Origin of the sequence: Ktedonospora formicarum, from assembly GCF_016587355.1 — a bacterium.
GTDB classification, from domain to species: domain Bacteria; phylum Chloroflexota; class Ktedonobacteria; order Ktedonobacterales; family Ktedonobacteraceae; genus Ktedonobacter; species Ktedonobacter formicarum.
The window spans coordinates 3,448,973-4,371,718 of record NZ_BNJF01000001.1 but is presented as its reverse complement, the minus strand read 5'-3'; the positions used below and the strand labels follow the sequence as shown (position 1 = coordinate 4,371,718).

Below are 922,746 nucleotides of genomic sequence, written 5' to 3'. Positions count from 1 at the left end.
GGCAGCCAGGATACCCTTACAGGGACAACCTCTTCGGATGGTCTGGTAGTTCTCGCCGCTTCCACAGCTGGACATGAGGGTGCGATTGGGAAGACCTCCATTGTAACCGTCACCTTCACCGGCGCCGATGGCTCCACTTGTCAGGTTGATCAGGATCGCGCTGCCTTCTTTAGTCTGGCAAAGGCTACCGCGACACCTAAGCCTTCGCCCTCGCCTTCGCCAACAAAGCCGACTCCTCCCTGGAAAAAGACACCAACTATTACAGTACCACCAACATGTCCAACAATGATACCGGGGATCACACCTCCTCCAAGCTGCTAGTAGAGGCAACAATGAGGAGACATGAAGAAAGGCGAGCCGCAAGCTCGCCTTTCTTCATGTCTCCTGACAACCCCGTATAGCATTGGAGCTCCAATTGACAACGCTTCCTTCTGTGTGCTACGCTCTTCACGAAGTCACCTCTCATTCTCGTACCAGACTTCGCATGACATACATGTGCGGAGTTACCTATAGATCAAGCCTATACACTGAAAACGGGTCTTATCAATTTGTGCCCTACCCCTCGAACAGCCTTCTGGCTGCTCGATCTTGATATTGTTCATGTTCTTGTAATCTTGTACGGGCACGTCCAGCCCCTCTGGCATGCCCACAACTAGACCAGATGGAGGAACCATCGATGACGATGAAACGCGCAATCACAGTCACGGTGAATGGGAAACAGTACCGCTCTGAAGTAGAGCCCCGTACGCTCCTGGTGCATTATTTACGTGACACTCTCGATCTCACCGGCACGCATATCGGGTGCAATACTTCTCAATGCGGCGCTTGCATCGTTCACCTTAATGGAGAAGCTGTCAAATCCTGCACGGTTCTTGCTGTACAGGCGGACGAAAGTGAGGTCACGACCATCGAAGGGCTAGCCCCAGAAGGGGAGCTTCATCCCATTCAGCAGGCATTCTGGGATAAGCATGGTCTTCAGTGCGGTTTCTGCACGCCAGGCATGATTATGGCAACCTCTCAACTTCTCAAGAATAATCCTCATCCAACTGAGGGCGAGATTCGTAAGGGGCTGGAAGGCAACATCTGTCGCTGTACCGGATACCAGAACATCGTTCGCGCGGTACAGGAAGCTGCGGAGCAGATGAGTACTCAGGCTTCTCAGCCGGTCGGTGCTAGCGAATAAGCGCTCCCCCTGCTTCATACCACCACACATTTGTCGTACACTCTGGCCCATCGCGTTGCGTTTCTCACAGTGGAGAAAGGATGTAACTATTTATGGGTATTGCTTCTATGCTGGGTACGTCAATCAAGCGGCGTGAAGACCCCAGGCTCATTACAGGTCAAGCCACCTATGTCGATGATATTAAACTTCTAGGTATGCTGCATATGGCCTTTGTACGCAGCCCTTATGGTCACGCTCGCATTAATAGTATTGATACGTCAGCAGCCCTAAAACATCCAGGCGTTGTCGCCGTGTATACCGCCGATGATATCAAAGAGAAGGTCGGAAATGTTCCGGTCGCCGTGCCAGTTGGACACATTAAGAAAGGTATGGGATGTCGAGGACCTCTCGCCGCAGGAAAGGTACGCTTCTATGGTGATCCGGTCGCCGTGGTAGTCGCCGAGACACCCTATATCGCCCGTGACGCCGCCGAGTTGGTAGAGGTTGATTATGATCCCTTGCCAGCCGCGATCAACATTGAGAAGGCCATGCAGCCTGGTGCCCCCCTACTCTATGAGGAATTTGGAACAAATGTGGCACAGAGCCTCAAGCCGCCAACCGATGAGATCGATAAGGTCTTCGCTGATACTGAGACCAATGGGGGCAGTATCATCAAATTCCGCCTGATTAATCAGCGCCTCGCTCCCGTTTCAATGGAGACACGTGGCGTAGTCGCGGAGTACCGTAAAGCCAATAAGACACTCACCGTATGGAGTTCGTCTCAGATCCCGCATCTGTTACGCAATATCCTGGCTTCACAACTAGGGCTTCCCCAGCACCAACTACGTGTAATCGTGCCAGAAGTTGGAGGAGGCTTTGGGTGCAAGCTCAATGTCTATCCAGAGGAAACACTGGCAGGCTACATCAGTATGCAAATGGGACGACCTGTAAAATGGATCGAGGACCGCAGCGAGAATCTGGCGACAACCGTTCATGGGCGCGATCAGATCGACTATGTGGAGGTCGCAACGACAGCCGAGGGAAAGGTAAATGGGCTCAAGGTGCATGGCATCTCTGATCTGGGTGCCTACAGTCAGCTCTTTACCGATGTCATTATGACGGCCTTTGGCTTCCCGGTGTCAGGTGGTTCCTATGATATTCCGCACATTTATCTGAGCAGCGATATTGTCTTCACCAACAAAGTACCAACAGACGCATATCGCGGTGCGGGTCGCCCAGAGGCAACATATGTCGCTGAGCGCGTCATGGATATGGTCGCTTATAAGCTTGGCAAAGATCCCGCCGAAGTACGCTTGCTCAATTTTGTGAAGCCAGAGCAGTTCCCCTACAAGTCCGCCACAGGCGCGGTCTACGACTCAGGGAACTATCAAGCTGCTCTCGCGAAGGCTATGGATATCATTGGCTATAAAGAACTTCGCGAGGAACAGGCTCGCAAACGCGCTGAAGGCAAGTTGATGGGCATCGGCGTCTCATCCTATATTGAGATCTGCGGTTTCGGCCCCAAGGGCTCGGCTCCGGTAGGTCTCTATGAGAGCGCGCGTGTGCGCGTCGAGCAGAACGGGACCGTCATGGTCTACACAGGTGCCTCTCCGCATGGACAGGGCGAGGAGACGACTTTCGCTCAGATCGTCGCTGACGAGTTTTCCATTCCAGTTGAGAATGTCATCATCCTGCACGGCGATACTGATTCAACGCCCGAGGGCCGTGGTACCTATGGGAGCCGCACGACAGCCGTTGGTGGTACGGCAGTTTTCAATGCGGTACAGAAACTCAAGGAGAAGATGAAACTCATTGCCTCTCACATGCTAGAGGCTAGCTCTGAGGATATCTCGCTCGAAGATGGAAGCTTCGCGGTCGCTGGTTCTCCTCAGAAGGCGGTTACATTCGCTGATGTCGCCGGGGTCGCGCATACATCAAACACGCTCGCGCCCGGCATCGAACCAGGTCTGGAAACAACCGTCTTCTTTGAGCCTGACGCCTGCGTCTTCCCCTTCGGTACCCACATCTGCGTGGTCGAGGTAGACCGCGAAACAGGTGAGCCGGAACTGACGCGCTTCGTCGCCGTCGATGACTGCGGTCGCCAGCTTAACCCGATGATTGTACAGGGGCAAATTCATGGCGGACTGGCTCAAGGTATTGGTCAAGCCTTATGGGAAGGGGTAGAATACGACGAAGAAGGACAACTCCTGACCGCGACTCTTATGGACTACGCCATGCCTGCCGCCGTTGGTTTCCCAGATTTTGAGTTGGACCACACGGTCACCCCCTCGCCAGTCAATCCACTGGGAGTCAAGGGGGTTGGGGAAGCAGGCACAATCGGCTCGACACCAGCCGTTGCCGCCGCCGTCGCGGACGCACTGGGGGTCGAGCATATCGATATGCCGCTCAAACCCGAAAAACTGTGGAAGATCATCCACCAGCAAGGATAACTCCTTGTACGAGGGTTGGTTTTCGTATAAACCCTAAATCATACTCAAGAGGAGTAGAAATACATGTCTATACCAGCAGCCTTTGATTATCATCCCGCGAAAACGGTGGATGAAGCCATTGAGCTCCTACAGCAATATGGCGATGAAGCGAAGCTCCTGGCAGGTGGGCATAGCCTGATCCCTGCCATGAAGCTTCGCCTATCACAACCTGAGCACTTAATCGATATCAGCAAGATTCAGGAACTCGCCTATATCCGCGAGGAGGGAGATGTCATCGCGATAGGCGCGCTTACCACATATACTCAGGTCGAACGCTCTGAGCTTCTCCGTAAGGTCTTTCCGCTGATGCCTGAATGCGCCTCTCATATCGCTGATCAACAGGTACGTAATCGCGGAACGATGGGCGGCTGCATCGCACATGCCGATCCCTCCGCGGATATGCCCGGCGTGATCCTGGCACTCAAAGCCGAACTGGTCATTCAAGGCCCTAATGGCAAGCGCACGATACCAGCAGATGACTTCATTCTGGGAACCTTCGAGACAGCGCTTGAGCCAAACGAAATGCTTGTTGAACTACGCTTCCCCAAATCACCTGCCAGGACTGGTAGCGCCTATATCAAGCTCTCCAACCGCGCTTCTCATTATGCTATCGCAGGCTGCGCCGCCGTTATTTCGCTCGATAGCGATGGCACCTGCTCATCCGCCAGTGTCGTTGTGACAGGCTCAGCAATGCAGACCACCCGCGCCAGCGCGACCGAAGCAGCTCTGGTCGGGAAGCAACTCACTGATGATGTTATCGCGGAAGCAACCAGCCATGCCGCCGATGGCCTGGAACTGGTAGGCGATATCCACGGCTCACCCGAGTACCGCCGTCAGATGACAGCCGTCATCGCACGCCGCACCATCAAGAGCGCCATCGAACGCGCCTAGCTTCAATCAATACATAGGGCAGATGGTCTATGGATCTTCTCCAGATCCATAGACCATCCTATTCCATGTCCTAATTGGAACATCCTTTACTCATATACAGTTTAGTTTAGAGCCTGGACTTGATGCTCCTTCCCTTTTAAACCAATGACCCTCCCCATTCTTCTGGCTCAATATCAGCTAATGTTTGCGAGAAGGTCCAGCTGTGACCACCCAGATCCTCAACGGTGTACTGTCGTTCTCCATATGGATAGCCAGTCGGGGGCTGCACAATCCTTGCGCTATGGGCTCGCGCTCGCTCGTAGTGGCTGTCCACATCTTCAACACGCACAAGTAACGAGTGACTACTTCCATTGAAATTCTGCCCCGCGCCGCGTTCGCTGATAACAACGGCTCCCTCACCCACAAGGAGTTGGGAACGGTGGTTACCTATACGCAGGCGTTCTCTAAAACCGAAGACGGTGCATAACCACTCCACAGCCCGCCTCACGTCCTCATAGGCTAGCACAGGGATGACCGTTGAAGCTGGCATAGAACGGTTCGCCGCTAACTTGTGTGATAAATCATCCATGATTGTTCCTCCTCATTACTCCTTATCCGGAAACCTGAGCGTGTTTTTCTTGATACGAACATAAACCCTCATACGAGGGCACGGCGCTGCCTTTGCGGCAGCTAGCGCAAAGCGCTCAGATGTTCGCGCAAGGAGTGCGTGCTAGCCGCGACCAGCGGCACCGTGCCCTCGTATGAGGGTTGGTTTTCGCATAAGGCATTATTATGGCTATCAGAAATGCCTGACCATTGCTCGCGCCAATGTAAAAGGGGCATACATCTCCCCTCCCCATAGCTGCACCTAATGCTAGCAAAATTTGGCGTAATGTGTCTTGTAAATTTTTTTCTTCAATCAGGAAGGGGAATATGGTTACGGTATGTTCTCCTGTTTTCCAGGTAGGCAGATGGTGTCAGGCCAGAGAAATTCTGAAAGTCATGGATAAAATGCGCCTGATCAAAATATCCACAATCCAACGCGAGGTCAGCCCAAGAGATAGGCCGTTCCTCCTCAAGGAGGCGCAAGACCTCCTGAAAGCGTAGCACGCGGCAATAGACCTTCGGCGTCAAACCAACAGCTTCGCGAAACAGGTGGATAAAGCGTTTAGGGCTCATACCAATTTGCTCGGTTACATCAGAGACAGCTCGCCGTCTGTATCCTGGCTGGAATTGAGCAAGCGCGAACGCTACAGAAAGGTGTGGCATCCGTTCCCAATTCACATGCGCCAGGAGAAAGCGTTCAAGAATACGCACCCGTCTTTCAGGTGTGATGACCGCTTGCAGTTGCTCACGCAAATCCGCCGCTTCTGCTCCCCAGAGCGTTGAAAGTTCAATAGTCTGATTCGCCGCCTCAAGAGCGGGTAGTGGTAGAAAAGGGCGCGCCCCGCCGGGCTTAAATTGAATGCTTACAGTTGTCCCCATGGTGCTCATATCGATAATGGAGCTATGTGAAGAAGCACCACTGAATACGCCACCATGAAAGCTTTGAAATATACCAGCACGCGCTTGATGAGAAGCTCTAAGTAGATCATGGCCCAGGTTAATTATCACTGCCATCGAGCCATCAGGCAAACAGCGCTCTCTAGTAGGCAGTGATACAGGTCCATCAGAGAGCCAGAAAGCCTCAATAAAAGCTGCAAGTGGAGGCGATGGGAGAAAGCGATACAGACTCGTCAAGAATTCCCCCCTCTCGATGACGGCATACTTAAGCGATCTGGCATGGACCGTCATATTCCAGGCTTTAATTTGAACCTTATACAAATTTTGCGCACCTTAGTATACCATTTGTGAGGGGATGGCACATTTTGCCTGACTGGGAATTTTTATGATCCATTTCATCTGCGGCTCGCGGAAAGAAATGGCTTCCCAGATGTTTGTGTCAGCGACATATAATAGGGTACAGACTGCCCATGCTCTAGCTTCAAGCTAGCATGGGCACATACACAGCCCTGGCGCGCTACGAGCAGCATGGCCAGCGTCAAGGGTTATCTACACGGGAAAGAAGTGAAATAGAACTATGCGCGATATTCGTATCGAGCGCTGGGCTAAAACTCTGGTTCAGTACTCCCTCTACATCAAACCTGGCGATGTGGTCGCCATCCATTCCACGCTTGAGGCTAAGCCCCTTATCTCGGCAGTCTATGAAGAGATTCTGCGTGCGGGCGCGCATCCAATCCCACTCATTCAGCTTGAAGAGCTTGACGAGATTCTTCTCCGCGAGGCCAATGATGAGCAACTTACCTGGCTTTCGCCTCTCAATGTCACGCTCGCAGAGAAGGCTACAGCACGCCTGACTATCAAGTCGAGCAGCAATACAAAATCCATGAGTAACATCGATCCCGCACGCCTCGCGAAGCGGCATCAGGTTGGGCGCCAACTCACAGGTACTTTCCGCCAACGCGAGCAGGCTGGCGACTTCCGCTGGTGCCTGACGCTCTACCCCACTCTGGCCTATGCCCAGGACACAAATATGTCCCTGCGGGAGTTTGAGGAATTTGTCTTCGACGTTTGTATGCTTAATGATTCCGATCCCGCCGCACGCTGGAAAGAACTCTCGGTCCAGCAACAGCGTCAGGTAGACTGGCTGAAAGGGCATAAGAAGGTACATATCCTTGGTAAGGGAACAGACCTCACACTTTCCATCGAAGACCGCATCTTCATCAATAGCGATGGCAAACGGAACTTCCCCAGCGGAGAATTCTTTACCAGCCCGGTCGAAAATAGCGCCAATGGAGTTATCCAGTACGATATCCCTTCAACCTACGCCGGGCGCCCCGTTGATGGTATTCGCCTTGTCTTTAAAGATGGCAAGGTGATTGAGGCGACCGCGCGTGAGGGACAGGATATCCTGGAGAATATGCTTAATCTGGACGAGGGTGCGCGCTACCTTGGCGAGTTTGCCTTCGGCAATAATCCTCGCGTCACACGCGGCACACGCAACATTCTCTTCGATGAGAAAATGGGCGGCACAGTCCATCTCGCGCTTGGTTCTTGCTATCCTGAAACAGGCGGGCTCAATAAGTCGTCGCTCCACTGGGACATGGTCTGCGATCTACGCCAGCAGGGCGAAGTATGGGTTGATGATACACTCTTCCTTAAGGATGGCAAACTGCTGATTAGCTAGACAATACAAGCAGCCATAAAGCATTTTCCAACAAAGCAAGTAGGCACACGCGGTGAGCGTGTATGCCTACTTGCTTTTCTCCAGGCATCACTACAATCCTGCTATCTCAATACACCAGCATGACACTCTCTTTCCGCACATTGTTACCGTTTCTCAGGCCAATCTATTTGACAACCAGCAGTTTCACGCGTATCTCTAACTAAGAGAGAAGAACAACGTATTACGATACGAGAAGGAAAATCTTACCAGAAAGTTCATACTCCAAAGGGATAAGAACATGCTTACACTCATGGTGCTACTACTTTTCGGATTGGTCTTTTTGATGGTATTGCTCCGCCTCGCATTTGGCTTTTTCATGCTACCAATGCGCAGGCGAATGTATCCAGGCTACTTTCGCCCCTTTCGGCGAGGCATCTTCTGGCGACCCTGGCTTAATCGCCGCCCCTTTATGGGTGGTGGCTTCTACGGCCCCCGCCGTCATCGGCAATACCGAGGCTGGTAATAACTAGCGAACGCCGCCAGCGAAGATTGGTGCATCCTCCTGGCGGCATCCCTTCTCTCAAAAGTATTTCGCACACTGAACACGATACAGCCATTTCCAAGCGAGCAGGCAAAATAGCATTTGGGGTGTAATTCAGATTTTTGCAAAAAGACAAAGATGGTACACTGAGGAGGAGACAAGCGAGAGAAAAGAGAGGAGAGGGTATGAAGCAGCAAGAGGACGATCAGCAATGGGAGCAAAGAAGCCAGCAGGTAGCCAAGAGTATGCAAGAGTGGCGGCTTGCCCATCCCCAAGCGACCTTAGCCGACATCGAGGAGGCGGTTGACCAACAGATGAACGAGCTACGAGCGAGAATGATCGAGGATCTCGCTCAAGCCAACCAAGCAGACCAAGGAACCGGTCGGAGTAAGCCGGTGGCCTGTCCAGAGTGTGGGAAACGGATGCAAGTGCGTGGCAAGCGAGAGCGCCGACTGCAAACGCAAGGAGGACAAGAAGTCACCCTGATTCGTGAGTATCAGAGCTGCCCTCATTGTGGGTACAGCTTTTTTCCCCCTCGATGAGCTCTTGGACTTGCCTCAAACAGGTTTGATGCCCCATGCCCATCAAAGCCTGGTTCGGTTGGGAGCCCGTCTTCCTTTTGAGGAAGCGGCCAGTGAACTGCATGCCTTGTTGGGGATCCAGGTCAGCGACTCGCTGGTGCGTCGGCAGACCTTACAAGCAGGAGCCAGAGTCCTGGTCATGCAAACCGAGCAAGCCAGCGCGGCCTGCGCCCTGGTCGGGGAAGGCACAGAGCCTGTGGCTTGCCGTCTGGCAATGAGTGGAGATGGAGCCATGGTTCCCCTACGAGGAGGATGTTGGGCAGAAGTCAAAACGGTGGTCATTGCAGAGGTCCTCCCTGCACACACACGCCATCAAGATGCGACGGACAAACGAACCATCAACCACTCCTGCTTTTCGCGGCTGGCAGATGCAACCACCTTTGCCGACCTGGCATCAGTGGAGATCACACGGCGAGGCATTGAGAGAGCCGCAGCGGTCTGTGCGGTGCAAGATGGAGCCGAATGGCTTCAAGGCTTTGTGGATGGGCATCGCTTCGATGCCGTGCGGATTTTAGATTTTGCCCATGCAGCCGAGTATCTGGGTCGGATCGCCGAACAAGGGGAATTGGCAGGTCAGCATGTGCCCAAAGGCTGGCTAAGAGCCATGCTTCATGAGCTCAAACATCATGGGCCAGAGCGCATCATGAAGCATATGGCGTGGTGGCAAGAACACCGCCCCTTGCCTGCGGTCAGCGATGCGGTGCGTTATTTTGGCAAGCGCCTTCCTCAGATGCAGTATCAAGAGTTCCAAACCCAAGGCTGGCCCATTGGCTCAGGCATGGTGGAAAGCGCCAACAAGCGAGTCATGCAGGCGCGGCTCAAACGAGCAGGCATGCATTGGGAGCCCGCCAACGTGAATCCTCTGCTAGCTTTACGCGATGCCCTGTGTAATCACCGCTGGGAAGAAGTCTGGGACCAGCAACATCAGCGACAAAGAGAAGAGCATCATGCCCGACGAGTGCAGCGCAGCCAGCGGCGACGAGCACAACTGGAACAGGTGCTGGAGGAACAGCTTATCGAGATCTTGCTGCTGTCGGCGCGTGGAAAGGCGAAGGCGCAACAGACTCCCCACAAAGGGAGAACCGAAGGCCAAAAGCGCTGGGGACGCATGACCTTTTCTCGCAAGGCGCTTCCAAACCGATTTGCAAAAATGTGAATCACACCCTAGCATTTGCGTCCCCTTGAAAATTCTTCTATTTTCTGGTATACTTTTATATCAGTAAGCCACAAAGCCAACACACATATTCATTTGCAACCTACCTCAAACTCTTACATCTTCACCCACACTATTCCCTATACATCTACTTTGTATACTCGTTCCTACTCCACATTCCATCACCTCTCATTTCAACCGCAAATAGCATAGGGAAAAAGAATATCTCTTTAAAGAGAATCTCCATGTGAAGAGGTTTATTGCAGATGATCAATGACAATCTCTTTGCGCATCCACGTGGCATCCTGGGACGCCTGGGTGGACAGATCATGGCACGGAGCAATCGACCGCTCTATGAATGGACCTTTTCGCTGCTCCCCATTCGGTCCGGGGAGAGCGTGCTTGAAGTTGGCTTTGGCGCGGGCGAGGCCATCCATATGCTTACACATCGTACTCAAGCTGACCAGGTAGTAGGTATTGACGCCTCAACACAGATGCTACGCCTCGCGAAGAGGCGCAATGCCACCGCGCTACTTTCCGGGCGCGCACAGCTTCACCAGGGCTACGCCGAGAAGCTTCCTTTCCCCGAAAATACCTTCCATGTAGCCTTCGCTATCAATTCCGTTCAGATCTGGGCTGATCGCAAAGCGGCTATCCTTGAACTATGGCGTGTCCTACGACCAGAAGGAATACTCGCCCTCACCTTTCAGCCGCGACACATCAAATCAGAACTTGATTTCAAAGCCATCAGCGATCAGCTGGTTTTTGATCTGACCCAGACTGGCTTCTCTGATGTTAATCTCCAGATCAAGCCCCACAAAGCTGCAAATATCCTATGCGCATTAGGACACAAGTGAAGCATTGCTGATCCACAAGGTTTTCTGCCAGCAAGTACATCTTGAAGGGATTACGATACTTCCAGTTTCACGCTCTGGCAAACGCACAACGCAGGCTATGGTGGCGTTTAGACCACACTCTATCATTACCATAGATACGTTTCATTGTAGTTTTTATCGCATGCCAGGGAGGTTTACGCAGAAGGATATGAGCAAGATGACGACAAACATCAAGGCCCAAGAGCGCCTTAGAGAGGTAATCAACAGTGGCAACTTTCATCTTTTCAAGGAATTAGTTGCCCCGAAAGCCATTGACCATGATCCTGCCCCTGGACAGGCACTTGGCCCCGAGGGCTTCCAGCAATTTTTTACCGAGTTACATAGCGCCTTTCCCGACTTGCAGGTCAACATCGAGCAAATGGTGTCCGATGAGGACAATATCGCCATCGCGTATACGATGACTGGTACCCAGCAAGGAACATTTATGGGTTTCGCGCCAACTGGAAAGGGTGTGCGCATACGTGGTGTCCAAATCGGGAGATTTGAAGACGGCAAACTTATAGAACGTTGGGGAAGCACAGACCAACTTGGGATACTACAACAACTTGGCTATGCTCCTTCTGCCTAGCGGAATGGAGGCAAACTATGCGCGAGGTAGTACGCAAGAATGCTGATCAGAGCGATCAGCATTCTTGCGTACTACCTCGCGCATAGCTTAGAATACAGTTATCACTACAACCGCACATGAACCCACTCTAGTTTCCATTGGAGGCCGTCGTTGGAGCAAGAACAATTTCTGAGTGATCTCAGCAATACACAAGCCTTGAGTATTGCGACTATCGAAGATGTCCAACGGGCTATGTTCGCCCAACACTATATCGCTGACCGCAGTCTTGCCACCGCGATCTTCCTGGCACTCAAGCGCCGTAAGCCGCTATTACTTGAGGGGGAGCCCGGTGTTGGCAAAACCGAGATCGCCAAGGTGCTCGCGTCCCTTCTCGATACTCGCCTGATTCGCCTGCAATGCTATGAGGGTATTGATGTCAGCACTGCCGTCTATGAGTGGAACTATACTCGGCAGATGCTACACATTCGCCTGATGGAAGCTGGCTCGCGCGGGAACCAGGATGAGCTAAGAGAGATCTTTGGTCCTGATTTCTTGATTCAGCGCCCACTGCTCCAGGCGATCAGTCCCTCGAACGCCAAACCACCCGTGCTGCTAATTGATGAGCTTGACCGAAGCGACGAAGAGTTTGAGGCATATCTGCTAGAACTACTCTCCGATTTCCAAATTACCATCCCAGAGATCGGCACCATCAGCGCCCAGCAACCACCCTTTGTCATCATTACATCTAACCGTACACGCGAGATTCACGACGCGTTACGCCGTCGCTGTCTCTACTACTGGATCGACTACCCCACGCTAGAGAAAGAGTACTCTATCGTGCGGGCGCGCATGCCTGAAGCACCAGAACAACTCGCGCACCAGGTCTGCGCCTTCGTCGGCGAGATTCGCAGTATGGACCTTTACAAAGCTCCAGGCATCGCTGAGACGCTTGACTGGCTTAGTTCTCTGCTCGCACTCAATCAGCTCGAACTTGTAGAAGGCACAGTTCGCGATACGCTGGGAGCACTCCTGAAATATCAGGACGATGTGCTCAAAGTTGGTGGTGGTGAACTAAGCAAGCTCATTCGGAAGATTATAGGCTCATAAGGTGTTCTCTACATCAGAAGATCCTGTATCAGCAAGTGAGGTAAGCATGTCGCCACCAGCCTCCATGATTGGTTTAGTTGATTCACAGGAAGGGGAAGCTTTACTTCCCGAACTCATCAACCTGCTACAAGATTCAGTCAATAGTGGAGCTTCGGTTGGCTTCCTACCTCCTCTAAGTGAGCAGGAGGCGCACCAGTACTGGCTCGATGTCCTCCAGAAGGTCGCACAGAAGGCATGTATACTCTTAGTAGCACATGACGCCGGTCACGTCACAGGCTCAGTTCAGCTCTCACTCGCCAGCAAACCAAACGCCTCGCATCGGGCCGAAGTGCAGAAGCTTTTCGTTTTACAAAGCCAGCGACGGCGAGGCATCGGTCAGGCGCTTATGCAAACAGTCGAGCAGGTCGCGCGCACGCATGGGCGCATGCTGCTTGTGCTCGATACACGCCAGAGCGACAATGCCGAACGCCTATACCGACGTCTCGGCTATCAGGAAGCAGGCATCATTCCTGCCTACGCACGCAACGCGGAAGGCAGGCTCGATAGCACGGTCTTTTTCTACAAGATTCTTTAATCAGGCACACAACAGGAGCGTTTACAGCATGCAGAGCCCTTCTCAGCCAAATAACAAACGCCAGGGAATACCTTTGCGCCCAATCGATATTGAGCGAGGCGAAAGGCTTCTCTACCGTCTAACCGAATTCGGGCGCTTGCTCTGGGAAGCTGGCATCAACGTTGGTCCTCGCCAGATGATCGACCTCGCGGAAACGCTGAGTATGATCGATATCACGAAGCAGGACGATTTCTACTATGCGCTTAAGTGTAGCCTGCTCACACGCCACGAACAGGAAGCGCTCTTCGACCAGATGTACCAGTATTTCTGGTTTGTGCGCGACAATCCCAATCAGCAAAAGAAACCGGGAGGACAGGTCAAAAACAAGCAGCGCGAACTTCGCCTTCCACCTTCTGAGCGCAAGCGCCTCGCCGAACACATGAACGCGAAAGAACAGCGTAAGGATATTCACCGCGATACACGCCAGTCAGAACGCAAACCCAACACCACCGCACGCGACCGGGACGAAGATGACAATGATCTCGGCGACCCACAAAGTGGCGCATATAGCGCCATCGAGCGCCTGCGCCAGAAGGATTTTGAAAATTATTCCTGGGAAGAGGTACAGGAGGCGAAACGCTTGATGGCGGAGATGCGCTGGAATCTTGGTATGCGCCCCACACGCCGTAAGGCTCCCACACAGCGGGGTTCCTATCCCGATATGCGCCGTATTGTACGCCGCAATCTCAAATATGGCTCGGAGATGATTGAGCTGACCTGGCGTGAGATCAAGCTTAAACCACGCCCTCTGGTTATTATCTGTGATATCAGCGGCTCAATGAGCCTCTACTCACGACTCCTGCTCCACTTCATTCATACCATCTCGAATGGTTTGATGAACGTCGAAGCCTTTGTCTTTGGCACGCGCCTTACGCGCGTGACCCGGCAACTCAAACGCCGCGATGTCGATGAGGCGGTACGTGATGTCTCCAAAAGTGTACAGGACTGGTCCGGCGGCACACGCATTGGCGACGCTCTTCACTACTTTAACCACCATTGGGCCAAACGCGTCCTTGGACGCGGCGCAGTTGTGCTCATCATCAGCGATGGCTGGGACAGGGGCGAAGCAGATACGCTAAAAGCTGAGATGGACCGCCTTCAGCATAGCTGCCACCGCCTGATCTGGCTTAATCCTCTGCTCGGTTCGCCAGATTACCGCCCACTGACTATCGGCATGAAGGCTGCTTTGCCCTATATCGATAGCTTCCTGCCAGCCCATAATCTTGATAGCCTGATCGACCTGGGAAACATCCTCACCAACATTGACGACAGCCGTCCCCAGCGTGATGCCTATAACCGGCGTAAAGCCGTTGAAGCCTGGACCAACCGTAAACCTTAATTAAACTCGAAAGGAGTCCTGCGATATGCACGACGTTTTACCCGATATTGAGAAATGGCGAGCCCGTGGTGAGCAGATCGCCGTTGCGACCGTTATCAGCATGATTGGTTCTGCCCCTCGCCTACCCGGTGCCAAACTGGCGGTTAGCGAAAAGGGCGAGATTGCGGGCTCTGTCAGTGGAGGATGTGTCGAACCAGCCGTCATTCACACCGCGCATGAGGTCATCAAAAATGGGCAGCCACAGTTGCTAGAGTTTGGTATCAGCGAGGCCGAAAATCTAGAAAAGATCGGCCTGTCATGCGGGGGTACCATTCGTGTCTTCGTTGAGCGCCTCGACTGGTAGCATGAGCCAGGGCCAACTGTATGCTCACCTATTATCTAGAACGCGTGAAGGAGAGAGATGATGAGTGGACTCTATGAGGCTTTAAGGGGCGCGCTTGAGAAGCAGCGAGGCGCGGCCCTGGCAACAGTTGTCCAGGGGCCGAATAACATCGGAGCCAAGCTCTTACTACTCCCAGGTCAAGCCCCACAAGGAAACCTTGGCTCCGAAAGTCTCAATCAGCAGGTCGTACCGCTCGCTGAGCAAGCCACCTGGTCCGGAATCAGCGCCACCCATACGCTGACATTACCCCAGGGCGACTATGAGGTTTTTATCGAGGGTTATGCCCCTCCACCCACACTCATCATCGTAGGTGCAGGGCATATCGCCATACCGCTCACTACCTTCGCCAAAACGCTCAACTATCGCGTCATTGTTGTGGATGCACGCGCGGCCTTCGCTACGCCCGAACGCTTCCCCCACGCGGACGAACTGATCGTGGAATGGCCCGACGAGGCACTTGAAAAACTAGATCTCAATCCCTCTACAGCCATCGCCGTCCTAACCCATGATCCCAAGTTCGATGAGCCAACCCTTAAGGTAGTTCTCGCTCACAAGGTTGGCTATGTAGGTGCCATTGGTAGTCGCAAAACGGGAGCCGAGCGAGCCGAACGCCTCAAGCAAGAAGGTCTGAGCGAGGAACAGGTACAACGCATCCATGGCCCCATCGGCTTGAATATTGGCGCATCTTCCCCCGAAGAGATCGCCCTCGCCATCATGGCCGAAATTGTTGCCACCCGCCACGGCAAAACACTGACAGCATAAGCTTTTTAGAGGAAAATAGGAATAGGTGTGAAGGCATCTACTCCTACTTTCCTCTATCTTTTGTATACAGAAGTCTCGATTGACAAGGCCGATTGCAACTTCTCACCCCCCAATGCGTTTATCATATAGAGAGAGTATTCCTTTTTTGCCAATAGTTAGATACTCTATACAGATATCATTCAAATTTGTTACAGAACACTGCCTAAAAACGTACTAATCCTTGCCATACATTGATCAGAAGAGAGTTTATACAACATGCCAGATAATAATCACTACGATGACCGGACGATACCAGCCCGCCCATACCCCGAAGGACCGGGGAATCAGGGACCAGGGCAGGCTCCATCACAAGGTAAGCTCGTACTGGGTGGCTTTAATTCACCTAATACCCCTCGCCCTTCTCAGCAGCAAAACCAATATCCTCAATCGCGCCCCTACGAACCCACGCGCGATAGAGGACCGCGCTACCCCCAAAACGCCCCGGGATACGCTCCAGCGACACCTGGCGTGCAGAACCAATCCGCTATACCACCATATACACCCGCCTACGGTCAGGACGGCGATAAATTACCCACACCTGGGGCACGCAAACGCAAGCCTTCAGGGAGAGCTACGGGCTGCCTGATATTCGGTGTGCTCCTCTGTGTTCTCGCGAGTTTTGGAGCCTACACAACCCAGCGCGTTATGGCCTTTGGCTCCAATATCTCAACCGAGAAAAACTCTCTTTCGACCAAGACCGGCTACATGAATACCAGCGACCGCGTGAATCTTCTCGTTATGGGCTATGGTGGTGGCACACATGAAGGCTCCAACCTGACCGACTCAATGGTCGTCATCAGCATGACCCCTAATAATCAACATACCTCGATGGTCTCCGTTCCCCGCGACCTATGGGTACAGGTCCCCTCGAACTCAGGCAATTATGCAAAGCTCAATACCGTCTACCAGGTTGGCTCCAATAACGGTGAGGATCGGGCAGCCGGTGGTGATGCCGCCGCCCAGAAGCTCGCGGGTATTACCGGCCTCGATGTCAAAAACTGGATGCTCATCGATTTTGAGGGCTTCCGTGATCTGATTAACGCGATTGGCGGCATCGATGTCTATGTCCCCAATTCGTTTACCGCCAACTACCCCAAAAACGACGACGACAAAACAGACGCCAGTTGGATTACGGTTCGCTTCAAGAAAGGCCTGCGTCACATGGATGGCGAGACTGCTATTCGCTACTCACGCGCGCGCTATGTGACTGATAATCCCGCTGAGGGCACAGACTTCGCTCGCTCCGTTCGCCAGCAATTGGTCATCAAGAACACGCTGTCAAAGGTCAAGCAGGTCTCTAGCTGGCCCAATCTCTTCAACGCCATGGATGCCCTGCAAAAGGCCGTCTATACGAACATGTCGCTTGCCGATCTGGGACTCTTCACTATGAAGATGGACCTGAACAGCCCCAAAACCGCACGTATCGGCCTGAGCTTCGACAATGTTCTAACCTCTTCAACCTCCAGCGACGGGCAATCAATCCTCGTCCCTCAGGGGGGCGATTGGGATCAAATCCCCAAGTACATTGACTCAAAACTGTATAAGTAGCCTATCAGGGCCTCCCAAGCAGAAGGATATTCCTTCTGCTTGGGACAAAACCTCTATTTCCACTTCTCGATAAGCCCCACACAGGCTGAAGCTCTGCGCCTATGTATAAGAGCCTCAATCCTTCAGAAGACATCATCTAGATCCACGCAATAGGCCAATTCCACCACCTGGATAGATTTGGCTCCGCCTGTACAAGACTGGACTGCTAGTATATACTTTCAGCGTGTACACATCTTCGACTGGAGGGGCAGGCATGTCACAACGAGACACGCGACTTATCGGCGGAGTCTACCGCACAGGACAGATTCTCAACAATGGGAGCAGGATCACTACCTGTACCGCCTACAATCGCAACACAAACGACGTGGTAGGACTGTATGTTATTCACAACTTACCTGCAATCCCTGCGCCACACCTCAAACAACTCTTGCAACCTCTGACCCAGAGGCGCGCGGTCTCCTCACCTCACCTTCTTCGTGTCCACGATTGGGGTATGGATGGTGATAAAATCTTTATTGCCACAGATCCGCCGCGTGGAGTGACTTTACGACATGCCATGGATAACGAAAATGTCGACTTACACCGCGCGGTTGACTTCATCTGTCAGCTTGCCTTTGGCGTTAAGGTACTACACGAGGCCCATATGACCTCACTCGATTTGCGCCCCCAACTTGTGACAGTCGAGACGCTCATAGGCAACACCCAGATCACCGATCGCGTTCAACTCGACGATATTGGCCTGCGAATACTCCTCCAATCTATTGACAGCGGAAACACACCACAGCCCGTAGACGAACTGGCAGCACTCGACCTGCGCTACGCCTCCCTGAACACATTAATAATCAGCCTATTGGTCCCTGGAGCGATATCTACCAGCTAGGTATCCTGCTTTTTGAACTCATTACGGGTCGTGTTCCCTTCGTTGGTCACAACCCAGCTGAAACAGGAGTAATGCATAGCGCGGCCATCATTCCGCGTATGAAGCAATATGTACACGACGTTCCTGATGAGCTGCAAGCGATTGTTGATAGCGCACTCGCCAAGGAACCCGGACGCCGTTTCGCTACAGTGAATGCCTTTCTCACGGCCCTGCAAAGCATTGAGCTTCCTCCCACTATCAACCCTGTCGAATATGAGGAGACTCTGCGTGAGGCCGAGCTGGACCGTCCTAGTACTGATCTGACCAATGAGATCGCACTCCAAAACCAAATATCGCGCCAAGTCACTCCACAACACCGGGAAATGCTGGCAAACTCTCTACCACTGCCAGCCGTTCAGGCCCTTGCCGCTCAACCAGGTATTTACGCTTATCTGCGCTATGAAAAGGACGGCAAACTCATCGAACGCCTCCCAATAAAGCAGAAAAATGTGACTATCGGGCGCTCAGATCCCAAGCGTGGCTACGCCCCCGACATTGACCTCAGTTCCTTCGATCCTAATAAGACTATTTCTCGTCAGCACGCACGGATTCGCTTCGAGGAAACTTTCTTCTATATCGAGGACGTTAAGAGCCACAACAAGACTCGCCTGGGAGAACTGGTACTCGCTCCACTCAAAGCGGAGCTACTTCAACATGGCGATTGGATCACCTTTGGAAATGTGCGCATGCGCTTCGAACTCCCAGGCATGAAAGAGCTCACCACGGATAAATGAAACGATCTCTCGCGCGGGAAGGTGTATATATTAAGGCAGCCACTAGCTCGAATATGAAAGGACCACTTCATGGGTTTCAATCAATACCATGAACCCGCGCAGGAGCTCTCGCAGGAGACACGGACCTTCGCCCGCGTTATTGCCTCCCTTCAGGAAGAATGCGAAGCCATCAACTGGTACCAACAACGAGTCTCAATAGAGAGTGACGAAGAAGCTCGCCAGATCATGCAACACGCACAGGAGGAAGAGTTTCTCCACTTCAGCATGGATCTGGAATTCCTCTTACGCCGCGTCCCCAAATGGCGCATCGCTGCCAAAAATATTCTCTTCAAAGATGGCAACATTATCGAGAACGCGGAGAAAGGCGAAGAAGCAGTTGAGGAGTTAGAATAATCCCGGCATTAGACATTCATTAAATAGCAGAAGGCTGGCAATGCTCATACTGCCAGCCTTCTACCTGTTATCGTCCTATTATGAGCGAGCGATAGCTAGAATATCGGTCAGTAAACCCTGGCCTGTCTCGATACCGCCCGCGCCTGGGCCAATTACCGTCACCTTAGCAAGCGCTTCAGATTCGAAGGTGATCGCATTCATGGCTCCATTAACATGCGCCAGAGCATCACTCAATGGCAACGCGACAGGCTCCACACTCGCCTCAACCTTCCCGCTCTCATGGCGGCGCACCGAAGCAATGAGCTTGATGCGCTTTCCTTCCTCACTGGCCTGCGCGACCTGTTCCCTGGATACACCTGTAATACCTGTACGGGTGACCTGCTCCACGGTAAGAGGCTGCTCAAAGAGCAAAGCTGAGAGAATCATAGCCTTGGCGAGAGCATCATATCCCTCCACATCCGCTGTAGGGTCCGCCTCAGCATACCCAAGCGCCTGTGCGTCAGCTAGAACCTCGGCATACTCTCGCCCTTCGGCCATAGCACTCAAGATATAATTCGTTGTGCCATTGAAGATCCCCCTCGCCGCCGTGATCCGTGTGCCTGCCATCCCCTCAAAAGCCGTGCTCAATACAGGGGTGCCTGCCATCACGGTTGCCTCCATGCGTAACTGCACGCCTTGCGTACGCGCGATTTGAAGGAGTTCACGCGCCGCCAGAGCAATAGGTCCTTTGTTAGCAGTTACTACATGCATACCCCGTTCAAGAGCTGTACGAATGTGGCAAAGGCCAGGTTCGGCGTCGCGCAGGTTGGTCAGGGTCGCTTCAACCATTACATCCGCTTTTATCGCCCTGATACCTTCCAGAGCACTATCCCAGCGCTGTGTATGCGCGGCCTCAGTCAACGCTTTTTGCTGCGACGCTAGTGCGAGCAATTCAGCGATATCCAACCCCTCTTCCGCAAAGATACAACCATGCCGCGAGTTCGCCACGCTGACCAGCCGTATATCGAGATCATACTCTCGCTGTAAACGCTCACGTTGCGTCAATAATAGGCGAGCAAGTCCTTGACCTACCGCACCAAATCCGACAAGCGACACATGCAACCTTCTCATGGTTCCCCCTTTATATAGCAGTGAGAGGGCCGCGACAGGCGACCCTCTCACTGACTCCCGAAGCGGCAAGTCTGATCCACGTTCAAATTTGCCGTTTCAGGCCTTATTCACATCATGAATACGCTAGATCCAGGATAGCTTCAAGCGATCTAGAACACGCCGTACAGGACCAAGTTCCTCGATTCCTAACATACGCCCGGCTCGCACATAAACGAAGAGCGCGATGAAGCCGAAGAGCCCGAGTTTGACGACAGCGACGATCGTGCCCGCTAAGCCGAGCGAAGGTGTCGAAGTAGTATCCAGCCAGCTTAAGAAGCCCACATGTCCCAGCGAGCGCAACAAGAAATCGAGCGCCAGGTTCACTAGTAACAAAGCCAGGCCCATTGCAAGTGAGGCAAGGGCCACCTTACCCACGAACATACCCAGTTCTCGCAGCTTAAAGCCTCCGAGACGCTGGTGGAGCAGCCAGAACAGGATAACAGCCTCCAATAGACCCGCGAATGACGTTGAGAAGGCCAGGACACCCAGGCCCCACGATGAGCCGCCACCGATCCCGACGGCAACATTTATCAGCAACAGGGCCAGCGCGATCTTGAAGATAAACTGCCCAATACTCACAATAACTGGCGTCTTGCTATCCCGTAGCGCATAGAACGAGCGTGTAAGGATCTCAACCGCCGCCAAACCTGCCAGACCAAAGGCGAAGAAAGCCAGTGGCACCGTCATGGATTGCGCGGCGCTCAGGTCGAAACGACCATGTTGCAAGAGAACCTGAATGATAGGAAAGCCAATGACGATCAGGCCTACACTTGAAGGGATCGACATGTAGAGGATGCCGCGTAATGTTTCCGTGATCGTGTTACGTACCCGGTCCAGACGTCCCTTGACAAAATTCTCAGCTAGCGTTGGGAAGGCCGCTGTCGCCACCGACATACCAAAGACACCTAATGGTAACAACATCAACTGCATCGATTGATAATACAGTGAGATCAACCCATCAGTACCTTTCGTTCCCACAACCACACCAACAGCCAGCAAACCGATCAGGCTGCGATCCACAAAGGTCGTGAAACTGAGCATGGATGCGTTGACGATACGCGGCACCATCTGACGACCAATCTGGATGATACTGGGATGCTTCCAGTCAAAGGCTTTATACGAATACTTCATCCCAACTTTGAAGATGGCGGGTATCTGAATGGCAACCTGTAAAAGCGCACCAATGACCACACCCCAGGTTGCGCTATAGATGGCAACACCATCATTCCGCTTGCCGATAAACGCCAGCAGCAAGCCCGGAATGAGGCCCGCGATCAAACCTACATTGTAGAGCAGGGTGCCAATCGCGGGGGCGCGGAAGTTCTGTCGCGCGTTCAGGACCGAGTTCGTAATGACGCCCGCGCCCAGCACAATTGACTGTAAGAGCATGACGCGCGTCAACGAGGTAATCAGCGCCAGTTGGGACGCATCGCCCTTGTTATACAATGGTACCAGCCAGGGGGCGAAGAGGATAGCCAGGCCCGCCAGAAGCACCATTATAGCCACAGCCAGATTCAGCGCCGAACTGGCAACGTGCCAGGCCGTCTTCTCATCGTTCTCCGCCACCATGTGCTTTGTGAAGACAGGAATAAAGGCCGAACTCAGCGCCCCTCCGGCGACAACATTAAAGATAAGATCGGGAATAAGAAATGCCTGAAGATAGGCGTCCGAAACGTTACTGGCTCCAAAGACAAACGCGAACATCGAGGTGCGCAATAGTCCCAGAACACGACTGCCCACAAAAGCCAGGGTCAGGATCATGGTCGCGCGACCAATGGCAGCCTTTTGAATCATGCCTGTATCTTGCGCGGGAGCTGCCGCAGATTTGAGTTTTTGCGAAATGCCCAATAGTCCACTTCTGGGCACCGCGGCTTCTCTTCCAGGCAGGCCTAAAGGCGAACGTGCGGGCGCGACAGACCCGGCTTGCGTTGGCGGCGCGGAAGGCCCACCAACACCCGAAGGTGGCCCTGGCTTGAATAGTGATGGCCCACCACCCGCCAACGGCGGCGGCGTTGGCTTCCCTGGCTTATTACCAGTACGCCAGGGAATAATTGTCGTCACGTCGGCTTTCATGCGCCTCTGCTGACGACGCAAACGCTCCTCTCGCAACTGCTGCAAACGCTCCTGGCGCAGCTGCTCAATTGGCTGTGAAGGTTGAGGGGCATCAAAATACTGATACTCCATACCCTGCCCATAGCTCAACGTCGTCCCCATATCAGCATAAGATTCCTGATATGGTTGAGAAGAATTTTCATTCTGCCGACTCTGGTTGCTATAAGGAGCGTATGCTGATGGCTGCGATGGTGGATAAGGAGGAAGGCCTCCTGGCGACGAGGGCTTCAAAGCGCCCGGTGGCAATGGTGCCGCCGGAGGCTTAGGCCCTGCGATCTCAGTGTTATCTTGATCGTACTGCCACCCATAATATCCCCCCCCCTGCTGTCCAGACGATCCTTGCACTGGTTGTGGTGGTTGCTGTCCTTGATTTTCCACAGTTATTAAAACTCTAAAAAATTATTTGATTTGCTAGACGTAAATCAATGCTTCTACGGTGTTCCTCTATGTATTGTACAGTATTGTTGGTTCAGCATACCACACTCATACACTTCTGACTACCCTGATGAGACAAGCTACTTATAAGCTTGCTTCTTGAGGACTAGAGAATCACTAGCTTGAGGTACCTGCAAACAGATCTCGCCAGTAGCCCTGATAAGATGAAAATAGTCCCAAAATTCCTGCTTTAAAATTCGTGAAACAAAACTCACTCTCAAACACTCCAAATATTCAATGCCACTTTTAAGAAGTGGAAGAAATGTTTTTAGCACTCTCTCACTCCAGAAATTATAGAGAGATGCCCTTGGAGGTATTTTTGAAGACTAGTCTCATCTACAAGACCGCTGTGCTTGTTGCGGTCGTCGGGCCCCTGGCTGCTACCGTCTACGCTATCAGCACACTCTGGCAGAAAGCCATCAACGCGACCGACCTGACACTATTGCTCGTCCTGTACTCACTAGTCGCGCTCGGCGTTACGGTGGGTTACCACCGCATGCTTACCCACCGTAGCTTCTCCCCACATCCGGTTGTCAAGTTTATCTTCCTGGTTCTCGGCTCCATGGCCCTCGAAGGTCCAGCCCTCGAGTGGGCCGCAACACATATCAAACATCATTCATGTTCAGATAAAGAGGGTGATCCCCATAGCCCGGTCCACGGCTTCTTCCATGCCCATATCGGCTGGATGTTTAAGGATCGCATGGCCGATCCCCAAAAGTATTGCAAGCATCTTATGAAAGATCCTATAGTTGTCTTTGTTAGCAATACATTTTTCCTCTGGGTTGTACTGTCTCTTGTTATCCCATTTGCGATTGGTGGCTGGTCTGGTCTCCTCTGGGGCGGACTCGTACGTATCTTCCTGACACATCATGTCACCTGGAGCGTCAACTCGGTCTGCCATACCTTTGGTCGTCGTGACTTCGAGACCACTGACGAGAGCCGCAACGAATGGCTCGTTGGCTTACTCAGCTTTGGCGAAGGCTGGCACAATAACCATCATGCGTTCCCACGCTCAGCCTTCCACGGCCTACGCTGGTGGCAGTTCGACTGCTCTGGATATCTGATCTGGCTAATGGAGAAAGTTGGCCTCGTCAAGGATGTCTATCGCATTAGCCCCGAACAAATGCAGAAACGGCGCGACCGAGGGACAGGAGCCGAAGTAGCCACCTCCCCTGCTATCTCCCCCGAAAGCGAACCAGTAGGCATAGGACTCTAACCCCCTCTCAAATATTTGCAATTCGTTTTGCGGATAAAAGGATGTGCGTTGTGTGGCAGAGATCCACGCGACGCACATCCTTTTTGGGGCAGAGATCCACGTCCATAGAAAATTTATATGTTATAGGCAATTTGTGACCTGACAGCCAGGGCTAGAAAACTGTCCGCATCCATGTCCACTTGCCATGTCAGCAGGTTACAGAGAAAAAAGCCTATCTATTTGACAGAGGGGAACGAGACCGATACAATCAATTCGTGTTCAATTTGGAGACTGAATGTCTACAGAAGTATTTTATATAGAGGACAAACAATGCGAGGAGGCGACCTCTCTAGCATGAAACATTTTCACGCCATTATCCTGGCTGGCGGCAGTGGCACCCGTCTCTGGCCACTTAGCACGCCGAGCTTCCCAAAGCAATTTTTGCCACTCCCAACTGGCAATAGCATGATTCAAGAAACGCTCTTACGCGTCGCACCGCTCGCGCCACCAGAGCAGACATGGGTCGTTACAGGTAATCATATGGCTGGACTCGTGGAAGAGCACCTACCAACCGTTCCAGCCGATCATGTCCTGAAAGAGCCAATGGGGCGCGGCTCTGCCGCCGCTATCGCCTGGGCAGCAGCCACGATCGCTCAGCAGGACCCAGACGCCATCCTCGGCATCTTTAGTGCGGATCACGTCATCTCAAACGTCTCTGTCTTCCGCCAAACGTTACACCTGGCTTGTGATCTGGCGCAAGAAGGGCGCATGGTTACTATTGGTATCAAGCCCACTCGACCCGAGACAGGCTTCGGCTATATCCGCTTCTCAGATACCGTATGCGAGGGTCATGGACACCAGGCATGTAGCGCAGAGAAGTTCGTCGAGAAACCCAATCGGGAAACCGCCGAGACCTACCTGCGTGATGGACATTACGTGTGGAATGCTGGCATTTTTATCTGGAAAGCATCCACCTTCCTGGCAGAGATGCAGGAGCATCTCCCCGACAGCCTGGCAAAAATTACTGCTATCACCGAAGCCGACGTTAAGGAACAAGCAACACAACTCACTGAGATATGGCCGACACTGGAGAACATCACCGTTGACTATGGCGTGCTAGAGAAGACTCGCAATCTGGTCGTTATTCCCGCTGATCTTGGTTGGGGTGATGTTGGCAACTGGGATCAATATGGTGCGCTTTTCCCCGCCGATGAACAGGGGGTGCATGCAGTCGGTGACCATACCGGCTTCGACAGCCAGAATGTTGTCATATTCAATAATACCGAACGCCGCATTTATACGATTGGATTAGAAGACGTAATCGTCGTTGAGATGGATGATCTCACTGTCATTTGCCACAAGAATCAGGTTCAGCGCGTACGCGAATTAGCGGAGCACCATCGCAAAACCGGCCAATCAGGTCCCCTTCAATCCTAATCCTCTCAAGCAAAAGAGGTCAAAAAGTGTGGATGGGTTTATTCATGGCAAACCCATCCACACTTTTTGACCTCTTTTACAGCATGCAGATACCGAGAGGGTGAGAAATCGTAATCCATGTACAATTCCCTTGCGCTATGTTAGACTCTATTCTGAATATCCAAGAAACCATCTAAACTCCACTTTGGCAGGTTGAGAGGAAGTCTGTGGATAGCGATTATGTAGCAAGGAAGGATATAGAATAGACATGACTACTCGTCCTCATAGACATGGCATACCACCAGAAATTCTAGCCCTCTCACAAGAACGCGATCAGCTTCGCAAACGTGGTCAATATGACCGCGCAGACGAATTAAAATTACAGCTTGAGGAAGCTGGCTACGCGGTCAAAGATAACCCTCGTGGAGCGCACCTGGTTATTCTCCCCAGTGTGGATATCGATGACACAACATACCGCCTGACACGCCTGGTACCATCCCACCTCGATGAGGCGGATACCTGCGATTTCTCCATCATCGTCGTAGCCGCGAATACTCAGGCACAGACGCGACGCTGCATCGAAAGCGTCTTACGACACGTAGGGGAGACAAACATTGAGATCTGGCTGGTCGACAACGCCTCCCGCGATGGTCTTGACTTGTGGACTCAGGCCAGCCGTGCTACTGAATCACGTCTACATGTGATTTCGCCTTCCAACAAACTCGGCGCGGCTGAAGCTCGAAATATCGCGCTGAAGCAATGCCGGGGCCGCTATATTCTGCTCCTTGATAACAGCATCGAATTGACAGGCAACATCTTTCTCCCACTCGCAGCAACCCTCGCGGACCCGGAGGTTGGAATTACAGGTCTCCAGGGTTGGGTAACGGCCGACCTGCGCCACTTTAAGGAAAGTCAGGACGAAGAGGTTGAGGTGATTGATCAACTCTGCCTGGCCTTTGCGCGCGCGCATCTCAAACAGGCAGGACTCTTCGACGAACACTACCGTTCACAACAATATATGGATACCGATTTCAACTTCGCCATGCGCGACCTGGATCTCCAAACCCGTGTTACATTCGACCTCCCTTTGATACAGCACGAAGCAATTGAGGAAGGCACCTCTTCGGAAGAGGAGCGCGCGCGCCTTTCCAAACGCAATTTCTACCGCTTTCTCGGAAAATGGGGTGATCGCGATGATCTACTTCTCTACGAAGATGAAGACGAAGACGAAGCAGATACAGATAACGAGGGGATATAATATATTCGCCTGGCGAACTCCCTTATACGCAAGCCCAAGTGTGCTTGTTGCTATAGTCATCAACGCCGCCTCAGCGGCAGCTAGCACATCAGAGGCATTGGGTTTCGTATGAGCCCCAAAAGGTCCATTCAATGTAGCGAAAGGTAGTAGAAACAGTGCAATCGTACAAAAACCGCAGCGAGATTCCGACAGAGTACAAATGGAATCTTGAAAGCATTTACGCCAATAACGAGGATTGGGAGCGAGATTTTCAGTACCTGCAAAAGAGCGTGCCAGAACTGGCAACTCTTCAAGGGACACTCGGGCAGAGTGGTGAGGCCCTACTCAATGTGCTCAGCAAGCGCGACGAGATTGGAAAAGTATTAGAGCGCCTCTATGTCTATACCTCTATGCGCCGCGACGAGGACACGACCAATAGCCTCTATCAGGGTATGGCAGACCGCGCGATGCAACTCTATGTACAGGTGGTTACAGCCATCTCTTACATCGAACCAGAGTTACTGGCCCTTCCCCAGGAAACATTGGAGAGCTACATTAATGCGGTGCCTGGATTAAACATCTATCGCCATCAGTTAGATGACCTTAATCGCAAACGCCCACACATTCGCTCTGCTGAGGTCGAAGCTATCCTGGCAGCAAGCGAGGAGATGGCAAGTGCGCCGGACAACATCTTCTCCATGATCGATAACGCTGATATGAAGCTACCAAAGATCCGCAATGAGCAGGGAGAAGAGGTTGAGTTGACACAGGGCAACTATCTCGTCTTCGTGCGCAGTAAGGACCGCCGGGTACGCCAGGAGGCGTTCGAAGGGCTACATAACGCATTCCTAAAACAGCGCAATACTATCGCCTCGACGCTTTCTGGACAGGTCAAGGCTGACGCCTTCTACACCCGCCAGCGCAACTTTGAAAGCACCCGCCAGCGAGCACTCTCCGCATACAACATTCCTGAGAGCGTCTATGACAATCTCGTACAGACCGTCAACGCGCATACCTCACTGATCAACCGCTACCTGCAACTACGTAAGCGCGTGCTCAAGCTGGATGAGATGCACATGTATGACCTGTATGTGCCTATTGTCGAGGAGAAAGAAGATAAAGTTACCTACCAGGAGGCGGGTGATATCATCATCGAGGCCCTCTCACCTCTCGGCGAGAACTATATCAAAGCCCTGAAGCGGGGTCTTGGCGAACGCTGGATTGACGTGTATGAGACTCCGGGTAAACGCAGTGGGGCCTATAGTGGCGGCTCATATAGTACACAGCCTTTCATCCTGCTCAACTATCAGGATAACCGCGATAGCATGTTCACCATGGCCCATGAGCTTGGACATTCGTTGCATTCCTACTTTACACGCACGCATCAGCCCTATCAGTACGGCGACTATACCATCTTTGTTGCCGAGGTAGCTTCAACCCTCAATGAGGGGCTGCTGACCAACTACCTGCTTAAGCATACCAGCGATAAGGGACTGCGGCTGGCGATCCTGAACCACGCTCTTGAGGACCTGCGTGGCACTCTCTACCGCCAGACAATGTTCGCCGAGTTCGAACAAGCCATTCATTCACGGTCCGCGAATGGCGAGCCTCTAACCGCCGATAGCTTTAGCGCGCTCTACAAGGAACTCAATGAGAAGTATTATGGAGGTGAGACCTTTATCGATGATCTGATCGGCATCGAGTGGGCTCGCATTCCACACTTCTATTCGAGCTTCTATGTCTACCAGTACGCGACCGGCATCTCAGCTTCCTCGGCTCTGGTACAGAAGATCCTGCATGAGGGCCAACCCGCCGTTGATCGCTACATCAACTTCCTCAGTTCAGGCTCATCCAAGTACAGTATTGACCTGCTCAAAGACGCAGGTGTTGATATGACAACGCCCGAACCAGTCCACCAAGCATTCCAGCTCTTTGAGTCTTACCTCTCTCAAATGGAAGAGCTTCTGGGCTAAACAACGCTCAACACGAAAGGGTCCTGACCGTCGGTCAGGACCCTTTCGTGTTGAAGGTATATTTACATTCATGGTTGAGATCCACCATACACATTTTAGACCATTGTTAGTATCAACTTAGAGAGAGTTATGTAGAGGTTATTGCGTATGGCGTATAAGCTTTAGACGCAATAACAAGCAGCTAGATAGCCTCTCGAATATGTGTGGTTTAGTCCATACGCCTAAGCGTATGTGAGAAAGGACACTTCAACCATGGCTAAGAACGAAAATTACAGCAACAAAGACGAACAGCGCAACAAGGCGAAACAGCAGCAGCAGGGTGGCACTCGCAGTAACGAGCAAGACCAGAAGAATCGCCAGAACAGCGCTTTCGAGATCAATAAGCAGCAGCAGGAAAAGGGTGAGAACAGCCGCAATCGCGACCAGCAGGAGCGCGAGCGCTAAGCTGCTAGCTACTTTCTGCGAGATCCTTATCCGAAAACCTAAACGCGCCAACGCTAACCGCGAGCAGCGATGTCGGTTTTCGAATAAGACCTAAAACCAATTTCGGGTAATACCAACTATCTTCCCATACAACAAGAGAGGCTGTACCGTATTTGATATGGTACAGCCTCTCTTGTTGTATGGGAAGAGACAAGACTTACACCTTATAACCTCAACGCCGCAATCGCAGCGTTGAGGTTCATCTAAGATCTTAGGGGTTATCCCAGGAACGCCCATCCCGTTCGAGAAGTTCATCAGCCTCAGCAGGCCCCCAGGTACCAGCCCTATATGTATGTATCGTCGATGCGGGAAGGCGCTGCCAGGTCTTCGTAATGCTATCGATAATACGCCACGAAGCTTCAATTTCGTCGCGACGGATGAAGAGCGTGGAATCACCAAGAATACAGTCTGCTATCAGGCGTTCATAAGCCTCAGGCGACTCGATACCAAACGCCTCGTTATATGAGAAACTCATATCAACCGAGCTTAATTGACTAGCGGCGCCTGGAATCTTGGCTCCTATCTTGAGCGAGATGCCCTCATCGGGCTGAATACGCATAGTCAGGCGATTGGGGACCAGCCCCTTTGTCTCGGAGGGACGATAGAGTTGATGAGGAACGCGCTTGAATTGAATAGTGACCTCGGTGCTTCGTTTGGGAAGATGCTTGCCAGTACGAATATAAAATGGCACATCCTCCCAACGCCAGTTCTCAATAAAGAGCTTGAGCGCCACAAAGGTCTCCGTCGTAGAATCGAGTGCCACACCCTGCTCCTGCTTATACCCCACTACCTGCTCCCCATCTATTTCTCCTGCCACATATTGCGCACGCACTACGTTCCGTTTGACCTCATCTGCCGTAAACGGATCGATGGCCCGTAACACCTTCACCTTCTCATCACGAATTGCATCCGCGTCAAAAGCCACAGGCGGCTCCATCGCGGTCAAGCAGAGCACTTGCATGATATGATTTTGCACGATATCACGTATCGCACCCTCACCCTCATAGAACTCGGCTCGCGTGCCAATGCCAAGCGATTCGGCGACCGTAATCTGCACATGATCTACATAGCGCTGATTCCATAGGGGCTCGAAGATACCATTCGAGAAACGGAAGGCCATGATGTTCTGGACCGTCTCTTTGCCCATATAGTGATCAATGCGGTAGATCTGATTCTCGCGGAAGACACGCCCCAGATCTCGGTTCAGGCGTTGCGCGGAAGACAGATCATGCCCGAATGGCTTCTCAACAATGATCCGTGCCCACGACTTACCATGATTGCCATTTCCAGAGACCTGCCCCGCATGATTCAAACCAGCAGCCCCCAGGTGAGCAATGATCTCACTATCTGTATCTGGTGGTGTTGCCAAGTAGTAGAGGCGATTGCCCTCTGTTCCCTGCTCATGATCGAGCTTCTCCAGAAGTTGTTTGAGGCGTTGATAACCTTCGGGATCATCGAAATTTGACCGACAATAGAAAAGGCGAGAGGCAAATTGTTGCTGCGCCTGCTCATCCAGGCGGTCATCAGGAGCCATATACTCGTTAATCGATGCAAGGGCCATCGTGCGCCACTTCTCATCATCAAGTGGACGTCGGGCAAAGGCCACAATGCGAAAACTTTGCGGCAAAGGATGGTCATGCATAAGGTGTGCCAGAGTGGGTAAAATCTTGCGTTGAGCCAGGTCACCGGTTGCACCAAAAATGACGATAGCGCAAGGCTGGGGCATATGTCCATCCTGCCATATCTTATGCGGCTTGAGCCTGGATTCACTCTCAATCTGGTGTGTCATACCATTCCTTTCTCCTCTTTAGCGACGATGTTCTCTCTCTATCTATGTATACGATACAGGTGAGACCTATGGAGGCATGTGTTTGCATAAATTTGACTGCAAAAAAAACCTTTCCATATGGAATGTGGTTCTGGCACAGAGAGACCCAGACACCTGCTGATGAATGAGCTGACGAATAGGTAGCGAGCCAGGTGGCGTGGCACCTATCAGGCAAGAGAAGATCAGAGATCTTCAGAATCATGCAAGTGGCCGGGTCAGAAGGTATTTTTTTGTAACGCTATTATCTAATCATTTACTTGTTTTTACGCTTATGGGGAGCCCCTTGATAAATGGTTTTGACCATTGACGCTGGAGTCGCCATACACATGGAACAGACGGCACAAATCAAAAGAGGTGCAATCAAGGCCAACGAGAGACCAGCATTGACTGAAACATTAAAGAGACGCATACAGGCAAATTGAAGCACCAGAAGGAGGAGTAACAGGGCCAGACTGATTATAACAGCCCGAGCACGTGTCCGGGCCAGAAGGCGCGCATGGGCCCACTTCAGACGCAAATCCGCCTGTTCTTTGGCAGAGCTTTGCAGGGAGAGCAACCCCTGCCGCTCAGCATCAACCTGACCGCGTTTCTGCTCAAGTTGTTGAGCCATAGACTGCATTTCACGCTTTAAGAAGAGAATCTCTACGAGGTGCTTATCTTCCTGCTCCTTGGCATGCCGCTGAAGCACATCAATAGCATCTTGTAGTAGCGTTGGCACTTGATGAGGCGAAGCCTCCAATTCACCAGTGGCATGGGCGACCTTTTCCAGGGCCTTCTGCTCAGCTGTTGCATCTAATGACTGTTCTAATGCCTGGAAACGCTGCTCTAATTCCTGATGCTGCTGTTGCAAGGCCATATGAGCCGCTAGCACCTCCTGAATCTGCGCATGGGAAGTTGCTAATTCCTGCTCATGTGCGTTATGAATCGCGGCGACGTCTCTCTCATAGCGTGCTTGAAGCTGGATATAAGCCTCACGAATACGTGTGAACTCCGCGTGCTGCTCCTCAGAAAGCTGGCGCGGATGGCGCCTAAGCACGCGCGTCCGACTCCCTGGCGGCAAGGGGGTATTCGCGTCTACTGCGGGTAGGGCATCTGTGTTTGGTCGCTGACGGACTTGCTGCCTCTGCAAATGGGGCGCGCGACGATAATCAGTCAGATTTGGCAGGCGTGCTAATGTGGCACCATCTAGCTCACCCGTATTTGGTGCGGCTTCAACAGGGATGCTCAATTCGCCCGTGGTCGAAGTCGTCTCGTCGAATGGTTGCATTTCTCTCCTCTTATGGATACATTTAGTAAAACACAGCCCGTTCTACAAGAAGTGACGCACTTGATATTGGAACGTGTCTTTCTCTCCAATAATGATTATGCACGCCAAACACGGTTATGCGCAAGGTTTTTTGTGTGAAAAACTGCTCAGCTTATATTTCATTGAGCGCATGATGCTGTTTTGGGAAATCCGGTCCAAGATGACGCTGCAAGAAATCACTGAGCACATTATCGTACTGGCTGGGATTATAGCTATATGCGCCACAATGGGCGCTGCCATCTACAAAGTACGTTTCCAGGGGAACTTCATAGATCTTGGCCTGGCGAGCAATGCGGCGGGCGTGCGCGATAGGAATCAATTGATCCCCCTCAGCATGAATGAGCAGGATAGGAACTGGGCGACGGCGGCCTGAGGTATGAGCATACGCCCGCCAGCCCTGCCAGCGCTTAAAGCTGGCATCAGGTCGCGACAGAAAGCCAAAACCAAAGCGGAGACGAAAGACCAGCACGCTCATGACAACCGTAGCCCACGAGATGGGAGGCAACAAGTGATGCAACTGCCCAACCAGTCGAGGCCAGCGTTTCCAGCGATTACTAGCCTCAAGCAGGCGAAACTCGACCAGGCGACGCACAACATCAAAGGTACGTGCATAGGGGCTATCAGCAATGATGGCGGCGACATCAGCATGTGGAGGGGTGAGTAGAGCGACAGCAGCTCCCATTGAGAAACCATGGATGATAACACGACCAGGAAGCGTCTCTGGCTGGCTCTTCGCGACCATCAGGGCAGCTTCCAGATCGCGCACTTCTACTTTGCCTCCGCTCGTAGTCACACTATCGCTGTCACCATGCCCACGAAAATCAAAGGTAAGGACATTATAACCGCGCGCATATTCCAGGCTAGCGACAGAGCGCAGGTGCGCACGCGATACACGATAACCATGACAGAGGACAATTGTAGGTGCTGGTTGGGGTTGCGCCCAGAACTCGCCACATAAGAGTGCGCCATCAATAGTTCGACACTGAAACGCACGCTGCAATGAGGAATCAGGTTCAGGCAAAGCTTTTGGAAGCGTCCACGAAAAGTTGACTTCATCTAAGACTTGATGGGGTCGCGAGAACTCGTCTACAAATCGGCTAGCGATGAATGCCAGCCCACTCGTTACGGTGAGACCCAGAATACTAGTACCTGTGACAAGACCCATAGTCCAACGATGCTGAGTAGACATGGTAGCCCTCCTTTGTGCTCACCATGCGCACGTATCGCCCTCATCAGTAGCAATACATACGACACATTGTCTGCATGAGTTGAGCCGGTCACCATTGACCGGTTCTCATTCGGAGAAACAAAAGAAGCACAATTCTCCGCATACAGGCAAATAGCAGGGCTATCAGCGCGACACATGCTTCCCTTCTTCTATCCCCACATCTAAAGCATTATAAATTTTTCCCTTACAGGCACGATCTATCATATCTGCTACTATTTTACCTGAACTCATGACTCCAGGTAAACCCGCACCGGGGTGAGTTCCGGCTCCAGCAAAAAAGAGGTTGGGAATATCCTCACTTTACATTATGGGGACGAAACCAGGCCGATTGGATAAGTACTGGCTCAACTGAGAAGGCACTGCCCAGATAACTATTGAGCGTCTGCTCGAAATGTAGAGGGTCAATGTGATGCTCGCTAATGATATGCTTTGAGAGATGAGGAAGATAGCGCTCCTCCAGGTACGTGATAATGGAGTCGCGATAGGGCTTCGCCATCTGAGTCCAATCAATCCTGCTCCCCTGATGCGGTACAGGCGAGAGCACATACCAGCAATCACAGCCTTCAGGGGCCATCGAGGGGTCCGTTGCGGTCGGGCGATGCAGGTAGAGTGAGAAATCCTTTGCTAGCACCTTGCGCTTGAAGATATCATTAAGCAAGCCCTTATAGCGCGGTCCCATGACTATTTCATGGTGCGCGATATCATCATAACGTCGATCCGTGCCAAAATAGATGACGAAGAGTGACATAGAGTAGCGCATCTTCTTGATATAATTCGCCGTATACTTGCGCCGGGCATGGTCAGGAACAAGGTTAAGATATGCGTAGGCCACATCGGCATTGCAGACTACGCTCTCAGCCATGATAGTCTCACCAGACGTAAGTTGAACGCCGGTCGCCCGTCCACTACGCTCGTCCACTTGAATCCGCGAAACCTCTTGCTTGAGATGGAGCACACCACCTATATCTTCAAACAACTTGACCAGAGCCCGCACTAACACACCAGTGCCTCCTTGAGCATACCAGATGCCGAACTTACGCTCAAGCGTATGGATCAAAGCATAAATCGAGGTACTTTCAAATGGATTACCACCAATGAGAAGAGGATGAAAGCTGAAGACCTGACGCAGGCGTTCATCCTTGATGTAGTGGCTCACCAGGTCCGCGACCGAGGTATAGGCTCGTAGGCGCACCAGGTCAGGGGCGACCTTAAGCATGGAAGAAAATGTTGTGAAGGCTGGTCAATCAGTTCAAAGCCCTTCTCATAGATTAGCTCAGTATCGTGAGCAAAGCGCAGATAGCCATCGACATCCCCAGGCGAGAACACCCGAATCTGGGCAAGAATGTTCTCGCGGTCGCCATCATAGTGGAAGATGGAGCCATCCTCGAAACGGATATTATAGAAGAGGTTAATTGGCATGAGGGTTACATAATCCGCAGTCTCCTTGCCACAGAGCGCGAAGAGGTCATGGATCAGCCAGGGAGCGGTAATGATCGTAGGCCTCCCATCAAAGGTAAACCCATCCTGCTCATAGACATAAGCACGCCCTCCTGGCTTATCGCGCTTCTCTAGAATCGTCACATCATGCCCCTGAGCCTGCAAGCGAATCGCTGCGCTCAAACCGCCAAAACCACTACCAATAACGACTATCTTCATAGAACTATCTTCTACCTTCCATGCGTTAACACCGCCTATATAGCGGCTGCATCTATCGCATCTCTAATGCTAGTATAGACGCAAACAGCGACCCAAGAGGGTAGGTAAAGAAAAACGCCCCAGGACTTTACCCTAGGCCCAATCCCCCATTAGTCGCAGGGAGAACGAAAAATGGGTCGTGATACGTACTATAGAGGAGCTAATGGTATTTCTAGATCGGGAGCAATAAGCCATGACACCGACACACCATCCATCCTATTTGTCACTGGACGCACCAATCGCCATCTATGTGCGCAGCAAGTCAGAAAGGGAACAGCAAGGGAGGGACCTCTTAGCCTTCGCTCGTAAGCAAGGATGGCGTGACGAGCAGATATGCATCTATATACAAGAGGAAAATGAGGGTTGGCACCGATTAATTGAGGCACTCAGGGAATCATCATTTAAGACAATTCTCCTTACCGATGAAGGCAGTCAATGGACCACTCGCTTTGAGCTAGAGCTACTGGTGCGCCAGTGTAAAGAAAAGAGCGTGCTTATCCTGACCCCTAAAATGATTTACGATTGCGCCAGCGAAGTCGATGTCTTGCTTCTGTTGCGTAAATATGCCTTAGATGAGGCACATCACACAAACAAGCAGGAAGCAGGCTAGAAATACGGACAAAGAAGAGACCTCGACAGAATTTGTCGAGGTCTCTTGTATTTCGTAATTATTTTATCTTACGGCTGGCACTGCCACTCATACCAGCTATAACCATCGCGCTGGAAGATATGATAGGCGGCTTTGATGTTGGCATAGGCATCGTATGGCGAGCTTCCAGCCATCGGCGTTCCATTCCAGGTGCTAGGATAGAGAATCTGGAAGACGCCTGCCGCATGGCTTCCACCAATTGGGGTCGAGTTGGTCGCACCTGGATTGAACTGCGACTCACAGCGTGCGATATTGATCGCCTGACCAGAATAAGGACCAAAGACCTCGCGAATCATCGAGACTACATCCGTTGGGGCCGCGCTGGTATGTTCTTTTGCGGACGCGGTACGCGTCCCGAGACCAAGCATGGCTCCCATCAGCATGAGACCAAGCATCGATCCCAGTCCTAGTTTGATCAAGAGATATTTCAAGTTGTTCGGCTGTTTCGATGTCTGGTGGATCTGCTGTTCTTTCAAGAAAACTCCTTTTCTCTTTACGCGACAACCTGAGCGCGCTCAGATGTTCAAACAAGAAGTTCGCACTAGCCACCGCTCAGGCGGCCTCGGTTGTCACATAAGACATTCAAAATTGCAAACAGGTTTGCTCTATATATGAGCTACCATTCTCTGTAGGCGCAGACAGCCTCTCTATTCAGAAGCTACCCTGCATGAGAAAGTATGACTCTGTCACACCACATCTCGTTACAAGTGATATACGACAACCATTTCTGAGACTTGAATCATCGTAGGACCTCCAGGCTATATACATGCGAATGCATCAGGAGCACTGGAGCACTGGAAATGTTTGGCAGGCAAGCTGACCTGGACTTTGCGCTTTGGAGACACTCTTTAGATGCAAAAACAAACAATACACACGTGTTAAATGTTAGGACCAGGGTAGTACTAGTGGGGATAAAATAAATTATGTCAGGTAGTAGATATCTGCTTGCTTTCCATAAAACCGCCAAAGGTGGCGGCTGAGATACCCATTGCCTTGCGTCAATATGGTAGAATGAACACCAACTTACACCTTTTCGTGAACACCTGAATGCGCTCATGTTGCTATACACACCACTACCTCCAGGTTAGGCGGCTAGTGCTAAAGTGCTCAGGGGGTTAGGGTAAGGATCATGCTAACTACGATAGTGGCTCGAAGGCCTTGGCAGAAGCGTATTCTTTGAGGGTTATTTATATATGAATCGTCGCGCACCCAAGTATCACCCAGGATTGATGAGCGATATGTACCATCCAGATTCGGCCTATGTTTCATGGCGATCCGGGCATAATGGGCTGACCACCTTTGATTTATATACCCGCACAGCCCCCTTTGGAGGAGCTTATTTGCTGGTAGCAGGGCTGGAGGCAGCGCTGGAGTTTGTACAAGACTTCCGCTACAGTGAGAGGGACCTAGAATTTCTCAGCCGCATTCGCGATTACGATGCCGCGTTTCTTGACGAACTAGCGAATCTACGCTTCACGGGCGAAATTCTCGCTCTCCCCGAAGGCTCCATCGCCTTTCCCAATGAGCCAATTATGCGCGTAACGGCCCCATTTCGCGAGGCGATCCTGCTAGAAGCGGGACTCCTGCAAGCTATTGGGCTCTCGACCTTGATCGCGACAAAGGCCTCCCGTATCGTCTACGCAGCAGAGCAAGGTCGTGTACGCCGCGTGGCAGAGTTCGCATTCAGACGCGCACAGGAACCGATGACAGTAGCACGCGCTTCCTATATCGGAGGATGTGCGAGCACATCGCTGCTCAACGCCGCCTACGAGTATCGCCTCCCCGCAACAGGAACAGTCCCCCACGCACTAATCGAGATGTTCCCCACGGAAGAAGAGGCTTTCTATGCCATTGCGGAGGCGTATAATCGCTATACGCTCCTGCTAGACACCTATAACCCACACGCCGCGATTCATAAGGCCATAGAGGTTGCGCAACGCACACAGGAAACAATGGGACATACACTAGCAGCGGTTCGCCTGGATAGTGGAGACCTGATAGCGGATAGTATCTACATTCGCGAGCAGCTCGATAAGGCCGATTTACACGGAGTGCGCATCCTCGCCAGCGGCGATCTGGATGAATGGAAAATCACTGAACTGCTGGAAGCTGGTGCCGCGATTGATTCCTTTGGCATTGGCACAGCGCTTGGCTATGGCGCAGGCTCACCGGAACTAGGGATTATGGGTGGGGCGCTCGGTACTGTATACAAAGAGGTCTGGTACGTGGATGACTCGGGCAACGAATATCCTAAGATCAAGATAGCAGGCGCGAAAAGCACCTGGCCCGGCAAAAAAGAGATCTATCGTCATCCTAACTGGGAAGAGGATATCATCCAGCTTGCACACGAACCACACCCGGAGGGATACCATCGTCTATTCCGCCCAATAGTACGCAATGGCGTGGTAGTACCAGGTAGCTTACCACCACTCTCGGAAATCCGCGAACTCGCGCAACAGAATTTGGAGCGACTTCCTCCCCAGTATCGCGCCCTTAAGCCAACACAAGCATACCCGGTTCACTTTAGCGATGGGTTACAAGCACAGCGCAAGCAAGCCGCACAGCTTATCGGTGTCGCTCTCAATAACGGTGAGACTGCATAGGCTAGACGAACTACCCAGCAGCGAGCACGCGTAACATATGATACAATGCGCGTGAGTAACTCTTCTAGAGGAGCAGCACCCACTGCACCAGCTTTCGGGGAAGTATCCACAGAGGCGCAGAAACAAAGAGATAGGTAAAAGGAAGCAGCGAGGATGCCAGAACGTATCGCCGGGCCAATTGAGCCAGATACCCAGATGACAAGCGACATAAAAGAGAGTGACCATAATTTAACGCGGAGCACACTCGTTTCCAACGAGCAGAAGGCCCAGACAATTATCATCTGGACGCCGCGCTTCATGGTCACTTTCGCGCTCATCGCGATCATCTGGCTAAGCGCTGCTAGCCTGATTACCCAGAGTTGGCAAAATAATCTACCGCTCGCCTATCCCGCGAGTAAGATACTACTTATCGAGACAATTCTTGTCTTTCTTGCCTGGTGCATCTTTACGGCTAAGATGCGCGCGGGCTGGCTACGCCTGGGGGCTATTTTTGGCTGTGCCTGGGGAACGCTCTCACTGTTAAACTTCTCGTTACAAACCTTCGTGCCACACCTGGACAGCGCGCTTATATCCTACCTCACAACCATGCCTGCTATCTTGCTGCTGGGGAGCTATACTTGCCTTTCAGCACACCGCACAGCTCTCAGACGCTGGGATAGCTATTGTATCGCCCTTCTGCCTCTACTTGCCATTTTAATCGTGCTTGGCATCTATCTGCTCTCACCAGCAGATGCACGTTCTAGCGAGGCAATAGAGAGCTGGATAGGGCTAGCCGCAAACAGCCTTGGCGTAAGTCTCTGGTGGCTACGCCCCTCATGCTGGAAGGCACAGCCAGGCGTAAGTGTGCTCTTTGGCTTCGCCTCATTGCTCGCTCTTCTCCTGAGCATCCCCAACTTTATTTCTGGGTCGTCGATCTTCTTTCTACCACAGGTCGCGCTTCTCTGCCTGCTCCTGGGATTGTTCCGCATTGGTCAGGGAGAGTGGCGACAGGCTAGACCTTAATAAAGTTATTCAGCGCCAGAACGATCAATAATGAGCTATAGCCATTGTTGAGCAAGTGCAAGCCAATGCTCGGCCAGATAGAGCGGGTTCGGCAGCGCAGGTAGCCCAGGATCAAGCCAATAACGAGCAAGACCGCAAAGGAACCAATATCAAAATGCGCGAGGGCAAAGACAAAGGCGCTAATGATGACAGCAGGGGCATCAGGCATAGAGCGCCGTAAGCCACCAAGCAACATGCCACGGAAGAAAATCTCCTCGCACAGAGGGGCGGTTAACACTCCTGCCAGAAGGGTCGCGTATGTCGTCAGTGGATCGAGCCTTCCACGTTCCAGGATGTACTGATCGTTCGTCTGGATAGGGAGGTGAAAGGTCGTGATCAAGAGCTGATAGATGAAATTTACCAAGTAGATCAATAAGAAAAAACCAATGATGGCAATTATCGACTTTGGTACATTGAAACGGCGGAAGCCTAGACCTCTTAGAGCCACACGCCAGCGCGAAGCACCTTCACGCGCTCGCGCCGCACGCCAGGCGATAACCAGCGGTGCGACCACAAAGGCCCCTTCAACCAGGGCTGACAGGAGAAATACCAGAATAGCCTTTACTGGACTATTGGTAATGGATGCGGCATGCGACGAATACGTTGAAAGGAGTACGGCAGCGATAAGCCAGATGATGGCTGTCAAAACCACTCCATACATGACCTCATTCAAGGTCCAAGGGGCAACATCTTGCTCTTGTGGAATGGGTGGTTGAATATCGCTCAGAGGAGGCTGGGATGGATCGTCCTTTGGTTCAAACAATGAATTCTCCACAAACAACTTTGTAACTATTATACCATGAACTGCCTCATATTGTCTGTAGTCGTTACTCTATTTTTCTAGAAACAATGTGATATACTACGTCTATTCGTAGCGATCTTGTGAACAAGAGTCGAACAAAGAAAGGATCCAATTTGGCAGGCGAGATACATACGCATCCATCTGAAAACTCAAACTGGCGGAGACACAAGAATGCCTGCCCATATTACCGGGAGCGTTGGTTTCCCTGCAATGACGTGGCAGGAGAGCCAATGTATCAGGTCTTCTGTCTAAAGGGCACCCCTCCAGAGACATTAGAAGAGCAGGAAAAATGTTTCCGCAGCAAGACACGCTGTTGGCGTCTCTCTACGCGTAAGCATACGCCTCCCGCCCCAGGCGAGGCCGCGCGTGGAACTGAAGACGAGCCTATCAAGGTTGGGAGAAGTAGCAAGAGCCGGGCCAGTTAAACAGTATTACGAAAATACCTTTGCATGGTAGCGCGGTATTGGTCTAAACGGTCAAAATCCCCAGCCTGCTGGCACTCTTCGATGTATTCCTTTGCCTCCTGAGCCCAGTCCTCTTGGATATGTTGGAGGTATGCCAGAGTGGCAGAAACCCCAGCGCCAACCAGGAGTTGTATATCAAATCCACACATGGTATCAAAGTTCGTTATCTTGGCTTCCCATAATAAGCGGACATCATCCAATCTCGCCAGCAACGAGAGCAAGAAGCCACAGAGACGAAGACTGTCACTCATCCCAGCAAACTGCTCATGATATATGATCTCCTGCTCCAGAATAAAGCGCACCAAGATACGATCTGCTGGCGTGAGCGTTTCATGCAGCGCCTCAAGGACCGACAGGCGAAAGGGCGCGTTCTGATCCTCAAGTTCTTCAGAGCTAACCGCTTTATACACAATCCATTGGAGAAGGTGAGGCGGGGGCAAATCCGGCTGTACGTTCCGAGCCTCGCGCATAAAAATATTCGTGTCCATTCGCCCTCCTAGTCTATCATCTTAAAAATAAAAGAGAGGTAGTATATCACATTTTGATACACTACCCCTCTTTGTCATCCTATTTGCAAGGATTATTCACGCTCGCTAGAGTTGTACAGATATCCCTCAAGGGCGTCGCTATAGGTGAAGAGTTCCTCTGGTTTGAAGAAACGGGGCACTTCTACCTGCGCGGTCTCCAGAGAATCAGAGCAGTGAATCAGGTTCGCCTGTACGCTCATGGCGAACTCGCCGCGAATGGTGCCAGGGGCCGCCTCGCGGGCCTTGGTGATGCCGCAGATAGCGCGCACTGTGTTGACGCTATCGATGCCCTCGAGACAGAGTGCGACAACCGGGGTCAGTTGCATAAAGGATTTGACTTCGGGGAAGAAAGGACGACCAACGAGGTGGCTATAATGCTCATTGAGCAACTCGTCGGAGAGGCGCATCATCTTCAGACCAGCAATCTTCAGACCTTTACGTTCGAGGCGGGCAAGTATTTCACCGACCAGATCGCGCTGGACCGCGTCGGGTTTTAGCAGGACAAGGGTTCGCTCCATGATGTAACAGTAACTCCTTTAAGTAAGTTGGGTGATATTCTAGCCTTTGTGGAAAGACCAGGCAAGGCGTGGAAGAGGATTCTTCCCCTCAGATGCCTTTCCCGATCCAGATAGTCCTACCATGGATCGGGAAAGGCATCTGAGAAATGTCTCATATCTCTCCTCATCGGCGAGTCCCCCTATAAGTAAAGAGGGGATAATAAATTTTATTAATGGCCTGGTGCGACAAGCACTTTAATACCTATCGCACCAGTCCATGATTCGATGCAATTAATAGCTGCCAACCAACTCGCCGAGTTGTTGGCAGGCTTTCTTCATTTCAACGCGTACGCGTCCCATATTGCCTTTGCCGGTCGTGGTGACGACAAGGATCAGGTCTCCCGCCGCCTCCATTTGAATGGACCCCTTTTGTGTTTCAATGACGACGTGGCTGGTTTCGCCGTTACTGATCTGCTCGGTGAAACTGGTAATCGAGCCAAAGGCTGCAGCCGACATTGCTCCTACGACCTCTTCGTCCTCGCTATGTAGCATGCCCGCGACGATCAGGCCATCTTTACCAACAAGAATGGCGTCATACACCTCGTTCAGCTCGGTTAAGCGTTGCAGAATGGTTTCCACGCTTTTAGACTCCTTCTACTGTATCAGGATTTGGCCTTTTTTGCCATAGTCAGGGCCTTATTATAGGCTTCCATTGCCTGCAAGTACTCTCCCTGGCGCATGTAGGCATCGCCAAGCACGCGATAGCCAGCTGAGTACTTAGGTGCCAGTTTGAGCAGAGCGCGCAGATTGCTCACAACTTCGCTTAGCAGGTCTGGTGAGGTCCGAATCAGAATACGATACTCCTGCATGGCATCGTCATAGTCGCCAACCAACTGATGCTGATAACCTTTGAGCAAGCGATCCTGCGCACTCGAATTCCCCTCGTTGGTGGCTGGCTGACGCTCCATTGAGCGATTGCGGGCCGTGGGCGGCTCCTTCATATTATTACGCTGTACAGGTTGAAGGCGAATCGCCGGGCGCTTCATCGTTGTTTCCAGATTATCCTCAAGGAAGGGATTCGGCCGAGCGGCGGGTGGCGGAGCCTTATGAGTCAACTCAACATCTGCCACAGGCTGCTCGACTGGCAGAAATGGCTGCGCTGGCTGTGTCTGAGGTGGCCTCTGCTCTATATCAGGCTGCATGGGCGTAGGTCCAGCACTCAATGCAGCCACCCATGACGGCTGCTCTGGTTGTGCCTGAGGAGGCGCCGGGGGGTCAGCCATGATGGCTGCTCCGGTTGCACCTGAGGAGACGCCGGGGGCGTTAACCACGACGGCTGCTCCGGTTGCACCTGAGGAGATGCCGGGGGGGTTAACCACGACGGCTGCTCCTGCTGCTCCTGAGGAGATACTGGGGGGCCAGCCATGATGGCTGCTCCGGTTGTGCTAAAGGTCCGGATGCCGGAGCTGCGCCTAGCATAGATGCCCATTCTGGCTGCTCTGGTTGAACAGGAGAAACAGGCACCTGAGGTGGAACTACAGGCTCCTCAGACTGAGGCTGACTATTCATGCCAGTTAAGGCTGCCAGGGCAGAAGAGAGCGATGACTCTTGTGATTCTTTCTGTGAGCGCCAATCCTGAAGCTCCTGCAAGAAATCAGGCTCTGAGAAGGGTGACGGGGGAACACTCTCCTGCGGGAAATGCGGCTCCTGTTGCGATACTGGGAACTCCTGGCCCGGTTCCTCACCCCCCCCCTGACCCTGTACCAGAGAGGAGAGACTATTAGGCTCTAACGGTACAAAGCCTTGTGAGTAGAGGCTCTTCTCCAAATCCTCCAGTGAGGCAACAACCGAATGCTCAGACGGCTGCTCTTGGTCAGGCAAGGTTGGCTCAGGTGCGGGTGGCTCAGGCATAGGTTGAGCAGAAGCATTGTGCGAAAGTTGGTCAAGCCAGGAAGGGGCTGCCTGATCCTGCGCTCCACCAGAAGGGGTAAGTAGCTGATTGGCCCACTCAGGCATCCCATTTGAATCTCCAGGCTGGCTGGAGAGATTCCCTGGAAAAGCCCAGGGATCAGATGGATCAGAGAAGGGCACATCAGGTTGCGACGGCTCAGGCTGCGCGAAGAGGTCGCTAGGCGCAGGGGTAGGCTGCGTGAAAAGGTCACTAGGTGCAGGTCCAGGCTGAATAACTGGCTCCTGGGACACAGGCGCTTCTATTTCAGGTTCTTTAGGCTTGGGTGGCTCAACTGGAGTTGGTTGTGGGCGAGCAGGAATAGCTGGCATTTCACGACTCAATTCCATACTCGCGGCCCCAATGGACTTCAGCCAGGCTGGACCAAATGAATCATCGTCTTCATCGTTATCAGGCGCAAGGGTCGATGGTGGTGGCACTGGCGCGTCTGTGGGCTTTGTTTGTTCTTCCGGCACAACCGGCTCGGCGGAAGGTTGCTCCAATTTCTCCATCTCTGCTGAGACTTGAGGATCAGCGAGCGCAGGAGCATCAGAAACATCTTGGGGCGCAACTCCCATACCGCTCATCTGCTGACGATCATCTTGTGAGAGCATTCCAAGCCAGGGCGGAGGCGCGGACGGCCCACTACCATCAGCAGGAGGCGCGCTCCACAGGCCACTCGTAGGATTACCTGGGCTGCTAGGCGGTGGCATAAATGCAAATGGATTCTCAGAAATAGCAGGGGAAGAAGTACCAGGCTGCTCGTTCAAGGCAGACAGTTTCTGACGGTCTTCTTGTGACAACTCTGAATGAATCCAGGGTGTGACATTGGGGTCATGCTCGCCAGCTTTGACGTCGGGAGAAAGGTGCTTACGCGCCTCAGTTAGCATTGCATTCAGATCAGGCTGACCAGGCTTGCTTGACTCAGCCGACGCCGGTAGATCGGAGCCAGGCCACTCCCAGGTAGAAGAAGCTCCAGCTTTTAGCTCCTGAGAAGGTGTAGAGCCAGGCTGCGACGGTGCGGATTCCTGCGTTGATTGGTGGGGTGCCTCAGCATCAAATTGAAGCCCCGGCCAGCTTGGACGGCTTGACGATGTGGGCTGCTGAGGAACATCCAGTCCCGGCCAACTTGGATGACTGGGCGAGGAAGACGACTGCTGAGGAGCATCGAGACCCGGCCAACTCGGAGAAGAATTACCCTGCGGCTCTTGAGAAGTCTGAATTCCCGGCCAACTTGGATGACTGGGCGAGGAAGACGACTGCTGAGGCACATCCAGTCCTGGCCAACTTGGATGACTGGGTGAAGACGATTGACGAGCCATTTGCCCAAGCGCTGACTCTTCTTGCCCAGGAAGGGTGAGAGTTACAGGGGCACGCTTGAGCAGCGAGAGGAAGGGTTCGTTGGCATTCGACTGGCTAGAAAGCAGATCGGCAAAAAGTTCCTGAGCTAACTGCAAGTCAGGGTCCATAGCCTCAGCTCGCTTGAGCAAATCCTGGGACTGGCGCAGATCACGCGAGGATGTAATATAAGCCAGCAGGAGCAAAGCCTTCAAACAACTAGGCACATCTAGCAAAACCTGGCGCGCCAGTTGCTCAGCACGCTCATACAAGCCATCGCGCCAGAGGGTTTCAAGGAGTCCGATGCGTGCATCCAGGCGATCAGGGGTAATAGCCAGGACGGCCTCCCATTCCTGTATGGATTGTGTAAACAGGTCACCACGCATATACAGGCGTGCGAGACCCGCGCGTGAGAACATAAAGCCCTGCTGCCCCGCCCTGGAACTCAACTTGTTGAACTCCTCGCGTATCTGGCTATTGCCGCGACTGAGCTCATAGGCTTGCTGATAGCAGTCGAGAGCCGTATCAAAGTCCGATAGATTCTCACTCACCAACGCGCGATCACAATAGACAAGGACATTTTCAGGATCATTCGTCAGCACCCAGTCAAAAGACTGCTGCGCCTCATCCAGCTTTCCCTGCGCAAGGTAGACCTCGCCGAGCAGGCGTTGCGCTTCCAGAGATTCGACATACTGGGCCAAGACATTCTGGCAGCGCGCCAGCGCATCATCGAGATTCCCCTTGCTAATCGCGTCCTCGGTCTGTTGCAGATACTCGCGAAGCGTCGTTGGGGGATTTGTTGGTAGCTTAGTTTGTGCCATAAAACAAGGTCTCCTCTTCCCGCAGCATTACACACCTGTAAGCGACTTCTCAAACTCACCTGCTCGCTGTACATCATCTGGCCCAATGATAGCCAGTCGACGCCACTGAGGAGCAAAGTGCGACTGCGCGACACGTAGAATGTCATGGGCTGTCACAGCTTGAATGCGAGCCACAATCTCATCGATATCGAGCAGACGCTCCTGTGCACATTCCTGGCTCCCCAGCCAGGAAGCGACCTGTTGCGTCCCCTCAAGTCCAAGTGAGAAACCACCACACACATAGGTCTTAATACGTTCCAACTCATCTACGGGAACCAGTTCTGCGCGCAAGCGCTCAAGTTCGTCAAGCGTGGCGCGAATGGCGTCGTGCGCCCGCGAAGGATCAACACCCGCGCTCACCACCAGACTACCAGTTTCCTGATAGCAGTTTAAATAACTACCAATATCATAGGCCAGGCCCTGCTCTTCACGAATGGATTGGAAGAGACGCGAGCTCATGCCATCGCCAAGCAACGCATTGACAAGCAAAAATGTAAAGTAATCAGGAGAATGGTAGGAGGTCCCGAGTGTTGTCAAACAAAGATTTGTCTGCTCGGTATCCTTCTGCACCATACGTACTCGCGGAGCATTAATGGGAGGAAATGAGGATTGCCAATGAGGTATCTCACCTGGCTCCCAATCCCCAAAGAGTTCCTCCGCACCCTCTTGGACTCGCCGCGTCTCGATATTCCCAGCCACACTAATCACCAACGAGTTAGGTCGATAGAAAGTATGCAGGTAGTCCAGCATCTTCTGACGAGTCATCCGAGAGACCGTTTCAATTGTGCCAGCATCATCGCGCCCCAGGGGAAGCGAGGGCCACATTGCCTCATCGGCAAGCAGATTCACCCACTCCTGCGGATCATCCTGAGTCGCGCTAATTTCTTCAATAATGACGTTGCGTTCCTTCTCGACCTCTTTAGGATCAAAGAGGGAGCGGCGCAACATATCGGCGAAGACCTCCATTACATTGAAGAGTTGATCGGCTGGAACTCGCGCCGTATAGTTCGTCAACTCTTTCCCCGTACTACCATTGAAGACACCACCCACCCCTTCAATCGCCTCAGAAATAGCCCGAGCCGTGGGGTAGCGGCGCGATCCCTTGAAAAGCATATGCTCAATAAAGTGAGAGACGCCTGCAATGCTACTATCTTCATTGCGCGAGCCGACAGTGAAAAAGAAGGCGATACTGGCGGATCGCATGCCCGGCATAGAGGTAGTGAGTAGACGTAATCCGTTCGGCAGCGTAGTTCGCTCGTAGTTCATGCAACGTTTGGGGCGCTTCGCCTCTTTAGGCAGGGAGAGCGCCGGTTCTCCTTACTCCTTATACGAAAACCTGAGCGCTAGCGCTAGCCGCCGGTTAGGCAGCGTTGGTTTTCGCATAAGATCTTATTACTTCCAGATCAAATACACACCAATACAACTATTAACTTCTAAATACCAACATCCCAAACAACCCGCTTTCAGCATACAAAGATGGATGCATACTGCCGTATTATAGACGGTTTAACACGCTACCGCAACCAAATAGAAACGGGAAATAGCCAATTTTGGTAGTTGGCGAGCAATAGAAATATGGGGCGAACCGCGAGCGGCATCGTCCCACACAAGAAGCGTTATATTCCAAAAGCTTTCTCTTTAGAAAAGGCCAATATCATCTAAGAATTCAAGCGGTCCGCCATCGTCGTCGTCACGGTGACGATGATGATGCCCGCCATCACGCAAGTTGTCCAACAACATTTCGCCACCAATGACCGCTGCCGCACCACCAAGCGCACCAAGAGCATATTTGCCACCATCCCCCTGTAAGAAGCCTCCCTGTTGTTGTGGTTGACCCGGATACATGGCATTCATCGGCATCGGCACGACACCTACCAGACTGGTACGACAGCTACGGCAGTTGGTCGTACCCACAGGTGCCATCGCCATACACGTTGGGCAACGCAGGGCCATCTGCCCCTGTCCCAACATCGGATCAGGCTGATAGCCACCACCAAACCCCTGCTGCCCATAGGGTTGCGGGTACTGTGATGGTTGCTGATATGGCTGGGAAGCCGGGTACGCGGTTTGGGGCTGAGATGGATACTGCGCATACTGACCCGAGGCGGATGCAGATGTGCTTGCTTGCACTTGATAGCCGCAATTTGTACAGAAGGCGCTAGACAAGGGCAGTTCAGCATGACAACTGGGGCACCCACGAGTCGCAGGCGGCGGCGGTGGCGTTGCGCCTCGTAGAGATTGGCCACAACTTCCACAGAAGGCGACACCAGGGCGCACCTCACTCTGGCAATGTGGACAGCGATGCACGGTGCGGGCCGCTTGAACAGAGGTGCCGCACTCAGGACAAAACTTTTTTCCGGTGACATCGGCACCACAAGATACACAGGTCATAAAAAGTGTTCTCCTTGAAAGCGCTTCGGGTTTCTTGCACTACCTATCGGCAGTGTAGCATAGTTTAAAGCTCACGTCGAGCATAACGGCTCAGCTAGAGGACTCCTGCCAATTCACCTCTTCTCTCACTATCTATACGCTTTAAGAACGTGTTTGTTGCCTATCAATCAAATCTTTTCTCCGTATTTAAGCAGCCATTCGCCAGATCCATCCCATAAACTCCATTAGAGACTTCACCCAGGCTACATATTTCATTTTAAGCATAAATATGAGCAAATCATGCTTGGAAAAACTTCTACCTCCTCTATGTGATAAGCAAAGGCCATATTAAACTCTCATAGAGGGCATGAGTGTTGTACAGTAGACTTGTGATTCTATAGAGCCTGGCCAGCCTGAGTCACAAGCATGCATGCACTTGATTATGAAGTACAAAAGCGTTACGACTAGCGAAACATGGAAGGAATATATATGCCCAAAGCAGGATTACATGATGGAAGCACTATTGAAATTGAAGTCCACGGTCAGGGGCCAACACTATTACTGCCTGTCAATCCGCACCCGGTCGAAGGAGAACTGGCAGAGCAAATGCGTGCGTATGGTACCGATCCAGCATTGGGGCAATCTCTCATCAAAGGTTTGAGCGATACGTTCCGTGTGGTCGCCTTCGACTATGAGGGACATGTCCAAAGTATCCCAAAACCCGAGACACTGACGCCAGCAAACGTCGCTAGCGATCTCCTTGCCATAGCCGATACGGTAGGAGCAGACCAATTTGCTTATTATGGGTATTCCTGGCTCGCGGTGATCGGGCTCCAACTCGCTATCCGCACAGAACGCCTATCTGCGCTTATCATGGGCGGTTACCCCCCACTTCATGGACCATACAAGGAAATGCTCAGCGTTACCACGATAGCCTACGAACTGGCTAGCGGCACACGGGTCTTACAAACAGATGATGGTTGGACAACTGGCACGCTCTCAGTGGATCAGACGCACCAATTCATGACGCTTTATCAGGCACTCAAGACCTTTGATGACCGGGCCGCACAGGCTCAAATTACCTGCCCTCGGCTCTGCTTCGTGGGTTCAGCAGACAAGATACAATATGATTCTAATTGGGATAATGTGTGTGTAGACATAGCGGGACCCGTAGTACGTAGTCAGACTGAACTAGAAGGGATTGGCTGGGATGTACGTGTGCTCGATAGGCTCGATCATACTCAGGCTATGCAGGCCAAACAGGTGATACCGATCCTATTGTCATGGTGGGCGACCAGGGTTTCGGCATAAATAAAATGGGAGCAAGTAGCGTTCATAGCTACTTGCTCCGCTGTTTATCTTACGAGGTACCCTACTCAGCGAGCAGGTCGAGGGCACGCTCCTCAATGGTCTTCGCGGTAGGATAGAAGGCGACCTCTTCTGGCGCGTTATACGGCGCAGCTGGACCAGGAACCGCACTGATAAAAGTAGGAGTGGTATCCAGGTCATAGAAGCAATTCTGCACGATCCAGCTATGCACATGGCGTCCATAGCTTGTAAAATCGGCCTCTTCGGTTACGACGATGACACGGTTCGTTTCCTTGACCACAGCAGCCACTGTCTCTTCATCGAAAGGCATCAGAGTGCGCAGGTCCACGACCTCAATCGCTCCGCCTTCTTGCTTGACAATATTGGCGGCAGCGGTACACGCTTCAAGAACCATCGAGCCCCAGGCTATGATGGAGAGACTGGCACGACCTTCACCGATATGGATCCGGCGTGCCTTCCCAATAGGCTGAGTATAGTAGCCCTCAGGAACATTCCAGTACTCGCCCATCTCCGGAATAATAGTCCCCTCGGCATCCTTGGGCGGCTCGGAACGATAGAGGCGACCACGCTCAAGGAAGACAACCGGCGACTTCGAACGAGCGGCCTCTAGTAGCAGTCCCTTGGCATCAAAAGGCGTCGCGGGACAAATGGTAATCATACCAGGGATGTTCGTAAACCACTGTTCACCTGCATTGGAGTGCCCATACGCGCCACCGCCAGCAGTGCTGCTTGAGATAGGGCCACCGCCTCCACTTCCCGATTTTGTACGGATGATCAGTGGCACATTCCAGTCACCAAAGCTTTGATACGCCACGCGAGCCGCCAGACGAATGGTCTGCGTCGCCGACTGATGATAGTCAACAAACTGGATCTCAGCACAACGTGCCTTGCCATCCAGCATACTCGCTCCCGCCGCAATACCTACAATTAGCTGCTCATTGAGGGGGCTGCTAACGGCACGATCTGGATACTTCTGTACCAGACTCGCGGTTGCACCAAAGACCCCGCCCTTGGGGCTCCCCACATCTTGCCCATAGACAAAGAAATGAGGATCACGGTCCGCCAGTTCAAGCAGAGCCTCATTTACAGCCCCAAGCATCGTGAGAGGACGCTTGGAACTACGGGGAATGTTCTCGCGCCACTCAGGCACAGAGATAACATGCTGAAGCACACGGCTCCCCTCTGGCTCTGGCTCCTCTAAGACCTCACGCTCATAACGCTCTAACTGCGCGCGAATCTCCTTGCGAATACGCTCAGGATCATTCTCACGCAAATGACCATTCTCAACCAGCCAGCGTCCAAAATTTTTCACCGGGTCGCGAGTCGCTGCCGTGAGCGCGATCTCCTCTTTTTTGCGGTATGACTTGATATCCGTACTGCTTGAATGCGGATCAAGTAAGCCAAGATGCAGGTGCATCAGTACAGGGCCATTACCAGAGCGGACATGCTCAGCCAGCCTTTGGCTCGCCTCATATGTCGCCATGACATCTGTACCATCTACCTCTTCGGCATGAACGCCCGCGCCCCGTGCCCATTCAACAAGCGAGCCTCCCCACTGCACAACAGAAGGGGTAGTAATCGCCCAGTTGTTATCCTCGACGATCATAAACACAGGCAACTGATGGACGCTCGACTGGCGTAACAAGACACTAAAATCATTGGTGGCCGAGCCGCCATCACCCGTTGAGCACATTACCAGTTCATTGCTGCCATGTCGCTTCAGGGAGAACCCAAAGCCGCCAGAGAATGGTGCCAGGGCCGCAACTTCGCTGAAACCAGGAAGAATACGATGGCGCTGACTACAATAGTGCGAAGGCATATTGCGACCCGAGCCCATTGGGCCAGTCACACGCGAATATGCCTCGCGTAGTGGACCCATGGCATCGCCGGTTCGCTGCAACCAGGCGCCCAGGTCTCGGTAATAGAGAGCAAGCCAGTCACTCTCGCGCAGCGCGGCTACCACCGCGGCCATACTTTCATGCCCAGCACAACCAATATAAAAAGGGAAACGGCCTTGTGTCTTGCGTGTCTTCAACAGGTCGTTAGTTACTCGTGCGGTAACCATGGTGCGGTAAAGCGCAATGACATCCAGCGGCTGTGCTAGAGTATCAGCTCCCGTAGCTTCAATGTTCACTGTCATATGCTGTCGCCTCCGTAAGTTTGCACCGACGTGATGGGCATCGCTCCAACTCCTACAAACATATTTGCTCCAATCCCCATTATACCAAGAACCCGGGAGGGGACACCCCAAAGCCAACCATATACACCCATCTTGTCCGCCGCAGAGGCTTGCGCCCCATTCTAACGCCTGACCCAGGCTTCACGGACAATCAACAGGTGGCTATCCCCTTCGACATAGAAGGGATATCAGGCGCGAAAGTGGCGCATCATTGCGGCTCCCTCCGCCTCTATGTGTTCACGTGTAAATATAGGTGAGGAGACATTGCGCCTCCTCACACACCAATGCCAATTAATTACACACGTATGATACCATATCGACGTTATAGATGCTGCTCATAGGCTGATTGTCTCCCATAACACCACCAAATTATGCTTGTCCTTCTTCGGGATTGGGCTTTCATATGGAGGCGCTAGGCTTTATTTTCCTCCACACCCTTCGCGGATGGTCTTAGGAGCGTGAAAGGCCCTGGTCCTGAGAAGAAGTTGTGAGTTGATCTCGAATCAGGGCACGTTCCTTGTTCAATAGAGCATCAGAAATACGCTGGCGATGTTTGGGAAGGGTATTGGAAGGAAGTGCATCGGGAGAGAAGAAACGGCATTCACGTGACTCCGCAGTCGAGGTGAGCTGACCACCAGTGATACGACACAGGAAGGAGAGTACGATTTCCTGCTTCTGTGGCTTGGAATAGACGCCAACGAGTCGCTCAACCTCGACCTGGAGACCAGTCTCCTCAAGCACCTCGCGACGCACAGTCACTTCAAGCGTCTCACCAAGCTCCATCCCCCACCGGGCAGATTCCACCAATCAATATCACTGCGATGCGCAAGCAAAATCTCTCCCTCACGAAAAATCAGAGCGGAGACTCCTACACGAAACTGCGTCAGGTTTGTCATTGTATTATAAGAACTATCCACCATAAAGATCCTCGCCACCTTCGATGGCTCTTTTTAGAGAAGGATTGTTGTCATAGAGTTGTTCAGCATCTTTATCCAGATGAGGTACCATAGACGCTGCTAACTCATATAAAATGGCTATAAGTAATCTCTATATTATACCAGACGATAGAGCCTGGCGGCATTGTCATGTAAAACTAGGCGCGCGAGTTGCTGAGCCTGCGTTTCATCCAGCTCATCAACATCGATCATCTCCTGCAAAACCTGGGCGATAATGGCACGTCCCCGGTGCGCCCCAACCCACAACATTTCCGGCACGTTGATACCATCAGAGCTATACGTCAGCTTGCTTGCGGGCGCGATACTGAACGCCTGGCGCGTAAAGGCCAGCATCTCTAGCTTCTCTACAAAGGGGATAGTATACGAGAGGTCAAAATAGACATTAGGATAAATCGCCGCCAGGTAGGCCCCAAGCTGTGAGTAGGGATAGCTTTCATGCAATAGAACGATGGGCATTCGCTGATAATCACCACGCTCCAAAATCGCTCGCAGGTGGAGGGGATTCCCCAGACGCATATCGGTATCGCCATCGCCATAGCCCGTGTGAAACTGAATAGGTAATTCTAGTTCTGCGGCCTGCTCAAAGGCAACATGTAGGAGGTAATCGAGTAGGGGCTTCTGCGTGACTCTCACCTCGCCATTACGCACTGCCAGAGCGCGAGCCTCTGCGAAGGCCGCTACGGCCTGATCCTTGCTCCATGTTCCGATCTCCAGACCTGTACGATATGCTACGACGCTCTTGAGGCCACAATGCCCCTGCTCACGCGTCCTCCGTACTGTCTCGCGATAACGCGAGACGACCTCGTCGAAATCAGCATGTGCCTGAATAAGCTCTTGCATCAGCACTTCCAGGCGCAAAAGCGTCGCGACACGCGCCCCACTCACTCGCGCGATCTGCTCAGGACTATAGCAAGTCGCGGGCGGTGGATAAGCAAAGTCAAGTACCAGGGCTTCAAAGCGCGCATCCCGCAGGAGCCGCCGCGCCAGTTCGTCACCTTCGAGCCGCGAGCGAGCCGCGATCACCTCGGCCTCAACCGGCGCGCATCCATAAAAAGCTGCGGCCTGCCGCAAGAACCAGAGGTAATAGACTGTATGTGACAGGTGCTCCCGCGCGAAGCTAGGGTGTGTGGCCTCGCTAAAGTAACCGCGAAAGCGTTCCGCGTCCATGCGCTGTTGCAACAAGAAGGGATGGCAATGATTATCGATGATAGGGATCGAGCTCAAGTCAAGCATAGCATGCCTCTTTTTTCCCGAAATTCACAAGCCAGCAGTTCTATGATTTGCATCAAGAATAGCATGTCCCCCTCATAGTCGCAAGCACCTATGTATTGCTTCCAAGATTGCTCACAATTTGACTAAAATTATTTTGCATGCTAAATGCACCTTGGCATTTAATGGCACATTTCCATTCGTTCGTCCTTACTCTTTATCAAACAAATTCCATTATTCATTATCAGATCCAACAAGCACCGCATATAAATTAAATTCTTTATTATATCTAATTGCATTTATTATCAATATTAAATAAATACTGGATTATTAATTTGTTTTGGAGTAGAATAGCTATGTTTTTCATCAGGAAGCTACATTGCAAATCCAATCGCAGCCATAGGCGCGGGGATTGTCCTTATAGGCAAGAGGTTTCCAACCTCATATCCGCAACCGTTCAGGAGAGCAAGCTTATCAAATCGCGAGGGGTCGCCTGATGTGTTTCGATGCATCAGGTGAGCCTTTGGAATTGAACTTACTCCCTTACGAAGGATATGTAATGTGCGATCAGTGTCGTAACAACGCTCACACTGGCTGCTCGAACTCTCAGATGTCAGCTACCCAAACGCCAGTGGTGGACGACAAGGGGACCGTCTACAAAATCGAAGCCGTCACCACAATCAAGTGCTGTGACGGATCGGTGACGATCTCTGAGGTTCACAGCACCATATAGAGCACGACATGCACAAGCGAATCTGGCAGGCTGCCTCTTCGGAGGCAGCCTGCCAGATTCATATTTTATCCAAATGCCTCTTCGGAGGCAGCCTGCCAGATTCATATTTTATCCAAATGCCTCTTCCTCCCGTCGAGCGCTTCTGTTATACTTCCCACATCACCAATACATTACGAGAGGGTACACTGAACTTGAACAGTCCCAATTAACCTTCTACTTCCAAGCAACACCTTCCCACCTGGAACCCCACTTCTCCACGGTTCCAGCAGACCCGCGCGCCCCCTTTCCAGTTAGTACTCACTCCATTTAACCGCTCTCTCTAACTAATCGGAAAGGATACTTTCATGTCCGAGCTATCGTCAACTCCACAAACCCACATCCAACACCCCAAATTCGTCAGCGCGGCCCTGCTAGGTGTGCCACTTTTAGATGAAGCTACCACCGGGCTTAATGCCCTGGGTATTCCCCTCATACACGAACAGCTTGGCCTCTCGCCCGCTCAGGTCCTCTGGCTTTTCGGTCTGAGCACACTCACCAGTATGCTGCTTGAGCCTCTGATTGCTTTGCTCAGCGACTTCGGCTCCAAGCGTGTCTGGATTCTAACCAGTATGCTATTTCTGGTTCTAGGCTACATCCTGCTTGGTGCAGCTCATGATTTCTGGCTGGCTCTGATCGCTCTCTGTCTCATGGGTATTGTTGGCAAGATGGCAATAGGGCTCTCACAGGCCGCGCTGATCGATCTCTCACCCACGGAGAGTACACGCGCGATGACACGCTGGACACTGCTGGCGGGCATAGGTGATCTGCTTGTGCCTCTACTGGTCCCGGCAATCATTGGGCTCTTCTTCGGCTGGATGGCTCTCTGCTGGGGCGCAGCCCTCTGCTGGCTTCTGCTCTGGCTTATCCTCTGTACTCAGCGCTTCGGCACGCGAGGCACCACAGACCCCAAACCCAAGTCCAGGGCAAATGCGCTTACAAATAATCTGCGAGCTGCCTTGAGCGATCCCGTGATGATCCGCTGGACAGTGCTCTCGCTGATCCCCTCAATGGTCGATGAAGTCTTTCAAAGCGTCATCACCCTCTACCTCCACGATAGCATACACGTCAGCAACTTGACACTCAGTCTTCTCCTTGGTGGAGCAACAGCCTGCTCCCCGCTAGCCCTCTTCATATTGGATCGCTGGCACCTGGAACGCCGCGTAGCCCCCTCACGACTCCTGCGCTGGCTCGCCATTCTCGTTATGTTTGGCTTCATCCTTCTGCTGACACAACAAACGCTCTGGCTAGTAGGTCTCGCGCTCACGCTAATCAACCTGGGAGCGGCAGGCTGGTATCCCATCGCCAAAGGGCAGGCATACGCGCGCTTTCCGGGCCGCTCTGGCACAGTACGCGCGATCACTAGCCTGGGTGGTCCGTTGGAGATGGCACTTCCAAATATCGTGGGCGTATGCATCAGCCTGGGTGGCATCATCGCTGGCATCGGCATACTAGGTCTCGCTCCCTGCTTTGTGTTACTCTTAACACTAAGAGACCGGAAATTGAACACTCACCAGGAATGAATTAATACATAAGTGGGCGCGACGATTTAGCGAGCGCTATCGCCACTGTCAACATGCAAGGCAGGTACGTAATATGCTGGTCGCTTATGGACCCGAAGACCAAACAGTGATCGCGAGCGAGACAAGCCTGGAACAACTTCAGATCTGGTCACGCTCACATAAATTACACTGCCCCAATTGTCGGGGAGAGGTCCATCTGCGCGGAGGTGGTACTCGCCGCCTCCAACCACACTTCGCGCACCAGCGTGGCGAGTGCGCATGGAGTACTGAAGGTGAGTCCGTTCAGCATATGCGCGGCAAAGCAATGCTCGCACGCTGGCTTCAGACGCTCTTTCCCACGGCTACGGTGACCCTTGAAGTGCGGCTACCAGAGCCAAATCGCATCGCCGACGTCTTCATGCGCCACGCGAACGGCATGGAGCATGCCGTGGAATATCAGTGCGCACCCCTGGAAATCAATGAATGGCGGCACCGCCACGACGCCTACCGCGCCGCTGACATTGTCGACACCTGGATCATTGGGAGTAATCGACGCGAGAAACAAGAAGCTTTCATTGAGGCCATCCTACAGACCTCACATGAAATCCTGTTCATTGATCCTCAGGTCACCCCACCACGCACCTGGCTGCGCTGGCGCCTCACTCGCGAGGAGGCGCGAGAGTGGCAGAACCGATCATTTCCGCGTGAACGCGCCATCACATCGCTGGAAGGCTGGGTCGGGCGCGGTCAATTCGGCGCGACTCTCATTGGCCCCCTCCACGATATTCGCCTCGACGAGCAAGGGCGGCTCCACCACCCTATCCGCGAGTCTATAGAAATACGTGGACGTACCCTGCGCCAGATGGAACAGTCCCACATGCCCGACCCAAACCTCCTCTCGGCCTATCTGCGCCCTCATATGGATGAGCAGGTCATGCGCACTATCGTCATGCCACTCCTGAATTCCTACCTGCTTGATCCTGACCTGCTCCATCGCTACAACTATGGGCGTGGTCTCCCAGATCACCCCCTCAGTGCCTCCGACCACCAACGTGTCGAGAAGGCACGCACCTGGCTCGCAAAACTGGCTCATAAAGGCTATTCGCCCGAAAGACTACAAGAAATCTCCCTGGCTCTTCCCTTCGTCGGTCCCTATGCAGCCTTCGCTCGCTATATGGAAACGCTGATCGAATTGGCCTCAGCCCACGAACATAGGCTGCACCACCACCCGCAAGATTGAAACTCGTTGCTTCCCTACCACGTTATCTTAGTAGTAGTTCAAGCACATATTCAACGCGAAATAGAGAGATGTTTATTGATTCGTCGGCGAAGGAAGGGATAAGCGTTTTATGAACAACTTCATCAAGGGACTGCTCTTCGGTGTAGGCATCGGCCTGCTAGTTGCCCCAATGAAAGGCGAAGAGATGCGCCGTCTGCTCAAGGAGCGCGCGACTGAACTACGTGGCTACCTGCCCGAGGATGAGCAGATGAATGTCTACAAACAGCAAATCAGCAACCGCGTTTCTCAAACGGCTGACAATCTGAAGGGCTACGCGCAACAAGCGTCCAGCACCTTGCAGCATACAGCCAGTAATCTGAAGAATATCGGTCAGAACGCTGCTTCTGATATGAGGAGCACCAGCGAGGACGTCATCGATACTTCAAAGGACACGCTGCACTCAGCCAGAAACAGCTTTGAGTCCAACCGGGACACAACCGGCTACTAATCCGAAACGCATTGCATACGAAGGGCCTGGCGTTCGTTCAGATGAACGCCAGGCCCTTCGCCCATCCACCCTCTCCCTATACTGGCGTTTTACTTTAGCGAAGCACCTCTCCCCTACATCCCCCTCTCCGCCTCTATCTTCACACGCTCAATTTGCAAGTTCATCGAAGCCAGGCGCGGCACAATATCGCCATAACCTCGTTCCAGGTACTCGATACCAGCGATATGCGATGTTCCACGCGCCACGGCAGCACCGATAATATATGCCAGACCCGCACGCAAATCAGGAATTGTCAGGCTCGCGGCTTTAAATGGGGTCGGGCCAAGGATAATCGCGCTGTGCTCATAATTCTTATCCCGAAAGCGACAGGCCGCCCCCCCCAGGCAATGAGTGGTCAATTGAGTATGCGCGCCCAGAACCGAAAGGTCCTTCAGGTATCCAAAACGATTTTCATATACCGTCTCATGCACAATCGATACCCCATGCGCCTGTGTCAGCAACATAGCGAACGGTTGCTGCCAGTCCGTAGAGAAACCTGGATAGACATCCGTCTCAATCACGGCTGGTCGTAATTCGCCATTGCGGAAGAAACGTATGCTGCCAACACTCTTGAGTTCAATACCGCCGCCAATCTGCTGATAGTACGAGAGGAAATTACCCAACGTCTCAGGTCGTACACCATGGACGGTCACATCGCCGTTGGACGCGCAAGCCAGGCAGGCCCAGGATGCCGCCTCAATCCTATCTCCTAGCACCTCCATATGCACGCCCTTCAGCCGACGAACACCTTCAATATGGAGATCGCGTCCAGGTGTGGTAAAGATAATCGCCCCCATCGCACGCAGCATGGTAATCAATTCCATGATCTCCGGCTCAATTGCCGCGTTTGAGATAACACTTCTCCCCTCAGCAAGCACGCCCAGGTATAAGCAGGTTTCGGTTGCACCTACGCTTGGATATGGTAGCTCGATTGCTGTCCCTTTAAGCGGCCTGACACGCCTCGCGACATACCCTTCATCCGTCTCATCTACCACACCCCCAAACTCTCGAATCGCCTCCAGATGGAAATCTATTGCCCGTGCTCCTATCTTACATCCTCCAACGACAGGCACAGCCACGCTCTCAAAATGATGCAATAACGCACTCAATAGCAGAATTGGGGCTCGATTGCTTCCAGAGTGAGGGACCGGAACAATAGAGGTACTCGTCGTCGTGGGATCAATACGTAAGCTCATGTTATCAATACGCTCAACCGTCGCCCCCACCGATGTCAATAGCTCGGCAGTAATATCAACATCGCCAATTGCTGGCACATTCGTGAGCAACGAAGGGCTCTCGCCCAGCAAAGCAGCAATCATGGCCTTGATTGCGAAATTCTTTGCACCCAGGCAGGCAATCTCACCCATAACCGGGTAGCCACCTTCAATCCGATAGGCATAGCTATTGTTCATGGATACACGCTCTCTCCCTTCACACTATTAGCATCAGTAACCTCTATTCCTTTCTCCCTACTACCAGATCCATTTCTAGTATAGAGATCAGCTAATGACGAGTGTAATTGTTGTGTCGCAACAACCATCAATACCTGTCAATGTTATTTATTTGTTCTCGCGCAAACAATTATGCTTGTTAGGAGAGAAAAGGGTTCAGAAGCAGTTCATGCCACGAAAACAACAGGCTTTAAATACGCACCACATGGCTGTGCTTTCATCACCAGCTCAAATGCGCTATAATACAAATGTTCGATATTGAATATCGAACGATTGCCGTAGTGGTACTTTTGGGGCAGGCGAGAAAAGTCGTCGCGTTGTCATGCAGGCTGATAGTTCCAGTTCGTTCTACCCGAAGCACTCAACGCCAGAGACTTTCCTACCTCCCATTACCACTTTACGCGACAATCTCTATCATGCCCGCTGCGCCGGACACGATACAACCAAGCGGCTTCCAGACCATTCGGTTCTGGAAGACGTCGATGAAGCTGAGCATTCATGCCCGCAATGGCGCGAGCAAGAGTGCTCTCTTTTTTGCTCTCATAGAAGGTAATCAATATCCATCACAACAATAGAACAGGCTATATAAAGGGACGCGACGAGAAAGCAAAGCTGACAACACGCGATTTGCTTTTTCGCCTGTAGCTTGGGTATACTGTTGAGCAGGCGAGGAAGCCCATTAGATCAGAGCAGCCAAACTGGCAAGGTCATACCATCTTCTCTCCTTACAAAAACCTGAGCGCTTCCGGGTTGATACGAGAACAAACGCCGCCTAGCACTGGGCGCGCTCAGATTCTCACCCTGAGAGCGCGCTAGCCACGACAGTGGCGTTGGTTTTTGCATAAGATCTTAGCTCAATGAGGAAAAGGATCGTTTATGCATCGCAAAAATCGCGTCTTGGAAGCATTACGACTCCTACACCATCAACAGCGCTCAGAGTATGCCGGTATCTTGCGCCGTTACGCTGGCTTCAACGCGGAAGAGGTGGCCCTTGAGGCTGGCATTGATCGCACAAATGCTAGCCGCGATCTCAATCAGCTCGCGCAGGAAGGGATGATCGAAAGGATTCCCGGTCGCCCTGTACTCTTTACTTTTAAAGAACAGAACCCAGTATCCAACGCACCAGCACCACATACTACAACACACCCCATAGCCTCAAACGGTCCTGTCGGCGAGAGCGCACCACCGACTCCACCCCATCCACTTACAGATAAGCCACAAACTATCGTGGCCTCAACCGAGATCGGAACTGTCATTACAAACTTTGAGACACTTATCGGGAATAACGGGGGGCTCAAGGTCGCGATTCAGCAAGCCAAGGCCGCTATTCTTTATCCGCCACGCGGCCTGCATACTCTCCTCCATGGGCCAAGCGGCGTTGGTAAGACAACCATCGCGCGCCTAATGCATAGCTTTGCCCTCAAGCATAACGCTTTGCCGTCTGATGCTCCTTTCATTAGCTTTAACTGCGCAGACTATGCGGGCAATCCACAACTGCTCATGGCACATCTCTTCGGCGTGGTCAAAGGAGCCTATACCGGAGCCGACCGGGACCGCTCAGGGCTGGTCGAACAGGCTCACCGGGGTATTCTCTTCCTCGACGAGGTCCACCGCCTCCCACCAGAGGGTCAGGAGATGCTCTTTTATCTCATGGATCAGGAGCGCTTCCGTCGCCTGGGCGAAATTCGCGAGCGCCAGGCATCCCTGCTGCTGATCGCCGCGACAACCGAAGATCCCGCCCTGGCGCTCCTGCCAACCTTCCGCCGCCGCATTCCAATGCTCATTACCCTACCCGGACTGAATGAGCGTACACCAATGGAGCGCTACGAACTCATACGCGCCTTTTTTACCGCCGAATGTAGTAGCATCGGGGCCAATATCCAGGTCGCGCCCCAGGTTCTTCAGGCTCTTCTACTCTATGATAGCCCTGGCAATATCGGGCAGCTCCGCACCGATGTACAGCTTACCTGCGCACGCGCCTATCTCGAATATCGCACCACCAATCAGCAAGAGCTCCACGTCGACCTCGATGTGCTGCCCGAGCACGTGCGGCGTGGGCTGCTTCGCCTGGCGGACCTGCACAGGGGCGCGGAGACCGAGCAGCCTGCCTGGGAGGCCACACATATTTTCACGCCTAGCGGGCTTAGCCTCAACGGTGTTCCCGAGTCAGCGCGCAATCTGTACGACTCCATCAGTTCGGGGCTCGCCGCGCTCCGCTATAGTGGCCTGCCCGAAGAGGAGATTAACAAGCTTCTCCAACTCGAAATCCAGCACTACTTTCAGCACTTTGCCCAGGCTGTAACTCAGGAACGCTCGGAGAATGCTTCGCACCTCGTCGATGAGCGCATCTCATCCCTGGCCCAATCCCTTGTGCGCTTCGCTGAAGAACAACTCCAACGCCATTTTCCAGCCAAGCTCGATCTTGTTCTGGCCCTGCATCTCTCCAGCGCCCTGGAACGCATCGCCCAGAAACGTTTACTCGCGGTCCCCAATATGCACTCGGTTCGCCAAACATATCCTATCGAGTATGAGGTCGCGCTTGCTGCGCTTACTCGCATCCAGGACGAGTTGGGCATTACGCTTCCCGCCAGCGAGGCACATGTCCTGACACTCCTCTTTACCAACGCGGACACACTACTCAATATCGAACATACCACAGTGGGCATCGTCATCGCCGCGCACGGACATGGTATCGCAAGTGGATTGGCGGAACTGGCGAACGCCCTCGTCGGCGTTAACTCAGTTGTCCCTATTGAGCTCACGCTAGAGCAAACGCCTGAGACAATTCTGAGCCAGGTAGAGCAGAGCGTTCGCCAGGCCCACAAGGGCAATGGCGTCCTATTGCTCGTCGATTTTGCGTCACTGCTCTCACTGGGAGACATGATTGCTCAACGTACTGGTATCTCAGTCCATACTGTTTCTAATGTCAGCGCACCCCTGGTCGTTGAGGCCCTACGACGCGCGCAACGCGGCGAGCATATCACGCTGCAACAATTAGCCATCAGCCTGAATCAAGCCACCAGCGAGGAGCAGACGAATGGCACTGCCCACAAAACATCCATACAAAACTCAGAAGAGGGCACATTCCACGCACTGAACACACAGCGCAACCAGCAGCCACGTGTTATCCTTTCCATCTGCCTCACAGGCTATGGGAGCGCCATTAAACTCGCGGAACTCGTCTATGAGCGCTTACCAGAGACACGCGAACAAGATGTCGAGATCATCTGCATGGATATCAATATTACTGGTAAGACAGAGACCCAGATCCAACAACTGGCGAATAATAGGCCCATTGTCGCCATTGTCGGCACCATTAATCCACACTTACCACAGATCCCCTTTATCTCACTCATCGAGATGCTCTTCGGCGATGGCATCGCGCGCCTGCGCACACTCCTCGGAGCAACCTTTATCGACCCGGCCCTACTTCAACCATCACCCTCCTCCACCCTTGTCCCGACATTCAATGCGCGCGGTGAACTTTTCCAGGCTATCTCACGCACACTGAATGAACGCTTGCTTTTCCTGAATCCCGAACGTATTCTTCCTCTTCTAGAACACATGATTGAAATGATTGAGGTTGAGGTAGGCGAGAGCTTTGACATCGATGCTCTGGCTGGCCTTGTCCTACATCTCGCGACTATTCTAGAACGTGGAGGACCACATAGCCGCTTCCTGGTCAGTGAGGAGATACGCGCTCGCGTCCAGGAACACTTTCCCCGCGAACTGGAAGTATGCCGCCGCGCCTGGCAGGTTCTTGGACAACAGGTCGGACGTACACTCCCTGAGGAAGAGGCATACAACATGGTCGGAATTCTCCGTCAAGTGGATATATTCATTAACCCCAATCTCGCAATGTAACAACACACATGTCCAGCACACATGATGCGCCACTTATCCCTAACCCAACTTATTCGAGCACATCATGTTTCACGATGTCTTATTACTTCTCTTCCATAACACCATCCAGGTGGAGAGAACCGCGACTCCACACGCTCTATATGCGATGTCGCAGGCGCACTTTTCATCGTGGCTTTGCGATGATAGATCAACACACTCAACGCATGGCCCTATGCCAATAAGTGTGCTATCTGTGTAGCACACTTATTGGCATAATCCTTGCACTACTATTTAGTGGCTCAACAATCTAATCTCATGTGTGCTAGAGCACAAACCACCAGGCACACACCATCCACAGGAATGTGGCAGAAAGATATCTTATGGTTTCCGTCCTGATAGTTTGCAGTTGGGGCATGTCAACAAGCCTCCTGGTGGAAAGTATGCTTGCGGCTGCACAGGAACAACATCTCGCACTGACAGTCGAGGCGTTAAGCGCAGGCGAATACGCATCCAAAGTGGATGAATGCGACATCGTCCTGATCGCGCCTCAAATCAGACATCTGCGCAAAAGCATCGAGAAGATCGCTCAGCAGACGGGTAAGCCGGTCGCCATGATCGAACCATTTCACTACGCGACGATGAATGGCGAAGCCGTACTCATACAGGTCCAACAGATGCTCTCTGGCGTTGGTGAAGGGTAGTCCTTATTAGAAAAACTGAGCGCGATAGCGCTAGCCGCGACCCCCATTCGGGGGCACGGCAGCGGGGTTGGTTTTCGCATAAGACCGAGGAGTAACGTGAATACAGTAATGGAACGCGTCAGCGATATCTTTGAAAGATATTTTGTTCCCCCCTGGGGGCAATCGCCAGCAATCTCTATTTGCAGGCGATTCGTGATGCATTCATTATTTTCACGCTCCCACTGATCATCGCCGGAAGTGTCTTCCTTATCGTGGCGAATCCACCGCTAGACATCCTGGCAGTGTGGCTCAGGCCATACCAGAGCGCCATCCTGGTACCATATCAGCTCTCATTCGGGCTGATGGCACTCTTCCTGGCCTTTGGCGTAGCCCATAGCCTGGCGCAATACCGGCGTACCGAACCAGTTCAGCCCGGGATACTTGCGATGGTTCTCTTCCTGGTCGCTAACGTGCCAGTGGGAGACCTCAATAATCTCAAACTGGGCGATATCCTGCCTTCCTTAGGAGGACAGGGCTTGCTGGTGGCAATCATCCTGGGCCTGCTCACCACCGAGGTGATGTATTGGTTCCGCAATTCGCGTTATACCATTCGCTTGCCCAAGACCGTACCACCCAACGTCAAGCGCGCCTTTGAGGCTCTGGTGCCAACGCTGCTCTTGCTTACCGCCATCTGGCTGCTAGAGTGGTTTGTCAGCGCTCATACGATAACTAACTCAAATGGGCAAACGCAACAGCTTACGCTTCCGCTCTTGCTCATGGAGGTCTTCAAGCCGCTCGTCGTGGTACAAGATAGCTATCCTGCGGCTCTACTAGAGATCATTCTGATGATGTTACTCTGGTCGGTCGGTATTCACGGCATGAACATTGTAACGGCTATCGCTCTCCCGTTCTGGCTTACCACTCTTTCGGGGAACGCCAATGGAGGACATGGCATCGTAACCGAGCCTTTCTTCCATATCTTCTCCCACCTGGGAGGTTCGGGAGCCACCTGGCCTCTCGTCATCTATATGCTGCGCTCTCGCTCTTCGCAATTGCGAACGGTTGGACGCGTAGCACTTGGGCCTGCGATCTTTAACATTAACGAACCGGTTACCTTTGGCGTACCGATGGTGCTCAATCCGCTGATGATGATTCCATTTCTCATGGTACCCATCGTCATTGTCACCGTCAATTACCTGGCCTTCTCTCTGGGCCTGGTACATGTACCGGTCGTTATGCAACCCTTTACCGTTCCCATCGGAATCAGCGGATTCATCGCCTCTGGCGGCGACTGGAGAGGTAGCATTCTTCAGTTCGTGAATCTCGCGCTTTCCGCTGTCCTATATTATCCATTCTTTAAAGCCTGGGAACGTATCCTGGTGGAACGGGAACAACAGGCGGAATCTAAGGAGCAGGAGCGCGCATCTAAAGCGCCATCGACTCCCAAGATTCTCACCACTACCACTCGCCAGGAACCATAGCTATTCATAGGAAGGAGTCACCACACCGTATCTGATACGCCTTGCGCAGCACCAATATACCGGAGCCCCACCATCACCGGATTCTGGCTCTTGCACGAGGTGGACTATCTCTAACGATTGCTTCTGTTCGATGGAGAACGCTAGCCATCATACCTGAACTTTTTGCAACGATGTAAGGTTTCTATTGGGAAGGTATCCCAAGCACAGTTAAACTGGAAGGAAAACATTCAGAGATGAACGTATTTCGTCAGCGTAAACCGCTTTACGCCCTCTTCGCCACTCTGGTCCTGACCCTGCTGCTCTCAGCCTGCGGCAATAGCCAATCCGGCGGCGATACAAACACCGTCAGCAACGGCAAGAACTGCGATAATGTCGCGGTCCTGCTCCCTGAAACCGCCACCTCAGAGCGCTGGGAAAACAAAGACAAGCCCCTACTGACAGCGGCCATCAAAAATGCCGTTGGCAAAGATCCTCAGTTCTACAACGCTGAAGGTCAGGCCGACAAGCAGCAGAACCAGGCCGATACCGCTCTGACCAAGGGCGCTTGTATCCTGGTCGTAGCCCCCTTCGATGGTCAGGCTGCCGCCGCTATCGTCTCCAAAGCCAAGTCTCGTGGTGTTCCTGTCGTGGCCTATGATCGCCTGATCCAGTCACCTGACCTGAGCTACTATGTCTCTTTTGACAACGTCAAAGTCGGTGAGATCCAGGGTCAGTACATCACCGAGCACTACAAAGACTACATCAAAGGCGATAACAAGAACGTGGTCATGATCAATGGTGGTCAGACCGACAATAACGCTATCCTCTTCCGCCAGGGCGCTCTCAACAAGCTTCAGCCTCTCTTCGATAACAACTCATTGAAGAAGGTCTATGACCAGTACACTGACGCTTGGGACAATGACAAGGCCCGCACCGAGATGGATGGTGCCCTTACCGCTCAGGGTAACAATGTTCAGATCGCCTATGTTGCTAACGACGGTATGGCGAACTCCGTTATCGCTTCCCTCAAGGCTAAGAAGCTCAACGGTAAAGTTCTGGTGACTGGTCAGGACGCGACCGTCGCTGGCCTCCAGAATATCCTGCTTGGCGACCAGATGATGACCGTCTACAAGGCCATCAGCAAGGAGGCCCAGGCAACCGCTGATATCGTAAAGGCCATCAAAGAAGGTACCGATACCGCTTCTATCACAAAGGGCGCAACCACCAAACTCTCCGACGGCAATACCGCTATTCCTTCCATCCTGGAAGAGCCTGTTGCCATCGATAAGAGCAATGTCAGCATCGTTCTTAATGACAACTATGTCACCAAGGATGACCTCTGCAAAGGCTTGCCCGCTGGTACTGGCGGCATCTGCTAACGCCTTATCCCAGACCTGGTCGCGTGCCTCCCTCTCGGGCGCGCACGCGACCTCTCACCTGTCGGCAACACGACTCCGCCTCGCGCGGAGTCGATGGCTTGTCAAAGTACTCATATATATCACTAGTTTGGGAGGGTTCTATGGCTGATCAAGCAACGCACGCATCAACACCATCTTCCGACCAGAATGCAGAAGGCCAGCCAATTCTGATGATGCGCGGTATCAGCAAACACTTTGGGGCGGTTCGAGCCTTGAATAATGTGGACTTTGAAGTTTATCCAGGCGAGGTAGTAGCCCTGGTCGGCGATAACGGCGCGGGCAAATCAACCCTGGTCAAAGCCATCTCAGGAGTAGGACCAGCCGACGAAGGTGAAGCCTTTGTCAACGGAGAACCAGTCGTTATCAATAGCCCCCAGGCTTCCAGCCGCCTCGGGATTGAGACCGTCTATCAGGATCTCGCGCTCTGCGATAATCTCGACGTGGTCGCGAATCTCTTCCTCGGGCATGAACTCCATACGGGAAGTGTGCTCTCAGAGGTCGAGATGGAGCGCCGCAGCCTGGAAGTCTTACGCGTCCTGGATGTCAAACTTCCTTCGGCACGCTCCATTGTCTCCACACTTTCAGGTGGACAGCGCCAGTCTATCGCCGTCGCGAAAACAATCTTGCGTCGCGCACGCGTCGTCTTGCTGGACGAGCCAACCGCCGCTCTGGGTGTGGCCCAGACAAAGCAGGTGCTCAACCTGATTCGCCGTTTACGTGAACAGAATCTAGGTGTGGTCGTCATTTCGCATAATATGGCCGATGTCTTCGAGGTCGCTGACCGCATCATCGTGATGCGCCTGGGTCAGCGCGTCGCTACCTTTAACGTTGGCGAGGTCACTAACGAACGTGTCATCGCGGCCATTACCGGAGCAGATTTTGGCGAAACCGTGCCAAGCAATGGCTTGCCAGGAGGAAAGTAAAACATCATGAGTGATGTCATCGAAAAATCCGCCAGCCGCACAGACGCGGCGGCCAGCGTCGAACGACCCGAATATGAGGGAAGACGCTCCTTTGGACAGTTACTACGCGGTGACCTTGGCTTTCTCCCGGTCCTGCTAACGCTCATTGTCGTTGTGATCTACTTTACGATCACAACAGGTGGCCTGTTTCTCAAACCATCCAATCTGACCGACCTGCTACAACAGATCGTTAATATTGGTATTGATGGACTGGGTGTAACAATGGTCCTGCTCCTGGGTGAGGTCGATCTCTCCATCGCGGCGGTCGGCACCTTTGGCGCAGTTATCACCGGCGTTCTGTCAACACGTATGGGCTTCAATCCCTACGCGTCGATGGCGGTCGGCGTTCTTGCGGGCGCTCTGGCAGGCTTGATAAATGGTATCTTTATCGCTGTTCTCCGTGTTCCCTCATTCATTGTGACCCTTGCCGGTTCCATTTTCTACGCGGGTCTGCTGCTCTATTTGCTAGCAGGACAATCCACGCTGATCGTTCACGATCCTGCGATAGTTGCCATCGCGGGCACTCCCTATAGCTTCCTGCCCGACTGGCTGGGCGTAGGACTACCCACCCTTGTCCTCATCTGCTACACAATCTGGCAAATAGTTGAACAATTAAGTAGAAAAAATAAGGGGCTACGCACAAAGTCAACACTCAGACTGGTAGCGAACATCGTGATTCCCTTTGTTATCGTCGAGGGCATCATCACGATCATGGAAAACACTCCTGGCCCGGTGCGTGGCACATACCTGGGCATTCCCAATAACGTCGCGATCTTCTTTGGGCTCCTTATCATCGTCTGGCTAGTCATGACGAAGACGACCTTTGGCCGCCATGTCTATGCCGTGGGTGGAAATATGGAAGCGGCACGTCGCGCTGGTATCAACGTCGTCGCGACCCGCCTGATCGTCTTTACGCTCTGCTCAGCATTCGCCGCTATTGGCGGTATCCTTCAGGTCTCGCGCGCGACCGCAGTCGCCAGCGCGATCAGTCCAACCCTAACCCTACAAGCCATAGCCGCAGCTGTAATCGGTGGCGTCAGCCTCTTCGGTGGTCGCGGCTCCGTCTGGGCCGTCGCGCTTGGAGCGCTGATCATTGGTGGTCTGGAGAATGGTCTTGACCTACGCAGCCAGGGCACAGATATCAAACAAATGGTTGAAGGTGCCGTACTGGTACTCGCCGTGACAGCCGATGCGCTTGTACGTCGCGCTCAATCTCGTAGCAGTAGCGGTCGCTAACACTCTTTCGCGTTCTTCCCTGGGCGTTTCTTCCCCTTCGCCCAGGGGACGCTCCAACATAGTCCCCTGACATCCCATCATAACTCGTTGGGAGGAGAAAGAGCGTGTAAGAAAGCGGTAATCTTGGGAGGCAAAGTCCCATGCTCAGAAGCGTAGCGCGAGAGAATGGCCTGAGTGGCCAGCATCTCCAGCAAACGTGCCAGACCGCGTAACAAGACGATCTTGCCAGGAAAGCGACCACGATGGGGAACAAATCCGCCGAGTTTGGCGAGCAATTGGACCTCTTCCCAGGAGAAGGTCACCCCCATCTCATACAAAAAGCCTGCTGCAACCCAAGCCAGAGCGACCAATGTCTTGATGGCCTGCCAATCAAGGACTTGCACCTCATCCCAGGCGAAGCACGTCTTGGTAAACTTGAAGCTCTCCTCGACTCCCCATCTTTGCCGATACATACAAAAGATGCGCATGGCCTCGGCTTCGGTTTCCGCCGGCCAGTCGGTGATCAACCACCACGGCTCCCACGGGCAATTGAGGATGCGCACCTGCACCAACCAGAGATCCTTGGGCAGGATCTGATCTGGCTCCTGGCTCAGACGACGAACCTCGCTGTGATAGGTGAGCCCAACTGAGCAGGCCGAAATTTCCACATCCACCTCTTGCCGCTTGGGATGAGCCTGCTTCCCCAGGGGCACCTCCATGTTGGTGCGTACCATTGCCAGCATCTTCAGCCGTTTGCTTGCCTCCTGTAACGGCCCCTTGCTCCAGGCCTTTGACTCTGTTTGCCATTGGACCAATCGCTTCCGCTGGCAGACTCGGCAGACCACGTGTTCCTGCTGCTCCCACATCGTGCGCCAGACCGCGACATCGTCAAAGCCACTATCGAGCACCCAGGTCACCTGAGACTGCACCTGGCCATCTTTCATTGCCTCATGCACCGTCATGAGCATGGTTTGGACTTCGGCGGGTTCGCTCACGAAACCGGGTTCCTCGCTACTGAACACTTTCTGATAGAGAATCCCCCGCTGCTTTGGGGTGACTGCCAGTACGGTGAGCGTACGGTAGCCCGGCACCAATTTCTTGTTCTGATCGCGGACCTGCATCAGATATGGCATTTCTTGCGCATACGGTTTACAGAGCTCGGAGCCATCAGCAATGAACCACACCTCGTCCGCTTTGCTTTCCCGCAACTGCCCCACTCCCACTTGCCGCAAGCGTGCTGTCAGCTCCTCAGCGTCTAGCTCTGAGCGCTTGGTACTCTCTCCTTTGGCCATCCGCAACACCCGTTGCGCCCCATTCTTACTCTGGCTCAGTTCTTGAGAAGACGCTGCGATACGAGTGCCGATCACACTTCCACTCGCGATGATCCCCTTCACCGTTTCCAGCAATGCCCGCCACGTCCTGCGATCCCTTATCAAGCTTGCGAATGGCTTCAGATACGCTTGGAATGGGTCCGTCCAGGTGCTTCTCCATTCCATGTGTCTCATCCTTTCTCTCTGGTTTGGTTTCTCTCTTGATTCTAGCACCCTCCCTGGATTTATGAGTGGTTGTCAGAGTCCCCCCTTGCGCGGGAGGAGTATAATATCAGCCAGGATAGATCCTCTCACTACAGCAGCAAAGGTGACAAACTTCGTGCTATACCTGGCCTTTAAGCGTTTTATCGGTATCTTCTTTAATCTGCTCAATCTCTGCCTGGGCGGCAATCTCCCCCCCTTCGCCTGCGTCTGCATCGTGATAGAGGAGGCAGGCCGCTTCCTTGTCATCGAGCGCCCAGAGGGCGAGACCGCCTTTCCCGGTGGTTTCATGCGTTGGCGTGAGCACCCCGAAGAGACCGCGCTTCGCGAGTGCGAAGAAGAAACCGGCCTGAAGGTTCAACTTCATGAACTCATCAGCTACCGCACAATCAGCAGCCCGGCCTTTAACCGCATGAGCACCGTCAACCTGATCTTCCGTGCCACGTGCGTAAGCGGCGAACTCCGCCGCAGCATTGAGGGCCAGCCACTCTGGCTCACACATACTGAACTTGAATCACGCCTGGACGGCTTCTACCTCCACATCTACCAGGACTACCTTCGTCACCACTCCTCACATTCACGCACCTGATACATTCCTCAACTCTACGCAATACACCACAAGCATATATATCATGCATTAACAAGCACTTATAAATAATACACAATAATAACTACTAATCAAGTATCACATGCTTGGGAGATATATTTAAATTATGATTAACAGAAGGCTCTGTATACTCACCAATAGAGAGTATTATACATTTTCCTCAGAGCAAAGGGATTCAAAACACTATGAAAAAAAGGGTAAACAATTTTTTCTACATGGCACTGATCGCCTTCTCCTTCGCTAGCCTGCTTACATTTAGCGCGCCCAAACAACAAATGCATGCGGCAAGCACAGGCAAAGAGATCGTTATTAGCCTTTCTGATCAGATGCTTTATGCGTTCGAAGATGGGGATGAGGTGTATGAAACATATGTCACCACAGGACAACCGGCCCTCCCGACCCCCACGGGTAGTTTTAGCATTTTCCGTAAACAGAGCCCAATGACCTTCTATTCTCCCTGGGGTAAGAATTCCCCCTATTACTTCCCACCCACAAACGTGAGCTATGCTATGGAGTTCGCGGGCGGTGGCTACTATATCCACGACGCGCCCTGGCGCGGTGAATTTGGACCCGGCACTAACAGCGCACATGTCGAAGAGGATAGCGGAAAAGAGATGACTGGCAGTCATGGCTGCGTCAATACACCTGTCGACGATGCGGCCTGGCTCTATGACTGGGCTCCTATCGGCACCCCCGTTAAGGTCGTCTCCTAACCCACAATCCATCCCGCCTATATACCCGCCGCTTACACTCAGAGGGGATCATGAATACACTCATGATCCCCTCTTCCGCATCCTTATCCACTTATAGTACATAAGAAACAGTGTACACGCTTGCTTTTTTGCACTTAGCTATGTTACCATCAGATCCCAGGGGCATAGCGTATATTCCCCATTATCAATTCCAGGAACGACGGATATGAGAAAGAATGTAACTCCAAAAGAGGATTGGCAGCATAAAGAAAGCTGGCTACAGCAGAACAACCTGACGTATGCCGGACTCATTGGTATTGGCGTCGTCATTGTACAATCCTTTATCACTGCCCCTTCACTAGATTTGCCCTCCACTATCTGCGTCGTAGCTTTCTCACTAGCTATCCCACTCCTGGCAGTCCTTTTAATGCTCAATCAACTTCAATCCCAACGCCACTATACAGCCTCGTCTCCTTATATTAGTATTGCAAAGACGATTGGGCTCCTGGGTGCCTGTGTTGGTGTGGTTGCGGCCTTATGGCATATGCTCTGGATCGCAGGTGTGATGGTGATGGTCAGTGGGATCATGGGGCTAGCAATCTATACAGGCTACTATAAACGCTTGGAACAAGATGAAGCCCTCAAGGCTGGTGAGCAAGAGCGCCTACTCAGCGAGAGCGACAAGCAGCAAGTCTGAGGAGTACATATGACAATCAAACGCTTCCCTTTGACAGCCAAACAAGTAGCCAATATTACGACAACCTATCCTACCCCCTTCCATATCTACGACGAGCAAGGCATTCGGCAAGCGGCACGTAACCTCAAACAAACCTTCTCCTGGTCAGAAACCTTCACCAACTATTTCGCGGTCAAGGCTCTGCCTAACCCCCATATTCTGCGCATCCTTAAGGAAGAAGGGTTGGGCGTGGACTGTAGCTCTCTCCCCGAACTCCTGCTTGCTCAACATGTCGGTTTTACAGGCGATGACATCATGTTCACGTCTAATGAGACGCCCGCGAACGAATTTCGCAAAGCTCGCGAACTGGGAGCAATCATCAATCTGGATGATATCAGCCACCTGGAGTATCTGGAACATGTGGCGAGCCTTCCCGACCTCCTCAGCTTCCGCTACAACCCTGGCCCTCTCCGTAGTGGCAACACCATCATCGGCGATCCCCGCGAGGCCAAATACGGCCTGACCTACGAGCAGTTGTTCTCTGCCTATGCGATGGCTAAAAGCAAGGGTGTTCACCGCTTCGGACTCCACGCCATGCTCGCCTCCAACGAACTTGATCCCCTCTACTTCATCGAGACAGCAAGTATGCTCTTCGATCTCGTCGCCACTCTCGCGCGCGAGGTCGGCATTACCTTCTCCTTCGTCAATCTGGGTGGTGGCATTGGTATCCCTTATCGACCCGAACAAGAACCGTTCGACCTGGATATCTTCTCGCGTGGCGTCGCAGACCTTTATGAGCGCAAAATCGTTCAGCAGGGGCTGCCCCCACTTCAAATCGTCATGGAGTGCGGCAGATTCATTACTGGCCCCCACGGCTATCTCATAACAACCGCTATTCACCACAAGGAGACCTATAAAGACTACATTGGCCTCGATGCCTGCATGACTAATCTCATGCGACCAGCCCTCTACGGTGCATACCATCATGTCACCGTTCTGGGTAAAGAGGAAGCCCCCGCCACCCACATCTACGACGTCGTCGGCTCGCTCTGCGAGAACTTCGACAAATTTGCTATCGACCGCTCCTTGCCCCCAATTGACACCAATGACATTGTTGTCATCCATGATACTGGGGCACACGGGCACGCTATGGGCTTCAACTACAATGGCAAGCTCCGCTCCGCTGAACTCCTTCTCACCACCAGCGGCAACATTCAACTTATCCGCCGCGCCGAAACCATCGAAGATTACTTCAGCACCCTCGACTTCACTGGATTCAACGGTCAGGCATAGCATTAGAGACATAGTACGAGGAAGTCAGGCGCTGTATTATCACCCACCATCTCCATAAAAAGGGAGTGTGCCCTGGGTTGCTGTCAGCAACCCAGGGCACACTCCCTTTTTAGTTGAATATCTACTTCTGCTCGGCTGGCTGGAGCTTGCGTCGATCTTCGACGCGCGCACTGGCCGTCTTGGACTCACCACCTGTAGCTCGTGGCAAGCTATCGGCGGTGACCAGATGCACATGCGGCGTGTTGCCCGTCACGGACTTCACGGCCTCAGCCATCTGCTTCTGGAGGCTCTTCACAAACTCTTCACTCTCCAGCATGGCATTGTCCTTGACCTCCACCTTCAGATCAAAGGTATCCAGGCCGTTGCGCTTGTCGATGATGATGCGGAAGTTCGCACCGGTCTCAGGGAAGCGCAATAGCGCGGCCTCAATCTGGCTGGGGAAGACGATCAAACCACGAATTGGCACCGCGTCATCGGTACGCCCTTTAATAGCGGCAATCTTGGGATGTGTACGACCACAGGCGCATTCATCATCCCACCACAGGCGCGAGAGGTCCCGGCTACGATAGCGCAGCATCGCCGTACCATCGGCATTCAACCACGTCCAGACTAGCTCACCCTCCTCACCATCCGGCACCGACTCCCCAGTCTCAGGATTGATACACTCCACCAGGAAAGCATCAGCCCAGGCGTGCATTCCGTCGCGTACCTCGCATTCACAGGTCATACCGGGTCCAAGGAACTCGGTCATACCGAACTCGTCGTAAGCGGTAATATTGAAATACTCTTCCAGCTTCAGGCGCGTCTCCCAAGGCCATGGCTCCGCACCAAAGAGGCCCGTCTTCAGCTTGCTCTTCTTGAAATCAATACCCATCTCGCGAGCTTTGTTGCCCACATACAGGCCAACCGAAGGCGTCATACACATACCCGCTACGCCAAAGTCAAATATGAAGTCGATGAAGCGCTCATACTGACGCGCGTCCGCGCCCATAGGAATCGCCATGACCCCCATCCTCATCGCGCCATAATGGAAGCCAAAGCCACCCGTTGGCAGGCCATAACCATAGCTGTTCATGAAGACATCGCCGGGACGTAGGCCCGTCATCCAGAGTTCGCGTGCGTTCAGATCAGCCCAGTTCTCGATGTCCTTCATGGTCGCGAAGACCGGCACGCTCTTACCAGTGGTACCACTGGTGGCGTGAACCTCGACCGCGCCATTCTCACCACCAATGGGCGCGAGCGCCATCCCATACGGATACGCCCCACGCACACTCTTCTTCTCCAAAAATGGAAGCTTACGGATATCCTCCAGGCTCTGAATGTCCGCTGGCTTGACCCCCGCCTCATCGTAGAGTTTACGATAAAAGGTGTTTTGATGGTAAACTCGCTCTACCATCGCCTGCAAGCGCTGTAACTGTAATGCCTTGAGTTTCTTTTTAGGAAGCGTCTCTATCTCTTCTTGAAAGAAGCTACGAACACTCATCAAATTCCTCCAGATCACATATTGAGCAATCCACCCTGTATGTTAGCAAATCTTATTCTATTATTCCTAATTCGAAAACCTGAGAGTGCTTGTCGCTACGCCCATTAATGCTACCTGAACGGCAGCCAGCGCGCACTAGCTATGCCCTCCACTAGGGGCACGGCAGCACATTAGTTTTCGCATAAGATCTTAGAAATACAAATAATCCTTTTCGGTCTTCCCATTTAACTTCATTGTTAAAAGCGCCAGAGTCACGCGCAAACGTCATATGCGGGCGTTTCGCGTTAGCATACACCAGTCAACCTATACTCGCCTCAACGTAGGCGCGCCATCCCCCCTCCATAATACGCACTTTATTGTATCATACAGCTGAAAACCACCTGCTCCCGACCCAACCTCAGTAGTCCAATCTTTCACCGCCTTTTCTCAAGCTATAGCATTCTGATAAGCAGTTCTAGCTACAAGTACTATTCTACCGAACCTGTCCACGCTTATAGGTACCTGATATATGTAGCGTATAACGAAGTAATCATCATTAAGCTTATCCGTGTGATATGATGAAGAAAAGTTCACTGCAATCGCAGTCTGACAGAACGCAATTTGTAGCTGGAGTACAATCTTATGGCAGACACAAAGGTCCGCGCCGTCATCTGGGATCTGGACGGCGTTATCATCGATAGTGCGGATTCCCACCGCAAAGCCTGGTATCGCCTGGCTCAGGACCTCAATATTCCCTATAGCGATGAGCAATTCTGGGCCACCTTCGGCTGGCGCAACGACGCAATCATCCCAGACCTCCTCGGCGAGCCAACAACACCCGAACGCGTCCAGGAATTGGCGGACCGCAAAGAAGCCTATTTCCGCGACTACGCCCGTCATACCATCGCCTTCCTCCCCGGCTCTGAGGAACTCCTCTCCGCCCTCCATAAAGCGGGTTATCCCCAAGCACTCGCCACTTCAACTCCTCATACCAATATCGCTCTCATTAGTGAAGTGCTGGGCCTAGAACGCTATCTCAATGCCCTAGTCTCTGGCGAAGATGTCAGGCGTGGCAAACCCGCCCCTGATGTCTTCCTCAAGGCTGCCGATTCGCTAGGCGTCACGCCCGCTCACTGCCTGGTTATCGAGGACGCCATCGCGGGCATCGAGGCCGCGCGTGCCGCTGGTATGTACTCCATCGCCGTCGCGGGTGAACGCGACATTCCGGGTCTACGCGCCGCCAATCTCGTCGTTAAGGACTTGACCGAGGTCTCACTCACTACCATTCGTGCCCTGGCTTGACAGCCCCATCCACTCATGGCACAATAGCGGCATATCTATTCAATGCGCTCAACGAGGAGGCGTAGGGGCCCCGGTGGGTCCCACCGTCTTCAAAACGGCTGGGGGGCCGCTCGGCGCGGTCCCTGGTGGGTTCGACTCCCATACGCCTCTGCCAACCTCCCCGCGCATTTCTGATCCCAAACACTTTATTAGGCATACAGCACTTGATGCCTATTTTATTTCTCATTCTATAGATTTACCCCTTCTACACATTGCTAGATTTAGTAGCTTTCTGATGACAATCCCAAACCTAAACGCACACCAGGCAGGCTACGATATGCTATCGTATACCAATCTTACTTCTTAACAACCGGTAGCAATTCCATATATGCTTCTAGCCCCTTCCCACACGACGACATAAGGTGGAACAAGCTTGCTAGACAAAGCGAAAACAACGCTGTATAATACCGTCTCGAGAGAAAGGTCTTCACACTATCTTCCAAAACCATACTTACTCCTTACGCGAAAACCTGAGCGCAGATGCGCTAGCCGCGACAACGGCGTTGGTTTTCAGCTAAGACTTTACATCACGCTCAAAGAGAGGCATTTTGAGATGACCACGACAACAATCCCGCGTGGGAAATATCACATTTGGACCGTTGGCTGTCAAATGAATCAAGCCGACTCACAGCGCATCCAGACTATGCTCGAAGGCATGGGCTGGGAAGAGTCAGATATGGATCAGGCAAATCTCGTGGTCCTCAATACATGCAGCGTGCGTAAAGCTCCTGAAGAGAAGGCCCACAACCAGCTCTCCCTGCTCAAATATGCGAAAGAAAAACGCGATGACCTGCTCGTCGCCCTGATGGGTTGCATGATCGGCAACCAGAAAACCATCGATGAGCTTGGCAAACGCTATCCACATATTGACCTCTTCATGAAGGTCGAACAGGCCGATATTCTGCCTCGTTTCCTGGAAGAGCGTTGGACTCCTATCTCAGGCTCTGGCTGCCTTGATGTCGAGTTGCTGCCTCACGAAGAAGCCCTGGCTGAACAAGCCCAGCGTATCACTGAGCAACCACACGAACATAAGCCAACCTTTGCGACCTCCTTCTCTCGCTCCGGCAAACGGACCGTCTTGCCAATGGCTATCACTCCCAAACCCGGTGAGCGGATAGCGCACTACCCAACAACCATCGAGCCGAAGAAGGCCAGCCCAACCGCGTGGCTACCCATAGTTCTAGGTTGCAATAAGGTCTGCACATATTGTATCGTTCCCTACCGCCGTGGTCGCGAGCGTAGTCGTCCCATCGATGAGCTGATGACCGAGGCCCGTACCCTGGTCACCAAGGGCGCGCAGGAACTGACTCTGCTGGGCCAGACCATCGAATCCTATGGTCTGGATCTCCAGGATCAGCCCAACCTCGCCGACCTTATGACCAGCCTCAGCGAGATCGATGGCCTGCATCGCATTCGCTTTATGACCTCTTACCCTCGCTACATGACCGATAGCATGATCGAACGTATGGCTGCACTGCCCAAGGTCTGCGAACATCTCAATATTCCCGTCCAGGCCGGTCATAACGATACACTCAAGCGGATGAAACGCGGCTACACCATCGAAGAATACTATGAGAAGATCGACCGCGTGCGTGAACTCTGGCCTGATATCTCACTCTCAACCGATGTCATCGTCGGCTTCTGTGGTGAAACCGATGAGGAGTTCCAAACCACACTTGATATGATCAAGCGCGTACGCTTCGATGTCGTTCATGTCGCAGCCTATTCCGTCCGTCCAGGTACCGTCGCCTCTCGTTGGGAAGATAACATCCCCCTGGCAGAGAAAAAACGTCGCCTGCACGCCGTCGAAGAGGTACAAAGCCAGATTGCGCTCGAAATAAATCAACAATACCTGGGCCGCGTTGAAGAGGTCCTGGTTGAAGATAGCAACGAAAATCACGGTCGTAAGCAATGGAAGGGACGCAACCGGGCGAACAAGCTCGTCTTCTTCCCCCAGCCAGAAGCAGGCACCGTACAAATCGGCGATCTCGTCAATGTGCGCATTGAACGGACTACAGCCTGGTCCCTTCAGGGTTGCACAGTTGAGTTATAATAAGCAAACTATATCCATTGCACATTACCCAACAAATTACACAGGTGGAGGTGTCGTTCGATGACGCAAACGCTGTCAGCGGAAGAGAGAATTCGGCTGAAAAAACAGTGGACCGATCAGGCGGTAAAACAAGCACAAGAAGGCTTGTGGGATGAGGCCGTTCAGACAAACAAGAACATCCTGAATATCTTTTCCACAGAGCCAGATGCGTACAACCGCCTGGGCAAGGCTTATAGCGAACTGGGGCAATACCAGAACGCGCTCGATGCCTACTCACAAACACTGAAATATAGTTCAGATAATGGCATTGCCAGGAAGAACGTCGACCGCCTGACCTTGCTCATAGAGCAGGAAGGTCCGGTCTCCGCACGCGCCAAGGAGCGCATTGACCCTCGTATCTTCGTCGCCGAGAAGGGCAAAACCGCTATCACCGAACTGGTGAATCTGGCTCCCAGCACAACTCTGGCGAAACTCAGTGTTGGCGACCTCATCCAACTTACCATTAATGGTCATACCCTGCAAGCGCGCAATTCAGCCGAAGAACTGATCGGTCAAGTTGAACCCCGCTTAGCTAACCGTATCATCGAGTTTAGCGAGGGCGGCAACCGCTACACCGCAGGTATCCAGGCCGTTGAGAATGGTCATGTCCGCATCATCATTCAGGAAAGCTACCAGCATCCTAGCATGTTTGGAAAAGTCAGCTTCCCCAGTGCTCAAGGTACAGGCGACACTATCCGCGCCTATATCAAGGACTCCATGCTACGCCTCGACCGCGATGACGAAGACGATTTCTCCAACGAGGATGAGTATTACGATAGCGGAGACGACGGCGAAGATACTAGCGATACCGATTTCGATAATAGCCTCGATAGCGAGGAATAAGTAGAAGGGTAGGGAGCTGATGCTCTCTACCTGAAATCCAGTTTCGGACTCCGGTACTCGCCTATCCGGGAAGCGTTTAAACCCATGATGGGGAAGAGCGGGATCACAAGGGGCAACACCTCTTTGCCTGGAGTCCAGAGCAAACGCCTGGTACTCCACTTCCCTTGCCGCCGACGGCAAGCCATTCATTTGTCTGAGCTCAGCCGCCACACAAAGCAAACTCAGCTTGAAGTGGTACCATGTGGCGGCGTAGCGTTGGCAAATGCTTTTCTTAACAAGGCATCAACGTCGTCAGACAGAACAATAGTATATACTAAAACTAAGGAGGGTTTTATACTTATGAACAAAACGAAACGAGTTGCCTGGCAGAAACATCGCGCTAAAGCCAAAAAGATCAAGGAGAAGCAGTACCAAGAACGCAAAACCGCTTCATCTACACGGCGCTAAATAATGCATGTGCCTGGACACACGCATTATTTCATCGCTTGTCTCTTTTGTAGGTATCAAGCAAGCAAGTTCTCAGTATTGTGAGAGAAATCGCCCGTGAGCACCATGAGCAGTCTTCTACCATCAGCTTCTTCAGCTTCAGTCCGTAATATCCTGACTCTGCTCGCTTCACGGGATGCCCAACTGGCGGCAGGAGCGGGAGGTCTTGAGCGACGCGTCACATGGGCCAGTCCTATGCGTGTTCGCTTGCCCGCCTTCGAGAGTGTGCAGGGAGGCGAAATAGCCTTGCTCACGCTCTCACGCCTGCGCCGCCTCAACGAAACCCTACCACATCTTCTCCATAGCCTGCACCAGGCAGGTGTCTCCGCCGTCGCCGTTGGCGCACCTAGTATAGAAGCACTTGGAAAAGAGGCTATCAGCTTCTCTGACCAACACAATCTGCCCCTCATCCTGCTACCCGACAATGCCCAGATTGACGAGATTGCGCGCGAAGTCATCTATTTTGTGGTCAGCTTTCGCGGCGAGATTGAGCGCCAGGCAACAGAGATTGCGCGCCATCTCATGCAATTGAGCGTACAGGGTGTTGGAGCGCAGGGAGTCTGTGATTACCTCGCGAATCAACGCCACAAATGGGTGGTCATAGAAGATGCTGAACATGAGATTCGCAATCAAGGAACCCCTGCAGAAGGTCAACCTCTCCCACTCAGCGTTCACCTCAGCGATCAGCTCCTCCGCCAACAAGGAATGACACGTGTGGCTGAGCCAATCATGATTCGCCATGAGATCGTAGGCTATATCTCGCTCATCGGAGAAGAGAATAACTTCGACTACCTGGAGCGTATCATTCTCCGCCAGGTTACACCCATCCTCGCCATGGAAGTTGCACGCGAGCGGGAGCGCAACGAGGTCGAGAATCGCTACCACGTCGAAGCGTTCACCAATATTCTCCAGGGGCGTTATCAACAACAGGAAGAGGTGCTGGCACGCGCGCGCATTCTGGGTTTTGATCTCACTACGCCTCAGGTGGTCGCTGTTTTTGAGGGCACCTCCGCTGAAACTGAATTGCCACACAATGGCACACTTACCCTTTGGGGCAGGAGAGTGCGCGACGAACTTCAGCGGGTCTGGCCTGGCTGCTGGGTGCTTACCGAAACCCGGCGCGTCGTTGCCCTTCTGCCAATACCTAATAACACAAACAGCCATGAGAGTGAGAATGATATCTATGAGCGTTTGCAGCGTGTTGAAGCACGCCTTCAATTAGAGAGCGCTGACCAGGCATCCTACTCCTGCGGAACCGGGCGCATCGCCTCCGATCTAGCAAGTATTCCTCAATCCTATCGTGAAGCTCAACAAGCCCTCGAAATTGGTCGTCGTCTCTTTGGTGAAGGCAAGCTTCACTCGTTCTCACGCCTTGGTGTCTACCGTCTACTTTTTCACCTGGATGGGCACAGCGAGCTTACGACCTTCTATCAAGAAACGTTGGGGGCGCTCCTCAACTCCGATAGCCGCAACGACGGCACACTTCTGGAAACACTTGAGTGTTTCTTCCGCTGCAACGGCAACCTGAGTGAAACCGCGCGCACCATGCACCTGCATCGCAATTCTTTACTCTACCGCCTCGGTCGCATTGAAGAGTTGCTAGGAAGTTCTCTAGAGGATGCGGAATTACGCCTCTCGCTCCAGATCGCGCTCAAGATCCACCATCTACGCAAACGCTAGCAGGTAATAATCTTCCCACCCGTCGCCTTCAGCAAACGGTCACGAACCGCCAGCCCCAGCCCTTCCACTGGAAAAGCACGGCAGAGAATAGCCTGGACTCCCGCTTCCTCCAGCGTACGCAGTCCCGCAAATAGACGCGACGCCACCCGCTCGGGATCGCCCATCCTCCCTAATACATACATTGGGATACCCATTCCCCCAAAGCTAGCCACATCCTCCTCAGCGATCAGCACTCCCACACCTTCTCCTCGCTCCCTCCTTCTCATCACCTCATCTTTCATGGCTATAAGGATGTGCTCAGATGTTCCATCGTAGAGAAATGCAGGAACGTGAGGCGCATAATGAATAAGCATCTGGCCCGGCGATCTTAGCGCCTTAGACTCGTCGTCCGCACGCACCTGGCGCGCGCGAGGGGGCTGCACCTGTGGCAATACAGCCTGTAAAGCTTCAAGGCTTACACCACCAGGGCGCAAGATCACTGGAGGATCAACGCTTACATCAAGGATAGTCGACTCAACGCCAACCTCGCATGCCCCACCATCGAGAATCAATGGCACACGACCGTCAAGATCGGACGCGACATGCTGCGCTGTTGTTGGACTCACATGCATAAAGCGATTGGCGCTAGGAGCGGCTACGGGCGCTCCTAGCGCGCGAATTAAGCCCAGCGCCACCCGGTGGCGTGGCATACGGATCGCGACCGTATCTAAACCAGCCGTAAGCAGGCGCGGCACGCTTTTACGAGCCGGCAAGATCATCGTCAATGGTCCCGGCCAAAAGTGCCGCGCCAACAAGTGGGTTCGCTCCGGCACCCCATCTACTAACTCATCCAGAGCGCTCTCCGCAGCAATATGCACAATCAATGGATCACTATAGGGACGCTCTTTCGCCTTAAAGATCTTCTCAACCGCTTCAGAATGTAGAGCCGCTCCCCCAAGACCATAAACAGTTTCCGTTGGGAAGGCAACCAGAGCGCCTGCCCGCAAAAAGGCCGCTCCACGCTCTAATATCTCCTCTTCCGGCTGGCTGGCATGAATTTTTAAAATCTCAGTTTGTACCACTGACATATCTACACAGGCTTTCACTTTCTTGATGGCACTGATATATGAGAAGCCCTTCCAAAAACCACTCTCTATATCTGAAAGGTCTCACATATGCCAGCATATTACTGCATATGACATCATATGCAGTAATATGCTGGCAGGAATTATAGCATGTCTCCCCTGTCAGCAACACTGTATCACCCAACATCTCAGGGTCGACACTTCCAATACATGGATAAATTGACAACGCCGCGAAAGTTGCCTATGATAGGGAGCGCAAAGCGGTATTCTACCATATTCCCAGTCACAAAACATGAAAACGTTCAATCTCATACATCATATTTTGTATAAGGTGGGAGGGCATTGATGTCTCTTAGTAAGCCAACTATCACCCTGCTAATCTCTTGCCCGGATCGTCCTGGCATCGTCGCAACCATCTCAAACTTCATCTTTGAGCACAGCGGCAACATCGTTGAATCGGCTCAGCACTCCACAAATCAACAGGAATGCCGCTTCTTTATGCGCATCAGCTTCAAGGAGGAAGGCTTCACACTTACGCCTACCGAACTAGAGGCTGCGTTCACGCCTATCGCCGAGCGCTTTTATATGCAATGGAGCGTGGCGTATTCGCGCATACCCAAACGCGCTGGCATCTTCGTAACCAAGCTCGATCATTGTCTAATTGACCTTCTCTGGCGCTGGAAGCGCGGCGAACTCGATATGGATATCCCTTTTATCATTAGCAACCATACACTGCTAGAGCCACTAGCACAAATGTATGATGTCCCGTTCTACCACTTCCCAGTCGCTAAAGCAACGCGTACAGCTGATGAAGAGCGTATCCTCGAATTTATCTCTGGTAAGGCCGATTTCTTAATTCTGGCCCGCTATATGCAGATCCTCGAACCCTTCTTCGTGACTGCCTACCCACATGCCATCATCAACATCCATCACAGCTTTCTACCAGCCTTTGTGGGTGCGAATCCCTATCAACGCGCCTTCGAGCGAGGCGTGAAACTCATCGGCGCCACAGCGCACTATGTTACAGATAACCTCGACGAAGGTCCGATCATTGCTCAAGATGTTATCCGCTGTGACCATCGTGACAGCACAGAAGACCTCGTTCGCAAGGGCAGTGACGTTGAAAGACGTGTGCTCACAGACGCTGTGAGATTTCATACCGAAAACCGCGTACTTGTCTATGAGAATAAGACTTTGATCTTTGACTAATCAATTATGTATAGTAGCGACAGCCTTTGTGGCCCATTCTAGAACTCTCCAGAAATGAGATTACATGACCGTAAGTAACATCTTAGAAACGCTCGATGCCTTTGTTTCTTCCAGTATGGAGAGATGGCACACGCCTGGGCTGGCTGTCGCTATCGTACAGAACGGCGAGATTCTCCTCACGCGCGGCTTTGGAGAGCGCAACCTGGAACACAAACAAAGCGTTACCCCTGAGACACGCTTCGCCATTGGTTCATGCACCAAAGCGTTCACAGCCACCGCATTAGCAATGCTCGTCGATGAAGGCAAGCTAGATTGGGATAAGCCGGTCAGAGACTATCTGCCTACATTCCAACTCTATGATTCTTATGCGACCATCCATGCTACCACGCGTGACCTACTCACGCATCGGGTAGGATTGCCCCGCCACGACCTTCTCTGGTATACCTCAGCACTCTCGCGTGCGGAATTGGTGGCTCGCCTGCGCTACCTGGAGCCGACACGCGAGTTTCGCCAGACCTGGCAATATCAAAACTTGCTCTATATGACAGCGGGACACCTGCTGGAAGTGATCACTGGGCAGAGCTGGGAAAGCTTTATACAGGAACGTATCTTTACGCCGCTGGGAATGAACGCCAGTTGCTTTGATGCGGAGACAGCACGCGCGTCAGTTAATTGCGCAACACCTTACAAGGAGGCTTCTAGTGGGGTCGCGACTATGGATTGGTATCCCCACTGGCACGCGTTGGGTCCCGCTGGCAGCATCCATACCAATGTATTGGACATGAGTCAGTGGTTGCTTCTCCATCTTCAGCAAGGGACTTATAAGGGGCAAAAGTTACTTTCACAGGCCCAGATGCGCGAGATGCATACCCCCCATGTAAGCAAACCCGAACCTCGTAAATATTCCGAACTCTTCTTCGATAGTTATGCTCTTGGCTGGGCTGTAACCGCATATAGAGGGCATACCCTAATCAGACATGGAGGCAACATCGATGGATTTAGCGCTCAAACCGCCTTCCTGCCTGACGAGCAAGCTGGCGTGGTCGTGCTGACCAATCACAACAGTGGACCTCTTCAGAGCATTGTTGCCTACTATATCCTAGATTGCCTGTTAGGTGTAGAGCCCATCGATTGGCATGAACGAGCACAACAGGAATATCATCAAACGCAAGAGGAAAAATCTCTTAAAACAAGATCACGGGCGAAAGACAAGGTTTTGAGCACCAAGCCATCTCATACCAGAGACGCATACACAGGTGTTTTCGAACATCCAGGATATGGCCTCATCACCATCACAGACGCGGGCGAAAATTTGCAATTGCGGTATAATGAGCTTCTCTTCACACTTCACCATTATCACTACGATAGCTTCGAGATGCAAAGCGAAAACTTCGACCCCAATATGGATATTCTATGCACTTTCCTAACTGATGAATTGGGAAGAGTCACTAGCTGTAATGTGCAATTTGAAGCCACACAGCCTGCGCTTTGCTTCGTTCGTAACAACCAAATAGGGATAACACCTGTGGTATCATAGTCCAGTCGTGTTTAGCGCTTCCAGACTAAGACCCTGAAGTATTATCAATTGAAGCGCACAAGGCCCGTTTTAGAACTATTCCTACATACCAAAGGCTTGTAAGATTACAGACATAGCGAATGAATTTAGGTTGATAACGCCCGATAGATATGATACTATTGGGGAAGGTAGTAACGGTCAATAAGTTCAACTAATCATGAGGATCCCCGATGAAAGATATGCTAAAGCGGCCCTCAGCGCCGCAGGCGGGCACCTTTGCGCTCAATCGAGAAGAGCGCGCACAACTGAACACGATTATAGATCTTCTTATACCATCCGATGACGATTTCCCATCGCCCTCTAGTCTTCAACTTATTGACGAATTCCTCTTTTATTTTCGCCCCAGTCAACAGCGCCAAGTCACCCGCATGTTAAATCTGAAGCGCCTTCTACTTGTTCTACACAATCTAAATCAGGCAGCTGGCGGTGATTTCTGCCAGATCAGCAAAGAACAACAGAACTATTTGCTACATCAGCTAGAACAACAAGAGCCCGCTTTTTTTCAAGAGCTCTGGACACTCGCAACACATAGTTACTATACGCGCCTCGCTGGCAAGAAAGCCATCCATTAATCACGCTCTATCCTAATCATTCTTCAACAGCAGAGCCTTTTTTTGCTCTGCACCTATCCATGAGGAAAATAGAACGCTGAGAATAATGCCCCAAGTAGTCCTAGCAGCAAGAGCAGAAGAACGAGCAGAGGAAGCCATTGCCTTCCACGAGAGACAGTAGCTTCTTGCTGTGGGTTCTTATCGATATCATCGATTGGTCGGGCAAAGTCAATGGAAGATTGCTTGATGTCGGGAGCATCCTGCTCCAGGGATGATAAGGCCGTAAGTAAGGGAGACCATTCAACAGGATCGGCAGAGATAAATAGCTCCGCTTCCTGGCGTCCCCCATCACGCCAGGAAGCGGAGGGAAATGGGTCCTGCTGAGTGGGACTCGCTATCACAGGTAGCGCCTGCACCATTCCCGGCTCAGGATAGGCATATGTCTCTTCGAGTGTGGAAGAGATGTTTTCCTCTTGGGGAAGATGCTGAGATAGTGCCTCAGAATATATAGAATGGATTGTTGGCTCAGCGTCTGGTGTGGCATACAACTTAGTAGAAGGGAAAGGCTGGTAAAAGGGATGAGCTAAGCTAACTGCTTCCTGCAAGGTCTGGCTGAACTCTCGCGCCGAAGTAAAACGCTCCTCAGCATGTTTTTTAAGGGCACGCTGCACAACATGCTCTATCGATAGTGGCAGAGAGGAATCATAGTCACGTAACCGTGGCGGTGGCTGATACACATGCATATGCAAGACATCCTCTGGTGACAGGCCCTCAAAAGGCAGGGCTCCGGTCAGGAGTCGAAACAGCAAAACACCAAGCGCATAGATATCGCTAGCACGTCTGAGCACACCTAGCGCCTGCTCAGGGGCGGCATAGTTAGCCAATCCCCAGCCAAGACGCGTCAACGACTGTCGTAACTCATCGTAGCCACAGGCAAGGCCAAAGTCAGCTAAAAGCATTCGGCCATCGTGCGCAATAAAAATATTCGACGGCTTCAGATTGCCATGGAGCACCTCATGATCGTGGGCATACTGGACAGCTTCGCATAGTTGACGCAAGATCGTCAATGTTTGTGCAACGGAGAAGCACTGGCCCACTCTCATCATCAAATCATCAAGCGAACCAGTTGGCATCAAGGGAGAGACAGCATAGAGCAAGCCAGATTCCTCACCATATGCTAACAATGGCAAAATGTGTTGATGCTGAAAAGCGCTTATTTTGCGCGACTCAGAGAGAAAGTAGCGGCGTGCGACGCTATGCTGTGCATAACTGGAGCGAAAAACCTTTACTGCCACCTCCCTTCCTTCAAAACGCGAAGAAGAAGCGCAGTATACATCTGCCACCCCACCCAGAGCCATACGTCTGAAGAGATAATATTCGTTCAGCATCGTCCCGGTTAAATCGACCATTACCTCTTCCTTTCTGGCCGTTTATTCTAACCTTCCAGGCTTGCACTAGCAGCAGGATAAAAAACATAGGCTATTCCAGACGATTCACTTTATCGAACTAAACGAACAGACCATAACTTTTCGAAGATATATGCGTTATTTTGACATAAAAAGAAAACTATTTTGCTATTGGCCGCCATCCCTCTTGAAAGGAAAGGTCACCTGGAAGGTTGAGCCTTTACCCACTTCGCTCTCTACTGTCAAAATGCCTTCGTAATGCTTAACGATCTCTGCCACAATATACAAACCCATGCCTAGACCAGGAATGGCTTTCTGCTTTGCATCAGAGATGCGATAGAATCGCTCAAAAATTTTGTCTCGCTGCTCTTGTGGTATGCCAAGACCATGATCACGTATCCGAATGGTTGCATTCTCAGAGGAGGCATGCAGGTCAATCTCGACCGTTTTTGCGCAGGGGGAATATTTAATAGCATTGTTAATCAGATTGATAAAGACCTGCCCAAGCCGGACTTTGTCACCAATCAGTGTGCAAGGGACGGAACCATGCAAGACAAGAGCATGCGTTGTACTTATTTGTTGCATAGTATCGACAACTTCATGTATCAGAGTATCAAGGTCAATTGTCTCTTGTTGATACTCCAACTTACCTGCCTGGATCTTAGAGACATCAAGTAACTCTCCTATCAGGCGTTCAAGTTGCTTGACATACCCATTTACTTTAAAAAGGGCTGGGCGCCCCTCGCAAGAGGGTTGATTTGCCAGCTGCCTTTGTGCCAGCTGAATCTGCAGTTTCAATGCGGTAAGTGGTGTCTTGAGCTCATGGCTTGCCATGCTGATAAAGTCATCCTTGCGTCGTTCAAGCTCTTTGCGAGCTGAGTTATCCAACACAAAAGCAATTCCCTGGGGAGGTTGGTGTTGTAAGAGAACGGAACCTACAACAACCGGAAGACGACTGCCATCTTTACACACATATTCTTTCTCATAAGGTGTCATTGAATGCTTAATGGCAAGCTCCTGATGAGCCTGCTGAGTACGATCCCAGTATTCTGGAGGAGTCATACTCGCCCAGTTGATATTTCCAGCGCGCAAATCTTCACGCGTATAGCCAGTCATACGCAAAAAGGCGTCGTTTGCGTCTATAATTTGCTCACCTTCTACGACATTGATTCCAATAATATTGGAGTTCATCAGAGCGCTCGCTCGCGCCTGACTCTGGCGTAGGGCTTCCTCAATGCGCTTCTGGTCATCAATATCGGTACCAGTGCCAAACCATTTGACGATTTCGCCATTTTCATTATGTATTGGGAGTGCGCGAACTAAATACCAGCGATATTCTCCAGTGCGCCCATCCAAAATACGGTATTCGTTATCATATATTTTGCCTGTTCTAAGCAATTTATGACGAAGCGCAAGGGTTCGCTCAATATCATCAGGATGAATGTACTTTCTCCATATATCATCCCCCTCGAGATTAAAATCGACCTGAGTCACATCTCGATAACGCTGATTGGTATAATCAAGACTACCATCGGGCCACATTGTCCATACCGTCTGTGGCACCATTTCAGCCAGCACACGAAAACTTTCTCGACTATCCTTAAGTTGCTGCTCAGCCCGTTTTTGCTTATCAATGTCAGTGCAGGTGCCAACCCACCATAGGATTGTTCCCTGATCATTTCGCAGTGGCACACCTCGCACAAGAAACCAATGATACATTCCATCTGTACCACCTTGCAGGCGATGTTCCACTTCATAGGGAGTGCCTGTCTGGATGGAGGTTTGCCAGGCCGCCAGTACACACTGTTTGTCGTCGGGATGTATACACTCTTGCCAACCATCACCTGCCACCTGTTCGAGAGACATAGGCAGGTAATCGATCAAGCGCTGATTGTTATAGATAACCTTGCCATCTGGACCTGCGATCCATACTAATTGAGGAAGCGTATCAACCAGGGTACGAAATTCTTCATCCCACTTACGCGCGGTGATGTCCCAGCCAACACAAATAAGGTAGTGAGCTTGTGTGTCCTGGTCATAATGGGGGGTAATTTTTATCGCCAGATCCAGGTATTTTCCTGGCTGTGGGCATATCCTGGCCTCAAAGCGCACTATCTTCCCTTGGCTAGCTTGTACAATTGCTGAACGCAATTGCTTTTGAGCAGTAGGAGAGCTTGACCACCAGGGAACTTCGGGCAAGAACCTGCCAATGATCTCCTCTCGTCGAACATGAGCATCCTCTAAAGTGCGTTTGCTGATATCCAGAACCATTCCCTCAGGTGTCAAGATCACAAGCCTATCAGAGATATTTTCTAAGATGTCAGAACAAAGGTAATCATCATGGGTAGATGTTTCCTGATGAGATGCAAGCTCTCTTATGTTGTGGAATTGAAGAATAGTGCCTTCCGCTACAGGTTTAAGCTGTACACGCAACCAGGTTTGAAGTACAGGAGAACGATACTCTACTTCAGTCCATTCCTGGGTTAGCCTGGTCTTCCAAACAGCCTGGTAAAGTGAAAGGCTTACCAATTGTGTACCCGCTCGCCAAAACTGGCTCCCCAGTAGTTTCTGATGCGTTAAGCCGGTGAGAGTCTGTGCGCTTGTGTTCGCGTATACAATCGTTTCAGTATCATCGATAAGAAACAAGGCATCTGGAAGACTCTCAAGTATACTCATAAGCGTTTTTCTAGGAGCATGCTTCAGGCGCCTGGGCTGCACTGCATTAGCCATAATGAGTAGATCTCCCCCTCTCTCACAAGACCTCCATCCCTGGTAACCAAGATGCATTCCTCTTTTAACTCGAAGCAATATAACTATGAAATATAAGAATTTATTTCAACATAGAATGATCGTCTTCTAGCGAAGAGCTAAAAGATTTTGTATCCATCGAACTGCCACTCAACCCAATCGTATACTAAGTGGAGCTACAAGACAATCAACACACATGAATATTGTCAGTCCAGCACAAATTCACATAAATTACCAGGAAGTTCTGAAAAAGGGGGCTTTCGGGCTTGACAACAATACGATATATCGTTTAAACTATCAATAACGATATATCGTATTAAGCAAACGACACAAAGAACAGCTTCAAACACCAACACAATAGGAGATGAAATTTATGCCAGGTCGATTTAGAAAACACTTTGCCTTTGAAGGCTTCGACGGCGATTGGGAGGGCTGGACGCCTCCCTGGTTATCGGATAGGGAGCGCCATGGACATCACGGTCATCATGGCTGGCATGGGCCACGGGCATTTGCCATGCGCATGCGACGCAACGCTTTTGGACCCAACGGCCCCTTTGGACCTCACGGTCCCTTTGGACATCACGGCCCCTTTGGACCTAATGGTCCTTTCGGACCCGAAGGCCCTATGGGTCCTGAAGGATTAAGCAAGCGCTTCTTCGGGCGGGGCGACATGAAATACGCCCTGCTAGAACTGTTGCAAGAGCGCCCTATGCATGGCTATGAAATGATGAAGGCGCTAGAACAGAAATCAAATGGAATGTACGTTCCCAGCGCGGGCTCCATCTATCCGACCCTGCAAATGCTTGAGGATCGCGGCCTTGTGACCGTTACCCTGGATGAGGGCAAGAAGGTATATCACATTACCGACGAAGGCCGGGCCTTCCTCACGGAGCGACAGTCGAATGAGGATAAGCAGCAAGGTCCATGGTGGGAGCGTTTTGCTGGACGCATGGAGCGTTGGGACGCGCCTGAAGTACAGGCGCTCCGCAGTGAAGCGGCGGAAGTTGCTCGCCTCTTTATGATCGCGGCACGCAGTACACACGCTGATCCACAGCGCTTCCCACAGTTGCATGAAATCCTGGAGCGCACACGGCGCGATCTAACCACCTACATCTATGGGCAAGACAAGCAGCCAGGTACTCCTGAGACAGGCACGGAGCCTAAAGAAGAGCAAGGCTAGGTCAGAGCTCACTTCACACAAAAGGGATGCCATACTCAAGGCATCCTTTTTGCGTGCCAAGCAAAGGATCGCACGTAACAAATTTCAACGAGAGACACACAATAAGCAAATGTATTTACAATTTGAACGCGAGAATTAAAAGTATAGTGAGAAGATGAAGCAGTTGATCGACCCAAATTGGGCCGATAAGCTTATAGCGGGCTTTAAGCGGGTCAACAATGCAGTGGGCAGCAAAGAGAAGCAGGGTAGCGAGCCAGGAGGGGTGCGCAAAGAGCACAAAGACAGCGGTATACGTCGCACAGTGATAAAAGTTGACTTCCCAACTCTTCCCTTTTTCGATACTCATCCAGGTGCTTTGAAAGGCGAAGTCACCCACGAAGTGACAGGCGAGCCAGATGAGCAATGTTGAGACTGAAATATCCAGTAACATATATCTTCTCCCGAAGTATCTATTACCTCAAGTGTAACAAGAATCGGGAGAAGATAGCTATGAAACATATCGCTCGTAGCCTGTGAGATATATCACAAGCATATATTACTCAAGCTTTCAGGCGTCCCCACCAGCGCGTCTGCGAGAGGGAGCATAGGATAAGAAGTGCAGCGCATAAAGTCCAGAAGCAATAGGCTAAATCTTGTTCCAGGAATGCGCTATCAACCTGTCCCTGCACCAGAGCAGCGACCATCGAAGCCCCCACACCAACCGCCAGCCAGCGATACGGAGCACGCTCTTCTAACGTCATGGCTCGCAGACGCAGAAGGATACGAGCAAGCATCCAGAAGAAGAGTATCAACACCGCTACAAAGGCAATTAAACCAAAGATGCCAATGCTTACCCATACATGCAGGAAGATATTATGTGGATGGGAAAGCGTTGGTTCATCGCTCAGGCCCGTAGGATAGCCAGTGACAGGGTCATGCCTGATCCAGAAATGATATATGGCTGCCTGGCAAACATTGTTATTGCTAAAATGGCAGAGCCAATTATCCAGACCCACACCAAACCAGGGATAAACACGTATCATCTTCCAGGCTGTTTGCCAGAGATAAATACGCTTCTCAGCGGTGCCCACTCCTAACTGACTCGCATGGCGTCCCACAATATAGGATAGGATACGCTCATGTTCAAACGCCAGAAAAACACCCACCGCGACCAGCAACACAATACCTACAATCAGGAGGGCCTTACGGTTGGGTAGAGAGAGAGCACCAATAAAAAGGATAGCGGCGGCAAGAGCCAGCCAGGAACCTAACGAATGGGTAAGGTAGAGCGAGATTAGCATTGGTGCGCATACTGCCAGAGCGAGCAAGCGCTGTCGCCATGAAAGCTTGAGCGCGACCAGCCAGGCTAAGCCAATAGGCAGAGTATAATCGATGAGAAGGCCAACATTGTTGGCGTTACCATACACAGTATAAATGCGTACGCCACCCGCCTCCTGCATAAGCGTGTTCTGCATAAAGACGTATTGAATGACCCCAAAGATACCAATCATCAACCCTACGCCCAGCAAGCCCTTGAGCAAATTCATCACCTCACGGTGAGTCCGCACAAAGCAAAGCACCAACGTGATGTAGATAAGAGGAAAGAGCACAACCTTGCGTAACGCGACCTGGGCGCTACCGCGCGAATAGGCAAACACGACCGAGATACAGGCCGCGAGCAGAAAGATCACAGCGGGTATCACGAAAGGGCCAGCATACTCCCACACCCCACGCCAGGAGAAACGCGCGCGAACATCTCGCCTCATAAGCACCTGAGCCACGGCAACGACCAGCAAAGCCAGCACGCCTATCTCCGCCAGACTAAAGTGCAGGCTTCCCAGGACAACCTTCTGATAATGCGCTCCATCCTGCTCCAGATAGAATGGCAAGGTCAAAGGGAAGAGGGCCAGGGCAAGAGGAAAACGGAACCAGGCCAGCACCATAAATACGAGCAGGAATGGGAGGCCGATGAAAGGGAGTAGAGAAGCAGGGATGAGACTCGGATCATTCAGAAGGCCAAAGGAGAGGGTTGTATTGCCAAGTACATAATAGAGCCCAAACGACAGGACCATACCCAGACCAAAGAGCCAATCATTTTCCAAATTCAAGGAGCGCGCCTTCGCAGCTAGAGAGCCTTTGTTGGCTGCACCAGGCGAATGAATCCCTTCTCCGTTGTCGGAGGGCACATCACCTTCGGGTTTCTGTTGAGATGTCATCTGCCGAGATGTATACTGTTCGTCCATAATATATACGCAATCTTTTACGAATTTAGACAAATAGATATAGCTTACTATTCCCCTGAAGAAGAGAACGCCGCAAGCCTGACCATTGTAGGCAGTATAGCAAACATCTATCAGTTACGTCCATAAATGGGGTGAAAAGTACAGCAAGCATCGCACACACTGGGGAATGCGAGGCGATAGAGATGCCTCGCATTCCCCAGAACACATTCAAAAAGTGAGATATATGGCAACCTAATGGCTACTTATCTGCTGAAGCATACTTGGGAGGTCGATGAGCCCCCGGTGCGAGACTATCTTGCCGTCGACAATCTTGAAGAAGCGATAACCACCAATTTCAATGGACTTGCCAGAGGCAGGTATGCCATGTACAGCGATTCCTGAATGGGTTCCGCGCAATGTCTGACAAACTGCGACCATATCGCCCTCCTCGACGACCTCTTCTATGGATGTCTCGTGTCCGGGATATGCGGCATTCATAAACGCCAGGGCATTCTCAAGCCCTTCGCGATTGCGCGGCTCATATGTGTAGTCGAAGTACTCTGGATCAAGCAGTTCATCTAGGACATCCAGGTTGTTTCTATTCCAGACCTCGGCCATAAATCGTGTAATCACATCTTTATTTGTGTTAGTAGACATCAAAAGCTCCTGTATGTAGAAAATCAAGGTACCTTCTGCTGTGCAGGTACTCCAGGTAAATAGTCAATTTACTTGACCAAAAGTAGTGTATAATATCGCCGCCACATAGTCAAGTAACTTGACTATGTGGCGGCGATAGAAGTTAAGATGGTCAGATTACCGATTCTGAAACGATTGGGGCAAGTTTTAACGCGTCACCCAGATTTTAGCGGCGGAAGCTTTGCTGATAGTAACCGGGCGGCCCTCAACCTGAAGATGAAGTTGCTCCACGCCCACCGCTGGCTCTACAATCTCTTCGGGATTTGCTTGATCCTGCGCCAGAACAGTAATATGCATCTGAGGAGTAATCCCTTTCTCATGCAGATAGAGAATGAGAGCTTCCTCATCTTCGACAACTTCCGAGATGCAGAGGACTGTTGCCTGACCCTCAAGCGGAACCTCAGAGAGTCGTACCGCGTTATGATCCTTCAGGTAAGTACGGGCATTAGGAACGATACCGGGGATAGGATTACCATGAGGGCAAGTTTTCGGAAGATCCAGGCTAGCAATTACGCGCGCTTCAACCGCACCCGAGATAAAGTGCTCAAGACGGCACGCCTCCTCATGTACCTGATGCCACTGCATTCCCAGCATGTCTACCAGAAAGCGCTCTGTCAGACGATGACGACGCAGAACAGCCTCGGCGGCGTCATAACCTTCCTCCGTCAAAGTGATATGACGCTTGCTATCCATTTCCAGGTAGCCAGCTTTGACCAAACGTTTGAGCATTTCAGTGACGGTAGGAGCAGAGACTTGGAACTTTTCTGCCAAACGCGCACCTATGACAACGTCGCCTTCAACGCTCATGTTGTAAACTGCTTCAAGATACTCTTCTACAGTAGCGCTGAGCGCTTCTCCTGCTTTCATAGCCGTGGCTCCTGTCTCCATACTCGCTATCTTGCTTTGCTACGCGTATTCGCCACCACTGTAGCATGCAAGACGAAAGCAGTCAAGGTCATACTCATCCCTTTCAGGAATGTTTCATTCATCCGTACTAGATGTATTTTCGCGCCAGCGGCGAAAGGGCATAAGGTGATGTATATGGGCTGTGAGCTTTGCTTCGCAGCCCATATACATCACCTTACCAAAATGGAACCCGCATGCTCACCCTTCTCAAATTTACCAAGCTCATCACGAACGCCTGCCGATATACCTATACAGAGGGCGTTTATAGTAAACAAGAGTTAGATGCAACAAGCACAGAGGAGGACAGGCCGAGGTATGAGGCATGTACAGGTGTATAATACGCTTAGCGCAACAAAGGAACCAAAGCATAGAAGTGAGTATAGGAATCACTGGCGCACCTTTGCGCCTCTGTACCTGGTGCTCCTCCTTGTAAGCGTGTCTTTTGGCTTCTTGCATTTCCAGACCTTCGCGGCCAATCCAGGGCTTGGCAAGGAGTGTAAGTGGTACAGTGTCCAATTCGGAGAGACGCTATCTCACATTTCGAGCCAAACAGGCATTCCGATCTCAACTATCGCCAGTGCCAACTACTTACTCAATACCAACATGATCCTATATGGTCAGCGGATTTGCCTCCCACAAACCATCGAATATATCGGGCTTGAGGATGATGGCGAGGTACGCTGGTATGCCTACGATGCGCTGGAAAGCTCATCAAAGGCCGAGGTAGAAGAGATGTTGCGCGAAAGCGCTGACCAGTATGGCTTACCGGAAAGCCTGGTCCTCGCCATCGCCTGGCAAGAGAGTGGTTGGCAACAGCACGTCATAGCCAAGGACGGCGGCATCGGTGTCATGCAGCTTATGCCTTACACGGCCACTTCGCTCAACGGCGTTACGGGCATCACACGCGATCCGTATAAGCTAAGTGACAATATTGGCTTAGGGACGTGCTATTTAGATCGGCTCTGGGAACTCTATGATGGTGAGCTAGATAAGGTTATTAGTGCATATAATGAAGGCGCAGATAATTTAAACCGCTATGGAATCTTCAACCATACATATGTGCAGAGCGTGCGTTCCCTGATGCTTCAGTATGAGTAGCAATTTAAGCCTGATGCATTGGGTGTAATTCAGATTTTTGCAAAAAGACAAAGATGGTACACTGAGGAGGAGACAAGCGAGAGAAAAGAGAGGAGAGGGTATGAAGCAGCAAGAGGACGATCAGCAATGGGAGCAAAGAAGCCAGCAGGTAGCCAAGAGTATGCAAGAGTGGCGGCTTGCCCATCCCCAAGCGACCTTAGCCGACATCGAGGAGGCGGTTGACCAACAGATGAACGAGCTACGAGCGAGAATGATCGAGGATCTCGCTCAAGCCAACCAAGCAGACCAAGGAACCGGTCGGAGTAAGCCGGTGGCCTGTCCAGAGTGTGGGAAACGGATGCAAGTGCGTGGCAAGCGAGAGCGCCGACTGCAAACGCAAGGAGGACAAGAAGTCACCCTGATTCGTGAGTATCAGAGCTGCCCTCATTGTGGGTACAGCTTTTTTCCCCCTCGATGAGCTCTTGGACTTGCCTCAAACAGGTTTGATGCCCCATGCCCATCAAAGCCTGGTTCGGTTGGGAGCCCGTCTTCCTTTTGAGGAAGCGGCCAGTGAACTGCATGCCTTGTTGGGGATCCAGGTCAGCGACTCGCTGGTGCGTCGGCAGACCTTACAAGCAGGAGCCAGAGTCCTGGTCATGCAAACCGAGCAAGCCAGCGCGGCCTGCGCCCTGGTCGGGGAAGGCACAGAGCCTGTGGCTTGCCGTCTGGCAATGAGTGGAGATGGAGCCATGGTTCCCCTACGAGGAGGATGTTGGGCAGAAGTCAAAACGGTGGTCATTGCAGAGGTCCTCCCTGCACACACACGCCATCAAGATGCGACGGACAAACGAACCATCAACCACTCCTGCTTTTCGCGGCTGGCAGATGCAACCACCTTTGCCGACCTGGCATCAGTGGAGATCACACGGCGAGGCATTGAGAGAGCCGCAGCGGTCTGTGCGGTGCAAGATGGAGCCGAATGGCTTCAAGGCTTTGTGGATGGGCATCGCTTCGATGCCGTGCGGATTTTAGATTTTGCCCATGCAGCCGAGTATCTGGGTCGGATCGCCGAACAAGGGGAATTGGCAGGTCAGCATGTGCCCAAAGGCTGGCTAAGAGCCATGCTTCATGAGCTCAAACATCATGGGCCAGAGCGCATCATGAAGCATATGGCGTGGTGGCAAGAACACCGCCCCTTGCCTGCGGTCAGCGATGCGGTGCGTTATTTTGGCAAGCGCCTTCCTCAGATGCAGTATCAAGAGTTCCAAACCCAAGGCTGGCCCATTGGCTCAGGCATGGTGGAAAGCGCCAACAAGCGAGTCATGCAGGCGCGGCTCAAACGAGCAGGCATGCATTGGGAGCCCGCCAACGTGAATCCTCTGCTAGCTTTACGCGATGCCCTGTGTAATCACCGCTGGGAAGAAGTCTGGGACCAGCAACATCAGCGACAAAGAGAAGAGCATCATGCCCGACGAGTGCAGCGCAGCCAGCGGCGACGAGCACAACTGGAACAGGTGCTGGAGGAACAGCTTATCGAGATCTTGCTGCTGTCGGCGCGTGGAAAGGCGAAGGCGCAACAGACTCCCCACAAAGGGAGAACCGAAGGCCAAAAGCGCTGGGGACGCATGACCTTTTCTCGCAAGGCGCTTCCAAACCGATTTGCAAAAATGTGAATCACACCCTGATGCATTAATGCCCTTGACAGAGCGCAAATTTGCCTCTATACTTACCTTTAAGATAAACAAAATACTGATTGCTATGAACAGGAAGAGTACATAGCATGCCAGCGATTGCCAGAGAGTCGGATATGGTGGAAACCGACGTCAACGCTGCTATGGAATGGGCCTGGAAGCTAAAGAGCGAACCCTCTTTTTTAAGGGTCAGTAGTACTCTTTCGGAACGTCCCCCGTTATCGAGGACAGGATATGTCACCTTTGAGAAGCTTATGATAACAAGGCTTACAAAGACCGTATCCGGCAATGAGGGGTTGTCCGTAACCAAGCAGACCTAGTAAGAAGATATTACGGATAATCTGAATAAGGGTGGTACCACGAAAGCTACACGCTTCTCGTCCCTGGGGGATGAGGGGCGTTTTTGTTTGCCCTTTTATACTCACATCCAACGCTCTCCTTCCTCAATTCACGAACCAAGTTTCTATGAAAGCCAACGACAGTGAGCATTGATCACCATTCGAGGATACGCTCACTCGGGCTTTCAAGTACGGAGCTATATATCAGCATTTGGAGTTGGAGCAATGACGATTGAGATGAATTCAGACACGACAACGAAGGTAGCCGGGGAAGGGCCTAAAGCCCCCTCAAGAAACGCGCCTTCTCAGGTGTGCAACCAACCGGCAATATTCACCTGGGCAACTACCTGGGAGCAATTCGCAACTGGGTTGAGGGACAGGACAAGTATGATAATATCTTCTGTATTGTCGATATGCATGCCATTACACTGCCTATCGATGCCAAAGAGTTGCACGCCAATACGCGCAAGCTAGCAGCACTCTATCTAGCCTGTGGGTTGGATCTAGCGCATTGCCGACTCTTTGTGCAGTCACATGTACAGGAGCACGCTGAATTAAGCTGGATTCTCAATTGTTTCACTCCACTAGGCTGGCTCAACCGCATGACGCAGTTCAAATCCAAGGCTGGCGGCAACCTGGACGCAGTCGACGCCGGGCTCTATTGCTATCCCGTGCTCATGGCAAGCGACATTCTCCTCTATCACGCGCACTATGTCCCAGTCGGCGACGATCAGCGCCAGCATATCGAGCTAACCCGCGATATCGTGCAGCGCTTCAACAGCCGCTACGGGAAGCAAGTCTTAACGTTACCAGAAGCTCAGATTCGTGAAACGGCGGCTCGTATTATGTCGCTCAGCGAGCCAGAGAAGAAGATGAGCAAGAGTGACGCCGACCCTAATTCACGTATCAGTCTGCTGGATGAGCCAAAGGTCATCAAGAAGAAGATCGGGCGCGCGACGACCGATTCTGAACGCCTGGTAAAGTTTGATCCACAGCGCCCTGGCATTACCAACCTGCTTGGCATCTATCAGGCTCTTACGGGTCAGGCCCAGGCAGAAATAGAGGCGGAATTTGAGGGCAAGGGCTATGGAGACTTTAAGGCCGCGCTCACCGAGCGACTCGTAGCCACGCTAGAGCCAATTCAGAAGCGCTATTACGAATATATGAACGATCTGGGCGAGCTAGAGAACATTTTACGCCAGGGGGCTGACTCGGTACGCCCCATTGCGAGAGAGACAGTTCGCCAGGTCAAAGAAGTCGTAGGTCTGGGCTAGAATATTGGCGCGGCTCTCCTGCGCACGGAGAGCCGCACTCACGAAGAGAGAAGAGTTTTATGAGCACTCTATATTCGCCATCGCTGCCTACCATTCGAAGGCTGCACGACCTGGAGACAGGTAATCAGGATGTCAGCAAGAGCCGCCCCTTATTGCCGCTCTACTGCGATATCCTTGCCGATATGGAGACCCCAGTTTCAGCCTACTGCAAGACGGCTCAGAATCCCTATAGCTTCTTGCTGGAGAGTGTGACAGGCGGCGAGCAGGTCGCCCGCTACTCCTTTATAGGGATTGATCCCTACATGGTCATGATTCACCGCGATGAGACGGCGACGCTCCTCAAGATGAACAAGGACGCTCATGGTGACATGGTCACACGCAGAGAAGAAATTCCCTGCCACGATCCGCTCACACTGATTGAGCAGGAACTTGGACAGTTCCGACTGGTCACCCCGCCTGATATGGCTCCCAATGAGTTGCCCAAGTTCTTTGGTGGAAGCGTAGGCTACCTCTCCTACGAGGCCGTTTCACGCTTTGAGCGCGCTCCGGTGCCCGAACGGAATACGCTTGATCTACCCGTCGCGGTCATCATCTTTACCGAAACGGTCCTGGTCTTCGACCACGTCAGGCAGCGAGTACGTGTGATTACGCATATGCATCTGGACGCCCCCGACATGGAGGCCGAATACCAGCGTGCCTGTGCGATCCTTGAGGATGTACAACAACGCCTGCGGCAACCTGCCCGCGTACCTCTGCCAGAGCCAGGTGTGCTCATAGCTGAGCCTGAACCCTGGACCTCAAACCGGACGCAAGAAGAGTTTGAAGGAATGGTGCGCCGCTCAGTCGAATATATTCGCGCGGGTGATGTCTTTCAAGTGGTCCCCTCCCAGCGCTTTAGCCGTCGCATCCAGGCCGATCCCTTTACGGTTTATCGCGCCTTGCGTACAGTCAATCCTTCGCCCTATATGTTCTACCTTGATCTGAAGGACTTCCATATCGTCGGGGCTTCGCCCGAACTGCTTGTGCGCTACGAGGACGAAGAAGTTACCATCCGCCCTATCGCGGGCACACGCCCACGCGGCGGCGACTACCTAGAAGATCAACGCTTGGCTGAAGAATTGACGCAGGACCCCAAGGAGCGAGCCGAGCATGTCATGTTAGTAGATCTAGGGCGCAATGATGTAGGGCGCGTGAGCGTGCCAGGCAGCGTCAAGGTCGATGAGTTCCTCACTATTGAGCGCTACTCGCATGTTATGCACCTTGTCTCAAACGTCACTGGCAAACTGCGCGACGACGCCACACCATTTGAAGCGTTACGCTCAGGTTTCCCGGCAGGCACGGTATCGGGCGCGCCCAAAGTTCGTGCTATGGAGATCATCAGCGAGCTAGAGGGAGACCAGCGTGGCGTCTACGCTGGAGCGGTTGGTTACTTCAGCCACAACGGGAACCAGGAGACGGCTATCGCGCTGCGCACGATGGTCATCAAGGATGGAGTCGCTTACATTCAGGCAGGGTGTGGCATTGTCGCCGACTCTGATCCCGCCTCAGAATACCAGGAGAGTCTCAACAAGGCCCGCTCCTCAATGCGCGCCGTCGATGAGGCAGAGAAGATCACACGTGAATACCTGCAAGCGCATGTGGAAACAGTCGCTCAACGCAGCGGAAAGGAGCAGTAGCATGTTGCTTCTCATCGACAACTACGACAGCTTCACCTATAACCTCTATCAGTATCTGGCGGAACTGGGCGCGGAGGTCGTCGTCCACCGCAATGACCAGATTACGCTGAGCGACATCGAACAGATGCACCCAGAGCGCATTGTGATCTCGCCGGGTCCCTGCACGCCTAACGAAGCAGGTATTTCCTGCCAGGTTATAGAGCGTTTCGGATCCCACATCCCCTTGCTTGGAGTCTGCCTGGGACATCAGGCCATCGGGCAGGTCTATGGCGGGCGCGTCATACGCGCGCCGGAGCCTGTGCATGGCAAGGTTGGGATCATCCGACATGAGGGTCTGGGCGTCTTCCGTAACCTGCCCCAGCCCTTTGAGGCCACACGTTATCATAGCCTGATCGTCGAACGTGAAACACTGCCAGAAGAACTTGAAATCACGGCTTACACGGATGATGGTCTGATCATGGGATTACGACACCGCACTCATCCAGTGCAGGGCGTGCAGTTTCATCCAGAATCTATTATCACCGCAGCTGGGAAGGACCTGCTGCGCAACTTCTTAGCGTAAATCGGTAGGGATGCCTGACGCGAGGTGCGAACAGGCGGAAGACGAGGAGAGCGAGAAATGATTCGAGAGGCAATCGGCCATATCGCCAGCGGCGGTACGCTCAGTGAGAGCGAGGCCGCCAGCGTCATGGAAGAATTAATGACGGGGGCCGCAACGCCATCCCAGATGGGAGCTTTTCTAACGGCATTACGCCTGCGCCCAGGCGGTGAGACCATTGAGGAGATTTCCGGCCTCGCACATGTCATGCGTGATAAGGCCGTCCAGGTTCACCTCGATGAAGAGAGTCAGATGCGGGCACTGGATACCTGCGGCACTGGAGGCGATCTGGCGGGGACCTTTAACGTCTCCACTGGCGCGGGGATCATCGCCGCCGCCGCTGGCGCAAAGGTAGCCAAGCATGGAAACCGCTCCGCAACCAGCCATTGTGGCAGCGCGGACGTGTTGGAAGCGCTGGGAGTAAAAATAGAGCTGAAAGCTCATGAGGTCGCACACTGTGTACGCGAGGCGGGCTTTGGCTTTATGTTCTCGCCCGCTTACCATCCGTCTATGAAGTACATCGGCCCAACACGGCGTGAAATCGGCATTCGCAATGTCTTCAACATTCTTGGCCCACTTACCAATCCCGCACATACACGCTATCAGGTTCTTGGAGTACCTGACCGTTCACTTCTACCAAAGATGGGTGAAGTACTGCTCCGCATGGGATGCCAGCACGCGCTGATCGTACATGGAGCCGATGGGCTCGACGAATGCTCGTTAAGCGCGCCTACCTACGTCTATGAGATCCGCCAGGGTACAGAACCACGCGAATACACCATCCATCCGGAGGAACTGGGCCTACCTCTCATCAGTGATCATGCGGCCTTCCGGGGTGGCAATGCTCAAGAGAGCGCGCAACTGTTGCGCGAACTGCTCAGCGACAATTATGATACGCCTAAGACACATATGCTCTGCCTGAATGCGGGAGCCGCGCTCTACGCCAACGATCTCGCACCTTCGATCCGCGAGGGTATCCAACTCGCCAGGGCAACCCTGCGTGAGGGGAAGGCTAAGCGCACACTAAACGACGTTATCGAATGTACTCAAGCGATTGCCAGGTAAAAAATATGTTTCTCGACCGCATTGTGACACAAACGAGTCTCGACCTTGAACAACGCAAGCGCGACTACCCGCTTGAAGATCTGAAGCGGCTCGCGCACGAACAGCCACGCGCGCGCGACTTCGCACAAGCCTTTGAGCCACGCACACAGGTTCATCTAATCGCCGAAGTCAAACGCGCCTCGCCCTCAAAGGGCATGTTGCTGCCTGACTTTACGAGTTCCACACCTGTCGAACTGGCACGCACCTATGAGGCAAATGGAGCATCCGTTATCTCGGTTCTGACCGAGCCACATTTCTTCCTGGGTGCGCCAGAGTACCTGACCGCGATCAAGCACGCGGTCAACATTCCGGTCCTACGCAAGGATTTTATTATCGACGAGTATCAGGTCTACGAGGCACGGGCCTGGGGAGCCGACGCCATCCTGCTGATCTGCGCTATTCTCGATGACGCGCAGCTTCGGCATTTGTATAGCGTGGCGCGTGAACTGAATATGCATTGTCTGGTCGAAGTTCATAGTCCTGAGGAAGCACAGCGCGCGGTCGAGGCGAGAGCACTGGTAATAGGCGTCAATAGTCGCGATCTTGTAACCTTTAAGATGAATCCCTATCTGATTCGAGATATCCGCCAGCAGATCCCACCTGACCGTATCGTGATCGCCGAGAGCGGTATCCATAGCGCTGCCGATGCCCGACGACTGGCACGTTATGACGTTCAGGGCATGCTGGTTGGCGAGTCGCTGGTTGTCTCAAAAGACATACCCACGCAGATACAGATGCTTTTGCGCGGCGCGAACGTGGGAACTCAGGTCAAGGTCTGTGGGCTACGGGAAGCTGAGCATATCACAGTCGCTATGGAGGCAGGCGCAGACCTGCTGGGCTTTATCTTCTATCCACCCAGCCATCGCTATATCCGCCCTGAGCAGGTCCGAAAGGCAGTCGAGGCTAGCGGCTACTATGAGCGAACGACAGCCTCACCCGATCTGGTTGGAGTCTTCGTTAACGAAAAGGCTGACTTCATCAACGAAGCGGCAGAGGAGGCGGGACTACACTATGTGCAACTACACGGTGACGAGTCGCTTGAGTTCTGCCAACATATCAAGCGCCCTGTTATTAAGGCGCTGAGTGTACGAACATCGGAGGATCTGGCACGGCTTCAGGAGTATCGCGCTGTAGTATGGCGTCTCCTGCTTGATACTCCCACACCTCAGCGGGGCGGCTCAGGCGTCACTTCGGACTGGGAACTGGCGCGACAGGCAGCACGCGAACTGCGCATCTTCCTGGCGGGAGGCTTAAACGCGGAAAACGTTGGCGAGGCAATCGAGCGGGTCCGTCCGTGGGGGCTTGATGTGAGCAGCGGCGTCGAGAGCGACAAGCACAAAGACCCAGAGAAGATTCGCCGCTTCCTCAGAAGCGTACGAGAGATACAGATGACGCAAGAAGGGCTTTATTAATAGTAGAGGAGAGAATGGTTTCATATGCAAACGCAAACACATCAGGAGCAAGGCTACCAGCATAATCGTTATCCCGACCAGCGTGGACGCTTCGGCGACTATGGAGGGCAATTCATTCCCGAAACCCTCTCCACGATCTTCGCCGATCTGGAAGTCGCCTATGAGGAGGCGCGCAACGATCCCAGCTTCCAGGCCGAATTGGATGATTACCTGCGCAACTTTGTCGGGCGACCAACACCTCTCTACTATGTACCACGCTTCTCGCGTCTCGTCGCCCCAGAGGTGAAGGTCTACCTCAAGCGCGAGGACCTCGCACACACAGGCGCGCATAAGATCAACAACGCGCTTGGGCAGGCCCTCTTGGCGAAACGCATGGGCAAGAAGCGTATTATCGCCGAGACTGGCGCGGGACAACATGGAGTCGCCACTGCCACCGCCTGCGCTATGCTTGGCTTAGAATGCGTCATCTACATGGGAGCCGTTGACATAGAGCGCCAGTCCCTCAACGTCTTCCGCATGAAACTGCTTGGGGCCGAGGTACACTCGGTCGAAGCCGGCTCACGCACGCTCAAGGACGCCATCAATGAAGCCTTCCGCGACTGGGTTAGCCATCCCGACGACACACTCTATCTCTTTGGCACTGCTGCTGGACCACATCCCTATCCACGCATCGTCAGAGACTTTCAGTCTGTCATTGGCATTGAGGCACGCGCGCAGATACAGGAGATTGAAGGACGGCTCCCCGATACCATTCTGGCCTGCATAGGTGGCGGCAGCAACGCCATTGGCATCTTCTATCCCTTCGCGGACGCCAGCGAGGTAGCATTTATTGGAGTCGAAGCGGGCGGCGAGAACATGGAAGAGGGGAAGCATGCCTCAACACTGGTCGCGGGGCGTCCCGGTGTACTGCATGGCGCGATGAGTTACCTCCTTCAGAACGAGGACGGGCAGGTACTTGATACCCATAGCATCTCGGCTGGTCTAGACTATCCAGGTGTTGGGCCCGAGCATAGCTATATGAAAGATACAGGGCGCGCAACCTATGTTTCGGCAAGTGACACGGTCGCGCTCCGTGGACTCCAGGCCTTGAGTCGTAGCGAGGGTATCATTCCGGCACTCGAATCTTCACATGCGCTTGGCTACTTGCTTGAGATGGGTGAGCAAGGAGAGATCAAGCCTGGTTCGTTAATCGTCGTCAACCTGTCGGGGCGCGGCGACAAGGATATGCAGACCGTCGCCAAAGCGCTCAATGTGAGCCTATAGAGAGGGCAGAGAAGGCATGATGTCATTCGGCTATCGTTCGGACTTGTTAGAGCGCTATCCTAACGTCGTTGGAGGAGTCATTCTGGCACGTGATCTGCGCAATGGACCCACACCAGAGAGCCTGAGAGAAGCCTATCTGGCGGAGCAACAGCAGACCATACAGCGCATAGGGAAAACTCCCTTGAGTCAGTTGCCATCGCTGGCAGCATGGCGTAGCGCCTTGCGCGGTTTCGGCGTCGAGCCCACACAGTATCGATGCGCCGCCGAGGCCCTCCTCCGCCGCTTGACGAAGAAGGGTGACATTCCTAGCATCAATACCCTGGTAGATATAGGGAATCTGGTAAGCATCCGCTATGCCCTGCCCGTCGCGGTCTTCGACACGCAAGCCCTGACAGGCAAAGTGACCGTTCACTTCGCCGATGGCAGCGAGCGCTATACGCTTCTCGGCAGCGACGAGCCCGAGCATCCCGAAGTAGGAGAGGTCGTCTTCTCCGATGAAAGTGGACTCGTCGTCGCGAGGCGCTGGTGCTGGCGGCAGAGCGAACCAAGTGCAGCCCAGGAGAGCACGACGAACGCCATCATTACGATTGAGGCGCATCACCAGGACAGTCACACCGATATCACGAGAGCACTGGACGACTTACAAACCCTCCTGCACGCATACGCCGGAGGTAGCTATACAGCGGCGATACTCGGCGCCTATCACCCCAGCATCGCCAATACAGCACATGAGGAGCAGTAACAATGGAAACCCAAGCAGCGAGTGGCATAGCCCCAGGGCAACGCCTCACACACGCCTTTGAGCGTGCGCGAAGCGAAGGGCGGGGGGCGCTCATCCCGTATTTGATGTGCGGCTATCCCGACGAAGAGCAGAGTATACGCATCGCCCAAGCCATCATCGACGGTGGCGCGGACATTATCGAGTTAGGCTTGCCTTTTAGCGACCCTTTAGCCGATGGTGTAGCAATTCAGCACGCAGGACACGTCGCGCTAGAGGGCGGTATGTCAATACAAGGTTGTATGCGCGTTGCTGCGCGCATCTCGTCCCATAACGACACGCCACTCATCTTTATGGGCTACTATAATCCAATTCTGGCCTACGGCTTGCAACGCTTCTGCGAAGACGCGCGCCAGAGTGGGATCTGTGGTCTGATTATTCCAGACCTACCACCTGACGAGTCTGAGCCTTTACGCGAAGCAACCACACATGAGGGGATAGCTCTTATCTTCCTGGTTCCGCCAACCATCAGGGATGAGCGGATCGCACGGATCGCGGATCTCGTCAGCCAGGGGCCAGGCGGCTTCATTTACTGTGTATCACGAAGCGGGGTCACGGGCTCACGACGCGACCTGCCGCCTGGCCTGCAAAGCTTTATCGCACGCATTCGGGGCTTCACTGAAGAGAAGCATATCCCGCTTGCCGTTGGCTTTGGACTCTCGATGCCCGAGCACATTCAACAGGTCACACAATACGCCGAGGGAGCCATAGTTGCAAGCGCGCTGGTCAACCTGATAGATCAGCATAGCCCAGAAGAGCAACCAGCGGCAATCAAGAGCTATATTCGGAGCCTACGCGGTCTATAGTAGGACTATTAGTACATGCCAACCAGGAAAAATAGGAAACAGAAGAGGAGGAAAAATGCCTATTGACAATGACATCAATTATCGATGCGCAGGGTAACAGCAGAGATAAGACATGGTTTAGTATCGGCAAATGATAACAACAGTGCCGATGAAAGCCCTTCCAGGGCTAGCTAAACCTTGCCTTCATCCCTTACAATGAAAACACTTTTGTTCTTTCCCATATCCCTTCGGAAACCAGAAAGGACATAGAAACTTACCATCTGTCAGAAAACCTGAACTGCCGCAACATTGGCACTGGTTTTCGCAGAAGAAGTTAGCTGCAAAGGGGTGAAAGCACTTGAACTACTGCCGAGGAATACGGGGCGCGATAACCGTCCAAAAGAACACTGAAGAGGAGATCTCGGTCGCAACAAAGGAGCTTTTGGGGCATTTGGTGCGAGAGAACAACCTTCAGTTGGAAGATATCGCGAGCGCGCTCTTTACCATGACCGATGACCTCAATGCCTGCTTCCCTGCACAGGCAGCCCGAGAGATAGGATGGACCGATGTTCCGCTGATGTGTATGCGCGAGATCCCGGTTCCCGGGAGCCTGGGGATGTGTATCCGTGTGCTGCTACACGTCAATACGACACGCAGTAACACTGAGGTACGTCATGTCTACTTGCGCGACGCCATCAAGTTGCGTCCACACTATGCACTGGATGACTGATTACATCCAGTCGTAACTTAGAACAAAAGACACTCACTAGTAAACGGATGACGCTATTAAAAATTAACCCGGCAATGATGACAAGGTAGTCACGGTGGCCGGAGCGCGAGCGCTGTTGGCTCGTACTCAATTTGCTAGAAGAAGAAGGAGACAGACTCATGATTGTCGTCATGAAAGCCCACAGTAGCAACGAAGAAGTCCAACACGTCCTTACATTCCTGCATAATCACGGACTTTCAGGCCATCTCTCACAAGGTGTCGAGCGAACTGTCATTGGTGTGTTGGGGCAGACCAGCACGGATGGCGCGCCCAGTGGTATCGGCAATATCACTCCTGGGCTGGAAGACTCGCTAGGGGCCTTGCTGGTGTAGAAAATGTCGTACGTGTCTCAAAGCCATATAAGCTCGCCAGCCGCGAATTCCATCCCGCGAACACCATTGTAGAAGTAGAATCGGCCTGTGTAGCTGGCGGTAAGGTCGCTATTGGTGGCAGGGATGTCGTCATGATGGCAGGTCCCTGTACCGTCGAAACTGAGAAGCAACTCATGACCTCCGCCGAAGCCGTACGCAAGGCCGGTGCCGTCATCCTGCGCGGTGGCGCGTTTAAGCCGTCAACCTCTCCCTATGGTTTCCGTGGTCTGGGTGAGAAGGGGCTGCAACTTCTGGCAAAAGCGCGCGATGAATTTGGCATGGCAATCATCACCGAGGTCATGACTCCCACAGATGTTTCTATGGTATGCGAATACGCTGACATCCTTCAGATTGGCACGCGCAACATGCAAAACTATATGCTCCTGGACGAGGTAGGGCGCACCAACAAGCCTGTCGTGCTCAAACGGGGCATGTCCGCGACTATCGAGGAGTGGCTCCTGGCAGCAGAATATGTGCTCTCGCAGGGCAACAAGAACGTTATCCTCTGTGAGCGCGGCATCCGCACCTTCGAAAAGGCGACGCGCAATACAATGGACATCAGCGCCATTCCTCTGATCAAGAGCCTGTCTCACCTGCCGATCATCTCAGATCCCAGCCAGGGCACAGGCAGACGCGATCTGGTCGGACCACTGACACTGGCCTCTATCGCGGCTGGTACCGATGCGTTGCTCATTGAGGTGCATCCAAATCCCGATGAGGCACTCAAAGATGGTGCGCAATCGCTCACCATTAAGCAATTCAATGAACTGATGCCACAGTCGCAGGCGGTGGCGCACGCGATTGGTCGCGACTTCATCACACGCTAACCAGAGCGTCTTTGTGCTTATAGAGCTCAAGAGATGTGGGGAATTGCGCGATTAAGATATTGCGCACTTTCCCGCATCCTCGATACCCGCCAAACGGGCCAATTTCACCGTCTGGGCAGAACTAAAAAGCCCAGTACCTGTAAACAATAGCTCTGGTAAAAGCGGGGATTTCTGGTATACTGTGAGAAGAGATAAGAACTTATTACATTCTCCGGGTGACTGGCGCATACGTGGATGACCACGGGGAAGCCTGGAGAAGAGGATACCAATGTATCAGCCGCTCGCCTGGGCTGGGCACCAATTACTCCTATCCGAAAACCCGAGCGCACTAGCGCTAGCCGCAACAGCGGCGCCGTGCCCTCGTATGAGGGTTGGGTTTCGCGTAAGAGGTTGATGGTGCCTTTTTTGTTTGCAGAAAATAGGGAGAGGTATAGTACATGCTGAAAGAGAAAATCGCCCTGCATTTAGCCGGTCCGACCCCCATTCCACCACAAGTCGCCGCCGCGATGACTATGCCGATGATTAATCATCGCAGCGATACCTTCAGTGTGCTCTGCAAAGAGGTCGCCAGCAAGCTTGAGGCGCTCTTCCGCACACAAGAGCAGGTCTACGTCCTGGCGAGCTCGGGTAGTAGTGGCTGGGAAACGGCAATGGTCAACTTCGTGCCTGCTGCGGTCAAAGTGTTGAACGTCATCATTGGCGACTTCGGCGAACGCTGGTCCAAAGCGAACGCCGAGTTGGGTTACGAGGTCGAGAACCTGCGCTACGCCTCGGGAACTGCCGCCAAAGCAGCCGACATCGCCACCATTCTAGAGAAGAACCAGGGCAGCATCAAAGCCGTCTGCTTCCAGCACAATGAGACCAGCACCGGTGTCTCCAATCCGGTCAAGGAGATCGCAGCCGAGGCCGCGAAGTACGGCGCGCTCTCACTCGTTGATGGTGTTTCAAGTGTAGGCGCACTCCCATTGCATATGGATGAGTGGGGCATAGATGTCGCCTTTACAGGCTCACAGAAGACGCTGATGTGCCCTCCAGGCTTGATGATTATCGCCGCGAGCAAGCGTGCATGGGCGCAGGCCGATGAAGCCCACACACCCAAGTTTTACTTCAACTTGCAAGAGTATCGCAAGAACTATGACAAAGGACAGACGCCTCAGACGCCCGCCATTTCGCTCTACTATGGTCTACAAGCCGCTCTCCAGATGCTAGAGAATGAAGGTTGGGACAAGGTACAGGAGCGCCATCATCTCATGGGTGAGATGAGTCGCGCTGGCATCAAGGCAACAGGGCTGAAGTTGCTTTGCCAGGAAGAAGAGTTCGCCTCAGATACGCTCACAGCGGTCATAGTTCCCGATGAGGTGAAGGCAGCAACCTTCCTCAAGACAGCAAAGGACTCCTTCGGCGTCATCTATGCCGCTGGGCAGGGCAAGGAACTCAAGGAGCGTATCTTCCGCATTGGGCACATGGGCTATATGACACCCAATGATGTCCTGGTAGCTCTAGCAGCCGTTGAGAACAGCCTGGCAGCCGTTGGCTACGACATTCAGCCAGGAAAAGCAGTCGCCGCCGCACAGGAAGTATGGCTCCGCGATATTCGCCAGCACTAAGGAATCCAGGCGCATCAGGAATGCAAAAAAAGAGGGATGACTCGTGCAAGGCAAGTTATCCCTCTTCTCAATCCCAGGCTACTCGCTCAATGACCATTTGTAGTACGCCATCTGGGTAGGGGCCTCTTCTACACCCACCATAATTGAAGTCAGGTTAGAGGTATCATAAGCCCGCAACTCATCGCAGAGCGCGCCACAGATATATTCAGCCAGGCACTCAGCAGTGGAGTTATCTATTGGTAATTCCGCAACATCCTCGCGCGGGAACATATAGTGCTTACCATTGAAACCGATCTTCCAATTATCCTCAGAGGAGGTAAGCTCCAATTGTGGATTGTGCAAGGGCAGCAGGAAGCGGTGGTCCAGGCGCTTACAGATATCCTTTGTCAATCGTTTGAGGATGGTAAAGTCAAACACCAGCTTATCTTCTCCCAGGCTCCCCTCCACCTCGACCAGCACGCCATAATTATGGCCGTGTAGACGCTCGCACTTACCTCCATAGGTAATAAAATGGGCGGAACTAAAATTTAGATACCCACCCTCAATCTTCACTTTGCGCGAAATCCGCTCGCCAGACATGACAACCCTCACCTATTTTCTTCTAGCTTACCATAAAAAGCATGTACCAACGACGCTTAGCGGCTAGCTTAGCTCAGGCACATATATGTCTTACTGCTATGCGATCTTTGTGATGTCTCCAGCATATCATTAAGCAATCAGCCAAACAAGTATGGATGCCCATTACCTACCGGAGAGAACAAGAGCAAGCAAAGAGGCTAGCTAGACATACGCGCTTTCTTGCTACTATACTATACTCATGCGAGTAGAAATTTCCTACTTGAAATCAAAGGAGAGAGCACAATGACAATAGCCGAAACGTTCGAAGCCTTGCAGTCGCGCTTCAAGCCAGAAGGCGCAGCAGGGTTAAATAAAACGTTCCAGTTCAATATCACCGGCGAAGATGCTGGGGTCTATGCGGCCAAGATTGAGAATCAGACATGCCAGTTAATTAAAGGTGGCGTCGAGAAACCAGACGTGACCTTTACAATCAAGGATACCGATTTGATCGCGCTCATTGGGGGTCAGTTGGATGCCATGAACGCCTTTATGGCTGGTAAAGTCAAAGTGGCTGGCGATATGATGCTCGCGATGCGCCTCCAGGGGCTCTTCGACTTTGGTCGTTAAGCACACTCACGCTCAACCGGTGCGGAAGCGACCCGATGATTGTCGCTCCGCATCCATACCAATGCTGATTGTTCCATTTCGCGGTGGAGCATGAGTGGAATCTTTTCGATTATACTATTTACATAATGATCCAACTTGAACTCTGTTAAGCTCTTATGTTATACTCGTTGTAACTCAGAATATCTTTTGCCAGGCACTTTTATTACACGGCTGTAACCCGTAGAAAGGCGTCCGACAAATGGTCCTTAGGAGTAACGAATTACACCGTAACCTACAGCACCTCAACGGTATGATGACAACCCATGAGGCGGCGAAGCACCTTGACCTGAGCTATTGGCACTTTATGCACCTGGTAGAGGCTGGACGTATACCCGGTGTGCGTGTTGTTGACCGATGGCTCTTCACTCAGGATGACCTGAATGATTACCGACGGAGCCGCTACGGACAATTAGAAGATATGGCCCGTGCTGCCCTGACGCACCCGGCTGTGGGGCTCACAGATAAACAAGCCGTTATCTGTCGCTATATCCTGGCTAATGAGCGACCATCTGACATAGCCCGCAAGCTCGAACAATCCCGTCAAGCAGTGCATTCACAAATAGCACTCATCCGAGAGAAAGTCTCACGCGCCCAGGCCGCCCCCGACGCTCCACCAAAACCTCAAAGAAGATCTCGTACGCGATCCAACCCTATTCCCCTCCCTCCAAGCCTATGATATAACCACACCATCTCACCCTCACCCTGCCAATATCACGACACCTCGAGCAACCAGGCTCTTTGCCCGGTCAGGCGTTCTGTGCGTGCGTCTCACAACAGTATGTCGGAGAGCATAAGCATGGCTCATTCACATAGTGGAACTTTTCCATGTGCTAGAGCGTCTCTATGGTAAGCACCATTTTCAGCTCCAGCGCGACAAGAGAAGATTCTCTTCCAGTTCGCGCATGGGCACTTCGCCCAAGCAGAAGGAAGAGCGATATCATGCATATACACCATATAGAAATATCTGACCAGCGCGCACACCTACCTGAACGCCACGCGTTCTTGACGCATATGGCGCTTCTATCATTCATACTCACGATCATTGCCATAGCGATCTCCGCGGATAAAGGAGGGGCGACAACCATGTCCACATCAGATAATCATGGCTCAACGGGTGCGTCGGGCGCGACAATAGCAACCATCACGAACTCAGGCTCAACTAATACACCTGGTTTTACGCTTACTATCGCTTACGATGGCAGTGGAACGCTGACCTACAAGCCGGGAAACAACCAACGCTTCGCCTCATATCAAGATAAGCGCTTTCCCGCTGGTACCTTCTCCGCTTCACAGCTCTCAAGCCAGTTGCAAGCAATCGGAGATGTAAGCAGCATCCCTTCAGGTCACTGCATGAAGTCAGCCTCGTTTGGCACACGTACAACGATTACCTATGAGGGCAAAACCAGCGGCGACCTGTCCTGCCCAAACGCCAGCGATACGCCGGCTCACTTACAACTCAAGCGCAGCGTATTGCAGCTCGCAAATCAGGCAAAATAAACAATTACAAGCATACAGGCAAGCCTTCCGATTTCTGGGAGGGCCATCTGGGGTGAGCATCCCCTAGATGGCCCTCCCACTGCATTTCCACACATCTATTTTTGAGCTTTTCATCGTATATATCAATATAAAGCAATGCATGAAAGGATTTCTATGGCTATAGATCAACAGACAACGCCGGACCGCTCAAGGGCTGGCTATCTACCCATCGAAGATTATGCTGTCATTGGCGACCTGCATACTGTTGCCCTGATTGGCAAGAATGGCTCGATTGACTGGTGCTGCCTCCCTCGCTTCGATGCTCCAAGCGTCTTTGGGGCCATGCTTGACGCGCAGAAGGGTGGCTATTTTAAGATAGCGCCCCAGGAGACACCCGGCATGGGGCACAAACAGATTTATCTCCCCGAAACCAACATTCTGGTGACACGGTTCCTGACTGTTGATGGAGTAGCTGAGATCACCGATTTTATGCCTATTAAACGCGGAAGGCGCTCACATCGCCAGCATCATATCGTCCGCTCTGTCTCCGTCGTACGTGGCTCTCTCTCCTTTGAAATGGCCTGTCGCCCCGCGTTCAACTATGGTCGCGACGAGCATACATTGACATTCTCTGATGATAAAGATGGCGTCATCTTCCGTAGCCCTAACCTTTGCCTGGCACTCATCGCCTCTATACCCATGCAAAGCGACGACGATGGTGGAGTACGCGCCCATTTCACCCTTCACCAGGGCCAATCGGCACGCTTTGTCCTTGCAGGTGCAGACAGCGACGATATCGAGCCCCCTGATCTCTCCGAGGCCCACTATCGCTCGGATTTCCAGGAAACGATGACCTACTGGCAGAATTGGCTATCGCAATGCCAATACCAGGGCCGCTGGCGCGAGATGGTACAACGTTCGGCGCTAGTCCTAAAACTGCTCACCTACGCGCCAACAGGAGCCATCGTCGCGGCTCCAACGACCAGCCTGCCCGAAACCCTGGGCGGAACACGCAACTGGGATTATCGCTATACCTGGCTTCGTGACGCGGCCTTCAGCCTTTATAGCCTGCTTACACTGGGTTTTACCCAGGAGGCTGAGGCCTTTATGGGTTGGCTAGACGCCCGCTGTCATGAGCTCAAAGGTGACCATGCCATGCTCCAGCCCATGTACACCATCGATGGCAAGCATGATTTGACCGAGTTCACACTCGACCATCTCGAAGGATATAAGAAGAGCGGCCCGGTGCGTATAGGTAATGGAGCCTACTCACAGGTGCAGCTTGATATCTACGGCGAACTCATGGACGCCATCTACATCTATAATCGCTATGCTGCCATCTCCTATGATTTGTGGGAGAATTTGTGCCGTTTGCTCAACTGGCTTCAGGATAACTGGTATCGACCCGATGAAGGTATATGGGAGGTTCGCGGGGGAGCGAAACCCTTTGTCCACTCACGCTTGATGAGTTGGGTCGCCTTTGATCGTGGCTTACGTATAGCGCGCCATCGCGGTTTACCCGCTCCAGTTGACGACTGGACACGGACGAGCGCGAAAATATATCAAGAGATCATGGAAAAGGGCTGGAATGAGAAGATTGATAGCTTTGTTCAATACTATGGTAGCGATGCTGTCGATGCCAGCTCCTTGCTGATGATATTAACCAAATTCGCCGGTCCCCAGGACCCACGTATCCTGAAGACCGTTCGCCGTATTCAGCGTGACCTGAGCACCGATTCGTTAGTATATCGTTATCATCCCAAAAAGGCCGCCAACGATGGACTTGGAAGCCTGGAAGGGACATTTAGCCCCTGCAGTTTCTGGATGGCGGAAACGCTGGCACATGCCGGTCGCGTACAGGAAGCGCGCCTGATGCTAGAGAAGATGCTCAGTTACGCCAACCATGTTGGACTGTACGCGGAAGAAATTGGCCCTACAGGGGAGGCCCTGGGCAACTTCCCACAGGCATTTACCCATCTATCGTTAATCACCGCTTGTTATAACGTCGACCAGGCCCTGAACAGAACCCACCCAACTCCATCATATACATTCTTTTAGCGCTGATGCCTGAAAATAGGGTCTCCTTGACGAAGCAGGTGTGAACCGCTACAATGTAGGATGGAATTGTCGGTTCATTTTACCTGCTTAACCACCGGGCGCCGTGGCCGTCCGGTTTTCTTATGCCCTTGAGGAGATAACGCTTTTACCATGCAAATTTCTGACGTTACCGAGACCAGCGAGACAACTATGGCGCCCAGCGAGACAGCTTCCCATCAATTTCAAGAACGTACCGACATCCGCAATGTAGCAATTATCGCACACGTTGACCACGGCAAAACCACCCTCGTCGATGGACTGCTCAAACAGAGCCACATCTTCCGCGAAAATCAGCAGGTCGGCGAACTGATTATGGACTCAAACGACCAGGAGCGCGAGCGCGGCATTACTATCCTGGCGAAGAATACCGCCGTTAACTATCGCGGCGTAAAGATTAATATTATCGACACCCCTGGACACGCAGACTTCGGCGGCGAAGTCGAGCGCGTACTGAATATGGCGGATGGCTGCATCCTGTTGATCGACGCCGCCGAGGGTCCAATGCCTCAGACCCGCTTTGTACTGCAAAAGGCCCTTGAGCTTGACCTCAAACCAATTGTGGTCATCAACAAGATTGACCGTAAGGACGCACGTATCGATCAAGTTATGGAGTGGACACAGGATCTCTTCCTGGAATTAGCGAAGACCGACGAGCAGCTTGAATTCCCGGTGCTCTATGCCATTGGACGTAATGGGGTTGCGATGCATAACCCCAACGATGAGCAGGTCAACCTTGAACCGCTCTTCGAAACCATTATGCGCGTCATTCCAGCACCCCGCGTAGACCTTGAGGCTCCCTTCCAGATGCTTGTCGCGGCCCTGGATTATGACGATTACAAGGGAAAATATGCTATTGGGCGCGTCGTGCGCGGTCGCCTGACCCCGAACAGCAGCGTTGCTCGTATCACACGCGACGGCGACATCAGTCGGCAGAAAGTAAATCTGGTCTTTACGAATCGCGGACTGGGGCGTGTTGAGATTGCCGAGGCTCAGGCTGGTGATATCATCGCCCTGACAGGCATATCTGACGCGAATATCGGTGAGACACTTACCGATCCCGAGACTCCCGAGGCTCTCCCAACCATCGCCATCTCCGAGCCAACCTTGAAGATGAGCTTCGCGGTTAACACCAGTCCCTATGCGGGACGTGAAGGAAAGTTCCCCACTTCGCGCCAGTTGCGCGCACGCCTCTATCGCGAGCTAGAGACAAATGTGAGCCTCCGCGTTGAGGATGGGAACTCGCCTGACGAGTTCGTGGTTTCAGGACGTGGTGAGCTTCATCTCTCGGTCCTGATCGAGTCAATGCGCCGCGAAGGCTACGAATTCCAGGTCTCACGCCCAGAGGTCATCACACGTGAAGATGAGCGTGGACACCTCACGGAACCATTCGAGCATCTTGTCATCGATACCAGGGACGAGTTCATTGGCGCGCTGACGGAGGTTCTGGCGACCCGCAAAGCCCAACTTGAGAACATGACCAGCGACGGCAACGGGAATGTACGCATTGAGTATAAGATCCCGACGCGTGGTTTGATTGGCTTCCGCAATAGCTTCCTGACCCTCACCAAAGGTAACGGTGCACTGAGCAGTATGCTCATCGGCTTTGAGCCCTGGCTCGGCAAGATTGGCAGCACGCGCATGGGTGCACTGGTCGCCTCAGAGACGGGAACAGCGGTTACGTACGGCCTCAACAACGCGCAGCAGCGCGGTGATACCTTCATCGAGCCTGGCACACCTGTCTATGAGGGCATGATCGTTGGTCTGAACACACGCCCCGCCGACCTGGTCGTCAATGTGTGTAAGGAGAAGCAGAAGACCAATGTTCGCTCTTCGACCTCCGATATCGCCGTCCGCCTGACACCACCAGTGCTGATGAGCCTGGAGCAGTCGCTTGACTTCATCAACAACGATGAACTGGTCGAGGTCACACCTAAAAACATCCGCCTACGCAAGCGCTACCTGACCCAACACGAGCGCGCACGTGCACGCGAGATGGACTAAGATCTTCTATAACTGAGACGAATTTCTTAACACAAAAGGGCTCACAGCTTGGCTTTCATTAGCATAAACTGTGAGCCTTTATCATATACCAACCGCCACAAGGCGCTTACCAATTTCTTGAGGACTTCGTAACGTTAAGATCACGCCATGTAAACTCGAAATTTGTAGCCTCTCTCAAACGCAGGTAGTGGCAGATCGCACGTACAGCCAATGAGGTAAGCACCAATGCAAAAGGGCGCGTGAGAGGATAATCGCAGGGATCGCCCTGAGTGGCTTGCGGAACTAGATAGTCCGGCTCCCAGAGACCGCTACCATAGAGACCATCGCCACTAAAGCCAACGTGCAGGCAGGGAAGCGCCAGAGTTCGGGTCGTGTTGCTCACAGCCTCGCGACCGGCATGATTATCGAAGGTATCTATCACCAGATCGCTCGTGGTAAGCAGCTTAACCGCGTTCTCAGGTGTAAGCTCGATAACATGAGCTTCAACCTTTGCCTGTACAGCTCGATAGAGCGAATTTGCCAGGGCCCGAGCCTTAGGGGTACCGATCTCGCCACGCGTATAGGGCTGGGTCGAGAGGTTACGCATCTCTACATGATCTTTATCAATCAGCCGAAGGCGTTTGAAACCCATACGCGCCAGTGTCTCGCAGAGATTGCCACCCAGCGCTCCAGCGCCACACATAGTAATGATCTTGTCGCTTACTCCTTCCAGAGGCTCATGGCGCTCTTCGTGGAAGAAAGGGCTGTTAGCATTGAGTGCGCTGTGATTCATTTCCTTCATCCTCACTCCCAATCATAATAGGGATCATCCGCGTTAATCATGACATCGACAAGACTGGTTAGATCAAAGTCGCTATCACGGTCACTGAGGCATATCCCGCTGGAGACGACATTGAGCTGTGTATCGATGGTTGAGCGATAACGATAATCCTGTTCGCGCATGCTCCACTCCACGACGAGGTGCGACGGTGCCCCAGCATACCCAGGCAATTCGCTAAAGCTGTGCAGACGAGCATCAGCCTTGGCGAGTGCATAACGCAAGCGGGCTTCGAGGGCAATATTGTCCGATGCAAAACCGCTCGCTCTCCGCTCTTCAGCCAGGGTCTTTTCAAGCTGGCGGACCTGCCAGATCAGAAACGCCTGACGCTCCGATGCTGCCAGACCAGATAAGAGGCGCTCAACCGTATCTTCTCGCGTGGTCGCGTCCCGTAGCCATTCAGCATGGCGCGGGTCCGATCGCAAATCAGGCCCTTCAAACCAGAGTTGCTTACCATCGACGCGCGCGATAGCACGCTCGAAGCGCTCTGCACCGTTACCAGGATCACAAAGGAGGATAGGTATTGGTTCGGCAGATATTCCAAAGCGCTGATGCGCGTCCGAGGAGTTGAAAGGAATAGCCCACCAGGTTCCTGGCACGCGCATAGTGTTATCAGGCCAGAGGAGAACAACGCGCAGGGCGGGTAGCAGTTCAAGGTAACCGCCGCGCTCCCAGGGTTGCGCCTCCTCTATCAGCTCAACCTCGCGCTCATTACGAGGTCGGAAGCGGCCCCAACCCACAAAGTCTTTTGGTACTAGCTCAAACTCGTAGACAAGGCCCGCGATCCTTGTACGAATACGGCCCTGTGGCAGCACAGGTGCGATGATTTCGCGGCGCAACGCTTCCTGGCTCTGCTGGTGTATACGCGCGATAAGCGCACGAGGATCAACCCTGGGCTTCTTTTCTCGTGGCATAGAGACTCCTACTCTCATGAACTTATTCCACAGGCGACTTGGCTCCCTGGCATTCACGGCGATTGGCTCTCGCGCTCGTTCGCATAGTAGAGCTATACTATGAGCAATCTCATCATCGCCCCAAGCAAGGAAGGGAACGGCATGGATATACACATACAAGAGTGGCAACACAACGAGTATACAATCAGCACAGATCCAACCAGGCTCGACACCGCGACCATTCACCAGTTTCTTTCAACCTCGTACTGGGCCAAAGGCATCCCCCTGGAAACGGTACAGCAAGCTATTGAGCACTCCCTGAACTTTGGTGTCTATCTAGGAAGCAAGCAGGTTGGTTATGCGCGCGTGGTGACCGATTACACGACCTTTGCCTATATCGGCGATGTCTTTATCCTGCCAGTATATCGTGGGCGCGGCCTCAGTAAATGGTTGATGGAGAAAGTCGCAGCTCATCCGAACTTGCAAGGACTGCGACGCTGGATGCTCCTGACGCACGACGCGCACGGCCTCTATGAGAAGAGTGGTTTCCAACGCCCGACCTCCACTGAACGCTATATGGAGCGCGCCTTTCCCAACATTTATCTGGATGCCAGGGCAAAGGAGCAATAGAACAGAGAGTATCTCTCTGTGGCGGGAGATACTCTCTCGTTAGATTAGACTGCCTGAAGTGGCTTGGGGTGCTGGGGCAACTCCTGGCTCATAATCAAGTCGACCAGTTCCGCGCGCGTTGCTGCATTAAGCAATGGCAGCAGGTTCGGCAGGCTATAGTAATCGCCATTGAAGCGATAGTTCATCACTTCAATACCATGCTCTCGCAGCGACTTCTCAAAGCGCTCGGTTACATACCCAACCTCGACGATAATCACCGAAGGGTAGCTCTTCAAGGTTTCGACGTACTGATCATAGGCAGCATTGAAGGTTGGCGCGGTATTCTCACCACCATCCGTCACGACCACGATCATTTCAGCACGGAAGTTATCAGCGCGCATCTTCGCCACGCCCGCGCCAATACTGGTGCTACCGTTAGCCTTGATAAACTTGAAAGCCTGATCCCAATCGCTGAGTTCGGGACGCTCCTTCTCAGGTGCCGAAACCTTGACCTCGAAGGCCGCCGAGTCGAAGGCATAGACCCGGAATTCAGCGGAGATGACCGAGCTCACCAGGGCCGCGATCTGCTTTGAGACATCGATAGCCTGAGTCATCGAGCTACTCTTATCAACCAGTAATGCGGTCGGACGCTTGACCTCGACCTTACTCGCGACACGCTTATTGGTGACCTCATTGAGCAGACGCGTGCTAGACTCATCCAATTTGGCAACGCTCGCAGCCTTCTTAGCTTTCATAGTCGAGACGCGCTTATCGCTGGTCGCTTGAGTTAGTTTCTCTTCGATAAGCGCCTTCACTTCGGCGTTATCCATCGCCCCACGACGCTTGAGCATTGCCATGTTATTAATGACTTCCTGAGGAGACATCGATATAATCAACGCCACCAGCAATGCCGGAGTAATCTGCTTCACCGCGCCAATCGCTGTGGTGTAGGGAATCTTATTCTCCAAGATCAGGAGAGCCTGCTCCTGGACGTCTTCAGCCTTCGCAAGCTTCTTAAGGACCGCAAGGGTGCTATCCTCTGGCGGACGGCGCTCGAACAAGGTAGCCTGAGCACGTGGTCCCGGCTTGATACGCAGGCTAGCATACAGATGCTTGAGATCACTACGCGCGCGCATAGCCGCGCCATCGAACTGCCTGGGATTCTCCTCGCGCTGGCGCAGATAGTGCTCAATGGCCCCCTTGAGCGAACGGGGCACCTTACCCACGACCTTCTTGGCATGATCGAGGACACGCGAAACCTCGTACGGTGCAAGCTGCTGGAGCAACACCCACGCCACTTCACGAAACTCAGGATAGTCGCTAGTAGCGAGATGCGCGATAAAGAGCACACGGTGATCCCGGACCTCACCATTCTTAAAGTACCAGGGCGCAAGGTGGCCGTAGAAGAGCGGATCACGCTCCAGAGCATCGGTGTGCAAGGGTGCCAGCTCGCCCAGCTTGCGATGCGGCGTCATAAGGAATGTGTTCAGGATTTGCGCACGAATATCGTGCTCTTGCGTCTCTGCCATGAAAGCCACCTCTTTCGTCTGAGCGCGCTACAGGTCGAGAGCACGACGGTACCGCGCGAGTCTTGGTTTGAGGAAGAAAAGAGAGCCCTGTACGAGTCGGGAGAGCTTTAGATGTCCAGGCGAACCTGGACGGTACCGGGCAAGCCCGGCGAGTACTGGAGTCGAACCAGTTAGCCACTATGTCACCATAGAGGCGTACCAAGTTTGTAAGCTCTACAGAGTGAGAGTACAGGGCAAAATAGATGTTATTTGAAGCGCGGACAGAAAAGGTAAGACCGGGGCGCGCGAGTCGCATGAGCAATTCAAAGCAGTGCTCTACCAATTGAGCTAAAAGCCCCCACTGGGGGACTTCACGGGGCTTGAACCCGCAACCACTGGATTATCAATCCGAGTTTGTAAGCTCAAACTGTAAGAGCGCACCCCGGTCTTCTCTTTCTATCATTCCTGCGATCTTTTGCAGGCTCTTCGCCATTCCAGGAACGGCACGTACGAGTCGAATAAGCTATGTTCAAAACAGTCAAACGCGTTTAGCCGCTCCGCCATAGACCTGTTCAGGTCTAGCAGGATTCGAACCTGCGAACCTTTCGGTATTTGATCCAAAGTTTGTAAGCTTATTCAGTGGGAGTACATCCCGGCCCTGGACTAGCGAAGGACCAGCAAATAAGCCTGCTCGTGCAAGTTAGCGGAGCTATGATACAAAAACCCACGTGAGGGATAGTGTGTAAGCTCCTCTTGTCGGAACGCGAGCAGGCCGTTCATTTCTTGGTGCGGCAGATTGCCCTAACCGTAGATCGCCTCCGGACGCACGATAATCGCGTTACTACTGCGTATAACCACGTGATCGTCCAGCGAGTGCGGAAGAAGATGGAAGTGGAGGATCACCGTCTGTTTCACCTGCTCATCAGACGCATCAGCTTGTAGGCCGAACAACACTTCCATAGGAAGCTCAGTGCTCCGACCCTCGAAGCGCACATGCAGTGTCTGAAGTGTTCGTCCAGTCATCGGTGTACCTCCTGAAGATATTGTCAAATCCACATGACTTTGTTTTTTGTCAAGCATCATTTACATAAGTAAATGTACCTGTCTTTTGTGGGTTTGTCAAGACTTTTTAAGGGCAATTTTATGATACACACAATTTTGCTATCAATAAAGAACATATCTATCACTGCCGTTATCTTATGTTCAAGATACAGGAAGTTCAAAAATATGGCTATGAGTTATTTCACACTCCATCCTCGGGCGTGGTCTGACAAATACACATGGAAGATACGCCATCAAACCTTGGTCAGCTATAAGATGATAGAATAAGAGTTGTGTAACAGCGAACAAATTTTTAACTACCTTATCGGAGAGAAACGAACCCATGAACCCATTCGAAAGAATTGCCAATAGATACAAGAATCTACCCAAAATAGATCTCACCCAGGGTCATAGTATCGCCTATTCGCGCAGCACAACCCGACGAAATATGGAACTTATTGACGCCAATAGCCAGGGGAACGTACATGGCGGCGTCATTATGCGCATGGTTGACGAAGCAGCAGCGGTTGTCGCCATCAAGCACTGTCATCGCCCCTACGTCGTAACCGCCAGAGTCGAGCGCTTCGACTTCCTGGCTCCCGCCTTTATCGGCGATGTTGTATCTGTAAATTGCGAGATGCACAATGTCGGGCGCACTAGTATGGAGGTTGGCGTTGAAGTCACAGCCGAAGACCTGATTACCCGCGAAGTGCGCAAGATCGCCAGTAGCTACGTCATCTACGTCGCGCTGGACGAAAATCGCAAACCAACGCCTGTACCACCTCTTGTCCCCGCCAACGATGAAGAGACAGCCATCATTGAACGCGCACGCATTCGCCGTAAGCACCTCCAGCATCTTGAAGAGGTGCTTAAAGGCAACCTTTAAATAGCTTATGCCAATGAGGATGGGCAGAGGATAGGCATACCACTTTGCAACTAACCATTATACAGAGAAGCGTCACTGCTTGCATGCCAGTGACGCTTCTCTATATAGATAGAGACCGCAAATGCGATATCTCTACTTCTTGCATGCAATTCCCTCACATTCGCTTCCGCTTTTAGCCATAAGGAAGGTATAGAGTCTATAGACACTATAGACATAGTGGCATACGACTTATTCACGTGGAGGGGAATGTATGCAAGAGCGTAAACTCAACCGAGTACTGAGCAAGGACCAGTTACTGACATTCTTTGGTCTGCCAGCTAGTAGCAAAATAGCGAAGAAAGAGTTGCTCAAACAGCTTGTTCAGCTTTTCGAGACCAATCTACAGGAGCGGGATCGCCTCTTGAGGATGTTCGCGAACGAGCTTGCCGTTGAACCCACCGAAGCCCAGGCGTTGCTACAATGCACGGCATCCGAACGCCGACGCTGGATTGAAGAGGGACGGCTACCAGTGCTTGCTTACCGCCAATTTGAGAAATGGGGCCGCACCATCAATTACCCCGTGCATGATCGCCTCACACTCATGAACATTTCTCAGGACGATATAATGAGCTGGCGTAATGAGCATCTAGCCAGCGTTGAACAGAAGCGTAGCGATGGTAATCAGCGAGCACTCATCAGTCGAGAGGCAAACAAACTCGCACGTGAAGAGCAGCGAGAATCCTGGGAGCACATGCTGGCGCAATGGCAGGCGCAGGGATCACCGGAGCTTACCGCAACGCTGGAACTCGCCTACTGGACAGTTTGGTGCTCACGCTGGGCAAAACAGAATCAACTTAAGAAGACGCATGCCATCAAATATGCCGCGCTTTATCAGCAGCGCAAAGAGGCTTGGTACCAACGCAAGAACATAGCAATGTTGCTACTTGCCCAAACGCCCCTAGCAAGGCTCTCTTTCTACCGTCCTCCTGAGCCACACAAGTACTCGCTCTGGCTCTGCGAGAGCCATAATAAAGATCGACATGAGGGCTTTTATGAGTCAGCCTGGGAGTATGCTGCTATACACAAACAAGCGATCAAAGCCTGCTCTCAATGCACCTATACAGAGATCCAGGACTATTACTCACTCTACCTCCTGGAAATCCAGCCTTCAGACTTTTCAGATCTTACCTTCTCGTTTCATATGCCATATCCGCTGGGCAAGAAGCACTTTCCGGTCCCCTCAACGCTACCCCGCCGGACACATGTCGAGCAAGAAGGCTCCTTCCGCTTTGGACGCGCGCTCTTACCAGGAGAGCAGATCACACATCGCGAGGAGGAAGTGCTTGCGCACTTTAAAGCAGCTCACAACCGATTGCAACAATGGTATCCACTGGATAATGGGACAAATGACACTCTTGAAGACAATAAGGACGATGTACACTGAAACTCATATTCTGGACTCATCCTTATTGCGCGAATATCATTTCTTAAGACATGATATCTGTTATCAGGTCTCATTCAAGGCAACATAAGCAGAAAAAGAGGTAATCATGCCTACCATTGCTCACTGGTGCGGTTGCTGTGCCTTGCCTATACGTGGCAACCCACCTAACGATGAATGCCCTCGCTGCCACTATCCCGTAGAGATACGGAAAGAAGAGAGCTTTCTCGAACGCTCACTACGGGACCTCCACCGCGCCACAATTTATCAACGGAATATTCTCACAGTTAGTGAGCTTATCTCCACATATCAAGCCCGTATGCTCCTGCTTCAACGCGAACAGCAGGCAAAAGTGGTCGCGCAAGCGCTCGCAAGCATGCCCGAGGCACCAGTTAAACCGGCTACAACTTCCAGCACAGATATACAAGTAGAGCAGACCACGCAAAAGATACCCACAGTTGAGCCTGCTCTATCTGCTCATATCACCTTTTTTCCGGAACCTGTCGCATCGCTGACAAACCCAAGCACAACACAAGCCTCGAAACCTGTACGGTCAGCAGATGAGACCATAACATCACCCACGCCAACTCCTAAACCAAAATCGACGCCGGTTGCGCCACCTCCCGTACAAGCGCCACGACAGGTATTCTCGCTCAAATCCTTCTTTGAGGACCAGACCATCAATATTGTCGCCTCGCTGGGAGCCTTTATGATTCTGGCGGGCTCGCTAGGCTTCGTCGCGACCACGGATAAACCGCTGGTTTCATTCCTGATCATGCTCCTGGTACACGCCATCTTCGGCGTGGTCGGTCTCATTGCCCAGCGATTCGCGAGTTTCCGCGTGGTCTCCCTCATCTATACCGCCATCTTCGCGCTCCTGATCCCCCTGGTTGGCTTCTCGGCCTATCAGCTTGCGGCAGGGAGCCTGGTTACCATTTCGCCACCAGCACTCATTGCGATGGCATCCGCATATGCCGCCATCGCCTATGGCTCACTGGCGGTATACCAGCGCTTTAGCATCTTCAGTTACCTGGCATTAGTGGCACTCAGCATCGCGGATCTAGCAGCGGCATATGCTCTCCACTTGAGCGCCCCTTGGATGGGTTGCGCACTGATGCCGCTGGCTCTGCTAGCGATGATTATCCTTCCAAAAGACAAAATGAGTGTCAGCATCTTTGACGGTAGATTGGCAATCCTACGCGAGCCACTCGCCATCGCGATGTATACCTGGGTCGTCATTTGTGTCCTGAGTATCTCCTATGCTCTCATGCGGGCTCTCCTGTCAGCTTCCATATCTTCTGGAGTGTCTGACCTGGAGCCGCGTTTCGCCCTTTGTGGGCAAGTCGCGTTACTCCTGCTTTGGGCTAGTGGCATGGCATGGCGTACCAGCAAGGGGCGCTGGATCCTGGGCTCCTACTACCTGTTTGCCACACTGGCTCTTTCCATTGCCTTCACACTCTCCCTCCACGCAGCAGGATACGCACTAGTGCTAATAGGCACTGCGCTCTGTTACCACCTGCTGATACGCTTCTCCCCCGCCTTTATGAGTGCTCTCCAGCCTCAGAAACTTGAAATGCATCTTGAAGCAGTCACAATCTTTCTCACAGCAGTGGCACCTCTCGTTGGCATGCTCAATATGCCCCAACTTCTGATCCAACGCACATTCGACGCTGGTAATCCTTTCACGCTCCCGGCAGACGCCATCGCAACGCTTATTGTTTGTACCCTTGGGTTGCTCATCACCCTGAGCGCCCTGGCTCATCATATGGCCCGGTCACCTAGAACGACAGATAGCAAATTTAAAATCACGCTGTTTCTCTTGCTGGGCGGCTACCTACTATACTGGGGCTGTGGAGCTCTAACCCTCCTACTACCAGTGCATCCTACCTGGCTCTTTCTTGGCGTTACGCTGCTCCTTACAGCCCTCGCCTACATGGTGAGACGCGACCACGGGGCAAGCTTAGGCCTACCTCTAGAGCTTGTAGCACTGGCTGGTATAGGTCTGACACTCACCTTTGCGATATCACTACCAGATACAATCCTCCTGATGCTCCTGTTTGGCTTTGAGGGCATCTATTATATACTCGCGCTCAGCCAGTGTCGGCCTCGCTTGCTCTGGCTCATGGCGCTCTTCCCCTACCTGACCTTAGGACCACTCTTCCACCATCAAGCGCTCCTCTTCTGCTTGAGTCTGGGACTACCAATAGGTGCAGCGTTACTTAGGAATCGCTCCCGACAAGCACACGAAGGCATGAAGCTCTCATTCACTTGGGAATGGGTATTCTTTATGCAGGCGCTTCTGTATGGTCTCTATAATCTCACCTTTATAGGGCTGGACATCCTCTTCCCTGGCGAGTTCAATACCCTGGCACGCGAGCTTCATATCTCTATGCCAGCTGTCCTCAAACTGGCACTTCTGGCGGGAGTCTGGTATCTCGTCGCAGTCATCACCCGACGCACATTCTGGCTTAGCATCACCACCTTCTTTGCCATCATCGCAGTCTGCCTGCCTGATAATAACTTCCAGTTCCAGAGTTGGCTGGCGCCCCTGAGCATTCTCATCACCCTGGGCATACTTATGCGCTTTGGGCGCGTCTGGAGCCTACCTTTCGCTATTACCGCCATACTCGCAACATTCATGGTAAGTGTCAGTGGGCAGGCAGAACATATGCAAACCGCTATGACCTGGGTGCTACTTGGATGTGCCGCACTCTACTACGTCGCGGGCGTCATCAGCCACGAGCCGCTGGCAACCGCGCTTGCTCCCGCGACGTTCCTCCTGCTCATTAAGGTCTCACCAAATACCTTCGCACTGCTCGCTTGGTTTGCACCTCTCAGCATCATACTTACACTCGGAGCACGTCTGTTACTTGGACGCAAATATAGCCTGTCACTTGGGCTAACGTCCTTCATCGCCATCTGTGTGCTTGGCATCCTAGGCGGAACCAGCAGCAATCAGGGAACACTCACTACAACCTTTTGGCTGCTGTTGCTTTGCGCCGCACTTGTCTATGGAGCGAGCGTCATTGCCAGAGAAAGGGTATTCGCGTGGGGAGCGAGCGCGCTCATAGTTTGGGCATTCCTTCTACCTGTTAATATGTTTGCGTTTATCGTCTGGATCGCTCCTCTCAGCATCCTGCTAGCACTAGGCGTGCGTCTCGTTGCAGGACGACAAGCCGCCCTGCCTCTGGCGCTTGCCGCTGGTATCGCTACCCTGGCTGTGGGAATTACCGGAGCCACCTGGAATGAGATGGCAACAGCGGCCTGGGTACTACTACTCTGCGCACAACTCATCTATATCAGTGGGCTCGTTAGTCGCGAATCCTCAGTAACCTGGCTCGCCCCGCTTTTTACCACATGGTCTGTATATTATGCAGGACTCCAGGGTGATCTGTATCGTCCTGCCCTTGTCGCACTCACCTTCGCCCTGCTCGGCATCGTCAGCAGATACATTAGCTTCTTGAAGACGGAGGAGAGTGCATGGTGGCGCAGCTACCGCCTGCCATTGTATGCGACCGCCCTGGCTTCTGCTCTCCTCACTGGCATTTATGGCTCGCTCGCTAATGTCAACGTGCCCTTCTACACTGCTGTACCGGATATCCTGGTGCTCTATGCCTTGATAGGCTACATCGTGCTTCTGAACGAGCACCAAGTCACAACGCTCTGGCAAGGACTAGTGCTGGGCTTCTCAATCTGGGGTCTAGCACTGGGTACCAGAGTAGCCACATGCGACATGGCAAGTCATGCCTGCTCACCTCTCCAGATCCAGCAGGAAGGATGGTACCTGCTCGCGCTGACGCTGGGCCTGGGCATTGTTGGGCTCCTGGTAGGGCGACTGGCGAGGTACATTGCTCCATCAGTGCAGGATGATGAGAGGAGAGGCGCTATACTTGCTCTACGCTTTAACGCTTGCTGGTATCTGGCAAGCCTGATGGGTATTATCATCCTCACCAGTTGGCAGCAGAGTATATCGAACTACCAGTATAGCGGTCTCACACCTCTGTGGCTTACATCGTTACTCGCCCTCAGTCTCATCGTCATGTTCGTAGAGAGCCTCCCTGAAATGCTTGTCCTCTGCGCCAGCCTGGCCTTCTGGGTCATCCGCGATATGCCCTGGGCTGATTGGCAGCAGGCGCTAGCCTATAGCGGTCTGATGCTACTCGTCTTCGCCTCACCGTGGCTCTGGCAGAGGCGCGCCCTGGTGACTCGCTGGTTCTCTCCACAGAGTATAGCCCAGGTCCTCAGCCTGGGTGGACAATGCCTGGTTGTCCTCTGGCTTGCGGGGCGAGGCGGACTGGTCGACCAGTCTTCTCCACTGACACATACTAGCGCGTTCTCGTTGCTGCTTCTAGCGGGACTTGCGAGTCTTACTGGTTATACCCAACACGCGCGGCAATGGCATCGCTGGTACTATTACATCGCGCTACTGCTCGCTAGCGGAGCAATCTCCTGGGAGCTTCTCGCGCTCCAACAAACGAGTTTCGATGTGCTCACGCTACCACTTGCAACAGGTGTTATACTCGTCGCAGCCTTCCTACAGCGCGACGAAGGGCTGCCCGCTCAGCGTATAGGAGCACGCCTCAGTGCCATATTAGGCGCGGCCCTGCTTCTGCTTCCTACGCTCTGGCTTAGTTTTAGCGGCAAGAACCTCACACCCACGCTTTTGCTGGGTGGCGAAGCACTGATCCTACTGATTATAGGGATTGGTACGCGTATCCGGGTCTTTGTCCTTAGTGGCGCCGCCCTGGTAATCGTCGCAGCTATGCACGCGCTCTTCCTGCCCACTCTTGGCCTGCCTCCCTCGCTGGCCCTCGCTATCATGGGGCTCACGCTACTTGCCCTGGCAACATCCCTGAGCCTGACCCGCCACCGCCTGCGCCATGCCTGGACCCAATGGCAATAGGCATGAGTTCCTGCGGTCACATAACCGTAAGAGAATATCACACGAACCCCCTTCGGGTATCCGAAGGGGGTTCGTGTGATACCTCCACCTGGATAAATGAAGATTCAAAAGAGAAAGAAGTGTGAAAAGCGGCAGACAATCAGTCTTTTTTGTCCTATACTGTCAGATACGCTGCCACAGAGTCAATGATACATTGCTGAAGTCGCTTTTCAAGCTGAATTGCAGAGTATATGGTACTATGCTAGTTGTATTATTTCGTGCCTGTTGTGATATGATGGGGTGGTACACCCAGGGCATCGTAACTGGTTCTCCAGACCCTTTCAAGCACCTTGCGCTGACTCCGGTTAACGCATGCCCCAAAAGGGCGATATTGCCAGGGGAGTTCGCATATTTATTTTCTCAGCCAGTGCCCTCTCAACATGACCTTTTTGGGAGAAGGAGGCAAGAGTGCCCTTGTACATCTTCCTGGGGTAAACCTTTTCCTAAACAGGCTTTTTGACTTTGCGCTGGACGCTTGCCCCTGGATAAGCAGGAGTAAGTCGATACCTCTTGCCTACAATACACATTAGCAGAAGAGACACTTGTGCGGAACAAGTGACGGCGGACAAGATGGAAGACGTAGCCGGGATGACTCTGCTAACGAGGAGGAAGACATGGATCTATCGTTGCGGTTGGACACCTTGGGATTAGTGGAAGTGAGATACTTGCGGGGTCGAGAACGCCATCGAGAATGGCCCCAATTTGAGTTACTCGCAGCGTCAAGACAGGCAAGAATCTTGGCCTACTTTCCTCACGACGTGGCAGAACAACTTCACCAGCAAATTCTCACAGTCGAGGCAGCAGTAGGACTGGGTGCCGATGATGACGAAGAGCATGAGCACGAGAACGGTGAAGAAGACCACCAGGAGAGTACCCCGATCCACGAAAATGAGACGAAGGTCAGTGAGAAAGAGAGCAGTTTCTCTCCTGCCTTCGCCCAAACGCTCAAACAACTGAATGAACTGGCCCGTCAGCGCCTACCAGATGGAGGAAATACCGGACCTCAACCAAGCGGAGACCTTTCTCAAGATATTGAGGCTCTAGGCGAAGAAGATGATGCTCTGGAGCAATTACAGGATGCTTTTGCGCAAATGATGGAGGTTGTACGCGAACTTGCGGAGGAACTCTCCACGGACGCCCTCAAGCTCACTGGGCGCTTCAAATGCGCACGTACCAATATCGAGTTCGTTCCACGTCCCCATGCAAGCGAGGATGATGAGGATGATGAGGATGAGGACGAACTAGAAATCGATGCCAACAATGGCGTCATCGATATAGAGGTTGAGCTTGTCATGGTGCTCCAACTTTTTGAAGAAGGGCATGCACGCCTCGATGATCTACCAGCGGTCGAATTACAACTCGATGTCGATGACTTCGAGCGCCTACATGAAACACTCGACTTCGCCCTCGAACGTGAGCGTCGCGGTCGCCGTCGCCCAAAAGCTTAAACCAGGCCGTCTGTCTCTACTGTACCACATGTATGTGCCAACTCATATAGTATAATGCCCATAGGACAGGTGACAAGGCCATGCAATAACTATATGGAGCGCATCAAATCACATACAGAACATTGCTCTCCGTCAATACGACACCAGAGCCAGTCCTCATTCACACCCATTGATGGAGGTGTACCTTGATTGGTACATCTCCATCATCACTTCTTACAGATAATGCGTACAAGAAAGGTAGAACTCTATGCCACGACCGATTACTATCGAAGACCTCTACAGTATGCAGTTTCTGGACCGACCACGCGTATCTCCCAATGGGAAGCGTATCGCCTACGTCGTCACACGCATTGATGGCAAGAAACACGCCTACCGCTCAAGTATCTGGGTCAGCCCAGTCAGCGGAGGTGAGGCCCGACGCTTCACCCAGGAAAGTGAGATGACTGGAGATCCTGCCTGGTCTCCTGATGGTCGCTGGCTGGCTTTTGTTGCCAAACGCGAGGGTGGTTCACCAGACACAGGGGAAAAAGAACAGAAGAAGCTTGGTAAGGGAAAACCTCAGATCTGGATCATGCCCAGCGATGGAGGCGAGGCACGCCAACTGACCTTTATGGAACATGGTGCTTCTTCTCCTGTATGGTCACCTGATAGCCAAAAGCTTCTCTTCAGCGCCCAGGTTGGCCCCGCTGCCAAAGAGACGGAAGAAGGAAAACCACTGCCAAAGGTCCATGTGATTGATCAGCTCTGGTACCGCCTCGATGGCGTTGGCTTTATCTATGATCACCGCTCCCATCTCTTCCAGACTACACCAGAGGGCGGCGAATCACAACAGCTGACAGATGGTGACTGGAACGATAGTAGCGCCGCCTGGTCTCCCGATGGACGCCATATCACCTTTATCTCCGACCGCGAGGAGGACCGCTGGCGTATTCCTGGCGGGGATGTCTATGTCCTGACCCCACAAGAGGGTCAGATAGCCACCCCACGTCGCCTGACTGATGGCACGATGTCATGCGCCTCTCCTTCTTGGTCCCCCGATGGACAGACCATTGCTTTCCCTGGCTCAAAAAAGGTTGGCGCAGCTGGGCACGCTCATCTCTACACTATCGCAGCCAACGCCGAGAGCAGCGAACCACACAATCTAACTCCCGAATTTGATGGTACCTGCCTGGACTTCACCAATAGCGACATCGGCGACGAGCATCTTATGCCCGCTCCAGCCTGGTCCCCCGATGGGAACAATCTCTATGTGCTCGCATCATACCACGGCTCAACGCACATCTATAAAGTCTCGGTCGCTGACGGCGCGGGCAAAGAGCCTCCCACGATCACACCTGGCAACCTGCATACACGCGACTTTAGCATCGATGCCACGCAGAAAACTCTGGTCATGACTATTGCGAACGCCACCCGCCCGCAGGAGATCTATGCCTACTCTACCGAAAGCCAGGACGAGCCACGTAAGATTACTAGTTTCAACGATCCTCTCTTCAATGAGCTCCAACTGGCAGAGCCTGAGTATATACGCTATGAGGGAGCTGATGGCTGGCCGATAGACGGTTGGATCTTAAAGCCGAACAACTTTGATCCAAATCACAAGTATCCATTGGTCGTCGAGATCCACGGTGGTCCCAATACACAGTATGGCTATGGCTTCTTCCATGAAATGCAATTTCTGGTCGCCGAGGGTTATGTCGTGCTCTATACGAACCCACGTGGGAGCTGTGGCTATGGCTTCGACTTTGCTAACGCAGTACGAGGAGCCTGGGGTGAGAAAGACTCCATCGATATCATGAACGGTGTCGCGGAGGTGGTACAGCGAGGCTACATCGATACCACACGTATGGGCGTCACAGGTGGTAGCTATGGCGGCTATATGACAAACTACCTCGTAACACGAAACAACCGCTTTAAGGTCGCGATCACTGACCGCTGCGTCAGCAACATGGCGACGATGTTTGGTGCCAGCGATATCGGCTGGGACCTTGGTTATGAAGTTCTGGACACAACACCATGGGAAGATCTGGAGAAATATATGAATATGTCTCCGATCAAGTTTGTGCAGAATATTCGCACGCCGCTCCTGATTATCCATAGCGACCAGGATCTCCGCTGTAGCATCGAGCAGGCGGAACAACTCTATACCGCTCTTAAATATATGGGGCGTGAGACCCGTCTGGTCCGCTTTGAGGGACAGAGTCATGGTCTCTCGCGCGGTGGACATCCCCACTCGCGCCTGGAGCGCCTACGCCACATCCAAAGCTGGTTCGCCAAATACCTGCAATAACTCTCTTAAGAAAAGCAAAGGGCCGATCAGGAATATCTGATCGGCCCTTATGGTACTCGATGTCATCGACCATAATAAAATTATCTTTGGTGAGGACGACATCCCTGGAGCAGCCTTCGAGGGTTTTCGTCAGCAACTAGCAGCTTTCAATCCTGCTCATATGCATATCGATGAACTCATAACTGAAAATAACCGCGTGGTAGCACGAATCACCCAAAGTTGTGTTCATTCAGGAACCCATCCAAGGATGCCAGAGCCAACACACCGTAGCGCCGAGATTGAGGCTATCTACATCTTTACGATCATTGATGGTAAAATTAAGGAGATTAGGGCCGTGAGTGATCGCCTGGGGCTCTTTCTCCAACTCGGCTGGGATTGGCCGGAAGTCGATTAAGCTCCCAGGTTTACCATGCATGTGAGAGTGAAGCGCATGCCAATCTATCCACAGGTAGGAGATTGAGCTTGGGGAGAATGAATCGACCAAAGATATCACGTGAGCGAGTGCTTGAGGCAGCACTCGCTCTTGTTGATCGTGATGGTATTGCAGGGCTATCTATGCGTAAGCTTGGTGCCGAGCTAGGCATCGAGGCTATGACACTGTATTACTACTTTCCGAACAAGGACGCTATCCTTGATGGGTTAATTGAACGTTCGGCATTGAACGCTCTGGTAACACCCATAGGGAAACCAGAGGAGTGGTCTCAATGGCTACGCGCGCTTGCCATCGCATTACACCAGGAGCTACTTCGTCATCCTCATCTGCTCCCACTCGTTGCTACCAGACCAGCGATGACCCCAGCTTCACTTCAACTTGTTGAGCGGATCGCTGCGGGACTGTGTGCCACAGGTTGTAGTCCGCTCCGGGCACTACAGATCATCAACATAGTTACCACCTTCGTCGTTGGTCACACACTGGCGGAAGCGGGCGATACACCAGGGCATGAAGATGCAATACCTGATACAGAGGGACTCGCGAACCAACTTGATCCACGCGAGCTTCCCTACCTCAGCGAAGCTATTGCCAGCGGTCTCGGGCAGAAACATGATCATCAATCTCGCTTCGATTTCGCCCTCGATGCCCTTTTCGTAGGAATGAAGATGCTCTCCTCAGAGCAGGAACATAGTGATGGAGTGTGAGAAGGAAAGCATACCGCAAGAAGCGCTTTAAGCGAGGCGATAGGAGCCAAACTTATCGCTTACACTCTCGGTAAACCAGAGGAGTGACTCATCAGTTGTAACGGTTAGCCCAAAGGGGAAAGCTCCTGCCGTGGGGATGCGATAAAAAGAGAAAGTGCGAGTCTTCGCGTCAAGTCGTGCCAGAGCGTTCTCCGAAGGGGCAGTCACCCATACATCCCCATTGGCCAATGCCACGACATCATAGATCGTACCACTCGCTCCTTCATTGGCTGATGACGTTACTTTATAGGTGGTAAAACGCTCGCTAGCTGGCTCAAACTTGAGCAGGAGCGGTTTATTAAAACCGCTCGCCCAGATATTCCCCTGGCGATCCGTAGTCACCTGCATCAGATAGCTCTCTTGATCGGGCAGGGGATAGCGATGGATCTTCCCGCTGATAGGATCAAGGCGCACTAATTGACTCGAACTTGATAGAGCAACCCAGATATTTCCCTGTCGGTCCAAAGTTAGACCATAAGGGTTCAGCTTCTGCACACTTGGCGGAGAGGCAAGCGGATACTGCCGAATTTTGCCTGTCTTGATGTTCAACAATCCTACGGCATCGGCATTGAGTTCGGTGAACCAGAGGTTCCCGTGTGCATCGAATGTGAGTTCATTGGGAGCCAGGGGAAGCGTCAATTGCTTCCGCGCGTTCTGAGGATCGGGAACCGTCAGTTCAGGCAGAGAGTAGTTCTTGAACTGGCGTGTCTGGGGATTATAATGCCCAATGAAGTTGCCAGACTCTTCCGCGAACCAGATAGTATCGTCGGAAGCGACTGCGACGCCCATCAGACCACCTGCGCTTCCAGGTGGTGTCATTTGCTGCACAGCGCCGGATCGCGGATCAAACATGGAGAGATAGTTGCGCGACATCTCGCTAAACCAGACCCGCCCCTGTGAATCTACGGCAGGACGCATCAGCCCGCTTCGAGACTGGGGAAGTACGTATTCGCTAAAACGTCCTGTGGTCTCGGCGGTGAGGGGCTGCCCCTCCTGCTCACCGTTTGTCTGCTGACCAATACGGGAATTGCTACAGGCAGACAGCAGAAGCACGATGAGCAACGAGAGCAAGAGGCTTCGGCAGTAACTTCGTCTATGTGGATTAGCGCGCCACATAGCTACCAGCGATACCGTCATCAATCAGAGAGTCCAGACGTGCTGTAATCAGCTTATGCTGCCAATCAGCATCCGGGTCAGGCAAGTTGCTCAGTTCTACGCGTAAGTAGTTATCGGTCAATCCCTCCCAGGTTCCTCGCTTCGACTGCTCGATCAGAACATCCACGGTCTCTCCCAGGAACTGCTGGCGGAAGCTTCGACTATGCTCGTCATTCAAAGCAAGCAAGCGTGCGCTACGTTCTTTCTTAATGACGTCCTTGATCTGCCCACGCATACGGGCCGCTGCCGTTCCCTGGCGAGCTGAGAAGCGGAAAACATGCGCCTTGGCGAACTCAAGCTCATGGGCCAGTTGATAGGTCAATTCAAAATCCTCGTCGGTCTCGCCAGGGAAGCCCGTAATAATGTCGGTGCTGATCGCCACACCTGATATCTGGCGCTTGGCAGCCAGGATAATCTCGCGATAGCGCGCGCTATTGTAGCGGCGAGCCATACGGCGCAAGATGGCATCCGAGCCGCTTTGCATTGGTAAATGGAAGTGGCGACACATACGCGGGTCCTGCCAGAGATCCAGCCATTCTAGACGGAAATCTTCCGGCTCCAGCGAGGAGACACGGATACGCGGAATCTCCGTCTCGCGCAACAACGTCGCGATCAAATCACCCAGATCCAGGCGCTCATCGCCCTCTGGATGATAATCGCCCAGGTGAATACCTGTGAGCACAATTTCCTGGTAACCCGTGCGCACCTTGCGCTGGACATGCTCAACGACTGAGGCAATGGAGCGACTGCGCGAGTTTCCTCGCACATAGGGAACGATACAGTAAGTACAGCGGTTATTGCAGCCATCCTGTACCTTCATCTGAACACGAGTACGCGAGAAGAGACGCGCGTTAGCCTGCTCACTCGTCTGTGTATTATCAGTAAAAGGAGAGAGTTGAGCGGGATTATCGGGCGCGGGCTCCGGCTCTGCGGGAAGAAAGGTTATTTCGCTATCACTACCAATATGTTGCGCATCAGGAGACAACACAGGCAGGCTACGGCGCAGCGCGACCACTGCCTCGTCAGTAGGCAGGGTTGGCTCTGCGGCAGGAGCAGCGCTTGACTCATAGCGCTGGCGAATATTCTCAACAAGCCCATCCTTCCCGGTGTTACCAATGACCATATCGACGCCAGGCAGAGCTGCGACCCCTTGAGGATTCAGCTCAGCGTAGCAGCCAGTAACAACGAGGAAAGCATCTGGATGGCGGCGTTGAGCCTGTGCGATCAATTGGCGCGAACTGCGATCCCCAGGTGTGTCACAGTGCAGGTGTTCACAATATAGATATCGGCGACCTCGTTGAAATCGCGCTGCACAAAACCAGCCGAACTCATCTGCTCGCCAATAGCCTCACTATCGGCCTGATTCACCTTACAGCCCAGGGTGGTTACAGCAAAGGTTGTTTCGTGTGTTGTCTGCTCAGTCATAGTGGCTACAATCTTCCGCGTTCACTCAAGCGCATAAGCCAGAGGGTAAGGGATATGTTCTTCAAGTATCATCTCTTCACAATGGACCGTATTATAACGCATTCTTCCCGGCTTGGGTAGGGGAGAGTAGAAGAAGGGTCGTGGCGTGGTTTGGTGGTAGATGCCACCAAACCACGCCACGACCCTTCTTCATAAGATATATTAGGGCGGCCTTATTCCCTTGCTTACATTCTATTGCGCTTCTGTTGACGCGAAGGGATAATCCTGTAAGGTCGCAGTGTCGAGGGCCGCAGGCGAGATAGGCCGAGGAGTGGCACCATAGGTGCTCGCTAGATCAGTCTGCACGGTAGGATTAACGACCATGACTGGCACGACCTGTTGCGCAGCATTAGCACGCATCTGAGCCTCATAGATAGCTTGAGCAGCCTGGCGTGGATCAAGCACGGGTAGTTCCAGGCTCTTCTGCATCATAGGCAGCGCGAACCAGACATTACCAAAGCCAAAGAGCGTTCCAGTGAGCAAACGTAGCTCCCAGGAGCTTTCACGCAAGCCAAACATCTGTGTAAATCCATCCAATGCGATAGGCACCATGAGCAGAATCCAGGCCCACCAGGGAATGCCACGCATGCGATTTCCCGAGAGCGTAAAGATCAGGCTACCAACAAACATCGAGGCATAGATCGAGAAATTACGCGCGCACATACCTAGCTGGTGCCCAAAGATATAGAAGGAATGTGAGGGGATTTGAGCGCAAACATAATGTAGCGTATAGAAGATTGGCTTTGAGATAACATCCAGACCGAGATAGGAGAGGAAGGGAACCGAGATAGCGGCAAACACCAAAATTCCCAGCACACTTGTTATAATCTTCGCCCAGTGCTTGGTCAGGAAAGATGCCGATTTATCAGAAAAATCAGTTAATGCACGCGATACACGATTCTGTCGCCGGGCCGGGAGAGGCCGCTGCAACGTATGCAGAGAGGATGTAGCCATGATTTTCTACCTTCTCGCTTTCCCTCGGTGGTTCTTAGCCTTTATATACCAAAAGCGCTCGCTATTGCCTCATAATCTATACGCCCCTCGGCGATAATAGTTTCATCGCGGACGATGACAGGGATACGATAGCGATACTGTGCGAAAAGCTCCATATCGCTGCGTATATCTACCTCATCTAGTAAGAATGAGACTTCGGACGCGATCTCGTCCAGCATGTCGCGCGCCTCATCGCAGAGATGACAACCCGCTTTTGTATAGAGAATGACCTTTGGCAAGGTCTGGGATAATGCTTTATTCAAAAATGCTCTTTCCTTCCCCCTACATCTACTAGCTTCACTTTTTATCATACTACGCATGCCGCGAGATAGCAATGTTACGACCTCTTTTTATCCAAAGGGTTCTATTCGCTCAGGCTCCCGCTATAAAATCTTGTTTCACTCCGAATATCAGCTTTGGCTGGATGTCTTGAAGAGAATCTTACACGCACAAGCTTGGCACAACGCTCCTCAAAACTGACAAGGAGTGCGGGGAGCTAAGGCGCTAAAACGCGCCATTCTTACTTAACATATGCTAGGTAAATTGGAATGCAGGATTTTTCTCCTGCATAAAACCATCAGGTACCTGGGGTGTCATCTTTAGACTGCTGGACACCCGTGAAATTCACCTCCTCCCTTGTCAAAACGGATGACAGACAATGTCGGGATTACACGTTCCACATGCATACCCTCAGTCTCACCTGATCAAGATCACAAACATCATGAGCCTTTCAACCTCACCCAGGTTGAAAGGCTCGCATTCTTTAGAGTCCTAGAGCCTCAATGGTGTTCAGGACTTCCTGTGCATGCTCATCGGCTTTCACCTTATGCCAGGCTTTACGTACAACTCCCTCTTTATCAATGAGGAAGGTTTCACGGTTAACCCCCATGAATTTCCTCCCGTACATACTACGCTCTTTCCAGACACCGTACAGTTGCGATACCTGAGTATCAGTATCGGCAAGCAGCGGAAAAGGCAGGCCATATTTGTCGGCAAATTTCTGGTGCGAGGTGAGATTATCAGCGCTCACGCCTAAGACCACGATACCACGCTGCTGCATGAGATGATTGGCATCGCGGAAGGAACATGCTTCCGCAGTACACCCTGGGGTGTCGTCGCGTGGATAAAAATACAGCACAACGATTTTTTGTTTAAGGGCGCTCAACTGCACCTTGCCGTCTCGCACAATATCGTCGCTGCCAATCGCAGGCAAGGTGAAATCAGGAGCAAGCTGCTGCTCCTCAACCTGTTGGATCTCACTCATAAAACAACCTCACGTCAAAATGGTTTTCATCTGGCCCTCAGTGTACCACAAGAAAAACCTCCCACGGTGGGGATGGCCTATATGGGACTCTTCATGGCTTGGAGGCAATAAGGTTGACGAATTATCCTATCATTACCAAATGGCTCACCATCAAGAGAAAGAGCGCATACTGTAACATAGCATTTTACCCATGTCGCGGTATGCGCTCTTATCTAGTTTGGTGCTGAGAGCCACTATTCTGTACAGATTAGCCAAGCGAGAGACGTTTGTAGATGCGCTCAGGAATACTCTTGACCACAAACATAATACTCGCCCAGAACCAGGGCAGATAGACCACATCTTTCTTCTGCTGCATAGCCTGGTACACGCCTTCTCCGACAATGCCAGGTTTGGTGAAGAGAAGCCCCTTGCGGATTTTGGCTGTCATTGGCGTATCCACAAAACCAGGCTTAATCGTAACCACACTCACGCCAGAAGCAGAAAGACGATTACGTAAGCCCTGCAAGAAGATCGACACCGCACCCTTTGCCGTGCCATAGACATAGTTGCTCTTGCGGCCCCTGTCACCAGCCACAGACGAAATAACGGCGATGACACCCCGGTGACGGCGCTCAAAGTAGTTCGCGGCGATGGTGAGGAGAGAGATTACACTGGTAAAATTGGTGTTGAGCTCTTTGAGTGTTTCGACGACGCTCTCTTCACACAACTTCTGGCTCCCGAGAGTGCCGTGAGCGATGAGCAGCATATCTAGCTCACCAAGGGTTTCAAGTGCAGCATCCAACATCTCCTGATGGCGATGCAGATCGGAGGCATCAAGTTCAAAGGTTTCGATACGGCATGCTCCCCTGACCTTGAGATCACTAGCAATAGCCGCCATCTTCTCAGGACTACGTGCCACAAGAAAAAAATCCGCGCCATCCGCCGCGAAATGTTTGGCGGTCTCCTGAGCGATGGCCGAAGTTGCGCCGATAATTAAGATTTTTGCCATATAGTTTTCTCTACTCCAAATATGTTCACCAGAGATCAGGTTCTATGTACGCAAGATATTGTGCCTGGACATGAATGCGCTCCATATACAGGCAGCATCCAAAACCATCTCCAAGCCTGAAAATGTAGGCACCTACCTGCCACCTACGGGTTCAGTGACACGACGCCAGAAACTTGAAGAGAACTTGGGATCAATATAGTGTTCAAACTCCTTCCAGCGGGGAAGTAGCGCTGAAAATCCTCTGGATGCATGCGTGCATCCTTAGCGGGATAGATATGACCTCCTGCAGCATTAACCAGAGCGTCCAGGCGATCAAGGAGACGAAATGTCTTCGAGCCGTGGTTCGCGAAGTCGAGAGCAAGTGTCAGCCCTGGACGAGGGAAAGAGAGCATCCCAGGGGAACGGACGTCCCCAAAGGACTTCAGCACGGTCAGGAAGGAGCCTTCGCCTGAATGATTAATTTCGCGCATAATCTCAGCCATCGCATCGTAGCCGCCCTCGAAGGGAATGACAAATTGATATTGGAAGAAACCACGCTTGCCATACATGCGGTTCCAGGTATGAATGGCATCAAGAGGATAGAAGAAGGGGTCATAGTGCTCAATTTTGTGCACACGCTTCACGAGTTGCTTGTTGTAATACGCCAGATTGAAGGCGCGAATGGTTAAGCGATTGAGCGTAAAAGATGGGAAATCAAAAGGCACAGCCAGAGGGAGGTGTTTGGCCTGTGTATCAGTAGGCATAGGGCGCGTAGTATCATGATTGCCACGTGTATAGATACCACGCCCCACTTCTTTCTCGTTGCCCAGGCAGACAACCCAGGAGACAGTATATTCAAAGTCTTTGTCGGATTCCTCCGCAACCTGACGATATTCATCAAGCGAGCCGAATTGAATGTTGTCCATCTGGATATAGGGGTTCTGAACACGCTTGAGGCGGAACTCAGCCCAGAGGATAACACCAGTGAGTCCCAGACCACCAATGGTCGCCTGGAAAAGCTCGCTATTCTCAGTTGGGGAGCAGAGAAGATGGGTGCCGTCCGAGCGTAGTAGCTCCAACTGTGTCACATGGCAGCCAAAGGTTCCGGCCTTGTGATGATTCTTGCCATGGACATCGTTGGCGATAGCGCCGCCAACTGAGACAAACTTGGTACCAGGTGTCACAGGCAGAAACCAGCCGCGAGGTACCATAACTTCCAGCACTTCTGCCAGTGATATACCTGCCTCACAACGCAGTAATCCTTCCTCCTCATCAAAGGAGATGAAATGGCGCAGATTGCTTACGTCGAGCGAGATGCCGCCCTCATTGAGGCAGCTATCGCCATAACTGCGCCCATAGGCAAAGGGCAGGATAGAGGTCTCAAATGTATCGAGTTGGGGTACCTCGTGACGCCAGTAGACAGGTACCACATGACTGTGCTTCACACGTGGGAAGCGACCCCAGGATTGAGGCATGTTCGATGTAGGCATGAAAGCGTATCCTCGCTAGGTTCTGTCAAAGTTCAAGAGAAGGGAATGGTGAAATGGGCAGAGAGATGCCAATTCCTTTGTGCTCTTTTCTCCAATCGTGCCGATGGCTACATAGCTTGTGCCAATGAAGTTTGACAGAGCGTAATAGCTCGAAACAAAAATAGATGACCATTAATATTTTGTTCAACAATCATAACGAATCGTGCGAAAATATAACTACTACTTAGCCTGAAAGGCATGGCAAACATACATACATGCATGCAGCCGTCTTCGCGATGAGAAATAACAGACCAGGGAAAGAGGTAGAGAAAGCCGTTGAGCTTGTTGAAACACACAGATATTCCCAACAAGCTCAAGAGCAGGAAGCAAGCACTCGATCCTGGAGTGATCAATTCCTGTGTCCTTCGCCAAAACGCATGCATGACCACTTACGACGAGGTACCAGGAAGTGTGAGGCTCTGAGTGCCTTTGGGCGTTTGCAGGTCTCTCGCTTTCACCACACGATCATTATAGGTCTGAAACTGCAATGGTCCCGCATTCACCAGCCAGGGCTTGAGCTCCAGGTAGGTTGTACGCAAGGCAAGCTGCGCTGGAGTTGCGACGTGAATACTCGTTAATTCAAAAGCGGCCAATAATTGATCTCCCGCCTGTAAACGGGTCGTTGTGCACTGAGTCGCCTGAGTTGGAGCCGTCAATCTTCTTTTTCCAGCAAATGTAGCATTAAACTCATATTCATAGGTGGTGCGCCAGTCCGGTGCCTCACTATTAGTAAATTGCCAACTGGTCACCATCCAACTTTGTCTGCCACTACTGATCCGTCTAACATGTGTGTCGAGCAGGCTCAGATCACCTGTATAGGGACGCTGTATGTGCAGCGTTGTTGGCTTGCCCGAAAGGATGTAGAGGTGAAATGGTGCGCCCCCTACACGCGCTGGCTGCGAGATAAGCGTGGCCTGCGCATACTGATGGAGCAGGATTTCGGCCAATGGGCTATAGGGAGCAACGAGATAGACCACTGGTCCGACTTGTTGACTGGGGAGGATCAAACAGCGCAGCGTATCAAAGACAGTGGTTGGCGTGCTGATATCCCGAGCAAAGTATTGAAGTGACTCTGAAACGGCCAAATTAGCGGCCATATAGATATGATGGATGCCATGCGCACGTGCAACACGGTCAGATTCCTGTACCGCATTGCGCAATGAGACGACATCATTCATGTAGATTGGTTTGTTCAGAGAACTATCGAATTTTCCCCGTGCGATATCAGTCACCGCGCCAGTCGTTCCAATCAGGTATCCACAGATGACCATAATCGTCAGCCCAGAGAGCACTACGCGCAGTATGGGACGCCAGCGTCTGTGATGCTTACTACTCCACCGAAAGGCCTTTCCTAGGAAGAGAGCCATCAACAGAAAGGGGCCAGGGAGAAGATAGATCGTATAATGAGCATAGAAGGAGGTTGGGCTCCGCATCAGGAAGAGCGGGATAATTCCCTGCCAAACGAGCAAGAGCACATAGCCACGTTTCTCGGGCGTATGAGCGATAGTCCACCACCAGTCCTTGAACCACCCCACAATCCGTTGAAGTCCTTGCCGTTCGCTTGAGGCACCCACCCGCTGTCCGAGAAAGAGCGCGCGGACAATGAGAACGCCACCACTCAAAGCGAGCGCTGCCGAGAGGAAGAACATACTATACAGGAAACCTCTGATCACACCAAGAAGATGTGTTTTCCCCACAAGCACACTCTGCGGATCATTCGGCAGCACACTGACGAAATTCCAGGGTTCACGCATCAGGCGCCCGGTGAAAGAGATGGGATTGCTCACATAAGGACTGGTAAAGAAGGCATAGAAGAGAAAGATCCTCCCACTAATCTGCGAAGACTCAGACTGGTGAAGCAATATCTGAATATCGGCAAAACTCGATGAAACGAGCCAGGTCAGATAGGGGAAAAAGATAAGAAACAGAACCAGACCAGCAAGGAGAAGATCACGCCATCGAAGCGTCTTTACGCCAGCAAGACCAAGGGCGACCAGAAGCGGAAGCGCCATCAGGATGCTACTCTCATGCGTTTCATAGAGCAATCCGAGCAAGGCAACAGCTGGCAAGAACCACCCACGACGACGTTCCACTGCCCCCCAATAGAGACAAAACATGAATGCCACGACCAATGGGGGCACCAGGTTGGGTTGCCAGATATAGCGATTATACAACACCAGGACGGTACCAATAGCATACAGGGTAGCAGCCAGCGCTCCCGTCAAACGCCCATAGTACCGACGGACAAAAAGATAGGTCAAGAAGACCCCCAGCACATTGAAGAGTCCCGTTTCCACCGCGCCCCACACGGGATTGGCCGTGAGGGCCGCAACTGGCATCAGGAAATAGGAAATAAAATAGCCATGTAAAATACCCAGAGATGAGCGATTGCTGGAAGCCAGGAGGAGATGGTGCGTCACGGAGTCACGAGCAAGCCGCCACATGCTGGCTTGATCATCAATAAAAAAAGCATTACGGTCACCATAGACACGAAAGAAGGTCGCGACGATCAGAATGGGACCGAGTTCCCAACTGCCACACAAGAGCCGCCACAATCTTGTCAATAGCTTCTCTCGTTTGGATTGTGGGCGAGTCAGGCTCACAGAGTCGGGTGTCAAGATGGACATAGCAACAAACTCCCTTATTATGGGCGAATGACGTGAAACATATGCATAAGGGGCTTAAGCGTGATAATCGACAAGCTAAGCGGTTTTTATTATACAGGATCTTCACTCAAAAGAAACACATCAATAACTATTTCCACCAAGAAGGGCTATGCAGATGGTCCAGTTTGTAGACCTGCGCTCTGTATCCGTGGCAAAGAAAGAGGCTACATGTGCCCTAACTTTTGCATGCTTCTCTCGCTACTATTCTTTCCCTTGCGAGTGGGTGTTCTCTTATCTGTACGAATCTGCTTGCTCATATAACGACATTTGCGCACTCCTTGTGACAATCACTGAACTTTTTGGCTTGCTCGTTACTGATGTATCTTGCAGACCGTCTCGTCTATAGTTGTCGTTTAGACAAAAAGAATTTGTCTTAAGGGATATTAGAAGAGAGTAACTCCTTTGGAAGAATCTATGCCAACTTCTCAGCAAAGTAGCATGAAGACCTCTCATGTGGCATCACCAATAACTCCTCAGCCACCATCAGGTGTGACTTCTACGCTTAGTACGAAAGGGCGTTTACGTGCATTGCTCAAAGGGATGCGTCCCAAGCAGTGGACAAAGAATGCTACGCTCTTTATTGCGATTACCTTCTCAGGCCATCTCTTGCTATTGAATGAATTTGAGCGCGCTCTTTTAGCTTTTCTTGCCTTCTGTTTGGCCTCAAGTGGTATTTATCTCTTCAATGATCTGCTTGATATTGAGAAAGATCGTCAGCATCCGGTGAAATGTAGCCGCCCTCTGGCTTCAGGTCAACTTCCTGTTTCCTGGGCTGTGGTGGCGATGGTCATTATTGTGCTCGTCTGCGCTGCTCTCTCGCTTGCGATTTTCGCTTTTCCAGTTATGCCATCCAGGGATATATACGCAAACCTCGGAGGGTCCAACCTTTTGTTCTCGCTGTGTGTGCTCGCGTATCTTGTGTTAATGGTGCTCTATGGTGTCTGGCTCAAGCATATTGTCCTGATTGATATTTTTGTGATTGCTTGTGGGTTTGTCCTTCGTGTCATCGCGGGGGCGCTTGTGACCCCTGTCTCTATCTCGCCCTGGCTCTACATGGTCACGTGCCTGCTCTCGCTCTTCCTGGCGCTTAGTAAACGTCGCAATGAGCTTGTCCTTCTGCAAGGGAAGGCTGGGACCCATCGTCAAATTCTCAATGAGTATAACATCCCCATGCTGGACCAGATGATTACCGTTGTGACGACCTGTACATTGATGGCATATAGCCTCTACACGGTAGAAGCTCCTACCGGGTATCACAATATTATTCTGACGGTACCTTTTGTATTGTATGGCCTTTTCCGTTACCTCTATCTGGTTTACGTGCGTAAAGATGGAGGAAGCCCTGATGAAGTGCTATTACACGACCGCCATATGTTAGTAACCGTTGTGATATGTACTGTAATTATTCTTGCGGTGTTCTATGTGTTACCTCACTGATGGAGTTGACTTTTGCAAACTCGAAAGATACATAGCAGCATCGTGCTCTCTCTGGTGTTTGCCTTTGTTGTCTTGCTGACAATTGCGCTCTATGGAGAGAAGCCCCAATTTCTTCCTAGGGGCTTCTCTAAGGAATATGACAATAAAACCTCCCGCTTTGATCCAACGCATGAACATGTTTCCATCCTTTCCAGAAAAAGCAGGATAGCTGCTTAAAAGCTATCCTGCTCGCTCTATTGTTTGGCGCTTGTATGTTTGATGCGTTTAGTATGATTGAACGCAATGCGGAAACCGACATCGGCATTGAAGGTATTGAGCATCGCCTTAACGCCACGCAGACGCTTCACAATATAGTAACACGCCCTCGATCACTGCCATTTGTATCACGCACATAAAACACCTTGACTGTGAATAGTCAAGCGACACCCCTTTACTTCGGGTCCAATTCCATACCCATCACAAAGACACCCACAAATTGCCCATGTATATATAACTCTCGCGAAACGCGCCCTTCATGGACAAAGCCACACTTCTCATAGAGATGGATCGCGGGGAGATTATCGACACGCACACGCAGGTTAATCTTACGAATAATGCCTGTTCCTCTGGCCCAATCTAGAAGATACATCAACATATGGTGGCCAATGCCCAGGTTCCAGTATTTACGCAAAACACTCGTCCCGAACTCGCCAACGTGCCGCACGCGCGGACGCCTGCCAGCGCTAAAGGACAACGTCCCGACAATCTCACCTTCGATCTCAGCGATAAGGTAGAGGCTGGTTGGTATTTCCGCGATCTGTTTGAGGTAGACACGCTCATCCTCGACACTCATACCGAACTCACCAGGACCCATTGTAACGTTATCGCTCTCACCAGCTATCTGCTCAACATATACCAGTAGCCGTTCGGCGTCGTCTGGCTCTGCGTCTCGCAACGTCAACAGGAGACCGTTCTTCAGTCGAATATGCTCTCTATCATTAGTGTCCATTTAAAGTCTCTCTCAATCTATATGCAGGGAATCATTACATAGTATCGCATAGAAATCTATCCTCTTCAATAAAATGCGCGCCGATAACTCATAAATTCAAACGCGCACTTATGCAATATCAAGAAGGGAGTCAAGCGAACTGAACCTGAATCAGTTCGCTTGACTCCCTTCTTGTGGGCAATGCCTCTGTTTCCTTTGTGGCTTAACCTTTGAGGGCGAGCATGCGCTCCAGGGCGACGCGCGCCCAGTGGATTGTGTCAGTATCAACGCTCACCTGGTTGATGACTTCGCCTTCAACCAGGGACTCCAGCACCCAGGCCAGGTACGCAGGGTGGATGCGATACATTGTCGAGCAAGGGCAAACAATGGGATCGAGGCAGAAGATGAACTGGTCTGGATGCTCCTGCGCCAGGCGATGCACCAGATTAATCTCAGTTGCGACGCCCCATTTCGTCCCAGCAGGCGCCTTCTCAATTTGCTGAATAATGTACTCAGTCGAGCCATACAGGTCAGCAGCTTCTACTACCTCCTGGCGACACTCTGGATGCACAATGATCCTGACATCAGGATACTCGGCGCGCGCCTTCTCGATCTGCTGCACATTGAAGCGCATATGCGTGGTGCAGTATCCCTTCCAGAGAATGATCTTCGCGCGCTCGATTTGTTCCTCTGAATCTTCATCGGCAAGCGGATTCTTAGGGTTCCAGATGGTCATCTCATCCGCCGGAATGCCAAAGGCGCGACCGGTATTGCGCCCCAGGTGCTCATCGGGAAAGAAGAGCACACGCTTGCCCTGCTCGAAGGCCCAGCGCATGACGGCAGGAGCGTTTGACGAGGTGCAGACAATACCACCATGACGACCACAGAAAGCCTTGAGGTTCGCGGCGGAGTTCATGTAGGTCACAGGGATGATACCCGCGTCCTCGCCCAGAATATCTGTGAGTGTCTCCCAACATTCTTCAACTTCGGCAATATTCGCCATATCCGCCATCGAGCAACCTGCGGCGGGATTGGGCAAAATTACCTTCTGGTTGGGGGTGCTGAGCACATCAGCGCTCTCAGCCATAAAGTGGACGCCACAGAAGACAATATAATCGGCCTCAGGCCGCTCGGCGGCAAGTTGCGCTAGCTTGAAGGAATCGCCCCGGAAGTCAGCATACTTGATGATCTCATCACGCTGGTAATGGTGACCTAGAATCACCAGGCGTTCACCAAGAGTGGCACGTGCCGCCGCGATCCGTCGGTCAAGCTCTTCACCATCCATCTCCGCGTAGAATGTGGGAATGTTATCGACGCGCTTCGATATGTCATGCCTGGCTCTTGTCTGAGGCTTGAGCAAGGGTAGAATGCGTGTCTCCTGGCTCTCAGCGCAGGCTGTTGTAATTGCCATCTAGCTTCTCCTCCATGAATAAGGTTCGTCGAGTGTCTCCGCGACTTTGGCGTGGAGGCTACACAAACTCAAGAGAGACATCAAAGTTGGGGCGGAATGGGTCAGAGCACCGAGCGAGATGAAATCGACTCCAGTACCAGCGACCGCGACAAGCTTCTCTGTATTGGTGCCGATATTGCCCGAAGCCTCAATCAATACCCGTGGATCGGAGGCACGAATGGATGTGACAGCACGTCTCATCGTCTCGATATCCATGTTGTCGAGCAAGATGACATCCGCTCCAGACACCAATGCCTCCTGTACCTCATCTAAGGTTTCGCATTCCACCTCAATCTTGAGCAAGTGAGGAGCTAGCGATCTCGCAGCAGTAACAGCCTGCGCAATACCACCAGCGGCGATAATATGGTTGTCCTTAATTAACACACCATCGTTCAAACCGAAACGATGGTTCTGTCCGCCACCCAGGCGGACAGCTTCCTTCTCCAGATGACGCAAACCAGGCGTCGTCTTACGTGTATCGAGCACGCGAGTTCGTGTCCCCTCAAGGGCGCGAGCACAACGCGCGCTCACGGTCGCGATTCCAGAGAGACGACCAAGAAAATTCAAAGCGACTCGCTCAGCGCTTAGCAGTGAGCGTGCAGAGCCACTGATCTGCACCAGTGTCTCACCAACTCGCACGGACGCGCCATCGACAACTGCCATCTCTACAGCGACGCGATGATCAAACAGACGGAATGTCTCGGCAGCAACTGATATGCCAGCGACCACTCCATCCTCACGTGTAACAATGCGCGCGTTCGCCTGACGATCTGGCGCGACAGTGCTGAGCGTCGTGATATCGTCATAGGCTCCGTCTTCCACAAGTGCTGACGTGATGAGATCTAGAATAGCTTTCTGCATAAGGGATAGTCCTCTCCTCCTGGAAAGCTGGCTATTTGCCGACTGCCTGCCAGGCAAAGTGATGATAATCAAGCTTCTCGTCAATGGTTGGATAGTCGAGCCGCCAGTGACTACCACGACTCTCATCACGTTGCAGAGCAGCGACAATCACCAGTTCCGCAGCCTGCAACATATTTTGAGTCTCACGCCATGCACGCGTTGCCTCACCATCCAATATGTTGACAAGCATGGCCTGAAGTTCACGCACCCGGCGCTGAGCCACACGTAGTCCATCGTGATCGCGCGAAAGCGAGACATGCTCCCACATCAGTTGGCGCAATTCAGTACGCACCTGTGCGTAAGATAGATCGTCCACAGGACCCAACGACTGTACGTCTAGATGAGGTGCCATTTGAAGGGTAGATGAGGCACGCAATGATGACATAACAGTGGCACTCTCATGTCCATTATTGCTCGCCAAAGCATCAGCAGCGCGTAACCCATAGACCAGTCCCTCTAGCAAAGAGTTGCTAGCAAGTCGATTCGCGCCGTGGACCCCGGTGCACGATACCTCGCCAACGGCGTAGAGCGCTGGCACACTGGTTCGCCCACTGGTATCAACCAGAACGCCACCCATGCAATAGTGTGCGGCGGGCGCGATAGGTAGCAGATCACGCGCCAGGTCCAGCCCATTCTCACGACAGAAAGCTGAGATAGTTGGGAAGCGCGCGTGCATCTGCTCGGCAGGCAAATGGCGCAGATCCAGGAATTGGTGTTGCGTCCCCTCAAGCAACATCTCTTTAAGAATGGCGCGCGCGACGACGTCGCGAGGCGCGAGTTCTTCCTGCGAGCTATAGCGTGGCATAAAGCGCTCGCCCGCGTGATTACGCAGGTAGGCTCCTTCGCCGCGTACAGCCTCGGAAATCAAGTGCGAGATTCCATTAACCACCAGCACAGTAGGATGAAATTGCATAAACTCAAGATCGACCAGCGCGGCACCTGCACGCCAAGCCAGCGCCAAACCATCAGCTGTCGCGCCTGATGGATTCGAGGTATGCAGCCAGAGGCCTCCCGCTCCACCACTAGCAAGCACGGTTGCCTCCGCGCGCAGCGTTAGTGTTTGTCCATCACGATCGCTAGCTCGCAACCCCACACACTTCCCATCCTCAAGCAAGAGTTCCTCCACAAAGGTCTCCTCGAATACCGTAATGGAAGAACGCGCGCGAACCGCTGTCATTAAAGCACGCTCAATTTCATACCCAGTCGCGTCTCCCCCGGCATGCAAGACACGCCAACGACTATGCGCCCCCTCTCGCCCAAGCAATAGGCCATCGGGCGTTACATGCGCATCACTGTCAGGCTGTGCACGATCAAACTGGACTCCCTGTTGCATGAGCCAACGGGCCGCCTCTGGACCATGTTCGACCAGAATGCGTACTGCCTCCGCATCACAGAGACCAGCGCCAGCAGCCATCGTATCTTGAAAATGCAGTTCCGGGTTGTCGTCTCGTGCCAGGGCTACGGATAGCCCACCCTGCGCATAGCGAGTATTGCTCTCACCAAGTTGCCCTTTCGTAAGCAAGGCAACACGAGACGTTTCAGGAAGGCGCAGAGCTAGTGATAAGCCCGCGATCCCTCCACCTATAATCGCAACTGTAAAGGGTTGACCATCCAGGATAGGCATACCCCTTATTCTCCTTTGAATAAGTAGCTTGGCCACTAAGTGTCAAAAGTACACTTACCAGCCAGACAAAAAAGAAAAGGTGTTGTAAATACACTAACCTTTGTAGAAGAGAGTATACCAGATAAATAAAGTGAAACACAAGGGGCCAAAAGTCGTGTCAAACTTATCCCTCCAGCTAGCACAAATGGCCTATCTATCTATTATCGATCCGCTCCTCAAGCTAGATGAAAGGCAGATACGCTCCCGATGTTCCTGATCTCATACTCCCAGGCTTGCCAAAGGATCAGTTTTTTGGATAAAATAAAGGTAAAGAATTGCACTATATATCCTGTCAGGCAGATATAGGGAAAAGGAACTCATATGTCTCCAGCACTTCCAGAAGAACAATTCTTACAACTAATTCCACTCATCGTTTTTCTCCTGATCATGCTGCTTACCTTATTCGCTCTGTCTTCTCTCATCTGGGGGTTACGAGGTGCCATCCATCTTACACTTTTAAGGCAACACGGTTATAGAACCGTTGGGGATGTCATACGCGTGCATGCCGCTCCAGCACGCACTAAAACCCAATACTATACAGTTCCCACTGTTACCTTCACCGCGCCCGATGGACGGCTCATCACCTTTAAATCTGTACGCCTCGATAACTACCGGGTTGGTAATCGCGTCGATGTGATCTACCTTCCAGGAACACCTTCAATCGCTGAAATACCTGGAGCAAGCATCTCCTCTGGTCCTCATCCAACCTATCTTCAACTTATGTTATATGGAGGCTTGTCTTTTCCCGCTTTTGCTTACGCTTCATTCCAAATACTTCTGAAGGTCATTAACTAATGAAAATTTCATACATCTGGAATATTCGCGGCTTTAATAAATCTCGCCAGGAACCCTGTTTACACTATATCCATCTCTCCCCCTCTTCCCATTTCACCGTTATTCTAGTATAATAACGGGCAATACATCTATCATGAAATGGTTGTGATCTTATCTGGAGGGGTGGATATGGAGAATGGCACCTGCGCGAGATGTGGTGGGGATGTGCTTGAGGACGCTTTTTTCTGCGGAAATTGCGGTGCCATGGTGAGAGGTCATACGACAGGGAACGCGACTCAACAATCACTCGCTGCTCCTATGCAAACTAACCACCAGACATCACCACAACGGCACGCAGCGGCTTACCAGACGGTACGGCTCCCCTCTCTTCCGGCTCAACCACAAAATACACCCGCCACATACATTTCCTCATCATCTACAACGCGCCATACACGCCGCCACATTCTGCTAGGTTGCGCAACCACAGCTATACTCCTGGGGGCTAGCGGAACTTTGGCATATACCCAGCGTGCCACCCTGGGACTACGGATGCAGAACTGGTTACGTACCCACAACTATAATCCATTGCCACATACCACCATCGGACAACTCCTCTATCGTTATCCTGGACACGATGGTTCAGTGGGAAGCGTGTCATGGTCGCCCAATACACAGCGCATCGCTTCAGCGGCGGGTCCCGCTAACCTCCAGGGCGGCACTATCCATATATGGGACGCCTTCACGGGCAAGCATGACCAGACAAGCAAGCGACACACACGCAATGTTCAAAGTGTTGCCTGGTCACCAAATGGAGCCTTCCTCGCTTCCGCTGGCTCGGATAATACTGTGCAGATCTGGGAGGCAACTAGCCTGAATCAAGTGCAATCCTGGTCTACCACTGATACTATCTGGGAAGTTTGTTGGTCACCCGACGGAGCCTTCCTCGCGGCTGCTATCAACGATGGCACAGTCAATGTCTGGAATACAGAAAGTGGGCGCAAGGCATTCACCTATCGAGGACACCACGATGTCGTCTATACACTGGCCTGGTCACCTGATGGGGGCAAAATTGCCTCCGGTTCCTGGGATCGGACAGTGCAAATCTGGGACCTCGATACTTATCAACCAGCAAACATCTATGAGGAACATGAAGATAAGGTAACAGCCTTGTCATGGTCTGAAGATAGTACCACCATCGCTTCCGGCAGTAGTGATAACACCGTTCGCATCTGGAACGCGGCGACAGGGCAGACCCACGAGATCTACCGTGAACATAGTGGGGTTATTCAATCCGTCGCGTGGTCGCCTGACGGTACCCAGATTGTCTCCAGCAGCGCCGACAACACCGTCAAGCTCTGGAATCCACAGAAGAGTTCCAGTACCTACACCTACCTTCCCAATGGCATGACTCCCTGGACAGTCTGCTGGTCGCCTGATAGCTCATATGTCGCGACCGGGCTCCAGGATGGCAGTGTCCACATCTGGCACACACGCTAGACGCGCACAAACTCCTCAAGGAGTCCAGCCCGCATTATTGGAACGCTTGTATATAAATCAAGCTTGCACGCATGCGAAACATCTTCCCCAAAGCCGGTTTGCGTGAGTTCCTGTCCTGAGTACGAGTTCGTGAGCAGTTCACCAAGCCGTGGACGCGCCTGAAGGAAGGCACCTGCGCAGACCTGCGCTTCGGGCGAGAGTGTCAGGTTAGAATGTTCGGCCAGAGAGGTTAGAATCGCGCCCGCGCCAAGGTAATCTTCTATGGCAAAACGGAGCGCCCCATCTTCCGAGGGGTCCAACCAGCGCTCACCACAGGCAATCACACTCACCGAGCACCGCTCATCCTCCTCCAGCAATGAAGTCACCACGTGCGAAACCGCGCTCGCGTTGAGCAACGCACCTACCAGGAGATGCGAGACCACTTGCCCATAGTGACTACAGGTCGCACCATTCGGTGAAGCCAGCACAACACGCGTTCCAGCCTCCAAAGCGAAAAAGGTCATTGGGGAAAGTGAGAAACGCCCACGCGCAGGCACCTCGCGACGTCTCACCGCGACAACGCCATCTACTCGCCGCGCCAATGCCTCCACATCCGCCTCAAGTGGGCACGGCAGGATACTACCGCCGTGCGCGATAGCAGTAATAGTCGCGCTAGAGAAGCTCAGAACATCGACAATAACTACTATATCGCCCCTCGCCGCAGCCTCGGCGACACCACGCCGGCCCCATTCCAGGCGACAACGATATGCTTCCTGTGAGAAAAACATTGCACATCTCCCATGCTCATCACGACTCTAACCATTAGAGTAGCCTATGTGATACGTATGGAAGAGGCTTATCGTCACAGGAACGCTCAAGAGCGGATCAAGAGCGAGCCGCGCTCATGGGAACAGCATTATAGAAACGGTGACGCATAACATTGTTATGATCGGTCGAGGTAAGCTCCTGGTAGAATGGGAAGCTAAACTCGGCAAGTGGAGGCTGTGATGTATCCTGTGTGGCAGGGGGGTCATCCATATGTGCTTTCTTATCAGCCTCCTGGATAGGGCGAATATCCTGCGTGAGCGTATTCATTAAGAGCATGTTGTAGCGCGCCAACTCTTGATGAGGAACATAGGAAAAGAGTGGAGACTCCGCCAACGCGAGTTGCTCTTTTATCTGCTTAGGCAGGTGTCCATAACGCTCACAGGCCAGACGCACCTGAGAGCTAATCTCCTCATGCGATAATGTGCCAATGGCATCCAGTGCCAGAAGCAGGTTAAAACCCCGATTGAGGAGAACCCTACGCCCATTGCGCAGGCGCTGCGCGATCTCTGGATTCATCGCGGATACTTCGGCCAGATCAATCTGCCGGGTCAGGTCCGCAAAAGGGAGTGTATCCAGGCGATACTGCAAAAAGGCTATCACCTCTGCACTCTCTCCGTTGATTTGCCAATCGCGTAAGAGTTCAAGACAGCGCTTGCCATCAAGTCGCTTTGGCGAATGTGGGACACTGAGAAGCTCTCCTTTCGAGTCGCACACCCAGCGCGCATGTAAATAGTAGACGATCTCAGCTATAGAGCAGATTGTAAGGCGCTTTTGCCCATGCGCTTCCTGGACAAAACGGAAGCAGCGCTCATACTCTGGTCGCAATTGCTCAAAGGCTGCCAATTTCTGTCGCACAATCTCTCTTACTGTCGTCTGCGTCTTAACCACACCTGACTCCTCTCTATCGGCTGGAACGCGGGAGATACTCAGTAGAAAGAGCCCCGCCGGGAAAAGCGCTCACTTCATACCACGCTATGAGAGGCTGTAACGTTACCACATCTCGAATACTATTCGAAGCGATCTTGTCACGTTGCAGAGGTTTGATCCGTGTCAAAGAGCAGAAGACCAATTCAACCGGGCCACGATCACGTGAATAGAGCAAGTCTTGGCATTATACATGGAGGGAAAAACCAATGAAGCATGATCACGCACAGGTCATCGCACCACCACCGATCCTCTATGCAGCAGCGTTTCTTCTAGGGTTATATCTAGATTCATGGGTTCCCTTACGCCTGATCCCACGCGGTCCGCGCTCTCTGATAGGTGGTATATTACTGGGGACGGCAACAGCAACTGCTGCTATGGCTGCGCGCGAGATGAGAAACGCAGACACACCAGTCCAGCCTACTCGCCCAACCGCCGCGATTGTGCAAAGCGGCCCCTATCATTTCACACGCAACCCTATCTATGTCTCCTTCACATTGGCCTATACCGGCCTGGCATTACTAGCCAACCGAATTTGGCCGCTCCTCCTGCTTCCGCTTCTCCTGAAGATCATGCGTGTTGGCGTGATCGAGCGTGAAGAAGACTATCTTGAAGCAAAATTTGGGACCGAGTACTTAACCTACAAAGAAAACATACCTCGTTGGTTCTAATAGCAGAAGGTAGACTAGAAAGCGATGTGCCTATGAAACAGCCAGTAAAACGCGTACGCAACCCAGCGGATTATGGTTATCCTACCCAGGATCTAGCAGCCCTGGCAGAGAAGGCGCGTATTGTGACTCAACGCCTGACAGAACTCTATGGACCAGCTGACTGGTCCACAAAGGACCCTATGGGCATGCTTGTGGACATCATCCTCTCACATCGCACAAAGGATGCTCAGACGGCAGCGGCATATGCCAACCTGCTCAAACGCTTTGGCTCCTGGGAGGCTGTACGCGATGCGCCTACCAGCGAGGTCCAAGAGGCTATCGCCAACGTCAACTGGCCGGAAGTGAAGGCCCCTCGCCTCCAGACAATTATGCACCAGATTACCGAAGAGTGCGGCTCATTAAACCTGGACTTCCTTCGTACACTGCCCCTGGTCGATGCCTCCGCGTGGCTCAGGCGCTTTGACGGGATTGGCCCCAAAACCGTTGCATGCGTACTACTTTTTAGTTGCCAAAAGCCCATTCTCCCGGTAGATGTTCATGTCCATCGGGTTTCAGGGCGATTAGGTCTCATCGGACGCAAAGTCAGTGCAGAGGCCGCGCATACGCTTCTCCAAGCCCTATTACCTGATAACGCGCGTGCCATTTACGACTTCCACAAGGGACTGTTGCGCCATGGGCAGCGTGTATGTGTCTTCGAGCGCCCACACTGCAACCGCTGTCCCCTCACCGATCTCTGTAACTACTACCAGACTGTCGTCCAGCCGCAATCCACCAGACAACAAGCTGCAGGGAGCTAGCTTTGTAAGACCCTAGCTAGCTCCCTGCATCAGAAGGCACAGATCAAGAGTCATCTCTGGCGAGTCGAGCCTGACGAATGGTTTGCGACGCGCTTAGTGTGATGGCAGTCAGAACCAGGATCACGCTACCCAACCAGATCGTAGTTCCCACACCCCAATGCTCCAGCGACCACCCAGTCAACATCAATCCGATAGGATTGCTCACACTGGTAAAGAGGCGACAAGCACTAATCACGCGCCCACGTAAGTTATCCGGGATAATGGCAATGCGATAGCCGAAGTACGCAACATCCTCTATAGGATCGGCAACCCCTAGTAAGAACTCTGCCACCCCTAGTAGCCAGAAGTGCGGCATCAACATATAGAGCGGCCAGATCAAGGCAAAGGCCCAGCGCGTAATCAAGATGGCGCGCCCAACGCTCAAGTAACGCAGCATAAAGGGAGCCAGTAAAGAACTAATAAGCGCGCCTATCCCTCCACACGCGATAACACTACCAAGCAAAGCATCTGGTACCTGTTGTTGCTTCGCCAGCACAATCAATACCAGAGTGCTCCCAGGTATAACCAGCGCCGCAAAGCTGTTGACAAAATTCATCGTACGCAACACTGGCTGGCGCCACATCCAGGCAAAGCCTTCTTGTATCTCGCGTACCAGATGACGGCGCTCCTCCTGGCGAGGCTGCTGAAAAGGTGTACGGATCAGAAAGAGTGTGAGCAGCGAGGCTGCATACGAAAGAGCATCGACAATGAAAGGCAGCAAGAGCGTGACACTGTAGAGTACACCCGCAAGTGAGGGGCCTAACAGAGTTGTCACTCCTTCAACGACCTCCTCCTGGCCCATCGCCGCTGGCAGTTGTTCCTGTCTCACCACATGAGCCAAACTGGAAGAGTGGGCAAGCTCGAAGAAACTCTGTAGCGTCCCTTCGAGCAAGGCATTAACGAAAAGTTGCCAGATTGTGAGGTGGCCTAGCATCAATGCAAACGGAATACTGGCAATGCTCAGCGCGCGCCCGATATCACACACAAGCATGACACGCTTGCGGTCCCAGCGGTCCACAAGGGCCCCGGCAAATAACATACAGAGTGTACGTGGAATTGTGCGCAGGGCTAAGGCGATAGAGGAGAGTAATGGCGAGCTAGTCACCGTCAGGACAAGCAGGGGAAAAGCTAGCAGAGAGATGTTTCCCCCTACGGTTGAGATTGTCTGCCCGCTCCAAAGCAGAAGATAATCACGGTTACGCCAAAGTGGTTGCACAGGCTGTTGCACCGGACGGTTAGAGAGAAGTGTCACACAGAACTCCTTTGAGAATCTAAAGGGGATTATCTATACCCGAAGATAGGTAGAAAGATACCCTCTGCGTGGTAATAGCCAATCTCTAACACTTCTCGCACGAAGTCCGCTGACAGCATAACGATGCCAGGGCATTGTGGCTATAGGAATGCCGGATATATCACCACTGCAAAGGGCGTGTTGATCCCGGCTACGGAGCAAGGAAATGAGGCATTTGTGAGGAGACAGTGCCAGAAAACAACATAAACTAACACACCAATCGCATAAAATTGATGTGACAATATGTCTCTGGCGGCACAACCTCTACATAATAGCCACGTAAGCGCGTGCCGGGCTTACGCGGCAAGAATGCTTGTGTTGCGGTTACGATTGCGGTGGATCATCCAACCACGCTGCACGTGAGGATGATGCCTATACTTCAAGGAGGTATTCTTCATACTGTGATGGTATCACAAGGGCTGCCAAAGCGTCAATGTGTGGCATAGGCGCGCAGGCAGGTGTGTCTTACTGCACCCAACACGCCTATGTCTCCCACTGAGAAGGTTAGCGCTTACTTTATCATGGTCGTAAGAATGGTATCGTAAAACATGATTTCATACTCATGGCTCAGGTGGATCGCACGCTCGATCCGCTTCCGTTCCTCAGGAGTGTCATAGCGCGCCAGTAGTGCCTCATCAACGGGTGTGACCTGCTCTCCAATCATGTCGTGTGCTGAGAAGAATGCCACCTGCTCAGGAGTCAAGCCGTAGTTACGTACCAGTGCTGGAGCCACGCGCACACAAATTTGGACAAAAATATCCTCACTCGCGCTCACCGCCGCCAATTTCTCAGCAGGTGTACCATACGCCAGCATCCAATAAAAATAGTTGGTAAGTGCCATACAGCCCGCCAGGGGCTCTACAGCATCAAAATCAGCACGCGTGAGGCCTACAGCCTCGCCAAAACGAAGCAAGAGCTTATAGCCGCCCACCTTGGGCGTCAACTTACGAATCAAGAGATCCTGTATCTCCAAATCCGCGATGCCCGCGATAGCCAGCGCGTCAAGGCGGTACGCCTCACGCACAAGCCACCAGTCCTGAAGCGCGAAGAGGCTCAGGCGCTCACGCTCCAGAGTCCCGTCTTCAATCTGGCGCCACAGCGGATGCCAGAGGATACGCTCCCGCAATCCCTGTATTTCTGAAGAAACAAGACCATCCGCAAAACTCATATCTCTTTCCCTTTCCAGAGCATATTTTCACTCATTACAGTGTTGGGGACAGTGGACTCACCATACACTTCCTTCCGCAAGCTATCTCAGAAAGCGTTCTCCTCTGTTTAATAGCCTAAAGGGGGTCAGAAAGCAAAAGCAGAGATGCCATCCGTGATATTCAGCCTCTCACCGCGTTATAATACGTAAAGAGTACTTAGAGATATCAATATATTGCGTATAAACAATGCCAAACTGCATAGCTTATGAGGGGGCATGGAAACAAGCGTGTTCCTTGTCCGCCGCTTCTTGTCTTTCTTAAAAAGAAGGGTAAAGCTACTATGAATGATAACTATGATTATAAACCAGAACCCGATGCGAAAATATATCCACAGGCATACTATGCGGAAACCGAGCGCGCACGTAGGCCAGATGGTCCCCCACATTCACAGGCGTACCACGCTGAAACTGGACGAGCTCGTATACCCGAAACGCCCTCTTATCAGCCCCCCTACCCTCAACAACAGCAGCAAAGCCATATGCATCAGATGCCCCAACTCCCCCTCTATCCACCTCCGCCACAGGTCTACATCACTGTCCACGTTGTCCCCACTCCATATCCACAAATGGGCGCCCCCTATGGGGTTCCTTATCAAAGGGTAGTTGCCCCAACCGACAAACATGCGGGACTAGCCATCACAGGCTTCGTTCTTGGAATTATAAGTCTGGTTGGCGCGCTCTTGCCCTGTGGTCTAGGCTTCCTCATGCCTTGTGCAAGTATCATTTTTTCAGCGCTTGGAATGCAGTCACACCAGCACAAGAACCTGGCCATCGCAGGGCTAATCTGCTCCATACTAGGCATTGGGATCAGTGTGATTGCCCTAATAGCCTGGAACAGTCTTCTCTATTAGATCGTGAGGGGCGTCCGCAAACACCATACAGGCCAGCGCTACTGCTTACTTGCTTGCGGACATCCAAACTATATCAGCGGCTTGCTAAGAATTGGCTTGAGCGCAGGATAAAGCGCCCGATAGGTCTCATACGCTTGCCGGTAGGCTGGAGCCGTCTTCGCCTGGGGTTCGGTTCGCTCGACAATGCGCACAGTCTGCGAGCAGGCTTCGGGCACTGAGGCGTAGACTCCGGCAGCAACGCCTGCCAAGAGTGCGGCGCCAAAGGCCGGTCCCTCGCTCGAATTCGTCGTCACCAGTTCAGTCTCCAACACATCCGCAATAATCTGTCGCCAGAGGAGACTCTTCGCGCCACCTCCAGTCGCGCGCACCTGATTCAGACTCAACCCCTGTTCACCAATGATCGTCATACAATCCTTGAGACTAAAAGCTACGCCCTCCATAACTGAGCGAACCAAGTGACGCCGATCGTGGCTGGCGGTCAGGCCAAGCCAGCCCCCGCGCGCGTAAGCATCGAGATGCGGCGTCCGCTCACCCTGGAGATAGGGAAGGAAGATCAAGCCATCACTGCCTGGCGCAACAGACTCAGCCTCGCGCGCGAGCGTCTCATAGGCGTCGGTCCCAGTCCAACGCTCAAGCGCCCGTTCCGGCAACCCAATGTTATCGCGAAGCCAGCGCATTGAGAGGCCCGCCCCCTGCGTTACTCCCATCAAATACCAGGCTCCTGGTACGGCATGATTAAAGGTATGCACACGGGGTACCGGGCCAGAAGTATCGACCTGAGGTGAGGTGGCATGAGCAAGCACAATCCCGCTCGTTCCTACAGAGACCAGCGCCAAACCGGGCACAACGACACCATTTCCAACCGCTCCACAAGCATTATCCGCGCCGCCACCCGCGACCGGCACGCCAGCAGGCAAGCCCGTTAAGGACTCCACTTCAGAGGTGGTTGTCCCACTGGTACGGTCCGCTGGAACTACAGGCGGCAGAATTTCTGGATCGAGCTCGATGGCCTTGAGCACCTCTTGCGACCAATTTCCTCGCTTCACATCCAACAAGCACGTCCCGGCTGCATCTGAAATCTCCATCGCCAGCACGCCCGTCAAACGAAAGCGGATATAGTCTTTAGGCAGCAAGACGGTACGCACGCGCGCGAAAATTTCAGGCTCGTTGTCTCGCACCCAGAGGAGTTTGGGCGCGCTAAAGCCAGTCAAAGCGGGATTACTTACATAGGTAATTAACTGCTCTGCCCCAACGCGCTCAGTCATCCAGTGGCATTGGGCATCACTACGTTGATCAGCCCAGATAATACAAGGGCGTAATACGTCTCGCCGCTCATCCAGTAAGACCACCCCATGCATTTGCCCGGAGAGACCAACCCCTCGCACATCAGTGGGGCGCACACCCAGATCGCTGGCACGCTCCAGGCAGAACTTGATGGCGGTCAGGGTTGCCTGCCACCACTCCTCTGGTTGCTGCTCTGCCCAGCCCGGATGAGGATGAGAAAGGGGATAATCGATAAATGCATCGGCCAACACGCGACCATCTTCGCTCGCGAACAACGCAGCCTTGACACCTGTTGTGCCAAGGTCAAGACCCAGGAGTGCTTGCATCCAATGCTCCTTTGCTAAATCAAAAATAGGTGTCCCTTATTCTACCACTCCACGCCCTCTCCAGGCAGACACCTGAATAAAAGGAGCCCGCACCTCTGACAAATAAAAATGCTCCCATGGCCGACCAGTTGTTTAGCCATGGGAGCACAGCATATAATCTCAGTATAAAAGAACAGTCTTAGCTAACAGTAAAGGCCACAACCTGCGCGAGCTGACGGTCACTACAGGTAGACTCCAAACACCAGTAGATCTCAGCCTGTCCCTGACCTGCCTCGCTATATTTATAGCTAAAGTACGCTCTATCCGAATCGCGATCAATGGGCAAATCGCCTTTCGCGATGGGTGACTTATCTAAGTAGAAAATTGCGTACACATAGCCCTTATCACCCTTGTCAAAGTTGAGGCCGGTCCCCGACAGGTGTAAGTTATAGGTCACATACACAGTTGAGCCAGACGTAAAGCTCGTTGTCGGATTTGTTGGCTTATAATCCGAATCAATTCCGCTTGTGGTCAGCGCATTGGTAATGATTTTCGCCGCCTCAGGATTAACAGGCACACCCGATGGGCTTTGCGATGTGTCACTGGTAGTTGGTGTCGCTTCTGGCGTTGAATCCGAAGTTGAGGTTGGTGTGCTTACAGTTGTGGTCACCGTCTTTTCAACATTATCGGCTACATTCTTCATACCCTGATATGCCGCAAACGACGCTCCAATACAGGCCAGAACCAGCACACCGGCAATGATACCAATAATGAGGCCCACATTACTCTTTTTACGCGGAGGCTGGGGAGGCATCGGATAAGACGGGCCTGGACCAGGCATGTAAGGCTGTGGAGTTGGCGGTGGTGGGGGCGCACTATTCCCCGCATAAGGATTGTAATTCGCACCTGACGCATTCGGTGTCATCGGAGGCTGATCGTAATTCGCGCCCGAAATCCCTGGCTGCGAACCGTAATACGGTGTGGACGGCACATTGTTAGGACTTGACGAACCCTGGTTATAATAGCCGCCGGGCTGCCCACCTGCGTTAGGATAGGTTTGAGGCTGAGCCAGTACAGTTGGATCTACCTGCTGACCACCCGCGTTCGGTGTATATGAAGGGGTGCCCTGGTTTTGAGGATACGAAGACGGGGCCATCTGAGTAGGTGCAATCCCCCCTGCGTTATTATATGAAGCCGCCGCACCACAGAATGGGCACGACTGAGCGCCTTGCGGTAACTTGGCTCCACAATTGCCACAATGCATGTTTTAAGAACTCCTTCTAAAAATCCTTTCCCCCAGTACAATGTTTCACATAACCACGCCAACGGGGAGAAAAGTGGTCAGCGCAATCACGACCCATTACATAAATCTACTTCAATAAGTGCCAGAAAAGAAGAATGTATCTCACATTCTGAGAGTGACCTTTTTAACACTTAAAAACGGTCCTCATCGGTATATGTCAAATCATATCGAAGTAAACCCGAATTTGCAAGTACCGTGACCATGCAATGGCAAACTTCACTATCATCCCCCTCCCCAAGCCACTTCCGTCTTGCGCCTCCAGTTCTTCGCATTATACGTTATTCTGGTGAAACACGAGTCATCTGCCAAGGTTTACAACCGTTTCTGATGCACAGTTCCTCTTTTGAATCAATTCTCAAAAGGAAGACGCCCTTTCTGGGCTTTTTTGGCATAGCAAAATTTATCTATAACCAACCAGATACATTCTTATCTTTATCAATCTGAACACTAATATCCTGCAAATAAGAAGCTGTATATCCGTAGCAACCATTGCCGCTATGGATATACAGCTCACTGAGCCTGTTCACCTCTTATTTAATAGCTACACCGCTCTATGCCCAACATTACCAACACGCACTCCATGGTCAGGAGCAACGCGTGGCACGGTTAAACGCGCGGGAATCGTCTTCGCACTAATCAAGAAGGTAACGACAATCACACCATTTCCATAGGTGACATTGGCCTGTTCCGCGTCTACCATGGCAGGTAATGTCATTTCACGCTGATACCCGCCAACACTCCACTCATCAGTAACTAGCTCCTTAATGTCCTTCAGCAGACCGCGAATCTCACCTTGCAGAATCAAACGATTGTCAGCAGTCACCTCTATACCAATATCCTCCGGTTGCAGACCAGGCATAGGGGCAGCTACCATCAAACGACCAGATGTACGGTAGACTTTGACCGGTATATGCTGAATCTTCGCCTGCTCGGGCATAGGTCATACCTCCTCGTACTAACACATTCTGCGAAACGCGACCATGCGTACAGCTCACTCACGCTAATTCGCGGGATTGCTATGATCGGATGTATCCATTGTATATCCCATCTGCTCATTTTCGGCCCAGGCGGTACCCGTCTCGCGCCCTGGCGAGGGCACCTTAGTTCCAGGCCGCCGCTTCGAGGTATGGGGACCACTGCGCCTGGGATCATACCCCTGCTGAGCCGGATTATCCTGGGCGGGTTGTCCTATTTGATTGTTGCTCTCGCCATAGCCACTTCCCTCCGTCTCCTGATAACCATCCTGACGAACCGGCATATCATCACTGGCCTCGTTGTAAAAGCCGGTCTGCTTATCTGAGTGACTACTTTGTGCCTGCTTCCGACTTAGCTTATATTGCTCTTGCGGTGTGAGCATCTGCTTCGCCTTCTCGCGAGTGGTTCCCACCGCTCTGGCAGCTTGATCAATCGTTTCCTGGCTATTCTCTTTCAAAGTGTCATGCTGCTTATCCATAATATATCCTACCTCCAATCACTCAGCCCCTCTCATATGATAGAAGCTCCAATATCAAGATACATATACCTGTCGCGTGAATACATCAGTGCCACGTCTTACGCGAGCCCTAAGTTTCAGCCTCATGGCATAGAAGCCTCCCATTATAGCCCTTTTTGGTGATTATTAATGATTACCAAAACACAAGAAGCACCTTGTCAAGTAATATGGTCATAGATCAGTGTTTCCACATTCGCTATACTTCGCAAGAATATATACGTAGACCAATATTACAAAACCTATAGATTGGGGAGCATCACTAGTGGGGATACAAATTACCTCTGAACAAGTCACCGCCATGACTCCCGATAAAGCCTCGCTCTCAAATGGTAAGAAACTCAGCGGTCGCAAACACTGGAAAACCCTTGGGCAGAACGATGATGCCGTATGGGGAGAATGCCAGGGTAGCGCCCTCTACCAGGTAAAAGTCGAAGTCGCCTCCCTTGTCGCGTCATGCAGCTGTCCCAGTCGCAAATTACCATGCAAACACGCCCTGGGACTACTCTTGCTCGCAGCCAATACACCCGGCGAACTCGCTACCAGTGAGCCACCTGAATGGGTGTCAAGCTGGCTGGAGAAGCGCGCCGAAAGCACCCAGCGCAAAGAGGCGAAGAGCAAGGAGAGCAAGGCGCCCTCCGCAAAAACTGTTGCGAAGCGCCAGCAGATGGTAGATCAGGGTCTGGAACGCCTCGACCTCTGGCTGAGCGACCTGATGCGCAATGGATTGGGTAGCATTGAGGCCCAGCCGCCATCATATTGGGACAAAATGGCGAAACAGATGGTTGATAATCAGGCACCTGGAATCGCGGCGCGGGTCAGGCGCATGGGTGAGAGCGTCCATGCGACGACGAACTGGACTCAGCAGGTCTTCGTACAAAGCGGCCAACTTGCTCTACTCAGTCAGGCATACCGCCGTCTCGATACCCTACCACCGCCACTACAAGATGATGTGCGCGCCCAGATCGGCTGGACGCTGACCGAAGATGAAGTGATCCAACGCGGAGAGCACGTGCGTGATACCTGGCTCTTCCTCGGAAATTCCGTAGAAGAGACTGACAAAGGGAAGACCCAGCGCACCTGGCTCTATGGCGAGCAAAGCCAGCGCGCCGCCCTGCTCACACAATTCATTCCTCGCGTCGCGCAAAGCTTTCCTAATGTCTATCCCTTCGGGATGCGCCAAGAGGCGGAACTAGCCTTCTGGCCTGGTGCAGCCCAACTTCGTGCACTTATCGTGGAACAGCAGGGCGCGCTCCAACCACTGGGGGATTCCTTACCCGGTGCGTCCATGCTGGACGCTTTCTTGGCGAGTGCCGCGACAATCCTGGCACGCTATCCCTGGCAGGATACCTTCCTCGGTGTGCTCTGTGGAGTTACGCCCATTCTGACCAATCAGAACCAGTGGGCGCTCTATGACCGTGATGGGCAGGCCCTTCCGCTCAGTCACGGCGAGTACTGGCGCTTGCTAGCTCTCTCAGGGGGCGAGCCAGTCGATCTGGCGGCCATCTGGGATAGCGAGACGCTACAGCCAATTGGGGCACTGGTCGCGGGCCACTATTACAAACTCTAAGAAGGGAAGAAGATGGAGAGTTTTATCACCGCCGCCATCGTTGGCACAGATCAGAGCGGGGACACAGCATTCACAACAGGCACTCAGATCGACGATTTGACCAGCCAGTTGCCCGAGAGCGAGAAAGAGCGTCGACTCCTGCTCATCGGTGGCGCCTGGGGAGCCTACACACAAGCAGGCCAAATCGCGCAGAGTATATCCGAGCGGCTAACGGCGTCTCCACCAGAGGCGCAGGACTGGCGGGTATTACCACGGACACACACCCTGGAAACCACTCTGACTCTAAAAGAGCCTAAATTGCTGCTCGAAGCCTTCGCTCTCATGCGTGAGCATCACTATCATGTTCCCTTTCCCTTGCTGCCACAGGTACTCGACTATGCCACCGGAGATAAAAACGTTCGTGAGGCCGCATTCGCGGTTATAGGCGAGCGGGGAATCTGGCTAAGTAGCTTCAATTCTCAGTGGAAATGGGTAGAGCCCCTGCATTCTGGCATACAGCCCATCTCTCCTGAAGAGATCGAAACCCTTTGGCAAGAAGGAACGTTGGCACAGCGGGTTAACGCCCTCACGCACCAAAGGCAGGCAGATCCCGCTCTGGCACGCCAATGGCTGGAAAAGGTCTGGAAACAGGAGCGCGCAGAGAGCAAAACAAAATTCCTGGAAGTGCTAGACATCAACCTCTCAGCTGACGATGAAGCCTTACTCGAAAAGGCCCTGGATGATCGCGCTGAAGCGGTGCGTGAGATCGCAGCCTCATTCCTGACCGAACTACCCGACTCGGCCTTTATGCGCCGCATGTACACACGCGCCGAAACCCTGGTTCAGTATCATGAGGATAGTTTGTCGATTCACACACCCAAGAATATAGATGACTCATGGTTACGCGATACTCGTGTCAATAAACGCGATTTGAAGCATACGAGCCATCTCCTCACAACATATTACAATGTCTTGAAATGTCTTCCACTTGACTATTGGGAAGAGCGCTTTAAATTGACCCCGACACAGATCATCTCGGCGGTCAAGGATCAAAACTGGCATAGTCGCCTATTCACCATCTGGGTAAAATGCGCGCAGCAACAGGAGCGTGTCGATTGGGCGAGCGACCTGCTCGATTACTGGAATACGATACCATCCGACGACGAAAACTCGGAATTCGCTGCTGCAGGCAAAGATATCCTGAAGTATCTCTATTCAGTCCTACCTCAGGAGCCCCTGGAGAAAATTGTCAAAGAGAAGCTCACCAAATATGGTTACGCCCTCATGACATTTCTAGATCAACTTCCCACACCCTGGAGCCATGATTTCAGCCTGTTCTACCTCCAATGGGTCCGAGACGCAGCCTCGAACTTTGTCGAAGAACTTGGCACTACGTACATGTCACATACGCAATCAGACTACTGGCATAACGGTCTGGCACGTTCAGCATACGCGCTAGCACCATCCTGCTTCGAGAGCGCTCTTAAAGGGTGGGAATTGCCCGAATTACCTGACAAGAGCCACTATACCAAAAACTATAATCATGGACAGCTTCAAACTGGTATTAATCGCTTCCTTGAAGTACTTCAATATCGAAAAAATATTATAGAGGAGATTCACTAGATATGACGAGCACACAAAATCCTTCCAAGAATGGCACTGTCGCAGCCTCTGAGATTACCAGCGTTATCCGTCAACACGCTGAGCAGCAATATGCCGAAGAACTGGCCGAACTGGCAAAAGTCGACACCCGCCAGCGTCCTCCCAACTGGAAACTCTCTCCCTGGGCTGCGCGTGTCTACCTGATGGGTGGCAAGCTTGAGAATGGTTTTGAGATTTCACCTAAATATATTGGCAATCCTCGCTTAATGGAGATAGCCATCTCGACGCTGGCGACCGACCGCGCGCTCCTCCTCTATGGTGTCCCAGGAACCGCCAAATCCTGGGTCAGTGAGCATCTCGCCGCCGCTGTGGCTGGTGACTCCACGTTGCTAATCCAGGGTACAGCAGGCACCGACGAGAACGCCATTCGCTATGGCTGGAACTACGCACGCTTGCTTGTTGAAGGCCCCTCACCTGCCGCGCTGGTCATCAGTCCGATGATGCAATCGATGCAGGATGGCAAGATTGCACGCATTGAAGAATTGACACGTATCCCCAGTGAAGTGCAGGATACACTGATTACCATTCTCTCGGAGAAGACGCTGCCCGTTCCCGAGCTCAATACAGAGGTTCAGGCGAGCAAGGGCTTTAACGTCATCGCCACAGCCAATAACCGCGACAAGGGCGTCAATGAGCTCTCCAGCGCGCTCATGCGCCGCTTCAATACCGTAATCCTGCCTGTGCCCGATAGCATGAACGAAGAGGTAGACATCGTCGAGCGCCGCGTCAATAGCCTGGGTCGCGCCCTTGAGCTACCCAGCGAAAAGCCCGCTCTTGAAGAGATCCGCCGCGTCGTGACCATCTTCCGCGAGCTACGCAACGGCGTCACCGAGGATGGAAAGACCAAGCTCAAGGCACCCAGCGGCACCCTCTCAACAGCAGAAGCCATCTCTGTCATCAATAATGGCCTGGCTATGGCAGGCTATTTCGGCGATGGTCGTCTGTCAGCCTCCGACCTGGCGGCTGGTCTGACAGGTGCTATCGTCAAAGATCCGGTTCAGGACCGCGTGGTCTGGCTGGAATACCTGCAAACCATCGTCAAAGATCGTGAAGATTGGAAGGACCTCTATCGAGCTTGCCGCGAGGTATTGTAAAGTGAGCATCTCAGTCTTCGGCATTCGCCACCATGGGCCAGGCTGCGCACGCAGCCTGCGCCAGGCGCTACGAGCGTACCAGCCAGATATCGTGCTGGTCGAGGGGCCACCCGAGGCTCAGGACGTGCTACCGTTCTGCGTAGACAAGGGTATGAAACCACCGGTCGCCCTGCTCCTCTACGCGCCAGATCAACCTAAGCAAGCCGTCTATTATCCTTTCACAACCTTCTCACCCGAGTGGCAAGCACTCCAATACAGCTTCAATAATAATATTGAGCTTCGCTTTATGGATCTGCCACAGGCTATCCAGATGGCGCGCCGTCGCGAAGAGGCAGAGAAGGAAGTGCAGGAGACCCAGCAGCCCCTCGACCAGCCCAGTGATGAGACACTTCCTGGCCCCGAAGCACGTAACGCGACTCTCGCACCCGAGCCAGAAACCGAAGAGCGTGAAAACCCGCTCGGCATGCTGGCAAAAGCCGCTGGCTATAGCGATGATGAAAGCTGGTGGGAACAACAAATCGAGCAGCGCGTCGATAGCCGCGACATCTTCGTAGGTATCCTCGAAGCCATGACCGCGCTCCGTGAGGGACGCGAGACGCGAGGAGAGGATATCCTGCGTGAGGCTCACATGCGTCAGTGCATCCGCACAGCTCAGAAAGAGGGCTTCCAGCGCATCGCTGTAGTCTGCGGAGCATGGCACGCTCCTGTCCTCGTCGAACCGGGTCCCGCTACAGAGGATCAACGCTTGCTCAAGGGCCTGCCCAAGGTCAAGATAGAGGCAACCTGGATTCCCTGGACCAATTCACGCCTCTCCTATCGCAGTGGCTATGGAGCGGGTATTACCTCGCCCGGCTGGTACGAGCACCTGTGGAACACACCGAAACAGGCGGTTGTGCGCTGGATTACACGCGCTGCGCAGCTTTTGCGCAAGGAAGATATGGATGCCTCCTCGGCCAGTGTAATCGAAGCCGTGCGCCTCGCCTATGCGCTAGCAGCTCTGCGCGATCTGCCCATGCCCGGCCTGAGCGAACTCCATGAAGCCATTAAGACAGTTCTCTGTCATGGTAACGACGAACCGATGCAGTTGATCCGCGAGAAGCTGGAGATAGGCGAGCGTCTGGGCCGTGTTCCCAAGGAGACGCCAGCCGTGCCACTCCAGCGTGACCTGGAGAACCTGCAACGCCAGCTGCGCCTCACACCATCGGTTGAGACGACAAAGCTCGAACTGGACCTGCGCAAAGATCAGGCGCGCGGACGCAGTCAGTTGCTGCACCGCCTCAACCTGCTCAATATTCCCTGGGGCAAGACCATACACACCGGTTCCCAGAAGCAAGGCACCTTCTGGGAACACTGGCAACTTCTCTGGAAAGTTGAGTTCGCGGTCGACCTGATCGAAGCCAACATCTGGGGCAATACTGTCCTTGAAGCGACGACAGCCTTCGTCAAACGGGAGGCAGAACAACAGCAAGAGCTTCCAGCGCTCACGAACCTTCTCGACAAGGTTATTCTCGCGATGCTCCCAGAAGCAACCGATCACCTGCTCACAGTCATTCAACAGCGCGCCGCCGTCTCAGCCGATGTGCGCCACCTGATGGATGCCATGCCTCCCCTGGCGCAGGTTGCCCGCTATGGTGATGTGCGTGGAACACGAGCGGATCAGGTGATGCCCATTCTCAATGGACTCTTCGAGCGTGTGCTAGTTGGCCTACCCGGCGCATGCGCCGCGCTTGACGAAGACGCAGCACGTGGAATGATTCAGAGTATCAACCATACCAATGAAGCACTGAATCTGCTCAATCAAGATGAGCACAAGGTCGCCTGGCAAAGGCTGCTACGCCTCCTGGTGGAGCGTGAAGACATCCACGGTCTCATCCGGGGCCGCTGCTGCCGCCTGCTGCTTGAGCAGCGCGCCATCGACAGCGAGGAGCTTCAGCGTCAGACGGGTCTGAACCTAGCGCCAGCGGTGCCAGCCACACAGGCCGCAAGCTGGATCGAAGGCGTGCTCACTGGAAGCGGCTTCCTTGTCCTGCATATTGATAATCTCTGGTCCGCCCTCAATAGTTGGCTCAGCGAGCTTTCGGTTGACACCTTTGAGCAATTGCTGCCCATTTTACGCCGCGCCTTTAGCGAATTCCAACCTCCCGAGCGGCGCTCAATGGGAGAAAAGGTCAAGCATCTCACACACACATCCGAGCCTGGTACATCGGGCACGACCTCCCTACAGGAGCAGCGTCCACTGAACCAGCAACGGGCAGAGAGTGTTTTACCGTTACTAGCGCAGATTATGGGAGTAACGTTCAATGGCAATTGATGAGAAAGAACGCCTGCGCCGCTGGCGTCTGGTTCTGGGCAAACAGGCCGAAGCGGGATTAGGTGGCGCGGGCGGAAGTGCTGGTGCTGGTGCGGAAGGAGCAGGCGAAGGAATGTTAGGTGGGCGCGATCTGGGTATGGACAAAACCCTGGAGGCGCTCTATGACTCGGAGCGCTCGGCAGGTCTTGGCGGATCATCACCCAATGTCGCGCGCTGGCTGGGGGATATACGGACCTACTTTCCTTCCTCTACCGTACGCGTCATGCAGCAGGACGCTCTGAAGCGGCTCAATTTGACGCGCATGTTGCTCGAACCTGAGATGCTTGAGCAGGTTGACCCCGATGTCCACCTCGTCGCCTCGCTGCTCTCACTCAGTCGCGTCATCCCAGAGAAGACCAAGGATACGGCGCGCCAGGTGGTGCGCAAGGTTGTCGAGGAGCTTGAACGTAAGCTCGCCAATCCATTGCAGCAGGCCGTGCGTGGTAGCCTCAACCGCTCAACCTATACACGCCGCCCGCGTGCCAATGAGATCAACTGGCATCGAACCATTCGCGCGAACTTGAAGAACTACCTGCCAGAAAAGCAGACGATCATCGCCGAGCAGCTTATTGGGCATGGTCATAAGCGCTCCTCGCTACGCGATATCGTGCTTTGCGTAGACCAGAGCGGCTCTATGGCTTCTTCGCTGGTCTACTCCGGCATCTTCGGTGCGGTTCTGGCAACCATTCGTGCTGTTAGCACGCGCATGGTCGTCTTCGATACATCGGTCGTTGATCTTACTGAGGATCTACAAGACCCGGTTGATCTGCTCTTCGGTACCCAACTTGGAGGTGGTACCGACATCAACCGCGCCCTTGGCTATTGCCAGCAAGTCATCACCCGCCCGAATCAGACCATTCTGGTTCTCATTACCGACCTCTATGAAGGCGGTAATGAACGCGAGATGATGCGCCGCGCCGCTGAACTGGTCGCCAGCGGCGTGCAGGTCATCTGTCTGCTCGCCCTCAGCGACGACGGCGCACCTGGCTATGACAAGAGGAACGCAGCCCAACTGGCGAAGATGGGCATTCCATCCTTCGCCTGCACGCCGGACCTCTTCCCCGACCTTATGGCAGCCGCCATCCAACACCAGGACCTCGATATGTGGGCCGCGCGTAACGACATCGTCGCCACCCGCGCCAAATAGTGACAAAAGCCCACAAGTGTTTCATGCGAAGCGCTTGTGGGCTTTTTTGGGCTTGTTGTTGAGAGAGATTCATATCACCTCTCTGGCAGAGACAGGCCCATTAAAAGAGACTGAGTGTACGCTTTAGCGCAGGCTCAATCTCTCCTTGATAATCTTGAAGATATCGGTCTGGTTGATGACACCCATTACCTTATTCGCGTCAGGTCCCATAGCCGCGATGCGGACCTGCGTTCCTGTATGAGACTGCGAAGCGCCGACAGGGGCTGTCGCGTAGCTCACGCACATGATAGAGCCATCTTTGGTAATCAACTTGCTGAAGGCTCCAGGCTGACTAGCATTCGTTGGCGACTCGATGATCTGAGAGGTATGTCCATGATCGGCGGTAACCAGGATCAGCGTGTCAGGATGCGTTCGGGCGAACTCCATACCTTGCTTAATCGCGTTGTCGAAGGCGATGGTCTCACCAATTTGCTGACAAGGGCTAGAAGCGTGATCCTGCTTATCAATGGAAGCACCTTCGACCTGGAGGAAGAAGCCATTCTTATTATCATGGTTGTTCTGAAGCAGGTCAAGAGCTTTTTTCGTCATGTCAGACAGGCTGGGCTCGTTGGCTGGGCGCTGGTTCTGCTGGCAGGTCTGAGGACCGCTACCAGGATAGGGCTGCGCCGGAGTACCAGTCCATTCCAGGCTCATATTGCCGCTATTGAAGAGACCAAGCACATGCTTGCCGTTGCTCTGCTTTAAGCTGTTGGCGTCGGTCGCGATTGTGTAACCCTGGTTCCGAGCAGACTCAAGTACGCTCTTTCCAGCGTATTTACCGTCAGTAATGAGCTGATCGAAGCGCTGTTTACCGCCACCCAGCAGAACGTTGATATTGTGGGCAACTTCTTGCTCGGCAATTGAACCGGGGCCGCCAGCGCTTATCTTATCCTGAGGGCAGCTACCCATATCAGCAGGCCCCTGGCAGTTACGGTTGGAGACATGGGAGGCGAGAACAGCAGGAGTCGCGTCGGTCAATTCCGCTGTGCTCACATCACCGGTAAGATAACCTGACTTCTGAGCCAGTTCAAGGAGAGTGGGCAGATCAATATCGGTTTTAGCGGTGGTAGAGATACGACCATTGCTGGTCTTGGTCCCTGTTGCCCAACCCGTTCCACTGGCAGCTGAATCAGTCACAAATTCAGTAAGCAAGGGATTCGCTTCCTGAAGCGCATAGGTCGTGCTGGCGCCAATAAAGGGAAGACGGTCCATATTCAAGCGACCATTTGCCCCAACATAATAGTTACGAGCAATTGTGATTTCAGAGTCACCCATGCCATCCCCAATAAACAGGATGACATTTTTCGCATGCCTTCCCCCATCACCATGACTGGCTAACACATTCTGAGCCAGGGCAGCGCCAGGTATAAGCAGAGCCACCAGGGCAACTATAACAAAAATACTCTTCTTCAGCCATTTAATAGGCACAACTATCCTCCTTGAATTAGAAACAATGCTCTAAATCAAATACCCATAAAACCTTTACGGATCTAGTATAGGGATGCAACTGTTAAGTCGCATTTAATGTGTTTTTAAGCTTTGGTAATATTTTTAGTTCGGCTCTGGCGTGGCAAGCGATCAACTTCACAGCTCTCCAGTGGAAAAATGTTGGTATGCATAACATTTTTCCGCGCACACATCCCATCCTTTAACGCCAAAATGGATAAAACGAGCTTGAGAGTACTTTATATACTATTGACTGCAAATTGCTAAAAATCCGTACTCAGCCTTTGACTTTTACCAGGTAATCATGTATAATGGATATGTTCACTATTCCTCACATAAAGGAGACTCCGTTGGCAGGCATGAGCAAAATTCTTGGATAAGTAACCCCCACTTCACACATCTAACTCGGCGCATTATGGCTGTGTGCCACGCGCCTGACTCTATAAAGGTGTGCCTGTGATCGGTTACTTCTTGCCTGAATTCGTGCTCATGATATGCTCGGTAGTCCACCACTACCCCTTTCCATTTAGCAGCATTTGCATCGCCTCTGCTATGGCGTCGCACCAAAGCATCATAACCGACACATGTGAGCGCAACCTCAGGCACCCTCAACGCTTTTACACACATACTCCATCTACCCATTATAAAGCGAGGTGCCCTCTATGTTATTAACTATACGAAACCTCAGTAAATCTTATGGCGCGATAACGGTCCTGAGCGAGATCTCATGTGTTGTTAACACGGGCGACCGCATCGGCATCGTCGGCCCCAACGGCGTTGGCAAATCAACCTTACTACGCATTCTCACGGGCACCGAGGAGGCTGACGGCGGCACTTTCGCCTTCGCGCCCTCTGTAGAGGCAGGCTATCTGCCTCAAACAACGCCTCACTTCTATGGTCGCACCATTCAAGATCTAATCATGGAAGCCGTAGGCAATCTCCGTCAGTTGGAAACTCGCATGCATGAGTTGGAACACGCCATGAGCAACGCCGATGAGGCCCAACTTGGCACATTACTGGAAGAGTATAACGCAGTATTAACCCATTTTCAGAACGCAGGCGGCTACGAACTTGACTATAAGATTGATAGCATTCTAGAAGGGCTACGTCTCTCCTATCTGCCACGCACGCAGGAAGTTGAAACTCTTTCAGGGGGTGAGAAGGAGCGCATTGGACTGGCAACCTTGCTGCTACGCTCACCAGACATCATCTTACTTGACGAGCCAACTAACCATCTCGACTTCGCGAGCATGGAATGGCTCGAAAACTATCTCGCGAACTATCGAGGTGCGGCCCTTATCGTCTCGCACGACCGTCAATTCCTTAATCGCGCTGTCAACGCCATCTTCGAGATCGATGAGCATAACCATCATCTCAAGACCTATACCGGCAACTATGACGCATATGTCGCCACTCGCGAGGCCGAGCGCAAACAATGGGAGGAGGATTATGAACGGCAACAGGAGGAACTCAAAGAGCTCCGCAAACGCTTGAAGGAGAAAGGAAAACATATCGGACACGGTTATCGTCCGCCGCGCGATAACGACAAATTCGCGAAGAACTTCTTTGATCAACGCGTCGCCAACGCGGTAGCACGCGATATTCATGAGACGGAGGAGCGCCTCAAGCGGATTGAAGCCGATCCAATTCCCAAACCACCGGAGTTGATCAGTGTCACTTCGTACTTTCGTTCCGCACCCATACAGTCTCAGGTAGTGGTCCAGGCCTCACGGGTAAACAAGCGCTTCGGAGAGCGGCCACTCTTTGAAAATCTCAATCTCTCGCTGGCACCAGGCTCACGGATCATGCTCATCGGTCCCAACGGAGCAGGAAAAACCACGCTTCTACGGCTCCTGCGAGGAGAGGAGCAACCCGATAGTGGCAGCATTATCGTTGCTCCTGGAGGAAAGATTGGTTATCTTCCCCAGGAGCCAGACACATCAAATCTTGATAAGACTGTCATTGAGAGCTACCGTTATGATCAGGTAGGCTTTGAAGGCGAATTCATTGGGCGTTTGATTGGGTATGGGCTCTTCCGCCTGGAGGATATGCAGAAGCGCGTGCAGCAGCTTAGTATCGGGCAGAGACGCAAACTGGAGATCGCGCGCCTGATGGCAACAAACCCGAACGTGCTCCTACTCGACGAACCAACCAACTACATCAGTCTGGACGTGCTAGAGGCCTTTGAAGAGGCTGTTCTACACTTCCCAGGCCCCGTCATTGCCATCTCGCATGATCGCTGGTTCATCCAACGCTTTGGAGGCGAAGTCTGGGAACTTAAAGACGGGCTACTCGTTAAACGCGATATAATTCAGGCCGCTTCGGTGTCATAATACCCCGTTACGCTCTGCTTTGTCGCAAGTATCATGCCTGGGGTTGTGAGGTCAATTGCGAACCATCCTCCTGATGAGGTGGCGTTGAGGGGATCACAGCCCTCAAGCATGGTAACACAACAGTAAAGGTGCTCCCTTTACCTGGTACACTCTGTACCTCAATGCGTCCACCATGACTCTCTACAATCTGATTCGTAATATAGAGACCCACACCTAGACCAATACTAGAACCGCGCTGCACCTCATTACCGGGGACGCGATAAAAGCGCTCAAATATATGTTTTAATAACTCGGGAGGGATACCCACTCCGGTATCTCGTACCGAGATATGGCACTCCGTGTCATTATAGGTCAGCGCCACATAAATAGAAGCATTAGAGTACTTGCGAGCATTAGAGAGGAGATTGATGATTACCTGCCCCAGACGTTCAACGTCAACCTCTGCCTCGATCTGCTCCTGGGGCAATTGTAAATCAATCACAGGTGGCGGATTCGTCCCGACTAAATATTCATCGACCAGGCGCTGACAAAGCTCATTTATGTTACAAGGGAATGTACGTAACTCAAACATTCCCATCTCAACAAATGAGATATTAAGCAAATCATTGACCAGCACCTCCATGCGCCGAATGGAATTCTCCATGCTGACCAGGTTTGGCACATCATTAGAGCCTGCTCGCTCTAGTTTGCGCCGCAATAACTGTGTCATGCCCTTCAGGCTGGAGAGCGGCGTCTTCAGCTCATGTGAAGCCATGCTTAAGAACTCGTCCTTGGCAGCATTGGCAGCGGTCAACTCGCGAGTCCGCTCCTCCACAGCCTGCTCCAGAGAGCGTGCATGCCGCTCTAGCGCCTGCTGCTGTTCCAGAACCTGGCGGCGCAACTGATGTGTCTGAATTGCGCGTGCAAGTGCCGCCACAAAGTAATCGCGGTCGATCGGCTTCTGGATAAAATCATAGGCCCCACCACGTAGGGCCTGAATCGCCAGATTATGGTCACCATGTCCGGTGATAAGGAGTGTAGGCGTATCTGGACACAATTCCTGGATCTTACTTAACAGAGCCAGCCCATCCATCCCAGGCATCTTAATATCGCTTACGATCGCATCATATTTACAATCTTGTAAGCTCTCAAGAGCCTTTAAAGCAGAATCACAGGTAGTGACCGTCACGTCCTTCATACGTAAATAGATCGCCTGGGGCAAAGCCTGTAAAAGAGCGGCATCATCATCAACAATCAGGATGCGAGATTGCTTCAACTCATTCCCCCTTCAGGATCATTGTCAGGTTTTAGCGGAAGCTGTATCAGAAAGCGAGCGCCTTCGCCCAGGCGACTCTGCACCCGAATCGCGCCATTATGTTCTTTAATGATACCATATGTAATCGACAGACCTAATCCAGTTCCTGCACCAACCTCTTTTGTCGTAAAAAATGGATCAAATACACGCTGCTCAAGCTCTGGCGAGATGCCAGGCCCCGTGTCAGCCACGCTGATCTCAACCGTATCAACATTCTTCGCGCAACGTATTGAGATCTCCTTCGTAGGAGCATCAACCAGCGCATCACGAGCATTCGTCAAAAGATTGATAAATACCTGCTCCATTTGGATCGCATTGCCAAAGACAATGACATCTTCTTCGGGAAACTGCATTTCAACCTCTATCAAACGTAGACGTAATTGCTCACGCATTAACGAAATAGAGCGCTGTATGACCTGCACAATGTTGACTGGTTCTCGGCTCACCGAGGCTGCACGCCCAAAGGTACGCAGATGTGAAATGATTTCTGTCGCTTTACGCACCTGCTGCATAGCATTATAGAGTTCCTGTAAGATACGCTCAGGTTCCGTGGTCGCCATTCCTAGTTCCACCAGATCAATCGCGTTTCCGACGAACAGGCCAATGTTATTGAGCGGGTTATTCAGCTCATGCGCCACACCTGTCGTCAATTCTCCCAATGTTGCCAGCTTTCCAGCCTGAACCAGTTGCTCCTGCTTTTCCCGAAGCTCCTGTTCACGCTGTTGTACCTCTTCAGTCGTCTCCTTCAGGTCGCTCATGATATGAATCATGGCCTTACGACTGCTCTCCAGACGCAGGTTTGATTGATGGGAATCTTTCAGGATATGGAGGAGGGCGCGGCGTGAGTTATCCAGGCGCTCAGTCTGCTTCACCATGCGCCGACGATCCTGCTCATAGTCCGCAAGGATGTGAATCATGGCCTTCCGCTGATCCACCAATTTGCGGTTCAATGTATTTAGATCACTCAGGATATGCACAAAGGCTCGACGACGCGCTTCACTCTTCTGCATACGAGCTTCCAGGATCTGTTTCTCGCCCAGCACGCGCTCATGTTCACGATGTAGCTGCACCAATTCCGCACGAAGTTGTTCAGCTTCGTGTTCTTGAGGCTTGATATAATCCCTGTCAGAGTGTTTAATCTGTCGCTGTGCTACGTCCATCGCCCCCCCTGACTACGCTCAGCCCTACTATCGTTTTCGCGCTTCGCTACATGACCGCGACGCGCCTCATCTAGCTGATGCTTCAGGTTCTCAATTTCTTTCTCCAGGGCGATCATCTTGAGCTCACGACCCACCACGACCTCTTCAAATTTCTCCAGATCAAGGATCTTTTCTTGCAATTCAGCCTTTGATTCCTGCAAGTCATTGACGACCTTCTCATATGAGCGCATATCACGCAGAATACCAATCGCGCCAATTACTTTGCCGTCAACATCACGTAAAGCTGAAGCATTAAGGGTTGTGGGAATGACCTCATTAGAAGCGCTACGCGGATTCAAGCGCGCGTTACGCGTTACCCCACGCTCAATCACCTCACGAAGAGCGGCTAGGAATTCACGCGCCTCTTCTGTGCTGATGAAACGTGAGAGCGACTGCTCTAGCACTTCGTCGGGACGGAATCCAAGGAGCTCATACACCGCGTCATTGGCCAGTTGGATCTTTCCCTCCAGGTCTGAGACAAATACCGGGTCCGGCGAGTTCTTGATTATGTTATCGGAGTAGGCAAGCGCTTTATCCAGTTCGCGCATATCGCGCAGAATACCAATTGAACCAATAACCTTACCATCCGCGTCGCGCAAGGCTGAGGCATTCAAGCTCGTCGAAATGATCTCTCCTGACGCGCTCAAGGGATTGAGGCGCGCGTTTCTCGTCACTCCACGCTCAATCACCTCGCGCAACGCCGCCGTGAACTCGCGTGTCTCCTCCGCGCTGATAAAACGCGAGAGTGACTGCTCTAGCACTTCGTCGGTTCTAAAGCCCAGCAGCTCATATACCGCATCATTCGCCAATTGGATTTTTCCATCTAGATCCGAGACAAACACCGGGTCCGGCGCATTCTTAATCAGGTTATCAGCATAAACGCGAGCACGATCCAGCTCGCGCATATCACGCAAAATACCAATAGCCCCAATAACCTTACCATCCGCATCGCGCAAGGCTGAGGCATTCAAGCTCGTCGAAATGATCTCTCCTGACGCGCTCAAGGGATTGAGGCGCGCGTTTCTCGTCACTCCACGCTCAATCACCTCGCGCAACGCCGCCGTGAACTCGCGTGTCTCCTCCGCGCTGATAAAACGCGAAAGTGACTGCTCTAGCACTTCGTCGGTTCTGAAGCCCAGCAGCTCATATACCGCATCATTCGCCAGCAGGATCTTTCCATCTAGATCCGAGACAAACACCGGGTCCGGCGCGTTCTTGATGATAATATCAGCATCAAGTGAGCCATGCGGCTTCGTATCAGTAACATCGGCTTGATCTTCGGATGAGGGCTGAGGTACTACATACTTCGACATGTAAACAATCCTCCTGCCAGTGGCGACGTTCTTTCTTTCCCAAGCAAGGACAAATCTCAGATGGGCACATATATGCTATCAATAATATGCCTAAGAATTATAACATACACGCTTCTGACTAGCATGACACCAGGACACCAGACCAAGGACATTTGGGTTATTCATCTGCGACTCAGTTATAACCAGAAGAGGAGCCATTGGAAGGCACATATCTTATGGTTATAATTACAGTTTATTCATATAAAAACATGGACTTGCTCATTTACATTACAAATATGCTATACTTACAAAACCTAGTTTCTGAGCCAAACACATACATACATTTAAAACCTTTTTCACTTCCATTTGCGCCTACACCTAGAGTTTCCATTTGATCGAATCGCGTCTAAATAGGGCAATCAGGGAGAAATACCAGATTATACATATAACCTGGCGATGTTGTTGATACGTGGAGGAAAACCCTATGCATGGATTGGTCTTTGTGACGTGGGAAAAATACCTGGCAGAACGCTTTGGCAATAGACTCTTCCAAACCTATCGCGAGACTATCGGTGAGGATAGCATGTCTTCACCGCTGGTAAGCAAAGTCTACGACGATACACAATTGCTTGCGGGAGTAGGCGCGGCCTGCCAACTCACGGGTCTACCAAGCAATGTCATTCTGCGTGATTATGGTCGCTACTTCATCTTGAATGGCCTCACCAACCATCTCTGCGCCTACCTACTTTCGCGTGTACATAGTGGGAAAGAGCTCTTACTGGTCATGCGCAACGCACACGCCCAGATGAGGCGCGTTCCTGAAGCACTCACCCCTCCACTTTTTGGCTATGAGCCAATGACTAAACCAGACCAATTTATACTCGTATATGATAGCCCTCGCCAGCTATGCCCTCTTCTATATGGCGCAATCGAAGGTGCCGCCGAGCGTTTTCAAGAACGAGTCACAATCATTGAGAGTAGTTGCATGAAGCGTGGGGATGCCACCTGCCGCTTTGAACTCAGCTTTCAGCCGACACGCTCAGCTAGCGCACGCGAGACACATGAGCAAGCACGCAGACGGTATGAGAAACAAGTTCTAGCTGACCAGGTGCTGCATGTCTTACCCGAACAAGATGGTATAGAACTGGGCGAAATTCAGCAGCGTATCCAGCAACAGGCACTCAATCCCAAACAAAGTATGCCTCGCTTGAGCGCCATTCAAGAAGCAATCAATCATCTTCAATTTGTGGGCCTAGCCGCAAGCTCCGCCAATCAACCAGGCGAAAATGTGATGCATAGACGCTACTGGCGCGCTCCCACTGATGGGACGGTTTCACATACAGGCTTCCATGATCTGCGTTCATCCTCCGCACGCACAAAGTAGCATACTAGAAAAGACTGGCTATTGGTCAGCGTTGCGCAAATGGAATAGTAAACCAGAAGATTGAGCCAGCACCAGGGGCACTCTCAACACCAACCTGCCCCTGATGCTGTTCAATAATGGTGCGGCAAATATATAAACCCAGGCCCGCTCCTTTGCTGACTCCTGCGTTGACATGAATTCCTGGCACGCGGTAGAACAGCTCCCAAACCCGTTCCTGCTCTTCAGGTGCAAGCCCTGGCCCCTCGTCTTTGACCCCTATACATACCTCATTATCACCCGCAACCACTCTCACATCAATGGGGGAGCCCTCAGGCGCATATTTACATGCGTTTTGCATATAATTGTTCACGACCTGCGCGATTCGTTCTCTATCTATGACCACAATCAACTCACCAGTATAGTTTGCAGGAACCAGCCTGATCTCTCTCTCACGATGAGAGGACTGAAAATCGGAAACCAGAACGCGCAGAGTACTGTATAGGTCGCAATGAGCCAGGTGGAGTGAAAAATGCTTAAACTGGAGTGAAGAAACCTCAAAGAGATCATTAATAATACGATCCTGCACCCCAACTTGCCTCTCAGCCCTGGCTAATAGTTGATAGATCTCATGTAACTTCACACGCAAAGGATCGTCCTCTAACAATGCTTTGGTCGTCGTTTTTAGCAAGGATCGAGAATACTGGAGACTCATACTGATTGTGGTCAAAGGATTGCGTAACTCATGACTAACAATCCCTAAGAACTGCTCCATGCGTTGTTGAGCGGCGTCCCGCTCATCCTGGAGCGCCAGGCCTTGCCGTTCCGTGACATCGCGCGTGATTACGACTGCCCCACACAAGTTTCCCTCTCCATCAAACATAGGTGCTCCATAGACATTCAACCGGAGATCATGCGCATGCAGGGAGCGCACACGTACCTCAACCATCTGCTCACCAACTAACTCCTCCCCACGCAAGAGGCGAGACACAGGAAGAGCATGAGTCGCCAGCAATTCACCTTCAGCATCAAGAAGTTGGCACTCAATGCCAGTGCGAAAGAGCAACGCGCTACTGAGTGCTCCCGCTTCCAGTTTGACAAGAGCCATACGTGCGCTGGCGTTAGCCTGCACAATATTACCTTCTTGATCCAGAATATAGGCAGCATCAGTAATAGAGTTCAATAACGCTTGAAATCTTCCCGCATGCTTTAGCATCTCACACTTCATGGCGTAGAGTGGCGAGATATCATGGGTAACCTGAATGACGCTCTCAACCTTATGTTTATCAAGCACAACAGGAAAGCTATCGATTGAGAGCATCTGACCCTGCTTGCGCCCATCGAGATAGCACACCTCATACCCCAGAACCGTCTCCCCCTTTAATGAGCGCATGAGAGGGGATTGCTCATGGACCAGAGATATCGCGTCTCCATCCTCTAACGTCCATGGCTTGAAAACCTCAGCCTGGCACATACTATCTCTCCGCCGCTCAACCATCAGATCGCGGGTTGCGCGATTACATCGCACCAGGCGACCAGAGCTATTGTAGACCGAAATCGCGTCAGGGAACGCCTCCAGGATAACATCCAATTGTTGGCGCACCATTTCAGCCTTACGATGGGCACGTCGTATACCCCAGGCAAACAAACAAATACCCACCACAGCCAGAAGACCCTGCATCAATCCAAACTCTCCAAAGAATGGAAGCTGGAAAAGAAACCAGAGGTCTATTGCCATGAACACATTGACCAACACCGCAAGCACCACCTGTACAATAACTACAGAACGCCACCACGAATCTACAGGCTCTTGATGGCTATGTGGATAGGCACTACAACAAAATCCCCCATCCCCCTAATTACAAGTTATACGCAAATAATGGATGCGCAAATTTTGCCGCTTATCTATCAACATCAACCACCCTCTTGTTCCCCACATTTGAACGAGTAATTTCCTCTCAAAATCTTCGTATATCCTAGAGTATGGCTGCTATCAAGTATATACTTATTTAGTCTTTTACGCAAATTTTTCACGCTGGCAAGCCATTTACAATAATATCACCTGAAGCATAAATAATTACGAATAGTATACTTACCTGCTATGAATCTGCTAATTACACACGCTTTTCACTCACTACAGATGGTAAGCTGAGTATCACTCGCCTCGTCAATGGTTGCTAGCTCATTACGTGTAGGAGACCAGACCGCAGACAACTGAGCAGGCAGAGAGTAAAGCGGCGCAAGCTCGCCCGGAAAACCAAATACCAGACGTCTGGTGCTCAACATAATAGCGATGCGCTGGTTGGGAGCAATGCTTAGCATTCGCGGCATTCCTGGGAGGTTACTCCACTGAAAGATCTGTTCATGGGTTGTGCGATCATAACCAATGACACGATTATCGCGTAGTGCCAGCGCATAGAAACTCCCATCCGGCGACCAGCTTACACTTTGTACTTTCTGCCCAATCTGGAGATCTAGCTGGACAGTCACACGCTGCCCCATACGCCAGCAGAGGACACGCCCATCACTCGTTCCAGCGAGCAAGCGCTTGCCATCTGGCGACCAGCGCAGAACGTTATTACTACCGCTACGCATCTCTTCTCTTGAGAGTGTGAGAGGCAAAGAAGGCTGTGTAACACGCAATTGATCGGCATTCAATGGATAGATGATCACCTGCTTCTCAATCCAAAGCGCCAAATAGGAACCTGAAGACCAATCTAACGCCTCAATGGCCCGCTGGGTATGAAAACGGAGAACCAGGGGCAGCGACTTTCGCGCCACCACATCCCAAAAATAAATCTCGCCTGGCATACTTAATGCCAGTACACGCCCATCTGGCGACCAGCAAAGCGAATGAGCGCTCAGCGACAATCCGACCTCCTGGACTAACTCCACACGACCATCACGATAGAACAACAAGGGGGGTTCTCCATAGCGGGCGCAGGCCACAATATCGCCCTGGGGCGACCAGCAGAGCATGCGTGGGCGAGCCTTGAGGTCATGGCGATAGACTGGTTGCAAGGCCAGAGGTGTGTATAAACGACCTGATATCTCGCGTTGCCCATTTGTGGATGAAACTTTGGGCGCTGGTCCAGGAAGTGGCTCGTCGAGCACCCCCTCCTCATCAAGCTCAACCGGATCGAGCTGAATCTGAAAGTTCTCCTCAACTACCGGTACAAATACCTCTTGGAAAGATGGTGTGCGATACCTAGCGTCATCCTCACCTAGATCAACGCTAATGGTGCGCGCGCTAGTCTCTTCATTCGCCTGCTGAATAACCGCCTCCCGTAATGCCTGAGCAAACTCTAGAATAGTCGAAAAGCGTTGTTCAGTTTTCTTTGCCAGGGCACGCAAAATAACGGCATCTATGGCAGAAGAAAAGATGCGCTCAGGGTTTAACTGGCTTGGCGCAAGGGGAGGGTCCTGCACATGCGCGTACATATATTCTTGATAGGTCGCAGCCTGGATTGGTAATCGCCCCGTTAACATCCAGCAGGCCATCACTGCTAATGAATACTGATCGGAGGCACACCCTACCCGTCCCCGTACCTGCTCAGGCGACATATATGGCAGGGTACCAATGATATCACTGGCCTCCATATCCCCCAGAGACATATCCTGCAAGCGCGCTATACCAAAATCAAAGAGGAAGAGCTCAATCACTCGCTCAACACGCTGCGGATCACGAAGCGTACGCACAAGAAAATTACCAGGTTTAACGTCTCCATGCACAATCAAGGGGCGACGTGTATGCAAATACCAAAGACTTTCTGCTGCTTGTATGATCGCATCGGCGGTCTGAGCTAGGCTCCAGTATTGCCAGGGTGGTCGCTTCTTCAATGTCTGTGCCAGTGAGCCTTCAGGCATATGGGGCGAAACAAGAAACGGGACCTTGCGGTCGTTATACAGCATCCAGCCAGAGTCAAGCAAAGGCAAAATATGGGGATGCTTCAGGCTACTGGCAATCTTGATCTCACGTTGGAAGCGTTCGAGCGCCTTGCGATTGCGCCGCTCGTCTTCGGCAACTGTTAGCAAGATCTTGAGCGCGACATCTTCGTTTGTACGTACATCGCGTGCGAGCCAGACTTCGCTCATATTTCCCTGGTCCAGGCGATCGATGCGCCGGTAACGCTCCGCTGCCATTAACATGTTGTAGTCACAACCTGCCTTCTAACAATATTCTCTCTATGTTCTGTCTCTGCACTTTGCCCTTAGGAACGTCCTCGAACACTCCTGGTATCGCCTGACATTGGAGTGTTTGGACTAGTAGTATCCTTGAGGCGTTTGCTCAGTTTGTCAGCTTCGCGACGTAAGGTATCACGTTCGCCAGTCATACGGCGCAGTTCCGCTTGCAACTCCTCTTTCTCACGCGTAAGCTTATCCAGGTCACCCCGTAACCGCTGCCGCTCGCGTGACACCCGACTCAGCTCATCCTTATTTTCTTCATGCTGTTCCTCAAGGTCTTCAAATTGACTCTGAAGCTTATCAGAGCGCTGCTTCTCCGATGCCATTTCGCGCACCAAGGTCTCCATCTGTCGCTTATGCTTATCCTGCTCTTCCTGTAAATTGTTTTGCAACTGCTGGATACGGGGAGTATAGCGGTAGCCAAGGAGCATGCTAAAGAGCTCATACTCAGGCAAGCCTTCGCGTGACCGAGAACGCAGTTCTTGCAAGCGGCGCACGTTCCACTGTCCACCAGCCAGGAGACTACCTAGAGCGCGTAAAGCAATCGTCAGTTGCTCTGGCTCTGACACATTATTATGTGTCGTGGAGATGCCATAGCGATGCGTATCCTGCGCATACTCTAGAATGGCCTCGGGCATTGAGCGCATACCAAGTACTGCCGCCAGTTCTTCGCGCAACTCAACAGTTGTCTCCGGTTCTCGGAAGACATGCAACATCTCTTCCTGAGCGGCTTTTCCCAGAAGTAAGAAGAGCGATGTTAGGAGTTTGCGCTGCCTCGGATCGGCATCCAGTGCCTGCAACAGGGGCTTTACAATCAAGGGCTCACCAAGTAACAAGAGCAGAGCTATAATGCGTTGATTCGTCTTCTCGTCGCTATGAGTCTGCACGTGCTCAATCAGGTCCATAACCATTACATGGTCCTCATAACCTTGTATGGTTTCGCCAAAAATGCGCTCCAGAAGCAGGGTTATCGCCATCGCCATGTCGGATGGAGCGTCATGCGAGAGCATTTCTACTAGTTCCTCTCGAATGACTTGAGGCGACATGCTATTGAAGACCTCCAGAGCAGCCTCACGCCTATCTGGTGCTGTATGGTCGCTCTGCGCGCTCAAGATAAAGGGCAAAGCGAGCACCCCAAGATCTCGTAGAACCTCCTTGGCAGCGCGTGCGATAGCCACATCTTTTGCGGTAATCAAGTTTCCCATGTATGGGACGGTTGGCACCCCAATCTGCACCAGAGTAAGCATCGCGCCTCGGCGGCGCTCCTCGTTCCCCAATTCCGCGACCAGGGTTGAGAGGACATATTCGCGGTGCTCTCGCTTATGTGCCAGGAGTTTTAACGCCTCAGCGACTCCATCAAGCAGATGAGCATCTTCAAGCCCCGCCAGCAGAGATGGCAGACTCAGTTCAGCCAGTTCGCTAGTTAATGCCCCCAAGAGGACCTCGCGTGAGCGCTCAGGAGGTGGTGGGTAAAAGAGGTTAACAATTTCATCAAGCATCTTCCGCTGATCGTCGCTCTGCCGCACCAGAGAAATAATACAGGCTTGCGCGCGGTTGCGGGCTGCGCTACGCTGGTCATTGAGGCCCATAATCAATGGCGCGAGCATATCTATACCAAAGCGTGGTAAGAGATCGGCAATGGTAGCCCCCAGATCTTCATCTCCCAGCAAACTTACCAGGGGAGCGATAGCTGCTTCAGGATGTTTAAGGAGCAACGAAGAGAGAGTCGGGCGCATCGCCACCTGGCCCAGGGCCTCCAGCAAGGCTGGCACTACAATCGCACCGGGTAACTCCTCAAGGGTTTGATAGATTCGCGTGCGCACGTGCTGATCTGGATGCAACAGGTGCTGCACCAGAACATGCGCGGCTTCATCGCCCTGCTTCTGAAAAATTTCCAGAAGGGCTTGAACCTGTACATCGCTGCCTGTTTCTAATACTTTGATGAGTTCCTCACCTGGGAAAGGATGCATACCCAGGATGGCCCGTTGAAGGCGATGCCTAATCTGGGGCGTTGTCTCTTCAAGCGCCGCTACCAAATCAGGGAGCGCAACTGAACCAAACTGGCTCAACGCTTCAATAGCCTCTTCCTGAAATTGCACGTGTGAGCTTGACAGCATACTCAGCAAAGGAGGAACAACACGTGGCTCGCTAAATAGCCCCAGCGCGCGAATAAGCGTGATGGTAAGTAAAGGCTCATCATACGGCATCTGGAGAATTTCAATCATCCTGGACACTGCTCTCACCTCATGAATATCAGCCAGGATTTGCACCAGGATACGCGTACGCCCTTGGACAATGGGGGCAAGAGCCTCAATGATAGGCAAACCCGCTCGCTCACCAATAGCTTTTAGAATTGATGCCGCTCGCTCTGCGGCATCTTCACGAGGGCTATCAAGTACCAGTTCGATCAGCCCAGGAATACTGGAAGGGGCATAGGCATAAAGCGCATCAGCTACCCGCCGCGCGAGGGCTTGCCCCGGCTCAGAGACTAGGCGCAAGAGGTCTGGGAGGGCAAGCGGGTCGAGCGTCTCCTTCAATACATCTAGGATACGGATACGCACTATCTCAGCAGGTTGTTGTAGCAACGACAATAAGCGCGGGGTTGCCACCGTACCAATCTCACGCAGCGCCTCAATAACATTTTTGACCGCTGCTTCATTCTGAGATGGCAGGTAGAGCAATAGGGCCTCGATAACCTTCTCCCAACGATTATCCCGAGAACCCACGCCATCGTCATTACGCGCCAGCCGGACCAGGATATCGCGCGCACGCTGCTGTGTCTGCGGCTCATGCTGATAGTTGGAGGTTAGCACCGGCACAATTGTCTCGAGGATACGTAGATACTGCATCAATGTGACGCGAGGCTGCCCACCTGGCTCGCTCATAAAGCGCTCTAAGATGACCAGGGATGCCTGGTGCATATAAGCACTCACAGCGCTGGCATTACGTTGCTCTAGCATTTGCAACAGGCGTTTAAGCGTGAGTTCTGGACCCAGACGATAGAGCGCATTGGCGGCTCGCTGCATCACAAAATGATCCGTATCTTGCAAACGCTCAATGAGTGGCTCGACGGCGCGCGGATGACGTGTGCCTCCCAGAATATTGATCGCGGCGGCCCGCAGGCGGGTACTCCGTTCGGCATGAGGCTGGCTTAGCTCGACGGCTCGTTCAACCACAACCGAACCAAAACGGCCCAGGAGCCGCGTCAAACGCTTGACTTGGGCTTCATATGCCACGTCGTCTACCATGTCTTCCAGGTAGGAGAAGAGCAAATCCGGCACAACAGCCTTATCCAGCAGAATAAGCATCTCGTCGACGCCCTCTACCATAATAAGTGGTAGAAGAGAGCGATAGACCTCCTGCCCTCCTTCCTCGGCGCAACGCGTGAATATTCGTGCCAGAGACTCACGCGCCTCCTTGTTGCGCACTACAATAGAAAGCGCTTCTTCTACGGCTGGCGGCAAGACGACTGGGCGCTCAATCTCGGCTTGAGGTGGCGTCCAGAGCACACCAACACAGACCAGCGCCAGAGAAAGCGCCTGCAAGAGATAGCTCCGACTCTCCAAGCCCCGTTCGCCGAACTGTTCAGCCAAAACCAGGGGATCATCAAGCAGGCCTGCCCAGATCGCAATCGGTTCGCTCCAACGCCCAACATTCTCCAGCATTTCCTCGCGTATCACTGGTTCAGAGGTCAGACGCTCAGCGGCAAAGAAGTATTCCGCGACGAAGTACTCGGCAATCAATTCATGGCGAAAGCTCAGCACACCGTTAGGGCTAATATCGATCAGATCGCCAGCCAGCGCGAACTGTAGCAACTGAGTCCGGTCAGCAGCAATATCATCGAGCGCGTCAGGCTCCTCAACATCAGGGTAGGGTCCCCGAGCGGGGTTTTCATTGAGCCAGAGAGCCAGTTCATCACCGAAGGCTTCCAAATCAGCCTCGCCCCAGTGTCCATTGGTTGCTGATACCGAGAGCTGGATAGCGTTACGATCATTGGCCCAGCGCGCGGCACAGGCCACGACACTCAAAAAGCGAATCACGCCCTGCTCGCTCAAAGCGCTGGAGGACCAACGCCCCTGACGGCTTTCGCGCGCGATCAGTTGTACCACCGATTCTCGCAATAAACGTCCACGTGTATCGATCTGCTTTCCACGCTCAACGCCAATCTGGTCGATAATCTCCATCAAGGTAAAAAGCATCATGGGATTAGTGCAGTGATAGCGCAGGCGACTACGGTCGATGATTTGGATGATTTGTCCAGCAGTATGGCGCCAGCGCCCATCCTGGGCCAGGATATAGCGCTCCACAAACTGGTGGATCTGCGCAGGTTGGAGGGGATAGATTGTGGCGCATGCGGCCTGCCCTCGCTCTACCAGCCGCACAAAGGCAGGCTGTTCACGATAATCTATCTCACGACAGGTCATGAGCAGGCGATTGTCGGAATGCAGCATCAAATCCGCAAGCTCCTGACTCACAAAGGAAAGATAATTACTATCGACCTCGTTCAGGCCATCACAGAGTAAAAGGAGCCGCCCCTGTCGCGCAAGCTGGCGCAAATAGGGCGCGATGTAATGCATGCCCGGTAGGTCGCTCTCTTGTAGATAGCTTAAAAGGCCAATATCATAATCCGCCCATGTCTCCTCTGGAAGATCACTATAGCGCTTAAGGTAGAGGCTATAGTTCTTCATAGGAATCAGGATCGGGATGTATTCGCGACGCACTATCAGGCGAAGTGGCTGTGCTACTGCCCGATATTGATAGACGCGCAGAGCCATGGTCTTGCCCGCACCAGGTACACCCAGGATAAGCTGATGCGAACGATGCTGCTCCAGAAGTTTAAGGATGGAAACAGGCTCACGCTGCACCGCGATGGTTGGCGCGGTTACTTCATGATGATTTTGTTCCGCTGTTGGGCGAATATTCGCCATCGCTTCCAGTGGCGTATAGAGACGCTGAACGCGCCGATGCTCTCTTCCAGCCTCGCGCAGATAGCGCAGGAGCGCATAAATGCGTGTCCCAAAGAGACTTACCAGGAAGAGTGTGAGAAAAAGCAAGCAAAGTGACACGAAAATCAGGGGACTATGTGCCATCAGGGAAAAGATACCAGTAAGACGCTCACTACTCCCTTGCTGTAAGGGATTAAGGAGCCAGAGAATCACGATCAGGATCATTCCCACAACCACAGTTCCCACCAGCGCAATCGCCAAGCTATTCAGTATCCTTTGTGGTAGTGTGCGCGACCTGACGATCTTGCGCGGTCCATGTCGCCCATACGGATCAGATGGGCGTGCGAATGATGGCTCCTGTAGCATATCGTCCTTGAAAACCTTTCTCTGAATATCGTGGAAATAGTATAACTTAGTTACTGACTACGAACAAGCACACATATTGATCCTTGCGGCTATACACGCTACAGATGAACATCCGTCTTCACCTTCAGACAAGGTTTCTGTCTCTCTGCCAAATTCTGGCGACTTTATCGAATGAGCAGATGCTTCAATAAATCTATCTTGATGATCGTTGCAACTAGCCACTTCGTAATAACGTGTAACGAATGAGCACGTACAAACGATATCCTTTAGTGGGGAGACTGAGTTTACTCTTGTGTATTGAAAAGAATCCCTATTTTTTCACTATAATAACTATTAAATATATGCTATTGAAAGGGTTCGCCTGTTTATGCCTCATAGCCATACCCAGCCGCCAGAGGGAGAGAACGCGGCGAACGAGCAACTGATATCAAAACCAGAAACTTCTACCCCTCTCTCCAGCTCTCCCCAAACCCCAGTTCCGCCTGTAGAGCCAGTCAGGCCAAGTACACTCCCCTGGCATAAAGCCGCGCTTCTGCTTCCGCTTCTCCTTATTGTCCTTTTTCATGCCCTTTCTCTAGGAGCAACCCAGTTCGCTGGCCCTCAGGGCTGGTCATCGCTTTTTGGAGGATCTGGAAACATCAATAATGCCGATCTCCTCAAACAGATTGACCGGCAGCTTCGCGCCACACCCAGCAATCAAACAACTGGTACCCAAACCGCAATCACACCAGAGCAATATATTGATACTATTCTACGCAACATGCCGCTAGATGCGAAGATTGGGCAGATGATGCTCGTCCAATTCACCGGTCCAACCTACTCAGAGGATATCAACACCATGATCAATCAGTATGGAGTGGGCGCGGTCCTGATCTTCTCTGCTAATGGCAACATTATCGATAAGGCTCAACTTAAGAGTCTTATCAAGCAGATGCAGAAGGATAGTGCCATACCACTCTCTATCGCGATAGATCAAGAGGGAGGCTACGTCGACCGCCTGCTTGAACTGGATGGAGCCCGTCCCTCTGCGGCAACCATCGGTGCGACCAACAACACAGAAGAGGCTCGCATAGCAGGACAGCAGGACGCTAAGGATCTGTCAGCATATGGCATTAATACCAATCTGGCTCCGGTCGTCGATGTCGATACCCTTCCTATCTCGGAGATGCATAGTGATGAGCGCACCTTCGGAACCACACCAGAGCAAGTGACGCGGATGGCAGGCTCTTATCTCACCGGACTGCAAGCCAGCCACACGGTCATAGGAACTTTGAAGCACTTTCCAGGATTAGGGCGATCTGCCATTGATCCACATGAAGCCATTCCAGAGATTACCACTTCACGGGAAGAACTGGAGAGCATTGACTGGGCCCCTTACCGTGATCTTATCAAGCACAATAACGTACAATCTATTATGGTCACGCATGAGATTCTGACCGCTATCGACGCCAGCAGGCCATCTACACTCTCGCCCAAAGTCATCAAGGGCATCCTACGAGACGAATTTGGTTTTCAAGGCGTGATTATGACAGATAGTTTGACCATGAAAGCTATTACCAGTTATGTGCCGCAATCACAAGCGGCAGCGCTCGCCATCGCAGCCGGGTGTGATCTTCTCATGGGAGCAGCCAGTGTGAGTCAGGTTGCCTCTATGATCCAGGGTATCAAGCAAGCCATACAGGATGGAACCCTCACCGAACAGCGCATCAATGAATCCGTGCGCCGTATTTTGCTGATGAAATATCGGATGGGCCTCTTATCTCTACCAAAAGGCTAGCAACCTCGTAGATAAAGAAGATAATTAAACCTATACGCACACAGCGAAAGGGATCTTTGATGCCTAGCACCAGCACAAATGTGTCTGAGATACAACCAATCAGCACGATAGACACAAAAGAAACAGCCAGCGAGAGCGACACTCAAAAACTTACACCGAAGACGGCTACTTCCGAGAACACCACGCCCCCCGCCAAGCAAGCTGAAAGCACGGGTCGCCGCCTGAAGCAAGCGCTTCACAAGATCACTACAGAAAAAAATACCAACATTGCGACTATTGTACTTCTTATCTTCGAAACGACCCTGGTCGCCCTGGCACTGATTCCCGCACAGATGTGGACTCGCCTGCTACCACAATCCAGCGGGGCTGCGCTCAATGGTCCGTTCCCACCCACAATCGCGCCTCTTATTGCCGTGCTCCTCTATCTCCTTCCTGCCCTGATTGGTTTCCTCTGCCGCGATTGGAAGAGAGCCTTACTCTTCGCTACACTGCCAGCCTGGATTGGTCTGGGCTTTTTCCTGGCCGCCGCGACCTCGAAGATTGGCATTTTCTACCTTGTCTCCGCAGACCATGTGAAAGAAAACGTTAGTGTGCTCGAACTCTTCGCCGTATTGGGAGGTATGGGCTGGTTAACAAGACAATTCTTTAAATTGAGGTAAAATAGGTCATACTTGAAATGATGCCCGGATGTTTGCGACCGCAAGGTTCAGACAGAGGACTATATGTATTGATCTATGCATGCCAATGAAAAAGAAAAATGACTCTCTTAAAAGACACGCCATATTCACCAGTGGGAAAGAGTTTGCCATACGGCTCGTAACGGGCAATCCGGTCGCAGCCAAAATCAATCAAAAGGCAAAAAGCGAGGAAGAGGCCAGGGGGTTACTACAACGTACACCCAACAGCTACCTCTTGAACCAGGGCTATGGTTTATGGGTCTATATCTCATGGTTTATTCTTACGCTTATCTTTACTGATAAACTCACGACTGACCAATATGGCGTATACGCAGTTGCAACAACTGCTTACAACACTATTCTCTATATCGTCGCCTTTGGTTTTGAGGATGCAACCTATACTTATCTTCCACGCGTCTTCGCGGAACATGGGCACGCCTCCGCAGCCTCACTCATACGACGCTTGATCGGACTACGCACCGTAGCCCTGGTCCTGACTGCCGGGATTATGCTCTTCGGCCTACCTGGATTGGCAGCCCTGATCGGGTTACTCCCGATTCAGGGAACGTCAGGTATTATCAAGGGCCTGCAAGATCCCAAGCTGCTCGATCATATTCTACCTATCACACTATATGTTCTCACCAGTAGTATCGCCAGCCTACTTACTGCGCTCTGCACTGGTTTGATGCGCATGCGCATTGTCTTCGTGCTTGGAAGTCTGGCACAGTGCGCACTCTTGATCTTCGGCTACATTTTACTACAAATGGGTCAGGGGGTAACAGAAATCCTCTGGATGCTGGCTCTGGTCTCCCTGCTCCAGATGATTGGCTACCTCATCTGGCTGCTGCCATTTCTCACAGAAAAGGGCGCGGTCTATAAGCAGCCACTGTCACCACTTATCAAGCTTGGCATAAATGCATGGCTCACAAATCTGGTCTCGGGGGCTTTTCTTAAGCAGATTTCGATCATTCTCCTGACACTTTTCGCGGTCCGCATCGCGGAAATCGGCTACTTCAATCTGGCCTTTCAGCTTGCGGATGCCGCAAATATTCTGCTTGTGGCCGGCTTTGGGGGAGTCGCTGGTTCGGCTCTGGCAGCCAGCTTTATCGGAGATAACCATGAGCGCCTCTCTCGTTCCTGGCAGGCACTCATCAAAATTGAGACACTCCTGGCGGCACCTGGTCTCGTCTTCTGCCTGTTTAGCGCCAATAATATTGCGAATGCACTTTACTCTGAGCGCTTTAATGATGTTGGTCTGCTGCTAGGAATCTTTGTATTCTTCAATTTACTGATGCGCATCCTGGGAACCTATATTCATCAGCCGTCACTCTATGTTGTTGGCAAAGCACATCTGGCTGTGCTCAGCCAGTGGTTAGGATTGCTAATCGTGGTGCTGGTTGGCGTGGTGCTAATTGGCGAACTACACATGGGCGCGGCTGGTGCTCTCATAGCCGATGGCATTGGACGCGTCTTCACAGGAGGGCTGATGTTAGCCTTCCTTTGGAAGGATTTGCCACACAAGTATCCCCTCGACTTTACTTTGCGCTTCTTAGGCGCTTTAATCCTGGCCGCGATACCAAGTACACTCTGGCTCAGTATTCTCTGGCAACCAGACAACAGGCCGCTTCTACTGGGAGCGCTCGGAGCCTCGGGTATACTCTTCCTGGCACTCTGCGTGCTTATCTTACGCTGGCTCAAACCGCTCAACCAGCAGGATATTGCGCTCCTCAAGAGTGTGAAGCCGAGGCTGGTCAGATATCTGCTCTGGTTCGCACGCTCATAAGACTCTACACACTTAATAGGTCATTATAAAGAGGCCCACTGTTCGCGGAATGAAGGTTCATTCCGCGAACAGTGGGCCTTCTGACTATGTCAACTTTAAAGTTGACTAATCACGCTTCTCAGGAGCAACCACAACCGCGATCCCAGAGCCCATCCTAGACCACTTGGATATCATCAGGGCTCGGCAGAGGCCGGCTGATAGTAAGCTTGGTTAGCTTTTCCGCTTGAACTTTAACTGACTTTTGCAGTCCAGCATTGACGAGCATATACACATACATGCCCAGGAGCAAGAAGTTACGCGCGGTCACAATGGGATAGAATTGTGGCTGAAAAGGGGTTAATCGAGAAGAATGGCCGCTCATATAGAGTGAAGGGAAGATATAGTAGGTCAAGAAAGCCACAACACTCCAGGCGACAATCCAGAGCGGCTTCTCCCCAATCGTCAACGCAACAATGGGGAAGAGCCAGATCATATATTGCGGGCTGAAGACTTTCCCTGTGATGATGACAACCATTAAGAACAAGAGCACAGCTTGCGACAAGGTCAGTCGCCTTTTCCCTTGCAGCCAGAGGGTGGCGAGCAAGCCTACAACTAACAAGCCATTACAGAGGAGCGAGATAATTGCCTCATTGGGGCCAGCTATATTCGTTGAGCCATAATTCCGAAACACGGTTAAATGGCGCATGCTCAAGCCATTGCTGAGCCAGAGGAGCGAGGCTTGCAGCGACTCGATTTGAACAGGCCGTGCGCCAAAATAGTTCAGCGGTGCAAGCGTTCCTTCCACGCTGAACAACAGTGAGACGATGGTAATGATCAAACATGTTGCGCAGAAGGTCACAAACGGGAGGAAGCGTTGCCACGCGTTCCATTTCAGCCCCTGATACCGTGAGGCCATTTGCTGACCGATAAAAAACGGCGGGAGCAGGATGACCGGGTAAAATTTGGTCATCGTTCCCAGGGCGATCATGGCAAAAGCCCAGTTCCAGCGCGACTTCATGGCAAAAATCAACGCAAAGAACGTCAGGGCTGCTGGCAGCATGTCGAAACGATCAACCGCGATGGTCGAAGGACGTTTCATGACATAGCCGATAACCAGGAACAGCGCGAAGCTTATCGATGCAGAGCGCGATTTATAGGCCAGCAAGAGAAAATAGATGCTGATGGCCAATGCAGTCATCAAGAGGTTGAAGGCGAATTGATAGTAGGCTGGGGTCGAAATAAGATACGCTATTTCAAAGGGAATCAAGGTCAGGATCGGGTATTCATGGGGAAGATAATGCAACGGCTGATCGTCTGCTTGGGAAGCCACAAATTGAACGAGGAAATCTGGGGCTCCATGCTTCTTGAGAGAGGAAGCAATTATAGCAGTGGTTAATTTAGGCGTATTGGCTACAAGCTCCGCGCACTGCCTCACGGGGAACTGAGCAAAAGCTGTATTGCCACCTTCGGCAAAGGCCGCTGCATAGCACTCATATCTTGACACATCGGTATTGAGGTCTGTTGGTACACTAGAGCGTCCAATGATACAACCACACATGATCGCCAGGATCACAAAATCGCAAAGCAAGAAGAGATAGGAACGAAGCTTTTTCTTGCGCGAATCCTTCCGAGGTTGATCGGATTGCAAATTCTCTACATTCACGCTAAAGGGCCTTTCTCATAGTTCATTTAGTGTATTTTTATATACTTATCCATATATATACACGGCTCGGCCCAAGAAGGGTAATCACATAAGAAAAATTTCTTATTGATCAGTTACCACAACACACTTAATCTTACTAACTAGCACCTAAGAAATGAAAGATACGTGTTGATTCACGTGGACAGGCACTTGTGTTACGCCCCTGTTGACTCATGAGCAATTCTCGATTATGAAAAATTGAAGGCGAGCTTCGGTGTGACGAAGCTCGCCTTCGTCATCGTCGTCACCAGTTTTTGCAATGTTTTGCCAGTGCTAGTTGTTCTCTTCAGTTGTTTAGGCTCTGATCAATTAGGGGTAGCCACAACTGCTATCCCAGAGCCCATCCTAGACCACTTGGATATCATCAGGGCTCCGCAGAGGCCGACTGATAGTGATCCCGGTTAGCTTTTCCGCTTGAACTTTAACTGACTTTTGCAGTCCAGCACGGACGAGCATATACACATACATGCCCAGGAGCAAGAAGTTACGCGCGGTCACAATGGGATAGAATTTCGGTTGAAAGGGCGTCGTTATAGATAAACGACCGCTAATATAGAGTGAAGGATAGATATAGTAGGTCAAGAGAGCCACAGCACTCCAGGCGACAATCCAGAGCGGCTTCTCCCCAATCGTCAACGCAGCAATGGGGAAGAGCCAGATCATATATTGCGGGCTGAAGACTTTCCCTGTGATGATGACAACCATTAAGAACAAGAGCACAGCTTGCGACAAGGTCAGTCGCCTTTTCCCTTGCAGCCAGAGGGTGGCGAGCAAGCCTACAACTAACAAGCCATTACAGAGGAGCGAGATAATCGCCTCATGAGGGCCAGCTATGTTCGTTGAACCAAAACTCCGAAATGCGGTCAGATGGTGCGTGCTCAAGCCATTGCTGAGCCAGAGGAGCGAGGCTTGCAGCGACTCGATTTGAACAGGCCGTGCGCCAAAATAGTTCAGCGGCGCAAGCGTTCCTTCCACGCTGAACAACAGTGAGACGATGGTAATGATCAAACATGTTGCACAGAAGGTCACAAACGGGAGAATGCGTTGCCACGCGTTCCATTTCAGCCCCTGATACCGTGAGGCCATTTGCTGACCGATAAAAAACGGCGGGAGCAGGATGACCGGGTAAAATTTGGTCATCGTTCCCAGGGCGATCATGGCAAAAGCCCAGTTCCAGCGCGACTTCATGGCAAAGATCAACGCAAAGAACGTCAGGGCTGCTGGCAGCATGTCGAAACGATTGACTGCGATACTCGGAGGGCGTTTCAGGATATAGCCGATAACCAGGAACAGCGCGAAGCTTATCGATGCAGAGCGCGATTTATGGATCAGCAAGAGCAGATAGATGCTGACAGCTAATGCGGTCATCAAGAGGTTGAAGGCAAATTGATAATAGGCTGGGGTCGAAATAAGATACGCTATTTCAAAGGGAATCAAGGTCAGGATCGGGTATTCATGGGGAAGATAATGCAACGGCTGATCGTCTGCTTGGGAAGCCACAAATTGAACGAGGAAATCCGGGGCTCCATGCTTCTTGAGAGATGCGACTATTACCGCAGTGGTTAATTTAGGCCCATTGGCTATAATATCCGCGCACTGTCTCACTGGAAATTGAGCAAAAGCAGTCTCGCCTTCGGCAAAGGCCGCTGCATAGCACTCATATCTTGAAACATCAGACCTGGCATCGGTTGGTATGCGAGGTTGCCCAATGATGCAAACACACATGATCGCCAGGATCACAAAATCGAAAAGCAAGAAGAGATAGGAACGAAGCTTTTTCTTGCGCGAATCCTTCCGAGGTTGATCGGATTGCAAATTCTCTACATTCACGCTAAAGGGCCTTTCTCATAGTTCATTTAGTTGTATTTTTATACATACACATTCATATATATAGACGGACCTCCATGATAAGAGTAATGGCATTAAGATTTTTTTCTTATTGATCAGTTATCACAACATTTATTCTTAAGGGTTCAAAGAGTTCAAACTACCCACGATCTTCAGGGGCAACCACAACCGCTGTCCCATAGCATAATACCTCGCTGACGCCCTGTGTAATCTCGGTAGCATCGTAGCGAACGCCAATGATCGCATTGGCTCCTACTTCCAGAGCATGCTGTATCATCAGTTCATAGGCGTCATTCCTTGCCTGTTCGCAAAGCTCAGTATAGAGTGAGATATTCCCTCCAACTATTTGCTGTAGCGAGGCCCCCAAGGAACCAACGATACTGCGTGAGCGCACAATAATACCTCGAACTACGCCGTAGTTACGCACGACACGATAGCCCGGCAGTTCAAAAGTCGTCGTCACAAAATGATGAATATTCGGCTCCGCTGGCTGGGCAGCAGAATAGGCTGCTCCTTGGTGCTCTGGTGGTTGCTGATACATACATGTTTCTCCAACACAATACCACTGAACTCGCGCTAATTAACAAGACTCTATTTAACTTACGCCTAGAGCCGGTCTTCGGTTACATATACGGATATGATATGATTGATTATGTATTTCGCCCTGGAGAAGGAGAAACATGCGCACTCCAAAGCAGAAAGCTAAAACTTCTGAATCGCTAGATCCACACCTGGTAATCAGCGCCTATGCGCAAGGCATCTTCCCGATGGCAGATGACGAGGGTACCATCAACTGGTACGCACCTGATCCACGAGCCATTCTGGAACATTATCACCTGCGTGTTTCGCGCTCCCTCCGCGCCACCATCCGGCAAGAACGTTATGAGATCCGCCTGGATAGCGCCTTTGAGCAAGTCATGCGCTGTTGCGCCGACCGCGATGAAACCTGGATCAATGAAGAATTTATCAAAACGTATACCTTCCTACACACGCGCAATTTAGCCCACAGCGTCGAAGCCTGGCAAGAGGAGCGACTCGTTGGTGGGTTATATGGGATAACACTTGGGGGAGCTTTTATGGGAGAAAGTATGTTTTCCTATGCCACGGATGCCTCCAAGGTCTGTCTGGTAGCTCTGGTTGAGCACTTGCAAACACGGGGCTTTGTCTTGCATGACACACAATTTTTGACATCACACCTGCAAAGCCTGGGAGGGTCAGAAATTCCGCGCGCCGAGTATGAAAGTCGCCTTGCAGAAGCGCTCACTATGCGTTGCCACTGGTAATAGTAGCTCATGGAGCGAGAAAACTCGAATATGTGGATCAAACACTTGAGAAGAGGCTAGACAGAACGTTCCCCCTCACGCACGGGCAAAGCGGGATCATCACTCTCTTCTTCCTCCCACTCTTCTACGTATTCAAACTCCTCTTCCAGGCGAGCACGCTCTATGTCCCGCTCGCGTGTCCGCAATTCCAGCGCCTTAAGCCAGCGTATGAAGAGTGGCGACATCACCGCCAGATCCACGATGCCTGGTATGAGCAGGATAGAGCCACCCACTGCTTGATCAGAGAAGGGTGAGAGACCAAGTTGGGAAGGAATAATGTAGTGTGAGTAAATGGGGACCTCGGTCAGCACAAGGATAAAAGCGAGTATATCAACTGGTTGCCCATCAAGGAAGACATAGAGCATCTGCATAGGCAGGCTCATCGCACGCTGCCCCACCAGAGGGCCAATCAAGGGCCACCAGTTCAGGAAGGAAACCGCAAAGATCATGACCAGTTGTGTATGATAAATGGCAGGGTTGGTTACGCTCCAGCTATAAAGGCGCGGACTATGCCAGAGCAAGAAAACAAGATTGAAGACAATCGACGCCGTCAGCGGACGAAGCAGAATACGCGCCACAAGGCGCATTGGAGTCCAGGCAAAGAGAGGCCGCAGCATCTCCTCTGGACAGGCCAGCATAAAGAGCGGAGCACACAATGTAATCAGAAGCACCACCTGCGTCATATGGACCGAGAAAAGCTGCGTGCGTCCAATACTATCCAGAGGAGAGAAGAAGGCAAGTGCTGTACATACGAGCGCGACGATGAAGAAGACAAGATGGCGCGTCTTCAGCGGTAAGGATTGTGGCTCTCGCGCGTAGGCTCGCCGCACATGGATGACCCCGGCGATATAGAGCAGGGTAAGAAGAACAAGTAGAACAAAGGCGGGAGTATCCCAGGACCATGCTTGCGCCATTATGAAAAAGTCTCCATACAATAAAACATTCGGTGTGCAGCTTACAGTGAATATGATTCGGTGCTCCATAACGTAGTATAGAGCAGAGAAAGGGTGTATGCAAATCATACCCATACACCCCGAAGATTTACCAATGCAGCCAACCTCTCAACTGGGAAGGGAGAATGATATACACTATGCGCATTGTCATCGCGCCCCAGGCGCTCAAAGGAAGTCTTAGCGCGGCTCAAACTGGGCAAGCTATCGCGGCAGGGGCACGCACGGTCTACCCAGACGCAAATATTGACATCATCCCTATCGCCGACGGCGGTGAAGGAACAGCCGTGGCACTGGCGGAAGCGACTGGGGGAAGCCTCGTTCCATACGTCGTCACTGGCCCGCTAGGCGAGCCAGTCGAGGCATATTATGCTCGACTTGGCGATGGACGAACCGCCGTCATTGAGATGGCCGCCAGTTCGGGCCTACCCCTTGTCCCCAACTCACGACGAGATCCACGCATTACCACTACCTATGGCGTAGGTGAACTAATACGAGCAGCGTTAGATGATGGTTGCCGCAACTTCATCATCGGCCTGGGTGGCAGCGCAACAAATGATGGTGGCGCGGGCATGGCTCAGGCGCTTGGTGCAAGCCTGCTAGATGCACAGAGTCAGCCCCTTCCCTATGGAGGTGCCGCGCTCAGTTCGCTGGCTCATATTGATGTCGAGAAACTTGATTCCCGCCTACGCGAGTGCATGTTCGATATTGCCTGTGATGTCACTAATCCACTCTGCGGCAGAGAAGGGGCTTCAGCAGTGTATGGGCCGCAGAAAGGCGCGACCCCCGCTATGGTCCAAGAGCTTGACGACGCCCTCGCCCACTATGCCCATATCATCCACCGCGATCTTGGCCTTCAGGTAAGCAAGACTCCTGGCGCGGGTGCAGCAGGCGGACTGGGAGCCGGTCTGCTTGCCTTTCTAAACGCGCGGATTCGCCCAGGCGCACAAATCGTGCTGGAAGCAGTCAAATTGGAACGGATGCTGGCGACAGCAGATCTGGTTATCACCGCCGAGGGCAAACTCGATCAACAAACAGCCTATGGCAAGAGCGTAGCCGCTGTAGCCGAGATGGCAAAGCGCTATCAACTGCCAGTACTCGCTGTAGCAGGTGGATTAGGTGAGAAGTACTATACAGCCTATAACCTGGGTATAGACGGTATCATAACACTCCCAGATGAAGCTATGTCCCTTGAGCACGCCATGAAGAACGCGGAGAGGCTAACGCGCGAGGCGAGCGAACGAGCCCTGCGTATTTTCCGTCTTGGGCAGACTTCCAAAGGCCGAGGCTAACTCAGAACCAGCGCTCGTCTCTGGGCTCAATTATTTATTACCAATTTTCCTATAAAGCAGCGTCTTAGTACTGAAGGCTGAATCGTGATACAATTTAAATATCCCTCTTAGCTTATCCAAGTCACATTAGGCATATCTGAAAACCCGAGATCGCTAGTCTTGGTTTTCTCGCCTAAGATGTTAGCCCTGATCATCTGTCCTCTTATTACTATCTGAAGAGATGAGAGTAATCTGTATCTCGAAGGCTTGAGCAAGCGTAATATGAGCAGGGAGGCTGACAAGATCCAGGATATGTTCGCCCTTGTAGTTTGTCCCATTGTTTGTATTACCGGGGGAGCGCTATTATGTCAGAACAATCCTACAGTACACATTCTTCGACTATGAGACGCCTGCTGGCCGATGGCTTCACAGAGGAGGAGGCAAACCGCCTTCTCTTTATGCGTGACCATGTCGATGAGCAAATTGAGTACCGAGAAATGCTTGAAGAGAGTCGACGGCTCGCCTTTATACGCTGGCTTCTCGAGCATAATCGCATGAGTCGCTAGCAATACATGAGCGCTTCAAATAATCAATCTAATGCAAGCCATTCTTAGATAGAGATACATACTATAGATCCCTGGAAAGTAAAGCAGGCAGCGAACATATATGTGTTCGCTGCCTGCCTGTTTTGTGCGTGCGGAGTTGAGTGAAACAATAAGCCGAATTCTGTTTCTATACCGCCTCTCGACGGCACAGATGGCAATCATCTATCTAGGACGTTGATTACTCAACGCCTCAAGCAACCAACCCGAGAGTTGACAGGCGAGCAACCTGCTAACCTATTCGACGTGCGAATACGTTATCCCCTCTGCTCGGTTTTGCTCCGGATGGGGTTTGCCCAGCCAGCCAGTCACCTGACTGCTGGTAAGCTCTTACCTCACCATTTCACCCTTACCCATGCGCCAAATCGCTTTTCAGCATGGGCGGTATGTTTCTGTTGCACTTTCCTTAGGGTCACCCCCACTGGCCGTTAGCCAGCATCCCGCTCTACGGAGTTCGGACTTTCCTCGGAAAGATATGGCCTTACCATATCTTTCCGCGATTGCCAGGTTTCCTCAAATCCACTGGCGTACAGGGTAGCACATATGTCCCCAATCGTCCAGTGCTAATCCCCCTGATATCCAGAAGCAACTAGCTAAAATACAAATAGGCTATTACCTGATTGAAAGACACCAGATCCCATGTCAATCTGATCTCGGTAATGTCCGACATTTCATTCCTCACGTGGAAAAGAGAAGAATAACCCTCCTGAAAGCCAAACACAGCTTCGGGAGAAAGCACAGCAAGAGAGTAGAACAATGAAAACAGAGGCAGATCGAAGATGACAGCATTGCGGTCTACACGAAAACGCGCTAAAATGTCTGCGATAGAGTGGCATCAGAAGACAACTATTCCATTTTATATCGACATATATCCAAGGCTGGGTCCGGAGAAGCGATTTGCCTCTTCACTCGCCCGCCAACCGCAAACCATATATTACATAGAAGCTTCAGTCGGTGGAGGGATAAGTAGCTAGGCTAGAGAAGAAACAACTTTGATATCACAGGCCTGTGTGCTCAATCATTCTCCTTATCACCACGATGCATTGAAGGCAGGGCAACGCCTTCTCACAGCTTCGCTGAAGTTTTACATGTCGCTAGAGGTATCTCATGCACGAAGAACTGGAAGCTATCCTGAATATACATTTTCGTAGCCCTGATCTCCTGACCCTGGCCCTGACACATCGCTCCTATATCTACGAAGCTTCGGGCGAAGGCAAGACCTCGAATGAACGCCTCGAATTTCTGGGCGATTCTATCCTGGCTCTCATCAGCGCAGATTTTCTCTATCGCACCTTCCCCAATCTTGCTGAAGGCGAACTAACCGACGCGCGCGCTGTCCTGGTGCGCACAGAAACACTTGCCAAGTTCGCACGCGAAATTAATCTGGGCAAATACCTACTTATGGGCAAAGGAGAACAGAATAGCGGCGGCGGACAACGCGTACTTGCTTCAGCATTTGAAGCCTTGTTAGGAGCCATCTATCTCGATCAAGGGCTGGAAACGGTGCAGACATTTCTGCTCACGCGCATCGAGCCACTAGCACATACGATTGTCAAAAATCGCCTATTTAAGGATAACAAGTCGCTCTTTCAAGAGCTCGCACAGGCGCGCGAGGGCATTACTCCTTCATATCGCCTCGTCAGCCAGGAAGGCCCCTCCCACAATCGCGAGTTTACCATCGAGGTAATGCTTGGAGAACAGGTGGCGGGACAAGGACAGGGACGAAACAAGCAAGCGGCAGAGCAAGAGGCCGCTCACCAGGCATTGATTAGCCGGGGATGGTTATAACACAGGCGTCTATGCACCAGAGACGCAAAGTCGCGTATGGTGACAGCATACACAGTGAATGATATGTTCTGTCCATTGTCGGACACAAGAGGGGAGCAGGGAAGAGTATGCGATTAGAACCGACACCCCGACCTGAACAGGTCGTTCGTGTAAACGCCAAGCTCATCACGTCCAGCACCATTTTACATCTCTCTTCGGAAGAGCTAGAACACGCCGTCAGCCAGGAGCAGGCAGAGAATCCCGCACTCACAGTCAAGGAACAACGCATCTGTCTCTTCTGTAGCGCCCCACTCTACGGGCAATATGGGCAGGTCTGCTCCGCCTGCGGCAACTTTCCCCCTCAAGAACAACCAGGCGCCACGAATGCTCCCCCAGCTGAGGGAGCATACCCCATTGAAAACCACGCCAAATGGGATCATCAGCATACCTTCTTCGACATTGATAATTACGGCTTCATTGAGATCGACGACGAAGACTCTTTTGACCCGATGGCACGTATCGCTACGAACGAGTCACTCAGTGAGACGCTCCTACAGCAATTGGAAGCCTTGCTCCCTCCCGAGGATGCAACCATCGCGGAGCAACTGGTAGGTAACTTGAATGAGCGAGGCTACCTGGAAATCACACTTGAAGAGGTAGCCCAACACCTGGAAGTACCTCTGGAACGCGTGGATTATGTTCTCAAGCAACTTCAAACCCTTGAGCCTCTGGGCATCGGTGCTCGTAACCTGCGCGAATGCCTACTTCTTCAACTGGATGCTATTTCCGAAATCGATGAAGTGCCTCCCCTAGCTCATACGCTCATAGACCAATATCTCGACCAAATCGCGCATAATCAGTTTCATGATATAGCACGTCAACTTAAAGTCTCTGAGGCAGAAGTGAAAGAGGTCTATCGCTACATTCGTACCATGCTGCATCCCTTTCCCGCTCATACTTATAGCGCGTCTCAGGGCAACTCGCGCGTGGGCAACGGAGCAACCTATATCCGACCCGATATCATCATTCGCCAGGGTGAAAATGGCCTTGAGGTGGAACTGGTCGAAGAGAAACGCTATCTCTTCTCAGTTGGTTCGCAATACACTCCATTGTCCAGTGAAACACCTACCAACGAGGTTCAGCGCTATATGCATTACCATAATGATCGCGCACGCTTCTTCATCGATTGCATGCAGCGCCGCTGGCAAACACTCAGGCGCGTCTCGGAGCTAGTGATTCACTATCAGCGCGAGTTCATTGAAAAGGGAGTACGTTATCTGCGCCCACTGACACGCACAGAGGTCGCAACGCGTCTAAGCCTGGATGAAGGTACAGTCAGCCGCGCGACTGCCAATAAGTATGCCTTGCTCCCAAGTGGTCGCCTGCTTCCCCTGGCAGACTTCTTTGATGGCTCGCTCGGTGTGAAGGATATGCTACGTGAGCTAATTACCACAGAGGACCCCCGTCGCCGTTATAGCGACGAAGAATTGGCGCGCCTGATGAAAGCGCAGGGTATTCCAATGGCACGTAGAACTGTGACCAAATATCGCGAGGAGATGGGCATTGGCTCCTCACGTGACCGCAGCCATATGCCCATCCCTACACGCTACCAGTAAGTTCAGATACGCTTCAACTCACTATCGGCTCAATTCTAACAGAGGCAGCGCGCTCTGTGGGTCTACATAGATGGTATGCTCACGCTCATAGATGACCATGCCAGGACCACCGCCCTTCATATGGCGGACATGACGCTGCAAAGTATAATCCACAGGGGCATTCGTCGTGCCACGCGCCTGACTATAATACGCCGCCAGACTCGCCGCCTGGTCTATCGCCTGGCGAGAAATCTCGCGCCCAGCCGCCCTAATAATGACATGCGCGCCAGGGACACCGCGCGCGTGCAGCCAGAGGTCATTGCCGCTTGCCTGATGGAAAGTAACCTCCTCATTCTGGCGGCTGTTCTTGCCCACCAGGAGCGTAAAGCCCTCACGGCTCTGCACATAGAGAGGGACGCCTCCTCCAGGACCACTCTTAGCTCCCTTGCCACTCTTAGCTCCCTTGCCACTCTTACCCTTCTTCGCCGCCTTCAAAGCTTTCTTGTCCAGGGCCGCTTTTCCACGAATATAGCCCGCTGCCTGGACCTCGGCTTTGACCAGCGCCACCTCAGGAGGCACCTCAGCAAGTGAGAGGTCAACAAGTAATTGCTCGATTGTCGCCAGTTCGGCGTTATTCTGCTCGATTTGCTCTGGCAATAACTCTAACGCACGGCGCAGCTTATGATACTTATTGAAGAGTCGGTTAGCATTACCCACCGCATCGAAACGAGGATCAAGCGTAAGCTTTACTCTGGGTACATTGCCACTTCCATCATCCTCGAAGTAATTATCGACTTCAACGCTCGTCTGCCCCTGCTCGATTTCATATTGATGGGCTAGAAGGAGTTCGCCTTGCAGACGATAGCGCGCGGCATCCTCTGAAGCTGCCATCTCCTGATCCAACAGTTGAGCCTTACGCTGGCAGCGCTCGCGTTGCGTCTGCAAGATTTTGCGCACAGGCGCGCGCACACCTTCCATAGCATCGCGCCATTCCGCGCGCGCGAAATAGTCATCCAGCAGCACATTGATGGACGGAGACTGACGAATGCTGACGCTCGGTAGGGCGGCATATTGCTCCAGCACATAGGGCGCGAAAGCCAGAAACTCCTCCTGGCGCCCCATCCCCCCGTCAGATCGCTCATGCACAATTAATTGTGGTTGCCACTTATGAGTCTCATACGACGATGTCAGATCGCGAATCGTCCAGGCTAGCTCTTCCCACGTAGCTTCACTCGCGTCGGCGACTAATGTCTCGCTATTCTCGGTCGTCCGATAGACCATTTCGCGAGCCAGCAACGGACTACATCCTAGCAAGTGGCGTGTTAATAGCTGCCATAGCGTGGGCTGGCCCCCACCCTTCTTGCGCTTCTTTGGGGCCTCTTGTTCTTCGGGCTCAGGCTGTTCGGCGGCACAGATCGAGAGTTGAGCCGCCGTCACAGTCAGAGGGTCAAGGCGAGGTAATTCCTGCCCTGCCAGGATACGCTGCTGGGGGGGCGGGGGAACATACGGTACATTGGCTGTAATGACGCGGTAACGGTTCACATCGGCCCCTACACGCTTGAGGCTTCCCAGAATCATTCCATCCTCGTTGCAGAAGACGATGTTACTGATCCGACCCATAATCTCAATAATCAACCGAAAGCGCGTTCGCTCCTCACTTTCGGCTGAGCTTCGATATCCAGCCACAATCTCAATTACACGCTCCCCGCGTGGTTGTGAGATGGCCTCAATGCGTGCCCCTTCCAGATGCTTGCGTAGGAGCATCACAAAGGCTGGTGGTTCGCTGGCAATCTTGGGTGGCTTGAGGGCCGTAATATGGGCACGGGCCAACTGAGGGTGGGCCGAGAGATAGATCCAGTAATTGCGTCCGCCTCCCTGTTCCTGGGCACGCGGCGCGTAGCATTGCAGAGCCAGCGCGTACGCGGTGGGCTGGATAATGTTATCGATACGTGCTCCCGCTAACAGCATTCGCCACTCATCAGCGACCGCCGCCAGGGTCATAGCATCTACATGCATACGAACTTCCAATCTTCTACGGCATGCTTTACAGCGCATACCATGATGCCAGGCGAGCAAGCACTTACTTTTACGCGGCCTGCTCTGTGTTGTACAATATCAATAACGAGCTTCGCCCTCTAGCATCGATATACACGTGCCGAATAGCTACTGTAGAGGGAGATTATCACACCATTTGTTGATAAGCTCGCCGGTGCACACCAGTATAGCAAAGTATAGGCTATTCGTACACCAAAATCCTCAAAACAAAATGCTATGCCAGGAAGAGAAACATGCATATTGAGACAGATTCTACTGTACCTCAACCGTCTGATACATCACATCTCAATACCTCTATATCCAAACGTGGTCTTCTGTTTGTGCTTTCAGCCCCCTCTGGCACTGGAAAAGATACAGTAATTAAAGTGCTCAAAGAGCAAGGTATGGATTTTCACGTCGTGGCTTCGGTTACAACGCGCGCCCCTCGTATCGGCGAGAGCGAGGGTAACCCCTACCATTTTGTCGATACCGACACCTTTGACCGTCTGGTAGCCAGCGACGAATTACTTGAGTATGCGAACGTACACGGAAACTGGTACGGACAACCCAAGCAACCAATTCGCGAGCACCTCAGTCAAGGACGCGATGTCCTCCTTAAAATTGATGTCCAGGGAGCGGCGACTGTTCGCCAAAAGCTTCCTGGCGCAATCTTCTTATTTCTGGCTCCCGGTTCATTTGAGGAGCTCGCCCATCGTCTTACCAACCGCCAGACCGAAACAGAGGCCGAGAAACAGCGTCGTCTCCTCGATGCTCAGGACGAGCTGGCGCAGCGCGAACAATACGACTATGTTGTAGAAAATCGCCAGGGACATTTGGATCAAGCAGTAGAACAGGTACGAGCCATCATGCTTGCAGAACACTGCCGTACACACCAGAAGCACATTACCATTTAAGAGTAGAGATACATACCCAAGGAGGACAAACTTGGAAGAAGAACGCTTTGTACAATCAGGAACGCGTGAGCGTAACCTGGGCATAGAATTGATCCGTGTGACGGAAGCCGCCGCCCTGAGCGCGGGACGCTGGATGGGCAAGGGCAACAAAGAGATGGTAGACCAGGCGGCGGTCGATGCCATGCGGCAGGCTGTTGATGGTGTTGATATGGATGGCATCGTTGTCATTGGAGAAGGTGAAAAAGATGAGGCTCCCATGCTCTATATCGGAGAGCATGTTGGCAACGGAGGCGAGCCAGAAGTGGATGTCGCCGTCGATCCAGTTGATGGCACACGTCTGTTGGCTCTGGGTCTCCCAGGCGCGCTTGCGGTCGTAGCAACTGCCGAGCGCGGTACCATGTACGCGGCCCCTCCCGGAGTATTCTATATGGAGAAGATCGCCGTTGGCCCAGCTTTGCGCAACGCTATCGATATCAATGCCCCTGTGGCAGTCAACCTGGATCGCATCGCCCGTGCGCGTGATGCCCGTATCGACGATCTGACAGTCGCCATTCTTGACCGCCCACGCCACGCCGGTATCATTCGTCAGGTTCGCGAGGTCGGCGCACGCATTCGCCTTATCGGCGATGGCGATGTCGCAGCCGCTATCCAGGCTGCAATGGAGGATTACCGTGGCATTGATGTGCTACTTGGCGTTGGTGGTGCACCAGAAGCAGTACTAGCAGCAGCAGCCATCAAATGTATTGGTGGTGAAATTCAGTGTAAAATCTGGCCGCGCAATGATGAGGAGCGCGAAAAGCTGAAGTCTGACGGCATCGATTTCAATCAGGTCTATCGCACTGATGATCTCGTTAAAGGTAACGACGTCTCCTTCGCTGCCACTGGCATTACAACTGGAGAACTGTTGGATGGAGTGCAATACTTCGGTTGGGGCGCTCGTACCTCTTCGGTTATGATGCGCTCACGCTCAGGAACAGTACGCTATATCCAGGCTCGCCACAAATGGCGCAAGCCAGGCGTTGGTATGACGCGCTAGCTCTTTCAAATTCGCCACTTCATAAACGCAGAGTCAAGGGATATAGACTGTTTTTTATTGGCAAAGCAGTCTATATCCCTTGACTCTGCGTTTCATCAAGGTTTTAAGGGCAACTTCTATCACACTCCTATTGTGATCTTCTCTACTTGCGTAAGAGACGTTCGATCACTGCGTCAGCAACCTGTGAGGTCCCCACAGCGGTAGGATCATCTGGACGAGGTTTGAGATCATAGGTCACATAGCGTCCCTCGGCTATGACCTGCGTCAAGGCTCGCTCTAAACGGTGTGCGGCCTCTCGCTCTCCCAAATGCCGGAGCAACATCACGCCTGAGAACATCATGGCCATAGGATTCACTTTATTCTGGCCTGCATATTTGGGAGCGCTTCCATGAACTGGCTCAAAAACGGCCTCATGACTGCCAATATTCGCGCCGGGCGCGACCCCTAACCCCCCAATTAAACCTGCCGAAAGATCCGAAATAATATCACCATAGAGATTCGGCAACACAAGGACATCGTAAAGCTCTGGCTTCTGCACCAACTGCATGCACATGTTATCGACAATACGATCTTCGTGATGAATGTCAGGATACTCTTTCGCCACCTCATGGGCAGTCGCCAGAAAGAGGCCATCTGAGAGCCTCATGATATTCGCTTTATGTACAATAGTTACCTTGCGCCTGCCATTAGCGCGAGCATAGTCAAAGGCAAACTTGACAATACGTCTCGATGCCAGGGCCGAAATATACTTCAGGCTCAAGGCGGAATTGGGATCAAGCGTCTGGCCCGTCGTGCGCGCGATAATCTTTAGTACTTCTTCATGTTCCGGTGTTTCACGTTGAAACTCAATTCCGGCATAGAGGTCCTCAGTGTTTTCGCGCACAATAACCAGATCAATATTCTCATAGCGTGAGCGCAGGCCAGGATAGGTTTTGGCTGGCCGCAAGTTCGCATAGAGATCAAGCTTTTTACGCAAGGTGACATTCGCGCTGCGTTGCCCTCTTCCGACCGGCGTGGTAATTGGTCCCTTCAAACCCACTTTCGTCTGCTTAATCGATTCGATGACATCATCGGGCAGGACCGTCCCATGCTTCTCGAGCATTTCAGCACCGGCCTGACGTACATCCCATTCAAATAGAACTCCGGTCGCTTCCAATACGCGCCTTGTAGCTGTCGTAATCTCCGGTCCAGTGCCATCGCCCGGGATTAAGGTTACGGCGTACGGCATGGGCATGTGTTCCTCCACAAACTTGCCATTCAAAAAGGTGCTGCTTAGATTGTATGCGAAAACCAACATCACTAGCATGGCTAGCATGTTCAGGTTTTCTGATAGGAGTTATCCCAGAAAGCTAGTGGCTTTCTGTGATTATATCACTTTTGCGCGATCTCTGGTACAAAAGGCATTTATCATCTTTATGACTCATCAGCCCTCAGGCCACCTCGCCCTCATACAAGCATACAGTATTTCAAATACTGATCAGTATACAACATGATTAATGATACGCTAGTACTAGATAGCAATATATGTATCTACTCCACAAAAAGTATAAGGGGTAGTAAACGGGTTTTCAGATTTTGAAAACCCGTTTACTACCCCTCCATACAGTAGATCATCGTTTTAGTGAGGCTGAAGTAGACTACTCCGCCACATTTCTCTTACTTGGACTTGCTACGACCTTCTTCGTGGCTTTACTGGTGGTAGCCGACGAGCGACTACTGGCTCTCTTTGTAGTAGTCGTTGCCTTACGGGTAGTGCTAGCCGTCGACTTCTTGCGTGTCGTTGTAGTTTTGCGTTTCGTCTCTGCCTTTGGCGCCTCAGATGTGGCCTTCTTGCGCGTTGAGCCCTTCGCCTTTGTCACTTTTTTCGTCGTTCCATCAGGTGAGGGCTCCTCATCAGCGCTCCGGCGTGGCACAATAACTTCGTTATAGCAAACAGGATCCTGTCCAACCTTCGGAATGACCATCAGGCCGTTGCAGTTGGGGCAAGTCTCAGGTATTGGCTTCTCCCAGATGGCGAAGTTACAGGTGGGATAGTTGTTACAACCATAGAAGAGACGCTTGCGTTGCTTCGTCTTACGCTCAACCAGATCTCCCCCACAGAGCGGGCAGAGCGCGCCGGTCTTATTGACAAACGAGCGACCATAGCGACATTCTGGAAAACCAGAGCAGGAGATAAAGCGGCCAAAGCGCCCAGTACGAATAACGAGATTGCGCCCGCAGTCGGGACACTTCTCATCAAGTTCCTCTACAGGCTTCTGCACCCGGTCCATCTCCGCTTCAGCCTTCTCCATCGTCGACTTAAAATCGCCATAGAAGGTCCGCAGGAACTCAATCCAGGAGCGACGTCCTTCTTCAACGTCATCAAGCTTACGCTCCATCTCTGCGGTAAAGCCAGTATCCACGATTTCGGGAAAATGTTTATTCATGACCTCGTTGACCGTTGCTCCAAGCCAGGTTGGCATAAAGCGCCGCTGCTCCTGCTCCACATAGCCACGATCCTGAATCGTACTGATAATAGGGACATATGTGCTTGGACGCCCAATGCCTTCTTCTTCCAGTTGCTTAATCAAGCTGGCCTCAGTAAAGCGTGGTGGCGGCTGGGTAAAATGCTGTTCTGGTTTGAGCTTATGCAGATCAAGAGTCTCGTCAACCTGCATCCGTGGCAAGAGCTTCTCATCCTCCTCACGCGGCCAGACAGCATAGAAGCCTGGAAAGCGCAGGTTTGAGCCAGTAGCACGGAAGACATACTGCTTGGCACCAATATCAACGCGCACAGTATCAAAGATCGCGGCAGCCATAAAGCTAGCGACAAAACGATTCCAGATCAGATTATAGAGCTTAAACTGATCTGGAGTCAGAAATGATTTGATACTTTGGGGCAAGATTGTAACATCAGTGGGGCGAATAGCTTCGTGCGCATCCTGAGTCGTGGCTTTGGCCTTGCTCATGCGTCCAGCGCCCACATACTCTTTCCCATACTCCTGAGCTACAAAGCCCTTCACCATTTTCTGGGCTTCATCAGAGATACGCGTCGAGTCCGTTCTCATATAGGTAATCAAGCCCTGTTGCCCACGCTCGCCCAGTTCTATACCTTCGTATAATTGTTGGGCCAGGCTCATCGTGCGCTTGGGTTTAAAGTACAGCCGCGACGAGGCATCCTGCTGCAAGGTGCTGGTCGTATAAGGGAACGGCGCCTGACGACGTTGCTCACGCTCCTCATATTTCAGCACATTATAGGCCGCGCCTTTGAGCTCAGCCAGAATGGTATCAGCCTCCTCCTGCGAGGAGATCTTAATTCGCCCCTTCTTACTCGCTTTGCTTCCATTACCTTCGTTGTTGGAGCCAACATTTGCTTCAGCCTCCTGGTCCGCGCTATTCACAGCGGACAAATCAGCAAGCCGCGAAATCAACGACGCCTCAAAGCGCTCTGAGCTCTTCTGCTTACTCAGCGTCGCCGTGATGCTCCAATATTCCTCCGGAACAAAAGCCTGGATCTCAGACTCGCGATCACAAATCAAGCGCAAAGCCACAGACTGTACGCGACCAGCACTCGTTCCCGACTGAATACGCCTCCAGAGCAAAGGGCTAATCTTATAACCAACCAGGCGATCAAGCACGCGACGCGCCTGCTGAGCATTAAAGAGGTCCTCATTGATCTGACGCGGTTTCTTAATCGCATCCTGAACTGCGTGCTTCGTAATTTCATTGAAAACAGCCCGGTGTGGATTTTTCAAGCCCAATACGTTCTGCAAAGACCAGGCAATGAACTCGCCCTCACGATCCGGGTCAGGGGCGAGGAAAACTTCGTCCGCGCGTTTCGATGCCGCCTTGAGCTCGTCAATCAGCTTATCTTTTTTCTCTATAACCTCATACTTGGGCGCAAAGTCTTTCCGTGTATTTACTCCCAGCCCCTTCTTCGGCAAATCGACAATGTGACCCATTGAGGCACGAACCTCAAAGTCTCGTCCCAAAAACTTCTCAATCGTTTTTGCCTTAGCTGGCGACTCTACGATTACTAGTTTCTTTGCCATCGACCTTATTCCCCGACCTTCGTTTTTACTACTATAAAGTGTTGATACAACTTCCCATCACTCGAAACACGCAAATACCGGGTAGATATTTCCAAAGCATAGAATAGCATAGTTTGGCAAGTAGCTACTCTATCTATGGTCTTATGCGAAAACCAATGCCGCTCTCGCGGCTAGCGCGCACTTCTTGTGCTCAGATGTTTGTTGCAACAAACGCACTCAGGTTTCCGGATAAGGGGTATGTTAACAAAACTTTCGGGTAACAGCAAAAATTTCTTAAGAAGCATACCACATCCTGGCAACACTCTCAGGACTACTAGCCCGGCTATCACTTGACCCCCCTTGAACTTGCATGCTATTCTGCATTCAGCCATACTATAAGAGATACTATAAACGCTGACTCGGAGGAAAGATATGCGCAAAGATAAATCGTCTCAGCCATTGAAACAGGAGCCAGATACACCACCCCAACAGCCATTGAGTCGCAATGCGCTCGCAGGCAAATGGCGTGGCAAAGTGAGTCAGCGACCATCTGAACCCCAGAACCACCAGCTACGTGCGGGTTTGGCAATCGTAGCAGGGCGTACCGCAGGAGCATTGAGCCGTCGTCTTCACGTAGGTGGAGGAACTAGCATCGTTGGTATCGTAGCACAGCGCATGTACCCTGACATCGTCGAGCACCTGGCCACACAGCTTGAACATGGTAGCATCATCGTCACTGGCACAAATGGCAAAACCACAACCAGTGGCTTTGTCGCAGCGATCATGCGTCACTCAGGCTTACGTGTCTGGCATAATAAGGAAGGCTCAAACCTGATGCGCGGCATCGCCAGTTCCTTGGTTATTCGTGCTCTACCTAGCGGTAAGCTTAAACGCGCAGGGAAAGCCATCTCGATCCTTGAGGTTGATGAGGCAACCCTTCCCCAGATCACCCAGGCAGTAACACCACGCGTACTTCTCTTTAACAATCTCTTCCGCGACCAGCTCGACCGCTATGGAGAGGTCGATAGTATCTCCAGTCAGTGGCACGATACATTACAAAAACTACCCACAAGTACCATTCTGGTGCTGAATGCTGATGACCCTACCACAGCACAGCTTGGAAGAGATTTTGCAGGTACTATCATTTACTACGGCATAGATGACCTATCGCTTGATTTACGCCACAAGCAGGAGGATGAACAACACCAGGTCATCGATGCTCGTGTCTGCCCAATTTGCGGTCGTGAATATGAATACGACGCGCGATTCTATAGCCATATCGGGCATTATCACTGTCCAAACGGCGATTGGTCACGCCCGCAACCACAGATTCGTGTGACCGGTATTCACGCCGAGGGCTTTGATCGCCAGCGCCTGCGTATCGCTATCGGTGACGAGAAGCACGATCTCATCGTACCATTGCCTGGCATATACAATATCTACAACGCACTTGGGGCCATCGCGATTGCCAAAGCACTTGATATTCCCTGGGAACCAGTCCAGAAAGGCATACAAAGCTTTAAGCCTGTCTTTGGTCGTGGCGAAAGCGTTGATATCGATGGTCGCGTCGTTCGTTTGCTCCTCGCAAAAAATCCAACCGGCTTCAACGAGGTACTACGCACACTCTTTAGTGAGCGCACGGTCGAGGCGACGCAACCCACCATCCCTGAGAAGCCTCAGGCAATGGAAGGCAATGGAGCTCCATCGGTAGGCAATTCCAGTCCGGAACCGGTCCAGGAGCCAACTCAGCGACATGTGTTATTTGTCCTCAATGATAACACTGCTGACGGGCGAGATATTTCCTGGATCTGGGACGTAGATTTTGAAAGGGCACTCGAGCATATCGCGTCCGTCACCATTTCGGGAACACGCGCGCGTGACCTTATGCTTCGGCTAAAATATGCAGGTATAGACGAAAACAAGATGACACTTATTCCTTCGACGCCTTTACGTGCCGAGAAGGTAAAACAGGCATCTAAACGCTCTTCGGCACGCAGGAAAGGGAAGCAGAGTGACACCGATCGTCAAGCGACCCTCCCCTCCGCACGTATCTACGGGCTGCAAGAGGCGGTGAATAAAGCAATAGAGGGTACGCCTCCCGGAGAAACTTTGTTCATCGTTCCTACGTATACAGGTTTATTAGAAATTCATCGTCATTTAGAACAGCAGGGCCTTACACCCCGCTACTGGGAAGGAAGAGACGCATGACGTACGCTTCCGTCAAGCCTCTCACGCTTACCCTTGGTCACCTCTATCCAGATCAACTCAATCTCTATGGTGACCGAGGTAATATCATGACGCTTCAGCGTCGTTGCCAGGCTCGCGGAATCGAGCTTCGTGTTGTTGGGCTGGGTATTGGAGACGCCCTCGCCCCCGATGAATACGATATGCTTTTCATTGGGGGAGGGCAGGATAAAGAACAGGCCCCAGTCGCTCAGGATCTCTATGAGCTCAAGGGCATCGGCTTATGGGCGGCGGTCGAAGATGATATGCCTGTGCTGGCTGTGTGTGGGGGATTCCAATTGCTAGCACACTATTATCGCCCGGCTGAAGGTCCAGATATGCGAGGGCTGGGTGTCTTTGATGCCTGGACAATCCATAAAGGCGCACGAGTGGCACGCTGTATTGGCGATATAGCCTTAAGCTGGAATGGAACAACGCTGGTTGGATTTGAGAATCATGGCGGGCGCACCTACCTGGGAACCGCAAAACCTTTGGGGAAAGTTCTCAAAGGCTTTGGGAACAATGCCGAGGACCATACCGAGGGCGCGATTTATCGTAATGCCTATGGAACCTATCTCCACGGCTCGCTCTTACCCAAAAACCCCCATTTCGCAGACCATCTTATCTCTTTAGCGCTCAAGCGGAAATACAAAGAAGATGATGATGAAAGCACTATAGCTGCCTTTTCAGCTACAAATAACGGACAAAGGCTGGAGCAAGACACCTCTGAAGATGTACTGGCGGTGACAACACTCACAAAGGAGGAGGCCACTTCACCCTCTCCACTTACGCTCGCGCCATTAGATGATACACTGGAATGGGAGGCACATACCTATATTCTTGAGCGCCTCGGTCTGCACAACGCCGCTACGGCTGCAATACGCACTCATATAAAACAATAGGAGTTCAACACAGCAAGAATACCACAGAGGGAGGTTTGATGAGTACAGATCGGTCTCTGGCACGTTGCTCGTTTTGTGGGCGCCATGCATCAGAAGTGAAACGTATCGTCGCGGGACCTGGAGCTGCGTATATCTGCGATGCATGCCTTCAATTGTGCAATGAAATACTTCAAGATTCTGCTCCGTTCTCGCCAAAGGCTCTGGAACTGGCCTCACGCCCCCCTGTGGTCACTTCCGCGCCACCCCAGACTCCCACCACACTCAAAGGGGAGAGCACCAGTAGCGAAACACAAGAACCTGAGCGGGTTGTAAATCTGGAAATTGAGCAAAAGCAACAGGGCATGACCCTGTTGCTCCATCGGCTCTGCTATTATCAACAGTACTTTGAAATTCAATATCTCTGGATGCGACCTCCACTTGCGAGCGGCTTTGCTTTCGTTCCACGTATCATATTCTCTTTGCAAGATGATATTGGGAATCACTGGTTCGGGGATCGAGGCGGAACATTACTCGCGCGCCCCGATCTGGGGAATGGCTCAGAGGAAATCATTTATCAAGGAAGCGCGCGCTTCCGTCCAGCACTCAAAGCCGAGAGCAAACAACTGACAGTTCTGGCTGCTGATCCTTTAGGGCTTTTTGAGTCCCCAATCATTCCTCCATGGAAATTCGAGGTCCATATCCCTTAAGAAGCCCCAAATCATCTCAATGCTCTATTGTCACCAGTGGAAATATCAGCGAGGCATCAAAGATCATAAGAGACACAGAAGCCCGGCATGGACAATAATCCATGCCGGGCTTCTGGCTATTCTGGGGAATATTTTATTCTACGGCTGGAATAAGCAGGCCATAGCCACCCTGATCCAGTCGATACATGACATTGACACTGCTCGTTTCCTGGTTATAGAAGGGATAGTAAGCCGATTTATCTTTCTCCATAAGCTCAATAACCTCTTTATCAGTCATTGGCTTGGTTGGCAATCTCTTGATCTCCACAATCTGAGACCAGATCTGTTCATTCTCCTGCTCTTCCATCATCTGGCTCTCAGTCATGCTTTCAGAAAATGCTTCAGCTTCCTCTTCCAAAGCAGATAAACGGCCAGTGCGCGAGAGAGCGAGCGTTTTCATAGCAGGAGCGTGCTGGCGGCGCGTCGTCAGGCGATCCTTCTGACGGCCCAGCTGATACACAACTTTATCGACCACAACGTCAAGCGCGGCATTCACGGTAAGCGCGCTTACTTCGCTACGCACAGCATGAACATGACCATGACCTGGCAACGCAATCTGGACAGAAAAACGGTCCTGAGCACTTCTTGTCTGCCCCTCGGTTACCGTCACTTCCACGAGTGCATTCTCATCAATTAAGCGGGAAAGGCGCTGGAGTTTACGTTCGATGCGCTGACGCAACTGTGGGGAGACGTGCATCTGTCGGCCTGTGATGATTATTTGCATACTTGTGCTTCCTCTTTCCGATTCTACAACACAACACAACACAACGGAATAGAAGACTCTCGCCGGAGATAGATGTACAGATCATATTATACATCATTCCACGAAGGACTGGGGCACACTCAAGCACTTTAAGCAACTAAACAGAATAATTTACATCTTGTCCCCGAATAATCTCTGATCCTTACTTTACAGTTTCTGATATCGCTCTAACGCAGGCATATCGATAGTCATGTTTCTATATCCGACAGACTCAACCTACCATCCTAACAAAATGTAACAATGCAAATATCCTTCAATATAAGCTCAAAAGATATTTTATGATGAAATCATCTACAGATGTGAAACATCTGGTGAACTATGTTTCATATTTGGAAGGCAGAAATTCATACAATGTTCACCATAAGATGTTATGATAATAGAGGTTTACATATACATTCAATATTCATTCTTGCGTCAAATGCTATCTGAGCCATATTGGTGGTACGAGTAATGAGGAAGGCGATGAAAGTTATACCAAGTGATCAACATATTACTTACCAGCTACAACATCGAAAGTGTGGAAAGGAAGCATGTAGTACCTGCCGCAATGGCCCTGGTCATGGTCCCTACTGGTATGCCTACTGGCGCGAAGGTTCACGCCTACGCTCAGGATATGTTGGCAAAGTCCATCCACATTTACAACAGATTACCGACGAGCAGGCCAGGGTAGAGGAGCGCCATGCCAGCTCACATCAATCCAGACTCGCCTCATCTCGCGCACGCTAGGGTATGTATACCAAAACTGTCTCCAAGCTTCACAGTTGTGATAGAATATGCCTGTTGCAGACAACTTAGTATTGGAGAGCCAGAATGAAATGTCCTTATTGCGGATGTACCGAGTCTCGCGTGAAAGATTCACGCGATATCGGTGATGCCATCCACAGACGCCGCGAATGTGATCATTGCAAGGGGCGTTTCAGTACCTACGAGCGTGTTGAGAAAGCGCCTCTCATGGTCATTAAAAGCGACCAACGGCGCGAGGCATTCGACCGTATGAAGCTATACGTTGGGCTACGCAAGGCGTGCGAAAAACGCCCATTACCAGCAAGCGAAATAGAGAAAGCGGTAGAGGAAATAGAACAAGCTCTTGACCGATCAGGAAAGCAGGAGATCCCAAGCAGCATGATTGGCGAACTGGTTATGGAGCGTTTGCGTCTTCTCGACAAAATCGCGTATATCCGCTTCGCAAGTGTCTACCATTCGTTTACCGATGTAGAGACGATGTTCGAGGAGATGCAGAAACTCATGCACAAGGACAGCAAGTCCGATCCGCACTCTCAGGTACCACAGCCCCATGAGCAGAAGGTAGAGTAGGCGCTGCAATCATGCCTACGCACACTACTCTACCTCGCCCGTTCGCTAATACGAATTGTGGGATACGCATTGCACTATTGGACTAACGAGCCTCAGCCTTTCGCAAACGGCGACTCAATACAGCCAACAACTTCAACGCAATATCAGACTGCGAACGCAAAATACTACGGAATTCCCAGACAGGCAGAACAAGTGCTGTGACATCTTCTTCGGCAATCACAGTCGCTGAACGCGGCTGCTCATCGAGAAGCGCCATCTCACCAAGCACATCACCAGCCGAAGCACTACCAATAACCTCTTCAGCCCCGTCAGGACTCTGTGCTTGAATAATACGTACCTTTCCACTCTTCAGTACATACAGCCCAACACCAGTATCCCCTTGTGAAACAATGGTAGAACCTGCACTGAATGAGCGTTCCTGACAATTCTTTGCAATCTCTTGCAATTCTTTCTTACTTAAAGTGGAAAAGAGATCTACACGCGAGAGGATGTCTTCATTCATCGTTTTACGGCTCCCTTCGGCAGCGCCTTGATCCTGTAAATAAAAAGGTGGACCAATAAGCCTGGTTCATTTGATATCGTAGCTTGTATTCTACCATACTTCAGAGCACTGGTCACCTGCTTGGCATGGCTTCGCCCTTGCATCGCCAACATCCACACCCACTCCCTTGCTAGTATCGATGATTTTGATGCCGCACTCGACCTTTCTTTGACTTTCTGGACCTCAGGCACTACAATGGATTCAGGTAAACAGCACATTGAAGACACATCCAGTGACCTTGCCGTCTTAAGGAATAGATATATTATGTCAACACAGGATACAGAGAAACAGGCCAGAGACTTGCAGCAGGCCGAAAAACGTCTCCAGGCTGGCCTTGAAGCATACCATGAAGGGAAACTCGATCAGGCATCCGATGCCTTTAACGACGCGGAAATTCGCTTTCGCCTGAGTGGCGACTTCAAGCGAGCTGGCGATAGCCGCACATTAATCGCTGAAGTACAACGCGAAAATAATGCTTTAGAGCAAGCCATCACTAGTTACCAACGCGCGATCAAGTTCTACCGTGACTCTGAACACCCACTGAGCGAAGCTGCCACGATCCTCTCTGTAGGACATATCGAGCGCCAGCTCGCACACCTGGATCGCGCACAGGATGCCTATCAACAAGCCCAGCAGATCTATCGTGCCCACAAGAATGCTCAAGGAATAGGCAATACAGAACTGGCTCTCGGCCATATAGAACTCCAACGCGGCAATAATGAGTACGCGGCAGAACACTATCAAGATGCCATTCACTTCTATAAAGAAGCAAACGATCGCATTAATCTCGCCGATGCCAGCCGTAGTCTTGCTGATATCCAGCGCATGAAGCGGGACTTTGAGCCCGCGCTGGCAGGCTATCAGCAAGCCCTGACCATTTATCAAGATACAAATGACATCTTTGGGACCATCGATGCTCAGCTTGGCATGGCACGCATCTACCTCGAACGCGAACAACTCGAAACTGCATCAAATCTCTTCGCCGAAGCCTTTAAGACCTCGAACTCACTCGAATACGAATTGGGAGAGGCAGACGCTGATCTCGGTCTGGCGGAAGTCATGCTCCTCCAGAACGAAGTTGGGCAGGCCCTGATTGGCGCGCAAAGCGCCCTCGACCTTTACACAAAACAACATAATGCGCTTGGGAATGCCAACGCCAATCGCGTTCTTGGCGAAATCAACCTGCGCCGTGGGCAGCTTACATACGCGAACTCACTACTAGAGCGCGCCGCCCGCACATACAAAGCAATTGCTTATCTCATTGGACAGGCCGAGACTGCTGTGGATCAGGCCGAAGCCCAGTATCGCAGTGGCTTTCTTGAGAGTGCTCTAAAGATGTTCGATAACGCGCGTGCTCAAGCTCATAAACTACAAAATATTCTGGTAGAGGGACACGCGATTCTTGGTATTGCCAATACCTATCAACAGATGGGACGCTTTCAACAGGCACGTAATGCCTATACTGAGGCCCAGGAGCGTTGCCAGGAACTCGATCCGCTTACTAGCGCTAGCCTAAGAGCGCAAATCGCGCTTGGTACAGCTCAACTTTTCATTTATGGAGGCGAGCTTCATGAGGCTGAGCGTTTGGCACAGTCGGCCCAAGAGGCTATTCAGCAAAATAAGCTAGCACAGAATCTTCAACCCCTGGTTGAGCTAGTGCTAGGAAAGCGCCTCCTGACAAGCGGTGATTTTTCCGAGGCGCAGCAATCCTTCACTCGCTCTCAAGAGCAAGCCGAGAAATTCCAGGAGCCATTAATAGCAGCCCAGGCACTTCTCGGGCTTGGACAGGTTCAGCTCGCGAGCGATGAGCTTGATGCGGCAAGTGAAACCTTCCTCGCGGCTGGTCGTCAATTCCAACTGGTAGAGAGCCTTGAAGGTGACGGCTCTGCCGTTCTAAGCCTCTCACAGGTCAACATCGCTAAACAATCCTGGGATGAAGCTATCAATAACGGTGACGCCGCTATTACACGCTTCAAACAGGCTGGAAACATTCTTGGACTTGCCGACGCCTTCTTAAGCCGTGGGCTGGCGAAGCGTGGACAAGATGAGCTCGATGCGGCTCTCACCGACTTTGAAGAAGCTCTTCGCCTCTATCATCAGGCTCGTCGCCCCCTTGGTGTCGTAGACACACGTTCAGCGCGAGCGGGCATTTATCTGCTCCGCAATGAACTTGAACGGGCGCGTGACGAAGAAACTAAAGCGCTTACCCAGGTCGAGCATGTTATGAATACGCTCAGCCAGCCCGAGCATTGGAGTAAGTTCTTACGCCAGTACGCGGACCTTTACGCGCTTACCGCTGTCACTGATCTACGCCGTGATCAGAATGAGCAGGCTCGGATTTTGGTACACAATTTCGCTCGCATCGCAGGTAGCCAGGAGATCGTTACGCGCCTCAAACTCTATGCCAATGAGATCTCAACCAGTGATGAAGAGTTGTCAGACGATGAGAAACAGGCCAATAAAGATCTGATCCGCCACATTGAACAACTTTACAAAGGTCTTTAAGGATAGACAGCAAGCTTTGCTCGTATATGGGCAACAGAGTTGCTTTGAGCAAAAGTGAGAGGCCCTCATTGGAGGTCGTAGGGATATTGTAAAAGAGGGCCCAATCGTGAGAAAATGTAGGGGAATCAGGGCAAAGCACACCAACTGGAAATAGTGAAGTTGATATACAGGGGCAAGGGACATGCGCAGACATGCCAGGCAGCCCTATATCGGAAGGAATCAGCGTTATGGCAATCCAATTCTTACGCGGCAACTCACGTGCCCCCAAAGGGCATGCCATCTTCATTGTGCGCAACCGTAGTAACACACAGAATATTTTCTGCACTTACTGCGTCATACCGCCCATACCGATGTCTATCGCAAAATATATTCCTCCGCTACTCGCAGCCCAACTTCCCACCGAGGAGCTACAGGATAGCGATGCCATCACTGGTATGCCGATTCCTCCCATTCCCGAAGAGGGGCAGAACCTGGAATATCTGGAAATGCTCGCGGAATATCGAGACGACGATCTCTGCGAGATTGGAACCGTTAGTTCCAAAGACGATATGTCACGTATGAATCTCGCGGCAGAGGGATGCCAGGAATATGGACAACTCTACGCTTCATATATCGCCAATCTTCAGACCCAGAAACGCACTGAATCACACTTCACTATGGAAGAGTTGGATGCCGATTCCCTGGTGCTTCATGCCATGCCAGATCGCCAAAAATTGGCGGAACTTGGCAAACTTATCGGAACTGCCCGCTACGCGATAGGTGGTCATGATCAGAAACTCTTGCGCGAAACCGAGCAAAAAATGCTCAGCCTTTCGCAAACGTTGGCCGAGAAATATCGCGGTGGCGAATTAGTAGCAGCAGCGATCTCTTCTAGTGAGCGAGGGAGCAAGCTCTCCGAACTCTATCTGAGTCGAGCTTATAAACTCCTCGACGAGGAGTATGCCGATATTCCCGACATTGAAAAAGCCATTCGTGAATTGAAAGACGCAAGCTAGCTTCCAGGCAGCTTACGCCGCATTATCACAACCGCAAGCGCTGCTTGCGGTTGTGATACGATGCACTCATTCAAGCAAAGACTCCTCAGCGCTAAAGCGTTTCGCAGGGGTCAGGGGATATCGTTGGGAACCCAACGATATCCCCTGACCCCTGCGAAGCCACCGTAGGTGGCGAGGGTCCTGAACATCTACTAAGGTGTTATCTATTTTTTGTAGGAGCTATCTATGGCACAAGTTGAAATGAGAGTCGACCTCTCAAGCGTGCTTAACGCAGCACTTGAGGAAAATACAGAGAAGATTATCGCCAGCGGGCGTGAACTTTTACAGGATACCAACTCCCCCGATGTTCTACTTGGGCGCCTGGGAATGATCGCAGTACACGGTGATAAAGATGGACATCCATCAAGCACGCTGGGAACTGCCGCGATGCTGAGCAGGCTGATTCACTTTATGCCAGAGCCAGTCAACTCCACCATTCCGGTAAAGGAGCGCGCTCTTCCTATCTTTGTGCAGGCCGTAAAGACGGCGAGTGCCGCCCTCCGCGCGGGTTCCAAAGTAGAGCCATCCTATCCAGAGCCGCTCTTCCCCAGCGATCTCGGCGAGAAAGAGACAGTCAACGAGGCGATGCGCAAGGCGGTCCATAACAATGACACTTCTGGCGTAGAGCGCCTGCTCTTCGGACTCTATGGTTCAGGCGCAGATTACCGCACAATGGAAGCCCGTATTGTCGAGAGTATCGCCGATACCTTTCAGGATGGCGGACATCCAATGATCTTCGCGGTTCGTGGTTTCCAACTCCTCGATGCCGTAGAATGGGGAGACCGTGTTCCCAATATCCTGCACTGGCTCACGCCCCACCTCCCGCTGAGCCCCACTGGCAACGAACCAACTTGGATCAAAACAGTACGCACCTTCGCGTCCAAGCCTGAGAATAGCATGAAGAGCGTACGAACACGCCTCTCTACTCCCAAGGATGAGAACGCGCTTGAACTGTACAAGCTACTGAGCAGCAACGTAGACACCACGCAGGTTTGCCAGGGTGTATATGATACCGTCATCAAAAAGGAAGTCTCACCGCGCGCAGCCGCTTCTGTTATCGCGCTCGCAGCAGCCGATCTCCTATGCACGCTAGACAACGTTGATCATCAGCAGTACCTCGCTATCGCTCATGGACTCCTCTATGCGGCGGCGGTTCGTCAGATGATGCGCCGGGTACAGGATGTCGAAATCTTGCCTTCACTCTATACCGCTGCGGCCTATATCAACGCTCTTTACCAGGAGGTCTCCAGTTCTCCGATGCAGCAGACCGAGCCAACGCCAGCGGGTACAATCCCTGGTGGCGGTTTCATTGCAGGCTCTCAGCTTGAAACACTTCAGGACCAATTGAAGAGCCGGGACTTCGCCGGAGCACTGGCTACAGCTCAGCGCTATCTTAAGGTTGGACATGATCCACGCGCGCTCTTCGGTGCCATCGCCATTGCCGCTGGACATGTTGATGCCACTCAGGACCAGGGTCAAACCCTTCAGGTAGTGCAAGCTGCTGCTGAAGAGTATATGGCCTGGCCCAAGGCACTCGCGCAGACCAACACTGACGCGTTTATTCATGTTGCGCTTCATGCCATTATCAGCGGCCCCCAGGACCCGAAGGTCGCTCAACTGTAATCAACGAGCAACAAAAAACTTAGAAGTATATAGCAATTTTCGCCCAGATGTGTCTTCGAACAGGCACGTAGAGCGTCCTATATACTATAGGGTCACAATATGATCCCTCGCCACAGACGGTGGATCGTTGGGGTTAATGTAATAGGCAGTAAGGGGATGTGATATGGCGGTTTGCCTGGACAAACCGCCATATCACATCCCCTTACCCCGCGAAGCGCTTATGTGCAGAGGAATATCCGGCGAGAAGCGGCCTGAGTGATCATCAATAAAGCCATAAAGGAGTCGGCTTCATGTTTCCGATTGGGAAAGTCCATTTCACCCGGTTGCTCATACATACAGTGAGCCTATGCGCGCTACTCTTCCTTTTCAGCGCATGTAGTCTCTTCGGCGGAAACTCGCAACAGACCATGAAGGTCTCCGCAGATAAACAAATCTACACCCTCCCTCAGGTTGGCATTACAGATCTTGACACGCTTGATCCAGCCCTGGCTCATGATGATGCATCCATCCACGCTGCCCAGATGCTCTATACGGGCCTGGTACAGCTCAACAACAAGCTGGAAGTCATCCCTCAACTGGCACAAAGCTGGCAGCGCAGTGGCGACGGCCTGACGTGGACCTTCAAGCTCAAACCTAATCTCAAATTTAGCGATGGGACAGCACTCACCTCGGCTGATGTCGCCTATAGCCTCAATCGAGCCCTCAATCCTACAACACAGTCTACCGTTGCGCCACTTTATCTCAATATCATCAAAGGCGCGGATCAGGTGATCGCTGGTCGCAGCCAAACTCTAAGTGGTATTCGCACCCCAGACCGCAATACCATTGTGATCACTACTGCTCAGCCCACGGCCTATCTGCTCTCACGATTGACAATGAGTTGCGCCTTTGTGGTCGAAAAGAGTCTGATCGATAAATATGGCGCGCAATTTACGGACCACCTGAGTCAGGCCGGGAGTTCTGGACCTTTTAAAGTCGCAGAATACAGACATGGTCAGGCCATCACTTTCTCACCCAATACCAATTACTACAATCCTAAACCACAACTACAAAAAGTTATCTTCCGCTTTTATCAAACCAATGAAGATGCCTATAAAGCCTATATGAATCGCCAGATAGATACCGCAAATGTGCCAATCAACAATTTGCAGAATGACAAGAAACGGAAAGACTTTCATCAACTGCCGCAACTCTGGACCAATTACTATACGATGAACTATTTGACCAAGCCCTTTGACAATATCAAGATTCGCCAGGCATTTGCTCTCGCGATAGATAAGCAGGCTATTGCCCAGAACATCTGGAAAGGTAGCACTATTGCGACTAACCATCTTCTGCCCCAGGGACTAAAAGAGTATAACGATAAGCTCACTGGTCCTGATGGCACCCAAAATCTGAGGGGCAATGCCCAGAAAGCACAGGAGCTATTGAAAGAAGGACTTAAGGAAGAGAATATCGCGAGCGTCTCCGACCTGCCTGATATTCAACTAACCTACGCAACCGGCATTGCCACTACGCAACAAGAGGTTCAGGTCGTCATTCAGCAAATCCAGAAGGCCCTCAATATTACTATCAAGCCGAATCCCGTGGACTACAATACCTTGTTAGATCAGGTAACCGCCTCAACTATGAACGATCAGGGCCTACAATTCTGGGCTCTTTCCTGGATTGGAGAATATCCCGATCCTCAAAACTGGCTGACGTACCAGTTTGGCAAGGGAAGTGTCAACAACAATATGAATTATGGACAGAATTTTGGCACAAGCGCGGCTCGCCAACAGGCAGTACAGGACCAACTCGCCAAAGCTGATAGCTCACCAAATGGACGAGCTCAAAGCTACCAGCAGACGGAGCAACAACTGATCAATGATGTCGCCTGGATACCAACAGGGCAGGAGACCTCTATCTTTCTGCGTACAACCGATATCGTAGGCATCATTGATAATAGTCAGGGAATCATTCCCCCTGATGACTGGTCCATCATCTACCGTGTCCAGGCTGGCTAAAACCATCTGGTACACACATCTTTCTCCGAACAGCGTTCGCAAACCCATACAATGTTCATTTTGCGAACGCTGTTTTCTCTTTAGCACAAAACCATTTCATCTGGAACTGGTGAGAAGCGGCGCCCATTGCTTTCCTGCCTCTCTATTGTTTAGCACATCCAGCCAACCAATGACCACCTGTCAGATACCTCTTCACATACTGCAACCATAAGAGTCTAACCGACAAAGAGGTACAATACAAAGAGGCAACTAGTTGCCCCTGCAAAGTAAAAGTGACTGGTGGAGAACACATTTATTTCTTGCCGTGCTCTTCGCGGCAAGGGGGAGTATTTGCCATGAAGGTATGCCAGAGATACACTCGAGGCCCGCTCGCTATGGCTTGTATCTTGTTACTTTTGCTCTCAGCGGCTTGCGCGAATACCAGCGCGACCAGCGGAAAAGAGAGTAAGGCTACCAATGATAAACAGATTGCTATCTTGCCCATTAGCGGCATTGCAGATATTCAGACGTTTGATCCAGGGCTAACAACTGACCTGACCTCCGCTGGCGCGATTTCAATGGTCTTCACAGGCCTGGTCCAACTCAACGATAAGCTAGAGGTTTATGGTGAACTCGCCCAGTCGTATCAACAGAGCGACGATGGGCTGAGCTGGACCTTCAAGCTCAAGCCCAATGTGAAGTTTAGCGATGGTAGCCCATTGACTTCGGAAGACGTCGCCTATAGCCTGGATCGCGCGCTTCAGCCCTCGCTAAAATCGACGACCGCGCCCATCTATCTAAGCCTCATCAAAGATGCCGATAAATTACAAAAAGGCAGCATCAAGACGCTCATTGGCGATAGTATCCTGACTCCCGATTCCTCAACCATCGTTCTACAAACCACGCGCCGAGCGCCCTATTTTCTCCAGGCCCTGACCTATGCCTGCTCATATGTTGTACAGAAGCATCTGGTCACAAAGTATGGCAACAACTGGACCGCACATCTAGAAGAAGGAGCTGGCTCAGGTCCATGGATTGTCTCTCGCTATACCAGAGGCACTGAGATCGTCTTCACGCCCAATCCCAACTATTATGGCCCCAAGCCACAGCTAAAAAGAGTGGTCATGCCTTTCTATCGAACAGGAGATACAGTCTATAAAGCTTACCAGAGTGGGCAGGCCAACGCAGCCCCTGTACCCACCGCTCAACTTAGCTCTGCCAGAGCCCTCCCCCAGAAGCAATATCATAGCGAACCACAACTCTCGCTCTTCTACTATGGGATGAACTATCTAACCAAACCATTCAATAATACCAAGATCCGTCAGGCATTCGCCCTGGCAATTGATAAAGATAAGATAGGACACTACATTTACAAAGACACTGTCATACCTACCAACCATATCGTGCCGCAGGGTATGCCAGGCTATAATGCGAACCTGACGGGTCCCCTTGGTGTCAAGCAGACCAGCGGCGATCCCGCGAAGGCCAAACAACTCTTTGAGGCAGGAATGAAAGAGGAACATTACACCACCTCAACATTCCCGCCAGTGACACTCACTGTCGCGACAACTGGCTCAGCCACCGGTCGAGCGGAATATGCCGCCGTCCAGCAGATGTGGAAAAATGTTCTGGGCATTCATGTCAGGATTCAGGAAGAAGATTTCAACAAATTGCTTACTGATATCGCGGCAACCTTGAATAATCCCAATGGCCTCCAACTATGGAAGATTGGCTGGATCGCTGATTATCCAGACCCCCAGGACTGGCTCTCGCTTCAGTTCGCTCGCGACTCAGAGAACAATAGCGTCAACTATGGGCAGAACCACTCACGCACTGCCAACCAGCAACAACTGGTACAAGCACAATTGGAGACCGCTAATAGTAATGCTGATCAGCAGCAGCGCTTGCAACAGTACGCACAGGCAGAGCAACAAATCGTCAACGACGTTGGCTGGCTCCCCGTCTTCCAGGCTCAGAGCTCGAACGTCCGAAAACCATGCCTGAAAGGCGTTCAGGACAATGCGCAAGGGCTAATACCACCGCCAGATTGGAGCATGATCTACATATCAACAAATACAATCTGCGCCAAAACTGATACCTATCGTTAGTCCTTCCGCGCCCCATTTAGAAGCCCCAACATTACACAGAGAAAGCAGGGAGTGCCTGGATTGCCAATGGCAATCCAGGCACTCCCTGCTTTCTCTTCATCAAAAGGTCACGAGAGCACCGCCAGAGTGGTTGTTATTTTCCATCAAAGCGATTGCAAATACTTTTTATAGATCTTGCTATTTTTAGCGATATATTATAGACTAGTTAAACGCAAGTATATGCGTTCTGATTACTCCTGCAAAAGAGTCATACACTTAAAGTTCTCATATCGGACATTAAACTTCTACCAAAAAAGGTCTATCTCTGCCTTACCCAATATCAGCACATTTGCATGCGTGATTTATTCGGGATCTATCTATGAGAAAACCAGACCGCAAAGCACGCGTTTCGAAAGGAACGTTGGTTTTCACATAGAAAACGTAGGGGTGAAAGTGGAAAGTTACTGTTCTTTTGCGTGAGCCTAGTACTACTTGTTGTTTGGGGAGAAGTGGCAAAGCCTAGCTTGCTTATTTATAAACGCAAGACAGGTTGGTCAGGAGCCCATGCTCATATCTGGCAGCCAGTTCTCATCCATTCTTTGCACAAGGAGATCTCTATCTATGAAACTCAGCAAGCAACGTGCTGGTGTGTTTCTGCCCGCTGTGCTAATCCTGCTAGCGATGCTCATTGTCGCCTGTGGTGGCTCCTCCAGCGGTGCCGGTAAGGGAAGCAAGCTCCCTGACGATCAACAGATCTACGTTCTTCCCGAGGCAGGTGTCTCTGATGTAGCCACACTTGATCCAGCCCTATCAACCGATGTACCATCGAATGACTCTATTTCATTGATGTTTACCGGGCTGGTCCAGCTTGACAAAGATCTCAAGGTTTATCCCGAACTGGCGAAGTCATGGACCACTTCTTCCGACGGCAAGACATGGACTTTCAAGCTGCGCGATGACCTCAAGTTCAGCGATGGCAATCCTATCACTGCCGATGATGTGGTCTATAGCATCGACCGCGCCCTTGATCCTAAGACCAAGTCAACCGTCGCCTCGACCTACCTGGCTCTGGTTAAGGATGCAACCAAGCGTTCAAAAGGCACGGTCAAAACCTTGATCAATGATAGTCTCTTCGCTTCCGATCCTACCACAGTCAAGATCGTTACTGAGCAGCGCGCGCAGTATTTCCTTGACGCTCTGACCTACTCGACCTCTTATGTGGTTGAGAAGAGCTTCATCGAGAAGTATGGCGAAGGTGAGTGGCTCAAGCACCTGGACCAGGGTGGCGTTTCTGGACCCTTCAAGCTGGAGAAGCATGTCTCCGGGCAGCAGATCAGCTTTGTGCCTAACGAAAACTACTGGGGCCCCAAGCCACAGTTGAAGAAGGTTGTCTTCCCCTTCTACAAAGATGGCCCAACGGCCTACAAGGCCTACCAGGCCAATCAGGTTGACCAGGCTGCCGTGCCTACCGCCAATCTGGCCCAGGCTCGTGCTCTCCCTGACAATCAGTTCCGTCAGGCGCCAAAGCTCATCATCGACTACTACACGATGAACTATCTGGCTAAGCCGTTCAACAACATTAAGATTCGTCAGGCCTTCGCGCTTTCCATTGATAAAGATATGATTGCCCAGAACATCTACAAGGGCTCGTATATCGCTACCAATCATATCGTACCAAAGGGTATGCCCGGTTATAACGAGAACCTCAAGGGACCTGCCGGTGTCGCGAGCACCAAAGGCGACAAGACGTTGGCTAAACAGCTCCTTGAGCAGGGTATGCAGGAAGAGGGTTACACTCTCTCCAACTTCCCGGCTGTGACTCTGACAGTTGCTACCAGTGGCTCACCAACGGCTAAGAATGAGCTTTCATTCTTGCAGAGCCAGTGGAAAGAGGCCCTGGGCATCAACGTCACCATCAATGACGAAGACTTCAATAAGCTTCTTGACGACACCAGCGCTACTCATGGTAACCCCAAGGGCATGCAGATGTGGGGTATCGCCTGGAACGCGGACTATCCCGATGCTCAGGACTGGCTGAGCCTCCAGTTCGGCGATAACGACTACAATCAGAGCAACTATGGCAAGGGAGACTCCGCAGATGTCGCGACGCAGCGCCAGATGCAGAAGCTTATGACTACCGCCGATGGTAACAAGAACGATGCCGAGCGCATACAGCAGTACAATAAGATCGAGCAGCAACTCGTTGATGATGCGGCCTGGATCCCCACTCATCAGCGCCAGAGCTCCACGGTCGTGAAGCCCTGCATCCAGGGTCTTGTACCTAATGCTCAGAGCATCTTCCCACCACAGGATTGGGCAAACATCTACAAGACGAATGCCAACTCCTGCGCGAACGTCAACCCTTACAAATAAGTAGTTCAGAGGGAAATTACAGTTTCCCTTAACCACTGCTTTGTGAGAGGAGGTGGTGAGCAATATCGCTCACCACCACTTTTTATTATCACCGCAATACAGCAGCGCTCAGCGGTCTTGCCCCACATATAGACACATAGCTTCAGCCTGCGCTACACTCTCACTCAATCTATTTACCCCGCGCTATAGGTACACTATCTGCCAGCATAAGCCTTCCAGCAACGGCATATTTCCCAGGACAATACAGACCAAAAACCTCTACTTTAAGAGATTTTGCCAGATTTTGCTTGAAATCGATGAGAGATTCCGTAAGCGCCATACGTAATTACACACAAGAGTTATGTTTTTGGGCCCCAATCTGTTTAGTAAAAGAGGGAAAGGCGGCAGCGACTCGTACATATTCGAGAGACGTGAAGTTATTAAAGATATCGTCTTACATACGAAGTGTAATTTCCGTTTCGATTTTTATTTCTCGCATTAACTTAATGCACAGAAATAGCGTTTACCGGGTCGCTGATGTCAATCCATGACTACCTTTTTCTACTACAGATAGAACCAGAGCACTAGCTCAAAGGATCTCAAGGATGTCTCCTCACCCCTCTATTAGGGGAGGCATCACCTTGAAGAGCAACTCCATGATGCTGTCGACATTTTGTGGAAATGCTCAGACGTACTGTCCTTCTAATGAGGAGTATTTAGATGCAACCTGGCAAGAAACTGGCCGGAAAGTTTCTCCCGGCGATTTTGATTCTGCTGGCAATGCTCATAGTCGCTTGCGGCGGCAACTCAGGCGGCACCACCACTGGCAACAAAGCCTCGGAAGACAAGCAGATTTACGTTTCACCCATTGCCGGACTCTCCGATGTTGCGACACTCGATCCTGCTATCTCAACTGACTCCGCATCTATTGACGCCATTGACATGATGTTTGTGGGTCTGGTTCAGCTCAATGACAAGCTAGAGGTCTATGGTGAGCTGGCTCAGTCCTGGACCACATCAGAAGACGGACTAACCTGGACCTTCAAACTGCGCGATGGCATCAAGTTCAGCGACGGCAACCCCATCACCGCTGATGATGTGGTCTTCAGCATCGACCGCGCTCTCAAGCCAGAGCTCAAATCCACCGTTGCTCCAGCCTACCTGGCGCTTATCAAAGACTCCGACAAGCGCTACACTGGCAAAGTCAAGACCCTGATCAATGACAGCCTCTTCGCCGTCGATCCCACCACGGTCAAGATCGTTACCACTCAGCGCGCTCAGTACTTCCTCGACGCCCTGACATACTCGACCTCCTATGTGGTAGAGAAGAGCTTTGCCGAGAAGTATGGCGATGCTGACTACTTCAAGCACCTTAACGAAGGCGGTGCCTCTGGCCCATTCATCCTCGACCAGCACATTAGCGGGCAGCAGATCAGCTTTGTACCTAACAAAAATTACTGGGGCCCCAAGCCACAGTTCAAGAAAGTTGTTAACCCCTTCTACAAAGATCCTCAGACCGCGTACAAAGCCTACCAATCCAATCAGGTTGACACTGCTGGTGTCCCAACTGCCAACCTGGACCAGGCCCGAACCCTCCCCAACGGGCAGTTCCGCCAGGCTCCACAGCTAGCAATTGACTACTACGCGATGAACTTCCTGGTCAAGCCATTCAATAACATCAAGATTCGCCAGGCCTTCGCGCTCGCCATCGATAAAGACACGCTCGCGAACAGCATCTATAAGGGCTCACGTATCGCGACCAACCATATTGTTCCTCAGGGACAGCCTGGTTATAACGAGAACCTCAAGGGCCCCGCTGGTGTCACAGGCACCAAGGGAGATAAGGCACTCGCCAAACAACTCCTACAGCAAGGTATGCAGGAAGAGGGTTACACTCTCTCCAACTTCCCCGCCATAACCCTGACAGTTGCGACCAGTGGCTCACAGACCGCGAAGAACGAGTTCCAGTACGTTCAGAGTCAGTGGAAAGAGGCTCTCGGTATCAACGTAACGATCAACGATGAGGACTTCAATAAGCTCCTCGATGATACCGCCGCCGCGCATAACAACGCCAAGGGCCTCCAGATGTGGGCCATTGCCTGGATCGCGGACTATCCCGATCCTCAGGACTGGACCAGCCTGCTCTTCGGTAAAGACTCGACATACAACCAGAGCAACTTCGGTCAGAACCAGTCCAAAGAAGCGTCCGCAGAGCTGCAGATACAGGCCTTGATGGCAACCGCCGATGGTAATCAGAATGCCACCGAGCGCATGCAGCAGTACAATCAGATTGAGCAGAAGCTCGTCGAAGATGCCGCCTGGATTCCCAGGTTGCAGCGTAAGAGCTCCTATGTGCTCAAGACCTGTGTCAAAGGTGTTATCGATAATGCCCAGGGTCTAACGCCTCCTCAGGATTGGAGTAACCTCTACAAATCCACCGACGCCACCTGCGGCAATACCAACTCTTATAAGTAACAACCGTTACTAAAAAGCGAGCCCGCGCTGGTAATAACCAGTGTGGGCTCCATTCTTAAGCGCCTCATTTGCCAGAACAGATCCGTCTATCCCCCTTCCGGCTCATATATGCACATATTTATTTTCATCAAATTATGACAATAAAGAAAGAATGTCTTTTATCCTAAAGGTATAGCTTGGTTCATAACAGAGGCTACAAGTGTATTCAGGAAGAGATAGATGCCTGCTCTCCTTCATGTTCACATTGCTCTGTCTTCTCTTGATTCTCTGCACCAACTGGATCTATCCCAGATCAGATGCACATTCACAGCAAGCAAGAGACAAGCAGATTTTCATCTGGCCCATAGCAGGCACTTCAGATATTACAACTCTTGACCCGGCTCTCAATAGCGATGGCTACTCCAGTCAAGCTATCCAAATGGTCTTTACAGGTCTGGTGCAACTCAATAACAAACTAGAAGTTGAGCCCCAGCTTGCCCAGAGCTATGCCCGAGAACCAACCACGAATGGCTTCATCTGGACCTTCCGTCTGCGCCCTCACCTGACCTTCAGCGATGGCACCGCTCTCACAGCCCATGACGTGATATGGAGCATCGATCGTGCTCTTCAACCTGAAACAGGATCAAACGTGGCAATGCTCTATCTTGGCCTCATCAAGGATGCGGAAAAGCTTGATAGTGGTAACGTACAAACTCTGATTGGAGACAGCCTCTTCGCTCCAGACCCCATGACCGTCAAAATAATTACGACAACAGGGGCCCCATATTTTCTCAGCGCTCTCACCTATCCAACCTCATATGTCGTGAATCCCAGACTTATTGAACGGTACAAAGAAACATGGACAGAACATATACCAGAAGGGGCGGGAGCAGGCCCATTTCAGGTCTCCAGTTATACCCATACACGCGACATCCACTTTATAGCGAATCCACACTATTATGGACCACACCCTCAGCTTCACGAAGTAATTATGCCTTTCTATCCCAGTAGCGAAGCACTTTATCAGGCATATCAAAATAATCAGGTAAGCTACGCTACTATCTCTACAACCGATCAGGCGCGAGTGAGCAAGGCTGACAAGATGCAGTTACATAGAACACCTCTCTTATGGACGCAATATATAGCATTCAATTACCTTGCTCGCCCCTTTGATAATATAAAAATTCGTCAGGCCTTCGCGCTGGCCCTGGATAAAGTTCAGCTCACCCAGAACATTAATAAAGGTACTCTCATGCCGACAAATCATATTCTTCCCAAAGGATTGCCCAAATATAATTCGCATGCTCTCGGACCCGCTGGCATACAAAGTCTGCATGGTGATCAACATAAGGCCCAACAACTCTTTAATGAGGGACTAAAAGAGGAGGGGCTGACACGTCAAACGCTTCCACCACTGCGCCTTACCAGCGCCTATACAACAACCCGGCGCAAACAAAACATTGAAGCAATTCAACAGCAATGGAACTCCGTGCTCGGTATTCATGTCAAACTCGACCACGTCAACTTCGCCTCCTTCCAGGCTGCCATTCCAGCTACTCGCCATAACCCTCATGGGCTCATGATGTGGGAAAATAGTTGGGTCGCTAACGTAGCAGACCCCATGATTGGACGACCGCGCTCTTTGGCAAAGACGCCCACGCCAATAACTGGAACTATGGGCAAAACACTTCCCGCACGGCTTTAGCCCAACAGAACAATCAAAATCGCATGCGCAGTGCGGATATTGAAACAGATGACAACAAACGAACTCAACTGTATCAGCAAATAGAACAACAACTGGTTGAGGAGGTTGCCTGGCTTCCCGAGGGACAGCTTATGTCAATGGTCGTTTTGAACCCCTGCGTACATGGTTTCCCCTTTAATGCCATTAGCATCGTCGCGCCCAATGATTGGGCGGGTATCTCAATTTCCCCAAAACAGGCTTGCTCCAATCCTCAATAATCATCTACCTTCACACAGAAACGTAAGACAAACGTCCTATATGGTAAGCGATCAGAAATCATTCTATTCCCGATATTTATGGGTGAGAGGGAGCAAAGCATCTCTTAGACAGTTACTAACAGCATCACTATAATATTTTCAGAAACCAGAGGTTGGTAGACAAATATATCCTCTCAACGCTTGCCAATCATGCAGTCGATAATTCCATATAAGCTGCTAACAGATTGTGAGAATTTCGTTTTTCTGAGCGTATTGTATATAGAGCCCTGCCAAATATATGCTTCTCGCGATGAGAAAATAAAGGTCTTATGCGAAAACCAGCGCCGCCTCATCGGCGGCTAGCGCGAACTCCTTGTATGACCATTTGAGCGCGTCAGCGCTAGCTGCCGTAAGGCAGCGTTAATGGTCGTATTAACAAATCGCGCTCAGGTTTTCTTATAAAGGAGAAGGTCTTCCGCGAAAACCAACGCTGTTGTTGAAAGCTAGCACTCACGCGTCCAGGTTTTCAGAAAAGGAGGATGCTCGATACTCTGGAAATGGTGCACGAGCCAAAAACCAATACAAACTCATCATTTTAGCATGCGTTCTACAATGATAGCAGGTTATAAAAAATATATGTCAAGCCTGACTCCTCATCACATGGGGATATCAAGCACGTAAAAAGATGATAGTTCATATGAGTTAAAAATGGCTCGCCGAGTCAGGATACATCCTTCACAAGTTTCCATAAAGAGAGCATAGTCGCTATCAACTACATAACTTCTTGTGTATAACATCTTAGATGTGGCCTTGAAGGAAGGTATCGATTTGGAAAGGAGCAGCATCTTAGCTTCTATTGCATTTTATATCACATTGCAAGTAGAGCAAAAATTCCTATGAATACTATGAGAGGAGACAAATCTTTGTTACACTCTCACTCATCATTTACACTCCTATCTCAAAGAGTTAGCTTGACATACGCTTCAGCCTAACTTACAATAGACAGCAACTATCCAAAGCCATGCATGGGTAGTCATAATTGGAGATTGTCTATGGATAGGTGCCGTTTCATAGATAACGTACAGTAAGCAAGCAAACTAGATTTCTCACACATGACCTCCTTGGTCGACCTAGGTCTTCTCCGAAAGCCAAATATACTCAGGTTTTCAGATAGAGAGCTAGTACACAAAACCTCGAGTAGGGAGTAAGGGGTACAACATGGTTCAATTCCTCGTAAAGCGGCTAGTTGGGCTCGTCTTTGTGATTCTTTGTGTAACCTTCATAACCTTCATTTTCGGCTATTATGCTCCAGGTGATCCCATCCGTGCCCTCTTAGGACAACACCAGGACCCCGTATTATATGCTCAATTGAAGCATGCATACGGCCTCGATTTGCCCTGGTATCAACAATACTGGAACTTCCTCAGTGGTCTGTTCCGACTAGACTTCGGCTACTCATTCCACACACAGGGAAAGCCCGTCTCTGAGATCATTCTCCAGGGTATTCCAGCTTCAACAGAACTAGGTATCTGGGCTCTAGCGCTAACGCTGCTCCTGGGCATTCCTCTGGGCATTGTTTCAGCGTTAAAAGCCAATAGCTGGCTCGATACCTTGATCATGGGTGGTTCTCTTATTTTCTGGGCCTTACCATCGTTCATTCTCGCCATCTTCGTACAAGTCATCGTCGTCTGGCTTGACAAAGTAACTGGCTATCCCTGGCCGGTAGCCAACTGGGGAACAGTATGGAGCTATAGCTGGGACGACATCCAGTACAAACTTGTTCCTATTATTGTCTTCGCGGCCCTTGGCTTCGCCTTCTACGCACGCTTGACACGTACAACGATGCTGGAAGTACTTCGCCAGGACTATGTTCGCACAGCTCGCGCGAAAGGCTTAAGAGAGCGCATAGTTATTTATCGCCACGCCTTCCGCAATGCTCTGATCCCGCTCATGACGGTGCTTGGCCTTGCAATTGGCACCATCATCGCTGGAGCGTTCTTCATTGAACAGATCTTCAATATCCCGGGCATCGGTGCCACCGGTTTGACCGCGGTAACAGACCGCGATTATCCGGTCATCCAGGCTACAACCGTCCTATTCGCCACTTGTGTTGTATTCGGCAACCTCTTGTCGGATATTTTCTATACGCTTGTAGATCCACGCATCAAAGCCGAGTAGGAGACAGGAGACACGAGATTATGGAAACAAGAGACAAAAACCAGGATGCCTCCCCAGGTATGATCGCACCCGATACCACCTCACCAATGCAGGCTGAAATCGCGGTTGAAACAACTGGTACTGGCGGAACACATCCTGATCTGAGCAAGGCAAAGAAATCACCAACCCCCTTTCAGGATTCCTTGCGCCGTCTACGCCGTGACAAGCGTGCGATGGTGAGCCTGGGGTTGCTTATTTTCTTTATCCTATTACCTATCCTTGGACCACCCATTTACACACACATAGGCAGTACCTACAATAGCACCACACACGGGGCTATCGGGCCTGAGAAGTATCATGACCCCTTCAACCAGGAACTGGATCGTCAGGACGAGGATCCAAGTGGTCAATACTGGATGGGAACTGATGGCCTCGGCCGTGACCTCCTGGCCCGCCTGATGCAGGGCATGCTGATCTCTCTGGTTGTCGCCGTCATCGTTGAGATCATTAATGTTTTGCTCGGTATATCAGTCGGCATTCTCGCGGGCTTCTATGGCAAGTGGATAGATCAGTTCCTCGCCCGCTTCACCGACATTATGTTTGCCTTCCCCGGCTTGCTCTTCTCGATTCTGCTTGCTGGCATCTTTGGCTCATCGGCAGACCAGGTATTTAGCAAAGTACCTCTGATCGGGGCCAATGGTAATGCTCGTCTCGTCCTTGTTTCAATCGCTCTGGCGCTTGTCGGCTGGCCCTTTATGGCACGCCAGGTTCGCGGCCTGACGCTTCAACTTCGCGAACAGCAATTCGTGGAAGCGGCCCGCACCACTGGCACCAGCGACCTCAATATTATCTTGCGCCATATCGTACCCAACCTGTTTAGCATTGTTATCGTGCAGGTAACTCTCGACCTTGGTACAACCATTATCAGTGAAGCTGGCCTGAGCTATCTCGGTCTGGGTGTACAGGCACCCGGTTCCAGTATCGGTCTGATGATTTATGATGCCTCCAACCTGGTCGATACACATCCCTGGGAAGTTCTCATGCCATCAATTGTCTTGACCATTATTGTCCTGAGCTTCTCCTTCCTGGGTGACGGCCTACGTGATGCCTTCGATCCACGATCTAAAGACTAGTTAGCGGAGTAACAGAACGATGACAGCTAATCTGTTGGATGTTAAAAACCTGAAAACCTACTTCTTCACCCGCAGCGGTGTTGTAAAGGCCGTTGACGATGTGTCCTTCTCGATCCAGCCCGGTCAAACACTTGGCATCGTTGGAGAGAGTGGATGCGGAAAAAGCGTCACAGCGCTCTCTATCATGCGCCTGATCTCTACCCCTCCAGGCAAAATTGTTGATGGCGAGATTAACTTTAATGGCGAAAATATTCTGGATAAAAATATGAATGAGCTTACCGACCTGCGCGGAAGCAAAATCTCTATGATTTTCCAGGATCCTATGACCTCGCTCAATCCAGTCTTTAGTGTTGGCTATCAAATCGCGGAGACCGTCAAACGCCACCGCAAAGATGTAACTAATGACCAGGCATGGAAACGAGCTGTTGAAATGCTTGACCTTGTGCGCATTCCAGACGCCAAAGGACGCGCCAAGAATTATCCACACGAGTTTAGTGGTGGCATGCGCCAACGTGTCATGATCGCTATTGCGCTGGCCTGTAACCCACAACTCTTGATCGCGGACGAGCCAACAACCGCTCTGGACGTGACCATTCAGGCTCAGGTTCTCGAACTCATGAAGGGCCTCTCACAGGAATTCGGAACCGCTGTTATGCTTATTACCCATGACCTGGGTGTGGTCGCGGGTACCTGTCAGCACGTAAATGTGATGTACGCCGGGCACGTTGTAGAGTCCGCCCCTGTAAAGCAGATCTTTGACACCCCTGCCCACCCCTATACCATTGGCCTGCTCAAATCTATTCCCCGTCTCGACGATCAACGTGGGGGACGCTTAACTCCTATCGCGGGACAGCCACCCGACCTTGTGAATCCGCCCACTGGTTGCCCATATACAGCCCGCTGCCCACGTGCACAGAGCCGTTGCCACCAGGAATTACCCGTCCTCAAGCCAGTTGGACGCGGCGAACAAGTGGCAGCCTGCTTCTATCCAAACTAAGGGGAAGAAAAAGACCATGGTACAACAGCAAGTACAAGAAGAAAAGAAAATAGGAACCACGCTCGTTGATGTCAAGGGCTTAAAGGTTCACTTCCCAATTAAAGGCGGTCTGCTTAATCGACAGATTGGCGCGGTCAAAGCCGTTGATGGCGTTGATCTGTTCGTCCGCCGTGGTGAGACTCTCGGTCTGGTAGGCGAGAGCGGTTGTGGCAAGAGCACCACTGGTCGCGCCATTCTCCAGCTGATTAAGCCAACCGCAGGCACAGTCAAAGTTGATGGTGTCGAGTTGACAAAGCTCTCACCAAACGACATGCGCCGCAAACGCGCGGAGATGCAGATGGTCTTCCAGGATCCATATGCCTCCCTTGATCCCCGCTATACCATCGGGCAGATCGTCGCGGAGCCCCTGGAAAACTTTAAACGCGGTAACGCCAAACAGATCCAGGAAGAAGTTGCAAGCCTGCTTGAGGTCGTAGGTATTAATCCGCTCTATGTCAACCGCTTCGCGCATGAGTTCAGCGGTGGTCAGCGTCAGCGTATTGGTATCGCTCGCTCTCTGGCACTACGCCCTTCTTTCATCGTAGCGGACGAGCCAGTTTCAGCGCTCGACGTATCGATTCAAGCTCAGGTGCTCAATCTGCTTCAGGACCTTCAGGGGCAGTTTGGCCTGACCTATCTATTCGTCGCGCACAACCTCTCCGTTGTCAAACATATTAGCGACCGCGTAGCAGTGATGTATCTGGGACGCGTTGTAGAGTTGGCAAAGAGCGAATTGCTCTACGAAACGCCTCTCCATCCCTATACCCAGGCCCTCCTCTCAGCGGTTCCTGTGCCCGATCCATTGATTGAGTCACGGCGCAAACGCATCATCCTCGAAGGCGATGTGCCTAGCCCGGTCAATCCTCCTAGCGGCTGTAACTTCCATCCTCGCTGCTGGAAAGCTCAGGCCATCTGCCGCGAGCAAATTCCCATGTTGGAGGAGAAGCAGTCTAACCATTACGCGGCATGCCACTTCCCCGGCTAGCATCGTTCATCTCCCGTCTCCAATAGACAGAAAGAAAAAGGACCCCCCGCGCGGGAGGCCCTTTTTCTTTCGCTAAATATTTTACTATACGAAACGCAGAGAGAGGGTTATTAGACATGAGAGCGACGTTCAAGGCGTTTAATGCGTAGTAAGAGACGCAAGCGAGCTAACAAATGGTGAGCATCAAAAGGCTTAACTACATAGTCATCTGTACCTGCATCAAAGCCCGCAACTTTGTCCTGGAGAGTTGAGAAGGAAGAGAGAAGCATAATTGGAAGGGAAGATAACGAGGCATTACTCCGCACGTAGCGACATAATTCCAACCCATTATCCTGTCCAAACTGAAACTCTGTAATCAGGATATCAGGCATCGACGCTTCAAGTGCCTGCTTCGCTTCTTGCAGCGAAGACACGCATTGGACAGTGAATTGATCTCCGACAGCACGCCGCAATTTCTCACATGCGTACTCTTCACTATCGACGAGCAGAATACTTAACCTACGCACAGTCTGAAACCTATACGCTCTAACATTACATTGACGGAAGCAATGCCCCCGACACGGGATCACAATGATTCACCGTACTGCCTCGCGAGGCATCGACTAGAGGAAAAGACCATCTTTAGCGATGGCTGATGTTATGCTCAAAGCGCTTCAACTATTCGTACTCGGTCTGCGTACGTGCCAGGTAATCCGCACGGCTCTGGCGCTCAGCCGGGGTCATACGCAGAACCCGTTCAATTGCCTCATTCAAGGCCGTAGGTTTAAATGGCTTTGTCAGGTATTCATCAGCACCAGAGAGCAGCCCCGTCATTTGATCTTCTTCACGTGTCATCGCACTTAAGATAATCAAGGGAATATCAGAGGTGCGTGCATCTCCGCGCAGGCAACGGACCAGTTGGTATCCCCCCATACGGGGCATCTTGACATCAATAATCACGCAATCCGGACGCTCAGCATACACCTGCTCCAACCCCTGCACCCCATCATATGCAACCACAACCTGGTATGATCCCTGGAGGTTCACCGCATATTTGATGAGCTCTACAATGGTCGGATTATCATCAATAACCAATACTTTTTTCATGGCATTCCCGCTACTTCTAAAACTTCCCATCAAAAAGCACAACGTACTGGTTACAGGCTCTAGAAAGTTACTGCCTTGCCTGCATTGTAGCACAGTTCCGTTCTGCTGCCAACTTGCATTACCATAGTTGAAATCGAGATCACCATTGACCACCGACTCCTCCATTTTGACTTAGTATTCATCTCTCTCTATGCTACACCATGCAGCTAAAAGCAGCAACTTGAACTATATCTCCAAATGAGCCCTCAGATGCCTCAAACCCGGGACAAAGCGATATTCATGACAATGGATGGTCTAGGAGTACTATCCCAGAAGGCTCAAATAGGATCGTATACCAGAGGGAAGATGTATGTTAAAATACAGGGAAATGCGTACCATTTTCCGCGATCTACCATCGCTAGAAGGCAGAGCAGAAGGAAGATTGTGATGCTCGAACGCTACTCACGTCAGACTCTCTTTGGTCCAATCGGGAAAGAAGGACAGGAGCGACTGCGCACCTCTTCGGTTACCATCATTGGCTGTGGTGCCCTGGGAACAGTTCTCGCCAATAATCTCTGCCGAGCAGGGGTCGGGCGTCTCATCATCGCTGACCGCGATTATGTCGAACTCAATAACCTGCAACGCCAGATACTCTTTGATGAGGATGATGTGCACAGACACATTCCCAAAGCCATTGCCGCCGTTGAGAAGCTGCAAAAGGTGAATGGCGAGGTTACCCTTGAGGCTCGCGTCGAGGACATCAATGTCGAAAGTATTGAAGAAGTAGTACGTCAGAGCGATCTAGTGCTCGATGCTACAGACAACTTTGAGACACGTTACCTGCTGAATGATGCCTGTATTAAACACCAGCGCCCGTGGATCTATAGCGGCGTTATCGCTTCTTATGGGGTAACGATGAATATTCTACCAGGCGAGACGCCCTGCCTACGCTGTGTCTTCCCCGAACTTCCTGAACCGGGAACAACACCAACCTGTGATACAGCGGGAGTGCTCAATGGGATTGTCGGGGCAATCACAGGTGTGGCCTCAACGGAAGCGCTAAAGATCCTTCTTCACAGTGAGGCCATCAGCCGCGATCTGTTCTGGATGGATCTCTGGGAGAACACATCCGAACGAATCACACTACCACGCCAGCCAGATTGTCCAGCCTGTGGAGCGCACCATTACACATTTCTCGATGCCGAAGTGGGGTCTGTTACAACTAGTTTGTGTGGTCGTAACGCGGTACAGGTACGCACGACTTTTGGTAAAAGTGGAGGACGGTTGGATTTTGCCGCGCTAGCTGAGCGCTTACGAGCGGCAGGGCAGGTGCAGTATAATGATTTTCTGCTGCGCTATGCTGTCGATGGCTACGAATTGACGCTCTTTCCTGATGCACGCGCCATTATCAAAGGGACCGATGACGAACAGGTAGCCCGCTCCATCTATGCCCGATTTATCGGCATGTGAGACTTGCCCAGGTCGCGTCGATTGGCTCACGCGACCACCACACATCAGGTAACACCTCAGTTTTCCCACTGTTGGACGCTTCTCGGCGCAAGCGCTTCGTTGGGGTTAAGGGGATGGTGGCGAGAGTGCTGCTGGCACTCTCGCCACCATCCCCTTAACCCCAACGGGTGGCCCACAGGCAACGAGGAATCCTGAGCTGTTAGCATGGTGCACCAATTTCGCACATACAAGGGAGACTCAAAATATCTCATGAATGAACATATTCTCGTTTGCGTCGCCTGGCCTTATGCCAAAACCTCAACACATGTTGGACAGATTGTCGGCGCCTATCTTCCCGCGGATACCTTTGCCCGCTACCATCGCATGGCAGGGAATCAGGTGTTGATGGTATCTGGTAGCGATGAGCATGGAACACCTATCCTCGTCGACGCGGAACGCCAGGGCATTACCCCACGCGAGTTCGTCGCACGCTACCATCAGCAAATTTGCGAGGTCTGGGAGCGCCTGGGCATGTCCTGGGATCTCTTTACCGAGACAGGCACTCAGAACCATTATCGCATTACGCAAGACTTCTTTCTTACTCTGCACGATAAAGGCTACATCTTTAAAGAGAGTATGGAGTCTCCATACTGCCCCACTGATCGCCGCTTCCTCCCTGACCGCTATATCGAAGGCACCTGCCCCCATTGTGGCTACGACTCGGCACGGGGCGATCAATGCGACAACTGTGGGAAGACGCTCGATCCCATTGACCTGATCAATCCTCGCTGCCGCCTCTGTGGGAGCAAGACCAGCAAAATTGAAATGCGACAGACTGAGCATTTCTTCCTGGACCTGCCTAAATTGCAGGAACCACTTCACGCCTGGCTCCTTCAGAATAAGGAACACTGGCGACCAAATACGCTGGCCTTCGCACTCAACTGGATTAAAGAGGGTCTGCGCGCACGCGCCATCACACGTGACCTGGACTGGGGCGTCCCCATTCCTATCGAGGGCTATGAAGATAAACGCATCTATGTCTGGTTTGACGCGGTCATTGGCTACTTCTCAGCCAGCGTAGAATGGGCTGAGAAGCAGGGCACGCCTGATGCCTGGAAGACATGGTGGGTCCCTGGGCAGACTGAGCCTCCAGTCAAATCTTACTACTTCATTGGTAAGGACAATATTCCCTTCCACGCGATTATCTGGCCTGCCATGCTCCTGGGCTATGGCAACCGTAACCTGCCCTATGATGTTCCAGCCAATGAGTTTATGACCATGAGCGGTGCCAAGGCATCAAGCAGCCGAGGCAATGTGATCTGGACGCGCGATGTGCTCGACCAGTATAGTGCCGATACTCTGCGCTATTACCTTTCAGCGACCTCCCCCGAGGGCCGTGATACCGATTTCACCTTCGATGAGATGATTCGTCGCAATAATGACGAGTTAGTAGCGACCTATGGTAACGTCGTCCATCGCACCCTGACTTTCCTACAGAGCAAGTTCGGTGGGGTTGTTCCTGAACCACTGCCACTACGCGAAGCAGATCAGGCTTTACTAGCAGAGGTGGAGCGGGGCTTTGAGCAGGTGGCGAAACACATTGAGGCGTGCCATCTCAAAGATGGACTTCAGGCAGCGATGGTTGTGGCTCGCGCCGCGAACCGCTATCTGGATGAGCAGGCTCCCTGGAAACAGATTAAGGTCGACCGCGAGGCTGCTGGCACGACCATCTATGTAATGCTTCAGGTCCTGAGCGCGCTACGTGTGCTCTTCTGCCCTTATCTACCTTTCTCCTCACAAAAATTGCATGAGTACCTGGGCTTTACAGGTGAGGCAGGCAAGCAAGCATGGGAACAAGAAACCGTTGCGGCGGGAATTACACTTCCCAAGCCCGCGCCACTCTTCCCCAAACTAGAGGTCGACAAGGCTGAAACCCCGGTAGGTTAAAACATCCCTGAGTTTAGCACCATAAGAATGAGGGCGAGAAGGTCTATCATAGACCTTCTCGCCCTCATTCTTATGGCAATATTACTTCTTGTTATTCTTACCGAGATCTTGTTCCTCGGCCTCAATCTGGTATCCGGCAGCAGCAGCCCCCATACAGGCGGCCCCCACAACACCTGAGAAGTCTCCAAGCTTCGCTTTGTGGATAGGTGTGCGATGCGCGGGCGTTGCCAGAGCCACAGTCCGAGCACGATGGACGGCGGTCTCAAAGAGGAGGTCAATAGCTTCAATCACCCCACCACCTAGAATGACACTCTCTGGATTGTAGACATTAATGATGCTGCCAAGCGCTATTCCCAGGTAATTCGCGGCCTCCTCCACCATCTCAATCGTCAATTCATCTTTCTTGCGAATGGCGTCAGCTAGAATACCTGAGCGAATAATAGTCTCACCCTGTTTTAACTGGCGTTGAGCATCATCAGCCAACACCGAGGGGCGGCCGTGATGAATCTCTGCCATAATCGCGCGCGTGATGGCCGTTCGTGAGGCGTATGCTTCCAGACAACCACGCCCGCCACAGCCACAGATACGCCCACCAGCCTGAATCACCATGTGCCCAATTTCGCCCGCAGTTCCCGTGTTGCCGGTATAGAGGTGACCATCCTGCACAATACCGGAACCAATGCCCGTACCTACAAACACACAAATAAAATTGCTATAACCCCGCCCAGAGCCATAGAGGAACTCACCGCGCGCTGCCACCTCAACATCATTACCCACGGCGACAGGCACGTTAAATTGTTTCTGTAGGATCTGACCCAACTGCATATTGCGTACACCCAGGTTGGGCGCATCAATAATGACCCCATTCTGGCGATCAATCATGCCAGCCGCCCCAACACCAATGGCAACAAGCGTATCATCGCCACTTAGATTCGCATCCCGAATGGCCGTGGTCGCCAGTTCGATAGTGCGCTGACTCACGAAATCTGGGCCGCGCTCAGCGCGCGTCCGCTTCCGCGTAGATGCGATTACTTCGCCGCTCTGCACATCCACGACAGCGGCCAGCGTCTTCGTTCCCCCCAGGTCAATCCCGAGAGCATACAATTTCTGTTTTGCCATGTTCACTATTCACTTCCTATTCGAAAACCTGGGCACGATCACATTTCTACGAATACTAACGCCGCTCCGTGACCAGCGTTGACACATTCGAGTTCTCATAGATGGAATCCGCGCTCACTACAACAGCGATGTTGGTTCTCGCATAAGACCTTATCTTTGCGCAAAGGGTAGACTTAAGCCTGGCTGCACGTCAAGATCAAAATCATGCCGCTCTCCACCCTTCAGATGGAAATAGGCCGCGCTCCCGATCATAGCAGCGTTATCAGTACAAAACTCAATTGGAGGGTAACTGACCTGTACATGCAATGGAGCTAACTCCCGCCGCAAGCGCTCACGCAAACTTGCGTTCGCGGCCACTCCTCCAGCCAGCAAGACCTGCTTTACCTTGTATTCCTGCGCTGCCTGACGCGTTTTGACCGCAAGCACATCAACAATGGCTTCTTGAAAACTAGAGGCTAGCAAGCCAACATCGAGCGCACCGCCCTGCGCGGACTGCTCACCCATACGCACATAACGGCTTACCTGACCAGAATGCCCAGTGCTGCGTTGCTCTGGAGCGAGCTGTGTAGCGCCCTCTGCCAGATGCAGCATGGCCGTTTTCAAACCGCTAAAGCTAAAGTCATAGGTACCACGCAGCCAGGCTCGCGGCAAGAGATATGCTTTCCGCGCCTGCTTAATAGGCTTGTTTTGCCGCTGTAAGGCATCTTCAGCCTGCTGAGCCGCATGCTGAATAGCGGGTCCACCAGGATAACCCAGGCCTAGGATACGGGCCACCTTGTCAAAGGCTTCGCCCGCCGCGTCATCGCGCGTCTGCCCCAACAACTCATACTGCCCATGGTCTCGGACCAGGACCAGTTCGCTATGAGCGCCAGAGACAACCAGGCAGATAAGCGGAAATTCAGGATCACCTTCACACCAGTTCATATCAGCCTCGCGCGGCTGCTCATTCTGGCGTAGCCAGTTGGCATAAATATGTGCTTCCAGATGATTGACGCCTACAAAGGGAAGATTACGTGCGAGCGCCAGAGATTTCCCCACGGTCAAGCCAACCAGCAACGAACCCGCAAGGCCAGGCCCATACGTCGCCGCAATCGCATCCACATCCTCCCACTGACAGCCCGCTTGCGCGAACGCGGTCTCCAGCACAGGAATGATAGCGCTCAACTGCTGGCGAGAAGCCACCTCCGGCACCACTCCGCCATAGCGGTTATGTACCTCAATCTGTGAGGCAACCACATTTGAGAGCAAATAGCGCCCATCTTGAATAAGCGCCGCCCCTGTTTCGTCACAGGAGCTTTCAATACCCAGTACAAGCATAGAATAGTAATCCTGAATTCAGTATAGAGATACCGCTCACGTTAGCCCTCCGACAGAGAACACCCCACTCACATGATTCACTTAGCGGTCAGCCAGACTTTGGAAGAGGGCCGATTTCAGTTCGGTGAACTTCTCTTTATAAGCTGTAGAATGAATCTCATCTGTCCACATGATAAGCGCATCCTCCTGATTATCGCTATAGTAGCGATGGCGGACGCCAGCTTCACGGAAACCATACTTGCGATAGAGGCTCTGAGCTGGATAATTGGAGACGCGAACTTCCAACGTGACCCACTTTGCACCTATCTCATAGGCAATATCGATCAAACTCACCAAAAGAAATTCACCCAATCCCAGGCGGCGGAACTCGGGATGCATAGCAATGGTTGTAATATGTGCCTCATCAACCATCAGCCAGAGTCCCGCGAAACCCAGAATAGCCGCTAATTCCGGCACCGGATTCGAGATAGCAGGACGGTTTGGCAGTAAAGAGAGGGGAAAGAGGCGACTCTTACGCGGCTTCTCCTGCTCCGATGGTCCAACAAGCGCCGTTTGCCCATTGTCCAATATATGTTTATCACGCAACACAATATAATGCGCCCAGCGATTATCCTGTAGTTCCTTGCGGTACGCGCTCGGAGGCCAGGTTGACGGATAAGCAAGGCGCTCTATTTCAATGACGCGCGGCACATCGGCCATCGTCATCGGATCAATGACGTAACGCACCCTTCTCCCTTTCTGTTGTATCTTGGACCGCTTGTGTGGCCTCATTTTCGGCTGGCGCCGCTCCCGCAAGCAACGCTTGCTTGCGTGTGCTTTTGGTAATCGATGGGCGCCGTAGATACAAGGGTTCAAGTGCTAGTGGATCATCGTGCTGGCCCATGCGTAAGCGCTGCTGGGCCAATAATGCCAGAGTAGAGGCTCGACGCGAAGATGCCTGAACAGGCGCAAAGTGTCCCCGTTCACCAAGGAGAGCCCGCAAACTCTGACGCGTAGGCGCTTTCATTTCGCCACACAAGAGATATGGCTGTTGTTCGGCAGCGCGTTGAGAGTCGTTGGCGCGTAGACGCTCTACCAGTTGGGGGGGGGCAGTAATCCCGGCTCGTCTATGCACTCTATAGAGAAGTATATATTTCCTTCATCTCCTGAGGTTTCAATGCAGCGATAGGTTGCCGTGTAGAGATCCCCTCGGCCCGCTTCCAGAATCGAGCAGATAGGACCTCGCCAGTAGTACTGCTGAGCCGCGAGACCATCTAAAGTGCTTATGCCCAACAGCGGCTTCTGGAGCGCAAAAGCCAGAGCCTTGGCCGCTGAAACGCCCACACGCACCCCGTTGAACATCCCAGGACCCGTCGCAACAGCAATCGCATCAACCTCAGGCAACGTAATCTGACAATCTATCAGGAGACGTCGCATACTTGCTAGTAGCTCCACGCTGTGGTTACTGCCAGCATTCCAAATATATTCACCAAGCAAGGCCTCTTCAGAGGAAAGCGCGATGCTCGATTGCCGTGTCGAAGTATCAAAAGCCAGTAGAAGCATAGATTTGTTTCTGTAACTGCAAGAGCAGTTCGCAATAGCGCGACCCGGTGGCGATAAACCGCAGGGCGCGCTCGGTTTCATTTAAGACTTGAATATGAATAGCAAGGCGCTCGGCGAGCCAGGAGATATCCGCGTTCTCTGACCACTCGATAACGCACACGCCCGAACCAGTAAAGTAGTCATCAAAGCCCAGGTCCAGCACCTCATCGGGATCTTCCAGGCGGTACAGGTCAAAATGGTAGAGAGCAGGGCCCGGACATCCATCTCCCTCAACCTGCGACGACATTGGCCTGGACCGTCCAGCATATTCCTTCAGGATCGTAAAGGTGGGGCTACTAATCGTAGCTGTAATTCCCAATCCCTTTGCCAATCCCTGAGTAAAGGTCGTTTTCCCAGTCCCCAGTTGTCCTTCAAAGAGGAGGAGTTCGCCTCCTTGCAGGAGACGCCCCAGACACTGTCCAATATGTTGTGTTTGCTCAACACTCTGACTTATAATTTCAAAAGTTTCTCTTGGTAAATACTCAGTCACGACCTTCACCACAATGCGGCGCACACGCCACATATTCTAGTATAGTGGAAACATGGCCCATCCTTCATGCATGAAGGAGCTTCGTCTCTGCGCAAACCACCCAACACATCGCGCACGTATAAAATCAACGCCGCTTTCACGGCTGGCACTGCCCCTCTTGCAGGGATACGGCGCGCTCAGGTTTGCAGATAAAGAGCAAGCTTCTTTACGCAGGCAAGGCGAAATGGTAACTCATTATAGCATACTGCATACACATATGCTGCTTATGCTACCTCGAGACAATCCACCTTACCTGCTTTGACATCTCACGCTCTATGCAAACTCACTCCAATCTATCTAGACATGATAGAGGGCCCTCATGCTCAGCACCACTAGCGCAGTTTGGCACCACAACCACGGCAATAGAGCGCGTTGGGGCGCACAACACTTTTGCAGTTTGGACAAATCGTCTGACCTTGAGCTCCCGGATTCCCAGTACCTGGCTGATAGCTAGCGTTAGAATTGGTAGAAGGCGGTGGAGTGTCTGACTGGGCACCTACAGTAGAGTTGGCGCTCGCGTCGTTCTGATTCACTGGAGGAGGCGTATAATTAGTTGGGTTGCCTGGAGCGTACTGGTCGGCAGCATAGACCTCTTTCTTCAAATCCTCTAACTGCGTTTCACGCTGCTTCACATCATGATCAAGCTCAATAATACTCGCACACAGGCGCGAGAGTTGCGCGTCTGTCAAGGCTCCCTGCTGATACAGGTTCATAGCAGTGATCGAGAGATCATTCAATAAACGCAGACGTTGCTCCAGCAGTTTATCAATCTCGCCCTGCTTGCCACGTACCCGCATCTGCTTTTGCGCTTCCCAGCTTGTGCGACTCACAGCAGTGTTTAAGAAGTTCTTCGCAGATTCCATAAAATCGCTCATCAAAGCCTCCAAATTGAGTGTCAGGTATGTTTAAAAGTGACCTGCACATCTGTTATATTCTATAGTATTTCTTTGATACCTGTCTATTTTTACCAGCCTACCCCTCGGTGACAGCGTGCTTATAGATACGTATATCCACAGGTTGCCCCGAGTTCATCTCGATAGCGACCACGTCGATGCGCCATGAACGCTCACTACAGGAGTACTGGTTAAGATAGTAGTACGCGACCTGGATCAATTTACGCTGTTTGCGCCAGTCTACCGCCTCTTCAGGCAAACCATAAGCAGTCCCACGTCGAGTCTTGACCTCCACAAACACAAGATCCTCTCCCTCTTCCGCTACCAGGTCAATCTCACCATATGGGCAACGGAAATTGCGCTCAACAATATAATACCCGCGTGCCTGCAATCTACTTGCCGCCAGACTTTCGCCTAGCGAGCCTAGCTTCTGGCGCGAAACCTTTCGCTCCATCATAACTACCACCATCCCCTCTCAAAGCTACTACGAAACACCACCGTAAAATGTTGTGTCAGCATCCTAGCTTCAGCTGCAAAAACTACGCTTACCATCATTCAATATCTTCTATTCTTACACAAAACCTGAGCGTTGTATACTACAGGCAGAAGGCATCAAAGATGATAGCTTGCTCTCTTAATTAGGAGCACTCAAAGAAAGAGGAATCGCCATGCGACCACTAATCTTTATTCATGGATCAGGCGACAATGCCAGTGTCTGGCACGCACAGCATGCATATTTTCGGCGGGGGAAAGAGCAGGTAGTCGCGCTCGACCTGCCCGGTCACGGCTCACGTCCCGATACCCTACCATACGAAACCAACGTGCTGAACTATGCTCAGGCAACCTATAGTATCATTAAGGAAGAACTTGGGCTTCAACAGCCAGTTGTAGTTGGGCACTCGCTTGGAGGGGCTATAGCGCTGACATTGGCCGCTATGCATGGCCCTGAACTAGCAGGGCTGGTCCTGGTGGGAAGCGGAGCGCGTCTACGCGTTCACCCAGCGCTTCTAGAGGAGGCGCGCTCTACGCCGGTAGAGGCCTGCCAGCGCCTGACCGAGCTTGCCCTTACGCCCGCGCACATAACCGCTCTCGCGCCGAGCCTGCTGGGTAAGAAGGACCCCAATGATCGAAATATGCTCTATCGTGATCTCTCTGCCTGCAATACATTCGACATTATGGCCCAACTTCCCGAAATTACGCTTCCAACGCTCATTATCTGCGGCGAAGAGGACCGGCTCACCCCTCCAAAGTACAGCACATATCTTCAACAACATCTTTCGCGCTCGACCCTGCGCATCCTTCCGGACGCGGGTCATTATGTTATGTATGAACAACCGGAAGCTACCAACCAGGCTATCGCGGAGTGGCTCCAAACAATCGAGGACGAAATGTAAGCTCAGGCGCAGATTGAGGAGAAGAGAAAGGCGGCTCTCCCCCTCGACGCTCGACTCCCGTTCGTGTTACAATAAGCCAGCAACACTCAAAAACAAGCAAGTATATATGCTTGAGGCATATTTCTACAATGTCAGTCGTACACTAAGGCCTTATGTGAAAACCAATGCCGCTGCCGCGGCTATAGCGCGAACTCCTTATCGACCCCTGAGCACGCAGCATTAGCTGCCGTTCAGGCAACGTTGAGGGTCGTAGCAAGAAGAAAGCGCTCAGGTTTTCGAATATGGGGTAAGTTCAAACTAGGGAGCAACGATATGTCAGGTCATTCAAAATGGGCGCAGATTCGCCGCTCTAAAGGCGTCAACGATGCACGCCGTGGTCAACTCTTCACCCGCCTGGGACGCGAAATCGTTGTTGCCGTGCGTGAGGGTGGAAGCGGTGATATAGCAGCAAACTTCCGCTTGCGCATGGCAGTTCAGCGCGCTCGCGACGCCAATATGCCACTCGATAACATCGAGCGCACCATTAAGCGTGCTGTCGGTGGTTCTGAAGGTATGAACCTGGAAGAGAATACCTATGAGGGGTATGGTCCTGGCGGTACCGCCATCCTCGTCCAGACAATGACGGAGAACCGAAACCGTACCGTCGCCGAAGTTCGCAACGCCTTCAATCGTAATGGTGGCAACATGGGTGAGAACGGTTGTGTTGACTGGCTCTTCGAGAACAAGGGCATTATCGAGGTCGAACTGATAGGCAAGGACCCCGACGAACTGACGCTTGAGGCGATTGACCTGGGCGCTGACGAAGTCGAGGAAGTAGAACCCGACAGCGAGACCATCACCATCTATACCGATCCCTCAGATATGGAAGATGTACGCCGCGGCCTGGAAGAGCACAGTTACAAGGTTATGAAGGCCGAAACTTCGATGATCCCTAAAACAAAGGTCGACCTCTCCGATGAGAAAGTGGCTCACCAGGTGATGCGCTTGATTGATAAGCTCGAAGATCTGGACGACGTGCAGAATGTGCATACTAACGCCGACTTCCCCGAGGAGTTCGCCGCCTCCTATCAATAAGGTCTTATGTGAAAACCAACGCTGCCCGATCAGCAGCTCGCGCACACTCCTTATGTGAAACCTGAGCGCGCCGTGCCTCCGCATGGAGTCAGCGCTAGTCGCGGCAGCGACGTTGGTGTTCGTATTAAGAAGAACGCGCTCAGGTTTCACATAAGGAGTTAGGCCAAATATAGAGAAGGGAACCGAGGCATAAGATGGATACCGCTCGCGATCAAGCATCCAACCCTCGTCCGCGCATCGCGCTGGGTATCGATCCCGGCACTGCCATTGTGGGATACGCGGTAGTGATGGCTCAGGGCAGCAACCTGAGCTTACTAGCCTGTGATGTCATCACTACTCCGGCCAAAATGCCGCTGGCTCAACGCTTGCAGGCCATTTATACTGACCTTAGCGGCATTATCTCAACCTTTCACCCACAGGAAGCCGCCATTGAAGAGTTGTTCTTCGCAAAAAACGCCCGGACTGCGATGTCGGTTGGGCATGCGCGAGGAGTGGCAATGCTAGCCCTGGCGAATGGCGGGCTCTCTGTTGCCGAGTATAAGCCCAAACAGGTCAAACTTGCGGTCACAGGCTATGGAGATGCTCCCAAGGATCAGGTCGGCGAGATGGTGCGCATACTCCTCAAATTGCAGGCGGTTCCTCGCCCAGATGATGCTGCGGACGCCGCCGCGATTGCGATATGCCATTTAAATACCCTTCCACTCGCTCGCAACTTTGCGACGTACACTGGCTACAATCGCTAGCATACAGCGCGCCTCCCCCGCATGCGATGGCGGCTTAGGGGGCGCTCTCAAGATCAAAACACTCCCTATGCAGGGCTGAATGGTAAGAAAGGAGTGCGTGTTTGCTCCCGCAATCGAGCTATATCCGGGTTCTCACACGCGATTTTCGATGATTAAGAGCATTCATGGAACGCTGCAAGCCTGCCATCCCGATTACGCTCTCATACGTGTGGGTGGCTTTGGGATTCAAGTTTTCGCACCCGCGACCACAATCAGCCACTTAGGAGAGACCGGAACCGAGGTTGGCCTCCACACCCACTTTCACATGCGTGAGGATGGCATCACGCTCTATGGCTTTTTGTCAGAGATGGATCGTGACGCCTTTGAACAGCTTATTGCGATTAGCGGCGTAGGGCCACGTGTCGCGCTCTCCCTACTCTCAATTATGGATGCCACCACGCTCTACCAAGCCATAGCCGACGAAGATCAGCAACGCCTTGGCATGGCAAAAGGAGTAGGGAAACGCCTGGCAGCCCAGTTGATTCTCGCTCTCAAGGGAAAGCTGCCAAGTATCGTACCAGCGGGTACAGTCAGCGGGGTACCCACCGGGAAGGTTCAGGCCGAAGCTCTGGAAGCGCTCATCGGGCTGGGCTACAGCAATGCAGAGGCACAGGCAGCCATCTCGAAAATCCCCCTGAGCAAGCCTTGACTCTAGAGCAAATGGTTACCTATGCCCTTCGCACCTTCGCACGCTCATAGTAGAGCGGGTAACAAGGTGGTCCATTTGCTACTCATAGGGTAGGAGTCCTGGTACCATTCCTTGCCAATCTAAAGAGCTTGGGTTATACTCCAGAGAACTTCACCCGCACCTTCATCAGGGAACGCCACAGGTTTATAATCTGTACAGATAAACTCTTATGGAATTAATTATAGCCACACTGGCCTCAATTCGGCCTGGACAAGATATTGATAGCCTGACGCGCATACGCCTGGTCTACGATACACTGCGGAATGCTCCGGGTGTGATCGCCTCCAACCTCTATCAGCATCGTAGCGAGTCTCCCTATTATCTGCTGATCACCACCTGGGACGACGAGGCCAGCTGGAAGAGCGCGGACAAACGCCATAATCCACAGTTACTTCTGAGCGAGACAATGGGTGACATGCTCACCAGTTTGCCTCGACAATGGTATATGCATTATCTTTGGGGCTACAGCCGCGCGGCGCAGCAACCCTATATCGCGATGGCAAATCTTCTCACGATTCCCGTTCATCAACTCAGACATGCCAACCAGGAGTGCCTCCTTCACCTGAGGCCTTTAACCATTCAAGCGACACTCACCTTCGCCTTTCTGGCTTATGGCGTCACAGACACAGATGGCGCCTCCGTTCCACCACAGCAGAGTAACTCCCACTCGACAGAGCCCCAAACGACGCTTTTCAGCCTCTTTAGCTGGAGCAGCGAAGAGGAGCGCTCAACCTTCTTACAACATCCTCAAATGCAAAGCCTCAATACCACACTTCGCCAATGGGGGAAGCTAGAGACGCTCCCTCTCGATCTGCTCTAACACACCTAGATCCACAACAATGGTGAGCAACGCATTATAGCAATGCTCAGAAACCTTGAACCCGCTATACGTAAGCGCAGCGCAGACCCTATATTAGAAAGGTCTGTGTACCACTTCACGCACCCTCGCCCTTCCTTAATCGCTACGCTAGTCCGCTGTGGTTTCATGAACTGGACGATCATAATACTTCTTCAGTTCCGCCTGGAGAAAGGTCTCTTGAGACCACATACGAGGTGTGAAAGTATGGTATTCACCATCGCATATCGGAGCATCTGCTTTACACTTCAAATGGGGTAGCAGCCGGAAACGTATAGTATCTTCTATAACCTCAATCCACATATGTCGCCTGGTATAACCTGTTCCCCAGCGGAAAAGTACCATCGTGTCGTACTCTTCAAAGCGACCACGTCCCTTTAAAAGGTTCGTATTAATAGATTGGAGCATCTGTGATAGACCACTCTCACGAAAAACGCGCTTGGCATTCTCACGACGCTGCTGAATATCACTACTCTGTTCCTGACTACTTACATTTTTGTCTTGCGTTTCATCCTGGTTCATATATTTTCTCGATTGCTTGCTTTATTAGGAAAAGTAAAAACTGGTAGAGATCACCTTCCAACGAAACCACTCAAACATTCCAGGGTATAACCTACCAGAAGCGTATTGCTCACAGAGATTGTAACAGATATTGGAGCACGAGGACAGACAGGAGGGTCAACTCAGCAGGCATGGACAAAGCAAGGTAAAGCCAGCAAAGCGACCACTCGCCATTGAGCAGGATCTGCATACTTGCATCAGATACAATGCACACGCCTCAATGCGCATGCGCCATTTATTCCTGTTTGCCAGCTTAGGGCAGAAGGCTATGCGGAAGAAGAGAGAGAGAAGACACAGCTATGATCGGGCATTTTGTCGATGTGGCACACATTATCAGAGGATTGCTTGGCACGACGCTTGGCAGTTGCAGCCAGGGGGCCAATCTCATCATGAGGATAGCGGCGCTGATCGCTCACAATGCCAACAGAGAGAGAGACAAGAGGGAATTGAAAGGGGCGGCCTTTGCGGTCAACACCGCTGATCGAGCCTCGCTCTACATCCTCGGGACGATAGAGCTTACGACTCTCGCGCTTATAGCGATTAATAATATGCTGATAGAGCATTGTCGTTCGCTCGGGAGTCGTTAAAATAATAAAATCATCGCCCCCTATATGCCCTACAAAGTCAGCCGCATTGCCATATTCGTAGACAACACTCTGACTAATCCGGCTCACCAGGAGAATCATATCATTGCCAGCCAGGAAACCATAGACATCATTGAAGGCTTTGAAGTTGTCGAGATCAAGATAGAGGATGCTCCAGGGTTCAGGGCTTTTCAGTCTTGCATCGAGCGCGCATTCCAGTTGCACGCCACCAGGAAGGAAGGTTAGAGGAGAGAGAGAGTATTGCTGCACACGCCGTAACTGTCGCCGCACATGCGCGAGCAGTTCCTCATCATTGAGAGGCTTGAGCAAGTACATGTCAGCACCCATATCCAGAATGCGAACCTTGTCAGAGAGCTCTTGAGGAGTGCCAACCACAATGATCGGAATATGCATGCTTTTGGGATGAGCTCGTAACCGTTGCATGAGCTCGTACCCATCAAGACCTGGAGTAGAGAAATCAATTATGATGAGATGGGGAATTTCACGTAAAGCAAACTGTAGCGCAGCATCGCCATTGAGGTGCATCGCAGTTTGGTATCCTTTGAACGCTAGCCTCGCTCGGAGCAGCTTAGTGATCAATTCCTCATCCTCGATGACTAAAATGCTGGACATATGCACTCCTGCCTCTACGTTTCATTTTATACACTGAGTATACCTCACGTATACCACCATTGTCATGAAACACTAACAATTCTGTGGAAGCTTTTGTCCGTGAGATTACAATATCTACCACCTACCTCACATATACACATTCCTCACGCCATAGTACGCCATAGAGACCTGGCACTTTATTCTAGTGATGAACGATCTGCAACATCACGGCTGCCTGCGCATAAGCTCTCGTAGTCTATTGTCGTTCTTTACTCTCATAAGTGTCTGATGAAAGTGCATTGCCCCATGATGCCATAGTCAACAGAGCCCGGCGAGAATGCTCCCCCACAGATCAACTCGCTCAAGACAACAACTACATAGCGGCGAGGTCAATCGCATAACCAGTGGGACGTATATTGAGCACCGCAGGACGTAAGTGCCTGCTTCATGACTTCAATTCACAGTCTCTTGGATAGCATAGTGACGAGTTACCAGAAGTTCTTAGTAAATAAAGTACACATACTGGGAAATGATACTGCATCGCCTTGACATACGAATCGACATAATTAAAAATATGCATACATATGTCTTTAACCAGTATAACATCCTTCGTGTTCTCTGCAAAGTATTTGCCACACATATTTATGGCATCCATCAGAAATTTGCCAAACATCACATAACCATGACTTTTGTACCTGGTATTATACGACATAGGGCTAGCCATCTCGAAAATAGCCACCGCCAGCCCTCTGTTACTCTCTACAGTAGCTCCTTTGCCACTCTTTAAGACCTCACCAACGACTCTCTAAACTATTTTCCGCGAAGAGTTGACGCTTAGACGTAGCTGAGATAAGATACGTGCCAGAAGTATCATCATCGGGTAGAAGAAGGGCATCACATGACCTCATCAGCACCTGTGGAGCGAGCGATTTCGTTTTACAGTAAGGGACAGCCAGCCCTGATTCTGGAGGGGGTTCTCCATGAACCTGTCCAGAGAACACAGCTCGCGCCTATCGTAATTTTATGTCACCCACAGCCTGCCAGCAGCGACATGAATGATGGGCTACTTGTCGCCCTGGCTCGTTCTCTGGCTCAAGCGGGTATGTATGCGTTGCGCTTTAACTTTCGCGGAGTAGGTCGTAGTCAAGGACAGCAGACAGATGGACGCCTGGAGCCTCTCGATCTAGCTGGCGCTATCGACCTGGCACTCTCTATTCGCGATGTTAATTCCTCCAAGCTCTGCGTCGTTGGGCATGGCTTTGGCGCATATATCGCGCTACTTTACGCACCCTTTGACCTCCGCGTGCGCACGCTTATTTCCATCAGTTTACCTCTTTTCCGGGCTATGGGCGGCTTCCCTCGCCAATTTGAGCGCCCCAAACTCTTTATGACAGGCGAGTTCGATGAAATCTGCCCACTCTACAAACTTGAACCATTTGTTGAGCAGCAGCAAGGCCCCAAGGGTATCAAAGTTGTTACTGGCGCTCGTCACCTCATGCGCGGCTTTGAGGAGCCTGCCGTCAACGCGGCTCGCACCTATCTGCTGAAATGGGCAAACATGCCTGGAGTGTAAAAGCCCATGAACCCCAGTAATCCTTTAATTGTACAGAGTGATCGCAGTATTTTGCTTGAGGTCGAGCATCCACTACACGCTGAAGCCCGCGACGCCCTGTCACGCTTCGCTGAATTAGAGAAATCGCCAGAACATATTCATACCTACCGCATCTCACCGCTCTCACTCTGGAATGCTGCCGCTGGCGGTATCTATGCTCAGCATATTTTGGAATTGCTGGAACGCTATAGTAAATATCCGATCCCGCCCAACATGGTCAGCGATATCCATGACTATATCGGGCGCTATGGTCGCCTGAAGCTCATACGTGAGGAGGAACGCCTCTTACTAGTATCAGACGACCATCTACTCATTACCCAGATCTTACGAAATCGACATGCGCAACCATACCTGATCCGCCCACTAAACGCACACGCCCTTGAAGTCGATGCCAACAGGCGCGGACACATCAAGCAGGCGCTTATTCACATCGGCTTCCCCGCCGAAGACCTGGCGGGGTATACCGAAGGGTCCCCCCTACCGTTTGCTCTCCATCAACAAGAGGAAGGAGATAACCAGGGCTTTACACCACGCTCCTATCAGCGCGCAGCCGCGTCGGCGTTTTACGCGGGAGGAGCGCCCGGAGGAGGGAGTGGTGTGGTGGTACTGCCCTGCGGCGCGGGCAAGACCATTGTTGGACTAGTCACAATGGCTGATATTCAGCGTGCGACCTTGATTCTGACACCTAATACTGTCGCGGTACGCCAATGGATCAATGAGTTGCGCACAAAAACCACTATCCCTCCCGAAATGATTGGTGAGTACACGGGCGAGCGTAAAGATATTGCCCCGGTGACTGTAAGCACCTACCAGATGCTCACATATCGACGCACTGGGAACAGTTCACAAATGGGTGATAGTAGTACGGCAGAGGCAGTTGAGGAGGAGTACCCTCACTTCTCACTACTCACCAGCTATGATTGGGGCTTAATTATTTATGACGAGGTGCATCTCTTACCGGCACCGGTCTTTCGCGTAACCGCTGAAATTCAAGCTCGCCGTCGCCTGGGGCTCACCGCGACGCTCGTTCGCGAGGATGGACGCGAGGCCGATGTATTTAGCCTTATCGGACCCAAGAAATATGACGTTCCCTGGCGAGAACTCGAACGTCAGGGCTGGATTGCGACTGCTGAGTGCCATGAAATTCGTGTGAGCCTCGATGAGCATGACCAGCTTACCTATGCCATGGCTGAAACGCGCGAGAAGTATCGGATAGCAGCTGAGAATCCGGTCAAATCACGGATCGCTCACGCGCTGATAGAGCGCCACAAAGATGATCAGGTGCTTATCATTGGGCAATATATTGACCAGCTCAAAGCTCTCTCGGAGCAGTTTCAAGCCCCACTCCTGACCGGGCGCACATCTAACACACAACGAGAGAAGCTTTATGAACAATTTCGTCGAGGCGAACTCAAGCTTCTGGTAGTAAGCAAGGTGGCAAACTTCGCCATTGACCTGCCTGACGCCAATGTCGCGATCCAGGTCTCCGGCACGTTTGGCTCACGCCAGGAAGAGGCCCAACGCTTAGGGCGCATCTTACGTCCCAAACGCGACGGCGGCACAGCCTATTTCTACACCCTTGTGACTCGTGACACTCGTGACCAGGACTTTTCCGCTAATCGCCAACTTTTTTTAACTGAACAGGGCTACCAATATAGCATTGAGGATGCAGAAACGCTGCTCTCATCTTCCCCAGAACGCCCGCCTGAACACTCATTGGGAAACCAATAGAGGTGGTTATCCCTTGAAACACACGATGAAGAAACCCATTCAATCCTACATAAACGCGCTACATGGACAAATCTCTTCTTGACAGTCACCATACCTGAGTGGTACCTTGAGAAACAAATATGCTTCTCAACTATTTCATAAGAGGATGGTATGGCAGATAGTTATTACGATGTCACAAATGAAGATTTCGCTGATAAAGTTCTACAAGCTCCGCAGTTAGTAGTTGTCTTTTTTGCAGCCGAAAAGAGTAATTCATGCCAGATACAGGAGCCAGAGTTTGTAGCGATCAGTAAAGAATATCAAGATCGGGCAAGCTTTGCAAAGGTGAATGTCGAAAAGGAAGAAAACTTGACGCGCCAGTGGAACATCGATGGCATCCCTACACTCGTCTTCTTCAAAGGGGCAATGAGCTCTACCGCATCAAAGGTATTATGATGCGTGACAAATTGCGCCGCCAGGTTGAAGGCGTCTTGCTCGCCGCGAGTGAATAAACAGCCGCTCGCGCAATCGATGATATATACCAAGCATGACAGTCCACCAATAAAATATAAAATTGGACGGTAGGGAGAAAGTTCTTGTGAGTTCACTTTATCCGCTGCGCTTAGAGTCCTCGCTCCATGAGACAATCTGGGGTGGACAACGCCTGGAACTTGATGGCTGGAAACGGCTTCCCGAGGGAGCCCGCACGGTAGGCGAATCCTGGGAGACTGAGATCAGCAATCGTATCGAAAATGGCCCCCATGCGGGAAAAACGTTGGGAGAGCTCGTTACATATCTGGGTGCCCCCTTGCTAGGCAAACAGGCTATCTCGATCTTTGGCGAACGCTTTCCTCTGCTAGCCAAGTTCATTGACGCCAACGCCAAACTTTCGGTACAGGTACATCCCAACGACGATTATGCCGCACGCAATGAACACGGCAAATTGGGCAAAACTGAGTTCTGGTATATCCTCGCGGCAGAGCCCGGCGCGTCCATCATTCACGGCTTCCAGGTTCCCTCCAATAGCGAGCAGGTTCAAAACGCCATTGAGAGCGTAGCCCTTGAGTCCCTCTTACATGAGGAACCTGTTCAAGCTGGAGATGTGGTCTTTGTGCCTGCTGGAACAGTGCATGCCATCGGCTCAGGCATCCTACTCTACGAATTGCAGGAATATTCAGATGTGACCTATCGCATGTACGACTATGGACGACGGGATGCGTCTGGGAAGACACGCGAGCTTCACATCGAGCGCTCACTCGATGTATCACACTATCACGTCTCACCACACGTTAAAGTCCGCCCGATAGTGCTTTCCAGCCAGGAGCAATACGAGGAACGCTGCCTGATCGCTTGCCAATACTTTGTGACGCGCGAGGTAAATCTGAAAGCTCGCGGAGTCTTGCAAGATACCACCACTGACAGTTGTGTGATCCTCACATCTCTAGGGGCAAGCCTACGAGTAGCCTATGGTCCAGATCTGGAACAGGGTGAGCAACTAGAGCGAGGCGAGACCATCGTTCTACCTGCTGAACTGGGGACTTATCGTCTGGAGGGCGAGGGGCTCCTCCTTCGCTCATATGTACCTTCCGCCGAAGATGAAGCCTGGCGGCTCTGGCGTCAGCACAACCATGAGAGCAGCAAGTAGCATACTGCTGCTCTCACCCATGTTTCATACATAACCGCGTGCTTCTCAGCACGCGATATTATTATGTTCTACCTTACTCATAGCGCCGTTTACGACGCTCTTCATCCAGGTCCGTGATCGTTCCCTCTACCACGCGCGTGCCTTGTGGACCCTGTCTCTGCGTGCCTTCCTGGGAATCACTGGCTCGAAACAGGTCATCCAGGCCATACATCCCAGGCATCTGCTGCTGCAAACGTGAAACATCTGAGAGGGTTTGAGAAATTTTACCCGCAACGTTGGCAGCTAGCGTTATCATATATAAGATTCCCCAGATCACCATTCCCACGAATAGGGTAACCAGACCGCTCACAATCCCATTCCATGCGCCCCCGGTCAACCAGTTCGCCACCAATTCATAGATGACCATTGCTCCAATAGGCAGCCAGAAAAAATGTACAAGAGCCCGAAGGAACCAGTGCAGAAACCATATGACGGCCTTCACTGGATCAGATGGCATATTCCAGGGAGGAATAAATGCTCTAATGGGCCTGGGTTTTAAACGGTTTAACGTGTTCACGATATACTCTCGTTGGCGTGGTATTCTCTTACAGACAGGTAGAGTCACTGTTGCGCTCTCGTCCCTCAACTATAGATAGCAATACCACATTTATTATCCTCTAAAGGATGTTACGAAGCGTGTGGCATACAAGTTGCACAGAGGCGAACCAGAGCAGAGACAGAGCTAAAAAAAAGAGGTCGCGCGGACCTCGTCACCACGCGACCTCTCATGTGCCGCAACTTCCAGCACGGCTCTACTGGGAGGCGGTAGAGAGTAATAAATGTATTGTTCTAGACGGCAAGGACCTTGCGAACAGCATCAAGGTTGGCTTCGACAATGATTCCACTTCCCTGCTGTGGGATACCCGTCACACTATCTTTGAGCAGGTTGCCTGTCAGGATGCCAACCACACGTTCATCACGCTTGATAACCCCCTCTGCGACCAGTTTATGCGCGCCAGCCAATGTCGCCGCTGAAGCTGGCTCGCAGCCTATACCCGCTCGATCAATCATCGCCTTAGCGGCTAGAATCTCCGCGTCGGTCACCTCGGCCACAATACCATCAGTGACTTCTATGATGCGCCGCGCCCTGGCATAGCTGACAGGGTTACCAATCTTGATCGCGGTCGCGACGGTATCCGCCTTAACGCTCTCGCGCCTGGCGAACTGCTGACGGTAGCTTCTATAGAAAGGGTTAGCGCCAGCAGCCTGGATAGCAGCGATACGCGGCATCTGGGTAATCAAACAGAGGTCATAAGCCTGACGAAAGGCCTTCCCGATAGCCGAGATGTTACCCAGGTTCCCCGCTGGCAAGATAAGCCAGTCTGGGGCCTGCCAATCCAGCTGTTGCAGAATCTCAAAGGCGATAGCCTTCTGACCCTCAATACGGAAGGGGTTTAGCGAATTCAACAGGTAGATTCCCAGTTCATTACAGACCTGCTCTACAAGAGACATGGCGGCATCAAAGTCGCCTTTGATCTGTACAGTAGTCGCGCCGTAAGCTAATGTCTGCGCCAACTTTCCAGAAGCCACATTCCCCGCTGGCAGAAACACGATGCCCTTCATTCCCGCTTGCGCGGCATAGGAGGCCAGAGAAGCCGAGGTATTGCCCGTCGAAGCGCAAGCCACAGCCGTCGCGCCCAGCAGGTTCGCCATTGTGACACCAACGGTCATACCACGATCCTTAAAACTTCCGCTCGGGTTCTCGCCTTCATGCTTCAGGAAAAACAGGTCTAAGCCTGCATATGTGCCAATCTGCCGGTGTCCCACACGTCCCGTTGGGCAATTCTCCATGCCTACCGGATACAGATTAGTATTGCCTTCAGGGCGCGCGATTACATATGGCTCTGGCGCGGGCAAAATCAACTCACGGTAGCGCCAGACACCACTATAGTCGAGCAAAAGTTGGTCTGTACTTATAGGCCAGATAGGCGGTGAGCAGACACGCTCATCAAAGACCTGTCGCCAGAGAGCGCCTGCCGCAGACGCGTTACTCGAGCGCTCAAGGAGGCGCCAGCTTTCCGCGTCCCCCTGCCCTGCGATCTGTTTCGGCAACGCGAACTCTAATTCAACATCAAGGACACCACCACAGTCACAGCGATAGCGCGGGACCATACCAGATGTGGCAGAAGACCGCATTTCAACTGGCGGATAGAGTGCCGAACATTCGACGCAACGAAGCTTGATCGCGGACAAGAGAGCCGCTACTTCGGGCGCAAGTGTAGCCTGAGATTGCATATTTCCCTCACCTGGCTCCCGGCCTGGCTGGAGACCAGTAGAATTGATTGCCATAACGCGCACTGACTTCCTTTCGTCTGCGGGTACGCGATGTCTTCACGACCCGTGCTCCCATCTGATCAGCTCGTAGCACCATACCAGCCCCCTCAACACTATGCGTACGAGCAGCGTCCTGCATAGCGCGCAATATCTCTGAGAAACGCGTGCTAGCTAAGGCGATAAGCGACGACCCACCACCAGAAAGGCATGCTCCATACGCGCCCGCATCTCTTGCGGCTTGAATAATGCTGTTCATAGCGGGAAACATGGCCTCTCGATAAGGTTGATGCAAGCGATCCTGCATAGCATCGCCAATGGCTTCATAATTTCCTGTCTGCAATGCTGAAAGCAGGAGCGCCACACGCCCGGTATTGAATGTCACATCTGTTCTTGGATAGCTTGCCGGCAACAATTTCCGTCCCATCACGGTATCCATTGGAAAGGTAGGGGTAAAAATGATTGCTTTTAAGGCTTCAGGAAATGGGGTCTTAATAGCACGCGCCCGGCCATCAATCATAATGGTCGCGACCAAACCGCCAAGCAAAGCAGGAGCGACGTTATCTGGATGATTTCCCGCCTCCATCTCAACCGCAATTTCTAGCAACTCTTCTTTAGAGACGGCTTTCCCTCGCTCACGTAGCCATTCGTTCGCAGCCACCAGCCCTCCCACGACCGCCGTCGCACTGCTCCCAAGCCCACAGCCAGGAGGAATACGATTCAGCATACGAATGCGCACTGCGGGTAAACTCTCTTTCTGGCGCTCAAACAGCATGGCGAACACCCGAAAGAAGAGATTATCAGGGCCACGCGATAACCCTTCACTCCCCAATCCCTGAATGTCAATTTCTGGAAGCAGTGGATCTCCCCCGCTCTCCACGACAGTAAACCGATTATAAAGCTGTAATGCCAGCCCAAGACTATCAAAACCAGGTCCAAGATTAGCGGACGTGGCTGGCGTTAAGACATCCACAGAAGCAGGTAATGCCAGTGCCATCAGAGGCTACCTGCCTTTCCGAGCGAAGACGCATTTTTCTCGATCCTTTCGCCTTCTTGCCTATTCTATCATGTTTTACAATAGGCATGATACTATCAGTACAAAAGTCATATCAAAATCTTACATACGTAGAACGTTATGGCTTCAACTCTACTACACAATGTTGCGTATAACGAACATTGATATTTTTCAATCCTGGTATTTGTCACTTACACGATAATCTACACACAAATACCCGTTTATGAGCGTATATCACCCCCTACGAACAGAAAAAAAGAAGTGTCGGAGCGCCAGGGCGTTCCGACACTCAAATTACAATCAATACCGCAATCAACCCGGTAGAACCACACATGAAGGGTGTATGAGCGTAGCACGGGTTGCTAGACAGCCGAGGGAGTCTCCTGCATACATTCAGCAATGTAAATCAAGGCGTCATCCGAGACAGCCTTCTGCTGTTCTGCCATCGCCACAAAGCTCTTATAGGCTTCCTTCAGTTGCTCAGCTGAAAGCCTATAGCCTAACAACCGCAGGCGAGCATCCAGGCCATGTCTGCCAGAGTGCTTCCCCAGAACGAGGTTCATATCACCCCAACCAATAGATTGTGGGTTCATGATTTCGTATGTCTGGCGATGCTTGAGCACTCCATCCTGGTGGGTGAAGGCATTCAACCCCACAATAGCTTTGTTAGGCTGCACTGGTATACCCGTGAACTGGCTTAACATCTGGCTTGCCTCTAGCAAGTATTCAGTCTTCACCCGTGTGTCAATATGGAAGGCGTCATAGCGTGTACGTAAAGCCATGACAATCTCTTCCAAAGCGGTGTTGCCTGCGCGCTCCCCGATCCCGTTAATGGTTACCTCAACCTGGCGAGCACCTCCACGAGTCGCCGCTAAGGTATTCGCAGTCGCCATACCCAGATCATCGTGGCAATGCGCGCTCAGCGTGATATGCTCAATGCCCTGGACATGGGCTCGCAGATAGCGGAAAAGGTCTTCATACTCGCCCGGCATGGTATAGCCAACCGTATCAGGGACGTTAATAATGGTGGCTCCCTCGCTAATCACGACCTCAAAGAGGCGGCACAGGAAGTCCCGATCACTACGGGTCGCGTCTTCAGCCGAAAACTCGACTGTTGGGCAATAGCTACGCGCGCGTGCCACCATTGTTTTGGCGCGCTGCAGGGCCTCCTCACGGCTAATCCTGAGCTTATGTTGCAGATGAATGTCGGAGGTAGCAAGAGAGACGTGGATAATAGGTCGCTCAGCCTCACGCACGGCCTCCCAGGCCATATCGATATCGCTGGTGACCGCGCGCGCCAGGGCCGCGACTGCGACACCTTTGACGCGACGCGCGATCTCACGTACTGAGGCCATATCATCGGGTGAGGAAGCTGGGAAGCCAGCTTCGATAACATCTACTTGAAGCGCTACAAGCTGATCAGCTACACGTATCTTCTCTTCGATGGTCATCGCCGCGCCAGGTGATTGCGCACCATCGCGCAGCGTCGTGTCAAAGATGGCCACGATCTCAGATGTTCCCATGACGTTTGCCTCCTGTATGCCTACCTCTCAACACTCAAATTCATCTGCGAAACCGATGCGGTTACTTCGTCTTGGCTTCAGCTTTCGGTTGCTCAGTCTGCGCACCAGGCTTATTGGCGAGCCATGGCATCATGGCGCGCAGCTCTTTACCAACCTGGGCCAGCTGTGTTTCGCTATTGGCCCTGCGCATCGCCAGGAAGGAGGGGCGACCAGCCTGATTCTCCTGAATCCAACGTGTGGCAAAGGTGCCATTCTGAATATCCTTCAGGACATTCTTCATCTCGTCGCGCACCTGCTGATTGATCAGGCGGGGGCCAGTGATGTAATCGCCATACTCAGCTGTATCGCTGATGGAATAGCGCATATAATCCATGCCACCTTCGTAAATCAGGTCCACAATCAACTTCATCTCATGCAGGCACTCGAAATAGGCCGACTCCGGCTGATAACCTGCTTCAACCAGGGTCTCAAATCCGGCGCGCATCAGTTCCGTGACACCGCCGCACAGTACAGCCTGTTCCCCAAAGAGGTCGGTCTCGGTCTCCTCTTTAAAGGTGGTATGCAGAACACCAGCGCGTGTGCAGCCAATGGCGCGCGCGTAGGCCAGTGTCAGAGCTTCAGCCTGACCGCTCGCGTCCTGGTAGACCGCCCAGAGGCCCGGAATACCAGCCCCATCGGTATAGAGGCGGCGAACCATATGACCCGGTCCCTTGGGCGCGACCATCGCGACGTCCACATCAGCGGGAGGAACAATCTGGGCATAGTGCAGACTAAAGCCGTGCGCGACCAGGATCATCTTACCCGCAGCCAAGCCGGGACGAATATCGCGCTCGAAGACCTCACGGTGATGCTGGTCGGGGATGAGAATCATGATGACATCCGCGTAAGCCGCCGCTTCTGCTGGCGTCATAACGCGCAGGCCTTCAGCCTCGGCCTTGGCACGACTCTTACTCTCACTGGGTAGGCCAATGACGACCTCGCAGCCACTATCGCGCATATTGAGCGCGTGGGCATGGCCCTGACTGCCATAGCCAATCACAGCGACCCGCTTCGACTGCAATACGTCCAGGTTTGCGTCTGAATCATAGTAAATAGTTGCCATAGTATTTTTCGTAGCTCCTCGTTCTTTAGAAGAAATGTTATAGAGAGGCTCAGAGAGAGCCTAAAATTGAATATCGTCTGGTTAAGGCTCTAGGATTAATCTTCAGTACCGCGAGCCATCGTGACACGGCCCGAACGCGCGATTTCGCGAATATCATATACCCGCAACTGCTCAATGCATTGAGCAACCCGGGCGGGGCTGCCACTAACTTCAAAGGTGGCGGTCTCAGCCGCTACTTCGGCGACATGCGCTCCAAAAAGTTCGGCGATCCCGAAGACCTCCGCCTTCTTCTCGGGAGAATATCCAACCTTAATCATAGCCAGTTCGCGTATAAGCGCTTGCTGCTCAGGAATACTGATGACTTCGCGAACTTCCAGAATTTTGCGCAGTTGCTCGACAAGATGCCCCACTGCGACCTCGGCATCATTGACTGTGACCGTGACACGCACCACGTTGTCGCTCTCACTTCCACTCAGGGTTAGCGTCTGCATGTTGGCGCGCCGTCGGCGCATCAGGCCAACAACACGATCCACCGCGCCAACCCGGTCAAGTACCTGAACGATCAGGGTATGCTCACGCGCGATGGACTGGGGAATTACCGAATGGCCCGCGCGGGCATCTGGATCATACTCGGCGTTATACGCCGCGATGTTTGCTGCTGTGGTTGCCATTGTCTTAGGCCCTCCTCTCACTCTCTTCGATCATACTGGTGATAGCGGCTCCAGGAGCGACCATCGGGTACACACATGCTTCCGACTCGATCACGAACTCGACGATTACGCTTCCAGGGGTCTCCATCGCCTGCTGAATGGCAGCTTCAACCTCATCACTCTTTGTTACACGGATACCTGTTAGACCATAGGCTTCCGCCAGTTTGACGTAATCAGGGCCGGAGATAGGCGTCTCGGAATAGTTGCGAGAATGGAAGAATTGCTGCCACTGGCGCACCATACCCAGGTAGCCGTTATTCATAATCGCGATTTTGACGGGAACGCGCTCCTGTTGGAGGGTCGCCAGTTCTTGAATATTCATCTGTACGCAGCCATCACCAACCACCACCCACACGGGCGCATCGGGCATACCCATCTTGACACCCATCGCAGCCGGGATTGAGAAGCCCATTGTACCTAAACCACCAGAGGTAATATGGCTGTTTGGACGAGTCCAGGGATAGAAACGGGCGGTCCACATCTGATGCTGCCCCACATCACTGACGACAATGGCCTTCCCTTCGGTCTGCTTATAAATGGTTTGAAGGACATCCATCGGACTTGGGTAGGCGGGGTCCCACTGTCCCATACCAACACGCTCATCGCTCTCAGTCTGCCAGGCGCGAATGCGCTCAAACCACTCCTGGTAATCGCCGGGCTGGACAGACTCGGTCAGGGCTTCCAGGGCCACACGCGCGTCGCTCGCAATCGCCACGGTCGCGACCTTGACCTTATGTAGCTCGGAGGCGTCGATATCGATATGGATAATGCGCGCATTGGGGGCGAACTCATCAACCTTACCAGTCACGCGGTCATCAAAACGCAAACCCACGCCTACGATCACATCGGACTCGCCTATCGCGCGGTTGACATGCGCTGGTCCATGCATGCCGGGCATTCCCAGGTGCAATGGATGATCCTCTGGGAAGGCACTCTGCCCTAGTAGTGTCGTGATGACGGGAATGGAGGTCTTTTCGGCGAAGGCCTTGAGTTCTTTGTATGCTCCCGAGAGGATAATGCCATGGCCTGCCATGATAAGAGGCTTCTTGGCTCCGGAAAGCATCTGAGTAGCCTGGTCAATAAGATGAGCCGCAGGGCGGGAAACAGTCTCTTGCTCATGGCGCAACTGTTCCTCAGAGGTCTGATAGTTCGCGGGATCATACCAGGCACGGGCCTGCTGAATGTCTTTCGGGATATCGACCAGCACCGGACCTGGACGCCCACTACGTGCGACACGGAACGCCTCATGGATCGCTGGAGCAAGCTCATCCATGCTATGAACCTGGAAACTATGCTTTGTAATAGGCTGGGTTATACCGATAATGTCGGTTTCCTGAAAGGCATCGCGACCAATCAAAGGACGCGCCACCTGCCCGGTGATCGCGACTACTGGAACCGAGTCCATAAACGCGGTCGCCAGCCCAGTGACCAGATTGGTTGCGCCGGGACCACTGGTAGCAGCACACACACCAACTTTCCCTGTGGCGCGCGCGTATCCATCAGCCGCATGAGACGCCGCTTGCTCATGGCGCACCAGCACATGATGCAAATCGGGATAAGAGGTGAGAGCATCATAGAAAGGAATAATCGCTCCACCCGGATAGCCATAGATAAACTCCACCCCTTCCCGCACCAGGGCCTCACAAACGATCTCGCTTCCGGTCAGCTCACGAGCGCTCTGGCTGCGCTCACGCGTGTTTCCTGCATCGTGCATAATATTGGTGGCGATTGCCATAATTCCTCCGCAGCATTTCAAAAAGATAACAAAAAAAGGGCCTCCACACAGGGAGGTCCTCTATCAAGGTTACCTTCTTTGGATTGGTTGCTTCGTTGCTTCCGTTAATCTCCCCTTACGGTTCTTGCGGCTTGCTTCTCGGTGAGCCCTACCAGACTAGCAAAGCCTTTCAGTCTGGTAAGGCAGCTAAGAAGAATAAGGCCCAAAAGGCTAATAATGCTAAGCAAGAATACAAGATTCCTAAGGGATACGGAAACCAGAAGGACCAATACAAACAAAAGAACCGACGCTATGTAGCTGTCGGTTCTAGAGGTAGTGCTCTTCTTCGCATCCATTTTCGAGGCGCGCTGAGACGTCGCAGACATTGCGCCTGGCATATTGGACATACTACAAGCGTGGCGTTCGTCAGCAAACATTGCTGACCGCATCTGCGCTGTGTATGTCATTGCCATTTCGTCTTCTCTCCGTTTCGCTTTGTACAAGCGTATCTGCCAACTATTGTGTACATAATGCTGGCACAGGCACTGCCTGCCACACAACATCTCACTTGCCTCATTCCAAACGACACACAAACCACTATCCCACTAGCAACCTCGCTAGGTTTGAGTGTGGGGTCGTTTATATGTAGAGGAGGATACCTCAACTACATGGTGTCTGTCAACCCTCTACCAATTCATTTCAAGCACCACTTCCGAGTATAGACAAAATACATATCATATATGCCCTCTAAATAGACATGATATCCATATTTATCTACGCCTCGACCATATTATATCCTATTTTACCTGTTATTCATATTACGGGCCCACGATCTCATCTCCATAGCGTAGACCGATGAAGGCGGAGGAGTTCGCGGCCTCGTCCAATAGGGTAGTAATGAAGTCTCGCAGAGCGCTTGGAAGTGGCTCGCCATGTGCCAGAGTAACTAACGCGCTATCGCGATAGACCGTAGGAACATCCCTCACACGAATAGCAACCAAACGTCCATCAGCCAGTTCTTCAGATACGGTGGTACGGGTGAGTAGCGCCGCTCCCAGACCGTGTAGTAACAGGTGTCTCGCGGTGCTAAAGGGGACCTCGATCACAGGCTGGCCGGGGATAGTGATACTCTGCAATAAGCTATCAATGGCGCTCCCCCATCTGACCTGGAAAAGGGGGCTTTTGCTCTGTCTAAGCTCCGCTAATGTTATATCCTCACAGCCCGCCAGAGGATGTAAAGCGGGCAGTACCAGCACCATCGGCTCGCGCAATCGGAGCAGTGTTCGCAAATTGCGATCCTGAAATGGGTATCCGATCAACCCTAGCTTGACTACACCGTCGATGAGCATGGCGACAATCTCATCGCTGTGCGCTATCTGCAACGAGACATCCACCAGAGGGTGTGTCTGATAGAAGCGGGCAATACTATGCGCTAAAAAGCCTTCCGCGAGCGATTGCATGGCCGCCAGGGTCACTCTCCCCCGCTGCCCTGACTGTGTCAGACGGGCCGTTTCCACCCCCTCCGCCAGGATCGCCAGGGCATGCCGAGCGTATGGCAGGAAGCTCTCTCCACGCTCGGTCAAAGTGACACCACGCCCACCACGCTGAAAGAGTTGCCCACCTACGGCCTCTTCCAGGGCCTGAATGCGCGCGCTGATAGTAGGTTGCGCGATATTCAGCGAGCGAGCGGCTTTACTAAAGCTTCCCTCGCGTACGATGCGCTCAAATGTCAGTAGTTGCTCACGATCCATCGGTTACCTATAGATTTTTTCGATAACAAGTATAGCATATATCGGATTGCATAATAGTAGCAGAATCGACTATCCTCTTCAAGACACGATAGATCACTGTGATACTTATCCCAAGGATGGCTACATACTATGCGTTTTCTCAAAGTACTTCTTCTTCCTCACCTGGCGCTCCTCTGGTCGGGGCAGGTGCTCTCGGCTATTGGTGACTTCTTCTATCAGATCGCGATGCTCTGGATCGCGATCAAGATGGCTGGTAGCCAGGGCGGTATTATTATCGCGGGGGTAGAGGCTGGCGCAGCACTGCTCTTCGGACTGCTCGGCGGCATCTACGCGGATCGTTGGAACAGGCGCGCGATTATGATAACGGTGGACCTCGCGCGCGCGCTTGCCATCAGTAGCCTCCCTCTGCTAGCGACGTTTGGGCAGCTTCAGTTCTGGCAGCTCATCATAGTTTCGCTCCTGGTAGGCAGCCTGGGAGCGCTCTTCAATCCCGCTCTTCAGTCCAGCCTGCCCGCTCTCGTTCCCAACACGGATCTGTTGCAAGCCACGAATGGACTGATGGATGTGACTCGTCGCCTGGCACGCACGCTTGGTCCCAGCCTGGCAGCTCTCCTGGTAACCTTTCTCCCCCTCACCCACTTCTTTACCCTCGATGCAATCAGTTTCCTGCTCTCCGCTGGGGCCGTAACCCTCATGGGTAGTCGTTTTGCCTGGAAGCCTCGGTGCAAGACCATAGAGCACACTGGAATCAGGGATCTTCTTGTTGATCTACGGCAGGGCTTCCAGGCAGCACGCGCGCATAAACCTATCGCCCTGGCTATATTCAGTAGTGGTTTCATCTCCGCCGCCTGGGTCGCTGGCTTTGTGCTTGGCATACCACTGCTTGCAGACCGGGTGCTCCAGGGCAATGTGAGCGCATATGGGTTGATTGTTGGGGCATATGGAGTGGGCAATGTTGTCAGCAATTTTGTGATAGGAAGTATGTCGCTTCGGCGACCTGTGGGGACCATGTTTCTCGGTGGGCTCGTTGTGGGAAGTGGCTTCCTTTTGATGGTAAGTGTGCCGAGCCTGCCAGTGGCGATGCTTGGCGCGTCCCTCGCGGCCCTGGGTGGGCCGATGGGAGATATCCCTATGGCGGTTATGATGCAGACCGAACTGCCTCCACACCACCTTGGCAAGATCTATAGCCTCGCGGATATGACGAACGCGCTGGGGAGCCTGCTCGGCCCACTCCTGGCACTGCCCCTCTATCAATATCTGAGCGTGCAGCAGGCGATCTCCGTCTGTGCGCTCATCTTCGTCACGACTGGCCTGCTTGGACTCCTTCGCTTCCGCTTCCAGGAACCACCCGCCCACCCATACAAACAGGAGCCGCTGTCATAAGCGGCTCCTGTTTCACTCTTTGTTAGAACTCTCCGACAGAGGCAACAAGAAAGCTTGAGCCCAGCCATATGTAGACGCAGCGCTTCAACCTGAACCAGGCAACCGGCTCAATCAATCTGCTCTAGTTGCCTAGTGGACATTCTCGCAGGCAGGTGTATTGTGCTCCACCAGCCTTTAACTCGCTCTTCATGACATATAGGCTACGCATTTCGTATGCATCAGCATGCGCGAGCTTCTGTTGTTTACCTGCCAGTAAATCCTGAAGGTTTGCTTGCTCCTCAGGCGAGAGAGGAGCCTTGACGCGCGCGAGAGTCAGATGAGGCGAGAAGGGGCGCCGGTCCACTTCAAAGCGCCTCTCTCTTAGTTCATGGTTGAGCGCTCGATGTAAGCGCTGCAAGCTCCCACTTGACTCCTCAATGCCCATCCAGATCACACGTGGGGTGCGCAGCGAACCAAAGGCTCCAACGTTTGTCATATGATAGGCAAAAGGCTTGACATGACGCGCGGCTTCCTCAGTGGCTTCGATAGCACGCGCGACCCCTCCCTCGTCCAATTCGCCAAGGAAGGCAAGTGTGAGGTGGATGCCCGTGGGGTTTACCCAACGAATGCTAGGCAACGACAGCGCCACCTGCCGGATCAACTCCGTCAGGTGGCGCTGCTGAGCATCATTCATTTCAAGGGCAATGAATGTTCTTGTCATATTATGCCGCAAACAACATCGAATCTAGCTCAGCACCGTCAATTGTCTCGACCTGGATCAGGTGCTCTGAGATGGCGATCAGTTTCTCTTTCTTCTCACGCAGAATGTTGAGCGCGGTCTGATAAGCCTGGTCAACCAGCAGTGACACTTCAGCGTCAATCCGAGCGGCGGTCTCAGCGCTAAATGTGCTAGAACCATCGACTTCAGCCTTGAACAGAATGTTGCCTAACGGTGTCATACCAAATTCACAGACCATACGTCGCGCGATACTAGTTACGTACTCAATATCCTGGCTCGCGCCTGTGGTGATATCGCCAAAGATAACCTCTTCAGCGGCTCGACCACCCATCGCACCAGCCATCTTAGCAAGCAATTCTGAACGGCGCAAGAGGTAGCGATCCTCGGCTGGAGCCTGGACTGTGATACCCAATGCCATACCACGCGCAATCGCTGATACCTTCTGCACGGGGTCCGCGCCCGGAACTGAACGCATAACAATGGCATGCCCAACTTCATGATAGGCAATGATTGACTTCTCAGCCTCGGTAATCACGCGACTCTTGCGTTCGGGACCCGCCATCACACGCAGAATGGACTCATCCAGATGTGGTTTCTCAATCGAGGACAGGCCATCGCGAGCAGCCAGCAAAGCAGCCTCGTTCAAGAGATTCGCCAGGTCCGCACCAGAGAAGCCAGCGGTCTGACGCGCCAGATCTGTCAGCGTTACATCATGCGCCAGGGGCTTACCTTTGGCATGCACGCCCAAGATTTCCAGGCGACCACGGATATCGGGCTTATCAAGCATAACACGGCGGTCGAAGCGACCAGGGCGCAGCAGCGCGGGATCAAGCACATCTGGGCGGTTGGTGGCGGCAATCACAACAATGTTGGTATCCTTATCAAAACCATCCATCTCAACCAGCAACTGGTTCAAGGTTTGCTCACGCTCATCGTTGCCAGTCATACCAGAGTTCGAGCGCTGGCGACCAACAGCGTCAATCTCGTCAATAAAGACGATACATGGCGAATGATCTTTGGCCTCTTTAAAGAGGTCTCGTACACGAGCCGCGCCAACACCCACAAACATCTCAACAAATTCGGATCCGCTTACACTATAGAAGGAGACACCAGCCTCGCCAGCAACCGCGCGCGAAATAAGTGTCTTACCAGTACCAGGAGCACCAACCAGCAGGACGCCCTTGGGTGTACGCGCACCCATCTGGGTAAAGCGCGCTGGATGCTTCAGGAATTCGACAATCTCTTGTAGCTCAGTCTTGGCCTCTTCCACACCAGCGACGTCTTTGAAAAGTACCGAAGGACGAGACTCACTGAAGCGTTTGGCCTTCGAACGCGCGAAAGGCATAGCCTGACCACCCATGTTTCCATTGCGGCGCAAGAAGAAGAACATCGTTCCTACAACCAGCAGAATCAAGACCAGAGCCTCAAGCCCCTGTAGCCACTGATTACCTTGTGTCGCATCCTGCACATTAACGGTGGTGCCACCCTTCATAAGAGCGTCTGTAACTGGCTGACCATCTTCTTTGACAGCGTGAATCTGCTTACCATCAACGGTTGTCGCATTAATATCATTGCCGCTTATGGTGACAGACTTCAGGTGATGCTGTTGTGCCATACTGAGCACAGCACTAATGGGCTTCTCCTCAACAGTCGATGCTCCCATATTGGTGCCTGTCAGGCGTAGCAGCGCGAAACCAAGTAGAACCAAACCGACCACGATCAAGGAGCCGGCCAGGCTATACCGTAGCGCCGCGTTCCTCTTACGCATTGGCTTTCGCGCTGAACTTTGTGGACTTGTCTTTCTCATCTGGCGGTTATTCTTTGGAGGCATTTCCATGCAGATCGTTTGACCCTTCTATGCTGGTACACGCTAATTGGCTTAAAATCCGATTTACATCTGCTACGCCTATATAGGCCGTATCTCTTTATCTCAATTTGTCGCTAGTATAACGCATGAGAATTTGTTTAGCAAGGTAAGTAAATGCTTAGAAAGCTTAGAATTATTAGAAAAACAAAACCATACCCGCCTCATTATCACACGCTATAACTGCAATAGCTCAGTTTATAACTACTTGTTCACCAGAATGTATCATCGGTACTGAAGTACTATACCCATTTCTATAAAAAAATGCGATGATTGATACATCATTACTGGAGTTGTGCTCGCATTGTGGGAACGCGCGAGATTGGTAGCATTGATGCCACATGACCTATCCACGACCCCAAATATTCAAGCAGATTCTTAAGCATGCGCTCCCTCTATGGGGCGAGAGCCAGCCAGATCCTTGTAGCGCGTAGATTAAGAACCTTTCTTGGTGCAAACTGGAAAGGGGGAACCAACATCATTCTCCGCTATTTTTCTCAACAGCCTCACGTCCTCCTACCATACTATGTCGGCATGCCCAAATCGTTTCTGCAAAGGAGCATCAAATGAGTAGTACCATGTCAGGTACCAATCCCAACCGCTGGTTAATCGCGGTCACAGCCTTCTGCATGCAGCTCGCGTTAGGTGCAGTCTATGCCTGGAGCGTCTTTCTAAAACCAGTCGCGACCTTTTACCATGTGAGTCAGGCACAGGCTAATCTTACCTTCAGCATCACACTCCTGGCACTTGGCATCACCGCTGGCTTTGGTGGCTATTTCAATAGCCGTTTTGGACCACGCACAATCGCGACCGTTGGAGGTCTCCTCTATGGACTAGGGGTAATTTTGGCGGGCTTTTCATCGACAAGTATCTATCTACTTTATCTAACTTACGGTATTATCGGCGGCGTGGGGCTAGGACTGGGCTATATTGTGGCTATCGCCATGCTTATCAAATGGTTCCCCGACCGACGCGGCTTTATCACGGGTCTGGCAGTAGCAGGTTTTGGCGCGGGCGCGGCACTCACAGGACCCATAGCTGCTAATCTGCTTCTCCCAGTCTTTCAATTGAATACCACATTCATCATCCTGGGAATCGCGTTCTGTGTGATTGTGGTCGTGGCGGCTCAGTTCTTCCGAACCGCGCCCGATGGCTATTCACCTTCCGGTTGGGTGCCAACTCAGAAGCAACAGGCGGAAAGCACAGTGCGCAACTATACGCTCAGCGAGGCTTTCAAATCTCCTCGCTGGTATCTGCTCTGGTTCATTCTGGCGCTGAATGTAACCGCTGGGGCCGCTCTGATCTCAGTTGCTTCCCCATTGGCCCAGAAATTCACAGGTGTCACAGCAGGCGTCGCTTCAACATTGGTGATTACCATTTCGATCTTCAATGGGGCTGGCAGGCTCTTCTGGGGCTGGCTCTCTGACTTTATTGGTCGCCCATATACCTTCCTGGTGATTTTCGCGGTCCAGATCCTCGCCTTCCTGGCAACACCTTTCATTGGTGACATCGCTCTGCTCTTCATTCCGGCTTCGATAATCGGCCTCTGCTATGGAGGCGGCTTCGGTACTATGCCTGCCTTCGCCGCCGATTTCTTCGGCTCTCGCAATTCGGGGACTATCTATGGCGCGATGCTCACCGCGTGGAGCGCGGGCGGCATCGTCGGCCCCCTGCTCATCGCGAGTATCGACTATAAGACAACCCTGTTCATTCTAGCGGCCCTTATGCTTGTAAGCTGCGCTCTCCCTCTGCTCGCGCAGATGCTAGCACGCCAGGCACGGGTGGAACCCGAAGCCACTCACTAACGTGACAAGTCATAGGCATTCTGTATAGCTTTCAATCCTAACAGAGTGCCTATGCTACAATTAAAGAAGCACCCGATCATGTTCTCTGCTCATACGAGCATGGCTGCTCTTTTCCCGAACACTGTTTATTTTTCGAACAGTGTTCAAAAACATTGAGCTGCGTGTGGAAAAAGAGTGATAGAGTTATAAAGGAACTTCTTATGGACGAACATACCTCCCTACCAGAGACGGTACAATCCGCCTTTACGGAACTCTTACAGGTTGGGGCGAATACTAAGTCCTTCAGCCAGGAGAGCGTACATAAAGCACCTCGCATCCGCGATGCGAAACTCTTTCATAGCGTCTGCCCATATTGCGCGGTTGGCTGTGGGCTAAATGTCTATGTGAAAGACGGTAAGGTGATCGATATCGAGGGCAATCCCAATAGTCCGATCAATAACGGTACACTCTGCCCTAAAGGTTCCGCGACCTTCCAGTATACTGTCAATCCTAGCCGCCTCACGAAGGTACTCCATCGCTCTCCCTATAGTGATCACTGGGAACAGGTTTCGCTCGATTGGGCCATGGAGCGTATCGCCCAACTAACGAAACAGACACGCGATGAAACGTTTGTCGAGCGCCTCGATGATGGACGAGAAATCAATCATACGCAAGGAATTGCCTCGCTTGGCGGTGCAACGCTGGATGTAGAAGAGAACTACTTGATGAAAAAACTCTTCTCCGGCGGACTGGGCATGGTCTCAATTGAGAACCAGGCCCGTATATGACACAGCTCTACTGTACCCGGTCTGGGTACCTCACTTGGACGTGGCGGGGCGACGTCCTTCCCAAAGAATCTCTTACAAAGTGATTGCATCCTGATTATGGGTAGCAATATGGCGGAAGCACACCCAATTGCATTCGCCAATGTCGTTAAGGCCAAGGAGCACGGCACAAAGGTCATTCATATTGATCCACACTATTCGCGTACCTCGGCGCTTGCTAACCTCTATGTCGCCACCCGCGCTGGCAGCGATATCGTTTTCCTTGGTGCGTTAATTCGTCATTTGCTCGAAACCAAAACCTACTTCCATGAGTATGTGCAGCATTATACCAATGCCGCGATGCTCATCCGCGAGGATTTCCAGGATACCGAGGATTTGAATGGGCTCTTCTCGGGATATGATGCCGAGAGCGGCACCTATACCAACCAGCGCTCCTGGGACTACCAGCGCGACGAATACGGGAAGCCGCTACAAGATCTCACGCTTCAGCATCCACGTTGCGTCTTGCAGATCATGCGCCGCCACTTCGCGCGCTACACACCAGAAATGGTAGAGCAGGTCTGTGGCGTCTCGCGTGAGAAATGGCTCCAGGTCACGCAGACCCTCATTGAGAACTCTGGACGTGAGCGTACTACGGCCCTCTGCTATGCCGTCGGCTGGACGCAGCAATCCAAAGGTGTGCAGATTATTCGCGCCGCCTCGATTCTCCAACTCCTCCTGGGTAATATTGGTCGCCCAGGTGGCGGCATTCTGGCGCTACGCGGTCATGCTTCGATTCAGGGCTCGACCGATGTCCCAACGCTCTATGATCTGCTAGCAGGCTATATGCCACAGCCCGCCGCGCCACCCCCTCAACATACGCCACAATGCCTGGAGGGCTGCGCGCCCGAGACACATAATATTCCCTCGCAGCAGACGCTTGAGGAATATATTCAGGTTTCAGGCCAGAAAACTGGCTGGTGGTCCAACTTCCCGGCCTATATCAAGAGCCTTCTGGCCGCCTGGTATGGCGAAAAGGTTCATGATAAGGAAAGCGATAGCGGCTATCGCTACTTACCCAAGATCACAGGCGACCATTCGCACTTAGCGACGACCTATCAAATCCTGGATGGGAAGGTCAAGGGCTACTTCCTCATGGGCCAGAATCCCGCCGCTGGCAGCACCAATGCCCGCCTGCAACGTCAAGCCCTGGCACAGCTTGACTGGCTCGTTGTCCGCGATCTGTACGAAGTGGAGAGCGCGGCCTTCTGGTACAATAGCCCTGGTGAAGTTCACGTCGATTCGAGCAAGATTAAGACTGAGGTCTTCCTCATGCCTGCCGCCGCCTCGACTGAGAAAGAGGGCTCCTTTACCAATACTCAGCGTCTGATCCAGTGGCGCGATAAAGCCATCGATCCACCTGGTGAGGCGCGCTCAGATCTCTGGTTCACTTACCACCTGGGGAGACGCCTCAAGGAGTTGTACGCGAACAGCACCGAGCCCAGAGATCGCGGTCTTCAGGCTCTCACCTGGAACTACGAGCGCACTAAGCCTGAACCCGGTTCACGTATCCTCGACGAACCAGATTCCGAGCTTGTCCTGAAGGAGATCAATGGCTACTATGTTCGCCAGGGAGACGAGCAAAAGGTCTATAATTTACACAACGCCTCCCATGTCCCGAACTTCGCGGCCCTCAAAGCCGATGGTAGCACAGCCTGCGGCTCCTGGATCTACTCAGGTGTGTTTCCAGAGCCAGGGAAGAATCGAGCGGCTTCGCGCATCCCTGGAGGTCCCACAAATCTGGAATGGGGCTTCGCATGGCCCGCTAACCGACGCATTCTCTATAACCGTGCTTCGGCTGATCCTCAAGGTCGCCCCTGGTCGGAGCGTAAAAAGTATATCTGGTGGGATGAAGAACAGCAGCAATGGACTGGCTATGATATCCCTGACTTCCCAGTTAGCAAACGACCAGACTACGCACCAGCGCCCGACGCAACTGGTATGGACGCCATCTCGGGAAGCGATCCTTTCATCATGAAGCCCGACGGGCGAGGTTGGCTCTTCGCGCCTACTGGCTTGAAGGATGGACCGCTACCTACACATTATGAGGCTATTGAGTCGCCGGTCCACAATCTGCTCTATAAGCAGCAGAGTAATCCGGCAGCACAATACTTCAAGGGACGCAAGGGCAATCCGCTGGCTAAGGTTGGAGACGAGCGCTATCCCATCGTCATCACGACCTATCGCCTGACTGAGCACCATGTCAGCGGACCCATGACCCGCTGGATGCCCTGGCTCAATACCCTACAACCAGCCCTCTTCGCCGAACTCAGTCCCGAACTGGCGGCGGAAAGCGGCATCAAACACGGAAACTGGTTGGTCATTAGCACGCCACGCGGTGAGATCGAGGCGCGCGCGATGGTCACACGGCGTATGCGTCCACTACGAGTACAAGGACGCCAGGTTCATCAGATCGGCCTACCCTTCCACTGGGGTTTCCAGGGTAAGAGCACTGGGAGCATTACCAATGACCTGGCTCATATGGTGCTTGAACCCAACGTTAGTATCGAAGAGGCCAAGGCGTTTACCTGCAATGTGCGCCCCGGACGCCTCTCTCAAGGAGAAAGCCATGGCCGTTAAAGACGCGAATTCACTCGCATCATCACCGGCACAGGGTCCGGAAGCCACGCAACGGCTACCGGGCGCGTCCCGGCTTCTGACGATGCTGCAACCACTACACAAAGAGCCACCACCACCAGAGCAGCCCGCGATGGGCTTTTTCACCGACACTAGTGTGTGTATCGGTTGCAAAGCCTGTGAGGTGGCATGTCGACAATGGAATCAGATCATGCCGCCCATCCAGGAGTGGAGCGGTTCGAGCTATGACAATACACGCCACCTTGGTGCGCGCACTTGGCGGCATGTGCAGTTCATTGAGCAGATCGACCGCTCACCTGCCATTGGTGATGGACATCCAGCACCTGATATCCCACTCTTTGATAGTCCGGATTTTGAGGCCCGTATCGCAACCGCGAAGGAAAATGGCCAGATTCCCACCACGCCTCCTGGCACAGCCCTTCCCTTCTTTAATGATGAGCGCTGGCTGATGCGAAGCGATGTCTGCAAACACTGCGCTAACGCGCCATGTCAGGAAGCCTGCCCGACCGGAGCCATCATTCGCACCGAGTTCGATACTGTTTATGTGCAGCAAGACATCTGTAATGGATGTGGCTATTGCACGCTAGCTTGCCCTTTCGGCGTCATCGCACGCGACTACGATGGTGGTAGTCATACCGCGAAAAAATGTACACTCTGCTATGACCGCTTAAAGGATGGTATGGAACCCGCCTGCGCCAAATCCTGCCCAACCGACTCTATTCTCTTTGGTGAGGTAGAAGTTCTTAAGGAGAAGGCACGGCAACGTTTAGGGATACTTCATGAACGCGGCGTCACCGAGGCGCGTCTCTACGGTGTTGATGACAAGATTCTAGATGCTGGCTTGAACTCCTTCTTTTTGCTTCTCGATGAGCCTGAAACGTACAATCTGCCACGCAACCCACAGCGACCAATGAACAATGTGCCGCCCGCCTCTCTGTGGTCGATCCTGGCTACGATTGCGCTTAGCCTGGTTGGCATATTCTTCTTCAGTAAGCGGGATTGAGAGGGAAGAGAGTTTATGGATCAGTTAACCAATTCGGAGGCACTCTATGAGCGCCTGGCAACATTCACAACCGGATACGAACCAAACCCGGACCGTGAGGAGCGCGAGCCGAGCTACTATGATTACCCGGTGCTAACAAAATCCTTCTGGGATAAGGAGATCATCTGGTACTTCTTCTTTGGCGGTTTAGCTGCTGGCTGCTATATCCTTGCTAGTCTGGCTTCAATTTTTGGTAGCAAAGAGGATCGCACAGTGGTACGCACGGGCTATTATCTCTCACTACTAGCCCTGCTCCCCTGCCCACCCCTCCTTATCAAGGATCTAGGTCGCCCTGAGCGCTTCCTACATATGTTGCGCGTTTTTAAAGTGAAGTCACCAATGTCAATGGGCTCATGGTGCCTCTTTAGCTTCTCCGTAGTGAGCGGCATCACGGCTACTATCCAGGCCGCTCGCGATGGGCTACTCGGCAAGTGGTGGGGCGCGCGCTTCCTCGCTGCTATGCCTCAGAAGCTCCTGGCTCTTCCTGGCATGACTTTGGCCGCCTTTCTGGGAAGCTATTCTGGCGTCTTGCTAACCGCGACGAGCATCCCTATCTGGTCGCGAAGCAAACTCCTGGGAGCAGTCTTTATCTCTTCAGCCGTCTCAACTAGTTCAGCTCTAATCTCGCTTGTGCTGCGTATTATCGGCGCGCCAAGCACAACGCTCCATAAGTTAGAGAAGATCGAATGGGCTGCGATGAGCCTTGAGGCGTTTGAGCTGTTCCGCTTTCTGCGCGGTTCCAATCGCACCGCGCGCCCACTCGTTGGTACAGGCTCTGGTGAGCACGGTCGGACCTTCTGGCGCTTTATGGTCGGCAGTGGCCTCGTCCTCCCCTGGCTTCTCCAATCACTCGCTCTGCTGGGTGGGGAGCGGACGAGCAAGCGCCGCGTACGTGGAGGCAAGGGACTGCTTATCTCACTGCTAGTTCTCGTTGGTGGCTACTTCTTGCGCCACACCATCGTCAAGGCAGGTCAGCCTTCCAGCGTTGACGCGCGCACGACGTTGTGGAACGCACGCCGCTAAACATAATCCCCCTGATCCGGGAGCGCTGGTAGATACAGATCAGCGCTCCCGGCAATCTTCCTACTTGTTTTGCCACGCTCTACAGCCCTCAGTACCAGACACAAGAAGACAATTCAACTTTTTTAGCGCACCTTCGTAAGCTAGTACAGAGAGATCTAATGCCTACGAAGCTGGAGTACCTTCGTAGCTGAGAAAGGGCTTTGTTTTTATGGAGGAGTCACCTCACACTAACCGCGATAATCAGGATACTACTCCCCACACTGGCACAACAACCAAACTTCCGCAGGCGGAGGACAATAATAGAGCACAGCCAGCAGCCACGCGAGGCACGACACGACCACTCGATGCTCAGGAAGCGCCTGATCTGGTCAACGACGCTCTGCAACTCACGGTCATTGAGGGGATGCAGGTCGGACGTGGGGTCGCTCGCATCGATCCATCCCAGATCGCCCGCCTTGGCTGTAAGCCCGGCGATATTATCATGATCACCGGAGCACGCACGACCGCCGCGAAAGTTGTTCCAAGCGCTCTCGTAGATCGTAATCAACCTAATATCCAGATGGATAGCCTGGTACGCCAGAATAGCGCCTCCGGCCTGGGCGAGCGCGTGACTGTACGCAAAGCCAAGGTCCGTAACGCAGAGAAAATTACGCTCCTCCCTTTGAGCGCGGGCACACCTATTCAAGAAAGTGACCTGCAATACATTACACGCTATCTGGTTGGGCTCCCCGTAACCATTGGCGATCTGCTACGGGTCAGCCTGCCCGGCAATTCTCCGCGCGAGTTCTTGATCATCAATACAACTCCGACCACGCCCACCTATACCCTTGAGAAGCGTGGAACCAGTGAATTACCTCCCATCGATCCGCCACAGCCATCGCCCGATGTCGAGGCCGTTCTGGTGCAACCAGGAACTATCGTACGCGCCCAGACGCGAGGCGCGACCAATAGCGGCCCCGGCATTGTAAGCTACGAGGATATTGGAGGATTGGGCAAAGAGCTCCAGCGCATCCGAGAGATGATCGAGCTTCCACTCAAGTATCCTGCAGTCTTTGATCGCCTGGGCGTCGAGCCGCCCAAGGGCGTTTTGCTCTATGGCCCTCCTGGCACTGGTAAGACGCTCATCGCCCGTGTCGTTGCGGCTGAGACGAATGCGGCTTTCTTCGTTATCAATGGTCCTGAAATCATTAACAAGTTCTACGGTGAGAGCGAATCCCGCCTACGTTCGGTCTTTCAGGAAGCTCAGCGGCAGGCACCCAGCATCATCTTCATTGATGAGTTGGATGCTCTCGCACCCAAGCGCGCCGAGAGTGGCGGTGAAGTCGAGCGACGTATCGTAGGACAACTCCTGGCACTGATGGATGGGCTGGCATCACGTGGGCAAATCGTCTTGATTGGTGCCACAAACCAACCGAACGCACTCGATCCAGCTATTCGTCGCCCCGGTCGTTTCGACCGTGAAATCGCTCTTCGCGTGCCCGATGTGCGCGGGCGCATGGAGATTCTGAGCATTCACAGCCGTGATGCCGCTCTGGCGAACGACATTGACTTCGCGCGCCTGGGCCAGCTCACTCCTGGTTTCGTAGGCGCTGACCTGGAAGCACTCTGTCGCGAGGCCGCAATGATCGCTTTGCGGCGCGTCCTTCCTCACATCGATTACCAGCGTGGCTACATTCCCTATGAGACGCTGGTCAACATGAGCATCACGATGGCGGACTTCCAGGCTGCTCTACGCGAGGTGGAACCATCCACGACGCGTGAGGTCTATGTCGAGGTCAGTGAAACTTCATGGGATGATATCGGTGGCCTTGAAGACATTAAGAAGTTGCTCACAGAGGGAGTCGAATGGCCGCTTCGCTATCCCGACATTTACGCGAACGCCAAAGTCGAACCGCCTCGTGGTGTCCTCCTCGCAGGCCCTCCCGGATCAGGTAAGACTTTGATCGCCCGCGCGCTTGCTAACCAGTGTGAAGCCAGCTTCATCTCTATCAAAGGTCCCGAGCTACTCTCAAAGTGGGTTGGTGAGTCTGAGAAGGGTGTGCGCGAGGTCTTCCGCCGCGCGAAGCAGGCAGCCCCCTGCCTCATCTTCTTTGATGAGATCGATGCTCTGGCTCCTCGCCGTGGTGGCGGTATGGACGGCAACGTGGGAGATCGCCTGATCGCGCAACTTCTCACTGAAATGGATGGTATCGAGGGACGCGAAGGCGTCATTGTATTGGCGGCAACCAATCGCCCAGAATTGATCGATCCGGCGATTCTACGTCCCGGACGTTTCGATCTGGTTGTTGATCTGCGCTACCCAAATGAAGAAGAGCGACGCGCAATCTTCGATGTGCATTTGCGCGGACGCCCCATGTCTTCCGAGGTAACCTCCGAGGAGCTTGCCCGGCTCACTGAGGGCCGTAGTGGCGCGGACATTGAGGCCATCTGTCGCCGGGCTGCGCTATTGGCCTTGCGTGGCTGGATCACACCTCAACTCGTCGCCAGCCAGGCGTCGGTACCTGCTGCCCCTCAGCCAGCCACAGCCGATGTCACCAGCTCGGCAGACGGCTCAGGTAGTTCCGTCGCCCTTGAGCCCGTCAACGCATCCACGCCGCTACAAATTACTGCGACTCATTTCGCGAACGCGATTGATGAACAGCGTGAACGCTACAATGTACAGGAAGAGGCGGAGGAGAAGCAGACCAAGCTGGAAAAGGGACGCGAACGCCTGCTCGAAATGGCTGCCGAGCAGGATCAAACGCCCAACCTACCAGCTCTGGCAAACGTGGCAGCCCCGGCTCTGGCACTACGCAACCCCGTGTTCTGGGGTGTCTCTGTTCTGATTATCCTGGTCATCGTCCTGCTCCTCCATTCCTTCGGGATCTTCTAATGATATGAGTATGTAAAGCGGCGAGGCATGCTAGCGTGCCTCGCCGCTTTACATATTGCTTCTCTATCCACTCTGAGAAAGCAGTCAGTAATTTAATAATCATTATATTTCTACGTCTATATATACAGAGGGACAAAAAATGGCGCTTTAGCTCGTTTTATAAGATACCATACACTTGTTTGTAGGTTTCTTTTGAAACCAGTGCCACCCGCCAAGCGTTAAGAATGAGAGACAAAATTTCTACACAAAGTTCTAATAAAGAAGAGTAGTTCTTTTCGCTCTACTGATGCTTATAATAATAGCAGTGCTTCTACTAGTACCGCAGTTTTGCCAGAATCTACACAAAAGCAGTAAAGCAAGCAAAATCACTCTGCTTATGCCAGAAAGCGGTTCCGGCGTCCTAAGTACTATTTACTTACAATATATAGGCAACTATGCTATAATAAAATCGGAGAGCGTTTAAATAGGCGAAGGGAGTCTATTGTGTTATACCTACCTGATGACTCATCTTCCATCTCCCGTGAGCAGGTCACTGAAGCATTCTTGAAGGCAGTACGGCTGATCGATAAGCGGGTCGCGCCTTATCTGGGGAAAGCAACCACGCGAGTACTGGTGCAGGGAGCAGCCAAAAGAGTTATGGACGCACACCCCTTTCTAGGTTACCTTACAAAACGGCCTTATACTGATATCCATCCATCAGCTATCCAGGAAGAACTTTCTGGCGTCACTCCTGCCGAACTCGCTAATGGGCTGAATGACCTTCTCGACGAATGTTTCGCTGGCTTACGAGAATTAACGGGAGACTTAATTGTGCCAATCCTGCACGATGAGGTGACTCACCAGTTAAAACAGCTGTAGCCCGGACAAGGAAAAAGCATGGAGAGCAGTCTGCAATCAGAAACACCAACCCACTCCGAGGCATTCCGCTCTTCCATTGGAGAGAGCGCGGATCGCCTGGCTGCTGTTCGCGAAGAGATAGCCTATCTCAACACGATCGGCAAACGTTTCGTAGCTGCGTTCGACCGTTTTCAGGTTCATCATGCACTTCTTGCCGCACTCCAAGAGATCTATAGCTTTACTGCATGCTGCATCTTACTCAAAGGCGAATCCCATCAACTCTTTATCATTCCTTCTTACCCACTTAGCCCGGCATTTATAGATGGTATGATTCACCGCATTGCTAGCGCCGCCCGCGTGATGGATTTTCCTTCCATCGATGAAAATCAGCTCGCAACGACTGCGTACCTGGATGCCCCCGATGAACTGGCTCAACCAGGCACAATCAAAGAGGTCACGGGTAACGATCTTGGCTCCTGCTTGAACATTCCACTCACTGTAGAGAATCATATTATTGGCTTGTTGAGCCTCTTCGACGAACGCCCCGACTCTTTTGATACTAATCTGCTCCAACTCACCGCTATGGTCGCCGACTATGCGGCAATCGCCCTGGAGAATGTTCGCCTGCGCGAACGCGAAAATGCGCTCTGGCGCGAGGCTGAACTTGAGCGACAACGCCTGGAGTTGGTCATCCGCAGTATGGCTGAGGGACTACTTATTACTGACTCCAGGGGCGCTATTACCTCTCTCAACCAATCGGCTCGCCATATGCTCGCGCAGTCAGATGTCCATTTCCAGCTACATAGACCCTTACGCGATCTGGCGCAAGAGAATGCCGTTCCCTGGCTTCTCAAGCTTACTGAGGTGGTAGAAGAGGGGCTTCACGGGAAAACTGTTACGAATCAGGAACTATTCATCGGTGGCGAAAGTGATACAGTCCCACTCACCCTACAAGTAAGTGCCTCACCTATTCATGCCTCAGACGGCCTGACATATCCCCCTATTGGCATTGTTGCCGTGCTCAATGATGTCACTTCCATTAAGCAGGTTGAACGCCTGAAGGATGAGTTCGTCTCCGTCGTTTCGCATGAATTACGCACGCCACTAACCGCCATCAAGGGCTATACCCAACATCTGGTGCGGCGTATTGAACGCCGCTTACGCAAATTACGTGGCTCACAGACCGCGCCTGCGACTGATCCACCAGAGCACTACGATCTGCGAAGCTTGAATATCGTCCAGAGTCAGACAGAGCATTTAGAGCGCCTGGTCAATGACTTGCTAGACCTCTCACAATTACAATGGGGACAGCTCCAGCTCCACTATCAAGAGTTTTATCTGGCCGATTTGCTCAGCGAGTATGTCCATACAATTCAGGATAGCGCTGAACAGCATACGCTCTATCTCGATATTCAAACACGCGAGACACGCGTCAATGCCGATCGCAAGCGTATCGGGCAGGTTGTGGGTAACATTCTGGATAATGCGATCAAATACTCCCCACATGGTGGGAAGGTGACTCTTCGCCTTCAGCAACAACGCGAAGAATACCTCATTAGCATTATCGACGAGGGCATCGGCGTGAGCCCCGAACATTACGACCACATCTTTGAGCGTTTCTATCGCGTCCATAATACCGCCACTCAGCAGTACTCCGGCATCGGGCTAGGACTCTTTGTCACTAAGGAGATCATTACCAAACATGGCGGTCGCATCTGGTTTACCAATAATCAGCGGATCGGTACCACCTTCAACTTCACCCTTCCAGCATCCTTGCACACGACGCCATACCCCCTCAATACCGACAAAAACTAACTTTTAGGCAGCGCCATTCTAGAGCACGCTCTAGAAGGCTTTGAGTAAGTCAGACGGCGTCGAGTCAAAGTGGTCATTAACGTACGAATTCCCATAGGGTGTAAAGTGGATACGCGCCCATGTGGCACGCAATACCTGTATATTGCGCAGAATTCTCGCTTCTCCCCAGAGGGGATAGACCGAATCACGTAAGGCTGTCACAAGATCACCTGTACTGCTCACAAGGATACCACACACCACCGCAAGAACCTGAAAAAGAGGATGATGGGGCACAATGAAGGGGCTAAGCGGGGAAAAGAAGCCAACGTAGAGAATACCACCCGACACAATAGCAGGCACAATAGCATTCAACCAGGTAAAGAGCACCGAAGGCTCGTGCGACATCATAAACGAGATGCCTAGCGGACCAATCGCCCAGCCAATAATAGGCTCTCGCCTCATCAGCATGACAAGCAAGTGTGAACATCTAAACAGGACAATCCAGAGGACGAACAAAAGGAAGGCACCCAGAGGATTTACCACATGTAGTTGTAAACTGCTCGCAAACATCATCGCTATTGCTGGCATGTTGTACCCTCACAGAGTATGCGGCAAGAAAGCTCCACGCTTTCGTCAGTTATAGGTATCTATTATTATAAGCTATAAACACTGCGTAAGCAATTGAAACAGCCAGATAGACCATAATGACTCAGGTGGTAAAGGATTGGAAGAGGAAAACAGAGGAATATGATGTGAGGCAAAAAGTGGGCGCTACTGGGATCGAACCAGTGGCCTCTTCCGTGTGAAGGAAGCGCTCTCCCCCTGAGCTAAGCGCCCTTGAACTGTTGACCTGACTATAGTAGCATTAACATCTAGAATTGTCAAGCATTTTCGCGTTCTCAATCCCACCCTGAACTTGAAGTTCATGCAGCGCTCAGCCTCCAGGCAAGTGCAGAGAGCCTTCCACCTTTCGCTTGCTTTTACTTCAGCTTGTAAGCTTGCTTATGCTCAGAAGAGAGGCAAACCATGGCAAAGAAGAATGTTGAGGGCAAAGCTAATGTCGCAAGCAACTGGTAAAAGAAGCTTTGGGAAATGGTTGATGGGAACTGTGCTATTGCCAGCACTGGTCCTTTTTATACGCAATCGCTTCGAGCGCTATATTCGCCGCCACCTCTAGAAGCTAGGGCAACGAGCTTGGGTATCCTCTTTTGTATGATATACTGAAGGCTAGAAGTTATTTCTTGTTCTTTGGGAGATATATCTATGGAAGAAACGACCTCAACCTCAAATAAAGCGGCAATGGAGCCAGCTAAAGAGCAGGCGAAGGCATCGACGGAACCTACGAAAGCGGAGCCACGTCGAGCTTATGGTACCGCGAAGACCGAGAATTTACAAGACTCTGGACTCTGGCGCATCCTGCTGCCAGGGTTTGTACTGATATGCTGCGCGCTCTTATTCGCGATCCCTCTGGGGATTCTGGTCCCGCTATTCCTGCAATCTATTGATTCCACATCTCCAACTGGTCCCCATGCCCTGAACTTGCTCTGGCTCTGGATTAGCATGGCTGTGGTTGAAATCCTGGTTGCTATCATAGTTATCCAGGGCTTTCGCAAGATATTTTTCACCCAGGCTGGTAACTACCGTCGCTAGACCGTGGGCAAGCCTTATAAATAAAGAGAGTGGGGGTGAATATAGACAATATCATCCCCGCTCTCTTTATCCCCCACACGCACTGCTCTATCCACCTGCTCTCCAAGGCGATGGCTAGGGGATATTCACCTTCGGGAACATGCGTCTCGCAATCACCAGGCGCTGTATCTGGGCCGTTCCCTCGAAGATATCAAACACCTTGGCATCACAGAACCACTTGTGAATCAATTGCTTTCTCTCAGACATCTCCCCCGGCGCGGTTATGCGTACGGCCTCGGAGGTAACCTTCATCACCAATTCGCCCGCGTAGGCTTTACACATCGATGCCTCTTTGGAATTGGGCAGACGCTGATCAGCCATCCACGCCGCGCGCCAGACCAGTAAGCGCGCCATCTCTATCCTCTGGCGCAGATCTTCCAACGTCTCCTCAATCTCATGCCGCTTGAATGGTGGGTAGCCCGCTGGCAACTCCTCCTGAAACCAGGCCAGAGCCGCTTCATATGCCGCGCGACAGATGCCAACAGCTAGCGCTCCCACCATCGGGCGGGTCGCGTCTAACGTTCCCATGGCGGCCTTAAAACCTGTTTTGCCACTCGCTTCACGCCCCGCGAGCAAGTTTTCTCTAGGAATACGACAGTTCTCAAAGATGAGTTCGGTCGTCTGCGAGGCACGGAGGCCCATCTTCTCCTCAATCCGCCCAATGATCAATCCTGGCGTTCCCTTGAGCACAACAAAAGGACGGATGCCCGCGCGCCCCATACTTTTATCTACTGTGGCAAATGTGATAATCACATCGGCCCGCGCCCCATTCGTGATGTAATGTTTATGCCCATTGATCACCCATTCGTCGCCTTCCAACATGGCAGTCGTCGCCATACCGGCGACGTCGGAGCCGATGCCCGGCTCGGTCAATGCCAGGGCCCCCCAATGAAGTTGCTCATCTTCGTAGAGACCCAGAAACTTCTGCCTCTGCTCACGTGAGCCCTGTGAGAGAAGAGGGGGAGCCGCCAGGCCCGGACCAGGGATAGCCGTCGTCAGGGCTGCATCGCCCCAGGCCAGTTCCTCGTTGGCGAGCATCGCCAGGAGCGCGGCGCTACGTTCTCCCTCCTGCACATAACGCTGCGCCTGCCCATCGATACCACCTCGAAAACGCTTCTGCATATTCCAGAAGAAGGTTTCGGGTATCTGTTCGGTACGATTGCACTCTAACGAGATAGGGCGCATCTCTTCCAGGGCAATCTGATGCGCGAACTCGCGATATTCCTGTTGCCGTGTGGTCAAACGGAAATCAATCATATGCGTGTTACTCCATTGTAGCGGCATTGCGCATCCACATTTCAACGGGGTGATCCTGCATAAATCCAGCCCCACCCAGAATCTGTACCGCATCAGTCGTGGCGGATTGGGCCAATCTGACAGCCTGCCTTTGCGCTGCCTCCGCGTCCTTGAGCAGCAATACAAGGCCCTGATTCTGGTCCCACCGCGTGGCGGTTCGCCAGAGCAAAAGCCGAACCGCGTCCAGTTTCATCGCCATCTCCGCCAGCAGAAAGGCGATTCCCTGATACGATACTATCGGGCGCTGAAAGGCGATACGCTCTTCCGCGTACGCGCTGGCATACTCAAGCGCCGAGCGTGTTACTCCACACGCTACCCCCGCCCGTAAGAACATATAGAAGGCAATCGCGCGTAAGAGTCCCTCGTCTCCCGGTCTCCCCAGCAAAGCCTCCTCGGGAAGAGATATCTGATCAAAATGTAGGGTCGCACTCGGCGCGGCCCGCAAGCCCAATTTCTGGCGCTCACTACGTATGGTCAATCCATCTATCTGAGCGGGAAGAATGATAGCACATAGCCCACTTATATCGCCCTTCCCCTCCATGCGAGCTAGAATAATTCGCGGTTCTCCGACTTCCCCATGCAGCACATCACGCTTGGTCCCATGTAAAATATAGCGGTCCCCCTTCGGGCTAAGCATTGTCTGTATATGCGCTAATGCATAACCGCCACCAGGCTCTGCAAGGCCCAGGCACCCACGCTTCTGCGCCCCTTGCTCAGGGTCACAGAATGGGGGAATATATGCCTCTCGCTGTGCCACACTTCCCCCTAACTCCACACACAATGGTCCCATTAATGACCCACAGACATTCAAAGCCAGACCGGCGTCACCAAACCCCAGCTCCTCAGCGATAAGCGCATATGTGAGCGCATCCAGTGAGCCTGAGCCGCCGTACTCTTCCGCAAAAGGCATAGTCAAGCCCGTTTGCGCCAGTTTACGCATCACATCGAGAGGAATATCACCCAGTTTCTCCACGTAACGCGCCTGGGGCCGTAGCAGATCAGTACTCAGACTATGAGCAAGACGCCGAACCTCTTCTTGCTCCTCAGAGGGCGAGAAATCGAGCATAAACGACATCCTTTCAACGTTCAACATTGAACGGTTTCTCATGCATATAGCAGGCTCAAGCCAACCTTCCATTCAGGAGGCGTGTCGTTTCATATTCCTTTATTTTATGCGAAAACTTTTTCAGAGTGCAACTAAAGCGTGGAATCGTCACTCCTACGACATCCAAGAGTAAGAGAGTGTGAGCATCGTTCGCGGATAGGGCAATCGCAAATGATGCTCACACTCTCTTACCTCTAGCGAAAGGAAGCAAGCGCAGTTTGTTTTTTTCAAGCAATGATACTCAAAATTGGGTAAGATATAGGCGTCATGGTTTGATAAATGCCACCCCTGGACCAGACCAATATTCTTCGTCAGAGGAAGACCCCCAACCCGCGCCGGCATTCATAGAGCTGGCAATTATCGTGCCATCGCTTTCAATTTGTTCAACCATCGCCACATGTCCATATCCTGTTGCCCCTTGCACACCATCCTGAAGCACTATCAGGGAATACAGTGAAGGAGTCGAGGAGACTTGCCAGCCATAATTATAGGCTTGATCCACCCACTCATTGGCATTTCCAATATGCCAGGGAACATAATAACCGTAAATATCATGGAAGCGCTCATTGGCAAACCATGTGCACTCCCCGTAGGGATATGCATTATAATCCCCATCATAATCGGCATGCGCCTTCGGGGCTGTTTGCATAGTATACATGTTTACGCCCAATGCAACAACGATAGCGAACGATACCAACACTACCGCCGCACACACACGCACCGCCGACCACGCTCTGCTGCTTCGCTGAAATGGCTTCCAGCTTTTTAGATGCGTTAACACTATTTCCTCTTCCACCGTTTCAAATACTCCATGCTCGGAAACCTGAATGCGCCGTGCCCCCATGGGAGTCAGCACTAGCCGCGACCCCCATTCGGGGGCACGGCTGCGGCGTTGGTTTTCGCATAAGACCAAGGAGAATACTTGTGAGAGCGCGCTACTCCAATCAGCCAGGCACCTTAATGACGATCAGACCTGGAAAAGGCACGCCTACAGATACTATACTAATGATCGCAAAAATATGCATTCCAATGTACAGAGCTATCTCTCTTGGCCCTCCTAATTGTGCGTATTTCCAGCCAAAACTTCTCTTTAGAATAAAGGTGAAAAGAACCCCTCCGGCAGTGGCTTACCATAGGCGTCAAGTTAAGAGAAGAGATCTCAACCTGACAAGTAAAAGCTCCTGTGTCATGATAGAAGTAGGCAAACTGCTATCAGAAACAGGAGCTTTTCTATGAAAAGTATAGCACCCTTGTGCCAGGCCTTAGAGGAATTGATCTATAAAGATGCGCCTCGTTTGGCTCAAGAACAAGGATTGATTGTCCGTCATCGTTGCTTTTCTGCGAGCACCTTGCTGCTTTTACTCGTCTTTGGCTGGCTGAAACATCCATTAGCTGGTCCCAGTCAACTGGCCCGCTTTGCGCACTCGGTGGGGGTGAGAGTGAGTAAACAAGCAATCTTTGAACGCTTGACAAAGAACACAGCGCATTGGCTCTTGAGCGTGTTACAGCAAGCAGTTCACACGCTCCTTCTAACGTCTTCTTTATCTGTTGGGCTCCTAGCTCGTTTCCCTGCAGTTCTCCTCGAAGATACTACCTGTATTGAATTGCCATCGGCTCTCGCCTGGCTCTGGAAAGGAAGCGGAGGGAATGCATCTCCATCGGCTGTCAAACTCGGCGTGCGCTGGGATCTGCGCAGTGGCAGGTTGGACGGGCCAGCACTCCATCAGGGACGTGATCATGATAGCCGAACGAGCACCCACACACTGCCTTGCGGGCAAGGCAGTGTGTGGGTGGCAGATGCTGCCTATTACTCCCTCAAGCAGTTGCGTCAGATGGACCAACAAGGGGTCGTTTTTGTCATTCGCCCACGAGGCAATTTGGCCGTGAGTACACCCGAGGGGCAACGCTTGGATTTGGCATCTCACTTGTCCGCTTTGACCGACACAGTCATTGATCTTTCGGTCCGTTTAGGCTCCATTCGCTCCCTCTGGCTCAATGCGCGGATTATTGCCTTACCTGTCTCTGATGAGGTAGCTCAGAAACGCCGTGAGCATCTGCTGGACAAGGCCAACAAGCAAGGGCATGTGCCCTCCTCACATGCTCTTGCCCTTGCTCGCTGGACCTTGATTGTTACCAATGCGCCTGTGGAACGCCTCTCAGCAGAAGAAGCACTCCTGCTGTTTCGGGCGCGTTGGCAGGTGGAATTGCTCTTCAAGCTCTGGAAGAGTCATGGGCATGTGGATGAATGGAGCAGCCAGCTTCCCGACCATATTCTTTGTGAGTTCTATGCTAAGCTGATCGCTATGCTCGTGGAACATTGGGTTCTCCTTGAGAGTTGTTGGGATGATCCTCACCGTAATTGGATGCTCTGTGCTGATCTCTTTCGAGATCAACTCTCGCTCTTGGTTCTCGGCATTCGTGGATATATCCCTCTTTCTCAAGCCCTTGCATGTATCCGTGAAGCGTTGTTGGGAAGCGCTTCCATCCCCGCTCGAAGTACGCGCCCCAGTACCTCCCATCAACTTCTTGATGGGGTTTACTGGGGCTTAACTTGACGCCTATGCCCCTCCGGCAGTGGCTTACCTCATAGACGAACCACTTTCTACCAGAGGGGTTTATTCTCTAATGCGCTACTTCGTTTTCACGATAGGCGGCTCTAAGAGCAGGACAGAGGGAACACGCCCAGGGAAGGCTAGGCGTAACCATGTATAGCCAGCCCCAGACAGCCCGAGCATCATACCGGGTGTTTCCAGGCCCATCGGTCCACCGCTAACCCATCCCTGCCGGGCAATCGAGTCAAGCAGTTTAGGTGTGGCACTCTCAACACGGCTCAGATATTCAGTACCTCCCAGTACCTCGGTCGCGGTAAGCAGAATATCGATGTTTCCTAGATCGCCGTGACACAGAGAATGGCTATTCCCCAGCCCCTTCGCTAACGTGGTCTGCAAGCCAGTCTCAATCTCCTGGCGTATGGCCTCATCATCATGGTAGCGTAAGCATCCCATACGCGCCAGGGCAATGCCAGCGGCACCATGGCACCAGACAGTCATTCTATACATGTCCTGTTTGCTAAGCTTCTCTCCTCCTGTCCGCAAATCAGGCCAATTCTTCATCTCAGGAGAAAAGAGGTATCGCTCATACGCAAAAGCCTGTAAGGCCGCATCGGTAAAGCGCTGATCCCCGGTCGCATGTGCCAGCCGTAGAAGGTTGAGCGCAATTCCAGCGTTCCCATGTGCCATACCGGCTAGCGCAACTGTCTCCTGAGCTGTAATCCAACCAATACCGGCTTCCTGCGGTGTGCTCTTCTCAAGCAGGCGCTCACCACAGATTCGGGCAGCTGCTAATGTTGCCTCTGATGGATGCGCATGGTACAGGCTTAACAATGCCGCGATACAACCAGCGGCTCCACCCATCATGTCATACATTTCATCCTGACGCACTTCCTGCGCCAGAGTCTCAACATATTTCTCCGCCTCTGCAAACAGGGCTGGATCATTCCAAAGCGTTCCCAAATGTGACAGCAGGTAGACATACGCGCCGATTCCGCTATACCCGCCAATATTGACGCGTTGATCTTGCTGTAAACGGTATTTTACCTGGCGGCGCAGCATACGCAGGGCATGTTTGGCGACGACACTATATTTCTCTTCACCCGTAAGGTTTCCTAGATAGGCGAGATAGAAGATAATACCTGCTTGCCCATTGTATAGGTCAATGTCAGAGGGATAAAGGCCCCATCTATTCGCGCCGCGTGTAGCAATGCTGAGCCAGTCAAGGAACTCCCCATTTTCTAGCTTGAGCACTAAGAGGCGATCACCTGCAGCCAACGCGGTAGCAAGAACACGCTCGCGGCTATAGGGCTCGGTTGTTGGCTCAAACTTTAAGGATGGATATAAATTCTTGCTCGGCAAACCCAGATTAATAAAGGTTGAGCGCGTAATCCAGCACTGGCGTTCCAGGTCGGCTTCATTCAGCGAAGTCACAATCTCCTGGACCAACTCAATACCAGATCGCTCAAAAAACTCTGGTATGCATCCTCCGTGACCGTTGTAGAGATTGTGTGTCGATGCGCCCGTGTAGAAGAAGGGAATATCTCCCTCCCAGAGGTCCGCGACCTCGTCGTTAAAGAGTGGCTTCAGTTGCGAAATTTCATTGGTATTGAACCAGAGGCGATCAAACAAACGATCTCGCTCCAGAGCATCACGCAACATATTTGGATGATAACTATGCTCCAACACAACATCATACAACTGTGTGTTACGCGGCAGGCAGCGTACCTCAACCTCAGCGAACTGAGTAATAAGCCGTGTTTGGAACTCTTCGCGATGTGCCAGCATCAGACGATACACATCGGCAAAGCCTGCGACCAGGCATCCACTGTAGGCCGCGACATCAATCGCCTCATTCTGAAGTGTGGGTAGATTCTGGCCCAGAACCATACCGAGGCGCTCATGTTCAATTCGCATCTCATCGGTTCCAGCCCCTTGCACAACAGCAACTGGTACGGGCGAAAGCTGACCGGACTTGCCTCCCAGGGCGCTAATATCAACGCCAGCATTGTCATCGCCAGACCAGATTCGATTGGGGAGCATCCCTACATGCAGCACAGTATGGGGTGGAGCATCGAGTTCAGGTTCTTCTGTCTCCGAAGTTTCATCGCGAGGCAGTTCCTTCACCTGGGGCAAAAATAGCACTTCAAGGTCTATCAAGAAAGGATGCTCGCCACAGGCGATCAGATTGTCAGCATGGAAATCACCTGCGTGCAACGCATAGAGTAACGCTAGATAGCCTCCCTGGCGCTTATAGAAACGTTCGACATCCTCGACAGAGTTACATGGGGATGGCGAAATAAACTCAACCCAGCCATAAGTCCCTCGATCAAGCATCTTCAGGGAGCGAAACTCCGGCTGAAAGCCCTTCTCGTTTAACCAGGACAGAATGTTCTTAAAATGAATGTCAGTCGCGAATGAACGAGGTTTGTATACGAGGTGAAAACCAGAGTTCCAGCGCAGGGTCGCGACGCTACGCCCACCTCGGTGTGTATCTCCTTTGCCGCTCTGGATCTCAACCAATATGCCAGGATCAGTATCAGGACAGAATGTCTCACGAATAACTTCCCAATCGAGACAGATCCGCTCCAGCAACTCTAGTTGTGTTTCTAGCCAGCTCATACACCCCTCAACGAGCAAGCGGGCCAGGACTGCATACTCCTCAAGGAAATCCAACATATGCTCTTTCTTACATAGCCGTCGAATGAAACTCTGGAAACGTTGCTCTGGTGTATCTCCTTGAAGTTGTCCCTGTACACGCGCTACATTGAGCTCAAGAATGAATGTCTTACCCGCTTTATGCAGCAGCAATGAGGGTAAATTCGCGAAGATGGTGGCAGAAATCTGCTTTCTATCGAAAGGAAGATGCGTATAACGCTGCTCTAACTGATCGATACCAGCCTGGAGATCTTTCCATGACTTACTGAGGAGAGGCACCAACGCAGCCAGAAACGACCGGGACATCGCGTTCTGCTCATCATCAAGCGCCTGCACCATCTCCTTATCAGGAAGGCGTCCATCTTGAAAAACAGAGAATAGCCAACGTAGCCATTCAGGAATGCCAGCACTACTGGCCTGTAGTACCTCAGGGGGAAGATTAATTAACTGTAGAAACTGCTCTTCATTTAGGCCCATCAGCGCTAAACGTTGCTCGAAATAGGTCCCCTCATTAAATGGGCGCTGTTCCTTCCAGCGTCCCAGGCGTTGGCGAGATTGCTCGCTAATCGGTATCGATGCGTCAAACAACTGGTTGTTACTGGTCAGCAGAGCCACGCGCTCCGCAAGCGTTAGCGCACGATACCAGTTCGCGCTTTTGTATCTATCTTGCGGCTTTACTGGGGTAGTTGATTTTTCTTTCGTGTCCATCAATATACACCTTTAAAGTATTTCCTGATACATACTTTGTTTTTAGCACTAACTACGTTCCTACTATTAAATTATATTTTTTGCTCAAAATGATTTTCTATATCACGATGTAGAGCAAAAAAATACGGAAGAGAGCTAGGGTTAGAGCCCCAACTCTCTTCCGAGAAAAGCGTGTAATCCTATGCAGGCTTATGCCGCGCTATAAGATTAGAATTCGTTGGTGTAGTTGCAGGAACCAACAGCGATCAGTGAGTAGGCACAAACATTAGCAACGCCGTTCAGGATACCGGTGGCTGATGTACCGTTGAAGGAGATGTTACCATAGTACTCCTCGTGGTTTAAACCAGCAACGTCACGGACGCCGCGGCGGAAGCCGCAACCACCGCTGACGGTATCCAGCGCATCATCACCTAGGTCAACAATGCCAGCGGGGCTCTCAGGAAGCATTTCCTGCTGTTCCTGGCTCAAACCCTGACGATACTCTTCATCTTTCCAAGCGCGAACGATATCATACTGCATTTCAATATTACCTTTCATGTAAAAACTTTTTTAATTTATAGGTGCTCACAAAACAAGGTTCCAATTTTTATTGCTCTTTACTCGAAAACCTTAACGCTAGCTCTGCTAGCATATCGATCTTCGTAATAAGATCCTCAGAAGACTACCTGCATTTCACATAGATGCTATGAGAATATGTCATCGTCTCTCAAAATTGTTTCTTTTCTTCGAGCGACCTATTACCACTATACTATCGATACAAAGCCATATCTCTATGAATAATATTTAAGTTAATACTCCCTATAATCAATACTAGCAAAGCCCTACTGGCTACTTCATATACAATCACTACTTTATGAATATACATCTTTTATAGGCATTTATCCCAAATCCTCAACTTTGATCTGGGCCATCATCCTGATCAATTGCCAAAAAATCTAGATATATTCCTTGAAATTGCCCGCGAGTTCTCGTTATAAAACCAGTGCCAGAGGAGTAATGAATACAAATTTAGCATGCTTAATTGAGGGCCGATTTTCGGATGTAAAAAACCCTTCCTTGCTTTAGATGCGCTCTTGAAGTCGGCACATAGAGCTTGGAAGGGTTAAGATTGTCTTTTCTCTGTAAATGAGAATACACTGCGTACTTATAAAATAGCCAAAGTACGCTCTATCTTCTAGAAGTAGACGTTGTTAAACATTGCGCAGGAGAGATCGACCAAAGTAAGGTCAATGATTATAAGGCCGGCATTTGTCTTTTTCTTAAAGGAGAAATTGTTTATGACCTCGTTATCCGCTTTCTCCCCCTGCACAATAGACTTGCCGGGAGCTCCTTCGCCACAACCCGACATCAACTCCAGGTCAGCGTCGCTCAGCTCGGCATATCCTACTGGATTCTCCGCCTGCTGGGGCATGCTCTGGTTGTATTCTTCGTCTTTCCACGCGCGAACAATATCATACTGCATTGCTGTATATTCCTTTCGTTGCTTCAACCTGTTCGTGGCGCCTGACTAATGTGTGTAGAGTGCATTCTTGCAAATTTGACCTCTCTACTCTCTTCATATCCCTAACAGAAGATGTATTCTCAAAGGTTCCATATACATCTTTCTTGAAGCGCCTGTTTCTATTGTACACATTGTGCAAATTATAATATATAATAAATGTAAAAACACTATTGCATTTTATTCTTTTATACAGATACACATTATTTGCTTTTTCGCTCATAATGCGCCTTACACAAAAGCAGTAGAAGCCTGCTCAAGGGTAGGCTTCTACTGTTGATACTGACGAATAAGTTTGTATGGTACCCCAACCTCTATCCTTTTGCCTTTCAGCAAGAGGATAGAGGTTATCTCACTTCTGACTAGCCGATGAAGGTATTGCCAAAAGAATTGCAGTTGAAGCCACCGAGGGTCCCAATGCCAATGGCCCCGCCGATGTTGGTGGTGCTGGAGAATGAGAAGTTATTGATAAACCTGTTGCGCCCGTACCCGTATCCACCAAAGCCGTAGCCGCCATAACCCTTGCCATAGCCACCATAGCCACCCCAACCACCTTCGACGATTGCCAGTTCGGCATCACTCAGCTCAGTTGTACCAGCGATCAGTTCAGCTTCCAGATTAATGCGCTCTTGTTTCATACGTGTTTCATCCTTTCACATAACCATTTGTTGTTACTCGTAATTTGGTACCCTTCAGTGAAGAAAAAATTATAGGTAGAGAAGAGGACTGCCATATCACACTTACATTCATAACTCTCATGTAGCATACTGCTGTGTCACTCACTCATCCGCACTTCACGTATTGGATTGGTTACCTGTTTTTAGTATTACATACCCTAAAAGAGATATTTATTATTTATAATAATCTTCCTTTTCATTCCTGCACGTTTTTTCTATATGCTTATTTCTTCCCTCCCTATAAAATGCATTATCCTGGACAAGCAAATATCGTTTGCACATCCATGCTTGACGATACAAGGAAATAAAAGTACGCAGAGGGGCATTGTCCCTCTGCGTACCTTGCTGTACCTTATATATACACAGTCCCTGGAGAGATGATCTCCGCCTAGTAGCCCCAGCCGCCTCCATAACCTCCGTAACCTCCATAACCTCCGTAACCTCCGTAACCTCCATAACCTCCATAACCTCCTCCATAACCTCCTCCATGGCCTCCTCCATGGCCTCCTCCATAACCTCCTCCATAACCTCCTCCTTTATGACCCTTTCCGCAGCCGCAGCCGCCATAGCCACCATAACCACCATAGCCACCATAGCCACCATAACCGCCAGTGCCACAAACTTGCTCCAGAGCTCTATCACTCAGCCCTAAGCTATTCACGACGCTCTCTAGTGAGACAGTTTCCACATCTTCTACATTCTTGATCTGTGCACTGTTATACATCATAGCCTGCTGTCCTTTCTTCTAATTAGAAGATCTCATTGTAACGCTGAGCTTTGATCGCTTCGGCAGGTCTGCTACCGATCAACACATTTTTAGCGAAGGCTATATATTGCCTCAGTGCTTTCTCAACTTACCACGCAACCATTACCCCTCGTCACTTTCAGAGTATACTCAGCAGATAGAAGAGCATTTAAACACATCAACACGCACAAAGAAGCCCCTAAAAAGGGGCTTCTGGAAACATATAGATTATCTGCGGATAGGGTTATTATCCCTTGACTGAGATAGCGCTCATAGGACGTGTCTCCTCGCGCTCAATCTGATATTGGATGAGGTTTGAGTAAGCGCCACCGCGCGCGGCTAGTTGCTCATGGGTTCCCTGCTCAACAATGGTCCCATTCTCAAGCACAAGGATCAGGTCAGCCGTACAGATTGTACTGAGACGGTGCGCAATGATAATCTGGGTACACGCAAGTGATTGCATATTGCTTGCCACACGCTGTTCCGTAGCGATATCGAGCGCGCTTGTAGCCTCATCGAAGAGCAGAATGGCGGGACGATGGGCTATCGCACGGGCTATCGCCAGGCGCTGGCGTTGACCGCCCGAAAGCGAACTACCACCTTCTCCGACATGGGTCTCATAATTCATGGGCATCTTCATAATATCATCGTGCAAGGCCGCCAAACGCGCCGCTTTAATGACCTGCTCCATGTCAAGCTTTGGATCATTCAGGCGGATATTCTGCGCGATGGTTCCACTAAAGACCGCTGATTCCTGCAAGACAACACCAAACTGACGCCGCACCTCCTGGTAGTTGAGGCACTCCAATGGCATACCATCATAGATAATGTGGCCTCCTGTGGGCAGGTTAAGACCTAGAATCAGTTTGCCCAGAGTACTCTTCCCACTACCAGTACGGCCCACAATGGCGACCTTCTGTCCCGATTTGATGGTCAGCTTCAAATTCCGCAGTACCTCCGGTGATCCGACATTGTAGCGGAAGCTTACATCTTCCAGGTGGATACGTCCGGTTAACCTGGGTGGAACAGCGACTATCCGCCGATTCTGCTCTGGCTCAGTAATAATAATGTCTGAGATGCGCTCAAAGTTGGCCTGAATGCTCTGCAATTGCTGCATACTACCTACGAGCGATGTCAGAGGGCCGAGAAATGAGGTAGCCAGCGAGTTGAGGGCCAGCATGGTACCAATACTTAAGGAGCCATTTAGTACTTGCTGCGCGCCAATCCAGAGCAAAAGTAACGATGAAAGTGAGCGCAGAGTGGTCATTGTGGTACCGACAACTGCTGAGACATAGCTACGCCGTGTGGAGATATTTAATTGAGTAAAAAAGAGGTTGGCCCAACGCTCTAAAGCATGCTCTTCCGCGCCTGCGGCTTTCAGGGTCGCAATTCCGGTCACAGTCTCCGTCAGATACCCTTGTGAGCGTCCCTGAGCTGTAAGATCCTGCCTGGATATGTTGCGCATCACAGGGTAGGTCGCGACAACAAACACAACCTGGACCAGACCAATGACCAGTGTGCTTATACAAAACGCGGGTGATTGCCAGTAGAGGATGAAGACATAGACAATTACCATGCACCCATCCAGAATACTAGAAAGAAGCTGATTACTCAACGCCTCGCGAATAGTCACATTACTGGTCAATCGACTCAGCAGATCACCGGTTGAACGTTGTTGAAAGAAGCTATATGGCAACGACATCAGATGCTCAAAGAGACCCAACATCATATGCGTGTCCAATCGCGCTCGCAAGTAGACCAGCAGCCATTCACGTAGGAGCGAGACTACGATTTGTGAGAGGAGCAACAGCACCATACCCAGGGCGATGATTTGCATCATATCGACCAGTTTAAAGGGCAGAATCTGGTCCATAATGACTTTAGTCAGTATCGGCAAGATCAATCCCAGTGATTGCATCAGAACGGACGCGCCAAAGACCTGCATAAGAGTTCCCGGCGTCTGCTTGATAAACATCCCCAGGTACTTTACTAGCGAGAGAGGAGAGGTCGACCCCTGCTGGCTAAAATCGACTCCCGGCTCCAACATTATTACGATGCCCGTAAAACTCTCATCAAAGGCTTCTTTTGTTAAGCGTCGTCGTCCCTGGGCAGGATCAACGACCTCAACATAGTTCTTGTTCCATTTTTCGACTATGAGAAAATGCTTGAATTCCCAATGAACAATGGCTGGCAAGGTAATGGCTTTAAAGTCATCACTCTGAAGTGAGACAGCGCGGACACGCAACCCATAATCACGCGCCGCACGGACTATCGAAAGAGCAGAGACACCATCGCGACCAACACCAAAACGCGAGCGCAATTCGGTGATGGTAGTCTTTCGACCATAGTAGTTCAGGATCATACCAAGGCAGGTCAGACCACACTCCATCTCATTGGCCTGGAGTTGAGGGGTTATACGCCCCTTCCATAACCGCCAGGGGGAACGCTTCGTCTGGCTCAACTCCTGGTCCTCTTGCGCAGAGGAAACTGTTTGTTGACGTTTATGTTGCTTCGTTTTCATACACTACCTTCCAGCTAGCCACCCAATCCCAGGAAAAAGCGAGAGCACACGCTGCGAACCTATCTGCACATCAGCCGTGATAGGAGTGCCAGCATAGACACTAGGAGACAATTCCTGCGCGCGGACATAAAGCGTGATGGAGGGTTGCCTTATCAAGAGCAGACAATCCTGACTGAGCTCAAATTTTTGGCATAGCGATGCAGGGTTACTCTGTTGATGTTCTACGCGCGTTATGAGCCCCGTGACCTGCTCACCATGAGACCCAAAGCGCAACGCAACCGACTGCCCAACCTGGGGTTTCTCCATCGGAGACCAGGGAACAAACAAGGCAACATTACTCTGATCAGATGTCAAATGTTGCATCTGATTTTGCTCAAGTACAACGCCACTCGCGATCACAAAGGTCGGCACCTGCTGATACCAGGCAATACATCCCGTAGCCAGCACGATGCCTAACAGAAACCACAGCACAAGCGAAAGGGGCACATTAATGAATACTGGTAATGTATCTTTTTCTCTGCCTCGCATATAATGCTGCATAGCATTCTTGCGAAATACAGGATGATTGGAACTTAACATATAACATTCTAAATTCTTCTACAGAGCTACGAGTTTCAACCTACTACATGTAGTATAAGAATCTTGCCAAATTTGTTTACATATTCCGCCTATTGGCGCTTTTAGGCTATTGGCAGACATAGTAGCAGAGAAGTATCTTTTCATTCCCTATCATCAAAGACTTTAACCAATTCACATGGCAATGTTCCAAAATCGTGAGCCTCATCCTATGGAGACGCAGAGCTTGAGCCAATGCAACCCCTGGCAAAGGATCTTAGCGCGAGGCAAACATAATGGGTAAATGCAGCACACCCTGCATAAAGCTCTGCGCTGAAAGTGGTTGCAGGCGACTTCCAGGTAAACGCTGAAAGGATGCGAAGCGACGCACCATGCTCTCCAGAACTATGCGGCTTTCCAGGCGTGCCAGGGAAGCACCCAGGCAATAATGTATCCCATACCCAAAGGAGAGGTGAGGATTCGGACTTCGCTGCGGATCAAAGCGCTCAGGGTCAGGGAAAATCGTTTCATCGTGGTTTGCCGAGGCAAGCCAGGCCGTGACCCATTGCCCAGCCAGAATGTCTTGTCCCCCTAGAACAATGTCCCTCTTCGCGACCCGAAACATAAAGCGGATCGGGGAGCGATAACGCAGAACCTCTTCGAGCACAGAGAATATCTGATCCGGCCTCTCCTCTATATGCGCCCTCACCTGGGGAAAGGCATCAAGACAGAGGAAGGCATTGCCTAACAAGTGGGTGGTAGTGACGTTGCCAGCGACGAGGAGCAGAATACAGAAACCCAGGATCTCAAGCTTGGAGAGGTACTGTCCTTCGATCTGGGCAGTCTGGAGCGCCGAGAGTAGATCGGCTTGGGGCGCGCGGCGACGCTCGGCAAGCAGGCACGAGAAATACGCTTCCATCTCACCCATGAAGTTTGTGCCATCGAAAGGGACGATGCTTGCCAGTTGGTCAGACCAGCGTCGAAAATGAGCGCGATCCAGAACAGGAATTCCCAGCAGTTCAGCGATCATCGTTACGGTCAGGGGATAGGCCAGATCATCGATGACATCAAGCATTCCAGCCTCGACCCGTTGATCCAGCAGTTCATTGACCAGAGCGGTCAGGCGGGGCTCCAGGCTCGCGACGGTACGCGGCGTAAAAACCTGGGTAACGAGGGCTCGGAGGTGCCGATGGCGCGGGGGATCAAGCGCGATCAAGCTGACATCCAGTGGCGTGAGAGTATGCCCATGCGACTCGACCTCGGATGAGAAAGTCTCATGCTCCGAGAGCACACGTCGGACATCGGCATAACGAAAGACCATCCATTGTTGCTCGCGATCATCATAGGTCACAGGATGCGACTGGCGCATCTCCCGATACCAATCCAGGGGCAATGCTTCCTGATCATCTTGCCTCATAACGACCTCATCTTTTCGCGGGCCAGCATTGCCAGGAGGTCACGCGGTAAGACGACCTCGTACTCGCCACCGAGGCGCGACACAACTTCTTTAAGCATACTTGGAGACACTTGCCAGGCCAGAACATAGAGGTTCAGATAGAGCGGGCGCTGGCAGCGTATCCTCGCCGTCGTGGTAATCAGGCGCAACGCCTGTTCGCCATTCATCACCAAACCAACATTCTGATACCAGGGGTGTGTACCAATGAGGTGCCAGTTAGCCCAGAGCGCACCCGAACCACTTAAAATGCCTCCGCTTCTCTCCGCGTACAGCGAGCGCGCGAAGATCTGTTGCAGGCGGCGACGCGTAAAGCCCATACCCGTAAGGCTAAATGGTACTATCCCCAACCCCTGAAGCAGATCCGTGTCCAAGACCTCCAGCGTCGTCATGTCCAGACCATCCATCATTGCGCGAGTATCCCTCAAAAAGGTATCCAGGTGAGTGGTAGGCCAACGCGAGGGAAACATATACCCCGCTCCACTTGGGGCTGCAATCAGTTCATCATTGATGCTCCTACTTTGGTGATAGTAAGCCGCCAATGGTGGCGCGAAATAGGGGAGCGCGGGCGAGAGCGTCCAACCTAGCGGGAGACTCCCACGCGCCTCGTCCTGCCAGAGATGGAGCATACGATGCTGGCAATATTGGAGGTTATCACCATCGCTGATCGTAAAGGAGAGATAGACTTTTTTCTCGGCTGGTTGAACCACATCCTCTTCCGCAGGGGCCGTGGGCAGAGATTCTGGTATCGCTTCAAGAGGTAATGAGAGCCAGACTTCTAAATTCTGGGAATAGTCCGAAGCATAGACCAGTTGCGCCTGGCGCGAGGTCAATTGCACCCCGCTTCCCTCACTGATAAACCAGCCCATATGCAAGACACCAGGAGGATAGCTTGCCAGAATATCTTTCATCAGGCAGCGCTCGGACTGCCAATGCGCCTGAGGCTCAGGTAAATAACGGCGCGCATCCAGCCAGTAGACAAAAGACCGTGTCGCGACCAGGAGCGAGCGTAATGGCGCGAACCCCTCAGGGGATACTCCCGCTAGTAAGAGTCTGGAGGAATCCTTGAGCATCTGCTTTGCGGCCCACTGATACATCTGAAGACGGGTGCTCCAGCCATAAGCACGCAAATCCTCCAAAATAGGAAGCTGATAACGATCTTGAAACTTTCGCGTCAGTTCAGGCGAGACCACAATTCCATCACGCAAGCCAGATAGCGTCGTCGCCAGGTTGATCGTATCGGGACGAGTAGGATCAAATACAACTAAACCCTTAAGACGCTCGCGATAGATCTGGATGAGCGCGTCCAGGACATCATTTCCCTGCGCAGCTAAAGGCTGGCGCTCAATGGAGTCAGGCACGTGTTGCAACCAGAAGCGAGCATCATCATTATAGATCAGGTAGAGTTCGGGGCGCTGGCGATTGATCAGGCCTGCCAGTGTGGAAATGGCAAGCTGAAAATCGCGCGAGGCTGAGGTTATATCAGCGATGAACAGATGGCGCGGTGGCTGAAAAAGGGCGCGCAACTGAAGCAATCGCGCGCGTACGCTGACGGGTTGCGTAGACATAAAGCGTCCTCCTTCTCTCCTATTGTATCGCGAATATTATTCCAACGTCAGGCTCATGTAAGCCCAAAAACGCAAAAGATGTCTTTTAGAAGCTTCTATCGTCTAGGCACAGTTTTTATTAGCTTTCTTCATGTCATCAAACTCAGCAGATCTTTTCTTGATTATGATGCGTGTTTAATGGTATTCTTCTTGCATAACAAATAGCCCTCAGGCTATGGGAACAGACGCCAAATAAGAGCCTTTCATACCTTTACGTACCGCTCAACGCTGAGTTGAAGAGAAAGGATGGCCGCGTTATGCAAACCAGGATGGTTGCTCCCGAACTTTTTCGTCCACCAGTAGTCTTCCCTGATGTCCCCTATGATCATCTCTTACGAAAAGCCGCCGAACAGTATCCAGAGCGAACCGCGATCATTTATCACGACCTCTATTTGACGTATCGTGAAGTCCTCTCAATGGTCAATAGTGTCGCGAACGGTCTCCATGACATAGGCTTGCGCAAAGGAGAGCGCATCTGTCTCTTTACAACGAACCGCCCTGAATACACGGTAACATTTATTGCTGCCGCGTCCCTGGGTCTGGTCGTCAGCCCGATGAATCCCGCATATAAAGAGCGTGAAGTAGCCTACCAGCTTGAAAACTCGGAGGCATCCGCGCTCTTAATTCAGCGCGAACTGGTACCCATGCTCCAACTGGCTCTCCAGCATACATCGCTTCCCAACCTCAAACATATCTTTGTCACCGGAAGCCAGGCCCCCGAAGGGCTTCCCAACGCGATCCCTTTGAGTCAACTTATACACTCATCATCGCCAGTCTATCAGAAACACGCTGACGTAACAGGAGATGACCTGCTCTCACTTCCCTATTCCTCTGGTACCACAGGCCTGCCTAAGGGTACGATGCTCACCCACCGCAATCTCACCTGTAACAATCTCCAGTTTACGACCACGCTCCAGACCACACCTCAGGATGTAGCGCTGCTCTTCCTGCCCTTTTATCACATCTATGGTGTGATGCTCATGGGCAGTTTCCTGGCCTGTGGAGCAACGCAGGTACAGATGGAGCGCTTCGATCTTATGCAATCATTGGAGCTCAGCGAGAGACACAAGGTCACTTACTACTTCACGGTACCTCCTGTGGTCCTGGCTCTCGCCAATGCGCCTGTCGATCTGGGCAAGCTAAAGAGTGTGAAATACATCTTTTCAGGGGCCGCGCCATTACCCGTAGATCCGACACGTCGCCTGAACGAGAAAACTGGAATTTCCGTTATCCAGGGCTATGGTCTGACCGAGACCTCACCCCTGACCCACGCTCAACCCAAGGACCCGGCCTGTGTTCGCACAACCAGCGTTGGCCTACCAGTTCACAACACTGAGGTCAAGATCATGGACCTGGAAACTGGTGAGAAAGAACTTCCACGAGGTGAAGCTGGCGAGATTGTCATTCGAGGTCCCCAGGTAATGAAGGGCTACTGGAAAGCGGAGGAAGAGACAGCGCGCGCGCTACGCAATGGCTGGCTCTATACTGGCGATGTTGGTTATCTAGATGATGATGGTTATACCTACATTGTAGACCGCAAAAAGGAGATGATCAAATACAAGGGCTTTGGTATCGCGCCAGCGGAACTGGAATCACTGCTCATGGAGCACCCGGCGGTTATGGACGCAGCGGTCATCGGCGTGCCTGATGACGAGGCCGGAGAACTGGTTAAAGGCTTTGTCGTCATACGCCCCGGTCAGAGCGCGACTCCTGATGAGATCATGGGCTTCGCGAACGGTAAACTAGCAGGCTACAAGCGTTTCCACTTTGTCGAGCCTATCGATGCCCTCCCCAAAACAGCCTCGGGCAAGATTCTTCGGCGCGACCTGAAAGAGCGTGAAAAGGCCGCGCATCTTACCCAGGAATAAGCTCACCACAGCGAAACCTGACATTTTCTGAGAAAGACAAGAAGGCTGTCATATTCAATGACAGCCTTCCTTGATGTGGATATGAAGCTAGAGGCCCATCAGGAAGAGGCCACGAGCCATGATCTCACCTGCCAGAGTAAGGACGACGACCAGGTAGAGCATACCAGTAGCAGACTGGAAGGAGCGGTCACGGATCAATTTCCAGGAAAGTCCCCCCAGTATCAGAGGCATCGCGAAGCTCACCAGGATACGAAGCCAGCCAATGGCATCAGTTCCCAGGGGCGTAATCACTGGCTGCCCGGCGGGCTTCACCAGATTGGTGGGCGATTGCGTCGCGGTCACGGAAGGTGTTGAGGGTGTCGTTGGCGTCGCGGTCACACTGCTCTGCTGACTCTGAGCAGGCTGATTCGCGCGCGCGGATGTAGGACCGCTAAGTGGCAGGAAGATAATCTGCGCGATAATAGCGAGCAACACCAGAGTGGTCGAGAAGAGCAACGGGCGTCCAGAGAGCGCAGGCGTCACCAGGTACCAGTGCCCCAGCCACATCGCGGTCAAGACACCACCAAGAGCGAAAGCGGCAGCGAAGAATCCCGCGACCGTGAAGCCACCTCCGGCGATGGTTGAAGCGAGCGGACGGAAGATCATTCCCAGTACGAGAAGTGTCACCAATCCGACAATGACTGTCGCGACGCCGCTCAACAGGCGTAACGCACGCAGAATCGAACGCCGTGGCGCGGTCTGATTCTCCTGCTCCGCCTCCTCTACGGCTTTAGCGTGCGCGTCTTTTCCATCGACACCTGCCTTCTTATCCAGCAAAAGGATGAAGGTATAGGGAATCATCAATAAGAAAAAGAGCAACAGCGGGAGCGTCTGCCAACCTGTCCAGGCATGATCGAGTGAACCGTAGGTATTGAGCAACTCGGCGGTCGCGAAGCTCTGCTGGAATAAATAGGTAAGTCCAGCCAGAGCCAGATAGATAAAGGCATAGGAGACCAGGAAACCACGTTTGACCTCATTGCGCCAGTCAAGAAAGACCAGCACACTTACTGAGCCAATTGTGACTTCAGTCATGACTATGTATAGGACTAGTGGGAGTGTTTGCAGCATATGGTCGTATGTATCCTTTAAGTGCGCTATCGGGACATGGAGAGGAGGCATACACCCCTTACCATATCATCATCACACAGATTATAACGTCCTTCATGGATTGTGGCAAACCATCGACACTCGCTGAAGCTGAGCGCCTACTTATAATATTTTTCGGAAGAAGATGGTAAAATGTGAGGGATCGCTGCAATAGCGTTTTCTACGCCTCTTACACCCTATAGAACAGGTGACAGTACACCTAGTTCCTAGCCCAAATAGTTAATGACGCTGGAGACAGAATTCATTTTCGCCTTCCTCACGCGAAAGCACAACTTTCGCTGATGTTTCACGTATACTTTATAGATAGAAAGAGACAATACGCTCGTAGCCAGGCTAAACAAAATTGTGCCTGGCGATTTCTTTCTTCCCAGTATTGATACACTCGAAGGGAAGAGGCGATTTACGAATTACAAGAACCATCCCTGCTTTACCAGAATCCGCTAGCACTCCTGAAATCCGATTTTTACTATCTATTCAGGATAGAGAAGCCGAGCGGAAACTTGGAGCTAATGACTCGCGTGCTTGCATGACTACTTCATGGATACTAGATAATCATCCATCGATATTGACACAGGGTAATATGTCCCATACACTTTAGAAGGCTTACTCCTTATGCGACAACCTGTGAACGCGCCGTACCCAAATGTGGCCTGCGCTTGTCATGCCAGGATACCATACTCTTAAATATGAGGATTGGCTCCCGCCAAAGATCTACCGTTCCAAAAAGAAGAGAGTACTTATGCCACGCTGTCTTAATCCACGCTGCCAGGTGGACTATCCGCCTGGCGCTCAACAATGCACGAATCCATTCTGCCTCTGCCTGTTACCAGAAGCGCTCGTAGCCGGGCGCTATCGCATTGAGACACTAATAGGCATGGGTGGAATGGGAGTCGTTTATCGAGCCAGCGATACGTTTGAGATGACTCAGGTGGCTCTGAAGGTACTCTCATTGAAGAACAGCACAGTAGATCCACAGGTCGCGACTGAGCGCTTTCGACGTGAAGCACGTTATGCCCATCAGCTCAAACATCGAAACATCGTGCCAGTCAATAATTTTGGGCAGGATGGCGACCTTCTTTATTTAGAGATGCCACTTATGACAGGCGGCACACTTAAAGCACTCCTCAAGCCAGAGATGCCGCTACCAACGCAACAAGCCATAGGCTATATCGAAGATATGGCAGCAGCCATCGATGTCATCCATGAGCATCCTCAGCAGATTGTGCATCGGGATGTCAAACCCTCCAATCTCCTCATCGCTCAGGACGATGGACGGCTTGTTCTTGCGGACTTTGGTATCGCACGCGCCATGCAGAAGGAGAAGGCCCTAACCCAGCATGGCCTCTCACTGGGCACCGAGCACTATATTGCTCCCGAACAGGAGCAGGGAAAGGCTCAACCCGCCAGCGATATTTACGCCATGAGTGTGGTTGCATATCAGATGCTGACAGGGCTACTCCCCATCCAGGCCGTTATCAAGACGCACGCGGCGATCATCCCTCTACCAAGTAGCCTGAATCACGCTCTCCCGCCCGAGGTGGACGCCTGCGTCATGCGCGCAATGGATATAGAGCCAAGCAAACGCTACGCTAAAGCGGGCGACTTCGCGCACGACTTAAAGGTGGCCCTGGCGGGAAATTGTATCGCTTATGAGCCCACTATCGCAGACCTGACGGTTGTGACGAGCAGCGCGAACGTCATCACACGTACAGTTATGCCAGAGAATGCCTGCTCTCGATGTGGGCGCGAGAATCGCAGCAATTCACGTTACTGTCGCCATTGCGGGCAGAGCCTAGACGCGACATCTCCGGCAATTGGGGCTCAATGCGAGGTCAGTTATGAGAGCGATACTGGAAGCCAACGACAGGTAAATGAAGATATGCTGCTGCTCTTGCAAGGGCTATGCGTCAACCTACAACCGCCTCCTCACCCCTTCGCGATCTTCGCCATCGCCGATGGTTTGCGAGGATTGCAGGGACGGGCTGCCCTGGGACACGAAGCCAGTCGTCTGGCAATAGAGACCGTCGCGGATACTCTGGTGCCGCTCCTCTCCGATATCACACGCTCATACTCGCGTGGGACGCCTGTTAGAACGTCGATCACGCCTAACGGAAGCCTTACCTACAGCGGGGCACGTCCCACAAAACCCCTCAATGAGGAGGTGCTGGAACACTGGCTGGCGGACGCGATGCATCAGGCGAATCAGGTGGTCTACCATTGTAATGCTGACTATGATGCCCAGATGGCAAGCACGCTGACAGTGGCTCTGCTCTACAAATATCGCTTCTATGTCGCCAATGTAGGGGATAGCCGCGTCTATCACTTTAACAAGAAAAGTGGTCTTCGCTGCCTGACTCGCGACCATACCCTGGCGGCGAATCTGGTCGAAGCGAACCTCTTGGAGCCAGAAGAACTATACAGCAGCGCTAAACGCAACCAGCACTACCGCACGCTAGGCCAGAACTATATGATCCAGATTGATATCACGCAGCACGAAGTCGAGGCAGGCGACCTACTTGTGCTTTGTACGGATGGGGTCTGGCACATGCTACGCGATGAACGCCTGGAAGAATTGCTCCGGCAGCCCCACAGAACGGAAGATATAGCTAACCTGCTTGTACAGGAGGCAAACCAGGCAGGTGGTGAGGGCAACGCCAGCGCGATTGTCATCAATGTTCTCTAAGCCGCTGCTAAAGCGACGCGGCTACATATGAAGAGGAGAATTGTGAATGAGAGCGTGACATGAGCTGCGTACGATGGCTAGTATGCACTTCCCTCAATGCCTCCCCCACATATGTAGCCGCGTCGCTTTAGCAGCGGCACTTTAGCTGCATATGAACTTACAGCGCCTCTTCACTTTCACACAAAGGCAAAGTAACCATGAAGGTCGATCCCTGACCTGGTTGGCTTTCCACCGAGACCACCCCTTTTTGCAATCGCACCAGCCAGTCAACAATTGAAAGCCCCAGTCCATACCCACCCACGGCTTTGGAGCGCGCGGGATCGGCGCGGTAGAAGCGCTCAAAGATATGCTTTCGGTCTTCCGGCGTGATGCCAATGCCGGTATCTTGCACACAGAGATGCACATGACGCGCGCAGGTCTCCACCGAAACGGTGACACATCCCCCGCGTTTGTATATTTAAGCGCGTTATCGACCAGACTCATAATGATCTGGATCAGACGCGCGGCATCACCTAACACGCTCGCAGGCTGTAAAGTGCCACTGCGTAGGACGATATCATTCTCCTGAGCCAGCGCTTCCATACTCTCAATAACGTCGGTTGCTAAAAAATCCAGGCGCACAGGCTCATAGTCAAGTTGGATCTTCTGCTCATCCACACGGGCCAGAGCTAGCAAATCGTTAATTAAGCGCCCCAAACGCTCCACTTCCTCATTCACAGCCTCCAATACTGGAGCATACTCTTCTGGACGCTCAGATCGTGAGAGCGCGACCTCGGTCATATTGCGAATGACCGTCACAGGCGTACGCAATTCATGCGAGGCATCCGCGACAAAACGACGCTGCTGCGCGAAGGCCTCCTCTAAACGCCCAATCATCTGGTTGAAGATCATGGTCAAGTCATATACCTCATCTCGCGCTTTAGGGAGGGGAACACGCTTATGTAGATCACGGGCATTGATAGCGCGAGCCGTGCGAGCCAGGTGATGGATAGGCTTGAAGGCACGCGCCGACAGCCAGTAACTCACAAGACCACTGAAAACGAGTAGTATCAGGCAGAGCAGTATGAGCGTTGTAAGCACGGAGCGCAATTGAGCGTTAAGCGTCTCTAGAGATTGCCCGATCTGAATGATACCCACAATATGCTTATTCCAGACCAGCATCGTACTATAGACGCGCACTGACTGATTATAGTCGTCGTCGACTGTCCCATGCCAGGGATTACCATGTAACGGATCTTGAGCACTGGCACGATCCAGGGAAAGCTGGTGAAAGTTTGAGGACGCATAGATGATCCTGGTATTGGTGTCTAATACACGAACAAAAAGGTCGCGGGGCTGGTCATTTTTATTCGGCTTGACGGATAGCTTATCCTGCCCCAGTTGGTCATTGACATAGGCGGCATTCACATCCAGTTGCGAGAGTTCATAGACAATATCCGTCGTATTCAATTGCCCATGTGAGACGGTCAGCACATTCGCAATCTGCTGGGTCCGCAAATGCAGTTCGGTGTCAAAATTCGTCGCAAGATGATACTCAAAGATCATGTAGAAGACAAAAGCACACAACGAGACCAGGAGCGCGGAGACGCCAATATACCAGAGTGTCAACTGGAAACGCACACCAGGGGGATAGAATTGATGCCAATGGGCTTTCATGGTTCACTCCTTATTCGAAAACCTGAGCGCTTTACGCTCGCCGCGACCTCGTATGAGGGTTGGTTTTCGTCTAAGACCTCACTCCTTATGAGAAAACCTGGGCGCGTCATACCTCAAATGAGAGTGGGCGCTTATCACGCGGAGAGCATTGGTTTTCGTAGAAACCCTTACACAGGTTCCTTAAGCTGATAACCAGAGCCACGTATGGTTTGAATGACATTGGGCTCATTCTGGTGGCAGAGCTTACGACGGAGATAGCGGATATAGACGTCTATGACGTTGGAGAGATGTTCGGTATCACCATCCCAGACGTGCTCAACGATCATAGAACGGCTCAAGACCTGGTGTGGATGGCGCATGAAGAACTCAAGCAACGCGTACTCTTTATTGCCCAATGTAATTGAGCGCTCACCGCGCCGCACTTCATGCGTCCGTGTGTCGAGGGTAATATCCATGAACTGCAATACTGACGCAACCACGGGACCACCGCGCCGCAACAAGGCACGCACTCGCGCCTGGAGTTCACTGAAAGAGAAAGGCTTTGCTAGATAGTCATCCGCGCCCAGGTCTAAACCTCGAACGCGATGTTCGACCTCACCAAGGGCGGTTAACAACAGAATAGGCATGGTCTCACCCTGTTCGCGCAATTGACGACAAACTTCAAAACCGCTCAGACTGGGAAGGAGGATGTCTAGAATGATGAGATCATAGGGGATAGATGTGGCCATAAATACGGCGTCTTCGCCATCCGCCAGGAGATCAACTGCGTAGTGACTCCCCTCAAGACCCTTCTTCAAACTGGGACCCAGGCGAGGATCATCCTCTACTATTAATATGCGCATACAGGTTACCTCATACATGCAAAGCCGCATCGCGTTAGCTACCTCCACCACGACTCCTGCAGCATAGGCAGCTAACACGATGCTCTTACTATACCTCTTCTAGATTAGAGGGAGATGAAATCTTCAATCATTCCCTGACTTCTTGCTACCTCCAACAACTCACCATAACGGTGCTCAGAAGTCTTAAGCTACTTCATATGTAGACACGACGCTGAAGCGCAGTCACCCCTGCTCATCATGATTTGCCCTGCACCAGAAGCCAGCTACGGAGCAATTCAGCAACGCTCCATGCCTGAGCGCAACAACCAGCAGCGGTATAGGGCTCTTCCGGCTCTACAACCTCGCTGATGGTGCCAATACAGTTGCTCCACAGCCTCTCTAGAGCCGTCAGCAGCAATGGACGCAGTTGCACTCGATCTTTGTGAATGCGCAGGTAGACATCAACATAGGGACCGAGCAACCATTGCCAGGCGGTTCCCTGATGATAGGCCCCATCTCGCTGCCAGGGATCACCTTTAAAGTGTTTACGATACTCAGGGTCATTCTGGCTCAGCGTGCGCACACCAATCGGGACCAGGAGATGCTGAGTCACCTGCTGTAGGATGCTTGCGCACTGTTCCGTGGAGAGCAGATCACGACAGAGCGAAATCGCGAAAAGCTGATTCGGACGCAAGGATGCATCGACCTTCCCAGCGACCCCATCCACGTCCACCACATCATAAAGATAGCCACCTTCCGCGTACCAGAAGCGCTGAGCGAAATGCTGGCGTACCCTGGTACGCAATTGACTATATGACGAAGCATCGGTAGAGAGGCGCACCGCCCAGGACTCCATTCTGGTCAGGGCCGCATACCAGAGCGCGTTCACCTCTACGGCTTTGCCACGCCTGGGCGTTACAACCCAGTCGCCCACCTTCGCATCCATCCAGGTCAATTGCACACCATCCTCACCACCCGTAAGCAAGCCATCGGCGGCATCCATTCCAATATGAAAGAGTGTGCCCTGCACATGATGCTCAATACTCTCCTGCAAGGTTGGGAAAAGCTCTTTGAGCAGCGACCAATCGCTTGTGGTCTGGAAGTAGAGCCCAAGCGCATGAAACATCCAAAGCGTTCCATCAATGGTATTATATTCCGGACTCGCGCCCGTGTCAGGGAAGCGATTCGGGATGAGCCCATCGCGCATATATGAAGCGAAAGCCTTGAGCAGGCCACGCGCTTCGCTATAGCGTCCGGTACAGAGCAACAAGCCAGGTAACGAGATCATACTATCACGTCCCCAATCAGTAAACCAGGGATAGCCCGCGATAATCGTCTTGCGGTCAGGGGTCAGGCGTGGAGGCTGACGGGTGGCATTGGCCTGCTCATAGTCCGGGCGAGCCACGATAAACTGATCGGCGGCTATCGCCAGGCGAGCCAGAACAGGATCACTCTGTTCCAGATTGTTCACTGTACGATCAGCTACGGAGAGCAAGTGGTGTACCCGGCGCTGGTGCCGGATCAAGGCCGCATTGACAAACTCCTCATGGCTTGCCGTTCCAAACTCAGATGCGAGTGTATGCTCAGCAGTGAGAATAAGCGTCACGCGCTTTCCAACGGTCATAGACATACTAAAGATGCCCGGCTGATAAATATCCTCTTGGTTAGGCAGGCCGCGCTCGCTCTCCTGGCGATGCAAAACGCGCCAGTACCATAGGCCAGTAGGTGAGAAAAATGCCGTGGGATCAGCGATCAGATGATAAAGCGGTGCGCCATCATATGCCCGAACCCGGCAACGATTGTTCTGGGAGTCCACAATAAAGTGCCAGTCGTCTGACCCTTGCGTCGAGCTATGGTAATCGCGTGAGAGACAGAATGGAACCAACGTCAGTGTCAGTGGCTCATCCTGCTCCTCGTCCGTCATGCCCTCCAACATATATTGCACATATGTCGTGTTCTGCCCATATTCCATCCAAATACGCTTGACAAGTTGTAGCTGTTCCGTGAGGCGATAGTGAAAGCAGGGAATATCACCCTCAAGGGTCACCTGCTCTAAATACTGGTATCCCTGGGGATCGATAGAGCCATCGTGATATTCATTCACGCCAAGCTTCAGAATCTCCCCACCCGGCAAGGCAACTTCTTCATCCAACTTGCTAACTAATACGGTTCGCGCTACAGGTGGCTGAAGAGCCGCCACAAGCAAGCCATGATAACTACGAGTCGTCGCGCCACAGATTGAACCAGAGGCATAGCCTCCCAAGCCATTTGTTACCAGCCACTCATGGTTGAGCGCCTGTTGCGCATTACCACAGATATCGCGCCCTACCGCCAGACGCCAGGGGTCAGGAAGTTCCTGTTGGGCTGATTCAGCAGTGTCCCGCTCCAGAATCATACAATAACGCTCCTTCTACCAACATGCCTGTACACTGTATCTCTCGTAGATTGACATATAAATCGATATCAGATAGTACACATAGAAACACATTGCAAGTAGTGCAGGATTAGCGCGAATAGTTGAAAAATTCACACTCTGTCGCAGTTTAGCACGCCTAAATGTCTGCGTCCAGTGGAGCTTTATCTATAGTAGAGATTTTTACAGTTCGCAAGCTCCTCGGCTCGCGCGGCAAGCTCTTATGGTAAGAACATAAAAGTGTGGTGGTCGAAATTTTCAACCACCACACTTTTATGTGTTCTCTATGTAGCCACGACACTTTAGCCAATGCCGCCCGATCAAGAGACAAAGGCTCGTTTCATGCGATCAAGGGCGATCTGGATGCGCGACTCGGGTGTGGTCAGTGAGATTCGGACATAGCCTTCACCAGCAGGACCAAAGTTGGTGCCTGGAGTAAGGAAAATACCCATCTTATCGAAGAGGTAGTCAGCGAACTGCCGCGAGGTATAGCCCTCTGGCACACCTGCCCAGATGTAGAGACCTGCCTTCGAAGGTTGCACACGCATCCCCAGGGCCCGACAGCCTTCCAACATCAGATCACGCCGATGCTGGTAAATGGCATTGCGCTCCTGAATCCAGCTTTCAGGCAGATTCAATGCTTCAATGGCTGCGTACTGTACGGGGCGGAAGATGCCACTATCAATGTTGCTCTTCAATAGCGCGACCGCGTTCACCAGTTCTCGGTTGCCCACTAACATGCCGATACGGAAACCCGCCATGTTATAGGTCTTGCTCAGCGAGTGCAGCTCGACCGCGACATCCTTCGCGCCCGGAATCTCTAGCAGACTCAAGGGACGGAAACCCTCATAATGCACTTCGGCATAGGCCATGTCATGTACAATCACCAGATTGTACCGACGAGCGAAATCCACAGCCTTCTCAAAGAAGGCCCGATCAGCACAGGCTGCGGTTGGATTGTTAGGATAATTCAGCCAGAGCAGACGTGCCTTCGCCAGGACCTCGGTGGGAATGCCCTCCAGGTCTGGCAGATAGCCACTCTCCTCGCGCATTGGCAGCATATAGGGTTGTGCGTTAACGCTCGTCACGGAGGAAATATATACTGGATAATAAGGATCAGGAGTAAGCGCGATGTCACCGGCGTTCAACACGCACGCGGCGGAATAGACCAGGCCCTCCTTTGAACCAATGAGAGGCATGATTTCTTGCTCAGGTGTTAATGCCACCCCGAAACGACGCTCAAACCAGCCAGCTATCGCTTCATGCAGGGCACGCATGCCCCGGTACTCGGGATAGCGATGGTTCTCGCCGTCCCGCATGGCGGTGCAGAGGCGTTCGACTACCTGCGGGGGCGCGGGTAGGTCGGGATCTCCAACCGAAAGATTGACCACATCCACGCCCTGCGCTTGCTTATCCGCGATACGCTGCTTGGCGTTGGCGAAGTGAAATGGTGGCAAGGAAGTGACTAAATGTGAGAGCTGTACCAAAGCTGCTTCCTCATCTCTAGTGAGCTGACCCCTCGCCCCGGCGGTGGCTCGCGGGATCATGGAATGCCGTTGGGCTTGCTGAAGACATCCCATAACCCTTGCGAAGCGCTTTAGCGCTGAGAAGTCTTTATCTTGAATAGTTATGTTTGTTATACCACAGGTTCAGCGGCGAACCAGTTCTTCCCCGTTTTCATATCTACCTTTATCGGCACTTTTTGTGGCACTAACAGTTCACCTACGCCCTCCATCACCGCCTTGACCATGCGCTTCACTCTTTCTAGCTCTTCAACTGGCACCTCGAATACAAGCTCGTCATGCACCTGAAGAATCATGCGCGTCTTCATTCGGTTCGCGAGCAAGGCATGCTGTAAGCGTAACATCGCGATTTTAATCAGGTCGGCGTTAGAACCTTGAATAGGCATGTTGATAGACTCGCGCTCAAGCGCCTGCCGCTCCACATGCGAGAGCACACGCATATCGGGAATGAAGCGTTTGCGCCCGAAGTAGGTGTTAACATAGCCCTGCTGGCGAGCCTGTTCCAAGGTACTATCAACATAGACCTTGATGTTTGGGAAGGTCTCATGATAGCGCTTGATGAACTCAGAAGCTTCAGCCGGGCGCATGCCAGTAACCTGGGAGAGGCCATAGGCCGACTGGCCGTAGAGTACGGCATAGACGACGGTCTTTGCTAATCGTCGCTGATCTTTCGTTACCTCTTCTACTGGTACCGTGAAGAGTGAGGCGGCGGTAATTGTGTGAATATCCTCGCCCTGGTTGAAGGCTTCAACCAGGCGGGGTTCATTGGTGATGTTCGCTAGAATGCGCAACTCGATCTGTGAGTAGTCAGCCGTGAGCAAGACATAGCTTGGATCGGAGATAAAGGCACGCCGGATCTGTCGCCCCAGTTCAGTACGAACCGGAATGTTTTGCAGGTTCGGGTTACTGGATGAGAGTCGTCCACTGGAAGCTATCGTCTGATTAAAGGATGTATAGACGCGCCCGGTATTACGATCCATCAGCGTGAGCAGGCCATCAATATAAGTCGACTTGAGCTTGCTCAACTGTCGGTATTCCAGTAGCGAGTCAATCGCGGGATGCATTCCGCGCAGTCCCTCAATCACATCGGCGCTGACCGAGTAGCCAGTCTTCGTCTTCTTGCCAGCAGGTAACTTTAGCTCACCAAACAGAATCTCGCCGAGCTGCTTGGGTGAATTGACGTTAAAGCGATGCCCAACAGCATCATAAATGGTCTGCTCGGCTAGTTGGAGTTGCTCATCCAGTTGCGTGCCAAATTCATGTAGGAAGTCGGCATCAAGTGCGACACCATAGAGCTCCATCTGCATCAAGACCTTGATTAGAGGCTGCTCTAGTTTATAGAACAGGTCCAGCAGGCCATGCTGACGCAGGTCATTCAAGAGCGGTGCGACCAGGCGCAAGGTCATATCGGCATCCGCGCCTGCGTAGTCGGCGGCCCTACGCACCGGCACCTGAGACATGCTAATCGCTTTGCTACCACTCCCGATCAACTCGCTAATTGGTGTCATCAGAATACCTAGGCGCTGAAAGACCTGATCTTTCAGGCCCAGACCTCTACGTCCTGGCTCAAGCAAATAGGAAGCAACCAGTGAATCAAAGCTCATGCCCTCAACATTGATACCAGCACGCAGCATGACTGCGATATCATACTTCGCGTTATGCATATACTTCTCAATACTGGCATCTTCCATGATGGGCTTCAGCTTCTCCAGCACCAGGCTCAAGGGAAGCTGAGTGCCGGGCTCCTGACCATCAACACCCGCGATGTGCCCCACAGGAATATAGTATGCCTCACCCGGAGCCATCGCGAAGGAGAGCCCCACCAGATCCGCTTTGCGCTGGTCCTCAGAAGTTGTCTCGGTGTCGAAGGCAAACTGGCCCGCGCTACGCAGGCTCTTCACCAGCACATCCAGTCCCTCTTCGCTATTAATGACCATGGTACTTGTCTGTTGCTGGACCTCTACATCTCCCAGGAAGAGCGAGGTTTCGACCAGGGCTGGTCCCGGTAAGCGCAGTTTCCGCGCGACTTCGCCTTTGGGCTCTGATGTCTCAAAGAGGGTTAATTGCGTTGGTCCCTCGTCAAGCGTCTCCTCTTCCTCCACTATGGCGGTGGCGTTTGCTGAAGTTCCGCCAATGGTCTGCACCTCGCGCTTTTCAGCAACGGCAGAATAATGTTCAGCATGTGGTGCGTTCTCAAGAGGAGAATCCGGAAGCGGCAACACAGGCACAATTCCGATTGGAGGAGCGAAAAGCAATTGATCGCGCTTGCTCTCCTCCCGAGGCTCTATCCTCGCTGGAGTTGGCTCACTAACGGCGCTCTCACTTGGGGAACCTTCTGAGGTAATAGGAATGCCAAGTTGACGGAAGAGGGCAAAAGCTCGCTCCACCTGGGAGCGGAACTCTAGCTGGCGGAAGAGAGTCAGCACACGTTCGCTATCAACGTGTGTCATGCGACAGGATGGCAGGTCGAGTTTGACAGGGGCATCCAGCACAATCGTCGCCAGATACTTGCTCTGGCGCCCCATCTCCCCACCCTCCTGTAAGAGCTTCTGCTCCTTGGGCTTCAGATCATTGACATGCGCCAGCACATTCTCCAGACTGCCATAATCCACCAGCATACGGGTAGCAGTCTTCGCGCCAATACCCGCTACGCCAGGAATATTATCGGATTTGTCGCCCACCAGCCCCTTATAATCAGGAAGTGCACGCGGTGGCAAGCTATAGCGCGCGATGACTTCCTTCTCGTCGTACTCCACCACCTCAGAAATACCGCGTTTGGCGACCTTCACCAGCACATGGTCATTCACTAATTGCAGTGTGTCCATATCACCGGTATAGATAATGGTATCGACGCCCTGCTCTGATCCTTGAACGGAGAGCGTACCCAACACATCATCGGCCTCAAAGCCATCCTTCTCATAGATCTGAATTCCAAAGGCTTGTACAACCTCACGAATCCGGCTAAATTGGGGGCGCATATTATCGGGCAGCGTCGGGCGATGTGCCTTATAAGGAGTGTAGTGCTCATGGCGGAAGGTTGGCGAAGGTCGGTCAAAGGTGACCGCAATATAGTCTGGTTTCTCCTCTAGTAGCGCCTTCATGAGCATAGAAGTAAAACCGAAGGTCGCGTTGACCGGCTCCCCACTACTCGTTGATAGATCCTCTGGCACCGCGTGGAAGGCGCGGTGAATAATGGCATGCCCATCAATGAGCACCAGTTTTTGTCGTTTTGTTGCTTGTGACATATCAGAACCCTAGCTCTCTCAACATCGATAATCGCCTCACTTTACATCTTCTGCGAAAACCAACGCCGCTAGTCGCGGCTAGCGCTCAAGTTTTCGACTAGGAGTAATTGTTCTTTTTTGGGGGCGCGAACCCGGTAAGAGCCCTTATTGTTGTGTCGCGTACATTCGCGCCATACCAGCAAAGCAAGCCAGCTTCTAGGGGATAGAGACTTCTCTAGCAGGACCAGCATCCTTCGCAAGGTGCCAGTTCACTACTGCTGTATTTTAGTATGTTTGCGCGAATATGTATAGTATAGTTAGCTGGCAGGCAGTGTTGTAGGTAGTTTCGTTGCGTCGTCAGTTACGCAATGAGAGAAACAGACTACTTGAAAACAATAGAGTATCATGCTAGGACTCTTACAGCAACTGTCAGTGTAGCAGTGCCAGACAGCCCTTGAGGGTAATGTCCATCAGGTGCCTCCAAGTCTGGAGGCACCTGGAAACATGGGCAAGTCTCGTAAAGTAGGAGCACTCATTGAAGGAGAGCACCAGATCGTCATAGGAGATGGAGAATGGTAGAAGACGCAAGAGAAGAGCTGTTAACAGTACGCGAAGTGGCACGCAGGCTACGTGTCGATGATACCACCGTACGCCGCTGGATCAAGAGTGGAGCATTGGAGGCCATTACCCTGCCTCACCGAGGCAAACGCCAGGCTTACCGCATCAAGAAGTCAACGCTCGATCAATTACTCAACAGCTCACTTCCTGTTGAGTAGCGCAAACTAGCACAGCTATGGCGGCTACGCTCTGGTTTTCGCCTAGGTCACAGTTTGGTATGGTCATGATCTCTCCCACACCCGCCGATGCATTCGACACACAAGCGGAGGTATCAACATGGTGCCTCCGCATTTTCATATATGTATGAGCCTTTATTCTCATCAGGCTCACCACCCACGTTCGAGGCATTGCATCGCCAGTAGAGAGGCCTCACAGGCCATTTTAAGAACACCTATAGAATAATGTCTATACATAAAAGGGATACACTGAATTTAAGGAGAGCGGTATCAAACCGACATTTTCATGCGACACGCAATTATCATGTAAAATCTAAATTTCTTCAGAGGAGAGGGAATTTTCTATGAAAATAGCTATCACAGGTGGTGCAGGCTTTTTAGGTAGTTATCTTACACGCGCCTATCTTGACCAGGGACACAATGTTATTGTTATCGATAACCTCAATTCTGGTTCAGCGAATACCATCGATCCTCGCGCCCGCTTTTATCAGCTCGACATTCGCGATGAGAAACTCAGGACAATTCTCGCGAATGAGCGTCCCGATATTGTCAGTCATCATGTCAACCAACACCTGTATGAGGTTTCAGCAGACCAATCGCTTCTCGATGCAGATACCCATATTCGTGGGCTCCTGCATGTGCTCGATAGTTGTGTCAATGCCTCGGTCCGCAAATTTATCTTTGCCTCGGGTGGCAATACCCTCTATGGACAAGTCTCACCCACACAGCTTCCACTCTCCGAAGAGGCTCCCCTTCAACCACGCCAGCCTGCCGACATTAGTCGCGTAGCCGGTGAATGGTACGTCCGCTATTACACACAACAGCACGGCTTAAAACATACTATCTTGCGCTACGCAGATATCTATGGTGGCAATGGCGCTCACGGTAATCCACACCCACTCAACTATTTCATCCAGATGCTCACCGAAGGGCGTCGTCCTATCATTCGCGGCGCGGGTGATACTCTTCACGATCACATTTTTATCGATGATGCGGTAAGCGCGAATCTCCAGGCACTCACGCTTGGCGATAATCAGACCATACATATCAGTAACGGCGAGGGTTATACACTCAAACAGCTTTACACGCTGTGCGCGCAGGCACTGCGCAGTGATATCGAACCTGTTTACATCTCAGGCGCGCTCGCTGAAGCCAGCGCGATCACCCTCGACAATGCTCTCGCACAGCGCGTACTCAAGTGGCAGCCAGAGGTGAGCATGCGTGAGGGTCTCATGCACCTGCTGCATGCCTACGGGCACTTCCAGACACACACCCAACCAGAACAACGAGAAGAAACCCACCTGGATATTATGCCAGTGCAGGTCTCCTCGCTGTCACGTGTTTAAGGTTTACCCTCTCTTTTGAGAGTCGTGGGGTGGGCGATTTCACCAGGTCGCCCACCCTTTTTTACAGCATAAATTAAGCCCCTTTCCCATTTACGGTGAGAAAGGGGCTTAATTTATGCTGTAATTCTACTGTTGCAATCCAGTTACTACGCGTGCGTACTTCTCAGCCAGGGCTTGCGCCTGCTCTGAGGAAACCGACTCAGCGACCACGTGGAAGAGAGGGTTATCCGCGTCCGGTAAGACCAGCACCCACTCGCTGCCCAGGTCGATCTTGATGCCGTCAATCGGCTTGGCACGGCGCTCACGGTATTGTTCACTCAGGATACGCATGACCTTGCCTTTATGCTCCCAGGGGCAGGTAACCTCGGTTGTGCTCATATAATAGGCAGGGAGATCATCCACTACCTCAGAGAGGCGTGTCTCATAGGTCGCCAGTAATTCCAGCAACTTCGCGATTGCCAGCATGCCATCAAAGGCTGGCTGAAGCGCCGGGAAGACAAAGCCTCCACGCCCATCACCAACCATCACAACCCCTTCTCGGCTAGCCGCCGTCATCAGGGCGTGTGAAAGAACCTTGGTATGCTGCACATAGCCGTCGTAGCGTTTGGCGATATGCTGCAAGGCGCTAGGGGCAGTCACTGGCACCGCCACAGTCCCGCCAGGATGTGCGCGCAGGTTCAGGCTCGCCATAACCGCCAGCATCTTCATGCCGTCCAGCACACGCCCGCGATCATCGACAATCCAGATGCGCTCACCGCCAGCGTCGATCCGAATACCCATGTCCATGTTCAAAGCCGAAGTCACTGCCGCCAGACGCTGCATGCTTCTTCCCTCTTCATCAACCGGACCTGTGCTGGCATCGTCCGCGTTGGTGTTGAGCACAATAACCTCACAACCTAGCTTGTCAAAGATCTTCGGCAAGAGTTGCAATGTGCTACTGTGGGCATAGTCAACAACGATCTGGAACTTCCTTGGGCGCACCACATTATAGTTGACGACCTTGTGGAAGCCCTTAAGATAGAGACCCGTCACCTCTTCATTGCTCAAGACCTCAATCGCGCCAATCTCATCCAGGTAGACGCGCCGGTAATCCTCACGGAAGAACAGGTTCTCAATCTTTCGTTCTACTGTCTTATTGATATCCAGACCGTTCTGATCAAAGAGTTTGATATCTACGACACGCGGGTCATAGGGCGAGACACGCACATGAATACCACCTACCGCTTCCGTATTACGAATCATGTAGCGTGCTACTGGGAGCGGAACCTGATTAATGTCATGTACATCAACACCTGCGGATGGCAGACCAGCGTTGATGCCTCGCTTGATCATACGCGAGGTGCGATTCTCGTCGCGGTTCAAACAAACCACGGAACCACGCGGCAGAACCGCGCCATAGGCCGCACCCAGGCGCGTAGCGAACTCAGGCGTAATGTCGATATTCACCAGACCTGTCACGCCATGACGACTAAAGAGACTACGGCGCCCTTGCGATCCCCAGATGATGCTGGTATTAATGACCGCACCCGCCTCAATCTCCTTATCAGGCCAGATCTTAACGTTAGGCTGGACGATAGCCCCATCTTGAATGCTCGAGTTATCACCGATAACTGAGCCCTCAAACATGACCGCGCGGCTCTTCACACTCGTCGTTGATCCCACAATCGCGCCCCGCAACTCGGCTCGTTCACCAATATAGGAGTTGTTCCAGACAATGCTACGATCCACCTGGGAGCGCTCATCAATAATAGAATAGTGTCCAATGGTGCTGGGACCATGAATAATCGCACCCGGCTTGACCTTACACTCATGCGCCAGGTAGATAGGACCGTACAGTTGCGCATCACTGGCGATCTCTACCCCCTCCTCACACCAGATATTACCACCAATATTCTTCGCTGGAATATCGATATCAACCTTCCCTTGTAAGGCATCCGCATTGGCACGCATGTACTCGCTCAAGTTGCCCACATCACACCAGTAGCCTTTTGAGGCCACATAGCCATAGATGGGGTCACCCTGTTTGAGCATCATCGGGAAGAGTTCCTGGCTGAAATCGAAGGGCTTGTCCTTCTCAAAGTAGGCAAAGATCTTGGGGTCCAACACATATATGCCAGTATTGATTGTATCGCTAAAGACTTCGCCCCAACTCGGCTTCTCCAGGAATTGAGTAATATGTCCATCTTCGTTCGTGATGATTACACCATATTCCAGTGGGTTGTGAACATGCGCCAGGAGAAGAGTTGCCAGCGATTTCTTTTCATTGTGATATTGAATGACTGACGTCAGGTCATAATCTGTGAGCGCATCGCCACTTATCACCAGGAACGGCTCAGTTAATTGGTCCTCGGCATTCTTGACGCTGCCCGCCGTTCCCAGAGGATCATTCTCACGCGAGTAGGTAATGCGCATCCCAAACTGAGAACCATTGCCAAAGTAATCTTCTATACTACTTGCCAGATACTGAACCGTTACAACGACCTCGGTAATACCATGACGCTTCAAAAGATTAAGAATATGCTCCATTACCGGCTTCCCAGCAATAGGCACCATAGGCTTAGGGCGTCGAATCGTCAGTGGTCGTAGCCTCGATCCTTCACCACCGGCCATTACAACCGCTTTCATAGAGGCCTCCCTTGCCAAAGGCAACTCACCCAGTTGCCTTAAACATATCAACCAGAAAAGTATACAACTATTGCTCTATTAAATCTTACACGAAAACCAACGCCGCCGCCGTGCCCCCGAATGGGTGTCGCGGCTAGCACTGCTGTGCTCAGGTTTTCTAATTTGGAGAAAAAAGAATTATTGCAAGGAAGGACGGCGTAGCATAGCCACGCCGTCCCATCTGCTCCGCTCTTTTTATTGTACAACATGTCTAAAACACGTCGCAAGATGTTACCAATCACTCAAACGCCCATGTTCTACCAGCCAACGTATAAAACGATGATAATTTGTTTCTTCAATTTGCTTACGTTCTTCGTACTTTTCCTGTAATTCAATTAATTGTAAAGATTCACTTACTGTAAAACCCTCATCCAGGAGGGTATCAATCAGCAAATCCATGTACTGTTGCTGTTGCTGCATGTGCAAGTCCTCCTTGTGTTACTCGTCTAGCTACCTGTTAGTTCGATAAAGCAATGCGACTCGTCGACACTGTGAAGCAGAGGCGGTACACTTCAAACCAGTAGACTTTCAGTGTCTTCTAACGGCACCCTTGCCAGGACGCCCACTCTGAGGGTTCAATTACCTGAATCTACACGAGGTACTCTCTGCCTCAGTTGTTTTCTTGGCGTCTCAAACGAACGATGGATAAGCAAACAACACGGAGTTCGAGCATGTAATGATGGGCACTATCTCACGACGGTCTACATTCCCTTCAACCTTACACCACTATACTTTCTATAGTATATAACACGGATGAGACACCCGCAAATATAACTCTTCTTCAATCTGCCTTCTCCTTACCGAAAACCTGAGCGCGTGTGTTACAACGAACATTACCCCTCATACAAGGGTTGGTTTTCGCATAAGACCTTCGTCAAAGCCCGCATAATCCCTTGCGGTAGGCAGCAGGAGAGACCCCTGTGTGCCGCGTGAAGACTCGCGTGAAATAGTAGCGACTTCCAAAACCATTATCAGCGGCGATCTGCTCAATACTCAGAGCAGTCATCAGAAGTTGCTGCTCAGCTCGCTTGACACGCTGCTCTTGTATATATTGCCCCGGCGTACGCCCCATACGTTGGCGAAAGCAGCGTATAAAATAATCAGTGCTCATATGACAATGGCGTGCAAGCTCACTATTGGCGATTGCTACCCCTAAATTATCCTCAATGTAACGTAATGCGGGCGTAACTGGCTCAACTGATTCGGATGATGACAAACAGCGCTGAATCTGCTCGACGGGCAGGCTTTGCAGATACAACAGTAGGACTTCATAGAGAATGGACTTCACGCGAAATTGTAAGAACAGGTCATGCCCTCGTTGTCTCAATTCCGTTCGTAATATCCCTAAGGTATCTTCCAGCGACGAATGCGGTGACAGGCAGACAGGCGCGGCAAAGCTCTCGCGCTGAACCTGATACGGCAACCCTAACAGATCAAAGTGCACATAGAGGTGCTCCACACTATGCCGCAAATGGGTCGAGAAACGCACTCCGGCGGGAATAAAATACAAACGTCCCTGCTCCAGCATCAGCCGTCGCCCATCATGCTCGATCCACGCTCCATCATGGTCATTTTGATAGAAGCGCCAGAAGCTACTCTGAAGCGCCGGAAAACGCCAGAACGGCGGATCAAGCCGCACCGTTTGATAGGTCAGCAACCGAATATGCACATGATCGAGCATCGCATCTTCCTTCTTCGTCAGGCGCTTTGAAAAGCAGTATGCCATTCATTTGCCTGAGCACAGCCGCCTGAGATGCTTAGATGTCGCGCAACACACACTCAGCCTGAAGTGGATGCTTGTGGCGGCGTTGGCAAATGCTTTTCTTAACATGTCGGAATCAGACACAACTGGTTCGGATATGAGTATAGCATTGAGCCAGCCCTTCAGGTAACCTTGAGACAAGGGATGAATCCTCATTCCTCACATTCCAACCCACTCTATCAAGCGCCCATAGTGGGAAGGAAAGCCTGAACAATCACTTCTAAGGCAGAAAGGTGCTTTCATGAGCAAGGTTCGCCAGCAAATCTTAATTCTCCATCTAGCGCTGCCCGGTCTGGAATCCGACACAATCGCCTGGGCTTTGTATGATGGGGCCACACCCAGCGGCACACTGCCCATGCAGTCAGGAGATTCGCAGGAGCCTCCATATCCATCCGTACTCGAAGCCATGCGCGACGGCTGGAATCTCCTTCAGTTGCCAACGCTCCCCATCTATATCCCTGGACATGAGCACGAAAGTGGTCATCTTCCCTATGAATATGTTCTGGAACGAAAGGTGACGATTGATGAGCACTAGTGAAAAGCAACATCTCCTGACGGCGCGCCAGATGGCGCGCTTCGTGACCGATGGCTACTTACAGCTTGATGAATTGGTACCCTCACCCTACAATGAAGCCGTACTGGCCGATGAGAAGCGAATGGCAGACGCGGGCTATCATTTCTGGAGCCAATCAGAGGCCCTCAGAACGGTGTTTGAACTGCCCCAGGTCAAAGGGGCCGTCCAGAGCTTCGTTGGCGTCAATCCAGCCTACGATCACTCATATCTTCACATCGTGGGACCCGACCAGACCAAGGCTCAGGACTGGCACGCCGACTCTATTATCGATGTGCGACCATTCGCCTTCGATGTTCAGGCCTTCTACTTTACGCATGATACTCCCGTCGAGATGGGACCAACCCTGATCCTCCCCGGTTCACATCTCCGCAAAGTAAACACTACCAGTATCGGGCGCTATAAGAATATCGTTGGACAGTGCCAGCTCGCGGCGAAAGCAGGAACGATTGTCTTTATGCATCATGGCATCTGGCACTGCGCCCAGCCCAATCGCACCAACCAGATGCGCTACGTCTTCAAACTGCGCCTGCGCCCAGGTCAACAACAGCGCAGCCTGTTTAACACTGAGGGCTATCAAGATCCCGAGGTGACAGACATCATTAACAAGGGCTATTACAAATGGCAGGGGAATGAGGCCCGCCTTGAGCATGTTCAACGCGCGAAGTTCTGGCGCTATGTGACAGGCGATGATAATGTCGATGTCTCGTTTGAGACTGCCCTCACCCGGATGTCGATTCGCTAGCTCCAAACGAACAGCCTTCAACGCACAGGCGCTTTTAGTCAGGATGAAAGGGATGCTGGCGAAACCGCCAACATCCCCTTATGCTATCAGCCACCACAGGCGGCGAGAAGTCCATAACAGAAATCCAGGCTACTCTCCATTGGAGATATAGCGCCTTATCTCATCCTCATGATCGTAGAAATAGCTAATGGCATCATACACCTGAGCAAGCGTCAAGTGATGCCTATCAGCGATCTCTTCGGGGTCCTGACCACTCTGAAAGAGTAAGATGACGTGCCTCACACTCGTCCGCGAACCCTCAATTATAGGCTCGCCCTCGTATATCATTGAGTTGCGGATGATATATGGATGCGTGGTACGCTCTATGCTCATGCGCTATTCCTTTCACGACCCCTTTCGTTTCTCTTCTTTCAAGCATACCATATGCGCCATTTTCTATTCGCTCTCGCTCTCAAATGCAAAAGTATGACTGTGATTCGGTTCTTCACACTAAGTTAAAATCTCGTAAACAAACGCTCGGTTGAATTCACATAATATTCACAAAACATATTTTGCATTGATCTGGCTCCCCATGCAGCTTTAGCCTGTCAATCTCATCTTCATCATGAGTGGGTTTTCAGAAAAATCTTGACAACTCTTAAAATACTCTGGTACAATACCTTCCATCGAAAGGAGGTGGTGTGCAGTGAACGATAATTTATGCTGCGCGGGCAGTCTAATATGCTCCCACACCTTCCAGAAAAGAGGGCAGGCGCTCTAGCGCACCTCTTTATGCTCGGCATTTAAGCCTGGTTAGGAGATTTGGTCGCCCACTGGCAGGTCAATATATGCAACTCTGCCCGTGCAGCTCCTACCAGAGCAGAGGCAATTCTTTACAGACCCGTACTCTGCTCTGGTTTTTTCTCTCTTTGAGAAAGAGAGTCTTGCTTGTAGAGCATACATTGTAGAATAATCATTAGCGCATTCTACAAATTCACCCCAAACATCTCTGGTACACAAAATAACGGCTCACAGTTAAGAGGTGTGGGCTTGCTTGCCAGATCAATACAAATTAGTAAGATACGTAGAGAGAAGCGGACGCAGTCACCTTGGAAAGACGACAAGCACATACCACATCTGAGCACCTCAACATTGAGATGCTGCATGAGCTGTTAGAGACTCAGTCCTTCGGTAAAGGTGAGAAGTTAATCTACTTACCAGTAATCAATTCAACGAATACACGGGCCATGCAATTAGCCCGCGAAGGAACAGCAGCAAACACAGTAGTTCTTGCAGAGACACAAACCGCTGGTAGAGGTCGCCTGGGCCGAAGTTGGGCAGATATTGCAGGGAACAATGTTCTTTCCTCGATCATACTTCGCCCACACTTCTCACCGTATTTACTAATGATGCTAGCACCTCTGGCGCTAGTCGAAGCTATCAAAGCCACCTGCGACGTCCAGGCTAGCATTAAATGGCCTAATGATGTCCTTATTGGCGATCAGAAAGTCGCTGGCATTCTTATCGAGACCAGCCATGATCAATCTGGTCAATTGGTCGCCATCGCAGGTATTGGTGTGAATGTGAACGGTCATGTTGACCTCCTAGCACACCAGGGACAAAATACAAGCTCAATACAAATTTTACCGCCCGCCGAACACACGCGGTCAACTCAACAGACAGTCTCTCGCGCTACGACTCTTGAGGAAGCAAGCGGTCACCGGGTGAGTCGCGAAGCACTCATCGCGCACCTGCTTCACGCCTTTGAGCGCTATTATCTCAGCCTCCAGGAGGAGGAGAGGTCAGTAGCCGGATCACGATTGTCTATCGCTCATATGATACGCGAAACCTGGCGCGGTCAACTCTCAACTCTCGGCCGTACTATCCAGGTACGTCAGGGCGAGCGAACCCTCAGCGGCGTTGCTGAGGATGTAGATGATGGTGGCGCATTGTTGCTCCGCGATCATTCAGGTGAACTTGTCAGCGTGAGCTGGGGCGATGTCGGGTACACGCTCCCAGACGAACAATGACAACTCCTTATTCGAAAACCTGAGCGCGGCAGCGTTAGCCGCGACAAGCGGCGCCGTGCCCTCGTATGAGGGTTGGTTTTCGCATAAGCCCATAGGATTGAGGAAGTTCCTCAACCGTAGACATGAGGGGAAAAAAGATGGAGACACAAGACGTATTCCTCACAAGTGATGGTCTACAAAGCGCGATGAGCCAGCTCGATTTTTTGCGCACAGAGGGGCGCGCAAAAGTGGCCCGCTACCTGCATGAGGCCATTGAGTCTGGCGATGTCATCGACAACGCGGCTTACGATGAGGCGAAAAATGAGCAAGCACGCCTTGAGAGCCGCATTATAGAACTTGAGCACCTCGTCGCTAAGGCCAAACTTATCAGCAAAGTTCGCACAGACGAGATTACTCTTGGCTCTGTCGTTCGCCTCAGCACAAGTGAAGGACGCGACTATTGCTACACCATTGTGGGAGCTTTTGAGGCTCGCCCCGCTGCGGGACGCATCTCCAATGAGTCACCCGTTGGCAAAGCCTTACTCGGGCATAAACCAGGTGATAGCATCATGGTCTCAACACCCGGTGGGGTCAAAGAATACACGGTTCTCAGCATCGAGTAATCCCTTGAGTACCCCTGAGCACATAGTGCTATTGGGTTGAGCTAAAACTCGAGCGACTTCACTTGTTGCTTTAACCATCTGATACAATTCATACGCAGAACGATCCCCTAAAACACGTCACCCCTTGAGGGCCTGTATATCCTTATACACCAGCCTCCCTCAAGGGGTGCTTTCTATCCACCTTATGCCTCCAGACTACCCAGCCAGGCCAAACAATGCTACAATAAACGCGCCTATATAGCGTCACATGTGTATGCCTCCTCCACACTTCATCTGTGCATCCTAGATCATGCCGCTAACTGTGGAGAGCCCACATACCTATCAATATAAGCATATCAATGTCGGCACATCTCTCCAGCCTGGAGAAGATGCGCCAATATATGTCGAAGGGAAAACGTTTCGTATGCCAGAGGAAAGGGAGATACGCCTACAACGCTTACACGCTCTACGGGAACAGAACATTAATCCCTATCCCAATAGCGTTGAGCGCACCCATACTATCCAGGAGGCTCTGGAACATTTTGATGAGTTCGCGAGTGAGGCAAAAGATATTACCCTGGTCGGACGCGTTCGCTTGCTACGCGAGATGGGTAAGGCCGCGTTCGCCAAGATTGAGGACGGCACCACAAGCATTCAGGTCTACTTCCGCGTCAATGACGTGGGACAGGAGAGCTACCGCGCTTTGAAATTGCTCGATCTGGGTGACTTTGTTGAAGCCAGTGGCTTCCTCTTTGTCACTCGTACCGGCGAACGGACCCTCCACGTTAAGCGCTGGCGCATGATTAGCAAGGGTCTGCTCCCACTCCCAGAGAAATATCATGGTCTCGAAGATAAGGAGATGCGCCAGCGCAAGCGCTATCTCGATTTGATCGCCAATGGCGACGAGGTGAAGCGCGTCTTTGAGACTCGCAGCCGCGTTATCAGCGCTATGCGCCGCTTTCTGGAAAGCCAGGGCTATCTAGAGTTCGAGACACCCATGCTCCAGCCACTCTATGGAGGCGCGACAGCCCGCCCCTTCACGACACACCATAATACGCTAGATCGTAACCTCTATCTCCGCATCGCGACCGAACTCTATCTCAAGCGCCTCATTGTCGGCGGCTTCGAGCGGGTCTATGAAATTGGACGCAATTTCCGTAACGAGGGTATCGACCGCAGCCATAATCCAGAGTTCACGGTCATGGAATGCTATCAAGCATACGCCGATTACGAGGATATGATGAAGCTGGTCGAGGAGATGGTAGCCTTTATCGCGCGCGAGGTGAAGGGCACCACGGTCATTACCTACCAGGGAACCGAGATCGATCTAGCTCCCCCCTGGCGGCGTATTCCTCTGCTTGAGGCAATCCACATCTACACTGGCATCGATGTCAATGCCTATCCCGACCGCGATAGCCTCGCTACCGCGATGCGCGCTCAAGGCTATGAGGCAGATCCCAAGTATGGCCGTGGACGCCTCATCGATGATCTAAAGAGCGAAATGTTCCGCAAGGGCCTTCCAGAGCTCAAGCAGGCCATCTTCTTGATCGATTATCCTCTGGATATCTCCCCGCTCACCAAGCAGCATCGCGAACATCCTGAACTGGTTGAACGCTTCCAACCCTTCCTCGGCGGTCTGGAGAGCGGCAACGCCTTTACGGAACTCAATGATCCTCTAGATCAGCGCGCGCGCTTCGAGGATCAGATGCGCCAGCGCGCTCAGGGTGACGATGAGGCTCAAGTCCTCGATGAGGATTTCCTGGAAGCTCTGGAGATCGGCATGCCTCCCACAGGGGGCGTGGGCATTGGCGTTGATCGCCTCGCGATGCTGATGGCTGACCAGGAATCAATTCGCGACGTCATTCTCTTCCCAACCTTACGCAAAACGGCTGAAGAAGAATAATCACACTCTCTCCGCAAGATCCTCCCAGAACGAAGGAGGATCTTGCGAACCTCCAAGCCCCTCCCAGAAGATATTCCATATGTAGCCGCATCGCGTTAGCAGCCGCTCGGAAGCCTCTAAAGGGCTGATGCCTGCTTCACCTGGGTCACGCGAACCTTGTAGCCTTGATCCTTCCATTTGCCAACAACTTTAACGAGCTTGCGCTCCAGTTCAGCATGCGTATATGCGACGATCTCAGTACTTGAGATCGAGGGAAGATATGCAGGATGCAATAGGCGATAGGTTATTGCGTATCTCACACAACTTTACCTCCATATTTGATGCTATATAGCCTGAACGCCTCTTTGAATGCCATAAAAACATCAAATATTGTAAAGCGCCGTGGGCGCAAAAAAGTCTTCCGCAAGAAAACCAGATAGAGCACGTCTTCTCAATAAATGCCCTATTATATAGAGAGTACGAAATACAGCTCTCATTAAAAAATTGTGTGGTGTATGTAGAAGAAGGAGCCGAACGATGTCCTCATCATCCCCCTTCCCCTGGCTTGCTCTGCTCAAGTATTCAAGCCAACAAGCGCTCGACCTGATCTTTCCTCCTCATTGCGTCTCCTGCTCGCAGGGAGGGCATCATCTCTGCCCCACCTGCCAGAAACACATATATGCCCAGGAGCTTACCACCCAATTACCATGTCCACGTTGTTCCCACGCCTCTAATAAAGCCTGCCTCATCTCTCCCCCGCAAGGCCACGTCCATACCATCTCGGCTTTCGGCCCATATGCCGGCCCTCTACGTGCCTGCATCAAAGCACTTAAGTATGACGGAGAAATTCACCTGAGTGAAATACTTGGAGCGCTCTTAGCGCATACCTATCAGCGCTACCAGCTTGAGGCCGACCTGTTCATTCCCGTTCCTCTCCATCCAACACGCCAGCGTCAGCGCGGCTTTAATCAAGCTCTTCTGCTCGCCCGCGTCTGCTCCCAGTTAACAGGTGTCCCCCTGGACGAAGGCATTATTCGCCAGCGCCCCACCAGCGCGCAGGTAGGCATGAATGCCAGTTTACGCTACCAGAATGTCATGGGAGCCTTTATCTATTTGTCCCCCCCTGCAACCCCACACCTCTCAAATCGTAAAATCATTATAATTGATGACGTTTGCACAACTGGCGCGACCCTGGATGCATGTGCGCGCCCACTCTTAGTGGCAGGGGCAAGCTCTGTCTCCGGCCTCGTATTGGCTTCTTCAGGCCGACGCCACTAACACACAATACTGTAAGGTATATGATCTGTACACAAGAAGAATACAATTTACAATCGCCAATCTTCATAAAAGATGCACAGCATATAATCAGTGTTCATGTGTGTTATAATACACAACACATCAGAACAATCATTGCATATTCGATAACATCAATGTGTTCATCGATAGAAGCGGAGAGGTGGTTCTTTGTTTACTCAAAACATAACCAATAGGAGAGAAAGGGGCCTCAATGCCAGGTAATAAGCGATGGCTCAAAAGGGGACTCTTCGGATTTCTCGCTATTTTGGTGGTCCTCCTGCTGCTCTTCATCTTTCTTCGATCCCAGAACAATACCGAGATGGTCAACATCTCAACAATCTTGCAACATGTCAAAGAAGATAGTAATGCCGAACAGACCGATACCTTAGTTGTTGCAAACGACACCCTCACACTCACACGCGGTACCAAGCCAGATGCCACCAGAGAAACCGCCAGCATTAATTCCAGCTTCGATGCGACACGCGTCCTGAAAGACAATGGCATCGACTATGTCAACAATACTCACTTGCGCTTACGCTACGAAACGCCAAGCCCGGCCTGGAGTTGGATCGGTAGCTTTGTAGGTCTCATTCCTTTTCTTATCCTTGCAGTCGTCCTACTGCTCATCGTGCGCCAAGCCCAGGGAAGCAGCAGCCAGGCCATGTCTTTCAGCAAGAGTCGCGCACGCATCTTTATGGGCAACCGACCCAGCATCACATTCGCGAATGTCGCGGGCGTTGAGGAGGCCAAGCAGGAGCTACAGGAAATCGTTGAGTTTCTGAAGTATCCAGAGAAGTTCGCGGCTCTGGGGGCGCGTATCCCCAAAGGCTTGCTCCTCGTTGGACCTCCCGGTACGGGAAAAACCCTTATTTCACGGGCCGTTGCTGGTGAAGCTGGCGTCCCATTTTTTAGTATTAGTGGATCAGAATTTGTAGAAATGTTCGTCGGCGTAGGTGCCAGTCGTGTACGCGATCTTTTTGAACAAGCCAAGCGCAATAGTCCCTGCATCGTCTTTGTTGACGAAATTGACGCCGTTGGTCGTCAACGTGGCGCGGGCCTGGGTGGCTCCCACGATGAGCGCGAGCAGACCCTCAATCAGATTCTCGTCGAGATGGATGGCTTCGATAGCAATACCAACGTCATCGTTATCGCGGCTACCAATCGACCAGATGTACTCGATCCCGCGCTCTTGCGCCCTGGTCGCTTTGATCGCCGAGTCGTGCTTGATCGCCCGGACATCAAGGGACGTGTGGCTATCCTCCAGGTTCATGCTCAGGGTAAGCCACTAGATAAGCAAATCTCCCTGGAAACGCTCGCGCGTCAAACTCCCGGCTTCTCCGGGGCAGACCTCGAAAACATGCTCAATGAAGCGGCTATCCTGGCCGCGCGCCGCAATCAGCGCCACATTAGTATGAGCGAGCTAGAAGAGGCCACAGACCGCGTCGTGGCGGGTCCAGCGCGCAAGAGCCGCATCATCAGTGAGCGCGAAAAGTCCATTACGGCATATCATGAGGTTGGACACGCGCTTGTCGCACGCATGCTGCCTAACTGCGATCCAGTGCATAAGGTCTCCATTGTGGCACGCGGTCAGGCCGGAGGCTTCACCATGCTCTTGCCCACTGAGGACCGCTACCTATGGAGCAAGCCTCAGTTTGAGGATATGTTAGCCTACGCTCTGGGTGGACATGTCGCGGAACTCCTCATTTTTGGCTCAGTCACGACTGGCGCGTCCAACGATATCGAGCGCATCACTAAAATCGCACGCTCAATGGTCACCGAGTACGGCATGAGTGATCTCATCGGGCCACTGGCGCTGGGACACAAAGACGAGCTTGTCTTTCTGGGCCGCGACTTCGGTGAGCAACGCAACTATAGCGAGCAGACCGCGCGCGAGATTGATGAGGAGGTTCGCCGGATCATCATGGTAGCTCTTGATAAAGCACAAAACATCCTCAAACAGAATAAAACGCGCCTCATCATGATTAGCGAACGCCTGATTAAAGAGGAGACACTAGAGGGACCTCTCTTCGAGTCTCTCTTCAACCAGCCGATCCACGACGACCAGTACGACAAACCTTCAATCCTGGCAAGCCTCGCCGACAAAGCCGATGTAGAGGTACTGACGCCAGGGCGACGAGAAGACTACAGCAACGCACCCATGAATTAAAGCTCCATTAATAAACCATATCCCCAACGAAATCACCAAACGGTGGGGCATATGTGGTCGCTACTCAAGCATACGCGACTACATATGCTTCCACCGCTTGCCCACCACGACTTGACCGCAGGAGGGATGGATCACAAGCAAGCGCTGAGTACCTCCATAACCAATCCCCCTACAAAGCCCGGTCACACGCCATCTCTCCATTGACATTTTATCCGCTGGCTTGTATCATGAAAATACAAAGCAATACAATCGTCTGACACGCGTTGAACGAAAAGAGTATAGAAGCAGCAACCAACAGCGATCCGATGCAGAGTGGAAGTTCGGAGCGGTAATGCACTTCTCGAACGCCTTCGTGAGCGGCTGACCGAAGAAAATCCCTCGCGCCTATGCGAGAGGTAAGTAGGTCGGGTGGGTGGTTACCACGCCAGCATAAAACCTGAAAAGTGGTCTTTCTCTCTTCGCTACAACGTCGTAGGGTAACGCGACTCTCCATCGCTGCGCGCTACCAGATCGAAGCGAAAGACAAGTAGGGTGGCACCACGGGCGCTATAAGGGGTCTTCCTTTAGCTCTCGTCCCTTCTTCAAATGTGACTGAAGGGGCGGTATATTAAGAGCATGCCATTCATTCGCCTGAGCGAAGCTAGCCGCCTGTGCGGCGGCGTTGGTGAATGCTTTTTATAACAAGACCACCGTTCCTTCTCGCAACTCACTAGAGTTTGAAGGAGTTCGCACCATGGTGAACAACACGCGACACATTCTACCCAGACCACAACTGCCAATCAGTATACTCTCACCCTGATACCTCGTATGATCAATGCCATCGCTCTCCCCAGGGCAAACACTCGCCCTCTGCCTTGGCACTGATTCCACTCGCCCACTTTGGCGAAATAACCATTCCATGTCAGGGAATTTTTAGGCTATACCTTGCGAAGCCCTGAGCGCGCTAGCGCTAGCCGCGACAGCGGCGTTGGGGTTCGTCTTAGAGGTGAATACCTTGCGAAGCCCTGAGCGCGCTAGCGCTAGCCGCGACAGCGGCGTTGGGGTTCGTCTTAGAGGTGAATACCTTGCGAAACCCTGAGCGCGCTAGCGCTAGCCGCGACAGCGGCGTTGGGGTTCGTCTTAGAGCATAATAGGAGATACATTCGTGGCAGATCTATTTCATGAAATCGACCAGTGTGTGACGGCTCCCAAGGGCTTTCGCACTGGCACGACCTCTTGCGGCATCAAGTCGGATGCCGGTATTAAAGACCTCGCGATCCTGGTTTCTGATGTCCCCTGCACTGTCGCTGGAGTCTTCACTACACACAATCTGCGCGCCGCGCCAGTGCTGCTCTGCCAGGAGCGACTCAAGGGCGGCAAAGCTCAAGCCATAGTAGTGAATAGCGGCAACGCCAACTGCGCGACAGGACAGCAGGGCCTTGATAATGCCTATCAGATGACGAGCTTCACCGCGAGCAAGCTCGGCATCGCCGAAGATCTGGTCTTCTGCTCTTCAACAGGCATCATCGGTCGCCAGCTTCCAATGGAAAAGATTGAGGCAGGCATCCAGCAGATCGAACTTAGCACCACCGACGGCAATGCCTTCGCCGAAGCTATTATGACCACCGATACCCACCCTAAAAGGATGGCGTTGGAGTTTGAGATAGAAGGTAAGACGGTACGCCTGGGAGGCGTGACCAAAGGTTCAGGCATGATCCGCCCCAATATGGCGACCATGTTGAGCTATATTACCACCGATGCGGCAGTCGAACAGGCATGGCTTCAGCAGGTGCTCAAAGAGGCTGTTGATGATAGCTATAATATGATCTCAGTCGATGGCGATATGTCAACCAACGATACCTGCATGGTCTTCGCGAACGGGCTGGTTGATAACACGCCGCTCAACGCACAACATCCCGATGCCCCAACGTTCGTCCAGGCCCTGCGCCAGATAACATTCAAACTAGCTCGCGAGATGGCACGCGATGGCGAGGGCGCGACAAAGATCCAAACCATCAACGTACGCGGCGCGCGTAATAAGGCTGATGCCGTGAAGGCAGCTCGTTCCCTGACCTATTCGCCCCTCTGGCAGTGCGCGCTGGCAGGCGGAGATCCCAACTGGGGCCGTATCGCGGCGGCGGCTGGTTCCAGCGGTTGCGAGTTCGATCAGAATGCCTTCGATATCTTCGTGGGCGAGACCCAGATTACCCGCCAGGGCATCGCTATTGACTACGACCAGGACCAGGCCCATGCGGCTATGGCTGGTGACGAGGTTATCATCACTATTGACCTGCACCTCGGCGATGGCGAGGCGACCGCCTGGGGCTGCGATCTTACCCATGGCTACATTGACGAAAACTCTCTCTATACGCGTTAGGAGCGATACGCACGTATCTTCCCTCCTGACGTGATTCTTTAATAATCGGACACTATTAGACAATGAGGAGCTTTATACTATGACAGCGACGGAGTTGCAGCAACGCGATTGGGCAGCCCTCGAACAGCAGTACTATCAGGGCACTTTCAAACGTCATCCTATCACTCTCGTACGTGGTCAGGGTACCCGCGTGTGGGATAGCACGGGGAAAGAGTATATAGACTTTGTGGCTGGGATCGCAGTCAACGTCCTGGGACACTGCCATCCTGCCGTGATTCAGGCTGTGCAGGAGCAGGTCACCCAGCTCGTCCATGTCTCCAATCTCTACTACAATGTCCGCCAGATTGAGCTTGCCGAGCAACTCGCCAGCCTGAGCGGCGGCATGCGCTCATTCTTCTCCAATAGCGGCGCGGAGGCCAACGAGGGAGCCATCAAACTCGCTCGTAAGTATGGTCGCCTCCATCGCAACGGGGCTTACGAAATCATTAGCATGGATCGCAGTTTCCACGGTCGCACACTCGCGACGACTGCCGCGACTGGTCAGGCTGCCTACCAGGCTTCCTGGGCCCCCCTGCCCGACGGCTTCAAGCAGGTTCCCTTTAATGACCTGGATGCCGTGAAACAGGCTACTAGCGAGAAGACTGCTGCGATTCTGGTAGAGGCTGTACAGGGTGAAGGCGGCATCTGGCCCTCAAGTCCGGAGTTCCTCCAGGGCCTACGCCAGTGGTGCGATGAGCAGAACCTTGTGCTCATTTGTGACGAGGTCCAGGCGGGTGCTGGCCGCACCGGCAAGTACTTTAGCTGGGAGCACTATGACATTACGCCCGACATCGTGACGATGGCAAAGGGCCTGGCTGGCGGCGTGCCCATAGGCGGCATGTTGACCGGGAAGCGAACTGATATCTTCGCCTACGGCGATCACGGTACGACCTTCGGCGGCAATCCCATCGCCTGCGCCGCTGGCGTCGCGACCATCAAAACTATCAAGGAGCAGAATCTCCTTGAGAATGCGACGAAGATGGGTGAGTACTGGCACCAGAAGCTTGAGACACTCTGCGCGAAGTACAGCAATATCATCGATAGCCCACGCGGCATCGGCCTGATGCGCGCCGTCAATGTCAAGCATGATCTGGCTGGCGAAATCGCCGGGCGCGCAATGCAGCAGGGTCTTCTGCTCAATGCTCTCGGCGGCTCAACCCTACGCATGATTCCGCCCCTGGTCCTCACTAAGACCGATCTCGACGAGGCTGCGACCATTCTCGATCACACCCTCTCCGAGGTTGCAACCCTCCCACAAGCGCAGTAACATATCCCCAACGCGAAGGGGGAGCAAGACTTTCTGGCCTTGCTCCCCCTTCTTCACTTACATACTCTTAACGTATGTTTTGCTCTGATTCATAATTTCAAAACAAGAAGGCAATACATAAAAACTCTCTGCTCTTCTTACATAATTGTCCCTACAAATTGCTTACTTACCATAAACATGCCTGTTATAATAACTCTATCATTCATATCCCCAACTGCAAGAGAGGTAGAAGTTTCGCTCTGTATGCGCATGATCGCTGAAACTTCTACACCCTTTCGCACATTAAGGGAAGGTGCGCATTTCGGTCTCGCGCCGAACAGGCTCGCTGAGAAGAAACAGCGCTGCTTTGCACACCAGAGATGAAACCGTGCATTTCTCTCTAGGGCCAACGAGAGGAAACAACCCGTGTGCCACTAATTTCTGCTCTACCGTTCGAGGGATGGAAAGTAGGTCTCTTCTCGCCGAGCTTAGGCTCAACTGCGAGAGGAGAATCCTACTATGTCCCAACCCAACGAGGAGCTGGCACGCCAGCTTCACCAGGCATGGCAAGCTGCCTGGAAGCGCGAGCACGGCGGCGAGCGCCGCATGAAGCCGGTCAAGCAGGATCAGCAGTGGATCCGGAGGAACGGCACCAACGAGGTCGACATCGCCGCGACGGATTTCAGGGACCTGCCAACGGACTGGCAGGCCGAGAACCTGGCCTCCGCCAAGGCTGCCATCGACATCGTGCAGCAGCTCAAGCGTGAGGGGAAGTCCCTCAACGACGAGGCGACGCTGGAGGAGGCCAGCGCCCGCCTGCACGTGAACTGGCTCTCGCGTAACGGGAGCTGGGCTTCGGCGATACAGAGGAGGCCCTACAACCGCCTCCCCGAGCCGGAGAAGGAGAAGGACCGGGTGGTCATCCGCCTGGCTATCCAACTCGTGGGCTAGTTACATCCGAGGCTCAACTTCATCAATCCTGAAAAGGAGCGTGATAGGCTGATCCTTCTATTTGGCAAGGTTTGAATAAAGCACAAAAGCATCTTTGCGTGTAAGCGAGGGGGTGGCGATGATTTTATGACATCGCTACCCCCTCACCTTTTTAAGAAGCGCCTCTACCAATCCTGGCGTATAAGCCTGGTGCGCGCTACAATAAGAGCAAGCATACAGTCAATGTTCAGGATCAGAAAGGATAGCTCATGGACCTGACCCAGCGCTCCAGCGGCAAACAGTCAACGCTCATTATCTTCGATGGAAGCTGCGACTTCTGTACGGCAATCGTGACTATCATTCAGCGCTGTGACTGGCGTGGCATCTTCTCCTTCACCCCCTTCCAGCAACCAGATCTCCCCGAAAGCTACGGTCTCACAGTCCCACAATGTGAACAGACGGTCTGGATCGCCATGCCCGATGGGCACAAATTCGCAGGCGCACATGCCGTCAGTTCCATTCTCGATGGGCTGATCATCCTGCCCATCTTTACAACACTCTACCGGCTTCCTCCCCTCGCGAAACTCGCGGACGCCCTCTACGCCTGGATCGCGCGCAATCGTAGCCACTTTCCCGGTGTAACTCCCTATTGCCAGCGACCCGGCGCGCGATGCGGCGATGCGTAAGCTCGCTATTCTGGTGTCGCAGTAACCTGCTCATCTGGTAGCAGGACTTCGACCGGGTGTGCCTCAGGAACTAGCGGCGCTTCGTGCTTCGTCTCGACCTTCCCTTTAAAGTTAATGAGCACTACTCCCAGGATCACAACAAATCCGCCACCCAGCGCTATCAACGTTGGCACTTCCCTCAGCCAGACCCAAGCTATCACAAGCGAAACCACAGGCGAGACACAGAGAAAAGTAATGGCCTTTGAGGCACTAGAGCGCGAGAGCGCGAAAGTCCATAAGAGGTTGGCAATAGCGGCTGGGAAAAGTCCCAGGAAAGCGACAGAAAGTGTCGCTCCCAGCGGCGCATGCGGCAACTCCGACCAGAGGGCAGGCAGGAAGATTAACATGAAGAGCGTGCCACCCCAGAGGTTGTAGGTTGCCAGCTCTAAACCCGTATACTTGCGCAGGTAGCGTTTCTGAATGACAAAATAGACACTCTCAGAAAATGAAGCCAGGAGAATTAGCAACGCGCCCGGCGTAAAGCTTAGCCCTCCCTCTCCATTAAAGGAAATGAGCACAACCCCCACGAAACTAATTGCCATGCCGACCCAGCCCCAGACAGAGAAGCGTTCCCCCAGAAAGATTGTCGCCAGCAGCACCGTGAAGCAAGGCACTGTCGCGATCAACAGGCCCGCCGTGCCAGCGGTAACGCTCGTCTCTCCATAGCTCAGCCCGAACTGGTAGATGGTAATGCCAATTCCACCCAGCAAGATCATAGCGGGGATGTCACGTAGCTCAGGCATACGCATTCGCGTCACCAGGGCATAAATGATCAGCGCGCCCGAGGCGATGAGAAAGCGCAAGAGGATGAGCGCCCCCGGACTATACCCTTCCAGCCCAGCCCGGATACCAGCGAAGGCCGAAGCCCAGAGCACCAGGGTCAGCGAGAGTGCGATAATCGAAGGTGTATCATACGAAGCACGTTGTGATGATGAATGCGAATGTGTAGCCTGGCGTGACATACTTGTTCTGAAAACTCCTTCTCTAAAAAAAGCCAATATCGATCTATTTATTATTTCGAATACAAAAGACTCTTGATCCCCACCCACAACAAACTCTCCTTGCAGTATATAAGCCCACTAACCCATCCGTAAAGAGCCATTTATGCCACAAAATCGCATGCCGGAAGCCAAATTGGCTCCATGCCAGCGCGACCCAATATTCAGGAAAGAAGCACAAAAGGGATGCGTATGCCACTTCCAGCCCATGGTGGCATACGCATCCTCTTACTCAGACGCGCAATTCGCTATTTAAGACCCCTCCCATCAAAAATCCGTACGAAGCACTCCACACAACTCACACTGCGCCTTCTCAAGCCTCCCAATATTACCCACTCCACCCATATATAGCCGCGTCGCTTCAGCAACGGCATCCCATCCTTACTGCTGAAAGTGGCTCTCAACACTCCTGCGACTGACCTGACTATGCTCTTCACGCGCCTGCTCATAGCGCTGCCAGTCGACGCTCAGTCCCTTCTCCGCGAGAATCTCGACCACCAGATCCGTTGGGAAGCCTCGATCCGAGTGTAACTTATACACCTCTTCGCCGTCGACATATCCTCGCTCATCGCCTCGCAAGCGCTCCAACAAAGGTAGCCCCCTGCTCAGCACGCGCGAGAACATGCGCTCTTCCTGCTCCATCATCTGCGCCAGCGCTGGCACTTTCTCCCTCTCCTCTGGCGTGAGCAGATCGCCATGCCCCTCCATTAGCGGTCGCAATAGCTCGCTCAGGAAAGGGCGCTCGATACCCAGTACATAGCCCTGACGCGCCGCGCGCCGGATCAGGCGTCGCACGACCGAGTCACGTCCGGTCCGACCCGGACCTACCCCTACCAAACCCGCCAACATGACCGCGCGCGCGTGATCTACGATCATACGTCGGGTGCGAGGCATCTCCCCTTCGCGCTCTGGCGCAAGTTCTCGCAGACATTCCAGCGCGGGCTGGAAGAGGTCTATCGAGAAGATGGATTCACTGCCCTGCAACGCCATCGCCATGCGCTCCAAACCCATGCCAGTGTCAATATTCCGTAGCGGCAATTCGGTCATAGTGCCATCTACATGCCGCTCATACTGCATAAAGACCAGGTTCCAGACCTCCAGAAAGCGCTCACAATCACACCCTGGGCGACACGTCGCGCGCCCACATCCCCACTCGCTCCCCCGATCAACATAGATCTCCGAGCAGGGGCCACAGGGACCAGGACCATCCCCCATTGTCCAGAGGTTATCCTCAGTTCCCAACGCTACAATCTGCGCGTCAGGCATCCCCACTCGCTGCCATTCGCGAATCGCCTCGTCATCCTGTGGCAGCCCTAGCGACTCATCCCCCGCGTAGACGCTCACCCAGAACCGGCTAACATCTAGCCCCAGATGCTCAACCAACATCTCCATCGCCATCTCTATCGCCTCACGCTTCCAGTAATCCCCGATGGACCAGTTGCCCAGCATCGTGAACGCGCTTATCTTACGCCCGTTAATCCCCACCGCGTCCGCGTCATCCGTGCGCAGACAGCGCTGAAGCGAGGAGAGGCGTGGGCTGGGTGGCATCTCAAGCCCTCGCAGATAGGGCAATAAGGGCTGCATCCCCGCGATAATAAAGGATGTACTATTCCCCGGTACCGCGAGCGGGCTCGGCGTCAGTTCATAATGCCCATGCCGTCGAAAGTATTCCAGGTAACGCTGAACGATCTCTTGCGAACTTAAAACTGTTGTCATGACGTACACTCCTCATTTTGTGTGAACGAATACCCATAAGTCGCGCCGACACGCCTGATCGCCAGTCAATACAGGTATCCCTGTGTAATCATGCCCGGAAACAGCTCGCTTTTCACTTGCCTGCTCGCTCATTGCTCCGATTAAGGTTGAGCGAAAGCTCGAACAGCACAACAAAAAGCCCGCCCCAAGCATATATTGCTCAGGGCGGGCTGTATCTTTATCTTAAAGCTTACAAAAGCCCGTGGTACCACCTGAATTGAAAGCTTCTCCTGATAAGAGAACCTCTCCACTCACCAGGCACGGAATCGATAACGCAAACTATAACAACGCGCCACTCTTCGATGCCTTGCCCCATGATAACGGAGGGCTTCCGGCTAGAATTACTTGCGACTCATTAACGAGTCCGCGTTCGTTCCGCGTCGTGACTCTCTCAAGAGTCTGAGGGGGGCACACCATACGCGTACAAAATGGTGGACTCTCACTCTCTCCACCTCGCTGGTCTTTTCGCGTGCGTTCTGGCTTCTTCCCTCGCGCCGACTTCTCTATGGATCACAAACTATAAGTTATATGTCAAGTATACTGACCACCCCTAAGAAAGTCAAGCCTCGCTCACACTTTAGCAGGGCTATTTCAAAACCCGAAAAAAACATAGCAAAGGAGCCGGTTCTTGCTAGAATAGGTAATTACCAGCTAAAATTATCGATGTAGATCACGGCATCGTGACCATAGAGCGAGATGCCAAGCTGGGTAATAGGGCCTTTTAGGGATGAAGGAACGGTTAGAGTGACGTTATACCATGTCTGACTATTGTTGACCTGGATATAAGCGCTCTCTGGAAGAAACCATTGACCCGTCTGGTCTATGAGATAAATACCAACCTCCACATCTGATCCCTGCGTCTTGAGAACAGAAGCGTGTATCGTCTGCCCCACGTTGAGAGACGCGGGAAGGTTACTCGTACCCACAGCAGGGTAGTTATCAGCATTGTCGGGACCATAGGTTACCATCAATACATGGCTCCCGTCCACTGCGCTGCTTGTGGCGAGATTCTTGATGCTTGTAGTACCACCTCCATTGGTATGAGTCCAACCATCCAGCCCGCCATCTTCAAAAGAGATAAATGTCGTCTGAGTGGTTGAAGGATTCGTAGCCTGCGTCGGGACCTGCGTTGGTACTACCGTCGGCGTAGAACCTGCAAGCGGAGGAGTCGGCGTCGCCTTGTGTGATGACGGCGTTAGGGAATGAGGTGACGAGACCGCCGTTTGATTTGGAGGAAGCTGTTTCCCAGGCGTGCTTATAGGCGTGGTACTCGCGCCAACCCTCTGTTGCATCTCCTGAGCAATTTGATCTGGTGTTTGCGATACCTGTTGCAGCAACAACCAGGAAGCGCCCGCAGCACCAAGCACGACCAGACAGATAATAGCCGCGATTGAAAAGCGTCTCCTCTTGTTGTTTGATGCACTCTTCTGTAGTAGTTTCAAAGGAATGGGTGTCAAAGGAATAGGTGTCAGTGGTGGTGTTGACACCCCGTCCCAGGAAAAGGGATCGGTTTTGGCTTGAGTATCAGACGTGGAGTCATCTGGCATAAGCAAGAGAACATCTGCATCCAGCTCCTTTGTCTTCGAGGACACTGGAGGAGTGCTCAGGCTGCCAGTTTGAGAGATATGGTTGGTCGCCCATGCGCCCGGAATTTGAGGGAAAGCCATCGACTGAGTCAGACTTATTCCAGAGTGAGAAGTTTCTTTTCCTAACTCTTGTAACGCCTGGGAGGAAATACGAGAAGTCTCAGGCGAAACAGAGTTTTGATCCGATTGTTTGAGGCTGTTTAGCCAGCTACCAGGTAGCGGAGGGGAATCATCCACGGAATTTGGAGACGAGGACGCTTCATCGCCTTCTGCCTTTAAAACAAGCTGATCATAACGTGCGCCCAATTGATCTAGTAATCCCTCAACTCTCTGTGTATCTTTGGCAAGGCCTGGAGACTCTTCTTCCATGGCGAATCCTTTCTTGAACAGATCATACCTTAAGCATATAGTTGTTCAATTAGAGATGGTAAACAGAATATGCTCAAGTGTAACATACATTACCTGATCTTTAAGGGGTTTGGAGGGAAGAGTAGCACAAGATAACCAAGTAGGCTGTAGTAGAAGCATTTGCCAGGCATCACGCCAATATACACTACCTTCTTGCCATCCATCAGAGCGGCCCAATACTGTGAGCAGTTCCATTGAATCCTCTCGCCGCCCCTGCTATAATTTCTCGCGATGTATGTTGTCCAAGCCAACTATGAGTCTCACCGACTCGCTTGGAGGTGATATCCACCTGTAGATGGTCTCGACAGGCAATACCATCAGATCCAGAAGATGAGGAGCATCTTTTGGGCACTTTAGAGACTTTTGCTTCTCTAAAACTGTTTCACTGCTCCGGTGGTGCCGCATCTCGCGCCACGCTTTGAGTTCATCGAGCACCAAGCCTCTCTTCAAGCCTGTCTGAAGAAGGTCGCTGTAACGATGCATAGACGACTATGTTAACGGAAGGAGCGGCCATGCCGCGCTTCACCCCGGAAATTAAGAGCGCGTCGATCACACAGCTTGAGCAGGACATCGAGGCCCTCTCGCAGGACCCGACCAGTTGGAAGGCCATGGAAGATGTCCTCCAGAACCCCTTCGGGCTCAAGAGGTTCGAGGTTCAGCACCCCAACATCCAGAAGCTCATCGAGCTCTACCCAGAGCACAGCGCATTGGAAAACGGCGCGACGGATCGGCGGGACCTCAGCAAGCAGATCCTCCAGCTCGCCCAGCAACTGCTGGACTACCTCAAGTCCTTGTGATCATGTAATCGTCTGATCCCCTCTGTGTGGGATGAGCAGCAGGGTCGGAGCCTCACGGCTCCCGACCCGCGCTCATCCCGCACCCAGGGACACACCTCTTTCCCCAAGTATCACGTGCCAGGAGAATATCTCACCAATGGCTCACATCGCAACCCCAGGAGGCTCCTGATATTCCAACACTTGCACCGTATCTCCCACGCGAATCGTCCCGCTTCCCTCCCCAAATAGATATTGCCCAAAAAGCACTTTCTTGCCAAAAGTGCGATAGCGCGCGAGCGTCGCGAGCGGTTCCTTGCCAGTCATGATCCCTCTAGCCTGATCAACTGTGGTAATAGCGCAGCGATCACAGGCCCGCACCGTTTGAAAGGTATGGTTCCCTATCTTTATGGTCTTCCACCCATCTTCCGCGAAGGCCTCCGCCCCCGCGACGACCAGATTCGGGCGAAAGCGATCCATCGGGACAGGCATTGCCAAACGCCGATTAAGGTCGCCCAACGACTCCTCACTCAGCAGATGATATTGATAGCTGGTGAAGGAGAGTTGCTCCTGCTTAATAGTGTACTCTGGCATGACAGAGCGCCGCGTATCCTCCGTCAGGAAGACAAGTCGGCAGCGCACATGCAGAAAATCCCGAAACCACTCATCGACCTTGTCGCTAACAGGCAGTGCCTTACAGCGTCCCTCAAACCACTGGACCGCCAGAGGCCGGGCATTCCACTGAGGCTCCAGAGGAACCGAGAGCAGCGGCATCCCCGGCGCTCGCACCTGCAAGCAATCATCCGTCACAAAAGCGCGAATAGTGGCAAGCTGCGGAAAGGCCAACTGGTGCAGATTCGGTCCCTCCTCATAGGCAAGCATCCAGCGCCGATCATACCACAAGCCCCGCTCATACATCTGGGCTTCCCTTACCTCTGTACCCCCACACCCCTTAATCGGATAAACACAAATACGACTCAGCACAATATCAACCACAATCTCCCCTTTACCATTACAACAGCAACACCATATGTAGCCACATCACTTCACCAATCACACCATATGTAGCCGCGTCGCTTTAGCAGCGGCTCATTTCGCCCGCAACACATACCCAACCACCTCATACCCACGCCCAAAGTGCTCCTTCTCAGGCAGGTCGGTCAGCCACTCCCAGTGCTGTTCCTCGGCTATGGTAAATTGCTCCTTCACAAGATCAAAGAAAGCGCGTGGAACCAGGGGAATATCCCGCCGATGGCTCGCGTCATGATCGGTGCCATACACATTAAAGGCAAAGCCGCGTACATCGCTCAACAGCACAATCAGACCATCCTGATCCACCAGCGAGCCCAGCAGATGCAGATGAGCATTGATCACACGCAGTCGGAAGGCTTGCGCCGCCTCTTGATAGCGTCGATGTCGCTCCTGCTCACCCCAGAAATCTGGCGCGGCTACAATGATCGGGTCCAGCACATCGAGGATAGGATAACTGAAAAGCTGGGACATGACCAGCGAGCTAATGACCACCCCAAACTGGCCCTGCCCCAGGTCATCAAGCACAGGCGGATCAGGAACCTCGCACTCTTCGAGACAACTTGCTGCCGCGTCAAAGATCGCGCTCGCGCCCTGTGGTGCCAGTTTATCCCAGCGCTGACGACGAATAAGCCGCTCCAAATTCCGACTTACGCCCCCGGTCAGATCACACTCGACCAGGCGCATCCGCCGTCGCTGCCCCAGATTGGGCAACTGTAAATCACAGGCCCGTCTCATTCCCGCCAGGTCCAGATCCGCCAATACAAGCTCGTCCGTGCCCCGATTAAGCGTCACCAGCGGGACCTCAGTACAATTACCTGCCCCCAACACAACCACACTGGACGCGGTACTCGCCGGACGCCTCCGCAATGCCAACTGCATCAAAGATTCACAGCGCTCCAGATGCTCCGCCGAGTGCGTCCGAAACCACTCGCGGCGCTCTGGCCCCTGACTCTGAGCATTGTTATATGATAAATTCTCTATACGCACCGTTTCACTTAAACCTTTGCTATATAAGGAACATTTGTCGGATTCACATCCCACATTATACAGCAATGCTCAGATACCACACATATGTAGCCGCGTCGCTTCAGCAGCAGCTCTACTCCCACACATATGTAGCCGCGTCGCTTCAGCAGCGGCATCACACCTCCCCGCGCTCGTGCCAGGCCGCCAGCACCTCACGCTCTCGCTCAGGAGCGAGCGTCTTCCCTAGCTGACCCTCATCCTGCTGTTCACGAATCCACGCCAGGGTATCGCGCGCGGTCTCCTCCAACGAACGATAAGTAAGACCCGACTCAACAGCCTTCGTGTTCTTGACGGTGCAGAAGACATCGCCATCCTCGCCCGGTATCCAGAGCGGAAGTTCCATCCAGGGCGTAATCTCATGTTTCTCGATGAAGTCTTCCGCAACCCAGGTCAGACTCGCAGTGCCTCCAACAGCAACCCGTATGCGCTCCAATACTTGCCCCAGTGGCACAGGCTGCTCCGGCCCAATGCCATTGAACGCCCCTGTAACTCTGGCTTCTGAGAGGCGCACAGCCCAGTCTGCAAGGTCGCGCACATCAATCCACTCCAACGGCATATCCTGATGATCGGGAGCCAGGACCTCGCCGCCATGCGCGAGCCGATACGGCCAATACGTAAAGCGATTCGAGCCATCCCAGGGACCAACGATCAGGCCCGGTCGGATGATCAGCGTCTTGCCAGGGAAGGCCCGCTCTACTTCCCGCTCACACAACACCTTGAGCGGACCATAGCTCTCACCAGTGACCTCCTCAATGCTCTCATCCTCCAGGGTCGCCAGGGGATACGTCTCGTCAATACCCTTCTCTTTAAAATCGCCATAGGCATTGATAGTTGAAATAAAGGTATAATGCTCTGCCGCCCCAGCTAGCAACTCAGCGGAAGCCCTTACAATACGCGGCACATAGCCGCTGGTATCGATGACAGCATCCCAATGCCGCCCCTCCAACAGGTGCAGGTCATGCTCACGATCACCCAGGATCTCTTCTACCTGGGGAAAGAGCCCCGGTCGCGTCTTCCCACGGTGAAAAATAGTTACCTCATGCCCACGCGCAAGCGCGCTCTCCACTATATGCCGACCCAGAAATGCGGTCCCACCTAATAGCAATAATTTCATATCTTCCTCCTTCAATCTACAACGGTATTCAGATGCCTTCAGCCTCCATATGTAGCCGCGTCGCTTCAGCAGCGGCTCTACTCCCACACATATGTAGCCGCGTCGCTTCAGCAGCAGCTCTCACTGCTAGCATAACTGCCACAATCCCTCACCGCCAACCCAAAACGCATGCTGGTAGCATAGCTCTTATAGAAGCTATGCTACCAGCATGCGTTTTGGGACGATCCTATTATTTTCCCTTATATTCTGGAGGGCGTTTCTCGAAGAAAGCCTGAATGGCCTCTCTGTGATCGTCAGTCCGAATTGCGGTATCCTGAAGCTCGCCCTCAAGGCGCAAAGAGGTCGCGAAGTCGCTATCAAGTCCACGATACATAAGCTGCTTAATTAAGCCATAGGCGCGCGTCGGACCATTCGCCAGGCGACGCGCTAGCCGATAGGTCGCCTCCTCGAATTCAGCAACTGGCACGCACTTGTTGATCAATCCTAGCCGCTCTGCCTCCTGCGCACTTACCTCGTCGGCAAGCATCGCCATCTCCAGGGCTTTACCAATGCCAACCAGGCGTGGCAGCGCGTAACCACCACCACCATCAGGCACCAGACCAATACGCGAGAAGGCTTCGAGGAAGCGCGCATCATCGGCGGCGATACGCAGATCACAGGCGAGAGCAATATTGCAAGAAATACCGGCAGCGACTCCGTGGATAGCCGCGATTGTGGGTTTGGACATCTCCTGAAGCGTTCTCAGCAAATCATGATACTTGCCCAAGTGCTTACTTACCTCAAGAGGCTCACCACTCGCGTAAGCGCTGGCAAACTCGCTCAAATCCTGCCCCGAACCGAAGCCTCGTCCCGCTCCTTTCAGGACGATACAACGGATATCATCGTCCTGCGCAGCCTCGGACATAGCTTCGTTCAACTCGGCAAGCATGACTTCGTTGAAGGCATTCAATACTTTGGGACGGTTCATAGTGACGGTGAAAATATGGTCGGAGAATTGTGTTAGAAGGTACTGGTAATCGCCTCGCATTGAGTACACTCCTTACTTACTTCTTATGCGAATCCCAACACCACCTGAGCAGCGGCTATCGTTGGTTTGCGCATCCAAGTTTAGAGCTATCCCTTGATCGTTGGCACATCCAGCGTCAAGACTTCGAGAGCCATGCGCGCGTTCACATTCTGGTCAAGCGCTTCCACGGTCTTCAGGACAGAACGCACCATCTCTTCCGCCTGTACCGTCGTGATCTTCGCGGCCTGAGCTTTTAATTGATCGCGCATGTCAACGTTAACCGTCAGGTCAAGGCAGCCATTGCTTGCAAGCACCAGATCGCGCCACCATAGGAGAAACAGCTCTAACGTCTCACGCGTGCGCTCACTATCGCTAGCAACCCGTTGCGCGAAGTCAAAGCGTTGCACCTTGTTCTGAGTTGGAAGCTTCGCCAGCGCATCCAACTGCGCCTTACGTTCCTCCAACATCTCCTCATCCTCAATCGCCTGCACGGCCCACCCCATACGACCAGCAGCCAGGGCGGCTACCAGTGTCGCTTCTGACTCCTCAACCTCCCAATACTCACTTAAAGCTCGACGGATCTGGGACGGGGTCAGCAATTGCATGGGAAGCTGTTGCACACGTGAGAGGATAGTGGGAAGCAAGAGTCCTGGCTCGGGAACAGTCAGCAACAGAACAACATCCTGCTCTGGCTCTTCCAGCGTCTTCAATAGACAATTAGCGGCCTGCACGTTCATCAGGTGCGCATCAGGGATAATGAAGATATTGCGCCGCCCCTCCATCGTGCGCCGCGCCGAGTCGTTCTGAAGCGCGCGAACCTGCTCAATGACAATGAACTGCTTATCCGGAGCCTTGGCAATAATATGTACATCCGGGTGGTTGCCATGAAGCACCTTGCGGCACGCCAGGCAGGCATTACAAGGATTCTGCGGAGCCACGCGACTATCCCCATTACCCGTACACAGCAAGGTCTGAGCAAAGCGCCGCGCCAGCAGTTCTTTGCCAATACGAGGTGGACCCGAAAGCAAATACGCATGGCGCACTTGCTGCGACGCCAGGACGCGCCGCAAAATATCGATGACATGTTCGTGGCCGACGATATTCCAGCCCTGTTGTGCCTGTACAAGCTCATTTACCATTCCAACATGGTACCAGAAACCCCACCACTCCGCAAGAGCAACGTCTTGACACCCACAAACTCTCCCTACCTTCATATGCAGGCATTATCTGGTATAGAATACATCCATACACATTAATTACATATTCTCCATTTTTACTATCAATTTCTTCTATGTATCGTAAAAACATTGACATTTACTCAATAATTATATATACTACTAATATAGGATCATTGGCGGCTTGTGTGGTAATGTGGTAGTGCGTTCCTCGTCGTGCATCCCCTCCCAAGGCCTACTATCGCATCACCAAATGTCATAAATAACAATTACCTGTCTCCATATAACAAACGTATATAATCGCGTCACTTCTACCATATCATATGTAGCCGCGTCACCTCGCCGCATCACTTCTACCATATCATATGTAGCCGCGTCGCTTTAGCAGCGGCATCATGGAGGCTCACTATATGGCTCACAACTACCATGACCTCTTCCAGCGCCCCACTCGTTCCTTTCATACCCACATCACAGACTTCATTCCTTCATCTCACTTCCAGACCCCTATGATCATCTTTAATCTCCTTCCCACCGGCCTCACCCTCCTCACCGGACCTGCGCGCTCCGGCAAAACCTCCCTTGCCCTCCATCTCGCCCTCGACGTTGCTACCGGAGAACCCGCCCTTAACTCCCGTATCCCCACCCTCTCCGAAGATCAGCAACCCTACCGCACCTCCCTCGCTCGCGTCTGCTACCTCGCTCTCGATAGCTCGGATGACCACCTTCACGAGCTTACCGAGCGCCTCTTCGCCCCGCGCAACATCCAGAACAGACTCCACTTCACGCTCACCAATACCCTTGATGACCTCACTACCAAAGAAGGCTTCCTTAATCTCCAGGCCCAACTCACCTCCCCCAACATCGGCCTGCTCATCATCGATAACCTCGCCGCCATTCGCCAGCGCTTCCGTGGCAGCGACCGTGATCTCCTCGATATCCTGCGTCGCCTCGCCGAGCAGTGCCATATGAGCATTCTGGTCCTGCACACCGGTCGAGCCTCTACTCCTCTCGTCGAGCACGTCGACCACCACTGGCACCTCTCCCCCCTTCCCATCTCCTCCTACACACGCCTCACTACTAGTTGCCGTTCCCTCAAAGCCCGTCAATACCTCCTCCACTGCCCCTCCGATACCCTGAGTTTCCGCTTCGCCACTCTTGCAGAGAGCGCCTCCCTTACCACTATCAGCGCTCCTAAAGTGCTCTCCCCCGAACGCCTCGCAATCCTACACCTCATCCACAGCAGCGAGACGCCTCTCTCTCCTCTCCAACTCGCCACAGCTCTCGACGTCGATCACGGCTGTATGCGTCAGGTACTCTCCCAGATGCACAAAGCCAACCTGCTCACCACACCTACTTATGGTCGCTACGCCATCAGTCCCACCATCCAATCCTTGCTGCCCTCCCTTCTTGATGAGGTTTTCCCCCTTACGCTTCTCACCCTCAACACTATTCCACCTGACGACTCCCCCGAACCCAATGCAGCCAACCCTCACACTTCGCCATCGTCATCCAACTCCACTAACCCACATCCAGACGACTCCGCTCTCCTCGACCACATCTCAACGCTACGCCAGCTTGAAGCCCTACTCTCTCTCGATCCCGATGCACCCATCCCTCACACTTCCAATCAGAAGCAACCACCGACCAGGCACATGCGACAACACCCACAATAATAGCGCGAGTGGCTCTCCCAAACAGAGCACCGACCATCAAATGCTTACCCAGGACGTTCATACGCTCTAACACCAAAGAACATGCAATAGTAGCGCTTCTTGAGCCATCTTGCGCGCTCCCATAACCCTTTAATGCTCCGCCATCTGTACCATCAAAGAAGGCTTTCGGGGTTTGTATGCTATACTTAATCCCATACGTATACATTCAAGCACGCCTCCAGGGAAGCGCCGGACACCGGCATGTAAGGGAGAGCTACGCGACACACGCGAGCCAGGCAGGTTGGCAGAGGAGTCTTTGTTGTCCTTCATCTTTGCCCCTTTCAGAGGGGGAGTACAGAAAGGTTATATACTCCTCTCAAACGCAACCGAACAGAGAAACATACGTATATGAAGTATTCCTATCTGTTTGCCAATTCATAGCCCGCCTGTTGTCCAGATCACAGCGCTTCCTGGACAAATATGCTATGCTACATAATATATGCAAAACAGTCATTGCGGCTCTCTGAGCGCGAAGCGCTAGCCGCCGATCAGGCGGCGTTGAGAGGCGACTTAAATAACAGTCATTGCGGCTCTCTGAGCGCGAAGCGCTAGCCGCCGATCAGGCGGCGTTGAGAGGCGACTTAAATAACAGTCATTGCGGCTCTCTGAGCGCGAAGCGCTAGCCGCCGATCAGGCGATGTTGGGAGTCGGCTTAGATAATAGTCATTGCGAAACCCTTGAGTAGTTCGTGTTATATATGTAGGCGCAGCACTTTAGCCTGTGCCGGGCTCGCTACTCAATCTGATCTTTCAAATGAAGGTATCTCTACATGGGGATGGAGTTTCGCAAAGATCTTAAAAAATTCTCACAAAACTGATAAGGTTCATGTAACCAATGGATCTCCCTATCCGTTTGTACAATACGAATAGCAGTCTGCGCTCTTCTATGGAAGAGGAGCGCCGTGGTTCTCCTGGTAGTTCTACACCAGCCAGCAAAGATGAGGTAATAGAAGAGACCAGCCCAAAGGAAGATATAACATCGCCTTCACAGGAGCCAGCACCCGCCGATGCACAAGATCAGCGGACCCAGGCTTCTGAACATGTCAGCATTGAAGACTTTGAAGACATCTTCCAGCGCTATCAAGGCCCTATTACCAATTACATCTATCACCTGCTTGGCAACCGGGAGCAAGCCTACGACCTGGCGCAAGACGTTTTCGTCAAGGCATACAGGGCATTGCTAGGAGGCACACAGGTTCAGCCGGGTGCACTTTCGGCCTGGCTCTACCGTATCGCGTCAAACACAACGACTGATACGTTGCGGAGGCGTCGCCTGATTTCATGGCTCCCGCTTTCCCTCTTTAACGAGGATCGCGGCATCGGCGCTGGAGTTGTCTCGGATTCAGGAAATGCGAGCGGCGAAAGCTATAATAACGATGAACAGGTCCATGAGGCTCGCGCCAGCGCGGTAAGCGCCGCCTATGAGCGGAATAGCTATGATGGCGGTAAGTTCGAGAATCGCGTTGCTGATCGCGAGATCGTCGAACGCGTCTTCGAGCAACTTCCTCCTAAATACTCTTCTTGCCTCTGGCTCTATGAAAACGATGGCCTATCTTGTGCAGAGATTGCTGAAGTGCTTAGTATCAGTGCATCCGCTGTGAAGATGCGCCTGATGCGAGCGCGGGAACGCTTTATCGCATTGTACAAAAAAGAGGTCGGTGAAGAGTGAACTGTAGTGAAGCGCGAGAACTTCTCGCCAATTATGATGAATTACGCAAGGCAAAGGCAGATGTGCTTCCTGCTCTGGACGCACACCTGAAAGAATGCTCTGCCTGCCGCGAGATTCAACAACAAAATTCGTTTATCGGCGAGGGTATCCGCGCATTGCCGCCCCTCTCGCCATCGCCGGTGGCACATGCCAAACTCATGCGCGCTCTTGCGGCTGAACACACCCGCTATATCCAGCGCAACGCATCCCTGGACATTTCAACACCGACACCTTCTTTCCTAAAACCTTATCTCAAAGACCTTTCAGCAGATGAGAAGCACCTTGAACCTCTCACCACCTTCTCGTCCGCCGAAACCGGTCCTCTACCCGTCGTACCTATGGTACGCAAGCGTCCTCGCCTCGCACGCATGAGCCACGCCAGCATCGTCGGCATCGCCGCCGCCGTGCTTATGCTCATTATGGTCAGTGGCATCTCTTCACTCGTCCTGATGTCTCAGACAGGCAATAACTCGGCTAGCCAGCCTCACATAGTCAATCAAGTGGCTGTCACGAGTCCAACCCAGATTTCAGTCGCGTATAAAGGCTCCGCGCAAGGACCATACTCACATGTAGTTAGCTCTATCGCCAGCCGCGATACACTCTACTACACTGCCTATCAGAATAGCCTGAACGTCACCGATCCAACCGATAGCTCACAATTCACCTGGATGCTGGAAAAGCTCGATCTGTCCGGCAATACGAACGTCGAGCCTATTCCACTGCTAGAGAAAGATTCGACCAGCAAGCTCTACATTCTGGAGAGTTTCAATGACTGGCTAATCTGGCTCCAGGTCGACCCGCCAAAGACGACTTCGGGCAAAAACTCGACAACTAATACCACTCCGGCGAATCTGCTGCCCCATACTTGGCGCGTCCAGGCCCTCTATCTGGGCAATGATCCGGAGCAAAACAGCAAGAATAAGGATAAAAAGGAGACTGAAGGGACTCAAGGTCATCCAACCTTCAAGACCCCCATCACCCTCCTTAAGGGCACATACGATCAGAGTGCCGTTCCGGCCTGGGTCAATTCACCTCTTCAGGGGACCAGCACGTATAGCAATAACCTGCTTGTCGCCTGGCTCGACGCCCAGGGCACATCACATCTGAATAACTATCAGCTTGATCCTGAGAAAGAGCCTGTCTCAACTGAGTTGGCAAAGGCAACCGATGGTCATATTCTGACAACTCCAACCGCAACATCCAATGGACTGAGCATCTATTGGGGAGAGGAATGGACCACCGAGGATAACGCCCTGCATGGCAACATCTGGCAGAATCAGCAGAAAGAGGCTCCGCCTCAGCATGGTCGCTGGACGCCCCATAACCAGACCTTCCAGTCGCTCTTCCGTGACGATGGTGGCTCGTTCCATCCCCAGGTCGTCAATGGGACACTCTTCATCCTGAGCACGCTACCCGTGGACCAGGAGTTGATTGTGAAACCATCGCCCACACCGACACAGGGCAAGGGAACAGCGACCGCGACGCCGACGCGCACACCAACGCACACAAAAACGACTCCTACGCCGTCGCCGTCTGTGCCTCCAACCACAACGACGTCGCCTGCACAGGCACCAATCATCGCCAAGAACGATCCGGCGTCCTATCCCTTGCAGGCCGACGCCAGAATTCTGGGTACGCTGCTGGGCTACCAGATTAGCGATCCTGGCACGCCACAACAGCTCGGCGACGAGGGTCAATCGATGGCCCCTCAGGGCGGTGATCGCTTCCTGATCTGGCAGAACAAGGACAAGAGCATCAACATGTTTGATGTCCTGACCAACAACGCTGTCAATGTGAAAGAAGCTATCCCGACAAATACGATCTTCCTCTCGGTGAAGGGCGATACCGCCGTCTGGATCACCCCACCCGAGCAGAACGGGGATACCAATACCCAATCAGCCGATACGGTCCTGTTCAAGACCTTCAACTGGCCTACCAAGGTAGCCCCACCAGCCCACCCCTAACCAAAACAAAGAGAGGGAGTCCCTTGGTAAAGGGGCTCCCTCTCTCCTTTCTTCAACCACCACATATGTAGCCGCGTCGCTTCAGCAGCGGCCCTAGCACCCGAGCTCTCTGGCAATCAACATACGTTGTACCTCGCTCGTCCCCTCACCAATCTCGTTAATTTTGACACTCCGCCAATAGCGAGATACAGGGTACTCATCCATAAATCCATAACCACCGTGGATCTGCACTGCCTGATCTGCGGCCCGCTTGGCCGTCTCAGAAGCGAAGAGCTTTGCCATCGAGGCTTCGCGCCGGTACACCTTCCCCTGCATATGCAGCCAGGCCGCCTTATAGTACATCAAACGCGCCAGCTCAATCTCCGTCGCCATATCCGCTAGCTTGAACTGGATCGCCTGATAGGAGCTAATCGACTTCCCAAACTGCTTACGCTCATGAGCATAGGCTAGAGACTCATCCAAACATGCCTGCGCCAGCCCAACCGAGAGCGCGGCGATGGCAACGCGTCCACTATCCAGGATCTGCATAAACTGCTTGAAACCATCACCACGCCCTCCCAGCATATTCTCCTCTGGTATCACACAATCCTCGAAGGAGAGCGGACGCGTATCCGAGGCCTTCCAGCCCATCTTCTTATACGCCTTCCCAATCACATAACCCGGCGTATCCTTCGGTACGATCAGGTTCGTGATTTCCTTGCGTCCATCCGCGCGCTGACCCGTAACCGCCGTAATCGTCACGCCACCCGTCATCTTGGTTCCGGCATTAGTAATAAATGCCTTGGACCCGTTGATATGCCAGCGTGCATCTCCACCTAACACAGCCCGCGTGCTCGTTCCACCCGAATCTGAGCCAGCCTCTGGCTCCGTCAGACCAAAGGCCCACAATTGTTCACCAGCCGCCAAAGGTACCAGATAGCGCTGCTTCTGCTCCTCACTACCAAATAGATAGAAGGGAGTCGCACCCAGCGAGGTATGGGCCTCCATAGTGATGCCAACCGAGACATCTCCCCGCGAGATTTCTTCAATGGCTATACAATACGAGAGAAAATCCGCTCCCGCGCCCCCATACTCCTCAGGAAATGGCAAACCTAGCAGACCCAGTTGCCCCATCTTCCGTATCAGGTCATAGGGAAACTCGCCCGTGGCGTCCATTGCCTCCGCGCGCGGCTTGATCTCCTGCTCGGCGAATTCGCGACAGGTATCACGTATGGCTGTCTGCTCGTCATTGAGGCTAAAGTCCATACAGTCAGGTTCCTTTCTTGCGAACGTGTTCTCTTCAATGTGGTACAGTTAATCTCTACCAACGTTTCATTATATCCGATGCTCGCAAGTGATTGCTTAGCCCTTCCCCCTGGCTTATCCACGCATAATAGCAAACCGGGGCAGTGCATTTTGCGCTGCCCCGGTTTGCCATAAATCTTCTTATGAAATGGCGGTGTCGCTTGTGGTGCTCGCGCCAACGCCCTTGCGCAACATTGGCACCTTGTTCAGTTCCTCCCAGGGCAGGTTCACGTCGGTACGACCGAAGTGCCCAAAGGCCGCCGTCGGCTGATAAATAGGACGGCGCAGGCGCAATTCCTGAATGATGCCCGCCGGACGCAGATCAAAGTGCTCGTTGATCAGGCGAATGATCTCTTCGTCCGCTACCTTGCCGGTACCAAAGGTCTCGATGAAGAGTGAGAGCGGACGCGCCACGCCAATCGCATACGAAACCTGCAACTCAATGCGGTCAGCCAGTCCAGCCGCTACGATATTCTTGGCAATGTGGCGCGCGGCATAGGCAGCTGAACGATCAACCTTCGTGGGATCTTTGCCACTGAAGGCACCACCGCCATGACGTGCCATACCGCCGTAAGTATCGACGATAATCTTACGCCCGGTCAGACCAGCGTCGCCCATAGGACCACCCAGGACAAAGCGCCCGGTGGGGTTCACCAGAACTTTGGTCTCTTTATCCAGCAAATGCTCAGGAATGACCGGCTTGATCACATGCTCAAGCACATCTTGCTGAATCTGCTCACGGTCAACATAATCAGCGTGCTGGGTCGAGATGACAACCGTATCCACGCGCACTGGCTTACCATGCTCATACTGTACCGTTACCTGGCTCTTGCCATCAGGGCGCAGATAGGTCATTGGACCATTGCCACCCCAGGAGCTCCGCCGCACCTGTGATAACTGGCGTGTTAGCTTGTGCGCGAGACTGATAGGCATCGGCATAAACTCTGGCGTCTCATTACAGGCGAAGCCAATCATCATACCCTGGTCGCCCGCGCCAATCCGCTCTAATTCATCATCGCTCAGGTGGACAGCCGCGCCACGCGCCTCTAGCGAGGAACTCACACCCATGTCGATATCGGGCGACTGCTTACCAATGGAGGTAACAACGCCACAGGTGCGATAATCGAAACCATACTCGGCATTGATGTAGCCGATTTGCTCAATCGTTTTTCTGACAATCGCGGGCATATCCACCCAGGCCGAAGTCGAAATCTCACCCGCCACTAGCACCAGACCAGTTGTCGTCGCTGTCTCACACGCGACACGCGCTAGCGGGTCTTGAGTAATGATCGCGTCCAGGATGGCATCGGAAATCTGGTCACATAATTTATCTGGATGCCCCTCGGTGACCGACTCACTGGTAAAGAATGACTTCGGGCTTTCCATAAAATTGCTCAAAGGTTGGCACCTTCCTCTCTAACAACAAAATACACTGACGGCACCTGCACGTCACGAAACAGGTGGAAAGATATGCAACCAGGTCCGGGGGTGAGCGCCACATTCGCGCTCAGGCGCTATGGGAAGCCTCTATTTGCCTCCAACCATCTCTCTAAAGATATCGAGGCACAAAAAAACCCCTTGCATGGCAGGGGTCTGGCAGTTATGCGCATTCCCCTCATCTTGCGGATACAAAATCTCCGCCGGAATTGGCACCCTTCTCACTCGCGCGTCCGTAACCGAACACCTCTAAAGCGAGATAAGTGGGTTGCCGGGCTTCGTCGGGCCGTGTCCCTCCACCTCTCTTGATGAGAGCTATCTCATTGCAAATTTGTTTCGTTTTTGATGTACCGCGTTCAACGCTTACTGGCTGAACGCTTCCTCACTTGATTGTACGTCAAAGGTTCAGCCATTGTCAACCACACAGCCTACGAACAGAAGTCACAACGTAAGCAGGGGAGGCATGCGTGCCTCCCCTGCTTACGTTGTGATCTTATCCTGAAATTAGGTGCCCGACTCCCAGGAGTTAAGGTAGGACTCCTGCTCCTCGGTCAGGGTATCGATACGTACACCCATGGACTGAAGCTTCAAGCTTGCGATCTGCTTATCGATCTCAGTAGGAATGGTGTACACGCGTGGCTCCAGGTCTTTGCCCTGCTTCAGCATGTACTCGGCACCAAGCGCCTGATTCGCGAAGCTCATATCCATCACGCTGGCGGGATGGCCCTCAGCGGCGGAGAGGTTGACCAGGCGGCCCTCAGCTAGCAGGTACACATGGCGACCATCGCTATAGGTGTAGTCATCAACGAAGTCGCGTACGCGGCGCTTGCCGGTTGACAGCTTCTCTAGAGCGGGGATGTTAATCTCATCGTTGAAGTGGCCGGAGTTAGCGATCAAGGCACCATCCTTGATGTTCTCCAGGTGCTTCTGATCGATAACGTTGATGTCGCCAGTCACGGTGATAAGGATATCACCCTGCGCGGCGGCCTCAACACCGGGCATGACGCGGTAGCCATCCATCACGGCCTCAAGAGCGCGGGTTGGATCAACTTCGCACACGATTACGTTCGCGCCCAGGCCATGCGCGCGAGACGCGACACCGCGACCACACCAGCCATAGCCAAAGACCACAACCGTGCGACCCGCGATCAAGATGTTCGTCGAGCGGATAATGGCATCCAGCGAGCTCTGGCCTGTTCCATAGCGGTTATCGAACATGTGCTTGGTATCTGAATCGTTCACAGCCAGGACGGGGAAGCGCAAGACCTTATTGGCCTCCATGCTCTTCAGGCGAATGACGCCCGTTGTGGTCTCTTCCAGACCCGAGACGATGTTGTCCAGCAGTTCAGTGCGCTTGGTGTGCAAGGTCGATACCAGGTCACAGCCATCGTCCATCGTCATATTGGGCTTGTGGTCCAGCACCGCGTTAATGTGGCTGTAGTAGACCTCCTCGTCTTCGCCCTTGATCGCGAAAGTTGGGATGCCATACTCGCTCACCAGAGCCGCCGCGACGTCATCCTGCGTCGAGAGCGGATTGGAGGCGCAGAGCACCAGATCCGCACCACCAGCCTTTAGCGTGATTGCCAGGTTCGCGGTCTCAGTCGTAATATGTAAGCACCCTGACATGCGGACGCCCTTGAGCGGCTGCTCTTTGGCGAAGCGCTCACGAATGAGGCGCAGGACGGGCATATCCTTCGCGGCCCACTCAATGCGGTCTTTACCGCGAGCAGCCAGCGACAGATCCTTTACGTCGCCACGAGTCGAAGTAGTCATATGTCTTTCTTAGTTCCCTTCTTCTACAATAGAGAAACGGGCAGTTTGCCCGGCAAATACGTGAAATAGTTTGCGCACTATCTTCAATTGTACAACAAATCCCATCTATGATGCGTACGACAGGACTCCAGCTTTGATTTCCCCTCCACAGGATTACACCACACCATCTCAGAATCAGAATATGTGATACAACACTCGCAAGCACCACATATCCAATCCCCTGGCGCGGTGAAGTCTTCCGTTAGAGAGCTTTCCAGTGAGGGTCAAAGTGTGAATACATTACAAGCTCGTTGTAGCGCTTCTCCACATCCTTAATCGACAGCTCACGCAAACCATTGATGCTAAAATCGCGGCAGACAAACGAGCCGATGATATTGCCATGCACGACCGCACGCTTCATATCATCGGAGGTGTACGCGCCATCTGGACCCGGCTGAACCGTTGAGAGGTAACCCAACAGGCCACCCGCAAAGGCATCGCCCGCGCCAGTGGGATCAATTACTTCCTCCAGAGGATAAGCAGGAGCGCTAAAGTAGGTGCCATCCGCGCCAAAGAGCAGCGCGCCATAGCTGCCCAGCTTAACCACCAGATACTTCAGGCCCATATCCAGCAGTTGCCGCGCACCAGCCAGGATGCTTGCCTTCTCGGTATACTGACGCACTTCTTCCTCGCTCATCAGCAGGATATCGACGCGTTTGATAACCTCGGTTAGCTCCTGACGAGCGGTCATGATCCAGAGTTCCATCGTGTCCAGTACCGTCAGGCGAGCACGTGGAACCTGCTCCAGCACCTCCATCTGCAAGGTTGGCAGAATATTGGCAAGAAAGAGCAGAGGGCTCTGATGGTATGACTCAGGAACGACTGGGTGGAAGTCCGCAAAGACGCCCAGCTCAGTAAAGAGCGTATCACGATGGTTCATATCCATGTGATAACGTCCACCCCAGGCGAACGTCTTGCCCTCTTCCACCTGCAAGCCGCTGAGGTTAATGCCACGATTCCTAAAGAAATCGAGGTGCTCCTGAGGAAAGTCACTTCCTACAACCGCGACCAGGTTAACCTCGTCATACAGCGAAGCCGCTGTAGAGAAATATGAAGCAGCCCCACCAAGGGCGCTATCTTTCTTTTGAAAGGGGGTCTCCACACTATCCAGCGCGACTGAACCCACAACAAGAATCGACACGACTAACATGCCTCCAAATGAGTTAATTTCGACAGAGGGGATTGTATCACGTTTGGCTACATCTTGTGAGAAAACCTCTAGACAGGTGTAGCATCGCTCAAGTGCTCGATGACACCATCCAGAAATGCCAGGGTACTATGGAACTTCTCCTGTGCCATCTCGCGTGCTGGTTCTGTATGGAGCGACTGATACAGTTCGATAAAGCGCTCTTCAATATGTCGCAGCACACCGGCTAGCACATCGCCATTGACCGCACGATTGGGATAGCGCGCCCCAAATTCGATGAGTGAGGTTACGACTGCCAGGCCACTCAAGCGCCCTAATTTGTCGGCATCATACAGGATACGCGCTTCGATAGGCACTTCCGTCTCCGTATTAGTGGACGGTATCGAGTGCAGCAAAATGATCTGCTCCACTTTCTGGACCAGCGTATCAGGTGCTTGCTCACGCAGTAAGAAGGAGACCGCCATGTCCGCCGACTGGCGCGCATGGTTGGGCACACCATGAGTAACATTTGAGATATCATGCAAATACGCCGACACAGTCAGCGCGTCGGTATCAATGGGAGCGGATTGCTCCTCCTGCGCCTCTAGCTGAAGCGCGAGCATCTTACAGTTCGCCACAACCGCGCTCACATAGCGCAACCCCTCACTCCCAAGCACCTCTTCCGCATATTGCGCGGTGGCATGTATGACATCAGTTTCCATCGAACCTTCCTATATGAAATACTATCCAGTCCAGCATTATGCATCCGGGGCTAGTAACTGGCGTAGCGACGTGCTATATGAAGCACGCGCGATCCCACGATCAGTAATAATTGCAGTGACATAGGTATGCGGAGTAACGTCAAAGGCCGGATTGGCGACCGGAACGTCTAGCGGCGCAATCCGTTCGCCGCGAATACAGGTAACCTCCTCCGGCTTGCGCTGTTCTATAGGAATCTGCTCGCCCGTTTCCAACGCCAGGTCAATCGTAGAGCAAGGTGCCACCACATAGAATGGAATGTGATGCACATGCGCCAGAACAGCCACACTGTAGGTTCCGATCTTATTAGCGACATCGCCATTAGCGGCGACGCGGTCAGCCCCCACAAATACGGCCTTGATCTTCCCCTGCCGCATGAAATAGCCAGCCATGTTATCGGTAATCAGTGTCAGGGGAATACCAGCCCGCTGAAGTTCCCAGGCTGTTAAGCGCGCGCCCTGGAGAACAGGACGAGTCTCGTCTACGAAGACATGCAGGCGTTTCCCTTGCTGGTGAGCAATATAGAAGGGTGCAAGCGCAGTCCCGATCCCGGCAGTCGCCAATGAACCTGCATTGCAGTGGGTCAACACGCTATCGCCATCCTGGAGTAGGTCCGCCCCCAGGCGACCCATTGCCTCACAAGAGCGTTCATCCTCCTCAGCAATCCGTAGAGCCTCCTGTGTGAGCAAATGTGCAAGTTGGGGCAGGGTCTCAACCACTCGCTCTTCCTGGGCAGTGTGCAGGCAAGCAAGCATACGCTCAAGCGCCCAGAAGAGATTCACTGCAGTTGGGCGTGTCGCGCGCAGCAGGGCTTCCACTTGCATCAAGGAGCGATAAGCGCTCTCAAGGGGAGACTCTGCCCCTTGCTCATGCCAGAGACGGTGAGCGGCGAGCGCCATGCCGAACGCGGCTGTTACCCCAATAGCAGGCGCGCCACGAACTCTGAGCGAGGTGATAGCCTCAGCGACCTCATGCTCATGCCGCAAACGCAGCACGCTCATCTGAAGTGGCAGGACAGACTGATCCAGCAGGCAGACAATGGCCCCTTGCGCATCCTCCTCCCACCAGACAGTGCGCTGCCATTGAGACTGAGTTAGAGTATTCAGGGGTGCCTCCTTCAACACAGGCAGGAAATTTTGCATGGCTTCCCGTAATGTAACGAGAAAGGTAAAGCAAGGGGGCATCGCCCGCCCAATAGTACTACAGCATAGGGCTAAAATAGCGATAAATCCACAAAAGTATGCTACCATGATAGACGAAACATAGCGCAACTGCAAGTTTTCTCACGACGTTGAGATGTTACTGATTGCAGTAGTTGTCCGTTCCACTACACAGAAGGATGAAGCCATCCTGGCAGGCGCTCACACCTGATCCTGTCATTGTTATCCAATCATGGATGCTTATCTCTTGCTTTGGAACGGACAAGTGATAATTGTAGCCATCGAAGGGATAACAACGCATGGCCCGGGTGGAAACAAAGGAATGTACATGGTCCTTTGAGCAAATATACGACGAATATAAGACAGCGATTTACAATTACGTCTATCACCTAGTAGGTGATCGCGAACAGGCTGATGATTTAACGCAGGATACATTTCTCAAAGCCTTTCGCGCGCTTCCAAAGATGGATTCGAGCCTCAAGCTATCGGCCTGGCTATACCGGATTGCGACGAATACAGCTTACGATGCCCTTCGTCGACGCAAGCTGATCGCCTGGCTTCCCTGGCAGGACCTTGATCATGAGCCCGCCGATGTCGAGAGCGCCGATCCACAGGAGATCTACGGCACCACAGAACTTGTGCGTGCCGCCCTTCGTCGTATGCCGCAACAATATAGAGCAGCACTTCTCCTCTACACGCAGGAAGGCTTCTCCTACAGTGAAATCGCTTCAGCCCTCAATATAGCTGAAAGTGGCGTCAAGATGTATCTGTCGCGTGCGCGCCAGTCGTTTCGAGAACATTACCGAGCCTTAGAGCAGGGAGGAGCGGCAAAATGAAATGCGAGCAGGTCAAGGAGCTTCTAAGCATCTACCTTGACGGTCAGCTCGCAGCCGAGGCCTATCAGCGTATCACCAACCACCTTCGACATTGCCGCTCCTGTAGTAACACACTCGCGGATTTCCGCTACCTGGATACGATCCTCTCCCAGATGCCCCGAGTTGAGCCAGACGCAACACTCTATACACGCATTTTCGCTTCATCACCCACACATCGAAGTCTAAATATATACGCACAGGGTCAGCAGTCAACACTGCCGCCCTTTGCCCGCCCCGGACGCCCTCACCTCGTCTCACTCCCAGGTGGGCGTACTTCTCTCCTTCCATTACCAACCATTGATGAGCAGCCAGAAGAACGCACCACAGATAAGGTAGCGCGCATCTCTATTACGACACCTCTCGCGCTCATCTCCTCTACACGCCTTCTTCGCTTAGCGCTCCACCTTAGACTCCGACGCTACCTTCTCATTACATGCATTACCTGTAGCATCCTCCTCGCCTTTTTGGCTGGTCTTTTCATCGGCATTCATCTATAAATCTCTCGGTGATACAATCAAAACAACATGCAGGGCGATTGAGAACGGAGGCCGCCGCATTGGAAGCTGAACGCCTCATATGCGGTGCCAAAGGTATGAGTGCTGCATATGTAGGCATTGAGATGATATTCGCTAATAGTCTTCTGCGAAGACCAACCCTCATTCGAGGACATGGCGCCGCTATCGCGGCTAGCGTTCTCATGCTCAGGTTTTCAGATGGTAGATGACCAAATTTGATGAATTTCTGCTCATACCGAATTTTGCCCTTAAAAGTGATAACAATTTGCACACTTATACGTTATAATACATAGGCCTAGGATGGAAGCGGGGTGTATGTGAGCAAGCAGACCCACCTCGACGAGCGGCTTGTAGCGTACATCTACTTTTCCGTGAGACCTTTTCCCCATGGGGTCTACACGCGCATCCTCTTAGTGTTCCGTGTATGCAGACCTGTATACGCGTGGTAAGGGGAGGACGAGCTGGCACCCCGTTCTCCCCTTGCTCTTATGGTGTTTTTGGAAGGGGTCGAATGCGTTTTTTATCTCGATCGTTAGGTGCGAAGTTAATAGCGATCACAACCGTCATTCTTTTGCTCTGCCTACTCGTTTTTGGCATCCTCTCATGGAGCCTGATTAACCTGTACGCGGAACGTGGTGTTGGTCATTCAAGCTCGCGCCTCCCCTTTCTGCTCCTGGGGCTGGGCATATGCGTCTTCGCGCTTGGAGTGGTCACCTATACACTGCTCACCAATCGACTCTTCCTACGCCCACTCTCACGGCTCCAAAACCATATTAGTACGCTCGCAGTTCAGCATAGCGATAACGCCCAAGCCTCCCAATTACCTACCCATCCACTCAAAAGCGATATTGGTGACCTAGAGCACGCTTTTAGCCAGTTCACGGAGTCGCTAGAGCATGAGAATCAGGCTATGGTGGAGCAGATGAACCACCTTTTATTTATGAATGATGCTTTTATCTCCACGCTCAATCTTGAACAACTTCTTGGTGAGATTGTCGCGCGCCTTGGGGCTATTATGCGTGTCAATCATATTTCGCTGCAATTATATGGTCGCGAGATGCCTGCCCCCTGGGCAGTCGCGCAATGGCAGCCAGTGGAATCCGAGGAGCCCACTACGAATTCTCCCTTCACGCCCCCTCTGGGCACGCCCCGCGTCTCGTTGGGGAAAAACGTTACCGTCTATGCTGATCCCAACCGCGATATAACCCTGGCAGCTACGACTAAAATGGTGGCACTTTCCACCTTCGGACGCAGCCATTCATCAAATCAGAATAACTATCCAATCCCAACGGCGGCTCCGACACCAGACTCGAAAACCGCGCCCTCGCGCATCCCGCGCTCAGCATTGCGTGAACTGGATACATTGCTCGCCCAGATGGTCATGCACAAGAAGAATATCGCTTACAGAGAAGACATCAACGGTATCCATCAGGAGCAAGGAGAGCATTGGGCACAACTGGCCTTTGATATGGGCTATCACTCCGTCATCGCTGTCCCGATCCTCCTTCAGGATCAGGCCATTGGTGCTATTATGCTCTACACCAATGCTCCACGCACCGTAAGCGATCATGAAACCTTTCTCTTGAGTACTGCCGCTATTCAGGCCGCAATAGCCATCCAGAACACACTGCTCTTCGCGGAAGTCAAGGAGAAGAATGCGGCCCTGGAGCGCGCGAACATGCTCAAGTCACAATTTCTCGCCAATGTCACACATGAGCTACGCACACCTCTACATAGTATTATTAGTTATGGAGCCTTGCTGCTGGAGGGCTATGTCGAAGGCGAGCTTACACCGGAGCAAGAGGAACATATCCAGTTTGTGGTGAATCGTGCCGAAGATCTTTCGCGTCTAGTTGATGATATGCTCGACCTCTCCAAGATCGAGGCGGACCGCATCGAGGTGAAGCCAGAGGTGCTGGACCTGAGCACCTGCCTTACAGAGGTCATAAACCAGCTTAAGCCTATGGCACTTGGGCGAGAGCTCTACCTGAAGCTAGATTATGACCCACAGTTGCCACGTATACTGGCTGATAGCCAGCGCTTACGTCAGATAGCTCTCAATCTGGTCTCCAATGCCCTGAAGTTTACGGAAAAAGGAGGGGTCACTATCCGCTGCCAGCATCTTCCAGAGCGCGCCCAGGTCTATATTTCGGTGAGCGATACTGGAATCGGTATTTCGCCAGCCGCCCTGGGCTATATCTTTGAGGCGTTTCGTCAGGCGGACGGTAGCACTACCCGCCGTTTTGGCGGCACAGGACTAGGACTGACTATCGCGCGTAAGCTAGTAGAGCTCCAGGGGGGCGAGATGTCGGTAGAAAGTGTTCCGGGTCGGGGAACAACATTCGCTTTTACGCTCCCCGTTGCCGCTACCTCTGCCGCGCACGCAGGTTAGTAAGTAATCACAACTTCATCAATGAGGCAGACAAGCCAACCAGAGATAACTACGTAGTAGGGGGATATGTGAATGTCTCACAATATACAACAACCACAGCAGCAGACCATTCTTATTATCGAGAATGAGCTCTCAAACCGCATTCTGATTGAGCGGGTGCTCTCAACACGCGGCTATCGATGCATCTCCGCCGCGAACGGTCGCGAAGCCCTGGCAATCCTGGACCGTGAGCGAGCTGATCTGATTCTGACCGATCTTTCCATGCCTGTGCTCGACGGCTACCAGACCACGCAACTCATTCGTGCCCGCCCCGGCATGGAGCGCATACCCATTATCGCCGTCACCGCATATGCGCTCGATGATGAAGGAGAGGCGGCACGCGAGATTGGTTGTACCGAATACTTGACCAAGCCCTTCAAGCCACGCCAGCTCCTTGAAATCGTGGAGCGCTTGCTTTCTTAAAAAAGAGCTGGGTCTTATACGGAAACCAACCCTCATTCGAGGGCACGGCGCCGCTCCTCGCGGCTAGCGCATCCGCGCTCAGGTTTTCTGGATAAGGAGTGCGTCTTATGCGAAAACCAACGCCGCTCCTCGCGGCTAGCGCATCCGCGCTCAGGTTTTCTGGATAAGGAGTGGGCAATTACTTTGACGCTAGCGGTTAAATAAGCCATACTAAAGACATATGGCTCTTCGACCATATGGCTATTTGTTTTGTCATCGCAAGCGCTCACTACCAACCGTGCAAGTAAGCGATGGCTAATAGGCTCAATGTCCTTATTCCGCGACCTGACCGTGGGCCGCGTGAAGCAAGACAGCTAGAAAGTTTGTATTATGGACATTCGTGTAACAACGCAAGCGGTCAACGATGTCGCCAGCGACGTGCTCATTGTCACAGCGACCCGTCCATCTGGCGACCAGAAAGGTATCAGCCTCTCTTCAGCAGCAACGACAGTTGACCAGGCTCTTGGAGGTGTTATCGTCGATTGTGGCACCAGTGGGGAATTCAAAGGCAATGCAGGTGAAATTCTCACAATCCATACGCTGGGCAAACTTGCCCCCAGACGTGTACTTGTCGTGGGTCTTGGCAGCGCCAACAAAGTAATGCCCCAATCATTGCGCAAACTGGGAGCGAGCATTGTGCGCCATATGCGCAGCACTGGCGCTCAGAGCGCGACCTTAACCCATGACGATACGCTCGATATCACCGAAGCAGCCCAGGCGCTCACCGAAGGACTGCTATTAGGAGCCTATACCTTCCGCAAATACCAGCGAAGCACCAATGAGAATACCCAGCTTGAGGCTGTCCAATTCCTGGCGTCCGAAAGGAATAAAGTCGCCGTGGAGCAGGGTATTCAGAAAGGCAAGGCCCTGGCTGATGCCACCAACTTCGCACGCGACCTTGTCAACGAGCCACCCAATGTTCTGACGCCAACCGAGCTCGCAAACCGCGCGAGCGCAATGGCACGAGAATTTGGTCTGGAGTGCGAGGTCTTTGATAAGGCGAAGATTGAGGAGCTAAAAATGGGTGGTTTGTTGGGCGTCACCCAGGGAAGCGCCCAGCCGCCACGCTTTGTCATCTTACGCTACAGAGGCGCGCCAGAGAGCACGGAGCCGGGTCTGGCCCTCGTTGGTAAGGGTATTACCTTCGACACCGGTGGTATCTCGCTCAAGCCCGCCGCCAGCATGGAGACGATGAAGAGTGACATGGGCGGGGCAGCCGCCGTAATCGGCGCGATGCAAGCCATCGCTGCTCTCAAACCCAAAGTCAACGTCACAGGCTTTGTTCCCACCTGCGAGAATATGCCAAGTGGTACAGCGTACCGCCCAGGCGACATTCTACGCATTCTCAATGGCAAGACCATTGAAATCGTGAATACAGACGCAGAGGGACGCCTGATCCTAGCTGATGCCCTCTCTTATGCCTCACAGGAGGGTTACTCACCCATTATCGACCTGGCAACGCTGACTGGTGGCATCGTTGTCGCGCTCGGTAATGTTATGAGCGGACTCTTCAGCAACGATGATGGCTTGCAGCAGCAGATCATCGAGGCTGGACACGCGGCGGGCGAGAAATTCTGGCCCATGCCTCTGGACGAGGAGTATGGCGACCTCGTAAAGAGCGATGTCGCCGATGTGAAGCAGACTGGTGGACGTGGCGCGTCCTCGGTTACCGCCGCCAAGATCCTTGAGCACTTCGTCTCGGATGCTAAATGGGCGCACCTGGATATCGCAGGAACGGCCTTCACCGAGAGCCCGAAGAACATGGAGAAGGGCGGAACAGGCTTCGGCGTACGTACTCTCGCCGAGTTGGCTCTCAGTCGGGCTCAGTAAGCCCAGGAGCATGTACCAATCAAAGCGGAGGGGCTTTCCCCTCCGCTTTGAGCTAGTTAACGCAAGCGCCAGATCGCACGCCGCAGAAAGCAGAGTGTCGCCAGAAGCATACCCACAATACCGAGCATAAGTGTCAGGCGCACACCGATAAACTGCGCCAGGGCTCCCGCCAGCAGGGCTCCAAGAGGCGCGATCCCATTATTGAGCACATGCATACAGGCATGCACTCTTCCCTGTAAACGCTCCTCTACAAGACGCTGGCGCAGGCTGAGCATATTCAGGGCATACGCCTGATATCCGATATCACCTACAAACTGTGACGCACAGAGGAAGGCGAGTACAAACCAGGAGGCACCCGTTATCCAGGGTGTCCAGATGCTTATACAGGCATGCAGAAGAATCCCCGCGATCAGGACGCGCCCACTCCCCCAACGGCGCACAAACCAGGGAGTCAGCATTGTTCCCAGGATTGCTCCACAGCCTCCTAGTGAGATGGCCAGTCCTAGCCCCAGAGGTGTGATCCCAAGCTCACGAACAACGAACAAAGTATAAAGGGCCGCGAAGGTTCCACCACAGAAGTTGTGCAGCATCCCCCCAAGCGCACTCGCGCGTAGCACTGGCTCACGCCAGATTACCTCTATCCCTTCAAGAAAATCGCCCCATGGTCGCCTTGACGTCATCCGCCGCATCCGCTCCGGTTCAGGCACGCGCATGAGGCCCAGCGAAAGCGCAGAAACCAGAAAAGAGAGAGCATCGAGCGCGATAGCGACAGGCGCGCCTATCAGTGTAATCAACGCGCCCGCCAGCGTTGGTCCAACACTCTCCGCTAGCGCATCACTCAGCCCGAGGCGACTATTGCCCTCTAAGATCTGCTCAGGGGGCAACAGGTGAGGCAAGAAGGACTGATAGGCAACCACGAAGAAGACCGAAAGCGTCGCGGTAAGCAATATAACGATGTAGAGCAAGTCAATCCGCAATAGACCGAGCCAGGCTGCCAGGGGTATCAACGCCAGGAGCAAGGCTCGCCCGATATCGACCAGGATCAGGACAGGGCGACGTGGGACACGATCAACGATCAGGCCAGCAAGTGGACCAAAGACGAGAACTGGCACTGCTTCCAGAAAGGCCAGTATTCCCAGATGAAACGGTAAAGCATGTAGTACCAGGACCGCAATCAGTCCCATACTCGTTCCCGTAATCATAGAACCAAAGGTCGAGATGGTCTGTCCCGTCCAGAGGAGCGAGAACTGACGGCTCAACCCTATTTGCTTAAGAAGCCTCCTGGGCATTGAAAGCTTCTTAAACTTCTCATCCAATGTAGTACCCATATATGCTATCTCCATGCAAGCAAACTATGTAATGTATCGATCAGGGGTGGAGCCGCATGGAAGTGAGCCCTGCGTAAGCTTAAGCTCTTGCGCAGGCTGAAGCTCTGCGCCAACAGATGGGAGAACATGCCTTCAGAACGCTGTTATAGGTGATATCAAACACAGCATGGTTAGAGGGCAATTAATTCCCAGAGAGCGAGAAGCAAGCAAGGGTTAGATGGTTGAGGTATGTGGAAAAGGGCAAGATCAGGGGTGCGGGGACAGAGACATTATCTTTGAGATAATGTCTTATAAGCAGGGGCAACAGGCTATTTTCCAGATACGCTCAAGCAATGCGGCTGCACTACTGGAGCGTGATGAAGGTGATACCCATCGGGGCACCTCAGCTTTCATTGAAGATATTGGTCTTAGTATACCACATCCATAATCGAGGCAAATGGAAAAGGATGAGGTATGCGAAGAAGCATACCTCATCCCTTCTATAGCAGGGCTACTTATTAGATCTGCCATGAATAGCTTATCTCGATACTACTCAAGCTTGATGCGTGGATCAACCACTGTGTAGAGCAGGTCAGAAATCAGGTTACCGATTACGACGCAACTTGCAACCAGCAAGACCGACGCCTGAATCACGGGATAATCGCGGTCATTGATGGCTTGCAGACCAATCGACGCGACGCCAGGAATATTGAAGATCTGCTCAATGAAGAACGAGCCCGCGATCACAAAACCAAAAGCCAGGCCGATTGAGGTCACCAGCGGAATCAGCGCGTTGCGGAAAGCATGGCGATAGACGACCAAGCGCTCGGCCAGACCTTTCGCACGCGCGGTGCGCACATAGTCCTGGCGCAGAGTTTCCAGCAGAGTTGTGCGAGTGTAGCGAGAGTAAAAGGCAAAACCCACCAGGGCATAGATCAGGATTGGAACGATCTTGTATTGGAGGTCATCAGGGGTATAACTCCAGGCTGTACCCCAGTTAGCTACCGGCCACTGAATCCCAGTCCATTTGTCGAACCAGACAATGCCCACCTGGGCGAAAATGGCAATGATAAAGGTTGGCAGCGCCCAGCAGATAAGAGCGATAGCCATGAGTGTGGTATCGGCCCATTTGTTTGCTCGTAACGCGGCAACCACACCAACAGGAATACCCAGCAGCAGAGTAATCACAAAACCCCAGAAGCCAAGCTCAGCAGAGAAAGGAATGCCCTGCACGATCAACTCTGAGACGGGCTTCCCCTGGATATGGAAGGAATAACCAAAGTTCAGGCGTAACGCGCCACTAAGAAAGTTCCAGTACTGCTGGTACCAGGGTAGATCCAGGCCATACTGGTGCCGAAGAGCCGCGTAAAGCACCGGATCCTGGTGCTGTCCCAGCAGAGCCCGAATGGGGTCGCCAGGCGCGTTATAGCCCAGGACAAAGGTAATGAATGAGACACAAAGCGCGACAAAAATAAACCCGATGAGGCGTTTCACAAGAAACTGAACCATGTTACGCTCCTTTGCACGGAGGAAATGCTTCGCCCGACGCACGACGCTATTTCACATAACACTTTTGAAGATACTGATGCTTGCTTATCAGCTATTTGTACCAAATTTTCCTGCCAATGGCAATAGAATTATAGATAGAGCGCCAAACCTCTTCCGAAACTCATGCCATCTGAATAGCCTTCACTCTTAATTTACCAGATCCCCCTCAATATTACTTATACTACGTTGCAAACACCTGAAACTTCACCATCATAGCCCATAGCGACGTGCATCCTCAGCATAAGTAAAGATCAACGCGGACAAAAGCCTACATAGGCGGGGCGCTCTGTGTGGGTGAATGTGTGGTATACTTTCCGCATGAAAATTCACATTCGCTATTTTGCCTCGTTACGCGAGGCCACAGGCCGCGGGGATGAGATATTAGAATTACCCACAGGAGCGAGCGTCAGCGACGTGCGGGCCATGCTCGTCACGCGCTACGCAGGCCTGCGGGCCATTCTTGAGCGCTGCCTATGCGCGGTTAATCGTGCCTATGTGCAACCCGAGGCTGCTCTCCATGAAGGTGATGAGCTTGTTTTTATACCGCCAATGGGTGGAGGAAATGCAGAGAGAGGAGCAGAGTAAACAATATGGAACCTATAGTGCAATTGACACATGAACCGCTCAGGCGCGATGTCCTGGTCGAGGCCGTCAGCCATCCCAGCGTGGGAGGAATCGTCGTCTTCGAGGGTGTTGTACGCGACAACGCACGCGGCAAAGAGGTACGCTACCTGGAGTATGAAGCCTATGAAGAGATGGCATATCAGCAAATTCAGGCTATATGCAAAGAAGCCCAACAGCGCTGGGGAGTGGAGCGGATCGCGGTGGCTCATCGCTTTGGACGCCTGGAGATCGGCGAAGCAAGCGTGATTATCGTCGTCGCCAGTCCTCATCGCGCGGAAGCTTTTGACGCATGTCGCTACATTATTGACACGCTCAAGGCCACAGTCCCGATCTGGAAAAAAGAGGTCGCAACCAACGGAGAAGAGTGGGTGGAAGGTTAGCAAAGAGCCTTTTTTATGGTATAGTGTAGAAGAGGGGTGCGGCCTTGCTGTAAGGTAGAGAAACACAACAGGGCATGCAACCCATGTGGCAACGGCCTGGGATCAGTCCAGGGTATATCTTGAGAGGTCGTTGATGAACTTATTCGAAAAGCAGACACAACTGACACAACTCTTTGCCCAGAACCCCGTTAATGCCGCCTACCTAGCCGGTGCTCCCTCAAATCGTGCCACCTTCGGGAACTTCAAGGATATCGATATTGCCATCCTCTTGATGGAGCAAGTCAAAGCTGATCAGTTTCTTGATTACCAGCTCTACTTCTTTAGCGAACTGGCAAAGCGCCTGGAGTCGGATAGTATTGATGTAGTTATTCTCAATAAAGCGTCTCTCCTCCTCAAGTCTCAAGTCATCAAATATGGACAGATTCTCTTCAGTCGCGACGAGCGTCGCCGCGTACTCTTCGAGGCGCACGCAGTTATGGCCTACCTGGACTTTAAGAAGTTCGACGAGATACAAAGTCAGGCCCTCAACCGCCGCCTGCGTGGTCAACCACTGCAACATATCGACGCTAATCTAATCAAGCCAACCCTGCAACAGATGCACTCGGCAATGACCATTCTACACGACCTGCGTCAGAAACCACGCGAGGACTTTTTGGCCGACTATCACTATTATGGTCTGGCCGAGCGCTACCTACAGCAAGCCATAGAAGCATGCCTCTACATCTGTGCTCTTATAATCTCCGCGATGGGAATACGGAAGGCGGAAGATTACCATGACCTCTTGAGCATACTCGCAGCGCAACAATGGCTTCCGCGCCCCCTAACCTTTCGCCTGGAATTGCTCACGAACCTGCGCGATGAACTAGTCCATCCTGGCGCGTCTCACAGCCCGGCGTTGCTCTATGAACACCTCCAACACCGCCTGGAAGACCTGGAAGAATTCGAGAGTACTATCGCCGCTCACCTGAGCGACATACAGGCAGAATAAAAGCCCCCGACTCCAGAAGCAGCCAGGGGCATGATAAGTGATTATTGTCGCGTCGCAAGCAAAGCCTAAGAGCCTGTAACGGAACGGAGTTGCTGCGCCTGCCCACGGGCCTCTTCAGCCTCTTCCGTGCGTCCTAACGAATCGTACACCTGGGCAAGGGTCTCATAAGCCACCATCAACGAGGGGTCCATCGCGATAGCCTGCTGCGCGTACTCCAACGCCTCGTCATAGCGCTCCTCTGCCAGAAGCGTATCGGCGAGATCATTATAGTAGTCAGCGTTGAGCGGATCAGCATCGATGGCGTTGAGATAGCTCTCAATGGCATCATTAGGGCGCTCCAGGCCATCATACGCAACCGCTAGCTGATAGTAGCCTTCGGCGTCATCCTCAAAGCGCTCAAGTAACTGCTGAGCGGTACGCATAGCTTCATCATGACGGCCCAATGAGTTATACGTCTCCGCCAGACCAGCATAGGCTGCCGCCAGATCATCATCCTGAAGCAGCCCCTCGCCGGTCTCCACCATACTCTGATAGATAGGCAAGGCATCCACGTAGCGGTCTGTTTCCAGATAGGCCTCCGCCAGACTAAAGCGAGCTGCTGAGCGCTGAGGATCAAGCTGGACAGCCTGTTCGTAGGCGCTCACCGCGTCTTCGAGGCGATTCTGTGATGAACGCCAGAAACCGAGCTTCTCCCAGATATCAGGATCGTCGGGTTGCTGTTCCGCCATGCGCTGGTAGATCTCTGCCGCCTGTTCCGCGTCACCCATCTGCTCATAGACTGCCGCCAGCATATCATAGCCAGAGCGACCATTGGGATCGAGCGCAATCATATGATTAGCCAGCGAGAGGGCATCATCATAGCGATGCATATCCAAATGGATGCTTGCCAGCTCAGCATAGCGAGCAGGATCAGCAGGATCTTCGTCAATGCGGCTCTCCTGATCCATCAACCTACGTAACTGATCGTTGACACGTTCACGTACGTCGCGCAGATTGTCAGCAGCCAGCGTATTGTCGGGATTCAAAACGAGTGCCTGACGATAAGCTTGAATCGCGTCGCGGTAGAGGTTTTGCAGGCGATAAGTATCACCTACGCTCAAATAGAGTTCATCGCTCTGGGGATCCAATTCCAGCCCTTGCTGGAACGTCTCCAACGACTCCTCATATATCCCAATCTCACCATACAGATTGCCTAAATTGATGTAGGCATCGATCAGATTGGGGTTCAGATCGATAGCGCGGCGGTATCCGGCAATAGCCAGCTCAGTATCACCGAGATACTGCTGGGACAGAGCGAGATTATAGCGCGCGCGCGCATCTTCCGGATCAGCCGCGACAGCGCGCTCAAAGCACTCCGCGGCGGTCTCATAATCCTCATTCGCGGCAGCGTTGTTGCCTCGGTCAGTCCAGGCTTGACCATCCGCCGGGTCCGGCTCGCGCATATCTTCCCGTCTCACGAAATGCATCGGAAAAGTATTACGCTGCTCTGTATTTTGCTCGTTATCCATTTAATCTCTCTTTTTGCCTCTCACTATAGCTGTGGGAACGCCTGGCACGCGCATCGCATGCTCATGACGAAGCGGCTCTATCCAAATCATGCTCTACCCATATGGTAGAGGGCAAAATTCACCCTCACAAAGTGTAGCAGGCAGAAAGGTAGGAGCGCAAGACATAACACACGCCCGGCAGCAATCACAGAACTTATTTGGTAACGCGCAAGGTCAGGCGATGCTCAAAGCGTCCACTTGGATAGTACGCCTCGGTATAGGCGATAGGAGCCCCGGTCTCATCGAAGGTTGTGCAGGATGAACGCATACCACATTCGTTCTCTTTGAGATGCAGAAGCTCAGCCTCGCGACTCGTTGGCGAATCGCCCCTGAAAGCATGTTCAACCATATAGGGGGCAAGACCTTCGGTTGACATTAAGTGATAGAGAGAGCCATCAGCAACCTCTTTGGCGCGTTGGTATACACTGGCCGCGCGAGGATAGGGCAGATAATTAACCTCATAGGCAATCGGCTCATCGTTCGCTGTGCGCAGGCGCTCCAGGCGTACAACTTGCTCCTCATCGGTCAGGCGCAACTGCTCACGTACCGCCTGAGAGCCTCTTACAAGCTCGCTGACAAACAGTAGGCCACCCGGCTTGAGACCACGCCTTCGCAGCTCCTCAGAGAAGCTAGTCAGTTCACTGGCGACACGCTGTTGCACGCGTGGCTCGCATACGAAGGTGCCCCGCCCATGCTGTCGATACAACAACCCTTCATGTACCAGTTCGGTCAACGCCTGTCGCACGGTGGCGCGGCTCACATGATATTGCGCGACCAGTTCTGGCTCTGACGGAATCGCCATATGTGGGGCCAGGTGCCCTGCTTGAATCTGCTGCTTGAGCACTTCCTTTAGCTGATAATACAACGGCAACGGATTTGAACGCTCTAGAATTGGCATATACGGTTCCCCTTATGTCCATACAACAATTTAAAATGTAATGTATATAGTATGTTATGGCAAGAATAATATCACAAAAAGAAGAAAGCGTCGAGTAGTAAAAGCGGCAAAAATGCGATCTGGCCCCTTTCGGGACCAGATTTGCATCAAAAGATTATGCTGTGGCAACACCATTTTCGGCAAGAATACGATCAATGTCTGCTTTCAGCTTCGCGGGCTGCGAGGCACCGACCAGGCGTCCAATGACCTGACCACCCTTAAACACCAGCAGAGTAGGTATTGCCTGGACGCCATACTGGCGGGGAACATTACCATTCTCGTCGACGTCCATTTTGGCGAAGACCAGTTTCCCCTGGTAATCGTCACTCATGCGCTCATAGTGAGGGGCAATCATGCGACAGGGGCCACACCAGGCAGCCCAGAAGTCCACAATCACCGGAGTGGAGGATTGAAGGACCTTATCGCTAAAGTCCTGGTCACCAACATGAATGAGATTCGCGTGTGTGCTCATACTGATTTCTCGCGGCAAGCATCCTTCATACTATGTGAAGTGGAGGGCGAGCCGCACTCCTTTCTCTCTACCTTATATTTATGCTCTACAGGTTGAGCTCAGTGCTTAACATCCACTCTCCTATACTAAGAGAGGCTTCTAAGCGCTTATACGAAACCAGCACCGCTATTGTAGCCAGAGGCTTATATGGTCAGGTTTTCGAATAAGTAGTAACAGCTATTCACGAAAACAAAACCGGACGTAGTTCTATTCCGGTTTTGTTCTGTAGACGGCGTATTTCGCGTTGCTCTATCTAAAGGTCTTATGCGAAAACCAACCCTCATTCGAGGGCACGGCGCCGCCTGTCGGCGGCTAGTACAAAGCGCTCAGGTTTCCGAACAAAGAGTGAGCATTCATCTACCTACACATAGTATACTGCGAGCCAGACTTCTCATGCTTAATCGCGGCGCGAAAAGATGGAGAGAATCTGCAAGATATACAGGAAAAGGTTGATGACAGTCAGGAAGATGGAGACAGTCAGACCAATCGCATTAGGAGTGGTGTCTGCCATATACTTCGCACGCTGGATATAGTAGAGCACAAAGCCAGAGAAGATGGCAACTCCCACAAAGGCCACCACGGTATAGAAGAGTGGTGAGCGGAAGAAGAAGCCAATCAGGCCAGCGACGATGAGCAGGATCAGGCCCCAGAAGAGATAGTCCCCCAGGCGCGAGAAGTCACGTTTCGTCGTCCAGGCATAGACGCCCAGGCCAATCGAAGCCACCGCTGTAATCGCGAATGCCTGAAACAGGATCGTGGGCGCGGCATAGAGGTAGGCACCGAGCAAGGGCGCGAGCGCGAGGCCCTCTAGAAAGGTAAAGGTATAGAGCAGGAACAGGTTAATGCCCTGGCGCTGGATCAAGAATTGGAGCGCAATTAAGACAACAAAGCCAAGCAGGACAACGAACAGAGAGGCTCCTGAACCAAGACCAATCGAGATGCCAAAAAATGCCCCAACCGAGGCAATCAGGAAGGAGAGGCCCAACATACTCAGGACCTTACCCATCAAACTGCTCGATTGCGCGGCTGTATTAGTATAGCCATATGGCAGGCTTTGATAATCATAGGCCGAACCAAACAGGTTCTGTCTCCGCCCACCAAAGGGGCGATTATACGGGCCACCACCATATGGGTTATTGTTTCGTGGATTGTACATAGATCTACCTCGCAGACAACACTAACAGAGGCATTCGCCATCCTGTATCTCATCTCTAGTGCGAGCCCTTGTTAGCAACATTAAACGCGGTGTTACGGTTTTCCGCGCCTTTAAAAGTCTACTCATTAGCTATACGTACAAATACAAATCTGGGTTACACCCCTGACGTTGATAGCCAGCCTGAACCCCTGCTAACGCCGATGCACTATCGATAACCTTTGAATAGGCGCTTCCATGTGCGCCAGCACAACCTCGCCTACTATAGAACACTCCGATGGAGGGCGAGGTTTAGCGTGCCAGAGCATCGTCGGCGGCACGCTGTGCCTCCGCCTCGCGCGCTGACATCGTAAACTCAGGCGATTCGGGTATATTTGTAATGCTACATGCTGGATGGTTCGCATCCGCGTGCCAGTATAGTGTGCTACCAGCAGGCTTAAACATAATACTCTTACAGCGCGGACAGCGTGGGGTTATAGCAATATCCTGGTCTGTTGTCATCCTGGCTTACTCCCTAAATACTTGTCCGAGACTCATCTACGCCGGATAGAGATATGGACACACTTGATAATAGCTTATGCGAAAACTAACGCCGCTCGCTCGGCTAGCACGAATTCCGTGTACGAGAACCAGAACGCACCATCCCTCCGCCTGGGGGTCTGCGCTAGCCGCTGTTCAGGCAGCATTGGTTCTCGTATCAACCCGAACGTGCTCAGGTTTTCTCATAAGGAGTAGGTCTCATGCGAAAACCAACGCCGCTTTCGCGGCTAGCACTGCCGTGCTCAGGTTTTCTCATAAGGAGTAGGTCTCATGCGAAAACCAACGCCGCTTTCGCGGCTAGCACTGCCGTGCTCAGGTTTTCTCATAAGGAGTAGGTCTCACTACAGGATTTACATGACACTCCATACACCGCAAATCTCGCAAAAAGCGATGCCGACTTCACCAAAGTTTTTGCTGCGCGTGTTCCAGTAATCATAGGCAATCGCCAGTGAGCCACAGCTCCAACAACGCGCACGCCCACCGGTTTTGCTTTCCTGAGCCAACTTATGCAGCAACGTTTTGCGCGCCTCATCGGAGCCCGTATAACTGGGATTGTACGCCAAGTGTAATAGATTGCCCAGAGGCAGGCTAATCTCATGGGTTGGTGTAGGCATAGGTGGAGGCGTTACCGGCGGCGGCGGCGGGGGCAGCGGGGTTGGCTGTGGCGCGGCAATATGTGTCGTCCCGTTCAGCGCGCTAGCCGAAGACAATGGCGGGCGGCGGAAGGTCGGACGTCGCGTCACGGTTGGGGCTGGTTGTTCGGCAGGTGCGGGAACGTCATGGCGCTCGTTCCTTGACTCTACACGACGCTCATTGTTGTTTGCTGGGATGCCTGTGTAAGTAGTTTGCGCCTGTTGATAGGGGGAAATATCACCCTCACCACCCTGCGCCCCTTGCCCAGCCTCAGCAGAAGTTGTTTTCTTCTCTATTGTTTGTTCAGCGGGAGAAGTTTCAGCTGTCTCGGCGGTATTTTCAGTTGGAACAGCGTGATTGTTTGTGTTCTCTGGCTGATCGGGTGGATTGGCACGTCTACGTCGAGTTGTTGGCATTGGGGTTCGCTCCATACAGAAGATATGTGTGTGTACTGAAAGAATGTAGCACCTGTAGTATATCACAGCACATCGAGATGCAAAAGATGCCAGACACTACCAGGAGCAAGCCCGCTCCCCCTTGCAGTGTGAAACGTCGCTTGCCCCAGGCCAAAATTTGAAAGATATTTCTTTGTGACTTTTGTTTTCTGCCTTACAAAAACCTGAGCGCGTCGTGCCATCTACATAGGAGTTAGCGCTCGTCACGCTAGTAACGTTGGGTTTTGCCTAAGACATTGAGCCTCTGGAAAACCTCGGCGACAGTGGCTCTCCCTCACACGAGGAAGGGTTTTCGCATGAGGCCCTTTATATCATCCGCTATCCCTGGTTAAAGAAATCGGCGTTGATCTTAATATAACTCTTCCACTCGTCGGGAACAGCAGACTCTTCAAAAATGGCCGTTACCGGGCATGCAGGCTCACAGGCGCCGCAGTCAATGCACTCATCGGGATTGATAAAGAGCTGCTCAGCCTCCTCATATCCAGGCTCACCAGAAGAAGGGTGAATGCAGTCAACGGGGCAGACATCAACACACGAAGCATCTCTCACGCCGATGCACGGCTGAGTAATTACATAAGCCATATCCAGCTATCCTCCTCTCGGCTCACTATGCAAGCTCAAACAAGCACAGCGGCTAAGTTCTATTTTCGGTCAGTTTCAGTATAGAGTGTTGGGCAAGCTATGTCAAATACGCCCAAAGCGGCGCGCGCGCCACCAGCGCCCTTATAAGCAGATGAGCATCTTGATGAGAATAGGCTACTCGTAGGGCCGAGAGCTACCTCATTTTTTCACTTGACAGCGAGAGTCACGCCCAATATCATAACAAATGAGTATAGGCCATAAAACTGCGGCCTCCTGCTACTCAACCGCCTCCATGTGGGCACGAACCATGCGTTCACAATGTTTCATCTACCAGAAAAGGACGATTACTATGCAGATGGATGCCAGATCAGGCTTGTCTCATCCCTTTCGTAAGCAACTGGGAGATGGGCTGGTCCTGCGCTGGTCAACGCCCGAGGATACCGAGGGTCTCGCGCACCTGGTTGGCATGGCCTTTCGCCACAAGGCCGACCAGCCACTGAACAAGAGCCTGGCGGAGTTCGTTCGCTCGCTCATGACCGGGCGCTGTCCTTTTACCACCCCCTACGATTATGGCCTGGTCGAGGATACCAGTAGGAAGGGACATCCCATCGTAGCCTGTGCTAGCCTCTGGCGACATGACTGGGAATATGAGGGTATTCGCTTCCCGATTGGGCGTCCTGAGATGGTAGCCTCAGACCCTCAGTATCGCCATCAAGGTCTGATACGTGAGCTCTTCGCGATGCTGCACGCCCAGAGCGAGTCCGAGGGGCGCATCGTCCAGGGCGTCACCGGCATCCCCTATTTCTATCGCCAGTTCGGCTATGAATACGCGCTCGATCTCGGCGGCAGCCAGACAGTCAAGTTAGCACACATACCACCGCTCAAAGCGGGAGAACAGGAGCGATGTACGCTGCGCCGCGCGACGGTTGAGGATATTCCCTTCATTCAAAAATGCTATACTCAGCGCCAGGGAGAGAGTATCGTCTGGAACGCGCTCCCCGACGCTTTCTGGCGCTTCAATATTGAAGAGTGGGAGATTGAGCCAGCACCCGGACGACCCCGTAATGTTCATAACGATGTGCAGATTATCGTCGATCCCCAAGGATGCTCACTTGGGTACGTGTTTACAGCCGCGCGCCGCTGGGAGGAGCTCTTCAGGGTCTGGGCCATGGATCTCGTAGCGGGCGTCAACGCGCGTGAACTGATGCCCTCGCTCTTGCGAGCGCTTAAAACGCTGGGTGAGCAGGCTATTGTCGAGGATAGCGAGAACGAGCCCATGCAGTCTATCAAGCTCTACCTGGGTGGGACACATCCTCTGTACGACGCCTTCAGCAAGCAGCTAGCACCAGTGAGCGAGAAGCCCTACGCCTGGTATGTGCGCGTCTCAGACCTGCCAGCCTTTATGCGCCTGATCGCGCCCGCGCTCGAACGGCGGCTTGCGGACTCGATTCTCGCGGGCTACAGAGGCGAGGTGAAGTTAAACTTCTTCCGGGATGGCTTACGCCTGGTCTTTCAAGATGGCAAGCTGACACAGGCCGAGCCCTGGCGCGCCCCAATCTATGAGCCAAACGAGAGCGCGAGCTTCGCCCCCCTGGTCTTCCTACAACTGCTCTTCGGGCGGCGTAGCCTGGAAGAACTGGAACATGTCTTTCCCGAGACAAGGGTCAGTCCCGACACTGAAATTGTGTTACACACCCTCTTCCCGACGCGCCCTTCATTCGTATACGGCTAAAATGAATGAAGGAGCGATAGGCTTTTATCGCTCCTTCATTCATCTATGAAACCTGGGAAGTTTCTGTGCTCGCCGTCACCTGAAGATGAGAGAAGGCCACTTCCATGCCTTGCTCTTCTACATACAAGCCAATTTGTCCGCTTTTAGGCGCGGTAGCAGCGTCAGAGGATTGATCTTTGATCGGATCGCCCAGAGAATGCCCATTAATAGCGATGCTAAAGCTATTCCCCTGGGCATCGATACGAAGCTTATTCTCATTCCCCATGCCGGTACGTAGCATAGGTGCTAATCCACTTGCCAATGAAGTCCACTTCTGGCTCGCGGTACTATCGTAGCGTAGGAAGATATACTGCCCAATATCCGAGGTCAGGACCTCAAAGAGATAGTAATGAGATTGCGCAGCATCGGAGCGTAGTATGACGCCATAGAAATCACCGCCATCATTTGGGGCCGAGTTTCGCACCTCCTGCATCGAGATATCCAGGCGAAAATCGTCGAAGTTGCGCCGCTGATAGAGTGATATCAGAGGGACTTCTTGTGGAGAGGTATTCACGATATGATACTGCGCACCGGTAGTATCAAAGAAGAACGATTGGCTCAACGGCCACTGGGTACGTTCGGCAAAGAGGTCAGAAACCTGAGTAAGTGTAGCTTGAGGCGTTTTGCCACCAGTAAGGCGGGGCGAAGCCAGGCTCGCTGACGGCCAATACGTCATGAGCACTCCCGAAAGCGAGATCACTGTGCTAACAAGGAGCAGCACCAGGAGCGTGCCACCTAACAGGAGTCCTCGATGCGAGCGCTTACTACCTCTGAGAAAAGTGCCAGATTGACGACCATGCCTCCTGCTGGGTGTAGAGCGCGATGGTGTAGAGCGCGATGGTGTAGAGCGTCGAGCTACACGACGCGCTTTGACAGCCAGTGCGGCAGCAAAGGCTTCGCTCAGATGTTCGACATTCTGAAAACGCTCTTCGGGGGCCTTCTCCAAGGCCTTTTTTATGACCTCATCAACAGCAGGCTTAACATCCTTACGAATCATGCCAGGGAGAGGAGGCTCCTCATGTATATGAAGTAGAGCCAGGGCGATGGTTGAATCAGCCTTAAACGGCAATTGTTCTGTCAGCACATAGAAGAGGGTAATTCCAAGCGAATACACATCGGAACGCCCATCGACAACGCGTCCCATAGCCTGCTCAGGCGAAATATAGTCCGGCGTTCCCATAAGCATCTCGCTGTTTCCATCCCGCTCCAGATCAGTGACCTGTTGTCTGGTAGCCAGCTTACGCGAAATGCCAAAGTCCGAAAGCATGGCATGCCCCTCGTCGTCGAGCAGAATATTAGCAGGTTTGACATCGCAGTGGACCCACCCCTGTTCATGGGTATATTCCAACGCCTGGGCGATTTGTGCCAGATACCAGTGCGTTTCTTGTAAAGAGAGCGCTCCTCGTTTGGAGATATATTGCGCAAGTGTCCCCCCCGACATATGGGGCATGATGATATAAGGAAGGCCATCCTGTTCGCCATACGCATATATAGGTAAGATATGGGGATGATCTAGCGAGCTCGCAACCTCCGCTTCATGCAGGAAACGATCATAGTATTCGCGTAACATCTGCCGGTCCATATTCTGGCGCGGCAGGAAGACCTTCACTGCGACCTTGCGCTCAGGATCGTGCTGTTGCGCGAGAAAGACCGCGCTTGACCCCCCATACCCCAGCACCTGCTCTAGCACACAGGAACCAAACTGTTTACCAATAAGGTGCTGCCCTCTCGCCACTGTCATATGGCATCTCCTCTTCATCACGCACTACAGGCGCAACGACACATATCTGAGAAGGATATTGGAATGCGCATTCTCTTACCTGTCAAGCGGGAAATACCGCTTAGAGTATTTCCCGCTCTCTATTCTACGAAAGAAAGGCGCTTCAGGTTTGAAATATCACCACAATAAGCCAGCGTAACCAGTAAGATTTAAAGGGTGAAGACGCCATCGCGCATGATGACGCGCCCATCAACCTCAATCGTGCACTGTGTTGGAATGACATCGACGTGCGTTTTCGCGGTCCAATCAGCGCCGGTCAACTCGGGATAGGGGTTACCAAAGGCGACATGGAGACCCGGCATCTTCTCATCCTGCAACAGGTTCCCCGAGAGTTGCTTCAAGCTCGTCAGGGTGCCGATGGCAAACTCACCCGCGCGATTACCATTGGGACTAGAGAAGAGATAGTCATGGACCTCCTGAGCCAGAGCCTTATCCTCACCGCTGACCTCCGTAATGTAACCATCCTTCACCTTGATGGTCAATGGCTGCTTCAAAACGCCATACTTCTCAGAGAAGAAGTCGCCCAACACTTCACAAACGAGCACGCCATCAACGGTCGCGGGAGCGGTATAGGTCTCGCCCTCTGGGAGGTTACCCCAGCTTCCGGGTGTGGTATAGCGCCCGTGGCAAGGAACCCATTTCCAATCGGGGTGGAAGGTTGCGCTGACGTCGGTTCCTTTGGGTGAGGTTACATGGATGTGCTTAGCGTGGCGCACGATCTCATACACTTTGTTAGTTACCTCAAAGACCTCATCATAGTCGGCGCACATCCCCTCGATCATCAGGCGCTCATCGATGCCAATCATATGCCCGTGCCGTACCTTGAGTTGCTGCAAGAAGGGAAGCAGGGGAATACGGAAGGCAATCTCGCCAGGCTGGGCCGTAGCGATATAAAAAGTAACTGTTGGCTTGGCATCAATAATGGCCTGGCGGAACTCATCGGTAAAAACAGTCAGCGGGCGCGTCCCAAACTGCTCTAGCAAAACCATCTCGACGTTAGCGTGGCGAGCCCTGGCGGCATCGGCAACCTTGTGCGCGATCCCCTCGCGAGCCTTATCGGTCATGATAAAAACGCGGTCCGTCTCGCTCACCCCCATACACTTGACCGCATTCTCCGCGCCACGCTGGATACATGCCTCTACGGATTCATCAGATAGGTTCTGGTCTTGACTCATACGAAATAAATGCTCCTCTTTCACTAGAGTTATAGACAACTCTACAAGTAGATACGCCATTTGAGGCGATTATATCTTTCCTCTATACTACCACGCAAGGAAAAATGGGAGGCTCACGTGCTCCCCCATAAAGCGGCATGCAGATGATTGAGTAGCGGGCTCGGAGCTCGGTTTAAGCGAGCGCCTACATATCATGAGCTCAAAGCCTTCCGAAGACTGCTAAACGAATCATTGCACTCACCAATCAGTACTATACCCGGCATTGCACACCTTGAAGTCAGACATATTACACAAAAAGCGTAAGTCTGACATCATTTCGGCCTTCTCTGTCACACTTCAAATGTGACAGATAGGCTAGAGGCAACACAACCATATGTTATACTTTGACAAATAACTGTATTCATATACACAGACAGCGAGCACATACGTGCTTCACGATGCATTTCCGCCTGGCAAATAAGGTTGTAAAGGGAGGCGGCCCTCTTTTCCTATCCTATTTACGAAAAAGGCTCGTATCATTCCTTCACCCACGCTAGAACAGTAGATACAATACAAGGAGCTAAGACCCAATGGCACAGAGCTTTGGCATTCCTCAATTAGTAGAATATTTGAATCAGATGGGGCTCAAAATATCGCGTATTGATGAGCAGCAAGAGCTACTGGAACTAGTATTTCATGGAGAGCAGGGGCAATGGCGACTTGTCGTCGGGCTCCAGCGCCGCGATGGTCTACGTAAGCTCATGCTCATTGTCCCTCATGTTACACATATCACGCAGCGCAAGCGCCTGGAATGCCTGGAAGCTCTAATGGCTGTTAATTACCGCATTGCTATCGGAAAATTCGGCCTGGACCTGGAAGATGGTGAGATACGCCTGGAAGAGACTATCCCTCTGGCGGACCACGACCTCTCCTTTGATCAATTTCAACTAGCGGTTGGCGCCATCATGCAAACTGTTAGTATTTACAATAACCTGCTCCCTCGCATTATTTACAAGGGAATGCCCGTTCAAGAGGCACTACAGACCTGCGAGCAAGAGTTCTTTCAACAAGATCAGCCAAAGGAAGATAACAACAACAAAGATGGAGAACCTGAACCAGAAGCCCCTGGCGAAATCAGCATTGACGAGTTACCTGAGTTGAATGTAGAAGATATTCTGGCAGAGGTCGCACGCATCTTTGAGAAGAGTAAAGAGTAGCGAGTGAGTGGGCAATGGCGCCTCTCCTCTCTCTCATACTTAGAATGTATGCTTATGTCCGTTATTGGAATGACCATTCTGACGTGTCTGAATATGGAGGCGCGCCGGTGACTCCTCATCCTCCTCCCCAATAGCCTCCAGATATTCTTCCTCAGTCGCCGTAGTAGGATTGAAGGGTATCCAAGCGTCTAGATTCTGACTACGTCCATGCACACCCGAGCGCGGCTTACGATAGTAACGAAATAGTACTCCGGCGCTCCAGACCAGGATGGAAAGGGCCACAATCAAACCAAGATAAGTAATAAGCATTGAGTCCATATGCAACCCCTCTTTTCTCCAAGCAGAACAACACTGACGCCGCTATTGTAGCCTTTCTAACCCCTATTGGCAAGCATATATACCCAAACTATCCATATGCCATCTAAAGCAATGTTAGCGTTCCATCATTGGAGACACGCACCGAGAGTCGAGGGAGGGGACGAGTGGCTGGCCCCTGTACAACGGCACCGCCTTTGGCGGGATCAAAGATAGCGCCATGCGCGGGGCATACTAACATCTGTGTGCCCTTATCGTAGTTAACATTGACGCCAACATGTGTGCAGGCGCGTTCATATGCCACGAATTGCCCATCTTCCGTATGTACAAGAACACTAGCCTTTTTATCAACGGGATTGATAAAATTAAGTGCTGAATTCTTCAAGAGTTGGTTAGCCCCTGGCAATGAAACAGTATGACCAGGCATGCCAGTCGTAGGTTTCTGATTGGCCTTGGGATCAGTTGGCGTGCTTCCAGCAGGACCCGCTGACGGTGAAAATAAATTAGGCAGTGTGGGATGTAAGGCAAACGCCAGCCCGGCAACCGTCGCCCCACCCGCAACCAATGTCGCCAGAACACGCCTCCGCCCCACCCCTCTCCTCTTCTTAGGAGCGGGGAAAGGGGCTTCTACACGCTTCAGGGTACGCGCGACAGGCATATTCGGCGATCCAATATGATCGCCGAGACCAGCAAGTGAAAACCACTCCTGAGCAGGAGGATGATGCTCATGCTTCTCTCGATCAGTCGGGGCAGGTAAGTGAGCCAATCCCTCTGGCTGTTGGAGTGCAGACTCCCGCATCGACGGGCGTACTGTTCGCCCTTTAGGCGTGGCAATCGCGGCAGGCTGGCGCGTATCGTGCGTCGGTGGAGCAGGCAATGAGACCACCTGTCTTACGTGCTCAACATCAGGCCCAGAGGGCGATTGGTCTGAGGTGCGCCTTCTCACAGGGTCTATTACCGCTGGCATTTTCCCGGTGACAATGGGAGGGGAAAACTGCCAGGAGCCATGTGCTTGCTGAGGTTCCTGCAGCGATGCAATAGGCAATCGGTCCGATGCAGAACTATGCTCAATACCGAGCGAGACCTGAATAAAAGCTTCCGCCAGATCCTGCATCCGCGCGAAACGGCGCTGCGGCTCCCGCTCCAATGCTTGCCTGACGACAAGTTCCAACGAGATGGGAATTGAAGGGTCATACGAGCGCAAAGAAGGAGGGTCTTCCTGCTCTATCTGGCGCAGAATCATTTCTGGCTTCCGACCTGAATATGGCGCCTGTCCACTTAGCAATTCAAAGAGGATGATCCCTAGCGCATAGATATCTGAACGCTTATCGATATGCTCTCCACGCAGGACCTCTGGGGCCAGATATGTGGGAGGTGTAACAAATGAGCCTCCAATGCTGAGCAGATGCGCGAATGGATAATCGGATTTCTCAATTCCACTCATCTGCTGCATGTGCATCAAGCCCAAACCAGCCACCAGCAGAGAGGAATCGGGCTGCAAAACAATATTCGCGGGCTTGAGCGTTCCATGAATACTCTCATGTTCATGCGCGTAGCTCAAACCAGAGGTGACCTGCTCGACAATCAGCCTGACTTCTTCATGAGGAAGACGCTGTTTGTCCTTGATGACATCCACAAGAGAGCCATGCATCATATAAGGCGTGACCAGATAAGGGTAAGCGTCATATACCCCATAGGCATAGACAGCCATAATATGCGGATGTCTTAGAGACTGTATTTTACGTGCTTCATGTTGGAAGCGTTGCAGATAACGTTCACGTGCAGCGGCGGAAAAGTGCTCCGGCAGAAGAAACAAAGTTAGCGCAACCCGCTCCTGTGTGGAGACCTGACGCGCCCGATATACCACTTGCGAACGCCCCTTCCCCACCAGACGCTCTACCAGATAGTCACCGCCCACGATTTGCCCTGTAAGGCTATTTGTTGCTTGCATTGAACTACTCCCGCCATAATGTGCCTTGCCTTCTTCATCCCCTCTCATGCTCTCCTCACCCAAGGCAAGAACTAATTATGCACCTTCACCTCACCCACACATATATACTCTACCCTTCACATAAATGCACGTCAATGCGTTTTGCTCGTCATAGGACTTGTGGGTAGAGCGTATGCCCTATTTTCTCAACCAGAGGAAGTGTTCCAGTTTTCCTCGCACTTCTCACCTCTGCTCATGATACAGGCCCTTCTCCTTAGTGATGAAAAAGCCTTTATATAATATCGCGGTACAGGGAAAGCGAGAGCGAAGTAGAGGCAGAAGCATCAGAATGTTTCGTGGTTCCACAGTGAAGGTCTTTTCCGCCTAGCGGTCGGGAGGGAGAGAGAGGAAACCCGACCGCTACAGGGGATAGAAAGAGGAGAGATGATGGGGATTGGGAGAGCATATTTAGTTTTGAACCTTTGTTCTACATGGAGCATGTTACCATAACATCTCACTCGCTGTCAAGCCCCAATTTGAACATTTTTTCTTGTGTATGGGGCGATACGACCTGAAACTAGACCCTGGCACCATGTTTTCGCCTCCTCTGCGGCCCTGTGGTACAATGAGCAAAGAGCAGGCCCACTTAAATCTTATGCGAAAACCACCCCTTATACGAGGGCACAGCGCTGCTCGCGCAAAGCGCTCAGGTTTTCGATTGGAGAATGTCTTACACGAAAACCAACGCCGCCTGCTCGGCGGCTAGCGCAAAGCGCTCAGGTTTTCGTTCGGAGGGCACAGGGCCACAACCATCCGCTCGGCACACCTTCCTGGCAGATTGATCGCTTTATACGCACGTATTCTTTATAGAGAAGGGGGCTTGTTTTATGGCCGATGTACAACCACTACGAGGGTTGCGCTATGCTCATGATAAGGTACAGGACCTCTCGAGCGTCGTAACCCCTCCATACGACATTATCAACGCAGAGGCACAGGAGCGCTATTATCAACGCGACCCATACAATATTATTCGCCTGGAATTGGGCCAACAAACCCCGCACGATGACGAACTGAACAATGTCTACACCCGAGCCGCCGCGCTACTCTCGGAATGGCGCACGCAAGGTATTTTACACATGGAAGAGCAGGCTTGCTATTATCTCTATCAACAAGTCTTCTCGGCAGGTGGACAAAACTATACACGCACCAGCCTCCTAGCTCGCGTGCGTCTCGAACCCTGGAGTGCACGCGTCGTCTTGCCTCATGAGCATACCTTGAAAAAGGCTCGCGAAGATCGCCTCAACCTCTATCGCGCCTGCGCGGCCAATCTGAGCCCGATCATGAGCCTCTTCGAAGATCCCCAGGGGCGCATGCGTCGTCTCCTTGCGAGCTATGCGGAGCAACCAGAGATCAGCTTCAGTGATGAGGACGGCGTCGAGCGTCGCCTGCAACCCGTGCGCAACTCCGAGCACATAGCCCTTATTCAGGACTTCTTCCGCGAGCGCCAACTCTATATCGCCGATGGGCATCATCGCTATGAAACAGCCCTGGCATATCGCGCGGAACTTGAAGAGCAACGCAAAACGCTACACCCTGAAGACGCAGCCAACTTTACCCTGATGTCACTCATCGATGTAGATGACCCTGGCATGCTAGTCATGCCCACACATCGGCTTCTCTTCAATCTGGGTCCAGATGCCCTTCAAAAGCTCAAAGAGACGGAACTTGCTCGCTTCTTTGATGTTGAGCATCTTGAGGCTCTCGCGGATGAAGATATCCTCCCACACCTGGAAAAAGCCGGGCGCGAGCGGACCGCCTTCATACTTAAGACGGCCCAGGATACCTTGTTGCTTCGCCTGAAGGCCCAGGGGCAGACGCATATGGAGTCCAGCGAACACACCGATGCCTGGAAACGACTCGATGTAGCTATCGCGCAACGTTTGATTTTGGAGGAGACACTCGGTCTGCGCCCAGAAGATATGACAGCGGGGACCCATGTGCGCTACTCGCATGACGCGCAACACGTCTTCTCAGCACTCGTGAATGGAGAGATACAGGCCGCACTCCTGCTGAATAGCACACCCTTGCGGCAAGTGTGCGAGGTAGCGCAGGCAGATGATCGTATGCCGCAGAAGTCAACCTATATTTATCCCAAGCTCATTACGGGACTGGTTATGAACCCTTTGTGGTAAGGAGCACACAACATGATTCTCATCGTAGGTGCTGGTCTGGCGGGCCTGACATGCGCGAAAAAATTAGTAGAGTCGGGGCAGGAGGTGCTGGTTCTAGAGGCAGCGGACCAGGTTGGCGGGCGTGTACGCACGGATTACCATGAAGAGGGCTATCGCCTTGATCGAGGCTTCCAGGTTCTCTTTACCGCGTACGCGGCGGCCAGTCGTCACCTCGACTACGGACGCCTTAAACAGCGCAAGTTCGAACCAGGGGCCATCCTGGTCAAAAACGGCAAACGCTACGAGATCTCTGACCCTTTGCGCGATACCCGAGCACTCCTGCCCGGACTCTTCAATCCACTCATCTCAGCTACAGATAAGGCACGCATCCTATACCTGCGTAATAAGCTCGCAAAACAATCTACAAGCGCCATCTTCGCCGGCGAAGATCAACCAGATGGGCTGGACGAGTCAACTGAAGCCTACCTGCAACGGCAGGGCTTCTCAGAGAAATTTATTGAGAACTTCGCGCGCCCTTTCTATGGCGGAATCTTTCTAGATCGCTCGCTCAGTACAAGCGCGCGCCTGTTCCAGTTCACCTTTAAGATGTTGTCGCAAGGAGAGATCATTCTTCCAGCCGAAGGGATGCAGCGCATCCCCGAACAACTCGCGGCTTCGCTGCCACGCCAGAGCATACGCTATAACGCGCGCGTCGAAGATCTGCTTATCAGCCATAATCACGTACACGGAGTGCGCCTGGCGAATGGTGAGGAGATTCACGCGGAACAGGTAGTGATTGCAACCTCCAGCCAGGTCGCGGCTCGCTGGGTCAAAACACCTCTCCCAACACAGGCAGTCGGCTCAGTCTGCGTCTACTTCGCGGGCAATGAGCGGCTCTACCCACAGCGCAAGATCCTGTTGAACGCCAACCCGGACGCCTATGTCAACAACGCCGTCCTGCTCACCAATATAGCTCCGACGTACGCTCCGCCGCGCAAACACCTGCTGAGCGCAACAATTCTGGGCAATCCTGCTGAAGATGATGAAACACTGGCTCAGCGCTGCCGCGAAGAGATCGCGACCTGGTTCCCAGAGCGCGACCTGAAGCACTGGCAACTCATGGCAATTTATCGTATTCCCTTCTCACAATTTCATCAGCCTCCAGGTATATATGACACCTTGCCTGGCAACCGAACAGAAACCGAAGGACTCTACCTGGCAGGGGAATACACTAAATCTAGCAGTATCCAGGGAGCCATGCATAGCGGCGAGTATGCAGCCCAGGAAATTCTGAAAGCGCCTGCCACGGTTCCGGCCCACTAGCGCTCTGTCACCTTCTCAGCGCTTGAACGCGAGGAGGGCACAGCAAATTGTGAGAGGTTGTGGTTTCGATGTTATGCATCGCGCCCCCATAAAATGCGACAAGGCATGTTTCACGTGAAACATGCCTTGTCGCATTTTATGTCTTTTTGATCCAACTCGAACGATCATCACTGTTAAGGAGGTGAAAATATAAGCAGTTAACCTTGAGGTGTATCATCATCGCTGAAGAAGGTGATTGGAAGCGGCTCAAGATTACCAGACCCGAGTGCCTCTATCATCATCCGCATGGGGCCTTGCTCAATCGAGGTCTGGATCATGGTGCGCGCAAAGGCCTGTTCACGCACCGGCACACCGGAAGAAGGGTGTAATTGCGCCGCCACTGCACGCATGAGCGAAGCCTCTTTATCCCGTCCGGAGTAGAGGAAGAAAGCCGCCTGTCTGCGCAAACGCGTCTCGTAGAGGGTACGCCACTGATCGTCAACCAGTTCGTCCAGAGCGTCACCAATTAACTTATCATCCTGCTCTAGCTTCTCCTTACTGGCGGGAGTCGCCTTGCGACGCCGTTTGCCCTTACCGAGAAAGAGCTCTTGCGCGTTGTGTCCGCTCCAATAGCGATTAATGAACGGTTCCAGACGTGTCACCGGGTCAAAGAGCCAGGAGGCGAACTCCGGCAATTTATAGAGGTCCGCGCCTCGCTGAGCTAATGCTTGCGTCTTCTCATCAAAGGTAAGAGGCTCTAAAATAGGGAGCAACTCTTTTTGTTCCTTCGCGCTCTCCTGAGCAGGCTCATCCGCTTGCACAGATGGATCATACTCCTCCGGGCTTGCCTCAATCAAAGGACGCCAGACCGTATACGCGATAGGTAACTTGTGGCGCGAACGCTTATTCATGGCACGGCTCGCCATAATAAGCTTCCTGGCATATTCAAAAGAGATATGAAAGCTCGCAAAGCCCTGCGAATCCAGTTCCGTAACCAATTCTACCCATTGATGCGGCTCCATATCGTCAATGCCGAAACAATCCTTCACGCCCCACTGATCCTGCATCATGACATTCACGCCCTTGAGCTGCCCATCTGGTCGCTTCCAGGATAGCAGTACAATTTGAGAGCCCGACCCATCGATAAAACTAGCGCGTGCCTGATAGGGCTGAAGATGCTGGAGCGCGACCACATTGCCTTCCATCTCAAGATCGGGTGAAGAGTGCATCATTAAGCGTCCAAGGACTGCGCGTGCCTGTTGCTTCACCTGGCGATTAGAGGTTGTAGAGACAAGATAGTTCAGGGCAGGGATGGTCTGCTGAGCCGCCATCGCGCCTAATTGCTCAAGCGCGTCAATCACCGAGGTGACGACCTTACCAGTTTGATTCTCCATCAAAGGGATGAGTAATTTTGCCGCTCGCGGATCATTGCTATTCCCTAGCCAGTTGATAAATGCCAGTTTTCGCTCAAGCGACATCGACGCTACATCTTCAAGTACCGACTCCACCCCTTTTTCACTCTGCCCCACCAGCTCTAGTAGATGCATTTGCATTTGCAACATAGCGCCAGCAGGGTCATTGAGATACTCTACCAATCCATCATCCGCCATTTCGGAGCCTAATTCTTTCAAAATAGGGGAGAGGGAAAGCTTGACCATATCACTCACGGTCGGATCAGTGACAAAATCTTCGAGCTCTTCAAGATCAAAATCGGTCGCTAGCTCGGCAAGGATAAGAATGGCGGCGGTATGCGCTGAGGTATCCCGGCTGCGCAACAAATGGAGCACCTTTTCGCGAGCGCCATTGGTCCACTCTTCATCAAGGCGATCAAAATAGTGTGATAAGGTCTCATGGTCCAGATCGTCTCGACGACTGACTGCAAGCAAAATACTATCGACGCTCTCATGAGGTAGGTTATGGCTATCTCGGCCTCCTGGCATTACACTTCACTCCTTTGTTCCACTGGCATCACTGTGGGCACACCATGCGCTAGTGGGAGCTATTGTACCACTTTGCCCTACACAAGTCGAGCAGAAAGAGGAAGCACAGCAGAGCGAGAATGAGCCTTGAGATAGGCTATTTCTGGTATCAAACTACCGCATCGCCTTCAGGGGGTAATGGATAACCAGCCCACATTCCACAAGGCCATCACGAGTATCGCTCCCGTCGTCGCAACCAGGAGCAGAAAGCAGACAATCCATAACCAGAACTCCATACGCCCAGGAGAAACTAACCACCAGCGCACCCTATCCCAACATCCAAAACGGAATGAGCCTCCAGCATGAGGCAAGGTACGTCGTCTCAATTGATCCATAATCCCGCGATCCTTCCTTAGATAGGACTTTTCCTGACATCACAATCTCTCGCCCAAATAAACGCGTCGCAGGCGTGTATTCTTTCACAATCGAAACAACCCCAAAAACTGCGGATATATCCGCAGTACCTGTAAAAATTTTCGCCCCTACTTTCATAGGGCACACCGTCCTCTTTAGCATTTTGAGGTGGAAATACATATGGGATTCAATAAAGCTCACAAGCGCTTCTAAAGCCTCTGTATATCTATTTTTTTCCAACACATCCAAACATCTCTATACCCAGGCCGATCTGTTGGCACATATCTTGCAATACATAGAGACAAGGGGGGATGTGTCTAAAAAATTTTTGGACAACAGGTAATGTTGAACGCTGTGTCTAGGATACAGACTGGAAAGGATAGAACATCAAGTTTCAGCATCCTGCGTCTCCGGTTACCAAGTAGTGGAATGGGTTTTGAGGTAAAGGAGTAGGTATATGGTAGCCAGTGTCAAACACAAAGAGAGAGAACCACAAGTTCGTTTCGATATTCATGGACAAGACTCTGCCGCAAGTGAAGGAACAGTAGCCAGTCAGCGTACCCGCCGAAGAGCAACCCGACTCGTTTCAGAGGAAGGTGGGACAAGAGGAAGAAAAGCGGGCCGTCCATCTACAAGGGTGACAGCGGAAGAGGTGGTAGGAGAAGAAGCCACATCGTTTCTTGAGCAAGATTCCTTCCCCGATGAACCTAAAGGCGCGACACCTACACGTCGTCGCCGGAGCAAAACAACGACAAACGAACTCCCCGACGATGCCTTCTATGATGAAGAAGGAACTGAAGATGAAGGAGAAAGTGACAGGGAAGTTGACAATGCCATTCGTCAATATTTGGCCGAAATCGGCCGCTTCCCACTCCTCACCCCCGAACAAGAACTCAAGATTGCTCGACGGGTGGCTAATGGGGAACCAGAAGCGCAAAAACGTCTAGTTGAAGCTAATTTACGTCTAGTTGTCAGCATCGCAAAACGCTATAACAATCAGGGCATCTCGTTACTTGACTTGATTCAAGAGGGAAATCTGGGCCTGATTCGTGCGGTGCAGAAATTCGACCCTCAACGTGGTTTCCGCTTTAGCACGTATGCGACCTGGTGGATTCGCCAGGCGATTAGCCGCGCGGTCGCGGAACATACTCGCACCATCCACGTACCTGTCCATGTCGTAGAGCTCATTTATAAAATGAAGCGCATTACACGTCAACTCTATCAGGATCTGGGACGTGATCCCTTCCCAGAGGAGATCGCCCACGCTCTTAATCTTACCAAGGAGCGTGTCGTGGAGCTACAAAGTATCGCGGAGACTCCAATCTCTCTCGACGCTCCACTCATTGAAGACGAGCAGTATCATCTTGCCGATACGTTGATCGATACTCATGCCGCCGCGCCCGCTGAGGTAGTTACGCACCAGGTGCTACGTGATCATATTTCGCGCGCACTTGAGACGCTTAACCAGCGCGAGCGCCAGGTCATTGAATTACGCTATGGACTCCATGACGGCTACTGCCATACGCTAGAGGAATTGAGTGCCTATTTTAAGCTGACACGAGAGCGCATTCGCCAGATCGAGGTTAAGGCTCTGCGCACGCTTCGCCAGCCTATCCAGGTGCATCTCTTGCGCGACTTCGCGTAAGCGACACCCACGCCTTATTCAGGCATAGAGTATGCAAGCGCTTTAACGCTCATCTCTATGCCTGCTTGCGTCAAAAGCTTCCACGTGCTCGATGGGCATAGATTCCTGCAGAATTCGCGGTAAAACCGCAAGAAAAGCTCGCACCACCAGCGGATCAAACTTTGTGCCCATACAGCGTACCAACTCGGCACAAGCGGCTTCAGAAGAAAGAGGTTGATGGTAGATACGAGCAGAGACCATCGTATCGTAGGTATCAGCGACACTCAAAATCCTTGCCAGCAATGGAATTTCTTCGCGCTCAAGTCCCGCAGGGTAACCTGAGCCATCCCAGCGCTCATGATGGGCTCCCGCGACTACAGCAACTACCGAGAAGACACCACCCGCCTTAACCAGAATCTCCTGACCAATTCTTGGATGCTGTTGCATAAGCACCCATTCAGTACGATCCAATGGTCCCGCCTTATGCAGAATAGAATCTGGGATACTTATCTTCCCAAGATCATGCAACATCGCAGCCAAGCGTAATGTATAGATATCCTCTGAGCGACAGTGTAAGTATCTGGCAATCTCCACAACTATGTCTACCATGCGTTGTCCATGGAGATAGGTTTGCAGATCCCGGGCCTCCAATAGAGCTAGCAAGGCTCGCAACGTCATCACATCTACATCGGAGAGCTTCATTGCTCTTTCTACTACATCTCTATTTGGAAGCCTATCCCCCGGAGATGCCATACAGACACAGTTTCGCCCTCGGCTTTTAGCCCGATACATCGCCTCGTTCGCAAATGCGATGAGTTCCTGGCCCTTTATGGCATGCAGGGGGTATAGTGAAATCCCAATACTCACAGAAACGGACAAAGCTCTTGCATCCTTCTCCATATTCCCCACACATGACTCCTCCAGGATATGCTGGCGTAAAGATTCAGCACGCATATGCGCCTGACTGGCATTGAGCCCCACTTGAAAAGCAACAAACTCATCACCTCCATAGCACCCAACCACGCCTTCCTCCCCCATCGCACGTGCAAGCCGCGCCCCAGCTTCACTCAACACAGCATCTCCAAACCAATGCCCCCAGGTATCATTGACGCGCTTAAAATGGTCCAGATTGACAAAGAAGATCGCGCATATGTCTTTGTTAACTCGACAATGAGCAAGCGCAGTCTCTAGCCGAGTAATAGTCTCGCAACGGTTTGGTAAGCCAGTAGTCACATCGGTAAGATTCAGGCGCCTTTGCTCACGAAAGAGGCGATCTTGTTCCAGCAGGAGGCGCTGCTGCGACTGAACCAATGCTTCTTGCTCGCGACTTGAGGTTTCTAGCCTTGCGCGTAGCCGTTTCTCACCATTTATGAACGCTTTTATATCCTTCAGAAGACGTCCCTGGTACAAGAAACCAGAACATAACCAGCATAGAAGGATCAATGAGAAAGTAGAAACGCCAACAAAGTACATTAATTCTGGCATTGATAGAAACTCTGGTAGCCAGGGCACATTTAAGGTGGAGATCAAGCCATATATTGCGAACAATAAACCCATGCTCCCCAGACCAGGAACCAGCCACAGTCGCTTACGCTCCTGAGATACTTCACAATCACCTCGCGACCCAATTTTTCGCCATAAACAACCATAGAGCATCAAGCCTAAAAGCTGAATCATTGCGAGCACCCAGAGTATGATCGCGATAATCACAAGCCAGTTTATTCTGCCCCACAGACGCAAGTCATCGAAATTTTCGAAAAACCTGACTACCAAAAAAAGAGTAATCGTCAGGTATGAGGTTTGAGACGCTTTGGGAAGCCACGCTTCATTGTGTATAGTATCGACCTGTACAGTCATACCAATCCACTCCTCCCATCTCCGCGAGTTCGAGGTCTTCTGCCGCCAGTTTTTTACTATACTTATCCATAATCCCCGTCCGGCAGACATCTTGATGTGATGAATATCAAAATTCCCCATCACTCCGTGAGCGGTAATACAATGACTAGCGACCCGTCCAAAGGTCGTAATTAACATTGTATCTATGACGACGTACCCTCGCTTTTAGTATACAGCCGTTCGGGGCAATATCTTTCCGCCCTAGAATATACGCCAAAATGCCAGTATTATATCTATATACAGCAGTTATACGTATTCACACGATCACGTTTTTTATAGTACATTTTAGCTGCCAGCTTGACGCTTCTGGACCCAGCTACATACACTATAATCACTAGGTTGATACTGATCGCCTTTACATTCTTATTACTTACCAGAGCGCGCATATCCTGCGTACATTTTTATGTTTCTGCTCTCTTTTCATTTTCTACATTCCTGCTATTTATTATTTATAAATACGAGTTCTGGACTTTTTCGTGAAGAGGCCATTCAGGGGGTATAACATCTACCGTGCTCCCATAGGTGATCCAGCGAAAACAAGGACGGAGCATACAACAGGTAGTATTTATTCACGCCGGAGGCTTGACGATTGTGAAAAAGCGTCAACAAGGGAACGCCCAGTGGACTTTGCGGATGATGGCGCTCTGCATTGCGTTACTCGTTATCTCTGCCGTTGCAGCTATTGCTTCGATATATCATGCTACAGCTGAAGCCACATCTGTAGGCGACACGGTCCATCAAATTACAAATGCGTTATTGGACGAAACTCCAACCGTGGATCCAGGAACCCCAACACCCACACCGACCGAGCCCGCGACTGCGACACCGACACCAACCAAGGCGCCAACAAAAGTGCCAACCAAGGTGCCAACGCAGGGTCCTACCCAAGTGGTGCCCACGGTTCCTCCTGTGATACCTCCTGCCCAAATGACCCCCACAGCCACAGCAACAAGCAAACCCAAGCCTACTCCGACCGCTACATCAACGCCTGCCATCACAGCGACACAACCTGCTGAAGTGACGCCAACGACGCCCTCTCAATCTGCTACGAACAGCCAAACGGGACAGGGTAACGACAAGAATCTCTCTCTTATGCTCCCCATCGGAGGAGGGATTGGTTTTATGGTCCTGACGACGGCGGCAGTAACACTTGTGCTGCTTCTCAAGCGCAAGCAGGATGAAAAAGCGCGCAAGGTGCAGAAAACTTCAATTAGTGTTCCATGGATAGACCCCCAGGAAGGGAATGTCGTCTTTGGGCATATAAATAACCCAAACAACAACTCGTCCATCAATAACGAGCTCCAAAATATTTTTTCCGAGCAGCAGGAGTTCCCTCCTGCACAGAATATCCCCCAGTTAGCTGCAATGCAGGGCAACAGTGGCGTCATGCCTGCGTTAGTCCCCCCTACCGCCCCAGCAAACACTGCGCGGGGTAATAGTGGTCTCTATCCGGCAATATCCGGTATACATGGACAACCAACGCTGGAAGCGCAGAATACTGCTAGCAGGCAACAGTACGCAACATTAGCCGTATCCGAGGGGGACCAGACCAATCCACGCACATTCGCAGTCTCTAACACGCCACCCACCTCGGCGCAGAGTCAGCCTCCCAATGTCTCTTTTGACAGAAATCTTCAGCCGCTGCCAATGGATCTGCCACCTGAGCTCCGTGCAAGTCTAGAAGCGACACAACGTGAAGCACGCTCTTCGAATGGACCGCTTTCTTTCTCGGGACTACAAGAAGATCCATTCCTCGAGGAGATGATGCAGCAGGCACAGATGGGTATCTTTGTTATGCCAAACAAGGAGAAAGGGAATGATGCCAGCGCTGACGGCAAAACAAAGTAGAATTGCCTGAGCAATACCTGCGAGACCATTACTATCAACCTATAAGAGTTGGCAAAGATCGCGTCTCGCAGGTACTATGTATCACATGCATATACTCTGGCATAATACTCCGTCGAAAACCCGTAAGCGGGCCGCATCAGTGGCCCCTCAAGAGGGATAATTTTCGGCAGTGCCACATTCTACGCGAATCGAAAAAGCCAGAAGACGCCTCCAGCAAGGCAAATCCTTCCCGAATGCGCTCAGGTTTTCGGATAAGGAGAGAGTCAAAGCTGTAGTCGAGAAGAAGAAAGACATGATTGTACGCATACAAGGTTTCGCCTGGGAAGTGTATACGGAGCGTGTTATGCCAGCCTTTACGAGTTGGCTTGTAGATAGTGATGATACGATAGCCTATCATCTATTTGAGCAGACGCGTTGCGCGCAAGAAGAGCTCTTTGTCCCTCAGCCAATGAAGCAGTTACGCACATGGACACGCGCCAAAGCCTTCGTGCAAAACCTTCCACGTGGTTCGCATACTCAGCAGGAGTACGCACTCCTTTGTGATCCGATGCAATTTACGCTTTTGAGTGATCGCTATGTGAGGGCCCATCCACCACAGCTCTACAAAGACTCGGAGGCTTTACGTACCGTCTGGGGGCCCTGACGCAGCAATTTTGCCTGCCCTGGTACTCTTCGTCTGAGAGTGATTTTCTGCCTGAAGCACTTGAGCCAGCCCCATTAGCAGACGGCTATCCAGCCCTGCCGCGCATAGAGCTGATCACGCTCCTTCAGTCCGCTGGGCTCTCCGACCTGGTACAGGACTTACCTCAAGCCATGCAGACGCAAGCGCCAGCGGAGCCAATACTACCATTCACAGACGCACTTTCGGATGATGACCTAGATGCCACCAATACAGGAGTTGTTATTGGGCGTCAGCCAGCGACTTTACATATACGTGGTTGGCTGGCTTCGCATTCTGTACGCGCCATGGCTCTATTTGAATTGCTGGCCTGCGGACGACGTGTAATGCCTTTCGGCTACCTGCCCGGAGATCCATACGGCAGTTATATTGGCTACCTGACACCCACCGAAACAAGCAGCCTCGCATCTCGCCTTGAAGGTCTCCAGGCACCTGAGATGCATGAAGCGGAAGCTGAGCATCAAGCATTCTTACGCCACCAGTCTCTGGAAAGTGAACACTCAAAGCGTATGATTGACGAGGTTGCGCCTATCCATGCGGGAGCATTTCTGGATGCCGTACGCATCGCAGCACAACAGCGACTCGGCTTGATTTGTAGTATTGGCTAGTCGGGTTCTCTTCTACGCAGGGAAAACGCAAACGACAGCAGTGCAATTATGGAAGCCACTGAACTGTCCTGTGCCACATACAACCTGCCCATGCGTATTGCAGCCTATATAATCCGCACCCACAATAGAACGTACAGCCTGTAGTTCATTGTGGAACTCAAGTCCCATACGTAAGCGTGTAGCCACACAATCGAAAAAGAGGACCATCCCTGGCTTAAAGGAGTGAAGTTGTTGAAGCGCATGGACAGCGGCTGTGGACGCAGCGTCCACAGTTGAATTCACACTACCACTCATAATCGAGACCACAGCACCTTTAGGAATCTCAACGGCGCATGTTATGGCCCCATTAGCATCCACTGTCAGGGGGACACGTAATTTATAGAGTCCCACGCCAGCCTCGACCCCCAACACATTATGCAAGAAGAAAGGGATAGGATTCTCAAGATCAAGCACTTGTTGCGTCTCTTGAGCATATTGTTGGAAGACCTCCACAGCAGGACGTCCATCCAGGGAAATCAAACGGAAGCCGTCAGCATCGGTAACCAGCATCGGTCCTAAAGAGGGCTGCCAGCCATGAAATGAACCTACACCTATGGGTTTATTAGAAAGAATTTCTAGTGCGACTGCAGCATTCTCATATATCTCAGTGCCAAAGAAGATAGGGGTACGCGAGAAGTTGGCGTTGTCACCAGCCCCCCCACCAAATACGGTAAAGGAGCCATCTGTTCGCTGAGAAATATGTTCAATAAGCTCTTCAGTATGTCCCGCAAGCGCATCAGCCAATAGCAAAGCATGGCGATATAATGTGGATTGCATGTCAGCATATTGAAATGAAGAGACGATTTGCTTTGCGGCCCCTTCACAATTCTGGTTCAAATCGCGCCCCAAGCCTACAGAGAAAAACATCTCATCCGAGCTTATAGCGAGCGCACATGCCAAGCCCTCATCCTGTACATTATCCGTAAACTCACCCGCGGAAGAGCACCCCATCATATTTTTGGGGCGACAAGTTTCATGAAGGCTCTTCAGGGTTGCGCTCTGATCGCAATCAGAAGAAATAAAGGCAATAACAATATCTGGTACCTCTCCGAGTTTGTCCATTAGAAGACAACCAAGCTCCATCCCGGCTTCTCGTCCATTGGCAAGGTGGCTATGTGCAACGGCAAATCTAGTGGCCATATCATTCCTCCCGGCATACATGTGCCTCAAACCGAACAAACAGTTCGCCATCATAACGATACGCAGATTGAAGATTGCCTCCACTATAGTATCATGCAAAATAAATCAATGTCAATCCCCTTTTACTTACTATTACTTATATACACCTATAAGACATAAACGTCTTTTTCCTCAAAGGGAATAGCATTTTGGCGCTAGTAAAGCGTTTGCTCCTTTGCTTTAGAACCAGGTAAAACGCCTGAAGCGAGGTCTGGGTGAGGATTTCTGTATGGAGAGCGCTTCCAATGCTTCCACCAGATCAAATACAGAGTCATACCGTTCGCCTGGGTCCAATGCCAGGGCCTTTAGGACAATTCGTTCCAGGCCCTCACTGATATCAGCGCACCAGAAACGAGGTGGGATTAACTCTAATCCCTCATAACACTCTGGTTCCTGCTTTTGTATCAAGCTAACTTCGTTGGGATCATCTACAAAGAGATGGTGCGCAACCTGTAGGCGTCGCATCGACGAGACAGGGGCGATGCGAGTTAGCAAGAGATAGAGAAGCGCACCCAGCGCATACACATCTGTTCGCTGATCATAGAGACCATAGAGCATTTCTGGAGCGAGGAAGGCATTCTGGCGAGAGCCACGCGCCAGGGGGAAGAGTCGTTGGAAATCCGCGAGGGCACAGTCTTCGTCTTCTACATCCCAAAAGCGCGGCGCGGGCGGCCAGCATGTCAACAAAAGCGGAGCCCAGGGAGCCAGCCCGCGTTTGTCCACAAGGAGGGTTGGGGGAACAATCTCACCAAGTACCACGCCCATTCTATGCAAACGCGCAATCATGCGTCCTAATTGCACACCCCATTGTAGCGCCTCCGGTATCCCCAACCACTCAGGCCAGGGTCGCCCATCTAATAACGTGTCCAGGGTTGTCGGCTCTGTGCGCCCAAGATCGCGCTTACTCTGCAATTGCAATATTAGATAAAGCCGTCCCTTATCAACCAGAACACGATCCTTCTCACTCGCTAAACTGGCGGCGCCCAAACCGATAGGCTCAATGAACTCATTGACCCCAGCTGTCTCGATGCAGGTACGTTGGTGAGCATCCATTCCTGTCAGGATAATTTCGCGAATGGCTACCAGCGGCTTATCAGGAGCCTCAGCCTTGCGCACAAGACTTCGCCATAAGCCACTGAACCGCCAGCGAGACACTGGCGGTTCAGGTTCTGCATCGCTTTTCTCTGTAGCTCGTCCCAAATAGAGATTCACACGCGGACGACTATAAAGGTGTCGCTCAATACGATAGCGACCACCTAGAATGACTTCTCCTACTTCTACCGGGCGATCATGTTCAAGCGCGGTCAGTGAGGCCAGCGCCTTTTCAACGACAGTAAGCTCTTGAGTTACCTTTTTCACCATACTTGATGTTTTGCTGATTATCTGCTCTTTAATCCCATTTTGCATCTCTTCACTCACCAGACAAATGCCCCTCTTCCACCTTAAATTTATCCTTTGCAACCTATTGTACCCTTCCGCACAAATGATACAAAATCAGCTGTGGTCGCGGCTCGCTTAGATTGACATTTATAAAAAAATACCGTACGATTTATGCTGAGATAGCTTATACATTGATCCATTGCGGACGGGACTGTATTTAAGCCGACAAACCTCTCTTCTTATTACACCCTATGGCAAGAAATAATGTATAGGACTATTTCATTCATGCTATGCCATAGAAGGCACTACTTATCCACAGATTTTCTTTTTGCGCTTCCACTATAATCTTAGACAAAAACCAACAATAGGCGGAGAGTCCAGCACCGGAGCTGCCTCTAACGAGCTCAGGTTTTTGGATAGAGTGCATGTGGTGTATCAAAGCGCAAAGGTCTTATGCGAAAACCAACGCTGCCTTTGCAGCAGCGTTGATGTTCATTACAACAAACGCGCTCAGGTTTTCGCATAAGGAGAAAGTAAAGGAGAGATGCTATGGAGACTCAGCCCCAAAGACGTAGCTTCCGTTGGATACGTTTGCTCCTGATCATTCCTTTCATCGGCCTACTGATCCCCCCATTCTACAACTCGCTTGAGCCCACCTTTCTAGATTTCCCATTCTTCTACTGGTATCAATTACTCTGGATTATCATTACAGCGATTATCACTGCCACAGTGTATTTTCTTGAGAGTGCCGCCCAGACCAGTGGACACTAAGAATGCATAGACGTGTGACGCGAAGTCTGCCCACGCGAGCATTCGCAATTGAGAAAGGGTGTTGTGCCTTATGCATTGGGATGCAATTGTCGTCTTCATTTTCTTTTTTCTTCTCGTAACGGTGCTAGGCTTTATCGCCGCACGTTGGCGGCGTGGTGATCTCAATCAACTACACGAATGGGGTTTGGCTGGACGCCGCTTTGGCACTGTCGTGACCTGGTTCTTGCTTGGTGGTGACCTATACACCGCCTATACCTTCATTGCAGTGCCTGCCGCGATGTATGGCGCGGGCGCACTGGCAGGCTGGTTCGCGGTCCCTTACACGGTCCTGGTCTATCCTTTTATTTACGTGGTTATACCGCGCTTCTGGGCAGTGTGTAAAAAACACAATTATGTGACTCCGGCGGACTTCGTTCGTGGTCGTTTTGGCAGTAAGTGGCTGGCGCTAGCTATCGCCTTTACTGGCATTCTGGCTACCATGCCATATATCGCGCTTCAGATGTTTGGTATTCAAGTATCGCTTGAGGCTATTGGTATTCCTACCGTTATTCCGATTTTTGGTGTTGATGTCGACATTCCTCTGATCGTGGCATTCGTGATTCTAGCGGCCTACACCTATTCTAGTGGACTCCGCGCTCCCGCGATGATCGCGCTCGTAAAAGATGTCATGATCTTTATCGTGCTCTTTGCCACGATTATCTATATCCCTTATAAGCTAGGTGGCTTCTCAACGATCTTTGAGGCTGCTCACATGAAGGCAGTCACAGCCGCCGCAACCGCCAAGGCACATGGGACCCCTTCTACCTTCAATGATATACTGGGGCAGAATCAATATCTGGCCTATTCCACTCTGGCTCTTGGATCGGCGATGGCGCTCTTCCTCTACCCCCACTCTTTGACGGGGGTATTGAGTAGTAGTAGCACCCGCGTGTTGAAGCGCAACTTCTCGCTTCTCCCTATCTATTCGCTGATGCTGGGTCTGCTCGCTCTCCTGGGTTATATGGCTATCGCCGCCAAAGTGAAGCCCCTGAGTGATCTAGGGAACAACGGATCGATCCCGGCGCTTATCAATGCCTTCTTCCCTCCCTGGTTCTCGGGTTTTGCGTTCGCGGCTATCGCGATTGGAGCCCTCGTACCAGCAGCGGTAATGTCGATTGCCGCCGCCAACCTCTTCACACGCAACATCTATGTGGAGTTTTTCCATAAGAACGCAAGCGAGCGCGAGGAGGCGCAGGTTGCGAAGATCACGTCATTTGTAGTCAAGTTCGGAGCATTACTTTTCATCGTCCTCCTTGACAAGAGCGTGGTTATCAACTTCCAATTGCTAGGAGGAGTCTGGATTCTCCAGACCTTACCAGCGGTCTTCATAGGGCTCTACACACGCTGGTTTAATCGCTGGGCGTTGCTCATAGGCTGGTTTGGTGGCATGCTATATGGCACCTGGACTGTCTTTAGCAATAATATTAAATCAACGGCGGCCATTAATCTTGGCTTTATCACCATTCCACCCGCCTATGCGGCTATCAGCGGCGTCATAATTAATCTGTTGCTCGCCGTAATTCTGACACCCGTCTTTGAGGCGATTGGAGCCAGGAATGGTGAGGATGTCACCACTCCTCAAGACTACGCTGAAGAAGAAGCGCCTACCGAATCCCAGGAGGAGGCAAAAGAAGCCCTGGGCTAGTAATTCCCGCGCTGGCTCAAAGCTTTCTGAATGCTGCTGTAGGAGGAGCAAGCGAGATTGAACTCGCTTGCTCCTTTTGGTTCCTTGCTCATCTTCACTATCGCTCTTGCGTTCCCTTCCCTCTCCTGTTATGCTGTGACAAATGTGAGCCACCTTGCCAGGTTTAGTCTCCCCAACGCTTCAGCTAGTGGGCATGGCCCTCATGTCTCAGGTCCTGGCGCATAGCATGTTATGAAAAGCATGCCATTAGACATACAAGGTAGAGGTTTATGTATCCAGAGGACGAAGCATTCGAAGCTCAAGACAATGAAACTGGGAGCGACGAATTACTCTCAGAGGATGATCTGCGCCTTCCAGAAGGCGCGAACATTCTGGTACGCGTACATGCCGTACGAGCCTGGCTGACTCGCCGTAAGCAAGACGCGAACCTGGCTTTTGGACAAGCGGCCTTAGAGCTGCAAACACTGATGCAGGAAGCACCAGAAGAAACGCGTCCCAGGCGTCGGCGCGCGCGCTCTACAGATCCCTTAGCACGTATCCTCACAGAACAGGAAAAGCTACAGACAGAGCAATCACGTGTTGAAGCATATGAAGAGGCGGCAGAACTCTTTGAGGACTATCTCACGCACAATACCGGCAGTGATCGCGTGCTTGTTGAATATTATCTGGCAATAGAAAACATACTTTTCACTCAAGATGAGGTGGAAGAAGAAGCTACAACTCAGCAGCATGCGCGCAAACAAGCTTTTGAAGATGTCCTACACCGACTCGAACGCGTTACCGCACCCGAACTGGATTAGTGCGACAAAATATGTAATTAAGAAAGCCTTTCACACTCGGTTATAGTGTGAAAGGCTTTCTTAAAGAAGGGCTTTCCCTGCTCTGAAAACATCTTCAGCCATTTATGCCAGGATCATTAATTGCTCTTAAAAGGGATACTCTTGTCGGCAATGAGCAAGGTCAAATCTGATAGATTCGCCTGTTTCGACAGGCCAAAATCAAATGAGCCGTCCTGCCTGGTATTTTGAATCAGTTCTGGTGAGGCGTTAATATTGCTTGTTTTCACCAATGTACCATCAGCCAGCTTCAAGCGTACCACATCACTGTATTGTGGACCTCCAGGCTGAGTACCGACATTCTTCAACTCAACATAGACACGCACAGTATACGCGCCAGCCTGCTTCCTAACATCCGAGAATGATGTCGCCTGTTGTACCTGCTTAACAGTGATCTGTGTATTATCAACGACTACAGTCTTATTGAGTTGAATAGAATCGACCAATCCGCTGGCAGTGGGAGTGGGGGTCAATTGCGTATCAATCGCTGTATCTGGTGCATCATTAGTGCGCGGCAAATGGCTATAAGTCATACAGCCACCAATACCAATAATCATAAGGGCAAAAACCCAGATTAAAGTCTTCCACTTCCCTCGCTCATCAGGCGAGTGTGTCACCGACTCCTCTTCATCCATAGGTTGCTGTGCTGCTTTATCAGTTTGTGTCATATCTCTTCTTTGAACTCCCTGGGACCACACTAAAAAAAAGGTACACCTATTATAGCAAACCATATGCAAGCCGGGTCCAGGAACTATGACCACAAACATTCAGAGAGTAGAGAAACAAAATCATTGGGAGAGGATTTCGCGGACCTTCGCCGCCAGATCGTCGAGATCAAACGGCTTCTGTAAGAAGACAAAGCCGCGATCCAGTACAAAGTTCTGGCTGATCTGATTGGCATGGTAACCACTTACAAAGAGAAAGTGTGTTTCGGAGCTAACCGCATGAATTCTATCGTAGAGTTCCTTGCCCTTCATCTTCGGCGTTACCAGATCGGAGATGACCAGCGCGATAGAGTCACGATAGCGCTCAAACAGTTCTAAGCCTTCCATACCATCACGCGCGCTCATCACTGTATATCCATAGTCTCCCAACGCCTCTTCCATTAAATACCGCAAATCGGGATCATCTTCGACCACCAGAATAGTCTCGTCGCCTCCTGGCGCCGCCTGGGGATTGTATCCATCCTGCACCTGTTCGCTCTCATCAAAAGGGTAAGAGGAAGATAATGGAACGGTTCGATTCTGCTCTACGGAAGGAAGATAGATATTGAAGGTTGTACCCTTCCCAATCTCACTCTCAACGGTAATATAGCCATTATGCTGCCCGATAATACCATGCACCATTGAGAGGCCCAGCCCGGTTCCCTTACCCACTTCCTTAGTAGTAAAAAACGGTTCAAAGATACGTGAGCGCGTTTGTTCATCCATGCCCACTCCAGTATCTTGCACACTTAACAAAATATAATTATCCGGTTGTATTTCGCCATGAGAGATACGCAAAGATTCTTCATATCCAATGTTGCGTGTAGAAATCGTCAAGCACCCACCTTCGGCCATAGCATCGTGAGCATTGATACATAGATTCATCAACACCTGCTCAATCTGGGCATAATCAACATGAACCATCTTCAACTCTGGGTCGGGCACAAAGACAATATCAACATGGTCAGCCAGGATCTTACCCAGAAATTCGATCAGATTCTTGGTCACCTTGTTGAGATCAACATCAGAGGGCTCAAGGACCTGGCGGCGCGAGAAAGCAAGCAGTTGCTGAGTCATTTTGGCTGCGCGCGTGGCAATCTCATGAATGTGGGCCAGATTGTGATAGAGGGGATGACTGGTAGAGATCCGAGCCAGTCCGCGACCGGAATAACCAAGGATGCCTCCAAGCATATTATTGAAATCATGAGCGATTCCACTTACCAGCAAGCCAACACTCTCAAGCTTTTGAGCTTGTTGGAGTTGACCAGTAAGACTATGCTGCTCGGTATTGTCGAAGAGGTAGCCGGTAAAACCCTTGAGTCGTCCATCAACGAAGGTGCCAAGCACATTGGCAACGATGTACACCGGCGTGCCATCATTGCGCTGCATCTCCATTTCAACGTACTCAAGGTGTTTCTCTGTCTGCAAACGTCGAACGAAGGTGACATACGTATCTTCGTCAAGGTAGAGCGAGCACAAGTTGGCCTGTAGGGCCTCATCAACGCTTTCAAAACCAAAAATACGCGCGAAAGCAGGATTACAAGTCTGCAATTCTCCTGTGGGTGCCACGGCAAAAACGCCAGTGAGACCACGCTCAAAGATCTCGCGATAACGCTCCTCGGAATGCTGTAATTGTTGGATAGCCTCATCATATTGCTTACGCAGGCGCAGTTTCTCCAGGCTCTCCTGGATAGCAAAAGGAAGGCGGTCGGGGTGCTTCTTTAACACATAATTACTCACGCCCGCTCTTAACGCTTCGACCGCGACTTCTTCGTTACCAGTGCCGGTAAACATGATCACAGGAATATCAGGGAAGAGCGCATGCACCCTTTGGAAGATTTGTAATCCATCCGTCCAATTGAGCTGATAATCCGTCAGAATGAAATCAAAATGGTCTTTTTCTAGAGCGACTTCCAGTTCTGGTGGACGGCCCACCTGTATAAATTCGGCATCCTGAAACTCTTTATGTAAGCGCCGTATAATCAGTTCGCGGTCGGCTGCGTTATCGTCAATAATGAGGAATCTCACGGATCAAAACTCCAAACAATTTAGCAGATGAGTAATTAGTGCATCATGTATCCATGGCAGAAGAAGCATCCTTCGCCTGGATGATTCCTCTGACAGCTCAACAACTTCCCCTACCCATTAACACTCTCACAAAGCGCATACAGTTTCATTAACTCATAACGACAGATCACGCCTTGTTATGAATGGGTATCTGGAAACTCGCGTGCCCAAACACCATTAATTTCCATCATGAGATAGGCCATGCCCTTTAGGAGGACGGGCTTAGAGGTAACTTTACATGAAATGTGCTTCCCTGTCCGACTTCCGATTCAACCCATACCTGACCCGACATTAATTCCACCGCCTTCCTGACAATTGCCAGTCCGATGCCAGTCCCGGCATATTCATCATCCCCATGCAGACGTTGGAAGAGGTTGAAGATTTTTTCCCAATGCTTTAATGCGATGCCAATACCATTGTCCTTCATCAAGATGGTAATCCACGCACCATCTACACGCGTGCTAATCTCCACACGCGGCTTGACCTCTGGTTGGTGATAGGTCAGGGCGTTATCCAATAAGTTTACAAAGACTTGATTAGCCAGAGTAGGATCGCCCTGCACATAGGGAAGGTCAGGAGCTAAAATAATACTTGCCCCTGTCTCGGAGACGCGTTCTTGCAGGCGTTCGAGGACCTGTTGAAAGAGGTAATCCAGGGCAATGGGCTTGGTGTGGACTGAGCGATGCTCAATGCGCGTATAGTTCAGTAGATCATCAATCAAGTGATCCATTTGCGCGCTGGCATGGACGACATGATGTATGTAGCGTAGGCCACTCGCGTCAAGTTTATCACTGTAGTCATGCTCAATAATCTGAGCGAAACCACTGATCGCCCGCAATGGTGTGCGCAGATCATGCGCAAGCGCGAAGGCGAACGCCTGAATTTCCTGGTTCTTGCGCTCAAGGTCTTCGCGCTGTCGCTCCAATGTCCGCATCAGTGAATTCCGTTCGATAGCACTATGGATCGCGCGGAAGAGATTGCCCGGTGTCATCTCATCTTTTACCAGATAATCCTGAGCACCCATCTTCATAGCCCGAACGGCAACCGCCTCATTTCCTAACCCGGTCAGCATAATGACGGGGTAAGGAATCGTGTTTTCACTCTCGATTAACTCATCCAAAAATTCGAGCCCATCCATATCCGGCAGATTATAATCCAGCAGCACACAATCTGGATGAATCTTGCGGCACAGTTCGACACCACCCTCGCCTGTTTCTTCTTCATAGAACTGATAACTGTAATCGACGTCTTGAAGCAGATAACGGCGGAAGACGGCGCGGTCGGCGGGGTTATCTTCAATGATACAAATGATTGGTTCCTTACCCGTCATAGCTACTCTTCGACCTCTCCAGGTAACGCAACGACGCCAAACCAATAATGGTTCAGCAAGGCAATAGCTTCTAACAATTTTTCAAGCGTCAAAGGCTTGAGGATATAACTACTGGCTCCCTGGCGAAAGCTCACCTCGATATCCTTTGGATCAGATGAGTTCGTCCAGATGATAACCGGGATCGACTTGAGCATCTCGTCATGTTTAATCGTCTCAAGCACCTCTCTTCCATCGGTGGCAGTAAGCTTGAGATCTAGCAGGATAATAGCTGGACGAGGAGCCTTCTCTGGGGACTCATAGCCAGCGCGTCGATAGAGGAAGTCAAGGGCCTCATCACCATCACAACAGCGATACACAGGTACAGTAATGGACAGCTTCTTCAAGGCCCATTGCAGAATCTCAAAGTCTTCATCACTATCTTCTACAACCAACAGCGGATATGCCGAGGTAACAGGAGCCATGCGTACTAGCCTTTCCGCAGGGTAAAGTAAAAGGTTGTGCCCTCACCATAGCGTGACTCTACCCAGATCTGCCCTTTATGGCGCTCGATGATACGTTTGACAATAGTTAAACCTGCACCTGAGCCTCCACCGTACTTTTCGCGCCCATGAAGACGCTTAAAAATGCGAAAGATCGTATCATAGTTCTTCTCGCGTATACCAATACCATTATCACGCACGTAGAAGATGGTTGAATTCCTCTTTGCATCCCCTGTCTGCTCCAAGGGATCGATATACCCTATCTCGATCCATTTTTGGGGTTTATCGTTATATTTTAGGGCGTTAGTAATCAAATTACTAAATACCTCACCAATGCGCGCACGGTCACACCAGACCGTTGGTAGAGAGCGGGGGATGCGTATCTCAATCCTGGCCCGCTGGATACTCAGATTCAGTACATCTAAAACGCGTGCTAGAGTGTCATTAAGATTCACTTCTCCAAAAGCCATATCCACGCGCCCCACACGTGAGTAGTGTAATAACGCCTCAATCTGCTCTCCCATACGAACAGCAAGGCGTACCATCGTTTGCAGGCGCTCCTTCCCCTCCGCATCCAATACATCGCCATAATCCTCTTTCAGAATGGTAGCGAAATTGTTAATGCCACGTAACGGCTCTTTAAGATCATGCGAGGTTATATAAGCAAAGGCATCAAGCTCTTTATTGCTATATTCCAGCTCCTTATTCAAACGCTCTAACTCAGTGGAGCGTTGAAGCATGACCTGACGTAGCACACGATCAACAATACCACTACGTATTACACGCGCCGCATCAATCTGAAGCGTCAGCCAGGAAAGTGAGCGCCCACGTACCGCCTGTTGCCAGGCCGCAAACGATTTGCGTGGATGAAGTCGAACCTCATTGCCAATGGCTTCCACCGGCTTGTTAGGGTCACCACCCCACGTCACCGTCTGCACGACTTCTGATCGAAACCAGAGTACATAGCTGTTCTCAACCTCAGAGATACGGATAGCGAGTAACCCACTTGCCACATCTTGATATTTTTCAATAGCCGGATACACCTCTGGCAAACGGTCTGTCGAGTAGATGTTCGCGGACATATTCGCATGTAGCCAGACCAGAAGAGAATGGACAACAGCAGGTTCCGGCGTCGTTCCATACTGTACATACTGACCTTGGAGGGAATAGATAATGCCCTGTGCATCCACCAGTTCCAACATCTTCTGATGCTCATTCCGGAGCGCCTCAAGCACGTCATCCGCGCTTAGCATAGCCTCTAGCAGGCCTGTTTGTACATCGCGAATACGTGCTTCGGCAGCGTAATCCAACGTCTTTTCAAGTACTGAGAGTTGTAGCGAAAGCATATGTCCCAGAAACTCACAGGCCAGGCGCACGCCATATGGCACAAAGCGCGGCTCAGTATGATGGCAGGAGATCAGGCCCCAGAGTTGATCGTCCTTAATAATGGAGACCGACATAGAGGCCTGCACACCCATATTCTTGAGATATTCAATGTGGATTGGGGAGACGCTACGCAGAATCGAATCGCTCATGTTAAGCGGTCTCCCAGTCAAGGGATTATCGGTAGGAATTACAGGTGAAGGGGTATAGTCCACATCTGCTATGATACGGAGCCAGTTGCGACGATAGAGTTCACGCGCCTGCTGGGGAATATCTGAGGCCGGATAATGCAGTCCAAGATAAGGCTCCAGGTCTTCTCGGCGGGCCTCCGCAACTACCTCTCCATTCCACTCGGCATCAAAGCGGTAAATCATGACGCGATCAAAGCCAGTGAGGCGGCGCACTTCATCCGCCGCAGATTGGCAGAGAGGCACTATGGTTGTCGCGGTACGTAAAGTCGCAACGGTAGTACGCAAGACACGATAGAAATTGGGCTCGTTGAGGCGGGGAATATCCGACTTTTCAGCAGGATCGAGCTCAAGTACGAGCAAATTATCAGCACGATGCAGAGCACCATCAAACACGATATGCTTAATAGTCAGCGACAGCGGATGGCTCTTCTCAATATCTTCCAGGCTCCGCTGGAGCAAGGCAAATTGCTCATCATCCAAAATCGTAGTAATGGGTTGACCAAGCAAATTCTGCGCGGATATTCCAAACAGAGTTTGAACGCTCTCACTCACCATCATGATGGTAAAATCAGTCTCAGAGAGTGCCAGGAGAACGCCATGGGGTTGGATAGAACCTGGAATATGAATCGGCTCTTTTGCGCAATTATTCAAATCCACCTGTCCACGTACTTGATGTTCACTTGTGCTCATAGCATGGCCTTATTACCATTTCTAGCCTCTTCTATTGTGGCGCTATTCTAGCATGTTTCATGCAAGACAGGCAAGCCCAACTATTTTTAGGAGGAGGCGCTCAATATATCGAGAGCCCAAATGGTTGCGTCTGTCAATATGATAAGTATACCGCAAAAGTACCCCCGCATAGGCGAAAGCATTATATCTATAATAGGGAGAGGTTAAGCCTTATAAGCGCTACTATAGAGAAGACATACCATATAATCTGTATATCCGCAACACATCCCATCTCCTAAATGTAAACTTTTCCCCTTTATGTCCTCTTGCTATAACAACTTTCTGGTTACATTGCGCGATTTTGTCACTGAGGCGGGATCAAGTTCGTTTAATCGTTTGTCGACTTGATTCTCATAGGTATAACTTTCGCAAAGCTTATGGGGTTCAGAGGCCATACGGCCCGGTCAGGTCGAACAGGAGAGATCTTCACAGTTGAATACGATGACAAGACCGCGTTTTGATATACATCTACGCTATGGGCTGTTTTGAGGATATTCTGCTGCACAGCATATGTGGATTTCAAGGCGATGTATGGAGTAAGAAGTTGAAAACGGATATTTTAGTAGAGCAGCACGAAATTGAAAGTTCTTCACCAAATAGTAAGGTCTTACTGAAACCTGTTCTAGAGCAATCGCGTCCCCCTGTACCAAGCCGACGCCCACGCGCGTTTGTAATCGCGATGCTGGCAGCGTTTGTCCTTCTTAATGCTGGCCTCTCGCTTCAAGGATTGATGTACTCTTCATCTCTAGTAGGAGACATCTTCCCGGGCCTCTTGCAGATACCACGTCTGTTCTTTCCGTATCAAGCCCTGACTCCCAGGTTATTCCATGAAAGCCTGCCCACTCCCGATATGGTCACAGGCTGGGCACATGTCGCTATTGTCGCCGCCATCTTCTTGCTTATTGGGGCCACATATGTGCTTGCCCTGCGTCACCTACCACGCCTCATCAATCGCCGTTTTTTACTGGTCAGCACGCTGCTCTTAGGGCTGATCGGAGTCATCGCGCCAACCGTTACATCACCTGACCTCTTCTCCTATATTGCGTATGCCCGTATGGGTGTAATCTATCACCTCAACCCCTTGATCGCGGTACCAAATGACATAAAATTTGATCCGGTCTACGTCAATATCTATTGGACCGATCAACCATCGGCCTATGGTCCGGTCTATCTTTTCATAACCTACGCGCTTCAATGGTGGAATGGACTACTCTTCGGGGCAGATAACATCGTGGGGATGGTCATCCAACTTCGCCTGCTCGACGTCGCGGCGCACCTTGGCTCGACGCTCCTGGTCTGGTCAATTGGAGGCTATTTGCAGAGAAGTGAGGGGATCTACCGACCACGCAGACGCATGCTGGCGGCACTGGCTTTTGGCTGGAATCCATTGCTGCTCTTTGAGGCAAGTGTCAACGCTCATAATGATACCCTGGTGCTTTTATTCGTTTTGCTTGGGCTCTGGTGCCTGGTACGTACGTCACAGCCAACGTGGCGCACCCACCTGCTCGTCGCACTCAATCTCTCCCTGGCAACCTGTATCAAGGTCAATGTGGGGGTGCTCCTCCCAGGATATCTCTGCTATCTCCTGGCGACATCACAGGCACCTACCTTCTGGCAGCGCCTGCGCCAACCAGCGCTAGTTATTGCAGGCTTCGTACTACCATTCGCGCTGCTCTACGGACCGTTCTGGGGTGGGGGCGAGATCCTTGAGGTGCTCAAGGTCAATCCTGGCACCTATCGAGCTATTAATACGCTGCCGGAGTTCGCATCCCATCTTCTTAATAGTCTCTTCCTACCAGCTTCGGCGGATATTAACTCGCCAACAGAGTCCTATTCGCGCATGATTAGCATGGGCCTCTTCTTTCTCGGTTTCGCTTATATCTGTTTCCGTGCGCTCCACCCCAAGACAGCGCCAAGAACGCCGTTAGCACTCATGCGCTGGATGACAATGAGCTGGTTTCTCTATATGAGCCTCGGCTCCCCCTGGTACTGGCCCTGGTATGCTGTTACCTTCTTTGGCCTCTTCGCGCTTGTGGAATCGGCTACGAGCGAGAAAGACTGGCGGAGAGCCTTCGCGTCTATTCCAGTCCTCCGGTCTATTGACATCGTGATGGCAGTGCGTGTGATGGCAATTACCATGATTAGCACTTACTGCTTTGATGCCTGGACGCCAGTCAATGCGGTATTACCCTTCTTGCCGCATTTCCGGGCCGCGTACCTGCGAGCGCTATGGGCCTGGATCGTGCCAGGTTTAGCACGCCGTCGCTTCGTACCGTTCCCCATTAAACAGGGAGAAATGGAAAAAGTGAGTGAGCGTCGCATCTGGTCTGCGGGAGAACCACAACTGGCAAAGACACTCGAACTGGAGCCGTTAACCGCCACCGCGCTTCAGGCGCAACAAATTGGTCGCCATTCGTAAATAGACCAGGCACTTCAGGAATACAAAATGATGCCTTCTCGGATAGTTCGAGAAGGCATCATTTTGTATTCCTGAAGTGCCTGTATTCTTACTACTCAGTGCGAACCTTAAGGGGATTGAGCCGCGAACTGACGGACAGCATTGAGCAGGTCATGAACATGAAAAGGCTTGATCAAGACTTGCTCGACACCAAGACTGGCGGCTTCAGGACCCTGTGTGCCTGCCGTAATAACGATGACTGCGGGGAAGTGAGTTGGCGCATCCCATTGTTGACGCAAAGACGCGAGAAATGTACGTCCATTCATACCTGGCATTGCCAGATCTAACAGAATTACAGCCGGGTAACGCCCGGCACCTGTAGAGTCATGAATCCAGTCGAGCGCTTCCTGCCCCTCCGCCGCCTCTGCCGCCTCATAGCCATCCAGTTCGAGCGCCCAGGAGATCATATCTCGAATAGCAGGGTTATCATCCACCACCAGAACCAGCGGTTGGCGTCCCTGTTCATGCTGTTGTGGCTGTATCATTCTTCTACCCTACTGGCGAGCTTAAAACGCATCCTCCCCATGATGAGAACGCGCAACACTTGGCTCAAAAAGCTTCGCGTAAGAAGCTGCTGAGCGTTTTCTGGAAGGCATTGGGTTGCTCCAGGTTTGAGAGGTGGCCGGAATGCTCGATGACTGTCAGGCGCGCGCCAGGAATACGTTCCGCGTATTCCCGAGCGATCTGCGGCGTGGTCAGGCGATCCTCGCTGCCAACAATAACCAGAGTGGGGCAGGTAATTGTTTCAAGAAGATCCGTGGCATCGTGGCGAAGTGCCATACCACGCGAGGCGGCTGCTATACCCATAGGTGAAGCCGCCGCGATCAGGCGGCGTATCCGCGCCTCTACTTCGGGGCTTTCCCTTCGCGTGGTGGAAGCCAATAAATTAGGAATTTGGAGATTAGCAATGGCATCCGTGCCTTCGGTGAGTGCCAGTTCCGCAACACGCTCGCGATTAGCTTTCCCTTCCTCAGAATCCACACCTGGTCGTGTATCGGCAAGGATTAAGCCTTTGACGCGCTGAGGATATTTTCGTAAGAAGGCGAACGCCGCGTATCCACCCATGGAGAGACCGCATAGGATAGCCTCTTGCATGCCCAGGGCATCCATCAGGCCCGCCACATCATCGGCGAGGCTCTCCATAGTCATGATCTCGCTGCCCGGAACCTCACTCTCACCAAATCCGCGCCAATCTAGAGCGACCAGCCTGAAGCGCTGCTCGGCAAGCAGCGCTTCTACCTGCCCCTCCCACATACTACGATTGAGGGGAAAGGCATGCAGGAAAAGAATGGGGTAACCAATGCCGTGATCGTCATAGGCGATATCGGCGTTGCGTATCCTTACTTTCAAGCATTTACTCCTCCCTGGTCGCTCCTTCGGCTTGCTCATGAGCATGGTATGAGCTACGCACAAAGGGACCAGATTCTACATGGCGGAAACCCATTTGCTTACCCTCCTTCTTCAGCGCGGCGAACTCTTCTAGCGGCACATAGCGCTGGATAGGGAGGTGCTGGAATGATGGGCGCAGATACTGACCAATGGTCAGTATATCAACGTCATGCTCGCGCATATCGCGCATGACCTGGATGACTTCATCCCAGGTTTCGCCCAATCCGAGCATAAAGCCTGACTTGGTAGGAGCTGCGGGATTCATCTCTTTAGCCCACTTAAGCACCTGCAAGGAGCGCTCATACACGGCTTGCGGGCGGACACGTTTATAGAGCCTGGGAATAGTTTCTACATTATGATTAAACACATCCGGCTTGGCATCAATAACCACCCGTAAAGCATCATAAACCCCTTTAAAGTCGGGTGTCAAGACCTCGACTTTACACTCGGGGTTGAGCCGACGAATCCAACGAATGGTCGCCGCGAAAACTGCCGCGCCACCATCTTTGAGTTCATCACGATTGACAGAAGTCACGACCGCGTGACGCAATCCCATATGCTGCGCCGCCTCGGCCACACGCTTTGGCTCTTCCCAGTCCATCCCCAGGGGACGACCCGTCGCGATGGCGCAAAAGCCACAGCTCCTGGTGCAAACGCTTCCCAGGATCATAAAGGTCGCGGTTTTATGTCCCCAACACTCGCCGATATTTGGGCAGCGTGCCTCCTCGCAGACGGTATGCAAAGATTGCCCGCGCATCAACGTTTTCAACTGCTCATAATTCTCACCACTGGGGGGACGAACCCGCAACCATTCGGGACGCCGCTGAGGGATTATCGTTGTCATGCCTTTTGTCCTTTATGCTTTCCCACGCACAGATACAAGGGACATCTGCGTGGAGGCTCACTTTTTCCTTAGATGCCACATTGCTAGATAGCCAGGCACCTTTGAAACACGTTTCCATACCTAAAGGATACCTGGCATAGATCACTCAACCCATATATACTAGCACACCGCTTACACTGACGGTCAATCTATGCTAGCCTTGTATACGAAAACCTGAACCCTTATGTGAGAGCCAGACATCTCCAGTGCTTGCATAAGGGCCGATCTTCGCATAAGACCTTAGTATAAATCTATGTCGCCACTATAGCTCTCCAGCTTTGTCTTGACGGTTTTCAGGAAACCACCCGACTCCAGGCCATCAAGCAGGCGGTGATCGAATGAAAGGCTAAGATACATCATATGGCGAATGGCGATAGCGTCATCCTCCGTTACCACCGGACGCTTGACCACGGCATTCATCGCCAGGATACCAGCATGCGGCTGATTAATGATCGGAATGGAGATAACGGTGCCAAATACGCCAGTATTGTTGACAACAAAGGTGCTCCCCTGCATATCCTGGAGTGTCAGCTTATTGTTACGGGCACGCTGCGCAAGGGCATTGACCTGTTTCGCCAGTCCGGCTAGCGTCAACTGGTCGGCATCATAGAGTGTAGGCACAACCAGACCAGTATCGGTCGCGACAGCCAGACCCATATTGATGCGCTTTTTAATGAGAATCTTGTTGTCATCGGTCCAGGAAGAGTTCATGATTGGGTACTTACGAATGCCATCACAGACAGCTTTGATAACAAATGGCACATAGCTGATAGCATACCCCTCACGGCGCTTAAACTCTTCCTTGTTCTTCTGAAGCCAGCGCGCGATGCCGGTCATATCAATTTCGACCATAGCTGTCGCGTGGGGTGAAGTGCGCTTGCTGCGAACCATATGCTCGGCGGTAGCGAGGCGCACCCGCGTAGGTGTGATAATCTCGACATCATCGCCAGCAGGGATAGAGATGGAAGCGCCTGTCGAGACTGGTGTCTCGACGCGAGTGGCAGGAGCGGCAACAGGCTGTGCCTTCACAGTCGTTGTCGCCGCGCGATCCTGCTCTAGATAAGCCAGGATATCTTCTTTACGCACCCGTCCATTAATACCGGTTCCCTGAATCTCGTTCAGATCGAGGCCATGTTCACGGGCCAGACGGCGAGCCAGGGGCGAAATTCGCTGGCGTTCGGCCTCGCTACCGCGCTCGGCAACAGGGGTCGCCGTTTTAGCACTTACGCTCCGCGATGGCTGGCGCTCTAGTATAGGTCGCTCAACCTGCCCATTGCTATGCACAGGTGCGGCATCAGGACCGGGGGCGGCGGAAGGGGCTTCGGGAGCCGTCTCAGCCGGAACATCCGCGCTCTCTTCAATCAAGGCAATATCTGTACCAACGGGAACCGTCTCATCGACCTGTACTAATAGCTTTACCAGTTTGCCCGCGACCGGCGAGGGCAATTCCGCGTTGATTTTGTCAGTGATGACCTCGGCGATAGACTCATCGCGCTCAACATAGTCACCAATCTCTTTCAGCCAGGCCCCAATAGTACCTTCCGCCACGGACTCACCCAGGCGAGGCATTTTGACTGGCGTTGCCATAGCTCTTAACTCCTTATTATATAAACACTGTTGTCAGTTGAGGTCCTCTCAAAAACCTGAGCGAGTCAGCCCTCGCACGAGGTAGGTTTTCGCATAAGAGGTTAATACGCAACCAATTTGCGTGCTGCCGCGAGGATTTTCTCGGCACCTGGAAGATATGCGGCTTCCAGAGATGGCGCGTAAGGGAAAGGGGCATCTGGTGCGGCGACACGCGTAATGGGTCCATCCAGGTACTCGAATAACTCTTCCGCCAGTAATGCGGAGAGTTCGGCACCAACGCCTCCAGTCAGCATATCTTCGTGAACGATCAGCACCTTGTTGGTACGCTTCACAGACGCCTCAATCGTCTCGCGATCCAACGGTGCGAGGCTACGCAGGTCCACAACCTCGATATCCAAATCATCCTCTTGCTCAAGGGTTTGCGCCACCTGGAGGCATTGGCGAACCATCGCGCCATAGGTGAGGATTGTCATATCCTCGCCTTCGCGCCGTATCGCGGCCTTACCCAGGGGAACAATGTAATCATCATCGGGCAATTCTTCCCGCAAGTCGGGCAGCCGATAGAGCAATTTATGCTCTAAAAATAGCACCGGGTTGTTATCCCGAATCGCGGCCTTCAGCAAACCTTTAGCATCATAGGCAGTCGAAGGATAGACGACCTTAATACCAGGCGTATGAAAGAACCAGGCTTCGGGCGTAGAGGAGTGGAAGGGTCCCCCTTTGGTACCACCGCCGGAAGGGCCACGAATCACCATCGGCGTTGGAATCCCCGTTCGCCAATACATTTTGCTTGCCATATTGACGATCTGGTCAAAGCCACAAGTAATAAAGTCAATAAACTGCATTTCGGCGATTGGGCGCATCCCCATCAATGAGGCCCCGATAGCAGATCCAATAATAGCGGACTCCGCCATTGGAGTGTCAATCACGCGCTCAGCGCCAAACTCTTCAAGCAAACCTGCGCTTACCTTGAAGGCTCCGCCATAGGTGCCGACGTCCTCACCAAGCAGAAAGACGGCCTCATCGCGCTGCATCTCTTCGCGAAGCGCCTGGCTAATAGCTTCGAGATAGGTTACTTTCGTTTCGCTCATCGCCGACTTATTGCCTCCTCTGTGCGACTGATGGTAGAGAATGGAGCACCAATTCGCTGATCTAAGGCATTAACATAGCGTGGATCGTCCGCGCCTGATTCTCCTACAATCGCAATCGGGCCATCGGGGGCAAAGACATACTCAGCCACAGTCGCGGCCTCAGGTTCAGGGCTCTGCTCGGCGTAATGAACCGCGTCATCACAGACCGCACGCACGCGCTCCTCGATCTCAGCCTTGGCCCTGGCGGAGAGCAGTCCTTCATGCTCTAAATATGTTTCAAAGCGTTTGAGTGGATCTTTCTTTAGCCACTCTTCACGCAATTCTTTTGGTACATAGTCTGCCTTGTCGGCCTCGGAGTGACCACGCACACGGAACGTCTTACACTCCACAAGGGAGGGGCCAGCGCCCGAACGTGCATTCTCAACAGCTCGTCCGACAGACTCCATAACAGCTAGCACATCATTACCATCCACACTCTCACCGGGAATATTATACGCTTTCGCACGCTCGGAGAGATGCTGGACGTTAAACTGCTTATAGCTCGGAGTAGAATAGGCATAGCCATTGTTCTCGATGACGAACACCAGGGGTAACTTCTGCACTGAAGCAAAGTTCAAGGCCTCATGAAAAGGGCCTGTATTCGTTGCCCCATCGCCACAGGATGCCAGGACTACGTTCGCGCGCTTGCGCATCTTCATTGTCATCGCGACGCCACAAGCCACGGGAAGCGATTCTCCGAGCATACTAATCATGGGAACAATGCCGTGATGCATATCACCTATATGGATTTGACCATCACGCCCTAGCGTCGGCGAATTTCCGCGAGCCAACCACTGACACATTACCGCGCGGGGGGAGGTACCTCGTACTAGATGCATCCCCAGATCTCGGTGCTGCGGAACGATGCAGTCACCATCGTGCAGCACCATCGCTGCACCGACAGTTGTAGCCTCATGCCCTTGCGCTGTGTAGACACCACCCACGACACGCCCCTGCAAGAACAGGGTCCGGGTACGCTCTTCCATAGCGCGTGTGAGCCGCATGAGATAAAAGATCTGAAGCAGGTCAACCTTTGCCTGCCGAACTCCATGCATATATTAACTCCTCTAGTTTGGCTGGCAGCCAGAAACCATAAAGTCTGCTCTCATTGTCTCGTCCCAGCCAGATAAAGTCAAGGGTCAACCTTGCCAGCGGGCTTTCCCAAAGCTAATAGCTCTTCTAAAACAATGATACCTGGAAGAGTATCTTCTTCCAGGTATCATTATGTCAGGGGAACGCTTAAGATAAAGTTCCGGTATGTTATTTGCGTATTCCAGCCTGCTCAAGTTCACGGCGGAGGCGTTGAATACGTTGGCGATAGACATCTTCTGGCTGAATAGCACTCCGCTTAGGGAGGTCTCCCATGCTTACATGCCACTTGCGAAACGCCAGGCCAATCTCGGTTTGATAGAGCGTCTTCACGCGAAGCCACTGCTTAAAACCGCTCTTACGCAATATTCTCCTCTCGGCACGCACACGCTGGAAGGAGCTTTGGAGTAAGGCATACTCATCAACGCGCACAACGCCACTACTTACTTCGGACGCGAGGAATTCGCGTACAATCGTGGCTTCATGTGCCAGAGATTTGACCAGAATATAGAGCAAGGCCAGTTGTACGATGAGTGGCAAGATATAGTTGCCGACGACCGCAACCCAACCAATAGTGACAGCTATCGAGGTTGCAGAGAGGCTGGTCATGGCAGCCTTTGAGTAGAAAGTCACAAAGTCATAGAAGCTATGTAAGATGAGCGCGACCAGGAAGCCTCCCAACGGAATCACCCAGTGCAGCCAGCGCACACGAGTATGGCGCACGTAGCCAAGAGCCACGCCCACACAAATGGAGAATGTGGGGTGAGTGAGCCATCCAAGGACAATACGCCCCACAAATAGATAGGGAAGCGAATCTTTAGAGACATAGTTCGCAAAATAGATAAAATTTTCGGTCATGGCAAACCCCGCCCCAATCAGCGCGCCATACACAAAACCATCGGTGACATTGTCAAATTGATCGCGCAACACCAAGAAGAGTAGCAGGAGCCCCAGGCCCTTCAAGGCTTCCTCAGTGACACCAGGATTCAGGCCCTGCAAAACAGAGCGGAGCAAAGTACTTGTCTGTGGGCTCAGACCGCTAATCAGGCTATCAATCCAACTCTCGATTAGCTGGGCCAGGGGGATCGCGATCACGCCACCCCAGAGAAAGGCCGCCAGACGCAAGGACCAGGGCTCACGCTCATAGCGATCAATGACATTCACCAGCCAGACCGTCAAACTTGCCGGGATCAAGGGAATAAAGATAGTAAGCAGGGTGCCTGAGAGGCTATGCTGAAGCATTGTGACGCTAAAGAAGGTATTAAATAAAAGGAGAACAACAGCCCCCATAGTAAGCAGAGCCAATCCGATACCACCAAGGAGCCAGCCAGTTCTTCTGCGACCACTCTGACCGGCAAAGGCAAATTGCATCGTCACCCCCCCACCAAGCAAGGATTCGTCCTCCTCCTCATCCCATTGAGCCTGACTTTCGCTCTCTGTCGCGGCAAGTAAGGCATTCCCGTCTGAATCGATGGGGGTCTGGCTGAGATACCATGCATTTTCCACAGGCGGAAGGGTATGGGGCTCGTGTGAGCGTGGACTCATACCCCTGGGTGCGCTTTTCTCTCCAGAAGCTTCAGCAGTAACTTTCTGCTGGCGTTCAGTTTGGGCTATCGTTAATATATCTTGATGTAACGACGCTAGCTGCATGTCCTTTAAACATGCTTCGTCATCCATCTGCTGTTGAGGTGCGATTAATTGGAGCGTTGTGTTCCCCAGGACAAGAAAATCTTGCGGCTGAAGAGGGCAACTCTCACCAGCAGGCACTGGTTGCCCATTCACGCGTACCATGTTACGTAACGTTAGATTGCAGACACGCCATCCTTGCTTATCTACAATCAACCGGGCATGTTCTCTTGACACACTCGGGTCCATCAATAAAATATCATTGCTGAGCGCTCGCCCAATTGTGGTTTCGCGATTAGTGAGCACATATACAAACCGTTCACCCGCCAACCACTCAGTCGGAGTCAACTCAGAATTCCCAAATGCCGCGTTGGCAGGCAATCGCACACGCACAACTCGCAGCACACCATAGGTCTCTCTCATGCAACGTCCTATGTCCCAGACACTCCGTCTCTTGCCATTTTGTTCTGTGTTTTTGCACATCCGTATGTATAGTATCATTTTACTATATCGGTTATTTATGTGCTATACCAGTTTCCCTTCAGACGCATCAAACATCCACACTGGCGCCTTCCATATTTCCGCCGCTTGGAGGGAAGATGATGGAGACATTATGCTAGCACACAAGTTTAGGCCCTATTTCCTAATGTAACCCCTATCACCTGTGTACAAGTACTTGCGGAGTTGGAAGCTTATTCGCTACAATGAGCACATAATCTGCACAGACAGGGTTAACTCAAATAGCGATGTGGATTGGCTTGAAACAGATGTAGTACGGAAAGATTTATACGTGGACGCGCAGACACGCACCTATTTACAACACATTACGACCTTCTTCGCCGAGCGCAACATCCCCGCCTATCTGGTAGGGGGATCTGTGCGCGACCTGTTGCTCGCGCGCCCCTGCAAGGACTGGGATATCGCGTTACCAGGTGAAACACCGGCTATCGCACGTCAACTCGCGAACACACTAGGTGGCTTCTTTGCCCACATGAACGATAAGGCTTGCCGTATTACGCTTCACAGAGCGGATGGCTCGAATATGATGCTGGATATATCGCCCTGGCGCGGCTCAAGTATTGAAGAGGACCTGCACGCGCGCGATTTCACACTCAACGCTATCGCTATCGCCCTACCAGAACTCCTCACATGCCTTGAAGAGGGAGCGCCCCTCAATCTGATAGACCCGCTCTACGGTCGAGTCGATCTGGAAGCGCACACGCTGCGCGTGGTCAGCGAGCATGCATTGCGTGATGATCCGCTACGCATCCTGCGCGCCATACGCTTCAGCATTGAGCATGAACTACGCATCGAGCCACACACCGCATCGCTACTCAAGCGCGATGCCTCGCTTCTCTCTACAGTAGCAGTCGAGCGCATCCATGACGAGCTTTACGCCATCCTGCGCTTCCCCAATGTGACCCAACACCTACGCCTGCTGGATGACTATGGGATCTTCACGACACTGATCCCTGAGTTCTTACCGGCGCGTGGTATGCCACAGCCCTCACTCCATCACTGGGACGTCTTCGAACACTCATTAGAGACTCCATACTATCTACAAACACTTGAGCAACTGCTGGAAGCCAGTCCACAAGAGTTACGCACCTCACCTCTTACACAGGGCGATAGCAATGACCTCGTTGACCTACAGGCACTTCTGCAAGAGGCCGAACAGCAGGACATCTTTCATCTCGATACCCTCTCACAGCCAGAGGTCAAACTCGCGACCCTGCTTCATGATATTGGTAAGACCGTGACCTATGAGGTCGACGAGGAAGGCAATATCCACTTTTACCACCATCCACAGGCAGGCGTACCGCTAGTGCAAAGCATCCTATCACGCCTGGGAAGCAATACCGCCGACCGACGCCTGGCCCAACTTGTCGCCGCGCACCACATGCGCCCAGGGCAACTCAGCCATGATAATGTCACACCACGCGCCATCCGCCGCTACTTCGTTGACCTGGGACCAACAGGTATCCTGGTCGCACTGGTCGCACTGGCAGACCACCTCGCCATGCGGGGCCCTCTCCCTTTAACCGAAGCCTGGGGACTCCATCTGGCGACTGTACGCCTGCTCTGCGAGCGCTATATCCGCGTCCGCGACAGTATTCTTCCCCCACGCCTTCTGCAAGCCGACGAGCTTATGCACCGCCTGGAACTCAAGCCCGGACCTATTGTTGGGCAACTGCTGGAAGCTATCGCTGAAGCCCAGGCCGAAGGCATTGTACGCTCAAAACAGGACGCCCTCTGGCTCGCTAGCGAAAAGCTGGAAGAGCAGCGTGAGCCAATGTAGAACATATTTACCATACAAGCGCTTTTCACCCCATTCTCGCATTGACAAAACGTCCCCCATGACGTACCATTAGGTTGCATTATAGTGGCTTTTGACGCCAGGGCGACACCTTGTGTTCGCCCTCTCTTGCCGCTTGGAGATTGTTTTGAACACTATTGCGATTTTATACCAGGGACGAAAACAGGATACAGCGAGCTTCGCTTCCCAGTTGGTCCCCACCCTCCGTCAACAAGGATATGAAGTACGCGCTCTCGATATCCGAAAGGAGGGCAATGAGCAGCCAGATGGCGAGCTTGAAGGGTGTGACCTGGCTCTGGTCCTGGGTGGGGATGGTACTATTGTTCATGCCGCGCGCATCTGCTCATTTCTGGGTATTCCTATTGTCGGCGTCAATTTTGGTCGCGTCGGTTTCCTGACCGAGCTTGAACCCGATGAGATTTCCACCCACCTGCACTATTATCTAGAACGCGATGCCTCAGTGTGGGTAGATGAGCGAACGATGCTCCAGGCAACTATGGAGCAGAATGGGCATGAGGAGCGTTTTCTCGCGCTAAACGATATTGTGATCGCGCGTGGTGCGTGGCCTCGCGTCGTTCGCGTTCAGGTCTGGGTTGATGATTACTATTACAACACGACGACAGCCGATGGTATGATTCTCTGTACTGCGACCGGCTCGACCGCGTATAATATGGCTGTGGGGGGACCACTCCTGCATCCACAGGTGCAGAGCACCGTACTCTCACCAATCGCGCCCCACCTGGATTCCAATCGCTCTTTGATTTTGCCACCTGAAGCGCGTGTCAAACTACGCATCTTTACCGGCACACAAGACGGCGTTTTCTCCGCAGATGGTCAATTGAATCGCGAAGTCACCGATGGCGCGGTCGTCACCGTCGAAAAGAGTCCGCGTATGACCCGGTTTCTGCGCCGCCGGCCACCAACTTATTTCTACCAGATCATCAATGCCAAGCTGAAAAACGATAGTACGCAAGAAATCGAAGGAACTGGCAAGGAAGAAGCTGTAGAACACCACCATGCTACTTGAGCTGAACATTAAAGATTTTGCTATCATAGACAGCTTACACTTGCGCCTCAACCGGCAGTTTAATGTCTTTACCGGTGAAACAGGCGCGGGTAAGTCAATTATCATCGACGCCGTTAATGCTTTGCTCGGCGGAAAGATTGGCGCGGAGTTTGTACGCGCTGGTTGCGAGCGAGCTACGGTTGAGGGTATTTTCTCCATTGAAGCCCTCCCACCCGTGATCGATGAAACCGCCGAAGTGCTGGCCCATACCAACTCCAGCACACCAGTCAACCTGATTGAGGCCATCGAACAGGCAGAGACAACACGCCAGCATCGGACTGCCGATACGGAAAGCGCCGATGCCTTGATTGCTCTGGCATCACTACTGCATGAGTATGACATCGATCCAGAAGATGGTACCCTGATTCTTTCACGTGATATCTTCCGCTCAGGGCGAACTGTAGCTCGCATCAACGGACGCGCGCTCTCACAACATGTACTGCAACAGGTCGCAAGCTGGCTCGTAGATATCCATGGTCAGAGCGAGCATATGACCCTCCTGCGTCCAGATCAGCATATCAACTTCCTGGACCGCTACGCCGAAGTACTTCCGTTGCGTGATGAACTCAGCAACAAAGTAAATGAGTGGCGCAACGCGCGCAAGACGCTGCAATCGCTGCTTCAGAATGAGCGCGAGCAGGAGCAGCGCGCGGAGTTCCTGCGCTTTGAGATCGACGAGATCGAGCGCGCGGAACTTCATGTGGGCGAAATTGAAGAGTTAGAGGAAGAGCGCAAGGTTCTCAGTAATGCTGAGCGCCTACGCGAACTCTGCTCGCTAATCTATGGTGCTCTCCAGGGCTCAGACCTGGGGGATGGCGACTTCACAGCCTCGCTTGACCAGTTACGCGGTGCGCAGCGAGATCTGAGTGAGCTTAGTCGCCTTGACGCAAGCATGGAAGAACTCAACGAGACACTTGCCGAGGCTATCTACCAGCTCGAAGATGTCGCCACTACTGTTAGCAGCTATCAGTCAGACATTGAAGATAATCCCGCTCGTCTGACAGAGATTGAGGATCGCCTGGATTTGATCGCCAAGCTCAAACGCAAGTATGGAGCCAGCATTGAGGAGATCCTACAGCGTGTCGAACAGGACCGCGCCGAACTGGATACTATCGTCAATCGTGACGAATTAGTACAGAAGCTTCAGCGTGAGGACGGGATTTACCGCAAGGACATCGGCAAACTTGCCGATACGCTCTCGCAGCGCCGCCGCGAAGCAGCCCAGACCCTCGCAGTCGCGATGGAGGAGCAACTCAATGATCTCAACATGCGGCGCGCACGCTTCCAGGTTGAAATGATTCAGGTACCCGACGAAAACGGGGTGCCCTCTACAGTCAATGGTGAGCCACTTCAGCACTATGCCTGCGACAACACTGGTATCGATCACGTCCAATTCCTGATCGCACCAAATCCGGGCGAACCGTTCAAACCCTTGACCAAGATCGCCTCCGGTGGTGAAACCTCGCGCTTAATGCTGGCACTGAAGACTATCCTCGCGGGAGCAGACGCGACTCCAACGCTGATCTTTGACGAGATCGACTCGGGCATTAGCGGGCGCAGCGGTCAAGTTGTAGGCGAGAAACTCTGGCAATTGACACTCAACCACCAGGTTATTTGCGTCACCCACCTGCCGCAGATCGCAGCCTTCGCCGACACGCATTATAACGTGAACAAGCAGATTATCGACAACCGCACCATGACCATTGTGAATGAACTTCGACCAGAGCAGCGCATGCGCGAGATCTCACATATCATGGGTGGAAATGTCACCGAGTTCTCAATCAAGAGCGCCGAAGAGATGCTTGCACGCTCAGAAATGTGGAAAGAGAACTGGAAGCGCAACGTGCTTCAGAGTCGTCACAACCATAAGCAGCAATACAATCAGCAAATCGTTTAATCCGCGCGTCGAGGCGCTTGTTTCTCCTTATCCGAAAACCTGAGCGCTTCTGTTGATACGACCATCAACCCTCATACGAGGGTTGGTTTTTGCATAAGACCTTAGAGACATATCAAGCCAGTAAGCAAATCTTCGCTTATCTGGCTCTGATGTGGCAGCGCATCTCGCGCGTATACTTTGTCCACTAATCCACTAATCTTCAGGAGTTTCTATGCTTTCTTCTCTTACCCATGCCCAACAGGACGAAATCGCACGCCTGAGCGAGCGCTATGGCACCCCAATCCTTCTCAACGCCGAACTCTATACCGGTGATGATTATGAACCACTCAACAAACCAGATCGCTATGGCGAGGTCTGTATGGTGGTACGTCGTCAAAATGGTCGCCTGATTACTATGAAGAAGGACTTCTATCCACCCAACACCTTTCGCCTGCTGACCGGGGGAATCAATCATGGCGAGAGTATCTATGATGGGTTGCTACGCGAAACCCAGGAGGAGACCGGGCTCCAGGTCAATATCACACGCTTCCTGGCTATTGTAGCCTATGAAACAGAAACACCTAAGACACGCCCCTCCTTTTATACCTTCGCCTTCCTACTTGACGAGGTAGGTGGTATGCTAGGCGCTATCGATGAGGACGAAGCTGTTGAAGCCTTCCGTGAGATCGAGCCCTCCGAACTGCCCACGCTCGCGGACCAGCTTGAGAGCTTGAGCTCTGATCGAAAACGACCTAACCAGAAACTCGGTGATTGGGGCGATTGGGGACGCTTTCGCGCCGTGATCCATCGTGTTGTCTGGGATACTTTACGGGACTGATGTGCTTGCTCACCACCTCCTACGCCCCTCGACGACCTATGCTATAATATGCCTGGACATTTCTGCTTTTCACTGGTATACCTTGTTGTAAATGCTGGCAGAAAGCTGTGAACGACTGCGGGGCTTGCAGATTTTTCTCTCGATTCGTGCGGGGATACTGCAATATGCTTATAATTAATATGCTTTGATATGAGCCCAGACAGCAGTCACCAGCAAGTCTTGATGCGAAACAGGGTCGCCCCTCGTACGGGGGCACAACTCCGCTGCCAAGGGATATCCACCAACGCAGAGAGCATTTGCATACATCTCGATTTACCATCCCGAAACGTTAAGGACACCTTTCTCATGAGCAAGAAATTTATGAGCACCTTGCTGCTCTTCCTTGTATTTATTGGCTTTTTGTTCTGGGGCCTTTCGATGCTGGTTTCAACTCTCAGCGCCCCCCAGGTCGATGGCGAATATATTGTCTATTCCATTCTCATTCTGATCTGCGCGGGGTACGCGCTATTCTCCATCATCTTACTTCCACGCAAGAAGATGCACTAACCTAGCGCACACAACACTTCAATAGATCATACACATACGCGCCTGGCAGAGCACAAGTAGCGAGCGATGCCCTGCCGCCGAACGCGTGTGATCTATTTTGCGCCTTATCCAAAAACCTGAGCACCGGAGCCACTAGCCACGACAAGCGGCATTGGTTTTCGCTTAGGACCCGAATGAGATATTAAAAGAGCATAGGAACTCGCCCATGATTGATGAACTCCCCCGGCGGGGGCAACCGTCATTCGCCTTGCTACTCCCGCTGATATAGAGCAGATCGACTATTTAGACAGTTTCAGTCACTCGCCGACGCGCTCCATTCACCGCGAGATCGAGAAATACTTTGGCTCGGTCGATCCCTCCACGCACGAATACACTCTGATCTTCCTCGCGGAGGTAAATGGTGTCGCTTGCGCCAAAGCGGAATTGATGTTGCCACCAACCGGAACCTCAGAGCAAGTTGGCTACGTCAAACGAGTCATAGTCCATCCAGACCAACGGAAGCAGGGTCTCTCCAGACTCCTAATGCAACATATTATTCAGTTCGCGCGCGAAGAACGGCATATCGAGGCAATCGACCTCATTGTATGGGAGAGTAACGTGCCTGCTATCCAACTCTACGAGTCACTTGGCTTTACCTTACAGCATCGCGAGCTCTATTATCGCCTGCGCATCTAGGCTCAACAATTCATATCTTCCACCATCGTGTTTCATTCGTCCGCCTCTCTTTTGTGACGCATTCACACCTAGCTTCGTTATAAGACGTGGACCGAGAGAGAAGGCATTTTGAGCCAGCGTGTAGCTGCCGTTCTAGTCCATCCTCATGGCGACGTTCAACGTCCCACTCGGTTACTTTGATGGGAGGCAAAAGAGGCTTTATTCTGGGGCGACATACTGCTGTCACTACTCCTTCGCCAGGGGGATCCCTCGACTCTACCCACGAATAAAGCAGGTACAATAACGTAATGATGGTACAGCGATCTGTTCTTACGCAGACCACTCAACCTGTAAAGAGAACATCTCGACAAATGCTCGATACATGGCTAACTCGTCTGATGAACGTCTTTTTTACGAGAGATGTTTCTCCTGAAAATCATGTGGTCGTGGATTTACAAAGACGTGGAACCTGGATTGGGCTCGCTCTCATACTACAATCGCTCAATGAGATCGACCACGATTGGTACATTCCTTATCTAGGACCCTTTGGTTCCTTAATTCCTTTCGTGCTGATCCTTGGCAGCTTCTACGCAATGTGGATGGCGCTTCGCCCGGCTCCACAATCTCGCCCCACCTCCGTCCGTCAACTGCATCCCGCACGCTGGCAGAAGATTGTAGTCCTGCTAACGCTGCTTCTCACGCTTGGGGGAGCTATTTTGCTTGGGCGTGGCATTGTAATGTGTTTCTTGCCAGCTCAGTATTCCAATGATGGCACGTCGCTCGATACAAATGCCGCAATGCTGCTCCTCGAAGGACACAATCCCTATACAGACTCGAATATGCTGGATATCTATCGCAACCAGCACTTCACGCTTGAGCCCAACTGGACTACCCCTCTGCGTCAGGGACAATTCGCCAACCGCTACGATTACCCTTCCATTGCTGAATTCCGTAGCGTGCTGGATACCGCGCTCAAAGCCGGTGAAACCAACGAATTTGAGTCAAAAGTCAGCTATCCATCACTCTCGTTTCTGACTCTTGTTCCGTTCGCTTTATTCAAAAACTACAATGTACTCCCCTTCTATCTGGTGAGTTACCTTGTCATAATCGCGATTGCCTGGAAACTCGCGCGGCCTGAGTTGCGCCCCTGGGTGCTTCTGCTGAGCTTCGCGAATGTCCCGATGTGGGGCTCGACGATTGGCGGCAACCTGGATGTCTTCTGCACCTTGCTGCTCGTCGTGGCTTGGCTGCTCCGCGATAAACGCTGGTGGTCACCTATCGTCTTTGGCCTAGCTCTAGCAAGCAAGCAGACAGCATGGTTCCTCGCGCCATTCTACTTTGTTATGCTCTGGCGACACTATGGTCTGAAGGCTGCGATCATTCGCTGCTCGCTCTCGGCTTCGATTCTCCTGGTCACGAATCTGCCCTTCATTCTCTGGGCACCTCACGCCTGGATTTCGGGTGTGCTCGCTCCAATGGCTGATCCGATGTTCCCCATGGGGGTGGGCCTGATTAATCTAAGTGTTACGCACCTGATTCCATTCCTGCCAACTAGCGCATATTCAACGCTTGAGGCAGTGGCGATCATGGCAATGCTCTATGTCTACTGGCGCATATGCCGCTGGAAGCCGGAAGCGGTGTTCTTGCTCGCCGTTATCCCGCTATTCTTTGCCTGGCGGAGCTTGCCATCGTACTTCTACTGCGCGGCTTTCCCCATCTTCATGATGATTAGCTCGAAGCGCACACCGCTGTTGCCGCAAGCAGCGATGGAGTCCGAGGTCGCACACAACCTACCTGCTCAAAGCAAGGTGCGCATCGCACCATCGTTTAACGCCCGGGCTTCCATTTAGCAAGCCTATCATCCCATCAAAGTTTTCTGGACGAGTGTTCTTCTGGCACGAACACTCGTCTCTTTTTATCCATTACTTCTTATGCGGAAACCAATTCCACTCGCATTCAGATGCCCAATCTTCGTGCCATTATCCCCTCACCAATACATCAGCTCAATCATCGCTATAGATAAAAGCAACGCTATAAAATTATTGGTCCGCTCGACTCTTACCTCACTTCGTGGTACAATCCACAGGATACTATGTTGTGAGGTGCGCGCTCAATTATGGCACGGAAGAAAGAAACAACCATCACTCTGACTGATGAAGAGCAGCAGCAAATACAGCATTTGCTGACACAATATCATGACCTGGCGAGGCGTCTCAAGCCGGACGCCGATATCGCTTCAACTGTAAGCACACTTGATGAGCTTCTAGCCCTTTCACCCACCGCTCAACTGGCGATGCTCAAAGAACTGGGGAAAGAGCAGAACAGTGATGCCGCCAATGTGCTGCTCGCGATCAATACAGTGAGCCAGGATAAAGAGGTTCGCAAGGAGGCACGGCGCTCGCTGCTCCGCCTGGAAGGTGTCTCAGTACAACCAACATGGCAGGCTCCTGCTACTCGAACCTCTGTTGTTGAAGTGAAGGTAGAGAACCCTAAGCGCTTCTGGAAGGCATACGTTACACCATCACGTGAACAGGGTGAAGTCATACTCACACTGCACTGGGAGCTGGGCTACGACTATAGCGACGTCCAGACATTCATGTTTTTGCTTGACTTCTGGCGTCAAGGCGTCAATGGTTTTGAAGCAGAGACGCTTGGCAAGCGGCGTACCCAGGAGAAGATCGAAGAGCGCAAAGCACAAATTGATGGATCAATGGTTGAGTGTAGCCTGGCTGAGGCGAAACGTCTCCTTGAGGAGGCGCTCTCTGTCAATGCCTGGCGCAGCACCCCACTTCCTCAACAGTATCGCCAGTTTGAAAGCACGCTTTCAAAGCGCGTCTTCCAGGCTCAGGACCTCGGTCAGGATCGCGGACGAACCTTCCTCTATCCCGAGATGGAGGCTCAGGAGGTTGCCCTCAACTTCGTGGGGGCATGGGCAATGGGCGACTATGGACTGACGTATGATCTGCTCAGCCACGATAGCACACTGTTAAAAGACCTCACACGCGATCAGTGGATTGAGCAGCACCGCCAATGGGCCAGTGAGGCACGCCCGTCTCGCCTTGAACTGAGTTTCGTGCATGAGCATGAAAACAAACAGAGCGGACTCTGGCTACCTTCACATGCCACCGCAGGACAAAGCAACACCAAAGAGATTGAGATTAGCTGGTCACTTGAGATAAGCGAAACAATGCTCAGTGGGACCCTCGCTGAGATGCCAATGGGGACAGCGGTTAATAGGGAGACAGGGCGACGCTGGTTCTGGACACTCTTCAAGGTAGTTCGCTCTCATAATGAGTGGCGCATCCAGCGTATCAACGACGAGGGAGCCCGTATTCAAGGTCTTCCTATTGAAGAGATTCAGAAGCAGGTCAGGGAGCACGAAAAGAGATACGAAGAGCTCAACAAACGTCAGCAGGCTCAACCCAATCCCGAAGAAATGCAAGCTATTCTCGATGAGTTGGTACGGGACGCGAGCCAGGATCTCCATTACCAGGACGCGCTAATCGCGCTGCTCTCACTTGATCGTCAGCCATATGAGGTCGCGTTGGGGCGCGCGATGATGCTGGGCAATCCCGAACGAGCGATGGTTTACCTTCAGCGCCTGGTGCAACGCTTCCCTGAGAACCTGGAAGAGATGCTCCATACGCTCGCTTCTACCTACGTTACCTATGCCTACAGTCAGCGCATACAGGATATGCCCGAACGTCAACGTCACTTTCTGGATATGGCGGAAGCGACGCTGCATGAGGCAGGAGAACTACATCATAGCGTGACCAACCATATCCTGCTGGCGGAACTCTATACCAGCCAGGAGCGCAATGACGAGGCCGAAGCCGAATTACATCGGGCCAGAGAACTGAAGCCCAATCGAGACGAAGAGAGTTCCATTGAAGCCAATCTCGGCGCGCTCGCCCTACGCCGCGAGCAGATGGCTGAAGCGCTTACGCACTTCGAACGAGCCTCACAGCTCAAACCAGACATGCCCGGCATCTGGTTTAATCTGGGCTTCACACATCGCCTTCTTGGGCACTTTGACGCTGCCGAGACACACTATAAACGCGCTATTGAGCAGAACCCGCAGGATATTCGCGCCTACTCAGAGCTCATAGCGGTCTATATGAACCGTCCAGACCAGCAGGCGGCACGGCGCACAGTGGAACGGGGACTTGCGGCGAATCCAACCTCAGCCCATCTGCTTGCGCTCCACGCCTCAGTCCTACATGTCCTTGGAGACGAGCGCACCGCCCGCCGCCAGCTTGATCTTGCGATGCGAATCGATCCTAACCTGGATGTCGTACAGGCGGCGTATCAACAGCTACAAAAGAAGAAATAGCCGTCAGGCATGCTCTATGTGCATGGGTGTATATACTCACACGCTCATCAAAACAAACGCAAGAATATACACCCTACCCATAAACTCTGTGTTCACAGTTGATATATAGGTCTTATGCGGACACCAACGCGCTGCTGTGCCTCACATGGAGTCGCGTCTAGCGCTGACCCCATGCAGGGGCACGGCGCGCTCAGGTGTCCGCATAAGGAGATTGCAAGTTGAGAGGGGAAAGGATACGTGTCACAGAAACCATCAAAAGTAAGAGCCAAACAGCCACAACCAACACAGCAAATCGTCACGCTGTCTCTAGATGAGCAAACATGGGGAAAACCACAAATAACCATTTACCAATCAGTCACCCACGCACTTCATAAAACTAGCATCAACCAGAGGTCACCACAAACGCGTAATCCTATATATGCGCATACTGAGCCAGTGGAACAGATCCTGGAACTACAAGAGATTTGAACTTCACCGCCATGCCGTCGATGAACTCATATTGAATTCACCAGACGCTTGGGAAGAAATGAGGATACAGCGACCATGACAGAAGGATATGAACAGGATACCAACGCAATGCAACAGATCCAGGCTCTCTTCGAGAGCTTCTTCGCGGGAGACGATCTCTTTGAGCCGACCGTGCAGGATTTCTTCGACGCGTGGTCCGAGGGCAACTATGGGGATGCTTACGACCTGCTAGCCAACGATAGCCCACTACGTCAAGGTCTCGCACGTGATAAATGGATCGAGCTTCGTGAGCAGTGGCGCGCGGAAGCCCAACCAGCTAACTTCCGCCCTGGCGCTATCGAAGAACGCATTGAAGATGAGGACGAGGAGGAGGACGAAGACGAGGAAGAATTGGACAGCGAGGAGGACGAAGACATCGATGAGGACGAGGAGGAGGAAGACGAGGACTATGAAGAAGAGGGCATTGTCGACGTTTGCTGGTCCATTGAGATGAATGAGACCCCGCTCTCCGCGCGTCTGCCAGAACTTCCCAAGGCGACTATCACCTACGGCGAGACCCGACGCCACTGGTTCTGGTCCAGCTATCAACTCACCACGGCAGGCAATGAAGCCCGCATCGTCTCTATGACTGACGAAGGCTCGCAAATTGCCCAACTCCCATATGCAGAGCTAGAGCAGCGCATAGAGGAACTCCAGGAGAACTTCGCCCGCCTTGCTGAAAAGATGGAAGAGGAAGAAGAGAATAAGAAGGATCTTGTCGATGACGAGGACGAGGAATTAGAGAACGATATCATTACCGAATCCCTCTCAGAGGTATTACAAGGCGTCATGCTAACGGCCAAAGGGCTGCAATATCACGACGCGCTCCTGGCAAATGATGCTCAGATAACACCGGAATTACTAGAAACAGCCGCCAAGCTGGCGGAGACCGCACAAGACCTTGAGCGATCCGCTAGCTATCTCCAAATATTGGCAGACCGTTATCCCGCCCAGAACGCGTTGCCGCTTGTTAGCCTTGCTAACGTGCAGCAGCGCATCGCGCAAACTCAAGAAGAGACCGATGGGCAGTATACTACACGCTTCTTCCAACTGGCGGAGAAGAACTTACGCGCAAGCCTGAAGCAAGAAAAGACAGCCATGGCGCTGATCCTCCTTGCCCAACAACTCTCCCACGAATACGCGAAATTCGACGAGGCTGAAGAGCTTCTGAAGGAAGCCGAAAAGCTTTCACCCAACGCAAATGAAGCGCTGATGATCGCGGTCAATTATGGTATGATCGCCGAATATCGCAACGATATTGAGCAGGCTATCCAGCACTACCTACGTGCGACAAGTATCGCGCCGGACTTCCCCAACATCTGGAATAATATTGGCTATCTCCAGATGAACATGGAGGATTACGACGAAGCTGAGAAGAGTCTCCTGCATAGCATCGACTATGACCCTCAAAACACCGAGGCATATATCCACCTGGCAGACCTCTACACTCAGATACGAGAAGACCTCGATGGCGCTGAAGATGTCCTGCTTCAGGGGCTTGAAGTAGCCGATGAGGATGTTGGCATCGTTGGCAAACTAGCTGAGGTCTACATCAACAAAGGAAACCTCGACGAGGCTGAGCGTTTCCTTGATGTAGCGGAAGAGCTCGCCCCGGACGCAGCCTTTGTGCAGGAGCTACGCGCTGCTTACACGCAGGCACGGACAGAAAAGAGACGAGCGATGAAGACCCGAGCCGATCAGCGTCGTGTAAGCAAGAACAATAAACCAAAGAAGCATAAGAAATAGTATGACAGAGAGCACTTATATCCATGAGGAGCGAGCCATCCATTACCATACGGTAACTCTTGGCTCCCTTCAACGCTCGGGACACGCAACCGCTGAAATTCACTTTCCAGGTGGCGAGGGGGAGGAGCCAAAGCTCCTCCAACTTGCCATCCCGGCAGGCTTACCCGGCGAACGCGTGACCATTGCCGTCGAAGACCCGCCCACACCTAAAACTGGGCGTCGCAGCCGCCGCTGGAAGCCACGCCCTCCACGAGCCTGGATCACAGAGATTCATGAGCCTGCGCCCGAGCGGGTTGTAGCCCCTTGCCCTGTATTTGGTACCTGTGGCGGCTGCCAGCTTCAACATATGCAATACGAAAACCAGTTGATCTGGAAACGCGAGATGGTAGGGCAGCTCTTACGCGAGGTTGGACAATTTACAGATCCTCCTTTGCTTGAGACCGTCCCCTGCGAGATCCCCTGGAATTATCGCAATCAGATGCGCTTTTCTGTTAACCGTGAGGGGCAGCTTGGGCTGACGGCGCGCGGGACACATCGCGTTCTACCGCTCATCTCCTGCCCTATCGCGCATGAGCGGATTAACCGCGCGCTTAGTGTGCTCAGCCAATACCAGCATCCGCGCCCACAGGTAATTATTCGCTACGGCGTCAATACCGAGCAGATGCTCTTACAGCCGCAACAGTCGGAAGAGATAAATCATCAACTCAACGACATGGGAATGACTGTATGCGCAGAGACCATGGAAGAGCAGGTGGGTGGCGAGACTTTCCGTATCCGCCCAAGCTCGTTTTTCCAGACCAATACGCCGCAGGCTGAGAAAATGGCACATATGGTTATGGATGGTCTGCTCTCGCATCGGCAGCCAGATGAGGACCCGGCAAAGCTCACTATCGTTGATGCCTATTGTGGTGTGGGAACCTTTGCCCTCCTTATGGCACCTCACTTCGGTCGCATCATCGCCATTGAGGAGTCTCCCAGCGCGATTAAGGATGCCCAGTGGAACGCCCGTGAGACCAGCAATGTTGAGATTCTCAAAGGGAAAGTAGAAGATGTACTACCAGATCTAAGCGCCCAGGTGGATGGCTTCGTTATCGATCCACCACGCGCGGGCTGCCAGCCAGTCGTTCTAGAGACGCTATTGCGCTACCCGGTTGGACGTATCGTCTACATTTCATGCGAGCCATCTACGCTCGCGCGAGACCTGGATACCCTCTGCCACGGCGAAGAGAAGACGTATCGTCTAACCTCAATCCAGCCACTCGATATGTTTCCGCAAACCGCGCATATCGAATGTATCGCGGTTCTTGAGCGTAATTAAGCAACCATAGATCTGATCTCGTCTCTGTAAATAGTTATTACCCAGGTAAATATCTTATGCTAAATCATCAGAAATCTTTACTGCTAGCCTCCGCCTCCCCCCGGCGGCGGCAGATTATCGCCGCGCTCAATATACCTTATACCATTGGTATCGCTCCCATCGACGAGGACGCCATGCAGACCCATTATCGTGGCCCTATCGATGGCCTCGCACAATGGACAGCGGCCCACAAGGCCCTTGGCGCTCTCACAATGCCCGAGGCCCGCTCCAACCTGGTCGTAACCGCAGATACGACGGTCCTTCTTGACGATCAGGTACTCGGCAAACCACGCGATGAGGAGCACGCGCGATCACTCCTGCGCTCGCTTCGTGGTCGCTGGCATCGTGTGGTCACTGGTGTTGTCGTCGCTTCAATCATCGATGGACAGATTACTATGCATGGTTCTAGCCAGATGACACCAGTCTTGATGCGTCCCTACACAGATGAAGAGATCGATGCCTATATCGCCAGCGGCGACCCAATGGACAAAGCAGGCGCGTATGGTGTGCAGAATCCCGACTTCCAACCGACCGAGCGCATTCAAGGATGTTATCTGAACGTGGTCGGGCTTCCACTCTGTACCCTTGTTGAGTTGCTGGCTCACTTTGGAGTGGCTCCCCTGAGCGAGCCCGTCGAGGACCCCGCCTGTCCTTGCTGCCCCTGGTCAGAGCGCTTCGCGCGCAGAGAGGAAGCCAGCGCCTGATTCCAAGCACCACGCCCACTCAAGCAAACCAGATACGAGGACGCTACGCACCTAGCCCAACTGGAGACTTACATATGGGTAATCTGCGCACGGCTCTGCTAGCCTGGCTGTGCGCACGCCTTGAGCAGGGTTGCTTCATTCTACGCATCGAGGACCTCGATCTTCCACGCGTGCGCTTCGGAGCAACTGAACGAATGCTTTATGATCTGCGCTGGCTCGGTCTGGATTGGGATGAGGGACCCGATTGTGGTGGTCCACATGCCCCCTATACACAGAGCGAGCGACTGCATCACTATCATACGTATCTAAAGCAGCTTGAGCAGGCAGATCTCATCTATCCCTGCTATTGCAGCCGGGCCGAGATCGTGCACGCGGCGAGCGCACCCCAACAAGGTGCCGAGGATGGTCCACGCTATCCCGGCACCTGCCGCAACTTGAGTACTCGCCAGCGCCAGGAACGCGCCCGTGTACGCCAGCCCTCGCTCCGCTTCCGCGTGCCAGAGAAGAGCGTCATACGCTTCAATGATCTCGTCGCGGGTCCGGTAGAACAGGACGTTGGGCAGGTGGTTGGAGATTTCATCGTGCGCCGCTCGGATGGCATCTTCGCTTACCAGTTTGCGGTCGTCGTCGATGACGCGCTCATGCGTATCAATCAGGTAGTGCGAGGTGTGGACCTGCTCTCATCCGCTGCGCGCCAGCTTCTCCTCTTCCGCGTACTAGGCTTCCCCGAACCAACCTTCGCGCATATGCCCCTGATCATGGACAACGATACAGGCAAGCGGCTCTCCAAGCGTGATGGTAGTATGGGGCTGGCTCCCCTACGAGCCGCAGGGCAGACACCCCAACATATCATCGGACAGCTTGCGACAAGTTGTGGCCTGATTCCCGATGGTACTCTTCTCACTCCTTCACAGCTTCTCTCAGCCTGTCACCGGTCTCTATATGATATAATGGCAAAAATCACGCTATAGTTAGCCCAAATACCGCCTTTCCATGGCGCAACGCCGCGCCTTGTGGGAGGTTGTATAGGCACTTCAAAGACGAGCAATATGTCGCAACACAGGCGATAGTCATTGACAAAGGAGTCATGCCCTGACAATGAACTACCGATACTGATTGATAACATGTTGTATGCTGTCCTATTGCGTGCATTACTCCCGTCACTTACTCCTTAAATCGAAAACCTGAGCACAGAGCGCTAGCCACCGTTCGGGCAACATTGGTTTTCGTCTAAGACCTTAGTGGCAAGCAGCATGACAGCATAACCTAGAAGGGTTCTTGTAGGTCGTATGCCTTGGATTCAGGAGTTTGACTACTCTACCTGGTTACTAAGTATGATACAGCCAGCAATACGTGTAGCGATCATTGTGGTCGCCATATTGATAGCCATCTTTATAGGTTTGCAGTTGCGCCTCAAACTGCTAGTTCGCTTAAAGAGGACGGTGTTAGACGCCTGGATCATCCATACTCTGGGCGCGCTGATGCTTGTGCCACCGCTTGTCATCGTCTCCATTGTTATTCCTGCTATCTATGATTGGGACTTTGGCAGCCTGAAGATCTGGTATACAGAGTTCCTGGCGGTGCTACATATCAAGCCAGAAAACCTACCAGATGTGTTCTTCAGCCTTTTCTGGACAGCGCTGGTCGTAACTCTTGGTCTGGGCGCGGCGCGCACGATCCGCGATTTAATTATGCGTTCGCTTGGCGAGAACCGCATCGATATCAATATTCGCACCCTGATCGGGCGTATCTTCTATCTGATTACAATTGTGATTGTATTTTTTGTTCTGCTCTCAATCTGGAACATTCCGATTACCGCGCCGTTGACCATCCTGGGCGCGTTGACGGTCGCAATCACAGTTTCCATTCAGGATATCGTCAAGAACCTGTTTTCCGGCATCTATCTCCTGGTCGAGCGCCCTTTTTATATTGGCAACATTATCACGACCAATAGCATCGGCGTCAACTATACCGGGCGCGTGGAAGATATTCAGTTACGCGCGACCAAGCTTCGCCAGCTCTCGGGCGAAGAGGTCATGATACCTAATGCCTATCTCTTCAATAATGTGGTGGTCAATAGCTCCTACTATGGCGAACGCCGCGCTACCATCAACGTGACGATTCCACAAGAGCAATTTGTCAAAGACGAGACGCCGGGTCTCATTGTGAATAAGCTCAAGGAGGTTGATACTATCATCCCCAAACCAGAACCACAGGTCCACTTTAGTGGCTTCGCCGCGCAGAAGATTACCCTGACCGTGCGCTTCTGGATCACAATTGAACACACCGATACGATCACTGACGTCATGTTCGCGCTCTACCACGCGCTACCAGAAGCCGAGTTGACGGTCACCGAAACAGCTGGCAATATATAACCAACCATAAAACCAGTAAAGGAAAGGCCCTTTTCAGAAGGAGTAGAGAGAAAGTATCTTGTCACAGCAACAGACACAACAGCATGACGCACAGAGTGAGCATATCGGCATCATGGGTGGCACCTTCGACCCCATTCATAACGCCCACCTTGCAGTTGCGGAAGAGGTTAGAGTGGCGCTGAACCTCTCGTCAATACTCTTCATTCCAACCGGACAGCCACCACACAAGCGCAATCAGCAAACCACTCCCGCGTCCCGCCGCCTGGCGATGGTTGAGTGCGCCATCGCCACAAATCCGTACTTTACATGTTCGCGGATCGAGATTGACCGAGATGGCCCATCCTATACCGTCGATACGCTGCACCGCCTGCGTGAGCAGTATGGGTCCAAAGCTCATTTCTATTTTATAATCGGCTGGGATAGCTTACTTGATCTCCATGGCTGGTACAATCCCCAGGGAATCCTGGCGGAACTGACAGCCCTGGTTGCCGTTGGTCGTCCAGGCTATCCCTCCTCCGCAAACTCGCCCCAACGTCAGACCGCCGCTGGCAAACTGGACAATGCGGGGTATAATACAATGCTAGAGGAGCGTTTGCCAGGCATCACCCAACGCTTACGTCTGGTTCAGGCACCTCTATTGGACATCTCATCGACGGACCTGCGCCAGCGGGTCGCTCAGGGACAGCCAATACGCTATCAAACACCAGATGCCGTAGTAGACTATATTCGCGAGCATCATCTTTATATATCATAAAAAGGCCAGGAGACGATGGAGCCGATACAATTTGAGTTGGGAGACCGTTTGCGTCTACGCAAACAACATCCCTGTGGTTGTTTTGACTGGGAGGTAGTACGACTGGGCGCGGATATCGGCTTGCGCTGCGAGAAGTGCGGACGGCGTATTCTCCTTCCGCGCTCCGAAGTTGAGCGCCGCATCAAGCAAAAGTTACCACGCCTACCAAAACCCGAAGACGAGTATGATCCCTATGAATCATAGACTCTTGTAAGCATATTCGTTCTTCCACACCGCGATGGCGCGGCAATAATCGCTATCGGGGACACTCTTTGGATGCCCAAACAGCGTCTCCGATAGCCACAATGCTCAAATGATTGAGTGGTACGTTACAGCCTTTCAGAAAACGAAGCGCGGATTGATATGAAAACCAACCCTCATGCGAGGGCACGCTCAGGTTTTCGTATATATAAAAAATCTACGCTAGCCACGTGAGTGGCATTGGTTTCTGTATATAAAGGCTAGTAGAAAGCAGACAAACGCATGGTAGTAGCCCAGAGAAGAGGAGGGTTTCTCACCGTCCTCCGTAAGCCTGACTTCCTGCGCCTCTGGCTGGCGCAATTGATCTCACAGACAATCTTTAATGCCTCCAATTGCGCCATCATGCTCCTCATCGAAGCCATTACCCACTCCACGACTCAGCTTGGTCTCGCTATCATTAGCTTTAGTCTGCCAGCGGTGCTCTTTGGCGCACCTGCCGGAGTAATTGTTGATCGCATGCCCAAGCGCCGCGTGCTCTGGGGAAGCAACTGCCTACGCGGACTTATCAGTCTGTTCTTTGTTGTCTCGCTACTCTTCAACCATGATGCTCTACTCCCGATCTACGCGCTCTCTTTTATTGTCTCAACTGTCTGCCAGTTCTTCGCGCCCGCCGAGTCTGCCACTATCCCAATGCTGGTGAATGACGAGGAATTAATGCCTGCACTCTCGCTCTTTAATATCACAATCATGCTCTCGCAGGCACTCGGCTTTGTGGTGTTAACACCCATTGCCCTTCTCTTCCTACCAACCTTCCAACTCTTTGGCCTGACTGTTGATCCGTTTGTTCAGGTCTTCGCGGCGACGGTGTTACTCTATTTGCTCTGCTCTGGACTCATTCTGCTCATTCCCAATCGCAGTTTTATACCGCCAGCAATCAATCAGCAAGACGAAGATCTGACCACACACACAATTGGCATGATTGGCAATATCTGGCAGGAGATGGCACAGGGTTGGAGCTTTGTACGCACTAATAAGCCACTCTTCCTGGCGGTTGTACAGCTCTCTTTCGCGGGTGTAATTATTTTCGTGATCAGTGAAATCGCGACTCCTATGGTCAAGGACCTGCTCAACCTGCCAGCCAACATGATGCCGGTGGTCTTCGCTCCGGCAGGAATTGGTCTGGTGTTAGGTTCCATCCTGATGCCACGTATCGTCAAGCGTGTCGGACATTATCGCACTATTCACCTGGGCGCGCTGGGTCTGGCGATAGCGATTACCGTTATTCCTTTATTGACCCTGCTCACTCAGATGCTTAATCCACTGGCATGGAATGGCAATACCTGGCTGCTCTTGCTGGTTGCGCTCTTCATGTTTGCCGCCGGGATCGCTCTGGACTTTATCAATATTCCCTCGCAAACCGCCATTCAGGAGGAGACACCCGATCATCTCAAGGGACGTGTGCTCTCGCTTCAGATTGTGGTCTATAGCGCCTGCTCAATCCCAGTGCTGCTCTTCCTAGGTGCGGCCTCAGATCTCTTTGGTATTGACCGTGTGCTCTACCTGCTCGCCGCCTGTCACTTGGCTTTCGGAGCCTGGTGTATCTATTATGAGCGTAAGCACCAGATATCGTCTCTGAGTAAGACAGGGCGCCCACAAATTCTCAAACCACAGGAACAGAAGGAGCAGAAGGAACAGAAGGAAGCGGTATAGAGCAGAATTGCAACCAGGAGGCACGCTCACCGTACAATTGGAAACCGGACGTTGACGTGCCCCGGTCCAGAGTCTACAATATTTAGCAGGATCATGGTCAACAGCTATGCAACAATTGACCCATGTCCTTGATCGTCGCGCATGATTTGTTAGAGGGGGTAGTAGTAGCCGATGGATACCCAGACCCGTATTCTGGAACAGATAGCGCCATACCAACCCTGGTTAACACTGGGAGGAGTTCTGGTGCTCTTTATGCTCCTGCGCGTCACACGCAAGGCTCTACGCTATCGAGTGGATGAGATAGGTTACTGGCTTCTGGGAGCACGCGGACGGCTCATCTGGTTCTGGATCAATGCGCCCGGTGTAATGCTGCATGAACTCAGTCACGCGGCGGTCGTACTCCTCTTTACCCCTTTCGGCTTTCGCGTGACGAGTATTACCCTCTTTCGTGTCCGACCCACGGTGGTTCGCGATAATATCGGACGAGTCATGCGTAATGGGGGACGCCAATCACTTCAGCTAGGTGAGGTTCAGTATGTGCGCCCACAGGGCCGCTTTATGAGCTATGTTGGTGATGGCTTGAGCGGGATAGCACCACTCTTTGGCGGCATTATCATGTTCGCCTTCCTTTATTGGATCGCGACTGGCTATAACCTGTGGGATATCCCTCTGGACCCGCATACCGGGCTCCGCCTTCTGCGTCCAGACTGGCCCTGGTGGACCCTGATTTTCGCGCCTTACCTGATCCTGACTGTGACCTCCGAACTCTGGCCCAGTCGCCAGGACTGGACTGGCGCGCGCTGGTTCATGATTGGTCTCTCAGTATTGGTACTACTGATACTGGGGTTGCTCTGGTACACCCAACACCTGGGACAAGTTATCGCGCTAAGCGCCTTCATCGCCGCTCGCGTCGATTTCGCGCTCATCGTACTCATCGCCTTTGATATTGTCTTCTTGCTTATCGCGGAACTAACCGTACGCGGTCTACGCCGCTAGCTTGCTTACCAGTCAAACTTCTCAATAAGGAAACTACGGCTGTAGTGTAATAGAATAGGGCTCCCATGTGGGCAGGCGGCGGGCACTTGTACGCGCGCCAGAGATGCCAGCAGAGATCGCTGCTCACCCTGGCTAAGTTCACGCCCTCGCCGGAGTGCCGAGCGACACGATAGGCCAATGAGCAGGCTCTGCTCCCACTCCTCATTATCCTCTGCGGCTATCTCCACTAATTCTTGCGCATAAGATGCCAACTGCTCATAGCCCTCGCCAGCGGGGACTGAACGGACCAGAAAGCTTCTTCCACCGAAGCGCTCACACTCCAATCCCAGTCCGCGCAACATTGGCAAGCGCGCCTCCAACATCTCGGCCTGATGACGCTTCATTTCGACGATGACTGGCTCTAAGAGCATATGCCCATTCGCCTCCTCTCCTCCATCCAGACCAGCGGCATAGGTCTTGCGCAGATGTTCATAGATCACGCGCTCATGCGCGCGATGTTGATCAACCAGATAGAGGCTGCCATCGGGGGCCTCCGCCAGGATGACGGCACGCTGCAACTGGGCCAGAGGCTTCAACTGGGCAATAATCTCCGCCGAATCAACAGGAGCAGCCTCAGCCAGATACTCACGCGCTGTCTCGCTCACATGCAAGCCTCGACGGCGCGGACCAGGCAGACGGCGCTGGTTCGCCAGCATTGGCCCAGGAAAGCGCACCTCCTCCGGTAAGATGGGACTACGCTCCAAAACCGCCTGGATAGCCTCAGTCAGCAGATTGAGTACCTCCTGCTCGCGTGCCAGGCGTACCTCGATCTTGGCGGGATGCACATTCACATCGACCTCGTCCGGTGCGACTTCGATATACAGAATCAGCAGAGGGTGCTTGCCCTTGGGAAGGAGGCTGCGATAACCCTTCTCAAGTGCCTCATAGAGCGCTCGCGACTGCACCCAGCGCCCATTAACAAAGAGTGTGACATACTGCCGTCCACTTTGCGCGAGCACACGATTACCTACATAGCCATGCACACGGCAATTCTCGCCCACGCCACGCTCGACCTCATGGAGCATCTCGTTCAGGGGTAAGGCATAGATCTCAGTCAGCGCGGCTTTGAGGTCGCCAGAGCCACTGGTCTGAAGCGCGATATGCTCATCAAGAACCAGGGTAAAACGTACACCTGGATAACCCAGGGCGGTACGACGCACCAGTTGCAGGATATGTCCATTCTCGGTACGCGCTCCCCGCATAAACTTGAGCCGGGCCGGGACATTGTAGAAGAGGTCGCGCACAGTAACCGTGGTGCCGGGCAGGCGCGCCTTGAGCCCACGCTCGATGACCTCTCCACCCCGTAATGTAATCCAGCTTGCGGGCTGCTCAGCATCCTCTTCTGCTGTCTCGCTCGCCCGGCTTTGCAAAGTCATCTCGGCAATGGTAGCGATACTCGCCAGCGCCTCGCCGCGAAAACCGAGCGTACCCAGGCGCTCCAGATCCTCAACGGTAGTAAGCTTGCTGGTACTATGGCGCAGGCAGGCACGCTCTAGATCATCTTCAGGCATACCAATACCATCATCGCTCACTCGCATCAGAAGCAGACCACCGCCACGCACCTCAATCTTGATGTCGCGCGCCTGGGCATCTAGAGCATTCTCGATCAGCTCTTTAATGACCGAGGCAGGCCGCTCGATAACCTCACCAGCGGCAATACGCTCGGCGACCTCATCTGGCAAGACGATAATAGGTTTACGCTCTCCATATCGCTCCTGCTCCACTAGCTGACTCATGCTTTGCGCTCCATTTCCCGCGTATGCTTGCGCTCGGCGCTACAGCGCTGACTCAAGAAAAGCAGGTTTAAGGCATCCAGTGGTGTTATGGCGTAGGCATTAAACGTGCTGGCGTCAAGCTCTTCGCCTGCCTCCAGGCGGCTAGCAACCCGGCGTGCCTCCTCGCTCTGCCAGTAAACATCTCCCTGGTAGCTTACGGCTTCTTCCGCGATTCGAGCCTGACCATTACGCTCTGCTGTCTCCTTGCTCTCCGGTAATAGGATCAGACGACTCTCGCTCATCTGCTGCCCCTCCTCAAGCTGACGCAGAACCTCTTCCGCACGCTCGACGATGCTCATGGGCATACCAGCCAGCCGCGCCACATGCACACCATAGCTGCGACCCGCGCAGCCCTCGATTACGCGATGCAGGAAAACAATGCTGCTCCCCTCATCCTCGCCACTAATCGCCATAGTATACACACCCAGGTGTGGCATCTCGTCAGCCAGGGAGGCCAATTCATGATAATGGGTGGCGAAGAGTGTACGCGCGCCCAGACGATCATGCAGATGCTCCACCACCGCACGCGCAATTGCCAATCCATCATAGGTGCTGGTCCCTCGTCCGATCTCGTCGAGGATCAGCAGGCTATGACGCGTGGCATGGTGCAAGATGGTTCCAGTCTCCTCCATCTCAACCATAAAGGTGCTCTTCCCCGCCGCGATATCGTCCTCGGCTCCTACGCGCGTGAAGACGCGATCCACAAGTCCCAGGCGCGCATACTTCGCGGGCACAAAGCACCCAATCTGGGCCATCAACACGATCAGCGCGACCTGACGCAAATAAGTTGACTTACCCGCCATATTGGGACCAGTCAGCAACATGATACGCTTGCCATCATCGGCCTCCATCTGCGTATCGTTGGGTATAAATACATCGCCATCGAGGGTATACTCAACAACCGGATGGCGTCCATCACGGATATCAAGCCCATGTCCCTGCTCCAACTGAGGTCTGATATAGCCCTGGTGGATAGCAACTACTGCGAAGCTGAGCAAGACATCGACTCGCGCGATAACTCTAGCAGTATCGACGAGACGCACATAGTAGGTGCTGATCTGGCGCAGGAGGTCGCTATAGATGCTCTTCTCCATCTCTTCAATGCGCTCGACGGCACTAAGGATACGCGCCTCATGCTCTTTGAGATCCGGCGTGATGAAACGCTCGGCATTGACCAGCGTTTGCTTGCGCATGTAGTCATCGGGAACAAGCTTGAGGTTGGCGTTACTGACCTCAATATAGTAGCCAAAGACCTTGTTGTAGCTCACCCGGAGCGATTTGATGCCTGTGCGCGCCCGCTCACGTGCTTCCAATGTCACCATCCAGCGCCGCGAATCCCAAATGGAGGCATAGAGCGCATCCAGTTCCTCGTTATATCCTCGGCGAATGAGACGCCCATCATCGCCATCCTCATCCTCATCCCCGGCGCGCATTAAGGCCACGTCCACAAGATCGATTACCTCCTGGCAGTTGCCCGCCTCATCGGCAAGCTCACGCAAGAGGAGTGAGTCGCAACCGAGCAGCAGATCGCGCAATTCTGGCACGCGTTCCAGGTTATCACGCAAGCCCAGAACTTCATTACGGGTCGCCGTTCCCTGGCGCACACGCCCGGAGATCCGCTCCATATCGCTAAAAGCTTGCAGGCACATAGTGAAGCGACTACGCAATGCGGGACTCTCGAAAAGTTCCTCAATGCTGCTCAGGCGCGCATCCAGTTCATTAAGATCCAGCAAGGGTTGCGTCAGCGTCTTGCGTACCTGACGCGCACCCATCGGCGTGATTGTACGATCCAGCACGCTCAGAAGACTCCCTTGCACGCCACCGCTCCTGGTTCCCTGCAAGAGTTCAAGATTACGCTGCGTATGTGCATCTAGCACCATATAGTTTGTCGTGTTATAAGAACGCAAACTGGTGAGCAATGGCAACAAACCACCATTCATCTTTTCCAGATAGGCCACGATAGCGCCCGCAGCAGAAACGGCCTGGGGCACATGCGCGCAGCCATATGCCTCAAGCGATTGCACACCAAAAAGCTTACAGAGGCGCTCCTGAGCAGCCTCGAAGGTAAAAAAAGATACGGGGCAATCCGTCAAAGTAATCGTCCGGGTTGGAAAGTGAAATGCCTCGCGATTGCTGCCATCCGCGAGCAAACATTCAACGGGATTGAGGCGCTGTAACTCGGCATCCAGGGCGACTGGTAGCTCCTCGGCACGAAACCATGTTACCAGGAACTCTCCGGTGCTGACATCGACCGCAGCAAGTCCACTCTGCACGCGACCTTGCGCAATAGCGACCAGATAATTGTTCTGGCGAGCTGGAAGCAAGTTAGGCTCGGAAAGCGTGCCCGCTGTGAGGATGCGCGTAACCTCACGATCTACGACCCCTCTTCCTACGACCTCGCCCACCTGTTCGCAGACCGCAACCTTGTAGCCAGCCGTGATAAGTTTCCCAATATAGTTATTGAGGGCATGAAGAGGAATACCAGCCAGAGGAACCGCCTCGCTACCATACATACGGCTCGTCAGAACAATTTGAAGCTCACGGGCCGCGATACGTGCATCTTCATCAAAGGTCTCATAGAAGTCTCCCACCTGATAGAGGAGAAGCGCATCGGTGTGCTGGCTCTTGATGCGTAGATATTGCTTACGTGCGGGCGTCGTCATGAACCTCATTTCCCTCTACTACTGGCTACATAGATTTCAATATTGACGGATCTTACATTATACTATTCTCACGCACATGTCAAAAGCAGGTTATGCAGGCTCCCATCGCCATGTGCCTCAAAGTCCCGCCACCCCGGTCATCCCATATGAGATGATTATCCTCATTCCGAATTCTGTTCATATTTCGAACAGTGTTCGGAAATGGACCCGAATCATGCCAGATAGGGCATTTATCGCGCAGTAGAGGGAACTTACGAGGCAGTTAATACGTATTAGAGGACAGTCCTTTCATTTGTCTAAGATCTTATACGAAAACCAACCCCCATACGAGGGCACGGCGCCGCTGTCGCGGCTAGCGCGCACTCCTTGCGCGAACATCTGAGCGCTTGGCGCTAGCTGCCGCGAAGGCAGCGTTGATGTTCGTTGTAACAAGCGCGCTCAGGTTTCCGGATAAGGAGTAAGCCAGACTAGCCGCGCTGAGGTCATATTGACGAATGTCTTTTACTGCAAGGGATTAATGGTAAAGGAGATCATACATGGACATCATCGATATCCAGGCACCAATTACCGAGGTCACGGTCTATAATGACCGCGCCCTTGTAACGCGTAGAGGCAATACACGCCTGACCCCCGGCGAACATGAATTGCGCATCAATGATCTGCCACAATTTATACGCGAGACACTGCGCGCCTCCGGTCAAGGACCAGAAGGGATGCGTATTCTCAATGTCGATGTCACAACTGCCTTCCATAGCTATACGACCCGCGATGATCTGCTAACACTTGAAGTCGAGATCGAGCAACTTGAGCAACAGTCGCAATTACTCAAGTCACGCCAGGGCGCGCTTCAGGATCGCCGCAAATGGTTGCGCTCTCTGGGTGACCAGGCGACTAACTTTTCAAGTGGGCTTGCGCGTGGACAAATAAAGTCCCAGGATATCGCGGATTTCTTTCGCTTTGCCTCGCAGCAATCCGGACAAGATGCCGAGGAGGCACTCGATCTAGAGGCACAACTCAAGCGCCTCCAGAAGGATATCGACGCGCGCCGCCGCGAATACACCCAGAAGCAGAAGACAAATGTCCCTGACCGCCTCGCGGCTGTGGTCGCTCTTGAGGTAGCGCAAGAAGGCGAGATCACCCTTGAAATCTCCTATATCGTCACGGGTGCCTCATGGCAACCCCAGTACGACGTCCGGGTCGAACTGGATGAGGACGGGAATAAGGGCGAGGTTGAGCTAACCTATGTTGGTGTGGTCACCCAACGTACCGATGAGGACTGGAACGATGTCCAGATCGCGCTTTCGACCGCGCGCCCCAGCCTGGCTTCCGTTCTGCCCGAATTAAAGCCCTGGTATATCGAAACCTTCACACCCATGCCTCCTCCAATGCCCGCCTCCGCTCCGCGAGTTCAGTCAGCCAAGCGCCTTGCCATGCCCATGAGAGCGAGTATGGCAGCGGAAGAGTATGAAGATGAGGAGATGGATACGACCTACGCAGTGGGGGCAGCGTCAGCCGCCGTTTCCGCGCCAGCCGAGATCGCCACGGCGCGGGTTGAGAGTAGTGGCACAGCCTATATCTTCCGCGTGGCACGCCGGGTTGATATCCCCTCCAATGGCTCGCCACACAAGACCACCATCGCGCACGACCGCCTCCCCTGCACCTTTGATTACGTCAGTGCTCCCGTACTTGAGACCAATGTACACCTGCGCGCGACTATTACCAACACAACTGAGCGCGTACTCCTCGCTGGAATAACTCATATTTTCCTGGCGGGTGAATATGTGGGAACGTCGAGCATTAAGCAAACAGCGACCTCTGAGCGCTTCAAGCTCTTCCTTGGCGTCGATGATAGCCTGAAGGTCGAACGCAAGCTTACAGAGCGAAGCGTGGATAAGGGCGTACTGCTACAAAGCGACCTGCGCCGCCTGACCTATGGCTACCGCATTACTGTCCATAACTACGCCGCCTATCCGAGGCAAGTAGTCCTGCGCGACCATCTGCCAGTCTCGCAGCATGAGCGCGTCAAGATCAAGACGCTCCACCTGCAACCAGCGCCAACCGAACAGACCAAACTCGCCCTCTCCACGTGGAGCTTTACCCTTCCACCCGACGGCGAATACAAGGTCGAATATCGCTTCCTGGTTGAGCATCCGCGCAACATCACGATCATCGGTCTCCCACCTATCGACGAGCCAGTATAGGCAGCCACAAAGCAAAGAGGGGAGCACAGGCAACATGTCTGTACTCCCCTCCTTAAGACTATTAGCTTTTATATTCCCTTTGGGGAAACGGCACGAATAAAATCTGCCAGCACATCGTAAGCGGTCGCATCAGGACCAGCGGTCTCCTCTTCGGGAAGGTGTAGCGTCACTGTCAAGCCGCCCGGAACGATATCCATCTCCATGTGCGCCAGCATAGAGGGTGGGCTAACCGCCGCCAGGGGATCGCTCGCTTCGAGCTTCTCTGTGCATACCGTCGCGACAACACCATGCTCAGTGCGCTCAATAGTCGCGACCTGCTTGTATGGTGTCCCCTCTGCCCTGGCGCGCCGTAGCTCTTCAGTCTGAAGCTCACGCAGCCCTTCGCGCTTCACATCATCTATCTTTAAGGGAACCTCCATCAAGACATTCGCGATAGCGCAGAGCTTTACGGTCGAGTCCCAGCCATCTACATCCAGCGTCGGGTCCGTCTCGGTGATTCCTAACTCCTGAGCTCGCGACACGGCCTCATTGAAGCTCTTTCCCTGCTCCATCTCATGGATGATCACGTTTGATGTAGCGTTGAGCAGACCCCGGAAGCGCATCAGCTTGGTCGCAGGGAGCGTGTGCTGATAAAGAGAGAAGATAGGAGCGCCTGCCATCACCGTCGCTTCAAAGAGGAAGCGCTTGCCTTTGCTCTGTGCGAGCGCCTCTAACTCCCGATAGGCATGCACAACAGGGCCTTTGTTGGCAGTCACCACATGCGCGCCATGTTCGAGGGCCGTGCGCATATAATCAATGGCGGGCTGTCCCGTCTGAGGGTTCGTTGAAGTCAACTCGAAGAGCACATCTGCCTGGGCCTCTTGCAACCATCCACGCACATCTTGAGTCTCATAGGCTCTAGCTTCGGGGTATTCTCCTCTTGCAATTGCTTCCAGGTCCAACCCACGTGGATCAACAATCCAGCCAAGTCGCCGAGTGGCAATACCAGTTACACGCCATTCGATTCCATACTCCTCGCGCAACTCCTCACGTTTTGTCAGCAGGTGCCGCGCTAGAGCGCGCCCAACATTCCCAAACCCCAAAATACAGAGGTTATAGGTCTTTACCTCTGTCAATCCATGTGCACGTTTGTACGTTTCCATATTCACGGTGTACCTCCTCGTACCTGCATAAGCTGGTCGCTTGCATCCACGCAGCCCCACATCAACATGTACTATGCATTGTGTTCAAAGTCCCCTCATTGGTATAGACCACTAATGCATCAATATAATGACAATTTTAAAGGAATTTGGTCCGCAAACTCAATATTGGCCCCTGGGTAGTACTCTTGGCGCATTCTTATTTGCCTGTGGGCGCTCCACTAAAATAGTAATTTCTCAGCGCTAAAGCGCTTCGCAGGGATCAAGAGGTGCAGCAGGCAAGCCCAATGGCACCTCTTGATCCCTGCATACATTCGCACAGAACTATTTATTTCCTCTCTATAAGATGTGCTTTCACGTTACCTTGCTCAACCTTCTTCGAGAGCCGATGAAAGCAATGAGAGGTAAAATAATATGAAGCAATTTCGATTAAAGTTGGAAATAGGCCTATCATTTCGACGGTCAATGCCTGGTTGCTATAGTCAGTAAAGGAGATAGAGAAAATGCCTGTTATCTTAGAAAGCCTTTCGCATCCTTCTTTGGGGAAAGCGACGGAGAGTATGTACCAAACAGCCACTAGCTATCTTGGCAATATCTTCGCGGCCACGTTTTATCATGAATTAGAGGCAGCATGGTTTGTGACGGAGCGGCTACAATTCAATAAGGTCGTTTATACTCCATTTACGCCTGATACCCCCAAAGATAGAATCGACGCCACACTCACACAGATAGCGGCGACCTCTGACGGCGCTATGAGCTGGGACGTTGGTCCATCCATACGCAGTGCCAGCTTAGAAGATAGCTTACATACAAATGGCTGGTTCAGGGTTGGAGAAGTACGCTCAATGGTGCTGGACCTACAGCACTTAGCGGCCCACATGGAACATCCAGCCGGGTTGACCATCCGAGTCGCGGACAATGAGAAAACGTTCAAACACCATATTGACGCAATGATTGCTGGTTTCGAATTTCCCGAGCCATTCGCGCATCACCTGTCTAACATCAATTATGGGGATAAATTCCTGAATGATCCTGTTGTACGTTACTATATAGGCTACGTCGACGAGAAACCAGTTACCATCTCAGTACTGTTGCTGCATGCAGGGATCGCGGGCATTTACAATGTAGCAACGATCCCTCAGATGCGGCGGCAAGGCTTCGGCGCTGCCATGACACTTACAGCTCTCCAAGAAGCTCGTGATCTGGGCTATCATATCGCGGTATTACAGGCATCGGAAATGGGCGCCCCCTGTATCGTCAGATAGGCTTCCAGGACCACTTTCTGTTCGATTCCTATCATTTCCAGCAAGAAACTGAGAGATAGGCACTTCATGCCGCGAGTGGCGAGAATCTATGAAGTTAGCCGTGTGATAAGATAGGGAGACACAGCAGCTATTTAGCAGAAACAGGAAATTACAGCCATGCCTTATGTCTTCGATGTAGAGCGCGCCAGGCAAGAGACACCAGGTAGCGCGAACGTCATGCACTTCAATAACGCTGGCGCGTCTCTTATGCCGGAGCCAGTACTCACTGCCACTCTCGACCATCTGCGCCTTGAGGCTTCAATTGGTGGCTATGAAGCCGCGGCTCAGGCTCAGGACAGCCTGGAACATGCTTATGACGCCATTGCCTCCCTTATCCATTGCTCCCGTGATGAGGTAGCATGCATTGAGAACGCCACTCGCGCCTGGGATATGGCCTTCTACAGTCTGAACTTTCAGCCTGGCGACCGCATTTTGACCTCAATCTCAGAATATGCCAGTAACTATATCGCGTACCTCCAGGTAGCGCGTAAGACCGGGGCAGTCGTTGAAGCCATTCCCAATGACTTCTATGGGCAGGTTGACGTCGAGGCCCTAAGCGGTATGCTCGACGAGCGCGTGAAATTAATCTCGGTCACGCATGTACCTACAAATGGTGGACTCGTTAACCCGGTCCAGGCCATTGGCAAGCTCGCGCGCCAGCACAACATTCTCTTCCTCGTCGACGCCTGCCAGTCGGTGGGCCAGATGCCTATTGATGTAGAACAGATTGGCTGCGATATGCTCTCCGCGACCGGGCGCAAGTATCTGCGTGGGCCTCGCGGCACGGGCTTCCTCTATGTGCGCCGCGCACTCCTTGAGCAACTGGAACCACCTATGCTCGACTTACATGCCGCGACCTGGACCTCACGCGATAGCTATGAGATGCGCCCGGACGCGCGCCGCTTTGAGAACTGGGAATGCAACTTCGCGGGCAAGATCGGTCTGGGAGTCGCCATTGATTACGCGCTTGACTGGGGCCTCGACAATATCTGGCGACGTCTCAAAGCACTGGCCTATCAACTACGTACACAACTCAGCCCCATTCCAGGCGTGATTGTACATGATCGTGGCTCTATCCAGTGCGGCATCGTAACCTTTACTGTCGAAGGGTTAACACCAGAAGAGATCAAGCGCCAACTCGCCAGTGAGCAGATCAACGTCTCCATTTCAGAGCTCAGTAGTACCCTGCTGGATATGGAGAGTCGCCATCTGAGCACAATGGTACGCGCCTCAGTTCACTACTACAATACCGAAGAAGAGATTGAGCGCTTCTGCGCGCGCATCGATGCCCTCGCCTCAACAGCCTTCTAATACGCCAGCAAAAAGGAGAGAGAGCAGGGTACATGCCCCTGCCCTCTCCTTTTATGCGATAGACTACAGCAACGTTTCAACAGTGTTGTAGAAGTTCACTAGATTAGGTGTCCCCAGGCCCGTCGCATAATCCCAACCCACCGTCGCTGGATAATAGAGATTATCGCCCTCAACCACATCAAAGTACGATGGTCCACTACTACTCTGCTTTGCCTGCCCCACGGTATAGAAGAGATCATTCCCATACGTGTAGAGGTGATATTTCGCGATCAAGGCCTGGTTCATAAGCGCCAGGCCCGCTGCCCAAATGGGGGTTGACGCGCTAGTGCCCGCGAAGATATACCATTCACTCTTGTAGAAAACCGCCAGGTTAAAGGCCACAGCAGAGATGTCTGGTACCTGCCGATGCCCATTTGAGTACTTGTTCTGCATACCAGTAGAGGTAGGATACTTGGGCTGATCGAAGGTATCACTCAAGCCGCCACCACTTCCCCATTGATTCTCACATTGCGACTTGTCCGAGCCATCTTGCCACACCGTCTCGCCACTACGACTCCCCTGCGCATCGACATTTAAGAATGTACCACCTACGGCTGTGGCATAGGGATCGGAAGCAGGATAGCTCACACCGAGTTGATTCCACTGGCGCGCTGCGAAGGCCCCACAGTCCATACTGGCTGCAAAGACAGTCATATGCTCAGCGTCCGTCAGAATTTGAAGATTCGCGCTCATGGCATTGTAAGACTCTTCGGTGACATCAATCTCAGGGCTACCCCAGCTAATGCTCACCACACTTGGCGCATGCTTACCCGCGTTGTCCTCGACAATTTTTGCCAGGATATTATTAAACGTCGCCCAGGAGGATGTGCCATCATATGGGTCCACGCCCTGATAGACATTGATAGTGGCATCAGGAGCCAGACCTGCCACCATATCAATGTCCAGGGTCGATTCACCAATGCCCTTGCCAGATGGAGGAGTCTGGTCAACGTCGATGACATTCAGCTTGCCCTTATAGCCAACACAATCGAAGTAGGTTTGCGCGTCGTTCTGGTCGAAGCTTTCCAACTCTACCAGATTCACAACCATCCCTTTGCCTGAGAAGCCCTTCTGCCAGAAGCTATCATAACCATAGGCATGCGCGACCTGTTTATTGTTTAAAACCTGGGGATTGATATCACAGTTGCCAGCGTTCTGTTGCTTACTGGTCGTTGTGCTGGTCTTCGTCGATTGCAGGACATTCGAGTGACCTTTAGGTGGTTTACTATAGTTATCGAGACCATTGATAGCAACGATACGATCCTTCATGAAATTGGGAATCTTGGGGCGGTCTTAGGAGCAAAGAAGACCCGACCGTCCTTGAGCTTATGCTGCACAAAGGTCGTTTGTAGCAGCGTCTCAAGCAGACTTGCCTTGGCATCCATACTCATGTTCGTATGCAGAGTATCAAGCTTGAGATTGACGCCGTCGACTCCCAGATAGCTCTTGATTTTGGCATACTGCTCATCAGTGATGCCGATCTTGTTGGCCTCCTGCGACAAATCGGTGTTCTGATCTGCCTGTTGCTTCAGGTTTTTGAGCTTCTTCAACTCATCCTGGTTAGCCTTAAAGGTTACCAGAACATGAAGCTTGGTGTCGCCTGGAAGTGGACCGATCTCGGGCGAGTTCAACGCCTCGGCTGGAATCTTAAGGTCATAGTCCACATATTTTACATCTGGAGTCGTGGGAGTAGGCTTGACTGCCGTATCGCCACCGCTGCTACAGCCTATTAACATGACCAGTAGTATACTCAACATGCTGACTAGAGGATATCGGCTTTTTTTCACTTTTCTCTCACCTTCTTCGCAACAAGTGCATGGCTTGATGCAGTCACAGTCGGCATTCACTTCACAATAATATGCACGATTTTTATCAATATGCACTTGCCTACTCGCTTGCATATGCGAATATAACACATCTACAAGTGGATAAGAAATGAGATATCTCACAAACTTGGGGCGCATCTCTCAGCAAGTCTATTTTTCGCCATTAAAGAATCCATTACCTCTACATACGCGAAGTGCTTGAACGCTGAGAAGTGTTATTAGCAAATATATTCTTGATGAGCTAAAAAAACATATTGCCAACAGGAGTATGCTAGTAAATAAGTAGAGAGACCCGTCCTGCCTCACAAGGACTTTCCGCCATTGAAGAGGTACAATCATCATGCAAGGCATCGTCTCATTACTGGATGCGACGTATTATCGGGTCATTGAGGAACTCTGGGCTGAGCTCAGGGATGAGTTCGGCCTGCGAGGCGTCTACATTACGCCCTACCCTCACTTCTCCTACCATATCGCCCAGGATTACCATGTTCCCGCACTAAGGACCTTCTTATGCGACTTTGCGACTCAGCAGACCAGTTTTCACATTCGCACATCAGGGCTGGCCCTCTTTACGGGTGAGCAACCTGTGCTCTATATCCCTATTGTGCGTAACCACCGGCTGAACGCGTTTCATCGTGCACTCTGGTCTGAGCTACGATATTACAAGCTGAGTAGCGGGCATTCCGAGCTCTATCATCCCGATCAGTGGATGCCACACATTACACTCGGTTTCGCCGACATTAACAAATGCAATCTGGCGCGGGTCATGCCCTATCTTTGCACACGCGATTTTACCTGGGATCTACATGTCGATAATCTGGCACTTATCTATGATAATGGTGATGGTCAGGCCCTCGCACACCAGTCATGCTTAAAAGGATGCGTGGACGTTTAGAACGTTTCCACACACCCTTTTAAGCATATACTAGCTTATACGTGAGTGCATCATAAAATGCATAAAAGGGACGTTGAAATCTAACTCTGTCAGTGCGACGCCACGCATAGTCTGTTCAATCAAGAAGCGTTGCACAGCCTCAATGTCGCCACCACTCTCTTTATAGACCGCGATCTGACGATCTGCTCCCGTTCCACGTGGATCGTCCAGCAGGGCGCGTAGATAGTCCATCTCGTTACGGCTTCCCAAATCATCAACGACCTCATCTACAAAGTCGAGAACCTCATGAAGCGCATCACGCATCTTGAGCTTACGGTGCCGGGCGAAGTCCAATGCCTCCGCGTCCAGACCATAACGCATAGCTCGCCACTTGTTCTCTTCTATGTAATCGCGTGGGCTAGCTGGTGGTCCATCGCCACGCTCGTTGAGTCGCACAAGCTTAGCCACTAACGCCTGACAAAGCGCAGCGATGGCAAGCGTGTCCTCAAGCGTCGCTGGCATATCACAGATGCGAAACTCTAGCGTATCAAAGTAGGGATGGGGCCGAATATCCCACCAGATCTTCTTACCATCATCAATACACTTCATATCCACCAGATCACGCACGAAGCGATCAAAATGAGCACGTGAAGAAATGACATCTGGCATACCACCGCGTGGAAAACGCTTCCAGACGACGGTACGGTACGACTTAAGACCTGTATACCGCCCCTGCCAGAAGGGCGAATTGGTCGAGAGCGCCAGGATATGTGGGAGCCAGGTACGAACCTGATTCATAACACGAATCGCCATCTCTTTGTCTAAAATGCCGACGTGGACATGCAAGCCAAAGATCAGGATGGCACGCCCCACATCCTGGTACTCTTCTTCAAGTTCCTGATAGCGCTCCTTCTCGGTTCGACGCTCATCACGCCAGGCCGCACTGGGATGCGTTCCCGCACTCACTAGCGCGAGCCCATCACCCTTTGTCAGGCGATCTAGCAGGGCGCGGGCGGTATAGAGCTCTTTACGCGCCGCACGAATGTCTGGAAGCACACCGGAAATAAACTCTATCGTAGATTGTAGCATCTCAGGCTTTATTTGCTCCTGAAAATAGGGCGCGCCCTTTTCCAGCACGAACGGAGCACTCGAACTCAGCGAGCCATTCTCCTGCCGTACAAGCTGATATTCTTCTTCTATGCCAAGCGAGAAGTTCCTCGCGGTCGTCTGCTGCTCTGGCACACTCATCTTTAGATTCCTCCCACTGGCTGATACTCAGCTATTGCCACGCCACTATTCCTCACCACTCTAGTGTAACGTTTCTCCCGACCAAAGAGAGTCACCCATCGACAGACGACCAGTTCTCGCAACGAGAGAACCTCAACTAGAACAGGCCATTCATTTGCCAATGCCGCCTGTACAGGCGGCATTGGCAAATGCTTTTCAGAACAGGTCATCAGAGCACAGCATCCAGGCTAATATCACGCATTGTTTGCTCGCGCAACAAGCTCAGCACACATCTGAGATCACCACCACTCTCTTTATAGGCAGCGATCTGGCGATCAGCACCGGTTCCATGCCGATTCCCCAGCAAATCACGTATATACTCCATCTCTCGCTGGCTGCCAAGGTCTTCCGCCACATCCTCCACAAAGTCCAGCATTTCGGCAATGGCATCGCGCATGCTGATTGACTGCTCACGCTGAAAGTCAAGCCATTCTGCGTTCAGCCCATAACGCGTAGCTCGCCATTTATTCTCATCGATATAGCGCCCCTGCCAGGTAGGCATCTCGCGACCACGCGCATTCAGCCATGCCAGTTTGACGACCAATGCCTGACATAGGGCCGCGATAGCAAGTGTGTCCTCAAGCGTCGAAGGCATATCACAGACGCGAAACTCCAACGTTGAAAAGAAGGTATGCGGACGCACATCCCACCAGACCTTCTTCCCATTGTCTATCGCCCCCAGGTCAACTAAACTCCGTACATAACGTTCAAACTCGTCCCACGAAGCCATGACATCTGGGACCCCACTACGAGGAAAGCGCTTCCATTGAATCGCGCGATACGACTTGAGCCCGGTGTAGCGCCCTTCCCAAAAAGGTGCATTCGTCGAAAGAGCCAGCAGATGCGGTAACCATGTCCGCACCTGATTCAACACCTTGATGCCCAGGTTCCGCTCGCGCGCACTCTCACCAATTCCGATGTGTACATGCAAGCCAAAGATCTGATCCGACAGGACCAGATCTCGATACTCTTCAATCAACTCATCATAACGCTCGCCTTTGCTACTCTCCTGATCTTGCCAGGATGAGTAAGGATGAGTGCCAGCACTCATGAGAGCAAGCCCCTCACTCGCAACTAGTTTCGCCAGTCTCGCCCTTGAGACACCCAATGCTCGACGCGCCGACCCAATATCCGTAAATACCGGTGAGGTCAGTTCTAACGTGGTCTGCAATACTTCCGGCTTAATCAGTTCGCCAAACTGCGCATATCCCTTCTCCAGAATAGTAGGTGCGCAGGACCGCAACTCTCCTGTACGATCATCTACGAGCTGAAACTCTTCTTCAATGCCTAGAGTAAAGCGTGTCGGCATGCATAAGCTCCTTCTTCAGGCGATGGCTGAAGATATTCAGAGTCTTCTTCCTTTTAATTGATACAAAGCTCATCCTACAACCCTAAAGACATTCTTACATTTATTCTACACTAAAATTTTTCTTCTCAGGTATACGAATCTATTTCTCATCAAAACTTCCCAGTTCTCCACATGCGAGGATCGGCCCACATAGCGGGCCTTAGAGATAAGGAAAGATGCGAATAGCACACCTCAGAAACAGAACCTGATAAACCAGGAAAAGTTGACCTCCCTACTCATCTTTAGGGCACAGGCATGATATAATAGGGCTTGAGATAGATTTCGCCTGCTACAACGATGTATCAGCGCGTCACTACACGCCAGCCATTCTCTTTGAAAGCAGGTCGTAAACATTATGCATCAGTATCTTTCTGCTCTGACTCGCCGCCCGCTTATCTTCGATGGCGCGATGGGTACGAATATCCAGCGCTATCACCTGACCGCTGAAGACTACGGCGGTCAGTCTTTTGAAGGGTGCAATGAATATCTTGTCCTGACCAAGCCAAAGGTGATCGAGGAGATTCATGCTGGCTTCCTTGAGGTTGGCTGTGATGTCATTGAGGCCAATTCATTTACCGCCAGCCGTCTCAAGCTCGACGAGTACCAGCTAGGACACCTCACCTACGAGGTCAACTTTGAGGCTGCGCATCTTGCTCGCTCGCTAGCTGACCGCTATAGTACCGCCAGCCACCCGCGCTTCGTCGCGGGCTCCGTTGGCCCCACTGGTATGCTGCCCTCCTCCGATGATCCCATGCTAAGCAATATCACCTATCAGCAACTCGCGAAGATCTTCCATGAGCAGGGGGTCCCGTTGCTCAAAGGTGGCATCGATGTCTTTCTGATCGAGACGAGCCAGGACATCCTTGAAGTGCGTGCCGCCATTACTGGTTTACGGCGCGCGATGGAGGAAGTTGGTCGCCGCATTCCGATCCAGGCCCAGGTTTCGCTCGATACCAGCGGACGCATGCTACTGGGAACGGATATCGCCGCAGTGATGACAACCCTGACGGCCCTGCGTGTAGATATTATTGGCCTTAACTGCTCAACCGGCCCTGAACATATGCGAGAGCCTGTACGCTATCTCGCTGAGCAGTGCCGCCTCCCTATCTCAACCATTCCCAATGCTGGTATTCCACTGAACGTCAATGGGCAGGCAGTCTATCCCATGGAGCCGGAGCCAATGGCTGAAGCTCTGCGCGACTTCATTGAAGAGTTTGGCGTCAATATCGTGGGCGGCTGTTGTGGAAGCACACATGAGCACCTGGACGCCATCGTGCGCGCCTGCCGACCTGTAAAACGCCAGGCTCGCCCCCAGGCTGATGCCAACATCGAGGAGAAAGATTTTCGTCGTATTATGCCTCCCCTGGTCTCCAGCGCTATCCGCTCCATCGAGATGCAGCAGGACCCGGCCCCTCTCCTCATCGGCGAGCGCGTTAATGCTCAAGGGAGCAAAAAGGCCAAGCAGTCTCTATTGAAGGACGACTATGATACCTTGCTCGGCATCGCCCGCGAACAGGTCGAGGGTGGCGCTCACGTTCTCGATGTCCAGGTAGCCCTGACTGAACGCGTCGATGAGCCTGACCAGATGGCAAAGACCGTCAAGAAGCTCTCTATGGGAATCGAGGCCCCCTGGTCATCGACTCAACTGAGGGCGATGTCATTCAGTCCGCCCTGGAGATCTATCCTGGACGCGCCATCATCAATTCCATCAATATGGAGAACGGTCGCCAGCGCATTGAGCGTGTGGTCCCGCTCGCGCTCGAACATGGAGCAGCCCTGATCGCGCTGACTATTGACGAAGAGGGGATGGCGAAATCTGTTGAGCGCAAAGTAGAAATCGCGCATAAGATCTATGATATCTGTGTCAATGAATATGGCCTCTCTCCCAACGCCTTGATTTTCGATCCCCTGACCTTTACGATTACGACCGGGCAGGAGGAGCTACAAACGGCGGGTATTGATACGCTTGAGGGTATCCGACGTATTAAGGAAGAGCTTCCAGGTGTAATGACAGTCCTGGGTGTAAGTAACGTCTCCTTCGGACTGAAGCAGCACGCGCGCGCTGTCCTCAATAGCGTCTTCCTCTATCACGCGGTCAAAGTTGGCCTTGATATGGCTATCGTCAATCCTACCCATATCAAGCCTTACGCCGAGGTCGATAGCGAGCAGCGCCAGTTAGCCGAGGATCTAATCTTCAATCGCCCTGATGCACTGCCGCGCTTTATCGAATACTTCGAGTCCCACGGTCCACAAAAGACCGAAGGGGCAACGAAGGCCGATCCCACTGAAGGCATGAGCACAGCCGAGCGCATCCACTGGCAGATACTCCACCGGCGCAAAGAAGGTATCGAGCCCCTCATTGATGAGATAATCAAACAGCGTGCCGAGGAAAACGCTGTTTCGACCGATGAAGCCGCTGTCGATGTCCTCAATACAGTGCTGCTACCCGCGATGAAAGATGTTGGGGACCGCTTTGGCGCGGGCGAACTGATCCTGCCCTTTGTGCTACAATCCGCCGAGGTTATGAAAAAGGCTGTAGCGCACCTGGAAAACTACCTGGAGAAGCAGGAGGGCTATACCAAGGGCAAGGTCGTTCTGGCAACCGTCTTTGGCGATGTTCACGATATCGGTAAGAATCTTGTCAATACGATCCTGACTAACAATGGCTATACCGTCTATGATTTGGGCAAACAGGTTCCTCTGAACACAATCATTGAGAAGGCTATCGAGGTGAAGGCCGATGCCATCGGGCTCTCGGCGCTGCTGGTGAGCACCTCAAAACAGATGCCGCTCTGCGTCAAAGAACTGCACAAGCGCGGACACAATTTCCCGGTCATTATTGGTGGCGCGGCCATCAATCGCTCGTTCGGTCGCCGTATCCTCTTCGTGGATGAGCAGACACCAGAGGCTACGCCACTTCCCTATGAACCGGGTGTCTTCTACGCTCGCGATGCCTTTGAGGGCCTGGATATCGTTGACCGCCTGACCAGTCCAAGCGAGCAACGCTCAGACTTTGTGCAGAAGATTAAGCAAGAGGCCATCAACGAGCGCCAACGCAAAGCCAGCGGAAAGGCGGACGCCCCAGCCAGTCAGACACAGATAGATACCACCCCCTCCGCGAGCATTAAGCCCCTCGCCACGCTCCCACGCCCTCCCTTCTGGGGGGCCCGCGTGCTCGACCGCATCGGTCTAGAGGATGTTGCCGAGTGCATGGATATCAAGACGCTCTATCGCCTGCACTGGGGCGGTAAATCGCATGGCGAAGAGTTTGAGCGCCTGGTAGAGCAAGACTTCAAGCCCCGCCTGGAGCGTATGATGCGCTCAGCTCGCCAGTTGCGTTACTTGCAGCCTAAAGTGGTCTATGGCTACTATCCCTGTCAGTCCAGCGGCAATGAGCTTATCGTTTATGAGCCCGGCGAAGTCGAGAGTGGCAAGCCAGTCTCACAGTGGCGCGAGTTCAAGCGCTTTAGCTTCCCACGCCAGCGTGAACGTGACCGCCTCTGCCTCGCCGATTACTTCGCGTCTGTCGAGAGCGGCAATGTTGATGTCGTTCCCCTTCAGGTCGTAACGATGGGAAGCGCCGCGTCAGACTACATTGAACAGCTACAGCAGGCAGGAGACTACTCTGAGGGCTACTTCGTTCATGGGCTCGCCGTCGAGATGGCGGAGGGACTGGCGGAGTATACAAACCGCCTCGTACGCCAGGAGCTAGGATTGGAGGGGGAGCGAGGTCGCCGCTATAGCTGGGGCTATTCCGCGATCCCTGATCTGGAGGATCATGAGAGGCTCTTCCAGGTCCTTCCCGTTACCGCGTCGATTGGCGTCTCCCTCACCGAGTCTTATCAACTCGTACCGGAGCAGTCAACCGCCGCGATCATTGTTCACCACCCTCAATCCTCTTACTTCTCAGTGCGCGCCACTGAGGCTGCCTTAGTATAATCAACCATCAAGAAGGGGCGCAGCTTATGAACTGCCCCCTTCTCGGTGGCACTCTTCCTCAGCCTTCCGCACAATGTCGAGCACAAAATCGGCCTTGGCATCGGTATAGCCTACCCGGTCGGAGCCGTAGCGTGCCGCTAGATCTATCTTTAGTTCTTGGTACGCCTGGCGCGCCTCTGGATGCGCGATAAGGTAGTCACGGAAGCGAACCATCCTCATCTGCTCACTTGTACGCTCTATCATATGCAGATGAAAGAGATGCTCGAAAGAGGAGACGCCGTGCGGCTTGACAAAATAGTGTCGCTCTGGAATGCCGTTCTCGCCTCGATACATATAATCTAGCGCCTCCAAAGGTCCAACACATTCTGCAACGAGATCCAGGCTACGCACAATGACCAGGATATCAATGATTGGCTTGGCACTTAATCCCGGTATCGATGTGCTCCCAATATGTTGTATCTCTTCGGCGTATGCCCCAATCACACCCTCGATCAACGTCCGCTCCTTCTCGAAGACATGCGGCCAGCTTACATCGTAGGACATAATGACAATCTTCTGCATACTTATTAGCCCCATCTCGCAAATATATATTCACACGCATCAATAGAAGACATTATTGTAGCATAGCCCTTTTGTGGAGCACGACCTGTCCATTTGTGATTAAGTAGCGTACAATAAGAACAATATATTCGCTATTATAAATAATAAATCCGACATCCTTGCAGCAGAAATGAGGTTTCCCTGATGCGCCGCACTCAAACATCACTGCTCCTTCTCATCCTTGGGGGAGTCCTGGTCATTGGTGGCATAATCTACGGCTCCCGCTCACACTACCTGGGGTACAAAGCCAGTGGTCCCGATAAGCTCATTCACACTGTTCTCGATCCCAGCAGCGATATGAGCAATAGCAGTAGCAAAGCTATCTTTTACATTCAACTCAAAGGCGATCCTAACATTTACTATATGAATACCGCCGATTTCGTGAATTGGGATGATCTGCTAAGTCTTTCGCCAACTTCATACATGATTAGCTATGACGATGCAACCTCGGCACCGATTCATATTACAGGCAAGGATACCAGTAACGAAGGAGAAGAGAATTACACGATCAGCGGTACCGCCTATCGCCTGGTTCAGTTAGTAGCAAATAGCGGCAATCAGTCAGTAGCAATCAATACACGCCAGTATGTTCAGAATCCCCAAGGACGCTACGAGAATGACTGGCCCATTGGAACAGGGGCCATCATCCTGGGAGCCATCCTTCTCATTGTGGGGTTATTCCTCCGCCGTGGCTTACAAGCGGTAGGGTCTCCTTCTTACATGGTAATGCAACCAGGACAGGTCCCGCCATATCCTGGCGCGCCTATGCCATACGCGCCACAAGCGCAATCGCCTTATGCTGCGTACCCACCCGCACAACCATCTCATCCTTCTTATCCCGGCTACCCCTCGATAACACCCATGCCACAGGCTCAGCTCTCTCACCCATCCTATCCTGGCTACCCGCCTGTAGCACCCACGCCACAGGCTCAGCTCTCTCACCCATCCTATCCTGGCTACCCGCCTGTAGCACCCACGCCACAGGTCCAGCCTTCACATCCTTCTTATCCTGGCTATATGCCCACTGAGTCCGCGCCTCTCGCTCAACCCGCCTCTCCCTCCTATCCACCTGCCCAACCCGCACCCTCCGAACATTATGGGTCAGGACAATATACCCCACAACCACCCAATCCCTTCGCAGATCCCGCGCAAACACCCAACGCTTCCTATCCCTTTGCTCAACCTGCCCCTTTTGAGCAATATGGATCGGAACAATACACTCCACAACAGGAGGCCCAACCACACCCAATCAGCCCCGAAGCCGGTACAGCCTATGGAGGCTATCAGTTGCCCCCCAATGCCGACCCCGACGCCACCCAGATTGGGAAACGAAAGGAAGAATAACCTGGAATGCCGCTGCTGAAGCGACGCGGCTACATATGGAAGGAGGCGCTTGGAAGAGCGAAACAAACATCAGATGCAACTAATGTTAACCGCTCCCATTCATACGTCTACTCATCATATGTAGCCGCGTCGCTTCAGCAGCAGCACCACACTAAAACCCAGTGCAAGATTGGCGCGGATCGCCTATAATAGTGCGTATGCGTGTCACATAGCGGAGACACACTCTAGCGGAATATCAGGAGGCCAAATAACTTATGCCCTGGTTATTAATCTTGCTTATCATCTTCAGTGTTGCCGTTGTGGCGTTCATTCTCTTTCTTGTAAGCATGGCATATATTGAACGCCAGGAGATGCACTGGCTTGCTCTCAATGGTACTCCCATCCAGGCCCGTATCCGCGAACTGCATCTGCTCGCATCCGCCTCCCAACCAGTCCCCTCCACCAATGAGACAGAAGAGCACCACCCTCAAACCACGTCAGTTCGCCACATCGTCATCGCGGAATGGACTGATCCTGAGACTGAAGAGGCCTATACCTTTCGTAGCCGCCCCCTCAAGCAATTACCTGAAGAATACCGCGAAGGCTACCTCATCAACGTGCTCATCGATACCGAACATCCTGCTCGCTACGCGCTCGCCGATGATCTCCGCACCTACCAGGATAGGCATAAATAGCCCGCTAAGGATCCTCCTTCACAATCCCCTCCAATCCCCTGCCCCCGACAGAACCCAGTCAGCCTATCGAAGCACAGACGGGACATTGTTTCTCCATCTCTCCCGCCGCTCAAGACTATAAGAATGGCTGTTTCCTCCCCCTTTCCTCTTTGCGGCAAGTCTATACTGAAAACACGACTGCTCGCTTGTCTGACTTGAGCCTTTCTGGTGGCGCTATTGTTTTCCAAACAGTGTTTGGAATCTGAACAGTATTCAATCTGTGGAGGAGCGATAACATGCAAGCCTTTCGGGCAATTTATCAACGCCTTACCTTTCCATTTGCTCTCGGTTTCGTTATTGCACTCCTTCCCACCCTTTTGTTTAGTATTGGACAACTGGTGCTCTTTATCGTTATGCATACCGCGAATATGGGGGGATCAGCACATATCTGAGCTTCTTTGGCCTGATCTCACAGGTCATAGCACTCATGCTCTATGCAATCATCTATCCAGCAATGTTGGTACTGCTTTTCTTCCCGAAACTACGTACGCTCAGCTACGGCATGGTCATACCTCTCATCATTGTTCCTGTTGCCTCATTGTTCTTCTTCGGATCGGGGGGAGCCTGGCTCGCCCTCCCCCTGGCTATTGTGGTCATAGCCTTTGTCATTCGTTTACTCCTCAGCAGGCATCAGCAACGCTCGCTCCGACCAACAGGATAGCGACCCAGGCATGAGTGGTGCGCACATACAGTTACCTTTCCCACCTCAAATATCGTATTATGAATATAGGCGTCTTGTAGTGATAGAGGAGCTGTTGCTGTTACTCAGGGATGAGGAGGGAGAAAGCATGACAAAAGCCAGGCAATGGGCATCACGATGGCTCAAGAATTGGTATGTTGGATCGGTAGCCTGGACACTGGTCGGCATAGGCTGGCTGGTTCTCTTTCTCTTTGATCAGCGCCAGACACATATCATCACAGCTCTGGCTTCATTTGTTGTCGGCCTGACGTTCTTCTTGTTAGCGCGCCAAGCAACACGCTAGACAGTGTCAGTATGCATTTCTAAGATCTGATGTGAAGCCCTTCGTGTGCTTGAGTTTCGACTAACGTGTAAAAGATATACTCTCGCGCGCCGATATGGTATACTGACATAGGTCAGAATATACTCACTAACATCTCATACCTGGAGTTCATTTGTGTACTGGTATACGCAGCATCGCAAACAGATTCACTCTTGCGCCTGTCGCTGCGTTCACGAAGGCCGCCCTTCTCGCTTTAGCTCAGCCCTTCGTGAACGTAATTGACGTGCGCCTCAATCAGGTCAGGCTAGAGCACACCGCTCCGTCGCTATGCCCTGCCTCTTGATTGCAGGAATAGACCATGTTTGCCAGTAATTGTACACATTCATCTCTTCCGCACGTCTCCGCCTGAGCTATCCCCTTTAGATTATTCAACCCGGTCTTGTGTTATGCACTTACGACCCGTGCGCAACGACTCATGACCAGGAAGCCCATGCAAGAGATGCACCTGAACGCAAGAGGAGGATCATTAGCTCATGCCAACTAACTCTGAGAAACCAGTTTACATATACAATTCCATGTCGCGTGAGCGCGAGCTCTTTCAGCCACTCAATCCACCACGCGTCACTATCTATTCCTGCGGCCCCACGGTATACAAGGACATCCACGTCGGCAACCTGCGAACCTTCATCATGACCGACTGGCTGCGCCGCGTACTTGAGTACAATGGGTACGATGTCTACCTGGTACGTAATATCACCGATGTGGGGCACCTGCAAAATGATACCGAAGAGCTAGGCGAGGATAAGCTTGAGCATGAGGCACGCGTCACCGGACTCTCTGCCTATGACATCTCCCAGCGCTATACCGAGCAGTATATGCGCGATTCCGCCGAACTCAATATCCTGCCGCCTCACCTCAATCCCAAAGCGACCGATCATATCACCGAAATGCAGGAAATGACGAGCAAGCTCATCGAGAAGGGGCTGGCCTATGTCGCCAATGGCAATGTTTACTACGATGTCGCCAAATTCCCCACCTACGGCAAGCTCTCTGGCAATACCATCGAGAACCTGCGCGCGGGTGGGCATGGGCGCGAACAGATGGAGGTCGCAGAAGATAAGCGCTCTCCCGAGGATTTCGCGCTCTGGAAGAGCGGTGATGAGAGCCGCCAGATGAACTGGAATAGCCCCTGGGGCTCTGGCTTCCCTGGCTGGCACATTGAATGCTCCGCGATGGCGACCAAGTACCTTGGTGAGCAATTCGATATCCATACCGGCGGACTCGATCTACTCTTCCCACACCATGAGGATGAGATCGCTCAGAGCCAGGGCGTCTATGACAAGGAGCCTGTCAAATACTGGATGCATGGCGAGTTCCTCATCATTGGCAATCGCAAGATGAAGGCCGATAGCGAAGGCATCAAAATGGCACGCTCCAAGGGAAATGTCTTGCTCGTCAGCACGCTCAAAGAAGAGGGCATCGATCCCATGGCCTTCCGCTACCTGCTACTGACGGCCCATTATCGCTCGAAGGTCAACTATACCGACGACTCAATCCATGCCGCCCAGAATGCGCTCAACAACCTGCGCGACGATCTAGCCGAGTTGCCGATCACAGAGGCGTCGACAGAATGGTCAGAGGAGGGCCAGCGAGTGCGCGAGACCTTCCATGAGGCCATCAATAACGATATGGATTTGCCAACAGCGCTAGCCATCACGCGTGAGACGGCACGCAATCAGCGGCTAGAGCCTGCCGAGCGCCGCCGCCTGGTCCTGGATTTTGACCGAGTGCTCGGTCTGCGCCTGGATACCGTTGAGCCGAAGAAACCTCGCGAGATCAGCGACGAAGCTCAGGAACTTGTGCGCCAGCGTGATGAGGCTCGCGCCTCACGCAACTGGTCACGCTCAGATCAGCTACGCGACCAGCTTAAAGCTCTCGGCTTCGAGGTTCGTGACACGCCCAAAGGCACTGAACTGGTCTAAACCAGGATATAGAGGTGCCTGCAAAGTTAGCATGCAAGCACTACATGAGGTAAAATAGCAGTAGGGCCCCATCCGGGGTGCCCTGCTGCTATTTTACTGTCTAGCCGCCAAGCAGACACTCAAGGAGGGCACGACATGGCATCCTGGTGGCGTAAAACAATCCAGACCGCCGAAGACCTCGCAGGCTTTGCCTCCGGCTCCTTTAATCTCCTCTCGCGCTGCGCCCGTCCCCAGAAACAAGGGACCTTACATTTCGCGGAACTACATGACTCCGTCGAGATTATCACCGATCATTATGGAGTTCCACATATATATGCCCGGAATGAAGACGATCTCTTCTTCGCTCAAGGCTTTATACACGCGCAAGAGCGCCTCTGGCAAATGGAACTTAACCGGCGCATTGGTGCTGGTCGCCTCTCAGAAATCGTCGGCCCAGTCGCACTAGAAGTAGATCGCTTCAGTCGCCGACTCGGGATGCACCGTTCCGCTCTTGAGGGTGTACAACAGCTTCCCGAGCAGATGAAGCAAATTCTTACCGCCTATGTTCTGGGCGTCAACACCTATATAAAGCACCATCAGCGCCAACTGCCCGCCGAGTTCGCTATTTTGCGCTTCAGACCCGACCCCTGGAGGCTAGCCGACTGCTTACAATGGGGCAAAATGATTGGCTGGAACCTGAGCGGAAACTGGGAAACCGAGTTGACCCGCGCGCGTCTGGTCGCCAGCATTGGAGTCGAGCGAGCCGCCAAACTCGAAGCGGGCTATGATCCCGCACATCCTCTTATCATCCCACCCGGCGTGGCCTATCAAGGTATCAATCCGGGCCTTCTTGACCAGTATGAACGCATCAAAGAGCTCACAGGCTTCGGTATGATGGGCGGGAGCAACAACTGGGTCGTCGATGGAACCATGACCACAACGGGACTCCCCATCCTCTGTAATGATCCACACCTGGGCCAGGCCGCACCCTCCATCTGGTTCGAGTGCCACCTGAACATGGGTGACCTCGATGTCGTTGGCGCATCCTTTCCAGGCTCGCCTGGCGTCGTGATTGGACATAACCGCCATATCGCCTGGGGCGTTACCAACGCCGTCTCCGACGTACAGGACCTCTATATCGAGAAGTTCAATCCCGATAACCCAAACCAGTACGAGTATCAGGGCCAATGGGAGAACGCGAAGGTCTATCGCGAGTACATCAAGATCAAGGGCGAGGAGCCTGTAGTAGAGGATGTACGCGTGACGCGCCACGGCCCCATCATTACCAAGATGCCACCACTTGAGAACATGGGCGAGGAGAAAGGTGAACTTCCTCTCGCGCTCCGCTGGACCGGGCTAGAGCAATGTAACATCGCCTGGGCAGTCCAGAAGATCAACCGCGCCACCAACTGGGACGAATTCCGCGAAGGGCTGCGCGATTGGGATGTCCCACCACAGAACTTTGTCTATGCCGACCGCCAGGGCAATATCGGCTATGTGATGGCGGGATCGATTCCCATTCGTCCCCAGCAGCAGCAAGCCCTCCTCCCCTCTCCCGGCTGGACAGGTGAGTATGAGTGGCAGGGCTACATCCCCTTCGACGAATTACCCCAGACCTTCAATCCCGAACAACACTTTATCGCGACCGCCAATAATCGCGTTATCGACGATAACTATCCCTACTATATCAGTAATGAGTGGCTCAATGGCTACCGCGCCCAGCGCATCCGTGATCTGCTGACCAGTTCTGGCAAGCTTACGCCCGCCGACATGGCGCGTATCCAAGCCGACCAGTACTCCTTGCCAGCGGAAGAATTTGTGCCCTACATCCTGAGTATAGAGCCGCGTACGCCACATGAGCGCGCCGCGCAAGACATTTTACGCACCTGGGACCATGTACTCTCGCCGGAAAGCATCGGCGCAGCCATCTATACGACCTTCTTGCGCAAACTGACCCGCCTTGTCCTCGACGCGCTCGTTGGCGAAGATCAGGAGTTGATCAATAGCTACCTTGGAGTTGGTGCAACTATCATGGCAACCCTCAACGGCTATGCCAGCCGCGAGCGCCCGCTCCTTATACGTCTGCTCAAGGAACATGATGATGATTGGTTCGCCGAGAACCCCATGCGCAATGGTCCACACTCATGGAGTGAGGCTCTACGCGCGGCCTTTGAAGCGGCCCTGGGCGAGTTACGCGACAAGCGCGGCGAGAACTTGCTCAACTGGCAGTATGGCTCCATTCACCGCATGACCTATAATCATGCCCTGGGCTCGGTGAAAGCTCTGGAGAAGATCTTTAATCGCGGCCCCTACGCCGTTGGCGGCGATATTGATACCGTCAACATGGGCACCGTCTCACCCGCCGAGCCCGAGACCGTCATTACCGTGCCCTCCTACCGTCAGATTGTCGATCTCGCGGACCTCTCGCACTCACTCTCGGGGCATGCCCCAGGACAATCCGGGCATGCCAATAGCGAGCACTATGATGACTTCATCCAAATGTGGCTTGATGTGCGCCACCATCCAATGCTCTTTGAGCGCAAGCATATCGAGACACTCACAGAAGGCACCCTGATCCTACATCCACCTCATCCATGAGTTTACCGTTGCTGAGAGATTGTAGTCATCGAAGTCAACAGAAACTTTACAGAGTTCTGACTCTTTCTTGACAAGTATCTTGTATAGTATAGCTATGCGCTAGCAGAGTGAGTCACAGGCTTTGCGAAGCATCCTTTCAGGTCACTGGACCTGCTCAATAACCCCAAAGAGCAGGTCCTCCTTTTTTTACCTGTATAACTCTCCCACACCCATTCCTCCAAACAACTCACGCTCTTACAATAGAATACCTACGCCTAGCCATAATGTCTCCCCTTAATCTCTTGACAAAAGAAATTACAATCAGTTATATTCAATATAACAATTAGTTATTCATGGGTGGAATAATGAATTTAGCAGAAAAAATGAAGCACTTACGTGCCGTAGAAGGCGAATTGCGTGGTTACCAGCGACCGATGACGCAGGTTGAGGTTGTGCAGGCCATGCGCGAAGAACTTAACGAGACCCTGAGCCAGGCCTACCTTTCACAGCTTGAAAGTGGTAAGCGTCTTCATCTGACCGCCTCTAGCCGAGATCTTCTGGCGCGCTTCTTCAATGTCCATCCTGGATATCTCGTCAGCGATCCACCCGATTTCAGTACAGACCTGCTTACCTCACTCGATACAGGAGATGAACGCCTGAACACCTGGCTGGATGCCAGCGCCACGGAATGGCGCTCAGAGCCAGATTTACATGCACTACTACAGTTTCTCGCCAGCACTTCGAATCCTAGAGCCTATCTGGCACTTTTTCGCAAACTGACCGCGTTAAGCTTTGAGGAGCTTGAAGCCGTTACCGAAGCTCTCACGACGAGGGTCGATTCGTTCAATCTGGAAGATACGCCAGCCATCCTAAACAATAAAGAAGTACCATAACATTGTATTTCTCATGCACACTTGCGTCTTAGTTAATAGATCCAGCAAGCGCGTCTACACCATTGCTCGACAAGTAGCATTCTCAACTGCGGAACGATTCCGCCAGATACAAGTCGAAATGGTAGTCGCGAGAAAGGAAGAGGTCTTACATTCGTGTATATGCGTCAATCCGGGCAACAGGATGCCCAGCCGAGAGGATTACGCCTGGCACGCAATCCAATCTTGCAGCGTCATCCAATCTTGACTCCGCTGGCCTTGCTAGGCGGGTCGCTTCTGCTTGGATACGCCGCGCTCCACGCTGACGACCTGTTCCCCTGGCTGTCGTTCTTTGGCATCACCCCGTTTCCAGCGTACCTCTCTATCGCGCTTGTCAGCGGTCTCGCTGGTTTTGTTACCGCTATTATCAGTCTGGTAGAATGCTTTGACCGTGCGCTGGGAAAAAATAACCGGAAACGCGGTCTACCTGGAGATAAAGGAGCAGCGCTATGCTAGCAACTGATTCGCTCTCGCTTGTCTTTATTGCGTGTTTCCTGTTCGGTCTTCTCTTCTTGCTCGCTGTGGCCTTCCTTGGTCAACTCAGCCACGGTCATGGCGGCGTTGGACATGATGCCGGAACAGGACACGGGCTTATACACGGTGTGCAGGCACATGTCGGTGATACCTTTCACGCGTCTCACGCCTCAAGCATTCATGCTGATGCTCACCACCATGTCGGCGGTGGTGATCATGGTGGTGAGCACGATGGCGGACATGGCTTCTCACTGCTCGCGCTCCTCAATCCAACCGCCATTGTGCTCTTCCTACTCTGGTTTGGCTTCTTTGGTTACCTGTTCCATAACGTCACCAACCTGACATTGCCGATTACCATCGTCTGTGCTGTGGGAAGTGGCATCATTCTGGCTGCCCTCATCGTCAATCTGTTTGACCGCCTGGTTGGTCATAGTGAGGCGACAACGGTTCAGGATATATCGGAGCGCACAGGCCTGGTAGGTAAGGTCAATATGGCGATTCCCGCGAATAGTCTTGGTGAGATCATCTATATCTCGCCGGGTGGTCATCGCAAGACGATTCCCGCTCGTAGCGCCGATGGTAGGCGCCTGGAACGGGGACAAGAGATCGTTGTATTGAGCTATCAGCGGGGTATTGCAGAGGTAGACACATGGGAGCACTTCATTGAGCAAGAAGGCGGCACACTCAATGAGAACGAGGTAGACAAGCTGCACTCACTTATGAATGATCTAAATGTTAAAGATTCTGACTATGCCGTACGTCAAGATATGCAAAAGGAGTAAAGGACATCATGACAGACCTCACTATAATGATCGCGATTGGGGTTGTTGTCCTCGTTGTTGTCGTTCTTATTCTATTACGAATTATAGGTAGCCTGCTCCGCAAGGTTGGTCCAAACCAGGCACTCATTGTCTATGGCTTTGGTGGCACCACTGTTATTACCGGAGGAGCCAAGCTGGTCGTTCCACTCTTCCAGCGCGCGCAGGAGTTCTCGCTTGAGTTGATGTCCTTCGATGTCGCTCCTAGTCAGTCGCTCTATACCACGCAGGGCGTCGCGATGAATGTCGAAGCGGTAACTCAAATTAAGGTTCGCTCGGACGAAGGCAGCATTAAGACCGCAGCCGAGCAGTTCTTGAGCAAGACCCGCGAGGATCGCGAAAACCTGATCCGCCTGGTTATGGAGGGTCATCTGCGCGGAATTGTCGGTCAGTTGACCGTTGAGGACCTGGTAAAGGACCCCGAGAGCGTTGGCGGAAAGATGCTACGCACGGTCAGCGCCGATATGGATAAGATGGGCCTTGAGGTTATCTCATTCACCATTAAAGACGTCCGCGACGAGAACGACTACATTACGAATATGGGTCGCCCACAGATCGCCCGTATCCGTAAAGAGGCTGATATCGCTTCCGCTCTCGCTCAACGCGATACGCAGATCCAGCAGGCCAATGCCTCGCGTGAGTCCGCAGTCGCTCGCGCCAGCGCCGACCAGGAACGCGTCAAAGCAGAGACCGAGTCTCTGGCCTTGCAGGCGGAGTCTCAACGTAACCTGTCACTGAAGAAAGCCGCCTTCGAGGCCGAGGTCAAACGCCAGCAAGCCTCTGCCGACAAAGCCTATGACATCCAGTCTAACGTAACACAGCAGCAGGTGGTCGCGGAGGCCGTTAAGGTTACCGAGGTCGAGAAGCAAGCTCAGATCAAGGTACAGCAGGCTGAAATTCAGCGCCGCGAACTTGAATTGCAAGCCACGATCCAGAAGGCTGCTGAGGCCGAGCGCCGCCGCATCGAAACCGTAGCGGAAGCGGATCGCCTGCGCCAGATTCTGGAAGCTCAAGGTGAAGCGGACGCCGCTCGCTCTAGAGGTCAAGGTGAAGCCGAGGCTTTACGCGCTAAGGGTCTCGCGGAAGCTGAAATCGCGCGTGCCAGAGGTCTCGCGGAAGCTGAAGTCATTCGTGCCAAGGGTGAAGCTGAAGCCGACGCGATGAAAGTCAAAGCCGCCGCGTACCATGAATACAATCAGGCAGCAGTTCTTGATAAGCTACTCACCAACATGCCGGATGTGGTACGTGCCATCGCCGAGCCCCTCAGCAAGGTCGACAAAGTTACTATCGTTTCAACGGGTTCCAATGGCAGCAAGGATGGTGTGGGGGCCAGCCGCCTCACGGGCGATATCGTCAATATGGCGGCCCAGGTTCCAGCCCTCTTCGAGTTGCTCAGTGGTACACGCATCGGCGACCTGATGAACAAGGTTCCCTCCCTGGCAGAGCAGAATGGCAACGTCACGGATGGAAGCAAGGTCAACGGAACCGTCGATACGACTGAGCACGCCTAACACATAGCGTCCATCTATAGTGGAAGGCCCTCACTGGGGCCTTCCATTACCACTATACCTAGAGCGAGGTGGATTATGAATCTGTTAGAGCGTGTGCTCACGTTGTTACGGGCAAATCTTAGCGTCGTCGTTGAGAACGCTGACGACCCTGAGAAGGCACTCAAGCAGCTCATTCTTGATATGCGCAACCAGCTTGTGCAGGTCAAAACGCAGGTCGCAACCGCTATTGCCGAGGGAATCAAGCTCCAAAAGCGGCAACAAGAATGCCAGGCAACGGCTCAAACCTGGGTTCAAAAAGCCAGGCAGGCCGTACAACAGGGGAACGATGAGGTGGCACGCGACGCCCTCTCGCGCTATAACGATCTCACGCGTCAGGCTACCCACTTCCAACAACTCAAACAGGAGCAGGATCGTCTGGTTACGACGCTGCGTGTCGCCCTACGTCAGCTTGAGGAGAAGATTGCCGAGGTACAGACCAGCGCAGAAGTCCTTGAGACGCGCAAGCGCAACGCACTCATCCAACAGCGAGTCCTCGACGCGCTCAATAATCGCCCCGAGCAAGATGCGAATGGCAGAGATGCAGGCCAATCTGCCAGCGAGAACAATACCAACGGCAGTTCTGAATCACTACCAAAGCGTCCTAAACAGCCTCGTCAATCCGACACAGACCAGCTAGACGCGAATGTTCCCTTACACCTGACAACCTCTGGCGAGCTTGACCTCGAAAAGCTAAAGCGACTCCTCAATTCCGATTAAACGGGCTGGGGAGTCGCTTCTGCCTGATATGGATAGGGGCAGCGGCTTACTTTGTACTATCTGGCACCAAAAAAGATGACCATTAAGACGATTATCACCAGGGCAATACCCATACCTACCCAGAAGGAAAAACGGTTATTCGCCTTCTCTTCTTCTGTCTTGGGCTTCTTCTCAGCCCCTTCAATACCACTCATTGCTTGTTTGCTCCAGATATATTCAAGAACACACGGTCTGTACGCGTGCCATCGGATCAGGACAACGCCGCATTTACCGCGCTTTCGATGTTCGCCGCGATGAGCAGGCTCTCTAACGGTTCTGCTTCACGGGTCGTTATAACTACAAGAAACGCTGAACGATTGCTTCCTACTATCCGCGCCATTATATATCGCCCAGCGCTACGGAGCAACACATCCTCACAGATCCCCCAGTTTCCCAGTTCCGCGCCTTGCTGAGCCCCATTGATCATCGCGCTTAAGGGGGCACAGATAGGAGTGATGTCCATATCATCAACCGCAATCTGGGCGATAGGTTGTCCATCCAGTCCCACAACAGCGGCGGCGATGAAGCCCTTGACCGAATAGCCTAGCGTTTGCAGTGCGGAGACGAGCGCAGGGTAGTTCAAAGAGCGACGTGAGAAACCTTGTGACGGTTGTGAACCAGTATTACCACGCTGTGGCGATTGTGAACCAGTATTACCACGCTGAGGGCTCACAGAAAGGGGGCCACTGGTATTACGAGATTGAAAGGATTGCAAGTGACTGCTGGTAATCTTGGGCTGAAGAATGGTTTCCCCCTCAGGCGATTCTGGGAAAATCGCAGGCTGTCCGCCGCTCCCCTGGGGCAACATACTTTGCGGGCCTGTAGCATAGATAGGACCCGAGACCATGCCTGGATCGGGGGCAGCCCACTCGCTACTCGATGTCGGCGTGCGCATATGCTCAATATCTAGCATGTTGGGTGCCCCATCGGGTCGAATGACTGGCATATTCGACGCGGTTGGCTGGTCAGTAAGCCACGATGGTAGAGGTTCGGACGCGGGCGAAACAGGGGGTGTCTGAAGTGCTGCCGCTTCCTCCGCAAAGAGATGCGTGTTCGCATTGAGGTTTTCGCCTTCAGCCGCTGGTAGTCTACCACTCTGTTCCTGTAGCAACGCGTCATTCAGACGTGGTAACTCACCTGTGCGCTCCCACCATTCCTTTTTGCTTGGCTCACTCATCCCATTCCCCTCCTCATCCGACTGTCCAAGTGCAGGTCCAAATACAACATCCCGTAGCCCACTTTCAGGCATATGCTGCCCCAGAGGGTACACAGGAATACGGCCAGAACCACCATCTAACGCTTTTGAGGGCGCCGCAGACATACGCGCCTGTTCATCATTATACGTGCTATATATCTGGGGGCTCTCCGCGAGAGGAGGCATTCCATTGGCAGCGGGAAGCGAATTCGGCGCTCCTGATAACGGCCACATGCCTGATCCAGTGGGAATACCCTCAGAAGTTGGAAGCTGTCCAGGTGCGCTCTGCATAGGATCAGGGATAGGCATCTGGCCCGCCATGCCTCCAACGGGTGGTAACATCCCTCCCAAACCATCTATCCCTTCGGTAGAGGGTAGCATACCAGGATTGCCAATATTCCCATTCTGAAAGGGCAATCCTGACGAGACGTTGTCTATTGTGCCGGAGGAAGAGATAAAGCCAAAAGGAGTATCGTCTTCGTCCCCTAATGAGAGCGCGTTCAGCGGGGCCTGGGCTCCACCAGTTGGCTTCAGTGAGGGCTGCGCTCCAGTTGGCTGGGGAGGGGCATCACTCTGCCCATAGGTCGCGCGATACTGCAACGCCTGCATGATCAAGCGCGAGAGCGGTAACTTGACATTGGGGATAACCTGCCCATTCCAGGGCTGATGGGTCACTGTACCGTTCTTGTGGGCTGCGAGGGCGAAGAATGCTTCTTCACCACGTAAGAAACCATACTCGGCCCAGACTAATTCACCCGTCTGAAAACGCAGAATACCGCGCTCCTCCAGACCCGTATTTACCAGAAGCGCAATATTCTTACGACTCATCGTAATGACCTGGATCACATCTAATAGATCGAACGAATCTAGGTCGACTGTCAAGCCAGCATCATTCTGGAGTCGCCGCAGTTCTTCGCGCAACTTGCGAACATCAAGTGGCTTCTCTAGATAGCTATCGGCCCCATTCTCTAATGACTGCATACGCATCTTATCCACATTACTCCCACCAAATACCACCATGCGCGTATTCTGGCGATATGCCCGCAACCATTGCAGCAATTCGAATCCCTCTATCCCGGGCGCATCGAGGTCGCATATCACCGCATCGTATTCTTCTGACCATAATGCGCGGACGGCGTCTCCACCATTTGTCACCCCCCACACGCCATAACCATCATTGCGCAGGGCGTTTACGATCTGCTGACCTGTATGATCGTCATCTTCAATTACAAATATGCGCGCTATACTTGACATTATTCTACCACCTACAGCAGGCCGCGCCTGTTCTGCCCTCTCGTTTGACGCTTCCTTCTACCTTTAGACGTGCGTATTGACAGCCTAGCACCTACGATCATTCTGGCTTGCAGGCTGCCCTTCACGCTGGTTTCTCGTCCTGACCAGGGCACACGAAAATCCCCAGCTGGCACTGTTGGAGAAACGCCGCAAGCCTTCTTCACGCTTGCAATCAGATGAGTTTGTCATATCTTATCTTATGAAGCTTATCAGCAATGAGTGTATCACGGCACTTCATAGATAGCAAGGATTTGACGAATTGGAGCGGGAAGTCCCACTTCTCGCTTAGCACACTCTACCTAGTACAGGCGGGGACTACACTCCTAGTAGAGCTACAATAGCCATAGCAATCCCTACAAAGAAATTTCCTGGCCCATTAAACAAGCATGGAACGTTATAGGCATGCCACGTGCTATACTTCAGAAGAGAACTCTTCTTAACTAGCACTTTGATTTATTGGTGGAGATTCTATACTATGACTGCTCAGGGTACGAATCGTGACGCCTGGAAACGGGCCGCAAGTGAGGCCGCAGCCTCGCTCGTCGAGGATGGTATGCTGGTCGGGCTAGGCACCGGCTCAACGGCGGCTTTCTTCATCCGCGCCCTTGCCAAGCGAATGCAAGAAGGATTGCATATCGCGGGCACTATCTCATCCTCCCTCGCGTCTCAAGAGCTCGCGCAAAGTTTTGGTATTCCCGTGACAACCTTCGAGGCAAATCCTACACTCGACCTCTATATAGATGGTGCCGATGAGATCGATCCTCAACTCAACCTGATCAAGGGAGGTGGAGGCGCGCTCCTGCGTGAGAAAATCGTCGCCTCAGCCTCGCGGCGCTTTGTGGTCGTCGCAGACCACCTCAAATTGGTAGAACGGCTGGGCCAGAGTTTCGCGCTGCCCATTGAGGTTGTGCCTTTTGCGACCCCACTCGTCAAGCGTCAGCTTACTGACCTGGGCGCGAACGTCCAGCTTCGCTCGAAAGGTGAAACCCCTTTTATTACCGATAATCAGAATATGATCCTGGATTGCACATTCGCTCAGGGCATCTCCGACCCCGCCGCTCTGGACGAGCGCCTACATCATATCGTTGGCATTGTCGAGACCGGTCTGTTCCTTGGCATGGCTCGCCAGGTGCTCATCGGGGGACCCAATGGGGTTCAAACCCTTCCCTAGAAGATATTCGGATTATGTGGCTGGCGTGATCATGTCAGTCACATAATCTGTCTCATGCCAAGCAAACACTCAACTATTCTTGACAGCAAAGGTAATGCCGGGTATAGTGCAAGAATAGAGAGATATACATCTAGCAAAACACATCTCTACTGATTATTTGCGCCAGTCAACGCGCGCCCCAGGGCGGCTTTAGCATGTATTTTGCACAAAGGAGTGTTTCCTTGAGCGAACGCAAACAGAAGACGCAAAACACGGACAATATCAACCCGTGGAGACTCACAACCGAGCGCTGGCTGATCGCTGGCATGCTTGGCGGTCTCACCGTCTGTATTACCTGGATTCCCGGTATTGGCTTCATCCCGGTTCCCAACCTCTCTGGCAACGCAACTACCGGGCATATTCCAACTATTATCGGAGGTATCATTGGCGGGCCTATTGTGGGCTTGCTCTCCGGTTTTATTTTCGGCCTGATGAGCCTTCTGCATGCCACCTCGCCAATCTTTAAAGATCCAAGTGTAGCGATCCTGCCACGTATCTTTATCGGGTTGGTCGCCTGGGCAGTCTTCGCCGCCCTCAGACGCTTAAATTTTGATGTGGCTGCGGTCATCGCTGGTGCCGCTGGTTCGCTTACCAACTCCGTCCTGGTCATAGGTATGGGTATCGCGCGAGGCTATATCCCTGCCAATGGCGTTGTACTGGCAACATTCCTGCCCCAGGTTATCGCGGAGACCGTCATCTCAGCCATCTTCGCCGAGGCAGTCGCACGTAGCTACTATATTGTGAAAAACCGCCTGGTACATGCGCCTGACGTCAAGGCCCGCGACCAACTACCCTATTAGCCCCCCACTAGAAGGCCACCAGACCACTGCTAGTAGTGGTCTGGTGGGAGCAAACCACCAAACCAATGCTTGAAGTTCATAATGCGACGTTCCATTATAACGCCCAGGATACCAAGACACCACCCGCTCTTCATGATATCAACCTGCATATAGAGCCAGGAGAGATGGTAGCTGTGATTGGGCATAATGGCTCCGGCAAAAGCACGCTGACGCGCCTGCTAGCCGCCATCCTCAAGCCGACCAGTGGCGAGGTGCGAGTTGAAGGACTCCCCACGACCGCACACGGTGAGGATCTCTGGACCATTCGCCAGCACGTAGGCATCGTCTTTCAGAATCCCGACGATCAGCTTGTGGCGAATACCGTCATTGATGATGTCTCTTTCGGACCCGAGAACCTGGGCCTACCACGCCATGAGATTGAGGAGCGCGTTCAGGAGGCACTCTCAATCCTTGAACTTACAGAATATGCCCAACAACCGCTGACCGACCTCTCAGTTGGACAAAAACAGCAAGTAGCCATCGCGGGTGTTCTGGCAATGCGTCCTCGCTATCTAATTCTCGATGAGCCCACGACGATGCTCCCTGGTCACCTGGGGCGCGCCCTTCTGGCAACCGAGCAGCGCCTCGCCCGTGAGCAGGGAATCGCCGTCATTCATATCACACATTTTATGCGTGAAGTCACGGACTTTCAGCGTGTGATCGTCATGCATCAGGGAAGGATTGCACTGGATGGACCTCCTGCTTCAATCTTTGCCAAAGCTGAGATGCTACACTCCATGGGGCTCGATGTGCCAATGGTCACGCGCCTGGGACAACGCCTACGCGCGCGAGGCTGGAGCACGCTTCCAGAGGTCGTCCTTTCTAGCGAACAGTTAAAGGCGGGGCTATGCTCTTCGAATTAAAGAACGTGCGCCACACCTACCTGCGCGATACCCCCTTCGCCGCTGAGGCCCTGCGCGGCCTGACTCTCTCCATTGCCGAAAACGAAGTGACCGCGCTCGTTGGCCCAACTCGCTCAGGCAAGTCCACCCTGGTCGATATACTTGCTGGGCTGATCAAAGTATCACCGGGCATGTTAAGCTTTCGTGGTCAGGATGTGGCAAGCGCGACCTTTAATATGGAGCGCCTGCGCGCAATAGTTGGCGTGGTCTTTCAAGCGCCAGAGGCTCAGATTTTTGAAGAGACGGTCGGCAAGGATGTCTCCTTCGGCCCCCAGCGCAAGGGCGTCTCGCTCGCCGAGTCACGCCGCCTAGTTCAGTCTTCGCTGGAGATGGTTGGCCTATCCTATGAGGACTTTCGCACACGCTACACCTACGCCCTCAGTGGTGGTCAGAAGCGACGCGTAGCCATCGCGGGTGTTCTGGCCCTTCAGCCAGAGGTGATAATCTTCGACGAGCCAACAGCAGGCCTGGACCCGCATGGACGACGGGAACTGCTGGACCTCATCACACGCCTCAAACATGAACAACATCTAGGCATCATCTACGCGTCGAGTAGCCTGGAAGATGTCGCTGAACTGGCGGACACCATTCATATCCTGGATCAAGGCAAGCTTGCGTTCTCAGGTACACCTCACGAAGTGCTCGCGCGCGCATCAGAGTTGGACACGCTCCAGGTTGAGCTACCGGAGGCAGCGCGCATCGCGCTTTCGTTGCGCGCTATCTATCCCGATCTGCCAACCAATGTACTTACACTTGAGGAATTGGAGGAGGCTATCATCCAGGCGTCCACACCTACGGCGTCGGGAGGTTCTGTATGATTGAGCTTTCACGCAATATCACCTTTGGGCAATATATCAATAATGATTCGGCGCTCACGCGCATGGACCCGCGTAGCAAACTGTTCTGTGTGATCCTGCTGATTGTGGTCACCTCACTGGTGAAGAGCTTCATAGCCTTCGCGGGCTTGCTCTTGCTCTGTGTCCTGATTCAGGGGATATCGCGCATTTCGACACGCTATGTCCTGCGTAGCTTTCGTCCCTTCCTGGGCTTCCTAGCCTTTATCTTTGTGCTACAGGTGCTCTTCTATGCGCCGACGGGACAGGTTACCTATCTCTGGCACTGGGGCGTTCTGAGCATCTCCATCGAGGGCCTGCTCAATAGCGTACTGCTTATGATCCGTGTGCTCTTCCTGTATTATCTGGTTTCGCTCTTTCTCTTCAGTACCTCCCTGGTAGACCTGACCGATGGCATGGAGGCTCTTCTCTCCCCTTTACAGAAGATAGGTATCCCCACGAACGCCTTTGTAATGGTCTTCGTCATCGCGCTGAAGTTCGTTCCCATCTTCACGGACGAGATTCAGCGTCTAATTAAGGCTCAAGCCGCGCGAGGTGTGCGCTTCGATCAGGGGAATCTGCTCCAACGGGCACGCAAGGTTGCTCCTCTGCTCATCCCACTCTTCCTGAGTGGCTTTCAGCGTGCCGAGATCCTGAGCACTGCTATGGAGGCACGCTGCTATGGCTTTCACCGAGGCTGGAGACGCAGCAAGCGCCGTCAACTCACATTTACTCGCTCCGATCTGCTGGCTCTAAGCACAACAACTATTGCCTGCCTGCTGATCTTCATGCTCTCCATCTATTTACCCTGATAATTTTGTCATTAACTATCTATAATTAGCGAAAAGAGGTTCATAATCATCGCATGTCCAGCCGCATCTATCCAGACCTACCCACCACCCGCTTGCTGATCGTACGCCACGGCGAAACCAGCTACAGCCGAGATAATGTTTGCTATGGCACCACGGAAGTGCCACTCACAGAATTGGGCCTGCTTCAGGCAAAAACCCTGGCCGAGCGCCTGCGCCATGAAGATATTAACGCCATCTATTGCAGTCCCCAGGAGCGTGCACGACAGACGGCTACCCCTAGCGCCAATCAGCTCCAACTCCCTCTTCAGACACGCCTGGCGCTACGCGAGATGGACTTTGGACGCTGGGAGAATATACCGCGAGAACGCCTCAAGCAGGAATATCCAGCGGAACTTGCGGCCTGGGATCGCGGCTCATGGATGAGCTGCCCTCCTGGTGGAGAGACCCAGCAAGCGGTGCTCGCGCGTACCGTTCCCTGCCTGACAGACCTCCTGGTAAAACACAGCGGGGAGACACTACTCCTGGTCTCGCACCAGACGGTAATCCGCCTGCTGGTTGGACACCTACTCGATATGTCACTCTCCGCCAGTCGTCGTCTCAATGTCGCCAACGCGAGCGTTACAGAACTCCATATCACGGGGGATGTGGTTCATCTCACGCGCTTCAACGATAACGCCCACCTGCGCTCCCTCCAACAATAGAGCGCCAAAAGAGACTCCCTGGTACCATACGCGCCAGGGAGTCTCTTTTTATACTCATGCTAAATCTTCCAGGGAAGGAGGATTGCTATCAGAATGCCTAGCGCCAGGACCACGCCAAATTGCAGGTGCAGGCGTGCAGTCCGCTTAATACCAACCATATAGTCCATACGGTCGGTCGCCTTTAAAACCGCTCTGACATTGGTAAAAGCCAGAGGGAAGGTTACCCAAACCACCAGGCTCAAGAGAGGTAACAGGCCAACAAGCGCGAAGATGGTTACCGCAAGATAGCTACCCATGAGCAGAGTAGCATGAAAGCGCTGCCCAAATGCAACACCGAAACGCACTGGCAGCGTCTTCTTGTTCACCGCCAGGTCATCCTGGTAATCGCGAGTGTTATTCATATTGAGGATCGCCATCGCCAGGAAGCCCACCGGAACGCTGGCAGCAAAAGCAGGCCACGACCACTGTTGAATATGAACGTAGTACGCTCCCCAGGTCATCAAAAAGCCCATCGCGATATAGACCATGACATCACCCAGGCCCCGGCTGGAGAACTTAAAGGGGCGTGCGCTATAGAAGTAGGCAATGAGCAGGCCTGCCAATCCGAAGAGCAGAATCACCGGACCAACCAGGAAGGCCAGGACAATACCGAGCAGCGCAGCCAGCACAAAGCAACCAATAGCCCCACCCAGAACCTGACCCGCGCTCATCTCATTCCGGAAGATCACCGTTGAGGCACCTAGCGAACCGGCATGATCCAGGCCATAGGCATAGTCAAAATATTCATTGAAGTAGTTCGTACCAATCTGCAAGAAGAGACAGGAGAAGAAGGTCGCCAGGAAGGCCCATATATGGAATGTGCCCTCATAGCAAGCGATAGCAGTGCCCACGACCAGCGGGCTTACTGTCGCGACCAGTGTAAAGGGGCGTGCTGTCTTTAACCAGTATTTCCATGCTGGCTGAACGCTTCCCGAAGATGATGAAACTGTATTATCTACCATAAATATCGTTCTAACCCGATCTGTCTGTGTACCATTGTGTCATCACGCCCAAATGAGCTCTTCAGTATTGGGCAAGTTCTCACAATGGGATATCAATAGCCTTTGTCTTTTGTCTCTATACTTGAAATATATCTCTAACTAGAGATGAAAGTCAAAGGGCTGTCCATAGCCTGGAAGGTTTAGCATTAGAGCATTCAGGAGCACTTGATACACAATCGTATATCAGGAAAGGATAGTTTACGATGTCTAACATCGATATTGATTTTACAACTGACAAGAAGAGTAACTTTAAGCATATGCCCAAGGAAGCACATGACCAATACTTTCGTGTTACCGATCAAGTCTCAGAGGAAGTTTGGTACTGGGCCGCTTTGGTCTCGATTATCTGCTCGGCCACACTCTTTTTGAGTGGTAAACGTGATTGGAGTCTCTTTGTAGGTCAATGGCCTCCTACATTCCTGCTCTTTGGTATGTTTCACAAACTTCTGAAGCCTTCACGCTAAACACAACAAATAAAGTTTATGATTTCTTTCGCCCTTTGTGGACATAAAGGGCGCTGGGACACTTAGCAATATGGAGATGGAGACTTAAAGGTAAACGCCACACGCACCCTAAGTCTCCATCGCCTCTATACGCCTACTTAATCACTGTTTGATGTCTTCGCGGGTCTCGTAGGTCCTCTCCCCTTATTGCGTATGCCCGGCGCGGGATAAGGTAGCTTAAAGACTGAGAAGAGGTAGTAGAGTGAGGGTATAAGCAGAACCAGCCCAATCAGTACACATATCACCGCGACCAGAATCACAGAAGGCTCATTAGCGGTACCCTCAATCGTAAAGTAGGGTGGAATAATATAAGGATACTGCGAGAGACCCCAGGTGCTAAGCATAAAGGCAGTCATCACCACAACCAGCACACGCGCGACACGATATCGCCCCTGGATGAGCGTCGCCGCTGTCCCCAGACCCAAAGCCATCGTAATAATCGCGATTGGGAGCGCCCGCATCAGCATTCCCTGCCAGAGGATTGGCGCGTAATAGGGTGCCAGCAAGAGCCCCAGCAAGCCAAGGAAAGCGGTCACACCTCCCCCAAAAACCGCCTTCAGACGGTACGCTTGCATAAGCATATGATCGCGAGCCGCCTGAGCCTCGACGGTGAGATAGATAGCCGCCAGCGTTGAGCAAAGCATGACAGCCATCAGGCCGATGACCAGGGCAAAGGGATTTATCCACGATACGACATAGGTCGCGCTTGCCACACCGCTCTCAGGCAGCAATCTACCGCTGGCGACAGCGGCGGCGCTCACCCCCAGGAAAAATGGTGTCAGCAAGCTTGCCAGGCTGAAGACTTTTCCCCAGCTACGCGCGAATTTCCCCTGCTGTTCGGTGGCATGCGCACGATAGATGAAAGCCGCCCCGCGCAAGACAATGCCAATCAGCACCAGGGTAAAAGGCAGGAAGAGAGCGATACTCAGCGCGGCAAAGGCTGGGGGAAAGATGGTAAAGAGGCCCACAATCAGAAAGATCAGCCAGACATGGTTCGCCTCCCAGACAGGGCCCAACGCGTGCCGAATGAACTCGCGCTGACGCTCGGCAGTCCGACCAAAAGCCACCAGATCCCAGACACCCGCGCCAAAGTCCGCTCCACCTAATACCGCATACGCAATCAAGGCCCACCAGAGGATAATCAGGGCTATCAACTCAATATTCATGCGCCTAGGCCCTCGCTCTCTGTGTACTTGGCTGGGGAACTGCCTGCGAAGTCAGGCGCGGCATTGGAGTGCGCGCGACACGCAAGAGCAACCAGACCAGCGCCACACCTAATAGAATATAGATGAGAGTAAAGACCAGAAAACTTATGTTCAACCAGGGGGCTGTGGTAACAGCATCTTTTGTGCGCAGGTAGCCATAGATCGTCCAGGGTTGCCTCCCCAGTTCTGTGACCATCCATCCAAATTCGACAGCCAGAAAGGAGAGCGGACCAGCAGCAATTACCCCCCAGAGTAGACGCTTATCCTCCGGTATTACTCTCTTCTTGAGGAAGAACATGAACCAGAAAACACAGGCGATAAAGAGCGCGAAGAAACCCGAGCCAACCATGCCATCAAAGGACAAATGCACCAGGGGCACATTCGGCCAATCCTGACGGTTATATTGATCCAGGCCCTTAACCGTCGCGTCGGGATTGGCATACGCCAACAGGCTCAGGCCTCTGGGAATCTCCAGCGCGTAGCGTACCTCGCCTGTCGCGGGATCAACCAGCCCACCCACGGTAATTGGCGCGCCATCTTGTGTCTTGAAGACGGCTTCCATAGCCGCGAATTTAGTAGGCTGGTAGTTTGCCAGGAAGCGTGCGTTAAAGTCGCCACTCACAATCTGCAATGGTATCGCCACTACCGCCATGAGCATACCCAGCATCAAACCTTTACGGTGATAGTCGTCACGCTTACCGCGCAAGATGGCCCAGGCATAGACAGCGGCAACGCCAAAGCCTGTGCAGACATATGATGCCAGCATCATATGCACAGTTTCAAAGGGTGTGCTGGGGTTAAAAATGGCCTGAAATGGTCGTACATCAACTGCTATTCCATCTTTAAAGACAAAGCCAGCCGGTGTATTCATCCATGAATTGGCGCTAACAATAAACCAGGCTGAGAGCAAACCACTGATCCAGATTGGGAAGGAGCAAAGCCAGTGAGCTCGCGGTGAAAGATGATCCCATCCATAGAGATACAGACCAAGGAAGATGGCCTCCAGGAAAAAGGCAAAGCCCTCTAGCATAAAAGGAATACCAACCACCTTGCCAGCGAAGGCGATATATGACGGCCAGAGTAATCCCAACTCAAAGGAGAGGATCGTTCCCGAGACAGCTCCAATGGCGAAGAGAATCGCCGCCGCTTTCGCCCAACGCCGTGTCAGCAACATATAGGTTGGATTCTTTGTTTTCAGCGCCAACCCCTCGGAGATGCAGAGGAGCAGCGGCAAGCCCACACCCAGCACTGAGAAGATGATATGAAAGGCCAACGAGGTACCCATTTGGGCACGTGCAGCCAGTAAATCTCCCATGTCGATTTCCCCTGTTATTTTTCAAGCACTACAAATTGCTAAGATTTGTTCCGTTCTAGCTCTCACTGGTTCTCTGTCTTTGACGCCATAGGAACTATGCCCAGATACTTGCTTATCTCTATTGTAGTCATAAGATGGGCAAAGCAAAACCAGAAGCACAGGTCGCTTCTCAGCGCGCCTTTGTCCATCTTAGCTATAAGAAAAGTATAAGCTTCTTTCCCCATGTCCTAAAGTAATGGGCGGATGTCTGCCCAGCCATAGACTCGCTCAGCAAGTCGCTTGCCACCAATCTCGTCTTCTTGCTCACGGAGCAAACGCGCACCCAGCGCCTCATAGAAATAATGCGCGGGATTCTCAGCCAACACCACAACTGTCATAGATGTAATACCAAGCCGCAGCAGTTCAACAACCAGGGCGCGTGTCAGGCGACGACCGAGGCCCATTCCCTGGACCTCCTCCAATAAATAGATGGCATACAGCTCTCCAGCATAGCCAGAGATACCAGTACGATCCCTCCCTCCATTCACGAAACCAACGATCCTCCCAGTTTCAGCTTCGGTGGCAACAATGGTAGAAGACTGGGAGCGGCCATCCTGCTGAGCCTGGAGAATACGACGGCGCTCCTGTTCCCGGTTATAATACGATAAACCATCCAGATAAGCATCAGGAATCAGGCCACGATATGTCGTGCGCCAGCTATCAACATGGACATGTGCGATGCCAGACGCATCTTCAAGCCGCGCTGGACGGATTTGCACTCTCTCTTCAGACATCAACTGTGCTCCTTCCCTGGTTGTGTGCTATAATTGCGCCTGTTAGGTACTCTTAAAAGTAGAGACGAAGATAACAGCCAGAATGCCTCAACATTTCAATGGAAAGGGTGTACGCTTCCTTGCCACAGGAGATAAGCCAGACGCGCGCAAGCGTCAAAGGGCCAAAGGGTCTTCAGAAGCATTTGCAGGAGGGAGAGAGTGTGCTCTTCTCAGCCCCCGGCTTCTGGGATAACGGAGAGGTCAACTACAGCACGGCCTGCGATATCGTGCTCACCAACCAGCGCGTCATGGGCTATTATTACAAAAGCTTTCCTCGCGAGCATCTCTTCCTCGACTCGCTCAACCTGGACAAGCTGACCAGGGTCGAGTTCCGCCAGAAGAGCTATGAGCCACTCTTCCGTGAATTATTGCTTAGCGACGGCGAGCACAAGGTCTATCTCCGCACCACGCGACGGCACGCCGAGAAGCTGTACGAGTTGTTGCACGCTCGTGCCAACATTGAGGATGAGTCAGCCGCAGGCGAAGGCACATCCACGGAAGAGGCGGAACACCCCAGGCAGGAGACTCGCTACGAACGGCAGGAAGTTCGTACCAGCTTTGAAAGCTCGTCTCTGGGTATTACCCTACTCTTCGTCGGTGGTCTGATCCTTGAGATCATAGGCGTCTTATTCATTCAGAAGCTAGGCATATCTATCGGTTTGCCCCTCTGTATCGCTGGACTGGTCGCGGTCATTACGGCCCTGGCGGTCAGGCGACAGCGCACACGACGGTAGCCAGGATGAGCTCTGTTCCCCTTTTAACTCAAGCTAAAGCTCAAAACACCTTGAGCGTTAGCTAGCAACGTTGACACTCTCTTTTTGCGACAGGTACAATAGGATAGCCAAGGGAACAATGTAGTTTTCTTTTCTCCACGTCACACATTATGGTCTTATATAGGAACCAACGCTGCTCTCGCGGCTAGCGCTGGCGCGTTCAGGTTCTCTTATAAGGAGTATCTTAAATAGGCGAGGTGGACATACACAATGAAGATTATCGTTTGCATAAAGCAAGTACCCGACCCCAATACCACAGTTAGCAAGATTGATCCCAATACCAAACGACTCGTACGCACAGGTGTCTCCCTTGTACTTGATCCTGGCGACGAGAGCACGATTTCAGCCGCCATCAAGCTCCGCGATACGCTTGGTGGGAGCGAGGTCATTGCTCTGAGCATGGGACCAGAGTCGGCCCAGGACGGCATGCGCCGCGCCCTGGCGATGGGTGCCGACCGGGCAATCCTGATTACCGACCCCACCCTGGCTGGCTCAGACGCGCTAGCTACTGCCCGTGTACTGGCAAGCGCCATTCAGAAAGAGGGCGCTGATCTCGTCTTCTGCTCTACCGAGAGTACCGACGGCTATACAGGCATGGTCCCTGGCGCTATCGCGGAGTTCCTGGGTCTCCCCCAGTTAACCTTCGCGCGCGAAATTCAGGTTGAAGGTCAGAAGGCCATCATCAAGCGTGTTGTCCCCACTGGCTATAAGACTATTGAAAGCTCTCTCCCCGCCGTTGTGACTATCGCTAGCGGCTCCTTCGAGGCGATTTATCCCACCATGAAGGGCATTATGGGCGCGAAGAAGAAACCCTTTACCCGCCTGACCGTTGCCGAACTGGGCCTTGAGGCCACACAGGTCGGCGAGGCTGGAGCGCGTGAGCGCGTGCTCGCCGTTGGGCAGGCCGAGGCCCGCGCCGCTGGTCAGATAGTCAAAGACGATGGCAGCGCGGCCCAGCGTATCGCTGATTTCTTGCAGCGCTACCAGTTGCTTTAGGGTTCAGGGAGGAGTGTAAGATGTCTAATATAATTTGGGTTCTGGTCGAACTAGAGAACGGGCAGCCTGTCCGCTCAACACTTGAGGTACTGGGCAAGGCCGCAAAGCTTGGTCGCGCTGAAGCTATCGTCCTGGGGGCCGGTGCCGCTGCGATTGCGCCAACGTTGGGTGCATATGGCGCGGAGAAGGTCTATGCACATGACGACGCGACCTATGACAACTATCTGACCCTTCCGGCAGTCGAGACCCTGAGCACGCTCATCAATGAGCATCAGCCGCGCCTGCTGCTGCTGGCAACAACCTATGACCTGCGCGATATCGCGGCGCGTCTAATGGTACGCAATAATCTGGGCCTGATTACTGATGCGACCGATCTTGCCTTCGAGGGCGAGGAGATCCGAGTCACAGTTCCCTGGGGCGGCGAGAATGTCGTGACCGCTACCCATCCCTACCAGGGTCCAGGCATCGTCCTGACGCGCCCTAAAGCCTTCTCTATCGAGCAATTCGAAGGGCGCACCCCCGAAATCGAGACCCTCAATGGTGGCTTTAGTGCCGAGGCACAGGCCATCAAGGTCATCGATAGCGTTGAGGTCGCCAGCGAAGGTCCAGCCCTTGAAGATGCCAGTGTGATCGTAAGTGGTGGTCGTGGTCTGGGCAAGGCTGAGAACTACCACCTCGTCGAGGAATTGGCGGCTGCCCTTGGTGGCGCTCCAGGCGCAACACGTGCCATTGTGGATGCCGGATGGCTGCCCTATAGCTACCAGATCGGGCAGACAGGTAAGACGGTTAAACCAACCCTTTATGTCGCCGCCGGTATCAGTGGCGCGATCCAACATCTGGCAGGCATGAAGGGAGCCAAGTATATCGTCGCCATCAATAAGGATGAGAATGCTCCTATCTTCTCGGTTGCCGACCTTGGCATTGTTGGGGATGCCCTGACCATCCTTCCGCAACTGACGGCAGAGGTCAAGCGTCGCAAAGCCTAGTCTAACCTGTTCAACGCGCGTCTTGCGGATGCGCGTTGAACTTCCATCTTTGTTTTTTCTGCTCAACGGTGAGCGGTTCTCCTATACGGGCGACTCCACTGGTTGGCGTCCGGCATTACGGCAACCGCCCGTCCATACTCTAGACGGAGGTGCGAATTATGACTCCCCCAGCGATCTTACCCACAGGGGGATGGATCGGCGCTCTCATCTTCACGGTGCTCTTCCTGGCGGCACTCGGACTCTTCGCCCTGCGCGCCGGTGAACTGGTCACTCTGCTGGTAAAAGCTCAACCAGATAATCGCTTCGACCGCATTGGAGCACGCGTCGGTTCGATCTTCAAGGTGGTGCTTGGACAGAGCGGTGTGCTGCGCGATCCAATTCCTGGTATCGCCCACTTCTTTACATTCTGGGGCTTCATTGTCATTCAGTTCGGCCTGCTCGAACTGATCGTCAACGCGTACAACATCTCAATCCCATTCCTTGGCAATAGTCCCGTATTCGCCAGCATCCTTGACTTCTTCATTGTCTTCGTCATGCTGGCCCTGGTGCTCTTCGCTATCCGGCGCGCGGTCTTCCATCCTAAACAACTTCAGAGCGCGCTTCATGGTCCCTGGGATGGCTATATCATCCTGGGCCTGATCTTCCTGGTTATCTTCACCCTGACCCTGGTAGAATGCTTCAACTATGTAGCAACAGGGGGCGCGGCCTGGACGCCGCTCGCTGCCTTCCTCAGCCCGCTCTTCAATCCCATGGGAACCGGAGCGGCAACCCTCGCCTATCGTGTCTCCTGGTGGATACATATCGCGGTTGTCCTAAGCTTTCTGATCTACCTGCCACGCTCTAAGCACCTGCATCTGCTGGCAACCCCTTTCAATGTCTTCTTCCAGAGCTACAAGCCCAAGGGCGAACTCCCCTTGCTAGAAAACTTGGAGGAGCGCGATGACTATGGAGTCTCCAAGGTAGAGCAATTTACCTGGAAGCAGTTGCTCGATGGCTATGCCTGTACCGAGTGCGGACGCTGCAATACAGTCTGTCCCGCCACCAACACGGGTAAGCCTCTCCTCCCGAAAGAGATCATTCTGGGCGCGAAGGAAGCCCTCTTCGTTCGTAGTGGCGAAATCCTCGGCAAGGATTCACTCTACAGCAAACTGGGTGTCGCGGGCGTCAAAGCCGACAAGACGGTTGAAGAAAAAGAGGCACATCATGAGCCGATGATCGGGGGCATCATTTCACAGGAGGCACTCTGGTCATGCACGACCTGTATGGCTTGCATGGAGATTTGTCCCGTCTCTATCGAGCATGTGCCAAAGATCGTTGACATGCGCCGCAGTCTCGTTATGGAGGAGAGTGACTTCCCGCAGGAGGTTACCTCACTCTTCAATAATATTGAGCGCAACGGCAACCCGTGGGAGATCAGCAACGATAAGCGCGCCGAATGGGCGGCGGGACTGGGTATCCCCCTGCTCGCCGAGAATCCCGAAGCCGATGTGCTCTACTGGGTCGGCTGTATGGGATCATTCGATCAGCGTAACAAAAAGGTCGCCACCTCGGTCGCCAAGGTCCTGCTCGCCGCGAAGGTCAACTTCGCCATCCTGGGACCAGAGGAGTCATGCACAGGCGATCCCGCGCGCCGTATTGGCAACGAATACCTCTGGCAGATGCAGGCGATGCAGAATATCGAGACTCTCAACGGCTATGGCTTTAACCAGTCAGCCAAGAGCGATGAAGGCACGCCGAGCGAGCCGAAGCAGCGCACAATCATTACCGCCTGCCCACACTGCTTCAATACGATGAAGAATGAATACACACAGCTTGGCGGCGACTACAATGTCGTTCATCATACAGTATTTATCGATAAGCTGCTCTCAGAAGGCAAGCTCGATCTACCTGAGCACTTCGATAAGCGCAAGCTGACCTATCACGATCCCTGCTACATCGGTCGCTATAACGACACCTACAACGAGCCACGCCGCGTACTAACAGTACTCAACGGCAATGGCATCACGGAAATGGAGCGTAACCGCAACAAGAGCTTCTGTTGTGGCGGCGGCGGCGGTCGCGCCTGGATGGAGGAGAAAGTTGGCACTCGCGTCAACCAGACCCGTATCAATCAAGCCCTGGAAACCAAGGCTGAAGTCGTAGCAGCGGCCTGTCCCTTCTGTATCACCATGTTTGAGGATGGTGTCAAGGGTGTCGAGGCCGAAGAGAAGCTCAAAATCGAGGACATTTCTGAAATCCTCGCCCAGGCTATCGATAGCAAGGAGCCAGCCACGAAGTAGAGGGCCCATTACCCATTTTCAAGGTCAGAACAGCGGATGCATTGCGAACGACATCAGCAACGTATCCGCTGTTCTGACTTTTCTGAGCAACGCAAGGCAAAAGACGAAGAAGCCACCCTTATATCTATGCTAAAATGGAGACCAGACAAGTAGCAAAGAAAACACCCCTCCTTGCGGCACATTGAACACATGAAGGAAGTAGAACTATTATGGCTGGCTTTCCTGGTGTAGAAGTACTCATCATCTTTATCTTGATTCTGGCGAATGGCTTCTTCGCCGCCTCCGAAATCGCGGTCGTCTCGGCTCGTCGGGGACGACTTCAGCAGCAGGCAGACGCAGGCAAGGCCAGCGCTCAGCAGGCACTCAAACTCTCGGAAGATCCAGAACGCTTTCTGGCAACCGTCCAGATTGGCATTACCCTTATCAGTACCCTCTCGGCGGCCTATGGTGGCGCAAGCATTAGCGCTATCTTGAGCGCGTGGCTACGCCCCCTCCCCTATGTGGGACCCTATGCCGACACCATCTCACTTGTCCTGGTGGTAATCCTCATCACCTATTTCTCACTCCTCATTGGCGAACTGGTTCCCAAGCGTATCGCGCTTCAATCGGCGGAACGCATCGCCAATGCCGCCGCTCCATTCATGACCAGGCTCTCGGTCATCGCGGGACCTATCGTTGGCTTCCTGACCTTCTCGGCCAACATCATCTTGCGCCTCATCGGACAATATAAACCGCACAAGCAAGAGATAACAGAAGAGGACATTGTGTATCTGGCACGCGAGGGCGCGGTAAGCGGAACAGTAGAGAGCAACGAAGAGGAGTTTATTAGCCGTATCTTTCGCTTCTCCGACCGCGCCGTAAACACGGTTATGATACCGCGCACCGAGATCGTCGCAATTGAGGTTGGCACACCCCTGGATCAGGTCATCGAGACCTTCCTGAGCTCTGGCTATACGCGCCTGCCGCTTTATGAAGAGACCCTGGATAACATCGTTGGTGTGCTCTACGCCAAAGATCTACTCCGCAAGCGCTCCGAGGACGAGCAGCCTGATCTGGTAAAGCTAGCACGCCCACCGTTTTTTATCTTCGAATATCAGTATGTCGATGATCTGCTTAATGTCTTCCGCCGCAAGGGTGTCCATCTCGCCATCGTAATTGACGAGTACAGCCAGGTCACGGGCCTCGTTACACTCGAAGATGTGCTCGAAGAACTGGTTGGCGAAATACAGGACGAATACGACGAGCCGGAAGAGGTTGATTTTACGCAACGTGAGGATGGAAGCTGGCTCATCAACGCTATGGTCGACCAGCAGCGAGCACGTGAGAAACTTGATATGCCTCAAGCACCAGAGGAATCACATCTTAGCTACAAGACACTGGCGGGCATGATCCTGGCTCACATGGGGCGCATCCCCGCCGTAGGCGACAAAACCGAGATCGATGGCTACACCTTTGAGATCGTTGACATGGATGGCAGGCGTATCGATAAGGTCCTCGCCAAAACCAAAGGCTCCTAAAAGCCAGGGACAGGTACCTGATATAGCTCAGGTACCTGCTCCACTCGCTGGCGATATCCGACCTTCTCTAGCACAATCTGAAAGCGAGGGATGTCCGCCGTAGGCAGGCGTGCCTCATCGGACCATGTGCAGGTCTGGATGGTGCGGAAGCCACAGGAGGCGGCGAAGGTACTGAACTCCTCCGGCGTGAAGAGTTCCCATTCAAAGGATGCTTGCAGACCTTCTCCCACAAACATGCAAAAGCAGCATGTACTTTCCCCAAAAGAATATAGCAACATTTAACGTCCAAAATGGTAGAAAGAATTTCCACAAAATCTTACAACTATATTGATAAAATTCGTCCCCTAAAATATACTATTTGAAACGTTAACCTTCCGTAACCCTCGAATTTCGAGTTCGAGTTTCGATCTTTTCGAAATTAAAGAAATCTTTTTATTTTCGAAAAATCGAATTCGAAATAAGAGAAACAGCACGATGATGTTCTGGCAAACATTCGAATTCGAATTTCGAAATAAGATGAACATTACGAATAAGCTTCGATAAACAAGAGAGAGTTGGACTGCTTACGTTTGGGGATAGAGCCAAGGTATTGAGACATGTAAATATAATCCACTCACAGATCTTCAGATGTCCAATCACTTAGAGCAAAGCCCGCCTCCTCGTTATTACGCACATAATAGAGTTCCTCAAAGCCCTCACTATAGTCGGGGCGCTCCAGGCGCTTGAGAATGGCAAAGATCGCGACATCAGGCACACGCTGGCGTCCTTCACGACGCGCGTTGCGCTCGCGACAGCTTGCCACATCTGAAGCGAGATAATAACCTACGATGTGCGCTCCCAGGCTTTTCCCCAAAGCAATTACATCAGCGCGTTCCGCGCGCGAGGCATTGGTATTATCTACTACAAGCGAGCGTCCTTCCTGAAGCGCTTCTTCGATAAGTTGGAGTTGACGCCGCGCCGGTTGCCGATTTGTGCGCAGTAGATCTTTACTCACAAGGGCATGGGTGGCGGCGAAATGTTGCTGATAGAAGGTACTCTTGCCCGCCCCTGGCAAACCAACGAGGAGAACCAACTCCATATATAATCCCCTATCCCTTGACGCGATAGCGACTGATCACAAAGTGCCGCTCATCCTTGAGTGGAGTGTCCATCTGAGCACCATAGCGCGCGGCTGCCCAACGCTCCAGGCGCTTACACCCTTCAGCGAAGAGATCATTGGGTACGCGGCGCATACTGGACCAATCGCGCCGAAGAATGCCGGCAAGCACCTGACGGGGAGACTGACTGCGCTCCCAGGTAATGGCATTCCAGCGTTCCACTTGCCAGCCCCAGGAGGCACATACCTCATCCAGTGCCTCTTCACTTGGGCGATAGAGACGCTGCTCATCATGACCCAGTTCCAGCAGGATACGCCGCCACTGCGAGCGTACCTCCTGGACACCCGATTCACCGCGCGAATCAGCACAATGCAGAAACATGCCACCCGGTGTCAGCACGCGCCGCACCTCTTCCAGCACGCGCCGCCAATTCTCAACCAGATGCAGCACATGGACCGCGATCACCACATCAAAGGAAGCATCACGCAAGGGCATCTGATGAACGTCCGCCACCGCGAGACGCATACTGGCCTCCGGCTTCGTGTGGCGGAAACGCCTCACCCACTCAGGAGCCTCCACCTCATCCCCACACGCGCCCCAGGGAGCCTCCACCGTGTCCCAATGCGCCGCACGAAGCTTCTCTTCCAGATGTGATAGCATCTGTGTCGAAATATCGATGCCGGTATAGACTCGTCCTCGTGCCGCCAATGGGAGAGCAATGCGCCCTGTTCCCACGCCAATTTCCAGAAAACGGGTGCGCGTCGAGGCCGTCACTGTCTCATCGAGTACGCCCGCAATATGCGTGGCGACTTCATCGGGATAGCCACGGGTGGCATCATAGATCGCCGCGAGCGAATCAAAGTTAAAGGAAGGCATAATCATTTCCTCAATAAAACGAGCCAGGCTGGCACGCGTTCCCGCTACCACACCTGGCTCCACATCTGCTCATTGATCCGCGATAAATTACTCCATCAGGAGCGCACGCGCGATAACGAGGCGCTGGATCTGGTTCGTCCCTTCATAAATCTGGGTAATTTTGGCATCGCGCATCATACGCTCGGCAGGATACTCTTTCATGTACCCATAGCCACCAAGCACCTGAATGGCGTCATTCGTGACCGCCATCGCAGCATCCGAGGCGAACATCTTCGCCATCGAGGAGTATTTGCTGAAGTGGACATCCTCCTGATCTACCAGTTCAGAGGCATGATAGACGAGCAGGCGAGCAGCCTCAACCTTCGTTGCCATATCAGCCAGAATAAACTGGATGCCCTGATTCTCCGCGATAGGTCGCTTAAATTGAACGCGCTGCTTCGCGTAAGACACAGCCAGATCTAACGCGCCTTGAGCGATACCAAGAGCCTGCGCACCGATACCAATACGCGTGCGATCCAGAGTGCGCATAGCAATCTTGAAGCCTTCCCCCTCGTTCCCCAGCAGGTTTGCGGCGGGAACCTCACAATCGTCGAAGATCAGTTCCGCCGTTTGCGATCCCTTAATGCCCATCTTATCTTCGATACGCCCGACTGAGAAACCTGGGAAATCCTTCTCCACAATAAAGGCGCTAATCCCACGTGTCCCCTTCTCAGGATCGGTAATGGCAAAAATAGTGTTGACCTGGGCCAATCCGCCATTCGTAATAAAGCGCTTGGAACCATTCAGAATGTAGCTATCGCCCTTGCGGACAGCAAAGGTCTGCATGGCTGCCGCATCCGATCCCGAACCAGCCTCGGTCAGGCCAAAGGCCGCCAGCCACTCACCACTCGCCAGTTTGGGGAAATACTGGCGTTTCTGCTCATCGTTGCCCGCCAGGAGGATAGGCATTGAGCCAAGCTGCTGCACCGCCAGGATCAGCCCGGTCGTAGCGCAACAACGCGAGAGCTCTTCAATCGCCATTGAGATCGTCAACTCGCTCGCGCCAATGCCGCCATACTCCTCGGGGAACGGCATTGCCAGAATATCATGGCTCGCCAGCAACTCTTTCATATCCCAGGGAAATTCCCCGCTACGATCTATCTCGGCGGCACGGGGAGCCACGCGCTCCCTGGCAATCTCGCGAATCGCCTCCACAAGTGCCTGCTCGTCTTCGCTGACATGCGACACAGTCATAGTAAGGTGCTCCTTCGTTCGCAACGATCATGTACTCCTTATGAGAAAACCTGAGTGCGCCAGCGGCGCCGTGCCCTCGCATGAGAGTTGGTTTTCGCATAAGACCATGTATAGTTAAGCTATCTACTAGGGAGTATATCACAAGTGACGCGCCATCCCTTGCTCAGAGAGGTCAAAACGACAGCATGGAATAAAACGCCACACAACGTACGTTCTATAGAGTGAGCAAGCTAATATGCTCATTTACAGTGCTCAAATTCCATGCTATAATACAAAAAGAACTGAGAAATTTTTTTGCGAAAAGTGGGTTGATTCCCACTTTTCTGCTTGCCAGGGACGTTTTCTCTTGCACACGTAACAATTACATGCATCGACTGGGCACCAGCGGGAGGAGTAAGGCATATGAGGACCGAATTTCAGGCGGCTATCGCGCAATTAATTGCCGAGAAGGGACTACCCCGCGAAGTGGTAATGGAGACTGTCGCAAACGCCCTCTTAGCAGCATATCGTAAGAGCTTCGGAGGCGGCGAGAATGTGCGCATCGAGGTGGACAAGAATGGTGATGTCCACGTCTGGGCGTCGAAACGTGTAGTGGCCCAGGTCCATGATGCGAACGAAGAGGTATCGCTGGCGGAGGCCCAACAGTTGATCCCCAATGCCGCGCTCGGGCAATTTATCGATGTAGACTCTTCGTTCATCTTCTCGCGTATTCCAACGCAGACCGCCAAACAAGTGATTCTGCAACGCATCCGCGAGGCAGAACATGAGCACCTCTATGAGCAAGTCAAAGGCTGGGTAGGAGAAATTCGCCTTGGCACCCTCACACGCAAGGAACCCGCTCGCGGCTGGGTCGTCGACTTCGACCTGGACAAGGTCGATAGAGTTGAAGGGCTGATGCCTAACAGTGAGGAGATTCCAGGCGAGCGCTATCACCCCAAGCAACGTATGCGTCTCTATGTTTATGATGTGCGGCGCATACAGGGTCGAATGCTACAAATTCTGGTTTCTCGCACACACCGGGACCTGGTTCGTCGCCTCTTTGAGAACGAGGTGCCAGAGATTTATGACGGAGCGGTCGAGATCAAAGCCATCGCGCGAGAGCCTGGTAGCCGCGCCAAGGTCGCCGTCTACGCGCGTCAAGAAGGGCTGGATCCCATTGGCTCTTGTGTAGGAGTGCGTGGACAACGAATTAATAATATCGTACATGAGCTAAATGATGAGAAGATTGATATCATCCAGTGGAGCCCGGACCCGGCAACCTTTGTAGGTAATGCTCTTAGCCCTGTCAAGCCATTGAAAGTAGAATTGCGAGATTTCGATCATACGGCGATTGTTACAGTGCTCGAACGTCAGCTCTCTCTGGCGATTGGTAAGGATGGGCAGAACGCACGCCTGGCAGCTAAACTGACCGGATGGCGTGTTGATGTGACCAAACCCGCCGAGGGCGAAGTCTATGAGGAACCTGTTGAGTCACAGGAAATCAGCGCTTCACGTCATGAACGCTCTGGACGGCGTTCACGCGGTAATCGCTAGCGCTCGCTACAAATTATAAACTCCATTCGGCGCCCCTTCTGGTGGTCTCCCCGAATGAGAGAACATCTTCGTCAGAGACAGTATACTAGTAAGGAGGTCGCACTGCTTTATGGCAAAGGCTAACCAACCCAAACCACATAAGCATGTTCCTTTGCGCACGTGTGTCTCCTGCCATGACAATAAATCTAAGCGGGAACTATTGCGTGTCGTACGCACACCAGATGGTCATGTCCTTATCGACGCGACTGGCAAGAAGTCGGGCAGAGGAGCCTATCTCTGTGCCCGCCTCTCTTGCTGGCGGCAAATCATGAAGGGCAAACGACTGGAACAGGTGCTAAAGATAGAGACCATCTCGGAAGAGGACCGCACTGGCCTGGAGGCATTCATCGCCACCTTGCCAGAGGAGCTTCCCTCTTCCAATGAAGAGCAGGTCGCACGCAAAAAGATAGCAGAACCCAGAGCCTAATCTGCTCATTACCAATCCTTTTCTTCAGGGAAGTCCTGTAATAACAACTACCATTTGCAAGGATCTGTAGAGTAGGCTATACTTAAGCAGTCAATTTTAAAGCGCAATCAACTAGTGTTCAGTATGTACTGTTCACTGTTCTTCTTACTCCTTATTTGAACCCCTGAGTGCCTCAGTACAAGCCGCGAGAGCGGCGTTGGGGTTCGATAAGACTTTAGTCGTCCCTTCCTCCACAAGGTGTGGATAGGGTTTCAATACTGACATCTGACCCGGTCGGTGGTCAGATGGGGATTGAACAATGTGTTGTTTTATCTCTACTCTTCTTAGAGACACAGCCCCTCGTCTACAGGGCAGTTATAGCAGCGAATGTTTGCGGAGTGATCAGCTATGATTAAATAAGCGCAGACTGAAACGTGCCTGGTACTGCACCAACGAGGGTCTGTCACCCCTCTCCTCCATATTCAAGGAAGGGCGACAGACCTTTTTTATGGCTGTGAAGAGAGATTTCCGTCGCCTTCGGGCGCATCAGATGATAGAAGGGAGTCTTCTTCATGAGAGACACATCTGATTTCACAGATGGAACCGAGCAGGCCAAAGAGACTACCGCTAGAACCAGAAATAGCAGTGGCCACTCAAAATCCGAAAGCACTGCACCAGGCAGTCATGAACAGGAGCCAAAGGCAGCTCCGCGACGCCGTTCGCCCAATGCCTCACAGACAACTACACGTACAACAGACGATAAAGATACAAGCGCAAATTCTTCAGCCACAGCCGATACCCGTCCTGCGGCCCCTCATCGTGGCCCTGGCAGTCGACCCTCTGGCCCTGGTCAACACGGCCCTGGCGGTCGACCCTCTGGCCCTGGTGGTCGTCCTCAAGGCCCCGGACAGCACGGTCCCGGCAATCGCCCCTATGGCCCTAGCAGTCGTCCTCAAGGACCTGGCCAATTCTCTGGCAATCGCCCTGGTGGCCCAGGACCCTATGCGGGCGGACGTCCTCAAGGTTCAGGGCCGTACTCCGGTAATCGCCCTCAAGGACCTGGCCAATTCTCTGGCAATCGCCCCGGTGGCCCAGGACCCTATCGCCCACAAAGTGGCGGTCCTGGTCGTGCGGGAGGTGCGCCCGTTATCGAACGCGAGCAAAAAGACCGCGAACGAGGAGATCGCAACCGCAGCGAGAATGAGCGAGGTGGCGGAGAGCGTAGCGGTGGCGGAGAGCGTAGCGGTGGCGATCGTGGGCGTGCGCCAGCTTATCGCTCAGGCCCAGGACGTGGCGGCCCTTCGCAGCATCGTGGACCTTCATCTGGCCCCTCGCGCCCTTCGCGCCCAGGTGGTGGCAACCGACCCGGCGGAAAAAGTTCTGGATCATCCTCGCATCGCTCTACTGAGCGCCGTGCGACTGTGGTCAAGGAGAAAGTCACAGGGCCAGTCTCGATTCCGCCTCAGATCATCGTCAAGGATCTGGCCGATATGCTTGATGTCACGTCAAACGAGATCATTCGCCAGTTGATCAAGCATAGCGTCTTCGCAAGCATTAACCAGGTGGTTGAGTACGAGAAGGCCTCGCTTGTGGCGCAGGATCTTGGTTTTGAGCCTTCTCAGGCAGAGATCACAGCTCCCACTGGCACACGTAGCACGATGTCGGCTAGCGAGGCCATGGCAACACGTGACGACAAGAATATGGTCATTACGCCTCCTGTGGTTACAATCATGGGCCATGTTGACCATGGTAAGACCTCCCTCCTTGATGTCATCCGCAAGACAAAGGTTGCGGCAGGTGAGGCAGGTGGCATCACACAGCATATCGGTGCCTATCAGGTAGAGGTCAACGACAAGAAGATCACCTTCCTGGATACACCGGGCCACGAAGCGTTTACCGCTATGCGCGCTCGCGGTGCTCAGGTCGCGCACGTAGCCATTATCGTTGTAGCCGCCGATGACGGTGTCATGCCACAGACGCGCGAGGCTATCGATCACGCGCGCGCCGCGAAGATGCCTATCATTATCGCGCTCAACAAGATTGATCGACCCAACGCCAACCCGGATCGCGTCAAGCAGCAACTCGTCGAGAACGATGTGCTCATCGAGGAATATGGTGGCGATATCATCTGTGTACCTATCTCGGCAAAGAAGGGTGAGGGTATCGACGAACTGCTCGATTACATTCTGCTCGTCGCCGAGTTGCAGGACCTGAAGGCTAATCCCAATCTGCCAGCCACGGGTGTCATCATCGAAGCCAAGTTGGAGAAGAGCAGCGGCCCCTCGGCTACTGTTCTGGTACAGCAGGGCACCCTCAAGATGGGCGATAATATCGTCGTCGGCCCAATCTCAGGTAAGGTGCGCGCGATGTTCAACGACCGCGGTAAGCGCGTTCAGAAAGCACCACCAAGCACACCTGTGAGCATTATGGGTCTCCCCGAAGTACCTCAGGCTGGTGACCACCTGGAAGTGCTTGAGGATGAGAAGACGGCCCGCCAGCAGGCTCAGAAAGAGCTTGAACAGCGCCGTGGTGAGACTAATAATCTTGGCCAGGTCAGCCTGGATACGCTCTACACACAGATGCAGGAAGGCACAGTCAAGGAACTTAATGTTGTTCTAAAGAGCGATGTACAGGGTTCCGCCGAAGCCATCAAGGGCTCTCTCTCCAAACTGGGTGAGGAGAACCTGAAGGTACGCCTGATCCGTGAGGGCATCGGTAACGTCAGCGAGACGGACGTCCACCTGGCGGCGGCTTCGGGTGCCATCGTCATCGCCTTCAACGTCAAGCCCGACGGCGCGGCTCTACGCGAGGCGCAAAAAGAGGGCGTGGACATCCGCTACTACAACATCATCTATAAGCTGATCGACGACATTCAGGCCGCGCTCACCGGTATGCTTGAGCCGCAGTATCGCGAAGTGATCGAGGGTCATGCCGAAGTGATGCAGACCTTTAAGTCTGGTCGCAACACAGTCATCGCTGGTTGCCGTATCACCGATGGCAAGATCACGCGCTCTTCACAGGCTCGAATCATACGTAACAAAGAGAAGGCCTTTGAAGGGAAGATTGCGTCGCTCCGCCGTGGGAAAGACGACGTGCGCGAGGTGCTTACCGGCTACGAGTGCGGTATCGTCCTTGAGGACTTCTCCGCTGTTGAGGTTGGAGACATCATCGAAGCCTTTAACCAGGAGCGTGTTCTGCCTGGCTCGCAAGCGTAAATATCAACGCGAGGTATCGGAACACGGAAGGCCACATCTGAACCATTTGCGGACCAGGATGCGCTCTACGTTATCCGACACCTTGCGTTCACAAATGGGCGCTACGAAGAGCCGCGCGGCTCTTCGTAGCGCCCATTCCCGGCAATCGGGATATATCACCTCCAAGCACTTCCACCTGGACCCTGCAAGATGGAGCGCGGAAGCGCTTCAAAGAGAAAGAGGATGGGTTGAGATATGGCTAATCCACATCGTCAAGAGCGACTCGGCGAATTGATCGCCGCCGAACTAAGCGACCTGATCCGCACGCGAGTCAAAGATCCTCGCGTTGGCTTCGCGAGCATTACCCACGTCGAGGTTAGTGGAGACCTGCGTCACGCGAAAGTCATGGTCAGCGTCATGGGAACACCTGAGGAACAGCAGGCGACCATCAAAGGGCTCGTCAACGCGGCAGGCTTCCTGCGCCACGAAATCGCTGAGCGCATCACCCTGCGCTACATGCCAGATCTCGTTTTTAAGCTGGATCACTCCATCGCCGAGGGTGCTCGCATGCTTTCACTAATCAATCAAGTGGTAGCCGAGGACCAACAACGGGACGCGCAGGCACCTACTTCTACATCCGAGGAATAATGAGTCAGATGACTATTCATCCCGCCCTGCTTGGGCATATTGACGCCCTACGCGTACAACAAGCTATGGCGCTAATCCAGCCTGCTCGACGGATCGCGCTCCTCGCTCATGAGCGACCTGATGGCGATTGCCTGGGGTCCGCGCTGGGCCTGACATTGATGCTAGATCAGCTAGGGAAAGAGTGTGTACCAGTCTGTATCGACCCGGTTCCGCCCGACTTCCGCTTCTTACCCGGCTATGGGCGCTTTCAGACCTCGCTTGGCGATGAGCGTTTTGACCTGGTCATCGCCCTGGATGCTGGTGAACTCTATCGCTATGGCGCGCTCGCCGAACGCCATCAGGACTTTCTCGCGCGCGTGCCGATTCTGAATCTGGATCACCATGTGAGCAGTAATGGTTGTGGACAGGTTAGCATCATCGATACAGTATCAGCCGCAACCGCCGAACTCCTGGTGCTCTTCCAGCAAGAGACACAGCTCCCACTGACCCAGGATGCCGCGCAATGCTTGCTCACAGGAATGATTACCGATACCGGCTCCTTCCAATACTCCAACACATCCGCGCGAACGATGGAAGCTGCGGCGGTCTTGCTGGAAGCTGGAGCCAGCCCGGAAGTCACGGTCAAGCCGCTCTTCCGCACTCATCCACTGGCGAAGCTCCGCCTACAAGCTGAAGTCACCAAACAGGCCCAGACAGCCTGCGAGGGTCGTCTAATCTGGTCATATGCCAATGATGAGACCCTGACGATAGCTGGCGCGACAAAGGACATGGATGATGGGTGTGTTGGCACTATGCGCGACGTTGAAGGGGTGATGGTCGCGGCTTTCTTTAAAAGCTACGGCGAGCCACAAACAACACGCCTGAGCCTGCGCACCTATGAGCCCTTTGATGCCGCGTCCTTCTGTGTGCGTCTGGGAGGTGGTGGACATCCCCGTGCTGCTGGAGCAACGATCAATCGACCGCTAACAGAGGCCATAGCAGAAGTGGTAGCACTGCTGGAAGAGGAGTGCCGCCGACTCGCCTCCCCTACCGATACCGCTCAATCCTGAGCAACTTGAGAGGGGAACTATGGACGGAATACTCAACATAAACAAACCGCTAGGCATGACCTCGCACGACGTGGTGGCACGCGTGCGCAAGCTACTCAAGCAGAGGCGTGTCGGTCATGCTGGCACGCTTGACCCTGCCGCCAGCGGCGTTCTGCCCATCTGTGTTGGTTTAGGTACACGCGTCGCCGAGTATCTCAGCGAGAGTGGCAAGGCATACCGGGCGGAGGTTATCTTTGGAATCGTGACCGATACCTACGATACCGAGGGACAGATCCTGCGCACTGGCGATACCTCAAACCTGACACGTGAGGAGATTGAGCGTGTGCTGTCAACCTTTCTCGGCGCGCAAATGCAATTTCCTCCCCGTTATTCGGCGATTAAGATCAAGGGTCAGCCTGCCTATAAACTGGCGCGAGCTGGCAGCGAAATTGAACTTCAAGCACGCCCGGTAACACTTGAACGGCTGGAGATTCTGAACTGGGAATCACCTCGCCTGACACTGGAGGTCGCGTGCAGCAAAGGAACGTATATTCGCTCGCTCGCGTACGATCTGGGGAACGCCTGGGCTGCGGCGCACACCTGGGAGGACTGATACGCACACGCAGCGGTCCCTTTCCGCTTGAGGAGAGCGTAACGCTTGAGTTGCTTGAGAACGCCGTCACCGAGGGAACTGTTCATACCCTGCTCTGCGCATCGGATCGCGTGTTGAATCAGTATCCCGCCATTACGCTTACCGCCGAACAGACGCAACAGGTGCTCCACGGCAATGCCTTTCAGGTACAGATAGAGCCAGCACAACTACCTCTCTCCCTGGCACGTATATATGATAATGAGGGTCGATTTCTGGCAATCGCCTCCTGGGATGAGGAGCAGTCACGCTGGCAACCCAGAAAGGTCTTTGCCACCCCATCATAGCCGGGCTCAATAGCGCAAGTACACGCTTTATAAGAATGTACTTCAATCGCTATGGCTATCCTTATTGCCTCACGAAATTAGGCTGTGGTACTATAGGGATACTGTGCGTCATATTGCGAAGCACGATGTACGTTTATGCGTATACACCAGGAATAATCTCAAATATATACGTAATTAAATATGAAATACACAACGACACTCGCTAGTACAGAGCCTATTGCCATCACCATTGGCAATTTCGATGGCATCCATTTAGGTCATCAACGCCTCTTGCAGGAGCTTCAAACAGTCGCGCAAGCGCATCACTGCAAGCCGGTGTTAGTCACCTTTACGCCACATACGCTGATGGTCGTGCGACCAGACATCGATGTGCAATGGTTGACAACGCTGGAGGAGAAGCTTCAGATAGCTCTGCATATCGGCACGGTTGAAGATACCATCGTAATTCACTTTACGCCCGAGGTCGCGGCACTTACCGCCGAGGAATTCATGGATCTTCTCTGTCAGCACTTTAATATCAAAGCGCTAGTAGTTGGCTCCGACTTCAGCCTGGGGCATAAGCGAATGGGAAATGTCGCCTTCCTACAGGAATATGGTCAGCGCCACAACATTGAAGTGCGAGCTGTAACCCTCCAAGAGGCAGAGCGCGAACGCATTAGCAGCACGCGTATCCGCGCGCTCATTAAGGAAGGTCAGGTAGCGGAAGCCAACGAATTGCTTGGACACCCTGTGCGCGTCGATGGGATCGTAGTGCATGGCGACGAACGAGGTCGTCTGCTCGGCTTCCCAACGGCCAATTTGCGCCCGGAAGCTCACAAGCTGATACCCGCCAATGGCGTCTATGCCGTGCGTGTCCAGGTGCAGCAGAAGGCAGAAAGTGACGAGCAAGCAATGTCCCCCGTTTATAACGGTGTAGTCAATATTGGTATACGTCCAACGTTTAATGGGAAAGAACGTCTGATTGAAGCCCATTTACTTGATATCAGTCGCGACTTATATGATACCTATATTGTAATAGAGTTTATTGCCCGCTTGCGTGGCGAACAGCGTTTCCCTGGTATTGATGCCTTAAAAGCTCAGATTGCGATGGATAGCCAGCAAGCGCGACACATCTTAGCGATCAGGAGTGTGAGCCATTGAATGCTCGCCAGAATCCACTGAATAAATTCGAATCATTCATGCAGCGCATGATTGAGCGGCCCTTTGCCCGCCTCTTTCCTTCGCGATTGGAGCCAGTTGAGCTGCAACGCCATCTAGAGCGCGCAATGGAAGACAATACCCTCCTGCAAGGCGAGGGACGCCGTCTCGCGCCCAACATCTATGACATCTACCTGAGCATTAAAGACCACCAGCAATTCACAGCCAGCCAGGCGATGCTCATCCGTGACTGGCAGAATCACCTGGTCGAGTTCGCGCGTCATCGGCGCTATACTCTGCGCACCATGCCAGTGATTCGCCTTCATGCCTCTAGCGAACTCGCGGTAAGCGACGTACGCATTGAAGCTGAGATCGCGGATGGACAAGCGGGTGGCGCCATGGCAACACAGGCTCTAAGCGCAGAACAACTCGCGCAGATTCGTGCCGCGCTCCCCCAGGGACAACAGCTTCCTGGGATCACATCTTCGCCCGCACAGCCAGCGCAACCCGCGCCGCCTGCTCACGGTCAGGGCAGTAACCCCAATTTCCCGAATTATCCACCACCCACGCCCGCGCCACAAGTACCCCAGCAGGCGATGCCTCCAGCGTGGCTTACGATTCGCCTGCCTCAGGCAGGACAGCAAATCTACCGCATTGAAAAGCCGGTGGTCAATATCGGTCGCCAGCTAAGTAACGATATCATCGTTGAAGATAAACGAGTCTCTCGCTATCACGCTCAGATTAAATTCCAAGACGGTCATTTTGCCATCTTTGACCTCGGCAGTACCAATGGCATTACAATCAATCATACCCCACATATGCGACAACACGTGCTACGCCCAGGTGATACCTTCACCATTGGTAGCTACGATTTCCAATTTGAGAGAAGGTGAGATTCCCGCCACATGCCATTACAGATTGATTCGTTCTTATTCATATTACGTATCCTGCTGGTCATCCTGCTCTACCTTTTCTTAATGCAGGTGGTACTGGCAATTACACGCGATCTGCGGAAGTCGGGAGGTGGCAGTGGGGCAGGACGTTCAAAGGCGCTTGGGCACCTCGTTGTGGTCAATAGTGGTCCCAGTAGCCTGATGCCAGGAACGCGCTTTGCCCTGGAGCCACAAACCAGCATCGGGCGCGGACCCACCAATACCATTCAGATCTCAGATCAGGTGGTATCCGCCGAACATTCCCGGCTCTGGTTGCGCAATGGTGTCTGGTACGTGCAGGACGCAGGCAGCGCCAACGGAACCTATGTCAATAATCAGCCCGCGCGCGAAGCACTGACCGCTCGCGCTGGTGATATCGTCAGCGTTGGCTATATCCAATTTAAGTTAACCCAATGAGCGCGCGTACTCGCACCGCATCCCACAGAGCCAGTTCTTTTCAGGCAGTTTGTTTAAGCGTTTATACAAAACCCGCGTCGCTTACGCGCTCAGGTTTTCGAATAGAGAGGTGTTGAAAAAGAATGGCAAGCACATCACCGGGCAGGTTATCCGGCTATCGCTGGAAAGAGTTGAGCCTGCTAATTATACCCAGCGCGATCATGCTGCTGATCATGACTCAACTCCTTCTCGCCAACTCGATTAAGACAGACGCGCTCAACTCGAATACAAACTTTAGCACGAAGGAACTGCCACCTATTCAGGGTTTGATCCCAGTACTCGGTTTGATCGCGGCTTTGATCGTAGTGCATCTGGTCTTCAATATCTTTTTTCGTAAAGCTGACCAGGTCCTACTGCCCCTTGTTGGCCTCTTGAGTGGCATAGGCGTGCTCTTCGCCACCCGCGTTGGGCCCGATCTGCCTATACCTATTGACTCGCTGGGATCACGCCAGTTGATGTGGGTCGTGATTGGCATGGGTCTCTGCTGTATCACTTTAGCAGTGTTACGCAATGTGAACTGGCTGGGACGCTATAAGTATAGCTGGGCTTTAGTCAGCTTTGTGCTGGCACTTCCAGCCTTAATCAACGGTATTCTTAGCCATGGTGGCGGTCCTACCCGCGACTCTCTGGGTGTAGGCGGCACTGGCCTTCAGCCCTCAGAGCTACTGAAAATTACGCTGGTTATCTTCTTCGCGGCCTATCTCAATGATAACCGCGATATCCTGGCGAAAGGCTATCTGCGCCTGGGCAAGCTTCGTCTGCCACCTCTGCGCCAGCTTGGTCCATTGCTTACTATGCTCGGACTGGCCTTGATGATCTTTCTGATCGCAAAGGACCTGGGCCTAGCCCTGTTGATCTATTCGACCTTCCTCTCTCTGACCTATCTTGCCAGTGGTCGCCTGACCTATGTCCTGGTGGCGCTTGGGGCCTTCGTCGTGCTCGGCTTTATCGGCTTTGCGCTTCTCCCCTCCTACGTTCGCGACCGCTTTGCTGTCGTGTCCTTCGACGTTGTAGGTTGGCGCACCTGGACTCAGCAACAAATCGATTTTGCTGACGGCCCAGGTTACCAGATAATGCAGGGCCTGGTTGGTCTCTCCAGTGGCGGTCTCTTTGGCGCGGGCTTCGGCCTGGGTCATCCTGCTGGTAAATTCTTTATTCCAGTCGTAGAGTCTGACCTGATGTTCTCCGGGCTAGGCGAGGAATTGGGGCTGATAGGGCTCTTCGCGATACTGGGTCTGTATTTACTGGTCATTCATCGTGGCTATCGCATCGCCATGGAGGCCACCGAGCCATTCCAGCAACTCCTGGCTGCGGGGCTGACAACAATCTTCGCCGTTCAGACACTTGTTATTATCGCTGGTAACCTGAAGCTGATGCCATTGACAGGTATTCCGCTGCCCTTCCTGAGTCAGGGTGGTAGCTCAGTCATTGCGAACTTCATTATTGTCGGCATCCTCTTACGAATCTCGCATAACACTGCCGTCGAGCGCGATGGCGGGCAATAAAGTCTGACGTTAGAATCTAAAAAGCGGAAAAGGCCCAGAAAATTGTGGCGTGCGCTACAATTTTCTGGGCCTTTTCGCAAGATACACAATAACTTTACGCTCCCAAGTGCCTTTCCCGCACTCACAGAAAGCGTTGTATGGGCCTTCGCACGCTTGATGTATAGCCAGAGCATACCCACTGCCAGCGTAGGAAATTTATCTGGCTGATTCTGAGGTGTTGCTTCAATCTGATAGGTCATGGCGCACTTTCACCCTGCTTGCTCCCTGTTTAGCTAGGATGCTATACTGCATTTGTGGCAATAAACTATGAGGCACCTCTTGAAAAATTGTTCAGTACTGTTTATTTTGTGGGGCATATGACGTATGGGTCAATACAGGCAATGGCTTTATTATCGCGAAGTAGGCCAGCAATTGCAGGAACAGCAGAAACAACTGCGGCAGCGCCTGCAGCACCTCTTTAAGGAAGCCGATCAATATGAGCAGGCGCTCGCGCGCTATGGTGAGCCAGCAACAAGTAATCCGCTGGTCAGAGCATTGCTAGCAGAACATCAGCATGCACGCGCCATCGCCGCCATTGAGCAACAGGCACAGCCAATATCTGAGATGCGTAAGACCTCTGCGTCACATACGCCCCCTGCGGCCAACCAGTCAGAGACTAAGGAAGTTGCTCCAGAACCGGTCGCACAACAGCCACTTCAACGGGCGGCGAACACACCATCACTCGCCATCTGGGGCGAAGCACCCGTTCCCACGGCACAAACGAGTCCGGCTGAGCAGGTCATTCCAGAACCACAAATAGCGCAAACGCCACAACTAGAGCAGACGCCAACCAGGCCCATACCCACCGCGCCTGGCAAGCCAGAAAGCGCGCCTTCTCATGTATATGAGGCACCCTCAAAGATAGCAACACCCGCTCCTACAGAAACACCAAACACGCTCCCCGTTGATCAACAGAGCGAGCGCGTCAATCAGCTTGTCAAGCGCTGGGCACAGCGCTGGCACCGCGAGACGATGTCGCCTAACGCCCCACCCACGAACAATGAGAGGAGGTAGAGAAGGGGATGAGTGACCAGCAACAGAGACCAGTTACAGTACACCCAGCAGGATCCACATGGGGGGATTCAGAGACAAAAGGCACATTTACACGCTATCCCGAAGCGCTACATACTATTTTCGCGCGCCTGAACCCTTCACAGGTTGAGCAGTTCACGCAAAGCTATCAGCTCTGGTCCCTGCAACAACGTATAGCCCAGCTTCAACAAGAACTCGCCTCTATAGAGCAACAGGTGGAAGAGAACTCGTCTTTAATTGAGATGGTTCAACCATCCCCTATCGCTCTTTCAGTCCTGGCACGCTTGCAAGCAAGCGGTGTAGAAAACTTGCTGCTGCTGGATCGAATGCTTGACCGAGGCGATATCTGGCTCGATCATACCGCACAACTCCTTGAGCGTTGTGAAAAGATGGACCTGATTCGCGGCGACTACACACGCTGGTGCGAGAACGCCCTGGAAGGCGCGTATGACTGGCTAGAATCAATGAGTGATGAGCAGGGCGCCCAGGAGGCCAGCCAATCCGCGGAACTCTCCATGCCGCCAACACCTGGAATCATTCTGACCAGCGAAGAACAGTTGCTTCAAAGGCTTATGCACGAGGAAGAGCTTCTGGAGGGAGAGGCAGAGCCTACCTCACAGCCTGAACCGGCTCCAACAGCTACGCTTGAACCTGGGCCGTCTCTATCAAGTGAACCACAAGCCGCTTCCGAACAGGTCGCGCCCAAAAAATCCATCACGAAGGAGCTTCCCCCCTTGAGCAAGTGGCGCCCGAAGAGCCTATAGAGGTCAAGGCGATATCCTCTGAAGAGGCCATCCCTCAAGAAGTGCCAGAGGAGCCTGTTGCGCCCATAGCAAACGCTGAAGCGGAGCAAGTTGAAACGCCAGAGAACGAGTCACAACCGAGCATAGCCACAGACTCTGAGCAAGGCGAGGCAAGCATACCAACACTTCCAGAACAAGACGAGACAGCCACTGAAGCACATACACTTGTCCAGCCAGAACCAGAACAGACGGTGGAAGTATCGTATGATGAAGCGGAAGTAAGAGAAGACCTCCCTGCCGCTGATAAAGAGGGGCTTCCAATCGAAGAAGCCAGCACTATCCCATCATTCACCAGCATAGAGACGCCACTAGAGACTGAAGAGGCAGACGTACAGCCTGAACTAATAGAGATCGGTAGCAATACGCAGGAAGAGAGCGAGCTACAAACTGTTCAGAGAGACCTCAGCGATACACAGAAAGAAGAGACACATGAATCCGCATCTGAGACCATCGCTGACGAGGTCGAAGCGCCGGAAGAGTCATCCCCTATTGAATCAGAGGTAGGTAAAGATGAAATAACCCAACCATCAATAGAAAACGAGGATGAAGAGACACAGCAGGACCTGCGCAAACACCACCACAAGACTCAGGAGGAGAAGATAACCGAGACCCAGCCCGCCCTACCAACTCAATCGACAGTCGCACCAGAGCAGCGCCCAATTGAAGACGAACCAACAATTCCACTAGGCTCACAACCACAACAGGAAGATTCACCTATTGAACAGCCAGAGCAGGCGGGTGAAGCTAACACTCCCCATGAAACAGAGCCAGATCAGAGCAGTACGGTTCAAAAAAAAAAGCCTGAAGAGAAAGGTCCGCCGGAAGAGGAGGTAAATACAGGCACGAAGGATTTACCAGACCTCGTCCGCAAAGTACTTGGACAGATCTGGAATAATTAGGATAGCGGGACACGGCGCAAAGCTAAAGCTTTGCGCCGATATGCTGGGCTCATGCCTTCTAATTGCTACAGTAGGACGTTTTATCGCCTTGTAGTAACTCGCAGGGGTCATGGGATGCGAACTAGATAGCTTGAGGTTTCTAGTTCGCATCCCATGACCCCTGCGAAGCGCTTTCGCGCTGAGAAGTGCCCAATCTAAAGAGTTCCATGCTCAGAATAGAACTCTTTAGATCTATTTTTGGAGTGGTCCAGACATGCCGGGCATATGCATCATAGATGATGGCGATTGCATCTGCGAGCGAGCGGCAGCAGGCCCCTGAGGTGATTGCATTGGATTGGGTGGTATTGGCGGCTGATTCTGATTCTGATTCTGATTCTGATTTGCCTGCTGTTCAAGCTCCTTGACACGCTTGCGCAACCGCTTGATCTGCTCACGGTCAGAGACAGCAGATCCGACACTTGCCAGGTAGAGCAGGATTGCGCCCAGCAGAAACACACCCAACAGGATAAAACCAATCGGAAGTGCCGGCGATTGCCAGATGAGCACCTCTAACGCGATGGGATTACCCAGGTTCTGGACGGCAATCAGCGCAATCACTCCGCCCACAAGCACGATCATCACTAATACAAGGTAGAACAAGATGCCCTCCTCACTCAAAATATATACATATTATAATCCAACCATCGCCAGTGACAAGTAGCATAGCACAAAATTGCCCACATCTTCGAACTTTTTAACTCTCTACCTGCTTTTCTAGAGCGCTTCGAGCACAACCATCACACTTTCCGAGCTCTGCATTTCCTACCGCTCTTCCGCCAAATTGACGCATCCAAGGAATAGTCTTATACTGAGAGGCGTGAGCACAGGAGGTAAGGAGAGAGCAGTGCTATTCGAAGAGTTCGCAAAAGAGACCGATAATCATAGCCCGGTACGCAGCCAATATCTCAACATCAAGCGCCAGCATCCCGACGCGATCCTTTTTTTCCGCATGGGCGACTTCTATGAGATGTTTGACGACGACGCCGAAATTGTGGCGCGTGAGCTAGAGATTGCCCTGACCCGTCGCGACTTTGGGCGTGGGCAAAAGTCACCCATGGCTGGCATCCCACATCATGCGGCAGATGGCTACATCGCCCGACTCGTAGGCAAAGGATATCGCGTGGCGATCTGCGAGGAAGTATGTACAGAATCGGTCGCTTGCTTCCCATCCGTCTCCTCCTTCTTCAGGTGCAGGCGAGCGAACAACTCTGGTTTACCAGTGATCTTATACCTGGGACGATCCGGGTCCGATTCCTGGTACACTAAGACCCTCACACCCAGGTGGCGTAACGCTCTACGCCGCTCCTCATACGTGGCTGCATCGTAGTTCCCCTTGAAGGTAAGACACCAGGAGAGAAAGGCTTCAATATCTCTCTGGACGCTCTCTTCTTGCTTCGCCTCTGGAATAGCTTGCAATCTCATTCCATCCAGGTCTTTCAGTTGCTTTTCAAGTCGATTGATCTCCGCAACAGTAAGTTCACGAGCGTACCCGGTGAATCCTGCCATATCCTGAACGCGCCGAGCAATCTCTGCCTTGGTATCCGCGATCTGGCTCTCCACACTCAAGAGGTGAGCCGCAACACCGTTGACAACCGGAGCAGTCAGCACTTCCCGCACGCGATCAAGATTTTCGAGCAGTTCCTTGACTGCAACCCACACCTCGTTATCAATAAAATCGATCATCATCGATGCACGTCTGGAACAACGACCAGGAAGTTCACCACCAGAATTACAGACGTACTGTGCCTTTCGGTGCTTTGTTCTCCCTCTCGATTTATCGTAGTAGTTTCGAGCGCGAGCGACCTGCATGACGCGATTGCAGTATCCACAGATGATAAAACCACCACGGAGCAGACACTCTTCTGGCTCCCGATTATTGCGAGGTGACTCAACCTTGGCGACTGCTCGCTTGGCCTGGGCAGCGTACCACATATCGTCAGAGATGAGGCGAGGAACCACACCATCAGGCAAGAGCGTTGGATTGGGGTGTTCTGTCCGTTTGCGGCGACCATCAACCCTTACCCACTTCAGGGTGCGATTATAGCCAATACCACGGTACTCCTCACTCGCAATCATGTTTCTCAGTGTGGACGCAAACCAAGAACCAGACTCATCCGTTTTTCCACGCCTCATATGTCGCGTTGGAATCTTCTCCTCATTGAGCCACTTTGCGATGGCACGAAGCGACTGACCATGTGTCACATATCGCTCGAAGATCTCACGCACAATCTTTGCCTCATCTTCATTGATGACGTAGCACTTGTTGTTCTCTCCCCAGGAGTACCCATACTTCGGCACACCAGCACCGATCATCTCCCCCTTATCCACCCGGTTCTGTGTCCCACGAGCCGCACGCTCGATGATCTTCTGTCGCTCTAACTCAGCAGCAAAGCTGATAGCTTGGCGAAGAAACGTCCCAAATGGAGAATTGTCCAGTTCCTCAGTCACACTTACCAGATGTACCCCATTCTCCATCATCTCATGATACAGTACGGCTGAATGGGTCTGGTCACGCGAGAGACGGTCAAAGCTGTTGACAATCACGACATGTGCTTGCCGCTCACGGACAACAGTGCGTACCTGCTCGCTCAGAACTTTCCTCTCCATGAGATAGTACCCACTGTAGACCTCCTGAGCCACATCGAGCAGCACCCACCCACGCTCGGCACAATAACGACGCATAGCGGCTGTCTGGGTTTCAAGCGAAGCTCCATCCTTTTGTTTATCACCAGAAATACGGGCATAGCCAATGGCATACACCGGCGAGGTTTGTGTCAAATCTGGCAATTCATATTGAGTCATATATACTCCTTCTATATCGCTTTGTATCGATATATCGAGTATACTGGAGGGGAACTCAAAAGTCAAACCATTGACAAACAGTATCCTACCTGCTACTATGTCTACGATTCAACATTTAGCACAAGTAATCGAGAAAGGTGTTGCGATAGATGGCTTACGAGAAGGACATCGTTTTTACACCGGAGCAGCAGGAAGCTCTCGCGCAACTGGTAAACGACCGACTAAGAGCATTTGATTGGACACGCAAGGAAGCGGCAGAGAATGCAAACATTGCGCCAGATAAGGTGAGCGTTCTCTCAAGGACCGCACCTGCTGGAATGCCGTATGGCTACTTCTTGAAGGTAATGCTTATCCTTGACATAGATCTCTATCAAGTCTGTAAACTGCTCGGACTCACCGAAGAGGTTGAGAAAACAATGAAACACTGGCCTGACAAGTACCCCAATGCCAGACGTGGACTCTCCCAGGAGTCGAGTGATCCTCTTACGGCTCTGATTTCGACACTTCCGGCACAAAAGCAGGCTCAGGCTCGTAGTGTGATTGAAGCGGTATTGAAAAGCATCTAGGAGGAGCCATGAACGGAGATGACACGTTTCAGAAGTCAGCGATAGAGGGTTTCATCAAGACACAAGACAATCTGGTTGAAGTTCCTGGTGAATACGATCTTACCTATCGCTGGAAGAATGGACCGACTGCTCTCGGCTTCAAAGACATAGGCGAGAACATTTATCGGTTGGTCTACATTGCCGAGGAGATCGATAACCAGTGGGAAGACTGGATGAACTAGAAATACGATGACCCCTTACCCAACATGTGGGCAGGGGTCTTTTCTTTTTATTTTTGGTAGATGGCGACGATAGGGCTATCAGTGCCTACTGAGCCAGAACCGTGACCAAGAGGTGTCGCAAACACCAATCGCCACCCATCAGCCTCCATCTCTCGGCAGTCCTTCTCGAAGTTATCAGCCGCGAGCTTTCCTAAAGTTTTGTGGTAGAACTGTGTTATCTGTTGAGGTTGTCCAGGCTGTTGTGGTGAGTAGGGTAGCTCTTTTTTCTTCATATGTACCTCCTTGTAGAGGTAATACTACACAATAGCAGGCAGCAACGCAAGTAAACTTATTTGTTTGAGGGAACAGCAGGAATTGCAGCAGTCACCTGCTTGGGGCGATTGACGTTGAACTGGTAGACAGCAGCCTCAATCAGCGTATCAACCTGCTCAGGAGTGGCCTTCACACCAGCAGTCTTGAGCAATGCGTTCGTCAGGTTGGTCGCATACTCTTTCTTCACTGCGCCAGGAACAAGGGACTGCGCCTGCTCGACAGCCTTCACAGCCTTCTCAACATTTGCCTCGACCACACTCTGCTGATTGGCAGGCAGCTTCGAGAGGAGCCAATGATAGAACCACGCACCAAGGGGAAGGATCAGGGAAGTGATGAAGGGGAAGACGCACTGGACAATAAGGGTAAGTTCCCAATCGTTAAGTTGCATGATGTACTCCTATGCGATGTTCTTAGCAGCAGCCTGGAGAGCTGAGATGAGGTCGTTGAGGATTTCGGTTTTGTCAGGGGCGTTGGCAATCTGATTCTGAAGATCGGCAACCTGGGCCAGTGCGGCGTTCTTGTCAGCAGTCGCCTGAGTAGCAGCCTTATTGGCCGCATCAAGCTGTGTCTTTGCCGTATTTAATTCCGTCTGGAGGGATGTCGCAGTCTGCTTCTCATTCGCTAGTGCCGTGTTGGCTGCGTTCAGTTGGTTCTGGAGATCAGTCGTGTTACCTGCACCCAGGACTTGCTTCGCCAGATCGCTGTCCAGCTTGAGGAGGTAGCAGGGAGGGAATGGTGTGTGGAACTTATCTAGCTTGCCCTCTGGATCGTACACAATAATCCCACCCTCAAACAACTGCCACACAACGCCAGGAATGTTGTACTGTTCATTTCCCTTTGGAAGTCGAGGGGCACCATTAATCTTGCGATAGAAATCAAGGATGCCTCCCAGGACAGCATAGCCGTTGTTGCATTGCCAGCGAAGAGGATTTGTGGCTACCTGCTTAAAGTAGGCCGCAGCGAAGGCATCAGTAATTTGAAGCATGTCGTCTCCTTTGAGGTAGTTGAAGAGGTCTTGCCAGGGGTAGGTGCCGGGGCAATGAGCGCGGTTGATGGGGGCAATAGAGAAGTGGCCTGTAATCCCGCCATTCTTGTCTGCTTTCCTCATTGGGAGGCCATTGCGCTGGCAGATTTCACGAATGAGGGAGAAGGATGCAGCTTGCTGCGCAGGTGTAAGGGCCGAAGCATTCTGGGTGTCCGGCTTCACATGCTCAATCGAGATGGTTACGAGGTTAGGATTGAGGGCACTCGACCACCAGGAATCAGCGCCAGCATCAATGACGCCATTTCCCCAGGCGGCATCCTTCTCTTGCACACACTGCACGATGGTTCCGTCCTGGCCGATCACGTAGTGGACAGACACCGGGTTGTTGGTGCCCTGGCTGTTGATGAAGCCCTGCGCGATATTCTTTGCGCTAGAGCCACCAGCAGTGCCATGCACGATCAACCACTTCGGCTTGTAGCCAGAGCGGTCCTTCCAGAAGTTGCTTGTGGGCATTTGGATGATGGACATGGGACTCCTTTACTTATGGAGGTACTGAAAGATGTTTATGAGGGTCCAAATGAGGGCAGCGAGAGAGCCTGCGTACATAAGAAGCTTCTGTGGAGTACCAATGACCTGCTCTTTCAGGCTCTTGACCTCATTGCGCAGTGCATCTATCTGTGGTTCAATCACATCCTTGCGGGCGTAGTCGTCTTTCAAGGACTCATAGATCCTATCGAGTTGCTCCTTGAGGGGTTCAATTGCGTCCACGACGATTTGCCTTATCTCTTGGTAGTTGTCAGGATTAATCTGCGGTGCCATGCTCAATTGCTCCTGTGTCGGTATCGAGATGCCACTCACCGCTCGACACGTCAATGCCTGTGTCATCTTGAACGACCTTGACGAGTGAAGCTTGGATTGTTTGGAGCATGGCCTCGTAGTGCTTGGAGAGGACGGCTAACTCCTGTACTTGCTTGAGGGAGGTGAGAGTGAGGTGCTGTTTCAAGGGAGGCTCCTTAGACGGTGACGAATGTAGGGCGAACGAGGATAGGAACTAAACCAGAGACGGTGGGGGAGAGTGCGATGCCGAGGGACATACCAGATTCACCAGATTCCATCGCTCGGACGGTTCCGTCTCCATTTGAGGTGACATACTGACGACCAGAGATGGTGCCAGTTGCGTTGGCAAAGATACGACCAACTTGTGCGATTGCTTGCTTCAGTGGTTTGCTGCTGTCATAGTCGTCGCCCATGCCTGGATAGTTTGGCATGCCAGCGCAATAGCCGGGAACGAGAACGATGACACCAGCGAGAGCACACTTCTCATGTGTGCATTGTGACATCAGAGGCAGACCAGATTGCGGTGTACCATCGTAAGCAATAGGTGTGGCAACATCCTGGGGGCAGACAACGGTGCCAATAGCATATTCCTGATCAACCTGATAGACCTCTGAGAAGTCCAGACCAGCAAACGCGCCGCCTGCGGTGTAGAAAATCGTGGATTGCGCTGTATAGTAGGTGTTACCAGCGATGACAAAGTTTCCGTTGTTCAAGATCTGCGCCTTCGCAGAGCCATTGATCTTGAAGCCAAACCCACCACCGGAGTTGATGTGGTTGATGAAGCTGGTCGTTGATCCAGAGTTACGACCAAAGGTGAAGCCATTACTCGGTGAACCGGAGGAGATTCCAGGCACTAAGAGGTTGCCACCACTGTCACCCAGGCTGACACCACCAATCCACAAACCGTTCCCATTTATACCTGCTACCGAGTTTCCTGCATTGGGTTGGAAGGTGATAGCACCTGGACCTTTAATGTAGAGTGTGTTGGTTCCTCCCATATCGATGATGTCGCCAGGAGTTGATTTGCCGAGCAACCCATCCGTTACAAGCAAGCCAGAGAGGTTGGTGGTGCCTCCTGCTGATACGAGAGATCCATCGGAGTAGATCGTCAGGTTGGTATTCCCATTGGCATCTTGAAACTTGAGAGCGCCACCAAAGGATGGATGCGTGGGAGCGGCGGGGCCTACAGAAGCATCTGCGAGCGTATCTGTGTACGTTGTTGAGGTATTGTCATTAAGCTGAGCTACGCGAAAGAGTGCTGTACCTCCAACTTTCGTTCGGTAGATATTACGTCCTGTCGCTCCTGCCGGACCAATGGGGGGGGTGAGGAAGGCGCTTTGGTTTCCGCTCGTTGTCGTAATGCTTGCGGTTGTACTTGGGAGTGTTTCTCCACCATCGGCTGAAATGAAGGTCACCGCATACTTGTACACTCCGATTCCCAAGCCTGTGCCAGATGATGCTGTGAGGGTTGGCGCAGAAGGAGCAGCACTAATTGCCCGGAGGGTAACATTCGGTTTGAAGGTGATCGGCTGATCTGCCATCTGCCCGGTAAACAACTTGTAGAAGTCGTTAAACCAATCAGCCGAGATGAGGTTGGATGGACCCGTCCCGTTTTGTCGAACTGTAAGTGCCATGTCTATTCCTAACTATTGACGATGGTGAGGTTGCCATTGATCTGCACATCATTGGTGCCGAGCGAGTGGTCATAGCCCAGGACAAAGTGGTTGTGGAGGTTGCCCTGTCCAATCGTGGTGGAGTCTGTGAGGCCACAGGTAGCAAGGTATGCGACTGCCATTGTTGAGGTGAAGTAGAACTGAATGGTGTACTGCCCGTTCCCAAGGGAGTAGCCAGCACCAGAGGCCAGCCGCAATCCTGGGCTACCCACCGGATCGTACTGTACCTCAGTCGTCAGGTTGGAGATCGTGTCATTCACGTTCACCTGTCGAACTACCTTTGCTCCTGCCGGATGGGAGTATTGAAAGGGAGTAGTGAGATTGTAGGTATAGGGGGCACTCGTGCCACTCACCGAACTAAAGCTCACTACCTCCTGGTTAGGACTCCCAATGTCTACCACTACCTGCGTGTCACCAGATTGATCAACGGGAGTGTTGATCGAGAGAGACATATCACCAGGATTAACAGGTCCGTTCAGAGGGGAGAAGAAGCTCTCAATCGCGAGGTACACGGGAGCGACATAGTTGCCAGAGGGAGCAGAGGCCAGAGCAGATAGCCCGTAGTTGGTGAACAGGTTCTTGCGGGTGAGTCGTGGTATCCAGATGTCACGTCGAGAAATTGGAAGCCACTCGCGCTCAAGCACCGTCCACTTGCAGGCGAGTTTCAAATCGTTCATGGGTGTCCTTAACTACTTATCGAGGAGAAGCCACAGTAGGCGTCATGACCATCGCCAAGGGCCGAGTCGTGGGCGTAGTAGCCTCCGTGGTTTTTGGGGATTGCGGCTACCGAGAAGCTGACATGGAAATTCTCGTTTTGCTCCTGGTCATCGATTGCGGTTGTGTCTTCCATTGTGGAGTCATCTTGCGGCTGTGCAGAAGCAATCAGGTGGTTCAGTACATCCACCATGCTCCAGTTCCAGGCTCCGCAGGTCACGTCGTATTCAAAGAAGCCGTTCCCAAGCGGTTTGGTATCCACCTCTTGGATGACAAAGGAGTCATGGATACCACGAATGGAGTGATCGACACGCAGGATCATGCCGGATTGTAATCCTGACCGCCAGCACCGCAGCTTCAGCGTCTTGAGGCCATACGCTTGCTCCAAGAGCAGTACCTTCGCTCGCTGAACAGCAACCTGCACATCCACCACCGTTTCATCGGAGAGCGTGCCATCGAGGTAACCACCGTAGTATTTCACTGAAACGGGATCAGGAAGGACCACCACCAGAGGAAGTTGATAGCGGTATTTACAGGTAACCGTCGAGACTACTACTGGAGCCATATCGAAGGTCAGAGTGTGTGCATCAGCATTGAGAAGTACATCTGCGGTTCCTCCCTCGCTCTTGAACTTATCGGCATCCGTAGAACCAGCAACGTAGCCAAGTGCTTTCTCCACGCCATTGATATAGACATGAACCGCTCCGTCGCTTGCGGATCGAGGGTAGTACGCCAGGACGAATGTGGTATTGTTGCCATTAGCCTGTGTAGAGAGGTCTTGGACGAAGTCATTTGATGGTTTCCTTCCACCGTAGAAAAAGACGCGATTGATTGCAGCCGTATCATCAATCTCATAGGAGTCCACGCCAACCTGGAAGGATGATTTGAAGTCCGGGTGATCCGAGAGGGAGAAAGGGGCTGTACTCGACTGCCCCGGTGAGCAGTAGTGGAAGTTCTTGTACGGGTCGATCCATGCTTGATAGCCTGTCGAGTCGATCACGTCTTGCAGCGCGTTCAGCAGCGTCATGTTGCGGTAGTTCTTGCTGGAGAACTGCATTCCACCTGCTAGTGGCAAAGTTTTGATATTTATTTGTGGCGCATACTTCTGGAGCAAGGCAGAGATGATCTGTACATCCGACATGCCAGAATAGATCTCATTGACAATAATGCGAGCAAAGGTCTGCCAGTAGTCTACCCCTTCAAGTTGGGTGTAGACCGTTGTGTAGTCCGTCTGGTCGGTGATCTTGGTGAGATAGCCTCCAAAGATGCGATTCCCATTCGCATCGTAGATGACAAGCTCACCATTGCGCACGAGCGTTGGTTTGGTTGGTCGCGTACCGGAACCAACAGCAGAGGCAGCGGGACCAAGTGTGGACTTCATCGAGAAGGTACTCGCACGAGGACTGGCCCCTGAGCCAGAGCCAGCGCCCTGGCCCAAGGTGTCCTTGAGATCGATACTCGACTCGTCGACATACGCGGTAATGTCCACCCCTGCAAGCGTCACCTTGAGTCCACCTTGCGTCATGCCTCTTGGGCTAAAAGGAGAGGTGATGATAGGCATGAGGGTTTATCTCCAGGCTCGGTTGAGTCCGTTGAGTTGCATCTGTCCAGTCAAATGGTTGAACACCGCAGTGCCGACCGTCTTTCCGTCCACATTGAGGGCGATGTTGGTCACTTGGCCTTGCTGACTCTGAGTGCCGAGCTGATTGAGGCGAGCGACGGTAGGCGTGTTGATGCCAGTCGCAATACCACCTGCAACATGATTGACCGCGTTATGAACGAGATGTGCATGTTGCGTGATACCAGAGGCAAACATTCGCATCATGTTCGGCATGTAGGTGTCCGAGTCAGAGAGCGGTCCCTCTTTCGTCGGGGAGTGGAAACCAAGTTTGGCCCAGATGCCTTTTGCGATATTCGCTATTTGGTCATAGACCCAACCTGCTCCAGAGGCGATACCGTTTGCCATCATACGCATCAAATTGATACCTGACTGGAGCATCTGCCCTCCAAGATTTTGGACAGGGACGACAATCCATGTGTGGATGAAGTTTCCAAAATTGGCAAAGCTCTGTCGGATACTGTTGAGCACTCCTGGTGCCCATGAGCCTACCCAACCTTTGAACCAGTTGAAGGCACCGACTGCTGCATCCCACCCTGACTTGGCGATCCCTCCGAGAAGCCCTAGCAGGTTCTTCAGAGGAATGACCAGCCATGTGTTCACGAAGCTTGTGATAGAGGTAAATGCATTTTTGAGGATTGGAGGCAGTGTCTTCGTGAAGAAGTTGGTCGTCGCAGTCCACGCAGTCTGGACCCCACCCCATATGGTATTCATGAGGTTGAGAAATGGAGTGATCAACCATGTGCGCAGAAAATTGACCGTCGCAGTGAACGCTACCTTGAGTGCCGCAGGAAGCGTCTTGGTCAGAAAACCAATCAGTCCATTCCAGATGATGACTGTCTGCTGCCACAACCACTTGAAGAAGTTCACTACAGAATCAACAAATCCTTGCACGTAATAGTTGTGGTTGTAGAGCCATTGCATCGCAGTCACAGGTGTCATGAAGGTCTTCACGACCGCAGCCATCACGACCTTAAGGGCTACTGATATGCCTCCCCACACTGCCTTGAGTACGTTGCCTATCGCAGTCATCGATGATGACCACGCGCCTTGCACTCCACGCCAGATACCAGACAGCCAGCTAACCGTACCTGACCAAGCAGATCGGAACCAAGCGATCACTGATGCGGTTGCTGACTGAGCACCGCTCCAGATACCACCGAACCAAGCAGCCACATTTGACCAAGCGGATTGGAACCAAGCAATCACTGATGCGGTTATAGCCTTGATGTTGTTCCACAAGCCCACGAAGAAGCTTGAGATTGGCCCCCACCAAGCAATGACTGCTGCTACTGCTGCTGCCACCGCAATGACTACGAGAAAAATGATTCCCACAGTGGATGCTACGGACACACCCAGGAATATGACCAGTGCCACAATACCGAGAAGCACAGCACCAATCGGGAATGCGACAGCCATAATCCCGGCGAAGATGGCGATGAACGTCTTGACCTGTGGGTTGGCTTGATTGAGTTCTGAGACAAGTTTGTTGAGGCCATCGAGTATTGGGGTCAGCCACTTCACGACCGGAAGCAGCAACATGCCCCAGGTAGAGTTCCAAGTTGACTGCAAGCGAGCGAGCGACTGGTTGAAGTCTGCGCGAACTTTGTCCACCTGACTCATCATGTAATCTGCATTCTCTGCATTCTTCACATCTTTCGCTCCCTGCTGTAGGTCGCTCTTGATGTTTGTGTTATTCCCCATGATCTTGCCAGCCTGACCAGATCGAATGTTGAGAATACTTCGCAGATCTTCAGCGGCTTTGGAATCTGACTGCTTGTTAAGGGCTGCAAACAGATCACTGACCATCGTCGGCAGATCTTTGAGGTGTCCCTTCACGTCGTACATGCTCACACCAAGATCCTTGAGGGTGGTTGCAGCCACACCAGTCGGAGCAGAGAGAGCAGCCAGCATATAGTTGAGGGCTGTACCTGCCTGACTCACATCGGGCATACCATGCTGAGACAGGTAGATCAGTGAGGACATGACATCCTCGAATGGGATGTGAAGCGCCGAGGCTGATGGACCAACACGCTGAAGGGCAGAGATCATCCCATTGACATCAGGGATACCGTTGAAGAATGCATAGGTGAGCGCACTGGCGTACTTCTCCCCATCCTTCGCACTGGCTCCAAAGTCACGCAGAGCCGTGGTCAGGAGGTCAGCAGATGTCAACATATCCGACTTGGTAACTTCAGCGAGGTTCATCACGGCCACACCAAGACCATCTTTGACAATCTGAGCCGTGTCATATCCACGCTCACCCATCTGCTGGAAGCCTTCGGACACCTGCTGCGTTGAGTACATGCCCTGGTCCGACAGGTTAACGATGGCCTCATTCAAGGTCTGTACATCTTCACCTGTTGCCTTGGTCGCAATCTGAGCGCGAATGAACGCATCCTCTAAATCACCAGAACTGAGAACCGTCTTGTCCAGGGTCTTTCCGAACTCGCTCATGTACTGCGATGCCTGCTGTAAACCCATTGCAAGCGCGAATGCGTTATCACCAGCAGGTTTGGATGTGTCGCTTTCCTCCTGAAGACTATTCGCTGCATTCTTCGCGGCTGTGGCGAGGTTATTGGCGATGTCCTTCGTACCAATCATGGTCATGCCAAGCTCTTGCATGTCCTCAGACGCCTGGATTGCCTTGGTGCCCATGTCTGTGAGAATGTCACCAGTTCCTATCGCCACCTCACCCATTGACGTGAATGAATCTTCCGCATTGTTCATATTGGTGCGGATACCAGCGACGGTGGTGCGGAACTTCGCCAGAATGTCAGTGGTGCCAATCACCGCCTCACCTAAATCAAGGAGAGCATCACCAAAGGTCATGACCTGGGGGATAAGTTGGCTGACAGCATCCTTGGTGTCCATCAAGCTCGTTGAGAACTTCGCAAGCCCACTGGTCACATCATCTTGGAGGTAGACACGCAGACCAATACTTGCGTTATTCGCCATAGTCGTCCTCTTCGTCTTCAATCACAAGATCAGTTATTTCGTTCGCCCGACCTGACGAACCGTTCGATCTTCGCTTCATTTCTTGGTTTTGCCGATACTGGTGAGCCGCTGTCTCCTCGAAGTAAATGCTGAGTAATTCGGCCTCGCCCTCTGGAATCTTGAGGACATCTGCGGGGGTCCAGCCGAATTGCTCGTAGCATTGGAGTCGAAACCCAAAGGAGTCTGACGGGATGGTCGGATTGGGGGTGCCTTCCTTGAGGAGTGTTCGGCGAAGCTCTACTCGGAAGGCGTCGTAAAAGGCTGCTTGGCCTCGCGCTTCTTATTGATGCGCTGGAGGAGTACCTGTGCCACTGCCTCGGCTCCCTCAGAGAGCATGAGCCGGATGTTCTCACGCGAGACAGGAACCTTGCGACCGGAGCTGTAGACAAAGGGCCAGGAGACAATGCAGCGATAGAGCAGTTCCACAGCGAAGGCAGCTTCGTCCATCGAGACAATCTCCACCTCGCCATTAGGCTTCACTCGCTGCTTCACGCCAACAGCCTTGGCCGCAGCCTTATCCTCGAAGGACAGACCACGCTTGATGTAAACGGGAACCAGACGGTCATTGATCTCGACTTCGATTAGCTCGCCCTCATCACTGGCATCCTGGGCAACAAAGAAATCATCAAAAAGAAATTGTTCACTCATGCGGGGGTTTCCTTATAAGGTGTAGCTGGTGACGAGGTTCTGCACGTAGGCAGAGATGAGAGGTTCGGTTCCGTTGCTAATAGCGGTGCTTTTTGCCTTGATCAACACGTTGTCCTTCGAGAGGTCGTGTTCCATCGAGTCATAGCTGATCACCGGAACGGAGATGTTCAATTCTTCATAGTAGTTCGTGCCGGAGTGGGAGCCAAGCTGCTTGCCCTTGACATTGAGCACAAAGCTGTCGTCCTGGCGCTGGTCATTGAAGAAGTGGTTGTAGAGAGTGTCGGTATCGAAGCGTGCGGTAAACTCGACCTTGACGTTACGCTCACCGTAGTAGATCGCTGCGAAGTCAGCCGAGCCACCAATCGGATACCAGAGCGTCAACTTCTGGTCAAACTCAATGGTCAGATCGTCGATGTCGAGCGTCTGTACCCCGGCCAGTGTGATAGTTGGCGCATAGCCAGCGAATGGCTGCACATCAGAGAATTGCGGTGAGAGCGTGACGCCAGCATACTTGACTGGATACAGGTGCTTGAAAGACGTGTCTTCCTCAATGGTCTTGCCTTCACTCGCGAACTTGAGCGTCCACTTCTCCACGGCTGCTGATGCACCAACGTAGAGAGCGGCATCATAGTTCTTAAAGAGGGTTAGGGTCGGAGGCTGATCAGCAAGGGTGATGTCGTGCTTGTAGAGACTCGGCACATTGGTTGCATCAGGCTGCGAGGTGGCAAGCGCACCGAAGGCAGAGAGCATGAAGTAGGGGCTGGTGTCGACGTAGAACGGGCCTTTGGGATCAATGGCACCTTCACGTGTGGTGTCAACGATACCGTACACGCCGTCGCGGTTGCCACGTTCCTCTTTCAGTTGCTCACGCTTCTTCGTGCCCTTCATGGTGGATTTCGTGGGGTGGAATACCGTAGGAGCAGAGGTGGCTGTACCTGGGAACGATTCGCGGCCTACTCCTAGATATGAACGTTTACTAAGGGACTGAGGCATGGAAGGGGGAACTCCTAATCAGTAGGGATGTTGAACTCGTATTGCACTTCGAGGTTCACGATGAGGCACACGAACACCTGACCAGCTTGCACAAACTGCGTGACGCCACCGTTGGTGACGGTCATCAATCGCGCACGTCCACCCAAGGATTGGTTTGACCACCTGGAGAAGGCTTGCATGTAAGGCCACCAGTAGGCGTATGCAGCCAGGACGTTCTCAGGGAAGGAGCCGCGAACGACGAAGTGTCTGAGGCCGAAGGTAAAATGCGTACAGAGCTTGCCGTTGGTATCATCAGCAATCTTGTAGTTGGAGAGAGGGATTTCGACAGTGCCATCTTCTGGAGGTCCATCGGGAGGTTGCTCATAGACCTGGGACACACCGGAGATCTGTGTGTGAACAATGTCGGCGATAGCACTGATAATAGGGGAGATTACGTCTTGCGGTTCGTACATCAGCCGAGCATCCTTTCAATGCCGTTCTGGATGCCAGCTTCGAACCAGTTGGTGATGTAGTCCATGTCGTCACCCGTCGCCGCTTCGCCATACATGTTGGCACCGTAGTAGCCTTGAACATAGAGTGGAGTCGCCCACATACCATTCACACCACCAACATCGATGGGATCAGTACCAGTGGGCATCGGTGGACCTTCAACGAACTGCGCGTAGGTGTGACCAGATGTTGCGACCTGATGCGTCTGGCCTGTGTACCAGCGAGCCAGGAGGGGATCGTTGATATCTGTGTTGATCTCGGTGATCTCGTCAGCCACCAAAGAGCCAGCACGCTGCGGGGTGCGATCCATAATGCGCTGGCCGATGGTCTTCCCCAAGGTAGACACATCAGCGTAGATGCCAGTCAGGAGTTCGCGCCCAAGATCCTTCCCAATGAGATTGTTATTGTCCAAAAACTCGATGTCCATCGTAGGCGGTCTGCTTTCTCATCGGCTATAGAAGAACCGTTTCCGGTAATGCTTGAGGATGTCGTTGATGTCGTCGGGGAGAGTCTTCGTGTATTTCTGTCGAGCCGCTCCTTGCTCAATCAAGGTGTCGGAGTAGTTGGTATCGCGCATCTTGACGTAAAAAGCCACGAGGCGAGCACAGGCGCGAGTGATGTCAACCGGGATTGAGCCATAGCCCCACACACCAGTGATCTGATAGTTGCGGCGACCAGCATAGAACGGGGCCATCGACATGCGCTCCAGCTTCCAGCCAGGATTAAAGTTCTCTGGCCCGATCACCACATCGCCTGTGATGTCCTGCTGCGAGGTAAGCACCGTATTGAAGTATCCATCGTAGCCTACCGACTCAGCGTAGCCAGTCTGGACCACCTTCGTCACCTGCTGTACCCAACCAACCATGAGGAAATCGTCGTTGTTGCCAGAGAAGACCTTGGTCACTGGTGCATCAGGTGTCCCTTCCGTCTGGAAGGAATAGCCTACCTCGTCATCAATCCACGTCTGTGCCTCTGGTATTAGGTCGTTCGTAATCCATGCGTCATTCGCCGTGGACTGCGAGCCCAATACCAGTTTTACGTCAGCGAGTTGGCAATACGGATTATTCGTCCATGCCATGACTCACTCCTACGCGCTCTTGAGCACCATTGCACGCTCAGCATGGATCAACTGCGCGTCGTAGTCAGCCAGGATGCCGAAGCGGCGTCGGCGACCCATGTCATAGAGCGTTGGATCGATGATTGGCTGTGGACGACGCTTCCAGGCTACCGCAGCCCAACGAGGAGCCAGCAGCATCGCATTCTGGACAGGAACCGCACCACCAGAGCCTTCAGCCGTGTTCTGGACGAAGTTTGTGACAATGACGCGACACCCATGCAGAGCACCTTTCTCGCCCGTCAGAAGCCTCTCAGGCGCAGCATACCGCAAGTCTTGACGAGTGTTCTGGTCCATCATCAATGCGGTGTACTGTGTTGGAGAGATATACAAGCGGTAGTAGCCATCGTCAAATGGCACGTTGTTTGCCTGCTCCAGGGCAGCGACACCATTCAGAATCAACTGATCACTGAATGTGTCAGTCGTGGTAATGGTGCCAGTCGCTTTGTTGTTGGCGTAGATGGTGCTGATTTTGGTCGAGGTGCCAGGTACGGTCGCATTAAACAGATTGGCAAACGCACCTTCCATGTTCAGGCTCATCGCGTAACTCAGGCGATCCATCACCTCGGCGACACCGTCATATTTCAGGCGGTCAAGGGCCTTGCGAGTGACCTCAACAGCCATACCAACTTCACTTGGTTTCAGGGGGATTGAGGTCGCACCATTTAGCTGTGTCAGTACAATATCTGTGCCTTCAGTCAAGCTTCCAAGCGCGGCCAGATCAGGCAGAATCGGGATGTAGACCTGATCGCCAGCATCAGGAGCAAGCAAGTCCGTATTCTCAACGATAGACTGCTGGAAGACAGCGCGGCGGCGCAGATTCTTTTCAATGACAGATGCCCAAATCTGAGGAATGAGCGCTTGTAACTGCGTGGTGGAGGTCTGACCCGATGCTTTACGGATCAGTTCATCTGTGGAGAGAGTCATGAGGGGGAGAAGCCTTTCGAGGGGAGACTATTCGTAGAGCATACCTTCTTTAAGAGCGCGGGTGGTCAGTTCGCCGATCAGTGCCTTGTCAACATCGTCGAGAGCATTGGGATCGCCAGCAGCTTTCTTGACCAGATACTTAATCGGGTCAGCATCGCGCTCGTCCTGGGGAGTTACGGTGCCTACGCGGCCAACCCCCTCACGAGAGAAGGTGGTCGCTTTCTCAATTTTGGTGTCGATCTGTTTGCTGAACTCGGTGAATGAGGCAACCAGGAGGTCTTTCACCTCGTCGAGCGAGGCACCTTTCTGGACAGGCTCAGGAGTGGGAGCGGGGGCAGCAGGGGCAGCAGGGGTATTCGCCTGGGTAACAGCCTTAGCAAGCATCTGTGCGAAATCTTCGGGGGTCATTCTGATTCCTCTTCTAGGCCGAATGCCTTGGCGGCAATGATCGCGGCCTTCTGGTTGACTGGATAGGGGGCAACGGTAGTTTCGATAAGGGGATGGATTTCGGTAAATCGCCGACCACCACCGGGGAGCTTTTGATAGTGGGTGGCGTTACCAATAAACGAGAAGCCACCGATGTTGCCCTTTCTGACAGCACCGGAGACGGTAGGCTCGGTAAGTACACCTCTGGCGTAGAAGCCGGTGCCAGTACCCGGAAAATGCTCGAAATCTGCTGGATCAAAGGGGTGAGAGACTTCGTGAAAGATCTTTCCATCTCGCACCAGAGCACCTTTGCGTAAGTGTCCAACTGGCATATCCTGTGTTTTATGGTTGTAGGAAACGGGAGCGGAGCGTCGGAAGTAGTCATCGATGGACTTCTGGAAGGCTTCTGGTTCAGTGATGTCCTTTTCCAGGTCGGGGTCATCGGTACTCACCCATCCTTCAATGTTGAGTCCTTGCTCGTCTTCCCATGCTTTGGTGATGACGAAGGTTTTCTCAATCGGGTTATAGGATTTGTGGACTTCTTCGGGACCGAACCATTCGAGGAGTAAGTCTTCCATCGACTTCTTGACGCCATTGCCAGTGATCCCAAGTTCTTCTGGTGTTCCTTCGCCTTCATGGGCTTCGTGGGCCAGCATATTGGTGAGCATGGCAATGACATTTTTGAGGATTGCTACATCAGTCATGGGTTAGTCCTGCGTTGCGGTTGGCCTGTACTGGACCTCGCGCTTGCTGTGGAGTGTTTGATTTGGGGGAGGGATAGGAAATGCGTACTCTGGAGGAGCCTCGGCTATCAGGGATTGAGGTGCCCCCAGGAGGTTGTGGGCCTTGGAGAGCAGGAGGGTTGATTCTCGCCAACTGTGTATTGGCATTCATGGCCTCGACCTCTGCCTGGATTGCATCAAGCTGTGCCTGGGCGAAGTCGCGAATGAGGTCAACAGGAATGATCGTCGTGCCAACCTGGACCACAGCATCATCACCACCTTTGACACTTGGCTCGCCCTTGCGGTTCCTGATGTGGTTGACCGTGAAAACGCCAATCTTCCAGTTCAACTCGTCGATCTGCGCTTGCAGAAGCTCATCGCGGGAGTCAATCTCTTCGAAGTAGAGATCCAGGTCTTTGAAGCCGAGATTTAGATGCACAAGCCGAGCAGAGAGGCTGGAAGTAATCTCAGTGAGGAGTGGTTCAATCGCACGTCGTTTGAAGGTGTACGAGAGGTTGTACCCATTCGACTTGTTGACATCAGTCGCGTCACCAAGCTCGTTGAGTGTCACCCCCAAAATCGCCATGATCTTGCCGCGCACGTCAGCCAAGAGATTCGTGGCATCCAGGTCTTTCAAGGCGTAGCCGAACTGTGTGAAAGTAGAACCACCGCGAGATCCTGTCATGATGATGCGATGATTACTCGTGGCCTGATTGTTCCAGTAGTCCACAGCCATCTTGAGTTCGGTTTCGCTCACGTCGCCCAAATCATACACACCGTATGGCACATTGGATTCCGTGAACTTTCCGCCGATAAAGGCCAGCATCATGTCTTCGATGATGGCGCAGGAGAAGAGTTGTTCCAGGCGTTTGAGGGGATAGACTGAGTTCGATACAGCGTCACGTCGCATGTAGACGAGTTGGTCAGGCTCCCACGCGTGGATACCATCGGTGCCGTGGATTGGGAGTCCCTGAATGTCGAGCATATCGTAGCCTTTGACATCACCATGCTCATCATAGTCCACATAGAGGCGAGCGCCATCGACCACATGCAGCTTCGCAGCCTTGCCGGATCGGTTCATCTCCATCTCGATGCCTGCCCAACCAAGTACTGCAAGATCGAAGATCATCTTGCTCATGAAGTGTCGGCCTGTATCGAGGTCGTTGGGGCTACGGAGCAAGTCTTCCACGATCTGTGACCTGACCGGATCAGCAGGCTTGGCCGGATCGATGTTGCGAACGAGGATCTGCACATTAGCACAATAATCCAAAATCGCATTCATACAGGCGGCAACGGTTGGAGTCTTACGCACGATCTCGCGCATTCGCTGCGGTGAGATCAGACCAGAGGCATCGGCGGCGACGACCAGTGGTTGCCCATACTCAGGCAGCGCGTTAATAACGTAATCCGTCAGGCTCCCGCGACTTGCCTTCTTAATCGTGGTTGACACTGCTCGAAAGGCTTTGTTAATGAGGGACATAGGGTGCCTTTCAGTCGTCAAGTTTGAAGAGGTCGGCGAAGGGATCACCTGTCACAGGTTGTGCTGTTGGCGCAATCTTGGAGAAGTTGACGCCTATCATAAGACCCAATCGCCGGGGGATAAGTGCAAGGTGAGCCGCCAGGGCGAGGGACATCACAATGTCATCGTGGCCCTTTTTGGCTTCCATGCGGAGGTTTTTATTGGCCGTGAACTCATAGGTGAAGTTCTGAAGCTCCGAGATAATGTCCCTATTGTAAGGAATGAGGAGTCGGCGCTCGGCCATCATGCGGGAAAGCTCCTGCACGATCTCGTACTTACTCTGGTTACTAAATTTGTAACCTTCAGCCGTGATGTCTTGCAGGTCTTCAACTACCGACTCACCAAGGGAGGTAGCATCAATGAGTGTTTCAGCCCGATTATAGGTAGTATGTTGCTCACGGATGATGCGTTTGTACTCCGTGTAGCCTCGCTTCTGGAGTCGTACCATACTCACCAGTGGAACGCGGGTAGGATTGGTAACATCCAGGGTAGTTGAGACAAACCAGTCACGAACGTTCGCGAGGTCAACTCCCTGAACATAACGATGTTTCTCTTCCGCAGAGTAGGGGAAAAGGGGTTGTGCGGTATCTTTATCAAGGTAGGGGTAGTTTTCGTAAGCCCAACGAATGACGCTGGACGGGAAGACCGCCAGATCATCGTCCACAAACTCAGCGAGGTACTCCGTTCGCCATGTCATGCTCTCCTCGCCATAGCGTTTTTTCACTCGCTCTAAGAAACGCGGATCAGCATGCGGGTTGCTGCTGCTTGGGAAATGGAACCGAACCATCGTGTCCGTATCATCCACCTCTGCGGCATCATAGTAGTCTTTGAAGGCTCCCAGGCCGAAGGGGGTAGAGATGAAGATGATGCCAGAGTCCTTCTCCTGGCCTGTGACAGTCATGAATGGCTCGACCACATCGGTCAGTGTTGTGTCCTTGCAAAATGCAGCTTCATCAACAATAGCAAGGTGACACTTTTTGCCGCGTAAGAACTGTGGACTGTTCGCCCCACGCCCATGTATCTCGGTCCCGTTGGCGAGCTTGATACGAGGAAAGGGGTACTCATTAATTTTACCTTCGAGAAGGCTGGCAAGCGGTCCTGTGCGGAAGTGGGATGCGATCTCATTGAAAATAATCCTCGACTGGTCCAGGGTTGGCGCAATGATAAACACCTGCCGATTGGAGTGTGTAGTCGCGAACCATGTGGCATAGATGCTCATGGCGACAGATTTGCCCCATTGGCGACCGCAGCAGCATACGGTAAGGGGTTTGACGTGCCTCAGAAGCTCGATCTGGCCTGCATGTGGCTCTAATGGCTCACCGTTTGGCTTCGTGAGGAAGGCACGACAGAAGGCTACGGGGTCATCCGTCACCTCTTGGGCTGAGATGGACACTCTATGTCGGGGCATGATAGACTTTCTTTAGAGGGATTTTGGATCATATGTTCTAGTAAGTGAGGCGAAATATGACACAATATCGTCAACACATTGCCCTCGTTGTCGAGCCAGATGCGAGACTTCGGGAAATCTTGAGGGAACTAATCATCGAGCAGACGATATTCTGGCCCCTGGTTGTGTCGAATCGGAAGGACGCCTTGAGGATGTTGCGGGATGAGGGGCCACCAGATGTTCTCATCGTGGACAATGATCTACCTGATGGTACTGGTGCGAAGTGCTTTTTCGACATCTGCGACCTTGAGCTAAAGCAGAATATGGTTGATCTACGGTATTACACCCGCAAAGTTCTGCTCTGTCACGATGGGTGCTACATTGATTCCCTACCCAGGAGGGTACGGGTGTTTCGTGGTCCCTACGACCGTGATACTTTGGCTCGCTTAGTGCTGCACCTACGGAGAAGAAATAGCACATCCCACCGAGGAAATGATGCGGGATCTACTTAATCGTAGGCCACTCGGCACTTTTGAAGGAGGAAAGGGCAGTTTAACGACAATACCCTAGGTCATATGTGATTAGTACCAGAGATTTCTACCACTGACTTCAGGAAACATTTCGTCCTGGTAGGTATAGAAGGTGACAGCATCTAGCCAGACCTCATAGGTATCTTTCTCTTTGTGGTGAAACTCAACGCAATGCTGACCAGATACAAACTTCACGTTGCTCATACTCATCTCGTCGTCTTCGCGCTGTAATATCCACTCGGCATCTTTAGGGTACACAACGGTCGATTTACCACCTTTATGTGTTACGAGGCACCCATTTACAGCGAGAAACGACACAATAACCTTGCTTCTAATGAGCCTCGCTACATGTATAACTTTCTCTTTCTCTCCCATGATTATCACTCCCTCTGCCATGAGGTATCCTCCCATTCATCACTTGAGTGACGTCACTCAAGTGATTTGATTATACCATAGGAATTTGAGAGCTTCAATTACACTGCATGTATTTCAGTAACGGCAGTATAGTAATCTTGTGCTAACGCCACCTCATTGGTATAGTTACTTGAGACTAAGAGGGGGAGTGATGAAATGCCTGCACGCTTGCGAGTCGATAAAGTCCTTGAAGAGAAGGGGCTGAATCCAACTGATCTATCCAGGCGGGCCGAGATGGCCTATAATACGGTTCAAAAAATGGTCAAGAATCCGTATCATGACGTGTCTCTAGACACACTCAATCGCGTGGCAAAGGCATTAGGGGTAAAGACGACTGAGTTGTTGGAAGATTATGAGGAAGAGGAGGGGAAATAGCGATGTCCTACCGAAGAAGGGTGAAGACAGGGTACTTAAGTAAGGAAATAGCCGGAAATACACAAATACGAAGTCTCAGTTGCCTATACCGACATGTGGCTGGTAAAATGGACCTATGAGCTATGTAGAACATATTAACTCCTTGCTTCAGCCGCGAAAGGCTAGAGAAGAATTGGTCCTTGATCTATTTTCAGGTGCTGGCGGGTTGGCGTTGGGTTTTGAAGCTGCTGGATTTGAAACGCTTGGCTTTGAAATGGATGAGGATTGCGTTGCTACTTATTCCAAGAATTTATTTGGTCAAGCAGAAAAACGACTACTCACTGCCGATACTGATTATCCAAAAGTAGATATTGTTATTGGTGGCCCACCATGCCAGCCATTTAGCGTTCGTGGGCGGCAGCATGGATTAAGTGATACGCGCAATGGGTTTCCAGCATTTATAGCAGCTATAAAAAAGGTCCAACCTGAAATTTGGATGTTTGAAAATGTCCGGGGCTTGATGTACAAAAATAAATCTTATTTGCATGAAGTATTAGATCAACTCAGAAGCCTTGGGTATCATGTCACATGCCAGTTATTAAATGCTTCCCATTACGGCGTTCCTCAAAATCGTGAACGTCTCGTAGTAGTGGGAGTACGTGAGAACCGTTACCAACTTCCAAAGCGTAGTAAGGTGGTCCGTACTGCTGGTGAGGCTGTTGGTGATCTCATAAACCAAGAAGTGGCTAATCCTCGCTTCCTGACACCAAATATGGACAAATATATCGCCATATACGAGGCTGCTTCTCATTGCGTTACGCCACGTGACCTACATTTAGATAGGCCAGCGAGAACTTTAACTTGCCGTAATCTGGCTGGTTCCACAAGCGATATGCATCGGGTAAAACTAGCAGATGGCCGACGTAGGCAGCTAACCGTTCGTGAAGCTACGAGATTGCAGAGTTTTCCTGATTGGTTCGAGTTTGTTGGTTCTGAAACGAGCCAGTTTAATCAAATTGGGAACGCAGTTTCGCCACTATTTGCCTATGAGTTGGCTCAAAGCTTCATCAATTACCTGGATAAAACTGATGTTGAGGATCAAACACCTCATGCACCATTGGTTCAATTGAACCTAATCGAATGAATGTGCTTGGAGAGAACAATGGCCTCAAAGAAACACATATCTCATGACTCTTTGGTTCAAACGAGTTTGTTCGGAGAAACAACGGCTCCAATTGAGCGTGATAGGAGAAATAAGTTGGTAGAGCCGACAAAGGAATTTAAAGCGAAAAAAGAAGAGATACAGCACCTAATCACTGAGGCTATAGAGGCATTGACTATCCTTGGTATTCCATTTGGGAATAGTAGCTGGCGAAAGATGGAAAGGACTGCGATGGCTGTCTTGGCGACAGCTCAGGTCAATACAATTAGCGGGTGGGGAGGTACTAAAGATTTAAATGATGGTGTAAATATGAAGACCCGTGACATCATCAGGTACATCAATGAATATTTTGAAGAGAAAATTTCCCCCGGCTCCTATGACGATATTAGAAGAGCAGACTTAAAATTACCAATTATCGGCAGTATCGTCGTAAGAACAAATGAACAACTTGCAAGAAATGATCCAAGCCGTGGCTATGCTATCAACCCTATACTTACAGAAAGTTTGCGGGGTATAGGCATAGATGGATGGCAAGAGAGATTACGAGAGGCAACGGCAAAAATTACAACAGCCGCCGAAAGACTAGATACGACTAGACAGATGGAACTACTCCCCGTAACCTTGCCAGATGGATTTGAAATGGATCTCTCTCCTGGTGAACATAATCAACTTCAAATAGCTGTCATTCAAAAACTGCTGCCTAGATACGGTTATGGAGCGGATGTGCTGTATATTGGTGATACAGCGAATAAGTTTCAAGTCATGAAAACCGAAAAGCTTAAGGAGTTGAATTTTTTTGAGTTAAGTCACGGGGAACTGCCCGATATTGTCGCTTATTCTGAGGCAAAGAAATGGCTATACCTAATCGAGGCTGTTCACAGTTCTGGTCCAATATCGGAAAATCGCTTGCTTGAGCTGAAGCAGCTTACAAAAGACTGTAAAGCAGATATTGTTTATATTACAGCCTTTTTGGATCGGGTAACATTCCGTAAATGGGTGCAAAATATAGCGTGGGAAACTGAGGTCTGGATTGCTGACGCCCCCGACCATCTCATCCATTTCAACGGAGATAAGTTCTTGGGTCCATATATACACATGTTAGAACAGACTGTGGAAGAGCTTGAGGAAGACGAGAACGTCTGAGTGACTCCTGCGCTTGAACTCGAACTAGGGTAGCAAGAAAGGCGCAGGACTAGTCTGAACTACAGAGCAAGGGGAAAAGGCAGTTTACCGACATACCCAGGTTAAATAATAAAGCTTGTTTGGTGCATTATATATCTGGATGTGTTAATATATTTCCACTTTGGTACATTTTTAGGTCCTTTCTGGGAAGATGAGTAAAATCATGATTTCTAGAAATGGAAACAGCGATAAGAGCACGAGGTCGAAAACGCGCTCTGAATCGCAAGCACTGATCAGCCAATTGGCTGTTCCCGCAATTGAGGAGGCACGCAAGAAGGATCTGGCGCTCAAAGATGCAGTGTATCGATGCCTACCACAAGACTTCAAAGCAATATTGATGTTGCTTGTGCTTATTGGTGGATTTACACTTGCCGTTCTTTTGAAAAGTCCAGACGCTTTTGTGTTGATTGCGGGGATAATCGCGGCATACTGTGGAGTGGATGGTGTGAAAGCAATAGCAAACCATCTCCCACGGAAAACCAAGAGCAAAGCAGATTGAATAGATCAGGAAGGGTCAGCCACTCCGGCTGGCCTTTCTTTTTATGGGGGAAGGGCAGTTTAACGACTATACCCAGGTCAATTGCAGCAAGTGGAGTCGAACCACACACCTCTGGACCACCTCGCCAGCGTTCTCACCGGAGGCACTTTACCGCCATGCCGGGCAGTTTTATTGCTTTCATGCCCAGGAAAAGCCCCCACATTTATATCGCGGAAAGGGAGCAGGTACCGCTCGGCATCCATCGTTCCCGAAGCTATGCCTAACAGGGCAGGATTCGAACCTGCGTAGCTTTCGCACAAGTGCTGCTCGCGCAAAACGCAAGTGCTCTCTCGCCCATTTGTCCACTCTGGTACGCTGCTATACTCACTGGAGGGATTCGAACCCTCGTACTCACGCTCGTACCTACTCTCGGTACGCCCATTAGGCCGGACTCTGGCACAGTGAGTAGTCCATCCTATTTCATGTGGAGACTGACAAACCACCATTGCGGATCAGGGAATCGAACCCTAATTTGCGACTTATGAGGCCGCTGTGCTACCGTTGCACCAACCCACATTACGGGGTAGTTTAACGTCTCCCACTATTCGACGGAGCAGTTTAACGACATGCTCAGGTCAGCATTCTTAGTTCACTCGCTTATTAGGCAAGTAGGTGATTCCATGTGACTCTTCCCATTCCTGCCTCCAGGCCAGGTATAGAGTATGCTTACTTCCTCTAGGATTGAGGTAGGTACGCCGATAATACTTCCGAAGCTCCGTATTCACCTCTTCAGGCCAGCTTTCGCCAGCGTCCAGGTAGGCCAGGAGAAGCTGCTTCACGTCATCAGGTGTACGCTTTACTCGATTGGCCCCTGTTTGCTCAGGTTCTCCGGTTGGGGCTGTGGCTTCCAGAGAACCCTCTCTTTTTTTGCCTGTTCCGCCAGTGCTTCGGCAATCGCTGCCGCACTCAGTTCAGATGTGGTCTGCGTCGGAGACTCGATCTGTGGGAGCGGGGCTGGAGTGACGTAAGCTGCTGAAAGCTCCACCCTTGGAACTGGTTGCTCAATGCCTGTGAGTACCTGCGAGAACTGCTGGCTCAGGAGCTTCTGGTTCGAGGCCATCATTGCAGTCATGTTCTCGTTAATCGCTTTCATGAACGAGAGAACCATCTGCTGCTGCGCCTCTGCCATTGAAGACTCGAAGTCCTGGCGCTGTAACTCTAATTTTTTTGAATGCGTCACTCCTTTGCCAGCGATCAGAAACGTGCAGGCAAATTCAGCAACGTGGTACGCACTGGCTCGGATCAGGAACAAAACATCGTGTCCCTGAAACCCACCAACGCCAACCAGCATGCTGAAAAGCGGCATCTTATCAATGGCGCTGTCGTTGACTCTCAGAAAACCGTTGGCGAGTGACATCTGCAAGAACACATACTGCGCTGTGAATGAGATGAGTGCCAGGAGCACCCCTACTGCGAGAGAGGCTCGGAAACCCTTCTTATCACCTGCTTTCAGTCGCAGGCTCGCATTGAACACTGCCGCCAGGGTAGCTGCTTCGATAGCAAACCCTGATCCCCAGGCAATGAAGTTGGAAACGTCGCCAGGATGAAAGTCTTGAAACCCGGCGAAGAAATAACCATTCGATATGGCAAGTAATAGACCGAGTGCAAACGGGACAATCGTGGCAGTCCAGTTGACGAAGGTGGCTTTCACATTGTCGTGCATGCCATCATCGGCTGGCTTCACCGCTTCTTGCGGCTTCTGCTCAGTGCTCTTCCAAAGAAACTTCACGTTCATTCCCCCTTGACACTCCCTGATACTCTGGAAGTGTCGATGTAATCGACAAAAGGGACCAGGAACGATGTAGGAGTTGCTTCTGGTCCCTTCTGCATGCCTGGAACTCAGTTGGTCCGTGGGGTCTGGTCCTTCCGAGCGGTTGTGGCCGGAGGATCAGTCCACCCAGGCATCGAGAACAGGCGCTCTCAAATTTTTAGTGACATCTATATTATATCATATTTGTCGAAGTTTGCCCCACTTTTTCAACCAATTTTGCATTATCAACAAAAACTCACTATATTACTTTGTCTATGTTCAATCAAATGAACGCAGGGTGTTCAATAAAATGAACATGTTCAGTAGAATGAACAGTGGTGTTCATTGAAATGAACGTCGATGTTCAATAGGATGAACGCTGCTCTCTCTAATGTCAGTAGAATGAACGCACTTGTCCGTACAGCAGCACGAGATATTTAGACAATAAATAAACTAATAAATAACTAATAAGGAGGTAAGGGGCTTTGCCCCTCGCCTACGGCTTCACCCCAACCTCCGCTTCGCTTCGGTGCGATAGAATTGAGGGGTTATGGGGGAAATAATATAGTTTTATTAGTGTTAATTGGCCGGAAAAGGTTTCCAGGGAGCGGGTTGATTTGAGCGAGCACTTCCTCTGCATCTTTTCGCGACATTGTCGGGCCTGCGCACTTCCTTTTTCTATAGCGGTATAGCGTGCAAATGAGAATGATAAGAGCTTTGTTCTATAGCTACTTGCCTCTATCGCTCTTTTCTTCTCTTCTCTCTATCTCTCTATCTCATAATCACTCTAGCTATCTCTCTATTCTCTCTCTCACTTCTCTCTCTATCTCTGTAAACAGAAGAAAGATAAATACCCACCACACAGAATAGAGCGAATGAGGATAGGTGCATAACACCATCCCACTATCCCTACTCACTTTATACTCACTAGGTAACTACCCACTAGCCACCATCTCTCCAGAGCACTACCAGGGATACATAGCGTATCTAACTATTCAACACACTACACATACATACCACTCACTACAAAGCTACAATCTTTCCACCCACCACCCCGCAATTCATTCGCTTTTATCTTTCCCATATTCATTCGCTTTTATCTTTCCCATATAAGGAGCAGCAAAATATCAACTCACAACTATACATCCCCTCGTACCACTACCAGAGCCGCTTTATGTGTGTTTATAGTAGAGATTAAAAGGGCAAAAAGTATGAGCTGGTAGACACTTTTGCGACACTATGTTGCATCCCACCAAACGACTTTTTACGACTTTCCAAAATTCATCAAAATTCAATAGTACCGCTTCCAGAGCCATCTCACAGCATTTCTCATCAGATAGGTTTTATGAGCTTACGTTGAAACTTCAACAAAATACATGCAACGTGTTTCATCATGTGCTTTACACAATTTATCTAAGTATCTACAATATCAACAGACGCGATAATGTCGAAGCAAAAACAAGCAGGAAGAAAACACAACAATGAAAACGCAAGTCACTATCCAAGAAACCTACACAGCTATGAGCGAGATTCTACACGGCGACAATGAGCCTAGCGTGCTACTCGCCTTCTGGGCAAGTGCTCTGAGCAAGCGTGTAAAGCTCACTATCAACGGTCAATATGTTCGCATCCTGGCTGAAAAGTACCTGGAAAATGGCTTGCCAGAAGATCAAGAGGAGCTGAAAGATACACTCGGTCGCAAGCCTGGGAACAAGTTCCCTGCTGGCCTTATGCAATCTCACATCGACTGCCTATACGCTCTGGAGAGCCTACACAAGCAAGGGCTTCTGAACTTCGATGCTGGCAACACACTAGAGAGCCAACAGGCATGGCGCGAAAAAATGGTTGCTCTTATCCCTGGCATGGCTTGCAAGCTGGTTTCCTGGGCGCTCTTTATTTACAACCCTCTATACACAAAGCTGCTCACGATTGACACATGGCATTGCAAGCGCCTTGGCATCGACCAGGAAAAACTGGCTGGCAAAACCAAAGCCAAAGTTACCTACTATCTCGCAACTGAGAAGCGCATGCTGGCAGAGTGTCAGGCGCTCTATCCTGAGTACCCACCTGTCGTGACTGCTGCCATGCTGTGGGAGAATGCCAGAATTGCTGGTGGTGAGTCTGACGGTCAAGCCTATACCAGCCACAAAGAGATTAGCTGTCGCTGGTACTAATCGGACGTAGGGGAGCTAGCGGTAGCTGGCAGGGTTCGACTCCCTACTCCCCTTTGTGCAACCTGCACAGACTATTTCTGAACTGAGGAGAAACTGACATGAAACGCTTTATTATCGCCCTGGCACTACTGGTTTGTATCGTGGTTGGACTGGCCCTCTATGGCGGTCACGTCTCTCTACTCCCCTTGATTGACGCGTTTAACACCCTGGCTCGATGGGACTATGAACACGTGATGCAAATAGTCCACTGGTTTCTGACACTGGCCCATACTCTGCATGTGTAGAATTGTAGATACATCAAAATAGATAGCTGACTATTTTTTGTCGAAATAATAACTTTTTGTCGACGGGCGGGAGTGACTCTCTTCCGCCTAACACGGAACAGGAGAAAACACAATGAACGTCATTCGTGAGGAACTGAAAGCTGAACTGAAGTCAATGCAAACTGGCCTGCTCATCATTACTGGTCGCAAGGCTGCAATGGTCGCCGAATATGGGGAGGAGCATGTGAAGCTGGCGAAAGACAGAGCGGCTGTCATCTCCCTGACCTACCAGACTGAAGTCATCAAGCGTGCTCTCTCGCCCAAGAAATATGGCGCAAAGTTCCTACCCTACCTGGATAGCGTGACCAGTGACACGGAGTATCTGGCCCAACAATATAGGGCTGAACTGGACGCTTGCACTGGTCCTGAGAATCAACTGGCCTTCCTGCGTACACTGACACGCTACCACGCGAACTTTGCCAGTAAGCTCTCTGCCATTGTACATGGGACTGAGATGGAACTAGAAACAAGCGGCTATGTGGAGGCGTCCATCAATGGCGTGATTGGTGAGTATTTCCTGGTCTGGGAGGAGGGTGCCGCTTTACCCCTCATACAGCACAACGGGCAGGACATCAAGGTCCATTGGTCCAAGGGGTTGAACATGTGGGAAGGTGCCACGAGTGACGCGAAAATCATTGGCTACACTGCGAGCGACATCGACATCTGTGTTGATTGCGCTCAAGCACACGGCTTCGACAAGCAGGATAGTGTCTGGATACCAGTCTACGCGACTGAGAATCGACCACAGATGGCAGTCTGTGCGGCACTCCTACATGGCAAATAGTTGACGCTAAGGGCTTCGGCCCCTGGCCTGGAGGATAAAGCGATGGAAGACAAGATGAACTATTCAGTGCTGGTCTGGTATCGGGGTTGCCTGCATAACTGTGAGGGGCACCAGAACACGAATCCAGAGAAGCAGTACACACGCACTCGTATTGACCGCCTGCTGGCTGACGCCAAAAACGAGTATGGAGCGGTGAAGGCTGAATTGAAGCTTGACGGGACCAAACTGCGTTGGTGGTCATGGTCTGAACTGGACGGAAAAACGCAGGGCGAGAACTTGCCCAGGAGGAAGAAATAACATGGAGCGCCTATTCAAACTGGCCTGTAAAGCCATTGAAGCCCTGGAGGATGACAAAGCATTGTTTGTGCGTGGTCATCGCGTGGTTGACATTCGTATCAGCGGAGCCAAAGGCGGAGGCATGATATACAGATTCGAGCATGACCTGATTCTCTGGCCTGATGGCCGCTTCGAGCCTACGTTGTCTGACTGGAGTGAACTGGAGGTGCAACTATGATCGTCGCGTATGAATGGCAGGGGAAGTTCTGGTGCCCTGACTGCTGCCCTCAAGGTGAGACGCCTGTCTTTGACAGTGACGAGTGTGAACATCATGTCTGGTGCGCACTCTGTCGCCGGGAACTGGACCTGTATGTTCCCTGGTGCGGTAGCTGTGAGGCTGGTCTGTGCTATGAGTCACCTGACTTCCTGCCACCTATCATCTTCGTGCCGAACAGTCCAGAAGCCTGGGCAGCGTATTTCAGACAACAGAAGCTTATGACAACCTGGATTGCTAAGGAGGACTGCGCATGACCTATCGCCAATTCAAAGCCAAACTTAGTGCCACCATTCTCGACCAACACCAGCTTATTGGAACTCGGCTGGCTGCTGGCACTGGCCTGGATAACCTGATCGTGGGTTTCTCTCCAGAGGAGGTCATGGCCTTCTACAAGAGCAGACAGGCCAGGTATGCGAGCCGGAGTGACATCGAAGCACACGCTGAAATATCGGTACTTATCAATATTCTGGAAAGTGAGGGCTAGACCATGACGAATTCACAAGTACATGCTCGCGTTATCTACGACAAGCTCCCTGGCAAGCATATCCAGCTAGTCTGTGGCATCCAGCGAGACAAACAGGGAAACTGCTTTGTGGGCTGGACCTGTGACAAGCGCACACAAACACACCGTGTCGTCTATGCCGTGTTGAATCACGGTCCCTTCTACCAGCAGAGATCCTGGCAGAAACATTGCAGATCTTAGTCGAAACTTATCCATAAATACTTAACATTAATTTGTCGATATATTAATATTTTCTTGTCGGACGATTCCTCCGACGATTGAAAAGGAGAAAACACAACATGTTGCACTGGACACTCATCGATCTGGCTGGCGTCAGAGTCCATCGCCATATGTACCACACTCACTGCGCACCTGACGGTCCAACCAGCCCAATGTACACCACTGATGAGGGCGTTGAGCGCCTGCACTGCCGAGCCTGTGGCCTGCCCCTGGTGCTCATCACGGATGCGCCAGAGCTTGAAGAGATTGACGACGCAGGCTGCTGCGCTGGCTGCGGTGATCCGCTCTCGGCTGATGCTGATAGTGAGTTTTGTTCCGAGTCATGCGCGTGGGTCGCGTACTACAACTGCTAGGAGGTATGCAAGATGAGAGGACCAATCGTGACTGTCGCACAGATCAAAACAGCCCTGCATGAGGGCAGGATCACCAAACGCATCGCAGAGCAGAGCCTCCCAATTATGACACCACGGCGCTACACTGGACGCGAGCCAATCACATCGATGATGCCTCGCCAGTGTGATTGCTGCGGCCAGAGTTTCTGGCAAGATACGCTGATCCCCATTAGCTTACATGGACTCATCTGTTCTGGATGCTACACATCGGCTCTCTCGTAGGGCACTAGCGGCCTGAAACTCCTGAGAGGTATAATTGCTGAGGTTTAAAATTGTACCTCTCAGCAGTCTCTAAAAGCTCCTATCCAGCGATTGAATTGCTATGAGTGGAGTACCGTCAATCGCAGGGGTGAATGGCCGCTAGGACAGAGGGGCAATGCCCCTTCCCTCTTTATTTATCTATTGTTTATTAATTGTCTAAAGGTGTCGAGCTGCTGTACGGACAAGCATGTTCATTCAAATGAACGTTGCTGACCCTGATGTTCACTGAAATGAACGTACGTGTTCATTCAAATGAACATCGATGTTCAATAGGATAAACATGTTCAGCAGAATGAACATCTCCGTCTTTGCCCACCTCAATCGCGGGTGGTCAGAGACGGGGAACATCCCCGAAAAAGCTAAAGGAGATAGCACTTTGCGCGAAAACACTCTAAGGAATTTTGTATTAGGTTGTCTGGGAGTTATTGTTGTCCTGTTCGTGCTCGGACTATGCGTTGGATGGGTGAACGCCAATGTGATCGAACCAGCACGTCTTGCCGCTCTCACACCATATCCCACTGACACACCAGTACCACCAACGCCAACCCCCACACCTGTGAACCTTAAAACACACCAGGGTGTGGAGGCATATGCAACGAGTGTCATTGACCACATGAAAATGAGTCCCTATGGTCAGTTTGAAGGAGTCGCATATACACAGAAGACAAAACAGTTGCAACTCTTGTTCTACATCCCGTCGAGCACGGTGCTGAATGGCAATCACCTGAAGAACATGATCGAGAGCAACTGCTACGATGTGGAGCACGCTATTTGGACAAGCAAGCTCAAGGGGGTGGTATCAACCGTTGCGGTTCATATCCAGAGTGATCTCGTGGATCGTTACGGACACAACTCCAAAGGCGATGCAGGTTACGTGGTACTGAAAGCCAACACGGAAAAGCGGTTCGTTTGGGATAATCTGAGCATTGAAGACGCCTGGAACAACCAGATCTACGACGAGCAGTGGTTGCTGCCCGATGTAGCCAAAGGCTAATTCCTCGACCCTGATGGTGTCACAATAGCGTGGCACCGTTAGGAGTGGGGGAACTGGCCCTCAGAGAAGAAAAAGGAGAAAACACAACATGGCTGCCGAGAAGATTATCACGAAAATTCGCAACCTGCTTGCCCTCAAAGCTTCCAGTAACGAGCACGAGGCTGCTTTGGCTGCCGAGAAAGCAACAGAGTTGCTGCTCAAGTACAATGTGTCGCTTGACGAGGTAATGCAGAAGAAGTCGGAATACTCCTGGCAGGAACGCGAGAAGTTCGCGAACACGACCTGGAAGCTGGCGCTCTACACAGCCATTGGGAAGGCAAATCTCTGTCGCGTCATTTACGACACCAAAAAGCGCATTGCTCATGTGGTGGGTCGTAAGCACAACATTGAGGTGGTAGAATACCTCTATACCTATCTGACGCGCACTATTGACCGCCTCGCTGATGAAGCCTGGACGGAGTATCACGAGCAGTATCCGTATTCCCGCGTCACGATTCGCAAGTTTAAGGCAGGCTTTCGTCTCGGAGCAACTTCTGAGGTGATTAAACGGTTGGAGCGTGTGGAAGAAGAAGCAGACAAAGACTGCAAAGCCTTGATCCTGGTCAATAGCCAAGCCCTTGCCACAGAGGTCCAGAAACGCTTCGGCGGCTCTACACGAGAGAACTATATGAGGGTGTCGTCGAGCTATACTGCGTACCAGCGTGGGCGTGCTGCTGGTGCTTCTATCGCCATCAACCCTGGCGTCAGTGGTACTCAGGTTCGTAAGAAGATTAGCTAAGGAGAATGTTGATGTCAACCGATCCTAAGACAGCAAGCACTGAACTCACTTTCACGAAGATCCGCAATTACTTGGATGGTGTGACGTATGGGATGGATGGAATGTCTAAGAGGGTTATTGATGACATTCGGGACTTTCTGGAAACCTATTACTGGCAGAATGAACCCATTGAAATGATAATCAATGACCTAGGCATACATCGAGATACCCAGATCCCACCAGTGTACAGACCCCTTGCGAACATGGTGATTGGTCTGCTTGAGATGCTTACTAGCTCGAATGAGTAAAAGGAGAATATTGATGTCAACCGATCCAAAAACAGCAAGCACCGAACTCACTTTTCAGACAATCCGCAACTTCCTAGTGACCTTAGCCACGGATCTGGACGAAGACGGGAGGAGTGCAGTTAATAGTATTCGGGACTTTCTGGAAGGTTACTATTGGGATGGCTCAGACATTGAAGGGATGGCTAACGATCTGGGCTTATTCCAGACTGAGCATATTGACGAGGCATATAGGCCCCTCGCAGTTATGGTTGTTAATTTGCTTGAGTTGCTTGTTAGCTCGAAAGAGTAAGGAGAGCAGCGCGGTTGGCTGACTTCTCGTCTTCCTGCTTGACTGGCTCCATCATGTCCTTCTCGTTGAGTCCGGCAGCTTGGAGCCAAGCTCGCAGTCCGGTGCCTGGGTGCTGACGCGCCTGGGACACCAGTTTGCCTGTGGTGATCTGCTCCGCCTGGAGCCGCCACAGGTGAATGTAATCGAGTGCAGCCTGGGTGATACCGATCTCAGCAGTGGGCGTGATCTTTCCATAGCGTTTCTTGTATGCGTCGTAGTAGGACTGGCGGAAGTGCTCGAAGTGTTGCTGCTCCAGTTCGGTCATTCCATCGAGGATCTCCTGTGGGATCGGGGGCATTCCGAGCTTTTCCGGTCGTCCGACGCCACGCTTGGTTTTTTCAGAGGGTTGGGAGATTGAGGTAACATTCATCGGGGGTTTGAGGGTCGAGACATACTGTGGTATCCTTTGTGTTGAACTATCTACTACTTATAGTATAGCAGATTTGTGGGACTTTGCCCCACTTGGAGAGATGAACATGAGACAAGACATTCGCGCATTGCAGCGCATTGTCATAGACCACCTGCGAGAGAATAAACTCACTCAGGAAGAGTTTGCATCCAGGGGTGGTCCTGAACTGACGCGTGGGAAGCTTGGCTACCTGATCAACGGGAACGCGACCACCATTGACATTGCGCTCCTAGCTGCATACGCACAAGCCCTACGCATCCCATTTAGCACGCTGGCCGCTCGCATCGATGTGATTGGCGCAACTGCTGCTACATCACGTGAAGCCCAACTCCTGGCCGAGGCACAGAGCGTGTCAGAACAGCTTGAAGGTACACAGAAGGACATCTTTCTGGATGCGATGGAGCAGGCAGTAGAGCGGGCAAAAGCGAGTCTACGGGCCTAGTAGAAACATCGACAAATTGATTAATCATTGACTTGACAATGTTTCGACATTGTGGTATTCTTTAGAGGTCGGGTGGTGAGAGCCACCCCTTCTTAAATCGCCAGAATGTAGAAACATCGACAAAACACGTTAAACGCGAAGATTTGAAACACACAGGAGAAAACACAACTATGAGCAGCAACTACGTCGAGATCCAGGGTCGCCTCGCACAGCCATTTGCGCTTGAGCAACTTGACTTCCGCGCTGGTGGTCGTGGCACCGCCCTGGTGTACGTGGAGTTGTGGGACTATTTTACCCGACTTGACCGGGACTGCCCTGGTGAGTGGGAGGTTGGCAAACCTGAAGTCATCCAGTCGACAGAGTACACCAACAAGGATGGTGAGCCTGTTAATCTGATGGCTCTGCTGGTGCCTCTGACCATCGCTGGTAAGACTGTTCATGGCATCAGTGATCTGAAATCACCCACAAGCGCGTATGCTCAGGCAATCAAGCGTGCAGCTTCAGTACATGGCCTGGGACGCTATCTCTATGATGCTCCGACACTCGACAACGCCTATCAAGGCTACAACCTCGTGGTTGACAAGAGTGTGCTTCTGGCAAAATGCTACCAAGCCTGGGGTATAGAGCTTCCAGAAGGCTTTGAGGTCGTCGAAGCTGCTCCCGCTCGCCCACAGCAGCAGTACCAAACTCGCCAGAGCGAAGCTCCTCGCCAGCAGCAGCAATACGTACAGATTCCACAGGCGCAGGTACAGCAGTCGAATGGTGAGCAGAATCCTGTACAACATGATGGCAAGATTTCTATACCACAGGTCAGGAAATTGTATAGCGTTGGTATCAATGATGAAGACATCAAGGCAATGAGCACCCAGAATGCTCGTCAAGCTGTGAACGATGCCTTCGCTGGTATCACTGCTGCACAGATCCGTGAGAAGTATCTCTCTGCTGCCCCTTCTGGTGGTCGCGCTCGCTGGTAAGTTGTTCGGGCTGGCCGCTTTGCGGTTGGCCCTCTCGGAAAGAGGTGCTAGATGATGAACGTTGCAGCAGTTAAGTCTCGCGCTGCTGCTGTCCTGCTGTTGCATCTGGTGCTGTCGCCCTCCGAGGTGGCGCTCTCTGACACCGAAGCCCGCGAGTTACTTGGCAGTACGTCTCGCACATCGGTATGGAATGCTCGTAATGAGCTTGTCGAGCTTGGTTTCGTTGAGGTGACGCGCAGCCCTTCCGGGTACATCTATCGCCTGACTGAGCCTGTGTCCCAGGAGCCAGGGATAGGTGAAGACCCGGTTGAGATTGATCCTCTGGATCAGGACGCTGCGTACATCGATGCGATGGACACAACTGGCTCGGTACACCAGCCACACAGTCCGTATGCGAGACGGAGACTCAAGCTGATGGCCTTCATCGAGCGGGTGATGAACACGGTTCTACCAACAGAGAAGCCCTTCGACAAGGAGCAGCGCAGGCAACTGGCCGAGATTGCGGAGAAGAACACGGCATCGGGAATGGGGCCAGCAACACTGCTTCTGACCATGATCCGTCGTTACTCAGTCGGTAACGTCGAGAAATATCGGCCAAACATGTTCGCCTACATCAAAACAATGGTCCGAACAGAAGGCACAACGGAGGCTCCACAGCCACAATCACGACCAGTGCAGAAGCAGCAGCAATCGTTGCGAAAGCCCTGGAACGGGAATGAGGATGGGTTATCAGATGAGGAGATCGACCGCATCAGGGCGCAGAAGTCACGAGAGACTATCGACAAGTACAGACACTTGGTCAGAACGATACCCAAACTGCCGCTTGCAGATCTACTAGGCGACGAAGAATAGGAGGTGTTGTATGAGCCTAGCAGACTTTGCGGTGACACAGGCTGACGCGATTGACCGAACGCTGGAAACACTAGAGTACCGCTACATGCATCCAACACATGTGTGGGGCTACCGGAGCGGGTTTGAAAGGCTCGATGTGAAGACCGGAGGCATCCGGTTCAGGAGCGACGAGATCCCAGGTGAGGCGAACGAACTCACTGTGGTGGCTGGACGGTCAGGGGTTGGTAAATCCTCCTTTGGCATGTCAGTCGCGATCAACGTCGCCAGGACATTCCAGAAAGAGTATCCAGGCTTGCAGGTTCGCATCAGCCTCTTGGAGATGGAGCCTGAGACATGTATGAAGCGTCTGATCGGTCAGATTGCTGGTGTCCCAATCAAGAGCCTCTCCAGTGGCTACTACTCACCGGAGGAGCGCAGAAGGGTACAGAAGGCTGGCAAGATCCTCAAAGATCTTCCAATCGTCTACATGCGAGGCGCACACAACGTAGACAAGATTCGTGACTTCGTGACGGTCAAGAGCAAGACTGGCATGGCCTGCGGATTCTGGTTGGTAGACCACATCGGTCTGGTTCCAACCGACCTAGCGAACAAGACTGGTAATCAGTCCTTCTCACTAGGCCAGGTATCACGGGCGTTACACGACTTGGCTCGCAACTACGCTCCAGGGTACGTCCTGGCACAGTTGAACCGCGAGAGCATGAAGCGTAAAGACCCTCGACCCACTGCGGCAGACCTGTACGGTTCTGACAGGATTATGCAGGACACGGACAATCTGATCCTGCTCCATCGGCCAGAGTTATACGCTGAGAAGTCACCAATTGATGCGATGAGTGAGGGTGAAGTAGCGGAGGCTATCATCGAAAAGCAACGCGATGGTGAGGCAAACATCATAGTCCCGATGACGTACATTCCCAGGTACGCATTATGGAACGACCTGAAAGACGAGGAAGAGATAGCAGCTTGAGTTCCTATTACGATGTCAGGTGCATGGATCGCGCTGTAGCAATGAGAGCGGTAATTTTGCTCTGGAAGCGGGGAGCGTGGAGGGAACTGGACGAGCTAGGTCTTGGCCGAGAGATCCAAGAGGCGTTTGAAGATGCAGCGGATCACATTCCAGGCTCCCGGCCTCGTACCGACCAGGAAACAGAAGCCTTTGTCGCGGCACTCCCTCCCAACCTCCAGCAGTGTGTCACATTGGCGGCAGACCTCTTGATTATGAGTTACTGCCATATCTACCAGGAAGAAATCAACGTAGACAGTTATTTGAAGGGAGACAGCGATGGGCGACCAGCAACGGCGCGCAAAGAACAGAGGAAGACAAAACGAAATCGATCTCGCCGCCGATTTGCGTAGCCAGGGCTTCAGCAGCGCCAAACGGGTTCCCCTTTCTGGAGCACTTCAGGGCATGCCAGGGGATGTCATGGTGGAGGAATGTTCACTCTTAGTTGAGGCAAAGGTGTATCAAACCCTCGACATAGGCGGGACGAGATACTTTAAGGTAGACCTCAACTGGTTGTGGAAAATTCTCGACGAAGCCAAGCGCATAGGCTGGCGTAACGCATGTGTCGTCATTCGCGGGAAAAACCTGCGTCGTCGTGCGGTTCTGGTGGATTACATCGAGTATTTAGCACTGGTGAATGACGCTGAAACACATCGAAACACGTTGAGAAACTAACTCTTCCGCAGCCATTAACCTTCGTGTAGTATTGGGAAAGGAAGCGCGATTGTACACACAGCAGTTGGTTGCTCTCCTACTCAAGAACCTCGAAGACATTTCTCTTGAGGAGCGCATAGACCTCTCAACAGCTATCAAGATCCTCAAACCGGAGGATAAACATTTTCTGAGCTTTGTCATAGAGGGATGCTCGCTCCGAGAAGCTGGTAGGCATTCTGGCTTTCCCGGCCACACTGAGAGGCGTTACCAGCGCATCTGTCGCCAAGTATCGACGTTCTTGAATGGGGGAGATTAATGACCCGTTTGATCGCATTGCATGGTCCAATTGGATCGGGAAAAACGACGCTGGCACAGGCGTTAACGGCGAAGGAATTTCTGTGGATCAACTACACAGATAGTCTGAAAGAAAAAGCCGCTCGCGCCCTATATCCCTTCCGGCCTACCACGGTCGGTGAGATGAACGCCAGGAAAGAATTTTTCCGCCCGTTTATCAATGCATTTGGCGAGATGATTGATTTCGCGCATCGCCCTGAATTTATTCACGAGTCGGTAGAGGAATGGTTTCGTCTTGGTCGGCCCGATGCCGCGTTTGACAATGTGCGGTCCATCTCTCAGGCTCTCACCGTGAAGGCGCTCGGTTTTACGATTGTGAAGCTCCAGACAGACCTCGCAACACTGCAAGCCAGAAGGCCAGCGAGCGAGGAAAGCAGGAACCACCCAATCGACCGACCTCTTCCACCACATTATATTGATATATGTCTCGACGCGTCACTTCCCGTTGAAGAGTTAGTCAGGCAGGTACTCGCATTATGAGAAGGTGCATTCATTGTAACGAGCCTGTCTGGAAGCCAGGGGAAGACGGGCGCGGAATTGCAAACCGCAAGATGTGTCGCCAGTGTTGGGCGCTGTTGCTGGCTGAGTGTCAGCAGCAGAAAGCATTACCACGTGAGCAACGCAGAACGCTTGCGGAAATAATCAATGACTATGGAATATCACTATCTGCACTCTCTCAGAAACTACACTACCTCATCGCAGAAGGAATCAGGTAAACCTATGAGCAAGGAACAATATCTCCACGAAATTAATGCAGCGTTCGGTGGTTGGGAAGCAGAGGACTATTCGATTCGACAGAAAATCCACGAGACTCGTATCCTCGTGGCAAGTGACGCACATCTTCCCTATGGGGACCGCAAGCTCCTGGCGAAGATGCGCGAAACCATCCACCGCTTTAACATTCAGTGTGTTCTTTGGCTCGGCGACCTGTTCGACATGCATAAGTTTAGTGGGTACGGACAAACAGACTACAGCTTGACATGGATACAGGAGAAGGAGATTGCAAGCAACATCATCCTGCAAATCGCAGCAGACCTGCGACAGACTGGCGGCTATCAAGTGATCAGCAGGGGGAATCACGATTACAGATGGATTAAGAAGCTCGGCGACCACGAGCGTATGACTGGCCTCGTGAGTAGCATCTCTCCCGACCTGGGCATCCTGATCAAGGAAGGTGACATCGTCGTCTCTGATAATCCCACCCTGGAAGGTGTGCCGGATAAGAACGGGAGCATGACCTGGGTGTTCACGCATCCAGCGCAGTTCAAGGCTCCGTTCGGAACACCAACTGCGATGGCGCTCATGGAGCAGAAGAACGTCATGACAGGTCACGCGCATCATCTGGGTGTCACTCGCGATGCCAGCAATAAGTTCTGGTGTGTCGAAGCTGGCGGCCTCTTCCAAGATAAATCCTTTGAGTACGTCCAGCGTAACCCTTCAACGATGCGGCGAATGGTGTCAGGCTTCTGGGTGATTCTCGATCCCTACACGATGCCGATGGGCTTCACGAGTCACTCCGAAACCTACATCGGATCAGAGGTAGTTGAAGATGAGCGATGAGGAGATCAACGCATTCATCGATGACCTGAAGCAATTACAGGCGGAAATACTCGATGACCTGAAGCGAATACAACTCGATAACATGAAGCGCATGCTGGCAGAGATGCTCTTGGAACAGACACTTGAAGAGGTTGCAGAGGGGCTTCAGCCCCTCGACCTCGACCAGTACCTTGCCGTATTTCTCTACGAACAGCTTGCGAAGAAGGGGGTAGCACATTGCAGACTCAACTAGAAACATACACGCTGATCGACTCTGTGGACGACCTCATTCAGATGGTGCAAAGTTATGCATCTCGGCCTACTCTTCCAGTAGCATTCGATACCGAGACAACTGGACTCTCCTTCATCGATGATCGTCTCATCTCGCTTCAATTCATGCAGTTCGGCTACATGCCAGTGATTGTCGACGTGCGCATGTGGAGCAGGCAGGCGTTCTTGGTAGCAGGGCAGTACCTTGCAGATCTCTTCAATGATTTGAAGGTCGTCGGAATGAACCTTTCCTTCGATTGGAAGTTTGTCAGGCGATGTTTCGGTGTCAGTATCGCGAAGTGCTACGACGTAATGTTGGCCGAGCAGGTGATCCTGGGCCTGGGCAAGACAGGTGGGCGTCAGAAGGGCATCGAGTTCAACCTCAAGGCTATCGCCGCTCGCTACGGTCTGGAAGTCTCCAAGGAAGAACGCAACATCTTTATCGGGATGGATAAGCATCCAGAGCTTTGGTATGCGCCCTTCTCAGAAAAGACACTCCTTTACATGGCGCAAGATGTTGAAGTGTTGGAAAATATAGTTACACAGCAAACATTGAAGCTTCGAGATCTAAAACTCGGTCACACTGTTAACCTGGAGCACCGGGCGCTGCCAGCAGTTGCCAGTATTGAGTACAACGGCATTCATGTCAACGAGCCTGGGTGGCGAGAGGTGATTGACGAGAAAGCAGCCCTGGCAACGGGACTTGGTGAGAAGGCTATCGAGGTCTTTGGAGAGGCGATTGTTCGCGTGCGTGCTCGTCGCTTCCGAGGCCAGATGCAGAAGTACAAGCAGTGGAAGAATGCACTGGAAGCAGAGGAGGCCAGAATCAAGGCAGCGTTCGAGGCCACTGGTCAGACGAAAGGATGGGGTGAGTTTAAGAAGCGTGAGATGGCCGAGTTTCGGGAGTTGTACCCCAACCCTGGTGTCCCGAAGCTGCTGAGTCATTCGCCCTATGCAGAGTGGTTGATTGAGCGAGATAGGCACTATAAGAGCGCGGTTGAGCAGTACACAGCGGAGGAACGCGAGTGCAGCCTGGAAGAGTACACGGACGCAATGATGGGAGCCTGGGAGCAGAAGCACCAAAAACCAGACGAGGATGAGTACCTCAACACTCTGCACAAGAACCGCAATCTCTGCTATGAGCCAATCAACCTGGGCAGTGTTCCACAGATGCTCGATGCATTCACGGAGTTGAAGATTCCTTTGCAGAGCACCAGCGCCGATGCCCTGGCTGACCTACCTGAAGGGATGTATCCAGAGGTAGACCTACTGAAGGAGTGGCGTGCGGCTCAGATGTTCCCGACCAAGTTCGGTGACAACCTGCTCGCCAAGATCCACCCGGTGACGAGGCGTATCTATCCAAGCGCACACCAGATTGGTGCTGATACCGGACGCAGCAGCTTCTTTGATCCGCCCTGGCAGCAGATACCGAGCAAGACCGCTGACGGGAAACGCTTGCGAGCCTGTGTGGTAGCAATGGCTGGATTCAAGCTGATCACCAGTGACTACCCCAACATTGAGCTTCGCATCCTGGCAGACCTCTCTGGCGATAGAAACATGCTCAAGTTCTTTGCTGACGGTGTGGATCTGCACTCAGCTACCGCTCGCATGATGTTTGGTCTGGGTGAGGGTGTGGACGTGAGGACCGCGTGCGTTCCTGGCACCGGGGTGAGTTACCGACAGGTAGCCAAGACCATTAACTTTGGTCTGGTCTACGGCATGAGCGCAGCCAAGCTCGCCAGGACACTCAAGATCACCAAGGAAAAAGCCCAGGAGTTAATGGACAAATACTTCGCGCTGTATCCAGGTGTTGTCCAGTGGCTCAAGAGGCAGCGTGCGCTTGGCACCAGCAACTTCTACTCCACTACCGTGAGTGGAAGAAAGCGGTTCTACGGTAGTCTGCCAGATCGGCGCTCGAAGGACTACAACAAGATCCGGTCTGCGATTGAGCGGAGAGCATGTAACTCACCGATCCAGGGGAGTTCGGCAGACATCACGAAGCTGGCCCTGGCGCTGGCCTACGAGAGACTCCCCGAAGCTGCAAAGATAGTTGCGGTAGTTCACGACGAGATAGTTCTGGAGGCACCGGAGGGGATGGCGAACGAGTGCGCTGTCATCCTGGCACAGGCTATGAAGGAAAGCTGCTTGAAGTATCTGAAGCGCGTCCACATTCCAGACTTCGAGGTCGCGATCTCCGACCATTGGGAGCACTAAAAAGGAGATGGACTAATGAGCATCGTCACGATTGATACAGAAGAGGTGAGTCTTGCCGAGACAGTGGTAGTTCCAAAGGGAGTATTAAGCTGGTGCTCCATCTGTCGGAACAACACGGCTGACTTTGACCTGTACTACGAATGGGAGCCAAGACCAGACTGTGGACCACTGGATCGGGTCAGACTTCCTGTGTGCAAGCAGCACGCTGAAAAGGAGCAACACATCGGGCATGTGATCTACCACATTAGCCTCAACGTGAACAAGTACGGTTGCAGAACCATATAGGAGGCGAGCGAATGAATAGAAGTGAGTGTCTCGTGTGTATATCGAACACGCCAGTGGCGTTGCGCTACTACTCGGATTGGGAGGGATGTGGCTCGTTGGAGGTGAAGATTCCTCTCTGCTTCCGTCACGGTACAGAGGTTGACATGTACGGCATTGCAGTCGCAATACAGCGTTACGTGGAGGCGCATCCCAATGGCAAGGTACGACATCAAAACGGTGGACATTCGACGAGCGGCGTTACCAGAAGGAGCGATCCCTCCTTACGGGACGAACCCCCTGCTGATTAAGTGCCCGAAGCACCAGGACGACTCAGAGTCCCTGGCAATCTATCCAGACCACATCCACTGCATGGGGTGCCCCTTCCGCATCCAGAAGCGCATGGACGCTCTCGCATTCCTGCTCAAACTTCCGAGCTGGAAGGAAGCCCTCGCGGTGGCTCCCAAATACAAGTTCCTGACAGAGACAGAGCGACAGGCAGCGAAACAGAAGGAGAAGCCGAGACGAGCACCAACGATGCGAGATGTGGAGATTTACGAAGGCATCCTCTCCGACATTTGCGCCGACCGCATTGAGTGGTTTCATTCGCGTGGCTTGTCAGATGAGACGATCAGGACCGCGAGACTCGGTCACAACGGTGCAGCATTCGTGATTCCGGTTTTCGATGCCAAGCTGAACGTGGTCACGCTACGCTACAGAAACGATGAAGAGATTTGCGGCAGGTATGAAGACGAATGGGAGGGCGATGAGCTTGTCAAGGCGAAAAAGATCCCGAAGTATCGTGGGTGGACAGGCTGTAATGAAGCAACCCTCTACCCGGCATGGAAGTTCGAGCGCGATAGATCCGACTATGTTGTCCTGGTTGAAGGAGAATTGGATGCGCTTCTGCTTTGGCAACATGGTGTACCTGCCGTCACCGCAACCAATGGAGCCAAAAAGCAGGGACTCGTCCTCGACCTTCTATCGGCATTCTTTCAACGCATCGGTCATCTTGCAAGACGACGCCCATCACTTCGAAGAGTTGTTATCTGCGGCGACAGAGACGAACCGGGAATAGTGGCAGCAAGAAAGTTATTCGAGCGAGCGAAACAAGAATACGCAGAAGTGGTATGGCTCCAGTGGCCTGCCGAGCTTGGGAAAGACATCAGTGAAGTCATGCAGAAAGGCTATACATTTGAGCAAATCTATGAGCAATACGGGTTCGATGAGGAAAGTACGCCTTCAGAAAGTTCCACTGGATCAGCAGGACACGATGCTCCTACCAGCAGTGCAGAAGCCACCGACACCAAAACTGATGGAAACGTTAGTGAACAGATTTCTCCATCACCTCGACGAGCATACCCAGGAGGGCTTTACTCACGCGAATATCTACCACTCGCGTCATGATAACTTCCGCATTGAGCTTGAGTGTGAGTGCGGTTGCCATCAACGCTTCATGCGTAATGTAGACCACATCGCCAAAGCATGGCAGACAGTCCACATCCTCAACGAGATCTGTGTCAACACTACTATCCTCCCACGCTTTTTAAGGAACGATTAATGGCATATAAAGGAATACAATGCGACAGAGCAAGGAAGCTCCATCGTGTCTCTATGACCAGGGAAGAGTGCAACGAGTGCGTACAAGACCCTGCGCATCCATGTCCGTTCAATGCCAAAATGCTCGCAATGATGTGGGGTGATGGCGACCACGAACCAAACTTACAGACATTCTCACCAACCCGGCTTATGGGATGCCCTCGTGCCAAGTATCTGGATGCACACAAATACTCACAGTATCTTGACCCCTACAAGAAGTGGAACGCCCTTCGAGGCACAATGGCGCATGGCTTCTTCGAGAATGCTCCTCTGGCCCCTGGTGTTGAGTTCGAGATTACGGAGGAACGTCTTGAAACGATCATTTACACAGCGTTTGGTCCACAAAAATTCGTTGGTAAGCCTGATCTGGTGGAGGTGCTCTATGTGGATGAGACGAAGGTTGTCGTTAAGCTCACCGACTGGAAGAGCACTAAAGAGGTAAGCCACGACTTCACCGAGGCCAAGGAGGACCACCAAAAACAGGTCAACATGTATGCATACCTCCTGGCTCGGACGCTCCCAGAGTACCTCGGTCGCCCGAACCTTCAGGTGATTGTAGATGAGTTAGAGATTGTGTACTTCGACATGGGCAAGGTCAGACGGTTCAATAGTAAGTGCTCACTGATTGATCGAGGGAAACTGCTCACACCTCGGTCTGCTGGACGGTACGCCGAACTTGAGTTGATGCAGATACAGCACAAGGATATGGAGTTTATGCACGACTTCATCGCCACCCTGATCGAGGATGCGATAGAGGCGAGAGATAATCTTGCTCCAGCGTATGAGGGTGATAAAGCGAGGCTGTGTCCTTACTGCCCTTTTCAGATTGAGTGTGTCGCGTTAGCGATGGAAGGAAGATAAGTGTCAAATAACTACCCCACTCTGTTGATTGCCATGTTCTTCTCCTGGTTGTACTGCTGGTTGTGTTTCGCGCTTTTCGATACGGGCAGTGCGCCCTTGCAAGCGGCGGGCTTCGTGGCGTTGCTGGTTGCTGTAGTTGGTGTTCTCAAGGAGGCAATAAAACGATGAATAGAATCCCTGGATGTACCGTTGCAGCAGTCATGATTGTTTGGGTATTGGCCGCACTGGCGAGCATCGGGATCTCAATCGCCCTGGTCGTTGCCGTGGTTCATTTCTTATTCACACACTAAGGAGGAGATACATTGCTGGACGTTCTTGGCGGCGTAGCCCTGGCCCTCTGGCTCATCTTTTGTGTGTTTGTGGGGGCTATCGCGGTGCTCTTTGTCTATGGTCTTGTTCGCGTCATATTCACGCACTTAGGAGGTTAATCATGCGACTTGCATACATTCCCCTGTTGAGCATTGGGGTGTTTATCGTGATCTACATCATTTCCTACTACATACTCACACACTGATTGGAGCGATGCAATGAACCAGATTCAACTTTGGTTCCAGGCGAAAGGCGTTGAACTGCTTGCGGCTGTCCTGATAGGTTTGGCAGTGGTCGCATTCTTTGGTGGCCTATCATCCGTGTCCGTCTTGCTCATTCGCACAAATAACATCTGGCTGCAAACGGTAGGGGTTATGGTCATGCTCGCAGAGGTCGCTGGAGTGGTTCTTGTACTAAAAGACTAGCGGGAGCCTGGACAGGAGAAAACACAACTTAACCCTAACCAGTACACCCGCTCGCTCCGGTTTAGTATAGCATAGGGAGAATATATGTTAAGTGAGGATCAACGCGCAGAAGCTTATGCTGCGCTACACGCTGCTATAAGTGGTTGGGCTAATGGAACAATTTCATTCGAGGACTTCGTGAGAGCAGTGAGGATACTCCGAGAAACGCTAGACAAACAGGTAGGGGAGGGCTAATGCCCTTCCCCTTTTCATTGACTTGATGTAATATAACACGCGGAGGAGGCAGCAATGACACCAGGACGAGCGCAGTACCTACAAATAAAGAACCAACACCCCGATGCCATTTTATTCTATCAAGTGGGCGACTTCTACGAACTCTATGATGATGATGCAGAGATCGGTGCTCGTGAGCTAGAAATCGCCCTGACTGCCCGATCAAACGGAGACGAGCCACGCATCCCAATGGCTGGTGTCCCTATCCATGCAGCCGATGGTTACATCTCTCGCCTCGTGGGTAAAGGATACAGGGTCGCCGTATGTCAGCAGGTAGATCAAGCTGCCCAGGAAGGGAAGAGTAGCTCCCGGTTGGGCATGACCACGAATAAAAACTCATCATTTTCTGTACATACTAGCGAGCAGGTCAGCGATCCCGCCCTCTCAAAAGGGCTGGTTGAGCGCGAAGTAGTCCGCATCGTCACCCCAGGCACAGTCATCGACCCCGCAATGCTCGCCGCCAAGCGCAACAACTTCCTGGCGGCCGTTATCCCAGGACGCAACGCGGTTGGTATCGCTTACATTGATATTACCACAGGCGAGTTTGCCGTCACCCAGTTCGCGACTGCCGAACCGGAACTGGCTCTACAGCAGGAGATCGCACGCGTGAGCCCCGCCGAAGTTCTGGTAGAGGCCCATTATAGCCGCCTGGGTAGCCGCAAAAAACGCTGGCTCGCCACTGTCATGAGTGAAAAACAGGTAACGAAGGTCGGCAGCAATGGCAACGCCAATGCGACCATTCCAGAAGTGGCGGATGATGAGGATGAGGAAGATGACTACGCTCCAGTCGCAAAGTTGCTCTCAGGGCTGGCTGGACATGTCACACCCCACGATTCGCGCTACTTCGCCGAGGACGACGCTCGCCATCGTCTGCTCAAACAATTTGATGTCTCCTCATTAGAGGGTTTCGGTTGCGCGCACCTTCCCCTGGCAATACGCGCGGCTGGCGCGGTCCTCTCCTATGTTCAGGAAACCCAGAAAGGTCTGCTTCAGCACCTCACGTCTCTGGAGACCTACTCCACCAATACCTTTATGACCCTCGATCCCTACACACGCCGCAACCTGGAACTCTTTGAAACAGGGCGTATGAACTCGGTCAAGGGCTCACTACTTTGGGTGCTCGACAAGACACGCAGTCCGATGGGAGGTCGCCAGTTGCGCCGTTGGATTGGGCAACCCCTCCTCGATCTCCCTACCCTCGAATTGCGCCAGCAAACCATTAGCGAATTGCTCAACGACACGCTGCTCCAGGCGCGCCTGGGCGAATCACTCAAACGCGCAGGCGATTTGGAACGCCTGATTAACCGTGTGCGCCAGCGCATCGCCAATCCCCGTGATCTCGTCGCGCTCGCCACTGGCTTACACGCCGCCTCCGAGATTCGCGACTGCCTCGACGAGACCGCGTCGAGTAGCGCCCCCTCACTCACGCGCCTGCTCGCTCGACTCGCCGATAATGATGATATTATCGAATTGATCGAGAAAGCCCTGGTTGAAGAGCCCCCAGTGAGCATCAATGAAGGACGCATAATCCGACCCGGCTTCAGCACTGAACTCGATAAATTAAAAGAAGCTTCGCAGAATGGCCGCCAATGGATCACAGACCTGGAGCAACGCGAGCGCAAACGTTCAGGCATTTCAAATCTCAGAGTCGGCTTCAACAAGGCTTCCGGCTATTTCATTGAGATCTCCAACGCCAATCTCAATCGCGTGCCACAGGAGTATATTCGTCGTCAGACCCTGACCAACAGCGAGCGCTATATTACGCCAGATCTCAAGGAGTATGAGACGCTGGTCCTGAACGCGCAGGATCGCATCAATAAGATGGAGAACGAATTCTTTGTACAGTTACGTTCAGACATCGCCATCCATGCATCCGAACGTATCCTTGATACGGCCCACGCCCTGGCGGAAATCGACGTCTTCCTGAGCCTAGCAGAGGTCGCGGGCAGAAATAATTACTGTCGGCCACAACTTAACGAAGGTGACCGTATCCATATCGTCGCAGGTCGCCATCCCGTCGTCGAGCAGACCCAAGCCGACACGCCTTTTGTGCCTAACGATACCGACATCTCAAATCAAGAGGCGCAGATTGCCATTATCACCGGCCCCAACATGGCAGGTAAGTCTACTTACTTACGCCAGGTAGCCTTGATTACGCTCATGGCCCAGATCGGTAGCTATGTTCCAGCCGAGGTTGCCAGTATCGGAATCGTCGACCGCATCTTTACGCGTATCGGCGCACAGGACGATCTGGCGACCGGCCAAAGCACTTTTATGGTCGAGATGGTCGAGACGGCAAATATCCTGCATCACTCCACCCCTCGCAGCCTGCTTATTCTTGACGAGATCGGGCGCGGCACCAGCACCTATGATGGATTGGCGATAGCGCGTGCCATCGTTGAGTATCTGCATAATAATAAGCGCTGCGGAGCAAAGACCTTCTTCGCCACCCACTATCATGAACTGGTCGAAGTTACCAAGTTGTTACCGCGCGTGCGCTGTTTGAACGTCGCAGTAACAGAAGAGGAGGGAAAAGTTATCTTCCTGCGCAAGATCGTTCCCGGCGGGGCAGATCGCAGCTATGGCATCCATGTAGCACAACTGGCTGGTATCCCCCGACCTGTTATTCACCGCGCTGAAGAAATTCTAGCGGAACTAGAGCGGCAGGGCGACGCCAAGGCGCGCCGCAAGGCCATGCGCGATATGACCATGCCCGCCGCCTGGCAAATGACCCTACTCGCCAGTGAGACCCACCCGCTGATCGAAGATCTAAAGCAGATGAGCATTGATGAGCTCACGCCTATCGAAGCGATTAGCAAACTTTATGAATTACAACAGAAAGCACTACGCGAACCATAGCGATGATTCATTTCCGGGCGATCCACAGGTATCGCCCTTTTTTCTGCGCGAAAAACACGACGAGTAACGCTACCATCTTAGGACCATCTGTGTTATCATTAAAGAGGTTGGCGATAGTGTACGATTGACAATAAATAAAACCTTTTTGTTGGAGGATAGATGACAACACAACAGCAATCACCGGTACAGGAACAGACGCTTGAAGAGCTTTGTATCAATACCATTCGCACCCTTTCTATGGACGGTGTACAGAAAGCCAACTCCGGTCACCCCGGCACCGCAATGGCACTCGCGCCCCTGACCTACCTGCTGTGGACCAAGTATATGCACTACAATCCACGCAATCCACACTGGTTCAACCGCGACCGCTTCATACTCTCAGCGGGCCATGCATCCATGCTGCTCTATAGCATGCTACACCTGACAGGCTATGATCTTCCCCTCGAAGAGTTGAAGAACTTCCGCCAGTGGGGCAGTCGCACACCAGGTCATCCCGAGTATCATGACGTACCTGGAGTCGAGACCACCACGGGACCTCTTGGACAGGGCTTCGTCAATGGCGTCGGCATGGCAATCGCCCAGCGCTTCCAGGCTAGCCGCTACAATCGCCCTGGACACACCATTCTCGACCACTATATCTATGCAATTTGTAGCGATGGCGACCTGATGGAAGGCGTCACCTCTGAAGCCGCTTCCATCGCCGGTTACCTCAAGCTTGGCAAGTTGATTTACTTCTACGATGACAACCATATCACCATCGAAGGCGACACCGGCCTGGCCTTTACTGAGAGTGTCGGCGCGCGCTTTGAGAGCTATGGCTGGCATGTGCAACACGTCAGCGACGTGAACGACCTTGAAGCAGTGAGCAAGGCTATCGAGGCCGCCCAGGCAGACGAGCGCCCCTCTATCGTCGTTACGCGCACGCATATCGGTTATGGTAGCCCTCACAAGCAGGACACAGCTTCGGCCCATGGCTCCCCTCTGGGCGCGGACGAAGTGCTACTGACCAAACGCAATCTTGGCTGGCCCTCTGAGGAGCCTTTCTTCGAGCCCGAAGAGGCGGTCGCCTACTACCGTCAAGCCGTTGAGCGTGGCGCGGAACAAGAGCTAGCCTGGCAGAAGCAGTACGCGGCCTACACTCAGGCCTATCCCGAACTGGCAGAACAGTGGCAGCAGGAGCAGAGCGGCAAGCTTGCAGACGGTTGGGAGAGCGCCATCCCCACCTTCAAGGCTGGCGAATCCCTGGCGAGCCGCGCCGCCTCTGGTAAGACACTCAATGCCATCGCGTCCAAGCTGCCAAACCTGATCGGCGGGTCAGCTGACCTGGCACCCTCGACCAGCACCTATATGAAGGATCTGGGCGACTTCGGTCCCGAAGAGAATGGCCGCAACATGCACTTCGGTATCCGTGAGCATGCCATGGGTGCCATCCTCAATGGTATGGCGCTCTACGGAGGCCTCGTTCCCTTTGGCGCGACCTTCCTCATCTTCTCAGAGTATATGCGCCCACCCATTCGCCTGGCCTCAATCATGCGCCAGAAGGCCATCTATGTATTCACACACGATAGCATCGGTGTTGGTGAGGATGGTCCCACGCACCAGCCTATCGAGCAACTCGCGTCCCTGCGCGCCATTCCTGGCCTGACCGTTATCCGCCCTGGTGACGCCAATGAGACAGCCGAAGCCTGGCGTTCAGCCATTACCACCGAAGGCCCAGTGGCCCTCGTACTCTCACGCCAGAACCTGCCCACTCTTGACCGTGAGCGCTATGCCAGCGCGTCCAACGCCGCCAAGGGTGCCTATACCCTTAGCGATAGCGAAGGCACGCCACAGGTGATCCTCATCGCCACTGGTTCCGAGCTCTCGCTGGCAGTAGAGTCTGGTGAGAAACTGCGACAGGAAGGCATTGCTGTTCGTGTAGTAAGTATGCCAAGCTGGGAGCTCTTTGAGCAGCAGAGCCCCGAGTATAAAGAAAGCGTTTTCCCCAAGAGCGTCAAGGCGCGTATCGCCATTGAGGCGGCTTCGCCCTTCGGCTGGGAACGCTATGTTGGTCTGGAAGGTGATACCGTCACGCTTGATCACTTTGGCGCGTCAGCCCCAGCAGGCCTGCTCTATGAGAAGTTTGGTCTGACACCTGACAATATCATCAAGAAGGCCAAGAATCTGCTCTAAAACGAGGGGCAGGTGAAGAACACGTACATGCCTGGGTACAAGAGTACTACGGCGAAAGTGTGCGTCGGACGGCTCCTCGTCATGCGGGGAAGCACTCCCCAGGGGTGCTCCCTCGCTGATCCGTCCCTGATATCTGCTTGACAAAACACCTGCCAAAAGTAGTACGATCTTAGAGCAATTAGTTTAAACGTTACGCATCAGGTTACTTATAACAGTACTAGCAGACACACTACAGTCTTATACGAAAACCAATCCTCATACGAGGGTACGTCACCGCTCTCGTGGCGAACGCAGACCTCCATGAGGGGGCACAGCAGGCTCAGGTTTTCGCATAGATAGTACATAAAGGAGTGATTGTATGACCAATCCACTGCTACAACTACAAAGCCAGGGTCAGAGCGTCTGGTATGACAATATTGACCGCGCTCAGCTCGCATCGGGCGCGTTCCAGAAGATGCTTGAGGCAGATGGTATCCTTGGCGTCACCGCCAACCCTACCATTTTTGAGAAATCGATTAGCGCGGGCCACTCCTACGACGAGCAAATGCAGGCTCTCATCAAAGCTGGCAAGAGCACAAACGAAATCTACGAGGAGCTGGTAATCCAGGACATCCGCACCGTCGCCGATCTGCTGCGCCCTATCTATGACCGCACAGAAGGCAAGGATGGCTATGTCAGCCTCGAAGTCTCACCAGAGCTCGCCAACAATACCGAGGGCACTATCGCGGAAGCCGAGCGCTTCTGGAATCTGGTTCAGCGCCCTAATCTGATGATCAAGATTCCAGCAACACCTGCTGGAATTCCCGCCATCTACGAGACTCTCCGTAAGGGAATCAACGTCAACATTACCCTGATCTTCTCGCTTCAATCCTATAGCGAGGTTGCAGACGCTTACCTGCGCGCTCTTGAGGACCGCAATGGTGAGGGCAAAGATATCAGCCGCCTGGCCTCGGTCGCTAGCTTCTTCGTCAGCCGCGTAGATACGCTCGTCGACAAGTTGCTTGAAGACAAGATCAAAGCGGGCGGAGAGGCCTCCTTGAAGGAACTCGAAGGCAAGGCCGCGATTGCCAACGCGCGCCTCGTTTACCAGGACTTCAAGAAGTTCTTCAATACCCCTCGCTTCGAGACACTGCGGCACGCTGGCGCTCATGTGCAGCGCCCACTCTGGGCCAGCACCAGCACCAAGAACCCTGCCTACCGTGATGTGCTCTACGCTGAAGAGCTGATTGGACCTGACACCGTCGATACGATGCCACTTGATACCATCAACAACTTCCGCGATCACGGCGTCGCACGCAACACCATCGAGAATGATATCGACGGTGCAAAGAAGAGCCTTGATGCGCTTGAGCAGCAGGGCATCCACTATGACGAGATCACCAAGCAGTTGCAGGACGAGGGCGTGCAGAAGTTCGTCGACTCCTTCCACCAGCTCTTTGATGGCATCGAGAAGAAGAAACAGGCTCTAAAAGAGCAGGTTGCTGACTAAGATCTTCGAAGAAGCCCAAACATTGAGGGTTCGGAGAGGAATCACAAGCACCTTTGATGTAGATTGAAACTCACTTGCGGGTAGCGACTCGCGCTTTGCGCGGGTCGCGTACTCTGTGAGGGGCTCGCAAGGCACGGCTAACCTGTGCTTTTTAGTACTGGTAGCCAAAGGGGAGGGGGACAAAAATCCCTGCCCCATATTCTGGCGCGCGCTCGTTCTTCATGGAAGAGCCATGGAAGAGCGCATAAAATAAGTATATATTGTCGTTTCGTTTCCCTGCTTTAGGTTAAACGAGGACCAACGCTACTGACGTAGCTAGCGCTCTCGCGCTCAGGTTTTCGATAAGAAGTAACCTCTTAGCCGAAAACCTACGCCGCTCTCGCGGCTAGCGCTCTCGCGCTCAGGTTTTCGATAAGAAGTATTCTATTTCGCTCACGACAAGCGGAGACATGTATACAAATATAAAGGAGAAGTATAATGGAGATCGGGTTTATTGGCCTTGGCCGCATGGGCGCGAACATGGTACGCCGCCTGCTACGCGAAGATCATCGCGTTGTCGCCTGGAACCGCACCGCAGCAAAGACTGACGAGATCGTTACAGAGGGTGCCGAGGGCGCATACAGCATTAAAGAGTTGGTAGGCAAACTCAACCAGTCACCTCGCGTCGTATGGGTCATGGTTCCCGCCGGTCAGGCTACCGATGACATGATTAATGAAGTCATCCCTTACCTCAACAAGGGCGACATCATTATCGACGGTGGCAATTCCATGTACAAAGATTCTATCCGCCGCAGCAAAGAAGTCACCGAGAAGGGTTTCCAGTTCATGGATGCCGGAACCAGCGGCGGTATCTGGGGCCTGAAAGTTGGCTACTGCCTGATGGTTGGTGGCGAGAAGAGCACGTTTGAGTATGTTGAGCCTCTGATCAAGACCCTCGCGCCACCCGATGGCTACCTCCATTGTGGCCCTGCTGGCGCAGGCCACTTCGTCAAGATGGTACACAATGGCATTGAGTATGGTATGATGCAGGCATATGGCGAAGGCTTTGAAATCCTGCGCGCCGCCAAACAATATGACTTTGATCTTCATGCCATCTCGCATCTGTGGATGCAGGGAAGCGTCGTTCGCTCCTGGCTACTTGAGCTAGCCGAGTCCGCGTTCGAGAAGGATCCGGACCTACAGAACCTCAAGGGCTACGTCGAGGACTCCGGCGAGGGTCGCTGGACCATTCAGCAGGCTATCGATACCGATGTGCCCGCCCCGGTCATTACCCTCTCCCTCTTCGAGCGTTTCCACTCCCGCCAGGACGAATCCTTCTCCGCGAAGGTGCTCGCCGCCCTGCGTAACGAGTTCGGTGGTCACGCGGTCAAGTCCTCCAAGTAGGAAACCTGATAGCGCCTGGAAAAACAAGGGGAGCGCCAGGCGAACTGGCGCCCCCCCAACCGGGCCGGATGCCAAGCCGGATAGGGATCGGCAATACGCCGCCAGCAGGGTAAAGCACCCGATACGCACATCCTGAAATTGATAAGAACTTATTACAATCTTATGTGAAAACCCACACCGCTCTCGCGGCTCATGCCAAAGTGCTCAGGTTTTCTTATAAGGAGTACACAGACAATTCTTGAAACTAGGAGATTACACTCATGCCTCAGCGTAGCGTAGTCGAGGCGCCCAACCCCTTTCGCGAGGGGCTACGCATCAAACAAAGCCCAGAGCCATGCGTGATGGTCATCTTCGGTGCTACCGGCGACCTGACCCACCGCAAGTTACTGCCAGCGCTCTACAACCTGGCCCTGGAGCATCCACTGCCAGCCGGATTCTCCGTCGTGGCGTTTGCGCGCCGCCCATATAATGATGAGATCTTCCGCAAGCAGGCGCTCGATTCCATCAATGAGTTCTCGCGTCAAAAACCAGTCAACGAACAAGTTTGGGAGAGCTTCTCCAACGGCCTCTTCTACCTGCAATCAGACTTCCATGAACCCGAAGGATATGAGAAGCTCGCCGCCCTACTCAATCGCCTTGACCAGGAACGAGGAACCAGCGGCAACCGCATCTTCTACCTGTCGACTCCCCCCAGCCAGTACCCAACCATCATCCAAAACCTGGGAGCCGCCGGACTCAACCGTAACCGCAAGGGCTGGACACGCATCATCGTCGAAAAGCCCTTTGGTCATGATCTGCCCTCAGCCCGTGAGCTCAATCGCCAGATCGGCAAGGTCTTCAAGGAAGAGCAGATCTATCGTATTGACCACTACCTGGGCAAAGAGACTGTACAGAATATCCTGGTCTTCCGCCTGGCGAACGGCATCTTTGAACCCATCTGGAATCGCCGCTATATCGATCAGGTCCAGATTACCGTGGCTGAGAATATCGGTATTGAGGGACGTGGCGGCTACTATGAAGAATCGGGCGCGATCCGCGATATGATCCAGAACCATATGCTCCAGTTGCTAACACTGGTCGCTATGGAGCCACCAATCGCCTTCGACGCTAACGCGGTCCGTGACGAGAAGGTGAAAGTCCTGCATGCCCTACAGCCACTCTCAGGTCGCGAGGCACTTCAGAACACTGTGCGCGCCCAATATGGCCCCGGCTACGTCGGTGGACATCAGGTACCTGGTTACCAGTCCGAGAATGGCGTCCAGCCCGGTTCCAATACCGAAACCTACGTCGCGATGAAACTTTTCATTGACAACTGGCGTTGGGCGGGCGTACCATTTTACCTAAGAACTGGAAAGCACCTTCCCAAGCGTGTGACAGAGATCGCGATTCAGTTCAAACAACCGCCTCTGATGATCTTCAAGCAGAACGAATCCCAGGGGCAGGTCGAGCCAAACGTGTTGACACTACGCATCCAACCAGATGAGGGCATTTCGCTGAAGTTTGGCGCGAAGGTTCCCGGCACAGATCAGCAGATCCGCTCGGTGAACATGGACTTCTTCTATGGTTCATCATTCGTACGCGAGCAGCCAGAGGCATATGAGCGTCTCTTGCTCGATTCGATGCTTGGAGACTCTACACTCTTCACCCGCCGCGATGAAGTAGAGGCAGCATGGACCTTCGTTCAGGGCATCCTTGATGCCTGGAAGAATGAATCACCCGCGACCATCCACACCTATGAGTCTGGAACCTGGGGTCCCCAGGGCGCCGATGAGTTCATCTGGCGCGATGGCTTCCGCTGGCGTCGGCCCTAATGTGTTGACGCCATTCCTGAGGATAGCAGCGCAAAGCATAGTTTGTAGCATGGGAAAATGTAGCACAACGTGGTACACATGAACAATGAGGTTCACTTCGATGAAGGGGAACGGGAATGACGAAGGCATCCTTTGAACAACCAGGCAAGAATCTCGCCTGGGCCGGAAAATTGGTACGCATGGAAGAGGCCGAAGAGGTGCTTACCTCTCTCTGGCACCTGTCCGCAGACAACGTTCGCATCAGCCAGAACGTAAATGTACGAGCAAGCGTTCTCAATTTCGTCATCTGTGCGCCGGATGTCGAGTCCGCGCAGCGCGCCAGTTCGCTTCTACGCGATCTGTGTAGTACCCATATCGCGCGCGTGATATTGCTTATCCTTGATTCCAGCGAGAGCGCTCCCACAGATGTTAGCACGTGGGTGACGCTCCGCTCTTTCCCGATCATCTCCGATATTATGCGCCACAACTTTGAGCAAATCACGCTCAGGCTAGCTGGCCCCGCCATCCACTCAGCCGCGACGATCATCCAACCACTGTTCAAGCCAGATCTGCCCATTTATCTCTGGTGGCTGGCTGATCCGCCGCATGAGACCAGCGCTTTCACTTACCTGGCCGGGATTAGCAGTCGCGTCATAGTCGACTCCGACCACTTTACCCGTCCAGAACAAAGCCTGGCACATCTCGCGTCCATGATAGGGAACGCGTCCCCCTGGGCATTGAGTGATCTGAACTGGGGGCGGATCACGCCCTGGCGTCAACTCATCGCTCAATTCTTTGACGTGCCTGAATACCAACAATACTTGAGCGGTATCTATCGCATAGAGATCGAGCATGCCGTCTCCACTCCTCAGACAACACCCGAAGGCAATAAAGAGGCTAGCTACCAAATCAATCCGACGCGAGCACTTATGCTTTCGGCATGGTTGCTCAGGAGCCTGTCATGGGAGATCGATCACAATCATCAGCGCAATGTTCACAACACAGCCACGGGCGAGCATACCTGGTATACGTCACATTCTACTGGCAAACTTCCAATACCTACTGCAGATGGAATCATTGCCCACAGTGGATTTGGGAGCATCTCCATTCGCCCACGCCTTCAGCCTGAACTACCACCCGGTACCCTGTGCCTGGTACGCTTGCTGAGCACTGTGGACAACAAACACGTCACGTTCACGATTGATCGCGCCGATGGGGCAGACCACGCTCTGACCTCAGTAGAGTTGCCAGAAGGCACACGGCACCAGCGCACAGTCAGCCTGGGTCAGGATAGCGCTGACGTTGCCAGTACCTTACTGCACGATGAACTAGAAATCGTTGGACATGATCGCCAATATGAGGCGGCACTGAATGAAATCTATGACCTGCTTGTAGAAGAGCAATAGCGCTACAATTCTGCTTGTCGAGCGTGTGAGCCTTGTTATACTCAGAGTAGGGCTATGCAAAGTCAGCGACTTCTCAGCGCTCACGCGCTTCGCAGGGGTCATAGGGTGTGGGCTGATTTGCCAATGGCAAATCAGCCCACACCCTATGACCCCTGCAGAACGCTGTTGTCTTAGAATCATATGTCACAACATCTATCAACCAGGAGCATTAGAAATATGCAGAATAGACATATCTCCTCGTACTCAAGCCTGGAAAATCTGAGCCAGGCAGCGGCTCGCTATGTAATCCAGGTAGCGCAAGAAGCGATCGCTGACCATGGACGCTTCACCTTTTCACTCTCGGGCGGCAATACTCCCAAGGCTCTCTACAATCTGCTTGCCTCCGAACCCTACACTAGCCAGATTGACTGGAACCTGGTAGAACTCTTCTGGTCTGACGAGCGTTGCGTGCCACCCGATAGCGCGGACAGCTGCTACAAGATGGCACTTGATACGCTCATCAGCAAAATACCCGTTCCCGCCAACCAGGTACATCGTATGCTCGCTGAGCAGGATAACCGCGACGCGGCTTCGCAAGCATATACCGATGAGATGCATCGCGTCTTCAAAACCTCTGATGTGCCAGAATTCGATCTGATCCTGCTGGGCATGGGACCCGAGGCCCATACCGCTTCGCTCTTCCCTCACCAGCCCTCGCTGAAAGAGAACGAGCGCCTGGTGATGCCGGTCAGTGTGCCCAAGCCTCCCCCCGCACGTCTGACCTTTACCCCACCTGTATTGACAGCCGCGCGCCATGTGCTCTTCTTGGTCACCGGACAGGACAAAGCCGAGGCGGTTAAGGAGGTCATCGAAGGGCAACATAATCCTGAAGAGTATCCAGCGCAACTGGTTCGCCCAACGCAGGGAGAAGTCACCTGGCTCTTTGACACAGCCGCTGCCTCCAAGCTGACACATAAATTTTAGAGAAAGGGGATTCAGATGATCGAAATCGTTCCCTCGATTCTCTCGGCAGACTTCGCGCGCCTGGGCGAACAGGTACGCGAGGCCGAAGCAGGAGGAGCTGAGCGTATTCAGATCGATGTGATGGATGGACACTTTGTGCCAAATATCACAATGGGGCCACTGGTTGTCGAGGCCGTACGCCGTGTAACGCGACTACCACTTGAGGCTCACCTGATGATTACTAATCCCCAGGAGTATATTGAAACCTTCGCGCAGGCTGGAGCGGATATCATCATTGTCCATCAAGAGGTCTGTCCGCACCTGCACCGTGTCATTAAACAGATTAAGGCAGCGGGCAAACGAGCAGGGGTGGCGATCAACCCTTCTACACCCGTCTTCATGCTCAAAGATATGCTCTCACTGCTGGATATGGTGCTGGTCATGACCATAAATCCAGGCTTTGGAGGACAGGAACTCATCCCTGAGACCCTGCCCAAAATCGTTGAGTTACGGCGCATGCTAGCCGAGCGCCACCTCAGTTGCGATATTGAAGTTGATGGCGGTATCTCGGAGAAGACAGCCGCCCAGGTTGTTAAGGCTGGTGCCAATCTACTCGTCGCTGGCTCCTCTGTCTATAACAAGAAGGAGTCTGTAGCGCAGGCCATTGAGCGCCTACGCCGCGCCGCCACCAGCGAACACCTCTAAGGCAAATGTGTTTCTAAAAGGACCCAAAAAGTTGCGCGCAACTTTTTGGGTCCTTTTAGAAACACACCATTATGAAAGGTGAGGACAAAAGCCATGCATGACGACATCACAGACATCCCAGGAATTCGCGTTGGACACGACACCAACTTTGAAGCAGCGACTGGCTGCACCGTCATTCTCTGCGATATGGAAGCAACCGGGGGAGTTGATGTACGAGGAAGCGCACCCGCCACACGCGAGACAGACCTACTCAACCCGATCCATATGGTTGATGAGGTCCACGCCATCTTGTTGACTGGAGGGAGCGCCTTCGGACTCAACGCGGCGGCTGGTGTCATGCGTTATCTCGAAGAGCACAACAAAGGGATCGACACCGGAGTTGCACGCGTTCCCATTGTTCCCGCAGCCGCGATCTTCGACCTGGCAATTGGCTCAGCGCAAGTGCGCCCGGACGCGGAAGCTGGCTATAGGGCCAGTCAGCAGGCAAGCTCTGATCCTGTAGAGCAGGGCAATATCGGCGCAGGAACGGGAGCCACCGTCGGCAAACTCGCCAGTCCCCTGCTCGCTATGAAAGGCGGATTAGGATCGGCCAGCACGCAGTTGCCGGATGGCACCCTGGTCGCCGCTCTTGTGATCGTTAACGCACTAGGTAATATTTATGATCCCCAAACCCAGCAGATCATCGCGGGGACACGCGATCCCCTGGGTTCGAGCACAATTACGCCCAACCCTTTTAGCAATACAACGATAGCGGTGATCGCAACCACAGCCACGCTTACCAAGGCCGAATGCACGAAGGTCGCGCAGATGGCACACGACGGCATGGCGCAGGTCATTCGGCCAGCGCATACGATGTTTGACGGCGATGCGATCTTCGCCCTCTCAGTGGGCACAAGAGACTCTCAGCAAGCGCGAGGCGCGCTTGCCGCGCAGCGTGTCACCATGATAGGAGCAGCAGCAGCCGAGACACTGGCTCGCGCCATCGTCAAAGGCGTGCAGCATGCGCGTACATTGCACAACGTACCAGCAGCACAGGAGTAAGATCCTGTCCAACCTCCGAGTGTGCTCGGAGGTTGGACAAGGAAAAGCCCCCTGCCAACTCCAGGTAATTTTGAAGCATAAGAAACCAGGCCATGCTAGCGGCAAAGCCCAGACAGTGTTGTCTCTTATGCTCGCTCCCTGGCTACGTGCTTATTGTGGGATAAAGAGTACGCCTGCACAATGTATTAGGAATACGCATACCTTACTCCCTGGATTGTGATTCCGTGCTGATGTCTTCACCCCTTCTCAGTTCATATAAGCATTCTAGAGTGATTAAGTGGCATTATATGTATCTTGTTAGAATTGCAGCATTACGAATAACATAACCCCCCCACCCAGGAGCATGAGAAAAAGGCAAGCCAGCACGACCAATGAGGCGAAGGCTCCCCAATCGGCCAGCACTGAGCCTATCCAGCCGCGCGGAAAATCCCCAGCAGGTCGCACAAAATGCCGGGAATCAGCGCTTCTGACGGGCAAAGGCTTAAAACGCCCCTGGGTGTGGTCCAAGGAGAAAGTGACAGCTTCAGATACGGGCTCAGCAACAAGTGCACGCGACTCACGGGGAGGAGGCGTGAGGGAAAAAGGGGTAAATGTGAGGGAGGACTCAACAGGCATCGAGTGTAACGGCACATTTAATTGGAGTCTCTGGGGCAGAAGTTGTGAGACTTGAGCATCTGGCGTTGGTAATGTCACGATATTCTCCACCTGGGCGCTACAGACCAACCACTACTTCAATGAGACATCATACAACGGACGCACTACAGGCCATTCCGACTACAATCTCAATTGTAACCAAATCTTAGAGATTCGCAAGTGGTATAGAACTAATTGGTAAGCGCTATCCCGTGATAGTTATTCAGTATCTGGGTGGAGTAGGGAGAGAAGGGTATGCAAAATGCGACCCGTCGCACCCCATATACAATACGCATTGTAGTCAAAAAAGTAGACAGAGCGCGTCTTCTCGCCGCGCGTCCAGTGCTCAACGCGCGCAATAGATGGGTCGGCTAGAGCAGCCAGAGGAGCCACAATAGTCTCAGCTACCTCACTACGCTGAAGTATGAGTTCACCCGGTCCCTGCGCAAGATATCCCACAACTGGTACAATCAAAAAGTTGCTCACCACCGTAAAGACTGGTGGAAGCATCCCAAGCACCTCAACGTCTTCTGGAACCAACCCAACCTCCTCCCAGGCTTCGCGCAACGCCGTCGCGGTCAGCGAGGCATCACGCGGCTCCACGCTTCCACCTGGAAACGCGATCTCGCCGCTATGAGCACGTAGAGTAGTGGCACGCCGAATAAAGAGCAACGATAACTGGCCTTGCTGCTCATATAAAGCCAGCAGGACCGCAGCCTGGCGCGCGCCAGGTTGGCGTCCCTCAAGCTGATCGAGCAGAGGATAGGCAGGCCCCGGCGCTTGTAGGCGCGTGCGGAGACGCGCTATTATAGATGTGTTTTCGTACAAACCTCTTCCTTGCATACCTCCATTCTATCATAGAAGAAAGGGCTTGCGGTATTGTGGTACAATGTGAAAGATAGAAAAACACCGGAGAGCACTGCGAAAAGGCTGCGTATCTCCTTGCATTCGAGGACGGCATTTGGTATAATTACACCATCGAGTGGGGGTATGCTTTGTCCAGGTACTTATGTGCCTACTAGGTCTTATGTGAAAACCAACGTCGCTACCGCAACTAGCGCTGACGCGTCCAGGTTTTCTTATAAGGAACATGGCTTACTTGCCTGCGCGTATCGTTTCGTATCACCGTTCTGTAGGGCAAAGCAACAGGTCGCACATCCTGGTCACCCGGGAACTCTTATTGATGACCGAAACGATTACCGCCTGAGCACCTCCTCCGATGACCCAGATTCCGATGGCACACTCCCCAGGCATAAAAACTGAAGGTCCATCTCGTTTTCACAATCCATCCTGGCCCTGCGCCAGTGAAGAAGCAACAAGCCAGACAGTATAAGCACCAAACTGCCACACACGCATAAACGAGACCAAGGGCCGGAGTGTCCCTCCGAAATGGGCAAAAACCGTGGTTCGAAGGGGGTTTCACCCATGCAAGAAGAAAAGCACGGCAACCTTTCGACAATGCCAGCGGAAAATCCTAACAGCGGGCGGGTACAGACGATGATCGAAGGCAATGACCCTCAAGTACAAAACAATAACCTGAACACCACTTCAGAGGACGTGGAAGACTACAACCAGAATGACATGGAAGCCTTGCTGGCTGCCTCACCAAGTCCAACCAACATCAAACGCGGTGATGTCGTTGAAGGCGTGATCGTGCGTATCGACCAGGATGAGATTCTGGTTGATATTGGCCTGAAGTCTGAAGGTGTTCTCTCGACGCGAGAGCTTCCCTCTAATGGGTATGGCTCCTTTGATGAGCTTGGATTGAATGACAAGGTTCTGGTCTATGTCATTCAGCCTGAGACCAATGAAGGGCACGCGGTTCTCTCGCTCAAACGAGCCAATACCGAGCGCCAGTGGCGTATCGCGGAAGAGCAGTTCAAAAACGGTGAGCTCCTGAAGGCGAAAGTCATCGACTTTAACAAAGGCGGCTTGATCGTTGATGTGAACGGCATTCGTGGCTTTGTTCCTATCTCTCAGATCCTCAACCTCAAGCGGGAAGAGGTCGCGGCTGGTGGTGAGAATCAAGAGACCGCTGCCAAGTTGCAGGCGATGAAAGACAAAGAGCTTCAGCTCAAGATTATTGAGATCAATCGCGCGCGCAACCGCTTGATTCTCTCTGAGCGCATGGCCGTTCAGGAGTGGCGCCAGCGCCGCCGCGAAGAGCTGCTCGAAGAGCTCAAGCCCGGTGAAGTACGTAAAGGTGTCGTCAGCAATTTGGCGAACTTTGGCGCCTTCGTAGACCTGGGTGGCGCAGACGGTCTGGTTCATATCAGCCAGCTCGCCTGGAGCCGCGTCAACCATCCCAGCGAAGTACTGCACGTCGGCCAGGAGGTCGAGGTACAGGTACTTAGCGTCGATAAAGAGCGCAAGAAGATCGCGCTCTCGATCAAGCGCGCTGAGGTTGATCCCTGGACTACTGTGGAGCAGCGCTACACACCTGGACAGCTTGTGAATGGCACTGTTACCAAGATCGCTCCCTTCGGCGCGTTCGCTCGCATCGAAGATGGCATCGAGGGCTTAATCCATCACTCCGAGCTGACTCCCGGCACCGATCCCAAGTCGGTCCTGCAAGAGGGTGCTCAGTTGGAGCTTCGCATCCTACGCATCGATCCTGAGCGCCGTCGCCTCGGTCTGAGCCTGCGCCAGGTAGATGAGCCAGAACCAGAGCCAACTGGCGAGGAACAGACGGAAGTCGCGGAAGCCACAACGACTGAGAGTGCTCCTGCTGCAATCGCCACCCGTGAGGCGATTCCTTCTCTGGAATCCACCACACCTTCTCTGGAGAATGCAGCGCCAACCGAAGAGCGCAAACGCGAACGCCCCGAGAGGCGCGAGCGTGGCTCTGAGGGCGCGCAACGCGGCGGCAAGGACGAAGTAGGCGAGACAACAGCCATGGCGGAGGCTTTCCGCGCGGCCGCTCGCCAGCGCACCAAAGACGAGCCTGACTCGGCTGAGTAAGCGCGAACCGGGCACACGATGATAGTGCCCATCAGAACATGATACCTCCCCTACCTGTCTATGATGAACAGGTAGGGGAGGTACAATTTTTCTTAGCCCTCATCCCACTGAGCATAAGACAGAGAAAGCGAACAACAAAGCGAGACAGGTTTCGTACTATAATCAACATTTTGGAACTACTTGACGCTGCAAAATGCGTGGTGTATGATGAAATGCGCAGTTTATCATGACAATTTTAGCAGTTACATTTGAGGGGTCTTTCCAATGTTGGGATGTTGAGGGTAATCACAGCTGCACACAGGCTTCGCACCAGGTCTCTCTACTACAGAGAATGTTTAAACTCATACAAAGTGCACCTTAGCAAGACGGTTCCCAAGTATCACGACAAAGGCAAAGACAGGCCTATAAATTCCAAACATGGCTGGCTTCTCAGTTCTTCCGTTATCCAACAGTATGCACCATCCTAACATCTTAAAGGAAAACCAAAGCGCCTAATGTAGTTAGCATCAATGCGCTCAGGCCTTCCAATAAGAGTAACCCATACGAAAGAATTGAACACAAAGGGAGGTCTTTTGAAGAAGAAGAATTCTCTCTTACAGACGTCATAGCACATCATGTGTGCCATGTACCTGAACAGACAAATTCGGACGACCTCTTCGCTGTCTCGCTCTATTGAAAAACAGCTAGAGGTCGATTGTTTCTCAGTAAACGACAATAAGCGTGTAACGACAGACGGGAGGCTACGGTTGTTATCCTTGACGCTGTATGTTGGGTGTTGTATGATGAATCACACGGTTTACCTGAGCGACACAGAGGGCTCGGTTCCACCCTCTGCCACTGAAAGGGGGGTGACAAACAGGTGAACGATAGAGATAGGTTTGATAAATTCACAGAGCGCGCCAGAAAAGTTCTGAGCCTCGCTCAAGAGGAAGCTCAGCGCTTCCAGCACAATTATATCGGTACAGAACATCTCTTGCTGGGCCTTGTACGCGAAGGCGAGGGTGTTGCTGCAAAAGTTTTGGCTAATCTCGGCGTCGAACTCAACAAGGTTCGGAGCGCCGTTGAATTTATTATCGGGCGCGGAGATCGCATCGTGCTCGGCGAAATTGGCCTGACGCCTCGCGCGAAGAAGGTCATTGAGCTCGCCGTTGATGAGGCCCGCCGCTTAAATCACCACTATATCGGTACAGAACATCTCCTGCTCGGACTCGTTCGCGAAGGCGAGGGCATTGCCGCAGGCGTCCTGGAAAGCCTGGGTGTCAACCTCGAAAAGGTTCGCACACAGACAATTCAGGTGCTCAGCCAGTCGAACGCGCCAGAACGGGATGCAAAACACTCGAAGACTCCAACTATCGACCAGATGGGCATCGACCTCACAGCCGCCGCCCGTGCTGGCACGCTCGATCCGGTCATTGGCCGCCATCAGGAAATCGAACGTGTTATCCAGATTCTCTCACGTCGTAATAAAAATAATCCCGCGCTTATCGGTGAGCCGGGTGTCGGTAAAACCGCGATTGTGGAAGGTCTGGCCCAACGCCTGATCGCTGGTGAAGTCCCAGAGACTCTCGCAAACAAGCGCCTCCTGACGCTTGATGTTGGCTCCCTGGTCGCCGGTACTAAGTACCGTGGCGAATTTGAGGAGCGCCTCAAGAAAATTATTGAGGAAATTCGCAATAGCCGCGACTGCATCATCTTCATTGACGAGGTTCATACCCTGGTCGGTGCAGGTGCCGCTGAAGGCGCGGTTGATGCCGCAAATATCCTCAAACCCGCTCTCTCACGTGGCGAGTTGCAGTGTATTGGTGCCACCACGCTCGATGAGTACCGCAAGTACATTGAGCGCGATGCCGCACTTCAACGCCGCTTCCAGGAAGTGATTGTCCGCGAGCCATCGGTCGAGGAAACCATTGAGATCCTCAAGGGTATCCGCGAACGCTATGAGCAGCACCATCGGCTGGTTATCACCGATGAAGCTCTGCGAGCCGCAACCGAAATGGCAAGTCGCTATATTACCGACCGCTTTATGCCTGACAAGGCGATTGACCTGATTGACGAGGCCGCCAGCCGGGTGCGTATGCAGAACTCGCTTGCTCCTCTCAATCTAAAAGAAGCCATGAAGGGCTTGGAGTCGGTCTTGCGCGAGAAAGAGGCCGCGATCCAGCAACAGGAGTATGAACTGGCTGCTGAACTGCGCGACCGCGAGGTGAAGTTACGCGAAAGGATCGCGAAGCTTGAGTCCGGTTGGCAGAAAGAACGTGGTACCGATAAGCCAACTGTCGGCGAGGAAGAGATCGCTCAGATTGTAGCGATGTGGACCGGCATCCCGGTAATGCGCATCGCTCAGGAAGAGTCTCAGCGCTTGCTCCAGATGGAGGAAGCTCTCCATGCCCGTGTCATCGGACAGAATGAGGCTATCGAAAAGATCTCACGCGCCGTTCGCCGCGCCCGCGCTGGCTTGAAAGATCCGAAGCGCCCTGTTGGCTCCTTCATCTTTATGGGCCCCACTGGTGTCGGTAAAACTGAGCTTGCTCGCGCGCTTGCCGAATTCATGTTCGGTAGCGAAGAGGCCTTGATCAAAATTGACATGTCAGAGTTCATGGAGCGCCACGCGGCTGCACGCCTGGTTGGTGCCCCTCCTGGATATGTCGGTTATGAAGAAGGCGGTCAGCTCACTGAGGCCGTTCGCCGCAAGTCTTACAGTGTCATCCTGCTCGACGAAATCGAGAAGGCTCACCCTGACGTCTTCAACATGCTCCTTCAGATCCTTGAAGATGGTAAGCTGACGGATGCCAAGGGCCGCACAGTAGACTTCCGCAACACCGTCATCATCATGACATCAAACGTTGGTGCCTCCTTGCTAAACAAGGAAGCGTCAATGGGCTTCCGCCAGTCGAAAGACAAGGCCAAGGCCAATAAGGCTGAGTATGATGCCATGAAGAGTAAGGTGCTGGGCGAACTGCGCAATACCTTCAAGCCTGAGTTCTTGAACCGTATTGACGAGGTCATCGTCTTCCATTCCCTGCGTATGGAGGAGATGAATTCGATTGTGGACCTTCTGCTCAACCGCGTTCGCGTGCAGTTGACAGAGCAGCAGATCGAGCTAGTCGTGCCACAACCTTCAAAGGAATTCTTGATCGAAAAGGGCTTCAACCCAGAATATGGTGCACGTCCATTGCGCCGCACCATTCAGCAGCTGGTTGAAGATGCTCTGGCGGAGGGACTGCTGCAAGGCAAGTTCCATCCCGGTGATCTGGTAGAAGCCATTGTCGACGAAGGTGAATTGGTCCTGCAAGTGCGTAATCGCATAGAGCAGTTACCACCACCCGCCGCACCCGAGGCAGCGCTCTCGGCTGGCGGTGAAGGGAATCCTTCAGGTTCTGAATCCTAAAACATAAACAAGTAGTGGGGCATGTCAACTCATGCCCCACTACTTGTTACAGCTCAAAAAAAGCGTGTATATGCCAAAAATACGCACAAAATATGTCTGCCAGCAATGTGGTGGTGAGCAGAGCAAGTGGATGGGAAAATGCCCCGATTGCGGCGCATGGAATACGCTCGAAGAGGTCGTCGAGGCCTCACAGAGCCAGAACGCGACTCAACAACGTCGCCAGGCTCTCCTTAGTCATGCTCCACTTACCCAGGGAACTAACATTCCCCTGGTTCTTCCCGACATCCAGCCTCTTAGTCAGCCACGGATCACCGTTGGCTATCCAGAAATGGATCGTGTACTTGGAGGAGGACTCGTTCCTGGTTCGGTGATTCTGGTTGGTGGTGAACCAGGCATTGGTAAATCTACACTCTTACTTCAGGTTTCAGGCTCTATTGCTCAGACGACGGGACCTGTGCTGTATGTCTCTGGCGAGGAATCGGTAGAACAGGTTAAGATGCGCGCCGAACGCCTTGATATTTCTGGCGAACGCCTCTACCTGCTTGCCTCCATTGAGCTTGATGCGATCACGGAGGCCGTTCATCGACTCAAGCCATCGCTCTTGATCGTTGATTCCATTCAAACATTAATTGCCAGCCACCTGACGTCAGCACCCGGCAGCATCAGTCAGGTACGTGAGTGTACACTCCAACTGGTACAACTGGCAAAGAGCACGCATGTCCCTATTTTCATCATCGGACATGTGACAAAAGAGGGAACCGTGGCTGGTCCAAAGGCCTTGGAACATATCGCCGATGCCGTCCTTTACCTTGAGGGCGAAAGATATCACTCCTATCGCCTCTTGCGTGGCGTGAAGAATCGCTTTGGCGCGACACATGAGGTTGGTGTCTTCGAGATGCATGGCGAAGGCATGGTCGAGGTTGCAAACCCCTCCGCCGTCTTCCTGGCTGATCGCGAGGACGGAGCCACGGGCTCGGCCATTGTGGTCAGTATGGAGGGCACACGTCCACTGCTCGTCGAGGTACAGGCTCTGGTCACCCCTAGCAATTTCGGGAACGCACGTTGCACAACCAATGGTATTGAGCATAATCGCCTGCTGATGCTGCTCGCGGTCCTGACCAAGCGCGTTGGACTCGCCGTAGGCAATCATGATGTCTACGCGAATGTCATTGGTGGGTTTACCCTTGAAGAACCTTCTATTGATCTGGGAGTGGCAGCCGCCATCGCTTCAAGCTATCGCGAGAAGAATATTCCCTCTGATATGGTATTGGTAGGTGAGGTTGGCCTTTCAGGAGAATTACGTGCAGTCAGTCGCCTGGCAATGCGTGTTCGCGAGTCAGCGAAACTTGGCTTCAAACGCTGCATTGTTCCTAGCGCAGGCAAGGATTCTCGCGGACGAGGCGAACTAGAAGATGCGGGCTTGCCAAAAGATTTTAAGGTGCTTACCGCTAGTAGTCTGGCGGTAGCGTTGGAGATTGCACTACACTAGTAAGAGAGGGGCAAAACGCTCTCATTATTTGCCTAGTACATTTCTACAGGTCTTTTCGCTTCCTTGACACCGGCGTCAAGGAGGGCCAGACATCAGCTAACAGTTGATACCTGTATAGAAAACATGTATACTGCATAATCAACACATAGTTTTCGTTGCTCAATTGGCACAAGGCTCGTTTGCGTTGATGATCTTTTCGCATCATTGGCTTGGCAACACCTTTCTTGCACTTATCCTTTTTTATTGTTTTTATCACCGACCAAGCCTAAGATATTCTGCGAATGCCCGATATAGTACGACAATCTCAGGTTTCCGCAGAAAGGGGATCTAACGCACAACTTGCGCTGAGTTGAGCACACAAGTACTTTTTGCACTTTCATTGTGTACTGCGACGGAGGATGCAGGGATGTTCGTTAACACTTTATCACGCATTGTCGGCTGCCTCATAGCTATAGGGGCCGTTATCAGCTATTACGTCTACCAGCTTACACATATTCCACCCAAGAATCTGCTCGGCTGGCAATGGATCGCTGTGATAGCTGTCATCCTCGGAATTATTGCTTTTATCATCACGCCATATATCACAGTCATCCCCTACGTGTGGATGCGCGACAAGATTCGCAAGACCGCTGCGAGCGATCTGGTGGCAGCTGCTATTGGTTTGACGGTTGGTCTCATTATCTCAGCGCTGCTGGCAATTCCGCTTAACAGCCTGCCAGAGCCACTGGGACATGTTTTACCTTTCGTGGGAGCGCTTCTCTTTGGCTACCTGGGTGTGGCTATCGCGGTCCTACGCAAGAACGATATTGCCTCACTCTTCCAAAGCTCGATCTTTCGCCGCCGTGAGCGCGACGACGATCACGAATCCGAACGTGAGTCCAAACGTAAAGACCGCGATAAAGAACGAAGCGGGTTACAGATCGGGGTTCAATCACCCATCCTGCTCGATACCAGCACTATCATCGATGGGCGCATCGCTGACATCAGCCAGACAGGCTTCATCAGCGGGACTCTGACCGTTCCGCGCTTTGTGCTCAATGAGCTACAACGCATTGCCGATTCCGCTGACACGATGCGCCGCAACCGGGGTCGCCGAGGACTTGAGATCCTGAATCGCTTGCAGAAAGATGCGACGGTTCCCATAGAAATGGTTGATATCGACATTGAGGGGATCGCTGATGTTGATGGTAAGTTGGTCAAGATGGCGAAAGAACTGCAATGCCCCATCATCACCAACGACTTTAACCTCAACCGTGTAGCGGAATTGCAGGGAATCAAGGTACTCAACATCAATGAACTCGCCAACGCGATTAAGCCTGTACTCTTGCCAGGGGAAGACATCCACATTAAAATTATGCAGGATGGCAAAGAGCTAGGTCAGGGCGTAGGCTACCTGGATGATGGCACGATGATTGTTGTCGAGAACGGACGCCAGTATATGAATGCCACGATTGAGGTAACCGTCACTCGCGTGTTGCAAACGGTGGCAGGTCGGATGATCTTCGCTCATCCCAAGCAGCCACCTACCAATAGCGCCGCGCTCTCGTCGCTCCAGTCATCCACCAAACAGAAACAGGTGCAGTAAGGTCTTCCGAGAAAACCTACACCGTGGTCGCCACTCGCGGAGCGCGTTCAGGTTTTCGCAGAGGAACAAACTGATAATATCAAAGCGTGATAGATAAACGAACATCTGGCGGCACCCCATGCGGGTGCCGTCTTTGTGCCGCCTGTGACATTCGATCGAACCCGATGTTTCTCTGAAATATAGGGAAGAGAGTTTTATACATACGACCTTATGCGCGCACATGAGAATTAGAGAGGGGTACCTCAGACATGCAAGTAACGTCAGCCGCCGTGATTGTAGCCGCTGGTTCCAGTCGAAGAATGCAAGGCCGCGATAAGCTCTGGGTCCAACTGGCTGGGCGCGCCACGCTCGCACATACCATTGACACATTCCAATCCTCGCCTGTGATTGATACTATTGTTATCGTCACAAACGCGGAGCGCCTGCCCGACGTACACGCACTCTGCCAGCATGAAGATTGGCATAAGGTGATCGCCATTATCCCTGGTGGAGCGCGTAGACAGGACTCGGTACGCTGCGGCCTTGATGAGGTAGCCCGTCAGGTTCCTGGTTGCCAGTGGGTGATGATTCATGACGCGGCTCGCCCCTTTGTGACTGGCAATATTCTTGAAGCCGGTTTACAGGCAGCACTGAAGCACCAGGCAGCCATAGCCGCCGTTCCCGTCAAGGACACAATCAAACAGGTACATGAGGGTATAATTACGGAGACGCCCGACCGCGCGCTCCTCTGGGCTGTACAGACTCCACAAGTCTTTTCATTCCCGCTCATCCATGAAGCGCACCACACCCCGCTCGCACAGGAGGACATGACTGATGACGCGACGCTGCTTGAGCGCCTGGGACATCATGTCGCTGTCTTCCCTGGTTCCTATACCAATATCAAAATCACCACGCAAGAGGACCTGCTCTTTGCGGAAGTATTTATGACTGCCTCTCAAAAAATCTGAACATGTCCACTAGCCATGGTCAATACCCCCTCTCTAGAGGGTTGTTTTTTGCATAAGACAATAAAGGATAACAAGTATGACGATACGCATCGGTTCTGGATATGACGTTCACGCCTTCGCGCCCAACCGCCCCTTGATTCTGGGGGGTATTCAGATTCCTCATGAATATGGACTTGTCGGCCATTCGGATGCCGACGCCGTATTGCACAGCATCGTAAACGCGCTGTTGGGAGCCGCCGCCCTGGGCGATATCGGACAGCATTTCCCTTCAGAAGATCCACGCTGGAAAGATCAGCCCAGCACCGTCTTTCTTGACTACACGCATAATCTGATTCAGCAGCAGGGCTGGCATATCGGCAATATCGATGTGACAATTGTTGCTCAACGCCCAAAAATCGCGCCACATGCTCTAGCAATGCGCGAGTGCATCGCAAAACGCCTGAGCCTGGATATCAGTCAGGTCAGCATCAAAGCGGCAACAACCGATGGCATGGGCTTTGTGGGGCGCAAAGAGGGTATTGCCTGTCAAGCTGTGGCTCTGCTCGAAAAATAGATCTCTACACAATACAATAGAGAGAAACACACCTTGGTAAGGAGTGAGTAAAACTCATGGCAGACTTTCATGGACGTGTCCTGGTCCTCGGAGCCAATGGGGAAACGGGGAGACATGTCATCGCCTCTCTTCAAGGCAAACAGATTCCCGCTCGCGCCGCCGTACGCAGCGCGGAGAAAGGCGATGGGCTCTCCTCACCTACAACCGAAATCGCGATCTGCGAGCAACTCGATGGCGAGTCGCTCACCACAGCACTGCAAGGCGTGAGCGCTGTGATTAGCGCCATTGGGACCCGCTCTATGAGCGATAAAGAGATCATCGAAGAGAGCGAACACACTACAATTGTCAATCTGATTACAGCGGCAAAGAAAGCAATGGTCAAGCAGGTAGTTCTCTGCTCGTCAATGAGCACCAACATGCCGGAGCGCATTCCTCCCCTGACGCATATTCTACGCGCCAAGCGCAGGGCAGAGGAAGCTCTCATCACCAGCGGTCTGACCTATACCATTGTCCATCCGGGAGGACTGAGCAACGACCAGGGTGGGCAGGGTGTCTTTGTCGCGCCTCACCCCTTGCCCACAAGCGGCATGATCGCGCGCCAGGATGTGGCTGAAGTGCTAGTTCAGGCACTACTCCAATCAGAGGCACGCAATCAAAGCATAGATATCATCAGCCTGCCAGATCAGGGGTCCGCTACCCGCCAGGGGCTGTTTAAAATCTAAGGCTTCTAGCCAGCAGCAAGGAGGCACAATGAACGTAGAAGGCAATCCATCCAATGATGCGGTTATCCAGAGTTGGAGCACATATTCGCGCTCTATGATCGAGGCGCTTGGCAATGAGGGCGACTTCGCGCGCCAGCATATCTTGAATCCCCATCTCTTTTCATTGCTGGGCGATCTGTCAGGCAAAACAATTATGGATGCTGGGTGTGGGCATGGCTATCTCAGCCGTTTGATGGCGCAACGAGGCGCACGTGTATACGCGATAGAGCCCTCTGAGAATCTCTACCGCTACGCCATAGAGCAGGAGCAAAAGACGCCACTCGGCATTACCTACCTTCAAGAAGACCTCACCGTCATGCCTTCACGGACAAAGCTGACTGATGGCTTCGACGCGCTGGTGGCAAATATGGTTTTCATGGACATTCCAGACTATGAGGATGCAATACACAACTGCATTTCGCTTCTCAAACCCGGTGGAAGTCTGATCTTCTCCATCACCCATCCTTGCTTCGAAGAATCCTCATCGGAGTGGGAAACAAAGGGTTATGTAGCGGTACATGAGTATCTACATGAACACACACATCCCAATCTCTATGGCTATACCTTCCACCGCCCGCTGAGCGCCTATCTCAATCTACTCATGCGCGCAGGCTGCACGCTTCAGCAGATCATCGAGCCTGGGTTAGCCCCTGAGTTAGTGGAGGGGCAACCAGCGCGTGAGCGGAGCGTTCATGTGCCACAATTCTTGCTGGTTCACGCCCTCCGTACACGAGAATAAAATAGTGAGAGGGGGATATTCAGATTATGAACTGAATATCCCCCTCTCAGACGTCTACAGCAGCCTTTGGAAGGCGTAAGCACCGCATAGGTAGGCACAGCACTTCAGTTTGCGTCGGGCTCACCCTATTTGAAATCCTGTTGGTAGGTCGCCTCTGTCCTGGCTGCCATAATAAAATCGTTACGGTGCAATCCCTGAATAGCATGTGTCCACCAGGAAACGCCAACCAGACCCCAGGTCAGGACAATCTCAGGGTGATGCCCTTCCTCCTCAGCCAACGCCCCAATTTTATTAGTCAATGCCAGCGCAGTCACAAAGTCCTTTAACTTATATTCACGCTCCAGACGCATGACGCCATCGCGCTCCACCGCCGTCCAGGCGGGAATCTCTTTCATATACTGCTCGATCTCATCGTCGCTCAAGCGGGGGGCATCTGCGCGACACGCCTCACACTGCATCTGCGATAGTTCCGCCATTGGGATATCTCCTGTATTGAGAAAATAGTTACTGACTACAATCTATTCTCTACAGTTCAGTATACGCGCATAATTAGCTTACTTATCGCCGAACTACACTTCTTTACTGGTACTGGGTATGCCTGGCGTAGCACTTGATCCTGGCTCTTCTTTTTTCTCTTCGAGCAAGAGGCGCTGGATAGCCTTGCCGGGATTGGTCACCGTGTTTACTTGCTCTTTGAGCTTTGAGAGATCTTCCACGGGGACTTCCGCCATGATCTTATCCTTCATATTCTTGGCCTGGGCTACACCTTTACCCATCGAATGCATAAGAGAGGTAAGTTTCTTGGGGCCAAAGATCGCCAGTAAAATAAAGGCTACTATCGCAAGTTCCAGGGGATGAAAGCCCATAATGAGACTCCTTTGTCGAGCATTGATTGGCGTGGAATATGCAGAATCCGCGCTTATGCTAATCTTATATCTACGTATTGTACCATACCAGGCTGGGCAGAATGAGAGAGATTGTGCCCTAAAGAAAGAGCGATACGCGTTGAATTACAACAGAGAGTTGCTCATGACCTAAGGCTGGCGGGCTAGCTCACGATATAACGTGACGAGCAAGGCGGGTGGTTGTTCCTACTCCGGCAATCCGCGCCAACATTGGGAAGAGAGCAATCCTACTCGAACCTTCCCCTACCCCCTGTTCGAGTAATGCCGGTCAGGCCTCCCCCAGGGTTTAGACCGGTCTCTTTCTCACCAGGGCATATTTCTGAGCGATGTGCGTTGTTTTGAACGCCGTCAGAACCGGTTACATGACACGAAACTACCAATTTGGCCTATCAATAGATGAAATCTGTATCACTAGAGTGCAGTCATGGTATGATAAGAGAATAGATCAGTCAAAAAGATACAAGTAAAGGGCATGCACGCAAAATGTCTGCATCTACATTCAAAACAACGCCCAATGCACAGCCAGATTATATGACGCTCAATGACGTACCTAACCCGTTCTCTAACCGCGCGCCTGCTCCTAAGGTAACCGGGATCATTATTCTTGCCCTGCTGCTCTTGGCCCTTTCCGGCCTTATGCTCGGCTTCACGGCTGGCATTATCAATCGTCACTCTCAATCTTCCTCTCATAACACACATATCCCCTCCACAACCCAAGCGAATCCCGCCGCGATTCAAACACCCACAAACGTCCGAGTACCTCTCAATTGCCCCCTTATCGATGAGACCGTCTACCAGGGCACGCCCGGTAGCGGACCCATCTATACGCTCTCGGCTCACGCCGTAGACAAATCCGGGCAGTGTACCAAATCGGGGAAAGCAATCCAGCAAGCAGGCATAACATTTAAGCTATGGCTAGCTACAGTGCCTGATAATCAACGCATCGAAATACCTGCATCTACCTGGACACATCTAGAGAAACTCCAGCAGCCCTTACCTCATGAGGTTCCCAATGGGCTGGTTTTCGATAACGGTAGCCCTCAAGTACAACAGAGCAATAAACAGGGACAGAGTCGGTGGAAGTTTGGCCTCGCACCCGACACCAAACCCGGAAAGTATTATCTCGTTGTGCTCACGGATTGGGATGGCATCTACGCGAACTGGACCTGGATCTATTTTGAGGTGAAAAGCCCACAGGCCTAGCCTATCCAGAAATAGCTCATTCTCCCCCGTCACATCTCGCTATAGTGCGAAGTGTCCCCATTTTTGGCTACATATTCAGTCTTTTCTCCTCCCATATGCCACCGCATGGTATCATAAAAACGAACTTACCAAAAAATATTTATATATGGCTAAGCATAACTATACTATCTCAATGACTCCTTATGCGAAAATCAGGATGGATATGCTTGTCACATCAGTAACATTGGTTTTCGCCTAAGATCTTAGCAGAGAAGAGAGCGTTTGCAGAATGCAACAATTTGATCGCAATCGTCAACCGACTACGGATAAAACCCAGGGCAACACAAGGCCGCAGGCGGTTATCATCACCGCTTTACTCTTGTTTGCCATTACGGGTCTGCTTTCTGGCTTTACCTTCAATGCCATGAACCGTCCTAAAAAAGCGACGAATACTCCTCCTCCCGTCGTGAAGACCTCTCCGACCGTGAAGGCAACCAAAGCGCCCTCAAACACGCCCACTGTACGTACAACCCCCGACGTCGGGGCAACCAACCTTGGTTGCCCCGACGCTAAATACAGCGACTATACACAAGCAGCCGATGGCACAACGACCTATACCGCTGACATACAGGCAACGGGAAAAGGGAAAAAAGGACCATCCAATTGCAGTGGAGACGCGCTGAAGGCATCTGGCATCACCTGCAAGCTCTGGCTCACCAAGGACCCAGATGCGACAGGGACAGCACTGAGCAAGGACAATAATGCCCTCCTACACAACCTCAATGCCCTGGGACAACCCATACCTGGCGAGGAGCCAAACGCCTTGATTTTCTCCAGTGACACCCCGTCCCTACAGCCCTGCGGCAATGATGGTAAAGCTACCTGGAAGTATCAAGTCGGCACAACCGTTCAGCCTGGTACATATTACCTCTACTATCTGACCGACTGGAAGGGGCAGCGCTTCAACTGGAGTGTCAAAGCCATTCAGATCAAGAAGGCAGCCTAGTTAATACTAGAGTTCCTGATTAGCAAGCCTGCTCACAATTTCACGTGCTAACGCGGCGAACTTCGGACGCGCGGAGTTCGCCACCTCTAGCACGCTCACATGGTCCACCTCTTCGTGCTCATCTCCTGTCGCGGTATTGGTGATCAGGCTCATGCCAAGCACGCGCATGTCCATATGCTTCGCGATTACCGCCTCTGGCACCGTTGACATACCCACCGCATCCGTCCCAATCAAGCGCAGGAAGCGTAGCTCGGCCTTACTCTCAAATTGCGGCCCAACGACCATGGTGTAGACCCCTTCATGCAAATGCAAGCCTGAGCACTGCGTCGCCGCCTCACGCGCGAGCGCGCGCAGATCCGCACCATAGGCATTAGCGACCGCCGGGAAGCGTACCCCAAAGCGCTCATCGTTTGGCCCAACCAGAGGACTCATCCCCACCATCCCGGGCAGGAAGATATGATCGCGTATCAGCATAACATCACCTGGTTTATAGGCGGGATTGACACCACCGGCGGCATTAGTGACAATCAAGGTCTGCACCCCAAGCTGACGCATCACACGAACTGGTAGGGTTACCTGAACCGCACTATAGCCTTCATAGAGGTGAAAACGCCCTTGCATGGCGACAACCTGGACCCCCGCCAGCGAACCAAGCAGTAAGCGTCCGGCATGGCCTGGGACCGTTGAGCGCGCGAAGTGGGGTATATCTTCATAAGAAAGCGCTATGGGGTTCTCAATCTCATTTGCCAGGTCTCCCAGGCCGGAACCTAAAATCAACCCTACCACGGGCTTCTGTGGCGCGTGTAGACGGATAGCCTGAGTGGCTTCCATGACTTGCTCGTATATCATTCTCTCTCTCCTGCTATGTAATCCTCATGCCCCTCCCATCGCTTCATATCTTCGCACACCAGACAAGTGGATGGACAGAGAATCAGGAATATTGGTTGCGGGTATATCACTAAGAGAGGAATTACTTAACTTTTCGAAAGGGTAGCTTATGAGGCAAGAAAAGCAGTCAGATCCAATACTCCAGAAAGGGAGGGCGGCAGATCACCTCGCGAATGAGCGCACCATGCTAGCCTGGATACGCACAGCTATCGCCATCATCGGTCTTGGCTTCGTCATTTCACGCTTTGGGCTCTTGTTGCGCCAGATCGAGCCGAAATCCGAGCCCGCAACCGGAGTACACTTCTCCACGATCACTGGGGCAACTTTTATCGCGGTAGGTATCCTCTCGCTACTCTTCGCGCTCTGGCACTTCTTGCATACGCATCATGAGATTGAGAACGATGCGTTTCGCCCCTCTCTCCTTTTTACACTGATCGTAGTGCTCACTATCGCAGGTGTTGGTGTGCTGTTGTTTATCTATTTGCTGGTTGTTGGTTAGCGCACCAAATCCTGATATAGAGCCACAATGTGAAAACGCTCAAGAACTGAATGGCTATCAATAAATCTGCCGCCAGTCCCGATGAAAAGGTGCTATAATGAACACTACGGTCTCATACGAAAACCAACCCTCAATTGAGAGCGCGGCAACACTGTTGTGGCAAGCAAGCGATTCATTCGCCTGAGCGCAACCGCCTAAGATGCTTGGACGTCACACACCAAAGGCTCAGCTTGAAGTGGAAGCATGTGGCGGCGAAGCTAGCCGCCGCTCAGGCAAGCGTTGGCAAATGCTTTTCATAGACAAGCCATACTGAGGTTTTCGAGAGGCGATGCATCCAGTTTGATCTGAACCGTTTGACATATATTGCATAGCACGGCTCACCAGGGAAGTGACCGTGTAACGATAAGGAGAAGACGTTAGGATATGGCTAAACTGCAAGATTTGTTTACGCAGGCACGTCGGGCGCGAAGCGGTAGCGGGATGGGCTTCCTGGGAAAAAGCAGAGCCGAATCCAAGGCACACGCCGCCGCCCTTGTTGTCGAGTTTCCCTCGGTCAATGCTGGTAGCGCCGAAGCCGCGCTTAAAGCGGGAGCCGATGGCTTGCTCTTCCACTGGGATGGAAAAGATAAAGAGGCTCTTGCGACCCTCAAGAAAGAGCTCGACTCGGCTCGCGCTCAGCAGGATGATACCGTCTGTGGTCTCATCATTGGCGGAAACTGGGAGTCACTTGATACCGACGCCTTCACCAGTATCAAGGATCAGGGCTTCAACTATATTACACTGCCACTAAATGCCCCCGCCCACCTGCTTGCTCAGGGGCCAAAGGAAGTAGAGAAGGTCGTAATCCTCCCCTCGCAAAGCGTGCTATCGCCTCTGCGCTCAGGTGACATTTCGCCATACTTCACCATCCGTAACCTTTCGGCACTTGATGGTATTGCCGCGATTCTACTAGACTTTGATCTTGGCGACAAGCAGCTTGGGAAGCTGACCATTGAAGACGTTCTGCACTATAGCACAGTTCGCAGTTCAGTACAGTATCCCGCCTTCATTCGTGTCAACAACAATCTCAATGAGGCCGATGCACGTACTTTGAAGGCACTCACTATCCAGGGTGTTATCCTGACGGCGGACAAGAGCATCGAGAGCACACAGGAACAGATCAAGAGCCTGCGCACAGTACTTGAGAAGATTCATGAAGAGAAGAACGATTCAACATCGCTCTCCCTTCCTCCTCGCCCATAAATCAGTTGCAATAAAGCGGGAGGGGCGTGAATGGGCTGTAAGACCTATTCACGCCCCTCCCGCTTTATTACGACATGAGGCGCAATTATGGCTGGGATGAGTCTGTCTCGCCTTGCGCTTCGCGCGCATTCACTCCAGGGAGTGAGATGGCGGGTATGCGTGGTCGCGTTGAATGACGCCAGAAAAGTTGTTTGCGAGGGATGCTGCGTAAGAGGCCCTTTGTAATCTCCCAGACCTGCTCCGGGCGCTCGTTATTACGCCAGTAGTAGTAGCAAGCCACTTCGTCCGGCTTAGTGTCACACATCTTCTTAAATGAGGGCTGCAAGACACTCTCATCTTCTTCACTCAGGCTATAATTCTGAAGCCAGAGCTGGCTCCGCTTCTCCGTCCGCCGCGTGGCCTCTACAACACTGCGCCCCCATTCCTCTACTTTACTCATCTCCTCACCCAGCAGTTGCCAGAAGAGATGGCAACCAACCGTGTCTAGCTCGGGAATCGTCACCAGTTCTTCCAGTAGTTCTAGCTCCTGGGGCAACAATACAATAGCTGTTGTAGCATTGGCTCTGGCATGCTTGACGGTAGCGAAGAGTTCACCTAAAAAGTCACACATCGAGCGACGACGGAAATGCTCAAGGTCCGCGATATCGGGACAGAGGGCACGACAGACGGGGCAGAAGCAGGTAATATCGGGGCCACGTGGCTCATCTATCAAAATCCCATTGATGGGATAATTCTTGAGATAAAACTCGATCTCACCAAAGAGCCAGGAGCGAAACGGCTCATGGTTATAACAGGTGACCCCATGATAGCGCCCATGGCGATCCTGAACCCGCGATTGTGGATTGCGGAAGGTATACCAGCTTGGCATATGTGAGGGACCCGCGAAGAGGTTCCCATAGCGTCCCAGGCTCAGCATAACTTTCAAACCGAGATCCTGCGCCTGGCGCAAACCTCGCTCCAGATCCTTGCCCCAACGTTGCTCATCTTCCTCGTGTATAGCGTACACAATACTGTTCGCCCCCGCCGCGCGAATTCGCTCAAAATCACGCTTCACAGTCTCAGGGTGAAATAAAGGGTGAAAATAGGCTACAGTAATATCCATCGAATCTCCAGACAAACGTTCTACACGAAGCTCTCTATAGGCAGAATAGGCAATCTATGCATGCATACATCATAGTATATCATAGGACTACTTGTTTCTTCTTTCCGATCAGGATTTCTAGGCTATCGTGCAGCTATCCTTTTCTACGCTTATATGCTTGCCATTGCAAGCGCAACTCATAGGCAAATGGGGAATATATATAAAGAAAGCACGACTTTCGGCAGTGAAGAATATCTATGCTTGACAAGCATATCTGTTCCAGGCACAATGCAGCCATGAATAACGCACAACTTGCACCACAACAGAGCCTAACTGGGCGTACCCACTTCATTCAATCGTACGCCAAGATCAATCTCACCCTCGACGTGCTGACCCGTCGCGCGGACGGCTATCATGAGCTGACCACGCTTATGCAGACCGTGGATCTCTATGATACGATCTGCCTGAGCGAGACACAGGAACCCACTATTTCGATTACCTGCTCTCGCCCAGAGCTTGCGACTGAGGATAATTTAATTGTACGCGCGGTGCAGGCAGTGCGGCAGAGACTCTCTCTTCCACAGGGATTTATGATTGAGCTTCATAAACGCGTCCCTGTGGCAGCTGGTCTAGGAGGAGGAAGTAGCAACGCGGCGGCAACCCTGCTCTTGCTACAGCAGAAGTGGCAATTGCCTCTCACAGCCTCCGACTTACATGAGATCGCGGCCTCGCTTGGCTCCGACGTCCCTTTCTTTCTGGTTGGAGGCCTGGCCCTTTGTGAAGGACGTGGCGAACGCATTACCCCCCTCGCGCCTTCCTGGCCGCAATCTATGCGCTGGCTGCTCCTGCTCAAGCCCGCTATTAGCGTCTCTACAGCCCATGTCTTTCGCCATCTCTCACCTGAAGATTACAGCGATGGCACCAGCAGCCGCGTGGTGCGAAGCGCGCTTGAGGAGGGTATCGAATTGAGACTTGATACCTTGCATAATAGTCTGCAACGCGGAGTTCTTGAGCGCTATCCAGAGGTTGCGCAGGCGCGAGAAGCAATGCTCCAGGTAGGTGCTTCTCATGTCTTCCTCTCGGGAAGCGGCCCCACCCTCTTCGCCCCTTTCGCCAATTTGACCAGCGCCTTCCAGGTCCAACAACGCTTGCAGGCTCAGGGATACGAAGTTTTTCTAACACGGGCAAATTATCCTCAAGGTATCAATGCCTAGCTTTTCTAAGCTCCTAAACCAACACCGTCTGCCTGTACAGTTGCTTCATTGTTAACGTACAGGCAATTCTAGTCTGCCCCGATTTTCCCTCTTCATCCCCTCTGATGCCTGGAATCTGTTACAATGGGAGCGTATTCCGTTGACAAACAACATCGATATTTACACATACACACACAAGAGATTAGCAGAAGTTGGAGGACCCCCACCCTGCGCCAGCATATTATTAGCGCGCTTTGTACACTGTTGCGCATTCCATTTGCTCTGCTTGATATCCTGCGCACTCCCTTTGTACAACGCGCCCGCACAAATCCGCGCTCAATCGTCATCATCAAACCCTGTTGCCTTGGCGATCTGATTATGACCACACCTCTGCTAGAGGTGTTGCGCCACGCTTATCCAGATGCTCGCATTACCTATGTTGCGGGCTCCTGGTCCAAAGTTATTCCGGAACATCATCCCGCAGTCGATGAAGTCATTGACTGCGGCTCTGTTGGCATCTCTGGACGCTATAGCACCCGCGAATATTTCGCGCTCGCGAAACGCCTGCGCGCTTATCACTTTGACCTGGCCTTTGTGCTGGATCGCTCGCCCATGCTCACACTACTTCCCTGGCTTGCTGGCGTACCCCGCCGTGTCGGACCCGATAGCCAGGGACGTGGTTTCTCGCTGACAGACCGCGTCGCGGTCTCTTCCTCGCTCCAGCAGCTTGAACATGAAGCTGATATCTATCTCGATCTGGCACGGGCGCTCAAGCTCCCTCTTGAGCAGCCTGGCATGCGCTTTGTTCCAACAGAGAATGAACGCGCGAAGGCCCAGCGCTATGATGGCATTCAGATAGCGGTCTTCGTCGGTGGTGGCAGCAATCCAGGTATGGACCTGACCGCCAAGCGCTGGCCCCTGGAGCGCTATCGCGCCCTGGTCCAGAAGCTCGTCTGGGAGTTAGGCGCGCGTGTCCTGCTCATCGGTGGCCCTAGCGATGCTCCGCTCACGCGTCAATTGCTAGAGGGGCTGGAAGTTCCCGCTGGCAGCGTGCTAGATCGCGCGGGAAGTACCAGCATCGGAGAACTGGGCGCGCAGCTCGAAGCCTGTTCGCTTTACATCGGCAACGATAGTAGCCCAATGCATATGGCGGCGGCTGTGGGTATCCCCGTCATCGGCATCTTTGGCCCTACCAGCCCGACAGAGTACGGCCCCTATCCAACAAACGATCCAAAGCATATTGGTCTCTGGAAACATCCAACGGGCCAGCCCTGCTTCTTCCAGGGCAAGATGCGCGAGTGCCACAACTGCACCTGCATGTCGTCTATCACGGTCGATGATGTATGGCAAGCCGTACAACGCCTGCTTCCAAGTACAAGCGATAGCGAGGTGCGGCGATGAAACAAGCTCTTCGGACTCTGATTCTGCTCCTGGTGCGTATTCTGGGTTTTCCGCGCGCGCTGGCGGCACGCAAGTATGCCACACAAAAGTTGAACGCGCCACGCATCCTGTTGCTACGCCCTGATCATCTGGGCGATATGGTCATGGCTACTCCCGTGCTGGATGCGCTACGCGAGCAGATACCCGATGCTGACATTGAGATGCTAACAGGCCCCTGGGCAGGGGAGATCGTGCTGCATCACCCGGCGCTGGATAATCTGACACTATGCAACTTCCCTGGCTTTCAGCGTGCCGCGCAGTCGCCACTCTCCCCTTATGCCCTGCTCTGGAAAGCAGCGCGTGAGCTACGCAACGGACATTACGATGTCGCGATCAATCTGCGGCCTGATTTCTGGTGGGGGGCGGCTCTGATGTATCTGGCTGGTGTTCCGCGCCGCGTAGGCTACGCGCTCGCACCCGCGACGCCTTTCCTTACCCATGCGTTGCCCTTCCCCGAGCATAAGCATTCAACGTTCTATAATCTGGAACTTGCCAGTGCGGGATTAGAAGCACTGGGACGTGAAGCACTGGAACAGCCCTTCACACCTGAGCGCTATCCGTTACGCTTTTATCCCAGCCTTGAGGATGAGCAGTGGGTCACCGAGCGCCTTAAGGAGGCGGAGATTGACACACAATCCCCTCTCGCAATTATTCATCCTGGGACCGGAGGCGCGGTCAAGCTCTGGCGTGCCTCCGCCTGGGCCACCTGCGCGAACACGCTCCAGAAGCAATATCCCGATCTACGCTTTGTCTTGACTGGCACACCAAAAGAACGTCCACTGCTTGACGAAATCGCGAATGAGATGGATGTAGCACCACTTCTGATAAGTGATAGCCGTGTAGGGCAACTCGCCGCTCTGCTAGGGCATGCACAACTGGTCATGGGCGTGGACAATGGCCCCTTACACTTGGCGATCACACAAGATGTCTCAACCGTACGCATTTTCGGGCCAACCGATCCGCGAATCTTTGGCCCCTGGGGACCAGAGGCACACCACCTGGTTATTGTCTCGACTGAGCGCTGCCCAGGCTGTCCCCTCATGCCCTGCGGACGCCTGGATTTTCGTGAGGAGGAGCTACCACAACACCCCTGTGTACGCTCCGTTTCTGAACAGTCCGTACTGGACGCCGCTACACGCTTGCTCTCTCCGCTTGATGAACCCTCTACCACGCAAGCGTAGCCAGAAAGACGCGCCAGGGGCAGCATAGTTTGCCCCTGGTTAGCACGTCTGTGCCTCTATGGTCTATACTGAAAAAGCAAATATCCTAGTATTCCCTGCGACATGGCAGGCTAAAGGAGACTATATACAATTTATGATAGATGCTAATGCTATCGCGACTAATACCTTTGTAACCCACATTCGTAGCAACCCATATCCGGGGCGCGGGCTAGTCATCGGTCGAGCCTCACACGATGATAGTTGGCTCATCATCTATTGGATTATGGGGCGGAGCGAGCAGAGCCGCAACCGCCGCTTCACAGTCACAGACAGCATTCTGCGCACTGAGCCTGTAGATGCCAGCCTGGTTGCTGATCCGAGCCTGATCATCTACGAGGCGATGCTTGACCTACCGAGCCTCTACCTTGTCAGCAATGGCGATCAGACACGCACACTGTATGAAGCGCTCCACGCTGGGCAGACTTTTGACTCGGCCCTGGCAACCCGCGAGCGCGAGCCGGACGCTCCCCATTACACACCTCGCATCAGCGGCATGCTTGACTTGCGCCAGCCACAGGGAGAGATCACGCTCAACATCCTCAAAGCCAACGCGACCAACCCCGAACTGACAGATCGCTATACCTACCGTCCTGCCGCACCAGCTCCTGGCTACGGCTATGGCCTGACAACCTATATGAGCCCTGGCAACCCGCTGCCCAGTTTCTCGGGCGATCCTCTTTTGCTCCCCTTCAAAGGTAGCCCTGAAGAAGTCATCAACGACTACTGGAACGCGTTAAACGAGGATAACCGCATCTCGCTCGCCGTTAAATCTATTGCCAGTGATGGAACCAGCCGTTTACTCGTCCATAATCGCTTTGAGTCTCAGGTACGCTAAGCAAGCACATGAGAGGCCCCTCTTTAACAGAACGGGACCTCTCATCCCGTTTCGGGCAAAAGTTTGCATCTTTCGCTTGACCTCTCTATAATGCAGAGAGGATGCCTGTGCGGTGTCCTTAAATGCCGTTTTTCATCATTTGGGACAGTTCTTTCTTATGGTACAGACAGCAGCCGAGCCAGTGGCACCCGACCTCGATGAGTATGGCTATCCAACCCGGCCCGATACGCAACGCAAGCTGCGCAACGCAATCGTACATACTAGTAAGCGTCTCCTGCTGGGGGGCATCGCTCTGACGCTAGGAGGCATCGGAGCCTTTCTCAAGCTCAAGGAGATGGGACGAAGCCGCGTTCCACTCACACCAAAAACCTTTCATCCTCGCCGCATCCTGGTCATTCGCGTCGATTTGATTGGCGACCTTGTGATGTCAATGACTGTGGTCCGCCAGCTTCGCCGCACCTACCCAGAGGCAGAGATAGATCTGCTTGCCATCCCCTCTAGCGCGCAAATCGTGCGCGGGGATAGCGATATTGCCCACCTCTTGACCTATGATCCCAACATCTGGCGACGCCCCAAAGCCTTGCTACAACGCCCTAACTGGCGTGCGGCACAAGCGCTACGAACTCAGATGCACGAGCGGCGCTATGATCTGGCAGTCAGCGCCTCCGGTCCCTGGGCCAGTATCCTCGCGGCCCTCAGTGGCGCGCCTCGACGCGTTGGCTTTAGCAAAGAAGGCTATTTTGGCTTCATGACTGATAGCGTCCCCGGACAGCATTGGGCTGAAGGTGAACGCAAACATGAAGTAGACTACTGCATGGAGCTCCTTCGCGCTTGCGGAGCGACCCCGGATGACGCGTCGCGTGTACCAACGCTTCAGGTACAACCTGAAACGACACAGTCCGTCGAACAACTTCTTCAAGCGGAAGGTATTGATACGGTCAAACCTCTGGTTGCCTGTCAGGTGAGCTCACACAACGGCTACGCAAAGCGCTGGCCCGTCCCTTATTGGGCACGCCTGATCGAACGCCTGGTCAATGATGATGGCATGAATGTCGTACTCACCGGTGCTCCAAACGACCAGCCCTTGATCGAAGCCGTAATACGTCGCACACAAGCACAGGTTTATAATCTCGCGGGTAAGACCAGCCTGCCACAGCTCGCGGCCCTTCTTCAACGCGCGGACGTGGTCATATCGGGCGATAGTGGTCCCATGCATATTGCGGCTGCGGTGGGCGCGCGCCTCATCGCCATTCACGGACCAACTGATCCAGGGATGAGTGGCCCTGTCAGTCCAGAGGCAACAATCTTGCGCAGTGACATCTGGTGTAGCCCCTGCTACTTCGCCAAAGGGCCCGCGAACTGTCGCTTTCATACCACACAATGCATGAAGAATATCTCACCTGAACAAGTTCATACCACCGTCCAGGAGAAGCTCAGACAATCCTCACGCTACGAGAAGGAGATTGTTGAATGAGCCAAACATACACTCCGTTACTATCTCTCTCTGATGCTCACCTGATTGAGGCGGTCTCAGACAACTTCGCGGAAGAGATGGCCTGCTTCGGACGTGTACTCCCCAGCGCCGAGCTACACGAAAATGAGGAATTGCTCTGGTTCGCGGTCTCACCAACGTTCAACGGTGTCCTGCGCTCTCGCTTCGCCAGCGATGACAGTGGCTCTATCGTGCGTCACATCAAAACCATGATAGCGTACTATAAGAAGCGTCATGCCACGAGTTTTAGCTGGACCATTGACCTCGCCTCACAACCTAAAAACCTTGGGCAGCACCTGGAGGTTCACGGTTTCGAGCGCGTCCACGCCGATACAATTATGGCTCTCTCGCTCCCTGAGCGTGTATCAGACCTGCGAACCTGCCCCGATCTAGAGATACGGGAAGTCCAGAGCAACCTGGAACTCAAACTGCTGTGTGAGATTGAACGCATCGGCTTCGACACACCAACGAGCAGCATCAAACGGTATTATGAGATGTATCGCCGCTCTGGCTTCGGCCCCAGTTACTCCTGGCGGCACTTCCTTGGCTATCAACAGGGTCAGGCTGTCGCCAGCACCTCACTCCAACTCTACGCGGGGGTCGTGGGCATCTTTGGCGTCGCCACATTGCCCCAGGCACGCAACCAGGGGATCGCCGCCAGTATGATGCTACACATTCTTGACAAAGCGGAGGAGCTTGGCTATCGCGTCTCCAGCCTCTCGCCCACAGAGCAGAGTGAGCGTCTCTATCAGCGCATTGGCTTCCGTACACTTGGACAGACATACTATTACAGGTGGTCAGTATGAGCGATACAATGCAATCCCAAATTACCAGGGCGATAGACACATCCATCACCCTGCCCGATAACGCGCGCATCCTAATCGTGAAGCTTGCAGGGCTGGGTGATCTACTGCTTGCAACCCCTGCCCTACGCGCCTTGCGCACCAGCTATCCCCAGGCGCGTATCGATCTGCTAGTCACCCCTGACTCCGCCGGATTACTAAAGGGCTGGGACGTCATTGATAATATCATTGTACTAGACAAATATCTCTTCGACTATCCACAGCAAATTATCAAGCATCCAGGCAACCTCAAGCGCCTGGGAGAGATCTTCAAACCGCTACGCGAGGGTCACTATGACGCGGTCCTGCTCTTCCACCATCTGACACTCCGCTTTGGTCGCATGAAGCATCAGGCCTTGATGCGCGCTACCGGAGCAAAGTGGCGCGTCGGCCTCGATAATGGGCATGGCTGGTTTCTCAATGTACGCGTCAAGGACGAGGGTTTTGGCGCAATGCATGAGGCTGAATATAACATGGCTGTCGCCGCAGCCGTAGGCGCGCAGTTAAGCGCCTCTCCCCATCTGGAGATGCCGCTCAGTGAGGAGGAACGAGCAGCCGCGCACACCCTGGTATATGAAGGCGCGTCTCCACAGGAGGTCCCTCACCCCATAATTGCCATCCATCCAGGTAGCGGTGGCTATAGTACCGCGCGCCGCTGGGCCCCTGAGCGTTTCGCCCAACTGGCCGACACGCTCTATAGTGAGGGAGGAGGACAACTCTTGCTGGTAGGAGGGCCGGAAGAAGTAGAATTACATCAGAGCATCATGGGGCAATTACGCTCAGGAGTACCAGTGCGTAGCCTGGCAGGCAAAGGAAATATTAAGGTCGCGACCGCCGTACTGGAGCAGGCCGATCTCTTCATTGGCAATGATGCTGGTCTGGCCCATCTCGCCACCGCCACCGGCACCCCAGTCATCGCCATCTTTGGTCTGACCAACTACAACGCCTGGGGGCCTTACCCCGGCGCAAATAAAGAGCAGGTCGCCATCGTCCATCTTGACCTTCCCTGCATGCCCTGCTTCTACCGAGGTCATCAATTAGGAACGCCCGAAGGATGCGCGACGCGCGACTGCCTGACACAGCTGGGAGTTGACCCTGTGGCAGCAGCCGCGCGCCGCATGTTACGCCTTCATGGCAAGTGGCCTGCTAGAACTGAAGCGTAAGAGTTTGCGCGGGCCAGGCATTATTCCGACCGGGCAGGAAGTAGAGTCCATACTGCCCAGTTGGAGAGGCCTTGATCTGGTACATCGCGAACCCTTCGACATTGGTATCATGAGGCTCAATCACATAGAACTGGCTCAGATCGGAATAGAGGTCAGGATCAACCTTACTGTTATCCGGCCCAATCAGGAGCACGAAGTCGCTCATGTAGTATGAGTTCTCTGTGGGATTATTCGCGACAAGCGAAATGGTAACAAACACCTGTCCATCCTGCGCCTGCTTTCCAGCAAACGAATAACTCTGGGAAGCGTTCTTCAGAGTCCAGCTCATCCCAGCATAGGAGAAGGCCTTGTTGGGAGTGATAGCTTTATCGTTATACTTGCTCAAATCGGGATTATCTTTGAGCGGGATTGACATTACCATCTCACCAGTGCCCTCATTGCCAACTTTGAGCACTAGCTGACTAAGGTCCTCTACAGCCTTATCTACTTTGAAGTCTAGCCAGTTCTCACGGGACTGTCCCGCTGAACCACTCGTATAGTACTTCTCCTGGAGAGGCTTTATGCTCTTATTGTCAGCGGTCATCAACTTAAAGCCGCTGGTATAGCTAACAAAGTAATAAACTCGCCGACCGTTCGACTCAGGATATGCCTCATGCAGGTTCACACGCACGTAGCGGGTCGAGCCGGTTGAACTCTCATAGATATAAGAGTCATCATCAAAGGTCTTCGCCTGAGCAAGCGAGGTCACAGTCATATTGACGCCGCTATATTTAAAATTAATGCCCTTTGGATTTAGGTTGGCCTGACCATCACTTGAGCCAACGCCGAGCAGCTTGGAGAAGCCCCAGAATCCCCCGCCACAAAGCAGCAAGACCACAACCAGGATCACGAGACCAACGACAAGCCAGGGAGAGGTCTTCTTCTTGGGCGGCGCATAGCCATAGCTCCCTGGGGTTGGAGCATACCCTGGCATACTCGCCCCATAGGGATTCGCCCCATAATTGGTAGGTGGCAGAGGCGCGCCTGGGCCACTATACGGATTATAGCCAACGCCGCTATTGTAGGGATCGGACGTAGCCGGCGGTGGAGTATAGGGCACATCACTTGGTGTAGGAGCCTGCATAGTTGGAGGCACCGCATTATATTCAGGAGATGAGCCGCCGGCATAAGGGGGTGGAGTTCCATATTGGGGAGATGAGCCCCCATAAGCCTGTACCGTCGGGGGGACGCCGCTGCTCCCCGTGAGCGCAGCGCCACAGCGCGAACAGACTTGCTGCCCAGGAGGGTTGTTATTCTGGCAAATAGGGCAGATATTTGTTGGTACGTATGACACCGTTAATCACCTCAGCACTGAAAAGGTAAAATATAATAACCATTGACATTTGTCGATCTTAGAGTGTATTGTATCGCAATCTAGTAGACGCAAAAAATGAACTACTTCATAGTTTACAAAAGTACTACACTACATACAGGCAATCCTTATATAAGTGACATCATCTGATGAAAATGGCATTCGTATATGGACCTGACCACTCACGCGAACTCATAAAACGAGGGAGGATCGAGCTCAAGTTTGAGCTCGATCCTCCCTCGTTTTATGAAACACAGGTTTTAACGAGCGACCATGCCACGCTTGATGGGCCGCGTGAAATTGCCAATGGCGACCTCTGGCACCTCACGATGTAGCGTATCGATGAATTCGCGCATACCCAGGGCCTTACCCATTGAAGCCAGATCCGGCATTTTGGGCAAGAGCACTTCGGGATCAATATTTAAGTTGCGCAACTGGATCAGGCGTAGCCCCGTCTCACGCACAAATGCCAGGAGCGCCTCTACCTCGCGCTCCCGGTCAATCATTCCAGGCAAACAGAGCAGATTGATGGAGCTATATAGCCCCTCCTCACCCGCACGCTTCAGCGATTCCTTGACATCTTCAAAGCGATATCCAACAGGGCGATAGTAGGCGGTATAGGTCTCAGGATGGCCTGAAATGGTGCTCACACGAATGGTATCCAGGCCGGCATCAAAGAGCCGTTGCAGCCAGCGGGGATTGCTGGCATTGGTATTAATATTAATAATCCCCTTGTCTGTCCGCTCACGCATAGCTGTAATAGCACGCTCAATACGCTTCCATTGCATAAGCGGATCACCCTCACAGCCCTGACCGAAACTGACAATAGCTTCGTCCGCGCTCTCCAGGTGCGGTATTGCAACTTCGACAATCTCTTCAACCGTTGGGATGAAATCCAGGCGATCCTGAGGCGATATCAGATTCTCTTCTTCCTGCTTGGAGATACAGCCAATACAGCGCGAATTGCAACCGGGTGAGACTGCGATAGCCATCTCCCAGCGCTCAAAGAAAAGGTTGCTGGCGGTAGGGCAGGAATAATCCAGAGCACAATGCGCGTGCTGGCGAATCACCCGATTCTCGGGGAAGGCCCTGGTCTTGGCCTGGACAAGACGCTCAAGCTTCTGGCGAGGAAACGAGCGAGGATGCCATTTATGCGGATCATCGGTCTTGACAGCAGCCACATAGAGATCGCCATTGATAGCCGCGACCGCGCTATAGCCAAAGAAAGGTAGCGGTTCAGTTCCCTCGACCTTATCATACGCAGGCAGATGTGTGCGGGTATAGCCAATGGGTAAAAGTGCAGCTACCGCCCAACCTTTTGTTTCTGCTAAGACCTGCCGCTCGCCATTCTTTTTACGACCAACGGCGCGCCGATCTGGCATCATGGAAAGCGTCACGCCATCGGGCAAGGGGATTAAATCAGATATTTCCAATGGTTGACCATCAAAGGCAAGCGCCTGTAGCCGTGGCTCTTCACGGATCTCCCCCTCGGGAGTGCTATAAAGCAAATGTGGGACTGGCATGCTGTTTCTTTACCTTCAATCCTCTCCTATACCACCACGTCCAAGCGTGGCTCTCTTCTCTGGCAATTGCGGACTATGCTCCCATTAATGCATTGGGGGCGGAGTTGCTGGAATACGGGGGCTGGTTGGGCGCTCATCGACAAGCTCATCATCGAAGAAACGTGGATATCCTCCAGTCACACCTGTTTGAGCAGAAGTCGCGACTCGCTGCTCTAATTCCCGCGTGTCTTCATAGACGAAGCTCAACAGAATATGCTCACCGCGCATACTCTGGCAGACGTGACGAATCCGTGGATGCTCAGCTTCCATCCAGGCATTAATCACCGTTTCCAGCACGGACATGTTATCGCCACACTCCGCGCTATCAAAACCTTTAAACCTGTACACAATTCAATTCCTTTCGGTCTTGCCCTGGAAATGGTTGCTTTCTGTCCTGATCTGATCGCAGGTTATTGTATCATTATGGCGCACAATTTTCCAGCCACCACCAGATGAGGCAGTACAATTTATTGACGGCTTACTGCGACCCCTAGCTCTTGAAGCTGAGAGAAGAAGTGAGGATAGCTCTTCGCAATATGCTCGGCTCCCGTGAGCACTAATCCCCGACGACAGCGCATGCCCGCAATTGCCAGAGCCATCAACAGGCGATGATCGTTGTGCCCATTAACCTCCACACCTCCCTCAATACCTTCGGGACGACCACGCACAATAATGGCATCTCTCTGAGGAGTGACATCACAACCAGCCCGCTTCAATTCGGCGCATAAATCGTCAATTCGATCCGACTCTTTATAATGCAGAGTCTCCACATTGTAGAAAACGCTCTCACCATCGGCAAAACAAGCCGCTGCGACAAGCACTGGAACACAATCGATAATCCGATCTCCGTCCACGCGCGCGCCCCGTAGCCTGCGTCCTCCACGTACTGTCACTTGTTCGCCATCAACCTGCAAATCCGCTCCCATAGCCTGATAGGCCGCGAGCAAGGCATCACCCACTTCATCTCGTTGCTTGAGGCGCTGAAGCACCAGTTCACTTGTGGGGTCGCTCGCGGTAAGACAGGCTGAGATGAGTGCCGCCGCTGAAGGATAATCACCTGGCAAAACGTAATCTCGCGGCTGATAACCCTGTCCCCCAGGAACGGAGAGCTGACTCAGATCCTCACTAGCTTGAACACGAACACCAGCATCACGCAAGACTTCAAGCGTCGTCCGCACAAATGGCTGCGACTTGAGTCCATCAATGATCTCAATCTCTAATCCTTCGCGTAAGAGAGGAGCCAGGAAGAGCAATGCGCTTACATATTGCGAGCTACGCGCCCCAGAAATACGGACGCGACCACCATGCAGGCCACTTCCGCGCAAGGTAATTGGCAGGCATCCATCCTCGCCCTGAGCCTGATACTCCACCCCCAGATCCTTTAGAGCTTCTAGCAATTCCCGATTGGGACGCTTGCCTAGCGATTGAGGGTGATTAGTGACGAAGGTTACCTCCGGTAGACAGGCCCCAGACCTAACAACAGGCGTAACACTGCTCCCGCATTACCCACATTCACCGTTACCGCCTCCTCCGCATGCGGAAATCCAACCCCTTGAATACGCAGGATAGTCTTCTCCTCATCAACCCATGCCAATTGAGCACCGAGAGCAAGACAGCCTCGAAAGAGAGCATCGCTATCATCGCTTTGAGCTGGATAATAGACAGTGCTGCTTCCCTGAGCCATCGCGGCCGCCAGAATATAACGCAAAGTATAATACTTGGACGAGGGAAGATGGGGACTCCCAGCACACGGGAAGATGGGGCTATCGCGATACGCACATCCTCACCATCTAACGGATGCAACACATTCTCTGCCATCTAGAATAATCACTCCCTACTCTACAAATAATATCATTTCGTAATGAGCCAGCTGGTATCTCAACCTCGGCATGCTCCAAATCCACCTGTATATGGCCTCTATCATACCATATCACCTCAAGTTCGAAGCGTGCATTGCATCTCTCCAGCTTACGGAACCATGTACCCCATATCTTTCACGTTCGGCCTTGCATTTGTACAGCTTATGATAACGTGAGCTACACATATATCACACACAAAGTTACAACATATATGCTACAATATATATCAATTCAACACACATATTTACACTCACACCCAAGATATTGAATCTTCATCTAATACATTGATAATCAGCAATTATTTTGCTATAATCGTATCAGAGCATGCATGCATATACCATTCTGACTTACTCCTTCTTCTGAAACTTTGAGAGCAGCTGCACTAACCCCATTTGGGTGCCAGTTTTCGTGCAAAACTTATTTACTCCTTATCCGGAAACCTGAGGGCGCCAGCGGCGCCGCGCCCTCGTAAGAGGGTTGGTTTTCGCATAAGATCTTAGGAGGCTAGTATCATCGTGCATCACACAGAAGTAGCTATCATAGGGGCAGGTATCGTTGGGCTCTCAGCGGCCTATGCTCTTCTCAGTAAAGGGGTTAAAAACGTCCGTGTCCTTGAGCGAAACACCATTGGACATACGCGTGGAACCTCATACGGACTCTCTCGCCTACTTCGCTTCGAATATGGCGACGATTGCCTCTATACTGAGATGGTCCGCCAGAGCCTTCAGGCCTGGAAGCTTCTAGAGCGTCGCAGTCAAATAAACCTCTATACCCGTACGGGTATCCTGGCGCTGGGGCATGAAGATGACAATTACACATTGCCAAGCTATCAGCTCTTACGAGAACAGGGCTTCCCGATTGAAAGGCTCTCGCATCAGACCTGCCGCACCCTCTTCCCACACTTTAATACCCAGGACTACAATCTTTTGACCTATAATACCAACGCAGGCCTACTACACGCGACAACCTGCCTGCAAACCCTAAAAGGGCTTATCCTTGATATGGGTGGCAAAATCATCACCAATTGCAATGTCGCAAAAATCACACATGAAAATTCGCGCGCGCCGATTCGGCTTCAACTAGAAAAGCAGCATGAACTCGCAGCAGAGCGGGTTATCCTGGCCCCTGGCCCCTGGATTCACCATTTTCTAGGAGACTTACATCTCCCCATACGCATGACACGACAATATGCTCTCTATTTCGCTAACCTTCCCACTTCAACCTTTGGGCTATCAGCGTTTCCAGCATTTATGGCAGGAGACATGTATGGCTTTCCCATCCATAATTCCCGCGTGAAGGGCTACGAGCCCGGTTGGCTGAAAGCAACCTCTCATACTTTTGGCCCTCCAGTAGACCCCGATGCCCCTCCCGCCATCGATCAATCCTACGTCACACAACTCGTCCAGCGATTATGCGACCTGATTCCGCAGCTTCAGCAGGCACGCCTGGCCCATATCGACACATGCATATACGATGTGAGTCCTAACGAGGATTTCATCCTGGATAATCATCCACAAGATCCTCGCATTGTCTTCGCCACTGGACTCACGGGACACGGTTTCAAATTTGGTCCATTACTCGGGGAGATTCTGGGCGCACTTCTCTATCAAACCGCTCCCTCCATAGCGACAGAGCGGTTCCGCTTGGCTCGTTTCGCCCAATACATGCTTGCACCAACCTCATCGGTCGCCTGATGCTGAGTTGAGCCTCCAGTCCTCACCTCTTCGCAAATAAGAGGATAAATGTGTATAAACCAACAAGAAGAGAGTCCTTGGCCAGACTTCACCAAACACTTTTCGAATCATTGCAGAATCATTGACATTAGAGGATAGATATGGTAGTGTATAGAGCGTATCAAACATATGCGTCTGTAGCTCAATGGATAGAGCACTTGACTTCGGATCAAGGGGTTGCGGGTTCAAGTCCTGCCAGGCGCGTTTTTCTTTCCCCTTTTCCAAACTTCCTTTATACATATCCAGCCTATATTGACTCAACATCCCATACATGCTATTATTTATCTTGCGCTTCTACGATTCCTAAAACATATTCAGAATAACTCAGGCAGTGAGTATTGATCCAAAAACTCCAATCTGGCAGAGAAGGCCTTTGTTAAGCAAGCTAATTCTCCTGCCAGATTTTTTGCTAGCCGCTTGTGCTAGAGAACAGCAAGGGGGCATAAGTGTACAGTGTTACGCTTAATGCATTGTATCGCATGTTAAGCGACTACAATTATAACGGATGGGGCTATGCCACGCTTCCAGCTGGCATTGGGCACATCAAAGACCCCTGTCGTATCATTCTCTCTATCTACCAGGGAGAAATCAAAACGTGCTATATCTCAGGGCCGGATGGACAAGTTCTTTTCACAGGGAAAGAAGCACTCGCGCTTATTACCCGACTCAACACCCTCAACTGGACCCTCAAAGACTATGAAGATCCAGAAACGCCTGCGCCCTCGCATCCTGCTATCCACCCACCTCCCAACGAGCGAGTCACCAGGCCGCTTCCGGCGCTGCGCTTTCCTCAACTACCTGAAGCCCAACGACCCGACTCTCGCGTAACGCGTCAACTTCCGGCGCTTCGTCCCGCTCAAGCCACGTCTCCGATAGTAATACGTACACGTGAGCACTCATTTAGCGAGGTTTCCAGCTGGCCGCGCAAATGGCGGCAGGTTTACATGCTCGCCAATGGGCAGACATCACGCGATAAGATTGCCTCTATGCTTCAGCTTACACCACAGGAGATAAATCACCTTTTGCACGCCATGATCTCACAGGGGATTATTACTCTACGTCAGCCAGAATAGCGAAAGGGCATGCAATATACATCTTTCCTTTCGCTATTACTTATGAGATATGAGAGTCGTACGTCTTCGCTAGCTCCCAGCCTCCGCCTCTAGATCATCCACAAATTGACGTGCCAGTCGGCCCGAGCGCCCCACACGCTGCCGCTCCCATTGTAGCGCGCGCTCACGTACATCTTCTTCTGAGAAGGCAAGGCCACGCTGAACCGCCAGCCGCTGCGCGATTTGCACATACTGTTCCTGGTTCGGCGCGCTAAATGTCACACGCAACCCAAAACGATGTACCAGGGACTGCTTCTCATCCATCGTATCACGCCAATTCACCTCATCACCTGGCTTACCACGATCAGCATGAAATTCCCTTACCAGATTCAGCCGATTACTGGTTACATAGATAAGCACATTGCGCGGACGGGCCTCCGCTGTTCCCTCCAACAAGGTCTTCAGGACTTTATATCCCGTCTCATAATCCTCGAATGAGAGATCATCGATAAAGAGCACATAACGAGGCGCGCGCGCACGTAGTTGCGCGACAATACGAGGCAAATCGCCAATATCATTCTTACTTACTTCCACCAGGCGCAATCCCTGGTCAACATAGGTATTGACTAACGCCTTCACACTCGACGACTTCCCTGTACCTGGAGGTCCATAGAGCAAAGCATCATGCGCGGGCAAGCCCGCCAAAAAGCGCTCAAGGTTTGCCCGGAGCTTTCCTAGCTCGCGCTCATAGCCCACAATATTGTCGAGCCGAATGGGGTCGGGATAGATAATTCCCTCCAGGGCTTGTATATCCCCTCGCCAGCGCAACGTCACATTTTCTGACTGCACACCACTGCCATGGCGCGCCCAGTGTTGCTCCAGCGCATCCGCAAGATCGCCCCAATCCTGACACTGCGCCACCTGCCCCATCAACTCAGTGTGGACACCACCAGCGGAAGACTCTGATATGATCCCCAGGTGTAGCCAGGGTTCCCAGGCATCGCTCAAGACTGGCATTACATCGCTCACGACACTCTGTACCGCTTCCCATATCAATTCCGCCGATAACGCGAAGAGGCGCTGAAGCGCCCTCAACTCACGGACAGCCTGACGGTGAAGGGTAGGAGAGACAGATACCTGACCAGCACGCATCCTACTTCCAAGCAGTTCCACCTGCCGTGTCCAGGCATTTTCATCGCGGACCAGTCGTTTTACCAGGTGACACTGCCAGGCATCAGGTAATGCGGCGTCAGCATATTTATTAGCCGAATCGGCAAGCACACGCAACGCGTCACTATATGCCGCTGCCACTTGCATCGGAACTTGTTCCGCGCTCGTCAATAGGCGAAATAATTTCAATACGGCCTGACTGGCTTCATCATCAACAACATTACGCAACACAGCCAGGCCCTGCGCACTGTATAACGCTTCCTGCATCAAGCCAGCGATACGTGCATTTACCATAAAAGAAGTTGTGACATTTTCTTCGTGTGTAACCATCGCCCCTTCTCTCTCGATAGCAGATTTTAATAAGCAATTTAGTCCAGATTCTCTCATAATCAGGTGCTAAAAACCAAAACATAGTACTTAGTATCGCACACTTGACCCGCACATTGAACCATAACAGCACTCATTAGTGAACTCCTGGCACTTATCCCAGCCAGGGCGAAGTTACAATGTTTAACCTTTCCCAACCACCCCATACACATTTCTCTATCCAGATGGTACAATACTGCCTATCACTAGTGAAATTTGTGTTGATAACGAGGCAACCATCATCGATATCAGCACACGGTACACCATCACTTGCATGCTATAAACCAATAGCGTCATAAATACGTGTATATGACAAAGGCATTGTATTTCATTCCTATATACTTGGTAGCTACAATGGTGATAGAAGGCATGGATACGAAGCAGATCACATGCGCTCTTTTTAGCCGTTCATCGTTGAGGGCAGGACAAGAGCTTCTTCCATAGGAGGAGCATTCATCAGTAGCAAATTACGTGTCCTATTTGTTAAACCTTATAGAACCAGACAACTTGCAACCCTTTATCGTCACCAAATCAACCGTATATCCGTTAAGAAAAACGTACATGCATAGCGTTCAATCTCATCTATTGCAAAGGAGTTTGTCATGCCAGGGGAAGTGTTTCCGCCAGCGGCAAAGAGCCCACGGAATATGACCATTTTAATCGTCGAAGATGACGCCGATATTGGACTGTTCTTACAGCAACTTATCGAAGAAGAGACCCCGTATACAACGACGTTAATCGACAATGGACTCACAGCATTGGAAAAGGCTCACCAGGTCACCCCCTGTCTACTCCTGCTCGATTATCGTCTACCAGGCATCAATGGTCTCGAATTGTATGACCGCTTACAGGAGAACCGCGATCTACGCAACCTCCCAACAATTATGATGAGTGCAACTCTCCCAGTAGAAGAACTGGGCAAGCGTGGCATCTATCAACTACGCAAACCTATGGATATTGGCAGTGTCATTCGCATGATCACACATGCCCTCGCGACCTCAGAAGAGAAAGCTATCTCTTAATTCAACTCTGGGAACTCGCGACTTGCCAACCAGCTTCATAGATCTTATGCACTCATTGCATTTTATATATCATTTCATTTCACTTTCTGGTCAGCGATGGTGGAGAATACAGAACGGCTAAGCAGGAGGCCGCCTCTTCCATCGCTGCCCTGCGCGAGAAATCGAGTTCCAGGATAAACGAAGTTAGCTGTCCATTACTATGCCACGACCATCATAACGTGCCCATGTTTTTTGTTCAAAACATGCACGTTAGTATGAGTTACTATCCAGACGATGTCCGTTTCCATTGGCCCCTGACATGCTCAGGTTTTGTCATAAGGAGTAACTTTTTCTTGTTTCCCCTCTTTTCTCTACTAGCACAACCCCTGGTGCGCTCATGACCGTAAATTCATATCACCTTTTTCCTCATTTCATACGTTATTTTATATAGGGAGAAATAGGCAACCCCAGCCACATTGGCATGTCTTCAAACACTAAGTAGCTACTTGACACTATTGTTACAATGCGAGATGAGTGCTTTTTTATCATCAGTTGCTCGCTATCGTGGATTGGGGCTTGTTGTAACAATCAGACATGCATCTGATCTATCTCTGGTGAAACACAAAACCATCTAATCACCCGGCACCTGCTCACTATGCCCAAGGGCGAGGATCCCGTGCCGTAGTTACGATGAGAGGAAATGGGGGTGTGCATGCAGCCATTATTCCACGACTCGCAGAAGCGAGACCCAGGCCAAAAGCCATGGACGCCAAAGGCAAAGGCCCGGTCAGGTGGAGAACAAGAGCAGGCGGATCAATGGGCAATCCTCCGCCAGGAAGTGGAGGATGAGCAATTCCAGCGGTATGAGACACAGACCGAATGGGAGCAGCGCGACACCGATGAGAACCCCGCTACCTCTTCATTTTTTGGCGAGACAGATCCAACCTATGATGTAGACATTGTCGTCGTAGGAGTTGGAGGCGGCGGCATGAACGCCGTCAACCGTATGATTAGCACCCATGTACGTGGCGTGCGTTATGTTGCGCTGAACACAGATGCCCAGGTTCTAGCGCTTTCCGAAGCTCCAGATCGTATTTGCTTGGGTCAACACCACACCAAAGGTCTTGGCGCAGGCGGGAATTCCGCCGTTGGTATGCGCGCGGCAACAGAGAGCGCAGCAGAGATCCGCGCAGCTTTAGGCGATGCGGATATGGTATTTATTGCCGCTGGCATGGGTGGTGGCACAGGCACAGGCGCGGCCCCAGTAGTCGCCTCTATTGCGAAGAAGCTAGGTGCCTTAACAATTGGTATCGTCACCCTCCCATTCTCCTTTGAAGGGACACGCCGCCGCCGTACCGCTGACCAGGGCCTTATGGAGCTAAGCAAAGAGGTAGATGCTTTAATTACCGTTCCGAATGATCGCTTGCTCACCACGGTTGCGCGTGACTTTAGCCTATCTGACGCCTTTAAGATCGCCGATGATGTACTGCGCCAGGGCGTGCAAGGTATCGCCGAGGTCATTAACGTACCAGGCATGGTCAATGTGGATTTCGCCGATGTACGCAGCGTTTTGAATGAAGCAGGTACGGCTCTGATGAGTATCGGGCAGGGGTCAGGACGCAACCGCGCGCAACAGGCTGCGGAAGAAGCGGTCGCGGGAGGCTTCCTCAATGTTACAATTCGCGGGGCCAAGCGAGTGCTCTTCAATATCAGTGGTGGCGAGGATATGACGCTCTTCGAGATCAATGAGGTTGCCGAACGTATTGGGGGCGCTATCGATGATGCCGCCGATATCACTTTTGGCGCGGTCGTCGATCCAACCCTTCGTGATACCATTCGCGTCACGCTCATCGCCGCCGGTATGGAAGAGATACCAACCGCGCGCCTGCAAGCAGTTCGCTTTGGGCAGCAAACTTCGGCACGTACGGGATCGCATACTGGTACAGGGCAACCCGCGTTGCCCTATAAGTCCGCGCAGTCAGCAACGCCGCCAGCCAGGACCGTTCGCCAGCCAGCCGAGACTCAACGTCCGATACAACAGCCGCGTCCAACCTTCCCACGCCAGCCGACTCCTCCCGAACGCGCGGCACAGCCCAGGCCACAGCCAGGTCAGGGCGCGCAGGGACAACGCGTACAGCGGAGCCTTGATGATTTGCGTGGGCTTCGTAGCCTCGCTCGCCGCCAGGACTTACGCAAATACTCCAACATAGGCGATGAGGAAGATGCGATTGACGTCCCTCCCTTCCTTAAACGCCAAGAATAAGGAAACAAAGCATAGAAGAAGAGCCTGTGTTAGCACCCGAGATACTAACACAGGCTCTTCTTCTATGCCTCTTCTTCAGTCGCGGAACTCGTTCGCCCTTTTTCTCCGCCCTTCTTCCCAATCTTGGAGTAGAAATCAGAACCCTGCTGACGCTTCGTCGACTCGCCCCCTTTTTTGCCAATCTCGGCATAGAACTTTGGGCCACGTTTCTCCTTCACAGTCTCGCCGCCCTTCTTCCCGATCTTGGAATAAAATTCCGGGCCGTACTTCTCACGCACAGCCTGTCCACCATGCTTGGCTTTCTGTGATCCAGGTTCAGGTCCACGCTTATTGTTTGCCATAGAAAGTCCCGCCTCTCTTTAACTTCTTTCCCACATTCATCTAGTGACATTGCGCTGAAACACCCTAGATCAGAACATTCCGCTGCTTCCCTGTCACGAACGACTTCCACGCGTGTGTGCGACTCGATTAGCGATCATCCCTGCTGTGATTCCCGCGCCTACACCATTATCAATATTCACCACCGCCAACCCAGGCGCGCATGTCTGTAACATCGATAGTAGCGCCGCCACGCCTTTCCCACCCATACCATATCCTACCGATGTCGGCACTCCGATGACTGGTACAGGAGAGAGGCCAGCGATAACCGACGGCAGCGCTCCATCCATGCCAGCAACGACGAGGATCACATCTATATCCTCCTCAAGAAGCGAGCGCAAGGGCTCAATCAACCGATGCAAACCCGCTACTCCAACATCGAAGATACGCGTTACCTTACATCCCATCTCCTCGGCAATCATTGCGGCCTCTTCCGCCACAGGTATGTCAGACGTTCCTGCGCTAATCAACCCCACTCTTCCACCTGTCGAGCGTCGCGTATACCCAGGAGCATAAATGACCATCATGCGCGAAGCTTCCTGGTAGCGCATCTCGTACTGAGCGAAGACCTCTTTTACCATCTCCAATGATTGCGCGGGCATCCGACTGATAATCGCTCGCCCCGTTCCCGCCAATAGCCCTTGCGCCATTGCCAGGATTTGTTCGGTGGTCTTGGTTTCACCAAAAATCACCTCGGGAGCACCCTTGCGTCTCTCTCGTCCACTATCAGGACGGGTTTCTATCGTAGATGAGACATCGCAGTGTACTGAGTCCTGTGTTACTCGCGGTTGCGCGTCGACTTGCCGCAACGCCGCCTGCTCAGTAACTTCCGCTGCGTCCTTGTCGCGCTGTCCTTTCTGCACATCACTGAGCAAATGATTTAGTAAGTCTAGCTGTTCATCAATTTCACGATTCACTCAAAATCTCCTATGTTTCCTGGCTCGCTCAAACATGGAGAACAATCTCCCCGCGCTCTTAAGAACACCGGCCGCTTGTCTTTCCATTGAAGATGATGATGTGAGTGTCGTGCAACATTTACAGTGTAACACAGCCAATCACAATCAGCAAGCCAACAGTAGCACATTCTTGTTTATAAACGTTGAAAAGACGCAATTCTTTAGCTGAGAAGCTCTTTGCTTTGTTAAAAACCCCTTAGCGCTCAAGCACCGTGCGAGGTTAGGGTGTTGATGGGATTGTGTATACACAATCCCATCAACACCCTATAAAGCCAATAAGTCCCGGAAAGCCGATCTGTTCGGGTCTAGAGCACAGAATACGGCTGATCCTAGCATGCTTGCTTCTTGCCAGCGCTATACTGTACAGTGATATGAAGTATATTTGCTCTCACATTTCCAGCAGGGCTTACCTTCTGCTTGGCCTACTATTTTTTAGCCTGAGTTATATGCTCACAGCCTGTAATAGCGCTTTTGTCGCGCCCAAACCCTCGGATCAGGTGCAGGCTGTCTCAGTGGATTCGACCTTTCAGCAAGGCTCGCCCGTTGCCGCTACACCTGGCTATCTATGCGGAGCCTGGTCATCCAATAATGCTCCAAGTACGCAAGGTACAATCACGATCTATGCTCGCCTGACCAAAAATATCGCGGGCGTCTCTGGCGCTCCCGCGACCGCGATCATTCACTTCCGTAATGGCGATGTCACCCTTCCATCACACCCCAGTAGCGATGCCGGTGGTTTTGTTAACTTTACCCTCCCACTGCTCGGGCGTCAGCCAGCTGGCATTCCAGCTACAATTGATGTCTCATTCACCCTCGATCAGGGCACGCTTGATTGTACATCAGCCTTCTTTACTCCAGGGTAAGGCTTTGACAGCCAGGGCAGAAGTGTGTACTCCGCTGAGCAACTATAGTACGCTCGATCAGCGTACCACAACGCACACAAGGTTTACCAGTCTGCTTGTAGACATGCACATGGTTATAGTTATCACCGGCCTCACCCCATAAATCACGGTATGAGCTAAAGGAGGTGCCTCCATGTTCTATACCCTTTGTTAGGACCGCAATGACGCCTTCGTGCAGTTTCGCGATCTCACCTGAGGTCAGACTATTGGCTGGGCGACGCGGATGAATGCTGGCGTAGAAGAGAGCTTCATCGGCGTAGATATTGCCCACACCTGCAATGACGGTCTGGTCTAGTAAGACCTGCTTAATTGGACTACGTTTATGTGCCAGGGACTCAGTGAGGCCTTCGATACTAAAGGCCTCACTGAATGGTTCTGGTCCCAGACCTGCGAGCGCCTCTTCCTCACACTCGCGCTCCCAATAGGAGACACGCCCAAACTTGCGAGGGTCGGTAAAGAGAAGGTTTCGCCCATCCTCCAGGACCAAACTGACGCGGCAGTAATCCATTTCGGAATCATGGATAACGCCCTCGGCGGTCGCTAAGGAAAAGGTTGGTCCCTTTGTGCTCCAAGCGCTTGCATCACGTTCGCGCAAACTGGTATCAAGCTGCCAGCCTTCGGACATCAACAAGAAATTGCCCGTCATGCGTCTATGGATAATCAATAGGCCGTTGTGATTGAGATCGATCAGAAGGTACTTTCCGCGTCTTCTGACCCCTTCTATGAGTCGGCCTGTGACCTGCGCCCGAAAGTCTTCTGGCAAGGGATGCGCGATAATGCGCTCCCAAAAGACGTGTGCCTCTCGTATGGTCGCTCCCACAATCGAGGCACGCAATTGCCTGGCTGTATATTCTACTTCTGGTAACTCTGGCATGAGTGTTTCATCAGCTCCATCTAGATCTGAAGCGGCTTTACGCTTATTTTTACATTCCTAACACGCTAGGATATTACGTCTTTTCATTTTTTCGCCTTTGTGATGCTTCCCAGCACCCAATTCCGATAACCCCAATTGAAGCCATGGCTCGCTCATCAATGAATGAATTGGTAGATCTGGAAAGCAGGCTAACCAATCTCGGAGCTTTTTCGCATCTACTTTTCATCTTGAGCATATGCAAATATCATCATGGTAGCCCGACTCATATTATATCCACTTGCAGCCACTAACCAAAACGTCAGTACATCTGGTTGTTCACTCTCACACGTCAAATCTTTTCCTGCTGCCAATCATTAAATACAGAAGAGATCACAGCTAATGCTGTAGGCTCACAAGCCTGGGTATTCTTCCCAGGCTTGTGAGCCTACAGCATAGTGGTTTATAGCTTGTTACCTATTCGCCAGAGCATCCCTGACGGTGGTGCTCTGGCAACGTTGGCGAAAGCTTTTTAGGGCTAAGCTATTGCACGACAATAGTAGCTGTCATCGATGGATGGATGGAACAGTGGTAAGTGTAGGTTCCAGCCTTACTAAAGGTAAAGCTAAATTTACTGCCAGGAGCAAGCGCGCCTGAATCGAAGGCTCCCTGGTCAGATGTGACTGTGTGAGTAGCGCTATCATTGTTTGTCCATGTCACTTTGGTTCCTACCTTGACCGTGAGACTTTCTGGAGCGAAAGCGAATTGCGCGATGGAAACACTATCCCCCCCGCTGGGGACTGTGGTTGCTTCTGTAGTAGGAACCGTAGTGGGTGCGGTCGTGGCGGTCGCGGCTGTCGTCGGTGTTGGTGTGTTAGTAGTTGCCTCGGCACCACCGCATGCCGCCAGTACAAACAAAAGGCTAGCAACAAATAGAAAAAGCCAGGCTTTGGGCGCGGCGTTTATGAGGTTTCTCTGGTTCATCCTTCTCTCCTCAGCTATGAGATACTGTATTAAACGAGTGTTTTCAAATGAAACAAGGATACGCCACTGGCAAGATGCTCTTACCAATGCAGATCACCCCAAATAAATACATCCGCTCCCTGAATTACATCTGAAAATTTCCCTTCTACTGCTCATTTTCCGACGCGATCTGCCAGGCACGATAGCCTGTTTCGCTATCTTCTAGCAGGACATCTTGTGGCAGCTTGCTCTGGCGCGAGTATACAAGCACATCGCCAGCAGCCCCCGCGAAGTTGCCACTTAAAGCAAGCTGTATATAAGCTGCCAGTCCAGGTTGCCAGGCAATCAAGATCAGCCCCAGGAGGGTAATGACAACCAGGGGTGCCAGAGCAATCACGGCATACTGGCCGCGTGAGAAGAGTTGGGCTCGCGCACCACAATAAAGCGCGAGCGGTAGTTTAGCCCCAAAGTAGGGTCTCCCGCCCCAGAAGAGAATCGCCAGACCATGAATGGCTTCATGCAGAGGTAAGATGAGAATATAGCTTATGATGTTGAGCACCAGCCAGAGCAACACACTCCAGAATGTCAAACCTTGCCACCAGGCAAAGCTATGCCCATATTGGCCGGCCCAGAGAGCGTAAGAGGCAATATTACACAGCGCGAAGGTCAGACCACTGATTAGCAGCATCCGCGCACTCAGGCGCGCCAGGGGTCGCAACTCCTCCTCACCTAATAACTCTACCTCGTCAATTGTTCGGGCTTTTCCCTGGTCGACCTCTCGCTGTAATGCTGCTCGTCGTTGCGGTCGATAACGGTCTATTACCTCTAGAATCATAGGTGCTCCCATTTTCCAATGCCTTCAACGCGTGTCTCTCTATCCCGACATCGGGCTCTATTCTAGCACACTCTAGTCCCTCACGCTCGCAACTGCTATACTATAAGCCCGGGAAACTGAGTGAGCTAGGATCAAGAAAGGCAATATACATGCGCAAGTGGCAAGCCTGGAACTATCTCATCGTTGTGTTCGCGCTCTTCTGGCTCTCCTTCGCAATATTTCTGATTTTTGTAAGCGGATTTCCGTTTCTGGTCATTAGCATAGCTCTCACGACTATCGGGGCGTTCTCTGCCATTATTACGGCTCTGGCATGGGCATATGAGAACAATAAGTAATTACTGAACATACTATAATGCTCTCTATACATTGTTTCATCGAAGAGGACCACATCTATGTTGGATATCTGTCTGTTAGGAACCTGTGGTATGATGCCGCTTCCCGGTCGCTGGCTCTCCTGTATGCTTGTACGTAGCGGTTCGCATCTGACACTTTTTGACTGTGGGGAAGGGACGCAGGTCCCATGGAAGTCGCTTGGATGGGGCTTTCGCCAGTTGGGCGCGATTTGCTTCTCACACATGCATGCCGACCATGTCGCGGGACTGCCTGGAGTGCTCTTTATGGTCGCGCACGCGGGTCGCACGGAGCCACTTCACATCTATGGCCCACACGGCACAGCTTACGTCGTGGAAGGCTTGCGGAGAATCGCCGCTGAGCTTCCCTTTCCCATCCACATCCATGAGTTAAAGGGGGGAGAACAATTTGAGCTTCCGGGCAAGCTCCAGGCCCGATGCGTGCCCGCCTCGCATGGTATTCCCTGTCTGGCTTATCGCGTTGATCTGCACCGTCAGCCAGCCTTCCAGGCAGACCAGGCTCGGGCGCTCGATATTCCCATTCAGTTCTGGAAGCGACTTCAGATGGGAGAGACTGTGACACATGAAGGGCGTTCGTTCGAGCCTGCAAATGTGCTGGGAGAGGCACGCCGTGGGATCTCACTGGCCTATATCACCGATACGCGCCCTGTTGATGCTCTGCATGAGTTGGCGCGCGATGTCGATCTGCTGGTCTGTGAGAGTATGTACGATAATCCCGACGATCTGCCATTGGCACGCGCCAACTCCCATATGCTCGCATCGGAGTCGGCTGGTATCGCCAAAGCGGCAGGTGCTCATCAGTTGCTCCTGACTCACTTCAGCCCCAAAGTCAATGATCCATCGCGCGCTGAAAAAATGGCACGTCGTGTCTTCCCCAACACACGTGCAGCGAAAGATGGTCTGGCACTCTCGCTGGATTACGCCGAAAATTAAGGGATGGCAGGACTTAGCCTGCCTCCGTATAACTCTCATGACTCTTTTGGGGCCCTGTATCATCCTTACGCTCCTGCAAGGAGATAGGGGGGTGTGCCTGCTTCAAGTGCTGATCGAAGAAGGCCGTCAGTTTTTCTACATAGACGACCCGATCCTCAAAATAGGCTCCGCAATGGTCTGCCTCTGGCAAGAGCCATAGTTCTTTGGGATTGCCCGCCGCTTTGTAGAGCAAGGGAGCATCTCTCGGATCAACAATAGAGTCCTTCAGGCCATGAATAATCATGATTGGGCGTGGCGAGATACGCCCGATGTCGCGCAACGGCTCTACTTGATTGAAGCGATAACCCGCGCGCCACCATAACATAACATCAGTCATCCATTCAAAAAGAATGAAGGGCAGGTGCAACGTACGGTGCACAGCGTACTCTATTGGGCTCTTATGTGTAGCAAAGGGGCTATCAGCCACCACTGCTTCAATTTCAGGCGTGCGCGCGGCAGCCATAATGACGATGGCCGCACCCATCGAGTAGCCTACCGCCCCCAAACGCGTCTGGGGGGCGCGCTGTTTGGCATAGGCAACCGCACCCAGGAAATCATTGATCTCACGATATCCAAGGGTAATCGGCTTACCAACCACGGCACCATGCCCATAATACTCAAAGGCCAGAATGTTATGGCCTGCCTTCCAAAGATTGACACAGGTACCCAAAACATCTGAACGTCTACCACGATAGCCAGGGCAGAGAATAATAGTCGAGGTTGCTCCTGGACAAGGAACAAACCACCCGCTTACCGTGTGCTCACCATATAAAGGGGGAAAGGTCACCTCTTCAGCAGGTAAGTTGAGTTCATAAGGGCTAAAAGTATACTGTTCAATAAAATTTGTTAGCGTTTTCGGTTTGATAAGAGTCTCAACAATATACAAAGCAACGCCTGCAATCGCCCCCGCAATTCCAACACCCCCACCCACAATTCCACCTAATAGAAGCTGTTTCCATGAAGGGCGATTCCGGGTTCTCTTCTGGTTATTTACCATTTGCATGCTGGCCAACCTTTCTAGCTTTGATTGGCTCTATTCTACAGACACTATTTGTTATAACACACATCGTCGGGGTTTTATGCCAGGAGCATAGCCACTTTGCTCGGTATACTCAGCCCCAATATACGCCTCTCTCTCTGTTATATGCCTCGACTACCTATACTATCTGCTATTCTTTCAATAGGCCCAATCATTATTCATTCCCTATAGTTATCATTCTCATAGGGAACTTGTATTGGACTCGACCCTATCTATACCATACAATGAACATATGCTGAAAGAAGACTTACAGCCATCACTGGCTGCACACGACTCATCAATAAATTCACATGTCTCTTCCAGCGCGTCCGCATCAGTATTTACAAGACTGATCTTGACATCTATCACCTGTTATAAAGACGTTCGCCCATGTTGCTCACAAGACTGGCAGCGCGCAGGTGATTGAACGACACACAGATATTTCATTATTACTACTTATGATTCAGTCCTTCTATACGAGGTGATATATGCAATCACATCACTCTTCATCACCTGAAAATGTGTCAGATACCAACAACACGCACCATGAGATAGCATTCACCCCTTCTATGCCACCAGCTAGAATCAATGACTTGATTAGCCGTGTACTCCAGGTAGGAGTTATTGCTAGCTCGACAGTAATCATCATTGGTCTTCTGCTCTTCTTGTTCCAGCCAGACGCGCTCAAGGGCCAGCACTTGGAAGACTTTCCACATACTCTCGATCAATTTACCTCTGCTATAGTTCATCTACAACCGCTCGCGATCATTATGCTAGGGCTGATCATTCTCATCGCGACGCCTATATTGCGAGTAGTATTCTCGATTCTGGCCTTCTACCTGGAGCATGATTATCGCTATGTGATTATCACCTGTATCGTGCTGGCGCTCCTGATCTTTGGCATGTTGCTTGGAAAAGGGGGAGCATAAATGACGCTTTCGCTGATAACAGTTCTTATCATCTTTGCAGGAGCAGCCCTGGCGGGACTGTTAGGTTCCCTCCTGGGGCTCGGTGGTGGGATTCTCATCGTGCCGATGCTCTCTCTAGCTTTTGGTCTCCCTATCCAATATGCCATTGGCGCGAGCGTCATTGCCATCATCGCGACATCCAGCGGGTCCGCCGCTGCATATGTGCGTGATCGCCTCTCCAATATTCGGGTTGGCATGTTTCTGGAAACCGCGACCGTCTCAGGCGCTATCGGTGGGGCGCTGCTGGTCTCAATTATTGCTCCCCAAATACTCTACATCATTTTTGGAATTGTTCTGCTTATATCATTACTTCCAATGCTCTTTAAACTAGGGGAAGAGTTACCAGCAAATGTGAAAAATGATCGTCTGGCAACAGCACTCTCGCTCTCAAGTAGCTACCCAGATAAGCGCCTGGGGTGTGAGGTCCCCTACGAAGTAACAAATACTTTTTGGGGCTTTCTGGTTATGTGCGTCGCGGGCTGCCTCTCTGGTCTACTGGGCATTGGAAGCGGCGTCTTTAAGGTTCTGGCGATGGATACGATTATGCGTATGCCAATGAAGGTCTCGACGACAACCAGCAACTTTATGATTGGGGTTACAGGCGCGGCAAGCGCGGGTATCTACTTCGCGCGTGGCGATGTGCAACCATTAATCGCGGCTCCTATCGCGCTGGGAGTGCTGGCAGGCTCATTCCTGGGAGCGCGCATCCTCCCCCACATGAAGAACAAAACCCTGCGTAAAATCTTTATTCCAGTCCTGGCACTGATCGCTCTCCAAATGGTCCTCAAAGGGTTTGGCATTTCCTGGTAGATATCCAAACTACTCGGTACGCAAGCACGCGCAGCCCCAGGACCTTGAGTTCATGTGATGAGCATTTGGTGAATAACGCATGTAACACTTCGCTCGCAGCAGACCTCCACTCACGCTATAATTTGTAAATGTAAGAGACACACGATTCAAAAGGTGTATCATATTCCAGAGATTGGGTAGGATAAGTTAAACTAGACTGTTTTTTAATCTACTTCCCAGGTAGACGGTATATACTATTGGCAGTCAATACGACAGAAGTATTCTCTCATCCTATCATATCAACAAGCGCCCCTTCGTTTTTTGGAGGGGGTGAAACGAGATCCTTATGAATACGTGGCAGCTACGCTTGCAAAAGCTGATAAAACGAGTAGATAGCTTCTCGCTACTTCTACACGCGACTTCATTGCTCGCGGCTCTTCTCAGTGGGCTTTACCTCTTTAATAATACCAATCTAGGAGGGCTCACCTCCTCTATCGTCGATATGGGACTTGATCCGCTACGCGCTCAACTGATAGCGGCCCTGGTACTGGTAGCCGCCGCAGCATTAATCGGCGCGTTACTTGGGCGTCGGAAGGTAAGCGCGATTGTGGGGGGAGCAATTGTCTTTGGGCTGGGCTATCTAAAGGGCTTTATCAAACTAGAGCTTCAGCCTGTCTATGATCCAGGTGGACATCTGGAGCCTCTTCAGCAAGGCGCACTCCTTAGCACATTGCTTATTATGATCGCCCTGGCTCTGGTCAGTGCCTTCGTGGGAGCAGCTGTTGGCAGAGCCAGTGGCGAGGTCATACTCGACCCTCCCCTTCAAATTCTTCAACGCCTGGTTACCAGGCTCTGGCTTTATTGGCGGGTCCAACGCTACCAGGGCTCCTTCAACCTGGAAGAGACTCCAACATCGCCCCAACTACTCATTCCATCCCCGCCAATACGCATCATTACGAGTTGGGCAGGAGCGCTTGTGCTGCTAGCCTTACTCCTCCTTGTCTTGCGCTCAGGAGACCTCTTTATCTTCTCGCCGGATATTGGATTACATGCGGCGCCAAATGTCCAGGGCTCAGGAGTCAGCACCATCAAGCAAGACTATGTGAAAAGCAAAGCGCTAGGGCTGGTTCGCCCTTTTGAGATCTACTTGCCACCTTCCTATAACACGCCAGCAGGAAAGGAGCGCCATTATCCTGTACTCTATCTACTTCATGGCTCACCAGGGAAAGACGTTGACTGGTTGGTAGGTGGAAAGGCGGGGCAGTCGGCGGATACCTTGATTAAGTCTGGGCAGGTTCCCGAACTGATCATGATCATGCCTGATGGGCATGGTCGCTCTCAGGGCGCGAGTGAGTGGGGCAATAGCTACAATCAGAAGCAGCGCGTAGAAGACTATCTCGCCACAGATCTGGTCAATTATGTTGACCAGCACTATCGCACCATTCCCGATGCTTCACATAGAGCGATTGGAGGGAACTCTATGGGTGGGTTCGGCGCGGCAAACATCGCCATCCACCACCCTACGATCTTTGGGGCCTTCATTTCACTGGGGGGCTACTACTATGCCGAAGGCTCTATATGGGGCACCAATTCTATGTACAAACTCCAGAATAGTCCAGCCTACACCATCGAGCACACTCCACTGGCGCATAAGTTGCGAATCTACCTGGGCTCAGCAACAAAGGATCAGCCCTACTACCATGATACTCAAGATTTTATGAAAGAGTTGACAAAGCTCAAGATTCCCTATCACTTCGATCTGCAAAAGGGCTATCACGCCTGGGGAATCTGGGCGACGCAAATGTATAACGCGCTCATCTGGCTCAAATGGAGTGACACTACGAAGAAATCTGAAACCAATGAAGCCATGCTCATGCATGGCTTCATTGGCGCATTACATATTTCTATCGAAGGAGCCTAGCACTTTGCAGAAGAGCGTGTGTCCAGCCAGATCAGCCAAGGCCCGGCGCACTGCTAGCTCGTCGCGATGGCCCTCAATATCCAGGTAGAAGACATATTCCCAGGGACGCTGGCGCGAGGGACGCGACTCCAGTTTGAGCAGATTGATCTTCTGGTCCGCCAGCATTCCAAGGCAGCGATAGAGAGAGCCAGGCTGGTGAGCAGTCGCGATGACCAGCATGGTCTTTGCGGGAGAACCACTATGGGGAGCAGGGGTACGCCCCAGAGCGATGAAACGCGTATAGTTGTCTTTGATGGTCTGGATACCGTGCGCCAGAACTTCCAACCCATACAGTTTGGCAGCGCCAATGCTGGCGACCGCCGCGACACCCTCTAACTGCTCCTCACGAACCATCTTCGCGCTACCAGCAGTATCATAGGTCGCGACAATATCCACGCCAAGCCTCTGAAGATAGTCATCGCTCTGTGCCAGGGCTTGCGGGTGCGAGATGACACGCCGAATATCTTTTAAGCTTTGCCCAGGCAGGCAGAGTAAGCAGTGATTTACAGGATGGCTGGTTTCCCCAATCACGAAGAGATCATGTTGCCGTAAGAGATCATAAGTATCATTGATACTTCCAGCCTGGGAATTCTCCACTGGCACCAGGCCATAATCGACATCACAAGCCGCAACGGCGCGAAAGACATCAGCAAAGGTGCGGTGCGCCACAGGTTCGGGCTCAGTTCCTGCGTGGTAACCCTTTCCACCTAAGCCAAAGAACGCCTGCGATGCCTCATCACCAAAAGCTCCCCTCTCGCCCTGGAAGGCAATACGAATCGTTTTCTTCTGTTCTTCGGGCGTTCCTTGCTGCTCTTTATCCTTAACCTCGGTCCGTTGCGCCATACTGGGAACTCTCCTAACATCTTATGTGCGTTGAAAACCTCGCCAAAAATAAGCAAGCCCCACAGAGGGGGGCTTGTTGTGATCATGCTCAAGATGGCGACTAGCCAATCTTATAGTGATCTTTGTGGTAGTATTTCATACCCGCGCCAAGGACCTTCACAGGCTGCAGTTCAGTAAGCATGATGCGCTCACCGCACTGGGCACACACGCGGTCGGTCAGATGGTTGACGGCCTCTCTATTCGCCAGCGAGGCACGAGCTGTTTTTGAAAGTTCACCCTTTTTCGGCATGACGTAAAATCCCCTTTCGCCTTGCTTCTTCTAGATCAGGAAATCATAAGGTCTTACGCTAAACCCAAGCACGCTCAGGTTTTCGGATAAGGAATAACTTCCCTTCTTAATGAACACAGCAGGCTTATAATTTCTTCCAGCCAGGATATGATGATACGTACATACACTCCGATGCGAGAATGGTGCAGAGAAGAGGTCTACAGATGTAGGCACCGCTGCGCCCAAACATTTCCTGGCGTTTCCATAGTATACCATAGCCACAACTAGCGTACAATCTCTCCTATAAATTGGAAGAGCCGTCTCATATGATATATCCTCGCGGAAACCTGGGTAAACGCTCAAATCCACCCCCCAACATTTCACCCACTACCGCGTTTAGTTAATATGAGGAGGTGGCTATATGAGTGGCACACCACAGACAAATTTGCTTCGCATACTCGGCCTGGTTCTAGCCATATTATTTTATCTCGTTTTTCTCATTGGCATATGCCTGGCTGCGCTATGCTTCTTCCTACCGGGCTAGCTCACGCAATGGTCTCAAAACACTTAACTGGGCCATTTTTAGGTCCAATTCTCAGTTTTTTCTCAGCAAAAGCGCACTTAATTTCAGTACAATATCCATTATACGTCCTCAATAGTAAATACACAGTAAATGAACAAAGGAATTCTACGCATAATGGATATCCCTTCACTTCTTGGTCTCCTGTCTGTATTTGTGCTGGTTGGAGCAAACGCGTTCTTTGTAGCTGCCGAGTTCGCCCTGGTCAAGGTACGCGAAACCCGTATCGAGCAATTGGTAGCCGAAGGCAGCAAAGTCGCGAAAGTTGTGCGTTCGCAGCTTCAACACCTCGATACATATATAGCTGCGACCCAGCTAGGGATTACGCTGGCTAGCCTGGCTCTGGGTTGGGTAGGCGAGCCTGCGCTTGGACACCTGGTAGAGCCGCTTTTCCTCTGGATTGGAGGTCAGGCCGCCGAAACCATCACGCATAGCGTCGCCATCGCGCTTAGCTTTGCCCTGATTACGGCCTTCCATATCATTATGGGTGAGCTGGTTCCTAAATCCATTGCGCTCCAAAGAAGCGAGCGGACAGCGCTCTTTGTCGCACGCCCACTCTCGCTCTTCGCCACCATCTTCCGGCCTTTTATCAAACTTATGAATGGTGTCGGCAATCTGGTCGTGCGCTTGCTTGGTTTCCAGGTCGCACATGAACATGATTCAGTACATACCGTTGAAGAGCTGGAGATGCTCGTCACACAGAGCCAGCAAGCCGGACTACTCCAAAAGCAGGAGGAGGTACTGCTACGCCACATCTTTACCTTTAGCGACAAGAGTGTGCAGCAGATCATGGTACCTCGCAGTGAGATCAGTAGTCTCTCTCTGAGTTGCTCACGTGAAGAGATGCAGGCAGCACTCGCTAGCGAGCACTATACACGTTATCCAATCTACGAAAATACGATTGATAATATCGTCGGCATCATCCATATCAAGGATATCTTTACCCAAACCCAACAAGGTGGTAACGAGTTAGTCTTCGACTTGCGTGCGCTACTGAGGCCAGTTCTGTACGTACCCGAAACAACACCGATTGACGCGATTCTCACCCAGATGCGCAGTAAGCGTATTCATATGGCTATCGTCATCGATGAGTATGGCTCAACTTCCGGGATAGTTACATTGGAAGACATTATTGAAGAGATCGTGGGTGAGGTACAGGATGAGTTTGACACCCGCGAGGCAGGGGTACGTTCAGAAGTAGAAACGCTCCCTGGAGGACGCTATTCAGTCGATGGCCTGATGTCTCTCTCGTCTTTTGCGGAGCACTTCGGAGAAGACAACATCGAAGACTCATTGGAGGATATGCACTCTCATACTATTGCAGGCTACATCTTTGAGAAGCTGGATCGCATTCCTCTGCTTGGAGACCACGTGGCCTTTGGCGACTATCAGCTCAAAGTTGAGGAGATGGATGGTCGGCGCATTTCGCGCATTGGTGTCGAGCGCCGCAAACAAAAAGCAACCCAGGATGCGCTGGACTCTGAGCAGAAAATATAAGCTCCGCCCCTCAAATTGATAACAGAGCAAGCATAGATAATGAAGCGACAATAAGCCTTCGCCAAGAGCATTGCGAAGCTCGCATCAGAAGACCTTGAAGAGATAGACAAACGCCGCCCCGAAAATCACGCGAGACAATCGGGGTGGCGCTTGCCGCCAGTCACCTCTCTCGCTATAATCACCTCATACATAAATGCCAATATACTTAGTCATAGTGACATGGAGGCCCCTATGCAACAGACAACGCATAGCCCCGAGAACTCGGTCAGTCCACAACAGACCGAGAAGCTTGTCCTCAAACGAGGGCTATTCGTGGGCTTGATCCTGGTCATGATTGACCTCTTTATTACCATTCTGGCACGCCTTACTAGTTTTCCCGTGCGTGTCATGACCTCCTTAATGAATGTCATCTATTTTCCCTGGTCAATGGTCCCGATTATCACTAATGCCGCGATCTATCTCCCACTACTACTCTTCGCCTGCCTCGCTTATTTTCTTACCGGCACGGGTATGGCGAGGCTGAGTGGGGGAAACGTGCGCGCAGCCTCGCTCACGGGTCTGCTCGCGGGGCTGGTCCTGGGCCTCTGCGATCTACTCATCAGCACCGTCATTCTCTTCGCTGAGACGCTGCCCGCGATCAATCAATCATATCCCCCTTCCATTCTTGAAGAGACCCGCTTCAATGCGATTCGTGACACCTTTTTCTATACCTTCTCACTCCTGGTGCTAGCCCTGTTACTGGGAGCAGGCATTGCTGCTCTGGGCGGGTTGCTCGGCAAGCGCAGTTCCAACGCCAAACGCACACAAGTCTGAGATGCCTCACATAAGTATTAAAAGCGGGATGAGATTGGAGGCATTTCCAAACGATACCTCCAATCTCATCCCGCTTTATAAATGCCTACATATGAAAAGCTCGCGCCTTCTGATTGCCACCATAGGGGCATCGGCGCTACTAATGAACCTGGACAGGACCGCGCTGCCAGATCAGCACATGGACCGGACAGAGTCCGTAAAACTTCGGGCTGGCAACCTCGCGTCGAACCTCACATTCCAGGCCCTCTAATTCGGCCATCGAGATACTTCCTGAACGCAAGAGTAATGGTCTGAGGCGTTGCATCATCTGCTCTAGCGAACGGCAGAAATGGAGATAGCCCTCCCCTCCATATGCACATTGGGCATAGAACATCTCCTCATGCACCGGATGGCAATTCGCAGATCGCAATGTTTGCTGAACCCATGGTACAATGCCTAGCTGATTTGGGATCTGAGATGTAAAGGCTCGCTTCTCATGTTCAAGCACCAATTGCCAGAGGCGCATTAGATGTGTAAGCGCATTGCTATCGCTTAGAGGAAGCTCTAACTCACAAACCATAACCTGTCCACCGGGGCGGCAAGAGCACACAGCCTCCCGTAAGAGAGTGGCATACTGGCGAGGAGTCATCTCACCCGCCATAAAACGCACATGCACCAGGTCATAACCAGCCACAACATAGTTGCCAATCTCTCCACAAGCGAGGTTCCGCACCTGAAGTCGAACTCTACTATTGAAGGCATTCAAAACACGTGCAGCTTCAATAGCGGCCTCATCCCGGTCAATACCAGATAGATACAGGGAGGGGTAAAAAGAGGCCATACTTTGTAGCCATGTTCCCGCGCCACATCCAATATCCAGTACATGGCGCATCATGCTCGCGTCCAAAACAGAGGGGAGTGGGCCTCCACTCCATAGGCTATGCAGAAATTGTTCTTGCTCCATAAGGCGGCGCACATCTTCGGTGGTAGACAGTGAAGCGTGAAGGAAATCTGCTACACGCGGTAACAGGGGAGAGAGATTTCGATCAAAGATAAATTGTAAAGACATCACACACATCCCTTTCCACACATACAACAAACAACCAACGATGAGGAGGGATAAGCCAGGATGACCATAACCGAGCACACGCCCAGACTGATTGCGCGCTCATCTATATGAAATTATACTTATGGAACATAATGCCTATGCTTTAGAGCAGCGTACATAACGATCAGGCCAGTGGGCAAGTGCTGGCTAAAGCTCAACTCCTATATAAAACTCTACCTTGCAATATCGCGTCTTTGCGCTCCAGTACCTCTCGTTATGATCAATGCTTCATAATATAAAGAGCATACAGCAAATAAAATATTACCACCACTGAAAGGGGGGGCTATGTGGAAGATCCTTTCGTACATGGCATTGTCTGTTCTACTATCCTGTACCTTGCTCATCCCCATAAGCGCCTGCGGGAACAGCACCAACACAGAAGCAACTGGCATCCAAGAATCTAATGGCAAGCCCATTACCGATGTCAACACAGCAGTCGCATACCTCCTCGCATTACGCCTGGTACGGTACAACATGAAGACAATTGATCATGAGCCAGTGGGGTACACCAAGGGGCGCTTGACAAATGTTGGCTCAATGAAGATCACCTATGACTCCGAGGGGCGCATTACACGCTTCGGCGAGAAGCCCATTAGCTATAATCAAGGCCTCATCGAAAGCATCGGAACCACAAAGATCACCCACGATAAAGACTATCCACAACGTGTCGCCAAGATTGGTGAGGAGGACGTGACCTATAACAGCCAGGGGTTAGCCAATAACGTTGGTCCATCAAAGCTAAGTTACGATGAGAAACGACGCGTGACCAAGGTTGGCGACGTTTCCATTGTTTATAAAGATAGCAAAGAAGGCCCGATGCTTAAGCCCACCAGACCTTCTTTGTAGTGCTACATACCTGCCCGAAACGCAAACAATATAAGCAAGACAAAGACGAGAGCAGGCACACAAATGGCAAAGCCTACCATCAAGCGATAGGCAATCCGCTCAGCACGTGTACGACAATGCGCAGTCATAAGCACACCAACGGTTAAGAAGACAAAGAAGTCAGCGATCAAAGGAAAGAGCGTCAGACCGATAGCATCGCTATAGACTTGTTCAGCAAGCGCGTGATTCGTGGCACGTAGCGCGGGCGCATAGAAGAACCCTTGCCAGAGTCCTAGCACTGGCAACCACAGTCCCGCGCCAACCATACAGGCCATGAACACGTTGAGTACAGTATGGAACCGGGATGAGTCCCACAGGCGCTTGAGTGGGCCAGTCGATAACACATATCCCGACATAGAGGTACACTCCTCTAGAGACAAATTTTCATATGATACCAAATCAATTTGATACACAATGATACAGACGTATTATTGCGCGCTATATCAAAGTATATCTCCCTTTTCTCCTACGCACCATGGGTCAATTGACCTATACCAAGCCATCTAACCTCGCCCTGCCAATATCGTATACTCTATATGCATGGAGATTTCAGTCCTTTGGTATCTTAATTCAGCAGACATCAGATCATCTGCGAACCGGAACATGCTCAGGTTTTCACAGAAGAAAGAGCAGGAGAAGCGTTATGTCGTTTCCAGTACGTCGCTATCGTTCATTTCGTGCATTCCTTATTGTCTGCGCGCTCGTCCTGATCGGCATTCCTCTAGCATCCCTGGTCGCCTCACTCCTACCTCTTATACTTGCCACCAGCTTTGTGACACTCTATCTGACACTAGGAACACTCCTTATGGGAGCCGCGACACGGCGTGCTACGGCCTTCTATGCCTTTCTTTATGTCGCAACCTGGGTCGCTGGCATTGGCTTCGCTATCGCAGTAGGTCAGTTCGTAAGCTTTCTGGCTTGCGCCTGGCTCTTTGCTCCTATCGGTATAACTATTTTGATAGGAACTAACACGCGCGGCATCCTGACCTTCCTACGTGGGCAACACCTCTTTCAGCCCGATAGAAGATCTACTTATTACCAGGCTCCACAACAAGCCACCCCTCAAAGGGCATACGCTGAGGGATATCAGGCGAAGCAGTCTGAACGAACGGCCTATAAAGAAGAAGAGCGAAACTATTCCTATCCCTACCCCTCAACCTCATCCTCTGACCAGCAAGAACAGCCACAGACCCATTACCCTACAATGTAAAGAAAGAGCCACACCCGGCAGGCACTGAATCTATGCCGGATATAGCTCTTTCTTTATTTACCAAAGCAGCAGGCGAACCTTAATAGGATTGAGGCGGCTGCTGATATGGTTGCCCATAGGGGCTATTCTCCGCCGGATACTGGGGCTGCTGACCATACGCCTGCTGCTGCCCATATGGCGACTGTCCATATGGCTGCTGCTGGCCATACTGAGGTTGTCCATATTGCTGGGGCTGCCCATATGGGGGCTGCTGACCATACTGAGGTTGTCCATATTGCTGCTGCTGACCATACTGAGGTTGTCCATATTGCTGCTGCTGACCATACTGAGGTTGTCCATATTGCTGCTGCTGTCCGTACTGGGGCTGTCCATACTGGGGTTGTTGTCCATACTGGGGAGCAGAGGCATTGCGGGCGCTATAACCCTTTCCACTCTGATCACGAATGCCCAGGACAATAAAAAAGATGCCAAGGGCCAGTAGTGCAAGACCAAAGAGAGCCAGGAAGATAGCCTCGCTCCCCCCCAAAATTCCCAAGAGAATCGCGATAAGTCCGAGAAAAGCAGAGAAACTGCCCGAAACAATACGTCCCGCGCGTTTGCCTGCGTAACGATACACTAGCCAGATAATAAAACGCATGTTGCCTTCCTTTGCTTGTCAGTTATAATTGCCCGCCACTTTCCCTCAGCATCTCTCGCCCCTACACACCACATAGGAAACATTGGCATGCTTCACGACAAATACTATAAACGCGGGATGCGAATAACAGGGAGAGACTAATTCGATTCCTTCTATCTTATTATCTATTACAACTCCCTGGAGAGACAATGGTAACTATACTGCAATGAACGCTTGCCAATATATCCACATGTTTACAAGTCCCAACCCTTATTTCCTTGCGATGACCTAGCGCTCTCAACTATTGTCCATACCGATCTTGTTGCATATATGCTCCGGCCTGTGGGGCGGATGTGTGACCATATCGTGCGAATAGCCCCTGTGACCGAGACGCATCATGGCCTTGACGCTGTGAGCCCATATACCCATCAGAAAGGAATACACTGGCTGGCTGTGCGGCCTGAGGATTGTTGCCAGACGCGACGTACTGTGGCTGACTATAATCTATTCCAGCCTGGGGCGCGGAAAACGGTAACTGGCCCGAAGGCATAGGAAACTGCCCGATAGAAGGGGGTTGTTGGCCGACAGGCATCTCTGGCATCTGAACAACATTCGGCTGATGCATCTGAGGCGATGAATCAGCAGCCTCGTCGTCTGGCTCGCTCGGCTCAGCCAGTAACGACCAGATCAAGACAATGAGGCCTATCGCGCCCACAAAGACACCCAGGGATTGCTGACCCAGAAATATCAACACGCCAAATCCGAGTATAATACCACCGCCCACAGCCTTTCCCACACGTGTACTGATATAGTGACGCATAAATACTTCAAAACGTGACATTTCACCTTCCGCTTTCTAAGCTGCATATCTCGCACTATTACAAGAAGTCGATCAGGTTAGCAGATACTATTCCAGATCAACAAAGAATTCGCGGGAGTCGTACATATGCCTCCTCTTCCTACATACAATCGCATACCCCCTGGAGAATGGCTACACTACCAGTACCATTTGCACATAGTGCATGTTTCTTTTTTACTGCTCCACAAGTACTAAGTCCTCAATAAGCAGAGGCATTTGCCTCACCCTCCCCACATAACAGCCGTTCAACGTAAGCCATGCTCTCTGGTAACGTGCGCGCTCCATCTACCATCAGCACCTTCAAGCCGCGTCGACGAGCCTCGGCTTCTATAGTGCGCGCGAAGCAAATATCGCGCTGCATCCAGTTCTCGAAGGCCCGTGCTGGATCGCTGCAACCACGCACGGCATCCCAGGCCCAGGTACGCTGGGAATAGTGATAGCGCTGAAACTCGCCTGTGGGTATCATCCAGAGCGCCCTGGACCTGACATTCAATAGCGGCTCAACCAGTTCAGGTAGAAGAGCTGCACCCTCAACAAGGATTGGGCGATCCCGAGGAAGAGCTTGCAAGTCACGCACGATCCAGTTCCATTCCTCCAGGTATAACGCATATTCTTCGCGCACCTGTTGCTCTACGCTACGCTCCAACCAGAGCGCGTCATGCGCCAAACGACTCAAGCGATAGAGTAGTGAGTCTCGCTCCGGGTCTGGCGCCTGGCAATGCTCATAATAAGCATCATCACAGCGATAGAGTCGCCAACCATAACGTGAGACCAGGAAGTCAGCTGTGGAACTTTTGCCCGCGCATGGCGAACCTCCTAACCAATAAACATGCTGAAGCGATTGTCGCAAATCACTATGATCTTCTCGCATTTGTCACCAAATCCCATGTAGTGCAACAAAAACTATACACAAACGTCTATAGTAGTAGTAATATTACCAACACAGTCAGGTTTAGAGAGTTGTCTTCCAATGTAGGTCCGGGTTCGGGTCGCCCTGGTTCGGCGACAAAAGGATACACTTGTAATGTCTTCTCAAACCGCTTATTGCGCGCATTGTGGCGCGGCTAACCCTGGTACAGAGACCACATGCTTCGCCTGTCAGCAGCCACTCCAGCCTCAGGAAGAGGGGGCATTTCTGATTGGCAAGCGCTATCGCATTCTGGATCAGGTTGGCTCTGGGGGCTTTGGCGCTGTCTATAAGGTTGCTGATACACAGCAGAACGACGCGCTACGTGCTCTCAAGCAGATTAACTTGCGTACCCTCTCGCCTCAACAAGCCATTGAGGCCACCGACGCCTTTAATCGCGAGGTTGCTCTACTCTCACAACTCAAACATACGCATCTTCCACGCGTTCACGACCACTTTACCGATCCAGAGCACTGGTATCTGCTGCTAGATTTCATCGAAGGTGAAACGCTAGAGATGTATTTAGAGCGTCAGCCACGCCCATCTGATGCGACCACACCAGCCTCCTTCCCTCAGCTCGCCTTCGCTGATATCTTTGATATCGCCTTCCAGCTTTGTGATGTGCTGACCTATTTGCACACTCGTCACCCGCCGATTGTCTTCCGTGATCTCAAACCCGCCAACATCATGCGTACCCCGACTGGCGAACTCTATTTGATTGACTTTGGTATCGCTCGTCACTTCAAGCCTGGTCAACAGCGCGATACTATGCCTTTCGGCTCTCCTGGCTATGCCGCACCTGAGCAATATGGGAAAGCCCAGACCACACCTACCTCGGACGTATACAGCCTGGGAGCTCTGCTCCATCACCTGCTTTCAGGGCAGGACCCAGCGGAGACGCCCTTCCAATTCGACTCGCTTCAGGGCTATGGACCCGCTGGCATTAATGAACTGGTCGCGCTGATCCAACGCATGGTTGCTCTCGACCCACTGGCACGCCCGGCCTCCATTGCCGAGGTCGCTAACGAATTGCACGCAATAGCCTCCTTGCAGGGTATCCGCCCTCCTAATCGTTCTACGAGACGCCTGGCCAGTCCGCAGCCCATATCGCTACCACCTACTGTTAGCGCGGGAAGTCAGCGGCAAGGGCAAATTCAAGCTCAGAAGCAGGTCCAGAGACAGGTGGCTCCCGGACAGATGGGTCGGCGCGTCGTCGTTGCAGGTCTGACCTTGAGCGCCGTCGCCATTGTGGGGGAACGTTCGTTGGTAGCACCCAACAATTCTTCTCATCGCTTAATAGACAGTTTAAGAAGGGCGGTCCCCCTACAATACGGGCAGGAGTCTTTCAGACTGGCGTATTTGCGCCTGATGGAAATAGCTATGTGCTCCTTTCAGAGAGCACAATGAAGGTTGTCACGCAACGAAATGACTTGAAAGGCTGGATATCACAGGGAGATCACCTCTCCCAAAGCAAGCCCACATGGTCGCCTGAGAGTAGTCGCTTCGCGCTTGCTGATAGTATGGGCAATATCCATATCTGGGATCTGAATCATCGTGACAGGTCACAGACCATTCCTTACACTGGCACACCTGCAATGCCGCTCATCTCCTATCTCGCCTGGTCTCCTGATGGCAAATATCTGGCCCACGGACAAGTTAGCGCGCAAGACCAGAGCTACAGCGGAAGGCTTCAAATCATTGAGATCACAAACGGCAATTCCAGCGAGCAGTATATGGGGTTACATGGTCGCGTCACCTCACTTGACTGGTCACCCGACAGTCGCTACCTTGCTGTCGGCTCCAATGAAGGTGATGTTCAGATCTGGGACAACAAAGCACCTGACAAGCCCCGCTATACCTATAGCTCAGACAAATCTGGAAGAGATGGGGCAAAGCTACGCTGGTCTCCTGATGGGAAACAACTTGCCATCACCTCAGACTATGGACACATTGTGCTCTGGAGTCCATTTACAAATAAGCGGGCTGATCTTGAACCGAAGAGTCCTTCTTCCCTATCCGATCTAGCATGGTCGTCTAACGGCAAATATCTGGCGGCTTTGGGCGATGATGGCATTACATTCTGGGATCTCGTGCATTCTACCCCAACCTTCGTGCCATATGTCAATATCCTGGCAGTGCGATGGCAAGACGACAATCGTCAGGTGATAATTGTGGACCAGTACAACAACACAAGCACTCTTGCTCGCCCAGATGATAGTTCCGAGAAATAAGAAGGCATGACCGGGCAGCGGCGCTGCTGTCCCGGCGCGCATCCTATTTATCTACGCCATAAAGCTCGCGCCATGCGCTTCAAAGAGATGCTGGTCACCAACCGGCTCCAGGTCGCCATGCTCATTGTGCTCATACTGCGCGCGTATCTCGCCGCGCGTGATGGCCTGCAAGCCACTCACAAGACGGTCAATATCGCTCTTTGAATTCGCCAGACCCAGGCTAGCTCGAACCATGCCCGGTAGATCCACTGGCAAACCAGAGATCAGACGTTCGCGGGAATCGGCGGCATCCTCATCCGAGACGCCTAGCAGGTGTGACACGTAGAGATGTGCACAGAAGCAGCCACTTCGCACGCCAACACCCCATTCGTTCGCGAGTACGGCTGCGACCTTCTCATAGGGCTGTCCATCAATGGTGAAACAGAAGACCCCGAGACGATCTTCGCCACCTGTAAGCATGGAATCCCAGGTGGGGCCAAAGAGCCTGAGACCCGGAACCGTTCGCAGACGACGCACAGCATAGCGCGTCAGTTCGCGCTCATGCTTCGCGACCTGGTCCATACCATAGCGCATTAACTCTTCCAGCGCGGCAGCCATGGCGACAACACCGACAACGTTAGGTGACCCCGCCTCTTCCAGGTCTGAACCTGTGGCCCACTTAACCCCAGAACTGGTAACCAGACAAGCAGTACCACCACCGACCAGCATCGGATCACCATCAGCGAAGAGGGTCGCAGGAACCACCAACGCACCCGCCCCATAAGGCGCATAGAGCTTATGACCAGAGAAGGCAACTACGTCGATACAATCAGCGGTTCCTGGCGTACCCATTGAGAGGGCCCGGTGAGGGGTTAGCTGGGCCGCGTCCACTGCCAACTTGGCACCATGCGCGTGAACCAGTCGCGCCACGGCCTTTATATCAGCCATCAAGCCCGTCACGTTGGAGGCCGCGCTGATCGTTACGAGTTTAACCTTCCCCTTATGCCGCTCAAGACGCTGCTTCAGATCGTCCATATCAACACGACCATCCTCAGTCAATTGGACGACCTCATGCGGCTTGCGCAACCAGGGCAGAAGATTAGAATGGTGCTCCATCTTCGTACACAGCACCAATTCATCCTCTTCCAACAATGTTCTATGCGCGAGTAGGTTGAGAGCCTCAGTGGTGTTGCGCACAAATACCACAACGTGCGTCCGGGGCGTCGTGCCCACAAAGCGCATCACAACGTCACGCGCGTTCTCATATAAATAGGTAGAGAGACGTGACTTGTAGCCCGCGCCTCGATGCACACTCGAATACCACGACGCGAACTCGTCGACCACCTGGCGCACTTTCGCTAGCGGCGGCGTGCTCGCGGCACTGTCGAGGTTAACATAGCGCACGCGCTCACCATTCCATAACGGGACCTCAGTCCTGCTCCCTACGACGCGCGGGCGCACGTTTGTGGCCTTTTGCTGCTCCACAGTTATTGTCATTGGCTATTCATTCCTTCCCACAAAATACAAATCCCCAACGACGCTTTTCGTTGTCTTGTACAAGAGTATACTCATTTACTCCTGTAAATATCAAGTTTTCCTATCCAAAGGTTTGATTGCCAGTCGAGTTGATAGAGTTGATAACATAAATCATCTTTACCCCAAAGCTATAGTGTTATCAGAACAAAAAAATAACGACGTTTGAGATACCTCTTTCTGGTTGCATCACACACTAAAAATGCTCAGAAAATTGTGGCGCGCCACAATTTTCTGAGCATTTTCCTTGAAAGAGACTCACAAAGAAACCTCTTCATTCTCTTTAACAGACCAGTAGCCAAGCCCCAGAGCCAACATATCCTCCGCCAGACCGAGCAACGCATCCGGCAGCGGAGTGTTCTGAGCTAGCCACGAACGTATGCCATAGCCCGCAAGCGTTCCAGCGGCGGCACCAGTCGCGCCCAGAGTCATGCCAACCCACGGCAAACGCCCATGACGCTGACTGAGCACGTAACCCGCCAGAGCGCCTACGCCCAGACGACCAATGAAGGGTCCAGCTTTTGTACGCGCCGGGATCTTGGGTAGTTTATCGCTCAGCAATTCACCTGAGGCAAGTAGGCTTGTTACAAGACGTGTGGCTGGTGAGGCGAGTATAGCCTCTAGCTCGGTAGAGGGCTCGATGTTATGCTCCTTTGTCCAATCCAGGAGGGAGAAAGGTGTCATTGAGCGCATACCAGCCACACAACCTAGCACCAGAGTGCGCAGGTAGGCATTACGTGCGTTCTCATTAGTCTTGATAATATCAAATTCAGCCGCGATTTCTGGGAGCGGCGACTTCCTTGTTATAGGCATGATGTGGAACCTTTTTCCTCTTCTCACCGTGCTAGGCGGCATATCTTCTGGCTTGCAATAGCTACTGTATAGCACGTTTGAGCATACCTGTATGGTTCCAAAACACGCGCTTAATAACGCTCAATCGCTCCCAGGAAGAGCAAAGCCTCACGCTGGGCATCTGAGAGGCCCACAACACCCGTAATATCTGTACCTTCATATGCTCGCTCGCTTCGTAGGACATGAAGGCATTCATGATTCTTGACCTTCCACAGCTTGATGGTACCATCATCGCTGCAACTTGCTAACGTCTCTCCGTTGGGCGCAAAGGCCACAGACCAGATCCAGCCTTCATGCCCATGCCAGACAGCGAGGCACTCACCTGTTTCCACTCGCCATAGCCGCAAGGTCTGGTCATGACTTCCACTCACCAGCAATGTGCCATCAGGACTGAAAGCCAGCGCACGCACCCAGCCTACATGCCCTTCCATAACGCGCTGGCAGGCACCAGTCGTTACATCCCACAGCCGGATCGCCTGGTCATCGCTACAACTTGCCAAATAGCGTCCATCCCGGCTGAAATCTAGCGACCAGACGCGATGGCTATGCCCAATGAACCCGCGCACTACGATACCTGTCTGAATATCCCATAAACGAATCACAGGGTCATCAGTCCCGCACGCGATCTGTTTACCTTCTGGATGGAAGGCGATGGCCCAGATATAGCTCTGAATATCGGTAATGCGCTGTATCTCCTGCCCACTTGATACATCCCAGAGGCGAATCGTTAAGTCGTGGCTTCCACTCGCTAGCAGCGTTCCCTCCGCGTTGAAGGCGATGGAACGTACAAGGTGGGTATGCCCACGCAATACACGCAAGCAATGCCCTGTGTGTGCATCCCAGAGTCGTACACACTCATCCTCACTTCCGCTCGCCAACGTCAGGCCATCGGAACTATATGCCACGGAGCGAACCCGGTTCTGATGTCCGCGCATAATGTGTAGAGCTCGCCCATCGCCCGTATTCCACAGGCGCACTGTACGGTCCTCGCTTCCGCTCACCAGTGAGTGCCCATCCGGACTAAAGGCAACCGACTTCAGCAGGTTGGTATACCCCCGCAACGTACGCAAGCAGAGCATCGTGCGGCGATCCCACCAGCGCACAGTATCATCCTCGCTTGTGCTAATCAAATGAGTGCTCCCCGGCACAAAGACAACTGACCAGATGCGATTTTCATGCGCACGCACGCTGTGCAGGCGCTCATACGACGTCATATCCCAAATGCCTATAGTCTGATCATCGCTCCCACTCGCCAGCAGCATACTATCCGCACTGAATTGCATAGCACGCACGCGACTGCTATGTCCCCGCAAGATCGCGACGCGCTGGTAATCCTCGATTCGCCAGAGCATAATGGAATGGTCTTCATTCCCACTCGCCAGCAGCTTGCCATTCGGGCTGAAAGCCACCACACGCACATGTCGACTCTGTCCGCCCAGGATCGCTATCTCTTCGCCACTTTCATAATTCCAAAGCCGAACTGTATTCTCATCGCCACCCGAGGCTAAAATTGGCTTTTGAGGATGAAAGGCAAGTGAGCGTATGCGCTTGCTATGCCCATACAGAACACGCACCTCACGCCCCGTTTCGCTGTCCCAGAGCCGGATTTGCAGATCCTCGCCCGCGCTGGCAACCAGGAAATTATCGGCGCTAAAGGCGACAGTGCGCACCTGGTCACTATGCCCATGCAAGATATGCAGGCAGGCGCCGCTCTCCACCTCCCAGATACGCACTGTATGATCCTCGCTCCCACTGGCAAGATAGCGCCCATCCGAGCTAAAAGCCACGGAACGAATCTCCTCACTATGTCCGTTACAGGTCTGCACAGGCGTGGCATCGCTTACCTTCCAAATGCGAATACTGCCAACAGTGGTTCCCGCCGCCAGGAATTGACCATCGGGGCTGACAGCCAGACAGAGTATCCAGGCAAAGGAATCATTGAGCGAGCAGTTCAGGAGGGTCGCATGCGCGAGATTCACCTGTAAGAAGTCACTCCCTTGCAAATATGCCTGACGAATCGTGAGCGACGAGCAGTCCAGCCCACGTAAATCCACCCGTTGTGCGACCAGGAGGTTCAGGATGTTACCAGCAGTATAGCCAGTCTCATATACATCGTCCTCGCGCAAACGATCCAGCAGCACCTTGAGGTGTGCGCGACAGCCAATATGCCCAAACGTCGCCAGCAGTTTCTCGGAGAGTGGTTGCAGGATCAGGCGAGCCTGGCTCTCACGTATATAGTCGCTGGCTTGAGCCTTAAGCAGGGCATAGTTACCACACCCATCCAATAGCCCATCGCGTAAACGCGTAAACATAAACTCGACGAAGCGCTCAATCATGTATTCCATGATCACAGGCTGCAAAGTAAAACGACGGTCCGCGCTGGTTTCTAGCATTGAACGTCGACGCAGTGAATCGACCGCATCCAGGATCATGCCTTTGGTCACCGGATAGACGAGGTTCTCTCGGAGCACATTCATGCTCACCGGCTCGCGCTCTATCGCCAGCCATTGCATAATATCCTGCTCTAAGGCCGAGAGGCGACGAAATTGCCGATCCAGCAGCGTATAGATATCACCAAAGACGGCCTCTCTCTCCATCAGGAACTCGGCAATCTGCCCATCAAATAACTCATGAATTGGCGAGGACGCCAGTTTAAGGGCCAACGGATTACCCGAATAAAGCCGCAGAAGCGCTTCCCAATCCTTGCTCTCGCCCCAAAGTTCTTTCTCTTGCAACAATTGCTGACCCTCTACCAACCCCATTGCTGGTAGAGCCAGCGTACGCACTGGAGAGCTTGCGCCTTCCATGCGAGCAATCTCTCTCGGCTTCTCACGGCTAGTCAGGAGCAGGCAACTCTGATGTGGATGCTCCCCCAGGTACTCCAATAGGCGACCATATGCCTCATAGCCCTCAAGGTAATGCCCAACCTGGCGCTCACTCTGAAGAATCGATTCAGCATTATCCAGTATCAGCAGACAACGTTGGTGTGCACACAACTCAAGCAGGCTACGCAGGGAAGTCTCCAAAGGCTGCGGCTCCATCGCGCGCTCTATCCCAGCACCCCGCAAACAACCGTTGAGAAATTCCTCCAATGGGGGGTGTTCTGCAACGAATACCAGTAGACATAAGAAAAAGAGCCCTTGAGCCGCTCAGCAAGCTCACGCGCGAAAGTTGTCTTACCACTGCCACCCATTCCCAGAAAAGCCACCACACGACAATGCTCCTCTAACACCCAATGCTGCGCCATCGCCAGTTCTGAGGACCGTCCATAAAAGTGCTCAATATAGGGAGCATCACCCCAATCTACATGTGTAGGCAGTGTTACCTCCCGCTCTGGCACTTGCGAGGGCTGGGGATGTGTATCAGTAAGAGAGGAGGCACTTGTTATCTTGTCGTTGCCTACCAGCAGACCAAGTTGGTGCGCGTCCTTTTGAAACAGGCGCATCAATTGCTGCACATGGCGAGGACTGGGCGTGGCTTCACCACGTTCCCAGCGGCCCACAGTCTTTGGATCACAATCCAATACCGTCGCGACATCGTTTTGCGAGAGCCCACGTACCTTACGTTCGTGCCGCAGGATCGTATTCCATGACACCTGCTTCTTCATGGCCGTTCCTCAATGAGCTGATACTGCCTCGATCAAAAGGTCTTTCCACATGCAATGTCCTCCCAATGTCCTCTCAGTGTCCCTGCATTGTGGTTCCCTTCGAGTTCCTGGCGGTGTATGCTTAAGACATATTCTCAAACAAAAAGAACTATTGTTTTTCTCAATATAACAAAGTACACTGAATACTGCAAGCGTACTTAAAAAGAGCAAAATTCCCTTTACCTCTTATCACAAACAGCAGATCATATGCATGAAAAGTATCTGCAATTTGGGAAAGCTGTTTACACATTGAGGAATGCTAAGAAAGGATACAGGAAGGGTAATGGAATACCTTTCCTTGAGACGCTTGACGAGATACTGGAGATGTAGCATGCACGATAAGCTGACGTTCCCTCCACTAAGTGAGTTAACTCAGCGACTTACCACAGGGGTAACTGAACGCGGCAATCTCGCGGAGATGCTCCTCCATATCACGCGAGAGGCACAGGATGTCTTCCTGCCTGATCTTTGTCTCCTTACAGCCTATCATCCCATCACAGGCGATTTCCATTACGCTCGCATACTCTATAGGGAAGATCCCTCCTCTTCCGCACAGCCCCAACCTCAGACACCTCTCCCAAACCAAAATCCTCTTCATGCTTCTCTCGCTCAGAAGTTAGACGAAACCCAGATGGGCCTTCTGTGCATACCTGACCTTAATACAACCCCTACCTATCAGTCGGAGAGTTTGCACAGAGAAAAGGTACAAGCCCTGGGAGCTATCGCATTGCAGAAAGGGGCTGGGCGTCCCCACTTTGGCGTTCTTCTGCTTGCCTTTCGCCAGTCCCGCAACTTCTCATCCGAAGAACAGGAGGTGTTGAGACAATTTGCGCTGATGGCTTCCTTTATTCTGCAAGAGACCTGGCTACTACAGCGCTATCGAGAGATTACTCATATAGGACAGATCATTAATCAGGAAGTCACTTCGGTTGAGACGCTGCTTCAGACACTCCATCCGCTCATCCAGAATGTGCTCGATACTCGCCATGCGCTTATGCTGGCGATTCACCAGGCTCCAACCCATACACGCGATCTCTATGGTATCGACGAAGGTAACTATATCCGCGAAGATAACCGGGCTCCTGCCGGAGCCAGTCGGTATGTCCTCCAAGAGCGAACCTCGGTATTGATCCAGCACTGGCAGGAAGAGAAACAGAATCACCCCTTCAGGATCGCGCATGTGCAAGGCACAGCTCCCAAACAATCCTTTATCTATGTTCCCTTGCTTATGGGTGATATTCCCATAGGGATATTCTCCATTCAACATCCTCAACCACATGCCTATACCCAGGAAGATGTCGCTATCCTGGAAATTCTCGCCAACCATATCACGCTTGCCATCAACAATATTCGCCTTTATGATAGCCTGCTCCAACTCAATGAGATCGGACGCCTCCTTACCAGCCAAATCGAGCTACAATACCCCCTTCAGGCTACGCTCAAAAAGATCCTGAGCGCCACTGGCGCTGAAACGGTACTGCTCTATCCTACGCTAGCCAGCCATACAGTCTATGATACTGCTCCTCTTCAGCCTCTTATAGAAGGCGTTCCTCTTCTCTCACATCTAAGTAATGAATCTTTCTGGTCCTGGCAGGATAGTGTGACAGAAAAGATGGCCTCGCAACAGCAAACCCTTTTTGAACCAGAATGCGCCTCCACGCGCGAGCGGCTTCTGCACGATATCCGTCCCATTCTGACCCAGGAAGGGATCAAGTCCCTGGCGATCATGCCTCTACATGTTGAGCAGGAAGCCGTTGGCGTTCTCTCCCTCTTCTTCCAGCAAACACAATACTTCGATACGCCACAAAAACTACTTATAGAGGGCCTGGCTCATTTCGCCGCCATCGCGATCAGAAACGCACAAACCTTCAATGGGCTCTTGCAACGCCGCATCCACGAATTAGAGATCCTGCAAAGAATTGATAAAGAGCTCAATAGCTCGCTGAGCCTGGAAGCGATTCTAGCGAGCCTTCTGCGCAATGCCTGCGCCTTCGTACCGGCAGAAGGGGCCATCATTCTCTTACAAGACAGTAAAAAGCAGACTCTCGAAACCAGGGCTGCTTATGGGCCAAACGCCGAATATTATCTGCGCTTCAAAACCCCCATCTCTGAGGTGCGCGGACTCACCGGCTGGGTTCTCCATTACAAACAGCCCGTGTGCGTCAACAATGTCCATCGTGATTCGCCCTGGAATCGCTTTTATGTGGGCGTAGCACCCAACACTACCTCGGAACTCGCAATCCCACTCCTCGATGGAGGGCAGGCCATTGGCGTCCTCAACTTTGAAAGTAGCCGTGAAGGTGCATTTCGTCAGGAGGATCAGGATTTCCTGCAAACCCTGGCGGGGCAGGCCGTACTGGCCATCACCAAAGCCCAGGCGTATGAACGCGAGAAGCGCCTTGCGGGCGAGAGGCAAGTCCTCTACGACATTAGTAAGGAGCTGACCAGTCAGTTAGACCCTCAGAAGGTATTTGAACTCATTTTGGAAAAGGCCCTGGAATTGATGAAAGAGAAATCCCGCACAGGCTGCTTGATGCGCTATGACCGCGAGCGCCAGAGACTCTGGATGGCAGCCGAGCGAGGTGTTCTCCCCGACAAGAAAGGTAGCGGACATAGCGTGAACGAAGGAATTGTGGGTCAGGTTGCTCGTACCAAGCAGCTACTCAACGTAGACCCTTCACAACCAGGATGGAAAGATATCTACCTCTCCTACATCCGCGATACACGTTCAGAGCTTGCGGTACCCATGGTCGCCAATGGCGAGCTCAAGGGGTACTCAATATCGAAAGTCCGGAGGAAGAGGCCTTTAATGAGAGTGATGAGCGTCTCCTGCGCGGCCTGGCAGATCTGGCAGTAGTCGCGCTTCGCAATGCGGAACTCTACCAGGACGCGGAGAAGGAGAAACAGCATTTTGAATTGCTCTACAGCGCCAGCCGCGAATTGGGCGAGATCAACGATATTAGCCAGCTTGAACAGGGCTATCAGGTCGTCTTTCGACTTACCGAATACTATAGCCAGGGTCACATCGAGCTTTGTCGCTACCAGGAAGTATCCGACACACTCCAACTAGTCTGCGCCTCTACCAGAAAGCCACCCTATCATCTTCACATTGACGAAAGAGTCTATCACATTCTGCTCAAACAACGCCAGCAACTTGTGATTAACGACCTCACACAAGCCTCAGCCTTGCTCCCATTGAGCCCACCACCGATGGAACCGCAATCCCTTATTGCGCTCCCCATCATGTTCAAAGGTCGCCTCTACGGCACGCTTGCCCTCACCTATCATGAGACCCGGCATTTCAGCACTACTGATATCGATTTCTATGATAGCATGGCTCAGCAATTAGGCAGCACCATTCACAGGCTAGAGGCAGCACAGGCACACCTGGAATCAGAGCAACGTGCCCAGGCAGCCGAAGAGGTCAGTCTCATCGGACAGTCCGCGCTTGAACTGACACATCGTCTCGGCAACGACCTCGGCCTGGTCGAAACCTACATCACCCATGTTAAGCATCGCCTATCGAAGTATGATATGAGCGATGCCTTCATTGAGAGCAAGCTTGATAAGACGGCGGAGTCCGTTCGCACAGTGCTCGACCTGAGCACAGAGCTCAAAGAGGTGCTCGCCGACCCCACTTCAGCCAATGACCCTATCATCATCTCACCTCGCACTCTGCTGGAGAAGGTGGAACGAGAAAGCCACCTTCCCGCACACATCACGCTCCGTATCGAAGTCGACGCGGATATCAATAATGTCAGCGTGCGTGAGGGACTTGTCACCGCGATTTTACGCAATCTCATCGCCAACGCCATAGATGCTATGCGAAAGCAGCCCAAAGGGCTCCTGGTCTTACGCGCCTTCAATAGTAAGGACAAAGTAAGCATTCAAGTTCAGGATAGCGGGCAAGGCATCGATCCTCAGATCAGCCATAAGATCTTCAGCCTCTTCTATTCGACCAAGGGAAGCTCAGGCTTTGGTCTCTGGAGCGCGCGACGGAACGCGCTCCGCCAGAATGGCGATCTATGGCTTGAACCCCCATCTAAAGCATCTGGTACCATCTTTACTTTGCGCCTCCCACGAGGTTAACGTCCCTTATGTAGAACAGGCAATATGCGTTTACTTCGTAGAGAGGATAATGGGTTATGATACGACAACGACAGGGGCGCATCTTGATTGTGGATGATCTTCCTCAATGGCGCGATGAGCTCTCTGAAATGCTGATACTTGAGGGCTTCCTGGTTGAGACAGCCGCAACTATCGATCAAGCCGTAAACAAACTCCAACAGGAGTTTTATCATCTACTTATACTTGATCTGCGTATGGATGCCTCCGACTTTAGCAATTATGAGGGCGTCAAGGTCCTGAAGATGCAGGGGCAATTCAGCCTGAACAAGGCTCTACAAATTGTGATTCTCTCAGCCCATGGCACCATTGAGCATGTGCGTGAGGCATTCCATGACTACCAGGTTGCCGATTTCCTCTCCAAAAACAAGTTTAGTCCCGAAACCTTGCTGAAATGCGTGCATGACACCTTCTCACAAAAGGTAAAAATCAATCTCTCCCTTGATATACAGTGGGAGCCGCCTGAAGCCGAAGAACGTATGCTCCAACACATAGAGCTTGATGGGGAGCGCGTACGACCTGGCACCCCTCGCTTCCAGCGGGTGCGAGCGGAACTGGATGACCTGCTCTGCCGCCTCTTTCATACGGCAACCAATATTCTGATCGAGCCACTTACACCAGGATATAGCGGTACCGGGTCATGCGTATACAACCCTTTTACGCGAACGGCGGCGGGCGTATGGTCGTCACCAAATTTGGCGCGTCTCCTAAGATCGAGGATGAGAGCCGCAACTTTGATGCCTTCGTACGCCCCTTTGTTGGAGGCGGGCGCAATACCACTATCCAAGAGATACGCTTTACCCCCTTACTAGGAGGTATCGTATACTCGCTCCTAGGGGCAGCCAATGAGCAACTGGATGACTTCGGTAGTTTCTACGAGCACGCCCAGATCAAAGATATATATCAGGTTCTGGATAATCTCTTCTTCGACACCTGTCAGTCCTGGTACGCCAACCGGGGCAATCAACAACTCTGCGATCTCACCAGTGATTATCAACATACCTTCGGACCGATCTCACGCCCTCTTGAGGATAATCTGGACGACTACATACTCGCACATGGCGAACGCTTTATACTTCCCTCGCTCAACGATGAAGAACGGGCCTTCACCAATCCGCTACCGGCCATGCATCGCTCTTTCAGACGCTCAACCTATCTCTGCACCACTCATGGGGATCTCAACCACCATAATATGCTCATTGATAAGGAGCACCATACCTGGCTCATCGATTTTCAAGGCACAGGCAAAGGTCATTATCTTCGTGACCTCGCCATGCTTGATTCAGTGGTACGCTTCCAACTGCTTCCAACCAGAGAGGCCTCATTGGCGGAGTGCCTACATATGGAAGAGGCGCTCTGCTCCATCACACGCTTCCCTGAGCTTGAGCAGGTCAGAGACAACTTTACGACAACCAACACCAAGCTGCATAAAGCATTCCTCACGGTCATACACATTCGTCTCATAGCACGTCAGTTTATTGGGAGCCAGAGCAACAATGATATGACCGAATACTTCATCGCCCTCCTGCACAATGCTCTACGCACATTAACCTTCACTACCCTCAAGCTTCGACAACGCGAATACGCCCTCCTCTCAGCCAGCCTCCTCATCGACAAAATCGATAACCGCAAATAATCCCAAAGGGAACAGTGAACGTTCACTGTTCCCTTTTAAACGCGACAATTGAGGTAATTAAAGACTCATCAATTACATCAAACTATAACATTACTTGTGAGCAATAGCATCTACACTACGTAATATATAAAAAGTCACTTTTAGGACTTTAATATAGGCGCGAATATATGTTATGATACACATATCTCTCTAAGCAAGCCGGCAGCAAACCAAACGCATCGTCAACTGTTGACAACGTGGTTCGGCACCACACGCCAAGGGAAAACACTTCCTCTACACGTGGGTGTCACGCTACATATCTGCACCCCATTTGCAGGGAGGTTATCATGGTCATACGACCTGGTTCACGATTCCTTACGCTCCTCGTTGTGCTCTCTTCGGTGCTGATCCTGCTCTTCAGCGCCTGCGCACCCCAGGGAACCCCCGCGACCACGAATAATAATGGCAAGCCCCAACGTGGAGGTATCTGGGTGGACGACCTTTTTAATGAACCGGACTCTTTGATCCCCAATGCGTCAGTGCAGACCTTTGCTACCATGGTTGATGGCACTATCTATTCCGCGCTCTTCGAAGGGGACGCCTCCGGGCAGATTCATCCCGCGCTCGCCAAAGAAATGCCCACGCAACAAAATGGTGGCATTAGCGCGGACCTAAAAACCTGGAAGTTCACCCTCAAAGATGGTTTGAAGTGGTCCGACGGTCAGCCACTGAACGCCGACGACGTCTATTTTACCTGGCAACTCTGGGCTAATCCAAAATTTGCTGCCGCCGATACCGTCGCAATCAACCTCATCGAGTCTGCGGAGGTATCCTCCGATAAACTCAGTGTTACCTTTAAGCTAAAAGCCCCCTATGCTCCCTTCATTTCTTCCTGGACAGACGGTGCTCACGCACCACTGCCTAAGCATCACTTTGAGAGCATGGACCCGGCAAGTATCAAGAAGACAGAAGGCCTCAATCCACAGGTAACCAGTGGTGCCTTCAAAATGAAGGAGAGTAAACCAGGCGATCACTATACCGTGGAACGTAACGACAACTATTATCAAGCCGCACAGGGTCTCCCCTACCTGGACCAGATTATCTTCCGCGCCGTTCCCAGCCAGGATACCATTCTAAAAGACCTGCAAGCCGGGACTGCTGACTCCGCCTGGTTCCTGGATGTCACCAAAACGGCTTCCTACAAAGCCCTGAGTAACTATGAAGTTGTGACCAATCCCTCCGCCAGTTATGAGGGGCTACATATCAACTCAAACAATCCCATCTTCAAAGACATTGCTGTACGCAAGGCCATGTCGCAGGCAATTAACCGTGAACAATTGCAGAAGATAGCCCGCCTGGGGCAGGCCATTCCGCTCTGTACAGACCACGGGCCAGCCTACAAACCTGGGTATCAACAAGACTTGCAATGCCCGGCCTTTGACCTTAACGCGGCCAATAAGACCCTCGATGACGCAGGCTGGAAGCTCGGTAGCGACAAGGTACGCCAGAAGAATGGGCAACGCCTGGAGTTCCAGTACTCCACCACAGCGGGCAACCGCTGGCGTGAGAAGGATCAGGCCATTATCCAGTCAGACTTCGCCAAGATTGGCATCAAGCTGAACATCACAGACTACCCTGGAAGTACCTTCTTTGGCCCCTTCCTCAATGCAGGCCAACCCGGTAAGTATGATGTGGCTGAATGGGCCAGTTCCTATACCTATGATGCCGACAGCGCCGTCCACTTCGCTTGTGACCAGAAGCCGCCCCATGGACAAAATTTGGACTTCTTCTGCGATCCAGGCATCGATAAGCTACTCCTACAAGAGCAGGCCATATCGGATCCTAACCAGCGCCAGCAGGTCTTTAATCAGATCCACCAGGCATTCCTGGAGAAAATCCCCATGATCTCGCTCTACAACCTGATCGATCTTGAAATTCACAAGAAGGGTACACACAACTACAAGCCAGGTCCCTTTGGCAACTCGGAGACCGTTGGAGCCTGGCAATGGTGGTGCGATGGCGGCAAGTGCCCCCACTCCTAAAGCCTGATATAACGAGGGGATCAAGCCAATAAGGCTCCCTCTCGCACATGAATGGTGTTGCCAGGATGCTCGCCAATGAAGAGCACCTTGGCAACACCTTCATTACAAGCTCATATGGCTGGAAAACACTGCTCTCGCTTCCCAGACACTCATAAATGCTGTGTGTATCAAAGCCATGGTACACTATACATGTTAACTGTCCTGATACCTCTAGCCGTACTGGAGATCGCTATGGGACGATATTTAGTGAGACGCTTACTACAAGCGATTCCTCTCCTTTTCCTGCTCTCTATCTTCATGTTCACGCTCATTCACCTGTTACCGGGCGGTCCTGAAGAGGTGCTCTATAATCCAAACCTAGATCAGGCCGGGCGAGAGGCTCTGCGCGCGAGTCTGGGCCTGGATGATCCCGTTCCCATCCAATATCTCAAGTGGGTGGGAAGCGCGCTCCACGGCGACTTCGGCTACTCCTTTTTTACCAATCAGCCAGTCGCCTCAATCATTCGTGACCGCTTCCCACCCACGCTCGAACTGTTCTTTGTAGCACTTATCCTGGCTCTCATCCTTGCTATAGTGCTTGGAACGCTGACAGCCACCAGACAGGGGCGCATCACGGACTATGTAGTCACCACCCTAGCTTATGTCGGCATTTCGATGCCAATCTTTCTGCTAGGGCTTCTCCTGCAAGAGATTTTCTCACGCTGGCTCAACTTACTCCCCCCATCTGGCAATGCCACTGTTGGCTATACCTATGATTTCTTCAATGGCCTGCTCGATCATGCGCTCCACCTGTTCATGCCGATGCTTGTACTGGCAATTACCTTTACCGCGCGCTGGAGTCGCTATATGCGCTCCAGCATGTTAGAGGTGACAAGGCAAGACTACGTTCGAACCGCGCGAGCCAAAGGGCTCGCCCCCATCCCACTTCTACGCCGCCACGCCTTGCGCAACGCCATCATTCCTCTGGTCACCGTCGTCGCTATCGACTTCGGCTCGGTAGCAGGGGGAGCAGCCATTACTGAGGGCGTCTTCGCCTGGCCCGGCATGGGAAAGCTCTTCCTCGACTCCGCTGAACATCGGGATTACCCGGTGCTACTCGCGATTCTGATGTTGAGCGCGGTTTTCGTCATTCTCTTTAATTTATTGGCAGACGTGCTCTATGCCGTCATGGACCCACGCATACGCTATACGTGAGGAGGCATATATGGAGACACCAGAAAAGATAGCTATGGCCTCTCAAGACGAACAGGAGCCGATGCTCGAGGTGACGCCTGAACTGGCACGCGAGCGACGCAGCCAGGCACGTATCATTTTCGACCGCTTTGTACGCAATCGTACAGCGACAATAGGAGCCTGCTGCCTGATCCTGCTCTTCCTCTTCTGCTTTGTAGGCCCCTTCATAACATCTCATACCGATGCGACCACACCCGCGCTCACCGATCCGTCCGCGCCTCCCTCATGGCAATATCCCTTCGGAGCCGACGATCTGGGGCGAGATCTTCTAGCGCGTGCCGCCATTGGCGGGCAGGTCTCACTCCTGGTAGGGCTCTCCTCTATGCTCGTCGCAATTCTGCTGGGCACAACCATTGGAGCATTAGCGGGCTTCTACGGTGGCTGGATTGATAATCTCCTCATGCGCGTCACCGATGTCTTTCTCGCCGTGCCAACGTATCTGCTCCTCTTCGTGCTCTCGGCTTCATTCACCAACGGTTCTACTTTCAGTATCATCACGCTTATCGCCATCTTTGGCTGGACGACTGCCGCACGTCTCGTACGTGGTGAGTTCCTGGCCCTTAAGGAACGAGAGTATGTCATGGCGGCGCGCACCATTGGCGCGCGCAACTTTCGCCTGATGGCTCGGCATATCCTCCCTAACGCCATCGGTCCCATCATCGTCAATGCGACCTTACAGGTAGGCAATAATATCATCCTGGAATCCGTTCTGAGCTTCTTTGGCTTTGGCATCAAGGTCCCCTTTCCAAGCTGGGGCACACTCATCAACGATGGGCAAGGACAAATCGATATTGATCCTAAGCTGGTCTTTATTCCCGGTATCCTTATCTTTCTGACAGTGCTCAGTTGTAACCTGGTTGGAGATGGTCTACGCGACGCCCTTGACCCCCATATGACAGAGCGCTAAAGTCTTCAATGCAGACCAATGCCGCTAGCGCGCTCAGGCTTTCTGCCAGAGAGTAACAACGAAAAGGAATGCCCAATGAGTGGATATTTACTTGAAATACAGGATCTACAAACTTTCTTTAAGGTCAAACAGGGCTATGTACATGCGGTCGATGGTGTCAACTTCGCGATCAAGCCCGGCGAGAAGGTCGCCATCGTTGGCGAAAGTGGCTGTGGTAAAAGTGTTACCGCTCTCTCTATCATGCGCTTGATCGCGCAACCACCAGGCCAATACGCGGGTGGCAGCATCTTCTTTGAGAACGAAGATTTGCTAAGTATACCTGAGAGCGATATGCGCAAGATCCGTGGGGCCAGAATTAGCATGATCTTTCAAGATCCCATGACCTGCCTCAACCCCACCATGACTATTGGGAACCAGATTATTGAAGCCTTGCGCGTCCATCTTAAACTCCCTCAGAATGAGGCACGGAAGCGAGCTATTGCATTGCTTGAGCAGGTAGGCATTCCCGCAGCCGCACAGCGCATCAATGCCTACCCTCACCAGTTTAGCGGCGGCATGCGCCAGCGTGTAATGATCGCAATCGCTTTGGCCTGCAATCCCCAACTCCTGATCGCCGATGAGCCAACAACCGCGCTCGATGTGACCGTACAGGCCCAGATTCTTGAGCTTATTAATCAGGTATGCGCGGAATTCGGTACAGCTCTCATGCTGATTACCCATGATCTGGGTGTCGTCGCAGGTGTAGCGGATCGGGTCATCGTTATGTACGCGGGCAAAGTCGTGGAAGAGGGCCAACCGACGAGATCTTTGCCAATCCGCGCCATCCCTATACTCTTGGCCTGCTCGCATCGGTCCCCAAGCTCAACGAAGAGCGCCAGGATGAACTCAAAACCATTGAAGGTGCGCCCCCCGACCTACTCAAGCCGCCCACGGGCTGCCCCTTCATGCCGCGCTGTCTTTACGCGCGCCAGCAGTGCAACCAGATGCCACCACTGGAAAGCCTACCAGGGAATAGCGTACATCATAAAGCGTGCTGGCCCGACATCAGCGATCCCAAGGAGCAGGAGAAAGCCGCGCGCCGCCAGGAGGCACGCATCGCGACCATAAACAAGCTCAATCAGGAAAGCGCCGAGAAAGTCCTGCGCTCAAGCTAGCTCTGGAAGACAAAGGAATATATAATCATGTCAGATAATTCAAATCAGCAGTCGACGCTACTCGACGTCCAGGGGCTTAAAACCTATTTTCCCCTCACCCAGGGCATCGTCTTTCAGCGTAAAGTTGGGGACATACGCGCCGTTGACGATGTCAGCTTGAGTATAGAGCGCGGTAAAACTCTTGGGTTGGTAGGTGAGAGCGGCTCTGGCAAGACAACTATCGCCCGCACCCTGGTTCGCCTCTACAAACCAACGGCAGGCAAGATTCTTTTTGATGGCAAAGACCTAGCAACTCTTGAAGGAGAAGAGCTCCGCCGTGTGCGCCAACGCCTGCAAATGATCTTTCAAGATCCTTATGCCTCCCTTAATCCGCGCTTCACCATCGGCTCATTAATAGGCGAGCCAATGCACATCTACAAAACGGCAAGCCCCAAAGAGGTGCAAGAGCAGGTAGTAGAACTACTACGTGTTGTTGGCTTGCGCCCTGAATACATCGACCGCTATCCCCATGAATTTAGCGGTGGGCAACGGCAACGCATCGCCGTCGCCCGTGCGCTCGCCATCAATCCAGACTTCATCATCGCCGATGAGCCAGTTTCAGCCCTGGATGTCTCTGTCCGCGCCCAGGTGCTTAACCTACTCCAGCGCCTCCAGCGCCAGTTCTCGCTTACCTATCTCTTCGTCTCCCACGACTTAAGCGTCGTCAGACACGTCGCCGACCGTATCGCCGTCATGTACCTTGGTAAGATCGTCGAGCTTGCAGATAGGGATGAACTCTATGCATCGCCTCAGCATCCCTACACAATGGCCCTGCTCTCAGCGGTCCCAATACCTGACCCTCAAATAGAAAAGAAACGAAAGCGCATTATCCTCACAGGCGACCTCCCCAGTCCTATCAACATTCCAAGGGGATGTCGTTTCCATACGCGCTGCCCAATGGCACAGAGCATCTGCCGTGAAGTCGAACCTCCCTTCGAGGCCAAACGAGGTCGTGAGCACTATGCAGCTTGCCACTTCTCCGACCAGACAAGCACCCTTGCCTCTTCAACCCCGGAGGCTTCACCCTCGAATGCTTAGCCCCCACGTAGATCATGCAGAAGTTTGCCAGCAACCTACTTGCATGGTCTACGTGATCCCAACCGCGCTTATTTCACATTGAGCCAGACATCACCAGCTGCATTCGTGCGCTCAACATGGATATCCCAGCAACCAGAAGTGGGAAACATAAAACCTGTCCCCCATTCATCCCCCGGGCGATTCCAGTTTGACCCGCTATGCCCCTCCGGTCCCCAGACAGGTTCCACACTCTTACCATTGGGAGTGTAAGCTTTCAAATGTACCTCGCCCGTACCAGTCATACGCCAGACAATCTTCACCTCCTGCTTCGCGTGCAATGGAAGAGGCTTCGTTGGCATCAAGAGTGCCCAGAGCTCAGCGTTCTGGGCAGTCCCCTGAGCTTCATACAGTGTCGAATTCGCTGGCAGCGACGACTCCTGACAGCTGGTAGGAGGACTAAACCGAGGCGCATTCGCCTGCTGAGTAGCTGTAGCAGTCAGTCCAGGAGTGGCTGTCATAACCGATTTGGATTGCGGTGATGCTGCCGATGCACAAGCAATCGCATCTATTGCCAATAGAAGCAGGGCAGCAATGCATAACAAAGCCCGATATGTTGCAAACATAACAAGGCCCTCCTTTCAAACCAATATCCGCACAAATAAGTTCTAGAGTAGATATAGTAATATAGAGAACTGAAATAAAGCTGAAAGGGAGGGGAAGAGTTTGTCGCAGATCGCATCAAGACCTCACAAAGATTGTATGAGGCTTGACCAACGAAAGTACATATACACCAACTACAGACGCCCACTCCATTTGTACAAGGTTTTATCCAAATTGCGCAAGAACATATGAGGTCTCTATGTTTCTGCACATACGCCGATACAGTGAAATATTAGAGATGCATATGGAGGGAGAGGGGAGTGAAGAACGCGTTTCTCACCTTTATAAAGGCACAACGTGTATATCTAAAAATGCTATAAACGCATATCGTGCTCATCCACCATGGGCGGCAGGTATACATTGCACCTCCGTTACTTGTGTCTGGCAGGAAACAATCACTTTTGCTTCTGTAGGCTCAGGCATTCTAAGATAGACAAACAATTCTACTAGCATCCAATCATACAATTTGCTCGTTTTCTCGAAGAGATCATATCTTCCCATAAGACTTATTGAGTCAAAGCAAACACTTATCCTCGCAACCAGGGATTGGGATACAGGAAAGGGAGGTTTACCGCATTATGTCGAAGGCCAAATCGAGTAAGCGTCCCACTCAACACAGGAGTGAGGCGCTCCTCACACTTCTTGAGTCACTTCCTGGTGCATTGTTTATCATCGATGATGCCTCAATAATTGTGTATGCCAACGCAAGCGCACAGAGCATCATCGGGGTCTCTCCAGGGACATTTGTTGGGAATAACTTTTGGCACAGCACTCCACGCTTAGTGAGCCCTGCACTCTACCAGGCTACCCAGAAATGCAAACAGACACGAGAACCAATCGAAGTGGAGTATGTTTCGCCTGTGACCCAAATATGGCTACACGTGCAAATCTCTCCAACGGTTGGAGGACTCCTCATGCAATTCCATGAGAAAAGAGAAGCACAGCCTCACAGGGAGACGTTTTCCCCAGATGAACATCTCGCCGTTGACATCCTGAAGAACATATATATCGGGATCGGGTTTCTCACGCCTGAGGGAATCTTGTTGGACATCAATGAGGCTCCTTTAGCAGACGCCCAGATCCAACGCGAGCAGGTGATTGGTAAACCGTTTGCGGAAACTCCCTGGTGGTCCTTTTCTTCCACGAGTCAAGATCTACTCCGCGCCGCCATTGTACGCGCGAGCGAGGGTGAAACTGTGAATTTCGAGACACTGATATCTCCCAGGGACGGAATGGATATACACCTTGAGGTCACAATCATTCCACACAAGAGTATGGACGACTGTGTCGAGTACCTCGTCTTTGTTGGTACCGACATCACCAAACGCAAGTGTGCTGAAGCAAATATCCACACCCTCATCGACGCAATTCCTCAGTTAGTCTGGACCGGACGCCCCGATGGATATGTTGATTATTATAACCAACGTTGGCGCGATTATACAGGCTTAAGCACCGAAGAGGCTCAGGGAGATGGTTGGATGCGATGTACGCATCCTGAGGATCGACAACGCGTCCTAGAGACATGGCAATGTGCCGTCCAGACAGGCAGGCCTTATGAAGCAGAACAGCGCCTGCGCCATTGTACGACTGGAGAGTATCGCTGGTTCCTGATGCAAGCCACGCCCTACACAGATTCCTGGGGTGCTATCCTCAAATATATTGGCACCTGCACTGACATAGAAGATAAGAAACGAGCTGAGCAACAACTCAAGGAAAGCGAGAAGCACTGGCGGGTGCTTGCCGAAACGGTGCCACAGATGGTCTGGACGACGCGCCCAGATGGTCAGCACGAGTACGTAAACCAGCGTTGGTGTGACTATATGGGGATTACCGTTGAGTACATGCAAAGCAACAGGTGGGCTCCACTTTCATTTATTCATCCTGATGATCAGGCCGGCACCCGAGCGCTCTGGCAACATGCCCTGGACACCGGAGAAATGTATGAACACGAAGAGCGTTTCAGAAGTATCCAGACTGGGGAATACCGCTGGTTCTTAGCCCGCGCCATGCCAGTGCGTAATGATGCCGGTCAGATCGTCAAATGGTTTGGAACCATCACCGACATCGACGAGCAGAAACGAGTCGAGCAACAACTCAAGGAAAGCGAGAAGCACTGGCGGGTACTGGCTGAAACGATGCCACATCTGGTGTGGGCAGTGCGACTCGACGGTCGTCTTGAATATACGAATCAGCGAGCACATGATTTCATTGGCTCGTTACCTGACTATATGCTGAGCGAGAAATGGCGCCAATACCTGCATCCAGAGGATTATGAGCTCGTTCAAACTGTTCGGCGCCGTGCACTTGAAACAGGAACGCCTTATGAGATCGAATATCGCCTCAAAGAGGGTCAAACGGGAGCATATCGCTGGTTTTTAGGTCGCGCCTTGCCGGTGCGCAATGACTCCGGTCACATCGTCAAATGGTTGGGAACCAGTACCGATATCGAAGAACAGAAACGGACAGAGGAAGCTTTGCGCCAGAGTCAGGAGCGAGCAAATGCCCTCATGAACTCCAATATTATCGGGATCTTTGTTGGTGTAGGTGGTCAGGTTGTGGATGCCAACGACACCTTTTTGCATATGACCGGCTATACACAAGAAGACCTGAGCGCTGGACACATAAGCTGGTCGCACATGACACCTCCAGAATACCTAGCTCGGACCATAGAGGCCCAACAGGAGCTTAATGCACGGCAATCCACAACTCCTTATGAGAAAGAATACATATGTAAAGACGGAAGCCGCCTTCCCGTGCTCGTGGGTGCGGTCCTCTTGCGACATCACCCATTCCAAGCAGTCACCTTTGTGCTGGATAATTCGGCGCGCAAAGAGCTAGAACAACGCAAGGATGATTTTATCAGTATGGCCAGCCATGAATTGAGGAACCCCCTTACCGCCTTGAAATTACAGATTACCTTGCTGCACCGGCAACTGACCAAGCAAGGCATCCAGACGGCGGCTCTTGCCAGCATGGAGACTCAGGCAAACAAAGTCGCCCGTCTGGTGGAAGAGTTGCTGGATGTCTCTAAGATCCAGGCAGGCGGGTTGGAGTATGTCCGGGAGTTGGTGGATCTTGACATGTTGGTGCGGGAGATCGCCGAGACCATGCGACACACCAATCCCAGCCATCACATCCTGGTGCATGGCATAGTGGGGACCAATCTGCTGGCAGATCGAGACCGATTAGGGCAGGTCTTCACCAACCTGCTCAGCAATGCCATCAAATATTCTCCTGGCGCCAAAACGGTCGAGATGGATCTCTCCGCTACCTCCGAAACTATTCGCATCCGTATACAGGATCATGGCCTAGGCATTACGAGCGAACAGCGCAATAAAATTTTTGACCGGTTCTATCGGGTCAACGACTCCAGACAGAAAGCAATTCCTGGACTGGGTATGGGATTATACATTGTGGCTGAAATTGTCAAGCATCACAGGGGAACCATTACGGTGGAGAGCAAGGTTGGGAAAGGGTCGACCTTTACGGTCACCCTTCCCAAAGGGATAGATGTCTGAGCGTGGTGTCCTCCCACGCCCAGACATCACATCGGGATATGAAAATAACGATTGGCTCACACCTTCGACATACTTCGGTTTCTCCATCTTTGTGAGACACAAAGGAGAAGCCCTCAATGGCCTTTGAGAGAAGTTAACCAGCAAATGTTCTATGCGATGCTATTTCATGAAGCCGTCAGGGAGAATTGCATGCACACCATGCACTCCGTTGGCAATTTGTGTAATGCGCAAATCCACGACAAGACTCGCCAACGCGAATGCTTGGGATCGAGGCAAATCATACTGCTCACGCATCAGGTCAAGCATGGCATCGAGCGCGATGAGTGATGCTTCGTGCAGATTCTCATGGAATCCCAAAGTTACCCATGCATCAGCCGTTCTCACACGTGGCATCTTCAAGGCCATGTCTTCAAGCACATGGAATGTCAAATCAACACACTCCATGGGACATTCAATAGCCACACCACTCACCTCACCATCCCCCTGAGCAGCATGCCCATCACCAACAGAGAAGAGCGCTCCAGGGACGCTGATTGGCAAAAAGAGTGTGCTGCCAGCAACCAGTTCCTTACAATCGATATTGCCACCACAGAAGCGTGGGGGAATAGTGGAATGAATGCCCGGTTCATCAGGAGGCATTCCCATCACACCCATAAATGGGTGCAGCGCAATCGTGTGCCCATACTGATCAGTCCCGACCATCGCATCCGTGTTGAGCGCCCAGTGAAGCAGTTCGCGCCTCTCAACAAGCCCGAGATATTTGTTTATAGCACTCTCCCGACCTCCTGCACTCGTCCACCCCCAATTTCCAGGCCGGATCTCATTGATCTGTATTTCGAGCGTCATCCCAGGTTGAGCCTCCTGAATGGCAACGGGACCGCATAACGCATGACCACTATCGTGTGTATTGTCACGCGGTTCAAAGCGACTCTGAAGGGGTTCTGTAGCTGGCCCAAGATGCCAGCCTGCATCAAGAGTACTAAAACGCACAGTATCACCCGATTTAATGGTGACTATGGGAGGGTACTCGCGAGAAAAGCTTCCACGGAGAGTTGCTCGCTCTGGCTCTATAGTGTAATTGGTCATGCAATGCGCTCCTCTTGTGTTTCACCTCTAGCTTAATGCTGTAATCCAACCTCATTATAATACTAACGAGCGTCATCAACGACATTGTCAACATAATTAGAGAGGAGCAAATATTCTTCAATAGTTTTTCCTACACATGCCACAAAGTGAATTCGCCATATGGCTGAAGAAGCGGGAAATTGGCCCTTGAAATTTCAGGCCGGTCAGCCCGCATCTGATGTGGTCCTTCTTTCCCTGCTGTTCAATGTGTAGAAAAGGCAGGCTTCTGCATATATCTTGGTGGCGAATCAACCGGATATATGCAGAAGCCTCTACAAATCCCTTCCTTAGCACAGAGGCTGAGTACAAACCATCTGTGCTAGAGCAGGCCCTTTGACTTGAGGAATTGCTGCGCAACATCGTCAGGGGACTTATGCTGCACATCTACCTGGTAGTTTAACTGCTGCATGCTTGAGTCGGTAAGTGTGTTCTGTAGCGAGTTGAGGATAGAGCTGATCTCTGGATGCGCCTTTAGCGTACTCTCACGCACGATAGGAGCCGCGTAGTACGGCGGGAAGAAATGCTTATCGTCCTCAAGGACAGTCATACCATATCGAATCAAATTTCCATCCGTCGAGTAGACATCGAGCACTTGCACCTGGTTATTTGCCGCTGCCTGGTATTTCAGACCAACATCAATCTGCTTCAACGATTGAAAGTGCAGTCCATACGTCTTCGAGAGGCCAGGGTAGGCATCCGGTCGCGTGAAATAATCCGGTTCACCACCAAAGACAAGCTGCGATGCGACAGGAGCCAGATCGGAGATCTTCTTCAAGTGATACTTCTCAGCTATAGTCTTCGGAACAGCGACCGCGTAGGTATCGTTGAAGCCCATGGGGTTCAACCAATCGATGTGGTAGCGCGTTGGATACTCCTTCTTTACGGTCTGATATGCTTCATCAGGGTCGTGCGTGACCGGCATCTTCATGATATCGACCAGACCAGTACCAGTATAATCGACGTATGTGTCGAGCTGTCCGCTTTGCAGAGCGTTCCAGAGTACTGCTGTCGAGCCAAGATTGGGCTTGTTCTCGACATTCACCCCTTTGAGCTTAGCCTTCAAGAGATAGTACTCCATATCGCCGACTATGATATTCTCGGAAAAATTTTTGGAGCCAACAACAATGGTTCCGCTATCCTTGGGGCCGCTGAGAGCGCTGGAAGGCCCAAAGCCACAAGCGCTCAGCAGGACGCTAAACACAACGAGTATCATACACAACAAAGATATCTTTTTCATACCACTCCTTTTCCTTTGGGAAACTGATAAGCAATACCCTATCGCTGCGCAGTCGTCTTCGATAACCTGCGCTCCACAAGCGACAATCCCGCCTCCAACAGGACCGCGAGCAAGGCAACTGGAATAGCCCCTGTCACAATGGTGGGCATATCGATAATCTGCAAACCACGATAGATCACGACTCCCAGCCCTCCCGATCCAATAAATACGCCAATAGTCGCAATACCAACCGCGGTAACAAGCGCGACCCGCAATCCAGCCAGGATAACAGGAAACGCCAGGGGCAACTCAATCTGTCGAAAGATCTCGCCGGGCGTCATACCCATTCCCTTCCCGATATCCAGATAGACCGGATCGACACCTACCAGGCCCTCATAGGTGTTCTGAAGTACAGGTAAAATTGAATAAAGCGCCAATCCCACAATTAACGTCGTGTCCCCTAGACCAAACGCGAGCAGCAGAAAGGCCAGCAGCGCGATACCGGGGATGGTCTGAATAACCTCGGCCAGCCCTATGAGTGCGCTCGCCCAGCGTGGCCGTCGTCGCACCCAGGCCGCCAGTAAGAAACCAACCAGAGCACCAACTAGTGCACCGAGAAACGACAGATAGAGATGTTGAAACGTCAGTTGAGCTATATACGGCAAGCTTAAATCCATCTCGCCTGTACCTCCTTCCTGATACCACGTGGCGTTACCAGACGACGGACAAGCCCGAACACAAACCCAATCAGCAATGCCAACACCGCGGTCGGAATGGCCCCGGCCATCAGCAAGTTCGCATCGTAGCTGGCGAGACCTGCGAAAATCAGATCGCCCAGTCCGCCCGCGCCGATGAGCGACGCGAGCGTGGCCCAACTCACCAGATAGACCGCTGCAAGGCGAATACCTGTGACAATAACGGGCGCGACCAGGGGCAACTCGACCAGGTAAAGGATTTCCCAATCGGTCATGCCCTGTCCCCGCGCCGCATCGAGGAGCGTAGCATCAACTGCACGCACCCCAACATAAGTGTTACGCAAGATGGGTAACAGCGAGTAGAGGAAAAGCACGACCAGGGCTGGTTGCATGCCAATGCCAAGAAACGGCAGGGCAAGCGCGAAGAATGCCAGGCTCGGAATCGTCTGGAGGACTGATACTACGGCGATAACCGGCCCTGACCAGCGCGGAAAGCGCGTCAGGAGTATCCCCAGAGGGACGGCGAACAGGATGCCAAGTCCAAGTGACACACCTGTCAGAAATAAATGGGGCCCGATACTCTCCAGGATGCGATTTCCGTAGGTGCTCCAAAAGTCACTCTGGTTCATACCTCACTCCTCGCAACACCACTTGAGAGTGCTTTAATAGCTGATCGATGTGAGATAATCCCCACCAGGCGCCGCTCTTCATCAACTACTGGCAACGCCTCGGCTTCCCCTTCAATCAACTGGTTCAGGGCGATATCAGGTGTATCTGTCTCCTTTACGGAGGCGGCCTCCTGCCAGATAATGCTCTTCCACTGCTCAAGATCTTCAGGGACCGTGCACGTTGCCCCTTTAAGCACGCCCTGGTCATCGATCAAAAACCACCTGGGGAAGCGCCCCATTTGCACAATGCGCTCGCCAGACGAAAGCTCTTTAAGAATGCGTGACTCTCCCACTTGTATCAGTTGCCTCACCGCATCTACAGGCGACTGAGGGAGGGAGAGGAAGCGCCCCAGGAATTTAGCAACGAACTCATCTTGCGGCGCGCGAAGCAGCTCTGTAGGCGTGCCCACCTGGAGTAGCTGACCATCGCGCAAGATAGCAACGCGGTCGCCCAGGCGCATAGCTTCATCGATATCGTGCGTGACAAAGATAATCGTTTTATGCAATTTAGCCTGCAATCGCTTGAGTTCATTTTGGAGCACCTCGCGACTGATAGGGTCAAGCGCGCCGAATGGTTCGTCCATCAGGATAACCGGAGGATCGGTCGCAAGAGCGCGCAAGACGCCCACACGCTGCTGCTGACCACCGGAGAGCTGGCGAGGGTAGCGATGAGCGAAAACCCTATACTCCATGCCCACCATCTCCAGCAACTCGCGAGTCCGCTCCTGGCGTCGCTTCTTATCCCACTTGAGCAACCGCGGCACCAGCTCGATATTCTGCTCAACCGTCATATGTGGTAACAGGCCAGTTTGTTGAATGGCGTACCCAATGCCACGCCGCAGCTGAATAGGGTTATAGCTGCGCACATCGTGGCCATCGACATAAATACTTCCGCTTGTCGGCTCTTCTAGACGATTGATCATGCGGAGTGTCGTCGTCTTACCACAACCTGAAGGGCCAATCAGGACCAACAGCTCGCCACTCTGCACTTCAAGCGAGAGTGCCTGCACCGCTGGTCGGCCATTCTGGTACATCTTCGTAACGTTCTCGAACTTTACTCCCATAGTGAACATCCTCCTCATTGGGATTACCTACGGATACTGACCCTCAAATTGCTCAAGATCCTCACGCGGAGGAACACCTAGCCCTGACTGCTCTGAAAGCACCAGATCACCGTCCTTCGATGCAAGAACCGTGTCCGCCAGCATGAAATCCCTACGCTTAGGGGCGGGCACAAAGATACTCAAAAAATAGACGGGTTCCCTGCGCGACCGCGCAATGAGGGTTCGCCATGAGCCCAAGGCCGTTCCCCTCTCTGGACAGGATCGCCCAACTCGCCCGTTGAGCAATAAGCGGGAATATGATGAGAATACCCACCCCAAAGGCAAAACAACGGAAGGTTTGCGGGCTTGTCTGGGCATCCCAGATGGCAATGTCCAGCGGCCAGTAGCGAGCAGAATGCAACGCAAGCGTGGCGAGAGCATCACTCTGTCGTTCGGTCCAGCGGACATTCCGTCTAGCAAACAGGCACACCAACTGATCAAAGCCATATATCGAGTCACCCGATCCATAGCCCGCAATGCCGGCGTCGGTATGTACTTCGATCAGTGTCGCTGAAAAGCGCGTTCGCACCTGGTGATTCCTGGAGGCTCGATAGGATGATTCCAGGGGAAGTGACAAGTGGCGGATATTCACATCCGCGATACAACTTGTCATCTTTATCCTCTGGAATTCAAAACAGATGAGTTCTCCTAAAAGAAGAACCAATAGATGAGTTTTTATCTAATATGTTCAGTTACAGTATAAAAACATATCGTGCTGCTGTCAATGGCGATATAGAGCGCGCGCAGCGGGAGGCGCATAGTCCAGGAGGTCTCTCCACTTCTATTTAGCCAAACCCAAATAGGTGATGAAACGCTGAGAGCATTCAAATTGACAGAGATTGCGTTGGACAAGCAGGGCATGATCGGTCGACGCTCATCTTTCTCGTTGCAAAGAAAGAAAGAATCAACTCTGAGGGGACCAAGGTAAAGACCTGGGCATTCTGAATATTGCCAACTCACGGCCCCAGTCTCTGGCCCCCCTACTGGCCGGGGTTGTCCTCAGCCTGACCCACAATAACTATCTCATCATGTTCGCGATGGCTGGGCTGATGGCCCTGACGGGAGCCTTCCTGGTGCAGCCCATCAAATCTGTGCGCTAATGCAGTTCCGCAATAAAGCCGCCCCGGAGGCGCGGCAGCGGTATCGCAAGCTTGCACGGTCTGAGCCGTCCCCTGGCTCATCGCGTGTCAATGGAAATGCTCTCCGGCTTGTATCGCGGGGTAGAATCTCGCGAACTGGCGATTAAAGTCACAGCAAGTGTACGAGGTCGCCCACGAGGCCGTCTTGCGGCGGCCTCGCGGGCGCTTGGGCAATATCGGATCAGCGGGCAACTTGCGCCGGGAACGACCTCGCCGGTTAGGTTCGACCTGAACCGGTGGGACAACCCGATAACGCAGAAGTTCATGGAGACCCAGACGTGATCGGTAAGCCCACTGGCCTAGGCCGGGGTACAAGCACTCTCTCGAAGGGATTCGAGGAATCCCCAGCTTGAGCTGGCGAAAAGGTATCAATCTCCAAACAAGTTGACAATACCACCAAGCGATCTTCTGTCTCTGCAAAATGACAAAGGTACTACTCCTCCTTTCCTCAGAGACACTGAGGATTCCTCCGTTATGCAATGCCAAGATCGCCATATGCCAAAACAGGAATTTAGTCCTTGTTTTGGTCGCATAGGCTCATTATTGATAGAATCCCAAGTGCTTCTTTGCATTTCTCCATGTATTTATATATATAAATTCTAGTCAAAAGAGAGGCATAAACTGGCATAATGATGAGGCATATTTCCAGCCAAACGATGACGCGTCTTCTCCTCACGGTGCTGTTTTGCAGTGCAGCACTTTTGTCCTCTGGCTGCGTCTTTCGAGGCCCCGGTACAGCAATCACACATGTAAGTAATGGAGCGAACCAGTGGGTTGGCAAAAGCAATGTCACCACACCAAATGTTGACTTCCCGGTGTCAGAGGCCCAGCAGGTAGGCGTCTCCCCACTATTTGAGCGCTACACCCAGAATCACGGAGGAACAGCCAGCCTGGGAAGCCCGCTGACCGCTGCATTTCCCACAGACCAGGGGTGGATGCAGTTCTTTACATCGGGCGCGTTGCTCCAGCCGGCGCGTCAGCAAGAGTCTATGCAAGGGACCAAGGACCCGCTGACGGCATTAAGCGAGAACGGCGTGAAGGACGCCAATACGGGAATCGTGCGCCTACCACTGCTCCAGGCCTTGCTTACAGCTGGCAGTCAGGTGCCCATTGGTGGCGAGAAGAGTCACTTTACCTATGTCGATCTACGCAAGGCGACCAATCCCAGCCTCATGCTGGCGGCTCCAGCGGAGGGCCAAACTGCTACGAGCACCTCCGTAAGTGGAAAGGGCACCTTCATTGGGGAAGGCACACGCGCCGGGCAGGATGTTGGACACTTCATTCCACTGCCGCTCTGGAACTATATCCATCGTTCTGATATCTCCCCTGACGGCTGGGAAACGGATTTTGGTCCTCCACTTACGGAGGCGCTTTCTTTGAGCATTACAACGCATGACGGCACCCATCACATGTTAGTGCAGGCATTTGAGTATGATGGGTTGGTACTCGATCAAGGTGCCGCGAATGCCTCGGGACAGCCTCAGATCCAACGCCTCAATTCAGGCACAGACTATGTGCATACCATTGGCCTGCCTGCCGTCGCGATTCGCGCCAGACAGGCGATCTGGACTCAAACAGATACAGCCCTCCTTCCCGTTCCAGGCGCGGGTCAAGCGGTAGCGCACGTTGGGCAAAATTTCCCGCTAACACTCCTCGGCGATACGAAATGGGATACAAACATGCTCTGGTATCATATACAATGGGCAGAGCCAAAGGAGAGCAGAGAGGGATGGGTGCCAGCAAATACCATTACCTTCATCAAGCCGGGTAATGCATCAAGCCAGGCCTCAATGGACGCACTTTCACCAGACCTGGCAACCTATCTCGCCGGACTCGGCAACGATGCAGGTGCCGTGGTCTACGATATGTCTCGGCAACGCTACTACACCTATAATGGCAATGCTCAATTCATCGTAGCCAGCTCAATGAAAGTGGCCATCATGTTGACATTCTTCGATGCGCTTGAACAACAGGGGCGTGAACCGAATGATGAGGAGATGAATCTGCTGACGACCATGATAGAAAACTCCGATAATGACTCGGCCTCGACCCTCTATTTTGAGGGGATCGGCGGTGCGGCCGGGATTACAAGGTATATGCAAAAAATCGGCGTGAGTGGGCTCAACCCGAATGATGATGCCTGGGGGTACAGCACGATCACGCCGCAAACCATGGTAAATCTGCTGACACTCCTCCAAGAAGGCAAAATCCTGACGGCCCACGACCGCGATATCGCGCTCAACCTGATGGAGCATATTGAATCCGATCAGCGGTTCGGAGTTGGAGATAGCGCGCCGAATGGAGCCATAGTGGCAATGAAAAACGGCTGGGTGCCCGGGCCCGATGATCAGTGGGCCACGAACTCTTCTGGCATCGTCACTCTAGGTCAGGAAACCTACATCATCTCCATCTATACAGCGGAAATTGACTCTTTCGAGGATGGGCAAGCAATAGTGCAGCATGTCTGTGGCACTATTGCCCCTCTACTTACCTAGCAGCCAACGTTGGTCACCACTATTTAGGCCTCGGTGTCAAACGGAAACCTCGCCTTACAAGCTAGCTTTAAATTGAGGTTCAGAATGGTAAACGACGAGAGAGGCTAGAAGTTCTCGACCAAGTGATCGCAAATGGTGTGCTCCGCCAATTGGATGAAGCCTTGTTTTACCACTGGCGCATATCTAATATCATGCAGGTAGGCGGCGATACGGTAAGCACTTTCAACCTCGTCAAAAGTCTTGCTTATCCAATGAGCCTGATCGACGACACTTTATCAACGATTCCCCAAAGGGCTAACAAAATGAGCCGCTTGATTTGTGGCCCATTCGATGATTGAAGGTGCTTCATTCATAATTCTTTACCCTTTTCGTAAAACGAGCGTTTCTAAGCCGGGTCATTTCGATCATTTGGACCTGAGAACACAATCCCTTCGTAGACTGCCGAAACTGGAAATTGGATACCAAGAGTCACCAGTTCAACCATATCGTTTGGGCCGAATAATTGCAGTATCCAAAGGTCATTTCTTTCTCGGCGGCAGACCTCAATTGATGCTTGCATCGCGTTAATCAGCACATACTCCTGGATGGTCGAGCAGTTTCGATAATACGTAAACTTGCGGCCTCGATCGTAGTCTTCTGTACTGGGGGAAAAGACTTCAACAACCAAGTGGGGATAAAGAATCGCATCGACTTGCCCTTGGTCGCGTTCGTTGCAGGTCACAGTGGCATCTGGGTAGACGTAGCGTTCTTTTGAGAGTTGGATACACGCATCAGAGGTATAGGCTCGGCAGGATCGGCCCCGTAAAGCGTTCCGCAGAAGACTATACATATTTGCGCCGATTGCTGCATGGTTGAGTGTCTCTCCAGCAAGCATCGTGACATATCCATCAATGTACTCATAGCGGGTATCTGGGTGTTCTTTACAGAGTTGGAAGTACTCTGTGACACTCATCAACTGGCGACGTGATAAAGCGGTCATGGAGCCTTCCTTCCTGGAAATGTGAAACCTCCATCAGGTTCATTGTACCATAGAAAAGCCCTGGATAAGGATATCCCTCGGCTACAAGAGACAAATGCATTGACCATCTTTGCCATTTGTACCTATCGGGATATTGCGTACCTATAACTGACCCGCTTTTGTACAAGATAGAAATTGGGAAGAGAACTCTACAAAAGGAGAGTGGTCAAGACGGCAAACAAACACCGAACCTTTGAGAAAAATACAAGCAAGAAACCATCCGTCTGGCACGAACCAGTGGCAAGCCCATGTGTCAGGTGGCTCAAGAACTGGGCATTACCAAAAACAATGTTCACCGAAAGATAATGAGGTCATCACTAAATATGCACCCACTTCTGTCTGATCTACACCATCATAAGCATCGTCATTAAGCATCGTCATAGAGAAATTGAAAATCGAGATCTTCATAGAGCATGTCAACAAAAAAATCAAACCCCTCTTCTGGTTCAAACGCTTCTTCTTCAATCTCTTCACCATCCTCTTCCATTGTTTCAAGGATTCCCTCTGCTTCTTGAATGAGAAGCCAGGCGGCTAGTTCTTCGGCAACAGAGGAAAATACAGCCCCTTCTGGCTGTGCTAATTTCCTAATAACAGTGATAATGCAAACTAAAAACTGTTTCAAAAAGAGATAGCTGTATTTGGGCAAATAGTGGACTGGAAGCTGAGAACCGAGCATTGCCTCAGAAACATCTTCTCCATTAGCAACATTCTTAAGATCATCAAAAGCTTCATCTATAAGCATATCGCATGCAACTTGCAACGCTTTCCGTGATCTAGGAATCATCATTTTAAAGTATGCTTGTCAAACAGTCATCATTTGCCTCTTTCTGCATAACATTCCACGCAATACAATCAACTTATCTGTGAATATTCCTTAGCAGAAGATGCAATAAGTGGTATTTTAACATATACAACTACTAATGTCAGCAATACTTTCAAGGGCTCTTATGTAGCTTGTTTCACGTTAATCCCTCTATCGATTATGTTCTTCTCTCAGGGAGAGAAACAATCTGGATAAAAGAATAAAAGTGCTCGCTCGGAATAATTTTCATTGTCTGTTATTGCGGAGCAGAAGCGAGAAGAGGCGATCGCACTTTTGCAACAACCCGAGATGTCCATTCGCAAGGTCGCCGCCGCGCTGGGCCCCTCGCAGGGAACGATCCAGCGGTTAGTTGAGCAGGAGGACATCGAACAGCAGACGAGCCAGAAGCTCTCGCCCGAACAGCGGGAAGAGGCGTTTCGGCTCCTGGACGGAGGGATATCGCTGAGGCAGGTGGCTCAGCAGTTTGGCGTCAACCCCGAGTCGCTTCGGCGGTTAGCCATGAGGCACAAGCCCTCATAGAAACAAAAGCGCCGACACTCGATGAGTGTCGGCGTGTCCCACTGGGGATCTCAGACGGAACCGACGGGCAACGAACCACCGGTCGTACTTGGCGTTGATTCCTCTGGAGAAGCTTTTTTCTGGTCGTGATGATATCCTTGTCTATACGCCAAAATCAAGTTCTGAATATGCTCAATCTGACGACCCACTTGAAAACGCCCTTGATAACTCGGTAGTTATTCCCTCAAAGCAACACCACCCAGGCCCAAATGAGCCGCACTGGAAAATTCCGCCTTCTGAATGGCCAACAATTTTACGCCGAGTTGAGCGAAACAAAGAGCCATTGCGACAGGTGGCGTTGGATTATGAGGTTTCGTATGAAACTATCAGACGCATTGTTCGTGCTGCCAGGATACTGGAGAGGAAAAAGGAAGCCTGAGCTTGCTTCTTATGGAAAAATCGATTTACAAGCCAGCATTCGTCAATTCTTCTTTCAACGCGCGCAGGTTACGGTTTTGCTCGCGCAACGCTGTCATGTAACTTGTCCATGCCTCATGATTACCAAGTCTTTCATACAACATACGCATCTTCGCAAGATACTGGCTAGCTGCCTGATAATTCTGACGACCACGCTGAGCGATCAGTCGTTCTGCATGCTGCCGATACAATTCAATGGCCTCACGCGGTCGTGTCTCTTCGGCAGATCCGGCAACCTGGAGAGCAATGTTGCCGAATCCATAATATCCATAGCCGTAAGATTCATAGACATAACCGTAGCTATCCTTCTTGGCCATCCCTTTCAGCAATTGCAAGGCGTGATCGATGTCCCCTTCGTCTAAGGCAATCTGGATCAGGAGCGTGGTATTCTTGCCTTGCTCCAAAAAAGCGAGGAGCTGCGGTTGAAGCGTCTCCCAGCGATTGAGTTTCCTGGCGAGAGTGCGTGTCTCCCGATAGCGATTGAGAAGTGGCTGCACATGGAACACCATTTCGGCCATCTCCAGTTCGGCACCAAGATTCCCCCTGTCCCGATAATATTTTTGCAGCCATTCCAGGAGGTGGAGAGCCAGTTTCTCTTGAACACGGTTTTTCACCAGGCGCTCAGCTTCAGCGCCTTGCCCATGCTGGATGAACAGATCGGCCAATCTGAGAAATACAAGATCATCAACCTGCCGCATCTCCCTGGTGGCCTCGCCAATGCGCCCAAGTGTCAAAAGCCGATCTATCAGGTCAGCAGTACGCCCGGTTTCGCGACAGATGCGCAGGTAGGCTTCATCGTCGAGCGTCTCTTTTTCTAGATCCAGCCAGAGCTTTCCATAGGTTTGACGCCGTGAACCAGTGAGTGCTTCTTCTTCTCCGCCCAGAATCTTGCGAATCCGCATTGCGAGTGTGTGGCGTTCCAGTGGCGTGGTATAGCTGACAAGTTGATCAGCGGCGCTGGAATCAAAGCCGTGCCCATCATCTGCATGCAAGTCATGCTGGTAGATCTCAAACAACACCTCGATGCTCTTCTCACGCGCCACTCGATCGGTCCGTTCGTTCGCCAAAATGGTGCCCAGCGCCTCAATACATGCTGTGACAAACGCCTCCAATCCTTCCTCTTCGGGATAGTACCCTTCTTCTTCATAGTAGCCATCGTATTCAACTTCTTCTTCGTAGTAGAGGTGAGACTGCTCAAAGATTTCTGTCACCAGTGTTTCATAGATGGTGGCCGCGCCAAGATAGTCCTGTTGTTGTGCCAATTTCCCGGCGACCTCTTTTACTGCTTGCAATCCCTGCGTAATACGTGGAATATCGCGCTGAAAAGCGTCAGCCACTTGACGACGATAGATCGTCGGATGGATTGAGAGGATTTTTTGCGCCGGACGAATGAGATAGCCATCAGGATGACGCACCCAAAATTGCCGCATGTGCCAGGGATACTCGGCAAGTGGACGCACTATGTCAGCACCAGCCTGTTGTGCCTGATGATAAATGGCATCGATGTTCTCTACCAGAAGGACAATCTCAACGCCGCTGCCTCGCTGCCCTGATGAAAGAAGATGTGAACGCTCGGTCTCCCAGTATGGGGTATCGTCTGCCCCCAGTTGAATATAAGTCTCATCACGTGACAATTCCGCATACTCATTGGCATCTCGGGCGGTAACATGAAAACCCAGGACGTTCTCAAACCACGTGATGGATTGCTCGAAGTTGCTCACACAGAGTTCGACCCAACTTGCCCTGGTCATTGTTTAGTCGCCTTTCACCTGTATATTGCAGTCCTGATACAGAGAGTATCCTCTGGAATTTTTCACTGTTCTGAGCGTTTAGCTTTTGCCAGTATAGGTTGATGACCAACCAAACAGCGCACGCAGGCGCTGGCCTGGATTGAACTTGAACACCCAGCTTTTTGGCTCAGGACGGACAAAAAAGCCGCCAAAACCTGGCAACGTGACACTTTCTCCTGCTTTGAAAGCCTCATACAATGTTTCTATGACGCCATCAACCCAGGCTGTCGCTGTCGCTTCATCCGTGTCCATACGTGTAGCCAATCGGCGAGCAACGTCTTCTTTCTTAATCCGTTCTGACATGAGATCTTCCCTATCTTTCACTCAAAACAAGCAGAAAAACGCTTCCCATTTGATTGTTGCGTGGTACTTCGTCCTCTCTGCGCATAGCAGAATACACATTGTACGCTCATGTAGCAAAGCATTGCCCTTTCTCCAGGTTGCTTCTCACAGGTTGTCTGGGGGAATACCCTTATTATAACATAGCAGACGAGATGTGGAAGATGTGTTCTAATGAGGCAAAAACCAAATGCATGATAGCCAATGCCTGATCCCAATGTTGTGTGATATGCTGTAATGGCCTTGAAGCGAGAGGGGAAAGAGGAGTCAGTGAAACCGCTTGAGTTTCTGACTGATAGACAGGAAGCGAACTCCATGAGGAAAGATTTGAGCGCTCCTTCTCTGGCAATAGCCATCGCTGTTTACGTACCAGAACAATACGCCAGACTCTTAGCTACGGCAGAAGATGCCAGTGATTTGGAGACAACCTGGCAGGAGTGGTACCAGGTTTTGCAGGACACCAAGCAAAAGATGGCGGAGCTTGGCATGTATCCGATCGATGTGACTGTTGATGTGGACGAACTAGAAGCCTATTGTCAACGACAAGGACTTCCCAATACGAGTAGCACGCGCGCTGAGTATGCCGCTCACCTATTGTCTGAACAGCATCAGCAACAGGCACAACTCCTGCACCAACGGCCATTGCTGCTGCAGCGAACGAAGAAAAAGAAACATCGAAGGCGATGAATGAGATGCCATCATGTTACTGGCGTTGTCATGGTTCGCCTGTTGCTACGCGACTACGGGAAAAAGAATGGCTCGTCCCTGATAGATACCAGGCACTCATCTAATGGCAGGTCCATATACAACTCTACCCATTGCCCAGTATGGCGTGGAAACGAGAGGTGAAAGCGATTGTCGCGCGAGTACTCCATACGCGCGCATTTTACCTCAAAACTCGCTACCCGGGCATCTGGATCTGGAACGCGATAGGTTGCACAGAGATAGAAATAGCGCTGATGCCACTTTCCATACAGATCAGCGATATAATTGAACTGTGGAGTATCGGGTGGCAGCTGGATATGCTGTGGCTTCAAAACCGTCTCGATGAGATCATTCGCCTTTGTGTTAACTTCCGCTTTGACGGCTTCTGGTACTCCACCTCGGGTTGGCTTTGAACGAAATGTACCGAACATCCATGGTGATTGTTTCTTTGTCATGCACTTTTCTCTCCTGCTCTCTCATAAGATTACCACATGGAATTGACTCGTTTTGAAGGAGCATCAGAGCAGGAAGAAGAGCTTAGCGCTTCAAGGATGATGACGAAGATCAGGTTATCTCTCCTGAACCATGGTAGCCTGGAGCAGGTTCCTCTGGAGAGGAGGGCACTTGATCGTGGCAGATTCTAGATGGGAAGAGCAGAAACAGACCCGCAATAGCATCGCCATTGCGGGTCTGATCGCGGAACCGACGGAACCGACGGGCGACGAACCACCGGTCGCACCTGGCTTTGATTCCCATTGGGAGGTTGTTTGCTGGTCGCAATGATATTCTGATCTCTCCCCCGAAATCGAGTGCTGATTATGCCCAATCCATCTCCCCATTTGAATAAACCTTTGATACTCTAGTAGACATTCCTGTATCGCACCAACACCCAGCACCGGACGCGCCATCATGGAAAATCCCTGGTTCCGAATGGTCGAACGTGATACATCGTGTTGTTGAGAACCAAGAACCACTGCACACGGTTGCTAGTGATTATGGGGTTTCGCATGAGACGGTTCGACGTGTGATCAATGCTGCTCAGAAGAGAACAAGCACATCTATTTATGCGCCAGGACCTCGAAAGCCAAATTGAGTTTCATCCCGCTTCGGAAGCAGCCTCAGTTCGACAAGAACATGGATCGCAAGCATTTCATCTGGGAAGATAAGTAGGAGCAAAAACACGCTGCTCGATCAGGAAAACAGGAGAGGACGGCATGGAGCCAATGCTATTGCGCTCGCTATACACCTTCAATGTCCGTAATGAGCTCGCTCATTACTAGCACAATTGTGCATATTCTATCATGAGATTTGTGGCATTTACACTTTGTGACAGAATCACGACAATTTAGTGATAATGGCACGACAGAAGCAATCTATATTTATGGATAGAAATAAAACGACACGCAGCACTCGACAAACATGAGGGAAGGAATACGTAATGTCTCACGTTTCTGAAGGGGTTCTCCCATCTAAAGAGCAATCATTCACGCAGCCCGCATGGGGACGGCAAAAAATTCTCTCGGTATACTTCGCGCTGATATCTCTCGCTACGCCGCTTATCTTCGTTATCAAATTTGTCGTGAACGGGTTGCTCAGGCCTGGATATTCGCCCATTCGCCACAGCAAATAAATATTGCAGTATGAAAGGTTTTTTTTATGGTACATTCTGAAATATCAGAGAAGGCTGTCTCTCCCAAAGCCAAAATCCCTGTACACGTCCAGTTGATCATCTTCTTCGTGCTTAGTTTCGTGATTGCCTGGCTAGCCTGGCTACCAGCTACGTTGAATCCCATGGCTCCCCAGCCCCTCTCAATCCTGGGACTCTTTGCACCAGCCATGTCGGCAGTCATTGTGTTATGGTGGGTACGAGGAAAGGCAGGCGTTGTCGCGCTTTTCAAACGCTATACGATCTGGCGTTTTTCCATTGGCTGGTATCTTTTGGCATTGTTGCTGATGCCTATCATCTACATGATTGCACTCGTCGTCACTCTATTGAGCACCCACGGCTCCTTCTCGAACCTGTTTTTTGCGAATTCGCCGCTCTTTATCCTGGTGGCGTATGTCTACCTCATGGTTATCAACTCGGGTGAGGAGATCGGTTGGCGTGGGTTTGCCCTCCCCTTGTTGCAGTCAGTGCTGCCTGGGCCAGTAACAGTAGGCCTGGTGCTTGGTCTCACCTGGGGGCTCTGGCACCTTCCTCTCTACATCAATCCAGAGGTAGCGACGATGCCTTACCCACTCTTTCTTGTGCTTACTGTTGGCCTTTCACTCATTTACACCCATCTCTTCAATAGAACTACGGGCAGCCTGTGGACAGCAGTTATGCTACACGCGGCTACTGATGTACTTCCCCGCATTCTTCAGTTAGCGCAGGTTGGTCTACAATTCTGGGTCGTTACAACTATCCTGGTCTGGCTTGTGGCGCTCAACCTATCCTTTCTGTTGCGTAACACGACCCCTGTGATAGGGCCTTCGGAGAGGAATCACCAATCATTGTGACAATAGTTACGGTGATGACATCATCCATCACCATTTGCCACGCTTCATCTGCCTTCTCAATCTATAATCAGGGATTCAGGCCACAAGCCGCATTTGCATATCAAGAATGGGATGGAAGGTCCTGCCTTCTGCACAAGGGAAGAAAGCCTGTCTCACTAGAAAAGATACAGAAGAACAGCGAGACGTCGACAAGTGTGAAGTTTTTCATAGAAAAAGAGATAAATATACTTTTATATTGAATGGGAACGTTGCGTTGTCGCGATGGAGCGAGAAAACGATGGAGACGCTCCTCTTCTGATGAAAGGAAAAAAGAATGATCCTCCCCCCTGGCAACTGCCCTGCCTGTAAGCGCAATGACCAGGTTCAGAAAGTCACGGCTATTCATCGCAATAGTTCCGTCACGAGGATGGAAACCCAGGTCACCACCTCTGTTACTGTCACCTATGATTCCGCGGGAAATCCTACCTACAACTCTGTCCCCCAGACGACTACCGTTCCAGTCACCCACCAGACGAGACTCGGGGCCTTGCTCTCGCCTCCTCAGTGCAAAAGGATTCCTCTTCCTATTGGTGAGAAAATCATTTTTTGGCTCTGCCCTCTCTTCGCCTTCGTCTTTTCTTTTGGCCTTATATCTTTTCTTGAGAGGTTTTTTCCTCACGCCCTCGATGCATTCGTCGCCTTCTCACCTCTTGTTGCTTGCCTCCTGCTCCCTTTCATCTTTGGCGGCATCCTCATCGGCCCCCCTCTGCTCCTCGCGTTCCTGACTCACAACGTGTTTTTCCGTCAAGCGAACAAGCGCCGCCATGAGCTACAACGGCAGGAGAGGGAGCGCTGGCAATATCTGGTGCGCCAATGGGAGCAATTCTGCTACTGCCATCGGTGCGATGGCGTCTTCTCTGCGAGTGCCGAGAAAATCGCTGCACCTGCTCAAATACAGCAACTCTACCGTCAATAGTTGCCTGCACGGTTTCCCATCCTCTTGCCATCTACACTCCCAGCGTCTCGAATCTTCGTATCCCTTGCACCTTTTCTAGTGAGGCTGGCTTCCTTCCCTTGTGCAGAAAGCAGGACCCTCTATCCCATTCTTAATATGCAAATGCATCTTGTGGCCTGAATCCTTGATTATACGTGGCTTTCTCTCCCGGCAACAATGCTTTTGTCCCCTGTTGTTGAGAGAACCTCCTCACCACTCTCCCCGGAGAAAACAACGAAGCGTCTCAACACAGATCTGGGCAATACACACAATGCGTAAACCATCCCAGGACATCCCGCGCAGTGATTGTGAGAAGGGCTTGCTCAATCGCCTCCTGCAAAGCTTCTGGGGTGCGTGCTCCCACCCGGCGGAGAAATGCTTTGAGTTTGGAGGAGGTCTTCCTTGGGCACACTCAGCCCATCCCAGAGCAAGACCGAGAGGCAATCAGACAGACCTCTCTTTCAGCGGGGAAGCGCTCGCGGATATGGGCGCCTCTTGGAGTGAGGCAGCACCAGAGGAGTGGCACGATATCGTTGGGGGGCTGCTCATGGTGGGAGGACTGGTTTACAACCTGGAGCGGCAAGTCATCGTTGGACTCATCCCGCGACCCAGCGTCTTACCTGTTCTCGCGTTAGGGCTCCAACAGACGGAGAAATGGGAACAAAGGGAAGAGAGGCATTGAACCACCGGTAGCACTTGGCATTGATTCCCATTGAGAAGTTGTTTGCTGGTCGCAATGATATTCTGATCTCTCCCCCGAAGCCCAGTTCTGATTATGCTCAATCTGGTACCCCATTTGAACAGGCCCTTGAGAATCCAATAGGCATTTCTTTATAGCAACGACGCCCAGAACCACATCATCCCTAATGGAAAATTCCACAAGTTGAATGGCAGACTATACGACGCGTCGCGGAGAATCACGAGCCACGGCGCAAAGTTGCAAAAGGGTATGGCGTCTGACCATCTTAGGTCAGGCGTACGGTTCTTGCCGCTCACCAAAGGGAAAGAGGATGAGTCATTCTACTATTTCACCACTATGACAAAGGAGGCTATCGAGTAAATCACGTGCGGTGCTCTGCTTGCGTCGTCAGCTTTTTGGTTTTCTCGTCGCATCTGGAGGGGGACTGGCCTGTTCGCCCAGAAACAGCGTTTGGCCGTTGAAGAGGGGCGATGCTGATCCCATTGAGATTGAGATTTTTCATCACGCGATCTGGTATACACCAGGAAATGAAGTGCTGCATCTAATGAAAGAGCGCTATCTCGCGCATGTGCAGAGAATGATGGGAGAGGGTAAAGGTTAGCAGCATCAATAAACCCAGGTTATTGGATAACCTTTACCTTTGCTCCTTTTATCCATAATGTGAGCCAGTAAGTTATTCCCAAGGAAGTAAGGATACCAGCCTCGACAGCCATCAAGCTAATATCCCACCCGTAGCCAAAACCAAATCCCCACTCGACATGAGATACCCAATTGACCAGGAAGGCTAAGATGGCAAGACCGAACCAGATAATAAATCCATACAGATTAGATCCCCACATTAATTCCCATGCATCGTCTAGCTCCTCACTGAGAGTCCCCACGACTGAGGCAAAGAGACCTATGCCTCCCCCAACGATTAAGCCAATGTATAACTGTCGGTCGAGCCACACTCGCTGGCTCAAGCCAAACAAGAAGAAATTACTGGGCTCTGAAGGCTGTGTGAAGGAGGAGGTATAGGCAGCCAGGCCAGAAGTTCCAGCAGCACTGATCAGCGCTATGATGATCATAATAGAGATATGTACCACCTTGCGATAGGCAGTTAGATAGATAAGGAGCGTAGCAAAAAGTACCGTTCCCATAGACCATAACCAGGAGTAAGGGACACTTGACCTGATGATAGTATCTGCACCAATCCCCAGCCCGGCAAGCAAGCCGAAAGCAGTAAACCAGGGGAGATATGGCTCATCCGAGGTACCCAAAGCTTCATAAAGGACCTCGTCGCGTGTTTTGACGTTAAGCTGGGTATGGACTGGCTGCGGAGTCGGTCCAGATGGATCATTGAGAGTCGACTGGTTCTGGCTAAGCCAAGAGAATGTGAGGGGAGCAGTAGATGTGTTTGATGACCGTAAGAACTGACGTGCCAAAAGAGATCGTTGATTTTCTGGCTGATCAACAGGTTTTGCTAGAGCCTCTTCCACTTTGGGAACTTGCTCATCCACAACATGCTGCTTTTCTTCGCCTGAATGTGGCATTTCCAATTCAGAAGCATTGCGAACAGGCTGAGCTTCTCCCCGACGAATGAGCGTCTCATCAGATTCAAGGGCATCTTTATCCTGAGCTTTGCTCGCCTGTTCCTCAGTGGCTTTACTACGGGGCTGGTACTTCTCAAACTGGGGATTGGGGAAGAAGGGAATATCCGCCACATCACCTTCGCTCTGGTCTGGGGAATGGACAACGGGCAGGGGAGCATCCCGTATCTCATGCAACAGATCTGCTGCGTTCTCCTTCACATCGCGCAACGACAAATATTCCCGCTGTATTGCCGTTCCCTCAACCAGCGTATCCAGAAAGGCCTTGCTGAACATCGGCCAACTGTCATCGGGGAGAAGCCGAGAGGGCGACGTATGGTTAGATGAACAGAGCAGCGTTGTGCCTTTGCTGGGGAAACCGCGTGTTTTCCGTCTTACCTCAAACGCCTCGATGGTTTTTTGCTGAGCTACCTGGTCTGGTCCACCGGCTTGAAAGTCACGAAATGCAGCAGCAGCAAAACAACAATCCAGGATAATCATGCGGCGGAGATAACGTGCTCGCTCGGCCAGCGTATCAGCCAACGACAGCACCTGCATGCTCGATGCTCGCCGATTCTCCATGCGAGTCCGGCGAATAGCCAGAAAAAAGTCTGAATCGCGTCCGACAAAGCCACCATGGCCGATAAAGTAGAGCAAAAGATCTCTCCCCGCATTCCCAGCGGCTTTCATGGTTGTCAAACGTTGCTCGAGAAATTGTCCAATCGCCGCGTCCAACTCATCAGCGCTTTTGTCTGAATCGAAGAGATCAAGTAGATTCTCAGCAGGGAGTCCAAAGGGCCTGGGATTGAGAAAATACGCCTTGAGCCTCCGCGCTGCATTGGCAAACGCCTCCGAACTTCGGAACTCAGAGTAAAACGGCCACGCACTGGCACCCAATAAAATCACTAGGGTTGTTTGTGGCGAGGGCTTCTGTGCTTCCATACAGACGAGTTATCCTGTTTCCGAAAATTTTTAGTGTTTCTTGAGCAGCCATTCTGCTAGCTCACCTGCTTTTTTGCTTGTAATGTTTTGCGCCACGATCTCTCCATTGGCACCCTTGACCGTGATGGAAGCTTTATTGCGCAGTGCCAGCCAATTGCCAATGGCAGTGACAATTGCAGCAGCTGCAGGAGTTCCCACAAGCAGCATGAGTGTTCCCCCGAAGTCCTGTGTCAGAGGATCATCGCGTTTGCGTTGTACTTCGACATCGGGTGAAGCATCAAGCAACATCTGTCTCAATTCCTCGGCAAAGCGATTGGCGTCAGCAGGCGAGACTTGATCAGTATCATCAAAAGTGATGGTGTATGTTTGCTCGTTCAGGGCGATTCGCTCCTTTTTTATGCGGGAAGAGTCAGACAATCATATTACTCATCTATTATACAAATTACCTCATATAGTTGTCAAAGAGTTATTTCCCACAACAGAGCAAAGTAAAAGTCAGGGCCGAGACAGTGACAAATGAATGACCTGATGTGAATGTAGAGATTTCAACCAACCAACCTCTTTTAGTGAAATATAAGCGCAAATAGTGCCCCAATTACTATGAAGTGGCCTTAATAATCGTCGAATCTGCCCCATGAGCTCATTCAAGTCAAAAGTTTTCGTCATAAATGTATCAATGCCCATATTGTGTGCTTGCAATTTGACCTGGGTATTGTCCATCTTTGTAAATACGAGAAGAGTGTGCCTATTCGCGATTCCCTGGTCAAAAACTATTGGCAAAGTTCCAATCCACTAACATGAGGAAGGGTAAATTCAAAATGATGAGATCGTGGAATTGACCCGTTTTGAAGGAGTTTCGGAGCAGAAAGAAGAGTTCAGCGCTTCAAGGATGATGACGAAGATCAGGTTATCTCTCCTGAACCAAGGTAGCCTGGGGCAGATTCCTCTGGAGAGGAGGGCACTCGACCGTGGCAGATTCTAGACGGGAAGAACAGAAACAGACCCGCAATAGCATTGCCATTACGGGTCTGATCGCGGAACCGACGGAACCGACGGGATTCGAACCCGCGATCTCCTGCGTGACAGGCAGGCATGTTAGGCCACTACACCACGGCTCCTCTTTTGTTGTGTGTCTTGACCGCTCGCGCTTGTCTCGCGTTCGCTCTCGACGTGGATAATAATAGCAGACTCTCCCTACCTTGTCAAGCGTTTTTTGACGAGTTTTCCAAAGTTTCTAAAAAGCAAGCGACCTTCACCAATTCCCCTGGCAAGCCATGTGTTCATCTAAACGTACCCTTGCCTGGAAAATGAAGAGCTCATTGGTCAAAAACGCATCTTCTTACAGCGCCGAGAAGCTCATTACTGCGATCTTTCGGATAGATTCATTTGTATGAGATTAATATACGCCTTTTGGAGCAAGCCAGAAAAAGATATAATAGAGCAAGCTATGTACCCACCAGTGTACTACAACGACTTGGCAGAGCCGAACACCATCAGATGCACTCAAGCAGGAGAGTGTTATGAGCCAGTATGCTAGGAATGAAGCGAAGAGCAACAGAGTAACGGCAACCTGCTGCATATGTGCAGCAGGTTATGAGGCCGCTAATGAATTGCTTTCGATTGGAAGCCACACACACATCTTGTGCGAAAGTTTATTATTAAGCATGAGTCATTTCTGTTTTCGTTGTCGCCGTCCATCCTGCCCCGATTGCTGGAATGAAGCATACGCACTCTGCACCTCCTGCACCCAAGCAACACAACTACCTATGGTAGATACCAGACATCGCATGAGAGCTACAACGGGAACAGGCGATGGACTGCTGATCTGTGTCAAGTTTGGCCGTTATCACCAGGTTCAACAAGATCAGGAGATAACCCATATCTCTTTGGATAGTACTTCCAGGAGCATTTCACAACGCGATGTGGCACAATTGCAAAAGAGAGCTATGCAGCCTCCTATCAATTCGTCAGTGGCAATTGCCCGTGATCGAAAAGCACATAAAAACATTTCAACGAATACCGTACATGGGAATACCGCACTTGATGAGCTCATAACCGTTCCTGGTCCAATAAAGCGAGCTAGCAAGAAATCAGTTGTTGGCCTTGGGCTCTTGATTTCGCTCATGCTATTTCTGGTAAGTGCTGTTGTGGCGGCTAATCTCTCAACAGAGGTGAATAATTACCTGTTGCAGACATTACATATTGATGTACGCGGATACTTCTTCATGCTATGGGACTGGCTGCGACGGCTTTAGCTTTCAGATGAGAAGGGAATTTCCAATGCCATGACACGCCAGATCTTCGTAGATGGATATAACGTTATCAAGAACAATCCAATGTTTCAATCATTAGGGGTACATAGTCTGGCGAATGCGCGCCGTATCCTGATCCAACAGTTGAAGAACCGTTATCGATTGAGCGAATTCTCAGTCAGCGTTGTCTTCGATGGAGATGGGGCAAAGGAACAGACAAGCCATGAAGAGCACATTCGCATTATCTATTCGCGTTATGGCGAAAAAGCAGATCAAGTCATCATTAGATTAGCGCTCCAGGCCAGAAACATGGGCTATGAAGTAGACATGTACAGCGATGATGGAGAAATTCGCGATGCGGTAGTGGAAAGAGGGGGGAATCCACGTTCAACAGCCAACCTGGCGACACAGCTAAAATCCGCTCCCAGAGATGTAGAGGCACGCGCGCAACATCGCATTGAGACACGTCGGATATATGGACTAAATCCCGCCGACAAGGCCAAATGGGATTACGAAGAGACTGGGGCGCAACACCACCGAGGCAAAAAGAAAAAACGCAAAGGTAGGCACTAAAGTGCTTTCTCGCATCGCTCTCCTGCAGAAGCCCAAATCACCCATCAATTACCAACTGGCGATGCAAGCGAATACCTGGGAATCATAAGGGGAGGATTGTAATCGACGATTACAATCCTCCCCTTATGACTAGAAGCTATAAGTAGAGAAATCAAGAGCAGCCATAAGCTATTTCTGAGTTATGGGAGAAGGCTCGTCCTTGCTCTGGCTCTCTTGAATTGCTTGCTGTACCACAGGTGTGTGTTGCTGCTTACCAAAGCGTGTACGTGTAACAAAGGAAAATGCTTCGAAGACGATCTTCTTCGACATTTTGGATTGGCCAACCCGGCGATCCATAAAGGTAATAGGTGTCTCCACAATTTTGAAGCCATGCTTCATAACGCGATAGGCAAGCTCTACCTGAAATGCATAACCTTGCGACTCAATGGTATCAAGGTTAATGGTTTCCAGCACACGCCGGCGATAACAGCGATACCCGGCGGTACAATCCTGAACAGGAATGCCAAGCATAAAGCGAGCAAAGACATTACCACAGCCGCTGATGAGGCGACGACTAAGAGACCAATTTGGAGTACTACCACCAGGAATATATCGCGACCCGATCACAAGGTCCGCGTCTTCAATCTCCTTGAGGAAATTAGGAAGATACTTAGGGTCATGGGAGAAGTCTGCATCCATCTCAAATGCCGCGTCATACTCATGCTCAATCGCGTACTTAAAGCCTGCAATATAAGCGGTACCCAGACCCAACTTACCCGCGCGATGCAGCACATGCAGACGTGGATCCTCAGCGCTGATCTGATCAGCAAGTTGACCAGTACCATCAGGCGAATTATCATCAACGACCAAAATATGCGTCTGCGGAACGTAGGAGTAAATAGCATCCAGTAACGGACGCAAATTATCGTACTCGTTATAGGTAGGAATGATGATAAGCGTTTTCATAATACATTTACTCTCCTGAAGCCGCCGATATGGACGATAAATCGGCGGCAGATTGATGCGTGATAGGTGATGGCTGAGTAAGCTCAACAGCAGGGGTCTCTTCGAGAGACGCTCTGAAACCAGATGAGATTCGGAGTATGATTAGCGCACCAACACCAATCAATAGACCGAACCAGAGGGTACAAAAACGAATGAGAAGTGTAGCGGCACCACCCACAGCAGTTGAAGGCGTTACCAGCAAATGGGTCAACCCAAGAACACTTCCATCGGCGGAACCAAGACCGCCAGGTAAGCCAGAAGCGGATCCGACCAGCGAAGAGGTCGCGAGAATAAAGGTTGATTTGAGCACCAGGTCAATACTTGCGTCGATCCCCAGTCCACGAAAGACGAAGTACAATGCCAGGCATTCACCCGACCATGAGATTATACCAATGATGGTTGCTAGCAGCAAAGGGCGCCACTGCAAGAGTACATAAGCACTCTCATAGAAGAGACGTATTGGCTCCGTGAAACGACCGAGCAAGGGAAGGCGTTCGCACCACCGCAAGATCTGTAGCGACAGCCGACGATTCTGAATGACCAGAATGCCAATCAGACCCACAAATAGAAGTGGTAAGAGCAATTCAAGCCCAAACCGATAGAGCATCAGGCCAGATGAGGCCAGAACAAGCATAGCCAGGCCATCAGAGAGGCGCTCCGCCACAATAATAGGCGAAGTTCTACTGATGGGGGTCTGCGTGTAACGCTTAAGCAAATAGGACTTGAGCAATTCGCCAACTTTTCCCGGTGTAATAGCCATAGAAAGGCCCGCAAGAAAAATGAGCAAGCTCAAGGATGGTCGTAGCGAAATACGCAGACGCTTAAGATAATAACTCCACTTGACAAAACGTCCAGCGTAGTTCACAAGGGTCAGACCCAATATCAAGGGCAGATACATCCAACGGAAATGTGAAAAAGCCTTTAACATGCTGAAAAAATCCGCATAGAACGCGATAACCAGCAAGACAATAAAGGCGAACACAAGAGAAAACACTACACCGTTACGTATCTTTCGAGTTTGCAAGAACCAGCTCCATCAGTGAGGTAAGGCATAGAACACAACCAGAATAATCACAGTACACATCACAACGGTTATGAGCATATGCCGGTCACGCAGTAGGACCTCATCAGGACTTCCTCCATCTTTGCGCATATAGACAAGATAGAGATAGCGAAAGAGGCCATATAACACAAAGGGAACCGTCAAAATGATGTTGTGGTAACCCGTAGGTGCTTCTACGGTATACAAGCTATACGCCATCAGTGTGCAGGTAGCCACAACGGTGATCATCTGGTCTAGCATGGGAATGCTGTACTCTTTGAGGATTTGACGATGAGCGCTAGCCTGGCCCTGTAAGAGTACCAATTCATTGCGGCGCTTGCTCAGTGCTAGAAAGAGCGAGAGCAAGCAGGTCACCATGTAGAGCCAAGGCGAGATAGAAACGGGGGTGACAAGCGCTCCAGCGATAACCCGAATGACAAAACCACAGGCAATCACAAAAATATCAATCAGCACGATATGTTTGAGCCAGATACCATAGCACACCATGAGCACAAGGTAGGTAAGCACACAGAGCGCGAATAGGATATTGGATCCTCCAATATTTGTATAGATATCCTTTGCGCCATCAACGGGTAGCGTAAAAATAACCAGTACCAAGCAGGTACAGACCAGCAAAATTATGACTATAGCGGCCACAGCCCAGGAGGCAGGAAGCTGGCCCGAAGCCAGGGGGCGCTTACATTTCACTGGATGCTGACGATCTTTCTCAATGTCCAGCAAATCATTGAAGAGGTAAATACTACTCGATGCCAGACAAAAAGCGAGAAAGGCAAGCACAGTACGCTCAAACTCGTTGAATTGAAAGAGATGACCTGAGAAAATAATCGCAATAAAAAGCGTTGCATTCTTAGTCCACTGCTTAGGACGCATCGCACTAAGTAAAGCTCGCAAACGTCCCCAGGTTGATAGTAAAGAGTGGCTAAGTGACTGCGAAGTTGACATAGATTCTCCCAAAGGAAATACTCTCACCCAGTTACTCCTTATTTTAGCCATATATCCCCGGGATTTACGGACGAGGGTTGTTTCTCTGTAGCCACCTCGGGAATATAGCGAGCGCCCCCCCCATACAGGAGCATGCACGCTCAAGGTTTCGAACAAGGAGTTCACTCTAGCCGCGACCCCATGAGGAGCACGGCAGCGGCGTTGATTTTCGTCTAAGGCCCCAGTGCTTATGACCAGTAATAGCACTAGACGAGACGGTCAACAGAGAGCATTGGTAACGAGTAGACCAGAAGTCAGGAAAAGTGAGACAAGAAGCTCATACATAATAAAAATCATGGGGTGCTTATACGTGCTTATAGAGGAAAAACCAAGAATAGGGGCCTTACACTATATAATAAGGTCCCCTCTTTATCGCAGGCAAAAGGCACAAGACCAGATTGAGTTTTAATAAACGCGTCGTCGTAGTTCAGCCATTCGATGCAGTGTAATGCGATGGCGATCTGTGCTGATATATTGTTTATCAGTAAAATAGCCAAGCACTTTATTGACGCTCTCGCGTGAAGCCCCAACCATTGAGGCAATTTCTTGCTGCGTTAAACGCACATCGATGCGTACACCATCACTCACTTGTACCCCATGCGCATCAGCAAGATCAAGCAACTTCTTCGCAACACGCCCATAGACATCCAGGAAGATCAAGTCTTCAACCTGCTGATCGGTATTGCGCAAGCGCTTTGAGAGCACTTCGAGCACAGAAATCGCGATCTTAGGATTCTTCAGAATCGCTTTATGAAAATCACTGCGCTGAAGTGTGTAACATTCAACTTTTTCAAGTGCAACTGCGTCCGCCGAGCGGCCTAAACCATCAAGGAGAGCCTGCTCACCGAAATACTCTCCTTTACCCAATACCACTAGTGAAATCTCCTGCCCATCTGGACTGATAAGGCAGATTTTGACTTTTCCTTCTTTGATAACGTACAGGACTTGCCCGGGATCGTCGCGATGAAAGATAACTTCGCCAGAGCGGAAGGAGCGTTTGCGCGCGGAACCCGAGAGTTCGAAAATCTCATCGTCACTTAGCCCGGCAAAAATATAGACCTGTTTGAAGTAGCTACTTTCGGTGCCTGCCTCCATCGCTATTTCCTTTTCTTGTTTTGCAGTTTCCTGCTAGCCGCACGTTTTACCTGGTGCAGCCATCATAGCATAACCCGCTAACACGTGCAATGATGAGGGAAGAATCAAATAACCGTCCAAAGCGGGACGCAATAGCATTCAGAGTACGCATGAGCTAAGCACAGGCATAGCTAATTAGCACTCTCCTCGCTGACAAGGGCAGATGGATTAAGCAATGAGCCCTGAGCAAACAAAAACGCTGCGCCTACAGGCAGGAAAGTTATATCCCCCCACCTTGACCTCACCAAACCGCCTCATTTGCCCTCACAGGTGGCAAATAGGATGAATGAAATAGCCTGGGGATTGAGGGAAAAGATAGCTGGTTTCATTGATGTGTGCTATAATAATCGGAGTAAATAGGTAGGAATTGCTTTTTTGATCTAGACCTGTATTCATTTGCATAAAGGAAAAGCGGTGACATGTTCTATATACTGTTACCGCTATTGAGGATAAAAAATGGCGGAAACGATTACTGCCGACATGATCATTCATGATGTCGTGACAAAGTATCCAGCAACAGTTAAGGTATTTCATGGTCACGGCTTACCCTGCACTGCCTGCGCTGTTGGAGCGCGAGAAAGTATCGCGGGAGGCGCGAGAACACACCGCTTTGCCCCCGAGAAGCTTGACCTACTGGTTCAAGATCTTAATGCTGCCGCGAAGGGCGAGCCAACATCGGTTGCTCCTAAGAAAGCCCCCGTTGGAAGGGGCGTACCGCTCACAATGCTCAGCTCTGATCCAGAGCGCAAGATCAAGCAAGTCATCGCTATTATGAGCGGCAAAGGTGGCGTAGGCAAATCACTTGTCACGGGCTTGCTTGCAGTCTCTCTGCGACGCCAGGGACAACGCGTAGGTATTCTCGATGGAGATATCACCGGACCAAGCATCGCGCGCATGTTTGGAACCAAGGGACAGCCAACCAAATCAGCCAGCGGTGGCATTGAGCCGTTGCGCAGCAAAGGTGGCATCAAGGTCATGTCCATGAATATGTTCCTCGAGAAGGAGAGCGATCCAGTTGTCTGGCGTGGACCAATGATTTCAAGCGCGATCAAACAATTTTATAGCGATGTAGATTGGGGTCAACTAGATTATCTCCTGGTCGATCTGCCCCCTGGAACATCAGACGCCCCCATGACCGTCATGCAAGCCCTTCCACTAGACGGTGTGGTCATTGTGTCCTCACCACAAATGCTGGCAACCATGATCGTAATGAAGTGCGTCAACATGGTACAACAGCTCAAAGGTGAGATCGTAGGCGTCGTCGAGAATATGGCATATTTTGAAACGCCCAAGAACGAACGCTATGAAATCTTCGGTCCCAGCAACTCAACAGAATTGGTCTCGGTGACGGGAGCCCCCTTCTAGGACAGCTCCCAATCGATTCAGCGTTGACAACGCTCTGTGACGCTGGACGTGTCGAGGAATATTATGCAGAGGCATACGAGGAATTGGCCGCCAACTTTGTCAATACCCTCAAAATCAAGCGCTAAGCAAGAAAAAAGAAGAGAAGAGGTAGAGCCAAGAGCTCTACCTCTTCTCTTCTTTTTCAAAGGGCACTCTATAGTTTGGGTGCTTTTGTTCAAGCACATCATGCACAATATAGAGGGGACGCTTACGCACCTCATCATAAATACGGCCTAGATATTCACCTATAATACCCAGGAAGATAAGTTGGATGCCACCCAGGAAGAGTACCAGAATAAGCGTCGAGGCCTGACCTGAAATAGCACCAGTAAAAATACGCAGAGCAGCCGCGATAATAATTCCAATCAAACTGATAATAGCGAGAGTAAAGCCAAAGCTAGTCGCGAGTTTCAACGGCACATAGCTAAAGCTAGTAATCGCATCAAGCGAGAATTTGAGCATCTTCATAAAAGGGTATTTCGTCGTTCCAGCGAAGCGCTCATGCCGTACATAAGGCACTACTACTTGTTTGAAACCTACCCAGGCAGAAAGACCACGCATAAATCGGTGCTGTTCGCGCATCTCAATCATAACATTCACAACACGACGGTCAAGCAGGCGGAAATCACCAGTATTCCGGGGAATTTTAATCGAGGTGATACGCTCAATGAGACGATAGAAGACCGCAGCAGTGGCGAGCTTAAAAAGGGTTTCACCTTGACGGCGCGTACGTTGCGCATATACCACTTCAGCGCCCTCTTTCCATGCCTTGACAAGCTCAAGAATAACTTCAGGTGGATCTTGCAAATCGGCATCAATAATAACGACCGCCTGACCACGAGCATAATCAAGACCGGCAGAGATGGCAATCTGATGACCGAAGTTACGCGAAAAATTCACAACGCGCACTCGCGAATCCTGTGCATGCAATTCTTGCATTAAGGTATAGGTTCCATCTGAGCTACCATCATTGATGAGGACGAGCTCAAAATCTTCTTTAAACTGCTCCATCACATGGATAACAGTTTCATAGAAATGTGGCAGCGTTTCCTCTTCGTTAAAGACAGGCGCGATGACTGAATAGACAGGTAAAGTCTCGTCATGTGTTGCCTCATCAGGCTGCTGACTATGATATAGCGAAACCATAACTTCTCATTTTCTCCCTGTAGAGAGCACTATGATTGAGGAATACGTTACTATTTTCTAACGCACTCTTTTATGTATAGACCAGTACCCTGTAATCATCTGTTTTTTTATATAGCATTCGCGTAAACAATGCAAGAGTCTGTTAGATCATTTATCAGGCATCTCATGTACATAAAAATGATCGTGCTTTTAGCGAGAGAATATGAGGAACATTTCCACAACTCTTATAAGTAAGGGAAAGAATTCACATACTCGCAACTTGTACAATAATTCTATTCACAATGAAATATATGGAATTTTATCACGGATATTCTAAATTAATGAACGATGACAACTTATGCAGCTCAAAATTCACATACTTACACAGGCATATGACCATAGGCAAAACAGCAGCCCTGGCAATGAGTACCCTCTATCTTAAGCATAACATCTATAAGAACAGGGAAAGCTCTTTAGGTCAAACCACCTTCTTAGCCCTTACTGTACTTTGCCAAAAGCAAGGTAGTGACGCATCTGCTGTCAGACGCATCACTACTTTAACCATTTACAATAATTCAGGAGTGGAAGAATAACCAAAGACACAATACAAGTGAATCTTTTAGCGCACTCCTAGCAGCAGCTCAATGGTCAATTGATCAAGCTTCTCATAACGGTAGCCACGTTTTGCCAACGCCTGGAGATCAAACTGAGCATCCTTTAGTTTCTGCACATTTTCAGCGCTGTAGCCATCCAACAAGCCTCCATAGGTCTGATCGCCGCCATTGAGGTCTTGAAGAAGAGCCTGAATCTCGGGGTCTGCGTTGAATTGCTTCGCCTTGGCTTTAAACAGGTTATAGCTACGCATGCAACCCAGGGCAAAGTCCCAGACGCCTTCCTCATCTTCAGTGCGATATGCATGCGCGTCAAAATGGCGAGGGCCATCATAACCTTTATCTTCCAGCAATTTGACCAGGAAGAACATGCTTTTCACGCTCTCACTCCCAAACCGGAAGTCCTGGTCGTAGCGCGGCCCTTTCTGGTCATTGAGGTCAATATGGAAAAGTTTTCCGGCATCAATGGCCTGGGCAATACCATGGACAAAGTTGAGGCCTGACATATGCTCATGCGCAACCTCAGGGTTTACACCTACCATCTCAGGGTGATCAAGTGTAGCGATAAAACCCAACATATGTCCAACAGTCGCGAAATAGGTATCGGAGCGAGGCTCATTTGGCTTCGGCTCCAGGGCAACTCGCATATTGTAGCCCTGGTCAATGATATATTGACAGAAGAAATTGATGGCATCACGCATACGTTGGATAGCTACCACTGGGTCTTTGCTAGCTTCCGCGTCAACACCCTCGCGTCCCCCCCAGAAGACATAGGTCGTTGCGCCAAGCTCAGCTCCTAGGTCAATAGCCGCCATCGTTTTCTGCCGGGAATAGGCGCGAACTGCCGGATCTACTGCGGTAAACGCACCATCCTTAAAGACTGGATGAAAGAAGAGGTTAGTTGTCGCCATTGGTACAACCATACCGTAATCAGAGAGCGCCTGCTTAAAATCGCGAACGATACGATCTCTCTCAGCAAGAGTGGACCCAAAGGGCACTAAATCATTATCATGAAAATTTACACCCCAGGCTCCCAACTCAGATAGCTTTTGCACACTTCTTACAGGATCGAGAGGTGGGCGCACGAAATCGCCAAAGGGGTCCCGCCCCTGATTCCCTACTGTCCAGAGGCCAAAAGTAAATTTGTCTTCTCTACTTGGCTTATATTGATCACTACTCCATTCGGGCATGCCATATACTCCTTTTACGAGTTGCACATCGTAGTGCATTATTGTCAGATGGTAGGACAGTGGTCATCACCCTACCATTTTTTAGGGGTAGAACTTATGCATACTGTATCACAAAAAGAGGCGCGCAGAGAACTACCAGGCAGACATAGGAAAGGGGTCTCCCTGGAGCGGGAAGAAATAACATGACGCTACTACGTTTTTTTGTACGCAGTAGCGTCATGCAAGTTTTTCAGGAGGGATTACGCCTCAGCATCAATACCGAGATTGGCACGCACATTAGTTTCGCTGAAAGTTTCAAGTGCTGCTTCATCACGCGTTGCCAGTGAAACGACTATCGCGACTATGAAACTCAGGGGTATTGTAACCACACCGGGATTCTCAAGTGGGAAGAGAGCCTTGGCCTGAATAAGGTGGGCAGCAGTGGCTGCTGTTCCTGGCGGATCTACCGCCATAATGGCCGGGCTCACAATAATGAGAATGACCGATGAAATCAAGCCTACCAGCATGCTCGAAACCATGCCAGCGGTATTAAAGCGTCGCCAGAAGAGCGAAAGTATAATCGAAGGAACGTTGGCACTGGCGGCGACAGCAAAGGCCAGGCCAACAAGGAAGGCCACGTTGCTATAGCGTAGCGCAATTGCCAGTATGATTGACAGAAGACCGATGCCGGCTGCAGTGATCTTGGCAACCAGCACCTGCTCACGCTCATCCTCGCGCCCACCTTTCACGACATTCAACCAGATATCGTGCGCGAAGGCAGAGGAACCCGCAATAGTCAGGCCCGCTACCACAGCCAGGATAGTCGCGAAGGCTACAGCGGCAATAAAGGCCAGAAAGATGGTCCCTCCTACAGCTTCCGCCAAGAGTGGGGCAGCAAGGTTCTGGTTCGCGATGTTCGCTTTGCCCACAAGGGTCGCGGCCCCAAAGCCAAGGAAGGTCGTCAGAATATAAAAGACACCAATGATCACAGTAGCCCAGACCACAGACGAGCGCGCGGAACGCGCAGTCGGCACGGTATAGAAGCGCATCAAGATATGCGGCAATCCAGCCGTTCCCAGGACCAGAGCCAACCCCAGCGAGATGAGATCAAGCTGACCATAGGTGCCATGATAGCGTAGTCCTGGCATAAGATAGTTCTGTGTCACAAGAGTGCCAGCAGTACATTGCCCATCTTTGAGTGTGCCACCATTGGTACAATACTTACCCACCACACCATGCACGGCATCGAAGAAGTTGCCAATGGAGAAACCATAATGGCTTAACACCAGGATGGAGAGCAGCAGTGTTCCGCCCATCAGCAAAATGGCTTTGATAATTTGTACCCACGTCGTAGCAAGCATACCGCCGAAGATCACATATACAATCATCAGCACGCCAACAATAATGATCGCTAAGTTATAGTCCAGGCTGGGCACCAGCAGGCTCACCAGCGAACCGGCTCCGACCATCTGCGCAATCATATAGATCAATGTTACCGCAAGCGTTGAAATAGCCGCTACGGTACGTACAGAACGCTTACGCAAACGGAACGAGAGCACATCTGCCATGGTAAACTTGCCTGTATTGCGCAGGGGTTCGGCAACGAGAAACAGTACGGTCAGGTAGGCAACCAGAAAACCTACCGAGTACATAAAGCCATCATAGCCGAAGAAGGCGATCAGCCCAGCGATACCCAGAAATGAAGCGGCAGACATATAATCGCCTGCGACAGCCACCCCATTCTGCGCTCCACTGATACGACGTCCAGCGGCGTAGAAATCGGTTGTAGTGCGTGTGCGACGAGAGGCCCAGAAAGTAATGCCCAGCGTAACCAGGACAATAATACCAAACATAATGAGGGTCTGAAGCTCTTTATCGTTCATTCTTTCTCTCCCCTCACTCTCGCAACAATACGCTGGACCAACGAATCAAAGATACCAGCGCGCCAGACATAAATACCCATAAGAATCCAGGTAACAAAGAACTGTGAAAGCGCGAATAGGTAAGCAACGTTGATCGTACCAAAGACACTTGCATTAGCGATATCTGGCATGTACCCAACCACAATCAAGAAAGCAAAGTAATAAAGCAGAAAGAAAATAGTGGCAGGGACAATCAGGTTGCGCTTGGCACGGACGAGTTCGCGAAAATCGCTATCTTGCTCAATACGCTGCCAATCACGGACGGTAGAGTGCTGATCCTCAGCAACGTCGGTGTTGTGGACTGGGGCGGAGTTCCCCTCATCTTGAGGAGAGATGGCATCGTTCATAGACACCTCTTTGCAAAGACCTCCATACACTGAGGTTGAAGGCCGAAACAAAGGCAATATGAGGCATTGCCTGACGCTCTACATCCCCTTGTAAATAAATAGACACACTTAAAAGCTGGGAGAGTTGAAAAGGTGCCTTTAACAAAAAGATACATGCAGAAGCGGCTATTTATCTGCGATCCTTAAAAAGGCACGTAGTACTATAGAGAAGGTACCATATATACTATCAAAACTCAAGGGCTGGGGCAGTATACAGCGATTATAGTGTGGACTTCGCGCTTTAGAATTCGATTAAAGGAGCAAGAAAGCCCACATGCTATTTCTGATGCAAAATTTAAAGATCACCTCTTCTTAAGAAGATAGGTGCTCATTATCAGGTTTGGTTTTCACTACGTCTACTTGTAGAGACCAGGCAGCATGGGTACGAGGAAGGAGCGCGGCGGCATCGGGCTGCTGGTGTCTGGAATGCAGGGGCAGAGGCAGGATGAGAAAATAGGTACAGCGATCACCAGGAAAATTTTGGACCTCTAGATGGCCGCCATGACGCTCTATGATGTTGCGCGAGACATAGAGGTCCATACTTGAGCGCGCCTGCGCGTCCAGATTGCGTACAGTAATAATCGCTTCATGGCCTGCCTGCTGGACCGTAAGTATCACTGGATCGCTCCAGGCGGCCTGAGCATGAGCTGCCGAAAAAATATTGCGTAGAACCTGTGTGATTTGCGCGCCATCCACGCTCACCTCGAGGGGCTGTCCCAGAAAATCACACTGCAAATGCAACTGATGTTCCTGAACATGTGTTTCCAGGTATGATGAACAGAGAGCAACCAGATCAATAGATTGGCGATGGACAATAAATTGTCCCGCATCAATGTTGGAGGTATGCAAAAGTTCTTGAACAAGCTCCTCAGTCCGCACAAGCGAAGACTCGATATCGGCAAAGCCTCGGCTCACCAGTTCCGCCACATCCGCATGATCAAGTTTACGTCGGATCAGTTGCGTCATCTCCTTTAGGCGCGCAACAGGAAGCCTGAGGTCATGTGAGACCAGACTAATGACTTTATCCTTCGTAGCATTGGCCTCAAAGAGTTCGCTGGTACGCTGCTGCACCTGAATTTCAAGGGAACGGGCATGGATTTCAAGTGCGAGTTGCTGCTCCTCCACACGGCGACGAAGCTGGCAGGTCTGGATAGCCCGCAACAAGGCTGCGATAAACGAATCGCGATCTATTGGCTTCTGAATATAATCATATGCGCCACCACGCAAGGCCCGAATAGCTAGATCATGTTCACCATGACCAGTAATCAGAATCGTAGGTGTCTCAGGTTGCATATCACGTATTTTAGCCAGCAACATGAGTCCATCTGTACCAGGCATTTTAATGTCGCTCACGATGGCATCATAGTTCTGCTCTTCAATGAGTTGAAGCGCCTCATTAGAGGAGCTAGCGATATCAACCTGTATGCCGGGAATACGTAAAGTGATAGTATGAGGCAGGGCACGCAGCAAAGCCTGGTCATCATCGACGATTAAGATATGCGGTGGCGGCACAAGCGAAGGTCTGAGTGCTGAAGAATCCACTGGCGCTTCACCTAAGCGGGCAGACAGGCCTGAATGCAAACGAATGCCAACATGGTCGAGGGTAAAGAGGTACCAACCACCTGAATCTATAGAGACTTGCCCTGGGATCCAGGAGCCAAAAACGCGAATTTCAATACTTTCTCCACGCTTTAACTCGCGACCCTCAAGTTCAAGACAATTCGATGTTGCGTTATAGATCAATGTTCCCAGCGTAGGTTCTTGTCTGTATATTCCTGATAATGGCTGCTGTTCGGGCATCCAGGCACTCCCTATTTCTGCTTTGTCTTTATAATTACGAATCAGGATAGGCAGGCAGTTGCACGATCAGGACACTTACGTCACCAATAAAGAGAAAACCACCTGACTCCAACCCATATATGTTTACGCGAACCCGATACCACCATCCCAGCAATACTCACTCACTCAAGCTCTTTAAAGGCATCAGGTCACGTTGCATCATGTAAATTGCAACAAGCACACATCATAGCGTATCAAGTAAAGCATAACAAATTTTGCATGTCAGTGGCGAAGGAAATGGGTCTTTTTTCTTACATCACTGCCGTAGCAGGCATATTGTTACATATGAGCGCATCGAGAGAACCTACAAGCCCAATAGTATGCACATAACGTCGAACTTAGTCCCGATTATGAGCTCCAACAGAACTCTAATGTTTTTCTTACAGTTTTCTAATAGTAACTATGATATATAAAGCAAAAGGCCATTGCCAGGAAGAGCGCCTGGCTCATTTCATATTTCAAGCCTTACACAGATAACGACGGATCTAGCCACCAGGACTCATTGGCAAGTCTGATTCGACAGGGCAGTATATCCCAAGTGCACCAGATATTATCATCAGCGGGGTAGCCATAGACCAAAGTCCACCTTACGCCCATTGCAGATAAGGGAGGAAATATTCCATGTCAGTAGAAACCCATAAGGAAAATCTCGGCTTTCAAGCGGAAGTCAAACAACTATTGGATCTCATGATCCACTCACTTTACAGTCATAAAGAGATATTTCTCCGAGAGCTTATCTCAAATGCTTCAGATGCCATTGACCGTCTGCGCTTTGATGCTCTTGCGGACCCCTCGCTTTATGAGCGTGACGCCGAGTTTAAGATACATGTCGCCTACGACAAAGACGCGCGCACGATTACAATTAGTGACAATGGTATCGGCATGAATCGCCAGGAAGTAATCGAACATATCGGCACGATTGCCAAATCGGGCACACGCGAGTTCTTTAAGTCGCTGACAGGTGATAAGCAGAAGGACGCCAATCTGATTGGACAATTTGGTGTTGGTTTCTATTCGACTTTCGTTGTCGCGGATAAGGTTACTCTCACTACACGCCGGGCTGGAGCCCCTGAAACTGAAGGGGTACGCTGGGAGTCAGAGGGGCAGGGAGAGTATAGCATTGAGAACGTTGAAAAGCCAACGCGCGGCACCTCTATTACCTTGCATCTACGTCCAGATGAGAATGAGTTCCTCAGTGGTCACCGCCTGCGCGAGATCATCCGCAAATACTCCGATCATATTATGCTTCCTATTCTGATGCAGAAAGATGAGGCAACTGAAGAAGGCAAAGAGCAGGAAGATGAGGTTGTCAATCGCGCATCCGCGCTCTGGACACGACCTAAGAGTGAAATCACAGAGCAAGAGTATAATGAATTTTACCAGCATGTAGCACACGACTTCACCGATCCCCTAGCCCACTTCCATAGCAAAATGGAGGGCACACAGGAATATACGCTCTTGCTATATGTGCCATCGCAGGCCCCATTCGATCTATGGACACGCGAATATCATCATGGCATTAAGCTTTATGTACGACGCGTCTTCATTATGGATGACGCCGAGAAGCTCATGCCGCGCTACCTACGCTTCATACGTGGTGTCATAGATTCTAACGATCTGCCACTTAATGTTTCGCGCGAGATCTTACAACAGAATCGCCAGATTGACCAGATCCGCTCCAATGCGACCAAGAAGGTTCTAGGGTTGCTCTCCGATATCATGAAGAATGATCCAGAGAAGTATGAGCATTTCTGGACTGAGTTTGGACGCGTGATGAAAGAGGGGCTACTCGAGGATCGCGCCAATCGTGAGACTATTGCCAAGTTGCTACGCTTCTCTACTACGCTCTCAGCAGGTGAGAAGCAGGACACCTCACTCGAGACATACGTTAGCCGTATGAAAGATGGTCAAGACAGCATCTACTACCTTGTCGCTGACAGCCACGCGGCAGCCAAAAACAGCCCGCTCCTGGAAATCTTTAAGAAGAAGGGCCTGGAAGTCTTGCTCCTCTCAGACCCGCTAGATCATTTCCTGGGTACCGAGTTGGCAGAATTCGACGGGAAGAAGCTCCAATCAGTCTCCAAGGGTGAGATTGACTTGAGTAAGTTTACCGACGAGAAGGAGAAGGAAGAGCAACAGAAGACAGCCGACGAGGCCAAGGATCTCCTTGACCGTCTCAAAGGTACACTCAGCGAACGCGTCAAGGATGTGCGTATTACGCATCGTCTGACCAGTTCTCCAGCCTGCCTGGTCGTTGATCAGTATGGCATTGATCCAAGCTTGAAACGTCTGCTGGAAGCGAGCGGACAGAAAGTGCCGCACGACAAGCAGATTCTTGAGATCAATCCTCAACATCCCATCATCAATCGCATGAAGAACGAGAGTGATGAGCAACGCTTTGGGGATTGGGCAAATGTGCTCTTTGAACAGTCTGTTCTCAGCAGCGGCGAGACGCTTGATGATCCCGTCGACTTTGTGAACAGGTTGAACAATCTCCTGGCAAACCTCTAAATAAGAGTCAAGAAAACAGCACTGGCGCGTCACTATCGGTATAGTGACGCGCCAGTGCTGTGGCATAATGCGGACACTCACGTTCTTCACAACCCTGGAATGGGCATGAGAAGCAAATCTCCCATAACCTCGTAGAGAAGCCTCTCCTAGGCCAAATACGCCCAAAAATATAGATCCCCGGTCGCCAGATACCAATTGACGAGAGAGGTATTGCAGGACCGGGGAAAAAGATCACGAATGCGAATTTAGGCAGTGATCTGGCTGTTTGAGCCAAGGACCTTATTCAGAGTCTCGCGCTTAATGCGATATGCCTGGCGGGCATTGACATGAGGAAGAACCACAGCCTCAAGCGCCCCCTGCTTCACCCAACGGCGAACGGTGGTGTCATCTACGCGAAGAATACGAGCGACTTCAGAAACGGTTAAAAGCTCACTATTGTTCATTGAAACTACTCACTTCCTTTGTTTAAATTGCCTGCGTCAAACACATCAGAGACGAGAGAAGCCTCCGGGGCACGTGCTCGCACAGCTACATTCGCCAACGGCGTATACACAAGAAAACATTGCATACGCATTGTATAACATTGTATAAAACTTGTAAAGAGTATTTCTAGGATGTGGGCGAGACAGGGGGAAAACTGTCTTTTACCAACATGCATCTTCATTATCACACGTATAAGACGTGTAGAGGTTGACCTTCAACATGTAATTCGAAGAGCGAAAACTCATTTTAGAGGTAGGCATAGATCTTGAGGCGACAGGATCTCCCTCACGCAATACCTGTATACCCAACGACACGTTTATGAAAAGCGTATGCCTATCAATTGAACTTTACCAGTGTTTAGATCTCTTGTCAAGAGATCTAAACATAACAATAGACAATGGCTGTAGAAAATCCATAACAACTGCTATTATTAGACCTGGATATTCGTGCCAGATTTCATAACAAAACAGTACGGAGGGCTCGACTTATGCACTAGCGCCTGCAATACATTCGCATTCTTAAATTTAAGAACCAGGAATAACTGACGCTAATAGCCACCTGTAGGAGCGAGACCAAACCAGAGGCTAGAAATCGTTTAAGCCGGGCATTAAAACTTAGACGAAACTGAGGGCAGTCAAGTCACAGGCCTGGAGAAACGGCACACTTTCTCCAATCAAATGCGACCTCTTTTGGGAGCACTACCTCAAAAAGAGATCATCCAAGATGATATCCCTGTTTGAGAGTACAGCGAAACTAGTCGTTGTCGCTGAAGACATGAAAATAGCAAGAAAGGTTACCTCTAAAAGTACTAGCACTTGCTAACTTTTCATCTTTACTCACCCCTCGAACACTTTAAATGTACCGAAAGCAAGCATGCAATGTCCAGCAATCAGCAAGCGAATAGTACTACTGGTATAATCCAACGAACGCTTAAGCCATGCGCTGGCAACTCTAACATGGTGAAAAACACTAATATGTGTAACCTTCCCATTCAGGAGTCACTGGTAGATGCGGTGATAGCATATGAAGGCAGAATACTTAGATACGCAGTACAAGCATCAGAACATACGACACTACTTAATACCATAAAGCCACTTCCTCGCGTTTCTCTATGAGAAGCTGCTATGGTACCTTTCGACATCGATGTCTCATATGCGATACACGAAACCAATTATTTAGCGCTGAGAGGCTCGTACAACGGCCTGCATCTACTGCTCAGTCCTTTTGTGCCTTCTCCATGCTATGTCGCTGAGATGAACGTTTCAGACGCCAATCTGTTAGAAGAAACACAGTGATAATAAGACCGACACAATGTTTCTTAATTTTAAAGCTTCTTAGCACGTGATCAGAAGCGGCTTGCGCCCTGCAAGCACTTCAAATCATGAGCATTCTATCATCCACATAAGCTGGGATACAAACTTTAGACCAGTTCTATCGCAAATGGAGTAGGGCCACCATACGCTTTCTTGTCTCTTTAATAGGACTTATAAGCGCTCTTGCCGATTGGCAGTCGTCACATGAGTCTTAGCGCATGTACGACGCTGGCGCCGCCAGCGATACCACTGCCATTGCCATATAGTGAAGACAAGCGCGAGAAATGCCACCATGCCTATAAAGAGCATAAAAGATCCTGCAGAGGCAGTCTGTTCGATCATACGAGCACTCCTTTCTCAATCAGGCCGGGCCTTTAGTGAAGGTTGTGTTTATCCCGATGAGCGTCGATAGTCAGTATAGGCGAATAGGATGATGCTCTATCAATCACTTTCACGTTACCATTGCTTATGATGTCTCAATGTGGCTTATTCTTGTCCAGATATGGGATAATCAAAAAGAACAGGTAACAGAGCAGGCGCGTCATACACACACGCTCTTTGTATGCTGGAAAATTATTCCAGAGTCTACTCATGTCTGGTGAAAAAACATCGCCAGACACAAAAAGCGCTTCATATAAAGCATGCCTGATTGACAAAGCCCTAGTAGGAGTATTCTCCACTACTATCCATGTAAAAACGACTGAGATTGCGAACAAGGAAGGCCGAGATGAGGACGAGAATAGCAAGTAACCCAGAATAAAATAGTCAGCCAAAACGTTACAGGCTGTAGAATATCAAGCGTAACGCAATCTCGGATCGAAAAGAGGTTCTTATGACACTCAATATAGACTTAGATGATTTGGAATTTGAAGATGCTATAGAACTAAAGCAGCGTCATATATCGGTTGAACAAATGCGTACCTTTGAAGGCTACATGGCAGAGATTTTTGAAGCATTGGGAATGAACAGCCATACGCCAGGAACCGAAGATACACCTAAGCGCTTCCTCAAAGCCATGCTTGACGCGACGGAAGGGTATGATGGCGATCCCAATCTTATAAAGGTCTTTCCCTCGGAACATCCAAACGGATCAAAAAGCCATTTAAGCCAGGTAATTGAAGGGCCAATTCATTTCTTCTCACTTTGCGAACACCATGCCTTCCCTTTCTTTGGGCAAGCCTATGTTGGCTATATCGCGAACGAGCACATTCTAGGGCTTTCAAAACTCACGCGCCTGGTGCGTGTCTTCGCCAAGCGCTTCTCTGTACAAGAACGCATTACCCAGCAAATCGCCAGTTCATTAGAAGCGATCCTACAACCGCAAGGGGTCGCGGTATACCTGGAGGCCAATCACCTATGCATGGCTATGCGTGGAGTGCGTGAGAGCTCAGCCATAACACGTACAACGGCCTGGCGTGGGGAATACGAAGTGAGCGCGGAACTACGCTCTGAATTCTTCGCCACAACCAATCTACGGCCATGAAGCAACCATTAGCGTTCGAAACGCTTTACAATCAGGAACGAGGAGAGAGGCTACATCTTCCACCTCCACTCGACCTATTGCTGGGTGAATTCCGGATGCCACTAGAAAGCCATCCCCCTTATCTTATTGGTAATTTTGTCTCTACGCTTGATGGGGTGGTTTCTCTGGATGAGGCAGGTCATGAGGGAGGTGGACCCATTAGCGGCTTTCACCCTTCCGATCAGGCACTGATGGGTGTATTGCGTGCCATCGCGGACGCAATTATAGTAGGCTCACGCACGCTCCATGAGGAACCAACGCATAAATGGACAGCGGAGTACATCTATCCCGATCTCGCGGACACATACCAGGAGCTACGCCGCTCTCTGGGCAAAAGTGAGCGTCCCTTAAATGTCCTGGTCAGCACCAGCGGGAACCTAGATCTCAGCCTGAATCTCTTCCAAGAGGGAACAATTCCAGTGCTGATAGTGACCTCGACCGAAGGCGAAAAGCGCCTGCATAAGCAAACGATCCCGCCTTCAGTCCAGATCAAGGCATGCACCAGCGAAGGAGGAATGATCAGCGCATCCAACATCCTCCATGCCGTCCAAGAGAAGCAGTCGGGAACGCTCTACCTGACGGAAGGAGGCCCTGGCATGCTCACGACATTTCTCAGAGATGGCTCCCTGGATGAACTTTTTCTAACGCTTGCTCCACAACTAGCAGGCCATATGCCAGGGGATACGCGCCCATCAATCGCGATGGGACATCATTTTGCCCCCGATCAGCCATTATGGAGCGACCTCTTAAGCGTTAAGCGAGTTGAGAGTCACCTCTTCCTTCGCTACGCCTTTCGCAAGCGCTAGTGCTTACCCCTCACTGGGATCTAGGCTCGCGCCAGACGAGCCAGACGCTCACCCACCTCATGCAGCATAGAATCTGATTTGCAGAATGCCAGGCGGGCATAACCATCAGCCAGATGGGCATGATCGGCACTATAAAACGCCCCTGGCGGGATACAGGCCACACCTGCCTCCTGGATCAGATAGCGCGTGAAGTCAAGTGCCGAACCAGAGAAGAGGGGCGTATAATCGACCATGATAAAGTATGTCCCATCGGGCACAGTATAGCGGAAACCAGCCCCATCCAGGGCTGACATCAACAGAGCACGCTTGGAGGTATATAACTGCTGGAACTCCTGGTAGTAGCTCGTAGGAAGATTGAGCGCGTAAGCGATAGCCTCCTGTGTAGGATGATGCACAGAGAAGGTAATGAATTGATGAGCGCGTGAGACACCTTCAATCAAGGCAGGAGGTCCTGACACCCAGCCAATCTTCCAGCCAGTAGCACTAAAGAGCTTACCGGAACTACTGACAGTAACAGTACGCTCAAACATGCCAGGAAGGGTAGCGATAGGTATGTGATACGCTTCGCCAAAGGTCAGGTGCTCATACACCTCGTCCGCGATCACGGTCACATCATATTCGTGACATAGTGCGGCGATAAAACTAAGTTCCTCGCGTGTGAAGACGCGCCCGGTGGGATTATGTGGAGTGTTCAAGATGATGGCGCGAGTCTTCTTCCCGAAGGCCGCACGGAGTTCCGCAGGATCAAAGTGCCAATCTGGGGCGTGTAGTGGCACAAAGACAGGAATAGCATGTGCCATCAGAATATCTGGCACATAGGAATCGTAAAAAGGCTCCAGCACAATGACTTCATCCCCAGGATCAACCAGGCCCAGAATGGAAGCGAAGATCCCCTCAGTCGCGCCTGAAGTTACGATAACGCCATGCGTAGGATCAATATCCAATTGATAGAAACGCTCGGCATGTCGTGCCACGGCCTGGCGAAGTGCTGGCGTTCCGTCACCAGGTGCATACTGGTTTAGATTGCCTGCGCGCAAGGACTGCACTACCTGGTCGAGAATAGCGGTAGGGGTATCAAAGTCGGGTTTCCCCTGACCAAGATTGAGCGCTGAATGTTGCTGCGCGAGTTGATTAATCTCGGTAAAAATCGTCGTGCCGAAGGGCGCGACACGCTGAGAAATAGCGGACATAGATCCCTCCCATCAAAGCATGTGATTGCTGCTATTATAGCCTATTTTGGCCTGGAGAAGACGGCTTGCCTACACACAAAAGAAAGAGGACCACCATGAACCAGTGAAAAATCACTAGCACAGGCGGCCCTCTTCATTACACCATCCCCCGAGAAAAGAAGGTTGTCTGCGTCGCGAGAAAGTGTTCGATTTAGATCAACGATGTCGCTATCATATGATTCAAGATGCGAACGTGCAGGCTCTGGACCTCGGCAAGATTCTGGAATTCCTCCGGGCAGCGCTCAACCACTTCAGCAGGCTTGAGGCCACAATGAAACAAGAGGTACGCCAAACGGCGCTCTCGCTCCTCGTTTAAGATCTGGCTTATAGCAAGCCAGAGGTCCGCACGTGACGGCTGCACATTCTGGCTCGCTTGTTTGATTGAGCGAAGCATATCCAGAACAACACTGTTCAAACAGGCAGCGAGATAGCGTAAGGCAGCATGCAAAGAGCGAAACTCCATCTGCTTACTAACGGCTAGATGGCGGAAGTGGGCAAACGCTTGAGTTACATACTCCTGCTCAGATTGAAGGCCCAATGCCTCCTTAGAACGTGGGTGCTGGCGCAGCCAGAGTATAAGTTTCTGGCGAAAGCAATACTCAAGAGCAAACCACGCTTGCTTATTGTTGCGCGTTGTTGCCAAGCGTAGGAGCGCGATACTCGCTTTATCCTCAGAGACGGCACCACTTTTCCCAACCATACTTATCTCCTGCTTGCATTCATCGGCAAGTGCGGATACATACACTAATTTTGAGGCACAGGTATTTGCGTTTTTTTCTGCGTTTTTTTCTATATTTTGCATTTACTCATCCTTTACATACGCCATACGTTGTGCCCTCACACAGCGGTTGACGGCAGCCAGGGCCATTTCATAATCTGGTTCCTGTGTCTGTTCGACCACATAGTCGGCGTACGCGACACAATCGCGATGATCAATAACGAAAACCGAACGTTGAAGTAAATGCCACTCTTTTAGCCAGATACCATAAGCGGGGCCAAAGGAATTGCAGCGCCAGGCTGACAGCATCTGATGAATAACCTCATGCTTACTTTGCCATAATGCTTGAGCATACGGAAGATCCATACTGACCGTAAAGACACAAGCCCCAGGAGGAAGTTGCTGGCTATAGCGCTCCCATTGTAATGTTTGTTGTTGACAAGTATATTTCTCAAGTGAATTGATAACGGAAAGTAGGCGAACCATGCCTGCCGAATCGCTTAAAGAGGTGCGGTGTACCGACATATCAAGCAAGTCCAGATAGTCCAACGTAAAGTCAGGCACAGGCATAGCGCTCTGAAGCATCGAACCAACAACTGTGAGATGCTCCTGCTGTGATCTTGCTCCGGCGGGTCTCTCCTCAAGCTCACGACTTTTGTTCAAGGTGAACACGATCCCCTCTTCTTCCTAGCGATAACTGTTATGCACTTGACGATGACATTGTAAGACAAAGTACAGCGCTTTGACGTCCCTAGAACAAGGTAATTCTCAAGGTATGTGATAACAAGTGTCATTCTTATCACTACTACTCAAAAATAAGGACATCCGCGAAATTCATAGAGGAGGAGTAAGGAGGGGAGAAAAAACTTTCTGGGGACGCATCAAGCGTCCCCAGAAGGCAGGAGTTTATGCTCGAAGGCATAGCGTGTGGCCGCGCTACGCGAGGTCACGCCAAGCTTACTATAGATTGAACGCACATGAGTATTCACGGTCAGGATGCTAATAACTAGTTTTTCCGCGATTTGCGCGCTCGTCAGGCCCATTGCCAGTAGGCGAAGCACCTCTATCTCACGCGACGTCAAAACTTCCAGCCCGGTAGCCTCCGACATCACAGAATTCGTTTCCTTGCTTAGAATGGGGAAGGTTGGTGGCTGCGAGAGAAGGGTCTGGGCTTGCGCCTGCAAGACCTGGTCTGGAGTGAGAGTACGCCCCTCAGAGAAGGCTTGCTGAAAATGTTCTTCGCCCAGTGCCGAGCGTGCCTGCCGTACAAAACCATCGATAATGATTTGGAGGGTAGAGGGAATGAGGGGCATAATCGTGCTGCTAGCGCGGACAGAGGCCGCCGCACCCCATAGGCGAACGGCCCAGGTTGTATGCCCCTGACCAAGCACAGCCAAAGCCAATCCCTCAAGGGAATAGCTCACAAAGGGTTTATATTCGTAGTTCGCATCGCCCAGGAGTTCCAGGCTTTCTATCTGCCGCGCACGAGCCTTCTCATACTGACCTTGCAGAACATTGGTCCATCCAAGCAGAGTTAAACCCCATGACATACCACGCCGGTCACCCATATCCTGTGCCAGTTGTAATCCCTCCTCCAGAAACTCACAGCCGTTAGAGAGGTCGCCTTGCAAGCCTTTGAGCACACCTAGCAAGGCGAAAGCGAATGACATACTCAAGCGGTCACCGACAATGCGTGAATGAAGCACACAGGATTCGAGTGTCGAGGCGCTACTAAGCAGGTCTCCACGCGAGAAATGAATAAGTCCGATAATCCAGAGAGCACGCGCCTGACCCCAGATCGATCCCGACTGCTGATAAATCGCCAAACTCTCCTCGCCTAAGGCCAGAGCTTTATCGAAGTCGCCTTCGTCTCGATAGAGAGAAGCCATGCGCTCTAGCACCGTCGCGCTCGCCCAGCGATGTCCTTTATCCTGAAGCAGTTGCATTGCTTCTTCCAACGAGGAATGCGCTCGTTCGCTATTACTCATCATCACGCTGGCATGGCCGATCACCCAGAGCGCTATACCACGTCCAAATTCATACTTTAGTCTTAATTGATCTATGCTCCCTGTCTCCTGTTGGTCAGTATTTAGAGACAGTAAGAGCGAGGTGTATAGCTCAGAGCCGCTCTCGGCCAGAAGGATAGCTTGCTTGAAATCGCCCTGTAAGGCAGTCATGAGTCCAGTCATACAGAGTGCTTTAGCACGTACATATGGAGAAATATTGTCAGCGGAAGAGAGAAGCCACTCAAGAGTGCGCCGACCTTCTCCCAAATAGCCTTTCGCCCACCAGAACCACCAGAGAGAATTGGCGATACTCAGCGCATGATCCCACTGGCGCCGCTCAGCGAACCACAGTAAGGATGTGCGAATATTTTTATGTTCTAGACGAATGCTCTGCATTTCATGGGCCTGGTTATTATCCATCGCACGCTCTGAATGCATAACCTGATTCAACCAATAGAAGGCGTAGGCATGTTGAATGGCAGCTATATCGTCCTCTTTCTCCAGATGCTCAAGACCGTATTCCCGAATAACCTCTAGCATAACATAGCGAGCTTCAAACCCTTCCTGTTCCACGCGCGAGAGCAGGCTTTTATCAAGCAACGAAGAAAGATCATCAAGCAGATATTCTTTTCCCTGTTTCACACCCAACGTCTGTTCCAGGTGTCCATAGAGATACTCCACCATAGGTAAGGTACAGCCACCTGCGAAGATAGAGAGGCGCAAAAAGAGGCGTTGCTCACGTACAGGAAGCAGATCATAGCTCCAATCCAATGTCTTGCGCAACGTTTGCTGGCGCTCTGGCACATCTTGCGCGGTGCTGGTCAAAATCTGAAGGCGCTTTGAGAGGCGAGCAAGTAGGGCCTGGGGGGAGAGTACCTTTATACGGGCCGCTGCCAATTCAATCGCCAGCGGCAAACCATCAACCTGGCGGCAGATTTCAGCCACAGTAGAGGTATTCTCAGCCGTGAGATGGAAGCCAGGTAAGACAGCTTGCGCACGTTGCACGAAAAGCTGAAGCGAGGGATAACCAGCCAGAACTTGCTCATCAAATTGGTCCCGTGTAGGCAACGGAAGAGGAGTCACAGAATACTCTTGCTCACCTAGCACGCGCAAGACCGCCCGGCTCGTAACCAGAATTTTGACATGGGGGCAGCGAGCGAGCAATTCGACCAAACCAGGAGCAGCCGCCACCACCTGCTCAAAATTATCCAGAATCAACAGGAGATGCTTCTCTTTGAGGAAGGCATACATGCGCGTGAGAAGCTCTACTTCACCAGCTTCACGCAAGCCCAGAGCATAGGATACGGCAGGTAAAACCTGCTGCGGTCGTGTAATCGCGGCCAGCAACACAAGGTAGACACCATCAGCGAAATCATCAAGGAGCTCGGTGGCGACCTGAAGACTCAGGCGTGTCTTGCCAATGCCACCAGTTCCAGTAAGGGTAAGCAGGCGTACTCCCGGACGCCGGAGTAAGGCTGCAATATCGCGCACCTCCTGGTCACGTCCAACCAGAGATGTTAGTTGTGCGAGCAGATAAAATTTATTGCTAAGAACCGCACCGCCGACATCTTCAGTACCCAACGCACTCGCCTCTTCAGCCGCGTTGAGCGTACCGCCAGCATGAGCCTCACCCGCATCCTGTAATAGCTCATCTGTCTCATTCGCGCGCGAAGAACGAGAGAGCGTGCGCTGATCACTCGACCCAGCAAGCTCAACCGCTGCTTGGCGCAGGCGCTCGCTAGTAAGCTCCTCAACCTTCCCAAGATATACTTTACGGAGTTTGTTCTCGCGCTTACGATAAGCATACCAGTACCAACCGCGACGTTGCTTTTCGCGACGCGCGGTAAAACTACCGGACTCGCTTTTGTAGGCAAAGGATGTATGTAACTCTTCATCCAGCCAGGCATACCAGGCTGAAGAGCCAACCAGTACATGAGAGAGCGGGTTACCCGCGCTATCAAGTAAAAGCAAACGATCTTTGATGATCGATGGTAGTGGGGCACGTGGCATATTCTTTGTCTCCCCAGTCACAAATGAACAATATAGCGTAAGTTACCAGGGTTACCTAACAGTGGAGTTTAACACGTAGTTATGTAACTGTCTATGCTAAAGCTTACGTCTTAATTGTAGTTTAGATCACATGGATCTGGGAAAAAGTAGATAAGGCCGATCATCATAGGCATGGTAAAAAAAAATAGTGCGCAAGCGCAGATCCCATTCAGGATGAGGTATTTATTTCATCCTGAATGGGATCCGGCATCAGTGAATAGAAGCACTATTCGCCAGGTACGCGCGAGTAGCCAGGCGTACCATCGAAGTTGTAGAGATTCTCAGTCTTAATGCAGTCGAAACCAGCGGCATGAACTCGTTGTAAGAGAGAGATAATCTGTGTGGGCTCCACCTTCGTCCCGATTTCAGGAGCCTGGAAACGACAGCGCCAGTGGTCGGTACAGAAAGTATAGGGTAGTCCATTGGGCCATACTTTCGCGCCGCGATTGGTGATCATTTTCAATTCCAGACCCTCACCACTCACCTGCTTGAAGGCGTTACCGAGTTTCTCGGCGCTTCCCTTACTCCAATCCAGATAGACATCTACTCCAACCAGTTCTTTTGAAACTGTAGGCTCAACCTTGGGGGCTTTCGTGCGAGTCTGGCTGGCAGGTGAGGAAGAGTAGTTAACAGCCTTCAGCTTTTCGGGTTTCTGGCCCAGGCGCGCGATGATAGCATCCGCGAACTCGCGAGTGCCAACCTTCTGCTTGCTAACACCTTCGGCATAGATATCGTATGTGTGGATCCCCTCCTCCAATGTGCGCAACCAGGCATTGTGAACGGCGGTCGCGATCTCAGGCTGTCCAATGTGCACAAGCATCAGCACAGCACCTAGCAAAAGCCCTGAGGGATTCGCGAGATTCTGACCAGCACGGCGGGGCGCGGAACCATGAATGGCCTCAAACATCGCGCAGCCTTCGCCAATGTTGGCTGAGCCCGCCAGACCGACTGAACCCGCGATCTGTGCCGCGACATCCGAGAGGATATCGCCATAGAGGTTGGGCATAACAACGACATCAAAAGCCTCGGGCGTATCAGCCAGTTTGGCCGCACCGATATCTACAATCCAGGCTTCATTCTCAATATCAGGATACTCGGCAGCAATCTCATCGAAGACCTTGTGGAAAAGACCATCCGACTGCTTCATAATATTATCTTTTACAAAGCAGGTGACCTTTTTGCGATTATTGCTACGCGCATACTCAAAGGCATAGCGAACGATCTTTTCGCTACCTGGGCGGCTAATAAGTTTCAGGCTCTCCATCATCAGAGGTGTCTGCTGATACTCGATACCGCTATAGAGGTCCTCTTCATTCTCACGAATAATCACTACATCCATGCCTGGATGCTTGGTATCCACGAAGGGATGATAGGCCACACAAGGGCGCACATTCGCATAGAGGGAGAAAGCGGTACGCACAGCGACGTTGAGGCTTTTGTAGCCACCGCCCTGCGGGGTCGTGATAGGAGCTTTCAAGAAGACTTTATTGCGGCTCAAGGATTCCCAGGCGCTTGGCTCAATACCCGCGCTGACGCCACGCAGATAGACCTGCTCGCCGACCTCGATCTCTTCTATATCAATGCGCGCTCCCGCGGCTTTAATGATCTTGAGAGTGGCATCCATAATTTCGGGTCCAATACCATCACCACGCGCAACCGTTATAGGTACATTTTGTGACATATGCGTAACTCCATCGTTCGAATTTGTGATAAAACGTCACCTCAGTATAGCATAAAAGCCGGCGAAGAATGCCGACTTACCGCTCGCTATCGTTGTGATACAATGAGCCTGGCAGCCCACTTTTCGATGTCTCAGTTCGCGCCATAAAGAAGGAAGCGCTTATGCGAGAGAACGAACTATGTGCCTCTAAATTTCTGCCAGCCCTGCTGCTCTTACTCATCCTCCTCACAGGCTGTGCTACGACCTCAAAGACAGTGATGTCGGCCCAGCAACCAACGGCAGAGCCCACCTGGCCCAAAGCTGGCATGTCAATTCCTGAGTCTAACCGGGTAACATTCCAGGTAACTGGAGCCAGGACAGAAACGTCTACCTGGCAAAGCCATATCCTTACCTCGAAACTACGACATCGCCTGAAAGAGTTCACCATCTTCATTCAAGAAGAAGACAAAAGTCTGATCATCGCCTTTTACGGCTATGCGGGGCCAGGAAGCTATACGCTATCAGGGCCAACCAATGGCGGTGATATACGCCTGGACTTCGGACCCCAAACCGGTGCCTGGGACCTTAAACTGCAAGCGGGTATCACCTGCGATCTACGCATTACGCGAGATGAGCCATCTGCTCAACCTGGAGTTAATCATATGCAAGGAACCTTTAACTGTCCGCAACTACATGCCATTGGCTCAAACAAGGCGGGAACACTTGTCCTGTCACAAGCCAGTTTTGATATCTATATCCTCCTCGAAAGCTAAAGTGGTATGCAGGACGATTGAGTGGAGAGGCCCAGCGCTCGCTGAAGCTGAGCGCCTATATAGAATGAACTCAAGGCTTCTGAATACTGCTTTCGGCAACACAAGCACAGGAGAAACCTAACAACACTGTCTTAGAAACAGCGACATCCTATGATGATATACTCTTCAGTATTACGACACATTTTACACTTCTCTTTCTGCCCATGCTGTTCCTCAACGTACTTTGCTTCTCCAAAGCTTGACACGGCTTGAAATGCAAAGTTATGATTAAGCTATTCTAGTGTTTGCTTTTGCTCGCTTGCTTTTCATGTGCATCGGCAAAAAGATGAAAGGAGGTAAACTCACCGTTCACCATAGTAGAAACTTTTCTTCGCTAGCGTTGATTTTGTTCCATTCTTGTAGAAATGAGGACAATGCAGTCCTCTGGTTATGGTAGCAACAAGGGACAAAGGAGAAAAGTCATGAATCTCCAGTTCAAGGGATTGCGTCTCCACATACTTGTTCTCAGTCTATTTTTGCTCTGTCTGATTGCCTTGCCCGCCTGTGGTGGATCAAGCAGCAATGGAAAAACCGTTATTCGCGTCGTATATCAGCAGTTTGGACCACCTCCTTATTATGAGCAGCAATGGTGGACCAAGGTCAAACAGCAGGTCGAGGCCGCCAACCCCAAAATTGAGGTTCAGCTTCAGCCTATTATCGCCGATGAAGGCAGCTATTATACGAAGCTTGCTCTCCAACTTCGCTCCAACAACCCGCCCGATATCGTGAGAGAGGATAGTTTCCTCATCAGCTCTGATGTCACCGCTGGTTATCTTGCCCCACTCGACGATTATCTCAAGACGTGGCCCGATTATAGCGCGCAATGGTTCCCCAGCATGCAGAAGATTACGACCTTCAACGGGAAGAACTATGGCGTTATGAACGGCACCGATGTGCGTGCCATTTGGTATAACAAGGATATCTTCCAAAAGGCAGGTCTGCCTACAGACTGGCAGCCGAAAACCTGGGCCGATATCCTGACAGCAGCCCACACAATCAAAGCCAAGGTACCGAATGTCGTACCAATCAACCTCTACTCCGGCATCCCAATGGATGAAGCATCGACGATGCAGGGCTTTGAAATGCTGCTGTATGGCACCAAGGACCCACTTTACAACTACGACACAAACAAATGGATCGCCTCCAGCAAGGGCTTCCAGGACTCGCTTGACTTTGTGAAGGAGGTCTATAACCCCTCGAATCTACTTGGCCCAACGAATGATATCGCACTCAGCACGCAGGCTGGCAATACGGTCGCACAGCAATTGCTACCGAAGGGCAAGCTTGCTATTGATATCGATGGCTCCTGGCTGCCGGGTAGCTGGCAGAAAGGTGGTGCAGCAGAGTGGCCTGAGTGGCAAACAACGCTAGGAGTCGCAAAGATGCCCACGCAGAATGGTGATGCCCCTCAGTCTGTCACCCTCTCCGGTGGTTGGGCTTACTCTATCAGCGCACGCTCGTCACATAAGAACGAGGCATTTGATGTGCTTAAGGCAGCCTATAGCAAAGACATGCTAGCGTTCTATGATGTGAAGGCATCTCAGATCACACCACGTAAGGATGTGGCGGATGTCGCTGATTATAAGAATCTCCCCCTCTCGGATTTCTTCACGAACCTGGTCAGTGTGACACAGTTCCGCCCAGGCTTCCCAGCATATCCTAAGATCTCGGTAGAAGTTGATCGCGCCATGCAGAACGTCATGCAAGGGCAGAGCTCAAGTGACGCGATGAATGCATACTATAACGCGGTCCAGACTATTGCGGGAAGCGATAAGGTGGAGAAGAGGCCGTAAGGCATTAGATGGTTTGTCGCAACGGATGCTGTTTCCAGCATCCGTTGCGACAACGACTTTCGAGGAGCGGCAACGATGCAAGTGAGAACTCGTATGGAGGTGGCTGAGGCGACACCCCCACCACCAACGCGTCAGGCCTCAAAGATTCGTAATAAGCGTCTTCGTACTAGCCTGTTATTTATGGCACCCGCTTTTATCATCATTCTGATCTTTATGATTGGCCCGGCAATCTGGGCCATCTATACCTCGTTTACGAATATGGCTCTGACTGGGGTAGGTGCGCAGGCTCCAGACTGGGTTGGTTTGCAGAACTTTACGCGTATACTCCGCGATGGCGAATTCCTGAACTCGTTTCGAGTCTCCCTTACCTATCTAGTGGGCTCGGCTTTGATCGGGCAAGCGGGACTAGGGCTTCTACTCGCTCTGATGATGCAGAAGCGCAACCGCGTCTTTCGCGGCATCTTAGGTGCCATTATCATCGCCTGCTGGGTCATTCCTGACGTCGTCGCGGGCTTCATCTGGCAAGCATTTTTGGCAGGAGGGCCTCAGAGCGTACTCTCATCCGGGCTCCTAAACACCGTCATGGCGAATCTCACCTTGCCACAGCACGCCTGGGTGCAGGAGTACCCTCTGCCCATGATTATCATTGCTAATATCTGGCGTGGAACAGCCTTCTCGATGCTATTGTATTCTTCCGCGTTGGAAAGCATTCCCCAGGATATGTATGAGGCGGCAGCCATTGATGGCGCGGGCCTGTGGGCGAAGATTACGAATATTACCCTCCCACTCATCAAAGGCTCAATCGCGACAGATCTGCTTTTGATCACCCTGGCAACCCTCTCAGACTTCACGCTGGTATATATCATGACGGGTGGCAGCACATCCAATAATGAACTACTGACGATCTATCAGTACCGCCAGGCATTCCAGTTCTATCAGATTGGGTATGGTAGCGCCATTGCTCTCCTCATCATCGTTTTCGGCGCGATCCTTTCACTCATTTACATTCGCATCCTACGCGTCGACATTTAAAGGAGGTCCAGTATGGTCGTGCGTCGTATTATTATCCCATCATTTCTGTACCTGATCCTGACAATTCTGGGCCTACTGTTTTTGATACCGCTGCTCTGGCCGATTCTGGCAAGTATTAATCCTAAAGCCTCGCTCCTGCTAGAGTTGCCCTCGATTGTGACCTTGAGCAATTATTTTGATATCATCAACGATGGTTTGGTGCTTCAACCATTCGCGAATAGCCTGATTATGGCTGTCTGCACGATGGTATTAGTGATTTTGCTCTCGGGGCTGGCGGCATATCCTCTTTCACGCTACCAGTTCCCATTCAAGGCGCAGATTATGTACTTCATCCTCTTCACCAGCGCGCTACCACTCCTGGCGCTGGTAACGCCACTCTATGCCATGTATACCTTCCTGAATCTGCAAGACACGCTTCTGGGCTGCATACTCTTCTTTACCGCCAGTTCGCTTCCTTTCAGTATCTGGCTGATGAAGAACTTTCTTGACGCAGTACCTCTGGAACTTGAGGAGGCAGCCTGGATCGATGGGGCTTCGATTCTGGGCTCGTTTGTGCATATTCTGCTCCCGCTGGCAGCACCTGGGATCGCTGTGGTTGGCGTATGGAGTTTCCTGGGAGCCTGGACAAACTTCTTTGTGCCGCTCATCATTCTCCAAAGTACCGACCTGCTTCCAGCTTCGGTCCACATTTTTACCTTCTTTGGAGCCTATGGACAGGTCGATTATGGACAACTTGCCGCCTACGCCATGCTCTACGCGCTTCCCGCCGTTCTTCTCTATACGGTCGTCTCGCGCTTCTTCGTCAAAGGCGTAAGCGGGGGTCTAAAGGGCTAATCCATGTTTTCTTAGCCACATCGATATATGCAATTGCCGAGGCAATAATCTCATAGATGCCAACCCATCTTCCGCTTTTGTGTACCAGGAAGGTATGGATAAAGTAGAGAGCCACAAATGCGTAATATCACAATACGCATGGCTCTCATACTTACACAACAAACTATGCCTTTGGAGGATGGAGATGCAGACATCGGCTTTTCACTATCAAGAGCGTGAGTATCAGCGACAGCTAATCATGGAAGGGAAGAGCGAAGGCGAATCCTCACCCGTGGATGATGTGGAGATGGCACGCCAATTGCTTCAGCATCACAAGATACGCACCACAATAGGTGGGCTGCTGCCTGGTGTGCCAGGCCTGGCACACATTCGCCGTGTACTTGATATTGGATGCGGTTGTGGAATATGGGCGCTCGACCTGGCGAGTACCTATCCTGATATGGAGGTCGTTGGCATAGACAAAGATCCTCAGGTCATCGCGTATGCCACACGGCAAGCGGCAGAGGGGCAGTTACGTAATGCGCGTTTTCTCGTTCAGGATATGAATACTCTTGATGAGAACATTATCGAGCCTGAAAGCTTTGATCTGGTCAATCTGGCCTTTATAAGTGAATGCTTGCTAGATATTGTGTACCCCGACTTGCTCCGACATCTCTTCACGTTCTGCCATCCAGGTGGCCTGCTACGCTGGACCGAAGCCGCAATACCTGTGACCAATAGCTTCGCCTTTGAGGATCTGGCAATGGATATAGGAGGAGCATTACGTGAGCATGAGCACTCATTCTATGCCATAGACCAACAGATGCACGAAGGAGATACAAAAGATATGGAGGCTTTTGATGGCCTGTTACACTTCGCCTACCAGCGCTTTATGGGCATTACGCATTGCCTCGCTCCCTGGCTACGCACGACAGGTTATCAGAACGTGCGCTTGCAAACGCATACACTTGATGTTTCTTATGGCACCAGCCTCCACTATAGTTTTGTACGACAGGTGGGAGTGCTCTATCAACGGCTTAGCACCTTTCTCCACTCTTCTTATCCACTAGAAGATTTTGAGTATGACTACTTATATAGCGAGCTTATTGAAGACCTACAAGATCGCGATTTCTGTGGGCTCTGCCATCTTGTTAGTGCCTTAGGTGAACGTCCTCAAGCCTGATTTGGCGGGCGAGAGGCATCACAAGAAGCGTTTGTGCCGCCTCCTTCGTGCTATTATCAAAGGAAGTAAACCATTTTCTATCATGTCATGCCATTCATTTGCCTGAGCACAGCCACTTGATATGCTCAAACGTCGCACCATACACACTCAGCCTGAAGTGGAAGCAGGTGGTGGCGAAGCTAGCCGCCGCTCAGGCGGCGTTGGCAAATGCTTTTTATGGCAAGCAACACAGAAACATGCTCTAGGAATGTATCGCCACCGTCGCTGAGTTCTGGCTGGTAAGCACTAACCCTCACTTGAAGGTTGGCGCTTCTGGTCGCTGTATGCTGGCAGGTGAAAGGAAGCGGTATCTCTTATGGACGAAAGACATCCAGAAATCGCGCATATGCGCGCGGTAACAGTCTCGCGTGAGTATGGAAGTGGAGGCGGTGAGGTAGCCCAGCGCCTGGCTCAACGCCTGGGCTGGGAGCTAGTTGATCATGAAATCCTGGTTCGTATCGCACAAGAGCTTGGTATCAGCGAACTAGAGGCAGAAGAGCACGACGAACGCGCCGAATCGTTGGTCCACTATCTGATTGATAGCATGCGTGTCTTGCAGCCCGCAATGTTCGCAATGGAGACATCTCCATTGCTGACGAATATGCGGCTCTATCGAGAGGCGCTGACCAAGGTTGTCGAGGCAGCGGTCACACGCGGGCATGTCGTTATTGTTGGACGAGGATCGCAGGTGCTGCTAGCAAACCGCCGTGATGTCCTTCATACACGTATCGTCGCGCCTGCTGAATTGCGTGTGCGCTATGTGATGCAGCGCGAGGGGTTGAGCCAGAGCGAGGCGGAGGGGCGCGTCCAGATGAAGGATCATGACCGAGAACGCTACCTACAAGCTCAGTATCGACGCCAGACCAACGATGCGACACTGTATGATGTGATAGTTAATAGTGGTGTGCTTGATCTAGATGCGGTGACAGACCTTCTTTACCGGGCGCTAGACTACAAGGCGCAGAGATTGCCTCTGCCTATAGAGAAAATAGGCCCTGGCACAGGTCTGGCACGCTATCCAGGACAACCCGGCGATATTCGCCCACCCGCTCGCTAGCTAGCTCAACCTGCCTCCCTACAATTCTCGGAGTGGCTCACTTATCATGCGACACCGCTCCAGATGGCAAGTCGAACACGCTTGACAGAGGCGTATAAGACTCTGGGGCGAATCTCCCCTGTTGGACACCTGACTCTCTGCCGTTGTTGTGGTTTGTGCAGTTGCTTCCGCATAAGCGCAGATTTGTTTCCGCTCGGAGAGGGTAAAGTGTGGAAAAAGGGTAGAGAGCACGCGAGGATCAGGCCAGCCACTCCGCAGACGGGGCAGCATAGACTCAAGCTCTTGCCAGACATCCGCAGGCAGGAAGAAGTACGCCAGAGCGCTGCCCCTGCTGCGTAGGGGCAGGAACATACCGCACAGATGGGATTTGGCGAGATGATGGAGATGCTCAAGAAAACCAGGGGCAAGCCCGGCATCCCCAGGTGAGCGCTTGAAACGCCAATAGAAAGACTCCTCATCGCTCTCAAACTCGATCAGGGCCTGATCTGGCATAAAGAAGGTGTGTACCTGCTCAGGCTGCCATTGTTTACCCACGACCCGGGCCAGTTTGTGTATCAGGCGTGTATAATCCTCCTCACTATAGTGATGGTAACGTCTCACAGTTACATAACGCTGTGGTATGAGCGCAGCCAGCACATCGAAGAGGCAATTGCTAGCCGTGGCTTTCACCAGTTGCGTAACCGTAAGATGCTTTAGCAAACCATGCTGCTTCAATACGGTTGCAAGGTGCGCAACGGTAAAACTTTCAGCAGGTGAGAGATCAAGGTGCTGCTCAGCCTCACGCCAGACAGGCACATAATCCCAGGAAAAAGGCTCAGGTAAGAGAAGCACGCCACCATCCTCCATCTCCTCAATGTGCCAGGCAGGAGTAGCCAGCACCCGCGCTCGTCCATACCGCTCAACCAAATTAGGACCAAGTACATTCACCAGCGAGAGGAAGCGCAGATGCCCCATACTAGCATCCGCGCGCAAGACAGAATCCAGAGGAGTACGCTCCTCAAGATGCTCAGGATCTATCTCCAGAGCCCAGCCGAAGCCAGGGCGATCAAAGTCGGCATCGTGAACCCAGCCATAGAGAGGTCGCAAGTGTTGATAGATAGCCTTGAGCACGTCCAGCCAGAGGTCATGCATCTTCTCAGCGGTTTCACCATGACCAGCAGTGAGATATTCTGGCTCTACACTCACCATAATCAGAGGCACGCCAGAGTGCTGACGTGGAGCAAGATCGAGATCGAAGGCGAAGAGGTGCTCACCATGATAGGCGCGACAGGTAAAATGAGCCTCTTGCAGAGCCAGATAGAGCCCCAGATTGCGCCGGAACTGGGAGGAGAGACCACTCTGGCGCAGATGAAGCAGGAGGCGCTGGCGCTCAGAAGGCAAGTCTTCAAGGCGTTCTGGGCGTGTGCGCATAGCGCTCCACCAGACACGAAACGAGGGCTCGAACTCTTCCTCGGAGACGAGATAATATCCCTGGCGCGTTAATGCCGCGAACAGAGCGTCTATAGCATCTGCTTGATAAAGAATGCGCTCGTCGCGCACATAACAACGTAAATTGAGCGGTGATTTCATGCGATCCTCTACTCCTTCACGTACACAGGGCAACTTAAGCCGCTATTCTTTTTGGAGACGGCAAAAGCGGAAGGTATTTTAGAAGGGTGCTTGAAATCACGCGCTAGAGAAATCCGAGGGTGGTTCTACGCAAGCACCGCCCTCAGATCATGCTCAAGGAAGCGCAAAAGTTGTATTTGCGCCGAATGGATATAGAAATGATCACCAGACAAATGGCGTACAAGAAACTCGGCGCTGGTGTGTTGCCGCCAACCCTCCAAGTCCACAAGGCTGACAAGTGTATCCTGTGCACCACCATAGACGGCAATAGGGCAGGGCAAAGGCAAATCATTGAAGGGCGTATACGTTTCGTAAAGCGTGAAATCAGCACGCAACGTAGGTAAAATCAGATCCAACAGTTCCTGATTTTGCAACACCGCCAGCGGTGTGCCCCCCAGGCGATAGACAGAACGCAGAAACTCAGCCTCAGGAAGATCATGGATTGGCTCCCTGTTTGACAGCAGATGTGGAGCTTTCAGCGCAGATATGCAGAGATGGCGGGGCAGAGGAAGCGACTCCGCCTCCAGCCTACGGGTCAAAGCATAGGCAATTAACCCACCCATGCTATGCCCGAAGAAGGCAAATGGCTCATGCAAATAAGGCAACAACACCTCGACGAGAGTGGTTACCAGTTCGCCCATAGAGGTAAAAGCAGCCTCGCCGATACGCTGCTCCCGGCCCGGTAGATGAATTGGGCAAACATCTATTGAGGTGGGTAGTTGTTCAAACCAGCGGCGATAGTGAGCAACACCACCTCCAGCATAGGGAAAGCAGAAGAGACGCAAGCGCACATCCTCGCCACGTGTCGACGTTATCCATGCCTGATGCTCAGGGCTGATTATCATGCAGCCTCCTTAATATTGGTGATACCGAAACATGAGAAGGGTACTTGCATCTATCCGAATGCGCATACCCTTCTTCTGCCATGCCCGGATGCACCGCCTCGCGGTGCTTAGAAGTAGTAGGTTGCGCATCCAATCTGGATACCCGCGCCCACCGAAATGATCAGGCCGATATCACCAGGACGAGCCAGTTGCTGTTGCCGTACCTGTTGGAGTGCATATGGCAACGATGAGGTAAAAAGGTCGCGTTCCGCATGAACATTGACCAGCCGATCATCGCTAACATTAAGCACCTGCCCAAGATCAGTGATGAAGCCAGAAGAGATCTGTGGCGGCAAGATAACCTTGATCCGCTCAAGGTCGAGTTGCTCTCGTTGAAGCAATTCCAGTACCGTCTCCTGAATGCAGGCCAGATAGTACTCTTGCTGCCTGGGATCTCTGTTGATATCGAGAACCATCTTTCCATTACGGAAAGCAGTATGTGTATCTACAGACTCTACATAATCCGTAAAATACTTGAAAACGAAGTTTCCGAAACCAGTTTTACCATCGGGGCTCTCATCAAGAATCAAGGCTGAACCGGTCTCCTCGATACCCAGAAGATTGTCGGGCTCATGTTCGCTGTTATTCTCGATTTCTGAGGCCATAATCAGAGCATTACTAACCTTCTGCGCCTTAATCATACCAATAGCTGTATAGCAGGCATTGAGGAAGCCAATAGAGCTATTAAAGAGATCGAAAACAAAGGTTTTCTTGTCCGCCGGTGTCTCGATGGCATCATTGATTTTGAGGTCCCCCTGACTGAGGGCTGCCAGAGCGGGCTCACTCAGGAACTCGTCACGGTAAACACCGGCATGGATCATCAAATCGATATCGCCGCGCTCATAAGATGATTCAGCAAGACAGTTTGTTGCGGCGGCATTGACAAGTTCTAGCGCCTCCTTCTTAACAGGAGCATCAGGAGCCAGCGTACCAATACTCTCTACACGAATACGCCGCGTTGGAGGAAGCAATGGGACAGTATGGCGTGGCTCTGCCGGAACTTTCTCAATTTTCTCGCCAGCCTCTACGCGGCGAATACGGTCAGGCAGATCATCAAAGGTGTAAAGAGCCGCCCCGATGGTCGCACCCGAACCGGTAATGCCCAGGACCGCGTTATCACCAGTCTGAATACGATTTGAGCGAATATGATCCGCGATGGCGATCATATGCGTCGTTGTCGCTGTGTTGCCGCGCTCGGCGATATTGTTGATAACGTTCTCCTGGGTACAAACCTCTTTGCCGAAGTATTTGTTGATCTCACGTGCTGCATCGCGAATAGTCGTGTTCGAGGTCTGGTGAATAATAATATGTTGAAAGGCGTCATTAGGCCAGCCGGAGCGCGCAATCACGTTAGCGGCATGAGCCACAGCGTACTTCATGTTCACCGCTGAAACATTCACGGCGTCGGTATACATAATCGCGCCGCCATGCTCGCGGTCCGTAATCTTACCAATACAGTCGCGGCTATAGTGACCAAGTGAGAACATCTCAAATTCGTGGAAGCCAACCTCCTGATTTGGTGAGCGCTCAAGGATAACCGCCGCACCTCCATCACCCACTGTCAGGCAGGGTAGGCGCGAGTCCATAAAGCCTTCAAGCTCCTTCTGCGCGGTCACTGCCAGATGTGAAATGTACTCACCGCTAACTGCCAGCCCCCGACGGATCAGGCCTGCCTTGATAAAGGAATCGACAATATTGATAGCCGTAAAGAGGCCGGTACAGGCATTATCAATGTCAAAGGCAATAGCATTCGTGAGACCAAAGATGCGCTTCAAACGCACAGCCGTGCTCGGCTCAAAGGTGAAATGAAAGTCAGGGCCATCGCAGCGTGAGATGCTCCCACTGACAATCATATCAATGTCTTCCGGGTTGTACTTTGACTTGGCAAGACAGTCGGCGACAGCCTGACGAGCGATGTCGATGGAGAACTCGGTTTCGCCCGCCATACGACGCGATTTGATACCTGTCAGGCGCGCGAAGGGGAAGCGTATCGGCTTGGCGCATCCCGCAATGAGTTCATCCGAGGTTACGATCTTAGGTGGTAAGTAGGTACCCAGGCTCTCGATAATCGTGTTTTCCAGGGCAGGCTGTACCTCGTCCCGCATCGCAGGTTGGGGCTCATCCAGTTCTTGCTCGCTTGTATCCTCTGAAGCGGTTGGCGTGGACTCTATCACAGTGGTCTGAGAAACACCTCGCTCACTCTCAATAACGCTTGCAAGTTCGGCAATGGTCTGAAACTCGAAGAGCTTTTCCAGCGCCAGTTCATAGCCAGCCTCTTTGGCTTTCGCGATAATTTCCAGGCTCTGGATAGAGGCACCACCCAGATCAAAGAAATTGTCATGTATACCAACACGATTAAGGCCCAATACTTCAGTCCAGATCGCAGCTAACTTTTGCTCAACAGGAGTGCGGGGCGAGACAAACTGAGCTTCCAATTCAGGGCGCTCACTATCTGGCGCAGGCAAGGCCTTGCGATCAACCTTGCCGTTTGGTGTAAGTGGTAGCGACTTCAGAAAGAGGAAGGCAGATGGAACCATGTACGATGGTAAGTGCTGCCCAAGATAGGCACGCAACTCTTCGAGCGGTAGCCCAACCTCTTGCGGTGAGAGCACAGGTGAATCGGAAACTGAAGGGATCTGGTTGGTCAAAGTATCAGGTACGAGATAAGCAACCAGACGCTTATTGCCTGGCATATCCTCGCGCGCGATGACAATGACCTCCTTGATACGTTCATGCTGGCTCAGGGTTACTTCAATCTCTTCCAATTCAATGCGGAAACCACGAATCTTGACCTGGTTGTCAATGCGACCCAGAAACTCAATCGCGCCATCGGGACGGAAGCGCGCCAAGTCGCCAGTGCGGAAGAGTCGTGCCCCCTCACGCTTGCTAAAGGGATCATCAATAAATCGCTCACGTGTCAGCTCAGGGCGCTGGTGATAGCCACGCGCGACGCCGACGCCACCAATGTAGAGTTCACCCACGACATTCACAGGCACTGGCTGTTGCGCTTCATCCAGGATGTAGATCTGCGTATTGGCTATTGGGCGACCAATAGGCACTATAGAATCCCGATTATCACGCTGGCAAGCCCATGCGGTCACGTCGATAGCGGCCTCGGTCGGACCATAGAGGTTATGTAACTCGGCGCTCAAGCGGGCAAAGAAGCGCTCCTGGAGTTCGGCAGGTAGAGCCTCACCGCTACAGATGACACGCTTGATGCTACGACAACGCTCCTCCAGATCAGGCTCTAACAGGAAGGCATGAAGCATAGAGGGAACAAAGTGCAGCGTTGTGATGCTTTGCTCTTGAATGAGTTGAGCAAGGTAAGCCGCGTCCTGTTGCCCACCAGGACGTGCCAGTACAAGGCTTGCGCCGCTAATGAGAGGCAAGAAGAATTCCCAGGCTGAAACATCAAAGCTAAATGGCGTCTTTTGCAAAACACGGTCACCCACACCCACGTTGTACCGCTGCTGCATCCAGTAGATACGGTTACAGACGCCACGCTGAGTATTCAGCACCCCCTTGGGCCTGCCAGTCGAGCCCGAGGTATAGATCATATAGATTAGATTATCGGGAGTAAGCTCACGCTCAGGATTGGGAAGCTCCTCGCTTGCCTCCGCGCCCCAGCCAGCATCAAGCGTGAGCACTTCAGCATCTAGCTGCGGCAAGCGCTCGACGAGGGCATTTTGTGTAAGCAGAACAGGAACGGCAGCGTCCTCAAGCATATAGGCCAGTCGCTCCCGAGGGTAGCTCGGATCAAGGGGAACATAGGCTCCACCGGCCTTGATGACACCCAATAGAGCTACAACCATCTCAAGCGAACGCTCCATGCACACCCCTACCAGGGTATCGGTTCCGACACCACGCGCTTGTAAATCCCTGGCAAGCAGATTAGCACGCCGATTGAGCTCATAGTAACTCAAAGAGGTGCCCTCATACCAGAGCGCTTCAGCCTCGGGCGTGCGCCGTGCCTGCTCCTCAAAGAGTTGCGCGATGTTTACCTGCTCAGGATAGGAAGCCTCGGTAGCATTCCACTCTTCGAGGATGAGTCCTCGCTCCCCTCGGTTAACAGAGGTAAACGCAGAATATCCTGCTCTGGCTGCTTCACAATCCCTTCTAGCAGGGTGAGCAGATGTTGTCCCATACGCTCGATAGTCGAGGCATCGAAGAGATCCACGTTATAGCGGAAGTCGGCTGAGAGTCCGCCATTCATCTCAAAGATGGTCAAAGTCAGGTCAAAGGATGCGCCCTGCTGTCCCATCACATATGGTTCAAGCTTGAGCGCGGGCATGGATGAGTGCTGACCATTAGCGCCATTGAGTCCATTTTGACCGTTTTGGCTGAGCAAGGCCAGATTGCTCTCGTCACGAACTCGTGGGCGATCCCAGATAAAGAGGGATTGAAAGATGGGCGAGTAGCTTGGATCTCTTTTAGGCTGCAAGCGCTCAACAATTGCCGCAAAGGGATAGTCCTGGTGTTCAAGCGCCTCGCTAACGGTCACACGAACACGATTCAACAGTTCCCGAAAGCCCGGGTTGCCCTCCAAACTTGTGCGTAGCGCGACCGGGTTAACAAGGTAACCAACGATCTTCTCCAGATCTGTACGTGTACGCCCAAGCATGGGCGTGCCCACCAATACATCATCCTGGTGACTATAACGGGATAGCAGGATCTTGAAGGCCGTCAACACAACAGTGAAGAGGGTAACTTTCTCTGAGCGTGCCAGGTCTCGCAAGCTTGCGGTCAGTTCTGGGGAAAAAGAAACGCTATGTACAGAGCCTTGATAGGTCTGTACAGGAGGACGAGGGCGGTCAAACGGCAGATTGAGCAGCGGAAGATTACCCGCGAGCTTCTCTCGCCAATACGACCAGGAGCGATCCCCCTCGGGTCCGCCTATAAGCTCGCTCTGCCAGCGTACATACTCGCTAAACGACCCAGAGGCAGGAAGCGCCACATTGGAGCCAGAGACGCGAGCAGCGTAGAGCAGGTACAGTTCATCAACCAGGATATCGAGCGACCAGAAGTCCAGGGAAATATGATGGACGATGAGGGCGAGCACATGCTCCTGGTCCGAGCACCGATAGAGCTGGATGCGCATCATTGGCCCTTGCTCAAGATTGAAGGGCTGATTGCCCTCCTCGACGAGACGTTGCTTGAGCGCCTCTTCGCTCCAGGCGGTGGCATCAATACGCTCGATGCTTATCTCCTGCTGCTGGCGAAAGACATGCACCGGCTCACCATCTCGCAGTGAGTAGGTGGCGGTCAGAATCGGGTAGCGCCGTACCAGGGTCTGGAAGGCAGCCTGCAAGGCTGGGATGTCCAGTACCGCCTGGATGCGTGCGGAATACAGCAGGTTATAAGCAGAGCTTTGAGGAGCAAGACGATGGAGGAACCAGAGCGCCCGCTGCCCCTGTGATAGAGGGGCAAACTCCGGTTCCGCTTTTGCGCCTGCCTTCTCGCGTAGCAGGCGCTCTAAGAGCGCCCGCTTCTGTTCGGGAGTAAGATCGGCTAGTTTTTTGGACGCGTCAGTCATATTGGTTATTCCTCTCCCTGTACAATCTGCTTGAGCAAGGAGTCTATGTCTTCTTCGGGTAATTGGTCAAGTTGTGATAAGAGCTGTTGCGCCTCTTCAGCGCTAATCATGCTCTTTGTATCGGACGTTTGACCTTGCTGCTGCTCTGTAAGCATCTGTTGCAACAAAGCATCGACATCCTGGTCCGAGAGCTGATCGAGTTGAGTGAGCAGTTGCTCCGCGCCCATCTGGCTGAGATCAGGCTCGGGGGCTGGATCGGGGGTCGCCTCCGGTAACTGCTCTAGCAGTTGCGTAGCAAGCTGCCTGATACTTGGTCCCTGCAAAAAAGTCACAATGGGAATACGCACCTGCAATTCCTGCTCAATGCGATTCTTCAGCTCAATAGCCATCAGTGAGTCGAGACCTAATGTCGTGAGTGGCTGGTCCAGGTCGATGCGCTCGACCGGCACACGTAGCACTCCTGCAACCTGCTGACTAAGATACTGCTCCATGAGAGGCAGACGCTCACTTCCCACGGCATGTGTGATCGTGGTCGCGCTTTCGCTGAAGAAGGACTGGGAGTTCTGGGCTTCGCTCTCGCTGGTAGTGGTTCCTTCCAGCAGGTAAGAGACCAGTGGCAGGCTCACAATCTGCGGATAGAAATCGCGTAACTTCTGCCAGTCGAGTTTGAGCACACCAATCTGCGCGACCTGTTGCGGAATCAGCAGGTCGAGTGCAGCCAATACGTCGCGCGGCGTGATGCGCTGGATACCGTGATCCTCCCAGTATTCGTGGACACGCAGACCATCAGCGGTCGCGCCAAAACCAATCTCAGAGACGGCACCCCAATCAATACTGATGGCAGGTTGCCCCTGAGCACGCTGGTAATGTGCCAGGCTATCCATGAAGGCCCCCGCCGCCGCGTAATTGCCCTGCGCGGCTGAGCCGAAAAGCGAAGCCCCGGAGGAGAAGGCAACAAAGAAGTCCAGGCGACTCTCCTGGAAGAGTGTATGCAGCAGCCAGCTACCGATGATTTTGGGACGGAAGACAGCACTGAGCGCATCACTATCCAGATTGATCAGTGGTTTGACCAGCGCCTGCCCTCGCTCATCCTGCCATACAGAGGCGGCATGCATAATTCCCTTGATGGGAGGATGCCCTTGCCGCATATGCTCAGCCAGGAAGGCACGCATCTGCTCTTCATTGGTTACATCGAGCTGAACACAGCGTACAGTAACACCTTCAGACTCTAACTCCCGTAGGCCACGTATCAAATCAGCCATGCGCTCGCCAGCGGGTATGTGCTCCCACTCAGAGCGAGGGGAACAGATGTACGCCCGGCAAGGATCAAGTGACGTGCGCCCTTGCGCGCGAGCCAGCGCGCGACCTCAAAGCCCAGTCCCCACAGACCACCAGTCACAAGGTAACTTCCCTGGGGGCGTACGTGCAACTCGCGCTCGGCAAGGTCCTGGCTACGCATCATACGCGCGACATAGCGCTCACCTTCACGAAACGCCAGCTGATCTTCAGGACTTGTGTCACGCAGAACGTCATAAAGCTGCTGTGCGCAAACCTCACGTTCCTCTCCAGCCGCCAAGTCTACGAGCGCACCCGAGATCTCGGGATGCTCCATTGAGATAGTACGCCCCAGGCCCCAGAGCGGAGCTTGCGCGACCGCCAACGAGGATTGGTCAGAGGTAACAGGTTGTGCATCACGCGTTACCAGCCACAGGCGCGGCGGTTGAGTTTCGCCCTCCTGCGCTAGAGCTTGAATCACCCCCAGAGCCGAATGCGCGCTCACCACCAGATCATGCTCAAGTGAGTTTGTTGTGGTTTGCTCAGTTGACGTCGCATCGAGACTCCAGAGATGCACAACACCGCGCACAGGCGCGTTATACGCCTCCCGCACACGCTGAATGACGTGCTGGATCTCACCAACCTGCGAAGGGCTAACCTGATAACGACCCGAGCCAAGCTCGCCATAGCGCTCTCCCGGCTGGACAAGCGCGCATTGCTGCCCACTTGCGCGTAGGAGTTGGGCCAGGTGCGGCCCCACACCCTGACGATCCGCGAAGATCAGCCAGCTACCAGAGCGCTCCTGGGGCCATGCGTTCCCCGCCGCTGCCACGCTATGCGCTCGTTCCCAGCGCAACTCATACAACCAGGGAGCCAGCACAGCGGCTGGTGTAGGTGGCTCTGAGGCAACCGAAGCCGAACTCTGCAACTGAATTCCCATTGCCTCGATAAGCAAGCGACCATCTTCACTAAAGATGCGTACATGCCCCTCAAGCTGTGTCATGCTCTGGCTAATGTGCTGCTCTAACGTGGCGTGACTCCAGACGACCTTACCGGGCCGCTCATGGAGCTTAAAACTGTTAAGCCCAACCGGCAGATAAAGCACGTCATTACCCGCACCAAAGGACTCCGAGAGGGCAGCCGATACCACTTGCAAGCAGGAGTCAAGCAGCGTGGGGTGAACCTGATAGCGCTCACGTTCACGCTCAAAAACGGGTGAAAGGCTGACGCGTGCCAGCGCCTCGCCATCACCCCGCCAGAGCTGCCGGATGCTGCGATAATCGGCATCAAGCTCGATACCATGCTGGGTCAGGCGCTCATAGAAGGCATCAGGCGAGATCTCCTCTTGGCAACGCTCTTGCACTGCCTTCAAACTATTTGCCTCTGGCTTAGCCTGCCCATTCTGTACCCTATTCGAGGGCTCGGACTGGTAACCATTACTCTGAAAAGAGGTAAGATCAACGGGAGTGGTGGAGCGTGGTGGCTCAGGAGGAGCAATCTCTTCGCTTAGTTCACGCAGACGGTTGAGGTGTGGCATGTTCGCCATTACCACATCTGTCTCCAAACCAAAATCAAGCTGACAAGCAATCTCATTGACGCCGACCGCCTGCAACTGGCGCACCAGAGGCAGACAACTCTCAGGCGTGCCGAAGAGCACACGTTGCGTTGAGATCATACGCTCGAAGACGAACTTTAAATACTCCTCAACGTCGGTCTCTGAGAGCGTAGAGAGGTCGACCTTCTGTCCCCGACTATAAGCCACGGCGTTCAACAGGTATGCCGCCGAGCGTAGATAGTCGCAAAATGGTCCCTGGGCCTGCTCAATGACGGCCTGTTGACTCTCGGCAATAAAGGTGTGCAACATTACCGAGACATTGCCAGTTGCGGGATCGTAGCCATGCTCAGCGCGAGCTTCGCGATAGATCTTGAGCTTCTCGCCCAGTTCTTCGACGCTCTGGTTATACATATGCGTCAGCAGATTGGCTCCGATGGCTCCCGCCTTCGCGAAGGTTTTGGGATTACCAGCGGCAGTGACCCAGATAGGAATCTCGCGCTGGATTGGCGGCGGATACGTTCGCACGTCGACCATGCTCCCGTCGCCACTCTTAACTTGCACCGTCTCGCCACGCCAGAGTTTGCGTAGTGTCTCAATGCCCTCATCCATGATCTCACTACGCTTCTCGTAGTGATCGGGATAGAGCGCGAAGTCGTTGGGGTGCCACCCCGAAGCAATGGAGACACCAACTCGCCCATTTGAGAGGTTGTCGACCATCGCCCACTCCTCCGCCACCCGCAAGGGGCTGTGCAGGGGTAGCACAACACTACCCGCGCGCAGTTGAATCTGTTGGGTCTCACGCGCCAGCGCGGCCTGCAAGACCGCCGGATTAGGATACATCCAGCCATCGCGAGTGAAATGCCGTTCGGGAATCCACACCGACGAAAAGTTATGCCTATCCGCGTACTTTGTGCTTTCTAAAACCAGACGGTAGATATCGCGGTCGTGGGCGGTTTCACTGCTGGCGAAAAAGATCAGGCCAAATGTTATGCCCTGGTTCTGTTTCAGTCTGTCCATAGCTGCCTATCTATCCTTCAACAAGAAGGAAGATCCATCCTTCCTATCTGCTTACCTATTCACAGCAACCACTCGCTCAGCCTCGAACTGAATCTTACCCGTCGCATGCAGCGACCAGTCAGAGCGCGGCTGCTCAGGGTGACCGGTTGCATGGCTATAGATGTGGAATGTGGTTTCTCCCTCCATACCAGTGGCCAGAATTACCTGTACCTTCTGCTCCCCCTGCTCAGGCACAATCAGCAGTTTCCGAAGCTCAATCTCAGCCAGGGCATGTTCCCCTATGCCATAGGCTTCAATAGCAGCGGCTTGTACCATCTCGATATAAAGCGAAACTGGCACCGCCATAGCTCCCTGAATGCGATGCCCACTAAGGAATGGCAAACGATGTTTATCTAGAATGATCTCCCAGATATGCATCCCGGTTGGATAGACCAATTCAGTGTGCGAGCGCAGAAGTGGATGCCCCTCGTCTAGTGCCACAAGCGGTTGCGGCGCAGCAATGGGAAGGGCAGGAGCATCAAGCCAGTAACGCTCACGTTCAAAGGGGTAAGTAGGTAGCGCTACACGACTTGACGAACTCTCTCCCGAGAAAGCCTTCCAGTCGATGTTTACGCCCTGAGTGTAAAGCACTGCCACGCTCTGCGCGAGCATACGCTGGTCATCCTGCGCCTTGCGCAATGAGGTTAGCCAGGTCGCCGCAACCTCTGGCAGACAACGCTTGCCCATATTTGTCAACACCGGGTTGGGTCCCAACTCAAGGAAGAGCGTGTATCCCTGCGCTACCAGCGTCTGCATTCCCTCATAGAAGCGCACACCAGAGCGCACGTGCTCTCGCCAATAGCTCGCGTCCAGCATCTCGCCCACTGGCATCAGCACCCCTGTGACATTGCTCACCAGCGGGAGACGTAGTGGTTTCACCTGGATCTCGCTCGCGACGTGCTCGAAGGCATCCAGCATGGGTTCCATAAGTGGAGAGTGGAAGGCATGCGAAACTACCATGGGGTGTGTATTCAGCCCATCTGCCTTCATGCGTCCCACGATGCTTTGTATGGCCTCCGCGCGCCCGGAGAGGACAGTATTGGCTGGTCCATTGACCGCCGCGATTGCAACCTGTTCCCGGTATGGTTCAAGGTAGCGCTCAACCTCCTCTGGTGAGGCAAAGACCACAATCATCTCACCACGCTCAGGAAGTTCTTGCATCAGGCGTCCCCGCGTAGCGATGAGCTTTAGTCCATCTTCCAGACTTAAAGCGCCAGCGACACAGGCCGCGACATACTCGCCAACGCTATGACCAAGTACGATGTCAGGCTCTACACCCCAGGAGCGCCACAATTCGGCCAGCGCATATTCTAAAGCGAAGAGCGCGGGCTGCGTAAAAGCCGTCTCGTCCAGCGGCGAGCTTGTACCTTCTCCTGGATAGATGACAGAGAGCAATGGTTGTGAGAGATAGCGGCTCAAAATCTGCTCGCAGCGTTCCATCGCTTCTCGGAAGACTGGTTGTGTCTCAAAGAGTTGCCGCGCCATGCCAATATACTGCGATCCCTGACCAGTAAAGAGGAAGGCTATGCGAGCGCGTTCCCCCTGAGGCACGCGCCCACTAGCGCTATCCGCCACCACTTCTCCAGCGCTCAAGGCATTCAATTGCGTGCGTAGCTCCTCCAGTGAGGAGCTAATCAATGCCTGACGGTACGCGAAGTGAGTGCGGCCTGTTCCAGCCGTATAGCAGATGTCTGCAAGCAAGGCAGTGGGGGTGGAATCTAGATAGCGTACATAGCGTCTGGCTAGCTCCTTTACCCCCTGTTCACTACGTGCCGAGAGCGCCAGGATATGCGTCTCTCGCTCAACCGTGTGTTCAGAGACCGGGACCTCCGAACCCCCTTCCAGCACCACATGCACGTTTGTACCACCAAAGCCAAAGGCGCTGACACCCGCCAGGTGGCGCTTCCCCTCGGGCCAGGGCATCCGTTCCCTTGGAATAACAAACGTGGTGTCTTCAAAGGAGATATGCTCGTTTAGCTGCTGGAAATGCAGGTGTGGTGGGATCTCACTATGTTGCAGACTCAGAACAGTCTTGATCAGACCCGCGATGCCCGCCGCCGCTTCCAGGTGTCCAATGTTTGTCTTGACCGATCCCAGCACACAAGACTGATCGCCTTCCCTCTGCTCCATCAGCACAGCCTTAAGCGCGTCAACCTCAATAGGATCTCCTAGTGGAGTACTCGACCCGTGCGTTTCAACGTAGTCGATCTGATGCGGCAGCACTCCGGCTTTACGTAACGCCTGCCGAATCACTGCTTCCTGTGAAGGCCCGTTGGGCGCGGTAAGGCCATTGCTGCGACCATCCTGGTTGACTGCTGAACCACGAATGAGCGCGAGCACAGTATCACCATCTCGCTGTGCAGCGGAGAGTGGCTTGAGCACCACAACACCGCAGCCCTCGCCACGCACATACCCATCAGCGGCGTTATCAAAGGTACGGCAGCGACCATACTCCGACATCATGTGCGCCTGCGAGAAGGTGATGGTTAAATCGGGCGTCAGAATCAGGTTGACGCCTGCCGCCAGTGCCACTTCGCATTCGCCATTGCGAATATTCTGGCAGGCTAAATGGACTGCCACCAACGAGGAAGAACAGGCCGTATCGATCGCCATACTGGGACCGCGTAGGTCCAGCAAGTAAGAGAGGCGATTGGCAACGATGCTATTCGCGTTTCCAGTGCCAGAGTAGGCATCGAGGCGACTCGTATCACCATACTGCAAATACGAATAATCATTGCTGCTGACCCCAACAAAGACACCCGCTGACTTGCCTGCGAGCCGTTCTGCGGGTATACCCGCGTTTTCGAGGGCCTCCCAGGCGACTTCCAGCAGAATACGCTGTTGCGGGTCCATACCAGCGGCCTCACGTGGCGAGATACCGAAGAAGTAAGGATCAAACTTGTCTACATCCTGAAGGAAGCCACCCCAGCGTGTGTTCATCTTACCTGGAGTGCGCTCAGGCGCGTAGTACTCATCCAGGCTCCAACGGGAGGAAGGCACCTCAGAGATACCATCCACTCCATCTCGTAGAAGCTGCCAGAAGGCATCTGGGCCGTCCGCGCCTGGGAAGCGACAACCTAACCCGATCACCGCTATCGGTTCATCAGTTGGCATGCTCGCCTCAGATAGGGAATATATCTCATTCGGCGACTTCTCGTTGGCAAGATAGCGCGCCAGGGTCTCAATATTAGGGTAGTCATAGACAAGCGTGGGCGGAAGCTCACGCTCTAACCAGTCTTCCAGGTCGGTAGAGAGGGTCACCGCAGTCAGCGAGTCCATACCATACTGCGCGAAGGGTGCTCGCGTGTCCACAGCTTCCGGGCGTACTTTGAGCTGAGCCGCGATCTGCTGAATGAGCCAGGCTCTTACCTCGGCAACGCTCTTCGTGGGCGCAGTGACAGATTCCACCTCTTGCGCAGGCTCCACCTCATTCGCTGGAATCTCCTCTGGGGCGACCTCCAGGACCCAACGAGCTACTATATCCAATTCGTCGTTCAACAGGCCATCTCGGGTACCTCGCCGCTGAACCTTACCGCTTGAGGTCTTGGGTAGCGTACCAGTCTTGAGCAAGACTATGCTGTAGACCTGTAGCTCATGCTCCTCGGCAATGGCCTGTCGCAAGGCTGTGAAGATCTCCTGCGGGTCCTTCTTGAGGTACTGCCGCTCAATCTCGGCAACTACGATTAAGCGCTCCTCACCCTCCGCTTCTAGCGCGAAGACCGCGCTACCACTCGAACGGATTGCGGGGTGGCTTTTCTCGGCAGTCAGCTCAATGTCCTGCGGATAATGATTTCGCCCTCGGATAATAATCAGGTCCTTCAAGCGACCAGTGATAAAGAGTTCGCCCTCGTAAAGGAAACCCAGGTCCCCGGTACGCAGAAAGGGGCCTTCACCATTGGCAAGATTGGCGCGGAAAATCTGTTCGCTCTCCTCGGGACGCTGCCAGTACCCTTGCGCTACACTTGGTCCAGCCGCCCAGATCTCACCAATCCGCCCCACTGGCACTTCCGTCAGCGTCTCTGGATCAACGATCAGGATACGCTGACCAGGCAATCCTGCGCCGATGCTCACCAGCGTACGGCTATTGGTCTCTTCCTCCTTTGCCACTCGAACTTCATTGTGCTCCAAAGCCTGCCCCGAGAAGGTATGCACAAGCGGGTACACGCCCTTACGTCCGGCGGACATGACCAGGGTATACTCCGCCAAACCATAACAGGGATAGAAATAGTTGCGACGGAAGCCGGTGGAGGCAAAGGCATCGGCAAAGCGCTCCATAGTGTCCGCTCGTACAGGCTCGGCGCCGTTGGCAACAATCTCCCAATGGCTCAGATCGAGTGTGGCCTTTTGCTCCTCGGTAATCTTGCGCGTACATAGGTCATATGCGAAGTTCGGTCCACCGCTGATGGTCGCATGGTATTTTGAAGCAGCCTGCAACCAGCGAATAGGCCGTTGCAAGAATGCGGCTGGCGGCATGATGGTCGATTCATAGCCAGCATAGAGCGGCTGCAAGACACCACCAATCAACCCCAGGTCATGATAGAGCGGGAGCCAGATGACGCCATGAGCATCGTCTGGATGCTGGCAATATCCCTCAACCAACCTGGAGTTCTCTAGCAGGTTACGGTGAGTGACCATAACCCCTTTCGGTGTCCCGGTTGAGCCAGAGGTATACTGCAAGAATGCGAGGGTATCGCCTGTGATATCTGGCTTTACCCACTGCCGCGCGTTCTCAGTGGATAGCGTATCAGTCGCTACGACAGGGATAGCTTGTAGCTCCGGTGATTGGGCCAGCAGGCCCTGTACTCTGCCTGAGAGAGCAGTAGTAGTCAAAATGATGGTGGGTTGGACGTTCTGTGCGATAACTCGGAATTTTGTGAGTGTTCGATCCGAGCGGGTGGCAGATGGAGGGTACACAGGAACAGCAATAATTCCACTATATAAACAACCAAAGAATGCTGCAACGAATTCTAAGCCCGAGGGATAGATTAGGAGGGCACGTTCTCCACTTACGGTTCGCTCCTGTAGAAGGGAGCCAATTGAACGGGCATAGAGATCGAGTTGAGCATGTGTATAATGCTCTTTCTCTATTTCTCCATCGGCCAGAAAAGAATAGATCCTTTTCTCGGGTTGCTGCTCGGCTCTCCACTGAAGCAGCTCAACCCAGTTTGGAATCTCAATCGTTGAGAATGAAATACGTTTACTCAAGGTTTAATGCTTCCTGGCAAGGGGCAAAGGATGCCCATCTTGCTGCTACACTAGAGTCTTATACGAAAACTAACGTTGCTGTCGTGCCCCACATGAGGGTCGCGACTAACGCCAACGTCTTGCATGAACAGTTGATATTCATGGCAATAAGAATGCTCAAGTTTTCGCATAAAAAGTAGGAATATGAGCAATAAGAACATGTGTTGACACATAAACTAGGGATTAAAAACGCATTCTTCTATCTGGCTATTGATATGTCTGAGCATGGCTGCTTGCTGTGAGCAACGCTTTGCCATAACAGGCCCTTCAAGCCAGTGTACGCCCCCTTTCTGCGCTACAACTGACATGCTTATAAGGTGAGGCAAGCATCTATTCAGCGCGTCGACAATGTGCTGGCAATGCCTGAGAATGCGACACGGTTACACGCTATATATATAGCTGACGAGCAATGATATGAGCTATGCTCTAATCGTATCACGTACCAGTCAAGCATGACAACACGCGCCGAATAGATGCTCCAGAGAATGCTCTCCAGAGGCTTCGCCTTTTCGCTTTCCCTGACCGTAAATACGAGCAGGCAGAGTTAAAGAGTGCTTTTCACAGTGTACCACATGCCAGGTCCGCAATAATATCATTCTCCGTGTTATTTAGGAATCTCAAGCAACTTTAGATGCATTTATTCTTCCAAACACAAGAGCAACTTATATAATACAACACGCATACTATGATATATGGATTACAAGCAAGAAGAGGATACCCTCTGTTCATGAGCAGGAGGCATCCTCTTCTTGTATTTGCAGGTTCTCTTATTAAGCGATTACTTCAAATTCTCTTCACTTCGCAATAGACGGCTTAAGCGTGGTCGCTCACCCGGCTCGGGCTCTAGCGTCTCCACCTCTTTAACCAGGCGTAACGCTTCTTTCACAGCCCGCTCTAGCTGTGGGTCTTCATGGCGCACATAATCCTGAGGCGCGATGTCGACCTCGATATCGGGATCAGTACCATAGTTCTCGACATTCCAACCGACATCCTTGAACCAGAAAGAAAACTCTGGCTGTGTGGTAACAGTGTTATCGACCAGCCGATGCCGGGGATGAATCCCGATTACGCCACCCCAGGTACGCTTTCCGAGCAGTGGTCCCAATCCCATGAGCTTAAAGCTATGGCTGAAGATATCGCCATCTGAACCAGCCTGCTCATTCGTGAGCGCGACCATGGGGCCGCGTGGCGATTCTTGTGGATATGGCTCCGGCTGTCCCCAGCGCGAGAAGTCATAACCGACACGCCGCCGCGCTAGCTTCTCCAGTAGGAGACCGGAGACATTGCCCCCGCCATTCCAACGCACATCGACTAACAGCGCGGGATAGTCGTACTCTGCCAGGAAGCCGCGATGGAACTCCGAGAAGCCATGTGTCCCCATGTCCGGAATGTGGATATAACCAACTTTCCCATCAGAGAGTTCATGTACCTTGCGCCGATTCTCCTCAACCCACTCGCGGTAGCGCGCGGGCCACTCGCTCCCCAGGGCTTTGACGGTGACGTTGCGTGTCTCCTGGGTCTCGGCGTCCTCGATGGTGAGTTGCACCTCCTGGCGCGCCTGATTGACCAGTAGTTCTTGCGGAGTACGTTCCAGGCTCAGGCGCTGCCCATTAATCGCGAGTACGGCATCACCTGCCGCGACATCCAATCCTGGGAGAGTGAGTGGCGAAGTCTCACGCCTGTTCGCTGGATCACCTTTGATGATGTTCGCGATCCGGTAGCGCTGCTTTTCGTCATCATAGGACCAGTCAAGACCCAGGTGCCCTTGTGAGTAGTGGGGGCGCTTGCGATATTCTCCCCCATCTCATACGAATGTGAGGTTCCCAGTTCACCCTGAAGCTCCCAGAACAGGTCAGAGAGTTCTGAGCGCGATCCTACGCGCTCGACAAGTGGGAGATACTGTTCATAGACGGCCTGCCAGTCAAGACCAGACATATCAGCGGTCCAGAACTGCTCGCTCTGCAAGCGCCAGGCTTCTGTGAACATCTGTCGCCACTCGGCGGCAGGCTGTACCGAGAGTTTAATCCGACTGAGGTCCAGCCAGCCAGTCTCGCGGTTCGTGCCTCCATTCTCGCCCTTCGGCTTCTCTCCAGCCTTTAACACGCGCAAGCGATGGTGCGCACGGTATATCAGCGTCTTAGCGTCACGCGAGAGATCAAAGCTACTGATACCATCTAACAGGCGCTCAGTTTTATAGGTCTCGAAATCATATGTCTCAACGAGACCCTTCGGGTGCGCGTGATCAGGCTCATCCGGAACTGTGTTCTCAAATGGGAGTGAGAAGATGAGCGCTTTCCCCTTGATACCACGCACGGCGACATAGCGTCCTTCGCCTACCGGGAAGGGCAGAACACGGTCTCTGATACCATCCAGATCGATGGTGATTGGCGTCTTCTCATCATCCTTCTCGTCATTTGTCTCGCCATCAACCTTGCTCTCCTCATCCTCCTTCGCACTTCCGTTCGCCTCTGACTTGAGCGCTGGTACGGAATCTTTCTCGCCTGGGGTCTTGGGCTCAGGAATGAACGGCGACTTTTGATCGCTCTTGAGCATGATGGCATAGGGCTTAGAGCCGCGTGGGAAGCTGTACTCAAACTGGTGCCCATCATATTGCGGTGTGAAGTGGCGGTGCCCAATAAAGTACAGGAATTTACCCTCAGGATCAAACGCCGGGCGCGAGTCTTCCAGAATGGGATTCGTTACCTGGTGTGTCTCTCCGCTCTCTACCTCACAAAGCTTGATAGCCGTCTTCTGCCCCGAAATGGCGAAGCCATATGCCAACCACTTACCATCTGGAGACCAGTCAAATCCCAGGATGCGCGTATATTTACTCTGGTCCAGCACGCGCGTCGTGCCGCTCTCCAGATCTACAACTACTAGCTCCTGGCGGTGATTGGCGATAGCAACAACGTCATCGGTTGGCGAGACCGCCAGAGAGACCACACGCCCGAACTCAGCCTCATGTAAGAGCTTGGGCTCGCTCGCTTCCTCTGGATTAAAAATGACCAGAGTCTCTCTTCCGGGCGCATCACAGATCGCCACCAGCCGCTTGCCATCATTGAGCCATTCGAGGAAGCGGTAACGTACCCCGTCCAGTTCACCATGTTGCAGGACAGGGCCTTCCCAATTACCCATCGTGAAGGCTTTGCCGCGCGCGGTAAAAGCCGCTGCATGTCCCTGGGGATGGAGGGCGTAGGTGTCAAGATAGCTGCTCGCCGAGACAAACTTGCGATTTCTCTGGGTGCGCACACTCGCAAGCTCCACAGGCACCTGATGCGTAGTGGCTCTCTCCTCGCTCGGATTGAACAGGTATAGTTCCGCGCCCGCGTGATAGACTAGCCGCTGACCATCGCTGGACATATTGCGTGCATAGAAGTCTTCGTGTGCGGTGTGTCTGCGCACATCTTCGCCAGTGGGCGTGCAAGAGTAGACATTGCCAACGCCCTCATGGTCAGACAGGAAATAAATACGCTCCCCAACCCAGCAGGGATCGGAGATATTCCCATCCAGGGCTAACAAACGCTTGAAGGTGCCGCTGCCTTCTGTGTCGCACCAGAGATGCCCAACAGTTCCACCACGATAGCGTTTCCAGCGCGCTGGCTCTCGGATATTACGTCCCAGCACCACACCGCCTTCAGGACCATATGAAATAGCATTCGCCATCCCATACGGAAGCGCGCGTGGTAAGCCGCCTTCTATCCTAACGGCGAATATTCCCTGAAAGCGCGGTGTAAACTGCTCAGCATTGCTGGCATAGAGAATCTCCTTGCTATCTGGTGTCCAGCCAAGCACGCGGCAGCCCGCTCCTTGGAAGGTTAGACGATGCGCCGGCTCACCCGTAGCAGGCATCACATAAACCTCACTCGGTCCCTCCTCTTCACCCACAAAGGCAAGGTATTTCCCATCAGGAGAGAAACGGGGATGACTAACCTCACCCACTCCTGCCGTCCAGCGCTCGGCGCGCCCTCCCTCGTCACCTACGACCCATAAATCATCTTCAGCCACAAACACAATCTGATCCCGAAAGATATGTGGATAACGAAGGTATCCTCGAACTGGCATAGTATCTCCTTCCAACTCGTACGCATATATCTATCTAACACGCACCACATAGAGCCCCAATAGCCAGGACCACCAGCATAGAATTATATTTATGCATAACCGAGCACATTGTATCACAGCAATATTTTCTGTACCATACAACGTCACATCGACGTAATTCTCGAGAGGAGCTGCTAGTGCGTTTGAACTTTTCGCGCACCTCCCATATAATAAGAGTTCAGAGGCAAACAAGCATCAGGGCAGACATCAAGCCCCTATAAGCCTAAGTGCATCTAGTCACATGCCTTATTTGCTCACCATCGCTACGCACACATAAAACTCAGGCACATAAGAAAGGACCGTTGCTTTTATGCTCGGACGATCAGATTCACGTGGATATCTTACAGCAGCAATCGGCGCACTCGTCGCGGTGCTTGCTTTCGTCATCTTTCCCTACGGATCTATCGATTACACCCTTGGCAATAACGATATCAAGCATAGTCTCGCCATCAAAGCCAGTGATTTCACAACTGCAGGCTCCTGGTTTACTCTACCATTAGGCATTATCTGGCTAAGTGTACTACTACTGCTTGCCGCTATCATAGTCGCGCTCGTTGCCTTCGCTCGCAGCCCTAAATCCGAACAACCTGGCACTGGCAACATGCGTTGGATCGGGGAGGCGCTTACGACCCTTGGAGCACTCAGCCTGATCCTCTTCCTTTGGACCTATTTCCTGGTTATACTGCGTATTAAAGACGTGTATCCCGCTCAAATGCAGGCTTCTGTCGCTCTCTCTCTGGGGTCCATTCTCTTTATCGTCTTCGCTCTCATCACCACTGCTGGCGGCATCATGGCTATGACTGCCAAACGTGTCGCGCGCAAGCGTGCTACTGGTCAACTTCTCGCGAATGGGCAATCCCGCTAATCGCCCTTTATTTGACCTATGCTGCGTTATTTTTTTCGAACACCATTCATTAGTTGAATGGTGTTCGAAAAAGTTATTCAGTGCTTATCGTAGCCGTTCCTCCAGTGCCTGAAATACCTCGGCAAGCAATTGGGGAAGCACTTCAAAGGAATATGGCATCTGCACCGCCTCATCGCGCTGGTGCGCTCCACGTCCATGCACACCCCAGTTGAAGACTGGCAGTTGTAACTGCTGGATCAAGCTTAAAGGCAAGCTATAGGCTCCCGGACGTGATGGCTCTTCTTCAGCGTCCTGCCAGACTGGCATGTTAGCGGTCAGGGCCGCGATATCCATATTTGCGTCAAGCTGGAGATAGCTTATGTCGGAGAGCAAGGGGAAGAACTCACGCTGGATCAGGTGTTGTTCGGGATGCGCCTCGACAACGGCACGTACTGCCTCCGCCAATAGCCCTTCACTCTCCGGCACATGCGGATAGTATGGGGGCGCGTAGTAGATGACGACCGCTGGACCACGTCGCCGACTCAATGACCAGAGACGCCGCACAAGCTGAAGTGAGCGCTCTCGCTTGTCGAGCCTAACTGGCAGCTTCTGCCAGGTCTGCTCCAATTCCTCATGTACGCTCTCTTCTCCCAGTTGCGCCACTACGTCCGCGTACAGTTCAGCATAGCTGAGCACGCACCCCTTCCGTGCCTCTACCTCGTCCGGCAACCCTGTGGCACGCCGCCAGCGCCTCTCCGTATCTTCCACCCGCCGCAAGAGTTGCTCCAAAATCAGTTCACTACGCTCGCGTAGGCGTTGTAAGAGCTCTGCCGGGCTGCTGGTCAGGGTAAGAACGTTTAAATAGAAATAGGCGGCGAAGGGGAGCTGTACATCGTATTGCTGCTTCAAGTCTGTGGAGTGCAGTGTAACCGGGGGTACAGTAGTCTGCCCTTTGCCGCTATCGCTTAAAGCGTCATTCATGCTGAAATCGCGTATCAACTCAGCCGCCAGCAGATTCGCATCCAGACCGCCAAAGGGCGCGCCTACATGCGATTCCCGCCCGATACAGAGAAAACTTGGCAACAGTTTCCCCACCGTGCCTGCATAGATATAGCGATGTGGATCACCTGGATAGAGCGCTGAGGCATAATCTGTATTGAGCACGCCCAGATAGTGTAATTGCCGCTCCTCACGCCAGCGCGTCAGGAAGTGCACCGCCTGGAGAACACCCGCTGATTCGTTCTCCTCATCCGCTGTCGCGATGAGCAGGACCGAGAATGGAAGGGCCTCACTCCGCGAGCGCTCGGCGAGATGCCTCATGAGAGCGATATTCACGGCGACACCACTCTTCATGTCGCCTGCGCCGCGCCCAAATAGCCAGTTGCTTCGCTCACCCTCCAGGCGTGTGCCAGGCGCGAGTAATTCATCTATATGCAGAGCTAGCGCGCCTGGATCAAGCGAGAGGGACTCAAGATCACCATAATCAGCGGTATCGACGGTATCGAAGTGGCCCAGGAGGATGAGCGTCTCCGCCCGCTGACCACGCAAGAAAGCATACACATTCTTCCGCCCATAGGGATCGTTCGCGATAGGATCAAAACCGCTCGCCGTGTACAATGCCTCAATCCCATCCTCGTACAGCAGCTCCAGGATTTTGCTAGCAACAAGGTTTTCCTCTTCGCTCGGGCTAATGCCGCGTATCGCAACCAGCCGCTCAGTAGCGGCTTTAATATATGTAAACCAATTCATCTCTTTCATACATGGATGATAGCATACGAGGCTCGCATGCCACCACTCAGGCCCTCCTAGCCACTCGCCTTACATACATCCACGAAATCGACGATGTCATAACGTGTGCACGCACGGTCACAGTCGCAAGAGGAGGCGTGACACGAAATCTCACTCTACACTCCGTCGAATGAGAAGGCAGAAGAAAAGGCCACATCCACCACCCTCCCTCCTGTATAACTAGAAGGAATAGATGGTCCACATCGCTCAACACCATCCATCGTCCGTAGCGCACATACGTAATCACCTCCTGTAGTGCTAACGACGCGCTCTCCGAAGCACAGCATATTTTTGTTCGCTTCAAGAGCAGGGAAGCACAAACATAATCGAAAGGATAACCAATATGTCGCACTATGATGATTAACGCAATCAGCATAGCCCCACCCGGTTACCAAACATTAAGACGTAAAGAGGAGCCACACGACACAAATGTGGCTCCTCCAGTACCTGAACATCTATCGACTTCTCTTCTTATGCTCCTCCTCAGGCTGGCAACCATTCTTCTTGCCAATCAAAGCACCTCAGCATACACTTGTGCCCTTTGTGGCGAACGGCGAGCGCCCCCGCGTACTCATGACCTGCCTCAAGAGCGAATAGTGACCAGTCGGACATCGCGCCCTCATGTGACAAGAGGAGCGTAGCAGGCTCATCGGGAGAGAGCGAGACCACGAAGGAATCTAGCGGGAGCGCGAGACCTAATCCACAAGCTTTGATATAGGCCTCCTTGCGACTCCAGCAATTATAGAAGCCTTGAGCACGCAACCTGGAAGGGAGTTCCATAAGCATCTCTACCTCGCGGGGCGCGAAAAAGTGCTTTGCAAGATCCACGAACTCCACTTGATTACGCATATACTCAACGTCCACACCCACCAGTCCAACCAAAGTAAATGCCAGCAAGACAACCTCACCCGAATGCGCGACATTAAACTGGAGAAGAGAGCCAGGAAGGTATGGTTTGCCATATTGGTTGTAGCTCAGGTCCACAGGACCCTGGGTATATAAACTGAGCAATTGTCGCAAAACACCACGCGCCGCGACCGCGAGCCGACGATCCTTCTCAAAACGAAAGCGGTTGACCTTCTCCCGCTCCTCCTCCATCAATAAGCCCCACAAAACCTCATAGCCCTCCGCTCGCAGCGGCAGACGCACCCGCCAAACATGTACCTCCTCTTGCTGCAAGTCAGGTAGGGACACGGGCCGCTCCCAGGAAGCCATGTCACTCATACATTGCCTTTCCTACTGTGACGCATCTCATAGCGTTTCTATGCGAAATAGCACATACTCATATCACACCATCCCATAGAGGCTAAATGTCCTCTCTATGTCCCAATAATGTCCCATAAGCACGGTTCTCAGCACACTCTCAACACTGTATCCTTAAAACAAAGGAACTTATAGTTCTGAAGAACTCCTCACCACCTGCGGTGGCTCGCCGGAGTCACAGATATGTGGTGGTCACGGTGCATGCTATGACCATCACATATCCATAACTCAAAGATGCCGCAGGCGCTAGGATGGCTAAGGAGAAAAGTATGTCCACCGTGAATATCCCTGACGCTTCTTCAGGAGACCTCAACACCGATGAGATCGAATGCATTTTGGCGAACTATGATAGCTTCATCGTCACCCTTGCACGTCAGGTAGTGGCTCGCGCTCATACGCCTCCCGACGTACTTGACATGGAGATCGATGAGATAGCGCAGATGACGCGTATCAAGCTCTGGAAGACGCTAAGAAAGACACACGTCGATAATCTCCGGGCCTATATCCGCCGTATCGCTCATAACGAGGCTATCAATCGCCTACGCCAGCGCAAAGATGTCTTGCCTCTGCCCGTTGATGAACATAATGAAATGACGCAGGAATTCAATCCGCTCACGCAGGGCGAAATCACTCACGATCCAGTTCATCTCTATGAGCAGAAAGAAGCACTAGCTGAGCAGATGCGCAAATTGGTCGCGCTCGTCATGCATCTGCCACAGCGCCAGCAGCAGGCGATGCTCTGCTCACTCAAAGAGCGCACCGACGACTTGCATGCGCTAACACGTGGCTTTAAGCTCGCCGGGAAAGATATTGAGGCTATTCGCTGGCCTTATGATAAAACCGACGAGAACCGATTGCGAGCATCACTCTCTTTCACACGCAAGCGCCTACGCCCTCACTTCGAGGTCGCGTAGCTCTTGCGACCAGTTCAGGGACGCTCCTCAAACTGAGGCTTACGCTTCTCCAGGAAAGCCCGCATCCCCTCGCGTGCATCTGGGATCTGTGATGCCGCCGCCATCACTTCCATTGCATATGCATAGGCTAAGGGTTGCGGCATCTCGATCTGAGCATAAAACGCCTGTTTGCCAAGCTCCTTGGAGAGGAAACTACCACGCGTTGCCGCACTCAACAGGCGCATGGCCTCTTCTTCCAGGCGCTCAGGTGCGACAACATGGTTGATCAGGCCCCAATCGGCTGCCGTTTGCGCATCAATGGGATCGCCAGTGAGCAGCATCTCTAGCGCACGCTTGCGCCCAATGTTACGGCTAAGCGCGACCATTGGTGTTGTGCAGAACCATCCGCCTTTGCCGCCCGGCGTGGCGAAAGATGCCTCAGTCGAGGCAACTGCCAGGTCACAGGTCGCGACCAGTTGGCAACCTGCCGCCGTGGCGATGGCGTGGACACGCGCCAGTACTGGCTGTGGTATCTCCTGTACAGTGTTCATCATTGTGGTACAGGTACGCAGCAACTTACGCATCATCTCCAGATCGCCCTCCGCCATGTCGGCGAAGTCATGCCCCGCGCTAAAAGCCGGACCATTTGCGGCAAGGATCACGCCACGCGCGGAACTCTCGCCCACTTCGCGCAAGGCAGCGGTCAACTCCTGCATGCACGCCAGCGAAAGTGCGTTGCGTCGTCTGGGATTATTCAGCGTAATAGTGGCATATCCCTCAGCATACCCTACCTCTAGAAGTTCATAGCCCATCTTCTTCACCTCATCAACGCTCTTGTATCTCAAGAACTCGTTAGCAACTACTTACAGTATGCCATATCGGACGCATCAATGATACTTCCATGAACAGTAAACAAGCATATGAGGCTGCACGACATCACCTCATATGCTTGTGAAAGATCACTAACCAGCGCTCTTCTCAACATAGTAAGCGTAGTTCCCTGGATAGACACGGACCTTCGCATCGGAACCGATTTCAAGGATCTTCGTGGCAATGTTATCCAGAAAGTAGCGGTCATGTGAGACCATGAGCATTGTGCCCTCGAAGTCGAGGAGAGCCTCCTCCAACACCTCAGTTGAGGCGATGTCAAGGTTGTTTGTCGGCTCGTCCAACAACAGGAAGTTTGCCTCCTGCAACATCAAGCGCGCGATTTGAAGGCGACTCTTCTGTCCCCCACTCAGGTGGGCGATAGGCGTACGCACCTCTTCTATCGAGAGGAGAAAACGACTAAGGAAAGCGATTGCCTGCCCCTCGGTAAACTTCTTCAGGCGGCGTACAAAATCTAGAGGCGTGCTCTCAAATGGTAACGTCTCCTGTTCCTGGGAGTAATAGCCAGTGACGACGCTTGGTCCAATCTTCACCGTACCTGTCGTGGCGGGTAAGAGGTCCATCATCGTGCGTAGCAAGGTAGTTTTTCCCGCTCCATTCGCGCCTACAATACCAATACGCTCTCCATAAAGAACAGTGAAGTCGAATGGCTCAAAGAGCACTCTTTCCCCAATTTCCTTGCTCAGCTGTTTGACCTCAAGCACGCGCTTGCCGCTACGCTCAGTGTCCAACGCGACCTTGATCCGATCTCGTTCAAGGATAGGCTTATCGACAGCTTCCTGCTTGAGTTTCTCAACGCGCTTCGCCATATACTCGGCACGCCCCGCGAACTTGGGATTCATCTTGGCCCATTCTTTGAGGCGGTGCATGCTATGCTTCAGACGGCGAATCTCGGTCTGTTGTAGTGTGTACTGCTCCTGCAAGCGTTGCAAGCGCTGCTCACGCTCGGCAACATAAGCGCTATAGTTGCCCACAAAGACCGATATCTCCCCGTCCTCCATTTCATAAATTTTGGTGACGGAGTGATCTAGCAGATGGCGGTCGTGTGAGATGATAATGACGGTGCCAGGATAGTCACGGATATATTGCTCTAACCAGGCTTTGGCACGCAGATCAAGGTGGTTATCGGGCTCATCCAGCAGCAGCAGGTCCGGCATTTGGAGCAGGATACGCGCTAAGTTAATCAACTTCTTCTCGCCCCCGCTAAAGGACTTGACCGGTAACCGATGTTCATGCAGACCAAACCCTAAGCCACAGAGCACGCCCTCGACTCGATGCCCAATGGAATAGCCTCCCAGCGCTTCATAGCGTTCCTGAACCGTGCTATATTCTGTGAGGACACGCTCCATAACATCAGGATCATCAGCCAGTGCAGGATCGGACATTCGCACCTCCAAACGCTTCATGCGTTCAGCGAGGGTTTGCAGTTCAGGGCTACTAGCGGCAACCACATCATACACGCTCAGTTCTAACTGACTTGCCTCAATCTCCTGATAGAGATAGCCAATGGTCAGATTACGCTTGCGCGAAATGGTGCCCGCCGTAGGCTGCTCCAGGCCAGCGAGAAGTTTAAAGAGCGTTGTCTTACCGCTCCCATTCTCTCCCACTAGACCAATACGCTCACGTTCGAGCACTTCAAGGTCTATATCACGGAAGACGAGGTTGCCACCATAATCCTTACGGACTTTTGAGAGATTTGCCAGTAACATAGGTATTCTTTCTCCTTGCAAACACAAAACTAGATGTTTCTGAGAAAAACAGAACGACAAGCAGATGAGGAATACCTGGCAGCATAAAGCAACCTATGCAGAGAAAAAGGGAGCGCACACAATGAGCTTACGATGAAAATGAGGGGAGGAAAAGCAGCACACCATAGAAGAGCTGAGGCTACGCGTGCCCATTTGAAGAAATGGCAGGCATACCCCGGTGACAGCGCCACTATTCCGCCGCATAAGCAGAAGCGCCAGGCTTATGCGGCAATATCATGCGACTGATATTTACCTGGAGGACATGAGACCAGTGTGTAGTTAATCTGGTCAGCAATTGGATAGCTCATACATCCATAGTAACATAAGCCCTGCCACGGGGTCAAGCCTAGAAAGAACGGCAACGAGGTTATCTATACCTAATGCCCAGGCACTAACGTATGCGTGAGAAGCGCGGCTCCGCTTACTCCTCCCTGTTGGCGAAAGAGGGCAGGGGTCAAACCCGTTCTCTGATGGAAGAGTGTCGTAAAATAACGCACATCGGGGTAACCACAGGACTGAGCAATCTCTTTGATTGACAACGTAGCCTGCCGATCCCGAAGCAGTTGCGAGGCCTTCATCAACCGCATCTGAGTCAGATAATGCATAATTGAATCGCCCGTGACCTTGCGAAAGAGGCGCGCGGTGTGGCGCTCACTCAGATGGACCTGAGACGCCAGATCACGCATGGTAATTGCACGCGCATAATTATCGCTCAGGTAGCGTTTGATCGTCTGAGTTACGATCTCCTCTGGGCTATAAGCGGGCGGAATGGGAGACCCACCCAGCATGCCTGGATCAACAATAGCACGCGCAGTGTCTAGCAACAACTTCACAACAAGTCCCTGAACAACCTGAACATAACCAGGCTCACGGTGTATACCTTCCTCAGTTAAGAGTTCAAGCGTACGCAGCATCGATGGGGTATGGTCGCTGACCACAGATGGCGAGGTCAGATATGCTCGCAGCAGAGCATCTATCTTTGAGATAGGCCCATCTCCCTTCTCTTCTTGCTCGCAAAGCGTATATGACCAGAAATAGATGCCCAGCGGGTCCTCTGTGGATGAGATGATTTCATGCGCTACGCCTGGTTTTGCGATAAAGACATCGCCTGCGCGAACTGTATAGTTTGTTCCACCAAAATGGAAGAGGCCCTGACCCTGGTACGCATAGCAGACCTCAAAGAAGGAATGTGTATGCATGTAATTACGCCACCAGCGCGGCTCAATAAATCCCCATCCCACAATCTCACACTGAAAGTTACCCAGACTTACGGAAAACGTGAGGTGAGCAAGATCAGCAAAATGCTGGCGTGATATCACACTATCCAGAACGGGCCTCCTCGCTTCAAATCGACTACTGCTGGACGGTTAGAGGATCAATACCCCGCAAGATCATCCCCTGCCCTCGCGACTTATGAGTATCTATTGAGGGAGCATCAGCGGGATCACGCATCTGAATGAGTACAGTTGTGCGCGCCTCGCTACTTACGTTAACGCCTGATCCGTGAATGGTCAAATAGCTGAAGAAGAGCACGTCTCCAGCCTCGGCAGCACAGGGCTTGGAGGCTTCAAGGGGTACTCATCAAATGGAAGATGCCAGCTTCCCTCTGGATTATGCTGGATCGGACCGAGCTTATGGCTACCTGGCACCACACGGACACAACCCTTCTCCAATGGCGCATCATCAAAGTGGACTATTGCCGCGATCATACTATGGTTCGTGTGTGGAAAGAAGGGATGATCCTGATGCATGGGGAAGGGAGACCCTTTTTCAGGCGGTTTGATAAACATTTTCGTATGGTGCAATTGCACGTTTGGGCTACCGATAATGTCGGATGCGACACCCGTAATCCGCTCATCAAGAATTAGACGACCAAACGAAGCCCCATAAAACTGCACATCATGGCAATGCAAGATTTTAGTATCAGTCGCCATTATAGCGTCGCGAGCACTCCCCCAGGTCGCTTCGATGTCGCGCTGCTTCGCCAGCCGATCCGCCAGCTCATGGCATTCCTGACGGTACGCCGCCGCCTCCTCCTTTGAGAGCAAACCTTTGACCAGAATGTAACCGTTGTCATTATAGAACGCCAATTGTTCCTGTGTAAGCATACCAAAAACCTCCTTGTCGTAGAGCACATCATGTGCTGTTCAAACTATAGCCATAGTCTAACCGCAAGAAGAGCCAGGAACAATCCAATGTAAAGACAACGATGTTCGTAAAACGGACATAACTTCTTCATCAAAACCCAGAGCGCGTTAGCAATAGTAACCCTTTAGGCGGCGCTGGTTTGTGTATAATGTCTCAACAGCTGAGGCTATTATGGGAAGGAAGCCACCAGGCAGCTTATGATATGTACTGGCACTCATTGACACTGACTTTTGAGACATGCTAGACTGACCATACACGATCATAGAGCCCGGAAAGAAAAGGTCTAGAACATGCTTATTGAGCAGCCACAAGCAATCCGCACAGTTTTTTTCGACGCCGGTTATACTCTCCTCACCGAACGACTCTCGACACCTGAGCTCTGTCAGCAAGTTGGTCAAGCTCTGAACCTGCATATTCATATGGATGCTGTCACGGCGCGTATGGTTGAGGCTGAGAGCTACTTCTTGAGCCACCGCAGCATCAATCGTCATACCTGGGCCAACGAACAGGACATTATTGATTTCTGGACTGGCTACTATAAGAATCTCCTGCGTCCCTTTGTTGAGGAGCATGATGAGGAGCGCCTTCATAAGCTTGCCTATACCATCACGCGCGAATACGATAATCCCGCTTGCTGGCAGTTGTACGAGGATGTGCTACCAACCCTGGATGCGCTCAAGGCTCGCAAATATACCATGGGCATTATTTCGGACTGGGGTATGGCTCTGGGACCTATCCTCCAGCACCTTCAGCTCACTCCCTATTTTGATTGCGTCATCATTTCGGCGGCTATGCGCCACGCGAAACCCTCCCCCGCGCTCTACGAGGGCGCACTACAACGCGCGAACGAGATTCCAGAGTTCGCGCTCCATATCGGTGATATGTACGTCCAGGACGTGCTAGGAGCCCGTTCAGTCGGCATAACGCCTGTCTTGCTCGACCGCCATTCTAGACTACAGGAAAACCAGCTTGACTGTCTCTTAGTCCACTCTCTATTTGAGTTGCTCGATCTGTTGGAGGTCCCCCATGCTCAATTTCGCCAGTAAGCGTAGCAATCTACTCTTCACCGGCTTTGCACTGGCTGCCACGGCTATGACAACAACCCTGGTACGCTATGTACATCATGAGATTCAGCGACGTGGCTACCCTTCCTGGGAAGAGTGCCAGTGTGATTTCAAACGCAAGCAGGCTTTTTTCCAGGTCTGGCATAGCCGTCACCAGCGACGTGGTGCGACCATTGTGACCCAGGAATGGGGCACACATCTGATCAATCCCGCTCCTTGGCTCAGACGCGCCTTCCATCACGGCTCGCAGGCCCTTGCCGTCCTCAACCTGGGTAACCACTACGTTGAGCGCGTCACGCTTAACCCACAAGAGGCACGCAACTTTGTTCGCTCCCTACAAAGCGAGAGCGAAGAGCCAGAGAGCTCAGTGGCAGAACTCACTGAACAACATCAAATGGTTTGGCGGCGGGAAATACTCCATGTCCCGACGCACCTCTTCGATCCCTATATCTATCGCCTTTATCCTGTTCCCGTACGCATCAAAGATGAACGGCAGGCACATGAACTCCCCGTCCTCTGGGATACAAACAGCGATATGCCACTGACGGTTGAGGGACCTCTCCTTGAGACCCCTCGGGAGACACGCATTGATTACATCGGCTGGACTTCTTCACAGGTCGCCTACTGTACCGCACGCGTTGAAAAGCGCAAAGAACATCAGGGTTGACCTACACTAACGAATCTCGCGCACCACTTCAATGCCGTTGAGGCGCATATGATACAGGGCCAACAAGTGCATTACGTCACCATTATGAGGCAGGATACCAGCCTCTTGAGTGATCTCAACTGGCGTATCGTAGGTCTGGACGGCATTCTCAGGAACAATCACGCGCAAAGGCTTATTGTACGCATTGGCGTGGAGCTTGAGATGGAGAGCGGTCTGATATACACACAGATCGGTGCAGTCCCCAACGATGGTGGCAATGCTCATATCAGAATGCTCATCAAGCCAGGTATCGAGGTTCGTACCGTGGAAGGCATGCAGTGAGTTCTTATGGACTACAGTCGCCAACGCTAGCGCGGGCAGGTCGAGCAACTCTGGAATAATCTCGGCCTCGCGACTCCCAGCCTGACAATGCGGTGGGAAGTCAGCGAATTCAGTGGCATTCTCGGTATGACAATCCTGTGCCAAAACAAAGTTTCGCACACCAATCCCAAACGCGCCCTTCATAGCTGCCACCACCGCTGGGATGATTCCCCTGATGCGTGGGCTGGCAAGCGCGCCCTCATGACAGAAGCCATTGATCATGTCAATGCTAAAGAGAGCCACTTGCCCCTTCTGCGCCTCGACAACAAAATCGCCCCAGGCTAATGTGGGAAGCTCACGCTCCCATTGCACCAGTTCACGTAAGAACGGAACCGCCTGCTCAATAAAGTTCGCGGGTAATGTCGAGTGTGCCATGCGATCTTCTCCCAAATCAAAATAGGTATAGGGTCGAGCTCATGCCTATAGCTCATGCTCAGCGGCGGGATTGAAACGATACAGGCGCGCGGGTCGATGCGTCCCTTCCATCTTCTTTGCTCCGGTATCCTCAAGGATGCCCGTGGAGAGTACCTTCTTACGGAAATTACGCTTGTCAATTCGTTTGTGCAGAATCATTTCATAGACGCGTTGCAACTCGCGTAGCGTGAACTGCTCTGGCAGCAGATTGAAGGCGATGGTAGTGTAATCAAGCTTGCCCCGCAGACGATTGAGTGTGTATTCTAGAATTTTTTTATGATCAAAGGCCAGCGGTGGCAGATCATAGACTGGAAACCAGTCCACGTCAACAGCATCACTCGCCGCCTTCACCTGCAAACGCTCAGAATCCAGCAGAGCAAAGTACACGACCGTGATTACACGCGTGCGCGGGTCACGACCAGGATCACCAAAGGTATAGAGTTGCTCCAGGTAGACGTTCTCCACCTGCGTCTCCTCCCAGAGCTCACGCTTGGCCGCATCCTCCAACGACTCATCCATATTGACGAAACCGCCTGGAATGGCCCACATACCTTCATGCGGCCACGCGCGCCGCTTTACCAGGAGCACTTGCAGATCTTTCTGACGCAAACTCATCATCACAACGTCCACTGTGACTGACGGGCGTTCATACTTGCTAACATCGTATCCATGGGCCTCGGCCTCGCTTACCTGCCCCTGCTCCCGCTCTTGCGGTTCCTCGCGTTCACTTTCCTGCAAGTCGCTTATTGACATACGCTGCTCTTCCATCAGTCTTAGCTCTTTCCATAACTTCTCGTCCAATAGAAAGCGCTCTTTCAGGAAGAACGCTCTCTACACTCGACATGCTACACTCTATCGTGTATCCTATACTTATTCCTTATGAGAACCTCTGAGCGCACTAACCGCGACCCCCATGCGGGGGTACGGCAACATGTTGGGGTCGCATAAGATTTTATAAGAGCTTGCGAAGGAATAGCCAGTCGCTTATTTCTGACCCTTCCCTTTCAAGCCCTATTAGTGTACATTATACACTAATAGTACCGTACAACCACCCCTCTGTCAAGTAGCACTCCTACCAGAATACCGCCTATCCCACAGGCAAACTCCTCATCTTCACGCCTATCAAGTGTGAGAGATCACTGCATCATCCAATCCCCAGGCAGGCAGAGTATTTAAGGCATTGTTACTCGCTCTGCCCTATGTTATACTGCAATGCAGACAAAAACAGATGTTCATATTTTCGGAGAAGTGAGGAGCATATGTCCGAGGTTGAGCTGCAACAGATCGGCTCCTATCCTATTACCGCCACCCTACGCACCAGCCAGGCCAGCACCACCTACCTAAGCAAACAGCGCAAAAAGACGCTCCTCATTAAGAAATTTCATACGCCTCTCCGCGACGAGCAAGCTCAAACAGCCTTCCTCACACGCGCACGCCAGCTCAAGAAGCTGATCAATCGCCATATTATCAGGACCGTCGAGGCTGGCTTCGATGAAGAGCATCCCTATCTAGTCATGAACTACCAACCAGGGCAAAGCCTTCATGAGAAGTTCCCGCCTACCCAGCAGTATCAACCAACCGATATCCGGCTCATCCTTTCAACCACTGCTTCCGCGCTTCACTACGCGCATGTCCTGCATACTATCCATGGCAACCTCCATCCCTCCAGCCTGCTCTTAACGGAACAGAACGATATTTTGCTGAGTGACTTCGCCCTTCGCCTCTCAACTGAGGAACCAAACTCGGGGTTTGAGCGCGAGGCTCTTCCCTATATGGCGCCTGAATATCTGCATGGCACACCATTTGAAGCCAGCGACCAATATTCCCTGGCAGTCATGGTCTATGAACTGCTCTGCGGACGCCGCCCATATGAAGCAAGTGAGCGCGAAGAGCTTCTACGTCAGCAGGAAGAGACGACCTTCCCTATGCCCAGCACGCTCAACTCACACATCTCTCCATACATTGAGCATGTACTGGTACGCGCCCTGGCCCGTGAGCCACTGGAGCGCTTTGGGCACATTCAGTCCTTCGCTGATAACTATATCCGCGCCTTAATGCATCAACCTATCCGCGAGACTGCTCCACTTGTGGCACCTGCGCCTGTAGCAGTCACACAATCCAGCGTCACAACGCAGGAACCAGAACCAACCAAGCCATCCGTAAAGAGTCAGCCCTCAGAAGCTCCGACCAGCACAAGCGGGCTACAGATCACACGGCGCAAACAGACGGAAGAGGAAGCCAGAATCGAGGCCGCTACAACAGCTTCTAAAAAACAACCACCTGAAGCCCTACATCACTCTCTGCTTCCGACCACAATGGAGAGCACGCCACCAGAGGTGAGTGAGGATCAGCAATCAGTTTCGCTTCCAGATAACGCGGAGACGGCACGTCTCTATCGCCAGATTACCTCCGACCTGTGCCAGGGTGGTGCTCTCTCGCGCCGTCTTCCCGGCTATGAGGAGCGTCCAGCTCAGGTCGAAATGGCGCGGACTGTAGCCCGAGCGCTCTCGCTCAATATTCCCGCGATCATCGAGGCTGGCACCGGCACCGGCAAGTCCCTTGCCTACCTCTTACCAGTTGTACGCTCAAACAAGGTTGCTATCGTTAGTACCGCCAATAAGGCTCTGCAAGAGCAACTTTTCTATAAAGATATCCCGTTCATTCAGCAGCATATCCATCCCTTCGAGGCCGCTCTGGTCAAGGGTGTCAGCAACTACCTCTGCATCGACCGCATGGAGAATGAACGCATCGGAATGCAATTCTATACCAAGAATGATAAGTTCCAACGCTTGCTTGATATTGTTAATGATCCCGACGACGAGAGCTTTACCGGAGATTTCGAGACACTAGATTTCCAGTTGCCACCTGATATACGTGGGCGTGTTGCGACCGATAGCGACCAGTGCGCTTGGAGCAAATGTACCTACTTCTCCGACTGCTATGTGCGCCAGATGCGTGAGCGGGCCGAACGCGCGCAGGTTATCGTTGTCAACCACACACTACTCCTGCTCGACGCCGCCATGGGCGGTTTCCTCCTCCCTGAGCGCGACGTAATTATTCTCGACGAAGCTCACCATCTTGAGGAGGAGGCTACACGCTCGTTCACAATTACCATCAGTCCAGGTCAGATCCAGACCCTCCTGGCACAGCGTATGCTCAAAGACCATAGCCAGGTCAGCTTGCAGGACGACGCCTTCAGGGCAGCACAGAACATGTGGCTACACCTTGAGCAATTCGCCGATCTCGGCTTCAAGGGAAGGCTCAACCTGGAAGAACCTATGGAAGAGGGCTTGCGCCTGGCTTCAGCCCTCTCAGACCTCGCCGACTCTATGCGTAAGCAGCGCCCTAAAGACATGCCTGAGAAAGAAAATCAGCTCTACGATAAGCTGCTCAAGCGAGCGCAAAATCTCGCAGAGAGTGTACGCACCGTCTTCTCCGTCGCCGAGCCCGATAAGTTCGTCTACTATATAGAGCGCGCGGACGGTGGTGGTCGTGGCTCGGCTCAACTTCAGGTCTCAGCCTCGCCTCTGGATGTCACAAACTGGCTCAAAGAGCGCCTCTTCAACAAGTGCAATGTTATCTGCACCTCCGCCACGCTCGCGACAGTGAACATGGGGGCGAGCAAGGGCGAGAATAGCGCCGCCAACTTCCACTACTTCCGGCATCGCGTCGGCCTGGATGCGGAGGAACGTCCAGAAGTGCAGGAGAGTATCCTGCCTCTGGCCTTCGACTACGAAAGCAATGCTCTGCTCTATCTGCCGCGCCACCTGCCAGCGCCCACCTTCGGTAACGGGTCCGAAGACTATATGCTCGCCATCGCACGCGAGATGTACTCTCTCGTCAAGCGCTCGCAGGGGCGCGCCTTCCTGCTCTTCTCAAGCAAGCGCATGCTTGACTACGCCTACGATATCATGTCTCCGCACCTGGAGTTTCCGCTCCTCAAACAAGGTGACATGACGCGTCTGGAACTGACACGCCGTTTCCGCCAGGAGAAAGGTTCAGTTCTCTTTGGTCTCAAGAGCTTCTGGGAGGGAGTCGACATCGCAGGGGACGCGCTTTCGCTGGTTGTCATCGACAAACTGCCCTTCGATCCACCCGACGATCCAGTGCATGAGGCACGTGTCGCGCATATGAAAGCGAATGGCGAGAACTGGTTCGGGACCTATGTCCTACCCCAGGCCGTGTTGCGCCTCAAGCAGGGTATTGGACGCCTCCTACGTACACGCTCCGATACAGGCGTCATGGCAATTCTGGATACGCGCCTGCATACTAAAGGCTACGGAAGGCTCGTCATCAACGCTCTTCCCCCTGCTCAGCGCACCTCCAGCCTGCGCGACGTTACCACATTCTTCGACGAGCATACCTCCACCGGGTAGCACGGTAGAAGAATGTGGCAACCATAAAATCACTCATGGACGATGAAATCCCCTCTATACTGAGCAGCAGAGAGTGGCTTTATTTACTCATCAATATACAACAATAGACAAAAATGTTTCATGTTACGCACAACGCCCCTAAAATACCAAGGGTAGACAAAGCCAGGGAGACACACTACAATAGAAAGTGCATTCCGACACTCAACACGTTGTTTCAATATTGATGGTACAGGGGAGTTCGCGCATGAGCAAAATTAAAATGCGATGCACCACCTGCGGCAAGTGGTTTCAGTCGGCTAATGCTAAAGACGTAACTTGCCCCGACTGCGTGCAGAAGGCCAGGAAAGAAAAGTTGGCAGCGAAGAACGCGCCACCTCAATCCCAGAATAAACCTACCAATCCAGGTATAACCCGTCAGGCACTACCACAAAAACCTAAGGCCTCACAAGGCGGTACCAGCCAATGGCTGGATACCCTCAGTGATATTAAGATCGGGCAACCGGATCAACCAGCGCATCCCAAACCCCAGGTATCCCCTGGACCCAAAGAAACGCCAGGGCCACGTCAGGCTCCAGGTTACAACACTCCACCTGCTCCACAGTCTGGTCACAGCACCTATCCCTCCACGCGAGAGCAAGGGCTCGGCGAACGCCGTTTTAACGAGCGCAGCAACTACGGAGACCGTGGTGGCTACAGTCAACGCGGCCCAAGTAGCTACCGCGAGCGCGAGAGCGGCTATAATTCCGGAGGGTATAAGCAAGGTGGCTACGGTCAACGCGGCCCAAGTAACTACCGCGAAGGCGGCTATCAAGGTGGTGGCTATCGCGAAGGTGGACAGCAGGGCGGCTATCAAGGTGGTGGCTATAATCGCGGTCCCGGCGGCTATCATCCAGGTAGCGGGCAGGGGCAACCAGGCCCTTATGGACAGCGCCCACGCCCACATGTCGATGGTACTTATGGACAGCGCCCACGCCCAGAGCGAACCGGAGGGCGTCCCGGACCAGCCAGACCACCCAGAGAAAGAACAAAGCCAACCAGGCCCATAACTCCACCTAAACTGAAACGTGATAAGACTCCGCCACCAGAGCCTTTTATTCCTACACAGGAGCAGATTACCAAGGTCGAAGGCCTCTATCTCGAACTCGCAGCTCCAGCAGAATTCGACGGCATCCGTACGCAGATCGCCAAAGAGGTGCAGATCCCCAAGAAAGCCGTAAAGAAGATCGTCAAGGATCTACGCGACCGCCAACATATGCCTAGCTGGTGGGAAGCCCAGACCTATAAAGGAAGCGTCGAGGAACTAGAACGCATCAAAGAGGTATATCTTCCGATGCTACCTATCCCTCCCGTTGGCGTTCACAAGATCATTGCCACTCAGCTTACGCTCAAGCCAGGTGTTGTCTATCAGGCAATCAAGTCGATTCGCCTGGAAATGAACCTACCTCAATACAATGATCCTTCGCTCCACGGCGATTTCGATGCCTCCCCCAAGGAAACACAGGCATCCTCCTCTCTTTCAGACAGGCCCTCCAGTCCTCAAACGGGCACGGAGATAGCAACAGAGGAGCATATATCAGCAGAAACGATGAGCACACACCCTTCGTCTGGAACAGAGGCGCGAACAAACGAGTAATGTATCGGTTCGCGTAGGCTCTGCTCACTCTTGTGAAGGGAGCAGATACATAAAGGGGGATGCCACCTGGCCGCCCCCTTTCGCGTGTCCAGAGTATCCATATGTATACTCAAAGGTCTTATGCGAAAACCAACGCCGCTCTCGCGGCTAGTGCCGGCGCACTCAGGTTTCCGTATAAGGAAAAAATAGTAAAAACAATAAGAGGTTAGCTATGGCTGATTGTCTATTTTGTAAGATTGTTGCGGGAGAGATCCCTAGCAAGATCGTCCACCAGGATAACGATGTGGTGGCCTTCGAGGATATCAATCCCCAGGCTCCTACACACATCCTGGTCATTCCCACGCGTCATATCGAGTCCATGCAAGAACTCACTCAGACAGATGGCGAGACGCTTGCGCGCCTCTTTACTGTCGCCAGCCAGATCGCCGCTGAACGCGGGCTGGAACAAGGTTATCGCTTTGTCACCAATGTCGGACCAGACGCTGGACAAAGCGTCCAACACCTCCACTTTCATCTCATTGGTGGTCGCGCGATGGGTTGGCCTCCCTTTCCACCAGATGAGCAAAGGTAATATCCCATGCGTATCGCGATTGACTATACAGCCGCCATCCGGCAGGGAGCCGGAATTGGTACCTACGTACGCCGCCTGGTAGATGCAATGCTCGCTCTGGATACCACGAACTCTTATACTCTGTTGACGAGTGGGCGACCGGGAAAGGACCATCCTTTTCCCGAAGGCGAGCACGTCCGTGGACGTAGCATGCTCATCCCGGACCGCTACCTGAATATTCTCTGGTATCGCTGGCGCGCCCCGCTGCCCGCGAACCTCTTCACTGGCCCCATCGATATTTATCATAACCCCGATTTCGTCCTGCCGCCGCTTAACAAGAGGACGCGCAAGATCGTTACTGTACATGATCTTGCATTTCTTGAGCACCCGGAGTATGCCGCGCCCGCGCTGGCAGCGTACCTCTCACAGGTGGTACCTCGCGCTATCAACGAGGCCGATGTGATCGCGACTGTCTCCCATGAGGTCAGTCGCACACTGATCAAGCATTTTCAAGCTCCAGTCGAAAAGCTCACTGTTATTCCCAACGGCGTCGGTAGCTACTTCAAGCGCGTGAGCGACCCGGTTCTGCTGGAGGCTACACGTAACAAATTCGGTTTGAAGCTCCCCTTCATCCTTGCTGTCGGAACTCTGGAGCCACGCAAGAACCATCTGGGCCTCATTAAGGCTTATCATCAGCTCTACCAGCAAAAGAAGGCTCCTGCTATGCTAGCGATTGCCGGAGGTAAGGGCTGGCTCTACGATGAGACACACGAACTGGTCAGCAAGCTGAAACTAGAAAAGCGCGTGCTCTTCCTGGGGCGTGTCAGTGACCTCGAATTGGTCCATCTGTACAGTATGGCACAGATCTTTGCTTTCCCCTCCTTCTTTGAGGGTTTTGGCATCCCACCAATAGAGGCCATGGCATGTGGCGCACCCGTCATCACCTCTAATATATCCTCGCTTCCCGAGGTCGTTGGGGAGGCCGCGCTCAAGGTCGACCCCTATAGCATCGATGAGCTTGCACATGCCATCGCGCAACTCACCGAAAGTGAAACATTGCGGCAAGAACTACGCCAGAAGGGCTATGAGCAAGCCAGAAAGTTTACCTGGGAGCAGTCAGCGCGTAAAATGCTCTCAGTATATCAACGCCTCTACGAGGGTCAAACCAATTTCTCAGACGAGGTCGCCATTTCATGAAAATAGGTGTCAACGCGCTCTTCTTCCAGCATCCTGCGTCGGGTACAGGTCAATACATGCTGCACCTGCTCGAGGCATTACACGAGATCGATGAGCATAATTCCTATGTGCTCCTGGGTCCTCAGCCAACAGCGACGGACAAGACCACCTTTCCCTATGAGGTCAAGCCCGTGCCAACCTTCGCTCGCCGCAGCAAAAACATTCAGAAACTCCTATGGGAACAAATGACAGGGCCTGCCGCTGCTCGCAACGCGGGTGTAGATGTCTTCCATGTCCCCTACTTCGCGCCGCCGCTCCTGCCGCGCGTGCCAACGGTTGTGACGATTCACGATGTCATTCCCTTGCGCTTGCCTGCGTATCTGCCCGACCGCAAGGTACAAGCCTATATGCAACTCGCGGCACGAGGCGCGCACAAGGCTAGTGAGATCATTACGGTTTCACAGCATGCCAAGAGCGATATCATCGAGGTTCTCAAGCTGCCAGAAGAACGCGTTCATGTTATCTATCAAGCCGTGGGCGAGCAGTTTCAGCCGGTAAGCGATCCTGAGACATTGGCCCGCGCTCGCGCTCGCTATGGCCTGAATGAACGGTATGTGTTCTATCTGGGGGGACTCGATCAACGCAAGAATGTGCCACAACTGGTACGCGCCTTCGCGCAACTCACACAACGCCTGGGCGATCCCGATCTGCAACTCTTTATTTCAGGCAATCCAGATAAGCAGAAGGGGGCACTCTTTCCCGATCCGCGCCCTGTGGCAAAGGAACTTGGTATAGAGCAACAGGTTATCTGCCGCTTTGTGGAAGATGAGGATAAGCCAGTCATGTACAGCGGAGCCAGCCTCTTTGCCTTCCCTTCACTCTATGAGGGCTTCGGACTCGATCCCCTGGAAGCCATGGCCTGTGGCGCACCTGTCGTTTGCTCTAATCGTACCTCGCTGCCTGAGGTCGTAGGTGATGCCGCGCTCCAGATCGATCCGGATAACCTGGAACAGTTCGTCGATGCCATGTATCGTGTCCTGTGTGACGATACCCTCAGAGCAGATCTACGGGCACGCGCGCTGAAACGAGCTCGCACCTTTAACTGGCACTGGACTGCTGCCGAGACTCTCAAAGTCTACGAAGCAGCATACCAGCGCGCCCATACTAAGGCCTGATCACAAGGCCCAGAGGGCAGTCATCTTTTCTTACTATTCCTTGAATAGAAGACCTGAGCGCACTGTAGTTCCTACGAAAACCCGCACCACCTGCATGGTGGTTAGTACTTCCTCGCTCAGGTATTCGTATATATAGAACTCGCGCTAGCCGCGACCCCATACGGGGCACCGCAGCACATTAGTTTTCGCGTGAGACCTTAGAGAAGATATTACTATGCGTGTACTGATGATATCCAAGGCCCTCGTCGCGGGGACCTCGCAGAAAAAACTTGAAGAGCTTGCCAGATTACCAGACGTTGAATTGACATTGGCGACGCCCTCATACTGGCTACACGACGATGGGAGCAAGCAAACACTTGAGAAGCTCTATACTGAGGGCTATCGCATGATTGAGACCCCCATGCGTTTCAATGGTCGTTACCATCTGCACTTCTATCCAGAACTAAGCAAAATCATGCGAGAGGTGCGCCCCGAGATTGTACACATCGATGAGGAACCCTACAATTTCGCGACCTACCATGCTATGCGCCTCGCGGGCAAACATAAGGCGCGTGTGCTCTTCTTTGCTTTTCAGAACCTTTACCGAGAGTATCCGCTCCCATTCCGCCGAATCGAGCTCTACAACTATAAGCACGCCACAACGGCGGTCGCAGGAAATCAGGACGCCGCTGACGTGCTCCGCCGCAAGGGCTATAAAGGGAGTATACATGTCATTCGCCAGTTTGGCATTGACCCGGTCATCTACCAGCGCACGCTCCCACCACGCCAACACAAACCAGGAGAGCCCTTCCTCCTGGGCTACGCGGGCCGACTGGTTGAGTCAAAGGGCTTGCCTACACTCGTCGAAGCCCTTACCAAACTACCAGATTACTGCCAGGCCGTTTTCGTTGGCTTTGGCCCTATGCGCGAGGTATTAGAGAAACAGGCAGCCAATCTGGGCATCTCCGAGCGTGTAATCTTCAAGGGGAGCCTGCCCACTTATGAGATCCCTCGCTTTATGCAGGAGATAGATGCCTTCGTGCTTCCTTCTCTTAGTCGCCCCAACTGGACGGAACAATTCGGACGTGTATTGATCGAATCCATGGCATGCGAGACACCAGTTCTTGGTTCCAGTTCGGGTGAGATTCCCCTGGTCATTGATGATGCGGGATTGGTCTTCAAAGAGGGAAATGCCGATGAGCTAAGTGCCCAGGTTCGTAAACTGCTTGATGATCCTGCCCTGTACGCTGATCTCGCCCGCCGTGGTCGTGCTCGCGTCCTAAAATACTACACCCAGGCCGAGATTGCACGCCAGACATATGAAACCTATCAGGAAATGTTGGCCTCCCCCCTTCATCAATGAACTCATCGATTTCACAAATAGATGGTAGATAGGTTATCTATCAACGGCAAACCAGCCTATCTACCATCCATTTGTGAGCAGGTTTCTCGCTTCTCGTGGTATACTTGTAGTCGCCGATGCAATGATCCCTCACAGTTCGCTACATGAGACGCTATGAGGTAGTTTGATCCATAAAAATCTCCTTAGAATCTCCACAAAGCAAGCAAAAAGCCAGGCTTACCCTTGTATGCTTTCTTGGCGCTATGTTATACTTGCTCTAATAAGGTAATGTAGCCTTACCCCACAGAGCTATGTTGCTCGCGCTTCGATGTAGTCATCCCGCAAGCAAGAGCCTTGCATATGATCCAACCTTCGCCTACAATACTAGACCATTTCCCCAACAGGGAACCCGTACGCGCTCCAACGCAATGATTACAATACTCATTGTTAGAGTATTGGTTACAAGAGGCTCCAACGCAGGTGCCCAGACCCCTCTTAGACCGTGACTATCTATTTGGGAGGACACTGCATGCGGCACACACACACCGCCCAACACACGAACGCGTATCCGCTCTACGATCCTCGCTGGGAACATGATGCATGTGGCACTGGCTTTCTCGCCAACCTTTCAGGCAAACCCAGTCATACCCTTGTGCGTTCAGCCCTTGAAGCCCTGACACACCTTACCCACCGGGGCGCCCAGGACGCCGAGGCCGAAACGAACGATGGATCAGGCATTCTCACACAAATTCCTCTCTCCATCTTTCACGCCGAGCTAGAACGGCAGCAGATTGATTCCTCCATCATTCAAGACCTTGCTGTGGGTATGCTCTTTCTCCCACGACAGGAGAATGCGCCCCAAGATTACGAGCGCAGCCGCCAGATCATCATGCAGACCCTACAGGAGGTCAACCTCCCGGTGCTCGCCTGGCGTACTCCACCTATTGACTATACCATTCTGGGTGCTCGCGCCCGCGCTACCGCCCCTTCAATTGAGCAAGTGCTGGTTGCGCGACCAGAGAGCCTCGATCTCTCATCCTACGAACGAGCCCTATATCACGCGAGGCGCTTGATCGAACATCGCCTGGGTCAGGAGCATCTCTCCGATTGCTATATCGCGTCCCTCTCGCATCAAACTATCATCTATAAGGGACTGCTAGCTCCCAATCAACTCGCAAGCTTCTACCTTGACCTGAGCAATCCCCGCTATGAGAGCGCGCTGGCAGTCTTCCACCAGCGCTATAGCACCAATACGCTTCCAGCATGGCCCCTGGCACAGCCTTTCCGCCTGCTCGCACATAATGGCGAAGTCAATACTGTGCAAGGCAATCATAACTGGATGAGAGCACGCGAGCGGAGCCTGGAGTCCCCTCTATGGGACGAACGCCTGGTTGACCTGTTGCCTGTCATCGCTGCCAGCGGTAGCGATTCAGCTCAGCTTGATAACGCGCTCGAACTACTCACCCATTCTGGGCGAGATCTGCTGCATAGTATGCAAATGCTCGTTCCCCCAGCCTGGGAGCAGGATACAGAGCTTGATGAGGCTCAGCGCGCCTGGTGCCAATATCACGAAATGCTGACCGAGCCGTGGGACGGACCCGCCGCCCTGGTCTTCAGTGATGGACGCATCGTCGGAGCAGCGCTTGACCGCAATGGCTTACGTCCGGCACGCTATACTCTCACCCGCGATGGTATGCTTATCGTCGCCTCGGAGGCAGGCGTGATTCCCTGTGATCCACGCAATGTCCTTGAGAAAGGTCGCCTGGGACCTGGCGAAATGATCGCAGCGGACCTCGTAACACATACAATCCTGCACAATACCGAGGTCAAAGAAAATCTGGCTCAGCGCCAGCCCTATCAGCAATGGTTGCGTGAAAACCTGCTCTACTTCTCTGACCTGGAAGGTGAGGCACCCGAGCCCGAGGTGCTTGAACAGGATGACCTCTTCTCGCGCCAGCAGATCTATGGCTATACCCATGAAGATGTGGAGATGGTGCTCCGTCCCATATTGGCTGAGAGCAAAGAGCCAACCTGGAGCATGGGAGATGATGCGCCGCTCGCGGCCCTCTCACATGTCTCGCCAACCTTCTCTGACTACTTCCGCCAGCGCTTCGCCCAGGTCACTAACCCACCTATTGACCCCCTGCGCGAGCGCATCGTAATGTCCCTGGGTAGCTATCTGGGTACCCACCAGAGCTTACTTACTGAGACGCCAGAACACGCTCGCCAACTCTACCTGCATACACCAGTGCTTACGGAACACCAACTGGAGGTCTTACGAGATAGCGAGCGTAGCCGTCTCCAATCTGTCACACTCTCAACCCTGCTAGGCCCCACCCTGGAGGCAACCCTTGGTCGCCTGGAGTCCGAAGCGATTACAGCCGTTCAAGATGGTACTTCACTCCTGATCCTGAGCGACACAAACGCCTCGCTGGAGCAACCACCGATTCCGATGCCACTTGCGATTGGCGCGATCCATAACACACTGATTCGCCAGGGACTACGCGCGAGGACCTCGCTTATCTGCGAGACAGGCACGGTCTGCGATGTGCATCAGATCGCCGTTCTGCTAGGCTATGGCGCTGAGGCAGTGATCCCTACCATAGCTCTAGCAAGTGTACGAGCCCTGGCAGGTGACCGCCGCCTGGAGCATATCACCCCCACTGCGGCGGTAGACCATTATCGACACGCGATTGAGGATGGCTTGTGCAAGATCATGGCGCGCATGGGCATCACAACCCTGCGCAACATCATTGGCGCGGGTCAGTTTGAAATTCTTGGTCTCTCCCCCGAGATCGTGGAGCGCTGCTTCACCGGCTCCGCGCTCCACAAAGGGCAGGTAACCTTCGCACGCGTGGAAGAGGAAATCCGCAAGCAGAGCGCAAAGCTGCGCGAAGAGCGCGAGACCGCTGTTGCTTCCGCCCCGGCTCGCAGACGCAAGCTGGTTGATGTGGGACGCTATCGTTTCCGCCGCGACGCCGAATACCACGCCTATAATCCGCTGCTGGTCCGTGCGCTGCAAAAGGCGGCGCAGAGCGGCTCAACTGAGGATTATCGTCAATACACTGGCATGGTCTACAAACGTCCCTCCACCAACCTGCGCGACCAGTTACGCTTTGTTGCTCGCCAGCCTATTCCTCTGGAAGAGGTTGAGTCGATGGAGTCAATTCGCGCACGCTTCGTTGTCTCCGCGATGTCGGTAGGTGCGTTGAATGCCGAAACCCATCGTACTATTGCCGCCGCCATGAATAGCATCAATGGTCGCAACAATACAGGTGAAGGTGGCGAGGACCCGGCCTGGTATCAGGAGACACTGGATGGTTACCCAGTCAGCAGCAAGATCAAACAGGTTGCCTCGGCGCGCTTCGGCGTAACCACTGATTATCTTGTGCGCGCGCAGGAGATCGAGATTAAGATGGCACAGGGCTCCAAGCCCGGCGAAGGTGGACAGCTCCCACCAGGAAAAGTGACGCCTTTTATCGCTCGGCTGCGCCATACCGCTCCTGGTGTCTCACTCATCTCACCGCCACCACATCATGACATCTACAGCATTGAGGATATCGCGCAATTGATCTACGACCTGCACCAGGTCAATCCTGAGGCTCGCGTGGGCGTCAAACTTGTCTCTTGCCTGGGCGTTGGCACTATCGCGGCAGGCGTTGCCAAGGGTCATGCCGACTATGTGCTCATCAGTGGTAACGATGGCGGCACAGGTGCCTCTCCGCTTCAGTCTATCAAGCATGCTGGCATGCCATGGGAATTAGGACTGGCTGAGGCACAGCAGGTACTTGTGCGCAATGGACTGCGCCAGCGTATCAAGGTACGCGTGGATGGTGGCTTCAAGACCGGACGAGACGTCATTGTTGGCGCGCTGCTAGGCGCGGAAGAATTTGGCTTTGGCACGGCAGCCCTGGTCACGCTGGGCTGTGACATGGCGCGTCAGTGTCATCTCAACACCTGTCCCGCAGGCATTGCTACCCAGCGCGAGGACCTGAAGGCCAAATTTACAGGTCGCCCACAATTCCTGGTCAATTTTCTGACTCTGGTCGCGGAAGAGGTGCGCGAATTCATGGCCGAGCTTGGCATCGCGCGCTTTGAGGATCTGATTGGCCACGCGGAACTTCTCGAAGCCTCAGAAGAGGCCGCTATTGATCTCTCTGGCCTGCTCGTTTCGCTTCCTGTTCGCTCTGATCCAGGCAAGCGTACGGCAGCGGAGCCCTCCAACGTCGAGCGCACGCTGATAGAAGAGGTTGGAGCGGCACTGAATGGCGAGAGCAGTGTCCTGACCCAGCACACCATCGCCAACTATGATCGCTCCGTTGGAGCGGCCCTGTCAGGCGAGATCGCGCGGCGCTACGGCAATGAGGGCCTGAAGAACAATAGTATTACCAGCACCTTCCACGGTGCGGCGGGACAGAGTTTTGGCGCGTTTTGTATGCCTGGCTTGCGCCTCATCCTGCATGGCGAGGCCAACGATTACGTAGGCAAGAGCATGACAGGAGGGCAAATCGTGATTCAGCCTCCGGCTGAAGCCGCGTACGAGGCCCATACCAACACCATTCTCGGCAACACCGTCCTCTATGGCGCGACTGGCGGACAACTCTTCGCCGCTGGTCAGGCTGGCGAGCGCTTCGCGGTTCGCAACAGTGGAGCCCTGGCGGTGGTTGAGGGTGTAGGAGATCATGCCTGCGAGTATATGACTGGCGGCATGGTCGTCGTTCTCGGTGAGACCGGGCAGAACTTCGCCGCTGGCATGTCCTCCGGTGTAGCCTATGTACTCGATATGGATGGCAACTTCCCTGCGCGCTGTAACGTGGCAGGAGCCCAACTCTCACGCGTCGAAGATGTACAGGAGAGTGAGGCACTACGAACTGTCGTCGACTGGCACGCGCGCAAAACGCACAGCAGTCACACTCAGAACTTGCTTGAGCGCTGGGAGTTCGTACTTCCTCGCATCTGGCGCGTCCAGCCCGAGAACACGCACCAGACCGCCAGTGACTTCGTCAATGTCCGCGAGGAGTGGGCGAATCGCACAGCAAGCAATTAAGGATAACTTAGGCTCCCCTGGTGTTGGGGCGAGAGGGTAGGTCCATGTGGCTTACCCTCTCTTTGCTGCTTATCTTGCTCCGAAGCCCGACTACTCTGGCTTCAAGAGATTAATATGGAGTCCTTACATGTTCGCACGACGCATTGAAGAGGCTACTCTCAATAGCTGGCCCGCGCGCCAGCAGTTTCTATTTGATGGTTGGGTCATGCGCGCCTCCGAGGGTTATACCAAGAGAGCCAATTCCATTACACCGCTCTATCCCTCGACACTTCCCGCGCGAGAGAAGATCGCTACCTGTGTGCGCTTCTATGCGCACCAAGATCTACCAACAATCTTCCGCCTACCCTCTTTCGTCAAGGATAGCGCAGAACTTGATACCCTACTCGCTCAGCAAGGCTACCAGGAGCGAGACCTGACTCATGTCTTACACCGCACACTCGAACCAGCCCAGGAAGCAGCGTCCTCAGAGCTACGCCTACTCACGCTCTCAGAATGGCTCCCTCTCTTCTGCCATCTCAGCAATGTCAACCTTGAAGCTCATCAGCCTCATCGAGCGATATTAGAGCGTATCGCTTTCCCAACTCTTTACGCGGTCCTCTATGAAGACGAAACGCCCGTGGCATGCGGTCTGGGTGTGGTGGAGCATGAATACTGTGGCATCTTCGACATTGTGACGGCCTCAGCGCAGAGGCGGAAAGGTTATGCCACACGCCTCATCAATGGTATGCTGGCCCAGGCCAGTACACGAGGCGCGACCAGCACATTCTTACAATTAGTCGGAGGCAACCAGGCCGCGCAGCACCTCTACGCGAAGCTCGGCTTTAGCGAACTCTACCGTTATTGGTATCGTATCCAACCTTCATAGTGTGCTGCCAGACAAGCAGATGCGATGCTTTGGCTCGCCAACGCTGTACAACCTTTTCGAGCCTGCTCCGTTATAACATGTAGAGTAAGATTCGCTCATCTGAGCGTATCATTAAAACCCGAACATAGTTCATAAATCGAACTATGTTCGATAATTGTATTCGCGGCCCGCCTCTGCCAGGCTTGAACTCGACGGAACGGAACGCCAACATTTATGCAGCCGACGAAAGATTATTATACCATCCTGGGAATAACGCATACTGCAACTCAGGCTGAGATCAAGGCCGCCTTTAAGCGGCTCGCGCTCCAATATCATCCTGACCGCAATAAGAGCGCAGATGCCAATACCCACATGAGCGAGATCCTTGAAGCCTACCAAGTGCTCAACGATCCAGAGGAGCGCAAAGACTATGACGCCCTGCGCAAGTACAGCACCACCTCCACGACTACAACCAGTGGAGTACGCGGAACTGCAGGTCCATCTAAGTCAAGCAAACAGGAGATAACGCCACGCGCTCGCAGAGACCGCCAGCGCCACTACGCCTTCCCCACTTTTCGTACTGGCGAGACGCTCGCAGTAGATCTGGGTGATATGAACTATACACTCTCCTCCAAAGAAGCGCAGTCCCTGGTTGAGCAAGGACTGTTGCGTGGCGTAGCTCCACATCGCCCCTCAGACAAACAGTTCCACTGTCACCGCTGCCACCATACATGGAACGCGCATACAAGCGGTTTGCCCACCTCCTGCCCTAAATGCCATGCAGGCGATTGGTCTGAATATCTCTTGCTACGCTGTAGCCACTGCCATGCCATCTTCGAAAGCGAGCAGATCCGCAATGAGATTGGAGCATATACCTATAGCAATTCGCGTACTAGAAACGATGGACTCTGCCCACCTTATGAGCTCTTCCCCCTCTGTCCCTACTGCGCACAGGCGCAATGGTGTCCCGCCGAGAACTATCGTGTTGCCGCCATGCGCCGACATATGGAGACACAACGCATGCTCTGGATCAGCATCGCAATTGTATTAGCGGTTATCGCCGGAATCCTGATTCTAGGGCTGGGACGATAATGAGAAACTAATACCTCCATGCCGCTTGTAAGGCCAGATTGCTGTGTATGCTATAATGCCCATTATGAAAGTATTTACGTAACACATGCACATCGACAGAAACAGGAGGTCCAACATGCAATATATTTTATCCGGCGGCGTGTATCCTCCTCTCCCCACATTCTTTGATGAGCAGGAGAACCTGGATATCGCGACTCTTCAACTTCATATGCAAAACTTGCAAGAGAGCGGCATCGCAGGCTATGTCCTCTTGGGAAGCAATGGTGAATCCGTCCATGTTACACCTGAGGAGCGCTCACATCTCGTCCGAGCGGCAAAGGAAGTGACTGGCGATAGTGAGGATAGCATGCCCCTCATCGTAGGCTGTGGCGACCAGGGTACACGCACAACGATAGCTCATTGCCAGGCAGCAGCTAGCTGCGGAGCCAATATCGCGCTCATCCTTCCCCCTTTCTATTTTCGCAGCCAAATGGATTCTCAGGCGCTTCTGGCTCACTACCGAGCCATTGCCGAGAGCAGCCCGATCCCTATCCTGCTGTACAATATGCCCGCCAACGCAGCCAACCTTGATCTGAGCGCAGAGCTAATCTGCACACTCGCCGAGCATCCAAATGTTGTTGGGCTTAAGGAGAGCAGCGGCAATGTCGCGAAGATAGCCTATATTGTCTCAAAGACCGCGCCGAATTTCCGTGTCTTCGCGGGCAGCGCCAGTTTCTTGCTGCCCTCACTGGCGATAGGAGCGTTCGGCACCGTTGCCGCCCTGGCGAATCTTTTTCCGCATGAGGTCTGCCTTGTGCAAGCGCTCTTCGAGGCCGGGCAGATTGAGGAAGCTCGCACTCTCCAGGCACGCCTGATCCCCGCTAATACAGCCATCACCACAACCTACGGCGTTCCCGGCCTGAAAGTGGCTCTGGAACTGCTCAATGGCTACGGTGGCAGACCACGCATGCCTCTCCAACCCATCAATGAGCATGAACGTGGCACACTTGAGCGTATCCTTAACGCAACGCGCCTGGACGCCGAAACCGATACCCAACATGTCTAAGCATATAAAGAGGGGCAGGTGCTAACACGCCTGCCCCTCTTTATATGAGCCATTATAAGCCCCCAAGCACCTAACTGACAGTAAATTTCACCTTCTGAGCGAGTTGCTTATCACTACAGGACTTGGAACTGGCCCAGTAAATTTCAACATACCCCGGACCCGTGGCATGTGTAATGGAATATGAGTAAGCTGGAAGTGCGGTCCCATCTGAATCAAATTCATAATCAGAGAACTTCGCCGAATTCATGTACCACGACAGGCACACGGTTCCACTCTTACCAGGGTGCAACGCGAAAGCAACATATATCTTGTCCCCCACCTTGAACTTATCGCCTGGTTGGGTCACTTTCGCCGTCTTCTCATCTAACGCGTTCGCCATTTGCGCCTTATCAATATACTGGGAAGCGGGATAGTTAGCAGTCTCGGTCGGGGTCGCCGTCGGGGTCGCCGTCTCCTCTTCCGTTGGATCAGCGGTTGGCGTGGCATCGGTTGGCGTCTGCTGAGGAGCACTGGTCGCGGTCGGCTGCTGCGCCTGATTATTGGCTGAATTTGATGGTAGCGCCGAGGTCAGGATAAAGACCAGTATCAGAATAATAGCGCCCGCAAATACACAGAGGCCCGCAACAGTAAAAGCCAGGCGTGGAGAACGCGAGGGTGGGCGTCCAGGTCCTCCACCCATCGCAGGCCTCGCTCCATTGCCATAATCAGCGGATTGGAAACCGGACGGGGCCATGGATGGCGGGTAAGAGGGTCGCGCGCTCCCCCCAAAGGGCTGCTGACTCGCGCCAAAGGAGGAGGGATTCATCTGACCAGGATAACCATCCTGTCTACCAGGCGAGTTCCAGCTTCCCTGGCTTCCCTGGTCACCTGCCACTGGTGACCAGCCTGCCTGTTGCGGCATGCCAGCCCTTCCATCGCTTCCTTTATTCACCTCCGCGCCACAGCGTGGGCAGGTCGTGCGTGAAGGCGAGACGGGAAAGCCACAATTAACACATCTCATAATAAATATATTCCTCTCAATAGGCGGAGCCCATATATGAAAGCCTATTTATCAACATAAACGAGTCGCAACTATATTAGTAAACGTCAATACAAGCAAGTGGGAGTATTGGCAAGGCTGAATTACCTAACGTTCCCAGGCTCTAGCGAGCTCTCTACTTGACACTCATAGGTAGCCCCTTTACAATACATGCATTGACAATGAATGATCAATCCATACATCTTATCACTTCATAAGTTGAGTAGCGCAATCTAGGGACATTAACGTGACACAAGGCCCAAATGTAGAGCAGATATTGGCACCGCACTTACCCCGCCTGAGAATGAGTCTTCAATATGCATGGGATGGTGATCAGAGGGGAGAGGTGAAGAACGACGCCTGGCAACTCTTCCAGGCATTCACCAACGTGGAATGCGTTGACGAAGCAGCCCTGACAGCACACTTTGAGCGTGAGGGAAGTGAGCTTGTCAAGCGTGATGAGAAGCTTGATATCAGACTACAAGAGCTTCAGAAATTTGCGAGCGCCACGACAACCGAACTCCAGCATATCTTCCACGATAGGCCAGGGGAGCTTGTCTCAACTCTTGGGCGCTTCCATCAACTCCACTCTAGCAGCGCACTCGCGCTGACGCGTGGTTACCAGCATGTCGTTGAGCAACAAGCACTCAAAAGCAATAACCTGACTCAGGAGCTTGAACATCGCCTGCTGGCACTTCAACGCATCAATGGCTTCAGCAATTCGGCGATGGATCTGGATCAGACGCTTGAAAACACTGCCCAGGTTATCGCGGAAGAACTCGATGTTGAGCTCTGCTCCATCTTCTTCTACGATGAGCTTCAGCGTGTCTTAACATTGCGCGCCACTAACGGGCCACGCCCTCTCGGCGGTATGCATTTTATCCTCCGCCTCAGCGAAGGCTACAGCGGCTGGGTTGCCGATAAGGGGCGTCCTCTCCTCGTCAATGACGCGCTGAGTGATCCCAATTTCGCCTCAGAAGCGCGCGCCTATAGCACACCATACCAGGGCTTGATGGCTCTACCAATTATCTTTTTCGGCACCGCCGAGCGCCTCATCGGCGTCATCAGCGTTCAATCAAGCAAGCCACGTGAATTCACCCGTGATGAGATGAACTTCGTCGAAGTCATCGCGGGCATTGTGGCAATCAATATCGAGAATGGACGCCTCTATGAGCAAACAGACGAGCAATTGCGACGCAAGGTACACGAACTAGCCACCATTCACCGCGTCTCCTATATCATTGCCTCAACGCTCAACCTGAACGAGGTGCTCCAGATTATTACCACACAGGCCGTTCATCTCTCGGGAGCCGAGCGTTCTTGCATCTTCGAACTTGATCCCGACCGGCGACGTCTTCACGTCCTGGCGCACTATGGTCTCAACCCAGAACAGGCAGCTCACCTGCAAATAGGGGTAGGGCAGTGTTGCGCTGGACGAACCGTACAGACGGGACGCCCGAGCATGGCGGTTGACTGCTTCCACGCGGATGAGCATTGCTTCATTCACGATGATCCCACGCTCTCCTCGGAGATCCACTCAGTTCTCTGTGTCCCGCTCAAGGTGAAGCAAAAGGTGCTTGGCTGTATCTGCATCTACAGCAGCCATCGCCATCTGCTCAGCCCGGAACAGATGCAACTGGTCGTAACCTTCGCCAACGAGGCTGCTATCGCCATTGAGAACGCGCGTTTGTACGAAGAGACCCGCCACGGACTGGAACTTAAGTCAGTCTTGCTGCGTGAGCTGCACCACCGTGTCAAAAATAATCTGGCGACGGTCGCAGGCATTCTCTCGTTGCAGCGCCGCCGCACCAAATCATCCGATGTACGCCGCATCCTCTCCGAAAGCGTCAACCGCGTCCAGGGGCTTGCAGCCACACATGACCTGCTGGCACATGAAGACGTCAGTGAGGCACGTGTCGATGATATCGCGCGTAAGATCGTCGGGGTAGCCAATGCCAATTTGAGTCCTCCAGAAAAACGTATCTCATATCAGGTCGAGACCTGCCCTATTGTCATCCCCTCACGCGCGGTCACAATTCTGGCTCTGGTCATCAATGAAATGGTCTCGAATGCCATTAAGCACGGCATGGCCGATGTGACCCGTGGCACTATCATCATTCGTGGTTTTGAAGAGGGAGACGGAAACGTCGCCATCCAGGTACTCGACACAGGCAAAGGACCATCAAAGGAACATGAGGAACAGCCTGAAACTCCTGGCGAACTGAGCGACGGTCTAGGACTCTCGCTTATCCAGAACCTGATCGGCGACCTGGGAGGACGCTTTAGCCTGCGCCGAGAAGCGCTCCCACGGCTCACCAATGGCAGTACAGACAAGCAAGGCGAGGAAGAAGAGATCGTCGAATACACGATTTCCGAGGTACGCTTCCCGCTTGTACGCCGCTCACGCCCAACCTATGCCCTAAGCAGCTAACTCGACCGCATGGGGCAAATACGATCTCTTTTCGTATTGGTGGGAGGCCAGAAAACGGGAGCAGGAAGAACGAGCATGGAAAGCAATACTACCAGCTCCATTCCTGAGACGCATCACAGAGCAAATACGCACATTATCACCAACGATAGCTGTTCGGCGAAGAGCAGAGAATAGGTAAGCAAGATGCAAAATGAGGCTCACCACGCACATAGGATACTGGTCGTCGAAGATGAGGCAGCTATACAACAGGTACTCTGCTTCTTCTTACAGCATAATGGCTTTGAAACCCAGGCAGCCTACAATGGACAAGATGCTATCAATCTCATTCCTCGCTTCCGCCCCCACCTGATTATCCTGGATCTGGTAATGCGCCCTGTCTCCGGATGGGATGTGCTCCGCTGGCTACACGCACACCAGCCAGAGCCACCTATTCCAGTCCTGGTCATGAGTGCCCTGGTCAATCTAACAGACCAGATGCAGGGCTTTGAGCAAGGAGCCATCGAGTATATCACCAAGCCAACCCAACCCAGCATTATCGTCGAGCGAGTCCGCACTATTCTCGCGCTCGACCCACAACAACGCCTGATGCTTCAACATAAACGGCTCGATGAGCGACGCAAAACACTTGAGAATCTACGAGCCAACCAGGATAAAGAGCTACTCTAAGGCTCTTTATCCACGTCAGAGCCCCTCGCACTCCGCAGAGGACCCAATCACATGGGCACGGCCAGGGGCTTTCCACACGTAGAGCAGAAACGGTTATTGGCCGGATTGTATGCACCACATGTGGGGCACGGATTCATAGGCGTACCACAGCGAGTGCAGAAGCGCATATTTGGTTTATTGAGATGCTGACAATAATGACAAGGATAGAGAGGAGCCTGGCGATTTTCCGCCGCCGAAGGCTGAGGATACTGCCGATTATTGACATATCCGGGAACAGGCTGCGCCGGAGGATAGAAAGGCGCGGCGGGGGCACTAGTGTGTGGGGGTGGGTAGACGGGCGTGCGTGAGGCAGCTTCAACCGCACTCAAAGCCTGATTCATCGCGTCAGCCATATCACTCGCGCGCTGATAGCGCTGCTGCGGATTCTTCATCAGCGCCGTGAGAATGACATGCTCGACCGGAGCTGGAATGGCCGGATTAATTGAAGTGGGACGTGGTGGAGCCTCATAGATATGACTATGCGCCAGCGCTGGATAGTTATCACCACGAAAAGGGGTATACCCGGTGAGGGCCTCAAAGAGCATTACCCCCAAAGCATAGATGTCGGCACGTCCATCTACCGCTCCCCCTGACACTGCTCTGGTGACATATACTCAGGTGTGCCAACGCCCGCGCCTGGACGCGTCAGATTGCTCTGCGTCACGGCTACCACCTTGGCGATTCCGAAATCTGAAAGGATCGGTCGTTCGGCATCCATCAACACATTCACCGGCTTCACATCGCGATGGATAATGCCCTGCTCATGAGCGTATGAAATCGCGCTGGCAATCTGGGTAAAGATTGGGATAGCCTCAACGGCATCCATAACCTGCCCCATGCCCTGCAATGCGTCCAGGCGATTCTTCAGGGTGCCGCCCGTTACCAGTTGCATGACGATGTAGAGATGCCCATTGAATTCACTGGCATCGTGCACTGTTACGATATTGGGATGAGAAAGGCGGGCAACCAGCTTTGCTTCCAGGTTAAAGCGCTCCACAAAACTGCGGTCAGCGGCATACCAGGGTGGAAGTACCTTAATCGCGACCTCACGATCAAGATTCTCCTGGAATCCTTTATAGACCCGCGCCATACCTCCCTGCCCAAGCTTGGCGAGAATACGATAGTTGCCAAGCATTGTTCCAATGAGATCGTCTTGCTCCATGCTATTAAGATGCCACGTAGGGGCTAATGCTACTTCTTCAGGAGTAGACACGTAGTGCCTACGTGGCAGTATTCACGTTCCTTCTCTAAATTTGCGTACAACTACAACGTATCACGTTTGGTCCTATCACGCAATAGGAGCATGACTAACGCCTACCAAAGACCAGGACGGTTTGACCAAGCTGAATGCGATCACCCTCCTGAAGCTGGTATGTCTGATACTTGTTGACCAGTTGACCATTGACTTTCGTACCGTTAGCGCTCCCCTCATCCTTCAACGCGTAGTTCCCATTACCCATATTCACGACTGAGGCATGAAGACGGGAGACAGCCAGGTCTTCCAGGAAGATATCGCTCTCGCGGCTACGCCCAATGCTCAGGCTCTCCTTCCGCACCTCGTAGATACGGCCAGGCTCTTTACCCTCTTCAACCCTCACAAGACCTACGCCTCCAGCAGGTGCCCCATTGGGACGGAGGACCGTCTTGTCAGCGTCTGAGGCAAACATGGTCTGATCCTGCTGCATTCCAGGTGTGTTCACGCCACCCTGTTGCCAGGAGGGAGCACTAGCCGATTGCGCGCCAAAGCCTGCCTGCGGCTGTGCACCGAAGGCACCTTGAGGCTGATTCCAGGAGGGGTTAGAGCCACTAAATGAGGCTGGTCCCTGTTGTTGAGGAGCTTGAGCGCCCCAGGGCTGATTAGACTGCTGCTGCTGGGACTGCTGTCCCCAGGGCTCTTGCGTCGCGGCTGGCGCGTCCCATGAAGGCTGCGAACCGTTACCGCCTGTAGAGCCCCACTGGTTCGCCTGCGCCGCGCTTGATGCACCCCAGCTCCCCTGCTGTTGCTGCTGAGAAGCCGCGTCCCAACTCTGTTGAGGTGAGGAACCACCCGCTCGCTGGGTCGCTTCCCAACCACTTGGCTGCTGCTGCTGTTGAGGCTGTTGCGCCGCGTTTGACGCGCCCCAACCAGCTTGCTGCTGAGACTGCTGCGCCGCATCAGGAGCCCCCCAGGCGGCACCTTGTTGCTGCTGCTGGGGCTGATTCCACGCATTGTTATCGCCGTTCTGCGCACCCCAACCGCCTTGCTGTTGCTGCTGAGAAGCCGCGTCCCAACTCTGTTGAGGTGAGGAACCACCCGCTCGTTGGGTCGCTTCCCAACCACTTGGCTGTTGCTGCTGTTGAGGCTGCTGCGCCGCGCTTGACGCGCCCCAACCTGCTTGCTGCTGAGACTGCTGTGCCGCATCAGGAGTCCCCCAGGCAGCACCTTGTTGCTGCTGCTGGGGCTGCTGTCCCCAGCCTCCCTGCTGCTGGGGCTGCTGGTTCCACGCATTGTTATCTCCACCCTGTGCGCCCCAGCCACCCTGTTGCTGCTGCTGCTGAGGTTGCCCCCAGGCGGCACCTTGTTGCTGCTGCTGGGGCTGCTGTCCCCAGCCTCCCTGCTGAGCCTGGCCTTGCCAATCATTAGCATTAGCATTAGCCGCCTCTGCCTTCTTTTTGCCGCTGCTGCGGAAGAGAAGGAAGGCCGCGATCAAGATAACAATCGCCAGGACAAGGCCAGCAATTACAAGTATTGGCATAGATACGGGCAAACCAGCCCCTAGTACAAAAATCTGCATGGCTTCTTTCATATCTTCACCCCTCTGACCGTAGGGGCGGCAGGAACTGTTTCTCCGCTACTGGGAGCCAGACAATCCTCCTGTCGCGAACGACTGCCACCCGATCTGAGTCGGGCGTCCATATGGACACCCCTACTGTTACGTAGACGCGGCGCACGGCCTATCTCGCCAACATGCACACATTGCCTATCGTAATTCAAAGCGTACCTCAACATTGCCAAAACGGAGAATATCGCCGTCTTTTAGCTTATGTTCCTCATGCGGCTCGAGAGTCTCTCCGTTCAGACGAGTCTTATTCAGCGCGTTGAGATCCTCTACCGTATACGTTCCCTGCTGTTTACGCAAGTACGCATGCCGTCGCCCAACTGTTTTGTGTTCCAAATCGATATCAGGATATATATGCAGTTGTGGGTCCTGTCGCCCCACCACAAGCAAGTCGCCTCTCAAGGTGTGCTCTCGCCCACTGGAAACCGCAACCAACCGCCACTCTTTAGGTGAAGGTGGCGCTGGCACCGGACCAGGAGTACGGCCATTCCCCCCCACCTGTAAACGCTCTAACAATTTGTCCAGCGCCGCGATAAAGTCCTGTGGCGTTGGATAACGATCGTCTGGCTTCTTCGCCAGCGACTTTTGCATAAAGAGGTCAGCCTCTTGAGGCAAATCGGGGCGCAGGCGGCAGATGGAAGGCACCTTATCATTGATCTGCTTGATTACTATATCGACGGCAGTGTCACCTTGAAAGGGGGACGACCGGTCAGCATTTCAAATAAGACAGCCGCGATGGAGTAAAGATCAGAACGTGTGTCCGCCGAACGGCTGCTTTCAGCCTGCTCAGGTGAAATATAGTTAGCGGTCCCCATAAAGACATTTGACTGGGTGAGAGTAACCGTTTCTCGGCCACGTGCTAATCCGAAATCTGTAATCTTCACAATATTGCCCGTATTGACAAGGATGTTTTGCGGTTTGATATCGCGATGCACAACACCCTGTTTATGTGCTGTGCAAAGCCCTTCAGCAATCTGGCGTGCATAGCCAATCGCGCGGGCTGGATCCATTAGGCCATCATTGATCATATAATACTTCAAATTCTGACCATCAATGTAATCCATCACGATATAATGCATGTTCCCATCATTGCCGTAATCAAAGATACGCACAATATGAGGATCATTCAAGTGCAAAAGAATGTGGGCCTCTCTCTGGAAACGTGCCAGCAGGTCTTCGTCACTCGAGAGATCCAGGTGCATGACCTTGACGGCATAAATATGATTGTTCTTGAGGTCACGAGCAACGTAAACAGTGGCAAAACTGCCTCGTCCCCGTTCATCAATAAGTTTGTAGCGATCCCTAATAATATGACCAATCATGTCGCCGTTCATCGGCATGGCTCCTCGTCAATCAGCTAACATTAGCGGCTTCATTATACACCATCCACTTACGCATGTCATATGGATGCGACGTGGAGACCTGGAGGTAACGACAAAACCCTTTTCGTATCCCGCCTCCCTCAAGATACGATGTCTTCTGAATGCGTATTCTACCATATCAGCCTTCAGAAACACTCCATTGTAGGACTCCAGTCTCACAATGGCAGGCCGCACTTTCTTTTCTATGCCATGCGCTATTAGCATAGACTCCTGAAGGATAGGCATAAATAAAGGCAATCGCTCCTTCTCCGTGAAATAAACGTGTATAAATACAATCTCCCGTAATAGAAACGGATGAGGGGATGATGAAGTTGTGCCATTTTTAAGCAATTTTCCAACCCATCTCCCAACCAGACAAAAAATAGGGGAGTCCCGCTGTAAGGACTCCCCTATCAAATGGATGCTACTCATGGGACACTAGCTATGTGACTGCACGGTGCTAGCCGCCAGATACACACGCCTTTGACAACATGCCGAGGAAGAACGCCGGATAGACACTGCTTCACTATCACCCTTGCGGGCTTCCATGCGCTCCTTGTGCCAATATGCCAGAAAGCTATGCCTCTTTCAAGGCCACTCGTCTCCGAGCCAGAGTTACCCTTGTGACTGAAGGGCTACTCCTATCAATGCATATCTCCTTTGATATACACGCTTTGTACGTTTTCCACAAAAACGTAACCTTTCGCCTACCTGATCTTAGTATAAATTACGTCCTCTACTTTCTAAATGGACATTTTGCGAGAAGTTCAGCTCCAGTTCATTGTGCAATATGCACAATGAACATTCACATCTATACCAGAATATGCGTCACCAAATCATTTTCATCTATACAATCCCGAATTCTGCTGTACACTTTATACATATTTCCAGGCCAATACGGCGAGCCCTCAATCAATGGGGCAAGGATGGTTAACTGCGATGAAGGCCGCCAGCATAGCTAGCCCTGACAGGAGTCTTGTGTATGATAGAATGAGGAGAGGCACAACGAAGAGCCAGTCAGTCTGTGGCAATGGAGGCCGCGCAACAACTTTAATTGGAAGATGTGCCATATGCTAGAACAAGAAACGCGCCGTGAGAAAGATGCTCCCCTGCGCTATGATATTCGCACGCTTGGGGATGCACTAGGTCAGGCCATCAAGCGCTATGGTGGGCATGCTGTGTTCGATACGGTCGAACGGCTACGCATCTCCTGTAAACGCTTGCGCGAATGCGCCGATCTTCTTACCCATACAAACGACGAGCAGGAGAAAGCGCGGCTCCTGACGGAAACCCAGGAACTCGATCAAGAGATCGCTCGCATCATCGCACAATGCGACCTGGATACCGCTATTGACGTTATTCGTGCTTTTACTGTTTATTTCCACCTGGTCAATACCGCCGAACAATATCATCGTATCCGCCGCAATCTGGCGCATGAGGCCAATCACGCCCATACCCCCAGCGCGGTTCACTGGCGGCTTTGATCGCTTTCTTTCAAGAGAAAGGCATTACGCCCGATCAGCTTCAGCATCTATTGGATGAGATGTCTATTGAGCTAGTCTTTACCGCACACCCAACTGAAGCCACACGCCGCAGCTTAATTACCAAATCTAACCGCATCGCGGGCTTACTAGAATCTCGCGATAACGATCTCCTCAAGACGCCACGCCAGCGCGCTCAATGGCAACGCAGTCTGGAGAGCACTATTGATCTCCTCTGGCGTACCGATGCCATTCGCCGCGTTCGCCAGCAACCCATTGATGAGATCAAAATGGGCATTTACTATCTGGATGAAGTGCTTTACAAAGCGCTGCCCGATCTCTACGCTGAGTTTGAAGAGCTCCTCGCCGAGCACTATCCTACCCTGCATGTACCGCCATTCCTACGCCTGGGTTCATGGATCGGCGGTGACCAGGACGGCAATCCTTTCGTTGGCGCTGATACAATGCATACCGCGCTCCGCCTCCAGCGTGAGCATATCATCAATCATTATCGCGATACCATTGAACTCCTGGCTCAGGAATATTCGCAGTCTTTGACACATGCTCATATCACACCTGAGCTACAGGCGGCAATCGAACGTGATGCCCACCTCTTGCCCGAGTATGACCGCGAACTAGGCCCCCAGACCACTCTGGAACCCTATCGTCGTAAGCTCTCCTTCATGTGGAAGCGCCTGGGCGCGACCCTGACTCCTCCTACATCAACCGAGCCATATACACAGACGTTCGCGCCTTTGTCTCGGCATGAAGAACCCTCTTCTTCTATCGCCTTTCAAAATGCTCAGGAGCTACTCGCGGATCTTATCCTGGTACGCGATAGTCTGCTAGCAGGCGGCGAGACTGAGTTAGCGCATGGTCTGCTGACGCGACTCATTCGTCAGGTGGAGGTCTTTGGCTTCTATTTCGTCTCCCTGGATGTGCGCCAGCATAGCGAGCGCCATGCCCAGGCCCTCGCCGAATTGTTGAGTACCACTGGGCTCTGCAAAGATTATCGCGCGTTGGATGAGGAGCAGCGCCTGAATATTCTCAACAATCTGCTCGGTGATCCGCGTGTGCTCACGCGCCCAGGTCTCCAACTCAGCCCTGAAACCTGGCATATCCTGCATACCTTTCAGGCTATTCGTCAGGCACGCGATGAGTATGGCAAGAAGGCCGTAAGCTGCTACATTATCAGCATGACCAGCAGCCTGAGCGACCTGCTTGAGGTTCAATTCTTCTGCAAAGAATTCGGTCTCAACGATTTACCTATTGTGCCACTCTTTGAAACCATCGCGGACCTGCACAATTGCACCAACGTTTTAGGGCATGCCTTTACCCATCCGGCCTATAGTGCCTATTTGGAACAGTGCCAGCGCCAGCAGCAGGTCATGCTGGGGTATTCCGATAGTAGCAAGGACGGTGGTATCCTGACCTCCGGCTGGGAGCTCTATGAGGCCCAGCTTCGCCTCGCGGCGCTAGGAAAGGAACATCAGGTTGGAATCACCCTCTTCCATGGACGCGGCGGTGCCATTGGACGCGGCGGTGGCCCTATCTATGAGGCTATCCTTGGGCAGCCAGCAGGCACGGTGAACGGGCATATCCGCATTACTGAGCAGGGTGAGATGCTCTCCTTTAAGTATGGTCTGCACGATATCGCCATTCGCAACATGGAACTGGTCGTTACAGGTGTTGCCCGTTCCAGTATCCCAGGCGAGTACGACAACGAGGTTCCTCAGGAGTGGCGCGATATCATGCGCGACCTCTCCGCCAGCGCTCACGAGCGTTATCGCTCTCTCATCTATGGCGATTCTTCCTTCATCAGTTTCTTTGAGCAGGCCACACCCATCTCAGAGATTGGGTGGCTGAACATTGGCTCGCGTCCCGCGCGCCGCACGAAGAATCGTGCTATCGAAGACCTGCGCGCCATTCCCTGGGTCTTCTCCTGGATGCAAAGCCGCTATGTGCTCCCAAGCTGGTATGGCGTTGGTAGCGCGTTAGAGGCATACATCGATGAGCATCCCGAACGCCTGGAACAGCTTCAACGGATGTACCAGCGCTGGCCCTTCCTGCGCGCCTTCCTCGACAACCTGCAAATGACGCTCTCCAAAGCGGATATGCATATCGCACAGCGCTACGCCTCGCTTGTTGAGGATCAAGCCCTCCGCCAACGCATCTCAAAGCAGATCCAGGAAGAATATGATCGCACACGTGCTCTCGTCGTCCGTATCGTGGGCGGACAAGATCTGCTGGATACCTCTCGCGTGCTGCAAGAGTCGATCCGACGACGCAATCCCTATGTCGATCCATTGAGCTATTTCCAGGTTACTCTCCTACAGCGCCTACGTGCTCTCGGAGGCCCCCTCATGCTCGATAAAGACGAAGAGGCGGAGGCTAGCGCGGAGCAACAAGAGCGCGCACGCCTTACCTACGCCGTTCTACTTACCGTCAACGGTATCGCCGCTGGCGTACGCAACACGGGCTAGGCGCGTCTCCCAGCAGCTTCCAGGCCTTTCAAATGAGTGAAGGTCAGAAGCGGCAGAGTGTCTACCATCTCTCACACAGATATAGGCACTCTGCCCACCATGGGTGTAATTCAGATTTTTGCAAAAAGACAAAGATGGTACACTGAGGAGGAGACAAGCGAGAGAAAAGAGAGGAGAGGGTATGAAGCAGCAAGAGGACGATCAGCAATGGGAGCAAAGAAGCCAGCAGGTAGCCAAGAGTATGCAAGAGTGGCGGCTTGCCCATCCCCAAGCGACCTTAGCCGACATCGAGGAGGCGGTTGACCAACAGATGAACGAGCTACGAGCGAGAATGATCGAGGATCTCGCTCAAGCCAACCAAGCAGACCAAGGAACCGGTCGGAGTAAGCCGGTGGCCTGTCCAGAGTGTGGGAAACGGATGCAAGTGCGTGGCAAGCGAGAGCGCCGACTGCAAACGCAAGGAGGACAAGAAGTCACCCTGATTCGTGAGTATCAGAGCTGCCCTCATTGTGGGTACAGCTTTTTTCCCCCTCGATGAGCTCTTGGACTTGCCTCAAACAGGTTTGATGCCCCATGCCCATCAAAGCCTGGTTCGGTTGGGAGCCCGTCTTCCTTTTGAGGAAGCGGCCAGTGAACTGCATGCCTTGTTGGGGATCCAGGTCAGCGACTCGCTGGTGCGTCGGCAGACCTTACAAGCAGGAGCCAGAGTCCTGGTCATGCAAACCGAGCAAGCCAGCGCGGCCTGCGCCCTGGTCGGGGAAGGCACAGAGCCTGTGGCTTGCCGTCTGGCAATGAGTGGAGATGGAGCCATGGTTCCCCTACGAGGAGGATGTTGGGCAGAAGTCAAAACGGTGGTCATTGCAGAGGTCCTCCCTGCACACACACGCCATCAAGATGCGACGGACAAACGAACCATCAACCACTCCTGCTTTTCGCGGCTGGCAGATGCAACCACCTTTGCCGACCTGGCATCAGTGGAGATCACACGGCGAGGCATTGAGAGAGCCGCAGCGGTCTGTGCGGTGCAAGATGGAGCCGAATGGCTTCAAGGCTTTGTGGATGGGCATCGCTTCGATGCCGTGCGGATTTTAGATTTTGCCCATGCAGCCGAGTATCTGGGTCGGATCGCCGAACAAGGGGAATTGGCAGGTCAGCATGTGCCCAAAGGCTGGCTAAGAGCCATGCTTCATGAGCTCAAACATCATGGGCCAGAGCGCATCATGAAGCATATGGCGTGGTGGCAAGAACACCGCCCCTTGCCTGCGGTCAGCGATGCGGTGCGTTATTTTGGCAAGCGCCTTCCTCAGATGCAGTATCAAGAGTTCCAAACCCAAGGCTGGCCCATTGGCTCAGGCATGGTGGAAAGCGCCAACAAGCGAGTCATGCAGGCGCGGCTCAAACGAGCAGGCATGCATTGGGAGCCCGCCAACGTGAATCCTCTGCTAGCTTTACGCGATGCCCTGTGTAATCACCGCTGGGAAGAAGTCTGGGACCAGCAACATCAGCGACAAAGAGAAGAGCATCATGCCCGACGAGTGCAGCGCAGCCAGCGGCGACGAGCACAACTGGAACAGGTGCTGGAGGAACAGCTTATCGAGATCTTGCTGCTGTCGGCGCGTGGAAAGGCGAAGGCGCAACAGACTCCCCACAAAGGGAGAACCGAAGGCCAAAAGCGCTGGGGACGCATGACCTTTTCTCGCAAGGCGCTTCCAAACCGATTTGCAAAAATGTGAATCACACCCGCCCACCATGACTCCATTGACATTTCGCAACTGGGCTTGTATCATAGCTATCAATTACTATCACAAGCTATCTATGATGATATATAGCTATCACGATATAGTATGATTATCATAGATGATTAGTCTGACCCGCGTTGAGCGAAAGAAGTACAGAAGCAGCAGCCAACAGCGATCCGATGCAGAGTGGAAGTTCGGAACGGCAGAGCACTCCTCGAACGCCTTCGTGAGCGGTCGACCGAAGAAAATCGTTCGCAGCCATGCGAGAGGTAAGTAGGTTGAGTGGATGGTTACCACGCGGCACATAACCAGAAAAGTGGTCTTTCAAGGCTTCGCTACATCGTCGTAGGGCGGTGAGTGCTCCATCGTTGCTCACAGCCATTTCGAAGGAAAGACAAATAGGGTGGCACCACGGGTGTATTCAAGGGGTTTCCTTACACACTCGTCCCTTCTTCAAATGTGACGGAAGGGGCAGGTTATCGGCAAGGATCACCGCTACTCCTTCCAGACAAGCTTTCAGTTTGAAGGAGTTACGCACGATGGTATACAACCAGCAGACCTATTCTATCCAGGCAAGCGCCGATCAGAACGCGCTGGCACTCCACAAAGCCAGCTCTGTAGATATACCCCAGAGACAAATGCTTGCTCTCGCCTTCGCTGGTGAATACAAAACTTCCACCATATCAGGCCAATTTTCATTACACCGCGACCTCGAACGATCCAATCTACCTGATGCATCCGCCCCAACCATATCTCTGCGCGGCCTTCCATATGAGGTAATCATATGCAGTGAGCATCTGGCAGATAATACCCAGGAAGGACGATAAGCAACGTGACCAAACTATGGCAAAAAGACTATAGCATGAACGAACTGGTTGAGCGCTATGAGGGCGCGCAGAATAGCATCCTCGACGCTCGCCTCGTACGCCATGATGTCTGGGGCTCGCTCGCGCACGCGGCGATGCTGCATAAGATTGGCATGCTTGATGAGCAAGAGCATCAGGCACTTCATGAAGCTCTCTGCTCCATTCTTGCGCTGGATGCTGAAAAACAGTTCCATATCTCGCTCTCCGACGAGGATGTGCATACCAGCATCGAGAACTACCTTTCCGCCTACGCTGGCGCGGCAGGCAAAAAAGTCCATACCGCACGCTCCCGCAACGATCAGGTACTCGTAGATCTTCGCCTCTATGGTAAGGAGCAGCTACACCAGGTCAGCGAAAAGCTCTTCGCGCTCTGCCAGGCTCTATTGACCTTCTCACACAAACATCAGGATACACCTCTGCCAGGCTATACCCATATGCAGCGCGGGATGCTCTCTTCTGTAGGCTCGTGGAGCGCTTCTTTCGCGGAATCATTGCTAGATGATGAGCGCTTGCTAGCAAGCACCTACGAGCTCAATGATCAGTCGCCCCTTGGCTCCGCCGCTGGCTATGGTGTACCCCTGCCCATTGATCGCCAGTTTGTGGCTGACAAGCTAGGCTTCGCGCGGGTTCAAAACAATGTGATCTATGCTCAGAACAGTCGCGGCAAGACCGAGGGAGCAATCGTCCAGGTGCTCACGCAGATTATGCTTGACCTGAGCAAGCTGGCACAGGATATGTTGCTCTACACGACTGTCGAGTATGGCTTCCTCCATATCCCCCAGGAGCTTTGCGCGGGGAGCAGCATTATGCCTCAGAAACGAAACCTGGGTGTCATGGAACTGGTTCGCGCGCGAGCGCAAACAATGCTCGCTCTTCAGCAGCAGATCCTTGGCATTACGACAGGTCTGCCCTCCGGTTTCAATATGGATTATCAGGAGACGAAGCGTCCCTTCATGGAGGCCCTGGATCTTGTACAGGAAGCCCTGGAAATTAGCGAACTGATCGTCAGTCACATGGATGTTGATGTTGAGAAGGCTGTTGCCGCCTGCACCTTTGAGCTCTTCGCCGCCGACCGCGCCTATGAGATGGCACACGATGGACAGCTCCCCTTCCGCGATGCGTACCGCATTGTGGGTAAAGAGGTCACAGCTCAACTCGATAGCAAGACTCCATTCCCCGTAGAAAGCAAAGAACAACTTGTAGAGCGTTTGCACGCCCGCAATCATCTTGGTGGCGCGGGCAATCTTGGTATCGAACAGGCGCAGCAGCGCCTTGAGCAGGCTCAGACAACCTGGAAGCAGAAAGCCCAGGCCTTCCAACAGGCCATTCAAACCCTGGTCGGTTCCGACCACGTAGCAATTATGGAGATAAAGTAATCATGGGAACTGTGGTACTCGCATACTCGGGCGGCCTGGATACCTCCGTCGCCATTCGCTGGATTAAAGAGAAGTACGGCCTGGACGTGATCGCGCTGACAATTGATGTAGGTAATGAGCGTGATCTCTCAGCCATTGCCGAGCGCGCGCGCAAGATTGGCGCGGTCAAGGCCTTGGTCGTAGATGGTCGCTCTGATTTCGTGCGCTATTTTGTCTGGCCTGCCCTCCAGGCTGGAGCCATCTATGAGGGACAGTATCCCCTCGCGACCGCCCTGGCGCGTCCTCTGATCGCACGCCTGCTGGTCGAGGTCGCGCGCCAGGAAGGAGCCGTCGCGGTCGCCCACGGCTGCACCGGCAAGGGCAATGATCAGGTGCGCTTCGACGTCTCAATCAATACCCTCGCGCCAGACCTCAAGATCATCGCGCCCGTGCGCGAGTGGAGCATGACGCGTGACAACGAGATAGCCTACGCAGCAGAGAACAACATTCCAATCCAGGTCACCAGCGCCAGCCCCTATTCCGTTGACCAGAACCTGTGGGGCCGCAGCATCGAGTGTGGCGTGTTGGAAGATCCCTGGGCCGAGCCGCCAGCCGATGTTTACGCCTGGACCAACGATCCTGACACGATGGATGCCAAAGAGCCAACTTACATCGAGATTACCTTCGAGAACGGCGTTCCGGTCGCGATCAACGGTGAGGAACAGGAAGGCTTCGAGATGGTTGAGCAATTAAATCGCCTTGCTGGAGCCTACGGCATCGGGCGTATCGACCATATCGAAAACCGCCTGGTTGGTATCAAGTCACGCGAGATTTACGAAGCACCTGCCGCTGTGGTGCTGCACGCCGCGCACCAGGCGCTTGAGGGTCTGACCCTTAGCCGCGACCAGACACGATTCAAAGAGATTGTGGCGGGTGAATACGCACGCCTCATCTACAATGGGCAGTGGTATAGCGCGCTTCACCAGGATCTTGCCTCCTATGTACAGAGCACACAGCGCTTCGTCAGTGGCACGATTCGTATGAAGCTCTCACGCGGCCATTGCGCCGTTGTCGGACGCAAGTCGGACCACTCGCTCTACAGCCTCGGACTGGCGACCTATGATAGCGGCGATCAGTTCGATCATAACGCCGCCCTGGGCTTCATCAAGCTCTGGGGTCTGCCACTAAACACACAGGCACAGGCTCAAATCCTCCCCTCGCTCGGCGTCGAGGAGAATCTGCTCAAGAGCGACAATACCAAAGTACTCAAGGCCGGAGAGTAACCAACTCAAAGCAGGCTAAAGCCCTCACCTCATATGGAGGCTCAGAGCTTTAGCCTGCTCGTCCCCTTCTCTCACATTTCATATGACAACGGAGACCGTGAAAGGATGGTACGATGCGCATAGCACTTCTCTCGGACATTCACGGCAATCTACCGGCCCTGGAGGCCGTGCTCAATGAACTGGCTCATGAGCACATCGACCAGTATGTGTGCCTTGGAGACGTAGCGGCAAGCGGCCCCCAACCGTGCGAGACACTGGACGCTATCAGGTTGCTCAACGGCCCTGTCATTATGGGCAATACCGATGATTGGCTCCTCTCACCCCAGGTCAAAGAACATACCACGCCCTTTGCCCAGCGCTGCCAGGATATCGATCTGTGGTGTGTGGAACAACTCAGCGAAGAACACCGAACCTTTATCCGCTCTTTCCAACCATCGCTCCTCCTTCCACTCGCGCCACCACACCTGCTCCTCGCGTACCACGGCTCACCACGCTCCTACAGCGAGCGTATCCTTGATACCACCAGCGAGACGGAACTTGACGCCATCTTCGGCGAGACCCCTGCGACCATCCTCGTCGGTGGCCATACTCATGCTCAACTCTGGCGGCGCTATCGCGATAAACTGATCCTCAATCCAGGTAGCATTGGTCTGGCAATGGATCGCGTCTCCCCTTTGACGGAGGTCCGCAATCCTCCCTGGGCAGAATACGCCATTCTCACGCTTGAAGGAAAACATCTAAGCGCCGACCTGCGTCGCACACCCTTCGACGTCCAGCGCTTCCTCACCATCTCTACCGAGCGCGGCATGCCCCACGCTGATTGGGCCAATAACGAATGGAAAGTAGAGTAGGTACGCGCAATTTGCCCTGCATGATGCAGGGCAAATTGCGCTGCCTAGTAAGGATACTATACCTGCTCCTGTACCTCTATAGACCATTCGACCCCTGCATTGATGTCGAGATAGACTTTTCCGCCCCGATGCTCTATTGTCTCATCCTCTGTGGGTTTGCCTGCTTTGCATTGGGCATTCACAGCACTATCACTGAGAGTCCCATCAGCATAAACATTGACGAAGAAAACCGCGCCATAATCTCCACCATTACACGTCCACTTGATCTTCCAAGTATCGCTAACAGTAAACTCTTCGGTCTTTTTTGTCCCATTTCCGCTAAATTCATGAGTTGTCTTCCAACTCGTCGCCTTCGTTGTTGCGGTTGCCTGGTCAGTACTTGGCGTAGTCGCGGTACTCTTGTTCGAACTTGCGGTTGTACTGCCACTGCGCATTACAAACGCACCAATAATGCCACATGCGACGAGTACAACGACCAGAACACCACAACCAATAAGCCAACCTCTGCCCTTCTTCTTCGGTGGCTGCTGAGGCGGATAGGGCGGTGGCATCATACCTGGCTGAGGTGGGTAATTCGGTAGTGAGCCTTGCTGGGGATACGGTTGCCCATAGGCGGGCTGCTGGGGATATTGCGGGTTTTCCTGTGGATAATTATTCAATTCAACCTCCATACCACAAAATGTGTTTTCATACGCATAGTAGACGATATCATGCATCAATTTTGTAGCATAGATCTATTTACCGCCTAGCCTCCTATTGTCGAGCTACGCAGCAAGCGTGTACATAGCATATAATATCTAAAAATCAAACCATACAACGTTAATAATACAAGCTGGCAAGCATTATTGTGATGATAGGCCATAGCGCAGAAGAGATAGCAAGCACAATGACAGATACAAGTGTAATGAATATCATAAGGAGGCGGCGGAGCATCAGTAAAATGACAGACCAGATGCCAACCCGCCAGCAGATCGAATACATCCTTGAAGCAGCCACTCACGCACCAAATCACCACCGCGTCGAGCCATGGAAATTCATTGTTCTAGCTGGTGAAGCCCGTATCGAACTAGGGCAAATCATGCAAGATGCCCTCCTCTCGCGTATGGGAGACGTTCCCCTTACTCAAGTACAAAGCCAACTCGAACAGGAGGAACGCAAGCCTTTACGCGCTCCTGTGATTATCGCTGTTATCTCGGAGTTTCCGCGCCTGGAATATGCTTTGGACATAGAGAATGTAGAGGCGACCTCAGCGGCAGTCCAGAATATGCTCCTGGTAACGGAAGAGCTAGGACTGGCGGCGATCTGGCGTACAGGTGAGGCGGCTTATGACGATCAGGTGAAACATTGGCTCGGCGTCGAGCCAGAGGACCATATAGTTGCCTTCATCTACCTTGGTTATCCCGCTATCCCACGTCTGGAGCGACGCCCAACCCCCATCGAAAGCAAGACGACCTGGTATGGTTGGGAAGGCTGATTTATGCAAATCAATATGGGTAGAAGACAGAAAACGTTCAGGCGTTTTCTGTCTTCTACCCATATTGTTATACTGCGATGCTTCTCTTTAGCGAGCGTAGAACTAGTACTTGATGAGCGCAAACACATCATGGTCTTGCAGGTGCTCACGCCCCTTCAAGTAGCTCAATTCAACCAGGAAAGCAATACCCGCAATGTGCCCACCCAACTTCTCAATCAACTCGACAGCAGCGGAGACCGTGCCTCCCGTCGCCAACAGATCGTCTACGATCAAGACACGCTGTCCAGGTTTAATGGCATCCTTGTGAATCTCGACAATATTTGTGCCATACTCCAACGCGTACTCGACGTTAATGGTTTCCGCCGGGAGCTTACCAAACTTGCGCACAGGCACAAAACCACAATTGAGCAGATACGCCAGTGGTGCGCCAAAGATAAAACCACGTGACTCCACTCCTACCACAGCCTCAACACCAGCCCCGGCGTAATGGGCTGCCAGGCGCTCCATCGCGGCATGAAAGGATGGTCCATCCTGGAGCATAGGGGTGATGTCTTTGAACAGGACACCCGGCTGCGGAAAATCCTGAATGTCGCGAACGCGATCTTCCAGGCGTATAGGCTCAGATGTTGACGACATGAGCGATCTCTCCTCTGTCTCTCTAATGCTTTTCGCAAGAATATAGGGGCCGCCAGGAAACTATCTCACCTGGCATACCCCTCTTCAGCACGCGTAGGTAACTTACTCCTTCTTCGAAAACCTGAGCGCGACTGCGCTAGCCGCGAGAGCGGCGTTGGTTTTCGCATAAGACCTTCTCCTTCTTCGAAAACCTGAGCGCGACTGCGGTGTTAGTTTTCGCATAAGGACTTAGATCAGCCCCTCCGTCGTGTTACTACTTCCAATATCCATAGGCAAGTATACAGTTAGAGTACCTTAACGTGCAAGCAGAGTAGCAGAAAGCTATGCTCAGGATCGCGCGGCAACTGCCTCATTCTCTTCAGCCGGAGGCAATTGGGCCGTACAATATGCGCAGCGTGTGGCTCGTAAGGGGATAGTACTAATGCAGTATGGACACTCGCGTGTGATAGGCTCTTCCGGCTCCCTCTTCGGGGTGAAGCGATCCTGCAAGGCGGTAATTGGCCGCACCACAAAGAAATAGAGCACAAGCGCCGTAAGTAAGAAGGTAATTATCGCTCCTATAAAATCGCCATAGGAAAAGAACTGCCCATGAAAGCCCGCTTTATTCACAATAGGATTGGGCCACACTGCCGACTTGAGGTTGTCCTGATAGCCAAACGCAGCCAGCACAAGGCCAATTACCGGCTGCAAGAAGTCCTTAACCAGCCCTTCGACAACAGCAGTGAACGCGGCCCCAATGACGACGCCAACCGCCAGGTCGACGACGTTGCCGCGTAAGATAAATTTGCGGAAGCCACCAAGCTCAGTCAGTCCGGCCTTCCAGCCGCGCTGACCGTAATCCTTTACCCTATCAAATCGACTATCCATAAACGCTATAAATACTCCTTCGCTCTACACTCACCTCAATGGTGATATGCGTGATTTCAATGTATAGCACGAACATGGCCCGATTTGAGTTCCGCCCGCCGGACGTCACCATCTGCCGAATACAGAGTAACACAAAGTAGCGCTCACTGCTAGATATGCTTGAAATCAGACAAGGGGCATCAGAAGCACTTGCGACACTTCCGATACCCCCTCATTGTTCTACAGTATCTTACGCTCCCAATTTGGCAACGGTAACGCCGTCACCGCCCTCCTGGGGCAAGGCGGAATTGAACGACTTGACCAGGGGATGGTGCGAGAGTTGCTGGCGAACCGCTGAACGCAGCGCGCCAGTTCCTTTACCATGCAGGATACGCACAAAGGGCAGTCCCGCCATAGTTGCGTTGTTGAGATAGGTCTCAAGCTCTTCTAGCGCGTCCTCAACGCGCCAGCCGCGCATGTCAATCTGCATGTCGACTGGTGGGCGATCCTCGTAGCGAGGAATCACAATGCCAGATGAACTGCTGGTACGCGCCTTGCTCTTCTCGCTCTCCTTCGCCTGGCGCTTGCTTACACGTTCGATGTTGTCCACATCAACGCGGAAGCGCATAGCTCCCATCTGCACCTCCGCCGAACTATGGTCCGCTGAGAGCCCAACAAGTTCAGCGAGCTGTCCAAAGCTGAGTACACGCACGGTATCGCCTACCTGCAAGGGACCGTCAAGACGCTGGACGCTTGGATCCTCGCGACGCGGTTGCGCTGGCTCGGGTAGCAGTGTAACCTTGTCTTCCAGGCGGCGCGCTGTATCGCGTACCTGATTTAGCTTCTCGCGCGAGATGGAATCCCGCGTGGTCGTGGCCCTGATCTTCCCAAGCTTGCTCTGCACCTCGTCGAGTTCGCGGCGAGCCTGAGCACGTGCCTGGTTGATAATCCTGACACGTTCCTCTTCCAGGTTGCGTCGCTCCTCTTGGAGCTGCTTGCGCTGATACTCGGCCTCAGCCCGTTCAAGGCTCAGATGGTAGCGCTCGTCAGAGGCCGCCTTGCGGTCGCTTTGCAACCCTTCTAGCAGGCTCTCCATGCGTACACCAGAGCTCCCCAGGAATTGGCGACTACTCTCGATGATCGCCTCATCCAGGCCCAGGCGCGTCGCGATTGCCAGGGCATTACTCCGACCTGGGAGACCAATACTCAACTTATAGGTTGGCGAGAGGGTCTCGACATTGAATTCGACGGAGGCATTGACCGCGCCCGGCTGCTCATAAGCAAAAGCCTTGAGTTCGGTATAGTGCGTGGTCGCGACCGTTGAGACATGGTGCTCAAGCAGATAGGTCAGAATAGCTCGCGCCAGGGCGGAGCCCTCACTGGGATCAGTACCCGCGCCTAGCTCGTCGAAGAGCACCAGCATATGGCGGTTCTGACGTTTCACCAGTGTTTCCGCCAGTTTGCCATGAATGTCAGGAATCCCTTCTTTCTGGATGGTCTCGACGCGGTGCAGGATGTCGATGATACGGCTCATATGTGATGAGAAGGTACTTAGACTCTGCTCAATACTCTGCTCATCTCCGATGTCCGCCAGCACATCTTCAAAGACGGCTACCTCTGAGCGCTCATCTGCGGGGATGTGCATCCCCGACTGCGCCATCAGCGTCAGCAGGCCCACCGTCTTGAGGGCTACCGTCTTACCGCCGGTGTTGGGTCCCGTTATGACGACCATATGGAAGTCTTTTCCCATATGGAAGTTGGTGGGAACGACCTTGCCAGTCAGCAAGGGATGCCGTGCATTGTGCAGATCGATACGCCCCTCGACATTCAGGATCGGCTCGCTAGCGCGGGTCATACGCGCATAACGTGCTTTTGCCAGGTAGGTATCAAACTCAGCCAGGATCTCGACCGCAACCTTGAGGGACTCGGCTTCGTTTCCAATCTCACCCGAGAGGACGCGTAGGATGCGCTCAATTTCATGGCGCTCCTCAACCTGCAATTCACGGATGCGATTGTTAAGTTCGACAACCACCATCGGTTCAATGAAAACGGTCGCGCCACTTGACGACTGGTCGTGAACGATACCACGCACCTGTCCCCGGCTCTCAGCACGCACAGGAATCACATAGCGATCATTACGCATGGTAATGATCGGTTCCTGTAATGCCTTACTATACTCATTGACGAGTGTACGCAAGCGGTCCTGTAGACGCTGGTTCGCGCCTCGGATATCGAAGCGAAGCTTACGCAGCGTGGGACTGGCGGTATCCAGTACCTCTCCTTCTTCGCTTACCGTCTCCTCAATGCGGCGCACAATCTGCGGCCTCTGAGGGATATCCGCGCCAAGCGCCCGAAGCAAGGGATACAAGTTTGGCTCCAGTTTGTCGAGCATGCGCGCGACATACAGGGAGCTACGCACCGTTTCCATAACCTCTACCAGGTCCGCAGGGGCTAAAACGCCCTCGCGTGAGGTACGCACCAGGAGTTGGCGAATATCGTGCGCGCCCCGTACACCCGCATCCGGATGCAGGTCAATCAGGCGCACAGCCTCGGTTGTATATGCCTGACGCCTCCGCGCCTCTTCTAGATCAGGCGTGGGTGTCAGGGCCAGGACGAGCTCTTTGCTGGCGGAAAAGGCAGCCTCGTGTGCTACCTTGGCAAGAATTTTGGGATATTCGAGCGTCGTTAAACTTTTTTCGTGCATATGTGTGTTATCTGCAAACGTGCCCTTAAACACGGTCATGCGCCCCGAGGTGGGCGCGAATCATCTTTCGAGGGAATAAAAATTAGATACGAGTTCGTCGCGCTCTCTTTGCCGCTATAGAGGGCGCTCTAAGATCTATTATAAGATCGTGCCAGGCTCGCTGCCCGGTTCGCGCTACTAGAAGATGAGAATCAATGTGTGTGCCGTTCTCTGCTGCCCGCTCCTGCATAAAGATACCATATATTGTGTTTCTCCACAATATCTTTTACTTGATTCGCAGGGCTTTCCAATGCTCTATTAAAGGCGAAATTGGCCTGTTCAGCGCACGCTCCTCATATGGGAGCGTGGAACCCTCCTTTGCTATGGAGCGTATATGCATAGAAGAATGATGATAAAGAAAGGCAGAGTACAGGCAACCAAACAGTAATATGGAAGGGAGAGAGATGAATCTTCATAATGGCGAGCGTGTCTTCTGGGGCGCCCCGGAAGTAATCTACCTGGAAGGCACAATTACGGCGACGCAGGAAGAGAACCAAACAATCGTAGTGCATATCGACCGCGCGACCCCTCACTCAGCTCATCTTATTGGGAGTGATGTTCCCTTCGCGGCTAACGGCTTGAAGCCTTTGCTTGGGGATAGCCCTCCCGGCACTACTGAACAACGTGCTGTACAAGCGCTCCCTCCACTCAATCTCAGCGACGACGAGAAGATTCAGCGCGGCGCGGCGGTCGCCGTACACCAACAATATGGTTACGACCTTCCCAAGGAGCAAGAGCAGGCACTTATCGCGCAGGTAGCAGAGGTCATCGAACGCGACAAGGAGATGCGACAGACCATTATTCACTCGATGGATGAGATCTTACGCCGAGAACGTTAACCTGGTAACAGACAAGCCACATGCGATGTGCTATGCTGTGCTTAAACATTTACTCGTTCGCCAATGCCTTCTTGATTACATAGCTCAAAGCGAGGATTTGATGAATTGTCGACAGTGTAATGCGCCGCTAGAAGATCGGGCGCGCTTTTGCCCTCGTTGTGGAACCACGCTTGGCGCGACTCCGCCTGCCGCCTGGCCGCGCTCTGGCCCCGCACCAAGCGTTGACCAGACCGTACCAGCGGGTCAGATTCCTACGCCCGGTATGTTCCCTCCTGGTCCCGCCGCTCAACAGCAGCCAGCATCCCCTTACCAGGAGTTCATGCAACAACGTTCTGTGTCTCCATCTGGCCCTCCTGCTACGTTTCCTCAATATCAAGACAATTCAGCAGGAGAGAGAAATATGCCACAGAATGTCGCTGTACATACACAAGAGCAAGCACCCAACCAGGGAAAGCCACGCCGACGTCGACGCGGTTGGGCACTCGGTTGCCTATCAGTTCTGGTCCTCCTGGTGCTTCTCTTAGCGGGAGCCTGGACCTTTATCGTGCGTCCATATGTCCATGATATGGCGCTTCAGCAACTAGATCGGGCCATGAGCCAGAGCGTAAATCGCGTACCAGACCTATCCAATACAAACGATCTGACTGGTATCCCAGGACTACCTATCGGCATCAATGTACCCATCCCACCTCAAACCATCTCTCAGGATACGCTCAACAATATGGTTGTGCTCAATCTGCCGCAGAATGGTCCAGTGCAAAATCCCAATACACAGATCACGCTCGATAAGGTACGCTTGAGTTTCTCAACTTATGGCTTCACATCCGCGATCTCAACGCTGCCAACTGTACAAAACGGAAAGCTCGTCGCTACAAATGTCTCTCTAGAAGGACCTATAGCGCTGATTCTTTCACCTGATGATATCTCAACACTTATGGATAAATACTTCGCCAAAGCTCAGAAGAAACTAAACCGCCAGATAAAGAGCATCACGCTCAATAATGGCAATCTCGTTCTTGAGATTGCCTAGTTGGAGCACAGCCGGCTATTCTTCAAGCTGTTCCTCGTTCGGGGTTGAGTGCTGGCGATGCGGCTTCCACTGCTGCCAGTACCACCAGCCTGCGAGCAAAGTGGGTAGGAGCAAAGCCAGAGGAGCCTCAGCCTGAGACAGGACTGGCATAGCTGGAGTGTCTGCGCTCGTGCTCGCGGGAACAGCTTCTTTCAAGGGGCAGGTAGTAGAATTACTTACCTTAGGCGACGTAGCGGGTATCTGGTCAAAGGCCGCATTGTAGTTTTTGACCAGACCCCAGTTATCCTGCCCGAAGGGCCAGAATACGAAAGCAGCCTGCCCAACTACATTCTGCCTCGGCACACACCCCCAGGCGCGCGAATCGGAACTTCCCGCACGATTATCCCCCAGCACAAAATAGGTACCATTGGGCACAACCATGTTTACGATAGGAGCATAGGGATTCCCCTGCATCCTGATATCAACGTAAGGCTCCGTGTTAAGCGCCTTCCCATTAATAAAGATGGCTGTATCCTGAATGGTGATGACATCCCCAGGCAGACCAACAACGCGCTTGATGTAGTCCTGAGATGGCTCAGGAGGGGCCGCGAAGACGATCACATCTCCACGCGCCGGCGCGCGCATCAGATAGGACCACTTGTCCACAAAAATAAACTGCTTATCGTGAAACGTAGGCTCCATGCTATGGCCGTCAATGTTAAAGTTCTGCACCGCGAGGCGAATTACCAGAAACATCAAAATAGTCAGAACAAGCGTTTCTATGATTTCTCGCACTAAGCGAAAGCGTTTCTCAAAATCAAGCTCTACATCCACGGGCTTTCCTCTTCAATAAGGTCTTATGTAAAAACCAACCCTCATTCGAGGGCACGGCACCGCTTGAGCGCGCTCTGGTTTTCTTATAAGGAGTAACAGTAGTGGCGCATCGTACGCCCTCAGAGACCCCACACAGGGTATTCCTCATCCTGTAATGTAGCGAAAGACCTATGTCAAAATGTATCAATGCAAGCCAATATAGTATACAAAAAGGATACCACGAATCGTCGTTTCATGCCGTTCGTGGCTCCCCAGACAGTACTATTCGCCGTAACACCAATGCTACTTCGCAACATTGGTGTTAGAGGGTTGACGCACCTGAGCATAGACATCAGAGACATCGGGCAGAAAGCCCGCGTTATCAGCTCGCAACGGCCAGTATACTAGCATAGCACGACCGATTATGCTATCACGCGGGACCAATCCCCATGAGCGTGAATCATAACTATCAACCCGGTTATCCCCCATTACAAAGTAATACCCTGGTGGGATCAACAGGTTATGTATAGGTTTATCAGTAGGGGAAGCCCCTGCGTTCCTGGCATCGACATAGGGTTCACTTAGGCGTACACCATCTACAGTGGGCACACCATTGTCGACCGAAATCACATCTCCTGGTACGGCAATAACGCGTTTGATATAGTCCGCTGTTGGCTGTGGAGGCGCTACAAAGACCACCACATCACCACGCGCCGGCGCGCGAAAATGATAGCTTGCCTTATCGACGATTAAGCTCTCCTGGTTATGGAGTCGCGACTCCATACTCTTCCCTACAACGTCGAACTTCTGGATCGCGAAATTGATGACCAGAAAGAGCAACACAGTAAGGGCCAGCGTCTCCACAATTTCTCGTATAAAACGATAACGCTTTCCAGCTTTCAACTCTGCTCCCATACATTCCTTCCCCAAAGCGTAGCCTTTTTTCATTAGAGTACGCAGACAGCACATAGTATCTTCGTATTATAGTCTGCGCGAATTCTGCTACAAGCTGTTTTTATTGTAATCCATACAAACACATAAATGTTACGATAACAAGGCTTGTTGAGAGCACTCCGGGCAAGAAATAATTGCTTCATGTAGATTGTTTTAAAATTAGACACATATGTGCACACTCCCTCGTGCGACTAATGACTCGTCTGCGGTCAGCCGATTATGCAAGAACACGTTACAAAAATCTGAGTGCGCCATACCCCAAATGGGGGTCAAAGTTAGCGGTTCCTCTCTAGAGAGTCACAACAGTGAAGTGAATTTTCGTATAAGATTTATGTGGGTATGTGGATTGGAACTTGTCATGCTTACCCGGCACGCTTCATGCCAGGAGTCTCTTCCAAGACGGTCCCATAACCCTTGACGTGAAACCGTCATTATAGTAGTGTTAGGTGGAACGTTTGTTTGACCCCCTTGCCTTTTACGCGAAAACCAGTACCACTTGCGTAGCGAGCGTGACCGCGCTCAGGTATTCGGAGAGGCAATCAAATAGGCACAGTAGTAGTTATTCTACGTTTTGCAGGGACGGACGGTTGGAATGTTATGCCCCAGGATAAAATAGTAGTTCGTGGTGCGCGTGAGCACAACTTAAAGAATGTTAATGTGACCATTCCACGCGATAAGCTGGTGGTCATTACAGGTCTGTCGGGTTCGGGGAAGAGTAGCCTGGCGTTTGATACCATCTTCGCAGAAGGGCAACGCCGCTATGTGGAGTCGCTCTCAGCCTATGCACGCCAATTCCTGGATAAGATGGAGAAGCCAGACGTAGAACATATCGATGGGCTCTCACCCGCGATCTCTATCGATCAGAAAGGGACGACCCGCAACCCACGCTCAACAGTAGGTACTGTAACCGAGATCTACGATTATCTACGCCTACTCTACGCACGCGCCGGTCGTCAGCATTGTCCTCAATGTGGACGTGAGGTCAGTCAGCAGACCCTACAGCAGATTGTCGACGCAGTCCTGAGTGCGCCCGATGGCTCACGCATTATGTTGCTTGCTCCATTGGTGCAGGGACGCAAGGGCGAATACAAGAACGTTTTCGAGGAGATGCGGCGTGCAGGCTACGTCCGTATGCGTGTCGACGGACAGATTCTCGATCTTAGTGACGAGATTGAATTGGACAAGCAGAAGAAACATACCATTGAGGTCGTGGTCGATCGCTTAGTCATTCGCAAGCGGAAGCAAGAAGAGGATAGTGAGAATGGCTTGCACAAGGTCGCTGAGCGACCTGCGCTCTACGATGTGAACGCCAGCAAGGAGTCACATCGAGACAAAGACGGTATTGACGAGCCTGATATCGCCACCATCCTGCATGAGGATGTTGATCCAGCTTTCCGCCAACGCCTGAGCGATTCGCTAGAGACCACACTCAAACTTGGCAATGGTGTGGTGCTGGTCTCTGTTATCGGAGGAGAGGAGACGCTCTACTCGGAGAAGGCGGCCTGCGTCTATTGCGGTATTAGCCTACCTGAGATCGCTCCACGTACCTTTAGCTTTAATAGTCCACATGGCGCGTGTCCAACCTGTACCGGTCTGGGCACACAGCTTGAGATTGATCCCGAGTTGATCGTGACCCATCCAGAGGTCAGTATCCTCGATGGCGCTATCGCCCCCTGGAGTAAGGTCGTTAATGGTAGCCAGTGGCATCAGGCCATTCTGGAAGCCATGTCCAAGACCTATAACTTCGATCTCAAGACGCCCTGGCAGGATCTCAGCGAAGATATTCAACAGAAGGTGCTGCACGGCGTACCAGATCAGCTTGCCATTCGCTATACACCTCAGAGCGGCAATACCAGAACCTATAATGTGCACTTCGAGGGGGTCATTCCCAACCTCGACCGGCGCTACAAGCAGACCGATAGCGAGAGCATACGCGAGGAGATTGAAGGGTATATGGCAGCGCGCGTCTGTCCCGATTGCCGGGGCGCACGCCTCAAACCCGAAGCCCTGGCGGTTACGTTGGGCGGACGCAATATTGTCCAGGTCACCAACCTGGCAATCAATCACACACAGCGCTTCTTCCAGGAGCTTGAAGCCGAAACACTCCCTGGATTGAAGGAAGGTGAAAGCGTACGCGTTGCCCCTGTCAAGAATGGCAAAGGGAAGAAGAACAGCAAGCAGACAGAGAGCCTGCTTGGTGATCCCCTGGAGAAGATTGATACCAATGGCCCCCTCGTCAAGAGTACGCTCAGCGGGCGCGAGCGCTTTATCGCCCGCCAGGTACTAAAAGAGATTCATGCCCGCCTACAATTCTTGATCGATGTTGGCCTCGATTACCTGACGCTTAGCCGGGCCGCTGCCAGCCTTTCGGGTGGCGAAGCTCAACGTATTCGTTTGGCAACCCAGATCGGTTCTGGCTTGATGGGCGTACTCTACATCCTGGACGAGCCAAGCATCGGCCTGCACCAGCGCGATAATGAGCGTCTGATCAAGACGCTAACGCGCTTACGAAATCTAGGCAACACGCTGCTGGTCGTCGAGCATGACGAGGATACGATGCGCGCTTCTGACCATATCATTGATATCGGTCCCGGCGCGGGCGAACACGGTGGTCACGTGGTGGCGGAAGGCACCTATGAAGAGATTGTTGCCAACCATAACTCACTAACCGGCGATTATCTCTCACGCCGACGGCGCATTGAGATTCCCACCGAACGCCGCCCAGGCAACGGTAACAAGCTTACCATCAAGGGCGCGCGCGAGAACAACCTGAAGAATGTAGATGTAGATGTGCCATTGGGTAAGTTCGTGGTGATTACAGGTGTCTCGGGCTCCGGTAAGAGCACACTAATCACGGATATTCTCTATCGTAAGTTGGCCCACACCTTCCATCGCGCGCATGAGCGACCGGGACAGCACGATACCGTTGAGGGGCTGGAACACCTGGATAAGGTTATCGATATCGACCAGTCACCTATTGGACGCACACCGCGTTCCAATCCCGCAACCTATACCAATGCCTTTACAAGCATTCGTGAGCTCTTCGCCCAGGTACCGGAGGCACGTACACGTGGCTACACGCCTGGACGCTTCTCATTCAATGTCAAAGGCGGACGCTGCGAAGCATGTAGAGGTGAAGGCATTGTACGCATCGAGATGAACTTCCTGCCTGATGTGTATGTTCCTTGTGAGGTCTGTCAGGGCAAGCGCTATAATCGCGAGGCTCTAGAAATTCACTACAAGGGCAAGACCATTGCCGATGTGCTGGACATGACCATTGAAGAGGCAGCAGGCTTCTTCACCAATGTGCCATCTATCAATAACAAGATGCAGACCCTTAAGGATGTGGGGTTAGGCTACATGCGCCTGGGGCAGCCCGCGACCACCCTTTCAGGCGGTGAGGCCCAGCGCGTCAAATTGGCGACGGAACTCTCACGCCGCGCCACTGGTCGCACGCTCTACATTCTGGACGAGCCCACAACTGGCCTGCACTTCGCTGACGTAGATCGCCTCTTAGAGGTCTTACAGCGCCTGGTAGATACGGGCAATACGATTGTGGTCATTGAACACAATCTGGACGTCATCAAGAGCGCGGACTGGATTATCGATCTGGGACCAGAAGGCGGTGACGGAGGTGGTCGAATCATCGCTGAAGGCTCACCCGAAGAGGTCGCGCAGAATCCACAATCCTACACTGGTCACTTCCTTCACAAGATGATCGAGGAAGAGACGGAACTCATCCGTCGTCTCTCTGAGACCACCGACGAGGTGATGGCTTAACAGATATCCAAAGACACAAAACGAGGCTGGTCTGCCGTTGGCAGACCAGCCTCGTTTTGATTTATTTTACCCTTCAGCATGGGCGGGAGTATGATGATCCTCGCCGCTGGAGTGAGGCTCGCGAGCAGGAGATGGCGTTGCCTGGAGAAGCATTTCGCGCTGCTTCTGAAGATTATCAAGCCAGAAGATGAGGAAGAACATTGTCGCCCCCACCAGGATCAGGCCAATAATCTTAACATTGCGAGGTAAGCTCAACGCCAGCAGGCCAAAAGCGGTGGTCAGACCATAGAAGATATAGCAGATTTGGCGCGCGGTCAGACCCGTCGCCAGGAGGCGATAGTGCAGATGAGAGGTTGTGTCTGCCTGGGCGAAGGATTGACCCCGACGCAGGCGACGCACAATAATCACAGCAACGTCAAGAATAGGAATGCCCAGGACCATGAGTGCCAGCGCGACTTTCGCGCCACCCATAATTGAGAACCCCGCCAGCATCAGACCCAGAAACTGAGAACCGCTATCCCCCATGAAGATTTTTGCCGGGCTCCAGTTGTGAGGCATAAAGCCCAGCACTGCGCCACTAAAGATACCCGCCAGGGTCGCGATAGTATATTGTTTCTGGATAACACAGACAATAGTGATAAAGATGCCAGTGATGGCGACTACACCCGAAGCAAGCCCATCAAGCCCGTCGATAAAATTGATCGTATTGGTCATACCAACGAACCAGAACCAGGTAATGAGGACTGCCGGAATCGCTAGCCAGGTAATGTCTGGTGTATGAATGAAGACAGAAATAATGGTTTGCTGATACCAGGGAAGGTTGGTCCCATGCGTGACACCAAAGGGATTGCTGAAACCGAAGAGGATAATGCCATAGAAGTGCCAGTTCCAGGGTCCAAGGATGATAATAACCGCCACCGTTTGAATCGCGAACTTGATAGGTGCGCTCAGACCGCGCACATCATCATAGGCATGAGTTACAACGAGCAACAGAGCCGCGATCATGAGCAGGATATAACGAATCATCTCATCGCCCTGCACTTCTGGATTGGTCACATAGAACAGAAGAGAGGCAAAGATAAATCCCAGGAAAATCGCGACCCCACCCAGGCGGGGGACCGGCTTCTTATGGATGCGGTCACGCTGATCCCTGTTTGGGCGATCAAGCAGATTAAATTTGGCGCAGAACTTGATAACACCAAAAGTTAGCAGATATGTAAGGAGAAAGGCAACAACACCTCCTCCGATGATTAAGAGCGGTTGCGGAACAGTGCTTGACGACACTTGAGCCTCAATGATTCTGATCAGAGCCATGCGGACTTCCCCTTGCGGTAGACATACTTGGATCAGGATTGGCTATCTCTATTTGCATAGTACCTCTTCATGTAGAAATATCTCGACGCTCAAGCGCTTCGCAAGTAGCGAAGGGCTCCCCAGAGGTACCTTGCACGATTATAAAGCTTCTTCATAAGAAAACGCAAATATAGAGCCTCATGATGGGACCATGTTTCGGGGAAAAGAGGCATGTGCAATTATTATGACAGACGTATACATAACAGGCGGTCCCAGCCTGCATAATCACGGATACAAGTAATAGTCGCCTGAGCCCAGAGCGTGCGTAACAGGTTAGTCAGAGGCTCTTGCTGAAGGTAGCCAATCTCCAGTACACACAACCCTCCTGGTTTCAACATAGCCCGCTCGCTCATCTGATAGCATAGACGCGTTAGTAAGCCTAGCCCTTCTGGACCGCTAAAGAGTGCCAGATGGGGCTCATATTCGGAGACATCCGGGGCCATTTGTGGCAATTCGTCAGTTCCGACATAGGGCAAGTTGGCAACCAGAATATCAACGGGGTGAGGTAAGGCCTGCAAGAGATCCCCCTGACGTAGGGTGACACGCTCCTCAACACCGTGACGCTGACAGTTGATAAGGGCTACTTCTAAAGCCTCAGGCGAAATATCACAGGCATAGAGTAAGGGCAAGCGAGGCTCCTCCAACGCCAGGGTAATTGGAATAATGCCGCTTCCAGCACCGATGTCGGCAACGAGTGGTGTTTGACCAGCATCCAGGCGTGAGCGAATCTCGGTCAGAGCCGTCTCGATCAACAATTCCGTTTCAGGGCGTGGGATCAGCACACGCGCGTCTACAAAGAATTCGCGCCCATAAAACTCCTTCTGCCCAACAAGATAGGCGACAGGCTCATGCCGGACTCTCCGTTCGATGAGCGCCATGAAGCGCTCCTCATCCTCGGCGCTTAGTTCGCGTTCAGGGTAGGCATAAAGTGTTGTGCGAGGCTCATCCAACACATGGCCCAGCAATATCTGAGCATCAAGGCGCTCGCTCCCCTGCGCGTGCTCGCTCTCCCCACGTAAGCGCTGCGTTCCCCGCAGTAACGCCTCTCGAATGGTTGTCATGTAGGCTTTCCCACTTCCAGGTTCAATATCTACTAATCAAGTAATTGGCGAGCCGCGAAGCCTCCCTCCAGCGTATGCCAGTAATCGATGCCTTCCTCGCCCAGTCGCCAGCAGAGGTAGATCTCTTCACCTTCACGCAGGCTCAAAAAGTCGATCAGTCCTATCTCAGGATCCTTGAGCTCACATCCAAAGCTTTGTAACTCTTCGATACTCTCCTGCAATTCGCGAATATACCCCAAGAGGCCATCCTGTACGAGCAGGATCTTGCTTTGTAGATGATGACCATTACCCATAGCCCTGACTTGCATCTCTTCAAGATCCTTCTCCAGGTCGCGCGCCCGCTGATACTGCTCCTGAATCTTAAGTAACACAGGCGTTATATGCGGCAACAGAGCCTGTGCCTCGTCATGCGTAAAGTAGTGCGGCATGTGCGGAACCTCCTCTCGCAGAGATCTAATAACTCTCAATGGCTGCGCTCTCACGCGCGTACACGTCTCGGCATGAATGTAATTTTACCATCACATAATATAAGAAAACTGCCATCTCAACGTTCCAACAAAAAGCCTGAGTCCAAAAGCTCCCCGCTCCTTCAATAATTTTTATTCTGGTCCTCGCTGAGACAATACACGTCTGACGTCCATCAAGATCTTACCTAGTTTGTTCTGACCACTACCATCCGCTCCACACCCCCAATAGTAGTCGCCTGGGGCGCTTTCAACAATCTCATCTTCACCTGTGCCTAATAGTAATGCACGCAGTTCGCTATACGTTTCGAACTTGCATAGTACAGCCTTAAACATCACTTCGTCCTTAACTTGCTCCCAATCTACACGCAATGGAACCTTGCGGCTTCTTCCCATCTCTGCCGCTCGCTTAGGTGTAGAAGCCCTTTGGATTTGAGCTTCATAAGCGGTACCAGCAAACTTTTGCGCCTGAAAATAGTGCTCAACAGTTGGCCACCAAAGCCCGCTCATCTTTATACCATGGCGAGAGAAGTTCGAGAAACATCCATACGGTTCTTCATGAGCCGTATAAAAGTATATCGTCATGCAAATTTGCCTCCCTGACAAATACTTACCCCTTTATTTTGCCAGCACAAGTATAACAGACTTATCCGGTAATACTCACGACATTCTTGTAGTTGCCATATACTCCCATAAGCTTCAATGTAGGCGGCTTGACACTCTCTGCCCTCATCACATACACTCTTAATATATGAGTAAGACTATCTACTGAACCAATTGAGCCGCTCCGGTCGCGGACTGTGAGCATATCCATTCTAACGCTAGGCTCCGCCGCTCGGCGCGAGTCTTAATTTCATTTGCTTTAATTATCCTCCATAGCCGCGCCCCTCCTGATCACACTCCGTCATATTACCCCTCTCTGACAATCTCTAACTCGAAGGAGCTTCGTTTTCTCTATGTCTCAGTCTCAACTCGAAGCGCCAACAAAGGGCACTAGCCTCTGGCGCAATCGCGACTTTCTGCTGCTGTGGAGCGGGCAAATTATTTCGGTGACGGGAGGGCAGGTCTCACAGTTTGCTCTACCTCTACTGGTGCTCACCCTGACTGGTTCAGCGGCCCAGGCAGGCTTCGTCAGTGCTACCCATATGCTCCCCTACCTGCTCTTTAGCCTGCCAGCAGGAGCGTTGATCGACCGCTGGAATCGCAAATATGTCATGCTCATCTGCGATACGATACGCTGGCTACTACTGGCTTCGATTCCCTGTGCCTATGCGTTTGGATACCTTGAGTTGCCTCAACTCTACTTTGTGGCCTTCATCGAGGGAACAGCCAATCTCCTCTTCAACATTGCTCGCCTCTCAGCATTACCGCGCGTAGTTGCTCCTGGTGATGTGCCACGTGCCTACGCACTGAGTGAGATAACTGAGCAGACAGCTTCGCTGGTTGGCCCAAGCCTGGGTGGACTTATCGTACAATTAGCCCGCACGACCCTCATTGGCAGCATGCTAGCCTATATCGTCGATAGTGCCTCCTACCTTGTCTCGGTCTTCTCGCTCTGCTTTATGCGCGTCCCCTTCCAGCAAACACATGAACTGGCCCCCCACAAAAGCTCACTCTGGCGCGATATTACCGAGGGACTACTCTTCCTCTGGCGAGACCACCTGCTACGCCTGATGGCGCTACTGACGACCCTGATCAACTTTTTGCAGGCTGGCATCACACTGGCGGTCATTCTGCTGGCACGCGAGACACTGCACTTGGATACGCTGACGCTGGGTTTTGTTATCAGCGCCTCTGGGGTAGGAGGCTTGCTAGGTGGGGTGATCGCACCATGGCTGACGACGCGCTTGAGCGTGGGACAAGTGATGATAGGCGCGATGCTTGGCTGGACGCTCTCTGCGCTTCTGCTCACACTTGGAAACTCTGCGACTATGCTGATAGGTGGCATGGGGCTGATGGGGCTACTCTGGCCCATCTATGCCGTAGTCGTGGTCTCGTACCGCCTTTCGCTTGTGCCCGACGATTTTCAGGGACGACTTAATAGCTCATTCCGCCTGCTCACCTTTGGGGTAGAGCCACTTGGAAGCGCGTTCTGGGGCTTCCTGCTGGTGCCATTGGGCGCGCGCCTGGAACTTGGCCTCATTGCCGGTGGATTGGCTCTGAGCGCTCTTATTGCTTGTTTCACCCGTATCCACCGTGCCTAGTTTCTGCGAACGGGAATTACGCTCTCTGGTGTGATTCCCGTTCGGGTGCTTGCAAGAGATCATCATTGTGATAACGCATATAAAGTACACTCAGGAAGGAGAGCACCCCCATGATAAGCGAGAACTGCATCAATCCATAGAAGCCATTCCAATCAACACACAAACCACCAAAGGTGGTGCCAGTGAGCTGTCCTACGGCTAACACAACCGAATAAAGACCCATAACCGCGCCACGCTTGCCAGACAATGACTCAGCGATGGCGCTCATTTGCATCAGCGCGACCGGCGTAAAACCGCTCAAGAGGAATATTCCCAGCGCCGCCAGAATAAGCAAGAGTAACATCTGTGGCCCCTGGTTTGGCATCACATCCCTCATTGTCTCACCCAGGCCATTGATAACGGCAAGAGCGCTCACAATTATGCCAAGTCCAATCAGACCTATAAGCATCACAGTCGAGCGCCGGAAGCGAGTCACAAAGAGCATCCAGATGCCCATACCACACAGGAAAAGTAGCGCAAAGCCACCCACCCAGAGCGAGGCATCCATCTTACTAAAACCACCATAGAGCAGTTGATCAGGATGGCGCTGAATTGCCATATGCTTGGGGTAGGCCAACATAATCGTAATCAGGACCGCCCATGCCCCCACCAGAGCATTGACTGAAAACCAGGCTGGCAAAAAGGTAGAAATTCGTCGGTGCTGAAGAACACTGAAACCCGCTAGCAGAGATGGGCGCGTTTCCGCACGCTCCTGCGGTTGGACGCTCTCACGAACTCCCAGGGCAATAATCAGCATAACAAGCATATGTAAGGCTATGACGACTAAGAATCCCCAGGTATCCAACATGCTACTAATCTTGCCAGCAAAGGGAATCGCCAGCCCTATGGCGCCCACGGTGACAACTTCAAAGGCAGTCACAGCGCGCATACGCAGACGCTCAGATCCAACGGTAACGTCGGTCAAGTAGCCTAGCGTCGCAGGCACATTCAGGCCAGTAGTCGCCCCCTCCAACAGTCGACCAAAAAGGATAATAATCAGCAGTATAAACAGATGCGTGTGTGGCATCTGCGAACTGGGGTGCGGATAGAGACGTGAGGCAACCAGAAAACAGGAGACCGCACCCACCGCGATTACTGGCGACCACAGGAGAAAGGGGCGCCGCCCCAGGTGGTCCGAAAGACCTCCTATCATTGGGGAAAGCAGAAGCTCAGTTATATAGAACGCCTCCAGGACCAGCGCAACCATCGCCGCCGAGGCGAAATGCTCACCCAGGTAAAAGCCTAAGATAACAAAGCTCGTACGCCCCGCAATACGTACTAGCAGAGTAGCGATAATCGCCGATATGAGAGAGAGGCGCGTGCTAGCTTGAGACTTCATACCATTCTTACATTCCAACGTTTCGGGGAGAATGCTTGTAGTTTGTCCCTTTGGTTCAGAAATCATCAGAATTGCTCTCTTTTGCGTCATAATTTATTGAGGTATTTACCTTGGCTTGATTCTCTTTGTAGTATATCTACTATGCATGGCGGCAAAAGTTGTAGATGAAGTGACAAGCATACAAATAGAATGTGCTCGCTTATAACCTGTTCCGCCGCTATAACTTGTGATTCAGGAGATATTCCAAACTTTGGCATCCCGATAGGAGGCAGTAGTCTCGCCCTTCTGTGCATAGACTACCATACCAACCTGCCCCTGGTTCAGGGCATTGTTCTCCACTGAATTGAGCAATTGATGGTTAATGAAGAGACGGATGGTAGATCCCTGTGCTGTCACCCCAACCTGATTCTCGCCACGTGCTTGAAATTGTGGGATCGTACCAGTGCTGAGCGGCTGAGGCGAAGCATCGTGACCCGTGTAGAGCAAAAGCGCATAGGAGCCATCGCTATTGAGCACAAAGGCATAATATTTATATTTCACATCGTCACCCCGGAAGGTAATACCCGCCATCTCCCCCTGAGTAATACGCATCTTTACCTCATAAGTAAAATTGGAAAACTTCGTCTTCAAAGCAGGGCAGGTATAATACGAACTCTTCTCCGGGTCACGCACCTCGTAGCTCTTATCCCCGAACTTGCAATAACGATCCTCCATCCAGCCATGCTTCTGACTGTTATCGGCGAGCGCATCGTTGAGCGCAAGGTCCTTGCTGAAGGGATAGTTCGCCGTAAGGGCTGTAGCTTGTTTATTAACTTCTACTGTAGCAGTGGCAGACGATGTGCCATCCTCTCTTGCAGAGAGAGAGGAGTGCGTAAAACTGTAGATAAAATAGCTCACGCCGCCTAACAGGATAACTGCGAGCAACCCAATGAGTAATAGTAACGAGCGCTTACGTTTCTTCCCCTTTTGTGGTTCCAGGGGGCGAACAGGGTCTCCAGGCGGTGGAAAGATTGGTGTGCTCGCCTCAGGGCTGATCCTTGGAGAATCTGGAAGAGTATACGTTGGCTTGTCCGACTGAGATGGCGCGAAGGGGGTATAACGTGGGGAGGCATTGACATCCCACGGTCCAGGCTGCCCTTTAAGACCTTGGGAGAAATCCGCTGGAAACTTGTTCACGGGCTGCTGCCACGGCGGCGTGGTCTGGGGAGTCGAGGATGTCCATGGCCCCACTTGAGACGAGAAGTTCTGCTGGATAGGCATCCGCTCCTCAGAGACATTCCCCTCCTGGCTAGAAGGCGTTAAGCGCGCGCCAAAGCGCCGCGCACGCAACTGACCACCATCAAACCGCTCAGGGTTCGCTGAATTAGGGTCATAGCTCATAGCAGAACGCTTCTCCCATCTGACTCTCCACGCACTTTGGGCAACGCCTCCTTATGCAAACCTGGCGCGAGTCGCTATTATGGTACTGGGTTTCATAGATCCCTTAATAGACATTACCACACGCTATCCTGACACACATTACGCGTAGTATAGCACACCCCCTCTCCACTCCTGTAGCAAGCGGGACATTCTTCTTATCACGCGCCATTCAAGGTCAGACTTCTCTCCATTACGCACAATCCCAAACTCACGCGTCACGGATTAGCCAGGTTTTGCTTGCTTCAATACAAACAGGTTCACCGGCAAAAACACGGGCTGTTTTTGCCCTCTATTGATGATATTCTATTGATGGTACTCTATCGTTGACTTTATACATCCTCAGCTTGACGGCCAGCAAGAGCAACTGATATGTGTATCTAGGGAGAAGAGGAGAGCATCTTAATGACGATGACAGTGATTGCCCTTCGACGGCTATATCAGCAGCGACTTACGAGCCAGCCATTCATAACCCCTGAAGAAGTAGTCTCCTATCTGGGCGCGGTCCAATCCCAAGAATATCTAGGCGCGCAATGGTCGCTTGGCATGCGCATGCAGAACGCGACGGACGACATTATCGATCTGGCTTTCAATGAAGGGCGTATCTTACGCACCCATGTTATGCGTCCAACCTGGCACTTTGTGACGCCCTCTGATATTCGCTGGCTGCTCGAACTCACTGCTCCGCGCGTCAATGCGATCAATGCCTACATGTACCGACAATATAAGCTCGACGACGCTCTCTTCACGCGCTGCAACGAGATCCTTATTAAAACACTTCAGGGTGGTCACAAAATGACACGTGTAGAGCTTGGAATGGCTCTAACTAGGGCCGGAATCACCACCGATAACATGCGGCTGGGCTTGATATTACATCGGGCCGAACTCGACGCGATTATATGCAGTGGTTCCCATCAGGGCAAACAGTCCACCCATATGCTCTTGCCCGAACGTGCTCCGCAAGCTCGGAGTTTGCCACGCCAGGAAGCGCTAGCGGAACTCACCCTCCGTTACTATACCAGTCACGGACCCGCAACCATACAAGATTTTGCCTGGTGGTCAGGGCTATCAACAGCCGACGTAAAAGGGGGTCTCGCGCTCGTTGCCGATCAACTTACCCAGGAAATCATCGATGGTCAGACCTACTGGTACTCGGCCTCTCAACCACCGCTCACGGAGCCAGCACCACAAGCCTTCTTACTCCCCACATACGACGAATTCCTGGTTGGCTTCTCAGGGTTTGGCAAAGCTATCCAGAATGCCGATCAGAAGACAGCCTTTAGCGCACCTATCGTCATCAATGGACAGGTTGTTGGCCGCTGGAAGCGTACTCTCAAGTCCAAACAGGTTGTGATAGAACTGGCCCCCTTCACCCCTTTGACTCCCACTGAAGAGGAGGCAATTAACACCGCAGCACAACGCTATGGCGCTTTCCTTGGCCTACAAGTGGTCTACAAACAACAAAAAGTGTGAGAGATCGTTGCATCAGAGCCAGCCGATAAGTGTGAGGGATCATTGCATCAAGATCCCCTGGTAAGTGTGAGGGATCGTTGCATTGCGAGTAACATAAGGGCATATTTCTATTTCTGGGGAGAGCAAGAGAGAGCCACGCGCGGCTCTCTCTTGTTAGCATCAAGCAGTGGTGCCTTCGCGACGCTCCTGCACTGTACGCGCGAAGTTCACGAAGTATCGCAGTGCTTGTGGATTAGCGAGCGCGTCCAGGCTAGCGGCCTTCTCAACAGGAATCCCCATGAAGAGCTTTTTAATCGGCACCTCAAGCTTCTTGCCGCTCAGGGTACGCGGAACCTCAGCAATGGCATGTATCTCATCAGGAACGTGGTGTGGTGAGATGGCGGAGCGCAGTCTGTTTTTGATTGTGGCTTTCAACGAATCGTCCAGTATGACCCCCTCACGGAGGACAACAAAAAGTGGCATATAGTAGCGCCCACCAGACATCTCAACACCGACAATCAGGCTGTCCAGCAACTCCGGTACCGCCTCGACAACGCGGTAAATCTCACTACTCCCCATACGAATGCCCTGGCGGTTGATGGTCGAGTCAGAGCGCCCATAGATGATAGCACTCCCGCGCGGTGTGACCTTGATCCAATCACCATGTCGCCACACACCAGGGTAGGTCGCGAAGTAACTCTCGCGGTAGCGGACATGTTCTGAATCATTCCAGAAGAAGAGCGGCATGGAAGGCATGGGGGCCGTGATAACCAGTTCGCCCACTTCGTCCATCAGCGAATGCCCCTCCTCATCATAGGATTCAATCTTCGCGCCTAGCATTCGACACTGTAATTCGCCCGCATAGACTGGTAGCAGAACCGAGCCACCCACGAAGGCCGAGCATACGTCCGTCCCTCCACTGATCGACGCCAACCAGAGGTCCGATTTGACGTGCTCGTACACCCATTGAAACCCCTCCGGAGAGAGCGGAGAACCGGTGGACCCCAGGCAGTGCAAATGGCTCAGGTCATACAACGCCCCCGGTTCCACACCACTTTTCATGCAACTGGATATATATGCCGCGCTGGTGCCAAAGAGATTCATATGAGTATCAGCGGCAAAGCGCCAGAGCGCGCCCATGTCGGGGTATGCTGGACTACCATCATAGAGCAGGACAGTCGCACCGAGCAAAAGCCCTCCTACCAGCAGATTCCACATCATCCAACCCGTTGTTGTAAACCAGAAGAAGCGGTCGCCAGCCTTCAAGTCCATATCCAGCACCAAGCCCTTAAGATGCTCAAGCAGGATACCTCCCTGTCCCTGCACAATCGGCTTGGGCAGCCCAGTTGTCCCTGATGAATAGAGAATCCAGAGAGGGTGCTCAAAGGGTACCTGCTCATATTGCAGAGGCGCAGGCATACGCAGCATGTCAGACCAGGGCACGATGTCTGCCAACTCTTCCGGCAACGCGCTCTCCTCACCAGATAAGTAGGGGATCAGCACAGTATGCCGCACGCTCGGCAGCGCATGGCGTAATTCAGCGACCACCGAGCGACGATCAAAAGATTTACCGCCATACTGGTAGCCATCAATAGCGATCAGCACCACTGGCTCAATCTGCTTGAAGCGATCAATGACGCTATTGGTGCCGAAATCAGGCGAACAGCTCGACCACACCGCGCCAAGACTCGCACATGCCAGGAAGGCCATCACTGTCTCTGGTATATTGGGGAGGTAACCAACCACGCGATCACCAGACTTTACCCCCATCTCACTGAGGGCATGAGCTATCGCCCCCACCTTACGCTCTAGTTCGACCCAGGAAACGCTCACCAACTCATGCCGCTCCGAGCGAAAGAGAATCGCAGGGCGGGTCTCGCTCGCATTGCGGAAGACATGCTCGGCATAGTTAAGGCGCGCGCCGGAGAACCAGTGCGCGCCCGGCATCACGCGCTCGCTCAGTACCGTCGTATAGGATGAGGAGGATTGGATACGAAAATACTCCCAGAGTGAGGACCAGAAGTCCTCAAGCTCGCTCACGGACCACTCCCACAACGCTTCGCGCGTCTCAAAGCGCAAGCCCTTCTTCTCCGCCAACCAGCGCATATAATGGGTCACGTTAGCTTGTTGCTTCACCGCATCCGAAGGTTCCCAGAGAGGTTGACTATCAAATAGTGTTTGCATAGCCCGGCCTTTCCCTTACACGCTCACAGCAGCGTGAGCGCATCAAATACCGCGTCGTCTCGATCCCGCGCATTCTGAATGGGGTCTTCTAAGATTATAGCATGCTCGTATGCCAGCCACTGTCAATATGGCCTCACCCTCAAGCAGCATCAAACGCCAGTCACAGACTTCTCTACGAATCTTGCTCTAACCGCCGTTTGAGCTTCTCCAGTTGAGCATCGAGCTGCTTGTCCAACATAGACGAGACCAGGCTACGCGCGAACTTGAAGAGGCCACCCGGTTCGCCTTCTCCGGTCATGGTAACACGCGTATTCTCCCCTGACGGCTCAAAGAGCATAAGCGTTTCCAGAGTTACCGGACCAGTCAGGCTCTTCAAGCCAAACTGACGAGGTGCTTCATATTGAGTGATCTCGGTAGTAAATTCCAGTCGGCGACCAAAAAACTCTCCTGCCTGCCAGTAGCACGCGCCAACGCATATGGGGCCGCTACCAATCTGCCGAATCTCACTCGCGGGCGTCCACTCCGTCACCTTCTTCATATCGGTCACATAGGTGAAGACATCCTCAATTGGGCGCTTAATCAGGACGGTCTTAACGACTTTCACAACGCTCCTCCTAAAGCAGGATACAGAATGTTTGAGCGGCGAAACTCGGCGTTGGCTAAAGCTCAACGCCTGCATATGAAGTAGCTCAAGACTTCTTAATCTTCTGCTCAAAGTATATACGATAGCAATCAGCTATTTATTCACCTGAGCAGAACAGCGCTCGGCACATTGAGCAGTTTTACAGGAGCATTAACTCCTTAGCGCGCGCAACCGCCTGGGTACGGCTATGCACGCCAAGCTTGGCATAAATGTTATTGAGGTGCGTCTTCACTGTACTGAGCGCGACAACGAGATCACCAGCGATGTGCTGATTGGAGCGCCCAGCAGCAATCAAGCGCAAAACATCCAGTTCGCGCTCACTCAATAATCCATTCTCATCCACATCACCAGCACAACAAGCGGCAAGCAGACGATTGACATACGCTGACATTTGTCCTTCGTTCGCCATCTGGCGCAAGAGGGAGTGTATATCACTCCCTTGATCAACAAAAATACGAATTAGTCCCCCGGTCTCCCCCAGTATCAATGCGCGCTCAAGCATCTGCTCCGCACCCTTGTCATCACGCTGTCGTTGAGCTAATAGCGCCCGCATACACAGCCCCTCAACCAGACTCAAGATCGCTTCTGCCTCCTCAAAACAAGGTAGAAGGCGCGCAAGCACAGAGTCCGCATCATCCAGCCGCCCTTCCGCAATTCGCACCCGTATCCAGGTCAAGTACTCAACATCACGCGGGTATTGTGAGGACAGGTCATCGCATATTTCGAGAGTCTCGGCCCAGCGCCGGGCATCGTCAAGCCGCCCAATATCAAGGCAAGCCCTGGCATAGCGTGCCCCCATTAGAGCCTTATATTGTTCCATATCAAAGCCCTCCACAACACGTATCCCCTGCTCAAGCAGTGCCAGAGCCTCACGACTCTCGCCCTGCGCTTGCTTGATTGAGCTCAAGCGAGCATAGCTATACGCCAGGACCCCAACATAGCCCCAGGCCTTCCCCAGTTCCAGACCCTCATTAACAACACGCTCAGCGCCCTCCAGATCATTCCACTCATAGAGCACTTCAGCTTGAAAGGCATACGCCAGGCTCAGAGTAGACATCAGGCTATCTGTGTGCCGCACACAGGTATTGACAACACGTTCAAAAGTATCATGCGCCTCGTACAATCTCCCCCGTATAAACTGGATACAGCCTTGACCTGCCATACTCGCCAGCGCGGCATGAGGATTTAGTCCGGGCAATCCTAGACGCACAGCATCTTCAAATTCCTCATAGGCTTTGATATAATCGCCGTTAAGCAGATAGGCATTCCCCATGCTGGCAGCAACGACGCAACGTATATAGGGGTTAGCGGCGAGAATAGCCAACGCTTGCTGAGAGAAATTGAGAGCACTGGCAACATCCCCCGGAAAGAGGCCAGCGAGCCTGCGCACACCAGATAGAGCCCATCCAATTCACGCCACTCCTCGCGCCGCTCACCGCTCGCCTTGAGATCCTCTATCGCGGCCTGAGCCAGTTGTAGCTGTTTTCCTGCTCGCTCAAGCTGCCCTACACCTGTCAACGTGCCAGCGAACGCCGCATGCAAAAAGGGATAGCGCCTCATCTCGGCTTCGGGAAAGGTCTCAAGCCAGCCCAGAAGGGTTGTAATCTCACCACGCGCCATTGTCCCCAACGCGCATGCCTGGATCAAGCGAGCAGTCAGTACAAGATTACCAGAGGCGAAGGCATAGTGAATGGCCTCGTTCATCAGATGCCGGGATTCAAACCAGGCTGAGGCGCGCTCGTAAAGGGGAGTAATCCAGTCAGGATGCATACGTCTCAGGGAGTGGCGTAGAAACTCGGCAAAGAGGTGATGGTAGCGCCACCATTCGCCCTCGGCGTCCAGCGCTACAAGAAAGAGATTAGCCTGCTCGAAGCGCTTCAACACATCCGAACTTTCACTTCTTCCCGTCACAGCATCGCAGACCTCCGCGTTAAAACGCTCTAGTAGTGAGGTCTGAAGCAGGAAAGAGCGCGCGTCCTCGGGCTGGCTCAAGAGTACCTCTTCGGTTAGATAATCGATAATATAGCGATGCTGCCCGGCTGGCGACATGAGAGCCACCAGATTTGCTGTGCGCTCCGCCTGAGCAGAAAGCGCGACTAACTGGATCGCCGCAATCCAACCCTCTGTACGCGCCTCCAACAATTCCACATCAGCCCGCGAGACATCAAGCTTCATTACCTGCTGCAGGAAGCGTGCCGCCTCATCAGTAGTAAAGCGCAGATCTGTGGCATGTACTTCACCAAGTTGCCCACGCGCACGCAGGCGTGCCAGTGGTAGGGGTGGCTCCACACGACTCGCCAGCGCCAGGTGCAGACGCGGCGGCGAATGCTCCAACAGGAAGGCCATATCCTCATGCACACCAGGCATTGTAATCAGATGATAATCATCAAGAATAAGTACGATATCCTGCTCAAGATATGCCAGGGCATTCACTAGCTCTGTAAGCATGCCGTCTAGCGATCCCTGGCGTGGTTCAGCGAAGGAGCCAGCAAAGAGCGAGGGGAAGATACGTTGGAGGGAAGCCAGAACATAACCCCAAAAGCGGGCGGGATCATTATCGCCCTTGTCGAGCGAGAGCCAGGCATGTAATATATCAGCACGTGAAGCACACCAGTCGCTCAGCAGGGTCGTCTTCCCAAAGCCAGCCGGGGCCACGACAAGCATAAGGCGACACTCCAGGCACATATCTAAGCGTCGCAAAAGATATGGGCGCGTCACAATACCCGCTCGCGTTGGCGGTTGATAGAGTTTGGTCGCGAGCAACTTCTGAGGCTCCGCTGGAGCGGAGGTCTCAATAGCATCCATAGCTCCCTGGCGCCTCACCGTCTTTTCAGCCGCATTTGTTGTGGCTGGAATATGCCCTGCCAGTTCACTTAGAGTATAAGCCGCGCGCTCCAGGCAGTCCAGCCGCAGCTCTTCAGCTTTCCCCAGATACGTTTTATAGAGTCTGCCCTGATACTTGCGATACGCGTACCAATAGTAGCCGCTACGCTTCTGCTCGCGTCTCGCTGTAAACGTGCCCAAACTATGCTCAAAGCGAAAAGTGCGCTGTTCCCCTTCCTCCAGCCAGCGCCACCATGCGACACTCTCAAGAGGAATGGTCTTCCCTTGTCCCAGATCGTCATGGACCCACAAAGCCGCATCCCGTACCAATGGTGTAGCGTGCGCCATGAGCACCCCTTCTTTCACCTGTTACAGTCTCTCAACTCATTAACGCTTACAAGGTAGCACGCCTTTGAGTAACTTTGCAAGCAGGCATAGTGGCAAAGTATCTCCGCAATTCTATGGTATAATGCGTATGGCCCATGCAAGCATAAGATGCCGAATTTCAATCCGCTACGTTTCAGCGGCGAAAAATTACTGTGCGCCCCCTGGTACGCAGGTCCTTTCTACCTTGCAACCCGCTGATGAGTATGCTTTAATTGGCCCTGGAATATGGCAGAGACACCTTCTCATGACAACCCACAACAGCACATCTATACAGATTTTGCGTCCCTGGTCGCACAAGATGATGCCGCGATAGACCTGGCCCATGCGGCCCTTCTCATCGCGAAACTAGCCTATCCAGATCTGGATATCTGTCACCACCAGGCACAACTCGACGCTCTGGCACGGCGAGTCAGGGGCATACTCGGCCTTTCAACGGCACAGCCAACACCTCACAACGCTCCTCTTGAACTAGATCCAGAAGATCTCCTACAAGCGCTCAATCAGGTACTCTTCGAGGAAGAGCACTTTACAGGCAATGTTGGCGACTATAATAATCCAGACAATAGCTATCTTAACCGAGTTTTAGAAGAACATAGCGGTATCCCAATCACGCTTTCGCTGCTCTATATGGAGGTTGCACGCCGGGCGGGTCTGCGCCTGGAAGGGGTAGGGCTTCCCTTCCATTTCGTCATCCGCTGCCAGCTTGGCGAGGAAACTATGTATATCGACGCCTTCCACCAGGGACAGCTCTTGAGTCAGCATGAATGCCTGGAGATGGTCCGGCGCATCGCCCATCGCCCGCTCAAGCTCAATAGACACTGGTTCAAGCCGGTGTCCTCAAAACAGCTCCTTGGACGTATACTCAACAATCTGAAGCGTATCTACCTCGACCGTGACGCCTATGAATCAGGCCTGGCTATCTATAACTTGATCTTGCTCCTGCAACCTCAGTCTGCGCCCGACCGCCGCGCACGCGGACTACTCCATCTTCATCTCAAGCACTATGGGCGCGCCCTACACGACTTGAACGCCTACCGCGAGATGGCACCCGAAGCAGAGGATCGCTATGAGATCCTCAACTACATCAAGATCATCCGCCAGACTATCGCTATGCTCAACTAAAAGAGATGGGTCTCAGAACACAGAAAAGAGGGCGCTTCCACGACATGGAAGCGCCCTCTTTCGCCAAACCCTTATAGAGCATCGACCTCTTCTATTGGTAACCCTTCCATCTGCATGATCTTCAGGGCATTCGTTGTAGGGCAAGGTCCATGACGCAGTTTGTAATCAAAGACCATCTGCCCATCAACGACCTCCTCGCGGAAATGATAGTTATTGATTGCCGCAACCGCTTCGGCCAGATGCACCAGTTCCAGATCATGAGTAGAGATCGCTCCCAGGCAATCATGACCGGCAACAGCGCGCACAAAAGCGCGACTCCCACTTAAGCGCTCGCGATTATTCGTCCCCTTAAAGATCTCATCAATGAGGAAGAAGAGGGGGTAAGGCGAAGGCCGTTCCAGGGCATCGAGCAGCTTGCGCAAGCGCCGCACTTCAGCATAGAAGTAAGAATAGCCATCCGTTACGGAATCGTTGACGCGAATGCAGGTGAAGATCCTGAAGAGGTGTGTTGTCAGAGTGCTGGCACACACAGGCCCACCCGCATATGCCAGACACAGGTTCACCCCCTGAGTGCGCAGGAAGGTACTCTTACCCGCCATATTTGAACCGGTCAGGATATCGACCTCACCTAATCGCTGATAAGCGAAATCATTGGTTACCCGCACATGAGAGGAGATAAGGGGATGTCCTAAATCTCGCGCGCTAAAGAGCGGAAGCTCATCCTTGCCCAGCGCCTCATTGCTCACCACCTCCGGCAAGACATACTCGGGATTAAGATACGCGAAAGTCGCCAGCGAGTTCAACGCTTCCAGTTCAAACCATGCCTCCAGCCATTCTGGCAGGAAGCGAGCGATACGCTCCTTGTACTGACCTAGACGATACGCGCAGTACGCATCCCAGGGCAACAGCAGGTTAATAATGATCCAAAGCAGGCCATTGGCCTTCAGACTAGCAGCCGAGGAGACACGCTCAATGCCCCGGAGAACATGTGAGGGGCGACTCGCTTCCGTCGACTGAAATGGCGCGCAGAGGCGCGCTAGATGTGCATGCGACCCAAAAGCATATTTTTCCAGGAACTCAAAGACCGAACTGAGCGCGCCAAAGTTCGCGCTCATAAAGCCTGCCTCCTCGAAGATATTGCCCCGAATCTTATTGGTCAATGCCAGAAAAAGGATGCCGCCAAAGAAGGTCAGAGTCCAGATAGCAGGCGTTTGCGTCAGCAAGCTCACCACGAAATCGATAATCGTAAAGGCATTAAGGACCAGAGAAGCCCATAGCAGAGGGCGCACGCCCTTCGATGAAGGGTTCCTCGTCAACCAATCCAGCAGTTCGCGCCCCTGAATTTGTCCCGAGCGCCCCTTTGTCGAGATCAATGAATAGAGGCTGAGCTTATCGCGGAAACGGCTCAGGGGACGCAACTCCTTAACAAGAGCCTGTCGAGCCTGAATAGCCTCCAGATCAGGCTCCATTGCCAGCAACCAATCGCGCAGGAGCTCGCTTCCCTCACGAGAGTACGAGACATCCAATATGCGATGCAATGAATACTTACCTGTGATATCTAGATCAAACTCAAAGGGATGATCGTCCAGACCGCTACCCGGCGCGGGTGGTGGAATATGCTCCCAATCCAGGTTCGCGCGCGCGATATGCGTCGACTTGATCAGTAGCCAGGCTTTGTGCCGTGCCAAACTCTTATCTATCCGGCTATGGAAAAAGGCGGCAACCCCAAAGGCAACCAGCGTCACCACTCCTAGCACCACACCCAGCCACCAGAGGAGAAAACCAGCAACCAGACTCAGGGCCAGACCCCCAAAGAAGACGAAGACTCGTAACCATGAATAACGGTTACTGCGTGTATCCAGCATCTTGATTCGTCGTTGCACGCGTTGAAGCTGTCGCTCCAATAACTGTATACGTTCCTGCTTGCTCTGCACTCGCTTAATCCTTCTCCGCACTCAAACGTTTCTCTTTATCAGGCAGTCTAGCACTCCAGACAGGCAGACACAAGCGAACCAGGACGCCCATAATCAGTAATATCATCCAGTAAAATCATCTCCCTTGTGCTCTCCCTCCTGATATGATAAGAATAAAGCATAGCAGCATTGTTACACTTACTCCTTATGCAAAAACCTGAGCGAGCTCAGTAGCGTTGTTTTTTGCATAAGACCTTGGTTACACGCATCTGGCAAAGACGCCAGTGCTGTCTCAACTGGAAGAGTCTAGCAAGGAAGGTACAAACCATGCACATAGCCAACAAAGGCGTCATCGTGACCGGAGGAGCCTCTGGTCTGGGCGCGGCCTGTGTACGCCTGCTCACCGAGGCCGGAGCCAGAACCACCATTATTGACTTCAACACGGAAACCGGCACAGCCCTGGCAAATGAGCTAGGAGAAGCGTGCATATTTGTCAAGACTGACGTCACAAAGGAAGAAGAGGTACAGGCAGCCCTCCAGGCCGCACACGCCCATAGTGGTGAGATCAACATCCTTATTAACTGCGCGGGCATCGGCGTCGCGGAAAAGATCTTGAGCAAGCGCGGTATTCATACGCTCGCGAGTTTTAGCAAGGTCATCTCAGTCAACCTGATTGGCACCTTTAATGTTATCCGCCTGGCATCGGCTCTCATGGCTGAAAACCAGCCAGAAGGAGAAGACGGTGAGCGTGGCGTCATCATCAATACCGCTTCAGTCGCGGCCTTCGACGGGCAGATTGGGCAGGCAGCCTATTCGGCCTCTAAGGGTGGGATTGTTGGCATGACGCTCCCTATTGCACGTGAGCTTGCCAGCCTGGGCATTCGCGTCGTCACCATCGCCCCCGGCATCTTTGATACCCCGCTCATGGCAGGTCTTCCGGAAGCAGCACGCGTCTCGTTGGGACAGCAAGTGCCCTTCCCCTCGCGCTTAGGTCGCCCTGACGAGTACGCCTCCCTCGCCAAACACATCATCGAGAACACCATGCTCAATGGCGAGACTATCAGGCTTGATGGCGCGATCCGTATGTCAAGTCACTGAGGTTAAGCAACAGTGCATTTGATGATACAGAAGACGCATCATTGTCTACTGAAGCATAGCTAATGAGGTCGAGAGGGAGCAACCAGCGAATGGAGAGGTTCCCTCTCATTGTTTCTTGAGCAAGAGTATTGACAAGGTGACACACACGCTCTTTCTCTTCATCCGTCTGAACCAGGCCCATGATAGCTTCAAGATCGTCATAGCGCATGGTTCGATGATACGTGTTGATTGGGGCTCGTCCTCGGAAAGGTACAGCTCGCCGGAGACCAAGCACTTGCGCTCGATCACAGATACGATACCAAGCGCGATGAGGGAGGGCTTTCATAAGCTCGGCTTGCGGCATGGCTGTGTAATGCGCTCTCATAATAGCATCTTCTTCCTCGCTCCACGCCTCAACATTGTTAGGTGACACACCTCTCCAAAGTAAACCAATATCAGGGCGCGAGGCAACGCCATTTTCCCATTCAATCCGGAGAAGAAAAAGATGAGGTGAAATAATATTGAGTTTAATTTTCTTGCAAGCTTTGTAGCTTTCGTTGCAAACGCTGGATTGCATTTTCTGTTTCGCTTACCTTTGTAAGATAACGGCCCTCAGTTTCTTTGGTCAATGGACGGACAGGGTTTGTTAGCAGTTCATCAAGACGTTTGATTTGATCCTGTGCTCGTTGTATCTGCTCCTGAGTAATGTTGATTTCATTCGTTTCATTTGGGCCACTCAAAATTAGATCACTAATACGTGAATGCACAAAACTCCTTTTAACGCTATGGCATTTGTTTAATTTTCCTATCACAAATCACCATGGGGCTATTTATATTTCATTATACACTATTTTAGTGCTTCTGGGAAATACTGAGTTAGTGAGAGTGAGTGAAAGAAAGCTCTTTGACGGATAAGAGATAGAGCGAATATAATAAATCCGTGCTTATTTGCGAGGAGAGAAAATATGCTTGGTGATGAACAGCTTCTGACAGCACAGCAAGTCGCAAACATGATGCAGATTCACATTCAAACAGTGCGAGGCTGGGTCAATAATGGGGAATTAGCGGTTGTGTGGATAGGAAAGCGCGAATACCGCATAAGAAGAAGTGTGCTTGAAAGTTTTATTTTAAGTCGAGAAAAAAAGAAGAATATTAACGAGAAGTGAAGTATTTTGTTTAGAGTCTACCCTTTGGCACACACATATAAAAGCCTTTAATCAGCCACAGAAATTAAAAAGAGCTAACGGCATTGTTAGCTCTCGCCTAGCTTATATATTAATCTCTGCTATTCCTAACCCTTTTTGCTCTAAAATAGCATTGATATAATGAAGGTCAAGGCTTTAAATATTTACTTAAAGTTTTTTTCAGACGCTCATAGATAGCATCAAATAATGGTGTGTCTGAAAATAATGAAGAGAGGCTCGTTGTAGATCTGCTGTTTCTCGCACATATATCTCAACCCTGCTGGCGGCTTTCAAGCAGGAGCAGCAGCGCGCGCAACGAGGAGATGCCTTTCCTGCCCTTCCCCAACAAATTCTGGCGCAAGTGCCAGACAACACCTCTGCTGACGCTACGGCAGCGCTCATCGAGCCGCTCAGCCCTCAGGAGCGGCGAGTGCTGCACCTGCTCGTCGCCGGACGCTCCAATCCGGAGATTGCGAGCGCCCTGGTGGTCTCAGTCAATACGGTGAAAACACATGTGCGGAGTATATATCGCAAATTGGGTGTCGCCAACCGCGTAGAAGCGAGTGTAGTCGCACACAGCCTCCATCTACTCTAATCACTCCAACACATTACCCCTCTCGCCTTCCTTCAGAAACATCTTTTTTTCTCACCCACCCTGAATCACCCACCTGGGTGAGCCTGACTCACCCAGATCTCCTCTATACTCTTCTTATGAAAAGAGAGAAATGGAACGGAGGACACACGCGAGATGCATTGCCGCATATATGTGAAAGGGCACCTGGACCCGTCCTGGCAAGAATGGCTGGGAGGATTAACCATTCATCATGATGCCACGGGCACGACCCTGCTCACGGGCACGCTCCTCGATCAGGCGGCGCTGCATGGAGTGCTGGGAACGCTGCGCCGTTTGAGTCTGAGCCTTCTTTCCCTGGAAACAGATGAAACTCCTCAGGCTGAGGGGCGAAACTTTTCTTAGCTTGACTTTGTCCATTTTGAGGAAAAGAAACAGGCATAAAAGCCTCCCGAGAGAAGAGAGAAGCTGACCAAAGCCATATCTTTTCAATTTCAGCAAGGAGGTCATAGAAAAAACAGAGAGTTTATTTATCGAGCAAAGTATCATCATCAAAATAGTACATTGACAATCACAGTACTATATCGTATAATCTCCATACGAGGTGATGATATATGAGTGAAAACAAACTGACCTCCGATCTGCTACGCGGACATACCGATACGATAATTTTACGGCTCTTATCGGAAGCTGACCGCTACGGCTACGAGATTGTCAAACTGATTGCTGAGCGCTCGGGTGGCGAGTACGAACTCAAGGAAGCCACCATGTATTCCAGCGTCCGACGACTTGAGATGGACGAGGATATCGAGTGGCATTGGGGTGATGAATCTCAGGGCGGGAGAAGGAAATACTTCCGGATCACGGAAAAAGGGAAAACGACCTACGATCGCAACACACGAAACTGGGGGTACGCCAAGCGCGTACTAGAGAACCTCTTGTAAAGGAAAGGTATTGATATGAACGATACATTGACCAACTATGTCAACGGCGTCTTTGCTCCCTACGATGAGGTCAAAAGCACGACCGAATTAAAGGCGGATCTGCTCTCCGATTTACAGGAGCGCTTCCGTGAGCTCAAAGCCGAGGGCAAGGATGACGAGACCGCCTTTGCCATGACCATTGAGAGCATCGGCGACATCGAGCAAACCGTCAGGGAGGTCACCAACCTCTCCCACTCGCTAGAGCGGCAGGTGGTTACCAACTTGAGCGCGAGCCATCTCCCACAGAGCGACTTCGCCGACGTGGTTGCGCAGAAAAGCAACTTTCAAGGCAGTGCGTTGCGTGGCTCTGACTTTACGGGCGCGGACCTCACCGGGAGCTCGTTTCGGGGCAGTGACGTCCGTGAAGCCAATTTCACGCGCGCCAATCTGACCGATTGCGACTTCTCTGTCCTTGACCTCGTGGATGCGAACTTCAGCGAAGCCATCCTGGTACGCACCAACTTCAGCAAGTCGGGGTTGGTCGGAACGAAATTCGTTGGCATCAAGCTGACAGATGTCAATTTTACCAAGACGGACCTGCGCAAAACGACCTTTGAACGCTGTACCTTTCTCGGTGTGAACTTTGCCTCTTCCGACCTGAGCGGACAGCGACTGGATGGGCAGACTTTTCTCGGTGTCACGTTCGACCTGCCAGCACTCAGGGATGTGTCGTTTCAGGGTGCGACCCTCAAAAATGTCTCTTTCCGCCAGACGGGCATCTGGTCTCTGAAGCGGGCCATCCAATCCATTCGCTTTGATGGCGCGATGATGGATAAGTTAACGTATGCTGCCCTCAAAGGCATAGGGGCTGATGTCTCGAAGGTGACTGTTCTCTCATAAGGAAAAGATTATGCAGAATATTGCTATTCAGGTCGATGATCTCAAAAAATCATACAAGAAGCTCGATGTCTTAAAAGGCGTGAATCTCACCGTGGAGCAGGGCAGCATTTTTGCCCTGCTTGGCTCCAACGGCGCGGGCAAGACCACGCTTGTCAAAATCCTCACCACGCTGCTCAACCAGGACAGGGGAACGGCCATCGTCAACGGATTTGACGTGGCGTCACAGCCAGCCCACGTGCGGCAATCCCTCAGTCTGACTGGACAATTCGCCGCCGTGGATGAGATGTTGACCGGACGAGAAAATCTTATTATGGTCGCCAGGCTCCGACACCTCACACATCCGCGCCAGGTGGCCGACGAGTTGCTGACCCGTTTCGGTTTAACCGAGGCTGCCAACCGCAGGGCATCGACATATTCAGGCGGGATGCGTCGCAGGCTTGATATTGCCATGAGCCTGGTGGGAAAACCGCAGATCCTTTTCCTTGATGAGCCAACCACCGGGCTTGACCCTGAGGCACGCATTGAGATGTGGAAAGTAGTGAAGGAGCTTGCGGATGGGGGCATGACCGTCTTCTTAACCACGCAGTACCTGGACGAGGCGGAACAGCTTGCAGATCGCATTGCCATTCTTCATGAGGGAAAGATTATTGCCAGCGGCACGCTCATGGAACTCAAAAAACTGTTCCCGCCTGCTGAAAAAAAATATGTAGAAAAACAACCAACATTAGAGGAGATTTTTCTTGCCATCATTGGCAAGAAGGAGGAACAATAAATGGAATCGATACAGAAACAGACATCCATACAGACACACTTTTTCAGCGATATGAGCGTGATGGTTGGTCGTTCCATGCGCCACATCTTCCGCAGTGTGGACACCATCTTCACCGTCACAATCACGCCAATTGCGATGATGTTGCTGTTCGTGTATGTGTTCGGCGGCGCCATTCAAACAGGGACAGCCAATTATGTCAATTATTTGGTGCCTGGGATCTTATTGATTGCGATTGCGAGCGGAATCTCCTATACCGCGTACCGTTTGTTTACCGATGTGCAGAAGGGAATCATTGAGCGCTTTCGTTCCATGCCGATAGCTCCTTCCACCATGTTGTGGGGACATGTCCTGACCTCGATGGTCTCCAACGCACTTTCACTGGTGGTCATCATGCTCGTCGCCTTGTTGATGGGCTTTCGTTCGTCGGCGAGCATCCTGTCATGGCTGACCGTTGTTGGCATCCTCGCTCTGTTTACGCTGGCCTTAACCTGGGTCGCGGTGATTCCCGGACTGACCGCCAAATCGATAGACGGCGCAACCGCCTTTTCCTATCCGTTGATCTTCCTACCCTTTATCAGCTCGGCGTTTGTGCCAACCAAGTCGATGCCGTTCCTGGTCAGAGTCTTTGCCGAAAACCAGCCAGTGACAGCGATCGTGGATACCATCCGGGCATTACTGGCCGGGCAGCCTGCGCCTCAGAATATATGGGTTGCTCTCGCATGGTGCGTTGGCATTCTGGTTGTGGCTTACATCTTTGCGATGAGGGCATATTCAAAGCGCGTGTAACAAGATGACTCTCTCCGAGAAAAAGAGTGTACACTATCTCTGCTCGACACTTTCGACATATCCTCATAACGGAAGGCCAACAGGATGTTCAGAGTAAGTAAAGAGATCAGGAGAAAGTGCATGAATATAGAGTCCAGGCCATTTACACTGAGAGGCTGGTTGGCAATCCTATGGGTGCGAACGGCCTCTCGCGAGAGAGCCTGTATAATAGTTAATCATGTAGAAGATCATACAAAGAGAAAGAAGAAGCATGATGCAGACAAAGCCCAATAGAGAGGAACTCACTGCCTCGTATGACTGGTATCGTCAGATGCGTGAGACACAGCCCGTTTTCTTCGACCCGAATATCCAGGCATGGCACCTCTTCCGCTATGACGATGTGGCTCGAGTGATCACTGACCACGCCACATTTTCTTCCGAGCAGAACCGCTTCGTGCCAGCCGAATACCGCGATGTGAGCCCGATCAGTTCGAGCATTGTGCGCCTGGATCCCCCACGTCATCGCAAGTTGCGCAATCTCGTCTCGCAAGCCTTCACGCCGCGCATGGTGGCTCACATGGAGTTGCGCATCAAGGAGATCACCAGCGAATTGCTCGACCAGGTGCAGGCTCAAGGTGAAATGGATGTGATCCGGGATCTGGCCTACCCTCTGCCTGTCACAGTCATTGCGGAGTTGTTGGGGGTTCCCACAGAGCGGCGAGAGGATTTCAAGCAGTGGTCCGATGCCTTCGTCTCGGGAGACGCGGAAGCGACAGAGGAGGATATGCAGGCAGGAATCCAGGCATCACGCGACATGGTCGACTACTTCACTCAGGTCTTTGAGGAGCGGCGTGCACATCCCCACGATGACCTGGTGAGCGCGCTGCTGCTGGCTGAAGTGGATGGTGAGCGACTAAGCAACGAGGAATTGATTGGGTTCTGCGTGTTGCTCCTGGTCGCGGGCAATGAGACCACGACCAATCTGATTGGTAATGCCATCCTGTGCCTGGATGAGAATCCAGGAACAGTAGAACGTCTGCGTGCCAATCGTGAGCTGGTGCCAGGTGCACTTGAAGAAGCACTGCGCTACTACTCGCCGGTCAAACTCGTGCCACGCTGGGCCGTAAGCGAGACGACGATTGGCGAGCAGCGCATAGAAGCTGGTCAGATGCTCTTTGCCTGGGTTCCCTCGGCGAATCGGGATGAGGCTCAGTTCCATAATGCCGATCAGTTCACGCTCGAGCGTGAGACGAATCGACACCTGGGCTTCGGGCACGGCATCCACTTCTGTCTGGGTGCTCCCCTGGCGCGTATGGAGGCGAAGATTGCGCTCAACGCGATGCTCGACCGCCTGTCCGGTTCCTGGCACGTTTCCGATGTGCCACTATCTCCGATCAAGAGTATGTCAGCTTTTGGGGTAAAGAATCTGCCCTTGACCTGGGAGAAGTAATGTAACGTGAGTTCCGGTGAGCAGCCCCGTCAGTTTCCTCATAGCGGTTAGCCTTACCATGGAACCATGAATGGCGGCTTGACCGTAGTATCAAGGTGATAACTGGCAGATCACACAAAAGGGATATGTATACAGAGAGGAGAGAAATACTGTGCTAGCGGCATCTCTCCTCTTTCTTTTTATCAATTCTATTTGTTCTCTATGTATGTAGAAACGACAACACTTCTATCTAGTTGATTGCCTGATCATATGGACAGCAGATAGCAATCAATAGACAAAGCACAGAGGTATATTAACGTTTTTGTGAACAGAGCGATTTATAAAGAGGAATTGCAGAGGAGACAGTTGGCGAGGTGTCAAGATAGAGAGGGAGCATCAGTGGATAGAAGGCTCCCTCTCATGTGCTTCGCAGAGGGTTAAAAAGTGGAGGAGAATTTGAGCGCTCGTCGTTTACTGAGCAAGGCCAATCTGCGCTTCTCGTTGATTGTTCGATCTCAACATGCGTAAACCTTCAGAGCAGCCATATACGCTGTAGATCCAGGTCGCGATAGCGGTACCAAGTCCACAGACAAACCATTGCAGATTAATATGGATGCCTCCCAACACTGTAGGTGTCACAGGGAAGACAATAAGAGCGACAAGAGCCACCAAACAGGTCCAGGAAGCGACCCAGTAATCAATATGCCTGTTAAAGATCCATGCAAAGGGATAGAAATGCAAACCAACAATAAGCGCAATCACCGGAAGAAGAAAGTCTGCATAACCCAATAGATTGCAAACCGCCGAGGCAACGCCTATAAGCAGGCCCTCCATTCCAAAAGTTATACCATACCATTTCCCTATCTTCCGCCCCTGCGTCTGCTGATCCGCTGTCGCCACTGGGAACCGCCGTGCCATCATAAGGAGGTAGATACCTGCGGAGAGTTGAAGTATGCCAAGAAAGCACACAAGAGGAAAAAGAAAGATCTCACCCCAGCCGTTCAAAGAACCTACAACCAACGAGGCCCAGGCCGAGCTAAAAAATGCCATTAATAACACGCCAGAGGCTGCACCGATCATCGCAGCCCTGGGAATAGCATGCGCTTGCAAGAAGGTCGTCTCCTTAGTCATAAAACAGAATATATTTATATGCTAGCACAGGCCCTCTTAAAGCACAACTTTAGCTATATACAAACACGCTCATTGTCGCATCTGAGCCACGTGATCACTCATGTTTACTTGTCAGGAGGTGCAATGATACCATAGCATACTTCACCGTAAAGCACATCGTCCTTCTGGACGATTTTCGCGCTTCTCACATGCTTTATACTTTTCCAGGCAAAACTACTCTTAAAAACGATTCTCTAGTTGATGACAAGCGAAAGGATTGATGAAGCACGATGAACAGCGAAAGACCACAGCGATTGTATCTCATGCCACTATCAACCTTCTCCCTCCCACTACCAAATGGACAAAGCTTATCCATGGTGTGCGTCTGCTATCTGATAACGACCACTACAGGTAGGAATATTCTGGTTGACAGCGGCACACCCGTGAATTTCGCATCACCAGGCGGAACAACAATCGGGACAGCAAAGAACGTGCTTGTGCATCTCGCGGGCCTGGATCTACACCCGGACGATATTGATACTCTCATCTGTACCCATTTCGACGTCGATCATGCTGGCTATCATGATGCCTTTACGCAGGCCGAACTTGTTGTTCAACGCTCACACTACGAATTGGCGAAGAGTGGACATCCACGCTATGCCGCCGCGCGAGCGCACTGGGACCATCCAGCGCTCCGCTATCGACTCGTCGATGGCGACACCGAACTGCTGTCCGGTCTGACCCTGATCGAGACCAGTGGGCATGCACCTGGACACCAGTCCATCCTGCTCCACCTGCCACAAACAGGCCCGGTGCTGCTCGTTATTGACGCGGTCGCTATGCAGCGCCTCTTTACGCCTGAGCGCAAGGCATGGCCCATGGATGATAATGAAGAACAACTACAAGCCAGTACACGTAAACTCATCTCCCTGGTTGAGCACGAAGAGGTCTCCCTGACCATCTTCGGTCATGACGGACAGCAATGGCAAACTCTCAAGACAGCCCCTCAATACTACGAATAAGCTTGCCCTCACACCAGTAGTCGCCAATTCCATATAATTGTAAGACTGGAAACTCATATAGAAGTCTCTTTGCTACACGGGATTGAGCAAAGAGACACGCCCTCAAACGCAACGACACACAAACAGCTCCATCGCCGCATCTGATCTTAAACTTCAAATACAATCTTAAATCTCTTAAACATCCATTGCTTTAGATTTCTTTTACAATTCTCTACACACTTTTTACATTCTCCTGAAGAATCTATGATAGATGTCGGCTATGCTTCGAAGCATACGAAGCCAGCAGGTAAATATCGTTGGCAAAAATATAAGACCGGTCAACAGGTTGATATGTTAAGAGAAGGAGAAATAATCGCATGGGCATAATTATACGTGGCATGCGAAACGTAGTGCGTAATCCACTGCGGCTACTACTCATAGTCTTGTTGCTAGGAGCCAGTTTGATGTTTGTCGCAGCCATGGTTAGCCTCAATAGCAGCGCTCAGCAACAACTCACGAAAGTGCGCTCAGAGGTTGGAACAGGTATTACGATCAGTTACGTAACTGAGAACGAGAGTCAATCACAAGGAAATAGCAACAATAACGGAAACAATGGGAGTGCATCTGGGGGGCCTCCTAGTGGCAACGGAGGATTTGGTGGGAATGGGGGATTTGACATGTTCAGATCACAAAATGAGAGCACGCCAATTCCAAGCGATGCCATTACCAAAGTATCGAAGGTTGCTGGTATCACCAGCATCGAAGAGAGTCTGAGACGCTATGACACGGACGAAACGCTCAAAACAAGCAGCGTTCAGACGCCCGATGGCAAGACTAGAACAATACCCGCCTCCATCTATGGTATTTCAAGTGGCTCATCACACTTCACCATTCAGGGTGGCACACCTACAATCACTTCTGGTCGTGGCTTCCAGGCAAGCGATGACAAGAGCAATGTAGCGCTGATGAGTAAAACTCTGGCGGACTCAAACAAGCTCAAGGTAGGCTCGACCTTTACACTAAAAAGCGCCAAATTCACCATCGTTGGCCTCTATACCTCAGACGCTGCTATGGCGGATAACACGCTTACGCTGCCACTGGCAACGATGCAGAAGCTCTATGATGTCGCCGGTGTTGATAGCATTACGGCCTATGCTACAACCTATGATCAGGTAGAAACAGTCGCCACCAACATTCGCACAGCGTTGGGTAGCAAATACAACGTCGTCACAGAGAACCGCATGTATTCGAGCGCGATTAGCGCCCTCAGCACGGCACAGAACAGTATTAAGCTAGCCCTCGCCGTCGCTATCGCGACCTCGGCTGCGATTATCATCTTCTCCGTCTTTGTGATTGTGCGCGAGCGCACGACCGAGATCGGCACACTCAAAGCTATCGGTGCGTCGCACTGGCAGGTCATAGGTCAATTCTGGACAGAGGTGCTAGCGCTGAGCGTCCTGGCATCCGCAGTCGCGACCGGACTTCTCGTCACACTGGGACCAATCATCTCGGAGAAGTTTGATGTCTCTACACCATCCAACAATATTGGGGCAATAGGAGGCAATGGCGCGTTTATGAGAAGCGGAACACCAACCCTCCAGGGCACGCAGACGGCCCAAGGCATGCCATCGTTTCGAGGTGGTTTCCAGGGCTTTACACAACGCCTGGGTGACATCCATCTCTCGACCGTGACCCTTAACGCTCAGACACTACTCATCATCATGGGGTTGGGTATCGGCCTGGCAATTCTGACAAGCCTTATCCCTGCTCTCTATGTTGCACGTATTCGACCAGCAGTCGTGTTGAGAAAAGGGAATAACTAAGATCCCAGAGAGCGAGAAAAAAATGGAAGAAGAAGCTACTATCGACATCGAAACTACCTCAGAGACGCCGAAAGAGGATGCGAAGGTAACCGTTGTCGCACACAACCTCAGCAAACACTTCAAAATGCATGGCGAGTTAATCAAAGCTGTGGACGAGGTAAACTTCGTCTTCACTGAAGGGCAATTCGTCACTATTATGGGCCCCAGTGGCAGCGGTAAATCGACGCTCCTTTATATTCTGGGTAGCCTGGATAAGCCAACCAGCGGTGAACTCACTGTGAATGGTGTCGACGTTATGAGTCTAAGTGGGCCTGGAGAGCACAAATTCAGGCGTCAGAATGTAGGCTTTGTATTTCAATCATTTCACCTTGTCCCCAACCTGACCGCCCTTGAAAACGTGATGCTACCAATGGAATTAACAGGTGGTCAGGGGAGAAACGCAATGCGAGAGCGAGCACGCACGCTTCTCCTTCAGGTTGGCATTGATGAGAATCGACACCGGCATCGTCCTGGCAGGCTTTCAGGTGGACAGAAGCAGCGCGTCGCCATCGCGCGAGCGCTCGCGAATAATCCACGCGTAATCCTGGCAGACGAGCCAACAGGCAACCTGGACTCACAGAACGGCAAGCGTATCATTGATCTCTTGAAACGTCTCGCGACTCAGGGCAGAACTGTCATTGTAGTGACACATGATCACAGCATTTCGAAGGTCGCCAATGTGCGTATCGAGATAGAAGATGGCAAGATTGAGACAATTGGTGGCGAAGTTGCCCCCAAGCCCCAGCCAGTGGCAAAGAAGAAGCGCCGCCGATAAAAACTGCACATATACAGACATTGAAGCATTATTCTATATGAGATAATGCTTCAATGTTATTCAGGCTATATTCATTTCGCAACTTCTTATACATACCATCTGATGCGAACATCTGAACGCTTTGCGCTAGCTGCCGCTCAGTCAGCGCCGTACCCTCGAATGAGGTTGATGTTCGTTGTAACGAGCACACTCAGGTTTTCAAATAAGGAGTTAGATATTTCCATTATCACATTTTATGCGTTATAATAGGTAAGAAGCAAAACTTCACGGTCAGCCTGGTTTACTGATGTATGCCCGCTGGGGCACGTTTGTAAAAGAGGATAGGCGGCGTTATTCAGTAAAATCTTATGCGAAAACCAATCCTCATACGACGAGGGCACGCTCAGGTTTTCGAATAAGAAGGAAGAGAAGGATTCTCATACGCCGCGTTGGTAGATAGAAGGGGAATTCGCAGCATGACCGACACGCATGACCTCGACCGCTTCAATCTGTTTCAACAGATCATTGAATGGCTCAACAGCAATCAGCAAGATCACCATGAAGGACGCTATTACCTCGAAAAGCATTTACCTCTAACTGAAAGTCTACACGATCAGGAGCTAGAAAATTTGGTGCGCAGGCATGCAGCGGAGCACCTGGACCTGGCACAAGATCTGGAACTGCACCTCCAACTTTTACGCGAAGTACATAGGCGAGGAGGGACGCGTCAGGCAATTCGTGACGCCTACGTCAATCACTATGGGGGTCTGGCCCTTGATACTCCTGACTGGCTCAATGTAATGCGCGAGCAAATCAAGCGCTTGAACGAGCTCAACCGCCCGGAACGCACGCGCAAACGCCGCATTGAGATTCTACGCGAGGCACAGCAGAGGACAATGGGCAGCACCAAAGTGCGCTCCGAAATCGGAGCGGAGCTTCGTAACGAGCTTGGTGACCTACTTATCACGGGAGCTCTGTATCCCACCCAGGCACTTCAGACAAAAGCGCTGGAAGAATGTATTGAACTCCATAAACAGACCCTCCGAACCTATACCTGCACACGCTATCCCCTGCAACATGCCCGAACACAAACACTTCTTGGCAATGCCTACTTACAGTATGGACAACATGGCACACTCAAGATGTTCGAGCAGGCTATCAACGCCTTTGAAGGAGCTTTGCGCGTCTATACACCAGAGAGCCACCTGGAAAAATGGCTCAATGTTCAGACACTGATAGGACAAGCGTTTCTCAAGCGCCCCAAAGGGAAACCAGCCCATAACATTGAGCAAGCTATTGCCTATCAGCAGGCAGCGCTCTCTCACGTTACAGCGGAAACGAATCGTGAACTGATTGCTCTGGTCCATGTCCACCTGGGAGACTGCTATTACGCCCGTCTTGAGGGGATACATACGGAGAATCTCCAGCTCGCCAAGGACTGTTATCGGCAGGCGCTCCACACCTTCACTCCCGATGATGCTCCAGAAGAATGGGCGGCAACTCACATACGGCTCGCGGCGATCTTCCAGGCATTGCCCTACCAGAGCGAACAGCAACATGATCGTAATCTGCACTGCGCGATTGTCTGCTATGAGGAGGCACTACGCACCTACCATGCCGATGTGTATATGATCGAGAACGCTACCACACAGGTCAGTCTGGGCTATACACATAAACAACGCTTACAGGGTGACCGACAACGGAATCTGCAACAGGCTTCGCGTTGCTTCCGCAGCGCTTTGCGCATTTTCACCAGCAGCGCATTCCCCGCTCACTATCGCCAGACGCTCCTGAGTCTGGCGGAGTCTGAGCGCCTACGCAAAGAAGTCATTCAGCAAGATCAGGGTAACAACCCCCTAGAGAACGTGCTCCCTAGCCCTCCTGGCCTACGCTCTTGAAGCTTGTAGTATAATAGGGCCGAGTCCTGAGATATAGAAAATGAGCATAAGAAAAACCGCTCTACAAGCAGTTCTATATCTCAGGACACCCGTACAATCCACAGTTTACATTATTCGTTACATCATTTCCCCTTCTCCCCTCCTCACCCAGGCAAAGAATTTTTGCCCACCCCTAGCAGTAACTATAAAACTTTGGTTGACTGTTTTCTGCCATGCTCATATGCTCATTATCGAAAAACTTCACTTATCTCATAAATCGCTTGATAGCTATAAAAAGGCTGGTCGTCTTTCCCTCTTTCCACCTTTCTTTAATAATTGAAAAAGTGCTATACTAAATGCTAGTGTAGCGCTCGTCTCATGTTTGTCGCCTTTGATGAAAAGCGCTGACTCACAATGCGAGCTTTGAACGGGTTTCGCGGTTACCGTCCGCGAAGGTTCGTGCTACGCTAGCATGTCCAATTCGGAGACAACCACGGGAGAACTCGTGAACTACGCAGACCGCGACAAGGCTTATTCCGCTGGCAGGACAGCTGGGGAGGAGGACGCCCGACAGGACACCGAGTTCTTCGCCCAGGTCGTCAGGGAGGCCAGGGAGTTCGCCCTCCAGGGCATCAGGCAGCTCCCGACATCCATCCCGCCGGTAATCAAGGCGCGGGGCAGCAGGGCCAGCACCACCATCGCTCCGGCTGTCAAGGCGGTGAACCCCGAGCAGTTCTCGACGGAGTTCAAGAGGGTGCATGGCCAGGACCTCCAACAGTGGCTGGAGAAGCAGATGCGGTACGAACTGCTGAAGCATCAGAGCGCCCAGCACGTGGAGCGTCATCGGAACACACTGTCCAATAGGCTGCCCAGTGACAAGCCGTACTGGGACGCCTTCGGTTCGATGCACCTCGCGGGCTACATCGAGACCTTCGACAAGATGGGGTTCTCCCTGACGGGGTTCTCTCTCTGAACGAGGCAAGGCAGGCGTAGCCAGGCCGACGCGCGTGGGTGGGCCGTGCTCCGAGAGGAGTGCGGCTCGCCCGCTGCGCTCCTCAAATTCCCCACTATGGCGCATCCTCTTCAGTACCCAATCCCTCCATTTCGTCCTCTTGCTTAAACACCAGTCCCATTTTATCGACAATCTCTTTTTGCATTGATGGCAGTACATGTGAGTAGGTATCCATAGTAGTAGAAATCTTGCTATGCCCTAACAAGTTCTGCACAATCTTAGGATGTACACCCATTGCCAGGAGTAGAGTAGCAGCACTATGACGTAAATCATGAAACCTGATCCTGGGCAGTTGTGCCTTCTCTAGTAGCTTATGAAACATGGTAACCATGTGCTCAGGCATCCAGTACCCACCATGTATATTGCAGAAGACCAAGTTCATGTCAGTCCAGCTGGGAGACTTCCCCCGTCTCTCATCTTGCAAGCTCCTATGTTTTTTAAGGGCCTCTATGGCAAAATCAGTTAGCATGATCTTACGTCTACTCGTTTTTGTCTTTGGCTCACTGATCACAAAACCATGTTTCCGTATGTAACCTAAAGATCGCCTCACCTGCAAGGTCTTATGCTTAAAGTCTATATCATCCCATCGCAGCCCTAGAAGTTCACCCCTTCTCATCGCAGTTGTGAGAGCCAGTATAAGCAATGTTTCTAACCTGGTGCCTCGCGCAGCTTCAACCAATTTGTTCGCCTCTTCGCGAGTCAAAGCACGTTGCTCTACTTGACTGACTCTAGGCAGGGAAGCTAAGGTTGTTACATTTTGTGAAACAAGTCCCCAAAGTATGGCATTGTCCATAGCTAAATGCAGGATGCCATGAATGAAGACTATCGTACTGGGTGCTAGTATCATCTGCTACTTCCATCACTGACCGCTGGTGCTGGTCAGCTGGCGACAGGTTCGCGCCGATAGCTAGCTATTCGTTTGTACGAGATAGAGATTTTCCGGCATTCCGAGCGTTCCTTGACCTCGCTGGTGAACTAAGCGGCTTGCACTTCAACACATGCCAGCCGGATTCACCGTCGCGCCCATTCTCCCGCTTACGCAAGAGGTTCGTACCGCCTTAACTCAAGAGTTCGTCTCTTCTGAACTCGCCTGCCTCTATCCCCCCCACTCTTCCACCTCACCGCGAATTTTGTTTTCACCGCCAAAACCGTGAAAACCGTAATCACTGATCCAAGAATAGCACGGCAAATTTGCAAAGTCAATGAAAACCGTGGAAACCGTGAAAATGTTCACACAATTTTAACATCCGTTGTTCTTGGATAACTTAGAAATTCCGTCTACTATGTAAATACCGTCAATTTCGAGCTATAATAAGGGGCAGGAAGGACGATATTCTAACTACATTGCCGAAAGTGAGGTCATATGCAGACAGCAAAGATTAAGGATCTGTACTACACAGCGGGCGAGGCGCGTAAAGTGCTAGACCTATCTGATGACAAGTTTCAATACTGGGTGAAGGCAGGACGTATAGAGAAAGTTCTGTTACCAGGAAGGAAACAGTATCTTTATCCCAAACAGAGCGTAGACAAGCTTGCCAGAAGAATTGAAGCAGCTATTATCGCCGATGTACCAGAAGGCTTGATATACAGAAAAGCCGCAATCGAGGATTTAGAAGAGGAATTCAGGCTATCATACCTTATCTTTGGGAAAGCTGCCCATACAGTAGCCACTCGTAGAAATTTCTTAGAGCATAACCCGGATGTTGATTATCACCTTTATGACCACAATGACTTGGTAGCCTTCATCAACATCATTCCCTTTAAGCAAGAAGCTATTCAAAGCTTCATGCAAGGGCAACTAAGAGGCAAAGATCTTGATGTTAGAGATATAGAACCTTTTGTTCCAGGGCAACCGCTAGAGTGCATCGTTATGGAAATGGCAACTACCCCAACTGTACCGCCTGCTCGCAGAACTTTGTATGGGACCCAGCTTCTTATGGGACTATCGGAAACCTTTAGGGAGTGGGGAGAACAGGGCATCATTGTCACCAAACTTCATGGTACAAGCTCCACCCCCACAGGTATCCGTATTATGCAGAGCGCAGGCTTTAAAGTGGTAGAGCAACTTGGAATTGACCGTGGTAGTGAGCGGCTAGCCTTTGAGTTAGATATAGTCAAGTCTGATGCAAAAATTCTTAAAGGCTATCACGAAGCGCTGAAAAATCGCAGAAGCCATTAAACAGAAAAGACAATGCATCGCCATGACCACATGAAGGCAAAATGATGTACATCAGTTTTACATCAGAAACGATGCACATCAGTTCACAGAAGTATACAAGAAGAGGTATTATGAATGCATCTACCAAGCTTGACTAAGCCGCCAATCCCACTTCTTTACAGCTTGGAGTATAATAGGGCCAAATACCTCCAAAAGTAAGACGCGCGGATTCGCGCGTCTTAGCACTTTTCATTTCCATTATTTATGAAAGGATGCGTTGCCAGCATGTCAGAGACCGAGAAACCTACCCCATCCACCTCGCTGAAGCTCAATAGCCGCAGCGAGGCCATTACCAGCGGTGAGGTGCGCGCTCCCAACCGCTCGATGCTGCGTGCCGTTGGCTTCACTGATGAGGACTTCAATAAGCCAATGATTGGTATTGCAAGTACATGGGCTGAGATCACTCCTTGCAACTCCCATATCAACCGCCTCGCCGAGAAAGTCAAAGAAGGCGTGCGCGTTGGTGGAGGTGCTCCCCAAATCTTCGGGACCATTACCATCAGTGATGGTATATCGATGGGGACCGAGGGCATGAAATTCTCCCTTCCCAGCCGCGAGGTGATCGCTGACTCCATCGAACTTGTTAGCAACGCACAGCGCTTTGATGGTGTCATCGCGCTTGGCGGCTGCGATAAAAATATGCCTGGTTGTCTGATGGCACTCGCGCGTCTCGACATTCCGAGCATCTTTGTTTATGGTGGCACCATTCTCCCCGGTACCTGTCGCGGACATGATGTCGATATCGTCAGTGTCTTTGAGGCGGTTGGCAAATACAGTAATGGACTGATCAGCAAAGAGGAATTGAAGGAGATTGAGTGTAGCGCGATCCCTGGCGCGGGCTCATGTGGTGGCATGTATACCGCGAACACGATGGCATCCTCGATTGAGGCCCTGGGTATGTCACTCCCTGGCAGTTCCTCCGCGCCTGCCGTAACCGCACGCAAGGCGTTAGACTGCTATGAGGCAGGTCAGGCCGTGGTGCGCCTGATCGAACGCCAGATCACGCCACGTCAGATCATGACCAAAGCGGCCTTCGAGAACGCGATTACCCTGGTCATGGCACTGGGTGGCTCAACTAACGCGGTGCTCCACCTGATCGCTATCGCGCGCCAGATGGATCTCCCCTTGAGTATCGACGATTTTACGCGTATTGGCAAACGCGTGCCACACCTGGCAGACCTCAAGCCAGGCGGGCGCTTCGCGATGGCCGATCTCGACCGCGTGGGCGGCGTTCAAGCTGTACTCAAGTACCTGCTCAAGGCAGGACTCATCAACGGCGACACCCTCACAGTTACAGGCAAAACACTAGCTGAGAACCTGGAGAACGCTCCCGATCTTGCCGAGGGGCAGGAGATCGTGATGCCCCTGGAGAAGCCGCTGCATCCCAGTGGTCCTCTGGTTATCCTCAAAGGCAACCTGGCTCCAGAAGGCGCAGTCTGCAAAATCGCTGGTCTCAAGACAACAACCCATCGTGGTCCAGCAAAGGTTTTCAACTCCGAAGAGGACACCTTTGACGCAATCATGAACCACAGGATTACACACGGAGACGTGGTGGTCATTCGCTATGAAGGACCCAAGGGTGGGCCCGGTATGCGTGAGATGCTGGCAGTAACCTCGGCACTGGTTGGTCAGGGCTATGGCGAGACCGTGGGCCTGATTACCGATGGTCGCTTCTCTGGTGGCACGCATGGCATGGTGGTTGGACATATCGCGCCTGAGGCTCAGGTTGGTGGTCCTATCGCTATCGTGCGCGATGGCGATATCATCACCATTGACGCACCTAATAACAGCCTGACCATTGATCTCAGTGACGAAGAGATCGCTGAGCGCTTCAAGGGTTGGCAAGCGCCCGCGCCTCGCTACAAATCGGGGGTCATCTCTAAGTATGCCAAACTGGTGGCATCGGCTTCCGAAGGAGCGATTACCCAATAAGTCAAACCCCGTACGGATGGAAATTCAGGGGGCCTTCGTGGCCCCCTGGATATGGGATGCCTTTATATCTACCCCATTTTTAAGAGGATTTACTTCGTGCGACGACGACTGATGAGAAAGCCAATGATGACACCTGCGGCTAACAAGGGAATATAGAGGTCTTTGGAGAGACGCGTCTTGAGCGCGGGCTTCTCTTCACCCGTAAGGCGAGCGTTCAGCAGGTCGAGCACATTGTCATAGATATTACGCAGGCCCATGGGTGCAAAGGTTCGCTCGAAGAAACCACCAACACCGCTACCACCAGTCCACTCGCTAGCAACCCCAACACGTGTCCGCGAACCTCCATTCTCCGGAGAAAGGGTCCAGGTAATTACAAATGAGGAGCCGAAGTCACGTTCACGAATAACCCTGCCCTTGATAACCTCCTCAACTCCTAGACGATAGTCACGCTCACGTTGGGCAGCATGCAGGCGATACTGTACAACTGTTCCCGCGCCATGTCCCCCCTTCTCCACGGTATAATTGTGAAAATTCTCTGGCAAGAACTGTTGTCTCTGATTATAATCGCTCAGGACAGCATAAACTTCTGAGGGGCTGGCATTGATAATGCGCTCATTGGTGACGATGATCTGACTCATAACACAAACCTTCCGATCTGCTTCTATCTTTATGGTTAAGTTCTTTTGCTATCATAGGAGAAGGGTAGACCCCTTCTCCTATGATAGCATCGAGTGTGAAGAGTCTGAAGGCGCACGGCTAGAAGATATACAAAAGCGACAGAAGATCCAGACCAGCCGCCCATTCACCACGAAATAGTCACCCCTGGATGCTCTGTCGCGTCCAATACGCATGTACAATGCTTGAAATTACTATCGCTCATTCCACTTATGAGCATAGACAACGAGTGAATCGGGGAGCGCGATCTTCACCCAATCCTCGAAATTGAATGGCTGTCCTTTGTCGAACTGCTGTGTATCTTCACCAGCCATGAGAGTATGCTCTTGCATATCATTGCATGTGGGGATATACATGAAGAAATCTTCCTGCGCAAATACTTGGTGACTCATAGCTAGCATAATCCTTTCTCTCTATAGCTTCATCAAGCTTCTCTTGATAGTTTTAGTATAGCAAGGGATTGTAAATAAACGATGAATATAGTATTAGGAATGAATCAGAATATCAGGGTAGTCCTTAAAGGGGCATAAGCGTTGCCTCCACTACTCATCTATTCTGACGCGACCCCGCAAAAGCGGTAATAATCATGGAGAGAATGCCCCCATAGGGCTTCTTAGCAATATATTCCTACTCCCACTCGACAATTTTACTTGGTCTATTTACTAGCCCCATATCTCTCGCATCGCAGTCCCAGACAAACTTGAGCCAGTCTGCTCAACCTGATAGCAATCCTGAAACGCTCTACATCTTTTAGACAATGACACTTATTCTACGTCTTTACCTATGAGAGGGAGAAATACTATTCCACATTTACTTACTGTAGAGAGAATTCGTGTATAAGGGAGATAGCTCACACGTGTAGAGTAGCAAATGAGGATACAGAGGAATGTGGAAGCATGACTCTGGGAGGTGGGTGCAATGATAACAGATGATGAATTATTAGGTACCATACTTGGTAACTACTACATAACAAAGCGTTTGGGGCATGGTGGGATGAGTGTCATCTATTCCGCGAAGACTTTGCAGAAACCAACTCGCTCGGTCGCGATCAAGGTACTGCGACCATCTAAGCGTAATGATGGGGAGGACTTCACAAACTTTCTAGAGCGCTTTCGGCGTGAAGCAAAGATTATTGCTCGGCTTGACCACCCTCATATCGTGCCCATTTATGACTATGGCGAAGAACGGCATCTAGCCTATATCGTTATGCGTCATGAGGAGAGTAGCCTGGATAGGATACTCAATACCAAGGGACGCCTCACGCTACGCGAGACCAACAACTACTTGCGCCAGATCAGCGAAGCGCTGGACTATGCTCATGACGTGGGAATTATCCATCGCGATCTCAAACCTAGCAACATCCTGCTAACGGAAGAGAACGACGTCGAACTGGCGGACTTTGGTATTTCGCGCATCCGTATGAGCAATGATCCTTACGATCAGGTAACACTCACACGCTATGGGATGGTGCTGGGAACACCTGCCTATATGGCCCCTGAGATGTTCCGCACGCGCAACTTCGACGCGAGCATCGATATCTATGCACTTGGCATTATCCTCTATGAGATGCTCAGTGGGGACATTCCCTTTAAAGAGGCGAACGTCGACCTGATGGAGCAGCATATGCATATGCCGCTACCTTCGCTACACGAACAGAACCATAACATCCCTGGCGCGGTCGATCAGGTATTGCGCAAGGCGGCGGCCAAACGCCCAGAAGATCGCTATAAAAGCGCGCGAGAACTGGCACGGGCGTTCCAGCAGGCTATCCAGCCAGGCTCTCGTAGCGCTTCCCCCAGTGGAACACGCCAATATTATTATGGCTCACGCTCCTCAGATCAGCATAACGCAGTGCGCGCTCAGAGGCCACATCATATCAACGCAGAGCCTACGCCACCATTGGTACGAGAATACTCCTCGCGCCAACCATCAGCGCGCTCGGAACCTGTGAGTAACCGGGGAGCTAGCCGCCCTCCCCATGCCGCTTCATCACGTCCCGGCAATTCGCGCCCACCACACGCGGTAAGCGTACGCCGAGAGCCCGTCTCGCAGCCCGGCAGGCGCGGACAAGCAAATACACACAAACCACGCACGCAGCCCCGGCGTGGTGGCTGGGGCTGGTTAGTAGCGGCTCTCATTGCTGGTCTATTGTTGACGCTATTCCTGGTTTATGCCAATCATCCTTCTGGTTCTCCTCGGGTACCGGACACCACGCCAATCACTCAGGGCTCTCCTGTGGTGACGCCTCTAGCTGCCCCTACTGCGACAGAGGCTGAAAGCGCCTATAATCGCTACAACCAGGACATTAATCAAAGGCGCTTTAAGCAAGCTTATCAGATGCTTGGACCACATAAGATGCGGACGCTCACACTGGAACAGTTTACCACTGGCTACGCGAATACGGTGCAGCAAAGTATTCGCTTCAAGGAGGTGAAACAGCTAGAGAACAAGAACCAGTTCCATGTCGAGGTTATCATCAGCGCAACTGAGAAGGGAAACTTCCAGCATACCTACGACTGGCAAGGGACACTGACTCGCCTGAGCAATGGCTCCTGGCAGATTGATGACTATACGCAGAAGTTAGTAACAAGCCTATAGCGGCGGGCCAGGTCGATTGGGATGGCTCTGCGCAGGCTAAAGCTCTGCGCCTACATATGCTGCTCACTTAACCAGTGGAGGATATGGCGACAGTTCTGATCATGAACCCAGCGGTAAAAGTGTTCATCCTCGATAGGCCCCTCTAGTGCTGCGACCGCCTCCTCAAATGAGTAGTCCAGCAGGGCCGAGGCATTTTTGAGTTCGGAATCGCTAGTCTGATATACTCCATCGCTCAAGAGGTTGCGAGCACGTCGCTCGATCTCGCGGAAGTAAGCTAGATTGTGGGCGAGAATAGAAGGACTATTGCGCTTACCATGTCCAGTGAGGACGCGTTCTGGACCAAGAGCATGCATACGCTCAAGAGAGTTTAGCATCTGTGGCGCGGCCTGAGCGCTTTCCAGGGAAGGTAAAGGAAATTCAGCCGCGTCAAAGGCCAGCAGCAGGCGGATCTCAGGTATCCAGAGGGCAATCTGATCACGCTGGTGCCCCGGCGTGTGCAAGAGCTGCAGTGTTAGGTCCCCACCCTCAATGGTCATCTGGTCATGAAAGGTAATAGTAGGCTGCTTAAGCACGACCTGCTGGAAGCAATCGAAGCGTCCCCGGTAATCATCAAGACCTTTCTGAGCCTCCAAAGTAAGCATACGCTCGCGGCAGAAGGCATGAGCGAGTATGGGCGCAACTTCATCCCCCTGGAAGTAGCAATTGCCCCAGGCATGATCCCAGTCGGCATGGCTGTTCACGACCAGCACCTGCCGCTTCCCTACCAGCCCCTTCATCTCCTGCATAAGGGAACGCATATCTTCTGGGCAGAGCAGAGTATCGCAGATGACAAGGTAATCGCGCGTCACAATGACATACGCATCCACCTCCATCAAGTCCTTCTCCTCGCTCTCGGCGAAGGCAGAGCGAAAGACGCGCACACGCGAATCGCCACTAAAGGCTTCATCTATCACTTCAAATTGCTTACGATAAGGCATATATTTTGTCTATCCTCCTGGATCAGAATTCAGGGCATTCCAGTTTCCGCGCAAGCAAGAACCGGTCCGCTTCGCGGACCTTAGGAGGTGAGGGAAAGTGTGCAAAAAAATGGAGCACGCTCCATTTTTTTGCACACTTTCCCTCACCTCTGAGCACTATAGACATTAGTATATACCGTTAGCGTCAATCCTCAGTACTCATGGCTAGAGATAGCTTTGAACAGCGGTAATAAAGTCGCTGGTGCTGGCATTGCCTCCCTGGTCTACGGGGAGGATATGACCATCGCTGTAGACGCGGGCAAGAGCATGCTCAAGCCTTTGAGCCTGCTCGCGATAGCCATAGCGAGTGAGAAGCATAGCCCCGGAGAGCAGCATAGCGGTTGGATTAATGATGCCCTTTCCGGCAATGTCAGGCGCGGAACCGTGGACAGGCTCAAAGTAGGCATAGTCCGAACCATAGCAGGCGCTAGGCGAGAGACCAAGCCCACCAATGGAGCCACTGGCGACATCGGCGAGGATATCACCATGCTCATTGCCCAATACTACCACGTCCAGCGTCTCGGGCGCGGCGATCATCCTGCGGCCCAGGTCATCGATCAGAAACTCCTGATAGCTCAATTCAGGATGCTCGCGCACAGTTTCGCGCACGATCTCACGAAAGCGACCATCCGTACGAGGAAGGATGGAATACTTGGCTCCAAGCGTGACTCGCCCAGGATAGCCATCGGCAAGGCGCTGTAAGGCCAGATCACACGCGTACGCCGCCACCCGACGCGCCTGGGTGTCCGTGCTGACACGTACGGCATATGCGCCAGTCTCGGCAACAGGTGGAGCCTGCCACCAGGAAGCACTACTGGCGAGGGTTCCTATTTCGGCCAGCGCGCCCTCACGTGGTGGATACATCCCCTCCAAGTTATCGCGCACAATCACATAGTCGATACGCTCAGGGTAGCGCATGGGGCTTTGATAGCCGGGTAACCAACGCACCGGGCGAATATTCACATAGGTCTGCTTCCCCCAGCGCAGATACCAGAGGACCGGGCGACTGGGACCGCCACTCGCGCCAAAGAGCGTACAATCGGCGGCATCTATCGCTGCTCGCGTTTCGGCGGGAAAGGGATCGCCATAGACCTCCTGGGCCTCGCGTCCGCTCACGGCTTGCGTAAAGTGTATCGCTGGTGCCAGATCACGCAGGAGAGAGACGGCAGGTAAGACCACCTCGGGAGCCGCGTCATCTCCCGCGACAACGCAGACTTCCAGGTGTGATCGCTTCTGTACATCACTCATCTCAGGGTTCCCTGTTGCTGGATATAGTTGATAATGCCATGGGCTGCCACAATACGCGCCACGAAGGGGTCGAGTGGTTCGGCCCGGAAGCGCTGGCCCGTGGTCAGGTTGGTAATGATACCGCTTTTGAGATCGACATCCATCTGCTGACCATCCTCACTCCCCTGCACAGCCTCCTCGCAGATCAACACCGGCAGGCCAATGTTGACAGCGTTACGGTAAAAGATGCGCGCGAAGCTACGAGCGATGACGACCTTGACGCCATTCGCCAGAATGGAGGTTGGCGCGTGCTCACGCGAGGAGCCGCAACCGAAGTTGTGCCCGGCAAGCATAACATCACCCTCCTGCACCTCTTCAGAGAACTGCGGCAGGACCTCATAGAGGCAGTAGCGCGCCAATTGCGCATGATCGGTCGTCACATTATAGCGTCCAGGGATAATCACGTCAGTGTTGATATTATCGCCCAATTTCCAGATACGCCCCATTATCTATACTCATCCTTTCAAAGGTAGAAGAAACTCACAAATGGCTTTCAAAAACACATCACGTCGCTTTATTGGAGGAACTCGCGGGGGTCGGTTATATGACCAGTGAGAGCAGTTGCCGCTACGGTAGCGGGGCTGCCCAGGAAAATTTCGGCGGTGGGATCACCCATGCGCCCGGTGAAATTGCGATTCATCGTCGTGAGGGCACGCTCGCCCGGAGCCAGGACGCCAAAGTGGCGACCGATGCAGGGTCCACAGCCGGGCGTTCCCACGGAGGCACCCGCCTCAACGAAGGTATCGATATAGCCGAGGCGCATGGCCTCGCGGTAGACTTCGCGCGAGGCCGGAATAACGACCATGCGTAGTTCAGGGCTAATCGTACGCCCACGCAGGATAGAGGCGGCTATGGCGAGGTCATCGAGGCGACCATTGGTGCAGGTACCGAGGAAGACCTGATCGATCTTGACATCCTCGACTTCGCGCACAGAGACAACATTGTTGACATCAGGCGGGCAAGCAATCTGAGGCTCCAGACGCGAGGCATCAATCTCGAAGACGCGCTCATAGTGTGGATTGCACGGAGCCAGCATGGGATAATCTTTGTCGGTACGCCCGCGCAGCCACTCACGCGTGGTCTCGTCCGGCGCGACCAGTCCAGCCTTGCCGCCCATCTCAATCGCCATATTGCAGAAAGTAAAGCGCTCACTGATCGACATGCGCTCGACAAGGTCGCCAGTATACTCGATGGCGCGGTAGTTCGCGCCGTCAACGCCAACCTGGCGCACCATCTCAAGCGTCACATCTTTGGCATAGACCCCCTCTGGCAGTTCGCCCGTCAGACGGACATTGATGGTCGTGGGAACGCGAAACCAGGAGCGCCCGGTGGCATAGGCCACACCAATATCGGTTGAGCCCATGCCAGTTCCAAAGGCTCCCAACGCACCATAGGTACAGGAATGGCTGTCAGCGCCTACAATAATTGAGCCAGGGGTGACAAAGCCTTTCTCAGGCATGACCTGATGGCAAATACCTTCCTGCAGAATAGTAATGTCCTGCTCACGTGCGAACGAGCGTACGTCACGCTGAAGGGTGGCAGCGGCGATAGTGGCGGCGGGGATGATATGGTCAAAGACGACATGCGCGCGGTCAGAATTGAAGACGCGGCCACCAGTGACCGGGGCCAGTTTACGGAAAGCCTGGATCGCCAGAGGTGAGGTCGTATCGTGGCTCATGACATGATCGACTTCAACGACGACGGTCTCGCCCTGCTCCACGGGGCGGCCCAACTTGTAGCTAAAGATCTCCTCGACTAATGTTCCCATATAAGATGTTCCTCCTCTGATGATGTGGTCTGTGTGTGATTCCAGGCGCGAATAAACGCGTCCACTTCCTCTTGATTCATGGCCCCTTGCTCGGCATGCGCCTTAAGGGCTGCGGTCAGATCAGCGAGGGCCTCTCCTCCCAGGTTCAACCCAAGCTCGACGGCGCGATGTCCGACGGCATAGCGCCCGGTATAGCGCGACCCCACGTCCACGCTACGGACCAGGCCAAAATCCAAGGGATTGAGGATCTCGTAGGCACGTGGGTTGCGCAAAACAGCTTTAGTATGGATACCCGCGCGATGCGTAAAGGCTCCGGGCGCGGTGATGGGATTATTAAAAGGTATCGCCACATTCAGACTCTGCGCAACGTATTGATCCAGTAGTGGCAGGCGGGTCAGATCGTACGAAGGTAGGAGTTCGGGATAGTGAATATACATTTGCGCGAGCAGTCCGCTCAGAGAGGCGATGCCGTTACGCTCACCAATTCCCAGAACGGTGACATCCAGGCAATCAGCCCCACCTTCCAGAGCCGCAACCGTGTTGGCAATGGCGCACCCCGTATCGTTATGTCCATGAAACTCGATGCCAACACCAGGATAGCGCTCAGCGCAGAGCCGAATCATGCGCTCGACCTCGCGCGGCGTCGCGACCCCAACCGTATCCGGCAGACCGATACGCTGGGCTCCCGCTTCAACCGCAGCGTCGAAAACGGTAAGCAGATCAATGAGGTCGCTACGAAAGGCATCCTCTGCCGAGAAGCGTACATAGCGCCCCTCGGCTCGGACACGCTTGATGAGGGGGACGGCATCAGTGATGATCTGCTCAATGCGCCGCCCATGACTGAATGAGCGCAACTCGGTCGAGGTGCCGTAGAAAAGATTGAGGCCATACACTGGCGTCTCAAGCGCGGCCAGTACATCAGCTTCGGCGCAGCGCACATGCGCGACCAGCTTCGCGCGCGTGCCAAGTGCGCAGAGATCCTCCACAGCCTGGCGTGTATCCGGCGAGGCGATAGGCGAAGGTAGTTCGATCATAGGTACGCCTACGGCGTCCAGCAGGCTCACGATGGAACGGCGTTGCTCAGCGCTGAAGTAAGCCCCGGCAAACTGCTCGCCCTCGCGAAGCGTTGAATCGAGTAGTTGTATCTCTCTTCTCATGGTTATCCATTCCACCTCCGCAATACCTGCTCAAGCACCCCGATAGCGTGATGATACTCGGCAATGGAGATATGCTCATTGGGAGTATGATCCAGGCTTGAATCGCCGGGACCATAGGCGACGATATTCTCACCCCAGACGGGGCCTACGACGTTCATATCAGATGTGCCAGTTTTGTACTTGAAGAGAGGGGTATACCCGTCCTCGCGTAGCACCCGCCCAAAGGCACGCGCCAGAGGCGTTGCACGCGACCCCTGATAGGCAAGTTCTTCGCCCGAGAAATGAAGCTGAACGTCCTCGCTCTGAGCCCAGGTTTCAAGCTGTTCGCGTAGACCATCAATATCGAAGCGCGGCGGGAGGCGATAGCCAATGAGTAAGGTCGCTTGATCGTCCATGCCATTCTGGACGCTACTCATGCTTCTCAAAGAGGGTAGCAGGGAAGCAAAGGGCGAACCATTGGCCTGCTCGGCATTCCACTGCTCAGCATGGGCACGTACACGCTCCCAGAATGAGACCGCGATTTCATTGCTACTCCGCTCGGGTCCCGCGCTATGCGCGGAGTCGCGCTCGACGCGGCACTCTACCAGCAAGCGCCCCTTGTAGCCAATGGTCACGGCTCCACTTCCGCTTGGCTCGCCAATCACACAGGCCGCAGGTCGATAGCGCTCAACAACGGCTCGCGCCCCTTTGGAGGTCGCGGACTCTTCCTCAACTGCTCCAATGACCAGCACTGGTGTCTCAGGTGTCTCATTCCGCTGGAGGCGAGCCGCAGCACAGAGGAAGGCCGCGAGCGGTCCCTTGGCATCGACTGCACCACGCCCATAGAGCAGACCATCCTCGAAGCGGACGGGAATGTTACCCGGCACAGTATCCATATGTCCGAGCAGAACAATTGGCGCTTGCGCACCCAACTCTTCATGTGTGCAAGCGACAAAGTTGCCCACTTCATCGACGTGGGCATAAAGCCCCCGTTGGTGCGCCTGCTCTACCAGATAGTGAGCCAGGGCGCTCTCGCGGCGTGAGAGGCTGGGAATGGTGAGCATATTATGGAGTAGCGCGACCTCGGGATCTGCCAGTAGCTGCTCGGATGCTTCCTCGCTTGTGGTAAGCTCATGCGCCTCGCTCATGGCACGGCTCCCTTCAAGCACCTCTTCCAGAGCGTCCAGCACGCGTTCGAGTTGCTCATGACTGATGATGAGTGGGGGGAGCAAGCGCAGGACATTGGGACCAGCCGGAAGGGCCAGGATACCGCGCTCGATCAGGGCTTCAAGGTAAGGCTGGGCTCGACGCTTGAGCTCGATACCAATCAGCAGGCCGCTTCCACGTACCTCACGCACAAGGGGCGAGCGCATACCACGCAGGCGACCAATAACATAGGCTCCGAGACGAGCCGCACGGTCAGGCAGGTTCTCACGCTCAAGGATATCCAGCGTAGCAAGCGCAGCGGCACAAGCCAGGGATTACCACCGAAGGTACTGCCATGTACACCCCGACTGATGCGACCGCTTTCTATGACGCGCCTTCCCAGACCAATAGCGCCCATTGGTACACCGCCACCCAGCGACTTCGCCATACAGAGAATGTCGGGTTGAAGATCATATTGCTCACAAGCGAAGAGTCGCCCGGTCCGACCAAATCCGGTCTGTACTTCATCAACAATCAACAACGCGCCGCGCTCACGACAGAGGCGCGCCACGCCCTCAACATATTCGCGTGTAGCAACATGCACGCCGCCTTCACCCTGCACAAGCTCGATGATAACTGCCGCTGTACGCTCGCTGATCGCAGCCTCCGCCGCTTCCAGGCTGTTATAGCGCATATGTGTAACATCTGGAAGCAGAGGAGCAAAAGGCTCACGATAATGTGGCTCCCAGGTCGCGGCAAGCGCTCCCATGCTACGCCCGTGAAAGCCGCGCATGGTGGCGATGATCTGTGTGCGCCCGGTCACCAGACGAGCGAACTTAAAGGCTCCCTCAATGGCTTCCGTACCACTATTGCAAAGGAAGAAGCGCTCAATGCCAGCCGGAGTCACCTGGGCCAGCCGAGCAAGCAGGCTTGCTCGGACGTCGTTATAGACAATCTCGGGGCAGGTAATCAGGCGTTGCGCCTGCGCTGAGAGCGCGGCGGCAATCTCGGAGCGACCATGCCCTATGTTCGCGACCCCGTGACCAGAGGCACAATCAATGTACTCATGTCCGTCCGCGTCCCAGAGGGTGGCCCCTTCACCCCGCACAATGGAGAGCTCACGCTTACCATACACCCCGCTGGTATACTGGCTCTCTTGTTCTCGAATAGCGTCCGCGAGTGAGACCCGCGCGACATCCGCTATAATCATATTGATTAGCTCCTTTCTACCGCGAGGTGGGTATGTTCGATATGCGTTCCCGCGCCGTTGAGCACAGTACGCAGGCTTTCATTTCCAATCAGGACGCGCTGTACACCCGCTACCAGGGCTTCCTGAGCACCCAGGATTTTCTTCCGCATGCGCCCCTGCGCGTATTCCATATAGTCCGCCAGCCGCTCGGCTGGAATACGAGGAATCAGCGACTCTGGATCGTTCGCGTCCTGGCGCAAGCCGCTCACATTGGTCATGATTACCAGTGTCTCCGCCTGAAGAGCCGCCGCGACCGCTGCCGCCGCACGGTCCCCATCCACATTCAGGCGCTCCCCCTCATGTCCAAGCGCCAGGGGAGCGACGACGGGGGTATATCCGGCATCGAGCAGTTGCCGCAATAAATCGCCGTTCACCTGCTCGATCAGCCCTGTATAGTCGTCACGAATGATCTGCACGCGTCCCTGAGGCGTGACGGAACGAATGGCAGTCTTGCGCCGGGCCTGCAGTAGACGTCCATCGACGCCAGCCAACCCCAACGCGTTTACCCCTTGCCCCTGAAGTGATGACACCAGATCAGTATTGATCTCGCCCGCGACCGCCAGGGCGAAGATGCGCAACATCTCGGCATCGGTATAGCGGCTGGTCATGCCGCCGGGTGAGGTGATAGTTCGTACCTCATGACCCAGGCGTTGCGCGAGCGTATTGGTCAGATCCGAGCCACCGTGCAGCAATACCACCTGCTGCCCCGCGCGTACCAGTTCCGCAATCTCGCTCAGGATAGAAGCGGTAGCGACACCTGCTCCGCCGCCGATCTTAATTACCAGCGTCATACTCTCTTCTCCTTCGCGAGCCGCTAGACAGGATGCAAGCCTGGGAAGCCCAGACCCAGCGTCTCATCCCAACCAAACATACAATTCATGGACTGGACAGCATTGCCAGCTGCGCCCTTCATCAGATTATCCAGAGCAGCCATCACAACTATGCGTCCTTGCTCTGCGTCCAGTTCAAAGCCCACATCGCAGAAGTTACTACCCGCCAGAATCTTTGGTTCGGGATAGCGATAGATGCCAGTGCGCTCCTTGATGATGCGCACAAAGGGTTCGCGCTGATAGGATTCGCGATAGACCCGCCAGAGCGTGCGCTCGTCGATGTTCTCTCTAACGAAGACATGTGCCGTCACCAGGATACCTCGCACTAATTCCACGGAAGTCGCGGAGAAGGCTACACGCTGAGACAGGCCCGCCGTTCCGTGCCCGGCAAGTAACCCAAGTTCTTGAATAAGTTCGGCGCTATGGCGGTGGCCCGTGGGCTGGAAGGAGCGTAACGCGCCGCTACGCTCAGGATGATGGCTACTACTTCCGGGCTTCGCGCCCCCCGCCGACGATCCAACCTTGGCCTCGACCACCAGTGGAACCTCGCTATCAACCAGGCCTGAGCGATAGAGGGGAGCCAAACCCAGGATCGCGGCGGTCGCCATACAACCTGTGCCACTCACAAGAGTAGCCTCCGCCAGTTCGGCACGATACAATTCGGGCATACCATAGACGGCCTCACTTAATAGTTCAGCACTACGATGTTCTTCACCATACCAGCGCTGGAAGAGTTGCGGATCACGCAAGCGGAAGTCAGCCGAGAGGTCGATTATACGTGGAGCAAGATAGCGATAACGCGTAAGAACATCCATAGACTCGCCATGATGCAAGCAGAGAAAAAGGATATCGCATGCCGTCAGGTCGTCTGGATGACAGAAACGCAATGTGCTTAGCCGACGCAGATTAGGATGAGCGCTATGTATGAATTGTCCGGCATGACTGTTTGAAGCTACCTGTGTCAGTTCAATCTCAGGATGAAAGAGTAGGAGGCGTGCCAGTTCACCACCGGTATAGCCTGAGCCACCCACAATCGCGGCGCGCATACGACTCATAGCAAGACCTCCTCACGCACGCCTGCACGCGCCAGTACATAATCGAGCATCTCGGAAGGGATATCGACACCTGTAGGAGCAATGCTATTGCGGAATTCCATCGTGGCATTGATCTCATTAACGAGGAATCCTCGCTGTTCATCTTCAAAGACATCCACCGCTAGAATGCCACCACCTACAGCCCGCGCGGCTCGCACACAGAGAGCATTCAGTTCTGGGGTCACCGGGCAATTGCTCGTCACAGCCCCACGCGCCGTATTGGTAACCCAATGCTCGCTCACGCGGTAGATGGCGCAAATGGTGCGCTCACCCACTACGAAGGCGCGTATATCGCGCTGCGGCTTGCGAATATGCTCCTGAATGTAATGAATCTGGTGCTGATAACCTCCTAGCGTCTCCTGATGCTCAAGCACAGCTTCAGCCGCGTCTCGATCATTGATACGTGCCAGGAGACGGCCCCAGGAGCCGCTTGTTGGCTTCAGTACAACCGGATAACCGAGCCTCTCAACTCCCTGTAGTGCGGTTGTTTCCTCGAAAGCCAACAAGGTGCGAGGCGTGGGAATACCAGCCTTCAGAAGAGCTAGCGTGGTCAGGAGCTTATCATTGCAGAGCGCAGTGACCTCCGCGGTGTTAACTGTGGGAATACCCCAGGCACCTAAGACCTGTAACACGGCCTGTCCGCGAGATTGACTCAAGCTCCGGCAGAAGACAGTATCATACTTGCGCCACTCCTCACCGCCTCGCGCCAGATCGAGTAATAATTCGCCATCATTGACTACATCAAAGTCTATGGCACGCTTATGCAAGGCCTCTATCAGCAGTTTCTCTTCCACACGAATGCGTGAAGCTAGTATCGCCAGCCGCATGCTTGATTACTCCTTCCCTTACGCTACCCGCCGAGGTTACTCGCCCCAGTCCTCCGCTACTTCGGGAGCCAGGCCGACTTCTGGCTGCTCTAGATTGAGCACTTCCAGTTCCGCGTTACAGTCAGGGCAATAAATGATTTCGCCCACCATTACGTCTCTCAACTCAACCTCTCCGGCACATTCTGGGCAACTAGCGATCTGTGTTGGATGGGAAATCATGGTTCTCACTCCTTACTCCTTATCCAAAAACCCGAGCGCGACAGCGACGTTGGTTTTCACATAAGACTTTAGCACTTATTCTAAGAACAACGCTTCAAAAGTATGTTAGCTCTTCACTGCTCAATAGATAGTAAATATCTCACCGGGACTTATATGTGTCCTCTCAAGAGAGCAGAGAGCAATAAAAAAAGCCCTTCATCCTTCTCTTAAAGGACGAAGAGCGCTCACCTGGATGTGAAACGGCTCCCGTGGTACCACCTTCTTTCGCTGCCATCTCTCGATGCCAGCCTTGCGGGGCAAACCTGACGGTTCTGCTCACTGCCCGTTCACGGGGGCCTCCGGTGAGATCTACTCTCACGCTCTTGCGTGATTTCTGCTCACAGCTTCGGGTCTTTTTCGCGGCTCTAGCATACGGGGTTCTCAGCGTATACCCGCTCTCTGTCTGCTCAGGTCGACCGTTACTCGTCCCATCGACGCCTATACGTTATTAAATTTTCGGTCCATATTCAGGATAACAAGACAAACAAAAAAGCCCTTCATCCTTCTCTAAAGGACGAAGAGCGCTCACCTGGATGTGAAACGGCTCCCGTGGTACCACCTTCTTTCGCTGCCATCTCTCGATGCCAGCCTTGCGGGGCAAACCTGACGGTTCTGCTCACTGCCCGTTCACGGGGGCCTCCGGTGAGATCTACTCTCGCGCTCTTGCGTGATTTCTGCTCACAGCTTCGGGTCTTTTTCGCGGTTCATCAACGTATGGGCATCTCACCAGCCGCCCACTCTCTGGACGTGACACTCAACCGTTACTCGTCCCATCATGGCTTTCTCTTTATTCGGTTCGGTAGTTTCGCACCACCGTTAAAAGTTATAACATGCTCCCCATCATACTGTCAAGGGTTATTTGCACGACTTTCCGCGATTTTGTGGAAAGTCGCTGCTCCCTCTCTTATGAGACAACCTTCGCGCCTCTGGCGCTCAAAGGGTCAGGGTATGGTGCAGGCAAAACTGGCGATGCCAGTTTTGCCTGCACCATACCCTGACCCGAAGGCCCACACAGTGGACGGCTTACTGGTTGACTTTTCGCAAAGTTGATGGTATCGTTAAAGAGATACCTCAACGTTAACCGATAGATTAGCACAAACAGAGATGAGAAAACTCTCATGCAAGGTTTACCTCTCACAATAATCATTGCCGCATGAGCGACCACGCCGGGCTTGTGCGGTAGGAAAGTGGCACGCGACGGTTGGCAGACCCCCTCAATATGATGCAGGGTGCTGTTTGGCTGTCATCTTCAATCTGGTCATAATCCAGTTTCTTTCCTCCCTTCTTGTTTACTCACTTCATGGTGTGCGTCGCCAGGCAGCGGAAATGCTTCTTGCTGTTTGTGTGCTTCGCGGTAGCATCAGCCATGCTTGAGAGACTTCCCCTGCCCCATCCTTACAGGCGGCCTCATCGTGCCTGAGCAAGCCTCTAATCACACTTTAACCAACATTATCATGCTGAAAGATACGCACAGGAGATAACATCAGTTTATGCTGCAAGTGAATCGTCTACAACTTTCCTATGGGGCACGCCTGATCCTCGACAATGTCTCTTTTACCGTCGCGCCCGGCGAGAAAGCAGGGCTGATCGGCGTTAATGGCGCGGGGAAAAGCTCGATGCTCAAGATCGTCGCCGGGCTAATGGAGTCCGACGGCGGCTCAGTTAGCCGCCCACGCACCTTTGGCTACCTCTCACAGGATATCGCGCATGAAGAGGGCACAGCCGAGCAGGGTACCGTACGCGACTTCGTCTTCAATAGCACAGGGCTCGACACGGCTGTTCAAGAATACGAAAGCCTTTCGCTACAGATCGCCAACGCCGACGGCAATGATCTGGAGGACCTACTCGAACACTTTGCTCAGGCTCAAGACTCCCTGGAACGCCTGGGGTACTACGAGGCTGACGCGCGCTGTGAAGAGCTGATCGCAGGTCTCAATATCGGTGGAATGACACTAGATCGAGCCGTGAGCACCCTGAGCGGCGGACAGAAAACCAAATTAGCCCTGGTACGCCTGCTCTTCCAATCACCTGAACTACTCCTGCTCGACGAGCCGACAAACTTTCTCGACGTCGAGGCAGCAGGCTGGCTCATGGAATTTCTACAGGATTATCGCGGAGCATTGCTCATCATCTCGCATGATCTGGATTTGTTGGATCGCAGCATTACTAAGATTCTGCGCCTCAACGAGTTCACGCATCAGCTTGAGGAGTATCGCGGCACCTATAGCAACTATCTCACACAGACAGGCGATGCTCAGGCCCTGCTTGAAAAAACTAAGAAGCAGCAGGAGCGCGAAATCTCGCGCCTGCGCAAGACCTCCGACCGCTTACGCCGCTTTGGTGCAACGCGCGTAAGCCAGCGCCGCTCTATTGATCGCCGCATCGCCGAGCTAGAATCCAGCCAGCCTGATCTACCGCAGGAGAGTCGACGCATTAAGATCGGCTTCCCCGTGCGCCAGCAGAGCAGCCAGCTTGTACTTATGGCGGAGCAGTTAAGCAAGAGCTATGGCAGCAAGGAGATCTTCAATAATATCAGTTTTGAGTTAGAGCGCGGACAACGCCTGGTCGTTGTCGGCCTCAACGGTGCAGGCAAAACCACCCTGCTGAAGACGCTCCTTGGCGTGACACCACTCAACAGTGGCGAGGTCATCATGGGTGATCGTGTCCACGTAGGCTACTACGCACAGGAGAACGAAGGTCTCGACTATGAGAATACCGTTCTCCATGAAGCAAGCGACATCCTACCGGACAACATCAAACGTGTTCGCAGCATCCTGGGGCGCTTCCTCTTCAATGGAGAGCGCGTCTTCCAGAAGATCAAGACACTCAGTGGTGGCGAGAAGACACGTCTGGCTCTGGCGAAGATGGTTCTCGACGGGCCCAATCTGCTCGTCCTTGACGAGCCCACAACTCACCTCGATGCCACATCGCGTAACATCGTCGGTGAGGCCCTGGGCGACTATAACGGCACGATCCTAACCGTGACGCACGATGTCGAGTTTGTGCGTAACCTCAAGCCAGATAGCCTGCTACTTATGCCAGAGGGGCGCATCGTTCACTACGACGCACGCTACGATGAACTGCTAGAACGCGCCTAATCCTTAAAGTACCATATCGCCGAGGGAGGTCAATCCCTCGGCCCCCCTTCCTGTCACAACACTCTGCCCTCTCATGCGTACATGCTAGAGGATATCCTCTTTCGTCATCTATTAGATATTTACGCAATGAAGCGAAAGGATGGACGAACCGTGTCAACACAGCATGAGAGCGGTCTCAGCCTATTGCAGGTCTCGCAGGAACGTTATCAGGACAACCCCTATCTCCTCTACCATCAGCTTCGAGAGCTTGATCCTGTCTATTGGGATGAACAGATTCAAGGTTGGGTTCTTACTCGCTACAAAGACGTCATCAAGACTCTGCGCGATCCTCATTTCTCCGCCGTGCGCTTTAATTTCAATGTAGACTGGCTACCACCTATGTTTCAGGAGGTGGTTCAGCCCACTATTTACGCGATCACGCGCCAGATGCTCTTCCTCGACCCACCCGATCACACACGTATCCGTAGCCTGACTGCTAGAGCCTTCACTCCCCGCGTTGTCGAATCCATGCGCAATGAAATTCAGCAACTCGTTGATCGATTGCTAGATCAGATGCAAGAGAAAGGGCAGGCCGATCTAATGGCGGACTTTGCCTATCCACTCCCAGCTATCGTCATTGCCCAGTTGCTTGGAGTACCACCAGAGGATCGCGAGCGCTTTATCCTCTGGGCGGGTGATCTGAGTATGCTCCTTGAGAGTACGAATATCACCGAGGATGATGCTATCCGCGCTCTCTACGGCATGCGTGAATTCACTGAGTACTTCCGCCAGCTTATCGCTCAGCGCGCGCAAGCACCACGTGATGACCTTCTTCAGGCTCTCATCAATGCGCATGAAGGACTGGATAAACTCAGTGAAGATGAGCTTCTAAGCAACTGCATGCTCCTGCTGGCAGCCGGACATGGCACAACAACACATCTGCTAAGCAATGGTTTCGTAGCTCTGGCACGCCATCCTGAGCAATTCGCCTGGCTCAAGGCTCACCCCGATCAGACCTCACTGGCAGTGATGGAACTCCTGCGCTATGATGGTCCCGTTCAGGCAACCTCGCGTCTCGCCACCTCAGATTTAGAGATCGGAGGCAAGCACATTCAGGCGGGCCAAAACGTGCTCATCTCTCTGGGGGCCGCCAGCCACGATCCCGAGCAGTTCGCCGATCCCGATGTCCTGCATCTCGACCGCAAGGAGAACCACCATATGGCCTTTGGACAGGGCATTCACTTTTGCCTGGGAGCGCCACTGGCACGCCTGGAAGCCGAGATTGCCTTCCGCGCCCTCTCTCAGCGCCTGAGCACAGCCTCCCTTGTCGACGAGCAGCATGTGCAGTGGTTTTCAGGCATGGTCTTCCGTGGCGTGAGCACATTGCCCATCACCTTTAACTGAGAGCAGTTTTATAAGCTGGAGATGGGCATACACACCCATTTCCAGCTTATAAAACTGTGCAATTATGAATTTCGCAGGCCACTTGATTTTGGCACAAAAATAGTGTACACTTGATGCTATCAATATGTAACCAGGAGAGTGCGAACTAGTGATAAACGCCTTCATGTAACCTTATCAACCACGTGGGATGCTCATATGGCTTTTCTGCCAGGCATTAGTATCACTCACGCGCGACTTTATTCGCCTGGGTGATCGTGTACACTTGGTGATATATGGTGAAGAAGGTTTTATTATAAAGGGCGCAAGAGACCTGGATACCTCAACTCTTCCCTATCCCTGCCTTTTATGACCCTTCTTCTCCATCTCATTCCATACTATTCGTCTCTACGTTGTTCGTGATATTGACGAATACTTTTCACCACTGTACTCGCCCTGAGAGCTCCTACACAGACACGTTTATCATAGCCCCGATATGGCCCAATACATAAGGAGCTTCCAATTGCGTCAATCGCAGAAATCAATAAATGAACAGACAACTACACCCCATATGTCGCGAGTTGGAGAGCGAGAGATAAGGAGAGACATGACCGAACAATATAACGCCAACGAGACTACATACGACGAAAAGCCTATGAAAGGGCTACTGGCGGAGGCCCCCCGCCGTGCAATCCTGGTGAGTATTGATACTCCAGAGAATGACTGGCCCGTAGATGAATCATTAGACGAGTTAGCACAACTCTCTCAGACCGCAGGCATCATCTGCGCGGACCGCATGATCCAACGCCTCCAGCATCCACATCCCGCGACTGTAGTTGGCACAGGCAAGGTTGAGGAGATTGCCGAGCTTGCGAAGTTCCATGATTGCGATGCTGTGATCTTTGACCTTGAACTCAAGCCCGTCCAGCATCGCAACCTTGAACGCGAGCTTGAAATGCAAGTCCTCGACCGCACCGCGCTCATTCTGATCATCTTTGGTCAGCGTGCACGCACACGTGAGGGCCGTCTACAGGTTGAATTGGCTCAGATCGAGTATGATCTGCCACGCCTGGCTCGACAGTGGTCTCACCTCTCGCGCCAGCGCGGTGGCACGCAGCAGCGCGGTGAAGGTGAGAAGCAGATCGAGGTTGACCGCCGTTTGCTACGCCGCCAAAAGGACCAGCTCCTTGAGGATCTGGAACAGGTGCGAACTCAACGCCAATTACACCGGGATCGGCGCAAGTCTAACGGCGCGCCAGTCGTGGCCCTGGTAGGCTACACCAACGCGGGTAAGTCAACCCTGCTCAATCGCCTCTCTGGAGCGCATAGTTTCGCCGAGGATAAGCTCTTCGCAACCCTTGATCCAACGACGAGACGCGCGCGCCTGGAAGGGGGACAGGAATTCCTGCTCACCGATACTGTTGGCTTTGTCCAACGCCTTCCCCACACCCTGGTCGCGGCCTTCCGTGCCACACTAGAGGAGGTCAACGCCGCGGACCTGCTGATCCATGTCGTCGATGCCTCGCATCCACATGTAAATCATCAGATCAAGGCTGTTGAAGAGGTGCTGGAAGAGATCGGGGCGGGAGGAATGCCCATGGTCATCGCGCTCAACAAGTGTGATAACCTTGATCCCGATGCACCCTTGCCAACCCTTGAGGGAATCGCAAGCGCCTTACCACAGGTGAAAGTATCAGCCTTACAAGGCAGCGGTATTGAGGAACTATTGCGCTGCGCCAGCCAGACGCTCATCAGCCAATTCGTGCCGCTAGACGTGCTCGTCCCTTATGATCGTGGAGACCTTGTTGCTCAGTTCCATCAGTATGGCACTATAGAGTGCGAGGAGTATGAAGAAAAGGGAACACACCTGCGCGGTTACATGCCTGAGAACCATAGCAGCCCTTTCCTCGCGTTCCGCCTGCCCTCCAAGGCAACTTCCCCCCGTACACGCAAGCGCGTCACGGCATAGGAGATTGAAAGGAAAGAGAGGTTTGGCCCAGCATTGCTGGGCCAAACCTCTCTTTCCTTTAGGGATTGAGCGGAGGCTCACCAGAAAAGATTCTCACAGGAATGGTTGACATAGGCACATTTAGCGTCTATATTGTAAGCAAGATCCTATTTTGTTGATCTACTATATCAACATTTATGCAGACGGATGATTGCGGGATTTCTTCGCAGAAGGGGTAAGCTATGGCAACCGGTCATGAGGGAGAGAAGACAACCGACTTAAAGCACCTTGGTCCAGGTGAAGGCAGTAAAGTCGAGCATATTAAGCTTGAAAGTCAGCACTTGCGCGGCAAAATCTCCGAGCAGCTTCAGGCTGAAGGCCCACGCTTCACTGAGGACCAGACACAGCTTATCAAGTTCCACGGTATTTATCAGCAGGAGGATCGAGACGCTCGCCAGCAGCGCAAAGCAGCTCATACTGAGAAGGCCTACCAGTTTATGGTGCGCTCGCGCATTCCAGGCGGCGCGCTTACGGCTGAACAATATCTCACTCAGGACGAAATTTCCGAGCAATACGCCAACGGAACGCTCCGCATCACCACACGCCAGAGCTTGCAGCTACACGGTATCCTCAAGGGGGATCTCAAGAGCTCTATCGCGGCCATCAATCAATCGCTACTGAGTACCCTCGCGGCCTGCGGTGATGTCAACCGCAATGTTATGGCCTGCCCCGCACCTATCAGCAACCGTGCTCAGGCTCGCGTGCAGGAGATAGCACACGCCATCGCGATGCGTCTCGCGCCACGCAGTACCGCCTATCATGAGATCTGGATTGACGGTGAGAAGGTCGAGACTATCGCCGATGAGAAGGAGGTCGAGCCAATTTATGGAGCGACCTACCTGCCCCGTAAATTCAAGATCGGTGTGGCTTTCCCCGGCGATAATTGCATTGATATCTATACGCAGGATGTTGGCCTCATCGCGCGCCTGGAAGGCGAACAGTTGGCGGGATTTACCCTCGTCATTGGCGGCGGTATGGGTATGACCCACGGTAAGAGCGAGACCTATCCTCGCCTCGCCGAACCGCTCTGCGATGTGACGCCAGATGAAGCGTTAAACGTCGTCGAGACCATTATGACCGTTCAACGTGACTACGGCGACCGCACGAACCGTAAGCATGCTCGTATGAAGTACGTTGTCGAGGAGCGCGGCATCGATTGGTTCCGTCAGCAGGTTGAGGAGCGTTTGGGCTACCAGCTCCAGGCAGCAAGCCCGGTACATATTCATGCGGCTGAGGACCATCTGGGCTGGCATCAGCAGGCTAATGGCAACTGGTTCCTGGGGCTACATGTCCAGAACGGGCGCATCCATGACAAAGAAGGGCTTCGCCTGAAGAGTGGGCTACGCGAAGTCATCAAGCGCTATCGTCCCGAGCTACGACTCACAGCGCAGCAGAACATCATGTTACTGGACATTCAGGAAGCGGACCGTGTGGAGATTGAGGCACAGCTTCATTCCTATGGTATCGAGACCGATCCCACAAAGGTTGGACACTATCGCTTCGCTATGGCCTGCCCGGCACTACCAACCTGTGGGCTGGCTCTGGCAGAGGCCGAACGCGCGCTCCCAGATATTGTACAAGCGCTTGAGGAGCCACTGCGAGCACTGGGCCTGGACGGCGAGCCCTTGAGCATGCGTATGACAGGCTGCCCCAACGGCTGCGCGCGTCCATACATGGGAGATATTGGCTTTGTGGGCCGCTCCAAAAACCTTTACAACATCTACGTTGGAGGGGACCTGCTCAATACGCGCATGAACACGCTCTATGCGGCCTCTGTTCATACCGAAGACCTTGTCGCGGCCATTGAGCCACTGCTGGCATTCTGGAAAGCGGAACGCCACCCACAGGAAGGCTTTGGGGACTTCTGTCATCGCGTAGGAATTGAGCGGCTACGTGACGAAGCGGCCTCACCATCGCTGCTTCATTAGTATTCCTATCGATACTCTAGTCCATTCATCTCCCACAGTCCGGCAATGGCGCCGTTGCTGTGGAGCCACTTTCGAGTTAGATTCAGCCTACTACGGTGGGGTCTATCATCCTTCGTCACAGGAGCAACCATGCCCGGCTATTACCCTATTATGCTCAATATACGCCAGCGTCCAGCCCTTGTCATTGGCGGCGATGCTATAGCCGCCACGAAGGCTACCTCTCTCCTGGACTGTGGCGCGTATGTTACTATCCTCAGCCCTTCTTTCGCGCCCGAAATCGAGGCCCTGGCTCAGAAGTGGGAATCCCAAGTGACGCTGCGTCCTAAAGCTTTTGAGCCTGGCGATCTGGCAGGCGCCTTCGTCGTGGTTGCCGCGACTACAGATCAACAGTTGATCGAGGCCATCTGGCAGGAGGCGCAAGAGCGTGGGCAGTTGCTCAATATCGTCGACGTCCCGGCCTACTGCAATTTCATCTTGCCATCGATCCTACGCCGTGGACAGCTCACTATCACTGTCTCAACTGAGGGCGCCAGCCCCAGCCTCTCCAAGCGCATACGTCAACAGCTTGAAGCACTCTTCCCCTCCACGTATGACCTCTATCTACAAGTGGCGACGGTCGCACGGAAGCTCTTGCGCGCACATGGAGTCTCCTATGACCAACGCGATGACTTCTTTGGTGTGTACTACGCCTCTCCGATCCTCCAACAACTTGAGGCGGGCACGCATGATGAGGCAATATATATAACCATCGAATTGCTTAAACCCTATGGTATTAACGTAACCATAGACACCTTTATACAGGAGTTACAAGAAGGGGGGCACGCGATATGGAGCAAGCACGCCTAGGCAAGGTATTTCTCATGGGGGCCGGACCTGGCGACCCGGAACTAATCACGGTCAAAGGTCTCCGCTGCTTACGCAAAGCAGATATTGTTCTCTATGACCGCCTCGCCGCTCCCGAACTCCTGGAAGAGACACACTCCTCGGCGCTCCGTATCTTCGTGGGCAAGGAACCTCACCACCATACATTCAAGCAGCATGAGATCAATGCTCTGTTGGTTAGCTACGCGCGCGAGGGAAAGCTTGTGGTCCGTCTCAAAGGCGGCGATCCCTATGTCTTCGGGCGTGGTGGAGAAGAAGCTCTGGCACTCCAGCAAGCTGGTATCCCCTTCGAGATCATTCCTGGCATTACCTCAGCCATCGCTGTGCCCGCCGCCGCTGGTATCCCGGTCACGCACCGCGCTTACGCCTCATCTTTCACCATTGTCACAGGACATGAGGCCAGTTCCCCAGATGAGGGCCACAACGTCAACTGGGAGGCTCTGGCTGCTCTGGGTGGAACCATCGTTGTGCTCATGGGCGTACGCGCTCTCCCGCGCCTTACCCAACGTATGATAGAAGCCGGAATGGACTCACATATGCCCGCCGCCATCATTCAAGAGGGAACCACCAGCCAGCAGCGAACTCTTGTGGCGACGCTGGCTAGCATCGCCGACAAAGCGCGCGAACAGCAGTTCGCCAATCCCGCGCTCACCATCATTGGCGAGGTGGTCTCGCTCTCTCAACAGTTACAAGAGCTTACCGCGCATCCCGAGATCCAAAACCTATTCCTCTCCCGTGCCTCATAAGCGATCGGGCTTCACTACCTTACCAATAATGCGCGTAATACACAGTGAGGTTCGATAAAAACTGTCATCCATTGTGAGCCATTTCATTGATCTTTACCAATCGTTAGGCTATAATCGATTGGTACGATGCTGAGACATCGGCCCATACCCCTATGGTTGCCCTTTTTAGGGAGGAGTATTGTACAAGCCCGAGTCATTCATAGCCGCGTTTTGCCAGTCATTTTACATCATTCCCTTATAATTCACGTGCTCCTCTCACCAACCAATGCAAGCGGGCTCTTTACCTTAATGGAGGTTTTTTTCTCATGGATGCCCTTAAAGAACGAAAGAATCGTTACTTTATTCTCTCCGCTGGAGGTGCACTTGTTGCGTTTCTCTCCTTCCTGCTTTTTGCCTTCGCGAACCTCGATTTAAAAGCTGCTGAGGATGGGGTAGTGTTCAATATGAGCCTTCCCATCAATGCGACACTACTCAGCGCGCAATCAGGCGCCATCTGGCTAAGCGAACTGCTTGCCCTGGCGGCAATCATCGTATGTGGCCTGATCATCTATCGAACGCACCCATTCGGACGCCAGATACCTGAAGATACACAGATAAAATGGGCTCTCTACGGCTTAATCGGAGCCGGGGTGCTAGCCCTACTGATCCAATATCTATGCGTCAGTGGCCTCGCCTCTGGTCTAAAGAGCAATCCCGTCATCTGGAACACAATCTTTCCCAATACATCCAATGCCAATAGTTTCTTAGAGATGGCCAATGACCCCAAGATGAACGTTAGCGCAAGCTATGCCATTGGCTCCTGGCTTTTCCTGCTTGGGATGCTCATAGTCATTGGTGGCGCGGTCCTGGAAATCGTGCAACGATCGCCAAAGGCCATTCAAACTCAAGTCCCTTATGGACAGGGCTATCCCGCTAATCCTTATGATCAGGGTCAGCCAGCCTATCCACCACAGTATCCCCAGGGAAGCTCAGGACAATACCCTTCACAGGTTCCTCCTACGCAGGAGGCTCCTACAGGCTATGGGAATAACTATCCGCAGTATCCTACCATGCCTCAGCAGCCATTTCCTACCGCGCCGCAGCAATCAGGGCAACAGTATCCTAGCTATCCCGAGCAACAGCCACCAGCAGGGTATCCCTAAAAGACATGCCTATCATATCGTTTATGCCACTAACAACGATGCGCGCCATAAGGTTACTATCCTATCCAAAAAGAAGAGGTATATTGCCGCATGCAGACACTGACACAACCCCATAACCGCCCGTACCTGATCGCAGCAGGCGGTGCCATAGTAGCGCTTGTCGCGTTTCTTCTTCCCTTTGCTCATATCCAGGTCATCTTCAGAGATAGCTCTTCGTTCCTGGGTATTAGCTCAACATCAAGCTCGACGTCGGTGCAGGACCTAAACGGGTTTAAGCTCAGTGCCCTCAATGGAGCCGCCTGGATTGATGTCTTGCTCATTGTGCTCATTCTAGGGACCGTAGCCCTGCTCATTTATCGTAGCCAGAATCCCTTTGACACCACCAGGGCTAACGCTGAAACCCAGGCTCGCTGGGGACAGTACGCCTTGATCGGCCTGGGAGTTGCCGGACTGATCTATCAATTCATTATGCCCTCAATCGCCTCGACTGGCATAAGTACATTCCTCGACGCCATCAGGTCAGCTGTCGCTTCCCTGGGAAGTAGCGTTTCGTTCAACCTCAATTATAATGCCGAGTCCACCCTGCTCGTGGGCGGCTGGATCTTTGTTCTGGGTATGCTCGCGGTTATTGCGGGTGGCGCGCTGCCACTCATTCCACGCTCGGCGGTACAGCCATATGGGCAGGTGGGACAATATCCTCCCGCAGGCTATCCGCCGCAATCGGGTCAGTACCCGTCCTATCCACAATATCCCCAGGAGGGTCAATATCCACCACAGGCACAATCGGGCCAGTATCCGCCACAACAGTACCCAACTTATCCGCAGCAGCAGTCGGGACAGTATCCGCCACAACAACAGAATCAGTATCCTCAATATCCGCAGTATCCTCAGCAGCCACCACAGTAGTGGCCCTGGGGATCTACAAAAAGGATGGGAAGTACTCATGCAGACAGAGTACTTCCCATCCTTTTGTCTCAAGCAAGCGGAATACCAGCATGTAGATCGCGCAGCACCATGCGCGCAACACGTAGCCAGTGCTCAGCTACCGAACGTTCATGCAAACGAAGCGACCACTCCACCTGCCGCACCAGCATATGTGCCAGATAAACGCGTAGAGCAGATAGACCAGATTCCTCACGCGCTATCAGCCAGAGTTCCTGTACATACCCTCCATCATCACCATACATGAGATGATTACTATAGCTGTAGAAGAGGAGCGTCACCAAGTCAAAAGTAGCATCGCCTCCCAAACAACCATCCCAGTCAATCACACCACTGATTTCATCATCATGCACCAGGATATTGTGAAAGTGGAAATCAAGATGCACGATATCGGCACGATTCTCTACCGCGTCAGCATGAGTACGTACGATCTCCTGGCAGCGGGCAAGAAGTTCAACGCTGGCAGTCGAATGCTGACGCAATGTATCAAGGATACAGAAGCCATCACCCCCAACCAGAACAGTTTCGACAACCGGCGTAGGCCAGTTACAAGGCAAACACAAGCCACTTGCCTGACCACGCTGCAAGGTGTTCAGTTTCAGGAGGCGCTCAAGTTGTTCTCGCTGCCTCAGAGCCTCCAACGGGATTCCTGGCAGGGCTTCTTGCAGGCTATAGGCCAAGGCTTCGGTCGCGCCAACACAGGCATAACGTGGCGCGGGATAGCCCAATTCGTATAAGCAAGCTATTACACGCCCAATCTGCTGGAGCATCTCTACTTTATCTGGCGAGGTATGTTTCAGGATATAATTAGAGCCATCTTCTCCCTCAACGTAAAACGCCCCCTGTTCACCTCCCTGGCAACGCTCACGCAAACGTGCGTCCAGATGATGGCACGCATTAATTGTCTTGATAATGTTCTCGGCTTCGCTTATGGTAAGCATCCTATGCTCCTCCTTGCCCACAGGATAGCATAGATTACCTGACACGGGTTGTCAGGTAATCTATGCTATCCATCCCACTAAGATGCAGTCTATGCAAGGCTACTCATCAGACATTACATTATACTGGTATAGTACAAAGACATCTGCAAGCGTTTCTATTTCAGGGGAAAACAGATAATGTAGGGCTAAAAGCAGGAGGGTTATGAAAGTACTGATTATGAATGCCGGATCAAGCAGTCAGAAGAGTTGCCTATATGAGATTGGGGAGAAGTTGCCCACTACGGCACCAACGCCCTTGTGGAGCGGCTCCGCCGATTGGACAAAGGAGGTTGGCAAAGTAGAGCTCAAGGCCAAAACCTCCTCGGGCAAGCGCTATGAGCATATCATCTCCACCAGAGAACGCACACAGATCATCCATGAGCTACTTTCCACCATGTGGGAAGGGGAGACACGTGTCATTGAATCCTCCTCTGAGGTCGCGCTGGCGGGACATCGCGTTGTACATGGAGGGTCGCACTATCGTGAAAGCGTGTTTATTACCCCCGAGGTCAGGCAAACCATAGAACAGCTTAAAAGCTTCGCCCCACTACATAATCCGGCGAATCTTGAAGGCTTTATAGCGGTTGATGAAGTCTTTGGTAACATTCCCCAAGTAGCTACCTTCGATACAGCTTTTCATAGCACACTTCCACCTCAGAGCACCATCTATCCCCTGCCCTATGAACTTTATGAACAGGGTATACGGCGCTATGGCTTTCATGGCATCAGCCATCAATACTGCTCACGACGTGCCGCCGAAATTCTTCAGCGCTCTCAACAAGGGCTGCGCCTGATTACCTGCCACCTGGGCAATGGCTGCTCATTGGCAGCTATTCGCAACGGCAAAAGTATCGAGACGACGATGGGCTTTACCCCCCTGGAAGGGCTGATGATGGGAACACGGTCAGGAACTATAGACCCAAGTATCTTGCTCTATCTGCAACGCGAGCACGGCTATGATACCACACGCCTGGAAACGCTGCTAAACAAGCAGTCAGGTCTACGTGGTATCTCTGGTATCTCTGGAGACCTGCGCCAGGTCATGGAAGCAGCCCAGAATGAGGAAAACGAGCGAGCCCGCCTGGCAATCGATATCTATATCTACCGCCTGCGCTACTTTATTGGCGCGCTGGTTGCGGTCCTGGGCGGATTAGATGCTCTGCTCTTCACAGGTGGCGTCGGCGAGAACGCGGCGGAGATTCGGGCACGCACCTGCACGGGCCTCGCCTTTCTCCATCTCAAAATAGATGACCAGAAAAATAATTCTTCACCCGTTGATGCGGATATCGCCCACCCGGACTCGTCCGCGCGCGTTCTCATTGTGCATACCGAAGAGGACTGGGAGATCGCGTGCGAATGCTGGCGACTCGCCCAGAGCCAACCCGCGCTCAAAGTGCTCCTCTCCCATCCATAGCTTTTTCTCAAAGGGGGTCATATGCTTGCTTGCCCAACAATAATTCAAGCGAGTGGCAAGCCATTCATTTGCCTGTGCGCAGCCGCCTGAGAGGCTCAGACGTCGCACAGGCGGCATTGGCAAATGTGTTTCTTAACTAGAGGTACTTCTCTAGCCAGCGCAAGATACGCTCCTCAATATCCAATATATGGGAGCGACCACGGATGCCATGTCCTTCGCCTGGATAAAGCACAGCTTCTACCGATACGCCGCGATCCATCAACGCACGCGAGAAGGCGTATGCCTGATTTACCGGGCAGACGGTATCCTTCTCGCCGTGCAGAATAAGCGTTGGCGTATTGACCTTGCCTGCATAGGTCAATGGCGAGTGGTGACGATAAACCTCGGGATGATCTAGCATATCAGCCTTCAGGAAGTGACGATCCCAGTCAGAGAGCTTCGATTCAGCATGGAAGCTATGCCAATCAGTAATACCAGCACCCACAATAGCTGCGCGGAAACGGTTGGTCTGCGACACAGCCCAGGCAGCCATAAAGCCGCCATAGCTCCAACCTGCGATTCCTATCCGACTAGGATCAACCATGCCTTCAGTGACCAGGTACTCAATGCCAGCCATAATATCCTGAAAGTCTTTGCCGCCCATGTCTCCAATGACGGCATCGGCGAAGGCGACCCCACGACCCCAGCTTCCACGCACATTTGGGCGGAAGACGGCATAACCAGCGGAGGCGATAAGCTGCGTCCAGAAGAGTGAGGCATCATCAACCCATAATCCGGAGGGGCCACCATGTGGCAGCACAACCAGCGGCGGGTCGCCCTCAAACTTACGCACCAGGGGATGAGTAAAGAGCGCATCGATCTTCCAACCATCCACACTGGTATAGCTGATGCGCTCACTTGATGCCAGAGCATAGGTAGCCTCAAAGACAGCGCTCAGATGAGTCAGGCGTCGCCAATCAATGCGCGGCTCCCCTTCCCGTTCAATCTTTCCGTACCAGACGTCATAAACCTCTCGCTGCGAAGAGTGAATCGCGGCACATGTGGCCCCACCCGGTCCAAGCGAGACATGGCCCATCTGCACAGGAAAGTCATGTTCGATGATCGTCGTGCTCCCATTCTCACTATTCAGCACTCCACATATATAAGTCAGACCCTTCGCGGCAGTGAAGAAAAGCTGATTCGTCCCCTGAAGCCACTGACACCAGTGAATGCTATACTCCACCTCAGGCATCAAGTTGCGCACCTCACCATTCCCATTCAGATCCAGCGCAAATAGATCACCAGCACCGTGACAGCGGTCGCTCCAATCACCCGAAACATATGCCAGCTGCATACCATCAGAATGCCAGGTAAGATTACTGGCCTGCCTATCTAGCAACGTAAGCTGACGAACCGCGCCACCATCAGCGGGAACGGTTCCCACCTGACCACCATACCAACCATTCTCATCAGGTAACGTCGAGTAATAGAGCGCCAGTAAGCTGCTATCAGGCGACCAGGCAAACTCCCAAACGCTTAACTCAGGTGAAGTCACGGGCTGGGGAATCGAGCTCTCAGGATAGATAGTCCAGAGACGGCGGTGGCGACCATGGCTAAGCACAATAGGATCTCGACTCGGCCCTTCACCCTCCAAAGAAATAAAGGCCAGGGACGACCCATCAGGCGACCACTCCAAATCAAGGATGCCATTTGGCATGAAGCACACTCGCTGCGGAGTTCCCCCTCTCACGTCAATCATATATAGCTGAGGCTTCTCCCTATCTCCCTCAGCAACTCCACTAAAGGCGATCCGCTTGCCATCTGGAGACCAGCGGGGCATGCTGGCGCTTTTGAGTTCGCGGAATAGAGGTGTAGGACGCGCACGGGGAATATCCAACGATAACATCCAGATCTGACTCCGTCTCTGCTCCTCTTCTCCCACATATTCAGAAATACAAAAGACAAGCTGTTTGCCATCTGGGCTCATACGTACATCTCCAGGTGTACGTAGCTGTAAGAGAGCGCCAGGACCGATAGGAATACGTGTTCCGGGAACAGTGTTCCCCGCCTGCTTTCCAGCAATAGAAGTAGAAGAATCTTGCATAACGCCATATGCTCCTTTTTCGATCTTGAATCACACTTTAGAAGTATAGCAAAAAAACGTCAGGCATTTTACCCCGCCGTGTATCGTGAAACTAGCAGCTTATCTCATGCGTGCTCTATATAGCTATACATCAAGGTTTACACGTACAAGTTTCGTAAATCTCCATTGAGGGAAATATCTGATTAATGGGCAGATAATGAACCTCCCCAGGCCGCATAAGCCAAGATACCTGGGTTAATCACGTGAGAAAGTACGAAAAGAGATACAGGTAAAGGAGGGAAAGTGATGGCAATTCGCTTTGACAAGGGTCAGAAGGAGGCCAAAGAGCAGAGCAAGAAGGCGAAGCATATGGTCAATAACCTCAAAGGCACGGCCCAGACACAGTATGGCAAAACGAAGGACACAGCCAAGGCAACATATAGCAATGTGCAGGATGGCGTAAGCGTTGGCATAAGCAAGACACAGGCGGCGTTACTTGCCGGGCTGGGAATTGCTCAAGGGCTCATTACGCTCAATCAGAAGAAAGCCGAGAAGCGTCTGAAGCAAGCGCGCAAAGATGCTCGCAAGACGATGAAGCACGAAGTACGCCCACGCTGGAAAAAGGCTCAAGGCACACTATCTTCGAAACTTGATACCGCACAGAGCGCTCTGTCAAGCGGCATCGAAAACGCACAGGATATCATCACTCACAATACCAGGCAAGCACAAAAGAATCTGATGCGAGCCCAGAAGAACCTGACGAAATCGTACAAGAGCATGCAAAGCGCGGCAGTCCCCGCCATCTCCCATACCGTTGATGCCTTTAGCAAAGGTTCCAAGCAGGCTGGGCAGAGCTTGAATCAAGCCGTCAGCAACGTGGCGGACTTTAAGGATTCCGTACAGGGACAATACAAGCACTACCAGCGCAAGCGAGCGCGCGCGCGTACGCTCTTCCGTTTCGGATTGGTCGTAGGTGTGATCCTGGCGCTCCTCTATGCGCCTTATCCTGGCTCTGAGGTGCGTGAGCGCATCGTCGAGCAGTGGCGCAAATATCGCTCTAGCTTCGGTCTCTAGGTAAGCCAAGACGCCCTGGATTATGATCTGGGGCGTCTTTTTTATGCTTTACCGTCAGATGCCAGAGAGGGTAAGAGGGTTTACAGATGGGTATTTTAAAAGCCTTGCTTCAAAGGGGATGTATCAAAGTGAGCCAGAAGGTTGGCGGGATCATTATAGATCGCAATAGCTCCCTGAAGATCCTTGTCGCTCCAGCCGCCACAACGAAAAGCAATGGTCTTGATCCCCGCTTTCCCTGCGGCTTCAATATCATAAGCGGTATCACCAAACATCAGTGTGTGAGCGGGATCAAAGCCACTGCGTTGCAATGTCGCGTTTATAATATCAGGGTCAGGTTTCGACTGGCTGGCATCTTGTGATGAGGTCTGCTCCTCAAAGTATTTTGAAGCCTGAGTATCAATGACTCGTAGTAACGTTTGTAATTCATCTGGCTCGGCGGAGGTCGCGATGGCGAGTCGCAGCCTCTGCTCACGTAAGTGCTGGAGCAGTTCCCTCGTCTTAGGAAAAGCGCGCAAGTGAGGCACGTAATCATGCAGGAAGATTTGCTTACGCATACTCGAAATGCGCTTCCCCTTCTCACTCTCTTTCTCAGTTCCCGCAACCTCGGGTAAGACTTTGTCTCCACCCATGCCAATAAGCGGTCTTACCTGCTCAAATGGGACGTGAATATCATTCCGTTCTAGAGCCCTAACCCATGCCTTGGCATGCGCATCGTTGCTATCGATAAGTGTCCCATCAATATCCAGAATAACAGATTGAACCTGCTGCATACATTCTCGCCTTACGCTCTCATACGACGACTCCCGGCAGTGGAACCCATCGCCCACCTTCTCCTCTTTTACGCCTTTTTATATGGTGCCTGGAGGCTAGCAGGCAACAACGGAGCTTGCGGATCTTTCTCTTTATCTATCGAAGGACACCGCGCTTAGCTCACGTATGTCGCTTGCAAGCGGGGAGCCAGAACTTTGCGTAGGAGATTCTTCGCTCGGTGGAAGTAAGTCTTGGCAGTCGCTTCGGGCATACTGAGTGACTGCCCTATCTCCGAGAAGCTGAGCTGCGAGATATAGCGCAGCAAAACGACAGAACGAAACTTCGGCGGGAGCGATTGAATAGCTTCTTGAAGCATATCTTGCATATCCAGGCGCTCCATCTCTTCCTCTGGCAAGGGATTGGTGTCAGGTATTTCACTTAACAGCAAAGACTCACTCTCTCCATTGTCACCGGTAGTTTCAAGCTGAGAGAACTGGATAGCATAGCGGCGTCTTCGCCTGAGTTCGTCAATGCAGCAGTTGCGCGCCACCTGGAAGAGCCAGGGCTTGAATGGCTCACTCGTTCCCAGACGCGGTAAAGAGGTATAGAAGCGCACAAATACCTGTTGCAGAATATCACATGCCTGGTCGTAATCGCCCAGGAAGTGATAAATAAAATTGAATAATGGTGTATTGTAGCGATGCACCATTACTTCAAATGCACGCCCATCACCTGCGAGAACCATATCCGCAAGCATAGCGTCTGTCATCTCTAGCGAAGGCTGATTGGTGATGTGCTCTTGATTATATTGCACGCTTATCCTCCTCTTTACTCTCTAGTCAACCACGGTGCAAACATCTCTATGTTTGTACTAGCTTCCTGCTATTTTTCCGGTCACGCAATTTGTTCTCTGTAATTAGGGTATACTCTCCTAGCAAGAAAAACAATAGAAATTGCATTGGATAAGCACTACTATATTCAGTTATAATCAGATCCTAACCTAGAAAATTTGAATCTAAGACGTTTCTTAATCTTTACAACCATGTAAGCCCTACTTCATAAGCCATGCATTAAAAGTACAGCAATAGAGAGTGGCAATATAAGCGGCGGGCGAAGGAATATAAGGTAGAGGTTATGTGGGCCAGAGGAAAGATTAGAGAAGATGAGAAAGGGCAAGCATAAAGAGCTATGTGAATCTTCTCATGCTACGCCCTTCTCATGGGAGGCGGTTTCAAGTGGATCAGGCATGCTCGCGACGGCGTAGCTCAATCTTGCCAGCACGCACACGCACCTCGAAGGTAGGTTGCGCATACACGGCAGGACTGTTAGCAACACTGCCATCACTTATATGGAAGCCAGAATTATGCCAGGGGCAATATACGACTCCATCTTCACAATGCCCCTCGTCGAGCGGACCACCCAGGTGTGAGCAGGTCGCAGCAATGGCATACATCCGCCCATCTTGCTTCAGCAGGACCGCGGGAATTCCCTCAACATCTACTCGCGTGAGTGTGTTCTCTTGAAGCTCATCCATATCCAGCACAGGCACGAAATCCTCCGATCCACCTTCGAATGCCACGCGATTGACCCCTATCGCGTTCGAATATGCCAGATCTCCTCCAATATAGGCCGAATAGAGTGAAATGGCCGTGCCCAACGATGAGAGCGTAATCGCGGACTTACGCTGACCTGCCAGGCGTAGAACCGCTGAGCCAATATTTAGCACTGTCGCGCCACTATTGAGCAGCGCGTGCCAGACACCTGTTCGCCGTTCTAGACCATCGGTATCGGCCCAGTTAGCCGCCCCCGTCGCCGCCGATCCTACCGCGCCTGCCAGGCCAAGCCAGAGCGTGACATCAGAACTCTTAGCAATGCCCTCATCCTCGTTGGTAAGCCATATCATATCCAGCAATATGGTCGCGCTCCAGGCACCCAGGGGAAGCGATACCAAAGCAGGATGCACAGGATGGCCTAACCAGACCCCATTAAGCGCATCCTTGGTCTTATACGCAAGCTTCCCAGGCTCACCAAATAGCTTTTGGAGCCAGCTCTGTACAGGATTAGCGATTTGCTCTAACCAGGGCATACTCTCAATAAGCTCGGCATTATATTTGCGCAACGGAGGATTTTGAGGAGGGGTGTCCATCCAGCTTGCCGTTGAAGAACTCGTTTCTGCAACCATAATGACCTTGTCCTTTCCAACAAAAAACGCCTCTATAACTACACCTGTAGCCAGCAATACTCACATGGCGGGTGCATGCCTAAAATGGAGAAAGGGACCTCTGCACTCTGCCGTGTCAACACATATCGCGCGACCTCATGGTTGCGTGCATAGAATCGGCGCGCACACTCTAGGGCCGCTTCATACGAGCGGAAGCGCACATACATCTCTCGCTGATTAGACAGGGATACATACACAAATTTATGCTCCTCTAGCCAGGCACGATCCTCTATACGCGGCCAGATCAATATGATCTTGCCACCTGGGCGCGTCACGCGCTTTAGCTCAGCCAGACCAGCCTCCCCCCCTTGACCAGGGAAAGATGTAAAAGCGGAGCAGGAGAGAGCAAGATCAACACTCTCATCCTCCAATGGCAGGTCCTCAAAGTAGCCACTACAAGAAACAATACGCGCGGCTCCTGCCATTGAACTTAGCTTGCGTTCCAGAATGCGCCGCAGGCCTGGCGATGGCTCCACAGCATAGACGCGGCTGGCGCCATAACGTAAACACTCAAAAGTGGCGCGTCCACTGCCGGCTCCAATATCCAGGACATCTTTCCCACGAATATCTTGGGCAAACTGAGGAAAGATACTGGGATGCAGGTGCTCACCCTGAGTAAGTTCTTCATAGAGTTCGGGTGTCTTCCAGTAGGTCAACTCCCAGAACAGGCGATCTAGGAGCACACGCTGCGCATGCTCGATATCCTCATCCGTACAAGGATGTTGCTGCAACGCTCGCATATGTAGTCGTTGCTGTCGTGTCAGGCGACGTTGAACGCGCCAGCGAAGCATATCAGGCGCGTTCCGCAGGCTAAGCACTAGAATCTCAAAGGGAATGTTAGCTCGTTCACTCAGACATACACGCCAGAGGGTCTCATCATCAAACACTGCTAGATCACCGATCTGAAAAGGATTAGCAAAAAGTGCGCCTGTCTGAATCAGAACTTTGCTTCCAGATGCCATACGAGCCTCCTCCCTTACAGCGATGAACAAGAGGTATGACAAACCAGGGCATACTAATAATGGAGCAAACGCGCAATTTCCCCATTGCCATGTACAGCACGAAAGCCAGGCCACAAAAGTTTCTGCCTGGCTCGCTTGCCCAAAACACGACTATAAGCAATTGGCTATACTAAAATTGCCATCGAGAGAGCAATGTCTTTTCGATCCTCTCGTAGATAAAAGGTACAGCGAAAGGAGCATAGTGTGAGAACTATTGGCGACTGGGGACTGGCAATCTGGACCTCGCTAGTAGCCGTAGTGGGTAGTGTCTTCGCCTTTATCCCCAGGCTTGTAGGCTTTTTAGTCATTTTGCTTGTGGGCTATATCGTCGCCAAACTGTTGCAAAAAGGCGTCGAATGGCTTTGTCACCGTACCAATCTTGAAGCCGCCTCAGAGCGGGCAGGGCTCGCTAATCTGGAGCGACGCTTGAATACCGATATCAGCGTCAGCAGTATCCTGGGTAAAGTGGTATTCTGGTTTGTATTCTTGATCTTCCTGGTTCCAGCGGCTAATAGCCTTGGTCTGACCTCAGTAAGTGGGCTCCTTAATACCATTGTGGCCTACATACCGAATGTCTTTGTAGCTATCCTCGCTCTCTTCCTGGGTACTCTGCTATCAACATTCGTGGCTGATCTCATCCTTGGCGCTACAGCCTCGTCCAACTATGGTAACCCCAGAGTCTACGCGAACATAGCACGTATCGCTATTATCGCGCTTTCCGTGCTCCTGGCACTCTATCAGCTCCAGATCGCTCCGGCGATCCTGCAAACCCTCTTCGCCGCCATTGTGGGTGGTCTCGCGCTGGCTTTCGGTCTAGCCTTCGGCCTGGGCGGTCGTGAAACCGCGCAACGCTTACTACGGCGTGGCGAGAACCAGTTTACCGGCTCCACAATGTCGGATACTGGCGTAGCGAATACGGGTACGCAGCGCCCAACCATGGGTACGGAGGGGCGTTCTACCATGGCATCAGGACCCATGGGTGGTAGTGGATCTGGCACCATGAATCCCGCTCAGGCGGCAGCGGCAAAGCAGGCTGATGAGCAGTTGCGCCGCCGTTCATTCTCGCAACAACAATATCGTGACCAGCCGCCACGCTAACTCCTTATGAGAAAACCTGAGTGCGCCAGCACTAGCCGCAACAGCGGCGTTGATTTTCGCATAAGACCTAAGAGCGTGACACATGCAAGGTGAAAGACCTGATATAGCGCCTGTCAGCCTCCCTTGGGATATCCAGGTAGTGCTGGCAGGCGTTGTGGCTTCTCTCCACTGTTCATAAAAAGGAAGGTAGACACATGACACTAACACGCTATGATGTGATGGTCATTGGAGCCGGAGCCGCTGGAATCAGCGCGGCACGTGAAGCTGCGGCCCAGGGTATGCGTGTCGCGCTCGCCGAGCGTAGCAAACTCGGAGGGACATATCTGAACTATGGATGTGATCCAACCAAGGCCCTGCTCCACATCGCGCGTCTACGCCACCAGGCCCTTCATGCTGCTCCCTATGGCTTGCGGATTCCTGAAGTCGCTATCGATTGGCCTGGTATCCAACGTTATGTACATGAAACAATCGATAAGATTCAGGGTGGAGCACCTGCTCAGGCTCGCGAGCAATTACGCCAGTGCGGCATAGAACTACTCGAAGGTGAAGCCGAGTTTGTCTCAGAGCATGAGGTTGGCATCGGCGGCCAACTTCATGATGCAGCGCGTATCATCGTCACTGCTGGTAGTCACACTATTATGCCGACCGTAGAAGGACTGGACCATATCGGCTTCTTGACGAATGTGGAAGCTGTGTCACTTTCCCGCTTGCCACGCAGTTTAGCAATCATCGGCGGAGGCCCTATCGGAGTCGAATTCGCGCAGATGTTTCAGCGCTTCGATGTCCAGGTAACACTTCTTGACCAGGCCCCCACTCTGCTTACCAACGAAGATAGAGAGCCTGCCCTCATTTTGCATGAGATCCTCACGCAGGAAGGCATACGGATCAAGACAGGCGTCATACTTGAGCGGGCTGAGCGGGCCCTCCTGGGGAAACGCATCCACTTCCGGGATGCCTCCGGACATGCACAACAGCTTGAGGTTGAGGAGATTTTGCTGGCGACTGGACGCGAGCCAAATCTCGAGCCTCTCCATCTAGAGGCTGCCAATGTCCAAACGGCCAAAGGACGCATTCTCGTCGATGCGACTCTACGTACCAGTGCCCCTTACATCTGGGCAGCAGGGGATGTTGTCGGGACACACTTTACCCCCACGGCTTCTGCGCAAGGGATGAGAGCAGCACGCAACGCTCTGGCTCATCAGCCACAACCATTTAACATAGATATTGTTCCCTGGGCTGTTTTTACCGATCCCCCATTAGCACATGTGGGAAAGACAGAAGAGCAGCTTCGTGCGAACGGCATTCCCTATCGCGTGGCCCGTACCTGGTTTAAAGATAACACACGCGCCATTCTCAATGGGCACACAAAAGGCTTGATTAAGTTATTGATCGATGAACAAAACCAGATTCTCGGGGCTCATATCCTGGGTGAACGTGCGGACGACTTGATTACCCCTATCGTGCTGGCGATGCACAATCGCCTTAGTATTGAGCATCTGACCTCAACAACGATTCAGTACCCAACACTGAGTGTAAGCGTATGTGCAGCTGGCATTCATACGACGTTGGGGCAAGGTTAAACCTGAGGCGAACACCTCCGCTCATTCGTGTAATAAACACAGCGAGAACATATACAAGAGCCGATAGGTATAGCGGAGAAGAGCTATGCGCGCCATTTTGATTCGCAACCCCACTTCGGGAGCCTCTCCACTGGCAAACCATACTGCCAGTGAGCCTCAGGATAATATTGAGGACCACATTCTGGAAACACTGAAGCGCTTAGATATTGAGCCAGAGGTACGCTATACCTCTGAAGAGGATCCAGGCGAGGGCATCGCACGCGAGGCTGCCAGGGATGCTGTCGAGCTTGTTATCGCGGCAGGCGGTGACGGCACGCTACACTCTGTAGCGACTGGATTGATTGGAAGCAATACAGTTCTAGGTATTCTGCCTTGCGGTACCATGAACAACATCGCTCGTAGCTTGCGCATCAATGAAGATATTGAGACAGCCTGCGAGACTATCGCGCACGGGAAGACAAGTCGCATCGATGTTGGTTCAATCAATGGGCATATCTTTCTGGAAGTCGCAGGCATCGGTCTGGAGGCAGAACTTTTCCCGGCGGCGGAGGAGATCAAAAGTCCAGGCATACGTGAAACCTGGCGAGGTGTGCTCAATGGCTTAAAGGTCTTGTTTACCTTCAAACCGGAGCGCTTCAAGATACGCTTCGACGATGGGCATACACGCACCTATCGCGCGATACAAATTAGTGTATGTAATTCACCTTTCTATGGCGCACGCTTCCAGTTCGCACCTACGGCAATCATGGACGATGGGTACCTCAATGCCTTAATCTATCAAAACTTTAGCAAGCTCGAATATATCCTACATGCCATCGCTATTAGCCAGGGGAGGCGCGTCTTCGCGCCTAAAGTTAAGCGCCGCCTGATCCAGACACTTGCCATTACCTCGAAGGCGCCCGTTACTGTTCACGCTGATGGAGAACCTTTGGGTACAACTCCCGTGAACATTCATGTGGTCAAGGGCGCACTCCATGTGCGCATACCAGAGCAAATGGCATATAGCCCGAATGTGGCACAATATCAAACTATTACATCCGCTAGACGTGTCTGAAAGAAACGCTATTGATGCAATGTATCCAAATAGAGGGGAGATTCAGACGTATGCCCGTTCGCTTCAGGCTTTTCGACAAGGGGGGAAAACAAAAAAAACAAACATCAACCACAACCCCACCACATACTCCCACCGCGCCACTGCCAGACCTGACACCTGTGGTCAATGAGGCTCAACGAGTGGCGGCTGAAACCTCGTTTTCAGGACGCAAGGCGGTCTCACGTGGCACTATGTACATGGCATTCTACCTCTGGCTACTCTCAGGCGTAATCATGCTTTCATTCATCGCGCAACGCACACAGTTTTTTCCTGGCGATAGATCCATCACCACTCACCTACAGAAGCGGCGGAATCCCTGGTTACGTCGTTTCTTCTTTGGCGTGTCTGAGATTGGCTTCCCCAAATGGGCTGTACCACAAACGCTGGGTGTGGCCGGTATCTTCTGGGCCCTTCGTTTCCGTGTTGAAGCCATTTTCATCCTCCTTACAAGCTCTTCAACGCTCCTCAACGCGATTGTAAAACGCGTGATCAAGCGTCCCAGGCCCACCAATGAGCTGGTAACAGTCGTTCGCGTGATCAATGAGCCGAGCTTCCCCAGCGGACATGTGATGCACTATACCAACTTTTATGGCCTTGTGACCTACCTCCTGGCCTCCAACTGGCGCAATGGGAAATTGCGCAATGGACTTATCGCGCTCTGCCTGACGCTCATCGCAACCATCGGCCCCTCACGCGTTTATCTTGGCGCGCACTGGCCCAGCGATGTTGTTGCAGGCTATATGTATGGCGGTCTCTGGTTCGCAGGTCTCATGGCGCTCTACCTACGCGCCAAAGCCTGGATTCATCCCCAGGCAGGCAAGACCCCTGAAGCGGCCAAACCGCTCCGTCAGCCTGGCGATGAGGATAACGATTAATTCTTCACACAAAATACAAAGCCTGGAGATGCGTATATCTCCAGGCTTTATATAACAAGGATGTGTTTAACCCAGGTCCACAGAAGCAAGAGTAGGCTCAACATGCTCCTCTTCTTCGCCCTCGCTATGATAGGCATGCTCGTCGGCTCGCCCACGCGGATAGGCGAAGGCAATCAATAGAGCAACCACCGCCACGAATGCGACCATGAGGTAGACCCAGAAGAGACTCTGCATCAAAGCGCCCTCCAACTGAGGCAAGAGCTGTACGGGGAGCAAGCTACGTGATTCAGGGCGCACTAGCAAGTTCGCGGGCGAATCTTGCGTGGACAGGCTCTTTGCGAGACCAGGGTAGCGCGCGAGGATAGCCGCGAAACGAGGCTGCATCTGCCCATTGAGCACTGTACCCATGATAGCTATCGCGACTGTGCCACCCATCGTACGGAAGAATTGAGTCGAAGCGGTCGCCACACCACGCAGGTTCCAGGGTACGGAGTTCTGCACTGAGAGGATGTTAACGTTACTAATCAAGCCCAGGCCCGCACCAATAGCTATCATAGGGAATACAGCCCAGAGCGTCGGAGTCTGTGCGTTAAAGAAGGCTACGCAGAAGCTACCAGCGACCACCAGGATACCACCCAGGATAGCCGTAAAGCGATAGCCTACCCGTATCGCCAGGCGCCCACTCAGGACAGCGGCTATCGGCCAGGAAATGAGTTGTGGAGTCAGAAAGAGGCCAGCGTCGGTCGCGGAACCACCCTTCACACCTTGCACATAGAGGGGTAAGTAGGAACTCAGGCCAAACATGACCGTTCCCAGCACAACACCACCAATACTCCCCAGCGCGACAAAGCGATTTTTGAAGAGCGAGAGTGGCAGAATTGGCTCACTCGCCCGCAGTTCAGTCCAGATAAAGAGGGCAAGCAGTAGCGCGGCCACAACAAAGAGGCTGATGCTCGGTAGCGAGTCCCAGGCCCAGGTGGTTCCCCCCTGCTGAATAGCGAAGAGCAACGCGACCGCCGAGCCAGTAAGCGTGGCAGCCCCCAGGTAATCCAGGCTATGTTTCTGCCGCGTGACATTCTCCTTTAACGCGAATATAAGCAGGAGAGCCGAGATTAAACCAAAGGGAATGTTGATAAAAAAGACCCAGCTCCAGGAGAGGTTATCTACGATCAGGCCACCTAGCGCGGGACCAACGATACTGGAGAGCCCCCAGACACCACTAAAGAGCCCCTGTACCCGTGCACGCTCCTCTAGCGAGAAGAGATCGCCAATGATTGTCAGTACTAAGGGCTGGACAGCACCAGCGCCTAACCCCTGCAAAGCACGCGCCAGAATTAACTGCACCATATTCTGCGACATACCACAGGCGATTGATCCAATGAGAAATAAGGCCGTTCCAATTAAAAGTAGCAGCTTGCGTCCATACAGGTCAGCAAGCTTACCATAGATCGGGACCGTCGTTGTTGAGGTAAGCAGATAGACAGAAATAACCCAGGCATATAATGTCACTCCACCCAGTTTGCTGACGATGCTCGGCATCGCCGTTCCTACAATTGTCGTATCCAACGCGGTCAGCGCCATCCCCAACATCAACCCAATCGTCACCAGAATTCTTGCTTGCTTTGTCATCGCGACCAGAAACCCCTCTCCGTCAAGCAATACATACGCACCAATAAATTCACCTACTCAATAAAACAGCTTGGCGAGGGCAAAATATTCCTTGGCTCTGATATGCTCGCGGGGCGCTACCTACAACTCACAGAGCCAAGGAGTATCATGGCGGCTGCAAACTCAACCACCATGATACTCCTTGACCACACGAAGCGCTTTAATGCTGAGAAGGAATTTATTCCAGGGGCCAGGAGCGCACCTTCCCCTCGCTATCAGAGGAAATAAGCTGGTCCTGAGAAGACCAGGAGAGTGAGAGGGCTACTTGATTTTTATCAAGGAGGAATGATTGCAGAACTCGCATATCTCTCGTATCCCAAACCATAATGGTATGATCCCATGCTGCTGAAGCGATGCGAGTACCATCCGGGGACCAGGCAAACGTTGTTACCTGCTCCTTGTGCGTGAGAAAAGTCCTTTGTTCTTGCCAGCGATTATTGCTGAAGCTTCCGACATACACTTTTGCCCCCTCAGCATAGGCTAATGAACGCCCATCTGGCGACCAGGACATAGCTCTCCCACCCACACTAACAACATTTTCAATCGCGGCGGAGTCTGTAGGTTCTGTCGTAATAGGGAGGGCACTATCGCCACCATACGCTATAGCTAGAGACTTATTATCGGGCGAGAATTCAAGGCTTAATGCCCCGCCTCTTCCAGTCTGGTCCGACCAATCACCACCGTCATAATAATCATCTAGAGCACCTCTCCACACCTGAACCGGACCATCTTCATCGCTCGACGCTATCCAGGTTCCATTGGATGACCAAGCTAGAGCAGTCACGCGGCTAGAATGGTCTTTATATAGAAAATGCGATTGCTGGCTCTCTACATCCCAGACGCGCACGGTTGTATCGTACGATCCAGATGCCAAACGCTTGCCATCTGGTGACCAGGCTAGCGCTGAAACCCTGCCTGTGTGCCCCTTCAGGTCAGATTGCCACACGTCCTGCTTATTGTAAATGGAGACCATCCCACTCTCATTGCCCACAGCTTGGGCATAGAAGCGCCCATCAGGAGACCACTTCACGGCGAACGAGCCATCCTTGAAGTTATCGATTGGACGGGCGGGCGGAGTGGGCGGGGGCTTGGCTTCGCTAGTCGAGACATTGGCAGACGAGGTCTGCATCAGGCCCGCGAGGAGACCACAGATAGCAAATGAACCGACCGCTACGGCACTTCCGCCAATAAGCAAGGCACGCCGGGAGACAGGCTTCTTCGGTAGAGGATAATAGACTTCCAGTTTCTCGCCAGGGCGAAGGGCGTGAGCAGCAATCTGAGGAGCAGAGACTTGTAGCTGATGTTGGGGGGGACGGTGAGAGGGAGGTCGCAACATACGCCTCCGGTCCATCACCTCATCGACTGAGATCGGGGCACGCGGTCTGGGTGCCGGGCGTGCCACGACACCCCGTACCTCAGGGCTTTTCCCCGATTTAGGGGCTGGGCGGGAAGCGGCATCTTTCATGTAGAGGCCGGGAGGACACTCACGCGCGATATGCTGCAAGCCCTGCTTGACGGCGATCATGCTCGCTGGACGTTTGCGTATATCAGAATCAACCATTGCCAGCAACAATTCATTGAGGCCAAGATACTCAGGAACATCCAGGCGCGCGAAGACAAAAGGTGTCGTGGAAGGGTCCTGCCCGCTAATCAGGTAATGCATGGTCGCCCCCAGGCTATAAACATCGGTCTGCGGAGACGATTGCTTCTTGCCATATTGCTCAGGAGCGGCAAAGCCGGGCGACCCTAGAGCGACGGTATCCTTTGTCTGGCCCTGCTTGAAGAGGCGCGCGATACCAAAATCAATCAGATAAACCTGTCCATCAGGCGTACGCATAATATTGGAAGGCTTGAGGTCACGAAAGATGATCGGTGGCTGGCGCGTATGTAAATAACCTAACACCGAGCAAAGCTGAATACCAATCTGAAGCACCTCGGCAATACTCAGACGCTTCCTCGATGTCCTCTCAATATGGTCTTCAAGTGTCTCGCCTTCCACAAAGCTCATGACGAGAAACCAGTGCCCATCCTCGTTAAAATAATCAAAGATGCTGGGCAAGCCTGGATGTGTAAGACGAGCCAGCAAAAATGCTTCGTGCTTGAAGGCTTCGGTCGCTTCGACAATCTCTTCGGCGCTCATGCCGCTGGTGCCCATCTCTTTAATCGCTACCAGACGGTCCCCAAACTCAGTATCCTCAGCCTTATAGACTTCTCCATAGCCTCCACTCCCAATATGCTTGACCACTCGATAGCGCCCCTTGAGCACGCGTTGCACAGGCGAGAGTTGCTCAACTGAGGTTGGGCTTACGGCCTTTACGGGCTGACTCGCTCCCTGGTCCGCCTGCGCGGAATGACCACAAACTGGGCAGAAGCGGGCCTGTGGTGGATGTGCTACACCACAATTACGGCAAAAATCGTGAGCTAGCAGCCCTTCATTTGTGGTCATAGGAATGCTCCCTCAAGAGATTAAAAAGTAATTTATTGCAAGTATAAGCTTTTCCATAGATAAGTTTCAAGATATTTTTATATCGCATTAGTATACTTTTGCTCCTGATTAAGAACTGTGAACTAGTTCACAGTTCTTAATCTCCTTCATACTGTCAAAAAGTAATTCCTCACCCCTGGGCAGCCGCAAAATATAAGCTATGCATAGCTATAGGAAAGCCACCTGTGTACAGACCAGGATAAGGCCGCATACGTAAGCATCTGAAAAATAGAGAGGCGGACCTGGAACAACATGCAGCCATTTGGTCCACTTCCCAGCAATCAAGCACTTTTATCAGGTGATACCGGATTCTCGATAGGTATATGCGTTCGCCGTACGCCGTTGCGCCACAGATAGAGTGTATAAATAAACTCCGCAACAAAACGCGGGAGATGCGCAAGCAGAGGAATGATTTGCCGCATCACTGAAAGGTGATCGTAGGTCCCCCGCTGTCGTATAATCTGGCCGTCGCATAAACCAAAGGCACTTTTGCCGGGTGTCTCAAAGGCTCGCCCTCCAAGACCCAGTACCTTTGGGCCTATCCCTCTCGCGATCCAGGTAATCTCATAGGCAACCTCACCTTCAGCACTCGCCGCTGTCTCGGTATATGTAATAGTAGGAGTGCTACGAAAACGCCAGATAAACCACTGCTCTATCTCAGCACGCCCCCGACGCGGTCCCGGCATCCCACTATCGAAGAGCTCAGCATCCTCAGCATATAAAGCAGTGAGAGCTTTGGCGTCATGAGCGTTAAAAGCGGCGATCCATTGGCGCACAGTGAGACACGATAAATCCTTGATATTCTCGTTCATCTATTAATATCTCATCCTTTTTCTTGTTAGACAACTCACAGCAAAGGTGTTAGTCCGCCCATACCGTCAGTAACGACTTTGTCGTATTATATACTAAGCAATAGGCGATTGATCGGTATCTATCTTCCCGCAGCACATGAATAGCGAGAAGGCCATATATGATGGAGGTTGTGCTTGAGCGCACACGTAGCAGATACCTGGATCAGTGACGCGGTATTTCATGCTGATGTCGCGTACATTGAGTCTTTATGGCAGCGTATCCCTGTTGGTGATACAGAAATGCCTCTCATTGACATTGGGCAGGGCGAACCCCTAGTCATGGTTCCAATTCTTGAACACCTGGAATTCGTCTACGCACGCCAGGTACGTGCCTTGAGTCAACATCGGCGAGTGCTGATGTATCGTCGTCGCGAGACACGGAGCGCGCATAGCATTAGCTTGATGGGACGCGTCGAAGAGCTACATCTTCTGCTTGATGCTCTTCAATTAGAGCAGGCTGATCTGCTCGCGCATGGGGATGCAGCCATGGTCTTGTTGGAATTCGCGGCTCGCTACCCACAACGCTGCCGCTCACTCACAATTATCGCGCAAGGTGCGGACTATCAAATCGCGCCACATCCCTTTATCTGGCTGCTCCATGAGCTCTATACACGCTTGCCTGTAGAGTACATGCTGCCAGCATCCTTCCTGCGGCGAACGGTCATCAACTATATCACAGCTCATGCCGAAGACAATCATACTCAGCCCGCGCTCCCACGTCACCTGATTGAGGAGCAGTTCGCGAAGATCGAGCGCTGGCCTTTTGTTTATAAGTATTCAGTACTCCCAGTCATTCACTATTTCGATATGCGCCGGCGCATTGACGCGCTAAAGATGCCTGCGCTCATCATCAATCGCTCTGATGACGCGCTCTCACCAGAGCATAAGACACGCTGGATGGCGCAACAATTGACCGCCTGTGACGCCTACCACGTGGTCCCTGGTCGAGAGCGCTTCTTTATGTATTCACAGGCCGAGATTGTGACACCATTGATCGAAACATTTCTGCGCTCGGAGAGGCCGCGCCCCGAGCCCGCCGGACAGACCTAGCCTTAATGCGGTCTTTCCTCTGTAACACGTGATCCATTAGAGCAAGGTTCGAGGGAGTGAACCATGGATGATAGCGAACTCCGTTTTCCTGCACGTAGGGTAGTGATCACCGGCCTGGGTGTTGTCGCGCCCAATGGCATCGGTAAAGAGTCTTTCTGGCGCGCTTGTGTTGCAGGCCAATCCGGTATCCGCCGGATTACACGCTTCGATGCCAGTAACCTACCTGTGCGTATCGCTGGCGAAGTTGAGGGCTTTGAGCCGCAAGCCCTCGGGCTGACCTCCACCGAGGTCGATCACTTTGATCGCTGTACACAGTTCGCGGTTGCGGCGGCCCATCTCGCCTGGGAAGACGCAGGGCTTGGCCCCTCCTCACTCTCAGAAGAGGAACGTGAACGCACTGGCGTACACGTCGGGAGCGCAATGGCTTACGTTGAAGAAGGGGAGAAACTCTGGGTCAAACTCTCGCGTACAGGGCTTCAAGGCATCGACGACGATAGCATCACTGCGAGCTCACTCGTCTCCCATGCCTCCGCCATCAGCGTTGCCACGCACCATCGGGTCCACGGACCATGCACTGTCATCGCCACCGGTTGTTCGGCTGGCGCGGACGCGATAGGGGAGGCATTCTGGCTCATTCAGGATGGACAGGCTGACCGTATGCTGGCAGGGGGACTGATTCTGCCATTAGCCAGATTGGCCTGGACGTCTTCTGCGTTATGGGTGCGCTGAGCACTGTTTATAATGATACGCCGGAGCAGGCATCACGCCCTTACGACCATAAGCGCGATGGCTTCGTGATGGCGGAGGGCGCAGGTATGTTGCTGTTGGAGGAGCGCGAGGCCGCACTCGCACGAGGGCCCACATCTACGCCGAGATCATTGGCTTTAGCACTAATAGCAATGCCTATCATATGACAGCCCTGCCAGCAGATGGTGCTCCGCTGCAACAACTCTTACGTCAAGCGCTAGATGATTGCCAGCTTCAGTTCTCAGATCTAGGCTATATCAACTCTCATGGTAGTTCAACTCCGCCCAATGAGGTCGCGGAGACGGCAGCCTATAAAGCTCTCTTTGGTGAGTATGCCTATCACATTCCTATCAGCGCGACTAAATCGATGATCGGGCATACACAAGGTGCCGCCAGCGCTATTGAGGCTGTTGTCACCGCGCTCGTCATCGATCAGCAATTGCTCCCTCCCACACTCAATCAGGAGCACCCAGATCCCTTATGTGACCTGGATTACGTCCCCAACGTAGCTCGTTTTGGGACCGTCAATGTAGCGCTCTCACACTCAAGTGGCTTTGGCGGAGTCAATAGCGCGCTCGTATTCGCTAGACCTGCATGGATAGATGAACATTATGGTAGATAAGCAACAACGTCGCGTGGCAATCACAGGCCTGGGAGTCGTGGCCCCTAATGGCATTGGAGTGGCAAACTTCTGGCAGGCAACACAAGATGGTGTCTCTGGTATCACGTGCCTGGCTCCTCACGAAGGCTACTCACACACTGGTATCCCACATTGGGTAGCAGGAACCATTCGCGACTTCCTGGCGGAAGACTACATCGACCGCAAGTTGGCAAACCGGACAGATCGTATGACCCATTTCGCTTTCGCTGCGATCCAGGAAGCCATCACAGATGCGGGACTGGAATTGACACAGGAGATTCCTCGCCGTATAGGTGCCGTCATCGCCAATACGATGGGCGGCGTGGAATTCGTACTCAAACAGATTCACACGCTCTATACACGCGGTCCTCGCTTCGTCAGTGCCTATACAGCTATCGCCTGGCTCAATGTCGCCAACGTGGGACAGGCCGCCATCCGCTACAATATTCAAGGCTACTGCAAGACGCCAGTCAATGATGCTGTAAGTGGCCTGAACGCCCTCGGGATGGCGGCAAATGCTATTCGGCGCAATGTGGCGGATGTCATTATCGCTGGCGGTTGCGAGGCGTTTCTCCATCCTCTGCTCATGAGGGTACTCGCGCAACAGGGAGTCTGCACAACAAGCACCGATCCGCACGCCTACCGCCCCTTTGACCAGCGCGCGTCTGGCCTGATCCTGGCCGAGGGTGCAGGTATCTGTATTCTAGAGGAGTATGAGCATGCGCGCCGCCGGGGCGCACCGATCTACGGAGAACTTGTGGGCTATGGGCAATCCAACGATGCTCATGGTCTGAATGGCCCCTCCAATACAGGCAAGCAGTACGCACGCGCGATCCAGCAAGCTATGCACGAGGGAAACTTGAGCGTTGATGATCTAGCCTACTTTCAACTTGATGGGCGCGCGCACGCGAGCGCGGATGAGGGAGAGGCAGCCGCGCTTCACATGACCCTGGGCGATGCCAGCACACAGCTACCCGTGAGTGTGCCACGCACCACTATTGGACACAGCTATGCCGCCGCCGGAGCTATTGATACGGTCACGGCCCTGCTAGCGCTCAAGCACGCTACAATCCCGCCTACACGCAACTGTGATGAGCCCAATCCACGCTACGCGCTTGATCTTGTACGCGATGAGGCGCGCCCAATTCGCACACTCGATGGAGCAAGCCCCTCAGCGGTACTCATTGGGGGGCGCGGTATCGGCGGGACCAACGTTGTACTCGCGGTCAAACGATAAGAGAGTACATATGCAGAATGACATCGAAAGCTATGCAGCAGGGGAAGAGAGCACAACGCAAACTGGCCCTCTTCCCGCCCCAACACTGGCGACCTGCCCTCACACATTCCGGTGGTCATTGTAGGTGCGGGGCCAACCGGACTGGCAGCTGCGAATATGCTGGGACTACTGGGTATTTCTACGCTGCTTATCGAGCGCAACCCGGATCTCTGTACCTTTCCACGGGCCATCTCCATTGATGACGAGGGTCTGCGCGTCTGTCAGGCGTTGGGACTGGGCGATATCCTTCTGCCCTCTATGCGACTCGGAACCGAGGCCCACTATATTTCAGGGCCTCACTATCTAGCGCGCGTCGCACCGCTTGCATGCCGCAATGGCTTTCCTCTGATCTCGACCTTTCATCAGCCCACCTTTGAGCGTGCTCTGCTTCAAGGGCTAGAACGCTTCCCACATGTGCATGTGCGCTTCCAATATGAGCTTGTTAATCTGACTCAGGCCAAAGATGAGGTCTTCTTGTCGCTGCGACAGCCTGATGGAGGCCGACAACAAATCAAGTGCTCATATGTGCTTGCTTGTGATGGAGGGCGTAGCCCGATACGACACATGCTCGATCTTGGGATGCGCCCCCCTTCGCTGCTACCATTCTCACGTCGCCAGCGCTCGGAGCGCTCACAGTCCGGCGCGATGCAGCGCTGGCTCGTCGTGGATTGTGCCGGAGACGATGATCCTTCGAACGCCATTATCTTCTTCTGCAATCCCAAACGTCCAGCAGTCACGGTGCCTGCTCCTAATGGTGGGAGAAGGTGGGAATTTATGCTCCATCCCCATGAGCAGCCCGATGACCTGCTGCGACTAGAGCGCATTCAAGAGCTTATCATGCAATCACGCCGCTCCCAACGCCATTGGAGCGCGGGCAAGCCTGCGTGTGTGATACGTCAGGCCGTCTATACCTTCTACGCCACTATGGCATCGCGCCTCTTTCGTCATCGTGTCTTCTTGCTCGGCGATGCAGCGCACCTGATGCCGCCCTTCGGAGGACAAGGTATGAATAGCGGCCTGCGTGACGTACATAATCTGTGCTGGAAGCTCTCGCTCGTCTTTCAGGGAAACGCCTCGCCTCACCTGCTCGCATCCTACCAGACTGAGCGTGTCCCTCATGTACGCGAGATGATCCTCTTCTCCTCCGCGCTGGGTCATATTATCATGCCAACCAGTCGCCGCGCCGCCCTGGCGCGCGACCTGCTCCTACGCGGTGTGGTCGCGCGCATTCCTCCCCTGGTCGAGAGCCTGCGCGAGATGCGTGTCAAACCTCAGCCTCGTTATAAGCGCGGGCTGATCCTGCCCGCAACCAGCCTGAAGCATCGACACCTTCCCGGAACCTATCTGCCCCAACCACAGGTTCTCACCCTCCAGGGTCGGTCACTTCTCTTTGACGATCTATTGTGTTCTGGATTCGCACTTCTCAAACTCAGTGGCGAGGCAAACCAAGCTGAGCAGCCCCTTATGCACCCACTCTGGTCCACCCTCCAACCTCGCTATATCGTCCTCCTGCCGCCATCCTCCACTCTCAAAACCCACTGGCCGGAGCACATAACGCCTGTCGTCGATTCCGATGGCTCGCTACGCTCGCTTTTTGGGAGCAGCCAGGATACCTATCTGCTGGTACGCCCCGACCGCTATATCCTTGGCGTCTTCCGCGCGAATGAGGAAGTGGCCTTCGCCCGGCGCCTCATTCGCCTGCTCTCTCCCTGACCAGTGCAGCAATCCCTCATATTCTGGTCAGAGGGGCTCCTGAAGCATATGATAAAGCTTCTCCTGACGCTCGACGGCTCGCTGATAAATCGCGCCGGCCCTGGAGTCCGGCTGTACGGGAACGGAGATGTCAGGTTCAACCAGCGCGACATCTTTGATGACACCGAGAGCTTCAAGGGCCAGCAGGGCGCTCCCGCGTGAGGAGGCTTCAGCATCCCGTGAGGGATAGAGGGGTACACCCAGCGTATCGGCAAGAATATGCTGCAAGAGAGGCGAACCAAGCAATGCGCCGCCACTACAAATCACCTGCGGCACCACGTCTCCTTTAAGCGCAAGGGCCTGCGATAACTCGTTGTACACTTGCTTGAGCTGGTAGGCTACTGCTTCCATTCCCGCTCGCTGAAGCATTGCCGGAGTTGTGTGGAGTGAAAGGCCCGCAACCGTCATGCGGCGCTCAGCCTGCCAGCCAGGACTACGCTCGCCGGAGATAAAGGGAAGTACCGTCAGACCGTGCCCATCAGGCTCAATCTTGCTGGCAAGGGTCTCGGCTTGTTTTGGATCTTGCAAGCCAAGCATATCGCGCAACCATGCCAGAACATTGCCTCCCTGGCTCAAAGCACCTCCAATAATCGCTCGCTTGCCATCGACGAGGTAGAGCCAGAGGCCCGGTGAGGGCACAACGCGCTCAGGCTCGACAATGGCGCGAATAGCACTCGAAGTACCAATCGTAAGCGCCCAGCGCTCAGGGCTTGCTGCGCCCGAGCCAATGTTCGCGACGGCACCATCACCCAGCGCGGGAAACCAGACCACATCGCTCAGTTGGGGCCAGCGCCGCTGATACTCGTCCGTCATACCACGCAAGCCGTCTGTATAGTCGCCCAGTTCGGGAAGCTGGCCCTCTTTGAGGCTCAGATATGCCACAAGATCCTTATCCCAGGCTCGTTCGCGCACATTGAGCAGGCCCGTTCCCGAGGCCATTGAGAGGCCACAGACTGAGTGCCCCAGCAGGCGCCGATGTAAATATTCACCATAGGAAAGCCATTGCTCCACCCGCTCAAAGGTCCCCCGCTGTTCGCTCTCCAGCCATAGAAGCTTCGCCGACCAGTAGCTAGCATGAAAGCGCGCTCCCACACGCTCATGCACTTGCCGCTCATCCAGGTCCGTGCGTAATTTGCGCACCATCGAGGCCGGGCGCGTATCTTCCCAGGTGATAACAGGCGTAAGCGCCTTCTGCTGACCATCCACACCAACCAGACTATGCCAGAAGGTATCCAGCGCCACCGCTTTGATCTGGCGTGCCAAGTCTCCCATTTGTAGTAAGGTCTCATCAATCGTGCGGGCAACGGTCTCGGTCAAGATATCGGCATCAAGGCTCGCCTCGCCATCGTGCCCAGTCGTAAGCTCATATTTTTTCTGTGATCCAATACCAGGAATAGCCTTGCCCCGCGCGTCAAAGAGGAGCGCTCGCGTTGATGAAGTACCAACATCAAGCGCCAGAATATAGGGAGATAGATAGTTAGCTCGTATAGCATTCTCTGACATGCTTCGTCTCTTGTGCCCCCTTGCTCTCAAGCAAATAGTGTGAATGCGCCGCTTGCTCGCGACACCTCCCCCATTACCTTACACGTACAATGCGCTCCTGGCAAGTGCGGATTATATGCCTGTGCCGCACGTTTGCAGCCGCAAACATCTCAATAACAGGAGTGGCATATGGTTGACATCAGCCATATGCCACTCCTGTTATTGAGATGTTTTCTAAGTGTGATTAGGCCTTCAGATCAGGGAGTTGCCAGTCGATCTCAGGCTTGCCTGATTCGCGGAGGGCGGCATTAATCGTGGAGAAAGGCTTGCTACCAAAGAAACCATTACGCGCGGAGAGAGGCGAGGGATGCGCCATTGCCACGATACGATGCTTTGTGGTATCGATGAGAGCCTTCTTCTTCTGCGCGTAGCCACCCCACAGTACAAAGACCACCGGATCATCCTTGGCATTGACGCGCTTGATGACAGCGTCTGTAAACTTCTCCCAACCCTGGTTCTTATGCGAGTTGGGCGAGTGCGCCCGCACAGTCAGGACGGCATTGAGCATCAAGATGCCCTGCTCAGCCCAGGGGACCAGATAACCATTGTTAGGGATACGAAAATCCACATCACTGCGGAGTTCCTTGTACATATTGACCAGCGAAGGAGGCGGCTTAATACCCGGACGTACCGAGAAGCAGAGGCCGTGCGCCTGATTGTTGTCGTGATACGGGTCCTGACCCAGAAGCAGGACATTGACCTTCTCGTAGGGAGTCAACTTGAGGGCTGAGAAGACATCTTGTTCAGGTGGGAAAACCTCGTGTTGAGCACGCTCGCCATCCACGAAGGTTTCAAGCTTCTTGAAATAATCTTTCTCTAGTTCGCTATTGAGGGCTTCATGCCAACTCTCAGGGATATCTATCAACATAGAGCTTCGCGCTATCCTCTCTGCAAGAATGGGTTATTTATATATACTCTACTCTTCTTTTTAACCCTTTGAATAGCGGTTGCCCCAGACGTACTATAGCACCTCACATAGCAAACCCAGATGATAAAGGGAGGTGTGGGTCTTGCTAATGAGATCCACACCTCCCTTTATCCATACAACGCTGCTTAAAAGGCTTACCCTTATATAAGATGCGACGCTTTAGTCTATGTCAGGCTTACTGGTGCTTCTGCAAAAAGGCTTCGATCTGGTCCAGTTCGCTCTGGCTTAGGCGAAGTTCGGCGGCAGGCAAAAGTGCCTCGATCTGACTCGGGCGTCGCGCGCCGACAATCGCACCACTAATCGCGGGATTGCTGAGTACCCAGGCGATAGCCACAACACCCGCGCTAAGGTTGTGCGGATAGCCAATCTCTTCATCCAGCATCTTCGCCAGAGCCAGGTTGCGCTCCAGAAGTGGGTCCTGGAAATCGGCGTCGTTCTTGCGCCAATCATCATTGGGCATATTCGCGATGCGGTCGCGCGTCATAAGCCCCGAGAGCAGACCGGAACGCATGGGTGAGTAGGCGATAACCCCAATATTCTCGCGTTCACAGTAGGGCAGGATCTCAGCCTCTACCCCACGCTTGATGAGAGAGTAGGGTCCTTGCAGCGTTTCGACTGGTGTGTATTTCTTACAGCGCTCCATCTGCTCAACATTAAAATTGGAGACGCCAATATGCTTGACCTTGCCCTCTTCCTTCAGCTTAACTAGCGTGCTCCAGCCCTCTTCAACATCCTCATCCGGCTGGGGCCAGTGGATCTGATACAGATCAATCACGTCAACATCAAGGCGACGCAGGCTATCTTCAACCTCCCGCCTGATCGAATCGGCCTTGAGATTAGATATGATCTCGCGCTTCTCATTCCATGTGCGCTCGCATTTGGTGAAGATATAGGGCTTCTCGCTGCGCCCCTTGAGTGCTTTCCCCACCACCTCTTCGGCGTGGCCCAGTCCATAGACGGCGGCGGTATCGATCCAGTTGATGCCCAGGTCTATCGCGCGATGAATCGTGTCAATCGACTCCTGATCATCCTGCGGTCCCCAGCCAAACGCCCAATTTCCGCCCCCAATAGCCCACGCACCCAGACCAATTGGAGTAATCTCCATACCAGTTTTACCAAACGGCCTCGTATGCATCTGTATTCCAACCTCCTCTTAAGGATCTCAGTTCTAGCACTGTTGTGTACACGGGCTGCTCTTCTTCCATGTTACAGCCCTCCATATAGAAACCTCTTGTGCGTCTTCTACTCCTATTCTAACACGCTTAAAGCGCTGCGTGATAGAATGAAGAGCATTCTTCTTGACCTATCTTCTTCAATGGAGGTTGCTATGCTCGATCTTGACGCCGTACGCGCCCACTTTCCAGCGCTTAACACGGATGCGATCTTCTTCGATAATCCTGGTGGCACACAAGTCGCGCAGGGAGTCCTGCGCCGGATGCAACAGTATTTACTGAATACTAACGCCAACCACGGTGGAGCTTTTACGACAAGTCTGCGCTCAGACTCAGTGGTATATGAGGCGCGACAGGCAGTAGCCGATTTCCTGAATGCCGCTCACCCAGAGGAGATTATCTTTGGGCAGAATATGACCAGCCTCACGCTACACATTAGCCGCTGCCTGGCCCTCCTGCTCCAACCCGGCGATGAGATTGTGGTGACGCGCCTCGATCATGACGCCAATATCGCTCCCTGGCTCCATATCGCCCGTGACCATGGCTGCACTGTTCGCTGGGTCGACATTCACCCCGACGATTGCACATTGGACATGCAAGACCTGGAAAGCCAGCTTACTCCTCGCACCAGGCTCGTCGCCATCGGCTATGCCTCAAACGCAATGGGCACCATCAACGATGTGAAGCGCGCGGTCGAACTGGCCCATGAAGTTGGCGCACTCTGCTTCATCGACGCCGTACAATATGCCCCTCACCGCGCTATCGATGTGCAAGATCTAGACTGTGATCTGCTTGCCTGCTCAGCCTACAAGTTCTTTGGTCCACATACCGGCATCCTCTATGGCAAGCTCGATCTGCTGAAGCAACTGGTAGCGTACAAGGTGCGCCCGGCTGATAACGAGCCTCCCGGCAAATTCGAGACGGGAACGCAAAGCTTTGAGTCTATCGCGGGGGTACTGGGAGCATTAGAGTATCTCTCATGGCTGGGAACGACTTTTGGCACGGAGTTTACACATCAACTACGCGAGCGCTTCAGTGGGCGACGCCTCGCGCTACGACAGGCCATGGAGGTCATTACGGCTCATGAGCACGAGCTGAGTCTGGCTCTACTCGCAACACTGAAGTCCGTTCCAGGCCTGACGCTCTACGGCATCGCCGATCTTGAACGTATCGATGAGCGCGTCCCAACTTTCTCCTTTGCGCTCGCTGGCTGGCAACCACGCCAACTGGCTGAACGGCTCGCCGTCGAGAACTTCAATGTCTGGAGTGGCAACTACTACGCTCTTGAGGTCATGAAGCGCCTCAATATTGATGAACAGGGCGGTTTACTGCGTGTTGGCCTCGTCCACTACAATACGCATGCCGAGATCGAGCGTCTGCGCGAGACACTCCTCACTCTGGCCCAGGAGCGGAGCCAGGAGTAGCCGTCTGAGGCCTGCATATCACGGAAAGAGGTCTCCAACAATGCTTTACGCAAAACATTGTTGGAGACCTCTTGGTAAAGTGCCTCAAATTTCCACAAGTGGATTTTTATGCCTCACCCAGAGCTTCCAAAAGCATATCACCCTCTTCAGGGGTAATGCGCCCCTCTGCGATCATGCGCAGGATAGCGACACGCTCCTGTTCAATATTAGCTGGGGTCTTGGGCGCTTCCGCGACCTCTTCATCAGGCACATCTCCAGCGGCTACCGGAACCTCTGGCATATTGCGCTCATCGGGCACAAACGACTTCGCGACCTCTGGTGCCGTCGTCGGCGGGACTGGTGGCGTGGGTGGCACAGGTGGCGTAGCCGCATTCGGGACAGGGGGTGCCGATGGTGCCGGTGGCGTGGGCGCGTTGGGTGCCGGTGGCACGGGCGGCGTGGGAGGAACAGGGATATGCAGGTTACTCAGTGCCTGCTCCACAGCGTCCAGCGCACCAAAAACACCCTCAGAGGTGGCCTGACGTGCCTGCTCCATAATCCGTTCCAGGCGCGCGCTATCCATGTGCCATTCGCGGTTGTTGATACGTACGTTCAGACGTCCAGCCTGTCGAGAGGCCTGGCGCGAGAGACGTTCTGCCGCGCGATTCTGGCGCTCAGCAAATTTGCGTGCCTGGCGCACCTGACCCGCACCGCTAGACGAGACGGCTTCGTTTACCATGCGCGAGATATCGCGTCCAAGCTCTTCACCCATGCGCGCCATCTCCTGCCCAAAACCAGCCCAGCCCCGATTTGGATATCCTTCAGCGGCACTACTACTGCTGCTACGCGGCCCCTCACTGGAACGCAGGCGCAGATCTCCTCTCACATAGAGATCAAGGTAGGAAGAGCCATTACCATAGATCAGATTGATCTGGTTTCCTGAATGGCTCGCGACGACACCACGCCCACTGACATCACCAGACACAACGGCTTTGAGCGTCAGGTTAGCATCGGAAGGCAGTGTTACAGTGGCGTCGCCACCAACGACAACCTTGGCCGCATTATCAGCCGGAAAATCGGCCTGAAGTGAGAGATCGCCACCAACGTGACCTGCGTTTATGCCACCTTGCAACTGCTTAAGGCTGGCATCACCACTCACATCGCTGAAAGTGAATAGTCCCGCTACCTCCTCCACGTCCAGATCCCCACTCACCAAACCCAGCTTGACCTCGCCCTGAATGCCTTGTAGCTGACAATCACCACTGACGTTGCCAATCTGCGCCTGAGTGGCTCCTTTGAGTTGCAGGTCCCCGCCGATATTGCCAATTGTTGCCTCGCCGCTCCCATGTGCGACCAGGTCTCCGCCAACATTGCTGATCTGCAAGTTGTGATAGCCCTTCGCAACCGCGTCGCCACCTACATCCATAAGCTGCACTGTGCCGTTTCCACCTTCGACCGTAAAGTCGCCACCGATGTGTTGCGCGAGGACATCAGCCACGGCGCGCAGCTTGACATCACCACCTGTCGATACTAACTCAACACGCCCAATATTCTCGCCATGTACGTCACCACCTGTAGTATCGGCGACACGCAGGGAACCTGCCTGCCGGACCTCAAGGTCACCACCGACATTTGATAGTGTGATCTCTCCACGTATCGCTTCTAGCTTTACATCGCCACCTATCTGCTCAAGATAGACATTCTGATTAACCTTTTTGACCTCGACATCGCCACCTATCTGCCGTAACACGACAGCGCCTACCTCACTTGCGCTGGCATCCCCATCAATGTCAATGCACTCTACAAGCACTTCATAGGGAACCCAGAGTTCAACGCTATCATCTCCACCGCCAATGGTTAACGTGTCGCCTTCGGGCTGAATAAAATCTATATGTCCATCAGCATGCAATCTGATCTCCGCGCGATCCCAACCTTGTACGCTTAAGTCGTCTGCGATCGCGTTAACGACGACCCGCCGTATGTTCTCTGCTGAGAAGGTCTGTTCCATGACTGTCTCTCCTTGTCTTTGCCTTCAGACTTGCGGTTTGGCACAAAACATTTGCCATATTCGGCTGGCTATCTACCGTTAAAGTGCGAGCTTGAGGAAATGCTAGCGAATCTTTCTCTCGATTCGTCTGATAGCCCTACAATGTGTTTATTCCACAAAAATCTCAATACGCTCGCCATTCTCCAGGTCATGCAGATCCAGCAGGCGGCCACTTGCTCCACTCTCAAGCATGCGCAGCAGGTCCTCGACGCTATTGCTTTTCAATTGCGGCAAGATCTGTGTGCCCAGGCGCAAACTGGTGCGTACCAGGCTGACGGGCATTGTCGCGCTCATATGTAAGCGTTGCTGCCCAGGCCGAGTGTGCGATCCCAGGTTGGTCGCGCGAATGCGTAGAAGGCGATCGCGTTTGCTAGTCAGGGCTCTCTGCTCTGTGTACCGCTCCTGTTCACCCTCCAGAGCATCGAATAGCTCGCTCGCCTCCTGCGCGTTCAACTGCCCATCCTCTACCAGTTGCAGGATGCGATCTCGCTCATCCTTTGTTGCCACCATGGCTTTATCCCTTTAGTAGGCGCATCGCTTCCTCGACGCTGATCTCTTTTGATGCCAGCTTGTCAAGAATGGCACGCCGGTCGACGCGCATCTCCTCTGGCGTCCCGCCTAACGCGGCTACGATCTCATCCAGACGGCTGCGCGCCGTGTTATAGGCCACGTTCATCTCGGCGGCAAGCTTCTGAATGTTGCCGCGATACTTGACCATAAGCTCTACAAAGTCCAGTTGCTCTCGCGTCAAACGCCCAATCCAGCCCAGGCTAAATTGCCCTTCGATAGCAACACCGCTCTCAGGGCATTCTAGCCGGGTGACAACCAGCTCATTGCCAGTTACTGGGTCTCGCGTAATTAATGGATGCATCCTTCTTCTCCTTAGCCCTTCCACACGTAGTTTTACAGATCACTTTCACGCTCTCTGTTGTCATGACGTTCTACATGTGCCAGGGCGCTTCCTATTCGTATTAGATCTTTGAGCTCATTTCATGAAGGTGTGAATATTCTCTATCTGCTCACGCATTCAGCGCTTCAGGGTTTTACTCTTTCTCTGCCAACCTGAGCACGCTACTGAGATAGCGCGACTCTCTTACTACCCCCAGTTTGGCACATAATGTCGGGACCGTTCCGCTGCCTCCATCTTCTTACCCAGGGCTACTATACATCTCCCAACGCTGGCAATCGCGCGTCGGCTAGCTCCTGGTCCCTTCAGTCGTACAATCGCGTCGTCGTAGCAACACTGCTCTGCCATCTGCCTTGTTTCCTGATAGCGTATCGCCATAATCTCTTCTGGCCTCTGCATAGACATCACCAACACGTCCTTTCCTTTGCAAGTAGCGAATATTCACACCCTCATGAAATTATTTACTAACCACATGGCAATAATAGCATTTAATCTTAATAATTGTCAATGGTTTTGGCAATTAAAATCAAATATTTGCAATATTTTTAAAAATCAGCTTTTGAATGACTATTCTCAGTTGTACTTGCTTTTTCTAGAAGCGGTAAACCGCTCACTTACTGAGAGTTCTTCTTTCGTTAAAGGCGTAAATATATACAGGCATGCAAGATAAGAAATACCACAATCACACGACGCCAAAGTTCGTCATTCAGGAAAGCTAAAGGATCGCGTCATGACAGCACTTACGCATAACCGTTCCGTAGTTGATGAGCCCTCTCGCGCTGAATTGCTCTCAATGATCACGCTTGCGCTCTGGCGCTTGCGACGTAGCGCCCTACCGCTCGCGATGACTGGCTTGGGCCTTACCTGCGCGGTAATGATAATTTGCACTCTCCCACTACTGCAACTGGTGTCAACTACGGCTGCCTTACGCGATCTGCTACGCTCCACACCAACCAATGCTGATATTGTGACTGAGGCCAGTAGCCGCACATTGGGAAGCGACTGGTATATGGGGCGGGAGGCTGCGCTGAACCAGCCCTTCGCGGAACAGTTAGCTCCCTATCTTCAAGGTTCGCCTCAGTCCTTCATGCAGGTAGGTAACCTACCACCCCTCTCACCTTATCCCCTCTCATCAGTCGCATCCTATACCCTCACGGGCATCGATATGGCGGCGGCAACTTCTCACCTTAAACTTATAGCGGGCCGCCTACCTAAAGAGGCCAATGGAAATGAGATGGAGGTCGCGATCTCACAGCAAACCGCACGCGAACTGGCGAAAACGCCAATTGGCATAGGCACGCTCCTCCGCACCAACCTGCGCTACCAGCTAGACCCCGCCAGCCCGGAGGTTCACTATGCGACTGCTGAACTTACCTTGCGCGTGGTCGGGATCTTCGATGCGTCATCCGCGAATGATCTCTACTGGCACGATGAGCCTCTCAATCCCGTTGTAGAAGGATTGGACCCACCCAAAGCACTTCATTTCCCTCTGTTGCTACCCCGCCAGTCTATCTTGCATATGGCGGACCAGATCGCGCAAGCGCATACAACCTCAACCGAACTGGTAATGGAGAAGTCGTTCGAGCTCACCTGGTATCGCCATCTCAATGTGAGCACAATCTCCAGCCAGCAACTTTCCGATCTTAATGGACATCTGCGCTCCCTTGATGCCGCGTATGCAAACCATTTTGGCAGCAATTCACTTACGGGCCTCTCGGAGGTTAACTTGCTGGGAGCAGTGATCTCGTACTACAATCAGCCAGGCATTCTTGAGCGCTTACAAAATCGCTTGACTGTTGTCAATATCCCGATCTACGTTGTCTCGAGTGCAATCGCGCTACTGATTCTCTTCTTCGTGGCGACTATGACTTCGCTTCTGGTTGAGCAGCAAACACCGACTATCGCGATCTTGAGAAGTCGGGGTGCGAGTGGACGCCAGATCTTTCTGACGCTCGTCTCACAGTGCTTGCTCCTGGCGCTTAGTGCCGCCCTCCTTGGTCCATTGCTCGCCTTGCTCCTGGTAACACTCTTCGCGCCAGGGCTGATCCCAACCTCCTCTATGGACGCGCTAAACGCACTCTGGCCCAATCCTCTGCCATCCCTTTCGCTTACTCCCCCTTTCGCTTTAGGGACCATCGCGATCAGTATCCTGGTGATGATGGGCGCGCTCTGGGGAGCATTGAGGACGAATGTACTAGATCAGCGCTATCAACTTGCGCGCACAACCAGCCGCCCTTTCTGGCAGCGCTACTATCTGGATGTAGTCGCATTGGTTATCGCGCTCGTCGCCTTTCTCATCGCGGACTATATCTCTGGCTACACGGATCTGCTCGATGTGAGTACCTACCTGCTCATCATCTCGCCTTTACGCATCATTGCCCCTATTTTTCTGGTTATCTCCCTGATGCTACTCTTCCTACGCCTCTTCCCGCTCCTCCTCAAGGGGATTGCGCATCTGGCTCAGCGTGGCAATACAGCGTCCCCAATGCTGGCTTTCGCGCAGATGACGCGTTCACCCCAGCGCCCTCTCCAAATGCTCTTGCTACTGGCTGCGGCCTGCTCGTTCACTCTGATGTCACTGATATTTTCCGCGACTCAGGACACCCATCTGACCGATGTGGCGAATTATCAGACCATGTCCGATTTCTCAGCCCAGATTGTTTCTATCGGGCAAGAGCCGTTGAGCACAACCTATCAACGCTATACGCCCATTAAGGGTGTACTCTCAGCCTCTCTCGGCTATATCAGCGACGGCACAATCTCTCAGGAGAATACTCCCGCACGCCTCTTCGCGGTCGATACGGCGACATTCGCGCGCACAACCCTCTGGAATGCCTCCAACTCAACACAGATGCTGTCAGAGTTGACGCGCACCCTGGCAACCAAGAGCACATCCGCAAATCTTCGCCAGGGCTTACCCGCTATCGTTGATGATTCCACGTGGAATCAACTTCGCCTGCATATAGGGAGTACGTTCAACCTTCAGGGGACCGCGACGGGAAGTCTCTCTATACGCATCCTTGTGATCGATCATGTACAGCACATCCAGTCACTCAACAACAATACTGATCCTGAGATCAACTATGCCAATCCCTTACCAGGCGGGCTCCTCGTTGATTTCACGGCGTTGAATCGTTACCTGGCTCAGGATAGTGGTCAGATCACAACCCCTAATACCCTCTGGCTTCGTACATCGGACAACTCCGCTACTCTTCAGAGCATCCGCCGCGCCCTTAGCAATCCTGACCTGTCCTTAGTGAACGTGATGGATCGACGTGCGCTGATTGAGACACTACACCACGATTCGATCACGCTAGAACTGCTGGGCATGATCATGATAGGAACCGTGACCGCGTTGGGGCTTGCGCTCTTCGGCAATCTCATTTCAACCTGGCAGAGTGCTCGCGCTCGCCTGACGAACTTCGCTGTCCTGCGCGCGCTGGGGACAGACGCGCGTCAGGTCTCACTCATTCTCCTTTGGGAGCAAGGCACAATCTATGTGTCGGCACTGGTACTGGGCATACTCTTTGCTCTGCTCCTGACGCTCATGGTAGTGCCAAATCTGGTCTTTACGACAACTCCTGTGAGCGGTGAGAGTAGCTACCTGGGGAATGCCGAGTTCTACGCGCTCCAACATATTGTCCCCCCACGCCTCGTTTACCCTCCATCTCTCTTCCTGGCGCTCATCTTCTTTGTGGTTATCTGCGCGCTGGCGATAGTTCTGATGATACGCGCTGTACTTCGTCCAACCCTCTCGCATATGCTTCGCCTCAACGAAGACTAATTCCCCATATGCACTGCGCAGGCTAAAGCACTGCGCAGTATTTTAACCTGAGCTTTGCTCACCGCTCTATCGATCCCCTCTTCACTATATATGCAACCGCCTGGGAAGCGGCTTCGCGTAGCTAAGGCATCACACTTAAAATTTATCTCTGTACATCGAGTATGACGTGAGGTTTCTGGTTTCATTCACGTAATAAATATATGTATGTCGCCTGGCATTCAGGCATTGCCCCTGCACACGATGAAAAGCAGCCTCGACATTGCTCTGGTGCCTCAAACTTGCGCCGCATAACCACTCTCGACAGCAATGTTCAGAAGCCTTGAGCCCTGCATATGTAGGCACAGTGCTTCAGCATGCGCCGTCCGGGCAACGCTGCCCCCTATGTAGGGGCAGCGCTTCAATATACGCCGGGCTCACCGCTCATAGGGGCGCAGCGCTTTACTTTCGTAGAAGCTTAGACAAGGAATAAACTTTTATGTCCAGCACAATCCATACGCCACCACGGCAAGCAGGGCACGCACTCACTCCCCCTGCCGTGACCCTGGCGCTCTGGAGTTTGCGCCGCACTTGGTTTCTGCTAGTTATCATCGCGCTCGGCCTTATTTCGGCAATGGTCGTTGCTTGTACCATTCCACTCTATTCGATGGTGACGACAACTGCTGGATTACGCGGCATCCTTAATACAACCGTCAATACCTCTGAAATCAATTTAAATGTGGCACCGGCGGCATTCTCAACCCAGGCCCTGCGACGGAGCCAGAAGGCGCTCGATCCCCTGGTTCAGCAACACATCGGCCCCTACATGTCACAACACCCCTCGCTGATGCTCACCTCTCAGAGTATCGATGTTCTCTCGCCCCGCCTGCCTGCCCGGGAATACGACTTGATCCAATACACAGCTACTTTTCCCCAGGACGGTAAACACCTTCAACTGATTTCAGGGCACCTTCCCAATCTCAAAAGCAATGAATATGAGATCATACTCACACCAGATACCCTGGAAAGTATAGGCCTGAAGGTTGGCGCAAAACTGACACTTGCGACTAGCATCATGGACACTCCCCTCTTAACTCTTGCCAACCGCATCTCATCTCCAGAGGCGCTTCTCAAGCAAATTCAGCTCCATACATTTGAACTTGATATACCAGCACGCGTGGTAGGTACCTTCAAGGTACCAGACACAGAGAAGGCTTACTGGCACCAGAATGACTTTACTGAGTTGACACGCGATGAGGGGGCGAAGAGCATACCTGTCTATCAGTTCCTGGGCGCGAACGAACTGCTTCTCAACGCTTATGATCGCTTCACCCAGGCCCATCACCTGGATCAGGTGTACCCCTATACGCAATTCGACTATGACGCGATAACAGGTATTCTGAGTGCTGGTGGTGGTTCCTCTCTACCCAGCATAAACTGGACCTACCGCGTCGATCCTCAAAAGATGGACTTCTCGCTGTACGATATCTTTTCCAGCCAGGTAGCCGGCCTACAGTCGGATATGACACGCCTGCATGGCGATCTGCTTGCGCGCCACGACCGCTACTACAATCCGTTCAACGATTTTGGGCAATCTAGCGAACAGCTTTCTCTCCCCTATACCTCGGCAATGGCTATGACAAGCGACCTCTTTAGCGGCACCGATGGGCCTGGAGCGCTTGAGCAGTATCGCAATCGCCTCTCGGTGGTGCAACTCCCAGTCGCTATCATCTCCGCCCAGATCATAGCCCTGATCCTCTTCTTCATCAGTATGATGCTGGGTCTGCTTGTAGATCGCCAGCGCGATACCATTGCGGTTCTTCGCAGTCGGGGGCCAGCGGACAACAGGTCTATACCGCGTTACTGACACAAGGTCTGGGGCTATGCCTCCTGGCACTCATCCTTGGGCCGCTGCTGGCAGCGGTCGCGGCTTACTTCCTGGCACAGAGCCAACTTCTCACCTCCGACATGAACTCCCTCCTGGTGCTAACTCAGCGCCCTATTGAGATGCTAAAGCTCATTACGCCCTATGCCCTGATTGTAGCCCTGGTTTCCATGCTGGTCCTGGCCCTCTCACTACGCGAAACCGCGAATATGGATGTCCTTATGACAAGGCGCGAATCCTCACGTGCGACACGCCGTGGTTTGGTCCAGCGCTTACATCTGGACATAGTGGCTGCGCTCGTCGCGCTCTGCGGCTTCGCTGTCTCTCTTTACCTGGGTGGCCTGAATAATCTGCTTGACGTCCGCACTAAATCGCTTTTAGCGACGCCACTCTCTCTGGCTGCTCCACTCTTCCTGATTATCGCAGCGGTCTTGCTCTTCTTCCGCTTCTATCCTCTGCTCCTCAATCTGGCTGCACGCCTGGCAGGTCAGGGGCGTGGTGCGGCCTCAATGCTGGCCCTGGCTCAGATCTCCCGCTCGCCTGGACAAAGTACACGCATGATCCTTCTGCTGGCTCTGGCTCTGGCCTTCACTATCTTTACGAGCGTCTTTACCACTACTCAGAATGAGCACGCCAGAAGCCTCGCTAGCTACGAAACGGGGGCCGACTTTAGCGGACCACTACCCGGTAATGGTACCTATAGCCCCACTCCTCAGGAGGCGCGGCAAGAATTGGGGAATGTACCGGGTATCACAGCTTTTAGCGCGGGTTTCTCTGGTTCTGGTGCGACCAAAGCCGCCGATGGCAATGGCCCAAGTATACTCTTCCAGGTTCGGGCCGTTGACGCCGATACTTTTGGCTCTACCGCGTACTGGCCCGATCAACCACAATTGACGTCGATGATGAGTCAGTTGCGCGCACGCCGCTCGTCGTCTACCGATGCGATTCCGGCCTACGTAGACCAACTCGCCTGGGATAAGCTTAACCTGCATGTGGGCTCGACCTTCACTATCTCGGTCTCTAATCTGGATATCGCTGAGCTTCCATGCGTGGTATTGGGCAAGGTTGAGCACATCCCAACCATCAACGATAGCACTCAGGGTAGCCTGGAAGGCGAGGTCCCACCTTCCGCCGGGGTACTGGTTGACTTCCAGACCTATCTGAAGGCCTATCAGAAAAGTGAACAGTCAATCGGCTTTACGTCAGGCTCCAAGCCACTAATCCTGAACCAGTTCTGGATGCGCACAACCAACGACGCTACAACGCTCGCCAATACCCGTAGCGCTCTCCGCATAGCCCTGGGCAGCAGGTACGATCAGACCATCTTTGATCGGCGCGCGATCCTCGATAATCTGCGCACCGATCCTCTGAGCCTGAATCTACTGGGTATACTCTCTATTGGAACTGTCGTCGCGCTCATACTGGCGATTGTTGGTGATCTGCTCGCGTCACTCTTGAGCGTGCGACCACGCTTGACGAATTTTGCTGTGCTGCGTGCCCTGGGCACATCGCCTGGACAGGTTGCCAGTGTGCTTGGTTGGGAACAAAGTCTGATCTATAGCGTGGGCATTCTACTAGGCCTGCTCGCTGGAGTGCTACTCTCATTGACGCTGGTACCCAATTTGGTCTTCAGTGGCCTACCAAATACTGGCATCCTAAGTACACTCTCAAACGCGGATTTCTACGCGCTCCAGCAGATCATCTCGGTACAGCCCGTCTTCCCACCTACGCTGATTGTGGCCTTCGTAGTCCTTGCAATCGTCTTCTTTGTGGCTCTTGGGCTGATGGTTCGCACCGTCTCACGCCCTTCTATGGGGCAGGTGCTACGACTCAATCAGGACTAATTTACTTATTCCTTCGTTTAAGTGGCGTTGGTTCTCGTAAAGACCTTAGCGCCCATAAAAGGATATATCATGGCAACCAGTACAACACAGACTCAGAGACAACCGTCGCTCACAAACAGGAGGCCCCGCGCCTCCTTCGCGACGGTCGCCACGCTGGCGCGTTGGCGCTGGCGGCAAAGTGGCTCTCTGCTCTTGCTCACCGGACTGGGCATCATGGCTGCGATTGTAATTATGTGTACGGTTCCACTACTCTCAACGGTGACCGACACGGCGGGTCTGCGCGGCACGCTTAATGCCTCACCCACCAATCGCGAGTTACTCATTGATACCAGTATTCAGGGCCTCTCGACTCAGCTCATCCGTGATGTGCATAATCAGATTGATCCACTGATACAGCAGCGTTTACATCCCTATCTCAGTAATCAGCTCCAATCAACGCTCCAGGTGCCAGGTATGGGCATTCTCACACCCACACCCCAACACTCTGGCGATCAGTTACAACTCTTCGCTTCCACACCACGGCAGTTGGGCGAGCATATCTCACTGGTTGAGGGCAGACTTCCCAACGCGCAAAGCAATGAGCTAGAGCTACTCCTGACGAGCGCGAGTGCGCATGATATGCGTGTGAAGGTCGGGGATGCCATTACGTTGCAACTTAACTACGTCGTCGACCCCCAGACTCAAAGCGCGCAAACCACTACCATCAACCTGCGCCTGGTTGGCATCTTCAATCCCTCATCGCCTACCGACCGCTTCTGGAACGGCGATAGCTTCCAACCAAGAAAAGCTGGCGAATGGCACTACTACGACGGGCTGGTAAGTGATAATGGGCTCTACGCGACCTTTGATCGCGTCGCGCAACTGACTCACGGGAAGGGCACGATTACTAGCTCGCCGCTCACTCTACGCTGGACGTACTACCTCAATCCCTCCTCTGTGTCAATGAATAATCTCGACGAATTTAGCGAGCAGGTCAGCCAGATGCAGACAGGGATCGCGAACAAGTATGGTGGGCTCTCTCCCACCGCTACAGCTCTCTCTCCTTATCCTTATTTCAGGCATGTCACACTTACTGGCCCTCTGGTCGATACCAGCAGCAACCAGGGGCTACTGACTCAGTTCCGCAACCGTATCGCGATCTCTAATATCCCAATTCTTATACTCTCATTACAGATCATTGCCCTGATCTTGATCTTCGTGAGCATGATGTCGGAGTTGCTCGTCGATAGACAGGCCGACGCTATCGCGACGCTTCGCAGTCGGGGAGCCAGTTCGCGTCAGGTCTTCGGCTCGCTGGCCCTCCAAGGTATCCTGATAAGTGTGCTGGCTCTAATCGCTGGCGCGCTACTGGCGCTCCCCCTGGTCAATCTACTCGCTCATACCTTACTCCCCGTCACTGACCAGAACGCGCTCGACCAGATCACCAGCGCACCACTTCAGGCTCTAAGCGCTGAGATGCCCTATGCCCTCCTCGCCATGCTGATCGCGATTGTGGCTCTCCTCCTGACACTCAATCGCGCAACTGGTATGGATGTGCTCTCGGTTCGTCGCGAGGCTGCGCGCACCCGGCGGCGACCCATCTGGCAGCGACTCTATCTCGATGTCGTGGCCGCGCTTATCGCCCTGGTTGGCTACTTTGTCTCGCTGTATGTGACAAACATTCGCAATAGTGGGCTACTCGATATCCAGACCCAGACCCTGGTCTCATCGCCGCTCTCACTAATTGCGCCAGTCTTCCTGCTAATTGCCTGTATGCTGCTCTTTCTTCGAGTCTTCCCTCACCTGCTAACCCTGGGGTCTCGCCTGGCAAGCCGGAGCAGCGGCGCGGCAACAATGCTGGCCCTGGCGCAGATGGCACGCTCACCCCGTCAAGCGCTCCGCATGACAATGCTGCTCTCGCTGGCGACCGCCTTCGCGATCTTTACTCTGGTCTTTACCGCCACCCAATCTCAGCGCACGCATGATCTGGCGGAATACCAGGCAGGAGCCGACTTCAGCGGGACCTTACCAGCCGTGTCAACGATCTCAAAGACACCGCTTACACCTCAAAACTGGCAGCAACGCTATAGTCAGCTTCCTGGTGTCCTCTCTGCCTCGACAGGGTACGTCACAAAAGGCGCGACCGATGGTGTTTCTCCAACAGTGACCATTCAGCTTGAGGCTGTTGATCCCGCCTCGTTCGCCTCGACCGCATCCTGGCCCGCTCAGAGTTCCACGCTGGCGCTACCAGAGCTCATGCGGCAACTAAAGAGTGCCAATCAGTCAGGCACAGTACCTGCCTTCGTTGACGCTGTGGTATGGAATACGCTACAACTCCAGCCGGGGTCAACCTTTAGCGTCAGCATTGACAACCAGTCATACAAAATTCGCGTGCTGGGTATGGTTGAGCACATCCCCACTATTGTCGATAACGCTTCGGATACAGCTAACGGCCAGATCCAGGCTCAGGGTGGCATTCTGACAAGCTATGAGGCCTTCAATTCGGCCTATCAGTCAGCGAAACAGCAGGAGGTAGATCTACCACCTAACCATGCTTGGCTCAAGACCAGCAACGATGAGCAGATGCTCTTGCGCTTCCGCACTACACTCGCGAACTCGCCGCTACGCCTGGGAACTATGGTTGACCGGCGCGCGATCTTTGCTGCAATGGAAAATGATCCGCTTTACCTGAACCTGATCGGGGTCCTGGTAATTGGCGCGACAACCGCGCTTCTGCTCGCTATCATTGGAAGCCTTCTTTCCTCCTGGATCAGCGCCCGCGCGCGTCTGACCAGTTTCGCGGTCTTGCGCGCGCTTGGAACGTCGCCCGCGCAGGTTGCCAGCGTGCTTACCTGGGAACAGGCCATCATATATCTGGCTTCGCTTATTCTAGGGCTGGCCTTTGGCGCGCTTCTGGCAACGACCGTAGTTCCTTCACTCACGGTTACCAGTATTCCGCCAACCGCCGCTAGTACGCTCGATAGCACCACCTTCTACGCGCTCCAAAGCCTGCTTCCAACCAGGCTAGTCTTCTCGTCAGAATTGCTATTCGCGCTCATAGTACTGATTCTTATCTGCATCATCGCGCTTGCTATGATGATCCGTGTCGTTTCCAAGCCTTCAATGGGCCAGGCTCTACGCTTGAATGAAGATTAGCCACCTCTCGCAAGAGGTTTCATACGCTCGCCATCCCAATAGGAGTTAACATGCCGGAATCGATTGTTACATGTGATAATCTGGTCAAAATATATAAGGTTGCGGACCTCGAAGTCGTCGCCCTCCAGGGCCTCGATCTGGAGGTTGCGCCCGGCGAGATGATCGCCATTGTGGGAGCATCTGGCTCTGGTAAAAGCACTTTGCTCAACATATTGAGCGGCCTCGACATGCCAAGTGCCGGAGGCTGCCGCGTTGCGAATAATGACCTGACCCGCCTGACGTCGGCGCAACGCCTGAACTATCGGCGCTATGTCGTCGGACAGGTCTGGCAGCAGAGTGGACGTAATCTATTGCCAGAACTCACGGCGGGGGCCAATGTCGCACTCCCCCAAATGCTCAGCGGGGTGAAAACCTCAGAGCGCGATAAGCGTGCCCATGAACTTCTAGAATTAGTTGGACTCAACGATAAATTCAATAAGCGACCAGATCAGCTTTCCGGCGGTGAGCAACAGCGCTGCGCTATCGCCGTGGCCCTCGCCAATTCGCCCCAGATCCTTCTAGCCGACGAGCCAACTGGCGAACTTGATTCAGTGACAGCCCACGAAATCTATGATCTACTGCGCGACCTGAATCAGCGCCTTGGCCTGACCATCATTACCGTGACTCATGACGCGGCCCTTGCCGCTAATGTCGACCGTACCATCGCCATCCGTGATGGTCGCACTAGTACTGAGACGGTACGCCGCGAAGCCGAGCTTGAGGAACTTCACGAACATATGCAAGAGGCCAGTGCTATTATCGGCCTCTCCACACGCACCCATCGCGAATCGGTCCTGATCGACCGCGCTGGCCGCCTCCAACTCCCCAAAGAAGCCATTGAGCGTCTCCCATTTAACGGGCGCGCCGAAATCCGCATTACCGATGACCATGTTGAGCTCTGGCCGCTTCAGATAGAGAACAACGGCAATAATGGCACAGGCGATCAAACCCAGACATCAGCCTCGAAGGGAGAGAGCCACTAATGGAACCCGAGATACTCACCACCCAACAGACCCATGCACCAGTAAAGACCATCGTTGAGACGCGCGCAGTGACCCGTGATTACCCCTCGGGCGGAGGCATAGTCCATGCTTTGCGTGGCATCGACCTGCGCGTACTTCCAGGCGAATTCGTAGCCCTACGCGGGCGCTCTGGCTCCGGCAAGACGACGCTGCTCAACATCCTGATCGGCCTGGACAATCCCACCAGTGGAGAAGTCTTTGTGCTAGACCAGAAGCTATCCTCTATGAGCGAAACTGAACGCGCTCGACTCCGCCGCGAAAGCGTGGGCATGATGTTCCAGAACGCTCATCTCTTTCCCTCTCTCACCGCGCAGGAGAACGTCGAAATTCCCCTGCGTCTGGCACGTGTCCCCAGTCGCAAGCGTACCGAAATGGCTCAACAAGCCCTCGCGCACGTCGGCCTGGGCAAACGCGCTCATCACCGGGGCATGGAACTCTCCGGCGGAGAGCAACAACGCGTGGCGCTGGCACGCGCCCTGGTTCACAAACCCCGCTTTATTATCGCGGACGAACCAACCGGCAACCTGGACTCCCTCACCGGGCGTGATATCATCCACTTGCTCCGTTCTATCGCGCATGAGGAACACATAGGCATGCTTATCGCAACCCATGACGCTGTCCTCTACAAGGCTGCTGACCGTGTCCTCAATATCAACGACGGCCAGATCACCGAAGAAGTGAAATAAGAAATGTGCGGTTGGGTCAGCTTATAGCAGACCTAACCGCACATTTCTTACACCTAAACCCCATATCTACACGCCACATATATTTGCATGAGGTTTATACTAAGCACAGAAGAGCTACAACCTTGCACATGTAAGCCTCACAGAGCTCAGAAGGCTTAGACTCTGTATATGTAGGCGCAGAGCTTCAGCCTGCATAGCACTCACAACTCTACTAAAATGCAAGCATTGTACAACTTGGCATATGTAGGCGCAGAGCTTCAGCCTGCGCAGTGCTCATAGCTCAATCAACCTGCCCTGCCCCTCAACCAGAGCTTAGCCGGGTCAGGGAGCGTCCAGAATTACAACCCTGCTTCTCTCTAAGCACCTTCAACCGGAGCTTAGCCGGGTTAAAGGGTGTGGTGGTGGAGGCGCATTCGCGCCTCCACCACCACACCCTTTAACCCAAGCGAGCCACCACAGGTGGCGAGGAGTCCCAAAAAACAAATAAATACAACAATTTCACAATAAGGATGTATCACCGCCGATTGTATATACACAGGAGGGATAATTCATGAGTGAAATGACAACTATACCTCGTAGACGACCTATAGGCATCAGCATCGTCGCCATCTTCCTCGCCCTATCGGGTTTCATGGCTCTGACAGGTGCTATGCTCAATTTCGTCAGTGTCAGTAAAGATATAGGTCGCCTCCCCAATCACATAGCAGCCCTCCTGCTTACATTAGGTGTCGTCTCTATCATCCTCAGCGCGATATCCTTCGGCCTGACCTACGGGCTGTGGACGCTCAAGCGCTGGGCCTTCTGGTTTACCGTAGCCTTAGAGATCATCCTCCTGGTCCAGAATGTCGTGCTCTGGTACCTCAATGTGTATACTGTCATCGCCTTCGCCATCAACTGCCTGCCACCCATTCTCATCATCGCGTACTTCTTCTTATACCGCGAAGTTCGCTCTGCCTTCGAGATCTAAAACGTGAAACTCATCTATACATACGCATAGTGGGTCAACAGCCTCTCATGCGTATGTATATCTCCCCCTACTCAAAGTCCCCCAAAAGCGGTATACTTGACTGCACAACCCTGACACCCAGATTTTATATGAAAATCATGCCACTGTCGTAGCTAGCGCGCACTTCTTACGCAAAAACCTGGACACACTACGCCCCACCTAGGGGTTAGCTCTAGCCACCGCTAAGGTTGCGAGGTTTTTCCGTATCAACTCGAACGCGCTCAGGTTCCCAAATAAGGAGCTATCCAGAGAGCAAGAACAGAAGGGATATCGTCCTATGCTCCGCTTAATTAAACCTTCGATGGAGTACAAACAACAATATCTTGAGGCTATCCGCGAATTCCAGCGCGAGGGCCGCCACATGGACAAGGATGTAAACCGCCTCAATGCCGACTTTGTGACCTTTCTGGCTCGTTTGGAGGCTCAGAAAGATCGACGCAACCTCTCTCCCGACGCTGTCCCAAGCACCGACTTCTGGCTCATCGAGGGACAGGAGTTTATTGGTCGCCTCGCGCTACGCCACGAACTAAACGCGTTTTTACTCAAGGTTGGCGGTCATATAGGCTACGAGATTCGACCTTCCAGACGCTGCCAGGGCTACGGCAAGCGCATGTTGCGTCTGGGCCTCGATGAAGCGCGCAAGCTTGGTTTGCAGCGCGCGCTCGTCACATGCGACGAGGGGAATATCGGCTCGAAAAAAATCATTGAGGCCAATGGCGGTCAGTTCGAGAATGCCAGCACCGTCGAAGGTTCATCTATACGCAAACTCCGCTACTGGATCGACCTGAACACCATCAAGGACATCCGCGATAATATCCTATAACGGCATTCAGAAGGTTTGAACCACCCATACATACAAGGCGCTTCAGCTCACGTCTGGTTCGCTGCTCAATCGATCTGTCCTTCGCTCTAATCGATCCCTAGCCACCCCATTCGGGCTATTGTAGGTCACTACATATCCTGGTATACTGAACGAATGGAACATAAGTTCCAATTCCGACGTTTCGACGTCCTATATACCCGCTTCCTATTCGCCCACACGAGAGCCCGACAGATCATTGGCCTGTCGGGCTCTTTTTATTTATCTTATATGAACTTTCTAGCCACTACTCAGTGACTACGGAAGGGCAATAGCTCGCCAGGGTGCAATTTCCACACAAAGGCTTACGCGCGTTGCAGACGGCTCGCCCATGATAGATGATACGGTGCGCAGCCTCTAACCAGTGCTCACGCGGAACCAGGGCCATCAGATCGCGCTCAATCTTGACAATATCGTTCTGCTTCGTCCAACCAAAACGCTTCGACAATCTGTCCACATGGGTATCCACAATGAAGCCATCAACGATGCCAAAGGCATTGCCCAGAATAACATTGGCAGTCTTGCGCGCAACACCCGGCACGCGTACCAGTTCTTGCATTGTATTGGGAACTTCTCCGTTATGATGATCTAGCAAGTACTGGCAGGAGGCGCGCAACTGTGCAGCCTTCTTGCGATAGAAGCCAGTAGGCTTAACATCTTGCTCCAACTCCTCAGGATTCGCGCCTGCGTAATCGGCTGCGCTGCGATACTTCTTAAAGAGGTCCTTGGTTACAGCGTTGACGCGCTCATCGGTACATTGGGCCGCGAGTTGTGTGGCAATAAATAACTCCAGGGGAGTTGTGAAATCTAGCTCATAGCGCGCCTTTGGATAGAGGCGATAGAGTTCATCAACAATGAATTGTACCTGCTCGGGTGATCCAACCGCCACCCCGGATGACACAGTGCTCATAACAGGTCAGTCCTTTCTCTCATAAGACACAAGAGGCAACGCATGTACGCGCCCTCCGCCGTATTGTACCAGAACGGTCACTCCGTCATAGAACTTCCGGGTCAGAGCCTCTGCTTATCTATTCCCTCGCGCCCCCTGAGAAGCGGAAGCAACGCCTATTTTAGCCATGGCGAGATGCCTCGGGACTATAGTACAATAGGCTCCCACGCGAGGAGTTCGCGTTTTTGCGTAGAAAGGATTTTAGCGTTCCATGTTCGATATTTCCCCACTTGACCCTCTGGTTCAGCCCATCGCCCTGGAAGCTGCCAAAGTCTACTACAAGCACACATACCCCTGGTTTATCGGCCTGGGCATTCACGGTTCAGCCTATAAGGGCGGTTATATTCCGGGATGCAGCGACATCGATCTCAAACTCTTCTTGCGTGATGAGGCCCTCACCCCTTATGGCGAACTCCCCTTGGAGATAGGTCAGGCCATCCAGCGCGATCTGGCGTGTATCGATCCCACGCCTTTCAGCTATATCCAGACAATGGTGCTGACCCCTGGACCACGCGGCAATCGCCCCACTGACTGGTCACTCCCAATCCCTGGTACCTACCATATGCTGGCGGGAAACATCCCCACGCGTGAGCAGACCGAGGCGGAGACACTCGCGAAATGCCATGAAACACTCCAGCGCGCTCGCCGGGGAATCATCAACGTCTCTGGAGACCTGCTACATCATGGCTCTGGCAAGCTTGAGCGCGCTACGCGCTTCCTCTGCACCGATGTCTGGCCCACACTCTATAGCTATCGCTCCGTTCAGACAGGTCGCCCTTTCACCATCTGGTCGCTCCCCAAAGATCAGGTCATCTCCCAATTACCAGAGGATGACGAGATTGGACGCGCCATTCGTGACTTTCACACCCACGCTATACACTATTTCACCCAGAAACATACCACAGAGGGCGCGCTCACTGTCATCGCGTCAGGAGTAGCCTTCCTCCAACTGGTCGAGCAACGCTATCAAACCATGACTGCACAACAACATTAAACTCCGCATACACCCCTGCAACAACGCACAAAAGATTTAGCGCCAGCCCTATATGCTGGCGCACTGCTTCAGCCTGGAGCAATGCTCAACATCCTTTTCCCCTTTGAACACCATAAGCGAGAACAGCACTCCTGGCTACCAGAACTGCAAAGCACTGCCATTATGGGTGAATGTGCTAGCAAACTCGCCCATAGATGGTATAATGGACGTGCTATAACTTTAAATAGGCTTCTTAATACAACCTACCGAACACTTAAGCGCACAGCCGCGACAACGACATTGCGACGGACAGGAGGCCCCTGATTCGTCGAAGACTACAGAGTCTGGTGTGTATCATTTTGCTTCTACGCGATCCATTAAACACGCTCAAGGCGCTTCTCACCAGCACACAAAGGAGTAGAACCATTTGGAAGGTTCAGTCCAGGCAGAACAATATATACAACAAAAGATAGACGCGCTTCAAGCACGTATCTCCGAACTGGAGCACATCCAGCAAGAGCAGCAGCGAACTCTCCTGGAGGGGCAGGAAGAGCGGCGCGTTCTTGAACACGAACTACAAAGCCTGCATGGTGAGTACACAAACTTGGAAAATAAACTCGCGAACGCGCATGAGGAGATCACAAAACTGCAAGATGCCAGTCAGCGCATGGACGAGTTCTTGAGCATCGCGAGCCATGAGCTACGCACACCTCTGACCACTATCAATGGCAATATTCAACTAGCCAAACGCCGCCTCAATGCCTTCCGCCCAGAAGATATCCCCGAGGACTTTACCAATAAGCGCGATCTGCTCCATGAGCTACTCAGTCGCGCCGAGCGTCAGGTACGTGTCCAGAATCGCCTCGTAGGTGATCTCCTCGACGTATCACGTATCCAGGCCAATCGCTTCGAGCTTCACTTCCAGGACTGTGATCTCGTTGCCCTGCTCCATGAAGTCGTTGAAGACCAGCGCGCAGCTTCCCCACAACGCCTTATCAATCTAGAACTGAATATTACTACGCAAAAGACCTCTATCTATGCCGATCCCGACCGCGTTGGTCAGGTCATCACAAATTATCTGACCAACGCCTTAAAGTATTCTGCTGCTGAGGAACCAGTCATAGTTCGCCTGGTCGTCAACGACATAACCGCCAGGGTGACGGTTCAGGATCGTGGTCCCGGTATATCAGAAGAGGAACAAGCTCGCCTCTGGCAACGCTTCTATCGCGTGCCCAATATCAGCGTGCAGAGTGGCTCTGGTGTTGGCTTGGGACTGGGACTTCACATCTGCCGTATCATCGTCGAACGTCACGGTGGTCAGGTTGGCGTCGCCAGTAAGCAAGGAGAAGGCTCGACTTTCTGCTTCACATTGCCACTCCAGACTGAGCAGCATGTTTCTACAGATGATACTCCAAATGCATAATCTTATTTCCCCTCCGGGGAAAGTCGTTCCTCCTCTTCAGTTGGAAAAGGCCGACCGTGAATCTGGCTCTCCCAGGGCGACGATTCTTCATCCTTTTCAACTGGCATTTGTGTGCCTCTCTCTTCCGTGTTAATAGCACGCGCACGCATCGGACTTGTATGATAATTAGGAAAACGCTCGCCACGCGCGTCCATATCACCAAAAGCCGTGTTTGCCATCGCGGCATTGCGTCCTCCAATGGTGTCATAGACCGGGTCAAGGATACGCGGAGATGCTTCCCCACCCTTCTTCTGTGCGCTTTCCACCTCGTCACGGCGACGCTGCTCCTCTAGAAGAGCCTCTTGCTCTGTTCTGGCTATCTCTAACTGTTCCTGATATTGGCGATCCTGCTCTACACGGCTCCGCTCCTGGCTCTCAAGCGCCTCTTTCTCTTGTGCGATTGTCGCTTCTCGCTGCCGCAGGCTCTCCTCGGACATACGTGGGTCCTGCTGCATAGCCTCTTGCT

Annotated in this window: 772 protein-coding genes, 5 tRNA genes, 1 other RNA gene, 9 pseudogenes and 2 riboswitches (2 of these 789 only partly in view); of the genes and pseudogenes, 438 read left to right on the top strand and 349 right to left on the bottom strand. The window is 52.4% G+C overall.

What is annotated here, in order from left to right; genetic code table 11:
• The 4 genes from K3T82_RS18760 to K3T82_RS18745 form a co-directional block, all read left to right on the top strand.
• On the top strand, window positions 1-321 hold the 3' end of the coding sequence (locus K3T82_RS18760; RefSeq protein WP_220194965.1) for a hypothetical protein. Its footprint begins 387 nt before the window's first position; the window shows 321 of its 708 coding nt (coding positions 388-708); the start codon falls outside the window, past its left edge; the stop codon is at window positions 319-321.
• A gap of 355 nt (window positions 322-676) precedes the next feature.
• Window positions 677-1,183, top strand: coding sequence for a (2Fe-2S)-binding protein (locus tag K3T82_RS18755; protein WP_220194964.1), 507 nt, complete (start codon window positions 677-679; stop codon window positions 1,181-1,183).
• 92 nt (window positions 1,184-1,275) lie between these two features.
• A complete protein-coding gene (locus K3T82_RS18750) occupies window positions 1,276-3,612 on the top strand; it encodes a xanthine dehydrogenase family protein molybdopterin-binding subunit (protein ID WP_220194963.1) in 2,337 nt (778 codons plus the stop codon).
• A 63-nt stretch (window positions 3,613-3,675) separates the two neighbouring features.
• Window positions 3,676-4,542 carry an FAD binding domain-containing protein gene (locus tag K3T82_RS18745; RefSeq protein ID WP_220194962.1) on the top strand — a complete coding sequence of 289 codons (867 nt, stop codon included), beginning with the start codon at window positions 3,676-3,678 and terminating at the stop codon, window positions 4,540-4,542.
• A gap of 136 nt (window positions 4,543-4,678) precedes the next feature.
• Here the strand turns inward: K3T82_RS18745 and K3T82_RS18740 are convergent, their stop codons facing one another.
• The 3 genes from K3T82_RS18740 to K3T82_RS18730 form a co-directional block, all read right to left on the bottom strand.
• Complete coding sequence (locus K3T82_RS18740) at window positions 4,679-5,110, bottom strand: VOC family protein (RefSeq protein ID WP_220194961.1); 432 nt, start codon at window positions 5,108-5,110, stop codon at window positions 4,679-4,681.
• 101 nt (window positions 5,111-5,211) lie between these two features.
• Window positions 5,212-5,364: a hypothetical protein gene (locus tag K3T82_RS18735; protein WP_220194960.1), complete on the bottom strand. Its 153-nt coding sequence runs from the start codon at window positions 5,362-5,364 to the stop codon at window positions 5,212-5,214.
• A 72-nt stretch (window positions 5,365-5,436) separates the two neighbouring features.
• Window positions 5,437-6,345, bottom strand: a complete 909-nt coding sequence (locus tag K3T82_RS18730; protein ID WP_220194959.1) for a helix-turn-helix domain-containing protein — start codon at window positions 6,343-6,345, stop codon at window positions 5,437-5,439.
• 256 nt (window positions 6,346-6,601) lie between these two features.
• On the opposite strand from K3T82_RS18730, the gene K3T82_RS18725 reads away from it, so the two are divergent.
• The 15 genes from K3T82_RS18725 (at window position 6,602) to K3T82_RS18655 (ending at window position 19,241) form a co-directional block, all read left to right on the top strand.
• Window positions 6,602-7,708, top strand: a complete 1,107-nt coding sequence (locus tag K3T82_RS18725; RefSeq protein WP_220194958.1) for an aminopeptidase — start codon at window positions 6,602-6,604, stop codon at window positions 7,706-7,708.
• Between the two features lie 277 nt (window positions 7,709-7,985).
• A complete protein-coding gene (locus K3T82_RS18720) occupies window positions 7,986-8,210 on the top strand; it encodes a hypothetical protein (RefSeq protein ID WP_220194957.1) in 225 nt (74 codons plus the stop codon).
• A gap of 203 nt (window positions 8,211-8,413) precedes the next feature.
• Complete coding sequence (locus K3T82_RS18715) at window positions 8,414-8,770, top strand: hypothetical protein (protein WP_220194323.1); 357 nt, start codon at window positions 8,414-8,416, stop codon at window positions 8,768-8,770.
• A gap of 10 nt (window positions 8,771-8,780) precedes the next feature.
• Window positions 8,781-9,965, top strand: a complete 1,185-nt coding sequence (locus tag K3T82_RS18710) for an ISKra4 family transposase (RefSeq protein WP_220194322.1) — start codon at window positions 8,781-8,783, stop codon at window positions 9,963-9,965.
• Between the two features lie 263 nt (window positions 9,966-10,228).
• Window positions 10,229-10,819, top strand: coding sequence for a class I SAM-dependent methyltransferase (locus tag K3T82_RS18705; RefSeq protein ID WP_220194956.1), 591 nt, complete (start codon window positions 10,229-10,231; stop codon window positions 10,817-10,819).
• Window positions 10,820-11,015: 196 nt separating this feature from the next.
• Window positions 11,016-11,426 (top strand): ester cyclase, encoded by a 411-nt coding sequence (locus tag K3T82_RS18700; protein WP_220194955.1) that lies wholly within the window; start codon window positions 11,016-11,018, stop codon window positions 11,424-11,426.
• Window positions 11,427-11,657: 231 nt separating this feature from the next.
• Window positions 11,658-12,512, top strand: coding sequence for an AAA family ATPase (locus K3T82_RS18695; RefSeq protein WP_420799309.1), 855 nt, complete (start codon window positions 11,658-11,660; stop codon window positions 12,510-12,512).
• A 46-nt stretch (window positions 12,513-12,558) separates the two neighbouring features.
• Window positions 12,559-13,086: a GNAT family N-acetyltransferase gene (locus tag K3T82_RS18690; RefSeq protein ID WP_220194953.1), complete on the top strand. Its 528-nt coding sequence runs from the start codon at window positions 12,559-12,561 to the stop codon at window positions 13,084-13,086.
• Window positions 13,087-13,114: 28 nt separating this feature from the next.
• Window positions 13,115-14,464, top strand: coding sequence for a vWA domain-containing protein (locus tag K3T82_RS18685; protein WP_220194952.1), 1,350 nt, complete (start codon window positions 13,115-13,117; stop codon window positions 14,462-14,464).
• A 25-nt stretch (window positions 14,465-14,489) separates the two neighbouring features.
• Entirely contained in the window at window positions 14,490-14,807 is a 318-nt protein-coding gene (locus K3T82_RS18680) for an XdhC family protein (protein WP_220194951.1), read from the top strand.
• A gap of 57 nt (window positions 14,808-14,864) precedes the next feature.
• Complete coding sequence (locus K3T82_RS18675) at window positions 14,865-15,608, top strand: XdhC family protein (protein ID WP_236031201.1); 744 nt, start codon at window positions 14,865-14,867, stop codon at window positions 15,606-15,608.
• A gap of 255 nt (window positions 15,609-15,863) precedes the next feature.
• The gene (locus K3T82_RS18670; protein WP_220194950.1) at window positions 15,864-17,195 is read left to right on the top strand and encodes an LCP family protein; all 1,332 of its coding nucleotides are present in this window, start codon (window positions 15,864-15,866) and stop codon (window positions 17,193-17,195) included.
• 253 nt (window positions 17,196-17,448) lie between these two features.
• Window positions 17,449-18,075, top strand: a complete 627-nt coding sequence (locus K3T82_RS18665; protein WP_220194949.1) for a serine/threonine-protein kinase — start codon at window positions 17,449-17,451, stop codon at window positions 18,073-18,075.
• Between the two features lie 71 nt (window positions 18,076-18,146).
• Window positions 18,147-18,848, top strand: a complete 702-nt coding sequence (locus tag K3T82_RS18660; RefSeq protein ID WP_220194948.1) for an FHA domain-containing protein — start codon at window positions 18,147-18,149, stop codon at window positions 18,846-18,848.
• A gap of 69 nt (window positions 18,849-18,917) precedes the next feature.
• Window positions 18,918-19,241, top strand: a complete 324-nt coding sequence (locus K3T82_RS18655) for a ferritin family protein (RefSeq protein WP_220194947.1) — start codon at window positions 18,918-18,920, stop codon at window positions 19,239-19,241.
• Window positions 19,242-19,319: 78 nt separating this feature from the next.
• Here the strand turns inward: K3T82_RS18655 and K3T82_RS18650 are convergent, their stop codons facing one another.
• Entirely contained in the window at window positions 19,320-20,351 is a 1,032-nt protein-coding gene (locus tag K3T82_RS18650) for a homoserine dehydrogenase (RefSeq protein ID WP_220194946.1), read from the bottom strand.
• A 123-nt stretch (window positions 20,352-20,474) separates the two neighbouring features.
• Window positions 20,475-22,880, bottom strand: a complete 2,406-nt coding sequence (gene murJ, locus K3T82_RS18645) for a murein biosynthesis integral membrane protein MurJ (RefSeq protein WP_220194945.1) — start codon at window positions 22,878-22,880, stop codon at window positions 20,475-20,477.
• A gap of 376 nt (window positions 22,881-23,256) precedes the next feature.
• Here murJ and K3T82_RS18640 point away from each other — a divergent pair, with 376 nt between their 5' ends.
• From K3T82_RS18640 to K3T82_RS18620, 5 genes are all read left to right on the top strand, one after another.
• Window positions 23,257-24,153 (top strand): acyl-CoA desaturase, encoded by an 897-nt coding sequence (locus tag K3T82_RS18640; RefSeq protein WP_220194944.1) that lies wholly within the window; start codon window positions 23,257-23,259, stop codon window positions 24,151-24,153.
• Window positions 24,154-24,486: 333 nt separating this feature from the next.
• Window positions 24,487-25,569, top strand: a complete 1,083-nt coding sequence (locus K3T82_RS18635) for a mannose-1-phosphate guanylyltransferase (RefSeq protein WP_220194943.1) — start codon at window positions 24,487-24,489, stop codon at window positions 25,567-25,569.
• A 247-nt stretch (window positions 25,570-25,816) separates the two neighbouring features.
• The gene (locus K3T82_RS18630) at window positions 25,817-26,806 is read left to right on the top strand and encodes a glycosyltransferase family 2 protein (RefSeq protein ID WP_220194942.1); all 990 of its coding nucleotides are present in this window, start codon (window positions 25,817-25,819) and stop codon (window positions 26,804-26,806) included.
• Between the two features lie 155 nt (window positions 26,807-26,961).
• Entirely contained in the window at window positions 26,962-28,758 is a 1,797-nt protein-coding gene (pepF, locus tag K3T82_RS18625; protein ID WP_220194941.1) for an oligoendopeptidase F, read from the top strand.
• Window positions 28,759-29,010: 252 nt separating this feature from the next.
• Window positions 29,011-29,202: a hypothetical protein gene (locus K3T82_RS18620; RefSeq protein ID WP_220194940.1), complete on the top strand. Its 192-nt coding sequence runs from the start codon at window positions 29,011-29,013 to the stop codon at window positions 29,200-29,202.
• Between the two features lie 250 nt (window positions 29,203-29,452).
• On the opposite strand, the gene zwf (K3T82_RS18615) is transcribed toward K3T82_RS18620, so the two are convergent.
• The 4 genes and pseudogenes from zwf (K3T82_RS18615) to K3T82_RS49935 all read right to left on the bottom strand — a co-directional run bounded on the left by zwf (K3T82_RS18615) (window position 29,453) and on the right by K3T82_RS49935 (window position 35,259).
• Window positions 29,453-31,030 carry a glucose-6-phosphate dehydrogenase gene (gene zwf / locus K3T82_RS18615; protein WP_220194939.1) on the bottom strand — a complete coding sequence of 526 codons (1,578 nt, stop codon included), beginning with the start codon at window positions 31,028-31,030 and terminating at the stop codon, window positions 29,453-29,455.
• A 292-nt stretch (window positions 31,031-31,322) separates the two neighbouring features.
• On the bottom strand, window positions 31,323-32,336 hold the full coding sequence (locus tag K3T82_RS18610) for a hypothetical protein (RefSeq protein WP_220194938.1): 1,014 nt from the start codon (window positions 32,334-32,336) through the stop codon (window positions 31,323-31,325).
• A 151-nt stretch (window positions 32,337-32,487) separates the two neighbouring features.
• Complete coding sequence (locus K3T82_RS18605) at window positions 32,488-33,564, bottom strand: alpha/beta hydrolase (protein ID WP_220194937.1); 1,077 nt, start codon at window positions 33,562-33,564, stop codon at window positions 32,488-32,490.
• A 162-nt stretch (window positions 33,565-33,726) separates the two neighbouring features.
• Window positions 33,727-35,259, bottom strand: a pseudogene (locus K3T82_RS49935) (phytoene desaturase).
• Between the two features lie 232 nt (window positions 35,260-35,491).
• Here K3T82_RS49935 and K3T82_RS18590 point away from each other — a divergent pair.
• Window positions 35,492-35,908 carry a serine integrase family protein gene (locus K3T82_RS18590; protein WP_220194934.1) on the top strand — a complete coding sequence of 139 codons (417 nt, stop codon included), beginning with the start codon at window positions 35,492-35,494 and terminating at the stop codon, window positions 35,906-35,908.
• Window positions 35,909-35,976: 68 nt separating this feature from the next.
• Here the strand turns inward: K3T82_RS18590 and K3T82_RS18585 are convergent, their stop codons facing one another.
• The gene (locus K3T82_RS18585; RefSeq protein WP_220194933.1) at window positions 35,977-36,423 is read right to left on the bottom strand and encodes a transglycosylase SLT domain-containing protein; all 447 of its coding nucleotides are present in this window, start codon (window positions 36,421-36,423) and stop codon (window positions 35,977-35,979) included.
• A gap of 717 nt (window positions 36,424-37,140) precedes the next feature.
• Here K3T82_RS18585 and K3T82_RS18580 point away from each other — a divergent pair.
• Window positions 37,141-38,550: a nicotinate phosphoribosyltransferase gene (locus K3T82_RS18580; RefSeq protein WP_220194932.1), complete on the top strand. Its 1,410-nt coding sequence runs from the start codon at window positions 37,141-37,143 to the stop codon at window positions 38,548-38,550.
• 153 nt (window positions 38,551-38,703) lie between these two features.
• Window positions 38,704-39,552, top strand: coding sequence for a hypothetical protein (locus tag K3T82_RS18575; RefSeq protein ID WP_220194931.1), 849 nt, complete (start codon window positions 38,704-38,706; stop codon window positions 39,550-39,552).
• Here the strand turns inward: K3T82_RS18575 and K3T82_RS18570 are convergent.
• Window positions 39,542-40,354, bottom strand: coding sequence for a type II CAAX endopeptidase family protein (locus tag K3T82_RS18570; protein WP_220194930.1), 813 nt, complete (start codon window positions 40,352-40,354; stop codon window positions 39,542-39,544). The two genes, K3T82_RS18575 and K3T82_RS18570, sit on opposite strands and share 11 nt — an antisense overlap.
• 152 nt (window positions 40,355-40,506) lie before the next feature.
• Between K3T82_RS18570 and K3T82_RS18565 the strand changes: the two genes are divergently transcribed.
• Window positions 40,507-40,818 carry a hypothetical protein gene (locus K3T82_RS18565; protein ID WP_220194929.1) on the top strand — a complete coding sequence of 104 codons (312 nt, stop codon included), beginning with the start codon at window positions 40,507-40,509 and terminating at the stop codon, window positions 40,816-40,818.
• On the opposite strand, the gene K3T82_RS18560 is transcribed toward K3T82_RS18565, so the two are convergent.
• The 7 genes from K3T82_RS18560 to K3T82_RS18530 form a co-directional block, all read right to left on the bottom strand.
• Window positions 40,815-41,345 carry a hypothetical protein gene (locus K3T82_RS18560; RefSeq protein ID WP_220194928.1) on the bottom strand — a complete coding sequence of 177 codons (531 nt, stop codon included), beginning with the start codon at window positions 41,343-41,345 and terminating at the stop codon, window positions 40,815-40,817. The two genes, K3T82_RS18565 and K3T82_RS18560, sit on opposite strands and share 4 nt — an antisense overlap.
• Before the next feature lie 92 nt (window positions 41,346-41,437).
• The gene (gene ndk, locus K3T82_RS18555; RefSeq protein ID WP_220195134.1) at window positions 41,438-41,905 is read right to left on the bottom strand and encodes a nucleoside-diphosphate kinase; all 468 of its coding nucleotides are present in this window, start codon (window positions 41,903-41,905) and stop codon (window positions 41,438-41,440) included.
• A 267-nt stretch (window positions 41,906-42,172) separates the two neighbouring features.
• Window positions 42,173-42,520 carry a roadblock/LC7 domain-containing protein gene (locus K3T82_RS18550; RefSeq protein WP_220194927.1) on the bottom strand — a complete coding sequence of 116 codons (348 nt, stop codon included), beginning with the start codon at window positions 42,518-42,520 and terminating at the stop codon, window positions 42,173-42,175.
• A gap of 23 nt (window positions 42,521-42,543) precedes the next feature.
• Entirely contained in the window at window positions 42,544-43,260 is a 717-nt protein-coding gene (locus tag K3T82_RS18545; protein ID WP_220194926.1) for a tetratricopeptide repeat protein, read from the bottom strand.
• Window positions 43,253-45,988 carry a tetratricopeptide repeat protein gene (locus tag K3T82_RS18540; RefSeq protein ID WP_220194925.1) on the bottom strand — a complete coding sequence of 912 codons (2,736 nt, stop codon included), beginning with the start codon at window positions 45,986-45,988 and terminating at the stop codon, window positions 43,253-43,255. The genes K3T82_RS18545 and K3T82_RS18540 overlap by 8 nt, the downstream gene beginning before the upstream one ends.
• A 27-nt stretch (window positions 45,989-46,015) precedes the next feature.
• Window positions 46,016-47,293 (bottom strand): M16 family metallopeptidase, encoded by a 1,278-nt coding sequence (locus tag K3T82_RS18535; RefSeq protein ID WP_220194924.1) that lies wholly within the window; start codon window positions 47,291-47,293, stop codon window positions 46,016-46,018.
• 372 nt (window positions 47,294-47,665) lie between these two features.
• Window positions 47,666-48,418, bottom strand: a complete 753-nt coding sequence (locus tag K3T82_RS18530; RefSeq protein WP_220194923.1) for a zinc ribbon domain-containing protein — start codon at window positions 48,416-48,418, stop codon at window positions 47,666-47,668.
• A 468-nt stretch (window positions 48,419-48,886) separates the two neighbouring features.
• On the opposite strand from K3T82_RS18530, the gene K3T82_RS18525 reads away from it, so the two are divergent.
• A complete protein-coding gene (locus tag K3T82_RS18525; RefSeq protein ID WP_220194922.1) occupies window positions 48,887-49,708 on the top strand; it encodes an alpha/beta fold hydrolase in 822 nt (273 codons plus the stop codon).
• 61 nt (window positions 49,709-49,769) lie between these two features.
• On the opposite strand, the gene K3T82_RS18520 is transcribed toward K3T82_RS18525, so the two are convergent.
• From K3T82_RS18520 to K3T82_RS18510, 3 genes are all read right to left on the bottom strand, one after another.
• The gene (locus K3T82_RS18520; protein ID WP_220194921.1) at window positions 49,770-51,866 is read right to left on the bottom strand and encodes an alpha-ketoacid dehydrogenase subunit alpha/beta; all 2,097 of its coding nucleotides are present in this window, start codon (window positions 51,864-51,866) and stop codon (window positions 49,770-49,772) included.
• Between the two features lie 489 nt (window positions 51,867-52,355).
• On the bottom strand, window positions 52,356-52,709 hold the full coding sequence (locus K3T82_RS18515) for an NUDIX domain-containing protein (protein ID WP_220194920.1): 354 nt from the start codon (window positions 52,707-52,709) through the stop codon (window positions 52,356-52,358).
• 248 nt (window positions 52,710-52,957) lie between these two features.
• Entirely contained in the window at window positions 52,958-54,094 is a 1,137-nt protein-coding gene (locus K3T82_RS18510; protein ID WP_220194919.1) for an amidohydrolase family protein, read from the bottom strand.
• 1,053 nt (window positions 54,095-55,147) lie between these two features.
• Between K3T82_RS18510 and K3T82_RS18505 the strand changes: the two genes are divergently transcribed.
• From K3T82_RS18505 to K3T82_RS18495, 3 genes are all read left to right on the top strand, one after another.
• Window positions 55,148-56,362 (top strand): MFS transporter, encoded by a 1,215-nt coding sequence (locus tag K3T82_RS18505; protein WP_220194918.1) that lies wholly within the window; start codon window positions 55,148-55,150, stop codon window positions 56,360-56,362.
• Between the two features lie 73 nt (window positions 56,363-56,435).
• A complete protein-coding gene (locus tag K3T82_RS18500; protein WP_220194917.1) occupies window positions 56,436-57,581 on the top strand; it encodes a competence protein CoiA in 1,146 nt (381 codons plus the stop codon).
• Between the two features lie 109 nt (window positions 57,582-57,690).
• A complete protein-coding gene (locus K3T82_RS18495; RefSeq protein ID WP_220194916.1) occupies window positions 57,691-58,068 on the top strand; it encodes a YtxH domain-containing protein in 378 nt (125 codons plus the stop codon).
• A gap of 113 nt (window positions 58,069-58,181) precedes the next feature.
• Here the strand turns inward: K3T82_RS18495 and murA are convergent, their stop codons facing one another.
• The gene (gene murA, locus K3T82_RS18490) at window positions 58,182-59,519 is read right to left on the bottom strand and encodes a UDP-N-acetylglucosamine 1-carboxyvinyltransferase (protein ID WP_220194915.1); all 1,338 of its coding nucleotides are present in this window, start codon (window positions 59,517-59,519) and stop codon (window positions 58,182-58,184) included.
• 287 nt (window positions 59,520-59,806) lie between these two features.
• Between murA and K3T82_RS18485 the strand changes: the two genes are divergently transcribed.
• From K3T82_RS18485 to K3T82_RS18455, 7 genes are all read left to right on the top strand, one after another.
• On the top strand, window positions 59,807-60,133 hold the full coding sequence (locus tag K3T82_RS18485) for a hypothetical protein (RefSeq protein ID WP_220194914.1): 327 nt from the start codon (window positions 59,807-59,809) through the stop codon (window positions 60,131-60,133).
• A gap of 301 nt (window positions 60,134-60,434) precedes the next feature.
• Entirely contained in the window at window positions 60,435-63,422 is a 2,988-nt protein-coding gene (locus K3T82_RS18480; RefSeq protein ID WP_220194913.1) for a sigma-54-dependent transcriptional regulator, read from the top strand.
• A gap of 359 nt (window positions 63,423-63,781) precedes the next feature.
• The gene (locus tag K3T82_RS18475) at window positions 63,782-64,102 is read left to right on the top strand and encodes a PTS sugar transporter subunit IIB (protein WP_268886641.1); all 321 of its coding nucleotides are present in this window, start codon (window positions 63,782-63,784) and stop codon (window positions 64,100-64,102) included.
• Window positions 64,103-64,281: 179 nt separating this feature from the next.
• Window positions 64,282-65,562 carry a PTS sugar transporter subunit IIC gene (locus tag K3T82_RS18470; protein ID WP_220194911.1) on the top strand — a complete coding sequence of 427 codons (1,281 nt, stop codon included), beginning with the start codon at window positions 64,282-64,284 and terminating at the stop codon, window positions 65,560-65,562.
• A 233-nt stretch (window positions 65,563-65,795) separates the two neighbouring features.
• Complete coding sequence (locus K3T82_RS18465) at window positions 65,796-66,920, top strand: sugar ABC transporter substrate-binding protein (protein ID WP_220194910.1); 1,125 nt, start codon at window positions 65,796-65,798, stop codon at window positions 66,918-66,920.
• A 140-nt stretch (window positions 66,921-67,060) separates the two neighbouring features.
• The gene (locus tag K3T82_RS18460) at window positions 67,061-67,882 is read left to right on the top strand and encodes an ATP-binding cassette domain-containing protein (RefSeq protein WP_220194909.1); all 822 of its coding nucleotides are present in this window, start codon (window positions 67,061-67,063) and stop codon (window positions 67,880-67,882) included.
• A 6-nt stretch (window positions 67,883-67,888) separates the two neighbouring features.
• On the top strand, window positions 67,889-69,157 hold the full coding sequence (locus K3T82_RS18455) for a sugar ABC transporter permease (RefSeq protein WP_220194908.1): 1,269 nt from the start codon (window positions 67,889-67,891) through the stop codon (window positions 69,155-69,157).
• A gap of 77 nt (window positions 69,158-69,234) precedes the next feature.
• On the opposite strand, the gene K3T82_RS18450 is transcribed toward K3T82_RS18455, so the two are convergent.
• Complete coding sequence (locus K3T82_RS18450; protein WP_220194907.1) at window positions 69,235-70,632, bottom strand: hypothetical protein; 1,398 nt, start codon at window positions 70,630-70,632, stop codon at window positions 69,235-69,237.
• A gap of 142 nt (window positions 70,633-70,774) precedes the next feature.
• Between K3T82_RS18450 and K3T82_RS18445 the strand changes: the two genes are divergently transcribed.
• The 4 genes from K3T82_RS18445 to lysA all read left to right on the top strand — a co-directional run bounded on the left by K3T82_RS18445 (window position 70,775) and on the right by lysA (window position 73,936).
• Window positions 70,775-71,257, top strand: a complete 483-nt coding sequence (locus K3T82_RS18445; RefSeq protein WP_220194906.1) for an NUDIX hydrolase — start codon at window positions 70,775-70,777, stop codon at window positions 71,255-71,257.
• Between the two features lie 203 nt (window positions 71,258-71,460).
• Window positions 71,461-71,988 carry a L,D-transpeptidase gene (locus K3T82_RS18440; RefSeq protein ID WP_220194905.1) on the top strand — a complete coding sequence of 176 codons (528 nt, stop codon included), beginning with the start codon at window positions 71,461-71,463 and terminating at the stop codon, window positions 71,986-71,988.
• Between the two features lie 205 nt (window positions 71,989-72,193).
• The gene (locus K3T82_RS18435; RefSeq protein ID WP_220194904.1) at window positions 72,194-72,664 is read left to right on the top strand and encodes a hypothetical protein; all 471 of its coding nucleotides are present in this window, start codon (window positions 72,194-72,196) and stop codon (window positions 72,662-72,664) included.
• A 9-nt stretch (window positions 72,665-72,673) separates the two neighbouring features.
• Window positions 72,674-73,936: a diaminopimelate decarboxylase gene (gene lysA, locus K3T82_RS18430; protein ID WP_220194903.1), complete on the top strand. Its 1,263-nt coding sequence runs from the start codon at window positions 72,674-72,676 to the stop codon at window positions 73,934-73,936.
• 121 nt (window positions 73,937-74,057) lie between these two features.
• On the opposite strand, the gene K3T82_RS18425 is transcribed toward lysA, so the two are convergent.
• Window positions 74,058-75,419 carry a phenylacetate--CoA ligase family protein gene (locus K3T82_RS18425; RefSeq protein ID WP_220194902.1) on the bottom strand — a complete coding sequence of 454 codons (1,362 nt, stop codon included), beginning with the start codon at window positions 75,417-75,419 and terminating at the stop codon, window positions 74,058-74,060.
• Window positions 75,420-76,040: 621 nt separating this feature from the next.
• Between K3T82_RS18425 and K3T82_RS18420 the strand changes: the two genes are divergently transcribed.
• From K3T82_RS18420 to K3T82_RS18400, 5 genes are all read left to right on the top strand, one after another.
• Window positions 76,041-76,700, top strand: coding sequence for an HAD family hydrolase (locus tag K3T82_RS18420; protein WP_220194901.1), 660 nt, complete (start codon window positions 76,041-76,043; stop codon window positions 76,698-76,700).
• A 55-nt stretch (window positions 76,701-76,755) separates the two neighbouring features.
• Window positions 76,756-76,854, top strand: a tRNA-Sec gene (locus K3T82_RS18415).
• Window positions 76,855-77,292: 438 nt separating this feature from the next.
• Window positions 77,293-78,792, top strand: a complete 1,500-nt coding sequence (locus K3T82_RS18410; protein ID WP_220194900.1) for a MiaB/RimO family radical SAM methylthiotransferase — start codon at window positions 77,293-77,295, stop codon at window positions 78,790-78,792.
• A 60-nt stretch (window positions 78,793-78,852) separates the two neighbouring features.
• Window positions 78,853-79,674: a tetratricopeptide repeat protein gene (locus K3T82_RS18405; protein WP_220194899.1), complete on the top strand. Its 822-nt coding sequence runs from the start codon at window positions 78,853-78,855 to the stop codon at window positions 79,672-79,674.
• 552 nt (window positions 79,675-80,226) lie between these two features.
• Entirely contained in the window at window positions 80,227-81,840 is a 1,614-nt protein-coding gene (locus tag K3T82_RS18400) for a helix-turn-helix domain-containing protein (protein WP_236031334.1), read from the top strand.
• Here K3T82_RS18400 and K3T82_RS18395 read toward each other — a convergent pair.
• Window positions 81,837-82,907 (bottom strand): L-threonylcarbamoyladenylate synthase, encoded by a 1,071-nt coding sequence (locus K3T82_RS18395; RefSeq protein ID WP_220194897.1) that lies wholly within the window; start codon window positions 82,905-82,907, stop codon window positions 81,837-81,839. The two genes, K3T82_RS18400 and K3T82_RS18395, sit on opposite strands and share 4 nt — an antisense overlap.
• A 342-nt stretch (window positions 82,908-83,249) precedes the next feature.
• Here K3T82_RS18395 and purU point away from each other — a divergent pair, with 342 nt between their 5' ends.
• From purU to K3T82_RS18380, 3 genes are all read left to right on the top strand, one after another.
• Window positions 83,250-84,113: a formyltetrahydrofolate deformylase gene (purU, locus tag K3T82_RS18390; protein ID WP_220194896.1), complete on the top strand. Its 864-nt coding sequence runs from the start codon at window positions 83,250-83,252 to the stop codon at window positions 84,111-84,113.
• 64 nt (window positions 84,114-84,177) lie between these two features.
• Window positions 84,178-85,650, top strand: coding sequence for a serine hydrolase (locus K3T82_RS18385; protein WP_220194895.1), 1,473 nt, complete (start codon window positions 84,178-84,180; stop codon window positions 85,648-85,650).
• 209 nt (window positions 85,651-85,859) lie between these two features.
• Window positions 85,860-86,261, top strand: a complete 402-nt coding sequence (locus K3T82_RS18380) for a gluconate 2-dehydrogenase subunit 3 family protein (RefSeq protein WP_220194894.1) — start codon at window positions 85,860-85,862, stop codon at window positions 86,259-86,261.
• 53 nt (window positions 86,262-86,314) lie between these two features.
• On the opposite strand, the gene K3T82_RS18375 is transcribed toward K3T82_RS18380, so the two are convergent.
• The gene (locus K3T82_RS18375; protein WP_220194893.1) at window positions 86,315-87,649 is read right to left on the bottom strand and encodes a serine/threonine protein kinase; all 1,335 of its coding nucleotides are present in this window, start codon (window positions 87,647-87,649) and stop codon (window positions 86,315-86,317) included.
• A gap of 165 nt (window positions 87,650-87,814) precedes the next feature.
• Entirely contained in the window at window positions 87,815-90,376 is a 2,562-nt protein-coding gene (locus K3T82_RS18370) for a PAS domain S-box protein (protein WP_220194892.1), read from the bottom strand.
• A 391-nt stretch (window positions 90,377-90,767) separates the two neighbouring features.
• Here K3T82_RS18370 and K3T82_RS49140 point away from each other — a divergent pair, with 391 nt between their 5' ends.
• The gene (locus tag K3T82_RS49140) at window positions 90,768-91,574 is read left to right on the top strand and encodes a PadR family transcriptional regulator (protein ID WP_220194891.1); all 807 of its coding nucleotides are present in this window, start codon (window positions 90,768-90,770) and stop codon (window positions 91,572-91,574) included.
• Window positions 91,575-91,689: 115 nt separating this feature from the next.
• Here K3T82_RS49140 and K3T82_RS18360 read toward each other — a convergent pair whose 3' ends face one another.
• From K3T82_RS18360 to K3T82_RS18345, 4 genes are all read right to left on the bottom strand, one after another.
• Complete coding sequence (locus K3T82_RS18360) at window positions 91,690-92,004, bottom strand: DUF3307 domain-containing protein (RefSeq protein WP_220194890.1); 315 nt, start codon at window positions 92,002-92,004, stop codon at window positions 91,690-91,692.
• Window positions 92,005-92,113: 109 nt separating this feature from the next.
• Window positions 92,114-93,796 carry an O-antigen ligase family protein gene (locus tag K3T82_RS18355; protein WP_220194889.1) on the bottom strand — a complete coding sequence of 561 codons (1,683 nt, stop codon included), beginning with the start codon at window positions 93,794-93,796 and terminating at the stop codon, window positions 92,114-92,116.
• 231 nt (window positions 93,797-94,027) lie between these two features.
• Window positions 94,028-94,432: an ester cyclase gene (locus K3T82_RS18350; RefSeq protein ID WP_220194888.1), complete on the bottom strand. Its 405-nt coding sequence runs from the start codon at window positions 94,430-94,432 to the stop codon at window positions 94,028-94,030.
• Window positions 94,433-94,618: 186 nt separating this feature from the next.
• The gene (locus tag K3T82_RS18345; RefSeq protein ID WP_220194887.1) at window positions 94,619-95,338 is read right to left on the bottom strand and encodes a metal-dependent transcriptional regulator; all 720 of its coding nucleotides are present in this window, start codon (window positions 95,336-95,338) and stop codon (window positions 94,619-94,621) included.
• 354 nt (window positions 95,339-95,692) lie between these two features.
• Here K3T82_RS18345 and K3T82_RS18340 point away from each other — a divergent pair, with 354 nt between their 5' ends.
• The 15 genes and pseudogenes from K3T82_RS18340 to K3T82_RS18270 all read left to right on the top strand — a co-directional run bounded on the left by K3T82_RS18340 (window position 95,693) and on the right by K3T82_RS18270 (window position 110,947).
• A complete protein-coding gene (locus tag K3T82_RS18340) occupies window positions 95,693-96,475 on the top strand; it encodes a transglycosylase SLT domain-containing protein (protein ID WP_220194886.1) in 783 nt (260 codons plus the stop codon).
• A gap of 100 nt (window positions 96,476-96,575) precedes the next feature.
• Window positions 96,576-96,932, top strand: a complete 357-nt coding sequence (locus K3T82_RS18335) for a hypothetical protein (protein ID WP_220194323.1) — start codon at window positions 96,576-96,578, stop codon at window positions 96,930-96,932.
• A gap of 10 nt (window positions 96,933-96,942) precedes the next feature.
• Window positions 96,943-98,127 (top strand): ISKra4 family transposase, encoded by a 1,185-nt coding sequence (locus K3T82_RS18330; RefSeq protein WP_220194322.1) that lies wholly within the window; start codon window positions 96,943-96,945, stop codon window positions 98,125-98,127.
• A gap of 646 nt (window positions 98,128-98,773) precedes the next feature.
• Window positions 98,774-99,757 (top strand): annotated as a pseudogene (trpS, locus tag K3T82_RS18325) (tryptophan--tRNA ligase); the annotation flags it as partial.
• 59 nt (window positions 99,758-99,816) lie between these two features.
• Window positions 99,817-101,433: an anthranilate synthase component I gene (gene trpE, locus K3T82_RS18320; protein ID WP_220194884.1), complete on the top strand. Its 1,617-nt coding sequence runs from the start codon at window positions 99,817-99,819 to the stop codon at window positions 101,431-101,433.
• Window position 101,434: 1 nt separating this feature from the next.
• On the top strand, window positions 101,435-101,995 hold the full coding sequence (locus K3T82_RS18315) for an anthranilate synthase component II (protein ID WP_220194883.1): 561 nt from the start codon (window positions 101,435-101,437) through the stop codon (window positions 101,993-101,995).
• 57 nt (window positions 101,996-102,052) lie between these two features.
• Entirely contained in the window at window positions 102,053-103,096 is a 1,044-nt protein-coding gene (gene trpD, locus K3T82_RS18310) for an anthranilate phosphoribosyltransferase (RefSeq protein ID WP_220194882.1), read from the top strand.
• A gap of 5 nt (window positions 103,097-103,101) precedes the next feature.
• On the top strand, window positions 103,102-104,547 hold the full coding sequence (trpCF, locus tag K3T82_RS18305; RefSeq protein ID WP_220194881.1) for a bifunctional indole-3-glycerol-phosphate synthase TrpC/phosphoribosylanthranilate isomerase TrpF: 1,446 nt from the start codon (window positions 103,102-103,104) through the stop codon (window positions 104,545-104,547).
• Window positions 104,548-104,571: 24 nt separating this feature from the next.
• Window positions 104,572-105,810 carry a tryptophan synthase subunit beta gene (gene trpB, locus K3T82_RS18300; RefSeq protein ID WP_220194880.1) on the top strand — a complete coding sequence of 413 codons (1,239 nt, stop codon included), beginning with the start codon at window positions 104,572-104,574 and terminating at the stop codon, window positions 105,808-105,810.
• A gap of 16 nt (window positions 105,811-105,826) precedes the next feature.
• Window positions 105,827-106,552, top strand: coding sequence for a B3/B4 domain-containing protein (locus K3T82_RS18295; protein ID WP_220194879.1), 726 nt, complete (start codon window positions 105,827-105,829; stop codon window positions 106,550-106,552).
• Between the two features lie 2 nt (window positions 106,553-106,554).
• On the top strand, window positions 106,555-107,394 hold the full coding sequence (gene trpA, locus K3T82_RS18290; protein ID WP_220194878.1) for a tryptophan synthase subunit alpha: 840 nt from the start codon (window positions 106,555-106,557) through the stop codon (window positions 107,392-107,394).
• Window positions 107,395-107,731: 337 nt separating this feature from the next.
• The gene (gene aroH, locus K3T82_RS18285) at window positions 107,732-108,103 is read left to right on the top strand and encodes a chorismate mutase (protein WP_220194877.1); all 372 of its coding nucleotides are present in this window, start codon (window positions 107,732-107,734) and stop codon (window positions 108,101-108,103) included.
• A 158-nt stretch (window positions 108,104-108,261) separates the two neighbouring features.
• Window positions 108,262-108,474 carry a hypothetical protein gene (locus K3T82_RS18280; protein ID WP_220194876.1) on the top strand — a complete coding sequence of 71 codons (213 nt, stop codon included), beginning with the start codon at window positions 108,262-108,264 and terminating at the stop codon, window positions 108,472-108,474.
• Window positions 108,475-108,509: 35 nt separating this feature from the next.
• Window positions 108,510-109,340, top strand: a pseudogene (aroF, locus tag K3T82_RS18275) (3-deoxy-7-phosphoheptulonate synthase); the annotation flags it as partial.
• A gap of 205 nt (window positions 109,341-109,545) precedes the next feature.
• Window positions 109,546-109,638, top strand: a riboswitch (ZMP/ZTP riboswitch).
• Window positions 109,639-109,777: 139 nt separating this feature from the next.
• Window positions 109,778-110,947 carry a pyridoxal-phosphate-dependent aminotransferase family protein gene (locus K3T82_RS18270; RefSeq protein WP_220194875.1) on the top strand — a complete coding sequence of 390 codons (1,170 nt, stop codon included), beginning with the start codon at window positions 109,778-109,780 and terminating at the stop codon, window positions 110,945-110,947.
• A gap of 78 nt (window positions 110,948-111,025) precedes the next feature.
• On the opposite strand, the gene K3T82_RS18265 is transcribed toward K3T82_RS18270, so the two are convergent.
• Window positions 111,026-111,526: a 6-pyruvoyl trahydropterin synthase family protein gene (locus K3T82_RS18265; RefSeq protein ID WP_220194874.1), complete on the bottom strand. Its 501-nt coding sequence runs from the start codon at window positions 111,524-111,526 to the stop codon at window positions 111,026-111,028.
• 282 nt (window positions 111,527-111,808) lie between these two features.
• On the opposite strand from K3T82_RS18265, the gene K3T82_RS18260 reads away from it, so the two are divergent.
• The 5 genes from K3T82_RS18260 (at window position 111,809) to typA (ending at window position 117,745) form a co-directional block, all read left to right on the top strand.
• Window positions 111,809-112,132, top strand: a complete 324-nt coding sequence (locus K3T82_RS18260; RefSeq protein WP_220194873.1) for an SCP2 sterol-binding domain-containing protein — start codon at window positions 111,809-111,811, stop codon at window positions 112,130-112,132.
• A 238-nt stretch (window positions 112,133-112,370) separates the two neighbouring features.
• Window positions 112,371-112,847, top strand: a complete 477-nt coding sequence (locus K3T82_RS18255; protein WP_220194872.1) for a helix-turn-helix domain-containing protein — start codon at window positions 112,371-112,373, stop codon at window positions 112,845-112,847.
• A 407-nt stretch (window positions 112,848-113,254) separates the two neighbouring features.
• Complete coding sequence (locus tag K3T82_RS18250) at window positions 113,255-113,668, top strand: hypothetical protein (protein WP_220194871.1); 414 nt, start codon at window positions 113,255-113,257, stop codon at window positions 113,666-113,668.
• A 153-nt stretch (window positions 113,669-113,821) separates the two neighbouring features.
• Window positions 113,822-115,705 (top strand): glycoside hydrolase family 15 protein, encoded by a 1,884-nt coding sequence (locus K3T82_RS18245; protein WP_220194870.1) that lies wholly within the window; start codon window positions 113,822-113,824, stop codon window positions 115,703-115,705.
• A gap of 189 nt (window positions 115,706-115,894) precedes the next feature.
• Window positions 115,895-117,745 (top strand): translational GTPase TypA, encoded by a 1,851-nt coding sequence (gene typA, locus K3T82_RS18240; protein ID WP_236031329.1) that lies wholly within the window; start codon window positions 115,895-115,897, stop codon window positions 117,743-117,745.
• A 106-nt stretch (window positions 117,746-117,851) separates the two neighbouring features.
• Here typA and K3T82_RS18235 read toward each other — a convergent pair whose 3' ends face one another.
• Both K3T82_RS18235 and K3T82_RS18230 read right to left on the bottom strand, forming a co-directional pair.
• Entirely contained in the window at window positions 117,852-118,517 is a 666-nt protein-coding gene (locus K3T82_RS18235) for a HesA/MoeB/ThiF family protein (protein WP_220194868.1), read from the bottom strand.
• A gap of 11 nt (window positions 118,518-118,528) precedes the next feature.
• Entirely contained in the window at window positions 118,529-119,476 is a 948-nt protein-coding gene (locus tag K3T82_RS18230; protein WP_220194867.1) for a hypothetical protein, read from the bottom strand.
• A 141-nt stretch (window positions 119,477-119,617) separates the two neighbouring features.
• Here K3T82_RS18230 and K3T82_RS18225 point away from each other — a divergent pair, with 141 nt between their 5' ends.
• The gene (locus K3T82_RS18225; protein WP_220194866.1) at window positions 119,618-120,085 is read left to right on the top strand and encodes a GNAT family N-acetyltransferase; all 468 of its coding nucleotides are present in this window, start codon (window positions 119,618-119,620) and stop codon (window positions 120,083-120,085) included.
• A gap of 44 nt (window positions 120,086-120,129) precedes the next feature.
• Here the strand turns inward: K3T82_RS18225 and K3T82_RS18220 are convergent, their stop codons facing one another.
• Both K3T82_RS18220 and K3T82_RS18215 read right to left on the bottom strand, forming a co-directional pair.
• The gene (locus K3T82_RS18220; RefSeq protein ID WP_220194865.1) at window positions 120,130-121,593 is read right to left on the bottom strand and encodes a vWA domain-containing protein; all 1,464 of its coding nucleotides are present in this window, start codon (window positions 121,591-121,593) and stop codon (window positions 120,130-120,132) included.
• 780 nt (window positions 121,594-122,373) lie between these two features.
• Entirely contained in the window at window positions 122,374-122,595 is a 222-nt protein-coding gene (locus tag K3T82_RS18215) for a hypothetical protein (RefSeq protein ID WP_220194864.1), read from the bottom strand.
• Window positions 122,596-122,956: 361 nt separating this feature from the next.
• Here K3T82_RS18215 and K3T82_RS18210 point away from each other — a divergent pair, with 361 nt between their 5' ends.
• From K3T82_RS18210 to K3T82_RS18180, 7 genes are all read left to right on the top strand, one after another.
• Complete coding sequence (locus tag K3T82_RS18210; RefSeq protein ID WP_220194863.1) at window positions 122,957-123,499, top strand: acyl-CoA thioesterase; 543 nt, start codon at window positions 122,957-122,959, stop codon at window positions 123,497-123,499.
• Between the two features lie 250 nt (window positions 123,500-123,749).
• Complete coding sequence (locus K3T82_RS18205) at window positions 123,750-124,922, top strand: hypothetical protein (RefSeq protein ID WP_220194862.1); 1,173 nt, start codon at window positions 123,750-123,752, stop codon at window positions 124,920-124,922.
• A gap of 106 nt (window positions 124,923-125,028) precedes the next feature.
• A complete protein-coding gene (locus K3T82_RS18200) occupies window positions 125,029-129,822 on the top strand; it encodes a hypothetical protein (protein WP_220194861.1) in 4,794 nt (1,597 codons plus the stop codon).
• 653 nt (window positions 129,823-130,475) lie between these two features.
• Complete coding sequence (locus tag K3T82_RS18195; RefSeq protein ID WP_220194860.1) at window positions 130,476-131,309, top strand: hypothetical protein; 834 nt, start codon at window positions 130,476-130,478, stop codon at window positions 131,307-131,309.
• 247 nt (window positions 131,310-131,556) lie between these two features.
• Entirely contained in the window at window positions 131,557-133,596 is a 2,040-nt protein-coding gene (locus K3T82_RS18190) for a S9 family peptidase (protein WP_220194859.1), read from the top strand.
• A 49-nt stretch (window positions 133,597-133,645) separates the two neighbouring features.
• A complete protein-coding gene (locus K3T82_RS18185; protein WP_220194858.1) occupies window positions 133,646-133,990 on the top strand; it encodes an ester cyclase in 345 nt (114 codons plus the stop codon).
• Between the two features lie 77 nt (window positions 133,991-134,067).
• On the top strand, window positions 134,068-134,733 hold the full coding sequence (locus K3T82_RS18180; RefSeq protein ID WP_220194857.1) for a TetR/AcrR family transcriptional regulator C-terminal domain-containing protein: 666 nt from the start codon (window positions 134,068-134,070) through the stop codon (window positions 134,731-134,733).
• A 27-nt stretch (window positions 134,734-134,760) separates the two neighbouring features.
• Here K3T82_RS18180 and K3T82_RS18175 read toward each other — a convergent pair whose 3' ends face one another.
• The 9 genes and pseudogenes from K3T82_RS18175 to K3T82_RS18135 form a co-directional block, all read right to left on the bottom strand.
• Entirely contained in the window at window positions 134,761-135,909 is a 1,149-nt protein-coding gene (locus tag K3T82_RS18175; RefSeq protein WP_220194856.1) for a Vgb family protein, read from the bottom strand.
• On the bottom strand, window positions 135,875-137,155 hold the full coding sequence (locus tag K3T82_RS18170) for a MiaB/RimO family radical SAM methylthiotransferase (protein WP_220194855.1): 1,281 nt from the start codon (window positions 137,153-137,155) through the stop codon (window positions 135,875-135,877). The genes K3T82_RS18175 and K3T82_RS18170 overlap by 35 nt, the downstream gene beginning before the upstream one ends.
• On the bottom strand, window positions 137,152-137,352 hold the full coding sequence (locus K3T82_RS18165) for a hypothetical protein (protein WP_220194854.1): 201 nt from the start codon (window positions 137,350-137,352) through the stop codon (window positions 137,152-137,154). Before K3T82_RS18165 ends, K3T82_RS18170 begins: the two co-directional genes overlap by 4 nt.
• Before the next feature lie 231 nt (window positions 137,353-137,583).
• Window positions 137,584-138,345, bottom strand: coding sequence for a DUF2085 domain-containing protein (locus K3T82_RS18160; protein ID WP_220194853.1), 762 nt, complete (start codon window positions 138,343-138,345; stop codon window positions 137,584-137,586).
• A gap of 41 nt (window positions 138,346-138,386) precedes the next feature.
• On the bottom strand, window positions 138,387-138,647 hold the full coding sequence (locus K3T82_RS18155) for a glutaredoxin family protein (protein ID WP_220194852.1): 261 nt from the start codon (window positions 138,645-138,647) through the stop codon (window positions 138,387-138,389).
• A gap of 500 nt (window positions 138,648-139,147) precedes the next feature.
• Window positions 139,148-139,648: a peroxiredoxin gene (locus K3T82_RS18150; RefSeq protein WP_220194851.1), complete on the bottom strand. Its 501-nt coding sequence runs from the start codon at window positions 139,646-139,648 to the stop codon at window positions 139,148-139,150.
• Window positions 139,649-139,895: 247 nt separating this feature from the next.
• Window positions 139,896-140,636 carry an SDR family oxidoreductase gene (locus tag K3T82_RS18145; protein WP_220194850.1) on the bottom strand — a complete coding sequence of 247 codons (741 nt, stop codon included), beginning with the start codon at window positions 140,634-140,636 and terminating at the stop codon, window positions 139,896-139,898.
• Between the two features lie 132 nt (window positions 140,637-140,768).
• A pseudogene (locus K3T82_RS18140) lies at window positions 140,769-142,090 on the bottom strand (FAD-binding oxidoreductase).
• A 443-nt stretch (window positions 142,091-142,533) separates the two neighbouring features.
• Window positions 142,534-144,771 (bottom strand): ArnT family glycosyltransferase, encoded by a 2,238-nt coding sequence (locus K3T82_RS18135; RefSeq protein WP_220194848.1) that lies wholly within the window; start codon window positions 144,769-144,771, stop codon window positions 142,534-142,536.
• 492 nt (window positions 144,772-145,263) lie between these two features.
• On the opposite strand from K3T82_RS18135, the gene K3T82_RS18130 reads away from it, so the two are divergent.
• Window positions 145,264-146,247 (top strand): decaprenyl-phosphate phosphoribosyltransferase, encoded by a 984-nt coding sequence (locus K3T82_RS18130; protein ID WP_220194847.1) that lies wholly within the window; start codon window positions 145,264-145,266, stop codon window positions 146,245-146,247.
• Window positions 146,248-146,677: 430 nt separating this feature from the next.
• Here K3T82_RS18130 and K3T82_RS18125 read toward each other — a convergent pair whose 3' ends face one another.
• From K3T82_RS18125 to nadB, 4 genes are all read right to left on the bottom strand, one after another.
• Window positions 146,678-147,235 (bottom strand): GNAT family N-acetyltransferase, encoded by a 558-nt coding sequence (locus tag K3T82_RS18125; protein ID WP_220194846.1) that lies wholly within the window; start codon window positions 147,233-147,235, stop codon window positions 146,678-146,680.
• Window positions 147,236-147,437: 202 nt separating this feature from the next.
• Entirely contained in the window at window positions 147,438-148,625 is a 1,188-nt protein-coding gene (gene nadA, locus K3T82_RS18120; protein WP_220194845.1) for a quinolinate synthase NadA, read from the bottom strand.
• On the bottom strand, window positions 148,626-149,525 hold the full coding sequence (nadC, locus tag K3T82_RS18115) for a carboxylating nicotinate-nucleotide diphosphorylase (protein ID WP_220194844.1): 900 nt from the start codon (window positions 149,523-149,525) through the stop codon (window positions 148,626-148,628).
• A gap of 31 nt (window positions 149,526-149,556) precedes the next feature.
• Window positions 149,557-151,188, bottom strand: a complete 1,632-nt coding sequence (gene nadB, locus K3T82_RS18110; RefSeq protein WP_220194843.1) for an L-aspartate oxidase — start codon at window positions 151,186-151,188, stop codon at window positions 149,557-149,559.
• A gap of 360 nt (window positions 151,189-151,548) precedes the next feature.
• On the opposite strand from nadB, the gene K3T82_RS18105 reads away from it, so the two are divergent.
• Together K3T82_RS18105 and K3T82_RS18100 are read left to right on the top strand one after the other, a co-directional pair.
• A complete protein-coding gene (locus K3T82_RS18105) occupies window positions 151,549-152,022 on the top strand; it encodes a DUF3592 domain-containing protein (RefSeq protein ID WP_220194842.1) in 474 nt (157 codons plus the stop codon).
• 168 nt (window positions 152,023-152,190) lie between these two features.
• Complete coding sequence (locus K3T82_RS18100) at window positions 152,191-153,498, top strand: WD40 domain-containing protein (protein WP_220194841.1); 1,308 nt, start codon at window positions 152,191-152,193, stop codon at window positions 153,496-153,498.
• Here the strand turns inward: K3T82_RS18100 and K3T82_RS18095 are convergent.
• The gene (locus K3T82_RS18095; RefSeq protein ID WP_220194840.1) at window positions 153,495-154,265 is read right to left on the bottom strand and encodes a 2-phosphosulfolactate phosphatase; all 771 of its coding nucleotides are present in this window, start codon (window positions 154,263-154,265) and stop codon (window positions 153,495-153,497) included. The genes K3T82_RS18100 and K3T82_RS18095 overlap by 4 nt on opposite strands.
• Before the next feature lie 97 nt (window positions 154,266-154,362).
• Window positions 154,363-155,193, bottom strand: a complete 831-nt coding sequence (locus K3T82_RS18090) for a hypothetical protein (RefSeq protein ID WP_220194839.1) — start codon at window positions 155,191-155,193, stop codon at window positions 154,363-154,365.
• A gap of 245 nt (window positions 155,194-155,438) precedes the next feature.
• Here K3T82_RS18090 and K3T82_RS18085 point away from each other — a divergent pair, with 245 nt between their 5' ends.
• The gene (locus tag K3T82_RS18085; protein ID WP_220194838.1) at window positions 155,439-155,900 is read left to right on the top strand and encodes a methyltransferase family protein; all 462 of its coding nucleotides are present in this window, start codon (window positions 155,439-155,441) and stop codon (window positions 155,898-155,900) included.
• A gap of 32 nt (window positions 155,901-155,932) precedes the next feature.
• Window positions 155,933-156,697, top strand: a complete 765-nt coding sequence (locus tag K3T82_RS18080; RefSeq protein WP_220194837.1) for an endonuclease III domain-containing protein — start codon at window positions 155,933-155,935, stop codon at window positions 156,695-156,697.
• A 43-nt stretch (window positions 156,698-156,740) separates the two neighbouring features.
• Here K3T82_RS18080 and K3T82_RS18075 read toward each other — a convergent pair whose 3' ends face one another.
• Complete coding sequence (locus K3T82_RS18075) at window positions 156,741-157,988, bottom strand: MFS transporter (protein WP_220194836.1); 1,248 nt, start codon at window positions 157,986-157,988, stop codon at window positions 156,741-156,743.
• A 550-nt stretch (window positions 157,989-158,538) separates the two neighbouring features.
• Window positions 158,539-159,195 (bottom strand): thiaminase II/PqqC family protein, encoded by a 657-nt coding sequence (locus K3T82_RS18070; protein WP_220194835.1) that lies wholly within the window; start codon window positions 159,193-159,195, stop codon window positions 158,539-158,541.
• Window positions 159,196-159,515: 320 nt separating this feature from the next.
• Here K3T82_RS18070 and K3T82_RS18065 point away from each other — a divergent pair, with 320 nt between their 5' ends.
• Entirely contained in the window at window positions 159,516-160,085 is a 570-nt protein-coding gene (locus K3T82_RS18065) for a hypothetical protein (protein WP_220194834.1), read from the top strand.
• A 68-nt stretch (window positions 160,086-160,153) separates the two neighbouring features.
• Here the strand turns inward: K3T82_RS18065 and xylB are convergent, their stop codons facing one another.
• The 4 genes from xylB to K3T82_RS18045 form a co-directional block, all read right to left on the bottom strand.
• Entirely contained in the window at window positions 160,154-161,695 is a 1,542-nt protein-coding gene (gene xylB / locus K3T82_RS18060) for a xylulokinase (protein ID WP_220194833.1), read from the bottom strand.
• A 178-nt stretch (window positions 161,696-161,873) separates the two neighbouring features.
• The gene (locus K3T82_RS18055; protein ID WP_220194832.1) at window positions 161,874-162,938 is read right to left on the bottom strand and encodes a zinc ribbon domain-containing protein; all 1,065 of its coding nucleotides are present in this window, start codon (window positions 162,936-162,938) and stop codon (window positions 161,874-161,876) included.
• A gap of 580 nt (window positions 162,939-163,518) precedes the next feature.
• Window positions 163,519-163,914 carry an Hsp20/alpha crystallin family protein gene (locus tag K3T82_RS18050; RefSeq protein ID WP_220194831.1) on the bottom strand — a complete coding sequence of 132 codons (396 nt, stop codon included), beginning with the start codon at window positions 163,912-163,914 and terminating at the stop codon, window positions 163,519-163,521.
• A 63-nt stretch (window positions 163,915-163,977) separates the two neighbouring features.
• Entirely contained in the window at window positions 163,978-164,430 is a 453-nt protein-coding gene (locus K3T82_RS18045) for a hypothetical protein (protein ID WP_220194830.1), read from the bottom strand.
• A 301-nt stretch (window positions 164,431-164,731) separates the two neighbouring features.
• Here K3T82_RS18045 and K3T82_RS18040 point away from each other — a divergent pair, with 301 nt between their 5' ends.
• The 5 genes from K3T82_RS18040 to K3T82_RS18020 are packed head-to-tail and all read left to right on the top strand — an operon-like array spanning window position 164,732 to window position 172,268.
• Window positions 164,732-166,036 (top strand): SWIM zinc finger family protein, encoded by a 1,305-nt coding sequence (locus tag K3T82_RS18040; protein WP_220194829.1) that lies wholly within the window; start codon window positions 164,732-164,734, stop codon window positions 166,034-166,036.
• Between the two features lie 12 nt (window positions 166,037-166,048).
• On the top strand, window positions 166,049-167,638 hold the full coding sequence (locus K3T82_RS18035; RefSeq protein WP_220194828.1) for a DUF5691 domain-containing protein: 1,590 nt from the start codon (window positions 166,049-166,051) through the stop codon (window positions 167,636-167,638).
• A 2-nt stretch (window positions 167,639-167,640) separates the two neighbouring features.
• Window positions 167,641-168,771: an ATP-binding protein gene (locus tag K3T82_RS18030; RefSeq protein ID WP_236031197.1), complete on the top strand. Its 1,131-nt coding sequence runs from the start codon at window positions 167,641-167,643 to the stop codon at window positions 168,769-168,771.
• A 1-nt stretch (window position 168,772) separates the two neighbouring features.
• On the top strand, window positions 168,773-171,082 hold the full coding sequence (locus tag K3T82_RS18025) for a DUF5682 family protein (protein WP_220194827.1): 2,310 nt from the start codon (window positions 168,773-168,775) through the stop codon (window positions 171,080-171,082).
• On the top strand, window positions 171,072-172,268 hold the full coding sequence (locus tag K3T82_RS18020; RefSeq protein WP_220194826.1) for a VWA domain-containing protein: 1,197 nt from the start codon (window positions 171,072-171,074) through the stop codon (window positions 172,266-172,268). Before K3T82_RS18025 ends, K3T82_RS18020 begins: the two co-directional genes overlap by 11 nt.
• A 123-nt stretch (window positions 172,269-172,391) precedes the next feature.
• Here K3T82_RS18020 and K3T82_RS18015 read toward each other — a convergent pair whose 3' ends face one another.
• Window positions 172,392-173,735: an alkaline phosphatase gene (locus K3T82_RS18015; RefSeq protein ID WP_220194825.1), complete on the bottom strand. Its 1,344-nt coding sequence runs from the start codon at window positions 173,733-173,735 to the stop codon at window positions 172,392-172,394.
• Between the two features lie 680 nt (window positions 173,736-174,415).
• On the opposite strand from K3T82_RS18015, the gene abc-f (K3T82_RS18010) reads away from it, so the two are divergent.
• Window positions 174,416-176,086, top strand: coding sequence for a ribosomal protection-like ABC-F family protein (abc-f, locus tag K3T82_RS18010; protein ID WP_220194824.1), 1,671 nt, complete (start codon window positions 174,416-174,418; stop codon window positions 176,084-176,086).
• Between the two features lie 31 nt (window positions 176,087-176,117).
• Here abc-f (K3T82_RS18010) and K3T82_RS18005 read toward each other — a convergent pair whose 3' ends face one another.
• From K3T82_RS18005 to K3T82_RS17995, 3 genes are read right to left on the bottom strand one after another with little or no spacing between them, the layout of a single operon-like run.
• The gene (locus tag K3T82_RS18005) at window positions 176,118-177,341 is read right to left on the bottom strand and encodes a hybrid sensor histidine kinase/response regulator (protein WP_220194823.1); all 1,224 of its coding nucleotides are present in this window, start codon (window positions 177,339-177,341) and stop codon (window positions 176,118-176,120) included.
• On the bottom strand, window positions 177,338-178,540 hold the full coding sequence (locus K3T82_RS18000; protein ID WP_220194822.1) for a sensor histidine kinase: 1,203 nt from the start codon (window positions 178,538-178,540) through the stop codon (window positions 177,338-177,340). The genes K3T82_RS18005 and K3T82_RS18000 overlap by 4 nt, the downstream gene beginning before the upstream one ends.
• Window positions 178,531-179,892, bottom strand: a complete 1,362-nt coding sequence (locus K3T82_RS17995) for a PAS domain-containing protein (RefSeq protein ID WP_220194821.1) — start codon at window positions 179,890-179,892, stop codon at window positions 178,531-178,533. Before K3T82_RS17995 ends, K3T82_RS18000 begins: the two co-directional genes overlap by 10 nt.
• 463 nt (window positions 179,893-180,355) lie before the next feature.
• Between K3T82_RS17995 and K3T82_RS17990 the strand changes: the two genes are divergently transcribed.
• On the top strand, window positions 180,356-181,255 hold the full coding sequence (locus K3T82_RS17990; RefSeq protein WP_220194820.1) for a heme NO-binding domain-containing protein: 900 nt from the start codon (window positions 180,356-180,358) through the stop codon (window positions 181,253-181,255).
• A 25-nt stretch (window positions 181,256-181,280) separates the two neighbouring features.
• On the opposite strand, the gene K3T82_RS17985 is transcribed toward K3T82_RS17990, so the two are convergent.
• The 3 genes from K3T82_RS17985 to K3T82_RS17975 form a co-directional block, all read right to left on the bottom strand.
• The gene (locus K3T82_RS17985) at window positions 181,281-182,987 is read right to left on the bottom strand and encodes a sensor histidine kinase (protein WP_220194819.1); all 1,707 of its coding nucleotides are present in this window, start codon (window positions 182,985-182,987) and stop codon (window positions 181,281-181,283) included.
• A gap of 371 nt (window positions 182,988-183,358) precedes the next feature.
• Window positions 183,359-185,380, bottom strand: a complete 2,022-nt coding sequence (locus tag K3T82_RS17980) for a WD40 repeat domain-containing serine/threonine protein kinase (RefSeq protein ID WP_220194818.1) — start codon at window positions 185,378-185,380, stop codon at window positions 183,359-183,361.
• Between the two features lie 62 nt (window positions 185,381-185,442).
• A complete protein-coding gene (locus K3T82_RS17975) occupies window positions 185,443-190,728 on the bottom strand; it encodes a HEAT repeat domain-containing protein (RefSeq protein WP_220194817.1) in 5,286 nt (1,761 codons plus the stop codon).
• Between the two features lie 367 nt (window positions 190,729-191,095).
• On the opposite strand from K3T82_RS17975, the gene K3T82_RS17970 reads away from it, so the two are divergent.
• From K3T82_RS17970 to K3T82_RS17960, 3 genes are all read left to right on the top strand, one after another.
• Window positions 191,096-192,505 carry a glycoside hydrolase family 3 protein gene (locus tag K3T82_RS17970; protein WP_220194816.1) on the top strand — a complete coding sequence of 470 codons (1,410 nt, stop codon included), beginning with the start codon at window positions 191,096-191,098 and terminating at the stop codon, window positions 192,503-192,505.
• Between the two features lie 59 nt (window positions 192,506-192,564).
• On the top strand, window positions 192,565-193,164 hold the full coding sequence (locus K3T82_RS17965) for a hypothetical protein (protein ID WP_220194815.1): 600 nt from the start codon (window positions 192,565-192,567) through the stop codon (window positions 193,162-193,164).
• 85 nt (window positions 193,165-193,249) lie between these two features.
• Window positions 193,250-194,965, top strand: a complete 1,716-nt coding sequence (locus K3T82_RS17960; RefSeq protein WP_220194814.1) for an oligosaccharide flippase family protein — start codon at window positions 193,250-193,252, stop codon at window positions 194,963-194,965.
• A gap of 154 nt (window positions 194,966-195,119) precedes the next feature.
• Here K3T82_RS17960 and K3T82_RS17955 read toward each other — a convergent pair whose 3' ends face one another.
• The 3 genes from K3T82_RS17955 to K3T82_RS17945 form a co-directional block, all read right to left on the bottom strand.
• Window positions 195,120-196,607 carry a glycosyltransferase 87 family protein gene (locus K3T82_RS17955; RefSeq protein ID WP_220194813.1) on the bottom strand — a complete coding sequence of 496 codons (1,488 nt, stop codon included), beginning with the start codon at window positions 196,605-196,607 and terminating at the stop codon, window positions 195,120-195,122.
• 384 nt (window positions 196,608-196,991) lie between these two features.
• Complete coding sequence (locus K3T82_RS17950; RefSeq protein ID WP_220194812.1) at window positions 196,992-198,476, bottom strand: hypothetical protein; 1,485 nt, start codon at window positions 198,474-198,476, stop codon at window positions 196,992-196,994.
• A gap of 157 nt (window positions 198,477-198,633) precedes the next feature.
• Window positions 198,634-199,035: a YbjQ family protein gene (locus K3T82_RS17945; protein ID WP_220194811.1), complete on the bottom strand. Its 402-nt coding sequence runs from the start codon at window positions 199,033-199,035 to the stop codon at window positions 198,634-198,636.
• A 139-nt stretch (window positions 199,036-199,174) separates the two neighbouring features.
• Here K3T82_RS17945 and aat point away from each other — a divergent pair, with 139 nt between their 5' ends.
• The gene (gene aat, locus K3T82_RS17940) at window positions 199,175-199,777 is read left to right on the top strand and encodes a leucyl/phenylalanyl-tRNA--protein transferase (protein ID WP_220194810.1); all 603 of its coding nucleotides are present in this window, start codon (window positions 199,175-199,177) and stop codon (window positions 199,775-199,777) included.
• A gap of 56 nt (window positions 199,778-199,833) precedes the next feature.
• Here aat and K3T82_RS17935 read toward each other — a convergent pair whose 3' ends face one another.
• A complete protein-coding gene (locus K3T82_RS17935) occupies window positions 199,834-200,730 on the bottom strand; it encodes a cytochrome c oxidase assembly protein (RefSeq protein ID WP_220194809.1) in 897 nt (298 codons plus the stop codon).
• A gap of 176 nt (window positions 200,731-200,906) precedes the next feature.
• Between K3T82_RS17935 and K3T82_RS17930 the strand changes: the two genes are divergently transcribed.
• Both K3T82_RS17930 and K3T82_RS17925 read left to right on the top strand, forming a co-directional pair.
• A complete protein-coding gene (locus K3T82_RS17930) occupies window positions 200,907-202,058 on the top strand; it encodes a glycerate kinase (protein WP_220194808.1) in 1,152 nt (383 codons plus the stop codon).
• Window positions 202,059-202,402: 344 nt separating this feature from the next.
• Window positions 202,403-202,603: a hypothetical protein gene (locus tag K3T82_RS17925; RefSeq protein WP_220194807.1), complete on the top strand. Its 201-nt coding sequence runs from the start codon at window positions 202,403-202,405 to the stop codon at window positions 202,601-202,603.
• Window positions 202,604-202,736: 133 nt separating this feature from the next.
• On the opposite strand, the gene rnpB is transcribed toward K3T82_RS17925, so the two are convergent.
• Window positions 202,737-203,155: RNase P RNA component class A (gene rnpB, locus K3T82_RS17920), an RNA gene on the bottom strand.
• Window positions 203,156-203,746: 591 nt separating this feature from the next.
• Between rnpB and rnc the strand changes: the two genes are divergently transcribed.
• Window positions 203,747-204,427: a ribonuclease III gene (gene rnc / locus K3T82_RS17915; protein WP_220194806.1), complete on the top strand. Its 681-nt coding sequence runs from the start codon at window positions 203,747-203,749 to the stop codon at window positions 204,425-204,427.
• 107 nt (window positions 204,428-204,534) lie between these two features.
• Window positions 204,535-206,022, top strand: coding sequence for an RNA polymerase factor sigma-54 (gene rpoN / locus K3T82_RS17910; RefSeq protein ID WP_220194805.1), 1,488 nt, complete (start codon window positions 204,535-204,537; stop codon window positions 206,020-206,022).
• A 21-nt stretch (window positions 206,023-206,043) separates the two neighbouring features.
• Here the strand turns inward: rpoN and K3T82_RS17905 are convergent, their stop codons facing one another.
• Complete coding sequence (locus K3T82_RS17905) at window positions 206,044-208,017, bottom strand: Rqc2 family fibronectin-binding protein (protein ID WP_220194804.1); 1,974 nt, start codon at window positions 208,015-208,017, stop codon at window positions 206,044-206,046.
• 272 nt (window positions 208,018-208,289) lie between these two features.
• On the opposite strand from K3T82_RS17905, the gene gmk reads away from it, so the two are divergent.
• Complete coding sequence (gene gmk / locus K3T82_RS17900; protein WP_220194803.1) at window positions 208,290-208,949, top strand: guanylate kinase; 660 nt, start codon at window positions 208,290-208,292, stop codon at window positions 208,947-208,949.
• Between the two features lie 31 nt (window positions 208,950-208,980).
• A complete protein-coding gene (gene glpX, locus K3T82_RS17895; protein ID WP_220194802.1) occupies window positions 208,981-209,985 on the top strand; it encodes a class II fructose-bisphosphatase in 1,005 nt (334 codons plus the stop codon).
• Between the two features lie 142 nt (window positions 209,986-210,127).
• Here the strand turns inward: glpX and K3T82_RS17890 are convergent, their stop codons facing one another.
• Window positions 210,128-211,213 carry an isocitrate/isopropylmalate dehydrogenase family protein gene (locus K3T82_RS17890; protein WP_236031196.1) on the bottom strand — a complete coding sequence of 362 codons (1,086 nt, stop codon included), beginning with the start codon at window positions 211,211-211,213 and terminating at the stop codon, window positions 210,128-210,130.
• A 409-nt stretch (window positions 211,214-211,622) separates the two neighbouring features.
• Window positions 211,623-214,016, bottom strand: a complete 2,394-nt coding sequence (gene topA, locus K3T82_RS17885; RefSeq protein WP_220194800.1) for a type I DNA topoisomerase — start codon at window positions 214,014-214,016, stop codon at window positions 211,623-211,625.
• Between the two features lie 411 nt (window positions 214,017-214,427).
• On the opposite strand from topA, the gene K3T82_RS17880 reads away from it, so the two are divergent.
• From K3T82_RS17880 to K3T82_RS17870, 3 genes are read left to right on the top strand one after another with little or no spacing between them, the layout of a single operon-like run.
• The gene (locus K3T82_RS17880; RefSeq protein WP_220194799.1) at window positions 214,428-216,203 is read left to right on the top strand and encodes a Mur ligase family protein; all 1,776 of its coding nucleotides are present in this window, start codon (window positions 214,428-214,430) and stop codon (window positions 216,201-216,203) included.
• Window positions 216,200-217,120, top strand: coding sequence for a type 1 glutamine amidotransferase (locus K3T82_RS17875; protein ID WP_220194798.1), 921 nt, complete (start codon window positions 216,200-216,202; stop codon window positions 217,118-217,120). The genes K3T82_RS17880 and K3T82_RS17875 overlap by 4 nt, the downstream gene beginning before the upstream one ends.
• Window positions 217,121-217,158: 38 nt before the next feature.
• A complete protein-coding gene (locus K3T82_RS17870; protein WP_220194797.1) occupies window positions 217,159-217,806 on the top strand; it encodes a ClpX C4-type zinc finger protein in 648 nt (215 codons plus the stop codon).
• A 133-nt stretch (window positions 217,807-217,939) separates the two neighbouring features.
• On the opposite strand, the gene hpf is transcribed toward K3T82_RS17870, so the two are convergent.
• Window positions 217,940-218,569 (bottom strand): ribosome hibernation-promoting factor, HPF/YfiA family, encoded by a 630-nt coding sequence (gene hpf / locus K3T82_RS17865; protein ID WP_220194796.1) that lies wholly within the window; start codon window positions 218,567-218,569, stop codon window positions 217,940-217,942.
• A 501-nt stretch (window positions 218,570-219,070) separates the two neighbouring features.
• On the opposite strand from hpf, the gene K3T82_RS17860 reads away from it, so the two are divergent.
• Window positions 219,071-219,334, top strand: a complete 264-nt coding sequence (locus tag K3T82_RS17860; protein WP_220194795.1) for a DUF6788 family protein — start codon at window positions 219,071-219,073, stop codon at window positions 219,332-219,334.
• An 84-nt stretch (window positions 219,335-219,418) separates the two neighbouring features.
• Window positions 219,419-219,922, top strand: coding sequence for a transcriptional regulator NrdR (gene nrdR, locus K3T82_RS17855; protein WP_220194794.1), 504 nt, complete (start codon window positions 219,419-219,421; stop codon window positions 219,920-219,922).
• 82 nt (window positions 219,923-220,004) lie between these two features.
• Here nrdR and K3T82_RS17850 read toward each other — a convergent pair whose 3' ends face one another.
• Window positions 220,005-220,424 carry a Crp/Fnr family transcriptional regulator gene (locus tag K3T82_RS17850; RefSeq protein ID WP_220194793.1) on the bottom strand — a complete coding sequence of 140 codons (420 nt, stop codon included), beginning with the start codon at window positions 220,422-220,424 and terminating at the stop codon, window positions 220,005-220,007.
• Between the two features lie 303 nt (window positions 220,425-220,727).
• On the opposite strand from K3T82_RS17850, the gene K3T82_RS17845 reads away from it, so the two are divergent.
• The 13 genes from K3T82_RS17845 (at window position 220,728) to K3T82_RS17785 (ending at window position 241,755) form a co-directional block, all read left to right on the top strand.
• The gene (locus K3T82_RS17845) at window positions 220,728-222,968 is read left to right on the top strand and encodes a tetratricopeptide repeat protein (RefSeq protein ID WP_220194792.1); all 2,241 of its coding nucleotides are present in this window, start codon (window positions 220,728-220,730) and stop codon (window positions 222,966-222,968) included.
• Window positions 222,969-223,195: 227 nt separating this feature from the next.
• Window positions 223,196-223,963 carry a hypothetical protein gene (locus K3T82_RS17840; RefSeq protein WP_220194791.1) on the top strand — a complete coding sequence of 256 codons (768 nt, stop codon included), beginning with the start codon at window positions 223,196-223,198 and terminating at the stop codon, window positions 223,961-223,963.
• A 225-nt stretch (window positions 223,964-224,188) separates the two neighbouring features.
• Window positions 224,189-225,625: a hypothetical protein gene (locus K3T82_RS17835; RefSeq protein ID WP_220194790.1), complete on the top strand. Its 1,437-nt coding sequence runs from the start codon at window positions 224,189-224,191 to the stop codon at window positions 225,623-225,625.
• A 290-nt stretch (window positions 225,626-225,915) separates the two neighbouring features.
• Window positions 225,916-227,631: a peptide ABC transporter substrate-binding protein gene (locus K3T82_RS17830; RefSeq protein ID WP_220194789.1), complete on the top strand. Its 1,716-nt coding sequence runs from the start codon at window positions 225,916-225,918 to the stop codon at window positions 227,629-227,631.
• Between the two features lie 374 nt (window positions 227,632-228,005).
• On the top strand, window positions 228,006-229,718 hold the full coding sequence (locus K3T82_RS17825) for a peptide ABC transporter substrate-binding protein (RefSeq protein ID WP_236031194.1): 1,713 nt from the start codon (window positions 228,006-228,008) through the stop codon (window positions 229,716-229,718).
• 600 nt (window positions 229,719-230,318) lie between these two features.
• On the top strand, window positions 230,319-232,070 hold the full coding sequence (locus K3T82_RS17820; protein WP_220194787.1) for a peptide ABC transporter substrate-binding protein: 1,752 nt from the start codon (window positions 230,319-230,321) through the stop codon (window positions 232,068-232,070).
• Between the two features lie 699 nt (window positions 232,071-232,769).
• Window positions 232,770-234,524, top strand: a complete 1,755-nt coding sequence (locus K3T82_RS17815; protein ID WP_220194786.1) for a peptide ABC transporter substrate-binding protein — start codon at window positions 232,770-232,772, stop codon at window positions 234,522-234,524.
• Window positions 234,525-234,759: 235 nt separating this feature from the next.
• The gene (locus K3T82_RS17810; RefSeq protein WP_220194785.1) at window positions 234,760-236,208 is read left to right on the top strand and encodes a peptide ABC transporter substrate-binding protein; all 1,449 of its coding nucleotides are present in this window, start codon (window positions 234,760-234,762) and stop codon (window positions 236,206-236,208) included.
• Window positions 236,209-236,231: 23 nt separating this feature from the next.
• Window positions 236,232-236,465: a hypothetical protein gene (locus tag K3T82_RS17805; protein ID WP_220194784.1), complete on the top strand. Its 234-nt coding sequence runs from the start codon at window positions 236,232-236,234 to the stop codon at window positions 236,463-236,465.
• A 1,197-nt stretch (window positions 236,466-237,662) separates the two neighbouring features.
• Window positions 237,663-238,622, top strand: coding sequence for an ABC transporter permease (locus tag K3T82_RS17800; protein ID WP_220194783.1), 960 nt, complete (start codon window positions 237,663-237,665; stop codon window positions 238,620-238,622).
• A gap of 20 nt (window positions 238,623-238,642) precedes the next feature.
• Window positions 238,643-239,734 carry an ABC transporter permease gene (locus K3T82_RS17795; RefSeq protein ID WP_220194782.1) on the top strand — a complete coding sequence of 364 codons (1,092 nt, stop codon included), beginning with the start codon at window positions 238,643-238,645 and terminating at the stop codon, window positions 239,732-239,734.
• 19 nt (window positions 239,735-239,753) lie between these two features.
• A complete protein-coding gene (locus tag K3T82_RS17790) occupies window positions 239,754-240,731 on the top strand; it encodes an ABC transporter ATP-binding protein (protein ID WP_220194781.1) in 978 nt (325 codons plus the stop codon).
• 16 nt (window positions 240,732-240,747) lie between these two features.
• Window positions 240,748-241,755, top strand: coding sequence for an ABC transporter ATP-binding protein (locus K3T82_RS17785; RefSeq protein WP_220194780.1), 1,008 nt, complete (start codon window positions 240,748-240,750; stop codon window positions 241,753-241,755).
• A 110-nt stretch (window positions 241,756-241,865) separates the two neighbouring features.
• On the opposite strand, the gene K3T82_RS17780 is transcribed toward K3T82_RS17785, so the two are convergent.
• A complete protein-coding gene (locus K3T82_RS17780; protein ID WP_220194779.1) occupies window positions 241,866-242,261 on the bottom strand; it encodes a response regulator in 396 nt (131 codons plus the stop codon).
• A gap of 151 nt (window positions 242,262-242,412) precedes the next feature.
• Window positions 242,413-242,994 (bottom strand): response regulator transcription factor, encoded by a 582-nt coding sequence (locus K3T82_RS17775; protein ID WP_220194778.1) that lies wholly within the window; start codon window positions 242,992-242,994, stop codon window positions 242,413-242,415.
• A 273-nt stretch (window positions 242,995-243,267) separates the two neighbouring features.
• On the opposite strand from K3T82_RS17775, the gene K3T82_RS17770 reads away from it, so the two are divergent.
• Window positions 243,268-244,290, top strand: a complete 1,023-nt coding sequence (locus K3T82_RS17770; protein ID WP_236031192.1) for a ThiF family adenylyltransferase — start codon at window positions 243,268-243,270, stop codon at window positions 244,288-244,290.
• Between the two features lie 249 nt (window positions 244,291-244,539).
• Window positions 244,540-246,216, top strand: coding sequence for a methionine--tRNA ligase (gene metG / locus K3T82_RS17765; RefSeq protein WP_220194777.1), 1,677 nt, complete (start codon window positions 244,540-244,542; stop codon window positions 246,214-246,216).
• 81 nt (window positions 246,217-246,297) lie between these two features.
• Here the strand turns inward: metG and K3T82_RS17760 are convergent, their stop codons facing one another.
• The 8 genes from K3T82_RS17760 to K3T82_RS17725 form a co-directional block, all read right to left on the bottom strand.
• Window positions 246,298-247,335, bottom strand: a complete 1,038-nt coding sequence (locus K3T82_RS17760; RefSeq protein WP_220194776.1) for an ROK family protein — start codon at window positions 247,333-247,335, stop codon at window positions 246,298-246,300.
• A gap of 150 nt (window positions 247,336-247,485) precedes the next feature.
• The gene (gene tsaD / locus K3T82_RS17755) at window positions 247,486-248,652 is read right to left on the bottom strand and encodes a tRNA (adenosine(37)-N6)-threonylcarbamoyltransferase complex transferase subunit TsaD (RefSeq protein WP_220194775.1); all 1,167 of its coding nucleotides are present in this window, start codon (window positions 248,650-248,652) and stop codon (window positions 247,486-247,488) included.
• Between the two features lie 81 nt (window positions 248,653-248,733).
• Window positions 248,734-249,378, bottom strand: a complete 645-nt coding sequence (rimI, locus tag K3T82_RS17750; protein ID WP_220194774.1) for a ribosomal protein S18-alanine N-acetyltransferase — start codon at window positions 249,376-249,378, stop codon at window positions 248,734-248,736.
• A complete protein-coding gene (locus K3T82_RS17745; protein ID WP_220194773.1) occupies window positions 249,362-249,658 on the bottom strand; it encodes a hypothetical protein in 297 nt (98 codons plus the stop codon). The genes rimI and K3T82_RS17745 overlap by 17 nt, the downstream gene beginning before the upstream one ends.
• Before the next feature lie 65 nt (window positions 249,659-249,723).
• Window positions 249,724-250,194: a tRNA (adenosine(37)-N6)-threonylcarbamoyltransferase complex dimerization subunit type 1 TsaB gene (gene tsaB, locus K3T82_RS17740; protein ID WP_220194772.1), complete on the bottom strand. Its 471-nt coding sequence runs from the start codon at window positions 250,192-250,194 to the stop codon at window positions 249,724-249,726.
• Window positions 250,175-250,723, bottom strand: a complete 549-nt coding sequence (gene tsaE, locus K3T82_RS17735; protein ID WP_220194771.1) for a tRNA (adenosine(37)-N6)-threonylcarbamoyltransferase complex ATPase subunit type 1 TsaE — start codon at window positions 250,721-250,723, stop codon at window positions 250,175-250,177. Before tsaE ends, tsaB begins: the two co-directional genes overlap by 20 nt.
• Before the next feature lie 371 nt (window positions 250,724-251,094).
• A complete protein-coding gene (locus K3T82_RS17730; protein WP_220194770.1) occupies window positions 251,095-251,625 on the bottom strand; it encodes a zinc ribbon domain-containing protein in 531 nt (176 codons plus the stop codon).
• 109 nt (window positions 251,626-251,734) lie between these two features.
• Complete coding sequence (locus K3T82_RS17725) at window positions 251,735-252,112, bottom strand: YraN family protein (RefSeq protein ID WP_220194769.1); 378 nt, start codon at window positions 252,110-252,112, stop codon at window positions 251,735-251,737.
• A gap of 211 nt (window positions 252,113-252,323) precedes the next feature.
• On the opposite strand from K3T82_RS17725, the gene K3T82_RS17720 reads away from it, so the two are divergent.
• From K3T82_RS17720 to K3T82_RS17700, 5 genes are all read left to right on the top strand, one after another.
• Window positions 252,324-253,049, top strand: a complete 726-nt coding sequence (locus K3T82_RS17720) for an alpha/beta fold hydrolase (RefSeq protein WP_220194768.1) — start codon at window positions 252,324-252,326, stop codon at window positions 253,047-253,049.
• A 312-nt stretch (window positions 253,050-253,361) separates the two neighbouring features.
• Entirely contained in the window at window positions 253,362-254,123 is a 762-nt protein-coding gene (locus K3T82_RS17715; RefSeq protein WP_220194767.1) for a YebC/PmpR family DNA-binding transcriptional regulator, read from the top strand.
• Between the two features lie 194 nt (window positions 254,124-254,317).
• Window positions 254,318-254,866: a crossover junction endodeoxyribonuclease RuvC gene (ruvC, locus tag K3T82_RS17710; RefSeq protein ID WP_220194766.1), complete on the top strand. Its 549-nt coding sequence runs from the start codon at window positions 254,318-254,320 to the stop codon at window positions 254,864-254,866.
• Window positions 254,867-254,963: 97 nt separating this feature from the next.
• The gene (gene ruvA / locus K3T82_RS17705) at window positions 254,964-255,554 is read left to right on the top strand and encodes a Holliday junction branch migration protein RuvA (protein WP_220194765.1); all 591 of its coding nucleotides are present in this window, start codon (window positions 254,964-254,966) and stop codon (window positions 255,552-255,554) included.
• Window positions 255,555-255,762: 208 nt separating this feature from the next.
• The gene (locus K3T82_RS17700) at window positions 255,763-256,413 is read left to right on the top strand and encodes an antibiotic biosynthesis monooxygenase (protein ID WP_220194764.1); all 651 of its coding nucleotides are present in this window, start codon (window positions 255,763-255,765) and stop codon (window positions 256,411-256,413) included.
• A 147-nt stretch (window positions 256,414-256,560) separates the two neighbouring features.
• On the opposite strand, the gene K3T82_RS17695 is transcribed toward K3T82_RS17700, so the two are convergent.
• A complete protein-coding gene (locus tag K3T82_RS17695; RefSeq protein WP_220194763.1) occupies window positions 256,561-256,971 on the bottom strand; it encodes a hypothetical protein in 411 nt (136 codons plus the stop codon).
• 305 nt (window positions 256,972-257,276) lie between these two features.
• Window positions 257,277-258,227 (bottom strand): GGDEF domain-containing response regulator, encoded by a 951-nt coding sequence (locus tag K3T82_RS17690; RefSeq protein ID WP_220194762.1) that lies wholly within the window; start codon window positions 258,225-258,227, stop codon window positions 257,277-257,279.
• Between the two features lie 877 nt (window positions 258,228-259,104).
• On the opposite strand from K3T82_RS17690, the gene K3T82_RS17685 reads away from it, so the two are divergent.
• The 4 genes from K3T82_RS17685 (at window position 259,105) to K3T82_RS17670 (ending at window position 263,173) form a co-directional block, all read left to right on the top strand.
• Entirely contained in the window at window positions 259,105-259,779 is a 675-nt protein-coding gene (locus K3T82_RS17685) for an alpha/beta hydrolase (protein WP_220194761.1), read from the top strand.
• 6 nt (window positions 259,780-259,785) lie between these two features.
• Window positions 259,786-261,549 carry a DNA repair helicase XPB gene (locus K3T82_RS17680; protein WP_220194760.1) on the top strand — a complete coding sequence of 588 codons (1,764 nt, stop codon included), beginning with the start codon at window positions 259,786-259,788 and terminating at the stop codon, window positions 261,547-261,549.
• A 150-nt stretch (window positions 261,550-261,699) separates the two neighbouring features.
• On the top strand, window positions 261,700-261,984 hold the full coding sequence (locus K3T82_RS17675) for a thioredoxin family protein (protein WP_220194759.1): 285 nt from the start codon (window positions 261,700-261,702) through the stop codon (window positions 261,982-261,984).
• Between the two features lie 142 nt (window positions 261,985-262,126).
• Window positions 262,127-263,173: a type I phosphomannose isomerase catalytic subunit gene (locus tag K3T82_RS17670; protein ID WP_220194758.1), complete on the top strand. Its 1,047-nt coding sequence runs from the start codon at window positions 262,127-262,129 to the stop codon at window positions 263,171-263,173.
• 73 nt (window positions 263,174-263,246) lie between these two features.
• On the opposite strand, the gene K3T82_RS17665 is transcribed toward K3T82_RS17670, so the two are convergent.
• The 8 genes from K3T82_RS17665 to K3T82_RS17630 form a co-directional block, all read right to left on the bottom strand.
• Window positions 263,247-263,729 (bottom strand): hypothetical protein, encoded by a 483-nt coding sequence (locus tag K3T82_RS17665; protein ID WP_220194757.1) that lies wholly within the window; start codon window positions 263,727-263,729, stop codon window positions 263,247-263,249.
• Between the two features lie 272 nt (window positions 263,730-264,001).
• Entirely contained in the window at window positions 264,002-265,501 is a 1,500-nt protein-coding gene (thrC, locus tag K3T82_RS17660; protein ID WP_220194756.1) for a threonine synthase, read from the bottom strand.
• Window positions 265,455-266,480: a homoserine kinase gene (gene thrB / locus K3T82_RS17655; RefSeq protein ID WP_220194755.1), complete on the bottom strand. Its 1,026-nt coding sequence runs from the start codon at window positions 266,478-266,480 to the stop codon at window positions 265,455-265,457. Before thrB ends, thrC begins: the two co-directional genes overlap by 47 nt.
• Before the next feature lie 380 nt (window positions 266,481-266,860).
• On the bottom strand, window positions 266,861-268,021 hold the full coding sequence (locus tag K3T82_RS17650; RefSeq protein ID WP_220194754.1) for a 2-isopropylmalate synthase: 1,161 nt from the start codon (window positions 268,019-268,021) through the stop codon (window positions 266,861-266,863).
• A 61-nt stretch (window positions 268,022-268,082) separates the two neighbouring features.
• Entirely contained in the window at window positions 268,083-269,123 is a 1,041-nt protein-coding gene (gene ilvC / locus K3T82_RS17645; protein ID WP_220194753.1) for a ketol-acid reductoisomerase, read from the bottom strand.
• Window positions 269,124-269,218: 95 nt separating this feature from the next.
• Window positions 269,219-269,794: an acetolactate synthase small subunit gene (gene ilvN, locus K3T82_RS17640; RefSeq protein WP_220194752.1), complete on the bottom strand. Its 576-nt coding sequence runs from the start codon at window positions 269,792-269,794 to the stop codon at window positions 269,219-269,221.
• A gap of 4 nt (window positions 269,795-269,798) precedes the next feature.
• Entirely contained in the window at window positions 269,799-271,547 is a 1,749-nt protein-coding gene (gene ilvB / locus K3T82_RS17635; protein ID WP_220195131.1) for a biosynthetic-type acetolactate synthase large subunit, read from the bottom strand.
• 818 nt (window positions 271,548-272,365) lie between these two features.
• Window positions 272,366-273,298 carry a LysR family transcriptional regulator gene (locus K3T82_RS17630; protein ID WP_220194751.1) on the bottom strand — a complete coding sequence of 311 codons (933 nt, stop codon included), beginning with the start codon at window positions 273,296-273,298 and terminating at the stop codon, window positions 272,366-272,368.
• 129 nt (window positions 273,299-273,427) lie between these two features.
• Here K3T82_RS17630 and K3T82_RS17625 point away from each other — a divergent pair, with 129 nt between their 5' ends.
• Window positions 273,428-274,681, top strand: a complete 1,254-nt coding sequence (locus K3T82_RS17625) for an MFS transporter (protein ID WP_220194750.1) — start codon at window positions 273,428-273,430, stop codon at window positions 274,679-274,681.
• 121 nt (window positions 274,682-274,802) lie between these two features.
• On the opposite strand, the gene thpR is transcribed toward K3T82_RS17625, so the two are convergent.
• Both thpR and ftsH (K3T82_RS17615) read right to left on the bottom strand, forming a co-directional pair.
• Window positions 274,803-275,381, bottom strand: coding sequence for an RNA 2',3'-cyclic phosphodiesterase (gene thpR, locus K3T82_RS17620; RefSeq protein WP_220194749.1), 579 nt, complete (start codon window positions 275,379-275,381; stop codon window positions 274,803-274,805).
• A gap of 1 nt (window position 275,382) precedes the next feature.
• Window positions 275,383-277,206, bottom strand: a complete 1,824-nt coding sequence (gene ftsH / locus K3T82_RS17615; protein WP_236031187.1) for an ATP-dependent zinc metalloprotease FtsH — start codon at window positions 277,204-277,206, stop codon at window positions 275,383-275,385.
• Between the two features lie 623 nt (window positions 277,207-277,829).
• On the opposite strand from ftsH (K3T82_RS17615), the gene K3T82_RS17610 reads away from it, so the two are divergent.
• From K3T82_RS17610 to K3T82_RS17575, 7 genes are all read left to right on the top strand, one after another.
• A complete protein-coding gene (locus tag K3T82_RS17610; RefSeq protein ID WP_220194747.1) occupies window positions 277,830-279,068 on the top strand; it encodes an L-lactate MFS transporter in 1,239 nt (412 codons plus the stop codon).
• Between the two features lie 200 nt (window positions 279,069-279,268).
• Entirely contained in the window at window positions 279,269-282,451 is a 3,183-nt protein-coding gene (gene fdnG / locus K3T82_RS17600) for a formate dehydrogenase-N subunit alpha (protein ID WP_307811061.1), read from the top strand.
• A complete protein-coding gene (locus tag K3T82_RS17595) occupies window positions 282,441-283,472 on the top strand; it encodes a 4Fe-4S dicluster domain-containing protein (RefSeq protein ID WP_220194745.1) in 1,032 nt (343 codons plus the stop codon). The genes fdnG and K3T82_RS17595 overlap by 11 nt, the downstream gene beginning before the upstream one ends.
• A 15-nt stretch (window positions 283,473-283,487) precedes the next feature.
• Window positions 283,488-284,534, top strand: a complete 1,047-nt coding sequence (nrfD, locus tag K3T82_RS17590; RefSeq protein ID WP_220194744.1) for an NrfD/PsrC family molybdoenzyme membrane anchor subunit — start codon at window positions 283,488-283,490, stop codon at window positions 284,532-284,534.
• A gap of 208 nt (window positions 284,535-284,742) precedes the next feature.
• On the top strand, window positions 284,743-287,406 hold the full coding sequence (locus K3T82_RS17585; protein WP_220194743.1) for a CDC48 family AAA ATPase: 2,664 nt from the start codon (window positions 284,743-284,745) through the stop codon (window positions 287,404-287,406).
• A 483-nt stretch (window positions 287,407-287,889) separates the two neighbouring features.
• Window positions 287,890-288,264, top strand: coding sequence for a hypothetical protein (locus tag K3T82_RS17580; RefSeq protein WP_220194742.1), 375 nt, complete (start codon window positions 287,890-287,892; stop codon window positions 288,262-288,264).
• Window positions 288,265-288,282: 18 nt separating this feature from the next.
• Complete coding sequence (locus tag K3T82_RS17575) at window positions 288,283-290,058, top strand: ATP-binding protein (protein WP_220194741.1); 1,776 nt, start codon at window positions 288,283-288,285, stop codon at window positions 290,056-290,058.
• Window positions 290,059-290,088: 30 nt separating this feature from the next.
• On the opposite strand, the gene K3T82_RS17570 is transcribed toward K3T82_RS17575, so the two are convergent.
• Complete coding sequence (locus K3T82_RS17570) at window positions 290,089-290,625, bottom strand: hypothetical protein (RefSeq protein ID WP_220194740.1); 537 nt, start codon at window positions 290,623-290,625, stop codon at window positions 290,089-290,091.
• A 177-nt stretch (window positions 290,626-290,802) separates the two neighbouring features.
• A tRNA-Val gene (locus tag K3T82_RS17565) sits at window positions 290,803-290,874 on the bottom strand.
• 426 nt (window positions 290,875-291,300) lie between these two features.
• Here K3T82_RS17565 and K3T82_RS17560 point away from each other — a divergent pair.
• On the top strand, window positions 291,301-291,687 hold the full coding sequence (locus K3T82_RS17560; protein WP_220194739.1) for a hypothetical protein: 387 nt from the start codon (window positions 291,301-291,303) through the stop codon (window positions 291,685-291,687).
• A 114-nt stretch (window positions 291,688-291,801) separates the two neighbouring features.
• On the opposite strand, the gene K3T82_RS17555 is transcribed toward K3T82_RS17560, so the two are convergent.
• The 3 genes from K3T82_RS17555 to K3T82_RS17545 all read right to left on the bottom strand — a co-directional run bounded on the left by K3T82_RS17555 (window position 291,802) and on the right by K3T82_RS17545 (window position 295,040).
• Entirely contained in the window at window positions 291,802-292,983 is a 1,182-nt protein-coding gene (locus tag K3T82_RS17555; RefSeq protein WP_220194738.1) for an acyl-CoA dehydrogenase family protein, read from the bottom strand.
• A gap of 7 nt (window positions 292,984-292,990) precedes the next feature.
• Window positions 292,991-294,088, bottom strand: coding sequence for an acyl-CoA dehydrogenase family protein (locus K3T82_RS17550; RefSeq protein WP_220194737.1), 1,098 nt, complete (start codon window positions 294,086-294,088; stop codon window positions 292,991-292,993).
• Window positions 294,089-294,392: 304 nt separating this feature from the next.
• Window positions 294,393-295,040 carry a CHAP domain-containing protein gene (locus K3T82_RS17545; protein ID WP_220194736.1) on the bottom strand — a complete coding sequence of 216 codons (648 nt, stop codon included), beginning with the start codon at window positions 295,038-295,040 and terminating at the stop codon, window positions 294,393-294,395.
• A gap of 319 nt (window positions 295,041-295,359) precedes the next feature.
• Between K3T82_RS17545 and K3T82_RS17540 the strand changes: the two genes are divergently transcribed.
• A complete protein-coding gene (locus K3T82_RS17540; protein WP_220192805.1) occupies window positions 295,360-296,682 on the top strand; it encodes an IS4 family transposase in 1,323 nt (440 codons plus the stop codon).
• Between the two features lie 75 nt (window positions 296,683-296,757).
• Here the strand turns inward: K3T82_RS17540 and K3T82_RS17535 are convergent, their stop codons facing one another.
• The 9 genes from K3T82_RS17535 to K3T82_RS17495 all read right to left on the bottom strand — a co-directional run bounded on the left by K3T82_RS17535 (window position 296,758) and on the right by K3T82_RS17495 (window position 309,059).
• Window positions 296,758-300,042, bottom strand: coding sequence for a type 2 lanthipeptide synthetase LanM family protein (locus K3T82_RS17535; RefSeq protein WP_220194735.1), 3,285 nt, complete (start codon window positions 300,040-300,042; stop codon window positions 296,758-296,760).
• Between the two features lie 207 nt (window positions 300,043-300,249).
• On the bottom strand, window positions 300,250-300,579 hold the full coding sequence (locus K3T82_RS17530; protein ID WP_220194734.1) for a mersacidin/lichenicidin family type 2 lantibiotic: 330 nt from the start codon (window positions 300,577-300,579) through the stop codon (window positions 300,250-300,252).
• A 637-nt stretch (window positions 300,580-301,216) separates the two neighbouring features.
• Window positions 301,217-301,504: a mersacidin/lichenicidin family type 2 lantibiotic gene (locus K3T82_RS17525; protein WP_220194733.1), complete on the bottom strand. Its 288-nt coding sequence runs from the start codon at window positions 301,502-301,504 to the stop codon at window positions 301,217-301,219.
• 398 nt (window positions 301,505-301,902) lie between these two features.
• A complete protein-coding gene (locus tag K3T82_RS17520) occupies window positions 301,903-302,178 on the bottom strand; it encodes a hypothetical protein (protein ID WP_220194732.1) in 276 nt (91 codons plus the stop codon).
• Between the two features lie 213 nt (window positions 302,179-302,391).
• On the bottom strand, window positions 302,392-302,835 hold the full coding sequence (locus K3T82_RS17515) for a hypothetical protein (protein WP_220194731.1): 444 nt from the start codon (window positions 302,833-302,835) through the stop codon (window positions 302,392-302,394).
• 374 nt (window positions 302,836-303,209) lie between these two features.
• The gene (locus K3T82_RS17510; RefSeq protein WP_220194730.1) at window positions 303,210-305,483 is read right to left on the bottom strand and encodes a peptidase domain-containing ABC transporter; all 2,274 of its coding nucleotides are present in this window, start codon (window positions 305,481-305,483) and stop codon (window positions 303,210-303,212) included.
• Window positions 305,484-305,486: 3 nt separating this feature from the next.
• On the bottom strand, window positions 305,487-306,062 hold the full coding sequence (locus tag K3T82_RS17505) for a hypothetical protein (RefSeq protein ID WP_220194729.1): 576 nt from the start codon (window positions 306,060-306,062) through the stop codon (window positions 305,487-305,489).
• Between the two features lie 253 nt (window positions 306,063-306,315).
• Window positions 306,316-307,455 carry a cytochrome P450 gene (locus tag K3T82_RS17500; RefSeq protein WP_220194728.1) on the bottom strand — a complete coding sequence of 380 codons (1,140 nt, stop codon included), beginning with the start codon at window positions 307,453-307,455 and terminating at the stop codon, window positions 306,316-306,318.
• Window positions 307,452-309,059 (bottom strand): GxGYxYP domain-containing protein, encoded by a 1,608-nt coding sequence (locus K3T82_RS17495; RefSeq protein ID WP_220194727.1) that lies wholly within the window; start codon window positions 309,057-309,059, stop codon window positions 307,452-307,454. Before K3T82_RS17495 ends, K3T82_RS17500 begins: the two co-directional genes overlap by 4 nt.
• A 296-nt stretch (window positions 309,060-309,355) precedes the next feature.
• Here K3T82_RS17495 and K3T82_RS17490 point away from each other — a divergent pair, with 296 nt between their 5' ends.
• Window positions 309,356-310,966 carry a class I adenylate-forming enzyme family protein gene (locus tag K3T82_RS17490; RefSeq protein ID WP_220194726.1) on the top strand — a complete coding sequence of 537 codons (1,611 nt, stop codon included), beginning with the start codon at window positions 309,356-309,358 and terminating at the stop codon, window positions 310,964-310,966.
• An 87-nt stretch (window positions 310,967-311,053) separates the two neighbouring features.
• Here the strand turns inward: K3T82_RS17490 and K3T82_RS17485 are convergent, their stop codons facing one another.
• Window positions 311,054-312,073: a hypothetical protein gene (locus K3T82_RS17485; protein WP_220194725.1), complete on the bottom strand. Its 1,020-nt coding sequence runs from the start codon at window positions 312,071-312,073 to the stop codon at window positions 311,054-311,056.
• Window positions 312,074-312,851: 778 nt separating this feature from the next.
• Here K3T82_RS17485 and K3T82_RS17480 point away from each other — a divergent pair.
• Window positions 312,852-314,795: a protein kinase domain-containing protein gene (locus tag K3T82_RS17480; RefSeq protein ID WP_220194724.1), complete on the top strand. Its 1,944-nt coding sequence runs from the start codon at window positions 312,852-312,854 to the stop codon at window positions 314,793-314,795.
• 141 nt (window positions 314,796-314,936) lie between these two features.
• Here K3T82_RS17480 and K3T82_RS50870 read toward each other — a convergent pair whose 3' ends face one another.
• From K3T82_RS50870 to polA, 5 genes are all read right to left on the bottom strand, one after another.
• Window positions 314,937-316,451, bottom strand: a complete 1,515-nt coding sequence (locus K3T82_RS50870; RefSeq protein WP_220194723.1) for a histidine kinase dimerization/phospho-acceptor domain-containing protein — start codon at window positions 316,449-316,451, stop codon at window positions 314,937-314,939.
• Between the two features lie 167 nt (window positions 316,452-316,618).
• Window positions 316,619-317,293 (bottom strand): response regulator transcription factor, encoded by a 675-nt coding sequence (locus K3T82_RS17470; protein WP_220194722.1) that lies wholly within the window; start codon window positions 317,291-317,293, stop codon window positions 316,619-316,621.
• A 235-nt stretch (window positions 317,294-317,528) separates the two neighbouring features.
• On the bottom strand, window positions 317,529-319,667 hold the full coding sequence (locus K3T82_RS17465; RefSeq protein ID WP_220194721.1) for an amylo-alpha-1,6-glucosidase: 2,139 nt from the start codon (window positions 319,665-319,667) through the stop codon (window positions 317,529-317,531).
• A 338-nt stretch (window positions 319,668-320,005) separates the two neighbouring features.
• Complete coding sequence (locus K3T82_RS17460; RefSeq protein ID WP_220194720.1) at window positions 320,006-321,172, bottom strand: LL-diaminopimelate aminotransferase; 1,167 nt, start codon at window positions 321,170-321,172, stop codon at window positions 320,006-320,008.
• 149 nt (window positions 321,173-321,321) lie between these two features.
• Window positions 321,322-324,453 (bottom strand): DNA polymerase I, encoded by a 3,132-nt coding sequence (gene polA / locus K3T82_RS17455; protein ID WP_220194719.1) that lies wholly within the window; start codon window positions 324,451-324,453, stop codon window positions 321,322-321,324.
• A 551-nt stretch (window positions 324,454-325,004) separates the two neighbouring features.
• On the opposite strand from polA, the gene K3T82_RS17450 reads away from it, so the two are divergent.
• Window positions 325,005-325,208 carry a helix-turn-helix domain-containing protein gene (locus K3T82_RS17450; RefSeq protein ID WP_220194718.1) on the top strand — a complete coding sequence of 68 codons (204 nt, stop codon included), beginning with the start codon at window positions 325,005-325,007 and terminating at the stop codon, window positions 325,206-325,208.
• A 362-nt stretch (window positions 325,209-325,570) separates the two neighbouring features.
• A complete protein-coding gene (locus tag K3T82_RS17445) occupies window positions 325,571-326,572 on the top strand; it encodes an NAD-dependent epimerase/dehydratase family protein (protein WP_220194717.1) in 1,002 nt (333 codons plus the stop codon).
• A 126-nt stretch (window positions 326,573-326,698) separates the two neighbouring features.
• Here the strand turns inward: K3T82_RS17445 and K3T82_RS17440 are convergent, their stop codons facing one another.
• The 3 genes from K3T82_RS17440 to K3T82_RS17430 all read right to left on the bottom strand — a co-directional run bounded on the left by K3T82_RS17440 (window position 326,699) and on the right by K3T82_RS17430 (window position 330,917).
• Window positions 326,699-329,197, bottom strand: a complete 2,499-nt coding sequence (locus K3T82_RS17440) for a mannose-1-phosphate guanyltransferase (RefSeq protein WP_220194716.1) — start codon at window positions 329,195-329,197, stop codon at window positions 326,699-326,701.
• Between the two features lie 270 nt (window positions 329,198-329,467).
• Window positions 329,468-329,656: a hypothetical protein gene (locus K3T82_RS17435; protein ID WP_220194715.1), complete on the bottom strand. Its 189-nt coding sequence runs from the start codon at window positions 329,654-329,656 to the stop codon at window positions 329,468-329,470.
• Window positions 329,657-330,110: 454 nt separating this feature from the next.
• Window positions 330,111-330,917: an AraC family transcriptional regulator gene (locus K3T82_RS17430; RefSeq protein WP_220194714.1), complete on the bottom strand. Its 807-nt coding sequence runs from the start codon at window positions 330,915-330,917 to the stop codon at window positions 330,111-330,113.
• Between the two features lie 322 nt (window positions 330,918-331,239).
• On the opposite strand from K3T82_RS17430, the gene K3T82_RS17425 reads away from it, so the two are divergent.
• Both K3T82_RS17425 and K3T82_RS17420 read left to right on the top strand, forming a co-directional pair.
• Window positions 331,240-331,533, top strand: a complete 294-nt coding sequence (locus tag K3T82_RS17425) for a hypothetical protein (protein ID WP_220194713.1) — start codon at window positions 331,240-331,242, stop codon at window positions 331,531-331,533.
• On the top strand, window positions 331,523-332,314 hold the full coding sequence (locus tag K3T82_RS17420) for a phytanoyl-CoA dioxygenase family protein (RefSeq protein WP_220194712.1): 792 nt from the start codon (window positions 331,523-331,525) through the stop codon (window positions 332,312-332,314). Before K3T82_RS17425 ends, K3T82_RS17420 begins: the two co-directional genes overlap by 11 nt.
• A 129-nt stretch (window positions 332,315-332,443) precedes the next feature.
• Here the strand turns inward: K3T82_RS17420 and K3T82_RS17415 are convergent, their stop codons facing one another.
• A complete protein-coding gene (locus K3T82_RS17415) occupies window positions 332,444-332,686 on the bottom strand; it encodes a DUF433 domain-containing protein (RefSeq protein ID WP_220194711.1) in 243 nt (80 codons plus the stop codon).
• 716 nt (window positions 332,687-333,402) lie between these two features.
• Between K3T82_RS17415 and K3T82_RS17410 the strand changes: the two genes are divergently transcribed.
• The 3 genes from K3T82_RS17410 to lysS all read left to right on the top strand — a co-directional run bounded on the left by K3T82_RS17410 (window position 333,403) and on the right by lysS (window position 336,807).
• A complete protein-coding gene (locus tag K3T82_RS17410; protein ID WP_220194710.1) occupies window positions 333,403-334,323 on the top strand; it encodes a biotin--[acetyl-CoA-carboxylase] ligase in 921 nt (306 codons plus the stop codon).
• Between the two features lie 137 nt (window positions 334,324-334,460).
• Complete coding sequence (locus tag K3T82_RS17405) at window positions 334,461-334,925, top strand: GreA/GreB family elongation factor (RefSeq protein ID WP_220194709.1); 465 nt, start codon at window positions 334,461-334,463, stop codon at window positions 334,923-334,925.
• A gap of 403 nt (window positions 334,926-335,328) precedes the next feature.
• Window positions 335,329-336,807 carry a lysine--tRNA ligase gene (gene lysS, locus K3T82_RS17400; RefSeq protein WP_220194708.1) on the top strand — a complete coding sequence of 493 codons (1,479 nt, stop codon included), beginning with the start codon at window positions 335,329-335,331 and terminating at the stop codon, window positions 336,805-336,807.
• 116 nt (window positions 336,808-336,923) lie between these two features.
• On the opposite strand, the gene K3T82_RS17395 is transcribed toward lysS, so the two are convergent.
• Window positions 336,924-337,106, bottom strand: coding sequence for a hypothetical protein (locus K3T82_RS17395; RefSeq protein WP_220194707.1), 183 nt, complete (start codon window positions 337,104-337,106; stop codon window positions 336,924-336,926).
• Window positions 337,107-337,323: 217 nt separating this feature from the next.
• Here K3T82_RS17395 and K3T82_RS17390 point away from each other — a divergent pair, with 217 nt between their 5' ends.
• The 6 genes from K3T82_RS17390 (at window position 337,324) to K3T82_RS17365 (ending at window position 345,506) form a co-directional block, all read left to right on the top strand.
• Window positions 337,324-338,064, top strand: coding sequence for a ComF family protein (locus K3T82_RS17390; protein ID WP_220194706.1), 741 nt, complete (start codon window positions 337,324-337,326; stop codon window positions 338,062-338,064).
• A 229-nt stretch (window positions 338,065-338,293) separates the two neighbouring features.
• Entirely contained in the window at window positions 338,294-340,249 is a 1,956-nt protein-coding gene (gene ftsH, locus K3T82_RS17385) for an ATP-dependent zinc metalloprotease FtsH (RefSeq protein ID WP_220194705.1), read from the top strand.
• Window positions 340,250-341,393: 1,144 nt separating this feature from the next.
• Window positions 341,394-342,605, top strand: coding sequence for a bifunctional glutamate N-acetyltransferase/amino-acid acetyltransferase ArgJ (argJ, locus tag K3T82_RS17380; protein ID WP_220194704.1), 1,212 nt, complete (start codon window positions 341,394-341,396; stop codon window positions 342,603-342,605).
• A gap of 79 nt (window positions 342,606-342,684) precedes the next feature.
• Window positions 342,685-343,911 (top strand): aspartate aminotransferase family protein, encoded by a 1,227-nt coding sequence (locus tag K3T82_RS17375; protein WP_220194703.1) that lies wholly within the window; start codon window positions 342,685-342,687, stop codon window positions 343,909-343,911.
• Between the two features lie 498 nt (window positions 343,912-344,409).
• Window positions 344,410-344,841 (top strand): hypothetical protein, encoded by a 432-nt coding sequence (locus K3T82_RS17370; RefSeq protein WP_220194702.1) that lies wholly within the window; start codon window positions 344,410-344,412, stop codon window positions 344,839-344,841.
• 248 nt (window positions 344,842-345,089) lie between these two features.
• Window positions 345,090-345,506: a thiol-disulfide oxidoreductase DCC family protein gene (locus K3T82_RS17365; protein ID WP_220194701.1), complete on the top strand. Its 417-nt coding sequence runs from the start codon at window positions 345,090-345,092 to the stop codon at window positions 345,504-345,506.
• 5 nt (window positions 345,507-345,511) lie between these two features.
• On the opposite strand, the gene K3T82_RS17360 is transcribed toward K3T82_RS17365, so the two are convergent.
• The 3 genes from K3T82_RS17360 to K3T82_RS17350 all read right to left on the bottom strand — a co-directional run bounded on the left by K3T82_RS17360 (window position 345,512) and on the right by K3T82_RS17350 (window position 350,253).
• The gene (locus K3T82_RS17360; RefSeq protein ID WP_220194700.1) at window positions 345,512-346,507 is read right to left on the bottom strand and encodes a DMT family transporter; all 996 of its coding nucleotides are present in this window, start codon (window positions 346,505-346,507) and stop codon (window positions 345,512-345,514) included.
• Between the two features lie 417 nt (window positions 346,508-346,924).
• Entirely contained in the window at window positions 346,925-348,259 is a 1,335-nt protein-coding gene (locus tag K3T82_RS17355; RefSeq protein WP_220194699.1) for an alanine--tRNA ligase-related protein, read from the bottom strand.
• A gap of 683 nt (window positions 348,260-348,942) precedes the next feature.
• Window positions 348,943-350,253, bottom strand: coding sequence for a RodZ family helix-turn-helix domain-containing protein (locus K3T82_RS17350; protein ID WP_220194698.1), 1,311 nt, complete (start codon window positions 350,251-350,253; stop codon window positions 348,943-348,945).
• Window positions 350,254-350,804: 551 nt separating this feature from the next.
• Here K3T82_RS17350 and K3T82_RS17345 point away from each other — a divergent pair.
• On the top strand, window positions 350,805-351,089 hold the full coding sequence (locus K3T82_RS17345; RefSeq protein ID WP_220194697.1) for a hypothetical protein: 285 nt from the start codon (window positions 350,805-350,807) through the stop codon (window positions 351,087-351,089).
• A 141-nt stretch (window positions 351,090-351,230) separates the two neighbouring features.
• Here the strand turns inward: K3T82_RS17345 and K3T82_RS17340 are convergent, their stop codons facing one another.
• The 5 genes from K3T82_RS17340 to holB form a co-directional block, all read right to left on the bottom strand.
• Window positions 351,231-352,061, bottom strand: coding sequence for an MOSC domain-containing protein (locus K3T82_RS17340; RefSeq protein ID WP_220194696.1), 831 nt, complete (start codon window positions 352,059-352,061; stop codon window positions 351,231-351,233).
• Between the two features lie 93 nt (window positions 352,062-352,154).
• Window positions 352,155-353,084, bottom strand: a complete 930-nt coding sequence (locus K3T82_RS17335; RefSeq protein WP_220194695.1) for a hypothetical protein — start codon at window positions 353,082-353,084, stop codon at window positions 352,155-352,157.
• A gap of 154 nt (window positions 353,085-353,238) precedes the next feature.
• Window positions 353,239-354,237 (bottom strand): NAD-dependent epimerase/dehydratase family protein, encoded by a 999-nt coding sequence (locus tag K3T82_RS17330; RefSeq protein ID WP_220194694.1) that lies wholly within the window; start codon window positions 354,235-354,237, stop codon window positions 353,239-353,241.
• A gap of 229 nt (window positions 354,238-354,466) precedes the next feature.
• Window positions 354,467-355,264, bottom strand: a complete 798-nt coding sequence (locus K3T82_RS17325) for an enoyl-CoA hydratase/isomerase family protein (RefSeq protein ID WP_220194693.1) — start codon at window positions 355,262-355,264, stop codon at window positions 354,467-354,469.
• An 86-nt stretch (window positions 355,265-355,350) separates the two neighbouring features.
• Entirely contained in the window at window positions 355,351-356,382 is a 1,032-nt protein-coding gene (gene holB / locus K3T82_RS17320) for a DNA polymerase III subunit delta' (RefSeq protein WP_220194692.1), read from the bottom strand.
• Between the two features lie 446 nt (window positions 356,383-356,828).
• Here holB and K3T82_RS17315 point away from each other — a divergent pair, with 446 nt between their 5' ends.
• From K3T82_RS17315 to K3T82_RS17305, 3 genes are all read left to right on the top strand, one after another.
• The gene (locus K3T82_RS17315) at window positions 356,829-358,091 is read left to right on the top strand and encodes an AAA family ATPase (protein WP_220194691.1); all 1,263 of its coding nucleotides are present in this window, start codon (window positions 356,829-356,831) and stop codon (window positions 358,089-358,091) included.
• Between the two features lie 873 nt (window positions 358,092-358,964).
• Window positions 358,965-359,798 (top strand): RNA polymerase sigma factor, encoded by an 834-nt coding sequence (locus tag K3T82_RS17310; RefSeq protein ID WP_220194690.1) that lies wholly within the window; start codon window positions 358,965-358,967, stop codon window positions 359,796-359,798.
• Window positions 359,795-361,801 (top strand): zf-HC2 domain-containing protein, encoded by a 2,007-nt coding sequence (locus K3T82_RS17305; RefSeq protein WP_220194689.1) that lies wholly within the window; start codon window positions 359,795-359,797, stop codon window positions 361,799-361,801. Before K3T82_RS17310 ends, K3T82_RS17305 begins: the two co-directional genes overlap by 4 nt.
• Window positions 361,802-361,894: 93 nt before the next feature.
• Here K3T82_RS17305 and K3T82_RS17300 read toward each other — a convergent pair whose 3' ends face one another.
• The 6 genes from K3T82_RS17300 to mtnA all read right to left on the bottom strand — a co-directional run bounded on the left by K3T82_RS17300 (window position 361,895) and on the right by mtnA (window position 369,361).
• Window positions 361,895-363,046 carry an acyl-CoA dehydrogenase family protein gene (locus tag K3T82_RS17300; RefSeq protein WP_220194688.1) on the bottom strand — a complete coding sequence of 384 codons (1,152 nt, stop codon included), beginning with the start codon at window positions 363,044-363,046 and terminating at the stop codon, window positions 361,895-361,897.
• Window positions 363,047-363,226: 180 nt separating this feature from the next.
• Window positions 363,227-364,471 (bottom strand): methionine adenosyltransferase, encoded by a 1,245-nt coding sequence (gene metK / locus K3T82_RS17295; RefSeq protein WP_220195129.1) that lies wholly within the window; start codon window positions 364,469-364,471, stop codon window positions 363,227-363,229.
• 226 nt (window positions 364,472-364,697) lie between these two features.
• Window positions 364,698-364,837, bottom strand: a riboswitch (SAM riboswitch).
• Between the two features lie 189 nt (window positions 364,838-365,026).
• Window positions 365,027-366,295, bottom strand: coding sequence for an adenosylhomocysteinase (gene ahcY / locus K3T82_RS17290; protein ID WP_220194687.1), 1,269 nt, complete (start codon window positions 366,293-366,295; stop codon window positions 365,027-365,029).
• Between the two features lie 241 nt (window positions 366,296-366,536).
• On the bottom strand, window positions 366,537-367,475 hold the full coding sequence (locus K3T82_RS17285; RefSeq protein ID WP_220194686.1) for a PfkB family carbohydrate kinase: 939 nt from the start codon (window positions 367,473-367,475) through the stop codon (window positions 366,537-366,539).
• A gap of 77 nt (window positions 367,476-367,552) precedes the next feature.
• Complete coding sequence (locus K3T82_RS17280; protein WP_220194685.1) at window positions 367,553-368,182, bottom strand: HD domain-containing protein; 630 nt, start codon at window positions 368,180-368,182, stop codon at window positions 367,553-367,555.
• A gap of 36 nt (window positions 368,183-368,218) precedes the next feature.
• Complete coding sequence (gene mtnA / locus K3T82_RS17275; RefSeq protein ID WP_220194684.1) at window positions 368,219-369,361, bottom strand: S-methyl-5-thioribose-1-phosphate isomerase; 1,143 nt, start codon at window positions 369,359-369,361, stop codon at window positions 368,219-368,221.
• Window positions 369,362-369,678: 317 nt separating this feature from the next.
• On the opposite strand from mtnA, the gene K3T82_RS17270 reads away from it, so the two are divergent.
• The 5 genes from K3T82_RS17270 (at window position 369,679) to K3T82_RS17250 (ending at window position 375,492) form a co-directional block, all read left to right on the top strand.
• A complete protein-coding gene (locus tag K3T82_RS17270; protein WP_220194683.1) occupies window positions 369,679-370,215 on the top strand; it encodes an RNA polymerase sigma factor in 537 nt (178 codons plus the stop codon).
• Window positions 370,212-370,751, top strand: a complete 540-nt coding sequence (locus K3T82_RS17265; protein WP_220194682.1) for an anti-sigma factor family protein — start codon at window positions 370,212-370,214, stop codon at window positions 370,749-370,751. The genes K3T82_RS17270 and K3T82_RS17265 overlap by 4 nt, the downstream gene beginning before the upstream one ends.
• A 529-nt stretch (window positions 370,752-371,280) precedes the next feature.
• Window positions 371,281-373,161 carry a sensor histidine kinase gene (locus K3T82_RS17260; protein WP_220194681.1) on the top strand — a complete coding sequence of 627 codons (1,881 nt, stop codon included), beginning with the start codon at window positions 371,281-371,283 and terminating at the stop codon, window positions 373,159-373,161.
• Window positions 373,162-373,233: 72 nt separating this feature from the next.
• Window positions 373,234-373,623, top strand: a complete 390-nt coding sequence (locus K3T82_RS17255) for a response regulator (protein WP_220194680.1) — start codon at window positions 373,234-373,236, stop codon at window positions 373,621-373,623.
• Between the two features lie 369 nt (window positions 373,624-373,992).
• Window positions 373,993-375,492, top strand: a complete 1,500-nt coding sequence (locus K3T82_RS17250; RefSeq protein ID WP_220194679.1) for a leucyl aminopeptidase — start codon at window positions 373,993-373,995, stop codon at window positions 375,490-375,492.
• 56 nt (window positions 375,493-375,548) lie between these two features.
• Here the strand turns inward: K3T82_RS17250 and K3T82_RS17245 are convergent, their stop codons facing one another.
• Together K3T82_RS17245 and K3T82_RS17240 are read right to left on the bottom strand one after the other, a co-directional pair.
• Complete coding sequence (locus tag K3T82_RS17245) at window positions 375,549-376,820, bottom strand: MFS transporter (RefSeq protein ID WP_220194678.1); 1,272 nt, start codon at window positions 376,818-376,820, stop codon at window positions 375,549-375,551.
• A 528-nt stretch (window positions 376,821-377,348) separates the two neighbouring features.
• Window positions 377,349-378,308: an ABC transporter permease gene (locus K3T82_RS17240; RefSeq protein ID WP_220194677.1), complete on the bottom strand. Its 960-nt coding sequence runs from the start codon at window positions 378,306-378,308 to the stop codon at window positions 377,349-377,351.
• Window positions 378,309-378,665: 357 nt separating this feature from the next.
• Here K3T82_RS17240 and moaD point away from each other — a divergent pair, with 357 nt between their 5' ends.
• The 3 genes from moaD to hepT all read left to right on the top strand — a co-directional run bounded on the left by moaD (window position 378,666) and on the right by hepT (window position 380,339).
• Complete coding sequence (moaD, locus tag K3T82_RS17235) at window positions 378,666-378,932, top strand: molybdopterin converting factor subunit 1 (RefSeq protein WP_220194676.1); 267 nt, start codon at window positions 378,666-378,668, stop codon at window positions 378,930-378,932.
• 5 nt (window positions 378,933-378,937) lie between these two features.
• Entirely contained in the window at window positions 378,938-379,351 is a 414-nt protein-coding gene (locus K3T82_RS17230; protein ID WP_220194675.1) for a molybdenum cofactor biosynthesis protein MoaE, read from the top strand.
• 133 nt (window positions 379,352-379,484) lie between these two features.
• Window positions 379,485-380,339: a type VII toxin-antitoxin system HepT family RNase toxin gene (gene hepT / locus K3T82_RS17225; protein WP_220194674.1), complete on the top strand. Its 855-nt coding sequence runs from the start codon at window positions 379,485-379,487 to the stop codon at window positions 380,337-380,339.
• Window positions 380,340-380,404: 65 nt separating this feature from the next.
• Here the strand turns inward: hepT and K3T82_RS17220 are convergent, their stop codons facing one another.
• The 7 genes from K3T82_RS17220 to K3T82_RS17190 form a co-directional block, all read right to left on the bottom strand.
• Window positions 380,405-381,847 carry a tetratricopeptide repeat protein gene (locus K3T82_RS17220; RefSeq protein ID WP_220194673.1) on the bottom strand — a complete coding sequence of 481 codons (1,443 nt, stop codon included), beginning with the start codon at window positions 381,845-381,847 and terminating at the stop codon, window positions 380,405-380,407.
• Between the two features lie 193 nt (window positions 381,848-382,040).
• On the bottom strand, window positions 382,041-382,784 hold the full coding sequence (locus tag K3T82_RS17215; RefSeq protein WP_220194672.1) for a GntR family transcriptional regulator: 744 nt from the start codon (window positions 382,782-382,784) through the stop codon (window positions 382,041-382,043).
• A 154-nt stretch (window positions 382,785-382,938) separates the two neighbouring features.
• Window positions 382,939-383,295, bottom strand: a complete 357-nt coding sequence (gene trxA / locus K3T82_RS17210) for a thioredoxin (RefSeq protein WP_220194671.1) — start codon at window positions 383,293-383,295, stop codon at window positions 382,939-382,941.
• 436 nt (window positions 383,296-383,731) lie between these two features.
• The gene (locus K3T82_RS17205; protein WP_220194670.1) at window positions 383,732-384,490 is read right to left on the bottom strand and encodes a Bax inhibitor-1/YccA family protein; all 759 of its coding nucleotides are present in this window, start codon (window positions 384,488-384,490) and stop codon (window positions 383,732-383,734) included.
• A 288-nt stretch (window positions 384,491-384,778) separates the two neighbouring features.
• A complete protein-coding gene (locus K3T82_RS17200) occupies window positions 384,779-384,988 on the bottom strand; it encodes a hypothetical protein (protein WP_220194669.1) in 210 nt (69 codons plus the stop codon).
• 389 nt (window positions 384,989-385,377) lie between these two features.
• Window positions 385,378-386,076, bottom strand: coding sequence for a hypothetical protein (locus tag K3T82_RS17195; protein ID WP_220194668.1), 699 nt, complete (start codon window positions 386,074-386,076; stop codon window positions 385,378-385,380).
• 357 nt (window positions 386,077-386,433) lie between these two features.
• On the bottom strand, window positions 386,434-386,697 hold the full coding sequence (locus K3T82_RS17190) for a 4Fe-4S dicluster domain-containing protein (RefSeq protein ID WP_220194667.1): 264 nt from the start codon (window positions 386,695-386,697) through the stop codon (window positions 386,434-386,436).
• 349 nt (window positions 386,698-387,046) lie between these two features.
• Between K3T82_RS17190 and K3T82_RS17185 the strand changes: the two genes are divergently transcribed.
• Window positions 387,047-388,429, top strand: coding sequence for a GNAT family N-acetyltransferase (locus K3T82_RS17185; RefSeq protein ID WP_236031185.1), 1,383 nt, complete (start codon window positions 387,047-387,049; stop codon window positions 388,427-388,429).
• A gap of 43 nt (window positions 388,430-388,472) precedes the next feature.
• Here the strand turns inward: K3T82_RS17185 and K3T82_RS17180 are convergent, their stop codons facing one another.
• Window positions 388,473-390,209, bottom strand: a complete 1,737-nt coding sequence (locus K3T82_RS17180) for a serine/threonine protein kinase (protein ID WP_220194666.1) — start codon at window positions 390,207-390,209, stop codon at window positions 388,473-388,475.
• 188 nt (window positions 390,210-390,397) lie between these two features.
• Window positions 390,398-391,423, bottom strand: coding sequence for an aminopeptidase (locus K3T82_RS17175; RefSeq protein ID WP_220194665.1), 1,026 nt, complete (start codon window positions 391,421-391,423; stop codon window positions 390,398-390,400).
• A gap of 569 nt (window positions 391,424-391,992) precedes the next feature.
• Between K3T82_RS17175 and K3T82_RS17170 the strand changes: the two genes are divergently transcribed.
• The gene (locus tag K3T82_RS17170; protein WP_220194664.1) at window positions 391,993-392,619 is read left to right on the top strand and encodes a YbjN domain-containing protein; all 627 of its coding nucleotides are present in this window, start codon (window positions 391,993-391,995) and stop codon (window positions 392,617-392,619) included.
• A gap of 39 nt (window positions 392,620-392,658) precedes the next feature.
• Here the strand turns inward: K3T82_RS17170 and K3T82_RS17165 are convergent, their stop codons facing one another.
• A complete protein-coding gene (locus K3T82_RS17165) occupies window positions 392,659-392,937 on the bottom strand; it encodes a hypothetical protein (protein ID WP_220194663.1) in 279 nt (92 codons plus the stop codon).
• A 103-nt stretch (window positions 392,938-393,040) separates the two neighbouring features.
• Complete coding sequence (locus K3T82_RS17160; RefSeq protein ID WP_220194662.1) at window positions 393,041-394,885, bottom strand: protein kinase domain-containing protein; 1,845 nt, start codon at window positions 394,883-394,885, stop codon at window positions 393,041-393,043.
• Window positions 394,886-395,751: 866 nt separating this feature from the next.
• Here K3T82_RS17160 and K3T82_RS17155 point away from each other — a divergent pair.
• Together K3T82_RS17155 and K3T82_RS17150 are read left to right on the top strand one after the other, a co-directional pair.
• Window positions 395,752-397,056, top strand: a complete 1,305-nt coding sequence (locus K3T82_RS17155) for a DUF1015 domain-containing protein (protein WP_220194661.1) — start codon at window positions 395,752-395,754, stop codon at window positions 397,054-397,056.
• A gap of 12 nt (window positions 397,057-397,068) precedes the next feature.
• The gene (locus K3T82_RS17150) at window positions 397,069-398,358 is read left to right on the top strand and encodes an NAD(P)/FAD-dependent oxidoreductase (RefSeq protein ID WP_220194660.1); all 1,290 of its coding nucleotides are present in this window, start codon (window positions 397,069-397,071) and stop codon (window positions 398,356-398,358) included.
• 197 nt (window positions 398,359-398,555) lie between these two features.
• Here K3T82_RS17150 and K3T82_RS17145 read toward each other — a convergent pair whose 3' ends face one another.
• The gene (locus K3T82_RS17145) at window positions 398,556-400,277 is read right to left on the bottom strand and encodes a HEAT repeat domain-containing protein (RefSeq protein ID WP_220194659.1); all 1,722 of its coding nucleotides are present in this window, start codon (window positions 400,275-400,277) and stop codon (window positions 398,556-398,558) included.
• Between the two features lie 167 nt (window positions 400,278-400,444).
• Window positions 400,445-400,651, bottom strand: coding sequence for a hypothetical protein (locus tag K3T82_RS17140; protein ID WP_220194658.1), 207 nt, complete (start codon window positions 400,649-400,651; stop codon window positions 400,445-400,447).
• Window positions 400,652-401,127: 476 nt separating this feature from the next.
• Here K3T82_RS17140 and K3T82_RS17135 point away from each other — a divergent pair, with 476 nt between their 5' ends.
• Complete coding sequence (locus tag K3T82_RS17135; RefSeq protein WP_220194657.1) at window positions 401,128-402,315, top strand: sigma-70 family RNA polymerase sigma factor; 1,188 nt, start codon at window positions 401,128-401,130, stop codon at window positions 402,313-402,315.
• Window positions 402,316-402,357: 42 nt separating this feature from the next.
• On the opposite strand, the gene K3T82_RS17130 is transcribed toward K3T82_RS17135, so the two are convergent.
• The gene (locus K3T82_RS17130) at window positions 402,358-404,151 is read right to left on the bottom strand and encodes a diguanylate cyclase (protein ID WP_220194656.1); all 1,794 of its coding nucleotides are present in this window, start codon (window positions 404,149-404,151) and stop codon (window positions 402,358-402,360) included.
• A 630-nt stretch (window positions 404,152-404,781) separates the two neighbouring features.
• On the opposite strand from K3T82_RS17130, the gene K3T82_RS17125 reads away from it, so the two are divergent.
• From K3T82_RS17125 to K3T82_RS17115, 3 genes are all read left to right on the top strand, one after another.
• Entirely contained in the window at window positions 404,782-406,038 is a 1,257-nt protein-coding gene (locus K3T82_RS17125) for a hypothetical protein (protein WP_220194655.1), read from the top strand.
• A gap of 292 nt (window positions 406,039-406,330) precedes the next feature.
• A complete protein-coding gene (locus tag K3T82_RS17120) occupies window positions 406,331-406,681 on the top strand; it encodes a hypothetical protein (RefSeq protein WP_220194654.1) in 351 nt (116 codons plus the stop codon).
• 170 nt (window positions 406,682-406,851) lie between these two features.
• Window positions 406,852-407,325, top strand: coding sequence for a hypothetical protein (locus K3T82_RS17115; RefSeq protein WP_220194653.1), 474 nt, complete (start codon window positions 406,852-406,854; stop codon window positions 407,323-407,325).
• 12 nt (window positions 407,326-407,337) lie between these two features.
• On the opposite strand, the gene K3T82_RS17110 is transcribed toward K3T82_RS17115, so the two are convergent.
• Complete coding sequence (locus K3T82_RS17110) at window positions 407,338-408,504, bottom strand: FIST signal transduction protein (RefSeq protein WP_220194652.1); 1,167 nt, start codon at window positions 408,502-408,504, stop codon at window positions 407,338-407,340.
• 219 nt (window positions 408,505-408,723) lie between these two features.
• Window positions 408,724-409,962 carry a serine/threonine-protein kinase gene (locus tag K3T82_RS17105; RefSeq protein WP_220194651.1) on the bottom strand — a complete coding sequence of 413 codons (1,239 nt, stop codon included), beginning with the start codon at window positions 409,960-409,962 and terminating at the stop codon, window positions 408,724-408,726.
• 510 nt (window positions 409,963-410,472) lie between these two features.
• On the opposite strand from K3T82_RS17105, the gene K3T82_RS17100 reads away from it, so the two are divergent.
• The 3 genes from K3T82_RS17100 to K3T82_RS17090 all read left to right on the top strand — a co-directional run bounded on the left by K3T82_RS17100 (window position 410,473) and on the right by K3T82_RS17090 (window position 413,178).
• Complete coding sequence (locus K3T82_RS17100; protein WP_220194650.1) at window positions 410,473-410,694, top strand: DUF3311 domain-containing protein; 222 nt, start codon at window positions 410,473-410,475, stop codon at window positions 410,692-410,694.
• Between the two features lie 70 nt (window positions 410,695-410,764).
• The gene (mctP, locus tag K3T82_RS17095) at window positions 410,765-412,378 is read left to right on the top strand and encodes a monocarboxylate uptake permease MctP (protein ID WP_220194649.1); all 1,614 of its coding nucleotides are present in this window, start codon (window positions 410,765-410,767) and stop codon (window positions 412,376-412,378) included.
• A gap of 269 nt (window positions 412,379-412,647) precedes the next feature.
• On the top strand, window positions 412,648-413,178 hold the full coding sequence (locus tag K3T82_RS17090) for a hypothetical protein (protein ID WP_220194648.1): 531 nt from the start codon (window positions 412,648-412,650) through the stop codon (window positions 413,176-413,178).
• 116 nt (window positions 413,179-413,294) lie between these two features.
• On the opposite strand, the gene K3T82_RS17085 is transcribed toward K3T82_RS17090, so the two are convergent.
• From K3T82_RS17085 to K3T82_RS17065, 5 genes are all read right to left on the bottom strand, one after another.
• Entirely contained in the window at window positions 413,295-413,882 is a 588-nt protein-coding gene (locus K3T82_RS17085; protein ID WP_220194647.1) for a hypothetical protein, read from the bottom strand.
• A gap of 120 nt (window positions 413,883-414,002) precedes the next feature.
• Window positions 414,003-415,946, bottom strand: a complete 1,944-nt coding sequence (locus K3T82_RS17080) for a hybrid sensor histidine kinase/response regulator (protein WP_220194646.1) — start codon at window positions 415,944-415,946, stop codon at window positions 414,003-414,005.
• A 247-nt stretch (window positions 415,947-416,193) separates the two neighbouring features.
• The gene (locus tag K3T82_RS17075) at window positions 416,194-417,315 is read right to left on the bottom strand and encodes a hybrid sensor histidine kinase/response regulator (protein ID WP_220194645.1); all 1,122 of its coding nucleotides are present in this window, start codon (window positions 417,313-417,315) and stop codon (window positions 416,194-416,196) included.
• Between the two features lie 2 nt (window positions 417,316-417,317).
• The gene (locus K3T82_RS17070; RefSeq protein WP_220194644.1) at window positions 417,318-417,776 is read right to left on the bottom strand and encodes a response regulator; all 459 of its coding nucleotides are present in this window, start codon (window positions 417,774-417,776) and stop codon (window positions 417,318-417,320) included.
• Between the two features lie 5 nt (window positions 417,777-417,781).
• Window positions 417,782-420,058 carry an ATP-binding protein gene (locus K3T82_RS17065; protein ID WP_220194643.1) on the bottom strand — a complete coding sequence of 759 codons (2,277 nt, stop codon included), beginning with the start codon at window positions 420,056-420,058 and terminating at the stop codon, window positions 417,782-417,784.
• A gap of 583 nt (window positions 420,059-420,641) precedes the next feature.
• Here K3T82_RS17065 and K3T82_RS17060 point away from each other — a divergent pair.
• Window positions 420,642-422,516 (top strand): MptA/MptB family glycosyltransferase, encoded by a 1,875-nt coding sequence (locus tag K3T82_RS17060; protein WP_220194642.1) that lies wholly within the window; start codon window positions 420,642-420,644, stop codon window positions 422,514-422,516.
• Between the two features lie 107 nt (window positions 422,517-422,623).
• On the opposite strand, the gene K3T82_RS17055 is transcribed toward K3T82_RS17060, so the two are convergent.
• The 7 genes from K3T82_RS17055 to K3T82_RS17025 form a co-directional block, all read right to left on the bottom strand.
• A complete protein-coding gene (locus K3T82_RS17055; RefSeq protein ID WP_220194641.1) occupies window positions 422,624-423,040 on the bottom strand; it encodes a response regulator in 417 nt (138 codons plus the stop codon).
• A gap of 64 nt (window positions 423,041-423,104) precedes the next feature.
• Entirely contained in the window at window positions 423,105-423,905 is an 801-nt protein-coding gene (locus tag K3T82_RS17050) for an alpha/beta fold hydrolase (protein WP_220194640.1), read from the bottom strand.
• A gap of 4 nt (window positions 423,906-423,909) precedes the next feature.
• Window positions 423,910-424,788, bottom strand: coding sequence for a lipoyl synthase (gene lipA / locus K3T82_RS17045; protein WP_220194639.1), 879 nt, complete (start codon window positions 424,786-424,788; stop codon window positions 423,910-423,912).
• Window positions 424,789-425,067: 279 nt separating this feature from the next.
• The gene (locus K3T82_RS17040; RefSeq protein WP_220194638.1) at window positions 425,068-426,414 is read right to left on the bottom strand and encodes a dihydrolipoamide acetyltransferase family protein; all 1,347 of its coding nucleotides are present in this window, start codon (window positions 426,412-426,414) and stop codon (window positions 425,068-425,070) included.
• Between the two features lie 101 nt (window positions 426,415-426,515).
• Window positions 426,516-427,505 carry an alpha-ketoacid dehydrogenase subunit beta gene (locus tag K3T82_RS17035; RefSeq protein ID WP_220194637.1) on the bottom strand — a complete coding sequence of 330 codons (990 nt, stop codon included), beginning with the start codon at window positions 427,503-427,505 and terminating at the stop codon, window positions 426,516-426,518.
• Window positions 427,502-428,599: a thiamine pyrophosphate-dependent dehydrogenase E1 component subunit alpha gene (locus tag K3T82_RS17030; protein WP_220194636.1), complete on the bottom strand. Its 1,098-nt coding sequence runs from the start codon at window positions 428,597-428,599 to the stop codon at window positions 427,502-427,504. The genes K3T82_RS17035 and K3T82_RS17030 overlap by 4 nt, the downstream gene beginning before the upstream one ends.
• A gap of 205 nt (window positions 428,600-428,804) precedes the next feature.
• Window positions 428,805-430,682 (bottom strand): PrsW family glutamic-type intramembrane protease, encoded by a 1,878-nt coding sequence (locus tag K3T82_RS17025; RefSeq protein WP_220194635.1) that lies wholly within the window; start codon window positions 430,680-430,682, stop codon window positions 428,805-428,807.
• 367 nt (window positions 430,683-431,049) lie between these two features.
• On the opposite strand from K3T82_RS17025, the gene K3T82_RS17020 reads away from it, so the two are divergent.
• The 18 genes from K3T82_RS17020 (at window position 431,050) to K3T82_RS16935 (ending at window position 452,278) form a co-directional block, all read left to right on the top strand.
• Entirely contained in the window at window positions 431,050-432,558 is a 1,509-nt protein-coding gene (locus K3T82_RS17020) for a tRNA nucleotidyltransferase/poly(A) polymerase-related protein (protein ID WP_220194634.1), read from the top strand.
• Window positions 432,559-432,703: 145 nt separating this feature from the next.
• The gene (locus K3T82_RS17015) at window positions 432,704-433,603 is read left to right on the top strand and encodes an NAD(+)/NADH kinase (RefSeq protein WP_220194633.1); all 900 of its coding nucleotides are present in this window, start codon (window positions 432,704-432,706) and stop codon (window positions 433,601-433,603) included.
• On the top strand, window positions 433,593-435,539 hold the full coding sequence (gene recN / locus K3T82_RS17010; protein WP_220194632.1) for a DNA repair protein RecN: 1,947 nt from the start codon (window positions 433,593-433,595) through the stop codon (window positions 435,537-435,539). The genes K3T82_RS17015 and recN overlap by 11 nt, the downstream gene beginning before the upstream one ends.
• A gap of 211 nt (window positions 435,540-435,750) precedes the next feature.
• Complete coding sequence (locus K3T82_RS17005; protein ID WP_220194631.1) at window positions 435,751-436,356, top strand: NUDIX hydrolase; 606 nt, start codon at window positions 435,751-435,753, stop codon at window positions 436,354-436,356.
• Between the two features lie 345 nt (window positions 436,357-436,701).
• Window positions 436,702-436,902, top strand: a complete 201-nt coding sequence (locus K3T82_RS17000) for a hypothetical protein (protein WP_220194630.1) — start codon at window positions 436,702-436,704, stop codon at window positions 436,900-436,902.
• A 240-nt stretch (window positions 436,903-437,142) separates the two neighbouring features.
• Window positions 437,143-437,577 carry a GNAT family N-acetyltransferase gene (locus K3T82_RS16995; RefSeq protein WP_220195127.1) on the top strand — a complete coding sequence of 145 codons (435 nt, stop codon included), beginning with the start codon at window positions 437,143-437,145 and terminating at the stop codon, window positions 437,575-437,577.
• A gap of 350 nt (window positions 437,578-437,927) precedes the next feature.
• On the top strand, window positions 437,928-439,406 hold the full coding sequence (locus K3T82_RS16990) for a hypothetical protein (RefSeq protein ID WP_220194629.1): 1,479 nt from the start codon (window positions 437,928-437,930) through the stop codon (window positions 439,404-439,406).
• A 266-nt stretch (window positions 439,407-439,672) separates the two neighbouring features.
• Window positions 439,673-441,889 (top strand): tetratricopeptide repeat protein, encoded by a 2,217-nt coding sequence (locus K3T82_RS16985; RefSeq protein WP_220194628.1) that lies wholly within the window; start codon window positions 439,673-439,675, stop codon window positions 441,887-441,889.
• 237 nt (window positions 441,890-442,126) lie between these two features.
• Complete coding sequence (locus K3T82_RS16980; RefSeq protein WP_220194627.1) at window positions 442,127-442,357, top strand: hypothetical protein; 231 nt, start codon at window positions 442,127-442,129, stop codon at window positions 442,355-442,357.
• Window positions 442,358-442,432: 75 nt separating this feature from the next.
• Window positions 442,433-444,142, top strand: coding sequence for a tetratricopeptide repeat protein (locus K3T82_RS16975; protein ID WP_220194626.1), 1,710 nt, complete (start codon window positions 442,433-442,435; stop codon window positions 444,140-444,142).
• Window position 444,143: 1 nt separating this feature from the next.
• Window positions 444,144-445,460 (top strand): class I SAM-dependent RNA methyltransferase, encoded by a 1,317-nt coding sequence (locus K3T82_RS16970; protein ID WP_220194625.1) that lies wholly within the window; start codon window positions 444,144-444,146, stop codon window positions 445,458-445,460.
• Window positions 445,461-445,516: 56 nt separating this feature from the next.
• Window positions 445,517-446,203 (top strand): Maf family protein, encoded by a 687-nt coding sequence (locus tag K3T82_RS16965; RefSeq protein WP_220194624.1) that lies wholly within the window; start codon window positions 445,517-445,519, stop codon window positions 446,201-446,203.
• Window positions 446,200-447,174, top strand: a complete 975-nt coding sequence (gluQRS, locus tag K3T82_RS16960) for a tRNA glutamyl-Q(34) synthetase GluQRS (RefSeq protein WP_420799307.1) — start codon at window positions 446,200-446,202, stop codon at window positions 447,172-447,174. Before K3T82_RS16965 ends, gluQRS begins: the two co-directional genes overlap by 4 nt.
• A gap of 318 nt (window positions 447,175-447,492) precedes the next feature.
• A complete protein-coding gene (locus tag K3T82_RS16955; protein WP_220194622.1) occupies window positions 447,493-448,578 on the top strand; it encodes a mechanosensitive ion channel family protein in 1,086 nt (361 codons plus the stop codon).
• Between the two features lie 58 nt (window positions 448,579-448,636).
• A complete protein-coding gene (gene nadD, locus K3T82_RS16950; RefSeq protein WP_220194621.1) occupies window positions 448,637-449,332 on the top strand; it encodes a nicotinate-nucleotide adenylyltransferase in 696 nt (231 codons plus the stop codon).
• 15 nt (window positions 449,333-449,347) lie between these two features.
• Window positions 449,348-449,575, top strand: a complete 228-nt coding sequence (locus K3T82_RS16945; RefSeq protein WP_220194620.1) for a DUF951 domain-containing protein — start codon at window positions 449,348-449,350, stop codon at window positions 449,573-449,575.
• Window positions 449,576-449,854: 279 nt separating this feature from the next.
• Complete coding sequence (locus K3T82_RS16940; protein WP_220194619.1) at window positions 449,855-451,282, top strand: MFS transporter; 1,428 nt, start codon at window positions 449,855-449,857, stop codon at window positions 451,280-451,282.
• Window positions 451,283-451,453: 171 nt separating this feature from the next.
• Window positions 451,454-452,278 (top strand): hypothetical protein, encoded by an 825-nt coding sequence (locus K3T82_RS16935; protein WP_220194618.1) that lies wholly within the window; start codon window positions 451,454-451,456, stop codon window positions 452,276-452,278.
• Between the two features lie 5 nt (window positions 452,279-452,283).
• Here the strand turns inward: K3T82_RS16935 and mutL are convergent, their stop codons facing one another.
• Complete coding sequence (gene mutL, locus K3T82_RS16930; protein ID WP_220194617.1) at window positions 452,284-454,053, bottom strand: DNA mismatch repair endonuclease MutL; 1,770 nt, start codon at window positions 454,051-454,053, stop codon at window positions 452,284-452,286.
• Window positions 454,050-456,755 carry a DNA mismatch repair protein MutS gene (mutS, locus tag K3T82_RS16925; RefSeq protein WP_220194616.1) on the bottom strand — a complete coding sequence of 902 codons (2,706 nt, stop codon included), beginning with the start codon at window positions 456,753-456,755 and terminating at the stop codon, window positions 454,050-454,052. Before mutS (K3T82_RS16925) ends, mutL begins: the two co-directional genes overlap by 4 nt.
• Before the next feature lie 536 nt (window positions 456,756-457,291).
• Between mutS (K3T82_RS16925) and K3T82_RS16920 the strand changes: the two genes are divergently transcribed.
• Window positions 457,292-458,956, top strand: coding sequence for a mucoidy inhibitor MuiA family protein (locus K3T82_RS16920; protein ID WP_220194615.1), 1,665 nt, complete (start codon window positions 457,292-457,294; stop codon window positions 458,954-458,956).
• A 68-nt stretch (window positions 458,957-459,024) separates the two neighbouring features.
• On the opposite strand, the gene K3T82_RS16915 is transcribed toward K3T82_RS16920, so the two are convergent.
• Complete coding sequence (locus tag K3T82_RS16915; protein WP_220194614.1) at window positions 459,025-460,098, bottom strand: hypothetical protein; 1,074 nt, start codon at window positions 460,096-460,098, stop codon at window positions 459,025-459,027.
• 500 nt (window positions 460,099-460,598) lie between these two features.
• Between K3T82_RS16915 and K3T82_RS16910 the strand changes: the two genes are divergently transcribed.
• Both K3T82_RS16910 and K3T82_RS16905 read left to right on the top strand, forming a co-directional pair.
• Window positions 460,599-461,360 (top strand): GNAT family N-acetyltransferase, encoded by a 762-nt coding sequence (locus tag K3T82_RS16910; protein ID WP_220194613.1) that lies wholly within the window; start codon window positions 460,599-460,601, stop codon window positions 461,358-461,360.
• A gap of 156 nt (window positions 461,361-461,516) precedes the next feature.
• Window positions 461,517-462,710, top strand: a complete 1,194-nt coding sequence (locus K3T82_RS16905) for an aminotransferase class V-fold PLP-dependent enzyme (RefSeq protein WP_220194612.1) — start codon at window positions 461,517-461,519, stop codon at window positions 462,708-462,710.
• A gap of 63 nt (window positions 462,711-462,773) precedes the next feature.
• Here K3T82_RS16905 and K3T82_RS16900 read toward each other — a convergent pair whose 3' ends face one another.
• Window positions 462,774-464,018: a S53 family peptidase gene (locus tag K3T82_RS16900; RefSeq protein WP_220194611.1), complete on the bottom strand. Its 1,245-nt coding sequence runs from the start codon at window positions 464,016-464,018 to the stop codon at window positions 462,774-462,776.
• On the bottom strand, window positions 464,015-464,536 hold the full coding sequence (locus K3T82_RS16895) for a hypothetical protein (RefSeq protein ID WP_220194610.1): 522 nt from the start codon (window positions 464,534-464,536) through the stop codon (window positions 464,015-464,017). The genes K3T82_RS16900 and K3T82_RS16895 overlap by 4 nt, the downstream gene beginning before the upstream one ends.
• A 379-nt stretch (window positions 464,537-464,915) precedes the next feature.
• On the opposite strand from K3T82_RS16895, the gene K3T82_RS16890 reads away from it, so the two are divergent.
• A complete protein-coding gene (locus tag K3T82_RS16890) occupies window positions 464,916-465,470 on the top strand; it encodes a 2'-5' RNA ligase family protein (RefSeq protein ID WP_220194609.1) in 555 nt (184 codons plus the stop codon).
• Window positions 465,471-465,500: 30 nt separating this feature from the next.
• Here K3T82_RS16890 and K3T82_RS16885 read toward each other — a convergent pair whose 3' ends face one another.
• From K3T82_RS16885 to K3T82_RS16875, 3 genes are read right to left on the bottom strand one after another with little or no spacing between them, the layout of a single operon-like run.
• Window positions 465,501-466,697, bottom strand: coding sequence for a carboxylate-amine ligase (locus K3T82_RS16885; RefSeq protein WP_220194608.1), 1,197 nt, complete (start codon window positions 466,695-466,697; stop codon window positions 465,501-465,503).
• A gap of 2 nt (window positions 466,698-466,699) precedes the next feature.
• Window positions 466,700-466,906 (bottom strand): hypothetical protein, encoded by a 207-nt coding sequence (locus K3T82_RS16880; RefSeq protein WP_220194607.1) that lies wholly within the window; start codon window positions 466,904-466,906, stop codon window positions 466,700-466,702.
• The gene (locus tag K3T82_RS16875) at window positions 466,906-468,045 is read right to left on the bottom strand and encodes a carboxylate-amine ligase (protein WP_220194606.1); all 1,140 of its coding nucleotides are present in this window, start codon (window positions 468,043-468,045) and stop codon (window positions 466,906-466,908) included. Before K3T82_RS16875 ends, K3T82_RS16880 begins: the two co-directional genes overlap by 1 nt.
• Before the next feature lie 394 nt (window positions 468,046-468,439).
• Between K3T82_RS16875 and K3T82_RS16870 the strand changes: the two genes are divergently transcribed.
• Window positions 468,440-469,864, top strand: coding sequence for a homocysteine S-methyltransferase family protein (locus K3T82_RS16870; RefSeq protein WP_220194605.1), 1,425 nt, complete (start codon window positions 468,440-468,442; stop codon window positions 469,862-469,864).
• Window positions 469,756-472,023 (top strand): vitamin B12 dependent-methionine synthase activation domain-containing protein, encoded by a 2,268-nt coding sequence (locus K3T82_RS49135; protein ID WP_307811080.1) that lies wholly within the window; start codon window positions 469,756-469,758, stop codon window positions 472,021-472,023. Before K3T82_RS16870 ends, K3T82_RS49135 begins: the two co-directional genes overlap by 109 nt.
• Before the next feature lie 24 nt (window positions 472,024-472,047).
• Here the strand turns inward: K3T82_RS49135 and K3T82_RS16860 are convergent, their stop codons facing one another.
• A complete protein-coding gene (locus tag K3T82_RS16860) occupies window positions 472,048-472,584 on the bottom strand; it encodes a GrpB family protein (RefSeq protein ID WP_220194603.1) in 537 nt (178 codons plus the stop codon).
• Window positions 472,585-472,767: 183 nt separating this feature from the next.
• On the opposite strand from K3T82_RS16860, the gene K3T82_RS16855 reads away from it, so the two are divergent.
• The 12 genes from K3T82_RS16855 to K3T82_RS16800 all read left to right on the top strand — a co-directional run bounded on the left by K3T82_RS16855 (window position 472,768) and on the right by K3T82_RS16800 (window position 484,668).
• A complete protein-coding gene (locus tag K3T82_RS16855; protein ID WP_220194602.1) occupies window positions 472,768-473,967 on the top strand; it encodes a hypothetical protein in 1,200 nt (399 codons plus the stop codon).
• Window positions 473,968-474,221: 254 nt separating this feature from the next.
• Window positions 474,222-474,641 carry a hypothetical protein gene (locus tag K3T82_RS16850; RefSeq protein ID WP_220194601.1) on the top strand — a complete coding sequence of 140 codons (420 nt, stop codon included), beginning with the start codon at window positions 474,222-474,224 and terminating at the stop codon, window positions 474,639-474,641.
• A gap of 275 nt (window positions 474,642-474,916) precedes the next feature.
• Entirely contained in the window at window positions 474,917-475,072 is a 156-nt protein-coding gene (locus K3T82_RS16845) for a hypothetical protein (RefSeq protein ID WP_220194600.1), read from the top strand.
• A gap of 35 nt (window positions 475,073-475,107) precedes the next feature.
• Window positions 475,108-475,341 carry a hypothetical protein gene (locus K3T82_RS16840; protein ID WP_220194599.1) on the top strand — a complete coding sequence of 78 codons (234 nt, stop codon included), beginning with the start codon at window positions 475,108-475,110 and terminating at the stop codon, window positions 475,339-475,341.
• 127 nt (window positions 475,342-475,468) lie between these two features.
• Window positions 475,469-475,663, top strand: a complete 195-nt coding sequence (locus K3T82_RS16835) for a hypothetical protein (protein WP_220194598.1) — start codon at window positions 475,469-475,471, stop codon at window positions 475,661-475,663.
• A gap of 512 nt (window positions 475,664-476,175) precedes the next feature.
• Window positions 476,176-477,624, top strand: a complete 1,449-nt coding sequence (gene cysS / locus K3T82_RS16830) for a cysteine--tRNA ligase (RefSeq protein ID WP_220194597.1) — start codon at window positions 476,176-476,178, stop codon at window positions 477,622-477,624.
• A gap of 135 nt (window positions 477,625-477,759) precedes the next feature.
• Window positions 477,760-480,201 (top strand): penicillin acylase family protein, encoded by a 2,442-nt coding sequence (locus tag K3T82_RS16825; protein ID WP_220194596.1) that lies wholly within the window; start codon window positions 477,760-477,762, stop codon window positions 480,199-480,201.
• A gap of 344 nt (window positions 480,202-480,545) precedes the next feature.
• Window positions 480,546-481,073, top strand: a complete 528-nt coding sequence (locus tag K3T82_RS16820; protein ID WP_220194595.1) for a helix-turn-helix domain-containing protein — start codon at window positions 480,546-480,548, stop codon at window positions 481,071-481,073.
• A gap of 153 nt (window positions 481,074-481,226) precedes the next feature.
• A complete protein-coding gene (locus tag K3T82_RS16815) occupies window positions 481,227-481,565 on the top strand; it encodes a hypothetical protein (protein ID WP_220194594.1) in 339 nt (112 codons plus the stop codon).
• Entirely contained in the window at window positions 481,559-482,365 is an 807-nt protein-coding gene (locus K3T82_RS16810) for an NfeD family membrane protein (RefSeq protein WP_220194593.1), read from the top strand. The genes K3T82_RS16815 and K3T82_RS16810 overlap by 7 nt, the downstream gene beginning before the upstream one ends.
• An 8-nt stretch (window positions 482,366-482,373) precedes the next feature.
• Window positions 482,374-483,912, top strand: a complete 1,539-nt coding sequence (locus K3T82_RS16805) for an SPFH domain-containing protein (protein WP_220194592.1) — start codon at window positions 482,374-482,376, stop codon at window positions 483,910-483,912.
• Between the two features lie 75 nt (window positions 483,913-483,987).
• Entirely contained in the window at window positions 483,988-484,668 is a 681-nt protein-coding gene (locus K3T82_RS16800; RefSeq protein WP_220194591.1) for a PspA/IM30 family protein, read from the top strand.
• Window positions 484,669-484,724: 56 nt separating this feature from the next.
• Here the strand turns inward: K3T82_RS16800 and K3T82_RS16795 are convergent, their stop codons facing one another.
• Both K3T82_RS16795 and K3T82_RS16790 read right to left on the bottom strand, forming a co-directional pair.
• Window positions 484,725-484,862 carry a hypothetical protein gene (locus tag K3T82_RS16795; protein WP_220194590.1) on the bottom strand — a complete coding sequence of 46 codons (138 nt, stop codon included), beginning with the start codon at window positions 484,860-484,862 and terminating at the stop codon, window positions 484,725-484,727.
• Window positions 484,863-484,918: 56 nt separating this feature from the next.
• A complete protein-coding gene (locus K3T82_RS16790; protein WP_220194589.1) occupies window positions 484,919-487,156 on the bottom strand; it encodes a response regulator in 2,238 nt (745 codons plus the stop codon).
• Between the two features lie 514 nt (window positions 487,157-487,670).
• Between K3T82_RS16790 and rpiA the strand changes: the two genes are divergently transcribed.
• From rpiA to K3T82_RS16760, 6 genes are all read left to right on the top strand, one after another.
• On the top strand, window positions 487,671-488,366 hold the full coding sequence (gene rpiA, locus K3T82_RS16785) for a ribose-5-phosphate isomerase RpiA (RefSeq protein ID WP_220194588.1): 696 nt from the start codon (window positions 487,671-487,673) through the stop codon (window positions 488,364-488,366).
• 221 nt (window positions 488,367-488,587) lie between these two features.
• Window positions 488,588-489,205: an ECF transporter S component gene (locus tag K3T82_RS16780; protein WP_220194587.1), complete on the top strand. Its 618-nt coding sequence runs from the start codon at window positions 488,588-488,590 to the stop codon at window positions 489,203-489,205.
• Window positions 489,206-489,270: 65 nt separating this feature from the next.
• The gene (locus K3T82_RS16775) at window positions 489,271-490,107 is read left to right on the top strand and encodes an ATP-binding cassette domain-containing protein (protein WP_220194586.1); all 837 of its coding nucleotides are present in this window, start codon (window positions 489,271-489,273) and stop codon (window positions 490,105-490,107) included.
• Window positions 490,092-490,964: an ATP-binding cassette domain-containing protein gene (locus K3T82_RS16770; protein ID WP_220194585.1), complete on the top strand. Its 873-nt coding sequence runs from the start codon at window positions 490,092-490,094 to the stop codon at window positions 490,962-490,964. Before K3T82_RS16775 ends, K3T82_RS16770 begins: the two co-directional genes overlap by 16 nt.
• Window positions 490,961-491,791, top strand: a complete 831-nt coding sequence (locus tag K3T82_RS16765; RefSeq protein WP_220194584.1) for an energy-coupling factor transporter transmembrane component T family protein — start codon at window positions 490,961-490,963, stop codon at window positions 491,789-491,791. The genes K3T82_RS16770 and K3T82_RS16765 overlap by 4 nt, the downstream gene beginning before the upstream one ends.
• A 53-nt stretch (window positions 491,792-491,844) precedes the next feature.
• Window positions 491,845-492,492: a histidine phosphatase family protein gene (locus tag K3T82_RS16760; protein ID WP_220194583.1), complete on the top strand. Its 648-nt coding sequence runs from the start codon at window positions 491,845-491,847 to the stop codon at window positions 492,490-492,492.
• A gap of 59 nt (window positions 492,493-492,551) precedes the next feature.
• Here K3T82_RS16760 and menA read toward each other — a convergent pair whose 3' ends face one another.
• Entirely contained in the window at window positions 492,552-493,493 is a 942-nt protein-coding gene (gene menA, locus K3T82_RS16755; protein ID WP_220194582.1) for a 1,4-dihydroxy-2-naphthoate octaprenyltransferase, read from the bottom strand.
• 242 nt (window positions 493,494-493,735) lie between these two features.
• On the opposite strand from menA, the gene K3T82_RS16750 reads away from it, so the two are divergent.
• Complete coding sequence (locus tag K3T82_RS16750; RefSeq protein ID WP_220194581.1) at window positions 493,736-493,996, top strand: hypothetical protein; 261 nt, start codon at window positions 493,736-493,738, stop codon at window positions 493,994-493,996.
• Between the two features lie 137 nt (window positions 493,997-494,133).
• Here K3T82_RS16750 and K3T82_RS16745 read toward each other — a convergent pair whose 3' ends face one another.
• From K3T82_RS16745 to K3T82_RS16735, 3 genes are all read right to left on the bottom strand, one after another.
• On the bottom strand, window positions 494,134-495,201 hold the full coding sequence (locus K3T82_RS16745) for a cytochrome d ubiquinol oxidase subunit II (RefSeq protein ID WP_220194580.1): 1,068 nt from the start codon (window positions 495,199-495,201) through the stop codon (window positions 494,134-494,136).
• Window positions 495,202-495,205: 4 nt separating this feature from the next.
• Window positions 495,206-496,555 carry a cytochrome ubiquinol oxidase subunit I gene (locus K3T82_RS16740; protein ID WP_220194579.1) on the bottom strand — a complete coding sequence of 450 codons (1,350 nt, stop codon included), beginning with the start codon at window positions 496,553-496,555 and terminating at the stop codon, window positions 495,206-495,208.
• 227 nt (window positions 496,556-496,782) lie between these two features.
• Window positions 496,783-497,328 (bottom strand): GNAT family N-acetyltransferase, encoded by a 546-nt coding sequence (locus K3T82_RS16735; protein WP_220194578.1) that lies wholly within the window; start codon window positions 497,326-497,328, stop codon window positions 496,783-496,785.
• 119 nt (window positions 497,329-497,447) lie between these two features.
• Between K3T82_RS16735 and K3T82_RS16730 the strand changes: the two genes are divergently transcribed.
• From K3T82_RS16730 to K3T82_RS16710, 5 genes are all read left to right on the top strand, one after another.
• The gene (locus K3T82_RS16730) at window positions 497,448-498,101 is read left to right on the top strand and encodes a hypothetical protein (RefSeq protein WP_220194577.1); all 654 of its coding nucleotides are present in this window, start codon (window positions 497,448-497,450) and stop codon (window positions 498,099-498,101) included.
• A gap of 249 nt (window positions 498,102-498,350) precedes the next feature.
• Window positions 498,351-499,136: an electron transfer flavoprotein subunit beta/FixA family protein gene (locus K3T82_RS16725; protein WP_220194576.1), complete on the top strand. Its 786-nt coding sequence runs from the start codon at window positions 498,351-498,353 to the stop codon at window positions 499,134-499,136.
• A 20-nt stretch (window positions 499,137-499,156) separates the two neighbouring features.
• A complete protein-coding gene (locus tag K3T82_RS16720) occupies window positions 499,157-500,122 on the top strand; it encodes an electron transfer flavoprotein subunit alpha/FixB family protein (RefSeq protein ID WP_220194575.1) in 966 nt (321 codons plus the stop codon).
• 158 nt (window positions 500,123-500,280) lie between these two features.
• Window positions 500,281-502,401, top strand: a complete 2,121-nt coding sequence (locus tag K3T82_RS16715) for a 4Fe-4S dicluster domain-containing protein (protein WP_220194574.1) — start codon at window positions 500,281-500,283, stop codon at window positions 502,399-502,401.
• A gap of 209 nt (window positions 502,402-502,610) precedes the next feature.
• Window positions 502,611-503,918: a hemolysin family protein gene (locus tag K3T82_RS16710; RefSeq protein ID WP_220194573.1), complete on the top strand. Its 1,308-nt coding sequence runs from the start codon at window positions 502,611-502,613 to the stop codon at window positions 503,916-503,918.
• Here the strand turns inward: K3T82_RS16710 and K3T82_RS16705 are convergent.
• From K3T82_RS16705 to K3T82_RS16690, 4 genes are all read right to left on the bottom strand, one after another.
• Window positions 503,915-504,154, bottom strand: coding sequence for a hypothetical protein (locus K3T82_RS16705; RefSeq protein WP_220194572.1), 240 nt, complete (start codon window positions 504,152-504,154; stop codon window positions 503,915-503,917). The two genes, K3T82_RS16710 and K3T82_RS16705, sit on opposite strands and share 4 nt — an antisense overlap.
• A 377-nt stretch (window positions 504,155-504,531) precedes the next feature.
• Window positions 504,532-504,996 (bottom strand): ATP-binding protein, encoded by a 465-nt coding sequence (locus K3T82_RS16700; RefSeq protein WP_220194571.1) that lies wholly within the window; start codon window positions 504,994-504,996, stop codon window positions 504,532-504,534.
• Between the two features lie 10 nt (window positions 504,997-505,006).
• The gene (locus K3T82_RS16695; protein ID WP_220194570.1) at window positions 505,007-505,942 is read right to left on the bottom strand and encodes a class I SAM-dependent methyltransferase; all 936 of its coding nucleotides are present in this window, start codon (window positions 505,940-505,942) and stop codon (window positions 505,007-505,009) included.
• Window positions 505,943-505,978: 36 nt separating this feature from the next.
• Entirely contained in the window at window positions 505,979-507,124 is a 1,146-nt protein-coding gene (locus K3T82_RS16690; protein WP_220194569.1) for an acyl-CoA dehydrogenase, read from the bottom strand.
• A gap of 402 nt (window positions 507,125-507,526) precedes the next feature.
• On the opposite strand from K3T82_RS16690, the gene nusA reads away from it, so the two are divergent.
• From nusA to K3T82_RS16620, 15 genes are all read left to right on the top strand, one after another.
• Window positions 507,527-508,657 (top strand): transcription termination factor NusA, encoded by a 1,131-nt coding sequence (nusA, locus tag K3T82_RS16685; protein ID WP_220194568.1) that lies wholly within the window; start codon window positions 507,527-507,529, stop codon window positions 508,655-508,657.
• 109 nt (window positions 508,658-508,766) lie between these two features.
• Window positions 508,767-509,123 carry an RNase P modulator RnpM gene (rnpM, locus tag K3T82_RS16680; protein WP_220194567.1) on the top strand — a complete coding sequence of 119 codons (357 nt, stop codon included), beginning with the start codon at window positions 508,767-508,769 and terminating at the stop codon, window positions 509,121-509,123.
• Between the two features lie 663 nt (window positions 509,124-509,786).
• Window positions 509,787-510,632, top strand: a complete 846-nt coding sequence (locus K3T82_RS49130; RefSeq protein ID WP_268886640.1) for a hypothetical protein — start codon at window positions 509,787-509,789, stop codon at window positions 510,630-510,632.
• Window positions 510,593-512,317 carry a translation initiation factor IF-2 gene (infB, locus tag K3T82_RS16675; RefSeq protein WP_236031323.1) on the top strand — a complete coding sequence of 575 codons (1,725 nt, stop codon included), beginning with the start codon at window positions 510,593-510,595 and terminating at the stop codon, window positions 512,315-512,317. The genes K3T82_RS49130 and infB overlap by 40 nt, the downstream gene beginning before the upstream one ends.
• A 234-nt stretch (window positions 512,318-512,551) precedes the next feature.
• A complete protein-coding gene (gene rbfA / locus K3T82_RS16670) occupies window positions 512,552-512,944 on the top strand; it encodes a 30S ribosome-binding factor RbfA (RefSeq protein ID WP_220194565.1) in 393 nt (130 codons plus the stop codon).
• A gap of 8 nt (window positions 512,945-512,952) precedes the next feature.
• Window positions 512,953-513,993 carry a DHH family phosphoesterase gene (locus K3T82_RS16665; protein WP_220194564.1) on the top strand — a complete coding sequence of 347 codons (1,041 nt, stop codon included), beginning with the start codon at window positions 512,953-512,955 and terminating at the stop codon, window positions 513,991-513,993.
• A gap of 19 nt (window positions 513,994-514,012) precedes the next feature.
• On the top strand, window positions 514,013-514,585 hold the full coding sequence (truB, locus tag K3T82_RS16660) for a tRNA pseudouridine(55) synthase TruB (RefSeq protein WP_220194563.1): 573 nt from the start codon (window positions 514,013-514,015) through the stop codon (window positions 514,583-514,585).
• Complete coding sequence (locus K3T82_RS16655) at window positions 514,504-514,908, top strand: tRNA pseudouridine(55) synthase TruB (RefSeq protein WP_220194562.1); 405 nt, start codon at window positions 514,504-514,506, stop codon at window positions 514,906-514,908. Before truB ends, K3T82_RS16655 begins: the two co-directional genes overlap by 82 nt.
• A 180-nt stretch (window positions 514,909-515,088) precedes the next feature.
• Window positions 515,089-516,048 (top strand): bifunctional riboflavin kinase/FAD synthetase, encoded by a 960-nt coding sequence (locus tag K3T82_RS16650; RefSeq protein ID WP_220194561.1) that lies wholly within the window; start codon window positions 515,089-515,091, stop codon window positions 516,046-516,048.
• The gene (locus K3T82_RS16645; protein ID WP_220194560.1) at window positions 516,045-516,938 is read left to right on the top strand and encodes an FhaA domain-containing protein; all 894 of its coding nucleotides are present in this window, start codon (window positions 516,045-516,047) and stop codon (window positions 516,936-516,938) included. Before K3T82_RS16650 ends, K3T82_RS16645 begins: the two co-directional genes overlap by 4 nt.
• Window positions 516,939-516,950: 12 nt before the next feature.
• Window positions 516,951-517,394: an FHA domain-containing protein gene (locus K3T82_RS16640; protein ID WP_220194559.1), complete on the top strand. Its 444-nt coding sequence runs from the start codon at window positions 516,951-516,953 to the stop codon at window positions 517,392-517,394.
• A 122-nt stretch (window positions 517,395-517,516) separates the two neighbouring features.
• Entirely contained in the window at window positions 517,517-518,938 is a 1,422-nt protein-coding gene (locus K3T82_RS16635) for an FtsW/RodA/SpoVE family cell cycle protein (RefSeq protein ID WP_220194558.1), read from the top strand.
• 363 nt (window positions 518,939-519,301) lie between these two features.
• Entirely contained in the window at window positions 519,302-519,991 is a 690-nt protein-coding gene (locus K3T82_RS16630) for a hypothetical protein (RefSeq protein ID WP_220194557.1), read from the top strand.
• Window positions 519,992-519,999: 8 nt separating this feature from the next.
• Complete coding sequence (locus K3T82_RS16625; RefSeq protein WP_220194556.1) at window positions 520,000-520,773, top strand: hypothetical protein; 774 nt, start codon at window positions 520,000-520,002, stop codon at window positions 520,771-520,773.
• A 41-nt stretch (window positions 520,774-520,814) separates the two neighbouring features.
• Entirely contained in the window at window positions 520,815-521,711 is an 897-nt protein-coding gene (locus K3T82_RS16620) for a hypothetical protein (protein ID WP_220194555.1), read from the top strand.
• A gap of 231 nt (window positions 521,712-521,942) precedes the next feature.
• Here K3T82_RS16620 and K3T82_RS16615 read toward each other — a convergent pair whose 3' ends face one another.
• Complete coding sequence (locus K3T82_RS16615) at window positions 521,943-522,350, bottom strand: lipopolysaccharide assembly protein LapA domain-containing protein (RefSeq protein ID WP_220194554.1); 408 nt, start codon at window positions 522,348-522,350, stop codon at window positions 521,943-521,945.
• Window positions 522,351-522,594: 244 nt separating this feature from the next.
• Here K3T82_RS16615 and K3T82_RS16610 point away from each other — a divergent pair.
• A pseudogene (locus tag K3T82_RS16610) lies at window positions 522,595-522,891 on the top strand (MutS N-terminal domain-containing protein); the annotation flags it as partial.
• Here K3T82_RS16610 and K3T82_RS16605 read toward each other — a convergent pair.
• Window positions 522,837-524,552: a recombinase family protein gene (locus tag K3T82_RS16605; RefSeq protein ID WP_220194553.1), complete on the bottom strand. Its 1,716-nt coding sequence runs from the start codon at window positions 524,550-524,552 to the stop codon at window positions 522,837-522,839. The pseudogene K3T82_RS16610 and the gene K3T82_RS16605 overlap by 55 nt on opposite strands.
• 149 nt (window positions 524,553-524,701) lie before the next feature.
• Between K3T82_RS16605 and K3T82_RS16600 the strand changes: the two genes are divergently transcribed.
• Both K3T82_RS16600 and K3T82_RS16595 read left to right on the top strand, forming a co-directional pair.
• Window positions 524,702-525,118, top strand: coding sequence for a hypothetical protein (locus K3T82_RS16600; RefSeq protein ID WP_220194552.1), 417 nt, complete (start codon window positions 524,702-524,704; stop codon window positions 525,116-525,118).
• An 8-nt stretch (window positions 525,119-525,126) separates the two neighbouring features.
• Window positions 525,127-525,339, top strand: coding sequence for a hypothetical protein (locus K3T82_RS16595; protein ID WP_220194551.1), 213 nt, complete (start codon window positions 525,127-525,129; stop codon window positions 525,337-525,339).
• Window positions 525,340-525,386: 47 nt separating this feature from the next.
• Here K3T82_RS16595 and K3T82_RS16590 read toward each other — a convergent pair whose 3' ends face one another.
• From K3T82_RS16590 to K3T82_RS16500, 19 genes are all read right to left on the bottom strand, one after another.
• Window positions 525,387-525,611 (bottom strand): hypothetical protein, encoded by a 225-nt coding sequence (locus tag K3T82_RS16590; protein ID WP_220194550.1) that lies wholly within the window; start codon window positions 525,609-525,611, stop codon window positions 525,387-525,389.
• A 56-nt stretch (window positions 525,612-525,667) separates the two neighbouring features.
• A complete protein-coding gene (locus K3T82_RS16585; RefSeq protein WP_220194549.1) occupies window positions 525,668-526,039 on the bottom strand; it encodes a phage holin, LLH family in 372 nt (123 codons plus the stop codon).
• Window positions 526,040-526,048: 9 nt separating this feature from the next.
• Window positions 526,049-527,164, bottom strand: coding sequence for a peptidoglycan recognition protein family protein (locus K3T82_RS16580; protein ID WP_220194548.1), 1,116 nt, complete (start codon window positions 527,162-527,164; stop codon window positions 526,049-526,051).
• A gap of 9 nt (window positions 527,165-527,173) precedes the next feature.
• Window positions 527,174-527,455 carry a hypothetical protein gene (locus K3T82_RS16575; RefSeq protein WP_220194547.1) on the bottom strand — a complete coding sequence of 94 codons (282 nt, stop codon included), beginning with the start codon at window positions 527,453-527,455 and terminating at the stop codon, window positions 527,174-527,176.
• Window positions 527,439-527,639, bottom strand: a complete 201-nt coding sequence (locus K3T82_RS16570; protein WP_220194546.1) for a hypothetical protein — start codon at window positions 527,637-527,639, stop codon at window positions 527,439-527,441. The genes K3T82_RS16575 and K3T82_RS16570 overlap by 17 nt, the downstream gene beginning before the upstream one ends.
• A gap of 10 nt (window positions 527,640-527,649) precedes the next feature.
• A complete protein-coding gene (locus K3T82_RS16565) occupies window positions 527,650-529,107 on the bottom strand; it encodes a hypothetical protein (RefSeq protein WP_220194545.1) in 1,458 nt (485 codons plus the stop codon).
• Between the two features lie 8 nt (window positions 529,108-529,115).
• Window positions 529,116-529,823 carry a hypothetical protein gene (locus K3T82_RS16560; protein ID WP_220194544.1) on the bottom strand — a complete coding sequence of 236 codons (708 nt, stop codon included), beginning with the start codon at window positions 529,821-529,823 and terminating at the stop codon, window positions 529,116-529,118.
• A gap of 8 nt (window positions 529,824-529,831) precedes the next feature.
• Entirely contained in the window at window positions 529,832-531,421 is a 1,590-nt protein-coding gene (locus K3T82_RS16555; protein WP_220194543.1) for a hypothetical protein, read from the bottom strand.
• Between the two features lie 6 nt (window positions 531,422-531,427).
• Window positions 531,428-534,436: a phage tail tape measure protein gene (locus K3T82_RS16550; protein ID WP_220194542.1), complete on the bottom strand. Its 3,009-nt coding sequence runs from the start codon at window positions 534,434-534,436 to the stop codon at window positions 531,428-531,430.
• A gap of 276 nt (window positions 534,437-534,712) precedes the next feature.
• Window positions 534,713-535,123: a hypothetical protein gene (locus K3T82_RS16545; RefSeq protein WP_220194541.1), complete on the bottom strand. Its 411-nt coding sequence runs from the start codon at window positions 535,121-535,123 to the stop codon at window positions 534,713-534,715.
• A 12-nt stretch (window positions 535,124-535,135) separates the two neighbouring features.
• Window positions 535,136-536,116 carry a phage tail tube protein gene (locus tag K3T82_RS16540; protein ID WP_220194540.1) on the bottom strand — a complete coding sequence of 327 codons (981 nt, stop codon included), beginning with the start codon at window positions 536,114-536,116 and terminating at the stop codon, window positions 535,136-535,138.
• A gap of 14 nt (window positions 536,117-536,130) precedes the next feature.
• A complete protein-coding gene (locus K3T82_RS16535; protein WP_220194539.1) occupies window positions 536,131-536,568 on the bottom strand; it encodes a hypothetical protein in 438 nt (145 codons plus the stop codon).
• Window positions 536,568-537,032, bottom strand: coding sequence for a hypothetical protein (locus K3T82_RS16530; RefSeq protein ID WP_220194538.1), 465 nt, complete (start codon window positions 537,030-537,032; stop codon window positions 536,568-536,570). The genes K3T82_RS16535 and K3T82_RS16530 overlap by 1 nt, the downstream gene beginning before the upstream one ends.
• An 18-nt stretch (window positions 537,033-537,050) precedes the next feature.
• The gene (locus K3T82_RS16525) at window positions 537,051-537,683 is read right to left on the bottom strand and encodes a hypothetical protein (RefSeq protein ID WP_220194537.1); all 633 of its coding nucleotides are present in this window, start codon (window positions 537,681-537,683) and stop codon (window positions 537,051-537,053) included.
• A gap of 9 nt (window positions 537,684-537,692) precedes the next feature.
• Window positions 537,693-538,646: a phage major capsid protein gene (locus K3T82_RS16520; RefSeq protein ID WP_220194536.1), complete on the bottom strand. Its 954-nt coding sequence runs from the start codon at window positions 538,644-538,646 to the stop codon at window positions 537,693-537,695.
• A gap of 27 nt (window positions 538,647-538,673) precedes the next feature.
• On the bottom strand, window positions 538,674-539,054 hold the full coding sequence (locus K3T82_RS16515; protein ID WP_220194535.1) for a hypothetical protein: 381 nt from the start codon (window positions 539,052-539,054) through the stop codon (window positions 538,674-538,676).
• Window positions 539,051-539,776 (bottom strand): hypothetical protein, encoded by a 726-nt coding sequence (locus K3T82_RS16510; protein ID WP_220194534.1) that lies wholly within the window; start codon window positions 539,774-539,776, stop codon window positions 539,051-539,053. The genes K3T82_RS16515 and K3T82_RS16510 overlap by 4 nt, the downstream gene beginning before the upstream one ends.
• Window positions 539,769-541,274 (bottom strand): phage portal protein, encoded by a 1,506-nt coding sequence (locus tag K3T82_RS16505; protein WP_220194533.1) that lies wholly within the window; start codon window positions 541,272-541,274, stop codon window positions 539,769-539,771. Before K3T82_RS16505 ends, K3T82_RS16510 begins: the two co-directional genes overlap by 8 nt.
• Before the next feature lie 10 nt (window positions 541,275-541,284).
• The gene (locus K3T82_RS16500) at window positions 541,285-542,721 is read right to left on the bottom strand and encodes a terminase large subunit domain-containing protein (RefSeq protein WP_220194532.1); all 1,437 of its coding nucleotides are present in this window, start codon (window positions 542,719-542,721) and stop codon (window positions 541,285-541,287) included.
• A gap of 56 nt (window positions 542,722-542,777) precedes the next feature.
• Between K3T82_RS16500 and K3T82_RS16495 the strand changes: the two genes are divergently transcribed.
• Entirely contained in the window at window positions 542,778-543,212 is a 435-nt protein-coding gene (locus K3T82_RS16495; RefSeq protein WP_220194531.1) for a response regulator, read from the top strand.
• A 69-nt stretch (window positions 543,213-543,281) separates the two neighbouring features.
• Here K3T82_RS16495 and K3T82_RS16490 read toward each other — a convergent pair whose 3' ends face one another.
• A complete protein-coding gene (locus tag K3T82_RS16490) occupies window positions 543,282-543,605 on the bottom strand; it encodes a hypothetical protein (protein WP_220194530.1) in 324 nt (107 codons plus the stop codon).
• Between the two features lie 195 nt (window positions 543,606-543,800).
• On the opposite strand from K3T82_RS16490, the gene K3T82_RS16485 reads away from it, so the two are divergent.
• The 4 genes from K3T82_RS16485 (at window position 543,801) to K3T82_RS16470 (ending at window position 546,841) form a co-directional block, all read left to right on the top strand.
• Window positions 543,801-544,019 carry a helix-turn-helix domain-containing protein gene (locus K3T82_RS16485; protein WP_220194529.1) on the top strand — a complete coding sequence of 73 codons (219 nt, stop codon included), beginning with the start codon at window positions 543,801-543,803 and terminating at the stop codon, window positions 544,017-544,019.
• A 115-nt stretch (window positions 544,020-544,134) separates the two neighbouring features.
• On the top strand, window positions 544,135-545,142 hold the full coding sequence (locus tag K3T82_RS16480) for a DNA cytosine methyltransferase (protein WP_220194528.1): 1,008 nt from the start codon (window positions 544,135-544,137) through the stop codon (window positions 545,140-545,142).
• Between the two features lie 18 nt (window positions 545,143-545,160).
• A complete protein-coding gene (locus K3T82_RS16475; RefSeq protein ID WP_220194527.1) occupies window positions 545,161-546,303 on the top strand; it encodes a BsuBI/PstI family type II restriction endonuclease in 1,143 nt (380 codons plus the stop codon).
• Window positions 546,304-546,493: 190 nt separating this feature from the next.
• Complete coding sequence (locus K3T82_RS16470; protein WP_220194526.1) at window positions 546,494-546,841, top strand: hypothetical protein; 348 nt, start codon at window positions 546,494-546,496, stop codon at window positions 546,839-546,841.
• A gap of 484 nt (window positions 546,842-547,325) precedes the next feature.
• Here K3T82_RS16470 and K3T82_RS16465 read toward each other — a convergent pair.
• The 3 genes from K3T82_RS16465 to K3T82_RS16455 all read right to left on the bottom strand — a co-directional run bounded on the left by K3T82_RS16465 (window position 547,326) and on the right by K3T82_RS16455 (window position 548,615).
• A tRNA-Met gene (locus tag K3T82_RS16465) sits at window positions 547,326-547,396 on the bottom strand.
• Between the two features lie 68 nt (window positions 547,397-547,464).
• Window positions 547,465-547,659 carry a hypothetical protein gene (locus tag K3T82_RS16460; RefSeq protein WP_220194525.1) on the bottom strand — a complete coding sequence of 65 codons (195 nt, stop codon included), beginning with the start codon at window positions 547,657-547,659 and terminating at the stop codon, window positions 547,465-547,467.
• 17 nt (window positions 547,660-547,676) lie between these two features.
• Window positions 547,677-548,615, bottom strand: coding sequence for a hypothetical protein (locus K3T82_RS16455; protein ID WP_220194524.1), 939 nt, complete (start codon window positions 548,613-548,615; stop codon window positions 547,677-547,679).
• Window positions 548,616-550,111: 1,496 nt separating this feature from the next.
• Between K3T82_RS16455 and K3T82_RS16450 the strand changes: the two genes are divergently transcribed.
• The 14 genes from K3T82_RS16450 (at window position 550,112) to K3T82_RS16385 (ending at window position 556,207) form a co-directional block, all read left to right on the top strand.
• Window positions 550,112-550,804: a hypothetical protein gene (locus K3T82_RS16450; RefSeq protein ID WP_220194523.1), complete on the top strand. Its 693-nt coding sequence runs from the start codon at window positions 550,112-550,114 to the stop codon at window positions 550,802-550,804.
• Window positions 550,805-550,902: 98 nt separating this feature from the next.
• Window positions 550,903-551,088, top strand: coding sequence for a hypothetical protein (locus K3T82_RS16445; RefSeq protein WP_220194522.1), 186 nt, complete (start codon window positions 550,903-550,905; stop codon window positions 551,086-551,088).
• Window positions 551,089-551,200: 112 nt separating this feature from the next.
• On the top strand, window positions 551,201-551,911 hold the full coding sequence (locus K3T82_RS16440) for a hypothetical protein (protein ID WP_220194521.1): 711 nt from the start codon (window positions 551,201-551,203) through the stop codon (window positions 551,909-551,911).
• Between the two features lie 42 nt (window positions 551,912-551,953).
• The gene (locus K3T82_RS16435; RefSeq protein ID WP_220194520.1) at window positions 551,954-552,208 is read left to right on the top strand and encodes a radical SAM protein; all 255 of its coding nucleotides are present in this window, start codon (window positions 551,954-551,956) and stop codon (window positions 552,206-552,208) included.
• Window position 552,209: 1 nt separating this feature from the next.
• Window positions 552,210-552,425 carry a hypothetical protein gene (locus K3T82_RS16430; RefSeq protein ID WP_220194519.1) on the top strand — a complete coding sequence of 72 codons (216 nt, stop codon included), beginning with the start codon at window positions 552,210-552,212 and terminating at the stop codon, window positions 552,423-552,425.
• Window positions 552,422-552,718, top strand: a complete 297-nt coding sequence (locus K3T82_RS16425; RefSeq protein WP_220194518.1) for a hypothetical protein — start codon at window positions 552,422-552,424, stop codon at window positions 552,716-552,718. The genes K3T82_RS16430 and K3T82_RS16425 overlap by 4 nt, the downstream gene beginning before the upstream one ends.
• Complete coding sequence (locus tag K3T82_RS16420) at window positions 552,715-552,948, top strand: hypothetical protein (RefSeq protein ID WP_220194517.1); 234 nt, start codon at window positions 552,715-552,717, stop codon at window positions 552,946-552,948. Before K3T82_RS16425 ends, K3T82_RS16420 begins: the two co-directional genes overlap by 4 nt.
• Window positions 552,949-552,951: 3 nt before the next feature.
• A complete protein-coding gene (locus K3T82_RS16415; RefSeq protein WP_220194516.1) occupies window positions 552,952-553,167 on the top strand; it encodes a hypothetical protein in 216 nt (71 codons plus the stop codon).
• Between the two features lie 98 nt (window positions 553,168-553,265).
• Window positions 553,266-553,559 carry a hypothetical protein gene (locus K3T82_RS16410; RefSeq protein WP_220194515.1) on the top strand — a complete coding sequence of 98 codons (294 nt, stop codon included), beginning with the start codon at window positions 553,266-553,268 and terminating at the stop codon, window positions 553,557-553,559.
• A gap of 12 nt (window positions 553,560-553,571) precedes the next feature.
• Window positions 553,572-553,820 carry a hypothetical protein gene (locus K3T82_RS16405; RefSeq protein WP_220194514.1) on the top strand — a complete coding sequence of 83 codons (249 nt, stop codon included), beginning with the start codon at window positions 553,572-553,574 and terminating at the stop codon, window positions 553,818-553,820.
• Window positions 553,821-554,235: 415 nt separating this feature from the next.
• A complete protein-coding gene (locus K3T82_RS16400) occupies window positions 554,236-554,853 on the top strand; it encodes a hypothetical protein (protein ID WP_220194513.1) in 618 nt (205 codons plus the stop codon).
• Window positions 554,854-554,941: 88 nt separating this feature from the next.
• Entirely contained in the window at window positions 554,942-555,631 is a 690-nt protein-coding gene (locus tag K3T82_RS16395; RefSeq protein ID WP_220194512.1) for a DUF2786 domain-containing protein, read from the top strand.
• Between the two features lie 11 nt (window positions 555,632-555,642).
• Window positions 555,643-555,918 carry a hypothetical protein gene (locus tag K3T82_RS16390; RefSeq protein ID WP_220194511.1) on the top strand — a complete coding sequence of 92 codons (276 nt, stop codon included), beginning with the start codon at window positions 555,643-555,645 and terminating at the stop codon, window positions 555,916-555,918.
• A gap of 13 nt (window positions 555,919-555,931) precedes the next feature.
• Complete coding sequence (locus K3T82_RS16385) at window positions 555,932-556,207, top strand: hypothetical protein (protein WP_220194510.1); 276 nt, start codon at window positions 555,932-555,934, stop codon at window positions 556,205-556,207.
• On the opposite strand, the gene K3T82_RS16380 is transcribed toward K3T82_RS16385, so the two are convergent.
• Window positions 556,191-556,544 carry a hypothetical protein gene (locus K3T82_RS16380; RefSeq protein ID WP_220194509.1) on the bottom strand — a complete coding sequence of 118 codons (354 nt, stop codon included), beginning with the start codon at window positions 556,542-556,544 and terminating at the stop codon, window positions 556,191-556,193. The genes K3T82_RS16385 and K3T82_RS16380 overlap by 17 nt on opposite strands.
• 178 nt (window positions 556,545-556,722) lie before the next feature.
• On the opposite strand from K3T82_RS16380, the gene K3T82_RS16375 reads away from it, so the two are divergent.
• The 27 genes from K3T82_RS16375 to K3T82_RS16255 all read left to right on the top strand — a co-directional run bounded on the left by K3T82_RS16375 (window position 556,723) and on the right by K3T82_RS16255 (window position 582,469).
• The gene (locus K3T82_RS16375; protein ID WP_220194508.1) at window positions 556,723-557,097 is read left to right on the top strand and encodes a hypothetical protein; all 375 of its coding nucleotides are present in this window, start codon (window positions 556,723-556,725) and stop codon (window positions 557,095-557,097) included.
• Window positions 557,098-557,267: 170 nt separating this feature from the next.
• On the top strand, window positions 557,268-558,071 hold the full coding sequence (locus tag K3T82_RS16370; protein ID WP_220194507.1) for an RAD52 family DNA repair protein: 804 nt from the start codon (window positions 557,268-557,270) through the stop codon (window positions 558,069-558,071).
• Between the two features lie 51 nt (window positions 558,072-558,122).
• Complete coding sequence (locus K3T82_RS16365; RefSeq protein WP_220194506.1) at window positions 558,123-558,923, top strand: hypothetical protein; 801 nt, start codon at window positions 558,123-558,125, stop codon at window positions 558,921-558,923.
• Between the two features lie 10 nt (window positions 558,924-558,933).
• Window positions 558,934-559,887, top strand: a complete 954-nt coding sequence (locus tag K3T82_RS16360) for a DnaB-like helicase C-terminal domain-containing protein (RefSeq protein ID WP_220194505.1) — start codon at window positions 558,934-558,936, stop codon at window positions 559,885-559,887.
• 41 nt (window positions 559,888-559,928) lie between these two features.
• The gene (locus tag K3T82_RS16355; RefSeq protein ID WP_220194504.1) at window positions 559,929-560,276 is read left to right on the top strand and encodes a hypothetical protein; all 348 of its coding nucleotides are present in this window, start codon (window positions 559,929-559,931) and stop codon (window positions 560,274-560,276) included.
• Window positions 560,203-560,598: a hypothetical protein gene (locus K3T82_RS16350; RefSeq protein WP_220194503.1), complete on the top strand. Its 396-nt coding sequence runs from the start codon at window positions 560,203-560,205 to the stop codon at window positions 560,596-560,598. Before K3T82_RS16355 ends, K3T82_RS16350 begins: the two co-directional genes overlap by 74 nt.
• 49 nt (window positions 560,599-560,647) lie before the next feature.
• Window positions 560,648-560,893, top strand: coding sequence for a hypothetical protein (locus K3T82_RS16345; protein ID WP_220194502.1), 246 nt, complete (start codon window positions 560,648-560,650; stop codon window positions 560,891-560,893).
• Window positions 560,893-561,411: a P-loop nucleotide/nucleoside kinase family protein gene (locus K3T82_RS16340; protein ID WP_220194501.1), complete on the top strand. Its 519-nt coding sequence runs from the start codon at window positions 560,893-560,895 to the stop codon at window positions 561,409-561,411. The genes K3T82_RS16345 and K3T82_RS16340 overlap by 1 nt, the downstream gene beginning before the upstream one ends.
• Before the next feature lie 240 nt (window positions 561,412-561,651).
• On the top strand, window positions 561,652-562,491 hold the full coding sequence (locus K3T82_RS16335; protein ID WP_220194500.1) for a metallophosphoesterase: 840 nt from the start codon (window positions 561,652-561,654) through the stop codon (window positions 562,489-562,491).
• Window positions 562,481-562,723: a hypothetical protein gene (locus K3T82_RS16330; RefSeq protein ID WP_220194499.1), complete on the top strand. Its 243-nt coding sequence runs from the start codon at window positions 562,481-562,483 to the stop codon at window positions 562,721-562,723. Before K3T82_RS16335 ends, K3T82_RS16330 begins: the two co-directional genes overlap by 11 nt.
• Window positions 562,708-564,954 (top strand): DNA polymerase, encoded by a 2,247-nt coding sequence (locus K3T82_RS16325; RefSeq protein WP_220194498.1) that lies wholly within the window; start codon window positions 562,708-562,710, stop codon window positions 564,952-564,954. Before K3T82_RS16330 ends, K3T82_RS16325 begins: the two co-directional genes overlap by 16 nt.
• Before the next feature lie 15 nt (window positions 564,955-564,969).
• Complete coding sequence (locus tag K3T82_RS16320) at window positions 564,970-565,239, top strand: hypothetical protein (RefSeq protein ID WP_220194497.1); 270 nt, start codon at window positions 564,970-564,972, stop codon at window positions 565,237-565,239.
• A gap of 192 nt (window positions 565,240-565,431) precedes the next feature.
• On the top strand, window positions 565,432-566,622 hold the full coding sequence (locus tag K3T82_RS16315) for a toprim domain-containing protein (protein ID WP_220194496.1): 1,191 nt from the start codon (window positions 565,432-565,434) through the stop codon (window positions 566,620-566,622).
• A gap of 153 nt (window positions 566,623-566,775) precedes the next feature.
• Window positions 566,776-567,675, top strand: coding sequence for a PD-(D/E)XK nuclease family protein (locus K3T82_RS16310; protein ID WP_220194495.1), 900 nt, complete (start codon window positions 566,776-566,778; stop codon window positions 567,673-567,675).
• Window positions 567,676-567,843 (top strand): hypothetical protein, encoded by a 168-nt coding sequence (locus K3T82_RS16305; protein WP_220194494.1) that lies wholly within the window; start codon window positions 567,676-567,678, stop codon window positions 567,841-567,843.
• Window positions 567,840-567,965: a hypothetical protein gene (locus K3T82_RS49125; RefSeq protein ID WP_268886639.1), complete on the top strand. Its 126-nt coding sequence runs from the start codon at window positions 567,840-567,842 to the stop codon at window positions 567,963-567,965. The genes K3T82_RS16305 and K3T82_RS49125 overlap by 4 nt, the downstream gene beginning before the upstream one ends.
• 12 nt (window positions 567,966-567,977) lie before the next feature.
• Complete coding sequence (locus K3T82_RS49120) at window positions 567,978-568,103, top strand: hypothetical protein (RefSeq protein ID WP_268886638.1); 126 nt, start codon at window positions 567,978-567,980, stop codon at window positions 568,101-568,103.
• Window positions 568,104-568,202: 99 nt separating this feature from the next.
• Complete coding sequence (locus K3T82_RS16300) at window positions 568,203-568,409, top strand: hypothetical protein (protein WP_220194493.1); 207 nt, start codon at window positions 568,203-568,205, stop codon at window positions 568,407-568,409.
• A 288-nt stretch (window positions 568,410-568,697) separates the two neighbouring features.
• Window positions 568,698-571,541 carry a DNA mismatch repair protein MutS gene (gene mutS, locus K3T82_RS16295; RefSeq protein ID WP_220194492.1) on the top strand — a complete coding sequence of 948 codons (2,844 nt, stop codon included), beginning with the start codon at window positions 568,698-568,700 and terminating at the stop codon, window positions 571,539-571,541.
• 159 nt (window positions 571,542-571,700) lie between these two features.
• Window positions 571,701-573,713 carry a transketolase gene (gene tkt / locus K3T82_RS16290; RefSeq protein WP_220194491.1) on the top strand — a complete coding sequence of 671 codons (2,013 nt, stop codon included), beginning with the start codon at window positions 571,701-571,703 and terminating at the stop codon, window positions 573,711-573,713.
• A 358-nt stretch (window positions 573,714-574,071) separates the two neighbouring features.
• Window positions 574,072-575,202, top strand: coding sequence for a transaldolase (gene tal / locus K3T82_RS16285; protein ID WP_220194490.1), 1,131 nt, complete (start codon window positions 574,072-574,074; stop codon window positions 575,200-575,202).
• Window positions 575,203-575,679: 477 nt separating this feature from the next.
• Window positions 575,680-576,585 (top strand): phosphogluconate dehydrogenase (NAD(+)-dependent, decarboxylating), encoded by a 906-nt coding sequence (gene gnd, locus K3T82_RS16280; RefSeq protein WP_220194489.1) that lies wholly within the window; start codon window positions 575,680-575,682, stop codon window positions 576,583-576,585.
• Between the two features lie 260 nt (window positions 576,586-576,845).
• Window positions 576,846-578,396: a glucose-6-phosphate dehydrogenase gene (gene zwf / locus K3T82_RS16275; protein ID WP_220194488.1), complete on the top strand. Its 1,551-nt coding sequence runs from the start codon at window positions 576,846-576,848 to the stop codon at window positions 578,394-578,396.
• A gap of 116 nt (window positions 578,397-578,512) precedes the next feature.
• Window positions 578,513-579,781: a glucose-6-phosphate dehydrogenase assembly protein OpcA gene (locus K3T82_RS16270; RefSeq protein ID WP_220194487.1), complete on the top strand. Its 1,269-nt coding sequence runs from the start codon at window positions 578,513-578,515 to the stop codon at window positions 579,779-579,781.
• A gap of 216 nt (window positions 579,782-579,997) precedes the next feature.
• A complete protein-coding gene (gene pgl, locus K3T82_RS16265) occupies window positions 579,998-580,744 on the top strand; it encodes a 6-phosphogluconolactonase (RefSeq protein ID WP_220194486.1) in 747 nt (248 codons plus the stop codon).
• A gap of 15 nt (window positions 580,745-580,759) precedes the next feature.
• A complete protein-coding gene (gene rpe / locus K3T82_RS16260; RefSeq protein ID WP_220194485.1) occupies window positions 580,760-581,428 on the top strand; it encodes a ribulose-phosphate 3-epimerase in 669 nt (222 codons plus the stop codon).
• A 93-nt stretch (window positions 581,429-581,521) separates the two neighbouring features.
• On the top strand, window positions 581,522-582,469 hold the full coding sequence (locus K3T82_RS16255; RefSeq protein WP_220194484.1) for a P1 family peptidase: 948 nt from the start codon (window positions 581,522-581,524) through the stop codon (window positions 582,467-582,469).
• Between the two features lie 297 nt (window positions 582,470-582,766).
• Here K3T82_RS16255 and K3T82_RS16250 read toward each other — a convergent pair whose 3' ends face one another.
• Together K3T82_RS16250 and K3T82_RS16245 are read right to left on the bottom strand one after the other, a co-directional pair.
• Complete coding sequence (locus tag K3T82_RS16250; protein WP_220194483.1) at window positions 582,767-583,162, bottom strand: hypothetical protein; 396 nt, start codon at window positions 583,160-583,162, stop codon at window positions 582,767-582,769.
• A 159-nt stretch (window positions 583,163-583,321) separates the two neighbouring features.
• Window positions 583,322-583,930 (bottom strand): NUDIX hydrolase, encoded by a 609-nt coding sequence (locus K3T82_RS16245; RefSeq protein ID WP_220194482.1) that lies wholly within the window; start codon window positions 583,928-583,930, stop codon window positions 583,322-583,324.
• Between the two features lie 597 nt (window positions 583,931-584,527).
• On the opposite strand from K3T82_RS16245, the gene K3T82_RS16240 reads away from it, so the two are divergent.
• The 8 genes from K3T82_RS16240 to K3T82_RS16205 all read left to right on the top strand — a co-directional run bounded on the left by K3T82_RS16240 (window position 584,528) and on the right by K3T82_RS16205 (window position 595,525).
• Window positions 584,528-586,063 (top strand): 30S ribosomal protein S1, encoded by a 1,536-nt coding sequence (locus tag K3T82_RS16240; protein ID WP_220194481.1) that lies wholly within the window; start codon window positions 584,528-584,530, stop codon window positions 586,061-586,063.
• An 859-nt stretch (window positions 586,064-586,922) separates the two neighbouring features.
• Complete coding sequence (locus K3T82_RS16235) at window positions 586,923-589,451, top strand: ATP-dependent Clp protease ATP-binding subunit (RefSeq protein ID WP_220194480.1); 2,529 nt, start codon at window positions 586,923-586,925, stop codon at window positions 589,449-589,451.
• Between the two features lie 70 nt (window positions 589,452-589,521).
• Window positions 589,522-590,940 carry a DNA repair protein RadA gene (gene radA / locus K3T82_RS16230; protein WP_236031180.1) on the top strand — a complete coding sequence of 473 codons (1,419 nt, stop codon included), beginning with the start codon at window positions 589,522-589,524 and terminating at the stop codon, window positions 590,938-590,940.
• Window positions 590,941-591,346: 406 nt separating this feature from the next.
• Window positions 591,347-592,525, top strand: coding sequence for a PIN/TRAM domain-containing protein (locus K3T82_RS16225; protein WP_220194479.1), 1,179 nt, complete (start codon window positions 591,347-591,349; stop codon window positions 592,523-592,525).
• A gap of 248 nt (window positions 592,526-592,773) precedes the next feature.
• Window positions 592,774-593,472 carry a 2-C-methyl-D-erythritol 4-phosphate cytidylyltransferase gene (gene ispD / locus K3T82_RS16220; protein WP_220194478.1) on the top strand — a complete coding sequence of 233 codons (699 nt, stop codon included), beginning with the start codon at window positions 592,774-592,776 and terminating at the stop codon, window positions 593,470-593,472.
• A gap of 76 nt (window positions 593,473-593,548) precedes the next feature.
• Window positions 593,549-594,025, top strand: a complete 477-nt coding sequence (gene ispF, locus K3T82_RS16215; protein WP_220194477.1) for a 2-C-methyl-D-erythritol 2,4-cyclodiphosphate synthase — start codon at window positions 593,549-593,551, stop codon at window positions 594,023-594,025.
• A gap of 56 nt (window positions 594,026-594,081) precedes the next feature.
• Complete coding sequence (locus K3T82_RS16210) at window positions 594,082-594,747, top strand: SDR family oxidoreductase (RefSeq protein WP_220194476.1); 666 nt, start codon at window positions 594,082-594,084, stop codon at window positions 594,745-594,747.
• Window positions 594,748-594,775: 28 nt separating this feature from the next.
• Window positions 594,776-595,525, top strand: a complete 750-nt coding sequence (locus tag K3T82_RS16205) for a class I SAM-dependent methyltransferase (RefSeq protein WP_220194475.1) — start codon at window positions 594,776-594,778, stop codon at window positions 595,523-595,525.
• 125 nt (window positions 595,526-595,650) lie between these two features.
• On the opposite strand, the gene K3T82_RS16200 is transcribed toward K3T82_RS16205, so the two are convergent.
• Window positions 595,651-596,001, bottom strand: a complete 351-nt coding sequence (locus K3T82_RS16200) for a 4a-hydroxytetrahydrobiopterin dehydratase (protein WP_220194474.1) — start codon at window positions 595,999-596,001, stop codon at window positions 595,651-595,653.
• Window positions 596,002-596,094: 93 nt separating this feature from the next.
• A complete protein-coding gene (locus tag K3T82_RS16195) occupies window positions 596,095-596,391 on the bottom strand; it encodes a Sec-independent protein translocase subunit TatA/TatB (protein WP_220194473.1) in 297 nt (98 codons plus the stop codon).
• Between the two features lie 522 nt (window positions 596,392-596,913).
• Here K3T82_RS16195 and K3T82_RS16190 point away from each other — a divergent pair.
• Both K3T82_RS16190 and K3T82_RS16185 read left to right on the top strand, forming a co-directional pair.
• Window positions 596,914-597,633 carry a hypothetical protein gene (locus K3T82_RS16190; protein ID WP_220194472.1) on the top strand — a complete coding sequence of 240 codons (720 nt, stop codon included), beginning with the start codon at window positions 596,914-596,916 and terminating at the stop codon, window positions 597,631-597,633.
• A 268-nt stretch (window positions 597,634-597,901) separates the two neighbouring features.
• The gene (locus K3T82_RS16185) at window positions 597,902-598,618 is read left to right on the top strand and encodes a hypothetical protein (protein WP_220194471.1); all 717 of its coding nucleotides are present in this window, start codon (window positions 597,902-597,904) and stop codon (window positions 598,616-598,618) included.
• Between the two features lie 6 nt (window positions 598,619-598,624).
• Here K3T82_RS16185 and K3T82_RS16180 read toward each other — a convergent pair whose 3' ends face one another.
• A complete protein-coding gene (locus K3T82_RS16180; protein ID WP_420799306.1) occupies window positions 598,625-599,464 on the bottom strand; it encodes a purine-nucleoside phosphorylase in 840 nt (279 codons plus the stop codon).
• Between the two features lie 151 nt (window positions 599,465-599,615).
• On the opposite strand from K3T82_RS16180, the gene K3T82_RS16175 reads away from it, so the two are divergent.
• Window positions 599,616-600,005, top strand: coding sequence for a YidH family protein (locus K3T82_RS16175; RefSeq protein WP_220194469.1), 390 nt, complete (start codon window positions 599,616-599,618; stop codon window positions 600,003-600,005).
• Window positions 600,006-600,428: 423 nt separating this feature from the next.
• Window positions 600,429-601,247: a hypothetical protein gene (locus K3T82_RS16170; RefSeq protein WP_220194468.1), complete on the top strand. Its 819-nt coding sequence runs from the start codon at window positions 600,429-600,431 to the stop codon at window positions 601,245-601,247.
• An 85-nt stretch (window positions 601,248-601,332) separates the two neighbouring features.
• Here K3T82_RS16170 and K3T82_RS16165 read toward each other — a convergent pair whose 3' ends face one another.
• Window positions 601,333-602,349: a hypothetical protein gene (locus K3T82_RS16165; protein WP_220194467.1), complete on the bottom strand. Its 1,017-nt coding sequence runs from the start codon at window positions 602,347-602,349 to the stop codon at window positions 601,333-601,335.
• 236 nt (window positions 602,350-602,585) lie between these two features.
• On the opposite strand from K3T82_RS16165, the gene ispE reads away from it, so the two are divergent.
• From ispE to K3T82_RS16130, 7 genes are all read left to right on the top strand, one after another.
• Window positions 602,586-603,542, top strand: coding sequence for a 4-(cytidine 5'-diphospho)-2-C-methyl-D-erythritol kinase (ispE, locus tag K3T82_RS16160; protein WP_220194466.1), 957 nt, complete (start codon window positions 602,586-602,588; stop codon window positions 603,540-603,542).
• 123 nt (window positions 603,543-603,665) lie between these two features.
• Entirely contained in the window at window positions 603,666-604,922 is a 1,257-nt protein-coding gene (waaF, locus tag K3T82_RS16155; protein WP_220194465.1) for a lipopolysaccharide heptosyltransferase II, read from the top strand.
• The gene (locus K3T82_RS16150; protein WP_220194464.1) at window positions 604,919-606,142 is read left to right on the top strand and encodes a glycosyltransferase family 9 protein; all 1,224 of its coding nucleotides are present in this window, start codon (window positions 604,919-604,921) and stop codon (window positions 606,140-606,142) included. Before waaF (K3T82_RS16155) ends, K3T82_RS16150 begins: the two co-directional genes overlap by 4 nt.
• Before the next feature lie 133 nt (window positions 606,143-606,275).
• Window positions 606,276-607,016: an IMP cyclohydrolase gene (locus K3T82_RS16145; protein ID WP_220194463.1), complete on the top strand. Its 741-nt coding sequence runs from the start codon at window positions 606,276-606,278 to the stop codon at window positions 607,014-607,016.
• 157 nt (window positions 607,017-607,173) lie between these two features.
• Entirely contained in the window at window positions 607,174-608,490 is a 1,317-nt protein-coding gene (gene waaF / locus K3T82_RS16140) for a lipopolysaccharide heptosyltransferase II (protein WP_220194462.1), read from the top strand.
• Window positions 608,487-609,314 carry a GNAT family N-acetyltransferase gene (locus K3T82_RS16135; RefSeq protein WP_220194461.1) on the top strand — a complete coding sequence of 276 codons (828 nt, stop codon included), beginning with the start codon at window positions 608,487-608,489 and terminating at the stop codon, window positions 609,312-609,314. Before waaF (K3T82_RS16140) ends, K3T82_RS16135 begins: the two co-directional genes overlap by 4 nt.
• Window positions 609,311-610,513 carry a glycosyltransferase family 9 protein gene (locus K3T82_RS16130; protein WP_220194460.1) on the top strand — a complete coding sequence of 401 codons (1,203 nt, stop codon included), beginning with the start codon at window positions 609,311-609,313 and terminating at the stop codon, window positions 610,511-610,513. The genes K3T82_RS16135 and K3T82_RS16130 overlap by 4 nt, the downstream gene beginning before the upstream one ends.
• Here the strand turns inward: K3T82_RS16130 and K3T82_RS16125 are convergent.
• The 5 genes from K3T82_RS16125 to K3T82_RS49115 all read right to left on the bottom strand — a co-directional run bounded on the left by K3T82_RS16125 (window position 610,497) and on the right by K3T82_RS49115 (window position 615,134).
• Complete coding sequence (locus K3T82_RS16125) at window positions 610,497-611,846, bottom strand: hypothetical protein (RefSeq protein WP_220194459.1); 1,350 nt, start codon at window positions 611,844-611,846, stop codon at window positions 610,497-610,499. The two genes, K3T82_RS16130 and K3T82_RS16125, sit on opposite strands and share 17 nt — an antisense overlap.
• 278 nt (window positions 611,847-612,124) lie before the next feature.
• Complete coding sequence (locus K3T82_RS16120) at window positions 612,125-613,387, bottom strand: radical SAM family protein (RefSeq protein ID WP_220194458.1); 1,263 nt, start codon at window positions 613,385-613,387, stop codon at window positions 612,125-612,127.
• Between the two features lie 84 nt (window positions 613,388-613,471).
• Complete coding sequence (locus tag K3T82_RS16115; protein ID WP_220194457.1) at window positions 613,472-613,774, bottom strand: hypothetical protein; 303 nt, start codon at window positions 613,772-613,774, stop codon at window positions 613,472-613,474.
• A 119-nt stretch (window positions 613,775-613,893) separates the two neighbouring features.
• The gene (locus tag K3T82_RS16110; protein WP_420799273.1) at window positions 613,894-614,796 is read right to left on the bottom strand and encodes a 3-phosphoshikimate 1-carboxyvinyltransferase; all 903 of its coding nucleotides are present in this window, start codon (window positions 614,794-614,796) and stop codon (window positions 613,894-613,896) included.
• A 77-nt stretch (window positions 614,797-614,873) separates the two neighbouring features.
• On the bottom strand, window positions 614,874-615,134 hold the full coding sequence (locus K3T82_RS49115) for a hypothetical protein (protein WP_220194455.1): 261 nt from the start codon (window positions 615,132-615,134) through the stop codon (window positions 614,874-614,876).
• 666 nt (window positions 615,135-615,800) lie between these two features.
• On the opposite strand from K3T82_RS49115, the gene K3T82_RS16100 reads away from it, so the two are divergent.
• From K3T82_RS16100 to K3T82_RS16090, 3 genes are all read left to right on the top strand, one after another.
• On the top strand, window positions 615,801-616,979 hold the full coding sequence (locus K3T82_RS16100) for an FAD-dependent oxidoreductase (protein ID WP_220194454.1): 1,179 nt from the start codon (window positions 615,801-615,803) through the stop codon (window positions 616,977-616,979).
• Between the two features lie 170 nt (window positions 616,980-617,149).
• Window positions 617,150-617,222: transfer RNA gene (locus K3T82_RS16095), tRNA-Arg, on the top strand.
• 242 nt (window positions 617,223-617,464) lie between these two features.
• Window positions 617,465-618,091, top strand: coding sequence for a hypothetical protein (locus tag K3T82_RS16090; RefSeq protein WP_220194453.1), 627 nt, complete (start codon window positions 617,465-617,467; stop codon window positions 618,089-618,091).
• A gap of 69 nt (window positions 618,092-618,160) precedes the next feature.
• On the opposite strand, the gene K3T82_RS16085 is transcribed toward K3T82_RS16090, so the two are convergent.
• Window positions 618,161-619,570 (bottom strand): ATP-binding protein, encoded by a 1,410-nt coding sequence (locus tag K3T82_RS16085; protein ID WP_220194452.1) that lies wholly within the window; start codon window positions 619,568-619,570, stop codon window positions 618,161-618,163.
• 638 nt (window positions 619,571-620,208) lie between these two features.
• On the opposite strand from K3T82_RS16085, the gene K3T82_RS16080 reads away from it, so the two are divergent.
• Both K3T82_RS16080 and ftsZ read left to right on the top strand, forming a co-directional pair.
• Window positions 620,209-620,628: a response regulator gene (locus tag K3T82_RS16080; protein WP_220194451.1), complete on the top strand. Its 420-nt coding sequence runs from the start codon at window positions 620,209-620,211 to the stop codon at window positions 620,626-620,628.
• Between the two features lie 691 nt (window positions 620,629-621,319).
• Entirely contained in the window at window positions 621,320-622,870 is a 1,551-nt protein-coding gene (gene ftsZ / locus K3T82_RS16075; RefSeq protein WP_220194450.1) for a cell division protein FtsZ, read from the top strand.
• A 62-nt stretch (window positions 622,871-622,932) separates the two neighbouring features.
• Here the strand turns inward: ftsZ and K3T82_RS16070 are convergent, their stop codons facing one another.
• Complete coding sequence (locus K3T82_RS16070) at window positions 622,933-623,211, bottom strand: hypothetical protein (protein WP_220194449.1); 279 nt, start codon at window positions 623,209-623,211, stop codon at window positions 622,933-622,935.
• A gap of 93 nt (window positions 623,212-623,304) precedes the next feature.
• A complete protein-coding gene (gene larB, locus K3T82_RS16065; protein WP_220194448.1) occupies window positions 623,305-624,165 on the bottom strand; it encodes a nickel pincer cofactor biosynthesis protein LarB in 861 nt (286 codons plus the stop codon).
• Between the two features lie 485 nt (window positions 624,166-624,650).
• Between larB and K3T82_RS16060 the strand changes: the two genes are divergently transcribed.
• Window positions 624,651-625,067: a hypothetical protein gene (locus K3T82_RS16060; RefSeq protein ID WP_220194447.1), complete on the top strand. Its 417-nt coding sequence runs from the start codon at window positions 624,651-624,653 to the stop codon at window positions 625,065-625,067.
• Here the strand turns inward: K3T82_RS16060 and mutM are convergent.
• The 3 genes from mutM to K3T82_RS16045 form a co-directional block, all read right to left on the bottom strand.
• Window positions 625,054-625,980 (bottom strand): DNA-formamidopyrimidine glycosylase, encoded by a 927-nt coding sequence (mutM, locus tag K3T82_RS16055; protein WP_220194446.1) that lies wholly within the window; start codon window positions 625,978-625,980, stop codon window positions 625,054-625,056. The genes K3T82_RS16060 and mutM overlap by 14 nt on opposite strands.
• A gap of 519 nt (window positions 625,981-626,499) precedes the next feature.
• Complete coding sequence (locus tag K3T82_RS16050) at window positions 626,500-626,940, bottom strand: cupredoxin domain-containing protein (protein WP_220194445.1); 441 nt, start codon at window positions 626,938-626,940, stop codon at window positions 626,500-626,502.
• 145 nt (window positions 626,941-627,085) lie between these two features.
• A complete protein-coding gene (locus K3T82_RS16045) occupies window positions 627,086-627,766 on the bottom strand; it encodes a DUF3267 domain-containing protein (RefSeq protein ID WP_220194444.1) in 681 nt (226 codons plus the stop codon).
• 137 nt (window positions 627,767-627,903) lie between these two features.
• Between K3T82_RS16045 and K3T82_RS16040 the strand changes: the two genes are divergently transcribed.
• Both K3T82_RS16040 and K3T82_RS16035 read left to right on the top strand, forming a co-directional pair.
• A complete protein-coding gene (locus tag K3T82_RS16040) occupies window positions 627,904-628,089 on the top strand; it encodes a hypothetical protein (RefSeq protein WP_220194443.1) in 186 nt (61 codons plus the stop codon).
• 57 nt (window positions 628,090-628,146) lie between these two features.
• Window positions 628,147-629,058 (top strand): ribonuclease Z, encoded by a 912-nt coding sequence (locus K3T82_RS16035; RefSeq protein WP_220194442.1) that lies wholly within the window; start codon window positions 628,147-628,149, stop codon window positions 629,056-629,058.
• A 13-nt stretch (window positions 629,059-629,071) separates the two neighbouring features.
• Here the strand turns inward: K3T82_RS16035 and K3T82_RS16030 are convergent, their stop codons facing one another.
• Window positions 629,072-630,100 carry an alpha/beta hydrolase gene (locus K3T82_RS16030; protein ID WP_220194441.1) on the bottom strand — a complete coding sequence of 343 codons (1,029 nt, stop codon included), beginning with the start codon at window positions 630,098-630,100 and terminating at the stop codon, window positions 629,072-629,074.
• A 503-nt stretch (window positions 630,101-630,603) separates the two neighbouring features.
• Here K3T82_RS16030 and K3T82_RS16025 point away from each other — a divergent pair.
• From K3T82_RS16025 to K3T82_RS16015, 3 genes are all read left to right on the top strand, one after another.
• Window positions 630,604-631,044: a DUF1634 domain-containing protein gene (locus K3T82_RS16025; RefSeq protein ID WP_220194440.1), complete on the top strand. Its 441-nt coding sequence runs from the start codon at window positions 630,604-630,606 to the stop codon at window positions 631,042-631,044.
• Window positions 631,045-631,893, top strand: a complete 849-nt coding sequence (locus tag K3T82_RS16020) for a sulfite exporter TauE/SafE family protein (protein ID WP_220194439.1) — start codon at window positions 631,045-631,047, stop codon at window positions 631,891-631,893. It begins immediately after the preceding gene.
• Between the two features lie 325 nt (window positions 631,894-632,218).
• Window positions 632,219-633,793 (top strand): alpha/beta hydrolase, encoded by a 1,575-nt coding sequence (locus tag K3T82_RS16015; protein WP_220194438.1) that lies wholly within the window; start codon window positions 632,219-632,221, stop codon window positions 633,791-633,793.
• Here the strand turns inward: K3T82_RS16015 and pheA are convergent.
• Together pheA and K3T82_RS16005 are read right to left on the bottom strand one after the other, a co-directional pair.
• On the bottom strand, window positions 633,767-634,675 hold the full coding sequence (pheA, locus tag K3T82_RS16010; RefSeq protein WP_220194437.1) for a prephenate dehydratase: 909 nt from the start codon (window positions 634,673-634,675) through the stop codon (window positions 633,767-633,769). The two genes, K3T82_RS16015 and pheA, sit on opposite strands and share 27 nt — an antisense overlap.
• A gap of 100 nt (window positions 634,676-634,775) precedes the next feature.
• Window positions 634,776-634,964 carry a hypothetical protein gene (locus tag K3T82_RS16005; protein ID WP_220194436.1) on the bottom strand — a complete coding sequence of 63 codons (189 nt, stop codon included), beginning with the start codon at window positions 634,962-634,964 and terminating at the stop codon, window positions 634,776-634,778.
• Between the two features lie 400 nt (window positions 634,965-635,364).
• Between K3T82_RS16005 and K3T82_RS49110 the strand changes: the two genes are divergently transcribed.
• The 3 genes from K3T82_RS49110 (at window position 635,365) to K3T82_RS15995 (ending at window position 637,833) form a co-directional block, all read left to right on the top strand.
• Complete coding sequence (locus K3T82_RS49110; RefSeq protein ID WP_268886637.1) at window positions 635,365-635,487, top strand: hypothetical protein; 123 nt, start codon at window positions 635,365-635,367, stop codon at window positions 635,485-635,487.
• A 153-nt stretch (window positions 635,488-635,640) separates the two neighbouring features.
• A complete protein-coding gene (locus K3T82_RS16000) occupies window positions 635,641-637,020 on the top strand; it encodes a hemolysin family protein (protein WP_220194435.1) in 1,380 nt (459 codons plus the stop codon).
• Between the two features lie 231 nt (window positions 637,021-637,251).
• Window positions 637,252-637,833 (top strand): hypothetical protein, encoded by a 582-nt coding sequence (locus K3T82_RS15995; protein ID WP_220194434.1) that lies wholly within the window; start codon window positions 637,252-637,254, stop codon window positions 637,831-637,833.
• 139 nt (window positions 637,834-637,972) lie between these two features.
• On the opposite strand, the gene K3T82_RS15990 is transcribed toward K3T82_RS15995, so the two are convergent.
• Complete coding sequence (locus K3T82_RS15990) at window positions 637,973-638,881, bottom strand: class I SAM-dependent methyltransferase (RefSeq protein WP_220194433.1); 909 nt, start codon at window positions 638,879-638,881, stop codon at window positions 637,973-637,975.
• 324 nt (window positions 638,882-639,205) lie between these two features.
• Here K3T82_RS15990 and K3T82_RS15985 point away from each other — a divergent pair, with 324 nt between their 5' ends.
• Complete coding sequence (locus tag K3T82_RS15985) at window positions 639,206-639,766, top strand: hypothetical protein (RefSeq protein WP_220194432.1); 561 nt, start codon at window positions 639,206-639,208, stop codon at window positions 639,764-639,766.
• A 2-nt stretch (window positions 639,767-639,768) separates the two neighbouring features.
• Here K3T82_RS15985 and K3T82_RS15980 read toward each other — a convergent pair whose 3' ends face one another.
• A complete protein-coding gene (locus K3T82_RS15980) occupies window positions 639,769-640,161 on the bottom strand; it encodes a hypothetical protein (RefSeq protein WP_220194431.1) in 393 nt (130 codons plus the stop codon).
• 287 nt (window positions 640,162-640,448) lie between these two features.
• Between K3T82_RS15980 and K3T82_RS15975 the strand changes: the two genes are divergently transcribed.
• Window positions 640,449-641,015 (top strand): hypothetical protein, encoded by a 567-nt coding sequence (locus K3T82_RS15975; protein WP_220194430.1) that lies wholly within the window; start codon window positions 640,449-640,451, stop codon window positions 641,013-641,015.
• A gap of 79 nt (window positions 641,016-641,094) precedes the next feature.
• Here the strand turns inward: K3T82_RS15975 and K3T82_RS15970 are convergent, their stop codons facing one another.
• From K3T82_RS15970 to K3T82_RS15960, 3 genes are all read right to left on the bottom strand, one after another.
• Window positions 641,095-641,652 carry a hypothetical protein gene (locus K3T82_RS15970; protein ID WP_220194429.1) on the bottom strand — a complete coding sequence of 186 codons (558 nt, stop codon included), beginning with the start codon at window positions 641,650-641,652 and terminating at the stop codon, window positions 641,095-641,097.
• A gap of 280 nt (window positions 641,653-641,932) precedes the next feature.
• Window positions 641,933-642,472 (bottom strand): hypothetical protein, encoded by a 540-nt coding sequence (locus tag K3T82_RS15965; RefSeq protein WP_220194428.1) that lies wholly within the window; start codon window positions 642,470-642,472, stop codon window positions 641,933-641,935.
• Window positions 642,473-642,689: 217 nt separating this feature from the next.
• Window positions 642,690-643,361 (bottom strand): hypothetical protein, encoded by a 672-nt coding sequence (locus K3T82_RS15960; protein WP_220194427.1) that lies wholly within the window; start codon window positions 643,359-643,361, stop codon window positions 642,690-642,692.
• 153 nt (window positions 643,362-643,514) lie between these two features.
• On the opposite strand from K3T82_RS15960, the gene K3T82_RS15955 reads away from it, so the two are divergent.
• Both K3T82_RS15955 and K3T82_RS15950 read left to right on the top strand, forming a co-directional pair.
• A complete protein-coding gene (locus K3T82_RS15955) occupies window positions 643,515-644,804 on the top strand; it encodes a serine/threonine protein kinase (protein ID WP_220194426.1) in 1,290 nt (429 codons plus the stop codon).
• Window positions 644,780-645,628: a WD40 repeat domain-containing protein gene (locus tag K3T82_RS15950; protein ID WP_220194425.1), complete on the top strand. Its 849-nt coding sequence runs from the start codon at window positions 644,780-644,782 to the stop codon at window positions 645,626-645,628. The genes K3T82_RS15955 and K3T82_RS15950 overlap by 25 nt, the downstream gene beginning before the upstream one ends.
• 51 nt (window positions 645,629-645,679) lie before the next feature.
• Here the strand turns inward: K3T82_RS15950 and K3T82_RS15945 are convergent, their stop codons facing one another.
• The 4 genes from K3T82_RS15945 to K3T82_RS15930 all read right to left on the bottom strand — a co-directional run bounded on the left by K3T82_RS15945 (window position 645,680) and on the right by K3T82_RS15930 (window position 651,599).
• Window positions 645,680-647,104: an aminotransferase class V-fold PLP-dependent enzyme gene (locus K3T82_RS15945; protein ID WP_220194424.1), complete on the bottom strand. Its 1,425-nt coding sequence runs from the start codon at window positions 647,102-647,104 to the stop codon at window positions 645,680-645,682.
• Window positions 647,105-647,398: 294 nt separating this feature from the next.
• A complete protein-coding gene (locus tag K3T82_RS15940) occupies window positions 647,399-647,953 on the bottom strand; it encodes a hypothetical protein (protein ID WP_220194423.1) in 555 nt (184 codons plus the stop codon).
• Between the two features lie 110 nt (window positions 647,954-648,063).
• Window positions 648,064-651,018 carry a WD40 repeat domain-containing protein gene (locus K3T82_RS15935; protein ID WP_220194422.1) on the bottom strand — a complete coding sequence of 985 codons (2,955 nt, stop codon included), beginning with the start codon at window positions 651,016-651,018 and terminating at the stop codon, window positions 648,064-648,066.
• Window positions 651,019-651,041: 23 nt separating this feature from the next.
• Window positions 651,042-651,599: a helix-turn-helix domain-containing protein gene (locus K3T82_RS15930; RefSeq protein WP_220194421.1), complete on the bottom strand. Its 558-nt coding sequence runs from the start codon at window positions 651,597-651,599 to the stop codon at window positions 651,042-651,044.
• A 370-nt stretch (window positions 651,600-651,969) separates the two neighbouring features.
• Here K3T82_RS15930 and K3T82_RS47740 point away from each other — a divergent pair, with 370 nt between their 5' ends.
• From K3T82_RS47740 to K3T82_RS15885, 9 genes and pseudogenes are all read left to right on the top strand, one after another.
• Window positions 651,970-654,495, top strand: coding sequence for a GAF domain-containing protein (locus K3T82_RS47740; protein WP_236031178.1), 2,526 nt, complete (start codon window positions 651,970-651,972; stop codon window positions 654,493-654,495).
• Window positions 654,496-654,554: 59 nt separating this feature from the next.
• A complete protein-coding gene (locus K3T82_RS15915) occupies window positions 654,555-655,727 on the top strand; it encodes a sensor histidine kinase (RefSeq protein WP_268886663.1) in 1,173 nt (390 codons plus the stop codon).
• Between the two features lie 56 nt (window positions 655,728-655,783).
• Window positions 655,784-656,149: pseudogene (locus tag K3T82_RS47735) on the top strand (response regulator); the annotation flags it as partial.
• A gap of 293 nt (window positions 656,150-656,442) precedes the next feature.
• Window positions 656,443-657,399, top strand: coding sequence for a phosphotransferase (locus K3T82_RS15910; RefSeq protein ID WP_236031177.1), 957 nt, complete (start codon window positions 656,443-656,445; stop codon window positions 657,397-657,399).
• A gap of 326 nt (window positions 657,400-657,725) precedes the next feature.
• The gene (locus tag K3T82_RS15905) at window positions 657,726-659,420 is read left to right on the top strand and encodes an ABC transporter substrate-binding protein (RefSeq protein ID WP_220194418.1); all 1,695 of its coding nucleotides are present in this window, start codon (window positions 657,726-657,728) and stop codon (window positions 659,418-659,420) included.
• 231 nt (window positions 659,421-659,651) lie between these two features.
• Entirely contained in the window at window positions 659,652-660,614 is a 963-nt protein-coding gene (locus K3T82_RS15900) for an ABC transporter permease (protein ID WP_220194417.1), read from the top strand.
• Between the two features lie 10 nt (window positions 660,615-660,624).
• Window positions 660,625-661,560: an ABC transporter permease gene (locus K3T82_RS15895; RefSeq protein WP_220194416.1), complete on the top strand. Its 936-nt coding sequence runs from the start codon at window positions 660,625-660,627 to the stop codon at window positions 661,558-661,560.
• Window positions 661,561-661,635: 75 nt separating this feature from the next.
• Window positions 661,636-662,714: pseudogene (locus K3T82_RS49920) on the top strand (ABC transporter ATP-binding protein).
• Window positions 662,715-662,741: 27 nt separating this feature from the next.
• On the top strand, window positions 662,742-663,791 hold the full coding sequence (locus K3T82_RS15885; RefSeq protein WP_220194415.1) for an ABC transporter ATP-binding protein: 1,050 nt from the start codon (window positions 662,742-662,744) through the stop codon (window positions 663,789-663,791).
• A gap of 68 nt (window positions 663,792-663,859) precedes the next feature.
• On the opposite strand, the gene K3T82_RS15880 is transcribed toward K3T82_RS15885, so the two are convergent.
• Window positions 663,860-664,393 (bottom strand): hypothetical protein, encoded by a 534-nt coding sequence (locus tag K3T82_RS15880; RefSeq protein ID WP_220194414.1) that lies wholly within the window; start codon window positions 664,391-664,393, stop codon window positions 663,860-663,862.
• A 615-nt stretch (window positions 664,394-665,008) separates the two neighbouring features.
• Between K3T82_RS15880 and K3T82_RS15875 the strand changes: the two genes are divergently transcribed.
• The gene (locus K3T82_RS15875) at window positions 665,009-667,948 is read left to right on the top strand and encodes a PAS domain S-box protein (protein WP_220194413.1); all 2,940 of its coding nucleotides are present in this window, start codon (window positions 665,009-665,011) and stop codon (window positions 667,946-667,948) included.
• Between the two features lie 159 nt (window positions 667,949-668,107).
• Here the strand turns inward: K3T82_RS15875 and K3T82_RS15870 are convergent, their stop codons facing one another.
• From K3T82_RS15870 to K3T82_RS15840, 7 genes are all read right to left on the bottom strand, one after another.
• Window positions 668,108-669,034: an acetamidase/formamidase family protein gene (locus K3T82_RS15870; protein ID WP_220194412.1), complete on the bottom strand. Its 927-nt coding sequence runs from the start codon at window positions 669,032-669,034 to the stop codon at window positions 668,108-668,110.
• Between the two features lie 358 nt (window positions 669,035-669,392).
• Entirely contained in the window at window positions 669,393-670,310 is a 918-nt protein-coding gene (locus K3T82_RS15865; protein WP_220194411.1) for an ABC transporter substrate-binding protein, read from the bottom strand.
• Window positions 670,311-670,348: 38 nt separating this feature from the next.
• Complete coding sequence (locus tag K3T82_RS15860) at window positions 670,349-670,966, bottom strand: ABC transporter permease (RefSeq protein WP_220194410.1); 618 nt, start codon at window positions 670,964-670,966, stop codon at window positions 670,349-670,351.
• Complete coding sequence (locus K3T82_RS15855; RefSeq protein ID WP_220194409.1) at window positions 670,957-671,613, bottom strand: ABC transporter permease; 657 nt, start codon at window positions 671,611-671,613, stop codon at window positions 670,957-670,959. The genes K3T82_RS15860 and K3T82_RS15855 overlap by 10 nt, the downstream gene beginning before the upstream one ends.
• Complete coding sequence (locus K3T82_RS15850) at window positions 671,610-672,716, bottom strand: ABC transporter ATP-binding protein (protein WP_236031174.1); 1,107 nt, start codon at window positions 672,714-672,716, stop codon at window positions 671,610-671,612. The genes K3T82_RS15855 and K3T82_RS15850 overlap by 4 nt, the downstream gene beginning before the upstream one ends.
• A gap of 157 nt (window positions 672,717-672,873) precedes the next feature.
• Entirely contained in the window at window positions 672,874-673,368 is a 495-nt protein-coding gene (locus K3T82_RS15845; protein WP_220194407.1) for an enolase-like domain-containing protein, read from the bottom strand.
• A 367-nt stretch (window positions 673,369-673,735) separates the two neighbouring features.
• A complete protein-coding gene (locus K3T82_RS15840; protein ID WP_220194406.1) occupies window positions 673,736-673,912 on the bottom strand; it encodes a hypothetical protein in 177 nt (58 codons plus the stop codon).
• Here K3T82_RS15840 and K3T82_RS15835 point away from each other — a divergent pair.
• Both K3T82_RS15835 and K3T82_RS15830 read left to right on the top strand, forming a co-directional pair.
• Window positions 673,907-674,176 (top strand): hypothetical protein, encoded by a 270-nt coding sequence (locus K3T82_RS15835; RefSeq protein ID WP_220194405.1) that lies wholly within the window; start codon window positions 673,907-673,909, stop codon window positions 674,174-674,176. The two genes, K3T82_RS15840 and K3T82_RS15835, sit on opposite strands and share 6 nt — an antisense overlap.
• A 347-nt stretch (window positions 674,177-674,523) precedes the next feature.
• The gene (locus K3T82_RS15830) at window positions 674,524-676,389 is read left to right on the top strand and encodes a serine hydrolase (RefSeq protein WP_220194404.1); all 1,866 of its coding nucleotides are present in this window, start codon (window positions 674,524-674,526) and stop codon (window positions 676,387-676,389) included.
• A gap of 385 nt (window positions 676,390-676,774) precedes the next feature.
• On the opposite strand, the gene K3T82_RS15825 is transcribed toward K3T82_RS15830, so the two are convergent.
• Complete coding sequence (locus tag K3T82_RS15825) at window positions 676,775-677,368, bottom strand: Uma2 family endonuclease (protein WP_220194403.1); 594 nt, start codon at window positions 677,366-677,368, stop codon at window positions 676,775-676,777.
• A gap of 406 nt (window positions 677,369-677,774) precedes the next feature.
• Window positions 677,775-678,149: a hypothetical protein gene (locus K3T82_RS15820; RefSeq protein ID WP_220194402.1), complete on the bottom strand. Its 375-nt coding sequence runs from the start codon at window positions 678,147-678,149 to the stop codon at window positions 677,775-677,777.
• A 354-nt stretch (window positions 678,150-678,503) separates the two neighbouring features.
• On the opposite strand from K3T82_RS15820, the gene K3T82_RS15815 reads away from it, so the two are divergent.
• Window positions 678,504-678,749, top strand: coding sequence for a helix-turn-helix domain-containing protein (locus K3T82_RS15815; RefSeq protein WP_236031172.1), 246 nt, complete (start codon window positions 678,504-678,506; stop codon window positions 678,747-678,749).
• A gap of 88 nt (window positions 678,750-678,837) precedes the next feature.
• Window positions 678,838-679,167, top strand: a complete 330-nt coding sequence (locus K3T82_RS15810; protein WP_220194401.1) for a hypothetical protein — start codon at window positions 678,838-678,840, stop codon at window positions 679,165-679,167.
• 25 nt (window positions 679,168-679,192) lie between these two features.
• Here the strand turns inward: K3T82_RS15810 and K3T82_RS15805 are convergent, their stop codons facing one another.
• Together K3T82_RS15805 and K3T82_RS15800 are read right to left on the bottom strand one after the other, a co-directional pair.
• Entirely contained in the window at window positions 679,193-680,956 is a 1,764-nt protein-coding gene (locus tag K3T82_RS15805; RefSeq protein ID WP_220194400.1) for a VOC family protein, read from the bottom strand.
• A 78-nt stretch (window positions 680,957-681,034) separates the two neighbouring features.
• Window positions 681,035-681,298 carry an HU family DNA-binding protein gene (locus K3T82_RS15800; RefSeq protein ID WP_220194399.1) on the bottom strand — a complete coding sequence of 88 codons (264 nt, stop codon included), beginning with the start codon at window positions 681,296-681,298 and terminating at the stop codon, window positions 681,035-681,037.
• Window positions 681,299-681,604: 306 nt separating this feature from the next.
• Here K3T82_RS15800 and K3T82_RS15795 point away from each other — a divergent pair, with 306 nt between their 5' ends.
• On the top strand, window positions 681,605-682,021 hold the full coding sequence (locus K3T82_RS15795) for a hypothetical protein (protein ID WP_220194398.1): 417 nt from the start codon (window positions 681,605-681,607) through the stop codon (window positions 682,019-682,021).
• Window positions 682,022-682,074: 53 nt separating this feature from the next.
• Here the strand turns inward: K3T82_RS15795 and K3T82_RS15790 are convergent, their stop codons facing one another.
• The gene (locus K3T82_RS15790; protein ID WP_220194397.1) at window positions 682,075-682,494 is read right to left on the bottom strand and encodes a DUF3024 domain-containing protein; all 420 of its coding nucleotides are present in this window, start codon (window positions 682,492-682,494) and stop codon (window positions 682,075-682,077) included.
• A 175-nt stretch (window positions 682,495-682,669) separates the two neighbouring features.
• Between K3T82_RS15790 and K3T82_RS15785 the strand changes: the two genes are divergently transcribed.
• From K3T82_RS15785 to K3T82_RS15770, 4 genes are all read left to right on the top strand, one after another.
• Entirely contained in the window at window positions 682,670-682,822 is a 153-nt protein-coding gene (locus K3T82_RS15785) for a hypothetical protein (RefSeq protein ID WP_220194396.1), read from the top strand.
• 873 nt (window positions 682,823-683,695) lie between these two features.
• Window positions 683,696-684,538 carry a type II CAAX endopeptidase family protein gene (locus K3T82_RS15780; protein ID WP_220194395.1) on the top strand — a complete coding sequence of 281 codons (843 nt, stop codon included), beginning with the start codon at window positions 683,696-683,698 and terminating at the stop codon, window positions 684,536-684,538.
• A 313-nt stretch (window positions 684,539-684,851) separates the two neighbouring features.
• Complete coding sequence (locus tag K3T82_RS15775; RefSeq protein ID WP_220194394.1) at window positions 684,852-685,493, top strand: hypothetical protein; 642 nt, start codon at window positions 684,852-684,854, stop codon at window positions 685,491-685,493.
• A gap of 289 nt (window positions 685,494-685,782) precedes the next feature.
• Window positions 685,783-686,193: a hypothetical protein gene (locus K3T82_RS15770; protein WP_236031170.1), complete on the top strand. Its 411-nt coding sequence runs from the start codon at window positions 685,783-685,785 to the stop codon at window positions 686,191-686,193.
• A gap of 638 nt (window positions 686,194-686,831) precedes the next feature.
• Here the strand turns inward: K3T82_RS15770 and K3T82_RS15765 are convergent.
• From K3T82_RS15765 to K3T82_RS15755, 3 genes are all read right to left on the bottom strand, one after another.
• Window positions 686,832-688,721: a hypothetical protein gene (locus K3T82_RS15765; RefSeq protein ID WP_220194393.1), complete on the bottom strand. Its 1,890-nt coding sequence runs from the start codon at window positions 688,719-688,721 to the stop codon at window positions 686,832-686,834.
• Window positions 688,722-688,751: 30 nt separating this feature from the next.
• Complete coding sequence (locus tag K3T82_RS15760) at window positions 688,752-689,138, bottom strand: hypothetical protein (protein WP_220194392.1); 387 nt, start codon at window positions 689,136-689,138, stop codon at window positions 688,752-688,754.
• A gap of 627 nt (window positions 689,139-689,765) precedes the next feature.
• A tRNA-Asp gene (locus tag K3T82_RS15755) sits at window positions 689,766-689,839 on the bottom strand.
• A 648-nt stretch (window positions 689,840-690,487) separates the two neighbouring features.
• Between K3T82_RS15755 and K3T82_RS15750 the strand changes: the two genes are divergently transcribed.
• Entirely contained in the window at window positions 690,488-690,976 is a 489-nt protein-coding gene (locus K3T82_RS15750; protein WP_220194391.1) for a hypothetical protein, read from the top strand.
• A gap of 30 nt (window positions 690,977-691,006) precedes the next feature.
• Window positions 691,007-691,546: an NYN domain-containing protein gene (locus K3T82_RS15745; protein WP_220194390.1), complete on the top strand. Its 540-nt coding sequence runs from the start codon at window positions 691,007-691,009 to the stop codon at window positions 691,544-691,546.
• Between the two features lie 168 nt (window positions 691,547-691,714).
• On the opposite strand, the gene K3T82_RS15740 is transcribed toward K3T82_RS15745, so the two are convergent.
• From K3T82_RS15740 to K3T82_RS15725, 4 genes are all read right to left on the bottom strand, one after another.
• Window positions 691,715-692,491 (bottom strand): polyprenol monophosphomannose synthase, encoded by a 777-nt coding sequence (locus K3T82_RS15740; protein WP_220194389.1) that lies wholly within the window; start codon window positions 692,489-692,491, stop codon window positions 691,715-691,717.
• Window positions 692,492-692,498: 7 nt separating this feature from the next.
• Window positions 692,499-693,554, bottom strand: coding sequence for a lysylphosphatidylglycerol synthase transmembrane domain-containing protein (locus K3T82_RS15735; protein WP_220194388.1), 1,056 nt, complete (start codon window positions 693,552-693,554; stop codon window positions 692,499-692,501).
• A 12-nt stretch (window positions 693,555-693,566) separates the two neighbouring features.
• Window positions 693,567-694,535, bottom strand: coding sequence for a decaprenyl-phosphate phosphoribosyltransferase (locus tag K3T82_RS15730; protein WP_220194387.1), 969 nt, complete (start codon window positions 694,533-694,535; stop codon window positions 693,567-693,569).
• Window positions 694,536-694,979: 444 nt separating this feature from the next.
• Window positions 694,980-695,669 carry a Crp/Fnr family transcriptional regulator gene (locus K3T82_RS15725; RefSeq protein WP_220194386.1) on the bottom strand — a complete coding sequence of 230 codons (690 nt, stop codon included), beginning with the start codon at window positions 695,667-695,669 and terminating at the stop codon, window positions 694,980-694,982.
• A 495-nt stretch (window positions 695,670-696,164) separates the two neighbouring features.
• On the opposite strand from K3T82_RS15725, the gene K3T82_RS15720 reads away from it, so the two are divergent.
• A complete protein-coding gene (locus tag K3T82_RS15720) occupies window positions 696,165-697,073 on the top strand; it encodes a P-loop NTPase (protein WP_220194385.1) in 909 nt (302 codons plus the stop codon).
• A 162-nt stretch (window positions 697,074-697,235) separates the two neighbouring features.
• Here the strand turns inward: K3T82_RS15720 and K3T82_RS15715 are convergent, their stop codons facing one another.
• From K3T82_RS15715 to K3T82_RS15695, 5 genes are all read right to left on the bottom strand, one after another.
• Window positions 697,236-698,258 (bottom strand): glycosyltransferase family 2 protein, encoded by a 1,023-nt coding sequence (locus K3T82_RS15715; protein WP_220194384.1) that lies wholly within the window; start codon window positions 698,256-698,258, stop codon window positions 697,236-697,238.
• Between the two features lie 598 nt (window positions 698,259-698,856).
• Window positions 698,857-700,038, bottom strand: coding sequence for a xylose isomerase (gene xylA, locus K3T82_RS15710; RefSeq protein ID WP_220194383.1), 1,182 nt, complete (start codon window positions 700,036-700,038; stop codon window positions 698,857-698,859).
• A 239-nt stretch (window positions 700,039-700,277) separates the two neighbouring features.
• Entirely contained in the window at window positions 700,278-701,900 is a 1,623-nt protein-coding gene (locus tag K3T82_RS15705; protein WP_220194382.1) for a solute symporter family protein, read from the bottom strand.
• On the bottom strand, window positions 701,897-702,286 hold the full coding sequence (locus K3T82_RS15700) for a DUF485 domain-containing protein (RefSeq protein WP_220194381.1): 390 nt from the start codon (window positions 702,284-702,286) through the stop codon (window positions 701,897-701,899). Before K3T82_RS15700 ends, K3T82_RS15705 begins: the two co-directional genes overlap by 4 nt.
• Window positions 702,287-702,637: 351 nt before the next feature.
• Window positions 702,638-704,125 (bottom strand): response regulator, encoded by a 1,488-nt coding sequence (locus K3T82_RS15695; protein WP_220194380.1) that lies wholly within the window; start codon window positions 704,123-704,125, stop codon window positions 702,638-702,640.
• A gap of 660 nt (window positions 704,126-704,785) precedes the next feature.
• Between K3T82_RS15695 and htpG the strand changes: the two genes are divergently transcribed.
• Window positions 704,786-706,675, top strand: coding sequence for a molecular chaperone HtpG (gene htpG / locus K3T82_RS15690; protein WP_220194379.1), 1,890 nt, complete (start codon window positions 704,786-704,788; stop codon window positions 706,673-706,675).
• A gap of 245 nt (window positions 706,676-706,920) precedes the next feature.
• On the opposite strand, the gene K3T82_RS15685 is transcribed toward htpG, so the two are convergent.
• Window positions 706,921-707,118 (bottom strand): helix-turn-helix domain-containing protein, encoded by a 198-nt coding sequence (locus tag K3T82_RS15685; protein WP_220194378.1) that lies wholly within the window; start codon window positions 707,116-707,118, stop codon window positions 706,921-706,923.
• A 1,524-nt stretch (window positions 707,119-708,642) separates the two neighbouring features.
• Window positions 708,643-708,813, bottom strand: a complete 171-nt coding sequence (locus K3T82_RS15680) for a hypothetical protein (protein WP_220194377.1) — start codon at window positions 708,811-708,813, stop codon at window positions 708,643-708,645.
• A 490-nt stretch (window positions 708,814-709,303) separates the two neighbouring features.
• Between K3T82_RS15680 and folE the strand changes: the two genes are divergently transcribed.
• Together folE and K3T82_RS15670 are read left to right on the top strand one after the other, a co-directional pair.
• Window positions 709,304-709,954, top strand: coding sequence for a GTP cyclohydrolase I (folE, locus tag K3T82_RS15675; protein ID WP_220194376.1), 651 nt, complete (start codon window positions 709,304-709,306; stop codon window positions 709,952-709,954).
• Complete coding sequence (locus tag K3T82_RS15670; protein ID WP_220194375.1) at window positions 709,951-710,799, top strand: RibD family protein; 849 nt, start codon at window positions 709,951-709,953, stop codon at window positions 710,797-710,799. The genes folE and K3T82_RS15670 overlap by 4 nt, the downstream gene beginning before the upstream one ends.
• A gap of 20 nt (window positions 710,800-710,819) precedes the next feature.
• Here K3T82_RS15670 and K3T82_RS15665 read toward each other — a convergent pair whose 3' ends face one another.
• The 5 genes from K3T82_RS15665 to K3T82_RS15645 form a co-directional block, all read right to left on the bottom strand.
• Window positions 710,820-711,989 (bottom strand): aminotransferase class I/II-fold pyridoxal phosphate-dependent enzyme, encoded by a 1,170-nt coding sequence (locus K3T82_RS15665; RefSeq protein ID WP_220194374.1) that lies wholly within the window; start codon window positions 711,987-711,989, stop codon window positions 710,820-710,822.
• 190 nt (window positions 711,990-712,179) lie between these two features.
• Entirely contained in the window at window positions 712,180-712,728 is a 549-nt protein-coding gene (locus tag K3T82_RS15660) for a hypothetical protein (protein WP_220194373.1), read from the bottom strand.
• 102 nt (window positions 712,729-712,830) lie between these two features.
• A complete protein-coding gene (locus tag K3T82_RS15655; RefSeq protein WP_220194372.1) occupies window positions 712,831-713,409 on the bottom strand; it encodes a redoxin family protein in 579 nt (192 codons plus the stop codon).
• A gap of 218 nt (window positions 713,410-713,627) precedes the next feature.
• Window positions 713,628-716,762, bottom strand: coding sequence for a LuxR C-terminal-related transcriptional regulator (locus tag K3T82_RS15650; RefSeq protein WP_220194371.1), 3,135 nt, complete (start codon window positions 716,760-716,762; stop codon window positions 713,628-713,630).
• A gap of 265 nt (window positions 716,763-717,027) precedes the next feature.
• Window positions 717,028-718,482, bottom strand: a complete 1,455-nt coding sequence (locus K3T82_RS15645) for an NADP-dependent isocitrate dehydrogenase (RefSeq protein WP_220194370.1) — start codon at window positions 718,480-718,482, stop codon at window positions 717,028-717,030.
• Between the two features lie 161 nt (window positions 718,483-718,643).
• Between K3T82_RS15645 and K3T82_RS15640 the strand changes: the two genes are divergently transcribed.
• From K3T82_RS15640 to K3T82_RS15615, 6 genes are all read left to right on the top strand, one after another.
• A complete protein-coding gene (locus tag K3T82_RS15640; RefSeq protein WP_220194369.1) occupies window positions 718,644-719,234 on the top strand; it encodes a hypothetical protein in 591 nt (196 codons plus the stop codon).
• Window positions 719,235-719,695: 461 nt separating this feature from the next.
• Entirely contained in the window at window positions 719,696-721,066 is a 1,371-nt protein-coding gene (locus tag K3T82_RS15635; protein WP_220194368.1) for an extracellular solute-binding protein, read from the top strand.
• Window positions 721,067-721,141: 75 nt separating this feature from the next.
• Complete coding sequence (locus tag K3T82_RS15630; protein WP_220194367.1) at window positions 721,142-722,098, top strand: carbohydrate ABC transporter permease; 957 nt, start codon at window positions 721,142-721,144, stop codon at window positions 722,096-722,098.
• Between the two features lie 12 nt (window positions 722,099-722,110).
• Entirely contained in the window at window positions 722,111-722,932 is an 822-nt protein-coding gene (locus K3T82_RS15625) for a carbohydrate ABC transporter permease (RefSeq protein ID WP_220194366.1), read from the top strand.
• A gap of 184 nt (window positions 722,933-723,116) precedes the next feature.
• A complete protein-coding gene (locus K3T82_RS15620; protein WP_220194365.1) occupies window positions 723,117-724,094 on the top strand; it encodes a class I SAM-dependent methyltransferase in 978 nt (325 codons plus the stop codon).
• 355 nt (window positions 724,095-724,449) lie between these two features.
• Complete coding sequence (locus tag K3T82_RS15615) at window positions 724,450-725,190, top strand: cytidylate kinase-like family protein (protein ID WP_220194364.1); 741 nt, start codon at window positions 724,450-724,452, stop codon at window positions 725,188-725,190.
• 18 nt (window positions 725,191-725,208) lie between these two features.
• Here K3T82_RS15615 and K3T82_RS15610 read toward each other — a convergent pair whose 3' ends face one another.
• From K3T82_RS15610 to K3T82_RS15575, 9 genes are all read right to left on the bottom strand, one after another.
• Window positions 725,209-726,759, bottom strand: coding sequence for a hypothetical protein (locus K3T82_RS15610; protein WP_220194363.1), 1,551 nt, complete (start codon window positions 726,757-726,759; stop codon window positions 725,209-725,211).
• Between the two features lie 125 nt (window positions 726,760-726,884).
• On the bottom strand, window positions 726,885-727,643 hold the full coding sequence (locus K3T82_RS15605; protein WP_220194362.1) for a thioesterase II family protein: 759 nt from the start codon (window positions 727,641-727,643) through the stop codon (window positions 726,885-726,887).
• A gap of 107 nt (window positions 727,644-727,750) precedes the next feature.
• Complete coding sequence (locus K3T82_RS15600; RefSeq protein WP_268886662.1) at window positions 727,751-731,677, bottom strand: amino acid adenylation domain-containing protein; 3,927 nt, start codon at window positions 731,675-731,677, stop codon at window positions 727,751-727,753.
• Between the two features lie 2 nt (window positions 731,678-731,679).
• A complete protein-coding gene (locus K3T82_RS15595; protein ID WP_220194360.1) occupies window positions 731,680-733,215 on the bottom strand; it encodes a condensation domain-containing protein in 1,536 nt (511 codons plus the stop codon).
• Window positions 733,216-733,220: 5 nt separating this feature from the next.
• A complete protein-coding gene (locus K3T82_RS49105) occupies window positions 733,221-734,477 on the bottom strand; it encodes a beta-ketoacyl reductase (RefSeq protein ID WP_220194359.1) in 1,257 nt (418 codons plus the stop codon).
• Window positions 734,465-737,062 (bottom strand): MupA/Atu3671 family FMN-dependent luciferase-like monooxygenase, encoded by a 2,598-nt coding sequence (locus K3T82_RS15585; protein WP_220194358.1) that lies wholly within the window; start codon window positions 737,060-737,062, stop codon window positions 734,465-734,467. The genes K3T82_RS49105 and K3T82_RS15585 overlap by 13 nt, the downstream gene beginning before the upstream one ends.
• Before the next feature lie 51 nt (window positions 737,063-737,113).
• On the bottom strand, window positions 737,114-742,306 hold the full coding sequence (locus tag K3T82_RS15580; RefSeq protein ID WP_220194357.1) for a type I polyketide synthase: 5,193 nt from the start codon (window positions 742,304-742,306) through the stop codon (window positions 737,114-737,116).
• Window positions 742,307-743,123: 817 nt separating this feature from the next.
• The gene (locus K3T82_RS47725) at window positions 743,124-744,050 is read right to left on the bottom strand and encodes a S41 family peptidase (protein WP_236031312.1); all 927 of its coding nucleotides are present in this window, start codon (window positions 744,048-744,050) and stop codon (window positions 743,124-743,126) included.
• On the bottom strand, window positions 743,942-746,407 hold the full coding sequence (locus tag K3T82_RS15575) for a S41 family peptidase (RefSeq protein ID WP_236031167.1): 2,466 nt from the start codon (window positions 746,405-746,407) through the stop codon (window positions 743,942-743,944). Before K3T82_RS15575 ends, K3T82_RS47725 begins: the two co-directional genes overlap by 109 nt.
• A 349-nt stretch (window positions 746,408-746,756) precedes the next feature.
• Here K3T82_RS15575 and K3T82_RS15570 point away from each other — a divergent pair, with 349 nt between their 5' ends.
• Entirely contained in the window at window positions 746,757-747,311 is a 555-nt protein-coding gene (locus K3T82_RS15570) for a hypothetical protein (protein ID WP_220194356.1), read from the top strand.
• 84 nt (window positions 747,312-747,395) lie between these two features.
• Here the strand turns inward: K3T82_RS15570 and K3T82_RS15565 are convergent, their stop codons facing one another.
• Together K3T82_RS15565 and K3T82_RS15560 are read right to left on the bottom strand one after the other, a co-directional pair.
• Window positions 747,396-749,039, bottom strand: a complete 1,644-nt coding sequence (locus tag K3T82_RS15565) for a M20/M25/M40 family metallo-hydrolase (protein ID WP_220194355.1) — start codon at window positions 749,037-749,039, stop codon at window positions 747,396-747,398.
• A 522-nt stretch (window positions 749,040-749,561) separates the two neighbouring features.
• Entirely contained in the window at window positions 749,562-750,302 is a 741-nt protein-coding gene (locus K3T82_RS15560; RefSeq protein WP_220194354.1) for a 4'-phosphopantetheinyl transferase family protein, read from the bottom strand.
• Window positions 750,303-750,610: 308 nt separating this feature from the next.
• Here K3T82_RS15560 and K3T82_RS15555 point away from each other — a divergent pair, with 308 nt between their 5' ends.
• Window positions 750,611-751,255: an RNA polymerase sigma factor gene (locus K3T82_RS15555; RefSeq protein ID WP_220194353.1), complete on the top strand. Its 645-nt coding sequence runs from the start codon at window positions 750,611-750,613 to the stop codon at window positions 751,253-751,255.
• Between the two features lie 14 nt (window positions 751,256-751,269).
• Here the strand turns inward: K3T82_RS15555 and K3T82_RS15550 are convergent, their stop codons facing one another.
• From K3T82_RS15550 to K3T82_RS15530, 5 genes are all read right to left on the bottom strand, one after another.
• Complete coding sequence (locus K3T82_RS15550; protein ID WP_220194352.1) at window positions 751,270-752,046, bottom strand: enoyl-CoA hydratase; 777 nt, start codon at window positions 752,044-752,046, stop codon at window positions 751,270-751,272.
• Between the two features lie 150 nt (window positions 752,047-752,196).
• A complete protein-coding gene (abc-f, locus tag K3T82_RS15545) occupies window positions 752,197-753,831 on the bottom strand; it encodes a ribosomal protection-like ABC-F family protein (RefSeq protein WP_220194351.1) in 1,635 nt (544 codons plus the stop codon).
• Window positions 753,832-754,247: 416 nt separating this feature from the next.
• Complete coding sequence (locus K3T82_RS15540; RefSeq protein WP_220194350.1) at window positions 754,248-755,069, bottom strand: helix-turn-helix domain-containing protein; 822 nt, start codon at window positions 755,067-755,069, stop codon at window positions 754,248-754,250.
• A gap of 154 nt (window positions 755,070-755,223) precedes the next feature.
• Window positions 755,224-755,403 carry a hypothetical protein gene (locus K3T82_RS49100; protein ID WP_220194349.1) on the bottom strand — a complete coding sequence of 60 codons (180 nt, stop codon included), beginning with the start codon at window positions 755,401-755,403 and terminating at the stop codon, window positions 755,224-755,226.
• The gene (locus K3T82_RS15530) at window positions 755,382-755,978 is read right to left on the bottom strand and encodes a phytanoyl-CoA dioxygenase family protein (RefSeq protein ID WP_220194348.1); all 597 of its coding nucleotides are present in this window, start codon (window positions 755,976-755,978) and stop codon (window positions 755,382-755,384) included. The genes K3T82_RS49100 and K3T82_RS15530 overlap by 22 nt, the downstream gene beginning before the upstream one ends.
• Window positions 755,979-756,308: 330 nt before the next feature.
• Here K3T82_RS15530 and K3T82_RS15525 point away from each other — a divergent pair, with 330 nt between their 5' ends.
• Window positions 756,309-757,064: an HAD family hydrolase gene (locus tag K3T82_RS15525; protein WP_220194347.1), complete on the top strand. Its 756-nt coding sequence runs from the start codon at window positions 756,309-756,311 to the stop codon at window positions 757,062-757,064.
• A complete protein-coding gene (locus K3T82_RS15520) occupies window positions 757,045-757,749 on the top strand; it encodes a hypothetical protein (protein ID WP_220194346.1) in 705 nt (234 codons plus the stop codon). Before K3T82_RS15525 ends, K3T82_RS15520 begins: the two co-directional genes overlap by 20 nt.
• A gap of 6 nt (window positions 757,750-757,755) precedes the next feature.
• Here K3T82_RS15520 and K3T82_RS15515 read toward each other — a convergent pair whose 3' ends face one another.
• Together K3T82_RS15515 and K3T82_RS15510 are read right to left on the bottom strand one after the other, a co-directional pair.
• Complete coding sequence (locus tag K3T82_RS15515; RefSeq protein ID WP_220194345.1) at window positions 757,756-758,484, bottom strand: cysteine hydrolase family protein; 729 nt, start codon at window positions 758,482-758,484, stop codon at window positions 757,756-757,758.
• Between the two features lie 45 nt (window positions 758,485-758,529).
• A complete protein-coding gene (locus K3T82_RS15510; protein ID WP_220194344.1) occupies window positions 758,530-759,291 on the bottom strand; it encodes an NUDIX hydrolase in 762 nt (253 codons plus the stop codon).
• 491 nt (window positions 759,292-759,782) lie between these two features.
• Between K3T82_RS15510 and K3T82_RS15505 the strand changes: the two genes are divergently transcribed.
• From K3T82_RS15505 to K3T82_RS15460, 10 genes are all read left to right on the top strand, one after another.
• Complete coding sequence (locus K3T82_RS15505) at window positions 759,783-762,899, top strand: helicase C-terminal domain-containing protein (protein WP_220194343.1); 3,117 nt, start codon at window positions 759,783-759,785, stop codon at window positions 762,897-762,899.
• A 244-nt stretch (window positions 762,900-763,143) separates the two neighbouring features.
• On the top strand, window positions 763,144-764,532 hold the full coding sequence (locus tag K3T82_RS15500; RefSeq protein WP_220194342.1) for a hypothetical protein: 1,389 nt from the start codon (window positions 763,144-763,146) through the stop codon (window positions 764,530-764,532).
• Between the two features lie 211 nt (window positions 764,533-764,743).
• The gene (locus K3T82_RS15495) at window positions 764,744-765,103 is read left to right on the top strand and encodes a histidine triad nucleotide-binding protein (protein WP_220194341.1); all 360 of its coding nucleotides are present in this window, start codon (window positions 764,744-764,746) and stop codon (window positions 765,101-765,103) included.
• Window positions 765,104-765,109: 6 nt separating this feature from the next.
• Complete coding sequence (locus K3T82_RS15490; protein ID WP_220194340.1) at window positions 765,110-766,279, top strand: glycosyltransferase family 4 protein; 1,170 nt, start codon at window positions 765,110-765,112, stop codon at window positions 766,277-766,279.
• Window positions 766,276-767,433, top strand: a complete 1,158-nt coding sequence (locus K3T82_RS15485) for a glycosyltransferase family 4 protein (protein WP_220194339.1) — start codon at window positions 766,276-766,278, stop codon at window positions 767,431-767,433. The genes K3T82_RS15490 and K3T82_RS15485 overlap by 4 nt, the downstream gene beginning before the upstream one ends.
• A 214-nt stretch (window positions 767,434-767,647) precedes the next feature.
• Window positions 767,648-768,775, top strand: coding sequence for a glycosyltransferase family 4 protein (locus K3T82_RS15480; protein WP_220194338.1), 1,128 nt, complete (start codon window positions 767,648-767,650; stop codon window positions 768,773-768,775).
• Between the two features lie 508 nt (window positions 768,776-769,283).
• Window positions 769,284-773,801, top strand: a complete 4,518-nt coding sequence (gltB, locus tag K3T82_RS15475; RefSeq protein WP_220194337.1) for a glutamate synthase large subunit — start codon at window positions 769,284-769,286, stop codon at window positions 773,799-773,801.
• 127 nt (window positions 773,802-773,928) lie between these two features.
• A complete protein-coding gene (locus tag K3T82_RS15470) occupies window positions 773,929-774,666 on the top strand; it encodes a GNAT family N-acetyltransferase (RefSeq protein ID WP_220194336.1) in 738 nt (245 codons plus the stop codon).
• Window positions 774,667-774,879: 213 nt separating this feature from the next.
• A complete protein-coding gene (locus tag K3T82_RS49595) occupies window positions 774,880-775,737 on the top strand; it encodes a DnaJ domain-containing protein (protein ID WP_220194335.1) in 858 nt (285 codons plus the stop codon).
• A 115-nt stretch (window positions 775,738-775,852) separates the two neighbouring features.
• Complete coding sequence (locus K3T82_RS15460; protein WP_220194334.1) at window positions 775,853-776,782, top strand: dihydrodipicolinate synthase family protein; 930 nt, start codon at window positions 775,853-775,855, stop codon at window positions 776,780-776,782.
• 70 nt (window positions 776,783-776,852) lie between these two features.
• On the opposite strand, the gene K3T82_RS15455 is transcribed toward K3T82_RS15460, so the two are convergent.
• Window positions 776,853-777,782 carry an OadG family protein gene (locus tag K3T82_RS15455; protein ID WP_220194333.1) on the bottom strand — a complete coding sequence of 310 codons (930 nt, stop codon included), beginning with the start codon at window positions 777,780-777,782 and terminating at the stop codon, window positions 776,853-776,855.
• Window positions 777,783-778,047: 265 nt separating this feature from the next.
• Between K3T82_RS15455 and K3T82_RS15450 the strand changes: the two genes are divergently transcribed.
• Together K3T82_RS15450 and K3T82_RS15445 are read left to right on the top strand one after the other, a co-directional pair.
• A complete protein-coding gene (locus K3T82_RS15450) occupies window positions 778,048-780,231 on the top strand; it encodes a sensor histidine kinase (RefSeq protein WP_220194332.1) in 2,184 nt (727 codons plus the stop codon).
• A gap of 183 nt (window positions 780,232-780,414) precedes the next feature.
• Entirely contained in the window at window positions 780,415-780,897 is a 483-nt protein-coding gene (locus K3T82_RS15445) for a response regulator transcription factor (protein ID WP_220194331.1), read from the top strand.
• Window positions 780,898-780,944: 47 nt separating this feature from the next.
• Here K3T82_RS15445 and K3T82_RS15440 read toward each other — a convergent pair whose 3' ends face one another.
• The 5 genes from K3T82_RS15440 to K3T82_RS15420 form a co-directional block, all read right to left on the bottom strand.
• Window positions 780,945-781,532: a zinc ribbon domain-containing protein gene (locus K3T82_RS15440; RefSeq protein WP_220194330.1), complete on the bottom strand. Its 588-nt coding sequence runs from the start codon at window positions 781,530-781,532 to the stop codon at window positions 780,945-780,947.
• Entirely contained in the window at window positions 781,514-782,098 is a 585-nt protein-coding gene (locus K3T82_RS15435) for a serine/threonine-protein kinase (protein WP_220194329.1), read from the bottom strand. Before K3T82_RS15435 ends, K3T82_RS15440 begins: the two co-directional genes overlap by 19 nt.
• Before the next feature lie 145 nt (window positions 782,099-782,243).
• Entirely contained in the window at window positions 782,244-783,722 is a 1,479-nt protein-coding gene (locus tag K3T82_RS15430) for an FHA domain-containing protein (protein ID WP_220194328.1), read from the bottom strand.
• Window positions 783,723-783,896: 174 nt separating this feature from the next.
• Complete coding sequence (locus K3T82_RS15425; RefSeq protein ID WP_220194327.1) at window positions 783,897-784,400, bottom strand: FHA domain-containing protein; 504 nt, start codon at window positions 784,398-784,400, stop codon at window positions 783,897-783,899.
• Between the two features lie 23 nt (window positions 784,401-784,423).
• The gene (locus tag K3T82_RS15420) at window positions 784,424-785,089 is read right to left on the bottom strand and encodes a serine/threonine protein kinase (RefSeq protein ID WP_220194326.1); all 666 of its coding nucleotides are present in this window, start codon (window positions 785,087-785,089) and stop codon (window positions 784,424-784,426) included.
• A 1,097-nt stretch (window positions 785,090-786,186) separates the two neighbouring features.
• Here K3T82_RS15420 and K3T82_RS49095 point away from each other — a divergent pair.
• The 4 genes from K3T82_RS49095 (at window position 786,187) to K3T82_RS15400 (ending at window position 790,813) form a co-directional block, all read left to right on the top strand.
• Window positions 786,187-786,600 carry a phosphoenolpyruvate carboxylase gene (locus tag K3T82_RS49095; RefSeq protein WP_220194325.1) on the top strand — a complete coding sequence of 138 codons (414 nt, stop codon included), beginning with the start codon at window positions 786,187-786,189 and terminating at the stop codon, window positions 786,598-786,600.
• On the top strand, window positions 786,597-789,080 hold the full coding sequence (gene ppc, locus K3T82_RS15410; protein WP_220194324.1) for a phosphoenolpyruvate carboxylase: 2,484 nt from the start codon (window positions 786,597-786,599) through the stop codon (window positions 789,078-789,080). The genes K3T82_RS49095 and ppc overlap by 4 nt, the downstream gene beginning before the upstream one ends.
• Window positions 789,081-789,261: 181 nt before the next feature.
• Window positions 789,262-789,618, top strand: coding sequence for a hypothetical protein (locus K3T82_RS15405; protein ID WP_220194323.1), 357 nt, complete (start codon window positions 789,262-789,264; stop codon window positions 789,616-789,618).
• Between the two features lie 10 nt (window positions 789,619-789,628).
• Window positions 789,629-790,813 carry an ISKra4 family transposase gene (locus K3T82_RS15400; protein ID WP_220194322.1) on the top strand — a complete coding sequence of 395 codons (1,185 nt, stop codon included), beginning with the start codon at window positions 789,629-789,631 and terminating at the stop codon, window positions 790,811-790,813.
• Window positions 790,814-790,931: 118 nt separating this feature from the next.
• On the opposite strand, the gene K3T82_RS15395 is transcribed toward K3T82_RS15400, so the two are convergent.
• Entirely contained in the window at window positions 790,932-791,195 is a 264-nt protein-coding gene (locus tag K3T82_RS15395) for a hypothetical protein (protein ID WP_220194321.1), read from the bottom strand.
• A gap of 163 nt (window positions 791,196-791,358) precedes the next feature.
• On the opposite strand from K3T82_RS15395, the gene K3T82_RS15390 reads away from it, so the two are divergent.
• From K3T82_RS15390 to K3T82_RS15375, 4 genes are all read left to right on the top strand, one after another.
• The gene (locus K3T82_RS15390; protein WP_220194320.1) at window positions 791,359-791,646 is read left to right on the top strand and encodes a hypothetical protein; all 288 of its coding nucleotides are present in this window, start codon (window positions 791,359-791,361) and stop codon (window positions 791,644-791,646) included.
• Window positions 791,647-791,651: 5 nt separating this feature from the next.
• Window positions 791,652-793,061, top strand: coding sequence for an argininosuccinate lyase (gene argH, locus K3T82_RS15385; RefSeq protein WP_220194319.1), 1,410 nt, complete (start codon window positions 791,652-791,654; stop codon window positions 793,059-793,061).
• 2 nt (window positions 793,062-793,063) lie between these two features.
• Window positions 793,064-794,323 carry an argininosuccinate synthase gene (locus K3T82_RS15380; protein ID WP_220194318.1) on the top strand — a complete coding sequence of 420 codons (1,260 nt, stop codon included), beginning with the start codon at window positions 793,064-793,066 and terminating at the stop codon, window positions 794,321-794,323.
• Window positions 794,324-794,436: 113 nt separating this feature from the next.
• On the top strand, window positions 794,437-795,174 hold the full coding sequence (locus K3T82_RS15375; RefSeq protein WP_220194317.1) for a metallophosphoesterase family protein: 738 nt from the start codon (window positions 794,437-794,439) through the stop codon (window positions 795,172-795,174).
• A gap of 56 nt (window positions 795,175-795,230) precedes the next feature.
• On the opposite strand, the gene K3T82_RS15370 is transcribed toward K3T82_RS15375, so the two are convergent.
• Window positions 795,231-795,833 (bottom strand): hypothetical protein, encoded by a 603-nt coding sequence (locus K3T82_RS15370; RefSeq protein WP_220194316.1) that lies wholly within the window; start codon window positions 795,831-795,833, stop codon window positions 795,231-795,233.
• Window positions 795,834-796,060: 227 nt separating this feature from the next.
• Between K3T82_RS15370 and K3T82_RS15365 the strand changes: the two genes are divergently transcribed.
• Entirely contained in the window at window positions 796,061-796,648 is a 588-nt protein-coding gene (locus K3T82_RS15365) for a nitroreductase family protein (protein WP_220194315.1), read from the top strand.
• 102 nt (window positions 796,649-796,750) lie between these two features.
• Here K3T82_RS15365 and K3T82_RS15360 read toward each other — a convergent pair whose 3' ends face one another.
• From K3T82_RS15360 to K3T82_RS15350, 3 genes are all read right to left on the bottom strand, one after another.
• Window positions 796,751-797,263, bottom strand: a complete 513-nt coding sequence (locus tag K3T82_RS15360) for an adenine phosphoribosyltransferase (RefSeq protein ID WP_220195125.1) — start codon at window positions 797,261-797,263, stop codon at window positions 796,751-796,753.
• Window positions 797,264-797,611: 348 nt separating this feature from the next.
• The gene (mscL, locus tag K3T82_RS15355; RefSeq protein ID WP_220194314.1) at window positions 797,612-798,151 is read right to left on the bottom strand and encodes a large conductance mechanosensitive channel protein MscL; all 540 of its coding nucleotides are present in this window, start codon (window positions 798,149-798,151) and stop codon (window positions 797,612-797,614) included.
• A 229-nt stretch (window positions 798,152-798,380) separates the two neighbouring features.
• Window positions 798,381-800,834 carry an endonuclease MutS2 gene (locus tag K3T82_RS15350; RefSeq protein ID WP_220194313.1) on the bottom strand — a complete coding sequence of 818 codons (2,454 nt, stop codon included), beginning with the start codon at window positions 800,832-800,834 and terminating at the stop codon, window positions 798,381-798,383.
• Window positions 800,835-801,277: 443 nt separating this feature from the next.
• Here K3T82_RS15350 and K3T82_RS15345 point away from each other — a divergent pair, with 443 nt between their 5' ends.
• Window positions 801,278-801,712, top strand: a complete 435-nt coding sequence (locus K3T82_RS15345; RefSeq protein WP_220194312.1) for a hypothetical protein — start codon at window positions 801,278-801,280, stop codon at window positions 801,710-801,712.
• A gap of 100 nt (window positions 801,713-801,812) precedes the next feature.
• On the top strand, window positions 801,813-802,742 hold the full coding sequence (locus K3T82_RS15340) for a zinc ribbon domain-containing protein (RefSeq protein WP_220194311.1): 930 nt from the start codon (window positions 801,813-801,815) through the stop codon (window positions 802,740-802,742).
• 15 nt (window positions 802,743-802,757) lie between these two features.
• On the opposite strand, the gene lepB (K3T82_RS15335) is transcribed toward K3T82_RS15340, so the two are convergent.
• Window positions 802,758-803,555, bottom strand: coding sequence for a signal peptidase I (gene lepB, locus K3T82_RS15335; RefSeq protein WP_220194310.1), 798 nt, complete (start codon window positions 803,553-803,555; stop codon window positions 802,758-802,760).
• A gap of 282 nt (window positions 803,556-803,837) precedes the next feature.
• Window positions 803,838-804,449 (bottom strand): signal peptidase I, encoded by a 612-nt coding sequence (gene lepB / locus K3T82_RS15330; protein ID WP_220194309.1) that lies wholly within the window; start codon window positions 804,447-804,449, stop codon window positions 803,838-803,840.
• A 636-nt stretch (window positions 804,450-805,085) separates the two neighbouring features.
• Between lepB (K3T82_RS15330) and uvrA the strand changes: the two genes are divergently transcribed.
• Window positions 805,086-808,268 (top strand): excinuclease ABC subunit UvrA, encoded by a 3,183-nt coding sequence (gene uvrA, locus K3T82_RS15325; protein ID WP_220194308.1) that lies wholly within the window; start codon window positions 805,086-805,088, stop codon window positions 808,266-808,268.
• Window positions 808,269-808,334: 66 nt separating this feature from the next.
• On the opposite strand, the gene K3T82_RS15320 is transcribed toward uvrA, so the two are convergent.
• The 4 genes from K3T82_RS15320 to K3T82_RS15305 form a co-directional block, all read right to left on the bottom strand.
• On the bottom strand, window positions 808,335-809,582 hold the full coding sequence (locus tag K3T82_RS15320) for a glycosyltransferase family 4 protein (protein WP_220194307.1): 1,248 nt from the start codon (window positions 809,580-809,582) through the stop codon (window positions 808,335-808,337).
• Between the two features lie 221 nt (window positions 809,583-809,803).
• Window positions 809,804-810,682: a peptide chain release factor N(5)-glutamine methyltransferase gene (prmC, locus tag K3T82_RS15315; RefSeq protein WP_220194306.1), complete on the bottom strand. Its 879-nt coding sequence runs from the start codon at window positions 810,680-810,682 to the stop codon at window positions 809,804-809,806.
• Window positions 810,683-810,714: 32 nt separating this feature from the next.
• Window positions 810,715-811,110, bottom strand: coding sequence for a DUF2203 domain-containing protein (locus tag K3T82_RS15310; RefSeq protein WP_220194305.1), 396 nt, complete (start codon window positions 811,108-811,110; stop codon window positions 810,715-810,717).
• A gap of 171 nt (window positions 811,111-811,281) precedes the next feature.
• On the bottom strand, window positions 811,282-811,731 hold the full coding sequence (locus tag K3T82_RS15305; protein WP_220194304.1) for an NADAR family protein: 450 nt from the start codon (window positions 811,729-811,731) through the stop codon (window positions 811,282-811,284).
• A 371-nt stretch (window positions 811,732-812,102) separates the two neighbouring features.
• Here K3T82_RS15305 and K3T82_RS15300 point away from each other — a divergent pair, with 371 nt between their 5' ends.
• Entirely contained in the window at window positions 812,103-813,350 is a 1,248-nt protein-coding gene (locus K3T82_RS15300) for an MFS transporter (protein ID WP_220194303.1), read from the top strand.
• A 16-nt stretch (window positions 813,351-813,366) separates the two neighbouring features.
• On the opposite strand, the gene K3T82_RS15295 is transcribed toward K3T82_RS15300, so the two are convergent.
• Together K3T82_RS15295 and K3T82_RS15290 are read right to left on the bottom strand one after the other, a co-directional pair.
• Window positions 813,367-814,794: an MFS transporter gene (locus K3T82_RS15295; RefSeq protein ID WP_220194302.1), complete on the bottom strand. Its 1,428-nt coding sequence runs from the start codon at window positions 814,792-814,794 to the stop codon at window positions 813,367-813,369.
• 165 nt (window positions 814,795-814,959) lie between these two features.
• Complete coding sequence (locus K3T82_RS15290) at window positions 814,960-816,108, bottom strand: 3-keto-alpha-glucoside-1,2-lyase-like domain-containing protein (protein WP_220194301.1); 1,149 nt, start codon at window positions 816,106-816,108, stop codon at window positions 814,960-814,962.
• A 441-nt stretch (window positions 816,109-816,549) separates the two neighbouring features.
• Between K3T82_RS15290 and K3T82_RS15285 the strand changes: the two genes are divergently transcribed.
• Window positions 816,550-817,617, top strand: a complete 1,068-nt coding sequence (locus K3T82_RS15285; protein ID WP_220194300.1) for a winged helix DNA-binding domain-containing protein — start codon at window positions 816,550-816,552, stop codon at window positions 817,615-817,617.
• Between the two features lie 159 nt (window positions 817,618-817,776).
• On the opposite strand, the gene K3T82_RS15280 is transcribed toward K3T82_RS15285, so the two are convergent.
• From K3T82_RS15280 to K3T82_RS15265, 4 genes are all read right to left on the bottom strand, one after another.
• Entirely contained in the window at window positions 817,777-819,780 is a 2,004-nt protein-coding gene (locus tag K3T82_RS15280) for an acetoacetate--CoA ligase (protein ID WP_220194299.1), read from the bottom strand.
• Between the two features lie 172 nt (window positions 819,781-819,952).
• Window positions 819,953-820,384, bottom strand: a complete 432-nt coding sequence (locus tag K3T82_RS15275) for an SRPBCC family protein (RefSeq protein ID WP_220194298.1) — start codon at window positions 820,382-820,384, stop codon at window positions 819,953-819,955.
• A 178-nt stretch (window positions 820,385-820,562) separates the two neighbouring features.
• Entirely contained in the window at window positions 820,563-821,741 is a 1,179-nt protein-coding gene (locus K3T82_RS47715) for a LuxR C-terminal-related transcriptional regulator (protein ID WP_236031309.1), read from the bottom strand.
• Window positions 821,624-823,594: a winged helix-turn-helix domain-containing protein gene (locus K3T82_RS15265; RefSeq protein ID WP_220194297.1), complete on the bottom strand. Its 1,971-nt coding sequence runs from the start codon at window positions 823,592-823,594 to the stop codon at window positions 821,624-821,626. The genes K3T82_RS47715 and K3T82_RS15265 overlap by 118 nt, the downstream gene beginning before the upstream one ends.
• Before the next feature lie 264 nt (window positions 823,595-823,858).
• On the opposite strand from K3T82_RS15265, the gene K3T82_RS15260 reads away from it, so the two are divergent.
• Window positions 823,859-824,755 (top strand): SirB1 family protein, encoded by an 897-nt coding sequence (locus tag K3T82_RS15260; RefSeq protein ID WP_220194296.1) that lies wholly within the window; start codon window positions 823,859-823,861, stop codon window positions 824,753-824,755.
• A 71-nt stretch (window positions 824,756-824,826) separates the two neighbouring features.
• On the opposite strand, the gene K3T82_RS15255 is transcribed toward K3T82_RS15260, so the two are convergent.
• The gene (locus K3T82_RS15255; protein WP_220194295.1) at window positions 824,827-826,689 is read right to left on the bottom strand and encodes a MutS family DNA mismatch repair protein; all 1,863 of its coding nucleotides are present in this window, start codon (window positions 826,687-826,689) and stop codon (window positions 824,827-824,829) included.
• Between the two features lie 306 nt (window positions 826,690-826,995).
• Here K3T82_RS15255 and K3T82_RS15250 point away from each other — a divergent pair, with 306 nt between their 5' ends.
• The gene (locus K3T82_RS15250) at window positions 826,996-827,766 is read left to right on the top strand and encodes a 3-hydroxyacyl-CoA dehydrogenase (protein ID WP_220194294.1); all 771 of its coding nucleotides are present in this window, start codon (window positions 826,996-826,998) and stop codon (window positions 827,764-827,766) included.
• On the opposite strand, the gene K3T82_RS15245 is transcribed toward K3T82_RS15250, so the two are convergent.
• Together K3T82_RS15245 and K3T82_RS15240 are read right to left on the bottom strand one after the other, a co-directional pair.
• Window positions 827,729-828,130: a hypothetical protein gene (locus K3T82_RS15245; protein ID WP_220194293.1), complete on the bottom strand. Its 402-nt coding sequence runs from the start codon at window positions 828,128-828,130 to the stop codon at window positions 827,729-827,731. The two genes, K3T82_RS15250 and K3T82_RS15245, sit on opposite strands and share 38 nt — an antisense overlap.
• A 142-nt stretch (window positions 828,131-828,272) precedes the next feature.
• Window positions 828,273-828,512 (bottom strand): hypothetical protein, encoded by a 240-nt coding sequence (locus tag K3T82_RS15240; protein ID WP_220194292.1) that lies wholly within the window; start codon window positions 828,510-828,512, stop codon window positions 828,273-828,275.
• A 198-nt stretch (window positions 828,513-828,710) separates the two neighbouring features.
• On the opposite strand from K3T82_RS15240, the gene K3T82_RS15235 reads away from it, so the two are divergent.
• From K3T82_RS15235 to K3T82_RS15200, 8 genes are all read left to right on the top strand, one after another.
• A complete protein-coding gene (locus K3T82_RS15235) occupies window positions 828,711-828,911 on the top strand; it encodes a helix-turn-helix domain-containing protein (protein WP_220194291.1) in 201 nt (66 codons plus the stop codon).
• 379 nt (window positions 828,912-829,290) lie between these two features.
• Window positions 829,291-829,524, top strand: a complete 234-nt coding sequence (locus K3T82_RS15230; RefSeq protein ID WP_236031165.1) for a response regulator transcription factor — start codon at window positions 829,291-829,293, stop codon at window positions 829,522-829,524.
• Window positions 829,525-829,677: 153 nt separating this feature from the next.
• Window positions 829,678-829,905, top strand: a complete 228-nt coding sequence (locus K3T82_RS15225; protein WP_220194290.1) for a hypothetical protein — start codon at window positions 829,678-829,680, stop codon at window positions 829,903-829,905.
• A 209-nt stretch (window positions 829,906-830,114) separates the two neighbouring features.
• Window positions 830,115-830,444 carry a PadR family transcriptional regulator gene (locus tag K3T82_RS15220; protein WP_220194289.1) on the top strand — a complete coding sequence of 110 codons (330 nt, stop codon included), beginning with the start codon at window positions 830,115-830,117 and terminating at the stop codon, window positions 830,442-830,444.
• 15 nt (window positions 830,445-830,459) lie between these two features.
• The gene (locus K3T82_RS15215; RefSeq protein ID WP_220194288.1) at window positions 830,460-831,323 is read left to right on the top strand and encodes a pentapeptide repeat-containing protein; all 864 of its coding nucleotides are present in this window, start codon (window positions 830,460-830,462) and stop codon (window positions 831,321-831,323) included.
• Window positions 831,324-831,333: 10 nt separating this feature from the next.
• On the top strand, window positions 831,334-832,095 hold the full coding sequence (locus K3T82_RS15210; RefSeq protein ID WP_220194287.1) for an ABC transporter ATP-binding protein: 762 nt from the start codon (window positions 831,334-831,336) through the stop codon (window positions 832,093-832,095).
• The gene (locus tag K3T82_RS15205; protein WP_220194286.1) at window positions 832,096-832,881 is read left to right on the top strand and encodes an ABC transporter permease; all 786 of its coding nucleotides are present in this window, start codon (window positions 832,096-832,098) and stop codon (window positions 832,879-832,881) included.
• Window positions 832,882-833,131: 250 nt separating this feature from the next.
• The gene (locus K3T82_RS15200) at window positions 833,132-834,310 is read left to right on the top strand and encodes a cytochrome P450 (RefSeq protein WP_236031163.1); all 1,179 of its coding nucleotides are present in this window, start codon (window positions 833,132-833,134) and stop codon (window positions 834,308-834,310) included.
• Window positions 834,311-834,760: 450 nt separating this feature from the next.
• On the opposite strand, the gene K3T82_RS15195 is transcribed toward K3T82_RS15200, so the two are convergent.
• Entirely contained in the window at window positions 834,761-835,399 is a 639-nt protein-coding gene (locus K3T82_RS15195) for a hypothetical protein (protein ID WP_220194285.1), read from the bottom strand.
• A 290-nt stretch (window positions 835,400-835,689) separates the two neighbouring features.
• Between K3T82_RS15195 and K3T82_RS15190 the strand changes: the two genes are divergently transcribed.
• The 4 genes from K3T82_RS15190 (at window position 835,690) to K3T82_RS15175 (ending at window position 840,914) form a co-directional block, all read left to right on the top strand.
• Complete coding sequence (locus tag K3T82_RS15190; RefSeq protein ID WP_220194284.1) at window positions 835,690-836,421, top strand: N-acyl homoserine lactonase family protein; 732 nt, start codon at window positions 835,690-835,692, stop codon at window positions 836,419-836,421.
• Between the two features lie 356 nt (window positions 836,422-836,777).
• Window positions 836,778-838,223 carry an ABC transporter permease gene (locus tag K3T82_RS15185; RefSeq protein WP_220194283.1) on the top strand — a complete coding sequence of 482 codons (1,446 nt, stop codon included), beginning with the start codon at window positions 836,778-836,780 and terminating at the stop codon, window positions 838,221-838,223.
• Window positions 838,224-838,245: 22 nt separating this feature from the next.
• Window positions 838,246-839,037, top strand: a complete 792-nt coding sequence (locus K3T82_RS15180; RefSeq protein ID WP_220194282.1) for an ABC transporter ATP-binding protein — start codon at window positions 838,246-838,248, stop codon at window positions 839,035-839,037.
• A gap of 455 nt (window positions 839,038-839,492) precedes the next feature.
• Window positions 839,493-840,914, top strand: coding sequence for a tetratricopeptide repeat protein (locus K3T82_RS15175; RefSeq protein ID WP_220194281.1), 1,422 nt, complete (start codon window positions 839,493-839,495; stop codon window positions 840,912-840,914).
• A 388-nt stretch (window positions 840,915-841,302) separates the two neighbouring features.
• Here K3T82_RS15175 and K3T82_RS15170 read toward each other — a convergent pair whose 3' ends face one another.
• Window positions 841,303-841,971 carry a hypothetical protein gene (locus K3T82_RS15170; protein ID WP_220194280.1) on the bottom strand — a complete coding sequence of 223 codons (669 nt, stop codon included), beginning with the start codon at window positions 841,969-841,971 and terminating at the stop codon, window positions 841,303-841,305.
• Window positions 841,961-842,698 (bottom strand): site-specific integrase, encoded by a 738-nt coding sequence (locus K3T82_RS15165; RefSeq protein ID WP_236031304.1) that lies wholly within the window; start codon window positions 842,696-842,698, stop codon window positions 841,961-841,963. Before K3T82_RS15165 ends, K3T82_RS15170 begins: the two co-directional genes overlap by 11 nt.
• 570 nt (window positions 842,699-843,268) lie before the next feature.
• Between K3T82_RS15165 and K3T82_RS15160 the strand changes: the two genes are divergently transcribed.
• Window positions 843,269-844,084 (top strand): helix-turn-helix domain-containing protein, encoded by an 816-nt coding sequence (locus K3T82_RS15160; protein WP_220194278.1) that lies wholly within the window; start codon window positions 843,269-843,271, stop codon window positions 844,082-844,084.
• Between the two features lie 264 nt (window positions 844,085-844,348).
• Window positions 844,349-846,055: a dihydroxy-acid dehydratase gene (ilvD, locus tag K3T82_RS15155; protein WP_220194277.1), complete on the top strand. Its 1,707-nt coding sequence runs from the start codon at window positions 844,349-844,351 to the stop codon at window positions 846,053-846,055.
• 89 nt (window positions 846,056-846,144) lie between these two features.
• On the opposite strand, the gene K3T82_RS15150 is transcribed toward ilvD, so the two are convergent.
• Both K3T82_RS15150 and K3T82_RS15145 read right to left on the bottom strand, forming a co-directional pair.
• Window positions 846,145-846,693, bottom strand: coding sequence for an SRPBCC family protein (locus K3T82_RS15150; protein ID WP_220194276.1), 549 nt, complete (start codon window positions 846,691-846,693; stop codon window positions 846,145-846,147).
• A 231-nt stretch (window positions 846,694-846,924) separates the two neighbouring features.
• Window positions 846,925-847,122, bottom strand: coding sequence for a hypothetical protein (locus K3T82_RS15145; protein ID WP_220194275.1), 198 nt, complete (start codon window positions 847,120-847,122; stop codon window positions 846,925-846,927).
• 526 nt (window positions 847,123-847,648) lie between these two features.
• On the opposite strand from K3T82_RS15145, the gene K3T82_RS15140 reads away from it, so the two are divergent.
• Complete coding sequence (locus K3T82_RS15140; RefSeq protein WP_220194274.1) at window positions 847,649-849,328, top strand: serine/threonine protein kinase; 1,680 nt, start codon at window positions 847,649-847,651, stop codon at window positions 849,326-849,328.
• 50 nt (window positions 849,329-849,378) lie between these two features.
• On the opposite strand, the gene K3T82_RS15135 is transcribed toward K3T82_RS15140, so the two are convergent.
• The 11 genes and pseudogenes from K3T82_RS15135 to lysW form a co-directional block, all read right to left on the bottom strand.
• On the bottom strand, window positions 849,379-850,305 hold the full coding sequence (locus tag K3T82_RS15135; RefSeq protein ID WP_220194273.1) for an MBL fold metallo-hydrolase: 927 nt from the start codon (window positions 850,303-850,305) through the stop codon (window positions 849,379-849,381).
• 204 nt (window positions 850,306-850,509) lie between these two features.
• Complete coding sequence (locus tag K3T82_RS15130; protein ID WP_220194272.1) at window positions 850,510-851,592, bottom strand: isocitrate/isopropylmalate family dehydrogenase; 1,083 nt, start codon at window positions 851,590-851,592, stop codon at window positions 850,510-850,512.
• Complete coding sequence (locus K3T82_RS15125) at window positions 851,589-852,077, bottom strand: 3-isopropylmalate dehydratase small subunit (protein WP_220194271.1); 489 nt, start codon at window positions 852,075-852,077, stop codon at window positions 851,589-851,591. Before K3T82_RS15125 ends, K3T82_RS15130 begins: the two co-directional genes overlap by 4 nt.
• Before the next feature lie 68 nt (window positions 852,078-852,145).
• Window positions 852,146-853,399, bottom strand: coding sequence for a 3-isopropylmalate dehydratase large subunit (locus K3T82_RS15120; RefSeq protein WP_220194270.1), 1,254 nt, complete (start codon window positions 853,397-853,399; stop codon window positions 852,146-852,148).
• On the bottom strand, window positions 853,387-854,556 hold the full coding sequence (locus tag K3T82_RS15115) for a LeuA family protein (RefSeq protein WP_220194269.1): 1,170 nt from the start codon (window positions 854,554-854,556) through the stop codon (window positions 853,387-853,389). Before K3T82_RS15115 ends, K3T82_RS15120 begins: the two co-directional genes overlap by 13 nt.
• 2 nt (window positions 854,557-854,558) lie before the next feature.
• A complete protein-coding gene (locus K3T82_RS15110) occupies window positions 854,559-855,683 on the bottom strand; it encodes a [LysW]-lysine hydrolase (RefSeq protein WP_268886661.1) in 1,125 nt (374 codons plus the stop codon).
• A gap of 75 nt (window positions 855,684-855,758) precedes the next feature.
• A pseudogene (locus K3T82_RS15105) lies at window positions 855,759-856,891 on the bottom strand (aspartate aminotransferase family protein); the annotation flags it as partial.
• Between the two features lie 5 nt (window positions 856,892-856,896).
• On the bottom strand, window positions 856,897-857,721 hold the full coding sequence (locus K3T82_RS15100; RefSeq protein WP_220194266.1) for a [LysW]-aminoadipate kinase: 825 nt from the start codon (window positions 857,719-857,721) through the stop codon (window positions 856,897-856,899).
• Window positions 857,722-857,744: 23 nt separating this feature from the next.
• Window positions 857,745-858,815 (bottom strand): N-acetyl-gamma-glutamyl-phosphate reductase, encoded by a 1,071-nt coding sequence (gene argC / locus K3T82_RS15095; protein WP_220194265.1) that lies wholly within the window; start codon window positions 858,813-858,815, stop codon window positions 857,745-857,747.
• Entirely contained in the window at window positions 858,812-859,681 is an 870-nt protein-coding gene (gene lysX, locus K3T82_RS15090; RefSeq protein ID WP_220194264.1) for a lysine biosynthesis protein LysX, read from the bottom strand. The genes argC and lysX overlap by 4 nt, the downstream gene beginning before the upstream one ends.
• Before the next feature lie 36 nt (window positions 859,682-859,717).
• The gene (gene lysW / locus K3T82_RS15085; protein WP_220194263.1) at window positions 859,718-859,900 is read right to left on the bottom strand and encodes a lysine biosynthesis protein LysW; all 183 of its coding nucleotides are present in this window, start codon (window positions 859,898-859,900) and stop codon (window positions 859,718-859,720) included.
• A 1,529-nt stretch (window positions 859,901-861,429) separates the two neighbouring features.
• Here lysW and K3T82_RS15080 point away from each other — a divergent pair.
• The 8 genes from K3T82_RS15080 to K3T82_RS15045 all read left to right on the top strand — a co-directional run bounded on the left by K3T82_RS15080 (window position 861,430) and on the right by K3T82_RS15045 (window position 872,008).
• Window positions 861,430-863,037: an ABC-F family ATP-binding cassette domain-containing protein gene (locus K3T82_RS15080; RefSeq protein WP_220194262.1), complete on the top strand. Its 1,608-nt coding sequence runs from the start codon at window positions 861,430-861,432 to the stop codon at window positions 863,035-863,037.
• 150 nt (window positions 863,038-863,187) lie between these two features.
• Entirely contained in the window at window positions 863,188-864,420 is a 1,233-nt protein-coding gene (locus tag K3T82_RS15075; RefSeq protein WP_220194261.1) for a cytochrome P450, read from the top strand.
• A gap of 583 nt (window positions 864,421-865,003) precedes the next feature.
• Entirely contained in the window at window positions 865,004-866,365 is a 1,362-nt protein-coding gene (gene hflX / locus K3T82_RS15070; protein ID WP_236031161.1) for a GTPase HflX, read from the top strand.
• 221 nt (window positions 866,366-866,586) lie between these two features.
• Window positions 866,587-868,332, top strand: a complete 1,746-nt coding sequence (locus K3T82_RS15065) for an NADPH-dependent assimilatory sulfite reductase hemoprotein subunit (RefSeq protein ID WP_220194260.1) — start codon at window positions 866,587-866,589, stop codon at window positions 868,330-868,332.
• A 129-nt stretch (window positions 868,333-868,461) separates the two neighbouring features.
• On the top strand, window positions 868,462-869,178 hold the full coding sequence (locus K3T82_RS15060) for a precorrin-2 dehydrogenase/sirohydrochlorin ferrochelatase family protein (RefSeq protein ID WP_220194259.1): 717 nt from the start codon (window positions 868,462-868,464) through the stop codon (window positions 869,176-869,178).
• Window positions 869,160-869,960: a uroporphyrinogen-III C-methyltransferase gene (gene cobA, locus K3T82_RS15055; RefSeq protein ID WP_220194258.1), complete on the top strand. Its 801-nt coding sequence runs from the start codon at window positions 869,160-869,162 to the stop codon at window positions 869,958-869,960. The genes K3T82_RS15060 and cobA overlap by 19 nt, the downstream gene beginning before the upstream one ends.
• A 305-nt stretch (window positions 869,961-870,265) precedes the next feature.
• Window positions 870,266-871,102 (top strand): hypothetical protein, encoded by an 837-nt coding sequence (locus tag K3T82_RS15050; protein ID WP_220194257.1) that lies wholly within the window; start codon window positions 870,266-870,268, stop codon window positions 871,100-871,102.
• Window positions 871,103-871,192: 90 nt separating this feature from the next.
• Window positions 871,193-872,008: a hypothetical protein gene (locus K3T82_RS15045; RefSeq protein ID WP_220194256.1), complete on the top strand. Its 816-nt coding sequence runs from the start codon at window positions 871,193-871,195 to the stop codon at window positions 872,006-872,008.
• Window positions 872,009-872,076: 68 nt separating this feature from the next.
• Here the strand turns inward: K3T82_RS15045 and K3T82_RS15040 are convergent, their stop codons facing one another.
• Window positions 872,077-872,985, bottom strand: a complete 909-nt coding sequence (locus K3T82_RS15040; RefSeq protein WP_220194255.1) for an aminoglycoside phosphotransferase family protein — start codon at window positions 872,983-872,985, stop codon at window positions 872,077-872,079.
• A 202-nt stretch (window positions 872,986-873,187) separates the two neighbouring features.
• Here K3T82_RS15040 and K3T82_RS15035 point away from each other — a divergent pair, with 202 nt between their 5' ends.
• Window positions 873,188-874,438: an acetate/propionate family kinase gene (locus tag K3T82_RS15035; protein WP_220194254.1), complete on the top strand. Its 1,251-nt coding sequence runs from the start codon at window positions 873,188-873,190 to the stop codon at window positions 874,436-874,438.
• A gap of 136 nt (window positions 874,439-874,574) precedes the next feature.
• Here the strand turns inward: K3T82_RS15035 and K3T82_RS15030 are convergent, their stop codons facing one another.
• Entirely contained in the window at window positions 874,575-876,521 is a 1,947-nt protein-coding gene (locus K3T82_RS15030; protein ID WP_220194253.1) for a S9 family peptidase, read from the bottom strand.
• 285 nt (window positions 876,522-876,806) lie between these two features.
• Here K3T82_RS15030 and K3T82_RS15025 point away from each other — a divergent pair, with 285 nt between their 5' ends.
• Window positions 876,807-877,574, top strand: coding sequence for a YtxH domain-containing protein (locus K3T82_RS15025; RefSeq protein ID WP_220194252.1), 768 nt, complete (start codon window positions 876,807-876,809; stop codon window positions 877,572-877,574).
• Window positions 877,575-877,669: 95 nt separating this feature from the next.
• Here the strand turns inward: K3T82_RS15025 and K3T82_RS15020 are convergent, their stop codons facing one another.
• The 4 genes from K3T82_RS15020 to K3T82_RS15005 form a co-directional block, all read right to left on the bottom strand.
• Window positions 877,670-878,344 carry an HAD family hydrolase gene (locus tag K3T82_RS15020; protein ID WP_220194251.1) on the bottom strand — a complete coding sequence of 225 codons (675 nt, stop codon included), beginning with the start codon at window positions 878,342-878,344 and terminating at the stop codon, window positions 877,670-877,672.
• A gap of 155 nt (window positions 878,345-878,499) precedes the next feature.
• Window positions 878,500-879,138: an RNA polymerase sigma factor gene (locus K3T82_RS15015; protein ID WP_220194250.1), complete on the bottom strand. Its 639-nt coding sequence runs from the start codon at window positions 879,136-879,138 to the stop codon at window positions 878,500-878,502.
• A 426-nt stretch (window positions 879,139-879,564) separates the two neighbouring features.
• The gene (locus tag K3T82_RS15010) at window positions 879,565-880,506 is read right to left on the bottom strand and encodes a Rieske (2Fe-2S) protein (RefSeq protein ID WP_220194249.1); all 942 of its coding nucleotides are present in this window, start codon (window positions 880,504-880,506) and stop codon (window positions 879,565-879,567) included.
• 38 nt (window positions 880,507-880,544) lie between these two features.
• A complete protein-coding gene (locus K3T82_RS15005) occupies window positions 880,545-881,507 on the bottom strand; it encodes a class I SAM-dependent methyltransferase (protein ID WP_220194248.1) in 963 nt (320 codons plus the stop codon).
• Between the two features lie 243 nt (window positions 881,508-881,750).
• Between K3T82_RS15005 and K3T82_RS15000 the strand changes: the two genes are divergently transcribed.
• The 4 genes from K3T82_RS15000 (at window position 881,751) to K3T82_RS14985 (ending at window position 886,192) form a co-directional block, all read left to right on the top strand.
• A complete protein-coding gene (locus K3T82_RS15000) occupies window positions 881,751-882,644 on the top strand; it encodes a mechanosensitive ion channel family protein (protein WP_220194247.1) in 894 nt (297 codons plus the stop codon).
• Between the two features lie 194 nt (window positions 882,645-882,838).
• Window positions 882,839-884,224 (top strand): dihydrolipoyl dehydrogenase family protein, encoded by a 1,386-nt coding sequence (locus K3T82_RS47710; protein WP_220194246.1) that lies wholly within the window; start codon window positions 882,839-882,841, stop codon window positions 884,222-884,224.
• 85 nt (window positions 884,225-884,309) lie between these two features.
• On the top strand, window positions 884,310-885,278 hold the full coding sequence (locus tag K3T82_RS14990; protein ID WP_220194245.1) for a diacylglycerol/lipid kinase family protein: 969 nt from the start codon (window positions 884,310-884,312) through the stop codon (window positions 885,276-885,278).
• A 50-nt stretch (window positions 885,279-885,328) separates the two neighbouring features.
• Window positions 885,329-886,192 carry a phosphatase PAP2 family protein gene (locus K3T82_RS14985; protein ID WP_220194244.1) on the top strand — a complete coding sequence of 288 codons (864 nt, stop codon included), beginning with the start codon at window positions 885,329-885,331 and terminating at the stop codon, window positions 886,190-886,192.
• A gap of 66 nt (window positions 886,193-886,258) precedes the next feature.
• On the opposite strand, the gene K3T82_RS14980 is transcribed toward K3T82_RS14985, so the two are convergent.
• The 3 genes from K3T82_RS14980 to K3T82_RS14970 all read right to left on the bottom strand — a co-directional run bounded on the left by K3T82_RS14980 (window position 886,259) and on the right by K3T82_RS14970 (window position 891,157).
• Window positions 886,259-887,821, bottom strand: coding sequence for an MDR family MFS transporter (locus K3T82_RS14980; RefSeq protein ID WP_220194243.1), 1,563 nt, complete (start codon window positions 887,819-887,821; stop codon window positions 886,259-886,261).
• Window positions 887,822-888,038: 217 nt separating this feature from the next.
• Window positions 888,039-890,306, bottom strand: coding sequence for a protein kinase domain-containing protein (locus K3T82_RS14975; protein WP_220194242.1), 2,268 nt, complete (start codon window positions 890,304-890,306; stop codon window positions 888,039-888,041).
• Window positions 890,307-890,626: 320 nt separating this feature from the next.
• Window positions 890,627-891,157, bottom strand: coding sequence for a nuclear transport factor 2 family protein (locus tag K3T82_RS14970; protein WP_220194241.1), 531 nt, complete (start codon window positions 891,155-891,157; stop codon window positions 890,627-890,629).
• 174 nt (window positions 891,158-891,331) lie between these two features.
• On the opposite strand from K3T82_RS14970, the gene K3T82_RS14965 reads away from it, so the two are divergent.
• From K3T82_RS14965 to K3T82_RS14940, 5 genes and pseudogenes are all read left to right on the top strand, one after another.
• Window positions 891,332-892,246: an alpha/beta fold hydrolase gene (locus tag K3T82_RS14965; protein WP_220194240.1), complete on the top strand. Its 915-nt coding sequence runs from the start codon at window positions 891,332-891,334 to the stop codon at window positions 892,244-892,246.
• Between the two features lie 63 nt (window positions 892,247-892,309).
• A pseudogene (locus tag K3T82_RS14960) lies at window positions 892,310-893,160 on the top strand (beta-ketoacyl-[acyl-carrier-protein] synthase family protein).
• Complete coding sequence (locus K3T82_RS14950; RefSeq protein WP_307811077.1) at window positions 893,109-893,615, top strand: beta-ketoacyl-[acyl-carrier-protein] synthase family protein; 507 nt, start codon at window positions 893,109-893,111, stop codon at window positions 893,613-893,615. The pseudogene K3T82_RS14960 and the gene K3T82_RS14950 overlap by 52 nt, the downstream one beginning before the upstream one ends.
• On the top strand, window positions 893,605-894,870 hold the full coding sequence (locus tag K3T82_RS14945; RefSeq protein WP_220194238.1) for a beta-ketoacyl-[acyl-carrier-protein] synthase family protein: 1,266 nt from the start codon (window positions 893,605-893,607) through the stop codon (window positions 894,868-894,870). Before K3T82_RS14950 ends, K3T82_RS14945 begins: the two co-directional genes overlap by 11 nt.
• A gap of 156 nt (window positions 894,871-895,026) precedes the next feature.
• Window positions 895,027-896,622, top strand: a complete 1,596-nt coding sequence (locus tag K3T82_RS14940; protein WP_236031159.1) for an FAD-dependent monooxygenase — start codon at window positions 895,027-895,029, stop codon at window positions 896,620-896,622.
• Window positions 896,623-896,649: 27 nt separating this feature from the next.
• Here the strand turns inward: K3T82_RS14940 and K3T82_RS14935 are convergent, their stop codons facing one another.
• The 3 genes from K3T82_RS14935 to K3T82_RS14925 form a co-directional block, all read right to left on the bottom strand.
• Window positions 896,650-898,164, bottom strand: coding sequence for a gluconokinase (locus K3T82_RS14935; RefSeq protein WP_220194236.1), 1,515 nt, complete (start codon window positions 898,162-898,164; stop codon window positions 896,650-896,652).
• 223 nt (window positions 898,165-898,387) lie between these two features.
• A complete protein-coding gene (gene ung, locus K3T82_RS14930; protein WP_220194235.1) occupies window positions 898,388-899,071 on the bottom strand; it encodes a uracil-DNA glycosylase in 684 nt (227 codons plus the stop codon).
• Between the two features lie 235 nt (window positions 899,072-899,306).
• On the bottom strand, window positions 899,307-900,266 hold the full coding sequence (locus K3T82_RS14925; protein WP_220194234.1) for an aldo/keto reductase: 960 nt from the start codon (window positions 900,264-900,266) through the stop codon (window positions 899,307-899,309).
• Between the two features lie 192 nt (window positions 900,267-900,458).
• Here K3T82_RS14925 and K3T82_RS14920 point away from each other — a divergent pair, with 192 nt between their 5' ends.
• Complete coding sequence (locus tag K3T82_RS14920; RefSeq protein WP_220194233.1) at window positions 900,459-901,727, top strand: cysteine desulfurase-like protein; 1,269 nt, start codon at window positions 900,459-900,461, stop codon at window positions 901,725-901,727.
• A gap of 106 nt (window positions 901,728-901,833) precedes the next feature.
• Here the strand turns inward: K3T82_RS14920 and K3T82_RS14915 are convergent, their stop codons facing one another.
• From K3T82_RS14915 to K3T82_RS14900, 4 genes are all read right to left on the bottom strand, one after another.
• Entirely contained in the window at window positions 901,834-903,714 is a 1,881-nt protein-coding gene (locus K3T82_RS14915) for a DUF4097 domain-containing protein (protein WP_220194232.1), read from the bottom strand.
• Window positions 903,715-903,861: 147 nt separating this feature from the next.
• Complete coding sequence (locus K3T82_RS14910; protein WP_220194231.1) at window positions 903,862-904,263, bottom strand: SHOCT-like domain-containing protein; 402 nt, start codon at window positions 904,261-904,263, stop codon at window positions 903,862-903,864.
• Between the two features lie 4 nt (window positions 904,264-904,267).
• The gene (locus tag K3T82_RS14905; protein WP_220194230.1) at window positions 904,268-904,624 is read right to left on the bottom strand and encodes a DUF2089 domain-containing protein; all 357 of its coding nucleotides are present in this window, start codon (window positions 904,622-904,624) and stop codon (window positions 904,268-904,270) included.
• A gap of 225 nt (window positions 904,625-904,849) precedes the next feature.
• Window positions 904,850-905,065, bottom strand: coding sequence for a hypothetical protein (locus K3T82_RS14900; protein WP_220194229.1), 216 nt, complete (start codon window positions 905,063-905,065; stop codon window positions 904,850-904,852).
• Window positions 905,066-905,390: 325 nt separating this feature from the next.
• Between K3T82_RS14900 and K3T82_RS14895 the strand changes: the two genes are divergently transcribed.
• From K3T82_RS14895 to K3T82_RS14860, 8 genes are all read left to right on the top strand, one after another.
• The gene (locus K3T82_RS14895; RefSeq protein WP_220194228.1) at window positions 905,391-908,444 is read left to right on the top strand and encodes an FtsX-like permease family protein; all 3,054 of its coding nucleotides are present in this window, start codon (window positions 905,391-905,393) and stop codon (window positions 908,442-908,444) included.
• Window positions 908,445-908,919: 475 nt separating this feature from the next.
• Window positions 908,920-910,287: a hypothetical protein gene (locus K3T82_RS14890; RefSeq protein ID WP_220194227.1), complete on the top strand. Its 1,368-nt coding sequence runs from the start codon at window positions 908,920-908,922 to the stop codon at window positions 910,285-910,287.
• A gap of 116 nt (window positions 910,288-910,403) precedes the next feature.
• Window positions 910,404-912,149, top strand: a complete 1,746-nt coding sequence (locus K3T82_RS14885) for an FtsX-like permease family protein (RefSeq protein ID WP_220194226.1) — start codon at window positions 910,404-910,406, stop codon at window positions 912,147-912,149.
• A gap of 69 nt (window positions 912,150-912,218) precedes the next feature.
• On the top strand, window positions 912,219-915,284 hold the full coding sequence (locus K3T82_RS14880) for an FtsX-like permease family protein (protein ID WP_220194225.1): 3,066 nt from the start codon (window positions 912,219-912,221) through the stop codon (window positions 915,282-915,284).
• A gap of 50 nt (window positions 915,285-915,334) precedes the next feature.
• Window positions 915,335-916,306 carry an ABC transporter ATP-binding protein gene (locus K3T82_RS14875; protein ID WP_220194224.1) on the top strand — a complete coding sequence of 324 codons (972 nt, stop codon included), beginning with the start codon at window positions 915,335-915,337 and terminating at the stop codon, window positions 916,304-916,306.
• Entirely contained in the window at window positions 916,306-917,031 is a 726-nt protein-coding gene (locus K3T82_RS14870) for an ABC transporter ATP-binding protein (protein ID WP_220194223.1), read from the top strand. Before K3T82_RS14875 ends, K3T82_RS14870 begins: the two co-directional genes overlap by 1 nt.
• A 550-nt stretch (window positions 917,032-917,581) precedes the next feature.
• Window positions 917,582-917,998 (top strand): hypothetical protein, encoded by a 417-nt coding sequence (locus K3T82_RS14865; RefSeq protein WP_220194222.1) that lies wholly within the window; start codon window positions 917,582-917,584, stop codon window positions 917,996-917,998.
• A gap of 316 nt (window positions 917,999-918,314) precedes the next feature.
• Entirely contained in the window at window positions 918,315-918,860 is a 546-nt protein-coding gene (locus K3T82_RS14860) for a GNAT family N-acetyltransferase (RefSeq protein ID WP_220194221.1), read from the top strand.
• A gap of 283 nt (window positions 918,861-919,143) precedes the next feature.
• Here the strand turns inward: K3T82_RS14860 and nth are convergent, their stop codons facing one another.
• Window positions 919,144-919,806, bottom strand: coding sequence for an endonuclease III (nth, locus tag K3T82_RS14855; RefSeq protein WP_220194220.1), 663 nt, complete (start codon window positions 919,804-919,806; stop codon window positions 919,144-919,146).
• 250 nt (window positions 919,807-920,056) lie between these two features.
• On the opposite strand from nth, the gene K3T82_RS14850 reads away from it, so the two are divergent.
• Both K3T82_RS14850 and K3T82_RS14845 read left to right on the top strand, forming a co-directional pair.
• Window positions 920,057-920,839, top strand: coding sequence for a hypothetical protein (locus K3T82_RS14850; protein WP_220194219.1), 783 nt, complete (start codon window positions 920,057-920,059; stop codon window positions 920,837-920,839).
• 406 nt (window positions 920,840-921,245) lie between these two features.
• Entirely contained in the window at window positions 921,246-922,241 is a 996-nt protein-coding gene (locus K3T82_RS14845) for a sensor histidine kinase (RefSeq protein WP_220194218.1), read from the top strand.
• A 2-nt stretch (window positions 922,242-922,243) separates the two neighbouring features.
• On the opposite strand, the gene K3T82_RS14840 is transcribed toward K3T82_RS14845, so the two are convergent.
• Window positions 922,244-922,746, bottom strand: partial view of an SRPBCC family protein gene (locus tag K3T82_RS14840; protein WP_220194217.1) — the final stretch only. It continues 508 nt past the right edge of the window; the window shows 503 of its 1,011 coding nt (coding positions 509-1,011); its start codon lies off the right edge, out of view — the gene reads right to left on this strand; the stop codon is at window positions 922,244-922,246.

Coding starts and splice junctions, on each gene's coding strand:
- K3T82_RS18755 (WP_220194964.1), top strand. CDS start 677: ATGACGATGAAACGCGCAATCACAGTCACGGTGAATGGGAAACAGTAC.
- K3T82_RS18750 (WP_220194963.1), top strand. CDS start 1,276: ATGGGTATTGCTTCTATGCTGGGTACGTCAATCAAGCGGCGTGAAGAC.
- K3T82_RS18745 (WP_220194962.1), top strand. CDS start 3,676: ATGTCTATACCAGCAGCCTTTGATTATCATCCCGCGAAAACGGTGGAT.
- K3T82_RS18740 (WP_220194961.1), bottom strand. CDS start 5,110: ATGGATGATTTATCACACAAGTTAGCGGCGAACCGTTCTATGCCAGCT.
- K3T82_RS18735 (WP_220194960.1), bottom strand. CDS start 5,364: ATGCCCCTTTTACATTGGCGCGAGCAATGGTCAGGCATTTCTGATAGC.
- K3T82_RS18725 (WP_220194958.1), top strand. CDS start 6,602: ATGCGCGATATTCGTATCGAGCGCTGGGCTAAAACTCTGGTTCAGTAC.
- K3T82_RS18720 (WP_220194957.1), top strand. CDS start 7,986: ATGCTTACACTCATGGTGCTACTACTTTTCGGATTGGTCTTTTTGATG.
- K3T82_RS18715 (WP_220194323.1), top strand. CDS start 8,414: ATGAAGCAGCAAGAGGACGATCAGCAATGGGAGCAAAGAAGCCAGCAG.
- K3T82_RS18705 (WP_220194956.1), top strand. CDS start 10,229: ATGATCAATGACAATCTCTTTGCGCATCCACGTGGCATCCTGGGACGC.
- K3T82_RS18700 (WP_220194955.1), top strand. CDS start 11,016: ATGACGACAAACATCAAGGCCCAAGAGCGCCTTAGAGAGGTAATCAAC.
- K3T82_RS18695 (WP_420799309.1), top strand. CDS start 11,658: ATGTTCGCCCAACACTATATCGCTGACCGCAGTCTTGCCACCGCGATC.
- K3T82_RS18690 (WP_220194953.1), top strand. CDS start 12,559: ATGTCGCCACCAGCCTCCATGATTGGTTTAGTTGATTCACAGGAAGGG.
- K3T82_RS18685 (WP_220194952.1), top strand. CDS start 13,115: ATGCAGAGCCCTTCTCAGCCAAATAACAAACGCCAGGGAATACCTTTG.
- K3T82_RS18680 (WP_220194951.1), top strand. CDS start 14,490: ATGCACGACGTTTTACCCGATATTGAGAAATGGCGAGCCCGTGGTGAG.
- K3T82_RS18675 (WP_236031201.1), top strand. CDS start 14,865: ATGATGAGTGGACTCTATGAGGCTTTAAGGGGCGCGCTTGAGAAGCAG.
- K3T82_RS18670 (WP_220194950.1), top strand. CDS start 15,864: ATGCCAGATAATAATCACTACGATGACCGGACGATACCAGCCCGCCCA.
- K3T82_RS18665 (WP_220194949.1), top strand. CDS start 17,449: ATGTCACAACGAGACACGCGACTTATCGGCGGAGTCTACCGCACAGGA.
- K3T82_RS18660 (WP_220194948.1), top strand. CDS start 18,147: ATGCATAGCGCGGCCATCATTCCGCGTATGAAGCAATATGTACACGAC.
- K3T82_RS18655 (WP_220194947.1), top strand. CDS start 18,918: ATGGGTTTCAATCAATACCATGAACCCGCGCAGGAGCTCTCGCAGGAG.
- K3T82_RS18650 (WP_220194946.1), bottom strand. CDS start 20,351: ATGAGAAGGTTGCATGTGTCGCTTGTCGGATTTGGTGCGGTAGGTCAA.
- K3T82_RS18635 (WP_220194943.1), top strand. CDS start 24,487: ATGAAACATTTTCACGCCATTATCCTGGCTGGCGGCAGTGGCACCCGT.
- K3T82_RS18630 (WP_220194942.1), top strand. CDS start 25,817: ATGACTACTCGTCCTCATAGACATGGCATACCACCAGAAATTCTAGCC.
- K3T82_RS18620 (WP_220194940.1), top strand. CDS start 29,011: ATGGCTAAGAACGAAAATTACAGCAACAAAGACGAACAGCGCAACAAG.
- zwf (WP_220194939.1), bottom strand. CDS start 31,030: ATGACACACCAGATTGAGAGTGAATCCAGGCTCAAGCCGCATAAGATA.
- K3T82_RS18610 (WP_220194938.1), bottom strand. CDS start 32,336: ATGCAACCATTCGACGAGACGACTTCGACCACGGGCGAATTGAGCATC.
- K3T82_RS18605 (WP_220194937.1), bottom strand. CDS start 33,564: ATGTCTACTCAGCATCGTTGGACTATGGGTCTTGTCACAGGTACTAGT.
- K3T82_RS18590 (WP_220194934.1), top strand. CDS start 35,492: ATGACACCGACACACCATCCATCCTATTTGTCACTGGACGCACCAATC.
- K3T82_RS18580 (WP_220194932.1), top strand. CDS start 37,141: ATGAATCGTCGCGCACCCAAGTATCACCCAGGATTGATGAGCGATATG.
- K3T82_RS18575 (WP_220194931.1), top strand. CDS start 38,704: ATGCCAGAACGTATCGCCGGGCCAATTGAGCCAGATACCCAGATGACA.
- K3T82_RS18560 (WP_220194928.1), bottom strand. CDS start 41,345: ATGGACACGAATATTTTTATGCGCGAGGCTCGGAACGTACAGCCGGAT.
- K3T82_RS18540 (WP_220194925.1), bottom strand. CDS start 45,988: ATGGCACAAACTAAGCTACCAACAAATCCCCCAACGACGCTTCGCGAG.
- K3T82_RS18535 (WP_220194924.1), bottom strand. CDS start 47,293: ATGAACTACGAGCGAACTACGCTGCCGAACGGATTACGTCTACTCACT.
- K3T82_RS18530 (WP_220194923.1), bottom strand. CDS start 48,418: ATGACCTGTGTATCTTGTGGTGCCGATGTCACCGGAAAAAAGTTTTGT.
- K3T82_RS18525 (WP_220194922.1), top strand. CDS start 48,887: ATGCCCAAAGCAGGATTACATGATGGAAGCACTATTGAAATTGAAGTC.
- K3T82_RS18520 (WP_220194921.1), bottom strand. CDS start 51,866: ATGACAGTGAACATTGAAGCTACGGGAGCTGATACTCTAGCACAGCCG.
- K3T82_RS18510 (WP_220194919.1), bottom strand. CDS start 54,094: ATGCTTGACTTGAGCTCGATCCCTATCATCGATAATCATTGCCATCCC.
- K3T82_RS18505 (WP_220194918.1), top strand. CDS start 55,148: ATGTCCGAGCTATCGTCAACTCCACAAACCCACATCCAACACCCCAAA.
- K3T82_RS18500 (WP_220194917.1), top strand. CDS start 56,436: ATGCTGGTCGCTTATGGACCCGAAGACCAAACAGTGATCGCGAGCGAG.
- K3T82_RS18495 (WP_220194916.1), top strand. CDS start 57,691: ATGAACAACTTCATCAAGGGACTGCTCTTCGGTGTAGGCATCGGCCTG.
- murA (WP_220194915.1), bottom strand. CDS start 59,519: ATGAACAATAGCTATGCCTATCGGATTGAAGGTGGCTACCCGGTTATG.
- K3T82_RS18485 (WP_220194914.1), top strand. CDS start 59,807: ATGTTCGATATTGAATATCGAACGATTGCCGTAGTGGTACTTTTGGGG.
- K3T82_RS18480 (WP_220194913.1), top strand. CDS start 60,435: ATGCATCGCAAAAATCGCGTCTTGGAAGCATTACGACTCCTACACCAT.
- K3T82_RS18475 (WP_268886641.1), top strand. CDS start 63,782: ATGGTTTCCGTCCTGATAGTTTGCAGTTGGGGCATGTCAACAAGCCTC.
- K3T82_RS18465 (WP_220194910.1), top strand. CDS start 65,796: ATGAACGTATTTCGTCAGCGTAAACCGCTTTACGCCCTCTTCGCCACT.
- K3T82_RS18460 (WP_220194909.1), top strand. CDS start 67,061: ATGGCTGATCAAGCAACGCACGCATCAACACCATCTTCCGACCAGAAT.
- K3T82_RS18455 (WP_220194908.1), top strand. CDS start 67,889: ATGAGTGATGTCATCGAAAAATCCGCCAGCCGCACAGACGCGGCGGCC.
- K3T82_RS18450 (WP_220194907.1), bottom strand. CDS start 70,632: ATGGAATGGAGAAGCACCTGGACGGACCCATTCCAAGCGTATCTGAAG.
- K3T82_RS18440 (WP_220194905.1), top strand. CDS start 71,461: ATGAAAAAAAGGGTAAACAATTTTTTCTACATGGCACTGATCGCCTTC.
- K3T82_RS18435 (WP_220194904.1), top strand. CDS start 72,194: ATGAGAAAGAATGTAACTCCAAAAGAGGATTGGCAGCATAAAGAAAGC.
- lysA (WP_220194903.1), top strand. CDS start 72,674: ATGACAATCAAACGCTTCCCTTTGACAGCCAAACAAGTAGCCAATATT.
- K3T82_RS18425 (WP_220194902.1), bottom strand. CDS start 75,419: ATGAGTGTTCGTAGCTTCTTTCAAGAAGAGATAGAGACGCTTCCTAAA.
- K3T82_RS18420 (WP_220194901.1), top strand. CDS start 76,041: ATGGCAGACACAAAGGTCCGCGCCGTCATCTGGGATCTGGACGGCGTT.
- K3T82_RS18410 (WP_220194900.1), top strand. CDS start 77,293: ATGACCACGACAACAATCCCGCGTGGGAAATATCACATTTGGACCGTT.
- K3T82_RS18405 (WP_220194899.1), top strand. CDS start 78,853: ATGACGCAAACGCTGTCAGCGGAAGAGAGAATTCGGCTGAAAAAACAG.
- K3T82_RS18400 (WP_236031334.1), top strand. CDS start 80,227: ATGAGCAGTCTTCTACCATCAGCTTCTTCAGCTTCAGTCCGTAATATC.
- K3T82_RS18395 (WP_220194897.1), bottom strand. CDS start 82,907: ATGTCAGTGGTACAAACTGAGATTTTAAAAATTCATGCCAGCCAGCCG.
- purU (WP_220194896.1), top strand. CDS start 83,250: ATGTCTCTTAGTAAGCCAACTATCACCCTGCTAATCTCTTGCCCGGAT.
- K3T82_RS18385 (WP_220194895.1), top strand. CDS start 84,178: ATGACCGTAAGTAACATCTTAGAAACGCTCGATGCCTTTGTTTCTTCC.
- K3T82_RS18380 (WP_220194894.1), top strand. CDS start 85,860: ATGAAAGATATGCTAAAGCGGCCCTCAGCGCCGCAGGCGGGCACCTTT.
- K3T82_RS18375 (WP_220194893.1), bottom strand. CDS start 87,649: ATGGTCGATTTAACCGGGACGATGCTGAACGAATATTATCTCTTCAGA.
- K3T82_RS18370 (WP_220194892.1), bottom strand. CDS start 90,376: ATGGCTAATGCAGTGCAGCCCAGGCGCCTGAAGCATGCTCCTAGAAAA.
- K3T82_RS49140 (WP_220194891.1), top strand. CDS start 90,768: ATGCCAGGTCGATTTAGAAAACACTTTGCCTTTGAAGGCTTCGACGGC.
- K3T82_RS18360 (WP_220194890.1), bottom strand. CDS start 92,004: ATGTTACTGGATATTTCAGTCTCAACATTGCTCATCTGGCTCGCCTGT.
- K3T82_RS18355 (WP_220194889.1), bottom strand. CDS start 93,796: ATGGACGAACAGTATACATCTCGGCAGATGACATCTCAACAGAAACCC.
- K3T82_RS18350 (WP_220194888.1), bottom strand. CDS start 94,432: ATGTCTACTAACACAAATAAAGATGTGATTACACGATTTATGGCCGAG.
- K3T82_RS18345 (WP_220194887.1), bottom strand. CDS start 95,338: ATGAAAGCAGGAGAAGCGCTCAGCGCTACTGTAGAAGAGTATCTTGAA.
- K3T82_RS18340 (WP_220194886.1), top strand. CDS start 95,693: ATGAGGCATGTACAGGTGTATAATACGCTTAGCGCAACAAAGGAACCA.
- K3T82_RS18335 (WP_220194323.1), top strand. CDS start 96,576: ATGAAGCAGCAAGAGGACGATCAGCAATGGGAGCAAAGAAGCCAGCAG.
- trpE (WP_220194884.1), top strand. CDS start 99,817: ATGAGCACTCTATATTCGCCATCGCTGCCTACCATTCGAAGGCTGCAC.
- K3T82_RS18315 (WP_220194883.1), top strand. CDS start 101,435: ATGTTGCTTCTCATCGACAACTACGACAGCTTCACCTATAACCTCTAT.
- trpD (WP_220194882.1), top strand. CDS start 102,053: ATGATTCGAGAGGCAATCGGCCATATCGCCAGCGGCGGTACGCTCAGT.
- trpCF (WP_220194881.1), top strand. CDS start 103,102: ATGTTTCTCGACCGCATTGTGACACAAACGAGTCTCGACCTTGAACAA.
- trpB (WP_220194880.1), top strand. CDS start 104,572: ATGCAAACGCAAACACATCAGGAGCAAGGCTACCAGCATAATCGTTAT.
- K3T82_RS18295 (WP_220194879.1), top strand. CDS start 105,827: ATGATGTCATTCGGCTATCGTTCGGACTTGTTAGAGCGCTATCCTAAC.
- trpA (WP_220194878.1), top strand. CDS start 106,555: ATGGAAACCCAAGCAGCGAGTGGCATAGCCCCAGGGCAACGCCTCACA.
- K3T82_RS18280 (WP_220194876.1), top strand. CDS start 108,262: ATGATTGTCGTCATGAAAGCCCACAGTAGCAACGAAGAAGTCCAACAC.
- K3T82_RS18270 (WP_220194875.1), top strand. CDS start 109,778: ATGCTGAAAGAGAAAATCGCCCTGCATTTAGCCGGTCCGACCCCCATT.
- K3T82_RS18265 (WP_220194874.1), bottom strand. CDS start 111,526: ATGTCTGGCGAGCGGATTTCGCGCAAAGTGAAGATTGAGGGTGGGTAT.
- K3T82_RS18260 (WP_220194873.1), top strand. CDS start 111,809: ATGACAATAGCCGAAACGTTCGAAGCCTTGCAGTCGCGCTTCAAGCCA.
- K3T82_RS18255 (WP_220194872.1), top strand. CDS start 112,371: ATGGTCCTTAGGAGTAACGAATTACACCGTAACCTACAGCACCTCAAC.
- K3T82_RS18250 (WP_220194871.1), top strand. CDS start 113,255: ATGTCCACATCAGATAATCATGGCTCAACGGGTGCGTCGGGCGCGACA.
- K3T82_RS18245 (WP_220194870.1), top strand. CDS start 113,822: ATGGCTATAGATCAACAGACAACGCCGGACCGCTCAAGGGCTGGCTAT.
- typA (WP_236031329.1), top strand. CDS start 115,895: ATGGCGCCCAGCGAGACAGCTTCCCATCAATTTCAAGAACGTACCGAC.
- K3T82_RS18235 (WP_220194868.1), bottom strand. CDS start 118,517: ATGAATCACAGCGCACTCAATGCTAACAGCCCTTTCTTCCACGAAGAG.
- K3T82_RS18230 (WP_220194867.1), bottom strand. CDS start 119,476: ATGCCACGAGAAAAGAAGCCCAGGGTTGATCCTCGTGCGCTTATCGCG.
- K3T82_RS18225 (WP_220194866.1), top strand. CDS start 119,618: ATGGATATACACATACAAGAGTGGCAACACAACGAGTATACAATCAGC.
- K3T82_RS18220 (WP_220194865.1), bottom strand. CDS start 121,593: ATGGCAGAGACGCAAGAGCACGATATTCGTGCGCAAATCCTGAACACA.
- K3T82_RS18215 (WP_220194864.1), bottom strand. CDS start 122,595: ATGACTGGACGAACACTTCAGACACTGCATGTGCGCTTCGAGGGTCGG.
- K3T82_RS18210 (WP_220194863.1), top strand. CDS start 122,957: ATGAACCCATTCGAAAGAATTGCCAATAGATACAAGAATCTACCCAAA.
- K3T82_RS18205 (WP_220194862.1), top strand. CDS start 123,750: ATGCAAGAGCGTAAACTCAACCGAGTACTGAGCAAGGACCAGTTACTG.
- K3T82_RS18200 (WP_220194861.1), top strand. CDS start 125,029: ATGCCTACCATTGCTCACTGGTGCGGTTGCTGTGCCTTGCCTATACGT.
- K3T82_RS18195 (WP_220194860.1), top strand. CDS start 130,476: ATGGATCTATCGTTGCGGTTGGACACCTTGGGATTAGTGGAAGTGAGA.
- K3T82_RS18190 (WP_220194859.1), top strand. CDS start 131,557: ATGCCACGACCGATTACTATCGAAGACCTCTACAGTATGCAGTTTCTG.
- K3T82_RS18185 (WP_220194858.1), top strand. CDS start 133,646: ATGGTACTCGATGTCATCGACCATAATAAAATTATCTTTGGTGAGGAC.
- K3T82_RS18180 (WP_220194857.1), top strand. CDS start 134,068: ATGAATCGACCAAAGATATCACGTGAGCGAGTGCTTGAGGCAGCACTC.
- K3T82_RS18175 (WP_220194856.1), bottom strand. CDS start 135,909: ATGACGGTATCGCTGGTAGCTATGTGGCGCGCTAATCCACATAGACGA.
- K3T82_RS18165 (WP_220194854.1), bottom strand. CDS start 137,352: ATGACTGAGCAGACAACACACGAAACAACCTTTGCTGTAACCACCCTG.
- K3T82_RS18160 (WP_220194853.1), bottom strand. CDS start 138,345: ATGGCTACATCCTCTCTGCATACGTTGCAGCGGCCTCTCCCGGCCCGG.
- K3T82_RS18150 (WP_220194851.1), bottom strand. CDS start 139,648: ATGAGTGAGATCCAACAGGTTGAGGAGCAGCAGCTTGCTCCTGATTTC.
- K3T82_RS18145 (WP_220194850.1), bottom strand. CDS start 140,636: ATGGCAAAAATCTTAATTATCGGCGCAACTTCGGCCATCGCTCAGGAG.
- K3T82_RS18135 (WP_220194848.1), bottom strand. CDS start 144,771: ATGTCCATCTTGACACCCGACTCTGTGAGCCTGACTCGCCCACAATCC.
- K3T82_RS18125 (WP_220194846.1), bottom strand. CDS start 147,235: ATGGACACTAATGATAGAGAGCATATTCGACTGAAGAACGGTCTCCTG.
- nadA (WP_220194845.1), bottom strand. CDS start 148,625: ATGGCAATTACAACAGCCTGCGCTGAGAGCCAGGAGACACGCATTCTA.
- nadC (WP_220194844.1), bottom strand. CDS start 149,525: ATGCAGAAAGCTATTCTAGATCTCATCACGTCAGCACTTGTGGAAGAC.
- nadB (WP_220194843.1), bottom strand. CDS start 151,188: ATGCCTATCCTGGATGGTCAACCCTTTACAGTTGCGATTATAGGTGGA.
- K3T82_RS18105 (WP_220194842.1), top strand. CDS start 151,549: ATGTCTCCAGCACTTCCAGAAGAACAATTCTTACAACTAATTCCACTC.
- K3T82_RS18100 (WP_220194841.1), top strand. CDS start 152,191: ATGGAGAATGGCACCTGCGCGAGATGTGGTGGGGATGTGCTTGAGGAC.
- K3T82_RS18095 (WP_220194840.1), bottom strand. CDS start 154,265: ATGTTTTTCTCACAGGAAGCATATCGTTGTCGCCTGGAATGGGGCCGG.
- K3T82_RS18085 (WP_220194838.1), top strand. CDS start 155,439: ATGAAGCATGATCACGCACAGGTCATCGCACCACCACCGATCCTCTAT.
- K3T82_RS18080 (WP_220194837.1), top strand. CDS start 155,933: ATGAAACAGCCAGTAAAACGCGTACGCAACCCAGCGGATTATGGTTAT.
- K3T82_RS18070 (WP_220194835.1), bottom strand. CDS start 159,195: ATGAGTTTTGCGGATGGTCTTGTTTCTTCAGAAATACAGGGATTGCGG.
- K3T82_RS18065 (WP_220194834.1), top strand. CDS start 159,516: ATGAATGATAACTATGATTATAAACCAGAACCCGATGCGAAAATATAT.
- xylB (WP_220194833.1), bottom strand. CDS start 161,695: ATGCAAGCACTCCTGGGTCTTGACCTTGGCACAACAGGTGTCAAGGCT.
- K3T82_RS18055 (WP_220194832.1), bottom strand. CDS start 162,938: ATGCATTGTGGCAATTGTGGAGCCAAGTTACCGCAAGGCGCTCAGTCG.
- K3T82_RS18050 (WP_220194831.1), bottom strand. CDS start 163,914: ATGCCCGAGCAGGCGAAGATTCAGCATATACCGGTCAAAGTCTACCGT.
- K3T82_RS18045 (WP_220194830.1), bottom strand. CDS start 164,430: ATGGATAAGCAGCATGACACTTTGAAAGAGAATAGCCAGGAAACGATT.
- K3T82_RS18035 (WP_220194828.1), top strand. CDS start 166,049: ATGGAGAGTTTTATCACCGCCGCCATCGTTGGCACAGATCAGAGCGGG.
- K3T82_RS18030 (WP_236031197.1), top strand. CDS start 167,641: ATGACGAGCACACAAAATCCTTCCAAGAATGGCACTGTCGCAGCCTCT.
- K3T82_RS18020 (WP_220194826.1), top strand. CDS start 171,072: ATGGCAATTGATGAGAAAGAACGCCTGCGCCGCTGGCGTCTGGTTCTG.
- abc-f (WP_220194824.1), top strand. CDS start 174,416: ATGTTATTAACTATACGAAACCTCAGTAAATCTTATGGCGCGATAACG.
- K3T82_RS18000 (WP_220194822.1), bottom strand. CDS start 178,540: ATGGACGTAGCACAGCGACAGATTAAACACTCTGACAGGGATTATATC.
- K3T82_RS17995 (WP_220194821.1), bottom strand. CDS start 179,892: ATGTCGAAGTATGTAGTACCTCAGCCCTCATCCGAAGATCAAGCCGAT.
- K3T82_RS17990 (WP_220194820.1), top strand. CDS start 180,356: ATGCATGGATTGGTCTTTGTGACGTGGGAAAAATACCTGGCAGAACGC.
- K3T82_RS17980 (WP_220194818.1), bottom strand. CDS start 185,380: ATGTTAATGGCAGCGGAGCGTTACCGGCGCATCGATCGCCTGGACCAG.
- K3T82_RS17975 (WP_220194817.1), bottom strand. CDS start 190,728: ATGCTACAGGAGCCATCATTCGCACGCCCATCTGATCCGTATGGGCGA.
- K3T82_RS17970 (WP_220194816.1), top strand. CDS start 191,096: ATGCCTCATAGCCATACCCAGCCGCCAGAGGGAGAGAACGCGGCGAAC.
- K3T82_RS17965 (WP_220194815.1), top strand. CDS start 192,565: ATGCCTAGCACCAGCACAAATGTGTCTGAGATACAACCAATCAGCACG.
- K3T82_RS17960 (WP_220194814.1), top strand. CDS start 193,250: ATGAAAAAGAAAAATGACTCTCTTAAAAGACACGCCATATTCACCAGT.
- K3T82_RS17945 (WP_220194811.1), bottom strand. CDS start 199,035: ATGTATCAGCAACCACCAGAGCACCAAGGAGCAGCCTATTCTGCTGCC.
- aat (WP_220194810.1), top strand. CDS start 199,175: ATGCGCACTCCAAAGCAGAAAGCTAAAACTTCTGAATCGCTAGATCCA.
- K3T82_RS17935 (WP_220194809.1), bottom strand. CDS start 200,730: ATGGCGCAAGCATGGTCCTGGGATACTCCCGCCTTTGTTCTACTTGTT.
- K3T82_RS17930 (WP_220194808.1), top strand. CDS start 200,907: ATGCGCATTGTCATCGCGCCCCAGGCGCTCAAAGGAAGTCTTAGCGCG.
- K3T82_RS17925 (WP_220194807.1), top strand. CDS start 202,403: ATGTCAGAACAATCCTACAGTACACATTCTTCGACTATGAGACGCCTG.
- rnc (WP_220194806.1), top strand. CDS start 203,747: ATGCACGAAGAACTGGAAGCTATCCTGAATATACATTTTCGTAGCCCT.
- rpoN (WP_220194805.1), top strand. CDS start 204,535: ATGCGATTAGAACCGACACCCCGACCTGAACAGGTCGTTCGTGTAAAC.
- K3T82_RS17905 (WP_220194804.1), bottom strand. CDS start 208,017: ATGCATGTAGATGCTATGACCCTGGCGGCGGTCGCTGATGAGTGGCGA.
- gmk (WP_220194803.1), top strand. CDS start 208,290: ATGCATATTGAGACAGATTCTACTGTACCTCAACCGTCTGATACATCA.
- K3T82_RS17890 (WP_236031196.1), bottom strand. CDS start 211,213: ATGCCGTACGCCGTAACCTTAATCCCGGGCGATGGCACTGGACCGGAG.
- topA (WP_220194800.1), bottom strand. CDS start 214,016: ATGGCAAAGAAACTAGTAATCGTAGAGTCGCCAGCTAAGGCAAAAACG.
- K3T82_RS17880 (WP_220194799.1), top strand. CDS start 214,428: ATGCGCAAAGATAAATCGTCTCAGCCATTGAAACAGGAGCCAGATACA.
- K3T82_RS17875 (WP_220194798.1), top strand. CDS start 216,200: ATGACGTACGCTTCCGTCAAGCCTCTCACGCTTACCCTTGGTCACCTC.
- K3T82_RS17870 (WP_220194797.1), top strand. CDS start 217,159: ATGAGTACAGATCGGTCTCTGGCACGTTGCTCGTTTTGTGGGCGCCAT.
- hpf (WP_220194796.1), bottom strand. CDS start 218,569: ATGCAAATAATCATCACAGGCCGACAGATGCACGTCTCCCCACAGTTG.
- K3T82_RS17860 (WP_220194795.1), top strand. CDS start 219,071: ATGAAAGTTATACCAAGTGATCAACATATTACTTACCAGCTACAACAT.
- nrdR (WP_220194794.1), top strand. CDS start 219,419: ATGAAATGTCCTTATTGCGGATGTACCGAGTCTCGCGTGAAAGATTCA.
- K3T82_RS17850 (WP_220194793.1), bottom strand. CDS start 220,424: ATGAATGAAGACATCCTCTCGCGTGTAGATCTCTTTTCCACTTTAAGT.
- K3T82_RS17845 (WP_220194792.1), top strand. CDS start 220,728: ATGTCAACACAGGATACAGAGAAACAGGCCAGAGACTTGCAGCAGGCC.
- K3T82_RS17840 (WP_220194791.1), top strand. CDS start 223,196: ATGGCAATCCAATTCTTACGCGGCAACTCACGTGCCCCCAAAGGGCAT.
- K3T82_RS17835 (WP_220194790.1), top strand. CDS start 224,189: ATGGCACAAGTTGAAATGAGAGTCGACCTCTCAAGCGTGCTTAACGCA.
- K3T82_RS17830 (WP_220194789.1), top strand. CDS start 225,916: ATGTTTCCGATTGGGAAAGTCCATTTCACCCGGTTGCTCATACATACA.
- K3T82_RS17825 (WP_236031194.1), top strand. CDS start 228,006: ATGGCTTGTATCTTGTTACTTTTGCTCTCAGCGGCTTGCGCGAATACC.
- K3T82_RS17820 (WP_220194787.1), top strand. CDS start 230,319: ATGAAACTCAGCAAGCAACGTGCTGGTGTGTTTCTGCCCGCTGTGCTA.
- K3T82_RS17815 (WP_220194786.1), top strand. CDS start 232,770: ATGCAACCTGGCAAGAAACTGGCCGGAAAGTTTCTCCCGGCGATTTTG.
- K3T82_RS17810 (WP_220194785.1), top strand. CDS start 234,760: ATGTTCACATTGCTCTGTCTTCTCTTGATTCTCTGCACCAACTGGATC.
- K3T82_RS17805 (WP_220194784.1), top strand. CDS start 236,232: ATGCGCAGTGCGGATATTGAAACAGATGACAACAAACGAACTCAACTG.
- K3T82_RS17800 (WP_220194783.1), top strand. CDS start 237,663: ATGGTTCAATTCCTCGTAAAGCGGCTAGTTGGGCTCGTCTTTGTGATT.
- K3T82_RS17795 (WP_220194782.1), top strand. CDS start 238,643: ATGGAAACAAGAGACAAAAACCAGGATGCCTCCCCAGGTATGATCGCA.
- K3T82_RS17790 (WP_220194781.1), top strand. CDS start 239,754: ATGACAGCTAATCTGTTGGATGTTAAAAACCTGAAAACCTACTTCTTC.
- K3T82_RS17785 (WP_220194780.1), top strand. CDS start 240,748: ATGGTACAACAGCAAGTACAAGAAGAAAAGAAAATAGGAACCACGCTC.
- K3T82_RS17770 (WP_236031192.1), top strand. CDS start 243,268: ATGCTCGAACGCTACTCACGTCAGACTCTCTTTGGTCCAATCGGGAAA.
- metG (WP_220194777.1), top strand. CDS start 244,540: ATGAATGAACATATTCTCGTTTGCGTCGCCTGGCCTTATGCCAAAACC.
- K3T82_RS17760 (WP_220194776.1), bottom strand. CDS start 247,335: ATGGCAAAACAGAAATTGTATGCTCTCGGGATTGACCTGGGGGGAACG.
- tsaD (WP_220194775.1), bottom strand. CDS start 248,652: ATGCTTGTACTGGGTATTGAAAGCTCCTGTGACGAAACAGGGGCGGCG.
- K3T82_RS17745 (WP_220194773.1), bottom strand. CDS start 249,658: ATGAAAGCGCCTACGCGTCAGAGTTTGCGGGCTCTCCTTGGTGAACGG.
- tsaB (WP_220194772.1), bottom strand. CDS start 250,194: ATGCTTCTACTGGCTTTTGATACTTCGACACGGCAATCGAGCATCGCG.
- K3T82_RS17730 (WP_220194770.1), bottom strand. CDS start 251,625: ATGGAATCTGCGAAGAACTTCTTAAACACTGCTGTGAGTCGCACAAGC.
- K3T82_RS17725 (WP_220194769.1), bottom strand. CDS start 252,112: ATGATGGAGCGAAAGGTTTCGCGCCAGAAGCTAGGCTCGCTAGGCGAA.
- K3T82_RS17720 (WP_220194768.1), top strand. CDS start 252,324: ATGCGACCACTAATCTTTATTCATGGATCAGGCGACAATGCCAGTGTC.
- K3T82_RS17715 (WP_220194767.1), top strand. CDS start 253,362: ATGTCAGGTCATTCAAAATGGGCGCAGATTCGCCGCTCTAAAGGCGTC.
- ruvC (WP_220194766.1), top strand. CDS start 254,318: ATGGATACCGCTCGCGATCAAGCATCCAACCCTCGTCCGCGCATCGCG.
- K3T82_RS17700 (WP_220194764.1), top strand. CDS start 255,763: ATGGAATTAATTATAGCCACACTGGCCTCAATTCGGCCTGGACAAGAT.
- K3T82_RS17695 (WP_220194763.1), bottom strand. CDS start 256,971: ATGAACCAGGATGAAACGCAAGACAAAAATGTAAGTAGTCAGGAACAG.
- K3T82_RS17690 (WP_220194762.1), bottom strand. CDS start 258,227: ATGTCCAGCATTTTAGTCATCGAGGATGAGGAATTGATCACTAAGCTG.
- K3T82_RS17685 (WP_220194761.1), top strand. CDS start 259,105: ATGACCTCATCAGCACCTGTGGAGCGAGCGATTTCGTTTTACAGTAAG.
- K3T82_RS17680 (WP_220194760.1), top strand. CDS start 259,786: ATGAACCCCAGTAATCCTTTAATTGTACAGAGTGATCGCAGTATTTTG.
- K3T82_RS17675 (WP_220194759.1), top strand. CDS start 261,700: ATGGCAGATAGTTATTACGATGTCACAAATGAAGATTTCGCTGATAAA.
- thrC (WP_220194756.1), bottom strand. CDS start 265,501: ATGGCAATCAATTCTACTGGTCTCCAGCCAGGCCGGGAGCCAGGTGAG.
- thrB (WP_220194755.1), bottom strand. CDS start 266,480: ATGGCACTGGCATTACCTGCTTCTGTGGATGTCTTAACGCCAGCCACG.
- K3T82_RS17650 (WP_220194754.1), bottom strand. CDS start 268,021: ATGGGAACATCTGAGATCGTGGCCATCTTTGACACGACGCTGCGCGAT.
- ilvC (WP_220194753.1), bottom strand. CDS start 269,123: ATGGCAACTATTTACTATGATTCAGACGCAAACCTGGACGTATTGCAG.
- ilvN (WP_220194752.1), bottom strand. CDS start 269,794: ATGGCAACCACAGCAGCAAACATCGCGGCGTATAACGCCGAGTATGAT.
- ilvB (WP_220195131.1), bottom strand. CDS start 271,547: ATGCACGATGCAGGAAACACGCGTGAGCGCAGCCAGAGCGCTCGTGAG.
- K3T82_RS17630 (WP_220194751.1), bottom strand. CDS start 273,298: ATGGATCGTGAGCAACTACTGACATTTGAGCGCATCGTACGCGAGGGA.
- K3T82_RS17625 (WP_220194750.1), top strand. CDS start 273,428: ATGCGTTTTCTCAAAGTACTTCTTCTTCCTCACCTGGCGCTCCTCTGG.
- thpR (WP_220194749.1), bottom strand. CDS start 275,381: ATGACAAGAACATTCATTGCCCTTGAAATGAATGATGCTCAGCAGCGC.
- ftsH (WP_236031187.1), bottom strand. CDS start 277,206: ATGAGAAAGACAAGTCCACAAAGTTCAGCGCGAAAGCCAATGCGTAAG.
- K3T82_RS17610 (WP_220194747.1), top strand. CDS start 277,830: ATGAGTAGTACCATGTCAGGTACCAATCCCAACCGCTGGTTAATCGCG.
- K3T82_RS17595 (WP_220194745.1), top strand. CDS start 282,441: ATGGCCGTTAAAGACGCGAATTCACTCGCATCATCACCGGCACAGGGT.
- nrfD (WP_220194744.1), top strand. CDS start 283,488: ATGGATCAGTTAACCAATTCGGAGGCACTCTATGAGCGCCTGGCAACA.
- K3T82_RS17585 (WP_220194743.1), top strand. CDS start 284,743: ATGGAGGAGTCACCTCACACTAACCGCGATAATCAGGATACTACTCCC.
- K3T82_RS17575 (WP_220194741.1), top strand. CDS start 288,283: ATGGAGAGCAGTCTGCAATCAGAAACACCAACCCACTCCGAGGCATTC.
- K3T82_RS17570 (WP_220194740.1), bottom strand. CDS start 290,625: ATGCCAGCAATAGCGATGATGTTTGCGAGCAGTTTACAACTACATGTG.
- K3T82_RS17560 (WP_220194739.1), top strand. CDS start 291,301: ATGGAAGAAACGACCTCAACCTCAAATAAAGCGGCAATGGAGCCAGCT.
- K3T82_RS17555 (WP_220194738.1), bottom strand. CDS start 292,983: ATGATTGATTTCCGTTTGACCACACGGCAACAGGAATATCGCGAGTTC.
- K3T82_RS17550 (WP_220194737.1), bottom strand. CDS start 294,088: ATGCTCGATTTCTCGCCCTCTGAGGAGCAAGAAGAGGTTCGGCGTCTT.
- K3T82_RS17540 (WP_220192805.1), top strand. CDS start 295,360: ATGAAAAGTATAGCACCCTTGTGCCAGGCCTTAGAGGAATTGATCTAT.
- K3T82_RS17535 (WP_220194735.1), bottom strand. CDS start 300,042: ATGGACACGAAAGAAAAATCAACTACCCCAGTAAAGCCGCAAGATAGA.
- K3T82_RS17530 (WP_220194734.1), bottom strand. CDS start 300,579: ATGAAAGGTAATATTGAAATGCAGTATGATATCGTTCGCGCTTGGAAA.
- K3T82_RS17525 (WP_220194733.1), bottom strand. CDS start 301,504: ATGCAGTATGATATTGTTCGCGCGTGGAAAGACGAAGAATACAACCAG.
- K3T82_RS17520 (WP_220194732.1), bottom strand. CDS start 302,178: ATGAAACAAGAGCGCATTAATCTGGAAGCTGAACTGATCGCTGGTACA.
- K3T82_RS17510 (WP_220194730.1), bottom strand. CDS start 305,483: ATGAAAACGAAGCAACATAAACGTCAACAAACAGTTTCCTCTGCGCAA.
- K3T82_RS17505 (WP_220194729.1), bottom strand. CDS start 306,062: ATGTTAAGTTCCAATCATCCTGTATTTCGCAAGAATGCTATGCAGCAT.
- K3T82_RS17500 (WP_220194728.1), bottom strand. CDS start 307,455: ATGAGGCAAGATGATCAGGAAGCATTGCCCCTGGATTGGTATCGGGAG.
- K3T82_RS17495 (WP_220194727.1), bottom strand. CDS start 309,059: ATGTCTACGCAACCCGTCAGCGTACGCGCGCGATTGCTTCAGTTGCGC.
- K3T82_RS17490 (WP_220194726.1), top strand. CDS start 309,356: ATGCAAACCAGGATGGTTGCTCCCGAACTTTTTCGTCCACCAGTAGTC.
- K3T82_RS17485 (WP_220194725.1), bottom strand. CDS start 312,073: ATGCTGCAAACACTCCCACTAGTCCTATACATAGTCATGACTGAAGTC.
- K3T82_RS17480 (WP_220194724.1), top strand. CDS start 312,852: ATGCCACGCTGTCTTAATCCACGCTGCCAGGTGGACTATCCGCCTGGC.
- K3T82_RS50870 (WP_220194723.1), bottom strand. CDS start 316,451: ATGAAAGCCCATTGGCATCAATTCTATCCCCCTGGTGTGCGTTTCCAG.
- K3T82_RS17470 (WP_220194722.1), bottom strand. CDS start 317,293: ATGCGCATATTAATAGTAGAGGATGATCCTCGCCTGGGTCCCAGTTTG.
- K3T82_RS17465 (WP_220194721.1), bottom strand. CDS start 319,667: ATGATTCTGGAGCGGGACACTGCTGAATCAGCCCAACAGGAACTTCCT.
- polA (WP_220194719.1), bottom strand. CDS start 324,453: ATGTCACAAGCAACAAAACGACAAAAACTGGTGCTCATTGATGGGCAT.
- K3T82_RS17450 (WP_220194718.1), top strand. CDS start 325,005: ATGGTAGAAGACGCAAGAGAAGAGCTGTTAACAGTACGCGAAGTGGCA.
- K3T82_RS17445 (WP_220194717.1), top strand. CDS start 325,571: ATGAAAATAGCTATCACAGGTGGTGCAGGCTTTTTAGGTAGTTATCTT.
- K3T82_RS17440 (WP_220194716.1), bottom strand. CDS start 329,197: ATGAAAGCGGTTGTAATGGCCGGTGGTGAAGGATCGAGGCTACGACCA.
- K3T82_RS17435 (WP_220194715.1), bottom strand. CDS start 329,656: ATGCAGCAACAGCAACAGTACATGGATTTGCTGATTGATACCCTCCTG.
- K3T82_RS17430 (WP_220194714.1), bottom strand. CDS start 330,917: ATGCTCGATCATGTGCATATTCGGTTGCTGACCTATCAAACGGTGCGG.
- K3T82_RS17425 (WP_220194713.1), top strand. CDS start 331,240: ATGAGCAAGGTTCGCCAGCAAATCTTAATTCTCCATCTAGCGCTGCCC.
- K3T82_RS17420 (WP_220194712.1), top strand. CDS start 331,523: ATGAGCACTAGTGAAAAGCAACATCTCCTGACGGCGCGCCAGATGGCG.
- K3T82_RS17415 (WP_220194711.1), bottom strand. CDS start 332,686: ATGAGCATAGAGCGTACCACGCATCCATATATCATCCGCAACTCAATG.
- K3T82_RS17405 (WP_220194709.1), top strand. CDS start 334,461: ATGGAGACACAAGACGTATTCCTCACAAGTGATGGTCTACAAAGCGCG.
- lysS (WP_220194708.1), top strand. CDS start 335,329: ATGCCAGAGGAAAGGGAGATACGCCTACAACGCTTACACGCTCTACGG.
- K3T82_RS17390 (WP_220194706.1), top strand. CDS start 337,324: ATGTCCTCATCATCCCCCTTCCCCTGGCTTGCTCTGCTCAAGTATTCA.
- ftsH (WP_220194705.1), top strand. CDS start 338,294: ATGCCAGGTAATAAGCGATGGCTCAAAAGGGGACTCTTCGGATTTCTC.
- K3T82_RS17375 (WP_220194703.1), top strand. CDS start 342,685: ATGACAGCGACGGAGTTGCAGCAACGCGATTGGGCAGCCCTCGAACAG.
- K3T82_RS17370 (WP_220194702.1), top strand. CDS start 344,410: ATGTCCCAACCCAACGAGGAGCTGGCACGCCAGCTTCACCAGGCATGG.
- K3T82_RS17365 (WP_220194701.1), top strand. CDS start 345,090: ATGGACCTGACCCAGCGCTCCAGCGGCAAACAGTCAACGCTCATTATC.
- K3T82_RS17360 (WP_220194700.1), bottom strand. CDS start 346,507: ATGTCACGCCAGGCTACACATTCGCATTCATCATCACAACGTGCTTCG.
- K3T82_RS17355 (WP_220194699.1), bottom strand. CDS start 348,259: ATGACAACAGTTTTAAGTTCGCAAGAGATCGTTCAGCGTTACCTGGAA.
- K3T82_RS17350 (WP_220194698.1), bottom strand. CDS start 350,253: ATGGAAGAAGAGTCTCCAGGCCTTGCCAAAGATACACAGAGAGTTGAG.
- K3T82_RS17345 (WP_220194697.1), top strand. CDS start 350,805: ATGCCGCGCTTCACCCCGGAAATTAAGAGCGCGTCGATCACACAGCTT.
- K3T82_RS17330 (WP_220194694.1), bottom strand. CDS start 354,237: ATGAAATTATTGCTATTAGGTGGGACCGCATTTCTGGGTCGGCATATA.
- K3T82_RS17325 (WP_220194693.1), bottom strand. CDS start 355,264: ATGCGAGGCGATTACCAGTACCTTCTAACACAATTCTCCGACCATATT.
- holB (WP_220194692.1), bottom strand. CDS start 356,382: ATGGTAAATGAGCTTGTACAGGCACAACAGGGCTGGAATATCGTCGGC.
- K3T82_RS17315 (WP_220194691.1), top strand. CDS start 356,829: ATGGCTCACAACTACCATGACCTCTTCCAGCGCCCCACTCGTTCCTTT.
- K3T82_RS17310 (WP_220194690.1), top strand. CDS start 358,965: ATGGATCTCCCTATCCGTTTGTACAATACGAATAGCAGTCTGCGCTCT.
- K3T82_RS17300 (WP_220194688.1), bottom strand. CDS start 363,046: ATGGACTTTAGCCTCAATGACGAGCAGACAGCCATACGTGATACCTGT.
- metK (WP_220195129.1), bottom strand. CDS start 364,471: ATGGAAAGCCCGAAGTCATTCTTTACCAGTGAGTCGGTCACCGAGGGG.
- ahcY (WP_220194687.1), bottom strand. CDS start 366,295: ATGACTACTTCGACTCGTGGCGACGTAAAGGATCTGTCGCTGGCTGCT.
- K3T82_RS17280 (WP_220194685.1), bottom strand. CDS start 368,182: ATGGAAACTGATGTCATACATGCCACCGCGCAATATGCGGAAGAGGTG.
- mtnA (WP_220194684.1), bottom strand. CDS start 369,361: ATGCAAAATTTCCTGCCTGTGTTGAAGGAGGCACCCCTGAATACTCTA.
- K3T82_RS17270 (WP_220194683.1), top strand. CDS start 369,679: ATGGCCCGGGTGGAAACAAAGGAATGTACATGGTCCTTTGAGCAAATA.
- K3T82_RS17265 (WP_220194682.1), top strand. CDS start 370,212: ATGAAATGCGAGCAGGTCAAGGAGCTTCTAAGCATCTACCTTGACGGT.
- K3T82_RS17260 (WP_220194681.1), top strand. CDS start 371,281: ATGCGTTTTTTATCTCGATCGTTAGGTGCGAAGTTAATAGCGATCACA.
- K3T82_RS17255 (WP_220194680.1), top strand. CDS start 373,234: ATGTCTCACAATATACAACAACCACAGCAGCAGACCATTCTTATTATC.
- K3T82_RS17250 (WP_220194679.1), top strand. CDS start 373,993: ATGGACATTCGTGTAACAACGCAAGCGGTCAACGATGTCGCCAGCGAC.
- K3T82_RS17245 (WP_220194678.1), bottom strand. CDS start 376,820: ATGGGTACTACATTGGATGAGAAGTTTAAGAAGCTTTCAATGCCCAGG.
- K3T82_RS17240 (WP_220194677.1), bottom strand. CDS start 378,308: ATGGTTCAGTTTCTTGTGAAACGCCTCATCGGGTTTATTTTTGTCGCG.
- moaD (WP_220194676.1), top strand. CDS start 378,666: ATGAAAATTCACATTCGCTATTTTGCCTCGTTACGCGAGGCCACAGGC.
- K3T82_RS17230 (WP_220194675.1), top strand. CDS start 378,938: ATGGAACCTATAGTGCAATTGACACATGAACCGCTCAGGCGCGATGTC.
- hepT (WP_220194674.1), top strand. CDS start 379,485: ATGAACTTATTCGAAAAGCAGACACAACTGACACAACTCTTTGCCCAG.
- K3T82_RS17220 (WP_220194673.1), bottom strand. CDS start 381,847: ATGGATAACGAGCAAAATACAGAGCAGCGTAATACTTTTCCGATGCAT.
- K3T82_RS17215 (WP_220194672.1), bottom strand. CDS start 382,784: ATGCCAATTCTAGAGCGTTCAAATCCGTTGCCGTTGTATTATCAGCTA.
- trxA (WP_220194671.1), bottom strand. CDS start 383,295: ATGAGCACACACGCGAATCTCATTCATGTTGGTGACCAGGACTTTAGC.
- K3T82_RS17205 (WP_220194670.1), bottom strand. CDS start 384,490: ATGTACAATCCACGAAACAATAACCCATATGGTGGTGGCCCGTATAAT.
- K3T82_RS17200 (WP_220194669.1), bottom strand. CDS start 384,988: ATGACAACAGACCAGGATATTGCTATAACCCCACGCTGTCCGCGCTGT.
- K3T82_RS17195 (WP_220194668.1), bottom strand. CDS start 386,076: ATGCCAACAACTCGACGTAGACGTGCCAATCCACCCGATCAGCCAGAG.
- K3T82_RS17190 (WP_220194667.1), bottom strand. CDS start 386,697: ATGGCTTATGTAATTACTCAGCCGTGCATCGGCGTGAGAGATGCTTCG.
- K3T82_RS17185 (WP_236031185.1), top strand. CDS start 387,047: ATGCAGATGGATGCCAGATCAGGCTTGTCTCATCCCTTTCGTAAGCAA.
- K3T82_RS17180 (WP_220194666.1), bottom strand. CDS start 390,209: ATGACAGTGGCGAGAGGGCAGCACCTTATTGGTAAACAGTTTGGTTCC.
- K3T82_RS17175 (WP_220194665.1), bottom strand. CDS start 391,423: ATGAGTCAAGACCAGAACCTATCTGATGAATCCGTAGAGGCATGTATC.
- K3T82_RS17170 (WP_220194664.1), top strand. CDS start 391,993: ATGGCACAGAGCTTTGGCATTCCTCAATTAGTAGAATATTTGAATCAG.
- K3T82_RS17165 (WP_220194663.1), bottom strand. CDS start 392,937: ATGGACTCAATGCTTATTACTTATCTTGGTTTGATTGTGGCCCTTTCC.
- K3T82_RS17160 (WP_220194662.1), bottom strand. CDS start 394,885: ATGCAAGCAACAAATAGCCTTACAGGGCAAATCGTGGGCGGTGACTAT.
- K3T82_RS17155 (WP_220194661.1), top strand. CDS start 395,752: ATGGCCGATGTACAACCACTACGAGGGTTGCGCTATGCTCATGATAAG.
- K3T82_RS17150 (WP_220194660.1), top strand. CDS start 397,069: ATGATTCTCATCGTAGGTGCTGGTCTGGCGGGCCTGACATGCGCGAAA.
- K3T82_RS17145 (WP_220194659.1), bottom strand. CDS start 400,277: ATGCCAGGAGGCCGAGATAGCCATAACCTACCTCATGAGAGCGTCGAT.
- K3T82_RS17140 (WP_220194658.1), bottom strand. CDS start 400,651: ATGGATCAATTGAGACGACGTACCTTGCCTCATGCTGGAGGCTCATTC.
- K3T82_RS17135 (WP_220194657.1), top strand. CDS start 401,128: ATGGTAGCCAGTGTCAAACACAAAGAGAGAGAACCACAAGTTCGTTTC.
- K3T82_RS17130 (WP_220194656.1), bottom strand. CDS start 404,151: ATGACTGTACAGGTCGATACTATACACAATGAAGCGTGGCTTCCCAAA.
- K3T82_RS17120 (WP_220194654.1), top strand. CDS start 406,331: ATGATTGTACGCATACAAGGTTTCGCCTGGGAAGTGTATACGGAGCGT.
- K3T82_RS17115 (WP_220194653.1), top strand. CDS start 406,852: ATGCAGACGCAAGCGCCAGCGGAGCCAATACTACCATTCACAGACGCA.
- K3T82_RS17110 (WP_220194652.1), bottom strand. CDS start 408,504: ATGGCCACTAGATTTGCCGTTGCACATAGCCACCTTGCCAATGGACGA.
- K3T82_RS17100 (WP_220194650.1), top strand. CDS start 410,473: ATGGAGACTCAGCCCCAAAGACGTAGCTTCCGTTGGATACGTTTGCTC.
- mctP (WP_220194649.1), top strand. CDS start 410,765: ATGCATTGGGATGCAATTGTCGTCTTCATTTTCTTTTTTCTTCTCGTA.
- K3T82_RS17090 (WP_220194648.1), top strand. CDS start 412,648: ATGTATCCAGAGGACGAAGCATTCGAAGCTCAAGACAATGAAACTGGG.
- K3T82_RS17085 (WP_220194647.1), bottom strand. CDS start 413,882: ATGACACAAACTGATAAAGCAGCACAGCAACCTATGGATGAAGAGGAG.
- K3T82_RS17075 (WP_220194645.1), bottom strand. CDS start 417,315: ATGACGGGTAAGGAACCAATCATTTGTATCATTGAAGATAACCCCGCC.
- K3T82_RS17070 (WP_220194644.1), bottom strand. CDS start 417,776: ATGGCTCCTGTTACCTCGGCATATCCGCTGTTGGTTGTAGAAGATAGT.
- K3T82_RS17065 (WP_220194643.1), bottom strand. CDS start 420,058: ATGAGCACAAGTGAACATCAAGTACGTGGACAGGTGGATTTGAATAAT.
- K3T82_RS17055 (WP_220194641.1), bottom strand. CDS start 423,040: ATGATACAGCCACAACAGCATGAACAGGGACGCCAACCGCTGGTTCTG.
- lipA (WP_220194639.1), bottom strand. CDS start 424,788: ATGACAACGATAATCCCTCAGCGGCGTCCCGAATGGTTGCGGGTTCGT.
- K3T82_RS17040 (WP_220194638.1), bottom strand. CDS start 426,414: ATGGCAACGCCAGTCAAAATGCCTCGCCTGGGTGAGTCCGTGGCGGAA.
- K3T82_RS17035 (WP_220194637.1), bottom strand. CDS start 427,505: ATGAGCGAAACGAAAGTAACCTATCTCGAAGCTATTAGCCAGGCGCTT.
- K3T82_RS17030 (WP_220194636.1), bottom strand. CDS start 428,599: ATGCATGGAGTTCGGCAGGCAAAGGTTGACCTGCTTCAGATCTTTTAT.
- K3T82_RS17025 (WP_220194635.1), bottom strand. CDS start 430,682: ATGAGAGAGACCTATGGTGTGCTGCGAGTTGTGCGTGTGCGATTGCCT.
- recN (WP_220194632.1), top strand. CDS start 433,593: ATGCTACTTGAGCTGAACATTAAAGATTTTGCTATCATAGACAGCTTA.
- K3T82_RS17005 (WP_220194631.1), top strand. CDS start 435,751: ATGCTTTCTTCTCTTACCCATGCCCAACAGGACGAAATCGCACGCCTG.
- K3T82_RS17000 (WP_220194630.1), top strand. CDS start 436,702: ATGAGCAAGAAATTTATGAGCACCTTGCTGCTCTTCCTTGTATTTATT.
- K3T82_RS16990 (WP_220194629.1), top strand. CDS start 437,928: ATGCTCGATACATGGCTAACTCGTCTGATGAACGTCTTTTTTACGAGA.
- K3T82_RS16985 (WP_220194628.1), top strand. CDS start 439,673: ATGGCACGGAAGAAAGAAACAACCATCACTCTGACTGATGAAGAGCAG.
- K3T82_RS16975 (WP_220194626.1), top strand. CDS start 442,433: ATGACAGAAGGATATGAACAGGATACCAACGCAATGCAACAGATCCAG.
- K3T82_RS16970 (WP_220194625.1), top strand. CDS start 444,144: ATGACAGAGAGCACTTATATCCATGAGGAGCGAGCCATCCATTACCAT.
- K3T82_RS16965 (WP_220194624.1), top strand. CDS start 445,517: ATGCTAAATCATCAGAAATCTTTACTGCTAGCCTCCGCCTCCCCCCGG.
- K3T82_RS16955 (WP_220194622.1), top strand. CDS start 447,493: ATGCCTTGGATTCAGGAGTTTGACTACTCTACCTGGTTACTAAGTATG.
- K3T82_RS16945 (WP_220194620.1), top strand. CDS start 449,348: ATGGAGCCGATACAATTTGAGTTGGGAGACCGTTTGCGTCTACGCAAA.
- K3T82_RS16940 (WP_220194619.1), top strand. CDS start 449,855: ATGGTAGTAGCCCAGAGAAGAGGAGGGTTTCTCACCGTCCTCCGTAAG.
- K3T82_RS16935 (WP_220194618.1), top strand. CDS start 451,454: ATGGATACCCAGACCCGTATTCTGGAACAGATAGCGCCATACCAACCC.
- mutL (WP_220194617.1), bottom strand. CDS start 454,053: ATGAGTCAGCTAGTGGAGCAGGAGCGATATGGAGAGCGTAAACCTATT.
- mutS (WP_220194616.1), bottom strand. CDS start 456,755: ATGACGACGCCCGCACGTAAGCAATATCTACGCATCAAGAGCCAGCAC.
- K3T82_RS16920 (WP_220194615.1), top strand. CDS start 457,292: ATGGACATCATCGATATCCAGGCACCAATTACCGAGGTCACGGTCTAT.
- K3T82_RS16915 (WP_220194614.1), bottom strand. CDS start 460,098: ATGGAAACGTACAAACGTGCACATGGATTGACAGAGGTAAAGACCTAT.
- K3T82_RS16910 (WP_220194613.1), top strand. CDS start 460,599: ATGCCTGTTATCTTAGAAAGCCTTTCGCATCCTTCTTTGGGGAAAGCG.
- K3T82_RS16905 (WP_220194612.1), top strand. CDS start 461,517: ATGCCTTATGTCTTCGATGTAGAGCGCGCCAGGCAAGAGACACCAGGT.
- K3T82_RS16900 (WP_220194611.1), bottom strand. CDS start 464,018: ATGAAGGATCGTATCGTTGCTATCAATGGTCTCGATAACTATAGTAAA.
- K3T82_RS16890 (WP_220194609.1), top strand. CDS start 464,916: ATGCAAGGCATCGTCTCATTACTGGATGCGACGTATTATCGGGTCATT.
- K3T82_RS16885 (WP_220194608.1), bottom strand. CDS start 466,697: ATGAGTGTGCCAGAGCAGCAGACGACCGCGAGGAACTTCTCGCTTGGC.
- K3T82_RS16880 (WP_220194607.1), bottom strand. CDS start 466,906: ATGACCTGTTCTGAAAAGCATTTGCCAATGCCGCCTGTACAGGCGGCA.
- K3T82_RS16875 (WP_220194606.1), bottom strand. CDS start 468,045: ATGCCGACACGCTTTACTCTAGGCATTGAAGAAGAGTTTCAGCTCGTA.
- K3T82_RS16870 (WP_220194605.1), top strand. CDS start 468,440: ATGCATCAGTATCTTTCTGCTCTGACTCGCCGCCCGCTTATCTTCGAT.
- K3T82_RS16860 (WP_220194603.1), bottom strand. CDS start 472,584: ATGCAGAAGATTGTCATTATGTCCTACGATGTAAGCTGGCCGCATGTC.
- K3T82_RS16855 (WP_220194602.1), top strand. CDS start 472,768: ATGCGCCGCACTCAAACATCACTGCTCCTTCTCATCCTTGGGGGAGTC.
- K3T82_RS16850 (WP_220194601.1), top strand. CDS start 474,222: ATGCCCTGGTTATTAATCTTGCTTATCATCTTCAGTGTTGCCGTTGTG.
- K3T82_RS16845 (WP_220194600.1), top strand. CDS start 474,917: ATGCAAGCCTTTCGGGCAATTTATCAACGCCTTACCTTTCCATTTGCT.
- K3T82_RS16840 (WP_220194599.1), top strand. CDS start 475,108: ATGCTCTATGCAATCATCTATCCAGCAATGTTGGTACTGCTTTTCTTC.
- K3T82_RS16835 (WP_220194598.1), top strand. CDS start 475,469: ATGACAAAAGCCAGGCAATGGGCATCACGATGGCTCAAGAATTGGTAT.
- cysS (WP_220194597.1), top strand. CDS start 476,176: ATGCCAACTAACTCTGAGAAACCAGTTTACATATACAATTCCATGTCG.
- K3T82_RS16825 (WP_220194596.1), top strand. CDS start 477,760: ATGGCATCCTGGTGGCGTAAAACAATCCAGACCGCCGAAGACCTCGCA.
- K3T82_RS16820 (WP_220194595.1), top strand. CDS start 480,546: ATGAATTTAGCAGAAAAAATGAAGCACTTACGTGCCGTAGAAGGCGAA.
- K3T82_RS16810 (WP_220194593.1), top strand. CDS start 481,559: ATGCTAGCAACTGATTCGCTCTCGCTTGTCTTTATTGCGTGTTTCCTG.
- K3T82_RS16805 (WP_220194592.1), top strand. CDS start 482,374: ATGACAGACCTCACTATAATGATCGCGATTGGGGTTGTTGTCCTCGTT.
- K3T82_RS16800 (WP_220194591.1), top strand. CDS start 483,988: ATGAATCTGTTAGAGCGTGTGCTCACGTTGTTACGGGCAAATCTTAGC.
- K3T82_RS16795 (WP_220194590.1), bottom strand. CDS start 484,862: ATGAGTGGTATTGAAGGGGCTGAGAAGAAGCCCAAGACAGAAGAAGAG.
- K3T82_RS16790 (WP_220194589.1), bottom strand. CDS start 487,156: ATGTCAAGTATAGCGCGCATATTTGTAATTGAAGATGACGATCATACA.
- rpiA (WP_220194588.1), top strand. CDS start 487,671: ATGACTGCTCAGGGTACGAATCGTGACGCCTGGAAACGGGCCGCAAGT.
- K3T82_RS16775 (WP_220194586.1), top strand. CDS start 489,271: ATGCTTGAAGTTCATAATGCGACGTTCCATTATAACGCCCAGGATACC.
- K3T82_RS16770 (WP_220194585.1), top strand. CDS start 490,092: ATGCTCTTCGAATTAAAGAACGTGCGCCACACCTACCTGCGCGATACC.
- K3T82_RS16765 (WP_220194584.1), top strand. CDS start 490,961: ATGATTGAGCTTTCACGCAATATCACCTTTGGGCAATATATCAATAAT.
- K3T82_RS16760 (WP_220194583.1), top strand. CDS start 491,845: ATGTCCAGCCGCATCTATCCAGACCTACCCACCACCCGCTTGCTGATC.
- menA (WP_220194582.1), bottom strand. CDS start 493,493: ATGGTAGATAATACAGTTTCATCATCTTCGGGAAGCGTTCAGCCAGCA.
- K3T82_RS16750 (WP_220194581.1), top strand. CDS start 493,736: ATGTCTAACATCGATATTGATTTTACAACTGACAAGAAGAGTAACTTT.
- K3T82_RS16745 (WP_220194580.1), bottom strand. CDS start 495,201: ATGAATATTGAGTTGATAGCCCTGATTATCCTCTGGTGGGCCTTGATT.
- K3T82_RS16740 (WP_220194579.1), bottom strand. CDS start 496,555: ATGGGAGATTTACTGGCTGCACGTGCCCAAATGGGTACCTCGTTGGCC.
- K3T82_RS16735 (WP_220194578.1), bottom strand. CDS start 497,328: ATGTCTGAAGAGAGAGTGCAAATCCGTCCAGCGCGGCTTGAAGATGCG.
- K3T82_RS16725 (WP_220194576.1), top strand. CDS start 498,351: ATGAAGATTATCGTTTGCATAAAGCAAGTACCCGACCCCAATACCACA.
- K3T82_RS16720 (WP_220194575.1), top strand. CDS start 499,157: ATGTCTAATATAATTTGGGTTCTGGTCGAACTAGAGAACGGGCAGCCT.
- K3T82_RS16715 (WP_220194574.1), top strand. CDS start 500,281: ATGACTCCCCCAGCGATCTTACCCACAGGGGGATGGATCGGCGCTCTC.
- K3T82_RS16710 (WP_220194573.1), top strand. CDS start 502,611: ATGGCTGGCTTTCCTGGTGTAGAAGTACTCATCATCTTTATCTTGATT.
- K3T82_RS16705 (WP_220194572.1), bottom strand. CDS start 504,154: ATGTTTGTGGGAGAAGGTCTGCAAGCATCCTTTGAATGGGAACTCTTC.
- K3T82_RS16700 (WP_220194571.1), bottom strand. CDS start 504,996: ATGGAGTTGGTTCTCCTCGTTGGTTTGCCAGGGGCGGGCAAGAGTACC.
- K3T82_RS16690 (WP_220194569.1), bottom strand. CDS start 507,124: ATGACTGTGTCGCATGTCAGCGAAGACGAGCAGGCACTTGTGGAGGCG.
- nusA (WP_220194568.1), top strand. CDS start 507,527: ATGAGGACCGAATTTCAGGCGGCTATCGCGCAATTAATTGCCGAGAAG.
- rnpM (WP_220194567.1), top strand. CDS start 508,767: ATGGCAAAGGCTAACCAACCCAAACCACATAAGCATGTTCCTTTGCGC.
- K3T82_RS49130 (WP_268886640.1), top strand. CDS start 509,787: ATGAACAGGAGCCAAAGGCAGCTCCGCGACGCCGTTCGCCCAATGCCT.
- infB (WP_236031323.1), top strand. CDS start 510,593: ATGCTTGATGTCACGTCAAACGAGATCATTCGCCAGTTGATCAAGCAT.
- rbfA (WP_220194565.1), top strand. CDS start 512,552: ATGGCTAATCCACATCGTCAAGAGCGACTCGGCGAATTGATCGCCGCC.
- K3T82_RS16665 (WP_220194564.1), top strand. CDS start 512,953: ATGACTATTCATCCCGCCCTGCTTGGGCATATTGACGCCCTACGCGTA.
- truB (WP_220194563.1), top strand. CDS start 514,013: ATGGACGGAATACTCAACATAAACAAACCGCTAGGCATGACCTCGCAC.
- K3T82_RS16650 (WP_220194561.1), top strand. CDS start 515,089: ATGAAATACACAACGACACTCGCTAGTACAGAGCCTATTGCCATCACC.
- K3T82_RS16640 (WP_220194559.1), top strand. CDS start 516,951: ATGCCATTACAGATTGATTCGTTCTTATTCATATTACGTATCCTGCTG.
- K3T82_RS16635 (WP_220194558.1), top strand. CDS start 517,517: ATGGCAAGCACATCACCGGGCAGGTTATCCGGCTATCGCTGGAAAGAG.
- K3T82_RS16630 (WP_220194557.1), top strand. CDS start 519,302: ATGGGTCAATACAGGCAATGGCTTTATTATCGCGAAGTAGGCCAGCAA.
- K3T82_RS16625 (WP_220194556.1), top strand. CDS start 520,000: ATGAGTGACCAGCAACAGAGACCAGTTACAGTACACCCAGCAGGATCC.
- K3T82_RS16605 (WP_220194553.1), bottom strand. CDS start 524,552: ATGACTCAATATGAATTGCCAGATTTGACACAAACCTCGCCGGTGTAT.
- K3T82_RS16600 (WP_220194552.1), top strand. CDS start 524,702: ATGGCTTACGAGAAGGACATCGTTTTTACACCGGAGCAGCAGGAAGCT.
- K3T82_RS16595 (WP_220194551.1), top strand. CDS start 525,127: ATGAACGGAGATGACACGTTTCAGAAGTCAGCGATAGAGGGTTTCATC.
- K3T82_RS16590 (WP_220194550.1), bottom strand. CDS start 525,611: ATGAAGAAAAAAGAGCTACCCTACTCACCACAACAGCCTGGACAACCT.
- K3T82_RS16585 (WP_220194549.1), bottom strand. CDS start 526,039: ATGCAACTTAACGATTGGGAACTTACCCTTATTGTCCAGTGCGTCTTC.
- K3T82_RS16580 (WP_220194548.1), bottom strand. CDS start 527,164: ATGTCCATCATCCAAATGCCCACAAGCAACTTCTGGAAGGACCGCTCT.
- K3T82_RS16575 (WP_220194547.1), bottom strand. CDS start 527,455: ATGGCACCGCAGATTAATCCTGACAACTACCAAGAGATAAGGCAAATC.
- K3T82_RS16565 (WP_220194545.1), bottom strand. CDS start 529,107: ATGGCACTTACAGTTCGACAAAACGGGACGGGTCCATCCAACCTCATC.
- K3T82_RS16560 (WP_220194544.1), bottom strand. CDS start 529,823: ATGAACGATTTGAAACTCGCCTGCAAGTGGACGGTGCTTGAGCGCGAG.
- K3T82_RS16555 (WP_220194543.1), bottom strand. CDS start 531,421: ATGCCTATCATCACCTCTCCTTTTAGCCCAAGAGGCATGACGCAAGGT.
- K3T82_RS16550 (WP_220194542.1), bottom strand. CDS start 534,436: ATGGCGAATAACGCAAGTATTGGTCTGCGTGTCTACCTCCAAGATGAT.
- K3T82_RS16545 (WP_220194541.1), bottom strand. CDS start 535,123: ATGAGTGAACAATTTCTTTTTGATGATTTCTTTGTTGCCCAGGATGCC.
- K3T82_RS16540 (WP_220194540.1), bottom strand. CDS start 536,116: ATGCCTCAGTCCCTTAGTAAACGTTCATATCTAGGAGTAGGCCGCGAA.
- K3T82_RS16535 (WP_220194539.1), bottom strand. CDS start 536,568: ATGTACGAACCGCAAGACGTAATCTCCCCTATTATCAGTGCTATCGCC.
- K3T82_RS16530 (WP_220194538.1), bottom strand. CDS start 537,032: ATGGACATCGAGTTTTTGGACAATAACAATCTCATTGGGAAGGATCTT.
- K3T82_RS16525 (WP_220194537.1), bottom strand. CDS start 537,683: ATGGCATGGACGAATAATCCGTATTGCCAACTCGCTGACGTAAAACTG.
- K3T82_RS16520 (WP_220194536.1), bottom strand. CDS start 538,646: ATGACTCTCTCCACAGATGAACTGATCCGTAAAGCATCGGGTCAGACC.
- K3T82_RS16515 (WP_220194535.1), bottom strand. CDS start 539,054: ATGACCCCCGAAGATTTCGCACAGATGCTTGCTAAGGCTGTTACCCAG.
- K3T82_RS16510 (WP_220194534.1), bottom strand. CDS start 539,776: ATGACTGATGTAGCAATCCTCAAAAATGTCATTGCCATGCTCACCAAT.
- K3T82_RS16505 (WP_220194533.1), bottom strand. CDS start 541,274: ATGTCCCTCATTAACAAAGCCTTTCGAGCAGTGTCAACCACGATTAAG.
- K3T82_RS16500 (WP_220194532.1), bottom strand. CDS start 542,721: ATGCCCCGACATAGAGTGTCCATCTCAGCCCAAGAGGTGACGGATGAC.
- K3T82_RS16495 (WP_220194531.1), top strand. CDS start 542,778: ATGACACAATATCGTCAACACATTGCCCTCGTTGTCGAGCCAGATGCG.
- K3T82_RS16490 (WP_220194530.1), bottom strand. CDS start 543,605: ATGGGAGAGAAAGAGAAAGTTATACATGTAGCGAGGCTCATTAGAAGC.
- K3T82_RS16485 (WP_220194529.1), top strand. CDS start 543,801: ATGCCTGCACGCTTGCGAGTCGATAAAGTCCTTGAAGAGAAGGGGCTG.
- K3T82_RS16480 (WP_220194528.1), top strand. CDS start 544,135: ATGAGCTATGTAGAACATATTAACTCCTTGCTTCAGCCGCGAAAGGCT.
- K3T82_RS16475 (WP_220194527.1), top strand. CDS start 545,161: ATGGCCTCAAAGAAACACATATCTCATGACTCTTTGGTTCAAACGAGT.
- K3T82_RS16470 (WP_220194526.1), top strand. CDS start 546,494: ATGAGTAAAATCATGATTTCTAGAAATGGAAACAGCGATAAGAGCACG.
- K3T82_RS16455 (WP_220194524.1), bottom strand. CDS start 548,615: ATGAACGTGAAGTTTCTTTGGAAGAGCACTGAGCAGAAGCCGCAAGAA.
- K3T82_RS16450 (WP_220194523.1), top strand. CDS start 550,112: ATGAAAACGCAAGTCACTATCCAAGAAACCTACACAGCTATGAGCGAG.
- K3T82_RS16445 (WP_220194522.1), top strand. CDS start 550,903: ATGAAACGCTTTATTATCGCCCTGGCACTACTGGTTTGTATCGTGGTT.
- K3T82_RS16440 (WP_220194521.1), top strand. CDS start 551,201: ATGAACGTCATTCGTGAGGAACTGAAAGCTGAACTGAAGTCAATGCAA.
- K3T82_RS16435 (WP_220194520.1), top strand. CDS start 551,954: ATGGAAGACAAGATGAACTATTCAGTGCTGGTCTGGTATCGGGGTTGC.
- K3T82_RS16430 (WP_220194519.1), top strand. CDS start 552,210: ATGGAGCGCCTATTCAAACTGGCCTGTAAAGCCATTGAAGCCCTGGAG.
- K3T82_RS16425 (WP_220194518.1), top strand. CDS start 552,422: ATGATCGTCGCGTATGAATGGCAGGGGAAGTTCTGGTGCCCTGACTGC.
- K3T82_RS16420 (WP_220194517.1), top strand. CDS start 552,715: ATGACCTATCGCCAATTCAAAGCCAAACTTAGTGCCACCATTCTCGAC.
- K3T82_RS16415 (WP_220194516.1), top strand. CDS start 552,952: ATGACGAATTCACAAGTACATGCTCGCGTTATCTACGACAAGCTCCCT.
- K3T82_RS16410 (WP_220194515.1), top strand. CDS start 553,266: ATGTTGCACTGGACACTCATCGATCTGGCTGGCGTCAGAGTCCATCGC.
- K3T82_RS16405 (WP_220194514.1), top strand. CDS start 553,572: ATGAGAGGACCAATCGTGACTGTCGCACAGATCAAAACAGCCCTGCAT.
- K3T82_RS16395 (WP_220194512.1), top strand. CDS start 554,942: ATGGCTGCCGAGAAGATTATCACGAAAATTCGCAACCTGCTTGCCCTC.
- K3T82_RS16390 (WP_220194511.1), top strand. CDS start 555,643: ATGTCAACCGATCCTAAGACAGCAAGCACTGAACTCACTTTCACGAAG.
- K3T82_RS16385 (WP_220194510.1), top strand. CDS start 555,932: ATGTCAACCGATCCAAAAACAGCAAGCACCGAACTCACTTTTCAGACA.
- K3T82_RS16380 (WP_220194509.1), bottom strand. CDS start 556,544: ATGCCCCCGATCCCACAGGAGATCCTCGATGGAATGACCGAACTGGAG.
- K3T82_RS16375 (WP_220194508.1), top strand. CDS start 556,723: ATGAGACAAGACATTCGCGCATTGCAGCGCATTGTCATAGACCACCTG.
- K3T82_RS16370 (WP_220194507.1), top strand. CDS start 557,268: ATGAGCAGCAACTACGTCGAGATCCAGGGTCGCCTCGCACAGCCATTT.
- K3T82_RS16365 (WP_220194506.1), top strand. CDS start 558,123: ATGATGAACGTTGCAGCAGTTAAGTCTCGCGCTGCTGCTGTCCTGCTG.
- K3T82_RS16360 (WP_220194505.1), top strand. CDS start 558,934: ATGAGCCTAGCAGACTTTGCGGTGACACAGGCTGACGCGATTGACCGA.
- K3T82_RS16355 (WP_220194504.1), top strand. CDS start 559,929: ATGAGAGCGGTAATTTTGCTCTGGAAGCGGGGAGCGTGGAGGGAACTG.
- K3T82_RS16350 (WP_220194503.1), top strand. CDS start 560,203: ATGGGCGACCAGCAACGGCGCGCAAAGAACAGAGGAAGACAAAACGAA.
- K3T82_RS16340 (WP_220194501.1), top strand. CDS start 560,893: ATGACCCGTTTGATCGCATTGCATGGTCCAATTGGATCGGGAAAAACG.
- K3T82_RS16335 (WP_220194500.1), top strand. CDS start 561,652: ATGAGCAAGGAACAATATCTCCACGAAATTAATGCAGCGTTCGGTGGT.
- K3T82_RS16330 (WP_220194499.1), top strand. CDS start 562,481: ATGAGCGATGAGGAGATCAACGCATTCATCGATGACCTGAAGCAATTA.
- K3T82_RS16320 (WP_220194497.1), top strand. CDS start 564,970: ATGAGCATCGTCACGATTGATACAGAAGAGGTGAGTCTTGCCGAGACA.
- K3T82_RS16315 (WP_220194496.1), top strand. CDS start 565,432: ATGGCAAGGTACGACATCAAAACGGTGGACATTCGACGAGCGGCGTTA.
- K3T82_RS16310 (WP_220194495.1), top strand. CDS start 566,776: ATGGCATATAAAGGAATACAATGCGACAGAGCAAGGAAGCTCCATCGT.
- K3T82_RS49125 (WP_268886639.1), top strand. CDS start 567,840: ATGAATAGAATCCCTGGATGTACCGTTGCAGCAGTCATGATTGTTTGG.
- K3T82_RS16300 (WP_220194493.1), top strand. CDS start 568,203: ATGAACCAGATTCAACTTTGGTTCCAGGCGAAAGGCGTTGAACTGCTT.
- mutS (WP_220194492.1), top strand. CDS start 568,698: ATGACACCAGGACGAGCGCAGTACCTACAAATAAAGAACCAACACCCC.
- tkt (WP_220194491.1), top strand. CDS start 571,701: ATGACAACACAACAGCAATCACCGGTACAGGAACAGACGCTTGAAGAG.
- tal (WP_220194490.1), top strand. CDS start 574,072: ATGACCAATCCACTGCTACAACTACAAAGCCAGGGTCAGAGCGTCTGG.
- gnd (WP_220194489.1), top strand. CDS start 575,680: ATGGAGATCGGGTTTATTGGCCTTGGCCGCATGGGCGCGAACATGGTA.
- zwf (WP_220194488.1), top strand. CDS start 576,846: ATGCCTCAGCGTAGCGTAGTCGAGGCGCCCAACCCCTTTCGCGAGGGG.
- K3T82_RS16270 (WP_220194487.1), top strand. CDS start 578,513: ATGACGAAGGCATCCTTTGAACAACCAGGCAAGAATCTCGCCTGGGCC.
- pgl (WP_220194486.1), top strand. CDS start 579,998: ATGCAGAATAGACATATCTCCTCGTACTCAAGCCTGGAAAATCTGAGC.
- rpe (WP_220194485.1), top strand. CDS start 580,760: ATGATCGAAATCGTTCCCTCGATTCTCTCGGCAGACTTCGCGCGCCTG.
- K3T82_RS16255 (WP_220194484.1), top strand. CDS start 581,522: ATGCATGACGACATCACAGACATCCCAGGAATTCGCGTTGGACACGAC.
- K3T82_RS16240 (WP_220194481.1), top strand. CDS start 584,528: ATGCAAGAAGAAAAGCACGGCAACCTTTCGACAATGCCAGCGGAAAAT.
- radA (WP_236031180.1), top strand. CDS start 589,522: ATGCCAAAAATACGCACAAAATATGTCTGCCAGCAATGTGGTGGTGAG.
- K3T82_RS16225 (WP_220194479.1), top strand. CDS start 591,347: ATGTTCGTTAACACTTTATCACGCATTGTCGGCTGCCTCATAGCTATA.
- ispD (WP_220194478.1), top strand. CDS start 592,774: ATGCAAGTAACGTCAGCCGCCGTGATTGTAGCCGCTGGTTCCAGTCGA.
- ispF (WP_220194477.1), top strand. CDS start 593,549: ATGACGATACGCATCGGTTCTGGATATGACGTTCACGCCTTCGCGCCC.
- K3T82_RS16210 (WP_220194476.1), top strand. CDS start 594,082: ATGGCAGACTTTCATGGACGTGTCCTGGTCCTCGGAGCCAATGGGGAA.
- K3T82_RS16205 (WP_220194475.1), top strand. CDS start 594,776: ATGAACGTAGAAGGCAATCCATCCAATGATGCGGTTATCCAGAGTTGG.
- K3T82_RS16200 (WP_220194474.1), bottom strand. CDS start 596,001: ATGGCGGAACTATCGCAGATGCAGTGTGAGGCGTGTCGCGCAGATGCC.
- K3T82_RS16195 (WP_220194473.1), bottom strand. CDS start 596,391: ATGGGCTTTCATCCCCTGGAACTTGCGATAGTAGCCTTTATTTTACTG.
- K3T82_RS16190 (WP_220194472.1), top strand. CDS start 596,914: ATGTCTGCATCTACATTCAAAACAACGCCCAATGCACAGCCAGATTAT.
- K3T82_RS16185 (WP_220194471.1), top strand. CDS start 597,902: ATGCAACAATTTGATCGCAATCGTCAACCGACTACGGATAAAACCCAG.
- K3T82_RS16175 (WP_220194469.1), top strand. CDS start 599,616: ATGAGGCAAGAAAAGCAGTCAGATCCAATACTCCAGAAAGGGAGGGCG.
- K3T82_RS16170 (WP_220194468.1), top strand. CDS start 600,429: ATGGCTAAACTGCAAGATTTGTTTACGCAGGCACGTCGGGCGCGAAGC.
- K3T82_RS16165 (WP_220194467.1), bottom strand. CDS start 602,349: ATGGATATTACTGTAGCCTATTTTCACCCTTTATTTCACCCTGAGACT.
- ispE (WP_220194466.1), top strand. CDS start 602,586: ATGCTTGACAAGCATATCTGTTCCAGGCACAATGCAGCCATGAATAAC.
- waaF (WP_220194465.1), top strand. CDS start 603,666: ATGGGAGCGTATTCCGTTGACAAACAACATCGATATTTACACATACAC.
- K3T82_RS16150 (WP_220194464.1), top strand. CDS start 604,919: ATGAAACAAGCTCTTCGGACTCTGATTCTGCTCCTGGTGCGTATTCTG.
- K3T82_RS16145 (WP_220194463.1), top strand. CDS start 606,276: ATGATAGATGCTAATGCTATCGCGACTAATACCTTTGTAACCCACATT.
- waaF (WP_220194462.1), top strand. CDS start 607,174: ATGGTACAGACAGCAGCCGAGCCAGTGGCACCCGACCTCGATGAGTAT.
- K3T82_RS16135 (WP_220194461.1), top strand. CDS start 608,487: ATGAGCCAAACATACACTCCGTTACTATCTCTCTCTGATGCTCACCTG.
- K3T82_RS16130 (WP_220194460.1), top strand. CDS start 609,311: ATGAGCGATACAATGCAATCCCAAATTACCAGGGCGATAGACACATCC.
- K3T82_RS16120 (WP_220194458.1), bottom strand. CDS start 613,387: ATGCCAGTCCCACATTTGCTTTATAGCACTCCCGAGGGGGAGATCCGT.
- K3T82_RS16085 (WP_220194452.1), bottom strand. CDS start 619,570: ATGGTTACACACGAAGAAAATGTCACAACTTCTTTTATGGTAAATGCA.
- K3T82_RS16080 (WP_220194451.1), top strand. CDS start 620,209: ATGCCAGGGGAAGTGTTTCCGCCAGCGGCAAAGAGCCCACGGAATATG.
- ftsZ (WP_220194450.1), top strand. CDS start 621,320: ATGCAGCCATTATTCCACGACTCGCAGAAGCGAGACCCAGGCCAAAAG.
- K3T82_RS16070 (WP_220194449.1), bottom strand. CDS start 623,211: ATGGCAAACAATAAGCGTGGACCTGAACCTGGATCACAGAAAGCCAAG.
- K3T82_RS16060 (WP_220194447.1), top strand. CDS start 624,651: ATGCTCACAGCCTGTAATAGCGCTTTTGTCGCGCCCAAACCCTCGGAT.
- mutM (WP_220194446.1), bottom strand. CDS start 625,980: ATGCCAGAGTTACCAGAAGTAGAATATACAGCCAGGCAATTGCGTGCC.
- K3T82_RS16050 (WP_220194445.1), bottom strand. CDS start 626,940: ATGAACCAGAGAAACCTCATAAACGCCGCGCCCAAAGCCTGGCTTTTT.
- K3T82_RS16045 (WP_220194444.1), bottom strand. CDS start 627,766: ATGGGAGCACCTATGATTCTAGAGGTAATAGACCGTTATCGACCGCAA.
- K3T82_RS16040 (WP_220194443.1), top strand. CDS start 627,904: ATGCGCAAGTGGCAAGCCTGGAACTATCTCATCGTTGTGTTCGCGCTC.
- K3T82_RS16035 (WP_220194442.1), top strand. CDS start 628,147: ATGTTGGATATCTGTCTGTTAGGAACCTGTGGTATGATGCCGCTTCCC.
- K3T82_RS16030 (WP_220194441.1), bottom strand. CDS start 630,100: ATGCAAATGGTAAATAACCAGAAGAGAACCCGGAATCGCCCTTCATGG.
- K3T82_RS16025 (WP_220194440.1), top strand. CDS start 630,604: ATGCAATCACATCACTCTTCATCACCTGAAAATGTGTCAGATACCAAC.
- K3T82_RS16020 (WP_220194439.1), top strand. CDS start 631,045: ATGACGCTTTCGCTGATAACAGTTCTTATCATCTTTGCAGGAGCAGCC.
- K3T82_RS16015 (WP_220194438.1), top strand. CDS start 632,219: ATGAATACGTGGCAGCTACGCTTGCAAAAGCTGATAAAACGAGTAGAT.
- pheA (WP_220194437.1), bottom strand. CDS start 634,675: ATGGCGCAACGGACCGAGGTTAAGGATAAAGAGCAGCAAGGAACGCCC.
- K3T82_RS16005 (WP_220194436.1), bottom strand. CDS start 634,964: ATGCCGAAAAAGGGTGAACTTTCAAAAACAGCTCGTGCCTCGCTGGCG.
- K3T82_RS49110 (WP_268886637.1), top strand. CDS start 635,365: ATGAGTGGCACACCACAGACAAATTTGCTTCGCATACTCGGCCTGGTT.
- K3T82_RS16000 (WP_220194435.1), top strand. CDS start 635,641: ATGGATATCCCTTCACTTCTTGGTCTCCTGTCTGTATTTGTGCTGGTT.
- K3T82_RS15995 (WP_220194434.1), top strand. CDS start 637,252: ATGCAACAGACAACGCATAGCCCCGAGAACTCGGTCAGTCCACAACAG.
- K3T82_RS15990 (WP_220194433.1), bottom strand. CDS start 638,881: ATGTCTTTACAATTTATCTTTGATCGAAATCTCTCTCCCCTGTTACCG.
- K3T82_RS15985 (WP_220194432.1), top strand. CDS start 639,206: ATGTGGAAGATCCTTTCGTACATGGCATTGTCTGTTCTACTATCCTGT.
- K3T82_RS15980 (WP_220194431.1), bottom strand. CDS start 640,161: ATGTCGGGATATGTGTTATCGACTGGCCCACTCAAGCGCCTGTGGGAC.
- K3T82_RS15975 (WP_220194430.1), top strand. CDS start 640,449: ATGTCGTTTCCAGTACGTCGCTATCGTTCATTTCGTGCATTCCTTATT.
- K3T82_RS15970 (WP_220194429.1), bottom strand. CDS start 641,652: ATGCGTTTTATTATCTGGCTAGTGTATCGTTACGCAGGCAAACGCGCG.
- K3T82_RS15965 (WP_220194428.1), bottom strand. CDS start 642,472: ATGTCACGTTTTGAAGTATTTATGCGTCACTATATCAGTACACGTGTG.
- K3T82_RS15960 (WP_220194427.1), bottom strand. CDS start 643,361: ATGCGAGAAGATCATAGTGATTTGCGACAATCGCTTCAGCATGTTTAT.
- K3T82_RS15955 (WP_220194426.1), top strand. CDS start 643,515: ATGTCTTCTCAAACCGCTTATTGCGCGCATTGTGGCGCGGCTAACCCT.
- K3T82_RS15945 (WP_220194424.1), bottom strand. CDS start 647,104: ATGACAATAACTGTGGAGCAGCAAAAGGCCACAAACGTGCGCCCGCGC.
- K3T82_RS15940 (WP_220194423.1), bottom strand. CDS start 647,953: ATGCCTATAACAAGGAAGTCGCCGCTCCCAGAAATCGCGGCTGAATTT.
- K3T82_RS15930 (WP_220194421.1), bottom strand. CDS start 651,599: ATGAAGAAGCAGGTGTCATGGAATACGATCCTGCGGCACGAACGTAAG.
- K3T82_RS47740 (WP_236031178.1), top strand. CDS start 651,970: ATGCACGATAAGCTGACGTTCCCTCCACTAAGTGAGTTAACTCAGCGA.
- K3T82_RS15910 (WP_236031177.1), top strand. CDS start 656,443: ATGGTCGTCACCAAATTTGGCGCGTCTCCTAAGATCGAGGATGAGAGC.
- K3T82_RS15905 (WP_220194418.1), top strand. CDS start 657,726: ATGGTCATACGACCTGGTTCACGATTCCTTACGCTCCTCGTTGTGCTC.
- K3T82_RS15900 (WP_220194417.1), top strand. CDS start 659,652: ATGGGACGATATTTAGTGAGACGCTTACTACAAGCGATTCCTCTCCTT.
- K3T82_RS15895 (WP_220194416.1), top strand. CDS start 660,625: ATGGAGACACCAGAAAAGATAGCTATGGCCTCTCAAGACGAACAGGAG.
- K3T82_RS15885 (WP_220194415.1), top strand. CDS start 662,742: ATGTCAGATAATTCAAATCAGCAGTCGACGCTACTCGACGTCCAGGGG.
- K3T82_RS15880 (WP_220194414.1), bottom strand. CDS start 664,393: ATGTTTGCAACATATCGGGCTTTGTTATGCATTGCTGCCCTGCTTCTA.
- K3T82_RS15875 (WP_220194413.1), top strand. CDS start 665,009: ATGTCGAAGGCCAAATCGAGTAAGCGTCCCACTCAACACAGGAGTGAG.
- K3T82_RS15870 (WP_220194412.1), bottom strand. CDS start 669,034: ATGACCAATTACACTATAGAGCCAGAGCGAGCAACTCTCCGTGGAAGC.
- K3T82_RS15865 (WP_220194411.1), bottom strand. CDS start 670,310: ATGAAAAAGATATCTTTGTTGTGTATGATACTCGTTGTGTTTAGCGTC.
- K3T82_RS15860 (WP_220194410.1), bottom strand. CDS start 670,966: ATGGATTTAAGCTTGCCGTATATAGCTCAACTGACGTTTCAACATCTC.
- K3T82_RS15855 (WP_220194409.1), bottom strand. CDS start 671,613: ATGAACCAGAGTGACTTTTGGAGCACCTACGGAAATCGCATCCTGGAG.
- K3T82_RS15850 (WP_236031174.1), bottom strand. CDS start 672,716: ATGGGAGTAAAGTTCGAGAACGTTACGAAGATGTACCAGAATGGCCGA.
- K3T82_RS15845 (WP_220194407.1), bottom strand. CDS start 673,368: ATGACAAGTTGTATCGCGGATGTGAATATCCGCCACTTGTCACTTCCC.
- K3T82_RS15830 (WP_220194404.1), top strand. CDS start 674,524: ATGATGAGGCATATTTCCAGCCAAACGATGACGCGTCTTCTCCTCACG.
- K3T82_RS15825 (WP_220194403.1), bottom strand. CDS start 677,368: ATGACCGCTTTATCACGTCGCCAGTTGATGAGTGTCACAGAGTACTTC.
- K3T82_RS15820 (WP_220194402.1), bottom strand. CDS start 678,149: ATGCTTATAGATGAAGCTTTTGATGATCTTAAGAATGTTGCTAATGGA.
- K3T82_RS15805 (WP_220194400.1), bottom strand. CDS start 680,956: ATGACCAGGGCAAGTTGGGTCGAACTCTGTGTGAGCAACTTCGAGCAA.
- K3T82_RS15800 (WP_220194399.1), bottom strand. CDS start 681,298: ATGTCAGAACGGATTAAGAAAGAAGACGTTGCTCGCCGATTGGCTACA.
- K3T82_RS15790 (WP_220194397.1), bottom strand. CDS start 682,494: ATGACAAAGAAACAATCACCATGGATGTTCGGTACATTTCGTTCAAAG.
- K3T82_RS15780 (WP_220194395.1), top strand. CDS start 683,696: ATGGTACATTCTGAAATATCAGAGAAGGCTGTCTCTCCCAAAGCCAAA.
- K3T82_RS15775 (WP_220194394.1), top strand. CDS start 684,852: ATGATCCTCCCCCCTGGCAACTGCCCTGCCTGTAAGCGCAATGACCAG.
- K3T82_RS15770 (WP_236031170.1), top strand. CDS start 685,783: ATGCGTAAACCATCCCAGGACATCCCGCGCAGTGATTGTGAGAAGGGC.
- K3T82_RS15765 (WP_220194393.1), bottom strand. CDS start 688,721: ATGGAAGCACAGAAGCCCTCGCCACAAACAACCCTAGTGATTTTATTG.
- K3T82_RS15750 (WP_220194391.1), top strand. CDS start 690,488: ATGGTAGATACCAGACATCGCATGAGAGCTACAACGGGAACAGGCGAT.
- K3T82_RS15745 (WP_220194390.1), top strand. CDS start 691,007: ATGACACGCCAGATCTTCGTAGATGGATATAACGTTATCAAGAACAAT.
- K3T82_RS15740 (WP_220194389.1), bottom strand. CDS start 692,491: ATGAAAACGCTTATCATCATTCCTACCTATAACGAGTACGATAATTTG.
- K3T82_RS15730 (WP_220194387.1), bottom strand. CDS start 694,535: ATGTCAACTTCGCAGTCACTTAGCCACTCTTTACTATCAACCTGGGGA.
- K3T82_RS15725 (WP_220194386.1), bottom strand. CDS start 695,669: ATGGAGGCAGGCACCGAAAGTAGCTACTTCAAACAGGTCTATATTTTT.
- K3T82_RS15720 (WP_220194385.1), top strand. CDS start 696,165: ATGGCGGAAACGATTACTGCCGACATGATCATTCATGATGTCGTGACA.
- K3T82_RS15715 (WP_220194384.1), bottom strand. CDS start 698,258: ATGGTTTCGCTATATCATAGTCAGCAGCCTGATGAGGCAACACATGAC.
- xylA (WP_220194383.1), bottom strand. CDS start 700,038: ATGCCCGAATGGAGTAGTGATCAATATAAGCCAAGTAGAGAAGACAAA.
- K3T82_RS15705 (WP_220194382.1), bottom strand. CDS start 701,900: ATGAACGATAAAGAGCTTCAGACCCTCATTATGTTTGGTATTATTGTC.
- K3T82_RS15700 (WP_220194381.1), bottom strand. CDS start 702,286: ATGAACGATGCCATCTCTCCTCAAGATGAGGGGAACTCCGCCCCAGTC.
- K3T82_RS15695 (WP_220194380.1), bottom strand. CDS start 704,125: ATGCCCGAACAGCAGCCATTATCAGGAATATACAGACAAGAACCTACG.
- htpG (WP_220194379.1), top strand. CDS start 704,786: ATGTCAGTAGAAACCCATAAGGAAAATCTCGGCTTTCAAGCGGAAGTC.
- K3T82_RS15685 (WP_220194378.1), bottom strand. CDS start 707,118: ATGAACAATAGTGAGCTTTTAACCGTTTCTGAAGTCGCTCGTATTCTT.
- K3T82_RS15680 (WP_220194377.1), bottom strand. CDS start 708,813: ATGATCGAACAGACTGCCTCTGCAGGATCTTTTATGCTCTTTATAGGC.
- folE (WP_220194376.1), top strand. CDS start 709,304: ATGACACTCAATATAGACTTAGATGATTTGGAATTTGAAGATGCTATA.
- K3T82_RS15670 (WP_220194375.1), top strand. CDS start 709,951: ATGAAGCAACCATTAGCGTTCGAAACGCTTTACAATCAGGAACGAGGA.
- K3T82_RS15665 (WP_220194374.1), bottom strand. CDS start 711,989: ATGTCCGCTATTTCTCAGCGTGTCGCGCCCTTCGGCACGACGATTTTT.
- K3T82_RS15660 (WP_220194373.1), bottom strand. CDS start 712,728: ATGGTTGGGAAAAGTGGTGCCGTCTCTGAGGATAAAGCGAGTATCGCG.
- K3T82_RS15650 (WP_220194371.1), bottom strand. CDS start 716,762: ATGCCACGTGCCCCACTACCATCGATCATCAAAGATCGTTTGCTTTTA.
- K3T82_RS15645 (WP_220194370.1), bottom strand. CDS start 718,482: ATGTCACAAAATGTACCTATAACGGTTGCGCGTGGTGATGGTATTGGA.
- K3T82_RS15640 (WP_220194369.1), top strand. CDS start 718,644: ATGCGAGAGAACGAACTATGTGCCTCTAAATTTCTGCCAGCCCTGCTG.
- K3T82_RS15635 (WP_220194368.1), top strand. CDS start 719,696: ATGAATCTCCAGTTCAAGGGATTGCGTCTCCACATACTTGTTCTCAGT.
- K3T82_RS15630 (WP_220194367.1), top strand. CDS start 721,142: ATGCAAGTGAGAACTCGTATGGAGGTGGCTGAGGCGACACCCCCACCA.
- K3T82_RS15625 (WP_220194366.1), top strand. CDS start 722,111: ATGGTCGTGCGTCGTATTATTATCCCATCATTTCTGTACCTGATCCTG.
- K3T82_RS15620 (WP_220194365.1), top strand. CDS start 723,117: ATGCAGACATCGGCTTTTCACTATCAAGAGCGTGAGTATCAGCGACAG.
- K3T82_RS15615 (WP_220194364.1), top strand. CDS start 724,450: ATGGACGAAAGACATCCAGAAATCGCGCATATGCGCGCGGTAACAGTC.
- K3T82_RS15610 (WP_220194363.1), bottom strand. CDS start 726,759: ATGAAATCACCGCTCAATTTACGTTGTTATGTGCGCGACGAGCGCATT.
- K3T82_RS15605 (WP_220194362.1), bottom strand. CDS start 727,643: ATGATAATCAGCCCTGAGCATCAGGCATGGATAACGTCGACACGTGGC.
- K3T82_RS15595 (WP_220194360.1), bottom strand. CDS start 733,215: ATGACTGACGCGTCCAAAAAACTAGCCGATCTTACTCCCGAACAGAAG.
- K3T82_RS49105 (WP_220194359.1), bottom strand. CDS start 734,477: ATGGCTGATTTGATACGTGGCCTACGGGAGTTAGAGTCTGAAGGTGTT.
- K3T82_RS15585 (WP_220194358.1), bottom strand. CDS start 737,062: ATGGACAGACTGAAACAGAACCAGGGCATAACATTTGGCCTGATCTTT.
- K3T82_RS15575 (WP_236031167.1), bottom strand. CDS start 746,407: ATGCCAGTTCGAGGATACCTTCGTTATCCACATATCTTTCGGGATCAG.
- K3T82_RS15570 (WP_220194356.1), top strand. CDS start 746,757: ATGCTCGGACGATCAGATTCACGTGGATATCTTACAGCAGCAATCGGC.
- K3T82_RS15565 (WP_220194355.1), bottom strand. CDS start 749,039: ATGAATTGGTTTACATATATTAAAGCCGCTACTGAGCGGCTGGTTGCG.
- K3T82_RS15560 (WP_220194354.1), bottom strand. CDS start 750,302: ATGAGTGACATGGCTTCCTGGGAGCGGCCCGTGTCCCTACCTGACTTG.
- K3T82_RS15555 (WP_220194353.1), top strand. CDS start 750,611: ATGTCCACCGTGAATATCCCTGACGCTTCTTCAGGAGACCTCAACACC.
- K3T82_RS15550 (WP_220194352.1), bottom strand. CDS start 752,046: ATGGGCTATGAACTTCTAGAGGTAGGGTATGCTGAGGGATATGCCACT.
- abc-f (WP_220194351.1), bottom strand. CDS start 753,831: ATGTTACTGGCAAATCTCTCAAAAGTCCGTAAGGATTATGGTGGCAAC.
- K3T82_RS15540 (WP_220194350.1), bottom strand. CDS start 755,069: ATGCATACACATTCCTTCTTTGAGGTCTGCTATGCGTACCAGGGTCAG.
- K3T82_RS15530 (WP_220194348.1), bottom strand. CDS start 755,978: ATGCTTACACAGGAACAATTGGCGTTCTATAATGACAACGGTTACATT.
- K3T82_RS15525 (WP_220194347.1), top strand. CDS start 756,309: ATGCTTATTGAGCAGCCACAAGCAATCCGCACAGTTTTTTTCGACGCC.
- K3T82_RS15520 (WP_220194346.1), top strand. CDS start 757,045: ATGCTCAATTTCGCCAGTAAGCGTAGCAATCTACTCTTCACCGGCTTT.
- K3T82_RS15515 (WP_220194345.1), bottom strand. CDS start 758,484: ATGGCACACTCGACATTACCCGCGAACTTTATTGAGCAGGCGGTTCCG.
- K3T82_RS15510 (WP_220194344.1), bottom strand. CDS start 759,291: ATGGAAGAGCAGCGTATGTCAATAAGCGACTTGCAGGAAAGTGAACGC.
- K3T82_RS15505 (WP_220194343.1), top strand. CDS start 759,783: ATGTCCGAGGTTGAGCTGCAACAGATCGGCTCCTATCCTATTACCGCC.
- K3T82_RS15500 (WP_220194342.1), top strand. CDS start 763,144: ATGAGCAAAATTAAAATGCGATGCACCACCTGCGGCAAGTGGTTTCAG.
- K3T82_RS15495 (WP_220194341.1), top strand. CDS start 764,744: ATGGCTGATTGTCTATTTTGTAAGATTGTTGCGGGAGAGATCCCTAGC.
- K3T82_RS15490 (WP_220194340.1), top strand. CDS start 765,110: ATGCGTATCGCGATTGACTATACAGCCGCCATCCGGCAGGGAGCCGGA.
- K3T82_RS15485 (WP_220194339.1), top strand. CDS start 766,276: ATGAAAATAGGTGTCAACGCGCTCTTCTTCCAGCATCCTGCGTCGGGT.
- K3T82_RS15480 (WP_220194338.1), top strand. CDS start 767,648: ATGCGTGTACTGATGATATCCAAGGCCCTCGTCGCGGGGACCTCGCAG.
- gltB (WP_220194337.1), top strand. CDS start 769,284: ATGCGGCACACACACACCGCCCAACACACGAACGCGTATCCGCTCTAC.
- K3T82_RS15470 (WP_220194336.1), top strand. CDS start 773,929: ATGTTCGCACGACGCATTGAAGAGGCTACTCTCAATAGCTGGCCCGCG.
- K3T82_RS49595 (WP_220194335.1), top strand. CDS start 774,880: ATGCAGCCGACGAAAGATTATTATACCATCCTGGGAATAACGCATACT.
- K3T82_RS15460 (WP_220194334.1), top strand. CDS start 775,853: ATGCAATATATTTTATCCGGCGGCGTGTATCCTCCTCTCCCCACATTC.
- K3T82_RS15455 (WP_220194333.1), bottom strand. CDS start 777,782: ATGAGATGTGTTAATTGTGGCTTTCCCGTCTCGCCTTCACGCACGACC.
- K3T82_RS15445 (WP_220194331.1), top strand. CDS start 780,415: ATGCAAAATGAGGCTCACCACGCACATAGGATACTGGTCGTCGAAGAT.
- K3T82_RS15435 (WP_220194329.1), bottom strand. CDS start 782,098: ATGGAGCAAGACGATCTCATTGGAACAATGCTTGGCAACTATCGTATT.
- K3T82_RS15430 (WP_220194328.1), bottom strand. CDS start 783,722: ATGAAAGAAGCCATGCAGATTTTTGTACTAGGGGCTGGTTTGCCCGTA.
- K3T82_RS15420 (WP_220194326.1), bottom strand. CDS start 785,089: ATGAACGGCGACATGATTGGTCATATTATTAGGGATCGCTACAAACTT.
- K3T82_RS49095 (WP_220194325.1), top strand. CDS start 786,187: ATGCTAGAACAAGAAACGCGCCGTGAGAAAGATGCTCCCCTGCGCTAT.
- K3T82_RS15405 (WP_220194323.1), top strand. CDS start 789,262: ATGAAGCAGCAAGAGGACGATCAGCAATGGGAGCAAAGAAGCCAGCAG.
- K3T82_RS15390 (WP_220194320.1), top strand. CDS start 791,359: ATGGTATACAACCAGCAGACCTATTCTATCCAGGCAAGCGCCGATCAG.
- K3T82_RS15380 (WP_220194318.1), top strand. CDS start 793,064: ATGGGAACTGTGGTACTCGCATACTCGGGCGGCCTGGATACCTCCGTC.
- K3T82_RS15375 (WP_220194317.1), top strand. CDS start 794,437: ATGCGCATAGCACTTCTCTCGGACATTCACGGCAATCTACCGGCCCTG.
- K3T82_RS15365 (WP_220194315.1), top strand. CDS start 796,061: ATGACAGATACAAGTGTAATGAATATCATAAGGAGGCGGCGGAGCATC.
- mscL (WP_220194314.1), bottom strand. CDS start 798,151: ATGGATAGTCGATTTGATAGGGTAAAGGATTACGGTCAGCGCGGCTGG.
- K3T82_RS15350 (WP_220194313.1), bottom strand. CDS start 800,834: ATGCACGAAAAAAGTTTAACGACGCTCGAATATCCCAAAATTCTTGCC.
- K3T82_RS15345 (WP_220194312.1), top strand. CDS start 801,278: ATGAATCTTCATAATGGCGAGCGTGTCTTCTGGGGCGCCCCGGAAGTA.
- K3T82_RS15340 (WP_220194311.1), top strand. CDS start 801,813: ATGAATTGTCGACAGTGTAATGCGCCGCTAGAAGATCGGGCGCGCTTT.
- lepB (WP_220194309.1), bottom strand. CDS start 804,449: ATGGGAGCAGAGTTGAAAGCTGGAAAGCGTTATCGTTTTATACGAGAA.
- uvrA (WP_220194308.1), top strand. CDS start 805,086: ATGCCCCAGGATAAAATAGTAGTTCGTGGTGCGCGTGAGCACAACTTA.
- K3T82_RS15320 (WP_220194307.1), bottom strand. CDS start 809,582: ATGGCTCTGATCAGAATCATTGAGGCTCAAGTGTCGTCAAGCACTGTT.
- prmC (WP_220194306.1), bottom strand. CDS start 810,682: ATGACAACCATTCGAGAGGCGTTACTGCGGGGAACGCAGCGCTTACGT.
- K3T82_RS15310 (WP_220194305.1), bottom strand. CDS start 811,110: ATGCCGCACTACTTTACGCATGACGAGGCACAGGCTCTGTTGCCGCAT.
- K3T82_RS15305 (WP_220194304.1), bottom strand. CDS start 811,731: ATGACGATATACTTTTATACGGCTCATGAAGAACCGTATGGATGTTTC.
- K3T82_RS15300 (WP_220194303.1), top strand. CDS start 812,103: ATGTCTCAGTCTCAACTCGAAGCGCCAACAAAGGGCACTAGCCTCTGG.
- K3T82_RS15295 (WP_220194302.1), bottom strand. CDS start 814,794: ATGATTTCTGAACCAAAGGGACAAACTACAAGCATTCTCCCCGAAACG.
- K3T82_RS15290 (WP_220194301.1), bottom strand. CDS start 816,108: ATGAGCTATGACCCTAATTCAGCGAACCCTGAGCGGTTTGATGGTGGT.
- K3T82_RS15285 (WP_220194300.1), top strand. CDS start 816,550: ATGACGATGACAGTGATTGCCCTTCGACGGCTATATCAGCAGCGACTT.
- K3T82_RS15280 (WP_220194299.1), bottom strand. CDS start 819,780: ATGCAAACACTATTTGATAGTCAACCTCTCTGGGAACCTTCGGATGCG.
- K3T82_RS15265 (WP_220194297.1), bottom strand. CDS start 823,594: ATGGCGCACGCTACACCATTGGTACGGGATGCGGCTTTGTGGGTCCAT.
- K3T82_RS15260 (WP_220194296.1), top strand. CDS start 823,859: ATGGCAGAGACACCTTCTCATGACAACCCACAACAGCACATCTATACA.
- K3T82_RS15250 (WP_220194294.1), top strand. CDS start 826,996: ATGCACATAGCCAACAAAGGCGTCATCGTGACCGGAGGAGCCTCTGGT.
- K3T82_RS15245 (WP_220194293.1), bottom strand. CDS start 828,130: ATGAGAGCGCATTACACAGCCATGCCGCAAGCCGAGCTTATGAAAGCC.
- K3T82_RS15235 (WP_220194291.1), top strand. CDS start 828,711: ATGCTTGGTGATGAACAGCTTCTGACAGCACAGCAAGTCGCAAACATG.
- K3T82_RS15225 (WP_220194290.1), top strand. CDS start 829,678: ATGCATTGCCGCATATATGTGAAAGGGCACCTGGACCCGTCCTGGCAA.
- K3T82_RS15220 (WP_220194289.1), top strand. CDS start 830,115: ATGAGTGAAAACAAACTGACCTCCGATCTGCTACGCGGACATACCGAT.
- K3T82_RS15215 (WP_220194288.1), top strand. CDS start 830,460: ATGAACGATACATTGACCAACTATGTCAACGGCGTCTTTGCTCCCTAC.
- K3T82_RS15210 (WP_220194287.1), top strand. CDS start 831,334: ATGCAGAATATTGCTATTCAGGTCGATGATCTCAAAAAATCATACAAG.
- K3T82_RS15205 (WP_220194286.1), top strand. CDS start 832,096: ATGGAATCGATACAGAAACAGACATCCATACAGACACACTTTTTCAGC.
- K3T82_RS15200 (WP_236031163.1), top strand. CDS start 833,132: ATGATGCAGACAAAGCCCAATAGAGAGGAACTCACTGCCTCGTATGAC.
- K3T82_RS15190 (WP_220194284.1), top strand. CDS start 835,690: ATGAACAGCGAAAGACCACAGCGATTGTATCTCATGCCACTATCAACC.
- K3T82_RS15185 (WP_220194283.1), top strand. CDS start 836,778: ATGGGCATAATTATACGTGGCATGCGAAACGTAGTGCGTAATCCACTG.
- K3T82_RS15180 (WP_220194282.1), top strand. CDS start 838,246: ATGGAAGAAGAAGCTACTATCGACATCGAAACTACCTCAGAGACGCCG.
- K3T82_RS15175 (WP_220194281.1), top strand. CDS start 839,493: ATGACCGACACGCATGACCTCGACCGCTTCAATCTGTTTCAACAGATC.
- K3T82_RS15170 (WP_220194280.1), bottom strand. CDS start 841,971: ATGCGCCATAGTGGGGAATTTGAGGAGCGCAGCGGGCGAGCCGCACTC.
- K3T82_RS15165 (WP_236031304.1), bottom strand. CDS start 842,698: ATGGACAATGCCATACTTTGGGGACTTGTTTCACAAAATGTAACAACC.
- K3T82_RS15160 (WP_220194278.1), top strand. CDS start 843,269: ATGCAGACAGCAAAGATTAAGGATCTGTACTACACAGCGGGCGAGGCG.
- ilvD (WP_220194277.1), top strand. CDS start 844,349: ATGTCAGAGACCGAGAAACCTACCCCATCCACCTCGCTGAAGCTCAAT.
- K3T82_RS15150 (WP_220194276.1), bottom strand. CDS start 846,693: ATGAGTCAGATCATCGTCACCAATGAGCGCATTATCAATGCCAGCCCC.
- K3T82_RS15145 (WP_220194275.1), bottom strand. CDS start 847,122: ATGAGTCACCAAGTATTTGCGCAGGAAGATTTCTTCATGTATATCCCC.
- K3T82_RS15140 (WP_220194274.1), top strand. CDS start 847,649: ATGATAACAGATGATGAATTATTAGGTACCATACTTGGTAACTACTAC.
- K3T82_RS15135 (WP_220194273.1), bottom strand. CDS start 850,305: ATGCCTTATCGTAAGCAATTTGAAGTGATAGATGAAGCCTTTAGTGGC.
- K3T82_RS15130 (WP_220194272.1), bottom strand. CDS start 851,592: ATGAGTGATGTACAGAAGCGATCACACCTGGAAGTCTGCGTTGTCGCG.
- K3T82_RS15125 (WP_220194271.1), bottom strand. CDS start 852,077: ATGGGGCGTATCTGGAAATTGGGCGATAATATCAACACTGACGTGATT.
- K3T82_RS15120 (WP_220194270.1), bottom strand. CDS start 853,399: ATGGGAACATTAGTCGAGGAGATCTTTAGCTACAAGTTGGGCCGCCCC.
- K3T82_RS15115 (WP_220194269.1), bottom strand. CDS start 854,556: ATGAGAAGAGAGATACAACTACTCGATTCAACGCTTCGCGAGGGCGAG.
- K3T82_RS15110 (WP_268886661.1), bottom strand. CDS start 855,683: ATGAGCGAGGCGCATGAGCTTACCACAAGCGAGGAAGCATCCGAGCAG.
- K3T82_RS15100 (WP_220194266.1), bottom strand. CDS start 857,721: ATGACGCTGGTAATTAAGATCGGCGGCGGAGCAGGTGTCGCTACCGCT.
- argC (WP_220194265.1), bottom strand. CDS start 858,815: ATGAGTCGTATGCGCGCCGCGATTGTGGGTGGCTCAGGCTATACCGGT.
- lysX (WP_220194264.1), bottom strand. CDS start 859,681: ATGCGGCTGGCGATACTAGCTTCACGCATTCGTGTGGAAGAGAAACTG.
- lysW (WP_220194263.1), bottom strand. CDS start 859,900: ATGATTTCCCATCCAACACAGATCGCTAGTTGCCCAGAATGTGCCGGA.
- K3T82_RS15080 (WP_220194262.1), top strand. CDS start 861,430: ATGCTGCAAGTGAATCGTCTACAACTTTCCTATGGGGCACGCCTGATC.
- hflX (WP_236031161.1), top strand. CDS start 865,004: ATGACCGAACAATATAACGCCAACGAGACTACATACGACGAAAAGCCT.
- K3T82_RS15065 (WP_220194260.1), top strand. CDS start 866,587: ATGGCAACCGGTCATGAGGGAGAGAAGACAACCGACTTAAAGCACCTT.
- K3T82_RS15060 (WP_220194259.1), top strand. CDS start 868,462: ATGCCCGGCTATTACCCTATTATGCTCAATATACGCCAGCGTCCAGCC.
- cobA (WP_220194258.1), top strand. CDS start 869,160: ATGGAGCAAGCACGCCTAGGCAAGGTATTTCTCATGGGGGCCGGACCT.
- K3T82_RS15050 (WP_220194257.1), top strand. CDS start 870,266: ATGGATGCCCTTAAAGAACGAAAGAATCGTTACTTTATTCTCTCCGCT.
- K3T82_RS15045 (WP_220194256.1), top strand. CDS start 871,193: ATGCAGACACTGACACAACCCCATAACCGCCCGTACCTGATCGCAGCA.
- K3T82_RS15040 (WP_220194255.1), bottom strand. CDS start 872,985: ATGCTTACCATAAGCGAAGCCGAGAACATTATCAAGACAATTAATGCG.
- K3T82_RS15035 (WP_220194254.1), top strand. CDS start 873,188: ATGAAAGTACTGATTATGAATGCCGGATCAAGCAGTCAGAAGAGTTGC.
- K3T82_RS15030 (WP_220194253.1), bottom strand. CDS start 876,521: ATGCAAGATTCTTCTACTTCTATTGCTGGAAAGCAGGCGGGGAACACT.
- K3T82_RS15025 (WP_220194252.1), top strand. CDS start 876,807: ATGGCAATTCGCTTTGACAAGGGTCAGAAGGAGGCCAAAGAGCAGAGC.
- K3T82_RS15020 (WP_220194251.1), bottom strand. CDS start 878,344: ATGCAGCAGGTTCAATCTGTTATTCTGGATATTGATGGGACACTTATC.
- K3T82_RS15010 (WP_220194249.1), bottom strand. CDS start 880,506: ATGGTTGCAGAAACGAGTTCTTCAACGGCAAGCTGGATGGACACCCCT.
- K3T82_RS15005 (WP_220194248.1), bottom strand. CDS start 881,507: ATGGCATCTGGAAGCAAAGTTCTGATTCAGACAGGCGCACTTTTTGCT.
- K3T82_RS47710 (WP_220194246.1), top strand. CDS start 882,839: ATGACACTAACACGCTATGATGTGATGGTCATTGGAGCCGGAGCCGCT.
- K3T82_RS14990 (WP_220194245.1), top strand. CDS start 884,310: ATGCGCGCCATTTTGATTCGCAACCCCACTTCGGGAGCCTCTCCACTG.
- K3T82_RS14985 (WP_220194244.1), top strand. CDS start 885,329: ATGCCCGTTCGCTTCAGGCTTTTCGACAAGGGGGGAAAACAAAAAAAA.
- K3T82_RS14980 (WP_220194243.1), bottom strand. CDS start 887,821: ATGACAAAGCAAGCAAGAATTCTGGTGACGATTGGGTTGATGTTGGGG.
- K3T82_RS14975 (WP_220194242.1), bottom strand. CDS start 890,306: ATGACCACAAATGAAGGGCTGCTAGCTCACGATTTTTGCCGTAATTGT.
- K3T82_RS14970 (WP_220194241.1), bottom strand. CDS start 891,157: ATGAACGAGAATATCAAGGATTTATCGTGTCTCACTGTGCGCCAATGG.
- K3T82_RS14945 (WP_220194238.1), top strand. CDS start 893,605: ATGGTAGATAAGCAACAACGTCGCGTGGCAATCACAGGCCTGGGAGTC.
- K3T82_RS14940 (WP_236031159.1), top strand. CDS start 895,027: ATGCTGGGACTACTGGGTATTTCTACGCTGCTTATCGAGCGCAACCCG.
- K3T82_RS14935 (WP_220194236.1), bottom strand. CDS start 898,164: ATGTCAGAGAATGCTATACGAGCTAACTATCTATCTCCCTATATTCTG.
- ung (WP_220194235.1), bottom strand. CDS start 899,071: ATGTTGATAGATATCCCTGAGAGTTGGCATGAAGCCCTCAATAGCGAA.
- K3T82_RS14925 (WP_220194234.1), bottom strand. CDS start 900,266: ATGCATACGAGGCCGTTTGGTAAAACTGGTATGGAGATTACTCCAATT.
- K3T82_RS14920 (WP_220194233.1), top strand. CDS start 900,459: ATGCTCGATCTTGACGCCGTACGCGCCCACTTTCCAGCGCTTAACACG.
- K3T82_RS14915 (WP_220194232.1), bottom strand. CDS start 903,714: ATGGAACAGACCTTCTCAGCAGAGAACATACGGCGGGTCGTCGTTAAC.
- K3T82_RS14910 (WP_220194231.1), bottom strand. CDS start 904,263: ATGGTGGCAACAAAGGATGAGCGAGATCGCATCCTGCAACTGGTAGAG.
- K3T82_RS14905 (WP_220194230.1), bottom strand. CDS start 904,624: ATGCATCCATTAATTACGCGAGACCCAGTAACTGGCAATGAGCTGGTT.
- K3T82_RS14900 (WP_220194229.1), bottom strand. CDS start 905,065: ATGTCTATGCAGAGGCCAGAAGAGATTATGGCGATACGCTATCAGGAA.
- K3T82_RS14895 (WP_220194228.1), top strand. CDS start 905,391: ATGACAGCACTTACGCATAACCGTTCCGTAGTTGATGAGCCCTCTCGC.
- K3T82_RS14890 (WP_220194227.1), top strand. CDS start 908,920: ATGTCCAGCACAATCCATACGCCACCACGGCAAGCAGGGCACGCACTC.
- K3T82_RS14880 (WP_220194225.1), top strand. CDS start 912,219: ATGGCAACCAGTACAACACAGACTCAGAGACAACCGTCGCTCACAAAC.
- K3T82_RS14875 (WP_220194224.1), top strand. CDS start 915,335: ATGCCGGAATCGATTGTTACATGTGATAATCTGGTCAAAATATATAAG.
- K3T82_RS14870 (WP_220194223.1), top strand. CDS start 916,306: ATGGAACCCGAGATACTCACCACCCAACAGACCCATGCACCAGTAAAG.
- K3T82_RS14865 (WP_220194222.1), top strand. CDS start 917,582: ATGAGTGAAATGACAACTATACCTCGTAGACGACCTATAGGCATCAGC.
- K3T82_RS14860 (WP_220194221.1), top strand. CDS start 918,315: ATGCTCCGCTTAATTAAACCTTCGATGGAGTACAAACAACAATATCTT.
- nth (WP_220194220.1), bottom strand. CDS start 919,806: ATGAGCACTGTGTCATCCGGGGTGGCGGTTGGATCACCCGAGCAGGTA.
- K3T82_RS14850 (WP_220194219.1), top strand. CDS start 920,057: ATGTTCGATATTTCCCCACTTGACCCTCTGGTTCAGCCCATCGCCCTG.